We start from the raw sequence: 844,307 nt of genomic DNA, 5'->3' as shown, positions 1-844,307 counted from the left end.
TTGATATTTTTTGGCAGTCACTTTAAAAGAATCATTTGTATTTAAATAATGTTCAACGGCATTTCTTTTTAATTCGAATTTATATTTTCTAGACATAATAAAACCGCACCTCCAATTGTTAGTTATTTGTCTAACAAATTGGGTGCGGTTCAAAGCAGGGTGGTTCTCGCTTTTTTGTATACAGAAATTAGCCATGGACCGACGTATCTTCTACCGATGACAACGCCAGCTCCGGTCAGGATACCATACACTAATTTAATGACAAACATCGCGATCATATTATCACCTCCCCCTTTTTTCAAAATGGAAGAGATGATTACCACACCTACTAGTTATAGCTTATTAAGTCACGTATTCATTGTATTATGTTTTAAAATAGGGAACAAGACATATAGATAAAAAGCCCTAGTTTTAAATGGTTGGGTAGTGTGTAAAGCGTGGTTTGTCATATACAACTTATTTGTGATCGCCTACAAGTTAAGGTGTTTATTTAACTTTATCTCTTGTTAAATAAACAAACATAACTAAAAAATAAGGATAATGATAACAACGTTCAGATGAAATAAACAACAGAACTAGAAAAGCAGTAGATCAACAAGAGCAAGCAGCTGCGTTATGTATAGAAATTCAAATACTATACTTGTATTTTATAACTCAAAAACCTAATATTTAGTTTATCGAGATAAGTGTAATACAAAAAATAAGATACCGATATGAGGTGTATCATGAAAAATTTAATTACTTACGACCCTGCAATCCAGATGGCATATCTGTATGTAATTCCATTTACTTCAGAAATTGAAATTGAATCAACTGAAGAATTGGAAGAAAATCCGACATTAAATTTAGATATAGATCAATTTGATCGTATAGTAGGGATTGAGTTTTTTGGAGAAAATGCTCGTAAATTAAAAGAATTAACAAATAAGAGTAAAATATATATAAAGAAAACTTCAAATGATAATACATACATATACTCATTTAGACTTTCTCAAGATACTCATTTGCAAAAAGTGTTATTTCATAATATCGTATTTTATTTTTCGGATAAGAAGTATGAAGAATTTATCGGTTTTGATATTATGAAGCCCTCTTTGTATGGCAATGAGATATTAGATTCTTTAAGTGAGTGTTAGGAAGAAGGGGGACCCTGATTAAATGGGTTCTTTTTTATTTAGCGGTTTTTGAAGAAGAATTTCAAAATGAAAGAGCGCCTTGGGAGAAAGACGCTCTTTAGGTGAATGTAGTGTAATAACTATTCGGTTTATTATATGTAATTTGCTGAGGAAGTGTTTTATAAAAATGTTATTATCAATTACATTTTTTTATTTATTTTATAAAACTTTTCCATACAGTGCGTCGTCTAATATATGGAAAGGAGGAAATGATGTGGATGAATTAACGGTAGAAGCGTTTGAAATAGAAGATAAGGAGGACCTTATCGACGAAATCATGAACAAGTATGGACAAGAAGTCTTACAGCTTGTGTATTCATATGTGAATAATAAAGAGGTCGCGGAGGATGTAACGCAAGATATATTTGTGAAATGCTATAAATCTCTTCATACATATAAAGGGAATTCGAACTTAAAAACATGGTTATGGAGAATTGCGATTAATCATTGTAAGGACTATTTAAAAAGTTGGTATAACAAAAAGGTCATCGTGACAGAGGATGACTTTACGTATATGGAGAGTCAAAAAGAAAGTGTGGAACAAATAGTTATTCAAAATGCAGAGGATAGTAGGCTTGCTTCTGCAGTAATGAGTTTACCGATCAAATATCGAGAAGTCATTTATCTATTTTATTATGAAGAGTTATCAATTAAAGAGATTGCTACGGTAATAGAAGTGAAGGAAAACACGATAAAAACGAGGCTGAAAAAAGCAAAGGAGCTTTTGAAGAAAGGATTGGAGGAGTAATCAAATGGAAGATCGATTAAAAGGCTTGCGAAAATCAATGGAGAACACAACTTTTAAACATTTGAGTTTTTCTGATCAGCACCAGAAGCGGGTGCGTGAAAAAATCAATCAATCGTCCGAAAAAGAAGAAGACATCCTTTTAGCAGTGTTGCAACTTCTTATGAATGAAAAAACAGGTTATGAATTGGTGCAGTTACTACGGGGGAGAGGGATTCAAACATTTGAAGGTAATGAAGGGTCTCTATACACTTTGTTACATCGTCTAGAGCAGAATCGCTTTATCCAATCTAGCTGGGACCACGAAGGAGCTAAATATTATCAATTAAATGATAAAGGAAACAAGATGCTGCGAAAGGCAGAGAAGAATGCTACGAAGGCACGATTTATATTAAAAGGCTTAGTACAGGAGTGAGAAAAAATTGAATAAAAAAGGGGAGCGTTTTTTAAAAGAAGTTACGAACCATATTAAATCAAAAGAAGCGAAGGACTTGGTGGCAGCGGAACTAGACTTTCACTTAAAACAGACGAAGAATATGTGGATAGGGAAAGGATTAAGTGAGGAAATTGCTGAAGATAAGGCTGTTGAGCAAATGGGGAGTCCGATTAAACTGGGACAAGAACTTAACAAACTGCATAAGCCAAAGGTTGATTGGTTCTTACTTATTTTATTAGTGGCTGCGATGGGGTTAGGGTTTTTGCCGGTTATAGCTTTTGGATATATGAATGATTTACTAATGGATAAGGTGATATTTGTTGTTCTTGGTATTGCAACAGCGTTAGGGATGATGCTGATTAATTATCGGAAGTTAGAGAGATTAGGATGGTTGTTTTATACAATTGGTGTACTTATCTTGTTAATGCTATACTGCTTTCCGAATGCTGGGATGCTTGGAGAACCGATAATAAAAGTTGGTCCTATTGCAATTGACCGTTTAATGGCAGTGCCGTTCTTTTTTCTAGCTTGGGCTTCTTTTTTCAATAATAGTAGGATAAAAGTAATGCATCTTGTGGCTCTTTATTTATTTTCTTTGTATTTATTTTTAATTGGCGCAGCTTTTTCAGTGATTTTTATTTATATCACGATGGTATTCGTTATGCTTTGGTGGAGTAAGTTAGGGAAGAAAAAGGCATTAATTATTACAATTGTACCAATCTGTTTATTGATTATAGGGGTCTATTTTTCCTGGCCCACAGTAAAAGGAGTTTATTTGGATAGATTTTTAGGGTATTTGAATCCAGAGCGTGATGCACAGGGCGCAGGATTTATGTATATACGTTTAAAGGAGGTAATGTCGTCAGCAGGTTGGTTTGGTACATACGGAGATGTAAAGTTCATCCCTAATCCAGATACTGATTTTGTATTTGCAAGTTTGACTTATTATTATGGATATGTGCTTGCACTGGTCCTTGTCTTAATTCTTTCTCTTTTTGTAGCACGGTTAATCTTCATATCTTATACAATAAATGACCGGTATGGTAAATTGCTTCTCATTGGAGGTATGACTCTTTTCGTAGTGCAATTCCTTTATAACGTCGGTATGATTTTAGGTTTATTACCGATTACTGCTATATCACTACCTTTTATTAGTTATGGATTAACACCAACTGTATTTCATGCGCTTGTAATGGGAATCGTACTAAGTGTATATCGACGTAAAGACATTCCAGCGAGAAAATCAGCTTAAAAAACAAACCACCTAGTCCCTATATTTTTTAGGGTGTAGGTGGTTTTATTTACACACTTAACAAGTTTTTCCGTTCTCAACTTCTCCGCATGAATCTGGAATTTGCTTATCTTTTATTAATAGTAATAGAAGTTCAAAAAACTGTTCGCGTTGTTCTAATGTGAGGTTTTGTAAAATATCGTCTGCGACCTTGTCTTGGAACGCGAGCGCCTTTTCCATATTGGAGTGCGCGCGTTCAGTAAGTTGAATTAATGTAGCTCGGCGATCAGTTGGATCTGGTATACGAATTAGGAGCTTGTCTTGTTCGAGTGCATCGACAAAATCGGTAACTGTACGTGCTTTGACGCCTAATTTAGCAGCTAATGCGTTCATTCGAATGGGACCATTTTCAGAAACGGTGGATAGAACGCGTAGCCTTGGCCCTGTTAGATGATAAGGTGTGTCAAGGGCTGACAATTGAGATTGAAATTCTCTTTGAACATAGTTGGACGATTGCATTAAAATATGAATGATATCTATTGCAGCTGGATTATTTGATTTCATGAATGGGATGACCTCCTCATTATTTTGTAGTTCATTTTTGCACGTTTCATAAATATATTGTATATTATTAGTGAGTATCCTCTCTATATTATAAACAATTAGTGAGTGACCTCATTATATCGTATGCTCATAATGTGTAATAGCGGGATAATTACTATTATAACTGATGCGGGGATCTATAGAAAACGATAATAGAGCGAGGTGTATGTATAGAAGGAATTTCAAATCGCTTCAGCATTCAATAGCAATACCCTTAAAAAAACATATGTAACGGAGGATTGTACATGACTATTGTAGCATTAGTACTTCAATGTTTATTAATTTTTGCATTTTTCTTTTCAAGTGTGAGTAAAATTGCGGGAGCAAAAATGCAAGTAGAGGCTTTCGCTCATTTAGGTTTACCTCAATGGTTTAGAATTGCGACAGGTTGGATCGCTTTAGCAGGAGTGGTGGGACTGATTTTTGGTTTCTGGAATGAGGTCGTATTAGTTTTAGCAGCATTATGGATTGCTTGTATTATGTTAGGAGCTGTATTGTCACATATGCGTGTTAAAGATCCAATTGGCAAAATAATGCCGGCAGCAGTGCTTATGATTTTAGCGCTAATTCTTGCGTTCATTCATTTTTCAGCAGTAACAGAACTTCTGTAAAGTAAATTGTAGATTAGTAGATTCGATTGAATAGAGGTAGAAACTGAGCACGTACGATAAAAATGATATCCTCATTATAATAAAATAGTGAGGATATTCATTATGTTGATACTCATTTAAATCTGAATAGATTACCGGAAAAAGAAAAGGAGGTATGCACGATGGTAGATCATTCATCACAAAATGCAGATAAATTACTAGGAGTTTTAGTAGTTACGCTAATATTTTCAGTTATGAACGGTACGATGTTTAATGTAGCTCTTCCTGAAATCGGTAAAGAATTCAACCTTGTTCCTTCAGAGGTTAGTTGGATTATGACGAGTTATATGGTCGTTTATGCTGTTGGTTCCATCGTAATGGGAAAACTGGCGGATAAATATCGGCTAAAAGATTTGTTAACGTATGGATTACTTATTTTCGCTCTAGGTTCCTTGCTTGGCTTACTTGCTACTGAGTATTGGGTTATCATTTTAGGGCGTGTTATTCAAGCAGCGGGAGCTTCTGTTCTTCCTGCGACAGCAATGATTATTCCGGTTAGATACTTTGTGCCAGAGAAAAGGGGGCGTGCGCTTGGAACTTCAGCAGTTGGTTTAGCGCTTGGGAATGCTTTAGGGCCCGTTGCCGCTGGATTAATTACGAGTTTTGGAAGCTGGAGACTTATGTTTGTTCTTTCATTACTACCGCTTCTAACGCTACCTTTCTTTAGAAAGTATTTAGACAATGCAAAAGGGAAGGCGGGTAGTATTGATATTCTTGGCGGAGTTCTATTAGCTGTATCAGTCGCGTTCTTCTTGCTTGCTATTACGCAGATGCAAGTGCTGTTATTCCTTAGTGGATTTGCTACGTTAGCTTTCTTCATTTTGCGGATTAGAAAAGCTAAAGAGCCTTTTATTAAACCGATTCTGTTTAAAAATAAGAACTTTTCGATTGGGTTACTCCTTGCTTTTATGACGACAGCGATGAGCTTTAGTATGACATTCATGACGCCGCAATTTCTATCAGCAGTAAATGGATTGACTCCTTCGAATATTGGTTTTGTTTTAGTTCCAGCTGCAATTGCCTCGGCAATTATGGGAAGAAAGGGAGGAAGGGTAGCTGATACTCGGGGCAATTTTGCACTTGTTTTTATTGCCTCAGTATTCATATTCCTTGCTTTCTCATTATTATCTACTTTCATTGGGGTCTCGGCTTTTGTCATAGCATTGATTTTAATTTTCGGAAATGTAGGACAGACCTTTATGCAGATTTCAATGTCTAATACAATTTCACAAACACTGTCAAAGGAAGAGACAGGTGTTGGAATGGGATTACTGTCGATGATTAATTTCATATCTGGCGCGATGGCTATGAGTGTAGTAGGGAAATTGCTTGATAAGGGATCGACTTCACTGAAGCTAAATCCTTTTGTTGCAAATGAAGCTGCAAATATGTATAGTAATATCTTCGGCGTGATGTCATTATTGATCTTATTTGTAGTTGTGCTGTATCGTTTTCAATTTGGTACGGGCGTTTCTACGTTAAATATGACTAGCAAAGGTAATAAAAATTTATAAAAGAATACAAGGAGGTTTATGTATGAATGCTCAACCTGCATCTGTTTCTTCGCAGTCAAAGGAGTTTGACAATGTGAAAAGACTCCCCATTTTAATATCGATGATTATTGGGGCGTTTTTTACCATTTTGAATGAAACATTATTGAACGTTGCTTTTCCGCAATTGATGATTGAGTTGAATGTAACACCGTCGACTCTTCAATGGCTTTCAACAGGGTACATGCTTGTAGTTGCTGTATTAATTCCAGCTTCTGCTTTATTAGTACAATGGTTTACAACAAGACAAGTATTCATAGGTGCTATGGTAGTCTTTACTTTCGGTACACTTGTAAGTGCAATTGCGCCTGGATTTTCTATACTATTAATGGGGCGCTTGTTACAAGCGGTGGGTACGGGATTAATGATGCCCGTATTAATGAATACGATTCTTCTTCTATATCCTCCTGAAAAGAGAGGAGTGGCAATGGGGAGTATTGGGCTTGTAATCATGTTCGCTCCTGCCATTGGACCGACACTTTCAGGTATTATTTTGGAAACGTTGAACTGGAGATGGCTATTTTATATCGTTTTGCCATTCGCAATTTTTTCTATCGTTTTCGCGTTTATTTATTTAAAAAATGTCTCAGAGCCTACTAAACCAAAGGTAGATGTATTATCTATTCTTTTATCTACAATTGGATTTGGCGGGATTGTTTATGGATTCAGTAGCTCAGGTGAAGGTTGGGATAGTTTCCAGGTGTATGGAATCATTCTAATTGGTCTTGTAGCACTTCTATTTTTCGTATTACGTCAATTGAAATTGAAAGAGCCATTACTAGATCTTAGTGCATTTAAATATCCGATGTTTACGTTAACGACAATTTTATTGACGATCATGATGATGACGATGTTCTCGACAATGACGTTACTACCATTTCTATTCCAAGGTGCTTTAGGTTTAACTGTTTATGCAACTGGTCTTATCATGCTTCCTGGTAGTCTATTGAATGGTCTGCTTTCGCCAGTTTCAGGGAAGCTCTTTGATAAATTTGGTCCAAGAGCGCTTATTATTCCTGGGACGCTGTTATTAGCAAGTGTGATGTGGTTCTTTACACAAGTAACGGCAGATACGTCTAAAATAACTTTCATCCTATTACATGTCACTATGATGGTATCCATTTCAATGATTATGATGCCGGCGCAAACGAACGGTTTGAACCAACTTCCGAAGCGATTTTATCCTCACGGAACAGCTATTTTGAATACTCTATCACAAGTAGCGGGTGCGGTAGGAGTTGCGTTCTTTATTAGCGTTATGACTTCCGGACAGAAGAAATATTTGGATGCATCTTCAAATCCGACTGACCCAGCTCAATTGACAGAAGCAATGGTTTCAGGCGTGCATAACGCATTTACAATTGGCTTTGGTTTGGCACTACTTGCAGTTGTTGTAGCTTTGTTTATAAAACGTTCGCAGACTTCAGAAAGTTAAGGGGCGAAGTAAAGAGGGTATGCCGAGGGCTACCCTCTTTATTATTTTGTTCCTACATAGTAATTTGATTTGGGTTCCTTCTTATTAAAATAGTATTTTTCGGATAGCGCACCTGTTTAAATTTATAATAGAACAACTCTAACTTAGCGATAAAGTTTCATTTTATGTTTAAATAAGTGAACTCGCTTTAATAGAAGTACACAATTCAGAACGAGAAATTGATTCAGCTAATTGTTGTAAATAGGCGTATTCTGCTGCGTCTTTTTCAGAAGTGTTAGGATCCAATAAAGGTGAAGAAAGAAGTACATCAATCGTAAGTATGTCTGCATCATGAGAGACGATATTATAACCTGCAAATACAGGGCGTTTTAAGTCTTTTACTTTTTGAATCATTTGATGGAATTTCATAACACTTATATGGATTTGTGCAAATGGAAAGCATTTTTGGATAGGATTCTCGATGGTCTTTCTAATTTTATAATCGTATACATAGTAGTATTTTTCTTGCTGCTCAAGTGTTTGCAACTCTTTCGTGAATAAGTGGTATTTGTCTGTAAGTCCAGTTGTGAGTGTATCGTGTTCTTCGCCAACTAATAATGTGAAAGGTCTTGGTGAGGAGATTGAAATGGTGCGGACGTTTAGGTTAGTAAAAGTTTGATTAGATTGTAAAATGGTATGTAATTTTTCGGCAGGAAATTCACCGTCATAAATAGCAATAAAATAATGGTTCATCTTTTCGCTCCTTAACTTTTTTCTAAACTGATATATTCTACTTTAAAGTTGTAAATCCTGTACAAAAAAGAAACACCTTGATTGTTATCAAGGTGTAATAAGCTCAAAACTCTCCGAATCAGCCTCAACAATAAAAGGACTAACCTCGCCAACGCTATAAAGTTGTAATTCATGCATTGCGCGTGTACAAGCAGTGTAGAACAATCGACGAACGCTCTCATCGTTGTATACATCTTTAGACGCATCGTAAATAATAACGGCATCAAATTCGATACCCTTCGCTAAGTAAGCTGGGATCACGACAATGCCTTGCTCATACTCGGCTGAGTTACTCTTCACGAGTTTAATATTCTCGATAGGACTAAGTGCCTCATAGGCAGCGGCGCTTTCAGCTGCAGATTTACATATAATTGCGATCGTGTTGTGATTTTGTTTTTGTAATTCAGCAACTTTGGCAGTAATACGTTCGTGCAGTTCGCTCTCATTCGCTACTTTCGTCACTGTAGGTTTCTCACCGTCACGTTCAAAGGCGTGAATGTTCTTCCCTTCCGGTACGAGAGCACGTGTAAATTCAATAATTGGTTTTGTTGAGCGATAACTACGAGTTAAGTTAATGCCGTTTGTTTCGTCTGGCCCGTATAAATTCGTAAGTGTATCGAAATTAACTGTTTCACTCGCATGAGCAAATATTGCTTGGTTAAAGTCTCCAAGTACCGTCATTCTTGCGGCAGGGAAGAGACGTTTTAAAAACTCGAACTGAAACGGCGAATAATCTTGTGCTTCGTCTACGAGTACGTGTTTAATCGATCTGTTCGTTTGGAAACCTTCAATTAACTCTTTTAAAAGTAAAAATGGAGTCGCATCCTCGTAATATAGCTTTCCTTCATCGAGCATGTTCACCGTTAGTGAGCAAATGTCATCCCATTCTTTCGGTTTTTCTCCAGTCCCCCATGATGCATCTGTGAAAAGTTGTTTATATATACCTGTGAAATTGATAAAGCGTAATGTTTGAACGCCTTTACGCAGCGGCTTCAATTTTTTACGGACAATCATACGTCCAAGTACTCTCGTTTCTTTCTCAAAATCTTGAAAGGAGTTGTCGTCAAACTCGCCTTTTTTCTGCAAGTATTTATAAGCCTTTTGGTATTCATCTTTACTAAGTAATTCAATTTCTTCTTCTACCCAAGGTTTTTTCAGTTCTGCTTTTTCAAGTACATCTATTTGCTTATTTAGCCAATCCGTTAACTTTTCAATTCGATTATGGAAGCGAAGGGAGGAGTCGGTATTGTAAAATTGCTCTGTAATTTCTTTCGCAGAAACAATCAGTTTTCCTCTAAATTTCATTCCTCTAAATAGCATGCCTGATGATTCAAGAGATTGTCTGTACGCTCTAATCATCTCGAAAAATTGAGTAGATGCTTTAAAACGAATACTAGCATTTCTCGTTTTATAGGCAGGGCTATTCGTTTCAGTTAGCATATATTCTAATTGTTCATAAGGATCTTCCACGTCAAATGACTTACTTAGTCTATGGTTTAAATATTCTTGGAATGTAACTTGCTGCATATTCTCTTCACCAAGTTCAGGTAGTACGTTAGAAACGTAGCTGTTGAACATAGAGTTAGGGGAGAAGAGAATAATTTGATCCGCTTTTAACCATTCGCGATATTTATATAGTAAGTAGGCGATTCGTTGCAGGGCGGCTGACGTTTTACCACTACCAGCAGCTCCTTGTACGATAAGGAGTCGGCCTTCATCGTGACGAATAATTTCATTTTGCTCGCGCTGAATTGTAGCGACGATACTTTGCATATGTTTGTTTGTACCTTTTCCGAGCGCTTGTTGCAAGATCTCATCGCCAATTGTAAGGCTCGTATCGAACATAGAATCAATCTCGCCATTTTGAATAATGTATTGTAATTTTTTCTCCACATTACCGTGAATTACGCCAGCTGGTGTACTATATTCAGCCGGCCCTGGTGGATAATCGTAGTAGACACTCGAAATGGGTGCGCGCCAGTCGTATATAAGAAAGTTTTCTCCGCTAGCATCAGTAAGTGTAGCAACGCCAATATAAATTTGCTCCGCAGCAGATTCTCCTTCTTCTTTGAAATCAATTCGTCCAAAATAAGGTGCTTTATGCATGCGTCTTAATGCGGCAAGTCGATTAAAGGTGTGCTTATGAGTAATTTGTGTGACAGCTAGTGACTGAGCTTGTTGTCTTAAGTTGATAACTGTTTCAAGATAATCATCAAAAGTATCAGTATTCACTTTCACGTCATCCCAGAAATGTTTACGAATATTGATTACTTCTGCTCGGCGTCTGCCAGTTTCGTTTTCCAGCTTATCAATTTGCTGCGTAATCGTTTCGATTACGGTATCCAATCGTTTTTGCTCTTGATCAAGTTTTTTGTTCATACGATAGCACTCCTTTAAAAGTGAAAAATAGAGGTTGACTGAAGATGTGTTTTGGTGTACAATTAAGATACGGATAAATACGTTCTTTTAATTTTAGAAAACGTGTTTCTGTACTAATTTAACATAGTTTTTTCATTTAATCAATGATAATAAGATAAACCTTGGTTCCATGATACGTGGATCAAGGTTTTTTTGTGTTTGTAGAGGGAGTCACGCTTGTTGTCGTTTTTTGTCGGTAAGTCGATATATTTTGAAAATCGCTGATATAATCGGAATTGCGCTGATATATCTCGAAAATCGCCGATATAATTGGAGTTACGATCGATATATTTGAAAAATCGCCGATATAATTTATTCGAAGGACCAACTGTATAATTTCATTTACCGAATCGGACATAACTACCGAGAGAAGAGGGTATACAAAAAAAGCTCGGGCCTAAGCCCGAGCTTTTTATTTCATTATTTCTTTTCTTCTTTTTTAGCGTCAGCTTTTTTCTCTTCGAAAAGATCTTTCAAATCTTTATCGTCAACTTTTACGTCAGCTTTTTTGATTTCTTTCATCATAAGGTCGTTCATGAATTCGCCGTCTTGTGATTTCTTCGCAACTAATTCTTTTTTGATGTCAGCTTTAGATTGCTCGAATGATTTTTCTGGTTCTTTAATGTCTGTAACTTTAATGATGTGGTAACCGAATTGTGATTTCACAGGCTCGCTTACTTCATCTTTTTTCAGTTTATAAGCAGCATCTTCGAATTCTTTAACCATTTTACCAGCTCCGAAGAATCCTAAGTCGCCACCTTTTTCTTTTGAACCAGTATCTTCAGAGTATTGTTTCGCTAACTCTTCGAAAGATTTGCCTTGTCCAAGTTCTTCTTTCACCTTTTTCGCAGTCGCTTCATCTTTTACAAGAATGTGGCTTGCTTTAATTTCAGGCTTGTAGTTGTCTTTCAATTCTTTATCAGTGATTGTTTTCTCGATAGCTTTTTCTTGAGCTAATTGAGCACGCACACCAGTTTTTAACGTTTCTTCTTTAATACCTTGTTGTTTTAATAGTGTATCGAATTGATCACCGTATTGTTTTTTCATTTCATCGTACTTTTTGTCTACTTCTTTGTCTTCAACTTTGTAGTTTTTAATAAGTACTTTTTCCATAACCATGTTGTTTAACACTTGTTTACCAGCTTGTGTCTTCATTTGCTCGTAGAATTCGTCTTTTGTAATGTCACCAGCTTTAGATGTAACAATTTTGTCTGATGATGATGTTCCACATGCTGATAATGCGATTACACTTGTTGCGGCTAAGGCAAGCATAGCTTTCTTCATTCGATAAACACTCCTACTATTATGTATTTTTAATTTATCCTATACCAATGAACTTTAGTTCATTAGAGCCCGATTAAGTCTCACTGATACTTTTGCTTTTTATGTTGGTAAAGCACGCTTAACAGGGCTTACCGAGGCTTTAGGATAAAGTTAAGATGCGTGTCATTTATTTCATAGTATAAGCAATATGTACAAAATTTAATATATCATATTTCGACTCGATTTCATATTGATAAAGAAAAATTAACCAGTGCGTGTCAGATTTTGAAGGTGTTCCATATTGGGCATATGCCGCATATACAGAAAATAGGAGGGGATGGGGATGAATTCTCAACTTATTTTATTACTTGTACTGTTTATTTTATTGGTTATAGTAGGTATAATTTGCTTATAGAGGAAAAAAGTGAGGAAGGGGCTTTCCTTCCTCACTTTCCATGAAATATAATTTCTATATAACTAGAAATTAATAAAATTGTTATACATACATTAATAACCCGAAAGACACCGGGTTGGCGGCTCGCAGATATTTGTTTTCGTTCACACAGTGTATGTGTCATGAAATTCGTGTAAAATATAACAAGAAGTGCGAATGCGACAAAAACAACTGTTATAAGTGTCATGAGGCGAGACCTCCTTTTGGCTAAAATACATATACTCTATATATTGTATCATACGATATTTTGTTCGTGTTATAAAATTCAGAAATAGAAGACTTTGTGTTAGAAAGTGAGGGAGAAAATGGACGTTGTTAGAAGATTAGAACAAGCTGAATACTATGTAGACCTACTATTTAAAATGATTGATGAAGAAAAGTGTCCATTTTATTCTTTGATCATAAAGAAAAAAGCTCGTAAAAAAGATATTGAACGTATACTAAATCTTTGTGAAATACTGAACGAACAATATGTAGTAGAGAAGGCCGAAGGGCTTCTGTTGTTCGATGCGCTGTTAGATCAATTTGAAAAAGCGCTTCCACATCAGCTCGAAGTACACGAAACTGCGGAAGCGCTAGCAAAACAAGGTTTATTCAAACCGCTTATGAATGAATTCTTAAGCATGATTGCGAAAAAGTAAATAGATTACTTCTTAACTAACTTCTGATCGGATTCTGTAAAGTTCTCTTCAATATCTTCTAATGATTTCTCAAAAATATCGATGAAGTCTTGTCCGTAAATGTTACGCAAGATAGCAATCAGTTCGATATTTTCTGGGAACTTCCCATAAAAATTACGAAGTGCAAGGGCCCCATTAAACACTGAATTATTTTCAGGGTCATACTCCTCCATTAAGCGAAGTAGTAATTCTTCCCCTTTGTCTGTAATTTCAATGTACGTATTTCGTTTATCATCTTCTTTTTTCGAGAATACAAGATAGCCGCGTTCTTCCAGCTTTTTCGAGAAGTTAAACGCCGTTGATACGTGCATAACTCCAAACTTAGCAATCTCAGAAATAGAAGCCCCTTTTAAATGATAAGCGATTGTTAAAATATGATGCTCATTAATGTTTAAATCGTAAGGCTTAATCCACATTTGCCAATCTTTTTCTACACATTTCCATAACGCTTTCGATAATTGAGCAATGCGTTGGCTGAAAATCATCGCTTCTTTTACCGAGTAATCTTTTTCTCCACTTTTCATTTACTCACCCACTTTAACATTCTTTTTCATTACTATCTATTATGCCAGTAAAATAAAAATTAATAAAGTCTTTTTGTGAGAATTGTGAAAATTTTTCGGAAAAATGACATTCTATACAAATCATGCATAACTATGGAAGCGGTTTATAAGTCGCGAGTACATGTGTTGTCCATACATGTTAAGTGATAACATATATTGTAAATGCATAAAAACACGGCATATCTATGTGATATGCCGTGTCAAGGTCAATTTATATAAAAAATATTTGTTATATGCAAAAAACTAAGCAGGAATTTGTTTACGCTTTTTCCGGAACAGCTTCTTGTAGTTTCTCAATTGATTTTTGAATGTCCAAAATCTCTTTCTCAATATGTCGTTTGTTTTGAGAAATGTCTTGCTTCCAGTTAGAAAGTGTATCGTGCATATCGTCTTTTAATTCTTGGAACACTTCTTTACCTTCTGAAGCAGTTTCAACGATTTGACGTTTTAATAATTTTGTATCAGCTGTAATATCAGCTAAAGTCTTTTTAATATCATTTCCTTTTTCTTTTAACTTGCCACGCATGTCTTTGCCAGAAGAAGGAGTTGAGAAGAGAACAGCTAGTCCAGCAACTGCTCCGCCGCAAATGACACCGGTAATAAAGGATTTAGCTTTTGACATAAAAGGAGACCTCCTTATTTTTTGTTCGTATTCATGATGTGAAAAAATATGCATATCTTTAAGACGAGGGAAAGAATAGTACCCAGTCCCCAGCATCTTAAGTGGAGAAACAAGCCGTGCAATATTTAATCACGTTAGGAAAGTGGCTTGTTATGTATGACTTCTTATAATAGTGTCATTATTTCACACTATTTGCAATTGTACTTGCGATGTTTTGTAAATTTTCCATTGTATATTCATTTTGATGTGATTTCCAAACAGCACCGAAACCATCGTTTTCACCGTAGCGTGGAATTAAATGAAGGTGGAAGTGGAACACAGTTTGTCCAGCTTTTTCACCGTTATTGTTAAGGAGGTTAAAGCCAACTGGATTAAACTCTGCTTTAATCGCGTTTGCGATTTTCGGAACGACAGAAAAAATGTGTGATGCGATTTCTGGCGTTAACGCAAAAATGTCTTGTTTGTGAACTTTTGGAATAACAAGAGTATGTCCTTTTGTTACTTGACTAATATCTAAAAATGCAAGCACATGTTCATCTTCGTATACTTTTGAGCAAGGGATTTGCCCGTCAATGATTTTGCAAAAAATACAATTATCCGCTGTATGATTCATTGATCTCATCCTTTCAAATATCCTTAGCCGTATTTTACCATAATTACATAAGAGAACAAACACGAAAAACAGGAAGCTGACTCAGCTTCCTGTTTTCTGAAGAGGGATTGAAAAAGCATTATCGTAATTTACGTTTCGCAGACACCTCATTTATTTTAAGAAATGCACGGTAAATCGGCTAAAGTTTCTGCCGTAGACACCCCATTTTCAAGTGAAATGAATTGCAATCTTTTTAAATGAAATTGTTTACTTTTTAAAACAGTATATGCTCTTTCGGAGACACCCCGTTTCGAAAATAAAACAAATAATCTGGTTATGTGTAAATTCCTTTGTCCAACTTGGACACCCCATTTCATGATGACTTCACTATGTTGTTGTACTCATCAATAGGTGGTTGCTTTTTCAATGTGTTCCTTCTTCCTTAATTATGATGTCCGCTTTCGTAAAAATATATGCGAACAAATTTTAATTTTTTTTGAATGCATCGATACTATGTAGTACAGCGTAATTTTTGGTAAGATGAATATAGAACGAATATAAATGAAGAAAGTGGTGTCGTATGAGCGAGTTATTGCGTGTAGAAAATGTTACAGGAGGATATACGAAACGACCTGTATTAAAAGATGTTTCGTTCTCTGTGAATAAAGGTGAACTTGTCGGCTTAATCGGTTTAAATGGAGCGGGTAAAAGTACGACGATTAAACATATTATCGGTTTAATGGAACCGAAAAAAGGAACTGTCACAATTAATGGGAAAACAATTCGTGATGATATGACAGCGTACCGTTCTAGTTTTTCGTTCATCCCAGAAACACCAGTATTATATGATGAGCTAACGCTAGAAGAACATTTGAAGTTAACAGCGATGGCGTACGGTGTTGAGGAAAAACAATATGAAGAACGCGTAGGACAACTATTACAAGAATTTCGCATGAAAAATCGTTTAAAATGGTTTCCGTCTCATTTCTCAAAAGGGATGAAACAAAAAGTAATGATTATGAGTGCGTTTTTAGTGGAGCCATCTCTTTATATTGTGGACGAACCGTTCGTTGGGCTTGATCCGTTAGCAATTCAATCACTCCTTCAAATGATGGATCAAATGAAAAAGAGCGGTGCAGGTATTTTAATGAGTACACATATTTTAGCGACGGCAGAACGTTATTGTGATTCATTCATTATTTTGCATCAAGGCGAGGTAAGAGCGAAGGGAACATTATCTGAACTGCAATTACAGTTTAATATGCCAGGCGCAACGTTAGATGATATTTATATTGCATTAACGAAGGAAGAAGATTATGAATAGCACAGCGTTATGGAAAGAACGATTTCGTCACTTTTTACAAGAAGTTCGTACATATAGTAAATACGTATTTAATGATCATTTAAAATTTATTTTCGTATTCATCATCGGCGCAGGAGCGTATTATTACCAGCAATGGTTACAAACGTTAACACCTTCGTTTCCGACTGCGCTCGTTATGGCAGTGTTACTTGGACTCGTATTAACAGCCGGATCTATTCAAACGTTATTAAAAGAAGCAGATCTCGTTTACTTACTGCCAGTTGAAGAAAAGTTAAAACCGTACTTCACAAAGGCATTTCTTTTTACGTTTATGATTCAGTTATACATAATCGCCATCGTAGCAGCAGCGCTTGCCCCGTTATACTTCCAGCAAATGAAGCAAACAGGAGCGGCTTACATATGGATTGTAATCGCGTTTGTCATTGTAAAAGCGTGGAATTTATTTGTAGCATGGGAAAAATCATTCTTAACAGACCAAAATATACAAAGAGCCGATTGGTTCATTCGATTTATTTTAAACGCCGTATTTGTTTATTTCCTTGTGGAACGTACTTCCGTTATGTTTATTGGTGGAATCGTCCTTCTCATGGTGTTATATCTTGCGATCATGCATCAAATGGTGAAGGGAAAACCACTAAACTGGGAGTATTTAATTTCTGAAGAAGGTAAAAAGATGATGCTGCTGTACCGCATCGCGAATATGTTCGTTGATGTACCAGCATTAAAAGAGAGAGTAGCACGTAGAAAATGGCTTGATGTCATTCTTTCGATGGTTGGCGAAAAGCGTACCTATTTATACTTATATACGAGAACTTTCTTAAGATCTGGTAACTATTTCGGCTTATATGTGCGCCTGCTCGCTCTTGGAGGAGTTATTCTGTACTTCATCCCGTTTTTATATGGACGATTTATCGTAAGTCTTATTTTCTTATACTTAATTGGTTATCAGCTATTAACTTTATGGAAACATCACCGCATGAAGATTTGGCTTGATTTGTACCCAGTAGGGGGAGAAGAGAAGAAGAAAGATTTTCTTATTTTACTAAATGCGATCCTTATTACAGGTAGTATTATCTTTACAATCATATTTCTACTAGCGACGAAAGATTTCATGATGACAGGAATTTTACTAGTCGTCAGCATAGTATTTAGTATCGGTTTCGTTTATCAATACGGGGCGAAACGAATTGAGCGTTTAAATTGAAGGGAATGAACCTATGATTACATATGAAGAAAAGGTTATAAAAGAGCTGGAGCAGTGGAAAGCTACATTCATGAAAGATTCTTCTATGATGACACGGTTCTCAAAGAAAGTGCAGACGAAAGTACAACAGCTTATTCCGGCGAAAGTGCAAAAAGTATTAACAGAAACGATTCGGATGATGGTACAAACAATTAGTGCCGGATCAAACTTTATAAAGCCGAAATTAAAAGAGACGAACTGGTCATTGCAAAGACGAGACGATGAAGTACGTAAAAAAATGGATGAGTACAAAAAAATAGCAGCGGCAGAAGGAGCAGGGACGGGAGCAGGCGGTATTCTCCTTGGCCTTGCTGATTTTCCGCTTTTACTAGGCATTAAAATTAAATTTTTATTCGATGCAGCAACGTTGTACGGATTTGATACGAGCGATAAAGAAGAGCGCCTTTTTATCCTTCACGTTTTCCAACTTGCCTTTTCAAGTGACGAACACCGAAAAGAAATATGGAAAGCCATCGAAACATGGGATACAGAAGAAGAAAATCATATGGACTGGGAAAAGTTCCAAACAGAGTACCGAGACTATATCGATTTAGCAAAAATGCTTCAGCTCGTACCAATAATCGGTGCCCCGGTCGGCGCATATGCGAACTATCAATTACTGCAAAGACTTGGGGAAGTAACGATGAATTGTTATCGTATGCGATTGTTAAATAGGAATTAAAAGGAAGGCGTCCTACATGTGTAATGTAGGACGCCTTTTTTTAGAAGCCAAGTCCGATATAGCTAACGCCAACTATAATCAATACGACAAAAAGCACAATGATTAATGAAAATCCGCTCTTACCAGCTTGTCCAGCTTCACCACCGCCGTTACCGCCACTACCACCTTTACCACCAAGTCCCATATGCTAGCCTCCTTATTGTTATATATTGCTTTTGTTTTATATTTTTCTTCATTTACCAATAAATTCCTTCTGGAGCACTAACTAACTTGAAAATCATTTCGTTTCATTTTATAATTTACTTACCGACCGGTAAGTAAAAAAAGTGAGGTACAGTATGACAAAGAATTTACAAACATCGCAAAACATTGTAGAGGCGTCATTTAAACTTATGGCAGAGCATGGCATTGAGAAGATGAGTCTTTCCATGATTGCGAAAGAGGTAGGTATTTCAAAACCGGCTATTTATTATCATTTCTCTTCTAAAGAAGCGTTAGTAGACTTTTTATTTGAAGAAATTTTTTCTGGGTATCATTTCGTGAGTTATTTTGATAAAGAGCAATATACGAGAGGGAATTTCGCAGAAAAGTTAATCGCAGATGGTTTACATATGCTCTCTGAGTATGAAGGACAAGAAGGAATACTACGTGTCATAAATGAATTTATCGTAACTGCGGCGCGAAATGAAAAGTATCAGAAACGCTTATTTGAAATACAAGAAGAGTTTTTAAATGGTTTCCACGATCTATTGAAGAAAGGCGCGAGACTGGGCGTTGTGTCACAACATGCAACGGAAGAAAACGCTCATACGCTAGCGCTCGTAATTGATAATATGAGCAATTACATGCTCATGGGATTTCAGTTAAAGTATAAAGAAATTTGGATTCGAAATGTGAAAAACGTCATGAAGGAGGAATAAAAGTGAAAATGCAAAAAAACTGGTGGCTCGGTTTTCTTGGATTTATTGGGGTGTATAAAATTCCAGACATGATAGAAGCTTTTCAAGCGGATGGAAATTGGATGAAGTTAATCGGTTTCATTTGGCTACTTTGGTTCGGATATTTTATACCTGAGAAGAAAGAAGATTAAATTTCAATTTTCTGTAAGGTTATGTAAAATATAGATTGAGACTATTCATATATTAGATTACTAGATTTGGAGTGGTTACATGGATCCATTGAAAAATGAAATTCACCCTGACATGGTCAAGGTGTGGAAAGTTCGGGCTGTAATAGAAGAAGGGATCGGTATTCTCGTCATGTTAGCTTACCTTTTCCTCATGATAAAGTTTGATTGGTGGGCGTGGATTTTGTATGTGATGATTGGGCTAACAGTTGTGTTCGCACCATTTTCGTACTTTTTATTCCCAAAACTACGTCAGCGTTATTACAGCTACCAACTAAATGAAGAAGAACTTGAAATTCAGCATGGCCTTTTCGTCGTAAAGCGCGTATTAGTACCGATGATTCGTGTACAGCATGTGACGATTGAACAAGGGCCGATTATGAGAAAATACGGTTTAGCAGAATTACACATTTCAACAGCAGCAACTTCTCACAGCATCCCAGGCTTAACGATGTATGAAGCAGAAATGTTGAAAACGAAAATCGCAGAATTAGCGAAAGTGAGTGATGAGGATGTATAAGAGACAGCATCCGATCACGATGTTATTAGAATTAAAAATAAGAGATTTTATACCATTTATTATTTTTCTCCTTAGTTTAAAAGGAAAATTCCCATTTTGGTATTTAGTTCCTATCGGTTTTGCGGTAATCACGATTGTTTCAGCTATCGTAGGCTGGTATTACAAAGTATATTGGATTGAAAATAACGTATTACATGTGAAACAAGGTCTCTTTGTGAAGAAGGAGAGCTACTTAAATAAAGAACGTGTTCAAACAATCAATACAAGCTCTAACGTGTTATATCAAATGCTTGGCTTAAAGAAAATCCAAATTGAAACAGCTGGCGGGGGCGATGATGCGGAGGTTAGCTTAGCTGGTATTACAGTAGAAGAGGCAACTGAGCTTATTGCTTTGCTAAATGAGCCAACTCCAGAAGTGAAAGCAGAAGGAACGCTAGACGAAAAAGCGGAACATGCAATAGAAAAAGAAATCGTTACAGAAGAAAAACAAACGACAGAATATAAATTGACTTGGAAAGAAATTTTACTAGCATCTGTTACATCGGGTCAGTTTGGGCTATTATTCTCGTTAATCTTTTTCGTGTATCACCAAGTAGAGGAGTACATTCCGAAATGGATAGAGAATAGCGTAAAGTCGTATGTAATGGAATATGATATATACGGCTGGATTTTCATGGTAGTTATTTTGCTCGTCCTTTCGTGGATTATATCTACAATCGGTTATGCGCTAAAACATGGAGATTTCACAGTAAATCGAAGAAATGACGAAGTCCGCATTTCACAAGGATTACTTGAGAAAAAAGAACTCGTCTTAAAGTTACATCGTATTCAAGGAATTACGATAAAAGAAAGTATTTTACGTCAGCCATTCGGCTATTGTGCTGTGCAAGTAGAAGTGATTCAAAGTAAGGGAACGGATGACGAAAAAGAAAAAGTTACACTGCACCCAATCATTCGAAAAGATCGAGTACAACAGTTACTCGGGCATTTACAATTACCATACGAACTGGATACAAATATTATTTCATTACCAAAAGCAGCATTACGCCGCTATCTCATTGATAGCTTCATCTTTTTCGCAATGCTAGCTATCCCGCTTATTGGAATAAGTATATACTTTGAAAAGCACTTCATCATGTGGGCACTAATTCCGCTCACGATCCTCATCTTTACACTTGGTTACGCAACATTTAAAACAAATGGTTACAGTGTAAACGGAGAGCAAATTACACTTGTATATCGCAGCGTCGGAAAATATACAGGACTTATTAGAAGAAGACACGTCCAATCGATGGAAAAGACGCAATCCTATTTCCAGCGCCGTGCGGATTTATGTACGTATAAGTTTTCGAGCGCATCATCGAGTTATAAATTAGAGCATACGAGAGTAGAAGATGCGGAGAGAATGCAGAATTGGTATAAGAAGAGAATAAGTGAGAATTAAGTGGAATGGCTCGTCTTTTGCGGAAGGCGAGTTATTTTTCTATGTAAAAATGATAGGAAATAATGAATAATATATGTGACGCAAAAAAAGTGAGGTGAGCAGGATTGGGGAAATTTTTAATTCCGTATTCCCATTCTTTATTAAGCTTATTTATTTCAATGACGATAATTCAAATATACGATGAAAAGGGGATTTTTGAAGGAGAGCTATTTTCTATTTTTACGAATCTTTTTATTGCTATGGCCCAAATGTTGGCCGCTACTTTAATAGTTGGAGTCCCTGTTGTTTTAGTTGGATGTCTTCTTGGAGAGATATTGTTTAGGTGCGTTATTTTACCTATAAAGCTACATTTTATCCCATCCTTAATTTTATATATTCTTTTAGCCATAAGTATTGTTTTTTGCTATGAAGTTATATCTGACGGGGTTCCTACAACATATGAAAATACTCGTATTATTAAAATGATGTACTTTATGGGATTAACTATAATTTGCTCTATTACATTTTTAGTAAGTAGGACTACATATGAAGGAAAATAAGGTGATTATATGAAATACACTTGTCCATGCTGCGGATATAAAACATTAGAAGAAGAACCACCAGGTACATATGAAATTTGTAACATATGTTTTTGGGAAGATGATTCTGTTCAATTTAAAGAGCCTGACTATGAAGGCGGGGCAAATGAAGTTTCGTTAAGACAAGCGCAGGAAAATTTCATTGTGTTTGGTGCCTGTGAAAAGCGATGTATTGAATTGGTTAGAAAGCCGACTAGTGAAGATGTGAAGGATGCTAGTTGGAAGCAAATTTGTTAAATAGCTTTAAATAAAAATGTTATTACTCAATTTAACAAGAGTAATAACATTTTTTTATGCCATGATGAAAGAATGAACGCCGCCTTGTAAAATAAAAAAGAAATAAAATTTTCGTCTTTGGAGACAACTAATTATTAATTTGATGATTCAGCTGATTTTTTTATGTAGTTATTGAAAAACACTATAGTTTCTAGAGAGTGAACAGAGATTTTGAATTGATTTAAAGTTGACGGAACAAAATAAAACGAATTGAGCAAAAAAACTTGCAAAACTAAAAGGGGAGTTGTATATTAATTGACGTATCAAATATTGATGTATCAATTAATGTTTTAATAAGTAAGAAGGGGGAATTTTTGAAAACATGTTATTCAGACGATGTCGGAACTTTATATAAACTACAAGGTTAAAATGAAGATATAAGAAATTTATGTAAATATCGTTAAGTTAGGATACATGTTGCAAGAGTTAAAAAACAGACAAGTAAAAGCATGGTATGCACATGGATATGATATAAATCCAGTCGGGACTATACAGAGGAAAGTATATCTGTAACCTTTGGATTGGAAAAAGAGTGCTATGTACTAGTTATATTTCTATCTGTCGGTAAAGCAACCGACAAAGGATATGCTTCAAGCGGTCTCTTTGTTGATAGAATTGCACAATGGAAATAGTCTAAAATTGATATTAGGGAATAGAGGGGGCGGAATAGTGTGGAAATCATCGCAGCTATTTTAGTCGGGATCGTAGCATTAGAACATTTATTTATCATGATCCTCGAAATGTTTTTTATTAATTCAAAAGTGGCAAAACGTGCTTTTAAATTACCGGAGCATTTAGAAGGAGATCGAAACGTAGCCATTATGTTTGCAAACCAAGGTTTATATAATGGATTTTTAGCTGTTGGTCTCATTTGGGGACTTATACTTGGGCTCAATTCAATTGGCTATATGGTTCAATTATTTTTTGTAATGTGTGTGGTAGTAGCAGCTCTTTTTGGCGGTTTCACATCTAATAAATCAATTATTGTGAAACAAGGACTTCCAGCTATATTAGCGTTGATTGCCCTTTTAATTGTGATATAGAACCAAAGCGTTTGAATAAAAAAATTCATTTTTGAAAAATACGCTATTCTTTCTGTAGGCTCATAGGAAAGAATAGCGTATTTTTTCATTTTCATATCCTTCAACTTAAGAAGTGTATAACATGCGAAAATAATAACTTTGTACCTTTTCACTTAGAAATGTAAATCCCCTCTTTTTTTTGCGTAATGAGTATGAAAATACGTATTACATCAAGGATTGGAACCGAATTAACGCTTTAAAATATAGAAAGTGGGGAAAATAATGTAAAAAACTATTGTATGTTTAAAAACCTTGTGTTACATTTATGTTACAAATAAGTTACAGGATGTGACTTTTGTTACGTTTTATTTTCTATTGTTTTTCGATATGTTACGAATTAAGGTGCATATCCAATCAACCGAGAATATATAAAGTTAAAAAACTACCAAAATAAAAATAGTTTTCCTATGTGTATAAGAGTGTGTGTAGTAAAGAGCCTGGTGAGAACTTTACGCACATTATTAAAATTCCTTTCTGTCTTAAAAGAAGAAGAAAACCAACTACCAACTATTTAGGGGTTTTAAGTAATGATAGTAAATGAAATGTACTTCCTTTCCCGCACACAAAGTACATATTTACTTTCAGTCTAATTACTACACAGACTTTTATACATATGACGTTATTGTTTTAGGAATGCATAGGGGGAGAAACATTGAGGAAGTTATTAACGGTAATTGGAATTACATTTTTAATGTTAGCAGGATGTAGTAATGGAGATTTTGAAAAAGAAATAGATGCAGGGAAGACCGCGTTAACGAATAAAGAATATAAAAATGCCTTATCATCATTTGAGCGAGCGCTGGATGAGAAAAAAGACGATTCAGGTGCAATAGTGCTTGTAGAACAAACGAAAATCATGATGGAAGCAGTGAAGTTAAAAGAAGAAAAAAAGATAGAAGAATCAATTCAATCATTTGAAAAAGTAGAGAATATGAAGGATGGAAATACTACACTGATAAAGCAGGCCAAGAAAGAACGAACAGCATTACTAGCCATTTTAGAACAAAAAAAGAAGTATAGCGAGCAACTGACGAAAAGTGAAGAGCTAATAAATAAGAAAAATTATGCAGAAGCGAAAGAGACATTAAATAAGCTAGTTTTAGAAACAAAAGATAACAAGAACCTTGAAGAATATAATAAAAAAGCAGTAGGATTAGTTACGAAAATTGGTGAAGAAGAAAAAACTGAAAAGAGTAAAGCGACAGCGAAGGCACAAAAAACAAGTGCAGTAACGAGTCAAAAGGTAGTAACAGAAAAGAATCAAGATGCATTTACTTTTGAGAAAGCGAAAGAATATATTAAAAATGAATATAAAGAAAACTATGATTACACGCTAGAAAATACGCAAGTAGAGAATGGAAAGAAATATTATCAAATTAGAGTGCGTACGACATATAAAATAGAAGGGGCAGCTGGATCAGGATTTACTGGTGTATTCAAAGTATTTGAAGATGGTACAATTGTTGAAGTGCACTAAGTTGATGGAAAGAATAAGATACAAAACCGTAACAAAAATAGAGATAAAAAGAAGGTATCCTCTCAAGTACGAGGATACCTTTTTACATTTATGACTAATCTTTAATTATTAATCCCAATAAAGATGCAAACTGAATAGCTTGATATGGTGATACTTTACATCCTCTTAGGTCGTTCACTGAAACGGTAAGTGTATCAAAAGTAGAGGAACTAATATCTATTCCTTTTAGTGATGTTTGATCAAAATTTGCTTCGTCAAGGCTGCATGAATCAAATTCAACCTTCTTTAGCTTACAGTCAAAAAAGTCTGCATTATTTAATGAAGTTTCATTAAATATAATCTTTTCTAGCTTAGAATTTCCAAATGAGGCTAAATTCAAAATTGAATTTTCAAATTCAACATTCCCTAAGCTAGATTCTGTAAAATTAACTCCAATTAATTTACTGTTTTTAAATTCGACTCTGTGAACAGAAGAATTGCTTAAATTAACATTTGATAAATCACAGTTCTCAAAACAAACATCTGTAATATCGATATTGCTAAAGTCTGTATTCGTGAACTTACAATTTTTTATCACTGCACTATATAAACGCACTCTATCGACAGATTCATTTTCAAAAGTAGAATCGATAATTTCACACATTTCTAATGTTGGATCTTCTTCATAAAAAATATCGTGAAAACTCTTTAAAGATAACTCTGGCGAAATTTTTGGTCTATCAATTTTCATATTATAACCTTCTTTCATTGAATTAGTTAGCTAGAAAAAATAGTATGTCCTATAGAAAAAGCTGTGTAGAAATTCTCTCATTTTATAATACGCTTTTATTAATTTGAGCAATAAAAGTTAACGGTTTATTTCACGTTGCAGTATTTCCAAAAACAACGATACGTGATAGCTATCTACTGTTGCATGATCTATTTTTTATTACCCTTCTATTAACTTTAACGATAAAATAATAATGTCTCCCTTAAGAGGAGAGTCAAGAATAAGGGGGCAATATAAATTGGAAAATTTATTTTCTATTGGTGAAGTTGCTAATATGAAAGGTGTTACAATAAAAGCTTTAAGATATTATCATCAAACAGGTATTCTTATCCCCGTATACATTGATACAAAAACGGGTTATAGATACTATTCGGTAGATCAATTTGTTTATATTGATATAATTAAAGTTTGTAGAGCTTTAGGAACGAGTACGAAAGAACTGCAACAAATTTTTACTGAAAAGAATATGGATGAATTATTAAAATTTTTAGCATTAAAAAGAGAAGAAACTGAGCAAAAAATAAAAGAGATGCAAGCAGTCATTCATACGATTGATAAACTAGATAATAGTGTACAAGTCGCTAAAAAGGTATTAGTACATAATCAAATAACAATACAGTATTTTGAGCAACGTTATATCGTTACTGCTCCATGTAAAGAAGTGGGTAATTTTAAAGAATTCCTTTATTATTCAGATGTAGATAAAATGATTCAGGAGAGAAATTTAGAAACAACGATGGAGATTGGTATAGCATATAGCATTCATTCAAAATACAGGTTTGAACCAAAGTATGCTTTTTCTGTGTTATGTAAATATGATTACATAGAGAACGAGCAAAATATAGATATATTACCAGAAGGTAACTATTTGACACTGGCCTATAAAAAGAATAATAAAGAAGAAAGTATGGAGAAATTAAAAGATTATATAGAGAAAAATAATGTAACAATCAAAAATTGCATTGAAGTGGAATTGTTAGATGAGTTTTTTAGTACGGATTCTTACAGTTGCCAAATGCAATTGCTTATAGAGAAGGAGTGAAAACGCACTTTAGAGCATACTCAGAAATAATATAAACGAGAAGATGATGAGTACAATTGTTGAAAAAGCATCCTCAAAGTATGTGAGGATGCTTTTTTAGCATAAAAAAGGCATCTAGCAAAAGTACTAGATGCAAATAAAAACACAAGGGAAGACAAAATTCTTCCCTTTTCCCGTAAGTAATTATATCAAAAAATTTATAAAAAACTAGCTTTATTTTTAATATAATTGATATGTGAAGCTATGAAAGTATAAGATTACACTATTTTTGTAGTGTTTTGTTGAAAAAAGGAGCCACGTATATGATTAATTTTAAACCAGAAAATTTGAACCAACTATTAAAAGTGATGCTCATTAGTGCGAATAAGTCTTATGATGCGATTCAAGAGTATGAATGTACGGGAGAAGCAGTCATATTCCGTGTAGACTTCGAGTACATTGACGTTTCTCTTATGATTATAGATATGTTAGGAAGATCGGCGGCTAGATTTAACATTTTGCCATTTGCTAAGCCAGATACGAATGAGATAGATTACATTCAGTTTCAAGTGTATGCCATTAATGAAGGGAATTTTAAAGAAGTAATGGACACGATGTAAAAAAACTATAATTTTACAAAAATGTATATAGCAACTAATATATAAGTAATAAATTCATATAATTGGAGTGATGAGATGCAGCCGTTAGAAAGGGAGATTCATTCTAATATGCTGAAAGTGTGGCGAATTCACGCTTTAATTGGGGCGGCAGTTATACTGGCAGTCGTAATTGCGTATTTCTTTTTTATGATCAATTTTAATTGGTGGGGGTGGCTGTTCGGATTATTAGTAACAGCCGCTATTACATTTATCCCGCTCGATTATTTTGTATTTCCAAATTTACGTCAACGCTATTATAGTTACAGATTAAATGAAGAAGAGATTGAGATTCAAAAGGGAATGTTCGTTGTAAAACGAGTGCTCATTCCGATGATTCGCGTGCAGCACGTAACGATTGAACAAGGACCGATTATGAGAAAGTATAATTTAGCAGAATTACATATTTCAACAGCAGCAACTTCTCATAGTATTCCAGGCTTAACGAAAGAAGAAGCAGAGCAGCTGAAAAGACAAATTGGAGAACTTGCGAAAGTGAGTGATGAGGATGTATAAGAGGCAGCATCCGATCACGATATTATTAGGTATTCGAATTGCGGGTTTATTGCCTTTTATTTTTCTTGTTTTATTTCGATCAGATGGTCAAGTAGAACCGTGGTATTTTTTCCACCTTATTCTTTTGGCTCTATTATTCATTATGGCTATTTTCTCAGCTATAAAATGGTATTTCAAAGTGTACTGGGTTGAAAATAATATTTTACATATAAAACACGGCGTTTTCGTTAAGAAAGAAAGTTACTTAAATAAAGAACGTGTGCAAAATATTAGTACGTCTTCTAACATCATTTATCAAATACTTGGACTGACAAAGTTAAATATTGAAGTAGCGGGCGGCGGGACTGAGCCAGAAGTGATGTTGGCGGGTATTAGAGAAGAAGAAGCGAAGGAACTCATTGCATTATTACATAAAGAAAAAAGCACTGTGAGTGAAGAAGCGCCTGCGGAAGAAGGAAGTAAGACGGTTTATCAGCTAACAACGAAAGAAATTTTAGCAGCATCTATTACATCTGGCAGATTTGGGTTAGTGTTTTCTATGTTAGTCATCCTTTACACAGAGTTTAATCAATTTTTACCAGAATGGCTCATCAATAAAGTAGAAGCGTATGTGATGGATAACGGTGTATATGAATTAATCGTTATGGCGGCGATTTTAATGGCAGTGTCGTGGGTCATTTCAACAGCTGGCTATGCGTTAAAATATGCGAACTTTAAAATAGAGCGAAACGGAAATGAAGTTCGCATCGTGCAAGGATTATTTGATAAGAAAGAGTTTGTGTTAAAATTACATCGCATTCAAGCGATTACGGTGAAAGAGGGAATTCTCCGCCAGCCTTTCGGTTATTGCTCTGTCGAGGTGGAAGTCATTCAAAGTATAGAAGCGGCAGGAAATGAAGTGACGCTACATCCTTTTATGAAGAAAAAAGATGTGCAGCAGTTACTTGCATATTTACAGTTGCCGTATGAAATGGAAGAGAAAATCGTTCCTTTACCGAGGGATGCATTACGTCGCTACGTCATAATGGGCTGGGTTACAAGTGCTGTGCTTGCTGTGCCAATCATCGGTGCGAGTATATATTTTAAACAAAATATCGCGTTGTTCACTTTGATACCACTATTTATTATATTTACGTTACTTGCATACGCTCGGTATACAAGTAGTGGTTATATGATACGAGACAATCAGTTAGTCATGGTGTACCGAGGACTCGCGAAATATACAGGAATCATGCGAAGAAGGCATGTTCAAGCAGTCGGATACAGTCAGTCGTATTTCCAAAAGAAAGACGAGCTATGTACAGCTAACGTGTCAGTAGCGGGGCATCGTTACAAAGTGAAGCATATGCAAAAAGAAGATGCGCTTCGTATATATAATTGGTACAAAGAAAAAGGAAACACCGGCGTGTAACGGTGTTTCCTTTTTTGTGTCATGATTTGTCGATAAGTCGATATTCTCTGTCGAATCGTCGATATATTTCAAAAATCGTTGATATATTTAAAGATACGATAGATATATTCGAAAAATCGCCGATATAATTTCATGTACCGTATTCCTGGAGGAACTACAGTACAAAAAAACCTAAACTAACACGTCAAAAGTAGTCACAAATGACGGACGAGAGAAAATACTCTTTTGCTGTTCTGCATGTGGATGCGCTTGAGATGGAGCTTGTCCTTCTGCTTGGGCAGGACGTTTTTTATGAGCGTTTTCGAATGAACGTGATTCTGTCCAGTCTTTAAAGTTTTGCTCTGTTTCCCACATCGTTAAGATGACATATGTATCGTTACTTAATGGGCGTAGAACGCGGATCGCTTGGAACCCTGGTTCGTTTTCGATAAGGCCTGCGCGGTTTTTAAAACGGTTTTCAAATACAGGGCGACCTTCGTCTGTGACAGAAATGTTGTTACAAACGATATAGCCAGGTTGACCTTTAAATTCTCCAACAGCGTCTAGTACGTCATACTTAAGAGAACCTTCTACAGATTCTTCTGTATTTTCTTTATAAAACATATCTTTTTCATTATTTTTTGCAGTGAAATGTGCTTGTTCTAGAGGTGTTTCGTATGAAATAATAGCCTTCATTTTAATGCCCCCTTACTTATTTGTTTCTATTATATCAACTCTCTTAAAAAACTTCGAAGATTATATACATAAAGATACTTCTTTTTCAAATAATAAATGTACCATCATTTGGAAAGAAGGCCGATGTATGAAGAAAGTAAAGTGGACTTTATTAGGTGGGTTAGCAACGCTTGTATTAGCGATTGTACTTTATAAACTTATCGTGTTAGCTGGTGGCTATATGATGGATGAAAAACAGCTCGTTTTCCACTCTTCATCACGTATCGTTGACCAGAAAGGGAAAGAAATTACGAAATTATACGTAGAAAATAGAGACCTCGTACCAATCGAACAAATTCCAAAATATGTGCAGCAGGCGTTCGTTGCGGTAGAGGATTCTCGTTTTTATGAGCATCAAGGAATCGATTATCCGTCTATATTCCGCGCTCTGTATAAAGACACGTTAGCTGGAGAGAAGGTCGAAGGCGGCAGTACGATTACGCAGCAACTTGCTAAAAACGTCTTTTTAACTCGTGAAAAAACATTTACACGCAAGTTGAAGGAAGTCGCAATTTCCCTTCAATTAGAGCAAAAATATACGAAGCAGCAAATTCTTGAAATGTATATGAATCATATTTATTTTGGTCATGGAGCATACGGTATTCAAGCGGCAGCAAAGTTGTATTTTAATAAAAATGTAGAAGATTTAACAGTAGAAGAAGGGGCAATGCTTGCAGGTCTTCCGAAGTCGCCAAACGGATATTCACCTTATTTCTCTCCAGAGAAAAGTAAGGAGCGTCGCGATCTCGTATTGTCACTTATGCATAAACAAGGCTATTTAACTGCCGAAGAAAGCGTGCGTTATCAAGGAAAAACAATTGCACTATATAAAAACTTAGATGAGAATGAGCTCGCATATATGCCGTATATTGATATGGTCATAGATGAAGCGGCTCGTTTATACGGGTTGTCTCATCAAGAAGTACTCCGCGGAGGATATACGTTTGTCGTACCGATGGATGAAAAAATTCAAAAGGTAGCGTATAACCAGTTTCAAGATGCAAGGAATTTCCCTGGGAAAGAAGAGGGCGCGCAAGGTGCCTTTTTATTAATGGATAATCGTACGGGCGGGATTAAAGCGGCGATTGGCGGAAGAAAGTACGTCCCGAGAGGATTTAATCGTGTTTTTGCGAAAAGACAACCTGGTTCTGTACTAAAACCACTGATCGTCTATGCACCAGCACTCGAAACGAAAAAGTATAATCCGTATTCTTTATTGACGAATGAAAGACATTCTTTTGAAGGGTATGAACCTCGAAACTATAACCGTGAATATTCAAAAGAAATAACGATGTACGATGCGATTTTAGAGTCAGCAAATGTACCGGCAGTTTCTTTATTAAACGAGTTGGGGGTAGAAGAAGGAAAGCAATATTTAGAGAAAGGAAATGTTCACATTGCCGATGCTGGTTTAAGCACAGCGCTTGGCGGATTGAAAAATGGTGTTTCAACATTTGATCTTGTGAAAATGTATCGTGCGTTTTTAGCAAATGGTGATATTATTGAGCCGCACGTTATTGATAAAGTGTTAAATAGACACGGCGCAGTCATTGGAGAATCTCCAAAAGTAGAAACGAAAATTTTCTCGAAACAAACGGCATGGTATATGACGAAAATGTTAGAAGGAGTTGTAAAGGAAGGGACAGCGAAAGCCGGTGTATATAGCGGAGCGTTAGCTGGGAAAACAGGTACAACTTCCTTACCAAATGACGATAATGGGGCGAGAGATATGTGGTTCGTTGGCTATACGCCAAATTTAGTAGGCGCTGTTTGGATTGGTTATGACCGCATAGATAAAGAGCATAAGTTACAAGGAGAAAGTGCGTCAGCAACAAAATTGTTTAAGAAAATTTTAACGAAAGCAAATGTAGAACAGAAAGAGCAGTTTAGGAAACCAGAAGGTGTGGAAACAATCGGTGCTCCAATTCGGCTGCGCAAGATTGAAGATGTGAAAATGAAATTAGCGTTTAGCCCTTTCGGTTTATTTAAAGCGAAATTAAGCTGGACACCACTTCCAGATGAAAGAATTATGTATCGTATTTATAGAGTGGAAAACGGAATTCATACGCACGTAGGTACTGTAAACGGTGCCGGGGAATATGAGGAAAAGTTCGTTAACATCTTTTCAAAACCGAGTTTTTACGTTGTGCCATATAACACACAAACGAATCGCGAAGGAGAAAAGTCAAAAGTAGCTAAACCATAGTTTTTCTCTGTGTTATAATAAGAATGTTGTGAAAATAGTAAGCGTTTTTAAGAATGTTTGTGTCAATTTAATGAACAACGTACATAATATTATGCATTTTGTTTTTACAAGCTGTATAGTAAAAAAAGATAAATATCGAACGTATTCGAAGCATTGTGGTAAGGAAGGGAGCTAGGGTCTTGGTAAGAACTATAAATGAGACATTTTTAAAAGCATGTAGGGGGGAACGTACTGATTATGTGCCAGCATGGTATATGCGTCAAGCAGGTCGTTCGCAGCCGGAATATAGAAAGATAAAAGAAAAGTATTCTTTATTTGAAATTACACATAATCCAGAGTTATGTGCTTACGTTACAAAACTACCAGTTGATCAATATAACGTAGACGCAGCAATTCTTTATAAAGATATTATGTCACCACTACCTGCAATTGGTGTGGATGTAGAAATTAAATCAGGTATTGGCCCAGTTATTGATAATCCAATCCGTTCTTTACAAGACGTAGAAAAACTAGGGGAAATCAATCCAGAAGATGACGTACCGTACATATTAGATACAATTCGTTTATTAACGACTGAAATGCTAGACGTACCGTTAATCGGTTTTTCAGGAGCTCCATTTACGTTAGCGAGCTATATGATTGAAGGCGGTCCATCTCGTAACTACCATAATACGAAAGCGTTTATGTATGCAGAGCCGAAAGCTTGGTTTGCTTTAATGGATAAGCTAGCAGATATGGTTATTACATATTTGAAAGCGCAAATTAACGCAGGAGCAAAAGCAGTTCAAATTTTCGATTCTTGGGTTGGAACAGTAAACGTAGCAGATTACCGCGTATTTATTAAACCAGCAATGGAGCGTATTTTTGTAGAAGTTCGCACGATGGGTGTACCGATGATTATGCACGGCGTAGGAGCTGCACACTTAGTGAATGAGTGGCACGACTTACCGCTTGATGTAGTCGGTTTAGACTGGCGTTTACCAATTGAAGAAGCACGTGCACGCGGCGTTCACAAGGCGGTACAAGGGAATATGGACCCGTCATTCTTACTTGCGCCATGGTCTGTTATTGAAGAACATGTAAAAGGTATTTTAGATCAAGGGATGAAGCAGCCGGGTTATATCTTTAACTTAGGTCACGGTGTATTCCCAGAAGTAAATCCAGATACATTAAAACGTTTAACTACATTTATTCATGAATACTCTAAAGGGCAGTTAGCGAAGTAAAGGAGCATTGCTGTATGAAAAAGAAAATTGGTTTGCTTGTAATGGCATACGGAACGCCATATAAAGAAGAAGATATTGAACGTTACTATACACATATTCGCAGAGGAAGAAAGCCAAGTCCTGAAATGCTGGAAGATTTAACAGAGCGTTACCGTGCAATTGGTGGTATTTCTCCTTTAGCTACTATTACATTAGAGCAAGCTAAGAAGTTAGAGAAGCGTTTAAATGAAGTGCAAGATGAAGTCGAGTACCATATGTATCTTGGCTTAAAACATATTGAACCGTTCATTGAAGATGCAGTGAAAGAGATGCATAACGACGGTATACAAGATGCAATTGCACTTGTTCTTGCGCCGCACTATTCTACATTTAGCGTGAAATCATATGTAGGACGAGCACAAGAAGAAGCTGAGAAACTTGGAAACTTAACTATTCATGGCATTGATAGCTGGTATAAAGAACCGAAATTTATCCAGTACTGGGTTGATGCAGTAAAAAGTATATATAGCGGTATGTCAGACGCAGAACGTGAAAAAGCAGTATTGATTGTATCTGCTCACAGTTTACCAGAGAAAATTATTGCAATGGGCGATCCATATCCAGATCAGTTAAATGAAACAGCGGACTATATCGCGCGCGGAGCTGAAGTAGCAAACTATGCAGTAGGCTGGCAAAGTGCAGGAAACACACCAGATCCTTGGATTGGTCCAGATGTACAAGATTTAACGAGAGAACTAAATGAAAAGTACGGTTATACTTCATTCGTATACGCGCCAGTTGGATTTGTTGCGGAACATTTAGAAGTTTTATATGACAACGACTTTGAGTGTAAAGTGGTAACAGATGAAATTGGCGCGAAATATTATCGTCCAGAAATGCCAAATGCATCGGACGCATTTATTGACTGTTTAACAGATGTTGTAGTAAAGAAAAAAGAATCTGTAATGTAAGAAGAAAGGGGGAGCCTGCTTGAGGAAAAAAGTTGTAATCATCGGCGGTGGCATCACAGGATTAACAACAATGTATCACTTACAAAAAGATATTCGTGACAAGAACTTGCCGATCGATACATTACTGATAGAAGCATCGGGTAAACTTGGCGGGAAAATTCAAACCGTTCGAAAAGATGGATTTACAATTGAACGCGGACCGGATTCTTTCTTAGCACGAAAAGAAAGTGCAGCTAGATTAGTGAAAGAATTAGGTCTTGGCGATGAGCTTGTAAATAATCAGGCCGGTCAATCATTTATCCTCGTAAACAATCGGTTACATAAAATGCCGAGCGGATCAATGATGGGAATTCCAACGCAAATTACGCCGTTTCTATTTTCTGGGCTGTTCTCCCCAATTGGGAAACTAAGAGCTGGTTTTGATCTATTAATGCCAAGATCAAAACCAGTATCTGACCAATCACTCGGGCACTTTTTCAGACATCGCCTCGGAAATGAAGTGGTTGAAAATTTAATAGAACCATTACTATCTGGTATTTATGCAGGGGATATTGATGAAATGAGCTTAATGTCAACATTCCCGCAAATGTATCAAATTGAGCAGAAACATCGCAGTATTTCACTCGGTATGCGTACGCTCGCCCCGAAAGCAGAGAAAGCTGAACCGAAAAAGGGAATCTTCCAAACAGTGAAAACCGGTTTAGAATCTATCGTAGAATCTCTCGAATTAAAGATGCATGAAGGTACGATAATAAAGGGAACTCGCATAGAAAAAGTTGCAAAACAGGGTGATGGCTATGCGATTACTCTTAGTAACGGAAAAGAAATAGAAGCGGACGCGGTCGTAGTGGCAAGCTCACATAAAGTATTGCCATCTATGTTTGCGCAGTACAAGCAATTTCGTTTCTTCCGCAACATTCCATCCACATCAGTTGCGAATGTGGCAATGGCTTTCCCGAAATCAGCCATTCAGCGGGATATTGATGGTACAGGATTTGTTGTCTCTCGAAATAGTGATTACACAATTACAGCATGTACGTGGACGCATAAAAAGTGGCCACATACAACGCCAGAAGGAAAAACGCTTCTTCGATGTTACGTTGGACGACCTGGTGATGAAGCGGTTGTAGAACAAACAGAAGAGGAACTCGTTCAGCTCGTACTAGAAGACTTACGAAAGACGATGGATATTACAGAGGATCCAGAGTTTACAGTCGTAAGTCGCTGGAAAGAAGCGATGCCCCAATATACAGTAGGTCATAACGAGCGAATGAAGAAACTCACAACATTTATGGAGAAAGAGTTGCCAGGTATATACTTGGCAGGTAGTTCTTACGCTGGTTCTGGTCTTCCGGACTGTATTGATCAAGGTGAGAAGGCTGCAAAACGTGTACTCTCTCATTTGGAGAAAGTAATGAATACGGAATTAATCGCACAATAAAGAGAAACGCCTTCAATCATATTGAAGGCGTTTTGTTACTTATTCACCAATAAACATATATAAGTTATTTGGCTTTATAACGGCATCTCCTGCATAAATAACCCATTCTGTTAAGTCATCAAAATCTAAATGATAACTATTTCCTTCACTCATATCTTCTATAAAATATGGTTCATTAATGAGTATTCCTTGAATAAATTCTTCCGTAATATGTTGCATTTCAAACCACATATGCTCGCTTTTACCCTCTTCATAGAAAACGCCAAACTTAGCGAGAAAACGAAACTCCTCATTTGATTGTTCAATTTGAAAAATGTTGCTGAAATACCCGAAAGTATTTTTTGCATTGTAAGCCATACGAGCCGTTTCACTATTTGTTTTATAGAACATGAGCCCTGTAGCTTCCTCGTGTTCTTTGAAAAAGCTTTCGATATATTCTTCTGAAGTATCAAATTTGAACAAGAGAACAGATGGCGATTGATGGTATTCATCTCGGTCATCCATCCCGCCTAAGAATGTGTTTTGTGCATTTATTGGTTGTAGCTTCACTTCTTCATCCTCAATTGAAGATAATTGATCCATACTCGTTTTATGCCCAATATAAGATAAACCTTTTTCCCACGGCACAGCTACTGTATGTATAGAACCTTGCTGACTATGTGCGATAACGATAGGCTCATTCATAGGAACTTGCCCATTTTCAACGGCATTATTCGCAAATGTTTGAAAGAGGTCACCAATGCCATAGTAGGAAGAAATGCGATTTGGAATAATTAATTCTATTTCTGTTACGCCCGCTCTTAAAAGGCCGTGTGTATGAAACCAATATTGCGTAGGCTCGCCTTCTTTATCGTCTTCATAAACAGAATGAATAACGTACAAGTCAGGAATGTCAGGTAATAATTCATTTTCAACGTGATATTCAATATAGCTTCTAGATATTACCTTCATTGCTGCACTTGAATCAATTACGAATAACAAATCTGGCGCAAGGTTCCATAAAAACTGTAACTGCTGGAAAAAGCAATCCAGTACATCGCCTACAAATAGCGTACGAGTGAAAATTTCAGTACCATAAGCCGCATCTTCAAAAGTACGGTCTACGATTGTGGAATCTTGTCTATTGTATAGTTTGTATTCTTCTGGATCATCCGTTTCATCAATATGCAGTTCATACGGTATGACTTTATTATCCATATGTAACTCAACAATAAGGCTTGTCTCATCACTATAAACAATTTTTAACTCATCAACTTTAGTAGCGATATTTTCTAGCCGTTGTTTTAACTGCTCAATTGTAATTCTAGTCGGTATAACAGCAATCATATCTGAAAAATGACGTTCTAATGTTCCATTCATAGCTGCGCGGTATGTTTCTGTTTGCACTTCCATCCAATCACTCCTATTCAAATGAATCCATTTTACATGCCAATTAAATTTCGATATTTCTGTTTTTTCTCTTTCATATTATAAAACGCATTCGTCGAAGGTGTAAAATTATTATTTTGTATTATTGTTTGAAAACGAGTAAATTAGATTAATTTTTTGTAAAACTTGTCGAAATATCATTCTATATAACGAATCATTTGATATGATAGAAATGCTGAGAAAATATGAAATAGGGAGAGGAAAATGGCTGTGAAGAAATTGTTAAGTGTCTTTTTATCATTCATACTATTGCTTTCATTTACTGGAACTTTAGTACAAGCAGAAGAAACTACTTCTATGTCAGTAGAAAAAGCAATTCAAGTATTTAAGCAGCAAGGGAAAACGAAGGGGACAGTGGAAGGATATATCGTTGGATATACGCAAAGTCCTTCTAAGTACACGAAGGATCCGGCTAAATTTGATGATACAAATGTAGCAATTGCCGATTCACCAAACGAAACAAATCCAGACAAGATCATGCCTGTTCAGTTGCCAAAAGGTGACGTGAGAGCGGCAGTGAATGTAAAAGATCATCCTGAAAATATCGGGAAGAAAGTTAGTTTAACAGGGACTCTTGAATTATATTTTAGTAGCCCAGGTTTAAAATCAGTAACAGCTCATAAGTTTCAAGGGGAAGAACAAAACCGTGTTAGTGATGTAGTGGCTTCACCGAATGGAGGAGAAGTTGCAAAAGGAACAGCAGTAACGTTAACAACGAATACAGAAGGAGCAACAATCTACTATACGTTAGATGGCTCAAACCCTACAAATAAAAGCGTTCGTTATAACGGACAAATTATCGTGAATGAAAATAGTGTAGTGAAAGCAATTGCAAAGAAAGAAGGGCTTACTTCTTCAGCAATTTCAACTTTTTCATTTGTTATCGTAAACAATGAACCGGTTCGTATTCATGATATTCAAGGGAAATCACATCTTTCCCCTTACAACGGGAAGAAAGTATACAATGTGGAAGGCGTTGTAACAGCGCTTGATAAAAATGGTTTTTATATAGAAGATAATCAGCCAGATAATGATCCAGCTACTTCAGAAGGTATGTATGTGTACAAAAAAGATACGAATGTAGCAGTAGGAGATCTTGTTCAAGTTGATGGAGTAGTAGAAGAATATGTTGGGCCTGGATATGCAGAAAGGTTTGAAACAGATTTAACGACGACTGAAATTAAAGCGAGCCGCGTTGCTGTAATCGCAAAAGATCAACCTTTACCAGCACCGATTGTACTTGGAGAAAACGGTGTGAAAATTCCTGATCAAATTATCGATAATGATGCATTCGGTTTATTTGATCCAAACGAAGATGCAATCGACTTTTATGAAAGTGTAGAAGGTATGCGCGTGACGATGCCAACGCCAAAAATTATCGCACCTCAGAAAAATGGGAATTTATATGTAACAGTGAAAAATGGCGGAAATAAAGTCGTAACGAAATATGGCACACCTGTATTAGATGAAAATCAATTAAACCCAGAACGTCTTTCTGTAAAAGTACCTCGTGATTACGTAGCGAAAGTAGGGGATACTTTCACTGGAGATATAACAGGGGTAGTCGGATATGATTACGGTTCATTCCGCATTGCGCCAATAACGGAATTACCATCTGTAGTAGACGGTGGATTTAAGCAAATAGGCGCAAATATTCAGCCGCGTCTTGATAAGTTAACGGTTGCTACATATAATATTGAAAACTTCTCGGCGAATAAAAAAGAAACAACAGATGAAAAAGTAAAAGCGTTAGCGTATTCTATTAAATACAATTTAAAAATGCCAGATATTATCGGTGTAGAGGAAATGCAAGATAATAACGGAACGGTTAATGACGGTACAACAGATGCTTCGTTAAGCGCAAAACGTATTATTGATGCAGTGCTAGAAATTCGCGGGCCAAAGTATGAGTATGTAGAAATTGCTCCAAACAACAATTTAGACGGAGGAGCACCAGGAGCGAATATTCGCGTCGGTTTCTTCTATAACCCATCTCGTGTGAAATTAGCGACAGTACCGAAGTTGCTTGATAAAAACGTTGTCCGTATTGGAGACGAAAATCCATTGTTTGAAAGTACACGTAAACCGCTTGCGGCAGAATTTACGTTCCAAGGGCAAAACTTAGTTGTCGTTGCAAATCACTTAAACTCAAAAATAGGAGATGCAACGCCATTTGGAAAAGTGCAGCCGCTCGTATTAAAGAGTGAAGAAAAACGAGTTCAATTAGCACAAGAAGTAAACAATTTCGTACAAGGTATTCAGAAAAAGAACACGAATGCACCAGTTGTTGTGTTAGGGGATATGAACGATTTTGAATTCGCTAAACCACTAAAAACATTAGAAGGAACAATCTTAAAAAATATGCTAAACACAGTGCCGAAAGAAAATCGCTACACGTATATTCATGAAGGAAATGCACAAGTGCTAGATCATATTTTAGTAACAAACAACATCGCACCGCACACAATCGTAGATCCAGTACACTTAAACACAAACATTATGAAAGAGCACGGACGTGTAAGTGATCACGACCCAGTACTTGCTCAAATTGATTTGAAGAAAGCTTCTTAAAGTAGGGGCGCTTAGGGAACTAAGCGTTCTTTTTTGTTTTTGCATCGTCATATAATTACAAAGAAAGAATCCCTTTTTTTGTAAAATGGCGTATAATTAATTGAATATTCATGCTTTTGTGAAGGAGGTTTGGATGTATGGTAGCTCAACTAAACGGGAAAGTAATGAATCAGCTTGCGATTTTTTTAAGTATTTTTATAATTATTAAGTTTGTAGCCGATGTAACAGGTCTTACGCAATCACTAGGTATGTATTATTTAGGCACGCTTAGTACAAATATCGCTTATATAGCATTCGGTCTAGCCGTAATTTTTACTATATTGGGTATTAAAAAGGAATTAAGTAAGTATGCAATTATTTCAGTATGTTCAGCGATAGGGATTCAAATCTTATACGCAGTAGTTTTTGTGATTTTATGGGTGTTGGCAGGTACGCCTTAAAGGGGGGATGATTATATGAGTATCGAAAATATAAGATTGATAAATGTAAATGGTAATAATCTTTTTGTAAAAATATTAGGACAAGGTGAGCCTATTGTGTTTCTTCATGGAGGGCCTGGAAGTGAACACCGTTTTTTTCTTCCCTATATGGCTCCACTAGCAGAAAAATTCCAATTAGTTTTTTACGATCAAACAGGTTGTGGAGAATCGGAAGCACCAAAGAATAATCAATATTCTATGAGAGATGAGGTTGAAAACTTAGAAACACTGCGTGTGCAATTAGGGTTTGAAAAAATAAATGTATTAGGTGAATCATGGGGATCGATGCTTGCATTATTATATGCAACTACATATCCTGAACGAGTGAATAAGTTACTTTTAACTGCTGCGATAGGAGTTAATGTAAAGGGATTAGAAAGATTTGGTGAAGAACTGCAGAAGAGGTTAACGGAAGAAGATAAAGTAATCATTTCTGAAGTAAGCGAGAAGATTAAAATAGGAGAGGCTTCTATATACGAGATGTTACAAGTGTTAGATCCGTATTATGTATTTGCTACGAAAACTTTAACTTATAAACAGAAAACAACTTTTAGTAATGAAGTTAATACGATACTAGGTGCAGATATGGTGAAAAATTATGATGTGACTAAACATATAAAAAAGCTCTCGAAAATTCCAATATTAATTGCGCAAGGAAGTCATGATATTTTAACTCTTGCTACTATAAAAGAACATTTTACAGAATATATACCTCATATAGAGTTTGTAGAGATTGCAAACTGCGGACATTGGACGGTAGTGGAACAGCCAAAACAAATGTGTAATATCGCATATAGTTTTTTTGAGAACTAAGAATAAGAGCGTAACTCCCATATAACTCAGGGAATTACGCTCTTATTCGTTCAATGATTTAGTCTGAAATTACTTGAAACGCTTTTCTACATCGATCTCTTTTTTGCAGTCTTCTTTTATATTTTTTTCTATCACGTTTTACTCCTTGTATATACATAAGTAAGCTAACGAAAAAGAAGAAAGCACATTGAATCATTAAAATATATGGTGACATGCCTTGCAATGGTTGCTTTGGGTCATATAAATGAATAGGTGCCCCGCCTATTGTAGGGAATATTGTATTTAGTAGGACGTACGGAATGGAGTTAACTGCAAATGGAAATAGAATCGCCATATAGTCCTTTTGTGACCATGCAGATGCAGCGAGTCCTAAGAGGGCCATTAAACCTGCAAATAAAAAATTAATTCCGATATATACCGTAATGTAAGTGAGAGGCGCATCGAAGTATAGGTTTGCGAACATTCCATCCTCATTTATGATGCCAGAACCAATCGTAGGTGTTCCGTCTGGAATGGTTAATTTGCAAAATAATAATGATAAGATGAACGGAAATGTATAAAGAAATCCTCCGCAAAAAAACGTAACGATATATTTCGTTATTGAATAAGGAAATAACGAAATTCCTTTACTTACGAACGGTTTAAAACCATCTGACTTATCGGAATTGTAACTTGTACTAAAGGGGAAACTCGCAATAACTGGCATTAATAATAAATAAACATCCATTTCATTGTCACGAAATCCAATCCATTTTATATCTGTTGATATAGGTCCGCTCGCAGCGTCTCCTAAATAACGAATGACATAATAATAATGATAAATACAAATAAGAACGAATCCACTAAACATAATAATTAAAGAAACACGATTACAAAAAGCTTGCTTTATATTTAAACGAAGCGCACGCATCATGACTGAAAAAGCCTCCACTATTTTGATAAACTTGTCTATTTTCTATATTACTATTATTTGTAAAGATTTTCTTGTTTTTTATTTGATTATTTGAAAAAAGGGAAATTTGTTGTTGTGAAGTAAGGTTTAGTTGTATATCTTAAGAACACCTTTTCCTTTTCTCTTTTCTTCTGATAAACTATGGACAGTATGATACAACTTGACTGGAATTTTTTATACTGGAAATAATAAAAAAGAGAACTTGTATAGAATGTAAGCGTGTGGTAATATCAAAGATGTACTAATTGACTATATTATTCAATTGGTCATTTTTGGAGGTGATGATGTGGCGATAGATCGAAAACGTTCTATTATTGAGGCTGCAACAAAGTCTTTTTCAGCATTCGGTTATAAAGCAACAACGATGGATCAAGTAGCGAAGTTAGCGAATGTAGGAAAAGGAACGATTTATACTTTTTTCAAAAATAAAGAAGAGCTATTTGGCGAGATTATTTCTAATTTAATTACAGAAATGAAGCAAGTTGCAGAAAATGCAATTCGTTCAGATGTTTCATTTTTTGAAAATGTACATAGAGCATTATATAGCATATTAGAATTCAGAAAAGAACATCAGCTCATGATTAAGTTAATTCAAGAAGAGCGCGATATGGGAACGAAAGAAGTACAAGAAGTGATGCAACAAGTAGATGTGGAAATCGTTTCTGTCATTCAATCGTATTTAAAGATTGCGATTGATAAAGGTGAAATTAGCAAATGTGATCCAGAAATTACAGCATTTATTATGCTTCGCTTATATGTATCGCTTATTTTTGATTGGGAAAAAAATCATGAACCGCTAGAAAAAGAAAAAATTGCAGAATTATTTGAACTTTATTTATTAAAAGGATTGTCAAACTAAGATAATCCTTTTATTATTATAAAAAGTGACCAATTGAACAAAATGGTCATATATTTAATTTAGGAGGGATAATAGAAATATTCACTTCATATTAAGAAACAGTTGCATAGTATAAATTCGGGGATAAGGCATATGTATGAATCAATATAGCCTTTTTGTTTGGGTAAAAGTGACCAATTGAACAATTTGGTCATTTAAAAAAGGGGGAGAAATGATGAAAGGAAATCAGTTACTTCGTAAAGAGTTCACACAAATTATAAAAAGTAAAAAAATATTAATTCCAATTATCGCGGTTCTATTCGTACCAATTTTATATGCAGGTATGTTTTTATGGGCCTTTTGGGATCCGTATAAACAGTTAGATGATTTACCAGTTGCGGTAGTCAATTTAGATAAAGGGGCAGTATTTGATGGGAAACCAATTGAGGTCGGAAAAGGGCTCGTTGATAATTTAAAAGATAATACCAGCTTTAAATGGGAATTTGTAAGTGAAAAAGAAGCGAAAAAAGGAATGGAAGGCAGAAAGTATTACATGTTAGTACGCATTCCAGATGACTTCTCAAGTAACGCTACAACGTTATTAAAAGACGATCCGAAGCCATTAAACTTAGAATACATTCCAAACGAAAGCTTAAACTTCTTATCTTCCCAAATTGGCGGAACAGCCATTGAAAAAATTAAAGGTGAAGTAGCAAGTACGTTAACGAAAACATATGCAGAGAAAATGTTTGATTCCATTCAAGACGTCTCAAAAGGACTAGCAGATGGGGCGGAAGGAGCAAGTAAACTACATGACGGATCAAGTGAGTTGCATGATGGTTCAAGTAAAGTAACGGATGGACTTCATACACTTCAAGGGAAGTCTGGGGAGATGAAGGATGGAGTTCAGAAATTAGCAGATGGATCTAATAAATTAGTAGATGGGTCAGGAAAAGTGACAGCAGGTTTAAATACGTTAAATAGCAAAAGCGGTATAGGGAAATTACAAGATGGATCCGGAAAAGTAACAGACGGTTTAAATACGTTAAATAGTAAAACCGGTGAAATGCAAAAAGGAATTAGTGAATTGCATGATGGATCTGAGAAAGTAACTAACGGTTTGAGCATATTGGTAAGTAAAACAGGTGAATTAAAAACAGGAACAACTGAACTATCAAATGGTATGGAAAAACTTGCGGGAGGGCAAAGGCAATTAGAGGAAGGTTCTCAAGAGATTCAAAAGGGTTTGCAAGAGTTAAATAATAAAGTACAAAGCTCTGTTGCAGGATTAGGGGAAATGCAGTCGAAAGTTCCTTCTATATTGAATACAGTAAATGAGAAAATAGATGGAGCTGGGGCGAATGTAAATCAGTTAAATGAACTTACACAATCAACAGCAGGAGATGCAAAAAATGCAACGCAAGATGTAGCGAATTTACAAAAGCAAATTGAAAGTTTACCAAAAGAATATCAAGAGCAGTTACAACCATTCATAACAAATGCGGTAAAAAGTACAGCGACAGTTCAGCAAAAAGCTGCCGGAGTAGCAGGCGGAACAAATAAATTAAATGAAGAAGTAAAACAATTAAAAGGCGAAATCAGTGAAAAGACAAGTGGGATGCAAAGCAAAATGCCGAATCCAGAAGATGTAGGAAATTTAACGAGTGGTATTAAAAAATTAACGAATGCACAAAACGAATTTGTAAGTAAGTTTCATGGATTAGGTGAAGGGTTAGGTAATGCTAAAGTAGGTGTAGATCGATTAAAAAACGGATCAGGGCAATTAATTGATGGGGTAAATCAATTGTTTGATGGATCTGGAAAGGTAACAGAAGGCTTAGGAACATTATCTGTAGGAGCAAACCAAATGGCAGGTGGAATAAATCAATTAGCAGATGGCTCAAGCCAAGTGACAGGCGGTTTAGGAACATTATCTGTAGGGGTAACAAAATTAGCAGATGGATCTGATCAAGTAACAACTGGCATAGGTACTCTAAATGGTGGTCTAAATAAAATGTCAACCGGCTCAACCCAGCTAATCGACGGAGTTAATAAACTAGCGGACGGTTCCGGAAAAGTAACGGATGGCCTCGTAAAAGTAAACGATGGTTCAGGTGAACTTGCTGAGAAACTTGGCGAAGGGGCAGAGAAAACTGGTGAAGTAAAAGGAACGGATAAAACGTATGATATGTTTGCAAGTCCTGTAAAAGTGAAGACGGAGAAAATGGCGGAAGTTCCAAACTACGGAACTGGATTCACACCGTATTTCTTATCACTCGGTTTATTCGTTGGGGCATTACTATTATCAATCGTATATCCATTACGTGATACAGTTGGCATTCCAAAATCAGGATTTAGCTGGTTTATTAGTAAGTTCGGCGTTTTACTATCAGTCGGTGTTATTCAAGCGGTAGTAGCTGATGTTATATTACTGTTCGGATTAGGTGTAGAAGTACAAAGTATTCCATACTTCATACTCTTTAGCATCGTTACAAGTTTAGCGTTTATCGCATTAATTCAATGTTTAGTAACAGCATTCGGTGATGCAGGGCGTTTCATCGCTATCATCACATTAATTATTCAGCTTACAACAAGTGCTGGAACATTCCCGCTAGAATTGATTCCGAAGTTTTTACAACCATTTAATGCTTGGTTACCGATGACATACTCTGTATCTGGATTGAAAGCAGTCGTATCTAGCGGAGACTTTAACTTCATGTGGCAAAACATAGGAATACTCATGATTTTCATCGTTGTATTATCACTTGGAACAATCGCTTCATTAACGTGGATGCATAAACGACAGTTTAAAAATATTGCTGAAAATCAATCGGTTGAAGCATAGAAAAAAGCACCTTTTTGGTGCTTTTTTATTTTAATATAGGGCATTTTTTCTGTAGTTCGGATAGGAATCTTTCTAAAAACTATAGAAACGAAAGAAAAGGAATTACAACAATTTACAGAGAAAACTAGAATAGAGGAGCTGATATGATGAAAGGAAATCTTACTTATTATTTTATCTTAAATCCGCTAATCATCTTTCTTGTTTACGCCCTTTCACCTATCTTGTTTCATAAAGAAAAATATATAAATATGAAAGATGCACTAGGAATACTTGTAGTTTACTATGTGTTAATTAGTGGGTATTACCTTATGGATGTTGTAAGTGAAAGAATGAAGAAGGATAGTAAGGACAAACAATAAAGTTTTATTGTATAAAAATCAATGGAGGACAATAAAATGACTGAAAGTGAAATGAAATTTAGGGATGCGACCATTCGTAACTTTTTTGATAAAGAGGATCGTTTAAAATCGATTCCAGGTCAAAAGAAGAAAAAACTAGTATTGTTGGAGCATTTAATTAGCAAGTTAAATGCTGATAATCAATATACAGAAAAAGAAATGAATACATTTATCAAACAATATCATGATGATTTTTGTACAATTAGACGTGAATTTATTGTACATGGGTTTATGGATAGAGAGGCTAATATGTACCATATAAACGGGAGAGAAGTTTGGACGAAGTGGGAGGAGTTAAAATAATGAATTAGAGGGGGGATCCCCACTGATTATGAGTTTGTGCTAATCTTGCATTTCCTGCGTAGTAAGTCTATGAATTCTTCAATATTTGAACTTGTAATGTATCCCAGTGTTATATATTCATCTTCGTAGTAAAATATTATTTTTTTATCAAAGATTCGTCTCTTCGTTTCTATGGATAGAATTTTTTCATAATCAAATTCGGCAATTAATGTGTTTTTATATTGGCTAAAAAAGAGAAGTCTTCTATTAGTAGTAAGTAGCATGCCTGGATACGGAACATTATACGTAATCATATAGCCAGTAAGTGAACAATTTAAAGTGGATAAAATTGTTTCTTCTTTATGTAATAGTTGTTTTGCAGTGGTTAAAATTGGATTCATTGTATACATTCCTTTTACATAGATATAAGAATATTGTATCAAAAGTGAAAAGATGCTCAATATGTAATGTTGCATATTGAGCGTTTGATAGTTTGAATATTATTTTTTAAAGAAAAAGGTACGAGGTGATTTAATGATACGATTAGCAAAAGAGACTGATGCAGAAGCAATTATGGATATTAGAAAAGAAATTATATTATCGAAAACTACTACAAAGTTTTTCATAGTATCTCCAAAGAAATTACCAAATGATACGAATGCAGAAAGAGAAAAGATACGGAAAAGTAATGAGAAAGGCAATCTTTACATAGTTTATGAAGTAGATAATAAGGTGGTTGGCTTTTTACTGTTCAATCGATATGAGCTAGACCGCTTACGACATGCAGGTACAATGGGAATGGGAATTAAGGAGGCGTACTGTAACCAAGGCATTGGTACGAAGTTAATTGAATTTCTTATTCGTTGGGCTAAAGAGAAGAAAGGTTTAGAGAAAATTTGCTTAGGCGTAGTTTCTGTTAATGATAGGGCGATTAAGGTGTACAAACGTATGGGATTTGTAGAAGAAGGCAGACAAAGAAAGCAAATTAAATATGAAGATGGATCATATGGGGATGACGTATTGATGGGGTTTTATATTGATTAAAATTTGATTTTATAAGGGACATATTAATAAGCTGATGTGTATACGTAATGGTATGTACATCTTTTTTTATACCTACTGTAAACTTCTAAAAGTAGTATAAATTCCCCTCCCATTAGCATACTTTTCCCTATGTATAATATTAATATAGTAAAATCATAAGAAGCCGTATTGCAGTTTCCAATAATATACTATATAATCAATTTAAGAAAACGTTTTCATGCAAAGGGGGAGAATTTCGTGTCGACTATAGAGGACGTGGCGAAATTAGCGGGGTTATCAAGGACAACGGTTTCTAGGGTGATTAATAATCATCCATATGTTTCAGATGAGAAGAAAAAAAGGGTTCAATTAGCAATGAAGCATTTAGGTTTCGTTCCTAATTCTGCGGCGAGAAGGCTTCGTAAACAAAAGACGGAAACAATTGCGGTGCTAGTTCCAAGGATTACAAATCCTTTCTTCAGTAGATTTATTGAAGCAATCGAGATTGCTGCTTCTGAACATAAATATAAACTGATTATTTGTCAAACAAGATATTTACCAGAAAAAGAGATGGAGTACTTACAATTATTATCTACGAAACAAGTGGATGGGATTATTCTATGTTCACTAGAAAATCCATGGGAAGATGTAGAGCCATACTTACAACACGGTCCAATCGTGTTATGTAATGAATATATTGAGGAAGCAAATATTCCAACAGTGAAGTTCGATCATGCGCAAGGAGCATACATAGCTGCGAAGCATGTGTTAGAACAAGGATATCGTAATCTTATTTTTTGCCGTGGTAACGAAACCAAAGTGGTTAGCCAACAGCGAAAAATGGGCTTTTTACGTGCCATAACGGAAAAGAGCCGCCAAGTAGAAGCAATCGATTTTCTTGAAAACGCTTTCTCTTGGGAGGATGGAAAACGAATATTCCATGAAGTATTAAAGGACAAAAAAAATCCTACCGCGATTTTGGCAGGAGGCGATGAGGTAGCAGCTGGAATTATTTCAGAGGCGAAACGCCATGATTGGAGCATTCCAGATGATCTCGCTGTTATCGGTTTTGATAATCAAATTTTATCACAGATTACAGAACCAGGTATTACGACAATTGAACAGCCAATCGATGAGATGGCCCGAAAAGTTGTCGACCTAATGATGGATAAAATCCATACGAAAAATTATCGAAAAAAAGAATTGTATGAGTTTGAACTGGAGCTCTTGGTGAAAGGTTCAACGATGAAGGATACGATGTTATTAGCCTAGTAGACTATGTCTGCTAGGTTTTTTTCTGTTCACAAACTACTATTCTTCGTGAACGCAGTCATCACATTTGTTATGATAAGCTTCGTGCTGCTCATCAATTTCTTTCCCACAGTGCGCACAAGTTTTCGTCGGTAAATTTCTGAAAAACTCCATTGGTTGATCGATCATGTCAATCCCTCCATTTCCATTTCTTACTATCATTGTATTAGTACAAAAAATAAAAGTCAACAACTGTTTTATAACAAAATGAAAATTAATGAAAAAGTTTAGGAAATGGATTATAGTTAACAATGTAGGATGTAAGCAAAACATGCATTTCTACTCGGTTTTAGAAAGGATGGATACATATGAAAATGACTGTTGTCGGCTTTTGGGGCGGCTTTCCAGAAGCGGGAGAAGCAACGTCGGGGTATTTGTTTGAACACGATGGTTTTCGTTTACTTGTAGACTGTGGTAGTGGTGTACTAGCACAGCTTCAAAAATATATAACACCATCTGATATAGATGCAGTTGTACTTTCGCATTATCATCACGATCATGTTGCAGACATTGGGGTATTGCAATATGCGAGACTAATTACGAGTGCGACAAAGGGACAACTACCGGAACTACCAATATACGGTCATACATTTGATGAGAATGGATTCCATTCTTTAACGCATGAACCGCATACGAAAGGAATCCCGTACAATCCAGAAGAAACACTTCAAATTGGACCGTTCTCGATTTCATTCTTAAAAACTGTTCATCCTGTTACATGCTTTGCGATGCGTATTACAGCAGGTAATGATATCGTAGTGTACAGCGCTGATTCCAGTTATATTCCTGAATTTATTCCATTCACGAAAGATGCTGATTTGTTCATTTGTGAGTGTAATATGTATGCACATCAAGAGGCTGCAAAAGCGGGACATATGAATAGTACAGAAGTAGCAAGTATTGCGAAAGATGCAAATGTAAAAGAACTTTTATTAACGCACTTACCGCATACAGGCAATCCAGCTGATTTAGTAACAGAAGCAAAACAAATTTTCAGTGGCCATATTACGTTAGCGCATAGTGGCTACGTATGGAACTCATGAGGTGATACGATGTTATTTATTGATAATAAAGGGATTACAGATCCTAGAATAAACTTAGCGATTGAAGAATATTGTGTGAAGAATTTAGATATTAACGAAACATATTTACTGTTCTACATTAATGAGCCTTCGATTATTATTGGTAAAAACCAAAACACAGTAGAAGAAATTAATGCAGATTACGTAAAAGAAAAAGGTATTCATGTCGTTCGTCGTCTATCAGGCGGAGGCGCAGTATATCATGATTTAGGAAACTTAAACTTCAGCTTTATTACGAAAGATGATGGGGACAGTTTCAGTAACTTCAAAAAATTCACCGAGCCTGTAACGAAAGCGCTTGGTAAATTAGGCGTAAATGCAGAACTAAGTGGTCGTAACGACATTTTAGCTGAAGGCAGAAAAATTTCAGGTAACGCGCAGTTCTCAACGAAAGGTCGTATGTTCAGTCACGGTACGTTACTATTTGACTCTGAAATCGATCACGTCGTATCAGCGTTAAAAGTAAAAATGGATAAAATTCAATCAAAAGGAATTAAATCAATTCGTAGCCGCGTTGCGAACATTACAGAGTTCTTAAACGAAGAAATGACGACAGAAGAGTTTAGACAACTTCTTCTAGAAACAATTTTTGAAGGAGAGACAGAAATCCCAACGTATGAATTAACAGAAGAGGATTGGAAAGAAATCCACAAACTTTCTGAAGAGCGCTACCGCAATTGGGACTGGAACTACGGAAAATCTCCGAAGTTCAACTTACAACATTCACACCGCTTCCCAGTTGGACAAGTTGACGTTCGTCTTGAAGTGAAAAAAGGAACAGTAACAGAATGCAAAATTTACGGTGACTTCTTCGGTTCACTAGATGTGCATGATATTGAAGAACGTCTAACAGGCGTACAATTTGATAAAGATGCATTCACTACAGCTTTAGAAGGCGTAGATATCGCACGTTACTTCGGTAATATTACAACAGAAGATTTCTTACATTTGTTCTTCTAAAAATAAGGGAGGCTACCGTAACTGGCAGCCTCTTTCTTTTTGCGTAGATTGTCATGTTTTGTCGGTAAGTTGATATATTTAAAAAATCGCTGATATATTCCGAGTTACGACCGATATATTTGGAAAATCGCTGATATATTTCGAGTTGCGCTGATATATCTGAAAAATCGCCGATATAATTTTATATACAATAAAATCACAGGACATCTGCCTCTTATAAAGGAATATACATATTCAAAAGGAGGCGGATCGAAATGAAAAGAGTAATGTACGTTGTATTATTACTTAGCTTTGTCATTGGAATGACAGCTTGTAACGATGAAACGTCCTCAAGTCGTACACTTTTATCTATTGGAAAACCAGCGAAAGATAATGTTATATATTTTACGCATACAGATAACAAGCGAAAGATACAGGAAATACAAGACATGTTTCAAAATAAGAAGTGGAAAAGAAATGAAACATTCAGCACTGTTAATAAAACACCAGATGTCGTCTTTTCAATAGATGAAGACAATACAGGGTTACCGGCACTATATGTTACGGTGTATTTTCATGAAGATGGAGCGGACGTTCTTAACTTGTACGGGGAGTATACGAGTTTAAATAAACAAGAACTTGCAATGCTGAGAGAAAAGATGAGTGCATATTATCCTAAAATGATTTTTGGTCTAGTTTCATAAATTACTTGTAAATAAAATCCCCTTATCCTTCCAAAGTAAATGAAGAGGAGATGATCTGTTTATATGCAGTTAATGGAATAACACTTGCTACTTTAATTTTCTTTTAATATAATTAATTTAGAATTTTTAAATATTCTAAATTTTATAAAGGTGGGGTTTGTGTGAATCTCGTTCAATCTTTGGCTGAAACGGCGAAAAAGAAGGGGGATAAACCGGCTTATATATTTATGGATCAGTCGGTCTCATATGACCAATTAAACAAAATGGTCACAAGGTTTTCTAGCAATTTAGCAGAAATGGGCATTGGAAAAGGGGACAATGTTGCATTAGTTGTTGGAAATTCACCACATTTTTTGGTCGGTTTATACGGAACAATGAAAGCGGGAGCAACTGTTATTCCAGTTAATCCAATTTATACAGCAGACGAAATGCATTACATTTTACAAAATGGAGATGTAAAAACAATCATCGTACTCGACGTCCTTCTACCTGTTATACAATCTCTTACAACAAGACTTCCTTCACTTGAGAACATCATCAAATGCGAAACCTCATCAGATTTTAACCATACAGAAACCGAAAAAATGAAAACGTTTACCAGAATGATAGGGGCTGGAGATTTAACTTACGAAGGCCCAGAGCTAGATGAAAAAGATGTAGCGGTTATTTTATACACTTCGGGCACAACTGGAAAACCGAAAGGCGCTATGTTAACACATAAAAATTTATATAGTAATGCGAGCGATGTGGCGTCGTATTTACAATATACGGCTGATGACCGCGTCGTTGCGGCATTGCCGATGTTCCACGTGTTCTGTTTAACAGTCGCGGTCAATGCACCAATTGTGAACGGAGCGACTATTTTAATGTTACCGAAATTTAGCCCGAAAGAAGTATTCCGTATTTGCCGCACGTACGAACCGACGATTTTTGCCGGTGTACCGACAATGTACAATTATTTATATTTATTCGAAGAAGCGAGCGCAGAAGATGTGAAGACACTTCGCCTCTGTATTTCAGGTGGTGCGTCAATGCCTGTTGCTCTTCTACAAAACTTTGAAAAACGTTTTGACGTAATTGTTTCAGAAGGATACGGTTTATCAGAAGCATCACCAGTTACTTGTTTTAACCCGCTAGATCGTCCGCGTAAGCCAGGATCAATCGGTACAAATATTTGGCATGTAGAAAATAAAATTGTAAATGAACTTGGGGAAGAAGTACCAGTCGGCGCAGTTGGGGAATTAATTGTTCGCGGACCTAACGTTATGAAAGGATATTATAACGCACCAGAAGATACAGCTGCGACATTGAAAGATGGCTGGCTGTATACAGGAGACTTAGCGAAAATGGATGAAGAAGGTTACTTCTATATCGTTGATCGTAAAAAGGATATCGTCTTAGTTGGCGGTTATAACGTATATCCTCGTGAAGTAGAGGAAGTATTGTACATGCACGAATCAGTGGCGGAAGTTGTCGTAATCGGTGTTCCTGATGAAAACTTAGGAGAAGCAGTGCGAGCGTACGTCGTTCTGAAACAAACGAACGTAACAGAAGAAGAACTGATGCATTACTGCACATTACATTTAGCAAAATATAAAGTACCAAAGAGTATTGAATTTTTAACAGAACTGCCGAAGAATACGACAGGCAAGTTGCTGAGAAGAGCTTTGAGAGAAAAAGCAATGCAAGTTTAAATATAGGGGCAACCATCTTTATGAAGATGGTTGCCTTTCTATTTTTTAGCATTGGTTAAGCTATGGTGCCATATATTTAAACCGTAATATGACTAATAAGGAGGAGATATAAGTGGAACAGAAGGAATTACGTTTACGGCGAGTGCAGTATCTTATTTGTGACATTATGGATGAAATGAATGCTGAAAGTGAGAAGAACAACTTAGAAATACTGCAGCAAGTCATTGATCACCTTTCAGGAGCGATAGGTGATTTAGTTGATCCATCAAGCTCGTATTCTATCGATTATTTAGAACGAAAAGTTCATACAGCGCATTATTTACTTTTTAAAAATGAGCGGAAAGCGTACTTATGTAGGAAATAATATTATTATTTTTATTTGACATTGATAATCATTATCAATATGATAGTTGTGTTAAGTATATTTATATAAAGGGAGATGTCATATTGATAATGATTAAGAAAAAATATATGAATGCATTCGTTATAGCAGCAACTTTAGCAGTTCCATTTAGTAGTATTATGGCACCGATTGCGAAGGCAGAAGCGGCGGTTGAAATGAAAGCGGCTAGCAAATTAGCAGATGGCACTTATGACGTTATTTTAAAGACTTATAAAGATAAAACGAATGATACATCAGTTGCGTCTACATATTTAAAAAATCCAAAAGTAACCATTCAAGGTGATAAAAAAATCGTTACGTTAACAGTTCAAGATAGTAGCTATTTCCAGTACCTTAGAGTAGAAGATACGAATAAAGTAGGGATATTCCATGATGTAAAAGTAATTTCCGAAGATAAAGCAAATAACGGTACGAAAGTTGTTCAATTTGAAATCGATGAGTTCTCGAAAAAATATAATATGCAAATGCATATATTAATTCCAGCAATTAAATATGATCATACATATCAAGTACAGTTTGAAATCGATGCGAGTGCAATTGAACAGAAGCCTAAATTCTCTGACGTACCAGCATGGGCACAAGAATCAGTTCAATATTTAGTAGATAAAGAAGCAGTACACGGTAAGCCAGACGGTACATTTGCACCAGCTGAAAATATTGATCGTAGTTCCGCTGCAAAAATATTAGCAACTGTTTTACGGTTAGAAATTAAGAAAGATGCAAAGCCATCATTCCCTGATGCACAAAATCACTGGGCGACTCCATATATTGCTGCTGTTGAAAAAGCAGGTATTGTAAAAGGTGATGAGAAGGGAAACTTTAATCCAAGCGGGTTAATTAACCGTGCATCAATGGCTTCTATGTTAGTAAATGCATATAAATTAGAAAGAAATGAAAATATAAAACTACCGAAAGAATTTGCGGACTTAAACAATCATTGGGGTGCGAAGTATGCCAATATTTTAATCCAAGAAAAGATTTCAATTGGAACAGATAATGGCTGGGCTCCAAATAAAGCAGTAAGTCGTGCGGAAGCAGCACAATTTATTGCGAAGGCGGATAAGTTGAAGTAAAGTACCGACATTAGCTTTAAGTAGAAAGGCACATGAGTCTATTCATGGAATGAAAAAAGGTCTGTTTATGTTACCGAAAGAACTGAAAGATTTTTTATTTCAATAAAAAACCGAACCACCATCTAAATGGCAGTTCGGTTTTCTTTATTTTTTCTCTACTAACTTTTTATTCTTCCAATCTAGTGTAAACGATTTATTAAATGTTTTTTGATCAACGTCTTTTACGTTGTTTCCAACCCAGTTTGCAGTTCCGAATGTGTAGCCTGGACGAAGTTGGTAGTCGTCGGCATGTTTTGTATAAGCGACTTGTAGGTTAGATTGGTCTGTATTTTTTTCAGAGATAACAACAGCGATCATACCAGGAGAGAAACCACTATTTGTTAGCGCTGGAAGTTGATCCATCGGTATTAAATTACCTTTTGCATCAGATTCATATAAGTATGTGCGAGAGTACATGAACAGTTGGTTTCCATATAAAGAATGGTAGGAATCACGTGTGTAAATACCCCAGTTTTGATTGTTATATCCGTTAAAGAATACGTTCCATTTTACGTTTTTATTTGTTTGGTCAATTAAGTTTGTTTTATAACTAGTTTGTTTATAGCTTACAGAATCAGACCAAGTTACTTGGCCAGTTGCACCCGCTTCAGCGCTAGGTCCATTTGGCGTTGCAGAAGCTTTAACAGAACCGCCAAGTTGATAAGATACACTAGAGGTTACAGTCGTTTCTTCTACAGCATTTGTAGGTGCTACGTTAAAGAAACGAGCGCTGTTATCTTGAAGATTAAAGGCAATATCATATTGTGAAGGATAGCGTAATGTTGCACTAGCGCCAGGGATTGGGTAGTTATCAATAGGCGCACTACTTATAGTAGGATTTGCTTTTAGAAAACTACCAGTTGTATTAATAACGGCAATCTGTTTATCAGCGCTTGGATCATCGATGAAAGTTACCTTTAAAGACATTGTCATATTATCAGTTTGATCATTATTAAATGTATTATAGCTCGTATGTGTTTTTGCATTTTGTCCGATATCTGTTACAACTTGTGACGTCGTTTGAGCGTAAGCAGCAGGTGTTGAAAGCACTAAAGCGCTACTAGCAAAAACAGCGGATAATGCTAAACATTTTAAATATGTTTTAGAACGTTTCATACAATCACTTCCTTTTATTTTTGTCGATATATGTCGTATTCCATTTATATCGTAACATGAAAATAAAACGGAAGGGATGGTTATGCATAATTACATAGGTGAGTTTTGGATAATGAAATTTTATGAGTCTTTATCAAGGGAATCGCCGCTGTATTGTTTATATAATCCTCCTCATCAACTCTCCAATTTGCGTCGTAACAAACGCAATAACACTAAACAGTTAGAGGTTTTTATTGTGAAGGTCATTGTGCTTAATATTTACGCTATAAGTGCATAACAAGTTATAATAGAAGAAATGAATAAGGAGGTTAGTTGTGAAGAATCTTCGTTATCTCAATATATTTACGATATTAATTATATACACACTACTTATGCTTTACATAGGCTGGAACGGCTGGGTTTGGCTTCATGCGGTATTTGGCTGGGAGTCTTGGGGATATTACGCTTTCATAGTTGGCTTCATTTCGTATGCGTACATTCTCGTGCAAGTGTTTAAGTTTTTGCCTTTCCTACGAACAATAGGTTCGATTTGGTTTGCGGTTATACAATACGCGCTTATGTTATTACCATTAGCTAATATTACAGTCTTTCTTTTGCAGTTTTCAGTGGAGAAAGAAGCGGCAATTATTTGGACAGGGGCGGCTGTGTTAGCTGCATTTATTTTTATCTTTGCGTACGGAGTATTTAATGCATATAGCCCGGTAGTAAGAAAGTATGAGGTGCACATTCCGAAAAAAGTAGAGGGACGTAAAAGCTTACGCATTGCGATGGCTTCTGATATGCATTTCGGTAAATTATCTGGCGTTTCGCATTTGAAAAGGCTTGTTCGTCATGTAAATGAAATGGAGCCTGATATTATTTTACTGCCAGGTGATATTATTGATGATCATCCAGGTGTGTTCATTCAAAAAAATATGGGGCCAATTATGAAACAAATGAAAGCTCCATTAGGCGTATATGGTGTGTTAGGAAACCATGAATATTATGGACGGGCAGTTCCTGAATTTTTACAGGAGATGGATAAGATTGATATTCGTATTTTGTTAGATGAAGTGATCACAATTGAAGATGACTTTTACCTCGTTGGAAGAAGAGATAAAACAGAACGCGATCGACAAAGCTTTGAAAAACTTATGAGTACAGTGGATAAAACGATGCCAGTTATCGCAATGGATCACCAACCATTTGAGTTAAAACAAGCAGCGGATGCTGGCGTAGATTTACTATTATCCGGTCACACGCACCGCGGACAAATGGCACCAAACCATATTGTAACGAGAAGAATATACGAACTAGACTGGGGCTACACACAAAAAGGTGCATTTCACGCAATTGTTTCTTCAGGCTTTGGCTTTTGGGGACCGCCGCTTAGACTTGGAAGCAGGTCGGAGATTGTACAGGTGGAGGTTACTTTTGAATAAGTGTATGTAATAGAGAGCTAATGGCTCTCTATTTTTACAAATAAAAAAAGGCTCCACATAAGGAGCACTCAATAAAAATAAATGAATTAAAACAAATAACAGACATGTATAATATACAACATTTGTAATTTAATATCAATATATTTAGATTTATAATTTATTTTGGTGTCAATTTCATAAAAGAGGTACGATTATAAGACGAGGTTGAAATAAAGGGGGATTACAAGTGTTTATATCAGATGTACTATACGGAGAATTTAAAGTCGATCCAGTAGTAGAAGAATTAATCTTAAGTAAGTCTGTGCAAAGACTAAAAGGTATTCATCAAACTGGCGCAAGTTATTTAGTGAACAAGGAATGGAATGTAACGCGCTTTGATCATTCAGTTGGTGTTATGTTGTTAGTTAAAAAGCTAGGTGGTTCAGTAGAAGAGCAAATTGCAGGTTTACTGCACGACGTATCACATACTGCTTTTTCTCATGTGATTGATTACGTTTTTGATAATAGAAATGAAAGTTATCATGAAGAGATATTTAGTTCTGTTGTGAAAAACTCAGAAATTCCAGCGATTCTTGCAAAGTATGGCTATAACTATGAAGATATTTTATTAGATGATTCGAAGTGGACGTTACTGGAACGGTCAGCGCCCGAATTATGCGCAGATCGAGTGGATTATACGTTACGAGATATGTATACATATGGGTATATTTCTTTAGAAGAAGCTCACAGTTTTTTAGAGGATGTAATTGAAGTAAACGGAAAAATGGTCCTTCAAAATATCGAAATGGCAGAGTGGTTTACAGAAACGTATTACAAAGAAGTCATCGATTTCTTTATGCAACCAATGAATAGTTACGGAAATGATATGTTAGCAAAAACGCTAAAGTTAGCGCTACACAAAAAGGTTCTTCATGCAGATGATTTCCTTCTTGAAGATGATGAGCTTATTTTGAAATTGCAGCAATGTAGTGATTCAGAAGTGCATGCTTTATTAAGCAAAGTCCATCCGAATGTAAAAGTAAAAGAAGTTAGAAACGATTATGATCTACATCAGAAGAATAAAGTCCGTCTTATTGATCCTCCATTACTTCGTGAAGGGGAAGTTATTCCATCTTCTGTTGTGTCAGAAAACATAAGGAAGATGAGTGAGATTGCTTATGAAAAAGCGGTGAGAGGGATGTATGTGAAAGTGATTTCAGATTAAAAAGTAGAGCATCACTCCTAGATGCTCTACTTTTTCACATCACTGATCAAACCAATTCCAAACCTCAATATCTCCAAGAGTCGCATAACGAACGTGAGGCGAGTTTTGTAATTTTAATAACTCTTTCGACGGTCCGGTAATGACGATCCCGTATACTTTCACACCGGTATCTTTTACATAATCATAGCGTTTATCTAAGTTCAGCTCTTTTTCAGAAGTCTGAGTAGTTTTACTTACGGTTTCTTTATGTGTAGAAAGAATACGCATCATTTCGATTACTTCATCTTCTTTTGTCTTCGGTCGTTCTGCTTCATTATCAGGGAGATTTATATGTTCTGAAAATCCGATAACCTCTCGGCCATGTAGAATGAAATCTTCTTCATCTATTCTTTCTTGCCCTGTGTCTAAAGCGTACCATATAGGAGTGGGCGGCATTTCTTGTGTTTCAAATGTGCTATATAGAATGGATGCTAATTCTTGTAAAGTGTAAGGTTTGTCAAAAGATATTGCTACTTCTGCAACGGTGCCCTCATGTATCTTTTCGAGTGTACTCCAAACTTTTTTAGAGATTTCTTTCAAATGATCATCTTGCTTAATTTTCGGGTGAACAAAGGAAAGTTTGTTGGAATAGGGTTTATTTGCCCATGATTGATTTGTGTCAGTTACAGATGATAAGAAGCTACGCGTTGTTACTGTACCAATTGGCATTTCTTTTTTACCGACCGTTTTAACTAAATTCATTTCATTTTCTGTACGGAAAAAGGGTTTAATCTTTGTACTGCCTCCAGTGGAACGAATATTTGGAATTGTTGCTTCTAGTGCGAGTGCTGGAATCTCATCTACTTCAACTAACTTTTTCATATTATAGAAGTAAAGAGAAGACGAAAAATGGCCGACAAAATAGATTGCTATACAAACAGCGATAACAAAACTAACGGTTTGCCAACGTTGTTTCCATTTTATTTTCCAAAACGGAACTTTCAGGTTTTGTGATGGTAGTCTTTTCTTTATTGGTTCACTCTTTGAAAGCAACTCATCTAAGTAAGCTTCACACTCTTCACATGTCTCAATATGATTTTCTAACAGTTCTTGTTCATCATGCGTGAGAGTTCCATTTTCGTATTTCTCCCACAGTTTTTTTAATTCTATACACCCCATCCGTATCACTCCTTTATGCTTTTCGTTTCTTTTCGTCCCCGGTGTAATTCAATCTTCACTTTTGCTAATGAGAGACAAGTCATTTCTGCTATTTCCTTATACGAGAATCCGTAGTAATCTCGTAGTAACAGAACATTTCGTCTCTCGAGCGGAAGAGAAGATAAACGGTCTAACCAACTAGCAATCTCATATTTTACGAAATATTCATGTTCTGTACTTGGCACGTTTGGTAAATGGAATTCTGCAACCTCTGTTGTTTTATATTTTTTCTCTTTTCGATACCAATCGATAAAGGCGTTGTAGGCAATTGTAAATAACCACGGTCTAATTTCTTCGCCTTTGTAATAATCAATATGGACGAGCATGCGGTAAAATGTTTCTTGCATGAGATCTTCAGCAAAATGAGAATCTCCGGTTAGGGAGAGAAGATAGCGAAATAAATCATGCATATGATCGGAATAAATGTCTTCTAATGATTGTTTACGTTTCACTACATTTCCCTCCCTTCATACATAACAACGAAATACATATAAAAAAGTTACAATTTTTTATGGAATTATAGTAAAAAACGTCAAGAATTGGATAAGATTCTCTTTTATCATAATACATATAAGGCGGGTGAACAGAGATGGAAAGCTATGAAACACAAATTCAAAGGTCCATTGATTATATCGAGGAAGATGTAATGGAAAAACAGACGCTGCGTAATTTAGCTCGCATTGCAGGTTTTTCTGAGTCGCATTTTCATCGTGTATTCCAGGCGTTAGTAGGTGATACGGTAATGGAGTATGTCCGAAAGAGGAGGTTAGCCCGGGCAGCTTATCAACTTTCTCATACGGATGAAAAAATTATTGATATCGCATTTGAGCATGGCTTTCAATCTCACGAAACGTTCACGAGAGCCTTTAAAAAATTATTTCAAATGACACCGAGTGAATATCGAAAGCAAGAAATAGAAACACCGATGTATTACAGTGTGAATGTAAAGCAAAGAAAATTAAATCCGTATTTAGGAGGTATACAAATGGAATATCGTATTGTAAATAAACCAGAATTTTTAATGGCGGGTTATGAACTGAAGACGACAAGTAAAGAAGGGAAGAACCATCACGACATTCCAGCATTTTGGCAAGAATATTTACAAAAAGATCTTGGAACGACGATTCCGAATCGTAAAGATACGAGCCAATGGGTAGAGCTTGGATTATGTACTGATTTTAATTTAGAAACAGGGGACTTCACTTATATTATCGGAATGGAAGTTACAGACTTTGAAAATGTACCAAATGAAATTGCAAAGCGTACGTTCCCAGCAGCAACATATGCAGTATTTACAACGCCGAAAGTTCCTCATGAAGAAATGGTATCGTCTATTCACCAAACATGGAATGCAGTATTCTCAGAGTGGTTCCCGCATTCAGGATACGAACATTGCGGCGTTAATGAGTTTGAGCTATACGATGAGCGTTCCCATGCAGATAAAAGTGAGTTCGCTCAAATTGAACTTTGGATACCGGTGAAGAAGAAATAATAGATTGAGAGCGAGTCATTGAGAAATGGTTCGCTTTTTTATAAAGGGAGAGTGGGGATATGTTCCAAAAACTAGAATGTGTATCTATACATACGAAGGATATAGAAAAATCCGTTTCTTTTTATAAAGAAATGGGAATGGAGCAAAACTGGGTTATAGAAAGAGAATTAGAAGAAGGGGCTATTTGGACGTTAATAGGATTGAAGTTTCCAGATGAGAAAAGTTCGGAGTTAGTAATAAGCAATCATCCGGATATTAATTTTATAGAAGTCGAAGTATTGGTAGAAGATGTGCAACAAACGTATGAAAGTTTAAAAGATAATAAAGATGTAAAATGGATTCGCGAACCATTTCCAACAGAATCAGGACACGTTGCGGTAATGGAAGCACCTGATGAGAATGTGTTTGTGTTGGTAGGAAAATAGCTGAAATATGGAGTGACCTTTCATAGTGAGTTATGAAAGGTTATTTTTTATGAGTGGATTGTTAAATTTGTATTGCTTTATCTGTAATACATTTGAAAATGGTAAAATAAAATAGCAATTAAATATTGCGGGTGGAAGGTTATACCCTTTCTTCATTTGGTGAAGAAAGGAGGTGTAATCGTATGGAATTTCTTTTGCAAATTTTGTTGGAAATCACAAAAACGATAGCTAGAGAAGGTATAGTTATGGGATTTAAGAAATTAACGGCAAAAAAGCGCAAAAAGAAGACGACCCGTCTGCCTGCGAAGCGTGGGAAGTCTTCTTTTTGCGCAAATAAGCTTTAGTTGCAGTGACGGGGTGTTGGAAGCACTTCGTCTACTTCATTTTATGCAAAACTTAGTTAGTTTATACTTCTATTTATAGTATAACAGTTTAGAAATGTATTTGTTAATAGTTTTATTTTTACTTTTTATAGTAGAGGAAGTAGGCTAGCGTTGTCGGTTTTTGTCGGTAAGTCGATATATTTAGAAAATCGCTGATATAATTTGAGTTGCGCCGATATATTTAGAAAATCGCTGATATAATTTGAGTTGCGCCGATATATTTAGAAAATCGCTGATATAATTTGAGTTGCGCCGATATATTCAAAAAATCGCCGATATAATTTCATATACCGCTAAAACACTTTAAAAAACGATCCGTATAATTTCATATACCGCTGAACTCTCCCCAAAAAGAAAAGACGCCACATAGCGCCTTTTCTACGAACGAAACGGAAACACAAGTATAATCGTCGTTCCTTTTCCTAGTTCACTATCAATAGAAATCGCTCCGTTATGAGCATGAACGAGTTGCTTTGTAATAGCGAGGCCAAGTCCAGTTCCGATGTTGCTTTCTTCTGTATTTGTTCCTCTGTAATATCGCTCAAATAGAAGCTCTTTCGTTTTATCATCCATTCCTTTTCCGTTATCTGAAATAGAGAGTGTGAATGAAGTAGCATTTTGTGAAAGCTTTACAATGACATTAGTTGTTTCATTATTATGTTTTACAGCGTTTACGAGTAAGTTTTCGATAATGCGTTGGAACCATTTTTCTTCAATGAAATATTGAATTTTGTTTGAGCTTGGTACGAATTCAATATTTTGATTTTGAAGTGTCGGATTATTAATGAATTGTAATAATACTTTTTGGACGAATTGATTCATTTCAATGTTTACGTGCTGCGCAGGAAGACTATTATTCTTTAATTGATACGTTAAGCTTAAGTCATCAATTAGTGTGGTCATATATTGAGATTTCTCTTTCATAACGCTGCCGAATTGCTGAATGTCACGATCAGTCCAGTTATACTGTTTTGATTCTAGTAATAATGCGTAGCCGTATATAGAACTTAGTGGTGTTTTTAAATCGTGCGTTAGACCAGTAATCCATTCTTCACGTGTTTGCTGCAGTACTTGCCTCATTGCATCATTTTTTTTGAGTGTAATAGAAAGGTGCTCTAGTGAATTTGTAACATCACTAAATAAGCGGAATGACCATTTTTCTTTACCCGATTTCCTGAACCTGATAGGTTTCCCTTTTTTACTAACAGGCTCTTCGTACTTTCCACCAGCAATATTTTTAAGCCAGCGCATCGCATGTAATAACGGTTTTCCAAATTTATTACCGTACCAAATAGAAAGAATGACTAAATAAACAAATACGATAAGAAGGATTAATCCGCATCCGATTAGAAACTTTTTAGTAAATACATCGTCTATTTCATCGTCTGGGTAGTAGTGCTCATTTTTTGCCGTTACAACAAGGAGATGATTGCTATTTGTGTCGTAAAAGCTAGACGTGTTTTCTTTATGATTCCACGGTTCCCTTTCATTAAGAGCAGCTTGTATAACAGAAAACGTTTTTTTCTTTCCGTTTGGATAGGAGAATACTTCATCGCCCTTACTATTAAAGATTTGAAGTGTTGCTTTTTCTTTAGAAAGTAACTGTTGTTCTTCTTCTGTTAATGTGAATGAATCGGTAGATACAGAAGGGTGCGCTTTCTGAATTGTTTTCAGTAATGCATTGCTTTTTAACATGCCGCCGTAAATAACGAGTACGTTCTTTTCTTCTAATTCAATTTCCCAATATGTAAATGTATAAGGATTTTCTATATGATTTTGTATATACGAGAATAAAGATGCTTTCGTATAAGATGTTGGTACGTCACTAGGTGTATTAAAGTGATAGAGAACTTTTCCGTTTTCCTCGACAACTTGAATCCAATCATTTTTCTCTTTAATTAAGTCTTTTACTTCAGATTTTAACGAAATATTGCCATCTTCTGAAGAGATGTATCTTGCAATCATAAAATTATCAGCATCTGGAATGTTCGGTTCATATGAAGTACTAGTAACGAGAAAAATTAAATAAGTGAAAGCAGCTACTACAGCAATTAGTAATGTAACTAAAACAAATACGTGTTGCAGTATAAACTGGATAATAAGTCGTTTATTAAAGTTCATATCGTCACCCTACTTTGTAATGAACTTATAGCCAAGTCCGCGAACGGTTTTTATATATTCTGGTTTACTTGGGTCTTGTTCAATTTTTTCACGCAGTTTTCGAATGTGGACCATAACGGTATTGTCATCTCCATTGTAGGCAGGTGCTCCCCAAACTTTCTCGTATATTTCTTCTTTTGAAAATACGTAGTTCGGATTCTCGCAAAAGAAGAGTAATAGCTGAAATAGCTGGGCGGAACATTCGACAACACGCCCATTTACTGTAAGCTCTGCGGAATATCTATCAATTTCAAATCTGCCAAATGAACTAGAGTGTGCTTTTTGTTCGTGTGGTATGACTTGCTTCATATGTCTTCGGAGTTGTGCTTTCATACGAGCTACCACTTCAAGTGGATTAAATGGCTTCGTAATATAATCATCTGCACCGTGTGAAAATCCAGATATTTTATCTAAATCAGATGTTTTAGCTGTGAGGAAGAAGATAGGACAATCTGTTTTTTGACGAATGATTGGACAAATATCAAAACCAGATTGTCCAGGAAGCATGACATCTAAAATAATTAAATCGTAATCGTTTTGCTGAGTGAGAGATAAAGCCATTTCAGCTGATGTTGCAGTTGTAATATGAGAAAAACCTTCTTTTTCAAGAATGGTAGTTAGTAATTGTAAAATTGCTGTTTCATCATCAACGAGCAAAATATTTGCTTCATACATAAAAAATCCCTCCTAATTTCCTCGAATATCATATCATCTTTCTGTAACTTATGGAATTTTTAAGGAAATTTTAAGGTTTTCTTTCTCAAAAAATTAAGAATCAAATGATATGATAAAAGTAACATAGGGGAGGAGATGAGTGTGAATCCGTTTCAAACGATGCGAGCTAGATATTTTTTAATTGTATTTACACTATTAACGTTAGTTGCAAGAGCCAGTAATGAATTGATAGAACATACATTTCATATGCAAAATTCTACTTTTATAAATATCCTTATATTCTATATCCTGCCGATGACGTGGATTTTTTTTGAGTATAGAAAATATCGTGTTTCATTTTCATTATTTATTAATAAAAATGAAACATTTAACCTGGTGCAAGTTTTATACATTACGATTATGTTATGCGTGTTTAGTTATGGATATCTTATTTTATACATGTATAGTTTTGCATGGATTACACCAGCATTTATTATGAACGCATTACGTGAACCGATCATAGATAGCACTGGGGGATATGTCTATCAAGTTATTATGGTCGTGTTCATCGCACCAATTATTGGTGAATTTGTTTTTCGAGGATTTTTACTACAACGCTTTGCAGCAAAATGGGGAACGAGTATAGCGATCATTGTAGTAGCGATATTATTTGCATTGTTACACGTTGATTTCCTAGGTGCAGTTGTATTTAGCGTTGTACTATCAATCGTATATATTCGTACGAATAGTTTACTCATGCCAATTGCTATTCACATGTTAAACAATGCATTTGTAATTAGTCTTTCTTTTTTAATAAATAAAGAAGAGATAATGAGTTTTGCAGATTTCTCAAATTATACGACGTTCTTTCCAGGGCTTATTATTTTTATAACAGGATTAAACTTAGTACTCATCTTCTTATTTGTTAACCGCAAATATTGGAGTAAAGAAATGCCCGCTATATATGTAGAGCAGGAAAACAGCTTTTCAGACGTAGTGGGGAGTAAATGAGATGAAGAAGACAATTGAAAGACATTATAGATGCGACATCTGTTACAGATATGTGTGATAGAAACGTTTGCCATTGGCTGCAACCTGTAATAGATACGATTGTGTTTCCAGAGTATTACTTATTTTCTAGTACGCATGTAAAAGAAAATATTATTTCTCTTCTTATTGTGTTAGGGGGTTTACTAATATTTGGTCTAATTGTAGAAGAAATGATGAAGCGCATCTTCAGAAAGAATGAAGAGAAGTATATGTGGGTTCAAAAAATATTTGAGAAAGTAATAGTGGCTTTCCTTTTGTTTTATAGTATGAAAACAATCATTTACTTTATAGCTTTGAAACATCATTAATTCTAAATTTGAAAGGGATGTATAAAATTATATGAATGAAACGATATCATCAAATAAGTTTTTTTATTTGATTGTGCTTAGCATAGTACTAATAACAACAGTCAATGTTATTCTTCGCTGGGAGGAAGCTTATTTCTTTATGTATTTAGCACTCCATTTGTTAGGAATTCTATGTATTAGTGGCGGCGTAGTTGCTGAAAAAAAGAGTGAAGAAAGCATTAATTATATGTGTGTGACCGGCCTTATTTTACTTTTAGCTGTACAAGGGATTATGAAATATAGTTCTTTTTCTCTGCAAGATTTTAGCTTATTAATGGATGTACTTCCTTAAGGGGGCGCGTTATGTTGTCTAAGAAGCAAATAGGATACGTACTAGTTTTAGTCGGTTTTTTTACGCTTATTGTAACGACGTTATTTTTTCAGGACTATGAATATATACGCTATATAAAAGGTGCTGGTTTAATATGTTGGGTTGTAAGTATATTTCTTATCCCAGATTATGAACCGAATAAAGTGTCTAAAGGTAGGTAAAACTCTTCTTTATGTAGAAGAGTTTTTTTATGTAAATAGAGGGTTCTTGAGCAATTTGCATAATAAGCTTGTTCTAATTTAGCATGTACGAACTTACAATAATAATAGACAGGCAGCATAGAGGAGGGAATAGCGTGAGGAAGGTTATCGGGTGGTCGCTTTTTTTGTACGTTGGGTTTGCATTATTTATATATTGGTATTTATTTGGATGGAATCATGAACTAATTCCTGACATGTACAAAGGAACGAGTGCAGATCCAGAAACGTTTATGAATGCAAGAGAGCTTACGCTAAGCCAAGATTATTCGCGCGTGAAAAATTTACTGTATTTTTTAGCGACGCCTCTTGAATGGATTATTTTATTATTTGTACTTGTGCTCGGTATTTCAAAAAAGTTTGAGAAATGGTCGAAGGAAACGACGAAAATAAGTGTTCTGCAAGTTGCGATTTATTTCTTTTATTTATCACTACTCACAACAGTTCTTGCCTTGCCGATGCAATGGATTAGCCGAAAAGTGTCCGTTGATTACGGCATTTCAACGCAAAGTACACAAAGCTGGATAAAAGATCACGTTATCGGTTTTTGGGAAAGTTATGCGACGATGTTAATTGTAGTTGCCGTTCTGTTATGGCTTATCCGTAAATTCCCGAAGAGATGGTGGCTAGCAGGGTGGGCGCTCTCTGTACCATTTACAATCTTTTTAACATTTATACAGCCTGTCGTTATTGATCCACTTTATAACGACTTTTCGACGCTGAAAAATAAGGAATTAGAAACGAAAATTTTAGCGATAGCGGACAAAGCGGACATTCCTGCTAAACACGTGTATGAAGTAAATATGTCAGAGAAAACGAATGCGTTAAATGCATATGTAACAGGAATTGGCCCTAACGCTCGTATTGTAATGTGGGATACAACGCTTAAGCAATTAAAAGATAAAGAGATTTTATTTATAATGGCCCATGAAATGGGGCATTATGTTATGAAACATATATATTGGGGCGTTGCGAGTTATATGTTGCTATCGTTTATAGGGATGTATCTTATTAGTCGTATTATCAATATGTGTATTCGAAAATGGGGGAATACGCTGCAAATTTCAAAAGCAGCATGTTTCTCAATTTTACCTTTATTTTTCTTAATTTCTTCTGTACTCTCTTTTGCATCACAGCCAGCAACAAACTATGTTTCTCGTATAGAAGAACGAGCGGCAGACCAATATGCTTTAGACATGACGAAGGACGGAAAATCTGGTGTAAAGACGTTTCAATATTTATCAAAAACGAGCTTAAGCCAAGTAAATCCGCCTGCGTTAGTAAAGTTTTTCTTATATACACACCCACCAATTTTTGAAAGAATTTATGCGTTTGAACAATATGAAAAACAAAGCAAAAAGAAGTAGCTATTATGCTACTTCTTTTTTTATAGAGATATAAGTTTGATATTGGGAATATTTATCATTGCTTTTTATTGTGATTTTGTAAATAATAAGCTATAAAATTCTAAAAATCTATATATAAAGGAATAAAGGTGGAAAAATGTATTTTTTACAAAATTTAAAAGTGAAATATAAATTATTGTCACTTATTTCATTAGCAGTTTTAGGCATGGTAATTATGAGCTATGTAGCAATTCAGTCTATTAATAAGATTAAGCAAAATACAGAGGTTGTAGTAGATGATTATCAATATTCTACAATTTTATTAGAAGGGATGCTTCGTACACAAAATTCACTAGAATATAACTTATTAGAATTAATTACGACATCACAAAATGAAGGGACAAATAAAGAGGAGATAATTGATAATATTGAAAAGGATCTTAAAAAATATGATTCTTTATTAAAAGAATATGATGATGGCTTTAATTTAAGTAAGCAAGAGGATGAACTGTTTCAGGAGATGAAGAAATCTTTGCCAATTTATATGGGTACATATAAAAAATTGTTTGAAAAGGCGAAGGTAAAAAACGAGTCACAAATGGTAAACGAATTTCAGAAGGAATTAAAACCGAGGGGAGTAGAGTTAGCTGGATATGCGGTGGATCTAGAATCGTATGTTTCAAACTTAGCTGATCAAGTATTTAATGATTCTCAAAAAATGATAGATCGGTCAGTTATTACTTTTATCATTCTCGTAGTAGTTACTACAATCGTTATATGTATAGTAAGTTATAGTATTAGCAGGCTTATAGTTGCTCCTTTACAAACAGTTAGTCGTATGATGGAAAGAGCAAAAAATGGGGATTTAACTGTACATGGTGAGTATAATGCTAAAGATGAATTAGGTGTATTAGTAAGTGATTTTAATGAAATGATTACAGGGCTAAGAACAAATATGAAAGAAGTAGATAATAACATTCAGCTTTTATTCCAACATGCAGACGGAGTAGTATCTGCATCAGAAGTATCTAGCAGTGCGGCGGAGAAAATAACGATGGATATTGAAGAAGTTGCAAATGGTGCAGAGAGCCAAATGCAAGCAATGGAACAAACTGCAGGTGCGATGGAAGAGTTGACACAGGGAATGCAGAGTATAGTGAATACATCATCATCTGTAAATGAATTGTCTGCTCAATCAGCATTAGATGCAGAGAGTGGTAATAAGTTAATGAAACAAATGATTCAACAGATGAATATAATCCAAAATTCAGTACATAGCGGTGTTAAACAAGTAGAGACTATGAAAGAACAATCAGAAGAAATTGTTAAAATCATTGATGTTATGCAAGGTATTGCCTCTCAGATTAACTTATTAGCATTAAATGCCGCAATTGAGGCTGCCCGTGCTGGGGAAAGTGGTAGAGGGTTTGCAATTGTCGCAGATGAAGTGCGGAAATTAGCGGAACAATCTAGTAATTCTGCAAAACAAATTGAGAAGCTTATTACTCAAGTTATGGGAACAACGAGCCATACGGTACATATGATGGAGAGAGTAGATAATGAGGTACAGGCAGGTACACAAGTGGTAATGGATACAGAAAAAGTATTTGGAAAAATTACAGAAAAAGTACATCAAGTATCTGAGCAAATTCAAACGGTATCTATGTCTACAGATGAAATTGCAGCAAGTAGTGAGGAGATTTCAGCTTCGGCAGAAGACATGGCTCAAATTTCCCAAAGATCATCTGACCGAACTGATAGGGTAAAAGAGTCTATTCAACAGCAAGAAAAATCTGTTCAAGAGATTTCGGTTTCAATTGAACATATGCATAACGCAGCAGGAAAACTAAAACAAATAGTTGCCCAATTTACTCTTCAAAAGTAGTAGTATATTTCAGTTTTAATATAGAGAAATTCCTCTCAATAAATAAAAAAATCATCCCATGTAAAAAAGGATGATTTTTTTATGGAAATTTTGTACGGCTATTACTTATTATATTCTAATTTTTTACAATTTTCCGATTGTAATATATAATAATACGTAATGTTTTGGAGATTTTTCGTTTGTAAAAGATTGATTTTAGGAGGAGAGAAAGGGTGTTCAATAAAAAATCAATGCCGGCTATAAAAATGATCCTTTCGATGTCTATTTTCGGATCAATTGGATTTTTTTCTGTTCAAACAGGTTTACCGTCTTTCGAATTAGTATTCGTTCGTTGTATTTGTGCGACTATATTTTTAGCATTATGTTGGCTCGTAACAGGACAGTATAAAACTGAAAAATGGAATAAAAAAGAAGTTATACAAATATTAGCATGTGGTATATTTCTCGTTTTTAACTGGGTATTTTTATTTAAAGCGTTTGAAGTTATGTCGATTACAATTGCGATTTCAGTTTACCATCTTGCACCCATTATTGTATTAATGATTGGTAGTATCGTATTTAAAGAGAGACTTACAATGTTTGCTGTCCTGTCTATTGTCATTTGTTTTATCGGTACAGTTTTAGTAGCTGGTGTAGATGGAAATGTATCGCTTGAGAAACTGATGTCATCTGGCATGGTATGGGCACTTCTTGCAGCACTATTTTATGCTTTTACCACTTTATTAGGAAAAGGAATTCGGCATACGAGCGCATATGCGATGACATTTTTACAAACGTTTTTAGGTATATTTTTATTGCTACCATTCGTAGATTTTGGCAAGTTTCAAGGATTAACAGAGATGAACTGGATGATGATTACAGCGACAGGTCTTATACATACTGGATTTGTATATTACTTATTTTTTGACAGTTTAAGAGATTTATCTACTAGAATGATTTCTGTATTAGTATTTTTAGATCCTGCTGTTGCGATACTATTAGATACAGTCTTTACTGGATTTAGACCGACTAGTATGCAAGTAGTAGGGATTATCCTTATATTTGTAGGAATGGCCTTTACTTTTCGAAAAACGAAAGGTGAAAAAATAGTGATAGAAGAAAAAATGTATTCGGAATTGTAAATAATTTGATTGTATTCTATTGATAATTTCCATATTTTATGTAAAATAGATGAGTAGGAAAATAAAGGAAAAGGTAGATGAGAGAGATGAAAAAGCTAGTAAAGATCGCGACATCACTAACTTTAATGGGGGGAATATTTGTAAGTGCAAATGGTGTGTCTGCAAATACAGATGTTACTCAAAAATCTAGTCCTAATATTATGATAGAGTTTGATGATGTAACAACAGATCATTGGGCATATGATGAAATTACAAATTTAGTATATCATCGTATTATGTATGGCTATGGAAATGGTAAGTTTGGGACAGAAGATAATATCACACGTGAACAGGCAGCGGCAGTGCTACATCGTGCACTTGGTTTAAAAAGAAGTGTTTTTGATGCGAATCCATATGGGGATATTAGCGGAAAGTCAACAATGTTTCCTTACGAAATTTTACATTTAACAAATCTTGGCATTTTTAAAGGCGACGAAAATGGAAACTTCCGTCCGAAAGATACACTGACTCGTGCAGAATTAGCACAAATTTTAACGAAAGCATATGAGTTGAAAGCGAAGAGTCCGCATACATTTACAGATATACCAGAAAAACATTGGGCAAGAGATGCAATTAGCGCATTACAGTCTAATAAAGTAGCGGTAGGAACGGGAGATGGCAAGTTCGAGCCAGAAATGCTTGTTACACGCGGGCAATTTGCGAAGTTTTTACAACGATCAATTGATAATTCTCCAGGGAAAATGGAATAGATAAAGAGAAAGCTCATAATGTGTAGAAGAGGTATCTTCCGCTTATTATGAGCTTTTATTAATAGATAGGTTACTATTGTCGTATGTTGTAGTTAAGTCGATATAAATGCATTTTTTGTCTAGAAAATGAACGTTTAAAATGTGAAGGATTTCTTTTGAAAAAAGTAGAATATTTATATTATAGAAACACCTTTACATGAATACAGGAAAGAGAAGTGATTTGCGTACAATTCGGCATAAAAGTTGAAATCGAGAGCGAATTGGCTCTCCTTTAGTAGTGATTTTCACAATAATAGATTTTTTAAATGTAATATATTGCATAATGGGTACAAAAGCAACATATGTAATATTGGAAAGGATTTCAGTCTATTATTTTCCGTTTTTTCAAATGGAGATAAAGGGGAGAGGGCAATGAAGAAGAACATGTTACGTATAATGGCAACGGTAACTATTATGGGCGGCTTGTTTGTAAGTACGAATGTTCCAAACGTAAAAGCAGAAGAATATCCAGAAATGATTGTATTTGATGATGTTCCAGTAAACCACTGGGCATATGACGATATAATGGACGTAGTATACAATAAAGTAATGTTAGGCTATGGAAATGGTAAGTTTGGTGTAGGAGATAATGTAACACGAGAACAAGTAGCTGCAGTACTCTATCGTACATTGAATTTGAAAAAAGAGGGACCGTTAAAAAATCCATACAAAGATATTTCAGAGAGGGCTACATTCTTTTTAGATGAAATTTTAGTATTAACAAAGCATGGTATTTTTGAAGGCGATGAAAAAGGAAATTTTAGACCAGCCGCACCAGTAACACGCGCAGAAATGGCGCAAATTCTTACGAATGCATTTACATTTGAAGTGAAGAAGAACCATACATTTAAAGATGTACCAAATAATCATTGGGCAAAAAATGCGATTAGTGCACTGCAGTCTAATCATGTCATAGTAGGAACAGGGAATGGGAAATTTGAACCGAATAAAGTTGTAACACGTGAGCAATATGCAACGTTTTTAAATAAAGCTGTTTTTTATTTTCCAGTAAAAGATGAGAATTATGAATGAAAGTTAAAATATAAGGATGTTTAAATTATATTAATATAATTTGTATCGAGAAAAAAGTGTGGGAATTCCACACTTTTTTCTTATTTTAAATTATTTATAAGTATATCGATTTGCTATTTGTAATTTAGTTGTTGGAATTTAGTGGATAATAACAAAATGAATAAAGTAACTTTTTATTGGTTAAATATATGATTTAGTAACTTTATTATTAATAGAGTGTAAATAAAAGTATATGAAATATAGTTCATAATTTAGACAAAAATCACATGGAAATTGTATTGTTACGATTCCATTAATTCTTTATATTAGAAAAAAATATATTTTTAGGGAGAGAATACTTTGAAGAAAAAAATTCTAAAAGTAGCAACAGCTTTAACAATTATGGGTGGAGTAGCATTTAGTGCTGAAGGGGCTACAGCAAAAGCTGAATTAGCTGCAAAGCCACAACAAGCAAGTCAAGCAATTTTTAAAGATGTACCAGCAGGACATTGGTCTTATGAAGCAATTCAAACTTTAGCAGAACAAGAAATTATGCTTGGTTATGGAAATGGTGTGTTCGGTTTTGGACATAACGTAACTCGTGAACAAGTAGCTGCTTTAATTTATCGTGCACTTGATCTTGATGAAGAATTTGGTGAAGATGAGGAATTAGAAAGCCCGTATAATGATATTGTTGATGATAACTCAACGATGTTTCCTTTCGAAGTGTTAGCAGTAACAGAATTAGGTATTTTTACAGGTGACGAGAAAGGAAACTTCAGACCAAAAGATACGTTAACACGTGCAGAAATGGCGCAAGTTCTTACGAGAGCATTTGGACTACAGGTACAAGGACTAGCAGGATTTAAAGATGTACCAAAGGGACATTGGGCAGAAAATGCGATTAATGCAGTAGGTTCAAATGGTATTTCAGTAGGAGATGGGAATGGTAACTTCGCTCCGAACATGAAAGTAACACGTGAACAATATGCGCAGTTCTTATTTAGAGCGCTTTAATAAAAAGGGATCAGTGTTGTATAACACTGGCCTTTTTTTTATGTGTAATGCCGGTGGCAGGATACAGTTTTATAAAAAAAATCAATTGAATTTTCAAAAAAAACTTCCTTTTCTGAAGATTTGTTATATAATATAAAACATAAAATCAAATCTGTTATAAGACAGTTTAAGAAGGGGATGCTAATATGTCGACGCAAACTTCACGGGTTACACTCGTAGGAGAAATGTTACCAGCGTACAACGAAATATTGACACCTGAGGCGCTTAGTTTTTTAAAGGAACTACATGAAAATTTTAATGAGCGCCGCATAGAACTTTTACAAAAGCGTGTGAAAAAACAACAGAAAATTGATGCAGGAGAGTTTCCGAAGTTTTTAGAAGAAACAAAGCGTATACGTGAAGCGGATTGGACAATTGCTAAATTGCCAAAAGATTTAGAGGATCGCCGCGTAGAGATTACTGGTCCAGTAGATAGAAAGATGGTTATTAACGCTTTAAATTCGGGAGCACATCTTTTTATGGCGGATTTTGAAGATTCGAATTCACCAACTTGGGAAAATGCGATTGAAGGTCAAATAAACTTACGAGATGCAGTAAAGGGAACGATTTCACATAAAAATGAAAACGGAAAAGAATATCGTTTAAATAGTAAAACAGCTGTATTAATTGTGCGTCCAAGGGGATGGCATTTAGAAGAAAAACATATGCAAGTTGACGGGAAAAATATGTCTGGTAGCTTAGTAGATTTCGGACTTTATTTTTTCCATAATGCGAAAGCTCTTTTAGAAAAAGGAAGCGGTCCATACTTTTACTTACCGAAAATGGAAAGCTATTTAGAAGCAAGATTATGGAATGATGTTTTCGTATTTGCTCAAAAATATATCGGTATTCCAAATGGAACGATCAAAGCAACGGTGTTACTGGAAACGATTCACGCTTCGTTTGAAATGGATGAAATTTTGTATGAGCTTAAAGATCATTCTGCTGGATTAAATTGCGGAAGATGGGATTATATTTTTAGTTTTCTAAAAGCTTTCCGTAATCATAATGAATTTTTACTTCCTGATAGAGCGCAAGTCACGATGACGGCGCCGTTTATGCGCGCGTATTCTTTGAAAGTCATTCAAACTTGTCACCGCCGTAATGCACCAGCTATTGGAGGGATGGCAGCACAAATTCCGATTAAAAACAATCCTGAAGCGAATGAAGCTGCTTTTGAAAAAGTGCGTGCTGATAAGGAGCGCGAAGCTTTAGACGGTCATGACGGGACTTGGGTTGCCCACCCGGGACTTGTGCCAGTCGCGATGGAAGTATTTAATCACATTATGAAAACACCGAATCAAATTTTTAGAAAACGAGAAGAAATACATGTTACAGAAAAGGATTTATTAGAAGTACCAGTGGGAACGATTACAGAAGAGGGTCTTCGTATGAATATTAGCGTAGGCATTCAATATATCGCATCTTGGTTAAGCGGACGGGGAGCAGCACCAATTTATAACTTAATGGAAGATGCGGCAACAGCTGAAATCTCAAGAGCACAAGTATGGCAATGGATTCGCCATGAAGGTGGAAAATTAAATGATGGCCGTAATATTACACTTGAATTAATGGAAGAGTTAAAAGAAGAAGAGTTAGCAAAAATAGAAAGAGAGATTGGTAAAGAAGCCTTTAAGAAAGGGAGATTCCAAGAGGCGACAACGTTGTTTACAAATCTCGTTCGGAATGATGAATTCGTACCATTTTTAACATTACCAGGTTATGAAATTTTATAAAAAGTGAAAAGGGGATGGAACAAATGAAAAACGAAAGAATCGAGAAATTACAAGAGAGCTGGGAATTAGATACGCGTTGGAAAGGGATTACACGTCCATATTCGGCAGAAGATGTAATTCGCCTGCGCGGATCAATTGATATCGAGCATACATTAGCGCGCCGCGGTGCTGAAAAGCTTTGGGCATCGCTTCATACAGAAGATTACATTAACGCACTTGGGGCATTAACAGGAAACCAAGCGATGCAACAAGTAAAAGCTGGGTTAAAAGCAATTTATTTAAGTGGATGGCAAGTAGCGGCCGATGCAAACCTGTCTGGACATATGTATCCAGACCAAAGTTTATATCCAGCGAACAGCGTACCTGCTGTCGTAAAACGAATTAATCAAACACTTCAACGTGCGGATCAAATTCAGCATATGGAAGGAAGCGGTGATACAGATTATTTCGTGCCAATTGTAGCAGATGCAGAAGCTGGATTTGGCGGACAATTAAACGTATTTGAACTGATGAAAGGTATGATTGAAGCGGGTGCGTCTGGCGTGCACTTTGAAGATCAATTATCTTCAGAGAAGAAATGCGGTCATTTAGGCGGAAAAGTATTACTACCAACGCAAACAGCAGTGCGTAATTTAATTTCGGCACGCCTTGCTGCAGACGTAATGGGAGTGCCGACAATTATCGTTGCAAGAACAGATGCGGATGCAGCAGATTTAATTACGAGCGATATCGATCCTGTTGATAAAGCGTTTATTACAGGAGAAAGAACACCAGAAGGATTTTACCGTACGAAAGCAGGTCTTGACCAAGCGATTGCACGTGGTTTAGCGTACGCTCCTTACGCAGACCTCGTTTGGTGTGAAACATCTGAACCAAATTTAGAAGATGCAAAACGATTTGCGGACGCAATTCATAAAGAGCATCCAGGGAAATTGCTTGCATATAACTGTTCACCTTCATTTAACTGGAAACAAAAACTAGATGAGAAAACAATTGCGAGCTTCCAAAAAGAAATCGCATCTTACGGTTATAAGTTCCAGTTCGTAACACTTGCTGGATTCCATTCATTAAACTACGGCATGTTCGAATTAGCACGCGGCTATAAAGAGCGCGGCATGGCAGCGTACTCTGAACTACAACAAGCAGAATTCGCAGCAGAAAAACATGGCTACTCTGCAACTCGTCACCAACGAGAAGTAGGAACAGGTTACTTTGATGAAGTAGCACAAGTCATTACAGGCGGTACTTCATCAACAACAGCGCTAAAAGGATCTACAGAAGAAGCACAATTTACGAAATAAAAGGAAGGGGCACCTTTTGAAATGGTGCCCCTTATTATTTTTTGAACGATGCGAGAGTAAATGAAAATATATCAACGATTTTTTCGATATATCTACCGTAACTTAAAATATATCAACGATTTTTCTAATATATCAACGATTCGACAAAGGATATCGACTTACCGACACAAAATGACAATATCACCATAGCTTATCAAATCCACTCAGCTCTATGTTCACGAATAAACTGCATATCTTTTTCATAATGCTCCAGATGTCCTTCATCAATCATTCTTTTGAAATTTACGTCGCCTTCGTTTGCTTTTCTTTTCATATATGTACATAACGCTTCTAATCGTAGTAACACCATTCCTAAGTAATCTTCGTCCATACTTTTACCGTAGGACTGGACAAATAATTTCACTCTTTCTTTTATAGAGTCAGCATGTTGTGCCGATTCATAATGAATTGCCTCGCCTGATTCTGTATAATACACTCTACTTAAAGGCACACAAGTATACAGTGTATAAGCGATATCCCAAATTCTTGGTCCAGGAGCAGCAACATCGAAATCAATAATGCCTACTGGTTTCTCGTCATTAAAAATAATGTTATATATAGCAAAATCGTTATGGCATAAAACCTCAATGTTATTTGGGGTATGATCCATCGGTTTCCAATCATCTAATAACGGAAAATCACTTACAGCATCATGGTACAGCCGAAGCATCTTTGCTATTTCTTTTAACACATCATTAGATCGCATATATTCTTTTAAAGGATAATTCCCAGCCTTTCCTTCAATAAAAGATAAAATCTCTCTATTTTTCTCATCAATACCTAAAAACTTTGGTGCGTAATGAAAACCTTTGTTTTCTAAGTGCTGTAATACCTTGTGAATTTTTGCACTGCCTGGCTTTAATTCTCGCCGAACAGTATTTTTAGAACGATATACGTTTGAGACGTTTCCCCCTGTAAGCTTTTCTTCGTTTGTGTATGACATTTCATCCCCTCCAGTAAGTACTGTCAGATTACATTTTAACACTTAGAAAAAGAGTATAGTGTCATTCGAAAGATTTGTTTATTTTTATTCAAATAAGATATTGATAATTGCATATGTGATTTAATTTGTCAGTTATTTTCAAAAAAGATTGTACATTTTATTTTAATGTGCTATGATAATGTCAGTTGAATAGTTAAATTAAGCAATCCATATATTATCAAGTGCTGAAAACGAACGAGAAAAAGTATGTGAGAACTAGTTTATGTTTCGTATTTGATAATGTGTGGATTCTTTTTTTAGATAGGAAAACTAAAAATTTTAAAAAATGTATTTTCTTAGGAGGAAATAATTATGGCAGTAACAGGACAAGTAAAATGGTTTAACAACGAAAAAGGCTTCGGTTTCATCGAAGTTCCAGGCGAAAACGACGTATTCGTACATTTCTCTGCAATCGAAACTGACGGTTTCAAATCTCTAGAAGAAGGTCAAAAAGTTAGCTTCGAAATCGAAGAAGGTAACCGTGGACCTCAAGCTAAAAACGTAATCAAACTATAATTTTATAGTTTATTATGGAAAAAAGGATGGCTGCTGCCATCCTTTTTTTGTTGTCATATACGAGCATAATGATTATATTGGGGGGAAAGCGGGGGATATATATGATCGAAAAGTATACAAATGAAGTAATACTCGATGTTCGTAGGGGAAATAAAGAAGACTTACACAATACGATTGAAGAGATAAAAGCGTATGCGAAAATGTATGAACATGATAAAGTGACGTTAATTAATTTGAAGAAATCTCATTCTTCTGTTTTGGATGAGGAGCGATATATAGTTCTCTTACAAATTGAAAGAGATAAAGAGAATCTTGGAAGAAAATATGAATATGAAGAAGAAAAAATCGTCGGGTTTTTTGAGGACGAAGAAGAGTAAAAGGCCTTCCAAAATGGAAGGCCTTTTACTCTTCTTTTTCAACCTTTTTCTTCTCTCGTTTTTTACATTCAGAGCATTTCGATTTACGAAAAGGCCTTGCAAAGAATAATAGAATGAAAAATAGCCCAAATATAATACTAGCTGAGTTTTTCACGATCACAATACTACTATTTTTCATTTGAATCGTTGGTTGAATTTCTTTTTCTTCCATAGTAGACCTCCATATATTGGATTTTTATTTTTATTATAGCAAAGTTAATTGTCGTAATGATGTGAAATGAGAAAGCAGTTGTAAATATTTATAGGTAGTATACATATATTTTATGTATAATTAATTTATTAATCTCTATATTAATTTTTATTAATTTAAAAGGTGTTTGATAAATAATAAAGTATTGTAAAAAAGCGGAATCTGTAAGCCATTTCCTTTTCATAGATGCTAAAATTATACATGCAGCTGCTAATATAAATAGAAAAAGGAGATAGTGGAATATGGAGAATAAAGTGGAACGCTACGTCGAAAACTATGTGGTAAATAAAAATACAATGGCCTTACTTCCTGTAATTCTCAGTGAAAAGAAAATTGTCACGCGAGTTGTTGAAGTGCAAGACTCTTTTTTCGTATTTCAAAAGCCTCTAGATATTATAGAAAGAAGTTGTCGCAAGCATGGTTCTAGTTTTTTAGGTAGAAAAGAAGGAACGAAAGAGTTAACTCATATTACCCATAAAGCTCCGATTGCGATTAGTCCAACCGATCAACTTTATTTTTTTCCTACTTATTCTTATTCTAGAAAAGAATGCGCGTGGTTATCTCATTTTTATATTGAAAGCAATAAAGAATTAAAAGATGGAAACCTTATTATTCGATTTATAAATGGCTTTGCGGTGAAGTTAGAGATATCGAAAACTAGTTTTGAAAATCAACAAAATCGTACAGCAAAATTGCGTACTGAGTATGAAGATCGTAGGAAAAAACAAGGGAATCCTTGTTTTAAAGAGGTTGATAAAAATGAAGAATCTAGATTAAAACCAGCATATGAGAGTGTGTATTTTGTGAAAGAAGAAGAGGTGTGAAAGGATGGGGAACCCCCATCCTTTTTATTTCTTAGTAAGTGGATATATTGGAGAAATCGAAAATGTAAAAAAACGCTATTTCCTAAATAACCAAATTCACGACACGTCCTGTCGAATATTGATAGATTATCATAGCATAATAATGAAGGAATTCTTATGAAAGGTATGGAAACTTAATAATTACATCTCCATATGTCGTATCTACCATTTCCTCTTTCATATAGGCAATGATACAGTAGAGGTAGTACTTAGAGTAAAGGGGTAAAGTGTAGAATGGATTTTCAGACGATCAAAGAGTATTTTTCACCAGAAAATATGGATCATATTGTTGAAAGCTATAAAGCGTTCGGACCACTTCTTGGTATTGGGTTACCGATGATAGAGGCGTTAATTCCAGCATTGCCACTCATCGTATTTGTATTGGCGAATGCTGTTGCATTTGGATTTTGGCTCGGTTTTCTTTATTCTTGGCTTGGATCAGTAATGGGTGCCTTACTTGTCTTTTTCATAATCCGCCATTTTGGCCGAAGTCGTTTCTTTTCTTTTGTAAATAAGCATGAGAAAGTACGAAAGGCAATGGGATGGATTGAAAGGAAAGGATTCGCACCGATTTTCGTCATATTTTGTTTTCCGTTTACACCATCTGCGCTTATAAATGTTGTTGCTGGTCTATCTCGCATTAGTGTAAAACAGTTTGGCCTTGCGCTCGCGTTCGGAAAGCTTGTGATGATTTTTATTTTAACGTATATCGGTCATGATTTAATGTCATTTATTCATAATCCGGTGAAATCAGTCATTGTAGCAATTGGTATTTTTATTTTATGGTATGTCGGTAAGAAAATCGAAGTAAAGTTAGAACTTCATTAAGAATAGTCTTCTTTGTAAAGGAAAGCTTCATTATTAAAGGAGAAGGGGAGAAGCGGATGAAGAAAACTTTGAAAAAAGAAGGCATAGAGTGGATACGAACAATTTTAATTGGTGTATTATTAGCTGTATTTTTTCGAACGTTTTTCTTTTCAACGTACGTTGTAGAGGGGAAATCAATGATGCCGACATTGCAAGATGGCAATATGCTCGTTGTAAATAAGGTGAGTTATCATGTGGGGGACTTGAATAGATTTGACGTTGTTGTGTTTCATGCGAACAAAAAAGAGGATTACGTAAAACGAATTATCGGTTTACCTGGGGATCATATTGAATATAAGCATGATAAGCTATATGTAAATGGACAATTCGTAGATGAACCTTATTTAGAGACGTATAAGAAAGAGATAGATGGACGACAACTAACAGGTGATTTTAAACTAGAAGAGTTAACGAAGGAAAAATCGGTGCCACCTGGATATATTTTTGTAGTGGGTGATAACCGTCTCGGAAGCTGGGATAGTAGACACTTTGGGTTTGTAAAAGCTGATACAGTTGTCGGTAAAGTTGATTTACGATATTGGCCAATTCAAGATGTGCAAACGAATTTTTCAAAAGGTTGATATAATAGGTAGAAGTATAGAAAAAGACAAACTACTCTGTTTGTCTTTTTTCGTGTCCTATAATACAATTATAGTAGCAAACTAACGTTCGTTATGTAAGTGAAAGGTGGGGTTACATGTCACTTCGATTTGTGATTGGTAGAGCGGGAAGTGGAAAAAGTACACTTTGTTTACACGAAGTGCAAGAAGAATTAAAACAGCGTCCAAGAGGGGAAACAATATTATATCTTGTGCCAGAACAGATGACATTCCAGACGCAGCAGGCGTTAATTGGCAGTGAGGATGTTAGAGGTTCTATTCGGGCACAAGTTTTTAGTTTTTCACGATTAGCGTGGAAGGTATTGCAAGAAGTTGGCGGAGCGAGTCGTCTTCACATTGATGAAGCGGGCGTATATATGTTACTTCGTAAAATTGTAGAGTCTCGTAAAGATGGATTATCGGTGTTCCAAAAAGCAGCGGAGCAAAACGGTTTCTTTGAACATCTTGGCAGTATGATTGCGGAATTTAAACGATATAACGTAACGCCATCAAACGTATATGAAATGTGGCAACAATTAGATGCGCATAGTAGCAGTGCCGAACAAAAGCTACTGGCGAATAAAGTGTATGATTTACAACTATTATATGATGATTTTGAGCGTGCCTTAATCGGAAAGTATTTAGATTCAGAAGACTATCTGCAATTGCTAGTCGAAAAGCTTCCTCAATCTGAATATGTAAAGGGAGCTGAAGTTTATATAGATGGATTTCACTCATTTTCACCGCAAGAGTTAGAAATTGTAAGACAGCTTATGATTTGCGGAGCGAGAGTTACGATCACGTTAACGATAGATGAAAAAACGTTAGCGCAGCCAGTAAATGAATTAGATTTATTTTATGAAACGACATTAACGTATGAAAAAATAAAACAAGTAGCGCGTGAAGAGAAAATAGAAATTGAAAAAACGATTCCACTTATGGAACAGCCGCGTTTTCATTCTCCGGCATTAGCGCATTTAGAAATGCATTACGAAGCGCGTCCAAATGAAAAGTTTCACGGTGAAGCAAGTGTAACGATTCATACAGCAGCTAATTTACGAGCGGAAGTAGAAGGCGTTGCTCGTGAAATTCGTAGACTTGTGGCTGAAGAAAACTATCGTTACCGAGATATTGCGGTTCTTCTTCGTAACGGGGAAAGTTATTACGATGTAATGCGGACACTATTTACAGATTATAATATCCCGCACTTCATCGATGAAAAACGCCCGATGTCACATCATCCGTTAGTAGAATGCATTCGTTCTGCACTCGAGATTATTAGCGGGAATTGGCGTTATGATGCAGTCTTTCGCTGCGTGAAAACAGAGCTTTTATATCCACTAGACGTAAGAAAAGAAACGATGCGCGAAGAGATGGATGAGTTTGAAAACTATTGCTTAGCATACGGTGTACAAGGGAAGAGATGGACTTCTGAGGATCCGTGGATGTATCGTCGCTATCGTTCTCTTGACGATACGAACGGGATGATCACAGACAGTGAACGTGAAATGGAAGAGAAAATAAATCGATTGCGTGACGTTGTAAGAACCCCAGTTATTCGTATGCAAAAAAGACTGAAGCGCGCGGGAACAGTTATGCAAATGTGCGAAGCTGTTTACTTATTTTTAGAAGAGCTGGACGTTCCAAAAAAATTAGAAGCATTACGTATTCGTGCAGAAGAGAGTGGGGATTTCTTATTTGCGACAGATCATGAACAAGTATGGGAAGAAGTTATGAGTCTTCTTGATACGTTCGTTGAGATGCTTGGCGAAGAGAAAATGTCACTTTCTATGTTCACAGACGTTATGTCGACAGGTCTTGAGGCGCTTCAATTCGCAAACATTCCGCCGTCATTAGACCAAGTGTTGATTGCTAATATTGATCGTTCAAGATTATCAAATGTGAAAGCAACATTTGTTATTGGCGTGAATGAAGGTGTCATTCCAGCAGCACCGATGGATGAAGGTATGCTTTCTGATGAGGAAAGAGATGTTTTGAGCGCTGCAGGTATTGAACTCGCACCAACGACGAGACAAACTTTATTAGAAGAACAGTTCGTTATGTACCAAATGGTAACGAGAGCAACTGAGAAATTATATATTTCATGCCCGCTTGCAGATGAGGAAGGGAAGACGTTACTTGCGTCTAGCTTTATTAAGAAAATAAAAAGAATGTTCCCTGATGTGAAAGATACATTTATTACGAATGACGTAAATGATTTATCACGTTCGGAACAAATTTCATACGTAGCAACGCCGGAAGTAACACTGTCATATGTTATGCAGCAACTGCAAACGTGGAAGCGATATGGATTTGAAGGGAATTTAGACTTTTGGTGGGATGTATATAATTTCTACGTAACTTCGGATGAATGGAAGCAAAAAAGTAGCCGCGTATTATCAAGTTTGTTCTACCGAAATCGTGCGCAAAAGCTAAGTACAGCGGTAAGTAGAGATTTATACGGAGACAAAATAAAAGGAAGCGTTTCTCGTATGGAACTATTTAATCGTTGTGCGTACGCTCATTTCGCACAGCACGGTTTATCGTTAAGAGAGCGTGATATTTTTAAACTTGATGCGCCAGATATCGGGGAGCTTTTCCATGCAGCGCTGAAGAGAATTGCAGACAGGCTATTACGTGAAAATCGTACTTGGGCAGATTTATCAATAAAAGAGTGTGAGCATCTTTCTACTGTAGTAATAGAAGAGATTGCACCGTTATTACAAAGGCAAATTTTATTAAGTTCAAACCGTCATTTCTATTTAAAACAAAAACTACAACAAATCATTTTCCGTACGTCCATTATTCTACGTGAACATGCGAAGTCGAGCGGTTTCGTACCAGTTGATTTAGAAGTGCCATTTGGTATGGGCGGTACAGGATCACTTCCGCCGATGGAATTCTCGTTACCAAATGGTGTAAAGATGGAAGTAGTCGGCCGTATTGACCGCGTTGATAAGGCAGAAGATGAAAACGGAACATTCCTCCGTATTATTGACTATAAATCAAGCTCAAAATCGTTAGACTTAACGGAAGTGTATTACGGATTGGCACTTCAAATGTTAACGTATTTAGATGTTGTTACTTCAAATGCACAGACGTGGATGAAAAAAGGCCACGCAGCATCACCAGCTGGTGTACTGTACTTCCACATTCATAACCCAATTGTTGAGGTGAAAGGTGACGCATCTGAAGCAGAAATTGAAAAGGAAATTTTAAAGAAATTCAAAATGAAAGGGCTCGTACTAGGAGATGCTGACGTTGTTCGTTTAATGGATAACAAACTTTCAACAGGAAGTTCAGATATTATTTCTGCTGGTCTGAAAAAAGACGGTAGTTTTAGTGCGCGTTCAAGTATTGCCAGTGAACAAGAGTTTAACGTCCTGCAAAAATACGTACATCATACGTTTAAAAATATCGGAAAAGACATTACAGAGGGTGTTATTGATATTGCTCCATACAAAAAGGGGAATAAAGCAGCGTGTACGTTCTGTAACTTCAAATCAGTTTGTCAGTTCGATGAATCACTTGAAGATAATCAATTCCGTACGCTAAAAGATATGAAAGATAGTGAAGCGATGGAGAAAATTAGAGAGGAGGTTGGCGGAGAATGATAGAAAATTGGCCTAAAAAACCAGAAGGTAGTCAATGGACAGATGACCAGTGGAAAGCGGTTGTAGCGAACGGACGTGATATTTTAGTCGCGGCAGCAGCTGGATCAGGGAAAACAGCAGTATTAGTTGAACGTATTATTAAAAAGATTATAAATGAAGAAAATCCAGTCGATGTCGACCGCCTGCTCGTTGTAACATTTACGAATGCAGCGGCGCAAGAGATGAAAAACAGAATTGGAGAGGCTTTAGAAAAAGTATTAATTGATGAGCCTGGCTCTCAGCACATCCGAAAGCAACTGAGCTTATTAAATAAAGCTTCCATTTCAACGATCCATTCATTTTGTTTACAAGTTATTAGAGGATACTATTACATGCTTGATGTTGATCCTCGTTTCCGCATTGCGAATCAAACCGAAAATGAATTATTAAAAGAAGAAGTGTTAGATGACATATTAGAAGAAGAGTATGGAATAGAAGATAATATGATATTCTTTGAACTCGTTGATCGTTATACGAGCGACCGTAGTGATGATGATTTACAACGTATGATTTTAGCGCTTCATACAGAATCAAGAGCGCATCCAAATCCGGAAAAATGGCTCGATAAATTAGTAGAAGCATATGACGTCGAAGGAAAGACAATTGAAGATTTAGTGTACGCCTCTTACTTATTAGAAGATGTAAAATTCCAGCTTGAAACAGCGGAACAGCATATTCGTAAAGCAACTGAGCTCGCAATGCTTCCTGACGGTCCAGCGCCTCGCGTTGAAACGCTGCAAGCAGATTTAGCTTTACTTGGAACGTTATCAGCAGCTGCTCGTGAATCGTGGACAAGCGTGTATGAAGCGATGCAAAACGTATCGTGGCAAACGTTAAAGCGCATTAAGAAAAGCGATTATAACGAGGATATTGTAAAACAAGTAGACTCTCTTCGTAATAAAGCAAAAGATGAAGTGAAGAAATTACAAGAAGAGCTATTTAGCCGCAGGCCTGAAAGTTTCTTACGAGATTTTCAAGATATGCATCCTGTATTAGAAAAGCTCGTTCAACTTGTAAAAGTATTTACAGAGCGTTTCCAAGCGATGAAGCGAGATAAAGGCATGGTTGATTTCACAGATTTAGAGCATTTCTGTTTACAAATTTTAAGTGAACAAAGTGAAGATGGTGAAATGAAGCCATCAGCAGTAGCACTTCAATATCGTAATAAATTTGCTGAAGTATTAGTCGATGAATATCAAGATACGAACTTCGTACAAGAATCAATTATTAAATTCGTAACGAAAGATTCTGAGAGTGAAGGAAACTTATTCATGGTTGGTGACGTGAAGCAGTCGATTTATCGTTTCCGACTAGCAGAACCAGGATTATTCTTAGGAAAGTATAAACGTTTCACACAAGAAGGATTAGGCGGCGGAATGAAAATTGACTTAGCGAAAAACTTCCGTAGTCGTCATGAAGTGTTAGCGGGTACAAACTTTATCTTCAAACAAATTATGGGCGAAGAAGTTGGGGAAATTGATTACGATGCTGACGCTGAATTAAAGCTAGGTGCTAGCTATCCAGAAGGTGAAGATGTAGCAGCTGAACTATTGTGCATTCAACAAACAGAAGAAGAAGTAATAGACGGTGAAGAAGGTGCGGAAGTAGAAAAGGCACAGCTTGAAGCACGTCTTATGGCGCAGCGCATTAAAGCGATGGTTGATTCAGGTTATGAAGTGTATGATCGTAAAACGGATAGTATGCGCCCTGTAAAATACCGTGACTTCGTTATTTTACTTCGCTCGATGCCGTGGGCACCGCAAATTATGGAAGAGTTAAAATTGCAAGGAATTCCAGTATACGCTGACCTTGCCACTGGTTACTTTGAAGCGACAGAAGTAAATATTATGATGAACGTATTCCGCGTTATTGATAATCCGATGCAAGATATTCCGCTTGCAGCAGTACTTCGTTCCCCAATCGTTGGATTAAATGATGAAGAACTTGCAACGCTTCGTGCTCACGGGAAGAAAGGCTCGTTTTATGAAGTAATGAGCACATTCTTAAAAGGAGCACCGCTTGAAGAAGAAAAAGAACTACATGATAAATTAGAATGGTTCTATAACTTACTGCAAGGATGGCGTGAATTCGCACGCCAACAGTCTCTTTCTGATTTAATTTGGAAAGTGTACGGTGAGACAGGTTATTATGACTTTGTCGGTGGTTTACCAGCTGGAAAGCAAAGGCAAGCAAACCTGCGTGTACTATATGACCGCGCAAGACAATATGAAGCAACATCGTTTAGAGGACTATTCCGCTTCTTACGCTTTATTGAGCGTATTTTAGAACGCGGTGATGATATGGGTACGGCGAGAGCTTTAGGTGAACAAGAAGATGTCGTTCGCATTATGACAATTCATAAAAGTAAAGGACTTGAGTTCCCAGTCGTATTCGTCGCTGGACTTGGTCGTCGTTTTAATACGCAAGACTTAATGAAACGTTTCTTACTTCATAAAGACTTCGGTTTCGGTTCGCAATTTATCGATCCGCGTAAACGAATTAAATATACGACATTATCACAACTTGCAATTAAGCGTAAAATGAAAATGGAATTAATTGCGGAAGAAATGCGCGTCTTATACGTAGCGTTAACACGGGCAAAAGAGAAGTTAATTTTAATTGGAACGGTTAAGGATGCAACTAAGGAAATGGAAAAATGGCTGGATGCGAGGGAGCATAGTGAATGGTTATTACCAGATCACGTACGTGCCGGAGCATCTTGTTATTTAGACTGGATTGCACCTTCCTTATATAGACACCGTGATAGTGAAATGCTTCTTGAATTAGGGCAAGGAAGTATTCCAGATGAAATTTATGGGTATGACACTAGCTGGAAAGTAGAAGTTGTTGACGGGAACACGTTACTTGCGCCAGAACCCGTTCAAGAAGAGAAACAAGAATTGTTAGAAGCACTTCGTGAGAAAAAAGCTGTTCCCCTGCAAAGTGAACGAAAAGATGAAGTGTACGACAGGTTAATGTGGAAGTACGGATATGAGGAAGCGACATCTCATCGTGCGAAGCAATCTGTTACAGAAATAAAGAGAAATTATCAATCTGAAGAAGGTAGCGATAACGCTTTTATTAAAAAATTACGTGCACCAATTCAAACACGTCCTCGTTTTATGGAGAAAAAAGGGTTAACGTACGCAGAGCGAGGAACAGCAGTCCATGCCGTTATGCAGCATGTTGATTTGAAGAAGCCGATTACAGTTGAAGTTCTTCAAGAGCAAATTGCTGGAATGGTAAATAAAGAATTATTAACATTTGAACAAGCAGAAGAAATAGCAGTTGAAAAAGTGATTTCATTCTTTGACAGTGACCTAGGTAAAAGGATATTAGCGGCGAAAAGTGTTGAGCGTGAAGTACCATTTACGATGATGCTTGCAGCAGAAGAAGCGTATCAAGATTGGCAAGGGAAGAGCGGGGAATCAATTCTTGTCCAAGGGGTTATCGACTGCATGATTGAAGAGGAAGATGGTATTACTTTAATCGACTTTAAAACGGATACGATTGAAGGGAAGTTCCCGGGAGGATTCGAACAAGCGAAACCAATTTTAGAAGAGCGATATAAAGTGCAGCTTTCGTTATATGCAAAGGCACTTGAGAAAAGCTTACAACATCCTGTGAAAGAGAAATGTTTATACTTCTTTGATGGTAATCATGTTATAAAAGTTGAGGAATAGAGGGGCTTGCAAATGGCAGCGGAAAAAACGTTAAGAACTTGTGAAAAAGGACATGAGTACTATAAAAGTAGCGATTGTCCAACTTGCCCAACCTGTGAGAAAGAGAGAACGCCACAAGAAGGGTTTCTTTCACTTCTTTCAGCACCAGCAAGAAGGGCGCTAGAGCATCATGGAATTCATACTGTAGAAGAACTCTCAAAGTATAGCGAGAAAGAAATTTTAAAACTACATGGTATGGGACCGGCATCTTTGCCAAAGCTTAGAAAGGCTTTGGAGGAGAGCGGGTTATCATTTAAATAAAATAAAAGAAAAAGTAGGAGATATTCTCCTACTTTTTTTACGCTGTTCCAATTTGATCTTGATCGGCTACATCAGAATCAAACGTATTTGTTGCACTAACACCGTTAAACGTATTCACGACAAATCCAACATTAGAGGCTCCGGATCCATTATACGCTTTCGTGTTTTCTTTCGGAGACACGTTATAAAAATCTCCTAAATTGAAAGAGCCATTACTGTTTTGAACGACGAGATTTCCAACAACAGAAGGCATATCATCCACCTACTTTACTAAGCTTTTTAATTACTATATGAATTATTGAACGGAAGGTTCATCCGTAATATATTGGCGGATTTGCATAATACGAGAGTTATTAAAAACATAATCCACATTTCCAATTTGAAAGCAACCGGAATTTAAAAGTGTTCGTAATTCAACGTTATTCACTTCAATAAAAGGACATTCATTTACAATGTTTAATTTTACATCTGTCGTTCGTTTCGGGATTGTAATGTATTCATCTGTAAAGATTTCAAATGCGTCTAAGCGACCTTCGTCTTTTATATAACAAGGGATTTCCCTGTGGACGGCAAGGGCCCTACTTTTTAATTCCATTTGATTGGCATCTCCAACTTGAAACACGGCAGTAATCCCTAAAGAAATAATAGAAACATTTTGGACAACAGACACATGATGTAACATAATCTATCAGTCTCCTTAACCTGGAGTAGGAGGGACATCTGTTACTAATGGTACAAATGGCCCCTCTGTAACAGTTTCGAATGGTGTATCAAGAATAGAAGATAGTATGAGGAAATTTGCATCCCCAATTAAAAAGAGTGCGGACGATGATACACCGTTCATTTTAATCTGTCCGACTTTGAACTCGCGATTTACAACGTTAAGGTTCATACATACTTACTCCTTTCGGAAATTGCCCGGTATGTGTTGAATAAAAGAGAGGAAGGCTTTGTCGATATCATGTTTCATAGCTTGGATAATGATATCTCGTAAATAATCTGGATCTGTCGAAGTCCCTTCATATGATTGTGCTTGTGATAAGTAATAAGGAAGTCGATGCTCCATCTGTTTTTTTATGTCATCAACCATCATTTGTCGATACATTTCATCGAGTGGCGTTCTCTCTTCTTGTTCAAAATGGAGAATTCGATTATATGCTTCTTCATCTAAGTAACGGTGCATTTCTTGAAGAATTCCTTGGTAAAAGTCTGGATTTGTGTCAGTTTCAGGATTGACCTTCAAAGTTTCTGTATCAACTTGAAAATCCTCAATTTGTTGCTCTTTTGTTGAAAATGGATTTAATCCAATATTTAAAGTGCCATTTAAATTTTCTACTTTTAATTGATCGAATTTGTATTCCACTTTTCCTATAGAAGAGGAGGGGCGATTTTTTAATTCATTAAGCTCTTCTTGTAATTGACGAACTTGATCTTCTAAGTTAAGAATGGTTGCTTGTTGTACTTGAAGAGCTTGTTGAAGTTGGTGTAAGTAAGTATATATATCTTGATTCATTTGTGAAACCTCCTTTTCAATAGGGAGGGTAAATATATTCCTACTATATATTTATGACAAGGATGTCTTAAGAAGAACTAGTTGATGGTTTGATAGAAATAATTTGTCCTTTCGCCTGTAATGGGCGAAGGGGCTCTGTAAATCCGCCAGTATTTGAGAATTTAGATAGGGATTTAATACTTCCAGCAGTACCAATTTGGAATACAGAAGACGTTGTAATGCTATCAATTTTAATGCTGTTAATGATGATGCTTTGGTTTACGTAAAAATTCAATACAATCGCCCCCTTTAAGTTGAACCAATTATCGCTTGATCGACGACATCTGAATCATTAACAGTCGTTGCACTTTGATAATTGTAGACAGAAACGTTATCTCCAACGTTAAAAGAGCCGGCCCCCGCGAAAGCGCGTGAATAACTAATAGGCCTAATCGCAAATACATCTCCAATATGAAAAATACCACTTGATCCAATATTGACGATACGAATATGTCCGACCATAGCTGGCATACAAAACACCTTTCGTTTTTAAAATTTTCTTTTCTATTATTGTATGGGCGTTTTCAATAAAATGTGTGTTTTTTTGAAATAAAAGAAACACACACGTTATTGTGTGTGTGTGTCGAGTGTTTGGTTAGGGTGAACATCCGTATGTACATGCCAAATTACATTTAAGAGCCTGTCCAGTTCTTGGCTACAATCCACTGTTTTTTGAGAAGTCATTCCATAGCGTTCAGCAAAATAAATCATTTTTTCACGTTTTTTTTCAATCGCTTGCTCAAACATTGAAATCGGCTCCATCTCTAAATGAAATTTTTTGTATATATGTAGTACATATTATACAAAAACTTCATAAAAAAGAAATGCATTCGCTAAAAAAAGTAAAATTTCTACATTTTATGCCAAATGATAAAGAAGTAACGAATAGGGTATGAGAAAAATATTGTAAAAATTAGCGTGTATGAGAAGGTTTTTTTCTTACGGATGCGAATACAATTAAAAGGTATGAGTTTTAGGATGGAGAGTGGAAATATTGCGTTTGGTAACGGCGAAAAAAGAAGAAAAGGTATTTGTAGGTATTGTGGATGAAGAGGAAGAAAAGGTATTGCACTTAAGAGAAGCGCAAAGGCAAAAGGGAGAAAAGGTTACAATCCCTATTACAATGTTAGAGTGTATTGAAAGAGGAACCGAATGTTTTGAAAAAATATGTGATATTGTAAATTGGGCGAAGGAAAATGAAGGGACGGCGTACTATCCGTTAACTGAAGTGAAAATATTAGCTCCAATTCCAAGGCCAAGAAAAAATATTTTGTGCGTTGGAAAAAACTATCGTGAGCATGCGATAGAAATGGGCGGAGTAGAGTCAATTCCAGAAAATATAATGATCTTTACGAAAGCGCCAACGACAGTTATTGGAATGGATGAAAAAATTAATAGTCATCCCCACGCAACAAATGAATTAGACTATGAAGGAGAATTAGCTATCGTTATTGGTAAGCGAGGGAAACAAATAAAAAAAGAAAAAGCGCTTGAGCATGTTTTTGGTTATACCATTATAAATGATATAACTGCTCGCGACATTCAAAGGAAGCATAAACAATTTTTCCTTGGAAAAAGTTTCGATACATTTTGTCCGATGGGACCGTATTTAATTCATAAATCGATGATTAGTACGCCAAATGCGTTACACATTGAAACGATAGTAAATGGGGAAGTAAGGCAAACTTCAAATACAAATAAAATGATTTTTTCAATAGAAGAAATCATTTCAACGATAAGTAAAGGAATGACATTAGAACCTGGGGATATTATCGCAACGGGAACCCCGGCTGGTGTCGGAAAAGGTTTCACGCCACCGAAGTTTTTACATGCGGGTGATGAAGTGGTCATTACAGTAGAAGGAATTGGTACTTTGCGAAATGTAGTGAAGTGAAGAAAAGAAAAGAGCTATCTTATTACTAGATAGCTCTTTTTTATGGCTGTGGGATGTTGAAAAAATCTAAAATAGCAACAATATATAATCCGATGAGTATTAATGTACAAATTCCGATTAGTATAACGGCAAGAGAGCTTCTTTCGCGACCAAACCCGATAGCTGTAAGGAAAACGGCAGCCCAAAATGAAATTTTAAGTAGCATGAATGTATGAGGCGTTGAGTAGTGACTGAGTAACGTTGTGGATAATAGGAATCCGATGAATGTAATGGAAATAAGAATAGTAGCTAAATAGTTAATATGTTTACCGTATTTCAAAAGCATATAACTACCCCTTTCGCAAAAAAAGACAGAATATTAAAATTTATTTTACGATAAACTACTAAAAAAAGAAAGAGTCTGTCCTAACGTGTAGGACAGACTCTCTATTATTACGATAATACCGCTTTAATTTTTTGGAACGCCCACTCTAAATCTTCTTCAGAGATTACTAGTGGTGGTGCGATACGAATTACATTTTCGTGTGTTTCTTTACATAATAGACCAGCTGCTTTTAGTTGTTCACAGTAAGGACGAGCTGGCTCGTTTAATTCGATACCGATGAATAAACCTTTACCGCGAACTTCAGTGATCATTGGGTTATCAATCTCTTTTAATTGCCCAACTAATTTTTCACCTAATTGAAGAGAACGCTCTGTTAATTTTTCTTCTTCTAACACTTCAAGAGCTGCGATAGAAACAGCACATGCAAGTGGGTTACCACCGAATGTAGAACCGTGAGAACCTGGCTCGAATACGCCTAAAATGTCGCGGTTTGCTGCTACGCAAGAGATTGGGAATACGCCGCCGCCAAGTGCTTTACCAAGTATGTACATGTCAGGAGTTACATTGTCCCAATCACAAGCAAATACTTTACCAGTACGGCCTAAACCTGTTTGGATCTCATCTGCTACGAATAAAACGTTTTCTTTTTTACATACTTCAAGAGCTTCTTTTAAGAAACCAGCTGGTGGGATGTTAATTCCTGCTTCACCTTGGATTGGCTCTAAAATGAATGCAGCTGTGTTTGGTGTAATAGCAGCTTTTAACGCTTCTAAATCACCGTAAGGAATTACGATAATGCCAGGAAGCATTGGACCGAATCCACGCTTGTACTCTTCGTTTGAAGACATAGAAACAGCACCCATCGTACGTCCATGGAAGTTATCTTCACAAACGATAATCTCAGCACGATTTGCTTCTACTTTCTTCACATCATAAGCCCAGCGGCGAGCTGTTTTAATTGCAGTTTCAACAGCTTCTGCACCTGTATTCATTGGAAGTACCATTTCTTTATTAGTTAGTTTCGCAACTTTTTCGTACCAAGGACCTAATTGATCGCTATGGAAAGCACGAGAAGTTAACGTAACACGATTAGCTTGGTCAATTAAAGCGTTAATAATTTTTGGGTGACGATGACCTTGGTTTACTGCCGAATATGCACTTAATAAGTCCATATAGCGGTTTCCTTCAGGATCTTCTACCCAAACGCCTTCTGCTTTAGAAATAACGATTGGAAGTGGGTGATAGTTATTTGCCCCGTATGTGTCTGTAAGTTCGATGATATCCTTAGTTTGAATCATGATTGTTCCCCCTTTTGTTATTACAAGAAGTTTGTAAATACTCTAAATATTATATCATTTAAATGTAAAAAAGCGAAACATTTCCTGAAAATAAATGAACATGTTATCATATAGAGTGAAAAAGTGTGAAAAGAGGAGGTAAGGGATACGATGGTACATATGCATATTACAGCATGGGCGTTAGGTTTAATTTTATTCTTTGTTGCGTATTCACTTTATTCAGCAGGAAGAAAAGGTAAAGGTGTACATATGGGGCTTCGTCTTATGTACATTATCATTATTGTGACAGGTTTCATGTTGTACATGGGTATTATGAAGACTGCAACAAGTAACATGCACATGTGGTATGGTTTAAAAATGATAGCTGGTATTTTAGTTATCGGTGGAATGGAAATGGTTCTTGTGAAAATGAGCAAGAACAAAGCAACAGGGGCAGTTTGGGGGCTATTTATTGTTGCACTAGTAGCAGTATTTTACCTTGGACTGAAATTGCCGATTGGTTGGCAAGTATTCTAATAAAAAATAAAACCACCTTATAATCTCAAATGTTTGGGAGATAAGGTGGTTTTTTATTTTAGGTTGCATCGATATGCAACTCTTCTCCGTTTACTTTCGTAAAACGGAACATGTTTTTGTTTGAAGAAGAGTGACGGACGAAATGGTGCTGCAGTGAACAAATCATTTCTTCGTTATCGAATAAAAGAATATTTACTCCTTCACATGTTTCCTCTTTCGGTAAGAAGGATAAATAATTATGACAATACATGCAATCATATAAAGAGTAATGAAGTGATTGCAATGATTCTGTTAATAAGGTAAAAACAGAATCAGGTAACTCCTCAAGCCATTCCTTATAGCTAAGAAGTAATTTTTTTCGAATTCGTATCATTTCCCCGTTTTGTAAATGATGCTGTTCGTCGGCGATTTGTAATACATCTTGTTCATAGAAACGCGCTGGTAGCCAGTTGTTGTTATATAAAATCTCAAAGCCATCTTCGGCAATCTCTTCTAATAAAAATGCTTCCTCATTTTCGTCATCAAAGAATATCCATTCATTGTTTATATATTCTACATTACCGACTGTATGAGCGCGGGGCTGGTTATATAAAATATGTTTACGTTGTATCATACACGATTTCTCCTTTATGAAAAGTAGTTATCTCTGTTATAGACAGTTCGTGCATTCTTTATAACTAGACACATCCGGACATAGGTGGGCATACAATAAAACACGTTTTACTGAGTGAAAATGCTATTCCATATGTGGATAGTAGGTTATCGTCAAGTTTGTCATTTTTTTGATCCGCACTTTTAGAGTGGGGTTACTGTACGTTCAAGAAAAGAAATAAGATGGAAGGATGATTTATATGTGCGGGATTACAGGATGGGTGGATTATAAACGCTCATTAGAAGGAGAACGGGACGTCGTTACGAAGATGGCTGAGACGTTAGCGAAGCGTGGCCCAGATGATAATAAAGTTTGGATTAAAGGCAATGTCGCATTTGGGCATAAACGGTTAATCGTTGTTGATCCTGAAGGTGGTAAACAGCCGATGACTTGTTTAAAGGATGAAGCAAATTATGCAATTTGCTATAACGGCGAACTGTATAACACGGAAGACATTCGAAAGGAACTATTAAGAAGAGGATATACGTTCAAAGGTCACTCTGATACGGAAGTATTGTTAGCTTCTTATATCGAATGGAAAGAAGAATGTGTCGATCATTTAAACGGTATATATGCGTTTGCTGTATGGGATGAACAGAAAGAACAAGTGTTTATTGCGCGCGATCGATTAGGGGTAAAACCACTATTTTATAAATATGACAGTGGGCGATTACTATTTGGCTCAGAGTTAAAAGCGATATTGGCGCATCCAGATGTGAAGGCGGAAGTGACGTTAGAAGGATTATCTGAAATATTTGGCCTTGGACCATCTAGAACGCCTGGTCACGGTATTTATGCTGGCATAAAAGAATTACGTCCAGGTCATGCGATGACATTTTCGAAGAACGGTTTATGTATATGGAGATATTGGAATGTAGAAAGTAAAAAGCATGAAGATTCTTTTGAAGAAACAGTAGAAAAAACACGCTTTTTATTACAAGATGCGATTACAAGGCAGCTCGTTTCTGATGTACCATTATGCACTTTTTTATCAGGCGGTGTAGATTCAAGCGCTATAACAGCAATTGCTGCGAAAGAATACGAAAAATCGGGAAAAGGTCAATTACACACGTATTCGGTTGATTACGAAGATAATGACAAATACTTTAAAGCAAATGCGTTTCAGCCAAATTCAGATGCACCATTTATTCATTTGATGACTGAGACGTTTCAAACGATCCATCATCGCTGCGTCATTTCAAATGAACAATTAGCGCAGTATTTAACAGAAGCAGTACTCGTTCGTGATTTGCCTGGTATGGCAGATATTGATTCGTCATTATTATGGTTTTGTCGTGAAATTAAACAAGATTTTGTCGTTGGTTTATCTGGGGAATGTGCAGATGAAATATTTGGTGGTTATCCATGGTTTTATAGAGAAGATGATTTACAATCGAGTGCATTTCCGTGGATGCGTTCTACAGAAGCGCGTGAACAATTGCTAAAGAAAGAATGGAGAAATAAATTAAATTTACAACAATATGTACAGCAGCGCTATGAAGAATCCATTCAAGAAGTTCCTATTTTAGATGGGGAAAGTCCGCTAGAAGCAAAAAGACGCCAATTATTTTATTTAAACATGGTATGGTTTATGACAACATTATTAGACAGAAAAGACCGCATGAGTATGGGGGCAAGCTTAGAAGTACGCGTTCCGTTTGCGGATCACCGGCTTGTCGAATATGCGTGGAATATTCCTTGGGAAATGAAAATGTATAAAAACCGCGAAAAAGGTCTATTGCGTAAAGCGTTAGAAGGGTTACTTCCAAATGACATCTTATATAGAAAGAAGAGCCCGTATCCGAAAACACATAATCCGCACTATACGAAAGCAGTAACAGTATGGATACAAGATTTATTAACGGATAAAGGCTCAATTTTACACGAGCTATTTGATAAAGAACAGCTGAGTGGATTAATTGAGTCAGGCGGCAGTGCATTCCAAACGCCATGGTATGGTCAATTAATGACTGGGCCACAGCTTTTAGCTCATTTAGCGCAAATTCATGTTTGGTTTAAAGAATATGGAGTAAATATTAAAGAATAGGAGAAAAGCGACTTACTTTATAAGTAAGTCGCTTTTTATTAAATAAATTGTCATATAAAATTCAAAATCATATTAGAAAAAATACTTATTTAGAATAATTATCTTTACGTACTTATTATTAGTTGTTATAATTGGAAACAAATGTTCTTGAAAAAGATTCTCATTTATAAAATTGAGGTGTTATATAGATGAAAAAGAAAAAAATAGGTTTACTCGTAATGGCGTATGGAACGCCGGATTCATTAGATGAAGTAGAGGCATATTATACACATATTCGTCATGGGCGTAAGCCATCCGAAGAAGCGCTCCAAGATTTAATTGGGCGCTATAAAGCAATTGGCGGAATTTCACCGCTTGCAAAAATTACGAAAGAGCAAGCGCATAAATTAACAGACTCAATGAATAATATGTTTACAGAGTATGAATTTAATTGTTACTTAGGCTTAAAACATACTGCTCCGTTTATAGAAGATGCAGTAGAAGAGATGAAGCGCGATGGAATTGAGCAAGCGATTAGTATCGTATTAGCGCCGCATTATTCTACCTTTAGCATTAAGGCATATAACGAGCGTGCAATTCGTCTTTCGGAGGAAATAGGTGGTCCTGTTATTGAGCCGATTGACCAATGGTACGATGAACCGAAGTTTATTTCGTATTGGGCAGATCAAATAAAAGAAACATTTACAAAAATTGAAGATAAAGAGAAAGCGGTCGTAATTTTTTCAGCGCATAGTTTACCAGAAAAAATTATTGCAGCAGGTGACCCTTATGTGGAGCAATTGCAGCATACAGCGGATTTAATCGCAGCAGCTGCAAACATCCAAAACTATACAATTGGTTGGCAAAGTGCCGGAAATACACCTGATCCATGGATTGGACCGGATGTGCAAGATTTAACGAGAGATTTATTTGAAGAGCATAGATATGAATCTTTCATATATTGCCCAGTCGGTTTTGTGGCAGAGCATTTAGAAGTTTTATATGACAACGATTACGAGTGTAAAGTTGTGACGGATGAATTAAATGCTGCGTATTTTAGACCAAATATGCCGAATGCACAATCTACATTTATTGATTGTTTAGCTACAATTGCTTCCAGAAAAATGAAAGAAATAGTTGACAAAGAACTAATTTTGAATAATAATTAATTTATAATAATTTTAAATAAAGAATAATTACTATGAAAGAAAGAGGAGGATCCCCCTAGATGAATCCAAATAATCGCTTAACAACAAACCAAGGTGCTCCGGTCGGAGATAACCAAAATTCTCGTACAGCTGGTCGCCGCGGACCAGTATTATTAGAAGACTATCATTTAGTAGAAAAACTAGCTCACTTTGATCGTGAACGTATTCCAGAGCGTGTTGTGCATGCACGTGGTGCAGGTGCTCACGGTGTATTCGTAACGAAAAACAGCATGAAGAAATATACGAAAGCAGCATTTTTACAAAATGAAGGAACTGAAACACCTGTGTTTGTTCGTTTTTCAACGGTTATTCATGGTCAAGGTTCTCCTGAAACAGCACGTGATCCACGCGGTTTCGCTGTTAAATTTTATACAGAAGAAGGAAATTACGATATTGTAGGTAACCATTTACCAGTCTTCTTCATTCGTGATGCAATTAAATTCCCTGATATGGTGCATTCTTTAAAACCAGCACCTGATACAAATATTCAAACACCAGATCGTTACTGGGATTTCATGACGTTAAGTCCAGAATCTACACATATGATGACATGGGTATTTTCTGATTACGGTACACCAGCAAGCTATCGTGAAATGGAAGGTTTCGGTGTACATTCATTCAAATGGATTAATGCAGAAGGTAAAATCGTCTACATTAAATATCATTGGAAACCACAGCAAGGTGTACGTAACTTAAGTGCAAAAGAAGTGCAAGAAGTACAAGGAAAGGACTTCAACCATGCAACTCGTGACTTGTTCGATGCAATCGAAAAAGGAAATTACCCGAAATGGGATTTACACGTACAAGTAATGCAATTAGAGGAAACAGATTCTTTAGATTTCGATCCGTTAGATCCGACGAAAGTTTGGCCAGAAGATCGTTTCCCATTAATGGAAGTAGGGACAATGACGTTAAATCGTAACCCGAAAAACTTCTTCGCGGAAGTAGAACAAGTAGCGTTCTCTCCAAGTGCAACTGTAAATGGTATTGAACCATCTGAAGATAAATTATTACAAGGTCGTTTATTCTCTTATCCAGATACACAGCGTTACCGCCTTGGTGCAAACTACTTACAAATTCCTGTAAACTGCCCATACGCAGCTGTTCATAACCAACAACGTGATGGTGCGATGCAAATCAATCAAAACCCATCTACAATTAACTACGAACCGAGCCGTCATGCTGAAAATCCAGTCGAAGACCCAGCTTACCGCGATTCAACTATGAAAGTAGAAGGCTACGTATCTCGTGAAAAAATTGAAAAACCAAATGATTTCAAACAAGCAGGTGAGCGTTACCGTTCATTCTCTAAAGAAGAGCAAGACAACTTAATTGCAAACTTAACAAGTGACTTAAAAGACGTAAATGAACGTACGAAATTACTAGCTGTATGTAACTTCTTCCGTGCAGATCAAGAGTACGGTATGCGTTTAGCGCAAGCATTAAACGTTGATATTACGCAATATGTAGGAAATGCTCCGAAATAAATAGGAAAAGACGACTGTTATGAAACGGTCGTCTTTTTTTAGTGTAAAGTTACAAGCGGGTATTCTTCATTTTCTTTATGTCGGAATTTGGTGGTAAATCGATATATCGTGTCGAAACGTCGATATATTGAAATAATCGCTGATATATTTGAAAAATCGTCGATATATCCGAAGAATCGCTGATATATTTACAGGAATACCGCTTAGGGTATGCTGTGCCGACAAATGCAAAAAAAGAGATGCAATCTACTATCAATAGATTGCATCTCTTTTTTTAGTTCACTCGCTCAGTATACTCATAAGCTTTCTCTCCATGCATCGAAATATCAAGTCCCATATGTTCCTCGTGCTCATCGACCCGGACAGGGAGGAAGAAGTTGATTGCTTTAATAATGGCGTACGTCATTATAATTGTGAATGCATATGTTGCGCCGATTGCTACAAGTTGTTTAAACAGCAACGCGGCGTTTCCGTAAAATAATCCGTTAGCGCCATCGCCGTTTACGGTAGTAGTTGCAAATAGTCCTGTCGCAATACCGCCCCAAGTTCCGCCGATGCCGTGACATCCGAATGCATCGAGTGTATCGTCGTATCTGAATTTTGTTTTTAAGAAAAAGACTGCTCCGAAGCATAATACGCCGCCAATCGCTCCGATAAGAAGAGCGGAGAAAGGTGTAACGAACCCGCAAGCTGGTGTAATAGCGACTAGACCGGAAACGGCGCCACAAGCAGCTCCCATCGCAGTTGGTTTTGATTGAAAGAACCACTCTGAAAGCATCCAAGTTAATGCGGAGGCAGCAGCGGCTATATTCGTATTAATAAATGCAGTTAAAGCTACATCATTTAAAGATAATGCGCTTCCGACGTTAAAACCGAACCAACCGAACCATAGCAGCCCAGCGCCTAGCATCGTAAATGGTAAATGATGAGGAGAAGTACCGTTTATGTTTTTTCGTTTTCCAAGGAAAATAGCTAATACGAGGCCAGCCACACCAGATGTAATATGAACGACATTACCGCCAGCGAAGTCTAACGCGCCAAGTTCTCTTAGCCATCCGCCAACGCCCCATACCCAATGAGCGACAGGATTGTAAACGATCGTTGTCCATAGAAGGATGAAAATAAGGAAAGCTGAAAATCGCATTCTTTCGGCAAATGCACCTGAAATTAAAGCAGGAGTTAAAATAGCGAACATGAGTTGAAACATCATAAATAAATTGTGAGGAATAGTAGATGAATAGTCTGGATTTGGTGCGTAGGTAACTCCATTTAAACCGAACCAATCGAGTGTGCCGATAAGTCCGTGCCAATCTGGTCCGAATGATAAAGAATAACCAATTACAATCCATTGAATCGAAACGATAGCCATCGCGCTATAACTATGCATTGTCGTACTGAGTACGTTTTTACTGCGAACCATCCCTCCATAAAAAAGTGCCAATCCTGGTGTCATTAACATGACCATTACTGTCGCTACAAACATAAAAACCGTATCTCCCATATTCATTTTCTCTCCTCCTGTAATGTTAGAAAAAATAACATCAATTTGTTATGTTTCATATCATATTCGAAGTGAAAAGAAAAATCAACTAAAAAATCAGAAAATTTCATGTGTTATGTCAGAAAATCTAACATGTATTAATTTAATAAGAATGAAATCAACGTATGCGATTCGTTCGGATAATTGGTATAATATTCTTACAATTAAAAACGTGGGGGATGCGTGTGGGGAAAATACATACTAGGAAACTATTCATTTGTTTTTGTTTAGCTGTCGTTTTGTTTGTACCAATACATACATTTGCAGACGAAAAAAGAGAGTGGCGAGATGAAGTTATATATTCCATTATGATTGATCGTTTCAATAATGGGGAACCGAAAAATGACAAACAGTTAGAAGTTGGTAATTTAGAAGGATATCAGGGCGGAGATATAAGAGGCATTATAAAAAGACTGGATTACATAAAAGAAATAGGATTTACCACTGTTATGCTTTCGCCGCTGTTTGAAAGTGTAAAATACGATGGAGTAGACGTGCGCAATTTTCAGAAGGTAAATGAACATTTCGGAACAGAAAATGATGTAAAAGAACTTGTGCAAGAAGCTCATGCAAAAGGAATGAAAGTTATACTTCAATTTCCGCTTGGAGAAAACGAACAACAAGTAATCGACTCGATGAAATGGTGGGTCAAAGAAGTTGATTTAGATGCAAGTTATGTAATGCATAGTGAAAAAAAGTCTCCTGCTTTTTGGGATGATGTGCAAAAAGATATGCAAGTGATAAAAAAAGATTTTCGAGTTATGACAAAAGAAGATAGTGAATACAACGAAAAAATAGTAGAATCGTTTTCTAAAGCGGACGTATCGGTAAAATCTTTATATGATGTGAGTAAAAAAGACGAGGAATTCATTACATTTTTAGATAATCAAGATACAAAAAGATTTGCTCGTATTGCAAAGGAAAATATGAATTATCCGCCATCGCGTTTGAAACTAGCTCTTACATATTTATTGACATCACCAGGCATTCCAAATTTTTATTACGGGACTGAAATTGCATTAGATGGAGGGGATACTCCAGATAATAGACGATTAATGGATTTCAAATCGGATGAAAAGTTTATGCAGCATATAACAAAACTTGGTGAACTTAGACAAACGAGACCATCTTTACGACGCGGTACATTTGAACTCTTATACGATAAAAATGGAATGAGTGTACTAAAACGAAAGTATAAAGGTGAAGTCACATTAGTAGCGATTAATAATACGAAAGAGACGCAAAAAGTTGCTTTACCTGCAAGTACGATTGGTGAAAAACAAGAGTTAAGAGGATTGTTAGAAGATGAAATTATAAGAGAAGAAAATGGAAAGTTTTATCTCGTTTTAAAGCGTGAAGAATCAAATGTGTATAAAGTTAATAGAGAAACAGGTGTGAATTGGTTATTTATCTCCTTAATAGTTGGTGTGAACGTATTATTTATTACTTTTTTAATTGCGGTTAAAAAGAGACGGAAATGAGTGACGATTTTCTTTAGTAGCTCGTCTTCAGTTTAAGGTAAGGCGTTGCTCTTAAGATCAGGTTAAAGAGAAGACTTTCTCCTTAACCTGTTTTTCTGTGAAGTAAGACTCGTGCCTCGAAATGCATCTGAGCAAAGAAGTGAAAAGAACATATAGAAGAAACAATAATTGCAACTATACTAATTTTACATTACATTAAAAGATGAAAAATAATTTTATACTCATTAAGGGTTATATTTGAGGAGAGAAAATGGAATTTTACGATTTGGGTATTACCATTAAAGAACTTAGAATTAAAAAAAATATATCACAATCCGAATTATGTCATGGAATATGTTCACAAAGTCAAATTAGCAAGATTGAAAAAGGTGTGATTTATCCATCTAGCATATTGTTATATCAATTATCAGAAAGGCTTGGTATTGATCCAAATAATATATTTGCACTAACTCAAAACAAAAAATTAAAATATATAGAAAATGTAAAATGTGTAATGAAAGACTGTATAAGACAACATCAATATAAAGAGCTTTATGAAATAGTAACAAAAGAAAAAAACTTAAATAATTTTCGAATGAAAGAAGATAAACAATTTCTAATATGGCATGAAGCAATTGCTATATATCGTGTGAATAACTCAATAAAAACAGCTTTAACTCTTTTGAATAATGCATTAAAAATAACTGTAACGAATATTGATTTTTTAACAGAGAGAGAAATAGATATTATGCAGACAATGGCTATATTTCATGCAGAAAATAAAGAATATAAAGAGAGTATTAATATATTAAAAAGATGTTTAAATAATTTTGATAAGTTAGATTTTCCTAGAGATAAAGAAATTAAATTAAAAATTATTTATAATTTAGCAAAATGTTTAAATTACACATATCAATACGAAGAAGCAAAAAAATACATTGATAAGGGTATCAAATTAGCTATTAATCTAAATACTTTATACTTATTGGGTGAACTATACTATGAAAAAGGTTCGAATTTATTAAAGCTTGAACAATCTAATAAAGAAGAAGTTGCTGATAACATGAAAACAGCGTTATTTATATTTGAATTAACAAAAAACGAAAAAAAATTACAAATAATTAAAGAAGGGTATTTCGAAAAACATAATTGCTAAATAACTACTTATAGTACAATAAAACCTACAGGAAAAGTTCCTGTAGGTTTTACACTTATAAACCTCTTAATATTTTTTATAAACTTGATTCTAAAATATTATTACTTAATATGAATTTTTTAATGAAAGTTTACTTAACGTACTTTCTATTTTGAAATCTGCATCCTTATTAACACTTTATACTTCTTTTCCTTCCATATTAAAGTTAAGATGGTTCAAGTAAGAGGAAGGCAACTTAAAGTGTGTTTTTTTTTGTGAGCTTTATCATCAACTATTTAGTGTTTCTTTAAATTATTACATAACGTAGTTTTTTTGTACCAAGCTTTGTGAATGCAATTAGATTTATCATTTAGTGTAGTTATATTATTAGAACATCCTGTCATATTTAGAGAGAGTATAGCCAATAAAAAACATAATATTAACTTCTTCAAATAACCACTTCTAACTCTTTTATAATTAACTTTTTTTACGGAATAAGATTCCTTATTAATTTTACATTACATTGAAGGGTGGAAAATATTCTTATACTCATAAATTGTTACGCTTGAGTAGGAGAGGGATTTTGGTTTGGGATTCAATTGATAAAGAAAGTGCTTCAAGTTGAAGGGAAATGTTCTAATGTGTCTTTTCCTTATTTTTAAAAGGACATGCTCAATTCCATGTATAAAAAAATTCTACAATGAGACCTAGCCTAACGACGCGGTCACCTGTAAGATATTCGCATGAATAAACACTGTTCACTCAGCAATTTTCACCGCAAATACCTTCTTGTCCTCGTCATATTGTTTCTACCCGCTAAAAAGAAAAACATCCTCTGTGCAGAGGATGTTTTTCTTTTTAGCGGTAGTTAATAAATTGTACGTCAATCGGTAAATCAGCGCTGCGAACTGCTGCGATAACTGCTTGTAAGTCATCGCGGCTTTTTGCTGTAACACGTACTTGATCATCTTGTACTTGTGTTTTTACTTTTAATTTCATTTCTTTAATGATGTTGTTAATTTTTTTCGCGTTATCTTTATCGATACCTTGTTGAAGTGTTGCGCGTTGGCGAACAGTGTTACCAGCTGCCGCTTCAACTTTTCCGTAATCTAAGTTCTTAATTGGAACGTTACGTTTTACAAGTTTAGAAATTAGAACGTCTTTTACTTGCTCTAATTTGAACTCGTCGTCAGAAGTTAAAACAAGTACTTCTTTTTCAAGTTTAATATCACTTTTACTTCCTTTAAAGTCATATCGATTTTGGATTTCTTTTAATGCAGTATTAATTGCGTTTGTTACTTCAGGTAATTCTACTTTCGAAACGATGTCAAAAGAACTATCTTTTGCCATAGTTAGCACCTCCAAATAAATTTCTAATCTTTTTATGTATTGTACATACTAAAGTATAGCTGAAAACGAGCTTAGACTTAAGTGTTTTCGTACTTATAATGATGTAACCTCATTTTATTATAGTGAATTTTGGGCAGTTGGACAAATAAAGGAAAAATCGTGTTATAATTAACTTTTGTTTGGAATGATAAAAAGATAAAAAAGTTAATTTTATATATATAGAAGGGAATTAAAAAAATATGTATTTACAAATAGGATCGATTGAACAGGTAACTGTTTTACGCGAAACGGAAATTGGATATATGGTTGGAAATGAAGAAGAAGAAATTTTCCTACATAAAAATGAAGTAGCTGGAGAAATTGAAGAAGGCGATACGATTGATGTATTCTTATACCTTGATCACCAAAATCGTATTTCGGCAACAATGAAGGAGCCAATTATTACAACATATGATTGGAACTGGGTAAAGGTTGTAGAAGTTATTCCTAGTTTAGGTGTGTTTGTTGATATTGGTGTATCAAAAGATATACTAATTCCAGCTGATGAATTCCCAATTTATATGCCAGTATGGCCAGAAGTTGGAGATGAATTATATTGTACGTTAAAATTAACGAATCGTGATCGTTTAATTGCTCTTCCGGCAAGAGATAGTGATATGCAAGAAATCGTTGTAGAGGCGACGCCATCTATGCGTAATAAAAATGTAAATGGACGTGTGTATCGTTCACTTCAAGTTGGTTCATTCGTATTAACAGATGAGCATTTCCGTGCATTTTTACACCATACAGAAAGAAAAGAACAAGTCCGCATCGGCCAGCGCGTAACAGGTCGTATTATTGACGTAAAAGATGACGGTACAATTAACATTTCGCTTCTTCCTCGTAAAGAAGAAGGAATGGAAGATGATGCTGCAGTGATTTATGCATATATGGAAGAACGAGGCGGAGCAATGCCGTTTTGGGATAAGAGCTACCCAGAAGACATTAAAGAACGTTTCAATATGAGTAAAGCTGCATTTAAGCGTGCGCTTGGTAAGTTGATGAAAGAAGAAAAAGTTTACCAAGAAGAAGGTTGGACTTACTTTAAGAAATAAAGTGGATGGAAAAGAACTACCTTTTCTCTAAGTTTATTAGAGGAAAGATAGTTCTTTTTGCGTTCAGTATAAAATGAAGGAAGGAATAGAGAATTATGGGGAGAGGGAAATTTAAAAGAATATAGAAAGGATAGATGAAATCTATAAATAACGTTATAAGTATAGAATTAAGGAGGTATGAAGGTGCAATACAATGTGTTAGAACAATTAATAAAGAGCCTCTCAGCGTTATCCCCTGAAAAAGAACGCGAAATAGTAGCAGTTGATTTACATGATATATATGAGAGCGCTGAAAGGTTTGAAAAAATACTTGAAAATATTATGGACTCGCAACACTCTAAAGAAGACTTAATAGATGCGCTGATTGAAGTGGAGATAGAATTAGATCACATCAATTGGCATTATAAAAGCTTGAAGAAAAAGTTGAAAATATTGATGAAAGATTAAAAAACACAACCTTATCTGAAAAAATAAGGTTGTGTTTTTTAATTTCCTTGCGGGGAAACAATAGTAAATGTATCTTCCAACTCACTATCGTTTATTTTAATATTTGCTTTTTTTAATTCACTTTGTAATAATTTTTTACCAAATATAGGATCAGCAGTACGTTCTTCCTCTAAGTTTTTGCGAATAGAGTTTTTTACCTCATCGTAAGGTTTTAGATCTTTTTTACCAGTTAGTTTAATAATGTGATAACCATTTGGTGATTGGACAGGATCACTAATTTGACCAATTTTTAGTTTGTAGGCAGCTGTTTCAAATTCAGGTGTCATTGCACCTGAATGGAAGTATCCAAGGTCTCCGCCTTTTTCTTTTGATAGTAGGTCTTGCGATTCTTGTTTTGCTAGTTCTTCAAATGAAGCACCAGCATCTAATTTTTTCTTTATTTCTTTTGCTTCATTTTCGTCACTTACTAAAATGTGGCTCGCTTTAATTTCTGGTTTGTAGTGGTCTTTCACGTCTTTTTCTGTAACACTTTGTTTAATTGCTTTATTCATAGAAAGTTTGAACTTAATTTGATTTTTAAAATCAGCTTCATCTTTTAAACCGTTGTTTTTCAACACGTTTTTGAATTGATCTCCGTATTGACTTTTCGCTTTTTGTACTTCTTTCTCTACATCATCGTCAGATACTTTATATTTTTTCGTGATAACGTCTTGCGCTATCATTTCGTATAACATGTCTTTTCCGTAACGATCTTTCAACTGTTTTTCGAAGTCGCTCTTCGTAATGGTTGAGTCTGTTGCCGTAGCGACTGTAGCCGAGCTATTTTTTTGCCCGCAAGCAGCTAGCATTAATATACTTATTAGTGCAGTAATAATGAAAATATGTTTTCCTCTCATGCTAACACCTCATCCGAATATGTTATCGCTATTGTAGAATATAGAAGTGAACATGAAGTGAATTTTTAATGTTTTTTCCTGTAAAATGTAAAAAAGTACACCAACAATTTTGCTGGTGTACGATGAAATCAAAGGTGATCGGTCTTTTTAGAATAAGCACGCTTACCTTGCTCTATATTCTTTTGTTCTTGCTCATTTTTTTGCGCGCGCTTTGCATTGTTATCGCGTGCTTTTTTGTCGTTATCACTCGTATGTGGCATATGTATCAACTCCATTTCTAAACGTTGTACGTTTATCATTTCCTTTTTCGTAAAGACTATGTATAGCAGTGTATTCCTGAATAATAAGGGTGGATTGGAAATGGATTTGAAGTTGAATTATACCGAACTTATAAAGAAGTTAATCGTTGTAATCATCGCAGGTTTGTTAAACGCGATTGGAATGAATTTATTTTTAACGCCAGCGAAAGTGTACGCGAGTGGCTTTGCTGGATTGTCTCAATTGTTATCGCAAATATTAGGTGATTTTTTATCAATTCATATATCAACGGGGGTATTGTTTAGTTTGTTTAATATTCCTGTCGTTATTTTAGCGTGGAAAAAGGTTGGAAAGGCTTTTACTTTCTTTAGTTTTCTTTGCGTTATATTTATGACTTTGTTTTTAGAAATTATCCCAGTTCGGGCTGTTTCGAACGATATCATATTAAATGCGATTTTTGGCGGGCTTATTTCGGCAATTGGGGTAGGGATTGCGTTGAAGTGGGGGGCTTCTACAGGTGGTTTAGATATTATCGCCATGATTTTATCAAAGATTAAAGACAAGCCTGTCGGTACGTATTTTTTCTTCTTTAATGCACTGATTATTATCGCTGCTGGTTATGTGTATGGATGGGAAAAAGCATTATATACTTTGGTGACTTTGTATGTTTCAACGCGAATCATCGATGCGATTCATACGCGTCATGTGAAGATTACGGCGTTAATCGTTACGAAGAATGGGGCGGATGTACGAAAGGCGATTCACTCACGCTTAGTGAGGGGGATTACAACTATACCGGCAACTGGTGCTTATACGAATGAAAATAAGGAAATGTTAATGATTGTTATTACTCGTTACGAACTGTATGAATTAGAGAGGGTTATTAAACAAGTGGACCCAGGTGCATTTACAAATGTACTGCAAACGGTTGGGGTATTTGGATTGTTTCGAAAAGATTAAAGAGGACCAAAGTTGGTCCTCTTTTTTAATGTAAATTCGTAATAGTTTGCAATTGTTCCTGCATTTCACGTAGCTGAACTTTTTCAGCAGTTGAAGAATTTGCGTAAGCGGATTGCAAAGCATTTTTTGCTCTATATACGAGATCTTGTTGCTCGACGCCGCTCGAACAAGATACGGCATTTGCAACAGCATCTCTAGCTTGTTGAAATAGTAAGTTCCCCATTTAGACCCCTCCAAAAGAAGAGTTACTTCTCGCTTTTTCTGCCTCAGCTAATGTACCTCTGTACGGGAATCTTGCATCATGCTTCATAACAGCATCGGCTCCTTGTTGGATAAAACGTTTTGATTTGTTCTTTTTACCCATTCGAAAAACCCCCTTTATTTAGCTGAAAACAATCGACGCGCTGACTTGTGCGTCTAATCATAGTATGAGCGTTTGGCGAGAAACTATAAGCAGGGAATTTTTAGATTACAACCCAAGAACCTCTTCTAAATATAGTGCAATACCATCTTCTTCGTTCGTTAGCGTCGTATGGTTTGCGAGTGATTTTAATTCAGGAATGGCATTTCCCATTGCGATGCCGTGACCAGCAAATTCAATCATTTCAAAGTCGTTATCTTCATCACCGAAAGCGATAATTCGCTCTTGTGGAATGTTGTAATGGCTAGAAATTTTTTGTAGTCCAACAGCTTTATTTAATCCGCTTTTTACAATTTCAATAATTGGCCAAGGTGCGCCCCATTTTCTATGGTCGATTACTTCAGCGTGCATATCAGTTAAATGTTGACGTATTGCACTGGAATGCTCGTCATGTGCGTCAATTAATAAGCAAGTTGGATGATCGTTTAAAATATTTAATAAGTCTCCTGTAAAAATATTTGGAGAACCGAATTCGAAAATATGTTTTTTATCTTCATCAATTTCACGAACATACACATCGTCCATTACTTCAGCGTATATATTTTTTACGCCAAAATCAAAGCAAGCTCGGACAATTTCTTGCGCTGTTGCTAGCTCAAGAGGAGAGTGATGTGTACCCCACTTTGAATCAAGAGGGTGATGTACGTAAGCGCCATTAAAGTTTACGATTGGTGTATTTAGACCAAGTTCTTTATAGTAATCATAACTAGCGCGGAATGGACGTCCTGTTGAAATAACGACAATATGTCCTTGTTCCTTTGCTTTTGCAATTGTATGTTTCGTTCGAGTGGAAATTATTTTGTTGTCTGTTAATAAAGTGCCGTCTAAGTCTAGTGCGATTAAATGTTGTTTGTTCATAATTTCACCTCTTATAATATTTTTTTGTTTTTATCTGTATTTCCGTTTTTTATATGCAGAAATAAGAGGTTAGACTGGGTGAGACCACCAAAGATGGAAAGTTCACTATATATCCATCTTACGTCGCAAAGTGCTGCGGTGTCTACTATTTCTCGCTGGAAATTAAGAAAAGTCAACATCTTTTTAGAAAGTTCAAACAATGTTTCTTTCATTATGTACAAATTGTGAAAAGGGTTACATTGCTCGTATGATGAGGCTTATAATGAACATGTAATCTTCTCGTATATGTTTGACTCTCCTTTGAAACTGGCCTATAGTAGGTTGGTTTCTTTTTTTTCTACAAATAGGAACGAAATCCCTGCTTTAAGCTTGTGTCATTCATGTATATGTACAAGAACGAAATGTAGTACTTGTTTCCTAAACATGACAGAAAAGCTTTCTTTTAAAATGGATATACTAATGAGGCAAAGACGTCATGGAAGGAGAATGGAAATGGGACAAAATCGCAGGTTTCGTTCTGGACAAAAAGCGCCGAATGATGGCATTTACGTGGAAATTGGTGAAACGGGAAGTATGGTGAAAGATCCGCAAATGGTGAAACTAACTGCTGGTGACAAGTTTCCAGATAACACGAATCATAACCGTCAGTGGACGTATAAAAGAAAACCGTAACAGGAGCCGCAATCGTTATTGCGGCTTTTTTTCATTACGCATTATAATTTCATTTACCGCATTGTTTTGAACCGCATCAATGCATGTTCCTGTTTTCTTTTTCTAATAATAAGTTTGAAAATACATAAGCAAAATTATTGTATAAAAAAGTCAGTTGGCGTATAATCAAATCAAAGGTCAAAGAAAGTCAAACATTTGGAGGACTGTAAAGATGGACTTAAATCAAATGACAACAAAAACACAAGAGGCGATTATGAGTGCCCAATCTTTAGCGGTATCTCATCACCATCAAGAAGTAGATACTGTTCATCTCTTGTTTACATTATTAGAAGAGCAGGATGGGCTAGCAGCACGTATTTTTCAAAAAATGAATGTCGATATAGAAGCATTAAAACAAGGCGTAGAAAATTTAATTAAGAAAAAGCCTTCCGTAACGGGAAGCGGTGCAGAAGCAGGTAAATTATATATAACAGGTGCCCTGCAACAACTGCTTGTAAGAGCAGGAAAAGAAGCAGAGAAATTGCAAGATGATTACATTTCAGTGGAACATGTATTACTTGCTTTTACTGAAGAAAAAGGCGATATAAGCCAATTATTTACAAGATTTCATATTACGAAAGACAACTTATTACAGTCTTTAATGACAGTTCGGGGGAATCAAAAAGTGACTAGCCAAAATCCAGAAGCAACTTATGAAGCGTTAGAAAAATATGGTCGTGATTTAGTGGCGGAAGTGAAAGCAGGGAAAATTGACCCTGTTATCGGCCGCGATAGTGAAATTCGCCGCGTAATCCGCATTCTTTCACGTAAAACGAAAAATAACCCTGTTTTAATTGGTGAGCCAGGTGTTGGTAAAACAGCAATCGTTGAAGGGTTAGCACAGCGTATTGTGAAGAAGGATGTACCTGAAGGATTAAAAGATAGAACAATCTTTGCGTTAGATATGAGTGCGCTTGTAGCTGGTGCGAAATTCCGTGGTGAGTTCGAAGAGCGTTTGCAAGCTGTATTAAATGAAATTAAAAAGAGTGAAGGTCGCATTTTACTATTCATTGATGAACTTCACACAATCGTCGGCGCTGGAAAAACAGAAGGTGCGATGGATGCAGGGAATATGTTAAAACCGATGCTTGCGCGTGGTGAACTGCATTGTATTGGGGCGACAACCCTAGATGAATATCGTAAATATATTGAGAAAGATCCAGCACTAGAAAGACGTTTCCAACAAGTATTAGCAGAAGAACCAACTGTTGAAGATACAATTTCTATTTTACGTGGTTTAAAAGAGCGTTTTGAAATTTATCACGGTGTAAATATTCATGACCGCGCAATTGTAGCAGCATCAGTTTTATCAGATCGATATATTTCAGATCGTTTCTTACCGGATAAAGCAATTGATCTTGTTGACGAAGCGTGCGCAACAATTCGTACAGAAATTGATTCTATGCCGACAGAATTAGATGAAGTAACGCGCCGCATTATGCAGCTAGAAATTGAAGAAGCGGCTCTTGGAAAAGAGAAGGACTTTGGTAGCCAAGAACGCCTCAAAACATTGCAACGTGAATTATCGGATTTAAAAGAAGTGGCCAGTAGCATGAGAGCGAAATGGGAGAAAGAAAAAGAAGATATTCACAAAGTTCGTGACTTACGTGAACATTTAGAGCGTCTGCGCCGTGAATTAGAAGAAGCAGAAGGTAATTACGATTTAAATAGAGCAGCGGAACTTCGCCACGGAAAAATTCCTGCAATTGAAAAAGAGTTAAAAGAAGCAGAAGAAATGGGCGCAAATAATAAACAAGAAAATCGTTTATTACGTGAGGAAGTAAGTGAAGAAGAGATTGCTGATATTGTTTCACGCTGGACTGGTATTCCTGTCGCAAAACTCGTTGAAGGTGAACGTGAGAAATTATTACACTTAGAGCAAATTTTATCAGAACGTGTTATCGGACAAGAGGAAGCGGTAAGCTTAGTATCAGATGCAGTTCTTCGTGCGCGCGCTGGTATTAAAGACCCGAACCGTCCAATTGGTTCCTTCATCTTCTTAGGACCGACTGGTGTTGGTAAAACAGAGCTTGCCAAAACGTTAGCACAGTCTTTATTTGATAGTGAAGAGCAAATGATTCGTATCGATATGTCTGAGTATATGGAGAAACACGCTGTGTCACGCTTAATTGGTGCCCCTCCTGGATATGTTGGATATGAAGAGGGCGGTCAATTAACAGAAGCAGTAAGACGTAAACCGTATTCCGTTATTTTATTAGACGAAATCGAAAAAGCGCATCCAGAAGTATTCAATATTTTATTACAAATGTTAGATGACGGACGCATTACAGATTCGCAAGGTCGTACAGTGGACTTTAAAAATACAGTTATTATTATGACTTCAAATATTGGATCTGCTCATTTATTAGATGGATTAGAAGAAGATGGCTCCATTAAAGAAGAATCAAGAGAACTTGTAATGGGACAATTGAGAGGACATTTCCGACCAGAGTTCTTAAACCGCGTCGACGAAATTATTTTATTCAAACCTCTTACAACGAATGAAATTAAAGGTATTGTTGATAAAATTGTAAAAGAATTACAAGGTCGTTTAGCTGACCGTCATATTACGGTAAAATTAACAGAAGCAGCGAAAGAATTTGTTGTAGAAGCTGGCTTTGATCCGATGTACGGAGCTCGTCCATTAAAACGATATGTACAGCGTCAAGTTGAAACGAAATTAGCGAGAGAATTAATTGCAGGTACGATTACTGACAATAGTCATGTAGTGGTTGATGTAGAAAATAACGAATTAGTCGTTCATGTGAAATAAAAAAAGAGTTCGGATAAAATCCGGACTCTTTTTTTAGTGCTGTTCTACTGGCTCGTTTGGAATTGCAGCTGAAATTGCTAGTACTAATACCGCAAGAACAACTGAGAAAATAGACGCTTGGTTAAAATCGTATGTACCGCCAGTCATAGAGCCGATTACGTAGCTCATCATATGTACAAGCAAGAACGACCAAATTAATGCCCAAATGAAACGCATATTTTACACCTCTATTCGTTCAATCTGTCCTTATTGTAACACAATTGAAAAAAGAATATAGAAAAATATTTGTAGATTTTGCAACGCAAATTTGCATTCCGTTCATACATTATAAAAGAGTACTTTTATACGTTTAGAAAATAAGGCGGGGGAAAAATGAGTATTACGGAACGTTTTTTTTACTTAGAAAAAGAACCATGCGTTATTTATTTACCGGAGAAGCCAAATGGATTTTCTGTCATGCTTCTTGGGGATTACAACTACTTTATTGAGAATGGTACAAGTTTATGGACACAACATGCGGGTAGATCTTATTTTTTACACGGCCTTATTGAGGAAGGCTATACGGTATTTTCTTCTAATTTATACGGAAGACATTGGGGAAACGATCAATCTGTTCGTCTAGCAAAACGCCTATATGACGTTGTTTTGAGAAAAGAGACATTAAATGCAAAAATGCACATTATGGCAGATGGTATGGGGGCACTTGTAGCGCTTGAAATGATGAACAAATACCCTGAATGTATACGTTCTGTCATTATGTTAAATCCGTGTTTAGATTTACCAGAATATGTGGAGTTTGAGAAAGAGCATAAGTTTTTTTATAAGAGACTCTTGAAGGAATTAAGTTTGGCGTATGATTCCAAAGAAGAAGAATTAGAAGCAAAAATAAATAAGAAATCATTTACGCTTCTTCCGTCTTGTGTACCTGTTAAAATTTTCGTATCAACACAAGAAAAAAGAGGAAGAAAACAGTTGTTACGTAAATACGAGAAAATGAGGCAATTGAATCAATGTGATACTTCTGTTTTATTCCATCTGCAAGATGTGAAATATAAAATGGTTAGGCAAACGACTGATTTCTTTAAAAAATATGAAGAAGAATTGTGAAGCTCCCATATACATAAATGAGGAGCTATTTGTTTCAAGGAGAAAGGGTGGGTGGTATGGAACGCGTGCTAATTATAGGTGCACTTACGTTTGTAGGTTATCACCTTGTGAATAAAATGATTGCAGAAGAAGTAGAAGTATATGGTCTTGATTTTGATGAATTTGATAGTATGACAAAAATTAATGAAGAGAAGTTATTGTTAATTGGGCGAAATGCGTTATTTACGTATTATTCAATAAGAGATGAAGACGGATGGAGATCCGTAGAGGAAGAGAAATTTGATGCCGTTTACTTTTGTCTGTATGAGCCTAACCAACAAAGTGGCTTTCGAAATGAAAGAGTTATATTACAGTATTTAAAGCGAATCATAAGACTGTGTGAAGAACATAAAGTGAAGTTAAATCTAATTTCTTCTATTGAAGTAGGAAACGCAGATGAGTCCGAAAATAAGCGTTTATTTGCGAAAGTGGAAGAAGGATTGAAAAAAGGAGAGGTACAATATAGTGTATTTCGAGTTCCTACATTATATGGGCCATGGCAACCATCTTTTATGATGTATCATCAGCTCATTTTATCAGAGCTAGGTGAGAAAGAGTGCCATTATGCCAGCGAGGAAAACGGAAGTGATCTACTGTACGTTGAAGATGTATGTGAATACTTATGGGAAAATGGAATGAACGAGGAGCAACTCGGCATATATAATTTACTTAGTGGTAAAAAGTCATTATGGAAAAAGGGTATGAACCTTTTACGTGCAGATGATAAAGTGAATAAAGAGAATGCGGAAGAAAGAGATGGGGCGGCCGAGGATATTTCGATAAAAAGAAATACTCCGTTAGAATACGGTTTAAATAAACAATTGGCACATATGAAAAAATATAAAGAGTTATACGAAGGATAGCGAGCGTGTTACACTATGTATGTGAAAGTTTTAATGGAGAGGAAGAACGTAATATGAATGAGAAAAGCATGCAATTTTTACAAATCGCAATGAAGCATTTACCAGAAGCAAAGGCCATTTTAGATGATAATGGAATTGCACTTGATATGGAGAAAGCTCAACCAGTATTAGAGTTATTGATGAAAGTTATGAACGAAGCATATGAGCTTGGGAAAGCAGATCAAGAATAAAAAGCATTTTTTAGATGGAAGAGAGGCCCGAACCGTGGATAGAAGCGGTCAGGGCCTTTTTTGTTCTCGGCTGGGGGAAAAACAGAGATATGAAGAGGGGAAGGGAAAAGTAGTGAGGAGAACTTTCTAGTTTAGAAGGAAAGCAGATCAAGAATAAAAAGCATTTATTTAGATGGAAGAGAGGCCCGAACCGTGGATAGAAGCGGTTCGGGCCTTTTTATATTTCGAAAGAAACAGGGAAAGGTATGTTTCTGTTTCTTTTCATAAACAATAAGGTGAATAATGCGCTCGCTTTATGTTTTAGCTGAAATATATTCTAGACAAAAATACATTTATGTTTTAAAATTAGTACCAAGTCATAATAATTGATATAAAACGGAGGGCTGCGATGTGAACGTGGGCATTTTAGGGATCGGAAGATATGTGCCGGAAAAAGTAGTCACAAATCACGATTTAGAAAAAATAATGGATACATCCGATGAATGGATTCGTACGAGAACAGGTATTGCGGAAAGACGCATTGCCGATGATACAATAGATACTTCATATATGGCCGTAGAGGCTTCTAAAAAAGCACTTGAAGATGCAGGGATTAGCGGAGAGGATATCGATCTTATTTTAGTAGCAACAGTAACGCCAGATCGTGCTTTTCCAGCAGTAGCTTGTGTTATTCAAGAAGCAATTGGCGCAAAACATGCAGCTGCAATGGATTTAAGTGCAGCGTGTGCTGGTTTTATGTACGGAATGATTACAGCGCAGCAATTTATTCAAACGGGAACTTATAAAAATGTGTTAGTAGTTGGTAGTGATAAGCTATCTAAAATTGTAGACTGGAACGATCGAAATACAGCAGTACTATTTGGAGACGGAGCCGGTGCGATCGTAATGGGAGCTGTTTCAGAAGGTAAAGGCGTTCTATCTTTCGAATTAGGAGCGGACGGAAGTGGCGGTAAGCATCTTTATCAAGACGAGTATGTTATGATGAATGGCAGAGAAGTCTTTAAATTTGCCGTTCGTCAACTTGGGGATTCTTGTCTTCGCGTTTTAGATAAAGCTGGTCTTACGAAAGAAGATGTGGATTTCTTAGTACCGCATCAAGCGAACATTCGTATTATGGAATCTGCAAGAGAGAGATTAAATTTACCACAAGAAAAAATGAGTATGACAATTGAGAAATTCGGTAATACATCAGCTTCTTCCATTCCGATTGCAATGGTAGAGGAATTGCAAAACGGACGTATTCAAGATGGTGATTTAATTATACTTGTTGGTTTTGGCGGCGGATTAACATGGGGAGCAGTCGCTCTTCGTTGGGGTAAATAAGGACTGAGAGAAAAAAAGGAGTGTATTTTGTATGGAAAAAAAGAGGGTCGTAATTACAGGACTAGGAGCTGTTACACCGGTCGGTACAGATGTTGAAACAGCGTGGGAAAACATTAAAAAGGGTGTATCTGGAATCGGACGACTTACAAGAATTGATCCGGAACTATTTCCAGCAAAAGTAGCAGCAGAAATTAACGACTTTGAAGTCGAGAAATATATTGATAAAAAAGAAGCGCGCCGTATGGATCGCTTTACACAATATGCAGTAGCAGCAGCGAAAATGGCAGTTGCAGATGCAAAGCTTGAGATTACAGAAGAAAACGGACCTCGAATTGGTGTATGGATTGGTTCTGGTATTGGCGGTATGGAAACATACGAAGAACAATTTAAAATTTTTACTGAGAAAGGCCCGCGCCGCGTGAGCCCATTCTTCGTACCGATGATGATTCCAGATATGGCAGCAGGCCAAGTATCAATCGCAACAGGAGCAAAAGGAATTAACACTTGTTCTGTAACGGCTTGTGCATCTGGTGCAAACTCAATTGGTGATGCATTTAAAGCGATTCAGCGTGGGGATGCTGATGCAATGATTACGGGCGGGGCAGAGGCACCGTTAACAAGTATGGCATTCGCAGGATTTAGCTCAGCGAAAGCATTAACATTCAATGAAGACCCAGCAACAGCTTGCCGTCCATTTGATAAAAACCGTAGCGGTTTCGTAATGGGTGAAGGTTCAGGTATTTTAATTCTTGAAGAATTAGAGCACGCATTAGCTCGTGGTGCTCATATTTATGCGGAAATCGCTGGTTACGGTGCAACTGGTGATGCATTCCATATTACAATGCCTGCTCCTGGCGGTGAAGGCGGCGTGCGCGCAATGCGTCAAGCTTTAGCGGATGCAGGTCTACAGCCAGAAGATATTGATTACATTAATGCGCATGGTACAAGTACGGATGCGAATGAAAAGTATGAAACAATGGCAATTAAAGAAACGTTCGGTGAGCACGCGTATAAGGTAGCGATCAGCTCAACGAAATCAATGACAGGTCACTTATTAGGAGCAGCAGGTGCTGTTGAAGCGATCTTTTCTATTAAATCAATTACAGATGGAGTAATTCCTCCAACAATTAACTATGAAACACCAGATCCAGAATGTGACTTAGATTACGTACCAAATAACGCGAGACATCAAGAAGTAAACGCAGTGTTAAGTAATTCATTAGGATTCGGTGGTCATAACGCAGTATTAGTATTTAAATCGTATAAATAATAGATAAAATAAGGAGTTTTTTCGCAATATATTGCGAAAAAACTCCTTATTTATTTTTACGCCTTTTTCTCCTTTTGCATATACATAAGAAAAAGGAGGGATAAAGATGGGGATTGTTGAAACTGCTGAATGGTTACATCTATATTATGGACGGCCAGAAAAGCTGTGTGAGAAGTTTACGAAATATATCCCGCTGCCAAAAGAAAGGTTGTATCGCTTTTTAATTTCTAAAGGTATGTATCGCCCTGTTATGCGAGGAGAACGAGAAATTAAAGAGTTAGAGAAAAAGGAAGTTTGGAAAGAGTTACGTGCGGAGTATGAGAAACTGAAAAATTGGTTAAAAGGTCCGGATGTCCCTGTCTTTATTTTATTATCAGACTCCTATAATCGAACGGTACAAGAAGAGTATAACGGCAGGGCTGGATTATCTATGCGCCACGTTATTTTCTTATTCGTATGTGGACGGAATTCGGTGGAAGAATTAAAAGTGCTGTTGGCGCATGAATATCATCACATATGCAGGTTACATCAAATTGAGACGAAAGAAACAGAATATACATTACTTGATACGATGATTATGGAAGGATTAGCTGAGCAAGCGGTAACGGAAAGATATTCAGAAAAAAACAATGCACCGTGGACGACGTATCTTTCAAAGGAAGAGGCAATATATTATTGGGAAAATGTTGTACATGAAAGAATAAGTATAAAGCGAGGAACAAGGGAGCACGACATCTTATTAAATGGATTTCACTCTTATCCGAAGATGCTTGGCTATGCGCTTGGATTTCATATTGTCAAAGATTGTGTAACTTTGCAAGGAGAAGATACACTTTCTTTATTGCCTATAGATGCGAAAGAAATATTAAATAAAGCCAATACATTTCATATATAAAAAAACAGGAGCTCTCTTTCCTGTTTTTTTAGTATTAATAGAAGAAAAAATAATAATTAGAATATATTTCCTTAGGTGGAATAAAGTTAAGAAAAATTGAACATAATGATGGATACAAACAGTAGTGAAGTGAGGGGTAGTGAATGTTATATCTACATGATGTATGGGTAAATTGGTTTGAAGGTGAAGAAAATGGGTATAACGTTTGTCATTTTTACGAATGGCGGAAAGATGATACGATTGAGCTATTAGATCAAGTGCCATTATTAAAAGTAGATTCCACATTATATCATTACATCGAGAACGAATTGTTAGAGCTTCCGCAAAAATTGTTGGAAGACGTACATCATAAGGCTTATATTCGTAAAAATCATGAACGTTTGCAGCAAGAGTATTGCTTTGTAGTTACAGATGGAAAAGGAATTATTGCGATCGATACAATTGGTTACAATGTACCGATTCGGAAAAGTAGACTTATACCGCGCCAAGAGCAGATGGTATATGAGATGGTAGAAAACGTACAAGCAGAAAAGTATGAGTTCCAAGTAGAAGAAATGGAAAAAGAACATCATATTTTATCACCATCGCCTTTCGTTATGAATGGCTTAACTCGTAAAGAAAGACAGCTTAAACAATTATTATTTATGGCGTTAGATCAATTACATACAACGAAAAACACAGCAGAAATTCGCTATTGGTTCACAGAGTGGGATCCATCAGCATACGGAATGGTTCAACATATGGAATTTGAAGATATTTGGGCTAAGCTGTATGATGAAGCGAAAACAGGTTGGTCTGAGAAGCACGAACAATTATGCGAGCGTCTCGTAAAAGGACAGCCATTTTTTGAAAAGTTATGGGAAATGGAAAACGAGCAAAAGGTAAATTAAAAAACCGCCGATTGGCGGTTTTTTTAATTTGTTGTAGTCTAGCTCCAGCGGCAAGCTCTTCGTGTCTAAGAACCTTCCGCATAAGAAGGCAAAAAGCGCCTTTTATGCGAAAGAACCTTAGCCAGTCAGAGCTGAACGAGCCGCCTCCGCTTTATATGAAATCTAGCTCCAGCAGCAAGAATGTTCGGTGGCTTCGCGCCTTCCTGCGAGGAAAAAAGCGCCTCTACGTCAGGAGCTCCATCCCCCTCACATTCTAAGCAAGCCGCTTCCGCTTTATATGTTACCTACGTTTTCTACTTAACCCCATTGCGTTTTCTACTTTGCGTAGTTGTTTGAATGCAACGCGGTTTGCTTTTTCGGCACCTTTGTCTAGAATTTCGTCTAGTTCTGGTGAGTTGATTAGTTCGTTATATTTGTCTTGGATTGGGCGGATCGCTTCTACGACTACTTGTGCCAGATCGCCTTTAAAGTCGCCGTATCCTTTTCCTTCGTACATTGCTTCAATTTCTTCAACTGTTTTTCCAGAGAATGAAGAGTAGATTGTTAATAAGTTAGAGATGCCAGGTTTGTTTTCTTTATCAAATTTCACGATACCTTCAGAATCAGTTACAGCACTCTTAATTTTCTTTTCAATTGTTTTTGGTTCATCAAGCATGCTGATCATTGATTTTGGATTCGGATCAGATTTACTCATTTTTTTTGTAGGTTCTGTTAGTGACATAACGCGAGCCCCTACTTTTGGAATGCGAATTTCAGGAATTGTGAATACTTCACGGAAGCGTTTGTTGAAACGCTCTGCTAGGTCGCGTGTTAATTCCATATGTTGTTTTTGATCATCACCAACAGGTACGATTTCAGTGTTGTAAAGTAAAATATCAGCAGCCATTAATGGTGGATAAGTTAGTAATCCGGCTGGAACTGAATCTCTACCTGATGCTTTATCTTTATATTGCGTCATACGCTCTAATTCTCCAACGTAAGCAACGGATTGCATAATCCATCCTAGTTGAGCGTGTGCTGGTACTTCTGACTGTACAAATAAAGTAGCTTTTTCAGGATCGATACCGCATGCTACATAAAGTGCAGCAAGACTGCGGATGTTTTTACGAAGTTGTACCGGATCTTGAGGTACTGTAATCGCATGTTGGTTTACAATACAGAAATAACAGTCGTGTTCATTTTGAAGCTCTGTAAATTGCTTCATAGCTCCTAAATAGTTTCCAAGTGTAATCGTTCCACTCGGCTGAATACCAGAAAAGATAACTGACATAAGTAATTCCTCCTAAATTTGAATGCGTGATGGGGAAGAGAAGGCAAACAAAAAAGCCCATTCATCCCAAAAAACTATAGGGACGAATGGACCGCGGTACCACCCTAATTATTTCACTACTGTGAAATCTCTCTAATCCATAATAACGTTTGGATATAACGCCAAAGCCTACTACTTTCGGTTCGGTTTGGTGCTCAAAAGCCCATTCCATACTGTACAATTACTTGTTCACACCAGCCACAAGCTCTCTGAAATTGCCTCAATATGTACTCTTCTTTATCATCGCATACATATAAATTTATTTATTGTTACCTGAGCTCTTTAAATATGAAAGAACTAAAGTTTTATAACAAAATGTTTTGCTGATTATTATATCATATGGGATAGTGTTTGCAAACTACATCAAAATAGTAAAGCTAATGAGGGTAGAGAATAACCCAAGAACGATACCGGTAATGCAAATTGGATACGTCCATTTGAATGAATATGTTTTATAAATACGTTCTTTCTTATCGACAGGTTCCTCTACTTCTTCAATTAAAGAGTCGATTTTTTTATTCGTACCAAATACTCTTTGGAAGGCGTAAATTGTTACATTAAAAAATCCATTTTGAAATATGAATAAAAAACCGCCTATAAGAATAAAAAATAGTGCGATATAGAACGAGATGTTGACAAAATTCAACAAAAACTGCGATGAAACGAGGAATGCACCAATACTAGAAGCAATTATCGCTATGAAAATTAGTATACAAGTATGAAAAAAAACTTTATTCAAAATGTTCCCCTCCGTCAAAATATTACTAGAATTATTATACTATAAAAGCTATAATATGTACTAGAATTAATTTTTTGAAAATTATACGCAATTAAAGGTCTGATTGCAAGATGATGGTAGCAATGTTAACGTATCCCTTTACAAAAAAATAAAAATATAAACATTTTATTAAAAATTTTAACAAAAAAACAAAAAACTATATTCACAATTGTTATATTATATGTATAATGAAAATTGTAGAAACTTGGAGATTATTCTTTCAATTCTACTTTTTTACAAGTGAGGGTACAGGAAGTGCAATTAGGGGAGGCAACACAACATGAAGAAAAAGATACCGTTATTACTTGCATCGACGTTGACTGTCAGTATGTTAGGAGCTTGTAGTTACCAAAAAGAGGATAATAAAGCAGGCGCAAAAGAAAAATCCTCAAACAAGCAAGTGCTAAATCTAACTGAAACAGCTGAAATTCCAACTATGGATACGACGTTATCAACAGATGCAACATCTTCTAACATCATGAATAACACAATGGAAGGGTTATATCGTCTGGGGAAAGATGATAAACTTGTTCCAGGTGTCGCTAAATCTTATGAGAAATCAGAGGATGGCAAAAAGTATGTGTTTAAGTTACGTGAAGATGCGAAATGGTCTAATGGTGAACCGGTAACAGCGAAAGACTTCGTTTATTCTTGGCGAAGAGCTGTAGATTCAAACACGGGTGCCAAGTTTGCTTACATACTATTTGATGTTAAAAATGCGGAGAAAGTTAACAAAAAAGAATTACCAGTTGAAGAACTTGGTGTAAAGGCAATTGATGATCATACACTTGAAGTGGAATTAGATAACCCTGTTCCTTATTTTGTAAGTTTAACAGTCTATCCAACATTGTATCCTTTGAATGAGAAGTTTGTAACAGAACAAGGAGCAAAATTTGGATTAGAATCCAATACGACACTTTATAATGGTCCATTCGTATTAAATGAATGGAAGCATGAACAAAGTTTCCAACTTAAGAAGAATCCATCGTATTGGGAAAATAAAGAAGTAAAACTTGAGGAAATAAACTTCAATATTGTTAAGGATCGTTCAACTGCTATAAATTTATATGAAACGAAAGCAATTGATCGTGTAGTCTTAACATCAGAGTTTGTAGATAAATACAAATCAGATGCTGACTTTAAAACGATTAAGAAACCATCTACACAATTTATTCGCTTAAATGAAAAGAATAAATTTTTAGCAAATAAAAATATCCGAAAAGCAATTGCAATGTCCTTTGAACGTGAAAACATTGGAAAAGTGATCTTAAACGATGGTTCAGAGGGTATATACGGTTTTGTTCCGAAAGGCTTAGCAAAAGGTCCGAATGGAAAAGACTTCCGTGAAGAAAACGGAAAGCTTATAAAAGAGGATATGAAAGAAGCACAAAAATACTGGGAAGCTGGTAAAAAAGAACTTGGTGTAGACAAAGTAGAGTTAGAGCTATTAAACTTTGATACTGACGATGCTAAAAAAATTGGAGAGTATTTAAAAGGCCAATTTGAAAAGAACTTACCAGGTTTAACAGTTCCAACGAAAATGCAGCCATTTGCACAAAAATTAAAACTTGAAGCAAGTGGAGATTATGCAATGTCATATGCGGGATGGAGTCCAGATTATATGGATCCAATGTCATTCCTTGAAATGTATACGACAGGTAATGCGCAAAACAAAGTACATTACGCAAACCCAGCGTATGATGATTTAATTAAAAAAGCAAAAACAGAAGTTGATGTACAAGCTCGTTGGGATGCATTATTACAAGCAGAAAAACAACTGCTTGAAGATGCAGCGATTGCTCCAGTATATCAACCAGGAAAAGCTTATTTACAACGTGGCTCAATTACTGGCCTATTAGAACATAAATATGGCGGGGAATTTAGCTATAAGTGGGTTGAACTAAAAAATTAAAAATGGTTTCCATCATGAATAAGGGTATATGCCTATGATGGGCATATGCTCTTATTTTAAAAAAATAAAAGTAAGAATATTTTAAACTATCTTATTGCTTTTGAGAAAAACGGGGAGGTGCTTGACTATGGGACGTTATGTATTAAAACGTTTCGTGTACATGGCTTTGACATTATTTTTAATTACTACACTGACTTTCTTTTTGATGAAATTACTTCCGGGTTCTCCGCTTAAAAATCAGGAGAAGTTATCACCGGCACAAAAAGAAATCATTCTTGAAAAATATGGTTTAAATGATCCAGTACCAGTTCAATATGCACGTTACTTAGGTAACTTAGCAAAAGGTGATTTAGGGGTATCATTCCAATATGATAACCGTCCAGTAACAGATATGATTGTGGATCGCATTGGACCATCAGCACAACTTGGTTTACAAGCGATTATATTAGGAACATTTATCGGTTTAATTTTAGGAATCGTTGCGGCACTTCGTAACAATACGTGGGTCGATTATGGGGCGACAATTATTTCCGTACTCGGGATGTCGGTACCATCGTTCGTATTCGCCGCATTACTACAATATTTCGTAGGGGTAAAACTTGGATGGTTCCCAGTAGCATTCTGGAAAGGACCAGAGTTTACAGTAATGCCTACAATCGCTTTATCGATGGCAGTTATCGCAACAATCGCACGTTTCGCTCGTGCAGAGTTAATTGAAGTTATGCAAGCTGACTACATTTTAACAGCGAAAGCGAAAGGAATTAGCCAAGGTGTTATCATTATTAAACACGCACTTCGTAACGCGTTAATTCCAGTTGTAACAATTTTAGGACCAATGGTTGCAGGGTTAATTACAGGTACATTAGTTATTGAGCAAATTTATGCTGTACCAGGACTAGGGGAGCAGTTCGTTAAATCTATTACAGTGAATGACTATACAGTTATTATGGGAACTACAATTTTCTATAGTGCAATCTTCATCTTAGTTATTTTCATTGTCGATATTTTATACGGAATTATTGATCCTCGAATTCGTTTAGCGGGAGGGAAAAAATGATGAAAGATGTACAAAAATTATCTCCAGATTTATTTCAACAAGCCAATCAAAATAATGTGGATAATGAAGTCATTGCCCGTCCAAGCTTAACGTTTTGGCAAGATGTAAGAAGACGTTTGTTCCAACATAAAGGAGCAATGTTCGGTTTAGTTTTATTAACGCTTATTATCTTACTAGCAATTTTAGGACCGATGGTAAGTAAGCACTCGTATAAAGAGCAAGATTTAGGACGTGCGAAATTACCACCGAAAATTCCAGTTATTGAAAATGTTCATTGGTTACCATTTGATGGTACTGATCAATATGGTGTTGACCAATATGAAAAACGTGATATTAAAGAGTATTTCTGGTTTGGTACAGATGATCTTGGCCGCGATTTATGGACAAGAACATGGGAAGGTACGCGCGTATCATTATATATCGCTCTTTTAGCAGCAGCAATTGACTTAGTAATTGGGGTTGCATATGGAGGTATTTCAGCATTCTATGGCGGTAGAGTAGATAACATTATGCAACGTATTATGGAGATTATTAACGGTATTCCATACTTAATCATCGTTATTTTAATGGTAATCATTATGGGATCTGGTATATGGTCAATTACACTCGCAATGGCAATTACAGGTTGGATAGGGATGTCGCGTATCGTTCGTGGACAAATCCTAAAATTAAAAAATCAAGAATACGTATTAGCATCTCGTACATTAGGTGCAACAAATACACAATTAATTGTAAAACACTTAATCCCGAACGTAATGGGACCAATTATCGTAATGACAATGTTTACAATCCCAACAGCGGTGTTTGGTGAGGCGTTCTTAAGCTTCATCGGTTTAGGTATTCAGCCACCATTCGCGTCACTTGGTTCTCTTGTAAATGACGGTTATAAATCAATTCAAACGTATCCGCATATGATGTTCATCCCTGCGGTTGTTATCAGTATATTAATCTTAGCGTTTAACTTAATGGCAGACGGATTACGCGACGCGTTAGATCCAAAAATGCGTAAGTAAAAGAGGGGAGAGGCAAAGATGAAAACATTGTTAGAGGTAAAAGATTTACAAGTCTCCTTTGATACACATGCAGGTGAAGTACAAGCTGTCCGCGGCGTTACTTTTGATTTGAAAAAAGGAGAAACATTAGCGATTGTAGGAGAATCTGGTTCTGGTAAATCAGTTACTTCTAAAGCGTTAATGGGATTAATTCCGAATCCTCCTGGACGCATTAAAAATGGTGAAATCGTATTTGAAGGTCGTGACTTAACGAAATTAACAGAAAAAGAAATGCAGCAAGTACGTGGTAAAGATATCGCGATGATTTTCCAAGATCCAATGACATCATTAAACCCAACGATGACAATTGGAAATCAAATTATGGAAGGCCTTATTAAACACCAAGGGATGAGTAAAGCAGATGCACGTAAAGTTGCTTTAGAATTAATCGATCTTGTGGGTATTCCAAATCCAGAAGCTCGCTTAAAGCAATATCCGCACCAATTCTCTGGTGGTATGAGACAGCGTGTAGTTATTGCGATGGCGTTAGCTTGTAACCCGAAATTATTGATTGCCGATGAGCCGACAACCGCGCTAGACGTTACAATTCAGGCGCAAATTTTAGAGCTTATGAAGGACATTCAGCAAAAAACAGAAGCAGCAATCATTTTCATTACGCATGACTTAGGTGTAGTGGCAAACGTTGCGGACCGCGTAGCAGTTATGTACGCTGGTAAAGTTGTTGAAATCGGAACTGTAGATGAAATTTTCTACAATCCGAAACATCCGTATACTTGGGGCTTAATCGCATCTATGCCAAGTTTAGATGGTTCAGAGGAAGAGTTATACGCAATTCCTGGAACGCCTCCAGATTTATTGAAGCCGCCAAAGGGAGATGCTTTTGCACCACGTAACCCGCAGGCACTGAAAATTGATTTTGAAATGGACCCACCTTTATTTAAAGTAAGTGATACACACTATGCGGCAACTTGGTTACTTCATGAGCAAGCTCCAGAAGTAAGACCGCCGGCAGTCGTTGAAAAACGCATTCTTCAAATGAAAGCAGGTGAACAACATGACTAAACAACGTGAGAAATTAATTGAAGTAAAAAATGTAAAGCAACACTTTGACGTGAGTGGTGGTGTTGTCAAAGCGGTTAACGATATTTCATTTGATATTTACCGCGGAGAAACATTTGGTCTTGTAGGAGAATCGGGTTGTGGTAAATCAACAACTGGAAGAACGATTATTCGTTTATATGATGCAACTGCTGGTGAAGTGTTGTTCGACGGTGAAAATGTACATGGTAAAAAATCACGCGCAGAACTGAAGAAATTCAATCGTAAAATGCAAATGATTTTCCAAGATCCATATGCATCATTAAACCCTCGTATGACAGTAGGGGATATTATTGCAGAAGGTATCGATATTCACGGACTAGCAAAAAACAAAAAAGAGCGTATGGACCGTGTTCATGAATTATTAAACACAGTTGGCTTAAATAAAGAGCACGCAAACCGTTTCCCGCATGAATTCTCAGGTGGACAACGTCAGCGTATCGGTATCGCTCGTGCACTTGCTGTAGAACCTGAATTTATCATTGCCGATGAGCCAATCTCAGCACTTGACGTATCAATTCAGGCGCAAGTTGTAAACTTACTGAAAAAGTTACAAAAAGAAAAAGGTTTAACGTACTTATTCATTGCCCATGATTTATCAATGGTAAAATACATTAGTGACCGCATTGGTGTAATGTACCGTGGTCAAATCGTTGAATTAACAACAAGTGATGAGTTATATGCGAATCCAATTCATCCATATACTAAATCACTATTATCAGCGATTCCACTTCCAGATCCAGATTATGAGCGTAATCGTAAACGTATCGTATACGATCCATCTCAGCATAATTATGGTAGTGAAGAACCGACAATGCGTGAAATTCGCCCAGGACATTTTGTACTATGTTCTGAAGCGGAGTATAAGAAATATAAAGAGATTTATCAATAATAAAAAGGCCATTCTTCTATTATTACTGAAGAATGGCTTTTTTCTACTATATAAAAGAGTTGTCAATATTTCTCCGTAAGTCGATATATTTAAAGAATCGTAAATATAAGTTTCCTATACGAATGACTACACCTTAATTAAACGAGTATTATTGCGCCTGAACAGAAACAATCTCCTCTTGTTCTTCAGGTTTAACAAGTGCATAACGCTCCCACGCTCTACTTTTCCAGCGGAAGAACATAATAATGGCGCGCGTCCATTCATCAATAGCAATAGCTAGCCAAATACCAACGAGCCCCATATCTAAATGGAAGGCGAAAAAGTAACCGAGTGGTAAACTCATTAACACCATAGAGAATGCACCGATTAAAACTGGGTACTTTGCATCACCAGCTGCGCGAAGTGAATTGATGATGACGATGTTCATCGTACGCCCTGTTTCAAGTAGTACACTTAGTAAAAGGACGCTTGCACCTAACGCAATAATGTGCGGATTATCTGTAAATAGTCCCATTAATTGTGTGCGGAATGTAATAACGAGAGCAACCATACATAAAGTGACACCAATCGCCCACTTTACACTTTTCCATACGCGTTCATACGCTTCATCTTTTTCACCACCGCCAACGAGGCGTCCGATAATAATTGCAGTTCCCATACCGATTGCAATAGAGAATAAATAAGTGAACATAGAAATGTTCGTAGCGTATTGTCTAGCCGCTAACGATTCCGTTCCTAAATATGTTGCATAGTATAAGAAGACAATTTGGCAAGCTTGATACATAACCTGCTCAAATGCAGATGGAATCCCGATTTTTAAAATTTTTCCGATATATTCTTTTGATAAGGTGAAGTAGTATTGTAATTTCACACGGTACTCCATAACGCGGTACAGTAACCAGAAGAAAACGATAAGCGCGATTAGCCTGCTGACAGCGGAAGAAATGGCAGCCCCTTGTACACCGAGTTCTGGGAAACCAAATTTCCCGAAAATGAGTACGTAGTTTCCAGCGATATGAATAATGTTCATTCCAAGTGAAATAAACATCGCTTGCTTTGTGAAGCCATGTACGCGGATAATTGCGGCTAATGAATTAATAATAGCTTGAAGGAAAATAGCTCCCCCGACGATAGATAAATAGCTTTGTGCATACATAAGTACATCGCCTTGTAAGTTCATTGCCATCATCATATGTTTTGAGAATAAAAGAAAACCAGCGCTTATAACGAGTCCGACCACTAAATTTAATGTGACGGCTAAAGCTGATATTTTTGATGCTTCCATAAAACGTTTGGAACCGAGGTATTGAGATACGACGATAGCAGCGCCGTTCCCGATCACTTCTAGTACCAAAATAGCGATATGGAGATATTGATTCGCTGCACCAACCCCAGATACAGCATCGTCTGATAATGCACTTAACATGAAAGTATCAGCGATCCCCATTAACATAAATAGAAAAACTTCTAGAAAAATAGGCCATGTTAATAGGAATAAACTTAATTTCTCAGTAGGCCCGTTTTTTGCCTGAATTGCTGTCATGTCCGTCCCCTCTTTACCGATATCTATTTTTAGCAAAGTGTATCGTAACATACTTTCTTAACCTTTGCACTCATTTTAACCTACATATCTTTATTATGAAGGGAGTGCTATTTTATGATAAAAAGAGAAGGATAATTATACATAAAGTATTATGAAATATAAATTTCGTTTTTCTCTGATAATTTAGAAAAATATAAAAATAACTATTTTCAACACTTTAGTAAGAGAAACTAGCAATATGAAACGTTTACAAAGGTTTAAATTGTAACAGAAAATTTTAATAAAATAGGAATATAAATATACAAAAAATATATTTGTGTGTATAATATGAATTGTTAGAACATATATATATTTCTTTTTGTTTGAAAATGAAAGGGCTAACATTTTTGTGGAGGGTGGAAGTATGAAAAAAAAGATTCCAGTTTTTGTAGTATCAACAGTAGCAATGAGCATGATGTTAGGGGCATGTAGCTACCAAAAAGATGAGCCGCAAGCGAACGCAAAAGGGGATAGCGGGAAAAGCGGTGCGAAGCAAGTTATTAACTTAATTGAAACGCAAGAAATTCCAACGATGGATCCAGCGTTGTCAGCTGATGCAGTTTCTTCAAGAGTAATGACTAATACGATGGAAGGCTTATACAGTTTAGGAAAAGATGATAAGCTTGTTCCAGGTGTAGCGAAGGAATTCCAAAAGTCAGAAGACGGTAAAAAATATACATTTAAATTACGTGAAGACGCAAAATGGTCAAATGGTGAGCCTGTGACGGCAAAAGATTTCGTATACGCATGGCAAAGGGCAATTAACCCAGATACAGCTGCGAAATCAGCGTACATTATGTATGATATAAAAAATGCAGAGAAAATTAATAAAAAAGAGATGAGTCCAGATCAATTAGGTGTAAAAGCGATTGATGATTATACATTAGAAGTGGAATTAGACAATTCCATTCCATACCTTGTAGATTTAATGGTATATCCAATCTTCTATCCTGTGAATGAAAAGTTTGTGAAAGAGCAAGGTACGAAGTTTGGTTTGGAAGCGAATACAACGCTTTATAACGGACCATTTACATTAAGTGATTGGCAACATGAGCGTAGCTTTAAAATGACAAAGAGTACGTCATATTGGGACAATAAAGAAGTGAAGATTGAGGAAGTAAACTTTAACATTGTAAAAGATACGTCTACGCCAATTAATTTATATGAAACAAACGCAGTCGATCGAGCGACGTTATTAGCAGAGTTCATCGATAAATATAAAGGAAAACCAGATTTCCAAACAGTAGAGGATACATCTGTATTCTTCCTTCGTTTAAATCAAAAAGATCCAGCTTTAGCAAATAAAAATATTCGTAAAGCAATTTCACTTGCTTTTGAACGTAAGCCGTTCGTTGATACATTATTAAATAACGGTTCTAAGCCAGCAACAGGATTAATTCCTGATAACTTCATTAAAGGACCGGATAAAAAAGACTTCCGTGCTGTAAATGGAGATATTGTAAAACCAAACGTGAAAGAAGCGAAGAAATATTGGGAAGCTGGTAAAAAAGAGCTTGGTAAAAATGAAATCGAATTAGAGCTATTAAATGAAGACGTTGAATTATCGAAAAAAACAGGTGAATATTTAAAAGGTGAGTTAGAAAAGAATTTACCAGGTTTAACAGTGAAAATTAAACAACAACCATTCGCGCAAAAACTAAAATTAGAAGATGCGGGCGATTATGTCATGTCATTCTCTGGATGGAGTGCAGACTTCCCAGATCCAGTTACATACCTTGATATGTTTGTGACGGACGGATCGCAAAATAAAATGAAATACTCTAATCCGAAATATGATGAAATTATCATGAAAGCGAAGAAAGATGGAAGTGATGTAAATGCTCGTTGGAAAAACTTACTAGAAGCAGAGAAGATGCTACTTGATGACGCTGCGATTGTTCCAGTATATCAACGAGGTAGAGCATACTTACAAAGAGATTCAATTAAAAATATGTACAACCATAAATATGGCGGCGATTTAAGCTTTAAATGGGCGTCAGTAGAGAAATAAGAAAAAAGCAGGTGATTACCTGCTTTTTTTAATACGTACGTTTCTTATAAATACCTTTCCCGCCGACCTCGTTCCAGCCGGATTGCACATCCAAACTTTTATTAACAAACTTCATCTTTTCTTTTCCGCCAAAGAGTTTTTCACCAATGCTATTTGTAATGACACCAATCAATGCTGTTATTCCGATGATGAGGGTAGCAACAGTGACAAAATCAATAAAAAAAGCAATCATTTGCAAATTCCCCCTTTGCATGTCTGTATTTTTATTGTATGAGATAAAAGATGAAAAAGAAAGAAATGTCAGAAAAATAATGGATTTATTTTAGAAATCGTATAGACATGAATGAGAATGTTTGTTAAAATAAGAACAAACGTTCTTTTGGATTCTCACTTATATAGTCTTACATTTCTTAATTGATTTATCAAGAAAAGGTAAGAAAACGTTCTCGTTTTCATAGAAAAGGTTATGGGAAAATAACTATATATCATATGAAAAATCTATGAAAAGCAAGCTTTAAGAGGATTGAGGGTTATTGTTAAAGAACAGCTAATGTAAGTACAAGCATGTTACATAGCAGTGGAATGCACAGAAGAGTTTTCTCAATTAGAAGGAAATTTACTGTATATTTCTTGCAAAATCTATTGTATAATGATTATAGAAGTTACTTATTAAAAGTAATTGTTGTTTACTAAAAGTTGTTGCTTACATGAAATGCAATTTTTTACTTTGTTTTAAGACAAGGTATCGTGAAAAATTGCTGAATTTAGAAATTTAAACTGTAATTAGTACAGAATTTGTACTCTTTAAGGAGAGTGAGCTTTGTATGGTAACATTATATAGTTCTCCAAGCTGTACGTCTTGTAGAAAGGCGAAATTATGGCTAGAGGAAAATCATATTCCTTATACAGAACGTAATATTTTCTCAGATCCATTAACGATTGAGGAAATTAAAGAGATTTTACGTATGACAGAAAGCGGAACGGATGAGATTATTTCTACTCGTTCAAAAGTTTTCCAAGAATTAAATGTAAACTTAGAGTCTTTACCACTTCAAGATTTATATAAGATGATTCGTGACTATCCAGGGATTTTACGTCGTCCAATTATGATTGACGAGAAACGCCTTCAAGTAGGTTACAATGAAGACGAAATCCGCCGTTTCTTACCACGTACAGTAAGAACGTTCCAATTGCGTGAAGCACAGCGTCTTGTAAATTAATTATAATAATATGAAAACCTTCTACCTATTATATAGTAGAAGGTTTTTTTTAATGTTTCACATTGCGTAATCGAACTTGTTGTACGATAAAGCCGATGCATAAAATAGTGAAAATGAACAAATAGGGAATGCCTGCAGTGAAACTTGGATTGTTATGAAAAAAGGTTGCAAGTCTGTCTTCATGTGTGACCATTTTGCCTGCTGTATAAGCGAGAATTGCTGCCCCGCAATAAATGAGGAATGGAAAGCGTTCCATAAGCATTAAAATGAGTTTGCTGCCCCAAATAATAATCGGGATAGAAATGAGCAAGCCGATTATTACGAGTGAAAATCTTCCGTGAGCTGCCCCTGCAATGGCAATAACGTTGTCAAATCCCATAACAAGGTCCGCGAATACAATTGTACGCACAGCTTGAAATAAAGTTGTTTTTCCTTGAATAGAAGAAAGATCATTGCTATTATCAGTTAGTAAATTTACTGCAATCAATGTAAGTAAAACGCCCCCAATAAGTTGCAGAAATGGAATGTCGAGTAAATAGACAGCTAGTATAGTAAGGACAATTCTTAGTACGATTGCTAAAAGAGTGCCGATCAAAATGGCTTTATTTCGTTTTGATTCAGGTAAATTTCGGCTAGCTAGTGCGATAACAATTGCGTTGTCACCACCTAATACAACATCGATACCGACAATCATTAGTACAGATGTTAAAAACTCTAAGTCCATTCGTCTGCCTCCATTTATGATGTTTTAATAAGCGAACTATATGTATGTGGTGAATCTTCTCTAATAAAAGTTTCACTTTATTACAGTGTACGGGGGAAGGTGGAAATGTATGTCCAAATTTTTTAGGAGTGAGAAATCGCTATAATGATATATTTGTGTAGATGGTCGATTAAAGATAGGCATATAACTATTTTTGTAAAATAAATCGATTTTATTTCCATTCTGGAGAATCTTATCATAAAATGAGAGTACAAGAATCTATTGATTTGTCATATGAGTGGGGAATCCCTTCATAACAATTCTAAGCAGGAAGGGAGAGTTGTATTTTGGATATTGAAAGAATTAATGATCATACGATGAAGTTTTTTATTACGTACATTGATATAGAGGACAGAGGCTTTAATCGTGAGGAAATTTGGTATGACCGCGAAAGAAGCGAAGAGCTCTTTTGGGAAATGATGGACGAAGCTCGTGATCATGACGATTTCTTTATTGATGGGCCGTTATGGATTCAAGTGCAAGCAGTCGATAAAGGGATTGAAGTACTTGTAACGAAAGCAGAACTTTCAAAGGATGGACAAAAGCTAGAACTACCAATAGGTGTAGATAAAATTATAGACATTCCTCTAGATGAAGGCATTGAATCATTATTCCAGCAAGAATTAGTGGAAGAGGTAGAAGAACAAGCAGGAACAAACTTTAACGAAGATGGTACGTTTGGCTTTTTAATTAAGTTTAATGATTTTGAAGATGTCATTTCATTAAGTCATCGTCTTATCTTTGAAGATATAAAAGATGAGCTGTATTCATTTGAGGACCGCTATTATGTATATGTGGAATTCGATGAAGTGCTACATGATGAGGAAGAAATTGATCGCATTTTAAGTATTGTTTTAGAATACGGAGAAGAATCAACTTTAACAATTCATCGTGTAAGTGAGTATGGGAAACAAATTGTGAAAGAGCATGCGCTTGAAACAATTCGCAATAATTTTCCTGCTAAAACGTAGGCCGATTTCTGTAGTATGAAATCGGCTTTTTATATGAAGAATAGGAAAGCTTTCTTAGTAAGGAGGTAAGAGATGAAAAATACGTTAAAGTTGATTTTCTTTGTTTTACTATTGTTCGCATTATTTGTTTCATTACGTATGTTTATTGATGTGGCATTTTATTCGGATGTAATTGGGATAAAAGATGTTTCGATTTTAGGTATTATTAGTATTTTATTTACGGTATCTGCATTTTTAATTGGCTGCGTTATTTTCTTAGAGAACCGTCATCCGTCAAAAACACTTACATGGCTCATTGTGTTAGGTATTTTTCCGGTATTTGGATTCTTCGCTTATTTATTATTCGGACAAAACTTTCGTAGGAAGAGAATGTTCCAAAAGAAGGCGTTGCTCGATGAACAAGCGTTTTTACAATATAAGGGGCATGAAGATTACGAAGAACGGATTTTGCGCAATCATAAGCATCAAGAGCTGTTATTTCGTTTAGCGGATCGCTTAGGCGCTTTAAATATTTCATTTCAAACTGAAACGAGAACATTAACAAATGGAGATGAAACGTTTCAGGCCATTTTAGATGGATTAAAACGAGCGAAACATCACATTCATATGGAATATTACATTGTGCGTGATGATAAGCTTGGAACAGAAATTAAAGATATTTTAATACAAAAATCAAAAGAGGGCGTAGTCGTTCGTTTTTTATTTGATGCGGTTGGAAGTTTTAAATTATCAAAATCGTATATTGAAGAATTAAACGATGCAGGTGTCGAAATGATTCCGTTCTTCCCTGTGCGCTTTCCGATTTTAAACGATAAGATTAATTATCGAAACCACCGAAAAATCGTTATTATTGATGGAAATGAAGGGTTTGTAGGTGGATTAAATATTGGTGATGAATATTTAGGGAAGGATAAGTACTTCGGCTTTTGGCGAGACACACATTTATATTTGCGTGGTGAAGCTGTACAAAGTTTGCAACTTATTTTCCTTCAAGATTGGTTTTATATGACTGGTGAGGCTGTGCTAGCCCCTGAATATTTACAAGCGAAAGCAGTTGAGGGAGAGCATTGGGGAGGCGTGCAGCTCGTTGCAGGTGGGCCGGATAATAAATGGGAAACAATCAAACATTTATATTTTGCTATGATTGCTTCTGCGCGGAAATCCATTTGGATTGCAACGCCGTATTTCATTCCGGATGATGATATTTTATCCGCATTAAAGGTAGCTGCGCTTGCTGGTATCGATGTTCGTTTGTTAATGCCGAGTAAGCCTGATAAGCGCACTGTCTTTTACGCATCGAGATCGTATTTCCCAGAGCTTTTAGATGCAGGGGTAAAGATATATGAATACGAGAAAGGTTTTCTCCATAGTAAAGTTGTCATTGTCGATTCTGATTTAGCTTCAATTGGGACAGCGAATATGGATATGAGAAGTTTTCATTTGAACTTTGAAGTAAATGCCTTTTTATATGATACAGATAGCATTCGAAAACTTGTTCAAGATTTTAAAGACGATTTAGAAGAATCAAGTGAAATTCATGTCGACCGTTTTCATAAAAGGCGTCTTCATAGACGAATTGTTGAATCAACGTACCGGTTATTATCACCTTTATTATAAAGAGAGATGTCCGAAATTGGGACATCTCTTTTTTTAAAAGGAATTTGTAATAAATTGTAGAATATAAGGAGCTGAAAGGGTGTGATTCCGATATTTATCGCAAAAAGAGAAAATGGAGAAAAAATTCATCTACTCGATCATCATGATGAAGAGCTTTTACACCATATGCGTAAAAGGGAAAGTTTCTTTTGCATAGCTTGCGGGAAGGAAGTACTAATGAGATTAGGAAAACAAAAAAGGTGGCATTTTGCTCATAAGAAAGTAGATTCATGTTTAGCCTTTTATGAAGCAGAATCTACATATCATATGTACGGTAAAGAATTGTTATATCGGTGGTTCAAACGTCAAAATGTTCATGTAGAGATAGAGCATTATCTGCCAGAGATTCAGCAACGACCGGATATTTTTATAGAGAGAGCAGGGAGAAAAATTGCGATTGAATATCAATGCGCCACTCTTTCTATAGAGCAGCTCTGCAAACGAACCTATTCGTATTGGCAAGCTGGTATACAGGTCATTTGGATTATTGGTGGAAATCAATTGAAAAAGCACTCTGCATACTGGATGAAATTCTCCTCAATTATGGCTTTCTCCTTACAATCTTATCCTCAGCCACTTCTTATTTTCTTCTGTTCGAAACAAAAATCATTTATGAAATGCACGTTTATCACTTCATTTTCTACAAGCATTGCTTTCTCACATATTATATATTTACCAATTGAAACGACTACTTTTGAAATGCTCTTTTCTCCTGTTCCTTTCCAAAGGGAAGTATTAAACCGAGAATGGAAGAGGCGAAAGGACTATTTTCGTCAAAACGCTTTGCCCATTTGGAATTATAATCATAAGTCACTATTACGCCTCTTATACCAATGTAAATGTAACCCAGCAAATTTCCCTTCTGAAATTGGTGTGCCACTCCCGTCCTCATTTGCTTTTCAAACAAATTCATTTATATGGCAAGCTTTTCTATATATGAAGTGTATAGGTGAGCTTGCGGTAGGGGATTGTATTTCCCTCAAGTACGTGTGTAGTTATATAAAAAAGTATACGAAAAGGCGTATGCTCCCGTACTTTTCACAGCATATATGGAAAGTGGCAGTTACTGAATATATGACATTTTTATGTTATGCAGGTGTGTTGTATAAGGTAGGGATGTATACGTACCGAAAAATAAGGGATGCTGTTCCGTTAAAAACAGGGGGAGAAATTATGAAGCATGATGAAATATGTTTAGCGCATGCGCTATCTTTATTTGAGGCAAAATTTAACATGAGAGGAGGAAAAGGGGATATAATAAAGACTGATCGTGAAGGAATTACATAAGAGAAATCGAATTGTATGTAAGTAGAGATATTTAAAGGAGGGCTTAAAGGATGTCTGAACAAAATACAGCAAAAACATTACCAGATCGTAACGAGATTGAAGAATCAAGTACGTGGAGATTGGAAGATATTTTCCAAACGGATACAGAGTGGGAAAAAGAATTCCAAGCTATTAAAGAGCTATTACCGAAGTTAACTGAATTTAAAGGGAAACTTGGTGACTCTGCGAACAATTTACTTGAAGCATTGCAATATGAAGATGAAATTTCAATGCGATTAGGTAAGTTATATACATATGCACATATGCGTTACGATCAAGATACAACAAACTCTGTGTATCAAGCGTTAAATGACCGCGCGACAAATTTATATTCACAAGTATCTAGTAGCACAGCATATATTGTGCCTGAAATTTTATCGATTTCAGAAGATACACTGCAAACATTCTTAAAAGAAAATAGAGACTTAAGTGTATATGAACATGCATTAGAAGAAATTACGCGCCAACGTCCGCACGTATTATCTGAAGCGGAAGAGGCTTTATTAGCAGAAGCATCTGAAGTAATGAGTGCGTCAAGTAATACATTTGGTATGTTGAATAATGCGGATTTGAAATTCCCATCTATTAAAGGTGAGGATGGAGAAGAAGTAGAGATTACACATGGTCGTTACATTCAGTTTTTAGAAAGTGATGATCGTCGTGTGCGCGAAGATGCATTTAAAGCTGTATATGAAACGTATGGAAAATATAAGAATACATTTGCAAGTACGTTAAGCGGAGCTGTGAAGCGTAATAATTTTAATGCGCGCGTTCGTAAATACGACTCTGCACGTCAAGCTGCATTAAGTAATAATAATATTCCTGAAGCGGTGTATGATCAACTTGTTGAATCTGTAAATGATAATTTACACTTGCTACATCGTTACATTGATATTCGTAAGCGTGCACTAGGGCTTGATGAGCTTCATATGTATGATTTATATACACCACTTGTACCAGAAGTGAAAATGAACGTGAAGTATGAAGAAGCACAAGACATGTTATTAAAGTCTTTAAATGTGCTTGGTGATGAGTATGTTGATATTTTAAAAGAAGCATATGAAAATCGCTGGGTAGATGTGTATGAGAATAAAGGAAAACGAAGCGGAGCATATTCATCTGGTGCATATGGAACAAATCCGTATATTTTAATGAACTGGCATGATAATGTAAATAATTTATTTACACTTGCTCATGAGTTTGGTCATTCGGTGCATAGTTACTACACAAGAAAAACGCAACCGCACGTATACGGTGACTATTCAATCTTCGTTGCGGAAGTAGCATCAACTTGTAATGAAGCGCTTCTAAACGATTATTTATTAAAAACGACAGAAGATAAGAAAGAGCGTCTATACTTATTAAATCATTATTTAGAAGGATTCCGTGGTACTGTATTCCGTCAAACGATGTTTGCAGAGTTTGAGCATATTGTTCATAAGAAAGTACAAGAGGGACATGCGGTTACGCCAGACATGTTAACAGAGATTTACTATGATTTAAATAAGAAATATTTCGGTGATGCTTTAGTAATCGATGAAGAAATTGGTTTAGAGTGGTCTCGTATTCCGCACTTCTACTACAACTATTACGTATACCAATACGCAACAGGCTTTAGTGCAGCGACGGCTCTATCTAAACAAATTTTAGAAGAAGGGCAACCAGCAGTAGAACGTTACATTAATGAGTTCTTAAAAGCAGGAAGCTCAGATTACCCAATTGAAGTGCTGAAAAAAGCTGGGGTAGATATGGCATCTCCAGAACCAGTAAAAGAAGCATTGCAAGTATTTGAAGAGAAATTAAATGAATTAGAAGCATTATTATTTGAAGAGAAGTAACAAAAAGACGAGGGATTTCCCTCGTCTTTTTGTTTACATGTTATTTTGTCGATATTTGTCGAAAAAATAAGACGGATTTTCTTTCTTGTTTCTAAATTAGAAGGCAGTTTTACAGTTTATTAAAACCCTTTAAATCGTTTTTTATGGTTGAAATACGAGAGGGCGATGACAATGACTCCGAATAAAAGAGGAAAGGCAATCATTTTAGGAAAAGCTTGTAGTAGAGAGAGGATGTACAAGAAAAAAGAAACGATGACAGCTAGAATGATAAGGAAAATATATGTTTTTTTCATACAGAACACCTCCAAAATAGCTTTTTTATAGCTTATTCAAAAATGAAAACGTTTAGAATGTGACAAAAGTGTGAAATTCGACAAAAGGGGTTGTCATCTGACGTCGAATCTTGTAATATAATAAGCGTGAACGAATTCACATACAAACATATACCCCTTTGTTTGAACGTGAAAATTTCTCCCATCCCCTTTAATATTTTTATAAGCCGTAAAGAAGAAGACCTGGTGTTTACACCAGGTCTTCTTCTTTTGCTATCCATTTCCAATAACGCTCACATTTTACGTCAATCATTTGTACTTTTCGTTTCAGTTGTAATTTTTTTAATTCACGCTCAATTTCTTGCTTCGAGCAGTCATATATAAATGCTACTTCTTTTGAAGATATAAATTGCGTCGCTTCTAGTAATACTTCTAAAGATGGTAATGGTTCTGGCTCAATTTCACATTTTACAAGTTCTTTTAATAATTGTACGTACACATCATAGGAATAAGTTCCAGCGATTTTAATACCTTCTTCATCTGAATTCGCATGAAAAAATACGAGAGAAGGTATTTCGGTAATATGCATCTCATTTGTGAATTTCAAGTCACATTGGAAAGCTTTTTTTGCGCTAGCGGAATATAGGTCTTTTTTAAATTCTTCTACATCAATATCGCTATCTTTTGCGCATGCAAGTAATAATTCGCAGTCGGGATTTGATACATTTTCAAGGAAAATGTATTCTTGGAGTTTTCGCAAAAACTTCGAACCTGCTTTTCGACCCTGCAACTCCGCTGCCTTAATTGCCATCGAAACTAAATATGGTGTTGATGATGCCTCTTGCATATGTACCTTCCCATCACATGAAAAACCGTGTAAACTTGTCGTCTTTTCCCACACAAATCGAATATTAGCAGGTTTATTCCATTTGTGTGAGGAAGCGTTCGTTCCGTCCACTTTTCCTGTTACGATATGACGAATAGAAAAGTATTTCCCGTATTCAAGCCATAGTTTAATAATAAAGGGCTCAATTTCCCAGCAATCTTTACAAAGTGGATCAATAAATAAATATGCTTCTACAGACTTATGCTCACATGCGGAAGGAGATGGCATATTGATATGCTTTGCTTCCTGTTTATCCATTATATTTCACCTGTTTCATTTGGAGTATTAACCATATGCTGAGCAGTTAATGCTAAACGTTCAAAAACGAACTCTCTTATATGACCGTGCACTCCTGTGTCATCCATTGCTTGCTCCATGCATGATAGCCAAGCCTCTGCTCGTTTTGGAGTAATCTCAAACGGGAGATGGCGTGCTCTTAACATAGGATGACCGTGTTCTTCAGTGTACAAATTAGGACCACCTAAATATTGTGTTAAAAATTGTTTCTGCTTCCTAGCTGTTTCTGTTAAATCATCCGGGAAGATGGGAGATAGGTCAGGGTGCTTACTGACATAGGAATAAAATGTGTCTACTAATATTGCAATGCATTGTTCACCGCCAATTGCTTCAAATGGTGTCATCGGTTGCTTGCTCATCCTTTTAAACTCCTTTTTCCATGAAATGTATATCTATTGTAGCAATGGAATGTTAGGGAGGGCAAATAAACAGCCTTCATAACGTTCTTTGCTTATTCTACAGTTGTAAAAGAATCTTTTCCTTTTCAAAAAGTGAGATGTATCCACTAGTAGAACGTATTCACTAGTGGAATTTTCACTTTAGCGTGCTTTGTTTTGTTTGGCAAGGAAAAAGCGTTTTACTTTGTTATTTGTATGACGGATAGGTATGTTATGCTGCTTTAATAAATGAATAAAGGCAGCTTTTCCTGTTTCTTCATCTTGCACTTCAAATTCAATTTCATAATCATCGTGATTGTAATAGAAACTATGATCAAAGACAAGCGTTCCGCCTTCAAATAACGTTTCAGCTCTTTCAGTTGTTAAACTACCCATATAAGTTAGAGCAGAAACAGGAATTTGTAGTTTGCATAGTTGATTCATTACAGCCCCTGAAATAATTACGTTTGTCTCCATCATCATTTTTGCTTCGTTTTCTGTTACGACTTGATGTGTTTCCAACAAGCCGACTTCTGCAGGTTGTTTCAATGTTAATGTATAAGTTTCTCCTTTATGACGAATACGAAGTGCAGAGCCAGCTTCCTTTAATGAGAAGTTCGGTGTTTCAAAATAGTGATTCACTTGTTTCGTAAATACCTCAATAGAAAATGATTTACATAATGCATGGAATTCTTCTTCTGTAACAATATTTTTAAATTCAATTTCAATTTCTTGTGTCATTGTATGCGCGCTCCTTTTGAAAAATAATTCTTTACACATTATCGCTTTTTCACAAATTTGGTTCAATGTTTTATTTGTTTGCGTCCATGTTATGATACAATAATACTGTTAAGTAAGACAGGAAGTTGAGATGGAGGAGTTAGAGCATGCAAAATAAAATCCAAGTTAAGAGCGTAGAAAAGAGAGAGAATGCTCTTATTTTTTGTGCGGAAAATAGTGAAATAGAGGTAAAGGGGTTAAGTGCGCGTAATCACGTACTTGTAGACTCAGACAATTTATCATTTTTATATATCTTAGAAAACGAATCATCTTTCATTTATGTAAGTATTCCGCACACATGCTGGGAAGCAATGCATGAAGCGATGAATAACGATGTGGTTATGTTTGTTCGCGTGAATGACATTGAAATGGAATTAGAAGGATTAAAAGAAGAAGTAGAATATTTAGTTGAAAATATTGAAGGTAATGCAAATTACGGAGAAGAACTAGTAACTGCTGTAGAAAAAGTATTTCTATAAGCAAATGGATTGATTTTGGTGGTGGTTGAAATGAATCGAAATTGGGAAGAATTTTTAGCACCTTACCATCAAGCGGTGGCAGAGCTGAAAGTGAAACTAAAAGGAATGCGTACTCAATTTGCAATGTTAACAGAGCATTCTCCAATTGAGTTTGTAACAGGGAGGGTAAAGTCGGTTGCAAGCATTATTGATAAAGCGGAGAAGAGAAATGTACCGTTAGACCGACTGAGAGAAGATATGCAAGACATCGCAGGTCTTCGAATGATGTGTCAATTTGTTGATGAGATTAAGCCTGTTGTAGAATATCTTAGAAAACGAAATGACTTTGAAATCGTGGAAGAGCGTGATTATGTCACGCAAAAGAAAGATAGTGGTTATCGTTCTTATCACGTTGTTATTAGTTATCCTGTTCAAACAATTCAAGGAGAACAAAAAGTGTTGGTAGAAATCCAAATACGTACGTTAGCAATGAACTTTTGGGCAACAATTGAGCATTCTTTAAATTATAAATATAGTGGACGTTTTCCTGAAGATATTAAAATACGCTTGCAACGTGCAGCAGAAGCAGCATTTTTATTGGATGAAGAAATGTCTTCTATTCGTCTTGAAATTCAAGAAGCACAGAAAGCTTTTTCAAGAAAGCAAGAAACGAAAGATTCTGAATCATAAACTAAAGGGTGTTGGGCGATGAAATTTACAATTATGTCAAAGGGAGATCAATCATCAGATACACTGGCAAGCACGATGAAAGAATACTTGCTAGATTTCGGATTTATAATGGATGAAAAGGAACCCGATATTGTAATTTCTGTTGGGGGAGATGGAACGCTTTTATATGCATTTCATCGTTATTATGATCGATTGGCTGAAACGGCATTTGTTGGTGTACATACAGGGCATTTAGGTTTCTATGCAGATTGGTTACCGACAGAAGTAGAGAAATTAGTAATTGCAATTGCTAAAACACCATTCCAAGTGGTGGAATATCCGCTTTTAGAAGTGATTATTCGCTATGTGAATGGGAGTAAAGAGTCGCAGTATTTAGCGATGAATGAAGCGACTGTAAAAAGTGCAGAAGGTACATTAGTAACAGAAGTGGAAATACGCGGAGAGTACTTTGAAACGTTCCGTGGTGATGGCCTTTGTATTTCTACTCCTTCGGGAAGTACTGCGTATAATAAGGCGCTTGGTGGAGCAATTATTCACCCTTCTATTGAAGCGATTCAAATTGCAGAAATGGCATCTATTAATAACCGTGTGTTTCGTACGGTAGGTTCGCCTCTCGTACTGCCGAAACATCATACATGTGTATTGAAGCCAGCTGCAGGAATGAACTTACAAATTACGGTGGACCATTTAACAATGGTTCATCAAGATGTGAAATCAATTCAGTATCGCGTTGCAAATGAAAAAGTACGATTTGTTCGTTTCCGTCCATTCCCGTTCTGGAAACGGGTTCGTGACTCGTTTGTTGCAGATAAATAGAAAGGGTTTATATATTTGAACAGATTTACATTGAAATGGGATATAGAATCGGCTGAAGAAGGAACTTTAGTTAGAGAATTTTTAAAAACAAAAGGGATCTCCAAAGCTGCATTAACGGATATAAAGTTTCACGGCGGAGCTATTGAAGTAAATGGCCAACATGCGAGTGTTCGTCATCAGTTGCAAGCTGGTGAGGAAATACGTGTCTTTTTTCCAGTGGAGGAAAGAAGTGAAGGGATGATTGCAGAAGATATCCCTTTATGTATTGTATACGAAGATGATGCAGTTCTTGTCATAAACAAAGAGGCGAACATGTCAACGATTCCGTCTAGAGAACATCCGTCCGGAAGTGTTGCGAATGCGCTTTTATCTCATTATGATAAGCAATATCTTGCAAGTACGGTGCACATCGTAACAAGGTTAGATCGTGATACTTCAGGGCTTATGCTTATTGCAAAAAATCGTTTCGTACATCATCTTTTATCGAAACAGCATCAACAAAAAGCTGTGAAAAGAACGTATGAAGCAATCGTTCACGGTGAGATGGTAGAACGAGAAGGAACGATTGACGCACCGATTGGACGAAAATCGGATAGCATTATTGAGCGAACCGTTTGTGAGGAGGGGCAAAGAGCCGTTACTCATTTTAGAGTGATTGATAGTGCCAATCATAAGACGCATGTATCGCTTGAGCTTGATACAGGAAGAACGCATCAAATTCGTGTGCATATGGCACATATAGGACACCCGCTGCTTGGCGATAATTTATATGGTGGAAAAAGGGATGAAATGAAACGACAAGCACTTCACAGTACATCTTTGACGTTTTATCACCCTATTTTAGAGAAGGAAATGTCTTTCGCTGCAATGATTCCAAGTGATATGCAAGAGGTATTAAGACAGACTTAAAAAGGGAACAAAATTCTTATGTAATGAAGAATTTTGTTCCCTTTTTTCTTAGCGGAATAATATTAAAATTTGATTATCACCCGTGCGCTTTATAACGAAAAAACCACTTTCGGATTTTGTAGCAATGCCATTGTCATTTGGACGACAATATCCATGTGTTTCGCAAGTGCCGTCATCACGTACTAACATTTGTCCAATTAATCCGACAGGAAGCCACTCGGTACGATCTTTCCTTGCTATATATTTGCAAGCTGGATCCCATTCTGTATTTAAAAGTGGTTGTATGTCTTGCGATTCTGTACGTACATATTGACGTTTTCCGAAGCTATCTGTTTTGTAGCGTTTTTGCCAACTTAGAGCACCGCTATTTCCTATAAGGGCCGGGGTAGCACTAGATATTCCTAAGATGAATGAATCGTTTGAAGTAGCGATTCGAATCTTTTCTTCGCTACTAAATGTAACGAAATAACCTACATCAATAAGAGTATTGTCTATTGCTTCAAACATTTGTGCAAAATCAGTTCCGCTTGCATTATAAGAAGCGCCATCAATGTACATTTCTCCATTATGAGCAAGCCACTTTGCACCGATATTATGATCGGTTTCATTTGTGCCGTTTGCAATAAACCAAGAATAAGATTCTTCTGCTGTACCGAAGCGCCCCATAATATGGCTACCTGCAAAGTGAGCTGTTGATGTATGATTACCTTCCGCATGAGAAGAGAATCCGTTAGCGATAGTCGCGGTTCCTTCTGCATGTGCTGCTTCGCCTAAAGCGATTGTATGTTTACCTTCCGCATGAGAATAAGAGCCACCTGCTGTCGTTTCACTTCCTTCACTATGGGAACTATGTCCAGTTGCTTTCGTTTTTGATCCTTCGGCATGAGAGAAAGAACCTTTTGCATGTGTAAGAAGCCCTTCTGCATGTGAAGCTGTACCCTCTGCATTAGAGTGAAGCCCCTCTGCATGTGCATAACGCCCTCCTTTTTTTACTTTTGTATTTTCAGGTGTAGGGGTTTGAATTATGATAGTCTTTTCTGTTTGTTTATCACCTGATGGTGCTAATGCTTCTTTTATTTTTTTTACTTGATTTATAATAGCAGCTGGAATTTCTGATTCCGCTTTTTTATTTATTGCTACAGGGATATTTTCTTCTGTCTTCTTCTCTGCTTGCTCAGAAGGCACAATCTGTTCAGTATGAGTAGAGAGAGGTTTATTTTTTTGCTGCCTCTTTGTTTTTCGATTATCAATGATGCGGCTCATTACAGCATTTTCTAAAGAGACATATTTTGGTCGAGCTTTGTTTTTTAGGGATGCCTCTTGTCCTTCCAGTTCTTCTAAAGCTGCAGCTCGAATGCTACACCAGTTGTTAATTCCGTACATAGGCAGATAAAAAGGCGGGCATTTTCTTTTTTGTTTAGAAGATTTTTTCTTCATTCTGTCACCTCCTGCGACAGTATATGCCGTGTCATTAAAAAAAGACGCACTTTATTGCATCTTTTTTAATGACTTTACCCAGTTTTTATATGAGAGGCGCCTAAATGATACGGTAATCCTTCGTAAGTATTACATATGGGTTATGAAATTGGGCGAAATTTCTCAGGGACAAAAGGCAGGGAGGAAGGAACGGAAACGGTCTCCATTTCTGGATAACGTAGCGCAGTTAGTCTGCCACCAAATACAGCGCCAGTATCAATATTGACTGTATGATTTACAAAGCGAGGTTCTTTCACGGGTGTATGTCCATATACAATCCAAGTTGTTCCTTTATACTCCTTCGCCCAGTCGCGGCGGACAGGTGAGCCGTCAGCATGTTTTTCTCCTGTAATATCGCCATATAATACAAAGGTTTGTACTTTTTTATCTTGTCTTCCTATGTAATCTTGTCGAATGCCGGCGTGACACACGAGTAACCTTTTCTCATCGAGTACGTGATATAAAGGGGATTGCTCGTAAAGTGTGATGAATTTTTCTTTTATCATGTTTTGTTTATGAGAAGGAAGTGCCTCATATTCAGCGACAGTTGTTTCAAGTCCGTGAGCGACTGTCACATTACGCCCAAGGAAAAATCGGTATAGTTTATTACAGTGGTTTCCAGGAGCGTAGTAAGCTACTTTTTTATGTATAACAAGTTCCCATACAATTTCAATCATACGTAATGAATGAGGGCCGCGATCTGTAATATCACCAACAAATGCAAGTTTGCGTTGATCAGGGTGAACCGGTAGACCGCTACTCCAGTTATACCCTAGCTTCTCTGTTAAATTTTGAAACTCTTGTAAGCATCCATGTATATCTCCTATAATGTCATATTTCATATTTAAACCTCCATCATATTTTTCATTAGTATATCTAAAAAAGGATAGAGATAAAAATATACGGTTTTTGTGCTTCAGTTAAACATAAAGATTTTCGTTCTTGAGCGGACGTTTAAAACAAATCCAATCGCTATCATATATGTGAGTAAGGAACTTCCTCCGTAGCTCATAAGGGGTAATGTGATTCCTGTAATAGGTAGTAGTCCGATTGTCATCCCGATATTTTGAAATACTTGAAAAGTAAACATTCCGATTGTACCAGCGCAGATGTAACTACCGAAAGGGTCATTACTTTCTATAGCGATATGGATCATGCGGAAAATAAGTAGGAAAAAAATTGCAATAATGACGCTTGCGCCTAAAAATCCGAATTGCTCAGCGACATTAGTGAAAATAAAATCTGTATGTGGTTCTGGAAAGTATACTTGTCCATTTTCCCAACCTTTTCCTTGCATTTCTCCTGATCCAGTAGCTAAGAAAGCTTGTCTTAATTGATAGCCTTGCGCATCATATTTGTATGGTGCTAACCAGCCGTAGAAACGGTTTAGTTGATATTCTTGTAAAATGTGTGTTTTAAAGAATTTTGTATGAGTAAAAAAAATATACGTTAATGTAACGGCAGTTACAAAAATACCGGAAACTAATCCGAAAATAAAACGCCAACGTATACCAGAAACTAGTATCATTGCTGCAAGCATAGCTGAAATTACCATTGTGTTTCCTAAATCAGGTTCCTTTGCAATAAGTAGTAGGGGCGGCAAACTTGTTGCGCATATTTTTCCGAGTAATAAAAAATCATCGTGTATTGTTCGGTAAAAATATTTCTCATTGTGATTTGCTATAATTCGTCCGGTGACGATAATTAAAAACAATTTCATAATTTCAGAAGGCTGGAAATTTCCGATGCCTGGGAGCCTGTACCAAGCGGTCGCACCTTTAATTGTAATGGCACCTGGTACTTGAAGTTCTAGCCCAATTAGTAGTACCAATGCAAAGCTATATAAATACCAAGCAATTTTTTGATAACGATCGAAATCGATAATCATAATAACACCAATGGCTATGAATCCAATGAAGTACCACTGGATTTGCTTTAATACAAAATTCACATTTTGCAAAAATGGTGGTAAAGAGGCTTGTGCACTTGCAATTGCAAAGCAACTAACAGTCCCAATGGCAAATAAGATGCATAGTAATACGTAGTCTATTTGATATTGAGAATTTGGATCTTTCAATGTATGTATTCCTTTCTATCGCCTAGTAAATATATGGATTATGTCATGAAAAAAATAATATACAAGCAGACTATGCATACATTTATTCCACTATTTGCGGGAAGTCATACATCACAAGGAAGGAATTCCCCCTTGTGATGGATTATATTGCATGGAGTTCTTTTGTAACTATATTCAAACAATGAGAAAGGCGAGTATGTGTATCGGTCGTTGGAATGAGTTCTGGATATAGCTGATAAAATGTTGTAGCATTTTTATACCATTCGCAAGCTTTTAACAGACTCGTTTTGTAATAGTCAATGTCTTGTAGAAAACCATATTTTTTTGAATGTAAAACGAGATGTGAAAAATCTTCGCAACCTTCAAGGTATTTGTGATGTACTTGCTGTCCCGTATGAAGGCGGAAAGAACTTAAAGGTTCCGTGATATAGATCGCATCACCTTTGGAAAGTAAACTGATCCAAGAAGCCATATCCACACTACAATTATAATTTCTACCATTTAAAGTACCGAAAGGTTCTGTTAATAGGCGTTTTCGAAAGAGTACAGTCGTAGGTTCACCAATAATATTTTGCCCTAGTATAAGCATACGGTTTCCAAAATCTTTCCCATTTAGTAGAGTATCTTCATCATATAATTTTTTCATGGAGGGGTGTTGTTCAATTATATCTCCATCATCATTGATCCAAGTACGATAAGATGTAATAAGTGCGAGATTTTGATCTAAGTCTTTTTGGAAATAAAACATCATTTTTTCAATTTTATTATTATAAAATATATCATCGTCCATTAAGAAATTTATGTACTCTCCATTTGACTGTTCTAAAAGCATAAGGGCGTTATGAAATTGTCCTAAAGTAGAGGGGTTTCGAATGTACGTTATATGTTTATGCTTATGTAAATAATCTCTGTAGATTAATTTTTCTGTTTCATTATTTGTGCTATCGTCTCCTACAATAATTTCAATATTTGAATACGTTTGTGCTAATGCACTTTCTAGAGCAATTTTAAAATAATGTGGCCGATTATAGGTAGGAATAAGGATGGAAACGAGAGGTACATTTTTTATATTTTCCATATATAACTACCTTTCAGAAATTTTCTGTGTAAGAATAATATCTTGATAACTTGTGTGTTCAGTTCTGCCACACCATGAACCATAATGGGGAGGAGTCTGCATTTCTAGCCCATATTTATTTAATAGAGTACGAATATCTTCCTCAGGATAGGCAACTGCGAAATTCGGGATATCTTTATTTAGAACATAACAATTGTCAATTTGATGGTAAAAACCTAACGGACTTAGTCCTGCATTTAAGTAATAGGAAGATTCAGGATTAATTAAAAAGAAAGTAATAAAACATCTCCCATCTTTTTTCAGAACTCGTGCAATCTCGCGTACGTAATGTTCTAATTCTTTCGGAAGGAGATGGGTAAATACAGACGTTAAAAAAATAAAATCGAATGATTCATCTTCATATGGAAACTTGTATTGGGAAGCATCTTCTTTTCCATCGGGATTGTAGAATTGGTTATATATATCGACATGTTCAAAATGGAAATTGTTACGGCGCGTTGAAATGTTATTTTTGCACCATGTAATCCCCTTATTAAATAAGTCAAATCCATAATAAGTACCATCATCGCTTAAATAGTTCATTAATGGAACCGCCATCCGGCCGATACCACAGCCTACATCTAACACTGTTTCATTTGATTTTAAATTGCCAATTTCAATAAAATACTGCATAAACTCTTTTCCAACTTCTTCAAAATGACCACCTACATATTGAACAAGTTCTGGAGGTGGGATTAATGTGATTTTTTTCTCATTTTCGTTCAAAAAATTCACACCTTTCTTATAGTAAAGTAGGAAATTTCTACTTTATATTGAGGGGAGCTTTGCTTTTATTCATTACAAGATTGGTTTTCATGAATTAGTAGTATAATAGTACCCCTCAATTAAATAATTTTTTATTCTATTCTTTTCTCCAAAAAATACCGAAATCATCGATTTGAGTCATAGGAGTTTTTATGTTTCTTTCACTTCTGAAATCTGTTACAGCCTCTGCGCATGTTATCAGTCCATAATCATCAATAATAATAAAGCCCCCTATTGAAACTTTATCGTATAAATTTACAAGACTATCCATCGTTGATTCATACATATCACCATCAAGGCGAGCAATTGCAATTTTTTCTATCGGTGCTGAAGGCAATGTATCTTTAAACCAACCCTTTAAAAATTTCACCTGATCATTTAATAAATCGTATTTTCTAAAGTTTTCTTGCACTGTTTCTAAAGAAACTCGTAAGTAATCGAATGTGTGCAAATAATCACCGTAATCTTTTGGGTATTGTTCTAAGTTAGGTGCGGGCAGACCTTCGAACGAATCAGCAACCCATACAGTACGATCCGTAATATTGTTTGCTTGTAAAAACCCATTCATAAAAATGCATGATCCTCCGCGCCATACACCAGTTTCAATAAAATCGCCTTCTATATTTTCCTTGACTACAGTTTCCATCGCTTCTTGTAATTGATTCATACGTTTTCGACCAACCATACTGTGTGCAGCTCTTGGCCAATCCTTACCACCTTGTCGCTCATTGTTTGAAACGTTAGGGTTAACGATTTTTAAATTGTGATTTTCTACATACTGCTTAAGAAATAAAGGAAGTGGGACCGTAACTGGTTCATATGATAGTTCTTTAGATATATGTAACGAAGCAGGTAAGTATGGTTCGTATTCCAACCATATTTCAAATAAAATGGTTTTCTTTAAGAGCTCAAGATAAAGCTGGACAGCTGATTTATTTTCCATATAAGTGCCTCCTACGGAATGTCATACAACATTATGACTATGTAGAAAAGGAAGATTTAATGATTGAATTTAAAAATGAAAAAGCAGTAAAACTGATATCAGTTTTACTGCTAAGTAAAAAATTAAGCAACTTTTTCAATAATAATGGATGCACTCGTGCCAAGAGCTAGTGATAGTCCAAGCCCTGTAACAATTACTTCAACTAATGATGGAGTTGTCGTAATTTGCGTAATTGCTTGAATAACGATAGGTGCTCCGAGTGAAATCAAACTTGATCCAGTACCTGGTACAGGTACTCCATTCACTTGGATTGTAAGACCTCCTAATACACTTGCTGTTGCAGTATTAGCGATAACAGTAATTTTATAGAATCCAGTTTCACTAATTACGAAAGTATCAGCATCTAATTGAGAAATTGCTGTACCAAACTGAGATCCAACAGTATTAAATGGTACTGGATCATTAATTCCTAAATCTAAAGAAATCCCACCGGAGTTAAATGCATATAGTCCTGCTGGAAGTCCTAGTCCGGATGGCCCAGTCGGTCCAGTCAGTCCGGTAGCACCAGTTGGCCCAGTCGGTCCAGTAGCACCAGTGTCTCCAGTTGGCCCAGTCAGTCCAGTAGTACCAGTGTCTCCAGTTGGCCCAGTTGGTCCAGTAGTACCAGTGTCTCCAGTTGGCCCAGTTGGTCCAGTAGTACCAGTGTCTCCAGTTGGCCCAGTTGGTCCAGTAGTACCAGTGTCTCCAGTTGGCCCAGTTGGTCCAGTTGGTCCAGTTGGTCCAGTTGGCCCAGTTGGCCCAGTTGGTACAGTTGGCCCAGTCGGCCCAGTCGGTCCAGTCGGCCCAGTTGGTCCGGTAGGAAGGGTAAATGGTGGTATCGGTGGTAATGTAGGTCCTACAAGATTAGGGTCAAATGCACTAGCTGATAAAGATTCATCGGGGTTTAATCCATTTGAATAATTATTATTTGACATAAATTCACCTCCATAAAGCGTTCATTATATAGTAGATGCAAAACCGAAAGAAAATGACACGGACATTTGAATTATTGAAAAGAAATCTTAAACTACTTGAACAATTTAAAAAAATGGAAAGTTTAGTATATGTATAACATATGATTGATTTGGAAGAGGGTGATTATGTTGAACAAGCAAGGAATTACAATTAGTTTATGTATGATTGTTCGAGATGAGGAGAAGACAATAGCCCGTTGTTTAGACTCAGTTGAAAAAATTGTGGATGAAATTATAGTGGTTGATACAGGTTCCATCGATCGAACGAAAGAAATCGTAGAGAAATACACTTCTAACATATATGATTTCCAGTGGATTGATGATTTTGCAGCAGCAAGAAATTTTTCTTTTTCAAAAGCGACGCAAGAGTATATATTGTGGCTAGATGCAGATGACGTATTATTAGAAGATGCTCAAGAAGCATTGAAACTGTTAAAAAGAGAATTGGATCCTAAAATTGATGCTGTTTCGATGCCTTATCATCTTGCAATGGATTCTAACGGGAAACCTTTATATTGTACAAAAAGAAATCGACTTGTAAAGCGTGAAAAACAATTTCAATGGTTTGGAAAGGTCCATGAATATTTAGCTATTTCTGGTGAAACTTTTAGTAGTAATGTTGCTATTACACATAAAAAAGAAAAAAAGGTAACAAATCGTAATTTGAAAATTTTTCAAGATGCTGTAGCAGCTGGAGAAGAATTGAGTCCGAGAGATTTATTTTATTACGCAAATGAATGTATGGATAACCAAAAATATGATGATGCAGTTCTTCTATATGAAACATTTCTTAATCAAGACGAAGGATGGTATGAAGAGAAAATTTATGCATGTGGTAAATTAGGAGATTGCTATGCAAAGCTTGGATTATGGGAAAAGGCAGTTGAATCTTGTGTGAAGTCGTTTCGGTATGCTATTCCTAGAGGAGAGAATTGTACAAGAATAGGATATATATATATGGAACAACAAAAATATAATGAAGCGATATTTTGGTTTAAACTTGCAACGGAAGTACCAATGGCCACGGAGAGTCCATTTCACAGTCCAGCTAGCTACACATGGCTTCCCTATTTACAAATGTGCATTTGTTATAGCAAGTTAGGAGAACAAGACAAGGCTTATTATTACAACGAATTAGCAGCTTCTTACGTTCCAAATAATGCTGCAATTGAATATAACCGCAAATATTTTCGGAGCATTTTTGATCAACAAAAAAAATCGTTATAGGTTGTTTTTTTTAGAAATAGCTTATCAAGATTCTAACTCTAATAGATTGACTATATAGTAAAGTATCGGTAATGTAACCAGCAATGGTTATATTTATAGACTTCATATGAGGTTTATATTTCAAATTCAATTTGCATAAGGAGTGTGTGAAATGAATTCCCCAAAAAATTCTTTATATGAAGAAAAATCTGGTCATTATTATAATGCAGTGAATCCGAATTTATTAAAGCATATAAAAAAGGAATGGAAAGAAGTTCTTGATATCGGTTGCTCGAGCGGTGCGTTGGGAGCAGCAATAAAAGAAAATGGCACACGTGTATCAGGAATCGAGGCATTCCCAGAGGCAGCAGAACAAGCAAAAGAAAAATTAGATCATGTTGTTTTAGGTGATATAGAAACAATGGAGATGCCATATGAGGAAGAGCAATTTGATTGTGTTATATTTGGTGACGTATTAGAGCATTTATTTGATCCATGGGCTGTAATAGAAAAAGTAAAACCGTATATAAAGCATAATGGTGTAATTTTGGCTAGTATACCGAACGTTGCTCACATCTCAGTATTAGCTCCCTTACTTGCTGGAAATTGGTCGTATACAGAATATGGTTTATTAGATAAAACGCATATTCGTTTTTTTACATTTAATGAAATGCTTCGAATGTTTTTAAAAGCAGGATATTCTATTAGTAAAGTAGATCGTGTATATATTGATCATAAAATGTATGAACCGTTAATTGAGGAGTTATATGGAGTTTGTAAAAAATATCGTCTTGGAAGTGGCTTCATGGCTGAAACGGTAGTATTTCAGTATATTATTGAAGCAGAAAAATCATCGTTATGAGCGCTGCTGAGAAAACGATATTATTTGTTACATGTATAAATGATTCGAAAATGTATGCACAGTGTGTACGACATATATTGAGATTGGCAGTGCCACCAGGATATGTTGTACAGTTTATGCCAATTCGGAATGCGAAAAGTATGACGAGCGGATATAATCAAGCGATTTCGCATCCAGCGAAATATAAAGTGTATATACACCAAGATGTTTTCATTATGAATGTAGCATTTTTACATGGACTACTGCAATTATTTAACGAACATGAACATCTTGGGATGATAGGAATGATTGGAGCACAATATGTTCCTCCAAACGGGGTATGGAACGAAGGAAAAGGAGTTGTTGGAAAGGTAATTGGTTATATGAATGATTTGTTTTATATGGCAAGTCAAGAACAGCCGTACCATGAGTCAAAAACATTTATGCCTGTGGAATGTATTGATGGTTTATTGATGGCAACGCAATACGATATTCCGTGGCGAGAAGACTTGTTTGATGGGTTTGACTATTATGATGTGTCCCAATCATTTGAATTTAGAAAAGCTGGCTATACAGTTGGGGTTCCTGTACAGCGTGATGCTTGGTGCATTCACTATCATATTGATGTGAATATGACCAACTATGAAAAGTATAGAAAGATCTTTGTGGAGCACTATATGTCAGATGTAAATCAAGATGAATAGAGGGGCTACAAAATGAAAGATCATACAATATTAGTCGTTGTTTGTATAAACAATGAAGAGTTATTTGAACAGTGCGAGAGACAAATAAGAAACCTTTTTGTTCCCCCTGGTTATGTTGTACAAATTTTTCCGATACGAGATGCGAAAAGTATGGCAAGTGCATATAACCGAGCACTTTCATATCCGGCGAAGTATAAGGTTTATATACATCAAGATACTTTTCTTATTAATCGTGAGATGTTTTATACACTTATTTCTCTTTTTAAAGATAACGAAAAACTTGGTTTAATTGGAGTAGCTGGTGCTCAGTTTTTACCGAGCAATGGGATATGGTGGGAAGGGAAAAATTTAGTAGGGAAAGTGATTGAGTATAGAAGACAGAATTACCAACTATTAAATTTAGATCAACTCTTTTATGGGAATCAATCATTTATGTCAGTTCAGGCAATTGATGGATTATTAATGGCCACACAGTATGATATCCCGTGGCGAGAAGACTTATTTCAAGGATTCCACTTTTATGATGTGTCGCAGTCTTTAGAGTTTCAAAAGGCAGGTTATTTAATTGGTATCCCTAATCAAGCAAATTTATGGTGTATTCACTACAACGGGGATGAGTTTGATGCGGATACATATGAGAAGTACCGGAAAGTGTTTGTAGAACATTACAAAGATATATTATCTCCATCATAAAGGAGAGATGCAAAGTGAAAGGGATTATTTTAGCAGGTGGTACTGGATCGAGATTATATCCAATAACGAAAGTAACGAATAAACATTTACTTCCTGTTGGTCGGTATCCGATGATTTATCATGCGGTATATAAGTTAAAACAATGTGATATTACAGATATTATGATTATTACAGGTAAAGAGCATATGGGGGATGTTGTTAGCTTTTTAGGGAGCGGTCAAGAGTTTGGCGTGTCCTTTACGTATCGTGTGCAAGATAAAGCTGGCGGAATTGCACAAGCATTAGGGCTTTGTGAAGATTTTGTTGGGAATGATCGCATGGTAGTTATATTAGGGGATAATATTTTTTCAGATGATATTCGTCCGTATGTTGAAGAGTTTGCAAATCAAAAAGAAGGTGCGAAAGTGCTGCTGCAATCTGTAGATGATCCGGAGAGGTTTGGCGTAGCGAATATTCAAAACCGCAAAATAATTGAAATTGAAGAAAAGCCGAAAGAGCCGAAAAGTTCTTATGCAGTCACAGGGATTTATTTGTATGATCCAAAAGTCTTTTCTTATATAAAAGAATTAAAACCTTCCGCAAGGGGAGAACTTGAAATTACAGATATCAATAATTGGTATTTAAAGCGAGGGGTACTTACTTATAATGAAATGAGCGGTTGGTGGACTGATGCGGGAACTCATGTTTCTCTTCAAAGAGCGAATGCGTTAGCACGGGATATAAACTTTGGTAAACAGTTTAACGGAGAATAGGTGAGAATATGAAAGTTATAGAAACAAACTTTACCGACGCAAAATTGTTGGAACCGAGGTTATTTGGAGATGATCGTGGCTTTTTTACTGAAAGTTATAATAAGAAGGTGCTAGAAACATTAGGGGTTACGCATTCATTTGTACAGGATAATGTCTCGTATTCAGCGGAAGCGGGAACGATTCGCGGATTACATTTTCAAAAAAAACCGAAAGCACAAACGAAACTTATTCAAGTTATGCAAGGAGCAATCTATGACGTTATCGTAGATTTGAGAAAAGATTCACCAACGTTTAAACAGTGGAGAGGATATATTTTAAGTGCGGATAATCATCGGCAATTATTAGTGCCAAAAGGATTTGCACATGGTTTTTGTACACTTGTCCCGCATACGATTGTTATGTATAAAGTAGATGAGTATTATAGTGCCGATCATGACTCAGGGGTACTTTGGAACGATAAAGAATTAGCAATTCCATGGCCGGTAACAAGTCCTATTTTGTCTGATAAAGATCGAATATTACCATTACTTCAGGAATGTGAAGATAGCTTTTGAGTAGGAGAGTTGTTATATGAATATATTAGTAACGGGTGGGGCCGGATTTATTGGAAGCAATTTTGTACATTATATGTTACAAAGCTATGAAACATATAAAATTATTAATTTTGATGCATTAACATATAGTGGAAACTTAAATAATGTAAAGTCTATTCAAGATCATCCGAATTACTATTTTGTAAAAGGGGAAATTCAAAATGGAGAGCTGCTGGAGCATGTTATTAAGGAACGTGATGTGCAAGTAATCGTCAATTTCGCAGCTGAATCACATGTGGATCGTAGTATTGAAAATCCAATCCCTTTTTATGATACAAATGTAATTGGGACGGTCACCTTACTAGAATTAGTAAAAAAGTATCCGCATATTAAACTTGTGCAAGTATCAACGGATGAGGTGTATGGCTCGTTAGGAAAAACAGGACGATTTACCGAGGAAACACCGTTAGCTCCAAATAGTCCATATTCTTCAAGTAAAGCGAGCGCCGATATGATAGCTTTAGCTTATTATAAAACATATCAATTACCAGTTATAGTAACGCGTTGTTCCAATAACTATGGGCCGTATCAATACCCTGAAAAATTAATCCCGTTAATGGTTACGAATGCGCTCGAAGGAAAAAAATTACCGTTATATGGCGATGGATTGAATGTAAGAGATTGGTTACATGTAACAGATCATTGTAGTGCGATTGACGTTGTTCTGCATAAGGGACGTGTAGGAGAGGTATATAATATAGGCGGAAATAATGAAAAAACAAATGTAGAAGTTGTGGAACAAATTATTACTCTCTTAGGAAAAACGAAAAAAGATATTGAATATGTGACAGACCGTTTAGGACACGACCGTCGTTATGCGATTGACGCAGAGAAAATGAAGAATGAATTTGATTGGGAACCAAAGTATACGTTTGAGCAAGGATTGCAAGAAACGGTGCAATGGTATGAGAAGAATGAGGAATGGTGGAAACCATTAAAAAAGTAAGGGGCATATAAATGAAAGAGCGGGTTATCATAACAGGAGCAAATGGTCAATTAGGAAAGCAACTACAAGAAGAGTTAAATCCTGAAGAGTATGACATATATCCATTTGATAAAAAGTTGTTAGATATAACAAATATATCCCAAGTGCAGCAAGTGGTACAAGAAATAAGGCCACATATCATTATTCATTGTGCAGCGTATACGAAGGTTGATCAAGCTGAGAAAGAGCGAGATCTTGCTTATGTAATAAATGCAATAGGGGCTCGAAATGTAGCGGTTGCTTCACAATTAGTTGGGGCGAAGTTAGTTTATATTAGTACGGATTATGTATTTCAAGGCGACAGACCGGAGGGGTACGATGAATTTCATAATCCGGCACCGATCAATATATACGGGGCTTCTAAATATGTGGGAGAGCAGTTCGTCAAAGAGTTACATAATAAATACTTTATCGTTCGTACATCGTGGTTATATGGTAAGTATGGAAATAATTTTGTGAAAACGATGATACGATTAGGGAAAGAAAGAGAAGAAATATCTGTTGTAGCGGATCAAATCGGTTCTCCTACGTATGTGGCGGATTTAAATGTGATGATTAATAAGCTCATTCATACTTCTTTATACGGTACGTATCACGTATCCAATACAGGGTCATGTTCTTGGTTTGAATTTGCAAAGAAAATATTTTCGTATGCAAATATGAAGGTGAATGTGTTACCTGTTTCAACCGAAGAATTTGGGGCTGCAGCAGCAAGGCCGAAATATTCTATTTTCCAACATAACATGCTACGATTAAATGGTTTTTTGCAAATGCCTTCTTGGGAAGAAGGATTAGAGCGTTTTTTTATAGAAACCAAAAGTCATTAACAATTTTAAGTTAATGACTTTTTTGTTTGCCTTTAAGAGGTTTTATGTTACTATAATTATAGTATCAGGTACTAATAACAAGTATAAGTATTTCTGGGAGGATATATCATGGAACTATTACAAGGGAAAACATTTGTTGTTATGGGCGTTGCGAACCAAAGAAGTATTGCATGGGGAATTGCTCGCTCTTTGCATAATGCAGGTGCAAAATTAATCTTCACATATGCAGGAGAACGTTTAGAGAGAAATGTTCGTGAATTAGCGGATACATTAGAAGGACAAGAATCACTTGTATTACCTTGTGATGTAACAAATGATGAAGAACTTACAGCTTGTTTTGAAACAATCAAGCAAGAAGTTGGTACAATTCACGGTGTTGCACACTGTATCGCTTTTGCAAATCGTGACGACTTAAAAGGTGAATTTGTAGATACTTCTCGCGATGGATTTTTACTTGCGCAAAATATTAGTGCATTCTCTTTAACAGCTGTAGCAAGAGAAGCGAAGAAAGTAATGACAGAAGGCGGAAATATTTTAACGTTAACATATCTTGGCGGCGAGCGCGTTGTGAAAAACTATAACGTTATGGGTGTTGCGAAAGCTTCATTAGAAGCGAGCGTGAAATATTTAGCAAATGATTTAGGCCAACACGGCATTCGCGTTAACGCTATTTCTGCAGGTCCAATTCGTACGTTATCTGCCAAAGGTGTAGGCGACTTTAACTCAATCTTAAGAGAAATTGAGGAGCGCGCACCACTTCGTCGTACAACAACGCAAGAAGAAGTTGGGGATACAGCAGTATTCTTATTCAGTGATTTAGCACGCGGCGTAACAGGAGAAAACATTCACGTTGATTCAGGGTATCATATCTTAGGATAAATATAATATTAATTTTAAAGGACAATCTCTACATGTTGAGATTGTCCTTTTTATTTGTTCTTAGAAAGAACGATTTTTAACGAAAGTTCTTACCACGTTATGAATATAAGTATAATAGTACACGATTTATTCAGCTACGTATGGAAGTGGGAGGGACGAGTGTGAAGAATAAAAATAAAAGTTCAACAGTTGGAAAACCGTTGTTATATATTGCGCAAGTAAGTTTAGAACTTGCTGCACCGAAAATAAAAAGAATTATTTTAACAAACTTTGAAAATGAGGATCGAAAAGAGGAAAGTACTAGAAACAAAAATGTTGTAAGTAGTGCTGTGGAAGAGGTAATAGAACAAGAAGAGCAAGAAGAACAAGAAGAACAAAAAGAACAAGAAGAACAAGTAGAAGAAAAAACAGAAGAAGAGGAACAAGTACAAGAGCAGCATGAGCCAGTGAGAACTGTCCCGTATAATAAATCATTTAAGGATATGAATAATGAAGAGAAGATTCATTTTTTATTAAATCGCCCTCATTATATTCCGAAAGTAAGGTGCAGAATAAAAACAGCTACAATCTCATATGTTGGATCAATCATCTCGTATCGTAATGGAATTGTAGCCATTATGCCGCCAAATAGTATGCGAGATATTAGGTTATCTATAGAGGAGATAAAATCGATTGATATGGCCGGCTTTTAAATATGTAAAGGTGGTAGAAACCTTCTACCACCCCAATAGTTTTTTAGTTTACTTCACTTATTAGATAGTAACGTCGCGTAAGCATTGGATTGCACAGAAACAGCTTAAATCTACAGTAATACAAGTAGATGTCGATACTAGTCTTGCATTTGGTACAGCTAAAAACGTACAAATTGGGTCATCAGTAGGTGGTACAGGAGAGCTATCACCTAATACTACACTTAATACACGTAGTACAGCACAGCTATCATCATCTACACTTTCCACACGGAAAATTGGAGATCGGCAGCTAGTAAGGTTTGCAGATGGTGCAAATGCTTCAAATGGTGCGCCAGCTTTTGTGTATAAAATAAAAGGGCGTGTATTTGCTACTGATGCAGTATTGTGTGCGCCTAAAAATGGAATTTCACAACCAGATCCACACGTTGTTGTAGAACAATCTTGTAATTCATTGATGAATTTTACAACGTCAACTACACAATGAGAAGAGCCATGGTGTTTATTTTCGTTACAACTCATTAATGTCACTCCTTATCTTCTTGTTTGTATTTACATTAATAAGATATTGGAGTTGAGGAGATTTGGTCACAATCTCAAGACCTTTTTTTTTAAATAGGCGAAAGAGGATAAGGGAAGGTGGAATTATGCTGTTTACAAGCTGGCTTTTATTTTTTATTTTCGCGTTAGCTGCTTTTAGGCTCACTCGTTTAATTGTTTATGATAAAATTACAGGCTTTTTGCGAAGACCATTTATTGATGAATTAGAAATTACAGAGCCGGATGGAAGTGTATCAACTTTTACAAAAGTAAAGGGTAAAGGATTAAGAAAGTGGATTGGCGAATTATTAAGCTGTTATTGGTGTACAGGTGTATGGGTTAGTGCTTTTTTATTAGTTTTATATAATTGGATTCCGATCGTTGCAGAGCCGTTACTTGCATTATTAGCTATTGCAGGAGCAGCAGCAATCATTGAAACAATTACAGGATATTTTATGGGAGAATAATATATTTTCATAATACGAGAAAAAGCGGAGTTTAAAAGAATGAGGGAACGGAAATAAAGAGTTGTTCATATAGTAAATAGACAGAATTGACAGTAGAGGAGATGTTTGCTGTGAGCAATAATCCAAGGCAAAATTCATATGACCTGCAGCAATGGTATCACATGCAGCAACAACACCAAGCACAACAACAGGCATATCAAGAACAATTACAGCAACAAGGATTTGTGAAGAAAAAGGGATGTAATTGTGGGAAAAAGAAGAGCACAATAAAACATTATGAAGAATGAAACACTCATGTTACTGTGAGTGTTTTTTATTATACATATAAAAAAGCGGTATTTCTGTATTAGAAATACCGCTTTTTACTAGCTAATTTGTGCAACTGTTAATGCTGCTGCACGGATGTCTACAGTTCCAATCAATTCAACTGGCACGATTCTGATTAAGTCACCAGGGTTTAAGTTAATAAGAATAACACCGCTGGATACGTCTACTTCACCAGTACCAATAACGTTAGAACGAACCGCTGTACCTGATCCAGGAATAATGTTAGCTGGTGTACCTAATGATAAGAAGAAACGACCAGCTTCTGGTGCAACAGGTGAGTTATCAAGACTAATTGTTAATGTATAACTGATTTGATAAATACCAGCTCGTAGAATTCGAATGCCATCTCCGACACTTACTGTATCATTTATTACAGGAACAGTAATATTTGGGTTTGGACTTACGCTAGGTAATAGTAGTGGCGTAAATAATGAAGCGAACTGAGGTGCAGACGCGTTGAAAGCAAAACCGAAGGCAGGTAGTGTACTAGCTGGTTTTGCCTCGCAATCAATTTTAGTAAATTCGCAATCAGAAGAGAACATGTTTTTCACTCCTTTATCTGTTTCTACTTTCAGTTAATGAAAAGGACAGGTTCTATGTTCTAGACAAGTTCCCAATTTTAAGAAATTTACATAATAATACTCGTTAAGCATGGATTGGGTGGCAGATAATTCTGCCACCCAATCCATGCTTAACTCATTATTTAGTTTTAAATCGTAACATCACGCAAGCATTGAATCGCACAGAAGCAACTTAAATCAACAGTAAGACAAGTGTTAGTCGATATTAATCTTGCATTTGGTACAGCTAGGAATGTACAGATTGGATCGTCGGTAGGTGGTACAGGAGAAGTATCACCTAATACTACACTTAATACACGCAATACAGCGCAATCATCATCATCTATACTCTCGACACGGAAAATTGGAGATCGGCAGCTAGTAAGGTTTGCAGAAGGTGCAAATGCTTCAAAAGGTGCTCCAGCTTTTGTGTATAAAATAAAAGGACGCGTATTTGCTACGGATGCGCTATTATGTGCTCCTAAAAAGGGAACTTCGCAACCAGATCCGCATGTTGTAGTTGCGCATTCTTGTAATTCATGTATAAAACGAACGACATTTGATACACAGTTGAAATCACAATCATGGTGATGATGGTCTTCGTTACAATTGCAGCTCATTATGTTCACTCCTTCTCGTGAGTTCTGACATACACTACTACAATATGAACGGGATATGGTTGATATTACGTTAATTCTTACGATAAAAGCAGGGAATTTATATAGTAGGGATGTACATAATACAATATAAAAAAAGACATCCTTATTTAGTGGATGTCTTTTCAGGTAAATCTTTTCGCACAGTGTATAAAAAACGAGATATGTCTAATTTTTTTCCTCTAAAAAATTGCGGAGAGGAAATGTACAGTTCTTCCTTTGCACGTGTAATCGCGACATAAAGTAGTCGGCGTTCTTCTTCTAAAGCTTCAGAAGTCTCTGTAACACGATCATTTGCATCTTTTAAAGAAGACGTGTGAGGCAGAATACCATCGCTCGCTCCAAGTAAAAAGACGCATGGAAATTCAAGACCTTTTGCGTTATGAATAGACATAAGCGAAACAGCATCTTTTTGCGGCATTGTTTTTAATGCTTCCATTTCTTTTTGCCCTTGAATGGCTTCATCAACAAATTGTAAATAAGCTGGAATGTCGGTGAAACGATTTGCCGACTCCATTAATTCTTCTAACATTTCTTCTTGTATATCTTTATGCATCGTAAAGGAAGAACGATCGTTACTTTGTAAGTACTCTAAATACTTTCCTTTACCATGAATAATTTCTTTTAAAGCTTTCTTCGGTTCTAATTCTTTTATAAATTTAATAAAATCGATACGCTCATTTACCTTTTTCACTTGAAAAGGTTTTAAGCTTGGATTTAATAATAAGAAATGAAGAAGAGAAGGAAAACGACCTTCACCATATTTCCATTGTTCACGTTCAATAAATGAAATACAATCATCACGCCCGATATACATCGTTGGCAATATATTTGAAAGTGATTCTAATCGAAACGGCTCAATTACGAGTCGTAAATGATCTAATACAGGCTTAATTAAAGAATGTTCATAAAATGACTGACTCGCGCCGTGCTTAATGAACGGGATTTTATGAATGGTAAGCTGATCAAGTAACGAACGGCTTACAGAATGTGTGCGATATAGTAAACAAAAATCTTTATAGTTTCGTTCACCGCTATCTACCTTTCCTTGAATGAGCTGCAAAATTTGATTTGCTTCATCAAGAGTCGTAGCCGGTCTTGCGTAAAAAGGTTGTACACCTTCTTCGCGTACAGAATATAGCTCTTTATCAAAACGCTCTTGATTTAGTTTGATAACTTCATTTCCAAGTCCGACAATAAAAGGATTGGATCGATAATTCGTATTAAGGGCAATAATCGTAGTGTTATCAAATTCTTTTGGGAAAGATAAAATAATTTGGTGACTTGCTCCTCGCCAGCCATATATCGCCTGATCGTCATCACCTGCGATAAACAAATTATTTCTTGGCGAAGCTAACAACTTTACAATTTCATATTGTGCATACGATGTATCTTGGAACTCATCTACTTCAATATAGTGAAAACGTTGTTGTAATTGGGTAAGTAAAGGAGCATTATTTTCTAACATATAATATGTTTCTAATAAGATGTCATCGAAATCGATATAGTTATATCGTTGTTTCACTTCTTCAAAACGCTCGTATACTTCTTTAAATTCTTGTTCAACGGGTGTTTTTGCTTTTACATCTTTCGGGCGATTCAACTTGTTTTTCTCAAGTGAAATCATCGCGAGCATCGTTTCAGCATCATAAGCGTCTTTTAAACGCAATTCTTTTAAAATTTTCTTTATCATAATTTGTTTATGTTTTTCGTTTGCTAAAATTTGCTGATTATATCCTTGACTACGAAGCAATTTTAAAAAGACAGAGTGGAACGTACCGGCAACAACATAGCTACTTGCCGCATGATTCATACCCGGTAAATTCGCTACGCGATTTCGGATTTCTTCAGCCGCTTTTTGTGTAAATGTAAGTAATAAAATATTTCGCGGATGAACTTGTTTTACATTTACTAAATAACCTACGCGAGTTGTTAAAACAGATGTTTTTCCACTTCCGGCACCAGCCAATGTAAGAACAGGACCTTCTGTCGTTCGTACGGCCTCTAATTGTTTTTCGTTTAAAAATACATTTTGCTGTTCGAGAGCGCGAAAATACGCTGCATCTGCATCTTCTTCCATAATTAAATGGGTAGATGTTTTCGGAATATGATATGTTGCACGTGGAATATCAGCGTGCGTTAATGATTTTTGTGAAAATTTTTCTTGTGTCATATATTCACCTTCAAAACTATAGCATCAACATTTAACTTTAGCGGAAGAAAAAGAAAATAGCAATGTAAAAAACAGGAGGGGATACCTCCTGTTTTCAAATTACAATTCTTTTATCATAACGATGTGAGGAATATTTGCTTCCATAAATACATCAGAATTCGTTACATATCCAAGTTTCTTATAGAAATCTTCAGCATGTGTTTGGGCATGCAGCTTTAATTTTGATAGCGAGTTTTCCTTCGCATATGCTTCAAGTGCATCCATAACAATTTTTCCAATGCCTTTTTTACGATGGGAAGCTAGTACGCAAATGCGTTCCATTTTTCCAATTCCATCAATGGTGCGAAAACGCCCAGCACCAACGGGAACATCATTATCATATATAACAACGTGTATGGAAGTTTCTTCAAACTCATCATACTCTTCTTCAGCAGAAACTTGCTGTTCCTTCACAAATACTTGCTTACGTACAGAGAATGCATCTCTTAGTTGTTCGTCCGTTTGTACGATCTGTGCATGCAAATTAGTTGTTCCCCTTTCCAAGGCGGAATGTTTCGTGTACAGTCCATGTTCCATTTTCTAATTGATATAGTAGGTGGAAACGGTCAATTGGTTGTTCGTAATAGAAATCTTTCATACGTAATCGACCTAGTACATCAGCATGCTCTGCATCTGATAAGCCTTGCCCAATTGTTAAATGAGGTACAAAAGCGTATTCGCGTTCTTGTGTAAAGAATCCGTTATGCATTTCCTCATTTAAGAAAGTAAGTTCAGGTGTTTTTTCTACTTTAAAATAAATAACATTATTAACAGGTGCGAATGAACCAACTTTTCCAACATGAAGGGTGAAAGGGTTCGTTTTACTTGCGATTGTATGTAACTCGTTTACAATCGATTCTAATTGTTCATCTTGCGTCTCAAAGGGTGTTTTCAATGTAATATGTGGCGGAACTAATGCGTAGTGTGGATCATAACGTTTACGCAATCCGTTCGCTTTATCTTGAATCATTTTAGATGGAAAAATTACAATGCCTAATTTCATGTTCCAATTCCTCCCTTTGTAAGTCTAGTTAGATTTTGAGAAAATAACTCTCTTAATCTATTATATCAAATTATTCTGAATACTGCTCTCTATTATTTCATTGATAGCATATGAGAGAAAGCTTTCGGTAAATCAGTTTGCCAATATTTCCACGTATGATTGCCTTCAAACTCTTCGTAATGCGTGATGAAATTTCTATCTGTCAGAAGGGTATTAAGCTCACGGTTCGGCCCTACGAAATCAGATACTTGTCCATCAGTGCGCTTTACAGCTGTTTCTTCTGTCCCAATAACGTGATAAAGCTCTAGCGCCTCCGGATTTTTGAAGTCTTTTGCTAAGTTCATTACTGTTTCATCCACAAATGGTGATTGCATAATGACTTTACCGAATGTATGCGGATACATAAGTGCAGTCATGAAGGAAACTGTTCCGCCAAGAGAATCACCAATTAACACACGACCTTTCCCCATTTGGTACGTTGGATAATTTTCATCGATATATGGTGCAAGTTCATGAGCAAGGAAACGAATATACGCAGCGTTTTTTACTTCATTTGGGAAATATTTTTCTTTACGATCGTGTACATTTTTATATGGAATACCGACAATAATTGTACGGTCAATTTCTTCAGTTTCACGAAGGCGCTCAATTACCCGGTGTGCTTTCCCAAGCTGAAAATAATCTCTGCCATCTTGTGCAATGACAACTGTATGTTTGTGCAGCGGTGTGTAATTTACCGGTAAGTAAACGAGAAGTGTAACATCTTCTTGAAGTGATGCACTATAAAATGAAATTTCTTCAATTCTCCCAATTGTTTGATTCATGTAGATCCCCCTAAATAAAAATTTACTGTAATAATTGTAAGAGCGACGCTTGTAGTGAAAAAGAAAGAAATATTCACTAATAGGTGCTTTCATTTCTATTTTACCATAATGGTACGAAGAATCTAAAAAATTAGTATTTAAGTTAGGAAAGAAAACGGATATAATGAAGTGGGATTTTTGACAGGTGAGAGGGGAGACGGAATTTGAAACAAGAAAGGTCAATCGCACTACCATTAGCTATTTCTATTATAGCCATTTCATTCGCAGCAGTTTTTGTAAAGATGTCCTCAGCACCATCTTCCATATTAAGTATGTATCGCTTATGGATTATCGTACTTATAATGCTGCCTATCGTTTGGAAAAAACGGGAAGAGTTCAGTAAGATTCAAATAAAAGATTGGGGATTTTTAATTGGATCTGGTTTCTTTTTAGCACTTCATTTTCTTTTATGGTTTGAATCTTTAAAGCATACAACAGTTGCAAGTTCGACAATTATTTTAGCGCTTCAACCAATCGTATCTTTAGTTGGCGGTTTTTTCTTATTTAAAGAAAGAACAACATACTCAGCCATTGCGACAATGGGAATTGCGATATTAGGTGTAGTGTGTATTGGTTGGGGAGATTTAGGACTAAGTGAACAAGCAATTTATGGAGATATATTATCCTTTTTAAGTGTAATAGCAGTAGTTGGTTATTTATTTATCGGCCAAACGACAGTAAAGAAAGTATCACACTGGATTTACAGCTTTACAGTTTTTGCATTCGCAGGTATTTTTATGGGAATGTATAATATAGTACTGCAAGTGCCTTTTACAGGTTATACGAAGTGGGATTGGACCGTTTTTCTTTTACTTGCTGTTGTGCCGACAGTGTCACATGTCATTAATAATTGGTTATTAAACTACGTAAATGCAACAACAATATCGATGAGTATTTTAGGGGAACCAGTTGGAGCATCTATACTAGCATTCTTCTTACTTGGGGAAAGATTAAATGCAATGCAAATGATCGGTAGCATGCTCGTCTTATTTGGTGTGTCTGTTTTCTTATTGCAACAACAAAAACGAACAGCAAAAGATGTGGTGAACGAACCAGTATATACGCAGGAATTATAATAGTAGAGGAGAAAAGAGAAGTTGTGATACTTCTCTTTTTGTTTTATCCCGGTATTTGTAGGAGTTCTACTGCCTCTAAAATGCCGGGGTGGTGAGAACGAATTATCGTATCATTTTATAGAAATTTAGATAAAGAAGGGGGAGGGAAATGGAATTTCCATCAAAAAAGGATGCATGGTTATACCCAATCTTGTTTATTGTTGTAGGTGCCTGCTTTGCTCCAATATTTGCAGGAAGAGAATATTTTCTGTTATTTTTCACAATCCCATTAGCTATATTATTTATGTGGAGTTGGTTTTCAACAAAATATATTGTCGGAGAAGAAACCATTACTATTAGATCAGGTTTCGTTAAAAAGCGCATATTTATACGAGACATAAAACAAATTTCAAATACGAAAAATCCAATAGCAGCTTATGCATTGTCATTTGATCGACTTGAAATTGTTTACGGCGCACATCAAACAGAAATCATTTCTCCTAAAGATAAAGAGCAATTTATTAATCATGTAAAAAATAAAAATCCACACATTGAAATAAGGTAAAAGAGTGGCTACGAGGCCACTCTTTTACTTTGGGTTTGTCATATAAGGTTGTACGTGAATGATACATAGATCACGGAACTTTCCTTCAGCAGTTGTAACAATTACGACTGCCCTACCTGCACTTTTTCCAGTAATCGTTACCGTGTCACCTTTTGGATACAGTGTGATAACATCAGCATTCATATTCGTCCAAATAAGTTCTTTATTCGTTGCTTGCATTGGCAAAACGGAAGCTGATAACTCAGTGCTTTGGCCAGTTCTTACTTTTAACTTATTTTTCTCCATATGAACACCGATGACTGAAATAACAGAAGGAGCAATTGAAATTTTAGGTGGATTAGGTTGTATGTTCAAACAAGACGCAGAAGTATTGGTGATAGGTGAAAATTTTCGTGTTTGTTGTTGCTGGAAAGCTGCTAACATGTTGGAGTCCCCTTTCTGTATAAGTGCTGATAGTACTACTATAAAGGAGTAGTGTTACGTTTAATTTAACGAAACATAAAGAAATTGTTAAATTCGAGCAGAAGATTGTCGAACGTTGATAAATTGCAAATTTAATTAGTTCTTACCAATTGGGCAGTTATTTCCCACCTAGCTCCTTCGTATTCGCCGAATTTTGAGGTGTGAGTCTTATTGCCAACAAATAGCGGGATAAAAAGAAAGCTCTGCTATCATAACAGCAGAGCTTTTCCTTTATAGATTATCACTATGTTGTTTTTCGAAATCCTCAAATTGCTCTTCAATTTCTTTTGAAGGCTGTGTTAGTAAACTAACAATTATGATTACTAGTAAACTAATAGTGAAACCAGGAATCATTTCATATAAGAATTCTTTTAAGAATTTGAATTGAGTCCAAATAATGACTGTAGCGGCACCAGAAATCATACCAGCAAGTGCGCCCCACTTCGTCATACGTTTCCAATATAAGCTTAATAAAATAGCAGGTCCGAATGAAGAGCCAAATCCAGCCCAAGCGTATCCAACAAGAGCTAAAATCGTATCATTTTGTTTAAACGCTAATGCACATCCAACTAATGCAATAACAAGTACAGCCATACGGCCGACAAATACAAGCTCTTTATCAGAAGCAGAACGTTTAAAGAAAGTACGATATAAGTCTTCAGTTATGGCACTAGAAGTAACGAGTAACTGAGATGAGATTGTACTCATAATTGCTGCTAAAATAGCGGCTAATAAAAATCCAGTAATAAGCGGGTGGAATAAAATTTTTCCTAGTTCAAGGAAAATTGTCTCTGGATTGGATAGCTTTAATCCTTTGTCTGAGTAGTATGCAATACCGATAAGACCAGTAAACATAGCTCCAACAACAGAGAAAATCATCCAGCTCATACCAATTCGTCTTGCACTTTTAATTTCTTTTACAGAAGAAATTGCCATAAATCGTACGATAATATGTGGTTGTCCAACATAACCAAGGCCCCATGCGAATAATGAAATAATACCTAATACAGAAGTGCCTTTAAAAATGTCTAATAATGTTGGATCAATTGATTTAATTGTGCTAAATGCTGGACCAAGCCCATTTACATTCATAATTGTAACAGTAGGAACAAGAATAAGAGCAATTACCATAATGATTCCTTGCACGAAGTCTGTCCAACTTACTGCTAAGAAACCACCAAATAACGTGTAAGCTACAACAACGCCTGCAACAATGAATAATCCAACATGGTAGTTCATACCAAATGAATTTTCAAATAATACAGCGCCTGAAACTAATCCTGAAGCTACATAAAAAGTAAAGAAAATCATAATAACAAGTCCGGATACTAAGCGTAGCATATGGGATTTGTCTTGGAAGCGATGTTCCAAAAATTCTGGGATAGTAATAGAGTTGTTTGCAATTTCAGAGTAGGTACGTAAGCGAGGAGCAACATATAGCCAGTTTGCGTATGCGCCTAGTGTTAGGCCGATCGCAATCCAACTACTACTTAATCCAACGCTAAACATTGCACCGGGTAAGCCCATTAAAAGCCAACCACTCATATCGGATGCTCCAGCACTTAATGCTGTTACTGCGGGGCCTAGTGTACGCCCGCCAAGCATATAATCTGTTAAGTTGGACGTTCGTTTATAGGCGAAATAGCCAATTACTAACATCCCGAGCATGTAAATAGAGATAGAAGTTAAAGTTAACATCTGCGTACTCATGTAGTTCCCCTTCCTTTTGTCATGTCTTTTGATGCGTTATGCATATTTATAATCTATCATGATTATTCTGAAAAATCCATATAGAAATATGAATTTTCAGAAATGTAAGCGTTTTTCGATGTCATTTTACTTTTTTAATATATAATATTCATACAAAAAACCTTATTTTTAATAGAGTATTTATTATATTTACATAAAAAGAGGTTGTTTTGTCAATATAATATTGAAAGGAGAGAAAAATAAAATTTTTTAAAAAGTATTGACTTGTGAAAAAAGTTAGGTCTATAATGAGTGCAACTTAAAAAAATGCAAGCGTTGATGAAGAAGAGTACACATGATGAACATGTCAGAGAGCTGATGGTTGGTGCGAATCAGTATGGAATTGATGTGGAATGGGCTTCGGAGCTTCCAAACCGAAACGAAAGAAGTAGGCTTTGGCGACATGATCTCATCGATACAAGAGACACGTATTGTTTTTGATACGGTAAAGTGCGTTACGTTCGTAGCGAATTAAGGTGGCACCACGGGAGTACCCGTCCTTTCTATAGGATGAGTACTCCCTTTTTGTGTATAAAAAATTAAATAGATGAAATCGTTTAAGTAAGAAGAGTACGTATATTGGAGACGTTACAGAGAGCCGGGGATAGGTGGGAGCCCGGTGCGGTGCTATATACGGAATGGGCTTACGAGAGGTATGCTGAACAATTATTTTCAGTAGGCAACCCGGGTTCCGCCGTTACAAGGATAAGGTATATATTTTGTACCTGAATAAAGCGGGATGCTTTTGCGTCCAACATGAGGTGGTACCACGGTAAATTTATCGTCCTCTACATATTTTCGATATGTAGAGGACTTTTTTATTTTTCAGGATGAGGTGAAAGGCATGATGACAAAAGAGGAATTTATAAAACAGAAAGAACAAAGAAAAACATTTTTAGTAATCGCTGAAGAAGAAGGAGATAGCATTACGCCAATTTCTTTATATAGACGTATGAAAGGTAAAAAGAAATTTTTATTAGAAAGCTCACAGCTTCATCAAGATAAAGGGCGTTATTCTTACTTAGGTTGTAATCCATATGGTGAAGTGAAAAGTGCTGGTACGGAAGTGGAACGAACCATTTACGGCAGGGCAGAAAAGTTGCAAAGTAACGTACTACAAGTGTTAGAAGAAATAATCGCACCATCACAAGTAGACAGTCCATTTCCATTTTGCGGAGGAGCAGTTGGATACATTGGCTATGACGTCATTCGGCAATATGAAAACATTGGAGCAGATTTACATGATCCATTGAATATTCCAGAAGTACACCTTTTACTGTACCGTGAGTTTATCGTGTATGACCACTTACGCCAAAAGTTGTCGTTTGTATATGTATGCAGGGAAGATGATTCAGCAGATTATGAAGAAGTATACGAAAGGCTGCGAGTATACAAAGAGGAAGTGCTACAGGGAGAAGAAGCGGAAGTAACTGAAATAAGATCAACATTATCATTCACTTCTTCTATAACGGAAAGAGAATTTTGCGTGATGGTAGAAACGGCGAAAGAACACATCGGGGCCGGGGACATATTTCAAGTTGTATTATCTCAGCGTTTGCAAAGCGAATGTATTGGAGATCCATTCGCGTTATATCGAAAACTTCGAATTGCCAATCCATCACCATATATGTTTTATATCGATTTTCAAGATTATGTTGTACTCGGTTCTTCGCCAGAAAGTTTGTTATCAGTAAGGGAGGATAAAGTGATGACGAATCCAATTGCTGGTACGAGGCCGAGAGGGAAAACGAAGGAGGAAGATACGGAGATTGAAAAAGAACTGTTAGAAAATGAGAAAGAGCGAGCGGAGCATATGATGCTTGTAGATCTTGGGCGAAATGATATTGGTAGGGTGAGTGAAATCGGCTCAGTTACGATAGATAAATATATGAAAGTAGAAAAGTATTCTCACGTTATGCACATTGTATCTGAAGTTTACGGAACATTGCGAAAACGGATGAGCGGATTTGATGCATTAGCGTACTGTTTACCAGCGGGGACGGTATCAGGTGCTCCGAAAATTAGAGCGATGGAAATTATAAATGAGCTAGAGAATGAAAAAAGAAATGTGTACGCCGGTGCAGTTGGATACGTTAGTTTTTCAGGGAATCTTGATATGGCGCTCGCCATTCGAACAATGGTTGTAAAGGATGAAAAAGCATACGTTCAGGCAGGAGCGGGTATTGTTTACGATTCAGATCCAGTAGCTGAATATGAAGAAACATTAAATAAAGCGAGAGCGCTATTGGAGGTAATGAAATGATTGTACTTATCGATAATTATGATTCATTCACATATAACTTGTATCAACTATTAGGCGAATACGAAGAAGATATTGTTGTCGTAAGAAATGATCAAATAACGATAGAACAATTAGAAGAAATGAACCCAAAAGGAATTGTGCTTTCGCCAGGACCAGGAAAACCAGAGGAGGCTGGTATTTGTATTGAAGTAATTCGTCATTTTTATAAGAACGTTCCCATATTAGGTATTTGCCTTGGTCATCAAGCAATTATATCAGCATTTGGAGGAGAGATTGTAAGAGCAGAGCGCATTAAACACGGAAAAACATCGCGTGTGAAACATAACGGAACGTCAATCTTTTCGTATGTGACGCAGCCGCTAACAGCGATGCGCTACCATTCTCTTGTTGCCGCACAAACGAGCTTGCCACAATGTTTTGACATACTCGCAATAGCGATGGACGATGGGGAAATTATGGCAGTTCGTCACAATTATTACCCGCTCTTCGGATTACAGTTTCATCCGGAATCAATCGCGACAGAAGAAGGCGGAAAGTTAATACGTGCTTTTTTAGGCGAAGTGAAAGAGGAGGAAAGAGTATGAATAACTATCTTCGTAAATTAGTGGAGGGACAACATTTAACAGAAGAGGAAATGTATAAAGCAGGGCTTCTTTTATTAAATGAAAACATATTGGAAAGTGAAATTGCAGCTTTCTTAGTTTTACTGAAAGCAAAAGGTGAAACTGCAGAAGAAATATACGGTCTCGTTCGAGCTCTTCGCGAAAAGGCATTACCGTTTTCGAATCATATACAAGGCGCGATGGACAATTGCGGGACGGGTGGTGACGGTGCCCAAACGTTTAATATTAGTACAACATCGGCATTCGTACTGGCAGGAGCTGGCGTAAAGGTTGCAAAACATGGTAATCGTGCTGTTTCTAGTAAAACAGGAAGTGCAGATTTATTAGAAGAACTCGGTGTAAACATTAGTAGTACGCCAAACGAAATTGATTATTTATTAAAGCATGTCGGAATCGCATTTTTATTCGCACCAGCGATGCATCCAGCATTAAAGCGCATTATGAAAATAAGAAAAGAATTAAACGTTCCGACGATCTTTAACTTAATTGGACCGTTAACGAATCCGGTAAATTTAGAAACACAATTTGTCGGCATTTATAAACGAGATATGTTACTACCAGTTGCGCAAGTACTACAGAAACTAGGAAGAAAACAAGCACTTGTCGTAAACGGAAGTGGGTTTTTAGATGAAGCATCATTGCAAGGAGAAAATCATGTTGTCATTTTAAAAGATAATGAAATAGTAGAAACGAGTATTGAACCTGAGAAATATGGATTCTCAATAGTGAAAAATGAAGAGATTAGAGGCGGGAATTCGAAGGAAAATGCAAAGATTACGCTCGGAGTATTAAGCGGAGAAAAGAGTGTTTACCGTGATACTGTTTTATTCAATGCAGGGCTTGCTCTTTTCGCAAATGGAAAAGCAAAGACGATTGAAGAAGGAATAACACTCGCAGCACATAGCATTGACTCTGGAAAAGCATTAGCGAAACTAAACTTATTAATTGCAGCAAGTAACGAAAAATTAGAAAGGGTGAATTAAAGTGGGGACGATTTTAGACAAAATTGTAGATCAAAAGAAAAAGGAAGTTGCGGCATTATATGAAACATATACACCAGTAAAAGAGAAAAGAAAAACGCGCTCACTTGTAAAGGCTCTAGAGCAATTTACTGTCATCGCAGAAGTAAAGCGAGCATCACCATCAAAAGGAGATATTAATTTACACGTTGATGTACGAAAACAAGTGAAGACATATGAAGAATGCGGCGCTGGTGCAGTTTCTGTTTTAACAGACGGTCAATTTTTTAAAGGGTCATTTTATGATTTACAAACGGCAAGAGAAGAAAGTAGCATGCCGCTTTTATGTAAAGATTTCATAATCGATAAGATTCAAATTGATAGAGCGTATGAAGCTGGTGCAGATATTATTTTACTAATCGTAGCGGCGTTAACGAAAGAGAAATTAAAAGAGTTGTATAGCTACGTACTAGAAAAAGGATTAGAAGCGATTGTTGAAGTTCATGATGAACAGGAATTAGAAATTGCAATTCAATTAAATCCGCACGTTATCGGTATTAACAACCGTAATTTAAAAACATTCGAAGTCGATTTAAGTCAAACAGAAAAGCTTGGAAAACGATTAAATGAGGAGAAATTACTTTGGATTAGTGAGAGCGGGATTCATTCAAAAGAAGACATAATCCGCGTTAAACGAGCTGGGGCAAAAGGTGTATTAGTTGGAGAAGCGCTTATGACATCGTCTTCTATTCATACCTTTTTTGAAGATTGTAAGGTGAACATATGAAAGTGAAAATTTGCGGTATCACTGATATGGAAACAGCAAAACGTGCTTGCGAATACGGAGCTGATGCACTTGGATTTGTTTTTGCAGAAAGTAAGCGGAAAATTACTCCAGGGCTAGCGAAAGAAATCATTCAGGAACTTCCAGCCAACGTGTTAAAAATCGGTGTTTTCGTAAATGAATCAGTAGAAGTAATCCAGAAAATTACAGGGAATTGCGGATTAACACATGTACAACTACATGGGGGTGAAGACAATCATCAAATCAGAAGATTGAATATTCCGTCTATAAAGTCACTGGGAGTAACTTCAGAGAGTGATATGAAAAACGCTCAAGGGTATGAAACGGACTATATATTATTTGATAGCCCGAAGGAAAAGTTTCATGGAGGGAATGGAAAGGCATTTCCTTGGGAGTTACTTGCGCATATGCCAAAAGAATTACGAGAGAAAACGATATTAGCTGGTGGATTAAACACTCTTAATATAGAAGAAGCAATTCGAACTGTTCGGCCATATATGGTTGATGTGAGCAGCGGAGTAGAGACAGAAGGAAAGAAAGATGTAGAGAAAATAAAACAATTTATTATAAAAGCGAAGGAGTGTTCTAAATGAACTACGCATATCCAGATGAAAAAGGTCACTACGGTATATACGGAGGACGATACGTTCCAGAAACGTTAATGCAATCTGTATTAGAACTAGAAGAAGCATATAAAGAGGCGATGGAAGATGAAGCATTTCAAAAGGAATTAAATCATTATTTAAAAACGTATGTCGGAAGAGAAACACCGCTTTATTTCGCTGAGAATATGACGGAGTATTGCGGAGGTGCAAAGATTTATTTAAAACGTGAAGATTTGAACCATACAGGAGCTCATAAAATTAACAATACAATTGGTCAGGCACTTCTTGCGGTGCGAATGGGCAAGAAAAAAGTTGTCGCTGAAACAGGGGCTGGACAACACGGTGTTGCAACAGCTACGGTATGTGCCCTTCTCGGTTTAGAGTGCGTCATCTTTATGGGAAAAGAAGATGTGAGACGTCAAAAATTAAATGTGTTTCGAATGGAATTACTCGGAGCGAAAGTAGAAAGTGTAGCGGCAGGTAGCGGTACATTAAAAGATGCGGTAAACGAGGCGCTTCGTTACTGGGTTTCACACGTGCATGATACGCACTACATTATGGGATCTGTTCTCGGACCGCATCCATTCCCGCAAATTGTCCGTGATTTCCAAAGTGTAATTGGGAATGAGACGAAAAAACAATATGAAGCGTTAGAAGGAAAGTTACCAGAAGCAGTCGTTGCTTGCATTGGTGGTGGGAGTAACGCAATGGGAATGTTTTATCCGTTTGTACATGATGAAGAAGTTGCTCTTTACGGCGTAGAAGCAGCTGGAAAAGGTGTTCATACAGAAAAGCATGCAGCAACTTTAACGAAAGGAAGCGTCGGCGTTTTACACGGATCGATGATGTATCTTCTGCAAAATGAAGAAGGACAAATTCAAGAAGCGCACTCTATTTCAGCAGGACTTGATTACCCAGGTGTTGGTCCAGAACATAGCTTGCTAAAAGATATTGGCCGCGTTTCTTATCATTCCATTACTGATGATGAGGCGTTAGAAGCGTTTCAGTTATTAACGAAAAAAGAAGGGATTATCCCGGCGTTAGAAAGCTCGCATGCTGTCGCATACGCATTAAAATTAGCGCCGCAAATGAAGGAAGATGAAGGACTTGTCATTTGTTTATCCGGCCGTGGTGATAAAGATGTAGAGAGTATAAAACGTTACATGGAAGAGGTGTAAAAAATGGGAGTAGAAAGAATTAAAGCAGCATTTGAAAATGGTAAGAAAGCATTTATTCCGTACGTAATGGGCGGAGATGGTGGCCTTGAAATATTAAAAGAAAGAATTCGTTTTCTAGACGAAGCGGGAGCAAGCATCGTTGAAATTGGTATCCCGTTTTCAGACCCAGTCGCAGATGGCCCAACGATTCAAAGAGCAGGGAAACGAGCGCTAGATAGCGGTGTAACAGTAAAAGGCATTTTTCAAGCATTAATAGAGGTAAGGAAAGAAGTGCAAATTCCGTTTGTACTCATGACATATTTAAATCCAGTACTTGCATTCGGGAAAGAACGATTTATCGAGAACTGTATGGAAGCAGGTGTAGACGGCATCATCGTTCCAGACTTACCGTATGAAGAACAAGACATTATTGCTCCGTTACTTCGAGAGGCAAACATTGCGCTCATTCCACTTGTTACTGTTACGAGCCCAATTGAGCGAATCAAAAAAATTACGAGTGAATCAGAAGGATTTGTCTACGCCGTTACAGTAGCGGGCGTAACAGGAGTACGTCAAAATTTTAAAGATGAGATTCATAGTTACTTAGAAAAAGTGAAATCGCATACACATTTACCGGTAGTGGCAGGGTTCGGTATTTCAACAAAGGAACATGTGGAAGAAATGGTTACAATATGTGATGGTGTTGTCGTTGGAAGTAAAGTGATTGAGCTATTAGAAAATGAAAAACGAGAAGAAATATGTGAATTCATACAGGCAACAAAACAAAAAGAAGAGGCGTAAGTCTCTTCTTTTTGTTTTGTGTAATAAATGTTAAAATATACAGAAAATACATATAATTTAGAGGGTGAGAAAGCATGCTAAGACGAAAACTACTATATCTACTTTTAACTGTACCACTATACGCTTGGCTCATTAGCATGACGAAAATAGAATTGATGGCTTTATTTTTAGGATATGTATTCATCTTTTCCAACTTAAATCGCATTCAAGAGCAATCTATTTTAGAAATATGTATATTTTCGATTAGTATAGAATTATTTAGTATCGTTTCGATTATATTGTTAAATGAATTATTCCGATGGATCCATTCATTTGAATTAATGAAATTTGGGAATGTTGTATTGCAAGTAATATGTGCTTATATTGTGTTTGTTGTGTTAGACAAAATAGTCGGCCAGCAGACAGTTTTTCAGGATAATAGAAAATGGGAGTGATCCAAAAAAGAGCCAAACGGCTCTTTTTTGAAACTGTTGTAAAAACAATTGAAAATTATGACATCTGTTATATAATAGTTAAAAATTGTATTTTAAACGAAATGAGATGATAACATGGCCATATTGTTGGCACTTATCCCAATTATGATGATTTTCATTTGTTTATTTTTATTTAAACAAACGTCATTAAGATCCTCGTTAATTTCTTATGCGGTATGTGTTGGAATCGTTTTACTCTCGCCAACGTTTCAATTAGGGATAAGTGAAACTGTGCACGCAACGATTAAAGGGTGGTTAATTTGTTTTATTGTCGGGTACGTTTTATTTTTCGGTATTTTTTTATTTCACCTCATGAACAAAATGGGGTACATCGACCAAGTAGCACGTTTTCTAGAAGAAGTTACCCATGATCGTTTATTACAAATGCTGCTTATGTGTTTTGGTATTTGCCCACTAATTGAATCGGTAAGTGGATTCGGAATTGGCTTTATGGTTGCAGCACCTATTTTTCTTTCATTAGGTTATAAACCGTTTCAAGCTGTACTGCTCTCTTTTATCGGCTTACTAGCTAGTTCATGGGGCGCAATGGCAACTGGTACGATTATCGGTTCCCAGCTCATCAATATGCCGCTTACAACACTCGGTACAAATACAGCGCTATTAAGTATCCCGATGTTTGCTTATTTCGTCATTCTTTCTTTACACGTTGTTGGCGGCTGGCAAGCGGTTATTGAAAAGTGGAAGGAAGGATTCGGTTTCTTTCTATTATTTTCTCTCGGAATCTATCTTTCTAACGCATACGTAAGCGTGGAACTAGCAGGTATATTAAGTTCTATCGTTACCATTACATTTGGCTTTCTTATCATTAAAGTAAAAGGAAAAAGTGGGCAAAATCTAATGACAGAACATGCTGCGGCAACGGAAAGAGAAGTATCTATTATAAAAATTATTAGCCCTTATATATTCTTAACCGTTTGTATTTTACTTTCTCGCCTCGTACCAGCATTGCATGATGTATTTAGATCATATGCGGTTCTTGATTTAAAATCATATTCTTACAAATTAGAAATGCTGTATTCACCAGGATTTTGGCTCGGTATGACTTGTTTATTTACTATTATTTTCTTCCGCATTCCATCTCATATTATGAAACAATCACTCTTACAAACGATAAAACAATGGATCCCGTTCGCTATTACAACGACAATGTTTATTGCTATTTCAGAACTAATGGGCGCATCTGGCATGCATTCATTATTAGCAAAAACAGCTGGTGACACATTTGGAACATTTTTCGTTTTCGTTGCTCCATTCATCGGTGGTATCGGTGGCTTTTTAACAGGTAGCAATGCAGGATCAAATGCGATGTTCATAAAACTACAAATGCAAACCGCACAAAACGTAGCGCTCCCGTGGCAATACGTCACAACACTGCAAAACACCGCATCGTCAGTAGCGACAATCGCTTGCCCGTCACGGATTACACTAGGTGCGTATTTATGTAACATCCCGTATCGTGAAAATGAACTATTAAAGAAGACGACATTAATGATTTTTGGTGCGGTATTACTTATAGTAGTGGAAGTTATTTTCTGGTATATGTTGAGAAATTAAAAATTCTCCTATATTTAGGAGGATTTTTTTTGTTACTGGATAATGCTTTAAATTATGAAAAGCTGCTACTAAATGAATAGGAGATGAAATGTATGGCCCTAAAAAACTACGGCGTTTTAAAAGGTACAGCTATACAATCAAAGATGGGAAAAGGGAAAACACCTCATTATCAAGTTCATTTACAAGGCGAAGCAGAAGTAGATTATCGCATTGCAATTAACGTAAAATCGCAAAGTTATCCGTCAGAAGTTTTATATTTTGCGAGTAACGATATTCGGTCAGAGGCGATTCATATTTTACCGACATTGCCATTTGGTTTTACAGAAATAAAAAACAATGAGCCGAAAGTAGCTTTAGACTACGTAAGAGGTAATGTATTTGATTCGAAACAAATGATTCCTTTACCTGCTGAAAAAGCAGGAGTAGACAATGATTTAAATGAAAAAATAGAACGTTATATAAAACGAGCAATAGAAGAAAAAGCAATTATTTATGCGTTTGGTGAAAGATGGGGACCCGAAGAAAATACACCCGACTCTTACTTTCATTTCGAACCAGGAAACGGGATACACGATATTCACATGAATCAAGGAAATGTAGAGAAATGGAAAGGTGATAATGGTATATGGCAAGACGGAGGAATACTTATTCAATTTGAAAAGGAAGAAGAATGGGTCGGTATCTTTCTTGCCTTCCAATCCCAGTCATGGTGTACCGATGAAGGGGGACATGCTCGTGTGCCGGTTGAGCATTGTGATTATAAGAGGAATAATTGAGAAGAAGAGGGCGTTCAAAAAGAACGCCCTCCTCTTATTTTATAAACCCCAAAACTAACAAGTGTAGAAATACAAGAGAACAGCAGTGCCACACTAGAAAACGCAATGAGATACATATTATACTTCATCACTTTTCCAATTAGTTGGTTGCTATCATACTGAAACAGTCCCGCTATGATGTTGAATAAAAATAACACGATAAACATGACGATGACACCGTCTATTGATCCTTTAATGTCTGGTTTACTTAAAGCGATATGGGCAGAAATACAAATGGCGATAAATAAAAATAGCCAAAAGGAAGGATTCAATAAGTTACCTATTGTAAATAAGCTTTTCAATAATACGAAAGTCGATAAGAGCATGTTTTGCAACATTTCTAAATTAATAGAAGTAGTAGCGATTGTTTTTTCGAGAGCGGTATTAAATAAGAAATATGAATCTGGTACGAAATAGCGCATTAAAAGGATTAATGCGGTAATACCAGAAATAATAGGCCCGATGCCGATAAAGAAGTTCCCAATTCGTTGATATACACTTTTTTGATTGTATTGATGTTGTACGTAGCCTAAAGCGCCCTGACTTGTATCTGTTGGGAAAAACTGCGTTGCTACAATTTTATGACGAAATAGTACACACATAATGGCATGTCCAAGTTCGTGAATAGGGACACCAATCCAAGCTGTTAAAAGGAAGCCTTTTCTTCCAAAAGCTCTCGACCAATACATTCGTGTGAGAGATTCTAAATAGCCTAATAGAAATCCAATTACAATGATAACGCCAATTAAGGAAAATAATTGGATTACGCTTGTAAGGAGTATTTGAAAAATTGAGTTTACCAATTCCATTGCCAGTCATCCAATCTGTTAGAAACATTATTTATTCTGTTTCATAATAGCATTTTTTTTCAAGATTGCTAGCACATATATTTTCTTTCGGAAGGAGGATTTCAGAATCTTTTTCTTGTAGTCATGTTTTATGTACAAAGTCATATATTGAATTTGTAACACCCTATATGGTATCTGCTTAAGGGGGGAATGCGAGAATGAAATGTCTGGCGTGTCATACAGAAAATGCAACAAAGGCAAAGTTTTGCGGGAATTGTGGACATTCGTTGACGGAGGGGGCAATAGCGAGTAGTTCACAGGAAGAAGGTGAGCAACAAGTACGCGTAGAACAAGCGAAGGAAACTCGTCCGAATGAAACGGTAGAGAAAGCGAAGCGATTTGCGAGTGGGTATTTTCAGTTTTTTAAACATGCTTTCAAAGCACCAACAGCGATTATGAAAAGCGGCAAGGTTGAAGTACGAAATGGAATTGTAAGTCTTGTTCTTATTTGTTTTTTAGGAGCATGTATTTTTTATAGAATGATGAGTGCTGGGGCAGCACTTACGAGAACATTAGCACCAGATTTATCTACTCCTTCTTTCTTTGGAGACTCTATAACGGTCTTTTTATTTTTACTAATTTTAACTTTATTTGTCGGATTTATTATTTTTGTAAGTGGAAAGATGATGAAATCTTCATTTTCATTTCTTGAAGTATTCGGTGTGTGGGGAACGATAGCGACGCCAGCTATTGCTATATTAGTTCTTTCTTTTCTGTTTAGCTTTTTATTAATCTTTTTCTTACCAATCTTATTAGGGCTGGCTACAACGTATATGTCAATTAGTATAATTGTCGCTATAGTAAAGCTAGATAACGGCGGATTAGACCTTATTTATACACTTCTTATCGCAAATGTTTTAATCGGAATTGCAACATTCATTGTACTGTGGTCTTACATTAGCACGATAATTCAAACCTTTACACAGGGATTCACTGGCTTCTAACGAAAAGGTGGATGAATGTATGTACAAAGTGTGGCACTCATTTTGAAGACGGTGTTCAATTTTGTCAAAACCTCAGTATGTATATAATGGCTTCATCTTTCCTGATAGTGATATCCGAAAATTAACGAGTGGGGACTTAACATATTTATCGAAAGAACAATTGAAAATAGAGAGAAACGAAATATACGCAAGGCATGGACATATTTTTCAAAGCAGTCTTGGTATAGAGAAAATCCGTATTAGACAGGAAAGCTAACGGCTATTGAATCTTATAATGTGGAACTCATTAAATCAAGAGAATAGAACACGTGAAAAAGGTACAGTGCATAACTGTACCTTTTTATGGTTATTTATCTGAACCAGGATCCCTTGAGAAAAAGATGTGAAAGAGAAATGTGACTTTACTGGATCCTCCTGATGTACTAGCTTGTATATGTGATAAAGGACCAGACGTTAGGGCTGCCTCGGAATGGGGTGGTACGACTATTTTTAGCGCATGATCTGATTCTGGTGAAGCAGTAACAGTAATTGTATCATCAGAGAAGTTTATAATTTTAACAGAACCGACTGGAAAGATGGACTTGCCAGCATGTGATGCTGAAGCGAATTGGGTAGCTTTCCAAATATCTTGCGCAAATGTATCATCGTTAGATAGCCAAGCACGAGCGCTATATATTGTTGCATTAATGGAAAATTCTTGGTCAAGTGAGACGGCGGGTTTCGGTTCTTTTGGTTCTTGCGGTTCATCTGGAAGCTGGGCGAGAAGGCCGGCGCACATATATTTCACCTACTTTCAATAGTAACTGTTATAGCATATTAAACATGTTGTTTATAAGGCACGACGGTTACCTATTCACGTATAGGTTTGTGCACTAAATTTGAAGATGAAATTCTCTTTCTTTACAATAGAAGTAGGGGTTATTTCTATAAAATATGGAAAACGTAAAGAGTATGTAAAAAAGAAGGAGTGGTAAAGTGAACTATGTCATTATTGGTGGAGATGCAGCTGGTATGAGTGCAGCTATGCAAATTGTTAGAAACGATGAAAATGCAAATGTTGTGACGCTAGAAAAAGGTGAAATTTATTCGTATGCGCAGTGTGGGTTACCATATGTCATTAGTGGTGCTATCGCTTCAACGGAAAAGTTAATCGCGCGTAATGTAAAGACGTTTCGTGATAAATACGGAATTGATGCGAAAGTACGACATGAAGTAACGAAAGTAGATACGGAAAAGAAAATAGTATACGCTGAGCATACGAAGACGAAAGATGTCTTTGAATTTTCGTATGACCGTTTATTAATTGCGACCGGAGTACGTCCTATTATGCCAGAATGGGAAGGGCGAGATTTACAAGGCGTTCATCTTTTAAAAACAATCCCAGATGCTGAGCGCATATTAAAAACGCTAGAAACGAATAAAGTTGAGGATGTAACTATTATTGGTGGCGGTGCGATTGGGCTGGAAATGGCAGAAACATTCGTTGAACTTGGTAAGAAAGTAAGAATGATTGAGCGAAATGATCATATCGGTACGATTTATGATGGGGATATGGCGGAGTATATACATAAAGAGGCAGATAAACATCATATTGAAATTTTAACGAATGAAAATGTAAAAGCGTTTAAAGGGAATGAACGAGTAGAAGCAGTTGAAACGGATAAAGGTACGTATAAAGCGGATCTTGTTTTAGTATCTGTCGGAGTGAAGCCGAATACTGATTTTCTTGAAGGAACGAATATACGTACAAATCATAAAGGGGCAATCGAGGTAAATGCATATATGCAAACGAATGTGCAAGACGTATATGCAGCTGGTGATTGTGCGACACATTATCACGTGATAAAAGAAATTCATGATCATATTCCAATTGGAACAACTGCAAATAAACAAGGGCGACTTGCTGGACTGAATATGCTAGATAAACGAAGAGCTTTTAAAGGAACGTTAGGTACAGGCATTATTAAATTTATGAATTTGACGCTCGCAAGAACAGGCTTAAATGAAAAAGAAGCAAAAGGACTACATATCCCGTATAAAACAGTCAAAGTAGATTCGACTAATATGGCGGGCTATTATCCAAATGCGAAACCACTTTACTTGAAATTACTATACCGTTCTGACACGAAACAATTATTAGGTGGACAAGTAATTGGAGAAGAAGGTGTAGATAAACGGATTGATGTAATCGCAATGGCACTCTTCAATAAAATGAGCATTCACGATTTAGAAGATGTGGACTTAAGTTATGCACCACCATATAACAGCGTTTGGGATCCAATTCAGCAAGCGGCAAGGCGAGCGGAATAGCACTTTTTAAGTGCTATTTTTTTCGTTAAAGGGTAATCATCATTTTTGTCGAATGAAGAGGGTTGGGAAATAGTTACATATAGGGAAGGGGATCATTAAAAATGTTTATAACACTTCAAGCAGTTCAAGAATCAGAAAAAGAGATATTACGTAATTTGTACGCACTATATCTTCATGACCTCTCTACATTCACTCCTCATATAACGATTGGGGCAAATGGATTTTTTGAATTCGAAGATTTGCATATGTTTTGGGTAAATGATGGAATTACTCCGTATTTTATTAAAGGTGATAATGATATTGTAGGATTTTTATTACTACTGGAACGTCCATTCTTAAAGAAGGAAAATGACTTTAGTATTAATGACATTTTCATATTGAATCAACACAAGGGGAAAGGAATTGGTAAACAAGTTATTGAGAATGTACTAAAAGAGAAACGAGGGCAATATTTCGTTATCGAATTTGTGAAAAATGTACCAGCTGTTTCTTTTTGGAAGAAAGTATATAGGGAGCTAAACATCGAATTTGATGAGAAAATACAGTTAATCGACGATGAAGAATGCCTCGTGCAAACGTTTAAAATACAATGAGATTGGTGCTCCTAGTATATTACTTTGAAATTTAACTTTATTTTGAATATACCGTTCACCCTTGAAAACATAGTACGTATCGCTTATATTGTCATATAGTATTTAGTTTTTAAACAAAGCAATGAACGAACCAGGGGGCACAGTATGGCAATTAACATGAAAACAATCGAAGAATGGATTGCTGAATCAAACGCAAGACATGAAGAAGACTTTGGAAACGTTGTTGAAGAGATGAAAGAAGTATGCATTGGACTTGATAATGCGACATTAATTTATACGAAAAACGTATTTTGTTTCGGTAAGAAAGTAGAAGTATTGTTCTTCTTCCAAGACCATGTCGTGATCGGACAAGAAAAAAACGAATATGTTGAGATTGAAAAATTAAAGTATGATGCCATTACACATAGTAACTTAAAAACAAACGATAAAAATACAACGTTAGAATTAAAGTTTGCTAACGGACAATCTATCAATTTAGATAGTTTAAATGATAACTACGGTACGAAAAACTGGTTATTTGCGAGACAAATTAAGAGTATTTTTAAATTAATCTAGTAAAAAAAGCACGCCGATGAGCGGCGTGCTTCTAATTACGTAAATCCCCTTTTAACCAATTCCGCGCTCGATACGCTCCAACAGGAATTTGAATAAGTGACGTTTCATTTCCAGCATCTATCCCGTATAACTGATCACATGAATTTGTATCAAAACTAAGTAACGGATGCCCGCCCATCCCCATTGCGGTCGCTGCAAAAACGAGTTTGTGAACGAGTATACCTGCTTCCATTTGATGAATACGGTACCCTCTATAGCCTAATGCATTTGTATAGTAATCTTTCTTTCCGACTACATGTAAGCAAAGTGGTACTTGAAAAAGGTTTATGTTATCCATCGTCATACTAGATTGAAGGGGATAACGAAGGTCTCCGTACCGAATTGGCTGGATGGAATGAGTTTTACTGTTATAAGCGTAAGCACCGTTTTTTATATCTTTTACGTTATAGAAACATCCATATAATGAGACGCGCGCATTTTCATTTACATACGTACCATCAAGGTCGTTGGAATAAGGGAAGGAGAGACTCGCTTCTTGTAGTAAAGTAGCGAGCTCGGCCGCATCCCATTTCGTTAAAATAAAGTCAGCATCAGGGGAATACCGTTTTCTGCAAAGTTGTAAGAAATCATAAGATAAACGCTCTACTTTCGGCAGTTGTACAGCATGCGCATGATGTTGATAGTACTCTTCATGAGCTAGTGTTTGGAACTGTGCTGTCGATTCAATCATAGAGGCTTCATTTATTTTTGTTATCATCGGATATTCATTTACATATTTTGAGCGAACGAAATGTTCATGTGCTAAAGGCGGAATTTGTTGTAACAACTCATGAGAAGTAACTGTTTTAATTTCACGGTAATCATTGTGAAACCAATTAAATTGCGGTTCTGTACTGAAAGGAACGACAGCATACACGCTTTCTTCTCCTTCTGACAGTCCGAGTAAATGATTAATTGCACGGTCTAGAAATTGAAAATATACGCCATTTGTGTAGCCGAATTGTTTGGCACATTCAAGTAATTGGCCGATGAGAACACCACTATCTAATCCTTGAAGACGATATGAAAAATTATTGTATTTAAAGAAGTTTTTCCAAAACATGGTGGATACGAATGCAGCACCAAAACAAGATTGTATGTTACAACGATTGCCGAGTGCTTCTGTAATATAAGAATCGAAATTTCCTTCGCGAAGTAAGATAAGTCGGTGATGCGCGGCGTCGTAATGGTAAATGCCGTCTGGATAATCGTCAATTTTTAAATATATATACAATTCATTTGGATATAAAGCGCCGCCGGAAGGGATAGATCTTCGAAATAAAATTTTCTCGCTATTTAGCTGACATAACTGGGTTAAACCAAATGAACACCAAAGATAATGACCAATTTCATCTAAAGTAGGTGTAGTAGAAGAGTTAGGTAAAGATAATGGGATTTCTAAAGAGAGAGGGATAATAGGTAAGTTTCGATATAATTTATAAGGAAGCGGTGCATCTTCCCAGTCTATTTCATGATTTGGCATAATTTCATCGATAGAGAAATGGAGATGATGTAAAAAAGTATCTAGTTGCATGAAATCCCCTCCTTTACTATGGAAACGGGTGCGGATGTGGATTTAATTGTTCAGTCGTTAAAGGTTCGTCTGTATATCCAAGTGTCATCGGTACGGTATACACTCGATCTAGCCCTGTAAGTCGAGTGAGATGGTGACCAAATGTCATCGGTAGCATACCTGGAATAATGACTTTTACACAATGTAATCCGTTTTTTTCTATAAGAGGTACTGTTTGATCGACAACTATTACTTCAAGTCCAGATTGCCCTAGACGGTTTAAAAGTTGATGAAGATCGGATGTTAAATCTAGATCAACTGATTGTAATGCATTCATTTCTTGGAACGTTTGCACCGGGGCATCCCCGCGTAAAAGAAAGTGAAGACGTTCTTCTGCTTCTTTCAATCCATACAGCATACTATGGTCTTCCATTTTATTTACGAGATAAGGGTCTTGTAAGCAGTTTTCATAGTACTCTCTTTTTTCCTCAAGTTCATCATCTGTTATAAGTAACATGCCTGCTATTTCGTGAATGGCACTCTTTAAAGCACGGACTGGATCCAAATGAGAGCCTCCAGCACAAACGACATTCATTCCATTTTCACGCGTATTTTTTGCAATTACCCATAAGCTCGGGATGCCGTGTTCCATCGTTGCGTTAAATGCATGTAATTCATAACCAGTAATCGTGTATAGCCGCTGAATCATTAATTGTAATTCTGTATCATGTGCTGAACTAAGATCAAGGCGGGGAAGAGGTAATTCAGCATACCAAGTGAGCAAAAAGGCGTCACGCTCTACAATTTCTAAAATGCCGTGAAAAATTGCTTCTTCTAAACTACCACCAATGGCACATCCATTTGATGTTTCATATACGTAAGCATCTCGATGACCGAGGCTATAATAAGCGATTGATTCAGGAACTAAAATTGGCCGGTTTTGTGATAGTGAATATCCCCATACCCAGTTTTGTTCATAGTCAGGATCAAACGGTTTAAATGGAAAACCATCACGATTATAATGTTCATTTGTATGTACACCGAGCGTAAGGGGATTCAGCGCGTGGTCCTCTACATCATGAAAACTACCATACACATTTGTCTTTTTCCCTCGAGGTGACATACCACAATATCGTTCTAAACCTTCTAAAATAGCAGTTGCTTCACTGATTGCAAATGAATGAGTTCGCCCTGCAACCCCTTCATTTCCAAACATTAATGGCATGTTTATAATAACGTCAGCAAATGGTAATAAAGAATGCTGCATTTTTCCATTCAACATACCGACTCGGTAATCTAAATAGTCTTTCGTTAAAAATGTGTTTAGTTCATGAATGGAACGACAGCGATATGTTGCATCACTTGTTTTTAAGCTCGGTTGTAATGAAATCGCTGCTGCATCTGCCGTGTCATCAGGTAAATTACTACATACAGGGCAGAGTGGATCTGGAAGAAAAGAATGTCGCGTACATTGCAGTGTTTGTAAGTTTAGTAAAATGAGTTCATTTTCTAAAGAAGGATGATTATGAGTTAATATTTTCTCTGTTTCTGCGCAAATCAGATGGCACATTTGCAGAATGCCATTTTGGGTGGCACGTACATCACCCCTCGTTACGTTTTCTTCTTTTACCGCATATTTTCGTTGTAACTCCCACATTTCTTTTTGATCAAATCCAGCGATAAAGCGTCGTCCATCGGCACAATGAGTACATCCGGCTGCAGGAGGGTGAATATAAGGCCCGATAATCCCTTCACCAAATGAAGTAAAACCACGTAGCCACGGAATATGATTTGACCGGAAAGTTAGCTCAGCGTCATGATGAATAGTAGAAGGAGAGCCGTCGTGTAATACGAGAGCGAGGTCGATATTTTCAGGGAGTTCGTCTGCAATTGTATGTTGGCGAATGATGGAATATTGTTTGTATAATTGATCATGTACATAGTCTGCAAGAATGCCATCCCCTATAAGTAATATATTTTGAGTCATAGACCGTCCTCCTTTCCAATTAATACCCCGTACACACCATCTAAGTTTTCTTTCAAAAATGATTCAATTGCCAAATCAAACACGAATGGATAAAAATGATGTTCTTCTAAATGTTGCAAGGCAAGCTGTACAGATTGCGTACTTGGAATTTCTTCTTCTGCTTGTATTTCTAACCTAAAAGAATCCGTGTCATATAAAATAATAGAGGATTCCGGCAAGATATTAGCTCTGTATGGAGTCTCTTCATTTTGAATATGAAGAAGGGATAGTTGTAGGGCGCTTCGTAACGCTAACGTTGTATTAATATTAGATGCGCCGTACCATCGATCATTTATACCGACCCAAACGACTGGAAAGCTGAGAATCTCTTCACTTACTGCTATTTTAGGTGCTTCATGAATGGTAGCGAGGGCATCGTAATAAAATCTACAATTTTTATCATGAATGTCCGTTAAGTCGACCGTCGTAATTTCTTCTAGCATATGTGATTGTCGTTCATACAATTTATTATTTAAATGTTGTTGTAGTGCCCGATATACACCCTCTGTCATCGTTTCTCCAGCGCCAATACCGATATCATTATGTTCAGGGATAAGGCGGTGCATAATTTCTGCTACGTATGTTTCGATTCCTACTAAACCAGCTTCTCGGCGCGCTTCGTTATGAGTTAAACCACTGCAAGTTATAAGAGGCAGGAGGGAAGCTGGACCATCTGATAGAGGTGTAGCTACTTGAATATGGCATTGTGATAACGGTAATTGATGTAAATCTTGTTCATCCCATACATGGAATATACCAGTTTCTTTAGAAATTAATGAATCGAAAAAACGGAATAAATCAGTTGAGGTATGTTGGTTAGACCGATGCTCAAGTTTTTCAGAAAGGTTTTCTATCGTATCAATTGTAAAACTTTCATCAGTGGCGAGAGGATGTTTTATAAAAGGATGCCATGTTCCTTCAAGTGTTTCATAATTTAATAAAAAGAATTGTGGATTCTTTTCTCGATGTGAATCATCAGCAACATGTTTAAATAATTCAAAAACGATTATATTTGCTAGCATTGCGGATGTAATAGGAGAGAAGGTGGCTGATGAATTTTCATTTTGTAAAGTCGTTTCATGTAGCCGATGCCATGCGGACTCCCAGCATTCTTCACGATTAGTTGTTACGACAGGACCAGCTAAACCAACTGTTGATAAACAGACAGCAGGTATGAAGTTCTTTCCTATTTCCTTGCAAATCGCATGAACTGCTCTTAGTCCTTCGATATCTCCATTTTGCGAAACGTATAAAATCCAGTCGAAAGGCTCGAACACTTCATGTAGGGGACGATCAATTGTTGTATCTATTTCTTGAACAAGTACAGCATCATCTACTTCATGCGCAAGTTCTACTAGCTCGTGAATACGGTCGTAATTCGTTTCTTCATAATCTGTCACAAGGTAATGAAAGGTAGGTAATCCGGATTCTAATAAAGAAGAAACTAAGGAAGTAAGCATATCTCCAGAGCCGATTATAAGTACATTTGCATTGCGGTACGTTTCGAATTTTAAAGCGCCTGAATGAGAATCTGCTTCTAGAAATTCAATTTGCGAAGCATATCTATCAAGTAACGCACTGTTTAATTCATGAGGTGCATCTTGACTTACATCACGGACAAACCCATTTGTATATAAAATCTCTCCAATTTCAAATACACGATTTTGATAGGGGAGAGGGAGACCATCCGTTATTTCTGCTAAAGAATAATTACCGTTAAACATTGGCATTAATTTTTCAATCCAGTTATAAATTCCGTCACCGTCCATACGAAATGAACTGGCGTTATTTCGAAAATAGACACCCCCGTTTGAGTCGGGGAGGAAGAAAGTATCTTTATTTGCTTTTAGTTTTGCATGTGCTGGAAGGTTACTCATTTTAATCCTCCTTACGTTTTAGGCATACATTATTACCTTATGTCATGCGATTTGTCCCGTATGAATGCAATAAAAAAAGCTGTAGAATGATATATTCTACAGCCTGTAATAGATTATGAATCTATCAACCTTCTAATAATAATGATTTTGGATCTTCAAGCATATCTTTAACAGCAACAAGGAAGCTAACTGCTTCTTTACCATCAACAATACGGTGATCGTAAGATAAAGCGATATACATCATTGGGCGGTTTTCCATACGTTCGTTATCGATTGCAACTGGACGTACTTGGATTTTGTGCATTCCTAAAATACCAACTTGTGGGCTGTTTAGGATCGGTGTTGACATTAGAGAACCGAACACACCACCGTTTGTAATTGTAAATGTACCACCTTGTAGTTCTTTTAATGAAAGTTTGTTATCACGTGCTTTTTTACCTAATTCACGAATTTCGCTTTCGATTTCAGCGAAGTTTAATTGGTTCGCATCGCGTACAACTGGAACAACTAATCCGTCTGGAGCTGCTACTGCAATACCGATATCATAGAATTTTTTAATGATAAGCTCGTCGCCTTGAATTTCAGCATTTAATAATGGGAATTGTTTTAATGCTGCAACAACTGCTTTTGTGAAGAATGACATGAAACCAAGACGTACATCATGTTTTTTCTCGAAAGCATCTTTACGCTCTTTACGTAATTCCATGATTGCAGTCATATCAACTTCGTTAAATGTTGTTAACATTGCAGATGTTTGTTGAACTTCTACAAGACGCTTTGCAATTGTTTGACGGCGGCGGGACATTTTCACGCGCTCAACTGGTTTTTCGAATTCAGTTTTTGCAACTGGAGCAGGAGCTGGACTTTTTGGAGCAGCTGGTGCTTCTTTTGGTGCTGCAGCATGAGCTTGTACATCGTGTGGTCTCACACGGCCAAGTGGATCTGTGCTACGTACGTCGTTTAAGTCGATTCCTAATTCACGAGCCATTTTTCTAGCAGCTGGTGATGCGATAGGACGGTTTGTATTTGGTAAACCTTGTAGAGTTGCAGTTTGTTCAGTACTTGGTGCCGCAGCTTTTGGTGCTTCAGCAGTTTCTTGTTTCGGTTGCTCAGCCGGTGCAGGTGTACTTACTGCAACTGGTGCTCCGTTTGCGTCTAAAATTGCGATAGTTGCGCCAACTTCAACTGTATCCCCAGGTTCGCCTAGTAATTTCGATACAATACCTGAATCTTCTGCAATGATTTCTACATTGACTTTATCAGTTTCAAGCTCAACAACGCTGCCACCTTTCTCAACTTTGTCGCCTACGTTGATAAGCCATTGTGAGATAGTTCCTTCAGTAATAGATTCTGCAAGCTCAGGTACTTTAATTTCGATCATTTTAAATGTCCTCCCCTTATTTGCCTAACGGTGTGTTTTTTCTTCTTTTGTCTTCGGTAATCTCCATTTGTTAGCCTGACCTTGGGCAGACTATCTGCCCAAGGAACAAGCTAGAAATCTTCATTGTTACTTTTTAGTTGCTGAAAACTTCAATTTCTAGTTTATCTTGACGGAAGTTATACTTCACATCTAAAGCGTGTGAAACAATCAGTTCTTGCTCAGCTTTGTGAGCGAATGGATCGCCGCCAGATGGGCTAGAGCGATCTGGACGTCCGATGTAACCTGTTTTCACTTTATCTCCAGCTAGTTCGAACAGAATTGGAGCCATGTAATGCCATGCGCCCATATTACGAGGCTCTTCTTGAACCCAAATAATTTCTTCTAAGTTTTTAAAGCGTTTAATAATAGATTGAACTTTCTCAGCAGGGAATGGGTACAACTGTTCAATACGAACGATATGAATTTCATCTAAGTTGTACTCATGCTTACCAGACTCGATTTCTGCTGCTAAGTCAATCGCCATTTTACCTGTACTTAAAACAAGACGTTTTACTTTGTTTGGTTTTGTACCAAGGTTTTCTTGTTCTAAAGCAGGTTGGAAACGTCCTTCGCTTAACTGACTAGCAGTTGAAAGCGTAAGTGGGTGACGTAATAAACTTTTCGGCGTCATTAATACTAATGGTCGAACAGCTTCTGTTCCTAAGATAGATGCTTGACGACGCAGGATATGGAAGTATTGTGCCGCGCTCGTTAAGTTTGCAACTGTCCAGTTGTTCTCAGCAGCTAACTGTAAGAAACGTTCAGGACGCGCACTAGAGTGCTCTGGTCCTTGACCTTCATAACCGTGTGGTAATAGAAGAACTAAACCAGATTTTTGACCCCATTTCGCTCTTCCAGCTGAAACATATTGATCAAATAATGCTTGCGCAGTATTTGAGAAGTCACCATATTGCGCTTCCCACATAACAAGCGTTTCCGGAGCGAATACGTTATAACCATACTCGTAACCAACAACAGCAGCTTCTGATAACGGACTGTTATGAACAGAGAATGAAGCGTTGATATTTGGTAAGCGATGTAATGGTGAATATGTTTCATTTGTATCAGTATCGTGTAATACGATGTGACGATGCGCGAATGTACCACGCTGTGAATCTTGCCCAGTTAAACGAATTGGCGTACCTTCTTGTAAAATAGAAGCGAATGCTAATGACTCAGCAAGTGCCCATTCAATTTTACCGTTCTCTTCAAGAGCATCTTTACGGCGCTCAAGAATTTTCTTCACTTTCGGATATACGTTAAAGCCTTCTGGCCAAGAGAGTAGACCTTCATTAATTGCACGAAGTGAGTCAAGCTCAACACCAGTATCAATTGGCTGAATACCTTTTGCAACAACATCTGGCACTTTAACGTGAATTGTTGCATCGCTCGTATCAGCTGGCGGTACTTGTGCATAGTCAGATTTTAATTGCTCTTGCGTAAATTGTGTAATTGTTTCAATTTCATCTGCATTTAGAACACCAGCAGCTTGTAATTGATCTGCATAAATTGCTCTTACAGTTGGGTGATTTTTAATCTTTTTGTACACTTGTGGTTGTGTAACTGCTGGATCATCCATTTCGTTATGACCGTAGCGGCGGTAACCAATTAAATCGATTAGGAAATCTTTTTTGAACAGCATGCGATATTGAATCGCAAGGTTAGCAGCAGCAAGACAAGCTTCTGGATCATCAGCGTTCACGTGAACAATCGGAATATCGAAACCTTTTGCAAGGTCACTTGAATATTTCGTAGAACGAGAATCATAGCTATCAGTCGTAAAACCAACTGCATTGTTTGCGATAACATGAATTGTTCCGCCCGTTTGATACGCGTTCAATCTGCTTAAGTTCAATGTCTCAGATACAATACCTTGACCAGGGAATGCAGCATCACCATGAACTAAAATTACGAATGATTTTGAAGTATCTTGTTCTGGAAGACCAGATTTTTTACGGTTTTCTTGAGCCGCACGTGCGAAACCTTCCACAACGGGATTAACGAACTCAAGGTGACTTGGGTTATTTGCTAATGTAATGCGAGTGCTAACTTCTTCGTTACTAACGACTTGTTCTCTACCTAAATGGTATTTCACGTCGCCAGTCCAGCCAGAATTTGCCACTGCGCCTTCTATTTTTGCATGTTTGAACTCAGCAAACATGTGACTATATGGTTTTTCTAATACGTGAGCAAGTACGCTTAGACGACCGCGGTGAGCCATACCAATCATGACATCTTCTACGCCGTTTTTAGCTCCTTCTAGCACAATTTCATCTAGAACAGGTACAAGCATATCAACGCCCTCGATAGAGAAACGCTTTTGCCCAACGAATGTTTTATGCAAGAATTGCTCGAAACCTTCAACAGCTGTTAAACGTTTTAAAAGAGCAGTTCGTTTTTTATTTGATAGTGGTTGACGCAATGAATTTGATTCCACCATTTGATGCAACCACGCGCGTTCTTCACTATCTTGTATATGAGAAAATTCATAAGCTAAAGATTGTGTATACACTTCTTTTAATCTATGAATTACATCAAGTGCAGTGTGAATACCTTCTGGTGCATCTGGCCATACTGTTTTCGCTGGAATCGCTTTCAAATCAGCATCGCTCAGTTCGTTCATTGCTTTCTCAAGAAGAGATTGTCCATTTGCAGCATCCTCCATCGGATTGATGTGAGCCAACGTATGCCCGAAAGAACGAATCTGTTCAACAAGTTGAACGACTTTAAGAATCTTTTCAATGTTACCTGTGTTTTGAGGAGAAAAATGTGTTGCTGTGTTGTCCCCTGTTACGACATCATCTTGAAACGAAGGAGCTCCAAAAATTTCAAAAAGCTCTTGTAATTCCGGATCAACAGAACCTGCTCCAGTTACGTAAAGATCATACTGTTCAATAACATAACCAAGGTTCGGACCGTGGAACTTGGCCCAAGGGTTTGTCGTTGTATTCTTCCTCGTCATTTGTTTAAACCTCCCAATGCATATAATCCTTTTTCCATACAAAAAGGTGCATTTTGCTCTTTTCAATAATTGATGAACCAATAATCAATGTAAATGTTTTTCTTTACTCTTATGTTATTACAATAATTTACATAATACCAAACACTATTACTTATCTGTTTTGTAAAAAAACATTCACAATAACTTATCACCCAAGTTAATCTTTCATGTTATAAAGTAATTTTACAGAAAAATAGGGTGGATATATTTGGTATACCTATACGAATAACTAAAATTGTTGCATGTAAATATAAGTATAATAGTTAGAATGTTTCGATAAAAATAAGTTCGAATTATGTATATTGAAATAATAAGCGCTTTCATTGATATTATACAACAATATAACGGAATATAGTATAAAAAATAAAAAATTATGAATTTATCGTAAACTTTATTTAGATAGTGTTAAATATTGAAAGGAAAGTGAAGGATTTCTACAAAAAAAGTTGCTAAACATAAAAAATGCTTCATAAACAGTTAGTTTCTATAAATATGCCGAAAAACACCGTAAAACCAATAACACATTTTGCGGAATAAAGGGATAAATGAAATATTTTAAAAGGATAAAACAAATATGGAGATATTAAATTAAAAAAAAAGAGAGGTGGAGATATAGTAACGGTTAGTTCCATTGTTCCATGTTTCGCTTTAAAATAGACGTGCCGAAATTGAAAAAGTTTCTTCTATATAAATAGAGTGAAACAAACTAAAGTATATGTAAAGGGAACTTGACGTAAAGGTTACTTTACATATATACTCGGTGTAAGGGAGGAGGGAGAAATTTCCTTGGAAAATAAAATGGTCGAATACCGAAAAAAATTTGGACTATCTCAAGAAAAATTGGCTGAGAAACTTGGCGTTTCCAGACAAACCATCATTTCAATTGAAAAAGGAAAATACGATCCATCACTTCCGTTAGCATTTGAAATAGCAAAAACATTTCAGACAACGATAGAACATGTATTTATTTATGAAGGAAAAGAAGGGGAGGAGTAAAGATGAACTATTCACAAAAGTACTTTTTAATCATGGGAATTATTTTTTTTATTATGAGTGGAACTATGGTATTTGCGGGGATAATGACGCATTCAGCACCACCGACTCCAACTTATACAGTTCTCGCAATGATGATTATGTGTTTTTGCTTAAGCTACTTACATCCACAATTTAAAGAAAAAGACGAGCGGATGAAATTAATTCGTTATAAAGGCATGTTCTTCAGCTTTTTTGCGTTAACAGCATATTATCTTCTTTTCTCTATCGGCTTAAACTTAAACGTTATTACACTATCTGCAGTTGAACTACTGAACATACTTATGGCACTCACAATGAGTACCGTCTTTATCTCATTTGTTGTTTTGGCAAAAAGATATTAAGATGGAAAAGAGAAAGGAAGATTAACATATGCAAATGATGTATGCTTTTGGCATTGGGCTTGTATTATTTTTAGCCGTATTCTTATTTATTCGTAAAGACGTGCAAGGTGGGACGTTAACGAAAAGAGGCTTTTATAAAATGATCGGCTGTTTAGTTGTTATGTTTATAGCGATTATCATCATGATCGTTTTAATAAATCGGTCACTATAGAATGTAAAAATGTAACCTTACTTAAGTAAGGTTTTTCTTTATAGTTTAAAATCCGAAAATTCCCACTAAATCCTTTTACCACATATGATGGATATTATATAATTTAATAAAATGATGGATAGGGAGAATAGTATATGAATAAAAAAACTATCTTCTTTTTATTAACATGTCTATTACTTGTAGCTAGTACTACTTATATAATATGTAACAAACGAGAACAAGTGCCACCTATGTTAGTATGGGAGGGACAGGAATACTACGTAACGCATGAACCTGCCAAAGCAGAAGAAGTCGGGCAAAGGCTAGGCGAAGTAACAAAGAAAATTGAGATAAGTAAAAAGCCTACTAAAAACAGTGAATCGAACACACTACAAGAAAAAACAGAGGTATTCACAATGATAGAAGAAGAAAAAGGTCCTCACTCACCTTTAATCATAAAGGAGCCTGATGGTAAGGAATATAGAATTGTGAGGCCAATGTTAAAAGTACTATAAAGTGAAAAGGAGATTCCTATGCAGACAGTAACTTCATATCCATGGTCGTTAAGAAAAATGTTTGTCTTTTTCCTTTGTTTTATCCTTCCACCAATCGGTGCAATCTACATTGTAATGAATAGAGGGGCGCTACAAAAGAGAGACTTCATTTTATACGTATTATTTGCTGGTATTAATATATCGCTTTGGGTGTCAATTATGATTTTTGATCGGAGCGTGTGGCTGGTTTCGGGGCATTATGTGCTCGGGGTAATTGTGATTGTCTTTTCGAATATAAATAAGAGATAACCCAGCAATCTTAAAGTTGCTGGGTTTTATTTTGCTATTTATAATGAAGAAACATATAAATCAATATGTAAAGAAGGAATGGTATAGTATAGATAAAAGTAACGTCTGAACGGCTAGAACAGACTGCAAAGACAGTAAGTAACATCAGGGGATTATTAGAATATTTACATAATGGCCTATACAATCAAATTAAGAATATCGCTACACAATGGAATGGAGCGAGTAGAGAACAATTTTATCAGAGATTTAATAAAGTAAAACCAAAAATGTTTACTGTTTTAATAGAAGCTAAAAACTACAATGTTATGATATCTAGTGGTAGACGTTCATTAATAAATATTGTAGTAAAACAGTTTGAAGATAGATTGAAACATTTGCCCGAAGGTTCACATCAGACTGTCGTGATAGATGTGAGAGGACCAGATGAAACGGGAGAAATATTGAAGCAAATAAGAGAAGAAATAAATCAAAGAACATTTGGACAGGCAGAAATTATTATTAAAAAGATAAAAAAAGTAGGTTATATTACAGAGTTAGCACGAATGCATAAGTTATAATTTCAAAGTGCCGTAAGGGTAATCCTGAGGAGAAAAAAGATTTCGAAGTTTTAAGAGTATATAAAATATTTATAGTTGCAATAACTCTATTGTGGTAAAATATTCTATATATAAATTTAAAAGGGGAAAGGCTTATGGACTTAATAAAAATTACTCCAGAGCGTTTGGAGCAGTCTGCTAAGTTGGTACAAGATATAAGACAAACTTTAGACAATATGCACAAAGATCTTTATAATCAAACAGAAAACATAGCGTCTCAGTGGACAGGTGCAACAAGTCAAAATTTCTATCAAATGTTTAATGAAGCTAAACCAAAGATTTTTGAAGTTAATAATCTATTGGATAAAATTTCAGAAGAACTCAAACATTCTGCTAAGAAATTCCGCGAAGCAGACCAAATGGATTATATGTTAGCAAAAGCAAAATCTCAAAATGATGTGGAGTATTTGCAAGGGAAAGCAGAATACAAAGAAGGAGACCGATTTGGTGGAACGCTTGAGGGAGCAGTGGTGGAAGCAAAGAATAGTGTAGGGACAAATGGGGAATTTACAATGAAAGCCTTATCTGGAAAAGTAGATGTAAATATTCCTTATTCTTTTGATGCTGCTAAAGATGATTTATTTGAAGGGAATATTATTGGTACAAAGATGGAGGGTTCAGTTTTAGAGAACGAATATAGCACAAAAGTTCCTATACTTACCCCTACAGGCTTCGAGATGAAGGATATTAAAATTACTCAAAAGTTTGGTGAAGGAAACTTTGCGTATGGTGTGGACGAATATACACTAAAAAATGCAGCAGAAGTTACTACAAATAAGTATGAAGTAGAGATGGAACTCTTTCATATTCCAGAATTTGTTCCTCTTATAGGAGATAAAGATGTCGTCGTAAAAGGTGAATTGGGTTTGGGGACACTTGGTTATGACTTTAAATTAGGAAAAGAAACGGGATTATATGTTGGAGATGGTTATGGATTAGGTGGTACCATTAAATTTGAGGATTAAGAGAGGGGCATATTAATATGCAACCATTTAAGGCTGGAAAATATATTACATATGTTGCAATTGCTATATTACTTGTAGTTGCTATTACGTCTCCTTATGAATTACCTAAAAAAGTTGGCTTTATTATAGGTGTTCTTATTTTAGGAGCTTGTGCACTTGGTACTAATAAAATGTACGAACGGATGTATAGTAAATTTAAAAAAAAATAATGTATAACATAAGAGGGGGAATAAATAAATGAAACTTTTACCAATCGGAACAGTAGTGAAACTAGAAGGTGTAGAACCTGTCATTATGATAATTGGAAGAATGATTGTATCAGCAGATAAACGTGATTTTGATTATGTGGGTGTTCCTTATCCAGTAGGCTATCTAGGTGATGAAAAAGTATTATGTTTTAATCATGATAAAATTGTAGAGGAAATGCATAGAGGGTATATGACTGAGAGTGAATTGGTTCTACGTGAGAAATTAGTAGAATTGTAAAAAAAAACGTAAATCTTAAAGATATGATAGGAGAAACAAAATGGGGAAGATAATGAGAATTATTGTAATTATTGGTATCCTTATTCCTCCAGCGTTACTGTGGAGTGCACCTGATATCCCTCTAAATGTTAAACTTCTGTTTACAGGTTTACAACTAACTGTAGGATTCATCGCAGTAGTAGTGTTAGAGGTAATATTTAGAAATCGAAAAAAGAAGAGGGCAAAATAGATATAAATTGTATAGAATGACAGATAAAAATATTGGTAGCTAATCTTCTCAATAAAAGAAATTAACAGAAGCAGGGAGAAATCCTTGCTTTATTTTTGTATAGAAGTACTAAGTAGGGTATCGTTAAATTAGGATGTTCGAGTCGGCTCGGCAGGTATTATCTATTAAACGTATCGTTGTTTACCTCCTCAGTTAATTCGTCTAGATTAAAACTAAGAGTTTCAGAGATTTTTCCAGCTCGTATGCTAACTACAATTGTACGAGGGGACAGATTAGCGAACTCTTTTTCCTCCTTGAAATCCTTCATAGCAAACTTAAGTAGCATTTTCTTTTCAGTCCTTTCTCAGCTTTATGGAAACAAAAAGAGGACTCCCCCTGAGCTAGCTAGTTTACTGACTAGAATTAGTCCTCTGTTAACTTGTGGTGTCTGATGGAGGCCTCCACAGTTTTAGCTTGTGAGAATACCCTCTCAATCCTTGATACTATTAGGTTTTATGACCCCGGAGAGGCTCGAACTCACGACCTCCACCCTGTCAAGGTGGCGCTCTCCCTGCTGAGCTACGGGATCTTCAAAAATGCTTATGTAACAGCATCTTTAATCATTATGTTAAAACAATTATATATAATTAACTGAAATTTTACAATATTTTTATAGTAATCTTTTGAACAGGAAGAATTTGGAGTCAATTTAGTAGTGTATTAAGGAATATATAAGTAGAGAATGTAATGAAAAGTGGGTTCAAATAGAGCGGTTATATTATTTTTTTCGATACCAATCTAAAGGACCTTCATCACTCAAATCAACAAGAAAAGGGAATAAGAAGTGTAAAGGTAAGCTTAAAAGTTCTGGCATGGTGTTTATTGTTTGCTTTGATAGGTATTGCCTTCCGAAACAATACGGACAATCTTTTTCAAATGTCACGAGTATCGACCATACATCTTTTACTTTCCATTTTGTTTTACAATGTGTACAACGTGCCATTGAATTCCTCCTCAATTTAAGGTGTTTTCTAATATATTCCATTTTAATAAAGTCAAGTGTATTTGGTGTGATAAAATATAAGTTTTTTGTAAAAAGATAATAAAGCTATTACATTGCATCACCTAAAACAAGCATAACCCCGTTATGAATTTAGGACGGGGGTGTGCTTGCTTAATTTTGAATATAGTGTACTGCATTATAAATTTAAGGTTTATGCAATGATCGCGCCCGATCGGTGAGGGCTAATTAAAGTTCTACTTTATGTCTGGTTGTTTACACGTTGCCCATATAGCTTCGCGTTAAGTTTGGGAGAACAATTTTTCCATTCTTACTGTATTTTTCGAATAGCTCTGATAGGAGAAAAATAAAGTTTTTATACTGTTCGTCATTTTCTTTCGGAGCATAAGATGCTGATAAATTCCTTCCTAAAAAGCTTTCATAATCAAAAAGTAAATCATTTTGATATTCTTTAAACTCATACTTTCCACCTTTGAAGAAGCTGTTAAATACTTCTGGAGTTTCATCAATTCCGCCGCTAAAGCCTTTAAAGGTTGGGCAGGTTTTCTGGCAAATTTCTGCGTTCTCTTTAATAAGTGGACTAGTTACATCTCTACTATTCCAAACAAGAGCAACATTTGCTTTTTGTTTCAAAATTCGTTGGCATTCGATTTTGAAAGCTTCTTTATCAAACCAATGAAATGCTTGAGCAACAGTCACTAAATCTACACTATTTTCTTTCAAAGTGGTATTTTCAGCAGTTGCTTTTATAGATTGAAAACGAGGATATCGTTTTAACGATTGTTCGGCCATTTTTCTCATGTCATCATTTGGCTCAACTCCAATAACATGTAAACCACTGTCAAGCAGCTGGCGGCTAAATATCCCTGTACCTGAACCAATATCGGCCACAATTTGATTCTCATTTAGTTCGTTAGCCGAAAGCAAATAATCAATATATTCATTAGGATAACTAGGGCGATGTTTCGCATATATATCGGCCTTGTCAGTAAAATTTTCTGTTGTTTTCACCGTACTACCTTCTTTCCAGCGATATTATGTATAGAAATAGGAACCAAATAGTAATTTTCGCATCGGTCTCTAAGTCTACAACGAAAGAGTCTGGCTAAATGGAGCTGCTTTAGTTCTCTTGTTCAAATTATACTATTTTGCATGATATCTTCCAAAAGGCCATGATTTCTTATTCATCTAAATGGTTTAATTGTTGAATAATATGACCATTTGTATATGGAACGAGAGGTATGTAGGATAAGCGATTTCCATTTTCAATATCTAAATTGGCCAATATATCCTTTTTACAATTTACTTAAAATCATGTATAACAGAGATACAAGATTATTTTATAAATATTCAAAAGTAAAGGGAGAATTATCGTAATGGTAAGGAAAACGTTCAAGATGCGCGTATCTAAAAATAGAACGATTTCAATTAATGGCTCAATTCTTGATGTGGATGTTACACATGATGAGTTTTTGCAAGAGTTTGTTGAGTGGGTCGATTCTAAAGGTTGGTCGTTTATGGGGATGACCGATGAGATTACACCTGAGGAAGCTAGTCAAAATTTAATAGATTCATTGATTGATGAGAAGGATAAGAAAGAATAATTCTTTCTTATTTTTTATTGTATATTTATGTTCTTCATCGTAAAAGTATGATATAGTAAAAAACAGTGAATGTTCTTCCAATTTAATACAAATTACATATAGATTGGTAGATGCAGTTTTTAAGCTGTGAGAGTATAGTGAAAAGGGAGAGTCATATGGTAAATTTTAAGAAAATTTTGGCTTTTATTACCGTTATTGGTTTATTTTTTTTGACACCTATGACGTTACGTGCTGAGACGAATATTGGGGTGAACCCAGAACAAGTGGCACCACCACCTAAGGAAGGGCCAAATGTTTTTAGTCAGTTTGCAACTACAATTGATGCGAAAACTGGAGATATTTTGTATGATAAAAACGCACATCACCGTGCATTTCCGGCTAGTATGACGAAAGTGTTAACGGCGATTTTACTTATGGAACATACGAAGCCAGAGGATCAATTTACATTTTCACAATTAGCATTAGATCAAGAGAAGAGTAATTATCAAATTGAGTTTCAACCTGGTGAGACGATTAATAGAAATACTGCACTTATGATTTTAATGGTGCTTAGTGCAAATGATGTGTCGTATGCGATTGCGGAGCGTATTGGCGGAAGTGTTGAGAATTTCGCTAATATGATGAATGAGAGAGCGAAGCAATTAGGCGCTACCGACAGTCATTTTGTAACACCAAACGGATTGCATGATCCGAATCATTATACTACGCCATATGATATGGCTATGATTACGAGAGGTGTGCAAAAGTATCCTGAAATTTTACAAGCGATGAATACGAAAAGAACAACAGTTACGACATCTAGGCAGACGGTGTCTATTTTTAATAAATCTACTTATTTTGAAAATCCATTTAGTATTGGTGGTAAGACAGGTTTTACAAATGAAGCGCGCAATACACTCGTTTTATTAAATGAGAAGGATGGAAATCGTATTATAAACGTAGTAATGGCTTCTCAAAGACCTGAAATTTATGAAGATTTAAAGCAGATGGCGGACTATTCTTTCGGTCAATTTGTGAAGCAAACTGTACTGGATAAACATAGTTGGCATCAAAAGACAACGTATTTAAATAAAGATATTGATAGTGAGCTTGAAAAAAGTGCAGAACTAATGCTTAAGAAAGATGAAGGGAAAAATGTGAAGACGACGTTCCGGGCGGCTTCATTAGATAAAGATTCTTTATATCATAAAGGAATTCATCGTGGTGAAGTAGTTGGTGCAGTTGATATTACGAAAAATAATCAAACAATTGCGACGGTAAATGTTCTTTCTAAAGAAGACGTTACTTTTGCGATGCCTAAAAAAGATACGATCGAGCCTGAAGTAAACGAATTAAACGTGAAAATAATAAGCATTGGAATAGGTGCTGCCATATTATTTGGAGCCATTTTATTTGTAGTGCTACGCCGAAATACAAAAGGAATGAAATCAGAAGAAAAATAAATTACTAGTTTAAAAGGACTGTGAAGAGACTTCTTCACAGTCCTTTTTTTATATTGAAAATAACTAATAATTGTAAATTTTCTTATTGCATTTCTAATATGTTCGTTATATTATTTAGTTGTGTTCTCGTTAAAGAACGAAACTGAATATTGCATACTTCAAATAATATAAAACAACGGAGAGGGAGAGAAACGATGAAATTAATTTGGAAGGTGATTAGCAACGTTATCTCATTTGTTTTATTTGCGTTAATGGTTTGCTTAGCTTTTGTAGTTATTTCTTCAAAAGCGAGCGGTGGTGATCCAACGGTGATGGGATATCAATTTAAGAGCGTTCTTTCAGGATCGATGGAACCAACATTTTTAACAGGATCAATCATTGCGATAGAGCCGACGAAAGATGGTTCTAAATATCAAAAAGGTGATGTTATTACTTTTAAAGAGAAAGATGAAAAAATTATCACTCACCGTATTATCGGTGTAAAAGATACAAATGGAAAAGTAATGTATGAAACAAAAGGAGACAACAACAACGGGCCAGATTTAGAACCGGTACTTGCGGAGAATGTTATTGGGAAATATGCAGATATTACAGTTCCTTATGCAGGGTATGCATTAAATTATGCGAATTCAAAAGCGGGAGCAGCTTTGCTTCTTATTATTCCAGGAGTCTTTTTACTAGGTTATTCCGCTATTACTATTTTTAGTGCGATTCGTAGCATTGATGGAGAAAAGAAAGAGAAAAAAGTAGAACAATCCGTCTAGTTTGTTTGGTTATACTTTCCGATTAGGAAGTTGACAAATATATAGATTAAGGGGATATGGACATGACTTTAAAGAAAAAATTAGGAATGGGTATCGCATCAGCAGTATTAGGGGCTGCATTAGTTGGCGGAGGAACGTTTGCATTTTTCAGTGATAAAGAAGTGTCAAACAATACATTTGCGACTGGTACGCTTGATTTAGCATTAAATCCATCAACAGTTGTTAATGTATCGAATTTAAAACCTGGTGATACAGTTGAAAAAGAATTTAAATTAGAAAATAAAGGGACATTAGATATTAAAAAAGTACTACTAAAAACAGATTACAATGTAGAAGATGTGAAGAAAGATAATAAAGATGATTTTGGTAAACATATTAAAGTAACATTCTTAAAAAATGTAGACAAGCATGAAACAATCGTAAAAGAAACAACGCTTGATAAATTGAAGGGTGACACACTTACTGCGGTAAATAACGATTTAGCTGCTTGGTTCTGGGATGAAAAAGGTATTTCAGCAGGTAAATCTGATAAATTCAAAGTGAAATTTGAATTCGTTGATAATAAAAAAGATCAAAATGAATTCCAAGGCGATAAGTTACAATTAACTTGGACGTTTGATGCACAGCAAGGCGATGGTGAAACAAAATAATAAGGACAACAAAAAGAGACTATCAAAAAGGATAGTCTCTTTTTCTGCTAAAAGTGAAATGTAAAAAGAAACATAATTTTTATATCATTTTGTAATTCATTTTATTATAATAAAGATATAGTTCTTGATAGAGAACGAGTTGTTCGATAGGAGAGATTAAAATGCTGAAGCCACCTCGTAAATTCAAAAAGATGCTTATATTGCCATGTTTGTGTTCTATTACTTTTTATTTAGGCTCTCAAATGATGACTTATACAGAAGCAGCTTTCATTCATGAAACGAAAGTAGCGGCTACTATTTCTACAGCAAGTATTTTTCCAAAAACAGTTGATCAATTAATAGAACAAGCTAAGCAGCATAAGGAAGTTATTTTGCATGAGTATAAAGAGATGAAATCAAAATTAAATGTTAAATCCACTCAGGAGATAGAACAGGCGCTTGTTATATGGAAGCAAGGACGTGAGAAGATAGCTGCTGAGAGAGAATCGTTACAAAAAGTATATAAATCAATAGAAGAACCTTATAATCAAGTACAAGAAGAGTTAAAAGGACATACAACTGAATCGAATAAGCAAGTATTCTCGTATGTGAATGCTGGCTTCCATATAGTAAAAGAAAACTGTCAGTATGTTGATAAAGAAGTAAATTTACAGGCGATTGATAAACAAATTCAAGATTTTGAGAAGTTACTAGTAGATGAAACAGCAAAACAAGTGAGTGAGGCTGAGAAGCAAAAGGAACTAGAAGAGAAGAAACAAGAGGAAGTAAAGAAACTAGAAGAGAAGAAACAAGAAGAAGCAAAAAAACTAGAAGAGAAGAAACAAGAAGAAGCAAAAAAATTAGAAGAGAAGAAGAAACAAGAGGAAGCAAAAAAATTAGAAGAGAAGAAGAAACAAGAGGAAGCAAAAAATCAAGAAGAGAGTAAGAAACAAGAAGAACAAAAAAATAAAGATAGCAAGTAAATTATAGTAACGTTCCAAGCAGATAGAGATTATAAAACAAAAAGGTGAGAGAGCACTATCACTCACCTTCTTTTCGTGTCTTGCTTATTTTATTTAGCCAATAAGAGGTAGTTAGATAGACGAAGTTTATTAATTAGTGGAGATAGGTCAAAAATCAAAATTTTTTTCTTTATTTTTCAATAATTTATTGAAATTTCTAAATAATATTGAGAAATGAAAATAACTGAAAAGATTAATAAATATGTGTTGTATTTATATAGGTATGTTCGTTATAATGAACATAAGGTTTTTAAAAAAGAACAAATATTAGCTAAGCTAATATAGCTTTAGTTATATCTCTTATTTTAAATAAGAGATAGCAATAAAAAATATAAAAAACAGCTAGGGGGAATTGATTGTGAGTCTGAAAAAGAAATTAGGTATGGGAGTTGCATCAGCAGCATTGGGGTTATCTTTAATTGGTGGAGGAACATTCGCATACTTTAGCGATAAAGAAGTATCGAACAATACATTTGCAGCTGGGACGTTAGATCTTACATTAGACCCTAAAACGCTTGTAGATATTAAAGATTTAAAACCAGGGGATTCTGTTAAGAAAGAGTTCTTATTAAAGAATAGCGGTTCATTAACAATTAAAGACGTTAAGCTAGCAACAAAGTATACTGTGAAAGATGCAAAAGGTGATAATGCTGGTGAAGACTTTGGTAAGCACGTTAAAGTGAAATTCCTTTGGAACTGGGATAAACAAAGTGAGCCTGTATATGAAACAACTTTAGCAGACTTACAAAAAACTGATCCAGATCTTTTAGCTCAAGACATTTTTGCTCCTGAGTGGGGGGAAAAGGGTGGATTAGAAGCTGGTACCGAGGATTATTTATGGGTACAATTTGAATTTGTAGATGATGGAAAAGACCAAAATATCTTCCAAGGTGATTCATTGAATTTAGAATGGACATTCAATGCTAACCAAGAAGCTGGAGAAGAAAAATAATAAAAAAAGCGGGTATCCCCCGCTTTTTTTTATAAAGAAAAAAGAAGTGCGGTTTGTAAGCACTTCTTTCTATTATTATTTTTGATTTTGCTTCCATTTTGTAAATTCAAGAAATTCACGAAATTGTTCTTTGGAGACACCAGAGTTCATTGCATCTTTGACGAGCTGTGTCCATTCGGAGTCTAGGTTAGCTTCCTTTGTTGTTTCATCATGAAGTAAAGTATCAACTGGAATTTGTAGAACTGCTGCGATCTTTTCAAGAAACTGAATGGAAGGGTTCTTTTGTAAATTTCGTTCTATAGAACTAATGTAAGATTTAGCAACGCCAGCTTTTTCGGCAAGTTCAGTTAATGAAATACCTTTTTGTAAACGAAGGCGTTTTATACGTTCTCCAATCATATTTGCGCACCTTTCTATCAATATGTAGTTGTCTTATGATGTCATTATTATAACATAAACTTCGTTAAAAAGAACAAACCTATTGAGCCTGGCTGGATGGCTTCATACGTTTGAAAAAATGTTCGATATCTTGCAAGGCGATCCCAGCGTCTAGAGCTTCAAGTATTAAATCAATCCATTCTTGATCCAATGCGTCAGTCTTATCTTTGTACAAATGTAATTCCTCCCTAATTATCAATCATAACTGCTGCTACAGAATACGTGATAATACAATCGGATTTTGTATTTTTATGTAGTGAATTATCAAATATTTTGTAGATAAAACAAAGATAAAATCCCCATTAAACTCCCTCTATGGCGATTATAAAGTTTCTGACAAATATTTTCAATATTTTCAGAAAACATTGTTGAATTGTGATATACTCGTATGCTAACTATGGAATTTTTACAAATATATTAAAAACATTACATAATATGACTAAATATTGAAAAAATATTGAATTTTTAATAAAATTCAATTTGTAATACATATTATTTATTAGGGGAGGAAATAAGGGATGAACAAGAAACCGTTCAAAGTTTTATCATCAATCGCTTTGACAGCTGTATTAGGCCTTTCATTCGGAGCGGGTGGCCAGTCTGTATATGCTGAAACGCCTGTGAATAAGACAGCTACGAGTCCAGTTGATGATCATTTAATTCCGGAAGAACGTTTAGCAGATGCGCTAAAAAAACGTGGGGTAATTGATTCGAAGGCTTCAGAGAAAGAAACAAAGAAAGCTGTCGAAAAATATGTAGAGAATAAAAAGGGTGAAAATCCTGGGAAAGAAGTAACAAATGGGGACCCACTTACGAAAGAAGCATCTGACTTTTTAAAGAAAGTGAAAGATGCGAAAGCAGATACGAAAGAAAAGTTAGATAAACCTGCAACAGGAACACCTGCAGCGACAGGACCAGTTAGAGGTGGTCTAAATGGTAAAGTACCAACATCTCCAGCGAAGCAAAAAGCGTACAATGGTGATGTACGTAAAGATAAAGTACTTGTTTTACTTGTAGAGTACGCTGACTTTAAACATAACAATATTGATAAAGAGCCTGGTTATATGTATTCGGAAGACTTTAACAAAGAACATTATGAAAAAATGTTATTCGGTGACGAGCCATTCACATTAGATGATGGAAGTAAAATCGAAACGTTTAAACAATATTACGAAGAGCAATCTGGTGGTAGTTATACAGTAGATGGAACAGTTACAAAATGGTTAACAGTTCCTGGTAAAGCTGCTGATTACGGTGCAGATGCTGCTACTGGTCATGATAATAAAGGACCAAAAGGACCACGTGATTTAGTAAAAGATGCATTAAAAGCTGCTGTAGATAGCGGTCTTGATTTATCAGAATTTGATCAATTTGACCAATATGATGTAAATGGTGATGGAAATAAAAATCAACCAGATGGTTTAATTGACCACTTAATGATTATTCATGCAGGAGTTGGACAAGAAGCTGGTGGTGGTAAATTAGGTGACGATGCAATTTGGTCACATCGCTGGACAGTTGGACCAAAACCATTCCCAATTGAAGGCACGCAAGCGAAAGTTCCATATTGGGGTGGAAAGATGGCAGCGTTTGACTACACAATTGAACCAGAAGATGGCGCGGTCGGTGTATTCGCACATGAATATGGTCATGATTTAGGTTTACCAGATGAGTATGATACACAATATAGCGGTCATGGTGAACCAGTTCAAGCTTGGTCTATTATGAGCGGCGGAAGCTGGGCAGGTAAAATCGCCGGAACGACGCCAACAAGTTTCTCACCACAAAATAAAGAGTTTTTCCAAAAAACAATTGGTGGTAACTGGGCAAATATCGTAGAAGTAGATTACGAGAAATTAAATAAAGGTATCGGTCTAGCAACATATTTAGACCAAAGTGTTACGAAAACGAACCGTCCAGGTATGATTCGTGTTAACTTACCGGATAAAGATATAAAAACAATTGATCCAGCATTCGGAAAACAGTATTACTACAGTACAAAAGGTGACGATCTTCATACGAAGTTGGAAACACCACTGTTCGATTTAACGAATGCAACGACTGCAAAATTTGATTTTAAATCATTATATGAAATTGAAGCAGAGTATGACTTCCTTGAAGTACACGCTGTAACAGAAGATGGTCAACAAACGTTAATCGAAAGACTTGGTGAGAAAGCAAATAATGGAAATGCAGATTCGACAAATGGAAAATGGATTGATAAATCATATGATTTAAGCCAATTCAAAGGTAAGAAAGTAAAATTAACATTTGATTACATTACTGATGGTGGTTTAGCATTAAACGGTTTCCTACTTGATAATGCTTCATTAACAGTAGATGGTAAAGTAGTATTCTCTGATGATGCAGAAGGGACACCACAATTCAAATTAGATGGTTTTGCTGTTTCTAACGGAACAGAGAAGAAGAGCCATAACTACTATGTTGAGTGGAGAAACTATGCTGGTTCTGATAACGCATTGAAATTTGCTCGCGGCCCAGAATATAACACTGGTATGGTTGTATGGTATGCAGATTCAGCTTACACAGATAACTGGGTTGGTGTACATCCAGGACACGGTTTCCTTGGTGTAGTCGATTCTCACCCAGAAGCAATTGTAGGAACTTTAAATGGTAAGCCGACAGTTGAAAGTAGTACACGATTCCAAATCGCTGATGCGGCGTTCTCATTCGATAAAACGCCAGCTTGGAAAGTTGTATCTCCAACGCGTGGAACGTATACGTATAATGGCTTAGCGGGTGTACCGAAGTTTGATGATTCGAAAACGTATATTAATCAACAGATTCCAGATGCAGGACGTATTTTACCAAATCTTGGCCTGAAGTTTGAAGTAGTAGGACAAGCTGATGATAATTCTGCAGGTGCTGTTCGCTTATATCGCTAATACAGTAAAACTACCGAAAGATTCTCTTTCGGTAGTTTTTTTGTGAGCAATGAATTTTATATAAAAGAAGAAATTATATATAATGTAACTTTACGAATGAAAATTAGTTCCATATAAAGTCTATATAAATAATGAAAGAATTGGATAAAAATAGTGGGGGAAGGTGAATGAATGAGCGTTTCTTCTATTGTAAATAAACAAAAGGCATATTTTTATAATGGCCATACGAGAAGTGTAGAAGTGAGAAAGAATAATTTGAAGAAGCTTTATGAAGGCATTCAGCGCTTTGAAGAAGAAATATTTCAGGCATTGAAATTAGATTTAAATAAGTCAGTTCACGAGTCATTTACAACGGAAGTGGGATATGTGTTAAAAGAAATTTCTTTTCAATTGAAGCATATTTCATCGTGGAGTAAACCGAAGCGTGTTCGAACAGCACTCACTCATTTTGGATCAAAGGGGAAAGTAGTGCCCGAACCGTACGGTGTGACACTTATTATTGCACCGTGGAACTATCCGTTTCAATTAGCAATTGCACCGCTTGTAGGAGCATTGGCAGCTGGAAATACAATTGTTTTAAAGCCATCAGAGCTAACGCCAAACGTTTCTAAAGTGATTACGAGAATGTTAGCGGAATTATTCCAAGAAGAGCTTGTAGCGGTAGTAGAAGGTGGCGTTGAAGAGAGTACCGCTTTGCTGAAGGAACCATTTGATTATATCTTTTTTACAGGTAGTGTGGGTGTTGGGAAGGTTGTCATGGAAGCAGCTGCGAAACAGCTGACGCCACTTACGTTAGAACTTGGCGGAAAGAGCCCATGTATTGTACATAAAGATGCAAAAGTAGATGTAACAGCGAGACGAATTGTGTGGGGCAAGTTTTTAAATGCAGGGCAAACGTGTGTAGCACCGGATTATCTGTATGTGCATGCTTCTGTGAAAGAGCAGTTAATCGAGGCATTACAACACGAAATTGCGGAGCAGTATGGGAACGAACCTTTGCAAAATGACAATTACGTACGCATTGTAAGTGAGCGGCATTTTGAACGATTATGCCGGTTTTTACAAGATGGTCAAGTCGCAATCGGCGGTAACTATAAGCGAGATACATTGCATATTGAACCGACAGTAGTAACGAATATTACATGGCAAGATGCTGTTATGGAAGATGAAATTTTTGGTCCGATTTTACCAATTATAGAGTACGAAAACATAGAAGATGTAATTGGCACAATCCAGCAACATCCGAAACCGTTAGCGTTATATGTATTCTCTGAAGATAAAGAAGTGCAAAAGAAAGTAACGAGTAATATTTCGTATGGCGGGGGCTGTATTAATGATGTTGTCTATCATCTTGCAACGCCATATTTACCTTTTGGAGGCGTCGGAAGTAGTGGATTAGGGAGTTACCATGGGGAAGAAAGTTTTCGGACTTTTTCACATTATAAAAGCATTTTAGCCCAATCTACGGCATTCGATATGAAAATTCGTTACTCTTCTACAAAAAGTGCTTTAAAATTCATACGAAAGTTGTTAAAATGATGATGGTGTTTATCAGTAGGCGTAGCCGTATGATAATAGCCCCTTCGCAATGGAAGGGGTTTTTCTGTTCGACATTATGTATCAGGCGAAAATGAATCAAACATACTACATAAAGAATAGAAGTGAACGTTTGCTAAATAACCATTTTTGTTTGGATCGAAACAAAAAATAGTCTATAGAACATAAATATTTATTCATGAATATAAAAATTAAAATTTAAGGTAGATTGGACGGGAAAATGAAAAAGATTATTAAAGTTGAAGCAGTAGAAAAACATTTTGGAAATCAAGTGATTATCCCACCGCTTTCTTTAGATATTAAAGAAGGGGAATTTTTAACGATTTTAGGGCCGAGTGGTTGCGGGAAAACGACGTTACTTCGTATGATCGCAGGATTTGAAACGCCAACTAAAGGGAATCTTTTATTAGATGATGAAAAGATTAACGATTTGCCACCATATAAGCGTCATATGAACCTAGTGTTCCAGCATTATGCGCTATTCCCACATATGAATGTGGAGAAAAATATTTGTTTCGGTATGAAAATGCAGAAAGTACCGGCAGCAGAGCAGAAAGAGCGTGCTGAAGAGGCAATGCGTTTAACGCAGTTACTTGAGTTCCGTAATCGTAAACCTGCGAAGCTTTCTGGTGGACAGCAGCAGCGTGTAGCAATTGCGAGAGCGATTGTAAATAACCCGCGTGTATTATTACTAGATGAGCCACTTGGGGCGTTAGACTTTAAGTTAAGAAAAGACTTGCAACGTGAATTGAAAAACTTACAACGTAATTTAGGAATTACGTTCATATACGTAACGCACGATCAAGAAGAAGCGATGAGCATGAGTGATCGTATCGTTGTTATGAATAAAGGCCATATTGAACAAATCGGAACACCGAAAGAAATTTATAATAAGCCGAAAACGTTATTCGTTGCGACATTTATCGGTGAAAATAATATTGTGAAAAACGGGGAAGGCTATGTAGCAATTCGCCCTGAAAATGTAAAAGTGCGTTCGGTTGAAGAGCCGATTTTAAAAGAATATCACCTTGGACATATTGAAGACATTGAGTTTGTTGGAAATATGGAAAAGCTTTATGTACGTGATGAGAAAACATCAGAATTACTAATGGCATATCAAACTGCTGAAGAAGCAGCGCAGTGGAGCATTGGAGATAATGTATACGTAGGCTGGGAGCAAGAGGACGAGGTGACCTTAAATTGAAAAAAGGGAAATTACTCGCACTACCTACAGTCGCATGGCTGTTAATCTTCTTCCTAATTCCCCTTCTGTTTGTATTGGCATTTGCCTTCATGCAGCGTGGGGCGTATGGAACAGTGGAAATGCAATTTACATTAGAAAACATAGCACGAGTATTTGACCCATTATATATGGGGACGTTATGGGAAACAGTGAAAATTGCGGTTATTACTACAGTAATATGTTTACTGATCGGTTATCCATTTGCATATACAATTACAATTGTTGATCGCAAATATCGTTCCATTCTTTTATTATTGGCAACGATCCCGTTTTGGATTAACTTCCTTGTTCGTTCATACGCATGGATTGTTATTTTACGTTCACAAGGTCTTGTGAACACGTTTTTATTAAAGCTCGGTATTATTAGTGAACCTCTAAATTTACTATATAATACACCTTCTGTAATACTCGGAATGGTATATTCTTTATTACCATTTATGATTTTACCAGTGTATGCAGCGATTGAGCAGCTTGATAAGCGTAAGCTAGAAGCAGCTTATGATTTAGGGGCAACACCAGTAAAGGCATTTTGGAATGTTACAGTACCAATGACGATGTCAGGGATTGCTACTGGTTCTATTTTAGTGTTTGTTTCTTCTATTGGAATGTTTGTTGTATCAGACGTTATGGGTGGATCGAAAGTAGCATTAATCGGAAACGTAATTCAAAATCAATTCTTAGGAGCGCGTGATTGGCCGTTTGGATCTGCGTTATCTATGATTGTTGTTCTATTCTCTGTTCTGTTAATTTACTTATATTATCGTGCAACGAAAGTATATAAATATGATGGGAACGGAGGGGAATAGGCAAAGATGAAGAAGTTTTTAGTTTCTTATTCTTGGTTAATTTTATTGTTCTTGTATTTTCCAATGATGGTTTTAATGGTGTATTCCTTCAATGATTCTCGCATTAATGCGGAATGGGAAGGATTCACATTCCATTGGTATACAGATTTATTTCAAAAACAAGATGTTATTGATGCGTTTGTAAATAGTATGACGATTGCGATTGTAACGACGATTGTAACGACAGTTCTTGGTGTGATTTTCGCGATTGCATTACATCGTTATAAATATCGTTATGAAGGGGCGATTAACGGTCTTGTATATTTACCGATTTTAATTCCTGATATTTTAATGGGATTATCTTTACTTATCTTATTTAGTCAATTAGGTATGGAACTTGGTAAAATAACAATTATTATTGCGCACATTACATTTAGTATTTCATTTGTTGTCGTTATTTTAGCAGCACGTCTATCTGGTATGGGACGTGATTTAGAAGAGGCTGCGAATGATTTAGGAGCAACGCCGTGGCAAACGTTTCGTTATGTAACGTTCCCAGCAATTGCACCAGGAGTTATTTCAGCTGCATTATTAACATTCACATTATCAATTGATGATTTTGTAATTAGTTTCTTCGTATCAGGACCAGGATCAACAACATTGCCATTATACATTTACAGTATGGTTAAGCGCGGAGTATCACCAGAAATTAATGCACTTTCTACAATTTTAATTGTGGCTATCGTAGGATTAATGGTTCTATCTGAAATCTTCCGTAACAAAGGTGCAGATGGTGAAGAAAACTCTGGAGGACACCTTCCTTTATAATACGAACGATATAGAAAGTACGAGGGGGTAATAAACCGATGAAATTAATGAAGAGATTAGCTGGCGCAGCAATTAGCTTTAGCCTTGTTGCTGGTGTACTTGCTGGTTGTGGTGAAAAGAAAGAAGAGTTAAACATTTATAGCTGGGCCGACAATTTTGATGAGCAGGTGCTAAGAGATTTTGAAAAGAAATATAACGTGAAAATTAACTATGATAAGTATGCAAGTAATGAAGAAATGCTTGCGAAATTACAAGCTGGTGGCGCGAAGTATGATTTAATTCAGCCGTCTGATTACATGGTTAAAACAATGGCAAAAATGGATTTATTAGCGCCGTTAGATAAAAAGAATATCCCAAATATCGAAAACATGGTTTCTAATTTCAAAACACCTGCGTTTGATCCAGAGAATAAATATTCTTTAGTATACACTTGGGGTGTAACTGGGATTGCATACAATAAAAAGTATGTGAAAGAAGCACCTACAAGTTGGACTGACTTATGGAATGAGAAATATAAAGGGCATGTAACTTTATTAAATGATTCTCGTGAAGTATTAGGTATGGGTCTTAAGAAAAACGGCTTCTCAAACAGTACGAAAGACGATGCACAGTTAAAGACAGCAGCAACTGATTTACAGAAGCTACTTCCAAACTTATTAGCATTTGATACAGATAATATTAAACAAAAGTTCATTACAGAAGATGCTTGGATCGGAACAGTTTGGTCTGGAGATGCAGCATTTATCGCAAAAGATAATAAAGATGTAGAGTACGTTGTACCAAAAGAAGGCGGCACAATTTGGGCTGATACGTTAGCAATTCCAAAAGGTGCAAAAAATAAAGAGCTTGCAGAGAAGTTTATGAACTACTTATTAGATGAAAAAGTAAGTGTGAAAAACTACGAGTCAATTGGATACAGTAATCCAAATGAAAAAGCGCATCCTCTTCATAGTAAAGAATATCGTGAAAACCATATGATTTTCTTAACGAAAGAAGAATTAGATCGTACAGAATGGCTTGTTGATGTAGATGATAAGTTAAAAGATTATGATCGTTACTGGACAGAGTTAAAAACAAAAGGTAAATAAGTAAGGAAATGCGGTTTCTAAAGTAGAAATCGCATTTTTTCATAGTAGGAGGAAATCGTTTGAAGAAGAAGTTGCATCAATATGAGGTAATGTGTATCGGTTTATTACTTGCTGTATTTGGCATTGTTGCTTGGCGAGTACATGCTGGTGGCGTTACAGTGATGGATACATATATCAGAGGATTAGTAAAAGGATTACAAACAGAAGGTTCGCTTGCATTTTTCTCACACTATACAAAATTAGGGTCTGCCATTGGGATTGTAACGGTGCTCGTTATAAGTTTACTTGTTTTTTGGAAAAAAAGTTATTATGCTGCGATGATCGTGTATCCAATGGGTATTTTAACAACACATCTTGTGAATAAAGGGATAAAAGAAATTGTGAAAAGGGATCGTCCGTCGTTAAATGAAGCATTTGATGCGCTCGGCTATAGTTTTCCTAGTGGGCATGCAATGTTATCTATTATGACATTCGGGTTTCTTGCTTATATCATTGCAGCAAATTTGAAGAGTGTGACCGGAAAATATGTGATAACGCTTTTCATGGGGATAGTAATCGTATCGATTGGATTAAGTAGAGTCATTTTAAATGTACATTATCCAACTGATATTTTAGCAGGCTACTGCGTAGGTGGTATTCTATTAATTATCGTAATTTATTGCCATCGTTTACTTACTGAGAAGCTTGGTCTTCATAAAGAGAGATAGAAAAACGTCTAGAAAAACTATTATTATAGTTTTTCTAGACGTTTTTTGTTTGCAGGAAGATGTGATACAGTATAAGTGATAATTGAATGATGTAAAGTAGGTGAAAATGTGTGAAGACAAATGTACATAAAGTTGATAAATGGGGGAAGTTAGGAGCTTTTTTGTATCAGTTTCGTTATACAGTAATTGTAGCATTACTATTGGTTGCGATAGCGCTCGGTATTTTCGCTCCAAAGCTACCGGGAGTATTAGGTGGTGATGGCTTTCAAACGGAAGGGGACTATCAAAAAACGAAAGAAATTTTAGATAAAGATTTTAAGAGGTCTCAAGATACACTTCTACTCGTTTTTGAAAAAAATAAAGGTGTTTCACACGAGGAATTTCAGAAGCAAGTGGAGACAATTGTAAAAAATGTACAAGAGAAAGAGACATATGAATCTTTCCATCACCCAGTGCAAAATAAAGAAATGTTACAAGATGATATCGGCTATGCGACAATTTTATTTTCCGGGAAAACAAATAAGGAACGAATGGAAAAGACATTACAATTTGCTGATAAAATCGAAAAGGAAAGTAATGCAACATTAAAAGTAACGCCTACAGGATTTCCGAAAATTAACAAAGAGATTAATGAAAGAACGCAAAATGATTTAAAAGTAGCAGAGATGATTGGCTTACCGATTGCATTCCTCGTATTACTATTTTCATTTGGTAGCCTTTTGGCATCAATTTTACCAATTGTAAATGGGGCACTTAGTGTTATTAGTACGATGGGCATATTATATTTTATAGGTAGCGATAAGGAGCTATCTATCTTTGTGTTAAATGTTGCACCGATGATCGGACTTGCGCTATCTATTGATTTTGCGCTATTATTTGTAAATCGCTTTCGAGAGGAAGTTGCAAAGCGAACGGTAAAAGAAGCGATAGCAATTACATATCAGACAGCAGGGCGGGCAATCGTATTTTCAGGATTATGTGTATTCGTTGGCTTATCCGGTTTGTTTTTCTTTAAGATTGATTATATTCAGTCTGTCGCAATTAGCGGAATGATTGTTGTGATTATGAGTATTGTATTCTCGCTCACACTTCTTCCAGCGCTATTATCGTTAATCGGTAAACGAATATTAAAAAAGAATCAAGTAGCACATACGCCGGCAAAGGCGTGGCGTACATTTGCACAATTTGTCATGAAACATCCAATCGCGATGATTATTGTTGTTACAACATTTATTGTGATTTGCTTATTGCCATTACGTACAGCCAATTTGCAGTTCCCTGACGTGGAAGCTCTACCTAAACAAAGTGATACAAGAATTGCATATGAGAAGTACGAAGAGGCATTTAATGAAACTGCAAAAACACATGCTGATGTTACGTTAGTCGTAGAGACGAAAAAAGATATGAAAGAAACAGAAAGTTTACAAAGGGTAGAAGAAGTCGTTCAAAAGTTAAAAGATGATAAGAAAGTATATGAAGTAAGAAGTTTATACGACAGTTTAAATGGAATGAAATCAGAGCAAGTGGCGGGGATGTTACAGTCGCCAGAAGCTGCTAAAATAGCTCCGGTATTTGAATCGTATACGAAAGGAAATAAGACAACAATCGAAGTCTTTTTAGATACAAAACCACGTACAGAAATTGCGAAACAGTGGGTGCGTGATTTTAAACAAAATTATAAAGAAACGAACGTTACGTATTATCTAGGCGGCATGACGACGTTCCAACAAGAGTTGGAAGATGAAATTAAAGATAAAGTTGCAATTGGTATGTCTGTTATATTTGGATCGACCTTCGTTATATTATTATTTGCATTCCGATCTATACTCATTCCGATTAAGGCGATTATTATGAATGTACTTAGTTTAAGCGCAACAATTGGAATTGTTGTTTGGTTATTTGAAGGTGGTCATTTTGGTTTAGAAGCGAGTCCTGTTTTATTTGTCTTACCAATCTTCATTTTCGGCCTCGTATTTGGGCTTAGCATGGATTATGAAGTCTTTCTTATTTCGCGTATTCATGAACTGTATGAAGAAACAGGAGATAATGATCAAGCGACGTTAGAAGGACTTGTGTCAACAAGTAGAATTATTACGTCTGCCGCTTTAATTATGATTGTTGTAACTGGTGCGTTTGCTTTTACTGATATTTTACCAGTACGACAAATGGGGCTTGGCGTTGCATTAGCGATATTCCTTGATGCAACAATTATTCGTCTTATGCTCGTACCAAGTTTAATGAAATTGTTTGGAGACTGGAACTGGTGGTTACCATTTCGAAAGAAAAGAGAAAAATCATCATAAAAAATACTCATCTATAAGATGAGTATTTTTTATGAATAGCAAGACCTACATTTTGCAAATAGTATGTGATAAGAACATTACATATAAGTAGGTGAAGGCAATGTTTCGTTATTTTAAATTTAAGCTAAATGATACAGTACAGTTTGCAGAAAACGATGGGCATATGTATCGCATTGTCGGTTATCGGTTAGAAAAAGGATTTTATCCAAAAGATGAATGGACTCATATTATTTATGAATTGCTTAGAGATTTTGATGGGTATACGATGGATGCGGAAGAAGAGGAACTTGTAAAGGTCATTCAAGTAGAGGATGAGTATTACAAAATACAAGAAGTATCGGGCTATCGTTATCCGGTAAAAATGAAGCAAAAACAACAAGTGATGAAATTAGAAAAGATGGATGACTTATTAGATACGTATAATGATTATAAGAGGTTGGCGGATTTCTTTAAAGATTTATCATATGAACAAAAAGCGGAAGAAGTGTTGCAGGAAATGAGAAGGCGTAGAGCGTGAGGGGCAGTCTATTATAAGACTGTCCTCTATTTTTGGCGGTGCATCAAAGTGTATTTTCCGTTACAATGAGAGAATCAATAGAAATAAGGTGATACAGTATGGAAACGAAGAAGAAGGGCGAATGGTGCGAAATGACTGTGCCAGCGAAATGGAATGGTATAAGCATTGAGTCGTTATTAAAAATAGAATGGGAAATACCGAAAAAATTGTTACATCAGCTTCGTATGGAAAAGGGTGTTACTGTTAACGGAGAACAGAGAAGATGGAATGAGCTTTTAAAAGAAGGCGATAAGTTACAAGTTCGTATGTTTATGGAGGAAGAATACGATGTAGAGCCTGAATATGGTGAATTAGATGTAGTATATGAAGACGATCATGTACTCATTGTAAATAAGCCTGAGAAGATGGATACGCATCCTGCTGAAAAAGGCGGGATGGGAACACTTGCAAATCTTGTTGCCTTTCATTATCAAATGAAAGGTTTAGAGACGAAGGTTCGACATATTCATCGGTTAGATAAAGATACGACAGGTGGTGTCGTATTTGCTAAGCATAGAATCGCTGGTGCAATTATGGATCGTTTATTAATGGAACGAAAAATTAAAAGAACATATGCGGCTCTTGTAGAAGGCAAAGTGAAAAAAAAGCAAGGAACAATTGACGCGGCTATCGGAAGAGATCGCCATCATGCGACGAGACGACGTGTTTCTCCAAAGGGAGATCAAGCAATCACATATTATAAAGTAGAGGAGTATTTTAAAAAACAAAATGTTACGCTTGTAACGTTACAATTGGAAACTGGTAGAACCCATCAAATTCGTGTTCATATGAGCTATAATGGTAATCCGTTAGTTGGGGATGTATTATATGGTGGACAAACGAAATATATGTCTAGGCAAGCGTTACATGCGATGAAGATAAATTTTTTACATCCAATTACAAAAGAAGAGATTGAAGTTGATGTGCCATTTCCTACAAAATTAAATGATACAATGAAAGAATTTCAAAGAGTGAATGCGTAAAGTGTAAGTTTAAAGTTGAGAAAAGTAGATTTTTGCAGGAATTTCTCTAAAAGCAGCGAAGCCGTTAAGAGAAAAGAGGGGTGAGAATCACTTGATCAAATATAAATATATACTAGGAATATTTTTCGCTTGTCTTTTAATTACTCTATGCCTCTATCCATATTTACCGAATCAGATGGCTGTACATTGGAACGAAAATGGTGAGCCGAATGAGTTTATGAGTAAACAAGTTGTTGTAGCATTTATTCCTTGTCTTATTATTTTCTTACATGGATTGATGTATATTATTTCACATAATATATATAAGTTTAATGAAGACGAGCATGTCATTATAAGTGGATTTCTAAAGACGATTACTTTATTTATGTTATTTATCCATATGCTCATTCTCTTTATTAATTTTGGAAGCATGATATCCTTTCAAACAGGACTAACAATTGGGATTAGTATGTTTCTTTTTATGCTTAGTAAGGCGTTTAAAAAAGTGCAGAGTACGGAAAAAGATCCAATCAAATTAAAAAAGATCTGTTTAGTAAGTAGGCGGATTTTTCAAGTGATGGCATGCAGTATATTGTTTTCATTGTTTTTGAACTTGAAATGGGGATTTTATGTATTACTTAGCGTAATAAGTGGTGGTTCTATTTTGTTTATGTTCTACGCTCTATACTCATACATAATAGAAAGTTATGAAACATAAAAAAGAGTCTTCTCATAATGAGAAGACTCTTTTAATCTATTTACTTCGTAATAAATTGTTGTGTCCAGTAGTTACCGCTTTCTACATAGCCAACACCGATGTGAGTGAAGCCATTATTTAAGATGTTTGCACGGTGTCCAGCACTGTTCATCCAAGCTTGTACTACTTCTTCAGGTGTACGTTGGCCTTGAGCGATGTTTTCACCTGCAGATGTATAAGAAATACCAAATTTCTTCATCATGTCAAACGGAGACCCGTATGTAGGGCTGTTATGATCAAAGTAGTTATTTTTTTGCATATCTTCAGATTTAATGCGTGCTACTTTGCTTAATTCAGTGTCGATTTTTAAAGCTGGTAAACCTTGTTTTGCACGCTCAGCGTTTGTTAATTCAACAACACGTTGTTCGAACTCGCTTAAAGATTTTGCTTCTTCAGCAGGTTTTTGCTCAGCTGGTTTTTGTTCAGCAGGTTTTTGAGTATTATTGTTTTCAGCAGGCTTTTGAGCTTCTGGTTTTTGAACTTCTTCAGCAGGCTTTTGCTCGGCAGGTTTTTGCTCAACAGGCTTTTGAGTTTCTGGCTTAGCTGTTGGTTGCTCAGTTACAACATTTTCAGTAGGTTGTTGACCAGGAATGAAGCAGTTTGGTTGGAAGTTTCCTTGTTGCCATTGTGCTAATGATTCAACTCCCATAGATTGTAAGAATGCTTGTAATTCTTGTTGGCTCATTTGCTTCATCATCACTTTTGAATGCTGAATATTTTGAACCTTTACGTTAGATGGTTGTACTGTTGCAGCTTGTGCATCTAAAGAAGATACTCCTAAAGTAAGAGCCGTTGCAGCAGCTACAGATAATAAAACACGCTTTTTCATGATGTGTGTCCCCCTATATAAAGTTTTAATTTGTTTTCACACGATTTGTTTTTGACAGCCTGTCTGACTGACAAATTCATCGTAGCATACAATTTGCGAGAAAAAAGATGGAAAAATATTCATAGACTTTAAAATTACCTAATTTATCCTAAGTGAAGAAAAGGAAAGAAATAAGAGAAACGTAGAGTATAAAAGGAATTTTTAGCATTTTTATACCTCATTTTAAGAGGGGATTTTGGATAAATTTACCTAAACAGAAAATGAAGAATCCTATTGTATCAATGGTTTGAGCGTTTTTTTGAGGAATATACTGGATTGATTTTTACAAAACTGTAATGTTTCTGTTGTTCTTTTTTATAATAAAGTAACATATTTTTAATGTTGTAGCGGACAAAAAAGCGGCTATCTCTTTACATAGACGAAGGAGATAGCCGTTTTCCTATTATTACGTATGTTACGAGTTATTACGAGTTGGTTTCAATCGCTTCTAATAATAAATCAACAATGTGAATTCCTCTCATTTTATGAGAAAGACCCTCTCGTTCAATGCCTAATTTCATTTGTAATAAACAACCTGGATTCGCAGTAACAATGGTTGTTGCGTCTGTTTCATGCACACGGTCCATTTTGTAATCTAGAAATTCCATTGATAGTTCTGAATGAACAATGTTATAAATACCAGCAGAACCACAGCAGCGATCAGCGTCTTTCATTTCACGGTATGTTGCCCCTTGAATTGCTTCTAGTAACATACGAGGTTCTGAAGATGTTCGCATGACATTGCGTAAATGACAAGAGTCTTGATACGTAATAATTTGCGGCGTGAGTCGTAAGTCATTACGTTTATGGAAATCTAGTTCTACTAGAATAGCAGTAATATCTTTAATTTTGGAAACAAACTGTTTTGCACGTCCAGCCCACTGTGGGTCATCTTTTAAAAGATAATCGTAGTCTACGAGGTAAGCTCCGCAACCACCAGCATTCGTAATAATATAGTCAATGTTTAAATCTTCGAATGCTTTTATATTGCGTTTCGCTAATTCTTTTGCTCCACTTTTCTCACCAGCATGCCCATGTAATGCCCCGCAGCAACTTTGCGTTTTCGGAATAACGATATCACAACCAGCTAACTGAAGTAGTTTCATCGTTGCGTTATTTGTTTCTAAAAACATCGTATCCATTAAACAACCTGTGAAGAATGCAACTTGTTTCTTCTTTGTACTTTCAGCAGGTAAAAATGTAGGACGATCTTTCATTGCTTTCATTTTAGGGACTTTTGGTAAAACGAGATCCATCGTTGCAAGTGTTTCAGGGAATAACTTCATAATTCCCGTTTTATGTGTTATCGTTTGTAAACCAGAACGCTGATAAAACCCAATTAATCCGGTTAATGTTCTCATTCGATTTTGATGCGGGAATAGCCCTTCAAAAACGACTTTACGAACGGCTCTCACTGGCATCGAGAACTTTTTATTTTGATTTATAATATCACGAGCTTCTTCTAATAAATGGCCATAATTCACACCAGATGGACAAACAGGTTCACAAGCGCGGCAGCCAAGGCAAACGTTTAATGTGTTTTCAACATCTTCATCTGGCTCAATTAAACCATCAACGACCGCTTTCATTAATGCAATACGTCCGCGCGGGGAATGTGATTCTTTATATCCAGATTGAATGTAAGTAGGGCAAGTTGGTAAACAGAAACCGCATCGCATACAGTTTAGTAGTTCATCTTCACTTAATCGTTCTTTAAATTCTTTTTGAATGTTTTCTTTATTTAATGTTGTCATCGCTCAACCACCACTCTTTTACGAGTGTCCTTCGCGAACATCTTTCCTGGATTCATAATGTTATTTGGATCGAAGGCGTGTTTAATTCCTTGCATAGCGGTAATACCTTCTTTACCTAACTTCATTTCTAAATACGGAGCTTTCATCGCACCAACACCATGTTCACCAGTGATTGTGCCACCAAGTTCGATTGCTTTCGCAAATATTTCAGCAAAAGCTTGTTCAGCTCGGTGCATTTCTTCTTCGTTGCGAGCATCTGTCATACAAGTTGGGTGTAGGTTGCCATCGCCAGCATGCCCAAACGTACAAATAGGAATATTATATTTTTTGGCAATGGCATTAATAGCTTCAACCATCGGAGCAATCTGTGAGCGTGGTACCGTTGCATCTTCTAATATTGTAGTAGGCTTTAATCTTGCCAGTGCTGACAGTGCACTACGGCGAGCTGTTCGAAGCGCATCTGCTTCCGCTTCATCTTTTGCGACGCGAACATCAACTGCATTCATGGAACGACAAACGTTAGCCATCTTTTCAATATCTCGATTAACAACTTCAGGCGGACCGTCTTGTTCAATTAATAAAATTGCTTTTACATCAGTTGGTAAACCGATTTGTGCGAACTCTTCTACTACTTCAATTGTCGGTTGGTCTAAAAACTCAAGTGTCGCTGGAATGATTTTATTTGCAATAATAGAAGAAACAGCACGTGCAGCTTCGTTAATATCTTCATATAGTGCAAGCATCGTTTTCTTCGTTTCAGGCATAGGGACAAGTTTTAATATTGCTTCTGTTACGACGCCAAGAGTCCCTTCAGAACCGATAAATAAACGAGTTAAATCGTAACCAGCTACATCTTTTGCTAATTTACCACCAGTACGAATAATATCACCATTTGGTAAGACAAGTTCAAGCCCCATCACATAATCACGTGTTACGCCATATTTTAATCCACGTAATCCACCTGAGTTTTCATTAATGTTACCGCCAATTGTAGAAATTTTCATTGAGCTTGGATCTGGTGGATAAAATAAACCTTTTTCTTCCACCGCTTTAATAATATCAAGCGTAATAACACCAGCTTGTACAGTAATTGTTAAATTTTCTTCATCAATTTCTAAAATGTTATTCATATGGCGGAAGATAAGGACGATACCACCTTCAAGTGGACATGTTCCTGCGCAAAGGTTCGTCCCGGAACCACGAACATATACAGGGATTTTGTGAGTGTTACATACTTTTAATACTTCAGCTATTTCATTTGTATTACGAGGAGCAATGACTGCATCAGGCATTGCTTGGAAGTTTGGAGTGGCATCATAACTATACGTTAAACGCCCCATATTGGATGTATCTACATTATCTTCGCCAACAATGGATACGAATGAATCAATAATTTGTTTTTCTAACATTGGAAATCCCCCTCAAACTGTTAACGTAATGAGTCATAATAAAAAACGTTGTCACAGTGCTTTCATTATAATGATAAAAAAGTCGGGGGATTCTTTCTATGTATAATCATCTAAAGATTAATCTATTTTATCATTCTTTTTTGTGTGATTATCTAATAAGAGGAGCGAGAAGTATAAAATGTTTAAGTCTTTGAATTGTTTCGGATCAAGTCCTGTATACTCCTCAATCTTTTTAAGTCTGTAATGCAATGTGTTAATGTGTATATGTAATTGCTCCGCTGTTTGTTTATAGGATTGGTTATAATCGATAAATAAACGTAAAGTGTGCATAAGCTCAGGCGATGATAGTAAGTTTTTGATGGTGCGCTTTAGAAACTGTTCTCTCGTTTCCGCAGAAATATCTTGTAAGCACATTTCTAAACGTAAATCGTCATTAAATACAATCTTTTTCGTTGCAAGTGATACGGAAAGAGCTTGTAATGCTTGTTCGTACGATAAATTCATATTGCTTGGCGTAACGGATTGTCCAATCCCGATATATAAAGGAATAGAAAATAAAGTTTCACAGTCTTGTTTTAATCGTTTTAAAAATTGATATGTTTGCTCTTTAGAGCTCATCGCTGTAAATAAAATGAATCGATCATTTCCCCAGCGAACAAATAGATGCTCCTTTGTTAATAGATTGCGTACGTGTTGCCAAATCTTACGCTGAAGCATCGTGTCATTTTGATCGATAGAGAACAAAATAAGTTGTTTCTTCTTATATAAATCAATACCAAGTGTTTTGGCACGATCGAGAAAGCTTGGAGACCAGTCTGTATTTTGGAGCCAATCAAAGACAAATGCTTCATAAGAACGGTGTTCAAGTTCTAGCTGTTCTAAAAAGTAGTTTTCGTGAATGAGTAGTTCGGTCATTTTACGTAATATTTCTCCGTATTGGGAAATGTTTTCAGGTTCACCTGTAATTCCAATGACACCAATTACTTCGTCATGGAATAGTAAAGGGAGATTCATACCCGCCTTTACGCCATGCAAACGTCGTTCATCTTCTTTTGTAATAATGACAGTTTTCTTTTGTTTCGCACAGCGGAGTGCGCCTTCATGAAATTGACCGATTCTTTCTATATCTGTACTTGCGATAATAACGCCTTGTATATTAATGATAATAATATTTTCTTTAATTAGTCTGCGTACTTCTCGTACAATTTTATTCGCTAAATCAGGAAAAAGCATAATTGGCACACCTCAAATTCTATTTGTTGTACATTATATATGTAAATGAAGTAGGAAAGGGAAATTTCACACTTTCCACACATTTATTTGTTATTTTACAATTATAACGAAATCATCCGAAGATGGAGGGAATCTTTTGAGAAAGTCTGTTTTTCTTATTTGTTTTTTATTTCTATTAGTAGGGTGTCAAGGAAGTTCATATACACCGATTGCTAAAGATAAAAGTGTTATTATAACAACGAATATAAAAGAAGGCAGTATTAGTTTTGTCGATAAACAAACTAAAAAGTTAATTACGACATGGGAACTTAACGAGCCGATGGCAGGAACCCTACTACTTCCAAATGGTGAAGACATACTTGTATATGGTAAGCAGTTAGAGTACATGTATGTATATTCACTAGTCGAAGGAAGACAAGTGGAGAAATATAAAACTGGAAAAGGTATTGTAAATGTAATCGTATCTGAAGATAAAAAACAATTATTTGCTGCTGATCAAACTGCTCAAAAGGTAAGGTTCTTTACGATTAAGGGAAAAGAGACAGGGAATGTTTCGACAGGAAAAGGACCGATAACGATGGTAGAGTACGATAACCAGTTATCTGTATTAAACTTTTATGATACGAAGCTAACGACAATTGATACAAGGAAAAAAGAAGTGATACAATCTTTTATGATTCCCCCAGCGTCAACGGGAGCAACAATTAGTCCAGATGGGAAAGAAATATGGATTGGCGGACATGGTGATGGAAATCAGGTGAATGAGAAAGTATTAGTGTATTCTTTGCAGAGCGGAGAAATGGTACGTTCTTTACACGCTCCGTTTATGCCTGTGAATATTACGAAGGATAATAAGTACGTATATGCATTAAGTCACGGTTCGAATACGCTTAGAAAGTTTGATGTTAGCACGTATAAAGAGGTGGCTTCTGTAGAAGTAGGATCGAACCCATTTGCATTTTTGAAGAGCGGAGCAGAAGGATATGTAGCCAGCTATGATAGTGATGAAGTGTGCGTTATGGATATGAAGGATTTGAAAATAAAACAAACAATTAAAGTCGGAAAAGGACCGTTTCAACTCATAGAGAGAGAAGGGAAGGACAATGAGTAAATATAGGGTGCTAGTTGTAGATGATGAAAGTGATATGAGGCAACTTGTTGGAATGTACTTAGATAATTTCGGATACGAGTGGGGAGAAGCTGAAAATGGAAAAGAGGCTTTAAAAAAATTAGAAACGGACCATTATGATTTCGTTGTACTAGATATTATGATGCCAGAGATGGATGGACTTTCAGTTTGTAAAGAAATTAGAAAAACGTCAGATGTACCAATTATATTTTTAACAGCAAAAGGTGAAGAGTGGAATAGGGTGAACGGCTTACGTATGGGAGCAGATGATTATATTGTAAAGCCATTTAGTCCTGGTGAATTAATTGCTCGTATGGAAGCTGTATTAAGACGTTATACAAAACAAGAGCAACAAGAGGAGATTCAGTTTGGACCGATCCTTATTAATGAAAAAAGTAGAAAGATTGAGGCCGATGGTGAGCCGATTTCTCTTACAGTAAAAGAGTTTGATTTACTCTATTTTCTTTGCCAACATACGGGACAAGTATTTAGCCGGGAACAATTGCTGGAAAAGGTATGGGGATATGATTATGCCGGAAGTACAAGAACAGTAGATACGCACGTGAAAACGATGCGTTTGAAGCTTGGAGAAAGTGGTAACTACATTCAAACTGTTTGGGGTGTAGGCTATAAATTTGAGGTGTAACGTATGTTTACGATGGTACAGAAGCTTTGGTTGACAGTAGTATGTGCAGTATTTGTAACAGTTTCCTTTCTTTACTTTGTATCTTTATATTCGTATGAAAAACTATATGTTGATAATTTAAAAGATTCATTAGTAATGGAAGGGAAGCGTCTTGCTGCGCAATACGATAAGAGCGAAGGAATATCAACTTTTGAAGAGAAAGTAAGAGCATTTGATCAAATATCTAGTTCAGACGTTCTTTTTGTATCAAACCCACGCGATTTAAGCGCATGTTTACCATTTGATGTGCACCATCATTCTCTTATAAGTGAAGGGGACAGGCAAGCCTTATTAGATGGAAAAACTGTGACAAAGATAGGGTATGAGGAACATTTTGAACGTAATATTATGGGGGTTGTCATCCCTGTTTTAGAAAATAAAAAATTAGTGGGCATTGTATATTCTTATATTCCTTTAAAAAGTATAAAAGACTTAATATATGATATGGGCCTTATTTTAGCACCGTTAGCACTTGCTATTACTTTACTGACAATATGGATTGGTAGAAAAATTATTATTGCTATTACGAGACCGCTTTCGCAAATGGAACGAGTTGCGAATCATTTGGCTACGGGGGATTTCTCAGAACGAATTACAATTTCTTCTGAAGATGAAATTGGACGATTAGGAAAAGCATTTAATAAAATGGCAAATTCTTTAGAGACAGAAGACGTAAAGCGTAAGGAGTTTTTAGCTAACGTTTCGCATGAACTAAGAACACCGCTTAGTTATATAAAAGGGTATAGCGAGGCTATTTTAGATGGTGTAGCGAAGGGACCGCAGCAAGAAAAAGTGACACAGCTCATTCATAAAGAAGCAGATCGTATGCAACGTCTCGTTCACGATTTATTAGATTTAGCACAATTAGAAGGGGAACATTTTCCGTTACAGAAACAACCTATCGTTTTTTCACAACTAATTGAAGATGTGCTAGATACGTATGAGATTAAGTTTATAGAAAAGAAAATTCGTATTTCAACAAATTTAAATCCAGAAATCATTGTAATGATTGATGAGGATCGTATGCAACAAGTGCTTCATAACGTGTTAGATAATGCGATACGGTATACAAATCAAAACGGGGATATTATGATAACGCTCAGGCAGATAGATGATTACTGTGAATTGAGCATAAAAGATACAGGAATCGGTATTGATACGGAGCATTTAGAAAACCTTGGCGAACGTTTTTACAGAGTCGATAAAGCGAGAAGTCGTCAACATGGTGGAACAGGTTTAGGCCTGGCAATTGTAAGACAAATTGTTCATATACATGATGGACAGTGGCAAATTGAAAGCGAAAAAGGGAATGGAACGACGGTTAGTATTAAATTGAAAGTACAGAATGAGGAGAGCATGTTCTAATTTTTAGAGCATGCTCTTTATATTGAAGACAATAGTTATACGTAAAGATATAAATTAATATGTAATAAATATCGAAAATTTGACGATTTTATGAACAAAACATTTGTACTTCTTACCAATTCGTTCTAAAATAGTTATGATGCAAAGTTTTTATAAATCGTTTCAATTGTTGTTTGGAAGATACTGAGGTGATTTAACTGGAGTACAAATCTATTAAACCGAAAAAGATTTACGAAGAAGTATCTGAAGCTATTTTAACAATGATTAAAAATGGTACGTTAAAACCTGGTGACAAACTACTTCCTGTACATCAATTAGCTGAGCAGTTTCAAGTTGGCAGATCTGCTGTTCGTGAAGCGCTAAGTGCGCTAAGAGCGATGGGCTTAATTGAGATGAAACAAGGAGAAGGTACATATGTGAAGAATTTCGATTCTTCTTCATTAACAAAATCATTAAACAATAGATTATTAATGAAGAAAGAAGATATTTTGAATTTATTAGAAGTACGAAAGGTGCTTGAAGTGGGGGCAGTTCGAGCAGCTGCGGCAAAACGTACGGAAGCTAATTTGCAAAATATGAAGCATTGGTTAGATGAAATGGCAAAGAGCATTGGAGATGAAAAAGCTGGTGAAAAAGCAGATTTTCAGTTCCATATGGGAATTGCAGAGTCTTCGCATAATAACATTTTACTTGAACTCATGAATCATGTTTCAGAGATGATTGCTGAAACGATTGGTGAATCAAGACGCATTATTTTATATGGTGAACAAACAACATCAGAACGACTTATAGAAGAGCATCAAGTTATATATGATGCAGTGTTAAAGCAAGATGTAGAATTAGCGCAGCAAGCAATGCTAGATCATTTAACAAATGTAGAACATATTGTCACAGGTAGAAACGATATAAATTCGTAATTTAATCTTTTAAAAATCTAATTTTCTGATAAAATAGAGAGAGATTAAGTAAGCGTTTTCTTTAGAAGAGGGAGAGGATAGGCCATGGTTGAGCCTACTCTTCTTTCCTTAGTCATCTGATGACCATATGTTTGTTGGTGGAGTTGTAAAAAGGGGGAGTAATAATTATGAAAGTTACTTTATTTGTTACTTGTTTAGTCGATATGTTTGAAACAAACGTCGGCAAAGCAACAGTTGAGGTGTTGGAGCGTTTAGGTTGTGAAATTGAATTTCCAGAAGCGCAAGTTTGTTGCGGGCAACCTGCTTATAATAGTGGCCATGTAGAAGCAGCAAAAGAAGCGATGAAACATATGATTGAAACTTTCGAAGATGCAGAATATATCGTTACGCCATCTGGTTCTTGTGCGACAATGTTTCATGAGTATCCGCATGTTTTTAAAGATGATCCGAAATGGGCTAAACGTGCACAAAAAGTTGCTGATAAAACATATGAATTTACACAATTTATTGTAGATGTTTTAAATGTTACGGATGTTGGTGCAAGTTTACCAGGAATTGCTACTATTCATAAATCTTGTCATATGACACGTATGCTTGGAGTAACAGAGGCACCAGGGATTTTATTGTCAAATGTAAAAGGTTTAACTGTGAGAGAGTTACCAAATGTGCAAAATTGTTGCGGGTTTGGGGGAACGTTTTCAGTGAAGATGACTCCAATTTCTGAGCAAATGGTAGATGAAAAGGTAGATAGTGCAATGGAAACAGGTGCTGATTATTTAATCGGTGCAGATTGTGGGTGTTTGTTAAACATTGGCGGACGTATTGAGCGTTTAGGAAAAGAAATAAAAGTAATGCATATTGCTGAGGTACTGAATAGTCGCTCATGAAGGGGGAACATAAGCTATGTCTATGAAAATCAGTGAGAAAAAATTTAATGATCGCGTTGGCGATGGAATTCAAGATTCGTTTATGCGGGGAGCAGTATCTTCTGCACAAACGCGTTTATATACGAATCGCTTAAAAGCAGCGGACGAATTAGGAAACTGGGAAGAGTGGCGTGAACTTGGTGAAGAAATTCGTCAACATACGTTAGAAAATCTTGATTATTACTTAATGCAGTTAAGTGAAAATGTATCAAAAAGAGGCGGGCATGTGTACTTTGCGAAAACGAAAGAGGAAGCAGCAAAGTATATTCAAGACGTTGCAAAAAAGAAGCAGGCAAAAAAAGTAGTAAAATCAAAGTCGATGGTAACAGAAGAAATTAGTATGAACCACGCGCTTGAAGAAATTGGTTGTGAAGTGTTAGAAAGTGACTTAGGAGAGTATATTTTGCAAGTAGATAACGATCCACCTTCACATATTATTGCGCCTGCACTTCATAAAAATAGAACGCAAATTCGTGACGTATTTAAAGAAAAGCTTGGCTATGAAAATTCTGATGACCCATATGAAATGACAAAGTTTGTTCGTAAACAACTGCGTGAAAAATTTATGGATGCAGAAATTGGTGTGACAGGTTGTAACTTCGCTGTTGCAAATACGGGTTCACTTTGTTTAGTAACGAATGAAGGTAATGCCGATCTTGTCATGTCGATTCCGAAAACACAAATTGCAGTAATGGGTATGGAACGTATGGTTCCGACAATGGAAGAATTAGATGTTTTAGTTGGTTTACTATGTCGTAGTGCAGTAGGTCAAAAGTTAACAAGTTATGTAACGGTAGCGGGACCAATTCAAGAAGAGGAAGTAGATGGCCCAGAAGAATTCCACTTAGTTGTGGTTGATAATGGTCGTTCTCAAATTCTCGGATCTGAATTCCGTCAAGTATTGCAATGTATTCGTTGTGCTGCTTGTGTTAACGTATGCCCTGTATATCGCCATGTTGGTGGACATTCATATGGTTCTATATACTCAGGACCAATTGGTGCGGTATTAACACCACTTTTAGGTGGATATGATGATTACAAAGAGCTTCCTTATGCCTCTAGTTTATGCGGAGCGTGTACAGAAGCTTGTCCAGTAAAAATTCCATTGCATGATTTATTATTAAAACATCGTCAAGTTATCGTTGAGCAAGAAGGACGTGCTCCACTTGCAGAAAAGTTAGCAATGAAAATGTTTAGTATGGGCGCATCTTCAGCAGCTTTATATAAAATGGGATCAAAAATGGCACCAGCAGCAATGAGTCCATTTACATCTGGTAACCGTGTATCAAAAGGTGTTGGGCCACTTAAAAACTGGACAGATATTCGTGAATTCCCGGCGCCAAGTAAAGAACGATTCCGTGATTGGTATAAAGATCATAAGAAAGGCGGGGACAAATAATGACAGGATTAATTCAAAACCGTGACTCCTTTCTAGATAATATTGCAAAGGAACTTGGACGTACACGTAAAACGGATGGTGTAGAACGCCCAGTATGGAAAAATAATGTGAATAAAGAAACGTTAAAAGATTATTCACAAGAAGAATTGTTAGAAGTATTTAAAAATCAATGTACAAACATTCATACAACTGTTGTGGAAACGACAAACGACCGTTTACGTGAAGATATTCAAAAAGTAATCGTTGAAAATGGCGGGGGACCTATTATGTTATCGGCAGATGAACGTTTTGATTCTTATGGGTTGACTTCTTTATTTAAAGAAGAGCTTCCAAAGCAAAATGTTGAAGTGAATGTATGGGATCCAGAGAAAAAAGAAGAGAATATGCGTATCGCAGAAAGAGCAAATATCGGAATTGCATTTAGTGACTATACTTTAGCTGAATCTGGTACGATCGTTGTACAAAGTCATAAAGGACAAGGTCGTTCTTTACACTTTTTACCTACTGTATACTTTGCTATTATTCCACGTGAAACACTTGTGCCTCGTATTACACAAGCAGTTCAGGATATGAACACACGTGTAGAAAATGGCGAAGAGGTGGCATCTTGTATTAACTTTATCACAGGGCCTAGTAACTCGGCAGATATTGAAATGAATCTTGTTGTTGGAGTACATGGACCATTAAAAGCAGTATATTTTATCGTATAAAAGAGGGGAAAGCAGGCCAGAAAATGGCCTGCTTTTTTAATAGAATAGAGATAATATGAAGTAGAAGTTCTCTCCTTTTTTTGCTATGTTCTTCTGGAAAGGAGAGGAAGGGATGTTCACTTATGTATATGCATTGTTAGTTGGGATGGTGTTTGGTTCCTTTTTTATGTTAATTGCGATGAGAATTCCGCTAGGTGAGTCTATCATTATCCCGCGTTCACATTGTCATTATTGTAAGTATGTACTCAAGCCAAAAGAATTAATTCCAATCATTTCTTTTTGTATACAAAGGGGACGTTGTACGAATTGTAAGAGGAAAATTTCAATTTTGTACGTAATATTTGAACTTGTAACCGGAATAATATGTCTTCTTACTGTATATATGATTGGGGTGGAACGAGAGCTTATCATCATTTTATCACTTTTCTCGTTACTTCTTATTATTTCAGTTACAGATTACATATATATGTTAATCCCTAATCGTATTTTAGCTTGGTTCTCTTGTTTACTTATTTTAGAATGTGTTTTTGTACCGTTAGTCACTTGGACAGAGAGTATAGTTGGGAGTGGCGTTATATTCATTTTGTTATACTGCATGCAAAAGATATATCCAGAAGGGCTTGGTGGAGGGGATATAAAACTACTTTCGTTACTTGGATTTATTGCGGGACTGAAAGGGGTTTTTATGATTTTATTTTTATCATCTTTCTTTAGTCTTTGTTTCTTTGGAGCTGGTCTCGTATTAAAACGTATGAAAATGAGGACTCAAATACCGTTTGGCCCTTTTATTAGCCTTGGGGCAATTTGTTACATGTTGGTCACGTATGCAAAATAGAGAGGGGATAGAAAATGAATGTATATATGGATGATCAAAGAAGTTGTCCGTACGGGTATGTGCTCGCAACTACAGTAGAATGTGCCCTGCAAATGGTTCGGGATTATGATGTGAATATGCTATCCCTTGATTTTAATATGGGGTGGGGAGAAAAAAGTGGATTAGATTTTGTAGAAGCTTTTTGTAAAGAGGGTTTATATGTAAATGAAATTCACCTTCATACGAATGATGTCATCGGTATGCATAAGATGAAACAGAGAATTAATAAGGGGAAGGAAGAAGGAGAGATTAATCCGAATCTTGTTGTTAAATATGTTGGGAGCTAAAAACTCCAAAGTAAAACTTTGGAGTTTTAATGTTTCATATGCGCTTGCAGAGGAATAATTTCTTCTTGTTGAGCTGCTACTAATTCAGTGTCTTCTTGTTTCACGTCAGGTACTTTCTTTGTTAAGTAGTGGTATACCATACCGACAAATACTGACCCACCAATAATATTACCGATTGTAACTGGAATTAAGTTATGAATAGCACCTGCAAAAGAAATTGTCTCAGGATGCGGTGAAACTAAAGATAGAGCAAACAGTGATAAGTTTGCGATGCTATGCTCGTAACCAGATAAGAAAAATGTGAAAACGAGTAGCATCATGATCATTATTTTTGCTGTATCCCCTTTAACTTGGGAAGGTAAGAAGCAGGCAAGACATACAAGCCAGTTACATAAAATTGCTTTAAAGAATAATTGCATTGTAGGTGTATTCATTTTTCCCTCAACGACTTTATTCATTAAATGACCGTGATCGATTGCTTCGAAAATGCCAGTTGCGTAAAATAGTAAGGCAAAGAATAAAGCACCCGCTAAGTTACCTGCATAACAAGCAACCCAGTTACGAAGTGTATCAGATATTGTTGTTTCTTTTCTTAATGTTGCTACAGTGAAGTACATTGTGTTTCCAGTAAACAATTCAGCACCACCATATATAATAAGTACGAGAGCAATTCCGAAAAACATAGAAGCAGCTAAATAAGTTGCTGGTGAATCTGCAATGTGAAAAAAGTTACCTAATTTAAAGCATAGAACAATAATAAAACCGATATAAATACCCGCAAGTGCTGCACGAATGAAATATTGCATCGGGTTTGCATCTAGTATTTGTTTTTTGCTTTTAGCCAGTTTGACAACATAATCCAATCCTTGTTCTAGCATGAGTAATACGCTCCTTTAGTACATCATCTATAAATACTCCTTATATGAATAAAGTACATGGATTCTGTCATAGTTTCAATAAGTTTGTGCAATGTTTCACAAAAAGGACATACATACATCGAGAAAACGCTTACAAAAAATAGTATAATAGAATTTTTTCTGGACATAGAGAGGGGACAAGGAAAAAAGAAAAAGCGCTGTAATTACAGCGCTTTTTCGTCTAAATTCTTTTCGACTTTTGTTTCTACTTCTTTCGAGAAGAACCAACCACCAACTGCGATTCCAACTAATACAATCCAGAATGTAAGCTTCCATGGTGTAGATTCTGGGAATGAATGTGGAATTACATTTAATGCAGGGTGTGCCAACGTATAAACTGCTAGTTTCACACCAACCCAACCTACAATTAAGAATGCTGCAGTTTCAAGTCCTGGTTTACGTTTTAAGATTTGTACGAAAGCAGTTGCTGCAAATCGCATAATGATTAATCCGATAAGTCCACCTACAAAGATAACGACGAATTGTCCAGTATCAAGACTACCAATTGTACCTAATCCTGTTTTTGGTAAAGTCATTGCTAATGCAACAGCAGCTAAAATAGAGTCAACTGCGAAGGCGATATCTGCAACTTCAACTTTAAATACAGTCCACCAAAAGTTCTCTTGTTTTTTCTTTGCTTCTTTTTCTTCTGTTTCTTCATCCGTATTCTTTTTAACATACGTTTTAAATAAATGATTACCAGCGATAAACATAAGATAAATTGCACCGATTGCTTGCACTTGCCATACATCGACTAGGAACGAAATCATAAATAACGATCCGAATCGGAAAACAAATGCTCCCGCTAATCCGTAAAATAATGCTTTTTTACGTTTTTCTTCTGGTAAATGTTTTACCATAATTGCAAGAACAAGCGCGTTATCAGCCGCTAAAATCCCCTCTAGTGCAATTAGGATGAGTAATACCCAACCATACTCCAATAATAATGATACATCCATGTACATTCTCCTCTCATTTCTATAAGTACTAAATAAGTGAAGAATTTCCCCACTATTTAGTTTCCCCATACTCCTGCCTATTAACTTTGGAAGAATTTGGCAATGAATGCAAAAAAGACCTCTGCCGTTAATAGGCAAAGGTCTTGCTAGACATATGTAATGAAAATGCCAACAAAGCCGGAAGAACTAAGTTCTACGTAATGACGACTTTGTTTCCAAGAAATATTCTTGGACGCTACTCCCCTTTGGAGATATGCTATTGTACTCTCATTATATGGATAATTTATACGGTTGTCAACCTGTTAAAATGTCTTCATTCGGATATTTTATTTTTCGGTTCTTTTTACGTGCAAATGAAAAAGCCAATGTTAAAGGTCCCATCTTCCCAAAGAACATCATAAAGATAATAATAGCTTTTCCGATTATAGTTAAGTGTGGTGTGAAATTCATACTGAGACCAACAGTCCCAAATGCTGAAAATACTTCGAAAGCACTCATCAATAGAGGAACACGCTCAGTAATACTTAAAATTAAAATAGCAAAAAAAATAAATGAAATAGAAATAATAGCGATGGTCAATGATTTGACAATGAGAGTATCTTTAATGGATTTTTTAAACACGACAATATCATCTTGTTCTTGTAAAAATTTAAATACCCCAAAAAACATGATTAAAAATGTTGTCAACTTAATCCCACCACCAGTTGAAGCACTCCCAGCGCCAATAAACATAAGGAGCATCATTAATAGTAGGGAAGGCTTTGATAAGGCAGAAATATCAACTGTATTAAACCCGGCAGTGCGAGTTGAAACTGCCTGGAAATAAGCAGCCATTCCCTCTTCAAAGGGGGTAAATCCTCTCATAGAAAGGGAATTGTGGAACTCGAATATAAAAATAAAAACAGTCGCAATAATATTGACGATTAGAGTAGAAGAGAGCATAAGTTTTGAGTGTAATGTAAGGTTTTTAAAATTTTTCTTTTTCTTTATATCTACGATTACTGTAAAACCAATCCCGCCTAAAATAATGAGGGAGGAAATAACGACATTGACAAGAATGCTATGAGAATGGGACATTAAATTATCGCTCCATACAGAAAAACCAGCATTGTTAAAAGCAGAGATTGAATGAAAAAAGCTATAATAGAGCCCTTTAGCAATCCCATATTTCGGTATCCATTCAAAAGAAAGAATCAAAGTAGCGATACATTCGACTGTAAAAGAGAATAAAAATAATGCTTTGGCAAGACGAATGACACCGCCTATATTTGTTTGATTTAACGCTTGTTGCAGTAAAATTCGGTTTTGAAGACCAATTTTTCTACCTAGCATAATCGCAATTAAAACGGCAAAGCTCATAATGCCAAGTCCACCCACTTGTATAAGTGTTAAAATGACACATTGGCCAAATAAGGTAAATACTTTCCCAGTGTCCACAACACCAAGCCCTGTAACCGTACAAGCAGAAACGGTTGTAAATAAAGCATCGAGCCATGAAATAGACGTCGTTGTAGCAATTGGCAACTTTAATAAGCATGTGCCGATAATTGATAACATAATAAAAGACAAAGTAAGAACACGGGGAGGACTCATGCGAATATTAATCCGTTTCATGTTATATATCGTTCCTTTCAGTTTGCTCTTACTAGTATGTGAAAAAGTACGATTATGTATGTTAAAAATAGAAAGAGGCAGAGAATATCTGCCTCTAAGCCATATGTTATAGTGTTATCCACGTAATTGTTGTTGAGCTAAAGCGACAAGACGTTTTGTTACTTCACCGCCAACTGATCCGTTAGAACGAGATGCTGTATTAGATCCTAAGCTTACGCCGAATTCTTGTGCAATTTCATATTTAAATTGTTCAAGTGCTTGTTCAGCACCAGGAACTAGTAATTTGTTTGTTTTTACCATGTTGATACACATCCTTATGAGTAGTCCAGTTCAGCTAAGTACGTATCTGAACTGGTACCGTTATTTTATGTGGAACCGACGTACTCATACGCGGAAGTAATCGGTGTGATTAGAAGTTATTGGATAGAAAAAAGAGTAGCAAATTTGCTACTCTTTTTTTAGTATTGTCGCTGTACCTTCAACGACAATATCATCCGATTGATTATATATATTTGTTTGCAACGTGATGATTTTTTTATCGTCACGTTTTTTGATGACTTCTGCCACAACGCGAAGTGTATCGCCGATTTTGACAGGAGCGCGGAATGAAACGTTTTGGGATAGATAAATCGTATTTTTACCTGGGAGTTTCGTTCCAAGGATGGTAGAAATAAAACTCGAAACGAGCATACCATGAGCAATACGTTCTTTAAACATTGTCGTTTTTGCAAAAGAGTCTAAAATATGAATAGGATTCACATCTCCAGTCAATTTTGCAAAATTGATAACGTCCTCATCCGTAATCGTTTTTGTAAGTGATGCTTGATCACCGACTTGAATCTCATCATAACGAAGCTCCGGAACAGTTTGTGCTTCTTGAAATGGATTCATTTTGTCCTCCTTCTTTTCCATATCGAAAAATGCTAGCCATCTTGATGTAGTAGGAGGAAGAAAGAGTTTTGTTTGTGCTGCAGTGAGCTCCCACATTTTTCTTACTTGATGGAAGTAAATAGATTTTTTGAGTTTTCCTCGAACTTTTTTGCGAGTTCCAACTGCTTTAACTTGAACTCTTCCAAAAAACCTTCTAACTGTTTTTGAGCCTCTTCACGTTGTAATTGTTGTTGTTCAATAAATTGTTTTGTTGTTTCTTCAAATTGGCCGCTTGTTTGAGTAAGAATAGACAAAGATGTTTTCGTAGGAGAAACCGTAAGCTGCTGCATATGAGCAGAAAGTTCCTTCCATTTCTCTTGCCACTCATTAATTTGATCATTTAAGGAGTTTCCAGTTAATTGCTTCACGTAATCTGTATATTGATTATTGAACTGAGCAGTGAATTGTTGCAGTTCTTTTTCTAGTTCATCTACTCCTGATGTTAATTTATGCAAAGCATCTTGTTGTTGTTTTAATGTTTCTAAAGTAAGTTGCTCTAATTGTTTCCCAGCTGAAGAGAAAAGGGAAAGTGATTGAGACCAGTTTTTCCAAAATGCATCGACTAATTCGTATGGTTTAGTTTCCATTGTTTGACCCCCAAATGTTTTTTTACATATTGTGAACGCAGATTACTCTGCTGTATCACCAGGTGAAGATGAAGAATCTTTTTCATCCTTTTCTGGAGAAGTAGAAAATGGAAAGAATGCATTGGTGTATAACGTGAAAAACGTCCGCAACATATTTTGATAATGTTCAAAAGAAGTCGCACATGTTGTTAAATATTGCTCTCCATATTCAGTTAAAGAATAAATTCTTTTGGCTGGCCCTCCGTCGCTTGTATCCCAAGTAGAAGAAATAAGGTTTTCTTTTTCTAATTTGCGTAGTGTTCTGTACACATTACCTTGGTCAACAGAAGAGAAGCCGATATCCATTAGCATTTGAATAAGTTTGTAACCATGAAGACTCCAGTCTTTAAGACAGAGAAGTAAGAAGGGAACTAAGAAGTTTTTTGGCATGGAGTTTGGTTGTTTTGCTTGGTTGTTCTCCAAACTTTCGCGTTGTTCTGGTTCATTATGTAGCATGATTGTGCATCACCTCATGAATCAGTTAGATGGAATTTTTTGCTTATAAGTGCAATTTACACCTATCTGTTTTTAAAGTCAATACATTTGTTAGAAAATAGAAAAAAATAAAATATAGACTTGAAGTTTTATTCAGAATATTAGAAAATAATGAATAGGTTGAATTGTTTCAAAAACGAAAAAGGGAGTGTAGGTAAAGTGATTGATCAAAAATTCGATCCACTACAAGCATGGAAAAATGCTTATGAACAAACCGAAACATTTTGGGGAAAAGCGCTCAATGAAACAATTAAAACAGAAGAATATTCTGCTTGGATGGGCAGCGTTCTAGATTTGAATTTGTTTTATCAAAAAGCATTAAATGATACGACAAAAAATTATTTAGAGCAGGTGAATGTGCCTACGAAAGAGGATATCGCTAGAGTGGCTACGCTTGTTATTAACTTAGAAAATAAAGTGGATAACATTGAGGAGTTTCTAGAAGAGAAGGTAGAGTCAGTAGGACAAGCTCCTACATTAAAGCGTGATGTTACGAAAGTAAAACAAGATCTTCGCACATTAGAAACGAAGGTTGATCAAATTTTAGAATTGCTAGAAAAGCAAAATACAGTACTAGCGAAACTACAAGAACCTGTAAAGGAAGAAGTAAAACCTACGAATAAGCCAGAAAATAAAAAGTGATAATAGCGCTTGTTTATAACAGATAAAAGAGAGAGGGAGAATCTCTTTTCTATGTATAAACAGCGAAACATAATTATATAGGGACTCCATAGTATGAGTACCAAAATGATTCATAATAGTCGTTCACAAATTCATTTAAGGGGGAAAAGAAATGGTTCAATTAAATGGAAAAGTAGCAATCGTAACAGGTGGGGCAAAAGGGATTGGTAAAGCGATTACAGTAGCGCTAGCACAAGAGGGAGCAAAAGTTGTTATTAACTATAACAGCAGCAAAGAAGCAGCTGAAAACTTAGTAAATGAACTAGGAAAAGAAGGACATGACGTTTATGCAGTTCAAGCAGATGTTTCTAAAGTAGAAGATGCAAACCGACTTGTAGAAGAAGCAGTGAATCATTTTGGTAAAGTTGATATTCTTGTTAATAATGCTGGTATTACAAGAGATCGTACATTTAAAAAGTTAAATCGTGAAGATTGGGAACGCGTAATTGACGTGAACTTAAGCAGTGTGTTTAATACGACAAGCGCGGTACTTCCATACATAACGGAAGCAGAAGAAGGTAGAATTATTAGCATTTCTTCTATTATTGGTCAAGCGGGTGGATTTGGACAAACAAACTACTCAGCAGCAAAAGCAGGTATGCTAGGATTTACAAAATCATTAGCATTAGAGCTTGCAAAAACAAATGTAACTGTAAACGCTATTTGCCCAGGATTTATTGATACTGAAATGGTAGCAGAAGTACCAGAAGAAGTACGTCAAAAAATCGTTGCAAAAATCCCGAAAAAACGTTTTGGTCAAGCAGATGAAATTGCAAAAGGTGTAGTATACCTATGCCGTGACGGTGCTTATATTACAGGTCAGCAATTAAACATTAACGGCGGATTATATATGTAATGAAGTAAGAAAAAAGTGCATATCCATAGCAGGAATGCACTTCTTTTTTTAGAAGGAAATCGACCAAAAAGGAGATAGAAAAATGACTACATTCGCAACAGAATGGGAAAAGCAATTAGAGCTATACCCAGAAGAGTATCGAAAAGCATACCGCCGAGTGAAAAGGGCGAGTGAAATTTTATTACGTGAACCAGAGCCGCAAGTCGGATTAACGCCGAAAGAGGTTATTTGGACGAAGAATAAGACGAAGCTTTATCGCTACATTCCAAAACAAGAAAAAACACAAAGAGTTCCAATTCTATTAATATATGCTCTTATTAATAAACCATATATTATGGACTTAACTCCTGGAAATAGTTTAGTGGAATATCTAGTGGACCGTGGTTTTGATGTGTATATGCTTGATTGGGGCACATTTGGTTTAGAAGATAGTCATTTGAAATTTGATGATTTCGTGTTTGATTATATTGCAAAAGCAGTGAAAAAAGTAATGCGAACTGCAAAATCGGACGAGATTTCTTTACTTGGTTATTGCATGGGTGGAACGTTAACTTCTATTTATGCGGCACTTCATCCGCACATGCCAATTCGCAACTTAATCTTTATGACAAGTCCTTTTGATTTCTCTGAAACAGGATTATATGGTCCTTTACTAGATGAAAAATATTTTAACTTAGATAAAGCAGTTGATACATTTGGCAATATTCCGCCAGAAATGATTGATTTCGGCAACAAAATGTTAAAACCAATTACAAACTTTGTTGGTCCATACGTTGCTTTAGTAGATCGTTCAGAGAATGAGCGTTTCGTTGAAAGCTGGAGGTTAGTTCAAAAGTGGGTTGGCGATGGCATTCCGTTCCCGGGTGAATCATACAGACAGTGGATTCGTGATTTTTATCAAAATAATAAACTCGTTAAGGGTGAACTCGTTATTCGCGGACAAAAGGTAGACCTTGCAAATATTAAGGCGAATGTCTTAAATATTTCCGGGAAACGTGATCATATCGCTCTGCCATGCCAAGTAGAAGCATTGCTAGATCATATTTCTAGCACAGATAAACAATATGTATGTTTACCGACAGGGCATATGTCTATCGTTTACGGCGGAACAGCTGTAAAACAAACGTATCCGACGATTGGAGATTGGCTTGACGAGCGTTCAAAGTAAAAATGAAAAATCCAACTAGCGTTGTGTTAGTTGGATTTTTTTATGGAAAATAACAAAACATAGAAAGGAGAAATTTATATTGTAGGAGTATAATTATGAACCTTATAAGTGGTAAGTTGTTTTGGAATAGAGGAGTTTCTGTACCTTGTTATCCACCGTTAGAAAATGATATGATATGTGATGTGCTTGTAGTCGGAAGTGGCGAAGCAGGTGCCCATATAGCGTATTTTTTAGCGAAAATTGGCATGAGTGTGATGCTTATTGAAAAAAGAGAAATTGCATGTGGTAGTACATTTGCAAATGTAGGTTTATTACAGTTTTTTCATGATAAATCGTTAACCTCACTTATTCATACATTTGGTGAAGAAAAAGGGGTACGAGCATATAAGCTTTGTTACGAAGCGTTACGAACAATGGAGAAAGTTGTACCGACTCTCGATATTGATCCCCAGTTTATTCCACGAAATAGTTTATATTATGCAAGTAAAAGTGAAGATGTCTCATCTTTACAAGAGGAGTACAATACGTTACAGAAATATGGATTTCCTGTTGAGTATTTTACAGAAGTTGATATTAAGGAACGTTATTCCTTTACAAAACAAGCGGCATTATATACACATGGTGATGCTGAGGTAAATCCGTATTTATTAGCGCATAGTCTTTTGCATAAAGCAAATCAAATGGGTGCTATTATACATGAACATACAGAGGTCATACATATAAAAAAACGTCAAAATGATTTAATTTGTTATACGAAAACAGGAAATCAAATTGTAGCAAAGAATATTATTATGGCGACGGGCTATGAAGCGCTTTTTGGGAAGAAAGAAAAAAATACAACAGTAGAGACATCTTATGCAGTTGTGACAAATGAAATAGATCAGTTTGAAGGCTGGCATGAGCGATCATTGATTTGGGAAACAGCACGTCCCTACTTATATTTTCGGACGTATAAAAACCGCATTATGGTAGGCGGATTAGATGAAGCGATGCAAATTCAATCGATTGGTGATACGAAACTATTGCATAAGCGTGATATCCTTATTAACATTGTAAGAGAGATGTTCCCCCAGTATAAGAATATACAAGCAGAGTATTATTGGGCAGCAGCATTTGGCAGTAGTCATGATGGTCTTCCTATTTTAAAAGAAGACAAAAAGATACATAATTTATTTTACGCATTACTGCACGGAGGTAATGGAACTGTGTATGGAATGGTATTTGCAAAAATATTTGAGCAGTTATTTACAAATAAAGAAAGGGAAGATTTTTCTTTATTTAATCGATAGAAAAAAGGTAGCGAAGTGATGGAATGAGAGATATAAAAAAGTTTTTACAAAAATTGCGTCCCGTACAACTCATTGTTTTATTTTATTTATTAGCAGTAGTTGTATCGGTAATATTACTTAGTTTACCGTTTGTGACGAAGTCTGGTGTGAAATGGACATTTATTGATGCTCTATTTACATCGGTTAGTGCGGTAAGTGTTACGGGACTGTCTGTTGTTACAATTTCAGATACATTTACTACGGCAGGAATTATTATTTTAGCCCTTATTTTGCAATTAGGCGGCTTAGGAATTATGGCGCTTGGTACATTCGTTTGGATTATAACGGGAAAAAAGATTGGTTTGCAGAGAAGAAGACTCATTATGGCAGACCATAATCAAGGGAACTTATCAGGCCTTGTAGAATTGATGCGTTCTATTTTAATTGTAATTATTTCGATAGAACTTATTGGAGCAATATTATTAGGCACAAGATTCCTACTTTATTTTCCAACTTGGCAAGAAGCTTATTTTCACGGTTTCTTTGCGGCTGTTAGTGCAACTACGAACGGTGGATTTGATTTAACAGGACAATCGCTAATTCCGTATAAAAAAGATTACATTGTTCAAATGATTCATATGTTACTGATTATTTTAGGCGCGATTGGTTTCCCAGTACTAATGGAAGTGAAACAATTCCTTAGTAAAAGGGGACAACAATTATTTCGTTTTTCATTATTTACAAAATTGACGACAACAACATTTTTTGCACTCGTTGTTGTTGGTACAATTATGATTTTTTTACTGGAGAGAAATCATTTTTTAGTAGGAAAGTCATGGCATGAAACTGTATTTTATACATTATTCCAATCTGTGACGACGCGAAGCGGTGGACTCGCTACAATGGATATACTTGAATTATCACAACCGACGCTTTTATTTATGAGTATATTAATGTTTATAGGAGCATCTCCAAGTTCGGTTGGGGGCGGAATACGTACAACAACATTTGCTGTTAGTATATTATCGCTATATACTTTTGCGAGGGGCGGGAGAACGGTTAGAGTCTTCAAACGTCAGCTACATGAAGAGGATGTGCTGAAAGCATCTGTCGTTATGACAATGGGTATTTTATTATGTGCCACAGCGCTATTTATTTTATCTATTACAGAGAATGTACCGCTTATGAGCTTAATTGTTGAAGTCTGTTCTGCCTTCGGGACGACAGGACTATCGACAGGTATTACGCCAGATTTAACAACTGTTGGTAAACTTGTACTTATTGTACTTATGTTTATCGGTCGCGTTGGTATTTTAACGTTTATACTAGCTAGTGGCGGAAGAGAACAGCCACCTCGCTATAAATATCCGAAAGAGCGGATTATTATTGGATAGTATGAAACCATTCTACCTATGTTAGGTAGAATGGTTTTTTAGTCGTTAATGCCAAATTGCGGATGCATAAAAGCTTCCTTTTTATTATCTGATTCGTTTTTTAGCAACTCTTGATTTTCTTCTGAAATCCACCCAATATCATTTGTAGGATGGATCCACTCATCGCCAGCCATAATGGCAGGATCTACTTCATCACTCCAATTGTGAAGCGGACTGTTCTCGGAATTATATTTACTGTCCCCAATTACAACATCATATTGATTTACGAAAGGTTGTTGCATCGTTTTTCCTGTTCCTTTAAAAGATGGAAAATTCATTTGATGCGGGAGCGTTTCGTCTAAAATTGGTGATTGAATCTTTTCTTTTTTCTTCAAAATCATCGCTCCTTTTTATAATGATTTCTTCATACGTAGTATTTCCATCGAACGCCTCTTATGTACTTGTTAACACTTGCCAGTAATAATTATTTTAAGTTGTTTCAAACTAGAGTAGAAAGTGATTTCTTGAGAGCAGGTGAATGTATTGGTAAAAAGAAAAGTGAAACAAAATGCGGCAATCAACAATAATAAAACTCCGAAAGAAAGCTTACCAGATGCAGAATTTGCATTAGAGTATGAAGGAGAAAATAGCGCGAAGTATGCAAATCGTAATTCAAAAAAAGGTAAACAAAAATGAGGCGTTTTTTACAAACGCCTCATTTTTTTGTGGGATTATAAAGGTTTTTTTAATTATTTGTAAATTTAGTGTTCATTATTAGCAGAAAAATGCGAAAAAACATAGAAGTAGCAACGTATTACACAAAAACAAACAACAAACAAAAGATTAATGTTGGTTTAATACTGCTTTTACACTAGTTGTTTATATTGGAGTTGTACATAAGATTTGTAAAAGGAGAGAGAGACAGTGAAAAAAACAATCTTTAAAGCTGTAGCAACTGGAATGGTATTTTCGTTATTAATGGGGTGTGGTGCAAAGAAAGAAGAAAGTGCTGGGGCAAAAGTAAAAGATGATAAATTATCTGGATCATTAACTGTTTACACAGCGATTGAAGAAGAACTTGTACCAATTTATCTTGATTCTTTTAAAAAGAAATACCCAGATGTAAAGCTGAACATTGTTCGTGATTCAACTGGAGTTATTACAGCGAAATTACTAGCTGAAGGAAAAAATACACAAGCAGATGTTGTATGGGGAACTGCAGCATCAAGTCTATTAGCTTTAGATAAAAAAGATATGTTAAAAGGATACTCTCCAAAAGGAGCGGATCGCGTTCTACCACAATTTAAAGATGATAAACAACCAGAAAAATGGGTTGGAAATACTGCATTTATGACGGGGATTGCTATAAATAAAGAAGAATTAAAGAAGAAAAATTTACCGATGCCAGAATCATACGAAGACTTAACGAAACCAGAATATAAAGGAACGCTTGTTATGCCACATCCGGCTTCTTCTGGAACAGGATTTTTAACAGTTTCCGCATGGTTACAAATTATGGGTGAAGATAAAGGCTGGGATTACATGAAGAAACTTCATGATAATATGGCAACTTATACGCATTCAGGCTCAAAACCAGCGAAATTAGCAGGTGCAGGTGAATATCCAGTTGGCGTATCGATGGTTTATAGTGCTTTGAAAGAGAAACAAAAAGGTGCACCAGTTGAAGTTGTATTGCCGAAAGAAGGATTAGGTTGGGAAGTAGAAGCGAACGCACTTATTAAAAAAGATAATGCAAAAAATGAAAAATTAGCGCAAGCATTTTTAGATTGGGCAATTACTGATGATGTAATGAAGTTATACTTCGAGAAAAATGGATTTGCAACAATTAAAAATGATTATAAACTTCCAGATGGATTCCCTAAAGATGTGACGGAAAAGTTATACAAAAAGAATGACTTTAAGTGGGCAGCAGAAAATCGCGACAAAATTTTAGAAAAATGGGAAAAAGAGTTTGGTCAAAAAGCAGAACCGAAAAAGTAAGTGAGTGGGAGAGAGAAAAAATGAGCGAATATTTATCAATTCAACACATTCAAAAACAGTTTGATGCATTTACAGCGTTAAAGGATATTTCTTTTACTGTGAAAAAAAATGAGTTTGTATGCTTATTAGGTCCAAGTGGCTGTGGGAAAACAACATTGCTTCGAATTTTAGCAGGGCTAGAAGAGGCGACAACAGGTAGTATAGCTGTGAATGGAAAAGATATTACAGCATTACCTCCTGGAAAGAGGAATTTCGGAATGGTATTTCAATCATATGCATTATTTCCGAATTTAACAGCACTTGAAAACATTGAATACGGCTTAAAGGCAAAAAAGTATGGAAAAGCAGAAGTAAAAGAGAAGGCGCTATCGGCGCTAGAACTAGTTGATTTACTGAATGTAAAAGATAAATATCCTGCTCAAATGTCTGGTGGACAACAGCAGCGAGTAGCACTTGCACGTGCACTCGCTCTGTCTCCGGATATTTTGTTACTAGATGAGCCGTTATCTGCTTTAGATGCAAAAGTACGTGAAAAGTTACGTAGAGAAATGCGTGATTTGCAAGAAAAAGTAGGAGTAACAACTATTATGGTCACGCATGATCAAGAAGAGGCATTAACGATGGCTGATAAAATTGTTGTAATGAATCATGCGGAAATTATGCAGATTGGCACACCAGAGGAGATTTACCAAAGACCAGCAAATCCGTTTGTGGCAGATTTTATTGGTTCTATTAATTTCTTTTCGAAAAATAACGAAGAACATGCAATTCGTCCGGAGCATGTAACAGTCGTACAAAATAATGGTATGAAAACAATTGTAGAGAGCATGGAGTTTCGTGGGTCTGTATACCGGACAGAAGTGCGAGTTATAGATGAGAAAACACACCTATATAATGAGAAAATCGTTGTAGATATATTGGCATCAGAAGTAGAAAAAACAGCCATTAGGAAAGGACAGCCAATTCAAATCTCTTTCTCAGAAAATCATATGTTGTCATATGGAAAGAAGGTTGTTGTATAGATGGAGATGTTAGAAGATTTAAAGGTAGAAAATACGAAAAAAAAGATTAAGAGACGTATCGGTAAAGAAGAGTGGATACAAAGACTATTAATTATTGGTATGATCCTTGCCTTTTTGATTATGCTTGTATTGCCGCTATTACAACTATTTACACAAGCTTTTTATGATAAAGATGGAGCTTTCATTGGTGTTGCGAATTTCAGTAAATATTTCACAACACCAACGCTAGTTCAATCATTACAAAATACGGTATGGGTTTCGGGTGCGACAACAATTATTGCAGTGACACTCGCTTACGCTTACGCCTATGCGATCGCTCGTACGAATGTATTTGGAAAGCGTGTATTTCAATACATCGCGTTGTTACCATTATTCGCGCCAACGATGATGCATGGTATCGCACTTACATATTTATTTGGTAATCAAGGATTAGTAACGAAAGGGATGTTTGGCTTATTTGAAGGTATACAAATCCCTTTATATGGACCAGTAGGAATTGTAATGGCTGAAGTCATGTATACATTTCCGCAAGCATTTCTTATATTATTAATTGCTTTCCAAGGTTCTGATTATCGTTTATATGAAGCTTCTAATATGTTGGGGGCGAGTAAAACAAAGCAATTTTTCACTGTTACTTTACCTAGTGTAAAGTACGGATTAATTAGTGCGATGTTCGTTGTGTTTACACTCAGTTTCACTGATTTTGGCGCACCAAAAATTGTTGGTGGGCAATATAATGTACTTGCTACCGACGTATATAAGCAAGTAATCGGACAACAAAATATGCCGATGGGTGCAACTGTCGGAATGATTTTATTAATTCCAGCTATATTTGCATTTGCAGTTGATCGCATTACGCAAAGAAAGCAGGCGAATTTCTTATCTTCCAAAGCAGTGCCATATAGAATAACGGCTAATAAGAAAAGAGATGTAGTCTCATTCATATATTGTAGTGTCATTACACTTATGATTGTTCTTTTATTTGTGGCAGTTGGTATTGCTGCAAGTGTGAAAGTATGGCCATATAATATGAGTTTTACATTTGAGCATTTTAATTTTTCGAGTTTAACAGGAGATGGACTTGAAGCATTTAAAAATAGTGTAATTGTCTCAGCAGTTACAGCAGTTATTGGGGCAATTTTAACATTTATGTTCGCATATGCGATTGAGAAAATAGATCAGCTAAAGTTTTTCCGAAAAACAGGCTACTTTTTCTCGATTGTACCTTTAGCAATCCCAGGTCTAGTACTTGGATTGGGATATGTCTTTTTCTTTAGTCAACCAACGATTCAAATATTTGGACTTTCAGTAACGAATCCGTTTCATTCTTTATACGGAACAATTGCTGTGCTAGTACTAGTAAACATCATTCATTTTTATTCGGTAACATTCGTTACCGCAACGACTGCTTTAAAGAAATTAGACCGAGAGTTTGAGCTTGTTTCGCAGTCGATGGGCATTCCGTTTTATAAAACATTCTTTAGAGTAACAGTACCGATGTGTTTACCAGCAATTTTAGAAATGGTGATGTACTATTTCGTCAATTCGATGGTAACTGTGTCAGCGGTTGTATTCTTATACGCAGCTGATTTTAAACTAGCTGCCGTATCAATCGTAAATATGGATGATGCAGGAAATGTAGCGCCGGCAGCTGCAATGAGTGTACTTATTGTTGTTACAAATATTGTAGTGAGAGTTGTATATGAATGGGGAACGAAAGCACTTCGTAACCGAACTTCACAATGGCAAAAAAGATAAATAAGAAGGGTGATGGATTGTATGAAAATAGAAGCAGTTATTTTTGATTGGGCAGGTACGACAGTTGATTACGGATGTTTTGCACCACTGGAAGTATTTATGGAGATTTTTCATAAACGAGGTGTGGGAATTACAGCAGAAGAAGCCCGTAAGCCAATGGGATTATTAAAAATTGATCATGTAAGGGCACTTACAGAGATGCCTCGTATTGCGAATGAATGGAATCGTATTTTCGGGCAATTACCAACAGAAACAGACATTCAGGAGATGTATGAAGAATTTGAAGAGATTCTCTTCGCTATTTTACCGCGCTATGCGTCGCCAATTCATGGAGTAAAAGAAGTGATTGCTTCTTTACGTGAAAGAGGAATTAAAATTGGTTCAACGACTGGTTATACGAGAGAAATGATGGACATTGTAGCAAAAGAAGCAGCACTACAAGGATATAAACCTGATTTTCTTGTAACGCCAGATGATGTTCCTGCGGGGCGTCCATATCCGTGGATGTGTTATAAAAATGCGATGGAACTTGGTGTATATCCGATGAATCATATGATAAAAATTGGAGACACGGTATCAGATATGAAAGAGGGAAGAAATGCTGGTATGTGGACAGTTGGTGTAATTCTTGGCAGTAGCGAACTCGGTTTAAGTGAAGAAGAAGTGGAGAATATGGATTCAGCAGAACTTCGTGAAAAAATAGAAGTAGTTCGCAATCGTTTCGTTGAAAATGGAGCGCACTTTACGATTGAAACGATGCAGGAACTTGAAAGTGTAATGGAACGTATCGAGAAACAAGAACTTATTATTTCATAAAAGGGGCATGGGATCATGACTGAAAATCATTACTTATTATTAACGCCAGGACCATTAACGACAACAAAGACGGTAAAAGAAGTTATGTTATACGATTGGTGTACGTGGGATGTTGAATATAACACGATGGTACAAAAAGTAAGAGCTAAACTTGTATCGTTAGCAACGAAGGAAGAAGAGAAATATACAACAGTATTAATGCAAGGAAGCGGTACGTTTTCAGTGGAAGCAGTAATCGGTTCTGTCATTCCAAAAAACGGAAAGCTTCTTGTTTGTACAAATGGTGCATACGGTAAACGAATTGTACAAATGGCAGAGATGTTACATATAGATGTGGTGGTCAGTCAAACAGAAGAGTGGGAGCCTACTAATATTGTAGAAGTAGAAAAGATATTACAACAAGATAAAGAGATTACACATATTGCAGTTGTTCATTGTGAAACAACAACAGGTATTATCAATCCAATTGTAGACGTATGTAAATTAGGTAAGCAATACGGAAAAGTAACACTAGTTGATGCAATGAGTAGTTTTGGTGGTATTGAAATAGATATTGCTGAGTTGCAAATTGACTTTCTAATTAGTAGTGCGAATAAATGTATTCAAGGAGTTCCAGGGTTCGGATTTGTTATTGCACAGCGTGATGAATTATTGAAATGTAAAGGGCAGGCACGTTCATTATCTTTAGATTTATACGATCAGTGGGAAACGATGGAAAATCAAAATGGAAAATGGCGTTTTACGTCACCTACACATGTTGTACACGCTTTTTATCAAGCATTACTTGAATTAGAAAAAGAAGGCGGAGTAAGAGCACGTTACAATCGATATTACAACAATCAAAAACTATTAGTGAATAGAATGGGGGAAATTGGTTTTAAGCCACTCGTAAATGAAAAATATCAATCTCCTATTATTACATCTTTTATTTATCCGGAAGGGAACTTCGAATTTCAACAGTTATATAATGAGTTAAAACGCTACGGATTTGTTATTTATCCTGGGAAAATTTCGAAAGTAGATACGTTCCGCATTGGAAATATTGGTGATGTACATGAGGAAGACATAAATCGTTTAGTAGATAGTATTGCTAAAGGGGTTGTTATAGGTTGAAAGTATTTTGCTTAGGTGGAGCAGGTAAAATTTGTCGTGAAGCAATTTTAGATTTAGTCCAATTTTCATCTTTTGAAACGATTACGGTAGCTGATTTTAATGAAGAAGAGGGCCTTAAAATAGTAGAATGGCTCAACGATCCTCGCGTTAATTTTGTGAAAGTAGATGTAACGAATCATGAGGATACGGTTGCAAAAATGAAGGGCTATGACATTGTAATGGATGGTACGACAATTAAGTTAAATGGATTGTCTACTCGATGTATTGCAGAAGCAGGTTGTCACGGTGTGAACTTAAATGGATTTGGTGAAGAAAATGATTCGCATTCTATATTTGTTCAAAACGGAAAAACATGTTTACCTGGATTTGGTATGACGCCAGGTGTAACGCAAATGATGGCGATGCATGCAGCGAATCAGTTACATACGGTAGAATCAGTTCGTGTCAGTCACGGTTCATATCGTCCAATTGCTTTTTCTGCATCCATTACAGAAACAACGACATATGAATATGATCCACATTTGCCATCGCGTACAGTGTATGAAAATGGCGAGTTTAAGCAAGTACCTCCGTTTGCGCGTCCGAGAGAAATTGAATTACCGGCGCCTTATGGTAAGGCAACGCAGTATATCATACCGCATTCTGAAACAATTACGTTAGCAAAAGCATTAGAAAATAAAGGCGTCAAACTAATAGAGACGAGAGGAACTTGGCCAAAGCAAAATATGCAGCTCGTACGTGCTTTATATGATTATGGTATATTGCGTAATGATCAAGTTGAAATAAATGGGGAAGCAATCGGCATTATGGATTGTGTCTCGAAGTATTTATTGCAATCGAAAGAAGGACAAGAAACAGAGGTTTACGGTTATGCACTTCATGTAGAAGTAATAGGTATGAAAAATAATGAGAAACAAAGGCACGTATTGTATCATACACACCCGTTATCTGATGGTTCTGTTGAAGGATGGGAAAAATTAAGAGCATATACGAGAAACGTCGGTATACCATTTGGGATTGCTACAGAGTTAATCGCAAAAGGGGATGTAAATAAAGTTGGTGTTATGACACCTGAGGAAGCTTTTGTAAATCCACAAGTTATTTTTGATGAATTAAAAAAGCGTGGTATTCATATTCATGAAGAAATTTCTACTTACAAAGAAAGTTATAACTTTGTATAAGTAAGGCAATGTATGAGGTAGAAATCAATGGGGTGAGGTTATGTCTGTAGTAGGTGAAGAAAGAAAGCGAACCATTCTTGAGAAGGTAGAGTTTAAAGGGAAAGTAAAAGTTTCAGAATTAGCGAGAGAGTTTGCTGTATCAACGGAGACGATTCGCCGTTATTTAGAAGAATTGGATCGTGAAAAGAAGTTGAAGAAAGTGTATGGTGGAGCCGTCCAACTTCCGGGAGCTGGGATAGAGGCACCAATGTTAGAGCGAGAGATGCTGCATATAGAAGAGAAGAAGAGAATTGGGTATAAAGCAGCAACGTTTGTGGAAGATGGAGATGTGATTGCAATTGATGACGGAAGTACACCACTTCAAATGGTACCCTATCTTGTTCATCGTAAAAATTTAACGATTGTAACAAGTTCATTTCCAGTAGCGACACAATTAATTTCTTCTATTAATAAAAAGATGTTTCACGGTGAAGTTTTATTTATTGGTGGGAAAGTATCTCCAAAGCATTCACGCGTATCAGGATCTATTTCGCAGCAAGTCATCCAGCAATTCCATTTTCATAAAGCATTTGTTTCGATTGATGGATTATTACCTAGTTTTGGAGTTTCTAGTTTTGAATTGGAAAAGGCGAAACTGTCAGAAGCGATGATGAAATTAGCGGAAAAAACATATATTCTATGTGATCATACAAAGGTAGGCGTAAAAGGGAATTATCGAATAGCAGCATTCTCCCGTATTCAGCATGTTATTTGTGATAAAAAAATGCCCTATAGTTTTGAAGAGGAAGTTAAAAAGCATAATATTCAATGGACAATTTGTTAAATACATTGAATTTCCACCTGATTTTAAGGTGGGAGTTTTACTGCTTACAAATAGAGGGATAAAAGATTTGTATGTATGCAAAAAAAGTGGACACATTTTCGCATCTCTTTCATATAATTTACCAATACAAAAAAAGTTGGTCGAAGGAAAGAAGGGAAATTATGTCAGAACGGATATATAATAAACTTGTATTGTATGCAAATATTTTGCAAAAAATTGGTGTTATTAATGAAAAAGAAAAAAGTGAAATTCTGCATACGATAAGTAAAAAGGCCCTCTGAATAAAGGGCCTTTTTATTTTTTATCTTCGGAAATATAAATTTAATGTAATATTCTCATTGACAATGATAATGATATTCATTATCATTTATTTGTAGTTAATTGATAAGTGTTATCAATTATAAAAATTATATATGATAGGGGATATTATTTTGAAAAAAAAATATATGAAGGCGTTAGTAGTAGCGACAACATTAGCAATTCCATTTGCTGCATACTCTACTCCAGCATTAGCAGCAATAAAAATTGAAGCAAACCAATCGGTAGCAGCGAGTGATCGCACGTATGATACTGAGATTAAAATATATAAAGATCAAAAAGATGAGCCATCTATGGTTTCTCAATATATAAAAGATCCTAAAGTGGCGATTGTAGCTGGGAAAAAAATTGTAACTGTAACGATGCAAGATAGTGATTATTTTCAATATCTTAGAATAGAAGATAGAAATCAACCAGGTGTATTTCATGATGTGAAAGTTTTGTCAGAAGATAAGAGGAAGAATGGGACGAAAGTAATTCAATTTGAAATTGGTGAATTTGAGAAGAAGCATAATATGCAAATGCACATACTTATTCCAGCTATTGGATACGATCATAAATATCAAGTTCAATTTGAAATTAAAGATCCAACTGTAGGTGACAAAGAAACAGAGAAACCAGATGATAACACTAATTCAGGCAATACGGAAACGGATAAACCAGTTGATAATCAAAATATGATAACAGATAACAAGTTAAGGGAACTTGTTAATAAAAAAGTATTTAATAGAAAAGATGTAAATACACCGATTACGAAAGAAGAGTTATTACAAGTAAAGAATTTGTTTTTAAATACGAATGAGATTCTTGATTATAGTGCATTAAAATATATGCCAAATTTGAAATCTTTAACAGTTGCGAATGCGAAGATAAAAGATCCGTCGTTCTTTGCGAACTTAAAGCAATTAAATCATTTAGCTTTGCGTGGTAATGAATTTTCAGATGTAACACCACTTGTTAAGATGGATCATTTAGATTCTCTTGATTTAAGTAATAATAAAATTACAAACGTTGCACCACTAATTGAAATGAAAAATGTAAAAAGTTTATATTTATCAGGTAACCAAATAGAAGATGTAACAGCATTAGCGAAAATGGAACAACTAGATTATTTGAATTTAGCGAATAATAAAATTACGAATGTTGCTCCATTAAGCGCGTTAAAAAATGTAACATACTTGACTTTAGCTGGTAATCAAATTGAAGATATTAAACCGTTATATTCATTACCTTTAACAGACTTAGTATTAACACGTAATAAAGTTAAAGATTTATCCGGCATTGAGCAAATGAAGCAATTAGAAGAATTGTGGATCGGGAAAAATGAAATAAAAGATGTTACTCCTCTAAGTAAGATGACACAGTTAAAACAATTACACCTACCTAACAATGAGTTAAAGGATATTACGCCATTATCAAGTCTAGTAAACTTACAAAAACTTGATTTAGAAGCAAATTATATTTCAGACTTAACACCGGCTAGTAATTTGAAAAAGTTAGTATTCTTAAGTTTTGTTGCAAATGAAATTCGTGATGTTCGACCAGTGATAGAACTAAGTAAAACAGCCTACATCAATGTTCAAAATCAAAAAGTATTTTTAGAGGAAACAGAAGTAAATAAAGAAGTAAAAGTACCTATATACGAAAAAGACGGTAAAATCTCTACAAAAATTCGTTTGAAGGGCGAAGGTGGTACGTATAGTAACGATGCAGTTAAGTGGAGTACACCAGGTGAGAAAGTATATGAATTTGGTGTGAAAGATCCATTTGCGGATACAGGAATCTTCTTTACGGGATCTGTCATTCAAAATGTGGTAGAAAGCAAAGCGGATAACACTTCTAAAGAAGACAATACTTCTAAAGAAGATGCAAAAGTAGAAGTAGTGGAATTTAAAGATGTACCAAAAGGACATTGGTCAGAAGAAGCAATTCACTATTTAGCGAAAGAAAATATTTTCAAGGGATATGGAAATGGACAATTTGGATTTGGGGATAGTATTACTCGCGGACAAGTTGCGTCTTTAGTACAAAGGTACTTGAAATTAGAAAATAAAGTAGAGCAGAAAGAGAGATTTACAGATACGAAAGGACATATGTTTGAGCAAGATATTGCTACAGTTGCGCAAGCTGGAATTATGCAAGGAGATGGTACTGGGGAGTTTCGTCCAGATGGAGTATTAACTCGATACGAAATGTCTGTAGTATTATATAAAGTATTTCAGTTAAAAGAAGATGGAAATAATAAAGTGAACTTTAAAGATGTACCAACTGGTCATTGGGCAGAAGGGTATGTGAAAGCGTTAGTGGATAATAACATATCAAAAGGTGATGGAAAAGAACGCTTTTTAGGTGATGATTTTGTAACACGTGAACAATATGCACAGTTTTTATATAACGCAATAACGAAATAAAAGATGAGAAAATACGTTATTCTTTCATTGGAAAAGAATAACGTATTTTTTATGTATAAAATGAACTAGTCAATATACAGGAGTATAGACATATGAATGGCCCATTTTAAAGAAGAGATGTGAAACTATATTGACAAAAAAGCATTCTCATGTGATAATTCAATTAAATTTTTAGAATAATCAAAAAATATTCCTTTTACATAAAAAGGATTCGAACATTATATGAATATTACGCCGGGGGTGACGAAATGTTATTTTTTTTAAAGAAATGGAATGAATTAAAAGATGTGAAATCTGAACTAGCACTTCGTGATTGGTTTTATGGTACAAAAATTAGTTTATCACTCTGTACGTCAAAAGAGCCGTTAACTTTTTTAGTAAATGTTGAGGGAAGGGATAAAGGGTTATTTTCAGAAGAAGATTTTATTGTTGTAAACTGTATGTGTGAACCAGTATTTGAAAATGAAGAAAAACCAGCTGTGGAATCATTTATGCATGCGGATATTTATAAAAAAAGTCGTGCAGAATGTATTTTACAAGTACAGACTGTAGATAGTCATTTAATATCAGAGTTGTACGGAGAAGAAGGGGAAGTAACATTCGATAAACGTAGCGTGGAACGTGTTTTTGGAAAAGAAGGTATAACAGAAATGACGATTCCCATTGTAGAAGATGAAAAAAAATTCGCTGATTTGTTAGAAAATAATGTGCCGAATTTTATTGAAGGTGGAGGAGTAGTTCTCGTTCATAATTATGGCATGATTGTGTGGGGGAAAACGCCAGAAGAAGCGAAAAAATGGCTAGAGGGTATAGAATATTTAATGAACTATCATGTGAAATTGTTAATGATAAAAGGTGCAAAGAGCTCTGTTATATGAAATGTTTGTCATGTCGTTACAAGTCAATAAATAAATGAAAGCGTTTTAAAAATAATTTTACTCATAAAATATAGGTCTCCTTATTATATATAGATTACATGTTAACATGTAAGGAGGAACATATTTTGCGAGTTAAATATCATTTTCTGCCAAAACCACAAGTAACATTTTGCAAAATGAACGATTCAGGTGAAAAGGCTCTGCAAATTATGAATAAAACGGGATTTCGAGCAATCCCTGTATTAGCAGAAGATGAAAAGAAATTCATGGGGATTATTTATAAAGTAGATCTTCTAGAAAAGAAGTGTAATGGCGGATTAGAGGAATTAAGTACAGAACATATGCTGGAAGATTCCGCTGCATTTATTTTTGAAAAGGACTCTTTTTTTAGAGCATTTTATGTTATTCGTCGTCTTCCATTTTTAGCTGTACTAAATGATTATAATGAATTTGTTGGCATCTTAACGCATTCCAATATATTTGATGTTATTGAAGATTCGTTTGGTATGCGGACAGGTGGTTATATATTAACAATTGCAACACAAGATTGTAAGGGAACGATTAAAGAACTTGGGACATTGTTGAAAGCATTTCATATCGGTGGACTATTTACGCTAGATAACGGCGATCAATATATACGCCGCGTTATTGTAAATATAACAGATGAGTTAAATGAAAAAAGATTAAAGCAATTAATCGAAAAAATAGAGAAAAAAGGATTCAGGGTGAGTCATGTAGATTATATTTAAGATGAAAAGGAAAGGGAGCCATTTGCTATATGCAAATGGCTCCCTTTTTTAGTTTGAGTTATAAATCTTATTTCGAAACAGGAGGTGGAGATAATGCTAAATCAGATAAAAAAATAAAATCTGCGTGTTCACGAATTTTAGGAATAGAAGTTTCTATAACACGTGATGTAATTTCACCTGGAGGGCCAACATGTCCAATAGCCACCATAATCGGTTTTTCTTGAAGTTTTTTTATGAGTAATTGGGCTTGTTTTGAAATATGTGCCGCAGTATACACATCATCAAAAAATAATTGATTTTCAATAATTGGCACTCCTAATTCTTTCCCAATTTTTGGGACGACACTTTTAGGGTTTGTTTTGCTATCTAAATAAAATAAGCCGTGTTTTTTACAAGCTGCAAGTATAAGTCGTACAATTCTTTCGTCTGCAGTCACTTTTGATCCCATATGATTATTCATCCCAATTGCATGTGGTACTTCTTGAATTGCTTGTTCGAGTCGATTGTTTATTTCTTCGTCGCTTAAATCAGTTGTAATTGCTTTTGGTCCAAGCCACTCTTTTTTACCTTTAATAGGTTCCATTGGCATATGTATAATAACTTCGTGTCCTTTCTTATGAGCCGCTATCGCATCTTCCTTTGTGGAAGGAAGAAAAGGCATAACAGCAACAGTTAGGGGAATAGGAAGTGATAACATTTTATCAGTCCCCTTCATATTATTGCCGAAGTCATCAATGACAATAGCTACTTTGTTTGTATGGGCCTTTGCTTGAACAGGAAACAAGAAAGATGGTAAGAACATAGTCAAAATAAGCAATGCAATCGTATATTTGCGCATATAACTATTTCCTTTCTATATTATCAATCATCATTATGGTTTGCGTTTTTATATAAATTAAACAAAAAATGTCGAAGAAAAGTATATGGAAAATAGAGAATCCGCTATTTAATTGGTGTTTGTAAAAAAAGAAGATGAAAAAATTGTCTATTATTGCGAATGTATTTACAAAGATAGAATAATTTGTAATAATTCTCAAAGTGAGGGTAAAGAATTGTAAATTACAGGGAGAAAATGTTAAATTTTCTGATTCTTCAAATTCAAATATGATTAAGTAGTTAACAGTCCAATGGAGAAGTGAAGTAGAGAGCATGGAAGTATAATAAGGGGGATATATGAATGTTTACTGTAAAAAGGAAGTACACATTAGAAAAGCTTTCACGTGATATTCATATGAAACGTGAAGAGATGATTCAATTAGGTTTAACGAGTGGGTTAAATAGTATGGAGACGATTCAAGTTAGTCAAGAATTGGACAAGCTTATTTTACAGTACCAGTGTTATAAAGAAAAACAAACACCAAAATGGTTATCAATTATAAAGGCACCTATTTTTCAAATTGGGTATGAAGGGAAATCAAGTAATTTTTGGCGAATGCTTGTGGCTGGTTTTATGAAATAAGTATAATTACCCTTTTGGGATAAGGATAATTATACTATGTGTAATGGAATTTCGACATGAACTGTCGTTCCTTCGTTTTCTATACTGTCAATAAAAAGGTGCCCATTATACATCTCTACAATTCGTTTACATATGACAAGTCCAAGACCTGTTCCAGTATCTTTATTAGTAAAGAACGGATGAAAGAGGTGTTTTTGAATATGTTTTGGAATCCCTTTTCCAGTATCTATAATTTGCAATTGTGCGTGTGTTTCATTGCTTGTTACGGAAATAGTTAGTGTATCACCAGAAGTCATAGCTTCAATTGCATTTTTTGTAATGTTTAAAACCACTTGTTTCATATGGTCTTTTGAGCACCGGATATGAACAGGGTGGTCTGGCAAATGTAAATGGAATACAATGTTATGTAGATTCGCCTCAGATTGAATAATTAATGCTACCTCATTTAGAATGGTTCTCACATCATATGTTTGTTCAATGGTTGCAGTTGGCTTTCCAAGAATAAGAAATTCACTTACAATTTCATTAATTCGTTTTATCTCTTGTTCGATGATGGAAAAATAGAACTGATCTTGTTCATCTTTATATTTCTCTTTTAATAGAGAGACGAGCCCTTTAATTCCGGTAAGTGGATTACGGATTTCGTGGGCTGTACTAGCTGCAAAAGTTCCAACTAATTCAATTTTTTGTAGTTCATTTTGTTGTCTTTCCAGTTTTGTTTGTCGTTTTAACAACATATATTGAGCGAGTAAAAATAAAATTGACATTAAAAATAAAGTAGCTATACATTCTACGGCAACCCACTGATTTAAAGTTTTTTGATGAATAGGTAAAGGAGAAACAGAGACCTTCCAATCTAATCTTTGGAGTGGAGTAGTAAGCATATTATAATGCGCATCACTTGTTTCATTATTATCATCGGTTAGAAAAACTACATCATACTTATCAGTTACTTCAAAATGGTATTGCGGTTTAATGGCATTTAAGGATGATGAAATGTAGTCAAAGCGTAAACTTGCTAACAATAAGCCTGAGAGCTCCTTCTGTTTATTGAAAATGGGAGAAGCAATCATAATAGCTTGATGGCCAAGAACACGATCTGTAATGACGGATGATACAGTTGTTTTCTTAGTTTGTAATGCGTTTTGAATATATTTACGATCTGAGACATCAACAGGTGGCCGGTCGCCTTCTGATGCAATTGTAATGATACCTTCTGGTGTAGTGTAATATAGACCAGAAAAACGTGCATCGTTTCCATCAGTATCATGTACAATTTCTTTCATTCCATTAATATTTCCAGTCTCGGTTCCTACGACCTTTGAGAGCATTTCTAAGGCAGAAATTGCTTCGCCAAGATGGTGATCTAAATAGTCTCTATATAAAAAGAGCACCGTATGAGCAATTCGTTTGTTTTCCTGTTTCATTTTATACGAATGATATGAATAAAATGTAGCACCAATACCGATCGTTGGTAGGATAACAAGCAATATATATAAAACTATGTTGTGGAATTTGAATTTCAAATTTGGAACTCCTTCTTTTTTATTATCATTATATATAAACTATGTTAAAATTGTCATGTTTTTATTCAAGAATCATTCATAATATATTTTGGGAGAGGTAATGAATGAGTGAATGCTCATTCGGAATTTATATGGAGTACTAGTTTGTTCTTTTTATTACTGAGAATTTAAGTGAAGGGTTGAAAGTTGTATGACATCAAATAATGAACGAGAAGATATTTCTCAATCTTTAAAAGTATTTATTGCATTATCTCGTGTACATCGTTCTGTTATGGATACTACAAATAAATCTATACAAAGTAACGGGTTAAATCCAACTGAGTTTGCTGTATTAGAACTGCTATATCATAAAGGCGGCCAACCACTTCAGCAAATTGGTGAGCGTATTTTAATAGCTAGTGGTAGCATTACATATGTTGTGGATAAGCTAGAGAAAAAGGGACTAGTAAAAAGAATTCCGTGCCCAAATGACAGACGTGTTATTTATGCACAATTAACTGAGTCTGGAGAGACCTTTATTGCTTCTATTTTTCCAGGGCATGAGCAAGTTATACATCAGTCTTTTGAAATGTTAACGAAAGAGGAAAAGGATGAATTACTTGATCTATTAAAAAAGATTGGAAAGTACGAAAAATAATAGTATATTCCAAAGGAGCTTTGGATACAGAAATCCAAGGCTTTTTTATTTACATGGAATTATGACGGTATATGCCGTATTTTGCTGAAGAATAAGAGGAGATTTGTAAGTAAGTATTGAATTATAGTAAGGATGCATATAATGGAGAGGAGGCTCGTTCATGTCATTTAAAGACTATGAATATAAAAGGCCAAATATTGAAGAATTAAAAGAGAAGTTTACAGTTGCTTTAGAGAAGTTTGATAACGCAAAAACTGTAGAAGAACAAAAACAAGTCATTCATTCAATTAACGAAATTCGTAACGATTTTGGTACAATGGGGAATCTTTGTTATATTCGTCATTCTGTTGATACGACAGATGCTTTCTATAAGGAAGAGCAAGATTTCTTTGATGAATTCTCTCCAGTTGTACAAGGGTATGGTACAAAGTATTATAATGCGTTAATTCATTCTCCATTCCGTGAAGAATTAGAAGCGTATTATGGAAAGCAATTATTTGCTCTTGCGGAGTGTGATTTAAAAACATATTCTGATGAAGTCGTGAAGGATTTACAATTAGAGAATAAATTGTCTTCACAATATACACAATTATTAGCATCTGCAAAAATTGATTTTGCAGGAGAAGAAAGAACGTTATCACAGCTTATTCCATTTATGCAAGGGAAAGAGAGAAGTGAACGTAAAGCAGCAAGTGAGGCGTATTACGGATTTTTAGCTGAGAATGAAGAAGAGTTAGATCGCATTTATGACGAGCTTGTTAAAGTAAGAACAAAAATCGCTAAATCTTTAGGTTTCAAAAACTTTGTTGAACTTGGATATGCAAGAATGTACCGTACAGATTATAATGCGGAAATGGTGGCGAATTATCGTCAGCAAGTGCTAGATTATATCGTTCCCGTCACAACGGAATTAAGAAAACGACAACAAGCACGTATCGGTGTAGAGAAGTTAGCGTATTACGACGAAAACTTTGAATTTCCAACAGGTAACCCAACTCCAAAAGGAGATGCGGATTGGATTGTTAATCATGGGAAAACGATGTATAAAGAGTTATCGGCTGAAACAGATGAATTCTTCAATTTTATGTTAGATAATGATTTGTTAGATTTAGTTGCGAAAAAAGGAAAAGCTGGCGGTGGATATTGTACATATATTGAGAATTATAAAGCACCATTTATTTTCTCAAACTTTAACGGAACCTCTGGCGATATTGACGTATTAACACATGAAGCGGGCCACGCTTTCCAAGTATACGAAAGTCGTAAATTTGAAATTCCAGAATATAATTGGCCAACATATGAGGCATGTGAAATTCACTCTATGAGTATGGAATTCTTTACATGGCCATGGATGAAGCTATTCTTTGAAGAAGATGCAGATAAATATTACTTCTCTCACTTAAGTTCAGCACTTCTGTTTTTACCGTATGGTGTATCTGTTGATGAATATCAACATTATGTATATGAAAATCCTGAAGCATCACCAGAAGAGCGTAAGACAGCATGGCGTAACATAGAGAAAAAGTATTTGCCGCATCGTGATTATGAGGATAATGATTATTTAGAACGCGGTGGTTTCTGGCAACGTCAAGGGCATATTTATAGCTCACCTTTCTATTATATTGATTACACGCTTGCTCAAATTTGTGCACTGCAATTTTGGAAACGTGCAAGAGATAATAGACAAGAGGCGTGGGAAGATTATGTGAATCTGTGCCAACAAGGTGGAAGTAAATCATTCTTGGAATTAGTAGAAGTTGCAAATTTAACATCACCATTTGCTGAAGGCTGTGTGAAAAGTGTTATTACAGAAATTGAAGCATGGCTACACGCAATTGACGACACAAAATTGTAAAAAACATGCGCTTTTTTTCACATGTTTAACATCGACATAATGAGAAAATGATGAGATAATAAAAGAAAATTCAGAATACTAAAGGGGTGTTTCTAATAAGGAGCACCTCTTTTCACCAACAAAAGGGGGGAAAGAAGTATGCTTCAATCTAATATGGATGTGAGTTTAGAAAGTTTGGTGAGCTCATTACAGTCTACCCGAAGCACGCTATTATCAGAAATTGAAATGTTAAATGATACAGAAGTGAATGTAAAACCACGCCGTGATAAATGGAGTATTATTCAAATTTTGCATCACTTGCATTTAGTTGAACAATCTGTCACGTCTGCCCTTGTATATGCCTTACAAAAAAATGAAAGAAACACGACTCCATTTAAAGATCTCCAACTTACGCTGGATCGCACACATAAACGAGAAGCTCCTCAGCAAATGAAACCAACAGAAACGCTAATGAAAAAACAGCAAGGAATCCAATTACTAGAACATTCACGACAAGAACTATTACACGCGCTTCATAGCGTTATAGATGAAAAAGACCTATTTGAAAATGGATTAAAGCATCCTGTTTTTAATGATCTGAATTTATATCAGTGGGTTCAATTTCTTGATTTGCACGAACAAAGACATCTTACGCAGTTAAAAGAGGCGAAACACGCAATCTTACAGCGATAAGTCAGAAGGAAGTGGGAGACCACTTCTTTTTTCATACGTGCATAGTTTTCTTTCTTATTTTGGAATACTACATGGAGAAAGATAAGAAGGAGTTGAAAAAGTATGTCCAAGAAAAAGAAAGAAGAAGAGCGAGCTTGGAAAGCACGTAAAGAAAATCAAAAACCACATGGCAAAGTGAAAGCTTTTGCTGAATTAGTTGAAGGAACAGAAAAAACGTGATGAGTATTTCATCACGTTTTTTGTATGAGTGGAAAAGTTAATAAGAAGGTTGTACCTGTACCTTTTTCGCTTATAATATCAATTTTTCCATTCATAGCTTGAACAACACTGAATACGACCATCATTCCAAGACCGGTACCTTTTTCTTTTGTTGAGTAGAAAGGGGATCCAAGGCGTTTTACTTGTTCTTGATCCATACCAACCCCTGTATCTTTTATATATAACTGAATATGCTTATGATCAGGAACTAATGTGAAATAAAGATCACCGCCTTTTGGCATAGCCTCAATGCAGTTTTTTAAAATATTTAACAAGCATTGATTTAGTTTTTGTTTTTCTCCCGCGATAAAAAAAGAAGTGCTTTGCTTTATATAATGTGTACGCACATTTGTTAAATTAGCAAGCGGTGTAATTAACGATAATGCATGCAGCAGTTCTTCTTCTAACTGTAATCTTTGTTCTTTTTCAATACTTGGTTTTGCAAAGGTTAAATAATCTGTAAGAACGTGGTTTGCTTGTTCGATTCCGTTGATGGCTATGTCGATATATAATTTTCGCTCCTGCTCAGTGCATGTATCTGATTGTAAAAGTTGCAAAAATCCTTTCGTTGAAGTTAACGGATTGCGAATTTCATGAGAGATAGATGCTGCCATTTCACCAATTAAATGAAATTTTTCAGCATTCATAAGTTCGTTTTGGAGTCGAACTTGAGTTTGTAATATGTGTAGTAAATATAAAATAAGAATCGTACCCAGTATCGTACATAACTCATACACAATAATATGTGGTATATAATCAGCCTTGTTTGTAACCTTGGAAAGGAAGAAAGGTATCCAACTAAATCCGTATATGAGACTGTAGATAATAGCAAGTATTATTTTTATACGATTAGAAGTTCGATTGAAAAATTTGTATGTAAATAATAGGACAATAAATAGAAGGATAGAACCGATAAGTGATGGGAAAACACCTATTCCTCCTAATAAGAAGCGGTATATATTTAATACAACTAATATAGATCCACCAGCAATAGGACCTCCGGTTAATGTACCGACAATTAATACGATATGACGCATATCAAATTGAAATCCGTAAATTGTTTTTGCTGCGAAAGTTATACATAGTATAGTAACGAGGCAACATAATACAATAAATATTGCTGAATTTAATTTAGGAGAACGTTTCCCTTTTTGATTCCAAAATAAATGGTATACGAGCATTGTAACAAGGATGAATAATATATTTAAAAAGAGATAAATAATAAAGGATTTCAGTGGGACGCCTCCTCTCTTCTTACATTAAATTAATCATACTATAAAATGAAAGAAATGAAATGAAAAATAGCGGAAAAATCAGAAATTTTTTCTGGTAGTATACAATATGTTACAATAAGCTTTGTCAATGAAAGAAGGAATTCCGTGCAATGCACGGGAGAGGTTCGCGAACTCCCTCTATAAAAAACTATGGAAACAACAATATCTTTAGGTATTGTTTTGTTTTTTTATTGTGACAGTTCAAGAACGTTCTTTCTTCTTATTCGTAGTAGAGAAGGAGAATGAGTGAAATGAAAAAAGAAAAGGCAGTTGTTGTTTTTAGTGGAGGACAAGATAGTACGACATGTTTATTTTGGGCAATAGAGCAGTTTGCAGAAGTAGAGGCTGTAACGTTTAATTACAATCAACGTCATAAGCTAGAAATTGATTGTGCAGTGGAAATTGCAAAAGAGCTAGGAATTAAACATACGGTACTAGATATGAGTCTATTAAATCAACTTGCTCCAAATGCGTTAACGAGAACGGATATGGAGATTACACATGAAGAAGGTGAATTACCATCGACGTTTGTAGATGGACGAAATTTACTATTCTTATCATTTGCTGCTGTATTAGCAAAACAAGTTGGAGCACGTCATATTGTAACGGGTGTATGTGAAACTGATTTTAGTGGTTATCCAGATTGCCGTGACGTGTTTGTGAAATCGTTAAACGTTACTTTAAATTTATCGATGGATTATCCGTTTGTGATTCATACACCACTTATGTGGATTGATAAAGCGGAAACATGGAAATTATCAGATGAACTTGGAGCATTCGAGTTTGTTAGAGAGAAAACATTAACATGTTATAACGGAATCATTGGTGATGGTTGCGGTGAATGTCCAGCATGTCAACTTCGTAAAGCAGGATTAGATACGTACCTACAAGAACGCGAAGGAGCGAGTAACTAATGGATAATTTCTTTGGATTTCGCATCGTAGAAAATTTGCAAAAAATGGACAAGGATATTCAACGTAAACAGCTCAAATATCATAATAAAAGAGTAATGGTCAGCAAGGAATTTACATTTGATGCAGCGCACCATTTACACTGTTATGAAGGGAAATGTAAAAACTTACATGGTCACACATATAAAGTAGTATTTGGAATTAGTGGATATGTAAATGAAATAGGTCTTGCAATTGACTTTGGAGATATAAAAGAAATTTGGAAGAATGAGATAGAAATTTATTTAGATCATCGTTATTTAAACGAAACGTTACCAGCGATGAATACAACAGCTGAAAATATGGTCGTTTGGATTTATGAAAAGATGGCAGAAGCGTTAACAAAAGATAATCGTGCGAACGAATATAAAGGAGCTCGTGTTGAGTTTGTTCGTCTGTTTGAGACTCCAACTAGTTATGCGGAAGTAAGACGGGAGTGGATGCTCGATGAGTAAAATCCCAGTCTTAGAAATATTTGGTCCGACTATTCAAGGTGAAGGAATGGTTGTAGGACAAAAGACGATGTTTATCCGTACAGCTGGCTGTGATTATAGCTGTGCTTGGTGTGATTCTGCTTTTACGTGGGATGGATCGGCTAAAGATCAAATTAGGCAGATGACAGCAGAAGACGTTTGGAATGAGCTTGTAGAAATTGGTGGTGAAAATTTTTCTCATGTTACGATTTCAGGTGGAAATCCGGTATTGCTGAAAAATATTGAGTTTCTTCTTTCTATATTAAAAGAGAATGGAATGCGAACAGCAATCGAAACGCAAGGGAGTAAATGGCAAGATTGGTTACTTCAAATTGATGAGATAACGATTTCTCCGAAGCCACCAAGCTCGACAATGAATACTGATTTTCAGAAGTTAGATGATGTAATTCAGAAACTAGCAGGAAAAGATATTAGTTTAAAGGTAGTAGTATTTGACGATTATGACTTCGAGTATGCAGTTAAGATGCACGAACGTTATCCAGATGTGCCATTTTTCTTACAAGTAGGGAATGATGATACAAAAACTGTGGATGATGCGATGTTGATTAAAAAGTTATTAGATAAGTATGAGTGGCTGATTGAAAAAGCAGTTAACCGTAAAGAAATGAATAATGCAAAAGTATTGCCGCAGCTTCATGCGTTAGTATGGGGAAATAAACGCGGAGTATAATGAGAAGGGATGTTTAAAATGGCAGGAAGATTAGATGAAGATTTAAAAGATGTAACATTATTAGGAAATCAAAATACAAAATATTTATTTGAATACAGTCCAGAAATTTTAGAGGTATTTGATAACAATCATCCAAACCGTGATTATTTTGTTAAATTTAATTGTCCTGAATTTACAAGCTTATGTCCGAAAACAGGCCAACCGGATTTTGCAACAATTTATATTAGCTACATTCCAGAACAAAGAATGGTAGAGAGTAAATCTCTAAAGCTATATTTATTTAGTTTCCGCAATCACGGTGATTTTCACGAAGATTGCATGAACGTTATTATGAATGATTTAATTAAATTAATGGATCCACGTTACATTGAGATATGGGGGAAATTCACACCACGTGGAGGGATTTCAATTGATCCTTACTGCAACTACGGTCGTCCAGGAACGAAATATGAACAAATGGCAGACTACCGCATGATGAACCATGATCTATATCCAGAAACAATTGACAACCGTTAATATATAATAGAAAGAAAGGATCTGTATGTTATACAGATCCTTTCTTTCTATTATATTATGCATTTTGATTAATGACAGTATAGTTTTTATGACTAACAACTGTAAGAGGTTCCATATCTAGTTCTCTAAAATTCTCCATAATTGTTATATCCACAATAACAGAGTTTTGATTTACTTTTTGAACACGGCCTTGCATTCCACCTTTAAATTCAATGATATCTCCAGTTTCTGCGATCTGCATAAGCAACTCTCCTTGTTACAGTTTTTCCAAAAAAGAATAATTTGGGATTTTTTATTTCCCTTTATTTTGAACTATGTTTCCTATTTTGTAAATGTTTTCAAAGTAAAAATTCGAAAAATATTCACTTTTTGTAAGAAAATATGTAGAAAAGTCATGTTTTTTGAAAAAAGAAAGGTTTAAATGCGTGCATCTTTATATAGGGGTATAATAAAAATATACAATAATCTACTAAAGTAGGAGAAATTAGAGGCGGTAAAATGATGTTTCAATTTGTGGGGAGTATTATAGCATTAACTTTATTTGTATTTTCTTATATGCATTTAAAAAAGATTCGTCATCATGAAACGACTACATATTTTGATGGGATGGATGGGATATATGCTGGGGTCACACATGAGAGTGGCGGGGATATGTAAAGTTGTATAACTTTCTTTTTTTGCGTGGTATGATATGTAAAAATAGTACATAATAGAGTTCGTAAGTGATGAATGGAGAGTGGAAAGAATGAAGATTTCTTTTATTCGTCATGGTCGCTTAGATCGTACTATAGAACCAATGACGGTTACATCCTTTCATGAATGGATGAAAGGATATGACTTACATACTATAACAGAAAAAGCATCTATACCATTGGAAACAAGGGAAGCCGTTGAAGCAGCAAAATTGATTGTAACGAGTGATCAAAGGTGTACTGTACAGTCAGCAGCTGAATTAATGGATTCTTTATCGTTTATACAAAATCCTCTCTTTAGAGAAGCTGCAGTTCCCACGAGCTTTTATGCTCCGAAATGGATAAAATGCAAACCTAACGTATGGATGTTTATCGGACGAACATTATGGATACTTGGTTACCATAAAGATGTTGAGTCCTACAAGGAAGTAAGAGAGAGGGCGAGACAAGCGGCCTACTTATTACATCGTTACGCTCTCGTACATGGAAGTATTGCTCTTGTAGGTCATAATTATGTGAATGGAATGATTGGTGCCGAACTGAGAGCGATGGGATGGTCTGGTTCTCCTATTTTGCACAGAGAGCCATGGGGATGTACAACATATACGTTTCATGAGGCGATGAATGGAAATGTATTAAATACGAATTTAACATAAAAGCACACGATTTATATAAATCGTGTGCTTTCTTTTTAAGATATAGAAATTTTGATGTTCAATGGTTTTACGAGATGTGCATAAGGTTCACCTACAAGCATAACGATTTGATCTTTTTTATAACCTAGTTTTTCGTATAGTGAATAGGCACGTTTGTTTTCTAAATTAACAAGTAACGCGATTTTTTCATGCTCCTTTTCAGTTGCATAAATTTCAGCAGCTTCAATTAATTTAGAACCAATTCCTTTTCCGCCATATACACTTGAAACGGATAAAGTATCAATGTAATATTCATCAAGTTCAGCTTCTTTTTCTAACGTAATCGATTCATCTTTATGTAATTCTCTTAAGTGGTGTACAATTGGTGCATCAAGCATTGTTGCTTCACTACCGTGATAAGCGACAATAACTCCAACTGCACCCCCGTCTTGCTCATATACAAAACAGTTTTCATAGCTTAGTCGATTTTTCTCTTTTGAGAACCATGTTTCAAGTCCTAGTAATACTTCTGTCTCAACTGTGCTACCTGTGATTTTTTCAGCAATTTCGTGCAGAGCGTTATACAATAAAGGTGCTACCAGTTTCGCATCTGTCTTTTTTGCTTTCCGAATCATAGTATCCCTCCTAGTTCTATTCATATATTGTAGCATAGCGGTGTGAAACTTTGCATAATTGAATGTCGAAATGTTTGATATAGAGAAGTAGCTATGTTAGTATATGATATTTAGTGGACATATACTAAAGAGATATCTTTTGAAAAATAATGAAAATGAAATGAAGGTATAGCATCTGGATAATTTTACAGTTGTTGACCTATAGAATATAAGATAAAATAAAATATTGCATAGAGGTGAAATACATGGATAAAGAATTAGCAAATACAATTTTGGATCAGCTGAAAAATGGTGAAATAAAGGAGTATGTTGTTACGAAAGATGTATTTTATACGTTCAGAGAAGTTTTAGTAAATCGAGAAGATTTTAAACATTTCATTGGTAACGCACAGCGCGGCGGACAGGTCATTTATACATATTCAGAAACGCCACGTTCGTAACTAGAAGAATATAGGGGAGGAGACTTATGGGCGATTTTAAACAAAGCATATTACCGCATTGGGATTATATGTGGAAAGATAGAGCTGGCAACCGATTTATGGGGATGGTCATGTATCCAGAGAAAAGAAAGTGTTCCACAAAAATGCTTCAGAAAATAAAAAGAGCATATGAAGAGGCTGTAGAAATTAAAGTAACGGTACAAGTTCAACATACGTATCAGTACATAGAAGGAATGATTGTATACTTTGATGAAGAAGCTCCTGTATGTACAATGATTGATAAAGATGAAAATCCGCATCATATATTTGTAAAAGATATTTTGCGTATTGAGCACTCTGAATAATCTTTTCATAAATAAGTTGAATTTCCATAATAATAATCTTTTTCTATAATAGCTATCTTTTAGTATGTAACGCGAACCGAAACTATATGTATAATATTTAATAAAGTAAAATTGATAAATGTAATCGTTTTTTAGAACAGATTATCGTTTCATGTCTGTTCTTTTTTGCGTGATGCTGGAGAAATAAATTCCTCCAGCATTTGCCGTTTTATGACAAAATATATTGGTAACTTTTTTAAAAATAAGGTTAAATTCGTTGACAACTTTTTTGAAAAGCACTTTATTGACATGAGTTTTAGAATGTTGTTTCATAGTCATTGTATTGAAAAAAATCGACGGTCTTGTCGAAAAGTAAAAGTTAAAAAAAGAAAGAATTTATACATATATCTTGTGTCTTATTTTGAAACGTAATACAATATATAGAGAAATCAAGAAACAACATACAGAGAGTATAGATTGAAAAGGGAGGGTCGGAAATGTTAGTTGCATATGATTCTATGACAGGAAACGTAAAGCGTTTCATCCACAAATTAAATATGCCGGCCGTTCAAATTGGTGAAGATCTAGTAATAGATGAAGACTTTATTTTAATTACGTATACAACAGGTTTTGGCAATGTACCAGAACGTGTTTTAGAATTTTTAGAGCGCAATAATGAAAAATTAAAAGGCGTATCTGCAAGCGGCAATCGTAACTGGGGAGACATGTTCGGTGCAAGTGCTGACAAAATTTCTGCTAAATATGAAGTGCCTATTGTATCAAAATTTGAGTTATCAGGAACAAATAACGATGTAGAATATTTTAAGGAAAGGGTGCGGGAGATTGCGACACATTGAACTGAATAATGAAATCACGCAAATGCAGGACGGTTTTTATCAGCTTCATAAAGATAAAGAGGCATTAGAAGTCTTTATGGAAGAAGCTAGAGAGAATACCGTTCATTTTAATAGCGTGGCAGAGCGAATGGAGTATATGAAAGAACATGATTACTATTACAACGTTCTGGACGAGTATAACTTGGAGGAAGTAGAAGAGGTATATAACATCGCTTATGGTGAAAACTTCGAGTTCCAATCTTATATGGCAGCATCTAAGTTTTACAAAGATTATGCGTTAAAAACAAATGATCAAAAACAATACTTAGAAAGCTATGAAGATCGTGTAGCAATTGTGTCATTATACTTAGGACGCGGTGATGTTGCCAAGGCAAAACAATTCGCAAGCATGATTGTCAAACAAAACTACCAACCAGCGACACCAACCTTTTTAAATGCGGGAAGAAGCAGAAGAGGAGAAATGGTGTCTTGTTTCTTGTTAGAGATGGATGATAGCTTAAATTCAATCGGCTTTAACATTAATACTGCAATGCAATTATCAAAAATCGGCGGAGGAGTAGCTTTAAACTTATCTAAGCTACGCGCACGTGGTGAGCAAATTAAAGGTATCGACAACGCTGCAAGTGGTGTAGTACCTGTTATGAAGTTACTTGAAGATTCGTTTTCATATGCGAATCAGCTTGGCCAACGAAAAGGTGCTGGCGCAGTATACTTGAACATTTTCCATTGGGATATTATTGAATTCCTGGATTAATTGGTAGTCCCTCTACACAGTAATGTGTATGAGAAAACCTTGTGAACCTAACCAATAGGGTGTCGCATTAGCGGCTAACGGTATCAGTTGAATAAGGGGTAAAAGAAAAAGAACCCGCGAAGAAGCTGACTAAGAGAGCCTACGGTCCATGCAAGTGGATAGCAGGTAATACCGTGCCAAGCTTGAAAGAAATATTACTTGGGTGAAGTGGAATCTTATATTCACCGGAGGCGAGATTCCATGAACTGTGGAATTTATTTGATAATTAATAAGGAAAACAGGAAGTTTTATATTGGTAGTTCTAATAATTTTAAAGTGCGATTTAAAACTCATAGAAATCAATTGAATGCTAATCAGCATCATAGTAAACATTTACAAGCAGCCTGGAATTTATATGGTGAGAATAAATTTGAGTTTAAAGGGATAATTGAATTACCAAATGATAAGGACATTCTTCATAAGATAGAGCAAAGTTTATTAAGTCAATATTATGGGAAACAGTATTGCTACAATGGACATCCTATCGCTAGAGGTGGGGCGCTGAGTGGGGAAAAGAACCATATGTATGGGAAAACCCACTCAAAGGAAGTAAAAAAATTTCTTTCTGAAATTAATACTGGGCCTAATAATTATTGGTATGATAAACCTCAACATCTGGAGAATATGAGATCTAAGATTACTAAACGATTTCATGGTAGAAAACATACTGATGAAACAAAAGAAAAAATGTCTAGATCTCGTAAAGGTAAAAAGCATACAAAAGAAACATGTATGAAGATAAGTAAAGCTCAAAAAAATCAATATAATTCAGGTAGAGAAAAACAAAAAAAGCCAATTGTTATAAATGACATTTACTATGAGTCTTTAGCAGAAGCCGGACGAGCGTTTAATGTACCTGCTAATACGATAAAATATAGAGTACTATCCAATAACTTTCCTAATTATCAATACTTTCAAGAAGGTGTAGAGACTATCGAACGCGCGTCATTAGACGAAAGCTAGTAGAGTAGGCTGGAAATAGGTACCAGTCGAAGTGCAAGGCAACCAGTTACAGGTTGATGATATAGTCCAACCTTCATAGAAATATGAAGACGAGTTGACCAAAAAAATAAATGCCGATGAGAAGAGCCGTATTCAGTCTCTATCAATCGGAATTATCGTTCCAAGTAAGTTCTTTGAGCTTGCTGAGAAAAACGAACCTTTCCATGTTTTCGCGCCTTATACTGTATATAAAGAATACGGAAAGCATTTAGATGACATTGATATCGATGAAATGTACGATGAATTAATGAGCAATCCAAAAGTGAAGAAGAAGCCGCTAGATATTAGTGCGCGTGATATGCTTATTAAAATTGCTATGATTCAGCTTGAGTCTGGTTATCCGTACTTAATGTTTAAATCAAATGCAAATAACCAACATCCATTGAAGGACATTGGAACTGTGAAGATGTCCAACTTGTGTACAGAAATCTTCCAGCTACAAGAAACTTCTGAAATTAACGATTACGGTACAGATGACATTATTCGTCGTGATATTAACTGTAACTTAGGATCGTTAAATATCGTAAATGTAATGGAAAATAAAGAAATTCGTGAAGCAGTTCATGCGGGAATGGAAGCTTTAACAGCTGTTTCTGATATGACGATCATTCCGAATGCACCAACTGTGAAAAAAGCAAATGATGAGCTTCATTCAGTTGGGCTTGGCGCAATGAACTTACACGGATATTTAGCAAAAAATAAAATCGCTTATGAAAGTGAAGAAGCGAAAGAGTTCGCTCGTACATTCTTTATGATGTTAAATTACTACTCTATTGAGAAAAGTATGGAAATCGCTAAAGAAAAAGGCGAAACATTTAAAGACTTCGATAAATCTGATTATGCGAATGGGACATACTTTGAAAAGTATGAAACGACAGATTACAGCCCAGTAACTGAAAAAGTTCAGCAATTATTTGAAGGAATTCATATTCCAACAAAAGAAGATTGGACAAGTTTAAAAGAGCAAGTGCAGAAGAATGGTTTATACAACTCATATCGTCTTGCTATCGCTCCGACACAATCAATCAGTTACGTTCAAAATGCAACTTCAAGCGTAATGCCTATCGTAAGTCAAATCGAATCAAGAACGTATGCGAATGCGACAACATATTATCCAATGCCGTATTTATCAAAAGATACGTTCTGGTACTATAAATCTTCTTACGATATGAATCAGTTTAAATTAATTGATTTAATCGCAGAAATTCAAGAACATATTGACCAAGGAATTAGTACAATTCTTTACGTTAATAGTGATATTTCAACACGTGAATTAGCACGTTACTACATCTATGCACATAAAAAAGGCTTAAAGAGTCTGTATTATACGAGAACACGTAAATTAAGCGTGGAAGAGTGTGTGGCTTGTACTGTTTAATATAAAAAGTGAGACATGATGAGCAGGGTTTTCTGAACCCTGCTCATGCTCAGTTATGAATTTTTCATGTTTATTTAGAGAAGGGGCGATTGAATGCGTGCGGTAAACTGGAACAAAAAAGAAGATGATTTTAGTTTAATGTTTTGGAAGCAAAACATCGCTCAGTTTTGGACAGAAGAAGAAATCGCGGTGTCTTCTGACAAAAATACTTGGGTGCAATTATCAAAAGAAGAGCAAATTGCTTATAAGCGTGTATTAGGTGGTTTAACACTTTTAGATACGAAACAAGGCGGCGAAGGGATGCCACTTGTACTTGTTCATCTTGAAAATTTACAAGCAAAAAGCGTATTAGCTTTCATGGGTGCTATGGAAGAAGTACATGCGAAGAGTTATAGTCATATTTTCACAACGTTAGCTACTGAAGAAGAAATCGATGAGATTTTTGACTGGGTAGATACTCATCCGTTACTTGAGAAAAAGGCTGGTATTATTACAAGTTACTATCGTCGTTTATTAAAACCTGAAGTGACGAAAAAAGAGTTATACATGGCAATGGTAGCAAGTGTGTTCTTAGAAAGTTACTTATTCTATAGTGGATTCTTCTATCCACTTTACTTAGCTGGTCAAGGAAAACTTACGGCGAGTGGTGAGATTATTAACTTAATAATTCGTGATGAGTCAATTCACGGCGTATTCGTCGGTATTTTAGCACAACAAATCTTCGCGGAACTTTCTGCAGAAGATCAACAAGAAGTGCAAAAAGAAACGCAAGAGTTATTAATGGAACTATATGAAATCGAAATGGCATACACAGAAGAAATTTACACTTCTATCGGTCTTGTAGAAGATGTAAATCGCTTCGTTCGTTACAATGCGAATAAAGGACTTATGAACTTAGGACTTGAGCCGAAGTTTGAAGAAGAAGAAATTAACCCAATCGTTTTAAATGGTTTACGTACAGATACGAAAAACCATGATTTCTTCTCTGTAAAAGGAAATGGTTACGTAAAAGCAACGAACGTTGAAAAGTTATCTGATGATGACTTCGTGTTTAATTTTTAATATATGATCATAAAGAAAAGCTGTCTTATTCATTGATAAGACAGCTTTTCTTTATGATTTTGTTTACATAACACTATTATTTTCATATAACGATTTCTGTTTGAAAGATTCTATCCAGCTAACGGATAGAATCTTTTTGTAAGTAAATGGGTATTTACAATCCTTTTGTATCGGTGTATTATTTAACTAGTACACCGATACAAAAGGAGGGAAGAAATGAAAATAGAGTTTTCTCCAAATACACCAATTTACATTCAGGTAATGGAATACATAAAAAAAGAAATCGTAACAGGACATTTATTGCCTGGTGATAAAATTCCTTCTGTACGTGAATTAGCGAGTGAATTACAAGTAAATCCAAATACGATTCAGCGTACATTTCAAGAGCTAGAACGAGATGGAGTTGTTGTAACGCGTAGAGGAATGGGACGATATGTAACGAATGAAGGGGAGAAAATTATGGAGCTGCGAAAAGAGATGGCGAAAGAATTACTTCACTCTTTTATAGATGGAATGGACAATTTAGGTTTTTCAGAAGAAGAAATTCTTACAATTCTGCGTTCTTCATTACATGAGAAAAGGGAGGAGAGCGAATGACAGAGTTATTAAAAATAGAAAACTTATGGAAGAGGTACGGATTGAAAGCTGTGATCCGTGAATTAAACATAGAGATTACTGAAGGGAAAATTATAGGGCTTGTTGGAGATAACGGGAGCGGGAAAACAACGTTATTGAAAATGATTGCAGGCTTACAGCATCCTTCTGAAGGTAGCATTACAATCGTTGGTAAAAAGGTAGGATTAGAAACGAAAGAAATTGTTTCTTTTATGTCTGATAAGTCAGTATTTGATGAGTGGATGACTGTAAAAGATTCTTTATTTTTCTACCGAGACTTTTATAAGGACTTTGATATTCAAAAAGCGGTAGATACGATAGTAGAATTTAAAATACCACTGGAAGAGAGAATTACAGCATTATCAAAAGGGATGGTTGAAAAGCTTCAAATCATTTTAACTTTTTCTCGGAGGGCGAAATTATATGTACTAGATGAGCCGCTTGGCGGGATTGATCTTGTTTCTAGAGAACATGTATTAGATTTAATATTACAATTTTATAGAGAAGATTGTACAATGTTAATTTCAACCCATCTAATAAATGAAATCGAAAATATTTTTGATGAAGTGATCTTTTTAAAAGATGGAGAAATTGTACTATATGAGAATGTAGAAGACCTCCGTTTTCAGAGAGGAAAAGCAGTTCATGAATTGTTTAAGGAGGTGTTTAGTAAGTGAAGTCGTTACTTTCTTATTTATGGAATGTGAATAAGAAAAAATATATTGTTACTTTTTTAATTTTTGTGTTACTTGAAGCGATTTTATTTTCACAAATGATTGTAAAAAAGAATGAGACAGCTGTTGTGAAACAAGAAGCGATATTCGGATTTATTATTATGATCTTCATGTTTTATGTGTTGTATATGTTTTTACAAACGATGAAGTCATGTTCACGTTTACTAACAAATCCATTGTTACGGGTTGCAGCGATATCTGGGAAACAGTATGTTTTTTCTATCCTTATCTTCTTTTTTATCGTAATGGCTATATGGTATGGCATATGTGGAATTCTTTTCTATGTAGGTTATGTATTAGCATTTCCTACGACGTATGTATATATAGATGCACAAGAAATTATGCAAGCAGGTATAGTAAAGAATTTAATATATACAATGAGTGATTTGTTTGAATTTTTATTTGCGGTGTTACAAATTTTCTTAGTAGTTACTCTAGTTAAATTGCTTACTAAGAAGAAAAAGATACAAAAAATATTAATTGTTATTATTTCTCTAATTGTAAGTATAGCGATTACTTTAGTGACAACATTGCTAGGGAAATTAGCCCCAGCTTTCCAAGGATTGCGAAGAGAAGAATATCGTAGTGAAAGTAAAGGTCTGTTTATTGATATGTTTCAAGAAAATGGATTAAACATTTTTAATATAAGTTTTATGGTAATTGTTAGTGCTCTAATCGTATATGTAATTGCTTATATAATCGATAAAAAACTAGAAGTTTAAAGGAGGAATCGACATTGGGAAACGTAGTAGTAAAGTTAGAGAATGTTCGAAAAAAGATTGGTGGAACGGAAATTATTCGCGGTTTATCATTTGAAGTTCGTGAAGGGGAAGTATACGGGTTCCTTGGACCAAACGGTAGCGGTAAGACAACGACGATCCGTATGATGACAGGTCTTATTTCAATGACAGAGGGCGATATTACAATTTGCGGTCATAGTATTCGCACGGAGCGTGAAAAGGCGCTAGAGCAAATTGGAGCGATTGTAGAAAATCCTGAACTATATGATTATATGACAGGAATGCAAAACTTAAATCATTTTGCGAACATGGCAATTACACCAATTAGTAAAGAGCGCATTGCTGAAATTGTAAAACTGGTTGAATTAGAGCATGCGATTCATAAAAAGGTGAAAACATATTCACTTGGTATGAAACAACGTTTAGGAATTGCACAGGCATTACTTCATCAGCCGAAAATTTTAATTTTAGATGAACCGACAAATGGATTAGATCCAGCTGGTATTCGTCAAATTCGTGATTATTTACAACGTTTAGCGAAAGAAGAGAATATTGCTGTAATCGTATCAAGTCACTTATTAAGTGAAATTGAACTCATGTGTGATCGCGTCGTTATTATTAAGCAAGGTGAGTTTGTACAAGAGTACAACTTACATGAACAAGCAAAACATGATGAGACAGTAGTTGTAGCGTTTGAAGTAGATCAAGTACAGAAAGCAAATGAAATCATTAAAGGGAAGGCACAAAGAAATGTCATTGTAGTATCTGTAACGAAAGAAGAAATTCCACAACTTGTAAAGAAACTTGTGAATGACGATGTGCTTGTATACGGAGTTACTGTTCAAAATAAAACGTTAGAGGATGAGTTCTTAGCGATTACAGGGGGAGTGAAAGCGTAATGTTTAAATTAATTCAAAATGAATTTTTAAAGCTGCATGCGAAAAAAGGAATGTATATTTTAATTGGTGTTATTGCAGTATTGGAGATTTTGGGAGTTTTAGTGATGTTGAAATGGGGAGAAGGAACTGAATTTAAAGGATCATATTTAGATTTTGCAAGTTCAGATATTGGTTTAATTACTTTGTTTACAACGATATTTGGAATTACAATTGCTTCTCGTATGATTACGGATGAGTTTCAAAAAGGTACAATTAAGCAGTTATTAATCCGTCCAAGAAAACGAATGACAGTTTTATTCTCTAAATATATTACAGTGTTACTTACTATAGTATTTATCATATTTGCTAGCACGTTAATTGCTATGATTATTGGCGGAATTGTAATGGATGGTAGTAAAACAGAATTAACGGTAGGAATCGTAATGAAATCTATTTTATACCAAGTACTTTCACCGTTCTTCTTTGCGACGCTTGCATTTTTCTTAGCAAATGTATTTAGAAAATCTGTATTGCCATTAATTATTACATTGTTCTTCTTTTTCCTACAACAGCCAATTAAGATGATGCTTATGATGCTTGCAAAAGGCTCCGCAAAATTTGTTGTGTTGTTCCATTTAAATTTAAATGTTTACGATGGCAATAAATTAATTAATCGTGGTGCAGAACCACCATTCACAGAATTTACGTTTACAACTTCATTATTACTTGTGATTACGTATATTGTTGTATTACTTATAGCATCAAGTGCATTATTCCAAAAACGTGACGTATTATAATAAAAGAAATCCCCGCTTGTAAAAACGGGGATTTTTATTACATAACTTGCTCAGGTAGTGCAACTTGAAGAGCAGTAATATAGTATTTTAAGAGATATGTTGTTTGAAAGTAATTGAGAAAAATAGGAAGAGTTTCAACTATATTCATATTATAATGTAGTTATCCGACCATTTACTTTTACTATCTTTGGAGGTGTTCTATATGCATTATGCATTTTCACGTATAAGGCTACGTAGCTTTTTTGGATGGATGATTATAGGGTTGTTCCTTACGATGATCCCATTAAGTCTATCAAATGTTTCTGAGAATACGATGGAGGTTATTTCACAAATAACTGTGTTTTTTGTATTTCCATTATTTTGGTTATACGTAAAAACCAATAAAAATAATGTTGTATTTAATAGTTTTTTTGATAAGCCAGGACGTTTACCGTGGGGATTAATTGTATTAGCAACGATAATGGGAATGATTTTTTCAGTCGGTATATCTCATATTCAATTTTACATATTAGCACATACGTTACCGAATTTCTTAGTTACTATGTTAGAAGACGGAAATGTTATTAATACGAGTAACATATATATGACGATATTTACTTTCGTTTCAGCATGTGTATTAGCACCAATTATGGAAGAGGTTATTTTTAGAGGCTTCTTTTTACAGCGAATGGCTTATAAATGGGGGATTAAAAAAGCTGTCATTATATCTTCCGTTATTTTTGGCTTAGGACATTTTGATGTTATTGGTGCGTTCATGTTTGGTGTTGTTATGTGTCTTTTATACATAAAGACACAAAATATATGGACGAATATCGCTGTACACGCTCTAAATAATTTCATTGCAACAAGTATGCAATTTGTTGGCGGAGAAGAGAGTAGCGCAATTTCAATTCCTGAATTACAAGCACAAAGTAATTTATGGATCGGTATCGTTCTTACAGTTGTTGGATTACTTTGGTTAATTCCTTACGTCTGGAAACAATGGCGCACAGTAAAAGAAGTGGGTGTGCCACCAGTGCGCTTTATAAATGAGGAAAAAGTAGTGAGTGCATCACAAGGAAATGAAGTGTATAGTCAAGTGATTGTAACAGATAGATTGATGGCTGTAGAACTACCAGATGAGGCTGTAAATAAGCTCCGGTTAGAAGAAAATGACTATGTAACAGTATCTGTAGAAGAAGATAAAATCGTTATAAAGAAAGCGCATGATAGATAATTAAAAAAGTAGCTCCTTAGGAGCTACTTTTTAATTTGTAATAATTTCCACACGGAAATTATTGCCGTTCTTTACATATTTAATATCTGTAACAGTGCGGACTGTTTTTAAAATCTCAACTTTTTCACCAATTCGAGGGATAGTCGGAACATTGTCCCAAATGCCAAGCAAGTCATCTAATTGCGCCGTTTTTTCATAAAACCAGATTTTCAATGTAAAGCCCCTTTCTCGAACTTTATGTATTTTAATACATAATATATTATTTTTATTCTTATTGTAAGGGGTTTTTATATATTTTATGAATAAAAATTAATTAATCTTCTGGAAAGATATGTTCGATATCAGGAGTAAGAGATATTTCTGATAATACGATATGAGAAACAGTCGTCGCGTATGAAGAAACATCATTAATAAATTCTTCAAGTTCAACAAGTGAAGGAACAGAGATTTTTACAATGTAGCATAAACTCCCTGTTACTCGGTAACAAAAACTTGCAGATGGATAGGACTGAATAAACTGTTGCATACGTGTTGTATCACCATTTTTTAAAGTGATTTCTAAAATACAATCTAAAACAAGTCCTGCTTTTTTATAATCGATATCGATTGTGTATTTTTGGATCACGCCTTCACTTTCGAGTTTACGAACACGTTCTGCAGTAGACGGAGCAGATAAGTTTACTCGTTTCGCCAATTCACGCATAGAAAGGCGACTATCATTATATAATTCATTTAAAATTTTTCGATCAACACGGTCTAGTTGCATTTGTAAATATACCTCCAGTAAAATGATAATTTTTGTAAAGGAAAAATATAAATTAAGATTCATATGAAATGTAAAGAGAACTTTATTTATTTTACAATAAAACTGAAGGGAATAGGAGGAGAAATAATGGAGAGAATTTCATTATCAAATGTAGGAGATACAAAGTTTCAAAAGTTATTAGGTCATAATCCGGAAATATTACATTCGTGGAGTACATTAGAAAATACACTGTACAATAAAGGAACTCTTTCAGCAGAGTTAAAGGAACAAGTGAGAAGAACATTAGCGTACGGGAATGAATGCCCGTACTGTATGGCAAAAGGAAGGCCTGATGATATGCAAAAGGTAGAAGAAATTGGTGTAGCAGTAACTTTTGCGCATACATGTATTCATGACAAAAAGGCGATAGATGATACTATGTTTCATGTATTGAAACAATATTGGACGGAAAAAGAAATTGTAGAGCTTTGCGCTTATATTTGTTTTATTACTGCGTCACAACAACTTGGTTTTCTATTTCAATTACAGCCGAAAGAAGGAGAAAATGATGAATAATCAAATAGCACTTATTATAATTGATGTACAAAAGGCGTTTCAATTACCATACTGGGGTGAGAGAAATAATCTTTTGGCTGAAGAAAACATGAGAATGTTATTAGAAGAATGGAGAAAAAGGAAACGACCAGTTTTTCATATTCAACATGTAAATAAAGAAAATGATCAGTCGATGTTTTGGGAAGGAGCAGAAACGGTTAACTTTAAAGAAGAGTTGCAACCACTACCAGGTGAAGTGGTTATTCAGAAAACCGTTAACAGCGCGTTCATTGGAACAAATTTAGAAGAGCAATTAAGAGAAAACAAATGTAATGCAGTAGTGATTGTAGGATTAACGACAAATCACTGTGTGGAGACTACGACACGAATGGCAGGTAATTTAGGATTTACAACGTACGTAGTGCGTGATGCGACGGCTACTTTTAATCGTAAAGGTCTAGATGGTAAAGAGTATAGTGCAGAAGATATTCACAATATGACACTTGTAAATTTACATGAAGAGTTTGCTACGATTGTGACGACAAAAGAAGCATTAAAATTATTTTAAGAAAATAATTGCGAATTATGTAGAAAAAAATAAGAATATTTCGTATAATTTAAGTACAATCATTTTGAAAATAGGGGTGGCATCATATGGAGCAAATTCCGGTAAAGAGAATAGAAGAAGTACTTGTTGTAGCAGGGGATGACAAACAAAAGCAAAAGGAATTTTATGAATTGCTCTTATCTACTGAGTTTTATGTTGCTGGCTCACTAGAAGCAGAGGAAGGGGCAACAGAAGGGATACTTCGTTTGCGTCATTTCCAAGGAGATGGTAGATGGATCGTTCCGTTCTTTACACAAATGGAATTTGTAAAAGATGTGTTGCCAGAAGGAACGCCCCTTATTACGATACGTGGGAAAGAATTATTTGGTAGCATTGAGAAAGATGCCACAGCCGTATTAAATGTCGGTACTGATATAAGTAAAACATTTATTCCCGAAGAAATTGCAGATATCGCATCTGGACGAATTTTTAACTATTATAAATAAAAGGAAAAGCGTAATCGCTTTTCCTTTTTAATTTGAACACGGGGTGGCTACGCCAGAAGAAATAGAGAGTGTTTTATTATGTGTACTTATTGTAGCTGTAGCTCCAAGAGGAATTCCAATGTTTGGGCTTATATGTCCAATCGGTAAACCGAATAGGACAGGTATATGATACGGTGCGAAATATTCATATAGTATCGTTTGCAATGATTGAGATGGTTTAGAAGGAGTACAGTCGTGACAGCTTGTAAAAATAACACCACTGCATTCATTGAACTTTCCAGATAAGAGTAGTTGATTTAACATACGATCAACGCGATACGGTTCTTCCCCAATGTCTTCAAGTAATAAAAGTTTATTGGCTGTATGTACCTCGTAGTGTGAGCCAATTATGCTCGTTAGCACTGCTAAATTCCCTCCAACTAATTGACCTGTAATTGTACGGGAAGAGCTAGGTACGATACATTCTGACGCAGATAAAATGGTTGAATACGGATGAAATAGTTGGTTGAAAGAAGATAAAGAAAGAGAATCTATACCTTTCCCTAATTCTTCAACCATTGGGCCATGAAAAGTAATAAGCTTTGCATAACGTGAAAAGGCAGTATGTAAAGCTGTAATATCGCTATATCCCCAAAAGATTTTTGGATTTTGCCGAATGATTTCATATTGAATGTGAGGGAGGAGACGAGCGCTACCGTAACCACCTCGTGCACAGAAAACGGCCTTTACTTCATGATTTGAAAATGCTTCATGTATATCATCAAGCCGGACTTGATCCCTTCCAGCTAAATATCCATATTTCTCATAAACACTCTTCCCGATTACTACAGATAAACCTATTTCTTGTAATGCCTTTACACCTTTTAATACATTTTCAATTGTTGGTGGGCCGGACGGTGCAATAATCATTACTGTATCACCTTGTTGTAATGCATTTGGATATATCATTGTTTTCAGCCTCCTTCTCTTTCAATATATTCGCTTGAGAGGGAGTTCAACCCTTGTAAAAGAAGGGAAAAGCTTGTCAAATAAAGAAGATATAAGGGGAATAGGAGGGAAAATGATGTTTACAAGTCGAGTTATAGATACATTACAAATTAAGTATCCCATTATTCAAGCAGGTATGGCGGGTGCGATTACGACGCCAAAACTTGTTGCAGCTGTAAGTAATAGCGGAGGATTAGGTACTCTTGGAGCAGGCTATATGAGCCCAGAACAAATTCGTGAAGCAATTTATACAATAAGGGAGCTAACAGATAAGCCCTTCGGTGTTAATTTACTTTTAACGAAAGAGGTACAGATAGAAGAAGAGAAGATAAACTTGGCAAAGGGATTACTTAGCGGAGTGAATAGAGAATTCGGTATAGAGGAAGAAGAGCAGTTAAAGCTTCCAAAAAGTTATAAAGAACAATTACAAGTGTTATTAGAAGAAAAAGTACCAGTCGTTAGCTTTGCGTTTCAAACGTTAGAAAAAGAAGAGATAAATGATTTGAAAAGAAGTGGAATAAAAGTCATCGGCACAGCTACTCATGTGGCAGAGGCGAAAGTGCTTGCTGAATTAGGAGTAGACATTATTGTCGGTCAAGGTAGCGAGGCAGGAGGGCATAGAGGAACGTTTATCGGGAAAGAACAGGACGCTATGATTGGTATGTTTGCATTAATTCCGCAGCTAGTAGCAGCAGTTCCGCATATCCCGATTGTTGCAGCAGGTGGTGTAATGAACGGACAAGGGCTTGTTGCTGCATTTACACTGGGGGCAGAAGCTGTTCAAATGGGATCAGCCTTTTTAACGAGTGAAGAAAGTATTACGCATGATGTGTATAAAGAAGCAGTTTTACATAGTACAGATACGAGCACAACTGTAACTCGGGCGTTTTCCGGGAAATATGCACGCGGTATTCGTAATGAATTTATAGAAAAGCATGAAGGGAAAGAAGAAGGGCTTCCGATGTATCCGGTGCAAAATGTATTAACTTCTAAAATACGCCAAGAAGCAGCAAAACAAAATAATGGAGAATATATGTCGCTTTGGGCGGGACAAGCGTCGTCATTAGCACGAATAGAATCAGCTCAGCATGTAGTGGAGCGAGTTATGGAAGAAGCAAATAACGTAATCGAACAATTACAGAATGTATATAGAAAAAGACCACTTGAATAATTCAAGCGGTCTTTTCATTAGTTTGCTTTATAAAATTGTTGGATGGCCTCATCGATATAAACCCAGCCTTTCCAACCTAAGTGCATATGATCTTTTAAGAAGTATTTATCATACTCATGATTTGAGAAGTCGGCAATTGGATAGCCAGCTTTCTCAATTTGCTCATGAACTTTCTTATAGTACAATTCGCGTCGTTCTTTCGGGAAGCCAGCGTAATCGTACCAAGGCCCTTTTACAGGAACAGAAATGAAGAGTGGTTTTGCACCAGATTGTTTTAATAGATCAAGTACAATTTGTAAATCTTCATATTCTGGCGACTGATCATAAGCATCATTTTTTAAGTAGCCTTCACGTTGCTTTAATTTCTTTTTAATTTTGCTATTAAAGTAACCATCTTCGATACCATATTCGTTCGATCCAGATTCTGCTGCACCTGTTTGATCTGCATGTTTACGAGCTTCATCCCAGTTCATTTGTTTTAATGAAGGATCAAGTTTTTCTTTATGCGGTTTAATATTAAACATTGCTGTAAATAAATCTTTACGATCTAAAACGTTACGGTAAATATAAGCGAAAGGTTTAGCAGCAAGTGCTTTTACTTTATACTTCGTATCATCGTAGGCGATACCTTCAAGCGAAATTTTTAATAAAGTTTCTTTCTTAACGATTTCAAAGTTTAATAAACGTTTTGCAATTTGCTTTTTCATTTCAGGTTTTACATCATCGTTGAAAATGAAGTGGTAACCTTGTTGTTTTGAAAAGTTAGGTGCAAAGTGCGTTTCATCAATACCTTGTGGTACAAACCATTGCGGAGAAAGAACGAATACCATTTTCTTATCTTTCAATTGATCCATTGTAGATGCAAAATTTAACACATGTACAAGGTCTTGTGTTCCACCGCGTCCAAGTAGGAATGGTGTGAATCCTTCAGGTTTTACTTTGAAATAATTCGATGGATGGAAAGCATCCATACGTGCGAATTCCGATGAACCGTACATCGGAAGGTATTTCGGGTCTGCTAACATCTTTTGCTGTAAAATCATACTTTGAATCTTTTCTTCTTTTAAAGAAGTTGCAGCTTGTTCTACTTTCTCGTCACTTAAAAGCGGGAGTAGAAAGCGCGTCGGAATAAGTAGGAATACAGCAAAAAGGGCCAATGCTAAAAGCATCGGACCAAATTTTGCTTTGTTCATCGGATTTCTTCCAACTTCTTAATAACCATGTTTGGAGTAGCCCACTCGTCACGATCAAAATCAGAAATAGAAACTTCAATATCTAAACGCTCTTGGAATTCAACTAATAAAGATACTACAGCGAAAGAATCAAGAATACCTTCTTCAAATAATTGAACATCTAAGTTTTCTTTTACAATATCGTTTTCACATACTTCTTCTAAAATATCTAATACTTGCTCTTTAAATTCTGCCATTTTTAAAATCTCCTTTATATCCGAAATATATTATATGTGCAACTTCTTAATGGTATAAGAAGGGTGCATTAAAAGTATCTGTTAAGGTGTCCAGAGAAAATTAGGAAACCGAAACATACAACGTGGAACGTAATTACGATCGCAAGGACGTGTGTAAATTTATTGTTTGGCCAAAACTTATGCTTTTTGTTTTTTCGTTCGAAAATATCAAATAGAATAAACAGTGCGGCATGATAAAGACCATAAATAATGTATTGATACACATGCTCACCAGTAATATGCCAAATTCCCATGATGAAAAAGTTTAAAAATGCACCGATATACGAAATTGTATAACGGTTTTTAATTAACTTTTTCTTCGTTGCAAAAAAGACGAAACGCATGTAAATAAAATCACGGAACCAGAATGATAAACTCATGTGCCAACGGTTCCAGAAGTCTTTAATGTTACGACTAATGAACGGCTTATTAAAGTTTTCAGGCGTTTTAATACCCATCATATAACTTACACCAATTACAAATGAGCTATAACCAGCAAAGTCGAAGAATAAATATAAGCTATAGCTATACATGTAAATCATATTGGATAAAATTGTATCTTGCTGAGCAAATGCTGGATCCATAAAATATTGCTTTATTAAGTAAGCGATAATAAATTTATACAAGAAACCTTGGAAAATACGGTTTAACCCTGTATATAGTAAATTTTGATATTCTTCAGCGCTAGGTGGCTTTTGAATGTCTTTTTGGAATCTACGATAACGATCGATAGGTCCTGTTGAAATCGCTGGGAAGAATAAAACGAATTCCCAAAAATTAAAGAAGGAAAGTTCCTTAATTAATCCATCGCGAACTTCAAATACCATTTGCACTGCTCTAAATGTTACATAAGACATCCCTAAAAATACAATGAACTTTAGATCAGGTGCAAATGGTGCGATTTTTGCCAAAATAAGTGGCAAAATTGATAAAATAACAGCTATACAGAATGTAAATGTACTATTATTTTTTTTTCTTAAAAGTAAATAGCCTTTAATAAGGGCATATTGCCAAATAATAAATGCGGCTAACATAATCGCTTGCTTCGGCTTATCAGAGAAGATAATAGCAAGCATGACTAATGTTAAAACGGCATTATATTTACGCAACATTTTACCTTTTAATCCAGCTATGATAGTAGGTATTAATAAAATGCCCACTATAGCGAAAAAATAAAATGATCCATATGCGGTCATGCTGTAACCTCACTCAATAATTTTTTGCGATCTACCTTTCCATTTGGTGTCATTGGAATAGAAGATTGATACATGAATTTACGTGGAATCATGTAGTTTGGTAATCGCTCATTGAGTTCTTTTTTGATTGCAGATGTTAATTTGAATTCTTTTTCAAATGAATGTTCTCCAGGAACAACAACCGCTAATAAATAATCGTATTTCTCACCTTTTTTAATTGGAACGATAACTGCTCCTTCTACGTAAGAACACGCACGAAGATGATGCTCAATTTCTTCTAATTCCATTCGATAACCATGCAGCTTAATTTGGAAATCAAGACGACCATTATAGAATAGAAGACCATTTTCAACATAGCCAGCATCGCCTGTTTTATAGGCGCGCTCACCGTCAATCATAGTAAATGCTTTTTCTGTTAATTCAGGGCTTCCTAAATATCCAACGCTTACGCTTGGACCGACAATTACGATTTCACCTTTTTCACCATCAGGTGCAATCGTGCCATCTTCTTTCATAATAAGAAGGCGACAATCTGATTTACAGTAGCCAACTGGAAGTGATTTGTATTGATCAAGCACTTCTTCTGTAACGTGAATACCTGTTACAGCGACAGTAGCTTCTGTTGGACCATACGTATTCATAATTGTTGCTTTCGGGAAACGCTCAATTAATTTTCTAGCTACTTCATTTGGTAATACTTCACCGCAGAATAAGAATGTTTTCATGTTTGGTAGCATACTCTCAGAGAAAGATGCTTCCATTAAACACATCTCTGCGAAAGATGGTGTTGAAGTCCATACTTGTATATCCGATTGCTCTAAAGAAGCAAACAAGTCTTTTGGACGTGCAATCATATCTTTATCGATTGCCCAAAGTGTACCACCTGTTACTAATGATGGGTAAATATCCATGACAGATAAATCGAATGAGAAAGGTGCTTGGTTTAAGAATACTTGCCCTGTTTGTAAGTTGAAGTCTTCTACAGCCCATTGTGTAAAGCTTACAAGGCAGTTATAAGTAATCTGAACCCCTTTCGGATTACCTGTGCTTCCTGATGTGTAAATAATGTAGAAGTTCTCATCACCTTTTACCGCATGTTCAGGATTTGGAGTGTTCCCTTTATGAGTAAAGAAAATATCTTTTAAGTTGTCTTCACTTACAATGCGAACTGGTAAATCAGTTACAGTTACTGCTGCTGCTGATAAAAGTAATTTCGCACCAGAATTTTCAGCGATACGTTGTACACGATCAGCTGGGATAGATAAATCTACAGGAATATAAGCATGTCCAGCTTTTACACATCCTAAAAAGTTAATAATCATTTCAGGTTGCATATGGCCATACACCATAATTGGTGAACGATCATCTGGATACTCAGAAGAAATCCAATGTGCTAACGCATCAGAATCTTCCTTTAATTGTTTGTACGTAATTTTCGCATCTCGCCAAACAAAAGCAGTTTGATCAGGCGTTTCAATAGCCCACTTTTCAATTTGTTCTAATAACTTCATAACGTTCCCACCCTAAAATTCGTTGTAAATAAATGTACTTGTGTTTGTATCATGGAATCCATACAACCAAAGTAATGCAAATAAAATTGCAAGGTAATAAACCGTCTTTGCAACCCATTGTGTGAGTGGTCGAGACCATATCTCTTTTAATCTTTCCATGTCTTTCCCTCTCTTAATGAAATAATAGCTCTTTGTAGGTATCATGTCCTACATTATTGTGAAAAAAACAAACTTCCACATTTTAGGTAAAAATAAGTCAAAAGGCTCTTTTCTGATATTAGCACTAAATACTAAAAAAGAAAATCCCTAACTTAGCAATTATATTACATTCAGCATGAATTTGTAATGGGTTTGACATGTAAATAGGAAGCGGATTGTATGAATACATAAAAGTGGACTATAAGAATACGAAAAAATAGAGTATTTGTTTTTAGTAATCACTCGAGACAGAGTAAAGTTTACAATTTCTATCTCTTTTGAAAAGGAGGAAATTATCATGAATAGAGTGTGGAAGAGTTTAATTGCGGAAGAAAATATTGTGAAATGGAGAAGACATTTTCATAAGTATCCGGAATTATCGTTTCATGAGAAAGAAACTTCACAATTTATATATGATACATTATGCTCATTTTCTTCTTTTGAAGTAACGAGACCGACGAAGTATAGTGTACTAGCAATTAAAAGAGGAACGGAACAAGGGAAAGTAGTTGCGATTCGAGCTGATATAGATGCTCTGCCAATTCAAGAGGAGACAAGTAAATCTTATACGTCTGTGAATAAAGGGATAATGCATGCATGTGGGCATGATGCTCACGCCGCTATTTTGTTGAGTACAGCAGAGGCATTATCAAATATAAAGGAAGATTTTGCAGGGGAGATTCGTCTATTTTTTCAGCACGCAGAAGAGGTATATCCTGGCGGAGGACAAGAAATGGTTGAGGCAGGCGTGATGGACGGTGTTGATTATGTAATAGGTTTACATGTTATGTCAGGACTTGAGAGCGGGAAGATAGGAATTGCATATGGGCCGATGATGGCGGCACCAGACGTATTTACAGTTGAAATTCAAGGGAAAGGAGGACATGCGGCGAGGCCGGAGGAAACGATAGACCCTATTGCTATCGGAGCACAGATTATTACAAATCTACAACATATTGTATCAAGAAATACAAGTGCTTTCATGCAAAGAGTCGTTTCAGTTACGCAGTTTCATGGGGGAATGGCTGATAATATTATTCCTAGTGTAGCAACTTTAATGGGCACTGTTCGTTCATTTAATCAAGCATTAAGGGTGGAAGCAGAAGAGAAAATTGAAAAAATCGTGAAAGGTATTACAAAAGCACATGGAGGGGCGTATACATATACGTATCGATATGGATATGATCCAGTGATTAATGATGAATATATTACGAAAGTAGTAGAAGAAAGTGCAATACATTTGTTTGGGAATGAGCGTGTTGTGAAGCTTGAACCTTCTATGGGAGGAGAAGATTTTTCAGCATATTTAAGAAAAGCACCTGGTTGTTTTATTAAACTAGGAACCGGTAATGAAAAGATAAATACTTGCTATCCGCATCATCATCCAAAATTTGATGTAGATGAATCAGTGCTAATTAATGGAGTGGAATTATTTTTAGAGACAGCGATAAGACTACTAAAATCATAGAGAAATATAAAAAAAGGCAACTGCGCTCTATCGCAGTTGCTTTTATTTCTTTCCGTCAGAGAGGGCTGAGAAAGAACTATGCTCATTTATAGTATATGAATAGCTAACGGACAAGCTTGTACATTTTAATCATTTTTTAAAAAAAAGTTGTTGACATTGATAATCAATGTCAATTAATCTAAATATAGTTGAAATTGATAATTATTATCAATAGGATGGATGCGACATGTTAATGAGAAAAAATTTTCACCTTCTGCGGAGGGGATTAAAAGATAAAAATAAAGATATTGATCAGCATATGGAATGGCAACGAAATGTAATTCGGTCTGAATATGTAGATGAGAAGAAGAGCATTCAAACAGAAAAAGAGATACAAAGTAAAGGGAGAGGTTCAGTTGAGTAAGTTAGTAATGATTTTTGCGAGTATGAGTGGAAATACAGAGGAAATGGCTGATCATATTGCCGGCGTGATTCGTGAAACAGAAAATGAAATTGAAGTTATTGATATTATGGATTCACCAGAAGCTTCTATATTAGAACAGTATGATGGAATTATTTTAGGTGCATACACTTGGGGAGATGGTGACCTTCCTGATGATTTCTTAGATTTTTATGACGCAATGGATTCTATTGATTTAACTGGAAAAAAAGCGGCAGTATTCGGATCATGTGATTCAGCTTATCCAAAATACGGCGTGGCGGTTGACATTTTAATAGAAAAGCTACAAGAACGCGGTGCAGCAGTTGTGTTAGAAGGACTAAAAGTAGAATTAACGCCAGAAGATGAAGATGTAGAAAAATGTTTACAGTTTGGAGCTGAATTTGTAAAACACCTTTCTTAATGGCAGAAGGGAGATGAAGAGTAAGTGCATGAGAAAATCGCGATCAAAACGATGACAGATTATCATTTGTATGATTTTATGCGTTGCCCGCATAAATTTTATTTTCGTCATATAAAAAGAAGAGAACCTTCTTCGTTTGAATGGCAACAAATCGCACAAATGATTGTGAATCAAATTATTAACGAATATTACACACTACCTGCGGGCCAACAGACGAAAATTGTACTTTTACTATTAATAGAAAAGTATTGGAAAAAAGTAAGGATTAATATGTTTGCTTCGAAGACGGAGTATTATATTGTGTTAGCAAAGCTAACAGATCACTTATTACAGTTTGTTGAAAGAGATGATGGTCAGACACCGCCGTTATTTTTATATGAAAAATTTCAAACATATATGGAAGAGTTAGGTGTGCAGATGTCATTGACACTAGAAGTTGGTGAGTGGAGTACTGAGTCGTTTGTAATTAAAAAGTATGTTGTCGATGCGGATGAGGAAATGCTTGCTCTTTGTCAAAAGTTAATGACAGTATTTAGTTATAAAGCTTTCGGCATTCTTCCAGAGAAAATTGAAGTTATTAATTTAATAGAAGGAACTAAGTATGAGTACATTCCGAAACAAGAAGATATAACAACTGGAATGGCTGATTTATCTAGAATGAAAGAAATGTTGCAGCAACCTGAGCACTACACAGAGCGTCATTTTCGTTCTGAGTGTATAAGTTGTGCATTTCGTAGCGAATGCCAAGGGGAAGAAGTAAAGAAAGAAGCAAAGCAGAAGAAAAATATTGTACATTAAAGGATGCAAATTTGCATCCTTTTTTTGTTGTTGACATGAAAAGCTTTTCATCATTTACCGTATATTTGTAGCAGATTTTAATAAAGGGAGGAATAATCAATGAAAGATGAAACGAAAGTATTTCAATGGTTAAAAGAACAAAATGCTCCTTTTGGGATTCAACTGCAAATTTTACAAGCATTTCAACTATATAAAGTCATTATTGAAATGGATAAAAAGCTAATGATGTATGAGGAGAGGGAATATAGGGAGAGAATGTAATCTCATCCCTGCAGTATTACTTTCAGTTGTTCTATACTTGCTAGAAATTCAAGTTCATTCTTTGTTTCAAAGTTATAAATCATGTTATGTAGTAAAGGACTGTACTGATAAAAACTCGTGATGCGGTGAATGAGTAATGGGTCATGGTGTGAAGTAAGTGTACTATATTGTTCATATACTGATGTAGTAAATTCATGTCCGAAATCATAATATAGCCCAGCAAAATCAAAGGCAGGATCTCCAATTTGAGCATCACCAAAATCGATAATCCCTGAAATGATTTTATTTTGTTTATCAAATAAAATATGATGATGTGTAAAGTCAGCGTGAATGATTGCATTTGGAAATGCCGATGTAGCTATACAGGCAAAAAAATTCTCGAATAAACGGTTTAAGGTTGATTTCTGGAACGAAGTTAGACTGTTAGTAACATACTCATTTAATTTAGTTTGTAGCTCTTTCCAGTAGGTAAGTGTTTTTTCGGTAGGGAACCCTAACGCTGTAACACTTTTTAGAGGAATGCTATGTAGAGCCGCAAGGAAAGTAGCTAATTGTGTAATAATTATTTTTCGTTCTTTTTCATCTAAGTTCGCAACTATTTCTGTTTTTAATGGTTCACCATGAATGAGAGTATAGTAACTACAAAGAGGAACTTCATCAGATTCATTTTTATAAATTAGGTGATATTGTGGAACTTCGATTTCTTGTAGTGATTGAGTGAGAATTGTGCACAGTTCTTTTTCTAACGGAATTCGCATTGCATATTCCTGTTTTCGCGGGAAACGAAACAATAGTTCATCATTTACAATAACCGCTACATTATCCCATCCTTCTTCATTTTGTTTATATGAGTGTATAGAAAGATTAGGCAAAGCTTCTTTTATATATTGTTTGTAAGAGTCCATACTTGTTCCTCGTTTCTGATTTAAGTTATTCTACTTTATGATATCAGAATTTTCTTTCTATATGTTAAAATATACCTATCATTATGGAGAAGGGTGAGAGTATTATGAAGAAAAGAATAGTAATCATTTCTCTATGTATCGTTTTTGGAATGTTTTGGTCATATAAAGAAGAAGTTTTTGCTAGCTATAAACCAATTGATCAGTACGGATTAAATAAGGAATTAAAGAACAAAAGTATAGAAACTTTAACTCATAATGAAATGAAAAAGGTAGGAGAACATTTTGTGACCGAGCAACTATCAGTTTTTGAGTTTACTAATAAAGAAGATGTGAAACGAAAAGGTGAAGAACTATTTTTAAATAGAGGGTATGAACAATTAATGAAAAATTATTATCCAAATCGCTTTCAGGATTTAGAGTATAAATTTACAAACGAGGAGATACGTGAAGTGACGGATGAAAGTTTTCTCTATCAAACTGTAGCGTACGTGACGGGTATTGAAAATGGTAAGAGAAGCGAAATGAAATTGAATTATGAAATGAAAATTGTAAAGGTTAATCATACATTTAAGGTGTTAGAACAAAAACAGTATGTACAATAAAGTGAAATATGAATCAGTATCATAAATAGCGGGATAAAAAAATCCCCCAGTTCTTTGAGGGATTCTAAAGATTTTCATTTTGTTGACCAATTTCTTTTTGAGCAATATATAAATTCCCTTGCTCAACTTGTTTTTGAGTAAGAACAGAATCACCTGCATACCCTTTTTCTGTTTTCACAGTTCTTTTTGAACGATTGGAATCTTGTTTCTTCATATAATAAATCACCTTCCATCAAAAATAAACGAAAATGATAAGCACAAGCAATACAGCAGCAAAAATGGTAATACCCATTAAAAACGAAGTGTTTTTATATTTAGGTGGCTTATGTACATCTTGCCGATATCCAGGTGAAATTTCAGGGGCGAATTCTTCGTCGAATGATTGCTTTTTTTCTTTTTCGTCCATATGTATCCACCTTTCTTTTTCATTATGTTATACGTTACAAGAAAAAATATGCATAAAGAAAACAACCGCTATATTATGAGCGGCTGTTTTGCGTTGTATATTTTCTCTGAACTTGAAAGAGACGGATGAGGAGGAAGGTTGCTCCAAATGCTAGACCGATAATAAGACCAATCCAATATCCTTTTGCTGCCCAGTCAGTATAAGTTGCTAATATGTAACCGAGAGGGAGACCTATTACCCAATAGGCGATTAATGTCATAATTAAGGCGACATTTACATCTTTATAACCACGTAGTGCCCCTTGTACAGGAGTTGCAATTGCATCTGAAATTTGAAATAAAATCGCAAATATAAGAAATTCTTTTGCTAAATGATGAACTTGTATATCTGTCGTATAAATAGAAGCAATTTCATCATCAAAGAAGTAAAGAAGAATGGAATACAATAGGGCGAATGCCAGTGCTAATCCAATCCCGATAAATCCATACTGTTTTGCGTTATTATATCGTTTCGCTCCAACTTCAAATCCAACAGCGATGGTCATTGCCATTGCTAAACTTAAAGGAGTCATATATAGCAAGGAAGCGAAGTTCATAGCTGCCTGATGAGCTGCAATTGTTGTCGTACTAAAATTACTCATCATAAGTGTTACCGCAGCAAAAATACTCGTTTCAAAAAAGATAGCAAATCCGATAGGGACGCCAAGTTTTAAGAATTCTTTCCAACTCGAAAGGGAAGGACGATATAATTGTTTAAAGATATTGAAAGATGCAAAAGGCTCTTTCGTACGAATAATCATAACGGTAATAATTAAAATGCACCAATAGGTTGCTGCAGAAGCAATTGCTGCTCCGACACCACCGAGTTTTGGAAAACCGAAGTTACCGAAAATTAATACATAATTTAATACTACGTTGATTGGTAATGATAGTAATGTAATGATCATCGTTGTGCGAGTTTTTCCTAATGCATCAATAAATCCGCGTAAAACTGTGTAAGTAAATAAAGGGATAATTCCAATTGCGATAATACTTAAAAATTGTGCCGCAATACGTTCTACAGGTTCTTCTAATCGCATGCCATTTAAAATAGGTGTAACAGTAAATAAACCTATAAGGATAACGACGAAGCTAGCACAAATTGCTAAATAAACTGCTTGTATGACAACGTGAGGAACATCCTCTTTTTTCTTAGATCCAACGAGTTGTGCAACAATTGGAGTCGTAGCCATCAAAATTCCTGTTAATCCCGTACTAACTGGAATCCATATACTTGTTCCGATAGCAACACCTGCTAAATCAATAGGGCTTGCATGTCCTGACATGGTCGTATCGAAAAAACTCATTGCAAATAATGACATTTGCGTAACGAAAATCGGGAAAAATAGTAATGCAAATTGCTTTAATTTTTGTGAAAATGAATTAGTTTCTTTCATAAAATCCCCTTTCCGCTAAAAAAACCAAACTCTTACTATCATACAATTTAATCAAAAAATAGAAAAGAAATACGCGCATACAACATGTAAATTCAATAAAAAAAGGATGCACTTTAAAAGGGGATAAGGTATTATGATAAGGTGTGAAAAATTACATATTTGTTATTAAGGAGGCACTACTTGTGGCTGATTGGTTAATTGGTATAATCATGGGTGCTGTTGAAGGGTTAACAGAGTTCTTACCAGTATCATCAACAGGGCATATGATTTTAACAGGACATCTAATTGGATTTGACGACGATAGAGCGAAAGTTTTCGAAGTTGTTATTCAATTGGGATCGATTTTAGCAGTTGTTGTTATATTTTGGAAACGTTTATGGTCTTTAGTAGGTATAGGGAAAGTAACAGACGGACCATCGTTAAATTTATTACATATTATTATCGGGATGATTCCAGCCGGCGTACTTGGCGTATTGTTCCATAGTGCGATTAAAGAAGTTTTATTTGGGCCAGGCCCAGTTGTTATTAGCTTAGTGGCTGGTGGTATTTTAATGATTGTTGCTGAGAAGTTTTCGAAACCAAGTACAGCAAGAACATTAGATGAAATCACATATAAACAAGCATTTACAATCGGAATGTTCCAATGTTTAGCGCTTTGGCCAGGCTTTTCTCGTTCTGGTTCTACAATAAGTGGTGGTTTATTAGCTCGCGTGTCACATACAGCGGCAGCTGAATATACATTTATTTTAGCAGTACCAATGATGGTAGCTGCAAGTGGCTTAGATTTAATTAAAAGCTGGGATATATTAAGTACGGCTGATATACCGTTATTTGCAACAGGATTTATTACAGCATTCGTTGTTGCGATGCTTGCAATTGTTTCATTCTTAAAATTATTATCTCGTGTAAAACTAACACCGTTCGCTTACTACCGTTTCATTTTAGCTGCGGTATTCTATTTCTTCATTATGTAATAAAAAAACTGCCGAGTTCGGCAGTTTTTTTATTTTACTACTTTTTCTATCATGCTTTCCATTACATGTTCCCATAGAGAAGTATCATCAGCTAATGTAGCACGGAAATTAGCGTACATTTCTTTTTGTTTCTCTTCGAATGTTGGATCTTCTTTTTCAGGCAATGTAGCACGCATTGAAGTTACTAACTCCTGTACTTTTGGAGCGCGTGGTCCCCAAACGGCTTGTTCATTTCCATCTTTATCAATGAAAATAAAGATTGGAATCGCACGTGCTGTTCCGTTTGTTAAATATTGATCCATTAATTCTAAGTTTTCATCGCGAATTAATAATGACATATCAATATTTGCAACTTCAGAAATTCGTTTCATAACAGGTACGCATAAAAGAGCATCGCCACACCAATCAGCTGTTAATACGATAACACGCCAGCCATCATTTTGACGTTCTTCTAATACAGGAAGTAATTCATTTGGAATTAAAAAGTTATTGTAAATGTGCAGTAGCTCGTATTGATTTACTTTCATTTCATTCACATATGTATCAAAGGACATACCTTTATCAGCCCATTGTTGTAAGTTCATAAGTAACACCTCTTTAGTATGATTTGTTTTCATTGTACCAATTTTTATATAGAAAAGCTTGTATTCTTACTCTTTCTTGTCACTTAATAATTTACTTAATAGGAAAAAGAATAATACGATACATAATTCAGCAAGATTGGACAGTTGTACGCTCTCTATCCAATCATCGGCAATATGAATGACGAACCAATCTAGCGTAATTTCAATGATTGCGAAAAGAGTAATAGAAAGCCAATTGGGCATGTTTTTTGTCATTGGATATAGAATGATCTTGAAGAAAATGAAGAAAAAGAATGTAATACCGTCTAAGAAAGTGATTAATAAAAAAAATAGAAGTAAAGCAGTGCGCGAACTATACTCTATACCAGTTATATGAAAGATTCCTACATATACAAAAAATATAAATGCAAAAACTATAATGAGAAAAAGAATAACAAAACCAATAATTAAAGTCTTATCTTTTAGATTAAGATTAGAAAATTTGTCTTCTTCGTTCACTACTCCAACTCCTTTTTCTGGAAATTAAATTTTATTGTATCATGAAATATATATTAAAAAACTACGAATTATAGGGAAATAAGGTGACAAAAAGTAAGATTTCATGTAAAATTATTAATAAGGTTTTTATTTAACTAAATGAAATAAAAGGGGCTGTCAAAGTTGTCTCAAAATCGAGAGCAATTAATGGAAGAACTATCGACAAATGTTTTTGCTATGTTCCGCACGTTGCGTAATGATATTGGAAAAATATTTGGTGGTTACATACCGTGGAATGAGTTCATCGTCCTTAGAATATTGAATCGTACGAATAAAGAAATGGTATCACGTGTAGCGAATGAGTTAAATGTGTCGAATAGTCATATTACAGCTGTTACAGAAAAATTAATTAATAAAGGTTTTGTCACTCGTTCACGTTCCACTTCAGATCGCCGCGTTGTGTATTTAGAGATTACAGAACAGGGGAAAGATTTAGTTGCGAAAATGGAAGGTGCGAAAAAACAATATTTACAAGAAAGATTTTCTACGCTTTCAGAAGAAGAAATGAATATAATGATATCTATTTCTAAAAAGCTTATTTAAGTTATTACAAGTAAGAAAACGCTTACGTAATGAAAAAGGAGACCTTCCTTATATGAGGAAGGTCTCCTTTCGTTTGTAAAAGATTATAAAAAAGAAAATATGTAACATACTACTAATAAAGGAAGGGGGCAGAAATATGACAAATCGAAATGGTAGTAAAGGGAGCGGAAACCAAGGCTCACCGAAATCAGGACAATTTCAGCAAGAGTTTAGTGCAGAATTTGAAACTGGTGATGATAACAAAGGAAAAGAATATCGTTCGAAAAAGGGAAGTAAATCAAAAAAGGAGTGAATCATTTCACTCCTTTTTTGATTTAAGATGCGGCAGATTGATCCGTATTATATTTTTCTTCTGATTTTGCGACAATCATTGCGCAAATTGCATCACCAGAAATATTTACAGCTGTTCTTGACATATCTAGAATACGGTCAATACCGATAATTAAGGCAATACCTTCTACCGGTAGGTTTACTTGATTTAAAACCATCGTAAGCATTACAAGCCCAACACCTGGTACACCAGCAGTGCCGATACTAGCTAGTACAGCAGTTAATACGACGACAGCTAATTGTGTCACTGTAAGTTCAACGCCATACACTTGAGCAATAAATACAGTTGCTACACCTTGCATAATAGCAGTACCATCCATATTAATTGTTGCACCTAGTGGTTGTACAAAAGAGCTAATTGCTTTTGGAACTCCAAGCTTCTCTTGTGCGGTTTTCATTGCAAATGGAAGAGATGCATTAGAGCTCGATGTACTAAATCCAATTGCCATTACTGGTCCGAAATGTTTAAAGAAACGGACAATACTTTCTTTTGCTAATACTTTTAATAAGCCGCCATATACGAAGACACCGTGAATAATGAGTACCAACATAACGACAATCATATACTTGAACATCGCAGCGACGCCTGCAAGACCCATTTTACCAACGGATGAAGCGAGCAAGCCAAATGTTCCGATTGGAGCCAATTTCATAACGAGATTAACGAGATACATCATTAATTCGTTGCCCTGTTCAAGTAATGAATGGATACCTTGAACTCGTTTTCCTAAAATAGCTATACCGAGTCCGATTAATACGGCGAAGGCAATAATTTGTAACATGTTTCCATCAGCCATCGCTTTTGCTGGATTATCTGGTACGATATTTAGCAATGTATCAACGAAAGATGTTTCGGTTTTTGCCCCCTCATATTTAAGCCCTTCGGTTTTAAAGTTACCGCCAGATCCTGGTTTTATAATAAGTGCAAATGTAACAGCAATAGAGATGGCAACAGCTGTTGTTACGAGGAAGAATGAAATTGATTTTAAACCGATTCTTCCAAGTTGCTTCGGATCTCCAAGACCAGCAGCTCCAAGCACGATAGAAATAAACACGACAGGAACAACTAGCATTTTAATGAGTCGAATAAACAATTGACCAAGTGGATTGAACACATATTGATTTAATGGATCAAAAATGGATGGAGCAGCTAAATTTAAAGTGAGTCCGACAACTAAACCGAGAAATAATGCAAGTAAGATTGCTTTTGTTTGTTTCAATAAAATCCCCCCTTATTTTTTGTGAAATAATTTTCTACATTAATTGTACCGAAAAAAGACCTATTTTGACAATGTTTTCTGAATATTTTGTATAAAAATGTGTATTTTCATGTAGAGAGGATTACATTTTGTATTTGAAACACAAAATAGGCCATCACATATGATGGCCTAGGGAAGGGGACAATTTATGTCAATTTAATTAGGGATGGAAGTTGTTCAAGACACTGGGGAATGTCTTATAAATTAGGGAGGAACAACTTCGATACATACACTATAAAAGATAGATGTGACCCCCGTGTGAACATAGAGTGAAAGAGAGAGGGAGTTTTAAATAGAAGGTAGAGTAAACAAAAAATAAGACCATCACACAGGATGGCCGAAGGAAGGGGACAATTTATGTCAATTTAATTAGGGATGGAAGCTATTCAAAGACACTGGGGAATGTCTTATAAATTAGGGAGGAATAGCTTCGATACATATACTATAAAAGGTAGATGTGACCCCCGTGTGAACATAGAGTGAAAGAGAGAGGGAGTTTTAAATAGAAGGTAAAGTAAACAAAAATAAGACCATCACATAGGATGGCCGAAGGAAGGGGACAATTTATGTCAATTTAATTAGGGATGGAAGTTGTTCAAGACACTGGGGAATGTCTTATAAATTAGGGAGGAACAACTTCGATACGTATACTATAAAAGATAGATGTGACCCCTATGTGAACATAGGGTGAAAGGTATGAGGATTTAAGAAATGATACATGTAAAATGATTGTTACGAGAGTTGTAGAGTAAGAATAAATATAATAGAAATTGTCTTGTCGTAAAATGAAGTGAAGTTCGAGTATAAATAAAAGTTGAAAACTATGAAAAAAAGGATTATGCTCAACTATATTATAAGAATATGAGGTTTATCTGACTATTTGAAGGCTCTTAAAAGCCTTTATTTATGAAGGAAAAGCTGCACTTTATTAAGGGAGTTAGTGAATATGGAAGTAACAAAAAGACAAAGGCTGTATAATCGTTTTATACGATTAAATCCACCACAAATATTAGCATTAGGTTTTTTCTGCTTAATTGTGGTTGGCGGTTTGTTATTAAAGTTACCATTCGCAACGAAGGTACATATTAGTTGGGTAGATGCTTTCTTTACGGCAACGTCAGCAGCAACTGTAACGGGATTGGGAGTAGTAGATACTGCAAGTACGTTTACGATGTTTGGTGAAATTGTTATTATGTTTTTAATTCAAACAGGTGGTCTAGGTCTTATGACGATTGCCATTTTAATTGTTTGGGTATTAGGTAAAAAAATTGGTTTACGCCATCGCTTATTAATTGGAGAGGCTTTTAATCAGACAAATATAGGTGGTCTCGTAAAATTAGTAAAACGTGTCTTTATATTTTCAATTTGTATTGAGTTTATTGGAGTTATCTTTTTATCGTTTCGCTTTATTCCAGAGTTTGGCTTTGGAAAAGGTATACACTATAGTATTTTTCACGTAATCGCATCTTATAATAATGCGGGATTTGCTCTATGGCCGGATAATTTAACGAGGTATGTAGGCGATCCTATTATTAATATTGGGATTTGCTCTTTAATCGTAATAGGTGGTCTCGGATTTACCGTATTAATTGATATATGGTATAGCCGTAGTTTTCGAAAATTATCACTGCATTCAAAAATCATGATTGTTGGAACAGTAGCGCTAAATGTAATAGCGATGATTGTGATTTTTATATTGGAGTATAATAATGTGAAGACGTTAGGGAATTTACCTTTAAATGAAAAATTATGGGCTTCTTTCTTCCAAGGTATTACTCCTCGTACTGCAGGATTTAATACAGTTGACTACGGAGGTATGGAAGAATCATCTATATTATTTACGATGGTTTTAATGTTTATTGGTGCAGGAAGTGTATCAACAGGTGGAGGGATTAAATTAACAACGTTTGTTATTTTAGTTACATCTGTCCTTTCTTTCTTTAGAAAGAAAGAGGAAATTGTTTTATTCCAGCGCACAATCAAAATGTCGACAGTAACGAGAGCTTTAGCCATAGCTGTTGCCAGTCAAATTCTCATTTTTGCAGCAGTATTTGTATTAATGCTTACAGAAAACTTCAGTTTTATTCAGTTACTATTTGAAACAATTTCAGCATTTGGAACAGTAGGGTTAACGATGGGGATTACTGCGAAGTTATCAGCGTTTGGAAAATGTATTATTATGTTTGTTATGTTTTGTGGATTAATCGGACCGTTAACACTTGTTTTTTCTTTAGCACGACCAGCAAAACAAAAAATTAAATATCCATCAGAAGATGTATTTACAGGATAAGGTATCTCGCATAAGCGAGATACCTTTTTCTTTTTAAAAAAGGGAGAATAATAAACCGATAAGTGCTACTCGGAATAAAATTGCAATGAGTGCTGCAATTCCGCCGACAATCGCAGCGATACCACCAGTTACAGTAGCTCCGCGATTATAAGCGTAAATACCCAGTAGTACAGAAACAAGACCAAATAATGTTGGGAAGGTAAATAGTGATAGGATAGATAAGGCAAGAGCGATGAAGCCAGCAGTTGATCCAGCGGCAGACGATCTTACATCATCTTTATGATCTTTCTCATCGTAATCATAATCAATGCGCTGTGGTGCGACTTCGGCTGCATATTCTTCTTTATAGTCACTATCTATTCTATCTCTTTTTTTATACTCATCAAATTTCTCAGTCAAAGTCATGACTCCTTTCATAACAAGGTTCAATAGTAGTATGTATCTCTTTTTCATTTTTATCCCGCTTTCATGGGCAGTAAGACCCCAACCTCAAAATTCAGTGAAAGCAAAGAAGATAGGTGGGGGATGAAGAACCCCCCACTGATTAAAGTTTTACTTTATCCGAGTATGTACAGGGAGTAATATCCATCTAGAAGGAGGAAATTGTTTTTTTGAAATAGGAAAAGTTAGTATGACTTCCTCTATTTTGGAAAGTATAAAAAAGAATAATGAGGAAAGGGTGCAATACATAATGGAACATCCAATTGAAAATTTAATGAAAACAGCAATGACAAATTTAAAAGAGATGGTAGATGTAAATACGATTGTTGGAAGTCCAGTTTCAACAGCTGACGGAAATGTAGTATTAACAGTATCACAAGTTGCTTTTGGTTTTGGTGCCGGCGGAAGTGATTTTAAAGGTGATTTTATTTCCGAAAAACATAGTAACGGACAAGGACAGCATAAAGAGAAGAAGCAAAGTCATCCGTTTGGAGGTGGAAGCGGGGCTGGGGTTTCCATTAGCCCGGTTGCTTTTTTAGTAGTTTGTTCTAACGGTGTACAAGTATTACACCTCAATAGTAGTACACATTTAATTGAGAAGGCTTTAAATACTGTACCAAGTACTGTAGATAAATTTGTAAATAGTCGTCAAAAGTGAACTTGCATTTTTTAGGAATTATGATATATTAGAAAAAGTGTGCTTTATGATGATCGGAATAATTGAATTGTAAATATATATGATGTGTGGAATAAGGGAGAGGAATTTATGATTAATATCAAAAACTTAGTAGTTGGCTTATGTATGTTAGTAAGCGGCTTTGTAGTATATGTAGTAAAAGAAAAAGCTCCATTCTAAAACAGACAAACCGTTACTGTCTGTTTTTAATTTGCAAAAAATATTGACGAGTTGTTGTATTGGTGTTATAATTTTATTTCGTGTCTCGGTTACAGCTAGTGTAAAGTAAATAAATCTTATAAATATAATACAAAAAGTTTGCGAAAGATCGGGTAGTTTTACCAACAACTTTTGTGAACAAACCCTATAAATTATAATTGTAGGCTTTATAGGTATACTAGTGAATCAAGGAGCGGTCAGTGGAACCGTAATGATGAGAGAGAGGTAGGGCTTTCATCCAGTATATGTTACTTTCCCGTTAGGTGAATATAAAAAAGAGGACTCCTTTTCAAAAGGAGTCCTCTTTCATTTTTTAAGTGCGGCTCTCAACTTGCTGACAAATATCATCTGTTGTTAAACCGTGAGCTGTAATTACCGATCCTTTAATTGATGCATCTGCAATCCCCATCATATTGGAATCTTGCCCAGTTACCACACAACAATCGCAACCTTGTGCATCCTGTTCTGAATTAAGGGTAACAACTTCATGTCCTTGTTGCTTAAGAGCTTGCTGAACATCTGTTAATGAGTTTTCAACGCCGATTCTAGCCATAATTCTCACCTCCTACCATCTATTTGCTAGTATGCTCAAGTACATCACATATATTTATGCAAAGAAGATAGGAAGCATATATTTCTTTTGCTATTTATGGATAGTTTAAATAAAGTTTCACTTTATTTAGTCGTTATATACACCCGTAAGCATTTGACTTACGAATTGATCGTTTAGAGTATCTTGGGCGGAAGAAGTATTTGAATGAATGTCGATTGAAGCAATGAAATTGTTATGTTCTTTATTATTTGGTTCTACCTCTACATAATTATCAAATTTACAAAAACCTTTCGTATCCATTAGATCAAATAGTTGAAGCATCTCTACTACCTCTTGTCTCGTTCCTTTAATTTGTACACACGCCATATTGATTTCCTCCTTCATTTTGACAAATTGTTTTTTAAAAATAGGATTATGATTCCGAAATGAAAAATATGAATGTTATTTTTAGACAGCGTTATTTTTATTATTTTCCCCCTTTTTCAGCAAAAGTCGTTGTATATTCCCGAATTTATAAAAACGGACGTCCGTTTATTGAATACAATAGATTCGTATCAATTGATGAAAATCCTTCTTTTAAACAAATATTTTTTTTAGCGGAAATTGGTGAAAAAAATTTTTGACTTTTTGTAAACGTTAACAATGTTGTTAAATCAATGTAATTAAAGATGTACGTACGAATAAAAATTATAAATTTTCTAAAAATTCACTTGATTTATTTAGAAAGGAGAGTAAACTAGGAAACAATAAAAAATTCATAGAACATAGGAGGCGCTTTCCAGTGAACGAGCAATGGATTTTCTTAAATGGAGAATTTGTTCCAAAAGACGAGGCAAAAGTATCAGTATATGATCATGGTTATTTATATGGCGATGGAGTATTTGAAGGAATTAGAGTTTATAGCGGTAATGTTTTCCGTTTGAGAGAGCATCTTGTCCGGTTATATGAATCAGCAAAATCCATCATGTTAGAAATTCCATATTCTTTAGATGAAATAACGAATATTGTTGTTGAGACGATCCGACAAAATAAATTATCTAATGGATACATTCGCCTAGTTGTATCGAGAGGAGCAGGAAATCTTGGGTTAGATCCTGATTCTTGTACGAAACCGAATGTAGTAGTAATTGCAGAGCAACTATCTTTATTCCCGCAAGAGTATTATGAAAAAGGGATTCCAGTTGTAACAGTTGCAACGCGCCGAAACCGTCCAGATGTATTGTCGCCTCAAGTAAAATCTTTAAATTACTTAAACAATATTTTAGTTCGCATCGAAGCGAAATTGGCTGGAGTACAAGAAGCGCTTATGTTAAATGATCAAGGATACGTAGCTGAAGGCTCAGGAGATAACGTGTTTATTGTAAAAGGAAATAAATTAATTACACCACCAAGTTCTGCTGGAGCGTTAGAAGGTATTACACGAAACGCTATTTTAGAAATCGGTGAAAAACTTGGATATGACGTTAGAGAAGAGTTATTTACAAGACATGATGTATATGTAGCTGATGAAGTATTTTTAACAGGAACGGCTGCGGAAGTAATTGCTGTTACGACAGTAGATGGTAGAACGATCGGTTTAGGGCAAACAGGTCCACATACGAATCGTTTATTAGAAGAATTCCGAAAGTTAGTTATAGAAGATGGAGAGAAAATTTACGAAGAAAATAAAGTTGGATAACAACTTTTTATAACATAAGAAAGCGTTGAGAGGGAGGAGTAGTTGATTGTGAAGCCTCACAGAGAGTCGGTGGTTGCTGGAAACCGATGGTTCACGTCGACGAACATCGCCCTTGAGTGCTAAGCTGAAGCGTTTGTCTAGGCTTAGACGGTAGCTCCGTTATTAGCTAGACTCATTTATGGGTCACTGAGGCAAGAGTATTCTTGCAAAGAAGGGTGGTACCGCGAAATCTTTCGTCCCTTCAGCACATAGCTGGAGTGTGGACGTAGGATTTTTTTTATTGATAAAAGTTTTTAAAAGGGGGCTTATGAGAACAATGTCTTCAAAAACGGAAGAGAAACTGGCAACCGGTGCACAGCTATTGTTAGAAGCGCTAGAAAAGGAAGGAGTAGAAGTGATTTTTGGTTATCCTGGTGGTGCAGTTTTACCTCTTTATGATGCGCTCTATGACTGTGAAATTCCGCATATTTTAACAAGGCATGAACAAGGAGCTATTCACGCCGCGGAAGGGTATGCCAGAATTACTGGCAATCCAGGGGTTGTCATTGCAACGAGTGGACCAGGTGCTACGAATGTAATTACTGGTCTAGCAGATGCGATGATTGATTCATTGCCACTTGTTGTATTTACAGGGCAAGTAGCAACAACGTTAATTGGAAGCGATGCTTTCCAAGAAGCGGATATTATGGGGCTTACGATGCCAGTGACAAAACATAACTATCAAGTGCGAAAGGCTTCAGATTTACCTCGAATTATTAAAGAAGCATTTCATATTGCTAGAACAGGAAGACCAGGCCCAGTCGTCATTGACCTTCCGAAAGATATGGTAGTAGAGCAAGGCGAACGATGTAGTGATGTGCAAATGGATTTACCAGGATACAACCCTAATTATGAACCGAATCTACTGCAAATAAACAAATTATTACAAGCAATTCAGGTTGCAAACAAGCCATTAATTTTAGCTGGAGCAGGTGTATTGCATGCGAAAGCTTCAAAAGAATTAACAAGTTTTGCTCGTAAATATGAAATTCCTGTTGTGCATACATTACTTGGTCTTGGTGGGTTTCCACCAGATGATGAACTATTTCTAGGGATGGGAGGAATGCATGGTTCTTACACAGCTAATATGGCGTTATATGAATGCGACTTACTCATTAATATAGGCGCTAGATTCGATGATCGTCTTACTGGAAATTTAGCTTATTTTGCGAAAGAGGCGACTGTCGCGCATATCGATATTGATCCAGCAGAAATCGGAAAAAATGTACCGACTGAAATTCCTATTGTTGCAAGTGCTAAGCAAGCGCTCCAAGTATTGCTTCAACCAGAAGGAAGGAAAGAAAATCATCATGAGTGGATCTCTTTATTAAAGAATAGAAAAGAAAAGTATCCATTCTCTTATAAACGAAATTCTGAAAGTATTAAGCCTCAATATGCAATTGATATGTTATATGAAATTACGAAGGGAGAAGCGATTGTAACAACAGATGTGGGGCAACATCAAATGTGGGCAGCCCAATATTATCCGCTCAAAACTCCAGATAAATGGGTAACTTCAGGAGGACTAGGAACGATGGGATTTGGATTTCCGGCAGCAATTGGTGCACAAATTGCAAAGCCTGATGAACTAGTTATTGCAATTGTCGGTGATGCTGGATTTCAAATGACTCTGCAAGAATTAAGTGTGTTAAAAGAACACTCTTTACCTGTTAAAGTATTTATTTTAAATAATGAAGCTTTAGGAATGGTAAGACAATGGCAAGATGAATTTTATAACCAAAGATATTCGCACTCTTTACTATCGTGTCAACCAGATTTCGTTGCTCTTGCGAATGCGTATGGCATAAAAGGGGTTCGCATAGATGATCCACTTCTTGCGAAGAAACAATTGCAGCATGCAATTGAATTACAAGAACCAGTCGTAATTGATTGCCGTGTACTTCAATCAGAAAAGGTAATGCCGATGGTTGCGCCAGGGAAAGGTGTTCACCAAATGGAGGGAGTGGAAAAAAGGTGAAGAGAATTGTTACAGCAACAGTTCGAAATCAAAGTGGTGTGTTAAACCGAATTACAGGTGTTATGACACGAAGACATTTTAATATTGAAAGTATTTCAGTAGGTCATACGGAATCATCGGACATATCGCGGATGACGATTGTTGTACACGTTGAAAATGAACAGCAAGTAGAGCAGTTAATTAAACAACTTCATAAGCAAATTGATGTTTTGAAAGTATCAGATATTACAGAAGAAGCGATGATTGCAAGAGAACTCGCACTTATTAAAGTAGCAACATCAGTAGCAAGAGCAGAATTATACAGTTTAATTGAACCGTTTCGAGCCGCTGTAATAGATGTTGGGAAGGATTCCATAGTTGTGCAAGTAACAGGTACGCAGGAAAAAGTAGAAGCATTAATTGAATTACTTCGTCCATACGGTTTGAAAGAAATTGCAAGAACAGGGGTAACAGCCTTTACGCGTAGCATGAAAAAGCAAGATAAGCAAGTAATGTTAATTCAATAATCATTTAAATATAGGGGGAAATGAAAATGGCAAAAGTTTATTATGAAAAAGATGTAACGGTAAATGTATTAAAGGAAAAGAAAGTAGCGATCATTGGATATGGCTCGCAAGGTCATGCACATGCGCAAAATTTACGTGATAACGGATTTGATGTAGTAGTAGGTTTAAGAAAAGGGAAGTCTTGGGATAAAGCGAAAGAAGATGGATTTTCTGTATATACAGTAGCGGAAGCAGCAAAACAGGCTGATGTAGTAATGATTTTGCTACCGGATGAACTGCAACCAGAAGTATATGAAGAGGAAATTGCGCCAAATTTACAGGCAGGAAATTCTCTCGTTTTTGCACACGGATTTAATGTTCACTTTGATCAAGTGAAACCACCAGTGAATGTAGATGTATTTCTAGTAGCACCAAAAGGTCCAGGACATCTTGTGCGTCGTACGTTTAGTGAGGGCGGAGCTGTTCCTGCATTATTTGCAGTATATCAAGATGCAACAGGAGTTGCGACTGAAAAGGCACTTTCTTATGCTGATGGAATTGGAGCGACGAGAGCTGGTGTATTAGAAACGACATTTAAAGAAGAAACGGAAACAGATTTATTTGGAGAGCAAGCAGTACTTTGCGGCGGAGTAACTGCGCTAGTCAAAGCTGGATTTGAAACGTTAGTTGATGCCGGATATCAGCCGGAACTTGCATATTTTGAATGTTTACATGAACTGAAACTTATTGTTGACCTTATGTATGAAGGTGGACTTGAAAATATGAGATATTCAGTTTCAGATACAGCGCAGTGGGGCGACTTCGTATCAGGACCACGTGTTGTAACAGAAGATACGAAGAAAGCGATGGGTACAGTGCTAGCAGAAATTCAAGATGGTACATTTGCAAGAGGTTGGATTGCAGAGCATAAAGCAGGAAAACCAAATTTTTATGCGACAAATGAAAAAGAGAATGAACATGAAATCGAAGTAGTTGGACGTAAATTACGTGGAATGATGCCTTTCGTACAGCCGCGAGTAAAGGCAGGGGTCAAATAATATGAAGCAAATTTTGTTCATGGATACGACGCTACGTGATGGCGAACAATCACCAGGAGTAAATTTAAATGAACAAGAGAAATTGCAAATTGCAAGGCAATTAGAGAGACTAGGGATTCATGTCATGGAAGCTGGCTTTGCAGCAGCTTCCGAAGGGGATTTTCAATCGGTAAAGCGCATCGCAAATACAATTCAAAATGCTACAGTTATGAGTTTAGCAAGAGCGAAAGAAAGTGATATTCGAAGAGCATATGAAGCTGTGAAAGGTGCGGTATCTCCTCGTTTACACGTATTTTTAGCTACGAGTGATATTCATATGAAGTATAAACTTTGTATGTCAAAAGAAGATGTATTAGATAGTATTTATCGATCGGTTACACTTGGGAAATCGTTATTTCCGACAGTACAATTTTCAGCAGAAGATGCAACAAGAACAGCAAGAGATTTTTTAGCTGAAGCGGTAGAAGTTGCGATTCGTGCAGGAGCGAATGTAATTAATATTCCAGATACAGTTGGGTATACGAATCCAGAAGAATATTATGCTCTTTTTAAATATTTACAAGAATCCGTTCCTTCATATGAAAAAGCAATTTTCTCTTGTCATTGTCATGATGATCTTGGGATGGCGGTAGCAAATTCATTAGCTGCAGTTGAAGGCGGAGCGTTGCAAGTAGAAGGAACAATTAATGGGATTGGAGAAAGAGCAGGGAATGCGGCGTTAGAAGAGGTTGCAGTTGCTCTTCATATTAGAAAAGATTTCTATAAAGCAGAGCCTTCTATGACGCTAAAAGAAATTAAAGCGACAAGTACATTAGTAAGCAGATTAACGGGTATGGTTGTACCGAAAAATAAAGCGATTGTTGGAGCAAATGCATTCGCTCATGAATCAGGCATTCATCAAGATGGTGTATTAAAAGAAGTGACAACATATGAAATTATTGAACCAGCGCTAGTAGGCGAATCTCAAAATCTATTTGTACTTGGAAAACATTCTGGGCGTCACGCGTTTACAGAAAAAATGAAAGAACTTGGCTATGAATTTACAAACGACGAGCGGGATGCAGTATTTGAAGCATTTAAAAAATTAGCTGATCGTAAGAAGGAAATTACTGAGGAAGATTTACGAGCACTTATGCTTGGTGAAGCAGCATTTGCGGCTCAGCAATATAACATTACGCAATTGCAAGTACATTTCGTATCAAATAGTACACAATGTGCGACAGTTGTACTAAAAGATGAGGAAGGAAATGTATTCGAAGATGCAGCTACTGGCTCTGGTAGTATTGAAGCGATTTATAATGCAATCCAAAGAATTTTAGGATTGGAATGTGAATTGGCGGATTATCGCATACAATCTATTACACAAGGTCAAGATGCACTGGCTCATGTTCATGTTGAATTAAAAGAAGGAGCACATCAAGTATCAGGTTTTGGTGTTGCACAAGACGTATTGGAAGCGTCGGCAAGAGCATATGTCCACGCAGCGGGGAAATTGAAATCTTTTATCCAGCTTGTGAAATAAGTGTTTGATAGGTGAGAGGAGCTATTCTCGCCTATCAAACTAAAGTTCTGAAAATTCGGTTAAAAGGAGTGTTGAAATTGGAAAAACGTATCGTTTGTTTAGCTGGTGATGGTGTTGGCCCAGAAGTTATGGAAAGTGCGAAGGAAGTATTGCATATGGTAGAGAGGCTATATGGACATCATTTTCATTTGCAAGATGAGCATTTTGGTGGTGTTGCTATCGATTTAACGGGGCAACCATTACCACAACGAACACTTGCAGCTTGTTTAGCAAGTGATGCGGTTTTACTAGGCGCAGTTGGTGGACCAAGGTGGGATGGTGCGAAAGAAAGGCCAGAGAAAGGATTATTAGCTTTAAGAAAAGGGCTTGGTGTATTTGCGAACGTCCGCCCTGTCACGGTAGAAAGTGCAACGGCACATTTATCGCCATTGAAAAAGGCTGATGAAATTGATTTCGTTGTCGTTCGTGAATTAACAGGTGGGATTTATTTTTCTTATCCGAAAGAACGAACGGACGAAGTAGCAACAGATACACTTACGTATCATCGCCATGAAATTGAACGTATCGTTTCTTACGCCTTTCAATTAGCGAGTAAGCGGAAGAAAAAAGTAACATCTATTGATAAGGCGAATGTTTTAGAATCTAGTAAACTATGGAGAATTGTAACAGAAGAAGTAGCACTTCGTTATCCAGATGTTGAACTAGAACATATTTTAGTAGATGCGGCCGCTATGGAGCTAATTCGGAATCCAGGACGGTTTGATGTAATTGTAACAGAAAATTTATTTGGGGATATTTTAAGTGACGAAGCTTCCGTATTAGCTGGATCATTAGGGATGCTTCCGTCAGCAAGTCACGCGGAAAAGGGACCTTCCTTATATGAGCCTATTCACGGATCGGCACCGGATATTGCCGGGAAAAATAAGGCGAATCCAATTGCTATGATGCGCTCTGTTGCCATGATGCTTGGGCAATCGTTCGGATTAACGAGGGAAGGGTGTGCAATTGAAGAAGCGATTTCAGCAGTCCTTAAATCAGGAAAATGTACAGCAGATATCGGGGGGACTGAAACGACAACTTCATTTACAAAGGCAGTTATGCAAGAAATGGAAGAACAAGCGCTAGTAGGGAGAGGAAGATAATGGGGAAAAGGTTGCTAGATAAGCTTTGGGAAAGACACGTAGTTACGACCAACGAAAATGGATTGGATTTATTATATATCGATCTGCATCTTGTTCATGAAGTAACGTCACCGCAAGCCTTTGAAGGCTTGCGGCTTACAAATCGAACGGTACGCAGACCAGATTTAACATTCGCAACGATGGATCATAATATTCCAACGAAAGATGTTTGGAATATTACCGATCGCATTGCGAAGCAGCAACTAGATACGCTTCGGGAAAATTGTAAACAATTTCAGGTGCCGTTAGCGGATATCGGGGATGAAGAGCAAGGGATCGTTCATGTTATCGGACCAGAACTTGGGCTCACGCAGCCAGGAAAAACAATTGTTTGTGGTGATAGTCATACAGCAACGCACGGTGCGTTTGGCGCGCTAGCATTTGGCATTGGTACGAGTGAAGTGGAACATGTATTGGCAACGCAAACGTTGTGGCAAAGAAAACCGAAAGCGATGGGAATTGAGTTAAAAGGAAAATTACAGAAAGGCGTTTACGCAAAAGATATTATTTTGCATCTCCTTTCAAAGTACGGTGTAGCAGTTGGAACTGGATACGTAATGGAATTTTACGGAGAGACGATTGGGACCATGGAGATGGAAGAGAGAATGACGCTTTGTAATATGGCGATTGAAGGAGGAGCAAAAGCGGGTATTATCGCACCAGATGAAAAAACATTTGCTTATGTAAAAGGACGTAAATATGCACCGAGAGACTATGAAACTTTCGAGAAGAAATGGTTTGAACTGTATACAGATGCAGATGCAATTTATGATTTACATATTTCGATAGATGTTACGGATTTAGCGCCGTATGTTACGTGGGGAACGAACCCGAGTATGGGAGTTCGTATTGATGAGAAATTGCCAGAAAAGCATGATGTAAATGACGAAAGAGCATTCTCTTATATGGGATTAATCCCTGGACAAAGTACGTATGACATTCCAGTTCAGCATGTCTTCATTGGATCTTGTACAAATTCTAGATTATCTGATTTAGAAATTGCTGCATCTGTTGTGAAAGGGAGAAAGGTAAAAGAAGGTGTGCGAGCACTCGTTGTACCTGGATCGAAAAGAGTAAGGGATGCGGCGATGCAAAAAGGACTACATCACATATTTGAAGAAGCTGGATTTGAATGGAGAGAACCTGGATGTTCCATGTGTCTTGGAATGAATCCAGATCAAGTACCTGAAGGAGAGCATTGTGCTTCAACTTCAAATCGTAATTTTGAAGGAAGACAAGGAAAAGGAGCACGAACGCATTTAGTTAGCCCAGCAATGGCGGCAGCAGCTGCGTTATATGGTCATTTTGTTGATATTAGAAAGGAGAGTTATGATGGAGCCATTTCGTATTCATAAAGGTACTGCCGCAGTACTAATGAATGATAACATTGATACGGATCAAATTATTCCGAAGCAATATTTAAAGAGAATTGAAAGAACTGGGTTTGGAAAGTTTTTATTTGATGAGTGGCGATATGATAATGAGCGACACGAAAACCCTAATTTCCCACTAAATGCACCAGATAGAAAAGGAGCAAGTATATTAATTACAGGTGATAATTTTGGATGTGGTTCTTCAAGAGAACATGCACCTTGGGCACTTGCTGATTATGGTTTCCGCGTAATTATCGCCGGAGGATTTGCAGATATTTTTTATATGAATTGTATGAAAAATGGTATGTTACCAATTGTAATGGATAAAGACATGCGAGAAAATCTTACCAAAACGGATGCAAGAGAACAAATAGAAGTAGATTTAGAGAATGAAGTCATTACAACGAGTACCCACAGATTCCATTTTACAATCGAGAAAATGTGGAAAGAGAAATTATTAAATGGTTTAGATGAAATTAGTATTACAATGCAATATGAACAAGAAATAAGAGAGTATGAAAGAAAGGTAGCTGTATATTAAGAAATAACGGAATGTTTAAAATGTATTTACATTCAGAATTATGTGTTATATACTATGTAAAAATTAGAGGAGAAAGGGAGTAAGTATTATGAAAACAATGCAATCTATTGAAATGCTTACACAACTACATCATCATACGTAAAGCCCTTGAACCTAACGTGAAAACGTGTAGGTGCAAGGGTTATTCCCGTTGTACCTACACGCTACGAAAGAGCCTTGTAGGTATATTTTATCTACAAGGCTCTTTTTATTTTCGGTTTAGGTGCATGAAATAAGCATACATTAGAAAGGGAAAGGTGTGAGAATTTAGATGACAAAATGGAAACGGGCAAACCCAAATGGAACGAGAGATTATTTATTCGAAGAATGTACGTTAATTGAAGAAGTGGAGCAAAAATTAAGGCGTACTTTTTTAGAGAGAGGTTATGAAGAAATAAGGACACCAACAATTGAATTTTATGATGTGTTCGCCTTTCAAAGCAGGCCGATAGATGAAGAAAAGATGTATAAATTTTTTGATGAAAAGGGGCGGATTATCGTATTGCGTCCAGATATGACAATTCCTTTAGCGAGAGTGGTGGGAACGCAGAGGTGTGATACGCCACTTAAAGTGACGTATAGCGGAAATGTATTTCGAGCGAATGAGTCTCTTGCTGGAAAATATAATGAGATTGTACAAAGTGGTATTGAAGTTATCGGTATTGATAATGTAAGAGCTGAAATTGAATGTGTTATAAGCGTCATTCAATCACTTCAAAAGTTAAGGGTGCAATCTTTTACAATAGAGATTGGGCAAGTACAGTTATATAAATGTATTGTCAAAAAGCTCTCCATTCATGAGGAAGAAGAGAAATTTCTTAGAACATATATTGAAAGTAAAAATTATGCCTCTTTATCCAATTTTATTAGAGATAAGAAATTAGATCGATGTGATGAAACAGTAAAGTTACTGGAGAAATTACCGAGGTTATTTGGGAATTTAGAAGTGATTGAGGAAGCAGAAAAACTCGCCTCAAGTAATGAAATGAAAATGGCTATTACAAGAGTAAAGGAAATATATGAAGCAATTGAAAAACTAGGCTATGGATCTTACATATCAATTGATTTAGGAATGATTCAACATTTGGACTATTATACAGGTGTTATTTTCAAAGGGTATATATATGAAATTGGAGAAGAAATTGTTAGTGGAGGAAGATATGATGAGTTAATTGGAAATTTTGGAGAAATGTTACCGGCTGTTGGACTCGCGGTGCAAGTTAATCAAATTGTAAAGGCGCTGCAAGAGCAGCAAGAGCCATATGAACGAAAGAGAATAGATATTATGATTCATTACGAGTTAAATAGATTAGCAGAAGCGGAACGATTACGAAATTTACTTCAAAAGGACGGGAAAAAAGTAGCGCTATCTTTATTCTCTAATTTAAATGATACTTTTCAATTTGCTAGAAAAAATCAAATCGTAACGGTCGTTGAGGCAAAGAGTGAATCATTAGTGGAATATGTGTGGAAAGAGAAATGGGTCGTCCAGAAAGAAGGGGAAACTTCATGCGTAACATTCAAATTGCGTTAACGAAAGGGAGATTAGAAAAACATGTGATTCCGCTCTTTGAGCAGATTGGAATTGATTGTTCAGAGCTCAAAAATAAAGGAAGAAAACTTGTCTTTCAAAGTAAAAATACGGATATCTCATTTATTTTAGTGAAAGCAGTAGATGTTGCTACTTATGTAGAACATGGAGTAGCAGATATCGGAGTCGTTGGAAAAGATATTTTAATGGAAAACGAGAAAGATATTTATGAAATGTTAGATTTAGGAGTAGGCGTGTGTAAGTTTTGTGTCGCTTCTATTCCTACGTATAATCCGAAGAGCTACCGGAAGAAATGCATTGCGACGAAATATCCACATATTACTTCTAACTATTTTCATAATAAAGGAGAGGATGTAGAAATTATTAAAATAGAAGGTTCTGTAGAAATTGCTCCTATTCTTGGATTGGCAGATGCGATTGTTGATATTGTTGAAACAGGAAAAACATTACAAGAAAATGGACTCATTGTATTTGAGGAAATGTATTCTATATCTGCTCGAATGATTGTAAATAAGGCTGCCTTAAAAACTAAAAAAGACGAAATATTCAGTATTATAAATATGATGGAGCAAGAAATTTTGTCAGGAAAATAGGGGGACTTGTAATGGAGATAGTTTGTGAGGATTTTCAAAAGGCGTTAACGAAAATAAAACTGTTACGAGAAAACGCTAATATAATAGAAGAAACTGTTCAAAGAAGTGTCAGGGAAATCGTTCAGAATGTAAGAGAGAGTAGAGATGAGGCGTTATCTTTCTATACAAAAAAGTTTGATGGTGTAGAGATTAAAGATGTTCGTGTAAGTGAAGAAGAAATAAAACAAGCGAGTATGTTTGTAGAGAGTTCATTTTTAGAAGCGTTACAAGAGGCGAAGAAAAACATTATTTCGTACCATGAAAAGCAAAAAAGACAATCGATGTTTGATTGCACGAGTAAAGGCATCATAAGGGGACAAATCATTCGGCCGTTAGAAAATATAGGGGTATATGTGCCAGGCGGAACTGCTTCGTATCCTTCGTCAGTATTAATGAATGTATTGCCAGCAAAGCTCGCGGGTGTGAAAAAGATTGTAATGGTAACACCGCCAAGAGCAGGAGGAATTGATCCGCATATTTTAGTTGCTGCAAGCCTTGCAGGAGTAGATGAAATTTATATGATAGGTGGCGCGCAAGCAATTGCTGCTTTAGCATACGGGACGGAATCGATTCCAAAAGTAGATAAAATAGTTGGACCAGGAAATTTGTACGTCGCTCTAGCGAAACGAGAAGTATACGGAATAGTAAATATCGATATGATTGCTGGACCGTCAGAAATAGTAGTTATTGCTGATGAAACTGGCAATGCAAAATATATTGCTGCAGATTTATTATCACAAGCAGAACATGATGAGAGAGCGACAGCAATTTGTATTACAACGAATATAGAATTAGCAAAAGAAGTAGAAAAAGAGATAGAAAGGCAGTTAGAAACATTACCAAGAAGCGAAATTGCACGTGAATCAATAAATAGAAATGGAGCCATTTTTATCGTTCCTTCTATAGATGAGGCACTACAGTTATCGAATGAAATCGCCCCGGAACATTTAGAGTTACATATAAAAGAACCGATGAATGCTCTAGCTTATGTGAAACATGCAGGATCTATCTTTCTTGGACCGTATGCACCAGAACCGCTCGGTGATTATTTAGCGGGACCGAATCATGTATTACCGACAAGTGGAACGGCAAGGTTTTTCTCGCCGTTATCAGTCGATGATTTCGTGAAAAAATCAAGTTTTCTATCTTATACGGAGGGAGCATTAAGAGATGTAAAACATCATATTGTAGAACTTGCCAATAAAGAAGGGCTACATGCGCATGCGAGAGCAATTCAAATAAGATTTGGGGAGGAAGAATAATGCGGGAGTCTAGTCAAATACGTGAGACGACAGAAACAAAAATAAAATTAAGTTTGCAGCTTGATGAAGGAAAGAACGTTTCTGTACAAACGGGAGTTGGTTTTTTTGATCATATGCTAACTTTATTTGCAAGGCATGGAAGATTCGGTTTGCAAGTGGAGGCGGAAGGCGATGTATTCGTTGATGCGCATCATACAGTTGAAGATGTTGGGATTGTACTCGGAAATTGTTTAAAAGAAGCATTGCAAAATAAAGAGGGGATTAACCGTTACGGCTCGGCATATGTGCCGATGGACGAATCTTTAGGCTTTGTCGCAATTGATATTAGTGGGCGCTCATATATTGTATTTCAAGGAGAATTAACGAATCCGAAACTTGGGGATTTTGATACAGAACTAACAGAAGAATTTTTTAGAGCAGTTGCTCATGCCGCCAATATTACATTACATGCTCGCATTTTATATGGAAGCAATACACATCACAAAATTGAAGCATTATTTAAAGCGTTTGGTAGAGCGCTTAGAGAAGCAGTCGAAAGAAATGCCCACATTACTGGTGTAAATTCAACGAAAGGGATGTTGTAATTGATTGCCATTATAGATTATGGAATGGGAAATATTCGTAGTGTAGAACAAGCATTAAAATACATTGGAGCAGCGTACATCGTAACGAGTGATAAAGAAGAGATTTTTAGAAGTGATGGAGTGATTTTACCAGGAGTAGGTGCATTTCCAAAAGCTATGGATATATTGGAAGAAAAAGATTTAGTTCGTGTGTTACAAGAAATTGGGCGTTCAAGAAAACCACTTCTAGGCATTTGCTTAGGAATGCAGCTTTTATTTGAAAAAAGTGAGGAACTCCAAGATTGTAACGGATTAAGTTTATTGCCAGGTGTTATTCGAAAGTTAAAAGTTCCTTATAAAATTCCTCATATGGGATGGAATGAGTTAAAGAAAGAAGGAGAAATAGCGCTTTGGAATGGAGTAGAGGACGGTTCTTTCGTATATTATGTCCACTCTTATTACGCAGATTGTCCAAATGAAATTGTGTATGGAATAAGTGATTATGGAGTGAAAGTACCTGGTTTTGTAGCAAAAGGAAATATATATGGTGCGCAGTTTCATCCTGAAAAAAGTGGTGACATTGGCATGCAAATGTTGAAAAATTTTAAAGGAGTGGTAGAAACATGGAAATCTTCCCAGCTATCGATTTAAAAGAAGGGCGATGCGTGAGACTGTATCAAGGCGAGTTTAGTAAAGAAACAGTAATGAATGAGGACCCGGTTGCGCAAGCGATTATATTTGAAAAATTTGGGGCGAAAAGGTTGCACATTGTTGATTTAGATGGAGCAGTTGCTGGCGAGTCATTAAACTTGTCCGTCATTGAAAGGATTTGCAAGGCAGTACGTATTCCTGTGCAAGTTGGAGGAGGAATTCGATCACTTGTAGCGGTAGAGAAGTTATTTTCAGTAGGGGTAGATAAAGTGATTTTAGGAACAGCTGCTCTTTATGATAAGACATTTTTAGAAGAAGCAGTTCTTCTATATAAAGAAAAAATCATCGTTGGAATTGATGCGAAAAATGGTTTCGTAGCAACGAGAGGTTGGCTTGATGTGTCTGAAATTTCTTACATTGATTTAGCAAAGCAAATGGAGAAGATAGGTGTTCAAACGATTGTATTTACAGACATTTCGAAAGACGGGACACTTGCAGGGCCGAATATAGAGCAATTGGAGTTACTACAAAAAAGCGTTGCTATTCGTCTTATTGCTTCTGGAGGAGTTGCATCTATACAAGATGTGAAAAATTTAAATGATATGAACATATACGGCGTCATAATTGGTAAGGCTCTTTACGAGAAAACGATTGATTTAGAAGAAGTGCTAGAGGTAACAAAGTTATGTTAGCGAAACGTATTATTCCATGTCTAGATGTGAAAGAAGGGCGAGTCGTAAAGGGGGTAAATTTTATAGGGTTACAAGATGTCGGTGATCCTGTTGAAATAGCAGCTTTATATAATGATGCGGGAGCAGATGAAATAGTATTTTTAGATATTACGGCAACGCATGAAGGACGAAAAACAATTATAGATGTTGTAGAAAAAACGGCTTCAAAAGTATTTATTCCTCTTACAGTTGGCGGAGGAATTTCAAGTGTGAAAGATATGTACAATTTACTAAGAGCGGGAGCAGATAAAGTTTCAATTAACTCAGCAGCAGTGCGAAATCCAAAATTAATCGAAGAAGGGGCACAGCACTTTGGTTCACAATGTATTGTCGTAGCAATTGATGCTAGAAAAGTAGCAGAAGGTAAGTGGAATGTATATGTGAACGGCGGAAGAGTTGATACGGGAATGGATGCAATTGGGTGGGCAAAGCGCGTTGTTATGCTTGGTGCCGGCGAAATTTTGTTAACGAGTATGGATGCAGATGGAACGAAAAACGGATATGACCTTCGTTTAACAGAAGAAATTTCAAAAAGTGTTTCCATACCAGTCATTGCGTCGGGTGGATGTGGTCATGCTGATCACATTATAGAAGTGTTTCAAAAGACAACAGTAGATGCAGCGTTAGCGGCATCAATCTTTCATTACGGTGAAGTGACAATAGGGGACGTAAAGAGAAAGTTAAGAAATGCAAACGTCGAGGTGCGGTTATGAAACCTAACTTTTCAAAAGGACTATTACCGGCAGTTGTAATTGAAGAAGGTACAAAAGAAGTTTTAATGCTAGCTTATATGAATGAAGAAGCATATGAAAAAACGCTAAAAACGAAAAGAACATGGTTTTATTCTCGTTCAAGAAGGTCGCTATGGAATAAAGGAGAAACGTCAGGTCATGTCCAACATGTGCAATCTCTTTATTTAGATTGTGATCAAGATGCAATCGTCGTTTTCGTAAAACAAGTAGGACCTGCTTGCCATACGGGAGAAAAAACGTGTTTTCATTACAAAATTATATAGGGGGATACATATGGAAAATACCTTCAAATTACTATTCGAAACAATTGAAGAACGAAAGAGAAATCCACTTCCTGAATCATATACAAATTACTTGTTTTCAAAAGGAGAAGATAAAATTTTAAAGAAAATTGGTGAGGAATGCACGGAAGTAATTATCGCATCTAAAAATAATGATAAAGAAGAGCTGGTGAAAGAAATGGTTGATGTATTGTATCACTGCTTCGTGTTATTAGCCGAAAAAAATATACCATTAGAAGATATTATGGAGGAAGTGACAGAAAGAAATGGGAAGCTTTCGAGAGTAGGGGACAGAAGAGAAATAGATACATTATAGGGGGAATATGTATGAAAGTGGATTATCACATTCATTTAGAAGAAGGACCATATTCAATAGGGTGGCTAGCTAAAATAAATGAAGCAATGCAACATTATGAACCGCTTAAAGAAGCAAAACATTCTATGGAATGGCTTGTGAAAACACAAGAACGGCTGCAAAGACGTGTGAAAGAAGGGCCGTTTACAACGAAATGGATTGATTTATATTTAGAAGAAGCTGTGCGAAAAGGTATAAAAGAAGTTGGGATTGTCGATCATTTATACCGTTTTTATGAAGCGAAAGAATACTATGAAAGATATGTTGATATTAGTGATTCGAGACTTGGTCGTTTACAGAAGGAATGGTTAGATCAAGTAAGGGTAGCGTCACTACATGATTTTACAAAGGCAATTGAAGAGGCGAAAGAACGATGGAGTAAAAGAGGTGTTACGCTTAAACTTGGGATTGAAGCGGATTACTTTATTGGTGGTGAACAAGAATTACAATCTTTACTCGCATTAGGAGACTTTGATTATGTAATTGGTTCTGTTCATTTTTTAAATGGCTGGGGATTTGATAATCCAGATATGAAAGAATATTTCAAGGAACATGATTTATACGCTTTATATGATACGTTTTTCAAAACGGTTGAGTTCGCAGTTCGTTCTGAGTTATTTGATATTATTGCTCATCTTGACAACATAAAAGTATTTAATTATCGGTTAGATGAGAATGAACAACTTTCTTATTACAAGGAAATTGCGCGTGCATTAGTAGAAACAAATACGGCAACGGAAATAAATGCGGGGTTGTATTATCGTTATCCTGTGCGCGAAATGTGCCCGAGTCCGCTCTATTTACAAGTATTAGCTAAACACGAAGTTCCGATTACACTTTCTTCAGATGCTCATTATCCAAACGATTTAGGAAAATATGTGGAAGAGAATGTAAAAACGTTACGTAATCATAATATTTCTCACTTAGCTACATTTACGAAACGAGTCAGAACGATGAGATTACTAGAAGAAGTAACAATTTCAAAATGATCACGATTTTTTGATGAAAACCGTTCTTTTTGTTCAAAATAAGAAAGAATAAAAAGGAGGGTAAGAAATGGCGAAACAACAAAATAAACAAAATGTACAAGGTGTACAGCAACAATCGTATACTTCTGAAACAACGAATACTGCTCAGTCAGTTATTGAGGAGCAAATTAGCGATACAGTTGCAGAAGGAACAATTGATGTGAAACTCGGAAAAGCATCGCAAGAAAAAGCGTAAAAAGAGGGGAGACTTGCATCTCCTCTTTTTTCATGGAAAAGTGTCGATTTTTAAAACTATAATCAAATTCCTTGGTTTTTATATGTGGATTTCTTACAATGAAAGATAAGAGATATCCTATTTTGTATAGAAGAGGTGTTAGTATAGTGGCAAAAATATTAGTAGCAGGAAAAATTCCCGAAATCGGATTAGAACTATTAAAAGATCATGATGTGGAAATGTATGATAAAGAGGAGTTAATTTCTTTAGATGAATTAACAGAGCGTGTAAAAGACAAAGATGCATTGCTAAGCCTACTTTCTACAAAGGTGACAAAAGAAGTGATTGATGCGGCACCTAGTTTGAAGATTGTTGCAAACTACGGTGCTGGTTACGATAATATTGATTACACGTATGCTGGAGAAAAAGGGATTGCGGTAACGAATACACCGAAAGTATCAACGGAAGCGACAGCAGAATTAACATTTGCACTTCTTTTAGCAGCTGCACGTAGAATTCCTGAAGGTGATACGCTATGTCGTACAACGGGATTTAACGGATGGGCACCGTTATTTTTCTTAGGCCGAGAAGTACATGGTAAAACAATTGGAATTATTGGCCTTGGAGAAATCGGAAAGGCAGTTGCAAAACGTGCGAAAGCATTTGGAATGAATATTTTATATACAGGACCAAATCGAAAACCTGAAGCTGAAAGTGAACTGGAAGCAACATATGTAACATTGGAAGAGTTATTACAAACAGCAGACTTTATTACAATTAACTGTGCGTATAATCCGAAATTGCATCATATGATTGATGAAGAGCAGTTTAAAATGATGAAGAAAACAGCGTATATTGTAAATGCTTCACGTGGACCAATTATGCACGAAGCGGCACTTGCTCATGCGTTAAAAACGAATGAAATTGAAGGAGCAGCTCTTGACGTGTTTGAATTTGAGCCGAAAATTACTGAAGAGTTAAAAGGATTAAAGAATGTAGTACTTGCTCCTCACGTAGGAAATGCAACATTTGAAACGCGTGATGCGATGGCTGAAATGGCAGTAAGAAATATTTTAGCTGTATTAAAGGGTGAAGAACCTGTAACACCTGTAAATCAAAAAGTATTCGTTACAAAATAAAAAGAAACCTTCCAGTTCCGGAAGGTTTCTTTTTATTTTTCTTTATTTGCTCTTTTTGATGGTCTTTGTCTAAGGAATTGAGATAGCATGTACAAAATATATAGTGGAATAGCAATGAATAAGAAAACAGAAAAATTACCGAACCCTGTTTGATACATTGTGATAATGATTCCAACTAAAAATAGTGTAATAATGATGCTATATCGTGGAATTGGTACATCTTTTAAACTTGGGATACGAATGCGGCTCACCATTAAAAATGCGAACGTTACAAATACTGTAATAAGAACGATTTTTGGAATGGTATGTGAAAATAATGTTAAGAAAGCAACAAGCCCTCCCGCTGCTGTAATCGGTACCCCAGTGAAATATTTCATTGAAGTAGAAGATGGTGTTACATTAAATCGTGCTAAACGATATGCTCCGAAAAGAGGGAATAGCCCCGCTATGTATAGTCCGATGATTCCATAATTAGAGAAAGATGTGTAATACATAAGAACAGCAGGTGCTGCACCAAATGTTACGACATCCGCAAGCGAGTCAAGCTCTTTTCCCATTTGTGAATCAACACGTAATAAACGAGCAACACGCCCATCAAGACTATCTAACATCATCCCGATAAGTACTAAAATAGCAGCTGATTTATAATATCCTAAAGATGCATAGCCGATTGACAAGAATCCACTATATAAATTTCCGAGCGTAAATAAGTTTGGAATAGCTGCTCTATACAAAATCTGATCCCTTGCTTTCTGTAATAAATTCTTAATTAGTGTATGAAAGTTTACTTATTTTATCATACCATAAATTTATTCCTCATACGAAAGAAATTCCCAATTTGTGAAAGATTTCATAGAAGAATGATTTGAAAAACAAGTAAAAAAAGAAGCAACTTTTATAAAGTTGCTTCTTTTACTATTCAAATTTCGTTGTCATCGTTCCGGTTTTATACTGATTCGTAGGATCGAAACGTAATAAATCTCCATAAATGAGTTTGTCGGAGAGTTTTAATTCAGTTTTTGCTTTTTCAATATTCGGTTGACATAATGAGATGTTTGCTTCTTCGCCCGTACTTCTTTTATAGCACATGTTTTTTGTATACACATAATCTTCCGAAACGAAGCTACCATCACGCATTACCATAAGTGGATCTTCTTCTTTAATAAATAGGTCAGTTCCAAATTCAACTGATTTATTTGTTTTAATACCAAGTAAATGAAGTAGCGTTGGTTTAATATCAATTTGACCAGACACTTTAGAAATGACTTTTCCTTCTTGGCCAGGTACATGAATAATGAGAGGGACGCGTTGTAATTGCATAGAATCAAATGGTGTAATAGCGTCTTTCCCAAGGAACTGAGCCATAGCTGCGTTATGGTTTTCAGAAATACCGTAATGATCTCCGTAAATGACAATAACAGAGTTGTCATACAGTCCTTCTGCTTTTAATTGTTTAATAAATTGTTTAAGAGCTTCATCCGTATAACGAACGGTTGGGAAGTAACGGTTTACAACGCCACTTTCCGAATTAAACTCATCAACATATTGATCTTCTGGATTTAGAAGAAATGGAAAATGATTTGTTAAAGTAATGAATTTTGTATAGAACGGCTGTGGTAAAGATTTTAACTTTGGAATAGATTGTTCAAAGAACTCCTTATCTTTTAATCCCCAACCGACTGACATTTGTTCTGTGCCTACGTAATCATTTAAATTAAAGTAACGATCATATCCAAGTGCAGGATACATTACATCCCGATTCCAAAACGCTTTATCATTTGAATGGAAGACAGCAGAAGAATATCCGTATTTTTTTAATTGTTCTGGTGTAGCTGTATATTCATTTGTTGCGTGAGTAAAGAATACAGAACCGCGGTCTAACGGATAAAGTGAATTTTCAACGATAAATTCAGCATCAGAAGTTTTACCTTGTCCTGTTTGATGATAGAAGTTATCGAAATAAAAACTATCTTTAATAAATTCGTTTAAAAATGGAGTAATTTCTTTTCCATTTATTTTTTTATTAATAACAAAACTTTGCGTAGATTCCATTGAAATCAAAATGACATTTTTACCTTTTGCAGCTCCAAATAAGTTCTTATCAACTTGCTTATCTTTTGAGTCTGTATAGTTTTTAATTTCAGAGAACCCGTCCCCACTTGCAAATACACGTTCAGCTGAAGATTTTGATTGCAGTGTAATATCAAATAGATGATATGTGTATAAACCTAAATTTTTCACGACAGTTTGACGGTCAAATGAGCGTGAGAACATTTGTGGTTTATAAATAACAGAAACAGCAATTTGTAGTGCCAATAGAGCTGTTACACCGCTAAAGAAAGTTCGCTTTTCAGAGCGAGAAAGTGGTGTCTTGTCACAAAATGCCGGGAATTTACGTGAAAGAAACATTAAAATAATCGCATCTGCAAATAAAAGTAATGTTTTGTACGTAAAGAGTTCTTTTATACTTGTCCCTAAATCAGCCATATTATTTGTTTGAAATAACACCGGGAACGTAACGAAATCGTTATAAAATCCATAAAACATTGCATTTCCAAATAAAATGAATGATAGTATAAAACTAATTCCAACTATAATGCGGTTTCGGTGTTTAGATGCAAATAAAGCAAAACCGAAAAATAAAAGTAACGCAGCTAGTGGATTCATAAAAAGCATAAATTCTTCAAAGAAATTATCAATTTTAATATCAAATGCTAGCTTGTACACAATATATGTTTTTATCCATAGTAAAACGACCGCAACGAGTGCAAATCGCAGTTTTGGAAACAGACGTTGTAGCATAATATACTCCTCTCCTAAAAAGCATGACAGTTCTTGTGAGCCGATTTGATTAACGCCTCATTTTGTATATACGAACAGTCCTTTGTTATTATGTTTATTATACTATGAGTATCATTATACGAAAATAAAAGAGAGTTGTGGACTTTTTTATAATAATTGAGTAGAAAAAGGACAGTAGGAGACAATAAAATGGAGTTTCTATGTATGATTATTATCGTGCGCAGAAAGAATTGTGTAACAATACGGAGGTTATAATGCGAAAATTATTATATTTTATAGTATGCAGTAGTGTTATACTTTTTGCTTCACCGAGTGTGTCGGTAGCTCAATATGAGGCACCTCTTATGGAAGATGCCCTTTATTCTGTGTTATTCCCGAAAATAAATAAAGCGATTGAAAAACAATATGGGAGCTTGAAGCCGTATCAATGTCCTAAAATTATTAGTTTAAAAAAAGTGTATAGCGGTACATATTTATTTCAAGCGAGTATTGAAGTGACAAAGTATGAACGAGTCGCTGGGAAAATTGCTCCACCATTTGAGAAGGTAACAATTACATTTAATAACGACGAAGGCGAATGGGAAGTGACGAAGGTTTTAGTAAAGCGCTTACCAAATGATACGAAACTAAACTGCAAAAAAATAATATGAAAAATTGTTTGACAAATAAAATGGTCCTTTGGTATTGTTAATAGCAACAATTAGATGTTTGAAAATTAAATAGACTTACCTCATCTACTCTCAAAGGTAGAGGCCGCGATAGGAAAGAGTAAGCTATGGGAGATTTAATGGAATCTGTGATCATAGGTTGAAAGGGACTATTGCCGAAATATAAGAATAACCATCTTATTCATATATTGGGACTGCATTGAATAAATGTAGTACTGTCATAAGATTTATTTTATGGAGAGCTATTTGGAGATGTTGATGCGGTTTCTTATTTTGAGGAGATAACAACTCGTTTATTTTTTCAATATATATTTTTCCTAATAAGAAACGCGTGTGAACATTGTTCCGCGCGTTTTTTGTCTATCTAAAAGCGTGCTGCAATGAATAGAGGATTGGGGTTATGAGTTTTAGAGGAAATAAGGGAGGAATTCAAATGTATTTACACGGCACAAGCCGAATCAATGGGCAAGGACACTTAGAAATTGGAGGGTGCGATACGACGCAGCTAGCAAAACAATACGGAACACCGCTTTATGTATACGATGAAGAGTCAATTCGAGGAAAGTGCCGCGCATTTCATCGTGCTTTTAAAGAAAGTGGGTTCTCTTATCAAGTAGCATATGCAAGCAAGGCGTTCTTGTGCATGGAGATGTGCCGAGTAGCTCGTGAAGAGAATATGTCATTAGACGTTGTTTCTGGAGGGGAATTATATACTGCGCTTCAAGCAGGATTTCCGGCATCACGCATTCATTTTCACGGCAATAATAAAACAGAAGAAGAAATCGTGATGGCTCTTCAGGCGAATATTGGTTGTTTTGTTGTAGATAATTTCTTGGAATTAGAAATTTTGCATGATTTAGCAGTGCAAAATGGGAAATTTGTGAACATATTAATTCGTGTAACACCTGGAGTAGAGGCGCACACACATGAATATATTACAACAGGTCAAGATGATTCGAAATTTGGATTTGGCGTGTCAAATGGTCAAGCGATGCAGGCGATTGAGCTTGCTTTACAAAAATCAAATTATAACGTGTTAGGGATTCATTCACATATCGGATCACAAATATTTGAAACGGCTGGCTTTGTGCGAGCGATTGAAGTTCTTCATCAATTTTTAGAAGAAGTGAGAGAGCGAACAAACTATGTAGTAAAAGTGCTAAATGTGGGCGGAGGATTTGGAATACGCTACACAGAGTCAGATACACCATTAACTCTTGAGACATACGTGCGAGCTGTAACAAGTGCAGTGAGAGAACAATTTACAGTATGTAATTATCCATTGCCAGAAATATGGGTTGAGCCAGGTCGTAGCATTGTAGGTGATGCTGGAACGACAATTTATACAGTCGGATCTGTGAAAGACATTCCTGGTATTCGGAAATATGTATCAGTGGATGGTGGAATGACTGATAATTTAAGACCTGCTTTATATAACGCTCGTTATGAAGCAATGTTAGCAAATCGAGGGAATGATGAGAATGAGGAGACTGTTTCGATTGCAGGCAAATGTTGTGAGAGCGGAGATATGTTAATTTGGGATATTACTTTACCGAAAGTTGCTTCTGCCGATTTACTAGCGATTTCTTGTACAGGGGCATACGGGTACTCGATGGCGAATAATTATAATCGGATTCGTAGACCAGCTGTCGTCTTTGTGAAAGGTGGTACATCACAAATTGTTGTAGAGCGCGAAACATATGAAAATATTATTGGGAACGATCGCATACGTATTAAAGAACTTGTTTAAGAGAGGAAAAGGAGTTGTTCGGATGGGCAATTCCTTTTTTGTAAAATAAAATAATTAAAATATATCGGAAAACTAGGATTGAAAAAAATCAGAATTGTGATAAAATACAAATACAAAGCTTATCAAGAGAAGCGGAGGGAACTGGCCCGGCGAAGCTCGGCAACCTGCTTATAGAAAGCAAGGTGCTAAATCCAGCAAAATGGAATCCATTTTGAAAGATAAGGTAAAATATATTACCGAACAGTCTTTTCGAAATGGGAAAGATTTTTTTTATGAATAAAAAGGGGGGCTGTTCGCGTGAGCGTACGGGAACATTTTGAGGAAGTATCTGAGAGAATTCAAGCGATGCTTGCTGATATGAAATATGGTTCAATTACAATTGTTGTACAAGATGGAAAAGTCATTCAACTAGAGAAAAGTGAAAAAGTACGTTTAAAGTAAAAAGCGCTGACTAGAAAAACTAGAGGCGGTTTTAACCTATTTCATTAGGTTAAAACCGTCTTTTTGCTTTTACAGGGGGAAAAAACATGTTGACGTATGAAACGTGGGAAGAAAATGATGTTTCATTTTCAGAAGAAGATGAAACGAAAGGCGCGCTATCAGTATTAAGTTGGGCGTATAAAGAATATAAAAGTGAAATTGTATACGCATGTAGCTTCGGAGTGGAAGGGATGGTACTACTGCATCTTATTAACCAAGTAAATCCATCTGCTAAAGTTGTATTTTTGGATACAAACGTACATTTTCAAGAAACGTATGAATTAATTCAAAAAGTGCGGGAACGATTTCCTTCATTGAATATTATAGAAAAACAGCCAAAACTTACACTTGATGAACAAGACAAATTGCATGGTGACAAGCTATGGGAAAGCAATCCTAATCTCTGTTGTAAGATTAGAAAAATTTTACCGTTAGAAGAATCATTAGCGAATGAAAAAGCGTGGATATCAGGGTTGAGGAGAGAACAATCAGAAACGCGTAAGCATACAAAGTTTATAAATCAAGATCATCGTTTTCAATCTATTAAAGTTTGTCCGCTCATTCATTGGACGTGGAAAGAAGTATGGCGATATGTATACAAGCATAGCTTGCCGTATAACCCATTACATGATATTGGATATCCAAGTATTGGGTGTGAGAAGTGTACGTTGCCTGTAGGAGAGGGTGGCGATTCGAGAGATGGTAGATGGGCTGGGAAAGTGAAAACTGAATGTGGTCTTCATTATCAATAAGATGAATCTTGAAATAAAACAAAGAGGAGATATAGAAAATGAGTACAGTAAACGAATTGGTAAACCTTGTAGACGAGACATATGACATATCACAAATTGAAAAAGAAATTGGGCTAGATAACATTGCGTTAAGTGATTTAGAACTATTAGCGACAGGGGGATATAGCCCGCTTACTGGTTTTTTAGGAAAGAAAGATTATGATTCAGTTGTAGAAACGCTTCGTTTAGATAATGGGAGCGTTTGGAGTATACCAATTACATTACCAGTAACAGAAGAAGTGGCAAAGAGTCTAAAATCTGGAGAGGAAGTAAAGCTTGTTAACGGTGGAAATGTATATGGTGTCATTCAAATAGAAGATATTTTTGTGCCTGATAAGGAAAAAGAAGCGTTACTAGTATATAAAACGACGGATGAGGCTCATCCGGGAGTGAAAAAATTATATGAACGACCGAACGTTTATGTCGGTGGGGCTATTGTTCTTACGAAACGCTTTGAAAATAATCCGTTTCCTTCTTATCATTTAGACCCAATTGAAACGAGAGAAGAATTTAAAAAACGTGGTTGGAAAACAGTAGTAGGATTTCAAACGAGGAACCCGGTGCATCGTGCCCATGAATACATTCAAAAATCTGCTCTTGAAATTGTAGATGGACTCTTTTTAAATCCGCTCGTTGGGGAAACAAAATCGGACGATATTCCAGCTGATGTAAGGATGGAAAGCTATGAAGTATTACTTCAAAGCTATTATCCGAAAGATCGTGTCTTTTTAAGTGTATTTCCTGCGGCAATGCGTTACGCAGGACCGAGGGAAGCAATATTCCATGCATTAGTTAGAAAGAATTTTGGATGTACCCACTTTATCGTAGGGCGCGATCATGCTGGGGTAGGAGATTATTACGGAACTTATGAAGCGCAAGAAATTTTTACAAACTTTACAGTGGAAGAGTTAGGGATTACACCGTTATTTTTTGAGCATAGTTTTTACTGTACGAAATGTGAAGCAATGGCTTCGACAAAAACATGCCCGCACGGAAAAGAAGATCATGTTATTTTATCGGGTACGAAAGTAAGAGAACTATTACGAAACGGTGAGATTCCGCCAAGTACATTTAGTCGTAAAGAGGTAGTAGAGGTACTAATTAAAGGTTTGAAAAAAGAAGTAGTAACAGAATAGGGAGAGAATGAGATGGATACGAATATTACTTGGCATACAGCTTCTGTTTCAAAAGATGAGAGAAGAGTGAAGAATGGGCATCATAGTTTTGTAATTTGGTTTACTGGTTTATCAGCTTCGGGTAAATCTACAGTAGCGAACGCGGTTGCTCGTAAACTATTTGAAAAGAATATTGGAAACTATGTACTTGATGGAGATAATATACGCCACGGTTTAAATAAAGACTTAGGGTTCTCTGAAAGTGATCGTATGGAAAATATAAGACGGATTGGCGAGGTGGCGAAGCTATTTGTAGATCAAGGAGCCGTTGTTCTTACAGCGTTTATTTCACCGTTTCGAGTCGACCGAAAACAAGTTAGGGATCTATTAGCTGTAGATGAATTTATAGAAGTGTTTGTAAAATGTCCAATTGAAGAGTGTGAGAAACGTGATCCGAAAGGGCTTTATAAAAAAGCAAGAAAAGGTGATATTAAAGAGTTTACAGGTATCGATTCACCGTATGAGGAACCAGAGAAAGCGGAATTAATTGTAGAAACGCATAAGTATTCTATTGAAGAATGTGCAGAACAAATCGTGAAGTACTTACAAGAGCGTAGTTTGATATAGGGGGATAAAAAATGAGTTATGAAAAAGTATGGGCTAACAATGAAAAATTAAATCAAACTGAGAAAAATAAATTAAAAAAAGATGGATTGGAAATCTTTAATGATATTCCTTACTATGCAGAGAATGGCTTCGAATCTATTCCGAAAGAAGAGTGGGACGCATTCAAATGGGCAGGGTTGTATTTACAAAGACCGAAAGAAGCTGGTTATTTTATGATGCGCGTAAATATTCCTTCTGGGATTATTACGAATGCACAGGCAGAAGTGCTTGCTTCTATCGCTGAGGATTATGGACGTGACGTAATCGATATTACGACAAGACAGGCGATTCAGTTTCATTGGTTAGAAATTCATCAAATTCCAGATATTTTTAAAAGATTAGCAAGAGTTGGGTTATCTTCAGCTGGAGCGTGTGGTGATATAACGCGTAATATTACAGGAAATCCACTTGCTGGTATTGATGCAAATGAATTATTTGATACAACGCATATTGTGAAAGAGGTATATGACTACTTCCAACATAATGAAGAGTTTTCTAACTTACCACGTAAATTTAAAATGTCTATTAGTTCTAACATTTATAACGCAGCAAATGCAGAGATTAACTGTGTTGCATTTACACCTGCTACGAAAGAGATAGATGGTGAGAAAAAAGTTGGTTTTCATATAAAAGTAGGTGGTGGGTTATCAGCTCGTCCGTATTTAGCTGATGAATTAGATGTATTCGTTTTACCAGAAGAAGTGAAGGCGGTAGCGATTGCGATTGCTACGATATTCCGTGATTTTGGATATCGCGAAAAACGTCATTTAGCTCGTTTGAAATTTCTTGTTGCAGACTGGGGAGCAGAGAAGTTTAAAGAGAAACTAATAGAGTATACAGGACCATTACAAAGTAAAGGGGAAAGTGCTCTCAAAGGCTGGAATGCGGGATACTTTTATGGTGTCCAAGATCAAAAACAAGAGGGACTAAAATATGTAGGTTTTAATGTGCCGGTAGGGCGCCTACATGCAGAAGAAATGTTTGAGATTGCAAGAATTGCAAAACAATATGGAAATGGACAAATTCGTACATGTAATTCGCAAAACTTCATTATTCCGAATGTTCCGCCGGAAAATGTAACGGGCTTACTAACTGAGCCGTTGTTTGAAGCGATATCAGCGAATCCGAAATCGTTTATTGGTCACGCGGTTTCTTGTACTGGTATTGAATATTGCAATCTTGCTTTAGTAGAAACGAAAGAAAGATTACGAAAAATTGCCGAATACTTAGATACACAAATTGCACTCGATGTTCCGGTTCGTATTCATATGGTAGGATGTCCGAATTCGTGTGGTCAACGTCAAATTGCGGACATTGGATTACAAGGTGTGAAAATGAAAACGAAGGAAAAAGGGATTGTTGAAGCATTTGAAATATATGTAGGTGGAACGTTGTTAGATGGTGGTGCTTATAATCAAAAGTTAAAAGGAAAAATAGATGGTGAGGATCTACCTGATGTACTCGCATCATTTATAAGTTATTTCAAAGAAAATAAATTACCGGCTGAAACGTTTTATGATTTCGTAGGCCGCGTTGGTGTAGAGACATTACAAATAGCGTTAAATAACGTGTTAGAAGAAGTAATAGCGTCTTAGGAGGGGCAATATGGATTTATATCGATTTGAAGCTGTATTAGAGAATAGTATTGTTCCAATTGTTGTTGTTGCTGAAAGTGAAGAAAAGGCATTTAAGATGGCGGAGATTGAGCTTGAAAAACATTTTTTACCGTTACCAGAGGTAAAGGAGATTGCTTTATTTGAAAAAAAGAAGATTCGAAAAAGCGCGGCCTTTGTTATTCATGAGTAAGGAACATTGAAATATGAAGAAATGAAAACTTCCATTCATATATAAGGATGGAAGTTTCACTTTAATAGTAGAAATGAGGAGAGATGATGGGAAAAGTATATATCGTTGGGGCGGGCCCTGGGGATCCAGATTTAATTACTGTGAAAGGATTGAAATGTATTGAGAAGGCAGATGTTATTTTGTACGACCGTCTTGTAAATAAAGAATTGCTTTCCTATGCAAAGCCTGAAGCGGATTTAATTTATTGCGGAAAACTACCAAATTATCACACGATGAAGCAAGAGACAATTAACACGTTTCTTATTAAATATGCGAAAAAAGGAAAAATTGTAACGAGACTTAAGGGTGGGGATCCATTTGTATTTGGTAGAGGGGGAGAAGAGGCCGAAGCGTTAGCAAAGCAAGGTGTACCATTTGAAATTGTTCCTGGTATTTCAGCTGGAATAGCTGCACCAGCTTATGCGGGTATTCCAGTGACACATCGTGATGCAAGTGCAAGCTTTGCTATTGTGACAGGGCATCGAAAAGAAGATGCTGCAGAGGAAGTGAAATGGGGAAATTTAGCGAAAGGTGTAGAGACTTTAGCGGTATATATGGGGGTTAGCAATTTACCCTATATATGTGAACAACTGATGAAGCATGGAAAAGATAAAAGTACGCCTGCCGCTATTATTGAGCGGGGAACTACATCTATGCAGCGCACAGTTGTTGGGACGTTAGGGACAATTGTAGATGTTGCGAAAAAAGAACAAATTCAAAATCCGAGCATGATTGTAATTGGAGAAGTCGTCCGTTTTAGAGAAAAAATCCATTGGTTTGAAAAGCAGACAGAAAGTACGTATCAAGTAAGTGGAGTGTTATAAAATGAAAGCCATCTTATATATATGTCATGGAAGTCGCTTGAAAGCAGCTAAAGAAGAAGCGGTTGCATTTATTACGTCATGTATGAACCGTGTAGAGGCAAGTATTCAAGAAATTTGTTTTTTAGAGTTAGCGAGTCCAACTATTGATGAAGGGTTCCGTACATGTGTGAAGCGTGGTGCTACAGAGATTATCGTTATTCCAGTTTTTTTATTAGCAGCAGGTCATGTAAAAAAAGATATTCCGTTTGAATTGGAAAAGTTAAATAATCAATATCCAAGTATTAAAGTGACCTATGGTAATCCATTTGGCGTATCAGAAGCACTTATAAAATCAGTGTATAACGGAAGTGGCATTGAACAGGAAAATAAGAATGAAGTGACGTTACTTCTCGTTGCAAGAGGGAGCAGTGATCCTGAAGTATTAAGAGATATAAACTGGATTGCTTCTTTATTTCAAAAGGAAGAGAAGATTAAGAAAGTAGAAGTTTGTTACTTAGCGGCTGCCGAGCCGAAATTTGAGGAGAAGTTAAAGGAAGTTGTAGAACGAAAAGAAAAGAATATCGTTGTGCTGCCTTACTTGTTATTTACAGGTTTACTTATGAAACATATTGAAAAAGAAGTGCGCCAATATGAGCTAGATGAGATAAAAATAAGTCCGTATTTAGGAAAGAATGAAGCGTTTCAGTATATGTTAATTCAGAAAACGAAGAAATTATTGAAGGGAGATCAATATGTATCCACTTACAGTGCGAGTTGAGAAGAAACGTGTTGTTGTCATTGGTGGAGGGAAAGTTGCGGGATTTAAAATTATTCCTTTGCTAAAACAAGGTGCAGATATAGTTGTGGTAAGTCCTGAATTGGATGCGAATTTAGTGAAACTTGTAGAAGAAAAGAAAATTCGTTGGTATCAAAGAGAATATGAAAAAAGTGATATTAATGGTGCTTTTTTAGTTGTAGCAGCGAGTAGTGATGCCGTATTGAACGAAAAGGTTGCTGAAGATACGGCAGAAAATCAGCTGGTAAATGTTATTACGAATCCGGAAAGTGGAAATGTTCATTTTCCGGCGGCGTTTCATCGTGGGCTACTTAATATAGCTGTTTCTACCGGGGGAGCGAGTCCGAAACTTGCAAAAAAAATTCGAGATGATATCGCAAATAAATATGATGAGGCGTATGAATCATATCTTGATTTTTTATACGAAGTTAGAATAAAGGTAAAAGAATTACAAATAGAGAAAAGAGAGAGAAATATATTGTTGCAAGAGGTATTGAAGTCAATATATGTTCAAAATGAACAAAAAAGAGAATTGTTTTTACAAGAATTAGAGAGAAGAGTTCATATAGGATGATGAATAAATTGTACTTTACAACTATAAGAATATAATTTATAATCACAAGTAACTTCAATAGATGAAATCGATGAGCAAGAAGAGTATGTATATTTGATACGTTCAGAGAGCTGGGGGAAGGTGTGAGCCCGGTACGATAAAATATACAGAATGGGCTTGCGAGAGGTATGTTGAACATTGTAGTAGGCAACCCGGGTTCCGCCGTTAAAAGGATAGAGTATCGGAGTTTTTCCTGTACTTGAACAAGTGGGATTTATCAATCCAATTGAGGTGGTACCACGGTATTAACATTACATATATCGTCCTCTACATGCATATTTGCGTGTAGGGGACTTTTTTATTTTCTAAAGGAGGTGTGCGAGTATGAAATGAAAGTGTATAATTAACAAAAGTTTAAATATTCAGAAAAGGGGAATTTATGATGAAAGAAACACAGCAATGGACGTCGAAAATAGGATTTGTACTCGCAGCAGCCGGAGCCGCAGTAGGTCTTGGTGCGATATGGAAATTTCCATATGTTGCAGGTAATGGCGGGGGAGGCGCATTCTTCCTTGTATTTTTACTATTAACTTTATTTATAGGTATGCCGCTTCTATTAGCTGAATTTGTTATTGGACGTAGTACGCAAAAAGAGGCAGTTACAGCGTATAAAGTATTGGTGCCAAATAGCAAGTTATATCCTTGGATTGGTCGTATGGGAGTTGTTACTTGTTTTAGTGTACTATCTTTTTATAGTGTTGTAGGTGGATGGATTTTACTGTATTTATACTATAGTATTACAGGAAGCTTCTGGAATGGTGTTGTTGATTACGGAAAATTGTTTAATGAAACGATTTCAAATCCGCTAAGTGCGATTGGAGCACAATTTATCTTTATGCTTTGTACGATTTTTGTTGTAAGTAAAGGTGTAGAGAAAGGGATAGAAAAAGCAAGTAAGTATATGATGCCGCTATTATTTATTTTATTTATTGCGATCATTGTTCGTGCATTAACACTTGATGGTGCTTTTGCAGGAGTAGAGTTCTTTTTAAAACCTGATTTTTCAAAACTAACAGCAGATACGGTTTTATACGCGATGGGACAATCTTTCTTCTCGCTCACAGTAGGTGCCTCAGTAATGGTAACGTATAGTTCATATTTGAAGAAAGAAGAACATTTAGCGAAATCAGCAACATCTATTGTAAGTTTAACTGTTTTTATTACAGTACTTGCAGGATTAGCAATTTTCCCGGCGATTTTCGCATTAGGCGTTAAGCCGACTGAAGGACCAGGACTACTGTTTATCGTCCTTCCAGCAGTATTTGCGAAAATACCATTTGGACAATTTTTCTTCATTATGTTTTTAGTTTTATTCTTCTTTGCAACATTAACATCTGCGATTTCCATGCTTGAAATTGTAGTAGCATCTGTTGCGAAAGATAATGAGAAAAAACGTCCGTCAGCATCATTATTAATCGGTATTCTTATTTTTGCAGTCGGAATTCCGTCAGCATTATCGTTTGGCATTATGAGTGATGTGAAAATATTTGGGAAGACATTCTTTGATTTCGTCGATTTTGTGGTAAGTAATGTATTATTGCCACTCGGAGTACTAGCCATTTCGCTATTCGTACCAAATAAAATGAGTAAAGAAATGTTAATGAAAGAATTAGAAGTTACGGAAACGAAAGGAAAAACATTATTTAATATTTGGTTCTTCTTGCTTCGTTATGTTATTCCAGTAACTGTAATTATTGTATTTTTAAATGCGATAGGCGTATTTAAAATGTTTGCATAATAAAAAGACGGAGAAAGCTCCGTCTTTTTATTATGTGGTAGGTGTATTTAATGAGTGATTATATGCTTTATAAGCTGTGATGATTGCAAGGAATAATCTGATTAAAAATAACGCTGAATCGCCAAATGTAAATTTCTCTAGCTTCTTCTATTTTTCGCTGTAATTGTGTATTTATATGATTCCCCCGTAAAATATAGGTAGTTAGTTGTAGTCTATATTTCACGGGGGAAATAAAAAACTCGGTATGCACCGAGTTTTTTTTATAATCCGATATAAGGAGATGGATCAACTGCGTTTGTCTTGCCGACGTTCCATTCTCCAAGGTGAAGTTCGAAGTGTAAATGCTGTCCGTATGATTGACCAGTGTTCCCCATAAATCCAAGTTGTGTTCCTTGTTTTACAGTTTGTCCATTTGATACAGAACGGCTACTCATATGAGCATATACTGTTGTGTATGTTTTTCCGTTAATACGGTGAGATAAGTACACAACATTTCCATAACTAGAAGATAATTCTGAGCGAATAACAACGCCATCTGCAGCGGCAATAATTGGAACGGTTCCTGAAGCTGCGATATCGATTCCTTTATGGTTATCTATAGAACGCACGCCAAACCCAGAAGTTTTTGATCCGGCTGCTGGTTTAATAAAGCCGCCAATATTTGTATCGTGTGGTGTTGGAGCTGCTTGAGCTTTTTGAGCAGATGTAGTAGCTTGTTTACGAGCTTCTTCTGCCTTACGGGCTTCCTCAGCTTTACGAGCTTCTTCTGCACGTTTTTCTTCTTCAATTGCTTTTTGAACAGCTTGACGCTGATTTTCTAAAATACCTTTAGATTCTTCTAATCCTTCAATCTCTGAATCTACTTTTGCTACTTTCGTATGTAGATCGCTAATAAAGGTTTGCTGCTGTTGCTGATTCGTTTGCAACTCTTGTTGTTTGTGAACTAATTTCTGTTCAGCTTCTTTTAATTCTTGCTCTTTTTTCTCAACCGCCTCTTTTTCTTTCGTTACAGCATTTTGGTCAGTTGTTTGTTTTTTCACGATATCGGTATCGTTGTTTAAAATTAAACTTACAGAGTACATATTATCAACAAGATCAGCGATGTTTGTAGAAGTTGTTAATACCTCTGTAATAATATTTGTGCGAGGTTTTTCTTGCATAGATTGCAAACGTTGCTTAATAACTTCCTGGCGTGTATCTATGTTTGTTTGTAATTGCTCTATATGTTTCTTTTTTTCAGCGATTACTTGTTGTGTTTTACTAATTTCTTTTTTTGTATCGTTTAATTCAGCCTCGTTTTTATTAATAGAAGTAGTTAAATCGTCGATTTTCTTTTGTAATTCTTGAATTTCCTTTTCTATTTGTTCTTTCTCGGCTGATTTATTTTGTAAGTCATTTTGTTTTCCTTCTAATTCAGATTGAATATTAGATAATTTATCTTGATTCGTTTCAGCGTATGCGGGTGATAGTAATGGAGAAACAAAAATTGTTCCTGCTGCTAAAACGCTGAACGCTGCAAATTTCTTTTTCATGGTTGTCTGGCTCCTTTCCCTATGAATGTTATATATCATAAGAAGAAGAGTGTCTATCGTTGTAACCATAATGTAAAGAAAATTTTATAAAATTGCTAAGTTTTGTCGGAATTTATCATCTTTCGACGATAAATTTCACTGTTGATGCATTTTTTATATTTGTGTAACAAGGATTTATTTTTAGATTTTTTTGTAAAATAAAGGGAAAAACGATTTTGTTTTATGTAGTGAAATATTAGTTAGGAATCCAATAAAATACTGGTGAGGAATCGTTCTCATGTGAGGTTTTCTAACATGGGTTTTGTTTTTGTCAAGAAAATTATTTGCGTTCGGGAAAAGTTATTTTGTTGTCAGATTTTAAATTTTGATTTATGATTTTTAACAGGGACAAAATGTAGTGAATTGTCGAATAATATGTAATACTCTTAATTTCAAGTTTTATAGAGATAGAATGAAAGGTAGAGTGACACATCGAAGAGGGGGTTACAACAAGTATGAAAAGAATAGGACTTGCATGGCAAATATTAATAGGACTTGCGCTTGGTATTGCAGTTGGGGCGATTTTCTTTGATAATCCAGCGGTTGTGAAATATTTACAACCAATTGGTGATATTTTCATCCGATTAATTAAAATGATCGTTGTACCGATTGTTGTAGCAAGTATTGTTGTTGGGGTTGCTGGTGTTGGCGATGTTAAAAAATTAGGCCGACTAGGCGGAAAAACAATTATTTACTTTGAAATTATTACAACAATTGCAATTATTGTCGGTCTATTAATCGCTAATATTTTCCAACCGGGAAAAGGCGTAAATATGGAGCAGTTAACAAAGACAGACATTTCGAAATATACGCATACGACAGAGCAAGTACAAAGTCATTCATTTGCAGATACATTTGTAAATATTGTTCCAACGAACATTATGAAGTCATTAGCTGACGGAGATATGCTTGCTATTATCTTCTTCTCAGTATTATTTGGTTTAGGCGTAGCAGCAATTGGTGAAAGAGGAAGACCGGTTCTTCAATTTTTCCAAGGTGTAGCTGATGCAATGTTTTACGTAACGAACCAAGTTATGAAATTTGCACCATTTGGTGTATTCGCATTAATTGGTGTTACAGTATCTACATTCGGTTTAGCTTCATTAATTCCGTTAGGGAAATTATTAATTGTAGTATACGGGGCAATGATTTTCTTCGTTGTAGTTGTCTTAGGACTTACAGCGAAAATATTTGGAATTAACATTTTCCAATTCTTTAAAATTTTAAAAGACGAGCTGATCTTAGCGTATTCAACAGCAAGTTCAGAAACAGTTTTACCGAAAATTATGGAGAAAATGGAGAAGTTCGGTTGTCCGAAAGCAATTACATCTTTCGTTATTCCGACAGGTTATTCATTTAACTTAGATGGATCAACTTTATATCAAGCAATTGCAGCTATTTTCTTAGCGCAAATGTACGGTATTGATTTATCTATTACACAACAAATTACATTATTACTTGTATTAATGGTTACATCAAAAGGTATCGCAGGTGTACCGGGCGTATCATTCGTTGTATTATTAGCGACACTTGGTACAGTAGGTATTCCACCTGAAGGTTTAGCATTCATCGCCGGTATTGACCGTATTTTAGATATGGCTCGTACAGCAGTTAACGTTGTAGGTAACTCTTTAGCAGCTGTAGTTATGTCTAAGTGGGAAGGTCAATATGACGCTGAAAAAGGACAAGCTTATTTGAAAGAAATTTCTAATAAGCAAGCAGCTTAATTATAATTTGAAAAAAGCTCTCACATAATATGTGAGGGCTTTTCTATATAGAAGGGAAGCGGACGTAATGAAACGTAAATATGGTGACGGTTCTTCGTGGAAGCGACTAATAGAAAGGAATTATACGGTTAAGCAGATAGAAGAGGGAATGCTAGGAATACTGGAAATAAAAAAGGTGAGAGAACCTAGTTATAAAGAATATGATGGTAAGGAACTTTGTATTGCTTGTAATCAGTATACGTGGATTCAGTATTTCATAGATGGGAAAAACTTTGCGATTACCGCTATGTTAGATAATCAGAAAACATTAGTGCAATATTATATCGATGTGGCGAAAGAATATGAAATAGACGACCGTGGTTTACCGTATTTTGATGATTTATATTTAGATGTAGTATTATTACCGAATGGTAAAATGTATGTATTGGATGAAGATGAGTTAGAGGATGCTTATAAAAGTGGCGATGTTACAAAAGAAGAGTATGAGTTAGCTTGGTACACTACAAAGTGGATTATAGCTGCAATAAAAAATAGTGAATTTTATTGGATTTCAATATTGGAAGAAGAAATCAAAAAGTTAAAATGATTATTGTATTCAAATTTTTGTATAATTACCAAAAAAATCTATACAAAAAATAATTGACTTTTGTTTTGTAAGCGAGTAAAGTTAGGGAAGAAATTATTATTAAAAAATAAATATGAAACCTTCTTATAAAGAGAGGCGGAGGGACTGGCCCTACGATGCCTCGGCAGCGGACTCGATTTTAGAGTGCTGTGCCAAATCCAGCAAGCATGTGCTTGAAAGATGAGAAGAGCGTTTCTTATAGATGTATAAGACCTCTTCTCGTTGGAAGAGGTCTTTTGTTATTCATTAGAAAAAAGGTTGAAACTAGGGAGAGATGGTACTTTGAAAGAAACGAGAGGAAATGGTTTGGCTTTATTACCACTTGGGATATTTTTGGCGCTATTTATAGGTTCTGGAATTATTACAGGTGATTTCTATAAATTGCCGATACTTGTAGCAATTTCAATTGCTGTAGGAGTCGCTTTAGCGATGAATCGTAAAGAAAGCTTTCATGTCAAAGTAGAAAGATTTGCTAAAGGTGCAGGAAACCCAGATATTATGATTATGGTTCTAATCTTTGTACTTGCAGGAGCATTTTCTGAAACGGCAAAAGGGATGGGCGGCGTTGATTCTACAGTTAACTTAGCGTTATCAATTTTACCGCAAGGATTTATTATAGCTGGGATTTTTGTTATAGGGGCATTTATTTCATTAGCAATGGGAACTTCAATGGGAACAATTGCCGCATTAGCACCGATTGCTGTAGGTATTAGTGGGCAAACTGATATCTCCATTGCGCTTGCCATGGCTACCGTTGTTGGCGGGGCGATGTTTGGTGATAATTTATCATTTATTTCAGATACAACAATCGCAGCTGTACGTTCACAAGGAACAGAAATGAAAGATAAGTTTAAAACGAACTTTTTAATTGTATTACCAGCGGCTATTATTACAATTGTACTATTAGTAATTCTTACTTTAGGAAGCGACACGCAAGTTAAAGCGCATAGCTTTGACTTGATAAAGATTTTACCGTATGCAGGAGTACTTATTACAGCGCTACTTGGTTGGAATGTACTGATTGTATTAACTGGTGGAACTGTACTATCTGGGGTTATCGGTCTTTTAGATGGAAGTTACACGTTAGAGAGCTTCTTTAAAAGTGTAACGACTGGAATGGGCGGCATGATGGAGTTAGTATTACTCGCTATTTTAATTGGCGGTATGGTTGAATTGATCCAATATAATGGTGGTATTCAATATTTAATGAATCTTTTAACGCGTAACATTCGTTCTAAAAAAGGAGCAGAGTTCGGTATCGCTGGTTTAGTAGGGATGACGAATATGTGTACAGCAAATAATACGATTTCTATTATCTTTACAGGTCCACTTGCAAAAAACATTGCAGATCAATATGAAATTGATCCTCGTAAATCAGCGAGTGTATTAGATCTTTTCTCATGCTGTGTGCAAGGATTAATTCCGTATGGTGCACAAATGTTAACAGCAGCAGGATTTGCGGCGTTATCTCCAATTGAATTGTTACCATATGCGTTTTATCCGATCTTAGTTGGAGTATGTGGAATCATTTCTATATTAATTGGTTTCCCGAGGTTTTCTAAAGTAACGGAAAAGAAAGAGTATCATAAAACAGCATAATGAAAATGAAGTTTATTAAAAGTAACGAAAGCCGTTCAGAGAATGTTCTCTGTGCGGCTTTTTTTGTGCGATAAAAGAGTGAATAATCTCATGCTACCTTATGTTTTTACAAAAGGCTGAATGCAACTCGGTCTTAAGTCTGAGTTGAAAACGGTTCTTAAGCTCGTTATGGAAAAAAGAAAAAATAGTTAAGATAAGAGTATCAAATCGAAGGGAGGCAAGCACAAGATGAAACAATTTCTAGCGTTTATCGCGGCTGGTATTTTAGCTTTAATTGCTCTTGGCAGTCTTGCTGGTATTATAGGATTCGCAATTGGAGCAGGAGTTGTGTACTGGAGCTATAAATCATTTGTGCGAGCACAATCATTTTTTGGAAAGTTAGCTTGGGGTATTGTTGGTTTAATCGGCTTGTCCATCGCCCTTTCTCATTCCCCAGCATTAATCGGTATTGCCGCATTAGTAGTTTTATACTACGGATACCGTGAGTGGAAAAAAGAAAAAGATGTAGTTGTTGATTCTGCTCCAGAAAGTTCTAAACCATATAGCAACTTTGAAGATGAGTGGAACAAGTTAATGAAAAACTAATAAAAAATAAATCAAATTAAATTTATAAAGTAGAAGAGAGGAAGATTATAATGAAACAATCTTTATTCGGACGTGTACGCGATGCAATTTTAGCAGATTTTCATAATGTATTAGATGAGAAAGAAAGAAAAAACCCAATTGCTATGTTAAACCAATATTTACGCGATAGTGAGCGTGAAATAACAAAAATTGAGAAGTTAATTCAGCGTCATAAAACATTAAAATCGAACTTTGCTCGTGAACTTGAGCAAGCTCGTTATTTCGTAAATAAAAGATCAAAGCAAGCGCTTATCGCTCAAGAAGCAGGCGAATTACAACTACATGAGCGTGCATTAGAAGAAGTAGCTTACTATGAAGGGCAAGTAACTCGATTAGAAGAAATGTATGCAGGTGTTGTAGAGCAAATTGATGAGTTAGAGCGTCGTCTTTCTGAAATGAAAAATAAATTAAAAGAAATGCACGCAAAACGTATGGAATTAATGGCACGTGAAAATATGGCACATGCAAATCGTCGTATGAATACTGCGATGCATAAAATGGATGAAAATAATCCATTCTTACGCTTTGAAGAAATTGAAGAGCATATTCGTGACTTAGAAACTCGTATGAATGATGAGCATGAACGTGACACATTTGATATGAAAATTGCAAAACTTGAGCGTGAAATGAAAGAAAAGAACGATGTATCGTTAACGAAAGAGTTAACAAAATAATAGTAGTATATTATAAAACAGGCTTATGATATAGTGATAGGAGAAAAGGTGTTGGAAAGCAATGCCTTTTCTTCTATGTATATGTGACAAGAAGGGGGGAGCTGAAATGAAGAAGCATTTTTCAAAAACACAATTAATGGGGATGCTCCTCATCATATTTGGATTCGGTCTTTTTCTTGATATGATACTTGGACATTTTGAACCAGGTGGTCTTATTTTTGCATTTATTATGCTTATGTTTGGAAGACATTATCGTAAAAAGAATCGTTATGTACGGGGAAATGTATTTTTATTTGTTGGTGGTATCGTATTTTTATTCTTCTTATTTTCATCAGCAGCATTTGTTCTTGTCGTATTTGCTTGTTTAGCTTTAATTGGTTATCAATTGATTCAACAAGGACATAAGCAAAAGGCAATGAAGGTTGAAATTAAAGAAAAAGGGATTATAGACGAAGAGAAGCAAATATATCGTACAGAACCATATTTAAAAAACATGTTTGTAGGTAATGTACGAATGATGGATCATATTTATGAACTTGAGGATATTAATGTTCAATATGGTGCTTGTGATGTGGAAATAGATTTAACAACTGCTATGATTCCTGAAGGGGAGACGGTAATTGTTATTCGGGGTGTCGTTGGTAATATTCGTTTATATGTGCCATATGATATTGAACTGTCTTTAAATCATTCTGTTATTGTCGGACGTGTGCTCTTGCCAGGTCATGAGGAGACAGGGTTTAACCGTAATGTTACATTTAGAACAGAGCAGTATAAAGAGGCTCCTCGTCGTATTAAAATTATTTCTTCGCTTGTCGTAGGCGATACGGAAGTGAGGAAAGTATAATGAAGAAACAAAAAAATATTTCGTGGATGTATATTCGTTATTCTATGTTGTCCTCAGTTAGTATCGCACTCATTTGTACAATTGTATATGTATGGAAAAGCGAGCAACAAGTGTATGATTTATTATGGAAGGAATCCATCGCTTCTGTTCCAATTGGCTTGTTTATTATGACTACAAGTTTACTTATCGGGGGAATTGTAGGATATGCAATCGGTTACTATATAGAGCAGCGTATACAAGGGTTAAATACGTTTCTATTTGAAGTGGAGCGTGGGAATTTTCCGAGCGATGTTTCGTTTACTGCAGATGATGAATTTCATGAAGTGGAACGAAAAGTAATCGTTTTGGCTCGTCGATTAGAGGAGCAAGCTGGACTCTTTCAAAAAGTAACGAATGAACGAGCTCATTGGAATGAAGAGATGAGACAAGAAGCGATTTCCCAAGAAAGGCATCGATTGGCGAGGGAGCTGCATGATTCTGTAAGTCAGCAGCTTTTTGCAATGTCGATGATGATGTCGGCTATTAATGAACAAGTAGCTGAAATTCCAGAAACGACGAAAAAGCAGTTGCAGCTTGTTGAAAATATGGTTGTAAATGCACAATCAGAGATGAGAGCATTGCTTCTTCATTTACGCCCAGTGCAGTTAGAAGGTAAGAAACTAACAGAGGGTATAGAAGAATTATTAACAGAACTGTCTAGAAAGCAACATATGAAAATTGAATGGTTAATTGAACCGATTCAATTAAAAAAAGGTGTAGAAGATCACTTATTCCGCATTGTACAAGAGGCGCTGTCTAATACTTTACGGCATGCGAAAGCAAAGAAAACGGAAGTACGTTTACGCAAAATTGAGCAATATGCAATATTGAAAATTATTGATGATGGTGTAGGTTTTAAAGTAGGAGTGAATAAGGCTGGTTCTTACGGATTAAGATCAATGCAAGAGCGAGTTCATGAAATTGGTGGTACATTAAAAGTGCTTAGTTTTCCAAATAAAGGTACACAAATAGAAGTAAAAGTACCGATTATGATTGAGAGAGGGGGAGAATCATGATAAAAGTATTACTAGTGGATGATCATGAAATGGTTCGAATGGGTGTATCAGCATATTTATCAACGCAGCCAGATATTGAAGTAGTTGGAGAAGCTGAAAATGGAAGAAAAGGTTCAGAGTTAGCACTGCAATTAAGACCGGATATTATTTTAATGGACCTTGTCATGGACGAGATGGATGGTGTTGAAGCAACACGTGCTATTATTCAGGAATGGCCAGAAGCGAAAATTGTAGTTGTAACGAGCTTTTTAGATGATGAGAAATTGTACCCCGTTATTGAGGCCGGAGCGACAAGTTATTTATTAAAAACATCAAGAGCGAGTGATATAGCAGATGCTGTACGAGCTACTTATGATGGAGAAACGGTATTAGAGCCAAAAGTTACTGGTAAAATGATGTCTCGTATGCGCCAGAAGAAAGAACAGCCTTTGCATGAGGAGTTAACAGAAAGAGAGTCTGAAATTTTGTTATTAATTGCAGAGGGGAAAAGTAATCAAGAGATTGCAGATGAATTGTTTATTGCTCTTAAAACAGTAAAGACACATGTGAGTAATATATTAAATAAACTAAATGTAAGTGACCGGACACAGGCGGTTATTTATGCGTTTAGGCATCAATTGACGAAATGATACAGTGAAACTTTAATCAGTGGGGAGCTATTCCCACTGATTATTAGTTTGCACCGAATCTTTTTATTGACGCTAATATATGTAAGCGTTATCATTAAGGTGTTAACAGTACATACAAAGGGGAGAATGTATATGTTAGTTCAAACGATATTTGGCATGGATAAATCAAAAAAATTAGGGGATTATGTGAACGCATTACAAGCGCTTTGTGAACAATATAATGTTGAAACAGATAAAATTGCAATTGTTGAGGCGACAGAAGAGTACTATTTATTTTTAGTAAAGCAAGAAGATTGCTACGACGTTGTCAAAGTAGAAACAGTGGATACAAATATCGACTATTATACGAAAGCGTATAAAATAAGCAGTTTTAATCACACTGCTTATCAAAAGTAAAAAAACTCCCTTTTGGGAGTTTTTTTAGGATGCTTTTACTTCACGAGATTCGGTTAGTAAAGGAACTTTTTTCGCACCGCTTAGTTTAGCGATTGTAAGGCCGATAAGAGCTCCGGCTAATGCAGGTACTAGCCAGCCTATTCCTTCATTATATAAAGGGATAAATTCAAAATATGATGTGATAAATGAAACTGAAATACCCCCTTGTTTTAATCCATCAAATACGCTCACTATAACTGCTCCAATTAAAGCACCTACATAAACAGAACGATATCCCCCGAAGTATTTATGCAGTAACGATAGTAGAACAAGTACGATAGCAATTGGATATACAACAAGTAGAATTGGAACAGAGATGGCAATGATTTTTGTTAAACCTAAGTTAGCAACTAGTAACCCTAAAGCACAAATGATACTTGCAAATGTTTTGTATGAAAATTTAGTCAATAATGTTGAGAAATATTGACTACATGCAGATACGAGTCCAACACATGTCGTTAAGCAAGCGAGTGTAACGATTAGAGCTAGTAGAAGTAAGCCGTATGGACCAAATAATTGTTGTACGATAACAGTAAGTAACTGTCCGCCATTTTCTGCATATCCGAGCGAGACGCTAGTTGTACCGAGCCAGCCAAGCGCACCATATACAAGTACGAGACCAGTAGCGGCAATAAGTCCTGCTTTTGCTGTTGCGATGGCAATGGATTTACGATCATTCACACCTTTAGAGCGAATAGCATTTACAACGATAATTCCAAATGCAAGTGCTGAAATGGTATCCATCGTTAAGTATCCTTCCATAAATCCTTTGAAGATCGGGGAAGTTTGATACTCTTGCATCGCTGGACCTGATTGCCCGAGTGGTGTAAATACACTTTTAACAAACAATAAGAAAATAGAGAGTAATAAAATAGGTGTTAATATATTTCCAATGCGATCTACAAGTTTAGATGGATTCAAGCTCAGCCAAAATACGATAGCAAAGAATATGATTGTATATACAAATAGCACTAGGTTGCTAGAACGGATTGTTTCTGGTAAGAAAGAACTTACGCCCATTTCATAAGCGACATTTGCAACGCGTGGAATACCCATAGAAGGACCAATGGCAATGTATACAACTACCGTAAAGAATATTCCGAATAATGGGTGAACATGACTTGCAAGTTGTTGCATACCATTTCCTGATAAAGAAATTGCGATAACAGTTAGTAGTGGTAAACCGACTCCTGTTAGTAAAAATCCAATCATTGCTGGCCAAAAGTTTTCACCTGCATTTTGTCCAAGCATGGGAGGGAAAATTAAATTACCTGCCCCAAAAAATAAAGAAAATAGCATAAGACCCGTGAAAAAAATATGTTTTTTTGATACAGTGTTCATTGTTTTTCCTCCTTTTTTACATTCATTTGTAAGAACACAAAAAACTCGTCCCTAAAGAAAGGGACGAGTTATATTTACCCGCGATACCACCCTAATTTATACATGTAGAAATGAGTCTATATGTATACGGCTCTGCAACGTACAACATGATACGTGTTCCTTGTAACGGGGGACAGCCGGTAAGAACTTACTGCAACATTCGGTTCTACTTCTCGGAGATGATTTTCGGCTACGCACTGAACGTTGGCTTTCAGCAAATCGCCAACTCTCTGGGGGACAGTTCTATAACGTACTCGTTCTCGTCAATGAATTTTTATTCAAGTATTCTGACAGTATTGTTACATGTTTTTTTTTGAAAGTCAATATTTTTTTGAAAAAGATATATTTATATGAGGAATTATTTGAGGTAATATTCTTTTTTTTTTGAAGTAAAGGGGGATGTAAAATGGGAGTAAAAATTTGTAGAGAATTGTAAAGTTTGCGGAGAAAGTTGATATTTATAGGAGTAAAGAAGGGATTATTTGAATTTACAGAGAATAATACAACAATCCACTTGATGGAAAGAACAAACCAAAAGAGGTGACTGGAATGCTTGCGATGGGAGTATTATTCGGCATTATTGCTATAATTGGTTTTATGTGGTTATATTATTCGCGTTCGTTTAAACAAGCAGAAGTTTTACTCTTTCAAAAAGGTAGTTTGTTGACAAATCAGTCTAGATATTTAGTATGTCCGAAGTGTGGAAGTGCACAGGCCAGAAGTGGAGGATATCAAGAGTGTTGCAAAATTAGATTATGAAAGAAGGAAGCCTCACAAAATAATGTGAGGCTTCCTTCCTTACAATTTCATGGCGCTCCAAATGGTCCACCGATCCCTTTCGATAATAGGAGAGACGTTTTGTAAGGCAGTCTGTACTTGTTGTAGAAGTTGAGAAAGTTCATAATCTGTTAATTCGTATAGAATGGATCGACCTGTTCGGGGGGATAAATCTTGCAATAATGCTTCTACAGAATCATGTATTTTTCGTACTTCCCATTGTGTTTGAGTGGGGAACACGTGAAGAAAATATTTTTGTAATTCTTTTTGTATTGTGGTGGTTTTTGGTCGTCTTTTTGATTCTATTTCGATAAGTTTCGGAAATATAGAGAAAAAATATCCACGAATGTGTTCAGGGCTTCCAGGAATTGTACAATCTTCAATGGTTCGGTCTTGTACAATAAGTACACCGTTTTTCTTTAATATACGAGAAGCTTCACGTAGAAATGTAGGAATGTCTTGCAAATGATGAATAACCGCACGCGAAATAACAATGTCGAATGTATCATTAGGATATGGGGTACTATGTGCATCACCGTGAATGAATGAAATATTTGAAAATCCACTACAATTTTCTTTTGCGGCCTGTAATATTTCTTTTGAAAAATCAAGCCCAACAACACTTTTTGCTCCCATAAGAGCAAGTTCTTTCGTATAAATCCCGCCACCACAGCCAATATCAATTATTTGCTTGTTTTGTATATTTGTAATACCTTTTATCATTTCTTCCCAAGAAATATGGGCATTTCGCTGTGCGTATGTGTATTTATTATTTGCATCGTGAAAATTAATGGGCATGAAACAGACCTCCTTTCAATGCTTAGTATAGCGTATTTTATAGTGTGTCACGTTTTTGTTTTTTATATGAAGATTATAAGAGTTTCTTATTGTAAAAGGAGGATTAAGGTGAAAAGGAAATATGTAGTGCTGTTATTTGCTATGTTATTAGCATCTTGTAGTCAAGTTGAGCAAAAAAAAGAAACAAAAAAAGTGGAAGAGACGGTGAATGAAGTGAAAGAAATAATAGAGGTAACCGTTATACAAAAAAAAGATAAAGAGAAAAAGTTACAGGAATCTGAAGCTAATGTAGTAATAGACATTATCGATAAAGCTGAGAAACAAGAAATAACAGGTAGCTTCGGTGAACCTGAATATGAAATACAAATTAGTAGAGATGGGAAAAAGGAAACATATTATGCATGGCTAAGAGGAGAAGACAGAAAAGGATGGATACAACATAAGAAAGCTATGTATATGCTGAATAAAAAAGATACAGAAAAGCTTTTGGCTATATTTCCAAATGTATCAAAACAAAAAGAAGATGAGATACAGGTAGGTCCTTTAACGGAAGTAACGAAAAAAGATTTGCAGATTACCGCGTTCCATATTAAAGCAGGCAATCAAAAAGTGAATTATACGGTACGGTATACGATTTCACAGTCATTATACAACAAGTTAGAGAAGGAACAAGAATACTATTTGCAGGTCATTTTTCCAGAAAAAGTTCAAAAATTAATTGGAGCAAAAGAGAGTGAAAAAATCTTAGGAGAAAAGGTAAAGGAAGGATATAAACAGTATGAATTGCATGCTACTGTTCCGATACAAGGTGCTTCAGAATCACAATTAAAGTCATTAGAAACATATTATGAAAATTATGATTTGAAAATATTAAATAGTAAACAAGAAAAAATAGGTGTTTTTCAAAATATTATTCAAATTGTGAAAGAGTATGGTGAAAAAATGAATTTACAAAGATAAAGTGAAATTTTAATTAGCCCATGCGAATCAGGATGAATGTAAATTCTGTATGACCTTTCCTAGGAAATGATAATAGAGAGGGGGGCCCCTCTCTATTACTTTGCTTTTGCAGATGGCTCATTCATTGATTTTCGTGTAATAAGAAAAGAAATCATAAGAGCGGAAAGGATGATAAGGGCAATAAATATATGATTGGGCAACAAATCTAATAATAATACGTAACTAACGGTATAAAAAATAAGAGTTGAAGCTAAAAACGATAGAACGCCTATTATGAGAGATTGTAAGTTCATTTGTATACACCTCCTTTTATTTATATTTTTGGCTAAAAATGGATTATATAAACATTATTTCTAACAATAGAAAAAAATATGTCATAATAGAGAAAAGAGTAAGCTTTGATGAATGTATATGATTCATTAATGAAAGATAAAGGAGAGGAATATGAAAAATAATAAAAAAGGATTATGGGGAATTATTGTTGCAATAGGACTATTTTTACTTTCTAAGTTAAAGTGGGTATTTGCAATTTTTAAATTAGCAAAGTTTTCAACAGTATTTAGTATGTTTCTATCACTTGGTGCATACGCAGTTATATATGGTTGGAAGTTTGGGGTAGCGCTCATTTATTTGTTGTTTATTCATGAAATGGGTCATTTATGGGCTGCGAAAAGAAAAGGTATACCGACATCACCAGCAATATTTATTCCATTTATGGGCGCTCTTATTGGGATGAAAGAGATGCCAAAAAATGCAAAAGATGAAGCATATATTGCCTATATGGGTCCTCTTTTCGGATTACTTTCATTTTTACCGGCTATTCCACTTTACATGATAACGAAAGAGCCGTTTTGGGCGCTCATTATTTTACTTGGAAGCATGATTAATTTCTTTAATTTAATTCCAGTTTCCCCGTTAGATGGAGGAAGAATTATTTCAGTTGTAAGTACGAAAATTTGGGGAGCGGGGCTTGTTTTATTACTTGGTTATTCAATTTATTTTAAAAGTATTTTGGGAGGATTTATTGTTATTATCGGCTGTATGGAATTGTATAGAGTAATAAAAAGAGATGAGCCAATTAAGGAATTAGGATATAGAATTGATGGAATGAAAGAATATATTGCAAGGCTTGAAGAGGAGTTAAAAGAAACTGGTGCTGTGCATCGAAATATATATATGATGCAACATGAAATAAATGTATTAAGGCAAAAAGAAAGAGAGAAAGAATTAAAAACAGGAGAATTTCAAAAGATTGAAGTGTTAGAGTATTTGTTACCGAAGTTTGAGCCACTTGATTACGTCCCATATGAAGATGAAAAAGAAACACATACCATTCATATAAGAGAAGCATTTGAAATGTCAGAAAGAAAATTAGAGGAATGGGATGCGGAAAAGAGACAACAGGAAAACTATTATAAAGTGGATACAAAAACGAAATGGACGGTATTTGCTTGTTATATCGGATTAATGGCTATACTTGGTTACGCAGCTTATGAAGGATATATTGTTTTACAAGAACATTTGCCAACGAGAAATGTATAAAAGAATATTGTCGAAATGATAGGAAGAATTTATACAGGAATTATATTTCTACGAGAGAATGTTACAAGTATAGTCATACATTGTAATATCTTTAGTAGAGAAGGAGTTCTGTATATGAAGAAATGGTTAAATGTATTCGTGATTATTATCGTAATGATCATTGCGAGCTATAGTCTTATGAAAGTATTATTACATTATGCGAATAAGCCCGCTGGGGTAAGTACAACAGCTGAAATAGAAGATGTGCAAGAAGAGACAAAAGTACTAGATTTTATTCGTATGACACATGAAAGTTATAATAATTTCTTAAATTATGGTAAAGCAGAGAATTATACAGAAGGGGACTGGAACCAATTTAAACAATGGTTTCAACAACAAGAATCATCGTTAAAAAATATACATACAGACATAAAGAATGAAAAAATAAAACGTGATGTAAATAGAAGCTATGAAATTGCAAAAAAAGGTGTGGAGCTCCAAAATATTGAGTATGTAGTGTATGCACATCGCGTATACCATGATTTAGATATTATTGTAAATAAATATAGAGGTGAAACGAACATCTGGGGGTATACAGAATTTGGAGATGGGAAAGATATAAGGGTAATTGAACAAGCGATACAGTCTAAATAATAAGCGAGCTAGCATTCTAGTTGGCTTATTTTCTTTTGTAAGTGCAATGTTCATATATTTTTCACAAAAACACCGTGTTAATAGTGATTAAAATCACAATCTGTATTATACAATTCAGTTAAACTAAAAACAGTTAAGGAAATAGAGGAGTGGGATACAATGTTAAGTGAAAAAACAATTGAAATCGTAAAGTCAACAGTACCATTATTACAGGAAAAAGGCGTTGAAATTACAACGAGATTTTATGAAATTTTATTTTCGGAACATCCGGAGTTATTGAATATTTTCAACCATACAAATCAGAAAAAGGGAAGACAACAACAAGCGTTAGCGAATGCTGTTTATGCAGCTGCAACGTACATTGATAATTTAGAAGCTATTATTCCAGTTGTAAAACAAATTGGTCATAAGCATAGAAGTTTAGGTATTAAAGCAGAGCATTATCCGATTGTAGGTACATGTTTATTACGTGCAATTAAAGAGGTCGCAGGTGCACCGGATGAAGTATTAAACGCATGGGGAGAAGCATATGGTGTCATTGCTGATGCATTCATTAGCATTGAAGCAGAGATGTATGAAGAAGCGGCACATAAAGAAGGTGGATGGAAAGATTTCCGTAACTTTGTGGTTGTTAAAAAAGTGAAGGAAAGCGATGTTATCACGTCATTTTATTTAAAACCTGAAGATGGAGGGAAAGTTTCTTCATTCATTCCAGGACAATATGTAACGGTTCAAATAAATATCGAAGGTGAAACATATACACATAATCGTCAATATAGCTTATCAGATGCTCCTGGAAAAGAATATTATCGTATTAGTGTCAAGAAAGAAAAAGGTGTAGATACGCCGGATGGTAAAGTATCTAATTACTTACATGATCATGTAAAAGAAGGCGATATGTTACCAGTAAGTGCACCAGCAGGAGATTTCGTATTAAATATGGATTCAACTTTACCAGTTGTCTTAATTAGTGGTGGAGTAGGTATTACACCAATGATGAGTATGCTAAATACGTTAATTGAACAAGATTCAAAACGTAATGTATGTTTTGTTCATGCAGCGATAAATAGTGATACACATGCAATGAAAGAACACGTTGAGGCAGTAGATAGTGAATACGAACAAGTTAAAGCATATACTTGTTATTCTGCACCAACTGAAAAAGATTTAGAAATGAAGAACTTTGATAAAGAAGGTTTTGTGGAAAGAGAATGGTTACAAACTATTATTCCGACAACTGAAGCAGAGTTTTATTTCTGTGGTCCAGTACCATTTATGAAACATATAAATGCTGTACTAACTGATTTAGGTGTGAAACAAGAACATATTCATTATGAATTTTTCGGCCCAGCAGCAAGCTTACAATAAATTGAGCTTTAATAAGCAAAAAAAAAACGAGGTGTTATTTCACCTCGTTTTTTATTTGTTCTCGTAATAGTCGATTTACTGTTTCGCGGCGTATACCGATCAGTTGACCAATTTCAGTTTGCGTTAATATTTCATATATAGGAATGTCACCTAAATATAGTGTGAACCATTCTTGTAAGCGATGAAGACGTTCTTTCGGAGAGACGGTTGTCAATTGATCGATACGCTGCTGCATCATTCTTAATTTTGATTGTAATTGCATAGCGATATTTGCATATGATGCAGGATTTGCTTGAAGTTGATCATACCATTCATTACTCATTATAGGTTCAACTTCTGTTTTCATTAAAGCAATTGCTGTACCGTGATATTCCTTCGGTGAGATTAAAGAATGGTGAGGTATCGTTTCTCCTGGAACGATAATATTGAATAGAAATGGTGTTCCATCTTCTTCTAACCTTACTACTTTTAATAAACCTGTTTTTATAAAATATAAAGGACCGTCCTCACCTTGACGGAATAGTACATCTCCTTTGTGTAAAATCAATGTTAGCCCCCCATTTAAACATTTCTATTTCTTTTATTTTAGCGTATATGTATAAAGATAATATGCTTTACAACAGCAATTTCATTGACGAAATATATGCTATTACAGTAGTATACTATTTAGTGTGTAATAGTACTAGCAATGAATACGCTGTAGGGGGTTTAGTATATTGTTAGATGCGATAAAAATGACGGATATGAGAATTCCAGCGAATGCTATCATTCATGTAGAAGAGATGAAAGGTGGAGTCGTGTTATCCGTTGAAGTAGACGGCCAAATTATTTATACGATGGCTTATGATGAAGAAACAGATAGTTATGCTGAATTATATGATCGAAACGATAAGAGGGCGTGCCAAGTACATGAAGATTTTATGGGATGGTCACTTCTTCATTAAAAAAGATGTCAATATGACATCTTTTTTTATTAAACCGATAGAATATACAAAGAAATGAAATATAAGGATAAAATTTGTAATAAATGATTTTGCATTGTTAGCACTTTGTAACTGCAACTGAATTATTTTTTCGCTATCATAAAGATAACAGTCGCAGTTATAGGAGTGGTCAACTTGAAGAAAGTACATATTTCCAATTATATGTTATTAAGTGTTTGTTTAATTTTATTCGTTTTATTAGGAAGTTTTTTATATTCATGCGTATAAGAAAAACGCATTCTAAAAGGAACGCGTTATAAAAAAGAAGTAATGATTAATCTAGTACCAAGAATAATTAATGTGATACGTAATAAATTAATTACGGCTTTACCACTTAATTTTGTATTAATATAAGCCCCGATTTTTCCACCGATCCATGCGCCCGGAATAAGAATTAATGCGTAAATCCAGCTAACATTTCCAAGGGAGATGTGAGTTGCAGAACTTACAATTGCTGATAGAAATACGATAAACATCGAAGTTGCTACAGCGATATGTGCTGGGAATGCAAAAAGTAACATCATTGCTGGAACGAGTAAGGCACCGCCACCAATTCCAAATAATCCAGATATAAAACCAACTATAAAGGCGATAAAGATAGCGAGAAGCGGTGGGAATTGATAGTGTACAGTGTTTCCTTCGTTATCTGTAAAAGAACGTTTAATTACAGTCATATTTGATAAAGAAAGAGGCTTTAATTTGTCTCGTAACATAAGAAGAATGGAGACGAAAATAAGGAAAATCCCAAAATATAAAGAAAATGTATCTTGGTTTAAAAATTTATTTGCCCATGAGCCGATAATACCACCAGGGCCACTCCCGATAAATAAAATAAGTCCACTTTTGTAATCTACTCGTTTATGCTTCATATAAGTAAGGGTGGAAGATAGTCCTGTAAAAACGACTGTTACCATTGAAGTTCCTACTGCAAGTTGTGGTGACAGGCTATGTAATCCGATTAATAACGGAACAATAATAATTCCCCCACCAAGACCGACTAGACTCCCGACTGTCCCAGCGATTAGCCCGATGAAAAGTAACATGATGTATTCCAAAATTGACAACTCCTCTATATAACTTATCCACCAATTATTATACACGCTTTTTCATGAGAAAAAGCTTTGTTCACAAAAAAGTCGTCTTCCTAGAAAAATAAGGAAGACGACTTTTTATTAAAAGATTAAGTGTAATAAAGAGTAAAATAAAGCAGCTAATGAAGCTGAAATAGGAAGTGTGATAACCCAAGTAATTAACATGCGTTTTGCAGTTCCCCATTTTACACCTTTTACACGATGAGAAGCACCAACCCCTAAAATAGAAGAGGAGATAACGTGCGTCGTACTAACTGGTAAGTGAATAAATGTTGCCCCGAAAATAACAAGAGATGATGATAAATCAGCAGCTACACCATTTACAGGACGAATTTTCATGATTTGTCCACCGACAGTTTTAATAATTTTCCATCCGCCGACAGAAGTACCAAGACCCATTGCAATTGCACAAGATAATTGTACCCAGAACGGGATGTCGCTCGAAGTATGATAGTTATTAGCCATAAGAGCCATCGTAATGATTCCCATTGCTTTTTGCGCATCATTCGTACCATGTGTATAAGCCTGTAATGCAGCAGTGAAAATCTGGAATATACGGAAATTCTTATTCGTTTTCGTTAAGTTAAAGTTTTTAAATACTACTTTAAAAATACTGTATACGGTATAACCAATAACGAAAGCGATAATTGGTGAAATGATTAAAGCTTCAATAATTTTAATGAATCCTTTAAGATTTAGCGAGCTAATCCCAGCGGCAGCAATTGCTGCACCTGCGATTGAGCCGATAATTGCATGCGAAGAACTACTTGGAATACCGTAGTACCAAGTAATTAAGTTCCAAGCTATTGCTGCAAGCAAAGCAGCTAAAATTACAAGAGAACCATTTTGTAAGGCGAATGGATCAACGATATCTTTTGTAATCGTTTTTGCTACACCTGTAAATGTCATTGCACCTAAAAAGTTCATAATAGCCGCCATAACAATGGCATGTCTAGGCTTTAGGGCTTTCGTTGAAACAGCCGTTGCAATAGCGTTTGCTGTATCGTGAAAACCATTGATAAAGTCAAAAGCTAAAGCGCAAATGACTACTAAAACGGTCAGTATCAAGAGTGTATCCATGATCAAACTCCTTACGCGTTCTTCATAATAATTGTTTCTAATACGTTTGCAACGCTTTGGCAGCTATCCGCTACTTCTTCAAGCTCTTCGTAAATCTCTTTGTATTGAATGATCTTAATCGGATCTTTTTCACGAGAGAATAAGTGCTTAATCGCATGACGGCGAATATCATCACATTGTGATTCGTAATCCTTAATCTTAATCGCATTTGTACGAATGTCGACTAATTTTTTGTTAGACATTAATTCAACAGAGTTTGCAATTTCAATCGCACATTGATTAATTGCTTCTACGAATTTAATCATGTATTCATCAGCTTCTGTAATAGAATACATTTCGAATAGACCAGCACTATGATCTAATCCGTCTAATACATCATCCATACTCATTGCAAGCTGTAGGATGTCCTCACGTTCAATAGGAGTAATAAACGCTTTGTTTAGCTCCATAATGATTTCGTGAATAAATGAGTCGCCTTTTGACTCATAATCTTTCATGCGCATAGAAAACTCTTTTAAATCGCTAGCATTTTTAATTTTATACTCCACGAAAAACTGCGCGCCTTCTTTTAAATTTTCGGAAACATTCATTAACATTTCAGAAAATTTATCTTTTTTTGATTTAAAGACCATTATTAGTTACCCCCACAAAAGTAATATATGTAAAATATATTGGCTAGTCAATTCTAACAAAAAACTGTCGTTTTTTAAAACATTTTATCGAAAAGTTTACAAAAACTTAACATAACTCTCGTTGTTGTATTAATAATATTAATAATCAAGATTGAATATCTTACTTGTAGAATGTCCTTTTCGTGCAAAAAGTATGAATGGGAAAGAAAAGCTTTACACTACAGGAAAGACTACGTTATTATAATAAATTTAAAAGGAGGTATAATCTTCCTTTTAAAAAGAAGAGTGTAAACAAACAAAGGAAGTGAACGAATGAAATTGAAGAACACTCACTTAAAAAAAATGCAGGAGTGGTTCAACAAGAGAAAGAAGCTTCGTAATTTATTAATTATATTAGGAAGTTTACTCGCTACTCTATTTATTGCTATAAATATAATAATTTCCATTCAAGACATATCTGAATTAAAGCAAGCTGTTCCGCAACCGACTTTAATTTATGATGCAAATAATGAAGTTGCGACTAAATTAGCTTCTTCTAAAACAGAAGGTGTGAAAAGAAAAGATATTCCTGATATTATGGTTCAAGCAATTGTTGCAGTAGAAGATAAGGAATTTTTTAACCATCACGGTATTTATTATAGTGGAATTATAAGTGCAGTTTTTAAAAATATTACAGCAGGAGAAGTTGTAGCAGGGGGAAGTACAATTACACAACAACTTGCGAAAAATGTATTTCTGACACAAGACCGCACATACTCTCGAAAAATAAAGGAATATTTTTTAACAAAAAAAATAGAGCGTACGTATACGAAAGATGAAATCATTGAAATGTATATGAACCAAATTTATTTTGGTGAAGGTGCTTGGGGTATAAAAAGGGCAGCTAAATCTTATTTTGATAAAGATGTAAAAGATTTAACAATTTCAGAAGCTGCAACGATTGCAGGCTTGATTAAAGCACCATCTGCGTATTCACCTTATAAAAACTTTAACAAGTCAATTGAAAGACGTAATGTCGTATTAAGTTTAATGAAAGAGCAAGGGTATATTTCTGACGAACAGTATAATAAAGAAAAAGAGAGCGGGCTTGTGTTAAAACGTGGCGTTGATGATAAATACAAGGGAAAATACTCTCAATATGTAGACTATATTGTTAGAGAAGCGATGGACAAGTACGAATTAACACAAAATGAAATTTTAGCAGGTGGTTATCGTATTTATACAGAGCTTGATCCGAAAAAACAACAGGCTGTAGAAGACGTTGTGAATAATGATAGTTATTTCAAAGATAGTGGCTCAGACCAACTTATGCAAACGGGTGTAGTTCTTATGAATCCAAAAACAGGTGGTGTACCAGCTCTAATAGGAGGCAGAGGGCCCTATCAGTTTTTACAGTTTAACCATGCAACACAATTAAAAAGACAACCTGGTTCAACGCTAAAGCCTTTGGCTGTATATGTACCAGCGTTAGAACAAGGATATGAAGTATACGATATATTAAAAGATGAACCATTTAACATTAAAGAATATAAACCACAAAATAGCGATCATACTTTTCACGGTGATGTGACAATGTATGAAGCTGTGGCAAAATCGTATAATGTTTCGGCTGTGTGGCTATTAGAACAAATTGGATTAGATAAAGGATTGAAATCTTTAGAGCGATTTGGTATTCCATTAGTACCAGAAGATCGTACGTATCCGATTGCTTTAGGCGGTATGCATGTGGGGACATCTCCATTTGTAATGGCTCAAGCATACAGTACATTTGCAAATGACGGTGTCCAAGTGGAAGCTCATGCAATTAGAGAGATACAAAATGCTGAAGGTGAAACGATTGGAAAGTGGTATAAGAAAGAGACACGAGTGACGAGCGAGAAAACTTCTCAAAAGATGACATATTTATTAAAAGGTGTTGTCGAAAAGGGGACGGGTGAAAAGGCAAAAGTTACTAATATTGATACAGCAGGTAAGACAGGAACTACTCAAATTGTAAATGGTCCGAGCACCGGTGCAAAGGATTCATGGTTTGTTGGATACACACCAGATTTGGTAGGTGCGATTTGGGTAGGATATGATAAAACAGATAGCGATCATTATGTTCCAGGTGGTAGTCAAATTACGACGACAATGTTCCGGGATATTATGAAAAAAGCGAACGCAAATCCAGCTCAAAAAGCATTCCAGTTATCACTCATATCTGAGGCTGATTATAAAAAACAATTGACTACAATAGAAGAGGAAAAACGAAGAAAAGAAGAAGAGAAGAGAAGAAAAGAAGAAGAACAACAACGAAAACAAGAGCAGCAAGAGTGGCTTGATAAAGTGAAAGAATGGATTCCTTCATTTTGGTAAAAGAAAGAGGCGAATAAAGAAATTCGCCTCTTTTTTGTATGAAAACAAAATGAAATTTTAATTGGTAGAGATTTTTGTCTATCTTAATTAGCTATTAATTCATATGAGATATATGAAATTACTCGTTAAGTATAATGTTCGTACTGCCAAAAGATTCGGAATCGTATGTGATGATTATTTTGCCTTTACTAATAGGTTCGTAAGGTAATTCTTCTTCATAATTACCGTTATTTTCATTGTGGATAGAAAGTGTAATTTCATCGATCTTTTTATTTGTATACTGATCTTTAATCGTTTCAGCAATCTGGAGCAACGCCTCGGAACTAGAAGCTTTTGTAATAAGCATTCCTTTTATAACTTTTTTTTCATTCTTTGTGGCATTGGAATAAGGGATGTTGCTTTGTTTCGTATATAGAAGTTTGTATGGAGTAGTTTTTTTCTCTGCTTTTGATATAGTGGAATATTTTAGAGTTAAAAAAAATCCTACACATAAAATAATGCATACCATAAGTGCAAACCAAATGCGTATTAGTGACATAACTCTCATTTTCATCCCTCTTTCATATCTTTGACTTCACTATTTATCATACAAAATAAGGATTAAGATAGAGTAAATTTGAGGTAAAGAAACGTAAAGAAGGAGCACTTATCCTCCCAAATAAGTGCTCCTTTCTATATAAAGAGAGATTTAATGCACGGTTAAACGATACATATTATTATAAATATACTTTTTAAGCGAAAATTAGTAAATTCGGAATACAGATAGTGTTGCTGTTGTATCGCCTGTGTTAGGAATAGAAATAGTGTTTGCTGTAGGTTGTACAGAAATTGTTGTACCAGCTTCTAAAGTAACGATTGTAGAGAACGATACAGCACTACCGATAACGTTAGTTGAGAAATTACGAGTAGGTGGTTGACCATTGAATGAAATACCGAATCCAAATGGTGAAGATCCTGGGAAAGTTGTAGACGCTGAGAAACTAATATCATATACGCCTGTTTCTAAAATTGTTAAAGTATCTGCAGTGTCATTAAAATTAATGTTATTTATTTCGAAAACTTGATTAAATTGGATGTTTGTTCCAGGGGATATTGTTTGAGCATTGGAGTTTCCGATTGCCGCAATCGTTACAGGAATTGGTGTACCCGCTGGTCCAGTAGCGCCAGTAGCACCCGCTGGTCCTTGAATACCTTGAGGCCCTTGAGGTCCAGTAGCACCCGCCGGTCCTTGCGCACCAGTAGCGCCAGTAGCACCTGCTGGCCCTTGAGCACCTTGCGCACCAGTAGCGCCAGTAGCACCTGCTGGCCCTTGAGCACCTTGCGCACCAGTAGCGCCAGTAGCACCTGCTGGTCCTTGAACACCTTGCGCACCAGTAGCGCCAGTAGCACCTGCTGGTCCTTGAATACCTTGAGGTCCTTGAGGTCCAGTAGCACCCGCTGGCCCTTGAGCACCTTGCGCACCAGTAGCGCCAGTAGCACCCGCCGGTCCTTGAGCACCTTGCGCACCAGTAGCGCCAGTAGCACCTGCCGGTCCTTGAATACCTTGAGGTCCAGTAGCACCCGCTGGCCCTTGAGCACCTTGCGCACCAGTAGCGCCAGTAGCACCCGCTGGTCCTTGAGCACCTTGCGCACCAGTAGCGCCAGTAGCACCTGCTGGTCCTTGAACACCTTGAGGTCCAGTAGCGCCAGTAGCACCTGCTGGCCCTTGAACACCTTGAGGTCCTTGAGGTCCAGTAGCACCTTGAACACCTGCTGGTCCTTGAGCACCTTGCGCACCAGTAGCGCCAGTAGCACCCGCCGGTCCTTGAGCACCTTGCGCACCAGTAGCGCCAGTAGCACCCGCCGGTCCTTGAACACCTTGAGGCCCTTGAGGTCCAGTAGCGCCAGTAGCACCCGCTGGTCCTTGAATACCTTGAGGTCCTTGAGGTCCAGTAGCACCTTGAACACCTGCTGGTCCTTGAGCACCTTGAGGTCCTTGAGGTCCAGTAGCACCTTGCGCACCCGCTGGTCCTTGAGGCCCAGTAGCACCAGTAGCACCCGCCGGCCCTTGAGGCCCAGTAGCGCCAGTAGCGCCAGTAGCACCAGTAGCACCTGTTGCGCCTCCGCCTCCAAGGCAACCTGATCCGTATTGAACTAGAATAGTTTGGATCTCTGTTATGAGTCTAACTAGTTTGTCAATCGTACAACAATCTACTTTGAATAACTTAGCGATATACAATAAATAATTAAGCAAGCTTTGTAGCTCAACGTATAATGCTCCGCATGAGAAAGGTGTTGTTCTTAAAATAGTTAATAAATTAGCAATAATAGAATTTCCAATTTGTTTTTGTGCTGGAGATAAATCTAAGCAATTGAGGAACTTTTGTAAGTTATTGAGCGCAGCTATCAAGTTATTGATATTAGTTTGAGAAGGGTTCTGAAAGACAGCTTGAATAGCTTGGCCAAGAGCTTGAAGAAGTCTAACGAATTCTGTAAGTTCGGACTTAGAGATGTTAATATGACTACAAGCTCTTACTTCGCAACAATCAATACCATAAAATACTTTTCCTTTATTTTTATTGTTCATCTTTTCATTCCTTTCTTTCATAGAATCAATAGTCATTACTATATATTAAAATGAAATTTATACTGAATTCGTAATGGACAAACTACCATTTCTAAAAAAATAAGAAATTGTCCCACTTAGCAAAAAGTAAGTAAGGTATAGAATGTAAAGAAGAGAAGTTCAACATAAAAAACTGCATGTCAATTGTTGAAGGATTAACAATTGACATGCAGTTTTTTATATGTATTAATTTAATCTTTCAAGGGCTGTTTTAGGTAAGATTGGAATTGAAATAGTAAAAGTAGTACCATCTTCATTACTAGTCATTTTTAATGTACCGTTATGATTTTGAATAATTTTTTTCGTTACTGACAAGCCCAAACCTGTGCCGGAATCTTTTGTTGAGAAGAATGGATCAAAGATATATTCTTGAATCGCTGGTGGAATACCAGTCCCATTATCAGTGAAAGTAATACGAACAAAATTATCAAGGCGGTAACTAGTGATTTGTATAGAAAGTTTTTTTTCACCTTGAGCATCGACAGCGTTCTGGAATAAGTTTAAAAAAACTTGTACAAGTTCATGGCGATCAATATGAACTAAAATATCATCTAATTCAGTAGAAAAATTATAATCAATTGAAATGTTATGTAAAAAGACTTCACTAGCTAGTAACTGTTGAATATACTCACGTAAAAATGTATTAATGGGAAAGGGTTCTCTTGTAAATTCGCGTGTTTTTGAAATAGATAAAAATTTTGTAATGATACTATTTGCGCGATCTAATTCAGGAATAAGTAAGTTTTTAAATAGTTCTTTATTAGATGGAGAAACATTTTCTTGTAAAAATTGTAAATATCCTCGTACGGTTGTAAGAGGGTTACGTACTTCATGTGCAATACCAGCTGCGATTCGCCCTGCTAACGAAAATTTTTCTGCATCACGTTCTGTGTTTAAATAATGAAAAACACTAATAACCCTAAAAATCTCTCCGTTATAATCACGAATAATTCGGTTATTTAAAATGCCATAGTTTTTGTCTAAGACTTCTTCATTATATATTTCTGTGCCTGTTCTTAATGTTTCTAGAGCTTTAATTTTTTCTTCAGGCAATTTTAGTAATTGTTGAATTGGTTTTCCAATTATATCATTTCGTACTACACCAAAATCATCTGCTGCAGCCTGATTACATAAAGTTATATTTCCTTTATTATCAACAAAGGTTACATGATGTGAAAAAGCATCAAAAATATGAATAAAGTATGTTTCAAGTTGTTTAAATAAAAATAATGAATCGCAAGTAAGTTGAAAGTCAGCCTCTTTATTCTCTTTTTGTATGTTTTGAATGGAATGAGTCGATCTCGTTTTCTTTATTTGTAAACCAATATGTGGATTTTTATATGTGAAATGATGTGGTAATTGATTTACAAGTTCTTCATAAAAACGCACTTTATTCTCTAGTTCTTCTATTCGTTTTTCATGAGATATAATATCATCGTTTGGAAGCATAAATAAATAACCCCTCAATTTAAAAATTCTTCCATCTAGTATATCATATTTTTATACGAATACTCTTAAAGATGGGACTACTTAATGAAATTGATTGGTCAAAGTGTTCAGAAAGTGGGTAGAATGGATAGAAAGTGAAGTGAAAAAGGGAGGAATATATTTGCTTTTCATTGGAGTAACAGGGTGGGGAGATCATGATTCTTTATATATAGACCCCTATGAAAATAGAAATAAATTACGAACATATAGTGAGTATTTTCCTATAGTAGAAGTGGACAGTTCGTTTTATGCGATGCAACCTGAACGAAATTATACAAAATGGGCAATGGAAACACCGAAAGATTTTTCTTTTATCGTAAAAGCATATCAAGGAATGACAGGACATATGAAAGGAGAGATTCCTTTTTCTACGTTCGATGAGATGTTTGATGTATATAAACAATCTATTCTTCCTTTAATTGAAGCTGGTAAATTAAAAACGATTTTATTTCAATATCCACCATGGTTTGATTGTAAAAAGAAGAATGTAGATTTTCTCCGATATACGAAAGAAAAAATGGAAGGTTTGCCGTGTGCGATAGAATTTCGAAATCAAACATGGTTTTATCCAGAAATGAGAGATAAGACGTTACAGTTTCTAGAGCAGGAGAAATGGATTCATACAATTTGTGATGAGCCACAGGCAGGGATGGGGTCAGTACCGCTCGTATTAGAAGTAACGAGTGCAGAGATGGTGTTAATACGCTTCCATGGCCGGAATGTTCATGGCTGGCTTGATAAAGGAGAAAATTGGAGAGCGGTTCGTTGCTTATATCGCTATAACAATAAAGAATTAGAAGAATGGGTAGAAAGACTAGAACAATTAAAAAAGAAGACAAAGGACATATATGTACTATTTAACAATAATTCAGGCGGAGATGCAGCTGATAATGCGAAACAGCTTATGAAAATGATGAACATTACATATGGTGAGCCAAAGCCTGAGCAATTAAATTTGTTTGAGTGATAATAAACAAGAAAGGCACTGTACAAACAGGGGGAATGTACAGTGCCTTTCTATATGAAAAAGAGGGGTAACAATGTTACTGAGCGTTTGGTTGATTCATCAATTGTTGGCTTCGTAATAAATGATAATGGTTATCATTATCATTGTCAATAGTTTTCCTAAAAATAAATAAAAAACTTTTTAGGAGATAGGAGCGATAGGGAGATCTCTAATAGAAGTTTGGCTGAAGTAATGAGTTGTTTCGAGGTAAATTTCTAGCAAACTCCTGATAACGTATAAAAAAAGAACAGCAATTAATGCTGTTCTTTTCCAGTGATGAATTGTTGTAAATCAAAAGGAGTTATCGCTTGGATAAATTCTTTTGAGATAAGTGTTTGAACAAGAGTGCTCTCAGAAATAGAAGCACCTGTTTTCTTTTCATAAGCTTGTTTTAATAAATCAAGTTTTTCAGCCGTTTCTTTCGGTAATTCAATTGTTAAAGTGTTCATAATTTCTCCCCCTTACTATTAGAGTACCACTACAATATAGGAGAGACAAGAAAAGAGAATGTGAAACATAAAAAAGGTTACCATTTATAAATGGTAACCTTTTTTATGTATAAGAGTTATTAAGCAATACCGATATACTTTAAAGTTTTTGATGGAGTACTATGATCAAAGAAGTGTTGTAAAAATGCGATATCAACACCTGATTTGTATGCACAATATCCCCAAGTTTTTCGAAGTGTATGTGAGCTAATCCCTTCTAATCCAACTTCTTTTGCAGCTTTGTTTAAAATGTACCACGCATGTTGTCTCGTAATAGATTTTGTTCCTTTTTGAGACTTTAATAATGGTTCATTACGTTTCCAAGTTTTACGTTCTTTCATGTAGTCTTCGATTGCGTGCTGTAAGTCTTCATTTACAGCGAACCATTTATGTTTTTTTACTTTTTCATTGTAAAATAAAATGGAATGGCGAACATTTTCATTTTCATCGATTACATCACTAACTTTTAATTGTAAGATTTCACTTACTTTTAAGCCAGAATTTACAGCTAATACGAATAATAAGCCATCACGTTTCGAAGATTGTAAAAGTATATTTTTGATAGTTTCTAATTGTTTTTCATTTTGAATAGGTTGTCCTGCTTGTTTCATTTCACGCACTCTCCTCTTTTATATGTGTAAAGGAAAGGATTAACTTGTTTCTAACTATAAAGGGAGGGTGTGAATTTCATGTGAACTCCTAGTGAAATTAAGACAAATTATTTGACTTCTTTTACTTTTTGTAAATTAAAGTAGAATACAACACTATTAGTCGTATTATATACACCATACTCGGCATGGTGGAGGTCTAAAATATTTTTAACAATAGATAAACCGAGACCAGTACCACCAGTATGACGGCTACGAGATGCATCTAAACGGTAGAAGCGATCCCAAATTTTTTCAAGACTTTCTTCTGGGATAGGATTTCCTGTGTTTTCGATTTCGATTTTTACTGTATCTTCCATTGTTATAACGGAGACTTGTATTTTTTCTCCTTCTGGCGTATAGCGAATTGCATTGCTAAGTAAGTTCACAACCACTTGCTCAATACGACTACGATTCGCTTTCACAAATATAGACGAGTTTACATCTATGTTCACTTGTAAATGCTTTTCTTCCATGCTAAATAATAACTTTGTATAGACTTGTTGAATTAATTCACCGATGGAGAATGTCGTCATATCTAGTTTGTACGTACCTGATTCTAATTTTGCTAATTCTAACATTTCAACAATAAGTCTGTTCATATTTTCTGTTTCTTCTAAAATAACATCTGTGTAATACGTCGTATCTTTACTAACACCATCTTTAATTCCTTCTGCGAAACTTCTAATTACACTGAGTGGTGTTTTTAATTCGTGTGATACACCAGAAATGAATTCTTTTCGCGTTTTCTCTAATTGACGTTCACGTTCAATATCTTGTTGTAGTTTTGTGTTTGCAACATTTAACCGATCGATTCGGTCTTTTAAGTTTACAGATAACGTATTAATACTACCGGAAAGTCCGCCAATTTCATCGTCTGCTGTTACAGGTAATTTCTCGCTAAAATCAAAATTGGCCATTTTCTTTGTAACGCGATTAATTTTAATTAATGGTTTCACAATGATTTTTGAGTAGTAGAAGGATAACAAAATAATTACGAGAAATACGATGATTAAGGCATAAACATAATAATCTTTCAAAACGAGCATCGCTTCATTAACAGGTTGTAAGGATGCTATCGCAAAAGCATATTCTGTAATCTCTCCATTTTTTATAATAGGTTTTACAAAGATACTATTCTTTATATTCTCCCCGCTATCTATTATATAAGTGTTTAATTGCTGCGAGTTAGCAGTGCCATTTCTAATAAGCTCTGCAAAATATTGAACGGCTTGTAATGTTTCAATATCATTTGCAAGACGAACCTCGGCTTTCGATGGAAGCTGTAGCTTAGATATAGTACCAGTAAACTCAATTTGAGTAACAGTTTTGTATCGGTTTGTAAGTCTATTTTTAGAAGGGTTACCACTAATAGATGAAAAATCTGAATTGGTATATTCGTTTTGCCAACGATTATAATTTGTTGTCAATTTTATTGGTGTTATTGTGTTGTTTTGTAGCAAACCGACGACGTTTATCACATCGTCTTTTTTCAATCCTAAGTTTTCGAATTTCTTATATTCTTCGGGTGTTAAAAGATTATTAAGCGGAATGGAATATGTTTCATGATTTTTAGGGTTAAATACTTCAATGTAGTAATTGTTGTCGCTTTTAATAATGCCATTCGTATTTAAAAATTGCATGTCAGCATTTGTTTTATCATGGAATTCTTGTTTTAGTTTTCTAACTTCCTCAGGATCTTTTTCGCTTTTTTCATAATTAGCTACGAATTTTTCAAAAGCAGTTTGAACGGTTTTTACTTTTTTATTGATATAAAATTTTTCTAAAAATAGAGATTGCCCTAGGAAAAAAAGGAGGAATATGATTGTAAATAATGTTGATGTTAATAGAAATAGTTTAAAGACGATACTTCTGTTTTTCACTGCGTCACCTCTTGTGAGAAATACTGTAAATGATTACTTTATTATAACAAACGTTACAAAAAAGTAGAGGAGAAAATCTGTCTCTTCCGAAAGTAGTTTTTAATAAAAAGTCACATAAAAAGAACTCGACAGACGTATGACGAGTTCTTTAATGTATTATTGTTGAATTGCTGCATCTAAAGCGATTTCAATCATTTCGTTAAATGTAGTTTGACGCTCTTCAGATGTTGTTTCTTCACCAGTGAAAATGTGATCGCTTACTGTTAATACAGATAACGCATTTACACCGTATTTCGCTGCTAATGTGTAAAGAGCAGTTGTTTCCATTTCTACTGCTAGTACACCGTAATCTCCAAGTTTTTTAACCATGTCCATGCTTTCACGGTAAAATACATCTGCTGTTAAAACATTACCAACACGAACGTGTAAGCCTTTTTCAGTTCCAGCATCGTAAGCTTTCTTTAAAAGATCGAAGTTTGCAGCTGGTGCAAAATCAAAACCTGGGAATGTTAAACGATTCATATTAGAATCCGTACAAGCTGTCATTGCAATAATAACGTCACGTACTTTTACATCTTTTTGAATAGCACCGCAAGTTCCAACGCGAATTAAATTTTTAACTCCGTAGCTTTGGATTAACTCGTTAACATAAATAGAAATAGAAGGAACACCCATACCTGTACCTTGAACAGATACACGTTTTCCTTTATAAGTTCCAGTGAATCCTAACATTCCACGAACGTTATTATAGCAAGTAACGTCCTCTAAAAATGTTTCAGCAATATATTTTGCACGTAATGGATCACCAGGTAATAGAATAGATTCAGCAATTTCGCCTTGTTTTGCTTCAATATGTACACTCATGAAAAGTCCTCCTTATAATGTATTGATAGAAATCAATATCATTTGCATTATACACTACGAATCCTTTTAATTAAAATCTTTTTATCCTTTTCGGCAAGAAGACTCCATCTGATTTGTGTTACGGGTGAAACCCAACAATTCAGGTGGAGATGAATTGCCGTCAGTCAATAAGGCTGAACTCTTTTGTTTCGCTTATAACAATTTTCCCAGGGGGAATGTTTGTTTCTTTTTGTCTTACAATATGTCGGAAATAAGGAGGGAATATATCTTAAGATAACGAAATTGGATAATTATAATCGTTTTGTTACTTGCACCAAAAGGAATGAATAAGTTAATTCTTTAAGAAAGGTGGTGAAAACAATGGCTAAAAAGAAAGCAGTGAAAGTATTACGGAAACAAAAGAAAAGAGAAACGCTGCGACGTTTCACGCAGAAGCAAAATATCGGACGAGCTTGCCTGACTGCACAAGAATTTCGTTTACTTCAGCGCATGTCACATAGTTCAAAGGCATTGCGAAATGTTGGGTTGTACACGATGAAACAAAGTTATTTGAACTACAATAAAATGGCTACTGTAAAAGAAGTGGACACTGCCATGCAAGCCGATATGAACTACTGGGGTATTCAATCAAACTCTGTTCAAGCGATTCGTAGAGCCTTGTTTACAGAAGTGAAGAGCTTTTTTAAAGCATTGGAACAGTGGAAGAAAAATCCTGAGAAGTTCACAGGTCGTCCGAAGTTTCCAAATTATTCTCATTCCACCGACAAACGAATTATTGAAATCTATCAAGTTCCAAAAGTGGATGAGAACGGGTTTTGGATGATTCCGATGAGTGTTGCATTCAGAAAAAAATTCGGTTCCATTAAAATACGTATGCCTAAAAACTTAAGAAATAAAAACATCTCCTACATTGAGATTGTACCGAAGCAAAAAGGTCGGTTCTTTGAGGTGCATTACACATATGAAATGCACGTTTCTCAAATGAAGAAACAACCCATGACTACGAGTAACGCTTTAGGTTGCGATTTAGGTGTAGACAGATTAGTAAGTTGCGTGACCAATACAGGTGATGCCTTCTTAATTGATGGAAAAAAACTAAAATCCATTAACCAGTACTTCAACAAAACGATACGTAATCTACAACAAAAAAATGTGGAAAATGGACTTTCAAAACGAATTGTAACGAACAAAATCGCTGCACTTTGGCATAAACGAGAACGACAAATACATGGTTACATTGCACAAACGGTAGGTTTGTTGTTCAAAAAAGTGAAAGAATTCGATATAGATACGATTGTTGTAGGGTATAACGCTGGTTGGAAACAAAACTCTCATATGGGGAAAAAGAATAATCAAAAGTTTGTTCAAATCCCGTTCCATAAACTGATTGCAGCAATTGAGAATAAATGTATAAAAGAAGGTATCCGATTTTTCAAACAAGAAGAAAGCTATACTTCAAAAGCCAGTTTCCTAGACAAAGATCCGGTTCCAGTTTGGTCTAAGGATGATAGGACGCAGTATCGCTTTAGCGGCAAACGAATTACTCGTGGTCTGTATCAAAGTAAAGCAGGAACATGTATTCATGCGGATATTAATGGTGCGCTGAATACATTGCAAAAATCACAAGTTGTAGAATTGGATGGCAATCTCAAAGTAAAAACGCCGATTCTATTAGAAGTGCAAAAACGGAAGGCTGTTGCTTCGCGCATAGCTTAGTGGGTGTGTCAACCATCCATGTGTACCCGACTTGTCGGGGCTTGTAGTACACGCCAGATTCATCTGAGTGGTGGCTTCTTTCATAAGGAAGAACTGCTCTTTTTCGAAAGGGTGGTGCAAGTGGGAAAACGATCGTTCGTTGCCAGTACCAACCAAAAACATACTTGGGGTGTTACCATAAGGTAGCATGGATGCTAGAGCGTCAACTGTCTAGCGATAGATGAAAAGACCTAGTGTTCTAACTCAAGCCCCCACTGAAATGTTTTATCTCAGTGGGGGTAGTTGACTATTTGTAATATGTGCAAAACAGAAGGATTTCATAAATTATCATCTAGAATATATATGTAAGAAGTTTTGTATGAATAGAGACTATAAAAACGGTAGGTGATGTTTTGAAAAATCTTGTCATTGGACTCGTTGCTTTGCTATTTGTTGTAGTAGGCGGATTTTACATAAAAAAGTATCAAGAAACTACAGAGACTGTAGGTGATGTTCAGGAAGTAAAATGGGATGTATCAAATGGAAAAGGAAATGAGAAAGCAGATATTGTGTTTCAATTATTAAATAATAAAAGTAGCGAAGTGCGTGGTGTGAATGATCAAATTCGGGCAGTTATTGTAGACGGACAATTAAAACATGTACAACAAACGAAACCTACATTTGCAGGAAATGGATCATATAAAGTATCTTCTAAAATAGCGAAAGATGAAGGCTATACAATATTTTTATATGAAGACAAAAATAAGTCTGTGCAATCATTTGCGAAGAAAGATTTTGGGAAAGAAATAGACGAGAAAAATAAGAAAAAAGTAAAATTTCCAATCGATAGTGTACTTACAAAAAAAATAGGGGAGTATGAAGTTTCTCTTTTATTTGGTGCATTGCATCCGAATGAGCCAGTGACGTTAACATTTCAATTTCAAGCGAAAAAGGGTGAGAAATTGAAACTACATGCAGAGAGAGGAGAAGTGGAGGCGCTCTATATCGTGGATGAAACGAGAGAAAACTTTTTATATGCAATCCCTGTTGATACAGATGAGCAATTACAATATCGCATTACATTTCCTGCTGAAGGAACGTATAAAATATGGGGAGATTTCTATATAAATGGAAAGAAATATGAAAAAGAATTCATTGTACAAGTTCAAAAAAGAAAAAACAGCTAACTATTTAGCTGTTTTTTCTTTTTCCTATTAATTTTGTTACAGAGAGCATTGTAATTGGTAAAGAATGATTCTTTCTAAATGCTAAATATTTACCGCTCCATGCTGGTTTATATTTTTCTTTAAAATGTCGTAACCCGCTGAAACTATATGTATAACGAACATTATTAAAGATGGCAGCGGCAACTCGTTCAGACCAGAAAGATTGTGTCGATAAACCTACATTTGAAAGTGGCGCCATGCCAATATTAAAGGAGTGGTATTCATTTTCTTTTGCCCACTGGAATAGGTGGATGAAAATGGCATCCATAATGCCGCTAGGTGCATCTGGATAATACCGCATTAAATCAACAGACAATGATCCGTCTTGATATACTGGCATAAAAGTTGTAAATGCGATGATTTTTCCATCTGCATCAGATAATGTAGCGATAGGTGCTCGGCTAATATATTCATGATCAAAGTATCCGAGTGAGAAACTTTTCTCTTTTTTTCCACCGAGCCACGCATCTGAAACTTTTCGTAATTCTTCAAATAATTCGTTTGAGAACGGTGGCTGGTGAATAGAGAATGTATAGCCCTCTCGTTCAAAACGGTTGAAAGTTGCTCGCATACCGGCGCGTTTTTTTCCTGTTATTGTAAATGTGTTCAAATCAACGACAGCTTCTTCACCAAGCTTAAAGAAGTTGTAACCGAAATCATGATATAAACTCATCCATTTACTTTCGATTTGGTAGAATACACAAATGTATCCAAATCGATCAGCCTCAGCTAAAAATTCCTGTAACACAGTACGGTAGGAGGAAGGATCTCCAATTGGATCACCTAGCACAACAAGACGTTTTCCAGTTATAGAGAAGAGAAGGAGCGCTTTCCCATCGCTACTGAAGAAGAATTGTTTATCACCTAAAAATCCTAAATGACTAAGTACATTTCCGCCATGTTCATCTAAAAAGTTTTGCAATCTTTTATCATTAGCTGGTTGCCCGGGAAATTCATTTCGATAACGATTAGCAATGAGTGAGCCAATCAGTAAAAATGTAGGAACGAAAAAGGCAGCAGCTAATGCACTTCGTTTCACTTGCGTAATATTACGAACGACAAAATCAGGTTTAAAAGCTTCTTTTGCACCTGCAAATAAAATACCTAAGTTTTTATATAAATATAAAGTTATAAGTAAGAATATAAAAACTTTTACGATATCAGAAAGTGAGACTTCCATTTTCTCGCGTACAAATCTTTTACGAAGCATATATAATACAGCGAGTACAATTAATAAAATAAACGTTTCTTCAATATCAATCCCTTTTAGCGTATTAAAGATGGCCGCTCCGATTAAAGAAATAATCGTCATATAGTAAGAACGCTTTGTTCCATAATATATGCCTCGTGAAAGGATCAGGAGGAGAATACCAAATGTTAGTGATAAGCTAAAAGAAAATTGAATAAGATGTTTTGGAGCTAGAATATGTAAGGCGTGTGCTCTGTTTATACTTGTTGGTAGAATGGTCGATAAAATAACCATTAGTCCAGCAAATACTGTTAAAGCAGCAGAGGCCCATGAACCTAGTTTTCCTAGAAAATCACGCTGCAAAGTCCATATAACACCAGTTGTTTCTAATGCAGGCGCAATAAAAGGCTTATCTTCAAACTTTTTAATGGCCACACCTGTCATTTCAAAAGCTGCAAAAATAAGACCAAGGCAGAACGGTAAAATGTAATAGACAAGGCGATATAATAACATAGCAGGTAGTAATACGCCTGTATCAATGCCGTATTGTCCAAGTCCAGTTAAAAAGACAAGATCAAATGAACCCAGCCCACCAGGCACAAGACTAACAACGCCAGCTAAAGCAGCAATTACATACACACCTAAAAACTTTTGAAATTCGATATCGATCCCAAATAATATTAATATGACGTACATAACAATACCAGCAGATACCCACTCAACTAATGAAACTAATGAGTATAAAACAGTTGGATTTTTCTCTTCTTCTCCTTCATCTTGTCCTTCCGCTTGCTTCGTTTTTCTATTTTTTAGTTTAGAGAAGCCAATGTATATAGGGACGAAAAGAGCGAAGAAGATAAGAACAGGCCATAGCCACGGTTTTTCATGCAAAATAAAACTTGTGTCTAATATTCCGATAAGACCGAGGAACGAAAGAATAGCTAGTCCGTTAATAAAAGCGGTTGTCATCCAAGCGATACTTTTAATAAGTTTGCCATTTTCTTTTATGTATGGACGATACAGCATTGTGCGTACACCTGCTCCAACGAGACCACCAAATCCAATAAATCCATTTAAGGTATTAGCAATCCATGAGATACGAAAAATCTTTTGGACTGGTATATCAGCTTTTAAATAACGAAGCATAACATAGTCATAAAAGAACATTGTGGATACGGCAAATGCACCAAGTGTAATTGCTAAAAAGACTCCTCCGGTTGGAATGTTTTTAATTGTATTGATTGCTTCTAAAAAAGAAATGCCTGCTAATTCTTTTTTTGCTTGAAAGAATACAATTGTTAATACAACAAATGGGAAGATAATTTTCCCGATTTGTAAGAAACGTTTCCATGAAAACGACATAAATACAACTCTCCTTGTATAAGAAAACTGAGACAATAATATTATTATGACAAACTTCAAGAAAAATAAAAAGGTAAATTCCTGTATAAGGAAGCTATTTTTTTATAAGGATTATATTTGAAAGAGTATTTCGTTTGTCAGAAAATTAAGTTAAAATAAATTGAAAGAAGGAAGAGAGGGGAAGTAAATGATTATAATAGGTTATGCGGGATATGAGTTAGAGAAAGCAAAACCTAATACATCAGAAGATTTTTTTAATAGATCTGAAGTGACATATATATTAAATAATAAAGAAAGAACTTTTTCTGTTTTATATGTTCGATATTTTGAAGAAGTTTTACAAGGAATTACTCTTTTTGAAGGAAATACAGTATGTAAAGTAGAAGAACAAGACATACATTTACGGGATATTGTAGCGATATGCTGTTTACTAAAAGAGAACGAGCTCCGTACGCAAAAACGTTTGTATTTAAATAATATAGAAGAATTTCAACAATATTTTGATAAAGAAACGCTGTTGAAAGTACAAGAAATATTGGCTGAATTACATAAAAATAAAAGAGTAGAAATATCGTGAAATGGCAAAGGAGAGAGGAAAATGTCTAATTTGATGGTTGAGAATCAAACAGAACAAGTTTCTATATTTTTAGAAGATGCTATTACTTTGATAACCAATTATGTGAATTATCATACGTTACCTTCTTTACTAGAGGAAACTCCAGCAGGAAACGAGCAATATTATAAAGGACTATTAGCATCAATGAGACGTCTTCTCGTTTTTTGTGAAGAAGGGCATGATGCATGTTTTGTTTTGTTAAATAGCCAGCCATTTCGAAAGACAGCAGCTGAAAAAACCTTATATAAGATTTACCATCAAGTAATTGCAGAATTTTTCTCACCAAAAAGTGATTATTGGTATGAAAATAGTCGATCTGCTTATACAGGGAAAAACTCCATTGTGTTTCAACAAACACCACCTGCATCTGTAGAGGAAGTAATGAAGAGCTTAGAGGGTAAATTCCAATTGATGCGTGAAGAATTAGAATATTATGAGACGGATTATCAAACAAAGATGTTACACAAATATTAACTGCGAAAAAGAAGCTGAGGGGACTTAGCTTCTTTTCCTTTTGTACAGTTATATAAGAGGTTTCCTTTGAATATATTTAAGGGGATAGCATTAAGGAGGTGTAACATGAGTCAGCAAGGTGTATTTACAGATTACTTTCATGAAGTAGAAAGCTGGTGTGAAAGTGTTCTTCACGTATTAGATAGCCGTGCAATGGAAGTGTATGATGTCCATATGCTTGCTTATAAAATTCAAACGTTATTAGATCGTATGAAAGAACATGAGTACGACACAGATGCAGAGTTTATGTATGAAATAAGTGATGATGTAGAACATATTCAGCATCATTTGCAAGAAGTATTTGTACAGGGAGAAGAGGAATATGAACTATGTGAAAGAGGGGATAGTGAACGAGCTGTTCCAATTGGAGGACATACACTCCCACCATTACCGTATCCGTATAACGCCTTAGAACCATATATTTCTAGAGAAATTATGATGTTACACCATGATAAACATCATCGTAGTTACGTAGAAGGATTAAATAAAGCGGAGAAGATGATGGAAGAAGCGAGAAAAACAAATCAATTTGATTTAATTAAGCATTGGGAAAGGGAAGCTGCTTTTCATGGATCTGGTCATTACCTGCACACAATATTTTGGAATAACATGAAAAAAGGTGGAGGCGGAAGTCCAAGAGGGGCTCTTTCACACCGGATTGAACAAGATTTTGGAAGTTTCTTACGTTTTCAAAAACATTTTACAGAAGCAGCTTCTAAAGTGGAAGGATCAGGCTGGGCAATTCTCGTTTGGGTGCCACGATCTGGAAGGTTAGAAATTTTGCAGAGTACACTTCATCAATTATTTACACAATGGGATACGATACCACTCCTTGTATTAGACGTGTGGGAACATGCGTATTATTTACAATACCAAAATCGTAAAGATGAATATATAAAAAATTGGTGGAATGTTGTAAATTGGCCTGATGTCGAAAAAAGATTTGAAAGTGCAAAACAAATTGAATGGACACCGTATTAGACGCAGGTTTTCTGCGTCTTTTTTATTGGAAGGAGAAGGAGATTTCGTTCATATTTTAAAAGGCCAAGCATACACTTGTACAAAAAGTGCCAAAAGGACGTGGGGGGAAATATGAGACGAATTTGTGTAATCATAACGCTTCTTATTATTTATGCAAGCGTTATGCCAATTCCTACATATGCAAAGATGAACAGCAATGTCAGTGCTCGTAATGCTGTATTAATGGAACAACATTCTGGACGTGTATTATACGGAAAAGCAGAACATGAGCCGCAAAAAATTGCTAGTATAACAAAAATTATGACAGCCTTATTAGCTGCTGAATCAGGAAAGATGAAAGAAAGGGTATTAGTAAGTAATGAAGCGGTCAGGGTCGAAGGATCTGCAATTTATTTAAAGCCTGGGCAAAAAGTGAAGCTAGAGGATTTAGTATACGGACTTATGCTTAGATCTGGTAATGACGCAGCACAAGTAATTGCTGAAAATGTAGGAGGGAGTATAGAAGGGTTCGTATATTTAATGAATGAAAAGGCGAAACAGATTGGAATGAAAGATACTCACTTTTCAAACCCACATGGTTTGGATGGAGATGGATCTCATTATTCGTCGGCCTATGACATGGCACTTTTAACGAGATATGCAATGGGGAACGAGACTTTTAAGAAAATTTTTGGAACAAAAACGTATAAATCAGATTCGTGGGATTATCCGTGGAAAAACAAACATAAACTTGTGACGTCGTATTATGAATTTGCAACAGGGGGAAAAACAGGTTTTACGAAGAAAGCAGGAAGAACGCTTGTTACAACAGCATCAAAAGATGGACTAGATCTAATTGTCGTAACTTTGAGCGCTTCTAGTGATTGGGATGATCATATGAATTTATTTGATAAAGGTTTTGACCGTTTCGAACAAACAAAAGTTTTAGGACAAGGAGCACTTGCTGAAATAACCGAAAAGAAATACGCCAATCATGTTTACACGAAAAATAGTTTTTCAGTACCTTTAACTGAAGAGGAAAAAAAGAGCGTAGTATTAAAAGTTGAACTAGATAAAAGTGCAAAGCTTGTGGATGGAGTAAAGGTTGGAAAGACAGACGTTTATGTTGGCAATGAGAAAGTTGGAGAACGGAATTTATTTTATAGTAAACGAAAGTTAGTAGCTACAACCGGGATGTACTGGAATAATGTGAAAGAAATTTTTTCTTACATGATAGGTGTTGGTAGCGATGGTTAATCTCGTATGGGTAGCGATGGCAGTCATAGGGATTGTATATGCGATGATAAATGGAACGATGGAAGCAATAAATAAAGCTGTATTTGATGGAGCGAAAGATGCAGTAACAATTTGTATAGGACTGATTAGTGTTTTAGTATTTTGGCTCGGCTTAATGAAAATTGCAGAGGAAGCTGGGTTGTTAAAAAAGTTAGTGGCACTTTTTATGCCGATAGTAAAAAGGTTGTTTCCAGAAATACCGAAGGATCATCCGTCAATGGGATTTATTTTATCAAATATGATGGCAAATTTTTTTGGATTAGGTAATGCAGCGACCCCTCTTGGCATTAAAGCGATGGAACAATTGAAAGAGTTAAATGGAGGGAAGGATTCGGCGAGTCGTTCTATGGTAACGTTTTTAGCATTAAATACATCAGCGATTACTTTAATTCCTACGACCGTCATTTCGATTCGAATGACGTATGAATCAGCAAATCCCACCGAAATCGTTGGGGTAACATTCATTGCACAAGTACTCTCTATGATCGGAGCGATTTGGATTGACCGCTATTTTTACCGAAGAAGGAGTAGGAAGGGGCGGAAAAAATGAGCATTGTCAATACGATATCATTATGGGTAATCCCTTGTGTCATTGGTTTTATCCTTTTATATGGAACGATAAAGAAAGTTCCGACGTATGAATCGTTCGTTGAAGGAGGAAAAGAAGGGATTCAAATTGCAATTTCCATTTTACCGTTTATGGTTGGAATGCTCGTATCTATTTCTATATTTCGAGCTTCAGGTGCATTAGATGCAATGATATCAGTGATGAAGCCGATGTTAGATTTAATTCATGTCCCAGCAGAAATTGTTCCACTAGCACTTATACGTCCTATTTCGGGCTCTGCTGGTTTAAGTATTACGACCGATTTAATTGCGACGTATGGACCAGACTCGTTCATTGGGCGATTGGCTTCTACGATGCAAGGGAGTACAGATACGACTTTTTATATTTTAACAGTATACTTCGGAGCTGTTGGAATTAGAAAAATGGGAGATGCATTAAAAGTAGGACTTTTTGCCGATTTAATCGGAATTATTTGTTCGATTGTGTTTGTTTCTTTAATGTTTAAGTAATACTATTCATTTTTTATGCTATTTCGCTTATAATACGTATACGACCACTATTAAGGTGTTGCTTAATAGTGGTTTTTTTATGCGGTATTTTTGACAAAATAATGAACTTTTATTGTGAGCAATATGAAAAATATGGACAATAATAAAAGGTAAAAACATGGTTTGACCTTTATATGTTTATTATCATCGCTATGTTGTTTAAGTAAGATGGAGCGAAAAGCCGTCAAGTGTATGCGGTTGCCAAGTCTTTCTAATGTAAGGTAAGATAAATTCGAGGTGAAAAAAAGAAATGGAACGATTACAAAAAGTGATTGCGCAAGCAGGTATTGCATCGAGAAGAAAGGCTGAGGAATTAATTCAGCAAGGAAAAGTGAAAGTTAACGGAAAAATAGTGAAGGAGTTAGGAACGAAAGTAACTCCTCAAGATAAAGTAGAAGTAAATAACATCCCTCTTGAAAAAGAAGAACCTGTTTATTTTTTACTATATAAACCAACTGGCGTAATTTCAAGTGTATCAGATGATAAAGGAAGAAGTGTTGTAACAGACTTTTTCCCAGAAATTACACAACGTTTATTCCCAATCGGACGTTTAGATTATGATACGTCTGGCGTATTATTAATGACAAACGACGGGGACTTCGCAAACGTATTAATGCACCCTAGATATAAAGTTGAAAAAACATATGTTGCAAAAATAAAAGGGCCTCTAACAGGTGAAAAAATCCGCATGTTAGAACGTGGTGTGACGTTAGAAGACGGAAAAACAGCACCAGCGCGTGTGAAGATTATTTCTTGGGACAAGCGTAAAGAAATGGCGATTGTACAACTAACAATTCATGAAGGACGTAACCGTCAAGTACGTCGTATGTTTGAAGCTTTAGACTGTAAAGTAGTGAAACTAAAGCGTGAACGCTACGCCTTTTTAGAAGTGGGTAGCTTGCGACCTGGTGATGCAAGAGAATTGACACCACATGAGGTGAAACAATTACGTGCATTGGCTTCCACAAAGCCTCGCTAATCGATATTGTGAAACTTTCACCAGTGGAATGTTCCGCTGGTGATTTATTAAAAAATACATATATTCATCACTCGTCGAAGAGAGGGGAAACAATATGAAGAAAAATCGCTTATTATTTCGCGTTATCATTCTGCTCATTTTAAGCGGTGCTGTAGGATTTACACTTTATCAAGGATTCTTTGCTGATAAAGAGAAAATGCAAATTGGAAAAGAAGCGCCTAACTTTGTTGTGACGGATTTAGAAGGAAAGAAAATTGAACTAAAAGATTTAAAGGGAAAAGGTGTATTTTTAAATTTTTGGGGTACGTGGTGTAAACCTTGTGAGAAAGAAATGCCTTATATGAATGAACTATACCCAAAGTATAAAGAAAAAGGCGTTGAAATTATTGCGTTAGATGCAGATGAGACGGACATCGCAGTAAAGAATTTTGTGAACCAATACGGTTTGAAATTCCCAGTTGCCATTGATAAAGGACAAAAAATTATAGGAACATACGGAGTAGGACCATTACCAACAAGCTTCTTGATTGATAAAGATGGAAAAGTAGTGGAGCAAATTATAGGTGAACAAACGAAAGAACAGTTAGAAGGATATTTAAAGAAAATTACTCCGTAATAAAGAAAGCCTTTACATAAGAGGTGCGTGTCTATAGTGCCTCTGGTTTAAAAATTCTGAGTATTGCGGTAACTTGAGGTTAGAATATACAATAGTACATATAGATACAGGGGCGGTGAGAGTGTTGAAAGAAATTAAATGTGAATGTGGACATGTGAATCCGATAGGAACCGTTTTTTGTGAAGCTTGCGGGAAACCATTTGAAAGCAATGAAAATATAAAACTATTGGATATGCGCTATGAGGGGAGTGCTCGGAGATCTCTCACGCAAACAAAAACGATAGTCGATAAAATTTGGAGCTTTTTTTCTTCTGTAAAAGTGGGTGTATGGCTAATTGTAATCACTTTAGCGGCATCGGCGATAGGAACTATTTTTCCACAAGAAATGTACATAACCCCAGGAATTGCACCAGCTGAATATTATAAACAAGAATATGGGTTTTTAGGACAATTATACTATCAATTAGGATTTAATAATTTATACGGTTCATGGTGGTATATGATTTTGATTGCTTCTATCGGTATTTCACTTGTGATATGTAGTTTAGACCGCGTTATTCCACTTTATAAAGCTTTAAAAAAACAAGGGGTTAAAAGACACCCTAGCTTTTTAAAGAGACAAAGATTATACGGCACTGGTGCACCGCAAGATGGTGACCTGGAAAGAGTGCAAAAGAATTTAAAGAAAGTGAACTATAATGTGAAAGTGGAAGACGGAAACATTTTAGCGGAAAAGGGACGTTTCTCACGTTGGGGTCCATATGTAAATCATATCGGTCTTATCATCTTTTTATTCGGTGCGATGCTTCGTTTTTTACCAAGTATGTACGTAGACGAAGCGCTTTGGTTACGTGATGGTGAAACGAAAGAAATACCAGGAACGGATGGGCAATACTATTTAAAAAATGAGAAGTTTATAAAGGAAGTTTATGATAAAAGTAAGGATAAAGAAGTTTTTGATGAAGCAATTGACCGTGTAGGCGATAAAATGATTGCGAAAAACTTCCAAACGAATGCCATATTGTATAAAGCAATAGGTGAAAATATAGCAGGAGAAAAACCGAAATTAGAAAAAGTAAAAGAAGCGGAAATTCGAGTGAATGAACCGTTGAAATTTGATCAATTTGCAGTGTATCAAGTGGATTACAAAGAAAGTGAATTTAAAAGTATGTCCTTTAACTTGCAAAATAAAGAAAATAATCAAAAATGGGGACCGATTAAAGTCGATTTAACGAATCCTATAGAAAAATATGATTTAGGAAATGGTTATTCTTTAGAACTATTAAACTATTTCCCAGATTTTTATTTTGATGAGAATGGAAGACCAAATACAAAAACGAAATTACCAAACAATCCAGCATTCGTATTTAAAATGTTTACACCTGAAACACCAGATGGTGAAGTGAGTTTTGTTGGTATACAGCAAAATATAGAAGCTGATGGGAATAACAAATATAAAATGTCCTTTGCAGGTGTGGAAATGCAAAATGCAACAGCACTTACTGTAAGGAAAGATTTAACGCTTTGGATTCTCGGTATTGGAGGATTTATATTTATGGTTGGTGTGATTCAAGGTATGTATTGGAATCATCGCCGTATTTGGATACAACGCGTTAATGATGAATGGTGGATTGCAGGACATACGAATAAAAATTGGTTCGGTTTAAAGAAAGATATTGAAAGAGTACTAGAAGGTACAGCAATTCCGCAACCAAATGATAAAGTAGTGGATAAAAAAATTAGTTAAGGTGGGGAAATGATATGGTGCAAATAAGTAGTAACTTTCTCTTTACCGCATTTATTTTATATTTAATTGCAACTCTATTTTTCGGGGGAGCAATTAAAGAAAAGGGTCATAAATGGGCAAATGTAGGAATAACGATTACAATTTTAGGGTTTATTGCACAAACAGTTTATTTTGTAACAAGGTGGATCGCATCAGGTCATGCGCCAGTAAGTAACTTTTTTGAATTTGGTACGTTTTTCGGTATGATGCTTGTCGGAGCATTTATTGTTATGTATTTTATGTACCGCGTAAGTATAATTGGGCTCTTTGCATTACCAGTTGCGCTTTTATTAATTGCCTACGCGAGTATGTTTCCGAGGGAAATATCACCGCTTATTCCATCTTTAAAAAGTAATTGGTTACATATTCACGTGACGACTGCAGCAGCAGGACAAGCAATCTTAGCGATTAGTTTTATTACGGGCGTTATGTATCTATTGAAAAATGTAGATCAATCAACGAGAAGCAAACGTACATTTTGGTTAGAAACGGTCGTGTTCACGCTTGTTTGTACAGTTGGGTTTATTGGAGTGACAACGGTATTTTCTAGTATGAAATATGAAGCGAAGTTTCAATGGGTTGATAAAAATGAACAACAAGTGGAAATGAAGTACAATCTTCCGGCTTTAGTAGGGCCGCATGAAGGGAAGTTGCTGACAGAAAATAAATTAGAGCCGACAGTTGAAGTTCCAGCGATTGTAAATGCGAAAAAATTAAATACTGTTATTTGGTCAGTGTTAGTTGGAACGTTACTGTATATCGTATTAAGGCTAATTTTACGTAAAAGAGTATCAGCGGCACTTCAGCCGTTAGTGAAAAATACGAACAGCGATTTGTTAGATGAAATTGGATATCGTTCTATTGCAATTGGATTCCCAGTTTTCACGTTAGGTGCATTAATTTTCGCCATGATTTGGGCTCAAATAGCATGGACACGCTTTTGGGGATGGGATCCGAAAGAGGTTTGGGCGCTTATTACTTGGCTCTTTTATGCTGCGGTATTACATTTACGTTTATCAAAAGGATGGCACGGAGAGAAGTCAGCGTGGTTAGCGGTAATTGGTTTTGCAATCATTATGTTTAACTTTATTGTAGTAAACTTAATTATCGCGGGTTTACATTCATACGCATAGAGAAATAAAATAGGAGAGTGTATGTCACTTTCCTATTTTATTTTTGTCAACTTTTCTTCTTTTTTGAGAAAAACATGACAAAGTAGCAGTTGATTTTGTAAAATGATGTCGAGGACATTATATACTGTTCAAAAAAAATACATAGTTTTGGAAAAAAATTGAACAAACTTTATTATTCTTGTGAAGCATAGTATGGAAAGTGAAACATTTAGAGGATTGCTTAAATAAACGAGAATAGCGCAACATAATAGTATAGAAGGGTAGGTGTGAACCGTTGTGGTAAAAGTACGCAACGGGTAGAAATGGAAAATGAATCAAGAATTTTAATTGTAGACGATGAGGATCGTATTCGTCGTTTGTTGAAAATGTATTTAGAAAGAGAACAATACACAATTGAAGAAGCAGACAATGGTGATACAGCTTTAGAAATGGCGTTGCAAAATGATTATGATTTAATCCTATTAGATCTTATGATGCCTGGTAAAGATGGTATTGAAGTATGTAAAGGGGTTCGTGAGAAGAAAGCAACGCCAATTATTATGTTGACAGCAAAAGGTGAAGAAGTAAATCGAGTACAAGGGTTTGAGGTAGGAACTGATGATTATATTGTGAAACCATTTAGCCCACGTGAAGTAGTGCTTCGAGTGAAAGCGGTCTTACGCCGTTCTGTACCAACAACATTCTTTACACAAGATACAACGACAAAAGATGTTACTGTGTTCCCTCATTTAACAATTGATAATGATGCACACCGTGTTACAGCAGATGGGAATGAAGTGAATTTAACACCGAAAGAGTACGAATTACTATTATTCTTAGCGAAAGCGCCTGATAAGGTATTTGATCGTGAGCAATTGTTAAAAGAAGTATGGCAATATGAATTCTTCGGAGATTTACGTACAGTTGATACGCATGTAAAGCGTTTACGTGAGAAGTTAAGCAAAAAATCACCAGATGCTGCGAAGATGATTGTTACCGTTTGGGGCGTAGGTTACAAATTTGAGGTTGTGAACGACTGATGCTTTGGAGAAGTGTAGTAGGGAAGTTATGGATGACCATATTACTTCTCGTTTCGTTCGTGCTTGGATTTGTTGCGATTTTACTTTCACAGTTTTTTAGAACATATTATGTTGATATGAGTGAAGCTAGGCTTCAAAAGGTTGCAACAAGTGTTTCAGAGTTAATTGAAGAAGGTGCCGATGTCAAAACGATTGAGAATATCGCGTACAAATTCTCTGACCCACTTTCAAGGATCATTATTGTAGAAGATGGTAAAGAAATATCTTCTTCACCGAAACAAGAAGGATTAGTCACTCTTACAATGGATGATTTAAAAGAAGATAAAGAATTAGCGGCTGTGTTTACAGACAAAAAAGAAATTAAGAATAACATTAGAAAAGCCTCTAATAGTAGAAAGAATAAAAATACTGAAAATGATATTATGATTGTCGGAAAACCAGTACAGTCAAAAAATGAAAGTGCAGTGTTTGTATATGAATCTTTACAAGTGCCGATACAAGGTATGGAAAGAACGACTGATTTTATATTCCTATCAGCAGGGATTGCGATTATATTAACAACTTTCTTTGCATTCTTCTTATCTACTCGAATTACAGCACCACTTCGTAAAATGCGTGAGGTTGCTTTTGAGGTGTCGCGTGGGAAGTTTGATGCGAAAGCTCCTATGGTATCTCAGGACGAGATTGGTGAGCTTGCAACGGCCTTAAATCAAATGGGGAAACAGTTGAAGTTTAATATGAATGCCCTGCAGCAAGAGAAAGAACAGTTAGCTAGTATATTAAGTAGTATGGCAGATGGGGTTATTACATTAAATCAAGAAGGTGAAGTCGTTGTAATCAATCCGCCGGCTGAACATTTCTTACAAGTTTGGCAAGAAGAAAAAGAGATAGAGCTCAGTAAAAAACTGCCTTCTGAACTTGTTGAACTATTCCATCTCGTTGTAGAAAGCGAACAACAACAAGTGGTTGAAATTAATTTACAAAAAGGTAACTATGTGGTTCTTATGACGCCGCTTTACAATCAAACGAAAATTCGCGGGGCTGTAGCTGTATTGCGTGATATGACGGAAGAACGCCGTCTTGAGAAGATGCGTCAAGACTTTATTGCGAACGTATCACATGAACTTCGTACACCGATGGTCATGCTTCAAGGGTATAGTGAAGCAATTTTAGATGATATTGTGCAAACGAAAGAAGAAATTAATGAGTTTGTTCAAATCATTTATGATGAATCCGTTCGTTTAGGTAAACTTGTAAATGAATTATTAGATTTAGCGCGCATGGAAAGTGGTAATGTAGAGTTACATATAGGTGAAGTTGATATTCATCCTTTTGTTGAAAAAATAGGTCGTAAATTCCAAGGGATTGCGAAGGATAAAGAAGTCGCGTTAACAGTTGATTTCAAAGATCCAATTGAGCAGTACCCGTTTGATGCAGATCGTATGGAACAAGTATTGACGAATTTAATTGATAACGCAATACGTCATACGAACGCAGGCGGACATGTAACGCTTGTAATTGATACGAAAAATAATGGTCTTATTTTTGAAGTGCAAGATTCAGGCGCCGGTATTCCAGAAGAAGATATTCCATTTTTATTTGATCGTTTCTATAAAGCTGATAAAGCAAGAACACGTGGAAAAAAAGGTGGAACAGGACTCGGGCTTGCGATTGCAAAAAATATTGTGCAAGGCCATGATGGGAAAATTGCTGTTTCAAGTGTTGTTGGGGAGGGAACTACATTCTCTGTCTATTTACCGAATCGTATAATTTAGATATTCGTTTTTAAAGTTGATAATGAATAAAGTTCTACTGTTTTTTATTTTTTTGTAAAATCAATTAAATAAATAATAGTAGAACTTTTTTTCTAACTTAGTCGAATGAAGAATAATGAGAGGGGTGTCGTAAAGCGATGAAATTATATACAAAAACAGGAGATAAAGGAACAACAAGTGTAATAGGTGGCAGAGTGGATAAAGATAATATCCGAGTGGAAGCATATGGCACGATAGATGAGGCGAATTCTCATATTGGATATGCGATGACGAAACTACAAGGCGGGGTTTTCGGAGATATTTACAATGAACTTGAAACAATTCAACATGAACTATTTGATTGCGGGGGAGACTTGGCGATAGTAGGTGAGAAAATTCCTTATAAAGTAAAAATTGAAATGGTCGAAAACTTAGAAGGTAGAATTGATTCATATATAGAAGAAGCACCGCCGCTAGAGCGCTTTATTTTACCAGGTGGAAGCGAGTCGGCAGCTGCTATTCATATTGCACGTACAGTTGTAAGGCGAGCAGAACGATGTATCGTGTCCTTGCAAAAGGAAGGAGAAATAAATGCAGTTGTTCTAAAGTATGTAAATAGATTATCTGACTATTTATTTGCAGTAGCTAGAGTAATAAACGCTCGATTACAAGTAAAAGATGTAGAGTATAATCGCAGTGCAATCGTTTTTCGTGATAAGAAAGAGAAGGAAGTGGAGTGATTCACTTTCTTTTTTTGTATACTTTTTTCTGTAATATACCAAAATAGAGAAGGTATGGTGGTAATTAGAAAACGGAGGATGTATATGAAAGCTTTAAAATACGGCGTCATGTTATTGACAGTACTGTTTTTATCTCAATTACATGTGTACGCAGAGGGAAATCAATGGGCATGGCCTGTTGAAGGGCAGATAAGTGATTATTTTGGAACAAGGCACGGAAAACACTACGGTATAGATATAGCGGCACCGATCGGCACGCCTGTGTCAGCTATTCAAGAAGGGAAGGTAACAAAGTCTTATTATTCAAGTAGCTATGGAAACGTTATATTTATTAAACATGGAGAATATGAGGCTGTGTATGCACATTTAAATAAGAGATATGTAGTTCAAGGGGATTATATTTCAAAGGGAGAAATAATTGGAGAAGTAGGAAATACAGGAGAATCCCGAGGTGCACACTTACATTTAGAAGTTCATCAAGGAAAATGGACGATGGCAAAAAAGAATGCGATGAATCCATTGCTTGTTTTACATGAACAAAGAAATGAAACAGTTTCTTCATCGTTATACGTCGTTCAAAAAGGTGACACTTTAGTTAGCATTGCACGGAAATTTAGAATGTCCGTTAAGGAAATTCAAGAAAAAAATGGGTTGCAACAAGAGTTGATTTATCCAAATCAACAATTATATGTAAAGTAAAAAAAGAGCTAGTTTAACACTAGCTCTTTTTTACCAAAAAATAAAGACACATATAAATCCAGAAATAGCTAAGTAGCTATATAAGTAAAATACTTTCGTTCTTGTTTTTTCGTTTGTTCGAAATAGTACAATAGTCGGTTCAATTAAACCAATTGTCAAACAAAGTAAACCAAGAAGCATACAACCGATTGAAATAGAGTACAGGGCGATTTGTGGTGCTTGAAATGGAATCATCCATTTTAATAAAAATGCAATGAGTGCAGTGTAGCAAATGCTGCCGATGTATTTATTCAACGGTGTATTAGAACGGAAGCCTGGAAGTTTTTTTAAGAAAGAGCGGGAAACAACTTCAGTTTGTAAAGATGTATGCTCTTCGATTATTTTTTGAGCTTCTTTTCCTTTTTGGAAAAGGGATAATATCCAGTTTCGCTCACCTTGAAAAATAAATTGTGAAGTTGTCAAATAATGATCAACCTTCACTTTATTCCAATTCTTCCATGGATGGCGCTCACATAATTTTAATTTACTTTCTGTCTTTTTATCATACTGATAAATACTGATGCCATCTTCATCGAAAGCAGCATAGTATGTCTCACTTGAGAATGTGCCTAAATCAATTGGACAGTAGAAAAGTAATTCTTTTTTTAAGTAAAAGTATTCTTTCCTTAAGTTTTTTTTCATTGTTTCTCGAATAGAGTGTCTCTTTTCTTTCTTCATGACATTTCCTCCATAATCCAGAAAATGTTCTTATCTTAACAATTCAACATCTTATCACTTTTAATTATATATGACTAGGGGATTCATAGGAGAAATGCCGAATACTAAAAAATATGGGGTGTATTGTAAAATATAATGTATGATTTTGGTTATGTAAAATTAATAACTTATTTTTAATAAGTTACACTTTTTTTGTTCACAATACGATCATGTTGTTGTATAATGAAGTGGAAAATAGAATATCGGTCTATCTTCGGGGCAGGGTGAAAATCCCGACCGGCGGTGATGAACTATATGTGATTTTGTTCTAAGCCCGCGAGCCGTTAAGGCAGGATTTGGTGTGATTCCAAAGCCGACAGTACAGTCTGGATGGGAGAAGATGGAGGTTCAAGCGTTCAAAAAAGATAAGTATTTGAACGTCTGTTTGATGTGCCTTAAATTCTCCCTTTGTGTAAAACACAAAGGGTTTTTTCGTTCTATGAAAAAGTAGGCATAGCAGAACCTTTCCACTTTCCATGAGATGATCGATGGAAAAGGAGAGAGAAAGATGAAACAAAAAAACAGTGTAGTGCAGATGGTGAGTGTAGCGATGCTAAGTAGTATTGCATATTTACTGATGATGTTGGATTTCCCATTCCCAGGGCTTCCGCCATTTTTAAAAATTGATTTTAGTGATGTACCAGCTCTAATTGCTGCAATTATTTTCGGACCAGTTGCAGGGATAATTGTAGAAGCGATAAAGAATATTTTACATTACGGGATTCAAGGGAGTTTAACGGGAGTACCAGTTGGAGAAATTGCTAACTTTATTGCAGGATGTTTATTTATTGGACCAGCAGCTTTCTTATTTAGGAAGTATCGTACTGTTAAGAGTTTAACGACAGGATTAATGCTAGGGACAATTACAATGGCTCTTATTATGAGCGTATTAAATTACATCATCATATTCCCAGCTTACACTTGGTTTTTAAATTCACCAGCTATGTCTAGCGAAGCGATAAAAACAACGGTTGTAACGGCAATCTTACCATTTAATTTGATTAAAGGAATTGTTGTGACAATTGTATTTGTAGCGTTATTCTCACGCCTGAAAGTATGGGTGTTTGCAAAAATGAAAAATGCATAAAATATAAAATAAAACCATTAGTAGTATGTAACTACTAATGGTTTTTTAATAAGGAGAATGAAAATAGAAAACAAAAAATACCCCTCAAAGGAATGAGGGGTATTTTTTGAAGTTAATAAAAGACTATTCGAATTTTAAAGCATCGCCGTCGAATGATTCGTCAGCAACTTTAATTGAGTCAGTTGGACAACCTTCGAATGCATCCATCATATCTTCAAGTAATACATCTGGAATTTCAACGATACCTTGGTTATCGTCTAATGTTACGAATGCAATACCTTCATCATCATAGTCATAAATGTCTGGTGCAGCAGCGCCACAAGCACCACATGCGATACAAGTATCTTTATCAACGATTGTATATTTTGCCATCTTTTTTCCCTCCTGATAATATGTATGTGAAAAGCTCGCCATAAAAATTATAACCTTATTGTAAAACGGTTTTTAAAACTTTTCAACATAAAATTATAATGATAATCCTTATCAATTAGAGTGTCAACTAATTTTTGCATTATGTCATAAGATTTTCAAAATACGTAAATGTTATTTCGTTTGGTACAATAGAATATATACAAGTACATATTGCCAATATGATAAGTTTAATGAGTAACTAAGTTAGATTGAAAGGTGGAAGCGGTAATGCAACTACAATATACTGTATTGTATTGTTTAAAACAATTGAATGGTGAAAGGACCGTTTCTTCTATTTATTATTTATTAAAGGGAAAACGTTCTTCGCAAACGTTACAAGATGGAAATATGTTCCGAATTTCTTTTTTGTTTGGAATATATAAATCGCTAAATAGAGCTGAATATGATCGTGAAGTTGCAAAGTTGTTGCAAGCAGATTTGATTCAAGAGATACATGAAAATACATATTTGTTAACACCTAAAGGTAAAATGCAGTTACATACATGGGAGGAAGGGTATGCTTTTCCAGCGCATTTACATGGTTTGCACTATGGTGAATTAGGTGAAACATTTTGGAAAAGATTATCCTTAATTATTCAAACTATATCTAATTTACAACAGAATAATACGAAGTTTATTCCTATTCAACAAGATACAGAAATAATGGTTTGGGTGAAACGCTTTTTAACAGGTATGCCGTATAGGCGTAGTGAATTGGCAAAAGGATTATGGAAAGAAATATATACTCTTTTAAGGAAATGTGATGTGGTAGAAGCAACGATTGTAACATATAGATTAACAGGATATGAACGTATCGGTTGTACATTGCAGCAGTTAGCAGAAATTACGAGACGAGATGTTTTCAGGGTGTACTTTTTATTTTGGGGTACAATTCATTTCCTTATACAAGAAGTTCGCGATTATGAAAATGAATTTCCGTTATTATCTGAGATTATCTCTTATCCAAATGAGAGAGCTGAATTATTTAGTTTATCAACGAAAAAAACATATAATTTTTGGAGGCAAGGGCGCTCATTAGAAGAAATAGCGACAATTAGAAATCTAAAGGTTGCAACGATAGAAGATCATTTTGTTGAAATTGCTTTGCGAGAAAGAGATTTTTCAATTGAAATGTTTATGGAAAAAGACAAAATAGATAAAGTAACAGAAGTAATTGATGCATTACAAACACGTAAGCTGCGTGAGTTGAAACAAGCGGTTGGAGAGGATATCTCTTATTTTGAAGTTCGTCTTGTATTGGCGCGGATGGAGGGTATAAATGAAACTTGAGGAATATTTATATAGGTGGTTTGGATATTCTGAATTTCGTCCAGGTCAAAAAGGAGTCATTACAGATTTATTGGAAGGAAAAGATGTTATAGCGATGCTTCCGACCGGAAGGGGGAAGTCTATGTGCTATCAACTTCCAGGGCTTATGCAAGAAGGGACAGTACTTGTTGTATCACCATTATTATCTTTGATGGAAGATCAGGTTACACAATTAAAATATGTTGTGAAAAACCGAGTGATAGCATTTAATAGTTTTCGGACATTACAGGAAAAAAGAGAAGCGATGAAAAGATTAGCTTCTTATAAATTTATTTTTGTTTCACCAGAGATGTTGCAGTCGGAATTGTTAATAAGAGAATTGAAGAAAGTTCATATTTCATTATTTGTTGTGGATGAAGCTCATTGTATTTCGCAATGGGGTTATGATTTTAGACCAGATTATAAAAAACTAAATGTAGTTATTAAGAATATCGGGTCTCCTACGGTGCTAGCATTAACTGCAACAGCGACGAAAGATGTACTCCGAGATATAGCAGAGAGTTTGAATTTGGAGAATGTGACGCAGCATGTATACTCTATTGATCGTCCAAATATAGCAATGGAAGTACAATTTGTAGAGACGATAGAAGAGAAGAAAGAGGCGCTTTTGGACCAGGTGATGTATTTACAAGGGCCGGGGATTGTATATTGTTCAAGCAGAGCGTGGACAGAACGTTTAACGGAATATTTAAGAGAAAAAGGCGTGACTGGTGTCGCTTTCTATCATGGTGGTATGGAACATGAAGAGCGTATGTTAATTCAACAGCAGTTTATGAATGACCAATTGCAGCTTGTAATATGTACAAGTGCTTTTGGTATGGGAGTAAATAAATCGAACACGAGATATATTATTCATTTTCACTATCCGACTAATATAGCTTCTTATTTACAAGAAATCGGAAGAGCTGGAAGAGATGGTGAACCAAGTATAGCTATTTTACTATGTAGTCCGTTAGATCACGATTTACCAATTTCAATAATTGAAGATGAATTGCCAAGCCAGTCACAAATACAATTTTTATTTTCTTTACTACAGGAAAGAATGTTTCAAACGAAAGAATTACCAATAGAAGAGGTAGAAGAAATTTGTTATAATGCAGCAAGATTTAATGAACAATATTGGCGTTTCATCCGCTATCATCTTGAACAGCTTGGAATCATACAACAGAGAAAATTAAAATTAGAGAGCTTGTCAGATGAAATTATGAACAGATTAATAGCTGAAGTAGAAATAAGGCTACGTAATAAATATAGTGAGCTAGAAAACATGAAAGCATGGATACAAGTGAAAGGATGTAGACGTGAATATTTATTGCAACAGTTCGGTTACAGAAAAGAGGGCGAGTTAAAGAATTGCTGCGACTATTGTCATATTACAAAAACAGATTATAAAAAAAGACAAGCGCAACAATCGGATTTCGACTATAATTGGGAAACAGAGTTACAAAAGCTTTTCGGTCTAGAAAAGATGGGGGAATGATGAACATTCAAAGGCATAATATTGAAGATATGAGTCCGAAAGAAATAAGGCTGAATCTGTATATCACACAGTTCATTATTATTGGTATCGGTTGTTTACTAGCCTATATACTATTCCGAGATATAAAATCGGTGTATAGTCTATGGAAATGGGAACCGGTGTCTATACTTATAATAGGTGGCTTGTTAGCAATTGGTATTGTGTTATTAGATTATGTTGCAATGCGGGTGTTTCCAGAGTCTTGGTTTGATGATGGTGGTATTAACGATAGGATGTTTCAAGGGATGTCAGTTATGCATCTACTCGTTATTACGTTCATTATCGGCTTTGCAGAAGAATTTTTATTTAGAGGTGTAGTGCAGACGCACTTTGGAATTGTAATAGCGAGTTTTGTATTTGCAGTGTTACATATTCGGTATATAAAAAAGCCATTTTTGTTTTGTTTCGTCTGTTTCATTAGTTTTGTCTTTGGTTACGTATTTGAATGGACAGGAAATTTGTTTATAACAATCTTTGCACACTTTCTTGTTGATTTTATAATGGGACTCCAATTAAGAAAATAAATGGAAGGTGGTGGTGAACAACATGAGGAAACGAATTCCTGATTTTGAAGAGGAATTAGAAGTTGAGCGAGTGGAAGAAAAAGAAGGTTTACCGCCGCGTAGTGAAATTCATAGAAATAAAGAAAAAAAACAAAAGTTTAAAATGAATCATATTTTCGTTCGAGTTTTAACATTTCTATTCATATTACTACCAATTAGTATCTTATGGTATACAGATAAATATATTCAGGTGAAAAGTGATAGTAATAACGCTGGAAAAAGTGCATTTGAGGTCATTTTTTTTGATTCAGCTAAATCTGAGTCCGAGGCATCATCTGAGAAAGTCGTCACGCATACGGTGAAAGAGGGAGAAACTTTAGAAAGTATAGCGAAGCAATATTTTTCAGATGAAACTGGAATCGAAGTGATTAAAAAGTATAATGATTTACAAAAAGATGAAGTGAATGTAGGTCAAGAATTAAAAATTCCGATAAAAGATAAGTCCACAAAGCGAGAAAGTTAGTAAAATACTTACTATAAAAACTGAGGATTATCTTTATGAGGAGGGGAGTAAAAATATATGATATGGATTATCTTATTAAGTACTCTCGTTTGTATTGGTATTATAATGCTTCTTGTAATGTATACAGAAGCAATGCGTGATACGGTGCTAGAACATACTTTAATATTTGAAGAATTTCCGAAAAGTTTTCAAAAAGTAAATGTATTTTTTATATCTGATATTCATAGAAGGGTCATTTCGAATTCGTTAATTGAACAAGTAAAAGGAAGAGTTGATCTTGTAATTATTGGTGGTGATTTAGCGGAAAAAGGTGTCCCTTTATCGAAAATCTCTGCAAATATACAAAAGCTAAGAGCGATAGCTCCTGTATATTTTGTATGGGGAAATAATGATTATGAAATTGAATATCATGAATTAGATGCTTTGTTATTAGAAAATAATGTGAAAGTTTTAGATAATACAAGAGTTGTATTTGAGTCTGAATTAGGAGAGAAAATTTGTTTGCTCGGTGTAGATGATGTTGGTTTGGAACGTGATCGTTTAGATTTAGCGTTGGCTGATTGTAAAGAAGATGGTTTTCGCATATTAATTAGCCACAACCCTGATATAATAAATAAAATGTCTGGAAAAGAACAAATTTCACTTGTGCTAAGTGGACATACACATGGAGGGCAGATTCGATTATTCCCATCTAAAAAATATTTAAAAGGTGGCGTATATAAGCATTCAAATATAACTCTTTTTGTTAGTAATGGGTATGGAACAACGTTGATTCCACTTCGCTTCCGAGCACCTGCTCAAACACATATTATTACGTTATGCGGAGGGAAATGATGCCAACTCTAAACGGAAAATATAACATAAAAGCTGTTTCAAAAATAATTGGAGTTCAACCAAGTACGCTTCGTGCATGGGAAAGAAGATATCAAATGATTGCCCCAAAGCGGAATCATGCGGGGCATCGATTATATACAGAAGAGCATATTCAAATTTTGAAATGGTTAATGGACAAGGTTTCTTCCGGCATGATGATTGGACAAGCAGTTCAATTATTAGAAGGGAATCGTTTGCAGAATAGTGTTGAAAATGAAATACATTACGATAGAGAAGTTGTTTTAGTGGACGATTTACTACAAGCTTTGTTAAAATTTGATGAAATTACAACTTCTGCATTGTTAAACGAGGCTTTTAGTATTTATGCAACAGAAAAAGTTATCGCAAGTATTGTTCTTCAAGTGTCAAATAAATTGTTAACGTTAAAAAATAATAATGAAGTTACAATGGTGCAATTCCAATATGTCGTATCATTTTTACAAACGCGTCTAGGGATGATATATCATAATGCATCATCGTTTTCTTCTATACACAAAGTTGTTGTGTTAGAAAGTAATATGTTGAAAGGGTTTGTTTTCTCAACGTATTTACGATTAAAAGGATATGAGGTGATATATATTAGGGCAAGCTTAGCGGAAGATAGTATTACGTTAGCTGTTGAGCAAATAAGACCTAAATATGTAGTAATCTCTTTTGATGACGGACGAGAACTGAAGAACGCAATGAGCTACTTGAATTTGTTGCAAGAAAAAAGTGAAAACCTTTCTGTTGGGGTTATAGGAGAAATAGGTGCTGGAGATCAGTTGAACATTCAAACAAGCCTAATTGGTGATACGAAAGAAGAATGGGATGATTGGTTAAAAATGTTAGAATAGTTGTTCGAAAAGAACCATCTATTTTCTATTTCATATAATAAAAATTATATTCATTGGTTGCGTAGGGAGGGTATGAGATGAGGCTGGAACGATTAAATTACAATAAGATAAAAATTTTCTTAACATTTGATGATTTATCTGAACGAGGATTAACGAAAGAAGATTTGTGGAGAAATGCACCGAAAGTACAGCAATTATTTCGTGATATGATGCAAGAAGCAAATAAAGAATTGGGATTTGAAGCGGATGGCCCGATTGCAGTTGAAGTATTTTCTCTACAAGCGCAAGGAATGGTCGTAATTGTAACGAAAGAACATCAAGAAGCGGATACAGATGATGAGTTCCGTGACGAGTTTATTGAAATGCAAGTGACTCTAGATGAAAGCGAGCATATCCTTTATGAGTTTGCTACACTAGATGACGTAATTAACCTGTCGAATCGTTTATATAACCTTGATGTAACTGGCGGAAAATTATATACGTGGGATGGGCGTTTCTATCTTTGGATGGAAGAAGAGGAGCAAATACAATTACTGAAGGCAGATTTTATAGCTATTTTAGCGGAATATGGTAATCCGTCTACAGCAACTATTTATCGTCTAATGGAGTATGGTAAAGAATTAATGGCTTCTCAAGCAATTGAACAAATACACAATTACTTTGTGAAAAAACAAAACCTTAGCTAATATAACATAGCTAAGGTTTTGTTTTTTATTTTACTTAAATGTATCTTTTTAAAGTGCTGTATTTAAGTTAAATAAAAAATATTTAAATATTTAAGTATTTTACTTTTCTAAAAGCAATAAAAGGACTATAATGATAGTGAAAACGCTTGCAAAAGGAAATACTTTGTATATATTTGTTAGCGTTTTCTATTGCATTCCAAATTTAACGGTGTATACTAGGCAATGAAGGTTTACTAAACAAGTGAAATTACAGGGGGTTTACTTACTATGGTAGCCGAAAAGGGAACTCAAACAAAAACACAACAACAAAGGGAACAACATTTTGAACTATTGAATTCAACACAAATTGTTATTAGTGAAGCGTTAGAAAAATTGGGTTATCCAAACGAAGTATATGAATTATTAAAAGAGCCAATTCGTATGATGACAGTGAAAATACCAGTTCGTATGGATGACGGGACTGTTAAAATATTTACAGGATATCGTGCACAACATAATGATGCTGTTGGTCCAACGAAAGGTGGAATTCGCTTCCATCCGAATGTAACAGAAAATGAAGTGAAAGCACTTTCAATTTGGATGAGTTTAAAATGTGGTATTGTTGACTTACCATATGGCGGAGGTAAAGGTGGAATTATCTGTGACCCGCGTGAAATGTCATTCCGTGAGTTAGAAAGATTAAGCCGCGGTTATGTACGAGCAATTAGCCAAATCGTAGGACCGACGAAAGATATTCCAGCTCCAGATGTATTCACAAACTCTCAAATTATGGCATGGATGATGGATGAGTATAGCCGTATTGACGAATTTAATTCACCAGGATTTATTACAGGTAAGCCACTTGTATTAGGTGGATCACATGGACGTGAAACAGCAACAGCGAAAGGTGTTACAATTTGTATTCGCGAAGCTGCAAAAAAACGCGACATTGATATTAAAGGTGCACGCGTTGTTGTTCAAGGATTCGGTAATGCTGGTAGCTTCTTAGCTAAATTTATGCATGATGCAGGTGCGAAAGTTATTGCAATCTCAGATGCTTACGGCGCATTACATGATCCAAACGGATTAGATATTGATTATTTATTAGACCGTCGTGATAGCTTCGGTACAGTAACAAAACTATTTAATAATACAATTTCAAACAAAGAATTGTTAGAACTTGATTGCGACATTTTAGTTCCAGCTGCAATTGAGAACCAAATTACAGAAGAAAATGCTAATGATATTAAAGCAAAAATCGTTGTTGAAGCTGCAAATGGTCCAACAACATTAGAAGCAACTAAAATTTTAACAGATCGCGGAATTTTACTTGTTCCAGACGTATTAGCAAGTGCTGGTGGGGTAACAGTATCTTACTTTGAGTGGGTACAAAATAACCAAGGTTACTACTGGACTGAAGAAGAAGTAGAACAACGTTTAGAAAAAGTAATGGTAAGATCGTTTGATTCTATTTATGAAACAGCACAAGTTCGTAAAGTGAACATGCGTTTAGCGGCGTATATGGTCGGTGTTCGTAAAATGGCTGAAGCAAGTCGCTTCAGAGGTTGGGTATAATATTATATTGTGAGAAAACGTGATTCCTTTCGAGGGAATCACGTTTTTTTGTTGAAGTATTAGAGTGAGGTGTTGTGTATGGAAAATAAAATGATGGAACGAGTAGAACAATTAGAAGAAAAGGTTAAGAGGTTAGAGGGAGAACTTGCAAGAGCGACGAAAGCCAAAAAGACAAGTATTGTTCGGGTGTTCGGGGAAGGATTACTGTTTTTAATATTTGGTGCGGTTGTAGTAGGACCGATTATAGCCTTTGTAATCACGATTCTTACTGGATTTTCCGAAAAATAAAATAAAAACAAAAAGAACGCTTGTTCTATGCGAACAAACGTGCTATAATCTCCTTAGATAAACAAAACGGAAATGATTTTAAGGAGAGATAAATGATGAAAATGACAGTAGACCAAAGATTTATGATGCCAGCGGATGTTGTAGAACGAGTGGAAGTGTTAAGAAACAAACAAAGTAAGCGCGGCACATTATTACAATCAGTAAATAAATTTTTCGGTTTAGATACGAAAGAAGATTGTGTTTGGTTTTACGGTTTTTATGGAGTTGCTGTAAGTATTTTATTATTTATGGTGTTCACATCAAATATTTTCGATTTTCTCTTCGCGTAAGAAATATGCTATAAGGACATTGCTACCGAATACATATATAAAGAAGTAAGGTAATCTTCTGAAGCGGGAGTTGGTAGTAATGGCGATGTTTCCTATAGAGCGTAACTATATTGGATATGGAAGTTCACGGCCGGGAATTCCTCTTTCTAAAGTAAGGTTTATTGTAAGCCATGATACGGGGAATCCTGGTAGCAATGCGATTGGGAATCGGGATTATTTTAATGAGATACAACCGAAAGCTTCGGCACATACATTTATAGATGACAAAACAATACTAGAAATTATTCCTATAAATGAAGTTGCTTATCATGTTCGATATGGTGTGCCGACAGATAATGACTTGTATGGGTATGATGCCAATAAGGCTGCTATTGGAGTGGAGCTTTGTTATGGCGGTGATGTTAATTTTTGGGAAGCATATACCCGTTTTACGTGGTATCATGCGTATTTATGTCAAAACTTCGGCTTGAATCCGAAAAAAGATATCGTATCACATAAAACACTTGATCCAGCCAGAAAGATTGATCCTGAAAATGTTTTAGGGAAACAAGGTATTAAATTTCAGCAGTTTTTAGCAGATGTCTATCGGATGTACGTTTCGTTTAGATGACAAATATATGAAAAATGAATACAATAAAGATAGGTGCCTACTGCTGTAAGTAGGTTTTTTCTTGTTTTTATAAATAGTGTATTGGTAGAAGACTAGGAGTGAACCGAGTATGCAGAAAGAAACAGCTATCATAATTGGAGGCGGTCCGTGCGGATTAGCAGCAGCAATTTCGTTGCAAAAGGTAGGGATAAATCCGTTAGTAATTGAAAAAGGAAACATTGTAAATGCGATTTATAATTATCCAACCCATCAAACATTTTTCTCTTCTAGTGAAAAATTAGAAATTGGTGATGTAGCTTTTATTACAGAAAATCGTAAGCCTGTTCGAAATCAAGCGCTTGCGTATTATCGTGAAGTAGTAAAGCGTAAATCTGTACGTGTAAATGCTTTTGAACGAGTGGAGAAAGTTCAAAAAGATGGAGAAGTTTTTCAGGTTGAAACGACAAAGCGTGACGGAAGTAAAGAAATATATATAGCGAAATATATTGTTGTAGCAACTGGATATTATGACAATCCAAATTATATGAACGTTCCAGGTGAGGAATTGAAGAAGGTAGCTCACTATTTTAAAGAAGGACATCCTTATTTTGATCGAGATGTAGTAGTTATAGGTGGGAAAAACTCGAGTGTAGATGCCGCGTTAGAGCTTGTTAAAGCTGGTGCGCGTGTAACGGTACTATATCGCGGAAGTGAGTATTCACCAAGCATAAAGCCGTGGATTTTGCCAGAGTTTGAGGCGTTAGTCCGAAATGGTACAATTCACATGCATTTCGGGGCTCATGTGAAAGAAATTACTGAGCATACATTAACGTATACGGTTGATGGCGAGACAAATACAATCCAAAATGATTTTGTATTTGCGATGACTGGTTACCATCCAGATCATAGCTTCTTAACAAAGATGGGTGTTCGGATTGATGAAGCGACAGGACGTCCAATTTATGCAGAGGATACGATGGAAACGAACGCTGCAAATATTTTCATTGCAGGTGTAATTGCTGCTGGAAATAATGCAAATGAAATATTTATTGAGAACGGTCGATTTCATGGAGATGCAATTGCGCAAACCATCGCAACAAGAGAAATGTAAAAAGAAGCTGTCGAAATAAACTTCGACAGCTTCTTTTTTTAATCATGCATAAACATGTTTTGGATTGTTTCATGAGAAGTTGTATTCTCTAATGCAACTAATAATTTAATACGTGCTTTTTGAGCGTTTAAACCGTATGTGAATACAATACCCATATCTTTTAATTGTTTGCCGCCACCTTCATATGAATATACATCTTGAACGATGCCGTTGAAACAGCGAGAAACTAATACGACAGGAATTCCTTTGTTTATTAATCGTTCTAGACTAGGAAGTGTTCTTGGAGGTAAATTACCTTGTCCAAGTGCTTCAATAACAATCCCGTCTACTGGAAGATTTTCAATTGCTGCTAACAATGTATCGTCCATACCAGCGTAAGCTTTTAGAACGACTACATTTTTAGAAATTTTATTTACTGAATATGTTTCATGATGTACTAAAGCATGGTGGAATACAACGCCGCGCTTTGTTACCATACCAATTGGTCCATACTGTGGACTTTGGAATGTTGCTACATTGCTTGTATGTGTTTTTGTTACGTTTGTAGCGCAATGAATTTCGTCGTTTAATACGACTAAAACACCTTTTTCTGCGGCTTCACTACTGCTAGCGACTTTTACAGCTGATAAGAAGTTATATAGACCATCAGCACCTAATTCATTACTAGATCGCATTGCACCTGTTACAACGATCGGAATAGTTGCTTGTACTGTTAAATCTAAGAAGTAGGCTGTTTCTTCTAATGTATCCGTACCATGAGTAATGACTACGCCATGAATGTTGTCTTGTTTTACTCTTTCATCAATGATGACTTGTAATTGTAACATTTCGCTCGGTGTCATATGAGGAGATGGTAGATGGAACACATCTTCAACGATTAAATCAACATCGCCTTCTAAATCAGGAATGAATTTTAAAAGAGGATTTTTTTCACCTGGTTGTACGACCCCAGTTTCTTTATCTTCCTCCATTGCAATTGTTCCACCTGTGTGTAAAACTAGGATTCTTTTCAATGCTTATACCCCTTTCAAGTAAAAAATACATTTAGAACATAACATGTTTTGAGTAAATTCGACAATGGAAATGTATAAAAGTATGCCTCGGAAATGACAATAAAATGAACTGCTATATGTACGATGTATAAAATAATAAAATGAAATGTAAAAATATAGTATAAGAGGGAGCAATTACGGTGAAAAAGATGGAGAGAATTTTTATTCGTATATTAATAATACAATTTATTTGTCTTTGTGTTGTACAATTATTATTTATACATAAATCATCGGTGAAATACTTATCTAAAATTGTTTATTATGAAGGTGTTATGGTAAAAAACAAAACGAAAATCTTACAGGTGAATAGGTAGTTTTCATTTTCTTCTATGAAGGATTATGCTACAATAATTGAGGATTTAATGACGTGAAGCAAATGAGAAGAAGCAGGAGAATACCTGCTTTTCGTTTTGTTTTATAAGTGAAAAAATGAGGTGTTACGATGGATAAAAGAATTTCAATTGCTATAGATGGTCCAGCAGCTGCTGGAAAAAGTACAGTTGCGAAAGTTGTAGCGAAGAAGCTTTCTTACGTTTATATTGATACAGGCGCAATGTATCGTACGATTACATACGCAGCCCTTGAGCAAAAAGTGGATATTGAAAATGAAGAGCAGCTAATGGAAGTTGTAAAGAATGTGAAAATCGAGTTTCAGCAAGGAGAAAATACACAACTTGTATTTTTAAATGGACAAGATGTTTCTGAAGTAATTCGTACACCTGAGGTAACGAATCGAGTATCTATTGTGGCGAAACATCGCCTTGTTCGTGAAGAAATGGTACGCCGTCAACAAGAGTTAGCGGAAAAAGGCGGCGTTGTAATGGATGGTCGTGATATTGGTACACATGTGTTACCGGATGCTGAAGTGAAGATCTTTATGCTTGCTTCTGTTGAAGAAAGAGCAGAAAGAAGACATTTAGAAAATATGAATAAAGGTTTCGATTCTAATTTAGAGCAGTTAAAAGAAGAAATTGCTCAGCGTGATAAATTAGATTCAGAACGCGAAGTTTCTCCTCTAAAAAAAGCTGATGATGCATTGGAATTAGATACAACTTCTTTATCAATTGAAGAAGTTGTCCAAAAAATTATGGGTATTGTTTCGGGAGTGTTTGCGAAATAAAGAAAGGGGGTAGCCTCTTTCTTTTTTGTTTATATAAAAATGTAAAGGATACGTGAATTGTGAGTCTCTTTCCTTGACAAATGACCGGATTTATAAGAAGTTAGTTAAAGAGGAATAAAACTGTCAGAATATATTCGCTATTATATTTCAAAACATACTTTCTTCAACATGATTTTGCTGTATACTATTTATATAGGTTTAATATATTTTCTAGTGAAATGTATGAAGCTTAAGTATGTGATGATAAATTCTTAAACATGCAAATGAAAACAATTGTTTTCATTTCGTATATACATAAAAAATGCTTTGTCAATTCTGTAGGGAGGTATTTCCATGGTAGAGAAAATGAATGAAGAAGTTATGGATTCAAAAGAATTACAAGTTGGTGACGTTGTTACAGGTTCTGTAACGAAAGTTGAAGAGAAACAAGTGCTTGTAAACGTTGGATACAAAACAGATGGCGTAATTCCAATTAGTGAGTTAGCTAACGTTCATATTGAAAAAGCAAGCGATGTTGTAGAATTAGATCAAACACTAGAATTAAAGGTTATTAAATTAGAAGAGAATGATCTTGTATTATCTAAACGTGCTGTTGATGCAGAAAAAGCATGGGTAGAATTACAAGAGAAATTTAATTCTGGTCATGTATTTGATGTTACTGTAAAAGATATCGTGAATGGTGGATTAGTTGTGGACCTTGGTGTTCGTGGTTTTATCCCGGCTTCACTTGTAGAAGTACATTATGTAGAAGATTTTACTGACTATAAAGGCAAAACGTTAGCCGTGAAAATTGTTGAATTAGACCGCGAAAAAAATCGTGTAATCCTTTCACATAAAGCGGTAGTAGAATTAGAACTAGATTCTAAGAAGAAAGAAGCGATTTCTTCATTAAAAGAAGGAGACGTTGTTGAAGGAACAGTGCAACGACTAACTGACTTCGGCGCTTTCGTTAACGTTGGGGGTGTGGACGGTTTAGTTCATATTTCACAAATTTCGCACGAACGTGTAGAGCAACCTTCTGAAGTATTAGAGCAAGGTCAAAAGGTAAAAGTAAAGGTATTATCTGTTGATGCTGACACACAACGTATTTCTTTATCAATTAAAGCAGCTCAGCCGGGACCTTGGGAAAATGTTGGTGGCGAAGTAAAAGCTGGAGATATTCGTGAAGGAGTAGTAAAGCGTCTTGTTACATTCGGTGCATTCGTTGAAATTTTACCGGGCGTTGAAGGTCTTGTGCATGTATCTCAAATTGCAAATCGTCATGTGAAGAATCCAAATGAAGTATTGGAAATGGGACAAGAAGTAAAAGTGAAAGTGCTTGAAGTGCATGTAGCAGAAAAACGTATTTCTTTAAGTATAAAAGAAGCGCTTGAGGAAAATAATGTAACTGAAGATTACAGTCAGTATGAACCAAATGCTGATTCTGCTACTTTCCAATTAAGTGATATTATTGGTGAACAACTGAAAAAATTAAAGAAATAAAGAGGGGTACAAGTGGTAAGGGCAAAACGTAAATTAGATCATATTGAATACGCTCTTTCTACTGGTCAGTCTCGTACGCATGGCTTTCATGATATTGAATTTGTGCATCAAAGCTTGCCAAATTCAAGTTATGAAACAATAACATGTGAAACAAAAATCGGCGAACTTTCACTAAGTTCGCCGATTTTTATCAATGCGATGACTGGTGGTGGAGGAGAGAAAACGTTACATATTAATGAGCAATTAGCATATGTAGCGAAACATCATAACCTTGCTATGGCTGTAGGTTCGCAAATGGCGGCGTTAAAAGATGAAAGTGAAGCTGCTTCTTATAAGATTATTAGAAAGGTAAATCCAAATGGTATTTTCTTTGCTAATTTAGGTAGTGAGGCAACTGTTGAACAGGCAGAGCGTGCTGTTGATATGGTTGGAGCGAATGCGCTACAAATTCATTTAAATGTCATACAGGAGTTAACGATGCCAGAAGGAGACCGTGACTTTACTGGTGTACTTCAGCGTATTGAGAAAATTGTTTTAAATAGTAAAGTTCCTGTCATTGTAAAAGAAGTTGGATTTGGGATGAGTAAGGAAACAATGCAACAGTTAGCGAGCGTAGGTGTAACGGCAATTGATATTGGCGGACAAGGTGGTACGAATTTTGCTGCTGTTGAAAATGAAAGAAGACAGCGAATGCTTTCTTATTTTAATAACTGGGGCATACAAACAGCTACCTCGATTATTGAAGCAACCTCTACAAATAATAACCTCTCTTTTATTGCATCTGGGGGTATACAAACAGCGCTTGACGTAGCGAAAGCAATCGCATTAGGGGCGAATACAACTGCGTTTGCTGGATACTTTTTACGCATTTTAATGGAAGATGGTATCGAGAAGTTGGTGGACGAAATTGACCTTTTACATACAGATTTGAAATTTATTATGACAGCTCTCGGTGCAAAGACGATAGAAGAGTTACAGTCCGTACCTCTTGTTATAAAGGGTGAAACGTATCATTGGTTAACGCAGCGTGGAATTGATACGACGCATTATAGTAGAAGATAAAAAATCAACCGATTGGTTGGTTTTTTTGTATTCTATTCGTTTTAGTAATATAAGGTTAGGGATGGAGTTGATAGTCTATAAATATTTTATAATATGTATATAAAAACATTATATTGTAAAAGTTGCGACTGAGAATGTGGATAGTTTACTACTGAGTTATTGAAGAAAGTTTAATTTTGCCAAAGGAAAAGGGAGAGGAACAAAAATAATTTGTAGAAAGATTCTTATGTGAAATATTATTTTGATATAAGTAAAAATTATGAGGAATATGTAAAAGACGGTTTCGTACAATATCGAAACCGTCTTTTTGTATTCATTAGTGCTGATTCTGCTTACGAGCTTGCTCTGGTGTATCCAGTCCAGTTGCACCCGGATATTGTAGTGATTGGTCGCGGTCAGATTCAACGCGGCGTGATTCTCTTAGTTTTCTTTCTTGACGATCTTTACCCATAATGAATAGCACCTCCTTATTAAAAGTGTTGCTGTTATCGGAAAAAACTATGCGTGAAGAAAGTGGATTAACTTTCATAAAAAGTTCCCATAATGGAAAACATAGGAGGTGAAATGATGGAAGGGAGTACTTTTTATTTTGTAGCTTGGATAGGGTGGATTGTCGTAACTTTTTTTATGAAAAAGGACTCTATTCGGTGGAAGATAAGCGCTTGTATATTGATTTTTATTATTTGCTCTCCGTTACATGTAACGATTGCTTCATTCACGGTATCAATAAATGCACTGTTACTTTCTGTTGTTGCTTTTATAGGAATCGCACTATATTCTATTTGGAAAAAATTATATAGCTTACTTTCGGCACTTATTATCGCAATGTTATATACAAGTTTTCATTTGTTAGAAGTATATGATCCAATTTGGATTGTGGTGGACAGGTTGTTTTTGTTAAGTAGTGCTCTTGTGTATGCCGCCGTTTTATTACATGAGGATCGCATACTACGATTATGTTCTCTTTATATAGGAATGTTACAGGGAGAATTGTTTGTGACAATTATTTTTCGGAAACTGCATTTTCCTTATGATTACGGAAGTTTAGCATTTTTTGATAGCGTCGCCGTTTCTACATTTTTTATGGCAATTTTGTTTTGGATTGCGAAAGCATCAGTATATATGGAACAGTTCAAGAGAAAAACACGTAAAAGAAAGGCGAGGGTAATACATGATTGAATATACACCGGCCATTTTATGTGGCGTAATAGCGGGGACAGTAACGAGAGTGTTAATGCTCCGGACAGATACGCGGCAATATCCGACGAGGCTCCACGGGAAAATTATTCACATTGCGATGGGATTAATTGCAGCGGCTTTAGGAGCAATCGCGATTCCATCCATTTTGAAAAAAGATTTTTCTGCCATTACGTTTCTTACGTTAGCAGCGACACAGTTTCGTGATGTGCGTAACATGGAAAGGAATACACTTCAACAATTAGATGGATATGAGCTTGTACCGCGTGGGAATACATATATTGAAGGAATTGCATTAGTTTTTGAAAGTCGCAACTATTTGGCGATGTTAACGTCGTTTGCAACGACATTTGCGTATATAGGATTTCGTTCATGGATTGCCGGAGTAATTATGGCCATAATCGCATTTTTTATCGCGAAAACATTAATGTCTGGTAAGAGGTTACATGATCTTGTTGATATCGAGCATGTTCCACTTCGTTTTGAAGGAGCGGGGCTATATATTGATAATATTTACATTATGAATATTGGATTGCCAGCGAGACAAGAGGAAATTATGAAGTATGGAATGGGTTTTATTTTAAGGCCAAAATCAATTGATGCGATGGTGACAATCTCCAACTTAGGACAACGACAGGCTATTTTACATGATGTTTCTGTTGCTTTAGGGATTTATAGAGATTCTGGTACGCCGGCACTTGTACCATTAGCAAAGCGTGATTTAGAGGATGGTAGGGTTGGAATCTTTGTCTTGCCACAAGATCAAGATGCGGAGAAAGCGATAGGTGTCATAGGGAACGTGCCGACGTTAGAAAGTGCTGTTCATATGTCATCAGAAGCCCCGAAAGGAAGGGGAGATAAGAGATGATGTTAGAAAGTGTAATTCTTGCAGTTATTACAACGACCCCGGAGAAGTTTGCTGGTGGTGCCCCTCTATTTACTTGTGAATCGACAGAGGAATTAGAATTTGTTGCAAATAATTTAGAGGCAATTCTAGACGGCATTGCGCATCGCTTACAAGAGAATGTATATATTATTGTGAAACATTAGCAACGTGTGTTATAATGTGAGGTGTTTTGATACGCTGAGAAATATTCTGGAATGCAAATCCCTTCTTGCACAAAGAAGGGTTTTTTACATAATAAACAGAAGCAAGTTGAAAGGATGAAAGTATATGCCGAAACCAGTAATAGCAATAGTAGGCCGCCCGAACGTAGGGAAATCTACTATTTTCAATAGAATTGTTGGAGAGAGAGTTTCAATCGTAGAAGATATTCCAGGTGTAACGCGCGATCGTATTTATAGCGCTGGAGAATGGTTAAATCATGAATTTAACATTATTGATACAGGTGGAATTGATATTGGAGACGAGCCATTTTTGACACAAATTCGTCAACAAGCTGAAGTAGCAATTGATGAAGCAGATGTTATCATTTTTATGACAAATGGTCGTGACGGTGTAACAGCAGCGGATGAAGAAGTTGCAAAAATATTATATCGTTCAAATAAACCAGTTGTACTTGCAGTAAATAAAGTGGACAATCCGGAAATGCGCAGTGACATTTATGATTTCTATGCATTAGGATTTGGCGAGCCATTCCCAATCTCAGGTACACACGGATTAGGATTAGGTGACTTATTAGACGAAGCTGCACAGCATTTTCCAAAGATTGAAGAAGACGGATATGATGAAGATACAATTCGTTTCTCTTTAATTGGCCGTCCAAATGTAGGGAAATCATCACTTGTAAATGCTCTTCTTGGTCAAGAGCGTGTAATTGTTAGTAATGTAGCAGGAACAACTCGTGATGCTGTCGATACACCATATAGTAAAGATGGAAAAGATTATGTAATTATCGATACAGCTGGTATGCGTAAAAAAGGGAAAGTGTATGAAAGTACAGAAAAGTATAGTGTACTTCGTGCACTAAGAGCGATTGAACGTTCTGACGTTGTTTTAGTCGTTTTAGACGGTGAAGAAGGAATTATTGAACAAGATAAAAAAATCGCTGGATACGCTCATGATTCAGGACGAGCTGTCGTGATCGTTGTAAACAAATGGGACGCAGTGAAAAAAGATGAGAAAACAATGAAAGCATTTGAAGAAAACATTCGTGCTCATTTCCAATTTTTAGAGTACGCACCGATTGTATTCTTATCTGCAAAAACGAGAAAACGTACACAAACGTTAATACCGGTTATCGATGAGGTAAATGAAAGCCATAGTATCCGTATTCAAACGAATGTATTAAATGATGTAATTATGGATGCGGTAGCGATGAATCCAACGCCAACGCATAACGGTAGTCGTCTGAAGATTTTCTATGCAACACAAGTTGCGGTAAAACCACCAACATTTGTTGTGTTTGTAAACGATCCAGAACTATTGCACTTCTCATATGAGCGCTTCTTAAAAAATCGTTTACGTGAATCATTCGGCTTTGTAGGAACGCCGATTCACATTATCGCTAGAGCAAGAGACTAATGGAGAGGATGTGATTTTATGACAAAAATCACAGTAGTTGGAGCAGGTAGCTGGGGAACAGCGTTAGCGATGGTATTAGCTGACAATGGGCATGATGTACGTATTTGGGGAAATCGTTCTGAACTTATGGATGAGATTAATACAAAACATGAGAATAGTCGATATCTCCCAGGAATTACATTGCCAAGCACAATCGTAGCCTACTCTTCTTTAGAAGAAGCATTAGTAGATGTAAATGTAGTACTTCTTGTAGTACCAACGAAAGCGTATAGAGAAGTACTGCAAGATATGAAGAAATATGTAGCAGGCCCGACTACTTGGATTCATGCAAGTAAAGGAATTGAACCTGGTACGTCAAAACGTATTTCGGAAGTGATTGAGGAAGAAATTCCAGAGGACTTGATTAAAGATGTTGTTGTACTGTCTGGACCGAGTCATGCTGAAGAAGTAGGGTTGCGTCAAGCGACAACTGTTACGTCTGCAGCAAAGCGTATGGAAGCGGCTGAGGAAGTACAAGATTTGTTTATGAATAGTTACTTCCGTGTATACACAAATCCAGATATCGTTGGAGTTGAACTTGGTGGTGCGTTAAAAAATATTATCGCATTAGCTGCTGGGATAACTGATGGTCTTGGATTAGGTGATAATGCAAAAGCGGCATTGATGACACGTGGTTTAACGGAGATTGCTCGTTTAGGAAGAAAAATGGGCGGAAATCCGTTAACGTTTGCTGGACTAACTGGTATGGGTGACTTAATTGTAACTTGTACAAGTGTTCATAGCCGAAATTGGCGCGCTGGAAATATGCTTGGAAAAGGACACTCTTTAGAAGAAGTGTTAGAAAGCATGGGTATGGTTGTCGAAGGTGTAAGAACAACGAAAGCTGCTCATGAATTGGCAGAAAAAATGGAAGTAGAAATGCCGATTACAGCTGCTTTATATGATGTGCTATTCAATGGGAATAATGTAAAAGATGCAGTAGGCTCATTAATGGGGCGTGTTCGAAAACACGAAGTGGAAGCTATACCTGACTTACTTTAAAGAAAAGCGACAGAAGTGCATTTGTACTTCTGTCGTTTTTTATTTTTTTTTGGGTCTTTTCACCATTTTTTTATTTTTGCATAGGATAAAGAGTAACTTGAGGAGAGGGTGAAAAGAATGGATAATAACATTTTTAATAACATTGAAAAAGAAGCGAAAGTGAATAAAGAAGATATTTTTAAATTAGCATCATCTGTACAAAATGCGAATTTACGTGATGAGACTGTGCTTCGTCAATTGATTCATCAAGTGGCTCTTATGGCAGGACGTGAAGTGCCGAAAGAACAAGAGGATCAAATTGTTAAAGCGATTATCAACAATAATATGCCAGCAGATTTTGGCTCGTTAAGCAAAATGTTTAAAAAATAAAATATGAGAAACAAAGAGTTTGTAGAGTGCATATGATAGCCATGAAAGTATGGGAATAGAGCTGTTTTGGGCATATTTGGTCAACCGAAGCGAGAGATACACTCGCTTCGGTTTTATTTGTATCTAGATAGGTGGAAAATGCTGAAAAACCTATTAATTAAAGTTACATATTCGCAATTTGGAGTAAAATGTTCTTTTTGTATTTGTTTAAAGATTTTAATTTGTTAAAATAGTATAAAAATAGATTGATAAAAAGGGGTGTGTATATGTCGGAAGGGCTTATAAAAATGTGGTTTGCTTTAGGGGCGATTGGATTTATGTTTTTTGCAGTAAGTTTTATTTTGCTAAGCAGGTATAAAATAAAGAATAAATTTTTGAAAGGGATTACAGCATTGGTAGCGTACACCCTTATGATTGTGTCAGGAATTGTTATTTTTCTTGTTGTATTTAGTGGACCTGTACAGCAGTAAAGAGAATGGTCTCGGAAATGTTACATACGGAGTAAGTTATATTAGTATGAAAAGGTGATTACTAGTGAAAAAAGTCCATATTATTTTAATATTTTGTTGTATGAGCATTTTAACAGGGTGTCTGTATCCGAAAGAAAATATGAAACAAAATGCTGTTCCTTATGAAGATCAGCTACAGGTCGTTCAAAAAGCTGTTGTGACATTTAAGGAGCAAAATGATGGAATATTGCCAATTAAGACGCGGGATATGAATACGCCTATTTATCAAAAATATCCAATCGATTTTCAAAAGGTTTCTCCGCGTTACATACAAGAAGCACCAGGGAATGCCTATGAAAGCGGGGGAGTATATCAATACGTATTAATAGACGTTGAAACAAACCCGACAGTAAAGCTAATTGATGTTAGGATGGCTGAACAAATTCAGGAATTATCATTAAAGCTTAGGATGTATCGAGATGAACATCAATATCCACCTTTTAAAAAGGTAATTTCAGATGGTGTATATGAATTAGATTTCAAAAAACTTGGATATAAAGATGTACCGCAAGTGACAAGTCCGTATTCTGGTAAAGGCCTTCCTTTTGTAATTAATGAGAAGGGAGAAATTTATGTTGATTATAGAATCGACTTATATGAAGCGTTGAAAAAAAATGAAGGGCAATTAAAGGAGGGGGAAGATATTCGAAATATACTTTCGAAAGATTCTCCGTTTGTACCTGCGTATTCTTTACCATATACAGTAAAGAATGGAGAACCAATTTTTTTAAAATCATAAGTCATGAACCTTTCTTTTAGTGAATAAGTTCTAGAAGAAAGGTTTTTTATGTTACACAACTTGCGATGCAAACAAAAGGTATTTTTTAATAGTCATATGAAATTGGACAAAATTATATGATATATTGTCCGAACTTCTAGAATACCATTATATTATATCAGATATTATAGGCAACGTTAGAGAAGGTATTAGTTGACTATAAACGTGGAATTATTCCCAAAAATATTGAGGGAGGGAATCACTTGGAAAAGGTAGATATTTTTAAAGATATTGCGGAACGCACAGGCGGTGATATTTATTTTGGAGTTGTAGGAGCTGTTCGAACAGGGAAATCAACATTCATTAAAAAATTTATGGAACTTGTAGTTATTCCTAATATTGAAAATGAGTCTGACCGTCAAAGGGCGCAGGATGAACTACCTCAAAGTGCTGCTGGCCGTACAATTATGACGACGGAACCGAAATTTGTTCCAAACCAAGCGGTTTCTATCGAAGTAGATGAAGGTCTTGAAGTGAATATTCGATTAGTAGATTGTGTCGGATACACAGTTCCAGGAGCAAAAGGCTATGAAGATGAGAATGGCCCGCGCATGATTAATACTCCTTGGTATGAAGAGCCTATTCCATTCCATGAAGCTGCAGAAATCGGAACACGTAAAGTAATTCAAGAACATTCAACAATTGGTGTTGTAATTACAACAGATGGAACGATTGGTGAAATCCCAAGAAGAGATTATATAGAGGCAGAAGAACGCGTAGTAAATGAGTTAAAAGAAGTCGGAAAACCTTTCATTATGATCATCAACACTGTACAGCCGTATCATCCAGATACAGAGCAATTGCGCCAAAGTTTATCTGAAGAATATGATATCCCAGTCATTGCGATGAGTGTTGAAAGTTTAAGAGAGACAGATGTGTACAATGTGCTTCGAGAGGCGTTATTTGAGTTCCCTGTTTTAGAAGTAAATGTGAACCTTCCGAGTTGGGTAATGGTGCTAAATGAAGGACATTGGTTACGTCAAAGTTATCAAGAAGCCGTTCAAGAGACTGTCAAGGATATAAAACGTCTTCGTGATGTAGACCGTGTCGTATGGCAGTTTAGTCAGTATGAATTTATTGATCGAGCGAGCTTAGCTGGCATTGATATGGGGCAAGGTGTAGCAGAGATTGATTTATATGCACCAGATGAATTGTATGATCAAATTTTAAAAGAAGTAGTAGGGGTAGAAATTCGAGGGAAAGATCATTTATTGAAGCTTATGCTCGATTTATCTCATGCGAAAATAGAATATGATCAAGTGGCGGATGCTCTGCGTATGGTAAAACAAACAGGATATGGTGTAGCGGCGCCTGCGTTAGCTGACATGAGCCTAGATGAGCCAGAAATTATTCGTCACGGTTCAAGGTTTGGTGTGAAATTAAAAGCTGTAGCCCCATCTATTCATATGATTAAAGTTGATGTGGAGTCCACGTTTGAGCCAATCATTGGTACGGAAAAACAAAGTGAAGAACTAGTTCGTTACTTAATGCAAGATTTTGAAGATGACCCATTATCAATTTGGAATTCAGATATATTTGGACGTTCGCTGAGCTCTATTGTTCGGGAAGGCATTCAAGCGAAACTATCTTTAATGCCAGAAAATGCGAGATATAAATTAAAAGAAACGCTAGAAAGAATTATTAATGAAGGATCTGGCGGATTAATTGCGATTATATTATAAGAAAAAATCCCTCTCATCGTAGAGGGATTTTTTTAATTTTCACATATAGAATAGGAAAATAAACAGTCATTATCTAATATATTGTTGTAAATTGTCAAGTTTCATCAGATTTTCACATTTTAAGAGTAACAATTTCCTTAAAAATATTGAATTATAAAGGAGAATCGTATAATATAGGCGTTGATAATGATTTATCTACATCTTTGTAGTATAGAATTTGCAAAAATTGCCTACAAATGAAAGTAAGACTCATTTTATGATCATTATACAGTCTTATCTTTGGGAGGAGGTGAATGGCATGAACAAGACAGATTTAATCAATGCTGTTGCAGAAGCAAGTTCCCTTTCTAAAAAGGACGCAACAAAAGCAGTAGACGCTGTTTTTGATTCTATCTTAGAAGCTTTAAAACAAGGTGATAAAGTACAACTGATCGGATTCGGTAACTTCGAAGTTCGTGAGCGTGCGGCTCGTAAAGGTCGTAACCCACAAACAGGTGAGGAGATTGAAATCGCTGCAAGTAAAGTACCTGCATTCAAACCTGGTAAAGCGTTAAAAGATGCGGTTAAATAATCCTTACATATTAACAGGGAAGAAGAGTTTCCTTTTTGGAAACTCTTCTTTTTGCTTTTAAAAACATAAATATGCTAGAATGTGTTCGTATCACTTTTAGGTTTTCGGGAGGGCTAGCGGATGGCAAAAGTTAATTTAGAACAAATTGAACATGCAGTACGCCTTATTTTAGAGGCAATTGGAGATGACCCTAATCGAGAGGGAGTACTTGATACACCAAAGCGTGTTGCAAAAATGTACGCAGAAGTGTTCGCAGGTATGCATGAAGATCCGAAAGAACATTTACACAAAGTGTTCGGAGAAGATCATGAGGAGCTTGTACTAGTAAAAGATATACCGTTTTATTCGATGTGTGAGCATCATTTAGTTCCATTCTATGGAGTTGCTCACGTTGCATATATTCCGCAAGGCGGAAAAGTGACAGGGTTAAGTAAATTAGCTCGTACTGTAGATACAATTGCACGTCGTCCACAACTGCAAGAACGTATTACATCAACAGTAGCGAACTCTATTATGGAAGTACTAGAGCCGCATGGTGTAATGGTAGTAGTAGAAGCAGAACATATGTGTATGACGATGCGCGGTGTGAAAAAGCCAGGTGCAAAAACAGTAACAACAGCAGTACGTGGTGTGCTAGAAAATGATGCTGCAGCACGTAGTGAAATTTTATCTTTTATTAAAACGAAGTAAAGAAAAGTGGGAAACTGCTTTTCTTTTTTTTTTTTTGTAAATAAATGATATAGTTTTAGCGAGGCACAGTGAGAATAGAAAGATTACTTAAAAGAATAGAAGAGGTTATGTAGTTCGGTAGAAGTTTGGAAAGAGTAGCCAAGTTTTGGTTATAGAAAATAGAGTGTATGTGTTATAATAAGTTTTATGAATTAGAAAACAAGGGTGATTTTTGTGTGTGACATCTACGGAGGGTATGCGGGTATAAGAGAGAAATTGATGGTGAAATTACGCCATCCTTATTTTATAAACTATATTGAAGAACCATTTATTGATGAAGAGAAAATCGCATTGTTATATGGTGCTTTAAAAGGTGCAAATTTACATATAGAACAAATTGAGCATTATGTAGTGACGATTATGCTTGTGCAAATTGCGCTTGATACACATGAAAGAGTATCAAATAAAGCAGGGGAAGAAGCAAACGAATCGCATAAGCGTCGCCAGTTAACAGTGCTTGCTGGTGATTACTATAGCGGGTTATATTATTACTTATTGTCTATGAATCGTGATATTGTTTTAATTCGTGCGCTTGCTGAAGGAATTAAAGAAATTAATGAACACAAAATAATGTTATATCAAAAAGCGCATAAAACGGTGGATGACATAATGGAAAGTGTAGTAATAATTGAGTCTGCACTGTTGCAAAAAACATGTGATCATTTTCAGTTAGCGCATTGGAAGCCGTTTATAACGTATGTACTAGGAAAAAATTGTCTCCAAAAAGAATGTGAACTACATGTTAATAAACAACATTCACCTGTTTTTCAAGCTGTTCAAGGGATTGTGAACGATAAAGCAGATGCAGAAACAGTTATGAATGGATGGATGATGAAACTTGGAAAGAAAGAAAATCAATTTTTAGAAAATCACACAGATATAAGCGAAATAAACTCTGTGTTAAGAGATACATCGAAGACATAAGCAATTTTACATTGGAAGAAGGTACGAGCATGCAACAATCAAAAGAAGAAAGAGTACATGATGTATTTGAGAAAATCTCTGATAAATACGATGTGATGAATTCTGTAATTAGTTTTCAAAGACATAAAGCGTGGCGCAAAGAGACGATGCGCATTATGGATGTAAAACCAGGTAGTAAAGCGCTTGATGTATGTTGCGGGACAGCGGACTGGACAATTGCGCTAGCTGGAGCGGTGGGTGAACAGGGCAAGGTTGTTGGTTTAGACTTCAGTGAAAATATGTTATCTGTTGGTAAGCAAAAGGTAGAGGCGTTACAATTAAAACAAGTAGAACTTCTACACGGGAATGCAATGGAACTTCCATTTGAAGATAACACGTTTGATTATGTAACGATTGGATTTGGTTTACGTAATGTACCGGATTATATGCACGTATTAAAAGAAATGACGCGTGTAGTAAAACCAGGTGGAAAAGTAATTTGTTTAGAAACATCTCAACCAACAATGATTGGTTTTCGACAAGGTTATATTTTATACTTTAAATATATCATGCCGTTATTTGGAAAGTTATTTGCGAAAAGTTATAAAGAATATTCATGGCTACAAGAATCTGCTAGTACATTCCCAGGTATGAAAGAATTGGCTAATATGTTCGAAAAAGCTGGACTTGAACGTGTGCAAGTGAAGCCATTTACTTTTGGGGTAGCAGCGATGCATTTAGGCATGAAACCAGAATCAAAATAGAAAAAAGAAGTTTTAGGTTAAGGTGAACAATATGAAGTTACAACTTATGTACTCTTTTTTACGATCGGATATTAATGTGATAGAAAAAGAATTAAAAAAGACAGTTGCTTCTGAACAGCCATTAGTAGAAGAGGCGGCATTACAACTTATTGAAGCTGGTGGGAAGCGAATTCGTCCTGTATTTGTGTTGCTTGCGGGGAAATTTGGAGATTATAAGTTAGATGCAATTAAGCATGTAGCTGTTGCGTTAGAACTTATTCATATGGCTTCTCTTGTTCACGATGATGTTATTGATGCTGCGTTTTTACGACGTGGTAGTGCAACTGTGAATGCGAAATGGGGAGATCGTATTGCAATGTATACAGGGGACTATTTATTCGCTAAGTCTCTTGAATGTATAACGAATATTGAAATTCCAGAGGCGCATCAGGCGCTATCGCATACCATTTTAGAAGTTTGTAAAGGTGAAATCGAACAAATAAAAGATAAGTATAACTATGACCAAAATTTAAGAACATATTTAAGAAGAATAAAGCGAAAAACCGCTTTATTAATTGCTGCAAGTTGCCAACTAGGAGCGATTGCTGCTGGCGCTAATCGTGATACGGTAAGTCGTCTGTTTTGGTATGGCTATTTCGTAGGGATGTCGTATCAAATTATTGATGACATTTTAGACTTTGTTTCTACAGAAGAGAAACTTGGAAAACCTGCTGGTGGTGATTTATTGCAAGGAAACATTACGCTTCCTGCCCTATATGCTATGGAAGATCCAATCCTTTGTAAGAAAATCAGATCTGTACATGAAAATACAACAGCGGACGAAATGAAAGAAATTATTGAAGCTGTAAAGAATAGTGCTGCTATTGATAAAGCATTTGCGTTTAGTGAACGTTATTTACATAAAGCATTAGAAATGATAAAACCACTCCCACGTGGACAAGCGAAGTATGCATTACAAAATGTAGCAAAGTATATTGGAAAACGAAAATTTTAGTGTTTTTTCTAAAAAATAAAATAATCTCTCTATTTCAAAACTATTGCACAATTGTGATAAGGGTGTTAATATGTGTGTGGGGATATACAATTACATACATAATTCAGAAGTGGAGAGATTTTTTATGGAAAAAACATTTCTAATGGTTAAACCAGACGGTGTACAACGTGCCTTCATTGGGGAAATTGTAGCTCGTTTTGAGAAGAAGGGCTTTCAATTAGTTGGTGCAAAATTAATGCAAGTCACTCCAGAAATCGCTGGACAACACTATGCTGAGCACACAGAAAAACCTTTCTTTGGTGAATTAGTAGACTTTATTACATCTGGTCCTGTATTCGCAATGGTATGGCAAGGTGAAGGTGTAGTAGATACAGCTCGTAACATGATGGGTAAAACAAGACCACATGAAGCAGCTCCTGGAACAATTCGTGGAGATTTCGGTGTAACTGTTGCGAAAAACATTATCCATGGTTCTGATTCGTTAGAAAGTGCAGAGCGCGAGATTGGTATTTTCTTTAAGGAAGAAGAATTAGTTGACTACTCAAAATTAATGAATGAATGGATTTACTAATTATTTTGAAATAATTTGTAAACGCTTTAATCACTGTGATAATAGTAGAAAGTGCAAGGAGAATAGGGGTATTCTTCTTGCACTTTTTTTATTTCTATTAGTTACGAAGTTAGAGCTGTTATGATATATTGATATGTAAAGTAAAGGCCTATCGGAGAATAAGCGAATGGCTGATGTATGAATAACTCTTTTATATTTTTAGAGTAATGAAAGATAAAATTATTGCTTAATATAGCGAGATAAATACATATACGAAAAGAGGAATAACGTATGCGATATATTACAGCTGGTGAATCTCATGGTCCACAACTTACAACGATTATAGAAGGTGTTCCAGCCGGACTACCATTAGTGGCGGATGATATAAATGAAGAGTTAGCTAGAAGGCAAAAGGGATATGGGCGTGGTAGACGCATGCAAATTGAAACAGATCAAGTACAAATTGTGAGTGGTGTTAGACATGGAGAAACATTAGGTTCTCCAATTGCACTTGTTGTTGAAAACCGTGATTTTGCACATTGGACAAAAATTATGGGTGCGGAGCCGTTAACGGAACAAGAAGAAAAAGAAATGAAAAGGAAAGTAACAAAACCAAGACCTGGACATGCTGATTTAAATGGTGCGATTAAATATGGTCATAGAGATATGAGAAATGTACTGGAACGTTCTTCAGCTCGCGAAACGACAGTGCGTGTTGCTGCTGGTGCGGTTGCTAAAAAAGTGTTAGCGGAACTTGGTATTACAGTAGCGGGCCATGTAATTGAAATTGGTGGTGTTGAGGCTAAAGAGACTACGTATCGTTCAATTGAAGAATTAAAAAGTATTACAGAAGCATCACCTGTACGCTGTTTAGATGAAGAAGCTGGTAATCAAATGATAAAAGCAATTGATGATGCGAAATCAAATGGTGATTCAATCGGTGGCATCGTAGAAGTAATTGTGGAAGGAATGCCAATTGGAGTAGGCAGCTATGTGCATTATGATCGAAAACTAGATGCAAAATTAGCAGCCGCAATAATGAGCATTAATGCCTTTAAAGGGGTCGAGATTGGAATTGGTTTTGAAGCAGCGCATAGACCAGGAAGTGAAGTTCATGATGAAATTCTTTGGAACGAAGAGCATGGATATACACGAAGAACAAATAACGCGGGTGGTTTAGAAGGCGGTATGACGACTGGAATGCCAATTGTTGTGCGCGGAGTGATGAAACCGATACCTACACTATATAAACCTCTTCAAAGTGTCGATATTGATACGAAAGAGCCTTTTACAGCAAGTATTGAGCGTTCAGATAGTTGTGCTGTTCCAGCAGCTAGTGTCGTTGCAGAAGCGGTTGTAGCTTGGGAATTAGCGACAGCTTTAATAGAACAATTCGGATTAGATCGTATGGACCTTATTCGTGAAAATATTGAGAAACATAATGAATATGCGAGGGGATTTTAATGGGAAACATACATATTCAAACGAAATCAAAAGAATATGATGTATATGTAGGAAAAGAATCGTTGTCACATTTGACAACAATCGTTCAAAACATGCAGCCAGCTGTATCAAATATTATGATCATTTCAGATGAAGCTGTTGCATCTTTACATTTACAGACAGTTGTAGACGCGTTGCAAATAGATCAAAAAGTATTTTCATTCGTTGTACCGAGCGGTGAAAAAGAGAAGTCCTTTGAAAATTTCTATGCGGCTCATACGTCAGCTCTTGAAAATAAATTAGATAGAAACTCTTTAATTGTTGCACTTGGAGGTGGGATGATTGGAGATTTAGCTGGTTTTGTTGCTGCGTCGTTTATGCGTGGAATTCGCTTTGTTCAAGTTCCGACGACTTTATTAGCTCACGATAGCGCGGTAGGTGGGAAAGTAGCAATCAATCATCCGTTAGGTAAAAATATGATAGGTGCATTCCATCAACCGGAAGCAGTTGTATATCATACGCCATTTTTACAGTCTCTTCCTGAAAAAGAGTGGCGCTCAGGTTATGCAGAAGTGATAAAACATGCTCTAATTGGTGATGTAAAGCTATATCATTGGCTAAAAGAAGAAGTGCAAACATTAGCAGATCTTCGTGATGAGAAATTAATCCATATATTAACGAAGGCAATTCCTGTAAAGGCAAACATTGTAGCACAAGATGAAACAGAAAAAGGTGTACGTGCTCATTTGAACTTTGGACATACGTTAGGCCATGCTCTTGAAAAAGAACTAGGATATGGAAATATTACTCACGGTGACGGAGTAGCGGTTGGAATGTTATTTGCTATATTCTTAAGTGAACAAGTGTATAAGGTGAATCTTGCTTATGAAGAGATGAAGCAGTGGTTCTTGAAGTACGGCTATCCAAAAATGCCAAGTGATTTAAGTGTAGAACGCCTCGTCGGGTTGATGAAACAAGATAAGAAAGCGAATGCAGGGACAATTCATATGGTACTTATGCAGGAATATGGGGTAGTGAATGTCGTATCTATTTCTGATGAGACTGTTCATATTGCGTTAGAGGCATTTCAAAAGGATATGGTTTAAAAACAAATGATAGAGAGTAGCCATGAAGTGCTTATTTTGAGGTGTTTTCGTAATAGTGATGGTTAGGATAAAAGATTGCAATAAAGGACTAAAATTGTATTGTAATCGAATTCAATAAAATGACTGGGGGAAGAAAAATGAGAGTGAAAGAGCAATTGTTAACTTTGAGAGCATATGTACCTGGGAAAAATATTGAAGAAGTCAAAAGGGAATATGGGTTATCGAAAATTGTGAAATTGGCATCGAACGAAAATCCGTTCGGTTGCTCAGCACGCGTAACAGAAGCATTAACTTCTTTAGCGAGTCAATACGCTCTTTATCCAGATGGACATGCCTTTGAACTTCGAACACAAGTAGCAAAACATTTAGGTGTTAAAGCGGAACAACTGTTATTTGGTAGTGGATTAGATGAAGTTATTCAAATGATTAGTCGTGCGTTACTACACGAAGGAACAAATGTTGTAATGGCGAATCCAACATTCTCGCAATACCATCACCATGCTGTTATTGAAGGAGCAGAAGTTCGTGAAGTATCACTTAAAGATGGCATTCACGATTTAGATGCGATGTTACAGCAAGTAGATGATCAAACGAAGATTGTATGGATTTGTAACCCGAATAATCCGACAGGTACATATGTAGAAAAACAAAAATTACTTTCATTTTTAGAATCAGTTCCTAAGTCAGCGCTTGTTATTATGGACGAAGCATATTATGAATACGCGGGAGCAGAAGACTATCCGCGAACATTACCACTTCTTGAAAAGTATGAAAATCTTATGGTATTACGTACGTTTTCAAAAGCATATGGTCTAGCTGCTTTCCGTATCGGATACGCAGTTGGTAATACGGAGTTAATCGGGCAGCTAGAAGTAGCGAGGTTACCATTTAATACATCGACTGTAGCGCAATCTGTAGCACTAGCTGCATTAGAAGATCAAGCATTTTTACAAGAATGTGTGAAAAAGAATGAAGAAGGATTACATCAATATTACGCATTTTGTAAGGAATATAACGTATTCTATTATCCATCTCAAACAAATTTCATTTTCTTAAAACTCGGTATTCCTGGTAATGAAGCTTTCGAACGATTAATGAAAAAAGGATATATTGTTCGTTCTGGTGCTGCATTTGGTATCGATGATGGCATTCGTATTACTGTCGGTTTGAAAGAAGAAAATGATGAAATTATAGAGTTACTGAAAGAACTTGTAAATGAGCAAGTACAGAAAGAGGAAACATATTCTTAAGAGATTGTGAAGGCTCCTATTAGAGGAGTCTTTTTTATCGCATTAAAAAAGTTGAAGTTTGGTAATTAAGTTGTTCTGTAAATTACGATTTGTATGGCTCGATAATTAGTGGGAGAAGTTATTTGCACGGTCATAAAAGAAAGCGGTACAATAGAAGAAGATAAGAAGGTATCGGTATCATATCCGAACCTTTTGAACAATTAACTACTCTGTAAGAAGAAGCATGCACATTCTAAAGGTTGCGTTCTAACAATGAGTTGCTTATGATAAATGAACAGAAAAGAATATTTTTTAGAATTAAAGGAGACGTTTATGCAAAAGTTTGAACAAGCTGTTTCATATATTGAAAATGGTGAAGCGGAAAAAGGATTACAATTGTTAAAAGAACAATTAAAAATTGCGAATGATGAAGAGAGATATGATATCGCTCGTTACTATCATACACTGGGATTTACGGATGAAGCGTTATCTATTACAGAAGACTTACGTTTATTGTATCCAGAAGAAAGTGAATTCACTGTATTTTTAGCAGAATTATATATTGATCTAGACAAAGAAGATGAAGCGATTGAAGTGCTTCATGATATTCCAGAAAATGATGATTTATATGTTCAATCGTTATTACTAGTTGCGGATTTATTCCAAATGCAAGGTTTTGATGATGTAGCAGAACAAAAACTATTAAAGGCGAAAGAAATGATGCCTGACGAACCTGTCATTACGTTTGGATTAGCAGAGTTATATAGTAGTAAAGGTGAAGAACAAAAGGCAATCACTTATTATGAGTCACTATTAGCGGAACATAAAGTAATGGGTGGTGTTGTCATTGCACTACGCCTTGGAGAAACGTTAAGTGCGATTGGAAATTGGGAAGAGGCGATTTCTTACTACGAAGCAGGTTTAGAAGAACAAAAAGATATCCACTCATTGTTTGGATATGCCTTCACATTATATCAAGGTGAAGAATACCAAAGAGCAATTGGTGCTTGGCAAGAACTAAAAGAATTAGATCCTGAGTATGCATCTCTTTACATGTATTTAGCGAAAAGCTATGAAAAAGAAGGAATGCTTCAAGAAAGCTATGAAACACTTCATGAAGGAATTAAAGTAGATGAACTTTCTGTACCATTTTATGTAGAATTAGCGAACATTGCAGCGAAATTAGGGAAAATAGCGGAAGCAGAGGAAGTGCTTCAAAAAGCGCTTGAGTTAGATCCAGGACATTTAGGTGCAACATTAAAATATGCATATATCTTAAAGGAACAAGAAAAGTATGAAGAGCTAATTGCCGTTGTAGAGCGTGCTATCGATAGTGGAGAACCAGATACACAACTACTTTGGGATCTTGCGTTTGCAAAAAAACAATTAGAAATGTATTCTGATGCATTAAAACACTATGAAAGTGCATATACTTCTTTTAAGAATCATCCAGACTTCTTGGAAGAGTACGGTTATTTCTTATTGGAAGAAGGTATGCGAAAAGAGGCGAAAGAAGTATTTACTCAGTTAATACAACTAGACCCGACACAAATTCATATTGAAGAATTGTTATATAATTTAGAGGATTTTTCATAAGTTGGAAGGAAACTGAATACTGCTTCTTGAATCTAAAAAGAAAAGAGAAAGACAGAGGAGGGACTTAATTGCTATGAATACCCCTGTTTCTGTAAACGAGAAGAAGGATTTTGTAAAATGGTTTTTGAATAATTACCAACTGAAACAGCGTGAATGTGTATGGATTTTGAATTACTTAATGAGTCACGACCAATTGATGCATAAAGTCCACTTCGTAGAGCATGCAAAATATTGTCCGCGTGGCTTAGTAATGTCCGCGAATTGTGTAAAAGACACACCGTTTCACTTTTTTAAACAAAATGTTATGACAACAGATGCTGAAAAATCGTTTCATGATATTCGCTTAAATCGAGATGAGGATATTTATATTCAACTCAATTTTAAATCATCGTTTCAAAATGCCAATTACGTAGCTGTATTAGAAGAAAACCCGTATTTACCAAAGCACATTGAAGTAAATGAAAAAGATCGTTTACTTGCAGAAAGATTTTTAGAAGAAAGTGTATTTTCTTTTAGAAGAGAACGTCTTTTGAAACAAATTGATGAAGCGCTGGATAAGCAAGATAAGGAAGCGTTTCATAGGTTAACAGCGGAGTTAAAGATGTTATAGAGTTCATTTGGATTCATAAAATTTTACAAATTTCAGACTTTTTCAAGAAAAACTACCTTAATATAGGTAGTTTTTCTTTTTTTACCTCTTTTAGTATGGTTTAATATATATAAAGTGAAAGTTCTGTCATTTATAGGTGGGGAGGGAAGACATTTGAAATGGATTGTAAAAGATGTGGAACAGTTTGAGCAAGCAAGAGAATATGTAGATACAGGTGTTATACCACTTTTATCAATTTCGGCAGCGAAAGAAATGAAAACGGTAGTGGAACAAGGTGAATTTATTGAATTGTTGAGTATGGAGTTGGAAAGAGAATATAAAGGAAGAGTCCTTTTACTACCTGCATTTACGTATTTAGTAGAAAGTCAAAAAAATGAAAAAGGTCGTTTGCAAGAATGGACAAATCATTTACAAAAGCAAGGTTTTAAGCATATTGCTTATGTTACAAGTGATTTTTCATGGAAAGAAGATATGCAAGAATTACAGGGGGATTTATTTTGGTTTCCTTCGTTAGCGTTAGAACAATTTAGTGATCAAGCGAAAAGAGAAGTGATTCATGCACATATAAAAAATGTAATGGTGATGCTAGAAGAAAAATGGGGAAGGTAATAATAAACAGAAAGTTCTTATTATTATGAGTAGTATGATATTGACCTGTGCATGAGCGTATTATATCATGATAGTGTCCTAGTTTTTATTTTTTATATAATTTATCACGAGGGGACAATTTCTGATAGAGGGGGGAAATTTTCGTGAGCGAGAAAGAACATCGTGTGTCAAGAAGACAGTTTTTAAATTATACCCTTACAGGGGTAGGAGGCTTTATGGCGGCGGGTATTTTAATGCCGATGACGCGATTTGCGCTTGATCCGGTGTTAAGAAAAGAAGCGGGAACGGATATGGTTGCTGTTGCACAAGTAAAGGATATTACAACAGAGCCGAAACGTTTCGACTTTAAGGTGAAACAGGTTGATGGTTGGTACAAGTCCGAAGAGCCAAAATCAGCTTGGGTTCATAAAGATGAAAGCGGAGACATTGTTGCGTTCTCTCCAGTATGTAAACATTTAGGATGTACAGTGAACTGGAATTCGGACAAATCACATCCGAATCAATTCTTTTGTCCATGTCACGGGGGTCGTTATACAAAAGATGGGATGAACATTAAAGGCACGCCGCCCCTTGCACCACTTGATGTATACGAATCTAAAGTGAAAGACGGGACGCTGTATTTAGGTAAAGCGAAGCCAAGAGGGGGTGCAAAGTAGATGCTAAATAAAATTTATGATTGGGTAGATGAAAGGTTAGATATTACACCAATATGGCGTGATATCGCTGATCATGAAGTACCTGAGCATGTAAACCCGGCACATCACTTCTCTGCATTCGTTTATTGTTTTGGAGGACTTACCTTTTTCGTTACTGTAATTCAAATTTTATCTGGAATGTTTTTGACGATGTATTATGTGCCTGATATTAAAAATGCTTGGGAATCAGTTTATTATTTACAAAATGAGGTTGCGTACGGACAAATTGTTCGTGGTATGCATCACTGGGGTGCTAGTCTCGTCATTGTAATGATGTTTTTACATACACTTAGGGTTTTCTTCCAGGGTGCGTATAAAAAGCCTCGTGAGTTAAACTGGATTGTTGGTGTTCTTATTTTCTTTGTTATGTTAGGTCTTGGCTTTACCGGATATTTATTACCGTGGGATATGAAAGCGTTATTTGCAACAAAAGTAGGGATTCAAATTGCAGAGCAAACGCCGCTCATTGGTCCTTATATTAAAACATTACTCGCTGGTCATTCCGAAATTGTTGGCGCTCAAACATTAACTCGCTTCTTTGCTATTCACGTCTTCTTCTTACCAGCAGCACTTCTAGGTTTAATGGCCTTCCACTTCATCATGATTCGCAAACAAGGTATTTCCGGTCCACTATAAGAGATTGCTAAATTAAAGGGGAAAGAACTAAAGGAGGGAGATTATGCATCGCGGCAAAGGGATGAAGTTTGTAGGAGATTCTCGGGTACCAGTAGCTCGGAAGCCTAATATTCCAAAAGACTATTCTGAATACCCAGGAAAAACAGAAGCATTTTGGCCGAACTTCTTGTTAAAAGAATGGATGGTAGGTGCAGTTTTTTTAATCGGTTATTTATGTTTAACAGTGGCACATCCGTCACCACTTGAGAGAATGGCGGATCCAACTGATGCCGGATATATACCACTTCCAGATTGGTATTTCTTATTCTTGTATCAGTTATTAAAGTATTCTTATGCTTCTGGCTCATTTACTGTAATTGGAGCGTTTATTATGCCAGGGATTGCCTTTGGCGCATTACTATTAGCTCCATTTCTTGATCGAGGTCCAGAAAGACGCCCATTGAAGCGTCCTGTAGCAACAGGATTTATGCTTTTATCAGTTGCATCGATTATCTTTTTAACTTGGGAATCTGTAGCGCACCACGACTGGGAAGCTGCAAAAAAACAAGGAGCAATTGTAAAAACAGCACCAGTTGATAAAAATGATGATGGTTATAAGTTAATGCAAAAAAATACTTGTTTAACATGTCATGGTGACAATTTACAGGGCGGGGCAGCAGCACCGGCACTGCAAAACTTAACTTTAAAGCCAGAAGAAATTGCTAAAATAGCGAAAGATGGAAAAGGTGCGATGCCAAAAGGTATATTTAAAGGTACGGATGAGGAGCTGAAGAAGCTTTCGGAATTCATTGCAAAGTATAATAAAAAGTAATAGGGAGCTGACTACAAAATTTGTAGTCAGCTTTTTATTTTGATGAAAGAAAGTTTACTATATAATAGAGTAGAGTTGTAGGAAAGAATGAAAGGTGTTGGACATACAGTTTGGTTTATTTGTATGCAATGTTAAGGCAACGCTCCGTATTGTTATTTTTATTAGTTGTTAACATATTAGGTACAATTTACGGATTTATATGGTATGGAAATCAATTAAAAGAAACTTCTCCTATATTTTGGCCGTTTGTACCAGATAGCCCTATGGCGAGTCTCTTTTTTGTCTTTGTTTTAATTGCTTTTTTAATCAAGAGAAACTGGGGATTAATAGAGGCGCTAGCGATTGTTACTTTAATAAAATATGGAATATGGGCTGTTGTTGTAAATGGGGTTATGATCTATGTAAAAGGTCCTATTGGTTTTATCGGGTATATGTTAATGCTTTCGCATTTTGCGATGGCAGTACAAGCAGTGCTATATGCACCGTTTTACCGTATAAAAAAATGGCATTTTGCGGTAGCAGCTATATGGACATTACATAATGATGCAATTGATTATTTATTTTGGCAAATGCCGAGATATGGAATTATGCATTTGTTTGTAGGAGAAATTGGTTATTTTACGTTTTGGCTAAGTATTACAGTGCTATGTATTACATATTATTATTGCTTACGTGAGAACCGAAAACAATTTTCTTTATGATAGTTAGAATATGTAGGGGGAGAAAATGAAGAAAAATAAGAGTGGTACAAAAATATTGGATCGATTGATTACGATAGTTGTTTCATATAGCATAGCATTTTCTATATTTGCACTCGCAACAACGACGGTTGTATACGGAAAATGGCTATATTATTTTGAAATTGATTTTTTAAACATTCCAGATTTAGCGGATATGACGAAAGGTGACATTAAAAGAAATTATAATGTGCTGATCACATATTTATCTCCATTTTATGACGGAGCATTACATTTGCCAACACTAGATATGTCTACAAATGGCCGTATTCATTTTGTAGATGTGAAAAACATTTTAGTAAAGATTCAATATGTAATGTATGCAACAATTATGATTGCAATGATAGGCGGCATGTATTTGTTAAAAAAGAAAAATGAAAAGTTTTTACTACATGGATCTATTTTAACAATCATTTTTCCGATAGCGTTAATGTTACCGATTGCTATTAATTTTGAAAAGAGTTTTGTGATATTCCATAAACTTTTATTCAGTAATGATTATTGGGTTTTTGATCCTGAGAAGGATCCGATTATATTAATGCTACCAGAAGAATTCTTTATGCATGCTGCGTGTGCTATTTTATTATTCATTTTATTTGGTAGCATACTTTGTTACAGTTTGTATAGATACTTTTTAAAAAAGAAAAGGATGTCAAATAAAAAATTCTCTGCTTAAAGAGAATTTTTTTGTTTGTAAAACGATAATATATTTTTCGGTCCAGTTCTGTTCTATTCTTGTCCACATTAACATATTTTGTACTAGTAGTTATAGGGGGGACCGTGATGAAGAGAACATTAATTGGACTGATTGCATTTCTAATTATCATGTTTCCGTTACGTATATATGCTGAGGAGTGGAGTGAACTAACAGGGTTGTTAGATGACTCATTACAATTAGTGAAGCGTAATGAAGATGAAAAAGCAGTACAAGTACTGCAACATTTCTCGGAGCAGTTTGTAATAAAGGGGAATGAAAAGAAGCAGGAAGTAACGCCAGATCAAGTTAGAGTTATTTCTTTAGCTTACGACAAGGCGAAACAATCTCTCGCGGAAGAAGATGTAAGGAAACAAGTTAAAATTGATAATGTGTTAGCCCTGCAGCTCGCTGTCGATGCGCAAGTATCGAAATATCAACCACTTTGGATGGAAAGAGAAGGAAAAGTAATGGATGCCTTTTCTCAAATGGAAAAAGCGATGAAAAAAGAAGATACGGGACAGTTTCAACAAACGTTAAACACATTTTTACATGAATTTAATATTATTTATCCAAGCTTAATGATTGCCTTGCCAGAAAATGAAGTGCAGCGTGTAAATGCCCATTTATCTTATTTGGATGAATTTCGTAACGTTATGTTAAAAACAAAAGGTGGGCAAATGCAATTAGGAATCATTAAAGGGGATTTGCAAAAAATATTTCATACAGTAAAAAAAGATGAAATTGCACCTTCTCTCATTTGGTTTATGACAATTACTGGAGGTCTTATTTTATTCACATTAACTTATGTTGGGTGGAGAAAGTATAAAGGAGAGAGAGAAAAAAGAAAAAGTAATGTACATTCTAAGAATAGATAATGTAATAAATAAAGATTCGGATTGTAAGGTTTATTCATTGACAATGGTGGCAGAAGAAAATAGAATGAGAAGTACTATAATTAAAACTTCAATGGAGGTTCATGATGTTTTATTTAATTTACTTCGCGATCATTTTGATCATACCGTTGTATGCACAGTCAAAAGTACGTAGTGCCTATAGCAAGTATTCACAAGTTTACTCAACATCAGGTATGACAGGAGCGGAAGTGGCTCGGAAAATTTTAGATGAGAATGGATTATACAACGTAGCCGTTGAAGAAACACCAGGTCATTTATCAGACCATTATGATCCAACTGCCAAAACAGTTCGATTATCAACAGATAACTATTACGGTCATTCAGTTGCTGGTACAGCAGTTGCAGCACACGAAGTAGGACACGCAATTCAAGATGCAAAAGATTATAACTTTATGCGTATTCGTCATTCGTTAGTACCAGTTGCAAACTTTGGTTCGAATATGTCTTGGATTTTCGTCCTAATCGGTATATTTGCACAAATGTCTGGTTTGTTGTTATTAGGTATCATTTTAATGGCAGCAGGTGTTGTGTTCCAACTTGTTACATTACCAGTTGAGTTTGATGCATCCAAGCGTGCAATGCAACAAATTGAAGCGTTAGGTATCGTATCAACAGATGAATATGGGCAAGCTCGTAAAGTATTAAATGCGGCAGCATTAACATATGTAGCAGCTGCAGCTGTAGCGGTATTTGAATTATTACGTCTCGTATTAATGTATACTGGTATGCAGCGTAGTGACGACTAAAGACTATCAATTTTGATAGTCTTTTTTTGTTGTTTGGATTGAATTATATAATGTATTACAAATAGAAATAATAGAAGTAATGCGGAAAGGCGGTGGGGGAAATGAAATATCCAGATCATTTAGTAAAACAGGTGAAAGAGCGTAGTGCTCCTTATCAATTAGAAGGTTTTTTAAGTGGACAAGGTCCTGAAAATCCGAAATTTATGTTGTTAGGAGAAGCGCCTGGTGAAACAGAAATTCATAATGGGATTCCGTTTAGCGGGAGGGCGGGAAAACAATTAATGGGTTTTTTAGAACGTATTCACGTTACAAGGGAAGAAGTATATATTACGAGCGCTGTTCGGAGTAGACCTTATAAGTGGCGAGAGAAAAAAGAACGAAATGGTTCTATTATACAAAAAAAGTATAATAGAACGCCAAATCAAGGAGAAATAGTTGCCCATGCACCTTTGTTAGATTATGAATTAGAGAAACTAAATCCGAAGCTAATCGTCACGCTTGGCAATATAGGTCTTCAACGTTTAACAGGAAAAGATAAAAAAATCACAGATGTACACGGGCAATTATTAAAACAGCCCATTCAAAAATTAAAGGATATGCAAAGTGCAGAATTTATATGGTCAGAGAAAGAATATCATATTTTTCCGACCTTCCATCCTGCTTCCATTTTTTATAATCGGAGCTTATTGGAGCTTATTTATGAGGATTTAGAGAAACTTAAGCAATATGTAATAAAAAACTAGAAAAGCTAAAAAGCTTTTCTAGTTATGTTTATGTATGTAATGGGTTTTTATTTTCATCCAACGTAAAACCTTCACCAACTACATCATGTACGTCACTTACTGCAACAAATGCATGAGGATCTACAGAAGTAATAATATTTTTTAATTTCACGATTTCATTTTTAGCAACAACGCAATACAATACGTTCCGTTCCACTTTTGTATACGATCCAACAGCTTTTAAAAAGGTTGCTCCGCGCTCCATCTCAGATAAAATTTTAGCAGCAATTTCATCGTTTTTATCTGAGATAATAGTTGCTCCTTTTGCTGCATAGGCTCCTTCTTGCATAAAATCAATGACCTTCGCCCCGATAAAAACAGCAACTAACGTATACATACCCTCGCGATATGATAAATAGGTAAGGATAGAGACGATAATGACGATAGCATCAAACATAAACATAGTTTTCCCCATACTCCAGCCAACATATTTATGAGCGAGTCTCGCAATAATATCTACACCGCCAGTAGTTCCGCCGTATTTAAATATGATCCCGAGACCGATACCAATAAATGCCCCAGCAAATAAAGCTGCGAGTGTCATATCATTTTGTAAGTTTAAATGTAAGTTGAGAACTTCGTAACGCTGAAAAATCCATAGAAATAAAGATACGCTAAAGGTACCGATTAGTGTATAGATAAACGTTGTTCTTCCAAGTAATTTCCAACCAATGAAAAATATAGGAATATTTAAAATTAAGTTTGAATAAGAAGGATCAAACTTAAATAGAAAATACAATAATAGTGTAATACCGGTAAATCCACCTTCTGCAAGGTGATTTTCAATATTGATATTCACAATACCGAAAGAAAAAATAGCGGAACCGATTAAAATAAAAATGATATTTCGAATCTTCAAATTTGATGTCATATAGAAATCCCCCTAATTATGTAAATGGCATTGCTCCGCTGAAACGGTAAAACATAATGATAAGTAATTTCTAGTTGCTAGTGAAAATAGTGAAGGCTATAAAAATCGATTGGTTCTGGTTGATTTTTTGCCAAAAAGGCAAAAGAAGTTTCACTTTATTATAATCTTTCCCAAAAAGGGTCGCAAATAGGTGTTTGGCGGGGAATAATATTTGTCAAATCGCGATGAATTGGCTAACATGAAAGAGGAAGGATTAGAGGTGAATTGTATGGAAGCGAAAACGATGAAGGATATGCAGAAAGAAGTTGATGCATATATTGGTCAGTTTAAAGAAGGTTATTTCAGTCCACTTGCAATGATGGCTCGTTTAACGGAAGAAATGGGGGAGCTTGCAAGAGAGGTTAATCATTATTATGGTGAGAAACCGAAGAAAACAACTGAAAAAGAACGTAGTATTGAAGAAGAGCTTGGAGATGTATTATTTGTTATGATTTGTATGGCAAATAGTTTAAATATTGATTTAGAAACAGCACATAACATTGTAATGAATAAATTTAATACTCGCGATAAAGATCGCTGGACACGTATTGATGAGGGAGAGAAAGAATAATGAAAGAAATGAAAGTAATTATCGCTGGACCAAGAGGACGTATGGGACATGAAGCAGTTCTTCTTATGGAAAGAACGGAACATTTTAATTTAGTAGCAGCAGTGGATTATAAGCATGGTGGAGAGAAAATCTCTGATTTACCGGGAATGCCAGCGCTAGATGCACCTATTTACGCAGATTTACATACTTGTTTAGAGGAAGTAGAAGCAGATGTGTTGTTAGATTTAACAACGCCAGAAGTTGGGAAACAACACGTTACACTAGCAGTTGAGCGTGGACTTCGTTCTGTTATTGGTACAACTGGGTTTACAGAAGAAGAGCTAAAACAATTAACCGAGACTGCGAAAGAAAAAGCAGTAGGAACAATTATCGCTCCAAACTTTGCAATTGGTGCAGTTCTGATGATGAAATTCTCACAAATGGCAGCGAAATATTTCCAAGATGTTGAAGTAATTGAATTGCATCATGATCAAAAACTAGATGCACCATCTGGTACAGCGGTAAAAACAGTAGAATTGATTCGTCAAAATCGTGAATCAAAGCAGCAAGGTCATCCAAATGAAGTAGAGCAACTAGAAGGGGCTCGTGGTGCAAATGTAGATGGCATTCATATTCATAGTGTGCGCTTACCAGGACTTATTGCACATCAAGAAGTAATGTTTGGTGGAGACGGACAAATGTTAACAGTTCGTCATGATTCATTCAATCGTGCATCATTTATGTCTGGTGTAAAACTATCAATTGAGACAGTAATGAATCTAGATCATCTTGTGTACGGTTTAGAAAATATTATCGACTAAAGGAGAGACAATGGATGAAAATTGCCTTAATCGCACATGACAAAAAGAAAGACGACATGGTTTCGTTTGCATACGCATATAAACCAATTTTTGAACAACATGAATTATTTGCAACAGGAACGACAGGACTTCGTATTATGGAAGCGACCGGCTTAGTTGTAACAAGATATCAATCTGGTCCTCTTGGCGGCGATCAAGAAATTGGTGCAATGATTGCAAAAAATGATTTAGACATGGTAATTTTCTTCCGTGATCCATTAACAGCACAACCGCATGAACCGGATGTGAATGCATTGCTTCGTTTATGTGATGTATATGCAATTCCACTTGCAACGAATATGGCAAGTGCTGAAATGTTAATGCACGCATTAGAGCGAGGAGATTTAGATTACCGCAAGTTAAGAAAATGAGGGGAACAATTATGAGTGGATTACATATATTAGCGTTTGGTGCCCATGCCGATGATGTTGAAATCGGCATGGCGGGTACCATTGCTAAATATACGAAGCAAGGGTATGAAGTAGGTATTTGTGATTTAACAGAAGCTGATCTTTCTTCTAACGGAACGATAGAGTTAAGAAAAGAAGAAGCAAAGGCGGCAGCTCGTATAATGGGAGTAAAAACGAGATTAAATTTAGCGATGCCAGACCGTGGTTTGTATATGAAAGAAGAGTATATACGTGAAATTGTAAAGGTAATTCGTACATATAAACCAAAACTAGTTTTTGCGCCGTATTATGAAGATCGTCATCCAGATCATGCAAATTGTGCAAAACTTGTGGAAGAAGCTATTTTTTCAGCGGGAATTCGCAAATATATGCCAGAGGTTCCACCACATCGTGTGGAGTCTTTTTATCATTATATGATTAATGGTTTTCATAAACCGAATTTTTGTATAGATATTAGTGAATACGTATCGCAAAAAGTGGAAGCATTAGAAGCGTATGAAAGTCAGTTTTCAACAGGGAGTGATGGTGTGAAAACGCCGTTAACAGAAGGTTACGTTGAAACTGTAGTCGCTCGTGAGAAAATGTTTGGAAAAGAAGTTGGAGTCTTATATGCCGAAGGATTTATGAGTAAGAAACCGGTTTTATTACATGCTGATTTAATAGGGGGATGTAAATGAAATTAAAAATAGGTATTACATGTTATCCTTCTGTAGGTGGTTCTGGAGTTGTTGGAACAGAATTAGGAAAGCAATTAGCGGAACGCGGGCATGAAATTCATTTTATTACATCGGGTTTACCATTCCGGTTAAATAAAGTGTATCCAAACATTTATTTTCATGAAGTGACGGTAAATCAATACTCTGTATTTCAATATCCACCATACGATTTAGCGTTAGCGAGTAAAATGGCAGAGGTTGCACAAAGAGAAAACCTAGACATTTTACATGTGCATTACGCAATACCACATGCCATTTGTGCTTATTTAGCAAAACAAATGATTGGAGAGCGTATTAAAATTGTTACAACCTTGCATGGAACAGATATTACTGTGTTAGGATCCGACCCTTCGCTAAATAATTTAATTCGTTTTGGTATTGAGCAATCTGATGTTGTGACGGCTGTCTCGCATTCATTAATTAACGAAACGCATGAGCTTGTAAAACCAAATAAAGACATTCAAACGGTATACAACTTTATAGACGAACGTGTATATTTCAAACGTGATATGACCCAATTAAAGAAAGAATATGGTATAAGTGAGAGTGAAAAGATACTCATTCACATTTCAAACTTCCGTAAAGTGAAACGTGTGCAAGATGTTGTGCAGGCATTTGCTAAAATTGTTACAGAAGTAGATGCGAAGTTGCTTCTTGTTGGAGATGGACCAGAATTTTGCACGATTTTACAGTTGGTGAAAAATTTACATATTGAAGATCGCGTCTTATTCTTAGGGAAGCAAGATAATGTTGCAGAACTACTTGCGATGAGTGATTTAATGTTGCTTTTATCAGAGAAGGAGAGTTTTGGTCTTGTTTTATTAGAAGCGATGGCGTGTGGTGTACCTTGTATCGGAACAAGGGTTGGAGGTATTCCAGAAGTCATTCAACATGGTGATACAGGATATTTATGTGAAGTTGGCGATACAACAGGAGTGGCAGATCAAGCTATTCAGCTATTAAAGGATGAAGAACTTCACCGTAATATGGGAGAGCGAGCAAGAGAAAGTGTTTACGAGCAGTTTCGCTCTGAAAAAATCGTCTCACAATATGAAACGATTTACTATGATGTACTAAGGGATGACAAAAATGGAAAGATTTAAAAAAGCTAGTTCTATTATTGAGACTTTAAAGCAGCAAGGGCATGAGGCTTACTTTGTCGGTGGAAGCGTAAGAGACCTTATTATCGATAGGCCGATTGGAGATATTGATATTGCGACATCTGCTTTACCAGAAGAAGTGATGGCTATATTTCCAAGACATGTTCCTGTTGGTCTTGAACATGGAACTGTAATTGTAGTAGAAAATGGTGAGCCTTATGAGGTAACCACTTTTCGAACAGAGAGTGAATATGAAGATTTTCGAAGACCTAGTAGTGTTCAATTTGTTCGTTCATTAGAAGAGGATTTAAAACGTCGTGATTTCACAATGAATGCAATTGCCATGACAGAAGAAGGCGAAATGGTCGATTTATTTGCAGGACAGGAAGCGATTCAAAAGAGAGAAATTGTGACAGTGGGAAATGCTGCGGATCGTTTTCAAGAAGATGCCCTGCGAATGATGCGTGGTATTCGGTTCGTAAGTACGTTAGGTTTTTCTTTAGAGACGAAAACGAAACAAGCAATTGAAACATATGGACATTTGCTGGAACATATAGCAATTGAGAGAATTACAGTGGAGTTTGAAAAACTGTTAACTGGCACATATTGCGTGAAGGGTCTCAAAGAATTAGTGGAAACGAAACTATTTTCTCATCTGCCATATCTACAAATGTCAGAAGAGAGATTATTAAAAGCTACGCAGTATAACTGGGATTCTTTTGAAACAGACATTGAGGCATGGGCGTTTTTCTTATATTGTATTGGAGAAGAACATCCATCTGTCTTTTTACGTCAATGGAAGTTTTCAAATAAAAAAATAAAAGATATCGTCGCAGTTTTATTAACAATCCGTAAGAGAAAGGAGAAGGATTGGGATACAGTCCTTCTTTATAAAACGGGAATTCATATAGCTGAAATGGCAGAAAGAGTATATGAAGCGATGATTGAAAGCTATGATCATACATCTGTTGAACGGGTACAAACGTTGTTTCAAGCATTACCAATCAAAAGTCGACAAGAGATGGATGTGACTGGGAATGATTTGTTAAACTGGGCAAGTAAAAAGCCCGGTCCATGGGTTGCTGAAATGATTCAAAAGATTGAGGAAGCAATCGTACAAGGAAACGTAGTTAATGAGAAAGAGTGTATAAGGGAGTGGCTGCAAGAATGCAATCTACTATAAGAAAGCAGTTATTGCAAGTTTTTTCTGAGGCGGATGGAGAGTTTGTATCTGGCCAAACGATTAGTGATAAACTTGGTTGCTCGAGAACCGCTGTATGGAAACATATGGAGGACCTTCGGAATGAGGGCTACGAACTTGAAGCAGTGCGTCGATTAGGTTATCGAATTGCAAGTAAGCCAGACAAAGTGACTGCGAATGAAATACAGTTAGGGTTACAAACGAAACATATTGGTAGAACAGTGTATTTTGAAGAGTCTGTTGAATCAACGCAGCATATTGCAGCAAAGCTTGCTTATGAAGGTGCAGAAGAAGGAACAATTGTTGTGGCAGAAGAACAAACAGCGGGTAGAGGTCGTTTAAGCAGAAAATGGCACTCTCCAAAAGGAACGGGAATTTGGATGAGTATTATTTTACGTCCGTCAATTCCGGTTCATCATGCACCACAACTTACTTTGTTAGCCGCTGTTAGCGTTGCGCAAGCAATTGAAAAATGCACAGGTGTAAACGTAGGAATAAAATGGCCGAATGATATTTTAATTCAAGGAAAAAAGGCTGTAGGTATATTAACAGAAATGCAGGCTGATCCTGATAAAATTAATGCTGTCATTATGGGTATTGGTATTAATGCGAATCAAAAGCAAGAACATTTTGATGAGGAAATTCAGCATATTGCTACTTCTTTAGCGATTGAATCTGGTAAGCCAATTGTTCGTGCAGAGCTTATGCAACAAATCTTTTTACAACTAGAAAAATTATATGAAGAGTATTTACAAAATGGTTTCTCTGTTATTAAAATTCTTTGGGAAAGTTACGCTGTAAGCATCGGGAAAGAAATTAACGCTCGAACGATGAGAGAGACGATTACGGGTGTAGCAAAAGGAATTACAGAGGATGGTGTATTGCTCCTAGAAGACCATGAAGGAAAAGTACATCATATTCATTCTGCGGATATCGAAATTAAGTAAAAGAAGTTCCTCTTTTGGAACTTCTTTTTTATTTCCATATTAATAAAATCTTTTAATATTTAAGTTTTATTTTAAAAGATCGTCCAGTTGAGTTTGCTTCTTATTTGACGATTACTTTACCTTCCATTCCTTTGAGGAGATGGTATCGACATATTAATTCATATGTACCGGCACTTTTAGGTTTCACGGTAATGTTTTTTTCTTTTCCTGACTCGACGACGACGTCAATACCGAGTTTTTTGATTGTAAAGGTATGCTCACTCTTACCTTTATTTTTCAACAGTAATGTTGTTGATTCGTTAATTGGAATCGTGATGACGTTTGGATTAAAGTAATCATCGTTTAGATCAACTTCAATCACTTTCGCTGACGCAATAGGTTGTGCCAAGTCGTTAACTGAGGCAAATACATTGAGGGAATTTAAAGTTGTTATTACCACAAGCATCACAAGAAAACCGATGAATCGAAATAACCATTTGTTTATAGACATTCGCAATTCTCCTTTTGTAAATATATTTCCTCAATTAACCTGCATCATTATTTTATGAGTTATACCATGTATTTAAAAAGTTTATCTTTCTATGATTGAATCGTTCACTTATAAATTTCACGTACCGTAATAAGAATAAAAATTATTTTTTCAAAAAAATGTAGTAATTCCTTTTTGGAGTTTGCTATAATTAGTTCGAATGTGGGCAGTATCAGAGCGAACTGCACCATGATTCGAAGCAATACAAAAAATAATAACTTGGATTCTGCCTTGATCCAATAACGGACTGGGACAGAGGGATGAATAATGCCGACTAACACACAACCCTTCTGCCCTTTTATGGCCAGAGGGGTTTTTTATATGATTTCGGCCATCTCCTCTCTCCTGTATAAAGGAGGAGTAGTTTTTGAAAACAAAAACAGATTTTTTGAAAATGAAAGAGCAAGGTGAGCCGATTACAATGCTAACGGCGTATGATTATCCTTCTGCTAAATTAGCAGAAGAAGCTGAAGTTGATATGATTCTAGTTGGAGATTCTCTCGGGATGGTTGTGCTCGGCTACGATTCAACAGTACCAGTAACAGTAGAGGATATGATTCATCATACAAAAGCTGTACGCCGCGGAGCGAAAGAGACGTTTATTGTAACTGATATGCCATTTATGTCGTATCATGTGTCACTGCAAGATACGATGGTGAATGCACGCCGCATCGTTCAAGAGAGTGGTGCCCATGCACTGAAGGTAGAAGGTGCGGGAGAAGTGATATCGACTATTCACTATTTGACGAATGCGGGAATTCCTGTCGTGGCGCACTTAGGTTTAACTCCTCAATCTGTAGGAGTGCTAGGTGGATATAAAGTACAAGGAAAAGACGCTGAAAGTGCAAAAAAATTAATAGAAGATGCGAAGAAATGTGAGGAAGCTGGTGCAATTGCACTCGTGTTAGAGTGTGTGCCAATGCAGTTAGCAGAACTTATTTCAGAGCAATTAACAATTCCAACAATCGGGATTGGCGCAGGACAAAAAGTAGATGGGCAAGTGCTTGTTTATCATGATCTTATCTCATATGGGGTAAATCGTGTTCCGAAATTTGTGAAGCAATATACGTCCGTTCAAGAAGAAATTGTACGCGGGATTTCTCAATATGTTGCTGAAGTAAAGACAAGGCAATTTCCTGAAGAAAAACATTCGTTCACAATGAAAGAGGAAGAATGCTTAGCGTTATACGGAGGAAAACAATCATGAAAATCGTAACGACAGTACAAGAGATGCAGCACATTACAAAAGAACTGCGTGCAAGTGGAAAAAGTATTGGTTTTGTCCCAACGATGGGGTATTTACATGAAGGTCATGCGACTTTATTACGTAAGGCAAGAGAAGAAAATGAAATTGTAGTTTTAAGCGTGTTTGTAAATCCACTACAGTTTGGACCGAATGAAGATTTAGATCGATATCCTCGTGATATTGATAGAGATGAAAATGTAGCAAAAGAAAACGGTGTAGATTATTTATTTTATCCGAGTGTAGAAGAAATGTATCCAGCAGAACAAACGACAACGGTAGAAGTTGTGAAGCGTACCGATGTATTATGCGGTAAACAAAGACCAGGTCATTTCGCTGGTGTTGCGACTGTACTCATGAAACTATTTAACATTACATTGCCAACCCGCGCGTATTTCGGTATGAAAGATGCCCAGCAAGTTGCTGTCATTGAAGGATTTGTCGCTGATTTTAATATTCCGGTTATAATCGTACCGGTGGATATTGTAAGGGAAGAAGATGGATTAGCGAAAAGTTCTCGTAACGTGTATTTATCACAAGAAGAGCGTAAAGAGGCTCCTCATTTATACCGCAGTCTATGTATGGCAAAAGAAAGAATTGAGGCAGGAGAACGGAATGCAGAAATTATTACAACTCTTGTAAAAGAATATATTGAGACGTATACGAAAGGCACTGTAGATTATGCGGATTTATATGCCTACCCTTCACTACAAGTAGTGGATCAAATTGAAGGGCGAATCATTTTAGCAATTGCAGTTAAATTTGAAAATGTACGATTAATTGACAATATAACATTAACGGTTAAATAAGGGGGAGCATCTATGTTTCGCACAATGATGAGAGCGAAGTTACATCGCGCAACAGTAACAGAAGCAAATTTAAATTATGTAGGTAGTATTACAATTGATGAAGATTTAATGGATGCAGTAAATATTGTAGAAAATGAAAAAGTTCAAATTGTAAATAATAATAATGGTGCTCGCTTAGAGACATATGTTATTAAAGGCGAACGAGGTAGCGGTGTTGTTTGTTTAAATGGTGCAGCTGCAAGGCTTGTACAGCCAGGAGATAAAGTTATTATTATTTGCTACGGTTTAGTGGCAGAAGAAAATATTCATAAACAAGAGCCGAAAATTGCAGTATTAGATGATGATAATCAAATTATTGAAATGTTAGGTGCTGAAAAAGCGGGTACGATATTATAAGTAAGGTGGCTATCTCTATTATGGAGATAGCTTTTTTGTGCATCTTTTCATTAAGATGAGATAAAACGTGGTATAGTAACATTATATAATTTTCTGTTTGATAGGTAAGAAATTGAGGTGTTACATATATGAGTAAGCGTTATGTCGTTGTGGATTTAGAGACGACAGGGAACTCCTGGAAGGATGGGAAAGATAAAATTACCCAAATTGCAGCTGTTGTAGTGGAAGATGGAGAGATATTAGAGATTTTTTCATCTTTTATTAATCCGAAGAGAGAGATTCCGCCATTTATTACAGAGTTAACAGGGATTGATGAGAGTATGGTTAAGCAAGCCCCGTTATTTCAAGATGTAGCCCCGATGGTTGTTGAGCTATTACAAGGTGCAGCTTTCGTTGCACATAACGTTCACTTTGATTGGAATTTTTTAACGGAAGAATTAAGGCAGGCTGGATATACAGAAATACATTGCCCAAAAGTTGATACAGTTGAATTGGCGCAAATTCTTTTGCCAACGGCTGATAGTTATAAATTACGTGATTTAGCTAAACAACACGAACTAGAGCACGATCAACCGCATCGTGCGGATAGTGATGCTCTTGCTACAGCGGAATTATTTTTACAATTTTTAAATGAAATTGAAAAGTTACCACTTGTCACCTTGCAATCGCTTTATGAATTGAGCGATGTTTTTCAAAGTGATATTGCGGATGTGCTTTCTGTAAATATTTTAAAGAAAATGATGCATGGCAAAAAAGCGGCAGAGGAGTATGAAGTGTATCGAAATATTGCGCTTCGAAAACGAAATTATTCTTTAAATCTCAGTGAAACATGTTCCTCTAAATTTGATGCTTTTTTGCATAAGACAATCGATAAACTTGCATTAAATATGCCAAAGTTTGAAAAAAGAGAAAGCCAACAAATTATGATGAAGGAAATATATACAGCACTAAGAGATTCTAGGTTTTCCTTAATCGAAGCAGGAACAGGTACAGGGAAGACTCTTGCGTATTTGCTTCCAAGTATTTATTTTGCAAAGAAAAAAGAAGAACCTGTCATCATAAGTACCCAAACCGTACAACTGCAACAACAAATACTAGAAAAAGAAATTCCATTATTACAGAAAATAATGCCATTTTCATTTGAAGTAGCTCTTTTGAAAGGAAGAAAGCATTATCTTTGCCTACATAAATTTGAATATGCTTTGCAAGAGGAAGAGAAAAATTATGATATGGCGCTCACAAAGGCAAAAATTTTAGTATGGTTATTGCAAACGGAAACTGGCGATCGGGATGAATTAAATATCCCTGAGGGCGGAAAGTTACTTTGGAACCGTATTTGTAGTGATGTACATAGTCCGGGCGGGATGCAAAGCAACTGGTTTAGTCGTTGTTTTTATCAACGGGCAAAGAATAAAGCGTTATTTGCAGATATCGTTATTACAAATCATGCGTTATTATTTCAAGATTTTTCAAGTGAAGAACCATTGTTTGCTTCATGTGAACATATTATTTTTGATGAAGCTCATCATATTGAGGAAGCGGCGAGTAGAACATTAGGTGAACAGTTCTCCTGTATGTATTTTCAGCTAGTTTTATCTCGTCTTGGTACGTTAGAAACAGATGATGTACTTTCAAAAGTATATAAAATGATGAAAAAATCTGAACAAGCCTCTCGTTCGACTTTCCGGATGGTGAGTCATAGTTTGAAGGAATTGAAATTTGATGCGGATGAGCTATTCCAAATGTTACGTGCGTTCATCTTTAAACAAACAAAGCAGGAACAAGGGATAAGCAATATGCCACTCATTTATCGATATAACACAGAAGTAGAGAAAGGTAAGTTATGGGATAGCATTACCGAGTTAACAAATCGTTTTGTATATGATATAAGAAAATTATTGACTACACTTGAGAAGCAAGTTGATATATTGCAAAGTAAAATAGAATGGGAAATGCATGTTGTTACTGGTGAATTTATGCATTTAATTGAGTTGTTGAGAAAGATGGCACAAGCTTTACAATTACTCATTTTAGAAAAAAATTCATATGTGACATGGATGGAGACTGAAACGAAGGGAACCATTCATTCAACTGTTTTATATGGGCAACCTGTTCATATTGCTGAAAGGTTTGCTGATGAATTTTTAACAGAGAAAAAGAGTGTTATTTTCACATCAGCAACGCTGACAGTAAACGATTCATTTGCCTATATAAAAGAAGAGCTAGGTTTACATGATTTTGCTCCTAATACATTACAGGTTCCATCACCATTCCGTTTTGAAGAACAGATGAAATTAATGGTTTCAACGGATGTGCCTTTTATTAAGAAAGCAAGTAATGAAGAATATATTGAATCTGTGTCAGCACATATTGCAAAAATAGCGAAAGCTACAAAAGGTAGAATGCTCGTTTTATTCACCTCGTATGAAATGTTGAAAGAAGCGTATACGAATTTGAAAAATGACGAGGAATTAGAAGGGTATTTATTATTAACACAAAGTGTGAATAATAAGAGCCGAAGTCGTCTTATTCGTAAGTTTCAAGAGTTCGACAAATCAATTTTGTTAGGAACAAGTAGTTTTTGGGAAGGAATCGATATACCTGGAGATGCACTTAGTTGTCTTGTTATTGTCCGGCTTCCCTTTACGCCTCCTTATCAACCGATGATAGAAGCAAAAGGAGAGTGGTTAAAAAATCAAGGAGAGGACGTATTTGCTAAGTTAGCACTTCCGCAAGCAATACTGCGTTTCAAACAAGGATTTGGTCGTCTCATTAGAACAAGTACAGATACCGGAACAGTATTTGTATTAGACCGTCGTTTGACAAGCTCTTCCTATGGAAAATATTTTTTACAATCAATTCCAACTGTCCCGCTCTATGAAGGTCCTTTAGAAGAATTGTTAGAACAAGTAAAGGAACGGCCAACTGAATAAAATTGGAAGAAAAATACGCCTGAAGTACATTTAATCTTCAGGCGTAAAAAATGTGGGTAGGAGGAATTTTATTTTTCTTACTTCTTGTATACAAAATGTCTTGGTTTTCGACTTGAAACCTTTTTTTGCTGTACATGTCCTGCTATAATAGATGGGTGATGAAGCAGGGGTTGTAAAGAATGTACTCTTATTGTAACCGCATTGCGTTCTTCTATAATTAGAAATTTTTGTGTAACGGAGGAGTTTTTTCATGGATAAGAAAATCGAAGTCCTATCAACGACGCGTATTAAATATTCGTCTGACTTGTATAAAATTGTTGATAGCTTGAATCGTACGTTAAAAGAGCAGGACCTCATGTTCGGATTAGCATTAGACGAAAAAGATAAAGAAACAGCTGTATTTACGATTTACAGAACGTAGTGATAAAATGAAAAAGTGGATCTTTACAATCATTATCGTAATCGTTGCTAGCGGAATATATGGGGCGTATGTTTATAATAAAGCAATGGAAAAGAAACTTCCTAAAGAGGCAAAATCTGTAGAAATTGCGAAAGAAAAAGCAAAGCTTACAAAAGTAAAATCTGTGGATTATTATAACGGAGAATCTTCATATACAGTCGTGCAAGGTACCGATGAAAATGGAGAACAACTTATCGTTTGGGTGCCTGAGAAAAAAGGGGAAACAATAGTAAGGAAAAAGAGCGAAGGTATTTCTGAAAAAGATGCTTTACAAAGAACGATTGAACAAGTCGGAGATGAAAGTAAAGAGCCCAAAAGTAAGCCTAAAGAAATTTTAAAAGTAAAATTAGGCGTTGAAAATAATATACCACTATGGGAAGTTACATATATTGATGATGACAATCGTTATAGTTACTACAATCTTGCATTTCAAGATGGTCAGTTTTTAAAACGATATAGCATTGAAAAATAGATGTAGGGGGAACTACAAATGAAATTAGCAAAGCGAGTAGCTGCTTTAACACCATCTGCAACTTTAGAAATTACAGCAAAGGCACAAGCATTAAAAGCAGAAGGTCATGATGTAATTGGATTAGGAGCAGGAGAGCCTGACTTTAATACGCCAGAACATATTATGGATGCTGCACATAAAGCGATGTTAGAAGGGCATACGAAGTATACACCAACAGGTGGATTACAAGCGTTAAAACAAGAGATTGTGAAGAAGTTTACTCGCGATCAAGGAATTGCGTATGATCCGTCCGAAATTATTGTATGTAACGGTGCAAAGCATGCATTATATACATTATTCCAGGTGTTACTTGATGAAGGAGATGAAGTTATCATCCCAACGCCTTACTGGGTAAGTTATCCTGAGCAAGTAAAACTCGCTGGAGGTAAGCCAGTTTATGTAGAAGGTCTGGAAGGCAATGAGTACAAAATTACAGCAGAGCAGCTGCGTGAGGCAATTACAGAGAAAACGAAAGCAGTTATTATTAATTCACCGAGCAATCCAACAGGAATGATTTACAGCAAAGAAGAATTACAACAGCTTGGAGAAGTATGTTTAGAACATGATATCTTAATCGTTTCAGATGAAATTTATGAAAAATTAATTTATGGTGGAGCAGAATATACTTCAATTGCCCAGCTTTCTAATGCATTAAAAGAACAAACACTTATTATTAATGGTGTATCTAAATCTCATTCTATGACAGGATGGCGTATTGGATATGCAGCAGGAAATAAGCAGCTTATTAAAGCGATGACGAACTTAGCGAGTCATAGTACGTCAAACCCTACTTCAATCGCTCAATACGGCGCAATCGCGGCATATGCAGGCTCACAAGAACCTGTTGAAACAATGCGTCAAGCATTTGAAGAAAGATTAAACATTATTTATGATAAATTAATTCAAATCCCTGGCTTTACTTGCATTAAACCACAAGGTGCATTTTATTTATTCCCGAATGTAAAAGAAGCTGTAGCGTTATCAGGATACGAAACGGTTGATGAATGGGCAAAAGCTTTATTAGAAGAGGAAAAAGTGGCTCTTGTACCAGGTACAGGATTTGGTGCACCAAATAACGTTCGTTTATCATATGCGACATCTCTTGAACAAGTAGAGAAAGCATTAGAACGCATTCATACGTTTATGAAAAGTAAAGTGCAAGCTTAATTCTATATGTTATTAATGCAATGCAAAAAACCTTCCTACATAATAGGGAGGTTTTTTTGACGAATTGTGGCAAAAAGAAATGACGAAAGGTGTGTTATACTAGAGAGCGAGGTGTTTGGTGATGAAAAAGAAAATGATGTTACAGTGGTTTGAACAGGGAAGCATCGCAATTCCAAAATTACTTATGATGCATTATAAAAAATTAGGATTAAATGAAACAGAATTTATGGTTGTACTTCATGTACATACATTTTTAGAATCGGGCAATTCGTTTCCGACTCCGTCAGAGATTTCAGAACGGATGACGATTACTGAAATGAAATGTATGGAAGTCATTCAGACATTGATTCAAAAAGGTTTTTTATCACTAGAAGGTGGACAAAAATCAGAAGCGATGATGTGTGAAAGTTATTCTTTACAACCGCTATGGGAAAAAATATTGCATTTCTTAATGAATGAATCAATAGAGGAAGAGCAAAAAGAAATAAAGCAACTGCAAGTAAATTTATATACAGTATTTGAAAAAGAATTTGGAAGACCACTTTCTCCATTTGAATGTGAAACGTTGGGAATGTGGGAAGATCAAGATCAACATCATCCGAATTTAATTCAAGCGGCCCTCAGGGAAGCTGTAATGAGTGGTAAGCTTAATTTCCGATATATTGATCGTATTTTATTTGAGTGGAAAAAGAATGGTATTAAAACAGTAGATCAAGCTCAAAACCAAGGACGGAAATTTAGAGCAAATCAACAACGAACGCAGCAAACGACAAAACAAGAGACGAAATTTACTGGAAAAGTGCCTTTTTATAATTGGTTGGAGCAGTAGTGTAGGAGGAAGTATATGTTAAATAAAACGCAAATTCGCTATTGTTTAGATACAATGGCGGATATGTACCCAGAAGCACATTGTGAATTAATTCATGATAATCCATTTGAACTAGTAATCGCGGTAGCATTATCTGCACAATGTACAGATGCACTTGTAAATAAAGTGACGAAAAATTTATTTCAAAAATATAAAACACCAGAAGATTATTTAAGTGTTTCTCTAGAAGAATTACAACAAGACATACGTTCTATTGGATTGTATAGAAATAAAGCAAAAAATATTCAAAAATTGTGCAGAATGTTATTAGATGATTACAATGGGGAAGTGCCGAAAGATCGAGATGAGCTTACGAAGTTACCAGGTGTAGGTCGGAAAACAGCAAACGTAGTTGTTTCGGTAGCGTTTGGTATTCCGGCAATTGCTGTGGATACGCATGTAGAGAGAGTGAGTAAACGGTTAGCGATTTGTAGATGGAAAGATTCAGTGTTAGAAGTAGAAAAGACATTAATGAAGAAAATTCCGATGGATGAATGGAGCGTTACACATCACCGTATGATTTTCTTTGGACGTTATCACTGCAAGGCACAGCGACCACAATGCGAAGAGTGCCCGTTACTAGAAGTATGCCGAGAAGGAAAGAAGCGAATGAAGGGGAAATAAAGGATGGAGCGAGTTATAGAAATACCGAGAGAATTTCGGTGCTTACCATTTTTTAAAGAAAGTGTAAATTCGATTGCGTATTATGCAGAACAGTCTTTCGAAGAAACAATACAAAAGACTTATTTTATATATGATATTGAAAAACAATATGAGCCATGGAATGAAATTGAAAACAGTATTCCGGTAATGTTGAATGTATGGAAAAATAAGCATGAGGACATTGCTACTTTATTTCGAAACAGAAAGAAACAAGAAGCTGAAGGTCCGATGATTCTTTTTGCAGCACATTTATTATCAATTGTATATTGGCTAAATGAGCAACCTGTTCATAGTTTGAATAAAATAGAAGATTTTACGAGTGAATTGGAAGTGCAACCAGTTAATTTTATAGAGCGATATTCGTTCATTATAAAGAAACCGAATAATTATCATTCTTATATTCAGTTAGCACAGTTGTATATTGAAATAGAAAAGCTATATGTAAAGAAAATGATAACAAAAAAGAAGTCCTGTTCTCGTTAAGAGAAAGGACTTCTTTTTTTGTATTAAGACTCTGTTGTAACAACATTTCCGTCTGCGTGAGGTGTATCTCCTCCGGTATTTTGTTGTTGTTCTTGCTGCTGTTGCTCTTGTTGTTTTTTAGCTTCTTCTTCAGCTTTTTTTCTAGCTTCCTCATCAGCTTTCTTTTGAGCCTCTTCTTGCTGTTTCTTAGCTTCTTCTTCAGCTTTTTTTCTAGCTTCCTCTTCAGCTTTCTTTTGAGCTTCTTCTTGCTGTTTACGTTGTTGTTCTTGTTGTTTCTTAGCTTCTTCTTCAGCTTTTTTAGTAGCTTCTTCTTGTTTTAGTTTATCTTCATTGGCCTTTTTCTGAGCTTCCTCATCAGCTTTTTTCTTAGCTTCTTCTTCAGCCTTCTTCTTAGCTTCTTCCTCGGCTTTCTTCGCGTCTGGAGTTCCGCCAGGCGCAGTGAAGGATGCTCCAACTGCAGGGCTTGTTCCAGTACCTTTTTTCGCTACTACAGAGAAGCTGTAAGTAACGCCTGGTTTAATACCACCAAGAGTAGCTGTTGTACCTTTTACTGATAAACTACCACTTGAACCGTCAGTCGCTTTATAGCTTGCTGCATACGCATCAACTTCTGTTGGTCCAGACCAGTTTAGTGTAACTGTGCTAGCGCCATCGAAAGTGACATTAAGACCACTAGGTGCATCTACTTTAATTTGTTTAATTGCATCTTTCTTCGCACCTTTTACATATAACTCTCCGTTTATTTCTTGTACAGAAGAAGGGCGTTCGAAACGAGTTTTATCTGTAGCGAATTTGCTCATCATTACTTGGAACATTTGCTGTGCAATTCTAGTATAACGATCACTAATGTAGTTTTCTGGGCCATTTTTTTCGTACCCAGTCCATACTGCCATTGTATATTGCGGTGTATATCCAGCGAACCAGCTATCTCTGTTTGCATCAGCTGGAATACCATATTCTTTTATAACGTCTGCATCAAAGTTTTGTGTTCCTGTTTTACCGGCAACATCAACACCTGAAACGTATGCTGTTGGACCAGTACCGCCAGAACCAGGTTTTACGACATCACGAAGAACGTCAGTCACCATGTAAGCTGTGTAGTCTTGCATCGCACGTTGTTCTTTCGGTTTAAAACTTTTCTTTTTCCCATCTGGGAAGGTAACTTCTTTTACGAAGTGCGGTTTATTGTAGTTCCCACCATTACCAAAGGCTGCATATGCACCCGCTAATTGTAATGGTGAACTATCGTTACTACCAATTGCTGTTGATTCAAATGTTTTGCCATCTTTAAATGTCATACCTAAACCTTCAGCAAACGCTTGTGACTTAGGAAGACCAACCGCTTGGGCTGTTTTTAAAGCTGGGATGTTTAATGACTTTTTCAAAGCTTCACGTAGTGAAACGTCACCTTTGTAACTATTTGTTGCATTTCGTATCTTTTTACCATTGGAATACGTATACTCTGAGTCATTTAATTGATGGTATGTAGACCATTGTAAATTTTCAATTGCTGGGCCGTAGTCAAAAATTGGTTTCATTGTTGAACCGACTTGGCGTTTTAAATCGGTGGCCATATTATGACCTTTGAAAGTAGACTTACTTCCTTTACGCCCAGCTCCAATTGCTCGAACTTCACCAGATTGTGTATCCATAAATACGAATGATCCTTGGAATTGATCGTTTGGATACTTAATAAGATTGCCATCCATAATTTTTTCAGCATAATCTTGAGCATCTTGATCAAGTGTTGTATGAATCGTTAAACCATCTGAACCAATATTTACATCAGGATATTCTTTTTCAACTTCTTTTACAACCGCATCTAGAAATGCTTGATACTTCATCTCAGTTATTTCTGAAGACGGTTGAAGACCCTCTGTTACTGGGATCTTAACTGCGTTATTCATTTCTTCTTTTGTTATATAACCATGTCGATTCATTAATGACAATACGACATTACGACGATTTGTTGCTCGTTCAACATTTTCCTTTTTCGTTGGATCGTAAATGTTTGGACCTTGGGGTAAACCAGCGAGCATAGCAGCTTCATGTAATTGCAAGTCTTTTAAATCTTTACCATAATATTTTTGCGCTGCTGTCGCAATCCCATATGAACGGTTACCTAAATTAATCTTATTTAAGTACATTTCTAAAATCTCATGTTTAGAGTATTGTTGCTCTAATTTGTAAGATAAGTACCATTCTTGTACTTTTCTCTTTGCAGTTTTGTCCATCGTTAGAAAATAGTTTTTGACTACTTGTTGTGTAATCGTACTACCACCTTGAGATCCGAAACCTCCAGTGACATTTTCCATAACTGCTTTTGTAGTTCGTTTAAAATCAATTCCATTATGATCGTAGAAACGTGAGTCCTCAGTTGCAAGGAATGCATTTTCAACTACTTTTGGAATTTGATCATACGTAACGTGGGTTCGTTTTTCAGCACCGTATTCATAGAAAAAGTTCCCGTCTTTATCAAGAAACTTTGTTGATAAAGGATTGACAAGTTTTGATTTGTCTAATTTTGGAGCGTCCTTCACCATAACAAAGAAAGCGGAAACGCCAGCTACAAGACCAACGATACCAAGAAGTAGACAACCTATAAGGAATTTTTTAAAAAAGGAGCCTTTTTTCTTTGGTTTTTTTTCTTTATTTGTTTCTTGCTTTTGATTTTTTACATGATTTCGTTCTGTACGAGAACGATAATTATCTGACATTATACTTTCTCCTACCTTTCATTCTCTCCCCAAAAGTCGAAAAAAGAGCCTTAGTGATGACTCTATCACGAAAAATAAACCGTGTCTAGTACACGGATATAATCAATCCGAGGGTGATAACCGCATGATAATAAAGATCCATGCTCTACTATTTCTTCTTTCGTAATCGATTTTCGTCCACCAGTATTTTGACGATTCCAAAATGTAATAATATGTTTTGCATCTAATAAATAAAGTTCATCAAAAAGTGTAAATTTAATAATAACAAATGCAATTCCATTATGAGCAATTACTTGCTTCATATGTTCAATTTGATGAAGGTGGAAGTTTTGAAGTGGAAAGCTGGTTTTATTTTTTGTTTCTTTCGCTTCAAAATCGATGTATTTCCCTTTATATACACCGTTGTAATCTGTTGTAGAAGGTTGTTTAAAATACGCCTCTTTTACCACTGCAGCACTTCGAGCGGGGTAATCTACTTTTACAATTTGAAGAGGTGTAGGTTTTTTATGTACACATGCAATATTATGGGTTAAGTAATATTCATTTGTTTCATTCAATTCCTCTTCAAGGGACATACCTCTGTTACTATAAGTATGTTTTTTAATTGGTGTTTTATGAGGTTGTGAAGCTTGATTGTACCGTTTTCCATTTGGGTAACGAATGGTCATAGTGTGTCCACTCCCAACTTGCTAAGAATTACTTACAAAGGTGATTATAACAAAAAATGAAAAAAGATGTGACCTTTTTGAAGAAAGGTGTGATGACTTATTCATGTTTACATGGAATGATTATGAAAAAATTAAACAATATCGTAAACGTGCGGTCTGTACAGAAGAAGAAAAAACAACGGTTTACAACATTAAGAAGGAAATAGAAATAGCTAATATGGATAACATTTCTCGAACGCAGTCTTATCAAGACTATTATGTAAGAAATAGTGAAATTAGGTGGGCTTTTTTAGCGAGTATGGTCTCGAGAAATGCGGGGTGGAATATGACGGATTTAAAAGGGAGGTATTATGCCACTGTTTTACCTCAAACAGTAAAAAAACATTTGTTTTTGACTTATGAAGAAGCGAATTGGATTATTTTTTTAGATGCATTTCCTCAGCTGTTGTTATATGAAGAAAGTAAGAGGAGGCAGGTGCCATTATTCCATTTGTTACAATATTTTAATGTGTCAATTTTTATGGAAAAAGAATGGATATATTTTTGGGAGAAAAAAGATATAAATAGGCTTATGACAGCGCTTATTATAAATGAACAAAATAAAATTCAAAAACCAATTATTGAGAATACATATTTTAAAAAACATGTATTTCATACAGCACTTTTTAAATTGCAAGAAATGCTTCATGTTAGTGCTGTTATTTTTCCAACCGTTGAAGGGAAGATGTATGGTTTTTCAGTTTATCAATTTGAAACGTTGCAAAAGCGTGTAGAACTAGGGAAGAAATTAGCAGCGTTACTATTTCATCCGAATTATAAAAGTTTATTCCATAGGTTTGCATTGCAAACTGTTCACACAGGGTCAAGGGCAGATTATGAACAGTACATAAGAGAAGCTAGAAAATCTTGTACGCCAACTCTTAGAGAAGTTTATCCTGCTGTTACACATAAGGAAATAAGTATGAGAGATTGGTTTTGTAGAGATATGGAAATAAATGAACTATTTTTACGAGAAGAGTATAAGGGTGAAGTTGATATAACAGAATGGTATAAAAGAAAGAGGGAGCAAATTTATTTTGCTTCTATCATAAATCGTTTTGTTAAGAGGATGGATGAGTTCGTGATATAATAAAAAAGAAGTCCCGTCTTCATTTATGAAGACGGGACTTCTTAATGTGAAGTAATCCTGCTATGCGTGCTAAACATTTAATCTCAAAATGTAATGCATACAAGAGATTAAGGAAGTTTCACTTTATGTAGCAGGGAAGTTTGGACCATCTAATTTTGGATTTCCAGTTTCGGGTTTATTTTGTTTGTTTTGTTTTTTCTTTTTTTCGTTTTTGTTCTTTGCCATTTTCATGCACCTCCTTTTTGTATTGTTACCATTTCTATAAATGACATACAAAATGATTTCTTTGACGAATAACAACTAGTTTTGTCATGTGGGCAGGAGTGAAGAATCATTCGGCGAAATTACATGACAAAGGAAAAGCAAAGAAGGAGGCGTTTTGTATATGGCGATGGTTCAGAAGGAAGATGTAATGAAAACAATGGATCAAATGTTAAGTTCTCTCGATTTGCTGGAAATGAATATAGGGATTAGAACGAATCATGCATTAAAGGATAAGAGTGAAAAAATATGCAACAAGATAGAAATAACAGAAATGCACATTGAGCATATGGAAAATAAATTAGTGCATCACGAAGAAAAAGGGAATTGGGTGAAGGCATTTCAAAACGTCGTAGTGAGTGCATAATAAGGTGGGAATAAAATGAAGTATGAAGCATTAATACAGTCTTCGGAAAAACTTATGCAACATAATAATGAAGCAAATGTGAAAAAAAGAGAAATGATTGAATACGATTTTTATAAGGATATGAAACCGTTTGTAGATATGGTAGATGAGGAATTAAAAGTGTGGAAAGAATTGGCTTATGAATGGATTAAGGAAGAAAAACCGAAGTATATACATGTACAGCAAATTGATCAAGTGTATGATAATTTACAAACAAATGTGCTGCAATGTTTTGTAAATAAAGGTAAAGGTAAGCGATTCTTTGAAACGCATCAAGCCATTTCGTATACTTTGCAAAATATAATTGAGCAATGTAAGTAACAAGAGGGGAAACCCTCTTGTTTTTTTATGCTTCTGTCATTGTTGTAGGTTTTGTTGCACCGTTTATTTCTAATTCTTTTATTACTGTTCGGTAATCTGAAATGCATATTTTTCCTTCGAGATACCAATGTCTCGCAAAGTCCAATAATTCATTTACATTTTCTGTGTAATATCCCTTTTTTTGAGAAAACGCTTGTTTTAAATCCCCTAATACCATGTTGATTCCTCCCCCATGAGAATCTTCTTCTTTATTATCATAGCATGGAAGGGTTTTCTTTTTTAATTTTTTAAAAATTTAAACTTCCGACAAAAATAGACACATACTCCGTCACACAAATTATTTTACAAGTACATATTATATATGTAGAAACTTATGTGAAGGAGGAGAGAATGCATGTTTCAACAATCTAACGTATATCAGCAATCTAATCCATATGCACAGCAAAATATGTACCAATATAATACGGATACATATTTACGTTATAATATGTATCCTTTCGAACCTCATTATGGAAATCAAAATTATTACCAGCCATTTGAAGTGTCGTTTATGAATCAACCGCAACAACCACAGCAACCATATATGAATCAACAACCGCAACCGTATATGAATTCACAATACTATATGCCACCACCATCTCCCTATAGCAATCAACAAGCGATGTTTTATCCACCAAAACAACCGTACCCGACACAAAATAAACAAAAGCAACAGCAGCAACCAAGTCAATTTTCTAGTTTTGTTTCCCAATTTAAAAATTCAGATGGTAACTATGATGTAAATAAAATGATGAATACAGCTGGACAAATGATGAATGCGATGAATCAAGTGACAGGTATTGTAAAGCAAGTGGGAGGCTTTTTTGGTAAGTAATGTCGAAGGTTTGTCTATAAAAAGCATTGGATAGAAAATCAAGGACTAGACAAATTTCCTTAGAATAAATGGGTATATATAACAAGCGGCTTACCCTCTTTTCTCATACTGTAAAGTGTAATCAGATTTTTTTTATGAGAGAGGAGAGAAAAACTATGCATCATTGTCATCCTTGCTTTGGAGGGCATAAGCCTACAGGACCTATTTGTACAACTGCTCCTGTCATTCATCCGACGAAACAATGCGTAACACATTCTTTTTCAACAACGGTGGTGCCACACATTTTCCCGACGCATACAACACATGTACATCATCAACAAATTAAAAACCAAAACTTCTTCCCGCAAACAAATTCAAATGTAAATGTTGTAGACCCAATCGATCCAGGATTCGGCGGATGTGGACCATGTGGCCATGGTCATCACCACCACCACCACGGTCATCAAATATCCCCATTCGGACCAGGACCGAATGTATCACCGTTTGGACCAGGACCAAATGTATCGCCATTTTTACCAAACAATGTATCACCAGTAGGTCCGAATATTGGACCAAACGTTGGTGGAATATTTAAAAAGTAAATGATATGTTAGAACTAGCGAAATGCTAGTTCTTTTTTTGTAATTGGAGTGTTGATATGAAAGTTATTGCAGTAACAGGCTATAAGCCATTTGAACTTGGAATATTTAAAAATGATCATCCAGGAGTAGAATGTATAAAAAAGGCGCTGCGTCGTAAATTAACTGCTTTTGTAGAAGATGGTTTAGAGTGGGTTATAATAAGTGGCCAGTTAGGTGTAGAATTATGGACTGCTGAAGTTGTTTTTGAAATACAAGTAGAATATCCAGATTTAAAATTAGCGGTATTTACTCCATTTTTAGAACAAGAAGAAGGTTGGAAGGAAGATAACCGTGAATATTACGAATTTATTCTCTCTCAAGCAGACCATGTTGATAGTATCACAAAACGGAAGTACGAAAGCCCAGAGCAATTTAAATTAAAAAATCAATTTTTTATTGAAAAAAGTGATGCACTTTTAGCTGTATATGATGAAGAAAAACCAGGGAGTCCTAAATATATTGTAGAAGCGGCAAAGAAAAAAGGAGAAATAGAAAATTATCACAGTTATTTCATTCTTTTTTCCGATTTACAAGATATAATAGAAGAGGAACAGTGGAATAATGCTGAGTAATATGTAATATAGTACTCGTATATATGATTGACAAAAAGCATTGTTTCTGAAAAAATTTAGTTAATGAAAGTTTTGGCAAAAATTTGAGGTGAAGAAAATGATTTCGGATAAAATTAAATTAACGGCGAAAGATATTTTAGAAAAAGAATTTAAAACAGGTATGAGAGGTTATCAACAAGAAGAAGTAGACAAGTTTCTTGATATGATCATTAAAGATTATGAAGCTTTTCACAAGGAATTTGAGCAATTAAAGCAACAAAATGCTCGTTTAAAGCGTGAACTAGAAGAGCAAAAGCTAGCAGCAACGCAAGTTCCACAACAACCAGTTGTACAAACACCAGTTGCACAACCAGTATATAACAACACGAATACGGACATTTTAAAACGTCTATCGAATTTAGAAAAAGCTGTATTTGGAAGTAAGTTATACGAATAATTTCTGGTGATAAAAAGGTTAAAGCATTTTACATAGAAAAAAACATTGCAAAATCTTTTTGTTTCCACTATACTAATGGATGTCATAACGTTTGGGTAATCGCTGCAACGCCAACGTTGTAGAGGAAAGTCCATGCTCGCACGGCCTGAGATGGCTGTAGTGTTCGTGCCTAGCCAATTCATAAGCTAGGGTATTCTGGCTGTAAGGCTGGTTTAACGGCAGGGAAAAAACCTAAGTCCTTTCGGATATGGTTTGACTACCTTTAAAGTGCCACAGTGACGAAGTCCTTGAAGAAATGATAGGAGTGGAACGAGGTAAACCCCACGAGCGAGAAACCCAAATAATGGTAGGGGAATCTTTTCCAAGGAAATGAACGATGGGAAAGGACAGGTTGTATAACCTGTAGATAGATGATTGCCACCGGAGTACGAGGCGTGGGCCGTTTGCAGTACAAAGGAACAGAACATGGCTTACAGAACGTTATGAACCAACTATGAAATAACTCAGCTCTCCTTTGTTAGAGGAGGGCTTTTTATTTGTATGAAGTTATAAATTATGAGTTAAAATGGTTAATGAGAAAATTCTTCGTAAAATGTAATGATTAATAGGATAAATGGCTATTAATTATTGTTTGAATATACATAAGAGGTGAATGCAAATGGGAAAAGTTACTTTAATCGCAACAGCGGCAATGGGTATTGAAGCTTTAGTTGCCCGAGAAGTTCGTGACCTTGGTTATGAATGCCAAGTAGAAAACAGCAAAGTAACATTTGAAGCAGATGAAAAGGCGATTTGTCGCACGAATTTATGGTTACGTACTGCGGACCGTGTGAAAATTAAAGTTGGCGAATTTAAAGCGACAACATTTGATGAGCTGTTTGAGAAAACGAAAGCATTAAACTGGGGAGATTATATTCCAGAGAACGGTGAGTTCCCTGTTATTGGTAAATCTTTAAAATCTGAGTTATTCAGTGTTTCGGATTGCCAACGTATCGTTAAGAAGGCTGTTGTTGAAAAATTAAAAACAACATATAAACGTACAACTTGGTTTGAAGAAGATGGCCCGTTATTCCGTATTGAGATTGCAATGCTCAAGGATATTGCAACATTAACAATTGATGCGAGCGGTGTTGGACTTCATAAACGTGGATACCGCGTGGATCAAGGAGAAGCTCCTTTAAAAGAAACATTAGCTGCGTCTTTAATTAAATTAACAAACTGGAAGCCAGATCGTCCTTTCGTGGATCCTTTCTGCGGATCAGGTACAATTCCGATTGAAGCAGCATTAATTGGACAAAATATTGCACCAGGATTTAACCGTGGCTTTGCATCGGATGAATGGGGCTGGGTTGGTAAACAAAACTGGCGTGAAGCTCGTCAAGAAGCTGAAGACTTAGCGAACTATGATCAACCATTGCAAATCATTGGATCAGATATTGATCATCGTATGATTCGAGTTGCTCAAGATAACGCAGAAGAAGTTGGTTTAGGTGATTTAATTACATTTAAACAAATGCAAGTAAAAGATTTCACAACAAAAGAGGATTATGGCTATGTTGTAACGAATCCTCCATACGGAGAACGTTTAAGTGAAAAAGCACTTGTTGAACAACTGTATAAAGAAATGGGACAAGTATTCCGTCCATTAGATACATGGTCGGCGTATGTATTAACAAGTTACGAAGCATTTGAGAAGTGCTACGGAAAAGATGCATCGAAGAAGCGTAAACTGTTTAACGGATTTATTCGTACAGATTACTACCAATACTTCGGAAAACGTCCACCTCGTAATTCATAGTATAAAACTACTCCAGCGCGCATATACTGGCTATTATGTAATGCGTAAAGGAGGAACTAATATGGATAGTTTCCAATTATCAATGATTCAAAAGGCTATTCACCGTACGTATGATGAGATCGGAAAAGAATTGGATAGCCAAGGTGCGATTGTAGATGAAATACAAAAAGCACAAGAAGAATATTTGTCAGCTCTTTCACATGAAACGGCGATTGATAAACGTTATTTAAAGTCATTAATATAGAAGAAAATTTTCCTTTTTCGAAAGGAAAATTTTTTTTCGTGTATTTCTATGTATTGCAACAGGGGAAAGTGGCTGCACCTATATGAGTAGCAGTTGCTATATCTTTTATAGAAAAACTTTTTGGTTGGAGGCTAAGGATGTTTACTGAGAAGAGATTACCATTTGAAGTAGGAAAACAAGACAATTTTTATGATAAGTTGAATGAGTGGATTGGAGATGTGTTTTACGACATCCTTCCGGAAAAAGGCTTTGAAGAGCGTGATGAACAAATTTTTATGGCGTTTCAATTAGAGCGTGCTTTCCAAGAAAAGAAAGTTATGTTCGCAGAAGCGGGTGTAGGAACCGGGAAAACAATTGTATATCTTCTATATGCAATTTGCTATGCGCGTTATACTGGGAAACCAGCGATTATCGCTTGTGCAGATGAAACGTTAATTGAGCAGCTTGTAAAAGAAGAAGGGGACATTGCTAAATTATCTGAGGCATTAGGCTTATCGGTAGATGTAAGACTTGCGAAATCAATGGATAATTATTTATGTTTACGTAAACTTGAAGATGTTATGAGTGGACGAGCTCCAGAAGTAATTGAAGATGTATACTACGAATTACCGCAGTTTGTATTTGACCACGGTACGATGCAAAACTTTACTCACTATGGTGACCGAAAAGAATTTCCGCTTTTAAATGATGAGGAATGGTCAAAAGTAAATTGGGATTACTTCCAAGATTGCTTCACTTGTGATTCTCGTCATCGTTGCGGGCAAACTCTATCACGTGAACATTATCGTAAAGCGGCAGATTTAATTATTTGTTCTCAAGATTTCTATATGGATCATATTTGGACGTATGATGCTCGTAAGCGTGAAGGACAAATTCCGTTATTACCAGAAAGCAGTTGTGTTGTATTCGATGAAGGACATCTTGTAGAATATGCAGCTCAAAAAGCTTTAACATATCGTTTAAAGCAAACGATGATGGAGCAACTTTTAACGAGATTATTACAAAATGATATTCGCGAGGAGTTTGCGCATTTAGTAGAAGAAACAATTTGGCAAACAGAGCGATTCTTTGATGTGTTACAAGAGAATAAAAAAGAAATTGCTGGTTCTGATCGTTTAGAAATTACTGTGACAGAAAAAGTAACGGCTGAAGCGAAGCGACTTTATGCAAAAATTGGTGAAGTCGGGGACGCATTAGTATTTGAAAGTGAAATGCATACAGTAAACACGTATGATTTAAATATCGTTGATGAACATTTAGATGTATTAGAGCATTCACTTCGCCTATTCATGCACGAGAAAAATGTAATTACATGGGGTGAAGAAGGTGATGGAGCCTTCACGTTAGTAATTATGCCGCGTGCAGTTGAAGAAGTATTACAAGAGAAAGTATTCTCAAAGAAAATCCCGTATATTTTCTCTTCTGCTACATTATCTAACAACGATTCATTCTCATTTACAGCAAATAGCCTAGGGGTAAAAGATTACTTATCATTCTCAGTTGCCTCACCGTTTGATTATGAGGAGCAAATGGCAGTAAACTTACTATCTCATACGAAAGAAAACGAATGGGAAAGAAAGTGTCAATATACACTTGAAAATATACAAAAAACAAATGGTCGTACACTTGTATTATTCCGTACAACGCAAGAACTTGCAGCGTTTAAAGAGTATGTAAGTAAAGAACAAATGTCAGTTCCATTCCTATATGAAGGGGACCAAGAAATTAGTCAGCTTGTTTCTCGTTTCCAAAATGAAGAAGAAACTGTACTTTGTGCCGTTCATTTATGGGAAGGTTTAGATATTCCTGGTTCATCATTATCACATGTTATTATTTGGTCATTACCATTCCCTCCAAACGATCCTGTGTTTGAAGCGAAGCGTAAACATGTGAATGATCCATTCTGGGATGTAGATGTACCGTATATGATTTTACGTCTTCGTCAAGGAATTGGACGTTTAATTCGTACGAGTGACGATAAAGGGGCTATATCAATCTTCTTATCTGATACTGAAGATGAGAAAGTGGTAGAAGCAGTGAAAAAGGTACTACCAGTAGAAGGTAAAGAATTATAAGGAGAAAGCTTGGCGCTTGCCAAGCTTTTTTTCTATTATATATAAAAGGAATTTAGATTTTCGTGTCGAATTAAGTTTGAGGTAGAAAAAGGAGGTTTTTATACAATGACAGTAGCTACATATGAAGTAGAAAAGCAATTTTTAACATATGTAAAGAAGATACAAAATTACGGAGAAGCGTTAAGCTTAATGTTTTGGGACTTAAGAACAGGTGCACCTAAAAAAGGTGTAGATCAGCGTTCAGAAGTAATTGGCATGCTTTCATCAGAAGTATTTGCCATGTCGACTTCAGATGAGATGGGGAACTATTTAACAGAGCTTGAATCTTTAATAAGTGAAGACAAACTTTCTGAAACGACGAAGAAAATGGTTGAAGAGTGTCGTAAAGAATATGATAGAAATAAGAAAATTCCACAAGCGGAATACGAAGCGTATGTGAAATTAGAAGCGAAAGCGGAAAGTGTGTGGGAAGAAGCTCGCGAAAAATCTGATTTCGAAATGTTCCGTCCGTATTTAGAACAAATAGTTGAATTTAAAAAGAAGTTCATTACATATTGGGGTTACGAAACATATAAATATAATACATTATTAGATATGTATGAGCCGGGTATTACGGTAGAAGTGTTAGATCACGTATTTGGTCAACTTCGTGAGCGTATCGTTCCGCTCGTAAAAGAAATATCAGAGTCGCAAAAAAGATTAAAGACAAGTGCTTTATCAGAACATTTTTCAAAAGAAAAACAAAAAAACTTTACATTAGAGCTATTAAAGCAATTAAATTATGACTTTGAAGCAGGTCGTCTTGATGAAACAGTACATCCATTTGAGATCACATTAAATAGAGGGGATGTTCGTATTACGACACGCTATGACGAAAAAGATTTCCGTATGGCTGTGTTTGGAACAATTCATGAATGTGGTCATGCTGTATATGAACAAAATATTGCAGAGAAATTTGAAGGCACACCGCTATGTAGTGGAACATCTATGGGTATTCATGAGTCACAATCATTATTCTTTGAGAACTTTATCGGTCGTAATAAATCATTCTGGAAGAAAAATTATGATTTATTAAAAGAGTATAGCGATGGTCAATTCAATGATATATCAGTAGATGAGTTTTATGATGCAATAAATGAATCGAAGCCTTCATTTATTCGCATAGAAGCAGATGAGCTTACATATCCGCTTCACGTTATGGTTCGTTATGAACTTGAGAAAGAGTTATTTGATGGCACATTACAAGTGAAGGATTTACCAGCGGCTTGGAACGATAAGATGGAAGCATATTTAGGAATTCGCCCGGCTAACGATGCACAAGGCGTATTACAAGATGTTCACTGGGCTGGTGGTTCATTTGGATACTTCCCATCTTATGCGCTTGGTTATATGTATGCAGCGCAATTTAAGCAAAGAATGGTAAAAGACATTCCGAACTTTGATGCATTATTAGAAGAAGGAAACGTAACACCAATTCGTGAATGGTTAACAGAAAACATTCACCAATACGGTAAAACGAAAAAGCCACTTGAAATTTTAGAAGATGTAACAGGTGAAGGATTGAATGCGAATTACTTAGCAGATTATTTAGAAGCGAAGTATAGAGAGATTTACGAGTTATAAAAAAAGAGCTGCTTACTTGCAGCTCTTTTTTTAAAGGGGATGGGAGAATGGACTATACATATACAGTAATGACGCAAGAAGAAGCAGAAGAAATTGCATACAACTGGCATTATGAAGGGGAATATTCCTTTTACGATATAGAGGCAGATGAAGAAGATTTAGCCGAATTTTTACATGATGAGAGTAGAGGGGATCATACATTTTCTGTGAAGGAAAATGGCACTCTCATTGGTTATTTTACTGTTTGTAAAATAACTGATGGAACGGTTGATATAGGTCTTGGAATGAGACCTAATATAACTGGGAATGGATTTGGTTTACAGTTCATAAATGCTATACTAGCTTTTAGTAAAGAAAAATATGGATGTAATTATATAACACTATCAGTAGCTACATTTAATAAAAGAGCAATTAAAGTGTATAAAAGGGCAGGGTTTGAAGCAGTTGGAACGTTTATACAGAAAACAAATGGTAGTTGTTTTGAGTTTTTGAAAATGAATTATATATGTAAAAATAACTAAAAAACAGAAGAGAGTTCTTCTGTTTTTTAGTTTAATGTTTTTTAAGCAACTGTATTAACTTTCAGTTGCTAGCATGTGTATAGCTGCTTCATGCATGTCTTTCAAACCTGATACTTGAGCGTACTCAGCAACAGTGATGCTACTTGTTGTTAGAAGTTCGATAATATGTTCGTCCATTCTTGACCAAGTTTTACCGCCAGCGTTGTCATAAGAGTGAATTAACTTTGTTAATCCATCTTTCCCAAAGAGTAGATAATGCGATGTGAAATCTATAGATAGATCACCTATCCCTACTTCTGTCCAATCGATTAAACCAGTTACATTATTTTTCTTATCAATCAGAATATGACCTGGATGTATATCTCCATGCTTTACTCCCACGTGAGATGGCCAAAAAGAATCTTCAGCTAGCCATGCTTGCCAACGATCCCATAAGTTTTGATTAATATGGTATTGTTCCTTCACTCGATTCATCCTTTGTTGCATAGAAGTTCTTAATTCATTAGCAGTAAGAATTTCAACACCTATATTATTAAATTTTTGCTGAGGTAATGAATGTACATTCGCTAGAACTTTTCCTAATGAAATATAATATTCGGTTGGTACATTCTTTTCATTAAAGTTCCATACATATCTTTGTTGTTCTATATCGATAGTAGCAGCAGGAAAGCCATTTAGTTGTTTATAAGCAATTAGTTCTTCAGAAAATATAGACCAATCAGGAACTTGGAATGCTGCATGTTTTTTCATAATTTCTAACGCTTCTTTTTCTCGTAGGGCATGTCTCATGGATTCTGGTCTACGAGGAATTCTTAGTATCCATTTATCTCCGTTTTGTTCTGTAACGTGTGCTACTTGAAAGTCAACGCCAGATTCATTGATTTCTATTGAATCTTCTAAGATATTTAGTCCTTTTTTATTTGCTAATTGTTTCACTTTAAATGTATTCATTTTTATTTCCTCCAATTGTTTATTTTGATTTTAATGCTTTTATACGTTTTCTGTTACTAATCATCCTAAATACATCAATATGATTAAAGAAATGTAATCATAAAAAAACCACAGACGGGCTTCTGTCTGTGGTTAAGAGTAAACGAGGATATAAGGAATAAACGTCTCTCTTTGTATGAAAAATATACGAAAAAAAAGACAGATGTATATCTGCCTTTCTCCATGTGGAAAGTGTACTCTTCCGTTGAAGATTATTAAAAATGTGCAGACTAATCCCGTTTACTCTGCTTTATGAAAACAGAGCCTTTGAACATATTAAGTTACTTAGTGTTCAAAGTTTGCTGACGTAGTCTTCCTGCGTGCATCATCTTTAACAATCCTCCTTTTAATAGTATAGTAACAATATACTTTGTTTATAAGTAAACATCAATTAAAAATACTAGATGTAATATTAATTGAAAGTGTTGGAAGAGTATGTGTATCATTGAAATTTAGTAGCAAATAGTAGGTCTAGCAAGGAAGGTAGAGATAAGCATGATTACAATTAAAACGAAAAATGAAATAGATTTAATGCATGAATCTGGAAAGTTACTTGCTTCATGTCATAGAGAAATTGCGAAGATAATGAAACCAGGTATTACAACAAAAGAAATTAATACGTTTGTGGAAGCGTATTTAGAAAAACATGGTGCAACGTCTGAGCAGAAAGGGTACAACGGATATCCATATGCGATATGTGCATCTGTAAACGATGAAATGTGTCATGCATTTCCGGCCGATGTTCCTTTGACTGAGGGTGATATTGTAACAATTGACATGGTAGTAAACTTAAATGGTGGTCTTTCAGATTCTGCTTGGACGTATAGAATTGGAAAAGTTTCTGATGAAGCAGAAAAGTTATTACTAGTAGCTGAAAATGCTTTGTATAAAGGAATTGATCAGGCGGTGATCGGTAATCGTGTAGGAGATATTGGCTATGCAATTGAGAGTTATGTAGCAAATGAAGGTTTTTCTGTCGCGAGAGACTTCACTGGACATGGGATTGGTAAAGAGATTCATGAAGAACCAGTAATTTTTCATTTTGGGAAGCAAGGTCAAGGGCCAGAGCTACAAGAAGGGATGGTAATTACGATTGAGCCGATTGTCAATGTAGGTATGCGATATTGTAAAGTAGATTTAAATGGATGGACTGCAAGAACGATGGACGGGAAATTATCAGCTCAATATGAGCATACAATTGTGATTACAAAAGATGGACCAATCATTTTAACGAAGTTATAATTTGGAATGAAAGAGTTTACAAAACTCGAACGAAAATGATGTTTTTATAAAATTTGTACGTGTTTTATGAATAAAAGCTTTTCAAAGTATAAAAAGTGCGTTATAATCCTTCTATAAAATAAATAGTTAGCTACACTCATATAATCGCGGGGATATGGCCTGCAAGTTTCTACCGAAGTACCGTAAATACTTTGACTATGAGTGAGGACGAATATATTTGCTTGTTTAGCATTCTTTTTTGCGAAACTCCAAAAGCGCGTCTCTCACTTGTAACGAGTGGTGGCGGCTTTTGGAGTTTTTTTATTGCATAAGAGGGGGAACAAACATGAAAGTATTACAAGAAAAGATTTTGAACGAAGGAAAGGTTTTATCTGGTGATGTATTAAAGGTAGATGCATTTTTAAATCACCAAATTGATCCAGTACTTATGCAAGAAATCGGAAAAGAATTTGCTAAACGTTTTAAAGAAGAGAACATTACAAAAATCGTGACGATTGAATCTTCAGGGATTGCACCAGCAGTTATGGCTGCATTAGAGCTTGGTGTAAAAGTAATCTTTGCTAGAAAGCGTAAATCGTTAACGTTACAAGATAATATGTATGTTGCAAACGTATATTCATTTACAAAACAAGAAACGAATGAAATTTCGTTATCTCGAAATCATATTGATGAAAGTGATCGCGTTTTAATTATTGATGACTTTTTAGCAAACGGTCAGGCTGCTTTAGGTTTAATGAGCCTAGTAGAGCAAGCTGGAGCAAGTATTGCAGGAATTGGTATTGTTATTGAAAAAGCATTTCAAGATGGAGGAAAGAAGCTTCGTGAACAAGGAATTCGTGTTGAGTCACTAGCAGAAATTGCATCACTTGATAATAACGCAGTTACATTTGTACAGCAAGAAACTGCGGAGGTGAAATAAACGATGAAGCAACATCCATTTAAAATCGCATCGCTTGGTATGCAGCATATGCTTGCTATGTATGCTGGCGCAATTATCGTTCCGCTTATTGTGGGCGGCGGACTTGGTTTAAATCAAAAAGAGTTAACATATTTAGTCTCAATTGATTTATTAATGTGCGGCGTTGCGACAATTTTACAAGCATTATCAAATCGCTTTTTCGGTATTGGACTCCCAGTTGTACTAGGTTGTACATTTACAGCCGTTGGGCCGATGATTGCAATCGGAAAACAATACGGCGTGTCTTCTATTTATGGAGCAATTATTGCTGCGGGGTTATTCGTTGTTATTTTTGCGAAATTATTTGGAAAGCTTGTAAAACTGTTTCCTCCTGTTGTAACAGGATCTGTCGTTACCGTAATTGGAGTTACACTTGTTCCAGCAGCAATTAATGATATGGCTGGAGGAGTAGGAAGTAAGGATTTCGGTAGTCTTGAAAATTTAGCATTAGCATTTGGTGTGTTACTATTTATCATCATTATGTATCGTTTCTTCGACGGGTTTATTCGTTCAATCTCTATTTTACTAGGTCTTTTATTCGGTACAATTGTTGCAGCATTTATGGGGAAAGTAAGCTTGCAAGCGGTTGGAGAAGCAGATTGGTTCCATGGTATTCAGCCATTTTACTTCGGTACACCAACGTTTGAATTAACGCCAATTATTACGATGATTCTAGTTGCTTGCGTAGGGATTGTAGAAGCAACAGGTGTATACTTTGCATTATCTGATATTTGCAATAAAAAGATTGGTGAAAAAGAATTAACAAAAGGTTATCGTGCAGAAGGGTTAGCAATGGTGTTAGGTGGTATTTTCAACGCCTTCCCATATACAACATACTCTCAAAACGTAGGGCTTGTTCAATTAACTGGAGTAAGAAATCGCGTGATTATTTATACTTGTGGTGGTATGTTAATCGCTCTTGGATTCATTCCAAAAATCGCAGCGATTACAACAATTATTCCGAAATCGGTACTTGGCGGTGCGATGTTAGCGATGTTCGGTATGGTAATGGCATATGGTATTAAAATGTTAAGTAGCGTTGATTTTGGAAGACAAGAAAACTTATTAATCGTTGCATGTTCTGTTGGAATCGGGCTAGGAGTTACTGTCGTTCCTACATTATTCTCACAACTTCCAGAAAGCATTCGTATTTTAACAGATAACGGAATCGTACTTGGAAGTGCGTCAGCAGTACTTTTAAATATCGTATTTAATATGGTGCCGCAGCGTAAAGTGAAAGTAAAGGATGAACCAGTTCCGATGCAAAGTGCGGTAAGAGAAGCGTAAAATTGATAAAAGGTTCAAATCGTATGCGATTTGAACCTTTTATTTTTGTATTTCAAAACCGATTCGTTACTGTTATGAGACCTTGCTTTTCTTTTTAAGTGGCATCATTTTCCCGTACGTACCAAGACGCCAAATGTACTCAAGTGGCCCGTATTGATAACGTGACAGCCACCAGCGGCTAATAAAGATTTGTAACGTGTAGAAACCGACGCAAAATAGTGGTCCTACCCATAATGGAGCTGGATAATAACTTTTAAGCAATAGACCAAATACAAGTAACGTAACAATTGTATGTGAAATGTAGTTTGTTAATGCCATTCGACCAACGTACTGGAATGGACGTAATAATGTTTGCCATTTTTCTTTTTGTAATAAACGCATAAGAGTGAAAATATAGAAGATGAATAATGTTTTTCCGCTAAACATTGCAAGCCCTTGCATATAAAGTGGTTCATATGACGATGTTGATAAGAAATAACGAACCATAAAGAACCAAAACGGTAATGTTAAAACAAACATAATGATTTGCCATTTTTTTAGCTTTGGATCTAACTCTTTCGTGCGGCGGAAAATGTCTTTTTTACCGGCATATAAACCGAGTAAAAATAGCCCAACTGTTTCTGGGAGCATTGATACATTTAGTCCAATTCCATTAGCATAAAAAGCATGGAAACGATTTTGTATTTGTGACACCCAGTCTTCAAGTGGCATGATTGGTAAGGATAACCCAAGTTCCTCCTTTGGCATGAAGGCAATACCAATAGTAGCGATTAGCATAAGAAATTGAAAAATACTTAATAAAACGATTGCCCATATTAAAATAGTACGAGGTTTTCTCTTATAAAATAAAAATAAGAAAAATCCAGCGATTGCATAACTATGTAAAATGTCTCCGTCCCATAAAAGAACGTAATGTAAGAAACCAAATAATAATAAAATAAGTAAACGACGAACAAATAAAGTTTTTGGTCGATCTGTTTTTGCTTCAGCACGAGTCATAAAGATGTAAAAGCCTAGGCCGAATAAAAATGAAAAGATAGTATAAAACTTTGTTTGAATGAACATATCGTAAAATAGACGGATATAGCTATCTAGCCCCTCGTAAACTCCTGAAAGATCACGTGAGTCAATCCCAGCGATAATGGGCCAGTTAACAAGAAAAATACCTAGTACAGCTATTCCTCTAATAATATCGATGGAGTGTATCCTCTCGCCTTGTGAAATATTTTGTGTCATTATTTTCCTCCTTGTTAAGTAATTCCCTTTTATTATACAAAATGTAAGATGGAGGGTATAGGGTAGATTTCCATTTTTTTTAACTATTAAGTTATGTAAGATGAGATATAATAAGAGTGCACAACAAGTTTTAACCTTTTTCAAAACAGGCAGTGAAGCTCCTTCTTATAAGGGGCTTTCTTTATGAAAAGTGTTGATAATGATTCTCTTTAATGATAAAATGTATTCAAAAGTGATAATCATTATCAAAAAAGGTTGGTGCATGAGTATGGTATATGCATTAGTAGCAGGTACAGTCGCTGTATATGCAGTTATTGCAAAGTATGTTTTAAATGGAGTAGGAACAGCAAAATGAGTGATATTACATAAAATCCCTTTCATTTGTAAAAAGAATGAAAGGGATTTTTTATTTTTAATGAGAATATGCTGAAAATTTAGTATGATAGTAAAGTGAAACGGTAATCAATGAGAGGATGTATCTCCTGTTGATTATGAGCTCGCAAATAGCGGGGAAAAGTATATACATCTTGGATAAAGGGGAACAAGGGGATGACAAACATAGTACAGACAAACGGTATGAAAAAACTTGTTTGTTTTTATGAAGAGTGGCAAAAACACGGCGATGCAGAGAATAGCTTAAAGTTGTTTGAAGTGATTCAAAAATATAAACGAGAGCAGCTTATGATAGCATTCTGCGGTCACTTCTCAGCAGGGAAATCTACGATGATGAATCATCTATATAAAGCGCAGTTGTTACCGACAAGTCCAATTCCGACAAGCGCTAACGTCGTTAAAATTGAAAAGGGGTCTGATCGTGTTGTTGTAACGATTAAATCTGGAGAGCAGTACGAATATGACGGTGCATATTCAGCAGAAGAATTAAAACAAATTTGTAAAGATGGCGATGAGGTAATTGGTGTTCATATTTATCGGAATGATGCTCCAATTCCTGAAGGTGTTATGTTAGTTGATACACCAGGAATTGATTCAACAGATGATGCCCATCAACTAGCGACAGAATCAACGCTGCATCTAGCAGACGTAATTTTTTATATGATGGATTATAATCACGTCCAATCGGAAGTGAATTTACAATTTGTTAAAGAATTGAAACAACGTAATAAAACGGTTTATCTCGTTGTAAATCAAATAGATAAACATAAAGAAAATGAATTATCGTTTGCGGATTATAGAGATAGTGTAAAACAATCGTTCTCTAACTGGGATATTGAAGTAGATGGAGTTTATTATACATCATTACGAATGATGAACCATCCACATAATGAAATTGAAAACCTAGAAACGTTAATTACTTCTATTATGAAAGAAAAAAAGCAGTATGTAAGAGATGGAATGGAGCGAGAAACAGAATATTTAATGGGAGAACATGTCTCGTTTATTCTTTATGAAAATGAAAAAGCTCTTTTGAAATATGAGGAAGAGTTAGCATCACCGCTTTCTATTTCAGAGATAGTTGAAAAGAAAGAAGGGCTAACTGAAACGAAACATCGAGAGGCTAGTAAAGAGTCTCATGTGAGAAACGAATTTATAAAAGGCTTACAAGCTATATTAGATAACGCGTATTTAATGCCGTTTGAAATGAGAGAATTGGCAAATGCGTACTTAGAAACGAAATTAACAAAATTTAAAGTTGGTTTGCTATTTGCGAAAGGAAAGACTGAGCAAGAAAAACAGAGACGTTTAGATGCTTTTTATTCAGCTTTGCAAAAGACGGTTGAAACGCAACTGGATTTTCATGTGAAAGAATTTATTGTTGCCTTCTTAAAAGAAGAAGGGTTGTTTACAGAGGAAATTGGGAAAGACATATATGCTCTAGAGATTGCCTTCGGACCAGAAATGTTAGCCGAAGTAATTAAACAAGGTGCAGGTTTCACAGGTGATTACTTACTTCTTTATACAGCGGATGTAGCGAATGAACTGAAGAAACGTTATTTTACAAAAGCACAACAAATTTTTGATAAAAGTGCAGTCGTTTTAAAGAAAAAGGTAAAGGAAGCAGTTGCTCGTATTGAAGAAGAGATTGAAACATATACGATGTTGCAAACGGCAAAAGAAACAAAATTGCAATACAGTAACAATTTGGAGACGTATGAAAGTTATTTACAAAATGTTTGGCATGAGCGTGTTGCTACGCCAGAAGGGTTGCAAATAGAAGAGATATTGCAAAGTGAAAAACAAATTGTTAGTGAGAAATTCACATTACAAGCGCAGGAAGTTGTAAATGATAACGTAGCGGCTCATGAGGAAGAGATAAAAGGAACGGCAGCTTTAAATATTCAGCGTATATTAGAGAAAGTGAAGAAAGCTGAAACGATATTAGAGCCATTGCCAGCGCTAAAACATGTACAACAAGAGATAATAGAAAAAAGGCGCCGTGTGGAAACGAAACAATTTACAGTAGCGTTATTCGGAGCTTTTAGTGCTGGGAAATCATCATTTGCCAATGCATTGCTTGGTGAGAAGGTACTTCCTGTATCACCAAATCCGACGACGGCAACGATTAATCAAATTTTGCCGGTTACAGAGGAAAAACCACACGGAACAGTAATGGTTCAATTTAAATCAAAGCAAGCCTTATTAGAAGATATGAAAGCTGTTTATAAGCTGTTTCATTATGAGATTACTACGTTAGATGAAGCGTTAGCACAAATTGATAAAGTTATGAAATATCCTTCACCAACTGGGAAGCAAAAAACAACATTTAGCTTTTTACGAGCGGTACAAAAAGGATATGATACGGTTTCTACGCATTTAGGTGAGCAAGTACAAGTTACATTAGAAGAGTTTTCTGATTATGTAGCGAATGAAGAAAAATCATGTTTTGTTGAGTATATGGAGCTATATTATGATTGTGCTTTAACAAGGCAAGGGGTAGCGCTTGTAGACACACCTGGAGCGGATTCTATTAACGCCCGCCATACAGACGTTGCGTTCCAGTATATTAAAAACGCAGATGCTATTTTATTTGTAACGTATTATAATCACGTGTTTTCTCGTGCTGACCGTGAATTTTTAATTCAGCTTGGTCGTGTAAAGGATACTTTTGCTCTTGATAAAATGTTCTTCTTAATTAATGCGGCCGATTTAGCAGAGTCTGAAGAAGAACTTGAAATGGTAAAAGGTTATATCGCAGACCAGCTACTGCAATACGGTATTAGAAATCCACGTTTATTTGCAATTTCAAGTTTATGTGCGCTTGAAGAGAAACAAGGAAAAAATATTGGAAAAGAGAAGTACGGTATTTTACAAAACTCTGGGATTGCTAAGTTCGAGGAATCATTTACATCCTTTATGATGAGGGATTTAATGCTCGTATCTGTTCATGCTTTATATGGTGCACTGCAAGGGGCAGATCACCTGTTAGTAAATATGATAAATGGTGCAAAGCAGGGGAATGAAGAGAAAGAGAAGCAAACGAAAAAATATGAAGCAGAGCGTGATCAACTACTTCATATTATTTCATCATATAGTGTGCTTGCTGAAGAACAGGCGATGCAAAATGAAGTGAAAGAATTGCTTTATTACGTACAACAACGACTATTCCTACGTTATAACGATGTGTTTACTGAATTTATTAATCCGGCATCGCTTCGAACGGACGGAAATGTGAAAGTGCAGTTGCAGCAGTGTGTTATGGAATTAGTAGCATTTATTCAGCATGATTTATTACAAGAAATGCGTGCAACATCATTACGTCTTGAGAAATGGATAGACGAAACGATGAAGCGTGCTAAGAATGAAATTGTGGTGAGCTGTAAAGTAGAAAATGAATCAATTTCTATGAATGGAACAGTGGAATATGAATATAAAGATATTACACATAAAGAACCGTTCCCTTCAGTTGAAATAAAAGATTTCAAAAAAGCACTGGCACACTTTAAAAATGAGAAAAGCTTTTTTGAAAAGAATGACAAAGCTTTTATGCAAGAAGACGCTAAATCTGTATTAGAACCTCTCGTATCAAACTATGTAGCTGATGAAAAAGATTTATTTATTCATCATTATAAGCAAGAGTGGGATTTAAAATGGGACTTATTCCAAAAAGTGATGCAGCAAGATGTGATGAATTATTATGAAAGTGTATTATTTGCATTGGCTGCAACGATTGATGTATCACTGTATGAACAAAGTAAAGAACAATTGCAAAAGCAATTAGTAGAGATTGAAAAAGAAATTTATGTGATGTAGTCGTTATGAAAAAAAGATTCGTTCAATTTTCTTTTGTAGTACCGTATCTAAAGATTTGACAAACCCAGCAAATTCATCGGTAGAAATCATATGAGTAAGAACGAGTCGTCTGCCGTCTGGTGTTTCACCGCATAAGACGAATGAAGAAAATTCATATGTTTTGTTTTCTACTACTAATTTTGGATAGGCATACGTGTCGCTCTTCTTTTTCTTTCCATCAATAGAGATGACGTTGCATTTTTTCTCATTGTTGTCCATGGTGAATCCCTCCTTTCTATTACTTATGGTAGACAAGGAGGGTTTAGAACAATAGAGAAGGGGGAATTTTTTATGAATGTTGTAATAGAACGTATTTCGAAAGAAGCTGTACCAAAACCTTTATTATTGCTTGCTGATCCAAGTGAAGGGCAGATTGATACATATGTACAAAGAGGGAAAACATATGTAGCTAAGCAAGAGGGAAGAGTTATTGGTGTATATGTTCTTTTGGAAACAAGACCGAAGACGATGGAAATTATGAATATTGCGGTTGTAGAGCATTTGCAAGGGAAAGGTATTGGAAAGAAATTATTAGAGCATGCGGTAGAAACTGCTAAAGAACATGGTATGTCAAAACTTGAAGTTGGTACAGGTAATTCTAGTGTCTCACAACTTGCTTTATATCAAAAATGTGGATTTCGTATTTTTTCTATTGATTTTGATTACTTTTCGAAGCATTATGAAGAAGAGATTATTGAAAATGGGATTGTATGCCGTGATATGATTCGGCTTGCAATGGAATTGAATGAGAACGTATAACTTATTTAGGGGGAAGAGAAGATGGAAGTACATAAAGCAATTACAGCACATTCTCGTAAACAAAATGAAAGTGTAAAAGCATGTTTACAATTAGATGCGCAGCGTGAAGCAGCTATTGAAGCTGCTGTATCACTTGCGTCAAATGGGAAAGAATTTTCGGTTGATGTCATTAATGTTGTAACGAAGCAAATTAATGCTCTTGCAAAAAATGGTGTTACCTTGCAGCGTAAATATGTTACAAAAGAAATGGTTATGGAGTATGTAAGTCGTTTGAAAGAGAAAGAAGGTCGTTAAAGATGATAGTTACAGTCGAATGGTTACGTGAGCATATAGAAGATGAGAACGTCCGTATAATCGATTGTCGTTTTGATTTAGCGAATCCTAATTGGGGTAGAGAAAAGTATGAGGAAGAACATATTCCTCATGCATTATATTTTGATTTGAATGTAGATTTATCAAGTCCTGTAACAGAACATGGTGGCCGCCATCCGTTGCCAAATGTTGAGGAGTTTGCAGACAAGCTTTCGCAAGCTGGCATTGATGAACATATGACAGTAATTGCATATGACAGTGAAGCGGGTGCAAATGCTTCTCGTCTTTGGTGGTTATTAAACTATGTAGGACATGAGAAAGTATATATATTAGATGGCGGATTTCCAGCTTGGAAAGAGAATGGACTACCGATAACACCGGAAATTCCTGTTGTTATACGAAAGACATTCAAAGCAAATATACAAGATCATATGCTTGTAACGATGGAAACGGTTAGAGAGAACATCGATGCAGGTAAAGATGTTACATTAATTGATTCCAGAGAGCCAAAACGTTATGCTGGTGTAGAGGAACTTGTTGATCCAAAAGCAGGACATATTCCAACGGCAGTAAACTATTTTTGGAAGGATGGTATGCTACAATCAGGACAATTTAAGAATGAAGCTCAGCAACAAGAACGATTCCAAAATCTTTCGAAAGATAAGGAAACAATTGTATATTGTGGTTCTGGTGTTACAGCATGTCCAAATATCGTTGCATTGAAATTAGCTGGATTCCAAAATGTTAAATTGTATGCAGGTAGCTGGAGTGATTGGATTTCTTATCCAGAAAATCAAATTGCAAAAGAAGAAGATTAATCACTTGCATGCAAAAATAATTTGTATTAAAATAAGGTCACAAGCAAGAGATTGCTCGAAAAACTTTGTATTTTACACATTGGAAACAATGTGATAATATAACGACAAGTAAATAACACATCCTGCGGTGTACGTAACTTATTTATGTCTAAAACCGATGTTAGTTATACGGAAGCTCAATATTTAGTGACCATCATCAAGCCTTCCTTGTGGAGGAAGATGTACGGTAACTGTGAGGGCATCCACCTGCGAGTAGCGGGTTTTTGGACATTTACGAGGAGCGGCACGTGCGGGGGTCTTATTTCAACTAACATTATATAAAATTCCTACGGTGTACGTAGCTTATGCATGTCTTAAACCAATAAGTTTAATATGGAAGTTCAATATTTAAATGTAGCTAACATGCCATCTTTTTAAGAAGGAAGTTACAAACATTTGTGAGAGCATCCACCTGTGAGAGCAGGTTTATGGACATCTAGAGAGAACGGCATATGTGGGGCTATATAAAAACCTTACGTTTTATACGTAAGGTTTTTTTGTTGCGTAAATATATTCATGTTATCCCGCTTTAATGGGCAGTAAGACCCTCACCTCAAAATTCAGTGAAAGCAAAGAAGTTAGGTGGGGGCTGATAATCAGTGAGGGATGAAGAAACCACCCCACTGATTAAAGTTTCACTTTATCTCGATTCACCTGTAAAGTTTCCATAATAAATATAGCATTTTCTATCTTCATCAATTTCTCTTGAATCTAAAGTAAACTCCATATGCATGCCGTCGTGCTGAATATATATAATATCTGAATGAAGAGATGGCAAAATCTCCTCATAGTTCCATACATCTTTACTATTTATTATGCTTGAACTCGTTTCACTTAGTTCTCTAACTTCAAAACCGATGTGGGAGTATATCGGGTCTGAAGGGTCATTTGCAAACTCTTCTTTTTGAATATATATAACTGCTGTTCCGTCTGGATCTACAGAAGTTGCAGTAACAACATATGTATTTTTATCTTTTATAAAATATTCACAAGTCATGCGTGCGATAATTTCAGCATTAGAAATATTTGTGTAATTCCATAAAGCAGGATACTTTTTCGTTTCATCATTAAGTCGATATTCTAAGCGCATTTTATCCCTCTTCTTCCTTTTTCTTCTACTTTATCATGCTATCCTATATAATAGGAATAGAATTTATAAAGGGGAGTGCGAAGGTGACAAAAACGAAATGGCTAGTAGGTGGTGTCGTAACGTCTTTAATGACTGGCACTTTATTTGGCTGTGCGCAAGATCTTCCCCCAAAACCGAATGATAAAAGTTGTTCAGATTGGGATTGGGATGATGAACTTGGGGTATGGCAGTGTGATGAGAGTAGCTCAAGTTATCGTGGGCATTACTTCTATGGCGGAACATACTATCGAAATAAATCCGCTTTTAAAAATTCATCGGCGTTTAAATCTTATCAATCGTCTGCGGAATTTAAAGGTGGAATTGGAAGCGGTTCAAAGGGAGGATTTGGGGGCTAAAATATGTCGCAATACATAAGGGATCGAAAAGATTTTTATTCGAAATATCCGAATTTTTGGTCGGATTTATATGAATGTGAGTATAGTTTGTTTCATGTTTTCTCTATAACAAATGAGACTATGAAACAATTAAAGTTAGCAACTGAACGAATGGGGAAAATATTTTTTAAGACTGCTAGACTTCTGCGTAATTTAAATGATGACCAGCTTCTTGAACTTGGGTTTCCTCCTGCGAGCTTATCGTTCATTAGAATAAAAGGATTATATCCTGAATCTGTTATTTCACGGTTTGATTTCGTTTTAACAGATGATAACCAAATTAAAATGCTTGAATTTAATAGTGATACACCAACTTTTATTATGGAATGCTTTCAAATGAATGGGAAAGTTTGCGAGCAACTAGGCTATGATGATCCAAATTCGGATCAAGAACGATTACTATCTTCTGGTATTACAAAAGCCGTAATGGAAGCGACACAGGGAATAGACAACCCAAATGTTGTTTTTACAGCACATCATGAACATATTGAGGATTGGAATACGACTATGTATTTGAGTCAGTTATGCCATGTTGAAAATAAAGTAGTGCCAATGTCAGAACTTAGAATTACAAAAGATGCTTTAGTGGATAGGGATGGAGTGCAAATTGATGTTTTATATCGCCAAACATATCCAATAGAAGATTTAATTGAGGATCAAGATCCTGAAACAGGAGATTTGGTAGGTGTGGAACTGTTGCAACTTGTAAAAGCCGGAAAGCTTTTTATAATCAATCCATTGTCAGCATTTTTACTTCAGCCCAAATCAGTTCAGTGTCTTATTTGGGGGTTAGCAGAAGAAGAGGCTTTTTATACAAATGAGGAACAACAGTGGATTAAAGAATATATGTTACCTACATATTTAGAACCGGATTTGTTTTTAGGAAAAGGTTCTTTCGTTCAAAAACCTTCATTTGGTAGAGAAGGAGACACGATCACCATTCTCGATAAGGACGAACATATTATGATTCAAAATGCACACCAAACGTATAAAGCGTCGCTGCCGATATTTCAAAAGTATACAGAACTTCCAGTCGTATCTTTGGAAACAGAAAAAGGGGTGGAGGAATTGTCGTATGTGTTTGGTTCATTTTTAATTGCTGGAAAAGCGAGTAGTATCGGTATTCGTGCGGGGGAAAAGATTACGGGAAATGAATCGTACTATTTACCGGTAGGTATAAAAAAGGAGGAAAGTATATGATTAATTTTTTATTATATTTAGCAGTAACACTTGGCCTTTTATGCATTGGTCTTCTCTTGATGGAAGTGACAACGAAAGTAAAAGAATTTAAGCTAATGGCCCAAGGAAATAAGGCGGTAAGCTATGTACTTGGAGGGCGATTACTTGGTTTAGCTATTGTTTTATATTCGACAGCAGCTAATTCCATTTCACTTCTTGATATGGTTTCGTGGGGAGCGGTTGGGATTTTGGCTCAAATTATCGTCTTTTATTTAGCTGAGTGGCTTACACCACGCTTTAATATAAACAAAAGTCTTGAAGAAGATAATCAAGCAGTCGGTCTTTTTCTTATGTTTTTATCGCTTTCAATTGGGATCGTAATTGCTGGTTGTATAACTTATTAAAAGCCTTACGTTTAAACGTAAGGTTTTTATTTTTACTAATTTTGAAATGGGTGCTTTATTCATTTGATGCGTCGAAAGAGAAATAATATGTATATGAGAGGGAATTGTTGTAATAAGGAAAAGATTCCATTCAAAGTGTTGACATCTATTTTAAATAAGAGTAACATTTTCTATGTAATAAAAATAAGTCTCTGTTAGGTGAGGCTCCTGTATAGAGAAATGCTACTGCCCAAAAATGTCGAGAGACGCCAATGGGTCAACAGGAATGATCGAATTAAGGTTTTTCTTAACGTAGCTGGTAATGTACCTATGCTATACAGTGCTAAAACTCGGCGAGGGAGAGGTCCGTAGATTTCTAATTGTATTAGGAATCGTTTATTTGTGTATGTCATGGCCTTTACTCTTTTCAGAGTAAAGGTCTTTTTGTTACAAAGCTATGCGTAATTTCATAGTATAAACTATAAAATGAAACGAGGAGGTGAGGAGCATGTCAAATTCTGACTCGGTTCCGTTACCCATATACTTCAAATCAAAAATATATGATGTAGGCAGGAAACGACTTGTTCCTCCCTTTATATTTATCATCATGTAGCGTTTATATGTATGTTTAAGCGCTAGACACTTTCACAGGAAAGTGGATAAATTGAGAAACAAAGCGTTTCTTCCTATGTTGTAAAGGAGGAGACGATAATATGTTATATGCAAACAAAACTGTGGGTAACACGTCATATAAATTAAGTAAAAAATCAATGAAAGAACAAACATTGCTTCAAAAAAATAAAGATTTATTAATTGAAATCGCAACGAGAGATGTAAAATCTGTATTTGCGTATTTTAAAACAACAAGAGACGGATTATCTATGAAAGAGGCACAAAAACGCATTCAAGTATACGGCCGAAATGAATTAACTTCAAAAAGAGCTCGTATTGCGGAAGTGATGATGAAGCTAAGTGAAATGATACCAGGTTTTTCAAAACAACATGTGCGTGATGGATTACAATGTGAGAAGATTACTGTGTCTCGAGTAGAATGTTCTAGTGTAACAGGTGTAAACGGTGAATTAAAAATGATGAATTTGCCAGTACAAGAGCTTGTTCCTGGAGATATGATTTTCCTTTCAGAAGGTGATACAGTACCAGCAGATGTACGTATTATTTATGCAAATGATTTATTAGTAAATGAATCTGTGCTAACAGGAAACGATGCGAATATTGAGAAATTTGAAAGCTGCTATCACCTTGAGCGCAAACGTTTTATGCCTTTAAAAAGAATGAAAGACTATAATCCACTTGAACTTGAAAACGTATGTTTCAAAGGGACGTATATTGTTGGTGGAAATGCGAAGGCTGTAGTAGTTTCGACTGGGAAAAATACGTATTCAGGGATTCTTCATATTTGTTGTAGTAGAACGTCTTAATGTGTAAATGATGCGAAATATACAAAAACAATGTATAATAGACAAAGTTGAAAAAACGTAGAATGGTAATCTATTTATATAACCTTACGTAATGACGTGGGGTTATTATTTTTTTGGTAGGAGAGGAATTATGAAAAAAGTATTATTAGTTGATGGTATGGCACTATTATTTCGTGCTTTTTATGCAACAAGTGTCTACGGACAGTTTATGAAACGACAAGATGGTACCCCTACAAACGGGATTCATGGTTATATGAAACATTTATTAACAGCAATGCAAGCAATTGAACCGACTCATATCGTAACATGCTGGGATATGGGTAGTACGACATTTAGAACAGAATCGTTCTCAAATTATAAAGCGAATCGTGCAGCGCCGCCTGAAGAATTAATTCCGCAATTTGATTTAGTACAAGAAATGACTGCGAAATTATCCGTGCCAGTCATCGGTATGAAAGGGTATGAAGCGGATGATTGTATCGGTACACTAGCAAAACAATACTGCAATGAAGCGGAAGTTTATATTTTAACAGGTGATACGGATTTACTTCAGCTTGTTGATAAGAACGTTACAGTTATGCTTCTGCGCAAAGGAATGGGAAATTACGAGTATTATACACCAGAGAAAATTATGGAAGAAAAAGGTGTAGAACCGTGGCAAATCGTGCATGCGAAAGCTTTCATGGGGGATACGAGTGATAATTACCCAGGTGTAAAAGGTATTGGTGAAAAAACAGCATATAAGCTTATTCAAGAACATGGTACAGTAGCAACTGTACTAGAAAATGTGGCATCATTAACGAAAGCGCAACGTACGAAGATCGAAAGTGATTTAGAGAATTTAAATATTTCATTACAATTAGCGCAAATTCATTGTGAAGTTCCTATTTCATGTTCAATAGAAGAAGGATTACACACAATAGATGAAGAAAAATTAAGATTCGTTTGTGAAGAAATGAATTGGGGAAGACCTGAAATGTTAATCAATATGTTGTAAATAGTTTGAAAAGAAGGATGTTGCATGAGTCAAAATTTGACTAGGTGCCACCTTCTTTTTTATTTTGAAAAAAAGAATTTTAGTAGATGAAAGTATATGGAATGTAGCTTAAAATATATAAATATTTCGACAAGATAAATTGATATAAGATGATGCAAATGGCGATTTATGTAATTGAATGAACCGACTATAAAATTGTTTTAGGGAGTCTCTTTTTTGAGTGTTCACAAAGTTGTCAGAAAATAAACGGAATTTTCATATGAAGTTCAAATGGAATTCACAACAATCAATTATTATAAGAACAACCAGATAATTCTTTATCTTTTATATAAACCATCCCCCAAGGAGGACAATGAAAATGAGAAAAAAAGTGAGAAAATCTTTTAAACAATTATTAATTGAAAATAAACAATCACTATTAAATAATAAAGAAAATATGAAAGAAATTGAGGAACGAATTGAGAAACGACATGTAGCATATAGTGGTGCTAGTAATTAAATAAAATAAAAAAGATAGCCTATAAAGGCTATCTTTTTTATTTTATATTGGAAAAAACGCTATTCCTATCTTTAATCTTGTAAATATACAAGATATTTTTATAGTGCTTTTCTAGCAATATTTTTCATTTTTCGAGGTTGAAATTGGTATATACCAATTAAAGAGATTAACTATTCTTAATATAGCAAAAAGTGTTACAATACATTGAAAATTACGCTATAAATCATTTTAATATGAAAAATTGGAATGAAAAGAAAGGAGAGGAATATGAATAATGGTGTCGCTTTGAAATGATTATTATCATTTCATTAGGAGTTGATATAAAGCGATGAATAGGTATGAAGAACTGGATTCAATTAGAGGGATTTCTTCATTAGTAGTAATGATTGGCCATCATTTAATGATTTTTTCAGTATTTCAAAATTACAGTTATGAAGATAATAAACCATTTGTTATGTATCTATTAAAAGAAACACCTGCTCGTCTTGTTTTTAGTAGTGGTAACGAATCTGTTATTATCTTTTTTGTTTTGAGTGGATTTGTTTTGTATGAATCTATTCAAAAAAATTATGATAGCTATAGGTCATTCCTTGTAAAGCGTATATGCAGAATTTATATTCCTTATATCGTAGCAATACTTATAGCTATTTTATGCCAAACTACAATGAGTGAATATGGAATTTCTCATTTAAGTGAATGGTTTAATCGCTCATGGACGATTGAAAGTTCTTTAAGCCTAATCGTGCAGCATATATTATTGGTTGGGAAATATAATACAGATGCATATAACGGCGTAATTTGGTCACTTGTTCATGAAATGCGAATATCAATCATTTTCCCGTTAGTTTTGATGGTTTGTTTACGAAAAACGTTGAGAGATTCGTTATTGACATTGTTTAGTTTTAGTATATGCTCTGTTGCGATATTATTTTTATTTCGCTCGAGTTTAACATTAACAAGCTATATGTTAACACCACATTACACGGTGCTATTTTTACTAGGGGCACTAGTTGCGAAGTATAAAAATAATGTAATAGTTTTTTATAGTAATCGTACTAAAAATGAGAAAATTGCATGGTTTTTATTAGCGATTTTACTTTATATGTATGAAGGGCTTATCGGAGAAATTAAAGTGCTCAATAATTTTATATTGCGAGACTACGTAGTAGCGATAAGTGCATGTTTATTTGTCATATTAAGTTTATCAGTATCAACTTTGTCATCGTTGTTACGTAATAAATACTTGTTATATTTGGGGAAGATTTCTTACAGTCTTTATTTATACCATATCATATCGTTATTTTCCCTTATATACATGCTTCATGAAATATTGCCGTTGCCTATTATTTTAATTTTTTCACTCGTTTTTTCGTTTATACTTGCGGTGCTTTCGTATATATTTGTAGAAAAATTTGCATTCAGAGTCGGAAAGTATGTAACAAAGCAAGCGAATAGAAAGAAGAAAGGGTTATCTGTAAAAAATGATGTGCAGAATATGAATCAGACAAAGGCGGTGAAATAATTGAAGCAAGAAATTAGTATGAAGGATTTTCAACAGTTATTGAAAAGAAGGATAGTAACAATTATTTTGACGATGTGCTGTTTAACTGTTTCTCTAATTCTTATCTCTATGTACGTATTAAAGCCTTCATATCAATATTCAACACAAATTCTCGTTGGGAATTTAGATGAGTTTAATAAGGAGAATGCGGCGAATAAAACACAGGAAAATAAGCAACTCGTAACATCTTATGTTGATATATTAAAAAGTCCACTCATTATTTCAACAGTGAAAAAAACTTTGAAATTAGAGCAATCAAGTCATGAACTAGCACAAAAAATTTCAGTGGTGAATATGGACAACTCACAAATTGTTACTGTTACAGTAAAAGATTCGGATCCTATAATCGTAAAAGAAATTGTAAAGTCATTGGCAGAACAATCTCAAAAAAGCTTTCAACAGTATACGAATGTGCAGGGGGTAAAAATATTAACTGATCCTGAGTTACAGGAAAAAGCTGAAAAGTTGTTTCCGAAATTTAAACTTATCATTCCTATCTCTGTAATTGTTAGTTTTTTTGTTGGGATAGGTTTAGCAGTATTTCGAGATTATTTTGATGAACGTATATACGTGGAACAGGATTTAGAGAAGATAACAACAGTTCCTGTAATTGGTCACATAAATATGGAACCGAAAAGAAAAAAGGAATCTACAGAAGTTGATCCGCAATCAGCTATATATCGAGGTGAACATGTCGATGTTTAAAACAAAGAAACAGCTTCTATTTAATCCGCATGATGCTCTAATGAAAGAGCAGTTTTATACTGTGTATCACGAGTTGAAAAAAACAGGAAAACAAGTATTCACAGTTATTTCAACGAAGGATAGAGGCGTTGTTGCTCAGCTTATAGTAAATATAGGGCTAGTGTTTGCAGAAATGAAAAAAAAGGTGTTACTTATCGATGTGAATTTTTCTGATCCTAAACTACATCTACTATTACAAAGTAATCATACGAAAACAGTGAATGATATAATAAGCGATTTCACCTGTAGTTATGAATCTTTTTCTAGTAATTTATCTAAATACTTATATTGTATTCCTGCCAAAAAAACAGTACACACCGGAACGACTTTAGTTTCTATGGATGAATTTGATCGTGCAATTGCGAAGTGGAGAGAAGATTTTGATTATATTTTTTTGTATTCTTCTGAAGTATTTGAGCTTCCTGCTACGCACATTAGTGCAGGGAAATGCGATGGAGTGATCTTAGCAGTCAAAAAGCGAAAAGATTCCCTACGTACCGTGCAAAAAGCAATAACTGATATAAAAAAGAAAGAATGTGAATTAATGGGTATAGTTTTATATTCTTGAATGTGGGGGTAACGAACTATGATTCGTGAAACAAATCAAGCCAAGTTGTATGCGATTCCAGATCCAGAAAAGAACAGTATTTTGAATCGAAGTATAAAGCGCTTGTTTGATATTATATTTTCACTCATATTGTTACTAGTAACGCTACCAATAATGTTGTTCTTTTGTATTATGATTGCTTTCGAAACGGCAGGAGCTCCAATCTATTTTCAAGAACGTTTAGGTATTAATGGGAAGAAATTTAATGTATTTAAATTAAGGTCGATGGTAAAAGAGGCTGAAATAAATGGACCACAATGGGCAGATGAAAATGATTCAAGAATTACTAAAGTTGGATCATTTATAAGAAAAACGAGAATTGATGAGTTACCGCAACTTTTAAATATTTTAAAAGGTGATATGTCTTTTGTGGGACCTAGACCAGAGAGAGAGTATTTTTATAAACAATTTGATACGTATATTCCAGAATTCAAAGACCGCTTAATCGTGAAACCAGGGTTAACAGGATGGGCACAAATAAATGGAGGGTATAATCTTGATGCAAAAGAAAAATTGAAGTTGGACATGGAGTATATTGAAATGAAAACGATCAGGATGGATATTCGTATTTTATGTAAAACTGTTTTAATTGTATTGAACGGTAATGGTGCAAGATAAATATATGTAAGTAGGCTAGGTTGCTTGCAAAGGAGAGCAGGTATGGGTAAATCTATTTTAAATAATATTATCCATCTATTTTATAGCACGATTTTAGCTAATCTTCTTCAGGCTGTAAGTTTAATTGCTTTAGCAAATTTTTTTAATGCACAACATTATGGAATGTTTAGTGTTGCCATAGCAGTGACGTTTGTTATGTTATTTTTCACAGATTTAGGACTTACTAACACTTTTCTTCGAGAAGGGGCAAAAGATGGCGTAGACTTAGGGAAGATTTTATCGTCGTATATAAAAATAAGGATGATCCTACTTATTTTTATTTCTATAATCGGTTATATTGCTATTCATTATATGTATGCGGATAGAAATGTAATTTACATGATGATAAACGTAATGTTTTTCATGTTAATAGGATTAACTTTCCAAAATATAGGGATTGCCTACTTTCAGTTGATGGAACGAATGAAGTATATAGCACTTATTAAAGTTGTATCAGCGTCAGTTGTTATCATCATTACATGTTTTTGTATTTTCGGAGAGTTACCGGTGTATGTAACAGCTCGTTTATATGCTTTTGGGTATATGATCGGTGGTTTGTTCAGCATATATATCATGAGAAAAAAGACGAAAATGAATATGAAAGTCGTAATTCATAAAGCATTATTTTGGCAATTAACTCCTTTTATTATTAGCGGTTTTTTAATAATGAGCACCCCGCAATTAGCGCCTATCTTACTTAACTATACATTGCCACTAAGTATGGTCGGTGTTTTTGCAGTGGCGTACCGGATGCCAGCAGCTTTATATCAAGTGCCAGGGGTAATTGCAGGTGCGTTTTACCCAGTGCTTTTTAAGCATTATAATCAAAAAAATTTAGAAGAGCATACGAAATTAAACTTACTTCAAATAAAATCAATGGCGATTGTGGGAATCTGTATGACAATCGGTTTATATTATTTAGCACCATACTTTATTTCTATATTTTTTCATGAGGAATGGAGCAATGCAGTAGAGCCACTCCAAATATTATCCTTTCTCATTGTGCTGCAAAGTTTAAATATTGCTATAGGTGACGGCTTAACAACGAGTGGACGTCAAAATAAAAGAACGGTTGTGCAATGTATAGCATTAGTGATAGGTGGGATTATGCTTTATAGCTTTAGTAGTATTGGTGGAGTGATAGGAGCGGCTTATGCTATGGTTTTATTTGAAATTGTAGCTTTAGTTGGGTATATAGCAGTAAGTGTAGTGAGGAAGAAAATTGTATTCCAAATTGTCATACCTTATACAATTTATTTTAGCGTAACTTTTATTGGGGTGCAATATATGTTGCATACATATCATTTCATTGCGCTCGTTCTGAATACGTTAATCGTAGTAGTTGGTATATTCCTATATGATTATGAGCTGAAAAAACTTCTTCTTTCGTTTATAACAAAAACACGCAAAAAGGATTATATTACGAAACAGGGGATATAGCATATGGAAAATAATATGAAAATATCGATGAAATGGATCATGCTTCTAATATTATTTGTCATGTTAAGTAAATACAATATATATATTGGATTTTCGTTGAAGATCTATATGATTTTTTTAGTCCTATATTTTTGTTTAACAATTAAAAACTTCCATATTCAAAAGCTATATTTTCATGAAGTTGTATTTTTACTATTTTATTTCATCTATTGTTTGAGTGGAATTCTTTCTATATATTTACATGCTAGCATTCGTATGATTTTTGGTGTGTTACTTGTTTTAGGTTGTTATTTTATAATGAGAAATTTATTAGGAAATGTTGAAATAGCAACACTTGAATCATCTATTGTTTATGTAGGATTTATATTTAATATTGTAAGCTTAATACTTTATATAGTTGGTTTACAGCACTTTGGGTTATACGGTGGAGAAGAAAGAGAAATTTTTGCCGGACTATTAGTTGATAGAGGATATCCAAGATTAATTGGTTTGCTAGATGATCCTAACATTTTTATTTTTTATAATACAATATTTTTTATGTATTATATGACAAATTTACATAATATGACGAACATTTTAGGATTGATTTTATGTGTTACGACAAGTTTATTAACTTTTTCAAGGGGAGGAATATTAGCGCTTGTGCTTGTCATTTTTGTATATGTATGTACTTCTAGTTTTGCAAAAAAAATAAAAATAATGATGAGTTTACTATTGTTTGGTGTAGTGATCTTTAGTTTATCTAATAGTGTAATGGGTGGCCAATTGGATGACATATTGAATAAACGAATTTCTGATTTTTCGCATGATAATGGAAGTGGCAGATTTACATTATGGGAAGCAGCTTTTAAATATTATTTATCTAATCCATATATCGGAATCGGTGCGTTTAATTTTTCGAATTATTATGAATTTCAATTTAATGAAAAATTATATGTGCACAATACATTTTTAGAAATTTTATCTGAATCGGGTACAATTGGTTTTCTTTTATATAGCGCTTTTTTATTTGTATTAATGTTCAAGTTAACGCAGTATACTTTGTTTCGTGAAAAACCGTATCTTTTATTGACTATGGTTGCATTTTTATTTCAGATGATGTCATTGTCACTCATTATTAACGAAGCGTTCTTTTTATTTTTAGCAATTGTTGTGAAGTACATTTCAATATATGAAGGAAGGGGAAAGATAGATGGTAAAATGTCTATCAGCACATAATAAGGCGCCTCATGTTTCTGTAATAACACCTTCTTATAATAGTATACGATTTATAGGTGAGACGATTGTATCTGTACAAAATCAATCATATGAAAATTGGGAGATGATTATCGTTGATGACGCTTCAACTGACGAATCTGTTACAAAAATTAAAGAGATAATAGAAGGAGACTCGCGTATTAGGTTAGTATCATTAAAAGAAAATATTGGTGCTGCTAAGGCTCGGAATATAGCAATTCAAGAGGCGAGAGGAAGGTATATTGCCTTTTTAGATAGTGATGATATATGGTTACCGCATAAATTGAAGACACAATTGTTATTTATGGAAGAAATGAGTGTGGCCTTTTCATATGCATCGTATAGTTTAATCGATGAAAACGGTAATGGACTAAATCGAGAAGTGAATGTACCGAAATCTGTTGACTATCATTGTTTGGCAGGAAATACAATTATCGGATGTTTAACAGTAATAATTGATCGTGAAAAAATTCCGCATATTGAAATGCCTAGTGTACAGCCGGAAGATACGGCGTTATGGCTGAAATTATTACATGAAGGGCATGAAGCGAAAGGGATACAGCAAGTATTAGCGAAGTATCGAATTGTAGCAAATTCGGTTTCCAGAAATAAAATTAAAGCAGCTTTTCGGTATTGGAAATTATTAAGAGACCAAAAATGTCTTAATGCAGTGCAAATCTTTTACTATTTTAGTAAGTATGCTTATCATGCCTATAGAAAAAATAAAATCAATGTAGTTGGGAAGACGCAATTATGAATATACTTTTGATGACAGATAAATTGATAACAGGCGGAGCTGAAAGTTATTTCTGTAAATTGGAAAGTAATTTGCGTTATGAGGATTTTAAGGTTTATACAGCTGCAGGTGATGGAGAGCTATATGAATCTCTTACTAGAAAAGAAAATTTTATGTTACTTAGCCGATGGAATCATTTGAGAAATATTTATTACTTACGAAACGAAATTTGTAAACGAAAGATAGAACTTATTCATGCCAATAGTTTACGGATGGTATTATATGCTTTTCTACTTCAAAAGTTTATGAAAAAAAAGATGAAAATTGTGTATACGAAGCATAATGTAACGATATTAGAGAAGAAAATGCCAACTCTTTTTCGTTATTTTATGAATAAATATGTGAACAATATTATTACAGTAAGTGAGTTTGAAAAAAATAACTTACTTTCAATGCATGTAGCTGAAGAGAAAGTAAAGACAATTTATAACGGTGTGGATATAGAAAAGTTTTTATTCCAGCAGAAAAAGAAAGAATCTATTTATAAAGTAGGGATATTAGCTAGACTATCCAAGGAGAAAAACCATCAACTATTTGTAAAAATTGCAAATGTGTTGAAAAAAAGAGATGATTTTTTGTTTTATATTGCTGGTGATGGGCCAGAAAAAGAATCTATTATGAACGAAATAGAAAAGTATGGATTGCAACAAAGGGTAACAATGTTAGGGAATATTTCAGATCCGCATAGGTTTATAGGAAATATGGATGCCTTACTTTTATTATCTTTTCGTGAAGTGTTTCCAATGGTAGTAATTGAAGCAATGGCTACAGGGACACCAATTGTTTCAATAGATGTTGGCGGAATAAATGAAGCGGTAATAAATGGAGAATCAGGTGTTTTGATACATGAATATTGCGAATCTGAATTTGCAAGTGCACTTGAGGAACTACAGGGGAATGAAGAAAAGGTGAATGATATTAGACTGAAAGCACGAGAGAAAGCAGAGAGGTATTTCTCGTTAACTAAAATGATAGAAGAAACGAAAGGTATATATGAATTAAACAAATGACCGTACAGGTCGTTTGTTTTTTTATTATAGAAACTTTTAAGAGAAAACTCACATATTATATGAAAAAGGTAATATGAGGAGTGAATTTATTTTGTCAGAATATATTTCTTCCCAAGAAGATTGTGCACCAGAAAATAGCGTTCATATTGATTGCTTTGGAGCAGTACCGAACTCAGGAAATGATAGCTCATTAGCAATTCAGCAAGCTATAAATTATTGTGTAGCGAATCGAATTTCGACGGTTAGAATTACAGGGGTAAATACGTATAAAATTGTAAAGCCAATTATTATTAAATCAAACGTAAGATTAGAGTTAGATCCTACTGTAACGCTACAAATCGATGGAGATTTTAATGTGTTTGAACTGCAACAAAATGCATCTATAACAGGTGGTACAGTTCAAGTCATAAATCCAGTGTTTCAATCTGCTGTTATTTATGTTTCCGGTTCACAACAAATAGAAGTTCCTAATCACTCTCTTATATCAAATATAAATATAATAAATGCAACGTCGTCATATAAAGGTAAGGCTATACACTTTTATTGTCAAAAAGCATGGGATTATATTAGTTTCTTTCAAGTTAACTTTATTCAAATTAAAAACTTTCAAACTGCAATACATTTAAAGACAGAATATATAGATGATATCAATACACCTTGCTGGATTAACGCAAATGTATTTCAATCTATATTTATTGATGGATGTCAGTATGGGATAGAAGTTGATGGAAACAGTGATTTACCAAATGAAAGTTCAGGAAATACGTTTCATGATATTCAAGTGCAATGTAGACAGCAAACGAAAAAAGTAATTCGTTGTACCGGCGCCTATAATACATTTGATTGTATGATTTGGGATACGTACCGGATGAGTAGTGAACAGATTGTCATTGAATTTTCTTCTAATTCGCATCGTAACTACCTTTTTTCAAATTTACTTTCTACAACTATTGTAGATAAAGGGCAATACAATGTTTGTAAGTCTACCTATGAAGAATCTCTTCGAATTCAGTTACCGATTACGTTAAATAAACCACATTTAATAGGGAATCAAGATGATATTTTAGTAAACGCTCAACAGAAGTATACTGTTAAGCAAGTAAGTGGGAAATTACCGTACGGGGGGAATCTCGCAAATTGTTTTAATTTAATAGATGAACAAAGTGTAAACTATATTGATGTTCCAGATAGTAATCCAGTTGTGATTGAACTAGATTTCACGAAAAATCCAATCAAAATGTTAAATTGTTTTGGAATGTATTTTGGGTGGGGAGAGAGCCCGAAGAAAATTAAAGTTGAATATGCATTAAATGCAACTGGAAATTGGGTTGTTGCGTCGGATGTTCCATTAAATGTAGGCGATACAATTATATCGAATATGAAGGCGAATCAGTTATATAAAGTTAGAATTACATTAAGTGGTTATTCTCAAGATCATAAGCGTTTTCGGATTAATCGTATGTTTGCAAGATCGTCGATGGAAAATGGGAATGCTTGGTTAGCGACAACTGGCGGAAGAATGTTTGGAGATATTGAAATAGAGGCAAGTAAAGGTATAATTATGAAGACTGCTAGTGGAGTGAAATGGAAAGTTACTATGAATGAAGCTGGCCAACTTATTACGACTAAAATAACTTGAGACGATGCCTAAGTGTATATCCTTGGACGAGTTATTGGGTAGGACGATAAAGGTAATGAAAAAGAGATTGTAATTTGGTTTCAACCAAACTACAATCTCTTTTTGTTTCATTTAACGCCACCAAATCCAAGTCCAAAGGTAATTTCCTACATTCCGTGGAGTAATGCGTACAAAACGTTCCCCGTCAAAGAAGCAATTTAAATTTGGAACTATTTCATCTTGGTTTTCTGGAACAAAGATGACGATGTTTTCGTTACTTGTAACAGTTTCTGTAATTGGTGGGTCGGTAGGCGAGACTTGAAGTTGTAATGAAATATTGGCCGTATTTTTAAATTCATTATTAACAGGTGGACTTATTACTTGTACTGTGAATAAGACGATAATTGTTTCATTTGGTTCCAAATTAGTAGCGACTAGGAAACCGATATTCGGATTCGCTAGTGGAGAGCGTTCTTCGTTAATGAAGACAGTGCCGTTTATAAATTGTAAACCTACTGGAATAGTATCCTGTAAAGAAATATTTGAGAGTGAAATCTCGGAAGTATTCGTAATACGCACCGTATAATCAAAATATTGATTTAAATAAGCTGAGGTGACGGAAGCGTTCTTCACTACTGTCGCAGTTACAAATTGAACTGGTATACGAACGATATTTGAATTAACAATAAAAGTAATAATTGGGTCCTGGGGTGTCAATTGGAAGGTGGCTGTGACGGTAGCAGAATTAATAATTGTACTGTTTGAAGGGATAGAAGTGACGAGAACTTTAAATGTTATAGTTGCTATGGAATCTGCAGATAAAGAGCCAATATTCATACCAGTGTCTGGACGAATATTTAAAACTAGAGTACCGTTAATTGTTACACTGTCTTCTATAAATATTGTACCTGCTGGAATTATATCTAGCACAGAAGTACTGATTGTAGGAATTGGTGAATGATTTATCACTTTTAATGTGAAAGTTATGATGTCCCCTGTCGCCACGATAGATTTATCGGCTGTTTTTTCAATACTAACCATTGGATCAACTATTATTGTTGTAACAGTATTTGTTTGCTTTGTAACAGTATTTATTTGCCTTGTAATCATAATAGGTGATTCGGTTGGACCGACAATAGGCGTATAGGAAATAGTAGCATCGTTATTGATTGTAGATTGAAGAGTCGAAGAAGATATTGTCACTTGGAATGTAATAATAACAGATTCATTTGGAGCAAGATTTCCTAACAGAATACCATTTTCAGGATTCGCATTAGGTTGATTGATTCCGTTAATCGTAACACTACCAATAACGAATGTTGTATCTACTGGTGCCGTGTCTACTAGAAGAAGATCTTCAATAGTGATATTACTATTATTAGTAATCGTAATGGTATACGTTAAAGTTTGACCAGGTAAGGCACTCGTGAAATCAACAGCTTTTATCGCAATGACATTATCATTTTGGACGGTTGTTGTGACTGTATTTGTTGTCGTCGTATTTGTAACAGGTACGTTATTTGGATTGACTATATAGTTAAAAGTAGAGATTGCTTGGTTGGTGAGTTCGTTTCGTATTGGAATAGAAGTCACAGTTACTTGGAATGAAGCGATAGCGTCTCCATCTACAATTATAGTACCAATTGGTATGCCATTTGCTGGATTTACTCCCGGAAGAGTTTCTCCGTTTACAATAACGCTATTTTCTATAAATGTAGTACCTTGAGGAATCATATCTTGAATGATTACATCATTTGCTGCAACATTACCAGTTTGATTGAGTGTAATCGTATACGTTAACGTATCACCGACCATTGCAAATGCAAGGTCAACAGCTTTATTACTATTCAAATTCGCATGATTAATTTCTGTTAAAGCAGCTGATGAAATAATAGTTTTGGTAATAGGTGGTTGATCTCCTACCGTGTATTCATATTCAATTGTACTTGTGTTAGAGATTGGATTGGTTTGAGGTATCGAAGTAACCCGTACTTGGAATAGAACAGTTGCTGTCGTATTAGGCAGAATGTTATCAATTGGTATCCCGCTAAGTGGATTGTCATTTGGACGAGTGTTTCCATTCACAATAACACTATTCTCTATAAAGTTTGTATTTACTGGGATGATATCTGTAACGATAATGTTTTCCACTTGTATATTCCCATTGTTTGTGATGGAAATTGTGTAAGGGATAATTGTTTGTAGGTCAGCATATTGGATAGGAGTTGTTTTTACTGCGATTATATTAGCAGAAATAACTTCAGTGAAAGTAATGTTACTAGTCGATATTTGTTCTTCTCCATTTATTGTATAACGAGAAGTTGCTTGATTTTGAACATGGCCGCTAGTTGGAAGCGCTACGACAGTAACAGAAAATGTGACTGGGATAGAAATGTTAGGAGCAATCGTTCCTAACAATATACCGGTACTTGGATTGGCATTAAGCTGCGGAATGTTATTTACTAAAACGCTACCGTCTATAAAGGTTGTTCCACCAGGAATATTGTCTGTAAATACAAGAGCAGTGGCATCCGTATTCCCTGTATTTGTTAAAGTTGTTGTATAAGTTAAAACATCACCAATTGTTACAGAAGTCAAATCAACAGTTTTAAGTGAAACGATATCAGCATCATTAATTTGAACGAAAGTAGTGTTGGAAGTAGTCGATTTTTGAATTGGTGCAAAGTCAGGGTTGAAAATAAAGTCGTAGACGATGTTTGCAGTATTAGGTGTTGGGTTTGCAGCAGGTAAATTCGTAACCGAAACTTGGAATGTTATTGTAGCTACTTGACCTGATGTGATATTCGGGATGGAAAAGCCGATATTCGGATCTGCTGCAGGAAGTACAGTGTTGTTAACTGTTACACTCCCCGAAATAAATACTGTTCCATCTTCTATAATATCAGTAAAAAAGATGGAGTTAGTTGTAGTGGATCCGTTATTTTGAATGAGTACTGTATATTCAATGTTTTCATCAATATTAGCTAATACTGTATTAGCGGATTTTGTAGCGATAAGAATGGCATCAATAAATTGTATATTTGTAGTATTGGAAGATGTCGTTTCTGAAATTGGTGGTAAGCTTTGGTCTGGCTGATACTCATAGTGGATGACGGCGATATTATTCATGTTATTTTGAGAAGGTATCGAGTCTACATTTACTTGGAATGTAACGATAATTGTATTGTTTGGAAGGATAATATTAAGGGAGATTCCGGTACTTGGATTTTCGTTAGGTCTTGGTATGCCATCTACAAGAATGCTATCTGGAACGAATGTGGTGCCAGCAGCGATTGCGTCAATTAGGAGAGTATTTGTAATAGGTACTGTACCAGCATTTGTAACTGCGATGGTATATGTGATAATTTGACCGATGCGTGTAATGGATCTGTTAGCAGATTTAATTGCACTAACATTTGCTGTACGGACTTCCGTGTTTACTGTATTTGATAATGATCTACGCTGAATAATTGGAGAACTAGGGTCAATTTGGTATTCATATGAAGTGTCTGAGATGTTAATGACTGTATTGTCTTCAGGTATATTTGTAAGTTGTACTTGGAATGAAATAGTGACTGTTTCATCTGGTTGTATCGTGCCGAGAGTTACTCCATTTTCAGGATTCGTACCAGGCTGAATGACATTATTTATTGATAAGCTATCTTCAATGAATATTGTCCCTTCTGGAATGTTGTCAATGAACAACGTATTGTTAGCTGGAACCGTTCCGATATTTTGTAGTGTATTTGTGTAGGTAATAAATTGCCCGATGGAGACGAAAGTTACATCTGCGCTTTTAACGGAAATAATATTCGCATTTTGAAGTGATGTTGTAACAATGTTAGAATTTGCAGAGCGATTCACTGGTGGAGCTGTAGGAATACTTACATATTGGTAAGTTACTGAAGATTGATTTACAATTTCGGTTTCAGTAGGTGGATTATTTGTTTGTACTTGAAATAGTATTGTTTTGGAACTGTTTGGTGGAATCGTTCCAATTGGTATTCCGTTTTCGGGATTTGCATCAGGCTGAAGTACACCGTTAATTGTGACACTGTCGAGAACGAATGTAGTCCCAACTGGAATCGAATCTGTAAAAATAATATTTATTGCGTCAACATTGCCGCTATTTTTCACTTCAGAAATATAAAGTATAGTTCCGCCAATATCTACAGTTATTGGATTGGACGTTTTTGTAATTGTTAATTGTGCTTGCACGAAATTTGTAATGACAATATTACTTGTAGATGTTTCAGTAATAGGCGGTTGCCCTGGATCTGGTTGAATTGTATATGTTGTATTAGATTGATTTGTAATCGATTGTTGCGAGAATGGATCGTTAATAAGAACTTGGAAAGCAATAAGGTGAGTAGCGTTTGCTGCTAGGTTAGGCAAAGTAACACCTACATTTGGATTTGCACCCAGTATAGCTGTTCCGTTAAGTGTAAAACTATTTTCTACGAATGTAGTCCCAACTGGAATCGTATCTGAAAATATGAGATTTGTAGCTGGAATATTTCCGGTATTTTCTAGTGTTATCGTGTAGGTTAAAATGTCGCCAGTTGTTGCTTGTTGTGCATTGACGGCTTTTAAAGAAAGAACATTCGCATCTGAAATTTGTGTGAAAGCTGGATTCGAAGTAATTGTTCGAGAGACGATAGGAGCAGTTGGATCCGCAATAAAAGTATAGTCAATACGGGCTATATTAGAAATTGGATTCACGCTTGGAATAGATTGAACGATAACTTGGAATGTGACGGTGACGATTTCTGACGGCGCAATGGAGTTTAATGGTATTCCTACGTTTGGATCGGCACCTGGAATTGAGATGCTATTAATGGTCACGCTATTTGGAATCAATGCAGTTCCTTCTGGGACCAAATCTGTTAAAGTAACTGTATTTGCAGTTGTATTCCCGTTGTTTTGAATGACGACAGTGTAAGTGATTGTACCGTCAGTAGATTGTACGATGGAATCTGTATTTTTAATTACAGATAGCGATGCATCAACGACAGCTGTAGTAACTGTATTAGATGAAGATGTTGCTGTAACTGGAGGTTGACTTGGATCGACAATATATGTGTAACTTGTAAGTGCTTGATTTATAATTGCTCCTTGCGGCGGAATAGAGTTTGCAAGAAATTGGAACGTAATTGTAGCAGAATCACCTGGTGCGATAATACCAACTGGAATACCGAGAGTTGGACTTGCATCTGGAAGTGAAATCCCGTTAAGCGTGACACTATTTGGAACAAATAATGCCCCTTCAGGAACACCGTTAATGAGTAATACCGAGTTTGCAGGGAAGTTTCCAGTGCTTGTTAATGTTGCAGTGTACGTAATTATATCTCCAATAGATACGATTGTTCGATCTGCTTCTAAAAGCGTTGTAACAGTAGCGTTATTAATTTGTGTAGAAGCACTATTAGAAGTTACTGTGCCTGTAACAGGAGGAGCGGCCGGATCAACGATGAATGCGAATTGAATAGATGCAACGTTTGTAATTGGGTTGGAAGGAGGAGTAGATGTAACTATGACTTGGAAAGTAACGGTTAAGGAACTACCCGCGCTAACGGTCCCGATATTAACGCCGCTATTTGGATTTGCACCTGGAATGGTATTTCCATTTACAGCAAAACTATTTTCAACAAAGGTCGTTCCTCCTGGAATGAGGTCTGAGAAATTTACATTCGTAGCGTTTGTATTGCCGCTATTTTGTATTAAAACTGTATAAGTGATTGTGTCTCCAATATTCGCAAAGGCTGTACTAGCAGTTTTTACAGCTGAAAGTATTGCTGAATGAATAGCAGTAACGAAGACGTTCGTTTCCACATTGCCAGGCTGAGCCTGTAATGCATTGCCTACGTTATATTGGAAGTTAACAAATGCTAAGTTTTGGAGTTCAGGTGTGAATGTTGGTGGATTGCTTACGATTTGAACTTGGAATATGATTGTTACAGTTTGATTTGGAATAATCGTATTTATGCCAATACCGCTGGTGATAGAAGCGGATGGTAATGGAGTGCCATCAACAATAACGGATCCTGCAACAAATTGTGTCCACGATGGTATCGGGTCTGAGAAAATAACGTTATTGGCAGGGATATTTCCAGTATTCGTAATCGTAGTTGTATACGTAATTGTATCACCAATCGTTGCAAAAGCTTTATCACCGATTTTAGTAGTAGTTAAAATAGCACTTTCAATTGTTGTTGTAACACTATTTGAAGTAATGTTTTTTGAAACAGGAGGATTAGCTGGATTAACGATATGCTGAAAGCTAACGCTAGCTTGATTAGTAATTGGATTAATAGCCGGGATTTCATTTGAAGTAATATGAAATTCTACAATGGCAGATTCGTTTGGCGCGATATCACCAATTGGGACGCCTGTAATGATGTTTGCATTTTCGATAATAGTTCCATTAAGTGTAAAACTATTTGGTTCAAAGGAAGTTCCGTCTGGAATAACATCGGTAAAAATAACATTCGTTGCATTAACATTTCCGCTATTTGTAATTGTAACGGAGTAGACAATATCTTGCCCGATATCTACCGTAAATACATTTGTGCTTTTTTGTGCAGTAAGAATAGCACTATTAATTTGTGTTGTCGTTGTATTAGATTGATTGGAAATTGTAATAGGTGACTGGTCTGGATCAACAATGTAACGATAAGTTGTAAGAGCTGAATTAGAAATAGGATTGTTGATTGGTAGGGTTGTAACGGTAGCTTGGAATGTGACAATTGCCGCAGTACCACCGTTAATTGAACCGATATTTACACCAGTAGATAAATCAGCATTTAGAATGGTTTGCCCATTAACTGTGAAACTGTTTGGAACAAAAGTTAAATTACTATCAAGCGTATCGATAACTGTAACATCAGTTGCAGTCACATTCCCTGTATTCGGGAGGTTAAGTGTAAATGTTATTGTATTACCAACATCCGCAAAAGTAAGATCTGTTGTTTTTGTACTTATAATATTTGCGTTGTTTATTTGAAGAAGCGTAGTGTTGGAAGTAGCCGCACTTAATACTGGAGGATTAACAGGATCAACAGTAAACTCATATGTTGTTGATGCTGTATTTGGTGCTGGATTAATAGGGGGAATGCTGTTCACTGTAACTTGAAAGACGATACTATATATTTCATTAGGCGGAAGTGTTGCAAGTAATACACCTGTATTTGGATTCGCGTCAGGTTGTAAAACACCATCGACAGTTAATGTGTTAGGAACAAATGTGACTCCATTTGGTAATACATCTGTGAATACAATATTAGTTGCATCTGTATTTCCTATATTCGAAATAGAAGTAGTGTAAAAAGCAGTTTGCCCGATATTTGCAAAGGATACACTTTCATTTTTCGCCATGGATAATATGGCTTCTTTAATTTGCGTTGAAACAGGATTGCTAATTGAAGTTTCTGCATCAGGCGGTGAGACTAATTGGTACGATGTTGATGAGAAATTTACAATGGGGTTTTCCGTGGGTAATGACGTTACAGTAACTTGGAAAGAAACTGTTACTGTAGTCCCAGCTGTTATAGATCCGATATTTACACCGTTCACTGGATTTGCGCCACTTTGAGGAATTCCATTAATAGAAAATGTGTCTGCAATAAATGCTGTTCCGCTCGGTATAGTATCTGTAAATATAACATTTTGTGCGGATGAGTTTCCATTGTTTGTTAAAGCGACAGTATAAGTGAGTGTGTCTCCAATACGACTAAAGGATTTATCGACTTGTTTTAATGAAAGAATGGTAGCTGTATTAATCGTAGTGAACACTGTGTTTGAAGTAACGGTCCTTGAAACAATAGGGGCATTAGGATCAGCGATAAATGTGTAAGAAGCAGTAGCGGAATTGGCAATAGGATTTTGAACAGGTGTAGAAGTAGCGGTAACTTGAAATGCTATAGATATTGAGCTGTTAGGAGCAATTGCTCCAATTGTTATACCTGTATTAGGATTGAGCCCGATTTGCGTGATGCCATCTATTGTAACGCTATCAGTAATAAACGTTGTTCCATCTGGTACAAGGTCAATGAAAGCAATATCTGTAGCGTTTGTATTACCACTATTCGTTAAAATGGTCGTATAGGTAATGGTATCACCTAGTGTTACAAGTGTTTGATCGACGGATTTTACCATCGTAATGATAGCATCTAATACAGGATTTGTAACGGTATTCGTTGAAGTAGAAGTTGTAACAGGAGTTCCGTTTGGATCGACAGTATACGAATATAAAATGGTATCATTTCCCATAATTGAACTTGAAGAGGGAACAGAAAGAACATTTACTTGGAAAGTAACAGTTACTGTTTCACCAGGAGCAATATTTGGTATGTTTACTCCAAGTGCTGGTTGCACACCAGATTGCTGAACCCCATTTATTGTGACTGAGTTTGGTATAAAGGTAGTGTTAGCTGGAATTGCACTCGTGAACTTTATATTCGCTGCTGCCGTATTTCCTGTATTTGTAATAGTAGTTGTATACGTAATTGTATCACCGACAGAAATAACGGATTTATCAGCACTTTTTGTAGTCGTTAATATAGCACTCTTAATAGTTGTCGAAACAGTATTAGATAGATTCGTTTGTGATACGGAAGGTTGGCTTGGATCGACCACATGTGCAAATTGTACAGAACTAAAGTTCGAAATTGGATTTATACTTGGAATATTTGTAACAAGTGCGTTTATCACAATAGTAGCCGTACTACCAGGATTTATATTTCCAATTTGAATCCCGGTAGCTGGATTTCCAATTTGCTGTGTACCAGAATCGTTTGTAAGTGTTCCAGAAATAAAAGTTGTTCCTTCAGGTAAAACATCCGTGAAAATTATATTTTGTGAAGTGACATTTCCAGGGTTACTTAATGAAATTGAATAAGAAAGTGTATCCCCGATCGTTGCGAAAGTTTTATCTACAGATTTAACAAGTGCGATTTCCCCAGAATTTATTTGTGTTGAAACAGGATTGGATGTCGTACTTCTTGAAGCGAGTGGTAAATTAGGTCCTGTCATAAATTGATAATTAATAGAAGCGCCATTTACAACCGGTGAATTTGGCCCCCCAGGTCCAATTGTGAAAATTGGATTTGGAATGCTAACTACTTGTACGCGGAAGGTAACGTTTATAAAATCTCCTGCAATAATATCCCCAATTGGTATTCCGTTTGCTGGATTTACTCCAGGTAATAAAATCCCGCCTACTCGAACGCTATCTTCTATAAATACTGTATGATTTGGAATCGGATCTGTAAAAATGATATTCGTAGCAGTTGTATTCCCTATATTTTCTAATAAAACAGTGTACGTTAAAAATGAATTTCCAGGTGCGACGTCAGAGAATAGTCGATCCACACTTTTCGTTGCTTGAATAATCGCTTCGTTAATTTGAATTAAAGTTGGATTGCTTGTAGCTATTTCTGTCACCGGTGGCTGGGTAGGGTCAACGATGATAGAGTATGTTGTGCTAGATTGGTTCAATGTTGGATTTATAGCTGGTATTGAACCAACGATAGCTTGAAAGCTAATTGTTATCGTTCCTCCAACTGGAATTGAGTCTAAAGGAACACCAGTATCAGGCCTAAATCCAAGTTGTGGGATGGTATTAATTTGTACGCTATCAGGAACGAATGACAGTTCAGCTGGTAATATATCGATAAAAACAGGTGTGTTTGCAGTAGTATTTCCGCTATTAGTGAGAGTCGTTGTATACGTAATTGTATCTCCAACAGCGGCAAATGCACTGCTAGCAGTTTTCGTGGCGATAACGGAAGCAGAGTTTACTTGTGTAAAAGTTTTATTGGATTGAACGGTTCGTGAAACAGGCGGTTCATTTATATCAACAATAAATCTATATTGAAGCGATGATTGGTTCGGAATTGGATTAGGATTTGGAAGAGTTGTAATGTTTACTTGAAAACTAAGTGTAACCGATGCATTTGTATTCAAGTTACCAATATTGATACTGTTTTGTGGATTTGTATTCGGGACCGTTACACCGTTTATTTTAAAACTATTTGGGACAAAGGTAGTACCATTTGGAATTGAATCTGTAAAAACAATGTTATTCGCGGTAGTATTTCCTGTGTTTGTAACAACTGAGGTGAATGTAATCGTATCTCCAATTGTAGCGAAAGTTGTACTAGCATTTTTATTTATTACTAAGGTAGCGTCAACGATAGGTGTAACTGTCGTGTTTGTAACGGTACTTCCAACAGCTGGCGTTTCAGTTGGATTCACTGTATATTCGTAGTTTACAAGAGCATTATTCGTTAAAGTGCCACTAGGTGGAATAGCAAGGATTTTCACTTGGAATGTAATAAACGTAGTTCCTCCTGGTGAAATATCGTCTAAATGAATACCTAGTGAAGGATCTAATCCAGGTTGAGATACGTTATTTATCATAACGGAATTTGGGATGAAGGATGCACCTGGTCCAAGTCCATCTGTTAAAACTGTAGCACTAGCAGGAATATTCCCTGTGTTCGTAACTGCAATCGTATAAGTAACGATATCTCCAATTGCAGCATTCGGTGTATTTACTGACTTCGTAGCGATGATTGTAGCGTTATTAATTTGAGTTGTTATTACGTTACTTAGCGTATTAGAGGACGCTGGAGGTAAGTTAGGATTTACGACATATTGGTACGTTGTGTTACTTTGGTTCGGGATAGGATTCGGATTTGGAATAGAATTTACTTGCACTTGGAACGAGATTATCGTATTTGCATTCGGATTTATCGGATCAATTGCTATGCCATTTGCTGGATTTGCATTAGAGAGTGTAGTGCCGTTTACTGTTACACTATTTGGAATAAAAGATGTCCCGCTTGGAATAGCATCTGTAAATACTATATTTGATGCAAGTGTGTTTCCATTATTCGTTAAAGTAGTCGTGTACGTAATGATATCATTTACGTTCGCAAACTGTTTATCTGCAGATTTTACAGAGGTAATCGTAGCATTATTAATAGTTGTCTGTACAGTGTTAGAAGCAACCATCTGCATGACAGCTGGTTTGGATGGGTCGTACGTGTATTGGAATGTAGTGCTCGATTGATTCGCAATCGGATTTGCACTAGGAATGGTTGGTACAAAAACTTGGAATGCAACAGTACGTGATGAATTCGCTCCTATCGTACCAATTAAAATGCCGTTAGCAGGGTTTGCATTAGCTATAGGGACACCGTTAATCGTTACAGTATTAGGAAGGAAGATGGTACCAGCTGGAATGATATCTGTAAACGTTACATTCGAGGCAGGGATATTGCCGTTATTCGTTAAAATCGTTGCATAAGTTATGACATCGCCAACATCAGCAAAATTTGTGCTTGTTAGTTTCGTAGCAACAATATTAGCAGTGTTAATTTGTGTAGTTACTATATTACTAGCAGAGTTTCTTACAACGGGAGGTGAATTTGGATCTGCGATAAAGTTATATTGAAGTACAGCACTGTTTTGAACTGGATTTGGTGAAGGTAAACTATTTGCACCAATTTGGAAGACAATTGTTGTAAAACCACCAGCTGGAATCGTACCAACTTGAAGACCAGCACTTGGATCCGCACCAAGTTGTAAAGTCCCGCCTATAAAAATACTATTTGGTACGAGAGTTGTACCAGGAGGGAGTATATCGGTAACAACTACATTATTTGCGGGAGTATTCCCAGGGTTAGCTAAAGCAATTGTATATGTGATTGGTTGCCCAACGTCAGCAATAGTTAAATCTACCTGTTTGACAATAACTACATTTGCTACATTAATTTGTGTACTTACAGTATTACTTAAAGATGTTTCTATAGTTGGTGGATCGCCCGGATTTAAAATAAAACTATACTGTGTACTAGATGAATTTATTGTTGGATTTTGTGTTGGTAAAGAGGTGACAGTTACTTGATAAGAGACGGTAAGTGAACCGTTCGCAGGAATGGAAGGTAAGGGAACACCGACATTTGGATCTGCGTTATTTTGGAGTACACCATTAATAAGGAAAGTGTTTGGGATAAAGGTAGTACCGTCTGGATTCGTATCTACGAAAGTAGGACTATCAGCAGAAACACTTCCTGCATTCGTTAAAACAACGGTATAAGTTAATACATCCCCAACAGTAGCGAACGCTCGATCCACTGTTTTTGCTGAAATAATATTTGCGTCATTTACTTGAGTAAATGTAGTGGTTGAAGTTGTGTTCTTACTTATAGGGAAAGCGTTTGGATCAACGATAAAGTTATAGGAAATAGAAGCGCTATTTGAAATAGGATTTGGGTTTGGAATACTAGTTATTAATACTTTGAATGAAGCTGTAATTGTAGTACCAGCAGTGATACTACCGATATTGATGCTAGCTGGTGTAACGCCTGGTTGAGTAACATTGTTAATCGTAACACTGTTTGGTACAAAGGCAGTACCATTCGCGATTGAATCGGATAGTACTACATTGTTCGCCGCAACATTTCCATCGTTTGTAAGAGAAAAGGTATAAGTTAATACATCCCCAACTTCCGCAAACGTTTTATCTACAGATTTAGTAGCTTGAAGGTTTGCTAGTCTAATTGTTGATGTAACAGAATTAGAATTTACTGTTTTTGAAGTTGGTGGCAGATTTGGATTTACAGTATATAGATAAGAGGCGAAAGCATTATTAATGATAGGATTTTGGGTGGTAATATTGATGACTGTTATTTGGAAAGAAAGTGTAAAAGTAGCTCCGCCAGGAATTGTGCCGATAGGTAAAGCAACGAGAGAATCTACATTTTGCAAAATGCCGTTGAGTGTTACAGAACCAGGGGTCAATATTGTTCCGTTTGGAAGTGGGTCTGTTAGTTGTACATTAGTTGCAGCTGTATTTCCGCTGTTTGTAATAAGAATTGTATAACTTATCGTTTCCCCAATTGTGGCAAATTGTTTATTTGTTGATTTTGTTAATGCTAAATTCGCATTGTTAATTTGAGTGGAAACGAGATTAGAAGAAATGTTTTTTGTAACGGGTGATTGGCTTGGATTGACAGTGTACTGATAAGAAGCGCTTGATCCATTAGATACGACATTTAGCGCGGGTATTGTATTTACAACTACTTGAAATGAAACATTTTTTGTTGTACCAGTTGAGATTGATCCAATGTTCACACCGTTAGCGGGATTTGCTCCACCTTGTGTCGTGCCATCTATTGTTAAACTGTTTAGAACAAAAGTTGTTCCAGTAGGAATAACATCTGTAAAAATAACGTTGTTCGCATTTGTATTACCTGTACTTGTAAAGGAAACGGTGTACGTTAGTGTATCACCAATATCTGCAAAATGTTTATCTACTGATTTTGCCATAGTTACAGTAGCGTTATTCACTTGAGTAGATACGATATTGGTCGTATCAGTCCCACTTATTGCCGGTTGATTTGGCACAGGAATGTATTGATATGTTGTTGTTCCGATATTTAAAACTGGATTTGTTTGGGGAATAGAAGGAACGAGTACTTGAAATGAAACAATAGTCGTAGAATTAGCAGCAATAGCGCCAATTGATATACCAGTAGCGGGATTTGCTCCAGCCTGAGTAACTCCGTTAACAGTTACACTCCCCGGAACGAAAGTAGTCCCGCTAGGAATCGGATCCGTATATATTACGTTAGTTGCAGCAATATTCCCTATATTAGCTAAGGCGATACTGTAAGTTAACGTTTCACCAATATCGGTAAAAAGTTTGTTAACTGATTTTGTGCCATTAATATCTGCGAGGTTAACTTGTGTTCCAGCAGAGTTGCTTGTTGCAAGACCGTTAAAAGTCGTTCCTCCGGCAATTGGTGTATATTGAAATGTAATATTAGCAGTGTTGGAGATAGGATTTTGACTTGGAAAAGAAACGACAGTAGCTTGGAAAGTTACTGTACGAGAAGCGCTGTTATTAATGGTTCCAAGAGATATACCAGCGGCCGGATTTGCATTCGTTTGCGGGACATTATCTACTGTTACAGTTCCAGGTATAAAGGAAGTACCGTTAGGGAGAATGTCTGTAAAAATAACGTTATTGGCGGGAAGAAGCCCTGTATTAGGGATAGTAACTGTATAAGTGAGAACGTCCCCAATTGCTGCAACACTTTTATTCACGCTTTTTGTTGCTTGTATGTTAGGTGAATTTATGTTGATTTGTAAACCGACTGTATTCAACATATATGCGTCTCCGTTAGTTGTTAAACGGATTGCGGCGGACACTTGAGAATTTATTAAATAAGGAGAAATATCAATGGAAGTAATATCCCAGCCCTGTCTTCCAGCGGAGATGTTTGTACCTGTAGAAGCACTTTGATTTCGCGTTCCAAATGTCCCGGTTGTATCTAAGTTTCCAGCGGCATTATTAATTTGAGAACCGAAGAAATTATTTACAGCATTGTTAGGTCCAGATAAGGCATTTAATGAACTGAAATTTGGCCCGAATAGAGCCTGATCCCCAATTAAATCAGCATCTCCTTCGGTAGAACTTAAAAATAATCTACCGCTTACAGGCCCTCCTGAAGGTGTTAAAAATCCTGAAACAGATACATCGGCACTACCAGTTTCTGCAGAAACCCGGTTACCTGCTACATAAATGGTTAAGTTTCTTGCAGGTAATGTTCCATTTTGGTAAGCGACGATAAGCGTCCATCCAGCTGAATTAATTGTTCCATTAGAAGCATCTATAGGATCTACAAGTCCAGGGACAGAGCCGGTTGTATAAGAGCCAGATCCTCCCGCTTGAATGAGGGATGTTACATCTGCAGAACGTGTATAGAATCCAAATGTGATAGATCCAGAAACGAATGTTTGATTGGAAGCTGTAACAGCAGAAGGAGTAATCGAGTATGTTGAAACAGGTGTTGTAAAAGAAACAGGGTTTCCTAAAACACTTGTAATGTTTTGATCACGAGATAAGTAGTTGCCGCCCCAGATGAGTTCTGCGTAAAGAATCGTACTACCAGCAGGGATATTTAAAAGAGCGGTAGAACTATTCTGTGTATAGTTTAATGTTGTACCAGCAGGAAAAGAAGTTACTTGTAAAGCGGTATTCGTAGTTGCGAATGCACCAATTGCCCCGATTGTACCAGCACGGTTTTGATTACTGATTTTACTTAAACCGAGTGTGTTTCCTGTAATCGCAAGTGCGCCGTTAGTGGTGGTAGAAAATCGATTCGTAATGGGCATGTTGTCACCTCACTTACAATATAGTCTTGGTCAAAATAGGATATGTGTGTAACAGATAAAGTGAAACATGTACAAGTTGATTCGGGAAGAATAGTTTAAAAGTCTAGATAAAGAGATGGAGAATGATTGTCTTGGAAATGAGAGTGGAGCGTCTTAAAAAAGAAAATATAGAGGATATTGTAGTGTTATCTTCCTATATTGGTTGGGACTATAATAGAGCAGAAGTTGAAACGATTTTCAACTCAGGTATTGTATATGGCGTATGGAATGAGAGAAAAAAACTGATTGCGAGCGCTGCAATTATATTATACGGAGAGGCGTTAGCGTCAATAGGAATGGTAATTGTACATCCTGATTATAAGGGAAGAGGGATTGGAAAGGCGATAACGAGTTCTTGCATGAATAGTGTATCAGCTCGAACTCCAATTATGCTCATTGCCACGGATGAGGGGAAGCCTTTATATGAAAAATTAGGATTTAGGTCTGTTAGTTATGTTTCTAAATACATATGTAACTCGTACAATGTGAATAATTATTGTGTAGGAAATGAAGATTATATGATGAATTATGAAGTAAGTGATTTAGAAAAAATAATAAAAATAGATGAAGATGCATTTGGAACAAATAGAAAAGAGTTTTTAAAGAAAAGAATTATGCAAAGTGAACAGTGCACTGTTGTAAAGGATAAGGAACAAAATATATTAGGTTACGGTTTAAGTATACAAACGCCGGAAAATAAAATAATAGGACCGATCGCTGCTAAAAATGATGCAATGGCAATGAGAATTGTACATGATTTAGCAAGAGGACATCATGGTAAATTAAGAATTGATGTACCAGAAGGAAAGAAAGATTTCATGAAAGAATTACAGATTATTGGTTTTCAAAAGGTTAATACACCACCAATAATGATGAAAAATAGCGATCAATTATTAAAAAGAAATAATGAGTTATATAGCATTACAGCACAAATTTTTGGGTAAAAAAGAATCCTTTTCACGTAAGGATTCTTTTTTCGTTCATTTAATCACGATATTGGTCATGAATAGGTTGAAAAAGATTTTCCTCGACATCTCTAACAACTGAGAAATGATCAACATTATAATGACCATGGAGAATTTTATTGTGATGGTCAATAATTTGCTCTGCAGACAACACAGTAGAATCAGTTGTGGAATGACCATTTTTAATTAATGTAACATCAAAGCCTTCTACAGTTGCTGTTCGAACAGCGGTGTCGATGCAATGTTCTGTTTTACATCCACCTATAACGATATGGTTAATTTTTTCTTCTTTTAACAGTTCAAGTAAAGAAGTACCATAGAATGAATTTGTTGCGGCTTTATTAATAAGGATTGCAGACTGAGGTACTTGAATTTGATTATGTACTTCAAATCCTTCTCCGCTACCAGAAGCAACATCGGTATCTCTTACGAAAACAATTAGGGCATTGGCATCTATTGCTTTCTGCACCGCTGTATTTAATGTAGATAATAATTCGGTTTTACGAAAAACTTCATTTTCTTGTTCATTTCCATCCATTAATTCTTGCTGTGCATCAATGATTAATAGTGCTTGTTTCATCGTGTCTCCCCTTTAATATGAAATAAGTTCCACTGTACATATTCCTCCATATTATAAGGAAATCCTCCATTGTAAGTGGAGTATAGGTTGATTTACAAAGTTGTCAAATAAATTTCATTCTCATAGCGTGTAAAAACATGTATGATAGGAAGTGGAGAATTTTTGAGTAGGTGGGAATATCATGCAGACAGTAGAAGATTATCTTTCATTCTTACATACGAAAGGATTTAAACTATCAGAGGAAGCGCAAGGGTTTATTATGTTCGGACAAGGATATACGGGTGCATCTGATGGCATTGTAAACGCAGCAATAGAAGCGACAATTAAGCATCAATTGCAGTTTGATGGCAGTTATTTTGTTGCGCTATTAGAACGATTGAAAGAAGAAGAGATTACAGATAAAAAAAGCGCTAAGGCTTTTATGCGGAAGTTACAAGCGTAACTTCACGCAGCCTGCGCTTCTTTTTTTGTTTTGGAAGGTAATTCAACGAAAACCATACCTAGGAAAATACATAGGCATCCGATAATAGCAGAGATAGAAAGTTGTTCGTTTGCAACGAGAACGCCTGTTAAGGCAGCAAAAACGGGCTCCATTGTGAAAATAATAGCTACTCTCGTTGGAGATGTATGTTTTTGTGCTGACGTTTGGATGAAAAAAGCAATGGATGTCGCGAATAGGGAAGTTAGAAATAGCGCAAATAAAAAGGAAGAATTCGTCCATAGTGCTACTGAAAATAATTTTTCCCAATCTTCAAACAAAAAGGCGCAAATAGAAGAAAACAGTCCGACAGCTAATACTTGCGATGTACTTAACAATAAAGGTGATATTTTTTTAGAGAAGAAGCCGTTAACAAGAATATGAGCAGCGAAAGCAACTGCACAACCGAGAACGAGTATATCTCCAATGTTTAATTGAAAAGAATCACCAGCCGTTAATAAGTATAAACCTGCTGTTGCTACAGCAATGCCAATTACGATAAAAATGGTAGCTTTTTGTTTTAAAAAAATAAAAGACAAAATGGGTACCATAACGATACTAAGCCCTGTTAAGAAACCAGCTTTTGAAGAAGTTGTATACAGTAAGCCGAATGTTTGTAAGACGTAGCCAATGCATAAAAAGAACCCAACGATTAATCCAGCGAGACTACTCTGTTTTATATGTTGTTTTGAAGCTTTTTTTGAGAAAAGTATTTGAACGAATAATAAAATAATTCCAGCGAATAAAAAGCGAATACCATTAAAAGTAAATGGGCCAACGAAAGACATAGCATTTTGAACGACGACAAACGTAGCTCCCCAAATAAAAGAGACGAATAGTAAAGCAAGAGGAGCAATCCAATCTTTTTTCACACTCATACCCCCGTTAATTTTGTAAGATAGCTTTTCTAGCTAACTCATCAGCAACTTTATTTTGACTACTTGGAATCCACTTAATAAAAAAGAGATCGAAACTTTTTATGTACTGCAGTGCTTCCTCTAATAGTGGTGCAAACATTTTGTTTTTTGCATATTCTTTTTCAACAGCTCGCTCGACAAGTTGCGAATCTGTACGAAAAGAGACAATGTTATAATTATGCTCCGTGCAATATTTTAATGCCGCAAGTAATGCGTGGTATTCTGCTTCATGGTTGGACATTGTCCCAAGGGGCAATGATAATTGTACAGCTGGTTGAACCCCTTTAATAAATACTCCTGCACCAGAAGGACCAGGATTTCCTTTTGATGCACCATCAATATATACTTCAATCAAAATGAGAAACCTCCAAATGATAAGATGATCCCCTACTTATATGTTTCTTTGCAGTAGGGGATAGGGCAATTAGCCGATTGTAATACTATAACGACATGTAAATGTTTCATTCGCTTGTAAAGATTGAATTCCTTTTTTTCCCTTGAAATCTTTTGCAGGATTTACTTCATCAGCGATCCCGTACCAAGGTTCGATACATAGGAAAGGTGCGTTCTCGCCTGGTGTCCATACGCCGACAAATGGGAATCCGTCAAATTCTACTTTTACAAATTTATTATGTTTATGAGAACGAATAGAGATTTCATCCGTATTCATATTTTCAAAAATAAGCGCATCATTTTTAAATAGATCATATGTAAGTGGTAATTCATTCGTACTTTCAGCGATTAATTGCTTTTTATTTGAAAGGTAAGGTCCTTCTAATACACTTGTTTCTAAGCGTTCAGAACCATTAAATGATAGATGGTAATCTGTAAATGATTCGTCTTCTAATAACGGGAAATTGAAACCAGGATGCGCCCCGATTGAGAAGAACATCTCTTTTGAAGTAGGGTTATTTACTTCGTATGTTACATGAACGATTTGTCCGTCTAGCTCATAAGAAACGAGTAATTCGAATTCGTATGGGTATTTTTTTAATGTTTCTTCATTACTAGTAACGATATAAGTGATTTTCGTTTCACTTTGTTCTTTTACAGTGAATGTAAGATCACGAGCAAAGCCGTGTTGTGTTAAAGAATAAGGTTTATCATCTACGTAGTATGTATTATCTACTAATCGGCCGACGATAGGGAATAAAATTGGTGCACGGCGTCCCCAATAAGTAGAATCACCTTGCCATAAGTATTCTGTATTGTCTTCTTTTAAGCGAACGCTTTGTAATTCTGCACCTTTGTCAGATATGGAAACGATCACTTTTTCGTTTTGAATTGTTGCAATCATGAAGTAAAACCTCCTAAATCTTTCATACATTTCATTATACGTTGTCTAAAAGAAAAAAGGTAGTTCATGATAGGAATCTATTGACGAAAGGGGGGCTACCGCGTAAAATATAATCTTGTTGCTTAAAAAACGAATAACGTGGTTCGAAACCATCCCACGTAAAAAAACTAAGGAGATTTTGTCATGAATATTAGAACATTAGTTGGTAATGGTATTTTAGCGGCATTATATATTGCTGTTTCTATGCTTATTCAGCCATTTGGCTTTACGAATGTACAGTTTCGTATTTCAGAGATGTTTAATCATCTCGTTGTATTTAATAAGAAAGCAATTTACGGAATTGTATTAGGTGTATTTTTAACGAATCTCTTTTTCTCACCTATGATCGCTTACGATTTAGTATTTGGAGTAGGGCAATCTATTCTTGCATTAGTTGCAACCATTATTTCTATGCGATTCATTAAAGGTGTTTGGGCTCGTATGATTTTTAATACAGTTATCTTTACAATTACAATGTTTATGATTGCAATTGAACTTCATCTTGCATTTGATTTACCATTTATGTTGACTTGGTTAACATGTGCAGTCGGTGAATTTGTTGTCATGGCCATTGGTATGCCTGTAATGTACTGGATTAATAAACGAGTACAATTTGAAAGATTTATGTAATAGATGAAAGAGCTATTCCTATAGGGATAGCTCTTTTTTACATGTGATTATATTGAATATAATTCTGTGACTCTTGATAAAATATAATAAAATAAAGTGAGGCTTTCATTAGCTGGATACATATAAGAAGTCTTACATAAGGGGAATCTAGTATGAAATATAAAATTCATTGGTTGTATAAAACGAAGCGCGGATTGCAGACGGAATTAACGACAGATTATATGAACATAGAAGATGTACTGCAATTTGCAGAGGATTTCGAGAAAACAGGAAGAGTAAAAGAATTTTCATTTTATGATGAACTGGATACAGAATGGTCATTAAAAGAGATGAAAAAGTTAAGTAAGCAAGTAGAGGAAGAACTCCAAGAAATACTCGTTTATTTTGATGGTGGTTATGATGTACAGACGAAAGAAGCTGGGGTAGGTATATGTGTATACTATAAAAAAGGAAATGCAAAATACCGAATTCGCCGTAATGCATATATAGAAGGCATATATGATAATAATGAAGCGGAATACGCATCATTACTATATAGCATGAATATACTCGAGGAATTAGGGATTAAGTATGAAGCAGTTACACTTCGCGGGGACTCTCAAGTTGTACTGCAACAATTGGCCGGAGAATGGCCTTGTTATGATGAACATTTAAATCATTATTTAGACCAAATTGAGCAAAAAGCGAAGCAAATGAAATTAAAACTTGTATGTGAGCCAATCTCTAGAAAACAAAATAAAGAAGCACATCAATTGGCAACGCAAGCATTAGAAGGAACAGTCATTGATAGTCATAAAGAAATAACCGAATAGAGAGGTGCAACGGTGGATAAAAAGCAACTCATTACAGAGGTAAATGACTTATTAGAAACGTATTGTGAAGGATGTTTTTTGCGAGAACATAATCGAAAGACAAATAGTAAGTATTATGCTCATTCATTTTGTATCAGGCAATGTACAGTTGGAGAAACATTGAAAAAGTATGGGGAACAGTTGTCATGAAAAAACATCCAGAGAAAATTCTCTGGATGTTTTTTAGTGTCTTGCTTCGTTTAGTTGATGCTCACATTTATTTAATTTCTTTTCCTCGTTCATTAAAAATGGCTCATCTAAATCAGTTGCAACAGATTTCATAATTTCAAGCTGAGAGCGAGCTGCTTCTACAGCAGTAGTAGCGTGTTCTAATGTATCTGGATCCATTGAAATTGTCGCTGATCCCACCATTTTTTGTGCTGTTTCTACACGGAATTTCACTTCTTCAAAATCATTTACTTCTGATCCCATTGTTACTGCCTCCTTTGTATATTGCGCATTTCACATAGTTTTTGCTCTGTAAAACGGAAATATACAAAGGAATAACAAAGGAGGTTACCAAGTAAGGTAACCTCCTATTATATGTTGGATTAAAGTTTTACTACGTTAGCAGCTTGAGGTCCGCGGTTTCCTTCAGTGATATCGAAAGATACTTCTTGACCTTCTTCTAAAGCTTTGTAGCCTTCGCCTTGAATCGCAGAGAAATGTACGAATACATCGTCAGCGCCTTCCATTTCGATAAATCCAAAACCTTTTTCGTTGTTAAACCATTTTACTTTTCCTTGCATGTTACAATTCCTCCTAAAAACATTTGCTTTTTTCATTTAGTGAAATTCATTTAAAAGATAATATAAACTAAAAATGCTATAATCTTGAATATTCTGCTAAATGATTAATTTAAATATACACGAATTGGGAGAATTTAGTCAAGTAAGCGATTTTATTTTTTTGTATTTTTAAATAATTTTTCAACCAAATTTTTAAATAAGCATAGGACAGGCCGAGTATGTAATAGTCTTAATTGAATGCTATACATAATGAGGTGAAAGAATGAATAAGTCTTATTTATTAGATAATGAAGGAATGAGAATGAGAACGGATATACCGAATTGGGTTGCAAAAGAATTTAAAAATTTTTCTAACGTCGTATTAGAACCAACTTTCCCATGTTATTTTGGTTTAACTGCTTTGAAAAAGAATGAACTTCGCTATTCCTTTCTATCTCATAATGATTGGAGTCATTTGCCGCATACAATGTTATCTTTTTTAGAGTTAATGAAAGAGAGACCAATTGTTAGAAGAGGATTTTTTCTATTTGTGGAACCAGAATGTGAGGAACAATCAATCGAATATTATCGTGATTACTTTTGGAAAGTACTACAATATTTACATGAAAATGATGATCAAACGTGGCCGAAGCAAATTCCGGAAGACCCAGATCACTACTTATGGGAATTTTCATTTGGCGGGGAACCGATATTTGCATTTGGAAATGCACCAGCTTATAAACAACGAAAAACTAGGCATTTAGGAAATTCTCTCGTTATTGGATTTCAGCCACGTACCATTTTTGATGGATTAGAAGGCGACCGTCCTAAAGGAGCATATTCAAGACAAACGGTCCGAGATCGAGTTGAAAAATGGGATCAGTTGCCGAAACATCCTAACATTAGTCATTATGGTGATCCGGAACATCGGGAATGGAAACAATATTTCATAGGAGACGATGTAGAGCCGATAAAAGGAAAATGTCCTTTTCTTCATAAGATAGAAAAGTAAGAGCCATCACCTAAATGGCTCTTTTGCATATTTTGGATAAAAAAGGGTATTTTAGTAGTACATATTTTGATGAAAGCTAGTCTATTTTCAATCATTACATCATTACTTAATAGTAAAGGAAGTAGAAAGGATAGAGCGATGTTTGGAGCGATTATACAACAAATTGTATTAGGGATTTCATTAGCGGCGCCGGTAGGTCCGATTAATATTGAAATGTTAAAACGAGGAATTGAACGAGGTTTTTGGCATGCCTGGATTGTTGGAATTGGTGGTATGACTGCAGATATTTTGTTTATGCTTCTCATCTACTTCGGTTTATCTTCTCTGTTTATGTATACATATGTACAAGCTTTTATGTATTGCACAGGGTTTTTCTTATTATTTTATTTAGGATTTCAAAGTGTAAAACAAGGAATTTCTCACTTGAATATGGAATATAAAAAGGAAGAGGTAGGCGGCCTTAAACAATCGTTTATGGCAGGTTTTTTCATTGCAATATCCAATCCATTAAATCTTGTTTTTTGGTTTGGTATATACGGTAGTACACTTAGCTCATTGCTTACGAAGGTAACGAAACAAGAAGCCTTTTTGTACAGTCTTTGTATTATCGTTGGTATTATTTTATGGAATTTAAATATTGCTTTTTCTGTCCATTTTGGCAGAACTTTATTAAAGCAAAAAGCACTTGGCTATATAACAGCCGGAGCAGGTATTATTCTAGTAGGATATTCTATCCATTTTGCATACAAAGCTTTACAGTTGTTCACATAAGATTGAAGGGGAGATTTTTATGTATCGAACCACTATTGACGGAAAAGAAATCATTATTACGTTAGCACCAAAAATCAGAAAAGAAATTACTGATAGAAATCCACTATATGAAGCGGTATTTCAGAATGCAGCAAGATTACTACAAACAAAGCAACCAACGTTTGCGGTAAATCATGAAATATTGGGGCTTATAATTGGAGAGGTACAAAGAGGAGAAGTAACAGTGTTTGCGGTGGAACATATTATTCCGAAGCAAAATATATTTGGAACGAACAATTTTTTCTCGACAATAGAGCAACAGGCAAATATGTAAAGCGTATAGAATAAGATATAGAAAAGAAATAGTCGTAACGATATGTTGCGACTATTTCTTTTGAAAAGGGGGAAGTAAGATGAAGAGGGTGGGGAAAGAGTTCTTTTTACAACATGATATCGTTATTATGTATAGTATTTTATTTGTTTTTATCATTATTTTAAAAATGCAATTTTTCACATGGATCGGTTTGTTATCCTGTTTGTTTGGTATTATTTTTTATACACTAAACGAATATATGACACACCGGTTTTTATTTCATTTAAAACCACCTAAAAACGTATTTTTATTAAAAATGCTAAGAAGATTACATTATGACCATCACGTATATCCAGATGATTTAAAACTTTTATTTTTACCTGTATGGTTTAGTATACCGAGCTTTACTATATATTTACTTATATCATATGCTATAACAAAAAGTGTTACTATTACACTTTCGTTCGGAATTGGAATGATTATTATGCTTCTCGTTTATGAATGGAAACATTATATTGCACATAAGCCAATCCGTCCTGTTACTAAGTTTGGAAGATGGCTAAAAAAACAGCACATATTACACCATTATAAAAATGAAAAGTTTTGGTTCGGTGTTTCAAATCCAGTATTCGATTTCATATTTGGAACGCTTAAAGATGGAAAAGACGTTGAATTAAGCGAAACAGCTCGTAATTTAGAAAAGGAAAAAAAGACAAAAGTAGTGCGTTAAGCACTGCTTTTGTTTTAATGAGGAAAAAATAAGTAAGGTGTCACTTTATTTTGAAAAAGTATATTAAAAACTTAGGGGAAAATGCCGAAAAATGTCTATCGAAAAATCTTTGCAGGAATGTATGGATTGTCTAAAATGAAAATAAGTTTCTGAATATTTATAAAATTTAGTCTTTAGGTATACAAGGGGGAATTGTATTTCTAGTAAGAGAGGGGATCAGAGAATGAAAAGAGATGATACGTCAGCACGTAAGTTACAAAATGAGGTGAATTATACAGAGGTTGTTCAGTCAGAAGAATTTCAATTGTTATTAAATAAGAAAAAGAAGTTTATCGTTCCAATGAGTATTTTCTTTTTAAGTTTTTTTATTGCTTTACCTATTTTAACATCGTATTCAAAGGTACTCAATACACCGGCATTTGGTGATGTTACGTGGGCGTGGGTATTTGCGTTTGCACAATTTATTATGACTTGGGCTTTATGTATGATTTATAGCAAAAAGGCGGAATCCTTTGATGAAATCTCGCAAAAAATTCTACAAAATATGCAAAAAGGGAGGGGCTGAACTTGAATACGACTGCATTTGCACTATTTTTAATTATTGTCCTTGGTACGCTCGTCATAACCTATTTTGCATCGAAAAAAACGAAAAATGCGAGTGAGTTTTATACAGCTGGAGGGGGATTAACTGGTTGGCAAAATGGTCTGGCCATTGCGGGAGATTATATGTCTGCTGCGTCTTTTCTTGGTATAGCTGGAGCGATCGCGTTAACTGGTTTTGATGGTTTCTTTTATAGTATTGGCTTTTTAGTTGCTTATTTAGTTGTTCTATACCTTGTCGCAGAACCGCTAAGGAATTTAGGGAAGTACACGTTAGCGGATATGATTGCGGCGCGTTTTGATGCGAAAAAAGTTCGCGGAGTTGCAGCGCTTAATACGATGACGATTTCCATTTTTTATATGATTGCACAATTAGTTGGGGCGGGTGCACTTATTAAGTTATTATTAGGGATTGAATATACGACATCTGTTTTAATTGTTGGTACATTAATGACAGTGTACGTTATTTTTGGCGGAATGACCGCGACGAGCTGGGTACAAATTGTTAAGGCTGTATTACTTATGGCTGGTACATTTATTATTTCTGTTATCGTTTTCGCAAAATTTAATTTTAGTGTGACTGAAATGTTCGCTCAAATGAAAACTGCTACTCCATTAAAAGATTCGTTTTTAAATCCAGGAGTAAAGTATAAGGATGGTCTTGATACGCTATCTTTAAATTTAGGACTAGTCCTTGGTACGGCAGGATTACCACACATTCTTGTTCGCTTTTTTACAGTACGTGATGCAAAAACAGCACGTCAATCTGTAGTATACGCTACGTGGTTAATTGGCGCATTTTATATTATGACAATTTTCTTAGGATTTGGGGCAGCGGCGTTTGTAGGGAATGAGGCGATTATGAAAGCAAACCCTGCTGGTAATATGGCAGCACCTTTATTAGCGAAAGCATTGGGCGGAGATTTCTTATTTGCTTTCGTATCAGCAATTGCCTTTGCAACGATTTTAGCTGTAGTGGCAGGCCTTGTATTAACAGCAGCATCAGCATTCGCACATGATTTTTATAACGAAATTATCCGCAAGGGGAAATCAACGGAAAAAGAGCAAGTATCCATGGCTCGTTATGCGTCTATTGGAGTAGCGGTATTATCTATTATACTAGCGTTATTTGCTCAAACATTGAACGTAGCATTTTTAGTTTCGTTAGCATTTGCAGTTGCAGCGAGTGCAAACTTGCCAGTTATATTATTCACAATATATTGGAAGCGCTTCAATACAACAGGTGCCATTTCGGGTATGATTGTTGGTCTAGTATCAGCCATTGTTCTTGTAGCGTTAAGCCCAAATGTTTGGAACCCTGTAGCTGGAAAAGCTATATTTGTTGGGGAAGCGATATTCCCATATACGACACCTGGAATTATTTCGATCCCGCTCGGATTTCTTGCAGCATATTTAGGAACCGTGTTATCTAGTAAGAAAGAAGATGCAGCGAAATTTGATGAAATTCTTGTGAAATCAAATACTGGTCATGGTATTAGTGATGCGTCTTCGCATTAAAAAAGAGGAGCTTTTCAATAGATAAGAAAAGCTCCTCTTTCTTTTGTCATTTTCTTGTAAATAATACTGCTTTGTAAGTAGGATTTGTCTTAATTTTGTGGAATGAAAATAGCAGGGAGAAATTTAAGTCATCATGGCACCAGCGCAGCTTTTGTGAAAAATAAGTTGTTATGGAAGGTGGAAGAAATGATGAAAACGAAACAGACTGATGAATTATTAGCAAAAGATGAGCAATATGTTTGGCACGGAATGCGTCCCTTTAGTCCAAATAGTACAATGGTAGGGGCAAAAGCAGAAGGGTGCTGGATTGAAGATATACAAGGGAAAAGATATTTAGATGGCATGAGTGGTCTTTGGTGTGTGAATAGTGGATATGGAAGAAAAGAACTCGCAGAGGCGGCATATAAGCAATTACAAACATTATCATACTTTCCGATGTCACAATCGCATGAACCGGCTATAAAGCTTGCCGAAAAATTAAATGAGTGGCTTGGAGGGGAGTATGTTATTTTCTTCTCTAATAGTGGTTCGGAAGCGAACGAAACAGCTTTTAAAATTGCAAGACAATACTATACGCAAAAAGGTGAACCACATCGTTATAAATTTATGTCACGTTACCGCGGGTATCATGGGAATACAATGGCAACGATGGCAGCGACGGGACAAGCACAGCGTAGATATCAATATGAGCCATTTGCTTCAGGATTTTTACATGTGACGCCGCCAGATTGTTATCGTATGCCTGGAATAGAAAGAGAGAACATTTATGATGTCGAATGTGTAAAAGAAGTAGATCGGGTCATGACATGGGAATTAAGTGAAACGATTGCAGCTTTTATTATGGAACCAATTATTACGGGCGGAGGCATTTTAATGCCGCCACAAGACTATATGAAAGCTGTTCATGAAACGTGTCAAAAACATGGTGCCTTGCTCATTAGCGATGAAGTAATTTGCGGTTTTGGACGTACAGGAAAGGCATTTGGATTTATGAATTATGATGTGAAACCAGATATTATTACAATGGCAAAAGGTATTACGAGTGCGTATTTACCATTATCAGCAACAGCTGTGAAAAAAGAAATATATGAAGCATTTAAAGGAAAAGGAGAATATGAATTCTTCCGTCATATTAATACATTTGGTGGAAATCCTGCGGCTTGTGCATTAGCGCTTAAAAACTTAGAAATTATGGAAAATGAAAATTTAATTGAGCGATCTGCACAAATGGGTTCGCTTTTATTAGAGCAATTAAAAGAAGAAATTGGAGAACATCCACTTGTAGGGGATATTAGAGGAAAAGGTCTACTAGTTGGAATCGAACTAGTAAATGATAAAGAGACGAAAGAGCCAATTGATAACGACAAAATTGCAAGTGTCGTAAATGCTTGTAAAGAAAAAGGTTTAATTATAGGGCGGAACGGTATGACAACAGCAGGATATAATAACGTCTTGACATTAGCACCACCGCTTGTTATTTCAAGTGAAGAAATTGCCTTTGTTATTGGAACGTTGAAGACAGCGATGGAACGTATTTAATGAATGAAGCGAGCTGTACTATACAGCTCGCTTTTGTTTATGAGGTGAAATATGATAAATTTTCAAAGAGAGGGGAATTTATTATGAAGAAATATGATTCTAGTCAACATTATCACATCGGATATTATGAAGATGGATATGATTTAGAAGTGACGGCGTACAAAAGAATAAATGAACCAGTTTGGGATGCTTATATTCCGCACTATGAGGTAAACGATTTTTATAAGAAAGTGGAGGAAATGAAGTTAGGTGAATATATAGATAAATATGGCATTATGGTGTATTCATTTAGTAATGATATTGATGATGATGAAGCACGAATTATTTTTGAAAAATGGTTAAAAAAGAACAGGATTGTTTAAAGATAAAACAAAAAAGGAGATTGCTATCTTATAAGATAGTAATCTCCTTTTTATTAAAATTATTTACTTGCTTTCATTGCTTTATCTTTTGCACCAAAAGTGTATTTTAACATTGGTGGTGTAATCATTGTAGTTAAAATAACGACAATAACAATTGCTGTAAAGTAATCTTGTGCTAGTAGTCCTGAAGAAAGTCCTGTTCCTGCAATGATAAGTGCAACTTCACCACGAGAAACCATACCAGAACCGATAATAGCAGAAGACTTAGCATCAAATCCAGTCATTCGTGCACCAACACCACAACCAATTAGTTTCGTTAAGACAGCGATAACAGTTAATGCCAAGATGAACCAAATTTGATCGCCGATACCATCAAATGTAATGTTCATACCGATACTTACGAAGAACACTGGAACGAACATAGCGTAAGCGATTGGTTCTACTTTCTTTTCTACTTCATGTTTGTAGTTCGTTTGAGAAATCGCGATACCAGCTGCGAAAGCACCGATAATACCAGCAATTCCTAATAGTTCGCCGAAATATGCGAATGAGAAACAGATGATAAGAGCCGCGCTCACGATAGACTCAGATACGCGTAGTGGTGATAACCAGCGCATAATCGCAGGAACACCTTTCCATCCGATTAAAATAATAGAAGCGAAGAATACAACTTTCTTCAAGATAACCATTGTTAAGTTAACATCGTCTGTACCTAAGAAGCTCATTGCAAATGCTAATAAAATAACAACAAGAATGTCATCAAATACAGCTGCGCCCAGCATAGTTGTACTTTCACGTGTTTTCATCTTTCCTAAATCGCGAAGTGTTTGTACGGAAATACTAACACTTGTCGCACATAGAAGTAATCCTAAAAATACAGCATTTCCTTGTTCCATTCCCATAACAAGACCAGAAACGTAACCACCTACGAATGGAAGAATGATACCTCCAAGTGCAACAGCTAAAGAAGAATTACGATTTGCGTTTAATTCCTCTAAGTCTGTTTCAAGACCGGCCATAAACATTAAAAGAATAACCCCAACATTACTTAATTGTGTTAGAAGTTCTGAATTTTCAATCCAACCTAATACAGCTGGACCGATAACGATACCGACAATTAATTTACCGAGTACAGAAGGTTGGCCTAATCTAACACTAAGATCACCAGCAAGCTTTGTACTTAATAAAATAAGTGCAATTTGAAAGAAAAATTCGAATTCCATCGGATCCTCTCCTCATCATTTTTATTTTTATCATACGATTTCTCGGAATTTGCCTAATGAAAATATGTAAAACCCATTAAACAAAGGGTCTGATTACAAGTTCTTTTGAACTCGTAATTTGAACCTGTAATTAATATATAATAGATTTTACAAAAAATCAATGAAAAAATGGGAGCTTTTTTACGAAGAACTTGTGTTATTGGGGATATAGGTATAAGAGTAGCATGTGAATTTTATATGTATGAAATAGTATGAAGTCCTTTTCCATTACAAATAATAAAGCCTAAATACGATTTCACGAATTATAACTGTGAAAGGGAGGGCATATAATTTGAATTCATTAAAAAACAACTTGTCTATCGTTGCTTTAGGCGGAGTAAATGAAATAGGGAAAAATATGTATGCTATTCAATATGAAAATGATATTGTCGTTATTGATTGCGGATCTAAATTTCCAGATGAAAGTTTATTAGGAATTGATTTAATCATTCCAGACGTCACATACTTACAAGAAAATAAAGAAAAAATTCGCGGATTAGTAGTAACGCATGGACATGAAGATCATATTGGCGGAATACCATATTTTTTAAAACAACTAAACGTACCAATCTATGCGACGAGGTTAACGTTAGGTTTAATTGAAATTAAATTAAAGGAACATAACCTTCAAAATGATACAGAATTAATCGTTATTCATTCAGAATCAGAAATTGATTTTGGTTCTATTAAGACGACTTTTTTTAAAACGAATCATAGCATTCCAGATTGCCTCGGTATTGCTTTCCATACACCAGAAGGTACTGTAGTACATACAGGTGATTTTAAATTTGATTTAACACCAGTAAATAACCAACAGCCTGATATTCATAAAATGGCTAAAATAGGTAGTGAAGGCGTGCTAGCTTTACTATCTGAAAGCACAAATGCAGAACGACCAGGATTTACTCCATCAGAAAGGTCGGTAGGGGAGCGGATAGAAGAAATATTTATGAAAGCAAATAGGAAAGTGATTATTTCTACTTTTGCTTCTAATGTGAATCGTGTTCAGCAAATAGTTGAAGCTTGTATAAAAACAAATCGAAAACTGGCTTTGCTCGGGAGAAGTATGGTAAATGTAGTAGAAGTTGCTCTAGAGAAAGGGTATCTAAATATTCCAGATGGTATGTTAATTGAAGCAAGTGAGGTAAATCGTTTAGATCCAAAGCAGGTAGCAATCCTTTGTACAGGAAGCCAAGGAGAACCAATGGCAGCTTTAGCGCGGTTAGCTAGTGGAAACTATAGGCAAGTGGATGTTTTACCAGAAGATACGGTTATTATAGCGGCAACGCCTATTCCGGGAAATGAACGTAACGTTTCACGAATTATAGATAATTTATTCGCATTAGGAGCAAAAGTAATTTATGGATCAGGTAGTTCTACTGGAGTCCATGTATCTGGTCATGCGTATCAAGAAGAATTGAAATTAATGCTTGCTTTAATGAAGCCAAAATATTTTATCCCTATTCATGGAGAATTTAGAATGCTACATCATCACAGTTTGTTAGCAGAATCAATAGGTGTTGAAAAAGAGAATATCTTTATCGTTCGTAATGGAGATGTTGTAGATATAAGTAATGAAGTGGCAATTCAATCTAGAAAAATACAGGCAGGAAATATATATGTAGATGGATTAGGAATTGGTGATGTTGGAAATGCCTTATTACGTGATCGAAAACAACTTTCAGAAGATGGAATGCTCGTTATAGTGATTACTTTTAATAAAGCGGATGGAGATATAATTTCAGGTCCGGATATTATATCTCGTGGATTTGTCTATGTTCGTGATTCAGAAGAATTTTTGAAGGAATTAAATAAATTAGCTGTTATTACGATTAATAATTTAAAGAAAGAGAAAGTGAATAGCTGGGGTATTTTGAAAAGAGAAGTAAGAGAAGCTTTAGGGAAGTATATATATACGAATACGAAAAGAAAGCCGATGATTCTTCCTATAATAATAGAGGTGTAATAGTGAATAAAAAGAATTCTCGTATGGGAATTCTTTTTTGTTTTGAAGATAAAATGAACATATAATGAAGTAAATAGGAATGGAAGGGAATAAAAGATGTTATTAAATAAACGTTTTACAATTGGAGAAATGGCAAAAATGCATAATATAGCGGAATCTACTTTACGTTATTATGATGAAAAAGGAATTTTTCATCCGTCCATTGTGGACCCACAAACAAATTATCGCTATTACACAATCGATCAATTTTCACTATTAGATACGATTAAGTTTTTACGCCAATTAAATATTCCATTAAAGGAAATTAAGAAATATATTGATGAAAGAAATCCGGCATACGCACTGAATTTACTGGAAAAACAACAAGAAATGATGTTGAAAAAACAAAGAGAAATTGAGTATGCTTTGGCGAAAATGGAGCATAGAATTCATTTGATTAAGGAAGCAACAAAAGCAAAAGCTGAACAAATGGTAATGAAAGAGATCCCGCGAAGAAAAATTACAGCAATTGCGGTTGCTCCAAATACAACGGACGATATGTTTGAGTACTACATTCATTCGTTGCAAAAAAATATGAGGCAAATGGATGATAGCTTATTTTCTGGAGATATCGGTGTAACTGTTGCGAAAAAAGGATTCATGCAAAATGAGTTTCAAGCATATAGCAGTGTGTTTATTCTTTTGGATTACATGCCTTTTCAAGTACATCGTTCAGATGAAATTAAAGAAGGTATGTTTGCCTGTGTATATCATCATGGGCCATATGAAGAAACTGATGAAACATATAAGAAGTTAATGAAATACATTGATCAAGAAGGATATGAAATAGACGGAGATGCGATTGAGATTGCATTAATTGATTGGTCTGTAACAGAAAATCCAGATGAGCAAGTAACCGAAATTCAAATTCCTGTAGTGAAAAAATAAGGTGAAAACCTTTGAACTGATGACAAATTTACATTCATTAATATAATTCAGTTACCTATTTTTTAATTCTCTCTTGACCTTCAAGTTACTTGAAGGTTTAAACTGTGAACAGAGCGTTGAAAAAAGGAGCAAAATAGTATGGAAGTAACAGAAAAATTAAGAGAAAAACCAATTAAAAGTTTATTTATCACTTATTTAATACCAGCCGTTCTCGGAATGGTATTAATGTCAGTTAATATTGTGATTGACGCGGTTATGATTAGTAGGGGAGTTGGAGCGAACGGATTAGCAGGAGTAAACGTGGCTATTCCAGCGTTTTCAATTTTCTTCTCTATTTCATTATGGATTGGAATGGGCGGGGCAACGTTATATTCCATTGCGCTAGGTGAAAATAAAATAGAAAGAGCAAGGTCTATTTTTACTCAATCCATGACAGTGGCAGTCATTATCGTAGGTATTTTAGCAGCGATTTGCTTATGGAGAATAGAAGATTTAGCGTATTTATTCGGTGCAAATGAAGTGATTTTACCGTATGCGTTAGATTATTTACACGTGTTATTAACATTTGGAATGATATACGTTTTAGAAAATATTTTAAGTACATTTATACGAAATGATGGAAATCCTAATTTAGCAATGGCAGGTCTTGTTGTAACAGCTATATTAAACATAGTGTTTGACTATATTTTTATTTTTATTTTTGGGTGGGGCGTAACAGGAGCTGCTTCAGCAACTATTCTTTCGGCAGCAATTGGTTTCCTTGTATTATTAACTCATTTCTTTAGAAAAAGTAGTATTTTAAAGTGGACGAAATTCCATTTTGAATGGGATACGATTAAACAAATTATGATAATCGGTTTTCCGAGCTTTATAACAGAAAGTACAGTGGCAATCGTAACGATTGGTTTTAATATAGCATTCGTTCAATATGCAGGAGAAGTAGGAGTAGCTTCCTATGCGATGGTAAACAGCATTCATGCGATGACATTACTATTATTCTTCGGTGTAGGTGCTGCATTGCAACCAATTGCTAGTTTCCATTACGGTGCAAATTTATCAGAAAGATTACGTGAAGGATTACAGTTTGCTGTGAAAATTGCAGTTATACTTGGCGGCGTTGCGATAATTGTCGGATTATTCTTCGGGAAATATATTATTGGCCTATTTGATGTCCAATCTCCACAATTATTGGAGTTAACATTAACAGGTATTAGTTTGTTCTTTATCCAATACGTATTTTTAGGCTATAACATTGTGTATGGAGAGTACTTCCAATCAGTACGACAAACGAAGAAATCAATACTGATTATAATGAGCCGAGGGCTACTATTTATTATTCCATTATTATGGATTATGCCAAAGTTATTTGGGATAAACGGAATTTGGCTCGTTATGCCAGTAGCTGAAGTAATAACAGCGATTATCTTATTTACGATGAATCGTATGAAACATCCTGTTCCATTAAACATGGCAGGGGAGAAGGAAGTAATATAATGAAGAAAATCCCCTTGAGCAAGTAAGGGGATTTTTTATTTTTTTAAACTAATAGCAAAAGATCCATCAATTTCTTGAACAGAAGCAAAGGCAACATTTGTAATGTTTGTAATTCCTTTTTCTTTTAATTCTTTATATAACCACTTTTCGTCCTTATGAATTAACTTTAAGTTATCGTATTGAATTTGCGAATCAACAATAAGGGCAATTGGTAATCCAGCATACTTAACATCTATGTTCAAATCTTTCGGAGTTAATGGGACAAGTTCACGCTTTGGTAAAATACTAATGGCTCCATTTGCTTCTAAAATAGCGTATTCAATTTCATGAACACTTGGATATCCTGCGACGCGAAGGTTAGAAAGTAATTCAGCAATGGGATATCTACTTTTTTGTAAGTTCTCAAAAATAATGTCACCATGTTTAATTAAAATAATGGGGTGCCCGAGAATAAAACGATTTAGTTTGTTGAATAGGCTTAATTTTGTAAGTATTAAATGCAAACATGTAATAACGACCATACCGAGAAAAGCTTGCAAAGCACCAGAGACTGGTATGGCCTGAAAAGCTAAATAAGATAAAAAGATAATCGCACCAAAATCATGAGGAGTTAGTTGTGCTAAAGCTGATTTACCAAGCATCTTAAGTGACAGTAAAAATAAGATAAAAAAGAACGATACGTTACATAAAAAGAGAAGCAATAGAGACACTCCTTCGTGCAAAGTTGTACTTACTGTTCCCGAAAGGAATATAAATATTACTTTTTAGAGGATAAATTAGGGTGAATTGGAATTTGTCTGTATACAAACAAATAAATGGATATTATCATGAAAGAAGCAAAGAACATAGGAGTATATGGATATGAAAAAAAAGAAAATAATTAAGTATATGATAGGAATTATAATGGTTTGCGTCGTTTATATGGGGTTTTTACAATATAACATTTATAAGCACGGGCAAATGAATGCCACCTATGATGCGGATTATATCATTGTATTAGGCTCGAAAGTAAACGGAACGAAACCATCGTACTCATTGCAATATCGTATCGATAAAGCAGCTGAGTATTTGAAATCACATAAGAAAGCAATTGCTATTGTGTCTGGAGGGAAAGGAAAAGGAGAAGATATTTCAGAAGCATTAGCAATGAAAAATGAATTAATGAAACTAAATATTGCAGAAGACCGCATTATTATGGAAGATACGTCAACGAGTACAGATGAAAATATAAAATTCTCAAAACCTTTAATTCCGGACAATATGAAAAAAGGAATGATCGTAACAAACGATTTCCATATGTTTAGAGCGAAAAAAATAGCAGCAAAACAAGGTTTACAATTAGATGGTCTTCCGGCCGCAACACCGAAGCGAATTGTCATTCCATCGAATATACGAGAGTATTTAGCTATTACGCAATATTGGTTTATGAATCGAATATAGTGAAAGTGATCCCGCCTAGCATTATAGGCGGGATTTTTTGAGCGAAATCTTACAAATGTGTCATGTTTATGAAAGGTAAAGCGATAGTTTCTAGAGTGGATTCCTGACATAATGAAGGTAACAAAACTATTTAGAGGTGAATCGGATGAAAGGAAATAATATATTATCTTCACTATGTTACTTTAGTATCTTTTTTGCGCCATTTTTATTACCAATTATCGTGTACTTTGTTGCGGAAGATGAAGTGAAATACCACGCGAAAAAAGCATTTTGGTCACATATTTTCCCGTACGCAATTTTATTCGGGGGATTAGCAATATCAGGAATATACGGTTTAGGATTCAATCAATCTGACGGTGCTGGAATTGGAATGATGATCACATATGCAGTGTTCATTCTTGTAGGAATTTATTACTTCATTTGGAATATCGTAAAAGGTATTAAAGTTTTGAAAGCAGCGTAATATGGAATAATTTATTATGAGTTTGTCGTTATTTGTCGGTAAGTCGATATTCCTTGTCGAATCGACGATATATTCGAAAAATCGTTGATATAGTGTAAGGAATCGTTGATATATTGAAAAAATCGACGATATAATTTCATTTACCGTAATAATGTCCGTTTTAAAAAAGAGCAATTCAAAAGAATTGCTCTTTTTGTACTTATAAGTTGTGAATATTGGAAAAGATATGTTAATTTTTCATTAGGAAGAGAAAAAAGGAGTGATTTTCATGAATGAAATGATACATAAAATGGAGCAACACGTTTCAGTTCGTAAATATAAAGAAGAGTCCATTCCGAAAGATGTAGTAGAAAGAATGGTGCAAGCTGGGCAGCATGCTGCTTCCTCTCATTTTGTACAGGCCTATTCTGTTATATATGTAACCGATCAAGACTTAAAGGCTAAACTAGCAGAGTTGTCTGGAAATCGACATGTGAAAGATTGCGCAGCATTCTTTGTTTGTTGTGCAGATTTAAAACGACTTGAAATGGCATGTGAAAAACATGGTACAGAGATAAAGCATGAAGGAGTAGAAGACTTTATCGTAGCAACGGTAGATGCTTCACTTTTTGCGCAAAACTTAGCGTTAGCAGCAGAATCGTTAGGATACGGTATTTGTTATATTGGTGGTATTCGTAATAATCCGAGAGAAGTGAGCGAATTGCTTCATTTACCGGATAAAGTATATCCTGTATTCGGAATGACAGTCGGTGTACCAGATGAAGATCATGGAGTAAAACCACGCTTACCAGTAGCAGCAATCCTTCATGAAAATGGCTATGATGAAAAGAAATATGATGAATTATTAAATGAATACGATGAAACGATGAGCGCGTATTATAAAGGAAGATCATCAAACAAGAAAAGCGTCACATGGACGGAATCGATGAGTTCGTTTATGTCTAAAGAAAAAAGAACGCACATGAAAGAGTTTTTAAATGAGAAAGGATTAAATAAGAAATAAGAAATAAGAAATGAGTAAAAAGGCAAACCTGTGATGTAGGTTTGCCTTTTTTGGAGGAGAAAGGTGATTGTCTTCGAATAAGTATAGGGGGAGGGGATAATATGAAAAAAGCTTTAATCTTTTTATTTGATGGATTTGCAGAATTTGAAGTGAATATAGCGAGTTTATTTTTGATAAGTAAGCAATTTGAAATAATAACAGCAACTGTAGACGGAAAAACAGTTACAGGAGAAGGCGGCTTTTTGTGTCAACCACATGTGTCTATGGAGCATATTGAAGTAGCGGACTATGAATTGTTTATCGTACCAGGCGGACATATTTTTGATCATTTAGAAAATGATCAATTGTTATCTATCGTGAACAAATTACATGAGCAAAATAAATGGATAGCGGGTATTTGTGCAGGGACATCTTTACTACATGCAGCAGGAGTGCTGAATAAGAAGAAATTCTCAACATCATTAACATCAGATGAAAAACAATTAGCGCATTTGCATGAATGGGAATATAAACAAAACAAAGATGTAACTGTTGATGGAAAAATAATAACAGCGGTAGGGTCTGCATACGTTGAATTTGCTACTGAAATAATGAAGCAACTCAATTTATTTAATGAAGCTGAAGCGAAGGAGAACTTGCAATATTTTAAAAACGTAACAGAGACTTGTGGTGGAACGTTAGTATAAGTGAAAATAAAAAGCGGCATAATAGCCGCTTTTTTATCGTTATCATGTTTAAAAATATAACGACGATACTTCATTTAAAACCCATCTGTTATGGCACAAACTAAAGCACCTTCTATAACAAATGCAAACTTTCAATAAGAAGATATATACCTGTGCAGCTCAAAAGAATATACGTAAATATTTTGAAAACTCGTTGATTAAGCCATTTAAAAATAATTTGACCTATATACAAACCTAGAAATACGATTGGAATAGCGTAAAAACTTGATTCCCAAATCGTTTTGTTTGTGCCAGTAAAGAGTATTTGAGTGAGTAGACTAATGAAATATATAAATAGATAAAAAGCTAAAGTAGTTGCTCTTAGCTTCTCCTTTTTCGTATCAGTTCCTGTAAAGTACAGTAAAAGGGGTGGTCCCGGCATACCGATACTTGTCGTTAAAAGACCTGATAATCCGCCCACTAAGAAATCTCTAGATTTTGTTGATTGAATCTTAAAGTTACAGATTAGCATTAATGTTAATAGTAAGAGCAGGATGCTAATTGCTAATTTAAACGTGTTGATGTTAATGGAAATGAAAATGAAAATACCAAAAGGAACACCAACTATACTTCCGAAAATTAATCTTTTCAGTAGAATAAAATCAATGTCCATTCTTATTTTCCAAATGAGTGATATAGAAATAATTAATGATAAAATGATATTTATTTGTATAGCTTCTTGTGGTAGAAATAACATGAGTAAGAAAGGTGTTGCCATAATAGAAAAGCCAAAACCTGTACTTGTTTGTAAAATAGAAGCTACTAATATAATACATATGAAAATGAATATAGTATTCAAAAAAGCCCTCCTACATAATTAGATCCAATACATATTTTAACATAAAGTGAAACTTTAATCAGTGGGGGCTTAATGTCCTTTAATATGGAAAAAAGCGGCTAAATAGCCGCTTTTTATGTTGCGTTTAATATTCCAATGATGACTCTGTCGCTTTAAAATATTTTTCACGTGAAGGAGTCATTACCCGGATTGCTAATAAACAGGAAAGGAAAAGAATGAGTAACGAGCTACTTATTACAGTAATTTGGACGGAAAGAAATTGTGCGGATGCTCCAATTGCTAAAATGAAAAAGACTTGGATAAAACTTTTTATGGAATCAAACACGCTATCAATACGTCCTATCATATGTACAGGTATGTTATTTTGATAAAATGTTATAAAGCCAGTACCAGCAAATGATGAAGACACTCCAAGTAAAATAAAACCGCCTGCTGCGACGATAAATGAATTTGAAAAGGCGAAAATTACATAGCCTATTGCTGTAAAAATCATACCGAATCCGATACAATATTGAATCGGTAATCGTTTAGCAAAGAGAGAAACAAGAAATGAACCGAAAACGTAAGCTGCACCAGTTATACTAACAAGCATGCTATATTCCATGTTGGATAAAAGCAGTACTTGATTTGTGAAAACAACTTCTTGTGAATCGATTGCCATAGCGACAAGCATAGTCGCTTGAAATAAAACGAATATGAGAATAATGTAAGTTTCTGTTCGAGCAAATGAAAAAACTTGATTCCAATCATTTCGTAATGTTTGTACGAAAGTATTTGCAACTTCTTCGTTTTGCTTTGTTTGTAATGCAATGTTTGGCAAGAAGTAAATGAAAATGGTAGAAAGTAGAAAGGAAAGTGAGTTGCAGTAAATAACAAAGGTTGCTGAGTGCGTGGTGAGAAGTATTCCAGCAAGAGCTGGACCGATAATGAAAGCTCCGCTTGTACAAAAGTTACTCCAAGCGTTGAATTGCGCGCGTTCTTCAGCACGTATGAGCATTGTTTTATAAGAAAATGAAGCCGGATCGAAAAATGATGTAGCAATGCGAGTCAAAAAGATAAAAATGTAAATGGCCCAAATAGAATCAAATAGTGGTATACAGCCAATGAGAGCTGCCCGAATGATATCTGTGATAAGCATAATAGACCGTTTGTTTAATCGATCTACTATGCTACCAGACCATATTTTCGTAAATACGGTGGCAATTGGGCCTACAATCCATAATCCTGCTACAGCAGCAGGAGAGTTTGTGCTATGTAACACCATTACGTTTAAGGCGATGAGATACATAAAATCACCTAAACGAGAAATTCCTGTTCCCGACAATAATAATAATTTATTTTTCATGAGCGGCTAGACCTTTCTTTCATTGTTTTTTTATCCTGCAGGAAATAGCATATTCCTCTTCGGAGTTTGATTGACGAGCGGTTTTGTTTTCCCAGCGTAATAAAACTTGTGTAACCTCCCAAGTAAGCTGTTGTAATTCCTCTGGAGTTAAAAATAAATGAGAAACAATATGACTACCTGTATTCGTTCCCTCTGTGCCGCTTTCTTCAATATAGAAATGAGCAGATTTTGCTTTGTAATATTTTTCAATAATCCCTCGTTTTTCCTTCGTGTCTACTAATTCAAGTAACCCTCCATCATATAAAATTTGAACGTGATAATGCACGCTACCAGTAGATTTGTTTAGTTTAGTAGCTACTTGCTTTGCTGTGAGTGCTTCGTCTTTTAAAAGGTGAAGAATTTGAATACGAGTTGCGTTGGAAATGAGCTTCTGCTGCTCAGCTGAAATAGTAAGTCTATCTTCAAACATGATGATATCTCCTTTCTTATAATCTAAATTTATTGTACATTCTAAAAAATTAGAACGTAAGGAAAATAAATCGCCTTTTTCCTCTGTATTTCGACATAAATAAAAATAGCATGTACATAAACATGCTATTAAGTAATAGTAGATTCTTCACTAAGTTTCCCGCGATAAAACAGATAAAGCCATATAAAACTTACAAATATACAGCATGTAGCTAATAAACTACCAATCATTTGAGGAGAAAGGATTTCTAATAACCATCCTGTCATGAGCATAGATAACTGTATAAGTGAGCCATAAATAGAGTAATGAAAGGAAAAAACTTTACCAATCATATTTTCCCGCGTGTAAGTTTGAAGTAATGTCGTATCAAGTGGAACGATGATTCCTCCTGCTATGCGCATACATAGTAATGTAATGATACCGAAAATAAGTTGATCGGATAGAATGAATCCAAGAAAGAAAATGCCTTGTAGGAAGTAGGCCCAGCCAAATGCTTTTTTCATTTTTTCTTTATTATGGGATATATAAAGATTAACGAGAAAGCTTCCTATCATAAGCCCAGCCCCTTGAACCGTATATAAAATCCCAATGTTCGTGTGGAAAATTTTTTCGGCATAGATTGTTAGAAGTAGCTGATAAGCGCCGCCAATAAGCCCCCATGAAATGCCGACAACAATTAATGTTAAAATGATTTTTGTTTGCGATATATATGTATAACCATCTTTTATATCAGTCAAAAATGCTTTTTTCTTGTTACAAGTATTATGAGAAGGGATACACATACTATAAATAAAATAGGCTGAAATAAAGTATGATAGGCTATTTACTAAAAAAGCGAACTCAATATGTAAAGATTGTGCAATTATACCGCCTAAAGAAGCACCCATAATAGACATAAAACCATTCATTGTACTAGAAAGAGAGTTAGCAGTTACGAAATGATTTTCGTGTACGATGTTTTTTAAGGTTGCTTGTTTAGCTGGCTCAAATAAGCAAGAAAGTACAGATAAACATATATTAGCAATGAAAATAATTTCAATTTTATAGCTTGCGAGTATGTATGTAAGGACTAGAATTCCCCGTGTAATATCGGTGAAAATCATAATATTCTTTTTAGAAAAACGATCTACCACTCCGCCTATGAAAGGGCTAAGAAGTAGTTGTGGTAAACCTTTACTTATAAAAGTAAGTGCAATCATAAACGGAGATTCTGTTATGCTATAGACGAATGTTAATAAAGCTACTGTATGAAACCAATCTCCAAGTACACTTAATGTTTGTCCGTAAAATAGTTTGTTGAAGTTTTTATTTGTTTTAAGAAGTGCGGAATAAGAAACTGACATAAAAAGCTCAATCCTTATGTAATGATGATGCTTGAATTTGTTTTTTCCATTCACTTAAATACACTTTCTTTTCTGAAGGAAGTCCAACAGGTAATTGTGCAATCAATTCTAAACTATTTCCATCAGGATCGTTAAAGTATACAGCGGCATGTGCTAATTCAGGAAAAACAATTGGTTCAATTGGTTCCATTCCAAAGTCTTTTCGTGCTGAAATTCCTTTTTGATTTAGCCAATGAATCGCATTTTCTAAATCATGTAAACTTACTTGAAAGGCGATGTGTCGTAAAGAGGGATGATAATTCACTTTGTATTCTGTGCCTTCCCAAAGACCGAGCCAGCTTTCATTTTCTTTAATCCAAAAGAAAGCAATATCATCTCCTCTTTTATATAATTTTAGTCCAAGCGATTCATAAAAAGATATTGATACTTCCAAGTTACGTACAGGTAAATGTGCTTCGTAAAGGCCTTTAATCATTGTAATCCTCCTAAGTAAAAAATGCTTCTTATTTCATAGTAAACATTTTTTTATGAGTTGAAATCAGAAAAAAGAGGGACATAATTTCATACGAAAGTATGAAAAAACAGCTCAAATATGAGCTGTTTTCTTATAGTTTTTCGTTCATTTGTTAAGGATAGGATATATTAGTATCCGTATCCGCCGCCACCCCAACAGCTACATCCGATGATGATTAGAAGGATGAATAGTACGATAAGCAAAGCAAATCCACCGCCGAAACCAGCGCAACTTCCACCATAACTCATATGTGTTCCTCCTTTTGAGTAAGTTAATCTATATAATTCATGGACTACTATATACAGTATGTTTTTTGTATAGAAAAGGAGCCAGTCTCTTTTGTAATTAGACAAACGCCTGTATGGTCATTCTAATTGTATATAGAGCTACGGATATGGGGATGAATCGTTATATATTTTGCGATTTGTTCATAAAAAAATATAAAAATTGTAATAAAAACCATTTTTATATTTTTTTATGAGCGAATTTGTACTATAATTTTACAAGTAATATTATGGGAAAAGGGAGTTTTAGTGAAGAGATGGAGATGGGACAATTAAAAAATAAAATAGAAAATAAAAAGAAAGAGCTAATTCAACTTGTTGCTAGACATGGATTGGATCATGATAAAGTTTTGTTATTTAGCCGAGATTTAGATATACTTATTAATAAGTTTATGAATGTAAAAGATAAAGTACATAAATAAAGAATTTGTAGTTTTTTATATTAAGATATTCAATGAAAAAGGAGAGAGATGTATTTGGAACATTTACAAGAAGAGCTATATAAACAAATAAAAGAAGAAAAAGGTATTGTTACAATTTTTTTAAAGAGTGGCGTTAGAATAGTAGGAGAAATTGTTGCAATAGACAAATTTACCGTTTTAATGTTAGTTGATGGAAAACAACAACTTATTTACAAGCAGGCTGTATCAACAATAATGAAATAAGACACTCGTGCTGAGTGTCTTATTTCATTATTGCTTACAAGCTTCAACGTCAATGCCAGCAGCTAATAATTTATTTTCACCATCTTGCTCAATGATTTTTTGTAATTTAGATAGGAAAGAATCAAAGTTTGTATGCTTTGCTACTTGGAATGTCATTTTATGTTCAATTGGCAGCCACGTATCAATGTCAGCTTCGTTATGCTGAATTTTCACCTCAAGCTTATCAAGTGCGTTAGCAACTTTTGCTTCGTACGTTTCTTTCGCTTCAAACTCCATCCATAAATCATATAATTCCTCGCCGAGAGAACCTTTTAATGTTCGTTTAATATTTAAAATTGCTTCTTGTTCATTTATTTGTTTTTGTAGTTGTAATTCATGACTATTCATTGTATCAAAAGCAGGAATATCACCAGCTTCTGCTTCGACTAGGTCGTGAATAATAACCATTTTAAGTAATTTTTCAATATTTACTTTTTGATCTAAATAAGGTTCAACTAAAATGGCCATTAGAGACATGCGCCACGTATGTTCAGCAACGCTTTCTTGACGCCCGTTAGAAAGCCAGCTATGTCGCATTTCATATTTTAGTTTTTCTGCTAGTGCAATGACTTGTAAAATGTTATGTTCCATCGTGATCCTCCTCGTATTTCCATACTACAATTCTAATATGGAAATGAAATGTGTCAATTCTATGAGTATATTGCGATAAATAGATGATAAGCGTATAATACTTATTATATGTGAAAACGCATTATTAAAATAAAAAAATGTTTTATAAAAATGAAAAGGAAGGGCAGGAATATGGGAGACGAAAATCAAGTGTTTGCTAGACCAGAAAGAAAAAAAAGGAAGTTTGATATTTCTAGCCCAGTGGGCATAATAGTAGGTTTTGCTATTGTAATAGCGGCAATTATGCTTGGCGGCGGTGGAATAAAAGCTTTTAAAAACTTTTTAGATGTTTCATCTATTTTAATTGTTATAGGGGGAACAACAGCGACAATTGTTGTGGCATATCGATTTGGAGAAATAAAAAAATATACGAAAAGTATTTTTACTGTTTTACATAGAAGAGAAGAAGATTTAGAACAGTTAACGGATTTGTTTGTTGATTTTTCGAAAAAGTCTAAAAAACACGGTCTGCTTTCTTTAGAAGTTGATGGAGAGCAAGTAGACAACCCTTTTATTCAAAAAGGAATTCGATTAATGTTAAGTGGTTACGATGAAGATGAATTAAAAGAAGTGTTAATGAAAGATGTTGAAACGGAAGTGTATGAGTTAAGAAAAGGAGCTGCATTATTAGATAAAATTGGTGATTTCGCTCCTGCTTGGGGTATGATAGGGACTTTAATCGGTCTTATCATTATGCTTCAAAACTTGCAAGACACATCGCAAATTGGTACAGGGATGGCAGTTGCGATGTTAACGACATTGTATGGATCCGTACTTGCAAATATGATTGCAATCCCACTTGCTGAAAAAGTGTATAGAGGGATTGAGGATTTATATACAGAGAAGAAGTTTGTTATTGAAGCAATTTCAGAATTGTATCGTGGACAAATTCCGTCTAAATTAAAGTTAAAACTCGATACGTATGTATACGAAACAAAGATAAAAAAAGTAAAACGAGCAGCCTAATATTGCAAGGAGTGGTATGGTTATGTTGAAACGACCGCAAAAGGGATCGCCTCGTTGGATGACGACTTTTACAGATTTAACGATGTTATTATTAACTTTCTTTGTATTACTAGTTGCTACTTCAAAGCAGGATGCAGTAAAATTGTCAAAGATGCTTGAAAAGTTTAGTGATACGGAGCAAGTAGATGCAAAAGTAATGGAAAATACAATACCAGATATTTCGCATGAAAAAAATGATGAAAAAATGATTTCGAAAAAAAGAATGGATGAATTATATAAGAAGTTAAAAGCATATGTAGATAATAACGGTATTAGTCAAGTGAATGTATATCGAGAGGATACGGGAGTAAGCGTCGTTATAGTAGATAATTTAATATTTGATACAGGTGACGCGAACGTTAAACCAGAAGCGAAAGAGATAATAAGTCAATTAGTTGGGTTTTTCCAATCGGTACCAAATCCCATTGTTGTAGAAGGACATACAGACAGTAGACCTATTCATAACGACAAATTCCCTTCAAACTGGGAATTATCTTCCGCGCGAGCAGCAAATATGATTCACCACTTAATCGAAGTGTATAATGTGGATGATAAAAGGCTAGCTGCGGTAGGATATGCAGACACAAAGCCAGTTGTACCAAATGATTCACCGCAAAATTGGGAGAAAAACCGTCGCGTTGTCATTTATATAAAAGAATAGTATATTATCATTTTAATAATAAAATAATAAAAATACGAAAATTCTTTTAAAAAAATATTAAATTTTATCATTTTATTTTGTATAATGAGTGAGAATGATAAGGTTAAATATTAAGATATATTTATACATAGAAGGAGAGAATCAAAAAGAATGGCACATAAAATTTTAGTTGTAGACGATGCGATGTTCATGCGAACAATGATTAAAAACTTATTAAAAAGTAATTCTGAATTTGAAGTAATCGGAGAAGCGGAAAATGGAGTAGAGGCAATTCAAAAGTATAAAGAACTTCAACCTGATATAGTTACATTAGATATTACTATGCCAGAAATGGACGGACTTGAAGCGTTAAAAGAAATTATTAAAATTGATTCAAGTGCAAAAGTTGTTATTTGTTCTGCAATGGGACAACAAGGTATGGTATTAGATGCAATTAAGGGTGGGGCAAAAGACTTTATTGTAAAGCCATTCCAAGCAGATCGTGTAATCGAAGCTTTAACAAAAGTAGCAAACAGCTAATATAGAAGGGGTGCCACAAGGAATCTAAACATTGATAGCGGATATGCGTGTGGCCCCCTTTTTTCTCGTTTTAAAACACTAAATTGTTATACATGAATGAAATGTTTGTTAGACAGGTAGGGGATTAAAATGCAAACAGATCTATTAAATATATTTTTTGAGGAATCAGAAGAACATTTACAATCGCTAAATGAAAATGTGCTAACTTTAGAACAAAACCCGACTGATATGGATGTTGTGGGAGAAATATTCCGCTCAGCCCATACGTTTAAAGGTATGTCAGCGAGTATGGAATTTACGGAAATGGCGGATTTAACGCATAAAATGGAAAACGTTTTAGATGAAATTCGTCATGGGAATATAGTTGTAAATGCGGAGATTATTGATGTAATTTTTGAATGCATTGATAATTTAGAGAAGATGGTTGCAGATGTGCAGCAAGGTGGAATGGGCAATATTGATGTAATTGCAACGAAACAGAAATTAGAAGCATTATTGAACGGCAATATAGAAATTCCTAATGAACATATAGAACAAGAAACCATAAATAACGATGATGCAGCTTCACATGAAGTGCATATAACTGTTGAGCAACAAGCTATTTTAAAAGCAGTACGTGCCATTATGTGTATTGAAGCGCTACAAAATTTAGGTAATGTAAAAAAAACAGTTCCTAGTATTGAAGAAATTGAAGCAGACGCTTTCGGGTTTGAGTTCACAGTATTTATGGATACTGATCAAAGTGAAGAAGAATTAAAACAAGTAGTGCTTCATGTTTCTGAAATTGAGAAAGTAGAAGTGAAGCAAGGACATACATCAAAAGAAGTAGTTTCGGAAAAATTGGTTACACAAGAAGTCGTACAAGAAGCTATACAAGCGGATACGCATGTGGAATCAACTAAAGAAGTATCTAAACAATCTGCTAATGCTACACCAGCTAAAAGCACTGCAAAAACGAAAAATGGTAAAGTAGAAAATCGTTCCATACGTGTTCAATTAGAAAAAATTGAAAGATTAATGAACATGTTTGAAGAAAGTGTAATTGAGCGTGGTCGCATAGATGAATTGGCGCAAGCAATTCAAAACAAAGAATTAATTGAGCATTTAAATCGATTAGGCGATATTTCAAAAGATATTCAAAATGTACTTCTAAACATGCGTATGGTGCCGATTGAAACAGTCTTTAATCGTTTCCCGCGTATGGTACGTATGTTAGCGAAAGATTTAGGGAAAAAAATCGATTTACAAATTACAGGTGAAGATACTGAAGTCGATAAAATTGTTATTGATGAAATCGGTGATCCGCTTGTTCATTTAATTCGTAATGCAATTGATCATGGGGTTGAAACTGTTGAACAACGTCGTGATGCAGGTAAAAATGAGACAGGTACGATTAAATTAGAAGCGTTCCATAGTGGAAATCATGTCGTAATTCAAATTACGGATGATGGAAATGGAATTCATAAAGGGAAAGTATTAGAAAAAGCGATTAAAAATGGTGTTGTAACAGAATCTGAGGCAAATAAATTAACAGACCGTGAAATATTTGATTTGATCTTCCAACCAGGATTTAGTACAGCTGAAGTTGTATCAGACCTTTCTGGACGCGGGGTTGGATTAGATGTAGTGAAACATACAATCCATAGTTTAGGTGGACATTTAATTATTGATTCTGAAGAAGGCAAGGGAAGTACATTTAGAATTGAACTTCCATTAACGTTGTCTATTATACAATCTATGCTTGTTCAAACGAATGATAAACGGTATGCTTTACCTCTTGGTAATATTGTTGAAGCAATTCGAATCAAGAGAGAAGACATCCAATCCATACAAGGAAAAGATGTGTTAAATTACCGTAATCAAATTATTGAAGTGAAGCATTTAAGTACGGTATTTGGTGAGAAAACAGCAGATGAGGCGTTTGCGTCATATGATGGTCAAATGGTTCCTGTGTTAATTGTTCGTAATACACATCGCAGCTATGGAATTATTGTAAACACAATTATCGGTCAAAGAGAAATAGTCTTAAAGTCATTAGGTGACTTCTTTGCAGAGAGTTCTAATTATTTCTCTGGTGCGACAATTCTCGGTGATGGACGAGTGGTCCTCATTTTAAACCCAGAAGGTTTATAATAGGAATGAAGGAAAGCTCCCCACTTGTATACAATTGGGGAGCTTTTTAGTTAATTGTTACTAAGCTGAAAATGGGAATAAATACATATTAACGTTTTATATAATAAGTTTGTTAAAATAAAATGAGAGTTTATATCATTTGATAGAAAAACAGAAATGAGGAGGCAGAGAAAATGCCTGAGCAACACACAAAAGGGGATACGAGCACAATTGTGCTAGAAAAAGAAAATGAGCATTTAACGCCTCAAGAATGCGATATTCTTGGCGAAATTGCAAATATATCATTTGGTTCAGCTTCGACTGTATTATCAACAATCTTAAATAGGCAAGTAAGCATTACTGCTCCTCGCATCGAATTGGTAGATTTATATGATTCAAGCGACGTCGAAGTTCCACACGTTGTACTAAATATTCATTTTACAAAAGGATTAGATATGGAAAATCTTCTTGTCCTTAAGCAAGATGTTGCATTATCCATTGCTGATTTAATGATGATGGGAACAGGTGAAGTGGAGGACGGAAAAGAACTTGGTGAATTAGAGCTAAGTGCTGTACAAGAAGCGATGAATCAAATGATGGGGTTCGCAGCTACATCTATGTCTGAATTCTTCCAAGATACAGTAGATATGTCTCCGCCGACAATTAAAGTTGTAAAGCTATCAGAAGAAATGGAGAAAATCTCGGAAATCGATGGGAATCAAACGATTGTTAAAGTATCGTTTGATTTAAAAATAGATAATCTTGTAAACTCTAAACTTGTGCAAATTGTTTCAGTTGAACATGCGAAACAAATGATAAATAAATTAATGCAATTATCTGGTGAAGTAGAAGAGCAAGACGATCCAGCAGAAGTAGTGGAAACTGAGATTGTAGAAGAACAAGTTGAAAAAGAGCATTTAACGCAAGAAGAGAAAGATGTCCTTGGTGAAATTGCAAATATTTCAATTGGTTCCGCTTCAACAGTATTGTCAACGCTTTTAAATCAGCCAGTTTCAATTAGTACACCGAATGTAGAAGCAATCAATGTTCGCCATTATGATGGAGTACCAGTTCCGTTTGTTATTTTAAATGTTGATTTTGTTGAAGGACTAAAGAATGAGAATGTATTCGTATTTACGAAAGATGTCGCTTTAACAATGGTAGATTTAATGATGATGGGGACAGGGGAAGTTGATCCAGAGAAAGAACTTAGTGAATTAGAACTGAGCGGTATTAAAGAAATCATGAACCAAATGATGGGGCATGCTGCAACGGCGATGTCAGAAATGTTTCAAGAAAAAATGGACATGACACCACCAAATGTTAAATTTGTAACTTTAAAAGAAGAAATGGAATATTTGGGAGAGTCAATGGAAGTGGACGAACTCGTTCAAATTACGTTCAACCTTGAAATTGGCGACCTGCTTCAATCAAAAATGTATCAAATTTTACCGATTTCAGAAGCGAAAGAAATGGTAAGAAGACTTCTATATCCAATGGTGGAAGAAGAAGAGATTGTTACGGAAGAAATTGAAGAAGAAAAAGTTGTAGAACCTGTTGTGCAACCTATTGAATTTAAAGAAGTAAAACAAATGGAACCAGTATACATGGACACATCCATCCTACAAAATGTAGAAATGAACGTGAAATTTGTATTTGGAAGCACAGTGAAAACCATTCAAGATATTTTAAGTTTACAAGAGAATGAAGCGGTTGTGCTAGATGAAGATATTGACGAGCCAATTCGTATTTATGTAAATGATGTATTGGTGGCGTATGGTGAACTTGTAAATGTAGATGGATTTTTCGGAGTAAAAGTGACGAAATCGCTATAAGTCGTTGAAATAGGAGTTTGAGCTAGTAGATGAAAAACGTAAAGTTTTTTCTAATGAGCTGGTTATGCATACATGTGTGCTTGCTCTTCCCGCTGCAAAGTAAGGCGGAAGAGCAAAATGTGCCAGAACAAAATATAAATGAAGTGAATGTGCAAGAAGAGAATAAGGAAGTGCAAGAACAGCCAGGACAAGTGGAAATGAAGCAAGATAAAGAGGAACAACAAGAAGCAAAAAATAAACAAGAAACCGAAAAAAAGATAGAGACGGATCAAGGGGTTATTACAGTAAATAAGCCGGAATTAAAAGTTGGCGAAGAAGTGCTGGTTATTGTAGAGCCGAAAGAGAAAAATGTTCAAAGTATAAAAGGTATTTTGCGCTTGCCAAAAAACGGCGATCAGTATGAACAAGAAAGAATGCTATCGTTTAAGTATGAAGAGGAAACGAAGCGATGGATTGCTAACTACAAGGTCGAGACTTTTGATTTGCAAGGTGATTGGAACCTTCAGCTCATTCAAAATTACAAAGAAAATGAGAAAGAAGAGCTCTTAGAAAATGAAGTAAAAGTCCCTCTTATTCGTATAAATAATGAAATGCCAACAATAGATAAAGAGATGCCGAAGTTGCATAAGGTTACTATCGACGAGGCGAAGGAGAACGTAATCGAACGAAAACAAGGCGATTCTATACGTGTAAGAGTGAAGGCGGCAGACGTGGAATCGGTTGTGAAAGAAGTTCGTGTTACATTAAAAGGAAAAGAAAATAAAGAGATTACATTTTTGTTAGATTACAATAAGCGCGACATGGAATGGCAAAAAGTATTTGAAATAACGGATGCGTTGCCAAGTGGGACATACGAACTACTTGTAGAGGTAGTAGATGCGGCTGGAAATAAACTGATTGAAGCAAGTGAGTATGTCGTTTCTGTTTTGGAGCAAAAAACAGAAGAGGATAAAAAGATAGAAGAACGAGAAGATAAATTAGAAAATAAATTAGAAGATAAGAAAGAAACAGAGAAGCAGGAAGACTCGAAAGTAGAAATCCCGCTTCAGGAAGAAAAACCACCAGTTGTTCAAATTCCGAAAAAAGAAGAGAAAGTAAACGATCTTATAAATGAACCATTGAAAGAGAAAGAAAAAATTACTTATGTTATAAAGGAGCCTCTCACAGACAACAAGGAAGTAAATAAAGCGACGGCTCAAAAAGATAAAGATAATAAAAATAACAATCAAGTCATTTCGAAAAAGAAAGAGAAAAAAGAAGAGCCAGCAGACAAGAAAGAAGCTGAAAGTGACCAAGGAATACAAGCTTCTAATGTATTTGCTATTATGTCAGGTTTATTCGTATTGTTTTTAGTTTTAAAGAGTAATAAAGAATGGGGCTAATAATTTCATAGTAGTGGAGGCGCTTAGATGGAGATTAAACGTACGACAATTGAAAATAAGACGCTACAACCATTAAAACAGCCTGCAGCTATTTCAGAACATGAAATCCAGAAAGAACGAAAGCATAGTAATCTAGTGTTTACTGGTCAGTCTAAAATTATTTCGAAGAATAATGAAATAGGGATTTTACTTGCGAGTTTAGGCGATGGAAAGGTTATGAAGGAAATGCTTTCTAAAGAGATGGATACAGTATTACAACTCTTTAAGAAGTTACATACATTATCTGGAGAAGGAAAGCAAACAGAAAAAATATTTGAACAAGTAATGAGAAGCTTGCAAGGACTTGTGAAGCAGGCGCATATAAAAGAGCTTCCTTTGTTAGATGGGACGTATGATTTCGCTGAAGTACAACTATCATTTGGTAGAAAGGTACACATTCCGTTACTAGATGTAAGTGCACTCCTTTCTAGAGTGGAAAATGATTCTTCAGAAGGAAATATAAATTTAATGGTAACGGTTATTACTGCTTATATAACGAAATTGTCTAACGAAACCATTTTAATTAGCGTTACAGATCGTACTGCTAAAGAGCGGGATGTAAGCGTATGGAGAGCACTTGCAGAAATGAATATGACACAATTATCACAGGCTTTGAAACATACAATGCAAGAACATAAATGGTCTATGACGTTTCTTTTTCTCTTTGTATGGATTGTTGCTATTATTTTAATTCGAGTTATATAAAAAGGTCGTCACTTTGCGTTGTGACGACCTCTTTTATATTTTTTCGTAGAAGAATGTATCGAAGCGCTGAAGATTATAACGTTCAGGTGTTAAAATTTGTTCAGTACTACCAACAAATAATACGCCGCCTTTTCGTAAAGCACGACTAAACTTTTCATAAAGTTTTACCCTTGCTTCTTCAGTAAAGTATATCATTACGTTGCGACAAATGATTAAATCGTAATTTGTATCGAATGACTGCATTAACAGGTCATGCTGCTTGAACGTCACGTTTTGCTTAATGTTTTGGTGTAATGAATATATATCATTCTCTTTTGTGAAATGACGCTCTTTTAAATCGGCAGGTAATTCTTTTAAAGAACGTTCTGTATATTGACCGCGTTTTGCAGTTTCTAAAATGTGAAAATCAAGATCTGTTGCTTGTATTTCAAAACGATATGGAGCTAGGTGCTTCGATAAAATTAAAGAGAGTGTATATGGTTCTTCACCGGCAGCGCAAGCGGCACTCCATACTTTTAATTTTCCGTTATTTTGTTCGAGTAATTTTGGTAGTGCTTTCGTCTCTAACGTTTGCCAACGTTCTTTATTTCTAAAAAACTCTGAAACGTTAATTGTAATATAGTCAATAAAACTTAAAAATAACTTTTGATCGGTACGTAAATTGCTTAGAAAACTAGTGTAGTTCTCAAAGCCTTTTCTCGAAATAAAAGCATCGATTCTACGACGCATTCTATCTTGTTTATATGAAGCGATATCCATATTGAATTGTTGTTTAAAACTCGCGATAAAATGATCATAATCTTGTTCAATTATCATATTTATAATAGGCACAATAACGATATTGTGCCTCCCCCTTTACATCATACGGATTTTTTGTTCAAAGTTTTTTTTCATCTGTTTTTCATGTAAACCTGGTAAATCATAAATAACAGCATCAATTCCTGCTTCTTTTGCAACGTCAACGGGAATGACAGATGTATGCTTGTCCCCATTATAAAAACAGAGAACTAAATCGGTATCTTCGATTATTTGTTTTACAAAAAACATATAATCTGATCGGTAAATGGAGTCGGAAGGATGATCAAAAGCGACATACTCGGCTCCGTGTTTTTTTAAGTAATCCACGACCTCTTGAAATTCATCTGTTAATGCTTGTAACGGCTGTAGCGTGTAAAGGCATAAATTTTGAGCGAGTCTTTCGTTTTCGATGAAAAAACGAAGAATCTCATTTTCAATAGATTTATAACATAATATGTAAATTTTATGTTTGTGAGCATAGTCAGTTAAAAATTTTTTTATTTCTTCCTGATCTAATGCTGTTAATTGATTTGAACCACAAAGAAAAATATTCATAGATTTGTGCCACCTCATGCTAAATTGTAACATATCTTTTATAAAAAATAACTGCAAAATATTAGTGTTCAGAGTATAATTATAAATAACTGGATTTTACGATTAAGTTTAGGAAGAAATAAAAAAATAAATAGGTGATATATATGCTGCGTTCAATCTCGCATAATCCAATTTTATCGCATATACCGCCTGCTACTCAAATGCCGAAAGAAGCAAATGTCAGGACAGGACTTGCATTTTCGGATAATTTGCATGCAGATCCAAAAAAAGATAAATTGTTAGAACAAATGGAAGCATTTGTCGATAACATTGGAGAAATTAAAGAGAAAATTGAAATGGAATTAACGCTTGATAATGTAATGGAATACAAAAATACAGTAAAATCATTTTTGAATTTTTACGTAGATAATGTATTGCAATATAAAGATGTCATGTCGCGTCATCCACGTTATGGCTATTCACAGAAAATGACGATTGTGAAACAGGCGGAAATGGGATTAAATGAGTTAGAAGATGTTATGAATTTAATTAATACGAAAACGGGACATTTAGAAATGTTAAATCAGATTGGAGAAATCCACGGTTTAATTGTAAATTTAGTCTTGTAAAAGGGAAGGAAACGATATGTACATACAATTATATGAAAAGCTCGTTATTATTCAAAAAGCATATGAAAACATTCAAACGCTTGGAGAACAAATATATGAGAATTTGAAACATAAAAATGTAAATGCAGTTCAAAAATTGCAAGTAGAGCAATTGCAGTACATAGATGGTTTAAAAGGATTATCAAGCTCGTTTGAAGAAATGGTTATTCAGTTTTGTAAAGAAAAGGGAATTGAGCCGTTTCGCGTAAGTGCATTATTTTCGCATTTTTCTAACGAAGAAATTGAAAAAATGGAAGAATTACAAAAAAATGTAGCTGAATTAGAAGAGAATGTAAAAATGATTCTTTTGAAAAATCAATATTACTTAAACGTACTATTAAAAACTACAGAAAGTATTGTGGATTCCGTTTCTGAATATAATTTAGAACGAAACAATAATTCACAAATCTTTATGAACGAACTATTGTAAAGGGGAAGTGAAACATTATGAGGCTGTCTGATTATAATACACCGCTATCGGGTTTGTTAGCGGCACAAATGGGATTACAAACGACGAAACAAAATTTATCAAACATTCATACGCCTGGTTATGTGCGTCAAATGGTGAATTACGGATCGGCTGGAGCAAGTCAGGGCTATTCACCAGAACAAAAAATAGGTTACGGTGTACAAACGTTAGGCGTTGACCGTATTACAGATGAAGTGAAGACGAAACAGTTTAATGATCAATTATCTCAACTCTCTTACTATAACTACATGAATTCGACTTTATCACGTGTAGAATCTATGGTTGGAACGACAGGAAAGAATTCATTATCTAGTTTAATGGATGGCTTCTTTAATGCCTTTCGTGAAGTTGCAAAAAATCCAGAACAACCAAATTACTACGATACATTAATTTCTGAAACTGGGAAGTTTACAAGTCAAGTAAATCGTTTGGCAAAAAGCTTAGATACAGCAGAAGCACAAACGACAGAAGATATTGAAGCGCATGTCAATGAATTTAACCGTCTTGCTGGTAGTTTAGCGGAAGCGAATAAAAAAATTGGACAAGCAGGTACACAAGTACCAAATCAACTTTTGGATGAACGTGATCGAATCATTACAGAAATGTCTAAGTATGCAAATATAGAAGTGTCTTATGAATCTATGAATCCTAATATCGCGAGTGTTAGAATGAATGGTGTTTTAACAGTAAATGGACAAGATACATATCCACTTCAATTAAATAAAGAAAAAGAACCAATGACTGCTGAAATTTACGGTTCGGAAATTCCTTTAACGAGTGGAGCAATCCAATCAGCGATCGATACGAAAGCGAAGATTGCTAGTTATAAGAAAAACCTTGAAGAACTAATGAGTTCTGTAAAGAATGAAGTGAACACAGTAATGGGGAAAGAGTTCTTCGTTGGAGATCAAGCGAAAGATATGAAATTAAACCCTGAATTTGCAAAAGATGTTTCGAAAATGAAAATATCAGCTGAAACAGCAAATAAATTAGCAGCAATTACAGATGGAAATTATAAAGAAGGTCTTTCTTATAAACAAGCATTAGATCAATTCGTAGTTGGTGTTGCATCTGATAAAAGTGCAGTGAATGCCTATCAAAAAATTCATGTGGATTTATTAGAGGGGATTCAGCAAGAAAAGATGGGTGTTGAAGGCGTTAATATGGAAGAGGAAATGGTTAATTTAATGGCCTTCCAAAAATATTTCGTTGCAAACTCTAAAGCTATTACCACGATGAATGAAGTGTTTGATAGTCTGTTTTCGATTATTAGATAATGAGAGGTAAAAACAAAACCCTTTTCTTTTATGTTTAAAGAGAGAGCCAGCAGAGTGTAGAAGCGGTCAGTACCTAATAGTGAACCTATCGGTGTGAGACCAGAGATACGGGGCGGTAGAGGAATAAGTTAGTTAAGGGGAGAGCCGGAAATAATTCTGGTTTCTTCTTCAAATTAATTTGAAATAGATAAAGGAGGAGATAGAAATGAGAGTATCTACATTTCAAAATGCAAGCTGGGCAAAGAATCAGTTAATGGATTTGAATGTGCAACAACAATACCACCGAAATCAAGTAACTTCAGGGAAGAAAAACCTTTTTATGAGTGAAGATCCACTTGCGGCAAGTAAATCATTTGCGATTCAACATTCATTGGCGAATATTGAACAAATGCAAAAAGATTTAGCGGATTCGAAAAATGTATTAACACAAACTGAAAATACTTTACAAGGTGTTTTTAAATCTTTAACGAGAGCAGATCAATTAATGTTGCAGGCGTTAAGTGAGCAAAATGGTGAAAAAGAATTGAAAGCCATCGGTGCAGAGATTGATCAAATTTTAAAACAAGTTGTATATTTAGCAAATACGAAAGAGCAAGGTCGTTATATTTTTGGTGGTGATAGTGCGGAAAAACCACCATTTACAGAAGATGGTACGTATCAAGGTGGACAAAATGATGTGAACTGGCAACTAAATGACGGTTATGACTTAAAAGCATTTCGTAACGGCGAAGCGTTATTATCCCCTGTTATAAAAACGTTAAAACAGATGAGTGAAGCGATGCAAAAAGGTGACCAAAAAGCATTACAGCCGTTATTAGGAGAAAATAAGAAAAACTTAGATGGCATCATTAATCGCACAACTGAAGTTGGTTCGACAATGAACACAATGGAGACGTTTAAAACAATTTTAAGTGAACAAAATTTAGCGCTTCAAGAAAACCGTAAAGAAATTGAGGATGTTGACTTAGCGGTAGCAATTTCTGATTTAGCTTATATAAACGCAACGTATGAAGCGACGCTTAAAGCGGTTAGTACGATGAGTAAAACGAGTATTTTAGACTACATGTAATCTATAAGGAGTGAGAAATTATGGCAGGAACATTAACGGGTATCGGTGGTAGACAACAAATATGGAACCTCGGAAATAATATGATCGATACATCTAACTTTGTAGAATTAGAAATGCAAGCGTTAGAAATGAGAAAGACGCCTTATGCTAATGAAAAGAACCAACTTTCACAAGATAAACTATTATATACAAGTTTAAAATCAGAATTTAGCTCTTTTACGCAAACTTTTAAAAACTTAGCGGCTTTTAAAGGAAATGAGAAAAAGGTAACAACATCACAAGACGGTTATATTAATGTAAAAGCTGATGGTGGCGCGATCGCTGGAACTTTTAATATGACGATTACACAGCTTGCGCAGCGTCATCAAATAGCTTCTAAAGAAATTGATGTAGATGCAAAGCTTAATAGAGATGAAACATTAAAACTAGGTGGTAAAGAATTAAAAGTAACATCTGATATGACATATAAAGATTTAATTAATAAAATTAATGATGGAGATTACGGCGTATCAGCTTATACACTTGGGAATAAAATTTTCATGACCTCAAAAAAAGAGGGAGAAGATGGAGTAATTAATTTTAAGGACAATACATCTACATTGTTTCAAGATATAGGGTTAGCTAGTAAGGATGGCGTAGCGGTTAATGTAATTAATGAAGCGCAAAATGCTGAATATACGATTAATGGTATTAAAGGTAAAAGTTCTACCAATACAGTTGAAGCTCTTCCAGGTGTGAAAATTGAATTATTGAAAGTAACTGAGCCGAAAGTAGAAGGAACACCAGATGCAGGTACAACAACAGAACCAAAAGCAAAAGGGATAGATCTAAAATTCACAGTAAGTGACTCAAACGTAACAGACGCAGCAAATGTTATTAAAAAAATGGTTGCTGATTATAATAAAGCTGTTTCTACAGTAGATATCTTTGCTGGAAAAGGCGGGGCGTTCCAAGGCCAAGCTATTATGCAAAGTGTGCGTCAAGCTATGAACAATGTTGTAACTTTTTCACAAGATGGTAATTACTTATTCTCATTTGGTATTCAATTAAAGCAAGATGGAACGATGGAAGTTAATGATGAAGCATTAACGAAAGCGTTAAAAGAGAAGCCGGATGCAGCGAAGCAATTTTTCTTTAGTTCTAATGGATTAGGGAAAATGATGGAAGAACCACTTGAAAAATTATTTGGTGATAAAGGTGTAGTAGGAGAACGAGTAAAAAGTATTGATTCACGTGTAAGTGATTTAGATAAAAAGATTAAAGATATTGAAGCACAAAACTTGCAAAAACAAGATGAAATCGTGAAGAAGTATCAAAAACTAGAGAGTACATTAGCGGCGCTAGATAGCCAATTAAAAACAATTAAAGCAATGACAAAACAAAAAAGTGATGATTAATGAAAGGTAAGGAAGTGATTGTATGCAAGCATGGCAACGTTATATGCAAAATGATATTATGACGAGTAATCCGATTAAAAATACAATTTTTATTTATGAAAGATGCATTGTAGAGTTTCGTAATTTAGAAGAACTGCTACATGCTTTTAAACTACAAGAAGGAGATGCACTTCTTGAAAAGTTAGAACGTATTTTTGAAGAATTGAAGCTTCAATTAAATCCTGAAATTACGAAGGATTTATATGATAGTTTATATGGCTTATATGATTGGATTAGCATTCAAATTCAAACAATGAAAGTAACGCGTGAAGCAAAAGACATTGATGCGATTGTGAAAGTGTTACAAGATTTAATAGACGGTTACCGCGGAGCACTTGAAAATGAACAATGATATTTATCGGACGTTTGTCGGCTGTTTTAATGAAATCGGTGAATTGCAAGTGTCAGATGAAGAGTTTGCTGAGAAGAGTGAAATGTTAAATCGCTGGATGATGACATTGGATGAGGAAACGCGTGCGCAAGTTGCAGCAGAAGTAAGTCCATTCATTATTAAGGCGGCACAGCATATTCGAGATAAGCAAAAGATTTTGGAAGAAATGATTATGACAAATGATGGGCGCATGAAAGCTAATTCATTTTACGGTAAATTTTAGTGATGGAGTTTAGAAACGGATTCCCCTTTTAAGAGGGGGTCCATTCCTTTATTTAAATAAAGATTTCCGTTGATTGAGGTTTCATTTTATGACTGTAATGAAAAATAGTAGTAATCTAAATAATGTGAAAATGAACTTTAGTTTGTAAATCATAGATTGAAATGTTTCATAGATTATTGCGTGTATACAGTTTTTTTGTATTCTTTTTTATATTTTTGTATTTTTCTAAAGACAACAATGGAAAAATGGAATAAAATATGTAAGGGTACATGATTGTTAATATTTTAATAAACACATATAAGAAAATAAATAATGAAATGAAACTTCCATCAGTGGATCATTAAGTGAAAAAAGAAAGGGTGTGGAATATGCCAGATTTAGTGAGTGATGTAGGCCATTATATGAATTATTTAGTGACGAAACGAAATACTGTTTCTAGTAATATTGCAAATGCGAATACACCCGGCTATAAAGCACAAGATGTAACATTTGCTGAGCGAATGAATAAAAGTAGTGCATTATATAAGAACAATGCTGCAGACTTAAAGAGTAATCCAGATTTATATCAAACGAATGAAATGCACTTACCGACAGTAAATACGAAAAATACATATGCAAAGATTCAAACAAAATCAATGCAAACGAATAAAGATGGAAATAGTGTGGATGTAACGACAGAAATGCTAGATTTAATGAAAGCAAATCAGTTATATGGTATTTCAATTAACGCGATTAATACACAATATGCAATTAACCAAGCGGCACGCGGACGTTAAAAGTAGAAGGAGAGACAACGATGTTTCAGGCAATTAATGCAAGTGGCTCAGGACTAACGACAGCGAGAAAGTGGATGGAAGTTACTTCAAATAATATTGTAAATGCAAATACAACGGCGGCTCCGGGGGCAGATTTATATGAGCGTCGTAGTGTAGTGCTAGAATCAAACAATAGTTTTGCAAATATGTTAGATGGGTCTCCAACTAATGGAGTAAAAATAAAAAGTATTGAAGCAGATAAAACTGAAAACTTAGTGTATGACCCAACACATCCGCATGCAAATGAAGAAGGATATGTACGTTATCCAAATATTGATGTGACTGCTGAAATGACGAATGTAATGGTTGCCCAAAAAATGTACGAAGCAAATACAAGTGTATTAAATGCGAATAAAAAAATGCTTGATAAAGATTTAGAAATTGGCCGAGGATAAGGGGGAATATAGTATATGAAAATCCAACCAATGTTAAATACGCAACCATTTGGTGTGATTCAGCAAATTGGTGCACCAAAAACTTCTCAAACATCAGTAGTTGAGGGGAAAAAGTTTATCGATTTATTGGAAGATATGAATCAAACACAAAACAATGCGCAAACAGCAGTATATGACTTACTAACTAAAGGGGTAGGAGAAACGCATGACGTTTTAATTCAGCAGAAGAAGGCTGAGTCTCAAATGAAGACGGCTGCTCTCGTACGTGATAATCTTATTGAAAATTATAAGTCACTAATTAATATGCAAATTTAGGAAAGTGGACGGGTGTGTTTAAATGGAAAAGATGAAAAATGTTATCCAATCGTTAAAAACGTGGCATAAGTTAGTAATCGGTGCTGCGCTTTTAGCGATTGTAACAGGAGCACTTTTATACTTCACCTTGCCAGATAAATATGTTGTTGTATATCAAAATTTAAATGATGAAGATAAGCAAGAGATTACAGCAGAATTATCAAAGTTAGGTGTCGATTATCAGTTAGCGGCCGATGGATCGATTCGTGTGCAAAAAAATGATGCTCCATGGGTGCGAAAAGAAATGAATGGGATGGGCTTACCGTTTAATTCTAAAAGCGGTGAGGAAATTTTATTAGAAAGCTCGCTCGGTTCAAGTGAGCAAGATAAAAAAATGAAGCAAATTGTCGGTACGAAAAAGCAATTGGAGCAAGATATTGTAAGAAACTTTGCGACAGTTGAAACGGCGAATGTTCAAATTACATTACCTGAAAAAGAGACAATTTTTGATGAAGAAAAAGCAAAAGGAACAGCTGCGATTACTGTTGGGGTAAAACGTGGACAATTATTAACTGCTGATCAAGTTGCGGGTATACAGCAAATGATTAGTGCAGCAGTTCCTGGGGTGAAAGCAGAAGAAGTAAGTGTGATTGATAGTAAAAAAGGTGTCATCTCAAAAGGGGCAGATGAAGCGCATTCTACTAGTTCCTCTTCTTATGAAAAAGAAGTAGAGATGCAGCATCAAATTGAAGGTAAATTAAAGCAAGATATTGATGCAACGTTAATGACGATGTTTAAACCGAATGAATATAAAGTGAATACGAAAGTATCTGTAAACTATGATGAAGTTACACGTCAGTCAGAAAAGTATGGTGATAAAGGTGTACTTCGTAGTAAACAAGAGCAAGAAGAAAGCTCTACTGCACAAGAAGGTGCAGAGACGAAGCAAGGCGCTGGTATTACAGCGAACGGCGAAGTACCAAACTATGGTACGAACAATAATCAAAATGGTAAAATCGTCTACGATAATAAAAATGGTAACAAAATTGAAAACTATGAAATAGATAAAACAGTTGAAACAATTAAGAAACACCCAGAATTAACGAAAACAAATGTTGTAGTATGGGTAGACAACGATACGTTAGTAAAACGAAAAATAGATATGACTACTTTCAAAGAAGCAATTGGCACAGCTGCTGGCCTTCAAGCTGATCCGAATGGAAACTTTACAAACGGTCAAGTTAACGTTGTAACTGTTCAGTTTGATCAGCCGAAAGAAGAGAAGAAGAAAGAACCAGAAGAAAGCGGCATAAACTGGTGGTTATTCGGTGGAATTCCAGCTGGTTTATTAGCGATTGGTGGTCTAGTATGGTTCTTCTTAGCAAGACGTAAGAGAAAGAAAGAAGAAGAGGAATATGAAGAATATTTAGCAGAAGAGGAAATTGCTGCAAGTAATGAAAGTATTATGGAAATTCCTGAAGAGAAAATAGTACCAGAGCCAAAACCAGAACCAGAAGAACCGAAAGAACCGACGTTAGATGAACAAGTGCAGGATGCTACGAAAGAACATGTAGAAGGAACTGCAAAAGTAATTAAAAAATGGTTAAATGGACAGTAAGGGAGGAACAACGATGTTAGATGAAATCTCCTCCAAAGAAAAAGCTGCCATCCTTATTCGTACATTAGAAGAAGGGGTGGCAGCAAAAGTCATTGAATATATGACGGCTGAGGAAAAAGAAGTATTACTTCGTGAAATCGCGAAGTTTCGTGTATATAAACCGGAAACGTTAGAAAATGTACTAGGGGAGTTCTTGTATGAATTAAATGTAAAAGAATTAAACCTAGTGACTCCAGATAAAGAATATATTCGTCGCATATTTAAAAATATGCCAGAAGACGAACTAGAAAAATTATTAGAAGATCTTTGGTATAACAAAGATAATCCGTTTGAATTCTTAAATTCACTTACAGATTTAGAACCACTTCTTACTGTACTTAATGATGAATCGCCACAAACGATTGCGATTATCGCTTCTTATATTAAACCGCAGCTTGCTTCTCAATTAATTGAGAGATTACCAGATCATAAGCGAGTAGAAACGGTAATGGGGATTGCGAAGCTAGAGCAAGTAGATGGTGAATTAATAAATCAAATTGGGGATTTATTAAAATCAAAATTAAATAATATGGCGTTTAATGCAATTAATAAAACAGATGGTTTGAAAACAATAGTAAACATTTTAAATAACGTTTCACGAGGTGTTGAAAAAACAGTCTTTCAAAAGCTGGATGAAATGGATTATGAGTTATCTGAGAGAATTAAAGAAAACATGTTTGTATTTGAAGACTTACTTGGACTTGAAGATCTCGCACTTCGTCGTGTATTAGAGGAAATTACAGATAATGGTGTTATTGCGAAAGCACTTAAAATTGCAAAAGAAGAAATTAAAGAGAAATTATTTACATGTATGTCTTCAAACCGTAAAGAGATGATTCTAGAAGAATTAGATGGCTTAGGACCGCTTAAGATGACGGATGCTGAAAAGGCACAGCAAACGATTACAGGTACAGTGAAAAAGCTAGAGAAGGAAGGAAGAATTATCGTTCAAAGAGGTGAAGATGATGTCCTTATTTAAAAACAGAATTCCGAAGAATTCTGTTTCTTTTTCTGAAGAAACGTATGAATTACAATTTCCAAAACCGATACCAGTTCACGTAGAAGAAGAAATACAAGTAGATCATGAAGAACTTCTTGCGCAGCAACAATCGTTATATACTGAACTGAATCAACTAAGGCAAGAGCAGCAAATATTAGAACGAGAGCGTCAGCAGTTATTACATGATCAAGAACAATTTCAAATGCATGTTCAGCAGCAGATGAAAGAGATAGAATCCGCACGTATACAGTTTCAAAAGGAACAACAAGAAACAGCGTACCAATGGACAGAATTATTATGGGATCAATCTTTTCAACTAGCAGAAAAAATTGTGAATCAAGCAGTGGATTCGCGCTTACTTGATGTGTTACCAATTTTAACTGGCATCGTTCAAACGTTGCCGACTTCGTTTGAAAAATTGGTCATTACCGTACATCCAGAAACATTTGAACGCATTCAAGAAGAGAAGGAAAATACGAAAGAATATTGGTTACTACAATTAGTAGAATGGAAATATGATTTCTCCTTACAGTTCGGTGAATTTGTTCTAGAAGAAGAGAAAGAGTTCTTTGAATTTAAATTTGCACCTATATTTGCGAAACTTCGCCAGAAATGGGAAGAAGAGAAGTTATTTGAGGAGCAAAATGTATGAATCGACTATTAATGAATGAAAACCAAAAATGGAATACATTTATTGAAACGCCGTTTTATACGAAAGTCGGTAAAGTTCATAGTGTACAAGAACAGTTTTTCGTAGCGAAAGGGCCAAAGGCGAAAATCGGTGATGTTTGTCTCGTTGGAGAACATAGCGTCTTATGTGAAGTGATTGCAATTGAAAAAGAAAACAATATGTTACTTCCGTTTGAACAGACAGAAAAAGTATGTTACGGAGATTCAGTTACACTAATTGCAGAAGATGTTGTTATACCTCGTGGTAATCATTTGCTCGGGAAAGTGTTAAGTGCAAATGGCGAAGTGTTAAACGAGAACGCTGAAAACATTCCATTGCGAAAAATAAAACTAGATGCTCCGCCTATTCATGCGTTTGAACGTGAAGAGATTACTGATGTATTTGAAACAGGAATTAAATCCATTGATTCCATGCTAACAATTGGTATCGGTCAAAAGATTGGTATTTTCGCTGGGTCAGGTGTAGGTAAATCTACTTTACTTGGCATGATTGCTAAAAATGCAAAAGCGGATATAAATGTTATTAGTTTAGTAGGAGAACGTGGCCGGGAAGTAAAAGATTTTATTCGAAAAGAATTAGGCGAGGAAGGTATGAGGAAAAGCGTCGTTGTCGTAGCGACGTCAGATGAAAGTCACCTTATGCAGCTTCGTGCAGCTAAGCTTGCAACATCTATTGCTGAATACTTCCGAGACCAAGGCAATAACGTATTACTTATGATGGACTCTGTCACACGTTTTGCTGACGCGCGTAGAAGTGTTGATATTGCCGTTAAAGAGTTACCGATTGGTGGTAAAACACTTTTAATGGAAAGTTATATGAAGAAGCTGTTAGAGCGATCTGGGAAAACGCAAAAGGGGGCTATAACGGGTATTTATACTGTACTCGTTGATGGAGACGATTTAAACGGTCCTGTACCAGATTTAGCACGTGGTATTTTAGATGGACATATTGTATTAAAACGTGAACTTGCAACGCTCAGTCATTATCCTGCTATTTCAGTGCTAGACTCAGTAAGTCGGATTATGGAAGAAATCGTGTCGCCAACTCATTGGCAACTGGCAAATGAAATGCGAAAAATTTTATCTATTTATAAAGAAAATGAATTGTATTTCAAATTAGGAACGATTCAAGAAAATGAAGAAAATGCTTATATTTTTGAATGTAAAAATAAAGTAGAAGGTATAAATACGTTTTTAAAACAAGGTCGATCTGATAGTTTCCAATTTAACGATATCGTTGAAGCAATGCACCATATAGTATAAGACCTTGCGCTCCGCAGGTCTTATTTTTTTGTTTTTTAATATTTCACAGATTTTTTTGGAAAAAAACTATATAATAGAAAAAGAGAGCGTTATAATAGGAAGGGGCTATAAAAACAGGTGGATAAGCAGCAGTACGACACGATAAAGTTGCAAATAAATCAAGAAAAAGAACAGATTTTGAAAGAAGTGTATGAATTAACAGCTGAAAAAAGAAAGATAGAACAAAAAAAAGAATATGATTTATATGTAGTAAAATCGCGTAGTAAAGTCGTACAAACTGGGCAACGTATAATGGCTGGTATGCTTTCCTCACATACGTTTTCACCTGAAAGAATAGAAGAATGGAATCGGAAAATTAAAAAAACAGAGGATTTTATTCAAAAAAATGAAAGCCTTTTAGAACAAGTAAAAGAAAAAGAACGTGTCATTGATGAGATGTATCAAGAAAATTGTAAAAAGCTTGCAAAAGTACGAGAAAAGCAGGAAGAAAAAATGCTTCTTGATTTGAAAATGTGTATGAATGGATGAGGTGAATATAGTGATACAGTCTGTATTACCGGTGCAACAAAGTTTACCTCCGCAAAAAGAAAAAGGGCTAGAAGTACAATCAAAAAGTGAAGATTCTTCATTCGATCGTACGATGAGAATGGAAAATAAAAAGCAGCCGAAAACGGAGAAAATGAAACAAGAAGAAGCACCAAAAGAAGAAAAAAAAGAATATATTCTTTCTAAACAATCAGTAACGAAAGAAGAGCCAATTGTAAAGAAAGAAGAAAAAAAAGAGACAGAACAGTTGTTATTAGCTGTATCTGAGCAAATGGTTGCAATTGAGCAATTACGTGTGCAGCCAGAATTGTTATATCAATACATACAAAAAATACAAGAGCTGTATAAAGAATATGGAAATATAAAACTTAACGAATTGCCCGCAGCAGAATTACAACAATTACAAGAGCTTCTTTCAAATATGAATATCAAAAATGCTATATGTTTAGAAGATACAATGCAAACGGTATTAGATAAATTGACGATGCCGGAGCAAACGATGCAAGTATTGAAAGTGGTAGAAACAGAAACTTGTAATATTGCAAAGAAACAAGAAGAGTCCAAAGAATTAGATGGAGATCTTCCGAAAGCTGAGAGCGATGATGTAAAGATAGAGTTGCCGGAAGGTGATGTGTTAAATGATTCGAGTTCAACGGGTGCGGAGTTACTAAATAAAGCAACGGGTACCGATCAAATAGGAAAATCAAATAGTGGCGCTGAGAAGGTTACGTTACCTGACTTAGGAAAGAAAATGGAAGCGCAAGTAGAAGCGTTACAAAAATTTGTAGTGAGACAAGAGCGTGTTTTATTTCAGTTAAATCCAGAGAAACTCGGTACATTAACAGTGTTTATGAAAAAACATGGAGATCAAATTGATGTTCACGTAGAAATGGAAAAACATGATGCAAAAAAACGTGTTGAAATCATTTTTGATGAATTGAGATTGAAGTTAAAAGAAAAAGAAATCAATATTCAAATTAGCTATTCAGATAAAGATGAAAATCGAAAAGAACAGCGAGAACAAGAGCAAAGACAAAAACAGAAATTAGCAAGTACGAAACATGAGAAACAAGAATCAAAAGAATTTGCGGGATTATTGGAGGAATAAAGTGTGCCAACAGTTGGATTAAATACAACGAGTACAAATCATATTCCGTTACAAGCAGGAGCACAAACAAAAAACGCATCTGTTACTGGTGCACAGTCGACAGCTCAACAAGCAAACGGAGTATTAGCAAATACTCAAAAAACACCCGGTATTATGGATAAAGATGATTTCCTGAAACTTTTCTTAGCAAGCTTTCAACATCAAGATCCGTTTAATGCGATGGATATGAACCAAATGATGAACCAAACAGCACAGCTATCGCTTATGGAGCAAGTACAGAATATGACGAAAGCAGTAGATAAATTGCAATCAACGATGTATTCGACAGCTCTTGATGGAGGGATGAAGTTTTTAGGAAAGTACGTTAGAGGTGTAAGCAATAATGGAAAGCAAGTGACTGGTCAAGTAGAAACAGTTCGACTTGCTGAAAATAACGATGTGCAACTTATTGTTGATAATCAAGTTGTCTCACTTCGTTTCATAGAAAGGGTTTCTGATAAACCGATAACAGAAACTAATCCGGAAGATGAGAAGAAAGATGATATAGAAAAAAATGAAGAGGTTAAGCCAGATTAATAAAAGGAGTGTACAAAGGTTATGATTAAAGCGTTATATACAAGTATTACAGGGATGAATGCAGCACAAAATGCATTAAGTGTTACTTCAAATAATATTGCAAATGCACAAACAGTTGGATATAAAAAGCAAAAGGCTATTTTTGATGATTTGCTATATAATAATACGGTTGGTTCACGTGGTGATGGTGCTTATGCTGGTACGAATCCAAAGAGTATTGGTAACGGTGTAAAGTTCAGTGGGACATCTACAGATTTTAGTGATGGTTCTATTACTTTAACTAGTGATAAGATGGAGACAGCGATAGAAGGAAACGGTTTGTTTTTAGTTGGTGATCGTAATGCTGGAAATGTAGAGTATACGAGAAAAGGGTCTTTTAGTGTATCGAAAGATAGCTATGTTACAAATACAGGTGGACAGTATGTACTAGGTTATGGTGTAAAAACAGGAACACAAGAAGTAGATTTTTCTTCACGACCAAGCCCAATTCATATTCCAATGGGATCAGCTGTTGGTGGGATTCAAACAGATAAAGCGACAATAGGCGGAAACCTTCCGAGAAACCAAAATGCATTATCTCACGAATTCACAGTTTTTGATGCGGAAGGGAACTCATTAACGTTACGTGTAAATATTAAGCAAAAGACTACAAAAGAGACTGTAGATGGTAAAGAAGTTGAAAAGCCAGTGCCAGGCGAATATACATATACAGTTTCTGTAAGGAATGATTCTAAAAACGAAAAGGAATTTAAGCCTGTCGAAGGCATGACGGGCGAAAAAAATCTTAAATTTGATACATTAGGAAATTTAAAGGAGACAGATGAGGCTGTACAAAAAGATCCAGTAACTGGTGAAATTACTAAGGGTGGATCTGTTCAAATTCCTTTTGGTAGTGGTCTAACACTTGATTTAAGCGGATTAACAAATTATCCAACGGGGAAAACTCTTTCTACAACAGAAGTAACAGGGCGCCCAGCTGCAATTGCAAATGATTATTCTATTTCTGACGGTGGTTTCGTTATGATGAAATATTCGGATGGTAGTATGAAAGTTGTAGGACAACTAGCTGTAGCTACATTCCCGAATTCAGGCGGATTAATGAAAACAGGAAATGGAAATTACGTTGCGACACCATCAGCGGGTATTCCAGGAATAGGGGTTGCTGGTGAGAATGGTGCAGGTAATGTACGAGGGTCAGCAAAAGAAAGTTCAAACGTAGATTTATCTGTAGAATTTGTTGATTTAATGCTTTATCAACGTGGATTCCAAGGAAATGCGAAAGTAATTAAAGTGTCAGATGAAGTATTAAATGAAGTTGTAAACTTAATTCGATAATATATCATAAAGTAAAATTGTAATGTAGTAGAAAGGGTTTTTTATTCGTATGACGACAAGACAAGAGCGAATTTTACAATTGCCTTTTTTCGAAAATAAACGTGAACTTGCTGAGCAAGTGTTAAAAATGGAACGAGAAGAGCATATATATTTACCGGATCAATTTGAAATTAAGCAAGTACCTCCATATTCATTTGGCGAAAAGCAATCAATCATTGGCCGTATTCATGAGTTTTATTTCGTAAGTGTTGGTAGCGAAGGAGAATGGAAGTATCAACTGTTTAAGGACGAGATGAAGTGCCGTGAGTTTTTTATTACACTATCAGGGATAACGGATCAGCAGATTGCATTTTGGTTCAATAACATCGAGTTGTTGAAAAGCTCTTAAAAAGATCTAAAAAGACCTTAAAAGCTCTTTTTAGGGTTGAAGAGAGGACCCAGCATTGTTTTGGAGCGGTTAGTGCCTAATAGGACCTCGACTGGTGTGTAAGGACAGAGGTATGGAGAGTTACTAGGGTAGTATAAGAAGAGGTAAGCGAAGTTTGGTGTGGATAAACAGTCATGATCCAGACGAGCTGCTAGTTGTAAGAATAGAGCTATGGAGGCGTTGGTTGGGGTGAGATAATCATTTCATAGTTGACCAGTGCCTTTTGGATAGTTTGTGACGATAGATTTTTATAAAAGGAGAGGTGAGGAGGATGGCGCAGAATAAGTATCGCGTTACATTCATTTCGCCAAGTGAGGTTGAGCAGCGGACTGTTATGGCGGCGAGTAGTTTGCCGGATTTAATTCGTAAAGTAGAGAGTATTATTGCAGATCCGAACGGTTATTTTGTAAATGATAAAAAAAATAATTGCTATTTTAAAGTGATTAAAGAAAATGTTACGTTTATTCAATATGAGTTACTATTTTCGGATAAGGAAATTCATATTGAAAAATTAAAACATATAGCACCAGCTATATTGAAACAATTATTTAAAAAAATAAATGATCCAGAATTATATGCGCTTGCGCTACTTGATGTTGATATAGCGACGAAAGAATATGTGCTAGAAGAAATGGATTCGGAGCTAAGAATAAGAGTAGAAACGGAGCTTTCGAAAAAGTGGGAAGCATTGCCGACAGAAATTGTAGGAGCACAAGAAGTGTTATTAGAAGCACTTGCTTCGTTTATACAAGATTAAGCGTCTTTTAAAATAAATCGTTCGACTATCTATATTTTTTATATAGGTAGTTGACTTTTTCTCTTTTATAAAGCTTAATAATTAGATATACGGAATTAATGGAAGGGGAGCGACACCTTTATGTCACAAGCACAAAGTATTTTATTAGAAAGCGGAACAAATGAATTAGAGATTGTTACATATACTGTTGGTGAAAACCTATTTAGTATTAACGTAATGAAAGTACGTGAAATCATTAATCCATTCCCTGTTACAACTGTGCCAGAATCTCATCATGCAGTTGAAGGTGTAGTTCAAGTACGTGGTGAAATTTTACCGGTTATTAACTTAGCGACAGCTCTTAATTTAAAATCGACAAAGCCACTTGATCAAACGAAATTTATTATCTCTGAATTAAACCAAATGAAAGTTATTTTCCGCGTTGATGAAGTGCATCGTATTCAACGTATTTCGTGGGAACAAATTGATGAACCAGCTTCATTGTCTATGGGACTAGAAGAAACGACATCTGGTATTGTAAAACTAGACGGACAAATCATTTTACTATTAGATTATGAAAAAATTGTATGTGAAATTAGCGGTACTGGTTATGACAATAAATCACTTGCAGGGTTAGAACAGAAAACAGATCGAGCTGAAAAAGTGATTTATATTGCAGAAGATTCAGCAATGCTTCGCCAAATATTAGAAGAAACATTATCATCAGCTGGATATACGAAAATGAACTTCTTCAGCAATGGTGCAGAAGCGTTAGCACAAATTGAAAAATTAGCGAAAGAGCAAGGCGAAAAAATGTTTGAACATATTCACTTGCTAATTACGGATATTGAAATGCCGAAAATGGATGGACATCATTTAACGAAAGTGGTTAAAGATAGTGAAGTAATGAATCGTTTACCGGTCATTATTTTCTCTTCATTAATTACAAATGAATTATTCCATAAAGGTGAAGCTGTAGGAGCAAATGCGCAAGTGAGTAAGCCGGATATTCAAGAGTTAATTGGTTTAGTTGATAAGTTAGTACTGTAAAAGAGATTTAAAAGCTTTTTTTAGCTGGAATAGAAGCTCTAGCCATGCGTGGTGGCGGTTAGTGCTTAATAGAGCCACACGCGATGTGAGGTTTCAATTGAAGATTTATAGATTTCTACTTATAACTCTATTCTTTTAGTGGAGAGAAGGGAACTAACCGTGTGTAATATTGGTTAGTTCCTTTTTAGTGTTCTATACTCTGTATAGGTGGAAAGATGGAGCGTTTTTGGAGTGTTTGTGATTGTATGTATGAAAAATCTTTATTTGAAGATTTTTTGTTTAAAAATATAAAAATGTATCTTTGGATTATTTTAGTAATTTTTCGTGATAACGCAAATTTTTTCGGTGAAATTACATTCTAAATACCATATAATATAATTAAAAGTGATTAATATGCAATTATGCATATTAATAAAAAATCTTTTTCTATTTCTATACTTTCTATACATTTTTGTATGTTTATTATTTGACAGACAATTTCGAAATGTTATAATATGGATATGTAAAAATTGCTATTTTCTGAAAAGACATGGGAGTCAGATGAGAATTGTGAAAGGATGAGGGGAGAGTGACACAGATTATGTATCACCACACAGCAATCAATGTATTAAGTCTTTTACAAAACATGTCAAATAATAAAATGAACGATATGCAACTAGAAGCGGAATTTAAAAAAATAGAAAAACAATTCCAAGTAAAATATGAAGAACTAGTTGATTTATATAATAGAATGGTATTATTTCAAATAGATATAGAAAAACATGGCGGGATGCGAGCATATGAAAAATCAGCGATCACATGGCTGAAGTCTGAGCTAGAGTTACTGTATGAAGTGTATCAATTTTCCCAACGTCACGGTTTAAACATTATTAACATTTCAAAATACGTTAGTAAAAAAGAACTAAATCTTTTTCCAAAAACAGAAAGTCAATTGCAAAATACGTATTACAAATTAAAAAAATGTGAAATACCGTTTGAAAATATTGAAAAACAAAAACCAGGACGAAAGCGAAAATATACACCAGTAAAAGAACCAATTGTGGAGATGAAAAAAGAGAATAAACAAGAGTTAAGAGAAGAAGTTCAAAATACAGAGAATGAAAAAAGCCTTGTAACAGTTATATCTGGTATTGTTGATAATTTTGAAACGATTAGCCAGTGTAGTGAAAGAAAAGAGCATGAACTACATCAGTTTATGGAAGGAATCTATAAGCTTTCTAGCATGGCTGCAGAGCGTTCAAAAGATGAAAAGAATGCTCGTGGCCTCGAAGGCGAATTACATGTATTACGAGCTGAAAATGAAAGAATCAAGCGAGAAAAGGAAGAGCTTGTTCATGATATAAAAGAAATGACGCATCATTTAATTCATTTCATTACGAGCTCTGATATTGATCAAATTCGCACATTGCCTTTCTTCGTAAAAGAATGTAAACAAGATTTGCATAAATTAGGGCTATATAACGCACAAGACGGTAAAATGAAAATTATGGTTGATCGTAGTGGGCAGGTTATGACTGTAACGCAGTAATAAAATTTGGGTACAAAACAAAAGGGAAATACATAGTTTATATGTATTTCCCTTTTGTTTTGTATGGAATCGTTCCAAAGAAGGAAGATGACTTTTTAAGATTGTAGTAACTCGGAAACCATTTGTGGTATTTGATTAGCTTGTGAAACCATACTAAGCGCAACTTCGCTTAACAATTTAAACTTTAAAAAATCACTCATCTCCTGCGCCATATCCGCATCTTCAATTCGAGATGCAGCATCTGTTAGGGCCATACTTTGGCTATTTAAATTTTCAATATTAAACTGTAAACGGTTGATCATAGCCCCAAGATCAGCACGATGAAGTAATACATTTTGTAAAGCCTCTTCAATTTTACGAATCGCCGCTCTTGCTTCTTGTTCTGTTGAAATCTTGATGTCATGTTGTGTAGGGGAAGGGGAGATATGTTTCGTTACATTTACTGTATGACCAATATCATCTAACGTAACAGGACGGTTTTGGCCGTCGAACACGGATAAATCATTAAACTCAGTCGTCTCGCCAATATAGCTAATTTGCTCTGTTAAAGATTGAAACTCTTTATTTAACGAATCACGGTTTTTATTTGAATTTGTATCGTTCGAAGACTGAACAGCTAAATCACGCATACGCTGTAAAATATTCGCCACAGTTTGAAGAGTAGCTTCCGCTGTCCGAAGCATTGATAGCGCATCCTCATTATTACGAATCGCCACACGCATACCACTCGCTCGTGCATGCATACGAGTCACAATTGCAACATTAGCTGGATTATCAGAAGCATGATTCAACTTCTTACCAGTCGCCAAATGCTCCATCGCAACATTCATACGTTTTTCATTCTCATATAGCGATTGCCTAGCATTCATACTCAAAACATTCGTACCAATACGCATAATAGACACTCCTTATAGATTGATATAGTCGGTATCTCTTAATCTAATAAACAGCTATGAACAGAAAAAGAGACTTATGCTTATCTTCTAGTTGTGTTTTAGCATAAGAGGGGATCAAGATAAGCACTAACCGCTTCTATGCGCCGCAGATGCTCTCTTCCATCAAAAAAAGGAAGTTTTTATAAAAAATAAACCTCTCCGCAAGCAGAGAGGTTTATTCAGGAAACTAACTCAAATGAATTATTGTAATAATTTAGAAACCATTTGTGGAGTTTGGTTTGCTTGAGAAAGCATGCTGATACCAGCTTCGTTCAAGATTTTGAACTTAGTCATCTCAGACATTTCTTTCGCCATGTCAGCGTCTTCGATTTGAGAAGCAGCTGCAGCCATAGAAGAAGACTGGCTCTTAAGGTTATTTACGTTAAAGTCAAGACGGTTTAATGTAGCACCAAGAGTTGCACGGTTAGATGCGATTGTCTCAAGAGCTGCGTCGATTGATTTAATTGCATCTGATGCGTTTTGTCTAGTAGCAGCTTTAGTAATAGTACCTGCCTTAGGATCCATAGCAGAAGTGAAAGCAATTCCCATTCCTTTTGCTTTATCTAAAGCTGGTGCGGCTGCATCAAACTTTTCGATTTCTGTTTGAACTGTTTTAATATCACTATCATTCATAAACTTTTGGATTTTTTCAAAGCTCTTTTTGAAATTTGATACAGCTTCTTTGATTTCATCGTCGCTAGAGCCATCACCTTTTGAAGGGGCACTTTCCGCTTTTAAATCAGCCAAAGCCTTTTTAGCATCATTAAATTCATCAATATCAGTTTTAGCAGCTTTAATTTCATCATCAGTTACTGTAATTGTCTGTGTTTTAGTAGTGTCAGTAGTTTTACCACTGATCGTTAATTTATCAATTTGTAGTGCTGAAGTAGAAGAATCAGCTAAATTAATGTTGATTTGTTTAGTTGTGTCTGCATTATCTAGAGTTTGAATAGCAATAGTTTTGTTTTCGCCATTTAATAATTTTTTGTCATTAAACTCTGTATTTTTAGAAATGTAATCGATTTGTTCTTTTAATGCAGAAAATTCTTTATCTAATGCTTTTTGGTTGTCATCAGTATTTGTACCATTTGCAGATTGGTTTGCAAGGTCACGCATACGAAGTAAGATGTTAGATACTGAGTTCATTGCTGAGTCAGCTGTACGGATTAATGACATACCGTCTTGAGTGTTGTTAGCAGCTACTCCTAATCCGTTTTCACGTGCACGCATACGAGTTGCGATTGCAAGACCTGCTGCATCGTCAGAAGCGTTGTTGATACGTTTACCGCTTGATAAACGGTCCATAGCGTTGCTCATTTTTGTTTGGTTTTGGCGCATGTACTCTTGAGTACGCATGCTATTAATGTTTGTATTAATTCTCATGATTAAGAACCCCCATTTTTTTATATTGACTTTTCTGCAAATTGAAAAACGGTAATATGCGAAAAAATCAATTTCGAGATTTATTGTAATCCCTGTCATAGCGGGTGTCAACTAAAAATTCGAATTAATAAATATAAAAAAATAACAGTTTAACAATATATTCATTTTTTTATTACAATATTATTAAAAGGATTATTGCAAACTTTAAAAAAAAACTCTAATATTAGATTATCTTTGTTTACCGAAAAGGTGATATTATGATAGTTGGAAATATAGTAAAAGAAGTGCTTGCATATAAAAAAGGACAAATTCAGCAAAAGCTAAGTAGTCCACAAGCATTCGTTAGTAGTCGTTTTCAAGAGAAGTTGCAGAGTGAACCTGCGAAGGAAACGAAGGGTACTACGCAACCGGCAAAGGTAGAGGATATGAGTCAGCCGGTACAATCTACGAAAATAGAAACGGTCGTTAATAAACCGGAACAATCTATTAATAAAGTAGAGGAAGCGAGTAAGCCTGAAGAAAAGGCTGAAACGAAGAACGTAGATGAAGTGCAAGTCGCACAAAAAGAGTTTGAACGACGTTTCCCAGAAACGAAAAATGAGGCTGCTGATACGTGGGGATTAACGAAGAAGTATAATATTCAAAAAATACGTTCTTCCAATGAAGGGAAGTATGAGGATATTATAGATCGTGTAAGTCATACATACGGAATTCCAAAAACGTTAATTCAAAAAATGATTGAAGTAGAATCTGATTTTAATCCGAAAACGGTGTCACATGCAGGGGCGATGGGGCTTATGCAGCTTATGCCAGCGAATGTGAAAGAGATGGGTATAAAAAATCCATTTTCACCAGCTGAAAGTATTGAAGGCGGTGTGAAAGAGTTAAGCGGTTATTTAAAGAAAAATAATGGCGACTTAGTATTAGCGCTTGCATCTTATAATGCAGGTCCTGGTAATGTGAGAAAGTACGGAGGCGTACCACCATTTAAAGAAACGCAAGGATATATTAAAAAAATATTAAATATCGACGTTTCAAAATAAGAAGTTTCATATATAGAGAGAACATGAAATTTTCGTGAACATGATATGGGAGTTGGCTAGATTTGAAATTACAAGATGATATTCCGTTAACAATTTATTTTGAAATCGGAAATACGAAAAAGAAAATTGAAGATTTGCTTCATATTACGAAAGGTACATTGTATCGTCTTGAAAATTCAACGAAAAATACGGTGCGTCTTATGCTTGAGAACGAAGAGATTGGAACCGGAAAGATTTTGACGAAAAACGGGAAGATGTACGTTGAAATCGTTGAATTGAAAAGGTAGGGAAGGGGATTGTCATGAGTGGCGAAAAATTAAGCCAAGAGCAAATTGATGCCCTGCTGAAGGCGGTAAATGAAGGCGAGGAAATGCCAGCTTTCGCACAAGAAGCAGGAAAGCAAGAGAAATTTCAAGAGTATGATTTTAATAGACCGGAGAAGTTCGGTGTTGAGCATTTACGTAGCTTGCAAGCAATTGCTTCTACATTTGGTAAACAGACGTCACAGACGTTGTCAGCGCGTATGCGTATTCCGATTGAGTTAGAGCCTTCAACGGTTGAGCAAGTTCCGTTTACGAGTGAGTATGTGGAGAAAATGCCGAAAGATTATTATTTATATTGTGTTATTGATCTTGGCCTTCCAGAGCTTGGGGAAATTGTTATTGAGATTGATTTAGCGTTCGTTATTTATATTCATGAATGTTGGCTTGGCGGAGATAGTAAGCGTAACTTTACGATGCGCAGACCACTTACCGCATTTGAGTTTTTAACATTGGATAATATTTTTATGCTCCTTTGCAAAAATTTAGAGCAATCATTTGAAAGCGTTGTTGCGATTGAACCGAAATTTGTAACAACGGAGACAGACCCGAATGCATTAAAGATTACGACAGCAAGCGATATCATTTCATTACTAAACGTAAATATGAAAACGGATTTTTGGAATACGACAGTGCGCATCGGAATTCCATTCTTATCTGTTGAAGAAATTATGGATAAGTTAACATCTGAAAATATTGTTGAACATTCTTCAGATAAACGTAAGAAGTATACGTCTGAAGTGGAAGTGAAAGTAAATCAAGTGTACAAACCTGTTCATGTTGCAATTGGTGAGCAGAAGATGACAATGGGCGAGATTGAACAAATTGAAGAAGGCGATATTATTCCGCTCCATACGAAAGTTTCGGATGAATTACTTGGTTATGTAGATGGAAAGCATAAATTTAATTGTTTTATTGGAAAAGATGGAACGCGTAAGGCGCTCTTATTTAAAAGTTTTGTAGAGTAGGAGGATCCATATGAAGCATGAAGTATCTCCTGTGTCATTAATGGGATTAGAAGATTTTGCAGGAAAGCGAAATGAAGCAAGTAAAGCACATATTGATACTGTTTCAGATATTTCGATTGAACTTGGTGTAAAGCTTGGAAAGGCATCTATTACGCTTGGTGATGTGAAACAGTTAAAAGTGGGCGATGTTCTAGAAGTAGAGAAAAACTTAGGACATAAAGTAGATGTATATTTAAGTAATATGAAAGTCGGCATCGGGGAAGCGATCGTAATGGACGAGAAGTTCGGTATTATTATTTCTGAAATTGAAGCTGACAAGAAGCAAGCTGCGCTTATGAAAGCGCAAAGTCAAATGCAAGATAAAGAGTAGAGGAGGAGTCATATGTCGTATATGACGACCTTATTTCAAGTCGTTTTACTGTTTGGTGCGCTCGGCTACGGTGCCTATTATATGACGAAAAAGACGCGCAAGCAGCAGTTTTTTAAACAAGGTGAAAATGGCCACATTCAAGTGAAGGACGGCGTGTATTTAAATCATCAAACGAGCGCCTTTTTATTTGAAGTGGATGGTAAGCAAGTGTTCACTGTTATTAGTAATAACGGTGTTCAATCTGTGCAATTAACAGGAACAGGAAATCAGTTTCAACAAGCGCTAGAAGACGCGGTGAAGAGTGAAACGAAAAAAGTAGAGGATCCATCATGAGAATAAAGAAACAGTTATCGTTATTAGCCGTTATTTTCGTATTTTCTATCGTTTTTTCAATTATTTTTGTAAATCCAGCGTATGCAGCCCAAAACGGTTTTATTAATTTCGAAAATGGAAAAGAGTTTACGAGTAACTCAAGTGTACAGTTATTTGCGCTCGTTACCCTTTTATCATTATCTTCATCTATCGTTCTATTATTTACACATTTTACTTATTTTATGATCGTTCTTGGGATTACACGTCAAGGACTTGGGGTAATGAATTTACCGCCGAACCAAGTACTTGTTGGACTTGCCTTATTTTTATCACTCTTTACGATGCAGCCTGTTCTTGGGCAGCTAAAGAGCGATGTGTGGGATCCGATGACAAAAGAGAAAATAACAGTAAGTCAAGCTGCGGAAACGACAGCGCCGATTATGAAAGAGTATATGTCAAAGCATACGTATAAGCATGATTTAAAAATGATGCTGAAAGTGCGCGGAGAAGAGTTGCCGAAAGATTTAAAGGATCTATCCTTATTTACGCTCGTACCATCCTTTACGTTAACGCAAATTCAAAAGGGATTGTTAACAGGGATGTTCATTTATTTAGCGTTTGTATTTATAGATTTGATTATTAGTACACTGTTAATGTACCTCGGGATGATGATGGTACCGCCGATGATTTTAAGTTTACCATTTAAAATACTCGTTTTCGTATATTTAGGTGGATATACAAAAATCGTCGACATTATGTTTAAAACGGTCGCCTGAAGCGTTTGATGCTATGTGATAGGAGTCATATAAATGAATACGTCACCAATTATAGATATTTTTCAAACCTTTTTTTATAAAGGGGTTATGATTTTAATGCCGGTTGCCGGCGTTAGTATGATTGTCGTTATTATCATCGCTGTCATTATGGCGATGATGCAAATTCAAGAGCAAACGCTGACGTTTTTACCGAAAATGGCGAGTATTGTACTCGTTATTATCATTTTAGGTCCGTGGATGTTTCAAGAGTTAACGACGCTTATTTTAGATTTATTTGATAAAATTCCATCGCTATTGCGTTCGTACTAAGATAGGGGAACTGAAATGAATATGGAATTATGGGCGGCGACGTTTTTTGCGTTTTGCCGCATTACTTCATTTTTATATTTTTTACCGTTTTTCTCAGGTCGATCCATTCCAGCAATGGCGAAGGTTACATTTGGACTTGCTCTTTCCATTACAGTGGCCGATCAAGTTGATGTCTCTCACATAAAGACAGTTTGGGACGTTGCAGCATATGCAGGAACGCAAATTGTAATTGGACTATCGCTTTCAAAAATTGTAGAAATGCTGTGGAACATTCCAAAAATGGCCGGGCATATTTTAGACTTTGATATCGGTTTATCACAAGCAAGTTTGTTTGATGTAAACGCAGGTTCACAGTCTACTTTACTATCAACCATTTTTGATATATTTTTTCTCATTATTTTTATTTCACTTGGCGGCATTAATTATTTCGTTGCCACGATTTTAAAGTCGTTTCAATATACAGAGGCGATTTCAAAATTGCTGACGACTAGTTTTTTAGATAGTCTACTCGCAACGTTATTATTTGCGATCACATCAGCGGTTGAAATTGCTCTTCCGCTCATGGGAAGTTTGTTCATCATTAACTTTGTTTTAATTTTAATCGCAAAAAACGCTCCGCAACTAAATATTTTTATGAATGCATTTGTAATTAAAATTACGTGTGGCATTTTGTTTATTGCGATGAGTGTACCAATGCTCGGTTATGTGTTTAAAAATATGACGGATGTATTGCTTGAAGAATATACGAAACTATTTAACTTTTTCTTAACGAAGTAGGGGGACGCACATGGCAAAGGATAATAAAACAGAAAAGGCCACCCCGCAGAAGCGTAAGAAATCGCGTGAAGAAGGGAATATTGCCCGGAGTAAAGATTTAAATAATTTATTTTCCATACTTGTGTTAGCAGTTGTCGTTTACTTTTTCGGAGATTGGCTAGGGTTTGAGATTGCCAATTCTGTATCGGTGCTGTTTGATCAAATTGGAAAAAATACAGATTCGACCGAGTATTTTTATATGATGGGGATTTTACTACTAAAAGTATCAGCTCCGATATTAATACTCGTATACGCTTTTCATTTATTCAATTATATGATTCAAGTCGGTTTCTTATTTTCTTCTAAAGTCATTAAGCCGAAAGCGTCACGTATTAACCCGAAAAACTATTTTACGAGATTGTTTAGTCGTAAAAGTTTAGTAGATATTTTGAAATCACTGTTTTATATGGGGTTAATTGGTTATGTCGCTTACGTTCTCTTTAAAAAGAATTTAGAGAAAATCGTGAGTATGATTGGATTTAACTGGACTGCGTCACTTACTGAAATTATTAGGCAAATTAAATTTATCTTCTTAGCTATTTTAATTATATTAATCGTTCTTTCTATTATTGATTTCATTTATCAAAAGTGGGAGTACGAACAAGATATTAAGATGAAAAAAGAAGAAGTAAAACAAGAGCATAAAGATAATGAAGGGGACCCGCAAGTAAAGGGAAAACGAAAAAACTTTATGCATGCCATATTGCAAGGAACAATTGCGAAGAAGATGGATGGCGCAACATTTATTGTAAATAACCCGACTCATATTTCGGTCGTACTCAGGTACAATAAACACGTTGACGCAGCACCGATTGTCGTTGCAAAAGGGGAAGATGAACTCGCATTATATATACGAACACTTGCCCGTGAACAAGAAATACCAATGGTGGAAAACCGTCCGCTTGCTCGTTCTTTATATTATCAAGTCGAGGAAGATGAGACGATTCCAGAAGATTTATACGTAGCTGTAATTGAAGTTATGCGCTATTTAATTCAAACGAACGAACTTGAAGTATAATAGCGCGTTTGGAGGAGATCTCTTTGTTTAAGATAGATTCTGCAAGAACCTATTTTTCTATCTTTTTAGCAGCGTCATTCGTAGTGGCGCTCTTAATTCCACTTCCACCATTTATACTTGATATCATTATCGTTTTTCTACTAAGTATGTCAGTGCTTATTTATATGCGAGCAACAAGTATTAACGAGTGGGATGAATTAAAGTCATTTCCGACGATGTTGTTATTAATCGGGATTTTCCGCGTATCGATTAACGTATCGACGACGCGAGCGATTTTGACAAACGGAAATGCGGGTCATGTTATTGAAGAGTTCGGTCAATTCGTAATTGGCGGGAACTTATTAATTGGTATCGTTATTTTTACAGTATTAATCATATTCCAGTTTATCGTTGCAAACGGTGCATCTCGTACAGCTGAAGTTGCAGCTCGTTTTACACTTGATTCTTTACCAGGGAAACAAATGTCAATCGATGCTGATTTAAACCAGCGTATTATTACAGAAAAAGATGCACAAGCAAAACGAAAAAAATTAAATATGGAAACAGAGTTTTACGGGGCGATGGATGGTGCCGGGAAGTTCATTAAAGGGGACGTTATTTTCGGCATTGTCATTTTATTCGTAAACATTATTTTTGGCTTAATTGTCGGAATGATGCAGCAAGGAATGAGCTTTGGTGAAGCAGCCCTTCATTATACACAGTTAACAGTCGGTGACGGAATTGTAAACCAAATTGGTTCCTTAATGCTTGCGATTTCAACTGGTATTATCGTAACGCGTGTATTTGACGGTTCACCGGATACGGTAACGGAAGGAATCTTTAAAGAGTTATTAGCACATGAAGTTGTTGTATATGCACTCGGTGGTTTATTTATCGCAATGGGTATTTTTACTCCGCTACCGTTTCTACCGTTCGCACTCGTTGGTGGAACAATTATCTTCTTAGGAATTCGTAATAAAAACCGAATAAAGAAAGAAAAAGAAGACGAGCTTCAAAAAGAAATAGAAATGATTCAAGGTGAAGATGAGCAACTGCAACAAGTGGAAGATTCATTTGGCGTATTTACAGATAAATATCCAATTATAGTAGAGCTCGGCTTAGATTTAGCAGCACTTGTAAAGCAGAAAATTAACGGAGAAACAGCTCGTGATAAAGTTGTTCTTATGAGGAAATCGATTATTACCGACCTTGGTATTAACGTTCCTGGAATTAACTTTAAAGATAATACGAGTTTTAGACCACGTGGACGTTACATTATTCGTATTAAAGGTGCGAAGGCAGCTGAAGGTGTTTTAAAATCAGGTTACTTATTAGCACTGAAAACACCGAACGTAATGGCCGATTTAGATGCAGAACCAGCGAAAGATCCAATTTTTGGCGAGGATGGATATTGGATTTTAGAGCATATGGTACAAGATGCACAAATGAAAGGCTATCAAGTATTAGAGCCACTTAGCATATTAATTACGCATTTAGATGTTGTCGTTAGACGTAATCTTCATGAGTTAATTCAGCGTCAACATGTAAAAGACTTAATTAACTCGCTTGAAAATGATAACGGCGTTTTATTAGAAGAGATTAAGAAGAAAGAAATTGACTTATCACTTGTTCAAAATGTTATTAAGCAATTGCTAAAAGAAGGTATTTCTATTCGTGATTTACCAACCATTATTGAAGGTATTATTGACGGAAAAGAAATTTATCAAAATCATGTTGACGGTGTAACATCATTCGTCCGTGAATGTATTTCAAAAGTTATTTGTGAAAATGCGAAAAATCCTGACGGTAAAATATATGCGGCGCTCTTCTCAGATACAATTGAGTTAGACGCAGACGTTGTGAACAATTCTTATCAAGGTTATTTATTAAACTGGGATTTAGATTTAGAAACGCGAGTCGTTGAGCAAGTACAACGCGTATTTAAACAAGCGAGGTTAATGGGAAGAGAACCAGTATTATTAACGCGTAGAAAAGATTTCAGATTTGCGATTGTAAGACTTCTTGAGCGCTACCAAGTAGAAGCGCAAGTACTTTGTATTAGCGAATTAGCACCAGAAATTGTTGTAGATCAAATTGCCTATATTGAATAGTAGGGGGTGAAGTAATGGAAAGTACAGAAAAGAAAGAAGCGTTAATGCGAATAAAAGCAGCTTCGAAAAATGAATTGTATCGAAAGTTATTTGACCAATATGGTACAGATTATTATTACGTTGTCGATGAAAGTGTAAAACGAAATATCCCGTTTTTTTGGAAAAAGAATTATGAAATGTTAGTTGCTTTTCCTGAAGAAAAACAGGAAGAAGTGAACGAAGGTACAGCTCAATTTCATGAACAATTAATGGATGTTGTGAATGATCCTTCAGAACAAATCATGAAGGCGAACGGAATTCAATCGGTACTGCATAATTTAGAAAACGTGACGACTCCTATGTCATACGCGGCGATGCAAACAGGAAATAGTGAAGAATGGGCAAGAAAGAAAGAGAAACTATTAAAGCTGTTTGAAAAAGGAATCGTCGTTGTGAAACAGACGGAAGAAACGAAAGTAACGAAAAAGCAAAAAGCTGTGAAAAAAGTCGTTCCTGTCAAGAAAGAAGAAGTAGTTGTAAAAAAAGAAAAGCAAGAATCTGTACCATTTATTATTCAAAAAGTAATTCGCATGCTAGAGCAAAACGATGTAGAACAATACTTCATTCATGCATATGCTGAAAAGCTAAAAGTGAAGTTTGAGAATGCAACGATGATTACAGAAGAAGAAGTGATCGAATATATATTGGAAGATATGAGATCTCATTTCAACACAGAAAACGTATTTGAAAAAGAAGTACAAACAATTGCATTAATCGGTCCAACTGGTGTTGGAAAAACGACGACACTTGCGAAAATGGCGTGGCAGTTTCACGGTAAGAAAAAAACGGTTGGTTTTATTACGACAGACCATTCTCGCATTGGGACAGTTCAGCAACTGCAAGATTACGTAAAGACAATTGGATTTGAAGTAATCGCTGTACGTGATGAAGCTGCAATGACAAGAGCGCTTACGTATTTTAAAGAAGAAGCGCGCGTCGATTATATTTTAATTGATACAGCTGGAAAAAATTATCGTGCGTCAGAAACAGTGGAAGAAATGATTGAAACGATGGGACAAGTAGAGCCAGATTATATTTGTTTAACGTTATCAGCTTCGATGAAAAGTAAAGATATGATTGAAATCATTACGAACTTTAAAGATATTCATATTGATGGTATCGTGTTTACGAAATTTGATGAAACAGCAAGTAGTGGTGAGTTGTTGAAAATTCCAGCAGTATCAGCAGCTCCCATTGTATTAATGACAGACGGACAAGACGTGAAGCAACATATCCATATCGCTACAGCTGAACATTTAGCGAAACAAATGTTGCAAACATCATAGAAAAGAGGTGAAGGATAAGGCGATTGCCTTATTCAAACGAGTATGAACGGTCTTTATATAGGCTCTATGGGTATGATGAATTACATGCAGCGTATTAATGTTCATTCAAATAACGTTGCAAATGCTCAAACGACAGGATTTAAAGCAGAAAATATGACTTCTAAAGTATTTGATGTACAAGACACATATCGCCGCGGAGATGGTGCTGTAACAAATATCGGTTCGGTCGATTACGCTGTAGTACCAGCCGCAACGCATGTGAACTTAGTACAAGGAAATATACAAATGACAAATAGTGCTACAGATTTCTTTTTAGATGATGGAACTGCAGGCACAGCTTCGTTTTTCGTTACATCTAAAAATAATGAAACGTTTTTAACGAGAGACGGTAGTTTTACATTAAATAGTGATCGTTATTTACAAACAACTTCAGGCGCTTTCGTAATGGGAGAGAATAATGAACGTATTCGTATTCCAGAAGGAGCAAAAGTAGCTGTACAAGCAGACGGTACGTTATATGATGCAGTAACACAAAACAATATTGCTCGCTTGCAAACAAAAACAGTAGGTGCAGAAGCAAATAATCGTCTTGTACAAAGAGAGAACAAAAGCTTTACACTAGCAGAAGGAAACATTGCTGATCTACCGAACGGAACAGGCTTAGTAAAAAACCATATGCTAGAAAATTCAAATGTAGATATGACGAAAGAGATGGCAGATCTTATGACGGATCAAAGAATGATTTCAGCATCACAACGCGTTATGACTTCATTTGATAAAATTTATGAAAAAGAAGCGAATGAAATATTGAGATAGGAGACTCCTAATAAAGGAGTCTTTTATTAATTTTAAATTTCAGAATTATCAATTGACTTTGTGGAGCTTCTTTTTTATATTAGTAGGTATAACTATAACTACTAAAGAGGTGAGAGTATGACAACGGCATTATATTTAGAAGATGCATACAAAACGAGTTGCGAAACAGAAGTGATAAAAGTAGAAGGGAATAAAGTATTTGTAAAAGAAACAGTTTTTTATCCAACTGGTGGGGGGCAGGAATGTGATACGGGTGTCATTGTACAAGACGGGTCTGTATTTGAGGTTGAAAAGGTAAAGAAGGAGCAGGGAGAAATAGTTCACTATATAAAAGATGGAGCTCAAGTAAAATTAGGTCCCGTTAAATTAGAGATTAATTGGGAAAGACGTCATAATTTAATGCGTCATCACTCTTTACTGCATCTTATCGGAGCTGTCGTTTATGAAAAATATGGAGCTCTCTGCACTGGAAATCAAATTTATCCTGACAAAGCACGTATTGATTTTAATGAGTTACAAGAGTTATCGAGCGTGGAAGTAGAAGAAATTGTTAAGGAAGTGAATAAACTTATTGAACAAAATAAAGAAATTTCCACTCGTTATATGAGCCGCGAAGAAGCAGAAAATGCTGTAGGAATGATTAAAACAGCAATAAACCTCCTGCCAGCTACTATACAAGAAATCCGCATTGTTACAATTGAAAATTTAGACGAACAAGCTTGTGGAGGCACACATGTAAAAAACACAAGTGAAGTAGGAACACTTGTTATTGATAAAGTAAAAAGTAAAGGGAAGCAAAATCGTCGCTTTGAAGTTAGAGCGATCTAGATTGCGAGGGGTTACCGATGGATGAAATTATAAAGGAATTACAAAAGTTAGGATTTTCCCAGTACGAATGTAAAGCGTATATTGGACTACTAAAACATTCCCCAGTAACAGGTTATGAAGTGAGTAAACAAACAGGAGTACCTCGTTCTATGATTTACGAGGTACTCGGAAAGTTAATGGATAAAGGAGCAGTACATATTGTACCTTCTGAACCAGTTAAATATGTACCAGTACCAGCTACCGAATTGATGAATCGAATGAGAAAAGACTTTGAGAAGTCCTTTGAATTTTTAGATGAGAAATTAAATGGTTTAGAACAAGAGAGACAAATAGATGTAATTTCGCATATTCGCTCAAATGATCGTGTTTTAAAAGAAATTTGCAATATAATTAATAGAGCAAAGGAAGAGTTATGGATTTCTGTATGGGAAGATCAAGTGCATGAAATTGAGCCATACATTCATCAAAAAGAAGAGGAAGGCGTACATATATTTTCAATCTTATTTGGCGCGCCAGAAACCAAAATAGGCGCGACGTTTCACCATAATTATATGACACCTCACGTTGTTGAAAAGAGAATGGGTGGTCATTTAACTGTTATTGCTCGTGACGGGGAAGAAGTATTAATTGCGAACTTCTCAAATGATAGCACTTCGTGGGCTGTTACAACGTATGACCCAGCATTAGTTCTCGTTGCTACAGAGTATGTGCGACACGATATTATGGTTGAAGAAATTACGAAGGAATTTGGAGCTGATAAGTTAGATACGTTATGGCGTGAAAATATAGATTTAGTTCATGTCGTAACAGGAAAACGAACTATGGAAGGAATGGAGGATGATAAGGATGAGTAAAGCTGAGGCACATGTAGCTTTGCAGAGCGATGATACATTTCAGCAAGGAGTAAAAGATTGTTTACCAACTGTATTTGGTTATTTAAGCATCGGTATAGCAGCTGGTGTAATTGCAAAAACAGCAGGTTTCTCCATTATTGAAATTGCGTTTATGTCCACTTTAATTTATGCAGGTTCTGCCCAATTTATATTAGCTGGTATGTATGCAGCTGGTGCACCGGCTTCCGCAATTATTTTTACTGTATTTTTTGTTAACTTGCGCCACCTTCTTATGAGTGCTGCACTTGCGCCGTACTTTACGAAACTGCCTCTATTTAAAAACTTACTAATTGGTTCTCAAATTACAGATGAAACATTCGGTGTTGCAGTACAGCATGCGGCGCAAAAAGGATATTTAGGTGAAAGATGGATGATCGGGCTTAACGTAACAGCGTATTTAAATTGGATTCTTGCTACTATCATTGGCGGGCTATTTGGTGAGTGGATACCAGATCCGCATACGTATGGGATGGATTATGCATTACCAGCAATGTTTATCGGATTATTTGTACTTCAGCTTATAAGTAGTAAACCGAAGCTAGCAATTCATCTTACTGTTGCAATTGTAGCGATTATACTTGCATACGTTTCTCACTTATTTATGCCAGATAGTATAGCGGTTATTATCGCAACATTATTAGCTGCGACGATTGGAGTGGTGATTGAAAAATGGAAATGAGATTAGACGTAATATTACTTTTATTAGCAGCAGGAGCTGTTACACTCGTGCCACGTATTTTACCGCTACTCGTATTTAGTAAACTACAAATTCCAGACTGGGGTTTAAAATGGTTAAATTACATACCAATTGCGATATTAGCAGCACTTTTAGCACAAGTTTTATTTATGCATGAGACGATACAGTGGGATTACCTGATCGCAGCAATTCCAACATTTCTTGTCGCAATATATACTCGTAGTTTATTAGGTACAGTATTAACTGGCGTGATTGTGATTATTTTGTTACGTTTCTTTTTCTAAAAAGGATTACGGTCATATAATAGCGAAAAGTGTAATAACATGAAAAATATAGGGGTGGTGTTATGATACTTTTAACGATAGGAGCAATTTTATTAACGTTGTTTATTTTCTTTATTATCGGCTTTATTACGTTTATGATGTTTGTTGATAGGGCGACACCTCAAATTTATTATACACCTTGTGAATCAGTGACAGTGAAATCTAAAGGTAAACATAAAAGGAAGAAAAGTTGAATGTAGGCTTTTCTTCCTTTTTCTATTACATCCCCGAAAGAACTAACAAAAACAGCCCAAATAAAAAACTAATAAAGGAAAGAAAACCGAGACATATGGAGAACACACGATTGTTTCTCCATTCGCGCCAGAAAGTGATAAAACCTAATATACAAAGGAAAAACCAAATAGGAAGAAATAGGAACTCACTAATCTTTTCAGGAAGTAAAGCATAAAAAGTTAATAAATATAAAATCCAATTTGTAAAAAATAAAATGCAAACGATAATAGATTGTAAATAGGGCTGTTTGGAAAACTCTCTCTTTTTTACGGTTACAAAAATGATAGTTAGCGCTAAGAAAAAGGCAATGAGCATGAAAATCAGTAAGAGTAATGTAAGTGTCATTTACATCTCCTTTATAAGAGTGTTTTTTACAAGAAATGAATCTATTACATTGTATGCTTGATTTGTAGAGTGCCCGTTATATTTTTCAGTGTATGGATTTAGAAAACCATGTTCACCGTGTAGTTGGTGTATTTCTAATAAAGGATTTTTTTGTTGCTGCAATGTTTGAATGAAAGAGGATACTGAAAAACTAGCTTCTTTTTCAGGGAAAATAAGTAAGGTAGCACATGTTGGTTTCATATGAATATAGTCACGTATACGGGAACCGTAGCATCCGATAATAAAATCTATGTTCGGATTGTTACTACATAGCCATGAGATGGTAGCACCAACACTAAAGCCGATAAGTCCAATATGTGTGTAACTACTAGAAAGAGAAGTAATGAATTTTTCAATTTGCTTTTTTCCATCTTCAAATCCAATATGATTCATAAAAAAATGATATGCTTTTTCTTCATCACTATAAGGAAATGCATGTTGTGATTGTAGCAGATTAGGGCAGAATACATCTATATGAGATGAAGTGAATTGGTCGGTAACATGATGCATATGATCGTTCACACCATATATTTCATGAACAGCAATGAGAGCTAATTTTTTCTTCATATCTACAAAGTACCTCTATGAAACTTAAATTCTTTCTCAACAAGGCAGATACGTAGGTGGAAGTTTTCGTACCATTGCTCACGACCTCTTTTTTTCGCTTCTTTATGTAAGACGTTCTGTTTCCAATTTTCAATTGCTTCAAGTGATTCCCAATAAGAAATTGTGATTCCAAGCCCTGAATGATCTCGCGCACTTTCTACATCTAGAAATCCAGGTTGCTGCTTTGCGAGTTCCTCCATTTTATCGGCAACTGTACTATAATCTGCTGTATCATTAGATAAATTGGAAGTGAATATAACTGCATAATAAGAATTGTTTTTTTCTAAATTAGGTGCCATTATTTTTCCTCCTTAATGTATAGTGTGAATAATTAATCTATAGTTTGTATTTTAGCAGGTCACAAAAAGAAAAGAAGTAAAAAATTCTTATTTTTTCAGCTTCTGTAAAATAGAAAATAGAAGGAATTTATAATAAGTAATCTAAAAAAAGAAAAATGCCACTTCAAAAAAATGAAGTGGCATTTCTTATATTTCCTCTAAGCTATTAACTGGAACTGTTAATTCGCGTCCTGGATTTTTTACTTCATATATGCGGGCGGTTTCATTGCTTTCGTCGACGTGTTGAATCATAACAGGCATGCCTTGAAAACTAACATTCGCTTGCTCCGCTGACACAGAAAGCTCTTTTGCACGTTGAATATTCATTTATATTCCTCCCATCATTATTATCTTTGCTAAAAAAGAGGAATAATATACCATTTCGAGACAATCTTAAAGTTTTTGTATTATTTGTAATGTTTCTTTAATAAATGAAGTGAAGATCGAATCAGGATAGCTATCTATTGCTTGAACAGCTTCTTTTGCCTCTGTTAAGGCAGATTTTTTATCTTGAAGTTCTATATAGCAAAGGGCACGATAAGACCCAGCTGTTAATACCCACGATTGATCAAGTGGATGACTCATATAATCTGGTATGGTAGCGTGTTTTAATGTTTCCAAAGCTTCCTTATAACGTTTTAAACCATATAAAGATTTTCCTTTTTCAAGATAATACAGCCCATCGTCTTGGAAAATTGGATCATTTTTTAGTTTTTCTCGAAATTGTTCTAGATGTTCCAATGCGATTGTATATTCATTCGTAACAGTGTTGTAGTAATAAGCTTTTAATATATCTACATTTGCAGCGGATAAAGTATCTTCTGTAAAAATGGCAAATTGCTCCGATTTTTTTATGTAATATAAATATTGTTCTTTATCAGTTGTGATGATTTTTTGATAAGATAAAATGCGATAAAATTCATCTGTTTTATAATACACTTGATGTTTTTTTGAAAATGCAAGTGCATCTAAAATGACTTTTTCACATTTTTCATAATTGCCGTATGCGAGTAAAATAATTGCCTCTTTTAAGTATAGTTGTATATGTGTAATAAGATCCATTTCTAAATTCTTCGCCTTATATTCATCCCGAATTGTGGCGATCATCTGTAAACATTCTTTATATTTTTTCTGCTTGAAGAGCATATAGTAAAACAGTAGTTTCGTTTCAGTACTTTCGCGATACAAAGTATATTTTTCAAATATAGAAATAGCGGTTTCAACGTAATATTCAATATTATAATCGTTCATAACAGCTGCTGCTGTTATGAACTGTTTATATAAACGAGCTGTATTTAAAGTAGAAGGTAGCTCTTTTTGAACGATAGGTAGTAAAGTGTCATATACTTCATCACATTTATTCTTTATGAGTCGCTCCATTTTTTGAATGAGTTCTACAATTTCATCATCGTCTTCCTCTAATAAAAAACTCGTTTCACATCCAAGTTTTTCTGCAATATATTGTAATGTTTTCATCGAAGGTGTAGCTTTTCCATTTTCAATTTGACTAAGCATACTTTTTGTCAGTTCCGAACCTGCTAGCTCTGTTTGTGTAAGTTTTTTTCCTTTTCGTAATGCTTTAATTTTTTCGCCGAGAGTTGCCATATTGTAGCTCCTTTATAATTAAAAAGTTAAATACAATTAAACTTTTTTGTTGTAATAATTGGAAAGCTGATTATATAATAAGTTTAACACAATTTAACTTTTAAGGGGAGAGTGTCAGAATGGAAGATGTAAGTATAGGTCAAACTGATTCAAGAATGAAGATTGCAACGAGAAATATCATTTTAATGATGATTGGAAAAATGACGTCTTTATTAGGCGCAAGTATTTATACGTTCGCAATGGGGTTATACGTATTAAAGACAACGGGTTCAGGGATGGGGTTTGCAACTACGCTCGTTTGCGGGTCACTTCCACGGATGATTTGTGGACCAATTGCTGGTGCTGTAGCTGACCGTGTGAGTCGAAGATCGCTTGTCATCGGTACAGATTTATTAAGTAGTTTAACGATGCTTATTATGTTTATTCTTGCTACTATATTTGGACCATCACTTCTTTTTATTTATATTTCAGCAGCATTATTATCAATTTGTGCAAGTTTTTATTCTGTAGCATTAACTTCGTCTATTCCTAATTTAGTAGATGAGGGGCGTATTCAGAAAGCGAGTGCTTTAAATCAAACGGCAGCTTCTTTATCAAATATTTTAGGGCCAATTATTGGCGGAGTTGTATTTGGTTTCTTTTCAATTCAGTCGTTCTTTTTGTTAAATAGTATTACGTTCTTTTTAGCGGTTATTTTGCAATTGTTTATTGTATTTGATTTATATAAAAAAGAAGTGGCTGAGATTAAAGAGCATTTCTTGACGAGTATAAAAGAAGGTTTTTCATATGTAAAACGACAACATGAAATATATGGTTTAATGAAAATAGCATTGTGGGTAAACTTTTTTGCTTGTGGGCTAACCGTTGCACTTCCGTACATTATTGTCCATACATTGCATTTATCTTCAAAGCAACTCGGAACTGTAGAGGGAATGTTAGCAGTCGGAATGCTAATGGGTGCGATTACTTTATCAGTGCGTAAAGAAGTGAATAATCCGTTTCGTTCTATTTATACTGGACTGTTTTTGTTTGCAGGTTTAAGTTTATGTACAGTATTCCCGTTGTTAGTTACCATTCCAAAAGTAGCAAGTTTTATTTACTATATTGCTTTCATGATGTTAACTGGTATAGCAATTATGATTGTAAATATTCCGATGCAAGTACATATGCAAAAGACGACAGATCCGAGCTACTTAGGGCGTGTGTTTGGCCTACTTGAAACAATTGCGACTGCAATCGCACCGCTCGGTATGATTGTATATGGATTATTGTTAGATATGTTGCCAACTAGCATTGTTATGATGACAATAGGCGGAGGTTTATTGTTAGTTGTATTAGTTGGAGTAAGGCAACATATGGCGAAAAAACAAGTGGATGTGTCGGCTTAAAAACAAGAAAATAATAAAAATGACCAAATTAGTATTTTAGTTTTTGAAACTCTTTTTCATGTATGTTACAGTATAGTGAGCAGGCAAAGAAAAGGAGACAACAGCATGAAAAAATTAAGTTTTGTTATGCTTTTTCTATTAGTCGTAATGGCTGGATGTAGCAATTATGACACATATATTGAAACAGGTATGCAATCATTGAAAGATGAAAAATATAGTGATGCAACAATGTGGTTTGAAAAAGCAGAAAAAGAGAAATCAGGAAATGAAGCGAAATCATATAAAGAAATGGCCGAGAAAATGGATCACGGAGCAACGGCATTAAAAGACGGTAAGTATTTAGAAGCGAAAGACATTGCAAATGAAGTGTTACAAATGAAAAAAGACGATGCGCTTGAAACAGCTGTAACATCAAATGCCGAAAATATGCTTCAAAAAGCAAAAGATGTAGAAAAGAAAGTGAATGAAAGAGTAGCAAAGCGGAGAAAAGTAGAAGAAGAAGGAATTGATAAACTCATTAAAGCTGTAGATAGTATAGATGATGTGAAAGAAAAAGAGAAAAAAGTTTCAGAAGCATTAGATAAGGCTGAAGAGGCACAAGCAAAAATTGAAGCGAAGAAAAATAAATAGATTCATAGTGTAAAAGGCTGTCGTGTATAACGACAGCCTTTTAACTTTTTTCTGCATAAGAAGTGATACTCTGTAGTAAAAAAGAAATAATTTTAGAATTCCATCTGTCTTCATGATGAATCGTATAAATGTTACGTTGAAATTCAAATTCAGGGATCGGTATGTAGCGTAGTTCATTTCGTTGTACTTCTTGTTCAATAGCAAGTTTAGAAATAAAGGCAACTCCATTACCGTATTTTAAAATTTGTTTCATCGTTTCTAATGAATCTAATTCAATTTCAGATTGGAATGTAATGTTATGAGCTAACATCCATTTTGTAAGTAAATCTCTCGTAGTAGATGGATTACGATGTAGTAATATTCGTTCCTTTTCGATATCTTGTAATGATACATTTTCTTTTTTTGAAAAATGATGTTCTTTGGAGAAAGCAAGAACAAGTGTATCAGGCATTACATTCGTCTGTTTTAAAAGTGATTCATCAAACGGTGCTGCGGAAATTACACCGAGATCAATTTCATGATTTTGTAGCATCGTTCGAATTTCAGGAGCTGTTTTTACCATAAGTGTTATTTTTATATTTGGAAATTCACATTGAAATTGATAAACAATTTCTGGTAAAAGATAAGTCGCTGGTACATAGCTAGCGCCAATTGTTATAGCGCCTTTATGAAAATCTTTAAACTCTTGCGTGACCCGTCTAGCCTCTTTCATAAGTGCATCTATTTTACAAGCATAATGATGCAATGCCTCACCAGCCTCTGTTAAGAAATACCTTCCCGAACGTAATTCGAATAAAGATACACCGAGTTCCTCTTCTAAGCTTTTTATATGGAATGTAATAGTAGGTTGTTTAACACCTAGTTTTTCTGCAACGATCGTAAGCTTTTTGTATTTCTTAATAAGCACTACAATTTCTAATTTTAAGAGATTCATTATGAATTGCCGCCTTTTTTATTTTAACTATAGAAAAAATCTATAGAAATAAATAGTTTATTAGAAGTTTTTTAATTTAATCTTTACAGTACATTAACATTCAGTATAAATCTTCCATATAGAATGAAAGCAGGTTAAGAGTGAGGGGAGAGAGGTGAAACGATGGACATTCAAATTAGTGGATTAGAAAAGAATTTTGGAAAAACGCAGGCGTTAAAGCCATTACAAATTGTTATGAGACAAGGTGAATTTACCACACTTTTAGGACCTTCGGGATGTGGGAAAACGACTTTACTTAGAATGATTGCAGGACTGGAAGAACCAGATAAAGGTGAAATATATTTCGGGGATATGTGCATGTATTCTTCTACTAAAAAAATAAAAACATCTCCTCATGAACGTAATATAGGTATGGTATTTCAAGATTTTGCTTTATGGCCACACATGACTGTATTTGAAAATGTTGCATTTGGTTTAAGGGCTACAAAGCAAACGAATCAATTACGGGAAAAAGTAGAAGAGGCAATAAAGAGAGTTCGCTTACAAGGGATGGAGAAACGTTATCCGCATGAACTCTCTGGCGGACAGCAGCAACGTGTCGCATTTGCGAGAGCGATTGTAACAAAGCCGCATTTCATTTTGTTTGATGAACCGCTCAGTGCACTCGATGCAATTTTGCGAGAAGAAATGCGATTAGAGCTTATGGATATCGTTCATTCCATTGGTTTAACGGCATTGTATGTAACCCACGATCAAACAGAAGCTATGTCAATGTCAGACCAAATCATTGTCATGAAACAAGGAGAAGTATTACAAAAAGGAACACCAGAAGACATTTATGTGAAGCCATCTCATGAATTTGTTGCAAAATTTGTTGGTAAGGCAAATTGGCTTGTAGAGGGGAAACAAATGGTTCGTCCAGAGCATGTAAGCTGGACGAAAAATGAAGTGTGCGAAATATATACAGGTGAAATTCAGCACGTTACATATGTAGGGGAACGTTATGAAGTGAAAGTAAACATGGGGACACTCGGAATATGGACAGCTTATCACAATAGTAAGCTAAGCATTGGGAAACCAGTATCGTTATATGTACCAAAAAAATGTATTCATCATATAGGGGGAGAATCGTATGAAGAAATTCAGTTCGCTTAAGTCTTTATTTGTATGTACTTTATTATTTTCTGCAGTCGTAACAGGGTGTAGCTCAAAGACAGGTAATGCAGATGCAAAAAGTAAAACGACTAATGAAAAGAAAATTGTCGTATACAGTGCAGGGCCAAAAGGATTAGCAGAAAAAATTCAAAAGGACTTTGAAAAGAAAACGGGTATAAAAGTAGAAATGTTTCAAGGGACAACGGGAAAAATTTTAGCGCGAATGGAAGCTGAAAAGAAAAAGCCAGTCGTTGACGTAGTCGTACTTGCTTCTTTACCTGCGATGGAAGGATTAAAAAAGGATGGTCAAACGCTAGCTTACAAAGAAGCGAAACAAGCTGATAAGCTTCGTTCTGAATGGTCGGATGATAAAGGACATTATTTTGGATATAGTGCTTCAGCGTTAGGAATTGTGTATAACACAAAAAATGTGAAGACAGCGCCTGAAGATTGGAGCGATATAACGAAAGGAGAATGGAAAGGGAAAGTGAATCTTCCAGATCCAGCACTTTCAGGTTCAGCTTTAGACTTTGTAACAGGATATGTGAAAAAGAATGGAAAAGATGGATGGGATTTATTTGAACAGCTTAAGAAAAATGAAGTTACAGTAGCAGGGGCAAACCAAGAAGCATTAGATCCAGTTGTAACAGGAGCAAAAGATATGGTCATTGCGGGTGTTGATTATATGACGTACAGTGCAAAAGCAAAGGGTGAACCGGTTGATATTGTTTATCCAAAAAGCGGAACAGTTATTAGCCCACGTGCAGCAGGTATTATGAAAGATAGTAAAAATGTAGAAGGTGCAAAAGAGTTTATTGATTATTTATTATCAGATGATGTGCAAAAACAAATTTCTAAAGCATATTTATTGCCTGGTAGAACAGATATAAAAGCTGAGAATAGACCAAACGTGGAAGAGATTCCAGTATTAAATATTGATTGGAAAACAGTTGAGAAAGAACAAGATGAAATAGGAAAACAATTTAAGAAAGTATTTCAATAAGATGGTGATTACATGGTAAATCGATTCGTATCAGTAAGGCAAGTTGGAATGACGGTAGCTTTATTACTTGTGGCGATGTTAATCGTCATTCCGCTTTTTCTCATTTTACTTTCTAGTGTATATGAAAATAGTAGTTGGAATTTTTTAAAGCCGTTTGAAGTGATGCAGAGTAGTGGATTAGCTGGCATTTTTCTAAACTCGATGCTTCTAGGTGTACTTGTAGTAATAGGGGCTACCGTATTTGCATTTCCACTAGCTTTCATTATGAGCAAAACAGATGTTGGAAAACATAGTAAGTTAGATATTGTTTTTATGATTCCATTTATGACTCCGCCGTATATTGGATCGATGGGATGGATCTTGTTCATGCAACCGAACGGCTATTTCGAACAGTTTTTTCCGATGCTAAAGACGATTTCATCTTCGTTTTTTAGTTTAGGAGGTATGGTTTTAATTATGAGTTTGCATTTATTCCCATTCCTTTATTTCATGTTGAAAAACACGTTACTTCAGATTGGGAGTAGTAAAGAAGAAGCCGCAGCAGTTCATGGCGGAAGCTTTTTCTATCGTTTAAGAAAAATAATATTGCCGTTATTAGTATCAAGTTATGTAATGGGTGCTTTACTCATTTTCGTAAAGACGATTGCTGAATTTGGAACACCGGCTACATTCGGGCGGAGAATCGGATTTCACGTGCTGACTTCAGAAATTCATAAATTTATTTCAAGTTGGCCGATTGATTTTAGTAGTGCAACAGCATTATCTTCTTTATTACTTAGTGCATGTATGCTCATTTGGTATATGCAAAATGTATTGAATCGAAAGTATTCATATGCAATGGTTAGTGGAAAAGGTGTGAAATCTAAAAGGTATACTTTGTCTATATTTGCGCGCGTTGTAGCATGGTTTTATGTAATTGGTTTATTAATCGTATCAATTGGAATCCCGTACTTTTCTATATTGATTGCTTCTTTATCGAAATTAAGAGGCGGCGGCTTACATGTAAATAACTTTACAACGAGCCATTATGAAGCATTATTTACAATTGGATCTCCAGGATTAGAAGCTTTATGGAACAGTTTTCTTTTTTCACTTATAACAGCGATTATTGCTGTTATGATTGGAGTGTTTTTAGCACTTATGATCCGAAAGGGGAAAAAGTCCTCTGAAAAATGGCTTGATATGTGCGGTATGTTACCGAATATGGTACCAGGAATCGTGATGGTTGTAGGGCTTATTTTATTTTGGAATTCCCCTTATATGCCCCTGTCCATTTACAATACACCAGTCATGGTAATCGTAACGTACGTTGTTCTTTTTTTACCTTATACGGTGCAGTATGTAAAAGCATCGCTCGGGCAAATCGATGATTCTCTCGTGCAGGTAGGAAGTATTTTTTCTGGAAATTATATTTATATTTTTAGAAAAATAATATTACCGCTTATTATCCCAGGTATTCTTGCCGGATGGGCGATGACATTTACAATCTCAATAAGGGAGTTAGTAGCATCGCTTCTCGTACTACCTCCATCAGTAGAGACGTCAGCAACATTTATTTTTGCTCAATTTGAACAAGGAGAAGTATCTATTGGAATGGCGATGGCTGTCGTTTCAGTTGGACTTACAACGCTATGTTTATTACTTCTGCAGCATATGGAGCAAAAACGAAAAGGGGTAGCATGATGAGGGTAGAAGTATGGGGAGGAGCGGGAGAATACGGTCGTTCCTGCTATTTCGTAAAAAATAAAGAGACAAAAATATTATTTGATTGTGGTATTAATCGATCATATGAGGATAGTTATCCAAAAATAGAGCGGGAAGTTGTACCGTTTTTAGATGCAGTATTTTTATCACATATTCATGAAGATCATACGATGGGCTTACCTTTATTAGCGAAGTATGGATATAAGAAAAAAATCTGGACAACTCGTTATACGAAGGAGCAACTTCCCGCTTATTATGAAAAATGGAGAAACTACAATGTGACGCAAGGATGGAATGTGCCATATAACGACCAAAATGTGAAAGATTTAAATTATATATATGTTGATGAGATTAGTAATCCGAATGAATGGATACAGATTACTCCAACATTGCGGTTTCAATGGGGGTATAGTGGGCACGTATTAGGATCGGTTTGGTTTTTAGTGGATATGAGTCATACATATGTATTTTATTCTGGCGATTATTCAGCAGAGTCTAACATACTACGAGCGAATTTACCTGAGAAATTGCGCGGCGATATAAAAGTTGCAATTGTAGATGCCGCTTATCATACTGATGATGTTTCGCAACATGAACGAGTAAACGAACTATGTACAGAAATTGAACGAGCTGCGGGGAATAAAGGGATAGCATTACTACCATTGCCACCCCTTGGTAGGGCGCAAGATATCGTATTGTATTTATATGAAAAATATAAAGAATTTCCCATTATAGTAGATCAGGAAATTTTAGATGGATTTGACGAGATGTTCTTATATAAAGATTGGATCAAAAATAATAAAGAACTTGAAGAGCTAATGGAGAGTTTAAAAAGAAACATAATAGTTATGGATGATGACGGCGGTACGCAACATAGTTATGGAATAGTTGTAATGAGTGATGCGAATATGCAAACGAAACGGGCTCAGTTATATTATGAACAAATTCGGCATGAAGAAAGAAATTCTATTATCTTTACTGGGCATGTTGCGAAAGGGAGTTTTGCAGAAAAAGTTTTGAAAGAACGTATAGGTAAAGAATGTAGGGTGAAGCGAGTTCCATATAAAGTTCATCAAAGTATAAGAGATGTGAAAGAGATGTTAAATACATTATTACCGGAACATACGGTGTTAGTACACGCTTTAAAAGAGGATACAGATCGATTACAGAAAAAGCTTAGCACGGCAGGGTATGAAAATGTATATTCACTTACTATGGAACGTATAGAAGTTATTTAACATGTAAAGGGGATAGGTATATGAAAAAAGTATTTGTATTCGTGAGTATTTTCTTTTGTTGTTTCCTTTATTCCGATAAGGAAGGGTTTGCTGCTAGTCCAATGACACCTAGTTTTGAAGTGAAGTTATTATTAAAGCCAGAACAAGTACTAGGTCCTAACAAAGAGATGAAGCAAGATGTACTAGAGCATTTCCAGGCTGGTACAAATTATGAAAGAATACAAGTGCAATTTTTAGATACGGAAAATAAAAATTTAAGTAATGAAGGTTGGTTTGCTAGAATTCGAAAGAAAGAATTTAGTAAAGATTTTGAGCTAACATATAAAAAAAGATATCCTATTCCAAACGGTGTAATTCAAGATGCACTAGAAGTAGCTAAAAATGATGGATTTGATAGTAAAACCGATAACTATGATGCGGAAATAGATTGGGGATTTGAAAAGAAAACGTTAAGTATTTCAAATAAGAAAAGTTACAGTGCGAAAGGATATGGAGTACTTGATTTACCAGACGAACAAGCTGCTCAAAACATGTTAATAGAAAAGTTGCCAGGGAAAATGAACAAATGGTTGTATACGAATTGGGGAGAAGAAATGCTCAAAAATTCTCGTATTTATGGGCCTGTATTAATGAAAAGGTATACAGCTGAATTTGAAAACATTAAAACGAATATTGAAGTTTGGCCACTTAGTAATACAGGGAAAATAGAAGATGATTTCGTAATAGAAGTATCGTTTAAAACAAATGAGGCAAGTATTGCAAAAGAACAAAGAGAATTATTAATGCAGAGCTTAGATCAAAAAGGATGGCTGTTACCGAAAGATAGTTTGAAGACAGAACTTATTTTTCAGTAAATAGTAAAAAGGAATCCATATGCCATGGATTCCTTTTTATATATGAGTATTACGCTAAATCAGCTGACACGAGCATATCATTATTTTGAAGGTTTTTAGAGCGTAAACTATAAGCAACTACCTTCTTTTTATATTGCTTTACAACATCAACATGCTCTTCATGACTATAAATATAAAATATAAAATCCTTTTTGCCACGCTTTGCATTGATAATTAAAGGCGTACCCTCATTGTGTGGTGGTGCATAATAGCGATCTAAAAATAAACCTTCGTTAAAATCATGAATAATTTTGGATTTTTGTTCGCCTTCTACGTTATTTCCATTGATTGTAACAGTCGCATTCTCTTCTTCGAGCTGTGGATGTGTTTCGTACTTGCTAATAATGGATTCAATAACAGTGTTAGGAAGGCTCGAAACGATAATTTTAAATGCTCCAAATACAACCAACATAACAATAAACCAAGTCGTCATACTATATCATCCCCTTTTTCCTATTAAATAATATAACTCATATGGTAATAGTACATAAGGTGAAGTTTTGTATAATTTGTGAAAAATATGCCGTTTTTACGAACGAAATATTAGAAAAATCAATTTTGTTACAAAAAGTTGAAATCGAAGTATTTTAAAAGAAAAAGGTTTATAATAAAAATATAACTAATAACCACATTACTAATTATAAGGAAGTGTAACTATGAGTACTGTAGCAATCGTGTATGGTATTATTCTTTCCACAATTATCGTTCTATTTTTCGTTGGGGTTTCACGTTATATTCATAAATGGAAAGAAAGCGTTGCGAAATTAAATCACATTGAAGAAGAACTTAGTGATTTAATGTTACATCATGGTAAGTAAAAAGTTTATTTTTAGCTAAATAATGTGAAGAATATCACAAAACATGCTCTCCTTATGAAGGCATGTTTTTTTGTTATGTGAATGATAGGCACATTCATGTTTTTTTTCCATACGATACAGTGTGAAAGCCGAAATGTTCGGAGTGGAAAAGAGGGATAAAATGGGTAGTTCAGGTTATGTTCCAGATAACAAAAATTTAAAGAAAAGCTCAGGAACTCCAAACCTTTTCTTTGATTCGAGAAAAAATGTCTTTTTTAAAAGAGATAAGAAAAACGTTGCATATGAAGTTACGTCAACGCAGTTACCAGCAATGATAGGTGGAGCGTTTGTTGATTTGTTTATGACAAAAGGACATATGCGAGAACCACATTGGCATCCGAATGCGTGGGAATTGGATGTTGTTGTATCAGGAGAAGCAATTACATCTATCTTAAATCCCGAAACGAATCAATTGCAAAATTATCATGTGAAAGCGGGGCAAACTGTCTTTATTCCAATGGGATGGTGGCATTGGATCACAGCAGTAACAGAAGAAGTACAATTACATTTGTTCTTCAATAACGATCAGTTTGAAACAGCAGAAGGATCAGACATACTTAGATTAACACCGCCAGAAGTATTTCAAGCTGCATACGGGGTAAGTGCAGAAAAATTAGAGAAGGACTTTTCGCCAATTAAGGAGTCAGTTGTAATTGGTCCTCCTAACTCAAATCGTATAAGTAGCGTTAAAGAAAGTGACGAGTCAAATATAGTAGTTACGTTAAATGGACAAATAATACCATGTGAAATAGAATAACTCTTTCTTTTTTTAGGAAGAGTTATTCTATTTTGTATAATTTTGTAATATATTTCGTTATAATTATGATATAGAAGGGAATGTAGTAGAGGGGGCATATTGTGAACATATTAAAGATTATAGGAATTGTTGCAGGAGTCATTATAGTAGCCGTTATAGCTTTCTTTGTTATTATGAAGTACTATTTGTCAAAAGAAGATCCGAATTACGTATTAAAGTACATAAAAGAACATAAAGACGATAAAACATGTTCATTATTTATTAAAAGAAATGGAGAAGTAATAACTTCTATAAATGAAAATAAAAAATTGCCATTAGCGAGTATGGCAAAAATCGTAATAGCAGTTGAATTTGCTAAGCAAGTATCAGAAGGAAAAATAAGTCGAGATGAACAAATTTCATTGCACGAGTTAAATAAATATTACGTTAAAGATACTGATGGTGGAGCACATCCTGCCTGGTTAGAAGACGCCGAAACTAGAAATTTAGTGAAAAATGGACAAATCGCTTTAGAAGAAGTTGCAAAAGGAATGATTCATTATAGCTCTAATGCAAATACAACATATTTGTTAGATAAGCTTGGAATAGAAAGAGTAAATGAAAGTATAAAAGAGTTAGAGCTTACTAGTCATGACAAGTTCTCTTCGTATACTGCTTCATTATATATGAGAGGGTATGTAGAAAAAGAACTTCATGAGCCAGAAAATCAATCGTTAGAAAAGATACGTAACATGTCACAGGATGAGTATAATCAACATGTGTTACAAATACATGAATGGATGAAAGATGAAGAAGAATGGAAAAAGCGGGATATTCCATTAAAGGTAGATATGGAATTTCAGCGAATTTGGTCAGATCGATTAGTAGGTGCAAACGCTAAAGATTATATGAGTATAATGGAAAAGATAAATAGTAGAAAGTATTTTCCAAAACCAATGCAAGAAGAAATCGAGAACATTTTCAAAGGAACAGTTAAAAATAGTAAGTTCGAATATGCTGGTCAAAAAGGTGGTTCTACCGCATTCGTATTGACAAAAAGCTTGTATACTACAGATAAGAAAGGGAATAAAGTAGAAGTTGTCATTATGTTTAACGATATAGAAGATCAAGTTGCATATCAAAAGCTGAGAAATAATGTAGATTATTTTATTCGAGACATTATAACAAGTGAGGAATTTAGAAATAAATTATAATGAAATAATTTTATTATGTAAACAATGAGCTGTTAAAGGTAGGTGTTGAGATGAGGTTGAATGAGTATATGCTTGAAACGTTTCCAAATTTAGAACTTAGACCACCTCTATTTTATAATGGGGATATTGGTATTCGCTTTAGATTAGGTGTGAACTATGATTGCAATAACATTTATGAAAACTGCCCATATTTAGAGGGCGTTTATAATAGAGCCATTACTTTATTTCGGTCTTTACATGCAACAGAAGATGATATTTATATCGTAGTGGATGTAAATGAATATGCAGACGGTGAAACTTTTAAACACAAATTAAATATCTTTTCTAAGTATGTAAAAGCGAAGTCCGATTTGTTTAAGTTACAGAAAAATACAATCCCTTATGTTTTTCCAGAAGACGATGAAGACGGGGGATATAAAACACATAGATATATTTTGAAATGTAAAGTTTCTGACTTGAAATACATTCCTATGTTAAAAGCAATTTGTAATCAAGATATGGGAATAAAACCGCGTATTTTTCATAGAGTGTATTTTATAAATAGTAATAAGAATACTATATTTCACGTTTATGATGATAGAGGTTGTGAGGTATTAGCTACCTCTCCTAATACAATTAGGGATATTTATTATACATATAAGGATTGGATATTAGAATACGATAGAAATAAAATCGATAAAGTATTTAATTGAATGTAGTCTATTTTAATTGAGGGAAATACCATATGAGGTGTTTCCCTTTTATTAATATGAAAATCAATATTTAAATTTGACAGCACCTATTATAAAGGTAAAGGGATTTGATGGTAATGTATTGAATTTGGATAGAAACGGAAAAGGGAGATGAATACATGACGATAATATATTTCGTTCGCCATGCCCATTCTACATATACAAAAGAAGAGCGGGAGCGTCCTTTATCTGAAAAAGGGTACTTGGATGCAGAGAATGTAACACACTTATTAAAAGATAAACATATTGATGTAGTGATTTCTAGTCCGTACAAAAGAGTAATTCAAACTGTACAAGGAATTGCGAATACATATCATGTATCAATAGAAATAGAAGAAGATTTACGAGAAAGGTTATTAAGTTCAGAACCAGTAGCAGATTTTAATGATGCTATCGAGAATGTGTGGGAAGATTGGAGTTTTGCATACGAAGGCGGAGAATCAAATGATGTAGCACAAAGACGCGCTGTAATATGTATGCAAAGTATATTAAAAAAATATAAAGGTAAAAATATTGTAATAGGTACGCATGGGAATATTATGGTATTACTTATGAATTATTTTGATTCAAAATATGATTTTCGATTTTGGAAAACACTTCGTATGCCCGATATATTTAAGTTGAATTTTCATAATGAAGATTTAGTTTCTGCCGAAAGGATAGAGAATACGGGTCATCAGATAAATAATTTGTAAAAGTTTATCAAAAAAAGAGGAAAGAGAGATGTTATTGTAGAAGTATGACTTTGTAACATAAAAAATATATGTTAAAGGAGGCTGTTTACATGTTTGAGAAAGAGAAAGAAGGGCTTATTGAAGTTCACAACGTATATGAAATTGCACCAGCAGATGGAACAATTATAGGTATGGCAACGGAAGAAGAAATGGAAATTGCTGCTGAACTAGAGCTGCAGTACTATGCCCATTCTCGTTTGTTAGAAACAAATATTCAGTTAGACGGTTCCTCCTACAAAGAGTTACTTCAGGAGTTCCAGGAGTATGAAAGAAAATCAATGAGCTTTTGGCGAGCAATACATAAGCGTTTAGCTGTGCCGTGGGCATGGGTATTACGTATTGACGTTGCGAATGGCCCTATATATGTAAGTAATGGGAATTCGTATTACGAAGAAATCGATGATGAAGAAGATTATGAATAGATAAGTAAGGAAGCAGCTTTAGTTGCTTCCTTTTTTTATTTTTAGGGAGTGAACAGCTTCAATGATAATATCTGGTCGGTCATTTTCTATTCCGTGACCAGCATGTTCAGCAAGTATATATTGGCTATTCATTGAGAGTTTTAATTGTTCATGAATTAGCTCTTGCCACATTGCTTCAAGTTGTGTCGCTTCCTCTATTGGCATGCCGCCTTTAATCAACTGAGTAATAGCATATTGAGGGTCTCTACCGATAACGATTAATGGTATTTCTAATGTTTTATATAGCTCTTTTAGTGAAAGAGCACAGTTTTTCCACTCCGATAGTTCAGAAGCTGTCGCTTTATATAATGAAGGAGAGGTAGAAAATTCAATTTGTTGTCTTGATTGACCGGCTAGCATAGGTTTTAGTCTATTAGAAAGCATGTCTACATCCATTTTGGAATATGTATTATATTTTTGAAGCCACATATCATCCGAATCTGTTTGATCAGAAATTGGTAAATGAAGTTCATCTAATCGGTGTAAGTTCATGGAAGTAGAATCAACTAAAATAAGTGCTTGCAACTTATCTTCATGTAACATCGTAAAATGTTGTGCGCATAAGCCTCCGTAGGAATGACCAATTAGAATGATAGGCTCGTGAATAGCTAATTTCTGTAGTAACATATGTAATTCTTTTGTCACTTTCCTTATAGTACGCGAATCATTTCCTAAATCACTTTTTCCGTAACCTGGGCGATGGTATGAAACGACTGTAAAGTGTTGTGAAAGCTTTTCTATAATAGGAAACCAATCATAAAATGAGCAACCCATTCCGGTTTGAATGACTACAGTTTGTGTATTACATCCTTTTATATATACTTCTATAGTTTGCCCCAATACTTCTACAAATTTATAAATAATAAACCCTCCTAACTAAGCTTGAAATAATTTTTGACAAGCGAAAACAATACACCAGACACCTATACCGAATAGGACAGAGGTACTAAGTGAAAACGAGTTTTTTAAACCAATATAGACGATAAATAATAATAGTGCGGATGCAGGAAATCCATATAATACACCTAAAGCAAATTGACTTAATTCTTGTTTGTTCCCGCCTTCGAAAGAAATCCAAAATAGGCTCAGTAAACTTACGAGAGGAAGGGCAGCAATAAAGCCGCCAATTGTACTGTAATGTTTAGCGACTTCGGTAATAACGCCGATAATAAGTGCAGAAACGATTACTTTAACGAGGAAATGCATACTTTGCCTCCTTTGCTAATAATGAAAAAGCTTTTTCAATTAATTGTTGTTCTTCTTTTGATAACTGTGATTCTAATATTTTTATCTTTTCTTTATCTAGTAAAGTATGCTTTTCTAATACTTCAATGCCTTCTTTCGTTAAAGTAAGGTTCACAACTCTTTCATCTTGTTTGTTTCTTTCTTTTATGATAAATCCTTTTTGAATAAGGCGCTTTACGTGTTCAGATGCTGTGTTATGAGAGAGAGTAAGCTCAGTAGCGACTTTTCCAATTGTTATTTCTTTCTCACGAGAAACGATTTGTAAAATACGAATAGCTTGGTGAGAAAGATTGTCTTCATATTCATATCGTAAGTGATAATAAATGTTCTCCCAATGCTGATTGATGTCTTTCATAATAATAAATCCCCCTGTTTTTATATCGTATACTAAGATATATTCGTTAGTGTAGAAATAAAATCCTTTTATTTGGATAAAAAATGTTGAAAAAGTTTATTTTTATTGAAATATAAGGTAATCTATGTGTAAAGGTATACATTTAGAAAGAGAGAGGATGATAGCTGTGAATACATTCAAATGGATGAGTCATGAACAGATGTATGTAGATGAAATACATGTTGAAAAATGTGGTCCTCTTTCAGTCGGCGTATATGGGGGGAATCAAGAGAGTGATGCATATGAACGAGGAGATGCGGTGCTTGCTTGGTGGGATCCTGAATTACAATTTGAATTTGTTATGATTTTTGATACACATCACAAAACAAAAAATATAGATTATATAGTAGAAGCAATTTCGGAAAGAAAAGAGAAACTAAAAGAGTTATTTTCCTACCCGATACATTTAGCTTTTCATCATACACATATGTATTTGTTAGCTTTATTTACAGATGAGTTGTTTATTGAAAAATGTGATCAAGATGATGAGGAACTCGCATGTTTAATATGTTTGCGAAAAGGTGAATTTTTATATTGGTTATCAGTTGGTAATTGTTTCGCATATTTATTCCATTCTGAGAAAACGAAAAATGGAAAAGGGCGATTAAATAAGCGGAAGAATTACGAATATATCGGTAGGAAAAATATTTTTGCAGCAAATACACCTTGCTTTACGTCAGGTGTAAGAGGATTAGAAAAAGGAATGAATCACATTGTAATGGCAACGGACGGTATTTTAGAGTGTGATAAACGAAGGTTTGATGATGATCAATCTTTAGTAGAAATATTGCACGACGGAAGTTGCTTACAGATTGAACCAGTATTAACAAATGTACTGCAGTGGAAAGGTAGAGATTGCGCCACAATTATTGGATGGTCCATTGACACTGAAAATAAACGATGTGCTAATTAATATAAAAGGAGTTCAAGGCTTTTGTCCTTGAACTCCTTTTTGTTAAGCAATATGGATGTGATACGTTTTTAACCATTCATTTACTTGAAGCATATATTCCATAGCACTTCTTGCTTCGAAATTGTTAATTTCTTTATTACTTCCATCGGCAATGGCAAGTAATGTGGAATGATTAATAAGTGAGAAAATAGGGTTGTTTTTATTACTGCACATGTCGAGTGATAAATGACGGATTGTTTGTAAATACTGTGGGTCTTGTGAAGTTGGATACGCACTTTTTCTTCTATTACGTACATCGTCAGGTAAAGCAGGTTTCAGTGCTCTACGTAAAATACCTTTTTCAATATTATCAATGCTTTTTATGTTGAAAGGAACGTTCCATAAATATTCAACTAATCGATAATCGCAAAACGGTACACGAACTTCAAATCCTACAGCCATACTCATACGGTCTTTACGGTCAAGTAAGAACGGAAGAAATCTCGTTAAAAATAAATAAAACATTTGACGTTGTTTCGCGGATTTTTTACTTTCGCCTTCAAGAGTAGGTACTTCAAGTATCGCTTCTTGGAATCGTGTATCAATATAGTTTTTTAGATTACATTGGTTACTTATTTCATGTAGTAGAAGAGGAGATGTATTCTTCCAATTTGTTAGCCAAGGAAACTTATCGACATATAGTAATTCTTCTTGATGAAACCAAGGGTATCCACCGAATACTTCATCAGCAGATTCGCCGGATAAAGCTACGGTCGCATCTTTTTTCATTTCGCAAAATAGTAAATATAGTGAAGTTTCCATTTCGCCAGCACTCGGTAAATCTTTTGCACGGAGGGGAACGAATAAGTGATTAGCTAATTCTTCAGCATTCACAATAATATCATGATGAGATGTCCCTACATGTTCAGAAACGCGTTTTACCCAAGGAGCGTCTAAACCAGTGCGAGCAAATGTCAGCTCGAAATCTTTTGCGCTATTTACAAAGTCAACGGAATACGTATGAAGTGTTTTATTTTCAGCAGCAAATTCTTTTCCTGCTAGTGCAGTAATACCGCTAGAATCTAATCCTCCTGATAACATGCAAACGAGAGGGACGTCGGCAATTAATTGTCTTTTTACTGTATCTTGTAAAATAGATAAAATATGTGATGATGTATCTTCTATAGAATCTGTATGGACCTTACTTTCTAAATTCCAATACTTCGTAACTACTTTTTTATCACGTGTAAATGTGATAGAATGTCCGGCACGCACTTCTTCAATATGTTTAAAGACGCCACATCCTGGAGTTCGAAATAGCCCTAATCCAAATATTTCATTTATGCCATCCGCATCAATTTCAGCAGGAACAGATGGATGAGCTAATAATGCTTTTATTTCAGATCCGAAAATAATACTGTCATTTCTTTCTGTATAAAAGAGCGGTTTTACACCTAAATGATCACGTGCTAAAAACAGTCGTTGCTTCTGATCATCCCATAAGGCGAAAGCGAAAATGCCGTTTAAATGTTGCACGCAGTCTTCTTTCCATTCTAAATAAGCATGTAGTAACACTTCTGTATCTGAATGCGTTTCAAATGTATGACCACATTTCCTTAGTTGTTCCCTCAGCTCACGGAAATTATAAATTTCTCCATTATAAGTAAGAGCATACGTATAATCACCAGCACGAAATGTCTTCGGCTGTGCCCCGCCTTCTGGATCAATTACAATTAAACGACGGTGTGCAAAGGCCGCACGAGGTGAAAACCAAAATCCTTCAGCATCAGGACCGCGATGCTGAATACGATTTGCCATCTTTTTTAAAATAACATGTTCATTAGAAAGATCCTTATTCCAATTTACCCAACCTGTAATTCCACACATACACATCTCATCTCCTAATTTTAAATAGTAGGTTAACGAAATAAAATGTACACTAAGTTAAAGAATGACTATATAAATAGTGTACTACATGAATCAAATTGCAGACTTGAGAAAATTTTCTTGTAATGCATAGTTATGTGAGACAATGGCTAAGGGAAAGTATTCCATTACATACAAAAAATAATAAAAAGATGAGAGAAAATATTTTTTTAGACGTTATATAGGGTGTAAAAGTTTTTACAAAAAAATAAGGGGAATCGCTACATGAAATCAAATGAGAAAAATTGTATAAAAAGATTAAAGCGGCAAAAAGAAGATGCGCTAGAATTTGTTGTCGATACATATTTACCACTCATAAAGGGAATCACGCACAAAGTTCTTTTTCCAGTTCAAAATGATGGATTGATAGAGGAATGTGTAAATGATATTTTCCTATCTATTTGGAATAATGCAAATAAGTTTCATGGAGAGCCAAGTGATTTTAAAAAATGGGTTGCGGCAATTGCGAAGTTTAAAGCAATTGATTATTACCGGAAAGCGACTAAAAAAGTTGAAATTATTTCGGATGAGTTTCATATCAGTACGGAAAAGTCAGCGGAAGATGAATTAATTGTTATGGAAGATAGAGAAGAATTATTGAAGCTTATTAATCAATTAGAACCGCTAGATCAAAAAGTATTCATTATGAAATATCTACTTGGTATGAAGGCAGAGGAAATAGGTGACAAGTTAGGATTAACCCGGGCAGCAATCGATAATCGAGTGTACCGTGGGAAAAAGAAACTACAACAAAATGCTACGAATATTAGTTTTGGAGGTAGTGTAATATGAAAGACATTTATGAACTATTAAATGATATTGATATAGATGAAAAAGAACTTGAGGAAATTGAGGCTTCTGAAATTGAAAAAGAAAAAGTGAAGCGTAATGTAAAACAATCTATTCATACGAAGAAAAAGATGAGAAGTTGGAAAAAAGGTGTCGCTGCTGCATCTATTTTAGTCGGCGTATCGGTTGCCATGCTTGGCATCGGATTTCCTACATACGCTGGGGGATTACCAATAGTAGGGGACATATTCCGATTTTTAGATAATGGTAGAACGGGGTTATATGAAAATTATAAAGAGTTTTCGACTGAGTTGAATATGACGAGAGAGAGTAATGGGGTTAAGGTTACAATTAATGATGCTGTGTTCGATGGTAGAACAATCACAATCACATACTCTATTGAGAGTGATAAAGATTTAGGTGAGAAGCCAAATATATTTGGATATCCGCAGGTGATGGGGTTTAATGGCGGGGGAGGAAGCTCTCAAGTAACAAAAGTTGGAGAGAAAAAGTACGTAGGTATGACTACGATGAGTAGTAATAGTAGTAAAAGGTTAGATGTTGCAAACGTTTGGTGGAATATGGAAGAGATTGAGTTGGATTATAAAGGTAATTCAATTAAGGGGAATTGGAACTTCGCACTTAGTTTAAAAGCAATGGAGAGTAAAGAAGTAAAGGTTAATGGGGTTTCTGAAAATGAATTAATAAAAGTAAATATAGACAAAATGGAAGTAACTCCGATGTCATTTATCGTTTTTTTCAATCAGGAAGAGTCTAAAGTATTAAGAAGTATATGGGATAGCGCTGATGTGGAATTAGAAATAAAAGATGATTTAGGAAATAAATATGCAGGTGAAGGAAATGGCGGAACTAGTACAGTAGCAGAGCCACATAAAAGTAGTTGGAGTGCTACATTCCAAAAATTGAACAAAAACGCTACGAAGCTTATCGTTACACCTCAAGTGAACTTACGAGTACATACATCAGAAAACTTTGGTGGAGTGGAATTTATTAATGGTATCGAGAAAAAAATTGAAGTGCCGAATAAAGAGGCGAAAAAGAAAGATATTGTTTTAGATGATATCGTTATTGATTTAAAGAAATAAAAGAGAGACCGCCTAAAACATTAGGCAGTCTTTTTTTTCGTTAAGGAGTAGTAACAAGTAAAGCATGCGGGTGTTGTGTTTTATACTCATCTTTCCACGGAATGTTTAGTTGTTCCCACGATTCGCCGCTATCATTGGATTGAAACACACCGTTGTTATTTAAAGTGTAAAACGTGTGCGGTTCTGCTGGATTTGTTGCAAACATCGAAATGACTGTACCGATTGCAGAGGGGAGTCCTTGTTGTACTTGCTCGAAAGGAGTATCTTTCGTTTTACGATAAATATAAGATTCATAAGGAATACGGTGATGAGCGAGATCTGCACTCGGTGCGGCAGAAACGAGAATTGTATTACAATCAGCTGGATCGATAGCCATGCTATATAAATAATGATGTTCAAGTCCTTCACTGCGTGAGATCCAGCTGTTTCCACTGTTATAACTTTCAAGGTATGCGCGATCAGGTCCGCCCATAAAGCCGTCACCACATGATGCATAAAGGCGATTTGGTGCTTCAGGATGCATGAGTAATTGATGCGCATCGATAGGAGCACCGAATTTTTTATCAATCCATGTATGTCCTTTATCGTTACTTTGAATCACAGCACCAGCTTCAATTGAAACATGAATTGTATTCGGATTCTGTGGATCCACTGTAATCCAGCGTACGTGATGGGTGAAAGGTCTAGGCGGAAAAGCCCACGTATAAGAAGATAATAATGATTTCATATTTTTCAGTTCCGTCCACGTTTCACCACCATTTTCTGAACGGAATAAAGCGCTCGGTTCTGTGCCGACATAAACGACGCCATATCCGTTAACTTTTTCATTCGGGCTTATCGTAATGGAAGTGATAGAAGAGTGTAAAATACCATCTTCTTTTGGAAAATCAAAGTAACGATAAGAATCTCCAATCGGTCTCCATGAATCTCCGCTATCATCACTTAACCAGAGACCTCGTCCAAATGTTCCGCAATATACACGATTCTTTTGAAATGGATCAACAGCGATACAGGTAGGTTGCATATTTTGTAAGTGATATGCGGTTTCATAGTTACCATAGCGTTCTTTTACAACGATAAGTTCACGTTCCATACAGAGAAATAAACGTTTCATTTTCGTAACCTCCTTAAAAATTCTTTCATTAGTAAACAATATGAAGCCGAAAAAGAAGTAGTCTTATTTTTTGTTGAGAAAAAGGACTTGTTTGAAATGTAGCGAAGTGTGTATACAGAGGAAGCGGGATAAAGGTGGGGAGTTTGTTTCATACTAATGTACAGATATTATCCTTAAAGGAGCCTTAGTATGGGACATTCACATAATCATGGTAATTCTAATAATAAAAAAGCGTTATTACTTGCATTTTTACTAACAACAAGTTTTATGATTGCTGAAGTTATTGGGGGATTTGTAACAAATAGCTTAGCACTACTATCTGACGCGGGGCATATGCTAAGTGATGCTGTATCTTTAGCTTTAAGTTTACTTGCGTTTAAACTCGGAGAAAAAACAGCAACAACTGCAAAAACATATGGATATAAGCGAGTCGAAATGTTAGCGGCATTATGTAACGGTGTCGTTCTTATTGTCATTTCAGTATACATTTTTATTGAAGCAATTCGCCGTTTTAAAGAGCCAGTTGAGATTGCTAGTAATGGGATGCTCATTATTGCTGTACTTGGTCTATTTATTAATATTTTATCAGCTTGGATATTAATGCGAGGCGGAGATGTGAAGGGCAATTTGAATTTAAGAAGTGCTTTCTTACATGTATTAGGCGATCTATTAGGGTCAGTCGGAGCGATAATTGCTGCGTTACTTATTAAATTTTTCGGATGGACTGCTGCAGATGCGATTGCTAGTATTCTTGTGTCTATTTTAGTCATTATTAGTGGATGGCGTGTAACACGTGATACAGTCCATATATTAATGGAAGGTGCACCACAGCACATAAATGTTGAAGAGGTAAAAAGTACATTATTAAATATTACGGTTGTAAAAGAAGTTCATGATTTACACATATGGTCTGTTACATCTGATTTTCAAGTATTAACTTGCCATTTGATTATTAACGGAAATGAAACACAAAATGTATTAAAAGAGGCTACGGATGTATTAAAGAAGAAGTTTCATGTAGAACATGTCACCATTCAAGTAGAAATAGATGGTGAATTTCATCATAGTGAGACAACTTGCAAAGTATGAAAGAAAAAGGATACGAAAAAGTGTCATAACATTTTTCGCGTGGCATACATATATATAATGTGGCCACAAATACTTTGTAAGGTAAATATTTCATGAAATTACTTTACTTATAAAGAGTCATCTTTTATAATCAAAAGTGGTAATTGATAAAGATTATCATTTTCAATGATCGTAGAAAGGAGTTTTTTAAAAGATGAGTAGTCAACTCCGTTTTGCAGTTGAAAATCGTAAGAGGCATTTAATTGATGTGTTAATTGGAGCAGGTGTATTTAAAATTCGTGACCGACAATTATACGAGCTGTCTTTAGAAGAATTGGAAAAAGAGTACGAGGATATGGAAGATTATGCAGATATTCAGGCATAGTTATATATATTAGTAAAAAGAGAGCTGGCTACATAAAATCGTAGCCAGCTCTCTTTTTATTTCGTAGAAATTATTTTTTGTATTTCTTTCATTGGACGGAGCCAGTTTTGAGTCATCATTTGTTCCATTTGTTTTTCATCCTGCTTCTGCAGTGCTTGAATGATAGCGTGATGTTCATCAATAGATTGACTTGCTGGAACAAAGTTTTGGAAAAATAAATATTCAAGGCGTAAAACGTGAAGTTGCATATTTTCTAGAAAGGGTTCAATATATTGATTTTTAGCAATAGAAGAAATTACATTGTGAAATTGTATATCTAATTCTAAAGCTTGTTTTGCGTTTTTTTTCTCTATAGAGTACTGAAAATCATTATTTATTTCAGAAAGTAGTTTCAAATCAGCTTCTGTAGTGTGTTGAAGTGCTTGCTTACCTATAATAGAGTGAAGACCAGCCATCGTTTCATAAATAGTTGGTATGTCGTCTAACTTAATAGGAGCAATTTTTGTTTTTTGCCCAGGTACCATTTCCACTAATCCAGAAAGCTCTAATATTTGAAGTGCTTCTCTTACAGGTGTTCTACTTACTCCTAGTGCTTCAGCCAATTCCCCATCATTAATTTTTTCATCGGGCTTCAGTACACCTTCAATAATCCAATCTTGTAGTTGATTTAACACGAGTGATTTTGCCGAAACTCTTCCTTGTTTTTTATAATTTTGAGGGATAGGCATAGTGAATTCAATCCTTTCATTGTATATTTTCCTTTTTCTCATGAACAAGCTTTAATTCTGGTTTCCCTTCATCTGGTTTTTGACTTAAGATGAGCACCATTACAATGACACAAAAAGCCCCTAATAACTGAAAAGATTGAAACGGTACATGTAATATAAGTACAGAAGAAATAATAGCTGCGAGTGGTTCAGTACAACCGAATAATGTCGTTTCTTTCGGAGTCAAGTATCGTATGCTGTCTAAGTATAAATAAAAGGCAATAAGTGTCCCAAAAATGACGACAAATGTGATGAGCGGTAGAGTACTTAATTTTACATATTTCACAGTTGATAATAAAATAAATTCTTTCGTAGAAATAAAGTGTACAATCGTTACACCAATACCCCCAATAATCATACCCCATCCAACGATAACAGAGGAAGACCATCTTTCTAGTAATCCCTTTGAATATAAACTATAAAAAGCGAGAGATAATCCAGATAAAATCCCCCAAATAATAGCTGGTGTAGAAACAGCTAAGTTATGCACAGACCCGTTTGTTAGTAAGAGGAAAGTACCTACTAATGAAAGGGTAATTGAAATGAAATCAATTTTTGATGGACGAACGTTCCATTTGAAAAGTAAGTATACAGTGATGAATATAGGAGCTAAATATTGTAATAATGTTGCAACGGCGGCATTTCCTTCTTTAATAGAAGCAAAATACGTATACTGTACAGCAAGCATACCGAATAAACCAAACAATATCATTTTATAAGCATCAGATCTTTGTTTCCAAATGCCGAATATTTCTTTTTTTCTTGGTCCGAATGATGCAATAATGAGTAAGATAATGCCAGATATAAGTAATCGGATTGTAACTAACCATTCAGTAGAAACATGTTCAGATTGAAAAAGTTGTTGTGCAGCTGTTCCGGACAAGCCCCATAAACAAGCACCAATGACAACCATAATGATTCCTTTTAAACGATTTGGATCCATCATGTATAGAGTCCTCCTTTCGGAAAATATATTATATACAATATGCAATATATCACGTAATGAATAAAAAATAAACTGAAATTTCTTACTTGATGTAAAGTTATTATTCAAATGAAAGAAGTTTGTTAAATAAGAGAACGATAAAATAGAAAGGCTTCCGTAAACGGAAGCCTCTCTATTTTGAATTATGAAGTGTAAGTAAAAGCTGGAATAGGATCAATGAATGTATTCCAGTTTTGTGTCATTTCTTTTTCTGTTAATAGACAATCATCTAATGATTGTTCAATTAAAGAACGGTTCATATCAATTCCAATAAATACGAGTTCAGTTATTCGATCTCCATATTGTTTATCCCAGTTTTTCAATACTTCTGGCTCTTCTATGATCATTTGATTTCTTTCAGTTTCAGGTAATGCTGCTATCCATTCACCGGCTCCTTGAATTGTAATAGAGGAACCTGCTTGAGACAGAAGACCTATCATATTATTACGAGATGCGAGCCAGAAAAAGCCTTTTGCTCTTACGACATCTACAGGCCATTTTTCTAGCCAATTCATAAGGCGTTCAGGATGGAAAGGGTATTTACGACGGTATACAAAGGAATTGATACCGTATTCTTCCGTTTCGGGTGTATGATGTTCACTATTTAATTCTTGTATCCAACCCGCCGATTGACTGGCTTCCTCATAATTGAATACATTTGTATTTAAAATTTCTTGCAGTGGTACGTTGCTAAAGGAAGATTCAATAATTTTTGCATTAGGATTTAATTTCTGTAGCAGTTGATGAAGTTCTATCACATCTTCTTTTTCTAGTAAATCTATCTTATTAAGAATAATTACATTTGCAAACTCAATTTGATCTATTAATAAATCAATAACTTCCCGAGTATCATTTTCATTGATTGCTTGTTTGCGATCTAATAAACTTTCTCCATCTGCAAAATCATCCCAAAATCTATTTGCATCTACAACTGTAACCATCGTATCGAGGCGACAATTTTTCGTTAAATCAATGTTAAGAACGTCGTCAGTATAAGTAAATGTTTGGGCAACTGGAATCGGCTCACTTATACCGGAAGATTCAATCACTATATAGTCAATATCACCGTTTTCAACAAGGCGATTCACTTCTATTATTAAATCTTCTCGTAGTGTACAACAAATACAGCCATTTTGAATTTCTACTAGTTTTTCCTCCGTACGTGAAAAACCACCTTTTTTTATAAGGGAGGCATCAATGTTTACTTCGCTCATATCATTAACGATAACAGCTACTTTTAAGTTGTTCTTATTAGTTAAAATATGATGTAGTAATGTAGTTTTTCCGGATCCTAAAAACCCACTTAATACAGTGATAGGTATTTTTTTCATGAAATTATTTCTCTCCTTTAAATCGTAATGATTACGTTTTATGTTAAATGATTGAAAGGGAAAAATCAATAATAAATCATAATGATTACGATTTAAGAATAGGAATAGACTATAACATTTGTGTTGTAGTAGTAGATGCATTTGGACAAGCACATGTTTACATATAAATAAAATGGAGGCGAGAAAGTTGGTTTTTAATAGAGTTTCAAAAGAATTAGCAGGCATAGTGCTTATTGTTATTTTTCTCTTTTTATTATTTTTTGTAGATTTTACAAGCCTAGCAAATTTGCACAAAAGTATGCCGCAAGTATGGTTGAATGTGAACACACTCTTTTTAAGTATTATTTTTGAAGCAATACCTTTTATTTTACTAGGGATAATCGTTTCTTCACTCATTCAAGTGTTTGTGACAGAAGATATGATTCAAAAAGTAATGCTGAGATCTCCAATTGTTGCAATGATTCCAGCAGTATTTGTAGGAATTCTTTTTCCAATGTGTGAATGTGTCATTATACCAATTGTAAGAAGGCTCATTCAAAAGGGGTTACCACTTCATGTAGGCATTGTTATTTTACTAAGTGCACCTATAATGAATCCGGTTGTTCTTTTATCTACCATATATGCGTTTCAAAAAAATGATTACGTTGTATATGCACGCTTTGGGATAACAATTTTTGTTGCTCTATTCATAGGCTTAATTGTGTATTATCGCTATCGCGAAAGAAATGTTTTAAAAGACGTAGAGGGTTCAGTTCAAAAAAGCAAAAAAAAGAGTTGGAAAGATGTTATGAATCACACTGTAGATGAGTTTTTTGATACTGGTAAGTATTTATTGATGGGTGCTTTTTTAGCAAGTGTATTTCAAACTTTTTTTGATCGGAATGTACTGGATGCAGTAGCACATAACGAAGTAGTTGCCCCAATTATTATGATGGGATTTGGTTATGTTTTATCCATTTGCTCAGCTGCTGATGCATTTATAGCGGCATCTTTTGAACAAGTTTTCTCTGTAAAAGCACTTCTCGCATTTCTTGTGTTTGGACCTATGCTTGATATGAAAAATACATTAATGCTATTTGCATATTTTCAAAAGAAATTTGTATTCTTTTTGATTGGAGTTATTATTTTATCAGTGTACACAATCGTGCAAATTATAAGATTATAGGAGGTGAGAAACAATGGAGAAAGAGGAGCAGAAGGCATATCATCGCTATATACGTGGCATTATTTTAATTGGTTTAGCAATGCTCTTATTTAAATTACTTGTAACCGGAAATATATATAATTTTATCGCTCCAAAAATGATTAAATTTACGTATATAGCTTTTGTAGTGCTCTTACTTCTTGGTTCTTTACAAGTTTGGAGAGATGGAAGAGAAAAACAGGATGATTGTAATTGTTGTAAGTATCATACAGCATCAAAATTAGGGATGAAAAGTTTGTTTGTATATGTCTTATTTGTTGTTCCAATTATTAGTGCTTTTTTATTTGGAAGTGTAACAATTGATGGAAGTTTAGCGGGAAAAAGGGGTATGAATCAAAGTGTACAGGCGAGAAGTATGGAAAAGAATGAAAAAGAGGGAATACGGGCAAATTCTGATTCGAAAGAACAAGATGAAACTTCGAATTTAAAAGTGACTGAACAAGTGGAAGAACAATTGACAAAAAGTATGTTAGGGCAGCGTAAAATACAAGTAGAGGATAAGGACTATGTTCAAACAATGGGTATAATTGGTCAAGATGTGAATGGGTTTAAAGGGAAAGAACTTACATTCACAGGGTTTATATATAAGGATAAAGATGTGAGAGGGAATAAAGCAGTGGTGGCTCGATATGGCATAACTTGTTGCATTGCAGATGCATCAGTCTGGGGGATGATTGTTACGGGGCAAAACGTCGAAAAATTCCCAGAAGAAACATGGGTGAAAGTAACAGGGATATTAGATAAAACGACATACAAAAGAATGCCATTTCCACTTGTGAAAATAAGTAAATTGGAGAAAATTAATAAGCCAGCAGACCCATATGTATATGATGCTTTACTGCAATAAAAAAGAATGAATTCTTCATATTTTCATGAAATAGAATCATAATCATGACGATAAAAAAATAAAGATAAGAGTAATTTGGTTTGTTAAAAATATGTGTAGAAGGAGATACGCGATGAACTGGGTTACTCATAAACCAACATTTGAATTTGATAATTTTAGTCCATTTATTCGTGCGAATACTGCGTGGCTTGGGCATTTGGAGTTCGCATACGATTTAGTAAGATTTGAAAAACCAGAAATATTAGTTGAGCTAGGTACACATATGGGCGCTTCTTTTTTTAGTTTTTGCCAAGGGGTAAAGGATGGGGGATTAGCTACAAAATGTTTTGCTGTAGATACTTGGACAGGAGATGGGCATACAGGTCCATATGGAGAAGGTGTGTTCCATATTGTAGATAAAGTAGTGAAAACGAGTTATCCCAATATAGGTAATTTAATTAAATCTACTTTTGATGAGGCTGTTGATCAATTTCAAGATGGAACGATAAATTTGTTGCATATTGATGGCTATCATACGTATGAAGCAGTTTCTCATGATTATAAAACATGGTTACCGAAACTTGCGGATAACGGTATCGTATTATTTCATGATATTGAGGTGAAAGATCGAAACTTCGGCGTGTATAAATTTTGGGATGAGGTGAAAGCGAAGTATCCTCATTTTCAGTTCCAGCATTCATATGGACTTGGAGTATTATTTCCGAAAGGTTGTAGTGATAGATTTAAGGAAATACTTAAAAATAAAGAAGAAATACAAGATATGTATAAATAAAAGTGGAGCATGCATCATTTGAATGATGTGTGCTTTTTTGTGTGGGGAATAATGATATGCCTTTAAACGGTGAGTATAATAGTAAAACGTTTTATGATGGAAAATATTGAAAAAGTTACCCTTTGCTTGTTAAATATAAAAAATGCAACATTTTTTATATTTTCCATTGCGAAAAGTAGCATCTACTTTTACAATAGAAAAGGTGTCCAATATATTATACTGGAAAAATAAATCGAAATAATATGAAAATTTTGTTTTGTCTTCGCTAATTGTATACTGCATATACGTAAGACGACATACATCATGTTATCGACTTGTAAGGAGAGAAAAAAATGAAAAGTGTAAGATTACCATCGATGCTAGAAATCATAGTTCTTTTATTATTATTTCTTGCTGTTGTTTTTTCCTTCCAAACGATTTTTGATCTCCCAATTCAATTAGCGCTATTTATTTCATGGTTTTTAGTAATTGCGCTTGGATTAAGATTAGGATTTCGTTATCAAGAATTGCAAGATGCAATTACGAAAGGGATTTCTAACGGATTAGAAGCAATACTCATTTTAGTTGCAGTAGGTGCTTTAATTGGAACATGGATTGCTGGTGGGATAGTACCAACATTAATTTATTATGGATTAGAATTTATTCACCCTAGCATATTCCTATTAGCAACATTAATTATTTGTTCGATAACTTCTATCGCAACAGGAACATCTTGGGGAACGGTAGGAACAGCAGGTATTGCTATGATGGCAATTGGTGAAGGTCTTGGGTTACCATTACCACTTGTTGCTGGTGCAGTTCTTTCAGGTGCTTATTTCGGGGATAAATTATCGCCACTTTCTGATAGTACAGTACTTGCAGCATCTATGGCAAAAGTAGATGTTATTGCACACGTACGAGCTATGCTTGTATTAGACGTTCCAGCGTATATTATTACTAGCATTATGTTTACTGTAGCTGGTTGGATGTATGGCGGAGATAACGTAGATTTAAATCGAGTAGAATTTTTAAAGGAATCATTATTAAAACACTTTGATATTAAAATATGGATGTTAGTTCCGGCGATTATTGTCATTGTACTATTAGCAATGAAGAAGCCTTCTATGCCTACAATTGCAATGGGAGCTTTACTTGGCGCAATTTGGGCAACTGTTTTCCAAGGAATGCACTTTGGAGACGCAATTGGAACAGCATATAACGGATTCTCAATTCAATCAGGCGTTGAGTTTGTCGATAAGTTATTAAACCGTGGCGGAATTAACGGTATGCTCGGTTCAGTAGCCGTAATTATTTTCGGTTTAGGGTTTGGTGGATTACTTGAAAAATTAGGTGTTTTAAAAGTAATCGTATCAAAATTCGAAAAGAAATTAAATTCTGCTGGTAATGTAACATTATCTACATTAATCGTTGCATTTTTAGCGAACATATTTGGCTGTGCGATGTACGTATCACTTATTTTAACACCGAAAATTATGCAAGAAAGTTATGATAAACTAAAAATCGACCGCCGCGTATTAGCGCGTAACTCAGAAGTAGGTGGAACATTAACTTCAGGTATGGTTCCATGGTCGGATAACGGTATTTTTATGGCTGGTATTTTAGGTGTTGCGACGATATCATACATTCCATTTATGTGGTTAAGCTTCGTATCGTTAATTTTAGCAGTTATTTACGGATATACAGGCAAGTTCATTTGGTATGTAGATGATGCTGAAAAAGGAAAAGAAGCGTCATAAATAAAAAATCACCTTCTACGTGTTGTAGAAGGTGATTTTTTATTATGAAAGCATATTTTTTCATATTGAATTCCTCCAGTAGTGTTATAGTAGGTTACAAAGGAAAGGATACAGCCTAAACTTAAGTTTAGGTCAAGAGGAATTTTTTTAAATAAATATATAATATCTATATATAAGAGTGAGAATTCTTATCATTTAAGAGAAAGTCTGTTATTATAAGAGATGTAGGTATTATATTTTCAAGGGGATGAAAACATGGAGTACAGAATTGAAAGAGATACATTAGGAGAAATAAAAGTTCCAGCTGATAAATTATGGGCAGCACAAACACAACGTAGTAAAGAAAACTTCCCGATTGGAACAGAGCAAATGCCGCTTGAAATTGTAAAAGCATTTGCAATTTTAAAGAAGAGTGCAGCGCTTAGCAATCAAAAATTAGGAAAGCTATCAGAAGAAAAAGCAGAAGCAATTGTGGTAGCTGCTGACGAAATCATTGCAGGGAAATGGAATGAACATTTTCCGCTTGTCGTGTGGCAAACAGGTAGTGGTACACAATCAAACATGAATGTGAATGAAGTAATTGCAAATCGTGGGAATCAAATTTTGAAAGAAAAGGGATCTGACGTACATATTCATCCGAATGATGATGTGAACATGTCCCAAAGTTCAAATGATACATTTCCAACAGCGCTTCATGTAGCATGTGTACTCGCAGTAGAAAATCACGTATTACCAGCTATTACGAAATTAAAAGAAACGTTAGCAGAAAAAGTAACTGCATTTGAACATATTATAAAAATTGGTCGTACACATTTACAAGATGCGACACCGTTAACATTAGGACAAGAAATTAGTGGATGGCACCGTATGCTTGAAAAAACAGAGCGTATGATTGCAGAGAGCAATACATATATGAAAGAGCTTGCGATTGGTGGTACAGCAGTTGGAACAGGTATTAACGCTCATCCTAAATTTGGTGAGATGGTATCAGAGGAAATTAGCCAATTTACAGGTAAACAATTTATTTCTGCACCAAATAAGTTCCATGCATTAACGAGCCATGATGAAGTTGTATATACTCACGGTGCATTAAAAGCATTAGCTGCGGATTTAATGAAGATTGCTAACGATGTACGTTGGCTTGCAAGTGGTCCACGTAGTGGTCTTGGAGAAATTATTATTCCAGCAAATGAACCGGGAAGCTCTATTATGCCAGGTAAAGTAAATCCAACGCAAAGTGAAGCATTAACGATGGTTGTAGCGCAAGTGATGGGGAATGATGCAACAATCGGATTTGCTGCGAGTCAAGGTAATTTTGAGTTGAACGTATTTAAACCTGTTATTGCATATAACTTCTTACAATCCGCTCACTTATTAGCAGATGCAATTGTTTCATTTAATGATAATTGTGCAGTTGGTATTGAAGCAGATGAAGAAGTCATTAAAGAGAATGTGAATCGTTCATTAATGCTTGTTACAGCATTAAACCCGCATATCGGATATGAAAATGCAGCAAAAATTGCGAAGCATGCTCATAAAGAAGGGTTAACTTTAAAAGAAGCAGCATTGCAATCTGGACTACTAACAAAAGAGCAATTTGATGAAATTGTCGATCCGAAAAAAATGATTGCTCCGAAAGAGTAATAAAAAAAGCCGAGATTCTTTGTTTAGAATCTTGGCTTTTTTAATATTTATCTTTTCTATTTGTATTACTGTAAGTACCAAAATAAATTATTTGTTAGCAGGCATATTCAATACTTTCATATGCGGACAGTTTTCTTTTAAGACTGAAAGGAACTTTTCTTCTTCTTGGGGTATAAAAACAGTTACAGAGTCAAATAAATTGTAATGGATTTCTAATTGCTGTCTAGTCCATTTCTTTGAATGAAGTTTTTTACCAGCATATTTAACGTGACGGATGTCTTTAAATAGAATTTCAGTATGAAATATGAAACCATGTTTTACAATAAGAGATGAAGCAGTTATATGGTAGTGAGAAAAATAGAAGGAAGAAAGATTTACGACATTTAGCAGCATCATGAGAGTGAAAAAAATAGAATTTTCATTTTGGAAGAATAGCGAAATGAAAAAAATCATGATAAATAATGAAATGAAAATGACGTGAAATGGATTTTTTTTCGCTTTAAATTTCAAGTTGGTCACCTCGGTATACATGTACTTTAACTAAATTAAATCATAACATCGTAATAAAACGCGTGAATATGCATAATTGCATATTCACGCGTTTTATTATTCATGTAAAATTTCTTGATGGAATACATTCAAAAGAAGTTTTCTAATAGTGGAGTGGCATGAAGTGACTTACAAGAATAGAAAGATAGCGTTAGTCATAATTAGTTGTATGATGATTATGGGGAGTTGTGCTAATACATTTGTTGAAGATAGAAACCGAAAGCATACATTTGTACAAGCAAGTAAGGTTTTAGTAGAGACTGTAAATAGAATATATAAAAAGTAAAAGGTGTTTTCTTATACAGAAACACCTTTTTTGTAGTTAAAATTGAATGCTGAAGTTTTGGAATGTATGAATACCAGTCCCATGTTTGATCAGCTCTTTATCATTTAAATATTGAATAGCATATTTCACCTCTTTCAATATAACAGGTGAAAGGCCGAGGGTATGATGTGAACCAAAAATTTGTTTAATAGGAAAGACGTTTGTAATTTTATTTAGAGACTGAACTAGATCTACAGGATTTGTAGATGGATAAAATGCAAAAATCGTGCCTTCATACAGTAAATCTCCTGTGAATAAAAAAGCAGATTCATAATCATATAGGCAAATATGTCCTGGTGAGTGACCTGGCGTATGTATAATTTGAATCTCCCTATTTCCGATATCAATCATATCTCCATCTTGTAGTAATTTTGTTGGTGTTCCTTGAAAGGGTTTGAATGTTTCAGGTTGAAATGTTTTAGGTGTAGGTAAAGTAATATCACGAGCGATGTCGTGCCTAATTTGAGTAATAGGAAGTCCTTTTATGCCATTAATGAGCCAATCCGCCTCTAAAGCATGTACATAGATTTCTTCAAATTGTGCGTGACTACCGATATGATCCCAATGGACATGTGTTGTGACAACAATAATTGGTAAGTTTGTTAGTTGGTCAGTTATACGCTTCAGATTATCGATACCTAGTCCAGTATCGATAAGGAGTGCGGTAGTATCGCCTAAAAGCAAGAAGGAATGTACTTGCTCCCAATGTCCATATTCACTAATCGCATATGTATTTTGGGCAATTTGTTTAACAGTAAACCAAGGGTCGTGCAGAATAGTCATGTTTTGTTTCACATCCTATCGTAATTTATTTATTAAATACATTCGCTTTTTATTGCTTCATATCCTTTTTAAAGAATATCTTATAGACATTTTTATAAAAGTTTGCAAAATAGGTAAACGAAACATTGAAATGTTTATTTCGTTTATGTTAAGATGATGAAGTGATAATAAACGTTATTAAAATTTGTTTGTTTTAAAATGGACATTTTAAAGGAGTGTTTAGTATGAGCGATATTTCAGAGAAGTTTTGGGATGCGTCGGTAGAGGAATTGAAAAAAGGGTATGTGTTTGATGAGGAAACGGAAGAGTATATTTGTTTAGCTTGTGGAGAAACGTTTATTAAGGGGGTTATTTATCAAGATAATCAAGTTTTGTATGAAGCAGAGAAGTTTGTACAATTGCATGTGCAAAACGAACATACGTCTATGTTTGATTATTTATTAAACCTTGATAAGAAGTATACAGGTTTAACTGATTTGCAAAAGAAAATGGTTCAGTTTTTCCATATGGGGCTGAATGATAAAGAGATTGTAAAAGAGATGGATGGCGGAAGTACTTCAACTATCCGCAATCATCGGTTTACACTTCGAGAGAAAATGAAACAAGCGAAAGTATTTTTAGCGTTAATGGAACTGTCAGAAGAAAAATCGAAAGTACAAATGAAATTTGTACCTATTCATAGAACAGCAACGATGGTAGATGATCGTTACAATATTACAGAAGAAGAAAATGATGAAGTATTAAAAGCACATTTTACAGAAGGCTTAGATGGACCGCTTTCTAAATTCCCGAAAAAACAAAAGCGTAAATTAATTATATTACGCCATTTAGTGACGAAGTTTGATAGTAATAAAAAGTACACGGAAAAAGAAGTAAATACTATCATAGAAAGTGTATACCCAGATTTTGTGACTTTAAGAAGATATTTAATTGAATATGGTTTTTTAGATAGAACAGATGATGGAAGCCAATATTGGGTGAAGTTATAGTATATGGAGAAGAAAATGAATAGAAGCACATCGTTATAACAAATATACAAAGAGATGTAAGTTGAAAAACAGATTTTTAATAAAAGGAGAAATGAAATTTGAAACCACCTACAGATAACAATAAAGAAGGTGCGGAGTCGCATAAGTTAGAAAGTGAGAGTAAGCCGATATGGAAATCGATGTCCATGTTTTTAGTACCGTTACTATTAAGTAATGTATTACAATCGGTCGGACAATTATTTGGTATGGTAGTAGTAGGGAGATGGCTTGGAGTGAATGATTTAGCGGCCATATCAGCATTCTTTCCACTATTTTTCTTACTCGTTTCATTTGTAATTGGTATTGGTTCTGGTAGTTCCATTTTAATAGGTCAGGCGTTTGGGGCAAAAAACGAAGATCGTTTAAAAGCGATTGTTGGTACGACGCTAACATTTACCTTTATTATTGGAGTTGTGTTGGCGATAGTAGGTAGTATTTTTGCGATGGATATTATGCGCCTTATGGGAACGCCAGAAAATATTATTGAAATAAGTGTACATTATGCACGTATTTTATTTATATCGATGCCAGTATTATTTTTGTATTTCGCATACACAACATTTATGAGAGGGACAGGAGATTCTAAAACGCCATTTTATTTTTTAATTGTAAGTACAGCGCTAAATATGATCTTATTACCGATTCTTATTTTTGGATGGTTAGGAGCTCCGAAATTAGATGTGTATGGAGCAGCCTATGCTTCTGTTATATCTACAGTTATTACGTTTATTGTCATGTTAGTGTATTTAAAGAAAAAAAATCACCCACTACAATTAGATAGTACGGTAAGGAAATATCTTCGAATGGATTGGGATTTATTAAAGCTATTGCTACGACTCGGTATTCCAGCGAGTATTAATATGATATTAGTTTCATTATCAGAAATTGCGGTAATCGCGTTTGTAAATCGTTACGGTTCAGATGCAACAGCAGCTTATGGGGTTGTGAACCAAGTTGCAAGTTATGTGCAAATGCCAGCAGTTAGTCTTGGTATTACGGTCTCCATTTTTGCTGCACAATCAATTGGTGCGAATCAATTTGATCGATTGCAGAAAGTTGTGAAGGCCGGAATTATTATGAACTACGTCATCGGTGGTGTGCTAATATCTCTTATTTACTTGTTCTCAAGAGACATTCTATCACTGTTTTTAACGAGTCAAACTACAATTGAAATTGCTCATAGCCTAGTTATGATTACATTATGGAGTTATTTAATTTTCGGGCATGCGCAAATTATTAGTGCGACAATGCGAGCGAGTGGTACAGTATTATGGCCAACTGTTATCGGTGTCGTATCAATATGGCTTGTAGAAGTACCTGTAGCGTATTACCTTTCTTACCATACAAGTCTTGGTATAGAAGGGATATGGATTGGGTACCCAGCAGCGTTTATTGTCAGTTTAATACTACAATATGCATATTATAAGCTTTCATGGCAGAAGAAACGAATTACACGATTAGTGAGTTAAATATTGAAAAAGTCCCTAAGTTATTTTACTTAGGGACATTTTTTGTAAAGGTATCTTTATAAATAGCTTTTTAAAGTAATATCAAAATGTTGTCTAATGAGTTTGTTATCACTCATATAAAACTCCCAAGCTTTTTCTGGTTCACCGATAATTTCAAAAGATTCTTCTGTAATATATAAGGCACAATTATCCTCTAGAGCAATGCCTTCTATATTACCTTGATGATTTTGTAAAAAGGAATGGAAGGCGTTCATTCTATTTAATTGATTATAATGTGGACAAAACCTTTTGTTCACAATTCCCCAGCCGTTGCTCTCTATATAACCGGAACCTTCATAATCTGAGCGGATGCTAGATGTGAACCAGCACATAGCACCAGCGCTGTATCCTGCAATGAGCGTTCCTTGCTGCAGAGCCAATAGTAATTTTTCATCGAGTTTATGTTCTTTCCATTCTGTAACCATTTGAATATAGTTCCCGCCACCGAGATAAATTAAATCAGCAGACTGAATCATTTCGTCTATTTCATATTTAGAAGGTGTATCAGCTATAATACGTAAAATTTGTACGTCACAGTGTAATTGTTTTTCAAATGTGTCTAAAAATAATTTTATATAGCTTTCATCATCATGACTAGCTGTAGGAATGAATAATACTTTCGGATATTGTTTATTTGTTAATTCTATAAGTCGCTCATTAATAGGCGAGTGATTGGAATCTTGTAAATCACCGCCACCAATGACAGCTAATTTCATAGTAAAGCACCACCTAATCATTTTCGTTATATAAAAATTCGATAGAAGAGAGTTACATTCCTTCTGTGATGTAATGATTAAGTAGAAAATATAGTTTAAATATATCGGAATAGTAAAGAAAAGGCTGGTTATATTGGGAAATGAATTAGAAACAATTTATTAATATATAATACTTCATACTATTGTTTCAAAATATGGAAACAATATGTTTAAATGGATATAAAGAAGCATGTATTCATATTGAATGAGTGCTTATACTTTAAAAAGGAATCGGAAATAATAGAGATTTTACAAATGAGTTTTTACTTTTAATAGGAACTTGTATTACAATATGGTAAAATTATTTCAATATATTTATTTAATATAAAAATACAAAGAGGGAGCGTGAAAAAAGTGGATTTTCGATTCGAATTTACAACGAAGGTGAAGGAATACTTGGATGATGAGAAGGATGAAAAAATAATAAAAGATGGACATAGAGATATCATTTTTCAGTATTTATATCCGCTAGAGAGTGAAATTGGTATTTATAAAAATCCTAACTTTACTTTTTTTGCATCAGGAAGACGCTCGCATATCGTATTAGAAAACATTGAATTTAAAACAGAGGTAAATGTAAAAAGTAACATCATTGAAATTACAAAAATAGTAGATAATGTCGTTATCCCGTTAGATACGATCGTAGCGAAAGATCGGGAATTGTTTGCACTTGGGCGTAATGAGAAATTTAGTGTACAAATATTAGAGCAGTATCTCTTTGATACATTTGGAGAAAAATTAGGTTTAAAATGAATGGAATGGCCTATGTATTTATAGGTAGTGAATTTTCGTATATATCATTTGCGTTTGACCTTTCGTTTAATTTATACTACAATTCGTAGTGTGAAAGGAGCTATGCGATGTTTACTCAAAACTATAAGCTAAATGAGCAAGGGTTAAATCATTTCTTTGGACCGCTTGAAGCGAAAATTATGGAGATTGTTTGGTCTAGCGAAGGGATTACGATTAAAGAAGTGCAGCAGAAATTAAGTGAAGAATCACCTGTGAATTTTAACACTGTGATGACAGTTATGAACAGGTTAGTAGAGAAATTACACTTAGAAAAACAAACTGTGAAAAGAAGTGGCATATATCGTGCTGTACAAACAAAAGATGAATTCTTATCCAATCAAACGAAGAAAATGACACAGGAATTGATGGGGGAATTTGGAGATTTAGTTGTAAATCATATGCTAGATGAATTAGAGCAAGCTGATCCGAATTTAATAAAAAAATTAGAAGACAAATTGAGTCAGTTAAAAAAAGAGGATTAATGAAATGAAATGGCAAATGCGTAAAATCGTATTGTTAGCAGGAATTGTTAGTATACTCTTTTTCAGTATGCTAGTGTATTACGTTACATATCCATTTCTGTTTCAAAATAAGATGTTCTTCCTTTCAAATTTTTGCTTGTTTCAATTAGAAAAACATATGAAGGAGTTATCGCTCATTCGTATTATAATCGCTGGATTTCTACTACTTACTGTGTTTATCGTGTGTAAAAGGATATGGCGACAATTTTTTTATAGTAAAAGATTACAAAAAGTACTTATCCCTTTCATCCGAAAAGGAAAGCAAATATATATATTGCCGACTGCGGAAGTTGCGGCATTTACAATTGGGCTATTTCGTCCGAAAGTTGTCATATCAGAAGGGATGATTCAAACATTTTCAGATGAAGAAATGGATGCAATTATTTTCCATGAAGAATATCATCAAAATAATCATGATCCGTTAAAATTATTTTGTTTTACGTTATTAGCAGAAGGAATGATGTACATACCGGTCTTAAAAGGCTTGTTACAGCGGTATCATACGTATCAGGAGCTAGCTGCTGATAAATATGCGATGCAAAAAATGGAGTCTTCGTTTGAGTTAGGTAGCGCGTTATTAAAATTAATTAAAATAAAGACAATGGAAAATCGATGTGTTACAGCTTCATTTGCAAAAACAGCAATCAATTTACGAATCGAGCAAGTGTTAAATGAAAAAGTTGTTAAGCTTACTATTCCGTTACATACGAATTCGGTATATGTAACATTAGGTTTATTTTGTATGTCGGTTGTGCTAATTGTCGGAGAGTGCATATAGCCTCTTTTTTTAAGAATTAACACTACTTGTTGTAGTGTTTTAGGGGGAATAAAATGAATGCAGCAGATTTAACAATTTGGCTTGTAGCAGGGGCAGGAGTATTGTCATTTATATCACCATGCTCTTTACCGCTATATCCATCTTATTTATCTTATATTACAGGTGTGTCTATTCAAGATTTAAAAGAAAATCGTGGGATTATGCAAAAATCAGCGATTATACATACCGTATTTTTTATGATCGGATTTTCGGTTATATTTTACGCGTTAGGTTTATCAGTAAGCTGGATTGGAATCACATTTTCATCTAACCAAAAATTAATTCAACAAATTGGTGGGATTTTTATTGTTTTAATGGGGCTATTTATGACGGGCTTGTTTCAGCCTAAGTGGCTTATGGCAGAGAAAAAGGTGCAGTATAGAAGTAAATCGACTGGATATATTCGCTCGATTTTAGTCGGTATGACATATGCAGCGGGTTGGACTCCATGTGTTGGACCGATATTTTCAGCTGTACTCATGCTTGGTGCGACGAATCCTGAAGGGGCACTTCTTTATATTACAGCGTATACGCTTGGATTTGCAGTTCCATTTTTCGTGATGGCATTCTTTATTGGGAAGATAAAATGGATTGTTACATATGCCAATGTCATGATGAAAATTGGCGGTGGAATGATGATTGTAACAGGTATTTTATTGTATACAAATCAAATGACGAAAATTACAGCATTCTTTATTCGTCTATTCGGCGGATTTACAGGTTTTTAAAAATGAGGAGGAAAAAAAGTGAAGAAACTAATTGCTATTATACTGGCCGGAGCATTAATTTGGGCCGGAGTTAATTTTTATAATTCAAAGAAAGAAGAAAAAGAAAGAAAAGCGAAACAAGCGGAATTACAGAAAACAGAAGTATTACCACAAGTAGGATTTAAAGCACCAGACATAACATTAAAAGGATTAGATGGGAAGCTGTATTCGTTACATGATGCAAAAGGTAAACCATATCTTATTAATTTTTGGGCATCATGGTGTGGTCCATGTGAAATGGAGGCGCCTGACTTAGTTCGTATGTATGATAAATATAAAAAGGATGTTGAAATCTTTGCGGTAAATGCAACAATAGGAGATCCAGTGCAAGAAGCGAGCGCTTTTGCGGATCGTCACGGATTTAAGTTTCCTGTTTTACTAGATATGGACGGAGTAGCCGGATTAGATTATAAAGTGTTTTCTTTACCAACGACATTTTTTGTTAATAAAGATGGAATTATCGTAGAGCAAGTACGAGGCGTACTACCTCCAGATCAATTAGAAGAGAAATTCAAGAAATTAATTGAGAGTTAAGAGGGGATTTCATAGTGATGGAGTGGATCGTGAGGTTACAACCCGTATCTCTTATAATTGGAAGTTTATTTGGATTTATGTTGATGAAACGAAAGATGAAGAACGAAAGTGTACCATATGAAAAAATGATGGATGCAGTAACAAATGCTTTTCTTATCATCGTATTTGTATGGAAATTTGCACCGGCAATTTTAAATCCAGTATGGGCTATTAGGTCGCCACTGCAAGCATTATTAGCTATAGGAAGTACGAAACATATTGTAGTAGGATGCATAATTGCAAGTGTATACATTGTTTGGAAAAGTAAAAAGGGGCAATTTTCGCTTCGTACTTTACTTGATGCATTACCTATTGCGCTATGTATGAGTATTATTTTTTATTTTCTATTCCACCAAAAAGTAGGAGTACAAACGACATTGCCTTGGGGTGTGAAAGTATATGAATCTAATTTTTTATATCATCCTATATTCGCATACGAGATCATTCTGGCTCTTTGTATAGTGGGCTTGTTATGGATGAAAAATGAAAGGCTTGGAAATGGAAAGAATATAAGTGTTTTTCTAATTATTGAGGGGTTTGCTCATATTATTATTTCACTTGTTAGTGAACAGAATTCAGTTCTATTTGGTTTATCGATGCAGCAAATACTCAGTTTTTGTATTATGAGTTTAGGGATTTTGTTCGTACCGAAAAGATAAAAATAGCCATGTGCGGAGGAATCCGCACGTGGCTATTTTTATTACAGCTATTAAAAAATCGGCGGAGTAACAGAAAATAAAACAATGGCATTTTGCTCGAATTGATTTACCCATTTATGTTTTAAATAAGCGGGTATTTTTACGCTATCACCAGTTTCTAATATGTACTCTTCTTCATTTAAATGTAATGTGATTTTCCCTTCTAATACATATGCTAATTCTTCACCTTTATGTTCTAGTACATTTTCTGATGAAGCTGTATTCGGCGGGACGGTCATAATTGCTGTTGCTAAATTTCCTGTGAAATCAGGTGATAGCATTTCATATGATAAATTATCGATAATCATTTTTTTGCGTTTATGAGAACGTACAATTAAATCGTCTGTATTGGTATCTTCAAGTAAAAAGCTAAATGTTGGAACATCAAGGGCCTTAGCGAGTACTTTTAATGTTTGGATAGAAGGGTTAGCAGATCCACGCTCAATTTGACTTAACATAGATGGTGTAATATCAGCCATCTTTGCAAGTTCTTTACTCGTTAAACCTTTTTCTTTTCTTTGTTTTTCAATTTTTTTACCAATATCTATATTTTCCATATTGAAAATCTCCTTACTGATTATTAAATTATATTTAAATAAGTTAAATTAAAATTAACTAAAGTGGATAATTTATGTTAAACTATATTAAAATTAATTTAATTATAATTTATTAAATCGTAAGCTACAAGGTGATGAGGAGGTAATAACAGTAAATAAGAATCTATAAAAAACTATAAAAATTTACAATTACAGGTTTTATATTTTACAGAATTCAACCTATAATATTTTCAGGTGATGAAAAGGGGGAAAAGGATGAAAACAACACGTACTTGTAAAATCAATTCTATTACAAAAGAACAAACGGAAGCTTTAATTACTTTGATCCGTACGTTCGAAAGTGCAAAACGATATAGTTTTAATCGTTTAATTGAAGGAGAAAGCGAGAAAGAATTGATTAAAAAACTACAACTTAAATATTTGTTAAACAAACGCTTTTGTGAAGATGCAGTTTTGCAAGTACAAACCATCCTTTCCTCCCAAAAAGAACTTCTTCCTGTTTACCTAGAAAACAATCAAAAAAAATTAGAAAAAACATTACAAAAAAAAGATGATTATGAAAGTGGCAGGAAAAACCCAAAAAAAGTTTCATTAGAAATGTGTCTAATTGGATTAAGAAAAAGACAACAAAAATTAGAACAAAAAATTGAAATGTATGAAACACATATTAAAAATGGAACATTACCTCCTATTATTTTTGGTGGACGGAAAAATTTCTATGAAAGAATGAAAGATAAGATATCCAATCAAGAATGGAAAGATTTACGTACAAGGCAATTATATTCTCGCGGAGATAAAAGTAAAAAAGGGAATTTGAACATGCGCATTACAGTTGATGATTGTGGGCAAGGATGGTTAGAAATTGCAAATTCATTAGGACGAACAAATGGAAAAACAAAAAGCCCACGAATCAAAGTTCCGATTATTATTCCATATCGTTTTTATCATGAAATCACAAATGTTGTTATGGGAGAACAAATCGGTGTAAATCCAAAAGGAAAACCGATTATAGATCATCAAAAATATAGTGTAGAAATTATTCGCAAACAAAATGATTTTTATGTAAACATTACGTTTGATGAAACGGAAATAGGTCGTGTATTAGATTTTAAAGAAACACCACAATCTGATTTAATTGCAGGGATCGATGTGAATCCGGATCGAATTGCAGTTAGTTTATGTACAAAACAAGGTAATTTTAAGGGTTCGAAGATCTTTTACTTACACAATCTTGATACATTTTCAACAAACAAACGCACAACAGTAATCGGACAAATCGTACAACAAATCAAAAAATGGTTAATAGAAAACAATGTAGGTGGTATTGTTTTAGAGGATTTGAAATTCCAACAGTCTCATGATACTGATAAATACAGCAATCGTAAATTTCATCAATTTACGTATAAAAAAATGTTGGATAGTTTAATTCGTATGGCTCTTCGTAACGGATTTTCTGTCAAAACAGTAAATCCTGCCTATACAAGTGTGATCGGAAAATTAAAATACTGTAAAAAGTTTGGTATTAGTGTTCACGAAACCGCTGCGTTCACAATCGTAAGACGTGGATTAGGTTTCCAAGAAAGATTACCTAAAGAAGTTGTTCTGTTATTAAAAAACAAAATTACAACAAAACTCCGTATTTTTGTCGCTTCAATGGAAGAAAGCGAAAAGGATACGAATACGAAAAAAGTATATAAAAAATGGCTACAAACGATTAAAACATGGAAAGATCATCACAATTGGAAATTGTGGAGTATTCTTCACAAAACTGTTTATATGAACAATCAACAATTATTATTTAAAATTTAAATATAGAAGGGGGGTACTGGTTTATTTCTTATAACCTCTTGCATACTACTGACTTGGATGAATGGTAGTATGCAAGAGCAGATCGTTCCTAACAGGAACCTGCCGTCATTCTTTCACAATAGGTGGATGAAAAGGTCACAAATCTTACGGACAGGAAAAAGGTGAGATTCCTTTTCGGTAGTTGGCATTTGACTTGGTTCGCCAACAATTTATAGATTTTTATAAGAATTTTAAACCAGGAAGAGGAATGAAGGAAATAGAGAAATTAAAAGAGGAATATCCACTATTAAATAAATTGATTGAAACAGAAGAAGTGTTTTGGGTGAATCCGAACATGGAAAAGTATGAAACGGCAATAAAAGATTCGCCACTCAGTGAAGAGAATGTAAAAGATGCGGAGGAGAGGTTAAAGCATTTTGCTTCATACATTGCGAAAGTTTTTCCTGAAACGAAAGAGACGAAAGGCATCATTGAATCACCTTTATTGAAAATCCCTTCTATGAAACAAGCTTTAGAGAAACATTACGAGCAACCTATTTTAGGAGAATTATTCTTAAAATGTGATAGTCATCTCCCGATATCAGGATCAATTAAAGCTAGAGGCGGCATTTATGAAGTGTTGAAACATGCTGAACAATTAGCTTTGCAGCAAGGTATGTTAACAGAAGGAGATGATTATTCCATTTTAGATAGTGATACATGTAGAGAGTTTTTTGCCAAATATTCAATTGCGGTCGGTTCTACAGGGAATTTAGGGCTAAGCATTGGGATTATGAGTGCGAAACTAGGTTTTAACGTAACTGTTCATATGTCAGCAGACGCGAAACAATGGAAAAAAGATTTATTAAGAAGTAAAGGTGTAAATGTTATTGAATATGAAGCTGATTATAGTAAAGCTGTAGAAGAGGGGCGCCAGCAAGCAGATGCAGATCCTAGTTGTTATTTTGTAGATGATGAAAACTCACATGATTTATTTTTAGGATACGCAGTAGCAGCATCGCGTTTACAAAAACAATTAGAAGAGTTAGAAATTGTAGTGGATGAAGAGCATCCTTTATTCGTTTATCTGCCATGCGGAGTAGGTGGCGGACCTGGCGGAGTCGCATTTGGTTTAAAGTTATTGTATAAAGACAACGTACACTGTTTCTTTGCAGAGCCAACACATTCTCCATGTATGTTAATCGGGTTAATGACAGGACTTCATGATAAAATCGCCGTTCAAGATATCGGAATTGATAATGTAACAGACGCGGACGGACTTGCGGTAGGAAGGCCATCTGGATTTGTTGGTAAAACGATGGAACCATTTTTGAGTGGGAATTACACAGTAAGCGATGGAGAGTTATATAGATTGTTAAAAGAACTAGCTGATACAGAGAATATTTATTTAGAGCCTTCTGCATTAGCAGGTATGATAGGACCAGTGAAAGTATGTAAAGAAGATGCGTATTTACAAAAGCAACAGTTAATGGAGAAGATGCAAAAAGGTACTCATATTGTATGGGGAACGGGCGGTAGTATGGTTCCAGAAGATGTGATGAATGGGTATTATAAAACAGGTGAGGCATTAACAATATTAGAAAAATGAGGCTAGTTGTAGCCTCATTTTTTCATGTACATAAAAATCTTTGTTATTTTCACAATAGTTCTTTATAGTATAGATAAAGGATAACTAATATTGAATAAATACAACAAAAAGCTTTATTTTACATAATAAGAGGATGTGTATACGATGTCATTACAGACTAAATATATAGCGGGTATTTCGCTTGGGGTTATGGGAGTAGGTTTTGCAGCTTCTATTCCATTTCAAGGAACGGTAGCAGGTGAGATTATACAAGGAGGATTTGAAGCTGGATTAGTTGGTGGACTTGCGGATTGGTTCGCAGTTACAGCATTATTCCGTCATCCGATGGGAATTCCAATTCCGCATACAGCTTTGTTACCTAAAAATCGTAAACGAGTAACGAAAGGACTCATTAATACGTTAGAAAATGAGTGGCTAACGAAAGAAAGTATTACGAATAAAGTAAAAGAGATGCAGTTAGCACAAATGGTGCTGCAAATTGCAGAGAGAGAAATGCAGTCTGATGCTGTGAAAAAAGGGATTGTAACGATTGCTGAAAAGGCGATTGTTTCAATAGATACGGAAAAATTAGCGGTTATTTTTGAAAAAGAATTAAAAACATATTTGCATACAATTAATACAAGTAACATTTTACAAGTGCTTGTTGATCAATTAGTTGTGCAAGAATATGATGAAAAGACACTTGATTACATATTAGTAAAAGTGAAAGACTGGACAGCGCAAGATGAAGCGCGTTACCAGCTCGGAAGCTTAGGTATGAAGGCGATGGAAAATATAAAAGTAGATGGATTCTTGCAGTTTACTTTGAAATCATTTATGAATATTGTAGATGAAGATAAAATTGGCGGTATTTTGCAGAAGTTTATTATTAGTAATATTAACAGCTTACAAGATGCTGATAATAGCACGAGACAACTTATATTAGCGAAAATTCGTCAAGAAATTATAAATGTAAAAGAAAATGAAGCTTTACTACAGGAGTTAGAAAATTGGAAAGAAAAATGGATTGCGAATTGGGATGGTACTGACAAAATAAAAGAAATGCTTGGGCAAGTACAACAAAGAGCAGTTACCTTTGTAAATAACGAAGAATTTGCTGATAAATATATTATTCCATTTTTACAAACACAAATGAATAAAATAAAAGAAGATGAACAAACTGTTCAAAAAATAGAAGAATGGTTACAAAAACAAGTTGTGAAGCTTGTTGAAAATAACCATTCAAAAATCGGAAAACTTGTACAAGAAAACCTTGATAAGTTAGATGATAAAACATTAATTGAAATGATTGAAAATAACGTCGGTAAAGACTTACAGTGGATTCGAGTGAACGGAGCTGTTTGCGGATTTATGATTGGATTAGTGTTAGAAGGAATTAAAGCGATTATATAAGAAAAACCTTCCACAATTGTGGAAGGTTTTTTACTTTTCAATAACACTCATATTTAAATTGTAAGCTTTCTCAATGTTTAACTTGTACGTTCCGTTTCCAGTTTTAATCGAATTTTTATACCAATGTTCTTGCCCGTTGAATTCTAGATTTTCTTCTGAAGTAGTATCTTCTTTTTTCGTTACATCTTCAACTTGTTCCCAAGGTGAGCTGCCATGTGTTTCTTTTTGATTCGTTACTGCTGTTAAAGATACATCACTCTCTTTTGCAAGATGGACAGACACTCTTGAGCTTTCTTGTACAAACCAATTGTTTTGTAATTGACCTGGATAAAGAGATAGTTCGTTATTGGAAGCACGGATTTCCACATTTTTATTTTGCGGAAGAACAAGCGTTGGTTTCACCTGTGGTGCTGAATTAAATAACGTATGCTGAACAGGTAATGATTTTAAAGTGATATACATCGTTTCTCCAGCCGTTTGAACGGAAAGGAAATCATCTTGTTTTAAATTGAGTTTTTCATTTGCTTTCGTCGTTATTTCATAAGTTCCAAGAAGATGAATTTGATTTGTATTATTTCCCTCTATCGTTAGAGGCTGATGTCCTGCATCTACTACGATTTTTTTGATAGATTCAGGTATATCAAATTGTCCATCTGGAATATTACTCGTTTGCCTCGTTGTGTTAATAGAGTGACGAACTTCTTCTAGCAATCCAGTTGATAATAAACAGTAAAAAGCAATTCCAACGCTTCCTAAAACGCCGATAAAGAAAATACTAAAAATATCATATTTAATAAAGGATTGTTCCTTCTTAGAAAATAGAAGGTATAGTAAAATTTCCACGCCAAGTATAATAAGTAAAACAGGCCACCATGCTGTTAAGGAATCTAATACCTTAGTACCTTGTATAACTGAAAATAGTAAGAAGCAACCTAATGAAATAATAGAAAGCCCCATTGAAAATGTTCCAACGCGCCATGTTCTCATTCTTTCGTACCACCTTTGTTTTCTTTATTTCCAAGTAACAATTTAAAGCCGCCACCAATTAAGAGGAGTGCAACGATAGATGTTTGGAAATAGCGATAATACAGCTCGCTAAGATGAATGTTAAATATAGTTGCAAAGTAATTATTCAAAATAGGAAGGAGTGTTTGATCTAATAAATAATAACCACCGAGTGTAATTAACCCAATACCGATCCATCTTTGATGATTGATAAAATAATCAATGATAGGTTCGTCATGTACACGTTCTTTTCCATATTTTGAAGTTTGCTGTAAAGCGTCAAAAAAGCTATAGAACCAAATGATTGGTACTAAAAATAAAAACGCCGAAAGTCTTAATAAGTCGAGTAAATAAATTGATAGTAAAAAGGCTGCCATAAGCTGAAGACCACGGCGTTGCAAACCTAAATACATATGTCCTGCTCCAGGGAACATCGCTAAAATAGAAGCGAATGTTTTATTCTTCTTTCCTTGTTCACGATGCTCTTCAAACTCTTCGAAAATAGTACGATCATCTAGTTGCTCGCCACGTTCTTTTTTCTGGAGCTGCTGAACAACATCGAAGAAATTGTAAATCCATAAAACAGGTAATGTAATAAGGAAGATAAGAAAACTTTCTTGCGATGTTAAAAGTGCAACGAAAATAATCATACTTCCGATTCCTGTGCAAGCTACTAAAAATGTAAGTCCACGTTGCATAAGCCCTAATTGAAAATGTCCAAGTCCAGGGATGATTGATAGGAGAATGATATAAAATCGTTCGCTCTCTTTAGAGGAATCTGTCAATTCTCCAGCTTCTTGTTTTTTCGTTTGGTTTATAATGGTGATAACTAAATCTAGTAAGTTAATTACCCATAAAACAGCTAGTAAAAATAGGGAAAGAAAAGCAATGGTGCGCTCTCCTAATTCTACTGTACAAAATACTGCGAAGATAAATAGAAATAAAGCTCCCCCGCTATATAAAATAAACCGTCCAAATTTCTTTAAATATAAATGTCCAAGCCCAGGAATTAGCCCTAATACAAGTGCTAAAAAGGGATTTTTATTCATGCTTTGAACCTCCGTCTTTTTTTGATGTGTCTACTGATTTGTTTACAATTTGTTGTGAGATAGAAGACTCGTTATGTTTTGAAGATTTCTCGAAATTTGATGTCGCTGTAAAAATATATTGGAATAAACCACTTACCATAAAAATAATTGTAGCCGCGGTTGCAATTATGTAATGGATAATCGTACGCTTTAGTTGGTTTGATTTCATATTTTCATTAGACTGTAGCGTTTCAAAATTAATTTGTGTCATAACTTCGTTCGTAAATGAATCATCATTTATCATTGGAAGGTTTTCCTGTTGTTCATCAATACTTTCCATATAAAGTGCTAAACAATGATCACATTCATAAAGGTGTTCTTCCATAGATTCACGTTCATTGCTTTCTATAGAATCTAATGTATAATTGCGCCAATCTTCTTTTGAATAATGCATCATAGAAACTCTTCCTCCTTCCAATGTTTTTTAATCCATTTTCTTGCTCGATACAGTTTCATTTCGACTGTTTTTACTTCGATTTTTTCCTGCAAAGCAATTTCTTGATAACTTTTTTCTTCTAAGTAATGTGCGAGAACGACGTCACGGTAATTTTCGGGAAGTTCTCTCAGTTTTTGAGCGATGAGTAATTTTTGCTCTTTCGTCAATAATAAATCCTCAATATTATGAGAGGATTTTATATTTTCCTCAGTTTCTTTACATAAGGAGAGTTCTTCATTTTCTCTAGCTTTCTTTCTCTTATAATCAATAGCGTGATTGGTGGCAATTCGAGCCATCCATGTTTTCAATCCGCGAAATTGATAATTAGGGAGAGAGGCGTGAATTTTTACGAATACTTCTTGTGTAACATCTTTCGCATCTTCTTCATGTCTTAAAATAGAAAAGATAACTTGAAAAATATAATGACGATATGTTTGCACAAGGATACGAAAAGCATGTTCGCTTCCTTGTTGTGCTTTTTCAATTAATTGTTTTTCCTCAATGGGTCTCTCCCTCCTTTTTGACGCATTCTATTATATAGACGTAAAGAATGATAAGTCACCCTACACATGTTGTAAAAAAAGAATAATATATTTTTAAGAAGGAGGCTATATGAAAAAAGGTGTGAAAAAATGGTAAAAAGAAGTATATAATGAGCAAGTGGGAAATGTTGCACAGAGAAAGGATGTGAATGTTAGTAGGGGGAGTTCCATACTAACAAACATGAAAATTAAAATATTAATAGCGGATGATAACTCTTTTATAAGAGAAGGTATGAAAATTATTTTAAATACATATGAAGAGTTTGAAGTGGTAGATACAGTAAATGATGGGAAAGAAGCAGTGGAATATTGTAAAAAGAACGACGTTGATATAGCGCTTTTAGACGTTCGTATGCCAAATATGAACGGGGTAGAGGCAACGAAATTGATTTGTGAAGAGACAGAAACGAAACCGCTTATTTTAACGACGTTCGATGATGATGAATATATTTTGGACGCAGTAAAAAACGGAGCGAAAGGTTATTTATTAAAAAATAATGATCCAGAGCGTATTCGTGATGCGATAAAAGGAGTATATAACGGTCAAACTGTTATGCAAGATGTAGTGCTTGATAAAATTAAGTGCAATTTAATGGAAAGTAAAGAGGACGAATGTAAAATAGATAAGAGTCTTTTTACAGAGAGAGAGCTTAGTATTATCGCGTTAATAGCGAAAGGTTTCTCGAATAAAGAAATTTCAAAGCAACTTTTCATATCAGAAGGAACAATCGCAAATTATATTACATCAGTTTTAGGGAAAACTGGACTTGAACATCGTACACAAATTGCGATTTATTATTTAACAGGGAAAGTAGATTAATGTTATGGAATTTTGGTTAACTGTAAGTAAATTAATTGTCTTTATATATATTGTGTTCAGTTACATTTATTTAAATGTTGTGAACTTACCGTGGGTTATACTTACTTTACTTTTATTTCTTTCTGTAAACGTGTTAATCTCTATATTTAAAAATGATACGTACAAAAACATATTAACTTGCGTATCAATTGGTCTAGTTATGTTATTTGCATGGAAGATTCATCCGTTTTTTATTTTGTTTTTACCAATGAACTTATATGAAATTATATTTCGTTATATAGAGAATAAATGGAAGCTCTTTATCGTTATGATGATTCCTATTGTTTTTACAGATGAAAGCATTCGAATGACATATGGATTAATTGTTGCATTTTCTTTCATCGTATTAACTATGGCAGAACGGCATATATCGCGTGTAGTAAAGCTTGAATCACAAAATGATAAGATGCGAAAAGATATGCAGCGACTTACGAAAAGCTTACATGAAAATAAAGAGTACATAAGACAATCAGAGTACACATTTAAGTTAGAAGAGAGAAATCGGTTGTCACAAGAAATTCATGATAAAATTGGACACTCAATGACGGGCGCACTCATTCAAATGGAAGCAGCAAAGAGGTTAATGGAAATAGATAAAGAAAAGTCTGCTGAGTTATTACAAAATGCAATTTATATTTCAAAAGATGGAATTGAAAGCATTCGGATTACATTGAAAAATATGAAGCCGCCAACAGAGCAAATTGGTATTCATCGTATGAAATTATTCATAGAGGAATTTGCCAGTAAGCATGATGTGAATATTCCATTCGTATATAAAGGAAACTTAGATATGATTTCCCCTATACAGTGGAAAATTATCGGTGAAAATGTTACGGAGGCATTAACGAACGCGATGAAATATGCTGATGCAACAGTCATTTCCATAGATGTTCATGTACTTAATAGGATGGTGAAGGTACAAGTGAAAGATAACGGAAAAGGTGCAGTGCTTGTGAAAAAAGGTCTCGGTATTATAGGTATGGAGGAGCGAACAGCTTCTGTAAACGGGAAAATTATTGTAGATGGGAAAAATGGTTTTTCGGTAACAATGTTGTTGCCGATAGGAGGATGAATCATCTCATAGGAAAAAAGTGAATATTCTCATGTAAAAAGAGTGAACTTCTGCACTGAGCAGGTTCATTCTTTTTGTTTATACTAAAAGCAGAGAAACCGAAATAGGGGTGAAATAATGAATACATTAGAAATAAAAAATTTAACGAAAAAATTTGGTGATTTCATCGCGGTAGATAATATGTCTTTATCTATTAAAGAAGGAGAAATATTTGGCTTTTTAGGATCAAATGGTGCTGGTAAGAGTACAACGATTAATATGATCGCTGGGTTGTTAAGAAGTAATGAAGGTGAAATTAGTATATTAGGAAAAAATATAAAGAAACATAATCGATTTGCGAAGATGAATATTGGTGTCGTTCCGCAAGATATTGCAATCTATGAAGAGTTAACTGCCTATGAAAATGTGAAATTCTTTGCTGGACTGTACGGGTTAAGAGGAGCTGAACTAAAAGCAAGAGTGGAGGAAGCACTTCAATTTGTGGGACTTAGCGATAAACAGAAAAGTTTCCCGAAAAACTTTTCTGGCGGGATGAAACGCAGACTGAATATAGCTTGTGCAATCGCTCATAGACCGAAGTTAATTATTATGGATGAGCCGACAGTTGGAATTGATCCGCAGTCAAGAAACTATATCCTTCAGTCTGTCCGAAAATTAAATGAAATGGGAAGTACGATTATTTACACGAGCCACTACATGGAAGAAGTAGAAGAGATTTGTACGAAAATCGCAATTGTCGATCATGGTAAAGTGATTGCAGAAGGAACGAAAGAACAGTTAAAAGCGATTATTACCGATACGAAAGACATTTGGATTGAAGTAAAGTCAGTAGAAAATTTAGATGTAGAAAAATTAAAAGAGATAAACGGTGTGAAAGCTGTTCAAATTGAAGAGAACGTAATTAAAGTAAACTCGGATGCAGGATTAAACAATTTAAATAAAATTATTCAGCACTTCATTAATCATGACATTGAAATTCGTTCATTAGAGGAGCAGGCTCCAAACTTAGAAACAGTATTTCTTACGTTAACTGGTAGAAACTTACGAGATAAATAAATGGTAAATGGAGAAAAGGTAAAGGGAGGTTCATCAATTGAACATCTTCAATATTGCAATTTTGCATATTAAAAGAGATTTCAGGGACATAAGAACTTTAGTTTTTATGCTAGCATTTCCGATTGTGCTTATGCTTGTGTTAGGAACAGCATTAAGTAATGCGTTTAATAGTGATAGTCATTCAATTAAAGATATACAGGTGCTATATAAAGATGAAGCAAGTAGTGCGTTTTCTCAAGCATTTGAAGAATTTGCGAAAAAAGTGGATAAATCGGGTATTCATTTTAAAAAAGCTTCCGAAGGTATAGATGGGAAGGAAGCGGTGAAGCAAAATAAATATGCTGCCTATGTAGAATTAAATAAAGATGATGCAAAATTTTACGGAAGTGACAGAAGTAGTGTCGAGGGAAGTATTGTGGAAGGGATGCTTACAACATTTGTTGATAAGTACAATGTAGCGGCCGAAGTTGCAAAAGTAGATCCTCGTAAGGTAAGCACAGTTATTTCAAACGGAAATCATAATGATTATATACAAGAAACATCTTTACAAGCTGCGAAAAAACCAGGTTCTATGGATTACTATGCGGTTGTAATGACGACGATGATTGCACTATATGCTGCGATGGGAGCGAGTTCTTTAATTCGAGAAGAACGAATACGTAAAACAGGAGATCGCCTTATTGCTGCGCCTATAAGTAAGGCTGAAATATTCATTGGAAAAGTACTTGGTAGCCTAGTAGCAAATGCCCTTTGCGTATTACTTGTCATGTTATTTAGCAAATTTGTATTTCAAGCGAATTGGGGCGAACATCTTGGAATTATATTTATAATTTTATTAACACAAGTCTTTCTAGCAATTAGCTTCGGTTTAGGAATTGGATATATTACAAAAACAGCTGAATCATCGAGAGCAATTATTCTTGTAGTCGTACAATTAGCTTCTATTTTTGGTGGTGCATACTTCGTAGTAGAAGAAAATTTCGTTACAAATTTATCACCGTTAACGTGGGCAAATACAGCTGTTATGAAAATTATTTATGCAAATGATGTAGGAGCAGCACTGCCGGTAATCTCTTTAAACCTTGGCATTTCAGCACTCTTTTTATTAATTGCGATTATTGCATTACGTAGACGGGAGGGGCTATAGTATGAAAGATATTTTATGGCTCATACAAAAAACGTTATCTGTACTTTTGAAAAATAAAAAAAGTTTACTTATTATTATTAGTTTGCCGATAATAGGAACATTAATCTCCTTCTCAATGTATGGGAATGTAGGGCAAGGGACGTTAAATATCGGGGTTATAAATAAAGAAAATCAACCTATAGCAAATGATACGGTGAAATTTCTAGAAGGGTTAAATCATGTAAAGGTAAGTAAAATTAAAGAATCTGAAGTAGAAGATAAACTCACTTCCAAAAAACTTGATGGTGTTATTACATTAGATTCTGGTTTTTCTGAAAGTGTTCGAGAAGGGAAACCTGATCATATTGAGATTTCATCAATTAAAGGGGATCAAGTAACAGTATTCATAAAATCATATTTATATAACTATATTGATAATATTGTAGCGATTAGTAAAGTGGCAGGGACGGATCAAAGTACGTTTAATAGTATGTACGCTGGTTATCAAAAGAATTTATTTAAAGTAAAGTCTGAGACACTTACAGATACTTCGAAAAATAAAGATATGACAAACCAAACGATGGGTTATCTTATTATGTTTATGTTATTTTCAGCAGCGAACTTATCAGGATATATTTTAAAAGAAAAAGAAAATAGAACGTATTTTAGGCTCTTAACAACGCCGATAGATGGGAAGAAATTCATATTATCTAATGTCGGGGTCAATATGATGATACTAACAATACAAATTTTAATTACAATCCTATTCCTAACGAATGTTTTTCATACGAATATCAATATGCCTTTCATAGTGATGATTGGCGTACTAATGCTATTTGCTTTAATAGCGATTGGAATATCATTAGTTCTTGTTGCTTTTTCGAAAAACTCAGCATCGGCAAATACGATGCAAAATCTGGTCATTGTACCAACATGTTTACTTGCCGGATGTTATTTTCCATATGACATTATGCCAAAAGCGGTACAAAAAGTAGCTGATTTCCTTCCGCAGCGTTGGTTACTAGACACGATAGCAAAACTACAGCAAGGAATTCCATTTTCAGAGTTGTATGTAAACATTTTAATCTTATTTGCCTTTGCGGTAGCATTCTTCTTAATTGCTATTTATAAGTTTGGAAGAAATAATGATGCGAGAAACTTTGTTTAATATGAAAAGGGTGTGACGTTAAGTCGCATCCTTTTTTGTATGAAGCATGAAATCTAAATTTGAATGCCAAAATAGTAGGGTGGAAAGAAAAATGAGCGGAAGGAAATGAACATGATTAAAAAAATATTGCGAGTTACTTCTATTATTATTGCTATTTTCGCTTTTATTTTAATTTGTATGCATATTGATGTTACTTTAGGTAGGAAAATGGAAGCTGGGAAAAACATGCCGACAGAGTATGCACCTCATTATAGTGATTTTCAATTATATGTAGAAGGAAAGTCATTTTATAAACAGTTATTTACTGATATAAAAGAAGCGAAACAATCTATTTACACTTATTTTTTTATTTTATCGGATGATAAAAGTAGTCATACTTTTTTAAACTTATTAAAAGAAAAGGCAAGAGAAGGAGTAAACGTATATTTATCTGTCGATTTACTTAACGATTTATCATTTGAAAGAAAGATGAAAAAAGAATTACAGGAAAATGGTGTACATTTTACATATAGTAGAAAACAGGAATTACCATTCGGGTTTTATTCACTTCACCATCGTAATCATCGCCGCATTACAACGATTGATGGAGAGATTGGTTATACGGGTGGTTTTAATATAGGGGATGAATACTTAGGGAAAGATAAACACTTTGGGTACTGGAGAGACTATCATGTACGGATAAAAGGTGAAGGTGCAAAAGACTTAGAGGAACAATTTGCTTTAGATTGGAAACGAGATACGAAAGAAGATATAAAGAGGAGTACGAATAAGGCTAGCAAAGGGAATACACTACATACTATGGTTAGTTATAATGGGCATCACGTCGCTGAAAAATATATAGATCTTATAAAACAAGCTCAGCACTCAATTGTAATTGCAACGCCGTATTTTATAGCGAAAAATAAAGAATCCATGAATGCTTTAATCGCAGCACAAAAGCGTGGTGTTACAGTAAAAATACTTTGGTCATATAAACCAGATCTACCTCTTATAAAAGAAGCGGCGTATCCATACATACGTCAAGCTATTAATAATGGGATTACTGTATATGGGTATAAAAAAGGAATGTTCCATGGCAAATTAATGCTTATTGATAATGAATTAACCGTTATTGGCACAACAAACTTTACTTCGCGTAGCTTCAATATAAATGATGAAATGAATTTTTATATTCATGGTGGTCCTATTGTAGGGCAAGTTAATAAGGCCTTAACAGAGGATTTTCGTGACTCAAAAGAAATGACGAAAGAATTTTTTGAGAAGTTATCTTTTTGGGAGCGTTGTAAGGAGAAATTTGCAGGGATGGTGGATTTTTATTTATAAAGGCTGATGGGAAAAGGGTGTCTTTTATAGACACCCTTTTAAAATGAAAAATAATTATTTCTCATGCACAAGTAATGAAGCGTCATCATTAATCAACGTTCCCACATGTTCTCCTAAACAAATTCGTCTCATCACTCCAGGCTCATCAAAGTTAAAGACATGTGCTGGTAAATTATAATCACGGGCCAATAATAAAGCGGCTTGATCCATTACTTGAATGTTTTGCCTAACAACATCGTTATAGTTTAGTTTTCGATACATTTTTGCTGATTTATTATGCTTTGGATCACTAGTAAAAACGCCGTCGACTCCTTGTTTTGCAACTAATATGGCGTCACTATTCATTTCAATGGCCCTTTGAACACTAGGGTAGTCTGTCGTAACGAATGGTTGCCCGTTACCGCCTCCAAAAATAACGATATAACCGTTATCTAAATGATGGACCGCACGTAAGCGAATGTATGGTTCAGCTACAGCATTAAATGGGATGGAAGTCATAACGCGAACTTCTTTATTTGTTTTGCTTGTTAAAACGCCGCGTAGCATTAAGCTATTAATGATGGTACCTAATGTGCCAATATTATCAGCTTCTACACGATCAATTCCCCATTCCTCAGCTAAATGACCTCTGAAAATGTTACCGCCACCGATGACGATAGATACCTCGATACCTAAATCAACGATGGATAAAATTTCATTTGCGATATGTTCTAATCTTTTGGAGTTAAAGCTATTTCCGGTTTGATCGGCAAGTGCACCGCCGCTTAATTTAATTAAGACACGTTTATATGGCCTCATAACAATTCCCCCTATATAGATCGCAACAAAAAAGGAACAAAGGCGAATGCCCTTGTTCCTTTTTAAGAAAATGAAAAAGAAAAGAAGATAAGACGAATTTTTGTACGTAATTTTTCATATTATCCACTCCTTTTCATTTTGGTTTGTTGTAAGTATATATCTTTTTGATTATACAAAACAATCTGATTACTTATCAAGTATATTTTATCTCTTTTTAACGAAAAGGTGTCAATGAAAAAGAAAAGAAAAATTTTCGAATTTTTTGTGACGAACTTGTAGGTTTTTGTATGATTTTGTAGGTTCGCCTATATGATGTGTGAGTAAGCTTTTATAAATACGAAATGAAAGCGTTCGCATAAAGGGGATGAACATAAATGAAAAAATTCGGATTAGCGACACAAATTTTTGTCGCACTTGTTTTAGGGATTGTAGTAGGGGCAATCTTCTATGGTAATAAAACGGCGATTTCTTATATCACACCAATTGGGGATATATTTATTCACTTAATTAAAATGATTGTAGTACCGATTGTTATTTCAGCATTAATTGTTGCGGTAGCTGGTGTAGGCGATATGAAGAAGCTTGGGAAACTAGGCGGAAAGACAATTCTTTATTTTGAAATCATTACGACGATCGCTATTTTAATGGGATTACTTGCGGCGAATATATTCCAGCCAGGTACTGGCGTTGATATGAATAACTTACAGCAAAGTGACATTTCTTCTTATAAACAAACAGCAGATGCTACAGAGAAGCAAGGATTCGCTGAGACGATTGTTCATATTGTACCGAAAAACGTATTTGAATCGATTGCACAAGGTGACTTATTACCGATTATTTTCTTCTCAGTATTATTCGGTTTAGGAGTTGCAGCAATTGGGGAAAAAGGAAAGCCTGTCTTTAATTTCTTTGAAGGTGTACTCGAAGCGATGTTTTGGGTTACAAATCAAGTGATGAAATTTGCACCATTTGGTGTATTCGCATTAATTGCGGTTACAGTTGCAAAATTTGGTGTAGCAACACTACTTCCTTTAGGAAAACTAGTGCTAGCCGTATACGTAACTGTTATACTATTCGTTGTGATTGTATTAGGTATTAATGCACGAATGGTTGGCGTAAATATTTTTACATTAATGAAAATTTTAAAAGAAGAACTAATTCTTTCATTTACGACAGCAAGTTCAGAAGCTGTTTTACCTAATATAATGAGAAAAATGGAAGAGTTCGGTTGTCCAAAGGCAGTTGCCTCTTTCGTAATTCCGACAGGTTATACATTTAACTTGACTGGATCAGCTATTTATCAAGCGTTAGCGGCATTGTTTGTTGCACAAATGTACGGTGTGCACATGTCACTGACAGAGCAAATAACGTTATTATTCGTTCTCATGTTAACATCCAAAGGTATGGCGGGAGTTCCAGGTGCATCGTTCGTTGTTGTATTAGCAACGTTAGGTTCAATGGGGTTACCACTAGAAGGTATCGCGTTAATTGCGGGAATTGACCGCATTTTAGATATGATTCGCTCATCTGTCAATGTATTAGGAAATGCATTAGCGGCCATTGTTATGTCGAAGTGGGAAGGCGAATTCGATAATGAGAAAGCAAAACAATATGTAGAAACAGTCAAAGAAACAAAAGCAGCATAGGAAATCGTTAAGGAGTGAATAATCATGGCTACATTAACTGAAGTTAAAAATGGTGTTCGAATTGAAAAAGATTTTTTAGGTGAAAAAGAAGTACCAAACTATGCATACTACGGCGTACAAACAATGCGTGCAGTTGAAAACTTCCCAATTACAGGATACAAAATCCATGAAGGTTTAATTAGAGCGTTCGCAGTTGTAAAAAAAGCTGCAGCGCTTGCGAATACAGATGTAGGAAGATTGGAATTGAACAAGGGCGGAGCGATCGCAGAAGCTGCTCAAGAAATTCTTGATGGAAAATGGCATGATCATTTCATCGTAGATCCAATCCAAGGCGGAGCAGGTACTTCAATGAACATGAATGCAAATGAAGTCATTGCCAATCGTGCTCTTGAATTATTAGGGATGGAAAAGGGAGACTATCATTATATTAGCCCAAATAGTCATGTAAACATGGCGCAATCAACAAATGATGCATTCCCAACGGCGATTCATATCGCAACATTAAACGCATTAGAAGGGTTATTACAAACGATGGGTTATATGCACGATGTATTTGAATTAAAAGCAGAACAGTTCGATCATGTGATTAAAATGGGTCGTACACATTTACAAGATGCTGTGCCAATTCGTCTTGGACAAGAATTTAAAGCATACTCTCGTGTACTTGAACGTGATATGAAACGAATTCAGCAATCACGTCAACACTTATATGAAGTGAACATGGGGGCAACTGCAGTTGGTACAGGTTTAAATGCAGATCCAGAATATATTGAAGCAGTTGTAAAACATTTAGCTGCAATTAGTGAACTACCACTTGTTGGTGCAGAAGATTTAGTAGATGCGACGCAAAATACGGATGCTTATACTGAAGTATCTGCAGCACTTAAAGTATGTATGATGAATATGTCTAAAATTGCGAATGACCTTCGCTTAATGGCATCAGGTCCACGTGTTGGCTTAGCGGAAATTATGCTACCTGCTCGTCAACCAGGTTCTTCTATTATGCCAGGGAAAGTAAACCCTGTTATGCCAGAAGTAATTAATCAAATTGCATTCCAAGTAATTGGTAACGACCATACAATTTGTCTTGCTTCAGAAGCAGGTCAATTAGAATTAAACGTGATGGAACCAGTACTTGTTTTCAACTTACTACAATCAATTAGCATTATGAATAACGGTTTCCGTGCCTTTACAGATAATTGCTTAAAAGGAATTGAAGCGAATGAAGATCGCTTAAAAGAGTATGTTGAGAAGAGTGTAGGAATTATTACAGCCGTGAACCCTCATATCGGTTATGAAGCAGCAGCTCGCGTTGCGAAAGAAGCAATCGCGACAGGGCAATCCGTTCGAGAACTTTGTGTGAAAAATGGTGTATTGTCACAAGAAGATTTAGAGTTAATTCTAGATCCATTTGAAATGACACACCCAGGGATTGCAGGAGCAACTCTTTTAAAGAAAAATTAAAAGAAGAGGGGGACAAGCCCCTCTTTTTTGTTTACAATATAGAAATGCTATATATGAATAGAGGTAGGGATGTTATGAGCAAGTTTACAGTAGCTTCTAATGGTTCATTAGAAACGACATTAAGAGGAGTAGAAGTATTATCAACACCACTTTTAAATAAAGGGGTCGCTTTCACGCAAGAAGAAAGAGAAGAATTAGGTTTAAAAGGGTTATTACCGCCAGCAGTTTTAACATTGGAAGAACAAGCACGCCGAGCATACGAACAATTTTGTTCTCAGCCGGATGATTTATTAAAGAATGTATACTTAACAGCGTTACATGATCGAAATGAAGTGTTATTTTATCGCATTTTAACAGATCATTTACGCGAAATGTTACCAATCGTATATACACCAACTGTTGGTGTAGCAATCCAAAGATATAGTCATGAATACCGTAAACCACGTGGTGTGTATTTATCAATTAACGATCCGTCAGGTATTGAAGAAGCATTCGCCAATATCGGTGCAACAGCAGAAAATATTGATTTAGTCGTTGTTACAGATGGAGAAGGTATACTTGGAATTGGTGACTGGGGCGTTGGTGGTATTAACATCGCAATCGGAAAATTAGCTGTTTATACAGCCGCAGTTGGAATCGATCCTAGCCGCGTATTACCGGTAATTTTAGATGTAGGTACAAATCGTGAAGAATTATTAGACAATCCATTTTATATTGGAAATCGTCATCCTCGTATAACAGGTGAAGCTTACGATGAATTTATTGATACATTTGTACAAGCGGTAAATAAGCAATTCCCGAAAGCACTTTTACATTGGGAAGACTTCAGTTCTCGTAATGCACGAAAAATTTTAGATAAATATCGTCATGATATTTGTACGTTTAATGATGATATTCAAGGTACAGGTGCAGTTTCGCTTGCGGCTGTATTATCGGCAGTAAAAGCTTCTGGTGTACCGCTAAGTGAACACCGCGTTGTTGTGTTTGGTGCTGGTACGGCTGGAATCGGTATCGCAGATCAAGTTAGAGATGCGATGGTACGCGTCGGCGTATCAGAAGAAGAATCATATAAGCGTTTCTGGTGTATTGATCGTAACGGATTAGTTACAGATAACATGGAAGATCTTCTTGATTTCCAAATTCCATATGCAAGAAAAGAAGCGGAAGTAAGTGAGTGGAAAGAAAATGGTGTGATCGGGCTTGCTGAAGTTGTGAAACATGTGAAACCGACAATTTTAATTGGTACATCAACTGTTGCAGGCGCATTTAAAGAAGAAATTATTAAAGAAATGGCTTCTCACGTAGAAAGACCAATCATTTTACCGATGTCGAATCCGACGCCACTTGCTGAAGCGAAACCAGCCGATTTAATCGAGTGGACAGAAGGAAGAGCACTAGTTGCAACAGGAAGTCCATTTGAACCAGTTACATATAACGGTGTAACGTATGTAATTGGGCAATCAAATAATGCACTTATTTTCCCAGGTCTTGGTCTTGGAACAATTGTTGTACGTGCAAGCGTCATGACAGATGGAATGTTCGCAGCAGCAGCTGAAGCAGTTGCAAGTATGGTGGACACAAGTCAGCCAGGAGCACCTATTTTGCCAGAAGTTGAAGAGTTACGTAATATCTCGGAAATGGTAGCAATTGAAGTAGCGAAAGTTGCTGTTGCAGAAGGTGTTGCTAGAGAGAACTTCAGTGATAACGATATTAAGATTGCAGTGAAAGAAGCAATCTGGGAGCCTGAGTATCGCCAAATAAAAGCGGTAGAAAAGGTTACAATATAGAAATAAAGCCCGTTTATAATATAAGCGGGCTTTCACTTTTATTACTGAAAAAAAGAGTATAGGAAGTGGCACCTTTGAATTGGAATCAATTATGGAAGAAAGATATATCCCTTTTAATTATATTAATGGTAGTTGTTCCGATTGCAGGAGAGCTTAATTTTCATCCTTTTAATGATACGTTTCGGGTTAGCTTTGGGACGCCGTTATTCTTCTTTTTATTACTATTTTTAAGAAGAATACCAGCAGCGGCTGCGGGTATTCTTGTCGGTATATGTGTAGTCTTATTCCGCGTATGTCTTGACTGGGTCATGCAAGGTTCATTTCATATGACAGAATCATTTTATTTGCGTTACCCTGTGTTCTTTTATTATTTTATTTATGGAAGTCTTTTTTCACTTTGTAGAGTGAATAAGTTTCATCAAAAGCCGATTGTTATAGGGTGCCTTGGAATTACAATTGAAATTATTGCAAGTATGTCAGAACTCGCAATTTATCATATGGTAGTGCTCGGTACAACGATAACAGTTTCTGAAGTAAATAAACTTATTATTATTGCTATTTTTCGTAGTTTCTTTGCACTCGGTTTTTTAAATATGATGAATTTATATGAAACGAAATTAAAAGAATCACAAGTTCGAAAAGAAAATGAAAAAATGTTCATGCACCTTTCAAATTTATATGTAGAATCAGTTCATTTGAAAAAAACGTTACAAAATGCAGAGTTGATTACACAAGAAGCATATCAACTATATCGAAACTTACAAGCGAACGATGATTCCAGCAGTAAAACAGCATTGAAAATAGCAGGAGAAGTGCACGAAATAAAAAAGGATAATCAAAGGATTTTTGCAGGATTATCTAAACTGCTATTAGATAAAAATGTGGCGGAGTATGTAGAAGGTCATGAGCTTACAGAAATGATTGTAAGAATAAATGAAAAGTATGCTGAAATGTTAGGGAAAGATATACGTTTTTCTAAACATATAGAAGGTGAACACGCTGCATATCACGTGTATACAGTGCTATCAATTTTTAATAACTTAGTTGCGAATGCAGTTGAAGCAATTGAAGATAGAGGTCTCATTCGTATTAAGTTATATAAACGAGAAAAAAATGTAATCTTTGAAGTGATTGACGATGGCCCTGGTATAACGCAAAAGTATAAGAAATTAGTATTTAAGCCCGGGTTTACTTCAAAGTATGATCAAACAGGAACACCGTCCACAGGTATTGGACTTTCTTACATAGACGAAATGGTAACAGAGCTCGGCGGAGAAGTAAGGTTAGAAGACAATGAAAATGGGAACGGGTGTAAGTTTATCGTTTGTTTACCGGAGTGCAGTTTAAAGCGGGAAGGGGAATAGGTTTGTTTTATTATATCGTAGATGATGATGAAGTTTTCCGTTCGATGCTTTCGCAAATTATTGAGGATGGCGATCTTGGGGAAGTAATTGGAGAATCGGAAGATGGAGCGTTTATTGAAGCAGAACAGTTAAATTATAAAAAAGTGGACATTTTATTTATTGATTTACTAATGCCGATGAGAGACGGCATTGAAACAGTTCGCCATATTGCATCTTCATTTACTGGGAAAATTATTATGATTTCCCAAGTTGAATCGAAACAGCTCATTGGTGAGGCGTATACACTTGGTGTGGAATATTATATTACAAAACCACTAAACAAAATAGAAGTAGTATCTGTTGTACGAAAAGTGATAGAGCGTATTCGTTTGGAACGTTCTATATATGACATTCAAAAATCATTGAATAATGTGTTTCAGTGGGAAAAGCCGCAAATGCGTAATGAAACAGTGCAAGAAGGGAAAAAGATATCAGATTCAGGACGCTTCTTACTAGCAGAACTCGGTATTGCGGGAGAGAACGGAAGTAAAGATTTACTTAGTATGCTGGAATATTTATATGGACAAGAAAAGGCTCAAACATTTGAGTTTGGATTTCCTGCTTTAAAAGATATCTTTCACCAAATAACAGTAAAAAAATTAGGGGAACTAGCTTCAGATGCAGATATAGAGAAGGAGAGAAAAGCGTCTGAACAACGTGTAAGAAGAGCAATTTATCAATCATTAAATCATTTAGCTTCCCTTGGACTAACAGACTTTTCAAATCCGAAATTTGAAAGTTATGCTCCGAAGTTTTTTGATTTCACTGTAGTTAGAAAACGGATGACAGAAATGACAAAGGATGAGGTAGCGACTTCTGGCCATATACGAATTAATACGAAAAAATTTATTCAAGTGTTGTATTTTGAGGCGAAACGACTGATGGAGATAGAGTGAAAAGGTGCTTATAAATAAGCATCTTTTTTTGTTAAATCAACATTTTATATTTTCTCGTGAAGCATGTAAAATGTTAAGTAAGAGAAAATGGTTTTACATTAAGGAAGTGTCAAAACAATGAGTTTTACATTAAATAAATCGATTATTAAAGAAGTTTGCGGAGAAACCTCATATAGAAGAGGAGAAGCTTATTATAAATCAAATAAAGTAATCGTCAATCACTATGATGAAACGAAAGAAATTTGCGAGGCGACGGTAAAAGGGAACGAGGATTTCCATGTTACGGTAGAAAAAGCTAAAAAAGGTGATGTTGTTGCGAGGTGTAGCTGTCCTTCATTAGCGTCCTTTCAAACGTACTGTCAACATGTTGCAGCTGTACTGATACAAATAAATTATAACCAGCAAGCGGGTGTAATGGGCTCTGTTAGTAGCAGAAATGATCAATTAACAAATGGGATGTTTCAGTTGTTTGCAGACAAACCACTGAGGCCAAAAAGTAAACAACATCGTTTTGATACACGTGAAATATTAGATATTGCGTTTATATGTTCACCAGTAGCGACGAAAAGCGGTGGGGCTCTTCTTGGAATTCAGTTAAAACTTGCGAAAACATATCTTATAAATCATATTAGAGAATTTCTTTCTAAAGTGGAGAAGAGAGAGACTTTTCATTGTTCGAATGAATTTACATACACGCCAGATATACACAGTTTTAAACAAGAAACGGACGTGATTATACAACACCTCATTAAAATATATCATAATGAAAAAATGTATGAAGATGCACTAGAAGTACATGCGAAACAAGATGAAAGTATGATATTTATACCGCCAGCTTCGTGGAATGATATGCTCTCTGCACTTTCTAGGGCCGAGTATGTACAGCTGAAACAAAATGAGCAACTGTTTCACGGGTTACAAATTTCAAAAGGTTTATTGCCATTACATTTTGAGTTTACAAAAGGGAATAATGGCGGGTTTACACTTCATATAGCCGGCCTAAATCGTGTTCGAGTTATGGAGATGTATAATAACGCTCTTTACGATGGGAAACTATATCATTTACCTATGGAAGATTGTATGCGACTTATTGAATTGCAAAAGATGATGAGTCGCTCAAATAGCAATCAGTTTTATATTCCTGAAAATAAGATGGAACACTTCGTAGCAAAAGTTGTGCCTGGATTAATGAAACTTGGAACAGTGCGCATTGATGAAGGAATATCCGATCGTGTTGAAACGCCGTCGTTAAAAGCAAAACTGTATTTAGATCGAGTGAAAAATCGTTTGTTAGCAGGTCTCGAATTTCATTATGGAAACGTCGTGATTAATCCGCTAGAAGAAGACGGGCAACCGTCTGTCTTTAATCGTGATGAGAAAAAGGAAAAAGAGATTTTAGACATTATGAGTGAAAGTGCCTTCGCAAAAACGGAAGGCGGTTATTTTATGCATAATGAAGAAGCAGAGTATAACTTTTTATATCACATCGTTCCAACTTTAAAGGGTTTAGTTGATATTTACGCGACAACAGCAATTAAATTACGCATTCATAAAGGCGATACCGCACCTCTTATTAGAGTGAGAAGAAAAGAAAGAATTGATTGGTTATCATTTCGTTTTGATATAAAAGGAATACCGGAAGCGGAAATAAAAGGTGTGTTAGTGGCTCTGGAAGAGAAACGCAAATATTACCGACTAGCGAATGGTTCTTTATTATCACTAGAGAGCAAAGAGTTTAATGAAATTAATCAGTTTGTAAAAGAATCAGGTATTCGAAAAGAATTTTTACATGGGGAAGAAGTGAATGTTCCGCTTATTCGAAGTGTAAAATGGATGAACGGACTTCACGAAGGTAATGTTTTAAGCTTAGATGAGTCTGTGCAAGATTTAGTTGAAAGCATTCAAAACCCGAAAAAATTAAAGTTTACAGTGCCGCAAACTTTACGTGCTGTAATGAGAGAGTATCAAGTATACGGATTCGAGTGGATGAAAACACTCGCCTATTACCGTTTTGGCGGTATTTTAGCAGACGACATGGGACTTGGAAAAACGTTGCAAAGTATTGCTTATATAGATTCTGTTTTGCCTGAAATTCGAGAGAAGAAGCTCCCTATATTAGTCGTTTCCCCATCGTCTCTAGTTTACAACTGGTTAAGCGAGTTGAAAAAATTCGCGCCGCATATTAGAGCGGTTATTGCAGATGGAAATCAAGCAGAGCGACGAAAAATCTTAAAAGATGTAGCAGAATTTGATGTCGTAATTACGTCATATCCATTACTAAGAAGAGATATAAGGTCTTATGCGAGGCCGTTTCATACGCTGTTTCTTGATGAAGCACAGGCGTTTAAAAATCCTACAACGCAAACTGCAAGAGCAGTGAAAACAATTCAAGCTGAATATCGTTTTGGACTAACGGGAACGCCTGTAGAAAATTCATTAGAAGAGCTATGGTCTATTTTCCACGTTGTATTTCCAGAATTATTACCAGGAAGAAAAGAATTCGGTGATTTAAGGCGTGAGGATATAGCGAAGCGCGTAAAACCTTTCGTATTAAGACGATTAAAAGAAGATGTATTAAAGGAGCTGCCAGATAAAATAGAGCACTTACAGTCATCGGAGTTATTACCAGATCAAAAGAGACTATATGCTGCTTATTTAGCGAAATTAAGAGAAGAAACGTTAAAACATTTAGACAAAGATACGTTACGTAAAAATAAAATTAGAATTTTAGCTGGCTTAACGAGATTGCGACAAATTTGCTGTCATCCCGCTCTATTCGTTGATGATTATAAAGGGAGTTCAGCTAAATTTGAGCAACTGTTAGACATACTAGAGGAATGTAGAAGTACCGGTAAGAGAATTTTAATTTTTTCTCAATTTACAAAGATGCTGTCCATTATTGGTCGTGAATTAAATCGTCAAGCGATTCCATACTTTTATTTAGACGGAAATACACCTTCGCAAGAACGTGTAGAGCTATGTAATCGATTTAACGAAGGCGAAGGGGACCTATTTCTCATTTCTTTAAAAGCTGGTGGTACGGGGCTTAACTTAACGGGTGCCGATACGGTTATATTATACGATTTATGGTGGAATCCAGCTGTTGAACAACAAGCAGCAGATCGGGCATATCGGATGGGACAGAAAAATACGGTACAAGTTATTAAGTTAGTGGCTCACGGAACAATAGAGGAAAAAATGCATGAACTGCAAGAGAGTAAGAAAAATTTAATTGCTGAAGTGATTGAGCCTGGAGAAGAGAAATTATCATCAATCACAGAAGAAGAAATTCGAGATATTTTAATGATCTAATAAAAAAAGCTATGCCTTCAAATATATGAGGGCATAGCTTTTTCGTTGTAATAATTATATTTTGTTTTGTACAAAGAAAAGAAACTAAATGTTATTTCTTTGTACCTTTACTTTTGTATGGCTTTGCAGCTTTCTTCTTTTTTGCACTTGATTGCCAACGGTTCCACCCTTTACTTCCTGTACCTTGTCCTACACCTTTTTTCGGTTTTGCTTTCGTTTTACTCATATAATCACTCCGTTATATAAAAATCTAATTTGATAATAGTCAATGATTTAGAAAATACTCTTTATAAATGACTATGTTTTCTTTAAGGAAAACAAACTGCTTGAATGCTATAGTATATCATGAATTTGCAAGTAAACTGAAAGGAATTACAAAGAAAATGAAAATAATACGAAATACTGCGGATTCTATATTTCGAACGATTACATTAATCGTCGTATATACGTTAGTTTCAGTTAGTGAGACGTTTTTTAGAATACCTAGGCAAAAGAAGTAAAGAAGGTATATTGGAAACAATCAATAAAGCCGTAAAATAAAGAATTGAAAAATATTTTAAAACTTTTTGTTGACTTTCTTTATTTTTTGTATAGAATAATCATTAATAAAATGTTTCAGAGATGTGACAACAAAACGACTATGAAAGGACGAGTAGTAGTAGGACGTAGTCTAAGCGAGTCAGGGGTGGTGTGAGCCTGATACGAAGCCTATTATGAAGAACCTCCTGGAGTTGCTAACCGAAATCCTTTACAGGAAAGTAGACTTAGCCGGGAACTTCGCCGTTACAAGAAGAACAGTATCGAGATATTTCATCTCCGTATTGTATAAGTGAGCAACCTCTGTTGCTAATTTGGGTGGTACCGCGGAACCAAAGCCTTTCGTCCCAGTTTTTTGGGAAAGAAGGGCTTTTTTTGTTGGCTTCTTTTCACAACATCCAAACATTTTAGGAGGAAACCACCATGTATCAATCATTAATGACAGTAAGAGAGACTCAAATCGCAATTAAGGAAGTTAAAACATTTTTCGAGGATCAATTAGCAAAACGACTTGAACTATTCCGTGTATCTGCACCATTATTCGTAACGAAAAAATCAGGATTAAACGATCATCTAAACGGTGTAGAACGTCCAATTGAATTTGATATGTTACACTCAGGAGAAGAATTAGAAATTGTGCACTCACTAGCGAAGTGGAAACGATTTGCACTCCATGAATATGGATATGAAGCTGGTGAAGGTTTGTATACAAACATGAACGCGATCCGTCGTGATGAAGAACTTGATGCAACACATTCTATTTACGTTGACCAATGGGATTGGGAAAAAATCGTTCAAAAAGAATGGCGTACTGTAGATTACTTACAAAAAACAGCACTAACAATTTATGGAATATTCAAAGATTTAGAAGACCACTTATTTGAAAAGTATCCGTTCCTTGGGAAGTATTTACCAGAAGAAATTGTATTCGTTACTTCTCAAGAACTAGAAGATAAATATCCAGAATTAACACCGAAAGATCGTGAACATGCAATTGCAAAAGAACACGGTGCAGTCTTCATTATCGGAATTGGTGATGCGCTTCGTTCAGGTGAAAAGCATGATGGACGCGCAGCTGATTATGATGATTGGAAATTAAACGGTGATATTTTATTCTGGCACCCAGTACTACAATCTTCATTCGAATTATCATCAATGGGAATTCGTGTTGATAGTAAATCACTTGATGAGCAGTTAACGAAAACAGGTGAAGACTTCAAACGTGAGTATGATTTCCATAAAGGGATTTTAGAAGATGTACTACCATTAACAATTGGTGGTGGTATCGGACAATCAAGAATGTGCATGTACTTCTTACGTAAAGCACATATTGGTGAAGTTCAATCTTCTGTATGGCCTGATGATTTACGTGAAGCTTGCAAGAAAGAAAACATTCATCTATTTTAATAGAAGAGAGAGAATAGCTTAAATATAGAGCTATTCTCTCTTTTTTTACTGTGTAAACGAATGGTTTACAGTGAGTTTTACTAATGGTTTCTTTCTTTTTTATCTCCCATTATGTCATAATTTGTTAAAGGAGGGGACGTTATGAGCTTAGGAGAACAGTTAAAAAAACTACGAGAGTCAAAGGGATTTTCACAAGAGGATGTTGCTAAAAAGATTGGTGTGACGAGGCAAGCGGTATATAAGTGGGAGAATGATAAAAGTTGCCCTGATATTGATAATTTAATTTTACTAAGCGAAATGTACAATGTTACGCTCGATGAGTTAATAAAAGGGAATCAAAACATTAAAGAAAAAATACATATTAATGAAGAAGATGAGGATTTTGAGAAAGAGAACGAGTTTGGTTTTTATATTGGATTTGGTTTGTTAATAATGAGTGCTTTCATTGATTATGAAGGAATTCAAAAGATGTTATTAGGAATTGCGTTATTCATGATGGTTTTTTATTTTGATATGAAAAAAGTTATTTTGAATGAATATCGATCTTTTTTTCGAGGAAGAGAGCCAAAAGATATATGTGATAAAAAATGAGAAGAGTCAGTTGTATTTCCTAGGAAAAGGTATAACAAGAAAGTAAATTGTTTTATAGTGATTTTAGGATGTTAATAGTATGTTAAAAAGCTCAAACAAGGATAACCCCGTTCTAAAGCTAGGACGGGGTTCAAAATCTAAGTTTTATTAAGTGTAAAGTTCTTTCAAATATTTTTACTTCAGTAAAGGCTTCTAATAAAACATTAATTATTTATTACCGAGTTCTTCCGCTAAACCGATTAAAATGCCTTCAGTTCCACGAATGTAGCAGAGACGGTAAGAGTTCTCGTATTGAACTACTTCGCCAACGAGCTGAGCACTATGCTTAGTAGTAAGCCTAGATACCATTTCGTCAATGTCTTCAACGGTGAACATGACGCGCAAATAACCGAGGGCGTTGACAGGAGCTTTCTGGTGATCTGCTATAGCAGGCGGGGTAAGAAATCGCGAAAGTTCAATGCGGCTATGGCCATCTGGTGTAACCATCATAGCAATCTCTACGCACTGAGAACCGAGTCCGGTTACGCGACCAGCCCATTCACCTTCGACAGTGGCGCGCCCTTCGAGTTTCAAACCAATCTCCTCGAAGAAAGATATTGCATGATCAAGGGATTCTACAACGATGCTGACATTATCCATTCTGAGTAATTTGTTGTTTGTCATTGTCTTTATCTCCTTATATGTAAAAGTGTATGATCTAACCATCTACATAATTATACTATTAAAAAGTTATAAACTCCTTCCAAACAAAAAATAGCTTGTCACAGTATAGGGAAATGTGACAAGCTATTTTTAATTGTGCTATATAGTATCTTGTTAACAAACAATACCGCGACTTCCCCGAAAAATATTTCTACGCTGTATGCTCTTAAAGGGCCCGATCGTTGTATAGAATGAAGTGTATTATTTAAATGATAAATACATTTCTTATTACTCTATATGCAAATAGCTTTCTATTTATATAGGAAGGAAGTAGATTCATATAATTTGTTTTAAGTTTTACTAGTAGAAATTAACTCATCTGCACTAAAGGCTCAATTTTCGCCATAAATGATTGATGCAGCGCCTCGACACCTGTTACTAAATGAAGGCGGTCAATAACGACAGACACTTTAATTTCTGATGTACTTACCATTTTAATATGAATATCTTCTTCTTTTAAAGTAGTGAACATATTCGCAGCGACACCTGGATTAGAGACCATACCAGATCCTACAATTGATACTTTTGCTAAATGATTTTCATATTCTACTGATTCATAGTGAAGTGCCTCTTGATTTTGTTCCAACACTTCTAACGTTTCTCTTAAATCATTAGAATGGATGGAGAAGGAGAGATGAACAGTTCCTTCATTTGTAATACTTTGAATGATGATGTCTACATTAATATGTGCCGCTGCTAATGTAGAGAAAACAGTTGAAAGCGATCCTTGTTCCAATCCTTTCACTGTGATGCGTGTAATATTATCTTCAAATGCAATACCTTTAACGATTGATTGTTGTTCCATGTTACATTCTCCTTTTACAATTGTTCCATTTTCTTGTTCCATACTTGAGCGAACTTCTAAAATGACATTATGATTTTTAGCAAACTCAACAGCACGCGGGTGTAATACACCAGCACCGAGATTTGCAAGTTCTAACATTTCGTCATAAGAAATTTCATCTAATTTATAAGCATCTTTTACAACTCGTGGATCCGTCGTATATACGCCGGTCACATCTGTGTAAATATCACATTTTTTTGCGTTCAGTGCCGCAGCTAATGCAACAGCAGTTGTATCAGAACCACCACGTCCAAGCGTTGTAATTTCAAGGTCTTCACTAACTCCTTGGAAACCAGCTACAATAACAATCGTGCCTTTAGTAAGGTAAGACTGAATTCGATCTGTATTAATTTCAGTAATCCGTGCACTACTATGTACAGATTCTGTCGTAATACCAGCTTGCCATCCTGTTAATGAAATTGCGTTATAACCTTTTGCTTGTAATGCCATCGTTAATAATGAAATAGTGACTTGCTCTCCTGTTGATAGAAGCATATCCATTTCGCGTTTACTCGGATTTTCTGTAATCGCGTTAGCAAGTGCTACAAGTTCGTCTGTACTTTTCCCCATTGCTGAAACGACAGAGACGATACTATGTCCTCGTTCATATTCTTCAATAATTAAATTTGCTACATGTTGAATGCGTTCAACGCTTCCGACAGAAGTGCCACCAAATTTTTGTACAATCGTTTCCATTACGAATTCCTTCTTTCATCCATTTTTAAGAATAGATTAGGACATATATAAATCCCAATATTCCTGTAGTTACCAGAGAAAAACAAAAAACACCATCTCAAATAAGTGAGGATGGTGCTGTTACAGGAAAAGGGAAACAGAAAACGGAGCTAATAAAAAAACCGCCAAAAAAGGAATACCATAAAAATGATATCTCTTTTTTGTAGATAGCTCTTCATACGTACATGTCTGTACATATGACAGTTCTGTTTCTATTCGAAAACAGCCCCAATCGATACATACAGAGAAATATATCGATTTCGGCAATACTTCCTTTCATCTAATTTCATGGACCTCTCTGTGTCTCCATTAGAATACTCATAAGTATCGCAACCTCTATCTCACGTTTTAGGCGAGAGTGTTTGATTTATGAAGTTGTTGGTAACATTTGTTTTATAATAATTTATATTTTTCGAGGAATCAAGTGTTTTATAATTTTTTTAAAAATTCTTTCTTTTATCTTAAAAGTTTGTGAAAAATATAGCAAAATAAATATATTACATGTACATTAAAATTATAGTGTATTGGAGGTGGAAGAATGAAGGGGAAAAAGCCTATTTATGTTTCGACAGAAATGAACACAACAATGGAGAAATTATGGGAATACACGCAAGAACCACATATACATACAGAATGGGATGCTCGCTTTACTGAAATTTCGTATGTAGAGAAACAAGAAGGAGAACCACAGAAATTTTTATATAAAACAAAGATCGGATTTGGGCTTGAAATAGCTGGAGAAGGTGAATCGATAGGTAAGATAAGAAAAGAAACGGGAGAACGTATTTCTTCTTTAAAATTTTGGACGGATAATACATTATCTCTTATTCAAATAGGGCGTGGTTATTGGAAGTATACACCTTGTAAAGAACATATTCATTTTGAGACGCAATATGATTATGATACGAGGTATGGTCGTATAGGGAATGTAATAGATTTCTATATGTTTCGGCCGTTATTAGGCTGGGCAACTGCTTGGAGTTTTGATGCTTTAAAATTATGGTTAGAAAAGGGGCTTCACCCTGGGTTGCTAATTAGAAGAACAATGACATATTGGCTCGTATGTTTTTTATTTGCATTTGTATGGATGTATCAAGGGATCTTCCCAAAAATAATTTTCAGTCATCCAGAAGAGATGAAGATGCTTTCTGCAATTATTGGTTCAACTGGAAATAGTATTGCGATTCTTAAAGTAATAGGGATGTTAGAAATTATTTTTGGTATCATATGGCTATTTCCAGTTCCAAAACAAAAATTATTTATACTACATATTTTTATGTTAATAGCTTTAACGATAGTGGCAGGATTTACGAATATCGTAAGCTTTACAGAGCCGTTTAATCCAATTACATTAAACGTTTTACTAATGGGGGTATCGATTGTCGGTTATATGAATAGTTTTGATTTACCAAGTGCAAAAAATTGCAAGAGGAAGAGAAAGGGATAATGTATGGCTAATATGTATGAAAGACTATTAGGGGATTCTTATAAAAAACTTCATCCAAAATTACAGAAACGCTATGAGATTACAGAAGAAAATAGCTTTACTGGAGAAGGAAAGATGGATGAAATTTACGGAGGTTCTTTTTTCGTAAAATTGATATTAACAATTGTATCGAAGTTTCGAATGTTTTTCCCTGAGCGGGGGAAGAAAGTGCCATTTACAATACATAATACCGCTGAGCGAGATGAACATGGAAATGAACTTGTGCGGTGGAATCGTACTTTTTACTTTCGTAATAAGAAAAGATATTTTAATGCGGTAATGAAATTCGATGAAAATGAAATTGTAGATTATTTTGGTGAACCACACATACTTGTTTCTACACTGAATTTTCATATTGATGAGATGGGGGCGATGCATATTTCTTCAAAGAAACAATGGTTTTACATGTTTAGAAGAAAAATCCCGTTACCTAGATTCTTATACGGAGAGGCCAACATTGTAGAAAGTTATGATGAAACAAAACAGTGCTTTCGAATTCATGTACAAGTACGCAATCCGTTAATTGGTTCATTATTTTCATATAGGGGAACATTTGTGGAGAGGAAATAAATGATATGAAAAATATAATAGTTGGGCTTGCTTGTTATATTATTTTTCTAATATGTGAGTGGTCAAATGTAAACCCAGTTGAAGCAATTATTTTATTATCTATTTTGTTATTTATACCGATGTCTTTTTATATTATTGATAAAAGAGCACGAAATGGATCGTATTTATTATTTTATAAATCCGTATCGTTTTTATATCCGATAGCAGCGATTTGTGCAATGTTAGCTTTCGTAACAAATCAATATATCTTTGCGATAATTTGGTTTGTATATACGGGGATCGTTGCGTTATTTGGTATAAATAGATTACTAGAAAGAGGATGGAAACCGTTAGAAGAGACAGCTATCGATAGTGCGTTTATTTATTTGTTTTTAGGTGGTTTTTGGTTTTTTGCTTCTGTAGCAAAACTCTCCATTATGCACTTTAGTTCTGACATCATTTTGCTTACCGCTGCACATTTTCATTACTCTGCATTTCTATTGCCATTATCAGCTGGTTTAATAGGGCGGAAGAGAGAAAAGAGCAGTAAAGTATATGATGCAATTATGTTTACTATAGCCATTTCACCGATGACAGTTGCGATAGGGATTACATACTCAAGGGTATTTGAATTTTTTGCAGTGTGCCTATATTTATGTGCGATTTATGGTTATAGCATTTACGTTTGGAAAGCGAAATTTAATGCTATCAGCGCAAAAATCCTTCTAATCATATCGTCTAGTACACTCATGGTAACAATTATGTTTTCACTTATATATTCGTACGGGAATTTGAAACATGTAATGACGATTACAATTGCTCAAATGGTTTGGATTCACGGTGTTGTTAATGGAATTGGAGTAGCGTTGCCGGCATTTGTCGGCTGGATGATTGAAAAGAGTGTTCCGAACTATAAATATTACGGGAAACCAATGAGCAGATTAAGAGGAAAGGCGGCAGTTGGTGAAGCATTTTTACATAACAAAAATTTAATAGATAGAAAGGAATGCAGAGGTTTAGTTGATAAAATGAATGATTATTATAGTGAAGCATTTGACGTGACGAAGATTCCTTTAAGTATTGTTCACTTTTATGAAAATACAAAAGAGTATGAGTTACAATCACATATTAAATGGACTCGCTGGTTCCGCCCGGTAGCATTTTGCTATGAGAAAATGAGTAAACGTGTAGGGCAAATACATTTAGGAATGGGCGGCAAGTGGGAAACGATGCACGGCTCTATCATCGGGGTAATAGATGAGAAGGATGGAAGAGAGAATGTAAGGGCTTGGCTAAGAAAAAATGAAGCAGAAGAATCTATTTTTGTAGCTCTTTACTCAAAACATACATATGAGAACGAAACATACATGAATATTGCATTACCTTTACCATATTCGAATATGACAGGGGTTTTGAAAGTATGTAATAAGAGTAAGGATTTAATCATTACTAGTAAGTTAAGAGAAAATGGTCAGGGAGATGAGGGTATTTATTTGCATACTCGTTTCTTTACAATACGTTTACCATTAGCAGAAACTTTTATTATTAAAGAGAACAAGGATCAAATATTAGTAGCAAAACATAGAATGTGGATATTCGGAGTTAAGTTTTTAGAAATTGATTATGAGATTAAGAAAATGGAGGAGAAGTAAGAAAAGCTTGGAGGGATTCCAAGCTTTTTTACGTATGGGTAAGGGTCATAGCAACTTGTTTATCTAAATCGCGATCCCAAACACGTTGAATTTCAAACGTACCTTTTTCAAAAAATAATGGGAATCTCTCTTTAAACCAATTTTGCATAGGAAGATTTAATACTGTATCCATTGGCACCCATAATAATTCGCCCTCTGGAGGATTCATAAGAAGTTCGCCTTCAAATGAGTCTGTCCAATAATTAAATACCATATATCGAACATTTTCTTTCGGATTTACGTATTCATCTAACCCCTTAAAGGTTAAATTTGAAACAAGTAATCCAGTTTCTTCTTTTACTTCTCGTTTAGCAGCTTGAACGATACTTTCTGGAAAATCCACTTTACCGCCAGGAGCGATGTAACCAGGGAAGCCAAGATGATTAGGGCGCTGTATTAACAATACTTCGTTTTTCCGCTGAATCATACACATTGTGTAAATGCGGTGTTCTATATCTTTCCAATTGTTACTCATACGAATCTCTCCCTTATAAAACCTTATAGTTTTTAACTATAGTTATATATGACAAAAAATACAATAATAATACAAAATTATACAAATTGCAATTGACTATTACTAATTTTCAGAACTATAATTAGTCTGTTATATAAATACATTGTACTTGAGAGGGGAATATATTCTATGAAAAATAGAATAATCGCAGCAGGAGTAATCGCAGCTAGTATATTATCTTATTCATCTAGTAGTTTCGCACAAACAAAAACGTTTCCAGATGTCCAAACAGGGCACTGGGCAGAAGATTCTATTAACTACTTAGCAGAAAAAGGCGCAGTTACAGGTAACGAGAAAGGAATGTTCGAGCCTGGAAAGGAAATCACTCGTGCAGAAGCAGCTACAATGATGGCTAAAATCTTAAACTTGCCAATCGATAAAAATGCTAAACCATCTTACGCTGATTCTCAAAAACATTGGGCTACTCCAATCATCGCAGCTGTAGAAAAAGCTGGTGTTGTTAAAGGTACAGGCAATGGATTTGAGCCAGACGGAAAAATCGACCGTGTGTCAATGGCATCTCTTCTTGTAGAAGCTTACAAATTAGAGTCTAAAGTAAACGGTACTCCAGCAACTAAATTCAAAGATTTAGAAACATTAAACTGGGGTAAAGAAAAAGCTAATATTTTAGTTGAATTGGGTATTTCTGTTGGTACCGGTGACAAATGGGAACCTAAGAAAATTCTAACTAAAGCAGAAGCAGCTCAATTTATTAAAAAGGCAGATTCGCTTAAAGTAGGTAATCCTTTAGTAGAAAAGGTAGTTATTATTGATCCTGGTCATGGAGGATTTGATCCAGGGAATCCAGGACAAGGTGTAGAGGAAAGTAAAATTGTATTTGATACATCTTTAAGATTACAGAAGTTGCTAGAAAAAAATACGCCTTTAAAAGCTTTGTTAACACGTGAAGAGAACGGAAATCCAGGAAGTAACAAAAATGAATCTCTTGCGAATCGAGTGAAATTTGGTCAAGAGAACAATGCAGATATATTTGTAAGCATTCATGCAAATTCTTCTGAAAAACATGATGGTCATGGAACGGAAACGTATTATTATAAAAAATCAAAGCGTGGAGAAGAGACACAGATTGAAAAGGATAGCGAAGTATTAGCGAAGAAAATTCAAAATAGAGTAGTAGAAGCACTACACACAAGAGATAGAAAGATAAAAGACGATCACTCACTTTATGTAGTAAATAATAATACAGTACCAGCAGTTTTAACAGAGCTTGCCTTTATTGATAATGATATAGATAATGGTAAATTAGCTACTGAATCAGGAAGACAAATTGCTGCTGAGGCAGTTTATGCTGGGATTTTAGATTATTATGAATGGAAAGGTTTTGATGTTTCCAAATATCGTTTAGCTAAATAACAATGTTGATTGCTAAGCCCATCGTCTACATAGAGGTGGGCATTTTGTAAGTTTATGTAATTTTATATCGGAATAAAAAGATATATCGTATTATGCTGATTATGAATAAAATAATGGTAGATTAGTTTATTTTTATCACGTATACTTTTACTGTTGACTATTTAAGAGTTTGTTAGTTTAATAGGGAAAATTATACGATAAAGGGAGGCAAGTTAACACGGGACAAGCATATACATAACGTGTTAAAAAATTTATGAAAAAAGTTATTTCTAATGTGTTAGCGGTGACAGTCGCACTTCAAGTAGTGATGGCTCCAGCAACTTCGTTTGCATCTACAAAAGAATTTCCAGACGTTCCGAAAAATCATTGGGCACTCGAAGCGATTAATGATTTAACGTCAAAAGGGGTTATTGCAGGTTACGATAATGGTAAATTTGGCTTTGGAGATGTTGTAACTCGTGAGCAAGTAGCAGCATTAATGTATCGCGCACTAAAACCAGAGGTGAAAAGCGATTATAAAAATCCATACTCTGATATTAGTGCAGGAACGACGATGTTCCCAGAAGAAATTTTAGCATTAACAGAGATGGGGATTTTTGTAGGTGATGGTAAAGGGACATTTAGACCAAAAGACTCGTTAACTCGTGCTGAGATGGCAGTAATTATACAGAATGCTTTTAAGTTTAAAATAAAGGCTCAACATACGTTTAATGATGTACCAAGCACGCATTGGGCAAATGATGCAGTTAGTGCATTAGAATCTAACGGCATTACAGCAGGTAATGGAGCAGGTGCATTTAATCCAACTAGTGTTTTAACACGTGAAGAATATGCACAATTTTTGTTTAATGCTATGGCATCGTATATCAATCTAGATATAACGTTACCATCTAATATAACAGCACAAGAGATTGATAATTTTATTGAAAAATGGCATCCTGATAGTCCTCTTATTGGAACGGGACAAGATTTTATTCAAGCGCAAAATGAGTATGGTGTGAGTGCACTGTATTTAGCTGCACATGCAATCTTAGAATCTGCCTATGGTAAATCAGAAATTGCATATCGTAAGCATAATTTATTTGGTCTAAGAGCGTATGATCGCGATCCATTTGCATATGCAAAATATTTACCGTCATATAAGCAAAGTATTTCGTACAATGCCGATTATGTAAGAAAGAACTATTTAGAAGAAGGTGCTAATCATTTCAATGGCTACACATTACCTGCTATGAATGAAAAGTATGCAACTGATAAAGAATGGGCTGGCAAAATCGCTAATATTATGGAGCGTATTAAACCGTTTAACAAAAAAGATTATCAAAATGTAAAACGATTACCGAAAAATCCTAACACATTAAATGTAGAGGCATTAGGTGAGGCGATTCCATATAAAAATTATGCAAAAGATGCAACAGCTACTGTTCAATTAGTAGGTTCTTACTATCAAGTACCATATCCATTTGGCTATACAATTAAAAGTGTACCAAATATTACGCAAAATGAAGTTGGGAAATTAGAAAATGGTAAGAAAGTAAATGTATATCGTGAAGATCCAAACGGCTGGGTAGAATTTTCATTTGAAAATGCTCAAGAAAAATATTGGACATTGAAGAAGAACTTAAAAATATAAATAAAAAAGGTGTTTTCACTTATGAAAACACCTTTTTTATTTATATTTAACATGTAATATTTTTAGATTCAGTATGAGTTTCTTTTTTATGTTTTTACCAATAATTAAACCGTTTCATATATAATTAAAAGTGTTGAAGATTGAATTTTCTGTTTTTGTTTTATTGTTAACTTAATTTGAAAAGAGGAGAGATATATGCAAGGAGAAATACCAACAGAGAAAAGTTTAAGTTATATCGGTAAATTGTTATTGCCGGTTAAAGCGTCACCACATTTTAAATTTTTATGGATCGGGCAATTGCTTTCGACTTTAGGCAGTTCGATAACGATGGTTATTTTGCCAGTCGTTGTATATTCATTGACTGGATCAACAGTTGTAATGGGAATGACTATGGCAATGTACATGCTTCCTAATATTCTTGCGTTACCGTTTGCTGGATTAGTCGTAGATCGAATGGATCGGGTGAAAGTAATGTTATTTACAGATATCATTCGCTGTATATTAATGCTATTACTTGCAACACTTATATTTATGGACGTATTAACAATTCCGCTTCTATATGTCCTCATAGCATTATATGGGCTTATGGAAGGCATATTTCAGCCAGCGTATGCGTCCGTAAGAGCGAAAGTATTTGTACCGGACATTCGAAATGCAGCCAATGCATTAACTCAAATGAGTAATCAAGGCATACGACTAATTGGACCGGCTCTTGGAGGCTTGATCGTTTCAGTTGCCTCTGCCGGAATAGGATTTGGACTGGATGCAGTAACGTATTTACTATCATTTTTCTGTTTACTATTTTTAAGAGAAATAAAGTTTAAAAAAGTAAAACCTATTGAAAAGAGAAAAGTTGATTACAAACAAGAGTTTATGGAAGGGGTTTTCGTTTTAAAAAGTCACCCGTGGCTATGGATTACAATTTTAGTTTTTTCTTTCATCAATATTTGTTATGCAGGAATTATCGTCGTATTAATTCCATGGCTATTTAATGTTCATCATCATTTTGAAGCATATGTGTATGGATTAGGAATGGCATCTTCTGGCGTTGGAGCTGTAATTGCCGCGCTAATATTTGGTGGGAGGGAGCGTTGGCATAAGCGAGGATTACTTGCCTATGGTGGTGTTTTAATAAGTGGTTGTGCACTTCTAATAATGCCGTTTATTGCTTGGGCACCTGCTTTAATCGCATTAATGGCAATTGAAGGGTTCGGTATGATGATATTTGGACTCATTTGGGAAACAAGTTTACAAGAGCTTGTGCCAGAAGAAGCCTTTGGGAGGGTAGCAAGCCTTGATATGTTAGGATCTTTTGCTTTATTACCAGTAGGATATGTAGTTGTTGGCTGGTTAGCAAATGTAATAGGTGGTGAGATAACGATAATTACACTAGCTATTTTAGTACTTATAACAATTGGACTAGCGTTGGCTGTACCGAGTATACGACGATTTAATTGAAGATATAAGGGAAAAGGGAACGACTAATATGATTATAGAAAGTTTGAAAGATATAGTAGTAAAGGAACTGGACAGTAAATATACTTTGCAGGAAAAGATCTTTGAAGCAAAAAATTTCACAGTCTATATCGCTACCCATAGAGAAAATAGTCTAGCTTATAACGTACTCGTATTAATAAAGCATCTTTACAATGAAAATCCCTCCGTACATATTTGGCATAAGAAAATTAGTATGGAAGCAACAGAGCTGGAAATTACAAAAGAAGTGACAGAAGCAATTCAATCTGGTTTTGTAAATAAAGAGTAAGCCCTAATCAAATTAGAGCTTACTCTTCATTAAATACAAATGTTTCTTTCATTTGTTTACTCTCATTTACTGGATGGCCGTTGTAAGAGAAGTTCTTTTCTTCCCAAGTAATGATGACTTTGAAATTATGGCTATTAGGGTCTAATGGAAATGCCATGTAGTCAGAGCTTGTATGACTTTTTGAAACGTTATTATTTAAAGTAATAGGATTAAAGGTAGCTTTAGATGCAGGGGTGTTATCAAGTATTTCCACTGATACATTAGATACATCATTACCGATGTTTTTTATGAGTAAACTATAAGTATCATATACATCTTGTTTTGTCTGCACTGCTTGCTTGTTTGTACTATGAGATTTATCAATTTCGATATACCACTGTTTAGACTTTGACGCGGTTGGTAGTGATTGAAATGTATATGCACTAGCTTGTATTGGTAGCGCTAAGCATATAAGAGTAAAGAGAGTTAATATTTTTCGTTTCATTTTTTAAGAGCTCCCATTCTGTAACAGATTTATTTGTTAGTATCTTCTCTTCGTGAGAGGATATACCATATAATGTAAGTGGGGTGTGTATATCGGGCTAGGAATCATCATCTTACAAAAAATAATATACTAAAAATTCTATATAAACTGTTTATTTAATGTAATTAAATATGCTAGAATAAATTTGAAAACGTTTCCTTATATGGAAATAAGAAAGCGTTTTCTATAAAGGGGGGATAGTAGTGATTACATTTTTAGTATCAATCGTTGTATTGATAATTGGTTATTTTACATACGGAAAGTTTATTGAAAAGATATTTGGAGTCAATTACAAAAGAAAGACACCAGCCTATGTAAATCAAGATGGAGTAGATTATGTACCTATGGATAGGCGAAAGAATTCTATGATTCAATTATTAAATATTGCAGGTACTGGACCTATATTTGGACCAATATTAGGTGCTTTATATGGACCGATTGCATTTGTTTGGATTGTAATAGGGGCTATTTTTGCAGGGGCTGTTCATGATTATCTTACAGGGATGATTTCTATTCGAAATAAAGGAGCGCATATTCCTGAATTAGCAGGGAAGTTTTTAGGAAATGCAATGAGGCACATTGTAAATGTTTTTTCACTGTTGCTGTTAGTATTAGTAGGAACTGTGTTTATTACAACACCAGCATCATTACTTGATATTGTATTGCAAGGGAAAGTGTCAATAACTATTATTTTATCCGTTATTTTCGTATATTACATTTTATCTACAATCTTGCCGATTGATAAAATTATTGGAAAGATTTATCCGGTATTAGGTGCATTATTGCTAATAAGTGCTATTGGCATAGGGGGAATGATGATAATAAAAGGTTCTCCTATCCCAGAATTAACGTTTGAAAATATGCATCCAGATAATGCGCCGATTTTTCCATTATTAATGCTGACAATTACATGTGGTGCTTTATCAGGATTTCATGCAACACAATCACCAATTATTTCACGGACACTTCAAACTGAAAAGCACGGTAGATATGTATTTTTTGGCATGATGGTTGCAGAAGCGATTATTGCAATGATCTGGGCAGCAGCTGCGATGAGTATTTTCTCATACGGTGAATTAAATGAGTTAATTAAATCAGGTACACCTGCTGCGGTTGTAAGTGAAATCTCGAAGACAATGCTAGGTGCTGTCGGCGGAACAATTGCTGTTATCGGAGTAATTGTATTACCAATTACATCTGGTGATACTGCATTCCGTGCGGCACGTTCTATCATTGCAGACTATTTCAATTTTAATCAAACGAAATTGAAAAATCGCTTAATGATTGCAATTCCATTGTTTGTAATTGCATACGGTTTAACGAAAATTGATTTCACATTATTATGGAGGTATTTCTCTTGGGCTAACCAATCGACTGCAGCAATTGCGTTATGGATTGGAACGATGTATTTATTCATAAAAGGAAAGTCGTATATTGTTTCCTTAATTCCAGCAATATTTATGACGCTTATGACTGTTATTTATATTTTAAATGCGAAAATTGGTTTTAATATCCCGTTAAACACATCTTATATTATAGGTGCAGTTATTACCGTTATATTAACTGCTATATTCTTTATGAAAGCCATGAAAAATAAAAATGAGAATATTGAAGTAGATGTGCAATTAGAGAAGGAAGCTGTGTAGAGATTTTTCTACACAGTTTTTTCTAATGTGAAAAAATTTCCAATAATATGTTAAAATAACATTGTCATACAACAAGGGGGATTTGTTTTATGGAAAATGGAGTTCTTGCTAAAGTAGATGTAACGAAAAGAATTGAATCAAAATCTAAGTATAATAAGAAACTTGAAAAATATCAAAGGCGCTTATTAGCGTTGCAGCAAATAGTAAAAGAAGAAAAAATCGCAGTTATGCTCGTTATGGAAGGCTGGGATGCAGCTGGAAAAGGCGGAGCGATTAAACGAGTGACGGAACATCTTGATCCACGTGGGTTTCAAGTAAATCCAATTGGAGCACCAGCACCTCATGAAAAACGATACCACTACTTGCAACGTTTCTGGCGGAAACTACCTCAGTATGGGCAAATTACTATTTTTGATCGCTCATGGTACGGCCGTGTGTTAGTGGAGCGTGTTGAAGGTTTTGCTACAAAGGAAGAGTGGACGAGAGCGTATGACGAGATCAACGATTTTGAAAAACTATTAACAGATGATCATTATATAATCGGGAAGTTCTTCTATCATATTAGTAAAGATGAACAATTAAAGAGGTTTAAAGATAGAGAGAACAATCCTTTGAAAAGATGGAAAATTACAGATGAAGATTGGCGTAACCGTGAAAAATGGGATGAGTATGTTGAAGCGATGGAAGACATGTTTGAAAAAACGAATAAGCCAAATGCAAAATGGCAAATCATTGCGAGTAACGATAAATTATACGCTCGATTGAAAACGTTGAAAGTGATTATTTCGTTAATTGAGGATTACCTGTTAGAACATAATATAGAATTACCTTCGTATTATTATGAGATGAAAGAAGGTAAGACAGAAGATTTTGAAACGAATCAAGATATAGTTGTAAAATAATATAAAGTAGAGCCACCCTGTAATTTTGAATTACAAAATTACAGGGTGTTTTTTATTTAGAAGCATTTATCATTAAGTGCTGTTAAAAATTAGAAGATTATTATTTGAAATGGAGGAGCAACAAAATATGAATAAATTTAAGAGTTATAAATTTGGGGATTTTGTTGTTCTATAGTACATTAACAAGGGGGACTAGTTTTATAGAGAGGGTGAGGAAATGATAGATACAGCAGATGCTTTAATAAGTAATCGTATGTATACAGAAGAAGAGCAACAAAAATTATACAAACGAACATTAATAATCGTAAGTATTTCACAAATGTTCGGCGGAGCTGGGTTAGCTGCTGGAATTACAGTAGGTGCACTTCTTGCGCAGCAAATGCTTGGGACAGATGCATTTGCTGGATTACCAGCTGCTATGTTTACGATGGGATCGGCGGTAGCGGCTTTCTTTGTTGGAAAGTTATCGCAAAAACATGGACGCCGCATAGGTCTTGCATCAGGTTTTATGGTAGGTGGATTTGGAGCGATTGGAGTTGTATTGGCAGCTTTAACAAATAGCATTATTCTTTTACTTATTTCTTTACTCATATACGGTGCCGGTACAGCTACAAATCTACAAGCTCGTTATGCTGGAACGGATTTAGCGAATAAGAAGCAAAGAGCAACTGCTATTAGTATTACAATGGTAATGACGACTTTTGGTGCAGTCGCAGGTCCAAATTTAGTAGGTGTAATGGGAAGGTTTGCTCATTCAATTGGAATTCCTGAACTGGCTGGTCCGTTCATATTATCAGCAGCGGCATTTATACTGGCAGGTCTTGTCCTATTTGTTATGCTTCGTCCAGATCCGTTACTTGTTGCTAATATGATAGAAACATATAAACAAGAGCATACATATAAAGGGCAACCAGTAACAGAAGAAGCGACAGAAACCAAACGAGGTATTACAGTTGGAGCTATCGTAATGATACTTACGCAAATCGTGATGGTTGCAATTATGACGATGACGCCAGTTCATATGGGGCACCACGGTCACGGTTTAAGTGCTGTAGGACTTGTGATTGGTTTTCATGTCGGTGCAATGTACCTTCCATCTCTCGTTACGGGAATGCTAATTGATAAAATTGGTAGAACTACGATGAGTATAGCTGGCGGAGTAATTTTACTAGCAGCAGGTGTCATAGCTGCGCTAGCACCGAGCGATTCTTTAATACTATTAATTGTTGCTTTGTCTTTACTTGGATTAGGATGGAACCTTGGTTTAATAAGTGGTACGGCTCAAATTGTTGATGCAACTATACCTTCGACACGTGCAAAAACACAAGGAAAGATAGATGTATTTATTGCACTAGCGGGAGCTTCAGGTGGAGCGATGTCAGGAATGGTAGTAGCAAATTCAAGTTATGCGGCATTGTCATTAGCCGGGGGCGTATTAGCTTTCATGCTTATCCCTGTTGTGATATGGTCCCGAAAAGGGTAACGAAATTGAAGTGAGGTTCTAGTTACTAACTAGAACCTCTTTTTTATATGTTTAGCTTAAATCCCACTCCACAATAAGGCCTAAATGTGTAAGACCACCGCCAAATCCGTACAGTAAAAGTGTGTCTCCGTTATTTAATTTCCCTTCTTTTCTAGCTAAATCTAGAGCGAGTGGAATAGAGACAGAAGAGGTATTCCCCATATATTCCACGCTCGTTAATGTTTTTTGTATTGGAATTTGAGATTTTTCACAAATAGATTCAATCATTCGTAAGTTAGCGCTATGAGGAATGAACCAGTCTATATCATCCATTTTCATATTTGCAGTATGTAACAGTTCTTTTATACCTACTGGCACTGTGCGTGTTGCCCATTTATATACTTCTCTCCCATTTTGAACGATTTTTTCATTTGTTTGCAGTGGAGTGTCATTCATAGTAGTAGATAAGTTTGTTCTGTATAGATGAATACCGCCGTGCCCATTTGTGCCCATATGATACGCGATAAAGCTTGGTTTGTTTTCATCTCTTTCTAATAAAATAGCACCAGCACCATCACCGAATAAAATGCAGGTCGTTCTATCGGTGTAATCAGTAACTTTTGATAATGTCTCTGTCGCTACGACAAGTACTTTTTTATGTGATCCAGAAGTAATCAAGCTATTACCGACGTGCAAGCCATATGTGAAACCAGCGCAAGTTGCATTTAAATCAAATGCCATTGTATGAGGTATGTTGAAGTGTTGTTGTATTTGACACGCGACACTAGGAAAAACAAAGTCAGCAGTCGTTGTAGCGACGATGATACAGTCGATATCTTCTAAGTTCTTTTTAAATGTTGTACATAAATTTTCAATGGCTTTAATGGCTAAGTGTGAGGAGTATTCATCTTCGCTAGCAATTCTTCTTTCCTTCATTCCTGTTCTTTGTACAATCCATTCATCATTTGTATCAATCATTTTTTCTAAATCATGATTAGAGAGTATTTGATTTGGAACATGAGTACCAATTGCAGTAATACGGGATTTAGAATTCATAGGAACAGCTCCTAACTTTATTTTTATAACCTGATACTAATACTAGGTTATAAAAATGTCAATAAAGACTTTTATTTTATTGAAACTAGAATGCTTAACTTACTATGAAGGAATTTGGCGAGTGGTGTAAAAATAGTATACGAGAAGTTTTAAAAATTGATAATGAAGAGAGTTGGGCTCTTTGAAAAGAATTTTGTATATATTTCCTGTTGTCATTATTTGCAGCTTTATTCTTATTGTTTTACCAGAGAAGTCTTACGCTTGTGAGTGTATGAAAGTATCACCAGAAGAGAGGTTACAAAAAACTAATGTAGTGTTTGAAGGTAAGGTATTAGAAGTTCAAGAGAAGGGCGGAAAAATGGAAATATTATTTGAAGTGAAGAAAATTTGGAAAGGGACAAGCTCTTCGCAAGTTATTATATATACAAGTTTTAGTAGCTGTACGTTTCCTTTTGCGGAGGGAGGAGAGTATTTAGTCTTTTCTTCTTATAGAGGAGAAGGACAGTTAGAGACATCTATGTGCAGTGGAACGAAAAGATTAGATGAGGCAGGGGCGGACAAAGTGGCTTTAAGTCAAATTGCAAAAGAGTCTGTTCCAACGAAGGAAGTCGATTTAAAGGATGACATGTTGAACGGTTTAAGTTGGTGGCAAGTTGTTACTCTTTCTGTAGGTCTGTTACTGATAGTAGCTCTTGTGATTTTTAGTGTAAGAAGAATGCGCAAAAAATGACGATTAAAGTAAATATATAAAGAATTTCTTTCTGTTTCTATAGGTGGTTTAACCTTGTGAAAGCGAATTACTTATGCTACACTTTATGTAACTTAAAATGAACGGAGGGGCTTCCTTTGATCTTAATCAGATTACGTCTCAATACTTTGTGCCAATAATTGAATAGCGCTCAAAGGCTCTGTCTGTGTACAGAGTGAACGGGATTGGTCTGCCTATTTTAAAGGAACCCTTTATTAAGCTTATATGTGAAAAAGAGGGAGGGACGAATACGCCCTCTTTTTGTTTTGCCTTTATAAATAGAATGGGATTGTATAGGTGAACACTTATTGTGGATACATATATGATCTTGGGATTTTTTGACTATGAGATAGGATGAAAGCACAGCTTTCTTCTATTTCTTTAGTGAACCCTTACCCGTTTACGAAAACACAGGCAGCGACCTGTGTTTTTTATTTTACGTAATCGAAATGGAGGAATAAATATATGGAAGAATTATTACAAAGAGCAGTATTAGTTGGAGTGAATTTAGGTAATGAAGATGATTTTGCATATTCGATGGAAGAGCTAACGAATCTTGCAGAAGCTTGTGATGTAGAGGTAATTGGGCAAGTGACGCAAAATTTACAACGTGTAAACCCGTCGCATTATATTGGAAAAGGAAAGATTGAAGAAGTAGCAGCCTATATAAATGAAGTAAATGCAAATATGGTCATCTTTAATGACGAATTATCTCCTTCACAAATTCGAAATTTAGAAGCGGATTTAGATTGCAAAGTAATTGACCGTACCATATTAATTTTAGATATTTTTGCGCAACGTGCGAAAACGAAAGAAGCGCAGTTACAAGTAGAAGTAGCCCATCTTCAGTATATGATGCCGCGTTTAATCGGTCTTCGTGAATCGTTAGGAAGACAGAGCGGCGGCGTTGGTACGAAAAATAAAGGTGTCGGTGAGAAGAAATTAGAGTTAGACCGTCGTAAAATTGAAGAACAAATTTCAGTTTTAAATAAAGACTTAGAAGCACTCGTTGCACAGCGTCAAACGCAGCGAAAGCAACGTAAGAAAAATGAAATTCCTGTTGTAGCATTAGTAGGTTATACGAACGCAGGAAAATCAACGACCATGAATGCGATGCTTGAAATTTATAATGGGACAGAAGAAAAACAAGTATTTGAAAAAGATATGTTATTCGCGACGTTAGAAACATCGGTGCGAAATATTGATTTACCAGATAATAAATCATTCTTATTAACAGATACAGTTGGATTTGTAAGTAAATTACCGCATCATCTTGTCAAGGCGTTCCGTTCAACGTTAGAAGAGGTAGCGGAAGCAGACTTACTTATTCATGTTGTAGATTACGCAAATCCAAATTATGAACAGTTAATTGATATTACAAATGAAACGTTAAAGAAAATTGGAGTAGAAAATATCCCAACCATTTATGCTTATAACAAATCAGATATGGTAGATGTTGAAATTCCGAAAGTACAAGAAGACCGCGTTTATTTATCAGCGAAGAAACATGTTGGAATTGAAGAACTTGTCGAAATGATTCGCTCACACATTTATAAAGAGTATACGAAGTGTGAAATGTTAATTCCGTACGATCAAGGACAGGTAGTTTCTTATTTCAATAATCATGCGCACGTTTTATCTACGAGTTATGAAAACGAAGGTACGAAAATAGAAGTAGAATGTAAGACGAGTGATTACGAAAAGTATAAGCGTTTTGCGATTTAATAAAAAAGACGATCCTAATATATGTTAGGATCGCCTTTTTCTTATTCTGTAATAGAGGCCCACTTATAAGAATAAATTCCTGCAAATGGACGAATAACAACACCTTTTACTGTTGTGCGTTCTAAATATACAAGCCCTGATTGGAAGATTGGAGCGATAGCTGCATCATCTTCCAGTAAGATTTTCTCTGCATCTTGAAACGCTTTCCAACGTGCGGATAAATCAGTTGCTAAGGTAGAGCTCGTTTTCTCAATTAATTCGTCGTATTGTTTGTTTGAATAGCTCATCTTATTAAACGGTCCGTCTGTGACGAACATATTTAAAAATGTTGTAGGGTCAGGATAATCTGGTCCCCAAGTAGAAAGTGAAATTTCAAAATCGCCATTTCCTTCGCGATCTAAAAATGCTTTTACTGGAAGGGGCTGTAAAGTGATTTTTAATCCAGGTAAGTTTTTCTCCAGTTCACCTTTTAAAAACTCGCTAATTTTTTTATCGTTAGATTCATCAGTTGTTATGATTGAAAGGGAAGCGTTTTGTAAGTTTGTTTCTTTTTTCGCAGTTTCCCATAGTGTTTTAGCTTCTTTCACATTTGTTTCTACTTTTACATTACTTGTACTGCGAAAATCTTTATTGTCAGGTCCTTTTACGAATCCTTTCGGAACGAATGCATTCGCAGGTATAGAACCATTGTTTAAAATCGTTGTTGCGATTCCTTGTTTATCAAAAGCAAGCGAAATAGCTTTTCGAGCGTTTTTGTTTGCTAATAAAGGATTTTTTTGGCTAAATCGGAAAAACGTCATAGAAGGACGTTCCATTTTCTTTAAGCTCGGATCTTTTTGATATTTATCAACAAACTCTGAATTGATCGTAATTCGGTCTACTTGTTTGCTTTCAAATAAATTAACGGCTGTTGAAGTATCTTTTACGATATTTACATTAATTTCATTTAACTTCACATTTTTATTATCCCAGTAGTTCGGGTTTTTCGTCATTTTGTAACTTGTATCATGTTTCCATTCACTTAATTGAAATGGCCCGTTATAAACTACATTTGCAGCTTCAAGCCCGTAATTTTTCCCTTGTGCTTCTACTACCTTTTGGTTTTGAGGATAAAATGTTGCAAATCCCATTAACCCTAAAAAGTATGGAACAGGGTGTTCTAATTGTACTTCAAGTGTTCTATCATCAATTGCCTTTACACCAAATGAATCAATTGGTAATTCTTTTTTATTTATTTTTTCAGCGTTTTTAATATCGAACATAATATGTGCGTATTCAGAAGCAGTTTCTGGATTTACGGCACGTTTCCATGCATATTCAAAATCATGAGCAGTTACTGGATCGCCATTTGACCATTTTGAATCGTGTAATGTAAATGTATATGTTTTTCCATCTTCGCTCAGTTTGTATGATTCAGCAGCTGCAGGAACAGGTTTATTGTCAGGACCAGGCATATATAATCCTTCCATTACGTTGTTTAATGCAGCGTAAGAAAACCCATCGGTTGCGATAGATGAATCAAGTGTAGAAATTTCCCCAGCTTCTACAATGTTTAATACTTGTTTTGAAGATTCTTTTTTCGTTTCTCCGGTAGTTGTTGCCTCTTGTTTTTGACCACATGCTGTTAAAAACATAGATAATGTGATTGAGAGTGCAACGATTCCTTGCGTCTTTTTCTTCATAGTTGTCATCCTTCCCTTCATCTCTGCCTTAGTATAAAAGAAAATATAGAAAATTTCTATAAATAAATCCGATAAAGCGTATAGAAAAAATATCTTATGTAAGAAGTGATATTTCTGGAAAAAGAAATGAAACCAGTATAGAATAGAAATGTTTCAAAAGTCAGAATTTATTAGGGTTAAAGCTTTACTTTATTACACTTACTTTAATAAATATATATTTTGTACAGGAAGGAGAGATTCATATATGCAGGCAGTTTCGCAAAAAAACACAGTAGAAACACCGACAATATATCGAATACTATTTGCGATTAGTTTCGGTCATTTTTTAAATGACTCGATGCAAGCAGTTGTGCCCGCGTTGTTTCCTATTTTGGAAAAAACGATGAATTTATCCTATATGCAAGTAGGGTGGATTGCGTTTGCATTAAATATGACGTCATCGATTATGCAGCCGGTTTTTGGTATGTATTCGGATAAGAAGCCGTCACCATTTTTATTACCGCTCGGTATGTTTTCAAGTATGCTTGGGATGATCGGACTTGCATTTGCACCGAATTTTATTATTGTTATTATTTCTGTTTTATTTATCGGATTGGGTTCCGCAGTCTTTCATCCAGAAGGTGCCCGGGTTGCTTATATGGCGGCAGGGACGAAACGAGGTTTAGCGCAAGCGATTTATCAAGTGGGAGGAAATACAGGTAATTCTCTAGCTCCTATTTTTACAGCGTTAATTTTCGTTCCGCTTGGGCAAATTGGTTCTTTAGGTTTTACGGCCTTTGCAGCGGTAGGAATAGTGCTATTAATTTTCGTATCAAATTGGTATAGGAATGAATTAGCAACTGGCGCTGTGAGAAGAAAAAAGAGAGCTGCGCTTGAGGCGGAAAATGCGATTGTAAGTACGCATATTAAATTTGTTATTGTACTTCTTGTTTTTCTTACTTTTGTACGTTCTTGGTACGGTGCAGGTATCGGGAATTTCTATCAATTTTACTTAATTGAGCATTACGGTTTATCTATAAAAAATGCCCAGTATTTCGTATTCGCATTTATGATTGCCGGTGTATTAGGAACTTTCTTTGGTGGTCCACTAGCAGATCGATTTGGAAAGAAAACAATTATTGTATTTTCAATGCTAGGTTCAGCACCACTTGCACTTTTATTACCTCACGTTTCGCTCGTGTGGGTCGTACCGTTATTTTTATGTATCGGTTTTATTAGTTCAAGTAGTTTTAGTGTAATTGTTGTTTATGCGCAAGAACTTGTTCCGGGAAAAGTAGGAATGGTATCTGGATTAATTGTAGGGCTTGCGTTTGGACTCGGAGCTTTAGGATCTGTAGTTCTAGGGAAATTGGCTGATATATATAGTCTACAATTCATTATGTTACTATGTAGTTGTTTACCATTAATTGGACTTACTTCATGGTTACTACCAAGTGATAAGAAAACGATAGAATAGGGGATGCGCTATGAAATTATGTGAAAATATAACAGAATTAATAGGAGATACACCTGTCGTCAGATTATCTAAATTTATTCCAGAAGACGCAGCAGATGTGTATGTAAAACTAGAAATGTTTAATCCATCGCGCAGTGTGAAAGACCGTGCTGCCTATAATTTACTGCACGTTGCAGAAGAGAATGGTCTTATCAAACCAGGAGATACAATTATTGAACCGACAAGTGGAAATACAGGGATAGGCTTAGCAATGAATGCAGCTGCGAAAGGGTATAAGGCGATTTTAATTATGCCAGACAATATGTCAAAAGAGCGTATAAATTTATTGAAAGCATATGGAGCGGAAGTAGTTTTAACACCGGCAGAACAAAGAATGCCGGGAGCAATTGCGAAGGCGTTAGAACTGCAAAAGGAAATTCCGAATAGTTTTATTCCGCAGCAATTTGAAAATCCAGCAAACCCGAATATTCATCGTTATACAACTGCACTTGAAATTTATGAACAAATGGATGGAGAGCTTGATGCATTTGTAGCAACGGCTGGAACTGGTGGAACTATTACAGGGACTGGGGAAACATTAAAAGAGAAGCTACCAAACTTATATATTGCAGTAGTAGAACCGAAAGGATCTCCCGTTTTATCAGGCGGTGTGCCAGGTCCTCATAAACTAGTAGGGACAAGTCCGGGGTTTATCCCGAAAAATTTAAATACAGAAGTGTATAACGAAATTATTCAAATTGCAGATGAAGAGGCTTTAACGACAATGAGAAACTTAGCTAGACAAGAAGGTTTATTAGTAGGGCCGTCTTCCGGAGCTTCTGTTTATGCCGCAATTATGATTGCAAAACGTTTAGGTACTGGTAAAAAAGTTTTATGTGTTGCACCTGATACAGGGGAACGTTATTTGAGTATGGGATTATTTGAATGAAATTAATAGGAACCCCTTAATGGTGAAAGAGAGCTATTAAGGGGTTTGTTGTAGGTTATTTAGAGAGGAGAAGCACAATGAAATTATTAAAACCAATATACGAATATAGCGAACAAATTACGGAGTATCGCGATGCGTTTTTACATGCTGATGAACAACCACATGGCAGTAGTTCCCTACAAAATTTTGATTCTCTCAATGAATGGTTTGAAAAAGTGAGAAAGCAGGAACTAGGAGAAAAATTACTGGATAATCGAGTACCATCTAGTCAGTTTTTAAGTTTTGAAAAAGGAGAACTTATAGGTTTTGTAAATATTAGACATCGATTAAACGAAGAATTATTACGAGAAAGTGGTCATATTGGATATAGTGTCCATCCAAATAAACGTCGCCAAGGTTATGCGACAAAACAATTGAAACTTGCACTAGATGAAGCGCAAAAATTAGGATTGAAGAAAGTGTTAATAACTTGTGATAAATCGAATGTCGGCTCTGCTAAAACGATTCAAAAGGTTGGCGGTGTGTTAGAAGATGAAGTGGTTTCTTCTCATAAAAGTGAAATTGTTCAGCGTTATTGGGTAGAAATATGATTCAGTGGAACTTTGAAAAGGAAATGCAATGCTTAATATCGAAATAGATAAATAAAAAGCGAAGTTGTACTGCAATTATAGGGGGAAATGAAGTGGGATTAAAAGAGAAAGCAATAGAAATGTCGGAGATTTATAGGCAAAATCCGAAAGTGGAGGCTATCATTTTAGCGGGTTCAGTAGCTAGAAAGTTAGAAGATGAACATTCAGATATAGAATTACATATTTTATGGTCAATGCCGCCAGAGGATGACGATCGTAAGGGACCTATTCATCGTATTGACGGGACAATTTTGTCATATTATCCTTACGAGGAAGAAGAATGGTCGGAAACATATTTGACGAAAGAAGGAATTAAATTAGAGATTAGTAACTTTTTAACAGAAACAGTAGAGAAAGTTATTTCTGATGTGGTGAATAAATATGATATAAGTTATGAAAAGCAATGTATCGTATCATCCGTTCATGACGGTGTTAGTTTGTATGGGGGAGAGAAAGTGAATGAATTAAAAGATAGAGTGGTAGCATATCCAGAAAATCTAGCGAAACGGATGATTTTAGAAAATCTTTGGTTAAGCAATCGCTGGCATAATCGAGAGGCGCTTTTAAAACGAAAAGACTGGCTTATGCTATATGATGTTATTTGTGAAGCACAAAGAAATATATTTGGAGTCTTATTTGGTTTAAACCGAATGTATGTGCATCATCCTGCCTTTAAATGGATGCCAAATAATGTGGACCGAATGAGTATTAAGCCTGAAAACTTATATGAGCGTATGGCGAATGCATTAATAGGAAAACCAGAGTATAGTGTACAGGAGTTAGAAGTGTTAATCCAAGAGGTATTACAGTTAGTAGAACACCATGCTCCAGAATTACATATTGCCGAACAGCAAAAACGTATTCAATATGCGAAGTAAGAAAGAAGGGATGTAACAATGCGTTACATCCCTTCTTTTTTTATTTAATTAATTTACCTAGTACGGGTAATCGTTGAATCTTATCACCGAGAATATGTGAAGCAAGTCCGCTCGTTAAGACGAATAAAAGGTAAACAATCCCTCCTACAGCGCCGCATATAACAACAATGAGAAGTGATTCCATATAAGATTGTCCAGGAATTAACCATGTTAAAATTGCTTTTAATGCCATCACAACAGCAGACATTGCTGCTGAGTAAATTGTAATAAGAAATACTGTTTTTACTGTTTCACCCATTTTAAATTTCGCAAACTTAACGATGCAGTACAACATAATACTATTTGAAACGAGGTATCCAAGAATGGTTCCAAGTACAGCACCGTGTCCGCCAAATAAATGTAAGAGCGGTGTATTTACTAAAACTTTAACGAGAATACCGACTGAGAAAGCGATCATCGTTTTTCTTTGATAATCGATTCCTTGTAATATGGCAGCTGAAACTGTGAAAATCGCACTTAATATAGCAGAAGGTGCAAATGAAATTAAATATTGTGATCCACCAAGTGCAATTTCAGGATTTACATAAACCATACGGAATGCATCGTAAGCGATGCTAGCAAGGCCAAATGCAGCTGGGATAGTAAAGAATAACAAGACTTGAAATATCTTTGCGATTTGTTCTTGTAATTCTTCTAGTTTCCCGCTTGTATAAGATTTCGTTATAGCAGGAATGATTGTTAAGGAGAATCCAGTTGCAAGTGAAGCTGGAATCATAATTAACTTTTGGGCATAGTTCGTTATATAAGCGAACACTGCATTCGCTGTTTCTAAAGGCTCTCCCATCGCTCTCAGGACATCAGCTACAGTATATTGATCTACTAACGTGTAAAGCGGAATTGCGATGCCGACAAATACAATTGGGATTGCATATCGAAGTAATTCTATATAAATATTTTTTAATGAGAGATTGGATGCTCTTGATTTTAATTCGCCTTCGGGAGGTTTTAATCCATTATATTTTTTCCAGTACACCATTAAAATAGAGACGCTTGCCAGTGCTCCGATAACAGCTCCAAACGTAGCAACTGCAACAGAAGAGGCTACGGAACCTCCTAATAGTTTTGAGACGATAAAGCTACCAACTAAAATGAAAACAACGCGCGCAATTTGTTCTACGACTTGAGAAACAGCACTTGGTTTCATATGTTGAAATCCTTGGAAATAACCACGTGTAACGCTCATTGCTGGTACGATAATCAGTGCGAAACTTAATGCTCGCATCGTAAGTGTTACGTCAGCGATAAATTGTGGATCTGGCGTTTTCGAGCGAATAATAAATTGTGATATGTATGGTGCCCCAATAAATAAAACTAAAAACCCTAAAAAGCCCATAAACAGCATTAATTTTACGCTAGAGTTGTATAATTTTTTGCTTGTACTATAATCACCAAGCGCATTATGCTTTGCAACGAATTTGGAAACGGCAATAGGAATACCGGCAGTTGAAAAGCTTAATAAAATTCCGTACCAAGAGTATGCATATCCATATAAAGCGACCCCTTGTGTTCCGACTAATAATTGAAAAGGGAAGAAGTATATGAAACCTAATATACGTGAAATCATTGTCGCACCGCTTAATAAAGCAGTTCCTTTTAAAACTTTTGAAGTAGACAAAATTCTTTCCTCCTACTCGTGCTGTCTTGCATTCATCGTATACTACTATAAACTTATTAGAGAAATTAATGTAGTATAGAACATAAATATTCTAATATTATTCATTTAAAAGTCACATTTCGAATTTAAAAAAAGAATGTAATACATAAAAATTCAAAATATAAGTTGACACTATTTTTAATGTGTGATAAAAATGATAGTAATCAATTCGGAAAATAATATTTGGGCAATGAAAGGGTATAGTAGTGAATATCTCCCTGTTTCAGAGAGCTGGTGGTTGGTGTGAATCAGCATATAGATTATTCATGAAGTTCGTCCTGGAGCATCTTTCATAAATCTCACATTGTGAGGAAATGAAAGACGGTAGTTTATACCGTTATCAAATAAAGTGGTGAAGATTGTTTCACAACTAGGGTGGTACCGCGATATTTATCGTCCCTACGTATTTACGTAGGGACTTTTTTTATTTAGGTCCTAACTTTGTTGTGGCTTCATAACTAGGGTGGTACCGCGATATTTTATCGTCCCTACGTATTTACGTAGGGGCGTTTTTTATTTAGGTCCTAACTTTGTTATATCTTCATAACTAGGGTGGTACCGCGATATTTTTGTCGTCCCTACGTATTTGCGTAGGGGCGTTTTTTATTATTAGGGAGGAAGTGAGCGTATTAGAAAAGAGTATGGATAGAACAATATAAATACTGAATTGTAAAACAGAAAAAGATAAAGAGAGGAGATTAACAGATGAATTCACAGCAATGGACATCGAAATTAGGTTTCGTATTAGCTGCAGCAGGTTCAGCAATTGGTCTAGGGGCTATTTGGAAGTTCCCGTATATGGCCGGAATTGGAGGGGGCGGCGCGTTCTTCCTTATTTTCATCGGTTTCACATTATTAATTGGTTTACCACTATTATTAGCTGAATTTGTTATCGGAAGAAGTACACAAAAAGAGGCTGTTGATGCGTATAGAGAAATCGCACCAAAAACATTATGGCCATGGCTAGGGAAATTAGGGATTGTAACATGTTTCATATTACTTTCTTTCTACAGTGTTGTAGGAGGCTGGATTTTATTATATTTATGGAATGCAATTACAGGTAGACTATGGGAAGGAAATGGAGCATACGAAGCTACGTTTGGTGAAATCATTTCCAATCCGTATTTAGCAGTAGGATCACAGCTATTATTCATCCTTATTACTATTTTCATTGTAAGTAAAGGTGTACAAAATGGTGTTGAAAAAGTAAATAAATATTTCATGCCAGCGTTATTCGTTTTATTCTTTGTATTAATCGTTCGTGCACTTACGTTAGATGGTGCAGGAGAAGGGGTTCGTTTCTTCTTACAACCTGATTTCTCAAATGTAACATCAGAAGTAATTTTATATGCGATGGGTCAATCGTTCTTCTCATTATCGGTCGGTGTAGCAGTAATGGTAACGTATAGTTCATACTTACCGAAGGAAGAAAGTTTACCGCGTTCGGCATTTTCAATCGTTGGTTTAACACTTGTCATTACATTACTTGCAGGACTTGCAATTTTCCCAGTTGTATTCGCATTTGGATTAGAACCATCGCAAGGACCAGGACTATTATTTATCGTATTACCTGCTATTTTCAGTAAAATGGCGTTCGGAAAAGTGTTCTTCGTTATTTTCTTATTGCTGTTCTTCTTCGCAACGATTACATCGGCTATTTCTATGCTAGAAATTAGTGTTGCGTCGTTAACATCAAAAGGTAAAGGGAAACGCGAGAAAATGGCCTTAATTGTAGGGTTATTAATCTTCGTTGTTGGAGTACCATCAGCATTATCATTTGGTATATTAGGTGATTTGAAAATTTTCGGAAAGACAGTCTTTGATTTAGCGGACTATGCAGTTAGTAACGTACTAATGCCACTTGGTGTTTTATTAGTTTCCATCTTTGTTCCTTTAAAAATGAAGAAAGATGTATTAATGAAAGAACTTGGTGTAAGTAAAAATAAGGGCTATAAATTATTCGTATTATGGTTATTCTTACTTCGCTTTATCGCACCAATTGCGATTATTATCGTATTCTTAAATGTACTTGGCATTATTTAAAAAGAAAGGTAGCGTATCGTTTTATGATACGCTACCTTTTTATTTTGCACTTTTTTGTAATTCATTTACTGTTACGAACTGATAGCCCTTCTTAGATAAAGAGTCTAGAATACCTTCGATAGTCTGTAAATTTTCATTAGACTCATCATACATAGAGTGCAGTAAAATGATAGAACCTGGTTTTACATTTTTAGAAACGTAGTCAATTTTATCTGCCGCAGATTTATAAAAAGTATCAGGTTCAAGATCCCATGTAATCGTTTCGATATTATTTTTATTTAAATAATATGGTAGTCCAATTAATTTTTTTCCATTAGGTGGTCTAAAATCAATTTCGCCTGTAAATCCTATTCGGCGTATTAATGAATTTGTTTTTTCTATTTCTTCTTTAATATAAGAAGGTGTTTTAAAAACCATTCTGTTATGAGAATATGTATGGTTTCCGACTTGGTGTCCAGATTGTATGATAGCTTCTCCTAGCGATAGGTTTTTTTCTAATTCATTTCCGATTAAAAAGAAGGTAGCTTTTGCATGGTATGTATCTAGTAGCGGTAATATTTGTTTTACATTGTTCGTAGGGCCATCATCAAAAGTTAAAGCAACCACTTTTTCATTTGTTTCTACTCGGTTTGTTAAATCTCCAAACAATTGAAAGCCTCTTGCGTTCATCAATTTGTATGTTCCAAATAATGCTACAGTAATAATGAATAATGTAACGATTGTAATGATTATTTTCTTTTTCATAAAGCAACCTCACTATATTTTTGGATTGGACTAAAAAGTATTATATCAAACTAAGTAGTTTCATGCTGTAAAAAGGATGTGGATGCAAGGGGAAGGAATTTATCATATAATGTAATGAAAAAGGTATATTAGGAGGTGTTTACATGGCGATTATCATTCAATTGCCAGACACTGCAGCGTCTCATGCAAAGCCAAGTATGGAAATGGCGATACTTTGCGTGAGGTAGACAAGTAATATACAATTCATCGCCAAAATGAGCTCGTATCATTTTTTGTATTTGGCTTTGCACCTTATTGAAATGAACCATAAAAAATAAGGGGCGAGCAGAAATGAAATACGTAAAAGCTAAGGCAGTTTTACCAGAAAGTTTAATTACTGAAATTCAAAAGTATATACAAGGTGAAACAATTTACATTCCAAAACAAGAAACAAAGCATTATAAATGGGGTACACGCTCTGGAGGAAGAAAACAACTAGATGAAAGAAATAAAGCCATTAAAGAAGCGTTTAAAAGTGGGATTACTGTTCATCAACTTGCAGAGGAGTATTTTCTTTCCGGAGAAACGATTAAAAAGATTGTGTACTCTAAATGAAATAAAAGAGTCTCGTTCAAATATCATTTTGAACGAGACTCTTTTTGCTTTGCCCGTATTGGATATATGGGGTGTGGATGGGCATGATAATAGAAAAAAATGAATCATAATTATATCGTATAGAAACGTGAATAGAAATAAAAACGTTATATTACACATATTACAGAAAGGTGAACGATTATGAATCATCTTGGGCAAATAACGATAGAACTTTTTGTTGGTTTTTTTGTTTTATTAATTGCTACTAAAATATTAGGGAAAACACAAATATCGCAGCTAACACCTTTTGATTTTATTTCTGCCATTGTAATCGGAGAACTCGTTGGAAACACCGTATATGATCCTGAGGTGAGAGTGTGGTCTATTTTATACGCTGTTTTTGTATGGGTAATTTTAATTTACGCAATAGAAGTAATAACACAAAAATTTAGAAGGACAAGAAAGTTCTTTGAAGGATACCCTTCTATTATCATTCGTAATGGGCATATTGACAGAGAACAATTAAAATCGAATCATTTGGATATTAACCAATTACAACAAATGCTTAGGCAACAAAAAGATATATTTTCGATTCGAGAAGTTGAATATATGATATTAGAACCTAACGGAAACATAAGTGTATTGAAAAAAAGTAAATATGAATCTCCCACTATAAATGATTTAAGCTTAAAACATAAGCCTGTATACTTACCAATTTCATTAATTAGTGATGGGAAAGTAGTGAAGGATAATTTGAGGGAAGCAGGTTTTGATGAAGGATGGCTGTATAAACAAATAAAGAAAAAAGGGATTACTAAATTTGAAGACGTGTTATATGCAGAATGGAAAACAGACGAGGGTTTCTTTTGTCAGGAAATGAAGCGGTAGAACATAATCGGAATATGTAATATTCGTTTCTAAGTTATCTTTTACATATCAAAAAGCTGAATCTTTGTATACAATAAAACTAGATCAACAATTTGTATGGAGTGATAAAGATGGAAGCTTTTATTAGAAGTGATCAATACAATTTTATAAAATCACAAGCTTATATTTTAGCGAATGGGCATGCAACGGCAAATGATAGAGGTGTAATTCAAGCGTTAAAATCACTAGCGATTGAAAAGATAATACATGTATTTGAGAATTTAACGGATGAACAGAAAGAGTTAATTGATACGGTATTAACAGTTCAAAATAGAGAAGATGCAGAATCGTTTTTACTGAAAATAAATCCGTATGTCATTCCGTTTCAGGAAGTTACAGCGCAAACATTAAAAAAATTATTTCCTAAAGCGAAAAAGTTGAAACTTCCTGATATGGAAGAACTAGATATGAAAGAATTATCTTATTTAAGTTGGATTGATAAAGGGTCAAGCAGGAAATTTATTATAGCGAAAAATGATAAAAATAAGTTTGTTGGTCTGCAAGGAACATTCCAAAGTTTAAATAAAAAGAGCATTTGTTCTTTATGTCACGGACATGAAGAAGTAGGAATGTTTTTAGTTGAAATTAAAGGTGATATACCAGGAACTTTCGTTAAAAAGGGAAACTATATTTGTAAAGACGGTGTAGCTTGTAATCAGAATATGAAATCACTTGATAAATTACAGGATTTTATTGAGAGATTGAAGAAATAAAACGGAAGACCTCTAGTGCTTAAACTGGAGGTCTTTTATTTTGAAAATGGTAATAGATTTCCTTTTTGAAAGATATAATTTATAAATAAAACATAGGAGAGTTGAAGAAATGTTTAAAAAGTTTTTACTTTCTTTACTGGATGTTTTACTGGTATGCGTTGTTTTCTACATAACATACACAACTACTCTTAGTTTTGTACAGATGTTAGTAATTTCAATTGCAATCGGAATCATTGGTGGTCTTGTTCTAAGAATTTGTACGGATTTATTCACATTTATCAAGTGGACAATCAAACAAAGAAAATCTTGAATATATTGATAGCTATTAGGAGGAAACGAAATGACTAAGAAAAAGAGTAGAGTGAAAAATGAAATATTACTTTGGACATTAACAGCGGTTGTTCTCATCATTGTATGGTACTTTTTTCAAAGATAAAAACGCATCGCACTTTGAAAAGAGAGCACGATGCGTTTTTATTATTTTTTTTGCCAATTTTCTTTTATAAAGTCTTCACGGCCAGATTCTTTTTGCTCAGTAGCATATTTCTCTGGGTTCTTTTTATAGAAATGTTGATGGTATTCTTCAGCCTCATAAAAAGGTGCAGCCGGGCGAATTTCAGTTACAATTGGATCTTTAAACATACCGCTTTCTGCAAGAGAATGTTTTGATTTTTCAGCAAGCTCTTTTTGTGTTTCGGTATGATAAAAAATAGCGGTGCGATAAGATGGACCACGGTCAAAGAATTGTCCGCCATCATCAGTTGGATCGATTTGTGGCCAATATAAATTTAATAATTTTTCATATGGAAAAATAGAAGGATCAAATGTAATTTGTACAACTTCTAAATGACCAGATGTACCCGCTTTTACTTGTTCATATGTTGGGTTTTCTACATGACCACCTGCATAGCCGGAAAGTACTTTATGAATACCGGGAAGTTCATCAAAAGGCTTTACCATGCACCAAAAGCAACCGCCTGCGAAGGTTGCGAGTTCGTATGTTTTTTCGGACATTGCTGTAATCCTCCTAAATATATATGTTTTATATAGTATTATATAAATTGTTTTATTGCGCAATAAAAAAGATTTGAAAATATATGCTTTTTTATAAACAAGATCCTCCGCTAACATCAATTAATTGTCCAGTAACCCAGCGGCTGTCTGGAGAAGCGAGAAATGCAGCAGTGTCGGCAATGTCTTCTACTTCACCTAAGCGATTGAAAGCGGAAATAGTAGTGGCGTATTGTTTCATCATTGGGTCACTCAAGAGTTCTGCATTCATATCTGTTTTAATAAATCCTGGAAGTATTGCATTCACTGTTATTCCTCTTGCTCCGAGCTGTTTTGCTAGTGTGAAAGTCATTGTATTAATAGCGCCTTTCGTCATACTATATGCAATGAAATCAGGTAAAGAAATTCGTGTGGCAGCGGATGAAATATTAATAATTCGGCTATTGTCACGTAAACGAGATAGAGCTTGTTGGATGATAAAGAATGGTGCTTTTGCATTTACTGAAACCATTCTATCAAAAAATTGTTCAGTCGTTTCTTCAATAAAAGCACCAGGACCAATTCCAGCGTTGTTTATTAAAATATCAAATTTAGTACTACCAGTTCTGTTTTGTAATTCGTTATCTAAAGAACTATAAAGAGCTTCTACACCATGTAAAGATTCAAGGTTTGCACCGATGGAAAAAGCTGATCCGCCATTTGACTGGATTTCATAAACGGTTTCTTCAGCTTCTTCTTTTCGATTACCATAATGAATAGCAACTAATGCACCGTCGTTTGCTAAACGTTTTGCAATAGCACGTCCAATTCCTCGGCTTGCTCCTGTAACTAATGCTACTTTTCCTTTTAACATAGTTTTCTCATCTCCTCATAAATTTTAAATGTTTTTAAGTTATTTTTCTTTATGTAGTAATGCGGACATACTTAAGTAATATATGAGTATGTGTAAGAAGTTCATTCCTGTTTTGTTTTGAGAAAAAATAAATAGACTTCGCATAAATTGATTGAATTTTATTTTTTTTTAGAAAAACATGTTGACAATGAAAAGAACAACGTCCTATAATACGTTTAACAAATGAAAGTTAATTAAGAATTTTCTAATTTTAAATGTTGTATATGCAAAGAAGAGGAAAGTAGATGATTATGATCGTTTCAGAGAGCTACTCCTAGGCTGTGAGAGTAGTAACAATCGAATCATTGAAGATCACCTCGGAGCATCGCTTGCGAAAGGGAAACTGAGTAGAGGGCGGCGGCATCGTCTCCGGTAAAAGGACGGGGGTCTAATTGGACCTACAGAGCTTATATTTCGTGAGAAGTATAAGGAAGCTGAGTGGTAACGCGAAACTCTCGCCTCAGCAATCGAAGCTACTAAATTGTAGTAGTTGATTGCTGAGGCGAGAGTTTTTATTTTTAAAAAATTGAATAAGAGAATGCGTAGAAGAGGAGAGTAAATGATAGGCATTGTTTCAGAGAGCTACCCCTAGGCTGTGAGGGTGGTAACAATCGAGTCTTTGAAAATCACCTCGGAGTACTACTTTTGAAACTAGTAAAAAGTAGCGGAGTTGTTGCCGATAGAAAAACAAAAGTCTAATTGGACTTGCAGAGCTTACATTTCGTGAGAAGTGTAAGGAAGCTGAGTGGTACCACGATTCCCTCGTCTCAGCAATGGATTGCTACAAGTATGTAAGTAATTGATTGTTGAGACGAGTATATTTTTAAGATTTATATACTGAATATTCTGTTAAAAATAATCATCTCAGCAATCGATATAGAAATAGATTGCAAAAATAGAGAGAAAAAAAGAGGAGCGATGTGAGATGGGAAACCAGTACATTTATATGAATGGGGAATTGGTAGAAAAAGAAAAGGCAGTTGTTTCAGTATATGATCACGGTTTTTTATACGGAGACGGTGTATTTGAAGGAATTCGTAGTTACGGTGGAAATGTATTTTGTTTAAAAGAACATGTAAAACGATTGTATGAATCGGCAAAATCTATTTTACTTACAATCCCGCTGACGGTTGACGAAATGGAAGAAGCAGTTTTACAGACACTTCAAAAAAATGAGTATGCAGATGCTTACATTCGCTTAATTGTTTCAAGAGGAAAAGGGGACTTAGGACTCGATCCGAGAAGCTGTGTGAAACCGAGCGTTATTATCATTGCAGAACAATTAAAATTATTCCCTCAGGAATTTTACGATAACGGACTAAGTGTTGTATCTGTTGCATCAAGACGTAATACGCCAGATGCATTAGACCCACGAATTAAGTCAATGAACTACTTAAATAACGTACTTGTAAAAATTGAAGCGGCACAAGCAGGAGTGCTAGAAGCACTTATGTTAAATCAACAAGGATATGTTTGTGAAGGATCTGGAGATAATGTTTTCGTTGTGAAAGATGGAAAAGTGTTAACACCTCCGTCATATTTAGGGGCATTAGAAGGTATTACGAGAAATAGTGTTATCGAGTTATGTGAGCGACTGAGTATTCCGTGTGAGGAAAGACCATTCACTCGCCATGACGTATATGTAGCGGATGAAGTGTTTTTAACAGGAACGGCAGCTGAATTAATTCCAGTTGTAAAGGTGGATTCAAGAGAAATTGGAGATGGGAAACCAGGAAGTGTAACGAAACAATTGACTGAGGAATTTAAAAAGTTAACGAGAGAAAGAGGCGTACGTGTCCCAGGGCTGGCAGAAAGCTTACTGTAGGTAGGGAGAGGAGTTAATTGAAATGAAGCAATATACAACCTATGAGAAATTGCAGTGTGAAGAAGTGACAGGAGCTGGACACGTTATTCAATGCTTAAAGAAATTAGGCGTAACGACTGTTTTCGGTTATCCGGGCGGAGCAATTTTACCAGTGTACGATGCGCTATATGAAAGTGGATTGAAGCATATATTAACTCGTCATGAACAAGCTGCTATTCATGCGGCTGAAGGTTATGCAAGAGCTTCTGGAAAGGTCGGGGTAGTATTTGCTACCTCTGGCCCAGGGGCGACGAATTTAGTTACAGGCTTAGCAGATGCTTATATGGATTCGATTCCTTTAGTTGTCATTACAGGGCAAGTTGCAACACCACTCATTGGAAAAGACGGGTTTCAAGAAGCTGATGTTGTCGGAATTACAGTACCTGTTACGAAGCATAATTACCAAGTTCGTGATGTGAATCAGTTATCACGTATTGTACAAGAAGCTTTTTACATCGCCGAAAGCGGGCGGCCAGGACCAGTATTAATTGATATTCCAAAAGATGTTCAAATTGAAAAGGTAACAAGTTTTTACAATGAAGTAATTGAGATTCCAGGATACAAACTAGAGCCTAGGCCAGATAGTATGAAGCTTAGAGAAGTGGCTAAAGCCATTTCAGAAGCAAAACGCCCACTTCTTTATATCGGAGGAGGAATCATTCATGCAGATGGATCTGAAGAACTTATTCAGTTTGCGAGGAAGAAGGGGATTCCTGTCGTTTCCACTTTAATGGGACTTGGTGCATATCCGCCGGGAGATCCATTATTTTTAGGAATGCTCGGTATGCATGGAACGTACGCAGCAAACATGGCAGTAACAGAATGTGATTTACTGCTTGCGTTAGGTGTTCGTTTTGATGACCGTGTAACAGGAAAACTGGAACTTTTTTCTCCGCATTCGAAAAAGGTACATATTGATATAGATCCTTCAGAGTTTCAAAAAAATGTAGCGGTAGAGTATCCAGTTGTTGGTGATGTAAAAAAAGCATTACACATGCTGTTACATATGTCTATTCATACACAAACAGACGAATGGCTTCAGAAAGTAAAGACATGGAAAGAAGAATATCAACTTTCTTATAAGCAAAAAGAATCTGAGTTAAAACCACAACATGTCATCAACTTAGTAAGCGAATTAACGAATGGTGAAGCGATTGTGACGACAGAAGTAGGACAGCATCAAATGTGGGCTGCGCATTTTTATAAAGCGAAAAACCCGCGGACTTTTCTAACATCTGGTGGGTTAGGAACGATGGGATTCGGTTTCCCAGCGGCAATAGGTGCTCAGCTTGCTAAAGAAGAAGAACTTGTCATTTGTATCGCGGGCGATGCTTCTTTTCAAATGAACATTCAAGAACTGCAAACAATTGCTGAAAATAACATCCCTGTAAAAGTATTTATAATAAACAACAAATTTTTAGGGATGGTAAGGCAATGGCAAGAAATGTTTTATGAAAACCGATTGTCAGAGTCGAAAATTGGATCGCCAGATTTTGTGAAAGTGGCAGAAGCTTATGGGGTGAAAGGATTAAGAGCGAAAAATGCAACCGAGGCGAAACAAGTGATGTTAGAAGCATTTGCTCATAAAGGCCCTGTCGTAGTTGATTTTTGTGTAGAAGAAGGTGAAAACGTATTTCCGATGGTTCCGCCAAATAAAGGGAATAACGAAATGATTATGAAGAGGTGGGAAGAATGAGTCATACTTTTTCATTAGTTATCGATAACGATCCAAATGTCTTATTACGTATAAGTGGAATTTTTGCTCGGCGTGGTTATTATATTTCTTCATTAAATTTAAATGAAAGTGAAATGGAGTTAACGGCAGTTTGTACAGAACAAGAAGCAACATTACTCGTTGGTCAGTTGAAAAAGTTAATCAATGTACTACAAGTAAACAAATTATAAGGAGTGTATGGAGTATGAAAACATATTATGAGCAAGATGCAAATGTAGGGCTATTACAAGGAAAAACTGTTGCGGTAATTGGTTATGGATCTCAAGGTCATGCGCAGGCACAAAATTTGCGTGATTCTGGTGTGGAAGTGGTAGTTGGTGTTCGTCCTGGTAAGTCTTTTGAAGTAGCAAAAGCAGATGGGTTTGAAGTAATGTCTATTTCAGAAGCAGTTCGAACCGCGCAAGTTGTGCAAATGTTATTGCCAGATGAACAGCAAGCACATGTGTATAAAGCAGAAGTAGAAGAGAATCTCCGCGAAGGACAAATGTTACTTTTCTCACATGGATTTAATATTCACTTCGGACAAATTAACCCGCCAAGCTACGTAGATGTAGCAATGGTCGCGCCAAAAAGTCCGGGTCATCTCGTTGGCCGTGTATTTCAAGAAGGAAACGGTGTTCCGGCATTAGTCGCAGTACATCAAGATGCAACAGGCACAGCATTACATGTAGCACTCGCGTACGCAAAAGGTGTAGGGTGTACACGTGCAGGTGTAATTGAAACGACATTCCAAGAAGAAACGGAGACAGATTTATTCGGAGAGCAAGCTGTACTTTGCGGAGGGGTAACTGCACTTGTGAAAGCTGGTTTTGAAACATTAACAGAAGGTGGATATCGTCCTGAAATTGCATACTTTGAATGTTTGCATGAATTAAAGTTGATCGTTGATTTAATGTACGAAGGCGGTTTAACGAATATGCGCCATTCTATATCAGATACGGCAGAGTTCGGGGATTATGTAACAGGATCGAGAATTGTTACAGATGAAACGAAGAAAGAGATGAAACGAGTACTTACAGAAATTCAGCAAGGTGAATTCGCGAAGAAATGGATTTTAGAAAATCAAGCAGGGCGTCCAACGTATAATGCGATGAAAAAAGCAGAACAAAATCATCAGTTGGAAAAAGTAGGAGAAGAGCTTCGTGAAATGATGAGCTGGATTCATGCACCGAAAGAATTAGTGAAGAAATAGAGTAATAGATTGCAAGTGAAAAATACGTAAGAGGGGATTTGACAAGATGAGAAGTGACATGATTAAAAAAGGTTTTGATAAAGCGCCGCATCGTAGTTTATTAAAAGCAACTGGTTTGAAAGATGAAGACTTTGATAAACCGTTTATAGCGATCTGTAATTCTTTTATTGAAATTATTCCAGGTCATAAGCACTTAAATGAGTTTGGGAAGCTTGTTAAAGAAGCAGTACGTGCAGCAGGTATGGTTCCATTTGAATTTAATACAATTGGAGTAGATGACGGTATTGCGATGGGGCATATCGGTATGCGCTATTCGCTTCCGAGTCGAGAAATTATTGCAGATTCAGTAGAAACGGTTGTAAATGCCCATTGGTTTGATGGCATGATTTGCATTCCAAACTGTGACAAAATCACACCCGGTATGATGATGGCTGCACTTCGTATTAACATTCCAACTGTTTTTGTTTCAGGTGGTCCGATGGCGGCTGGAAAAACATCTAAAGGAGACGTTGTTGATTTAAGTTCTGTTTTCGAAGGAGTAGGGGCTTATCAATCTGGGAAAATTTCAGAAGAAGAATTAAAGGATATTGAAGATCATGGCTGTCCATCTTGTGGTTCTTGTTCTGGTATGTTTACAGCGAACTCTATGAACTGTTTATGTGAAGTGTTAGGTTTAGCTCTTCCTGGTAACGGAAGTATTTTGGCTATTGATCCAAGACGCGAAGAATTAATTAAACAAGCAGCAGAAAAATTAAAGATTTTAATTGAAAGAGATATTAAACCGAGAGACATTGTAACGGAAGAAGCAATTGATGATGCGTTCGCGCTTGATATGGCAATGGGCGGTTCAACAAATACAGTGTTGCATACATTGGCGCTCGCGCAAGAGGCTGGATTAGATTACGATATGAACCGTATTGATGCCGTTTCAAGACGTGTACCACATTTATGTAAAGTAAGCCCTGCTTCCAATTGGCATATGGAAGACATTGATCGTGCAGGCGGGATTAGTGCAATTTTGAAAGAGATGAGCCGAAAAGAAGGGGTACTTCATTTAGACCGTATTACTGCTACGGGGCAAACATTAAGAGAAAATATTGCTCATGCAGAGATTAAAGATAAGGAAGTGATTCATTCTCTTGAAAATCCTCATAGTGAAGAAGGTGGATTACGTATATTAAAAGGAAACCTTGCGAAAGACGGAGCAGTTATTAAAAGCGGGGCAACTGAAGTAAAACGATTTGAAGGACCTTGTGTTATTTTTAATTCACAAGATGAGGCGCTTGCCGGCATTATGCTTGGGAAGGTTAAGAAAGGAGATGTAGTTATTATTCGTTATGAAGGACCAAGAGGCGGTCCTGGTATGCCGGAAATGTTAGCACCAACGTCAGCGATTGCTGGCATGGGATTAGGTGCGGATGTTGCGTTATTAACCGATGGTCGTTTCTCTGGTGCTTCACGTGGTATTTCAGTAGGTCATATTTCGCCAGAAGCAGCTGCGGGCGGAACGATTGCACTTCTTGAACAAGGGGATATCGTTTGTATCGATGTTGAGGAAAGGTTGTTAGAAGTAAGAGTTAGTGACGAAGAATTAGATAAGCGTAAAAAAGAATGGAAACGACCAGAACCGAAAGTGAAAACGGGCTGGCTTGGACGTTATGCACAAATGGTAACATCGGCGAATACAGGTGCAGTCCTAAAAATCCCGAATTTTGATTGAGTCAATATAAAAGAGATAAGGATGATATGAAATGGTGCAAAAGGTAAAGGAGAAAGTGAAAATTGAAGATATCTTAATGGCCCATACTTGTATGAAAGATATCGTTATTAAAACACCGTTACAACGTGATACAGTTTTATCTGAGAAATATGATTGTGACGTTTATGTAAAACGCGAAGACTTACAATTAATTCGCTCTTTCAAAATTCGTGGTGCGTACAATTTAATTCAAAGTTTATCGAAAGAACAATTACAAAACGGTGTTGTTTGCGCAAGCGCTGGTAATCATGCACAAGGGGTAGCTTATACGTGTAATTTATTGAAGATTCCGTCAAAAATTTTCATGCCAACAACAACACCTAAGCAAAAAGTATCACAAGTTCAATTTTTCGGTGGTGATTTCGCAGAGATTGTATTGGTTGGTGATACATTCGATAGCTCTTTTCAAGAAGCACAGCGTTATTGTGAAGAAAATAGAATGACATTTGTTCATCCGTTTGATGATCCGTACGTAGTTGCTGGTCAAGGGACAGTGGCAGTTGAAATTATGCATGATATGGAGAAACCGGTTGATTATATCTTTACAGCAATTGGCGGTGGTGGATTAGCATCAGGTGTAGGTACATATGTGAAAGGTGTTAGTCCTGCTACACAGGTCATTGGGGTAGAGCCAATGGGAGCTGCATCTATGAAAGAGGCTTTTCTTCAAAATGATAATGTGGCATTGGAGAAAATAGATAGTTTTGTTGATGGGGCAGCGGTTAAAAAGGTAGGAAAGTTAACATTTGAAACTTGTAAAGATGTAATTGATGACATTGTTTTAGTACCAGAGGGAAAGGTTTGTACGACGATTTTAGAACTGTATAAGAAAAATGCGATTGTAGCTGAACCAGCTGGTGCACTCTCTATTGCAGCGCTTGATTTATACAGAGATGAAATTAAAGGTAAAACAGTTGTATGCACATTAAGTGGTGGAAACAATGATATTGATAGAATGCAAGAAATGAAAGAACGATCTCTTATTTACGAAGGGTTAAAGCATTATTTCATCATTGAATTCCCGCAACGTTCAGGTGCGTTAAGAGAATTTCTTGATAAAGGATTAGGGCCAGAAGATGATATTACTCGCTTTGAGTATATTAAGAAACATAATAAGGAAAATGGTCCAGCATTAGTCGGAGTAGAGTTAAAATATAAAGAAGATTACGAGCAGTTAATTATCCGTTTTAAAGAAAATAATATTCAATTTATGGAGCTTAATAAAAATCCTGTTTTGTTTGATTTGCTTATTTAATAGAAGGAAAGAGTTAGCACCCAAATAAAAAAGATAGATGCAAGCGAGGAAATATAATGCTTGTTCTATCTTTTTTATAGTTAAACTAGATATTCATTAAATTCAAGAAGAATAAAGCTAGCTAACCAAAAGAGTATTGCAATACGAATGATTACGTACATAGTAAATTCAAAGGGAGAAAGGTTTCTCTCTCGCTTTATTTTTTTTAATAGTCTCACAGAATAAAAGGAACATAAAAGCAGGATTGCTATAGAAATTTTATAGATATTTTCTAAGAGAACTATATTTTCTAATAAGCCCTTTAGCATATTCATCACCTATTCTCTAATGTATGTTACATAGAAATGGATCTTGTACTGTTTAGTTGCGTTTATTTATTATTTTCCCTGTATCATCAATTTCTACATCAGTTGAAATTGTTTGTAAGTATTGGAGAGCTTTTCTCTTTTCTTCCTCATTTACAGGGGAAACTTGGTTGTTACGGATGATATAAGGATTGAATGACATTTGGACATCCTTTCCTTTAAAAGTTAAAGTTAATACACCAGTTTCAGCACTTTTTCCGTTCACATAACTTGGGAATAAAAAGTTTCCTAATGAGTAAGCGACAGGAACGTTATTATAATATTCAAACCCTTGTAACCAATGTGGATGACTTCCGACAATCGCGTCGGCTCCTGCTGTAACCATTTTATTTACATATTGTTTTTGATAATCTACCGGACGATTTGATTTTTCGACACCCCAATGCATATAGACAATTAAATAGTCTGCATCTTTCTTTTGCTCTTTAATTGTTTTTGTTACAAGATTTAAATCATACCCGTTCGCAACGCCAGGTTTATTGTCATCAGCTACCCAAGTAAAATCAGGCATAAATCGGACGAATGAAAGGAATTTGAATTTTTTTCCTTTTACAGTCATTTCTCGTGCAGTATATGCATCTTTTGCATTTTTTCCGGCTCCAATGTAAGGGAACTTTAATTTCTCTACGTGAGAGATCGTGTCTAATAATCCATTTTGTCCATAATCAAGTGTATGGTTATTCCCAATATTTACGATGTCATATCCAGTGTTTTTTATCGCTTGAAGCGTGGATGGATCACTTTTAATCCAAAACAGTTGTCCAGGAGCTTTCTTTTCTTTCGTTGTAAATGCTGACTCTAAATTAACGAAAGAAATATCAGCTTTTGTTATTTCTTCTTTTACATGCTGGAATGGATAATCAGCCCCGTTTTTTTCGATTACCGGACGTAATTGCCAATCGAACATTGTATCACCAGAGAAGGTGAGTGTAATTTCCGGGTCTTCTATTTTCTTGTCTTTTTTTGAAGCAGTTTTACTAGATTTGTTTTGGAAATCGGGTTTGTCTGTCGCCTTTGAAGTAAAAGAGTGGTTAATTAATACAACAATTGGTGTAATACAAAAGGCTATTAACAAAAATCGTTTTAGTAAAGTTTTCATAAATACCTTCCCTTTTGAGTTTATCTCGCAATTAGATTAGCAATGAGTCTATAAAAAGTAATTGGTGTATGTACAGATACAAAAAAATGCGGTTTATGTTGTGAAAAACATTTGTTAATATTCTCAATATTAAGTTAACATATAGATAACCTGTAAATCAATGAATAAACCAAAATATAGAAATAAAGAATTCGAAGGGTGAAGAATGAGAAATGGTTATATTAGGAGCAGTTGTAAATGGGATTTGTATTATATTTGGTACTTTACTAGGTAAATTATTTAGTAGGATTCCAGAAAGTATGAAGGGAACAATTATGCATGCAATTGGTTTAGCGGTTGCTGTGCTTGGACTTCAAATGGCATTGAAAAGTGAAAATTTTCTTGTTGTCATACTAAGTTTAGTAATTGGTACCGTCATCGGGGAATGGCTACAATTAGAGGGGAAGTTAAAACAGTTAGGAGATTGGCTAGAAAATAAAGTTGGATCGAAAGGGAAAGGGAGCATATCAGAAGGTTTTGTAACAGCTACTTTAATTTTTGCAATTGGCGCGATGGGGATACTTGGTGCACTCGACAGTGGTATTCGTGGCAATCATGATATTTTATTTACAAAGGCAATTATCGACGGATTTATTTCTATTATATTAACGACAACTCTAGGGATTGGCGTAGTATTTTCAGCGATTCCAGTCATTTTATATGAAGGTGGCATCGCAGTTTTTGCAACACAAATTAATAGTGTTGTCCCGAAAGAATTAATGAATCAATTTATAGTGGAAATGACAGCTACAGGCGGTATTATGATAGCCGCTATTGGATTGAACTTACTGGGATTTATTAAAATTAAAGTCGCAAATTTACTTCCAGGTATATTAGTAGTGGGAATCATTGTTTCACTTATTTATAGTTACGGTTTAATAGTAAAGTAGGGGATGGAGATACAGATGGAGGGATTTCAATTTACAAAACGTGTGCATAACATATTGAAGATTGCAGCAGAAGAGGGAGAAAGTAATATCATTCAACCAGTTCATTTATTTATTGGCATGTGTAAAGAAGGTACTGGCGTATGCAGCGAGTTGTATATGTATTTGTTTCGTAACGTGGGTACAGATTTTTTAGAAAAACTTTCAATACAAAAACAAAATGATTTAACGAATCAAGAGTATAAAAAAATAGGGCATTATAAGTTATCATATAAGACACTAGAAGTTTTACAAATAGCGAAAAAACGTATGGAACGTTTTCAGCAACTATTAATGAACGAAGGACATGTTATATATGCACTCTTTCGCGCGGATACGTTTATTGAAAATCCACAAATACAAAAAGAGATATTACGTATTGTAGATGAGCCAAGAGATTTAGCGGTTGATTTAAAATGTTTTGTTCCTGCGTATACTCATGTAACATGTCATGTTAGAAAGGCTAACTCTTCTGATTTTGGGAAATTAGTAAGTTTTGTTAGTGAGGAATTTGGTGAACGTTGGTTACATTCGATAGAGTACGGATTTCGTACATATAAAGAAAATGTACCTATTTATATAGCAGAACAAGAAGAAGTGATAGTAGGTTTTGCTTGTTATGATGTAGTGAGAGGAAAGAAAGGATTGTTTGGTCCAATGGGCACGGCGAAACAAAATCGTGTGAAAGGTGTAGGGAAGCAATTGTTACATTGTAGTCTGCATAGTATGAAGCAAGAGGGTTATGAATATGCAATTATTGGGCAAGCGGGCCCAATTGAGTTTTATGAGAGATGTTGTAATGCACGTTTAATACCGATTATGGATCATTAACCAACTTCATTTAGGTGGAGTTGGTTTTATTATGAAAAAATGTGGGAATGTAGTGATTTTTATTAGAAAATAGCGGGTTTTGTAGTAAATCTTACAAATAAAGCAAATTACTAAACTTTTTACAAGAAAGGGTGTAGAATGGGTATCTAAAGAAAGAAGGTGTGAAAATGGCCAGCTGGAAACGAAATTTAATGATTTGTTGGCTAGGTTGTTTTACCACTGCAGCCGGTATGAGTTTAGTAATTCCTTTTTTATCTTTTTATATTGAGGAATTAGGGGTAACTGGCACTTCTAGTATTGCACAGTGGTCGGGACTTGCATTTGGTGTAACATTTTTAATGGGTGCGATCGTATCACCAATATGGGGAAAGCTTGGTGATATACATGGACGGAAATTGATGCTAATTCGTGCGAGCCTTGGTATGGCGATTATTATGACGCTTATGGGGTTTGTAACGGATGTGTATCAACTAGTCGCACTAAGATTTTTAATGGGAGCAGTATCTGGTTTCCTTTCAACAGCGATGACATTTATTGCAGCAGAAACTCCGAAAGAGCATTCAGGTTGGGCGATTTCTACAATTTCAACTGGTGGCGTGAGTGGCTCGTTACTTGGCCCATTACTTGGTGGTTATTTATCAGAGTTAATTGGAATGCGTCATGTTTTTCTTGTTACAGGAGCTTTTTTATTCCTTTCCTTTCTCATCGTTTTTTTCTTTCTACATGAAGAAAATCACTCTGCTCAAGCAAAAAAAGTACAAACGAAAAAAGTATGGACGATGGTTCCAGCCAAACATTTGATTATTAGTTTGTTTGTCACAACATTTATTATTCAACTTGCTAATATGTCTGTTCAGCCAATTGTTACATTGTACGTGAAAAATTTAGTTGGTCCTCAAACAGCGCATATTGAAACAATTGCGGGTGCCGTTATGTCAGCGACAGGATTAGCGGTTATTTTGGCAGCACCAAGATTAGGACGATTATCAGATCATATCGGTCCTCAAAAAACGTTAGTTGTAGCGTTGTTTGCTGCAGGAATTATTTTTATCCCGCAAGCATTTGTAACCTCAGCTTGGCAACTATTAATTCTTCGATTTTTATTAGGTATCGCACAAGCAGGATTATTACCTTCCGTACAAACTCTACTAAAACAACATACACCAACTCATGTAACGGGACGAATATTTGGATATAATCAATCGTTTCAGTTTTTAGGAAATATGATTGGACCAGTACTTGGTGGACAAATAGCAGCACATGCAGGATTCCAATATGTGTTCTTATCTACTTCATCACTATTATTTATTGCATGCATTTGGGTTTATTTTCATAATAAGAATGAAGAGGTATCAGAGAAACGACATTTGGAAGTTAGTTAACTAAGTGAATGAAAAAAGGATGAAGCAAAGATTGCTTCATCCTTTTCTTTAAAATTGGAGACAAAGATAACTTAATGTACCAAGCTCGTAACTGCGATGAATGACTTCACCGTTATTTTCACCACTTCCCATAGCGATAAATAAAGGTACAAAATGCTCTGCTCTTGGTACTGCTAATTGTGCATGAGGAGCATTTTTCTCCCAATTAAATAAAGCATCTTTATCAGCAGCCTGCATATGTTTAATAATCCAATCATCAAATTCAATTGCCCATTGTTCGGGTGTAGTTTGATTCCATTTCAGTGCTCGTAAGTTATGAACGGTAACACCACTACCGATTACTAAAATATCTTCCTGTCCAAGTCCTTTTAATGCTTCTCCAATCTTAAATTGTTCTTTTGCAGAAAGGAATGGATTTACTGATATTTGTACGACAGGAATATTTGCTTCTGGATACATGCGATGCAAGAGTGTCCATGAGCCATGATCTAAACCTCTCGTCATATTATGATGGACTGGAATACCTTTGTTTTTAAACTTTGTTTCTAACATGGATGCAATGCTAGAAGAACCTTTTGCACGATATTTAATTTCGTATAACTCTGGAGGAAAACCTCCAAAATCATAAATTGTTTCATATTCGTTATCTGATGAGGAAATCGTTAATACTTCACTTTCCCAGTGAGCAGTGAAAATAACAATTGCTTTCGGTTTATACGTTTCTCCAAGTGTTTTTAAAAAACGTGTATAGTCTGTATCTTGAATAGCGAGCATTGGTGAACCATGTGCTAAAAATAATGATGGCATCATAATAGAAACCTCCTAAAAATATAATAATTACTTTATGTAAGTAACTATATAATTTTATGACGTTTTCGTCAACATAAATAGTTTGACAGCTAATCGGAAAAGGAAGGTATTTGTCATAATGAAAGCAATTGCATATAATATATAGTAAGAAAAATGAATAACTATTCATTTTTGGAGATACATAATAGATTTGGGGGCTGACGAAATGAACGTACAGGAAAGTTTCGTTACGGCATTGGATGGATCGGAAATTTATTTACGCAAGTGGTTACCAGAATGTGAACCGAAAGGGATTATTCAAATTGCGCACGGTATGACAGAACATGCAGGTGTTTATACAGACTTTATTGATGCGTTATTACAAGCAGGGTACGGTGTTTATGCGCATGATCATAAAGGTCATGGGAAAACAGTAAAAAGCGAAGAAGACTATGGTCATTTTGAACCGGATATAGGGTGGAATCAGGCTGTGTCTGATGTGATCTTTGTTTCGGAAATGATAAAAGAAGAGCAGGCATGTCTATTGTTTTTACTTGGTCATAGTATGGGATCTTTCCTATCAAGAAGAGCTGTGCAACTTAGAGGCGAACTATATGATGGATTTCTTATTTCAGGCACTGGGGGAAATCCAGGGTTTGTAGGAGTCGTTGGTCATAAAGTAGCGACAATTGAGATGAAATTGCGCGGTGCAAAAACGAAAAGTCCGATGCTAAACTTTTTATCTTTTGGCAACTTTAATTCGAACTTTAAGCCAAATCGTACAAATTTTGATTGGTTATCTTCAGATAATGATCAAGTTGATAAATATATTGCCGATCCGTTATGTGGATTCATTTGTACGACGAGTTTTTATCGAGAATTATTTTCTGGTGTATTAGAAGTGAATAAATTAGAAGAATACAAGAAGACGCCAAGCAATCTTCCGATACATATATTCTCTGGAGACCGTGATCCTGTTGGAGATATGGGAAAAGGTGTGAAAGAAGTGTATGAAAATTATAAAAAATGTGGTGTGAAAGACGTGACACTACGTTTATATGAAAATGGAAGACATGAAATGTTCCATGAAGTGAATAAAGAAGAAGTATTTAAAGATTTGATTTCGTGGTTAGATGCGCATAATAGATAAGAAAGTTAAGCTCAAACTGTTTTTAGTTTGGGCTTGTATTTATATATTCGTTAGAGATAAGGACAAAGAGTTTTAAAAAAATTGCTTCAAACAAATATAGAGATGGTTTCCAGGAGATGAATATATGAAATTTGGAATTATCGGCCCATCAGAAGATGAAATTATGCCATTCATTTTGTTAAGAAGTTATTAGAATCAGTGAAAAAGAAAAGAAACATTGTATGAGAAAAACCTCACTTTTTCTAAAGTGAGGTTTTTTAAGGTAACGTGGCTATAGTTTATAAGTGTTGATTTGAAGAAATGAAGCTTGGCATAGTGCAGGGGCTGCTTCAGAACTTTAAGAACAATTTCTAATCAAACTTCTTATAAAGCAACAAATGCTTGTTCATAATAGTAGTATAATAGTGAATGAGGTGTTAATAGAATGGAAGATAAAACATTAGGTCTACTACTAGATGTAGTTGGGGAATTATTTTCAGATGAAATTTCAATTGCTGTATCGAATACGAAAGAATATATATACTATCGCCCGAGTAAACGAATTGATTTAAAGATTAGCGCCGGGGATCCTATAAAGGAAGGGACGATTGCTCATAAAGCAATGGTGACAAACCAAAAAACCTCTGAGTTTATTAACCGGGATGTTTTTGGTATTCCTTATCATGGTATGGCCGTGCCGTTTTCAAACAATGGAAAGCTTGAAGGCTGCGTGACAGCTATTTATCCTGCTTTAACCGACGGAAAGTCAGTCGTTACTTTAAAAACAACGGACGGCTGGGTTCCGGTTCCTTTTTCAAAGGTCATGTATTTAGAGGCGAAAGATAAAAAGACGTATGTGAATGCAGAAGAGTTAACAGGAACACATAAATACTCGCTACAAGAATTCGAATACTTACTTCCGAAAGATTCATTTATTAGATGCCACCGTTCATTTATTGTAAATGTTAATCATATTAAAGCGATTTATCCTGATACACATTCTACTTTTGTGCTTTCGATGGACAACGGAGAGAGGGTACCAGTTAGTCAATCATACGCTAGTTATTTTCGTAAGCTTCTAGGATTCTAAATTATTCTGCTTTAGAGACTAGATTCGCTGTTTTGTCTGAATTTTTGCCATTGTATACTGAAATCCCTATTTGGATACTGTTAAAGTGTAAAATAATTATGAATATTCATAAGGAGAGGGATTACATATGGAGAATAATTTGGATAGAATTAGGGATCAACGTCTGAAAGATCGCGTAGTTACACCTGAAGAAGCAGCTTCATGGATTGAAAGTGGAATGACTTTAGGCTTAAGTGGGTTTACACGTGCAGGTGATGTGAAAGCAGTCCCATTTGCGCTTGTAAACCGAGTTAAGAATGATACATCTTTTAAAGTAAATGTTTATACTGGTGCCTCTTTAGGTTCTGATGTAGATAAATTATTTGCGGAAGCAGGAATTTTAGGGAAAAGATTGCCTTTCCAAGCTGATGCGACTATGCGAAAAGGAATTAATAACGGAGATTTTTTATTTGTGGACCAGCACTTATCTCATACAGCAGAGTTACTTCGCGCTGACGTTATGGATGTAGATTTTGCTATTTTGGAAGCGGTTGCGATTACTGAAGATGGCATGATTATTCCAACAACTTCAATAGGAAATTCTTTAGCGTTTTCTTTAAATGCTAAGTCCATCATTATTGAAATGAATATGGCTCAATCCGCACAGTTAGAAGGACTGCATGATTTATATGAACCAGGTAAGCAGGGAGAAAGGCTTCCAATTCCGATTGTGAAAACGGATGATCGAATTGGAACGATTGGCATTCCGATTGATGTTGAAAAGGTGAAAGGGATTGTGTTTACGAACCAACTAGACTCACCATCGACAATTGTTCCTCCGGATGAAGAAACGGTTATTATGGCACAGCATTTAATAGAGTTCCTTCGAAAAGAAGTCGAAGTAGGCCGATTAACAAATCGTTTAGCACCGTTACAATCGGGAATTGGTTCAGTGGCTAATGCAGTTCTTCATGGAATGTTAGATTCGGAGTTTGAAGATTTAGAAGTGTATTCTGAAGTTTTACAGGATGCGGTCTTTGATCTTATGGATGCTGGAAAAGTCAATTTTGCTTCATGCTGTTCGATCACACTTTCTGAGGAGAAAATGCAAAAAGTATTTTCCAACTTTGAAAAATATCGTGACAAATTAATGATGCGCCCGCAAGAGATTTCCAATCATCCTGAAATTATTCGCCGCCTCGGATTAATCTCGATTAATACTGCTTTAGAATTAGATATATACGGAAATGTGAACTCTACTCACGTTTTAGGTACAAAAATGATGAACGGTATCGGTGGTTCTGGTGACTTTGCAAGAAATGCTCGTTTGGCTATCTTTGTTACGAAATCGATTGCGAAAGGTGGTAACATTTCAAGTATCGTTCCTTTCGCCTCACATATAGACCATACGGAACATGATGTAGATGTTATCGTCACTGAGCAAGGATATGCTGACTTAAGAGGACTTGCGCCAAGTGAAAGAGTGGAACTCATTATTGAGAATTGTGCACATCCAATGTATCGTGATCAACTACGAGCTTATTATGAGGAAGCGAAAACAAGAGGTGGACAAACTCCTCATATTTTAGAGAAAGCTTTTTCTTGGCATACGAATTATGCTAAAAATGGAACGATGCTTGAAGAGGTAGTAGAAACTGTATAGAAATATAAGAATGATTCTTAGAATAATATGCTATAAAGATTGAAAGAAAAGAACGCCAATTTTCAGGAATGGCGTTTTTTTCTTTTAAAAAATTATTATCTATTATGAAGAATTATAAAAGTAATCTCTTATTTACGGAAATAAGAGGTTTTTTAAATTAATTTTCGAATCATTTTATAGTGTATATATCGAAGGTGAGGAGAAAGAATCATGAAGATAAGAAAAGCGTTATTAAGTGAAGCAAATGAATTAAGTGAACTTGCACTACATTCAAAAGCAACGTGGGATTATAGCGAAGAATTTATACTTGCTTGTAAGGAAGATTTAACAATTACAGAAGAGTACATAAAAAATAACTTTGTATATGTTTTAGAAAACGATAATACGAAGATTGGTTTTTTCTCATTTTTACGTAATGAGAAAGCTCTCGATTTTCTATATATTCATCCTCGTCATAAAGGGAAAGGCTATGGGAAAATACTGTGGGGCTATGTAATAGAAAAAGCAAATGAATTAGGGTTAAAAAGTTTTATGATTGATAGTGATCCGAATGCAAAAGGGTATTACTTGAAAATGGGAGCAAAGTTAATCGGAGAGACACCATCCACTGTTTTTAAGGGGCGTTTACTGCCTCTTTTGAAATATGATGTGTAAAACTATTAATAGTAGGAGAAGCTGAGAATGGATCATGTACAGAGAAAGCAAATATATGAAGTATTAATAAAATCGTGGTCGATTGAAACAAGTTCAAAGTGGACAATTGAGAATCCAGCAAAGGGACAATGTGGTGTTACAGCTCTAGTCGTTCAAGACATATACGGAGGAGAGATTAAAAAGACAAAAGTAAGAAAGGCGTGGCACTTTTATAACTTTATAGATGGACAGAGGTTTGATTTTACAGAGGCGCAATTTAATGAAAAACTGAATTATATGGATATAGAATCAAATCGAGAAGAAGCATTTGCAGATACAAATGAAAAACAATATAGCATTTTGAAGAAAAAGATAACGAAAGAATTCAAATTATCTTTTGACTCTTAATCTTTAATAAGTTACTATAATGGTGGTAACTTATTAAAGGGAACTTCATAGAGTTGAAAGGGGAAATACTTTTGAAAACAACTTATGTAAACGCTACAATTGTAACGATGAATGAACAAAATGAAGTGATAGAAAATGGATATATCATTGTAGAAAATGATCAAATTATAGATGTAAAGAGTGGAGAATTCGCTAGTGATTTTGAAGTAGATGAAGTAATTGACATGAAAGGAAAGTGGGTTTTACCAGGTCTTGTCAATACACATACACACGTTGTAATGAGTCTCTTAAGAGGTATTGGTGATGATATGTTATTACAGCCGTGGCTTGAGACGAGAATTTGGCCACTTGAAAGTCAATTTACGCCAGAACTTGCGGTTGCTAGTACGGAACTAGGATTACTTGAAATGGTGAAAAGTGGTACAACATCATTCTCTGATATGTTTAATCCAATTGGAGTAGATCAAGATGCAATTATGGAAACGGTATCAAGGAGCGGGATGCGAGCTGCTGTTTCAAGAACTTTATTTAGCTTTGGAACGCAAGAGGATGAAAAGAAAGCAATTGAAGAAGCTGAGAAATATGTGAAGCGTTACTATAACGAAAGTGGTATGTTAACTACGATGGTTGCACCGCATAGTCCATATACATGCAGTACAGAACTGTTAGAAGAGTGTGCACGTATTGCAGTAGAAAATCAAACGATGGTTCATATTCACCTTTCGGAAACAGAGCGTGAAGTACGTGATATTGAAGCACAGTACGGAAAACGTCCAGTAGAATATGTAGCAAGCTGCGGATTGTTTAAACGTCCAACAGTTATTGCACACGGTGTAGTATTAAATGACAATGAGCGTGCATTTTTAGCAGAACATGACGTTCGAGTAGCTCATAATCCGAATAGTAATTTAAAACTAGGTTCTGGTATAGCGAACGTAAAAGCGATGCTAGAAGCGGGAATGAAAGTAGGAATTGCAACAGATAGTGTGGCATCTAACAACAATTTAGATATGTTTGAAGAAATGCGTATCGCAACATTATTACAAAAAGGTATTCATCAAGATGCAACAGCGTTACCGGTTGAAACAGCTCTTACACTTGCAACTAAAGGAGCGGCTGAAGTAATCGGCATGAAACAAACGGGATCACTTGAGGTTGGAAAGTGTGCTGATTTCATTACAATTGATCCATCTAATAAGCCTCATTTACAACCAGCGGATGAAGTGTTATCACACCTTGTATATGCTGCTAGTGGAAAAGATATAAGCGATGTAATTATTAACGGAAAACGTGTCGTTTGGAATGGCGAATGTAAAACGTTAGATGAAGAGCGTATTATATTTGAAGCAAGTCGTTATAAACGAGGTTTACAAAGATAGGTATTTTTAGGCTGTGGAGAAAGACTTCTCCACAGCCTGTTTTTGTGTCTGAACCTTTTTTATTAATAAAACAGAAGAGAATGATTTAGATAAAATCACTAGTTTCAAAAATCCTTCACGTAATAATGATTATATGAAGGATTTGAATGTTTCTTATTTTTTTGTCTCGTTGACCCATATAATAATGTCCTGGATAACGTACTCAGGAACATTAGCAGGGATTTCATATTCACTAGGGAGACTTAATTCCCCATCACCCTCCGTGAAGAAATGATTCAATTTTGGGTATTTATTGAACTGAACATTCCTACGGTTTGAGAGCCCTTCCTGCCATTTTGTATATTCATTTTTTACTGTTACTTGATGATCGCGTGCTCCTTGTAGAATCAGTAAAGGCTCTGTTCGTAATCTTGCCTCTTCAACTGGACGCCACCTAGAAACGTCATACATAAAATGAGGTGACGCAAAATTGTAGCCAGCTGGAGGGTGGTCAGGATTGAAAGTAGGATCCTGGATAAAAGCGACTTGTCTTTTTAGTTCATCGATTACTTCCTTTGGTGCTCCTAGGTATTGATTCTGATCAATAGCAATGTCAGTCAATGGGCGTGCAGGTGGTGCGAGTAAGATACTTCCTCTAACAAGTGAGGAAGGTGATTTGCTTAGTATACGTGGCATTGCGCCAGCTCCTAGACTATGTCCAAGAATGAAAATATTATTTGGATCAATGCCTTCCTGCTGCGCTGCTGATTTTGCCGCATATATGGCATCATCTGTAGTATCACGGTCTAACGTAACAGGTTCTGCACTCATCTTTAATGCGTGTTCTAAGGTGCGTTTTTCATAGCGTAACACTGCAATTCCGTTGGACGAAAGACCTACCGCAAGATCTCGTAAGATTTTTGTTCCCATATATGTACTATCGCGATCATGGATGCCAGCACCATGAACAAGAACAACTACGGGTACCTTTTCACCAGGCTTATGTTTCGGAATGGTTAATGTGGCTGGTAACGGATAGGTAGAATTTCCAATGACGATTTCACGTTCTTGATAGGAAGCAGGTTGATCATATGTAGGCTGCGGGATAATATAAGATTCCGGAGGCGTCCTTACCCCAATTTCATCTACTTTCCCGCCAGGTGTGAATTTAAGGAGTAACGGTATGGTAGTTCCTTGGGTAGTTCCTGAAATTTCCACCGTCTGATGGACTAAGTTTCGTTCTTTTATTACGGGGATTCCCATGCTTTTTATCGCGCTCCAGCCACTTTGTGTCCACCAGTTTTGTAATGTGTTTGCTGTAAACTTGGATTGAAAAGCAGCAGACGTTAACTGAAGTGCCTCTGCATACTTATCTTGCTGGAGATATTCAAAAAATAATGATGTACGCTCCGTTAAAGAGACTCGTTTCTTTTCTACAGATTGTTCCTCACGTGTATCTGCGTGAATAGCTGTTGTAAGCGGAAAAGATGAAATGCCTAAAGAAAAGAGCAGGGTAAAGGAAAGTACTGATTTTTGTATTTTCTTTTTTTTATTCATGTTTTAACCTCCAATATGTGATGGGAAAAAACAGGTATGATAAATTAAGGTTCTGTTGTAACAACGTCTAAACCATTGATATGTTCATCTAAAACCAACAGTTCTGGTTTTGTCGTAATCGCTCTAGTAACTCCTAACCTCTCTTTCTTCACTTTATATTTTGACTATACGAAACAAAGTTCTCGTTTTTCTTACTTGATCCTTACAAAATCCTTAAGTGTATAAGATTTGTAAAATATCACTTGCTACTTGACCTGAATTTCAAAAAAAAGCGGCATTTCTTAATGGAGATAAAAAAATATCCCAACCAAACTGTACCTATATGTCTATTAAGTTAATTATGGGGGATTTATATGAAACAGAAGAAAAGTTAAAGCAAAAAGGGAGGTATACAATAGGAGATGTTTTTTAAACTTGAGCGAACAGCGTAGATTATACATTCAATCTTTAGTGATCCTTTTTAAAAGGGTCACTTTTTTCTTGAACGAATAAATATTCAAAAGAATGTCGCATCTTTCTGGTAGTATTTCTGCTATAATATATAACGTTTTATAATATTATATTTTAAGGAGAACAACTTATGAAGTGGAAAAAGAGCCATTTAATGGTAATGGCACTTGTTATATCTTTATTATTAACAGCTTGTAATAATAAGGAAAATAAAAGTGATGCAGAGTCAAAAAAACAAGTATTAAATGTAACAGTATCAGAAGAGATTCCTTCTCTTGATACCGCGAAAACGATGGATGGTACGTCAGCGCAGGTTATGCAAAACATATTTGAAGGGTTGTATGTATTAGATGATCAAGATCAGCCTATTCCAGCGGTAGCAAAATCGTTTAAAAGAAGTGAAGATGGTAAAAAATATACATTTGATTTGCGTAAAGATGCAAAATGGTCAAATGGTGACAATGTGACAGCTCATGATTTTATGTTTGCGTGGAAACGTGCAATTGCTCCTGAAACAGCGTCTCAATATGCGTCCATGCTCTTTTATGTGAAAAATGCGAAAGAGATTAATAAGGGGATGATGTCTCTTGATGAACTTGGGGTTACGGTTATAAATGATTATAAGTTAGAGGTGGAACTAGAACAGCCAATTCCTTATTTTTTACAGTTGTTAGCACTACCTATATACCTACCACAGCATGAATCATTTTTGAAAGAACAAGGAAAGAACTATGCATTGGAACCTAGTAATCTCCTATATAACGGTCCATTTATATTAGAGAAATGGAAGCATGAACAAGAGTTTCAATTAAAGAAGAATGCTACCTATTGGGATCAAAAGAAAGTGAAATTAGATGAAATAAACTTTCAAATTGTAAAGGATACAATGACGGCTGTTAATTTATACGAAGCTGGTAATTTGGATAGGGTACCTATTAATTCTCAATTTGTAGACAAGTATAAAGGGAATAAGGAATTACATATGTCGAGTGATTCTGGAATTGCTATGCTACGTTTTAATGAAAAAAATAATGCATTAGCAAATAAAAAGGTACGTCAATCTATTTCTTTAGCGTTAAATAAAGAGGACTTCGTTGCTCACTTTATTAATAACGGAGCAAAACCTGCCAGTGGATTAGTACCAGCTGGTCATATAAATGAAGAGACTGGTAAAGATTTTAGAAAAGAAAACGGAAATCTTTCTTCATATGATTTGCAAAATGCGAAAAAGATTTGGAAAGAAGCGAAAAAAGAGCTTGGGGTAGAACAAGTAAACCTCGAGTTATTAACGTTTGAACAAGATAATGCAAAACGTATGGCAGAATATATAAAAGGTGATTTAGAAAAGAATTTACAAGGACTAACGATACAAATTAAACAACAGCCATTTAAGCAAAAATTACAGTTAGAACAAACAGGTAATTACGATATAACTATGGCAAATTGGGGACCTGACTATAAAGACCCAATTAGTTATTTAGAATTATTTACGACAGGTAATCCGAATAATAAAATGAATTACTCTAATTCTCGTTATGATGAATTAATAAAGAAAGCGAAAACTGATTTTGTACTAGAACCAGAGAAACGATGGGAAGCATTGCTAGAAGCTGAGCAGGTATTATTAGAAGATGCAGCTGTAGCGCCGCTGTATCATATTGGTTCAGCTTATGTACAAAAGGATTACGTAAAGGGAATTGAAAAGCATCAATTCGGTGGTGTTTATACTTATAAAAATGCTTATATCGCTAATAAATAAATACAAAAAACCTTACTTATTAAAAGTAAGGTTTTTTTACAGAGGACAGGGAAATCCTTTGGTGGTGTACCAAACATATAAAGAAGATAAATGCAAAATTGTAGTCACGCATTCATAAGAAGTTGCAACAAATAAGATTGAGCAATTTATTTAAGTAAAAAAAGAATAGAAATATAGCATACATGGAATAAGGGAATGCAGTACAAATCAGCATATAAGCATTCTCTTGTTGTAACTATGTTTGTTTTTAATTATATATAAAAAATATTAGATTATATATTTTGTCCTTGGTATACTTAAGAGGTAATTTGGAGTATTAAGATGAATTGATAGAGAAGTTTGTTTGTAATTATTTGAGTATTGTAAAAAGGATGGGAGCTTAAGTGTTCGATTGGAACGGGGCTTTTTCTATATGAATTAATGGGTATGTATAATACTTGGAGGGATATTAATTTGGGGATATCGGTGATTTGGTTTAGAAGTTAATGTTAAGGAATAAAGGGGAAAATTAGTATGAATAAGAAAGTAAAAAATTTAAAATATTTTATGGTTATATTAGCTTGCATTGCAATTTTTGGAACAGTTTTACCTAATGCATTAGATCCAAATGAATCATTAGCAGGGAAAATTTCAATTGCAACTTTCGGTACAATTGGAGCTTGTTTACTATTCTCTATTATGTATTTTATTGTAAAAAAAGCTATTTTAAGAGGTGGGAAATAAGGTGGGACAAAATTTAGAGTTAGAATTACTTCCAATAGGTTCTGTTGTAATGTTTAAAGATTGGGAACATCCATTAATGGTTTAAGGAAGAAGACAGATGGATTCTGAAACAAAAAACATGGGATTATTTATGTTGTTATTTCCCTCATGGTAATATTTCTTCGGAGTACAATTTCTTTTTGAATCATGAAGATATCTCTAGTGTGTTACATCTTGGTTTTATTAATGAAACAGAAGTAGAGTTTCAAAAATTATTTAAAAAAGAAATTGAAGAAAAGCAGTGATTCTTTTTAGGTGTTGGTGTTTTTGAAATAGTTAAAGAATGGATCTTAATTCACATATACATAAAAAAGGGGAATTTCTATGAAATCATTACGTTTATTTATGATTCTCACTCTTGTCGTATTGTTAAGCGCGTGCAATACAGCAACACAAGTTACAAAGGTTCAAAAAAATGGGGAAACGACTTTAAAAATTGGTTCTCTGCAAGGGTATTACGATGTACAAACGCTTAAAGCTGAAAAAGGAAATGTGGAAATCCCTTATGAAGCAGCTGTTGAAGAAGGTACGATTTTATTACAAGTTACAAAAGATGATAAGGTTATTTATGAAGAAGAAATCACTTCTCAAAAAGAAGGTTTGCTTTCTTTTGAAGCTTCAAAATCCGGATCATATGATTTAATTGTACGCGTGAAGGGTGAAAAAGAGAAAGCAAAAGAAATTCAAATACATACTAAGCTATGAAAAAACGGCAAGTGGAGTGCACCCGCTTGCCGTTTCCATTTTCAGTTGATTCTGTCACAACATATGTTTATCAATTTAAGAGATGATCTTCCGAAATTCCTCATGAAGTTAAAATAAGAGGTGAACAAAAGAAAATGTTACAACTTTGGGATGTTAGTAACGGAATTTATAACTCTCTTTTACATGATAAAAAGATTGGGTTTGATACATTTTTATTCGAAAGAGATGTAGATGGTAAAAAGCAAGTAGTAGTATTTAGGAGGAGGGACATAAGGTGATGCTCTTTTTGAAGAATGTGTCCTAGACCTTACTACAGATATTGATTATATATGGGGGAAAATAAGTTGAAAAGCATTGAAGTTCTAAATACATACATTGAAGGGATTTCTGTTGCAATCCCTACGTGGTTAAAGCATCTAATTGAGGCAGAGGAGATACATCAAAACTATGAGAATGTACAAGTACTTGGTGCATTAAAAACAGATGCAGTATTGTACTACGTACACCGTACGCTGCAAGTGTTGGATGGACTGTCTTTAGATGAAGAAGCATATCGTATTATTGAAAAGGTACTAACGTATAGTGAGCTTGCAAAGGTAGGATCTTTAAAACAGCGGGAGCAATGGAAGAAAAAAGGGATTAATCTATTGGTACATAACGAGGGTTCTGCTGATATCTTTAGTGATATTCAGTTTATTGAACGTGTAGAGACAAACTTAAACTCTACTGAATATTTGTTTATTCAAGATTTAATTAGAACACATGGATTAATCGGGCAGTATATCCGCGGGGAGGCTCGTTTGGACTCTCATGTTGATTTAATTAACACATATAAAGAAGAATACGGAGACGTTAGGTTAAAGGAGATTCTATACTATCTTAACCAATGCATTATTGAGGGCGTATCAAAAGCTTTGTGGAGTGAAGTGAAGAACGATGTGAAGATTACAATTGATGGTCTGTTTGATGGTTATATGGAGCCATTTACTTCTCGTATACATAGACTCACGCCAAAACATAAGGAGTCAGCATTTGAAAAAGATATAATTATGGGGAGCGAGAAGAGTGACGTTCAAACATTCCTATCTAATAAGGATTTGTGGTATGTAGAACCTTCTATGCATGCTCTTAGCTTTGAGGATATTTGGACAGTTTTTGTTATGTTAAAGAATGAGATAGGCACTAGAAAAGTTCAGCATATACATTTCGAGAAATTGATGCAGCAGCTACATTATGATTTCAAAGGTGAAAAAAAGGACAACGTGTATCGTAAGCGAGTTATTGAGAAGTATTTACGGGAGTACCGTGAGAACGAGAAACCGAATACAACGCATGTTTCTTTTCAGGTTAAAGTCGATGAAGATATGAAGACTGCGTATGTGTCGTTTCGGTTTTCTGCTGTAGGTGAGGCGTTAATTACCTTCTGTGTAGAGGCAGAAAAGATAGATATGATGCATGCTCGGGCAAATGTGCTGCTGTTTGATTTCTTCGGGTTACGAAAGGATGCATATGATAGATTCCATAACGAAGAAGTGTATCTGGAGCATATGAATAGCTCGGCTGATGATAAACGAATTATTCTTGATTACATAAAGGGAGATACGATTGTAGATGTCGGAGCCGGTGGTGGTGTCATGCTAGACATGATTGAAGAAGAGACCGAGGATAAACGAATCTACGGTATCGATATTTCCGAAAACGTGATTGATACGTTGAAAAAGAAGAAGCAGAACGAGGGGCGTTCTTGGAACGTCATTAAAGGGGATGCAATCAATTTAAGTAGCTCATTTGAAAAAGAATCGGTTGATACGATTGTATATTCTTCTATCCTTCATGAGTTGTTCTCTTATATCGAGTATGAAGGTAAGAAATTTAATCATGAAGTAATTAAAAAGGGGCTGCAGAGTGCTTATGAGGTGTTAAAGCCAGGAGGCCGTATTATCATCCGTGATGGCATCATGACCGAAGATAAAAGGTTAATGCGGGTGATTCGTTTTAAAGATGCAGGTGGAATGAAGTTCTTAGAGCAGTATGTCCAAGAATTTAAGGGGCGTATAATCCAGTATGAGGTACTTGCAGACAATACAGTCAAAATGCCTGTTAATGATGCAATGGAGTTCTTATATACGTATACTTGGGGCGAGGATTCCTTTGTTCATGAAGTACAGGAGCAGTTTGGAATCTTTACGCCAAACGACTATAAGGATTTCGTAAAGGGGATTTTTGGAGATAAAGTAAATATCGTTCAAGCTATGAACTATTTGCAGGATGGATATACAAATCATCTTAGCGAGAAAATCGAGTTTACAGATGAGTCTGGGAATGCGGTTGCGCTACCGGATAGTACGTTCTTTATGGTTTTAGAAAAGAGGTAATGATGTTGAAAGACTTTAAAAATACTATTTTAAAAAACTTAATTTAAATTTGATGAGTTGAAGAAAGCAGAGATGTTAATATAAATACCCCTTTAGATAATTTAGTCTAAAGGGGTATTTATATTAAAAAAAGAGATTCTGTAATTGGTGAAGAGGAAGGTAGAAACATTAGATCAACAGTAGGGTAGGAAGAGAATGATTTGTGATACATCTCACACCATAAATACATATATAACTTTACAATTAGAATATCAATTGATGGGAGGGTTAATATTGATGAATCTTGATTTTAATAATAATCCATTTATTGTAATATGGGAGTTGACAAGAGCATGTCAATTAAAATGTCTGCATTGTCGTGCAGAAGCACAGTATCATCGTCATCCTCTAGAACTAACATTTGAAGAAGGAAAGAAACTAATTGATGATATATATGAAATGGAAAATCCAATGCTTGTATTTACTGGTGGAGATCCATTAATGCGTCCAGATGTATATGATATTGCGGAATATGCAGTGAAAAAAGGTGTTCGAGTATCTATGACACCAAGCGCCACCCCGAACGTTACGAAAGAAGCGATTCAAAAAGCAAAAGAAGTAGGACTTGCTAGATGGGCATTTAGTTTAGATGGACCAACAGCTGAAATACACGATCATTTTAGAGGGACAGAAGGTTCATTTCAATTAACGATGAATGCGATTCGTTATTTGCATGAATTAAAAATTCCTATTCAAATTAATACCGTTGTTTCTAATTATAATGTGGATGTACTTGAAGAGATGGCAGTATTAATAGAAGAATTAGAATGTGTACTTTGGAGTATATTTTTCTTAGTTCCAACAGGGCGAGGGAAGGAAAAAGATATGATTTCACCAGCCCAACATGAAAGGGTATTCCATTGGCTATATCAACTTAATAAAAAGGTTTCTTTTGATATTAAAACAACAGCTGGTCAGCACTATAGACGTGTTGTGATCCAAGAAAAAATGAAAGAACATAAAAAGGAAAAACAGGTCATTCAATATCAGGATGTATTGATGAATGGGACGACGGGGCGAGTTGATGGGCTAGGGCGTGCTCCAAAAGGGGTGAATGATGGAAACGGTTTTGTATTTATTTCTCATATTGGAGATGTATATCCAAGTGGGTTATTGCCGATTAGAACCGGGAATATTAGAACAAATTCGCTAGCTGAAATCTATCGAAACTCCCCTATTTTTCAAAATCTTCGTAATCCTGACAAGTATAAGGGAAAGTGTGGTGTTTGTGAGTTTCGATATGTTTGTGGGGGATCTCGTTCTAGAGCATATGCAATGACGGGGGATTATATGGAAAGTGAGCCTTTCTGCGTATACGTACCAAAAGCATTGCGAAAACAGAAAAAGAACATAAAAAAGGGCTATGAGTAAAAGCTTACTCACAGCCCTTTTTTAATGTTTTATAAAGTATAGTACTTCGCATCCTTCATTAAAAATTCGCTACCTATAACTGTTGTACTGAAACAAGTTTTTTACACATGTATTCTATTAAACCGATTTTAATAAAGAATAAAAATTCGTATCATAGGGAATGTCATCTTGATACATATAATTCTTTAGAACTCCTTCTTTTTCAAAACCTAATTTTAATAGCACTTTATTAGAAGCTTCATTTTCAAGAAATACAATTGCCCCAATACGCTTTAAATGAATGGTATGGAAACCGTATGATATAACTTCAGAAACAGCTTCAGTTGCATATCCTTTTCCCCAGTGTTCAGGTAAAAAGGCATAACTTAAATTGGCCCGTTTATGCTCAGAAGACCAATCGTGAAAACCGATTGTTCCAATGAGTTCTTTCTTGTTTTTTAATTCGATTCCCCATTTTATACCGCTTCTTGCATTGTAACTCAACTTAAAGTTATGAATGATTTGTTTCACTTGATCAATATCCTGTAATGGTTTTTGGCCATAATAGCGCAGTACGTCAGTATTAGAAAAGCATTTTAGTATACTTGGTGCATCTTCTTCGGTAAGTTCTCGTAGAATGAGTCGGTCGGTTTTCAATATAGGAAACATGCTTTCACTCCATTTCTTTTGAAACTAGAATGTTTTGTTATTATATAATTTAGTCTGAAAATAAAGATTATTCAAGAGGGAAGTATGGCTTTAATTTATGATAAAATTGATTGTGGAATATATTTCAAAAAGAGGTTTGTATATGGAGAAAAATTCAATTTTAATTGTAGATGATGATCAAGATATCGTTCGATTTATGAACGTGAATTTAATGCAAGAAGGTTTTAAAGTTTTTAGTGCTTATAACGGAGAAGAGGCTTTAGAAATTATAAATAATAATAGCATTCAACTTGCTATTTTGGATATTATGATGCCACAAATGGATGGGATAGAATTGTGTAGACGGATTAGAGAGAAACATAGTTTACCAATTATATTTTTAAGCGCCAAATCATCGGATGTAGATAAAGTTGTTGGATTTAGTACGGGAGCAGATGATTATATTGTGAAGCCGTTCAGTACAATTGAATTTATCGCAAGAGTGAAAGCACAATTAAGAAGGTATACATATTTCAATCAACATGCTGTCCAAGTAATAGAAAAGAAAATAAACATTAGAGGTTTAGAAATAGATGAAGTGTCGAGAACAGTAATGTTATATGGAGAAACAATCAATCTTACAAAAACGGAATATGATATTTTATTCTTAATGGCAGCTGCAAAGAATCGTGTGTTTACTATTGAAGAAATATATGAGAGCGTTTGGAAAGAAAGGGCCTATGAAAGCAATAATACAGTAATGGTTCATATCGCAAGATTAAGAAATAAAATTGAAGAGAATCCAAAAGAACCGAAGTTTATTCAAAATGTTTGGGGAGTCGGATATAAAATTGAAGATTAAATCATTACAAGGCATTAGAGCTAAGTTTTTTATCGCATTCATATGTAGCATCTTGTTAGCAACTATAAGTATAATAGTGTTTCAAATTTTAATTGGAAATATATATAGTCATGTTACTACGTTAGAGGAAAAATATTCATTTTTATATTTTATAGTTTTTTTGATTTTTACTACGGCATACTTTGCATGTATGACAAAAACAATGATGAAAAGATTGTCTGAAATTAATAAGAACGTGAAGGAAATAAGTAAGGGTAATTTTGAAGTATACATACCTATTTCAAAACATGACGAGATTGGTGAATTAGCGACGAATGTAAATAGAATGGCCAAAAGTTTAAAAGAGTCTGTCGAGAATGAAAAAAAATCACAGGAAATGAAAAATGAAATGATTAGTAATATTTCGCATGACTTACGAACACCTGTAACATCTTTAATCGGTTATGCGGACTTATTAGGAAATAAGCTGCATGCAAATGGAGAAGAATGTGAACAGTATGTAAGCATATTAAAGCGAAAAAGTTATGAATTAAAAAATCAAGTAGATGAATTATTAGAATACTGTCAAATAAATTATAGAGAGATTGAATTACATAAAAGTGTAGTAAATATGAAAGCGTTAATGGAACAAATTATGATTGATTTTGTACCACAACTAGATGATGCTAATATGAGCTTTTGTATAAAAGGTGATAAGGAGTTACATGTGGAAATAGATGTAGCGCTTATGGTGAGGTTATTCGAAAATGTAATTAGTAATAGTATTATGTACGGGAAAGACGGAAAGGAGATTTTAATTCTAGTTTCTAAAAGAGACATGAATGTTGAAATAGAAGTTAAAAATTTTGGACAATGTATTCCAGATGAGAACCTTCCTTACGTTTTTGAGAAGTTTTATCGTGGTGAAAAATCACGTAGCTCCCATACAGGTGGAAAAGGAATGGGACTTGCAATTGCGAGAAGTATAGCAGAGCTTCATAAAGGGGATATCACTGTGCGCAGTAACGAGAAAGAAACTATTTTCACTATCGCTTTACCGCAGCATAAAGAATTGTAAGAAAGTCGTAAGTATTTCTTTTATATGTCGTAATTTTTAATTCGTATCATGTAGAACAAAGATATGAGAGTAGGGATACGACATGTGGAAGAAATATGTATTAGTAATTTTAGTTGCTTTTTTACTTACAAGTTGGAGTATAGTTTATTTAGCTAAAGGTGTTATATCAGTCGTTTTTTGGTGGAGTATACAAGCCTTTAGCTTCGTATCAAGCTTTATTTTGATAGGGTCAGTATTACTATTTGTGTGGAAAGGCATTTTTAGAAAGCGGATAGATAGTATGCTCCTCTTCATAGTTCTTTTTTCTATAATTGGAGCTTGGCCTTTAGGATGGCTCGCTAACATAGGCGGACTTGCTTATCCAGCAAATGTACAGTCTATGAGCCCTAAAATAGTTGTTCGTTTTCCTTTAAATGAACGAGCATTAGTAGGATGGGGTGGCGATCGATTAGAAGCGAACTATCACGTTATAAAACCAAATGAACGATGGGCATATGATATTCTTATTCCACCTGCTGAAGTGAAAAGTAGTAAATTAAAGGACTATGGAATATACGGAGCGAGAGTAACGGCACCAGCTTCTGGAACAGTTGTATCAATTAATAATGATGAAAAAGATTTAGTTCCGGGATCGGATGATTTTCAGTCAATGGCGGGAAATCATATTTATTTACGACTAGATGAAACAGGGACATTTTTGGTTCTTGCGCATTTAAAGAAAGGATCAATTAAAGTGAAGGAAGGACAACATGTAAATGAAGGAGAGTTTCTTGCTCAAGTAGGTAACTCAGGAAGTTCAAGTGAGCCACATTTACATATTCATCATCAAAGGCAGGATCCATCAAAGATAAGTATGTTTTTAGCGGAAGGATTGCCGCTGTATTTTCAAACTGAAAAAGGTGCGATGATGCCGGAAAGAGGGACATATATGAGTGATAAGTAGAAGGAAAGTAATTCAAACAAAAAGGGTATTCCAAATTGAAATTGGAATACCCTTTTTATTAACCCACAAATGTTTGATACAGTAAGAAAATATTTAAAATGATAACAAGTACAGCAATAATCCAAGCGATAAAGGTAGTTATGCGGTGATTAACGAGTGTACCCATAATTTTTTTACTACTTGTAAACATAATAAGTGGTACTAATGCAAAGGCAATACCGAATGATAAGACGACTTGGCTCATGACTAGAGCGTAAGTTGGATTTACACCTAAAGCGATAATAACTAATGGCGGAATCATTGTAATAAATCGGCGTAAGTATAACGGAATGTGCATTCGAATGAAACCTTGCATAATAATATCACCTGACATTGTACCGACAGAAGAGCTAGATAGTCCTGCTGATAAGAGACCAATTCCAAATAAAGCAGCTGATACAGGACCGACTAAGTTACTAAACTGGTTAAAAGCAACATCAAGATCTTCAACATGCAAGCCGTTTTTAAAGAATAGTGCAGCAGCAACAATTAACATACTTGCATTAATTGCTCCAGCGATAATCATTGCGATAATGATATCAATAAACTCGAAGCGGAAAATCTTTTTCTTTTGTTCATCATTTGTTCCGACTACGCGGCGTTGTGTTAAGGCGGAATGTAAATAGATTGCGTGCGGCATAACTGTCGCACCTAAAATTCCAGCTGCAAGTAATATACTGTCTACACCTTGGAATTTCGGAATGAAAAGCCCTGAAAGTAAAGGACTTAATTCCGGTTTTGCATAAAAGACTTGTACACCAAAAGCGATAACAACGATAAAAATCATCCCCGTTATAATCGCTTCTAATGGACGAAAGCCTCTGCGTTGAAATTCAAGAATAATAAATGATCCAGCAGCTGTAATTAAAGCTGCGGGTAACATCGGAATCCCAAATAATAAATACAATCCGAGTGCGGCTCCAATAAATTCAGCTAAATCAGTCGCCATAATAACGAGTTCACCTTGTATCCATAAACCGATGGAAACAGATTTTGGGAAGTTTTCTCGAGCGATCTCAGGAAGGTTTCTGCCCGTAGCGATTCCCAATTTAGCGGATAAAGTTTGGATTAATACAGCCATTAAATTAGAAGCAAGAATTACCCAGAGTAATAAATATCCATATTGTGATCCAGCGGCAATATTTGTCGCGAAATTGCCAGGATCAATATAAGCGACTGAAGCGATGAAAGCAGGACCTAAGAATGGTAATAGTCTTTTTAAGCCTTTCGTTTGTCCGCTTAATGCTAAATGCGCTGATTGAACAGTTGTACTTTGAGAAGGGACATGTTCATCTTTTGATATATCTTTATTCATAGTAGTTTTCCCCTTTGAAATGTTAACTTGATGAAATTATTGTAAGTATTCTTATTCTTTATTTCAATACATTTAAATGTAATATGTTATATTTTTATTTGAACACAAATGTTTCCTTAGTACAAATTATATGCCTTTATACAATGAATGGTGTGGTGTTATTAAAAATTGGGAGTTTATGGTGTGATGAGGCGGGGAAACATAATGAATTAAAGGGCTGTTTTTGAAATTTATGTGAACATAAAGCCGATAATACAGCATATTAATTGATGGAATTGCATTTGTATGATATATAATATATTGGGATTACAACATAACCACAGTGTTTTGGTGTGTAATCTTGTTTTTTATTTTTGTTAACTGATAGAAAATAGTATAAAGAGAAGGAAATGGGATTCATTTTCTTATTATATATGTTTTGATATGAACGTTAACTTATACATGATTTTAAAAATTAGATAGGTGGTAGAAATACATTGGCAACTACAAAACCATACAGAGTATTACTATATTACATGTACACAACAATTGAAAACCCAGAAGAATTCGCGGCAGAGCATTTAGAATTTTGTAATTCACTTGAGTTAAAAGGAAGAATCCTTGTAGCTAAAGAAGGTATTAACGGAACTTGTTCTGGTACTGTAGAACAAACAGAGAAATACATGGAAGCAATGAACAACGATCCACGTTTTGACGGTATCGTATTTAAAATAGATGAAGCGGATGGTCATGCATTCAAGAAAATGCACGTGCGTCCTCGTCCAGAGTTAGTTACACTTCGTCTAGAAGATGACATTAACCCACACGAAATAACTGGAAAGTATTTAGAGCCAAAAGATTTTTATGAAGCAATGAAACAAGAAGATACAGTTATCATTGATGTACGAAATGATTATGAGTTTGATTTAGGTCACTTTAAAGGTGCGATTAAACCTGATATCGAATCATTCCGTGAATTACCAGATTGGATTCGTGAAAATAAAGAAGTACTAGAAGGCAAAAAGATTTTAACTTATTGTACAGGTGGAATTCGTTGCGAGAAGTTTTCTGGTTGGTTAGTTCGTGAAGGCTATGAAGATGTAAGTCAGCTTCACGGCGGTATTGTAACGTACGGAAAAGACCCAGAAGTACAAGGTGAGCTTTGGGATGGACAATGTTACGTGTTCGATGAGCGTATCGCTGTACCAGTAAACCAAAAAGAACATGTTATCGTTGGTAAAGACCACTTTACAGGTGAACCTTGTGAGCGCTATGTAAACTGTGCAAATCCAGAATGTAACAAGAAAATTTTATGTTCTGAAGAAAACGAAGCGAAATATTTACGTGCATGTTCTCACGAATGTCGTGTAAGCCCACGTAACCGCTACGTAATACAACATGAATTAACAGAAGAACAAGTAGCTGCTGCATTAGAGAAAATCGAAGCAGGGAAGTAAGAGGGAAAAGGCTAATCTAAATTTTATTTTGGATTAGCCTTTTTCATATTCGATTTGTTTTTGTCGTTTTTTGTTGGTAAGTCGATATATTTAAATAATCGCTGATATATTTTGATTTGCGTCGATATAATTTGAAAATCGCTGATATATTTCGAGTTGCGCCGATATAATTTGAAAATCGCTGATAAAAATTTCACTTACTGAATTGTACTACGTATTTGTAGTTTAAAAATAATCTTCTTTACTTCTTATTGTCTTTCTCTCTCACAGCAGAAAGTACAGTTTGTTTTACCCACGCTTTTCTTCGTTTATGTTGTATACCCCATTGGTATAAACTTTGCGCACCTAAAATAAGTGAAATGACTATGCCGCTAATTGCTATCAACAGCGCGAAAAATTCAAGTGGCGATGATATTTTGTTTGAATCGGTGTTTCTTAACAGGTCAATCATAGTAAATCCTAACATTTGGCCCACTACAGAGTAGAGCGTTAAAATTAATAATAAAAGGCTATCTTTTTTAGAGGCGACATTTTCTTGATATTTAAACAAACTATCAAGATTTTGTTTTGCATTCGAGTATAAAATCTCGATGTTAAAAAGCTTTCTTAAGCGAAAGAAAATATCTTCACTCTGTGATTGGGATACTAGCTCTAAAGAAAAGTAATTTGCAGTAAATGAATTGATTGCATAAATTAATTGCTCTATTTCATTTGTATCTTGTTCAATGTTTAGCTCAGCATAAGCGTTTGCCATTTTTAATAAAACAATTTTATGAAATAGATTTAATAATAAAGCGTAATAAAATTCTCCGTACATTTGACTAGCAAGTTTAGTGAATTCGCGTTCTCCTTCATTTGTTACACATGTGAAAATATGTTCTTCCATAATGAAATAACGATTTGGAGCCCATCTCTGGTAAGCGTGTTTTTTTAAATAGTCATGAATATAAGGGAAATTATTTGCACTTACATAAGCCTTACCGTCACTTGTTAACCCGGAAAGACTGGAAGTCCGATAAACATCCACTTCAGTAAGCTCCATATCTGCTTTTATAGATAGTAAAGTTTGAACGTACATTCTTTGGTCTTCAAAGAAAGGAAATGTTTGAAAGTAAGAGCTTCTTAATCTCTTCTTCTCAAAGAAATCTGTTACGCCATGAAATAAATAACCAAAAATGAATCTTTCCACTTGGGAATACTTTTTTCCATTACATTCAATACAAATCGTTTCGTTTGTATCATTTCTCGTTTCAAGTACACGGAAGCGTGCAGCGAATTCAATTGCTTCTGATAATGTCATGTTTGGAGCGGTTTCTACTTCTGTCCGAATTGTTAAGAAACCAAGCTCATAAGGACAAAGTGTTACGTCAATAGAATGAATCTTAAATGGAACGGAAATAAGATTTGTTGTTAAAAGGCCTTTTAAATTAAGGTCTTTAGAATAACGCTGTAAGCCTTTTTGATTTTCAGAATGAGGAAAGAGAATTTTATTCGTAAATGAAAGATAGTATGCTTCCATATTTTGATGTGAAACTTGAAACTTTCCGTAGTATGTATTTTCATTTTCAAGATGATCGAGTCGAAAAGGACGGAAATCATTTTTCTGTAAGAAAGGGAACATATTTTGTTCATATCCAGTTTTAAATGAAAACGGGAATATAAATTGAAATATCGCTGTTGTTACATCTTTTTCCTCGATTGTTTGTATTGCTTCCATTTACATTGTTTCCTTTCCATATATGCTATAAAAACAACATGCCCAAATTTATTTGAAAATAACCACTGTTTTATACTTGAGTAAGAATGAAAATTCAGCTTATTTAGCAGGGGACATGTATAATATTATATATACTAAAAGTTATAAATTTATATTTTGAAAAGGGGGATGTTGTATGCGGATTTTAGTATTAGGAGCTGGTGGCGTTGGAGGCTTTTTTGGAGGTCGCTTAGTAGAAAAAGGAGAAGATGTTACGTTTCTTGTTCGTAGTAAACGGAAAAAACAATTGGAGGAAAGGGGACTTGTAATCCGAAGTGTTAACGGAGATTTTTCCTTTCAACCGAAATTAATAACGAAAGAAGATCGAACTGCTCCATTTGATGTCATTTTATTTTCAACAAAAGCGTATCACTTAAACGAGGCAATTCAAGATTTGAAACCGTTTGTTGGCGAAAGTACTGTAATCATTCCGTTGTTAAATGGTATTGCTCATTTATCGCTATTACAAAAGGAATTCGGTGAGGAAAAAGTAATTGGCGGTTTATGCTTTATCGAGACGACGTTAAACGATGAAGGAGAAATTGTACAAACTAGCGCTGCAAATAGACTTGTGTTTGGAGAAATGAAGTCTCAACATGCAGAGAAAATAAAGCATATTTCTAAAGCATTTGCAGGTACAAAATCTAGTTTTGTTTTAAGTGAAAATATTACGCAAGATATGTGGCATAAATATTTATTTATTACTGTAATGTCAGGTGTGACAACATTAATGCGTGCACCAATAGGACCAATCCGTGAAAGCGAAGGTGGACACGATTTTATCCGAAACTTATTTGAAGAATGTGTGCAAATTATGAGATGTATTGGGGCACCCGTTAAAGATGATATTACCGAGGAACATATGAAAACAATTGATAAAATTTCATATGATATGAAGTCATCGATGCAGCGTGATATGGAAAAAGGCTCGTCCATTGAAGGGACGCACTTACAAGGATACTTGCTAGATGTAGCAAAACAATTCTCTATAGAAGCACCATTATTAGGAGTAGTATATCAAAATTTGAAAGTGTATGAAGAAATGACCTTGAACAGATCTGCAATAGAATTGGATGTATGAAAAAATAAAAAAGAAAGCAATATATAAGTGTATTGCTTTCTTTTTTATGACAAATTATTTATTTCTTTTTGTTCTATCTGTCAAATTTATTTCCTGTTCACGTTTCCCATATAATTGATTAATTTCATTTGCTAATGCATCTAAATAGGAATCGGAAAAAATAGGTTTCTTTTCTTTAGACATATGGGTCTCCTTTATCGATTTTTTAGTATTCATTATGTATATTTACCAGCGGATTATGCGCAATCATTTTAATTTTTTCTTTTTCAAAATTTTTGTTTACATTTTGAAAATAAAGGAGTATTATAATCCACAGTTTCAATTTTCTAAATCGCTGAAACCGCATGGTGCGGGGGACCCGTTCTTATGGATTAGTTCTTAATCCAATGGGGTGAATCCTTGAAAAAGGTAGGGCTACTCATAGGCCCGAATCCGACAGCTAACCTCGTAAGCGTTATATTGAGAAGGAAGGTGGAGCTTGTGCGACAAAAAAAATAATGTCTACAAGTCTATTTCGTTATGGCTTGTAGACATTTTTTTGTTTTCTGAAGAAATAGTTTATCCGCTGTAACTAGCAGAAAAGTTCGTACAAAATTATTGGAGAGTGGACAGCATTGGTTTCATCTATTAAAAGATTTTTAATTGGAAGACCGTTAAAATCAACTGAGTTAGGAGAACAAAAGCTTAATAAAACGAAGGCACTAGCAATCTTATCTTCTGACGCTTTATCATCGGTTGCTTACGGTCCAGAGCAAATTTTAATTGCATTAGCAGGCATTGGAGCGATAGCTTATTGGTATTCCATTCCGATAGCTATTGGGGTATTAGTATTATTGACAGCCCTTATTTTATCTTATCGTCAAATTATTTTTGCTTATCCGCATGGCGGGGGCGCGTATGTTGTATCAAAAGAAAATTTAGGGATGAATCCAGGGTTAATTGCTGGAGGATCTTTATTAGTCGATTATATTTTAACTGTTGCAGTAAGTGTGTCTGCAGGTACAGACGCACTCACATCAGCTTTTCCTAGTTTACATGCACATAATGTAATCATTGCGATTATATTTGTTATATGTATTACCATCTTAAATTTAAGAGGCGTAACAGAATCAGCTTCTGTTTTAGCATATCCTGTTTATTTATTCGTTTTAGCACTATTTATATTAATTGGTGTAGGGATATATAATATTTTAACGGGTCACGTTTCGCAGGCTCTACACACGCCGATTGGAACGCCGGTTGCGGGAATTAGTTTGTTTTTATTGTTAAGAGCATTTGCTTCAGGAAGTTCTGCTTTAACAGGTGTTGAGGCGATATCTAATGCAATTCCAAATTTTAAAGATCCTGCACCTAACAATGCAGCGAAAACATTGCTTGCAATGGGTGCATTACTTGCAGTTTTATTTTCAGGAATTGTGTTCTTAGCTTATTATTACGGAATTTCTCCAAGTAAAGAAGTAACAGTTGTTTCACAAATTGCTGAACAAACATTTGGACGTAATTTCATGTACTATTTTATACAAGGTACAACGGCTTTAATATTAATTCTTGCTGCTAACACAGGATATTCTGCGTTTCCGTTATTAGCAGTAAACCTTGCAAAAGATAAGTTTATACCGAGAATGTTTACGATTAGAGGAGACCGCCTAGGTTACTCAAACGGAATTATTATACTTGGAATTGCATCGATTATTTTAATTGTAGCTTTCCAAGGGCAAACAGAGCATTTAATTCCATTATACGCAGTAGGTGTATTTATTCCATTTACACTTTCTCAAACGGGTATGGTATTAAAATGGCTTCGTGAAAAACCTGAAGGATGGGCTTTGAGATTAACGGTCAATTTAATTGGTGCAGTCATTAGTTTTATCGTAATGAGTATGTTCTTTTTAACTAAGTTCGCACAAGTTTGGTCAATCCTTATTTTCTTACCTGTTATTATCTTCTTGTTCCACCGAATTAAGAAGCATTATGATGCAGTAGGTGACCAACTAAGTTTAAAAACTTGTGAACGGATTGTACCGATTGAAGGAAATGTAATTGTCGTTCCAGTAGCTGGTATGACGCATGTAGTAGAAAATTCATTAAACTATGCGAAGTCTCTTTCTGCAGATCAAGTTATCGCTGTATATGTTGCTTTTGACAGAGAAGAGGAAAAGAAATTTGAAGAGAAATGGAAGAAGTGGCAACCTGAAGTAAGGCTTGTTACATTACATTCTCATTATAGAAGTATTATTCAACCGCTAACAAAGTTTATTGATACAGTACAATATAAAGCGAGTGAATCAAATTACCGAGTTACTGTCGTTATACCACAGTTCATTCCGAAAAAAGGTTGGCATAACATTCTTCATAATCAATCTAGTTTACTTATTCGTGCGTATTTACTTTATAAAAGAAATGTTGTTATTACGACAGTTCCATATCATTTGAAAAAGTAAGAAGGTTTTTTAAGGATAGCTTTACGTAAGTGAAGCTATCCTTTTTGTGTATACGCTATGCATAATTGCATATGGGTTATAAAAGTATATTAATATAATTTTTGCGTCTTGGAGAAAGTAGAGATTTTTGTTGTGATATATGGATATTTCAATTGAAAAAGTGAAGTGGATTATATTTTGAAATAAAGACATGAAGGCTTGAAAATAAAGGGAATGAAAATACTTCTTTACGTTATATAAATAGCTGTGTTTAAATGACCTTACAGTACAAAACTTACATGAAAACAAAACGGAATTTCATATTTACGTACGTTATTTAGTTTAAGGTGAATAATATTTTTATGTAATATATTCACTGTATCAATGTGGAAAATAAGATGAAATAGAAAATTTATGCAATGTTATTCATACTAAGTATATATGAAAAGTTTTATAACAATAAGTAAGTACTGTAGCAATAAAATTTTGGAGAGGTGGTTCGTACATGGATCGCGATGAGAACGTTCTCTATTTTAACCATCTCAAATTATGTGTAAGAAAATAGAATAATAAAATGCGATAGTAATAGTTGCTAATACATAGGAGGAGTTAAAGTGAAAAAGACTTTAATTACAGGGTTATTGGTTACAGCGGTATCTACGAGTTGTTTTATTCCTGTAAGCGCTTACGCTAAGGAGGGGCAAACAGAAGTGAAAACAGTATATGCACAAAATGTAATTGCTCCAAATACATTATCGAATTCAATTAGAATGTTAGGATCACAATCACCACTTATACAAGCATATGGATTAGTTATTTTACAACAGCCAGACATTAAGGTAAACGCGATGAGTAGTTTGACGAATCATCAAAAATTTGCAAAGGCAAATGTAAGAGAGTGGATTGATGAATATAATCCGAAGTTAATCGACTTAAATCAAGAGATGATGAGGTATAGTACTAGATTTAATAGCTATTATAGTAAGCTTTATGAACTAGCAGGGAACGTAAATGAGGATGAACAAGCAAAAGCAGATTTTACAAATGCATATGGAAAATTACAATTGCAAGTACAAAGCATCCAAGAGAGTATGGAGCAAGATTTATTAGAGTTAAATCGATTCAAAACGGTATTAGATAAAGATAGTAGCAACTTATCAATTAAAGCTGATGAAGCAATAAAAACACTACAAGGATCAAGTGGAGATATTGTGAAATTAAGAGAAGATATTAAAAGAATTCAAGGAGAAATTCAAGCAGAATTAACGACTATTTTGAATAGACCTCAAGAAATTATTAAAGGTTCTATTAATATCGGTAAACAAGTGTTTACAATTACAAATCAAACTGCGCAGACGAAAACAATCGATTTTGTTTCTATCGGTACTTTAAGTAATGAAATTGTAAATGCTGCCGATAGTCAAACGAGAGAAGCAGCTCTTCGCATTCAGCAAAAGCAAAAAGAGCTATTACCACTTATTCAAAAATTATCACAAACTGAAGCAGAAGCGACTCAAATTACATTCGTTGAAGATCAAGTAAGTAGCTTTACAGAACTAATTGATCGTCAAATTACAACATTAGAAACGTTATTATCAGATTGGAAAGTTTTAAACAATAATATGATCCAAATTCAAAAGAATGTTGAAGAAGGCACGTATACAGATAGTAGTTTACTTCAAAAACATTTCAATCAAATTAAAAAAGTAAGTGATGAAATGAATAAACAAACAAATCAATTTGAAGATTATGTTACAAACGTTGAAGTACATTAAAAATAAGTAACGATATAGGGAGAGAAGAAAAATGACAAAAAAACCTTATAAAGTAATGGCTCTTTCAGCACTTATGGCAGTATTTGCAGCAGGGAATATTATGCCGGCCCATACGTATGCAGCTGAAAGTACTGTGAAACAAGCTCCAGTTCATGCGGTAGCAAAAGCTTATAATGACTATGAAGAATACTCATTAGGACCAGAAGGCTTAAAAGATGCAATGGAAAGAACAGGTTCAAACGCTTTAGTAATGGATCTGTACGCTTTAACAATCATTAAACAAGGTAATGTTAACTTTGGAAATGTATCGACTGTTGATGCTGCTTTAAAAGGAAAAGTGATTCAGCACCAGGATACAGCTAGAGGAAATGCGAAGCAATGGTTAGATGTATTAAAGCCACAGCTTATTTCAACGAATCAAAATATCATTAACTATAATACGAAATTCCAAAACTATTATGATACTTTAGTTGCTGCGGTTGATGCAAAAGATAAAGCGACACTTACGAAAGGGTTAACTAGATTATCAAGTAGTATTAATGAAAATAAAGCGCAAGTAGATCAGTTAGTAGAAGACTTGAAGAAATTCCGAAATAAAATGACGTCGGATACGCAAAACTTCAAGGGTGATGCAAATCAAATTACATCTATTTTAGCTAGTCAAGACGCTGGAATCCCGCTTCTGCAAAATCAAATTACAACGTACAATGAAGCAATTAGTAAATATAATGCAATTATTATCGGTTCATCAGTTGCGACAGCTCTAGGGCCAATTGCAATTATCGGTGGTGCAGTAGTTATTGCTACAGGTGCAGGAACGCCACTAGGAGTCGCATTAATTGCAGGGGGCGCAGCGGCTGTAGGCGGTGGTACAGCTGGAATCGTATTAGCGAAGAAAGAGCTTGATAATGCACAAGCTGAAATTCAAAAAATAACTGGACAAATTACAACTGCTCAATTAGAGGTAGCAGGATTAACAAACATTAAAACACAAACTGAGTATTTAACAAATACAATTGATACTGCAATTACAGCGTTGCAAAATATTTCAAATCAATGGTACACAATGGGATCAAAATACAATTCTCTACTTCAAAATGTAGATTCAATTAGTCCAAACGACCTTGTTTTCATTAAAGAAGATTTAAACATTGCGAAAGATAGCTGGAAAAACATTAAAGACTATGCAGAAAAGATTTATGCTGAAGATATTAAAGTAGTAGATACGAAAAAAGCATAATCGAATACGAATCGTTAGAGCGTTAAGTGTTGATGAATGATTTGAAGCTCCTGTTCAGTTGTGAGCAGGAGCTTTTTATACCCTTATAAAGAAACTAGGTGAAAAGTATGCAGAAACGATTTTATAAAAAATGTCTTTTAACGTTAATGATTGCTGGGGTGGCAACGAGTAACGCATTTCCTTTACATACTTTTGCAGCAGAACAAAACGTAAAAGTACTACAAGAAAATGCGAAAGATTATTCTCTTGGTCCAGCAGGATTCCAAGATGTAATGGCACAAACAACATCGAGCATATTCGCAATGGATTCATATGCAAAGTTAATCCAAAATCAGCAAGAAACGGATTTAAGCAAAATAAGTTCGATTAATAGTGAGTTTAAAGGAAATATGATGCAGCACCAACGAGATGCAAAAATTAACGCGACGTATTGGTTAGATCGTATGAAGCCGCAAATTATGAAAACGGATCAAAATATTATTAATTACAATAATACTTTTCAAGCATATTATAATAGCATGTTAATTGCGATTGATCAAAAAGATAGCGTAAAGTTGAAAGCGGATTTAGAAAAATTGTATGCGGATATTGTAAAGAATCAAAATGAGGTAGATGTATTATTAGGAGATTTGAAAGCCTTTCGTGATAGAATGGCGAAAGATACAAATAGCTTTAAAGAGGATACAAATCAACTAACCTCGATTTTGGCAAGTACGAATGCTGGAATCCCCGCTCTAGAGCAACAAATCAATACATATAATGATTCAATCAAAAAGAGTAATGATATGGTTATTGCTGGTGGTGTACTTTGCGTAGCGTTAATAACATGTCTTGCTGGCGGACCTATGATTGCCGTTGCGAAAAAAGATATTGCAAATGCAGAACGAGAAATCGCTAATTTAAAAGATAGAATTTCTGGAGCACAAGCAGAAGTCGCAATTTTAACTGATGTAAAAAATAAAACAATAAATATGACTGAAACGATTGATGCAGCAATTACAGCACTGCAAAACATATCAAATCAATGGTATACAGTAGGTGCAAAGTATAATAATTTACTACAAAACGTAAAAGGAATTAGCCCTGAAGAATTTACGTTTATAAAAGAAGATTTGAATACAGCGAAAGATAGTTGGAAAGATGTAAAAGATTATACAGAAAAATTACATGAAGGCGTGGCGAAGTAAACAGTGGACTAGTTCTGCTGTTTATTTTTTATCTTGTTTTTTGAAAGCTGAACTTATCATTTGATATATAAGTTTGCCATGTGTTTTATCAATGTAGCTTTAGGATAATGTTTAGCCAAATTGATACTAATAACATAAATAAACTTCTGATCAAGCTTTTTATATGTAATGTTTTAATGAAAAAAGCTATACTGTAAGCAAAACTAAAATTTGGAAAGGGAATGCTAGAACATGGAAAATTATTTATTGTTTATCCTTACAGCAATGCTAATTATAATAATGCCTGGTCCTGGTTTCGCACTAGTTACAAAAAATACCATCTCGTATGGCACAAATGGTGGAATAAAGACTGTCTTAGGCACGATATCTGGAATGATGATTCATACAATAATGGCTACGTTAGGACTCTCGGCCATTCTAATGAAATTTTCTATGTTATTTATATTTATTAAATATGCTGGGGCTTTGTATTTAATTTATTTAGCTGTAAAGTCAATTAAAAGTGCTTTTTCTAAAAAAGAAGATATGCAAGTTTCGTTGGAAATGAACGCTAAGGATACTGGGACGATTAAAAGTTTTAGACAAGGATTTACAACGGCAATCTTAAACCCAAAAACGGCTGTATTTTTCTTAAGCTTTCTCCCACAATTTATTGTGAATAATCAAAGCCATTTCTTCCAATTTCTTTGGTTAGGACTCACATTTACGACTTTGACTGCAATATGGTATTTGCTTTATATCTCGCTAATACGTCAATTAAGAACTTTTTTAAGGAAAGAAAGAGTGAACCGTACAATAGAGGGTATTACGGGCGCAGTATTATTAGTATTTGGGGTTAGATTATTTTTCCAAAAATAAATATGTATATGAAAAAGAGAAATAATCAATAGTGGTTATTTCTCTTATTTATTCTAATACTATTTCACACTTACATACTAATTTGAGTTTTAAAAATGAGTTCCTCAATAATCCGACCTGTTTGCTTAATAAAAAAATTCTACATTATGGGAGCTGAGTCGCCCGTAAGCGCCCAGTTTGTGAGGGATGATAATCAGTAGGGGAGGGACAAAATCCCCATTGATTAAATTTTTATTGTATATACTAAACGGAGTAGAAGTTCAGGTATATAAAATTCAGTAGTCGAAATTTCTTGCATAAAGCTGTATAATGCTTGTAACGAAAGGGAAATACAGGAAAGGATTTGTATTGAGTTACTATGGATAAAGATAAACAACAATTAAGCGTTGAAGTTGCAAGATTATATTATCAATCAGATTATAGTCAGCAAGAAATTGCTAACAAATTAAATATTTCAAGACCGACAATTTCTAGACTATTAAAGTACGCGAAAGAAAAAGGATTTGTTCAAATTAGTATAGCCGATCCATTTGCTGATTTAGATAACGTTGGGAATTTACTGAAAGAAAAATATAACTTGTTAGAGGCACATGTCGTATTTTCTCCAGTGCCAGAATATGCAACGATTACAGAGTATATAAGTAAATATGCAGCTGAGTATATGGAAAAGACGGTTAAAAACGGTGATATCGTTGGTGTAAGCTGGGGAATGACGATGTATGAAATCGCTAGAAAAATCGTACCGCAACATGTAAAAGGAGTAGAAGTTGTCCAGCTAAAAGGTGGTATTAGTCATTCGAGTGTAAATACATATGCGAATGAGACGATAGCATTATTTGCAGATGCTTTTCAAACGACGCCAAGAAATCTACCTCTTCCAGTTATATTTGATAATGCAGTGACAAAAGAATTAGTAGAGCAGGATCGACATATTCATCACATTATCGAAATGGGGAAACAAGCGAATATTGCAATTTTCACTGTAGGAACAGTGCGAGACGAAGCGCTATTATTCCGATTAGGTTATTTCGATAAGGATGAAACGAGTTTACTCAAAAAACAATCGGTCGGTGACATTTGTTCACGTTTCTTTGATGGAGACGGAAATATTAGTAGCGAAGAGATTAATCAGCGGACAATTGGAATTGAGTTAGAGGAACTGAAATTAAAGAAACGCTCTATTTTAGTTGCAGGTGGTAATAGAAAAATAAAAGCAATTGATGGTGCGTTACGTGGTGGGTATGCAAATGTATTAATTATCGATCAGCATACGGCGAAAGAATTGTTATATTATAAAAAAGGTTAGAAATAAAAGGCTTTCTCAAGATATTCATTTTGAGAAAGCCTTTTATTTTGTTATGTATGAATTGATAGGAGTGTTTTTTGAATACAAATTGCAGTTTTTAAAATAATTATGGATATTGAGATACATACTACCACTGTTAATATAAAAGTTTTAATTATATATATGAATTGTTTCTTAGTTAGAATACGTTTTGTTTAGTATAAGAAAATTACTTTTAAAAGAATGAACAAAATTTCAAAAGTGTATTTACATTTGTTCAACTAAGAGTTAGAATGAAGTTGTTAAAAGATATGAGGAGTGAAGATAATGAACATTGCAAAGTTAATTGACCATACAATTTTAAAAGCTAATACTACTAAAGAAGATGTTATGAAAGTAATCGAAGAAGCAAAGGAATATAAATTCGCTTCTGTTTGTATTAATCCTACATGGGTAAAGCTAGCTGCTGAAGAATTAGCTGGACATGATGTAGATGTTTGTACTGTAATCGGTTTCCCATTAGGAGCAAGCACGACTGAAACAAAAGCATTTGAAACAAAAGATGCGATTGCAAAAGGTGCAACTGAAGTTGATATGGTAATCAACGTAGGCGCTTTAAAAGATGGCGATAACGAACTTGTTGAAAAAGACATTTATGAAGTAGTACAAGCAGCAAAAGGAAAAGCTCTTGTAAAAGTAATCATTGAAACTTGCCTATTAACAGATGAAGAGAAAGTACGCGCTTGTGAATTATCAGTAAAAGCTGGTGCCGATTTCGTAAAAACTTCAACTGGATTCTCAACAGGCGGAGCAACTGCTGAAGATATCGCATTAATGCGTAAAACAGTTGGACCAAACGTTGGTGTAAAAGCATCTGGTGGTGTTCGTACACGTGAAGATGCAGAAAAAATGGTAGCTGCTGGAGCTTCTCGCGTTGGAGCAAGTGCTAGTGTTGCAATCGTACTAAATGATGCAAAAGGTGCTACAGATAACTACTAATCATTAATGAAGTCAAAAGCAATAGATACACAAAGTAAAGTGTATCTATTGCTTTAACAATTAAAAGAAATGTAAGCGGATACGAATGGGAGGAGACGGCTTATGAAATACTTAATCGGTGTTTTTGGCCTCGTATTGATTTTAGGTATCGCTTGGCTTGCTAGTAATGATAGAAAGAAAGTCAAATATCGCCCAATCATAACGATGGTTATATTACAATTCATTTTGGGGTTTCTATTATTAAATACAAGTGTCGGGAATATATTAATTAGCGGAATAGCAGATGGTTTTGGAGAGCTGTTAAAATATGCCGCTGACGGTGTGAATTTCGTATTTGGTGGATTAGTAAATCAAAAAGAGTTTTCATTCTTTTTAGGTGTATTAATGCCAATTGTATTTATTTCAGCTTTAATCGGTATTTTGCAGCACATTAAAGTATTACCTATTATTGTGAAATCTATCGGTCTAGCATTAAGTAAAGTAAATGGAATGGGGAAACTAGAATCATACAATGCTGTTGCTTCCGCGATTTTAGGACAATCTGAAGTGTTTATTTCAGTTAAGAAGCAACTAGGGTTATTGCCAGAGAAAAGAATGTATACATTATGTGCATCTGCAATGTCTACCGTTTCCATGTCTATCGTTGGATCATACATGGTCTTATTAAAACCGCAATATGTTGTAACCGCTTTAGTGCTTAACTTATTCGGTGGTTTTATTATTGCTTCTATCATTAATCCTTATGAAGTTACGGAAGAAGAAGATATGTTAGAAGTACAAGAAGAAGAGAAAAAGACTTTCTTTGAAGTATTAGGGGAATACATTATTGATGGATTTAAAGTTGCGATTACAGTAGCAGCTATGTTAATTGGTTTCGTTGCTCTTATCGCATTCATTAATGCCGTATTTAAAGGTGTAATCGGTATTTCATTCCAAGAAATTCTCGGTTATGCATTTGCACCATTTGCATTTATTATGGGTGTACCTTGGCATGAAGCAGTTAATGCCGGAAATATTATGGCAACAAAATTAGTATCGAATGAATTTGTCGCTATGACAGATTTAGCACAAGGAAACTTTAATTTCTCAGATAGAACGACAGCGATTATATCTGTATTCTTAGTTTCATTTGCAAACTTCTCTTCAATTGGAATTATTGCAGGGGCAGTGAAGAGTTTAAATGAAAAGCAAGGGAATGTAGTCGCAAGATTTGGTTTGAAATTACTTTTCGGTGCAACATTAGTAAGCTTCTTATCAGCAACAATCGTAGGCTTATTATTTTAATAGATTCATATCATATAAAAAGGAATGGTGATTGTAATGAGAATGGTAGATATTATTGCGAAAAAACGTGACGGTAAAGAATTAACAACTGAAGAAATCAAATTCTTTATTAATGGTTATACAGACGGAAGTATTCCTGATTATCAAGTAAGTGCACTTGCAATGGCAATCTTCTTTAAAGATATGACAGATCGCGAACGTGCAGATTTAACGATGGCAATGGTGGAGTCTGGAGAAACAATCGACTTATCTGCAATTGAAGGAATTAAAGTAGACAAACATTCAACTGGTGGTGTTGGTGATACAACAACATTAGTATTAGGACCATTAGTAGCTGCTTTAGATGTACCAGTAGCAAAAATGTCTGGTCGTGGTTTAGGACATACAGGCGGAACAATTGATAAATTAGAAGCGGTAGAAGGATTCCACGTTGAAATTACGAAAGAGCAGTTCATTGATATTGTAAACCGTGACAAAGTAGCAGTTATTGGACAAACAGGAAACTTAACACCTGCCGATAAAAAGATTTATGCATTACGCGATGTAACAGGAACAGTAAACTCAATTCCTTTAATCGCAAGTTCAATTATGAGTAAAAAAATTGCAGCTGGTGCAGATGCAATCGTACTTGATGTAAAAACAGGTGCTGGCGCATTTATGAAAACAGAAGAAGATGCAAAAGAATTAGCACATGCAATGGTACGTATCGGAAATAATGTAGGACGTCAAACTATGGCTGTTATTTCAGATATGTCACAACCGCTTGGATTTGCGATTGGTAACGCTCTAGAAGTGAAAGAAGCGATCGATACGTTAAAAGGTGAAGGTCCAGAAGATTTAACAGAATTAGTACTTGTATTAGGAAGTCAAATGGTCGTACTTGCGAAAAAAGCAAATACGTTAGAAGAAGCTCGTGAAATGCTAATTGAAGTTATGAAAAACGGAAAAGCAACTGAGAAGTTTAAAGAGTTCTTAAGCAATCAAGGCGGAGATAGCTCAATTGTAGACAATCCAGAAAAAATGCCACAGGCGAAGTATGTAATTGATGTACCTGCTAAAACTTCAGGTGTTATTTCTAACATTGTTGCAGATGAAATCGGTATCGCAGCTATGTTACTTGGTGCTGGCCGTGCGACAAAAGAAGATGAAATTGATTTAGCGGTAGGATTAATGTTACGTAAAAAAGTTGGCGATGCAGTAAAAGAAGGCGAGCCATTCGTAACAATCTATGCAAACCGTGAAAATGTAGAAGATGTAAAAGCTAAAATTTATGAGAACATTTCTATCGCTGAAACAGCAGTGGCTCCTAAATTAGTTCATACAGTTATTACTGACTAATCATAATTACACTTACTTTGAGGGGGAAATAATATGGATAAGAAAAAATATATTGAAGAAGCAAATAAGATGTTGTCGAAAGCATATATTCCGTATTCAAAATTTCCTGTTGGGGCAGCATTAGTTACGAAAGAAGGTAAAATCTATACTGGTTGTAATATAGAAAATGCTTCTTACGGTTTATGTAACTGTGCAGAAAGAACAGCAATCTTTAAAGCAGTATCAGAAGGTGAGCGCGACTTTAGTTACTTAGTTATTACAGGAGAAACGGACGGACCAATTTCACCATGTGGTGCTTGTAGACAAGTAATTGCTGAATTCTGTGATCCGAAAATGCCTGTATTACTAACGAATGTAAAAGGCGATGAAAAAGAAGTGACTGTTGAGCAGTTACTGCCAGGTGCTTTTACAAATGACGATTTAAAATAAGTTAAAAGCCATTTTGCAATTAGTAATTGTAAAATGGCTTTTTGTTTGGAACATACAATGTAATATTTACTTTAGTTGGGCTATTGGCTGTACGAGTAGCATTGAAATCATATTTAAATCAATCGATTGATTTGGCACAGTTAAGTAGAATGTTTTTCTTACTCGCATTTGCGATGTATCGCTCGTATACTAAATTAGAAAAAACAATAAAAAGAGCTGGAATTTCTATATAGGAAATCCAGCTCTTTTTATGTTTTATTGAAATTCTTTTGCGCGGAACTCATTTGCTTAATTTTAAACGTATTTGAGCATCTTGTAATGCAGCTGGTGTAACGTTAAGGCCATTTTGATCAACAATTTTTGTGTTTAATAAAATGGAATCTAAGCTTCCACGAAATGTTTGTGTATAGTTTTGACGCAACATTTGTTGTTCTTGTTTTTCATCAACTGTTAATCCAGTTGCTTTTTCTTTTTTTGATAATTCGTTAATACGGAATAAAATGTTTTTCATTTATTTCACCTCTAGTTAGATTTAATTACATTAGCTACTTACTAATGTATAGTTATTGTAACCTATCTTTTAACAAGTGTCAATGCCTATAAAATGCCTTGTTTTGTAAGTGTATGGAGTGAGAGAAGATGTAAATGACTATTAATACTTGAAATAGAAAAGATATTAATATACAATACCGTAGTAGGGTATATAAAGTTCGTTATTTTACATTATAAAAGTAATAAGCAAAAAGGAGTATGTAATAATGAATGCAGTAATTTCAAAAAAAGAAACAATCATTTCATATACGATTGCTATTTTATTTATTTTAGCTATGGTAACAGCCGGTGTGTTATTAAATGATCCGGAAGTCATTTTGCCGGAAATAGCAGCTATGGCAATTGCTTTATGGGCGTATCGTGAGCCAGGGTGGTTAAGACAACCAGAAAAAATCTTTGTTGCACCGTCAATAACAGCTTTGATTGGTTTTGCAGTGAATCAGATGGATTTAGCCTATATAGGAAAAGTTAGCGTAACACTTGTATTAATGATGCTGTTTTTACGTGTAATTCAATCTAACTTAGCGCCGTCGATTGCGACTGGTTTATTACCTTTAGTAACAAACGCGACAGAATGGTCGTTTGTGATCTCGGTATTCGCTTTAACATTTATTTTAATGATCGGTGTTCTTATATTTAAATTGAACAACGGTATTAAGCGAAAAGTGCACATACAGTATAAATATATGACTGTATTTCTAATACTCAATTTTGTATGGATCAGTTTATGTTGGATAACTGGTTATGAACAATTAGCAGTTATTCCACCAATATTAGTTGTTGTATATGAATCACTTCAAAAGCCGATGTACAATGAAAAAATGGCTTTTAAGCAAATATTAGTATTAACTACATCTGCAACTGTTGGGACGTTATTGTACTTTGCGATTGATTCATGGATTGTAGTCACTTTCTTAAATATGATATTAATGCTTATTTTATTAAAAATCGTTGGAGTACGTATACCAGCAGCGTATGCATTTCCACTATTGCCGCTCGTATTTCCAGATGAAATGATAAAGATGTTACCAGTAGGTTCATTTGTTGCGGGAGTATTTTTATTTGGTGCAGTACTACTGTATAAAAAGTGGGAGATGAAGCAAAAGTGCATGCAGAAGAGTTAAATATAATTTTAAAAAGGTAAGTTTACATGAGTTGAACTTACCTTTTTATATGTACTACCAATAAAGAGCAGCATCATAAAGCCCGATTAAAATGAGTAGGATACCGGCTATACGTTGAATGCTTTTTCCTATTTTTCGACTCTTTTTAAGTAGTGCTCCATTTAAACCAAGATAGGAGATGATAAACATGAATATAACGATAGGGAGAGCCGTCCCTACCGAAAAGAATGACGGAAACAAGTACCCGTACGTATATGATAAAGATAAAGGGATTAACGTTCCAAAAAATAGAACGAACATAGTCGGACAGAAAGCTAAGGAAAAGAAGAATCCGAGTAAAAATGAACCAACTTTATTTTGGTTTCGTATAAATTTGATCGAGAAGAAATATCTTCCTTTTATAATACCTGACAACAGTAACCCCATTAAAATTAATAAAGGTCCCATCATTTTTCGTAACCATGGGAAATACAAAGTCAATATTTGCTGAATCTCTTTTCCTAAAAACCATACTAATAATCCAAGTGTAGTAAAAGCTATTATTTTTCCTAAAATGAATAACAGTATATGTTTCCATGCATATCTCTTTTGTAAAGATTGATTTCCATAAAGTGTAATAGCACTAATGTTTCCTGTTAATTGGCAAGGAGCAAGTGTACCTACAATGCCTAATAAAAATGCAAATAAAAGAGGTACTGATTTCGTAGCATTCGCGACATCTATTAAAGGAGACATGAGTTGATAGCTCCATTCACTAATTGTTGAAAACACGTTATATTCACCTTTCTAATTAAATTGTAATGTTCCCTCTTTAGTAAGTTGCTTCCACGTTTTACCCTCATCTGTAGAGAGGAACACATTTGCTTTCATTGTAGCAAATACGATTTCAGCTGCATTTTGAGGATTTTGCGATATATATATAATTGCATCTTTAGAATCTAAAAGTGGAATTTGTATGTTTGTCTCTTCATTTGTTGCAATTGATTTCTTCGTTACGATTTGCGTATTGATAGGGGCGTAAATAACATCTTCATTACTTAATGTAACTGCGGTCGATTCAAGTGATTTAGAGAATAATTCAAACGTATTTCCATAATCCGTAGATAAATATACACCGTCTTTAGTACTTACCGCCACTACACTAGATTGATCCGGATGTACGGAAAAGGAATGAACCGTACTTGAAAGACCTTTTAACTTACTATTTTTCCAATCTTGTCCGTTGTTTGTACTGAAATAAAAACCTTGTTGTAATTTAGAATTTGGACGCTCATTGTATAAATAAATTGCTTCCGTATTATACCCGACAGCGAGGTTATGAAAATCAGATTCTCCGTAAAACGCTAGCTTTTCAAGGGTATTACCGCCATCAGAACTTTTCATTAATCCTAAAGGGTTCTTTAAATTTGCACCTGGTTCAGGATGACCGCTGGCAAAAAATCCATTTTTCGTTGCTTGAAAGCCCATATAATCGTGTAGCTGTGTAGCAGTTTCTAACCATTTTCCATTTTGATAAACTTTTATACCACTGTGAGTGGCGATAGAAACCCCCGGCACATTTCCTACATAGCCAATTCCGTGAATGTGTTCGATTTTTCCAGATGTGATGTCTTTATAGAAGTTTTGCGGAGTCGTATTTACTGTTTCTGTATTTTTTTGCTGAGATTGCATCGTTTCTTTCTTTACTGTTGTTGTTTCGACGTTGCTAGAACATCCTGAAATGATTAATAAAGAAGTAATTGCTATCGCTGTTGCCACATAATGCTTCAAATTTGTAGGCTCCTTTCCTATATATGAGATTTTAAGTATATGGAATAAATGTCAAGAAATTGTGGAGTGGTATGCAAAATGTAGATTGGAAGGGGACTAGTAATGGGGATTTTTCTTTCTCTATGAGCACTATTAATTGACGAAAAATTATAACAATAATAAAATGAATTGATTAGATAATTAGTTTTTGAATCATACATAGAAAGCTAGGGGGATTATTATGAAATCAACATTTTTTGCTCAAAATAGAGAACGACTAGTAAACACATTACCAGATGAATCTATTACTATTTTATTTGCTGGACAAGCACCTCATATGTCAGCGGATGCACATTATAAATTTGTGCCGAATCGAAATTTTTACTATGTAACAGGAATCGATGAACCAAATGTTATTTTCATGTTGAAGAAGTTTGGAAATAGTGTTGAAGAAACACTTTTCATTGAAAAGTCAGATCCAGTAATGGAAAAATGGGTCGGTAAAACAGTTTCTAACGAAGAAGCAGAGAAAATTTCAGGTATAAAAAAAGTTATATATTTAGATAGCTTTGAAAAAACAATGTCAAATATATTTTTTACAGAAAATGTGAAACATCTATATTTAGATTTAGAGTGTCGTGAGTGGAAAGGTACGGAGACAAAAACATTAGCATTTGCTAAACATGTAAGAGAACAATATCCACACGTAACAATTGGTAATGTATATCCGAACATTTGTGAATTGCGAGTATTTAAAACAGATGAAGAGATTGAAATTATTAAAGAAGCAATTGCTGTAACGAAAGACGGTATTTACAACGTACTTAAGCATGCAAAAGCAGACATGATGGAATATGAATTAGAAGCTCAGTTTGATTTCGCACTGAAGTCATCTGGCATTAAGCATCATGCGTTCAATACAATTTTGGCAAGTGGGAAAAATGCTACAGTTCTTCATTATGAAGATAATGATGCACAAATTCAAAATGGTGATTTAGTATTACTAGATTTAGGCGCTCAAAAAGACTACTATAACGCTGATATTAGTTATACATTCCCGGCAAATGGAACATTCTCTAGTCGCCAAAAACAAATTTATAATATTGTATTAAAAGCATTAAAAGAAACAACAGAGATTATTAAGCCAGGTTTGAAGTTCGCTGCATTAAATGAGCATGCTAAAAAAGTACTCGCAGAAGGGTGTAAAGCAGTTGGTTTAATTCAAGAAGATGAGGAACTGTCTAAATATTATTATCATGGAGTCAGCCATTTTCTTGGTTTAGATACGCATGATGTAGGTACATACAAAGATAGAGTTTTAGAAGAAGGTATGGTTATTACAATTGAACCTGGTCTTTATATTGAAGAAGAATCAATTGGCATTCGTATTGAAGATGATATTCTTGTAACGAAAGACGGACATGAAAACTTGTCAAAAGATATCATTAGAGAAGTTGAAGAGATTGAAGAGTTTATGAGAGAAAATAATGTGAATGTAAAACAAGATGAGGTTGTTACGAAATAATAATCAGGAAAGGCGCTCAATTTGGGGCGTCCTTTTATTTTTCCCATTTTAAATCTCCTTATTTTCTTGAAAATCATCTTCTAGAATGATTTTGAAAAAGAAAAGGAGGGATTTTCCATGAAGCGATATATATTAACAGCGGTTACAGTCTCAGTAATATTTTTAATTGCTGCATGTTCTGTGACGACAAATACAACAAATGACCATAAAAATAGGAATGATAAAAAAACTAAACAAACTGAAACGGCTACAAAACCATTGGAAATTGTTAAGGGACTAGAAGTTACTTTAATAGCGAAAGAAGAAAAGCAAAAATTAAGTAACGGTGTTATTGTTCCGGTCTGGACATTTAATGGCTCATCTCCTGGTCCGGAAATTCGGGTAAAAAAAGGTGAAAAGGTGAAAGTGACATTAAAAAATGAACTATCTGCACCAGTATCTATTCACTGGCATGGGTATCCTGTCCCAAATGACATGGATGGAATTCCAGGTGTGACGCAAGATGCAGTCGAACCAGGAAAAAGTTTCACTTACGAATTTGAAGCGAGCGTACTAGGAACGTACTGGTATCATTCACATCAAGATTCTGTAAATCAATTAGATAGAGGATTATATGGTGCTTTCGTTGTAGAAGATACAAATGAAAAGTATGATAAAGATTACACATTAATGTTAGATGAATGGATAACGGATAAAGAAGAGATGAGTAAACAGTTAAAAGAAATGACAAAAGGAAAAACAGAAAAAGCAGACGGTAATAAATCTAGTAAGGGTAATGAAAATACGAAAAAGAATGATGATAAGAACAGCATGGATCATTCTGGTATGGACATGGACAGTGATAAAAAAGACTCTGGCAATATGGCAGGAATGGACCATGGAAATATGAAGATGGAAGGTCATGATATGAGTATGTATGATTTATTCACAATCAACGGAAAAAGTGGTGATTTAGTAGCGCCATTGAAAGTGAATAAGGGAGATAAAGTTCGTCTTCGACTCGTTAATGCCGGTTATCTATCACATAATATACATGTTCACGGTCATGACATTAAAGTGATTGCAACAGATGGTCAACCAATAAACGACCCAAAAGTTATAAAGGATAAAGTAATTTCAATCGCACCGGGTGAACGTTATGATGTTGAGTTTACTGCTAATAATCCTGGAAAATGGTATGTTGAAGACCATTCAGAAAATAAAGGTGCAAAAGGAATGAAGGCTATTATTGAATATGATGGTAGCAAAGAGATGAAAGATATAGCAGATGAAAAAGAAAAATTATCGAAATTAGATATGACGAAATATGGTGCTAAAAAATTAGGTGGTTTCACGTTAAATCAGCAGTATACTGCCACATATAATATGGACTTAAATACGCAAATGAATGGAAATGAAATGGTATATACAATTAACGGGAAGGTGTTTCCGGATATTGACCCAGTTCAAGTGAAAAAGGATGATTTAGTAAAAGTGAAATTGGTAAATCGTTCTAAAATGGATGATCACCCAATGCATTTACATGGTCACTTCTTCCAGGTGTTGAGTAAAGATGGAAAACCGGTAGAAGGTTCTCCAATTGTAAAAGATACATTGAACTTAAAACCGGGAGAAGAATATGAAGTAGCCTTTGTAGCAGACAATCCGGGTGAGTGGATGTTTCATTGTCATGATTTACATCATGCTTCAGCGGGGATGGTAACGGAAGTGAAATATAAAGATTATAAATCTGACTATGTTCCAAACCCAAACATTCCTAATAAGCCAGAATAATATGAAAAACATGTAGTTTATTAATGATGTAAAGCAGTTATCTTTAATAGGTGGCTGCTTTTATATGTCATGTTGTGAATTAGGAATATTATTTTTATGAAAATTTAGATAATAAGAGGGAACTATCCTGTAGAAAGAGTTTACAAGGAGGGAAGGTTTTTTATTATTTAAGAATTAAAAACATAGTAGTTTTTGATTAGAAGTGAATAAATGTAATGTATTATATTGTAGTTCCACAAGTCGGAATACTTATATTTGACCTTTCTTTTATTTTGTACTACAATTCGTAGTGTGAAAGGAGAAGTGAGATATTTAAGCGAAAGTATGAGTTAAATGAAGAAGGATTAAATTATGATTTTTTTTAGATATTTTTTTGTTAATTAAAACTACAATGTGTAGTGTTTAGTTGAAAGAATGAGATGATTTTCAAAGTGTAATGAATTTAACTTTCCTTTATTACGAGATATAGATGATGGAAAATAAATAAAAATTCAATATGGATAATAAAAGGATACTTTTGCTGAATAGTTAGAACGAAAAGAACTGAAAGTCAATATAAAAATATAATGATAATCGAATGTTTTTATAGGAAGGTGTTTTGTATTTATGAAAAAGATTTTAGCTAGTGTAGCAGTAGCTTCTGTTACAGGAAGTGTATTTATTAGTACTGCTCAAGCGAAAAATACCGTTATACAAAAAGAAGCAAAGCATGAGAAACCTACTGATGTAGTAAAATATGAAAATCAAGTAACAGTAAATACAAATGCTCTACGTGTCCGCACACAACCAAATACGTCTAGTACAATAATGGGACGCGTGTATGAAGGAGAAGTTTTACAAGTTATTGGAGAAGAAAACAGTTGGCTGAAAATTAATCATAAAGGAAAAACTGGCTATGTAAGTAGTGAATTTGTTTCGGAAAATAGTGTATCAGCGAAGACGAATGTAAGCATGAGTCGTAGTAAAACTGTAATTGCTAATGTATTACGTGTTCGCACACAGCCAAATACGTCTAGTGCAATAATGGGGCGCGTGTATGAAGGGAAAGCTTTACAAGTTATTGGAGAAGAAAACGGTTGGTTGAAAATTAAACATAATGGAAAAGTAGGTTATGTAAGTAGTCAATTTGTAATAGACGGTACCTCAAATGGAAGTGACAAGAACAATGGAAAAGTTCAAGTAGCGAGTGGGAATTACAAAGTTAATGTATCTTCCCTCCGCGTGCGTACAGGTCCAAGTACTTCCCATACGATTTTAGGCTCTGTACATAAAGGGCAAATTGTTCAAGTAACTGGTGAAGTTCAAGATTGGGTCAAAATTAACTATAGTGGACAAACTGCTTATATTAGTAAAGATTACATTTCAAAGAATGATTTTAATGCAAATGTAGACCAAACGAATGAACAACAAAAGAATATTACGGTTCAAACTGACGGTACATATATTGTAGACGCTACTTCTTTACGTGTGCGTACAGGCCCTGCTACTTACCATAGTGTAATTGGTGGTGTATTAAACGGACGAATATTGCAAGTAACTGGCGTTGAAAATGGTTGGTTGAAAATTAAACATAATGGAAGAACTGGTTATGTAAGTAGTGAATATGTAAAATTCGTAAAAGGAAATACGCCATCAAAACCTGAAACTAGTAATCCGTCTACTGGAGCAACAGTTGGTGACTACTATGTTAACGTAAACGTGTTAAATGTAAGAAGCGGCGCTGGTACAAATCATGGTGTAATCGGTGCATTATCAAAAGGAATAAAAGTACAGGTTCTATTTGAACAAAATGGTTGGGGGAAAATTAATTACAACGGTAAAAATGCTTATGTATCAAGTAAATTTTTATCAAAAACAAGTGAGACTGATGCAGAGAAGCAGCGGCAATCCCAGGAGGTAAATAAAACAAATGACTTTATTCAACCAGCTGCAGGAAGATATACTTCTAGATTTGAAAAACGTGGTGGGAAAATGCATCAAGGATTAGATATTGCTGCTTCAGGTACAGTACCGGTTGTTGCTGCCGCAGAGGGTGTAATCACTCGCTCTTATTATTCTACAAGCTATGGTAATGTTGTGTTTATTTCTCACAATATTAACGGACAAACATATACGACTGTATATGCTCATTTAAAGAGCCGTTCTGTTTCTGCTGGTCAAAAAGTGAAGCAAGGACAACAACTTGGCATAATGGGGAATACAGGACAATCTGAAGGACAGCACTTACATTTTGAAATTCATAAAGGTGAATGGAATGCACAGAAGAGCAATGCTATGGATCCAAAAATATACATTGGTTAATTGAAAATTTATTATTTCAACATGAAATTGTATATCTTCTTAAGCAAAGAGAATTTCATAGATTTAGAAGTTTTGGACTAACGATTCAAAGTTTTTTTATCTTCGTCTGTTAAGAAATAAAAATAATGAAATCGATCCCCTCTAGTATGATGAAATAGTAGAGGGGATCGATTATAATTGCTAATGTTTATGTTGCTCCTCTGTAGAAGAGGTTGGCGGGATATGCTCTGGGAATGTTACAAATATAGTTAGAATAATTACTACCCCAATTGAAAGTAATAATAAAAAACGTCGCTGAATAACAGCAGAAAAACTTTCTGATAAAAGCTGAATGATACATGACATAGTTATCGTTATAGTAAGTAAAAGACTAATGAACAGTATACTATGAGCTTGTTGAGCGTTTAGCATTTCTGTAATCATTGCTCCCATCATACTTGCCATTAATCCAGAGAACATTCCTTCTAAAGCAGTGTACAGATGAAAACGTAGACCGATAAAAAAGCCGATAAATCCACTAATTAAAATAGCAAGCAAAGTAGAATATAGCAATTCTCCTTTAAATAGAATACCTAAATAAAAACCTATACTTAAACCGATACTCATACTAAAAGACATAATAAATACCATATACTCCATTAGGGTACCACTACGTTTCGAAATATATGATGTAATAATAATTGAGATACAGCAAAGCATTAAGGCAGTTAATGTATAAGCAAACATCATGATACCTCCCTGTCCTATCATTCACTTCATCATATGTTCATATAGAGAGTACTTATGCTTATTTATATCTGCATATTATCTGCACAATTTCATAAATGAAAGCAAGGTGGCGTTTGATTTTTTACGTCTTTTTTTACGTGTGAACATGTGAAAGAAAGTGTTATATAATGAGTTTCTATTGTGAAGCAATAAAGAATAAGCGTATAATATTATAGTTATCCCATTACTCGGGATAACCCGCGAATGATAAATAAGATTGTTGTTTTATCATCGCTTCTAAACAGATAGACAACGAAAGTAACACTGGAATACAGATAGGGAGTTATACAATGAAATTAATTATTGCCGAGAAACCAGATCAAGGTTTGGCTCTTGTTTCACAATTTAAATATCGCCGGAAAGATGGATATTTAGAAGTAGAAGCGAATGAGTTATTTCCAAATGGAGCGTACTGTACATGGGCAATTGGTCATTTGACGCAGTTATGTAATCCAGAACATTATCATGCAGAGTGGAAAAAATGGTCACTTGATACGTTACCGATGATTCCAGAGCGTTTTCAATTTGAAGTAACAAAGTCGAAGTATAAGCAATTTAATGTAGTGAAACAGCTGTTACATAATCCACAGGTAACAGAAATTATTCACGCGGGCGATGCTGGGCGTGAAGGGGAATTGATTGTACGAAATATTATTAACCTTTGCAACGTGCAAAAGCCGATGAAACGTCTTTGGATTTCATCTTTAACGAAACAAGCTATTTATCAAGGCTTTAAAAACTTACTCGATGAATCAGATACAATCAATACGTACTATGAGGCGTATACAAGGTCATGTGCGGATTGGGTTGTTGGTATGAATGCATCGCGTGTGTTTAGTATTTTGCTAAAGAAAAAAGGAATGAACGATGTATTTTCAGCTGGTCGTGTACAAACACCGACACTCGCGTTAATCGTAAAGCGTGAGAAAGAAATTGAAAACTTTAAGTCAGAGCCGTTTTGGGAAGTGTTCGCAACCTTTAATATAGAAGGAAAGAAGTATGAGGGGAAATGGGAAAAGGATAATGAATCCCGCTTACAAGACCCTGATATGGCAAATAAAATTGCAGCATTTTGCCAAGGAAAACCGGCGGTAGTAAAGGAAATGAAAACGGAGCGTAAAGAGTTTCAGCCTCCGCTTTTATTTAACTTATCATCACTACAAGCAACGGCAAATAAAGCATTTAAATTCTCACCGAAAAAGACGCTTGATATAACGCAAGCACTATATCAAAAAGGAATTGTTTCTTATCCTCGTTCAGATTCCAACTATGTTACACAAGGTGAAGCGGCAACATTCCCTGATATTTTACAGAAGTTAAGTCAGTTTGATGAATATAAAGGTTTATTACCAGCTCCGGTTGAATCGATTATGAATAATAAGCGTTATGTGAATGAAAAGAAAGTAACAGATCACTACGCCATTATTCCGACAGAGCAAGTTACAAACCCAAGCAGATTATCAGGTGATGAAAAGAAAATTTACGATATGATCGTAAGAAGACTTATAGCAGCTCACTATGAAGTTGCAATCTTTGACTATACAACGATTGTAACGCTTGTAGATGAACGTGCTGAATTCATTTCAAAAGGAAAACAGCAAATTCAAGAAGGATGGCGTAAAGTTATTTTCCAAGACGATAAAGATGATGAAACCATTCTTCCAATTGTAGCTGAAGGTGAAGAAGGAAAAGTTGTAAAGGTGAAAGTGAAAGAAGGAAAAACACAACCACCGAAGCGTTATACAGAAGGACAACTTATTACGTTAATGAAAACAGCTGGTAAGTATTTAGAGAATGAAGAGCTGGAGAAAGTATTAAAGAAAACAGAAGGTTTAGGTACAGAAGCAACTCGTGCAGGTATTATTACGATGCTAAAAGACCGTAAATATATAGATGTGAAAAAAAACCAAGTGTATGCGACTGATAAAGGAAAAGTATTAATTACCGCAATCGGTGACAAAATACTAGCTTCACCAGAAATGACCGCAAAATGGGAGCAACGTCTTGCGGAAATTGGGGAAGGTACAGCATCACCAGCAACTTTTATGGAACAAACGAAAAAATTATCAGCTAAAATTATTGAAGATGCGGTTGAAATGTCTGAGAAGTGGGATTTCACCGGATTACATGTTGAATCGATTGAGCGAAAAGGATCGAAATTTACAACGGGTAAAAAGGTTGGTAGCTGTAAAAAATGTGATGGCGATGTAATTGATAAGTCAACGTTTTACGGCTGTTCTAATTACAACACGACACAATGTGACTTTACCATCTCGAAGAAGATATTAAGTAAAACAATTTCGCAAAAGAATATGACAAAGCTCTTAAAAGGTGAAAAGACCGATTTAATTAAAGGCTTTAAAAAGGGCGAGAAAACATTTGATGCGAAGTTAGAGTGGAAAGATAATAAGATTAATTTTGTATTTGAGAATTAAGTTGTTTCAACAAATAAAAAAATATGATAATTAAACTGTATCCTATAGAATAGACGCTTAAAAAAGTCTATTCTATAGGATATTTTTTTGAATAAGGAGTGCTATTTATTTTTTATTGAAAATAAAATGTACAATAAAAAATATTTATAGTTGATAATTATTTATTGTAAAACAATAAATAATGTATTAAAATCAATATCGTGATAAATCAGTGAGGTGCTTTTTATAGAAAGGCAACAACGCTGTTTTTTATTAGAGGAGGTAAAACTATGAACAATCACAATTTGATTATTGAAAATATTGACAACCCTCATGAGTTGGAGAGAATGTATAGAAAAGACCCGAAAGCTTTTAAAAAATCATTCTCACAAGCATGGGCTCAAAAACCTGATTCTCAGGTTCTAGGTGCTTGGTATGAAAGGTTACATTTCAAGGAGACGGCAAATGCGGAAAAAAAGTCGTTGTTTCAAAAAGGTTTCTTATTTATGGGCATGTTAGCTATTCTGGCCGGGATAAGCACCAGAATCATTTTCTACTTTGTCGAACAAGAAGTAATTGCTCCAATTAACCTAGCTTTTGGTGTAATTCCCTTTATTGTCGCTTATTTTGTCTACCATAATACGCCGAAAAAAAGTATTATTTATTCCCTTATAGCGTTGTTCCTAATTTCCGGGATATATCTTAATACGTTGCCATTAAATTATAAAGACAGTATTATCCTTGCTTATTTACATCTTCCTATATTTTTATGGGTCTTGGTAGGACTTGCGTTTACAGGAAATGAATATTCAAAAGGTAGTACAAGATTAGCTTATATTAAATTTAATTTGGAATATGCCCTTCTCTACGCGAGCATGGCAGTTAGCGGAATGATTTTAGCAGTATTCACCATGCGTTTATTTAGCTTTGTTGACTTGGATATAGGAGAATTCTATTTTAGTAATATTGTGTTATTTGGTGCTGCTGCTCTCGCTATTGTAGCTGCATATTTAGTATCAATGAATCTTAAACTTGCTAAAAATATTACACCATACATATCTAAAATTTTTAGTCCTCTCGTCCTGATTACGTTGCTAATCTATCTTATAACGGTTATATGGGTCGGGAAAAATCCGTTCTTGGACCGCAATTTCTTAATGGCCTTCAACGGAATACTTCTTGGCGTATTGGCCGTTACCATATTTTCTATCGTTGAGAGTGATTCGGATGAGAAAAAGAACATTTCAGATTATATAAATTTTGCCTTAATTGTTCTGGCGCTTATTATTGATACAGTAGCTTTGTCAGCCATCGTATTCAGACTTTCTTCATACGGGATTACACCTAATAGACTTGCTGTTTTAGGGGTAAACATACTGATCTGGGCAAATTTAATTTGGATTATGTTTTCCTATATGCGTTTCTTACAAAGCAAATCAGGACCAACAGCTATCCAAGATGCCGTTACGAAGTATTTGCCAATCTACGGACTTTGGGCAGCTTTCGTTATATTTACGTTTCCTTTAATTTTTAATTAGAAAGGAACTGTTGATGTAACGAAAAGTCAATTTTCCGTAACGTATAATATCGGCTTATTTTGGATATGGAAAAATATATTGAAACTATTTTAATGTAATATATAATAAATTTAGATAATTGAATAAAAACTTCTTATTAAGAGAGGTGGAGGGACTGGCCCTTCGAAGCCTCAGCAACCTAATGTGATATAAAGGTGCTAAATCCTGTAGGATCTAAAAGTCCTAATAGATAAGAAAGTAGGTATAAGTAAACCTTCTTCTTATTTTGAAGAAGGTTTTTTGTCATTTAAATAGAGAATTAGAAAGGTGGTGATATAGAAGAGAAAGGATCAAAGAAAATATAGAAGGAGAAACCGGAGGGCATAGTGAATAATCGAGTTGGAAGTTTAAAAGAGGATAGCGTTAGTAATAGTATTTGGAGCAATAAAATTTTTTCGTATTTTTTCTTAGCAAGTTGCATTTCTTTAATAGGTAATTCTATGGTTACGCTCGTTTTACCGTTATGGGTAATGAAATTAACGAATTCTCCATTACTTGTCTCGGGAGTAAACGTTGCAATTGCGACGGCGGCGATTTTATTTGCACCTGTAACAGGAACGTTAGCAGATCGAATGTCGAGAAGAAAGCTTATGATAATTGCGGATGTTATGAGATGTATCGTCATGATTTTAATTGCAGTTATAGCATTTTATAATAAAATGCTATACATTCCGTTACTAATTTTACTTATAATACGTTCAATTGGGAGTGCTTTATTTACTCCAGCTTCAAATGCAGCATTAGTGACATATGTGGAAGAAAAGCATGTTCAACAGGCGATTACGCTGAGACAAATCTCAATACAAATCATATCGGTAGCCATTCCTTTAATGGCTAGCTTTTTAATTAGTATTTTTAATTTTCATGGAGTATTTATGTTAGATGCAATTACATTTTTTATATCATTTTTAATTTTAATGAACATCAAATTTCCACGTGAACTGAAAATTGAAAAGAAAAAGCCTTTTTACGAAGATTTTAGAGAGGGTTTCTCCATATTTAATAGTAATCAATCATTGAAAACATTGCTTATGAGCGCTGCCGTTATTAATTTACTTGGAGCGGCGTGTATGCTTTCACTCCAAGTAATAGTTGTTAGAGAAATGGACCTTTCTACGCGGTGGTATAGTATAGTTTTTGTGGCATCACCGATAGGGATTTTAATAGGAGCATTTATTACCAAAAAGATTCGTACATATAAAACGATTACGACTGCTTTTATATTTACTGCTATTATGGGGATTTTTAATGCTGCAATGGGTACGACAGTAAATCCGGTGTTATTTTCTGTTTATTATTTTCTATCAGGGATTGCATTTGGAGTGAGTAATGTATATTTTGGAGTGTTGTATAGAAAGTTAATTCCAAATGAAGTGCAAGGAAGATTTTTCGGTTTTTTAAGTTCGTTATTATTAGTATCTACTCCAGTTGGAATTGCACTAACAGGATATTTCTTAGAGTCAATTTCAGCTTCTATTGTATTTATTATAATTGGTATTATTACGTTTCTAGTTTCGGTTATTTCATTTGTAATGATAAATAAGAAATAAGTGTTGTATGAGATTTTTCAAAAATAAAAAACGTCCTGCTATAGGACGTTTTTTATTATGTATATTGCTGCTTCTTCTTAATAAGCAACAAAACTTGTGACACACAAGCTAGTACCGGTAACTCAATCAATGGTCCAATAACGAGTGCAAGTGCGATAAGAGGTTCGTCTGGAAAAGCGGTCACAGCGATAGCGAGTGCAACAGGTGAGTTTCTTGCTAAGGTTGTTAAGCTTAGACTTACTGTATCTTTGTAAGATAAATGCATGATGCGCCCGATAAATTGTCCTAGTACAAAATTAATGATGAAGAACAATAGAACAGGAATGAGTAATAATAAAACGACATTCATATTTTGTAGTAAATATTTACCTTGTGATGCAAACATCGCTACGATTGCTAAACTTAAAAATACAATTTGGGCAGAGCTGAAAAACGGAATGAGTTTATTCTCGAGCGTTTCAGCTTTTTTCAGTTTATTCATAATGAATTTTGTAGCGTGTGCAAGTAAAAATGGTAAGACAATTACGATAACAATGCTCTCTATTAAAACAGAAACGGCTACAGTCTTCATGACACCAGCGAATAAAAATAAATAAATGGGAAGAAGTAGTACTTGCAAAATTAAATTTACAGGTAAAATCGCAGTAGAAAGTGCTACATTTCCTTTCGCTATTTCAGTAAAGATTAAGTACCAATCTGTACATGGAGTAACCATTAACATAATAAATCCAACCCAAAGCGCAGGGTGATCTGAAAGAAATAGTGCTCCTAATCCCCAAGCGAGTAAAGGTGTCCATAAAAAATTAATAGTAAGGCTTGTTCCAGCAAATTTTAAATTACGAAATCCGTTTTTTATTTCTTTCAATGGGATGCTGAGGAATAATCCATATAGCATGAAAAATAAGAAGGGAACAATAAATTTGTCTGAATACATATGTATAACATTAAATTGTCCAAGTATGATGCCGCATGTAACAGCAAAAAGAATAATAAAAGTTTGAATCTTTTCTATCGTGCTCATGAATGAATCCTTTCTAAATATGAATTTTCCTCTCTAAGTTTATTATACAAGTAATAAGGTTGTAATTTGGTGTTCAATTGTATTTTAGTTAATGTTTTTAATTTGAGATTTATTTTTTATTAAAAGTTACTTGACTAAAGTAAGTGGCTATATTACAATCACTTACATAAGGTAATTAAATAACAAAAAGTTTTTGTATCTGTACTTAAGATATCTATTGGAACTTTTTATTAGAATAAGAATTTTTGTGATGATGAATAATGAATATGATAAGAAAGTTTAGGTGAAGAAAATGGGATTATTTAGCTCGTTATTTGGTAAAAAAGAAGAAAATCAAAAAGTAGAGGAGAATAAAACAATGTCAAAAGTATTATTTGTAAAAGCAAACGATCGCCCAGCGGAGCAAGCAGTTAGTTCAAAAATGTATGAAACATTTGTAACTACTTATAAAGAAGCAAATCCGAATACAGAAATTACAGAGTTAGATTTATTTGCATTAGATCTTCCTTATTACGGAAATATTGCTATTTCAGGTGGATACAAACGTAGTCAAGGTATGGAATTAACAGCAGAAGAAGAGAAGGCAGTTGCTACAGTAGATCAATATTTAAATCAGTTTTTAGAAGCTGATAAAGTTGTATTTGCATTCCCATTATGGAACTTTACTGTACCAGCACCATTAATCACATATATTTCATATTTATCTCAAGCTGGAAAAACGTTTAAATATACAGCTAATGGTCCAGAAGGTTTAGCTGGTGGTAAAAAAGTAGTTGTGTTAGGTGCTCGTGGTTCAGATTACTCTTCAGAACAAATGGCTCCTATGGAGATGGCAGTTAATTACGTAACAACTGTACTTGGATTCTGGGGAATTACAAATCCAGAAACTGTTGTAATTGAAGGACACAACCAATATCCAAATCGCTCACAACAAATTGTTGAAGAAGGTTTAGAGAACGTTAAGAAAGTAGCGGCGAAATTTTAATTAATTGATAGTAAAAATGGAAAAACCAACATGGATGACCATGTTGGTTTTTTAGTCTATTTCTATGTTAAAAAATGTATATTTATAAAATGAATGAAAAGTTTGAAAATAGTATTGCAAAATATTATATATCAAACTATAATGAGTTCAAGAATAGTTGATACTTAAGTTAAATATTCAGAAAATTCAATTAGTTAAAATTGGAAATGACATAGGTTATTTTGAATGGAGGTTATATTATGACGAATAAAGTACCGTTTTCGTTCATAGTTGTTATTGGTTTAATGTTATTTGCACTATTTTTTGGGGCAGGAAATTTAATATTCCCAGCAATGCTTGGTCAATCGGCAGGAGAGAATGTGTGGATTGCTAACGCTGGATTTTTAGTAACAGGTGTAGGTTTACCGTTGCTAGGGGTATTAGCATTTGGAATTTCAGGTAAAGAAGATTTACAATCGTTAGCAAGTCGTGTACATCCAGTGTTCGGCATTGTATTTACGACAGTTTTATATTTAGCGATTGGTCCACTATTCGCTATTCCGAGAACAGGCAGCGTTTCTTATGAAATTGGTATGAAGCCTTTTGTACCAGAAGCTATGAGTTCTTCAGCACTCATTCTTTTTACAATTATATTCTTTAGCATCACTTGTTTTTTTTCGCTAAACCCCGCGAAAATTGTCGATATTGTAGGAAAAATCTTAACGCCAATTAAGTTAACGTTTATTGGGATTTTAGTAGTATTTGCTTTTATTCATCCAATGGGAGAAATGCAAGCACCTGCAGAGGCATATACATCACATGCGTTCTTTAAAGGGTTCCAAGAAGGTTACTTAACAATGGATACGTTAGCATCATTCGTATTCGGTATTATTATCATCAATGCGATTAAAGAAAAGGGCGCAAAAACAAAAAAAGACATTATGATTGTTTGTGCAAAAGCAACATTAATTGCTGCATCTATTTTAGCAATGATCTATTCAGCACTTTCATTTATGGGAGCTTCAAGTGTTGCAAAACTTGGTCATTTAGATAATGGTGGTGCAGTATTAGCAAAAGTTTCAAACTATTATTTTGGGTCATACGGCGGAATTATATTAGGAATTATGGTTACAGCAGCATGTTTAACGACTAGTGTAGGACTTGTTTCAGCGTGTTCTTCATTCTTCCATAAACTATTCCCGAATGTTTCGTATAAAAAGATAGCAATCATCTTATCAGTGTTCAGTGCAGTTGTTGCGAATGTAGGTTTAACACAATTAATCGCAATTTCTGTTCCTGTATTAATCGCGATTTATCCATTAGCAATCGTCTTAATTTTCCTAACGCTTCTTCATCCATTGTTTAAAGGGCGAGCAGAAGTGTATCAAGGTAGCTTATTAATAACATTTATTGTAAGTATGTTCGATGGATTAAATGCAGCTGGTATGAAGTTAGCAGTAGTGAACGATTTTCTTACTAAAATACTCCCAATGCATGAAGTTGGATTAGGATGGATTTTACCAGCACTTATTGGCGGATTGATCGGGTACGTCATTAGCATTGTGAAAGCAAAAAATCAAGTTCAACCAGCAGCTAGTGCGGATAAGAAAATAGGTTAAATAAAAAAGTTATAGAACTTGTTTCTATAACTTTTTTTGTTACTATTAATAATGAGAGAAAATAAAGTAGTAGGGGAAATAAAATGAAAAAAACAATTGATCACATCGGCATCGCAGTGCGCGATATAGATAGTACGATAAGTTTTTATGAAAAGGTATTGTTAGGAACATTAATAGATCGTTACGTAAGTGAGGCACCTGGTGTTGAAAGTGAAGTAGCCATTCTTGAAGTGGATGGAGATAGAATCGAATTACTTGCACCGACGAATAATACGACGTCGCCAATTGCCAGATTCATTAAACAAAAAGGTAAAGGTGTACATCATGTTGCATATCGAGTAGATGATTTGGATGTAGCTTTAGAAGAATTGAAAGAACAAGGTATTCGAACGTTAGAGCATACACTTCGAATGAATAAACACGGCAGAAGATTAATCTATCTTAACCCAGCGGATACAGAGGGAACAATCATAGAGTATTGTGATTATCCGGAAGAGAAATAGAAAAAAGATATTTTTAAAAAGATGTTACGTAATAAAGTAACATCTTTTTATTTATGTATTTCACATTTTCTTCACAAATGATTCACGATAACTTTTCTTCTTCAGGAACTTACATAAATATATTTTATGATATAATTACAATCGACTTTAAAAATGTAAGTTGTATCTATACAGGTAGTTACTATTTTATTAGAAGTTTAGAGGTGAGAGAGAAATAAAGAGTTATACTGTGTAGAAGTTTATATTTAATTAGGTTAATATTTCGCCGGAGAATTAAACTTGGGAATTTAAAGTTATGAAAATAGAGGGATGAGGAAGAAAGAAGTGAAATGAGTATGAAAGTAATGAGAAGGGTAGGGGCATGGCTATTACTTGCATGTGTGCTTATTATATTGATACCGAAAAGTGCATCTGCTCATGCGTACGTTGTGAAATCAAATCCTACTGAAAATGAAACATTGAAGAAAGCACCATCTGTTGTGAAAATTGAATTCGATGAGGACATACAAGTTTCAAGTTTTAATACATTGTACGTGAGAGATACATCAGGTAAAAGGGTCGATTTAAAAGATGCTCATATTGATACAAAAAATAAAAAGCTACTAGAAGCCGGATTAAAAGAGAATCTCAAAAACGGTCTGTACTCTATTCAGTGGAAAGTGATTTCAGCTGATGGTCATCCAATTCAAGGAGTTATTCCATTCCGTATTGGATTAGCAGAAGTAAAAGCAGACGATATACAAGTGGAAGAGATGGGTTACGTCCCACAAATCGATATGATTATGGAACGTGGAATTTTATATACAAGTTTCTCATTATTTATAGGCGTGCTATTCTTTAATCTTATTATGTATAAAGGGAATGCAACTTCGGTCCGATCAAGGAGTAAGAACATAATATGGATCTCCTTATTTGGGATATTGATTAGCTTGTTATTCAATCTACCATTGCAAGCGAAAATAAATGCGGATGTTTCATGGCTAGAAGCATTCAATCCTTTACTATTAAAAGAAACATTACAGCTTTCTGTTTTTGGTTATGTATGGATTACTCAAATGACTCTTATTAGTTCGCTTATAATCGTTACGTATTTTGCGATGAGGCGCGAGAAGCTTTCGTCGTTTAAAGTATGGAGCATTCCAATAGTATTGTTTATTGGGATACTTGTTATGAAAGCATGTAATAGTCACGCATATGGTTTAAAGTTTAAAGACATTGCTGTCGTTATGGATTTTCTACATTTATTCGCAGCTTCATTATGGATTGGTGGTCTATCATCTATTATTCTCCTTTTACGCAAAGAGGATAACAAGTGGAGTATGTATTGGGATATGATTAAGCGTTTTTCACCGTGGGCAACATGTGCTGTCATTGTGATTTTCATAACAGGTCTTTTTAACAGTACATTTTTTATTCCAACAATCCACTCGTTATTTGATACGAAGTATGGATTAGCTTTATTAGCAAAGATACTTTTATTCATTTTCATGGGGATATTGGGAATTATTCATTATGTGAAAGGGAAAATGAGAGCGGAGCAAGGATTAGGTGCTACGGTAAAAGTAGAGTTTATCATTGGAATTATCATTTTCGTAATCGTAGCTTTTATGACAAATGTACAAACACCACCGATGCCTCCTACTGGACCTTTTACAGAGAGTAAACAATTAGATAATGGATATGAAATGACGCTAAATGTAAGTCCTAATAAAGTAGGACAAAATATATTCCATATTACTTTAAAGGATGAGAACGGACAACCTGTTACTGATATGGAACAAATTATATTAACGACTCAATCGTTAGATATGAATATGGGAAAAGGATCATTTAAAGTTTCGGCAGTTTCACCGGGAGAATATGAGGCGGAAGGTATGTATATTAACATGACAGGTAACTGGAATATACAAGTACATGGATTAACAAAATCACTTGATAGCTTCGATACGGATTATAAGTTTATTGTAGGTGGCAGATAAAGTGAAACTCTAATCAGTGGGGTATCCCCCGCTGATTATTAGCCCGCCCCCGCCTAACTTCTTTGCTTTGCGGGATAAAGAGACGTTATAGATGAAAAGGAGTAAATAGAAAATGAAACGTATAAAAAAATTAGGAACAACAATGATAGCAACAGTAATTGCAATGGGAATTTTTTCGTTACCTGTTAGTGCGCACGTAACTGTGAAGCCAGCAACTTCTGACATCGGCTCTTGGGAGACTTACACGATAAAAGTACCAGTTGAAAAGAATATAGCAACAACAAAAGTTACACTGAAAATACCGTCTGGAGTAGAGTTCCAACAGTATGAACCAGTGCCAGGATGGAAAGTGGAAGAGCAAAAAGATAATGCTGGAAAAGTGAAAACTGTAGTATGGGAAGCAACAGGAGAAGGGATTTTACCCGGTCAGTTCCAGCGATTTACTTTTGTCGCTAAAAATCCGGATAAAGAGCAAAAAATAGCTTGGGATGCATACCAACAATATAAAGACGGAGAAATTGTGGAATGGACGGGCGATGAAAAAGCTGAAAAACCACATTCACTTACAACAATTGCAAAAGGTACGTCATTAACAGGAGAACATGGTGAAGTGTCTAGTGTAGAAAAGAATGAAGGTACTAGTAATATGCAATTGATAGCAATTGTTTTATCTATTTTAGCGATTGTATCTTCGGTAGGTACGTGTGTTTTTATGGTACGTCGTAAAAAATAAGTAATAATGATAAGAAGGAGCCTACAATCAGTAGGCTCCTTCTTATGTTAATTTACTTCACTTCAACTCGCTGCCCTACAGCAAGTGTTTTCGGCTTTATATTTACGAAACAAATACTCACTACAATAAATAATAGTCCGATGAATAAGCTAATAGTAATGGCTTCATGTAAGAAAATTGAACTTACAATAATAGCGATTAGAGGAATGAGAAATGTATAAGCCCCAACTTTACTTGCTTCACCAGCTCCAACGAGTGTGAAGTATGCAAGCCACCCCATTGCAATAACAAAGAATGAAATAAAGAGTAGTACACTAACAAACGGCATGCTCCAAGCGATACTAGACCAACTTTCAAACTCTGATCCAAATCCAATTAAGCAAAGTCCGCCAATAATAAGTTGCAGTGTTACCATCCAAATGGAATTAACGCGGTGCCCAGTCTTCTTAATAAATACGGTTCCAAGTGCCCAGCCAATAGCGCATCCTATCGCGAGAAGAATCCCGATAATAGAAATATGTCCAGTTAAACTGCTAGAGCTAATAACACCTACGCCAATAAATCCGAGTATAAGCCCGAAAATTTTTAACCCATACATTGATTCTTCAAGCCATATCCAAGAGAAAATACCAAGTAAAACGGGTTGTAGAAATACGATGGCGGAAAATAGCCCAGCAGGCATATATTGAAGGCCGACAGTTTGTAATCCGTAAAATATAATGATGTTAAGTAAAGAAGAAATAACGTATAAATGCCAAGTTTCTTTTAAGTGTAACTCTTTGTATTTCGGTAATGCGAACAGGAGTAAAATGAATCCTCCAATTAAAGTTCGAACGCCTGCAAATAAAACGGGTGGTGTATAATGCAGAGCAAATTTAGATAAAGGCCAATTGATTCCCCACATGAAAACGAGAAAGGTAAGGATGATGGCCGTCTTAGTTCGAGAAAGCTGTGTCACTGTAAGACCTCCTTGATGTTATTCATTTCACTATGATATGATATCGACTGTAATAAATAAAATGAATCTTTTTTATGAGGAGTATAAGTGATTAGTTATGACCATTACACAACTGCAAGTATTAATAAAAACTATTGAGTTAGGTAGTTTTACGAAGGCAGCTCGGGTGTTAAATATGACGCAACCAGCTGTAAGTCATGCGATTTCAAGTATTGAGTCAGAGTTAGGAGTTACGATTCTTATACGTGATAAACGAAAAGGGTTAATTGTTACGGATGTAGGAAGCAGAATTCTTGTACATATTAGAGAGATTTTGAACGGTGTAGAGAAGATTGAACAAGAAGTTGCGATGGAGAAAGGACACGAAGTTGGGACGATTCGAATTGGGAGTTTTCCGAGTGCTTCTGCACATTTCTTACCGAAAATGATAAACCATTTTAAGGAGAAGTATCCGAACTTAGAAGTCGTTCTTTGTGAAGGAACGATTAAAGAAGTTGAAGATTGGTTAGTATCGAGGGTTGTTGATATAGGGATTGTTATTTTACCTAATAAAGAGATGGAGATTGTTCCATTAACGAAGGGGAAAATGGTTGTTATTTTAAGAGAGGATCATCCTCTTTGCAAGAAGAATGCTGTTACAATTCGTGATTTGGAGAATGAACCGATCATATTATGTAAGGGCGGATACGAACCACCTATTATCGATATGTTTAAACAAGCAAATGTACCACTTCGAGCTGAGTATGTAATTTCGACAGTTACGACAGCTTTAAATATGATTCAAGAAGGGTTAGGCATTGCAATATTAGCTGAATTATCTTTAACGAATTTACCAAAAAATGTGCAAACGAGAGAATTGGAACCGCAAGTATGGAGAGAAATTGCTTTAGCTGTTCCTTCATTAAGGGATTCTTCAATCGCTGTGCAGCTATTTATTGAAGAATTTCAGGCGCTATTTGCAGAATAAAAAGAGGTGTCTCGTATATTATAATGGGACACTTTTTAATTTACTTATAAAAAATATGTGAAAAGGATTGACTTATTTTTCAGTTGTAACTATAATGATTACATCGAGGTGGTGATTACGCTGAAAATTAGTAGCCGCTTTTCCATAGCTGTTCATATTTTATCTATTTTGAAAAACAATCCATCTTCACTTTGTACTTCAGACTATATGGCTGAGAGTGTCAATACAAATCCAGTAGTCATTCGTAAAATCATGTCGTACTTGAAACAAGCTGGCTTTGTTTACGTAAATCGTGGACCGGGTGGCGCAGGTTTACTAAAGGATTTACATGAAATCACATTGTTAGATGTGTATCATGCAGTGAATGTAGTGGAAGAGGATAAATTATTTCACATTCATGAGCAACCAAATCCAGATTGTCCAATCGGAGCAAATATTCAAGCGGTATTAGAAGTTATATTAATACAAGCGCAATCTGCGATGGAAGAAGTTTTGAGAAATATTACGATGGGGCAGCTGTTTGAAACTTTGCAAGAAAAAATGAATGCTTAAATCATATTTATATTTTTTTAACATTAATGTAACCTGTATGGTTACAACTATAAAGGTAAGGTGTAAAAGTTATGACTGTAAAAATGAAAGTATACTCAGATTTTATATGTCCATTTTGTTTTTTAGCAAAAGGTCCATTAGATGAAGTAGCGAAAGAAAAAGATGTAGAAATTGAATGGATGCCATTTGAATTACGTCCAAGTCCATATTCAAAAATAGATCCATGGAATGAGCCAGAAAAATTAGGTTCATGGGATGCTTTCATTCTTCCGACAGCGAAGAAGTTAGGAATTGATATGCGTTTGCCACGTGTTTCTCCGCATCCATATACACATTTAGCTTTCGAAGGGTGTCAATTTGCGAAAGAATGTGGACTAGGTAATGAGTATCATCACCGCGTATTCACAGCATTTTTCCAAGAAGAGCAAAACATTGAAGATATTGATGTGTTAACAAAATTAGCGGTAGAAGTAGGACTTCCTGAGGCGGAATTTAAAGATGCTTTAGTAACTCGTAAATATAAAGAAAAGCATCAAGAAGCAATTCAGCACGCATATGATGAAGCGAATATTATGGCTGTTCCAACTGTCATGATTGGAGATGAAGTCATTCAAGGGCTTGCTAGTAAAGAAACACTAGAAAGGGTCATTGATAAAGAAATTGAAAAGGATAAAACAAATTCATTTGAAGGTATGCAATGTAATACCGATGGATATTGCTAATTCGCTTGTTATGAAATAACAAAATAAATTATAAAACAAACATTTGGAGGAATTAAAATGTCAGCAACTACAACAAACTTAAAAGAAGCAATCGTGAACCGCCGTTCCATTCGTAAAGTAACAAAAAACGATGCAATTACGAAAGAAAGAATTGAAGAAGTGCTAAAAACAGCTTTACACGCACCAACATCTTTCAATATGCAAAGTGGTCGTATGGTTGTATTAATGGATGGGGAGCATGAAAAGTTTTGGGATATTGTGAAAGAAACATTAAGAGCCCGCGTACCAGCAGAAAACTTTGAAGCGACTGTAGAAAGACTAAAAGGTTTTCATGCAGGTGTAGGAACAGTTTTATTCTTTGAAGATCAAGCAACTGTAGAAAAAATGCAAGAAAACGCACCGTTATATAAAGATCAGTTCCCATTCTGGTCTCATCAAGGAAATGCGATGTTACAACATACTGTGTGGATGTTATTATCTGCTGAAGGAATTGGGGCGTCATTACAACATTACAACCCAATCGTAGATGCTGAAGTGAAAGAAACTTGGAACATTCCAGCAGAGTGGAGCTTAGTAGGTCAAATGCCATTTGGTGAACCAAACGAACAACCAGCAGAAAGAACGTTCTTGCCTACTGAAGATGTAGTGAAATTTTATTAAGAAATTTAATATATAAAGAGTGAAATAAAAGGAGAGTACATATTATCCATAAATGTACTCTCCTTTCGTATGTAATGTTAAACTCTTATTGCAAGCGCAATTACCTACATAGGAATCGAAGTCTTTCTTTACAATTAAAAATCTATTATGTTTTTGAAATGACAGTAAACATCCCCGTCATGTTTGGTGAGTAATCCTTAAAATCAAATTTCTCATAGAACGAGTCTTTACCTTCTGATGCAAACAAACCGACAAACGCTTTATCAGGGGCATTTTCATGTAAGTATGTAACTAAACGATGCATGATTTCTTTCCCGATACCATGTTTCTGATAATTCGGATGAACTACTATATCTTGAATATAGAAATAGATAGATCCGTCACCAACAATTCGCCCCATGCCGATTATTTGTTCATCATCGTTCACTGTGATGCAGTGAATAGAATTCTTCAGTGAAATATTTGCTACATCAAAATTCATATAATTAGTCCATCCAACAGAATCACACAAATATTTGTACTCTTCTAATGTTGGAATGTTATGTTTAAACTCAAATGTTTTCAAAATGTTCCCTCCAAGCCCTTAAATTCAACAAGTATATACATTCGACATTTTTTTATCGTTTCCTCTTACGTAATTGCCCTTAGGTGTTGAATTTTGGGCAGTTTCCTTATTTGTATTAATTTATAAGGGTTTAGGGAAAAAATATTAGAAATAATGCAATAGAAAGGGAAGTAGAAAAATGAATGATGAGAAAAAATATACAGTGGTAGGTACTGATGTTGAGGAAGTAAAGCGTTTAAATAAAAATTCAGGGTTAACGTATAATCAAGTGAAAGAAATGTTAGCAAAGCAAATGCAAAAAAAGAAGTAATTAGATTGAAATCTTTCATTTTTTCATTTAGCATTTTGATTGGAGAGAGTTAAGTAAAAGGTAACTCTCTTTTTCGTATAAAGAAGCACCTTATAGAGTGGAGGAAGCAACATGAAGAAATGGGTGAAGGTAACGCTGTCTATCGCTGGAGGCATAGTCTTAGTAGCATGTGCCAGCGGATATTACGTGTATAAAAATTATTTTCCAAAGGAACCTGAGCGTATTGTATATGATAAAGAAAGAGTGCTACAACCGATACATAATCAGCTTAAAGGAATCAATATAGAAAATGTAAAGATAAAAGAAAAAGAAGTTGTAAATGCGACTGTAGATGAGCTTCAAAAAATGATTGATGATGGAAATTTGTCATATGAAGAATTAACGAGTATTTATCTCTTTAGAATACAAGAACATGATCAAAATGGAATAACATTAAATTCTGTTACAGAGATAAATCCTAATGCGATGGAAGAAGCAAGAAAGTTAGATCAAGAGCGAAGTAGAAACAAAAAGTCGAATTTATATGGTATTCCTGTCGTTATAAAAGATAATGTACAAACGGCAAAAGTGATGCCGACTAGTGCAGGAACTTATGTATTAAAAGATTGGATTGCAGATCAAGACGCAACAATTGTGAAGCAGTTGAAAGAAGAAGGGGCATTTGTTTTAGGAAAAGCGAATATGTCTGAGTGGGCGAATTATTTATCTTTTACAATGCCTAGCGGATATAGCGGGAAAAAAGGACAAAATTTGAATCCATACGGTCCGATTATGTTTGATACATCGGGATCAAGTTCAGGATCTGCTACAGTAGTTACAGCAGATTTTGCACCGCTTGCAGTCGGAACAGAAACGACAGGATCGATTGTAGCACCCGCAGCGCAGCAATCAGTAGTTGGGTTACGTCCATCTTTAGGTATGGTAAGTAGAACAGGAATTATTCCGTTAGCTGAAACTCTTGATACAGCAGGACCTATGGCAAGAACGGTAAAAGATGCAGCAACGTTATTTAATGCAATGATAGGTTATGACGAAAAAGATGTTATGACAGAAAAAGTGAAAGATAAAGAAAGAATTGATTATACAAAGGATTTATCAATAGATGGATTAAAAGGGAAAAAGATAGGGCTTCTTTTTTCTGTAGACCAACAAGATGAAAATAGAAAAGCAGTAGCAGAAAAGATTAGAAAAGACCTTCAAGATGCAGGTGCGATATTAACTGATTATATTCAGTTAAACAATGGGGGTGTAGATAATTTACAAACATTAGAATATGAATTCAAGCATAATGTAAACGACTATTTTTCACAGAAAAAAAATGTGCCGGTAAAATCGTTAGAAGAGATTATAGCGTTTAATAAAAAGGATAGTAAAAGACGAATAAAATACGGACAAACATTAATTGAGGAGTCTGAAAAATCTGCTATAACGAAAGATGAGTTTGAAAAAGTAGTGCAAACGAGTCAAGAAAATGCAAAAAAAGAGCTAGATAGATATTTAGTAGAAAAGGGTTTAGACGCTTTAGTTATGATTAACAACGAGGAAGTTCTTCTATCCGCTGTAGCTGGCTATCCAGAATTAGCGGTGCCAGCAGGATATGATAACAATGGAGAGCCAGTAGGTGCAGTATTTGTCGGGAAGCAATTCGGTGAGAAGGAACTGTTCAATATTGGATATGCGTATGAACAGCAGTCTAAAAATAGAAAACCACCTAAACTGTAAAAGGTTAAACGAAAAAAAGAGCTCAACTGAAGTAAGTAGGTGGGCTAATATAAATAGAATCTAACAATATAAAAAGAAAAAAAGGATTCTTTCTAATTAGTAAGAAAGATTGTCTATAGAAGTTCATAAAATGTAATATATTCAATTTCCATCCATTGAAGGGGGAGGTTAAATCTTAATGAATGAAGTGAAAAATTTTTTTCGAAGTAGAGGGTTTCAACGGTTTCTCGTTTTAATAATATTAGCGCTTGTATTATATGGATTAAAAAGTATGATCAACTTAATATTAATTACGTTTATACTGACATTTTTAATGGATCGATTTCAACGTTTTATTTCAAAGAAATTGAAAGTGAACCGGAAAATTGTTATCGCCTGTTTGTATATCATATTAGTTTCCTTTATTGGCACGACATTGTATAAATATTTACCTGTGTTAACGATACAAATTTCGCAATTGATTTATCAATTTAAATTGTTTTTTCAAAACCCGCCTGATAATGAAATCATTAAATATGCACTTTCGACAATTAACGGAATGGAAGTATCAAAGTATATAGAACAAGGTGTAGATGTCATCTATCAATCGATAGCAAATATAGGGAAGGTAAGTTTACAAATATTATTGTCTCTCATATTAAGTCTCTTTTTCTTATTAGAAAAAGAGCGTATTATTACCTTTACTTCTAAATTTAAAGAGAGTAAGCTAAAGATTTTTTATGAGGAGATTGCATATTTTGGCGAAAGGTTTGCAAGATCGTTCGGTAAAGTAATTGAAGCACAGTTTTTAATTGCGGTTGTAAATTGTATTCTTACTGTTATTGCATTAATTGTTTTAGGATTTCCACAGCTTCTCGTATTAGCTGTTATGATTTTTCTACTAGGGTTGATTCCAGTTGCAGGTGTGATTATTTCTTTATTTCCACTTTGTATCATTGCTTATAACGTAGGCGGAGTTATATACGTTGTGTACATACTTGTGTTCATTACAGTCATCCATGCTCTTGAAAGTTATTTTTTAAACCCGAAGTTTATGTCTGCGAAAACAAATTTACCAATCTTTTATACATTTATGATTCTCATTTTTTCAGAACATTTCCTTGGAATATGGGGGCTTATTATCGGGATACCAATCTTCATCTTTTTATTAGATGTACTTGATGTAAATAATGAGGAATCGATTAAAAAATAGAAAATAAACAAAAAAGCAATCCAAAAAATTTTGGATTGCTTTTTCACATATATGATTAAAGAACAGGAGCCATTGTTTCTTTCAACACTTGAACTGAGTGATCGAATTTTAATTCTTCGTCTTCACTTAATTCTACTTCTAAAATTTCACGAACACCGCCGCGATTTAAAACAGCAGGTACACCGATATACACATCTTTTTGACCGTATTGCCCTTCTAAATATGCCGAAACAGTTAATACACTATTTTCGTCGTTTAAAATTGCCTTAGTAACGCGTAGAAGTGACATACCAATACCATAGTATGTTGCCCCTTTTCGTTCAATAATATGGTAGGCTGCATCACGAACGTTTATGAAGATTTTGTCTAAATCTTCTTGATTATACGTATTGTCTTTTTCAAGCAGTGTTTGTAATTTTTGAATACCAACTGATACGTGACTCCAAACAGGAAGTTCCGTATCACCATGTTCTCCGATAATATAAGCATGAATGTTGTGTGGACCAATATTGAAGTACTCACCTAACATATAGCGGAAACGAGCAGAATCAAGTGTTGTACCAGAACCAATTACGCGTTCTTTCGGTAAACCAGATTCTTTCCAAGTTACGTAAGTTAAAATATCGACAGGGTTAGTTGCGATTAAGAAGATACCATCAAATCCGCTATCCATAATACTGCGCACGATTTGTTTAAAGATTTTTGCATTTTTCTCAACTAAATCTAAACGTGTTTCGCCTGGCTTTTGTGGTAATCCAGCCGTAATGACTACAAGGTCAGCATCTTTACAATCTTCGTAGCTACCTTTCCATACTCTAGTTGGAGCTGGAGCAAATGGAACGGCATGACTTAAATCCATTGCTTCTCCTTCAGCTTTTGCTTCGTTTACATCAACTAAAACAAATTCTTCAGCTACAGCTTGGTTAATCATGCAGTAAGCATAACTACATCCAACTGCTCCTGTTCCTACTAATACAACACGGTTAATCCCTTTTTTCATTTCAAAATTCCTCGCAATTTCATTGATTTTATTATGTAAGATAATACGTCTTACTTCTATAGATTCATATCTAGTTTATTACATTTTATAAAAGATATTCAAGTATTTGAAAATGTATCCGTGCAATTCTTTGCATGAAACATAGGAATTCAGTGAACCGAATATAATTCAGTAAAATCCTTTGTAAAAGGGGAAATGGCATGGGGAACCCATTAGCAATGGAAGAAATGCTTCATATTATTCATGCAGGGCTTGTTAAAAAGAATAACCCAAAACGAATTACGATTGCCGGTGCAGGGATTTCTGGATTAGTTGCAGGTTCTTTATTAAAAGAGGCTGGACACGAAGTAACGATTATAGAAGCAAATAACAGAATAGGTGGCAGGGTGTATACGATTCGGAAACCATTTAGTGTGGGTTTATATTTTAATGCGGGACCGATGAGAATTCCTGATACCCATAAATTAACCTTAGCGTATATTCATAAATTTAAACTACCTTTAAACCTTTTTATAAATAAAACTTTTGCGGATATCATTTATACGAATAACATTCAAACGAGATTGAATGTGTTTGAAGATAATCCAAGTGTACTTGAATATCCGGTTTTGGATAAAGAAAGAGGAAAAACGGCAGAAGAGCTAATGATTGAAGTATTAGAACCAATACTAAATTATATTAAGAAGGATCCTGATAAAAACTGGCTTATCGTTGAAAAAAAGTATAAAACGTATTCGCTTGGTTCATTTTTAATGGAGTATTATTCAGATGGTGCAATAGATATGATTGGGGTACTTCTTGATATGGAAGCTTATATGGGAATGTCCTTAATTGAAGTATTACGTGAAATGATTTTCTTTACTTCAACAACGAAATATTATGAAATAACTGGTGGAATGGATAAGTTATCGAATGCATTCTTACCACAATTAAGAGAACATATTTTAATGTCGTATAAGGTTGATAAAATCATACAAGAAGATAATAAAGTAATGTTACAAGGAAATCATGAACAAACGTTAGAGCAATTTACAATAACAAGTGATTTTGCTATTATTACAATTCCATTTTCAGCGTTACGATTTGTAGAAGTTCAGCCATACCATTTATTCTCTTATTTTAAAAGACGAGCAATTCGTGAATTAAATTATATTGCTGCAACTAAAATTGCGATAGAGTTTAAAAGTAGATTTTGGGAGAAAGCGGGACAGTGTGGTGGTAAATCTATTACTGATTTACCGATACGGTTTACATACTATCCGAGTTATGGCATTCATACTCCAGGGCCAGCTATCGTTATAGCAAGTTATACGTGGGCAGATGAGGCGTTAACATGGGATAGTCTCCCGCAAAGAGATCGTATTCGTTACGCATTAAAAAATTTAGCGGAAATATACGGTGACATCGTCTATAGTGAGTTTGTCACTGGAACATCTTTTAGCTGGAGTAAAAATCCGTATTCTTGCGGTGCATTTACAGCTTTCGAACCAGGCCAAGAGCTCGAGTTATTTCCGTATATTACACCACCATCTGGAAAAGTACATTTTGCAGGAGAGCATACGACATTAACACATGGATGGATGCAAGGGGCAATTGAGTCTGGAGTTAGAGTTGCATATGCAGTAAATGAACAGTGAAGATATATTTACAAATCACGACTCTTTTAATAAAATAATAAATATAAATCGTAATTATTACGCTTTGAATACGTTTTGAAATAAAGAAATGGATGGTCGATCAAATGAATAAAGTAGAAATTCATATATTAGGTGGCTTTTTAGGTAGCGGAAAATCAACATTATTACAAAATTTATTGTTAGCGGAGAAAAAGAAGAATAGAAAAGTTGCAGTGTTAATGAATGAAATTGGTGAATACTCAGTAGATACAGATATTATTGGAAAAGAGAATGTTTTAAGGGAACTTCTTAAAGGGTGTATTTGTTGTACGTTAAAAGAAGAGCTTGAAATACAATTACATTCGTTATATCAGCAAGAAAGACCAGATGTCATTTATATAGAAACGACAGGTGTTGCGCATCCAATTGAAGTGCTAGATGCATGTGTATCACCAATTTTAGCACCTTTCTTAGAAGTGAAATCAATAGTAGTCGTTTTAGATGCAGTAAGGTGGTTAAATCGAAGAGTATTAAGTGCAAACGTTCAGCAATTATTACATGAGCAATTAAAGTTTGGTAGCCACATTTTAATTAATAAATCAGATTTACTAACATTTGCGGATAAGAACAAAGTAATTGAAGAAGTGAAAGTAATAAATAATCATGCCAAATTGTTTGAAACACAATATTGTAATATTTCTTTAGAAGACATAGAAGAAGCTGAATTTACGAATGATAAGGAACATGAAACACTACATGTAAAACAGCATTTACATATACAAACGATGACATACCAATTTACGAAATCGATTGAGCAAGATAAATTATACGAATGGCTTTCGAATTTACCAGATAGTATTTATCGTGTGAAAGGTTTTGTGAAATTTCATGGAAATAAATACCCGCACCTATTCCAATATTCGTTTGGCGTACCAACTTTATTGGAACAAGACTTCGGTTTCCCGACGAATTTGGTAGTGATAGGGGAAGGGCTAGATAAGAAACAATTGGCTGAAGGGTTAGAGAAAGTGGAACTTAATTCTAATTAAGATTAAAAGGAGTTGCCACATAAGTTGATGAAAACGACTTATGGGGCAGTCCTTTTATTTTTTATGAATAAGCATATAGATACTTGTATTCATTTTAAATAGTCACTCTTTTAGTATTTTCGTTTTCCAAGAGAAACATTTACACTAGTGCTAGAGTCTCTTCTAAATTCAATTTTGCGACCATCTAATTCTGTTGTTCGAGAGCTTGCAGTAGGGTTTTTAATTAGATTGTACAGATTATCCGCTTCAGTTGGTAGTAGTGTATTGAGAATTTTTTTCACCGGCTCGTTTAATACAGGATCATCACTATGAATAGATATTCTATATGCGCTGTCATCATAGGGAGAAAAATTAAAATACATAATGCCATCATATGTTCGACCAGTTTTAGTATATACATAGTTATAATCGGTTTTTAAAAATCCAGAATCAATTAGTATATTCTCAATTTCTTTATACTTATCCTCATCTTTTGCAGGAATAGAATCAGGAATAAAATAAGGGCTTACATTAATTGCTTTATACATAAACGTTGCAAATTGTTCTCTTGTTACATTCATTTCTCCGCCATATTTATAGTCTCCAATTCCTTTTGTAATGCCATTACTATACAATGAACGAACAGCGTCTGTTGCCCAAAAATTATTTGGAACATCATAGAAAAGGTCGTTTGTTTTTACAGATAGATGAAACGCTTTTTGTAAGATAACAGCCATTTCATATCGAGTTAATGTATCATCGGGTCTAAACTTGTCAGTGCTACTGTCCCCTGTCATAAGTCCTTTTTGAGCAACTGCTTTAATACTGTTTTCAAACATATGCCCATGAATATCAGAGAAATGTTTACTTGCAGATCCGGTATTTTCTAGTTTTAAGTATCTTGAAATAATTGCAGCCACTTGTCCACGAGTTACATTGTCTCCAAATCCAAATTTTCCGTTGCCATAACCACTAATGACATTTTGTTCAGTTAAGTAGTTAATCGAATTTTTAGACCAGTGATCCTTTGGTACATCAATGAAATGTTCAGTTTGTGCATAAGCATTCGTTGCGCCAAATAGTGTGGCGGTAATTAAGCCTGTTGCAAGTACATGTTTAAAATTCATTATGATTCCTCCTAAGTATATAAAACAATAGTTTCTCACTCATATCCGATGCTTATAAGTGATAATCAATTATATATTATATTAATATATTACGGTTTTGTAAAATATGGATTTACTTTCATAATATTGCTTAAATGTATATGGTGTTATGAGAGGGTGGGAAGTGTAAAAAAGTCAACTGACGAGGCATTTATATGTTCTGATTAGGAATGCGTTATAAAATTCTTACTAATTAATAGCTAGTCAAAAAAAGCCAATCTTTATTGGATTATAGAAAAACACTTGCAGATTTTGTCTAACGATAATAATTGTAAAATTCAGAAATATATTTATAATCAAATTTAAGAGGTGATTCAGGTGTCAGAAAAAATAATAATGGATGTAAAAAACCTAACAACAAAAGGGTTAGAAACGAGAGAGAAATTATTGTGTGCTGCAGAAGAGGTGTTTGGTAGTAAAGGGTATTACGAGGCTTCTATCGTAAATATTACACAAGAAGCAAAGGTGGCGCACGGAACTTTTTATAATTACTTTCCATCTAAAAAAGATATATTTGATGAATTGATTCGCAGATTGAACCGTGAGTTACGCTTAATTATTAAAGGAGAAATGAAGGGAATATCAAGTTACGAAGAGGCACAAAGGAGAGGTTTTCAGGCCTTCTTTCGATGGGTGAAAGATCGTCCTAATCTATATAATATTGTACAACAGGCGGTAGTTGTTGATGATAATTTATATAGATGGTATTATGCAAAGCTTGCAAATGGATTTTTAAAAAGTTTATCGGCTGGTATGGAAGCGGGAGAGTTTAAATGGCTTGATAAAGAAACAATTGCGTATTGTCTTATGTCAATTGGGCAATTTTTAGGAATGCGATGGGGTTATTGGGAAGAGAAAGATGTTCCAGAAGATGTATTTGAAGCAGCGATGTCATTAATATTTGAAGGATTGAGAAAGAGATAAGGGGTGGGAGAATATGCAAGGCATTGCTTATTGGATTGAAAAACGGGCCTATTTACATCCAGATCGCATTGCCATTATTACAGAAGAGGAGGAAATGACATATAAGCAGTTACATGAGTATGTAAGTAAAGTAGCCGCATATTTAATTTACGAATTAAATGTGAAAAAAGGAGAAAGGATAGCTATTTTATCGCAAAATAGCTTGGAATATATTGTGCTTTTGTTTGCTATAGCAAAGGTAGAATGTATTGCTGTTCCACTAAATATACGGTTAACAGAAAATGAACTAATATTTCAGTTGAAAGATAGTGGAACTACAGTTTTATTTGTAGAGAAAACATTTCAAAATATGGCATTGTCAATGCAGAAGGTATCGTATGTACAAAGAGTTATTTCGATTACAAGTTTAAAAGAAATAGAAGATAGAAAAATTGATAACTTTGTAGAGAAAAATGAAAGCGCATCCTTTATTATATGTTATACATCAGGGACAACTGGAAAACCGAAAGGAGCTGTACTTACACAAGAAAATATGTTTTGGAATGCGCTTAATAATACATTTGCGATTGACTTAACTATGCACGACCGCTCCATTGTGTTATTGCCTTTATTTCATATTGGTGGTATTGGCTTATTCGCATTTCCAACTTTATTTGCAGGCGGTGTAATCATTGTTCCAAGAAAATTTGAGCCAACCAAAGCTCTTTCTATGATAGAAAAACATAAAGTGACTGTTGTGATGGGAGTACCTACAATTCATCAAGCATTAATAAATTGTTCAAAGTTTGAAACTACAAATTTACAATCAGTTCGCTGGTTTTATAACGGTGGTGCTCCATGTCCAGAAGAGTTGATGAGAGAATTTATAGATAGAGGATTTTTATTTGGTCAAGGCTTCGGTATGACTGAAACATCACCAACCGTATTTATGCTTTCAGAAGAAGATGCAAGACGTAAAGTAGGCTCGATTGGGAAACCTGTTCTGTTTTGTGATTATGAACTTATTGATGAAAACAAAAATAAAGTTGAGGTTGGTGAAGTTGGGGAGTTACTAATAAGAGGACCGAATGTAATGAAAGAGTATTGGAACCGGCCAGATGCAACAGAAGAAACGATTCAAGATGGTTGGTTATGTACGGGTGATTTAGCTAGAGTTGATGAAGATGGTTTTGTATACATTGTTGGTAGAAAAAAAGAAATGATAATTTCCGGTGGTGAAAATATTTATCCACTTGAAGTAGAGCAAGTCATTAATAAGCTTTCGGACGTATATGAGGTAGCGGTCGTTGGTAGGCAACATGTAAAGTGGGGAGAGATTCCAATCGCTTTTATTGTGAAAAAGAGTAGCAGTGTATTAATTGAAAAGGATGTCATTGAACATTGTCGTTTATTTCTAGCAAAATATAAAATACCGAAAGAAATTGTTTTTCTAAAAGAATTGCCTAAAAATGCAACTGGTAAAATTCAAAAAGCACAGTTAGTAAATCAATTGAAAAGTAGGTGAAGAGATGACGATGTATAGCACTGGTCAACAGGCGTCATGTAGTAAAACAATTACAGAAACGGATTTTGTATTATTTGCAGGTTTGAGTGGGGATTTTAACCCAATCCATATTGATCATGAGTATGCGAAACAAACTAGATTTAATCAAAGAATAGCACATGGTTTACTAACTTCTAGTCTTTTATCACAATTACTTGGTATTCATTTACCTGGAAAAGGATCTGTTTATATGGAACAAACTATTAAATTTACAGCACCAGTTTTTATAGGAGATACAATTACAGCTATGGCTACTGTACAAGAATTTATGATAGAAAAGAGAGTTTTGAAATTGTTAACGGAGTGTCATAACCAAAAAGGAGATTTAGTATTAACAGGTATAGCGACCATGATGGTGCCAAAAAAAGGAGGAGTAGTCTAATGAATATTGGGATTGAAGCGACCGGTGTTTTCTTCCCAAAAGATGTAGAGACGGCCGCAGACTTATCTCAAAAAACAGGTATTCCTGAGAATGTTATTATAGAAAAATTTGGGTTGTATGAAAAACATGTTGCAGATGAAACGATGCATGCATCAGATTTAGCTATTGCTGCTGCAAAGCCAATATTATTACAAGTAAATCCTCAGTCTATTGATGTAGTCATTTATTTTGGCAGTCCACATAAAGATTACCACGTATGGTCTAGTGCCCCAAAAATTCAGCATGAACTTGGATTGAAAAATGCTTATGCTTTTGAAATTATGAATGTTAGTTCTTGCTTTCCAATCGCTCTCAAAGTCGCAAAAGACATGCTTTACTCCGATAACTCAATTGAAAATATATTATTGGTAGGTGGATGTAAAGAATCTCAAATTGTAGATTATGATAATCCACGCTCGCGTTTTATGTTTAATTTCGCTGATGGCGGAAGTGCAGCTTTAGTGAAAAAAGACGCTAAAAACGGTGAAATATTAGGAAGTGCGATAATAACAGATGGTTCATTTCATGAAGATGTTCGTATCCCAGCTGGTGGATCAAAGCAGGTTGCGAGCTATGATACAGTTGAGAATCGACAACATTATATTGATGTAATAGATCCTAATAGTATGAAAGAACGTCTAGACCCGATTTCAATCCCTAATTTTGACAAGGTTATTCGGGAGGCGTTAAGAAAAAGTGGATATACTCCTAAAGATATTAAAGTATTGTTACCACTGCATACAAAACGTTCTATGTTAATAGAATTGATACAGGGGCTAGGGCTAACGGAAGAACAAGTCGTATATTTAGATCATTATGGGCATATGTCAGCGCTTGATCCGTGTATTGGTCTTCACTTTGCAAATGAACAAGGAAAATTACAGGCCGGAGATATTGCAGTAGTAGTTAGTGCAGGGACTGGATATACATGGGCAGCGACTGTGATTAGGTGGTGAAAAATTCTAAATGAACATATGAGAAATGGAGGTATTTGGAAAGGAGCGGCGAATGTAATGGTACTTCATTAAATTTTCTCAACAGATTTGTTTGTATGATTCAAAGAAAAAGTCATAATTACGGGTGGATAACTTTGGCGAGATTGATTCTATCAGAAAGTAAAGTATGGGGAGGATCACAATGTCGATGAAAAAACGTAAATGGCTAAGAATGATGGCTACTGGTTGTGTTTTAGGTTCGTTATTCATAACGGCAGCTTGTTCAGGAAAGAAAACAAGTACAGAGGATGAAAAGACGATTAAGGTAGGGGTTCTTGCATCATTAACAGGTCCATTAGAATCATATGGAAAACAAACAATGAACGGATTTGAATTAGGGTTAGACTATGCAACTGGTGGAACTGGGAAAGTGGAAGGGAAGAAGATTAAGTTTGTTGTAGAAGATACGGAAACGAAAGCTGATGTAGCAGTTAAAAAAGCTACGAAATTATTAGAAGAAGAGAAAGTTGATTTTTTAGTCGGATCGTCTAGTTCAAGTGATACATTAGCGGTTTTACCACTAGCGGAAGAGTACGAAAAAATAATGGTTGTAGAACCAGCAGTGGCGGATAGTATTACCGGCAAGAACTGGAATAAATATATTTTTAGAACAGGTAGAAATTCCTCTCAAGATGCAGTCGCTGGTGCTGCAGCGATTGCTAAAAAAGATGTGAAAATAGCAACGTTAGCACAAGACAATGCATACGGCCGTGAAGGAATTGCGGCATTTAAAGCTGGAGCGAAGAAATTAGGTGCAAATATCGTAAACGAGCAATATGCTGATACAAATTCGACTGACTTCACTGCAAATATTCAAAATATCATTAGTTCAAAACCAGATTATTTATTTATCGTTTGGGCAGGGGCAAATTCACCTTGGAAACAGTTAAAGGATATGAATGTGGAAGCGCAAGGTATTAAAATTTCTACAGGTGCACCAGATATACCAGCATTAAAAACGATGGACGCGTTAGTAGGAATGCAAGGTTTTTCTGTTTATTATCATACACTCCCGAAAAATAAGGTGAATGATTGGTTAGTGGAAGAACATAAAAAACGATTTAATGGTGCGGTGCCTGATTTATTTACAGCAGGAGGAATGTCAGCGGCAATTTCAATTGTAGAAGCGTTAAAGAAAACAAAAGGTGATACAGATGTAGATACATTAATTAAGAAAATGGAAGGAATGGAATTTGATACACCGAAAGGAAAGATGAAGTTTAGAGAAAAGGATCATCAAGCGATGCAGACACTTTATTCTATCACATTGAAAAAGCAAGATGGTGTTGATTATCCGGTGCCAGTATTAGAGCGAGAATTAACGATGAAAGAGACAGAGCCACCAGTTCAAAGTAAATAGACTGAATTTTCTGTTGTTTTTATATAAAGAGGGGACACCCTCTTTATACGTATTTCTTTCATACTTAAAGCTTGAAAGGGAGGGATATCGTGACACATTTGCTAGAAACGAAAAATCTTAGCGTATCTTTTGGTGAGCATCATGTTATTAAAGATGTGAATTTAATAGTACAAAAAGGAAAGCTCATTTCCATTATTGGACCAAATGGTGCAGGAAAGACAACGTTATTTAATTTACTAAGTGGACAAATTTCTCCAACGAAGGGTGAAGTATATTTTAAAGGTCAAGAGATTACAAAATTATCAATTTCGGATCGAACTCGATTAGGAATTGGTCGTTCTTTTCAACTTACAAATATATTTCCAGAGTTAACGGTACTTGAAAATGTTCGTTTAAGTGTTCAATCATTTGTTCAAGATTACTATAGTTTTTTTCCGAGTTCGGCGAAATTTAAGCAACAAGTTGGAGAGGCGAGACGTTTCTTAAAAACAGTATTACTTCAGGAGAAAGAACATGTATTAGCGAAAGATTTAGCGCATGGAGAAAAGCGAAAATTAGAGCTTGCGATGTTATTAGCTTTAAAAACGGATGTGTTATTACTTGATGAGCCAACGGCAGGTATATCAGTTGAAGAGGTACCGGCTATTTTACAAGTGATTGAAAATATTAAAAAACATCCAGAGAGTACGATTGTACTTATTGAACACAAAATGGATATGGTACTAGGTTTATCAGACCATCTTATCGTTTTATTCCATGGAGAGTTATTGGCGGAAGGTATGCCTGAAGAAATTATGAAAGATGAGCGAGTACAAAGTGCTTATTTAGGGGGATTATATAGTGGCACTATTACAAGTGAATAATATAGAGACGTATTTAGATCAGTTTCATATTTTACAAGGGGTATCTCTTGCTGTTGAAAAAGGAACGATTACTGTACTGTTTGGGAGAAATGGTGCAGGGAAGACTACGACATTACGTTCGGTTATGGGATTTCACCATATTGCACATGGTGAAATTTATTATGATCGTACACAAGTAAATGGATTGTCTACACATTTAATTTCAAGGAAAGGAATAGGGTATGTACCAGAAAATCAAGGTATCTTTCACGACCTGACAATAGAAGAAACATTCGCTCTTGCTAGAGGTAAGGGTGAAGAAGCGGAAGAAAAAATAGAATGGATGCTTGAACTATTTCCAGATTTAAAGCAATTTTGGCACAAAAAAAGCGGGCTCTTAAGCGGAGGACAAAAGCAAATGCTAGCAATTTCAAGAGCGTTTATTAATAGTGATGGTTTATTACTTATTGATGAGCCGAGTAAAGGCTTGTCCCCCATTATGATAGAAAAGTTAATGATAGCCATTTTAAAAATGAAAGAGAAAACAACAGTTTTACTCGTTGAACAAAATTTTATGATGGCTAGTCAAATTGGTGATTACTTTTATATTATGGATAACGGAAAAATTGTTCATAACGGTTTTATGCATGAATTAAAAGAGGATAAGGAAATGTGTCATAAATATTTAGGAATCTCTTAACATGAATCCGAGGTGAGAAGGATGGATGTGTTAATCAATTTATTTGTAAATGGGATTTCAACAGGGATGCTCATTTTTTTATTAGCGTCAGGTCTTTCGCTTATTTTCGGTTTAATGAGTGTTCTAAACTTTGCACATGGTGGTTTATTTGCGTGGGGAGCCTTTACAGGTGTTTGGTTATTTAATATGACAGGTAGTTACGTATTAGCGTTAATTGGAGCAATAGCTATGGGAATGTTCCTTGGATTCATTTTAGAAAGATTCCTTATTAGACCGGTATATGGAAATCATGTTCGCCAGCTTCTTGTTACGCTTGGAGGAATGCTTGTACTTAGTGAATGTATTAAAGTATTTTGGGGACCAAATCCAATTGGGGCAAAGTTACCGTTATGGCTACAAGGAAGTTTTACATTCGGAGGCGTTATATTAATTAAATATCGTCTATTTGTTATTTTAATTGGGATTATCATTTACGTTGCCTTACTATTATTGCTCAAAAAAACAAAGATAGGTCTTATGATACGCGCAGGTGTAATGGATAAAGAGATGGTTCAAGCGCTCGGTATTAACGTAAAAGCGATATTTTCTTTCGTCTTTTTATTAGGAGCAGGGATGGCAGCGTTGGGAGGTTTCTTATTAGCACCGTATTCAGGTGTTATTTTCGCCGAAATGGGTATGCAGTATGCGATTTTAGCGTTCATAGTAGTAATCATTGGAGGATTAGGAAGCGTACAAGGTTCAGCAATTGCTTCTTTAATTGTCGGATTAGCTGGTGCTTTTACAGCGTATTTTATACCGGATTTATCACTTGCAATCAATATGTTAATGCTACTGTTTTTCTTAATCGTGAAGCCAAATGGACTTGTTGGTGAAAAGGGGTGAAATGGTGAACAGCACATCAAATCGAATTAAAGTATACTTCGGAGTATGTATGCTCATTTGTTTAAGTGTATTTCCATTCGTAAATGATTCACGGAGCTTGTTAATTTTGTTCACTCAAATCTTCATCTTTGCTATTTTTGCAATGAGTTTTGATGTATTGCTTGGGTATACAGGGATTGTATCATTTGGTCATTGTATGTTCTTTGGAATAGGAGCATATGGCGTAGCGCTTTTATTTGATCGACAAGGAGTATCCATAACGAACTTTTTTATAGGGATAGTAGCTGCAATTATCATTTCAGCCATTGTTAGTTATATAATTGGTTTGCTTTCTTTACGGCTGAAAAGTCATTTTTATGCAATGTTAACACTTGCTATTTCACAGTTGTTTTTCGTACTTGCTGAAAAATGGCGTGGGCTCACTCACGGAGGGGATGGTTTTACATTTGGTGTACCAGACGTATTCCGTGATCGCTTTACGTTTTATTATATAACACTTATATGTTTACTTATCATTTTTGTTCTGTTACGTCTTTTCACAAAATCTTCTATTGGAAAAGTATTAAAGGCAATTTCACAAAATGAGCAACGTGTTGAAGCACTAGGGTATAAAGTTCTTCATTATAAAATTATTGCTAGTGTTGTTGCAGGAGTAGTAGCTGCGATAAGCGGTGGTTTATTTGTTATTACTTTACGCTTTGTTAATACAACTGTATTTTCAATTGAAATGACATTAAATGCATTATTGATGACGATGATTGGAGGCGTTGGAACGTTAATTGGAGCAATTGCTGGAGCTGGAATTATTGAATCTCTAAAATATTATTTATCAGAACTAGCTACAGAGTATCCGATTTTTGAACGATGGACAATTATTCTTGGTTTATTGTACATTATCGTATTGCTAGTTTTCCCGAAAGGATTAGTTGGCACGGTTAAGGGTTTGAAGAATATGAAACGGAATAAGAAGGAGAAACGTGCAGAAGTGGAGCAAAACGTGTGAAAAATCGATTGTATAAAATATGAAAATCCCTCTTTTAGATTCGTAAAGGAGGGATTTTTTATTAATTAAATAATTCATCAGGGATGTGTTTTAAAGAGTTTTGATTTGTGAAAAAATGGACAGTTAATTTCTCAATTTGAACATCTTCAATTGGTACCAATTTATCATTATTAATCGGTAAAAAGGCTATCCCTTTTCCGTCCTGAATATACTCTTCCATAAGCGAATAAGAATCTAGTTGTTGAAGTTGACGCTGAGATAAATTATTTTCTTTTAGAAATTGAATGGTCTTATTTCTAAAAGGGCACTTTTTGTCATTGCTAACGAAGAAGAGTTCCTTTGAATAGTCAACAGTACACTTTTCTATCGCTTTTAATAAACCGATAGAAATTGAAGTGGAAAATACTTTTTTAAACGCTGTGTCCGGGTAATCCTCATAAGTAATGACCATATCAACTTTTTGTTGCTGCAGTAATTTTTGCAAATGACTACTATTTTCTACATATATTTGATAATTCCTGAAATTTTCTTTAATGCGCTTACTTACATAATTAGTCAAAATCGATTGTGACGTCGCGATTATATAAGAAGAACCACACATTTTAATTTTATCTTTCGCTTCTTCTACTAGCATTAATATTTGATTTATGTAGTCTAGTAAAATGTCACCAGAAGGTAACAACGAAACGCCTTTGTTATCTCTATGTAGTAAAGGTGTTTCTAATTCTAGTTCTAATTTTTTGATTCGCTCAGTTACGTTTGGTTGAACATATCCTAACTCTTTCGCAGCTTTACTAATAGAACCTTCGCTAGCTACAGTTTTGAATATAATAAGATCATTTATTTCCATTTATCACAGCTCCTTATACGATATCATTATAAATGATACCAAGCATAAGTTATACCTATTTTACGTTAGTCAGTCATCGCTTTATCATTATGTATATAGGATAGAAAGTGAGTGATAAACATGATTGGAATGCAATATAAGGTCATTTTGCCAAAGGATTATGACATGGAGATTATAAAAAAAAGGGTAAAGGATAATGGGCATAAAACGGATGGCTTTCAAGACCTAAATTTTAAAGCTTATTTAATTACTGAGGCAGGTAAAGACGGAAATTTCTGTAACTGTTATGCGCCTTTATATATTTGGAATGGTCATGAAGGAATGAACAAATTTATCTTTGAAGGGTATTACGATAATATTTTACAATCGTTTGGGTGGCAACAAATAAATATAGGTGTTCCATTAGTTGTTAATTTAAGTGATGATTTTAAAAAAAGTAGATATGTTGTTGAGTATACAGGGAGTATTTCTCAAAGTAATTCACTGAGAGAGACTCAATTAAACACTATGAATGAGAATGTACAAAACATAGAAAAATGTTTAGGAAATATAATCATTTATAATCCAGATAAATGGGGATATAGCCATATCAGGTTTTATAATGAAAAGCCTGATATGGTAACGAATAAAGATGTTACAGTATATGAGATTTTACACATTTCACGATGAAAATTTGTTGAAGTTTAAGAAAAGGGATGAAAATGTATGCCTTTTGTGAACGTTTATTATCATGAAAATAAATTAAATAAAGAAGAAATCAAAAAGGTAGGTGAATGTATTCATCTTTCATTAATTGAACATTTTAACATCCCTGAAAATGATTATTTTCAAATGTTTTTACCTTATCAACAAAATCAATTTTTATATGATCCATATTATTTATTAGAAAGAGGAGAAAAGAGAACAGAGAATATGATGTATGTTTCTATTACATGTGGACAGGGAAGAACGATAAAACAGAAAAGTGATCTGTATCAATCGATATCCTCGAAGGTTTCTGAATGTTCTAGTATAAAACGTGCAAATATTTTTATTACGGTAAATGAGACATCTGCAGAAAATTGGTCATTTGGTCAAGGAATGGCACAATTGGTAAAAGTGAAGGGGGAGTGAAATGATGAATGGATCCATTGAATATTGTATTCAAGAGAAAATGAGAGAAAAGGCACCTGCATTTGCTCATTATAGTGAAAAAATATTGTTCGAGGAAGTGTGGCGGGATGACACTTTAACATTAAGAGAAAGGAGTTTATGTATAGTGTCTGTATTAATCAGTCTTGGTAATACAGAACAATTACCATTTCATTTGCGACTGGCCAAACAAAATGGAATTAAAGAAAATGAAATGATTGCATTAATAACACATATGGCTTTTTATGTTGGTTGGCCAAAAGCTGTGGCGGCTTTACATATAGCAATGAATGACATGAAAAGTTAAGAATAACGATAAGAAAGAATTCATTTAAACATGAATTCTTTCTTATCGTTATTTATGTAATACTCTAATGAGATATTTTTCACGTTTTCTCTTGCTTTTTTATCACTTGCGTAGTAAAGTGATAGTAAGATTCACGATAGGAAGTGATCAAACATGCGTGATAATACGATTGGATCATTAATATGGTTACGTTTAATACGATTTACGAATCAAAGTAATCAGATGTCAAATGAGTTTTTAAAACGTTTTGATTTAACGACTGCTCAATTTGATGTGCTGTTGCAAATACGTACGTATCAGCCACTAACACAAATGGAGTTAGCTGAAAAGGTAACTGTTACACAAGGCGGTATTTCTCGAATGTTAACTCGTCTTGAAAAAGAAGGATATATTGTACGAAAACAAGATTGGAAGACGAAAACAATTAGTCTTACAGAGCAAGGAGAAGCAGCTTTAGAGAGAGCATTGCCAGAGCAACTTGCATTTCAATCATCTTTTTTTGATGATGTATTAAATGAAGAAGAACAGAAAATATTATACGAGCTAATGACGAAAGTTCATAAGCATAGTGAAAAAAAAGAATTACCGCAAGAGTAATTTTTTTTACACTATCAATTGACTAATCAAGTGAAATTATAGACAATAGGAAAATACATTTGACTTACAAACGTTTTTTAAAAGAGAAACTAATAACACTTTATTAAAGGAGAGAGTAATGATGGAAAAATACCGTATGGATACAAGTAAAGGGATGGAGTTTGGATTATATTCGATTGGGGATCATGTTTTAAATCCGCATAATGGAGAGAAAATTAGTGCGGAACAAAGAATTCATGAATTAATTGAAACAGCTAAGTTAGCAGATGAAGCTGGACTTGATGTATTTGCTATCGGTGAAAGCCATCAAACGCATTTTACAACGCAGGCTCATACAGTTATTTTAGGAGCTATTGCACAAGCTACGAAAAATATAAAAATTGCAAGTTCGGCAACGATAATAAGTACTTCTGATCCGGTACGAGTATATGAGGACTTTGCTACAATTGACTTAATTTCTAATGGACGTGCAGAAATTGTGGCTGGTCGTGGATCACGTATTGGGGGATATAGTTTACTTGGTTATGACGTAAATGATTATGAAGAGTTATTTGAAGAGAAGATGGATCTTTTATTAAAAATTAATAAAGAGGAACATGTAACATGGAATGGACAGTTTAGAGCACCGCTTGCACATGCATCGGTTATTCCAAGAGCTAAAAATAATAATTTACCAATTTGGCGTGCAGTTGGTGGCCCACCAGCTAGTGCGATTAAAGCGGGACGCGCGGGTGTACCAATGATGATAACAACACTAGGTGGTCCAGCTATTAACTTTAAAGGATCAGTAGATGCTTATCGTGAGGCGGCTGCGCAAAGTGGATTCAATCCAGCAAGTTTGCCAGTTGCAACAACGAGTTTATTTTATACAGCAAAAAATTCACAAGATGCACTTAGTGAATACTATCCTCACATTAATGCTGGTATGCTTACACTACGCGGTGGTGAGTATCCGAAACAACAATTTACAAATGCATTAGATTACCGTGACGCGTTAATGGTTGGTAGCCCGCAACAAATTATTGAAAAAATGCTTTACCAATATGAATTGTTTGGGCAACAACGCTTTATGGCACAAATTGATTTTGGTGGTGTACCATTTGATAAAATTGAGAAAAACATCGAATTAATTGCTACTGAAATTTTACCGGCTATTAGAAAACATACAGCAAAATAATTTGAAAAATACCGAGAGTATAATCGATTCTCGGTATTTTTCTATGTATTGATTTAGTTTGAAAAAATGACAAAAAAATGAATTTTTAGTATAGAAAGTGGGAGTAGACTTTCTATTTTTGAATAACATTATTTTGTGTTTGAATTTTAAAAATACATTTTCCTCTTGACAAAAAACTCACTGATTTCTTCGTTGGTTCAGAGGACATTTTTTCGCGTGAAAGTCAAGTGTATGAAGAGGGAAATGATTATTTTATTGATATGAAAGTAAGTCTTATATTAAAAAAATACATTTTATTAATGAGAAAAATCTAATTCAAGAAAATGACAAAAGACATATTTCAGACAAAATGATGTCAATAATACGTCAAAAATCAGCTGAATTTACTATGCAGGTATATTATACAATTCGATTAACGGATAAAACACTACTGAAATAGTGAAAAGGTAAATTTTATGAGAAAGTTCTTTTGTAATTATCTTGAAAACTGAAAATTTATATTTTCTAAAAGTACATAAACAAATTTATCTTTCTATATTTCTAAGATTTGAGTTGTTTTATTCATACAACTCAATTGAAATTACGATATAAAAAATTATGAAGGAAGTGATTGTAGTATGGAAACGCTCGAATTGGCACGAATACAATTCGCATCAACAACGATTTTCCATTACTTTTTTGTTCCGCTGTCTATTGGTTTAGCTTTTATCATTGCGTTAATGCAAACGTTATATGTAGTAAAGGGACAAGAAATTTATAAGAAGATGACGAAGTTTTGGACGCAAATATTTCTTGTTAACTTTGCGGTAGGTGTAGTAACTGGTATTCTACAAGAATTCCAGTTTGGTATGAACTGGTCAACCTATTCACGTTTCGTAGGTGATGTGTTTGGTCCATCACTTGCAATTGAAGGTTTATTAGCATTTTTCATTGAGTCTACATTTTTAGGTTTATGGGTATTCGGTGAGGATAAATTACCGAAGCGAATTCACCTTTTATGTATTTGGCTCCTTTCAATTGGGACAATGCTATCAGCGTTTTGGATTTTAACTGCAAGTGCATTTATGCAATCGCCAGTAGGATATGAAATGGCAGCAGATGGACGTGCACAAATGAATGATTTCTTAGCAATTATTCAAAACCCACAATTATGGGTACAATTCCCGCATACAATTACAGCGGCAATTGCAACTGGTGCATTCTTTATTGCAGGTGTGAGTGCATGGAAAATAACGAAAGCTCAAGAAACTGAAGTGTTTAAAAAATCATTCCGCATTTCTATCATTGTTGGAACACTTACAACTGCGCTAGTATTATTCTTCGGTCATGCGCAAGCGCAACAATTAATTAAGACACACCCAATGAAAATGGCAGCAGCTGAAGCATTATGGAATACGAGTGAGGATCCAGCGCCATTTACAGTATTTGCGAAAATTGATGCAGAGAAGAAAGAAAATTCGTTTGAAATTCAAATCCCTTATATGCTAAGTCTATTATCATATGATAAATTTAGCGGTCAAGTAGAAGGGATGAATCAAATTCAAAAGCAATATGAAGAAAAATATGGGCCTGGAGATTATATTCCACCAGTACACACGATGTTCTGGAGTTTTAGAGCGATGGTAATGAGTGGAACATTTATGCTTCTTCTAGGGGCGTACGGATGGTTCTTATCAAGAAAAGATCGATTAGCTGAAAAAACTTGGTATTTAAAATTAATGGTGTATGCAATTTCACTACCGTTTATCGGTAATACAGTAGGATGGATTATGACTGAAATGGGACGTCAGCCTTGGGTAGTTTTCGGTGTTATGAAAACGGAAGATGCTGTATCTCCAAATGTTACGTTCGGAGAAGTGTTATTCTCTTTAGTTTCATTCACATCACTATATTTAATTATAGGTGGAATTACTATTTACTTATTCGTTCGTATTATTAAAGGACATGAGAATAAGAAAACGAAACAGGATTCTCAAAGCCATGATCCATTTGATAAGGAGGAAGAGTATGTTATCTCTTAATGAGTTGTGGTTTATCATTATTGCAGTTTTATTCGTAGGCTTCTTTGTACTTGAAGGTTTCGATTTCGGTGTAGGTATAGTTTCAAGATTTTTAGGGGAAAACGATTTAGAGAAAAGAATATACTTAAATACAATTGGTCCATTTTGGCACGCGAATGAAGTATGGCTTGTTTGTGCTGGTGGTGCTATGTTCGCGGCATTCCCACACTGGTATGCAACTTTATTTAGTGGGTTTTACATTCCTTTTGTGTTTATGCTTCTCGCCTTAATTATAAGAGGTGTTTCCTTTAAATTCCGTGCGAAAATAGACAATCATAAATGGAAAGGTTTTTGGGATTGGGGTATGTTTTTAGGAAGTTTACTACCACCTATTCTGTGGGGAGTTGCCATTGCTAACTTTATGGTAGGTATTCCAATTGATAAGACGAAAAATGCTGTAGGTGGATTCTTACAATTACTTCATCCATTTGCATTACTTGGAGGAGTTATGTTCCTTCTGTTATGTATTGTTCACGGATTGCAATTCCTGACTATACGTACAACTGGTAAGTTAAGAGAACGTGCACGTATTGCTGCGTTGAAAATTGCACCGCTTGCAATTATCGCACTTCTTATTTTTGCTGGTGTTGGATTATGGAAAACAGATATTTTCACTGGTCATGGTAAAGAGTGGATTATGGTTCCGATTGGAGCTTTTGTAGCATTATGTGCGTCAACATTATTAAATAAAAGAAGAAGAGATGGTTGGGCTTTCTTTATGACAAGTTTAACAATCATTTTACTAAGTGCGAGTGTGTTTGCCGGCATGTTCCCACGTGTCTTAATTAGTTCGTTAGGGTCAATATACGATTTAACAATTTATAATGCAGCATCAGGGGATTATGCACTAAAACTGATGACGTATTTTTCAATTGCTATATTGCCATTTGTATTGGGAAGTCAAATATGGAGTTTTTATGTGTTTAGACAACCTGTTAAGTCAGATAAAGATTTGGAGTACTAATGAAAAGAAAAAGAGGACTTCCGTCGTATCCTGGTAGCCGAGTTTTATATGTAGTGCTAACAATCATTAGCATTTTAGAAGCTTTTAGTATTATTGCACAAACAGTGTTTTTAGCGCGGGCTATTACGTTCCTATTTCAGGGGGAAGCAGTGCAATCTGTGTTAAATGAAACTGTTTATTTCGGAATCGCGTTTGCAGTACGTCACTTGCTAGTTCGAATATCGCAAATATTAGTGGAACGTTTTGCTGAAAAAACAGGATCGCTACTGAGAAAACAATTAATAGAGGCATATTTCACATTAGGTCCACGGTATGTTCAAACTACTGGAACAGGTCATCTGGTTACCTTATCAATAGAGGGTATTGAGAAATTTAAAACATATATTGAATTAACTATTCCTAAAATGATTAGAAGTAGTATCGTACCGGGACTAATTGTACTATATGTTTTTACACTAGATATGGAGTCTGGAATCATTTTAGTTGTAACGATTCCTATCGTAATTGTTTTTATGATCCTACTAGGATTAGCAGCGCAGAAAATGGCGGATAGCCAATATGAAACATATCGTGTTCTTTCTAATCATTTTGTAGATACGTTAAAAGGATTAGAAACATTAAAGTATTTAGGTCAAAGTAAACAACACGAAGGAAAGATTGAAAAAGTAAGTAAAAGATATAGAAAAGCAACGATGCGTACTTTGCGGGTTGCTTTTCTTTCTTCATTTGCATTAGATTTCTTTACGAGTTTATCAATCGCATTTGTAGCGGTCGGATTAGGTATACGTTTAATAGATGGGACAATTGTACTATTACCAGCCCTTACGATTTTAATTTTAGCTCCGGAATATTTCTTACCGATTAAACAAGTTGGAGCAAATTATCATGCTACATTAGATGGACAACTTGCAATGGAGCAAATAGAAGAGATTTTACAGCGACAAAAAGAAATAGGGAAGAAAGGATCTAATGTAGATCTAATATGGAATTCCTCTAGTAACTTGAAATTACAAGATGTAAAAGTAAAGAATGATGAATCTGAAAAAGCTATATTAGAGGGAATTGATTTTACTTGGAATGGAAACGGCGCTATAGGTGTAATTGGTGAAAGTGGGGCAGGGAAATCGACGTTAATCGACGTATTAGCTGGATTTTTAACTCCTTCGGGTGGAAAGATGATTGTAAATGGTGTGGAAATTGACGGGTCTACTCGTGAAGAGTGGCAAAAGAATATTGCTTATATTCCGCAGCAACCTTATATTTTCCCGCTTTCATTAAAAGATAACATTTGTTTCTATGAAACAAATACAACTGATGAAGAAGTGGAAAGAGTTATTAATGAAGTCGGTCTTCGTTCACTTGTTACATCGCTTCCGAATGGAATGTATGAAAGAATTGGAGAAGGTGGGCGTATGCTTAGTGGCGGACAAGAACAACGTGTCGCAATGGCGCGAGCCCTTTTAAGTAAAAAGCCAATTATTTTATTAGACGAGCCTACGGCACATCTTGATATTGAAACTGAATTTGAAATAAAGCAAGCGATGTTACGTCTGTTTGAAGGTAAGTTAGTATTTCTTGCAACACATCGTCTTCACTGGATGAAACAAATGGATCATATTCTTATTTTAAATAAAGGGGAAATGATAGAAAGTGGAACCTATGAAGAACTTGTAAAGAATGAGACATTACATGTTCACAGGAAAGAGAGGGGATAGAGATGAGTAACTGGATTAAACCGTATGTACAGCAAAATAAAGGTAGAATGACTGTAACTATTTTCCTTGGTCTGCTTGGAGTTAGTTCAGGTGCAATGCTACTTTTCATTTCAGGTTATTTAATCTCTAAATCTGCTCTTAGACCAGAAAATGTAATGGCAGTTTATGTACCTATCGTTGCAACACGTGCGTTTAGTATAGGACAAGCGGTATTTCATTATTTAGAGCGTTTAGTTGGACACGATGTTGTATTACGCATATTAGAAAAGATGAGAACGAAACTATATGGGATAGTAGAACCACAGGCGTTATTTTTCCGTTCGCGATTCCAAACGGGTGATATGTTAGGGGTATTATCCGAAGATATAGAGCATTTACAAAACCTATATTTACGTACAATATTTCCTAGCATATTAGCATTAGTTGTATATAGCATATTCGTACTTGTTATTGGTTCATTTGACGTAATGTTTGCACTTATTGCAGGGTGTATGCTAGCGATTATCGTTTTTCTTCTCCCATTTATATCATTACTTTTGATGAAGAAACATCATGTTACTTTAAAGCAAGGAAGAAACCGTTTGTACCAACAACTAACAGATGCTGTTTTTGGATTATCTGATTGGCAAGCAAGTGGTAGAAAAGATGAATTCATTGATAAGTATGTAGAACAAAATGATCAGTTGTTAAAAATCGAGAAAAGAATGAAGCGCTGGAATCATATTCGGGACAGTATCATTCAATTAGTAGTAGGGATTGTAGTCATTTCAATGATCGTATGGACTGGAAATGAGGCGGCAAGTGAACTGATTGCACCTACTGTTATTGCGGCTTTCGTCTTAACGACGTTATCTGTCACAAACGCGCTTATTCCTCTTTCAGATGCCATCGATCGCATTCCATCGTATGTAGAATCTGCTCATCGTCTAAATCAAGTAGAAGGTAAAGATACTTTACAGTATGAAGAGGACTTATATGGAGATAAAGAGTATGTTGCATCAAAACATATAGACATTGAATTAAATCATGTATCGTATAGTTATCCAGATAGCAATGAATTTGTATTGAAAGACGTATCATTACAAATAAAAGCAGGGAAGAAAATCGCCATTTTAGGAAGAAGCGGAACAGGAAAATCAACTTTATTAAAACTGTTAACAGGTGCGCTAAGCCCATTACATGGTAAAGTTTTATTGAATAGTGAACATGCTCACACGAATCTTTTATCAAAATATATTTCTGTATTGAATCAAAAGCCGCATTTATTCGATACGACAATTGGAAATAATGTAAGGATAGGCAAACCAGAGGCAACAGATGAAGAGATATGGAAAGCTTTAGAGAAAGCACAATTAGCTTCGCATATTGCTTCTCTTCCAGATGGATTACAAACGAAAATGCATGAGATGGGAAAAAGATTTTCTGGCGGGGAAAGACAACGAGTTGCATTTGCAAGAACGCTAATGCAAGAAGCACCAATCATTGTACTAGATGAACCTACAATCGGCTTAGACCCAAAGACAGAATTATCTTTAATAGAAACAATGTTTTCTGCAACGGAAGAAAAGACAGTAATTTGGATTACGCACCATCTTGTAGGCATTGAGCATGTTGATGAAGTAATATTCCTTGATCGTGGTCAAATTGTGATGCAAGGTAGTCATGAACAACTTCTGAAAGAAAATGAGAAGTATAGACAGCTTTATGAACTTGATAAAGGAATATAGTTTCATTTAGTAGTTGATTTTTTTTAAGTATTCATTCTTCATAAAAAAGAATGAATGCTTTTTATTTATATCCCGCTATTTGCCGGGCAGTAAAACCTCACTTCAAAATTCAGGGAAAGCAAAGAAGTTAGATTAGGGCCTCGCTGTCAGTAAAAAAACAATTGAGAATGACTGATTAAAGCTTCATTTTATGATAGAACAGAGTATATCTTAACTTGTTATGTTTTAAATTTTGCTGACCAAGGCAATACTGAGCCATAGTGAATGTAAAGTTGGAGGGCGAGCGTATATGTTTGATGAGGATGGGATAGTTTTAATTATGGAACCAGCTGATGAAAGGAACTTGAGGAGATTTATTTTTTCAGTGCCAAAATCAGTGTATGAAAAGAAGGGGCTTACATTACACTACGGAACAGCTATAGGACAAGGATATATGGATATAATTGAAGATATTATTAGCGTACATATAGAAACAGATGTGGTAACTGTAATCGGACATGTAAGCGGATAAATAGCTATTTGAAAAAAGGTTTTAAGTAATTTAGATAGAAGTTATGATAGAGAAAATTGCAGACAATTATAAGAATGAAGGGAGCCTAAAATGAAAATAAAATCAATTTTATTAGCGTGTATAGTCTCAATTGGATTAATGGGATGTTCACTAGTAGAGGAAGGAAAGAACTCCCTAGATTATGCGCAAAAAGCGACAGACTATGTAAATGAAATAAGTGCATTTGCAAATGATGCACCAGCATTAGCAGAAAAGGCCGTTAATGATAGCGAAGCTCGAAAACAATTAGAAACGAAACTTAGTGAAATTAAACAAGACATACCCGCATTCAATGAATTAACGCCACCTGATGTAGCAAAGGATCTTCATCAGCAAATTGTCGGATATAATGAAAAGTTAAATACGTTAATTGATACGGCGATGACAAAGATAGAAGAAGGAAAAGTGGATGTAGAGCAATTTAAAAACTCTGAGCTTATGCAGACGGTAGATCAAGTTCGAGATTTGAAAGAGAAGGTTCAAAATTTAGGACAATAATAAAAAGCTCCGTTTGTGATGAACGGAGCTTTTTTATATTTTCTAATGGAAAAGTTTATAATACTTTCTTCCTATAATATAAGCATTTTTATATCTTCCATTTCTCTAAAATATGTATTGTTTTATTGGTTGCATCCATGTTCACTTGAATACCTATCGGCATAGTGATCATTGGATGGGTATGACAACAATCAAATTCAGCTAGTAAAGGGATTCTTTGATTTTGGAGTACTTCTAAAAGTATTTCGTATGGTTTGCGATTTGTACCACAATCATCAAATTGCTCATGTTTTCCAAGAATAATGCCTGAAACTTTGTCAAATACACCGTTAATTTTTAGGAATGAAAAGCTTCTTTCAATGGTAGCTGCATCTTTTGAGCTATCTTCAATAAATAGAATATCGCCTTCTTGAATACATGGCATATAAGGGCTGCTCCAAATCCCTTGTATTGTATTTAAGTTGCCACCAATAACACGTCCAGTAGCTTGTCCATTTGTTACAGAAATCCAATTATTTGGTCTAAGTTCTTTATCTTTCGTTTTCTCTTCCCAATTAATAAATTCGTCTGACCAAAATAAAGGTTGTTTTATGTTGTAAGGAAGTGCTTGGTCATGCAGTAATGTTTCTGCAAAATATTTGTACGTATCATCTACAAAAGGCTCAAACTCTCCAAAAGAGGGAACGAGTGCCGGACCGTAAAATGTAGGAATTCCTGTTTTTGCATAAATCCCTAGTAATAAAGCTGTTGCATCTGAATAGCCAATCATTATTTTAGGGTTATTTTGAAAAGCGTTATAATCAATATAAGGTAATAGGGAATTAGAATTCATACCGCCAATTGTTGACATGATACAAGATACATTAGGGTTTCTTATTAAAGCATTCAGTTCCTCAGCACGCTCTTGTATACTGCCAGAACGATAATAGTCATATCGCCCTGTTAGCGAACCTTCGAATATATGAAATCCTTTTTGAAGTAAGTAAGATTTTGCACGTTCGAATCTTTTGGGAGAAGTGTAGGTTACTGGTGAAGAAGGTGAGTAAATCCCAATTGTGTCTCCGCATTTTAAAGATTTTGGAAGTATCATTTGTATGAATCCCTTCTATTAAATAGTTTAGCCGCGTGAATTTATTGTTGAATATTCTTATATTTCAGTATCATTGTAACATAAATATATTGAAATATAATTGTTATAGATGAATAAATAGACTTTTTATCTTGACGATATAAAGGGAAAGTTGTTATGGTTGAATGTGAGTGTATAAAAGGTTTGCTAAAGGAGTTTTGAAATGAAGCGGTTAAAATGGGGAAGGATAACGATCCTATTAGTAATTATTTTAGGGATATGTTGGTTCTTATTCCAAGGAACTCAAAAGAGTGTAACAAATGTAGAGGGACAACCTTTACAAGTGGCAGAACTACCTAAAACAGGATTAACTGAAAAAGTAGTGCCACCAAAGTATATACCACCGGAAGTTGATGCAAAAGCAGCTATGATTATTGATGCGAGTAATGGAGATATTATTTATCAACATAATGAAAATGAGGCTTTTGCGCCAGCAAGTATGTCTAAGATGATGACAGCATATCTTCTATTAGAAAATGTACATAATGGGAAAGTTCGCTGGGAAGATCCGGTGAAAATGAGTGCGAAAGCGGCACAAACAGAAGGGGCAAGAATCCCAGTCCAAGTGAATGACACATTGACTGTTAAAGATTTGTTCCATGCATTAATGATTGAATCAGCAAATAATTCGGCTGTAGCTTTAGCAGAACATATGGCGAAAACGGAAAAAGATTTCGTTCAGCTTATGAATGCAAAAGCGAAGCAGTTAAAAATGTCGGATTATGCAAAATTCGCAAATGCATCAGGACTACAGGAGCCCGATGGAAGTGAGACGAAGATGACAGCTGCTGATGTAGCAAACTTGGCGTATCATCTTATAAAAGACTACCCAGAAATATTAGAAGTGACTCACTTACGTCAAAGTCAGTTGGCATTTAATAATATTAATGTTATAAGTACAAATGATATGTTAAACAAAAATAATAAAGCTTTATATATAGAAGGAATAGACGGATTAAAAACAGGATTCACAGATAGCGCAGGGTATTGTTTTACGGGTACAGCAAAACAAGGTGATACTCGTATTATTACAGTTGTAATGGGAACGGAAGATAAAACGAAACGTTTTACAGAGACAAATAAGCTAATGACTTATGCATTTGGCTTAGTTAATTAAGTGAAATACTGAGTTGGATCATCATTATATGAAAGGCGATTTATTGTTACGTATTATCAGTAACAATAAATCGCCTTTTTATTTTTAATAGTAGGAAATAAAAAGGTAAAATATGTGAGTGTTATTATTTGAGTTTAGTATTATTTATTGATAGTATAAAGTTAGAAACTTATTAATGATAAGTTTCGAGGCAGAATATGATGTATACATATGAAAAAGCATCAAATGAAAATTGGAGGGAATTATGATGGCAAAAGATTTTTACTCAGCAATTGAAGACCGAAGATCTATTTATGCGATTAGTAAAGAGCAAGTAGTTTCTGATGAGAAAATTCAAGAAGTGATTTATCATGCTGTAAAACATACACCTTCAGCTTTTAACTCTCAAAGCGCTCGCGTTGTTGTCTTGTTAGGAGAACAACATGATAAGTTATGGGATATTACGAAAGAGACGTTACGAAAAATTGTACCTGAAAATAACTTTGCATCTACTGAAGAAAAAATGAATGCATTTAAAAGTGGTTATGGAACGGTTTTATACTTCGAAGATAATCAAGTAGTGGAAGAGCTACAAGAAAACTTCGCGTTATATAAAGATAATTTTCCAATTTGGTCTCAACAATCCTCAGGAATGTTACAATTTGCAATTTGGACAGCTTTAGAAATCGAAGGATTTGGTGCTACATTGCAGCATTACAATCCACTAATTGATGAAGAAGTGAGAAAAGAATGGGAAGTTCCAGAAAGCTGGAAACTCATTGCGCAAATGCCGTTTGGTAAACCAGTGGTACCTGCAGGGGAAAAAGAATTCCAACCATTAGAAAACCGTGTGAAATTTTATAAATAATATAGAAACGATAAAAGGTGAACAGAAATATAATCTGTTCACCTTTTTTATATGTAATAAGGGTTTTTTTGCTCGGTATTTTTCATCTGATGTTTTAATTCGTTTTTACGTGTTTCAATAGTCGATATTTTTTGTAAGGTGATACATGAAACGAATTGAAAAAAAGCATAGTACAGTTCTATGTTTTTATCTATAGTATTATCTATTATGTTTTTCATAAATATACCCCCTTTTTTAATCCCACTATTTGCGGTTACTAAGACTTCCATCTTAAAATTCAATATCGATCTGTAAAAGTTCGATTGGCTTCCGTGTAGGATAAATAGAACTTGATTAGATTAAAATGCCAATATATATATGATAATATAAATATCCTGGAAATTCCATAGATAGTGAAAAGTAGGTAATGAAATGTGTATTTTCGCCAAATTAGAACACGATTTTTGAAGTTAAATCTTACAAATCGTCAAATCTTTTAAAAATGATAAATAGTATCGAAAATAGTTTTCTAAAAATATTATACTATTGATAAAAAAGGTGTTTTTTGTCATGATAAGAGTATGCTTCATGGGGGGAACTATACTAAGCAATACATTCTTTGCATTGTGTTAGATGAATAGAATTTTTCAAAGTCGATAGAAAAATATTTACTAAGATAATGAATGGTATGTCGAATTTTCAATGAAATACATAAGAAATATGAAAAAAGCATTGCAAAAACAGTAAGTTTAATGGTAAAGTTCACATGAAGTTCACACGGATTTCACTTCATTCATTTAAAATGAACTCTGTGTGAAAAATAAAACTCTTGCTAAAAAATGGAACTTAATGAATATTTTACTTTGATAATATTGTAAAGTATTAAGTTTATAAGTTTTTTAAAAGAGGATAGTAGGGAAAGGAAGTAAAGACAACTTATGAAAAAAGTAATTGCAGGTTTAGCAGCAGCTTCTGTAGTAGGTGTTGCAGTTCCAGGTATGGATTCTGCTCAAGCACAAGTTTCAAACGAAGCGCTAAAAGAAATTAATGGACAAACTCAAACTCAAACGACTGTAACTGAAACAAAAACTGTAGAAACAAAATCTGACTTAAAATACACAGTAACTGCTGATGTATTAAATGTTCGTTCAGGTGCTGGTACAGGACATAGCGTTATTTCTAAAGTAAAACAAGGTCAAGTACTACAAGTAATTGGACAAGAAAACGGTTGGTTCAAAGTAACTGTAAACGGTCAAACTGGTTATGTAAGTGGTGACTTCGTAACAACTGGTGGTAAAACAGGAACTACTGTTCAACAAGGAACTGGTACTTACACAGTAAACGTTTCTTCACTTAACGTACGTACAGGTCCAAGTACATCTCATACAGTATTAGGCTCTGTAAATAAAGGTAAAACAGTACAAGTTGTTAGTGAAGTACAAGATTGGTTTAAAATCAACTTCAATGGTGGAACTGGATATGTAAGCAAAGACTTCGTAACAAAAGGTGGTTCTGCTGTATCTAACCAAGCACAACAACCAACTACAAACAACAATACTACAACAGTTCAAACTGGTGGTTCTTATGTTGTTAACACTGGTGCTCTAAAAGTACGTACAGGCCCAGCTACATACAACGCTGTAATCGGTGGTGTAACAAACGGTACAGTATTAAACGTTACTGGCGCTGAAAATGGTTGGTACAAAATTAACCATAACGGCCGCACAGGTTACGTAAGTGCAGACTTCGTTAAGTTTGTAAAAGGCGGAGTAAACAACGTTACGAATAACGTTCAACAACCAGTTAAAGACGTACAAAAACCAACAACAGGTGGAAATACATCTTCAATCGCTGGATTCGCTAGATCTTTAAATGGTTCACCGTACAGAACTGCTGGTACAACACCTGCTGGTTTTGACTGCAGTGGATTCATTCACTACGTATTAAATCAAACTGGTCATAAAGGCGCTCGTCAAACAGTTGCTGGATACTGGAGCTCTAAAACAAAAACTAGCAATCCACAACCAGGTGATTTAGTATACTTCCAAAACACTTATAAATCAGGTCCTTCTCACATGGGTGTTTACTTAGGAAACGGTCAATTCATTAGTGCAGAAACTGATGCAACTGGCGTACGTATTAGTTCAGTAAGCAACTCTTACTGGAGCAAGCACCTTTTAGGTTACACAAAAGCATACTAAGAAAAAGTAGTTTATATACTTTTCGAATAGAGAAAAGGCTTTCCAGGGAAACTTGGGAAGCCTTTTTATAGTTGAATAAATTGGGAGTATAGTAGTTTTTACTTTAACTTCCCGTTTAAAAATCGATCGTATAAGTCATGGAAATAGTTAGGGCGAAATAAATTTGCTGCATGTCCTGCTAACGGTATTTCTTTATATAAAACGTTAGGAAGAATGGACTTTAAATCAAAAAGACAAGATTTATAGAGATGATCATGTTCACCCATTACCCATAGAATAGGGTGGGGAAGTGATTTTAATTTAGATTTTAAATCGAATTCTAACCGATGTCGTAATGATTGGGCAATAATTGATGAATGTAATTGCAATCCGAAACGGTAATAAATATTTCTTGAAATGACTGCAAATGGGTTTGCTTTTAGTATGCCACTTGGAAAAATGGTATTTGCGTATTGAGAGAGCCATTTAGAGTAATCGTCTCCTCGTTTCTCCCAAAAATTTTGAAATACGCTATATAAAAGAGAAGGATTATTATAATGGCCGCCAATATGACAAATGCTTAATACTTTTTCTGGGTGCAGTTGTGCAAAAATGGTAGAGATATAACAGCCGTAGCTTAAAGCGCAAATATGAGCTTTTTGAATGCCTTCTTTTTCGTATAAATTCAATAATTGATCAACGAGGCGCTGTAATGAAAATTCGATAGCTTCACCTTTATCATCGCCGTGACCTAATAAGTCATACGTAATAATGTTGTAGGAGGTTGAAAATCGTTTATGCTCTTTTTTGAAGGCACGACGATTACCAACTAATCCATGAATAAAAATGATTGTTTCCTTTTCGGAATGTATATTTGTTTGCAAAAAGGATACTCCTTTCAATAACTGGAGATTTATATAGTATTTTAAATTAGTTATTTATAATTCACATAGAATAATATTAAGTACCAGGTAATAATATCAGATGTTTATATCTGTTGTAAAGATGAGTTTTTATGTATATTTTGTAAAAATACAAAATGTGTGTTTACATTCAGTTTACATTTGTATTGTATTCTATTTTTAGAAAGAACAGTTTTGTTTAACACGAGGAGATGAACATGAATGGAAGTTAGAGATGAAATAAAGAAAAAAGGGAATTGGAGGCAGTTTTTACGCCTTATTCAAGATACAAAACCTCCGAAAGGGATTCTTGTTTTTGCGTTATTAATGAGTTTGCTTTCTACGGGAGCAAGTTTATTTATTCCGATGTTAACAAAAGGGTTAGTAGATAATTTTTCACTTTCCTCAATTAGTACAGGACAAATTGTTGGATTAGTTGCATTCTTTATTATGCAAACTATAGCTGCAGGATTGTCTATATATTTATTAAATTATATAGGACAGAAGATTGTAGCTGGACTGAGAGAACGTTTGTGGAAAAAGGTACTTATATTGCCAGTATCTTATTATGATCAAAATAGAACAGGCGATACAATTAGCCGCATGACAAATGATACAGGTGTTGTGAAGACATTAATTTCTGAGCATTTGTCAAACTTACTAACAGGTGGTATTTCAATCGTCGGATCATTAATTGTATTATTTGTTTTAGATTGGAAAATGACACTTTTACTTTTAACGGTTATTCCATTATCAGTACTGATTTTAGTTCCACTAGGAAGAAAAATGTATAAGATTTCAAAAGCGCTTCAAGATGAAACAGCTTCTTTTACAAGTGTGCTAACGCAAGTATTATCAGAAATTCGTTTAGTGAAATCTTCGAACACAGAAAAAAGAGAATATGAAACTGGAAATAAAGGTATCGAGAAGTTATTGCAATTTGGTTTGAAAGAGGGAAAAGTGCAAGCGTTAATTTCACCAGTTATGTCGTTTGTTTTAATGGCACTGCTTGTTATTATCGTAGGATATGGTGGGATGAGAGTTTCTAGCGGTGCATTAACAACTGGGGAACTAGTAGCGTTTATTTTATATTTAGTTCAAATTATAATGCCGATGAGTCAATTATCTATGTTCTTTACACAATTCCAAAAGGCGATTGGTGCAACGGAAAGAATTTATACCATTTTAGAATATGAAGTAGAAGATCATGAAACTGGTGTGAACGTCACAAATGCTAAGCAACCAATCGTTCTTGAAAATGTATATTTCGAGTATAACGAAGAAGAGCAAGTGTTAAAGAATATTGATTTCACGATTGAATCAGGTAAAGTAACAGCGATTGTAGGACCGAGTGGTAGCGGGAAAACGACGTTATTTTCATTATTAGAACGCTTTTATGAGCCGACAACTGGTGCAATCAAATTAGGAGAAGAACCTATTACAGCTTATTCACTACCGTCATGGCGACGTCAAATCGGTTACGTATCACAAGATAGTCCGTTAATCGATGGAACGATTCGTGATAATATTTGTTACGGTGTTGAGGGTGAAGTAACAGATGAAGAAATTGAAAAAGTAGCAGCGATGGCATATGTTGATGCATTTATTCATGACTTACCAAACGGATATGCAACAGAAGTGGGAGAACGGGGGGTAAAACTTTCTGGAGGACAAAGGCAGCGAATTGCGATTGCACGAGCTCTACTTCGAAACCCACAAATTCTTATGTTAGATGAGGCAACTTCAAGTTTAGATAGTAAGTCTGAGTCCGTCGTTCAAAAGGCATTAAATAACTTAATGAAAGGCAGAACAACGTTAGTTATTGCACATAGACTCTCTACTGTTGTAGATGCAGATAAAATTATCTTTATAGAAAAAGGGAATCTTACAGGAAGTGGTACACATGATGAATTATTACGCACACATGACATGTATCGTGAATTTGCAACGCAACAATTGAAAATTAAAGAGGCGGCATTATAAAATGAATAATCAGTGGGGATTGTACTCCACTGATTATTCATTTTTAAAAGTTTTGTTAAGGATGCTAATTAGAAAGGAAATGGTTTCTTTGATACCTAACATTTTAATAGTAGACGATGATCCGCATATTAGAGAACTCGTTTCTGTATTTTTAGAGCGTGAAGGTTTTCAAACATATGAGGCAATTGATGGTCTAGATGCACTTCAAAAAATAAATGAAGTGAAAGTTGATATGGTTATTCTTGATATCATGATGCCGAATATGGATGGATTTGATGTATGTTTCGAATTAAGAAAGTACTATGATATTCCGATTTTGATGTTAACTGCTAAAGGGGAAACGTCTCAAAAAGTAAAAGGATTTCATCTTGGTACGGATGATTATCTTGTAAAACCATTTGATCCGATAGAACTAGTAGTGAGGGTTAAGGCGTTATTGAAACGTTACCAAATTACAGTGTCGCAATCAATTCAAGTTGGAACTGTACTGTTAAATCGTAAAACATTTGAAGTTGCAATTGGAGAACAAACGGTTACGTTACCGTTAAAAGAATTCGAATTGCTCTTTACTTTAGGCTCTAAAGCGGGGAGAACTTGTTCGAGAGAGCAATTAATTGAAGATGTATGGGGATATGATTTTGAAGGGAATGAACGCACACTAGACGTTCATATAAATCGGTTACGTGAGAAGTTTCAAGAAGAGAAGTCGAAATTTAGTATTAAAACAATAAGGGGTTTAGGATATCGCTTAGAGGTAAGTAAATGAGAAAAAGAGAACGAATGAGTAAATTCAAGATGCTGAAAGTAACAGGAGCGATAATAGCACTCTTTTCTTTTCTTACTATTATTTGGTCTACAGCATTTTATGTATCATCTAGTATATTGGATGCCCTTGCAATACATCTATCTCCTTTTGTTACTTACCTCATTAGTGACATACTCAGTTTTATATTTATGATTCTTCTTTGGATATTAATTGCAGTATTAATGAGACCGAAGCGAGAGGCGATGATTTGGACTATTATTGAACCGATACAAAAAATTGCAAAAGGGGACTTCTCGGTAAAAATACGAAATGAAGAGAAATATGATGGGGAAATTGGTGTGCTCGTAAAAAGTATAAACGATATGACAGATGAACTGAATGCGATGGAGAAGATGCGTCAGGAATTTGTTTCGAATGTTTCTCATGAAATACAGTCACCATTAACTTCTATAAAAGGGTTTGCTAGAGCACTACAAGATACTAATCTTCCTGAGGAAAAAAGAAAGCATTATCTTACCATTATTGAAACAGAAACGACGAGATTATCTAAACTAAGTCAAAATTTACTGAAACTCACCCTATTAGAGTCGGAAGAATATACACCAGAAAGAGTTACTTATCGATTAGATCAACAGTTAAAGCAAATTGTGTTAAATAGTGAACCGCTTTGGGCTGAGAAAGAAATTGAATTAGACCTTGATTTAGAAAAAGTGCATATAACTGCTGATCAAGAAAGTATGAGTCAAGTTTGGATTAATTTAATTCATAATAGTATTAAATTTACTCCAAGTAGCGGTACGATTTCAATCAAGTTAAAAGAATATGAGACATTAGTGGAAGTGCGTATTCGCGATTCGGGAATTGGGATATCCGAAGAACAGAAGCAACATATTTTTGAGCGTTTTTATAAAGCGGACTCTTCACGAACTCGTGCTTATGGAGGAAGTGGCTTAGGTTTAGCGATTGTGAAAAAAGTACTCGATCTTCATCAGGGGGAAATAAAAGTTGAGAGTGAGGAAGGGAATGGGACGGAATTTATTGTTTGTATTCCAAATTATGAAGAGAAATAGTGTTAGGAGGGAATCCTTCTAACACTATTTCTCTTTAAAAATACATTTCCCATTACTGCAGCTATACTGATAAGCTTTTCCTTCGCTATTCATACGGTATGAATAATCAGATTCTTTATCTTTTTTAAAGTCAACGTATGCTTCTGCACCGTTTTTATCATCATCTATATCAATGAAATGAACGTGTCGTATAGAATAATCCCTTTTTTCACTTAAACCTCTTTCTTGTAAGTTTGTATGAATCCCTTGTATTAGTTGATCGAACAGTGACCAATTTAAATTAAGATGCTCAAATGATTCAGTATGTCTTCCTAAAATGCCATTGTCTTGTATTATTTTTTTATTATTATCGTATGTATAAGAGTATGTAAAATAAGGTTCGTCTTTATATACGACTTCTGCATAATAGCCGATATTATAAAGGGGAGTATATTTTCCGGCTATACTTTGTATTTCTTTTTGCTTATATCCTTTTATAGTATGGAGATATTCGTTAGTATCTTTTTCTATTACTTTATAATGTAATGGATTACCAAATATAAAGTACATAGCCAAAAATATGCTAAATAGTCCGACTGCAGATAGTGACAAGTACCATTTTTTTCTTTTCATACACAAACACTCTCCTATGTGGAATTTATTTCTATTTTACATGAATTATGGAAAAACATGAGAGTTATAAATAAAAACTTTCTATAGTTACCTACAAGTAACCTACGCACATGAAAGTGCATCATTGCCTTTTTACATAAACATAGATACAATTTTAATATAATACATAACTGAGATGATTAAGGAGTGTTATACTTGGCAGAATTATTACAAGGCAAAAATGCTTTAATTACAGGAGCAGGTAGAGGGATTGGTCGCGCTGTAGCGATCGCATTAGCGAAAGAGGGCGTAAATGTAGGTCTTTTAGCTCGCTCAGAAGAAAACTTAAAAGCTGTAGCGAAAGAAGTAGAAGCAGAAGGCGTAAAAGCTGTTATTGCAACTGCTGATGTTTCTTCATACGAAGAAGTGACTACTGCAATTGAGACATTAAAAAACGGTTTAGGATCTATCGATATTTTAATTAATAACGCTGGTATTTCTAAGTTCGGTAAGTTTTTAGAATTAGACGTTGCTGATTGGGAAAAAATCATTCAAGTAAACTTAATGGGTGTATACTATGCAACTCGTGCAGCTTTACCAAGCATGATTGAACAACAATCTGGTGATATCATTAACATTTCATCTACAGCAGGACAAAAAGGTGCACCTGTAACAAGTGCATATAGTGCTTCTAAATTTGGTGTTCTTGGCTTAACAGAATCGTTAGCGATGGAAGTTCGTAAACATAACATTCGCGTAACTGCTTTAACTCCAAGTACAGTAGCAACTGATATGGCTGTAGATTTAGGACTAACTGATGGAAATCCTGATAAAGTTATGCAAGCAGAAGATATTGCAGAGTTTATCGTAGCGCAGCTGAAATTAAATAAACGTACATTTATTAAATCAGCAGGACTTTGGTCTACTAATCCGTAAGGGATACATGTATAAACAAAAGAAGGGACATCTATTTTGTAATGAAGTAGATGTCCCTTCTTTATTTTTGTATATGAGACAGAATTTTCGGTATAATTGAAAGCGAATAGTAGAAATGCATTGGAAAATTGAAGGGGATGGTATTTACATGAGTACGATTGAGAAATGGACGGCTGTTGATCAATATGTGAGTGACATATTAATACCGAAAGATTCTACATTTTCGTAAAAGAATAACGAAAGGAGATAAATAGAATGAAAAAGATGTTTGAAAAATTATAACTTGTATCGTATATAACGCAGTTAGCTCGTGGACCTCCTATATACATATCACTATATTTTATATAAAAAATTGGAGGTTGTGAGTAGATGAGAACGGAAAAAGAAATGATGGACTTAATTATAAATACAGCAAAAGAGGATGAAAGAATTCGAGCTGTCATCATGAATGGATCACGTGTAAATCCAAATGTGAAAAAAGATTGTTTTCAAGACTATGATGTTATTTACGCTGTTAAAGATATACGCTCTTTTACGTCTAATCATAATTGGATTCATAGATTTGGAGCAATAATGATGGTACAAATGCCGGAAGAAATGTTATTAGTCCCACCAGATAGAGACGGGAAGTTTCCGTATTTAATGCAGTTCATGGATGGAAATCGGATTGATTTAACACTAGCCCCAGTTGAATTAATAAATAATTTCGTTAGACAAGATAGTTTAAGTAAATTACTTCTTGATAAAGATAATTGTATGGAAGGATTCCCGCCAGCAAGCGATAAGGATTACTTAATAAAAAAGCCTACAGAAAAAGAGTTTTTGGATTGCTGTAATGAATTTTGGTGGTGTAGTACGAATGTGGCAAAAGGGTTATGGCGAGAGGAACTTTCTTATGTGAAAGGGATGCTTGATGGCCCAGTGCGAGATATGTTAATTGTAATGCTAGAATGGCATATTGGTATGAAAACAGACTTTATAGTTAATGCAGGGAAGTTTGGAAAGTATTTCGAGAAATATATTGAAAAAGATATGTGGGTGCAATTTAAGAGGACATTTTCTAATGCAGAATATGAAAACATATGGGAATCATTCTTTGTCATGGGTAATTTATTTAGGGAAGTGGCGAACGAAATTGCTAACGCTTATGGATATCCGTACCCGCAAGGTGATGATGACAGAGTGACAAGTTATTTAAAACATGTGAAAGCTTTACCGAAAGATAGTACATCAATTTATTAATAATAGTCAGCAGTAAGACTGTCCAAATGACGGACAGTCTTATTTTTGTTTATGAATAATAATTTCTCTAACAAAGTGCAGATGAATCACATATGAAACTTTAGGGAGGTTTTTATTATGTATTATTTTTATTCACCAGAAGGGTTTGCTCCATATCAATGGGGGCTAGAACGAGATGTTTCGTATGCCTATATGCCATATAACTTATTTTATTACGGAGATTATATAAGAACATTGCTATACACATATATCCCTCAAAGCTATGAAGTACAAATGAAAGCAGATGAACGTGGATCGTGGACACCATTTTCTTGGGTCGAAAAATATGCGTACGCATTTTCAGGACCGTACAATAAAGCGGAAGTCGCACTTACATTTGATGACGGGCCGGATTTAGAATTTACGCCAAAAATATTAGATAAGTTAAAACAACATAATGTAAAAGCTACTTTTTTCTTACTTGGTGAAAACGCAGAAAAGTTTCCGAATGTCGTAAAGCGTATTGCGAATGAAGGGCATGTAATTGGCAATCATACGTATAGTCATCCAAATTTAGCGAAAGTAAATGATGCTGAGTACCGTAATCAAATTATAAAAACAGAAGAAATATTAAATCGTTTAGCTGGGTATGCACCGAAATTTATTCGCCCACCGTATGGTGAAATACTTGAAGATCAATTGAAGTGGGCAACTGAGCAAAATTTTATGATTGTACAGTGGAGTGTTGACACGGTTGATTGGAAAGGTGTAAGTACTGATACAATTACAAATAACGTGTTAGGGAACTCATTTCCTGGTAGTGTCATACTTCAGCATTCAACTCCAGGTGGGCATTTGCAAGGGTCCGTAGAGGCGCTAGACAAAATTATTCCGCAGTTAAAAACGAAAGGGGCGCGTTTTGTAACACTTCCAAGTATGTTCCAGACATCAAAAGAAAGAAAATGAATGTGTTATAAATTGGGGAAAACAGGATTATGTCGTATAATGAAGGTGTAGGTTAGGAGGGGATATAATTGATGTATGCACTAATAAACATAGGAATGAGTATTTTAATAGGTATTATATTTATATTTGCGGCAATTATCCTTCAAAAAAATCCACCGACAGATATTAATGCGGCATATGGTTATCGTACGAAACGATCTATGAAAAATAAAAAATTATGGGATGCAGGTAATAGGTATAGTGCAGACGTGATGAAGCAAAACGGATTCATCATGATGTTTATTGGAAGTGTTAGTAGTGTACTGTTTAGATATCCACATACAATGATAGCGATTATGATAGTTATGCTGTTATTAATCGTTCGTTTATTTATACAAGTAGAGAGTAGATTGAAAATACTTGAACAATAATGAAAAAATAGGACTCCACGCAATATTATGTGGGAGTCCTATTTTATTTACAAACTATTATTTTTTATTAACTCTTTTCCTTTTTCTATAACAAATTCATAGTATGCAAGATCATATGGATAAATATCTTCAAATGTTATCGTTATCGGCTTATTGTTTAAAACAGAAATAGCTGTAAAAGATGAAATCTCTCTTTTTAATAGTTGTAGAAAAGAAGTTGCATGTACTTTCATCACATCGTCTACTTCTTCACCTGGTGCGAATGGAAGTGAATCGATGACATTGTGAAAATACATATGGCAAAATTCGCGATCCGTAAGATTTGAAATTTCATAATCTATTGTAAAGATACCTTTGTATGTTAAATCAGTCGTTTGAAAGGAAAGGCCTAATTCTTCTTCAATTTCACGAAGACCGCCAATTTGTACATCTTCATCATGCATTATATGTCCAGCTGAAGTAATATCCCATATAAGTGGAGCTTCTTTCTTATTTTTAGAGCGTAATTGGAAATATAAAAACATATCTTCAGCATCTTTTTCTACAAACCAACAATGAAATGTTTCGTGCCAATCACCGTCACGATGCACTTCATCACGTAATTTCTTCCCAAGTGTATTTCTTTCAGAATCAAATATCGTTAACCACTCTGTCATTTTAATTCCCCTTTCTGCAAACTTTATTATACAATATTTGTATTGAATTTTGGGAAAATAAAGAAAAGAGAGGTCGGTATTAGTGGGAATAGAGAGTAAGGAAATAAAATCGATTATTTCAACTGAGGTAGAATTACGGAAAATATTAGGGGAACCAAGTGAGCGAGCTTTGAAAAAGGTTATTTCATCATTAGACCACCATTGCGTAGATTTTCTGTCTAAATCTCCTTTTCTAGTACTATCTACTGCAAATAAATTAGGAGAGTGTGACGCTTCGCCGAGAGGAGATGCACCTGGATTTGTATTCGTATTTAATAATAATAAAATTATCATTCCAGAAAGACCAGGCAATCGTCGTATAGACTCTATTTTGAATATTATTTCCAATCCACGTGTAGGATTAATCTTTTTTATCCCAGGCCTTGGGGAGACACTCAGAATAAATGGCCGAGCGTATATAACAAACGACGAAGAAATTTTGCAAGAAATGCAGGCAAATGGACGCAATCCGTTACTTGGAATTGTGGTTGAGGTAGAGGAATGCTATATCCATTGTGCAAAAGCTTTTATTCGTTCAAAAATGTGGGATCCAGAATCTTGGTTAAATAAAAAAGAGTTACCTTCAGCAGCAAAAATGTTGCTGGAGCATGCGAAAGTGAATGCTTCAGAAGAAGATGTTGCACGTTCTTTAGAAGAAAGTTATACAAAAAGATTGTATTAACAAAATTATATTAATATATTTTTCGGTGAGTATATATGTGTTTTAAAATGGGATATTTATATATAAACTGTTAATTTATAAGTAGAGAAAATTACAAATAGGTAAATCAATCTGTAGATGAATAACGCTATTGTAAAATATAATAAAAGAAGTTTTTGAAAATAGTTAGTAAAAATAGGCTTGCTTTTTAAAAAGTTGATAACTATAATAAATTAACAAATAGACATGAACGAAAAAGTAACGATAAGGACACGAAATCATTTTTACGGTTTACAGAGAGGGAAGCCAAGGGTGTGAGCTTCCTAACACGAGAAATGGTTTTACCACCTTTGAACTTCAATAGTGAACGAGCAATCTAGTAATTATTGACGGAATCAGCCGTTATCTGAACTTGAGCAATCTAGAGAGAAGTACGTCTAGATTGGAACAAGGGTGGAACCACGAAAACACATTCGTCCCTTTCTTAGGGATGAGTGTGTTTTTTTATAGTTTAAGAGATTGAAAATTTAAAATAATTTAAAAATAGTATTGATTTTGTTTTTTATGCGAGTATAATGAGTTAACAAATAAACATGAACGAAAAAGTAACGATAAGGACACGAAATCATTTTTACGGTTTACAGAGAGGGAAGTCAAGGGTGTGAGCTTCCTAACACGAGAAATGATTTTACCACCTTTGAACTTCAATAGTGAACGAGCAATCTAGTAATTATTGACGGAATCAGCCGTTATCTGAACTTGAGCAATCTAGGGAGAAATATGTCTAGGTTGGAACAAGGGTGGAACCACGAAAACACATTCGTCCCTTTCCTAGGGATGGGTGTGTTTTTTTATTACTTTGAAAGGAGGTGCAGTAACATGAAACGATTTGTACGTACGGAAATAACCACCACCTGCATGATTAAAAAGCAGAGCAAGGTGATTGGTAAAGATAAATAATAAAATTGTAGGAGGAGATTAGAAGATGAATAACGTTATTCATGTAGGGGTGTTAGGATTAGGTACGGTCGGAAGTGGTGTTGTCCATATTTTGAAAGAACATTATAAAAAAATTGCACTTGATACAGGGCATGAAGTGAAGGTGAAGACAGTCGTTGTACGTGATTTAGAAAAAGAACGTGATGTTTGTATCGATGGAATCGTAGTAACAAGTCATGTTGATGAAGTTCTAAATGATTCAAATATTGATATTGTAGTAGAGGTAATGGGCGGAATTGAAGAAGCGAAGCAGCATATTGTTAAGGCTTTACGAAATAAGAAACATGTCGTGACAGCAAATAAAGATTTAATGGCTGTATACGGTGCAGAGCTTTTGCAACTGGCGAACGATAATGATTGTGATTTATGTTATGAAGCAAGTGTAGCCGGTGGTATTCCAGTGTTAAGAGGACTAACAGACGGATTAGCTTCAGATCAAATTGAAAAAATAATGGGAATCGTAAATGGAACAACAAATTATATGTTAACAAAGATGAGTCAAAAGGGATGGTCGTATGAAGAGGCTTTACAAGAAGCGCAAAAATTAGGTTTCGCAGAATCAGATCCGACAGCGGATGTAGATGGATTAGATGCAGCGAGAAAAGTAGCAATCCTTGCAAATTTAGGTTTTTCGATGAATGTTTCTTTGGATGATGTGCAAGTAAGAGGGATTCGAAAGGTAGAAAAAGAAGATTTACAAATGGCTGAAAAGTTAGGGTTTACTATGAAGTTAATTGGTAAAGCAGAGAAACAGGGATCAGCTATTCATTTAAGTGTAGAACCGACACTTTTACCAAGTCATCATCCATTGTCAAATGTAAATAATGAATTTAATGCAGTGTATGTTCACGGGCAAGCGGTAGGAGAAGTGATGTTTTACGGACCTGGAGCAGGTAAATTGCCGACTGGTTCTGCAGTAGTAAGTGATATTATTTCAATCGTTAAAAATATGAATCAAGTTCCAAAAAATAAAAGTGTGTTAAAAGAACCAGAGCCATACGAATTACAAGGGGATGAAGAAGTCGTTTCGAAATATTTCTTACGTATTTCATTACGAGATGAGCCAGGGATGTTGCAAAAAATAACAGAATGTTTCGTTAATTATTCTGTAAGTTTAAAAGAAGTAATTCAATTACCTTTAAATCGTAAACTTGCAGAAGTCGTTGTTGTGACACATCAAACTTCAAAGTATCAATTCGAACGAGTTTTAGGGGCAATAGAAGATGTCGCAAGTGAAATAAACAGTTACTACATTATTGAGGAGGAAAAACAATATGTATAAAGGGCTATTAAACCAATATGCTTCTTATTTACCGGTAAATGAAAACACACCAGATGTGAGTTTAATGGAAGGAAATACACCCCTTATTCCGTTATTAAACATATCAAAACAATTAGGGATTCAGTTATACGGGAAGTATGAAGGAGCGAATCCGACAGGTTCTTTTAAAGATCGGGGCATGGTAATGGCTGTTGCGAAGGCGAAAGAAGAAGGTTCGGAGGCAATCATTTGTGCATCGACAGGTAATACATCAGCATCGGCTGCCGCATACGCGGCACGCCTTGGAATGAAATGTATTATCGTAATACCGGAAGGAAAGATTGCACATGGAAAATTAGCACAAGCAGTTGCGTATGGAGCTGAAATTATTTCAATAGAAGGAAATTTTGATGATGCATTAAAGGCTGTAAGAAATATCGCTGCGGAAGAGCCGATTACGTTAGTAAACTCAGTGAATCCTTATCGAATTGAAGGGCAAAAAACAGCAGCGTTTGAAATTTGTGATCAGTTGCAACGTGCACCAGATGTTCTAGCGATCCCTGTTGGGAATGCTGGAAATATTACAGCGTACTGGAAAGGTTTCTGTGAATATGAGAAAGAAAAAGGTTATAAAAAGCCAAGAATTCACGGATTTGAAGCGGAAGGAGCAGCTGCAATTGTAAAAGGGCATGTAATTGACGAGCCAGAAACAATTGCAACTGCGATTCGCATCGGTAACCCAGCAAGTTGGTCATATGCGGTAGAGGCTGCTGAGCAATCTCACGGCGAAATAGATATGGTATCAGATGAAGAGATTTTACATGCATATAGATTATTAGCAAAATCGGAAGGGGTTTTCGCTGAGCCAGGATCAAATGCTTCATTAGCTGGTGTAATGAAACATGTTCAATCTGGAAAAATCAAAAAAGGAGAAACAGTTGTTGCAGTTTTAACTGGAAACGGCTTGAAAGATCCTGATATCGCAATCTCTTCTAATACATTAGATATTGCAAGTGTTTCAAATAATATAGAACAAATTAGAGAGCATATTAAAGGGGTGATTATGTCGTGATACCATTAAGTATTCGTGTTCCTGCTAGTACAGCGAATGTTGGACCTGGATTTGATTCAGTAGGAATAGCTTTGTCATTGTATTTACATGTAGTAGTAAAAGAGAAGTCTGATAAATGGCAAGTGATCCATTCCTTTGAAGATTCAATTCCGACAGACGATAAAAATTTAATTGTTAGCACGGCATGTAAAGTATGTCCTTCTTTATCACCCCATATAATAGAAGTTACTAGTAACATCCCGCTAACAAGAGGTCTAGGAAGTAGCGCATCAGCAATTGTAGCTGGGATAGAGCTTGCGAATCAACTAGGCAAATTGAACTTAACGATTGATCAAAAAGTTCAAATTGCTACAAATTTTGAAGGTCATCCTGATAATGTTGCTGCTTCTATATTAGGAGGAACTGTAATCGGGGCACTTGATGGAAAGAATGTATCGGTTGTGAGAATTGAAAGTAAGGAATTAGGCGTAATTTCACTTATTCCAAATGAAGAGCTAAATACAGATGAAAGCCGTTCTGTATTACCAGATGTATTTCCGTTTCATGAAGCTGTTAAGGCTAGTGCAATAAGTAATGTATTAGTAGCTGCTTTATGTCAAAAGAAATGGGAAGTTGTAGGGGAAATGATGGAAAGGGATCATTTTCACGAACCGTATCGTTTAGAGCTTGTACCGTTATTACCATCTATTCGTAAATGTGCAAAAGAATTCGGTGCATACGGTACAGCGCTTAGCGGTGCAGGACCATCTATTTTTATATTAACGCCGTATGAGAAACGTCAAGAAATTGCTGAGCAATTAGCGAGAGTATTTACGTCTATGAAAGTGTGTGAGCTAGAAATTGATCATAGAGGGATTACTGTAAATAAGAAAGAACATATTGGATTATAAAGAGAGCTAGCATCGCTAGCTTTCTTTATGTTGTAAATATTTTTTAAGTTTGCATATAAAAGAAAAATATGAATGTATAATTTAGTAAAGAGTGTATTAATTTGGAGGTGAACGGATCATATGAAGAAAGAGTCACCGGAAGAAAAAAGAGAACGTATAAGGCAAAGTGAATTGAAAAACAATCCTACCGGTTCTTTACATGATGGGCTCAACAGAGCTGAAACGGGTAGTCCAGTTGATATGACGGGTGGTATGAATTGGAAAGGTACAGCGCTAGTAATTTTAGTACTAGTTTTAGCATATATTATATACACTTATTTTTTTAGTTGAAAAATGCATGTTAAAGCTTTGAATGATTTGCTTTTATAATTAGTGAGGATGAAAAAACACGGTTATTGTACTGCATATATATTAAGTAGACTATATAGTTGTCCGTATATATAATACCCAAAACAGAGCTAGCGTTATGCTGGTTCTATTTTTTTGCCACATTCCTGTAACAAAGCCCTTGTATATTCAGTGGTGGAGGTGCAGAAGATGAAAAAAATGATAGCAATATGTCTTCTTACAACGATGTCATTTTCGACTTTAGTCGGGTGTGATATAAAAGGTAGTAATGCTGTACAAGAGTCTAAAATAAAGAAAGCGACGTATAAAGATTTTACGTACGATGTAAATCCAGAGACGTTCACATTAACGGTAGAACATGATGGTGTAAAAGAACAGGCGTCACAACCGTTACCGAAAATGAAAGTATCGAATGTGAAAAAAGAAAAGAATCGCACATCTTGGGAATATCCAGATGAAAAAGTAAAGGTGAACTTAGAAAAGAAAAACGACCACTTAAGTATTGAAGTGGAATCGAACGGTGCAGAAAGTTTTACATGGCCAAAAATACAAGCTGAAAATTATACACTCCCGCTATGGGAAGGGAAGCAAATTCCGAGTAATGATGAGAATTGGAAGAAGTTTTTAAAGGATGATGCATATTCATTTGCTGAATCATTTTCTATGAAGTTTTTTGCATTAAATGGTTCGAAATATTCGATTGTATATATTGCGAACAATATGTTTAATAATGAATTGAAATTTCATTCGGATCCGAAAATAGGATTTGAGTTTATACATGAATTCCCCAGTATAAATAAAAAGAAAACATATGGATTTCAATTATATGTGACAAATAATGATGCAGTCAGTATTGCTAAATTGTATAAGGATAATATTGTTCGAAAAGGTGAATTTAAAACATTACAAGAAAAGGCTAGAAAAAATAAAGAGATTGAAAAACTTTATGGTGCGGCTCATTTTTATTTTTGGAATCAAAATGGTTTGTCTGACAGTAACATAAATTGGCCAAAGTTAAGAGAACAAATAAATAGTCCTGTGTTCAGTCGTATAAAAGAGCTTATTCAAAAGAATAGTTCAGAGCCTGGGGAGTTGAATGTATTTGAGCAAGTAAGTAAACAAGATTTTGTTGATAAGTATCAAAAAAATGTTATTTTGCGTTATGTAAATGAAGTATTATTAATGAAAGAATTGTATAAAGAGGACATTTTCCTAAAAGTTGATCAGAAAGCTAGTGAGTTATTAAACAAAGGTGTAGATCAATTATCAAAGATGGAGTTATATAACTTAAATAAGCATGTATTAAAGTCGGTACTCGGTGATGCGGTTGAAGAAGTAAGTAAATGGGGGAAGGCAGATGGAACGGATATTATAAAGGAAATGAAAACGGCAGGAATAGACAATGCATGGATTGGGTTACCTAACTGGGAGCAAGGGTATATGCAGCCTGATTTCGTGACAGAAGCTAAGAAAATGGGTTATTTAGTTGGTCCGTATGATTCCTACCATTCTATTCACGAAAAAGCTGATAAAAACTGGAACACAGCTTCGTTTACTGATTCATCGTTATATGAAGAGGCAACTGTGACGAAGAAAAATGGAGAAAAGGTACAAGGTTTTTTAGGTAGAGGGCGAAAATTAAATCCAACTTTATCTCTTCCTAGTGTAAAAGAACGAATGAACGATATATTACAAAATGGACCTAAATACAATTCATGGTTTATTGATTGTGATGCAACAGGTGAAATTTACGATGATTATTCGGCTAAACATATAACAACACAAGAACAAGATTTAAAAGCAAGATTACAACGAATGGATTATATTGCGCAAGAAAAAGGTATGGTAGTTGGCTCTGAAGGCGGAAATGATTTTGCAAGTAGCACGATTGCATTTGCTCATGGTATTGAAACGCCAGTTATTAAATGGGACGATGAAGATATGAGGAAGAACAAAACAAGTCCGTATTATGTGGGTGGATATTGGTCACCGAATCAAAATGTTCCAGAAAAATATGCGAAACAAGTACCGTTAAAAGAAGAGTATAAACAAGTATATTTAAATCCTGTATATTCAGTACCATTATATAAATTAGTATACAATGATGCTGTAATTACAACACACCACTGGGAATGGGGAAGTTTGAAAATAAAAGATGAGGTTGGAAACCGTATGTTATACGAATTATTGTATAACGTTCCTCCGTTGTACCATTTAGATGAAGTAGAGTGGAATAAGCATAAGCAAGAAATTACGAAGCATCTGAAAGTTTGGAATGAATTTCATAAAAAGGCAGTAAAAGAAGAGATGACGAACTTCGCATATTTGTCAGAAGATAAGTTAGTACAATCTGCTTCATATGGAAAAAATATGAATATTATTGTGAATTTTTCAAATGAAGATATAGAAATAGGAAAGACGAAAATAAAAGCAAAATCAGCTTTCATTATTAATAATGGGAAGCAAACCATGTATACGCCAAACTAAAATAATTATAATATATAGATTTATTTATATCTTTATGTAAATAGTGACTTGCCAAAAATAAGCACGAGAGTATAATGTGAAATGGGATATATGTTGGATTTATGATGTAACCTTACAAAATTGTAAGGTAATTGAAAGGAAATTCAATATGAAGATTACTAGACATACATTATACTAGGGAAAGAGAAAGAGAGGCGAATGGATATGAGCTCTGAATTAGAACAAAATACGAGAAGCAGTAAAAAACGTTCTAAAAGAAAATCAATAAAATGGTTCATTATAATTCCATTGTTCTTACTTATTTTTGGAGGAGTAGGATATGGATCGTTAATATATAATAAAGCAAAAGCAGTAGTAAGTGACGCGTATGCACAAATTGATAAGTCATCGAAGCGTGATAAAGAAGTTGAACCTTTAAAGGATAACATCTCTATTTTAATTATGGGTGTAGACGGTAGTGAAATGAGAAAAAGTCAATATGGTGAAGCCGTTCGCACAGATGCACTTTTATTAGCAACAATTAATAAAGATGATAAATCAGTTAAATTAGTAAGTATTCCGCGTGATTCTCGTGTATATATTCCATCTAGAAAAAAATTAGATAAAATTACACATGCACACGTATTTGGTGGTGTTGAAAGTACACGCGATACGGTGGAAAGATTTTTAAATGTTCCTGTTGATTATTATGTGAAGTTTAACTTTGAGTCATTCGTACAAATTGTTGATTCACTTGGTGGTATTGATATCGATGTACCAGTTACTTTCACTGAACAAGATAGTAAAGACCAAGCAGGTATGATTCATTTAGAGAAAGGCTACCAACATTTAAATGGAGAACAAGCACTTGCGCTTGCAAGAACACGTAAAATTGATAGTGATGCAATGCGTGGTCAAAGACAACAACTTGTAATTGAAGCAATTGCCAAAAAAGCGATGTCTGTCCAATCAATTAGCAAAATGGGCTCTTTACTGGATGCAGTTGATAAAAATATGAAAACGAACTTAACTTTCGATGATATGCTTGCTATTACGAAAAATATGGCAGGATCTAATTTAGAAATGGAAAAAATGCAAATAGAAGGTACGGATAAACGTATCGGAGGTATTTATTATTACATTCCAAACGAAAAAAATGTAAAAGACATTTCAAATAAATTGAATCAGCATCTAGGTGTAACACCAAAATCAGTTCGAAATGAATAATAAAAAAGATTGGCTTCTGCCAATCTTTTTTTATCGCGATTTGTAACTTTTCTGTAACGATTTTTTATTGTAGAAAAATTATACTCATATGTATGAGAATATTGGAGAAGTAAAAAGTAAAGAGAAATAATGAAAATCTGTAATGAGGAAAGATATTATATGCAGAAATGGATAGGCATTATGGGAATCATTTTTATATTGACTGGATGTAAAATGTCTGAAGCTCCAACAAATTTAATGGAAGCTCCTGCCAATGAGAAATGGATTAATGAACTAAAAGAGCAAATAGATAAAGATTTGCCTGTTAATTATCGATTGCTTACTCCAATGTCTAATAAAGATAAACAGATGATTTGGTCAATGGATTTTAAACAAGATAATAAGAAAGAAGCCGTTATATTTTATAAATTGCCGAATGCAGATCATAGTGTATATTTAGCCGTATACGAAAAAAACGGGAATGGTTGGAAAACGAAGTCTACACATAAATTTAATGGTGGAGATGTAGATATTGTTGAAGTTGGTGATTTTACAGGAAACGGGAAACGAGAGTTGTTAATCGGGATCTCTGTAGACCGTGAATCGTTAAAACATGTTATGTATGTTTTTTCGGAAGAAAATGAAGATATGAGGGAAATATATAATCGGAATTATACGAAGTTATTCATAGACGATCTAAATAAAAATGGACTGAAAGATTTAAGTCTTGTTACGTATGAAAAAGATGAGAAGTTGATAGTTGAGTTCATTGAACAATTTAAGACGTTATCTGAAGCATCATTCGATCCATTTATAAATAGCATTCAAAGAATACAAATGGGCCGTATTTCTAAATCACTAAAGGCGATTGTAATTGATGCAGGAGTTGGTGCTCATTCAGGTATAACGTATGTAGCAAAATTTGATGAGAATCATTATGAGGTATTACCTATAGATGGGAAAGAAGATTTGTTCAATGAATATGTTGTAGAAAGTAAAGATGTTAATGAAGACGGCATTATTGAATTTGTTCGTACTGTACGTCCAAAAGGTTGGGAAGATAAACCACATGGTGATAGTCCGCTCTTTGAACGTTACATACAGTGGAGTGAATCGGGGATTAAGCCAATTGAAGAAAGATATATCGATATAGAAAAGGGATATTATGTGAAAATTCCTAAAGAGTTAATAGGAAAAATTACGATATCAGATGAGCAAAAGGAATCAAATTCTCAAAAGTTTTTGGAGACAAGTACAAATGAAACATGGCTTGAAGTTCATATATTTAAGCGGAAAGAATGGTTTGGAATAAAAGGATACAGCGCAGCAGTTAAAACAGCTTCTCACGTATATGCTGTACCGAAACAACCACATTTTGAAAAAGTGAAAGCATATGTAAAGCCGCTAGCGGATTATCAACAAGAGTAGGGAGGTGGAAATGATGCCAACAATTTTAGTTTTAGAAGATGAAATGCCTATTCGTAGTTTTATTGTCCTAAATTTGAAACGTGCTGGATTTTATGTACTAGAAGCCAGTACTGGAGAAGAAGCGTTACAAATTTTATGTGAACATACTGTAGATGTAGCTTTACTTGATGTAATGTTACCGGGAATGGATGGTTTTCAAGTTTGTAAAGCAATCCGGGAAGAAAATAAAAAAATAGGTATTATTATGTTAACCGCGCGCGTACAAAATGAAGATAAAGTACAAGGGTTAGGAATTGGTGCAGATGATTATATCGCAAAGCCATTTAGTCCTGTGGAACTAACTGCACGTATACAATCGTTACTAAGAAGAATAGAAGTACATGATGAAAAAGCGAATACTATCACATCTGGTCCGTTTTTATTAAATATAATAGAAGAAAGATTATATAAAAGTGGACAACTAGTCGATTTAACCCCTACAGAGTATATGATATTACAGTATTTAATGAATCAGGCTTCAAAACCGGTTTCACGTGATGAAATTTTAAATATGATTTGGGGAACGAATTATGTAGGAGAGACGAAAGTAGTAGATGTAAATATGAGGCGGTTACGTCAAAAGATAGAGTGTAATCCATCAGAACCTGAATTTATTCTTACTGTGTGGGGAAAAGGATATGTGTGGAAGGAAAGTATAAGATGAAAAGAAAAGTGACTTTATATTTTATGACGGTCATTATACTTATGCTTGTATTATTTGAAGTCGTATTTTCAGTCTCCGTTTACCGATATTATTATAATGGTATTGTGCAATATGTAGAATCTCATGCGAAGACAAGTACACGATTTTTCTCTGAATACAATTCATTATACTTTATTCGTTTGCAAGAATATAGCGGGGATATAATTGAGAGTTTTCAGTTAGAAGGAACCGAATTACAATTAATTGATCGACATGGTACGATTATACAATCGTCAAGTGGAGAAAAGACAGAGGGTAAAGTAGTTATTCCGTATTCGTTACTAGAAGGAGAAATGTACCACCAAGTGACTACTACGAAGGACAAAGTGAAACAATTAGAAGTGATTAGTCCGCTGATTCATCAAGGACAAACGATTGGTGTTTTAAAATATACGACTGTATTAACACATGTAAATGCCAAGATTATTGAAATTATTATGTTTACGATTTGTGTAGGTATTGTTATTTCAGGAATTGTATTCTTAATTAGTAGACGATTAGCGAATTCATTTGTTAAACCAATCGAATCTATAATTCATGCTTCTTCTCAAATTGCAGAAGGTACATTAAAGAAGAAAATTAAAGAAGATTATCCTGGTGAATTAGGTGAGTTAGCACATAGTTTAAATCATATGTCTGATAAAATAGAAAAAGCGGAACAGATGAAAAATGAATTTATTGCTTCTATTTCTCATGAAATACGAACCCCTTTAACTGGAATTAAGGGTTGGAGTGAAACGTTAAAAACGGTAGATCATTTAACGGAAGAAGAAATAAAGCAAGGCATGGGGATTATTTCAGGTGAGACAGACAGATTAATTCATTTAGTAGAAGAATTGCTAGATTTTTCAAGGTTGCAATCAAATCATTTTAATTTATATAAACAAAAGGTGCAATTATACGATATACTAGAGGAGACGATTTGGCAATTAACTCCTAATGCTGAAGAGAAGAAAATGCAATTCATCAAAACTATAGAACGAATTGAATTGATAGGAGATCGAAATAGGCTAAAGCAAATTTTCTTGAATATTGTTCAAAATGCCATTAAATATTCACATGAAAATGGTAAAGTATATATTGAAGCGACTAAAAATGAAGGACAAGCAGTCATAAAGGTGAAAGACGATGGGATTGGAATTGCTAAAGAGCATTTACCGTATATAGAACAGTCATTTTACCAGATTAATAATCATGCTACAGGTGCTGGTCTTGGTTTAGCTATCGTTAAAAAAATGGTGGAGCTTCATGGAGGTACAATAAATATTATAAGTAAAGAAGGAATAGGAACGACCATTTTGATAAAACTCCCATTATAATACATATAAAGTCTGTTTATATAGTGTAATAAAATAAATAGATGTATAATTATATTGGGTGATTTATATATAAGATTAATAGGGAGAGGAATTCGATAGAATGGAAAAAGCTTTTAAAATTAAACGAGTAGTATTCGTTTTAATAGCGATTGCAGCAGTAGCAATTGGGTATTTCATGTTTCAATCCATTACTTCACCAGCAAAGGCTGTTGCAAAACAAGAAAATGTAGTACAACTCGCAAGTGAACAACCAAAAGTAGAAATGAATAAAACGGCACCAAGTCGTTTTAATGGCAAGGAAAGGAAAGTTGCTTATCTTACATTTGATGATGGCCCAGGGAAATATACGGCTGAATTATTAAATACGTTAAAACAACATGATGCGAAAGCGACATTCTTTTTAATTGGAGCGAATGTAAAAGAGTTTCCAGATTTAGTGAAACGAGAAAATGCAGAAGGTCATTATGTAGGAATGCATAGTATGACGCATAATTTTGCAAAGTTATATAAGAATGGCGAGTATGTAAATGAGATGAAAGAGGATCAAAGCTTAATCGCCAATATTATTGGGAAATCACCTAAATTAACACGTCCACCATACGGTTCGATGCCAGGATTAAATGAAGGTCTTCGAAATAAAGTGGTAGAAGGCGGCTTTAAAGTGTGGGATTGGACAATTGATTCATTAGACTGGAAATATAACAAAATGCAAGTTGATGCAGCTGCAGCACAAATTGCTCAAAATGTATTAACAAATGCAACAAAACCACAAGAAGTCATTTTAATGCATGACATTCATCCGCAATCAGTAGCTGCTGTGCCAGCAATTTTAAAAGGGTTAAAAGAAAAGGGTTATGAGTTTGAAGCTTATCATGAAGAAAGTCACTTCCCAGTGAATTTCTGGCATGATAACCGTATGTAATGGAGGAATGAACGTTGAAGTATGGAAAAGTAGCAGTAGTTGGAGCTCTATCAGTAGGACTATTAACAGGTTGCTTCGGTGAAAAACCAGAAGAAAACCTATATACAGCTTTTGAAACAGCGGCGACACAAGAAAAATCATTAGTTGATGAAGCGAAAAAATTAGAGAAGTTAGAGAAGGAAGGCCAAGAACTATATTCTCAAATTTTGCAAGAAGGTAAAGATCATAATGACGCTGTTATGAAGAAAATAGAGCAAGCTACTGCAAATGTAGATGACCGTGAAAAAGTATTGAAAAATGAGAAAGAAATGCTAGAAAAAGCTCAGAAAGAAACGAAATCCGTTCAAGGAAATATAGAGAAGCTTGAAGATAAAAAGTTACAAAAACAAGCGAAAGCAGTAGAAGAGTCGTATAAAAATCGTTATGATGCATTCCAAAAGATGAATGAAAATTATACGAAGGCGTTAGCGACTGAAAAAGAATTGTATGAAAAATTAAAAGTAAAAGAAACGAAATTAAAAGAGATTGGTGAAAAAGTTAAGGCTGTTAATGAATTAACTGTGGAAGCACAAAAATCAAAAGAGCAATTTAACAATTTTACAAAAGAGTATAATGACAGTAAATTAGCATTCTACAAAGATGCAGAGATTAAGATTAAAGATAAGAAATAAAGAAGAGTTTTAAGCGTAATAAAAAGCCGGAGAAACATTATCACAAATGTTTTTTCGGTTTTTTACGTTAAATGAATAGAAAAGACTGGAATTGATATCATAAAAGAGTTATAGTGAATTATTCCAAGGGAAACATTGTAAAGTAAGGAGAATGGAAATATGTCATATGAATTTTTACTCAAATTAGGTTTAGCACTCTTTTTAGGATTATTCATCGGGATAGATAGGCAGCTAAAGAATAAACCGCTTGGTGTGAAAACAAGTATGGTTATTTCTGTAGCAAGTTGTTTAATTACGATGGTTTCAATTGAATCCGTACATGTATATTCTGTTCCAGGGCATACAAATATGGATCCCATGCGTTTAGCTGCTCAAATTGTGAGCGGAATTGGTTTTCTTGGGGCAGGTGTTATTTTACGAAGAAGTAATGATGTTATTTCTGGATTAACGACCGCCTCTATGGTGTGGGCTGCTTCAGCTTTAGGTATTGCGATTGGAGCAGGATTTTATTTACAAGCGACGGTTGCTATGATTTTAATTATTTTAGCAATTAATGTACTTCCGCAACTTGTGAAAATTGCAGGACCGTATTCATTAAGACAAAAAGATTTATCTATAAAAATTACTGTAAAAGAGCATCATGAGTTGGATGGTATATTTAAGCAAATTAAAAATTTAGGTATGCATGTAAAACGAGTGAAGATTAAAGATATAGATAGTGGAGCATTTCAGCAATTGGAGATGGTTATTTTAGCTCCAGAAGATTTATATACAACTGAGCTGTATAGTTCACTAAAAGAGATAGATCGTGTTGTTTCAGTTGAAGTGGAAAGTAGATAATTGTAAGAAAAAAGGGTGAAGTAAATTCACTCTTTTTTATTTGGTTTTTTAAGGGGAAAATTGATATGATGATGAGTAAACAAGGGGGGAGAGAATGATGGAGGTACGTATTAGAAGAGCGATAAAAGATGATATACCATGTATAGCAAAAGTTCACGCTGATAGTTGGAAAACAACATATAAAGACATATTCCCTAACGAGATTTTAGAAAATATAACATATGAGCAACGAGAAAAACAATGGGAAAACATTTTTCAAAAAGAAAGTAACCATCAATTTAGATTTGTAGCAGAGACGTTAAATGGAGAAATAGTTGGATTCATCGATGGAGGAGTAGAAAGAACTGGTACATACAATTGTGAGGGAGAATTATATGCGATTTACCTTTTACAAGAGTATCAAGGAATGAAAATAGGACAAAAGTTATTTCAAGCTTTCTTATCGGATTGTAAAAACAATGATATGCAATCGCTATTAGTTTGGGTTGTTACGAATAATCCTTCTAAGAAGTTTTATGAAAAATTTAATCCAGAAAAAATGGATACGAAATTTTTAGAACGAGTACAGGTGGAAGAGACAGCGTATTGTTGGAAGAATATAAATAATATTATTATGTAAACTAAATGTTTAAAAGAGGTATACCAATTAAGGTATACCTCTTTTGTTTAACTATTTTGGATAGATTACTAATGAAAAATAGTAAGTATGTAGTTTGAAACTGAGTATTTTTTTCGTGTACTTTTAACTAGATTAAAGAAAAGAGGGAAAACAAGAAAAATTAAATCAGATAAAAAAATTCTGAAATATACTATTGAATTGAATATCGTTATCAATTAGAATCATAATTGATAACGATATTCAATTATCGATTGTAATATGAAATTCCGATAGTGTTTATAGAAAGAGGAGGGCAAGTATGAAGCATGCGAAACAAATCGCGGAACATGCAACAATACAAAGTTTTTTAAATTGTTATTTAAGAGAAACAGGAAGTGGAGAATGGATTACAGAGGATAAAAGGATAGAGGATATTTTCTACCATTCATTTCAAAGAGATACTTGCTCTACTTATTTATGCTGTCGGTTATCGGCACAAAACATTACTTTGTATGGAGAAGTTATATATAAATCACCAACAGATCGCCATTTGTTTGGAGAACAATTTTATTACCAAATGGGAGATAGTAATTCTGTTATGAAAGCAGATTACGTTACAGTTATAACATTCTTAATAAAAGAGATGTCTATCAACTACGGAGAAGGGACGAACCCTGCTGAACTTATGCTTCGAGTTATTCGTAGTTGTCAAAATATTGAGGAATTTACAAAAGAGAGAAAAGAAGATACATCTGCATTATACGGTTTCCATACATCCTTTATAGAGGCGGAGCAATCTTTATTATTTGGACATTTAACGCATCCAACTCCAAAGAGTAGACAAGGTATTTTGGAATGGAAAAGTGCGATGTATTCTCCAGAATTAAAAGGAGAATGCCAGCTGCATTATTTTCGGGCACATAAAAGTATTGTGAATGAAAAATCATTATTATTAGATTCTACAACAGTAATTTTAAAAGAAGAGTTACGCAATGATGAGATGGTTAGTAAGGAATTTATATCGAAGTATTGTAATGAAGATGAATATTCATTACTTCCAATTCATCCGCTTCAGGCAGAGTGGTTATTACACCAACCTTACGTTCAGGATTGGATAGAGCAAGGAGTACTTGAATATATCGGTCCTACCGGTAAGTGTTATATGGCAACATCATCACTTAGGACGTTATATCATCCTGACGCAAAGTATATGCTTAAGTTTTCATTTCCAGTAAAAGTAACAAATTCAATGCGCATTAATAAATTAAAGGAATTAGAGAGTGGTCTTGAAGGGAAGGCAATGTTAAATACGGCGATTGGTGAAGTGTTAAAAAAGTTTCCAGGCTTTGATTTCATTTGCGATCCAGCCTTTATTACATTAAATTATGGAACACAAGAATCTGGATTTGAAGTGATTATTCGAGAGAATCCTTTTTATAGCGAACATGCCAATGACGCTACATTAATTGCAGGGCTAGTGCAAGACGCTATCCCTGGAGAACGTACTCGTTTATCAAATATTATTCATCGCCTAGCAGATTTAGAAAGTAGAAGCTGTGAAGAAGTAAGTTTAGAGTGGTTTAGACGATATATGAATATTTCTTTAAAGCCGATGGTATGGATGTATTTACAGTATGGTGTTGCATTAGAAGCTCATCAGCAAAATAGCGTTGTTCAGCTAAAGGATGGTTATCCGGTCAAATATTATTTCCGTGATAATCAAGGTTTTTATTTCTGTAATTCAATGAAAGAGATGCTTAATAATGAGTTAGCTGGTATTGGAGAACGTACTGGAAATTTATATGACGACTATATTGTAGATGAAAGATTTCGTTACTACTTAATTTTTAATCATATGTTTGGACTCATTAACGGATTTGGTACAGCTGGATTAATTAGGGAGGAAATTCTCCTCACGGAATTAAGAACTGTACTTGAATCGTTCCTTCCATATAATCGTGAACCTTCTACCTTTTTAAGAGAATTGTTGGAAGAGGATAAGTTGGCATGTAAAGCAAATTTATTAACGAGATTTTTCGATGTCGACGAGTTAAGTAATCCTTTAGAACAAGCAATTTACGTACAAGTACAGAATCCGCTCGTTAGAGAAGTGGCTGTTCGTTCATAAATAAGGTTAAAATTTCACGTAATACAAATAATGGCATTTTATGCAAGGTAGAGGGGGTATGAGAATGGATATGTATCATACGAAAATATTGAAAGCGATTGAGTCAGAAGATTATATTTCAGTACGAAGAAGAGTTTTACGTCAATTAGTAGAGTCGTTAATTTATGAGGGGATCATTACGCCAGCTCGTATAGAAAAAGAAGAACAAATTCTTTTTCTTATACAAGGACTTGATGAGGACAATAAAAGTGTCACGTACGAATGTTACGGAAGAGAACGAATAACATTTGGACGTATCTCTATAGATTCATTAATAGTAAGAGTTCAAGATGGAAAACAAGAAATACAATCAGTGGCGCAATTTTTGGAAGAAGTTTTTCGAGTTGTTAACGTAGAACAAACGAAATTAGATTCTTTTATTCACGAATTAGAACAAACGATATTTAAAGATACGATTGCACAATATGAAAGATGTAATAAGTTGAAATATACTCAAAAATCATACGATGAATTGGAAAACCATTTAATTGACGGTCACCCGTATCATCCTAGCTATAAAGCGCGCATTGGGTTTCAATATCGAGACAATTTTCGATATGGATATGAATTTATGAGGCCAATAAAACTTATATGGATCGCAGCGCATAAGAAAAATGCCACTGTAGGTTATGAAAATGAAGTGATTTATGACAAAATTTTAAAAAGCGAAGTAGGTGAGCGTAAATTAGAAGCGTATAAGGAACGAATTCACAGTATGGGATATGATCCAAAGCAGTATTTGTTTATACCTGTTCACCCTTGGCAGTGGGAAAATTTTATCATTTCAAATTACGCTGAGGATATACAGGATAAAGGTATTATTTATTTAGGGGAATCAGCGGATGATTATTGTGCGCAACAATCTATGAGAACGTTAAGAAATGTTACGAATCCAAAGAGACCATATGTAAAGGTATCGCTGAACATACTTAACACTTCGACACTCCGTACGCTGAAACCATATTCAGTTGCGAGTGCACCAGCTATATCGAATTGGTTAAGTAATGTCGTAAGTCAAGATTCTTATTTAAGGGATGAATCACGTGTAATTTTGTTAAAGGAATTTTCGAGCGTAATGTATGATACGAATAAGAAAGCCACATATGGTTCATTAGGGTGTATTTGGCGTGAAAGTGTTCATCATTATTTAGGTGAGCAAGAGGATGCAGTTCCTTTTAACGGATTATATGCAAAAGAGAAAGATGGAACACCCATTATTGATGCATGGTTAAACAAATATGGGATAGAGAATTGGCTGCGATTACTTATTCAAAAAGCGATTATACCAGTTATACATCTTGTTGTAGAGCATGGGATCGCACTCGAATCACACGGTCAAAATATGATTTTAGTTCATAAAGAAGGATTACCTGTCCGTATTGCATTAAAGGATTTTCATGAAGGACTTGAGTTTTATCGTCCATTCTTAAAAGAAATGAATAAATGTCCGGACTTTACTAAAATGCATAAAACGTATGCGAATGGAAAAATGAATGATTTCTTTGAAATGGATCGTATCGAATGTTTACAAGAGATGGTACTAGATGCACTGTTCTTATTTAATGTAGGAGAGTTAGCTTTCGTACTTGCGGATAAATATGAATGGAAAGAAGAAAGCTTTTGGATGATAGTGGTCGAAGAAATTGAAAATCATTTTAGAAAATATCCACATTTGAAAGATAGATTTGAAAGTATTCAGCTATACACTCCTACATTCTATGCGGAGCAATTAACGAAGCGTCGATTGTATATAGATGTGGAATCGCTAGTTCATGAAGTTCCAAATCCATTGTATAGAGCAAGACAACTTAACATACAAAAATCAGTTGCTACAGGGGGAAATTATGCTAATTGTTAATAGAGAAGAGTATAGCAAAAGTGATTTTGATTTGAGATTACAAGCTTATGAGGAAATGGAACAATTTCAAGAAGCAGCAGGAAATAGATTTGCACTTTGTCTGAAAGATCCATTCGATATTATTACGCTTGTGTTTTTCTTAAAAGAAAAGAAATCATCCGTGTTACTTATACATGAAGATACGCCAAAAGAAACGGCTATTGAAATGGCGAAGCGTGCAAATTGTATCGGAATTTTATATGGAGAAAATAGCGATTTTACGAAATTAGAAGCAGTGAATTATTTAGCAGAAGAGCCTTCTTTATTGCAATATAGTTCTGGAACTACAGGAGAACCGAAACTGATTCGTAGAGCATGGACGGAAGTTGATACAGAAATTAAGGCTTATAATGAAGCTTTAAACTGTGAAATAGATGAAGTACCGATTGTTATGGCTCCTGTTTCACATTCATACGGACTAATATGTGGTACGTTATCTGCAATTACGAGGGGAAGCAAACCTATCATCATTACGAATAAAAACCCTAAATTCGCATTAAATATAGTTCGCAATACAGAAAAACATATCGTATATGCAGTACCACTTATGCTACATATTATGGGGAGTTTTCCGCAAGGAACGTTTCAGTTTCATAAAATTATGACATCCGGAGCACCTTTGCCAGAAGCATTATTTTATAAACTAAAAGAAACGACAACATATATGATGCAACAATACGGTTGTTCTGAAGCAGGTTGTATTAGTATATGTCATGATATGAAAAGCCATTTAGATTTAGGAAACCCGCTACCTCATGCGAGTATAAGTATAGGTTCAGATGAAAATGCACCGGAAGAAATCATAGTGAAAATGAATGATAAGGAAATTTTCACGAAAGATTTAGGGTATAAATCTGAGCGTGGGCTTCATTTTATGGGGCGTATGGACGATGTGATTAACGTTTCAGGATTAAAAGTGTTTCCTCTAGAGGTAGAAGAAACGATGCTTCGATTGGAAGGTGTGCAAGAGGCGATTGTATATCGAGGGAAACATCCTGTCATGGGGGAAATTGTTAAAGCGAAAGTAATCTCTCATATTGATCCAGTTCAAATAAGAGAATGGTGTATGCAGCATTTACCATCTTATAAAGTTCCGCATGAGATTGAAAGTGTAACTGAAATTCCGAAAAATAAAACTGGAAAAGTAAGTAGAAAGTTACTAGAGATGGGAGAGGTTACAACATGAGACGGGAAGCGTTAAAGAATGCTGTATTAAAAATTATGACAGAAAAAATGGAACTGAAAAATGTAACGCATTTAGAAGAAACGATGCGTTTAAATCAAGATTTATATATTGATTCAGTAATGATGTTACAACTCATTGTATATATAGAAATGGATGTAAAGCTATGCGTTCCAGAGGATGAGGTAGACCCAAAAGCATTTCTTACTGTAGGATCTTTGCTTGATTTTATGGAGGAGTTGCAGCCGTTACAGGACGTAAATGAATAACTAACCTTTAGGAAAGTGGATGATAGTATGACTTCAATTAAAGTGCACTGTTTAGTGAGTTGTTTTTGTGAAATTATAAAAAGGCGTAGCGACATAGATTTTCGCCCATTTTATTTTGGACTATGGGATGGAGACTTTGATATAACAGAAGGTGGCATTATTTCGTATCACTCCGAAAATATTAACCATGATCATTATTTATTATGGTATGAAAAGTTGTATGGTATGAAAGTGAACGAATGGTATGACCATGCAAAAGATAAAGATAGTAATGTAGAAACATTTTTACAATTAGTAGAAAATAAGCCAGAGAATCGCTATGTCATTGTAATGGTCGATATGTCTCTATTACCAGAGAGGGAAAATAAATTTCATCAAAAACCGTTTCCGCATTATTTAATGATATCTGAGACAGAGAAAGAAGAAGAGTGGTTCATGCTAGATCCTGATTTTCGCTGGGAAGGGAATATGGAAAGAGAAAAAGTACTTTACTCTGTTCAAGATAACCCATTTGGTGGAGGATATTTCATTGATGTAGAAGAAATTCAGGAGCCAACAGCAGAAATGGTAGCGAGTTATTTCATAGAAACTTTTAAAAGAAACGACAATGAACTGACTATGGAGCTGAAAAACTTAATTATAAAAATGGCAAATGAAGAAGAAGGGTATTTGCTTTCTGGTCTTGTAGCGGCAGTAAAACAAATACCAGTACTTGCAATTCGTAAATATAGTTATGAACATGCCTTTGCATACTTCCGTGAAACGTTGCAATATTCGGAGCAAGAATTTGATTATTGGTGTGATCGGGTAGAAGATATTGTACAAGGATTTACAAATGTACAGTATCGTGCAATTAAAATGGCAATGACAAATAATAAAGGTATGTTATTATCAATTGTTGAAAAGCTGGATGAAATGAATGCAATTGAACTACAAATCAAGACTGAATTAGAGAGACAGTTTTTATCATGGAAAGAAATGAAATCAAATGAGTCTGTCTTAGTATTTTAAAAACTTTACTGAATTTAAGATAAGGGAGTTCAAACCTATGAAATATTCACTATGTACCATTTCATTTCGCCATCAATTAATTTCATTTACTGATATTGTTCAATTTGCATATGAAAACGGTTTTGAAGGCATTGAATTATGGGGGACTCATGCACAAAATTTGTATATGCAGGAGTATGAAACGACAGAACGAGAATTGAATTGTTTAAAGGATAAAACCTTGGAAATTACGATGATAAGTGATTACTTAGACATATCATTATCGGCAGATTTTGAAAAAACGATAGAGAAATGTGAACAACTTGCAATACTAGCTAATTGGTTTAAAACGAACAAAATTCGTACGTTTGCTGGACAAAAAGGTAGTGCAGATTTTTCGCAACAAGAGAGACAAGAGTATGTGAATCGTATTCGCATGATTTGTGAATTATTTGCTCAGCATAATATGTATGTACTTTTAGAAACACACCCAAATACGTTAACGGATACGTTGCCTTCTACTTTGGAATTATTAGGCGAAGTAGATCATCCGAATTTGAAAATAAATCTTGATTTTCTTCATATATGGGAGTCTGGTGCAGATCCAGTTGACAGCTTCCAGCAACTAAGACCGTGGATACAACATTACCATTTTAAGAATATATCTTCAGCAGATTATTTACATGTGTTCGAACCGAATAATGTATATGCAGCAGCGGGAAATCGTACTGGTATGGTTCCATTATTTGAAGGCATTGTAAATTATGATGAGATTATTCAGGAAGTGAGAGATACTGATCATTTCGCTTCACTCGAATGGTTTGGACATAATGCGAAAGATATATTAAAAGCAGAAATGAAAGTACTAACAAATAGAAATTTAGAAGTAGTAACTTCTTAATATAAAATGATGAAAGAGTCTCTCATTGTAGAGACTCTTTTTTAAAAATATTAATAACCAAAAATTACCATGTATTTAAATTAAAATTTAACACAATTTATATATAAATAAGGAGGTGATTGGTAATGGCTAGAAATCGTAATTCTAATCAATTAGCATCACATGGAGCACAAGCGGCTTTAGATCAAATGAAATATGAAATTGCACAAGAGTTTGGTGTACAACTTGGCGCTGATACTTCTTCACGTGCAAACGGTTCTGTAGGCGGTGAAATTACAAAACGCCTAGTAGCGATGGCAGAACAACAACTTGGTGGCGGTTATACTCGCTAATTGTAGAAGGTTATAGGAGAAAGGAAGGATTCTTCCTTTCTTTTTTTTTCAATTAATTGGTATGGATATATTGTGAACTGGATTCAAAGAATAGGAATAATACTATGTTTTCCCCAATTTCTTTTGTTGTGAATGGGAAGTAGTAAAGATGTAATAGCCCTGGTGGAATGAAAAATTACGTTCCAGCAGGGCTATTACATGGTAAGAAATATATGATGAAAGGTTTCGAAGCCAACATGTTAAAAAAAGAAAACTGTTGTTTAATTGCGCTTGCATCAGTTCCACTTGTTATGACATTAGGGAATTCAATGCTCATTCCAATCCTGCCGACAATTGGAAAAAAATTACATATTTCATCGTTTCAAGTATCCATGATTATTACAATTTACTCTATCGTAGCCATTCTACTTATACCGATTGCTGGTTATTTATCAGATCGATGGGGGAGAAAGATGGTAATGGTTCCGAGTTTGCTGATTGCGGCCATAGGAGGAGCGATAACTGGTTGGGTATCTTGGAAAGTTGATAATCCCTACACTTGGATATTGATTGGTAGAGCGATTCAAGGTATTGGTGCTGCTGGTGCAATGCCAGTTGTTATACCGTGTGTTGGTGATTTATACAAGGATGAAAAACAAGTTAGTACAGGTTTAGGAATCATAGAAACATCCAATACATTTGGGAAAGTGTTGAGCCCTATTTTAGGATCTGCTCTTGCTGCCATTGTATGGTTTTTACCATTTTGGGCGATTCCAGTTTTATGCATAGTATCAATTGTTTTATTACTTGTTCTAGTAAAGGCAAAGAAACAAGAAGGAGAAGTACCGCCACTTAAAGAGTTTATCAAATCTATTGTCGCTACGTTTCGAGAAAAGGGAAGATGGTTGATTGCCATTTTTGCATTAGGTGCAATTATTATGCTTATTTTATTCGGAATTCTCTTTTATTTGTCAACTATATTGGAATCAAAGTATGACATTCATGGTATATGGAAAGGGTGTGTACTTGCGATTCCGTTACTTGTACTGTCACTTAGTTCATATATGGCTGGTAAAAAAATTGGAGATAATCAAAATGTGATGAAGAAGTGTATTTATATTGGTTTTTTAATGGCTGCTACATCAGTTATCATTCCTTTATTTATAAAAGGGATTTATTTACTACTTCTTTGTCTCGTTATTATGGGGATAGGAATTGGTATGGCACTCCCATGTTTAGATGCTCTCATTACACAAGGGATTGAAAAGGAGCAAAGGGGAACGGTTACGTCATTTTATAGTTCTATGCGATTTATCGGTGTAGCAGCTGGACCGCCTCTATACTCTTTTTTCATGAAAGGTACTGACCATGAAGTGTTTTATTTAACAAGTATTTTCGCTGCTATCGGTGCTGTTATAGCGATCATTTGGATTAAACCAGCAAAAGATGCAAAGAACGTAAAACAGAAACCGGAACCTACTTCATAATTTGAAAGAGAATTGCATGATGTTTTCAGTAACATGCAATTCTCTTTCGTTCACTAAGAATAAATAACTTGTTTTAACATATAAAGTGCAACACCCCATATGATGAGACCAGAGAATTTATTTAATAATACGATTGTCTTTCCGGTTGAGTCTAGTCTTTTTAGAAATTTCCCCGCTACAGCTAAGCTTATAAACCAAATCCAAGAAACGATAATAGTTGCAAGTGTGAAAGCCCATTTTTCATTTCCTATGTATTGAATAGAATTGGTTCCAATTACACCGATTGTATCTAAAATTGCATGTGGATTTAATAAAGAAACCGATGCGGCGAAAAGGATTTGCTTTTTTAAGGGCATACTTTTTTCTTGTTTTACATCGTTGGAAGGGTTACTTCTCCAAATAACAAAGCCCATGTATAGGAGAAAGAAAAATCCAATTATATATAGCGAGTTAGTTAGCCAAGAAAAAGTAAGGAGTACAAGGGAGACACCTTGTACCGCTATCAATATGAGTAACGTATCACATATAGAGGCAGTTAATACTACAGGGGCTGCTCTCCAAATATTTGGTTGGCTCGCACCTTGGTTAAAGACGAAAACATTTTGGACGCCTAATGGAATGATAAGACCAAATGCAAGAATGATACCATGAATAATTGCCTCACTCATCATATTATCTCCTATTTAAATTTATTATGATAGTGTATATTGTATAGAAGAAATGAAAATTTGTATTCATATTCATACGCAACATTAGAAGAAATTGAAATAGGTATAAAAAAACTTGCACAATTAATGAAAAAGTAAGAGGAGAAAGTAATGAAACAATATGTAATTTGCCAAATTATCAATGGAGAAAAATATTTAGCTGCTTATGCGGAGACGAAGCAGGAGGCGATTGAAAAAGCAGAATTGTTAGGATTACGAACGGGAAATCGATACACAGTTATTACTGCGGAGGAAGCTGACGGTTTAACGTATCCGTAAGCAACGTATAATAAATTACGCAGGAAGTAAATAAGCCTAGTAATATATAATATTACTAGGCTTATTTTTTTGAAAGCGTTACGTGTGCTCATATGAAAAATAATAGTATTATGAGTCAAGTTGACGGAAATACCGATTTGTTTTTCGATTATGATTTCCGTTTCTATATTCATTAATATATTGTCTGAAATTCCATGATTGTAAAAACTTATTTGCGGCGTTATATCCAGAATTGTATAGCCACTCTTTTTCTTCTATTGTTAACTCAAAGTTTGTACTAGTAATGGCCCCAGTTGGAATTGTAATTGTTCTTGCTTTTGATTCTTTGTCTAAATGACGTAAATCATGGGCTTGCATCATTGTTTTAAATAGTCCTTTGAACATGGAGATAGGCTCGTTATAGTGAGCAGGGTCAGCTTGGATATCATCTTTTACGAAATGAAATCCAAAAGTTGGCCAGCGAGGAGAGGTAGGTGAATCGAAAATCCAAATTGGATAATTACTTAAAATCCCTCCATCAACCATATAACAAGGTTGTTTCCATTTTGGGGTTCGCCATTTTACCGGCTCAAAAAAGAAGGGGATTGTACTACTCATTCTTACAGCCTTCGCAATAGAGAAGCGATAATTTAAAAATCCGTAGTTCGGTAAGTCATCAGGAAAGATAACCATTTTACCATTACTTATATCAGAAGCGATAATTTTAAGCTTATTTAAATCAGGTAAATCTGTAAATAAGTGAACTCCTTTTTTTCGAAGTAATTCTTCAATCCATTCTTCGATAAAAATATTAGAGTAAATACCAAGAGTAGTCCATGCGCTTAATCCTTTTCCAATAAACGGGATTCTGTCAATAAAGGTTCTCTTCGTAAATTTATCATAATCAATATTTGTTATAATCGTTTTTAGCTCTGAGCAAGAGTATCCTGCTGCTAGGAGCGCAGCGATGATTGAACCAGCTGATGTTCCAGCTACACGTTCCCATTCATAGCCTTTTTCAGCTAACGCACAAATTGCTCCTACATGCGCAATTCCGCGTACACCGCCTCCTTCAAAAACACCATCAATTTTCATCAATTCTACTTCCTTTCACATAAAAAATTTGAAAATGGCAAAAAAGCACGTATTGTACGTGCTTTTTTACAATAGTTTTTAAATTTACTAGCAGCCTACAAAGCCGCCCCAACAGCTAGCTCCGATGATGATTAGAAGGATGAATAAAACGATTAATAAAGCGAAACCTCCATAACCACAACCGCCGCCACCATATCCGTAACCACAGCAACTATATCCGTAACCCATGTGGAATTCCTCCTTAAATTAAAAATAAAAATGAATGAGGGGAAAATGTACTGGAAGAAATAATGAACTATCGTGTTTGTAGGAACAATGTATACTATGCTTTTTTTAACTTGTTCGCGTATGGAGGATGAGCCCGTTTTTTTGGAGGCTTGTTGTTTTTACAAAGAATGGAGTATAATTTTTGTGCGATGATACAAATAAGTATGTAAATATAAGGAGAATGTATGAATAAACAAATTGAAGTTTTAATTGATAAATATGGGCTGACACATTTAAAAGAGGAACTTATTAGCACTGTATTTCCTTGTGTGAAAGTTGTGCCAAAGCAGGAGGAAACTGTTGCGATAGGTAGTTCGAAAATGGGAGGAATTCCTGATTTGCCATGTGCATTTGAATACCCAATGCACAAAGGAAATCCGTTACAGTTTATCGCTCAATTTAATTTAAATGATTTACAAAATATTGGTATGAATCACGATCTTCCTAAGACGGGGATGTTATATTTCTTTACCGTGGAAAATTACTTTGAAGAAGATGTGAATCCAACTGGAGCGGGGCGTGTGCTTTATTATGATGTTCCTGTAGAGCAATTACGAAGAGCAGATGAATTGCAAACGAATTATAACCAGTGTGCAATTACTTTTGAATTAACGTATAAATTGCCAGAGCTTTTCATTGAAGATGAGGCTGATTCAGACCGTTTCTTGCAATTACTTGAAGAGCTAATCCCAGACAACTATGATAACCATCAAATGTTTGGTGAGCCATTCTCTGTACAAGATGAGGTATTGTACGAGACTGGACAATATATGGACATAGATCCGCAGCAAATGACGCTTTTATTCCAAATTGATTCAGATACTAAAAATTGTAATATGATGTGGGGAGATTTAGGAATGCTTTATTTCTGTATTGGAAATGAAGACTTGAAAAATCGACGTTTTGAAAACTCATGTTGTGTATTACAAACTTGTTAATGAAGAAGGTTGTTCTTGTAAAAAGAACAACCTTTTTACAATGTTAAATATGCATAATCTCATATGACCTATACGAAAAAGTATTGTATACTCTGAAACTATACGATACTTTTTCGTATAGTTATAGAATATAAGGAGTGACGAGATGGGAAAGACAAGTAAGTATGTGAGAGCTGCCGCACTTTGTTCAACTATAGTAATGGGGGGCTTACACGCGTCATCGGTATCTTATGCAGCTACGAATCCAACTGTAGCGACATCACAATCAGATGCAAAGTTGTTAAATGATTTCAAAAAAGAATTAAAAAAACAGATTGATAATCGAGAAGAAAATATTACAATCACATATAAAACAAAAGATAGAAATGCTAGAAATATTATGGATCAATTGTATGGCGAGTTTAATAAAATTGTAGATGCAGATGAGTATGTAAAATATAATGTAGCTTCTACTAGATATTCTATTAAAGGGTTACCAGGAAACTATACGTTTACACTGCAAGTGAAGTACCGTGAATCAAAAGAGCAAACACAATATGTAAAATCTCAGGCAAAAGCAATTATCGGATCGATTGTAAAACCAGGGATGGATGAGCATGAGAAAGTAAAAGCTATTCATGATTACGTTGTAAAACATGTATCGTATGACACGTCGTATCAAGCATATACAGCATATGAAGCGTTAGCGAATCGCTCTGCTGTGTGCCAAGGATATACGTTATTAACATATGAATTACTAAAAGAAGCAGGTATCCAAAACCATATTGTAACAGGTACAGGAAATGGACAAGCTCATGCATGGAATTTAGTAAACATTGAAAACAAATGGTATCATCTTGATACGACATTCGATGATCCAGTACCAGATAAAGCTGGGCGCGTAACACATTCATATTTTAATATGTCTGACGAACAATTAAGTAAAGATCACGACTGGGATCGTAGTAAATATCCAGCAGCAACTACAAGCTACTTTAATGAATTAACAAACAAAATAAAAGCTGGTAGTTCAAAAACAGCTACATATGAACAAATGTTAAAAGAAACAAATTTAAAATATTTGTCTGCGCAATACGGGGCAGACAATTACAGTGAATTTAAGAAAAAATTACAGCAACAATTCGCTTCTAAGCCAGAGAAGGTAGAAGTACGTTATAAGCAATCCATGGATGGAACAATGCAAGATATAAAGAAAGTGTTAAATGAAATAAACTGGCCAAAAGGTGCAAAGCGTGTATCTTATCAAGTAGCACCATATAGTGCTATGGCAGATTATTCATTAGCGACAATTACATTTACGTATTAATCGGTTAAAGAGAGCATCTGTAAAGGATGCTCTTTTTTTATATATTACCGCAAAAATCAGAATTATATGATAAAATGAAAGGAGGAAGGATGTGGAATCTAAATGAATTTGTTCGAGAGTGATATTTTTACATTGATATATACTTGTTTAGTAATCGGACTTATCGTTTTGTTTTTCCTATCATTTACTTTGTTCATTAAAAGAGTATTGCAAAGCAGTGCTGCAAAAAAACAACAAGTGATGCATATGAATCAGAAGCTAGATCGAATTATTGAATTGCTTGAAAAAGATAAGGAATAGCGATAAAAGAAGTATGAAAAGGGGAAAGAGAATGGCCAATTATATAAAAGAATTACGCGAAAAAGTAGGGCATGATTATGTTTTCTTAAACTTTGCTGGTGGTTGTGTATTTAATAAAGAAGGAGAAGTATTACTGCAAAAAAGAGGCGACTTTAACGCTTGGGGCTTTCCAGGGGGCGCAATGGAGATAGGAGAATCGGCTGCGGAAACTGCAATTCGAGAAATAAAAGAAGAAACCGGGTATGATGTAGAAATAAATGAACTTATTGGAGTGTATACAAAATATTTTCAATCATATCCAAATGGAGACAAGGCGCAGTCAATTGTGATGTGTTTTTCATGCTCAATAGTTGGAGGCGACAAAAAAGTAGATGGTGATGAAACGTTGGATTTGAAGTTTTTCCCGTTAGACGACATGCCACCGTTATTTTGTAAACAGCATGAAGATTGCCTGCAAGATTTATTGGAGAAAAGGGTAGGGGTATATCGTTAACATATAAAAAAGAAGCTAATGAGATTAGCTTCTTTTTTATGTGTTATTTATTTCCACCAATCATCAAACATTGAAGCTGGTACGTGTCTTTTATGTTCGCTTACTGTGTAACGTTTTTCGATTTTTTCTGCAACGTCAGATGGAACTGTTTTACCTTCTAAATAGTCATCAAGTTGATCATACGTAATACCTAACTCTGTTTCATCAGCTTGACCTGGTTTTTCATCTAATAGATCAGCTGTTGGCATTTTTAAGTAAAGTCGCTCGTCCGCACCTAATTCTTGTAATAGAGCGCGTCCTTGGCGTTTCGTTAATCCCGTTAATGGTAATAGGTCTGCACCACCATCTCCGAATTTTGTAAAGAATCCTGTTACAGCTTCTGCAGCGTGATCTGTTCCGATAACAAGGAGCCCTTTTTGTCCACCGATTGCATATTGTGTAACCATGCGGATACGTGCTTTCACGTTACCTTTATTGAAATCTGTTAACGATTCATCTAATAAGTTTTCGTATTGATTTGAGAAAGCATCAACAGTTGAAGCGATATCAAATGCAACAGATTGATCAGCTTGAATAAATTGTAATGCTAATTGCGCATCATCTTCGTCTTTTTGCACTTTATAAGGAAGGCGCACGGCGATAAACGTTGCGTTACCACCTTCATTACGAATTTCCTCCACTGCAAGCTGAGCTAAACGTCCAGCTAATGTAGAGTCTTGTCCGCCACTAATTCCAAGTACAAATCCTTTCGCACCTGTTTTTTTTACATAATCTTTTAAGAAATCAACACGTTTACGGATTTCTGCTTTCGGATCAATTACAGGTTGAACGTGTAATGCTTTCATAATCTGTTCTTGCAATGTCATTATGTTTTCCTCCTATTCATATTAAAGCGATAAATAAGTTTATATGTATATTGGTACATACTTCTATCCTTTATTATTTCGCAAAATTAACGAATATACAATAGGATGTGTGTATGAATATGAATGTAGTCATTATAATGAAACTGCATCGTTTAAGCAATTTTTTTGAAACCTTTCAATAATGTAAGGTTTTTGTCATTTGAATCGATGGAAGGTATTTCCGTACTTTACTAATATAAGAACATAGTTAGTAGAAGGGCGGAGAAGTAATATGAATATTAGAGAACTCGCATATCGGAATGTGACGCGAAATAGACGAACATATTCAGCATATTTTTTAAGTAGTGCATTTGCTATTATGGCCTTTTTTGTTTATTCGTTTTTTGCGTTTCATCCGGCATTAAGCGCTGGAGAATTGGGACGATATGTGTTCGTAAGTATGTCTTTTGCACAGTCCATTATTTACTTATTTACATTTTTCTTTATTTTATATTCGATGGGAATGTTTTTAAAAACGAGAAAGCGTGAATTAGGAATTTTAATGATGTTAGGTATGACGAAATATCAATTAAAGCGTCTTATCTTTTTTGAAAATATTATGATTGGAATAGGGGCAATTATTTTTGGGATACTTGCTGGAATGCTATTTTCCGGAATATTAATATTTATAGCTCCAATGATATTAAAGTTAGATATTTCATTACCCTATTACCTTCCAATGAAAGCTATTGTTGTAACGAGTATTATGTTTTTCGTATTATTTATGATCATTTCATTGTTTAGTGCAGGAATGATTCGAAAAAATAAAATTATGAAATTGTTTAGAGGATCAGCAGAAGCGAAGCCAGAACCGAAAGCATCCATTATTTCTTCTATATTAGCAGTTATATTGCTTTGTGCCGGATATGCAGGAGCGCTTATGTCACACGGTGCAATGGTATTTTTCATGATGATCCCTGTTACAACGGTAGTCATTATTGGTACGTATTTGCTGTACAAGCAGTTGAGTGTTTTTATTATTAGATTATGTAAAAAAAGTAAACGTTTTTATTGGACACAGACAAATATTATTACGTTGTCAGATTTAGCTTACCGTATGAGGGATAACGCAAGAATGTTCTTTATTGTAACGATAATTTCAACTGTAGCATTTTCAGCAATAGGTACATTAGTTGGCTTTACATCAATGACAAAGAAGATTATGGAGAAGCCAATTGCATTTCATTATCACTCCAAGCAAGGAAATAGTAATGAATTACAGCATTTGAAGATGATTGACGAAGGATTAAAGAAACATAGTATAGAGGCTTCAAAAACTAATATTTCGACGAAGAAAACGGAGGAGCAGTCGTTAAGAAGCGCCACTTTTATAAAGGAATCAGACTATAAGAAATATGCAAAGTTAACAGGAGAATCCTTTCATGTAGTATCTAAAAAAGAAGTTTTATTTTTGTCAGTCGATATACCGGGACCACCGATGAAAGAAAGAAAAGAAATTACGTTGCCACATTTGAATGAACCTTTAAAAGTGAAAAAAGTTAATACTTCTTCATTAAGTAAAATAATAAGAGGTAACGTTTATGTAATCTCTAACAAGCAGTATGATGCATTACAAGATGGATTTAAAGAGGAAAAAAATTATGTATACAAAACAGAAGGAACGAAAGATGAAATTGAGGTTGGTAAAGAACTAACACATCAGATGAAACCTTATGAAGAACATGCAACGTTTAGTGCAGAAGAGTACGCACAAAACCAAAGTTTACAAATTGCAGGACCAATTCTATTTGTAGGTTTCTTTATCGGTATTGTATTTTTCGTATGTGCAGGAAGCTTCCTTTATTTCCGTTTGTTTTCTGATTTGGAGGATGATACTCGTTTGTTTGAAATGATTCGAAAAGTAGGCTTAACGAGCGGAGAATTATCGAAAGTAGTTACAATCCGATTGGGACTTTTATTCTTTGTTCCAATAGGTGTTGCAACATTACACGGGGCAGTAGCGTTAACTGCACTCGGGCAGATGTTTGAGTACTCACTATTTAAAGAAAATACGATTGTATTAAGTATTTTCGTAGGAATTCAAGTTGTATATTTCTTACTGATTCGATCTCGTTATTTAAAACAATTGAAAGAGAGATTATATATTCGTTAAATGTGTTTTTTTAACTTGAGTACAAAATTTTCTAAAAAGAGGAAGGTATTACCAAAAAGTGATAAAATGGAAAAAGCGAGGTGGAAAATTTAATAAAAAGTAAGGGAGGAAGTAATATGAAAGCAACAGGAGTTATTCGAAAAGTAGACGAATTAGGACGAATTGTTATTCCTAAAGAATTACGTGATGTATTGGGAATACAAATCAAATCACCGCTTGAAATTTTCGTAGAAGAAGACAAAGTCATTTTACAAAAATATCAACCTTACAATGCTTGTCAAATAACAGGTGATGTTTCAAATCAAAACATATCATTAGCAAATGGAAACATTACTGTTAGTATAGATGGAGCGAAATATTTAATAAAAGAAATAGAGAAGTTTTTAAACAAGAGTGAGGTTTAGTCTTAATTTATATTATTTTAAAAATTTCATATCATTCTTTAAAGACAATAAAAGGACCAATTTAGTGGTCCTTTTATTTTGGTTATTGGTTGTACCAATCGGATTTTTGGTGTCTACAAATTACGAGATAAATAAAAGAGTAGTATAAATTTCGTAAGCCTTATTGAGAAATATTTTTAAGGAAGGAAAACGAAACAACTAAAACGAATGTTACATGTAAGCATTTTCAAAAGTGGTCTGAAATGAAAATAATATATTTTCAGGAGGGATTACGATGAACAGTAGTACAGTGAATAAACAAAAAGGTATACAATTGATTCCTTTTACAGTAGATAAGGTAGTTGAACAAGTAAATGAAATTCCACCAGGTGTACAACTCATTCATGCTCCACAAGTATGGGAGAAGAGTGCCAAAGGAAAAGATATTGTTGTTGCCGTATTAGATACAGGGTGTGATATGAATCATATAGATTTAAAGGATCGTATTATCGGCGGAAGAAATTTCACGAAAGATTACGAAGGAGATCCAAATATATATCTTGATAATAACGGACACGGTACTCATGTAGCGGGGACAATTGCAGCGACTGAAAATAGTGTAGGTGTTTTAGGGGTCGCACCACTCGCTAAAATGTTAGTGTTAAAGGTTTTAGCAGGAGATGGTTCTGGAAGTTATGAGCAAATTATTGAGGCAATTCATTATGCTGTAAATTGGAGAGGACCTAATAAAGAAAGAGTTAGAGTCATTTCCATGTCACTTGGTGGCCCACAAGACGTTCCAGAATTACATGAGGCAATTCAAAATGCGGTAAAGCAAGATGTTCTCGTCGTATGTGCTGCTGGAAATAATGGAGATTGTAATGATAATACGGAGGAACTAGATTTCCCAGGTGCATACTCAGAAGTAATTGAAGTCGGTGCCGTCAATTTAGAGCGGAAAATCGCATGTTTTAGTAATTCAAATCAAGAAATTGATTTAGTGGCACCAGGCGATGGAATATTATCTACGTATCCTGAGGGGAAATATGCGGTATTAAGTGGAACTTCTATGGCCACACCGCATGTCGCTGGAGCGCTGGCATTGCTCATAAAGCAGTGTGAAAGGGAATATGGTAGAAAGTTATCAGAACCAGAAATATATGCACAACTTATTAAAAGAACTGTACCTTTAGGATATGAACGTACATCTGAAGGGAATGGATTAATAGATTTATTGAAAGAATAACAATTACTAAAAAACATCTCATATTTTTATGAGATGTTTTTTAGTATGGTTCTGTTGCATGTATTATGACATCTAATAAACCGGGGAATCTAGCATTTAAGTCATCTTCACGAATTGAAATGAAGCGTTGTGTGCCTTCAAGGCGTGTATACATAACACCAGATTCACGTAATACTTTGAAATGGTGAGATAAAGTTGATTTCGCAATTGGAATATTTAACGCACCACAAGATTGTTCATTTTTCTCTAGTAGCATAGTTACAATTTGTAAACGAATTTGATCACTAAGTGCATATAAAATAGAAGAAAATTGAATTTCTTCTCGATTTGGATGATAGAGAGTACGCATTTTTTCACCTGCTCGTATAAGTTATTATATTTGCACTATAACATATAAAGTGGTATATTTCTATTGTTCGAATATATTCGAACAATAGAAATATAGGGGGAGAAAAAATGAAGTATACAAAATTGCAAAAGGCAGGACTACATATTTCAAAGTTGGGGTTAGGAACAAATGCTGTAGGGGGGCATAATTTATATGCTGATGTGAATGAGGAAGAAGGAAAACAATTAATAGAAGAAGCTATGGGGCAAGGGATTACATTTTTTGATACAGCAGATTCATACGGTTTCGGTAGATCAGAGGAATTAGTAGGAGAAGTATTGAAAGGAAAACGCCACGAAATTGTACTTGCTACAAAAGGTGGAATACAGCCGCTATTAAATGGAGAGGTGTATATAAATAATGAACGAAGCTATTTAAGAAATGCTGTGGAAAATAGCTTACGAAGATTACAAACTGATTATATTGATTTATATTATTTACATTTTACAAATCCAGAAACAAGTTATATAGATTCAATTGGAGAACTTACTCGCCTAAAAGAAGAAGGGAAAATTCGTTCAATTGGAATATCTAACGTAAACGTAGAGCAATTAAAAGAAGCGAATCAGCACGGACACATAGATGTTGTACAATCACCGTATAATATGTTGGATCGTACTGCAGGGGAAGAACTTTTGCCATATTGTATAGAATCAGGTATTTCATTTATCCCTTACGGGCCTCTTGCTTTTGGGATATTAGGTGGTAAATATACAGAAGATTTTAAATTGAACGAAGGAGACTGGCGTCAAAGTGTAAATCTATTTGAAGAAAATACATATAAGAGTAACTTTAAAAAAGTTGAGAAGTTAAAAGGCGTAGCTAAAGAAGAGGCTGTCGAAGTATCGCATTTAGCATTAGCATGGCTATTAAATAAAAAAGGAATTGATACTGTTATTCCTGGTGGGAAAAGAGCGGAGCAAATAAGAGAAAGTGTAAGAGCTGTGGAAGTTTCATTGAATGAAAATGTCATGAAAGAGATTGAATCTATTTTAGAAGATTAGTTGAAGGAGGGATAGTTCCCTTTTTTTATATAAAAGGAGAAGATTTAAATGAAAAGAGTACTAGCTGTATTCTTTACAATCATGTTTATGATCGGTACAGATACTTTCTTAATTTCACCACTTTTACCCACATTACAACAGGTGTATCATATTTCAACTGAGTTGTCAGGGTGGATGGTGAGTTCATATGCTTTAGGATATGCTGCATTTGCACTTATCGCTGGTCCTATATCAGATAGTATAAACAGAAAAAAAGTGATGGTAATAGGAATGAGTTTTTTTGCGTTAAGTACGTTTTTATGTGGAATTGCACCGAGTTTTCTATGGATGTTAATATTTAGATTTTTAGCAGGTGTAAGTGCAGCCTTTGTATCTCCACAAGTGTGGGCATCTATTCCACTGCTTATAGAGAAGGAACAAATTGTAAAGGCAATTGGGATTGCAACAGCAGGATTGTCACTCTCTCAAATTTTAGGACTGCCAGTTGGATCATATTTAGCAATGATACACTATACAACACCATTCTTCATCATTGGTATATTATCAGCACTACTTGTTATTCTTATTTATGGAGTATTACCAGAAATACAACCGGTTCATATAAGGGAAAATAAAACAAATATCTTAAAGCGCTATAAACAATTACTTTCAGATTCTAAGGTTTCACTTTCTTATTTTGCATATTTTGTTTTTCAAACTGGTAATTTTGCTGCATTTTCATTCTTCGGTGTGTGGCTGTCTATTCAATTTGGCTTGCAAATTCATGAAATAGGCACAGCTATGCTCGTATTAGGATTAGGAAATTTAACTGGTAATATTTTTGGACATAGAATCGTAAATAAAATTGGTTATAACCTTTCATTCTATGGTGGAATTATATTTATAGCAGTTCTATATGCATCACTTCCTCATGTAAACAACATTATAATTGTGGAGTTATTATTCTTTGTTTTGTTTTTTGTGACAGGAATTTTGTTTGTATTAATGATGAGGCACTTACAAAACATATCTATCGTAGCAAGAGGAACAGGAGCGGCTCTAGCTAATGCTTCTATGTATATTGGTCAAATGATTGGAGCGGCAATAGCAGGAATGTTATTTGCAGCATCTCACAACTTTATATTTGTAGGTAGTTTTACTGCGTTATTATATATTTTAGCTTTATTTCTGTTTAGAAAAAGTGAAAAACTAACTGAGAATCGTGAAACAGGAATTGCGTCATAAAGTCTTTACAAATAAAAAAGAGCCCAAAAATAAAAATCCCTATAAAGATAGGGATTAATATATCGGCATATAGTTCCTTGGAAAAGGATATACTGAGTATAACATATAGGACTACTTATAATTGTGAAATAGATGTGAAAGTAATGTGAAAAATAACATAATAAAAAGCACTGTTTTAG

868 protein-coding genes, 1 tRNA gene, 3 other RNA genes, 8 pseudogenes, 12 riboswitches and 12 other annotated features are annotated in these 844,307 nt (G+C 35.2%); of the genes and pseudogenes, 652 read left to right on the top strand and 228 right to left on the bottom strand.

Annotated elements, in window-relative coordinates:
* Window positions 1-149: 149 nt before the first annotated feature.
* The gene (locus AC0L0O_RS19605) at window positions 150-278 is read right to left on the bottom strand and encodes a hypothetical protein (RefSeq protein ID WP_000561152.1); all 129 of its coding nucleotides are present in this window, start codon (window positions 276-278) and stop codon (window positions 150-152) included.
* A 447-nt stretch (window positions 279-725) separates the two neighbouring features.
* Between AC0L0O_RS19605 and AC0L0O_RS19600 the strand changes: the two genes are divergently transcribed.
* From AC0L0O_RS19600 to AC0L0O_RS19585, 4 genes are all read left to right on the top strand, one after another.
* Complete coding sequence (locus tag AC0L0O_RS19600) at window positions 726-1,136, top strand: DUF2283 domain-containing protein (RefSeq protein WP_000793088.1); 411 nt, start codon at window positions 726-728, stop codon at window positions 1,134-1,136.
* A 253-nt stretch (window positions 1,137-1,389) separates the two neighbouring features.
* A complete protein-coding gene (locus tag AC0L0O_RS19595; RefSeq protein WP_000344020.1) occupies window positions 1,390-1,923 on the top strand; it encodes a sigma-70 family RNA polymerase sigma factor in 534 nt (177 codons plus the stop codon).
* Window positions 1,924-1,927: 4 nt separating this feature from the next.
* The gene (locus AC0L0O_RS19590; protein WP_000390166.1) at window positions 1,928-2,335 is read left to right on the top strand and encodes a PadR family transcriptional regulator; all 408 of its coding nucleotides are present in this window, start codon (window positions 1,928-1,930) and stop codon (window positions 2,333-2,335) included.
* A gap of 7 nt (window positions 2,336-2,342) precedes the next feature.
* Window positions 2,343-3,608, top strand: a complete 1,266-nt coding sequence (locus AC0L0O_RS19585; protein WP_001034617.1) for an FtsW/RodA/SpoVE family cell cycle protein — start codon at window positions 2,343-2,345, stop codon at window positions 3,606-3,608.
* 57 nt (window positions 3,609-3,665) lie between these two features.
* Here the strand turns inward: AC0L0O_RS19585 and AC0L0O_RS19580 are convergent, their stop codons facing one another.
* Window positions 3,666-4,151, bottom strand: a complete 486-nt coding sequence (locus tag AC0L0O_RS19580) for a MarR family winged helix-turn-helix transcriptional regulator (RefSeq protein ID WP_000841455.1) — start codon at window positions 4,149-4,151, stop codon at window positions 3,666-3,668.
* A 284-nt stretch (window positions 4,152-4,435) separates the two neighbouring features.
* On the opposite strand from AC0L0O_RS19580, the gene AC0L0O_RS19575 reads away from it, so the two are divergent.
* From AC0L0O_RS19575 to AC0L0O_RS19565, 3 genes are all read left to right on the top strand, one after another.
* Window positions 4,436-4,801, top strand: coding sequence for a DoxX family protein (locus AC0L0O_RS19575; protein ID WP_000156914.1), 366 nt, complete (start codon window positions 4,436-4,438; stop codon window positions 4,799-4,801).
* A 161-nt stretch (window positions 4,802-4,962) separates the two neighbouring features.
* On the top strand, window positions 4,963-6,354 hold the full coding sequence (locus tag AC0L0O_RS19570) for an MFS transporter (protein ID WP_473785915.1): 1,392 nt from the start codon (window positions 4,963-4,965) through the stop codon (window positions 6,352-6,354).
* Between the two features lie 22 nt (window positions 6,355-6,376).
* Window positions 6,377-7,825, top strand: a complete 1,449-nt coding sequence (locus AC0L0O_RS19565; RefSeq protein ID WP_473785914.1) for an MDR family MFS transporter — start codon at window positions 6,377-6,379, stop codon at window positions 7,823-7,825.
* 168 nt (window positions 7,826-7,993) lie between these two features.
* On the opposite strand, the gene AC0L0O_RS19560 is transcribed toward AC0L0O_RS19565, so the two are convergent.
* From AC0L0O_RS19560 to AC0L0O_RS19545, 4 genes are all read right to left on the bottom strand, one after another.
* The gene (locus AC0L0O_RS19560) at window positions 7,994-8,557 is read right to left on the bottom strand and encodes a hypothetical protein (protein WP_076869165.1); all 564 of its coding nucleotides are present in this window, start codon (window positions 8,555-8,557) and stop codon (window positions 7,994-7,996) included.
* An 87-nt stretch (window positions 8,558-8,644) separates the two neighbouring features.
* Window positions 8,645-10,975, bottom strand: a complete 2,331-nt coding sequence (gene helD / locus AC0L0O_RS19555) for an RNA polymerase recycling motor HelD (RefSeq protein WP_473785913.1) — start codon at window positions 10,973-10,975, stop codon at window positions 8,645-8,647.
* 459 nt (window positions 10,976-11,434) lie between these two features.
* Entirely contained in the window at window positions 11,435-12,298 is an 864-nt protein-coding gene (prsA, locus tag AC0L0O_RS19550; protein WP_000710050.1) for a peptidylprolyl isomerase PrsA, read from the bottom strand.
* 425 nt (window positions 12,299-12,723) lie between these two features.
* Window positions 12,724-12,918: a hypothetical protein gene (locus tag AC0L0O_RS19545; RefSeq protein WP_000172692.1), complete on the bottom strand. Its 195-nt coding sequence runs from the start codon at window positions 12,916-12,918 to the stop codon at window positions 12,724-12,726.
* A gap of 118 nt (window positions 12,919-13,036) precedes the next feature.
* Between AC0L0O_RS19545 and AC0L0O_RS19540 the strand changes: the two genes are divergently transcribed.
* On the top strand, window positions 13,037-13,372 hold the full coding sequence (locus AC0L0O_RS19540) for a DUF1878 family protein (protein ID WP_000383651.1): 336 nt from the start codon (window positions 13,037-13,039) through the stop codon (window positions 13,370-13,372).
* A gap of 5 nt (window positions 13,373-13,377) precedes the next feature.
* On the opposite strand, the gene AC0L0O_RS19535 is transcribed toward AC0L0O_RS19540, so the two are convergent.
* The 3 genes from AC0L0O_RS19535 to AC0L0O_RS19525 all read right to left on the bottom strand — a co-directional run bounded on the left by AC0L0O_RS19535 (window position 13,378) and on the right by AC0L0O_RS19525 (window position 15,209).
* Window positions 13,378-13,935, bottom strand: a complete 558-nt coding sequence (locus AC0L0O_RS19535; protein WP_000834918.1) for an HTH-type transcriptional regulator Hpr — start codon at window positions 13,933-13,935, stop codon at window positions 13,378-13,380.
* Between the two features lie 298 nt (window positions 13,936-14,233).
* The gene (locus AC0L0O_RS19530; protein ID WP_000030300.1) at window positions 14,234-14,596 is read right to left on the bottom strand and encodes a YtxH domain-containing protein; all 363 of its coding nucleotides are present in this window, start codon (window positions 14,594-14,596) and stop codon (window positions 14,234-14,236) included.
* Window positions 14,597-14,774: 178 nt separating this feature from the next.
* The gene (locus AC0L0O_RS19525; RefSeq protein ID WP_001016840.1) at window positions 14,775-15,209 is read right to left on the bottom strand and encodes an HIT family protein; all 435 of its coding nucleotides are present in this window, start codon (window positions 15,207-15,209) and stop codon (window positions 14,775-14,777) included.
* Between the two features lie 559 nt (window positions 15,210-15,768).
* Here AC0L0O_RS19525 and ecsA point away from each other — a divergent pair.
* From ecsA to ecsC, 3 genes are read left to right on the top strand one after another with little or no spacing between them, the layout of a single operon-like run.
* Entirely contained in the window at window positions 15,769-16,512 is a 744-nt protein-coding gene (gene ecsA, locus AC0L0O_RS19520; protein ID WP_001292610.1) for an ABC transporter ATP-binding protein EcsA, read from the top strand.
* Window positions 16,505-17,716, top strand: a complete 1,212-nt coding sequence (ecsB, locus tag AC0L0O_RS19515) for an ABC transporter permease EcsB (protein ID WP_001089146.1) — start codon at window positions 16,505-16,507, stop codon at window positions 17,714-17,716. Before ecsA ends, ecsB begins: the two co-directional genes overlap by 8 nt.
* 13 nt (window positions 17,717-17,729) lie before the next feature.
* Complete coding sequence (gene ecsC / locus AC0L0O_RS19510; RefSeq protein WP_000634131.1) at window positions 17,730-18,437, top strand: ecs operon protein EcsC; 708 nt, start codon at window positions 17,730-17,732, stop codon at window positions 18,435-18,437.
* A gap of 40 nt (window positions 18,438-18,477) precedes the next feature.
* Here ecsC and AC0L0O_RS19505 read toward each other — a convergent pair whose 3' ends face one another.
* Window positions 18,478-18,621, bottom strand: a complete 144-nt coding sequence (locus AC0L0O_RS19505) for a YjcZ family sporulation protein (protein ID WP_000522745.1) — start codon at window positions 18,619-18,621, stop codon at window positions 18,478-18,480.
* A 154-nt stretch (window positions 18,622-18,775) separates the two neighbouring features.
* On the opposite strand from AC0L0O_RS19505, the gene AC0L0O_RS19500 reads away from it, so the two are divergent.
* The 9 genes and pseudogenes from AC0L0O_RS19500 to AC0L0O_RS19460 all read left to right on the top strand — a co-directional run bounded on the left by AC0L0O_RS19500 (window position 18,776) and on the right by AC0L0O_RS19460 (window position 24,940).
* Window positions 18,776-19,357 (top strand): TetR/AcrR family transcriptional regulator, encoded by a 582-nt coding sequence (locus AC0L0O_RS19500; RefSeq protein WP_000164861.1) that lies wholly within the window; start codon window positions 18,776-18,778, stop codon window positions 19,355-19,357.
* A 2-nt stretch (window positions 19,358-19,359) separates the two neighbouring features.
* Window positions 19,360-19,527 (top strand): hypothetical protein, encoded by a 168-nt coding sequence (locus AC0L0O_RS19495; protein WP_000783812.1) that lies wholly within the window; start codon window positions 19,360-19,362, stop codon window positions 19,525-19,527.
* Window positions 19,528-19,606: 79 nt separating this feature from the next.
* Entirely contained in the window at window positions 19,607-20,083 is a 477-nt protein-coding gene (locus AC0L0O_RS19490; RefSeq protein ID WP_000371363.1) for a PH domain-containing protein, read from the top strand.
* On the top strand, window positions 20,076-21,527 hold the full coding sequence (locus tag AC0L0O_RS19485) for a PH domain-containing protein (RefSeq protein ID WP_000278167.1): 1,452 nt from the start codon (window positions 20,076-20,078) through the stop codon (window positions 21,525-21,527). Before AC0L0O_RS19490 ends, AC0L0O_RS19485 begins: the two co-directional genes overlap by 8 nt.
* A 104-nt stretch (window positions 21,528-21,631) precedes the next feature.
* Window positions 21,632-22,066: a hypothetical protein gene (locus tag AC0L0O_RS19480; protein WP_000514471.1), complete on the top strand. Its 435-nt coding sequence runs from the start codon at window positions 21,632-21,634 to the stop codon at window positions 22,064-22,066.
* A 9-nt stretch (window positions 22,067-22,075) separates the two neighbouring features.
* A complete protein-coding gene (locus AC0L0O_RS19475) occupies window positions 22,076-22,342 on the top strand; it encodes a CPCC family cysteine-rich protein (protein ID WP_000877827.1) in 267 nt (88 codons plus the stop codon).
* Window positions 22,343-22,834: 492 nt separating this feature from the next.
* Window positions 22,835-23,013: pseudogene (locus AC0L0O_RS19470) on the top strand (nitroreductase family protein); the annotation flags it as partial.
* A 39-nt stretch (window positions 23,014-23,052) separates the two neighbouring features.
* Window positions 23,053-23,424, top strand: a complete 372-nt coding sequence (locus AC0L0O_RS19465) for a DUF1304 domain-containing protein (protein WP_000402479.1) — start codon at window positions 23,053-23,055, stop codon at window positions 23,422-23,424.
* 691 nt (window positions 23,425-24,115) lie between these two features.
* Window positions 24,116-24,940 (top strand): hypothetical protein, encoded by an 825-nt coding sequence (locus tag AC0L0O_RS19460; protein WP_001985117.1) that lies wholly within the window; start codon window positions 24,116-24,118, stop codon window positions 24,938-24,940.
* Between the two features lie 94 nt (window positions 24,941-25,034).
* Here AC0L0O_RS19460 and AC0L0O_RS19455 read toward each other — a convergent pair whose 3' ends face one another.
* A complete protein-coding gene (locus tag AC0L0O_RS19455) occupies window positions 25,035-25,670 on the bottom strand; it encodes a pentapeptide repeat-containing protein (RefSeq protein ID WP_000687258.1) in 636 nt (211 codons plus the stop codon).
* A gap of 277 nt (window positions 25,671-25,947) precedes the next feature.
* Between AC0L0O_RS19455 and AC0L0O_RS19450 the strand changes: the two genes are divergently transcribed.
* The 4 genes from AC0L0O_RS19450 (at window position 25,948) to AC0L0O_RS19435 (ending at window position 29,313) form a co-directional block, all read left to right on the top strand.
* Window positions 25,948-26,751, top strand: coding sequence for a MerR family transcriptional regulator (locus AC0L0O_RS19450; protein WP_001985134.1), 804 nt, complete (start codon window positions 25,948-25,950; stop codon window positions 26,749-26,751).
* Between the two features lie 302 nt (window positions 26,752-27,053).
* Window positions 27,054-27,350, top strand: a complete 297-nt coding sequence (locus AC0L0O_RS19445) for a hypothetical protein (protein WP_000606821.1) — start codon at window positions 27,054-27,056, stop codon at window positions 27,348-27,350.
* A gap of 75 nt (window positions 27,351-27,425) precedes the next feature.
* Window positions 27,426-27,902 (top strand): PH domain-containing protein, encoded by a 477-nt coding sequence (locus AC0L0O_RS19440; protein ID WP_001182702.1) that lies wholly within the window; start codon window positions 27,426-27,428, stop codon window positions 27,900-27,902.
* Entirely contained in the window at window positions 27,895-29,313 is a 1,419-nt protein-coding gene (locus AC0L0O_RS19435; RefSeq protein WP_473785912.1) for a PH domain-containing protein, read from the top strand. The genes AC0L0O_RS19440 and AC0L0O_RS19435 overlap by 8 nt, the downstream gene beginning before the upstream one ends.
* A 171-nt stretch (window positions 29,314-29,484) precedes the next feature.
* Here the strand turns inward: AC0L0O_RS19435 and hmoB are convergent, their stop codons facing one another.
* Entirely contained in the window at window positions 29,485-29,988 is a 504-nt protein-coding gene (hmoB, locus tag AC0L0O_RS19430) for a heme-degrading monooxygenase HmoB (protein ID WP_000644074.1), read from the bottom strand.
* Window positions 29,989-30,115: 127 nt separating this feature from the next.
* Between hmoB and AC0L0O_RS19425 the strand changes: the two genes are divergently transcribed.
* From AC0L0O_RS19425 to hemY, 4 genes are all read left to right on the top strand, one after another.
* Window positions 30,116-32,233: a transglycosylase domain-containing protein gene (locus AC0L0O_RS19425; RefSeq protein ID WP_000756262.1), complete on the top strand. Its 2,118-nt coding sequence runs from the start codon at window positions 30,116-30,118 to the stop codon at window positions 32,231-32,233.
* A gap of 179 nt (window positions 32,234-32,412) precedes the next feature.
* The gene (hemE, locus tag AC0L0O_RS19420; protein WP_473785911.1) at window positions 32,413-33,459 is read left to right on the top strand and encodes a uroporphyrinogen decarboxylase; all 1,047 of its coding nucleotides are present in this window, start codon (window positions 32,413-32,415) and stop codon (window positions 33,457-33,459) included.
* 14 nt (window positions 33,460-33,473) lie between these two features.
* Window positions 33,474-34,409, top strand: a complete 936-nt coding sequence (hemH, locus tag AC0L0O_RS19415) for a ferrochelatase (RefSeq protein WP_000726793.1) — start codon at window positions 33,474-33,476, stop codon at window positions 34,407-34,409.
* A gap of 19 nt (window positions 34,410-34,428) precedes the next feature.
* Window positions 34,429-35,850 carry a protoporphyrinogen oxidase gene (gene hemY / locus AC0L0O_RS19410; RefSeq protein WP_001228080.1) on the top strand — a complete coding sequence of 474 codons (1,422 nt, stop codon included), beginning with the start codon at window positions 34,429-34,431 and terminating at the stop codon, window positions 35,848-35,850.
* A 39-nt stretch (window positions 35,851-35,889) separates the two neighbouring features.
* Here hemY and AC0L0O_RS19405 read toward each other — a convergent pair whose 3' ends face one another.
* A complete protein-coding gene (locus tag AC0L0O_RS19405) occupies window positions 35,890-37,242 on the bottom strand; it encodes a DUF4026 domain-containing protein (protein ID WP_473785910.1) in 1,353 nt (450 codons plus the stop codon).
* A 240-nt stretch (window positions 37,243-37,482) separates the two neighbouring features.
* Between AC0L0O_RS19405 and AC0L0O_RS19400 the strand changes: the two genes are divergently transcribed.
* The 3 genes from AC0L0O_RS19400 to AC0L0O_RS19390 all read left to right on the top strand — a co-directional run bounded on the left by AC0L0O_RS19400 (window position 37,483) and on the right by AC0L0O_RS19390 (window position 41,141).
* Complete coding sequence (locus AC0L0O_RS19400) at window positions 37,483-39,849, top strand: DUF6359 domain-containing protein (protein WP_473785909.1); 2,367 nt, start codon at window positions 37,483-37,485, stop codon at window positions 39,847-39,849.
* A gap of 137 nt (window positions 39,850-39,986) precedes the next feature.
* Window positions 39,987-40,289 carry a hypothetical protein gene (locus AC0L0O_RS19395; RefSeq protein WP_473785908.1) on the top strand — a complete coding sequence of 101 codons (303 nt, stop codon included), beginning with the start codon at window positions 39,987-39,989 and terminating at the stop codon, window positions 40,287-40,289.
* A 15-nt stretch (window positions 40,290-40,304) separates the two neighbouring features.
* Window positions 40,305-41,141 carry an alpha/beta fold hydrolase gene (locus AC0L0O_RS19390; RefSeq protein ID WP_000021260.1) on the top strand — a complete coding sequence of 279 codons (837 nt, stop codon included), beginning with the start codon at window positions 40,305-40,307 and terminating at the stop codon, window positions 41,139-41,141.
* 58 nt (window positions 41,142-41,199) lie between these two features.
* Here the strand turns inward: AC0L0O_RS19390 and AC0L0O_RS19385 are convergent, their stop codons facing one another.
* A complete protein-coding gene (locus AC0L0O_RS19385) occupies window positions 41,200-42,054 on the bottom strand; it encodes a hypothetical protein (protein WP_042511627.1) in 855 nt (284 codons plus the stop codon).
* A 325-nt stretch (window positions 42,055-42,379) separates the two neighbouring features.
* Here AC0L0O_RS19385 and AC0L0O_RS19380 point away from each other — a divergent pair, with 325 nt between their 5' ends.
* The 4 genes from AC0L0O_RS19380 (at window position 42,380) to AC0L0O_RS19365 (ending at window position 46,477) form a co-directional block, all read left to right on the top strand.
* Window positions 42,380-42,952 (top strand): TetR/AcrR family transcriptional regulator, encoded by a 573-nt coding sequence (locus AC0L0O_RS19380; protein ID WP_000963375.1) that lies wholly within the window; start codon window positions 42,380-42,382, stop codon window positions 42,950-42,952.
* Window positions 42,953-43,166: 214 nt separating this feature from the next.
* The gene (locus AC0L0O_RS19375) at window positions 43,167-45,776 is read left to right on the top strand and encodes a YhgE/Pip domain-containing protein (RefSeq protein WP_000678095.1); all 2,610 of its coding nucleotides are present in this window, start codon (window positions 43,167-43,169) and stop codon (window positions 45,774-45,776) included.
* A gap of 143 nt (window positions 45,777-45,919) precedes the next feature.
* Window positions 45,920-46,135, top strand: a complete 216-nt coding sequence (locus AC0L0O_RS19370) for a hypothetical protein (protein ID WP_002157388.1) — start codon at window positions 45,920-45,922, stop codon at window positions 46,133-46,135.
* 36 nt (window positions 46,136-46,171) lie between these two features.
* The gene (locus AC0L0O_RS19365; protein ID WP_000140276.1) at window positions 46,172-46,477 is read left to right on the top strand and encodes a DUF2087 domain-containing protein; all 306 of its coding nucleotides are present in this window, start codon (window positions 46,172-46,174) and stop codon (window positions 46,475-46,477) included.
* Between the two features lie 26 nt (window positions 46,478-46,503).
* Here the strand turns inward: AC0L0O_RS19365 and AC0L0O_RS19360 are convergent, their stop codons facing one another.
* Window positions 46,504-46,857 (bottom strand): PH domain-containing protein, encoded by a 354-nt coding sequence (locus AC0L0O_RS19360; protein ID WP_001068232.1) that lies wholly within the window; start codon window positions 46,855-46,857, stop codon window positions 46,504-46,506.
* Between the two features lie 133 nt (window positions 46,858-46,990).
* Between AC0L0O_RS19360 and AC0L0O_RS19355 the strand changes: the two genes are divergently transcribed.
* Window positions 46,991-47,500 carry a GNAT family N-acetyltransferase gene (locus AC0L0O_RS19355; RefSeq protein WP_000620029.1) on the top strand — a complete coding sequence of 170 codons (510 nt, stop codon included), beginning with the start codon at window positions 46,991-46,993 and terminating at the stop codon, window positions 47,498-47,500.
* A 237-nt stretch (window positions 47,501-47,737) separates the two neighbouring features.
* A complete protein-coding gene (locus tag AC0L0O_RS19350) occupies window positions 47,738-48,751 on the top strand; it encodes a LacI family DNA-binding transcriptional regulator (RefSeq protein ID WP_000103718.1) in 1,014 nt (337 codons plus the stop codon).
* Between the two features lie 39 nt (window positions 48,752-48,790).
* Here AC0L0O_RS19350 and yhfH read toward each other — a convergent pair whose 3' ends face one another.
* Window positions 48,791-48,919: a protein YhfH gene (gene yhfH / locus AC0L0O_RS19345; RefSeq protein WP_000567010.1), complete on the bottom strand. Its 129-nt coding sequence runs from the start codon at window positions 48,917-48,919 to the stop codon at window positions 48,791-48,793.
* Between the two features lie 179 nt (window positions 48,920-49,098).
* On the opposite strand from yhfH, the gene AC0L0O_RS19340 reads away from it, so the two are divergent.
* The 6 genes from AC0L0O_RS19340 (at window position 49,099) to AC0L0O_RS19315 (ending at window position 54,685) form a co-directional block, all read left to right on the top strand.
* The gene (locus AC0L0O_RS19340) at window positions 49,099-49,833 is read left to right on the top strand and encodes an MBL fold metallo-hydrolase (protein WP_000784654.1); all 735 of its coding nucleotides are present in this window, start codon (window positions 49,099-49,101) and stop codon (window positions 49,831-49,833) included.
* A gap of 9 nt (window positions 49,834-49,842) precedes the next feature.
* Window positions 49,843-50,832, top strand: coding sequence for a lipoate--protein ligase (locus tag AC0L0O_RS19335; RefSeq protein ID WP_000897260.1), 990 nt, complete (start codon window positions 49,843-49,845; stop codon window positions 50,830-50,832).
* A 254-nt stretch (window positions 50,833-51,086) separates the two neighbouring features.
* Window positions 51,087-51,515 (top strand): hypothetical protein, encoded by a 429-nt coding sequence (locus AC0L0O_RS19330; RefSeq protein WP_000832627.1) that lies wholly within the window; start codon window positions 51,087-51,089, stop codon window positions 51,513-51,515.
* A 161-nt stretch (window positions 51,516-51,676) separates the two neighbouring features.
* A complete protein-coding gene (locus AC0L0O_RS19325; RefSeq protein WP_473785907.1) occupies window positions 51,677-53,209 on the top strand; it encodes a fatty acid--CoA ligase family protein in 1,533 nt (510 codons plus the stop codon).
* A 112-nt stretch (window positions 53,210-53,321) separates the two neighbouring features.
* Window positions 53,322-53,573 (top strand): hypothetical protein, encoded by a 252-nt coding sequence (locus tag AC0L0O_RS19320; protein ID WP_000435474.1) that lies wholly within the window; start codon window positions 53,322-53,324, stop codon window positions 53,571-53,573.
* Between the two features lie 89 nt (window positions 53,574-53,662).
* Window positions 53,663-54,685, top strand: coding sequence for an S-layer homology domain-containing protein (locus tag AC0L0O_RS19315; protein WP_000592119.1), 1,023 nt, complete (start codon window positions 53,663-53,665; stop codon window positions 54,683-54,685).
* 144 nt (window positions 54,686-54,829) lie between these two features.
* Here the strand turns inward: AC0L0O_RS19315 and cytK2 are convergent, their stop codons facing one another.
* Window positions 54,830-55,840, bottom strand: a complete 1,011-nt coding sequence (gene cytK2 / locus AC0L0O_RS19310) for a beta-channel forming cytolysin CytK2 (RefSeq protein ID WP_000830621.1) — start codon at window positions 55,838-55,840, stop codon at window positions 54,830-54,832.
* Between the two features lie 314 nt (window positions 55,841-56,154).
* Between cytK2 and AC0L0O_RS19305 the strand changes: the two genes are divergently transcribed.
* Both AC0L0O_RS19305 and AC0L0O_RS19300 read left to right on the top strand, forming a co-directional pair.
* Window positions 56,155-57,261 carry a metallophosphoesterase gene (locus AC0L0O_RS19305; protein WP_000793753.1) on the top strand — a complete coding sequence of 369 codons (1,107 nt, stop codon included), beginning with the start codon at window positions 56,155-56,157 and terminating at the stop codon, window positions 57,259-57,261.
* 226 nt (window positions 57,262-57,487) lie between these two features.
* Window positions 57,488-58,465, top strand: a complete 978-nt coding sequence (locus tag AC0L0O_RS19300; RefSeq protein WP_473785906.1) for an HD domain-containing protein — start codon at window positions 57,488-57,490, stop codon at window positions 58,463-58,465.
* Between the two features lie 39 nt (window positions 58,466-58,504).
* Here the strand turns inward: AC0L0O_RS19300 and AC0L0O_RS19295 are convergent, their stop codons facing one another.
* Window positions 58,505-59,623, bottom strand: coding sequence for an anti-sigma factor (locus tag AC0L0O_RS19295; RefSeq protein ID WP_411501187.1), 1,119 nt, complete (start codon window positions 59,621-59,623; stop codon window positions 58,505-58,507).
* A gap of 5 nt (window positions 59,624-59,628) precedes the next feature.
* Window positions 59,629-60,114 (bottom strand): RNA polymerase sigma factor, encoded by a 486-nt coding sequence (locus AC0L0O_RS19290; protein WP_000823961.1) that lies wholly within the window; start codon window positions 60,112-60,114, stop codon window positions 59,629-59,631.
* Window positions 60,115-60,251: 137 nt separating this feature from the next.
* Here AC0L0O_RS19290 and AC0L0O_RS19285 point away from each other — a divergent pair, with 137 nt between their 5' ends.
* The 3 genes from AC0L0O_RS19285 to AC0L0O_RS19275 all read left to right on the top strand — a co-directional run bounded on the left by AC0L0O_RS19285 (window position 60,252) and on the right by AC0L0O_RS19275 (window position 61,923).
* Entirely contained in the window at window positions 60,252-61,154 is a 903-nt protein-coding gene (locus tag AC0L0O_RS19285; RefSeq protein ID WP_000446831.1) for an AraC family transcriptional regulator, read from the top strand.
* Between the two features lie 59 nt (window positions 61,155-61,213).
* Window positions 61,214-61,579: a VOC family protein gene (locus tag AC0L0O_RS19280; protein WP_000486793.1), complete on the top strand. Its 366-nt coding sequence runs from the start codon at window positions 61,214-61,216 to the stop codon at window positions 61,577-61,579.
* A gap of 182 nt (window positions 61,580-61,761) precedes the next feature.
* Complete coding sequence (locus AC0L0O_RS19275; protein WP_000394949.1) at window positions 61,762-61,923, top strand: hypothetical protein; 162 nt, start codon at window positions 61,762-61,764, stop codon at window positions 61,921-61,923.
* A gap of 417 nt (window positions 61,924-62,340) precedes the next feature.
* Here the strand turns inward: AC0L0O_RS19275 and AC0L0O_RS19270 are convergent, their stop codons facing one another.
* Both AC0L0O_RS19270 and AC0L0O_RS19265 read right to left on the bottom strand, forming a co-directional pair.
* A complete protein-coding gene (locus AC0L0O_RS19270) occupies window positions 62,341-64,083 on the bottom strand; it encodes a sensor histidine kinase (protein WP_001010423.1) in 1,743 nt (580 codons plus the stop codon).
* 9 nt (window positions 64,084-64,092) lie between these two features.
* Window positions 64,093-64,797: a response regulator transcription factor gene (locus AC0L0O_RS19265; protein WP_149282361.1), complete on the bottom strand. Its 705-nt coding sequence runs from the start codon at window positions 64,795-64,797 to the stop codon at window positions 64,093-64,095.
* A gap of 141 nt (window positions 64,798-64,938) precedes the next feature.
* Between AC0L0O_RS19265 and AC0L0O_RS19260 the strand changes: the two genes are divergently transcribed.
* From AC0L0O_RS19260 to aceA, 13 genes and pseudogenes are all read left to right on the top strand, one after another.
* On the top strand, window positions 64,939-65,787 hold the full coding sequence (locus AC0L0O_RS19260) for a CPBP family intramembrane glutamic endopeptidase (protein ID WP_001067977.1): 849 nt from the start codon (window positions 64,939-64,941) through the stop codon (window positions 65,785-65,787).
* A 50-nt stretch (window positions 65,788-65,837) separates the two neighbouring features.
* Window positions 65,838-66,134, top strand: a complete 297-nt coding sequence (locus AC0L0O_RS19255; RefSeq protein ID WP_142286264.1) for a hypothetical protein — start codon at window positions 65,838-65,840, stop codon at window positions 66,132-66,134.
* Window positions 66,135-66,165: 31 nt separating this feature from the next.
* Complete coding sequence (locus AC0L0O_RS19250; RefSeq protein ID WP_001006052.1) at window positions 66,166-66,465, top strand: hypothetical protein; 300 nt, start codon at window positions 66,166-66,168, stop codon at window positions 66,463-66,465.
* An 11-nt stretch (window positions 66,466-66,476) separates the two neighbouring features.
* Window positions 66,477-66,665, top strand: a complete 189-nt coding sequence (locus AC0L0O_RS19245; RefSeq protein WP_000949425.1) for a hypothetical protein — start codon at window positions 66,477-66,479, stop codon at window positions 66,663-66,665.
* Between the two features lie 134 nt (window positions 66,666-66,799).
* Complete coding sequence (locus AC0L0O_RS19240; protein ID WP_473785905.1) at window positions 66,800-68,068, top strand: M48 family metallopeptidase; 1,269 nt, start codon at window positions 66,800-66,802, stop codon at window positions 68,066-68,068.
* Between the two features lie 136 nt (window positions 68,069-68,204).
* Window positions 68,205-68,984, top strand: a pseudogene (locus AC0L0O_RS19235) (MCP four helix bundle domain-containing protein); the annotation flags it as partial.
* On the top strand, window positions 68,979-69,932 hold the full coding sequence (locus tag AC0L0O_RS19230) for a methyl-accepting chemotaxis protein (RefSeq protein ID WP_404978204.1): 954 nt from the start codon (window positions 68,979-68,981) through the stop codon (window positions 69,930-69,932). The pseudogene AC0L0O_RS19235 and the gene AC0L0O_RS19230, both read left to right, overlap by 6 nt.
* Window positions 69,933-70,144: 212 nt before the next feature.
* Window positions 70,145-71,053: a DMT family transporter gene (locus AC0L0O_RS19225; RefSeq protein ID WP_428889274.1), complete on the top strand. Its 909-nt coding sequence runs from the start codon at window positions 70,145-70,147 to the stop codon at window positions 71,051-71,053.
* Window positions 71,054-71,130: 77 nt separating this feature from the next.
* A complete protein-coding gene (locus AC0L0O_RS19220) occupies window positions 71,131-71,802 on the top strand; it encodes an S-layer homology domain-containing protein (RefSeq protein WP_001208793.1) in 672 nt (223 codons plus the stop codon).
* Between the two features lie 411 nt (window positions 71,803-72,213).
* Window positions 72,214-72,873 (top strand): S-layer homology domain-containing protein, encoded by a 660-nt coding sequence (locus AC0L0O_RS19215; RefSeq protein ID WP_000739935.1) that lies wholly within the window; start codon window positions 72,214-72,216, stop codon window positions 72,871-72,873.
* 339 nt (window positions 72,874-73,212) lie between these two features.
* Window positions 73,213-73,869 carry an S-layer homology domain-containing protein gene (locus tag AC0L0O_RS19210; protein ID WP_000727131.1) on the top strand — a complete coding sequence of 219 codons (657 nt, stop codon included), beginning with the start codon at window positions 73,213-73,215 and terminating at the stop codon, window positions 73,867-73,869.
* A gap of 185 nt (window positions 73,870-74,054) precedes the next feature.
* On the top strand, window positions 74,055-75,644 hold the full coding sequence (gene aceB, locus AC0L0O_RS19205; protein WP_000107326.1) for a malate synthase A: 1,590 nt from the start codon (window positions 74,055-74,057) through the stop codon (window positions 75,642-75,644).
* Window positions 75,645-75,667: 23 nt separating this feature from the next.
* Window positions 75,668-76,945, top strand: coding sequence for an isocitrate lyase (gene aceA / locus AC0L0O_RS19200; protein ID WP_000787354.1), 1,278 nt, complete (start codon window positions 75,668-75,670; stop codon window positions 76,943-76,945).
* Between the two features lie 193 nt (window positions 76,946-77,138).
* Here the strand turns inward: aceA and AC0L0O_RS19195 are convergent, their stop codons facing one another.
* Window positions 77,139-77,927, bottom strand: a complete 789-nt coding sequence (locus tag AC0L0O_RS19195; RefSeq protein ID WP_000122656.1) for a phosphotransferase — start codon at window positions 77,925-77,927, stop codon at window positions 77,139-77,141.
* A gap of 351 nt (window positions 77,928-78,278) precedes the next feature.
* Between AC0L0O_RS19195 and cspA the strand changes: the two genes are divergently transcribed.
* Both cspA and AC0L0O_RS19185 read left to right on the top strand, forming a co-directional pair.
* Window positions 78,279-78,482 carry an RNA chaperone/antiterminator CspA gene (gene cspA / locus AC0L0O_RS19190; RefSeq protein WP_000301519.1) on the top strand — a complete coding sequence of 68 codons (204 nt, stop codon included), beginning with the start codon at window positions 78,279-78,281 and terminating at the stop codon, window positions 78,480-78,482.
* A 101-nt stretch (window positions 78,483-78,583) separates the two neighbouring features.
* Window positions 78,584-78,859, top strand: coding sequence for a hypothetical protein (locus AC0L0O_RS19185; RefSeq protein WP_000570852.1), 276 nt, complete (start codon window positions 78,584-78,586; stop codon window positions 78,857-78,859).
* Between the two features lie 25 nt (window positions 78,860-78,884).
* Here the strand turns inward: AC0L0O_RS19185 and AC0L0O_RS19180 are convergent, their stop codons facing one another.
* Window positions 78,885-79,070, bottom strand: coding sequence for a hypothetical protein (locus AC0L0O_RS19180; protein ID WP_000391382.1), 186 nt, complete (start codon window positions 79,068-79,070; stop codon window positions 78,885-78,887).
* A gap of 281 nt (window positions 79,071-79,351) precedes the next feature.
* Between AC0L0O_RS19180 and AC0L0O_RS19175 the strand changes: the two genes are divergently transcribed.
* From AC0L0O_RS19175 to AC0L0O_RS19150, 6 genes are all read left to right on the top strand, one after another.
* Window positions 79,352-79,933 (top strand): competence protein ComK, encoded by a 582-nt coding sequence (locus tag AC0L0O_RS19175; protein ID WP_000428957.1) that lies wholly within the window; start codon window positions 79,352-79,354, stop codon window positions 79,931-79,933.
* A gap of 273 nt (window positions 79,934-80,206) precedes the next feature.
* Window positions 80,207-80,800 carry a TVP38/TMEM64 family protein gene (locus AC0L0O_RS19170; RefSeq protein WP_000347516.1) on the top strand — a complete coding sequence of 198 codons (594 nt, stop codon included), beginning with the start codon at window positions 80,207-80,209 and terminating at the stop codon, window positions 80,798-80,800.
* 56 nt (window positions 80,801-80,856) lie between these two features.
* Window positions 80,857-81,420, top strand: a complete 564-nt coding sequence (lepB, locus tag AC0L0O_RS19165) for a signal peptidase I (protein ID WP_000751894.1) — start codon at window positions 80,857-80,859, stop codon at window positions 81,418-81,420.
* 116 nt (window positions 81,421-81,536) lie between these two features.
* Window positions 81,537-85,052, top strand: coding sequence for a helicase-exonuclease AddAB subunit AddB (gene addB / locus AC0L0O_RS19160; protein ID WP_000058572.1), 3,516 nt, complete (start codon window positions 81,537-81,539; stop codon window positions 85,050-85,052).
* Window positions 85,049-88,774 carry a helicase-exonuclease AddAB subunit AddA gene (gene addA, locus AC0L0O_RS19155; protein WP_001984998.1) on the top strand — a complete coding sequence of 1,242 codons (3,726 nt, stop codon included), beginning with the start codon at window positions 85,049-85,051 and terminating at the stop codon, window positions 88,772-88,774. Before addB ends, addA begins: the two co-directional genes overlap by 4 nt.
* 12 nt (window positions 88,775-88,786) lie before the next feature.
* Complete coding sequence (locus tag AC0L0O_RS19150) at window positions 88,787-89,074, top strand: RNA polymerase alpha subunit C-terminal domain-containing protein (protein WP_000718626.1); 288 nt, start codon at window positions 88,787-88,789, stop codon at window positions 89,072-89,074.
* A 37-nt stretch (window positions 89,075-89,111) separates the two neighbouring features.
* Here AC0L0O_RS19150 and gerPF read toward each other — a convergent pair whose 3' ends face one another.
* The 7 genes from gerPF to AC0L0O_RS19115 all read right to left on the bottom strand — a co-directional run bounded on the left by gerPF (window position 89,112) and on the right by AC0L0O_RS19115 (window position 91,373).
* Window positions 89,112-89,327, bottom strand: a complete 216-nt coding sequence (gene gerPF, locus AC0L0O_RS19145) for a spore germination protein GerPF (RefSeq protein WP_001141566.1) — start codon at window positions 89,325-89,327, stop codon at window positions 89,112-89,114.
* A gap of 42 nt (window positions 89,328-89,369) precedes the next feature.
* A complete protein-coding gene (locus AC0L0O_RS19140) occupies window positions 89,370-89,756 on the bottom strand; it encodes a spore germination protein GerPE (RefSeq protein ID WP_000902341.1) in 387 nt (128 codons plus the stop codon).
* A 15-nt stretch (window positions 89,757-89,771) separates the two neighbouring features.
* Window positions 89,772-89,966, bottom strand: coding sequence for a spore germination protein GerPD (gene gerPD / locus AC0L0O_RS19135; protein ID WP_001052802.1), 195 nt, complete (start codon window positions 89,964-89,966; stop codon window positions 89,772-89,774).
* Window positions 89,967-89,972: 6 nt separating this feature from the next.
* On the bottom strand, window positions 89,973-90,587 hold the full coding sequence (gerPC, locus tag AC0L0O_RS19130) for a spore germination protein GerPC (protein ID WP_001070767.1): 615 nt from the start codon (window positions 90,585-90,587) through the stop codon (window positions 89,973-89,975).
* Between the two features lie 67 nt (window positions 90,588-90,654).
* Entirely contained in the window at window positions 90,655-90,861 is a 207-nt protein-coding gene (gerPB, locus tag AC0L0O_RS19125; RefSeq protein ID WP_001012512.1) for a spore germination protein GerPB, read from the bottom strand.
* Between the two features lie 14 nt (window positions 90,862-90,875).
* Window positions 90,876-91,097: a spore germination protein GerPA gene (gerPA, locus tag AC0L0O_RS19120; RefSeq protein WP_001111188.1), complete on the bottom strand. Its 222-nt coding sequence runs from the start codon at window positions 91,095-91,097 to the stop codon at window positions 90,876-90,878.
* A 96-nt stretch (window positions 91,098-91,193) separates the two neighbouring features.
* Complete coding sequence (locus tag AC0L0O_RS19115; RefSeq protein WP_000462851.1) at window positions 91,194-91,373, bottom strand: aspartyl-phosphate phosphatase Spo0E family protein; 180 nt, start codon at window positions 91,371-91,373, stop codon at window positions 91,194-91,196.
* Between the two features lie 247 nt (window positions 91,374-91,620).
* On the opposite strand from AC0L0O_RS19115, the gene AC0L0O_RS19110 reads away from it, so the two are divergent.
* On the top strand, window positions 91,621-92,520 hold the full coding sequence (locus AC0L0O_RS19110) for a fumarylacetoacetate hydrolase family protein (RefSeq protein WP_038357215.1): 900 nt from the start codon (window positions 91,621-91,623) through the stop codon (window positions 92,518-92,520).
* Between the two features lie 40 nt (window positions 92,521-92,560).
* Here AC0L0O_RS19110 and AC0L0O_RS19105 read toward each other — a convergent pair whose 3' ends face one another.
* Both AC0L0O_RS19105 and rocD read right to left on the bottom strand, forming a co-directional pair.
* Entirely contained in the window at window positions 92,561-92,845 is a 285-nt protein-coding gene (locus tag AC0L0O_RS19105) for a hypothetical protein (RefSeq protein ID WP_000925338.1), read from the bottom strand.
* 107 nt (window positions 92,846-92,952) lie between these two features.
* Window positions 92,953-94,143: an ornithine aminotransferase gene (rocD, locus tag AC0L0O_RS19100; RefSeq protein ID WP_000616652.1), complete on the bottom strand. Its 1,191-nt coding sequence runs from the start codon at window positions 94,141-94,143 to the stop codon at window positions 92,953-92,955.
* Window positions 94,144-94,293: 150 nt separating this feature from the next.
* On the opposite strand from rocD, the gene AC0L0O_RS19095 reads away from it, so the two are divergent.
* On the top strand, window positions 94,294-94,659 hold the full coding sequence (locus AC0L0O_RS19095) for a YisL family protein (RefSeq protein ID WP_000233490.1): 366 nt from the start codon (window positions 94,294-94,296) through the stop codon (window positions 94,657-94,659).
* 58 nt (window positions 94,660-94,717) lie between these two features.
* On the opposite strand, the gene AC0L0O_RS19090 is transcribed toward AC0L0O_RS19095, so the two are convergent.
* Window positions 94,718-95,272 (bottom strand): DUF2777 domain-containing protein, encoded by a 555-nt coding sequence (locus AC0L0O_RS19090; RefSeq protein WP_000616043.1) that lies wholly within the window; start codon window positions 95,270-95,272, stop codon window positions 94,718-94,720.
* A gap of 238 nt (window positions 95,273-95,510) precedes the next feature.
* Between AC0L0O_RS19090 and asnB (AC0L0O_RS19085) the strand changes: the two genes are divergently transcribed.
* The 3 genes from asnB (AC0L0O_RS19085) to katB all read left to right on the top strand — a co-directional run bounded on the left by asnB (AC0L0O_RS19085) (window position 95,511) and on the right by katB (window position 100,032).
* Window positions 95,511-97,358, top strand: a complete 1,848-nt coding sequence (gene asnB, locus AC0L0O_RS19085; RefSeq protein ID WP_000333969.1) for an asparagine synthase (glutamine-hydrolyzing) — start codon at window positions 95,511-95,513, stop codon at window positions 97,356-97,358.
* Between the two features lie 188 nt (window positions 97,359-97,546).
* Window positions 97,547-98,506 carry a ferrochelatase gene (hemH, locus tag AC0L0O_RS19080; protein WP_001984953.1) on the top strand — a complete coding sequence of 320 codons (960 nt, stop codon included), beginning with the start codon at window positions 97,547-97,549 and terminating at the stop codon, window positions 98,504-98,506.
* A gap of 59 nt (window positions 98,507-98,565) precedes the next feature.
* On the top strand, window positions 98,566-100,032 hold the full coding sequence (gene katB, locus AC0L0O_RS19075) for a catalase KatB (RefSeq protein ID WP_001069158.1): 1,467 nt from the start codon (window positions 98,566-98,568) through the stop codon (window positions 100,030-100,032).
* Between the two features lie 274 nt (window positions 100,033-100,306).
* Here the strand turns inward: katB and AC0L0O_RS19070 are convergent, their stop codons facing one another.
* Window positions 100,307-101,539, bottom strand: a complete 1,233-nt coding sequence (locus tag AC0L0O_RS19070) for an ammonium transporter (protein WP_038357214.1) — start codon at window positions 101,537-101,539, stop codon at window positions 100,307-100,309.
* A gap of 158 nt (window positions 101,540-101,697) precedes the next feature.
* On the opposite strand from AC0L0O_RS19070, the gene AC0L0O_RS19065 reads away from it, so the two are divergent.
* Together AC0L0O_RS19065 and AC0L0O_RS19060 are read left to right on the top strand one after the other, a co-directional pair.
* Window positions 101,698-103,053, top strand: a complete 1,356-nt coding sequence (locus tag AC0L0O_RS19065) for an alpha-amylase family glycosyl hydrolase (protein WP_128295031.1) — start codon at window positions 101,698-101,700, stop codon at window positions 103,051-103,053.
* Between the two features lie 250 nt (window positions 103,054-103,303).
* Window positions 103,304-104,188, top strand: a complete 885-nt coding sequence (locus AC0L0O_RS19060) for a helix-turn-helix domain-containing protein (protein ID WP_000397884.1) — start codon at window positions 103,304-103,306, stop codon at window positions 104,186-104,188.
* Between the two features lie 837 nt (window positions 104,189-105,025).
* Here the strand turns inward: AC0L0O_RS19060 and AC0L0O_RS19055 are convergent.
* Window positions 105,026-105,517 carry a YajQ family cyclic di-GMP-binding protein gene (locus AC0L0O_RS19055; RefSeq protein ID WP_001040153.1) on the bottom strand — a complete coding sequence of 164 codons (492 nt, stop codon included), beginning with the start codon at window positions 105,515-105,517 and terminating at the stop codon, window positions 105,026-105,028.
* A 239-nt stretch (window positions 105,518-105,756) separates the two neighbouring features.
* On the opposite strand from AC0L0O_RS19055, the gene AC0L0O_RS19050 reads away from it, so the two are divergent.
* Window positions 105,757-106,611: a CvfB family protein gene (locus AC0L0O_RS19050; RefSeq protein ID WP_000281269.1), complete on the top strand. Its 855-nt coding sequence runs from the start codon at window positions 105,757-105,759 to the stop codon at window positions 106,609-106,611.
* A gap of 183 nt (window positions 106,612-106,794) precedes the next feature.
* Window positions 106,795-107,058, top strand: coding sequence for a hypothetical protein (locus AC0L0O_RS19045; protein ID WP_001199904.1), 264 nt, complete (start codon window positions 106,795-106,797; stop codon window positions 107,056-107,058).
* A 38-nt stretch (window positions 107,059-107,096) separates the two neighbouring features.
* On the opposite strand, the gene prsA (AC0L0O_RS19040) is transcribed toward AC0L0O_RS19045, so the two are convergent.
* Window positions 107,097-107,954 carry a peptidylprolyl isomerase PrsA gene (gene prsA, locus AC0L0O_RS19040; RefSeq protein WP_001214196.1) on the bottom strand — a complete coding sequence of 286 codons (858 nt, stop codon included), beginning with the start codon at window positions 107,952-107,954 and terminating at the stop codon, window positions 107,097-107,099.
* A 128-nt stretch (window positions 107,955-108,082) separates the two neighbouring features.
* Window positions 108,083-108,214 carry a DUF3941 domain-containing protein gene (locus tag AC0L0O_RS19035; protein ID WP_001120845.1) on the bottom strand — a complete coding sequence of 44 codons (132 nt, stop codon included), beginning with the start codon at window positions 108,212-108,214 and terminating at the stop codon, window positions 108,083-108,085.
* A 100-nt stretch (window positions 108,215-108,314) separates the two neighbouring features.
* Here AC0L0O_RS19035 and AC0L0O_RS19030 point away from each other — a divergent pair, with 100 nt between their 5' ends.
* On the top strand, window positions 108,315-109,172 hold the full coding sequence (locus AC0L0O_RS19030; RefSeq protein ID WP_000364442.1) for a YitT family protein: 858 nt from the start codon (window positions 108,315-108,317) through the stop codon (window positions 109,170-109,172).
* A gap of 25 nt (window positions 109,173-109,197) precedes the next feature.
* On the opposite strand, the gene AC0L0O_RS19025 is transcribed toward AC0L0O_RS19030, so the two are convergent.
* The 3 genes from AC0L0O_RS19025 to AC0L0O_RS19015 all read right to left on the bottom strand — a co-directional run bounded on the left by AC0L0O_RS19025 (window position 109,198) and on the right by AC0L0O_RS19015 (window position 110,451).
* Window positions 109,198-109,395, bottom strand: coding sequence for a DUF3813 domain-containing protein (locus AC0L0O_RS19025; protein ID WP_000527402.1), 198 nt, complete (start codon window positions 109,393-109,395; stop codon window positions 109,198-109,200).
* Window positions 109,396-109,536, bottom strand: coding sequence for a hypothetical protein (locus AC0L0O_RS19020; protein ID WP_000516816.1), 141 nt, complete (start codon window positions 109,534-109,536; stop codon window positions 109,396-109,398).
* A 105-nt stretch (window positions 109,537-109,641) separates the two neighbouring features.
* Window positions 109,642-110,451: a Cof-type HAD-IIB family hydrolase gene (locus tag AC0L0O_RS19015; protein WP_001041235.1), complete on the bottom strand. Its 810-nt coding sequence runs from the start codon at window positions 110,449-110,451 to the stop codon at window positions 109,642-109,644.
* A gap of 492 nt (window positions 110,452-110,943) precedes the next feature.
* On the opposite strand from AC0L0O_RS19015, the gene AC0L0O_RS19010 reads away from it, so the two are divergent.
* Both AC0L0O_RS19010 and clpB read left to right on the top strand, forming a co-directional pair.
* Window positions 110,944-111,123 carry a YjzC family protein gene (locus AC0L0O_RS19010; RefSeq protein ID WP_000531418.1) on the top strand — a complete coding sequence of 60 codons (180 nt, stop codon included), beginning with the start codon at window positions 110,944-110,946 and terminating at the stop codon, window positions 111,121-111,123.
* Window positions 111,124-111,334: 211 nt separating this feature from the next.
* A complete protein-coding gene (gene clpB, locus AC0L0O_RS19005) occupies window positions 111,335-113,935 on the top strand; it encodes an ATP-dependent chaperone ClpB (protein WP_001984982.1) in 2,601 nt (866 codons plus the stop codon).
* A gap of 33 nt (window positions 113,936-113,968) precedes the next feature.
* Here the strand turns inward: clpB and AC0L0O_RS19000 are convergent, their stop codons facing one another.
* On the bottom strand, window positions 113,969-114,151 hold the full coding sequence (locus AC0L0O_RS19000) for a YjzD family protein (protein ID WP_001211116.1): 183 nt from the start codon (window positions 114,149-114,151) through the stop codon (window positions 113,969-113,971).
* A gap of 156 nt (window positions 114,152-114,307) precedes the next feature.
* On the opposite strand from AC0L0O_RS19000, the gene AC0L0O_RS18995 reads away from it, so the two are divergent.
* The 7 genes from AC0L0O_RS18995 (at window position 114,308) to AC0L0O_RS18965 (ending at window position 120,552) form a co-directional block, all read left to right on the top strand.
* Window positions 114,308-115,042, top strand: a complete 735-nt coding sequence (locus AC0L0O_RS18995) for a lipase family protein (protein ID WP_000028701.1) — start codon at window positions 114,308-114,310, stop codon at window positions 115,040-115,042.
* A 29-nt stretch (window positions 115,043-115,071) separates the two neighbouring features.
* A complete protein-coding gene (locus AC0L0O_RS18990; protein WP_017650999.1) occupies window positions 115,072-115,944 on the top strand; it encodes an NAD-dependent epimerase/dehydratase family protein in 873 nt (290 codons plus the stop codon).
* 53 nt (window positions 115,945-115,997) lie between these two features.
* Complete coding sequence (locus AC0L0O_RS18985) at window positions 115,998-116,174, top strand: ComZ family protein (protein ID WP_009879752.1); 177 nt, start codon at window positions 115,998-116,000, stop codon at window positions 116,172-116,174.
* Between the two features lie 390 nt (window positions 116,175-116,564).
* Window positions 116,565-117,497, top strand: a complete 933-nt coding sequence (fabH, locus tag AC0L0O_RS18980) for a beta-ketoacyl-ACP synthase III (protein WP_001100539.1) — start codon at window positions 116,565-116,567, stop codon at window positions 117,495-117,497.
* Window positions 117,498-117,528: 31 nt separating this feature from the next.
* Window positions 117,529-118,767, top strand: coding sequence for a beta-ketoacyl-ACP synthase II (gene fabF, locus AC0L0O_RS18975; protein WP_000412652.1), 1,239 nt, complete (start codon window positions 117,529-117,531; stop codon window positions 118,765-118,767).
* Window positions 118,768-118,873: 106 nt separating this feature from the next.
* Window positions 118,874-119,662, top strand: coding sequence for a DUF2268 domain-containing putative Zn-dependent protease (locus tag AC0L0O_RS18970; protein WP_000513289.1), 789 nt, complete (start codon window positions 118,874-118,876; stop codon window positions 119,660-119,662).
* Window positions 119,663-119,805: 143 nt separating this feature from the next.
* Entirely contained in the window at window positions 119,806-120,552 is a 747-nt protein-coding gene (locus AC0L0O_RS18965; RefSeq protein WP_000966134.1) for a YjbA family protein, read from the top strand.
* A gap of 280 nt (window positions 120,553-120,832) precedes the next feature.
* Here the strand turns inward: AC0L0O_RS18965 and trpS are convergent, their stop codons facing one another.
* Together trpS and AC0L0O_RS18955 are read right to left on the bottom strand one after the other, a co-directional pair.
* Window positions 120,833-121,822, bottom strand: coding sequence for a tryptophan--tRNA ligase (gene trpS / locus AC0L0O_RS18960; protein WP_000110993.1), 990 nt, complete (start codon window positions 121,820-121,822; stop codon window positions 120,833-120,835).
* 75 nt (window positions 121,823-121,897) lie between these two features.
* Window positions 121,898-122,114 (bottom strand) — a binding site (T-box leader).
* A 105-nt stretch (window positions 122,115-122,219) separates the two neighbouring features.
* Window positions 122,220-122,600: a DUF3899 domain-containing protein gene (locus AC0L0O_RS18955; protein ID WP_001984973.1), complete on the bottom strand. Its 381-nt coding sequence runs from the start codon at window positions 122,598-122,600 to the stop codon at window positions 122,220-122,222.
* 319 nt (window positions 122,601-122,919) lie between these two features.
* On the opposite strand from AC0L0O_RS18955, the gene AC0L0O_RS18950 reads away from it, so the two are divergent.
* The 5 genes from AC0L0O_RS18950 (at window position 122,920) to AC0L0O_RS18930 (ending at window position 128,611) form a co-directional block, all read left to right on the top strand.
* Window positions 122,920-124,551 carry a peptide ABC transporter substrate-binding protein gene (locus AC0L0O_RS18950; protein WP_000727231.1) on the top strand — a complete coding sequence of 544 codons (1,632 nt, stop codon included), beginning with the start codon at window positions 122,920-122,922 and terminating at the stop codon, window positions 124,549-124,551.
* Between the two features lie 127 nt (window positions 124,552-124,678).
* Window positions 124,679-125,608 (top strand): oligopeptide ABC transporter permease, encoded by a 930-nt coding sequence (opp3b, locus tag AC0L0O_RS18945; protein ID WP_000534165.1) that lies wholly within the window; start codon window positions 124,679-124,681, stop codon window positions 125,606-125,608.
* Window positions 125,605-126,621, top strand: coding sequence for an oligopeptide ABC transporter permease (gene opp3C / locus AC0L0O_RS18940; protein ID WP_000974102.1), 1,017 nt, complete (start codon window positions 125,605-125,607; stop codon window positions 126,619-126,621). The genes opp3b and opp3C overlap by 4 nt, the downstream gene beginning before the upstream one ends.
* A gap of 18 nt (window positions 126,622-126,639) precedes the next feature.
* Window positions 126,640-127,683 (top strand): ABC transporter ATP-binding protein, encoded by a 1,044-nt coding sequence (locus AC0L0O_RS18935; protein WP_000854348.1) that lies wholly within the window; start codon window positions 126,640-126,642, stop codon window positions 127,681-127,683.
* On the top strand, window positions 127,676-128,611 hold the full coding sequence (locus AC0L0O_RS18930; protein WP_000166346.1) for an ABC transporter ATP-binding protein: 936 nt from the start codon (window positions 127,676-127,678) through the stop codon (window positions 128,609-128,611). The genes AC0L0O_RS18935 and AC0L0O_RS18930 overlap by 8 nt, the downstream gene beginning before the upstream one ends.
* Before the next feature lie 148 nt (window positions 128,612-128,759).
* Here AC0L0O_RS18930 and AC0L0O_RS18925 read toward each other — a convergent pair whose 3' ends face one another.
* Window positions 128,760-130,205: an MATE family efflux transporter gene (locus tag AC0L0O_RS18925; RefSeq protein ID WP_003296963.1), complete on the bottom strand. Its 1,446-nt coding sequence runs from the start codon at window positions 130,203-130,205 to the stop codon at window positions 128,760-128,762.
* 352 nt (window positions 130,206-130,557) lie between these two features.
* Between AC0L0O_RS18925 and AC0L0O_RS18920 the strand changes: the two genes are divergently transcribed.
* Window positions 130,558-132,204, top strand: coding sequence for a peptide ABC transporter substrate-binding protein (locus tag AC0L0O_RS18920; RefSeq protein ID WP_000727257.1), 1,647 nt, complete (start codon window positions 130,558-130,560; stop codon window positions 132,202-132,204).
* Window positions 132,205-132,232: 28 nt separating this feature from the next.
* Here AC0L0O_RS18920 and AC0L0O_RS18915 read toward each other — a convergent pair whose 3' ends face one another.
* Window positions 132,233-132,436: a hypothetical protein gene (locus tag AC0L0O_RS18915; protein WP_000559980.1), complete on the bottom strand. Its 204-nt coding sequence runs from the start codon at window positions 132,434-132,436 to the stop codon at window positions 132,233-132,235.
* A 592-nt stretch (window positions 132,437-133,028) separates the two neighbouring features.
* Between AC0L0O_RS18915 and spx the strand changes: the two genes are divergently transcribed.
* Complete coding sequence (gene spx / locus AC0L0O_RS18910) at window positions 133,029-133,424, top strand: transcriptional regulator Spx (RefSeq protein WP_000258267.1); 396 nt, start codon at window positions 133,029-133,031, stop codon at window positions 133,422-133,424.
* Window positions 133,425-133,473: 49 nt separating this feature from the next.
* On the opposite strand, the gene AC0L0O_RS18905 is transcribed toward spx, so the two are convergent.
* Window positions 133,474-134,148 carry a TerC family protein gene (locus AC0L0O_RS18905; RefSeq protein ID WP_000362620.1) on the bottom strand — a complete coding sequence of 225 codons (675 nt, stop codon included), beginning with the start codon at window positions 134,146-134,148 and terminating at the stop codon, window positions 133,474-133,476.
* A 326-nt stretch (window positions 134,149-134,474) separates the two neighbouring features.
* On the opposite strand from AC0L0O_RS18905, the gene mecA reads away from it, so the two are divergent.
* The 4 genes from mecA to pepF all read left to right on the top strand — a co-directional run bounded on the left by mecA (window position 134,475) and on the right by pepF (window position 139,978).
* Window positions 134,475-135,158: an adaptor protein MecA gene (mecA, locus tag AC0L0O_RS18900; RefSeq protein WP_000350710.1), complete on the top strand. Its 684-nt coding sequence runs from the start codon at window positions 134,475-134,477 to the stop codon at window positions 135,156-135,158.
* 72 nt (window positions 135,159-135,230) lie between these two features.
* Window positions 135,231-136,775 carry a cardiolipin synthase gene (locus tag AC0L0O_RS18895; protein ID WP_000799201.1) on the top strand — a complete coding sequence of 515 codons (1,545 nt, stop codon included), beginning with the start codon at window positions 135,231-135,233 and terminating at the stop codon, window positions 136,773-136,775.
* Between the two features lie 81 nt (window positions 136,776-136,856).
* The gene (locus tag AC0L0O_RS18890) at window positions 136,857-138,101 is read left to right on the top strand and encodes a competence protein CoiA (protein ID WP_001984985.1); all 1,245 of its coding nucleotides are present in this window, start codon (window positions 136,857-136,859) and stop codon (window positions 138,099-138,101) included.
* A gap of 50 nt (window positions 138,102-138,151) precedes the next feature.
* Complete coding sequence (pepF, locus tag AC0L0O_RS18885) at window positions 138,152-139,978, top strand: oligoendopeptidase F (RefSeq protein WP_001984974.1); 1,827 nt, start codon at window positions 138,152-138,154, stop codon at window positions 139,976-139,978.
* A 119-nt stretch (window positions 139,979-140,097) separates the two neighbouring features.
* Here the strand turns inward: pepF and AC0L0O_RS18880 are convergent, their stop codons facing one another.
* The 4 genes from AC0L0O_RS18880 to AC0L0O_RS18865 all read right to left on the bottom strand — a co-directional run bounded on the left by AC0L0O_RS18880 (window position 140,098) and on the right by AC0L0O_RS18865 (window position 142,551).
* The gene (locus AC0L0O_RS18880) at window positions 140,098-140,271 is read right to left on the bottom strand and encodes a hypothetical protein (RefSeq protein WP_001984995.1); all 174 of its coding nucleotides are present in this window, start codon (window positions 140,269-140,271) and stop codon (window positions 140,098-140,100) included.
* A gap of 229 nt (window positions 140,272-140,500) precedes the next feature.
* The gene (locus tag AC0L0O_RS18875) at window positions 140,501-141,394 is read right to left on the bottom strand and encodes a ClpXP adapter SpxH family protein (protein ID WP_000360640.1); all 894 of its coding nucleotides are present in this window, start codon (window positions 141,392-141,394) and stop codon (window positions 140,501-140,503) included.
* Window positions 141,394-141,792 carry a globin domain-containing protein gene (locus AC0L0O_RS18870; RefSeq protein WP_000043381.1) on the bottom strand — a complete coding sequence of 133 codons (399 nt, stop codon included), beginning with the start codon at window positions 141,790-141,792 and terminating at the stop codon, window positions 141,394-141,396. The genes AC0L0O_RS18875 and AC0L0O_RS18870 overlap by 1 nt, the downstream gene beginning before the upstream one ends.
* A gap of 180 nt (window positions 141,793-141,972) precedes the next feature.
* A complete protein-coding gene (locus tag AC0L0O_RS18865) occupies window positions 141,973-142,551 on the bottom strand; it encodes a CYTH domain-containing protein (protein ID WP_000191105.1) in 579 nt (192 codons plus the stop codon).
* Between the two features lie 146 nt (window positions 142,552-142,697).
* Between AC0L0O_RS18865 and AC0L0O_RS18860 the strand changes: the two genes are divergently transcribed.
* From AC0L0O_RS18860 to AC0L0O_RS18845, 4 genes are read left to right on the top strand one after another with little or no spacing between them, the layout of a single operon-like run.
* The gene (locus AC0L0O_RS18860; RefSeq protein WP_001180009.1) at window positions 142,698-143,069 is read left to right on the top strand and encodes a UPF0738 family protein; all 372 of its coding nucleotides are present in this window, start codon (window positions 142,698-142,700) and stop codon (window positions 143,067-143,069) included.
* A 30-nt stretch (window positions 143,070-143,099) separates the two neighbouring features.
* Window positions 143,100-143,738 carry a GTP diphosphokinase gene (yjbM, locus tag AC0L0O_RS18855; RefSeq protein ID WP_001081482.1) on the top strand — a complete coding sequence of 213 codons (639 nt, stop codon included), beginning with the start codon at window positions 143,100-143,102 and terminating at the stop codon, window positions 143,736-143,738.
* A gap of 18 nt (window positions 143,739-143,756) precedes the next feature.
* Entirely contained in the window at window positions 143,757-144,554 is a 798-nt protein-coding gene (locus AC0L0O_RS18850; RefSeq protein ID WP_000673188.1) for an NAD kinase, read from the top strand.
* Window positions 144,555-144,569: 15 nt separating this feature from the next.
* A complete protein-coding gene (locus AC0L0O_RS18845) occupies window positions 144,570-145,463 on the top strand; it encodes an RluA family pseudouridine synthase (protein ID WP_001079102.1) in 894 nt (297 codons plus the stop codon).
* 48 nt (window positions 145,464-145,511) lie between these two features.
* Here AC0L0O_RS18845 and AC0L0O_RS18840 read toward each other — a convergent pair whose 3' ends face one another.
* The 7 genes from AC0L0O_RS18840 to AC0L0O_RS18810 all read right to left on the bottom strand — a co-directional run bounded on the left by AC0L0O_RS18840 (window position 145,512) and on the right by AC0L0O_RS18810 (window position 152,815).
* Window positions 145,512-146,900, bottom strand: a complete 1,389-nt coding sequence (locus AC0L0O_RS18840) for a peptidase G2 autoproteolytic cleavage domain-containing protein (protein ID WP_001984990.1) — start codon at window positions 146,898-146,900, stop codon at window positions 145,512-145,514.
* A 140-nt stretch (window positions 146,901-147,040) separates the two neighbouring features.
* Window positions 147,041-147,781: a bis(5'-nucleosyl)-tetraphosphatase PrpE gene (prpE, locus tag AC0L0O_RS18835; RefSeq protein ID WP_000872722.1), complete on the bottom strand. Its 741-nt coding sequence runs from the start codon at window positions 147,779-147,781 to the stop codon at window positions 147,041-147,043.
* A gap of 74 nt (window positions 147,782-147,855) precedes the next feature.
* Window positions 147,856-149,016, bottom strand: coding sequence for an FtsW/RodA/SpoVE family cell cycle protein (locus AC0L0O_RS18830; protein ID WP_000654694.1), 1,161 nt, complete (start codon window positions 149,014-149,016; stop codon window positions 147,856-147,858).
* 142 nt (window positions 149,017-149,158) lie between these two features.
* Window positions 149,159-150,094 carry a glycosyltransferase family 2 protein gene (locus tag AC0L0O_RS18825; RefSeq protein ID WP_000427734.1) on the bottom strand — a complete coding sequence of 312 codons (936 nt, stop codon included), beginning with the start codon at window positions 150,092-150,094 and terminating at the stop codon, window positions 149,159-149,161.
* A gap of 6 nt (window positions 150,095-150,100) precedes the next feature.
* Entirely contained in the window at window positions 150,101-150,859 is a 759-nt protein-coding gene (locus tag AC0L0O_RS18820; protein WP_001004743.1) for a class I SAM-dependent methyltransferase, read from the bottom strand.
* Between the two features lie 136 nt (window positions 150,860-150,995).
* Entirely contained in the window at window positions 150,996-151,841 is an 846-nt protein-coding gene (locus AC0L0O_RS18815; protein ID WP_000428855.1) for a TylF/MycF family methyltransferase, read from the bottom strand.
* A 122-nt stretch (window positions 151,842-151,963) separates the two neighbouring features.
* Window positions 151,964-152,815 (bottom strand): BclA C-terminal domain-containing protein, encoded by an 852-nt coding sequence (locus tag AC0L0O_RS18810; protein WP_473785904.1) that lies wholly within the window; start codon window positions 152,813-152,815, stop codon window positions 151,964-151,966.
* Between the two features lie 165 nt (window positions 152,816-152,980).
* On the opposite strand from AC0L0O_RS18810, the gene AC0L0O_RS18805 reads away from it, so the two are divergent.
* The 10 genes from AC0L0O_RS18805 to AC0L0O_RS18760 all read left to right on the top strand — a co-directional run bounded on the left by AC0L0O_RS18805 (window position 152,981) and on the right by AC0L0O_RS18760 (window position 161,026).
* Entirely contained in the window at window positions 152,981-154,081 is a 1,101-nt protein-coding gene (locus AC0L0O_RS18805; RefSeq protein ID WP_000932921.1) for a glycosyltransferase, read from the top strand.
* Window positions 154,082-154,232: 151 nt separating this feature from the next.
* Complete coding sequence (locus AC0L0O_RS18800) at window positions 154,233-154,922, top strand: class I SAM-dependent methyltransferase (RefSeq protein ID WP_001087866.1); 690 nt, start codon at window positions 154,233-154,235, stop codon at window positions 154,920-154,922.
* Entirely contained in the window at window positions 154,919-155,605 is a 687-nt protein-coding gene (locus AC0L0O_RS18795; RefSeq protein ID WP_001271203.1) for a glycosyltransferase family protein, read from the top strand. The genes AC0L0O_RS18800 and AC0L0O_RS18795 overlap by 4 nt, the downstream gene beginning before the upstream one ends.
* A 12-nt stretch (window positions 155,606-155,617) precedes the next feature.
* The gene (locus AC0L0O_RS18790) at window positions 155,618-156,298 is read left to right on the top strand and encodes a glycosyltransferase family protein (protein ID WP_000651510.1); all 681 of its coding nucleotides are present in this window, start codon (window positions 155,618-155,620) and stop codon (window positions 156,296-156,298) included.
* Window positions 156,299-156,312: 14 nt separating this feature from the next.
* The gene (locus AC0L0O_RS18785) at window positions 156,313-157,050 is read left to right on the top strand and encodes a sugar phosphate nucleotidyltransferase (RefSeq protein WP_000676165.1); all 738 of its coding nucleotides are present in this window, start codon (window positions 156,313-156,315) and stop codon (window positions 157,048-157,050) included.
* Window positions 157,051-157,058: 8 nt separating this feature from the next.
* Window positions 157,059-157,604, top strand: coding sequence for a dTDP-4-dehydrorhamnose 3,5-epimerase (gene rfbC / locus AC0L0O_RS18780; protein ID WP_428889280.1), 546 nt, complete (start codon window positions 157,059-157,061; stop codon window positions 157,602-157,604).
* 16 nt (window positions 157,605-157,620) lie between these two features.
* Window positions 157,621-158,589 (top strand): dTDP-glucose 4,6-dehydratase, encoded by a 969-nt coding sequence (gene rfbB / locus AC0L0O_RS18775; RefSeq protein WP_001024141.1) that lies wholly within the window; start codon window positions 157,621-157,623, stop codon window positions 158,587-158,589.
* An 11-nt stretch (window positions 158,590-158,600) separates the two neighbouring features.
* Window positions 158,601-159,455: a dTDP-4-dehydrorhamnose reductase gene (rfbD, locus tag AC0L0O_RS18770; protein ID WP_000664671.1), complete on the top strand. Its 855-nt coding sequence runs from the start codon at window positions 158,601-158,603 to the stop codon at window positions 159,453-159,455.
* A 108-nt stretch (window positions 159,456-159,563) separates the two neighbouring features.
* Window positions 159,564-160,334 carry an enoyl-ACP reductase FabI gene (fabI, locus tag AC0L0O_RS18765; RefSeq protein WP_000421886.1) on the top strand — a complete coding sequence of 257 codons (771 nt, stop codon included), beginning with the start codon at window positions 159,564-159,566 and terminating at the stop codon, window positions 160,332-160,334.
* 140 nt (window positions 160,335-160,474) lie between these two features.
* Window positions 160,475-161,026: a spore coat CotO family protein gene (locus AC0L0O_RS18760; RefSeq protein WP_079998636.1), complete on the top strand. Its 552-nt coding sequence runs from the start codon at window positions 160,475-160,477 to the stop codon at window positions 161,024-161,026.
* 60 nt (window positions 161,027-161,086) lie between these two features.
* Here the strand turns inward: AC0L0O_RS18760 and exsY are convergent, their stop codons facing one another.
* Complete coding sequence (gene exsY, locus AC0L0O_RS18755; RefSeq protein ID WP_001277732.1) at window positions 161,087-161,545, bottom strand: exosporium assembly protein ExsY; 459 nt, start codon at window positions 161,543-161,545, stop codon at window positions 161,087-161,089.
* Between the two features lie 125 nt (window positions 161,546-161,670).
* On the opposite strand from exsY, the gene AC0L0O_RS18750 reads away from it, so the two are divergent.
* Together AC0L0O_RS18750 and AC0L0O_RS18745 are read left to right on the top strand one after the other, a co-directional pair.
* Window positions 161,671-162,030, top strand: coding sequence for a DUF1360 domain-containing protein (locus tag AC0L0O_RS18750; protein WP_000899669.1), 360 nt, complete (start codon window positions 161,671-161,673; stop codon window positions 162,028-162,030).
* Between the two features lie 101 nt (window positions 162,031-162,131).
* On the top strand, window positions 162,132-162,317 hold the full coding sequence (locus AC0L0O_RS18745; protein WP_003168772.1) for a hypothetical protein: 186 nt from the start codon (window positions 162,132-162,134) through the stop codon (window positions 162,315-162,317).
* 78 nt (window positions 162,318-162,395) lie between these two features.
* Here the strand turns inward: AC0L0O_RS18745 and exsF are convergent, their stop codons facing one another.
* The 6 genes from exsF to AC0L0O_RS18715 form a co-directional block, all read right to left on the bottom strand.
* Window positions 162,396-162,899 (bottom strand): exosporium protein ExsF, encoded by a 504-nt coding sequence (exsF, locus tag AC0L0O_RS18740; RefSeq protein WP_000492938.1) that lies wholly within the window; start codon window positions 162,897-162,899, stop codon window positions 162,396-162,398.
* A gap of 167 nt (window positions 162,900-163,066) precedes the next feature.
* Window positions 163,067-163,537 carry a spore coat protein CotY gene (gene cotY, locus AC0L0O_RS18735; protein ID WP_001984481.1) on the bottom strand — a complete coding sequence of 157 codons (471 nt, stop codon included), beginning with the start codon at window positions 163,535-163,537 and terminating at the stop codon, window positions 163,067-163,069.
* A 142-nt stretch (window positions 163,538-163,679) separates the two neighbouring features.
* The gene (locus AC0L0O_RS18730) at window positions 163,680-165,746 is read right to left on the bottom strand and encodes an ATP-dependent helicase (RefSeq protein ID WP_131371738.1); all 2,067 of its coding nucleotides are present in this window, start codon (window positions 165,744-165,746) and stop codon (window positions 163,680-163,682) included.
* A gap of 99 nt (window positions 165,747-165,845) precedes the next feature.
* The gene (locus AC0L0O_RS18725; RefSeq protein WP_000543277.1) at window positions 165,846-166,268 is read right to left on the bottom strand and encodes a GNAT family N-acetyltransferase; all 423 of its coding nucleotides are present in this window, start codon (window positions 166,266-166,268) and stop codon (window positions 165,846-165,848) included.
* A 1-nt stretch (window position 166,269) separates the two neighbouring features.
* Window positions 166,270-166,788, bottom strand: a complete 519-nt coding sequence (locus tag AC0L0O_RS18720; RefSeq protein WP_000765875.1) for a YjcG family protein — start codon at window positions 166,786-166,788, stop codon at window positions 166,270-166,272.
* Window positions 166,789-166,880: 92 nt separating this feature from the next.
* Complete coding sequence (locus AC0L0O_RS18715; RefSeq protein ID WP_001076841.1) at window positions 166,881-167,612, bottom strand: alpha/beta hydrolase; 732 nt, start codon at window positions 167,610-167,612, stop codon at window positions 166,881-166,883.
* A gap of 203 nt (window positions 167,613-167,815) precedes the next feature.
* Here AC0L0O_RS18715 and AC0L0O_RS18710 point away from each other — a divergent pair, with 203 nt between their 5' ends.
* Window positions 167,816-168,727, top strand: coding sequence for a DMT family transporter (locus AC0L0O_RS18710; RefSeq protein ID WP_000808254.1), 912 nt, complete (start codon window positions 167,816-167,818; stop codon window positions 168,725-168,727).
* A gap of 148 nt (window positions 168,728-168,875) precedes the next feature.
* Complete coding sequence (locus AC0L0O_RS18705; protein ID WP_042332878.1) at window positions 168,876-169,271, top strand: PH domain-containing protein; 396 nt, start codon at window positions 168,876-168,878, stop codon at window positions 169,269-169,271.
* A 24-nt stretch (window positions 169,272-169,295) separates the two neighbouring features.
* Here the strand turns inward: AC0L0O_RS18705 and AC0L0O_RS18700 are convergent, their stop codons facing one another.
* Window positions 169,296-169,694 (bottom strand): Ig-like domain-containing protein, encoded by a 399-nt coding sequence (locus AC0L0O_RS18700; protein WP_000878722.1) that lies wholly within the window; start codon window positions 169,692-169,694, stop codon window positions 169,296-169,298.
* 270 nt (window positions 169,695-169,964) lie between these two features.
* Complete coding sequence (gene putP, locus AC0L0O_RS18695) at window positions 169,965-171,443, bottom strand: sodium/proline symporter PutP (RefSeq protein WP_000107217.1); 1,479 nt, start codon at window positions 171,441-171,443, stop codon at window positions 169,965-169,967.
* A gap of 306 nt (window positions 171,444-171,749) precedes the next feature.
* Window positions 171,750-171,987 (top strand) — a binding site (T-box leader).
* Window positions 171,988-172,029: 42 nt separating this feature from the next.
* Window positions 172,030-172,274: a binding site (T-box leader), on the top strand.
* Between the two features lie 52 nt (window positions 172,275-172,326).
* On the opposite strand from putP, the gene trpE reads away from it, so the two are divergent.
* From trpE to AC0L0O_RS18645, 10 genes are all read left to right on the top strand, one after another.
* Window positions 172,327-173,745, top strand: a complete 1,419-nt coding sequence (gene trpE / locus AC0L0O_RS18690) for an anthranilate synthase component I (RefSeq protein ID WP_001984374.1) — start codon at window positions 172,327-172,329, stop codon at window positions 173,743-173,745.
* Window positions 173,742-174,329 (top strand): aminodeoxychorismate/anthranilate synthase component II, encoded by a 588-nt coding sequence (locus AC0L0O_RS18685; RefSeq protein ID WP_000636333.1) that lies wholly within the window; start codon window positions 173,742-173,744, stop codon window positions 174,327-174,329. The genes trpE and AC0L0O_RS18685 overlap by 4 nt, the downstream gene beginning before the upstream one ends.
* The gene (trpD, locus tag AC0L0O_RS18680; protein ID WP_001067352.1) at window positions 174,326-175,351 is read left to right on the top strand and encodes an anthranilate phosphoribosyltransferase; all 1,026 of its coding nucleotides are present in this window, start codon (window positions 174,326-174,328) and stop codon (window positions 175,349-175,351) included. The genes AC0L0O_RS18685 and trpD overlap by 4 nt, the downstream gene beginning before the upstream one ends.
* Window position 175,352: 1 nt before the next feature.
* Window positions 175,353-176,114 (top strand): indole-3-glycerol phosphate synthase TrpC, encoded by a 762-nt coding sequence (gene trpC / locus AC0L0O_RS18675; RefSeq protein ID WP_428889282.1) that lies wholly within the window; start codon window positions 175,353-175,355, stop codon window positions 176,112-176,114.
* A complete protein-coding gene (trpF, locus tag AC0L0O_RS18670; protein ID WP_000865111.1) occupies window positions 176,111-176,725 on the top strand; it encodes an N-(5'phosphoribosyl)anthranilate isomerase in 615 nt (204 codons plus the stop codon). The genes trpC and trpF overlap by 4 nt, the downstream gene beginning before the upstream one ends.
* Window positions 176,722-177,915 carry a tryptophan synthase subunit beta gene (trpB, locus tag AC0L0O_RS18665; protein ID WP_428889283.1) on the top strand — a complete coding sequence of 398 codons (1,194 nt, stop codon included), beginning with the start codon at window positions 176,722-176,724 and terminating at the stop codon, window positions 177,913-177,915. Before trpF ends, trpB begins: the two co-directional genes overlap by 4 nt.
* A gap of 3 nt (window positions 177,916-177,918) precedes the next feature.
* Window positions 177,919-178,695, top strand: coding sequence for a tryptophan synthase subunit alpha (gene trpA, locus AC0L0O_RS18660; protein WP_000537938.1), 777 nt, complete (start codon window positions 177,919-177,921; stop codon window positions 178,693-178,695).
* Between the two features lie 74 nt (window positions 178,696-178,769).
* Window positions 178,770-179,129, top strand: coding sequence for a DUF4029 domain-containing protein (locus AC0L0O_RS18655; RefSeq protein ID WP_000946140.1), 360 nt, complete (start codon window positions 178,770-178,772; stop codon window positions 179,127-179,129).
* Window positions 179,130-179,243: 114 nt separating this feature from the next.
* Window positions 179,244-180,743 (top strand): L-lactate permease, encoded by a 1,500-nt coding sequence (locus tag AC0L0O_RS18650; protein WP_000996228.1) that lies wholly within the window; start codon window positions 179,244-179,246, stop codon window positions 180,741-180,743.
* 92 nt (window positions 180,744-180,835) lie between these two features.
* On the top strand, window positions 180,836-181,519 hold the full coding sequence (locus AC0L0O_RS18645) for a YukJ family protein (protein ID WP_264456049.1): 684 nt from the start codon (window positions 180,836-180,838) through the stop codon (window positions 181,517-181,519).
* A gap of 14 nt (window positions 181,520-181,533) precedes the next feature.
* Here the strand turns inward: AC0L0O_RS18645 and AC0L0O_RS18640 are convergent, their stop codons facing one another.
* A complete protein-coding gene (locus AC0L0O_RS18640; protein ID WP_072180304.1) occupies window positions 181,534-182,367 on the bottom strand; it encodes a hypothetical protein in 834 nt (277 codons plus the stop codon).
* 197 nt (window positions 182,368-182,564) lie between these two features.
* On the opposite strand from AC0L0O_RS18640, the gene AC0L0O_RS18635 reads away from it, so the two are divergent.
* Window positions 182,565-183,350, top strand: coding sequence for a zinc ribbon domain-containing protein (locus tag AC0L0O_RS18635; RefSeq protein ID WP_000649874.1), 786 nt, complete (start codon window positions 182,565-182,567; stop codon window positions 183,348-183,350).
* Between the two features lie 76 nt (window positions 183,351-183,426).
* Window positions 183,427-183,593: pseudogene (locus tag AC0L0O_RS18630) on the top strand (YARHG domain-containing protein); the annotation flags it as partial.
* Window positions 183,594-183,696: 103 nt separating this feature from the next.
* Here AC0L0O_RS18630 and AC0L0O_RS18625 read toward each other — a convergent pair.
* Window positions 183,697-184,128, bottom strand: coding sequence for a hypothetical protein (locus AC0L0O_RS18625; RefSeq protein WP_000332408.1), 432 nt, complete (start codon window positions 184,126-184,128; stop codon window positions 183,697-183,699).
* A 197-nt stretch (window positions 184,129-184,325) separates the two neighbouring features.
* Here AC0L0O_RS18625 and AC0L0O_RS18620 point away from each other — a divergent pair, with 197 nt between their 5' ends.
* From AC0L0O_RS18620 to AC0L0O_RS18610, 3 genes are all read left to right on the top strand, one after another.
* Window positions 184,326-185,660 carry an FAD-dependent oxidoreductase gene (locus AC0L0O_RS18620; RefSeq protein WP_428889285.1) on the top strand — a complete coding sequence of 445 codons (1,335 nt, stop codon included), beginning with the start codon at window positions 184,326-184,328 and terminating at the stop codon, window positions 185,658-185,660.
* Between the two features lie 101 nt (window positions 185,661-185,761).
* Window positions 185,762-186,253 carry a GNAT family N-acetyltransferase gene (locus tag AC0L0O_RS18615; RefSeq protein WP_255181702.1) on the top strand — a complete coding sequence of 164 codons (492 nt, stop codon included), beginning with the start codon at window positions 185,762-185,764 and terminating at the stop codon, window positions 186,251-186,253.
* Between the two features lie 144 nt (window positions 186,254-186,397).
* Window positions 186,398-186,808 carry a DUF3908 family protein gene (locus AC0L0O_RS18610; protein WP_000996788.1) on the top strand — a complete coding sequence of 137 codons (411 nt, stop codon included), beginning with the start codon at window positions 186,398-186,400 and terminating at the stop codon, window positions 186,806-186,808.
* 31 nt (window positions 186,809-186,839) lie between these two features.
* On the opposite strand, the gene AC0L0O_RS18605 is transcribed toward AC0L0O_RS18610, so the two are convergent.
* From AC0L0O_RS18605 to odhA, 5 genes are all read right to left on the bottom strand, one after another.
* Window positions 186,840-188,381, bottom strand: a complete 1,542-nt coding sequence (locus tag AC0L0O_RS18605) for a SagB family peptide dehydrogenase (protein ID WP_001175517.1) — start codon at window positions 188,379-188,381, stop codon at window positions 186,840-186,842.
* Between the two features lie 16 nt (window positions 188,382-188,397).
* Window positions 188,398-190,347, bottom strand: coding sequence for a TOMM precursor leader peptide-binding protein (locus AC0L0O_RS18600; protein ID WP_428889286.1), 1,950 nt, complete (start codon window positions 190,345-190,347; stop codon window positions 188,398-188,400).
* Window positions 190,344-192,263 carry a putative thiazole-containing bacteriocin maturation protein gene (locus AC0L0O_RS18595; RefSeq protein ID WP_000067629.1) on the bottom strand — a complete coding sequence of 640 codons (1,920 nt, stop codon included), beginning with the start codon at window positions 192,261-192,263 and terminating at the stop codon, window positions 190,344-190,346. Before AC0L0O_RS18595 ends, AC0L0O_RS18600 begins: the two co-directional genes overlap by 4 nt.
* Window positions 192,264-192,387: 124 nt before the next feature.
* Window positions 192,388-193,644: a 2-oxoglutarate dehydrogenase complex dihydrolipoyllysine-residue succinyltransferase gene (gene odhB, locus AC0L0O_RS18590; protein WP_000569912.1), complete on the bottom strand. Its 1,257-nt coding sequence runs from the start codon at window positions 193,642-193,644 to the stop codon at window positions 192,388-192,390.
* 133 nt (window positions 193,645-193,777) lie between these two features.
* Window positions 193,778-196,645, bottom strand: coding sequence for a 2-oxoglutarate dehydrogenase E1 component (gene odhA / locus AC0L0O_RS18585; protein ID WP_428889287.1), 2,868 nt, complete (start codon window positions 196,643-196,645; stop codon window positions 193,778-193,780).
* Between the two features lie 825 nt (window positions 196,646-197,470).
* Here odhA and AC0L0O_RS18580 point away from each other — a divergent pair.
* The 10 genes from AC0L0O_RS18580 to AC0L0O_RS18535 all read left to right on the top strand — a co-directional run bounded on the left by AC0L0O_RS18580 (window position 197,471) and on the right by AC0L0O_RS18535 (window position 201,329).
* On the top strand, window positions 197,471-197,680 hold the full coding sequence (locus AC0L0O_RS18580; protein WP_000428510.1) for a helix-turn-helix transcriptional regulator: 210 nt from the start codon (window positions 197,471-197,473) through the stop codon (window positions 197,678-197,680).
* Between the two features lie 2 nt (window positions 197,681-197,682).
* Window positions 197,683-198,060 (top strand): hypothetical protein, encoded by a 378-nt coding sequence (locus AC0L0O_RS18575; RefSeq protein ID WP_001109889.1) that lies wholly within the window; start codon window positions 197,683-197,685, stop codon window positions 198,058-198,060.
* Window positions 198,061-198,088: 28 nt separating this feature from the next.
* Window positions 198,089-198,271, top strand: a complete 183-nt coding sequence (locus AC0L0O_RS18570) for a DUF3976 domain-containing protein (protein ID WP_001178298.1) — start codon at window positions 198,089-198,091, stop codon at window positions 198,269-198,271.
* Window positions 198,272-198,405: 134 nt separating this feature from the next.
* Window positions 198,406-198,765, top strand: coding sequence for a hypothetical protein (locus AC0L0O_RS18565; protein WP_001036561.1), 360 nt, complete (start codon window positions 198,406-198,408; stop codon window positions 198,763-198,765).
* 18 nt (window positions 198,766-198,783) lie between these two features.
* Window positions 198,784-199,053, top strand: a complete 270-nt coding sequence (locus AC0L0O_RS18560; protein WP_428889288.1) for a hypothetical protein — start codon at window positions 198,784-198,786, stop codon at window positions 199,051-199,053.
* 92 nt (window positions 199,054-199,145) lie between these two features.
* Window positions 199,146-199,610 (top strand): WXG100 family type VII secretion target, encoded by a 465-nt coding sequence (locus AC0L0O_RS18555; protein ID WP_073806376.1) that lies wholly within the window; start codon window positions 199,146-199,148, stop codon window positions 199,608-199,610.
* Window positions 199,611-199,744: 134 nt separating this feature from the next.
* Complete coding sequence (locus tag AC0L0O_RS18550; protein ID WP_042511597.1) at window positions 199,745-200,614, top strand: WXG100 family type VII secretion target; 870 nt, start codon at window positions 199,745-199,747, stop codon at window positions 200,612-200,614.
* Window positions 200,615-200,631: 17 nt separating this feature from the next.
* On the top strand, window positions 200,632-200,823 hold the full coding sequence (locus AC0L0O_RS18545) for a hypothetical protein (protein ID WP_001182254.1): 192 nt from the start codon (window positions 200,632-200,634) through the stop codon (window positions 200,821-200,823).
* 28 nt (window positions 200,824-200,851) lie between these two features.
* On the top strand, window positions 200,852-201,100 hold the full coding sequence (locus tag AC0L0O_RS18540; protein WP_000771628.1) for a DUF4176 domain-containing protein: 249 nt from the start codon (window positions 200,852-200,854) through the stop codon (window positions 201,098-201,100).
* 40 nt (window positions 201,101-201,140) lie between these two features.
* Window positions 201,141-201,329 (top strand): hypothetical protein, encoded by a 189-nt coding sequence (locus tag AC0L0O_RS18535; RefSeq protein WP_000516413.1) that lies wholly within the window; start codon window positions 201,141-201,143, stop codon window positions 201,327-201,329.
* Window positions 201,330-201,824: 495 nt separating this feature from the next.
* Here the strand turns inward: AC0L0O_RS18535 and AC0L0O_RS18530 are convergent.
* The 3 genes from AC0L0O_RS18530 to AC0L0O_RS18520 form a co-directional block, all read right to left on the bottom strand.
* Window positions 201,825-201,897, bottom strand: a tRNA-Val gene (locus AC0L0O_RS18530).
* 189 nt (window positions 201,898-202,086) lie between these two features.
* Complete coding sequence (locus AC0L0O_RS18525; protein WP_042511595.1) at window positions 202,087-202,311, bottom strand: hypothetical protein; 225 nt, start codon at window positions 202,309-202,311, stop codon at window positions 202,087-202,089.
* 273 nt (window positions 202,312-202,584) lie between these two features.
* Window positions 202,585-203,340 carry a class I SAM-dependent methyltransferase gene (locus AC0L0O_RS18520; protein WP_042511594.1) on the bottom strand — a complete coding sequence of 252 codons (756 nt, stop codon included), beginning with the start codon at window positions 203,338-203,340 and terminating at the stop codon, window positions 202,585-202,587.
* A 365-nt stretch (window positions 203,341-203,705) separates the two neighbouring features.
* Here AC0L0O_RS18520 and AC0L0O_RS18515 point away from each other — a divergent pair, with 365 nt between their 5' ends.
* The 6 genes from AC0L0O_RS18515 to calY all read left to right on the top strand — a co-directional run bounded on the left by AC0L0O_RS18515 (window position 203,706) and on the right by calY (window position 208,742).
* Window positions 203,706-203,933 carry a hypothetical protein gene (locus AC0L0O_RS18515; RefSeq protein WP_000251858.1) on the top strand — a complete coding sequence of 76 codons (228 nt, stop codon included), beginning with the start codon at window positions 203,706-203,708 and terminating at the stop codon, window positions 203,931-203,933.
* A 155-nt stretch (window positions 203,934-204,088) separates the two neighbouring features.
* Window positions 204,089-205,375, top strand: a complete 1,287-nt coding sequence (locus tag AC0L0O_RS18510) for a D-alanyl-D-alanine carboxypeptidase family protein (protein WP_428889290.1) — start codon at window positions 204,089-204,091, stop codon at window positions 205,373-205,375.
* Between the two features lie 194 nt (window positions 205,376-205,569).
* A complete protein-coding gene (gene sipW, locus AC0L0O_RS18505) occupies window positions 205,570-206,139 on the top strand; it encodes a signal peptidase I SipW (RefSeq protein WP_000767813.1) in 570 nt (189 codons plus the stop codon).
* Window positions 206,140-206,201: 62 nt separating this feature from the next.
* Window positions 206,202-206,789: a CalY family protein gene (locus tag AC0L0O_RS18500; RefSeq protein ID WP_000172840.1), complete on the top strand. Its 588-nt coding sequence runs from the start codon at window positions 206,202-206,204 to the stop codon at window positions 206,787-206,789.
* 161 nt (window positions 206,790-206,950) lie between these two features.
* The gene (locus tag AC0L0O_RS18495; protein WP_001984385.1) at window positions 206,951-207,751 is read left to right on the top strand and encodes a DUF4047 domain-containing protein; all 801 of its coding nucleotides are present in this window, start codon (window positions 206,951-206,953) and stop codon (window positions 207,749-207,751) included.
* Between the two features lie 397 nt (window positions 207,752-208,148).
* Window positions 208,149-208,742 carry a biofilm matrix protein CalY gene (gene calY, locus AC0L0O_RS18490; RefSeq protein ID WP_000053731.1) on the top strand — a complete coding sequence of 198 codons (594 nt, stop codon included), beginning with the start codon at window positions 208,149-208,151 and terminating at the stop codon, window positions 208,740-208,742.
* Between the two features lie 75 nt (window positions 208,743-208,817).
* On the opposite strand, the gene AC0L0O_RS18485 is transcribed toward calY, so the two are convergent.
* On the bottom strand, window positions 208,818-209,141 hold the full coding sequence (locus tag AC0L0O_RS18485; RefSeq protein ID WP_000578878.1) for a helix-turn-helix domain-containing protein: 324 nt from the start codon (window positions 209,139-209,141) through the stop codon (window positions 208,818-208,820).
* A 79-nt stretch (window positions 209,142-209,220) separates the two neighbouring features.
* Window positions 209,221-209,355, bottom strand: a complete 135-nt coding sequence (locus AC0L0O_RS18480; RefSeq protein WP_000276214.1) for an anti-repressor SinI family protein — start codon at window positions 209,353-209,355, stop codon at window positions 209,221-209,223.
* Between the two features lie 343 nt (window positions 209,356-209,698).
* Here AC0L0O_RS18480 and inhA1 point away from each other — a divergent pair, with 343 nt between their 5' ends.
* The 11 genes from inhA1 (at window position 209,699) to AC0L0O_RS18425 (ending at window position 222,833) form a co-directional block, all read left to right on the top strand.
* Window positions 209,699-212,086, top strand: a complete 2,388-nt coding sequence (inhA1, locus tag AC0L0O_RS18475) for a M6 family metalloprotease immune inhibitor InhA1 (protein WP_001035926.1) — start codon at window positions 209,699-209,701, stop codon at window positions 212,084-212,086.
* Window positions 212,087-212,257: 171 nt separating this feature from the next.
* Entirely contained in the window at window positions 212,258-213,625 is a 1,368-nt protein-coding gene (locus AC0L0O_RS18470; protein WP_000116796.1) for an aldehyde dehydrogenase, read from the top strand.
* Between the two features lie 238 nt (window positions 213,626-213,863).
* On the top strand, window positions 213,864-214,847 hold the full coding sequence (gene potA, locus AC0L0O_RS18465; RefSeq protein WP_000720319.1) for a spermidine/putrescine ABC transporter ATP-binding protein PotA: 984 nt from the start codon (window positions 213,864-213,866) through the stop codon (window positions 214,845-214,847).
* Window positions 214,844-215,692: a spermidine/putrescine ABC transporter permease PotB gene (potB, locus tag AC0L0O_RS18460; protein WP_000715491.1), complete on the top strand. Its 849-nt coding sequence runs from the start codon at window positions 214,844-214,846 to the stop codon at window positions 215,690-215,692. Before potA ends, potB begins: the two co-directional genes overlap by 4 nt.
* A 6-nt stretch (window positions 215,693-215,698) precedes the next feature.
* Window positions 215,699-216,499 (top strand): spermidine/putrescine ABC transporter permease PotC, encoded by an 801-nt coding sequence (gene potC / locus AC0L0O_RS18455; RefSeq protein ID WP_000714197.1) that lies wholly within the window; start codon window positions 215,699-215,701, stop codon window positions 216,497-216,499.
* 38 nt (window positions 216,500-216,537) lie between these two features.
* On the top strand, window positions 216,538-217,587 hold the full coding sequence (potD, locus tag AC0L0O_RS18450; RefSeq protein WP_000772500.1) for a spermidine/putrescine ABC transporter substrate-binding protein PotD: 1,050 nt from the start codon (window positions 216,538-216,540) through the stop codon (window positions 217,585-217,587).
* Between the two features lie 59 nt (window positions 217,588-217,646).
* A complete protein-coding gene (locus AC0L0O_RS18445; protein WP_000727802.1) occupies window positions 217,647-218,294 on the top strand; it encodes a phosphatase PAP2 family protein in 648 nt (215 codons plus the stop codon).
* Window positions 218,295-218,404: 110 nt separating this feature from the next.
* A complete protein-coding gene (locus AC0L0O_RS18440; protein ID WP_000856436.1) occupies window positions 218,405-220,597 on the top strand; it encodes an MMPL family transporter in 2,193 nt (730 codons plus the stop codon).
* A gap of 100 nt (window positions 220,598-220,697) precedes the next feature.
* The gene (locus AC0L0O_RS18435) at window positions 220,698-221,114 is read left to right on the top strand and encodes a hypothetical protein (protein ID WP_000490292.1); all 417 of its coding nucleotides are present in this window, start codon (window positions 220,698-220,700) and stop codon (window positions 221,112-221,114) included.
* Window positions 221,115-221,212: 98 nt separating this feature from the next.
* Window positions 221,213-222,136 carry an RluA family pseudouridine synthase gene (locus AC0L0O_RS18430; RefSeq protein ID WP_001984405.1) on the top strand — a complete coding sequence of 308 codons (924 nt, stop codon included), beginning with the start codon at window positions 221,213-221,215 and terminating at the stop codon, window positions 222,134-222,136.
* 91 nt (window positions 222,137-222,227) lie between these two features.
* Complete coding sequence (locus AC0L0O_RS18425; RefSeq protein WP_000598985.1) at window positions 222,228-222,833, top strand: DUF1648 domain-containing protein; 606 nt, start codon at window positions 222,228-222,230, stop codon at window positions 222,831-222,833.
* A 40-nt stretch (window positions 222,834-222,873) separates the two neighbouring features.
* Here the strand turns inward: AC0L0O_RS18425 and AC0L0O_RS18420 are convergent, their stop codons facing one another.
* The 4 genes from AC0L0O_RS18420 to AC0L0O_RS18405 form a co-directional block, all read right to left on the bottom strand.
* Window positions 222,874-223,701, bottom strand: a complete 828-nt coding sequence (locus tag AC0L0O_RS18420) for a CAP domain-containing protein (RefSeq protein ID WP_000747596.1) — start codon at window positions 223,699-223,701, stop codon at window positions 222,874-222,876.
* 464 nt (window positions 223,702-224,165) lie between these two features.
* Window positions 224,166-225,494: a (Fe-S)-binding protein gene (locus tag AC0L0O_RS18415; RefSeq protein ID WP_000209631.1), complete on the bottom strand. Its 1,329-nt coding sequence runs from the start codon at window positions 225,492-225,494 to the stop codon at window positions 224,166-224,168.
* Complete coding sequence (gene glcD / locus AC0L0O_RS18410; protein ID WP_000890729.1) at window positions 225,491-226,903, bottom strand: glycolate oxidase subunit GlcD; 1,413 nt, start codon at window positions 226,901-226,903, stop codon at window positions 225,491-225,493. Before glcD ends, AC0L0O_RS18415 begins: the two co-directional genes overlap by 4 nt.
* Window positions 226,904-227,020: 117 nt before the next feature.
* On the bottom strand, window positions 227,021-228,136 hold the full coding sequence (locus AC0L0O_RS18405; protein WP_000898619.1) for a CdaR family transcriptional regulator: 1,116 nt from the start codon (window positions 228,134-228,136) through the stop codon (window positions 227,021-227,023).
* Window positions 228,137-228,272: 136 nt separating this feature from the next.
* Here AC0L0O_RS18405 and AC0L0O_RS18400 point away from each other — a divergent pair, with 136 nt between their 5' ends.
* The 9 genes from AC0L0O_RS18400 to AC0L0O_RS18360 all read left to right on the top strand — a co-directional run bounded on the left by AC0L0O_RS18400 (window position 228,273) and on the right by AC0L0O_RS18360 (window position 236,428).
* On the top strand, window positions 228,273-229,247 hold the full coding sequence (locus tag AC0L0O_RS18400) for a YncE family protein (RefSeq protein WP_001232392.1): 975 nt from the start codon (window positions 228,273-228,275) through the stop codon (window positions 229,245-229,247).
* The gene (locus AC0L0O_RS18395; protein WP_000049878.1) at window positions 229,240-229,911 is read left to right on the top strand and encodes a response regulator transcription factor; all 672 of its coding nucleotides are present in this window, start codon (window positions 229,240-229,242) and stop codon (window positions 229,909-229,911) included. The genes AC0L0O_RS18400 and AC0L0O_RS18395 overlap by 8 nt, the downstream gene beginning before the upstream one ends.
* A gap of 3 nt (window positions 229,912-229,914) precedes the next feature.
* Window positions 229,915-231,315, top strand: coding sequence for an ATP-binding protein (locus AC0L0O_RS18390; protein WP_000494832.1), 1,401 nt, complete (start codon window positions 229,915-229,917; stop codon window positions 231,313-231,315).
* Window positions 231,316-231,542: 227 nt separating this feature from the next.
* Entirely contained in the window at window positions 231,543-232,232 is a 690-nt protein-coding gene (locus tag AC0L0O_RS18385; protein ID WP_254904554.1) for a FadR/GntR family transcriptional regulator, read from the top strand.
* A 167-nt stretch (window positions 232,233-232,399) separates the two neighbouring features.
* Complete coding sequence (locus tag AC0L0O_RS18380) at window positions 232,400-233,119, top strand: (Fe-S)-binding protein (protein WP_000869153.1); 720 nt, start codon at window positions 232,400-232,402, stop codon at window positions 233,117-233,119.
* A 16-nt stretch (window positions 233,120-233,135) separates the two neighbouring features.
* Window positions 233,136-234,557, top strand: coding sequence for a LutB/LldF family L-lactate oxidation iron-sulfur protein (locus tag AC0L0O_RS18375; RefSeq protein WP_000061914.1), 1,422 nt, complete (start codon window positions 233,136-233,138; stop codon window positions 234,555-234,557).
* A complete protein-coding gene (locus AC0L0O_RS18370) occupies window positions 234,557-235,267 on the top strand; it encodes a LutC/YkgG family protein (RefSeq protein WP_000147197.1) in 711 nt (236 codons plus the stop codon). The genes AC0L0O_RS18375 and AC0L0O_RS18370 overlap by 1 nt, the downstream gene beginning before the upstream one ends.
* A 112-nt stretch (window positions 235,268-235,379) precedes the next feature.
* Entirely contained in the window at window positions 235,380-236,102 is a 723-nt protein-coding gene (locus AC0L0O_RS18365) for a prepilin peptidase (RefSeq protein WP_000495756.1), read from the top strand.
* Window positions 236,103-236,116: 14 nt separating this feature from the next.
* The gene (locus tag AC0L0O_RS18360) at window positions 236,117-236,428 is read left to right on the top strand and encodes a cyclic-phosphate processing receiver domain-containing protein (protein ID WP_001103777.1); all 312 of its coding nucleotides are present in this window, start codon (window positions 236,117-236,119) and stop codon (window positions 236,426-236,428) included.
* A gap of 26 nt (window positions 236,429-236,454) precedes the next feature.
* Here the strand turns inward: AC0L0O_RS18360 and AC0L0O_RS18355 are convergent, their stop codons facing one another.
* From AC0L0O_RS18355 to phaQ, 7 genes are all read right to left on the bottom strand, one after another.
* The gene (locus tag AC0L0O_RS18355) at window positions 236,455-237,306 is read right to left on the bottom strand and encodes a formate/nitrite transporter family protein (RefSeq protein WP_000893036.1); all 852 of its coding nucleotides are present in this window, start codon (window positions 237,304-237,306) and stop codon (window positions 236,455-236,457) included.
* Window positions 237,307-237,509: 203 nt separating this feature from the next.
* Window positions 237,510-238,304 carry a TerC family protein gene (locus AC0L0O_RS18350; protein WP_000383325.1) on the bottom strand — a complete coding sequence of 265 codons (795 nt, stop codon included), beginning with the start codon at window positions 238,302-238,304 and terminating at the stop codon, window positions 237,510-237,512.
* Between the two features lie 90 nt (window positions 238,305-238,394).
* Window positions 238,395-238,560, bottom strand: a riboswitch (yybP-ykoY riboswitch).
* Between the two features lie 38 nt (window positions 238,561-238,598).
* Window positions 238,599-239,918, bottom strand: a complete 1,320-nt coding sequence (locus tag AC0L0O_RS18345) for a TrkH family potassium uptake protein (RefSeq protein ID WP_000822337.1) — start codon at window positions 239,916-239,918, stop codon at window positions 238,599-238,601.
* Between the two features lie 114 nt (window positions 239,919-240,032).
* A complete protein-coding gene (locus AC0L0O_RS18340; protein WP_000241212.1) occupies window positions 240,033-240,218 on the bottom strand; it encodes an alpha/beta-type small acid-soluble spore protein in 186 nt (61 codons plus the stop codon).
* Between the two features lie 147 nt (window positions 240,219-240,365).
* The gene (locus AC0L0O_RS18335; protein WP_001067916.1) at window positions 240,366-240,809 is read right to left on the bottom strand and encodes a MaoC family dehydratase; all 444 of its coding nucleotides are present in this window, start codon (window positions 240,807-240,809) and stop codon (window positions 240,366-240,368) included.
* Between the two features lie 101 nt (window positions 240,810-240,910).
* Window positions 240,911-241,435 (bottom strand): polyhydroxyalkanoic acid inclusion protein PhaP, encoded by a 525-nt coding sequence (gene phaP, locus AC0L0O_RS18330; RefSeq protein ID WP_000448580.1) that lies wholly within the window; start codon window positions 241,433-241,435, stop codon window positions 240,911-240,913.
* 42 nt (window positions 241,436-241,477) lie between these two features.
* Complete coding sequence (gene phaQ / locus AC0L0O_RS18325; RefSeq protein WP_000903020.1) at window positions 241,478-241,930, bottom strand: poly-beta-hydroxybutyrate-responsive repressor; 453 nt, start codon at window positions 241,928-241,930, stop codon at window positions 241,478-241,480.
* Between the two features lie 198 nt (window positions 241,931-242,128).
* On the opposite strand from phaQ, the gene phaR reads away from it, so the two are divergent.
* The 5 genes from phaR to AC0L0O_RS18300 all read left to right on the top strand — a co-directional run bounded on the left by phaR (window position 242,129) and on the right by AC0L0O_RS18300 (window position 247,336).
* Window positions 242,129-242,611 (top strand): polyhydroxyalkanoic acid synthase subunit PhaR, encoded by a 483-nt coding sequence (phaR, locus tag AC0L0O_RS18320; protein ID WP_000566949.1) that lies wholly within the window; start codon window positions 242,129-242,131, stop codon window positions 242,609-242,611.
* A 151-nt stretch (window positions 242,612-242,762) separates the two neighbouring features.
* Window positions 242,763-243,506 carry an acetoacetyl-CoA reductase gene (locus AC0L0O_RS18315; RefSeq protein ID WP_000250412.1) on the top strand — a complete coding sequence of 248 codons (744 nt, stop codon included), beginning with the start codon at window positions 242,763-242,765 and terminating at the stop codon, window positions 243,504-243,506.
* An 82-nt stretch (window positions 243,507-243,588) separates the two neighbouring features.
* The gene (gene phaC, locus AC0L0O_RS18310; RefSeq protein ID WP_000206335.1) at window positions 243,589-244,674 is read left to right on the top strand and encodes a class III poly(R)-hydroxyalkanoic acid synthase subunit PhaC; all 1,086 of its coding nucleotides are present in this window, start codon (window positions 243,589-243,591) and stop codon (window positions 244,672-244,674) included.
* A 95-nt stretch (window positions 244,675-244,769) separates the two neighbouring features.
* Entirely contained in the window at window positions 244,770-245,963 is a 1,194-nt protein-coding gene (locus AC0L0O_RS18305; protein WP_001049185.1) for an NAD(P)/FAD-dependent oxidoreductase, read from the top strand.
* 23 nt (window positions 245,964-245,986) lie between these two features.
* Window positions 245,987-247,336: a TrkH family potassium uptake protein gene (locus AC0L0O_RS18300; RefSeq protein ID WP_001204717.1), complete on the top strand. Its 1,350-nt coding sequence runs from the start codon at window positions 245,987-245,989 to the stop codon at window positions 247,334-247,336.
* A 38-nt stretch (window positions 247,337-247,374) separates the two neighbouring features.
* Here the strand turns inward: AC0L0O_RS18300 and AC0L0O_RS18295 are convergent, their stop codons facing one another.
* On the bottom strand, window positions 247,375-247,710 hold the full coding sequence (locus tag AC0L0O_RS18295) for a DUF3905 domain-containing protein (RefSeq protein WP_000726022.1): 336 nt from the start codon (window positions 247,708-247,710) through the stop codon (window positions 247,375-247,377).
* A gap of 148 nt (window positions 247,711-247,858) precedes the next feature.
* On the opposite strand from AC0L0O_RS18295, the gene AC0L0O_RS18290 reads away from it, so the two are divergent.
* From AC0L0O_RS18290 to cbpA, 11 genes are all read left to right on the top strand, one after another.
* A complete protein-coding gene (locus AC0L0O_RS18290) occupies window positions 247,859-248,011 on the top strand; it encodes a hypothetical protein (protein WP_000240799.1) in 153 nt (50 codons plus the stop codon).
* 228 nt (window positions 248,012-248,239) lie between these two features.
* Window positions 248,240-249,316 (top strand): putative 2-aminoethylphosphonate ABC transporter substrate-binding protein, encoded by a 1,077-nt coding sequence (locus AC0L0O_RS18285; RefSeq protein ID WP_000750887.1) that lies wholly within the window; start codon window positions 248,240-248,242, stop codon window positions 249,314-249,316.
* A 20-nt stretch (window positions 249,317-249,336) separates the two neighbouring features.
* Window positions 249,337-250,338, top strand: coding sequence for a putative 2-aminoethylphosphonate ABC transporter ATP-binding protein (locus AC0L0O_RS18280; protein ID WP_000006179.1), 1,002 nt, complete (start codon window positions 249,337-249,339; stop codon window positions 250,336-250,338).
* A complete protein-coding gene (locus AC0L0O_RS18275) occupies window positions 250,339-252,096 on the top strand; it encodes a putative 2-aminoethylphosphonate ABC transporter permease subunit (protein ID WP_473785903.1) in 1,758 nt (585 codons plus the stop codon).
* A gap of 21 nt (window positions 252,097-252,117) precedes the next feature.
* The gene (gene phnX, locus AC0L0O_RS18270) at window positions 252,118-252,912 is read left to right on the top strand and encodes a phosphonoacetaldehyde hydrolase (protein WP_000687376.1); all 795 of its coding nucleotides are present in this window, start codon (window positions 252,118-252,120) and stop codon (window positions 252,910-252,912) included.
* Window positions 252,913-252,927: 15 nt separating this feature from the next.
* The gene (gene phnW, locus AC0L0O_RS18265) at window positions 252,928-254,025 is read left to right on the top strand and encodes a 2-aminoethylphosphonate--pyruvate transaminase (RefSeq protein ID WP_000138251.1); all 1,098 of its coding nucleotides are present in this window, start codon (window positions 252,928-252,930) and stop codon (window positions 254,023-254,025) included.
* Entirely contained in the window at window positions 254,022-255,206 is a 1,185-nt protein-coding gene (locus AC0L0O_RS18260) for a saccharopine dehydrogenase family protein (protein ID WP_000862135.1), read from the top strand. The genes phnW and AC0L0O_RS18260 overlap by 4 nt, the downstream gene beginning before the upstream one ends.
* 40 nt (window positions 255,207-255,246) lie before the next feature.
* Window positions 255,247-256,029 (top strand): DeoR/GlpR family DNA-binding transcription regulator, encoded by a 783-nt coding sequence (locus AC0L0O_RS18255; RefSeq protein ID WP_000117663.1) that lies wholly within the window; start codon window positions 255,247-255,249, stop codon window positions 256,027-256,029.
* Window positions 256,030-256,442: 413 nt separating this feature from the next.
* Window positions 256,443-258,758 carry an NEAT domain-containing leucine-rich repeat protein gene (locus tag AC0L0O_RS18250; RefSeq protein ID WP_003287461.1) on the top strand — a complete coding sequence of 772 codons (2,316 nt, stop codon included), beginning with the start codon at window positions 256,443-256,445 and terminating at the stop codon, window positions 258,756-258,758.
* 248 nt (window positions 258,759-259,006) lie between these two features.
* On the top strand, window positions 259,007-259,636 hold the full coding sequence (locus AC0L0O_RS18245) for a class II aldolase/adducin family protein (RefSeq protein ID WP_000896001.1): 630 nt from the start codon (window positions 259,007-259,009) through the stop codon (window positions 259,634-259,636).
* A 125-nt stretch (window positions 259,637-259,761) separates the two neighbouring features.
* A complete protein-coding gene (cbpA, locus tag AC0L0O_RS18240) occupies window positions 259,762-260,385 on the top strand; it encodes a cyclic di-AMP binding protein CbpA (RefSeq protein WP_001264196.1) in 624 nt (207 codons plus the stop codon).
* A gap of 67 nt (window positions 260,386-260,452) precedes the next feature.
* On the opposite strand, the gene AC0L0O_RS18235 is transcribed toward cbpA, so the two are convergent.
* Window positions 260,453-261,223, bottom strand: coding sequence for a divergent polysaccharide deacetylase family protein (locus tag AC0L0O_RS18235; RefSeq protein ID WP_001234128.1), 771 nt, complete (start codon window positions 261,221-261,223; stop codon window positions 260,453-260,455).
* A gap of 339 nt (window positions 261,224-261,562) precedes the next feature.
* On the opposite strand from AC0L0O_RS18235, the gene AC0L0O_RS18230 reads away from it, so the two are divergent.
* Window positions 261,563-261,844, top strand: coding sequence for an aspartyl-phosphate phosphatase Spo0E family protein (locus tag AC0L0O_RS18230; RefSeq protein WP_000495530.1), 282 nt, complete (start codon window positions 261,563-261,565; stop codon window positions 261,842-261,844).
* Window positions 261,845-261,873: 29 nt separating this feature from the next.
* Here AC0L0O_RS18230 and AC0L0O_RS18225 read toward each other — a convergent pair whose 3' ends face one another.
* Window positions 261,874-263,370 carry a DUF3149 domain-containing protein gene (locus tag AC0L0O_RS18225; protein ID WP_001984474.1) on the bottom strand — a complete coding sequence of 499 codons (1,497 nt, stop codon included), beginning with the start codon at window positions 263,368-263,370 and terminating at the stop codon, window positions 261,874-261,876.
* Window positions 263,371-263,560: 190 nt separating this feature from the next.
* On the opposite strand from AC0L0O_RS18225, the gene AC0L0O_RS18220 reads away from it, so the two are divergent.
* The 4 genes from AC0L0O_RS18220 (at window position 263,561) to AC0L0O_RS18205 (ending at window position 266,753) form a co-directional block, all read left to right on the top strand.
* Window positions 263,561-264,007, top strand: coding sequence for a MarR family winged helix-turn-helix transcriptional regulator (locus AC0L0O_RS18220; protein WP_000203348.1), 447 nt, complete (start codon window positions 263,561-263,563; stop codon window positions 264,005-264,007).
* 160 nt (window positions 264,008-264,167) lie between these two features.
* Window positions 264,168-265,862, top strand: a complete 1,695-nt coding sequence (locus tag AC0L0O_RS18215; RefSeq protein ID WP_000008568.1) for a M3 family oligoendopeptidase — start codon at window positions 264,168-264,170, stop codon at window positions 265,860-265,862.
* 138 nt (window positions 265,863-266,000) lie between these two features.
* A complete protein-coding gene (locus tag AC0L0O_RS18210; RefSeq protein ID WP_000941979.1) occupies window positions 266,001-266,534 on the top strand; it encodes a DinB family protein in 534 nt (177 codons plus the stop codon).
* A gap of 102 nt (window positions 266,535-266,636) precedes the next feature.
* Complete coding sequence (locus AC0L0O_RS18205) at window positions 266,637-266,753, top strand: DUF6254 family protein (RefSeq protein WP_000038254.1); 117 nt, start codon at window positions 266,637-266,639, stop codon at window positions 266,751-266,753.
* A gap of 11 nt (window positions 266,754-266,764) precedes the next feature.
* Here AC0L0O_RS18205 and kinB read toward each other — a convergent pair whose 3' ends face one another.
* Entirely contained in the window at window positions 266,765-267,973 is a 1,209-nt protein-coding gene (gene kinB / locus AC0L0O_RS18200; protein WP_001984459.1) for a sporulation sensor histidine kinase KinB, read from the bottom strand.
* A 207-nt stretch (window positions 267,974-268,180) separates the two neighbouring features.
* Window positions 268,181-268,224: riboswitch (PreQ1 riboswitch) on the top strand.
* Between the two features lie 93 nt (window positions 268,225-268,317).
* Between kinB and queC the strand changes: the two genes are divergently transcribed.
* Genes queC through queF form a run of 4 tightly spaced genes read left to right on the top strand, consistent with a single transcriptional unit; the run spans window position 268,318 to window position 270,696 of the window.
* Window positions 268,318-268,980 carry a 7-cyano-7-deazaguanine synthase QueC gene (queC, locus tag AC0L0O_RS18195; RefSeq protein WP_000711603.1) on the top strand — a complete coding sequence of 221 codons (663 nt, stop codon included), beginning with the start codon at window positions 268,318-268,320 and terminating at the stop codon, window positions 268,978-268,980.
* Complete coding sequence (queD, locus tag AC0L0O_RS18190; protein WP_000368412.1) at window positions 268,980-269,471, top strand: 6-carboxytetrahydropterin synthase QueD; 492 nt, start codon at window positions 268,980-268,982, stop codon at window positions 269,469-269,471. The genes queC and queD overlap by 1 nt, the downstream gene beginning before the upstream one ends.
* On the top strand, window positions 269,464-270,180 hold the full coding sequence (queE, locus tag AC0L0O_RS18185) for a 7-carboxy-7-deazaguanine synthase QueE (RefSeq protein ID WP_000036288.1): 717 nt from the start codon (window positions 269,464-269,466) through the stop codon (window positions 270,178-270,180). Before queD ends, queE begins: the two co-directional genes overlap by 8 nt.
* Before the next feature lie 18 nt (window positions 270,181-270,198).
* Entirely contained in the window at window positions 270,199-270,696 is a 498-nt protein-coding gene (queF, locus tag AC0L0O_RS18180; RefSeq protein WP_473785902.1) for a preQ(1) synthase, read from the top strand.
* A 55-nt stretch (window positions 270,697-270,751) separates the two neighbouring features.
* On the opposite strand, the gene AC0L0O_RS18175 is transcribed toward queF, so the two are convergent.
* Window positions 270,752-270,937 (bottom strand): YkvS family protein, encoded by a 186-nt coding sequence (locus AC0L0O_RS18175; protein WP_001165081.1) that lies wholly within the window; start codon window positions 270,935-270,937, stop codon window positions 270,752-270,754.
* A 260-nt stretch (window positions 270,938-271,197) separates the two neighbouring features.
* Here AC0L0O_RS18175 and AC0L0O_RS18170 point away from each other — a divergent pair, with 260 nt between their 5' ends.
* The gene (locus AC0L0O_RS18170; protein WP_000486156.1) at window positions 271,198-271,353 is read left to right on the top strand and encodes a hypothetical protein; all 156 of its coding nucleotides are present in this window, start codon (window positions 271,198-271,200) and stop codon (window positions 271,351-271,353) included.
* An 88-nt stretch (window positions 271,354-271,441) separates the two neighbouring features.
* Window positions 271,442-272,044, top strand: coding sequence for a histidine phosphatase family protein (locus tag AC0L0O_RS18165; RefSeq protein ID WP_000703114.1), 603 nt, complete (start codon window positions 271,442-271,444; stop codon window positions 272,042-272,044).
* A 35-nt stretch (window positions 272,045-272,079) separates the two neighbouring features.
* On the opposite strand, the gene AC0L0O_RS18160 is transcribed toward AC0L0O_RS18165, so the two are convergent.
* Window positions 272,080-272,658 carry a GNAT family N-acetyltransferase gene (locus AC0L0O_RS18160; protein WP_000619532.1) on the bottom strand — a complete coding sequence of 193 codons (579 nt, stop codon included), beginning with the start codon at window positions 272,656-272,658 and terminating at the stop codon, window positions 272,080-272,082.
* 245 nt (window positions 272,659-272,903) lie between these two features.
* On the opposite strand from AC0L0O_RS18160, the gene AC0L0O_RS18155 reads away from it, so the two are divergent.
* The 13 genes and pseudogenes from AC0L0O_RS18155 (at window position 272,904) to AC0L0O_RS18095 (ending at window position 283,493) form a co-directional block, all read left to right on the top strand.
* Window positions 272,904-273,098 (top strand): hypothetical protein, encoded by a 195-nt coding sequence (locus tag AC0L0O_RS18155; protein ID WP_000356683.1) that lies wholly within the window; start codon window positions 272,904-272,906, stop codon window positions 273,096-273,098.
* A gap of 26 nt (window positions 273,099-273,124) precedes the next feature.
* Window positions 273,125-273,442 (top strand): hypothetical protein, encoded by a 318-nt coding sequence (locus tag AC0L0O_RS18150; protein WP_000502216.1) that lies wholly within the window; start codon window positions 273,125-273,127, stop codon window positions 273,440-273,442.
* A 476-nt stretch (window positions 273,443-273,918) separates the two neighbouring features.
* On the top strand, window positions 273,919-274,278 hold the full coding sequence (nrdI, locus tag AC0L0O_RS18145; protein WP_000959450.1) for a class Ib ribonucleoside-diphosphate reductase assembly flavoprotein NrdI: 360 nt from the start codon (window positions 273,919-273,921) through the stop codon (window positions 274,276-274,278).
* Window positions 274,265-275,029, top strand: a pseudogene (locus AC0L0O_RS18140) (ribonucleoside-diphosphate reductase subunit alpha); the annotation flags it as partial. The gene nrdI and the pseudogene AC0L0O_RS18140, both read left to right, overlap by 14 nt.
* Before the next feature lie 243 nt (window positions 275,030-275,272).
* Window positions 275,273-276,034 (top strand): group I intron GIY-YIG endonuclease, encoded by a 762-nt coding sequence (locus AC0L0O_RS18135; protein WP_000995585.1) that lies wholly within the window; start codon window positions 275,273-275,275, stop codon window positions 276,032-276,034.
* 97 nt (window positions 276,035-276,131) lie between these two features.
* Window positions 276,132-277,451: pseudogene (locus tag AC0L0O_RS18130) on the top strand (ribonucleoside-diphosphate reductase subunit alpha); the annotation flags it as partial.
* Window positions 277,452-277,544: 93 nt separating this feature from the next.
* Complete coding sequence (gene nrdF, locus AC0L0O_RS18125; RefSeq protein WP_001203038.1) at window positions 277,545-278,513, top strand: class 1b ribonucleoside-diphosphate reductase subunit beta; 969 nt, start codon at window positions 277,545-277,547, stop codon at window positions 278,511-278,513.
* A 216-nt stretch (window positions 278,514-278,729) separates the two neighbouring features.
* Complete coding sequence (locus tag AC0L0O_RS18120; protein WP_000687513.1) at window positions 278,730-279,110, top strand: GntR family transcriptional regulator; 381 nt, start codon at window positions 278,730-278,732, stop codon at window positions 279,108-279,110.
* Window positions 279,107-279,805 carry an ABC transporter ATP-binding protein gene (locus AC0L0O_RS18115; RefSeq protein WP_001984419.1) on the top strand — a complete coding sequence of 233 codons (699 nt, stop codon included), beginning with the start codon at window positions 279,107-279,109 and terminating at the stop codon, window positions 279,803-279,805. Before AC0L0O_RS18120 ends, AC0L0O_RS18115 begins: the two co-directional genes overlap by 4 nt.
* Window positions 279,802-280,584 carry a hypothetical protein gene (locus tag AC0L0O_RS18110; RefSeq protein WP_000838772.1) on the top strand — a complete coding sequence of 261 codons (783 nt, stop codon included), beginning with the start codon at window positions 279,802-279,804 and terminating at the stop codon, window positions 280,582-280,584. Before AC0L0O_RS18115 ends, AC0L0O_RS18110 begins: the two co-directional genes overlap by 4 nt.
* 14 nt (window positions 280,585-280,598) lie before the next feature.
* The gene (locus AC0L0O_RS18105; RefSeq protein ID WP_000528804.1) at window positions 280,599-281,501 is read left to right on the top strand and encodes an ABC transporter ATP-binding protein; all 903 of its coding nucleotides are present in this window, start codon (window positions 280,599-280,601) and stop codon (window positions 281,499-281,501) included.
* A complete protein-coding gene (locus AC0L0O_RS18100; RefSeq protein ID WP_000475450.1) occupies window positions 281,501-282,277 on the top strand; it encodes an ABC transporter permease in 777 nt (258 codons plus the stop codon). The genes AC0L0O_RS18105 and AC0L0O_RS18100 overlap by 1 nt, the downstream gene beginning before the upstream one ends.
* Window positions 282,278-282,479: 202 nt before the next feature.
* Complete coding sequence (locus tag AC0L0O_RS18095) at window positions 282,480-283,493, top strand: CPBP family intramembrane glutamic endopeptidase (RefSeq protein WP_001984426.1); 1,014 nt, start codon at window positions 282,480-282,482, stop codon at window positions 283,491-283,493.
* Between the two features lie 30 nt (window positions 283,494-283,523).
* Here AC0L0O_RS18095 and AC0L0O_RS18090 read toward each other — a convergent pair whose 3' ends face one another.
* Window positions 283,524-283,706 carry a DUF3913 family protein gene (locus AC0L0O_RS18090; RefSeq protein ID WP_000707107.1) on the bottom strand — a complete coding sequence of 61 codons (183 nt, stop codon included), beginning with the start codon at window positions 283,704-283,706 and terminating at the stop codon, window positions 283,524-283,526.
* A 100-nt stretch (window positions 283,707-283,806) separates the two neighbouring features.
* A complete protein-coding gene (locus AC0L0O_RS18085) occupies window positions 283,807-284,259 on the bottom strand; it encodes an Lrp/AsnC family transcriptional regulator (RefSeq protein WP_001175495.1) in 453 nt (150 codons plus the stop codon).
* A gap of 63 nt (window positions 284,260-284,322) precedes the next feature.
* Between AC0L0O_RS18085 and AC0L0O_RS18080 the strand changes: the two genes are divergently transcribed.
* The 3 genes from AC0L0O_RS18080 to AC0L0O_RS18070 all read left to right on the top strand — a co-directional run bounded on the left by AC0L0O_RS18080 (window position 284,323) and on the right by AC0L0O_RS18070 (window position 285,846).
* Window positions 284,323-284,814 carry a carboxymuconolactone decarboxylase family protein gene (locus tag AC0L0O_RS18080; protein WP_131371083.1) on the top strand — a complete coding sequence of 164 codons (492 nt, stop codon included), beginning with the start codon at window positions 284,323-284,325 and terminating at the stop codon, window positions 284,812-284,814.
* Window positions 284,807-285,361, top strand: a complete 555-nt coding sequence (locus tag AC0L0O_RS18075; protein ID WP_001984410.1) for a cysteine hydrolase family protein — start codon at window positions 284,807-284,809, stop codon at window positions 285,359-285,361. The genes AC0L0O_RS18080 and AC0L0O_RS18075 overlap by 8 nt, the downstream gene beginning before the upstream one ends.
* Window positions 285,362-285,447: 86 nt before the next feature.
* On the top strand, window positions 285,448-285,846 hold the full coding sequence (locus AC0L0O_RS18070) for an SseB family protein (RefSeq protein ID WP_000435202.1): 399 nt from the start codon (window positions 285,448-285,450) through the stop codon (window positions 285,844-285,846).
* A gap of 27 nt (window positions 285,847-285,873) precedes the next feature.
* Here the strand turns inward: AC0L0O_RS18070 and AC0L0O_RS18065 are convergent, their stop codons facing one another.
* On the bottom strand, window positions 285,874-286,794 hold the full coding sequence (locus AC0L0O_RS18065) for a S66 peptidase family protein (RefSeq protein WP_001984485.1): 921 nt from the start codon (window positions 286,792-286,794) through the stop codon (window positions 285,874-285,876).
* A gap of 115 nt (window positions 286,795-286,909) precedes the next feature.
* Between AC0L0O_RS18065 and AC0L0O_RS18060 the strand changes: the two genes are divergently transcribed.
* Entirely contained in the window at window positions 286,910-288,004 is a 1,095-nt protein-coding gene (locus tag AC0L0O_RS18060) for an NAD(P)H-dependent flavin oxidoreductase (RefSeq protein WP_038357190.1), read from the top strand.
* A gap of 17 nt (window positions 288,005-288,021) precedes the next feature.
* Here AC0L0O_RS18060 and dltD read toward each other — a convergent pair whose 3' ends face one another.
* From dltD to AC0L0O_RS18035, 5 genes are all read right to left on the bottom strand, one after another.
* Window positions 288,022-289,197, bottom strand: a complete 1,176-nt coding sequence (gene dltD / locus AC0L0O_RS18055) for a D-alanyl-lipoteichoic acid biosynthesis protein DltD (RefSeq protein ID WP_001984435.1) — start codon at window positions 289,195-289,197, stop codon at window positions 288,022-288,024.
* Entirely contained in the window at window positions 289,194-289,433 is a 240-nt protein-coding gene (dltC, locus tag AC0L0O_RS18050; RefSeq protein WP_000807310.1) for a D-alanine--poly(phosphoribitol) ligase subunit DltC, read from the bottom strand. Before dltC ends, dltD begins: the two co-directional genes overlap by 4 nt.
* 68 nt (window positions 289,434-289,501) lie before the next feature.
* Complete coding sequence (dltB, locus tag AC0L0O_RS18045; protein ID WP_000127941.1) at window positions 289,502-290,668, bottom strand: D-alanyl-lipoteichoic acid biosynthesis protein DltB; 1,167 nt, start codon at window positions 290,666-290,668, stop codon at window positions 289,502-289,504.
* Window positions 290,665-292,179: a D-alanine--poly(phosphoribitol) ligase subunit DltA gene (dltA, locus tag AC0L0O_RS18040; protein ID WP_000770518.1), complete on the bottom strand. Its 1,515-nt coding sequence runs from the start codon at window positions 292,177-292,179 to the stop codon at window positions 290,665-290,667. The genes dltB and dltA overlap by 4 nt, the downstream gene beginning before the upstream one ends.
* 12 nt (window positions 292,180-292,191) lie before the next feature.
* Complete coding sequence (locus tag AC0L0O_RS18035; protein WP_000440293.1) at window positions 292,192-292,338, bottom strand: teichoic acid D-Ala incorporation-associated protein DltX; 147 nt, start codon at window positions 292,336-292,338, stop codon at window positions 292,192-292,194.
* Between the two features lie 337 nt (window positions 292,339-292,675).
* On the opposite strand from AC0L0O_RS18035, the gene amaA reads away from it, so the two are divergent.
* From amaA to AC0L0O_RS18010, 5 genes are all read left to right on the top strand, one after another.
* Window positions 292,676-293,845, top strand: coding sequence for an N-acyl-aliphatic-L-amino acid amidohydrolase (gene amaA / locus AC0L0O_RS18030; RefSeq protein WP_072180604.1), 1,170 nt, complete (start codon window positions 292,676-292,678; stop codon window positions 293,843-293,845).
* Window positions 293,846-294,071: 226 nt separating this feature from the next.
* Window positions 294,072-294,248, top strand: a complete 177-nt coding sequence (locus tag AC0L0O_RS18025) for a hypothetical protein (protein WP_000929018.1) — start codon at window positions 294,072-294,074, stop codon at window positions 294,246-294,248.
* The gene (locus AC0L0O_RS18020) at window positions 294,241-294,687 is read left to right on the top strand and encodes a flavodoxin (protein ID WP_000041153.1); all 447 of its coding nucleotides are present in this window, start codon (window positions 294,241-294,243) and stop codon (window positions 294,685-294,687) included. The genes AC0L0O_RS18025 and AC0L0O_RS18020 overlap by 8 nt, the downstream gene beginning before the upstream one ends.
* 24 nt (window positions 294,688-294,711) lie before the next feature.
* Window positions 294,712-295,485: a hypothetical protein gene (locus tag AC0L0O_RS18015; RefSeq protein ID WP_001984406.1), complete on the top strand. Its 774-nt coding sequence runs from the start codon at window positions 294,712-294,714 to the stop codon at window positions 295,483-295,485.
* Between the two features lie 99 nt (window positions 295,486-295,584).
* Entirely contained in the window at window positions 295,585-295,746 is a 162-nt protein-coding gene (locus AC0L0O_RS18010; protein WP_000651087.1) for a hypothetical protein, read from the top strand.
* 2 nt (window positions 295,747-295,748) lie between these two features.
* Here AC0L0O_RS18010 and AC0L0O_RS18005 read toward each other — a convergent pair whose 3' ends face one another.
* Window positions 295,749-296,651, bottom strand: a complete 903-nt coding sequence (locus tag AC0L0O_RS18005) for an aminoglycoside phosphotransferase family protein (protein WP_000379005.1) — start codon at window positions 296,649-296,651, stop codon at window positions 295,749-295,751.
* Window positions 296,652-296,734: 83 nt separating this feature from the next.
* On the opposite strand from AC0L0O_RS18005, the gene AC0L0O_RS18000 reads away from it, so the two are divergent.
* Window positions 296,735-297,253: a hypothetical protein gene (locus tag AC0L0O_RS18000; protein ID WP_001984431.1), complete on the top strand. Its 519-nt coding sequence runs from the start codon at window positions 296,735-296,737 to the stop codon at window positions 297,251-297,253.
* Window positions 297,254-297,317: 64 nt separating this feature from the next.
* Here AC0L0O_RS18000 and AC0L0O_RS17995 read toward each other — a convergent pair whose 3' ends face one another.
* The 3 genes from AC0L0O_RS17995 to AC0L0O_RS17985 form a co-directional block, all read right to left on the bottom strand.
* Complete coding sequence (locus AC0L0O_RS17995; RefSeq protein ID WP_000743738.1) at window positions 297,318-297,467, bottom strand: hypothetical protein; 150 nt, start codon at window positions 297,465-297,467, stop codon at window positions 297,318-297,320.
* Window positions 297,468-297,485: 18 nt separating this feature from the next.
* Entirely contained in the window at window positions 297,486-297,659 is a 174-nt protein-coding gene (locus AC0L0O_RS17990) for a hypothetical protein (RefSeq protein WP_000343559.1), read from the bottom strand.
* Between the two features lie 73 nt (window positions 297,660-297,732).
* Window positions 297,733-299,094 (bottom strand): MATE family efflux transporter, encoded by a 1,362-nt coding sequence (locus tag AC0L0O_RS17985; RefSeq protein WP_000665388.1) that lies wholly within the window; start codon window positions 299,092-299,094, stop codon window positions 297,733-297,735.
* A gap of 182 nt (window positions 299,095-299,276) precedes the next feature.
* Here AC0L0O_RS17985 and uppP point away from each other — a divergent pair, with 182 nt between their 5' ends.
* Window positions 299,277-300,068 (top strand): bacitracin resistance undecaprenyl-diphosphatase, encoded by a 792-nt coding sequence (gene uppP, locus AC0L0O_RS17980; RefSeq protein WP_000796236.1) that lies wholly within the window; start codon window positions 299,277-299,279, stop codon window positions 300,066-300,068.
* A 29-nt stretch (window positions 300,069-300,097) separates the two neighbouring features.
* Here uppP and AC0L0O_RS17975 read toward each other — a convergent pair whose 3' ends face one another.
* The gene (locus AC0L0O_RS17975; protein WP_002036028.1) at window positions 300,098-300,685 is read right to left on the bottom strand and encodes a thioredoxin family protein; all 588 of its coding nucleotides are present in this window, start codon (window positions 300,683-300,685) and stop codon (window positions 300,098-300,100) included.
* 33 nt (window positions 300,686-300,718) lie between these two features.
* A complete protein-coding gene (locus tag AC0L0O_RS17970; RefSeq protein WP_001001327.1) occupies window positions 300,719-301,150 on the bottom strand; it encodes a regulatory YrvL family protein in 432 nt (143 codons plus the stop codon).
* Window positions 301,151-301,312: 162 nt separating this feature from the next.
* Between AC0L0O_RS17970 and AC0L0O_RS17965 the strand changes: the two genes are divergently transcribed.
* Both AC0L0O_RS17965 and AC0L0O_RS17960 read left to right on the top strand, forming a co-directional pair.
* Entirely contained in the window at window positions 301,313-301,732 is a 420-nt protein-coding gene (locus tag AC0L0O_RS17965) for a MarR family winged helix-turn-helix transcriptional regulator (RefSeq protein WP_000081439.1), read from the top strand.
* A 136-nt stretch (window positions 301,733-301,868) separates the two neighbouring features.
* Window positions 301,869-302,024, top strand: a complete 156-nt coding sequence (locus tag AC0L0O_RS17960; RefSeq protein ID WP_000184930.1) for a hypothetical protein — start codon at window positions 301,869-301,871, stop codon at window positions 302,022-302,024.
* Window positions 302,025-302,046: 22 nt separating this feature from the next.
* On the opposite strand, the gene AC0L0O_RS17955 is transcribed toward AC0L0O_RS17960, so the two are convergent.
* The gene (locus AC0L0O_RS17955) at window positions 302,047-303,282 is read right to left on the bottom strand and encodes a dicarboxylate/amino acid:cation symporter (protein ID WP_000814826.1); all 1,236 of its coding nucleotides are present in this window, start codon (window positions 303,280-303,282) and stop codon (window positions 302,047-302,049) included.
* A 985-nt stretch (window positions 303,283-304,267) separates the two neighbouring features.
* On the opposite strand from AC0L0O_RS17955, the gene AC0L0O_RS17950 reads away from it, so the two are divergent.
* Entirely contained in the window at window positions 304,268-305,611 is a 1,344-nt protein-coding gene (locus AC0L0O_RS17950) for a TrkH family potassium uptake protein (protein WP_000454125.1), read from the top strand.
* A 33-nt stretch (window positions 305,612-305,644) separates the two neighbouring features.
* On the opposite strand, the gene AC0L0O_RS17945 is transcribed toward AC0L0O_RS17950, so the two are convergent.
* Window positions 305,645-306,028: a hypothetical protein gene (locus tag AC0L0O_RS17945; protein ID WP_002002373.1), complete on the bottom strand. Its 384-nt coding sequence runs from the start codon at window positions 306,026-306,028 to the stop codon at window positions 305,645-305,647.
* A 214-nt stretch (window positions 306,029-306,242) separates the two neighbouring features.
* Between AC0L0O_RS17945 and ytfJ the strand changes: the two genes are divergently transcribed.
* On the top strand, window positions 306,243-306,710 hold the full coding sequence (ytfJ, locus tag AC0L0O_RS17940) for a GerW family sporulation protein (protein ID WP_001984429.1): 468 nt from the start codon (window positions 306,243-306,245) through the stop codon (window positions 306,708-306,710).
* Window positions 306,711-306,818: 108 nt separating this feature from the next.
* Window positions 306,819-306,908, top strand: coding sequence for a hypothetical protein (locus tag AC0L0O_RS17935; RefSeq protein WP_000608226.1), 90 nt, complete (start codon window positions 306,819-306,821; stop codon window positions 306,906-306,908).
* A 352-nt stretch (window positions 306,909-307,260) separates the two neighbouring features.
* Here the strand turns inward: AC0L0O_RS17935 and AC0L0O_RS17930 are convergent, their stop codons facing one another.
* Window positions 307,261-307,500, bottom strand: coding sequence for a YkuS family protein (locus AC0L0O_RS17930; protein WP_000101005.1), 240 nt, complete (start codon window positions 307,498-307,500; stop codon window positions 307,261-307,263).
* A gap of 126 nt (window positions 307,501-307,626) precedes the next feature.
* Complete coding sequence (locus tag AC0L0O_RS17925; protein WP_000752504.1) at window positions 307,627-307,866, bottom strand: DUF3911 family protein; 240 nt, start codon at window positions 307,864-307,866, stop codon at window positions 307,627-307,629.
* Window positions 307,867-307,925: 59 nt separating this feature from the next.
* On the opposite strand from AC0L0O_RS17925, the gene AC0L0O_RS17920 reads away from it, so the two are divergent.
* From AC0L0O_RS17920 to AC0L0O_RS17820, 21 genes are all read left to right on the top strand, one after another.
* Window positions 307,926-308,123 (top strand): hypothetical protein, encoded by a 198-nt coding sequence (locus tag AC0L0O_RS17920; RefSeq protein ID WP_001984413.1) that lies wholly within the window; start codon window positions 307,926-307,928, stop codon window positions 308,121-308,123.
* A gap of 158 nt (window positions 308,124-308,281) precedes the next feature.
* Window positions 308,282-309,178 (top strand): branched-chain-amino-acid transaminase, encoded by an 897-nt coding sequence (gene ilvE / locus AC0L0O_RS17915; protein WP_001005491.1) that lies wholly within the window; start codon window positions 308,282-308,284, stop codon window positions 309,176-309,178.
* Between the two features lie 16 nt (window positions 309,179-309,194).
* Window positions 309,195-309,422 (top strand) — a binding site (T-box leader).
* Between the two features lie 72 nt (window positions 309,423-309,494).
* Window positions 309,495-311,195, top strand: coding sequence for an acetolactate synthase large subunit (gene ilvB / locus AC0L0O_RS17910; RefSeq protein WP_000095857.1), 1,701 nt, complete (start codon window positions 309,495-309,497; stop codon window positions 311,193-311,195).
* Window positions 311,192-311,701 carry an acetolactate synthase small subunit gene (ilvN, locus tag AC0L0O_RS17905; protein WP_000822948.1) on the top strand — a complete coding sequence of 170 codons (510 nt, stop codon included), beginning with the start codon at window positions 311,192-311,194 and terminating at the stop codon, window positions 311,699-311,701. Before ilvB (AC0L0O_RS17910) ends, ilvN begins: the two co-directional genes overlap by 4 nt.
* Before the next feature lie 26 nt (window positions 311,702-311,727).
* Entirely contained in the window at window positions 311,728-312,738 is a 1,011-nt protein-coding gene (gene ilvC, locus AC0L0O_RS17900) for a ketol-acid reductoisomerase (RefSeq protein WP_001151738.1), read from the top strand.
* 1 nt (window position 312,739) lies between these two features.
* Entirely contained in the window at window positions 312,740-314,260 is a 1,521-nt protein-coding gene (gene leuA / locus AC0L0O_RS17895) for a 2-isopropylmalate synthase (protein WP_000809584.1), read from the top strand.
* 77 nt (window positions 314,261-314,337) lie between these two features.
* On the top strand, window positions 314,338-315,402 hold the full coding sequence (gene leuB, locus AC0L0O_RS17890; protein WP_000415355.1) for a 3-isopropylmalate dehydrogenase: 1,065 nt from the start codon (window positions 314,338-314,340) through the stop codon (window positions 315,400-315,402).
* Window positions 315,402-316,796, top strand: coding sequence for a 3-isopropylmalate dehydratase large subunit (gene leuC, locus AC0L0O_RS17885; protein WP_000520131.1), 1,395 nt, complete (start codon window positions 315,402-315,404; stop codon window positions 316,794-316,796). Before leuB ends, leuC begins: the two co-directional genes overlap by 1 nt.
* Complete coding sequence (gene leuD / locus AC0L0O_RS17880) at window positions 316,774-317,355, top strand: 3-isopropylmalate dehydratase small subunit (RefSeq protein ID WP_000433171.1); 582 nt, start codon at window positions 316,774-316,776, stop codon at window positions 317,353-317,355. Before leuC ends, leuD begins: the two co-directional genes overlap by 23 nt.
* A gap of 310 nt (window positions 317,356-317,665) precedes the next feature.
* The gene (hisZ, locus tag AC0L0O_RS17875) at window positions 317,666-318,928 is read left to right on the top strand and encodes an ATP phosphoribosyltransferase regulatory subunit (RefSeq protein ID WP_000170326.1); all 1,263 of its coding nucleotides are present in this window, start codon (window positions 317,666-317,668) and stop codon (window positions 318,926-318,928) included.
* Window positions 318,904-319,539 carry an ATP phosphoribosyltransferase gene (gene hisG, locus AC0L0O_RS17870; RefSeq protein WP_001244471.1) on the top strand — a complete coding sequence of 212 codons (636 nt, stop codon included), beginning with the start codon at window positions 318,904-318,906 and terminating at the stop codon, window positions 319,537-319,539. Before hisZ ends, hisG begins: the two co-directional genes overlap by 25 nt.
* 11 nt (window positions 319,540-319,550) lie before the next feature.
* Window positions 319,551-320,840, top strand: a complete 1,290-nt coding sequence (gene hisD, locus AC0L0O_RS17865; protein WP_000406994.1) for a histidinol dehydrogenase — start codon at window positions 319,551-319,553, stop codon at window positions 320,838-320,840.
* Window positions 320,840-321,424 carry an imidazoleglycerol-phosphate dehydratase HisB gene (gene hisB, locus AC0L0O_RS17860; protein ID WP_001209295.1) on the top strand — a complete coding sequence of 195 codons (585 nt, stop codon included), beginning with the start codon at window positions 320,840-320,842 and terminating at the stop codon, window positions 321,422-321,424. The genes hisD and hisB overlap by 1 nt, the downstream gene beginning before the upstream one ends.
* Window positions 321,425-322,054 (top strand): imidazole glycerol phosphate synthase subunit HisH, encoded by a 630-nt coding sequence (gene hisH, locus AC0L0O_RS17855; RefSeq protein ID WP_000560343.1) that lies wholly within the window; start codon window positions 321,425-321,427, stop codon window positions 322,052-322,054.
* Window positions 322,027-322,746 (top strand): 1-(5-phosphoribosyl)-5-[(5-phosphoribosylamino)methylideneamino]imidazole-4-carboxamide isomerase, encoded by a 720-nt coding sequence (hisA, locus tag AC0L0O_RS17850; RefSeq protein WP_131371101.1) that lies wholly within the window; start codon window positions 322,027-322,029, stop codon window positions 322,744-322,746. The genes hisH and hisA overlap by 28 nt, the downstream gene beginning before the upstream one ends.
* Window positions 322,740-323,498, top strand: coding sequence for an imidazoleglycerol phosphate synthase cyclase subunit (hisF, locus tag AC0L0O_RS17845; RefSeq protein ID WP_075395463.1), 759 nt, complete (start codon window positions 322,740-322,742; stop codon window positions 323,496-323,498). The genes hisA and hisF overlap by 7 nt, the downstream gene beginning before the upstream one ends.
* Window positions 323,495-323,800, top strand: a complete 306-nt coding sequence (gene hisI / locus AC0L0O_RS17840; protein WP_000803978.1) for a phosphoribosyl-AMP cyclohydrolase — start codon at window positions 323,495-323,497, stop codon at window positions 323,798-323,800. Before hisF ends, hisI (AC0L0O_RS17840) begins: the two co-directional genes overlap by 4 nt.
* A 10-nt stretch (window positions 323,801-323,810) precedes the next feature.
* On the top strand, window positions 323,811-324,134 hold the full coding sequence (hisI, locus tag AC0L0O_RS17835; RefSeq protein WP_000432051.1) for a phosphoribosyl-ATP pyrophosphatase: 324 nt from the start codon (window positions 323,811-323,813) through the stop codon (window positions 324,132-324,134).
* Window positions 324,135-324,145: 11 nt separating this feature from the next.
* Entirely contained in the window at window positions 324,146-325,162 is a 1,017-nt protein-coding gene (locus AC0L0O_RS17830) for a histidinol phosphate phosphatase domain-containing protein (RefSeq protein WP_473785901.1), read from the top strand.
* A gap of 67 nt (window positions 325,163-325,229) precedes the next feature.
* Window positions 325,230-325,397 carry a YozQ family protein gene (locus tag AC0L0O_RS17825; protein ID WP_001118888.1) on the top strand — a complete coding sequence of 56 codons (168 nt, stop codon included), beginning with the start codon at window positions 325,230-325,232 and terminating at the stop codon, window positions 325,395-325,397.
* Between the two features lie 146 nt (window positions 325,398-325,543).
* Window positions 325,544-326,515, top strand: coding sequence for a 2-hydroxyacid dehydrogenase family protein (locus AC0L0O_RS17820; protein ID WP_001062845.1), 972 nt, complete (start codon window positions 325,544-325,546; stop codon window positions 326,513-326,515).
* Between the two features lie 32 nt (window positions 326,516-326,547).
* On the opposite strand, the gene pssA is transcribed toward AC0L0O_RS17820, so the two are convergent.
* A complete protein-coding gene (pssA, locus tag AC0L0O_RS17815) occupies window positions 326,548-327,249 on the bottom strand; it encodes a CDP-diacylglycerol--serine O-phosphatidyltransferase (RefSeq protein WP_000285422.1) in 702 nt (233 codons plus the stop codon).
* A 181-nt stretch (window positions 327,250-327,430) separates the two neighbouring features.
* Complete coding sequence (locus AC0L0O_RS17810; protein ID WP_131371104.1) at window positions 327,431-329,317, bottom strand: LTA synthase family protein; 1,887 nt, start codon at window positions 329,315-329,317, stop codon at window positions 327,431-327,433.
* Between the two features lie 254 nt (window positions 329,318-329,571).
* Here AC0L0O_RS17810 and AC0L0O_RS17805 point away from each other — a divergent pair, with 254 nt between their 5' ends.
* From AC0L0O_RS17805 to AC0L0O_RS17750, 12 genes are all read left to right on the top strand, one after another.
* Window positions 329,572-329,967, top strand: coding sequence for a DUF3888 domain-containing protein (locus tag AC0L0O_RS17805; protein WP_001228839.1), 396 nt, complete (start codon window positions 329,572-329,574; stop codon window positions 329,965-329,967).
* An 89-nt stretch (window positions 329,968-330,056) separates the two neighbouring features.
* Window positions 330,057-330,238, top strand: a riboswitch (Lysine riboswitch).
* Window positions 330,239-330,418: 180 nt separating this feature from the next.
* Window positions 330,419-331,735: a diaminopimelate decarboxylase gene (lysA, locus tag AC0L0O_RS17800; protein ID WP_000280666.1), complete on the top strand. Its 1,317-nt coding sequence runs from the start codon at window positions 330,419-330,421 to the stop codon at window positions 331,733-331,735.
* Window positions 331,736-331,851: 116 nt separating this feature from the next.
* A riboswitch (SAM riboswitch) is annotated at window positions 331,852-331,960 on the top strand.
* Between the two features lie 72 nt (window positions 331,961-332,032).
* Complete coding sequence (locus tag AC0L0O_RS17795) at window positions 332,033-332,176, top strand: YezD family protein (protein WP_000116165.1); 144 nt, start codon at window positions 332,033-332,035, stop codon at window positions 332,174-332,176.
* Window positions 332,177-332,262: 86 nt separating this feature from the next.
* Complete coding sequence (gene cysH, locus AC0L0O_RS17790) at window positions 332,263-332,967, top strand: phosphoadenylyl-sulfate reductase (RefSeq protein WP_000958992.1); 705 nt, start codon at window positions 332,263-332,265, stop codon at window positions 332,965-332,967.
* Window positions 332,968-333,005: 38 nt separating this feature from the next.
* Window positions 333,006-334,142: a sulfate adenylyltransferase gene (gene sat, locus AC0L0O_RS17785; protein ID WP_000108775.1), complete on the top strand. Its 1,137-nt coding sequence runs from the start codon at window positions 333,006-333,008 to the stop codon at window positions 334,140-334,142.
* A 12-nt stretch (window positions 334,143-334,154) separates the two neighbouring features.
* Entirely contained in the window at window positions 334,155-334,748 is a 594-nt protein-coding gene (gene cysC / locus AC0L0O_RS17780; RefSeq protein WP_000380503.1) for an adenylyl-sulfate kinase, read from the top strand.
* Between the two features lie 11 nt (window positions 334,749-334,759).
* Window positions 334,760-336,382: a nitrite/sulfite reductase gene (locus AC0L0O_RS17775; protein WP_000119642.1), complete on the top strand. Its 1,623-nt coding sequence runs from the start codon at window positions 334,760-334,762 to the stop codon at window positions 336,380-336,382.
* Between the two features lie 10 nt (window positions 336,383-336,392).
* Complete coding sequence (locus AC0L0O_RS17770) at window positions 336,393-336,593, top strand: DUF3906 family protein (RefSeq protein ID WP_000366909.1); 201 nt, start codon at window positions 336,393-336,395, stop codon at window positions 336,591-336,593.
* Between the two features lie 86 nt (window positions 336,594-336,679).
* Window positions 336,680-337,456 (top strand): uroporphyrinogen-III C-methyltransferase, encoded by a 777-nt coding sequence (gene cobA, locus AC0L0O_RS17765; protein ID WP_000521268.1) that lies wholly within the window; start codon window positions 336,680-336,682, stop codon window positions 337,454-337,456.
* 1 nt (window position 337,457) lies between these two features.
* Window positions 337,458-338,213, top strand: a complete 756-nt coding sequence (locus AC0L0O_RS17760) for a sirohydrochlorin chelatase (RefSeq protein WP_000644354.1) — start codon at window positions 337,458-337,460, stop codon at window positions 338,211-338,213.
* Window positions 338,188-338,805 (top strand): NAD(P)-binding protein, encoded by a 618-nt coding sequence (locus tag AC0L0O_RS17755; RefSeq protein WP_000283347.1) that lies wholly within the window; start codon window positions 338,188-338,190, stop codon window positions 338,803-338,805. Before AC0L0O_RS17760 ends, AC0L0O_RS17755 begins: the two co-directional genes overlap by 26 nt.
* Before the next feature lie 61 nt (window positions 338,806-338,866).
* Window positions 338,867-339,115: a binding site (T-box leader), on the top strand.
* A 111-nt stretch (window positions 339,116-339,226) separates the two neighbouring features.
* Window positions 339,227-340,582 (top strand): sodium-dependent transporter, encoded by a 1,356-nt coding sequence (locus tag AC0L0O_RS17750; protein WP_000665445.1) that lies wholly within the window; start codon window positions 339,227-339,229, stop codon window positions 340,580-340,582.
* Between the two features lie 260 nt (window positions 340,583-340,842).
* Here AC0L0O_RS17750 and AC0L0O_RS17745 read toward each other — a convergent pair whose 3' ends face one another.
* Window positions 340,843-342,114: a murein hydrolase activator EnvC family protein gene (locus AC0L0O_RS17745; protein WP_000726093.1), complete on the bottom strand. Its 1,272-nt coding sequence runs from the start codon at window positions 342,112-342,114 to the stop codon at window positions 340,843-340,845.
* A 494-nt stretch (window positions 342,115-342,608) separates the two neighbouring features.
* On the opposite strand from AC0L0O_RS17745, the gene gltP reads away from it, so the two are divergent.
* From gltP to AC0L0O_RS17700, 9 genes are all read left to right on the top strand, one after another.
* Window positions 342,609-343,880, top strand: a complete 1,272-nt coding sequence (gene gltP / locus AC0L0O_RS17740) for a glutamate/aspartate:proton symporter GltP (protein ID WP_000821127.1) — start codon at window positions 342,609-342,611, stop codon at window positions 343,878-343,880.
* Window positions 343,881-343,947: 67 nt separating this feature from the next.
* Window positions 343,948-344,466 (top strand): ribonuclease FAU-1 family protein, encoded by a 519-nt coding sequence (locus AC0L0O_RS17735; RefSeq protein ID WP_000824675.1) that lies wholly within the window; start codon window positions 343,948-343,950, stop codon window positions 344,464-344,466.
* Between the two features lie 120 nt (window positions 344,467-344,586).
* A riboswitch (SAM riboswitch) is annotated at window positions 344,587-344,692 on the top strand.
* A 95-nt stretch (window positions 344,693-344,787) separates the two neighbouring features.
* A complete protein-coding gene (locus AC0L0O_RS17730) occupies window positions 344,788-346,104 on the top strand; it encodes a Na+/H+ antiporter NhaC family protein (protein WP_000665474.1) in 1,317 nt (438 codons plus the stop codon).
* Between the two features lie 228 nt (window positions 346,105-346,332).
* Window positions 346,333-346,689, top strand: a complete 357-nt coding sequence (locus AC0L0O_RS17725; RefSeq protein WP_000808632.1) for a lmo0954 family membrane protein — start codon at window positions 346,333-346,335, stop codon at window positions 346,687-346,689.
* A gap of 50 nt (window positions 346,690-346,739) precedes the next feature.
* Window positions 346,740-347,402, top strand: a complete 663-nt coding sequence (locus tag AC0L0O_RS17720; RefSeq protein WP_000814145.1) for a PspA/IM30 family protein — start codon at window positions 346,740-346,742, stop codon at window positions 347,400-347,402.
* Window positions 347,403-347,508: 106 nt separating this feature from the next.
* Window positions 347,509-348,249: a cell wall-active antibiotics response protein LiaF gene (liaF, locus tag AC0L0O_RS17715; RefSeq protein ID WP_000716089.1), complete on the top strand. Its 741-nt coding sequence runs from the start codon at window positions 347,509-347,511 to the stop codon at window positions 348,247-348,249.
* Window positions 348,249-349,304, top strand: coding sequence for a sensor histidine kinase (locus tag AC0L0O_RS17710; RefSeq protein WP_000744337.1), 1,056 nt, complete (start codon window positions 348,249-348,251; stop codon window positions 349,302-349,304). Before liaF ends, AC0L0O_RS17710 begins: the two co-directional genes overlap by 1 nt.
* Complete coding sequence (locus AC0L0O_RS17705) at window positions 349,301-349,933, top strand: response regulator (protein ID WP_000598709.1); 633 nt, start codon at window positions 349,301-349,303, stop codon at window positions 349,931-349,933. Before AC0L0O_RS17710 ends, AC0L0O_RS17705 begins: the two co-directional genes overlap by 4 nt.
* A 57-nt stretch (window positions 349,934-349,990) precedes the next feature.
* Window positions 349,991-350,329 carry a DUF3922 domain-containing protein gene (locus AC0L0O_RS17700; protein ID WP_131372153.1) on the top strand — a complete coding sequence of 113 codons (339 nt, stop codon included), beginning with the start codon at window positions 349,991-349,993 and terminating at the stop codon, window positions 350,327-350,329.
* 24 nt (window positions 350,330-350,353) lie between these two features.
* Here the strand turns inward: AC0L0O_RS17700 and brnQ3 are convergent, their stop codons facing one another.
* Complete coding sequence (brnQ3, locus tag AC0L0O_RS17695; protein ID WP_473785900.1) at window positions 350,354-351,709, bottom strand: branched-chain amino acid transport system II carrier protein BrnQ3; 1,356 nt, start codon at window positions 351,707-351,709, stop codon at window positions 350,354-350,356.
* 56 nt (window positions 351,710-351,765) lie between these two features.
* Window positions 351,766-352,024 (bottom strand) — a binding site (T-box leader).
* A gap of 273 nt (window positions 352,025-352,297) precedes the next feature.
* Between brnQ3 and AC0L0O_RS17690 the strand changes: the two genes are divergently transcribed.
* Window positions 352,298-352,507: a hypothetical protein gene (locus AC0L0O_RS17690; RefSeq protein WP_000880630.1), complete on the top strand. Its 210-nt coding sequence runs from the start codon at window positions 352,298-352,300 to the stop codon at window positions 352,505-352,507.
* A gap of 39 nt (window positions 352,508-352,546) precedes the next feature.
* Here the strand turns inward: AC0L0O_RS17690 and AC0L0O_RS17685 are convergent, their stop codons facing one another.
* A complete protein-coding gene (locus AC0L0O_RS17685) occupies window positions 352,547-353,323 on the bottom strand; it encodes a class I SAM-dependent methyltransferase (RefSeq protein WP_428889020.1) in 777 nt (258 codons plus the stop codon).
* Between the two features lie 108 nt (window positions 353,324-353,431).
* Here AC0L0O_RS17685 and AC0L0O_RS17680 point away from each other — a divergent pair, with 108 nt between their 5' ends.
* On the top strand, window positions 353,432-354,283 hold the full coding sequence (locus AC0L0O_RS17680) for a YhfM domain-containing protein (RefSeq protein ID WP_000824723.1): 852 nt from the start codon (window positions 353,432-353,434) through the stop codon (window positions 354,281-354,283).
* Between the two features lie 95 nt (window positions 354,284-354,378).
* Here the strand turns inward: AC0L0O_RS17680 and AC0L0O_RS17675 are convergent, their stop codons facing one another.
* Complete coding sequence (locus AC0L0O_RS17675; protein ID WP_001053358.1) at window positions 354,379-354,576, bottom strand: hypothetical protein; 198 nt, start codon at window positions 354,574-354,576, stop codon at window positions 354,379-354,381.
* 151 nt (window positions 354,577-354,727) lie between these two features.
* Here AC0L0O_RS17675 and AC0L0O_RS17670 point away from each other — a divergent pair, with 151 nt between their 5' ends.
* The 3 genes from AC0L0O_RS17670 to hmpA all read left to right on the top strand — a co-directional run bounded on the left by AC0L0O_RS17670 (window position 354,728) and on the right by hmpA (window position 357,826).
* Complete coding sequence (locus tag AC0L0O_RS17670; RefSeq protein ID WP_000794479.1) at window positions 354,728-355,825, top strand: site-2 protease family protein; 1,098 nt, start codon at window positions 354,728-354,730, stop codon at window positions 355,823-355,825.
* 114 nt (window positions 355,826-355,939) lie between these two features.
* Window positions 355,940-356,458: a hypothetical protein gene (locus tag AC0L0O_RS17665; protein WP_131372145.1), complete on the top strand. Its 519-nt coding sequence runs from the start codon at window positions 355,940-355,942 to the stop codon at window positions 356,456-356,458.
* A 159-nt stretch (window positions 356,459-356,617) separates the two neighbouring features.
* The gene (hmpA, locus tag AC0L0O_RS17660; RefSeq protein ID WP_131372147.1) at window positions 356,618-357,826 is read left to right on the top strand and encodes an NO-inducible flavohemoprotein; all 1,209 of its coding nucleotides are present in this window, start codon (window positions 356,618-356,620) and stop codon (window positions 357,824-357,826) included.
* A gap of 34 nt (window positions 357,827-357,860) precedes the next feature.
* On the opposite strand, the gene AC0L0O_RS17655 is transcribed toward hmpA, so the two are convergent.
* The gene (locus AC0L0O_RS17655) at window positions 357,861-358,373 is read right to left on the bottom strand and encodes a Crp/Fnr family transcriptional regulator (protein ID WP_000600586.1); all 513 of its coding nucleotides are present in this window, start codon (window positions 358,371-358,373) and stop codon (window positions 357,861-357,863) included.
* A gap of 169 nt (window positions 358,374-358,542) precedes the next feature.
* Between AC0L0O_RS17655 and AC0L0O_RS17650 the strand changes: the two genes are divergently transcribed.
* Window positions 358,543-358,770, top strand: coding sequence for a hypothetical protein (locus AC0L0O_RS17650; RefSeq protein ID WP_000882907.1), 228 nt, complete (start codon window positions 358,543-358,545; stop codon window positions 358,768-358,770).
* Between the two features lie 293 nt (window positions 358,771-359,063).
* On the opposite strand, the gene AC0L0O_RS17645 is transcribed toward AC0L0O_RS17650, so the two are convergent.
* The 3 genes from AC0L0O_RS17645 to AC0L0O_RS17635 form a co-directional block, all read right to left on the bottom strand.
* Window positions 359,064-359,864 (bottom strand): sulfite exporter TauE/SafE family protein, encoded by an 801-nt coding sequence (locus tag AC0L0O_RS17645; protein WP_000455757.1) that lies wholly within the window; start codon window positions 359,862-359,864, stop codon window positions 359,064-359,066.
* Between the two features lie 117 nt (window positions 359,865-359,981).
* Window positions 359,982-360,980 carry an inorganic phosphate transporter gene (locus AC0L0O_RS17640; protein WP_000380282.1) on the bottom strand — a complete coding sequence of 333 codons (999 nt, stop codon included), beginning with the start codon at window positions 360,978-360,980 and terminating at the stop codon, window positions 359,982-359,984.
* An 11-nt stretch (window positions 360,981-360,991) separates the two neighbouring features.
* Window positions 360,992-361,612, bottom strand: coding sequence for a DUF47 domain-containing protein (locus AC0L0O_RS17635; protein ID WP_000231442.1), 621 nt, complete (start codon window positions 361,610-361,612; stop codon window positions 360,992-360,994).
* A gap of 312 nt (window positions 361,613-361,924) precedes the next feature.
* On the opposite strand from AC0L0O_RS17635, the gene AC0L0O_RS17630 reads away from it, so the two are divergent.
* The gene (locus tag AC0L0O_RS17630; protein WP_131372149.1) at window positions 361,925-363,967 is read left to right on the top strand and encodes a transglycosylase domain-containing protein; all 2,043 of its coding nucleotides are present in this window, start codon (window positions 361,925-361,927) and stop codon (window positions 363,965-363,967) included.
* Window positions 363,968-364,085: 118 nt separating this feature from the next.
* Here the strand turns inward: AC0L0O_RS17630 and AC0L0O_RS17625 are convergent, their stop codons facing one another.
* The 3 genes from AC0L0O_RS17625 to AC0L0O_RS17615 form a co-directional block, all read right to left on the bottom strand.
* The gene (locus tag AC0L0O_RS17625) at window positions 364,086-364,514 is read right to left on the bottom strand and encodes a hypothetical protein (RefSeq protein WP_001265553.1); all 429 of its coding nucleotides are present in this window, start codon (window positions 364,512-364,514) and stop codon (window positions 364,086-364,088) included.
* A 195-nt stretch (window positions 364,515-364,709) separates the two neighbouring features.
* The gene (locus AC0L0O_RS17620) at window positions 364,710-366,533 is read right to left on the bottom strand and encodes a Gly-Xaa-Xaa repeat protein (RefSeq protein ID WP_473785899.1); all 1,824 of its coding nucleotides are present in this window, start codon (window positions 366,531-366,533) and stop codon (window positions 364,710-364,712) included.
* Between the two features lie 225 nt (window positions 366,534-366,758).
* Entirely contained in the window at window positions 366,759-368,021 is a 1,263-nt protein-coding gene (locus tag AC0L0O_RS17615; protein ID WP_000937254.1) for an ATP-binding protein, read from the bottom strand.
* Between the two features lie 160 nt (window positions 368,022-368,181).
* Between AC0L0O_RS17615 and AC0L0O_RS17610 the strand changes: the two genes are divergently transcribed.
* Complete coding sequence (locus AC0L0O_RS17610) at window positions 368,182-369,027, top strand: DUF72 domain-containing protein (protein ID WP_000897345.1); 846 nt, start codon at window positions 368,182-368,184, stop codon at window positions 369,025-369,027.
* A 293-nt stretch (window positions 369,028-369,320) separates the two neighbouring features.
* Here the strand turns inward: AC0L0O_RS17610 and AC0L0O_RS17605 are convergent, their stop codons facing one another.
* The 4 genes from AC0L0O_RS17605 to deoD form a co-directional block, all read right to left on the bottom strand.
* Window positions 369,321-369,515, bottom strand: a complete 195-nt coding sequence (locus AC0L0O_RS17605; protein ID WP_001094858.1) for a DUF3924 domain-containing protein — start codon at window positions 369,513-369,515, stop codon at window positions 369,321-369,323.
* 119 nt (window positions 369,516-369,634) lie between these two features.
* The gene (locus AC0L0O_RS17600) at window positions 369,635-370,165 is read right to left on the bottom strand and encodes a tyrosine-type recombinase/integrase (RefSeq protein WP_000806236.1); all 531 of its coding nucleotides are present in this window, start codon (window positions 370,163-370,165) and stop codon (window positions 369,635-369,637) included.
* 107 nt (window positions 370,166-370,272) lie between these two features.
* Window positions 370,273-372,084 (bottom strand): sensor histidine kinase, encoded by a 1,812-nt coding sequence (locus tag AC0L0O_RS17595; protein WP_000797500.1) that lies wholly within the window; start codon window positions 372,082-372,084, stop codon window positions 370,273-370,275.
* 156 nt (window positions 372,085-372,240) lie between these two features.
* A complete protein-coding gene (gene deoD / locus AC0L0O_RS17590) occupies window positions 372,241-372,948 on the bottom strand; it encodes a purine-nucleoside phosphorylase (protein ID WP_000110707.1) in 708 nt (235 codons plus the stop codon).
* A 360-nt stretch (window positions 372,949-373,308) separates the two neighbouring features.
* Between deoD and AC0L0O_RS17585 the strand changes: the two genes are divergently transcribed.
* Together AC0L0O_RS17585 and AC0L0O_RS17580 are read left to right on the top strand one after the other, a co-directional pair.
* A complete protein-coding gene (locus AC0L0O_RS17585) occupies window positions 373,309-374,664 on the top strand; it encodes an RNA-guided endonuclease TnpB family protein (protein WP_001074771.1) in 1,356 nt (451 codons plus the stop codon).
* A 392-nt stretch (window positions 374,665-375,056) separates the two neighbouring features.
* A complete protein-coding gene (locus tag AC0L0O_RS17580; protein WP_000793881.1) occupies window positions 375,057-375,830 on the top strand; it encodes a hypothetical protein in 774 nt (257 codons plus the stop codon).
* 4 nt (window positions 375,831-375,834) lie between these two features.
* On the opposite strand, the gene mprF is transcribed toward AC0L0O_RS17580, so the two are convergent.
* Window positions 375,835-378,420 (bottom strand): bifunctional lysylphosphatidylglycerol flippase/synthetase MprF, encoded by a 2,586-nt coding sequence (gene mprF, locus AC0L0O_RS17575; RefSeq protein WP_000010869.1) that lies wholly within the window; start codon window positions 378,418-378,420, stop codon window positions 375,835-375,837.
* A gap of 187 nt (window positions 378,421-378,607) precedes the next feature.
* On the opposite strand from mprF, the gene AC0L0O_RS17570 reads away from it, so the two are divergent.
* From AC0L0O_RS17570 to AC0L0O_RS17505, 14 genes are all read left to right on the top strand, one after another.
* A complete protein-coding gene (locus AC0L0O_RS17570; RefSeq protein WP_000583795.1) occupies window positions 378,608-378,997 on the top strand; it encodes a hypothetical protein in 390 nt (129 codons plus the stop codon).
* Between the two features lie 21 nt (window positions 378,998-379,018).
* Window positions 379,019-379,510, top strand: a complete 492-nt coding sequence (locus AC0L0O_RS17565) for a YpuI family protein (protein ID WP_000067563.1) — start codon at window positions 379,019-379,021, stop codon at window positions 379,508-379,510.
* A 105-nt stretch (window positions 379,511-379,615) separates the two neighbouring features.
* Window positions 379,616-380,530 carry a superoxide dismutase gene (locus AC0L0O_RS17560; RefSeq protein WP_000082669.1) on the top strand — a complete coding sequence of 305 codons (915 nt, stop codon included), beginning with the start codon at window positions 379,616-379,618 and terminating at the stop codon, window positions 380,528-380,530.
* A 111-nt stretch (window positions 380,531-380,641) separates the two neighbouring features.
* Entirely contained in the window at window positions 380,642-381,766 is a 1,125-nt protein-coding gene (dacB, locus tag AC0L0O_RS17555; RefSeq protein WP_001252616.1) for a D-alanyl-D-alanine carboxypeptidase DacB, read from the top strand.
* Window positions 381,759-382,355 carry a spore maturation protein SpmA gene (spmA, locus tag AC0L0O_RS17550; protein WP_000247805.1) on the top strand — a complete coding sequence of 199 codons (597 nt, stop codon included), beginning with the start codon at window positions 381,759-381,761 and terminating at the stop codon, window positions 382,353-382,355. The genes dacB and spmA overlap by 8 nt, the downstream gene beginning before the upstream one ends.
* Window positions 382,352-382,882: a spore maturation protein SpmB gene (spmB, locus tag AC0L0O_RS17545; RefSeq protein WP_000029511.1), complete on the top strand. Its 531-nt coding sequence runs from the start codon at window positions 382,352-382,354 to the stop codon at window positions 382,880-382,882. Before spmA ends, spmB begins: the two co-directional genes overlap by 4 nt.
* A 289-nt stretch (window positions 382,883-383,171) precedes the next feature.
* A complete protein-coding gene (gene rluB / locus AC0L0O_RS17540; protein ID WP_000440556.1) occupies window positions 383,172-383,900 on the top strand; it encodes a 23S rRNA pseudouridine(2605) synthase RluB in 729 nt (242 codons plus the stop codon).
* Window positions 383,901-383,994: 94 nt separating this feature from the next.
* On the top strand, window positions 383,995-384,516 hold the full coding sequence (gene resA, locus AC0L0O_RS17535) for a thiol-disulfide oxidoreductase ResA (protein ID WP_000742206.1): 522 nt from the start codon (window positions 383,995-383,997) through the stop codon (window positions 384,514-384,516).
* A 121-nt stretch (window positions 384,517-384,637) separates the two neighbouring features.
* Window positions 384,638-386,263, top strand: coding sequence for a cytochrome c biogenesis protein ResB (gene resB, locus AC0L0O_RS17530; protein ID WP_000910533.1), 1,626 nt, complete (start codon window positions 384,638-384,640; stop codon window positions 386,261-386,263).
* Between the two features lie 14 nt (window positions 386,264-386,277).
* Window positions 386,278-387,435 (top strand): cytochrome c biogenesis protein ResC, encoded by a 1,158-nt coding sequence (resC, locus tag AC0L0O_RS17525; RefSeq protein WP_000250092.1) that lies wholly within the window; start codon window positions 386,278-386,280, stop codon window positions 387,433-387,435.
* A gap of 302 nt (window positions 387,436-387,737) precedes the next feature.
* A complete protein-coding gene (gene resD / locus AC0L0O_RS17520) occupies window positions 387,738-388,454 on the top strand; it encodes a DNA-binding response regulator ResD (RefSeq protein ID WP_000426862.1) in 717 nt (238 codons plus the stop codon).
* Window positions 388,454-390,229, top strand: coding sequence for a sensor histidine kinase ResE (resE, locus tag AC0L0O_RS17515; RefSeq protein ID WP_000964667.1), 1,776 nt, complete (start codon window positions 388,454-388,456; stop codon window positions 390,227-390,229). Before resD ends, resE begins: the two co-directional genes overlap by 1 nt.
* A gap of 137 nt (window positions 390,230-390,366) precedes the next feature.
* Window positions 390,367-390,948 carry a cob(I)yrinic acid a,c-diamide adenosyltransferase gene (locus AC0L0O_RS17510; RefSeq protein WP_000781291.1) on the top strand — a complete coding sequence of 194 codons (582 nt, stop codon included), beginning with the start codon at window positions 390,367-390,369 and terminating at the stop codon, window positions 390,946-390,948.
* Between the two features lie 84 nt (window positions 390,949-391,032).
* Window positions 391,033-391,647 carry a peptidoglycan DD-metalloendopeptidase family protein gene (locus tag AC0L0O_RS17505; protein ID WP_000645701.1) on the top strand — a complete coding sequence of 205 codons (615 nt, stop codon included), beginning with the start codon at window positions 391,033-391,035 and terminating at the stop codon, window positions 391,645-391,647.
* A 30-nt stretch (window positions 391,648-391,677) separates the two neighbouring features.
* On the opposite strand, the gene AC0L0O_RS17500 is transcribed toward AC0L0O_RS17505, so the two are convergent.
* Complete coding sequence (locus tag AC0L0O_RS17500) at window positions 391,678-392,364, bottom strand: hypothetical protein (RefSeq protein WP_000711804.1); 687 nt, start codon at window positions 392,362-392,364, stop codon at window positions 391,678-391,680.
* Between the two features lie 245 nt (window positions 392,365-392,609).
* A riboswitch (FMN riboswitch) is annotated at window positions 392,610-392,749 on the top strand.
* 162 nt (window positions 392,750-392,911) lie between these two features.
* Between AC0L0O_RS17500 and AC0L0O_RS17495 the strand changes: the two genes are divergently transcribed.
* Window positions 392,912-393,490 carry an ECF transporter S component gene (locus AC0L0O_RS17495; RefSeq protein WP_000810850.1) on the top strand — a complete coding sequence of 193 codons (579 nt, stop codon included), beginning with the start codon at window positions 392,912-392,914 and terminating at the stop codon, window positions 393,488-393,490.
* A 123-nt stretch (window positions 393,491-393,613) separates the two neighbouring features.
* On the opposite strand, the gene AC0L0O_RS17490 is transcribed toward AC0L0O_RS17495, so the two are convergent.
* Window positions 393,614-393,862 (bottom strand): ferredoxin, encoded by a 249-nt coding sequence (locus AC0L0O_RS17490; protein WP_001151996.1) that lies wholly within the window; start codon window positions 393,860-393,862, stop codon window positions 393,614-393,616.
* 267 nt (window positions 393,863-394,129) lie between these two features.
* Between AC0L0O_RS17490 and AC0L0O_RS17485 the strand changes: the two genes are divergently transcribed.
* From AC0L0O_RS17485 to AC0L0O_RS17430, 12 genes are all read left to right on the top strand, one after another.
* The gene (locus AC0L0O_RS17485; protein ID WP_001176993.1) at window positions 394,130-395,191 is read left to right on the top strand and encodes a YpbB family protein; all 1,062 of its coding nucleotides are present in this window, start codon (window positions 394,130-394,132) and stop codon (window positions 395,189-395,191) included.
* Complete coding sequence (locus tag AC0L0O_RS17480) at window positions 395,181-396,710, top strand: RecQ family ATP-dependent DNA helicase (protein WP_000762994.1); 1,530 nt, start codon at window positions 395,181-395,183, stop codon at window positions 396,708-396,710. The genes AC0L0O_RS17485 and AC0L0O_RS17480 overlap by 11 nt, the downstream gene beginning before the upstream one ends.
* A complete protein-coding gene (locus AC0L0O_RS17475; protein ID WP_001025765.1) occupies window positions 396,710-397,273 on the top strand; it encodes a CPBP family intramembrane glutamic endopeptidase in 564 nt (187 codons plus the stop codon). The genes AC0L0O_RS17480 and AC0L0O_RS17475 overlap by 1 nt, the downstream gene beginning before the upstream one ends.
* 22 nt (window positions 397,274-397,295) lie before the next feature.
* On the top strand, window positions 397,296-397,775 hold the full coding sequence (locus tag AC0L0O_RS17470) for a LysM peptidoglycan-binding domain-containing protein (protein ID WP_001231543.1): 480 nt from the start codon (window positions 397,296-397,298) through the stop codon (window positions 397,773-397,775).
* A gap of 57 nt (window positions 397,776-397,832) precedes the next feature.
* Window positions 397,833-398,609 carry a metallophosphoesterase gene (locus tag AC0L0O_RS17465; protein WP_000637817.1) on the top strand — a complete coding sequence of 259 codons (777 nt, stop codon included), beginning with the start codon at window positions 397,833-397,835 and terminating at the stop codon, window positions 398,607-398,609.
* Window positions 398,609-399,484 (top strand): MerR family transcriptional regulator, encoded by an 876-nt coding sequence (locus AC0L0O_RS17460; RefSeq protein ID WP_001983168.1) that lies wholly within the window; start codon window positions 398,609-398,611, stop codon window positions 399,482-399,484. The genes AC0L0O_RS17465 and AC0L0O_RS17460 overlap by 1 nt, the downstream gene beginning before the upstream one ends.
* Window positions 399,485-399,561: 77 nt before the next feature.
* Entirely contained in the window at window positions 399,562-400,170 is a 609-nt protein-coding gene (locus tag AC0L0O_RS17455) for a genetic competence negative regulator (protein ID WP_001235392.1), read from the top strand.
* A gap of 267 nt (window positions 400,171-400,437) precedes the next feature.
* Window positions 400,438-401,724, top strand: coding sequence for an NAD-specific glutamate dehydrogenase (gudB, locus tag AC0L0O_RS17450; protein WP_000225170.1), 1,287 nt, complete (start codon window positions 400,438-400,440; stop codon window positions 401,722-401,724).
* Between the two features lie 78 nt (window positions 401,725-401,802).
* A complete protein-coding gene (locus tag AC0L0O_RS17445; protein WP_001982936.1) occupies window positions 401,803-402,012 on the top strand; it encodes a hypothetical protein in 210 nt (69 codons plus the stop codon).
* A gap of 92 nt (window positions 402,013-402,104) precedes the next feature.
* A complete protein-coding gene (locus AC0L0O_RS17440; RefSeq protein WP_001983018.1) occupies window positions 402,105-402,341 on the top strand; it encodes a DUF3961 domain-containing protein in 237 nt (78 codons plus the stop codon).
* Window positions 402,342-402,420: 79 nt separating this feature from the next.
* A complete protein-coding gene (locus AC0L0O_RS17435) occupies window positions 402,421-402,951 on the top strand; it encodes a peptidoglycan recognition protein family protein (RefSeq protein WP_001240643.1) in 531 nt (176 codons plus the stop codon).
* Window positions 402,952-403,060: 109 nt separating this feature from the next.
* Window positions 403,061-404,041 (top strand): YpdA family putative bacillithiol disulfide reductase, encoded by a 981-nt coding sequence (locus tag AC0L0O_RS17430; RefSeq protein WP_001168489.1) that lies wholly within the window; start codon window positions 403,061-403,063, stop codon window positions 404,039-404,041.
* Window positions 404,042-404,079: 38 nt separating this feature from the next.
* Here the strand turns inward: AC0L0O_RS17430 and ansA are convergent, their stop codons facing one another.
* Window positions 404,080-405,054, bottom strand: a complete 975-nt coding sequence (gene ansA, locus AC0L0O_RS17425; protein ID WP_000822018.1) for an asparaginase — start codon at window positions 405,052-405,054, stop codon at window positions 404,080-404,082.
* A 179-nt stretch (window positions 405,055-405,233) separates the two neighbouring features.
* Here ansA and AC0L0O_RS17420 point away from each other — a divergent pair, with 179 nt between their 5' ends.
* The 4 genes from AC0L0O_RS17420 to AC0L0O_RS17405 all read left to right on the top strand — a co-directional run bounded on the left by AC0L0O_RS17420 (window position 405,234) and on the right by AC0L0O_RS17405 (window position 408,757).
* Window positions 405,234-405,407 (top strand): YpfB family protein, encoded by a 174-nt coding sequence (locus AC0L0O_RS17420; RefSeq protein ID WP_000738053.1) that lies wholly within the window; start codon window positions 405,234-405,236, stop codon window positions 405,405-405,407.
* Window positions 405,408-405,535: 128 nt separating this feature from the next.
* Window positions 405,536-406,213, top strand: coding sequence for a (d)CMP kinase (gene cmk / locus AC0L0O_RS17415; RefSeq protein ID WP_000361264.1), 678 nt, complete (start codon window positions 405,536-405,538; stop codon window positions 406,211-406,213).
* Window positions 406,214-406,546: 333 nt separating this feature from the next.
* Window positions 406,547-407,695, top strand: a complete 1,149-nt coding sequence (rpsA, locus tag AC0L0O_RS17410; RefSeq protein ID WP_000229574.1) for a 30S ribosomal protein S1 — start codon at window positions 406,547-406,549, stop codon at window positions 407,693-407,695.
* Between the two features lie 12 nt (window positions 407,696-407,707).
* Complete coding sequence (locus tag AC0L0O_RS17405) at window positions 407,708-408,757, top strand: type 2 isopentenyl-diphosphate Delta-isomerase (protein WP_000251062.1); 1,050 nt, start codon at window positions 407,708-407,710, stop codon at window positions 408,755-408,757.
* Between the two features lie 316 nt (window positions 408,758-409,073).
* On the opposite strand, the gene AC0L0O_RS17400 is transcribed toward AC0L0O_RS17405, so the two are convergent.
* The gene (locus AC0L0O_RS17400; protein WP_000513900.1) at window positions 409,074-409,208 is read right to left on the bottom strand and encodes a YpzI family protein; all 135 of its coding nucleotides are present in this window, start codon (window positions 409,206-409,208) and stop codon (window positions 409,074-409,076) included.
* Window positions 409,209-409,324: 116 nt separating this feature from the next.
* Here AC0L0O_RS17400 and AC0L0O_RS17395 point away from each other — a divergent pair, with 116 nt between their 5' ends.
* From AC0L0O_RS17395 to AC0L0O_RS17255, 29 genes are all read left to right on the top strand, one after another.
* The gene (locus AC0L0O_RS17395) at window positions 409,325-409,936 is read left to right on the top strand and encodes a YphA family membrane protein (protein WP_000399218.1); all 612 of its coding nucleotides are present in this window, start codon (window positions 409,325-409,327) and stop codon (window positions 409,934-409,936) included.
* Window positions 409,929-410,822, top strand: a complete 894-nt coding sequence (locus AC0L0O_RS17390) for a YIEGIA family protein (RefSeq protein ID WP_000575278.1) — start codon at window positions 409,929-409,931, stop codon at window positions 410,820-410,822. The genes AC0L0O_RS17395 and AC0L0O_RS17390 overlap by 8 nt, the downstream gene beginning before the upstream one ends.
* The gene (locus AC0L0O_RS17385; protein ID WP_000979054.1) at window positions 410,819-411,004 is read left to right on the top strand and encodes a capping complex subunit for YIEGIA; all 186 of its coding nucleotides are present in this window, start codon (window positions 410,819-410,821) and stop codon (window positions 411,002-411,004) included. Before AC0L0O_RS17390 ends, AC0L0O_RS17385 begins: the two co-directional genes overlap by 4 nt.
* A gap of 124 nt (window positions 411,005-411,128) precedes the next feature.
* A complete protein-coding gene (gene der, locus AC0L0O_RS17380) occupies window positions 411,129-412,439 on the top strand; it encodes a ribosome biogenesis GTPase Der (RefSeq protein WP_001125893.1) in 1,311 nt (436 codons plus the stop codon).
* Window positions 412,440-412,457: 18 nt separating this feature from the next.
* Window positions 412,458-413,480, top strand: coding sequence for an NAD(P)H-dependent glycerol-3-phosphate dehydrogenase (locus tag AC0L0O_RS17375; RefSeq protein ID WP_000161776.1), 1,023 nt, complete (start codon window positions 412,458-412,460; stop codon window positions 413,478-413,480).
* A gap of 117 nt (window positions 413,481-413,597) precedes the next feature.
* Window positions 413,598-413,849, top strand: coding sequence for a stage VI sporulation protein F (locus AC0L0O_RS17370; protein ID WP_000369753.1), 252 nt, complete (start codon window positions 413,598-413,600; stop codon window positions 413,847-413,849).
* Window positions 413,850-414,115: 266 nt separating this feature from the next.
* Window positions 414,116-414,319 carry a DUF2768 domain-containing protein gene (locus AC0L0O_RS17365; protein WP_001288995.1) on the top strand — a complete coding sequence of 68 codons (204 nt, stop codon included), beginning with the start codon at window positions 414,116-414,118 and terminating at the stop codon, window positions 414,317-414,319.
* Window positions 414,320-414,383: 64 nt separating this feature from the next.
* On the top strand, window positions 414,384-415,097 hold the full coding sequence (locus tag AC0L0O_RS17360) for a hypothetical protein (protein WP_000755475.1): 714 nt from the start codon (window positions 414,384-414,386) through the stop codon (window positions 415,095-415,097).
* Window positions 415,098-415,339: 242 nt separating this feature from the next.
* Entirely contained in the window at window positions 415,340-416,818 is a 1,479-nt protein-coding gene (spoIVA, locus tag AC0L0O_RS17355) for a stage IV sporulation protein A (RefSeq protein ID WP_000416519.1), read from the top strand.
* A 298-nt stretch (window positions 416,819-417,116) separates the two neighbouring features.
* Entirely contained in the window at window positions 417,117-417,389 is a 273-nt protein-coding gene (locus AC0L0O_RS17350) for an HU family DNA-binding protein (RefSeq protein WP_001043860.1), read from the top strand.
* Between the two features lie 120 nt (window positions 417,390-417,509).
* Window positions 417,510-418,079, top strand: a complete 570-nt coding sequence (folE, locus tag AC0L0O_RS17345; RefSeq protein ID WP_001151478.1) for a GTP cyclohydrolase I FolE — start codon at window positions 417,510-417,512, stop codon at window positions 418,077-418,079.
* 213 nt (window positions 418,080-418,292) lie between these two features.
* Window positions 418,293-419,042 carry a heptaprenyl diphosphate synthase component 1 gene (locus AC0L0O_RS17340; protein WP_038357133.1) on the top strand — a complete coding sequence of 250 codons (750 nt, stop codon included), beginning with the start codon at window positions 418,293-418,295 and terminating at the stop codon, window positions 419,040-419,042.
* A gap of 29 nt (window positions 419,043-419,071) precedes the next feature.
* The gene (gene menG, locus AC0L0O_RS17335) at window positions 419,072-419,785 is read left to right on the top strand and encodes a 2-heptaprenyl-1,4-naphthoquinone methyltransferase (RefSeq protein ID WP_001187667.1); all 714 of its coding nucleotides are present in this window, start codon (window positions 419,072-419,074) and stop codon (window positions 419,783-419,785) included.
* 31 nt (window positions 419,786-419,816) lie between these two features.
* Complete coding sequence (gene hepT, locus AC0L0O_RS17330) at window positions 419,817-420,779, top strand: heptaprenyl diphosphate synthase component II (protein WP_000776082.1); 963 nt, start codon at window positions 419,817-419,819, stop codon at window positions 420,777-420,779.
* Window positions 420,780-420,903: 124 nt separating this feature from the next.
* Window positions 420,904-421,350 (top strand): nucleoside-diphosphate kinase, encoded by a 447-nt coding sequence (gene ndk / locus AC0L0O_RS17325; RefSeq protein WP_000415887.1) that lies wholly within the window; start codon window positions 420,904-420,906, stop codon window positions 421,348-421,350.
* A 270-nt stretch (window positions 421,351-421,620) separates the two neighbouring features.
* Window positions 421,621-422,793: a chorismate synthase gene (gene aroC, locus AC0L0O_RS17320; protein WP_001269368.1), complete on the top strand. Its 1,173-nt coding sequence runs from the start codon at window positions 421,621-421,623 to the stop codon at window positions 422,791-422,793.
* Complete coding sequence (gene aroB / locus AC0L0O_RS17315) at window positions 422,793-423,878, top strand: 3-dehydroquinate synthase (RefSeq protein ID WP_000526828.1); 1,086 nt, start codon at window positions 422,793-422,795, stop codon at window positions 423,876-423,878. The genes aroC and aroB overlap by 1 nt, the downstream gene beginning before the upstream one ends.
* Before the next feature lie 137 nt (window positions 423,879-424,015).
* The gene (gene hisC / locus AC0L0O_RS17310; protein WP_001264014.1) at window positions 424,016-425,128 is read left to right on the top strand and encodes a histidinol-phosphate transaminase; all 1,113 of its coding nucleotides are present in this window, start codon (window positions 424,016-424,018) and stop codon (window positions 425,126-425,128) included.
* A 312-nt stretch (window positions 425,129-425,440) separates the two neighbouring features.
* The gene (locus AC0L0O_RS17305; protein ID WP_001168686.1) at window positions 425,441-426,703 is read left to right on the top strand and encodes a tetratricopeptide repeat protein; all 1,263 of its coding nucleotides are present in this window, start codon (window positions 425,441-425,443) and stop codon (window positions 426,701-426,703) included.
* Between the two features lie 73 nt (window positions 426,704-426,776).
* Entirely contained in the window at window positions 426,777-427,313 is a 537-nt protein-coding gene (locus tag AC0L0O_RS17300; RefSeq protein ID WP_001095923.1) for a ReoY family proteolytic degradation factor, read from the top strand.
* Window positions 427,314-427,466: 153 nt separating this feature from the next.
* On the top strand, window positions 427,467-427,922 hold the full coding sequence (locus tag AC0L0O_RS17295) for a YpiF family protein (RefSeq protein WP_000871320.1): 456 nt from the start codon (window positions 427,467-427,469) through the stop codon (window positions 427,920-427,922).
* A gap of 143 nt (window positions 427,923-428,065) precedes the next feature.
* Window positions 428,066-428,578 (top strand): menaquinol-cytochrome c reductase iron-sulfur subunit, encoded by a 513-nt coding sequence (qcrA, locus tag AC0L0O_RS17290; RefSeq protein ID WP_001290423.1) that lies wholly within the window; start codon window positions 428,066-428,068, stop codon window positions 428,576-428,578.
* Window positions 428,579-429,253, top strand: a complete 675-nt coding sequence (qcrB, locus tag AC0L0O_RS17285) for a menaquinol-cytochrome c reductase cytochrome b subunit (protein WP_000932700.1) — start codon at window positions 428,579-428,581, stop codon at window positions 429,251-429,253.
* A gap of 43 nt (window positions 429,254-429,296) precedes the next feature.
* Window positions 429,297-430,064, top strand: a complete 768-nt coding sequence (qcrC, locus tag AC0L0O_RS17280; protein WP_000554608.1) for a menaquinol-cytochrome c reductase cytochrome b/c subunit — start codon at window positions 429,297-429,299, stop codon at window positions 430,062-430,064.
* 110 nt (window positions 430,065-430,174) lie between these two features.
* Window positions 430,175-430,765, top strand: coding sequence for a lipoprotein heptaprenylglyceryl N-acetyltransferase LhaT (lhaT, locus tag AC0L0O_RS17275; protein WP_000262826.1), 591 nt, complete (start codon window positions 430,175-430,177; stop codon window positions 430,763-430,765).
* Between the two features lie 25 nt (window positions 430,766-430,790).
* A complete protein-coding gene (gene lit / locus AC0L0O_RS17270) occupies window positions 430,791-431,477 on the top strand; it encodes a lipoprotein intramolecular transacylase Lit (protein WP_000739741.1) in 687 nt (228 codons plus the stop codon).
* A 107-nt stretch (window positions 431,478-431,584) separates the two neighbouring features.
* Window positions 431,585-432,373, top strand: coding sequence for a sporulation protein YpjB (gene ypjB / locus AC0L0O_RS17265; RefSeq protein WP_000831595.1), 789 nt, complete (start codon window positions 431,585-431,587; stop codon window positions 432,371-432,373).
* A 104-nt stretch (window positions 432,374-432,477) separates the two neighbouring features.
* On the top strand, window positions 432,478-433,158 hold the full coding sequence (locus tag AC0L0O_RS17260; RefSeq protein ID WP_001982956.1) for a zinc metallopeptidase: 681 nt from the start codon (window positions 432,478-432,480) through the stop codon (window positions 433,156-433,158).
* A gap of 101 nt (window positions 433,159-433,259) precedes the next feature.
* Window positions 433,260-433,901 (top strand): uracil-DNA glycosylase, encoded by a 642-nt coding sequence (locus AC0L0O_RS17255; RefSeq protein ID WP_000876856.1) that lies wholly within the window; start codon window positions 433,260-433,262, stop codon window positions 433,899-433,901.
* A 28-nt stretch (window positions 433,902-433,929) separates the two neighbouring features.
* On the opposite strand, the gene AC0L0O_RS17250 is transcribed toward AC0L0O_RS17255, so the two are convergent.
* Window positions 433,930-434,811 carry a YitT family protein gene (locus tag AC0L0O_RS17250; RefSeq protein WP_000203305.1) on the bottom strand — a complete coding sequence of 294 codons (882 nt, stop codon included), beginning with the start codon at window positions 434,809-434,811 and terminating at the stop codon, window positions 433,930-433,932.
* Between the two features lie 268 nt (window positions 434,812-435,079).
* On the opposite strand from AC0L0O_RS17250, the gene AC0L0O_RS17245 reads away from it, so the two are divergent.
* From AC0L0O_RS17245 to AC0L0O_RS17215, 7 genes are read left to right on the top strand one after another with little or no spacing between them, the layout of a single operon-like run.
* Complete coding sequence (locus tag AC0L0O_RS17245; protein ID WP_002108639.1) at window positions 435,080-435,421, top strand: nucleotide pyrophosphohydrolase; 342 nt, start codon at window positions 435,080-435,082, stop codon at window positions 435,419-435,421.
* Window positions 435,421-436,221 (top strand): dihydrodipicolinate reductase, encoded by an 801-nt coding sequence (dapB, locus tag AC0L0O_RS17240; protein ID WP_000661724.1) that lies wholly within the window; start codon window positions 435,421-435,423, stop codon window positions 436,219-436,221. The genes AC0L0O_RS17245 and dapB overlap by 1 nt, the downstream gene beginning before the upstream one ends.
* Before the next feature lie 14 nt (window positions 436,222-436,235).
* Window positions 436,236-436,631 carry a methylglyoxal synthase gene (mgsA, locus tag AC0L0O_RS17235; protein WP_000684755.1) on the top strand — a complete coding sequence of 132 codons (396 nt, stop codon included), beginning with the start codon at window positions 436,236-436,238 and terminating at the stop codon, window positions 436,629-436,631.
* 11 nt (window positions 436,632-436,642) lie between these two features.
* On the top strand, window positions 436,643-437,347 hold the full coding sequence (gene bshB1 / locus AC0L0O_RS17230) for a bacillithiol biosynthesis deacetylase BshB1 (RefSeq protein WP_000015666.1): 705 nt from the start codon (window positions 436,643-436,645) through the stop codon (window positions 437,345-437,347).
* Window positions 437,344-438,489, top strand: a complete 1,146-nt coding sequence (bshA, locus tag AC0L0O_RS17225) for an N-acetyl-alpha-D-glucosaminyl L-malate synthase BshA (protein ID WP_000768296.1) — start codon at window positions 437,344-437,346, stop codon at window positions 438,487-438,489. Before bshB1 ends, bshA begins: the two co-directional genes overlap by 4 nt.
* A complete protein-coding gene (locus AC0L0O_RS17220) occupies window positions 438,476-439,669 on the top strand; it encodes a CCA tRNA nucleotidyltransferase (RefSeq protein ID WP_000439304.1) in 1,194 nt (397 codons plus the stop codon). The genes bshA and AC0L0O_RS17220 overlap by 14 nt, the downstream gene beginning before the upstream one ends.
* Window positions 439,654-440,634, top strand: a complete 981-nt coding sequence (locus tag AC0L0O_RS17215) for a biotin--[acetyl-CoA-carboxylase] ligase (RefSeq protein WP_001192043.1) — start codon at window positions 439,654-439,656, stop codon at window positions 440,632-440,634. Before AC0L0O_RS17220 ends, AC0L0O_RS17215 begins: the two co-directional genes overlap by 16 nt.
* A gap of 100 nt (window positions 440,635-440,734) precedes the next feature.
* Here AC0L0O_RS17215 and AC0L0O_RS17210 read toward each other — a convergent pair whose 3' ends face one another.
* A complete protein-coding gene (locus tag AC0L0O_RS17210) occupies window positions 440,735-441,124 on the bottom strand; it encodes a cupredoxin domain-containing protein (protein WP_000026406.1) in 390 nt (129 codons plus the stop codon).
* A 406-nt stretch (window positions 441,125-441,530) separates the two neighbouring features.
* Between AC0L0O_RS17210 and panB the strand changes: the two genes are divergently transcribed.
* From panB to AC0L0O_RS17160, 10 genes are all read left to right on the top strand, one after another.
* Window positions 441,531-442,370, top strand: coding sequence for a 3-methyl-2-oxobutanoate hydroxymethyltransferase (gene panB, locus AC0L0O_RS17205; RefSeq protein WP_000851103.1), 840 nt, complete (start codon window positions 441,531-441,533; stop codon window positions 442,368-442,370).
* On the top strand, window positions 442,367-443,215 hold the full coding sequence (gene panC / locus AC0L0O_RS17200) for a pantoate--beta-alanine ligase (RefSeq protein WP_000706997.1): 849 nt from the start codon (window positions 442,367-442,369) through the stop codon (window positions 443,213-443,215). Before panB ends, panC begins: the two co-directional genes overlap by 4 nt.
* Before the next feature lie 12 nt (window positions 443,216-443,227).
* On the top strand, window positions 443,228-443,611 hold the full coding sequence (panD, locus tag AC0L0O_RS17195; protein WP_000490176.1) for an aspartate 1-decarboxylase: 384 nt from the start codon (window positions 443,228-443,230) through the stop codon (window positions 443,609-443,611).
* A 128-nt stretch (window positions 443,612-443,739) separates the two neighbouring features.
* The gene (dinG, locus tag AC0L0O_RS17190; RefSeq protein WP_000044941.1) at window positions 443,740-446,544 is read left to right on the top strand and encodes an ATP-dependent DNA helicase DinG; all 2,805 of its coding nucleotides are present in this window, start codon (window positions 443,740-443,742) and stop codon (window positions 446,542-446,544) included.
* 250 nt (window positions 446,545-446,794) lie between these two features.
* Window positions 446,795-446,965 (top strand): YpmA family protein, encoded by a 171-nt coding sequence (locus AC0L0O_RS17185; RefSeq protein WP_000358352.1) that lies wholly within the window; start codon window positions 446,795-446,797, stop codon window positions 446,963-446,965.
* A gap of 7 nt (window positions 446,966-446,972) precedes the next feature.
* On the top strand, window positions 446,973-447,476 hold the full coding sequence (locus AC0L0O_RS17180) for a cell wall elongation regulator TseB-like domain-containing protein (protein WP_000758754.1): 504 nt from the start codon (window positions 446,973-446,975) through the stop codon (window positions 447,474-447,476).
* Window positions 447,477-447,494: 18 nt separating this feature from the next.
* Window positions 447,495-448,682 carry an aspartate transaminase AspB gene (gene aspB, locus AC0L0O_RS17175; RefSeq protein WP_000761551.1) on the top strand — a complete coding sequence of 396 codons (1,188 nt, stop codon included), beginning with the start codon at window positions 447,495-447,497 and terminating at the stop codon, window positions 448,680-448,682.
* 121 nt (window positions 448,683-448,803) lie between these two features.
* Window positions 448,804-449,511, top strand: a complete 708-nt coding sequence (gene dnaD / locus AC0L0O_RS17170; protein ID WP_000728549.1) for a DNA replication protein DnaD — start codon at window positions 448,804-448,806, stop codon at window positions 449,509-449,511.
* Between the two features lie 15 nt (window positions 449,512-449,526).
* Complete coding sequence (gene nth, locus AC0L0O_RS17165; protein ID WP_000933025.1) at window positions 449,527-450,174, top strand: endonuclease III; 648 nt, start codon at window positions 449,527-449,529, stop codon at window positions 450,172-450,174.
* A gap of 3 nt (window positions 450,175-450,177) precedes the next feature.
* Window positions 450,178-450,696, top strand: a complete 519-nt coding sequence (locus AC0L0O_RS17160) for a YpoC family protein (RefSeq protein ID WP_000442686.1) — start codon at window positions 450,178-450,180, stop codon at window positions 450,694-450,696.
* Between the two features lie 23 nt (window positions 450,697-450,719).
* On the opposite strand, the gene AC0L0O_RS17155 is transcribed toward AC0L0O_RS17160, so the two are convergent.
* Entirely contained in the window at window positions 450,720-453,413 is a 2,694-nt protein-coding gene (locus tag AC0L0O_RS17155; protein ID WP_001283114.1) for a PBP1A family penicillin-binding protein, read from the bottom strand.
* A gap of 65 nt (window positions 453,414-453,478) precedes the next feature.
* Window positions 453,479-454,081 (bottom strand): Holliday junction resolvase RecU, encoded by a 603-nt coding sequence (recU, locus tag AC0L0O_RS17150; protein WP_000155594.1) that lies wholly within the window; start codon window positions 454,079-454,081, stop codon window positions 453,479-453,481.
* 103 nt (window positions 454,082-454,184) lie between these two features.
* Between recU and AC0L0O_RS17145 the strand changes: the two genes are divergently transcribed.
* Entirely contained in the window at window positions 454,185-455,210 is a 1,026-nt protein-coding gene (locus tag AC0L0O_RS17145; protein WP_000495642.1) for a DUF2515 domain-containing protein, read from the top strand.
* A gap of 123 nt (window positions 455,211-455,333) precedes the next feature.
* Here AC0L0O_RS17145 and AC0L0O_RS17140 read toward each other — a convergent pair whose 3' ends face one another.
* The gene (locus tag AC0L0O_RS17140) at window positions 455,334-455,510 is read right to left on the bottom strand and encodes a hypothetical protein (RefSeq protein WP_001982922.1); all 177 of its coding nucleotides are present in this window, start codon (window positions 455,508-455,510) and stop codon (window positions 455,334-455,336) included.
* Between the two features lie 85 nt (window positions 455,511-455,595).
* Here AC0L0O_RS17140 and AC0L0O_RS17135 point away from each other — a divergent pair, with 85 nt between their 5' ends.
* A complete protein-coding gene (locus tag AC0L0O_RS17135; RefSeq protein ID WP_001252043.1) occupies window positions 455,596-455,838 on the top strand; it encodes a hypothetical protein in 243 nt (80 codons plus the stop codon).
* Window positions 455,839-455,853: 15 nt separating this feature from the next.
* A complete protein-coding gene (locus AC0L0O_RS17130) occupies window positions 455,854-456,198 on the top strand; it encodes a YppE family protein (protein ID WP_000872959.1) in 345 nt (114 codons plus the stop codon).
* 25 nt (window positions 456,199-456,223) lie between these two features.
* Here AC0L0O_RS17130 and AC0L0O_RS17125 read toward each other — a convergent pair whose 3' ends face one another.
* On the bottom strand, window positions 456,224-456,415 hold the full coding sequence (locus AC0L0O_RS17125; protein ID WP_000242663.1) for a YppF family protein: 192 nt from the start codon (window positions 456,413-456,415) through the stop codon (window positions 456,224-456,226).
* Window positions 456,416-456,592: 177 nt separating this feature from the next.
* On the opposite strand from AC0L0O_RS17125, the gene AC0L0O_RS17120 reads away from it, so the two are divergent.
* The 10 genes from AC0L0O_RS17120 to AC0L0O_RS17075 all read left to right on the top strand — a co-directional run bounded on the left by AC0L0O_RS17120 (window position 456,593) and on the right by AC0L0O_RS17075 (window position 464,961).
* Entirely contained in the window at window positions 456,593-457,072 is a 480-nt protein-coding gene (locus AC0L0O_RS17120; RefSeq protein WP_000487705.1) for a YppG family protein, read from the top strand.
* 155 nt (window positions 457,073-457,227) lie between these two features.
* Window positions 457,228-457,653, top strand: coding sequence for a CotD family spore coat protein (locus tag AC0L0O_RS17115; RefSeq protein ID WP_000546265.1), 426 nt, complete (start codon window positions 457,228-457,230; stop codon window positions 457,651-457,653).
* Window positions 457,654-457,709: 56 nt separating this feature from the next.
* A complete protein-coding gene (locus AC0L0O_RS17110) occupies window positions 457,710-458,264 on the top strand; it encodes an SLOG family protein (RefSeq protein ID WP_000862923.1) in 555 nt (184 codons plus the stop codon).
* 97 nt (window positions 458,265-458,361) lie between these two features.
* A complete protein-coding gene (gene gpsB, locus AC0L0O_RS17105; RefSeq protein ID WP_000622430.1) occupies window positions 458,362-458,700 on the top strand; it encodes a cell division regulator GpsB in 339 nt (112 codons plus the stop codon).
* An 87-nt stretch (window positions 458,701-458,787) separates the two neighbouring features.
* Window positions 458,788-459,178: RNase P RNA component class B (rnpB, locus tag AC0L0O_RS17100), an RNA gene on the top strand.
* A gap of 180 nt (window positions 459,179-459,358) precedes the next feature.
* Window positions 459,359-460,498, top strand: a complete 1,140-nt coding sequence (locus AC0L0O_RS17095; protein ID WP_000521234.1) for a THUMP domain-containing class I SAM-dependent RNA methyltransferase — start codon at window positions 459,359-459,361, stop codon at window positions 460,496-460,498.
* A gap of 61 nt (window positions 460,499-460,559) precedes the next feature.
* Window positions 460,560-460,742, top strand: a complete 183-nt coding sequence (locus AC0L0O_RS17090) for a DUF3921 domain-containing protein (RefSeq protein ID WP_000376886.1) — start codon at window positions 460,560-460,562, stop codon at window positions 460,740-460,742.
* Between the two features lie 137 nt (window positions 460,743-460,879).
* The gene (locus tag AC0L0O_RS17085; RefSeq protein WP_000493712.1) at window positions 460,880-462,817 is read left to right on the top strand and encodes an ATP-dependent DNA helicase; all 1,938 of its coding nucleotides are present in this window, start codon (window positions 460,880-460,882) and stop codon (window positions 462,815-462,817) included.
* A 105-nt stretch (window positions 462,818-462,922) separates the two neighbouring features.
* Window positions 462,923-464,440 (top strand): carboxypeptidase, encoded by a 1,518-nt coding sequence (gene ypwA, locus AC0L0O_RS17080; protein ID WP_000215099.1) that lies wholly within the window; start codon window positions 462,923-462,925, stop codon window positions 464,438-464,440.
* A gap of 47 nt (window positions 464,441-464,487) precedes the next feature.
* A complete protein-coding gene (locus AC0L0O_RS17075; RefSeq protein WP_000386773.1) occupies window positions 464,488-464,961 on the top strand; it encodes a GNAT family N-acetyltransferase in 474 nt (157 codons plus the stop codon).
* Window positions 464,962-465,015: 54 nt separating this feature from the next.
* On the opposite strand, the gene mphL is transcribed toward AC0L0O_RS17075, so the two are convergent.
* Entirely contained in the window at window positions 465,016-465,912 is an 897-nt protein-coding gene (gene mphL / locus AC0L0O_RS17070; protein ID WP_001091344.1) for a macrolide 2'-phosphotransferase MphL, read from the bottom strand.
* A gap of 534 nt (window positions 465,913-466,446) precedes the next feature.
* Between mphL and AC0L0O_RS17065 the strand changes: the two genes are divergently transcribed.
* The 3 genes from AC0L0O_RS17065 to pbuX all read left to right on the top strand — a co-directional run bounded on the left by AC0L0O_RS17065 (window position 466,447) and on the right by pbuX (window position 469,438).
* Window positions 466,447-467,193, top strand: a complete 747-nt coding sequence (locus AC0L0O_RS17065; RefSeq protein WP_000628423.1) for a type I methionyl aminopeptidase — start codon at window positions 466,447-466,449, stop codon at window positions 467,191-467,193.
* 116 nt (window positions 467,194-467,309) lie between these two features.
* Window positions 467,310-467,411: riboswitch (purine riboswitch) on the top strand.
* Between the two features lie 107 nt (window positions 467,412-467,518).
* Entirely contained in the window at window positions 467,519-468,112 is a 594-nt protein-coding gene (locus tag AC0L0O_RS17060) for a xanthine phosphoribosyltransferase (RefSeq protein WP_000866485.1), read from the top strand.
* A gap of 3 nt (window positions 468,113-468,115) precedes the next feature.
* Window positions 468,116-469,438 carry a xanthine permease PbuX gene (gene pbuX / locus AC0L0O_RS17055; RefSeq protein ID WP_000809214.1) on the top strand — a complete coding sequence of 441 codons (1,323 nt, stop codon included), beginning with the start codon at window positions 468,116-468,118 and terminating at the stop codon, window positions 469,436-469,438.
* 72 nt (window positions 469,439-469,510) lie between these two features.
* Here pbuX and AC0L0O_RS17050 read toward each other — a convergent pair whose 3' ends face one another.
* The gene (locus tag AC0L0O_RS17050) at window positions 469,511-470,674 is read right to left on the bottom strand and encodes a DUF418 domain-containing protein (protein WP_000193083.1); all 1,164 of its coding nucleotides are present in this window, start codon (window positions 470,672-470,674) and stop codon (window positions 469,511-469,513) included.
* 549 nt (window positions 470,675-471,223) lie between these two features.
* On the opposite strand from AC0L0O_RS17050, the gene AC0L0O_RS17045 reads away from it, so the two are divergent.
* On the top strand, window positions 471,224-474,883 hold the full coding sequence (locus AC0L0O_RS17045; protein ID WP_098639001.1) for a dynamin family protein: 3,660 nt from the start codon (window positions 471,224-471,226) through the stop codon (window positions 474,881-474,883).
* 3 nt (window positions 474,884-474,886) lie between these two features.
* On the opposite strand, the gene AC0L0O_RS17040 is transcribed toward AC0L0O_RS17045, so the two are convergent.
* Complete coding sequence (locus tag AC0L0O_RS17040) at window positions 474,887-475,141, bottom strand: DUF3931 domain-containing protein (protein ID WP_000369736.1); 255 nt, start codon at window positions 475,139-475,141, stop codon at window positions 474,887-474,889.
* Between the two features lie 72 nt (window positions 475,142-475,213).
* On the opposite strand from AC0L0O_RS17040, the gene AC0L0O_RS17035 reads away from it, so the two are divergent.
* The 5 genes from AC0L0O_RS17035 to ssrS (AC0L0O_RS17015) all read left to right on the top strand — a co-directional run bounded on the left by AC0L0O_RS17035 (window position 475,214) and on the right by ssrS (AC0L0O_RS17015) (window position 477,315).
* A complete protein-coding gene (locus AC0L0O_RS17035; RefSeq protein WP_001103523.1) occupies window positions 475,214-475,681 on the top strand; it encodes a GNAT family N-acetyltransferase in 468 nt (155 codons plus the stop codon).
* 21 nt (window positions 475,682-475,702) lie between these two features.
* The gene (locus AC0L0O_RS17030) at window positions 475,703-475,975 is read left to right on the top strand and encodes a YpbS family protein (protein WP_000451813.1); all 273 of its coding nucleotides are present in this window, start codon (window positions 475,703-475,705) and stop codon (window positions 475,973-475,975) included.
* Window positions 475,976-475,977: 2 nt separating this feature from the next.
* Complete coding sequence (locus AC0L0O_RS17025) at window positions 475,978-476,811, top strand: sulfurtransferase (RefSeq protein WP_000637550.1); 834 nt, start codon at window positions 475,978-475,980, stop codon at window positions 476,809-476,811.
* A gap of 116 nt (window positions 476,812-476,927) precedes the next feature.
* Window positions 476,928-477,110, top strand: a non-coding RNA gene (ssrS, locus tag AC0L0O_RS17020) — 6S RNA.
* 21 nt (window positions 477,111-477,131) lie between these two features.
* Window positions 477,132-477,315: non-coding RNA, 6S RNA (ssrS, locus tag AC0L0O_RS17015), on the top strand.
* Between the two features lie 175 nt (window positions 477,316-477,490).
* On the opposite strand, the gene AC0L0O_RS17010 is transcribed toward ssrS (AC0L0O_RS17015), so the two are convergent.
* Window positions 477,491-477,940 carry a hypothetical protein gene (locus tag AC0L0O_RS17010; RefSeq protein WP_001235537.1) on the bottom strand — a complete coding sequence of 150 codons (450 nt, stop codon included), beginning with the start codon at window positions 477,938-477,940 and terminating at the stop codon, window positions 477,491-477,493.
* An 83-nt stretch (window positions 477,941-478,023) separates the two neighbouring features.
* Between AC0L0O_RS17010 and AC0L0O_RS17005 the strand changes: the two genes are divergently transcribed.
* The 15 genes from AC0L0O_RS17005 (at window position 478,024) to AC0L0O_RS16935 (ending at window position 492,561) form a co-directional block, all read left to right on the top strand.
* Window positions 478,024-478,335, top strand: a complete 312-nt coding sequence (locus AC0L0O_RS17005) for a hypothetical protein (protein WP_000169024.1) — start codon at window positions 478,024-478,026, stop codon at window positions 478,333-478,335.
* 3 nt (window positions 478,336-478,338) lie between these two features.
* Complete coding sequence (locus AC0L0O_RS17000; protein WP_473785898.1) at window positions 478,339-479,574, top strand: glutathionylspermidine synthase family protein; 1,236 nt, start codon at window positions 478,339-478,341, stop codon at window positions 479,572-479,574.
* Complete coding sequence (locus tag AC0L0O_RS16995; protein WP_000606864.1) at window positions 479,571-479,957, top strand: DUF350 domain-containing protein; 387 nt, start codon at window positions 479,571-479,573, stop codon at window positions 479,955-479,957. The genes AC0L0O_RS17000 and AC0L0O_RS16995 overlap by 4 nt, the downstream gene beginning before the upstream one ends.
* 183 nt (window positions 479,958-480,140) lie before the next feature.
* Window positions 480,141-480,306, top strand: a riboswitch (M-box (ykoK) riboswitch).
* Between the two features lie 343 nt (window positions 480,307-480,649).
* Window positions 480,650-481,375, top strand: a complete 726-nt coding sequence (locus AC0L0O_RS16990) for a P-type ATPase actuator domain-containing protein (protein WP_000964960.1) — start codon at window positions 480,650-480,652, stop codon at window positions 481,373-481,375.
* 130 nt (window positions 481,376-481,505) lie between these two features.
* Complete coding sequence (locus AC0L0O_RS16985) at window positions 481,506-482,372, top strand: 5'-3' exonuclease (RefSeq protein WP_000757055.1); 867 nt, start codon at window positions 481,506-481,508, stop codon at window positions 482,370-482,372.
* 358 nt (window positions 482,373-482,730) lie between these two features.
* Complete coding sequence (locus AC0L0O_RS16980; RefSeq protein WP_001228048.1) at window positions 482,731-482,871, top strand: FbpB family small basic protein; 141 nt, start codon at window positions 482,731-482,733, stop codon at window positions 482,869-482,871.
* Between the two features lie 328 nt (window positions 482,872-483,199).
* On the top strand, window positions 483,200-484,393 hold the full coding sequence (locus AC0L0O_RS16975; protein WP_001083060.1) for an acyltransferase family protein: 1,194 nt from the start codon (window positions 483,200-483,202) through the stop codon (window positions 484,391-484,393).
* Window positions 484,394-485,137 (top strand): YveK family protein, encoded by a 744-nt coding sequence (locus tag AC0L0O_RS16970; RefSeq protein WP_000806891.1) that lies wholly within the window; start codon window positions 484,394-484,396, stop codon window positions 485,135-485,137.
* On the top strand, window positions 485,124-485,744 hold the full coding sequence (locus tag AC0L0O_RS16965) for a CpsD/CapB family tyrosine-protein kinase (protein ID WP_025988740.1): 621 nt from the start codon (window positions 485,124-485,126) through the stop codon (window positions 485,742-485,744). The genes AC0L0O_RS16970 and AC0L0O_RS16965 overlap by 14 nt, the downstream gene beginning before the upstream one ends.
* Before the next feature lie 18 nt (window positions 485,745-485,762).
* Complete coding sequence (locus AC0L0O_RS16960; RefSeq protein WP_000617635.1) at window positions 485,763-486,401, top strand: sugar transferase; 639 nt, start codon at window positions 485,763-485,765, stop codon at window positions 486,399-486,401.
* Window positions 486,402-486,443: 42 nt separating this feature from the next.
* A complete protein-coding gene (locus AC0L0O_RS16955; protein WP_473785897.1) occupies window positions 486,444-487,880 on the top strand; it encodes an oligosaccharide flippase family protein in 1,437 nt (478 codons plus the stop codon).
* 3 nt (window positions 487,881-487,883) lie between these two features.
* Window positions 487,884-489,098 carry an O-antigen ligase family protein gene (locus AC0L0O_RS16950; protein ID WP_473785896.1) on the top strand — a complete coding sequence of 405 codons (1,215 nt, stop codon included), beginning with the start codon at window positions 487,884-487,886 and terminating at the stop codon, window positions 489,096-489,098.
* Window positions 489,073-489,873, top strand: coding sequence for a glycosyltransferase family 2 protein (locus AC0L0O_RS16945; protein ID WP_000237692.1), 801 nt, complete (start codon window positions 489,073-489,075; stop codon window positions 489,871-489,873). Before AC0L0O_RS16950 ends, AC0L0O_RS16945 begins: the two co-directional genes overlap by 26 nt.
* On the top strand, window positions 489,870-490,922 hold the full coding sequence (locus AC0L0O_RS16940; RefSeq protein WP_001023716.1) for a glycosyltransferase family 4 protein: 1,053 nt from the start codon (window positions 489,870-489,872) through the stop codon (window positions 490,920-490,922). Before AC0L0O_RS16945 ends, AC0L0O_RS16940 begins: the two co-directional genes overlap by 4 nt.
* A 91-nt stretch (window positions 490,923-491,013) precedes the next feature.
* Entirely contained in the window at window positions 491,014-492,561 is a 1,548-nt protein-coding gene (locus AC0L0O_RS16935) for a hypothetical protein (protein ID WP_000006047.1), read from the top strand.
* Between the two features lie 111 nt (window positions 492,562-492,672).
* Here the strand turns inward: AC0L0O_RS16935 and AC0L0O_RS16930 are convergent, their stop codons facing one another.
* Window positions 492,673-507,726, bottom strand: coding sequence for a DUF7507 domain-containing protein (locus AC0L0O_RS16930; RefSeq protein WP_473785895.1), 15,054 nt, complete (start codon window positions 507,724-507,726; stop codon window positions 492,673-492,675).
* A 122-nt stretch (window positions 507,727-507,848) separates the two neighbouring features.
* Between AC0L0O_RS16930 and AC0L0O_RS16925 the strand changes: the two genes are divergently transcribed.
* Window positions 507,849-508,709: a GNAT family N-acetyltransferase gene (locus tag AC0L0O_RS16925; RefSeq protein ID WP_473785894.1), complete on the top strand. Its 861-nt coding sequence runs from the start codon at window positions 507,849-507,851 to the stop codon at window positions 508,707-508,709.
* A gap of 40 nt (window positions 508,710-508,749) precedes the next feature.
* On the opposite strand, the gene AC0L0O_RS16920 is transcribed toward AC0L0O_RS16925, so the two are convergent.
* A complete protein-coding gene (locus AC0L0O_RS16920; protein ID WP_000806347.1) occupies window positions 508,750-509,310 on the bottom strand; it encodes a cysteine hydrolase family protein in 561 nt (186 codons plus the stop codon).
* Between the two features lie 181 nt (window positions 509,311-509,491).
* Between AC0L0O_RS16920 and AC0L0O_RS16915 the strand changes: the two genes are divergently transcribed.
* A complete protein-coding gene (locus AC0L0O_RS16915) occupies window positions 509,492-509,752 on the top strand; it encodes a DUF6123 family protein (RefSeq protein WP_001195212.1) in 261 nt (86 codons plus the stop codon).
* Window positions 509,753-509,754: 2 nt separating this feature from the next.
* Here AC0L0O_RS16915 and AC0L0O_RS16910 read toward each other — a convergent pair whose 3' ends face one another.
* The 3 genes from AC0L0O_RS16910 to AC0L0O_RS16900 form a co-directional block, all read right to left on the bottom strand.
* Window positions 509,755-510,660: a DMT family transporter gene (locus tag AC0L0O_RS16910; protein ID WP_473785893.1), complete on the bottom strand. Its 906-nt coding sequence runs from the start codon at window positions 510,658-510,660 to the stop codon at window positions 509,755-509,757.
* Between the two features lie 13 nt (window positions 510,661-510,673).
* On the bottom strand, window positions 510,674-511,060 hold the full coding sequence (locus AC0L0O_RS16905; RefSeq protein WP_000573873.1) for a reverse transcriptase-like protein: 387 nt from the start codon (window positions 511,058-511,060) through the stop codon (window positions 510,674-510,676).
* Between the two features lie 69 nt (window positions 511,061-511,129).
* Complete coding sequence (locus AC0L0O_RS16900; protein ID WP_368500623.1) at window positions 511,130-512,002, bottom strand: aldose 1-epimerase family protein; 873 nt, start codon at window positions 512,000-512,002, stop codon at window positions 511,130-511,132.
* 132 nt (window positions 512,003-512,134) lie between these two features.
* Window positions 512,135-512,179: riboswitch (PreQ1 riboswitch) on the top strand.
* Window positions 512,180-512,185: 6 nt separating this feature from the next.
* Here AC0L0O_RS16900 and AC0L0O_RS16895 point away from each other — a divergent pair.
* The 3 genes from AC0L0O_RS16895 (at window position 512,186) to AC0L0O_RS16885 (ending at window position 513,672) form a co-directional block, all read left to right on the top strand.
* The gene (locus AC0L0O_RS16895; RefSeq protein WP_001026469.1) at window positions 512,186-512,671 is read left to right on the top strand and encodes a QueT transporter family protein; all 486 of its coding nucleotides are present in this window, start codon (window positions 512,186-512,188) and stop codon (window positions 512,669-512,671) included.
* A 152-nt stretch (window positions 512,672-512,823) separates the two neighbouring features.
* Window positions 512,824-513,483 (top strand): ribonuclease H family protein, encoded by a 660-nt coding sequence (locus AC0L0O_RS16890; RefSeq protein WP_000875528.1) that lies wholly within the window; start codon window positions 512,824-512,826, stop codon window positions 513,481-513,483.
* 12 nt (window positions 513,484-513,495) lie between these two features.
* A complete protein-coding gene (locus AC0L0O_RS16885; protein ID WP_000358801.1) occupies window positions 513,496-513,672 on the top strand; it encodes a zinc-finger domain-containing protein in 177 nt (58 codons plus the stop codon).
* 33 nt (window positions 513,673-513,705) lie between these two features.
* Here AC0L0O_RS16885 and AC0L0O_RS16880 read toward each other — a convergent pair whose 3' ends face one another.
* Together AC0L0O_RS16880 and cspB are read right to left on the bottom strand one after the other, a co-directional pair.
* Window positions 513,706-513,954, bottom strand: a complete 249-nt coding sequence (locus AC0L0O_RS16880; protein ID WP_000534392.1) for a DUF2564 family protein — start codon at window positions 513,952-513,954, stop codon at window positions 513,706-513,708.
* Window positions 513,955-514,073: 119 nt separating this feature from the next.
* A complete protein-coding gene (gene cspB, locus AC0L0O_RS16875) occupies window positions 514,074-514,271 on the bottom strand; it encodes a cold shock-like protein CspB (RefSeq protein WP_001161732.1) in 198 nt (65 codons plus the stop codon).
* A gap of 262 nt (window positions 514,272-514,533) precedes the next feature.
* Here cspB and AC0L0O_RS16870 point away from each other — a divergent pair, with 262 nt between their 5' ends.
* From AC0L0O_RS16870 to AC0L0O_RS16835, 8 genes are all read left to right on the top strand, one after another.
* A complete protein-coding gene (locus tag AC0L0O_RS16870; RefSeq protein WP_001043757.1) occupies window positions 514,534-515,262 on the top strand; it encodes a YqcI/YcgG family protein in 729 nt (242 codons plus the stop codon).
* A 138-nt stretch (window positions 515,263-515,400) separates the two neighbouring features.
* Window positions 515,401-516,033 (top strand): LysE family transporter, encoded by a 633-nt coding sequence (locus AC0L0O_RS16865; protein ID WP_011181585.1) that lies wholly within the window; start codon window positions 515,401-515,403, stop codon window positions 516,031-516,033.
* Window positions 516,034-516,052: 19 nt separating this feature from the next.
* Window positions 516,053-516,346, top strand: a complete 294-nt coding sequence (locus AC0L0O_RS16860) for a cytoplasmic protein (RefSeq protein WP_473785892.1) — start codon at window positions 516,053-516,055, stop codon at window positions 516,344-516,346.
* Between the two features lie 79 nt (window positions 516,347-516,425).
* A complete protein-coding gene (locus tag AC0L0O_RS16855) occupies window positions 516,426-517,055 on the top strand; it encodes a sterol desaturase family protein (RefSeq protein WP_000832156.1) in 630 nt (209 codons plus the stop codon).
* A 223-nt stretch (window positions 517,056-517,278) separates the two neighbouring features.
* Window positions 517,279-517,620 carry a DUF485 domain-containing protein gene (locus AC0L0O_RS16850; RefSeq protein WP_000817360.1) on the top strand — a complete coding sequence of 114 codons (342 nt, stop codon included), beginning with the start codon at window positions 517,279-517,281 and terminating at the stop codon, window positions 517,618-517,620.
* Window positions 517,621-517,622: 2 nt separating this feature from the next.
* Window positions 517,623-519,173 carry a solute symporter family protein gene (locus AC0L0O_RS16845; protein WP_001098247.1) on the top strand — a complete coding sequence of 517 codons (1,551 nt, stop codon included), beginning with the start codon at window positions 517,623-517,625 and terminating at the stop codon, window positions 519,171-519,173.
* Window positions 519,174-519,362: 189 nt separating this feature from the next.
* Window positions 519,363-520,712 carry an aspartate aminotransferase family protein gene (locus AC0L0O_RS16840; protein WP_000850949.1) on the top strand — a complete coding sequence of 450 codons (1,350 nt, stop codon included), beginning with the start codon at window positions 519,363-519,365 and terminating at the stop codon, window positions 520,710-520,712.
* Window positions 520,712-521,074 (top strand): DUF3986 family protein, encoded by a 363-nt coding sequence (locus AC0L0O_RS16835; RefSeq protein WP_473785891.1) that lies wholly within the window; start codon window positions 520,712-520,714, stop codon window positions 521,072-521,074. Before AC0L0O_RS16840 ends, AC0L0O_RS16835 begins: the two co-directional genes overlap by 1 nt.
* Window positions 521,075-521,133: 59 nt before the next feature.
* On the opposite strand, the gene AC0L0O_RS16830 is transcribed toward AC0L0O_RS16835, so the two are convergent.
* On the bottom strand, window positions 521,134-522,297 hold the full coding sequence (locus AC0L0O_RS16830) for a cation:proton antiporter (protein WP_000393898.1): 1,164 nt from the start codon (window positions 522,295-522,297) through the stop codon (window positions 521,134-521,136).
* Between the two features lie 331 nt (window positions 522,298-522,628).
* On the opposite strand from AC0L0O_RS16830, the gene AC0L0O_RS16825 reads away from it, so the two are divergent.
* From AC0L0O_RS16825 to AC0L0O_RS16815, 3 genes are all read left to right on the top strand, one after another.
* Window positions 522,629-524,302, top strand: a complete 1,674-nt coding sequence (locus tag AC0L0O_RS16825; protein ID WP_001086708.1) for a ribonuclease J — start codon at window positions 522,629-522,631, stop codon at window positions 524,300-524,302.
* Between the two features lie 96 nt (window positions 524,303-524,398).
* On the top strand, window positions 524,399-525,229 hold the full coding sequence (locus AC0L0O_RS16820; RefSeq protein WP_000925918.1) for a MerR family transcriptional regulator: 831 nt from the start codon (window positions 524,399-524,401) through the stop codon (window positions 525,227-525,229).
* A 138-nt stretch (window positions 525,230-525,367) separates the two neighbouring features.
* Window positions 525,368-526,723: an MATE family efflux transporter gene (locus AC0L0O_RS16815; RefSeq protein ID WP_000454044.1), complete on the top strand. Its 1,356-nt coding sequence runs from the start codon at window positions 525,368-525,370 to the stop codon at window positions 526,721-526,723.
* Window positions 526,724-526,758: 35 nt separating this feature from the next.
* On the opposite strand, the gene AC0L0O_RS16810 is transcribed toward AC0L0O_RS16815, so the two are convergent.
* Window positions 526,759-527,424 carry a DUF421 domain-containing protein gene (locus AC0L0O_RS16810; RefSeq protein WP_000923933.1) on the bottom strand — a complete coding sequence of 222 codons (666 nt, stop codon included), beginning with the start codon at window positions 527,422-527,424 and terminating at the stop codon, window positions 526,759-526,761.
* Window positions 527,425-527,584: 160 nt separating this feature from the next.
* Here AC0L0O_RS16810 and AC0L0O_RS16805 point away from each other — a divergent pair, with 160 nt between their 5' ends.
* The 4 genes from AC0L0O_RS16805 (at window position 527,585) to AC0L0O_RS16790 (ending at window position 530,315) form a co-directional block, all read left to right on the top strand.
* Window positions 527,585-528,163 (top strand): YdcF family protein, encoded by a 579-nt coding sequence (locus tag AC0L0O_RS16805; protein WP_473785890.1) that lies wholly within the window; start codon window positions 527,585-527,587, stop codon window positions 528,161-528,163.
* Between the two features lie 145 nt (window positions 528,164-528,308).
* A complete protein-coding gene (locus tag AC0L0O_RS16800) occupies window positions 528,309-528,626 on the top strand; it encodes a magnetosome magnetite crystal formation protein family (protein WP_000678040.1) in 318 nt (105 codons plus the stop codon).
* A 268-nt stretch (window positions 528,627-528,894) separates the two neighbouring features.
* On the top strand, window positions 528,895-529,629 hold the full coding sequence (nfsA, locus tag AC0L0O_RS16795; protein WP_473785889.1) for an oxygen-insensitive NADPH nitroreductase: 735 nt from the start codon (window positions 528,895-528,897) through the stop codon (window positions 529,627-529,629).
* A gap of 101 nt (window positions 529,630-529,730) precedes the next feature.
* On the top strand, window positions 529,731-530,315 hold the full coding sequence (locus AC0L0O_RS16790) for a type 1 glutamine amidotransferase family protein (protein ID WP_473785888.1): 585 nt from the start codon (window positions 529,731-529,733) through the stop codon (window positions 530,313-530,315).
* A 112-nt stretch (window positions 530,316-530,427) separates the two neighbouring features.
* On the opposite strand, the gene AC0L0O_RS16785 is transcribed toward AC0L0O_RS16790, so the two are convergent.
* The 6 genes from AC0L0O_RS16785 to AC0L0O_RS16760 form a co-directional block, all read right to left on the bottom strand.
* Window positions 530,428-531,153, bottom strand: coding sequence for a sulfite exporter TauE/SafE family protein (locus AC0L0O_RS16785; protein ID WP_342377360.1), 726 nt, complete (start codon window positions 531,151-531,153; stop codon window positions 530,428-530,430).
* A 124-nt stretch (window positions 531,154-531,277) separates the two neighbouring features.
* A complete protein-coding gene (locus tag AC0L0O_RS16780) occupies window positions 531,278-532,498 on the bottom strand; it encodes an MFS transporter (RefSeq protein ID WP_000791680.1) in 1,221 nt (406 codons plus the stop codon).
* Window positions 532,499-532,517: 19 nt separating this feature from the next.
* Window positions 532,518-532,967 carry an ArsR/SmtB family transcription factor gene (locus AC0L0O_RS16775; protein WP_000461276.1) on the bottom strand — a complete coding sequence of 150 codons (450 nt, stop codon included), beginning with the start codon at window positions 532,965-532,967 and terminating at the stop codon, window positions 532,518-532,520.
* 128 nt (window positions 532,968-533,095) lie between these two features.
* On the bottom strand, window positions 533,096-534,310 hold the full coding sequence (locus tag AC0L0O_RS16770) for an MFS transporter (protein ID WP_000117041.1): 1,215 nt from the start codon (window positions 534,308-534,310) through the stop codon (window positions 533,096-533,098).
* Between the two features lie 7 nt (window positions 534,311-534,317).
* On the bottom strand, window positions 534,318-534,785 hold the full coding sequence (locus AC0L0O_RS16765) for a VOC family protein (RefSeq protein ID WP_000589708.1): 468 nt from the start codon (window positions 534,783-534,785) through the stop codon (window positions 534,318-534,320).
* 167 nt (window positions 534,786-534,952) lie between these two features.
* Window positions 534,953-535,072 carry a YjcZ family sporulation protein gene (locus AC0L0O_RS16760; RefSeq protein WP_000120179.1) on the bottom strand — a complete coding sequence of 40 codons (120 nt, stop codon included), beginning with the start codon at window positions 535,070-535,072 and terminating at the stop codon, window positions 534,953-534,955.
* Window positions 535,073-535,311: 239 nt separating this feature from the next.
* Here AC0L0O_RS16760 and AC0L0O_RS16755 point away from each other — a divergent pair, with 239 nt between their 5' ends.
* Entirely contained in the window at window positions 535,312-535,530 is a 219-nt protein-coding gene (locus AC0L0O_RS16755) for an aspartyl-phosphate phosphatase Spo0E family protein (protein WP_002080856.1), read from the top strand.
* Between the two features lie 54 nt (window positions 535,531-535,584).
* The gene (gene hfq, locus AC0L0O_RS16750; RefSeq protein ID WP_000400658.1) at window positions 535,585-535,773 is read left to right on the top strand and encodes an RNA chaperone Hfq; all 189 of its coding nucleotides are present in this window, start codon (window positions 535,585-535,587) and stop codon (window positions 535,771-535,773) included.
* A 27-nt stretch (window positions 535,774-535,800) separates the two neighbouring features.
* Here hfq and AC0L0O_RS16745 read toward each other — a convergent pair whose 3' ends face one another.
* Complete coding sequence (locus tag AC0L0O_RS16745) at window positions 535,801-536,403, bottom strand: HD domain-containing protein (RefSeq protein WP_000400754.1); 603 nt, start codon at window positions 536,401-536,403, stop codon at window positions 535,801-535,803.
* A 171-nt stretch (window positions 536,404-536,574) separates the two neighbouring features.
* Here AC0L0O_RS16745 and AC0L0O_RS16740 point away from each other — a divergent pair, with 171 nt between their 5' ends.
* The 7 genes from AC0L0O_RS16740 to AC0L0O_RS16710 all read left to right on the top strand — a co-directional run bounded on the left by AC0L0O_RS16740 (window position 536,575) and on the right by AC0L0O_RS16710 (window position 544,700).
* Window positions 536,575-537,408, top strand: a complete 834-nt coding sequence (locus AC0L0O_RS16740; protein ID WP_000502149.1) for a flagellar motor protein MotP — start codon at window positions 536,575-536,577, stop codon at window positions 537,406-537,408.
* A gap of 22 nt (window positions 537,409-537,430) precedes the next feature.
* Window positions 537,431-538,108: an OmpA family protein gene (locus tag AC0L0O_RS16735; RefSeq protein ID WP_048551696.1), complete on the top strand. Its 678-nt coding sequence runs from the start codon at window positions 537,431-537,433 to the stop codon at window positions 538,106-538,108.
* 150 nt (window positions 538,109-538,258) lie between these two features.
* Window positions 538,259-538,627, top strand: a complete 369-nt coding sequence (locus AC0L0O_RS16730) for a response regulator (RefSeq protein ID WP_000940576.1) — start codon at window positions 538,259-538,261, stop codon at window positions 538,625-538,627.
* Window positions 538,628-538,756: 129 nt separating this feature from the next.
* Window positions 538,757-540,760, top strand: coding sequence for a chemotaxis protein CheW (locus tag AC0L0O_RS16725; protein ID WP_473785887.1), 2,004 nt, complete (start codon window positions 538,757-538,759; stop codon window positions 540,758-540,760).
* Window positions 540,761-540,933: 173 nt separating this feature from the next.
* Window positions 540,934-542,574: a flagellar motor switch protein gene (locus AC0L0O_RS16720; protein ID WP_042511548.1), complete on the top strand. Its 1,641-nt coding sequence runs from the start codon at window positions 540,934-540,936 to the stop codon at window positions 542,572-542,574.
* A gap of 29 nt (window positions 542,575-542,603) precedes the next feature.
* Window positions 542,604-543,956 carry an Ig-like domain-containing protein gene (locus tag AC0L0O_RS16715; protein WP_283729664.1) on the top strand — a complete coding sequence of 451 codons (1,353 nt, stop codon included), beginning with the start codon at window positions 542,604-542,606 and terminating at the stop codon, window positions 543,954-543,956.
* Window positions 543,957-543,983: 27 nt separating this feature from the next.
* Window positions 543,984-544,700, top strand: a complete 717-nt coding sequence (locus AC0L0O_RS16710; RefSeq protein WP_000403981.1) for a hypothetical protein — start codon at window positions 543,984-543,986, stop codon at window positions 544,698-544,700.
* Between the two features lie 33 nt (window positions 544,701-544,733).
* Here AC0L0O_RS16710 and cheR read toward each other — a convergent pair whose 3' ends face one another.
* Together cheR and AC0L0O_RS16700 are read right to left on the bottom strand one after the other, a co-directional pair.
* A complete protein-coding gene (gene cheR / locus AC0L0O_RS16705; RefSeq protein ID WP_000582886.1) occupies window positions 544,734-545,516 on the bottom strand; it encodes a protein-glutamate O-methyltransferase CheR in 783 nt (260 codons plus the stop codon).
* 39 nt (window positions 545,517-545,555) lie between these two features.
* Window positions 545,556-546,053 carry a hypothetical protein gene (locus AC0L0O_RS16700; protein ID WP_001020094.1) on the bottom strand — a complete coding sequence of 166 codons (498 nt, stop codon included), beginning with the start codon at window positions 546,051-546,053 and terminating at the stop codon, window positions 545,556-545,558.
* 143 nt (window positions 546,054-546,196) lie between these two features.
* Between AC0L0O_RS16700 and AC0L0O_RS16695 the strand changes: the two genes are divergently transcribed.
* From AC0L0O_RS16695 to AC0L0O_RS16585, 23 genes are all read left to right on the top strand, one after another.
* Window positions 546,197-546,661 (top strand): YaaR family protein, encoded by a 465-nt coding sequence (locus AC0L0O_RS16695; protein ID WP_000946323.1) that lies wholly within the window; start codon window positions 546,197-546,199, stop codon window positions 546,659-546,661.
* A 16-nt stretch (window positions 546,662-546,677) separates the two neighbouring features.
* Window positions 546,678-547,130 carry a hypothetical protein gene (locus tag AC0L0O_RS16690; protein ID WP_000275896.1) on the top strand — a complete coding sequence of 151 codons (453 nt, stop codon included), beginning with the start codon at window positions 546,678-546,680 and terminating at the stop codon, window positions 547,128-547,130.
* Window positions 547,131-547,147: 17 nt separating this feature from the next.
* Window positions 547,148-548,446, top strand: a complete 1,299-nt coding sequence (gene flgK, locus AC0L0O_RS16685) for a flagellar hook-associated protein FlgK (protein WP_001239681.1) — start codon at window positions 547,148-547,150, stop codon at window positions 548,444-548,446.
* Between the two features lie 205 nt (window positions 548,447-548,651).
* Window positions 548,652-549,515: a flagellar hook-associated protein 3 gene (locus AC0L0O_RS16680; RefSeq protein WP_134188735.1), complete on the top strand. Its 864-nt coding sequence runs from the start codon at window positions 548,652-548,654 to the stop codon at window positions 549,513-549,515.
* A gap of 20 nt (window positions 549,516-549,535) precedes the next feature.
* Window positions 549,536-550,912, top strand: a complete 1,377-nt coding sequence (locus tag AC0L0O_RS16675; protein WP_202294255.1) for a flagellar hook-associated protein 2 — start codon at window positions 549,536-549,538, stop codon at window positions 550,910-550,912.
* A gap of 22 nt (window positions 550,913-550,934) precedes the next feature.
* Window positions 550,935-551,303 carry a flagellar export chaperone FliS gene (locus AC0L0O_RS16670; protein WP_001149509.1) on the top strand — a complete coding sequence of 123 codons (369 nt, stop codon included), beginning with the start codon at window positions 550,935-550,937 and terminating at the stop codon, window positions 551,301-551,303.
* The gene (locus tag AC0L0O_RS16665; RefSeq protein ID WP_001058076.1) at window positions 551,293-551,565 is read left to right on the top strand and encodes a hypothetical protein; all 273 of its coding nucleotides are present in this window, start codon (window positions 551,293-551,295) and stop codon (window positions 551,563-551,565) included. The genes AC0L0O_RS16670 and AC0L0O_RS16665 overlap by 11 nt, the downstream gene beginning before the upstream one ends.
* A 368-nt stretch (window positions 551,566-551,933) precedes the next feature.
* Window positions 551,934-552,341 carry a flagellar basal body rod protein FlgB gene (flgB, locus tag AC0L0O_RS16660; RefSeq protein WP_428889033.1) on the top strand — a complete coding sequence of 136 codons (408 nt, stop codon included), beginning with the start codon at window positions 551,934-551,936 and terminating at the stop codon, window positions 552,339-552,341.
* 20 nt (window positions 552,342-552,361) lie between these two features.
* Entirely contained in the window at window positions 552,362-552,775 is a 414-nt protein-coding gene (gene flgC / locus AC0L0O_RS16655) for a flagellar basal body rod protein FlgC (protein ID WP_000484673.1), read from the top strand.
* A 15-nt stretch (window positions 552,776-552,790) separates the two neighbouring features.
* The gene (gene fliE / locus AC0L0O_RS16650) at window positions 552,791-553,090 is read left to right on the top strand and encodes a flagellar hook-basal body complex protein FliE (RefSeq protein WP_428889034.1); all 300 of its coding nucleotides are present in this window, start codon (window positions 552,791-552,793) and stop codon (window positions 553,088-553,090) included.
* Between the two features lie 22 nt (window positions 553,091-553,112).
* Window positions 553,113-554,687, top strand: coding sequence for a flagellar M-ring protein FliF C-terminal domain-containing protein (locus AC0L0O_RS16645; protein ID WP_473785886.1), 1,575 nt, complete (start codon window positions 553,113-553,115; stop codon window positions 554,685-554,687).
* A gap of 13 nt (window positions 554,688-554,700) precedes the next feature.
* Window positions 554,701-555,705: a flagellar motor switch protein FliG gene (locus tag AC0L0O_RS16640; protein ID WP_000883362.1), complete on the top strand. Its 1,005-nt coding sequence runs from the start codon at window positions 554,701-554,703 to the stop codon at window positions 555,703-555,705.
* Window positions 555,692-556,378 carry a FliH/SctL family protein gene (locus AC0L0O_RS16635; protein ID WP_086421116.1) on the top strand — a complete coding sequence of 229 codons (687 nt, stop codon included), beginning with the start codon at window positions 555,692-555,694 and terminating at the stop codon, window positions 556,376-556,378. The genes AC0L0O_RS16640 and AC0L0O_RS16635 overlap by 14 nt, the downstream gene beginning before the upstream one ends.
* Complete coding sequence (locus AC0L0O_RS16630) at window positions 556,375-557,679, top strand: flagellar protein export ATPase FliI (protein ID WP_086421117.1); 1,305 nt, start codon at window positions 556,375-556,377, stop codon at window positions 557,677-557,679. Before AC0L0O_RS16635 ends, AC0L0O_RS16630 begins: the two co-directional genes overlap by 4 nt.
* Before the next feature lie 117 nt (window positions 557,680-557,796).
* Entirely contained in the window at window positions 557,797-558,207 is a 411-nt protein-coding gene (locus tag AC0L0O_RS16625) for a hypothetical protein (protein ID WP_000360873.1), read from the top strand.
* Between the two features lie 10 nt (window positions 558,208-558,217).
* Window positions 558,218-559,333, top strand: coding sequence for a flagellar hook-length control protein FliK (locus tag AC0L0O_RS16620; protein WP_001989754.1), 1,116 nt, complete (start codon window positions 558,218-558,220; stop codon window positions 559,331-559,333).
* A gap of 3 nt (window positions 559,334-559,336) precedes the next feature.
* Window positions 559,337-559,909 (top strand): flagellar hook assembly protein FlgD, encoded by a 573-nt coding sequence (locus AC0L0O_RS16615; RefSeq protein ID WP_086421119.1) that lies wholly within the window; start codon window positions 559,337-559,339, stop codon window positions 559,907-559,909.
* 21 nt (window positions 559,910-559,930) lie between these two features.
* Window positions 559,931-561,244 carry a flagellar hook protein FlgE gene (gene flgE, locus AC0L0O_RS16610; RefSeq protein ID WP_001989752.1) on the top strand — a complete coding sequence of 438 codons (1,314 nt, stop codon included), beginning with the start codon at window positions 559,931-559,933 and terminating at the stop codon, window positions 561,242-561,244.
* A 49-nt stretch (window positions 561,245-561,293) separates the two neighbouring features.
* Window positions 561,294-561,632 (top strand): DUF3964 family protein, encoded by a 339-nt coding sequence (locus tag AC0L0O_RS16605; RefSeq protein WP_000213336.1) that lies wholly within the window; start codon window positions 561,294-561,296, stop codon window positions 561,630-561,632.
* Window positions 561,633-561,942: 310 nt separating this feature from the next.
* Window positions 561,943-562,428 (top strand): hypothetical protein, encoded by a 486-nt coding sequence (locus AC0L0O_RS16600; RefSeq protein ID WP_000068317.1) that lies wholly within the window; start codon window positions 561,943-561,945, stop codon window positions 562,426-562,428.
* Between the two features lie 120 nt (window positions 562,429-562,548).
* Window positions 562,549-563,457: a chemotaxis protein gene (locus tag AC0L0O_RS16595; RefSeq protein WP_000075958.1), complete on the top strand. Its 909-nt coding sequence runs from the start codon at window positions 562,549-562,551 to the stop codon at window positions 563,455-563,457.
* Between the two features lie 215 nt (window positions 563,458-563,672).
* Window positions 563,673-563,819 carry a hypothetical protein gene (locus AC0L0O_RS16590; protein ID WP_192867949.1) on the top strand — a complete coding sequence of 49 codons (147 nt, stop codon included), beginning with the start codon at window positions 563,673-563,675 and terminating at the stop codon, window positions 563,817-563,819.
* A 218-nt stretch (window positions 563,820-564,037) separates the two neighbouring features.
* On the top strand, window positions 564,038-564,985 hold the full coding sequence (locus AC0L0O_RS16585) for a DNA-binding domain-containing protein (RefSeq protein WP_473785926.1): 948 nt from the start codon (window positions 564,038-564,040) through the stop codon (window positions 564,983-564,985).
* Window positions 564,986-565,080: 95 nt separating this feature from the next.
* Here the strand turns inward: AC0L0O_RS16585 and AC0L0O_RS16580 are convergent, their stop codons facing one another.
* Window positions 565,081-565,881 carry a flagellin N-terminal helical domain-containing protein gene (locus AC0L0O_RS16580; RefSeq protein WP_001219704.1) on the bottom strand — a complete coding sequence of 267 codons (801 nt, stop codon included), beginning with the start codon at window positions 565,879-565,881 and terminating at the stop codon, window positions 565,081-565,083.
* Window positions 565,882-566,121: 240 nt separating this feature from the next.
* Window positions 566,122-567,303 (bottom strand): flagellin N-terminal helical domain-containing protein, encoded by a 1,182-nt coding sequence (locus tag AC0L0O_RS16575; RefSeq protein ID WP_001222392.1) that lies wholly within the window; start codon window positions 567,301-567,303, stop codon window positions 566,122-566,124.
* Window positions 567,304-567,560: 257 nt separating this feature from the next.
* Between AC0L0O_RS16575 and AC0L0O_RS16570 the strand changes: the two genes are divergently transcribed.
* The 17 genes from AC0L0O_RS16570 to AC0L0O_RS16490 all read left to right on the top strand — a co-directional run bounded on the left by AC0L0O_RS16570 (window position 567,561) and on the right by AC0L0O_RS16490 (window position 580,401).
* Window positions 567,561-568,346, top strand: a complete 786-nt coding sequence (locus AC0L0O_RS16570) for a lytic transglycosylase domain-containing protein (RefSeq protein ID WP_000635239.1) — start codon at window positions 567,561-567,563, stop codon at window positions 568,344-568,346.
* 62 nt (window positions 568,347-568,408) lie between these two features.
* Window positions 568,409-568,633 (top strand): flagellar motor switch protein FliN, encoded by a 225-nt coding sequence (locus AC0L0O_RS16565; RefSeq protein ID WP_000775712.1) that lies wholly within the window; start codon window positions 568,409-568,411, stop codon window positions 568,631-568,633.
* A 14-nt stretch (window positions 568,634-568,647) separates the two neighbouring features.
* A complete protein-coding gene (gene fliM, locus AC0L0O_RS16560; RefSeq protein WP_000012366.1) occupies window positions 568,648-569,634 on the top strand; it encodes a flagellar motor switch protein FliM in 987 nt (328 codons plus the stop codon).
* A gap of 10 nt (window positions 569,635-569,644) precedes the next feature.
* Window positions 569,645-570,004 (top strand): flagellar motor switch protein FliN, encoded by a 360-nt coding sequence (gene fliN / locus AC0L0O_RS16555; RefSeq protein ID WP_000680012.1) that lies wholly within the window; start codon window positions 569,645-569,647, stop codon window positions 570,002-570,004.
* 12 nt (window positions 570,005-570,016) lie between these two features.
* The gene (locus AC0L0O_RS16550; RefSeq protein ID WP_000121176.1) at window positions 570,017-570,337 is read left to right on the top strand and encodes a hypothetical protein; all 321 of its coding nucleotides are present in this window, start codon (window positions 570,017-570,019) and stop codon (window positions 570,335-570,337) included.
* Complete coding sequence (locus AC0L0O_RS16545) at window positions 570,334-571,092, top strand: flagellar type III secretion system pore protein FliP (protein ID WP_001220586.1); 759 nt, start codon at window positions 570,334-570,336, stop codon at window positions 571,090-571,092. Before AC0L0O_RS16550 ends, AC0L0O_RS16545 begins: the two co-directional genes overlap by 4 nt.
* A gap of 33 nt (window positions 571,093-571,125) precedes the next feature.
* A complete protein-coding gene (locus AC0L0O_RS16540; RefSeq protein WP_001098085.1) occupies window positions 571,126-571,401 on the top strand; it encodes a flagellar biosynthetic protein FliQ in 276 nt (91 codons plus the stop codon).
* Window positions 571,402-571,416: 15 nt separating this feature from the next.
* Window positions 571,417-572,178 carry a flagellar biosynthetic protein FliR gene (locus AC0L0O_RS16535; protein ID WP_001055696.1) on the top strand — a complete coding sequence of 254 codons (762 nt, stop codon included), beginning with the start codon at window positions 571,417-571,419 and terminating at the stop codon, window positions 572,176-572,178.
* Window positions 572,179-572,188: 10 nt separating this feature from the next.
* Window positions 572,189-573,235 (top strand): flagellar type III secretion system protein FlhB, encoded by a 1,047-nt coding sequence (gene flhB, locus AC0L0O_RS16530; protein WP_001030104.1) that lies wholly within the window; start codon window positions 572,189-572,191, stop codon window positions 573,233-573,235.
* 23 nt (window positions 573,236-573,258) lie between these two features.
* Window positions 573,259-575,325 (top strand): flagellar biosynthesis protein FlhA, encoded by a 2,067-nt coding sequence (gene flhA, locus AC0L0O_RS16525; protein WP_000472551.1) that lies wholly within the window; start codon window positions 573,259-573,261, stop codon window positions 575,323-575,325.
* A gap of 14 nt (window positions 575,326-575,339) precedes the next feature.
* Window positions 575,340-576,650, top strand: a complete 1,311-nt coding sequence (gene flhF, locus AC0L0O_RS16520; RefSeq protein WP_000446209.1) for a flagellar biosynthesis protein FlhF — start codon at window positions 575,340-575,342, stop codon at window positions 576,648-576,650.
* Between the two features lie 42 nt (window positions 576,651-576,692).
* Window positions 576,693-577,466, top strand: a complete 774-nt coding sequence (locus tag AC0L0O_RS16515) for a flagellar basal-body rod protein FlgG (RefSeq protein ID WP_001013951.1) — start codon at window positions 576,693-576,695, stop codon at window positions 577,464-577,466.
* A gap of 117 nt (window positions 577,467-577,583) precedes the next feature.
* A complete protein-coding gene (locus AC0L0O_RS16510; protein ID WP_000205385.1) occupies window positions 577,584-578,294 on the top strand; it encodes an alanyl-tRNA editing protein in 711 nt (236 codons plus the stop codon).
* A gap of 17 nt (window positions 578,295-578,311) precedes the next feature.
* Window positions 578,312-579,148, top strand: a complete 837-nt coding sequence (locus tag AC0L0O_RS16505) for a TrmB family transcriptional regulator (RefSeq protein WP_000343368.1) — start codon at window positions 578,312-578,314, stop codon at window positions 579,146-579,148.
* Entirely contained in the window at window positions 579,141-579,866 is a 726-nt protein-coding gene (locus tag AC0L0O_RS16500; RefSeq protein ID WP_000029967.1) for an AzlC family ABC transporter permease, read from the top strand. The genes AC0L0O_RS16505 and AC0L0O_RS16500 overlap by 8 nt, the downstream gene beginning before the upstream one ends.
* Complete coding sequence (locus AC0L0O_RS16495) at window positions 579,857-580,168, top strand: AzlD domain-containing protein (protein WP_000425934.1); 312 nt, start codon at window positions 579,857-579,859, stop codon at window positions 580,166-580,168. The genes AC0L0O_RS16500 and AC0L0O_RS16495 overlap by 10 nt, the downstream gene beginning before the upstream one ends.
* Window positions 580,169-580,230: 62 nt before the next feature.
* Entirely contained in the window at window positions 580,231-580,401 is a 171-nt protein-coding gene (locus AC0L0O_RS16490) for a DUF3951 domain-containing protein (protein ID WP_000602240.1), read from the top strand.
* A 25-nt stretch (window positions 580,402-580,426) separates the two neighbouring features.
* Here the strand turns inward: AC0L0O_RS16490 and AC0L0O_RS16485 are convergent, their stop codons facing one another.
* The 5 genes from AC0L0O_RS16485 to AC0L0O_RS16465 all read right to left on the bottom strand — a co-directional run bounded on the left by AC0L0O_RS16485 (window position 580,427) and on the right by AC0L0O_RS16465 (window position 583,374).
* Entirely contained in the window at window positions 580,427-580,786 is a 360-nt protein-coding gene (locus AC0L0O_RS16485) for a hypothetical protein (protein WP_431171146.1), read from the bottom strand.
* The gene (locus AC0L0O_RS16480; protein WP_000727615.1) at window positions 580,787-581,392 is read right to left on the bottom strand and encodes a dienelactone hydrolase family protein; all 606 of its coding nucleotides are present in this window, start codon (window positions 581,390-581,392) and stop codon (window positions 580,787-580,789) included.
* Between the two features lie 2 nt (window positions 581,393-581,394).
* Complete coding sequence (locus tag AC0L0O_RS16475; RefSeq protein WP_000035416.1) at window positions 581,395-581,730, bottom strand: antibiotic biosynthesis monooxygenase family protein; 336 nt, start codon at window positions 581,728-581,730, stop codon at window positions 581,395-581,397.
* Window positions 581,731-581,916: 186 nt separating this feature from the next.
* A complete protein-coding gene (locus AC0L0O_RS16470; RefSeq protein WP_001025740.1) occupies window positions 581,917-582,096 on the bottom strand; it encodes an H-type small acid-soluble spore protein in 180 nt (59 codons plus the stop codon).
* Window positions 582,097-582,162: 66 nt separating this feature from the next.
* The gene (locus tag AC0L0O_RS16465; RefSeq protein WP_473785885.1) at window positions 582,163-583,374 is read right to left on the bottom strand and encodes a helix-turn-helix domain-containing protein; all 1,212 of its coding nucleotides are present in this window, start codon (window positions 583,372-583,374) and stop codon (window positions 582,163-582,165) included.
* Between the two features lie 119 nt (window positions 583,375-583,493).
* On the opposite strand from AC0L0O_RS16465, the gene AC0L0O_RS16460 reads away from it, so the two are divergent.
* Together AC0L0O_RS16460 and AC0L0O_RS16455 are read left to right on the top strand one after the other, a co-directional pair.
* Complete coding sequence (locus AC0L0O_RS16460) at window positions 583,494-584,762, top strand: MFS transporter (protein WP_000390449.1); 1,269 nt, start codon at window positions 583,494-583,496, stop codon at window positions 584,760-584,762.
* Between the two features lie 105 nt (window positions 584,763-584,867).
* Window positions 584,868-585,392, top strand: a complete 525-nt coding sequence (locus AC0L0O_RS16455; protein WP_000736432.1) for a COG3014 family protein — start codon at window positions 584,868-584,870, stop codon at window positions 585,390-585,392.
* Between the two features lie 40 nt (window positions 585,393-585,432).
* Here the strand turns inward: AC0L0O_RS16455 and AC0L0O_RS16450 are convergent, their stop codons facing one another.
* Window positions 585,433-586,326: a LysR family transcriptional regulator gene (locus AC0L0O_RS16450; RefSeq protein ID WP_001050602.1), complete on the bottom strand. Its 894-nt coding sequence runs from the start codon at window positions 586,324-586,326 to the stop codon at window positions 585,433-585,435.
* 162 nt (window positions 586,327-586,488) lie between these two features.
* On the opposite strand from AC0L0O_RS16450, the gene AC0L0O_RS16445 reads away from it, so the two are divergent.
* Genes AC0L0O_RS16445 through AC0L0O_RS16425 form a run of 5 tightly spaced genes read left to right on the top strand, consistent with a single transcriptional unit; the run spans window position 586,489 to window position 592,280 of the window.
* On the top strand, window positions 586,489-587,481 hold the full coding sequence (locus AC0L0O_RS16445) for an ABC transporter ATP-binding protein (RefSeq protein WP_000354397.1): 993 nt from the start codon (window positions 586,489-586,491) through the stop codon (window positions 587,479-587,481).
* On the top strand, window positions 587,459-588,484 hold the full coding sequence (locus AC0L0O_RS16440) for an ABC transporter substrate-binding protein (protein WP_000714689.1): 1,026 nt from the start codon (window positions 587,459-587,461) through the stop codon (window positions 588,482-588,484). The genes AC0L0O_RS16445 and AC0L0O_RS16440 overlap by 23 nt, the downstream gene beginning before the upstream one ends.
* A 12-nt stretch (window positions 588,485-588,496) precedes the next feature.
* Window positions 588,497-590,167, top strand: coding sequence for an ABC transporter permease (locus AC0L0O_RS16435; protein ID WP_000248184.1), 1,671 nt, complete (start codon window positions 588,497-588,499; stop codon window positions 590,165-590,167).
* Window positions 590,164-591,426, top strand: a complete 1,263-nt coding sequence (locus tag AC0L0O_RS16430; protein ID WP_013246286.1) for an MBL fold metallo-hydrolase — start codon at window positions 590,164-590,166, stop codon at window positions 591,424-591,426. Before AC0L0O_RS16435 ends, AC0L0O_RS16430 begins: the two co-directional genes overlap by 4 nt.
* 20 nt (window positions 591,427-591,446) lie before the next feature.
* Window positions 591,447-592,280, top strand: a complete 834-nt coding sequence (locus AC0L0O_RS16425; protein ID WP_000755338.1) for a hypothetical protein — start codon at window positions 591,447-591,449, stop codon at window positions 592,278-592,280.
* A gap of 49 nt (window positions 592,281-592,329) precedes the next feature.
* Here the strand turns inward: AC0L0O_RS16425 and AC0L0O_RS16420 are convergent, their stop codons facing one another.
* Window positions 592,330-592,752, bottom strand: coding sequence for a YfmQ family protein (locus AC0L0O_RS16420; RefSeq protein ID WP_000214600.1), 423 nt, complete (start codon window positions 592,750-592,752; stop codon window positions 592,330-592,332).
* 41 nt (window positions 592,753-592,793) lie between these two features.
* Between AC0L0O_RS16420 and AC0L0O_RS16415 the strand changes: the two genes are divergently transcribed.
* The 7 genes from AC0L0O_RS16415 (at window position 592,794) to AC0L0O_RS16385 (ending at window position 597,013) form a co-directional block, all read left to right on the top strand.
* The gene (locus AC0L0O_RS16415; RefSeq protein WP_078438030.1) at window positions 592,794-592,910 is read left to right on the top strand and encodes a multidrug transporter MatE; all 117 of its coding nucleotides are present in this window, start codon (window positions 592,794-592,796) and stop codon (window positions 592,908-592,910) included.
* Between the two features lie 65 nt (window positions 592,911-592,975).
* Window positions 592,976-593,137 carry a hypothetical protein gene (locus AC0L0O_RS16410; RefSeq protein WP_000108702.1) on the top strand — a complete coding sequence of 54 codons (162 nt, stop codon included), beginning with the start codon at window positions 592,976-592,978 and terminating at the stop codon, window positions 593,135-593,137.
* 160 nt (window positions 593,138-593,297) lie between these two features.
* Window positions 593,298-593,933, top strand: coding sequence for a cupin domain-containing protein (locus AC0L0O_RS16405; RefSeq protein WP_000535817.1), 636 nt, complete (start codon window positions 593,298-593,300; stop codon window positions 593,931-593,933).
* A 101-nt stretch (window positions 593,934-594,034) separates the two neighbouring features.
* The gene (locus tag AC0L0O_RS16400; protein ID WP_001023320.1) at window positions 594,035-595,126 is read left to right on the top strand and encodes a serine hydrolase; all 1,092 of its coding nucleotides are present in this window, start codon (window positions 594,035-594,037) and stop codon (window positions 595,124-595,126) included.
* Between the two features lie 50 nt (window positions 595,127-595,176).
* The gene (locus AC0L0O_RS16395; RefSeq protein ID WP_042995972.1) at window positions 595,177-595,818 is read left to right on the top strand and encodes a DUF3885 domain-containing protein; all 642 of its coding nucleotides are present in this window, start codon (window positions 595,177-595,179) and stop codon (window positions 595,816-595,818) included.
* Window positions 595,819-595,976: 158 nt separating this feature from the next.
* Window positions 595,977-596,552, top strand: coding sequence for a histidine phosphatase family protein (locus AC0L0O_RS16390; RefSeq protein WP_000152731.1), 576 nt, complete (start codon window positions 595,977-595,979; stop codon window positions 596,550-596,552).
* Window positions 596,553-596,641: 89 nt separating this feature from the next.
* Window positions 596,642-597,013 carry a hypothetical protein gene (locus tag AC0L0O_RS16385; RefSeq protein WP_000461771.1) on the top strand — a complete coding sequence of 124 codons (372 nt, stop codon included), beginning with the start codon at window positions 596,642-596,644 and terminating at the stop codon, window positions 597,011-597,013.
* Window positions 597,014-597,031: 18 nt separating this feature from the next.
* On the opposite strand, the gene AC0L0O_RS16380 is transcribed toward AC0L0O_RS16385, so the two are convergent.
* Genes AC0L0O_RS16380 through AC0L0O_RS16370 form a run of 3 tightly spaced genes read right to left on the bottom strand, consistent with a single transcriptional unit; the run spans window position 597,032 to window position 598,652 of the window.
* Entirely contained in the window at window positions 597,032-597,892 is an 861-nt protein-coding gene (locus tag AC0L0O_RS16380; RefSeq protein WP_000531693.1) for an alpha/beta fold hydrolase, read from the bottom strand.
* Between the two features lie 36 nt (window positions 597,893-597,928).
* Window positions 597,929-598,258: a DUF3147 family protein gene (locus tag AC0L0O_RS16375; RefSeq protein WP_000545638.1), complete on the bottom strand. Its 330-nt coding sequence runs from the start codon at window positions 598,256-598,258 to the stop codon at window positions 597,929-597,931.
* Complete coding sequence (locus AC0L0O_RS16370; protein WP_000651916.1) at window positions 598,242-598,652, bottom strand: MarR family winged helix-turn-helix transcriptional regulator; 411 nt, start codon at window positions 598,650-598,652, stop codon at window positions 598,242-598,244. Before AC0L0O_RS16370 ends, AC0L0O_RS16375 begins: the two co-directional genes overlap by 17 nt.
* A gap of 124 nt (window positions 598,653-598,776) precedes the next feature.
* Between AC0L0O_RS16370 and AC0L0O_RS16365 the strand changes: the two genes are divergently transcribed.
* Window positions 598,777-599,604, top strand: coding sequence for a PP2C family serine/threonine-protein phosphatase (locus tag AC0L0O_RS16365; protein WP_002052076.1), 828 nt, complete (start codon window positions 598,777-598,779; stop codon window positions 599,602-599,604).
* Window positions 599,605-599,646: 42 nt separating this feature from the next.
* Here the strand turns inward: AC0L0O_RS16365 and asnB (AC0L0O_RS16360) are convergent, their stop codons facing one another.
* A complete protein-coding gene (asnB, locus tag AC0L0O_RS16360; RefSeq protein WP_473785884.1) occupies window positions 599,647-601,470 on the bottom strand; it encodes an asparagine synthase (glutamine-hydrolyzing) in 1,824 nt (607 codons plus the stop codon).
* Between the two features lie 264 nt (window positions 601,471-601,734).
* Here asnB (AC0L0O_RS16360) and AC0L0O_RS16355 point away from each other — a divergent pair, with 264 nt between their 5' ends.
* Together AC0L0O_RS16355 and AC0L0O_RS16350 are read left to right on the top strand one after the other, a co-directional pair.
* Entirely contained in the window at window positions 601,735-602,301 is a 567-nt protein-coding gene (locus AC0L0O_RS16355) for a sigma-70 family RNA polymerase sigma factor (RefSeq protein WP_473785883.1), read from the top strand.
* Window positions 602,298-603,404: a DUF4179 domain-containing protein gene (locus AC0L0O_RS16350; RefSeq protein WP_000652111.1), complete on the top strand. Its 1,107-nt coding sequence runs from the start codon at window positions 602,298-602,300 to the stop codon at window positions 603,402-603,404. The genes AC0L0O_RS16355 and AC0L0O_RS16350 overlap by 4 nt, the downstream gene beginning before the upstream one ends.
* 40 nt (window positions 603,405-603,444) lie before the next feature.
* On the opposite strand, the gene AC0L0O_RS16345 is transcribed toward AC0L0O_RS16350, so the two are convergent.
* On the bottom strand, window positions 603,445-604,518 hold the full coding sequence (locus AC0L0O_RS16345; protein WP_000825293.1) for a WD40/YVTN/BNR-like repeat-containing protein: 1,074 nt from the start codon (window positions 604,516-604,518) through the stop codon (window positions 603,445-603,447).
* A 189-nt stretch (window positions 604,519-604,707) separates the two neighbouring features.
* On the opposite strand from AC0L0O_RS16345, the gene AC0L0O_RS16340 reads away from it, so the two are divergent.
* Both AC0L0O_RS16340 and fbpA read left to right on the top strand, forming a co-directional pair.
* Window positions 604,708-605,607 carry a cation diffusion facilitator family transporter gene (locus tag AC0L0O_RS16340; RefSeq protein WP_000510076.1) on the top strand — a complete coding sequence of 300 codons (900 nt, stop codon included), beginning with the start codon at window positions 604,708-604,710 and terminating at the stop codon, window positions 605,605-605,607.
* Between the two features lie 193 nt (window positions 605,608-605,800).
* Entirely contained in the window at window positions 605,801-605,971 is a 171-nt protein-coding gene (fbpA, locus tag AC0L0O_RS16335; RefSeq protein ID WP_000098309.1) for a Fur-regulated basic protein FbpA, read from the top strand.
* 56 nt (window positions 605,972-606,027) lie between these two features.
* On the opposite strand, the gene AC0L0O_RS16330 is transcribed toward fbpA, so the two are convergent.
* The 3 genes from AC0L0O_RS16330 to AC0L0O_RS16320 all read right to left on the bottom strand — a co-directional run bounded on the left by AC0L0O_RS16330 (window position 606,028) and on the right by AC0L0O_RS16320 (window position 609,054).
* Entirely contained in the window at window positions 606,028-606,699 is a 672-nt protein-coding gene (locus AC0L0O_RS16330; protein WP_001122293.1) for a GntR family transcriptional regulator, read from the bottom strand.
* A gap of 16 nt (window positions 606,700-606,715) precedes the next feature.
* Window positions 606,716-607,681, bottom strand: coding sequence for a DMT family transporter (locus tag AC0L0O_RS16325; protein ID WP_038357135.1), 966 nt, complete (start codon window positions 607,679-607,681; stop codon window positions 606,716-606,718).
* 185 nt (window positions 607,682-607,866) lie between these two features.
* Window positions 607,867-609,054 (bottom strand): GTP-binding protein, encoded by a 1,188-nt coding sequence (locus AC0L0O_RS16320; protein WP_000723688.1) that lies wholly within the window; start codon window positions 609,052-609,054, stop codon window positions 607,867-607,869.
* 187 nt (window positions 609,055-609,241) lie between these two features.
* Here AC0L0O_RS16320 and AC0L0O_RS16315 point away from each other — a divergent pair, with 187 nt between their 5' ends.
* The 5 genes from AC0L0O_RS16315 (at window position 609,242) to fumC (ending at window position 615,257) form a co-directional block, all read left to right on the top strand.
* Complete coding sequence (locus AC0L0O_RS16315) at window positions 609,242-610,219, top strand: permease (protein ID WP_000231702.1); 978 nt, start codon at window positions 609,242-609,244, stop codon at window positions 610,217-610,219.
* Between the two features lie 13 nt (window positions 610,220-610,232).
* The gene (locus AC0L0O_RS16310; RefSeq protein ID WP_000409949.1) at window positions 610,233-611,105 is read left to right on the top strand and encodes a TIGR03943 family putative permease subunit; all 873 of its coding nucleotides are present in this window, start codon (window positions 610,233-610,235) and stop codon (window positions 611,103-611,105) included.
* 112 nt (window positions 611,106-611,217) lie between these two features.
* Window positions 611,218-611,877, top strand: coding sequence for a class I SAM-dependent methyltransferase (locus AC0L0O_RS16305; protein ID WP_001104686.1), 660 nt, complete (start codon window positions 611,218-611,220; stop codon window positions 611,875-611,877).
* Window positions 611,878-612,209: 332 nt separating this feature from the next.
* Window positions 612,210-613,613: a Na+/H+ antiporter NhaC gene (gene nhaC / locus AC0L0O_RS16300; RefSeq protein ID WP_000843974.1), complete on the top strand. Its 1,404-nt coding sequence runs from the start codon at window positions 612,210-612,212 to the stop codon at window positions 613,611-613,613.
* A 255-nt stretch (window positions 613,614-613,868) separates the two neighbouring features.
* Window positions 613,869-615,257 carry a class II fumarate hydratase gene (gene fumC, locus AC0L0O_RS16295; RefSeq protein ID WP_473785882.1) on the top strand — a complete coding sequence of 463 codons (1,389 nt, stop codon included), beginning with the start codon at window positions 613,869-613,871 and terminating at the stop codon, window positions 615,255-615,257.
* 87 nt (window positions 615,258-615,344) lie between these two features.
* On the opposite strand, the gene AC0L0O_RS16290 is transcribed toward fumC, so the two are convergent.
* Window positions 615,345-615,767: a PH domain-containing protein gene (locus AC0L0O_RS16290; RefSeq protein ID WP_000669061.1), complete on the bottom strand. Its 423-nt coding sequence runs from the start codon at window positions 615,765-615,767 to the stop codon at window positions 615,345-615,347.
* 163 nt (window positions 615,768-615,930) lie between these two features.
* Between AC0L0O_RS16290 and AC0L0O_RS16285 the strand changes: the two genes are divergently transcribed.
* Complete coding sequence (locus tag AC0L0O_RS16285; RefSeq protein WP_033692505.1) at window positions 615,931-616,092, top strand: hypothetical protein; 162 nt, start codon at window positions 615,931-615,933, stop codon at window positions 616,090-616,092.
* Window positions 616,093-616,128: 36 nt separating this feature from the next.
* On the opposite strand, the gene AC0L0O_RS16280 is transcribed toward AC0L0O_RS16285, so the two are convergent.
* Complete coding sequence (locus tag AC0L0O_RS16280) at window positions 616,129-616,914, bottom strand: MBL fold metallo-hydrolase (protein WP_473785881.1); 786 nt, start codon at window positions 616,912-616,914, stop codon at window positions 616,129-616,131.
* Window positions 616,915-617,138: 224 nt separating this feature from the next.
* Here AC0L0O_RS16280 and AC0L0O_RS16275 point away from each other — a divergent pair, with 224 nt between their 5' ends.
* Window positions 617,139-617,903, top strand: coding sequence for a DUF2087 domain-containing protein (locus tag AC0L0O_RS16275; protein WP_001280286.1), 765 nt, complete (start codon window positions 617,139-617,141; stop codon window positions 617,901-617,903).
* A 98-nt stretch (window positions 617,904-618,001) separates the two neighbouring features.
* A complete protein-coding gene (locus tag AC0L0O_RS16270) occupies window positions 618,002-619,411 on the top strand; it encodes an MATE family efflux transporter (RefSeq protein ID WP_000804157.1) in 1,410 nt (469 codons plus the stop codon).
* Window positions 619,412-619,467: 56 nt separating this feature from the next.
* Here AC0L0O_RS16270 and AC0L0O_RS16265 read toward each other — a convergent pair whose 3' ends face one another.
* Window positions 619,468-620,166, bottom strand: a complete 699-nt coding sequence (locus AC0L0O_RS16265; RefSeq protein ID WP_000762140.1) for a peptidase E — start codon at window positions 620,164-620,166, stop codon at window positions 619,468-619,470.
* 393 nt (window positions 620,167-620,559) lie between these two features.
* Between AC0L0O_RS16265 and AC0L0O_RS16260 the strand changes: the two genes are divergently transcribed.
* The 6 genes from AC0L0O_RS16260 to AC0L0O_RS16235 all read left to right on the top strand — a co-directional run bounded on the left by AC0L0O_RS16260 (window position 620,560) and on the right by AC0L0O_RS16235 (window position 624,334).
* Window positions 620,560-620,958: a DUF3942 family protein gene (locus tag AC0L0O_RS16260; protein ID WP_001983153.1), complete on the top strand. Its 399-nt coding sequence runs from the start codon at window positions 620,560-620,562 to the stop codon at window positions 620,956-620,958.
* Window positions 620,959-621,065: 107 nt separating this feature from the next.
* Entirely contained in the window at window positions 621,066-621,479 is a 414-nt protein-coding gene (locus tag AC0L0O_RS16255) for a BlaI/MecI/CopY family transcriptional regulator (protein WP_000495063.1), read from the top strand.
* A gap of 4 nt (window positions 621,480-621,483) precedes the next feature.
* Complete coding sequence (locus AC0L0O_RS16250; protein WP_000871918.1) at window positions 621,484-622,296, top strand: M56 family metallopeptidase; 813 nt, start codon at window positions 621,484-621,486, stop codon at window positions 622,294-622,296.
* Between the two features lie 53 nt (window positions 622,297-622,349).
* Window positions 622,350-623,063 carry a cytochrome c-type biogenesis protein CcdA gene (gene ccdA, locus AC0L0O_RS16245; protein WP_000990441.1) on the top strand — a complete coding sequence of 238 codons (714 nt, stop codon included), beginning with the start codon at window positions 622,350-622,352 and terminating at the stop codon, window positions 623,061-623,063.
* Between the two features lie 18 nt (window positions 623,064-623,081).
* A complete protein-coding gene (locus AC0L0O_RS16240) occupies window positions 623,082-623,636 on the top strand; it encodes a TlpA family protein disulfide reductase (protein ID WP_000733163.1) in 555 nt (184 codons plus the stop codon).
* 17 nt (window positions 623,637-623,653) lie between these two features.
* On the top strand, window positions 623,654-624,334 hold the full coding sequence (locus AC0L0O_RS16235) for a prolipoprotein diacylglyceryl transferase family protein (protein WP_000454866.1): 681 nt from the start codon (window positions 623,654-623,656) through the stop codon (window positions 624,332-624,334).
* Between the two features lie 50 nt (window positions 624,335-624,384).
* Here the strand turns inward: AC0L0O_RS16235 and AC0L0O_RS16230 are convergent, their stop codons facing one another.
* The gene (locus AC0L0O_RS16230; RefSeq protein WP_000427643.1) at window positions 624,385-624,930 is read right to left on the bottom strand and encodes a helix-turn-helix domain-containing protein; all 546 of its coding nucleotides are present in this window, start codon (window positions 624,928-624,930) and stop codon (window positions 624,385-624,387) included.
* Between the two features lie 255 nt (window positions 624,931-625,185).
* Between AC0L0O_RS16230 and AC0L0O_RS16225 the strand changes: the two genes are divergently transcribed.
* The 3 genes from AC0L0O_RS16225 (at window position 625,186) to AC0L0O_RS16215 (ending at window position 629,719) form a co-directional block, all read left to right on the top strand.
* The gene (locus tag AC0L0O_RS16225; RefSeq protein WP_473785880.1) at window positions 625,186-626,739 is read left to right on the top strand and encodes an IS200/IS605 family accessory protein TnpB-related protein; all 1,554 of its coding nucleotides are present in this window, start codon (window positions 625,186-625,188) and stop codon (window positions 626,737-626,739) included.
* Window positions 626,740-626,986: 247 nt separating this feature from the next.
* Window positions 626,987-628,327, top strand: a complete 1,341-nt coding sequence (dsdA, locus tag AC0L0O_RS16220; protein ID WP_000658356.1) for a D-serine ammonia-lyase — start codon at window positions 626,987-626,989, stop codon at window positions 628,325-628,327.
* Window positions 628,328-628,471: 144 nt separating this feature from the next.
* Window positions 628,472-629,719, top strand: a complete 1,248-nt coding sequence (locus AC0L0O_RS16215) for a DUF445 domain-containing protein (RefSeq protein WP_000058317.1) — start codon at window positions 628,472-628,474, stop codon at window positions 629,717-629,719.
* 30 nt (window positions 629,720-629,749) lie between these two features.
* Here AC0L0O_RS16215 and exsE read toward each other — a convergent pair whose 3' ends face one another.
* From exsE to AC0L0O_RS16195, 4 genes are read right to left on the bottom strand one after another with little or no spacing between them, the layout of a single operon-like run.
* Window positions 629,750-630,706 carry an exosporium protein ExsE gene (gene exsE / locus AC0L0O_RS16210; protein WP_001261411.1) on the bottom strand — a complete coding sequence of 319 codons (957 nt, stop codon included), beginning with the start codon at window positions 630,704-630,706 and terminating at the stop codon, window positions 629,750-629,752.
* Window positions 630,703-631,773: a hypothetical protein gene (locus tag AC0L0O_RS16205; RefSeq protein ID WP_001039087.1), complete on the bottom strand. Its 1,071-nt coding sequence runs from the start codon at window positions 631,771-631,773 to the stop codon at window positions 630,703-630,705. Before AC0L0O_RS16205 ends, exsE begins: the two co-directional genes overlap by 4 nt.
* Complete coding sequence (locus AC0L0O_RS16200; RefSeq protein ID WP_000972359.1) at window positions 631,766-632,209, bottom strand: hypothetical protein; 444 nt, start codon at window positions 632,207-632,209, stop codon at window positions 631,766-631,768. The genes AC0L0O_RS16205 and AC0L0O_RS16200 overlap by 8 nt, the downstream gene beginning before the upstream one ends.
* Complete coding sequence (locus AC0L0O_RS16195) at window positions 632,206-632,688, bottom strand: RNA polymerase sigma factor (protein ID WP_001195473.1); 483 nt, start codon at window positions 632,686-632,688, stop codon at window positions 632,206-632,208. The genes AC0L0O_RS16200 and AC0L0O_RS16195 overlap by 4 nt, the downstream gene beginning before the upstream one ends.
* A 283-nt stretch (window positions 632,689-632,971) precedes the next feature.
* Here AC0L0O_RS16195 and AC0L0O_RS16190 point away from each other — a divergent pair, with 283 nt between their 5' ends.
* The 6 genes from AC0L0O_RS16190 (at window position 632,972) to AC0L0O_RS16165 (ending at window position 639,394) form a co-directional block, all read left to right on the top strand.
* A complete protein-coding gene (locus tag AC0L0O_RS16190; protein WP_000694110.1) occupies window positions 632,972-633,610 on the top strand; it encodes a response regulator transcription factor in 639 nt (212 codons plus the stop codon).
* A 4-nt stretch (window positions 633,611-633,614) separates the two neighbouring features.
* Window positions 633,615-634,721 carry a sensor histidine kinase gene (locus AC0L0O_RS16185; protein WP_473785879.1) on the top strand — a complete coding sequence of 369 codons (1,107 nt, stop codon included), beginning with the start codon at window positions 633,615-633,617 and terminating at the stop codon, window positions 634,719-634,721.
* A gap of 117 nt (window positions 634,722-634,838) precedes the next feature.
* Window positions 634,839-635,777, top strand: a complete 939-nt coding sequence (locus AC0L0O_RS16180; RefSeq protein ID WP_001093836.1) for an ABC transporter ATP-binding protein — start codon at window positions 634,839-634,841, stop codon at window positions 635,775-635,777.
* A gap of 37 nt (window positions 635,778-635,814) precedes the next feature.
* Window positions 635,815-636,924, top strand: coding sequence for an ABC transporter permease (locus AC0L0O_RS16175; RefSeq protein WP_001020137.1), 1,110 nt, complete (start codon window positions 635,815-635,817; stop codon window positions 636,922-636,924).
* 1 nt (window position 636,925) lies between these two features.
* Window positions 636,926-638,071, top strand: a complete 1,146-nt coding sequence (locus AC0L0O_RS16170; RefSeq protein WP_000651893.1) for an ABC transporter permease — start codon at window positions 636,926-636,928, stop codon at window positions 638,069-638,071.
* Window positions 638,072-638,182: 111 nt separating this feature from the next.
* Window positions 638,183-639,394: a phospholipase D-like domain-containing protein gene (locus AC0L0O_RS16165; protein ID WP_000591908.1), complete on the top strand. Its 1,212-nt coding sequence runs from the start codon at window positions 638,183-638,185 to the stop codon at window positions 639,392-639,394.
* Window positions 639,395-639,448: 54 nt separating this feature from the next.
* Here AC0L0O_RS16165 and pyrH read toward each other — a convergent pair whose 3' ends face one another.
* Entirely contained in the window at window positions 639,449-640,192 is a 744-nt protein-coding gene (pyrH, locus tag AC0L0O_RS16160; protein WP_001248056.1) for a UMP kinase, read from the bottom strand.
* Between the two features lie 374 nt (window positions 640,193-640,566).
* On the opposite strand from pyrH, the gene AC0L0O_RS16155 reads away from it, so the two are divergent.
* The 6 genes from AC0L0O_RS16155 (at window position 640,567) to AC0L0O_RS16130 (ending at window position 650,700) form a co-directional block, all read left to right on the top strand.
* Entirely contained in the window at window positions 640,567-641,838 is a 1,272-nt protein-coding gene (locus AC0L0O_RS16155) for a cation:dicarboxylate symporter family transporter (protein ID WP_000713273.1), read from the top strand.
* Between the two features lie 24 nt (window positions 641,839-641,862).
* Complete coding sequence (aspA, locus tag AC0L0O_RS16150; protein ID WP_000224205.1) at window positions 641,863-643,302, top strand: aspartate ammonia-lyase; 1,440 nt, start codon at window positions 641,863-641,865, stop codon at window positions 643,300-643,302.
* Window positions 643,303-643,376: 74 nt separating this feature from the next.
* Entirely contained in the window at window positions 643,377-645,089 is a 1,713-nt protein-coding gene (gene malS / locus AC0L0O_RS16145) for an oxaloacetate-decarboxylating malate dehydrogenase (RefSeq protein WP_000033287.1), read from the top strand.
* Between the two features lie 65 nt (window positions 645,090-645,154).
* Entirely contained in the window at window positions 645,155-646,453 is a 1,299-nt protein-coding gene (locus AC0L0O_RS16140; RefSeq protein ID WP_473785878.1) for a sensor histidine kinase, read from the top strand.
* Window positions 646,454-646,455: 2 nt separating this feature from the next.
* Window positions 646,456-647,388: a response regulator gene (locus AC0L0O_RS16135; protein ID WP_086420260.1), complete on the top strand. Its 933-nt coding sequence runs from the start codon at window positions 646,456-646,458 to the stop codon at window positions 647,386-647,388.
* Window positions 647,389-647,505: 117 nt separating this feature from the next.
* Window positions 647,506-650,700 carry an SNF2 helicase associated domain-containing protein gene (locus tag AC0L0O_RS16130; RefSeq protein ID WP_473785877.1) on the top strand — a complete coding sequence of 1,065 codons (3,195 nt, stop codon included), beginning with the start codon at window positions 647,506-647,508 and terminating at the stop codon, window positions 650,698-650,700.
* Window positions 650,701-650,791: 91 nt separating this feature from the next.
* On the opposite strand, the gene AC0L0O_RS16125 is transcribed toward AC0L0O_RS16130, so the two are convergent.
* Window positions 650,792-650,926: a DUF3934 domain-containing protein gene (locus tag AC0L0O_RS16125; RefSeq protein ID WP_000047591.1), complete on the bottom strand. Its 135-nt coding sequence runs from the start codon at window positions 650,924-650,926 to the stop codon at window positions 650,792-650,794.
* Window positions 650,927-651,026: 100 nt separating this feature from the next.
* Here AC0L0O_RS16125 and AC0L0O_RS16120 point away from each other — a divergent pair, with 100 nt between their 5' ends.
* The 3 genes from AC0L0O_RS16120 to AC0L0O_RS16110 all read left to right on the top strand — a co-directional run bounded on the left by AC0L0O_RS16120 (window position 651,027) and on the right by AC0L0O_RS16110 (window position 653,235).
* Window positions 651,027-651,200 carry a hypothetical protein gene (locus tag AC0L0O_RS16120; protein ID WP_001983127.1) on the top strand — a complete coding sequence of 58 codons (174 nt, stop codon included), beginning with the start codon at window positions 651,027-651,029 and terminating at the stop codon, window positions 651,198-651,200.
* 131 nt (window positions 651,201-651,331) lie between these two features.
* Window positions 651,332-651,590 (top strand) — a binding site (T-box leader).
* Between the two features lie 70 nt (window positions 651,591-651,660).
* A complete protein-coding gene (gene asnA, locus AC0L0O_RS16115; protein WP_000284906.1) occupies window positions 651,661-652,644 on the top strand; it encodes an aspartate--ammonia ligase in 984 nt (327 codons plus the stop codon).
* Between the two features lie 141 nt (window positions 652,645-652,785).
* Window positions 652,786-653,235 (top strand): helix-turn-helix domain-containing protein, encoded by a 450-nt coding sequence (locus tag AC0L0O_RS16110; protein ID WP_000051972.1) that lies wholly within the window; start codon window positions 652,786-652,788, stop codon window positions 653,233-653,235.
* A gap of 207 nt (window positions 653,236-653,442) precedes the next feature.
* Here the strand turns inward: AC0L0O_RS16110 and AC0L0O_RS16105 are convergent, their stop codons facing one another.
* Window positions 653,443-653,898, bottom strand: coding sequence for a VOC family protein (locus AC0L0O_RS16105; RefSeq protein ID WP_038357127.1), 456 nt, complete (start codon window positions 653,896-653,898; stop codon window positions 653,443-653,445).
* 349 nt (window positions 653,899-654,247) lie between these two features.
* A complete protein-coding gene (locus tag AC0L0O_RS16100; RefSeq protein WP_071730380.1) occupies window positions 654,248-655,477 on the bottom strand; it encodes an aspartate kinase in 1,230 nt (409 codons plus the stop codon).
* 199 nt (window positions 655,478-655,676) lie between these two features.
* Window positions 655,677-655,863, bottom strand: a riboswitch (Lysine riboswitch).
* 191 nt (window positions 655,864-656,054) lie between these two features.
* On the opposite strand from AC0L0O_RS16100, the gene AC0L0O_RS16095 reads away from it, so the two are divergent.
* Genes AC0L0O_RS16095 through AC0L0O_RS16085 form a run of 3 tightly spaced genes read left to right on the top strand, consistent with a single transcriptional unit; the run spans window position 656,055 to window position 659,203 of the window.
* Complete coding sequence (locus AC0L0O_RS16095; protein WP_473785876.1) at window positions 656,055-656,963, top strand: DoxX-like family protein; 909 nt, start codon at window positions 656,055-656,057, stop codon at window positions 656,961-656,963.
* Between the two features lie 3 nt (window positions 656,964-656,966).
* A complete protein-coding gene (locus AC0L0O_RS16090) occupies window positions 656,967-657,572 on the top strand; it encodes a DUF4166 domain-containing protein (RefSeq protein ID WP_000002639.1) in 606 nt (201 codons plus the stop codon).
* Window positions 657,573-657,577: 5 nt separating this feature from the next.
* Window positions 657,578-659,203, top strand: a complete 1,626-nt coding sequence (locus AC0L0O_RS16085) for a YndJ family protein (RefSeq protein ID WP_411501226.1) — start codon at window positions 657,578-657,580, stop codon at window positions 659,201-659,203.
* A 28-nt stretch (window positions 659,204-659,231) separates the two neighbouring features.
* On the opposite strand, the gene AC0L0O_RS16080 is transcribed toward AC0L0O_RS16085, so the two are convergent.
* Window positions 659,232-659,717 carry an 8-oxo-dGTP diphosphatase gene (locus AC0L0O_RS16080; protein WP_098638405.1) on the bottom strand — a complete coding sequence of 162 codons (486 nt, stop codon included), beginning with the start codon at window positions 659,715-659,717 and terminating at the stop codon, window positions 659,232-659,234.
* Window positions 659,718-659,885: 168 nt separating this feature from the next.
* Here AC0L0O_RS16080 and AC0L0O_RS16075 point away from each other — a divergent pair, with 168 nt between their 5' ends.
* From AC0L0O_RS16075 to AC0L0O_RS16060, 4 genes are all read left to right on the top strand, one after another.
* Window positions 659,886-661,130 carry an N-acetylmuramoyl-L-alanine amidase gene (locus AC0L0O_RS16075; protein WP_000797234.1) on the top strand — a complete coding sequence of 415 codons (1,245 nt, stop codon included), beginning with the start codon at window positions 659,886-659,888 and terminating at the stop codon, window positions 661,128-661,130.
* A 253-nt stretch (window positions 661,131-661,383) separates the two neighbouring features.
* The gene (locus AC0L0O_RS16070; RefSeq protein ID WP_075395577.1) at window positions 661,384-662,763 is read left to right on the top strand and encodes an S-layer homology domain-containing protein; all 1,380 of its coding nucleotides are present in this window, start codon (window positions 661,384-661,386) and stop codon (window positions 662,761-662,763) included.
* Between the two features lie 195 nt (window positions 662,764-662,958).
* Window positions 662,959-664,221, top strand: coding sequence for an MFS transporter (locus AC0L0O_RS16065; RefSeq protein ID WP_001161151.1), 1,263 nt, complete (start codon window positions 662,959-662,961; stop codon window positions 664,219-664,221).
* Window positions 664,222-664,249: 28 nt separating this feature from the next.
* A complete protein-coding gene (locus AC0L0O_RS16060; RefSeq protein WP_001983196.1) occupies window positions 664,250-664,528 on the top strand; it encodes a hypothetical protein in 279 nt (92 codons plus the stop codon).
* A gap of 19 nt (window positions 664,529-664,547) precedes the next feature.
* Here AC0L0O_RS16060 and AC0L0O_RS16055 read toward each other — a convergent pair whose 3' ends face one another.
* Complete coding sequence (locus tag AC0L0O_RS16055; protein WP_375361618.1) at window positions 664,548-665,012, bottom strand: hypothetical protein; 465 nt, start codon at window positions 665,010-665,012, stop codon at window positions 664,548-664,550.
* A 242-nt stretch (window positions 665,013-665,254) separates the two neighbouring features.
* Here AC0L0O_RS16055 and AC0L0O_RS16050 point away from each other — a divergent pair, with 242 nt between their 5' ends.
* The 3 genes from AC0L0O_RS16050 to AC0L0O_RS16040 all read left to right on the top strand — a co-directional run bounded on the left by AC0L0O_RS16050 (window position 665,255) and on the right by AC0L0O_RS16040 (window position 669,082).
* Window positions 665,255-666,697, top strand: coding sequence for a carbon starvation CstA family protein (locus tag AC0L0O_RS16050; protein WP_375361617.1), 1,443 nt, complete (start codon window positions 665,255-665,257; stop codon window positions 666,695-666,697).
* A gap of 89 nt (window positions 666,698-666,786) precedes the next feature.
* Window positions 666,787-667,599, top strand: a complete 813-nt coding sequence (locus tag AC0L0O_RS16045) for a polyphosphate kinase 2 family protein (protein WP_375361616.1) — start codon at window positions 666,787-666,789, stop codon at window positions 667,597-667,599.
* Window positions 667,600-667,816: 217 nt separating this feature from the next.
* Window positions 667,817-669,082: an MFS transporter gene (locus AC0L0O_RS16040; protein ID WP_473785875.1), complete on the top strand. Its 1,266-nt coding sequence runs from the start codon at window positions 667,817-667,819 to the stop codon at window positions 669,080-669,082.
* Window positions 669,083-669,133: 51 nt separating this feature from the next.
* On the opposite strand, the gene AC0L0O_RS16035 is transcribed toward AC0L0O_RS16040, so the two are convergent.
* Window positions 669,134-670,117 carry a ketoacyl-ACP synthase III gene (locus AC0L0O_RS16035; protein ID WP_001086315.1) on the bottom strand — a complete coding sequence of 328 codons (984 nt, stop codon included), beginning with the start codon at window positions 670,115-670,117 and terminating at the stop codon, window positions 669,134-669,136.
* A gap of 181 nt (window positions 670,118-670,298) precedes the next feature.
* Here AC0L0O_RS16035 and AC0L0O_RS16030 point away from each other — a divergent pair, with 181 nt between their 5' ends.
* Together AC0L0O_RS16030 and hflX are read left to right on the top strand one after the other, a co-directional pair.
* A complete protein-coding gene (locus tag AC0L0O_RS16030; RefSeq protein ID WP_000822218.1) occupies window positions 670,299-670,847 on the top strand; it encodes a cobalt transporter CbiN in 549 nt (182 codons plus the stop codon).
* Window positions 670,848-671,330: 483 nt separating this feature from the next.
* Window positions 671,331-672,590 carry a GTPase HflX gene (gene hflX / locus AC0L0O_RS16025; RefSeq protein WP_000391876.1) on the top strand — a complete coding sequence of 420 codons (1,260 nt, stop codon included), beginning with the start codon at window positions 671,331-671,333 and terminating at the stop codon, window positions 672,588-672,590.
* 41 nt (window positions 672,591-672,631) lie between these two features.
* On the opposite strand, the gene AC0L0O_RS16020 is transcribed toward hflX, so the two are convergent.
* Window positions 672,632-674,272: a peptide ABC transporter substrate-binding protein gene (locus tag AC0L0O_RS16020; RefSeq protein ID WP_473785874.1), complete on the bottom strand. Its 1,641-nt coding sequence runs from the start codon at window positions 674,270-674,272 to the stop codon at window positions 672,632-672,634.
* A 244-nt stretch (window positions 674,273-674,516) separates the two neighbouring features.
* On the opposite strand from AC0L0O_RS16020, the gene AC0L0O_RS16015 reads away from it, so the two are divergent.
* From AC0L0O_RS16015 to AC0L0O_RS16000, 4 genes are all read left to right on the top strand, one after another.
* Entirely contained in the window at window positions 674,517-675,728 is a 1,212-nt protein-coding gene (locus tag AC0L0O_RS16015) for an MFS transporter (protein WP_001149429.1), read from the top strand.
* Between the two features lie 10 nt (window positions 675,729-675,738).
* Entirely contained in the window at window positions 675,739-676,656 is a 918-nt protein-coding gene (gene cysK / locus AC0L0O_RS16010; protein WP_000762249.1) for a cysteine synthase A, read from the top strand.
* A 77-nt stretch (window positions 676,657-676,733) separates the two neighbouring features.
* Window positions 676,734-677,246, top strand: a complete 513-nt coding sequence (locus tag AC0L0O_RS16005) for a GNAT family N-acetyltransferase (RefSeq protein ID WP_000771292.1) — start codon at window positions 676,734-676,736, stop codon at window positions 677,244-677,246.
* Between the two features lie 92 nt (window positions 677,247-677,338).
* Window positions 677,339-678,163, top strand: a complete 825-nt coding sequence (locus AC0L0O_RS16000) for a DUF4037 domain-containing protein (RefSeq protein WP_473785873.1) — start codon at window positions 677,339-677,341, stop codon at window positions 678,161-678,163.
* 40 nt (window positions 678,164-678,203) lie between these two features.
* Here AC0L0O_RS16000 and AC0L0O_RS15995 read toward each other — a convergent pair whose 3' ends face one another.
* Window positions 678,204-679,838, bottom strand: a complete 1,635-nt coding sequence (locus AC0L0O_RS15995; protein WP_000107884.1) for a putative polysaccharide biosynthesis protein — start codon at window positions 679,836-679,838, stop codon at window positions 678,204-678,206.
* A 220-nt stretch (window positions 679,839-680,058) separates the two neighbouring features.
* Window positions 680,059-680,281 (top strand) — a binding site (T-box leader).
* A 301-nt stretch (window positions 680,282-680,582) separates the two neighbouring features.
* Between AC0L0O_RS15995 and AC0L0O_RS15990 the strand changes: the two genes are divergently transcribed.
* Complete coding sequence (locus AC0L0O_RS15990; RefSeq protein WP_001088195.1) at window positions 680,583-681,920, top strand: sodium-dependent transporter; 1,338 nt, start codon at window positions 680,583-680,585, stop codon at window positions 681,918-681,920.
* A gap of 39 nt (window positions 681,921-681,959) precedes the next feature.
* Here AC0L0O_RS15990 and AC0L0O_RS15985 read toward each other — a convergent pair whose 3' ends face one another.
* Window positions 681,960-682,664, bottom strand: coding sequence for a polysaccharide deacetylase family protein (locus AC0L0O_RS15985; protein WP_473785872.1), 705 nt, complete (start codon window positions 682,662-682,664; stop codon window positions 681,960-681,962).
* Between the two features lie 330 nt (window positions 682,665-682,994).
* On the opposite strand from AC0L0O_RS15985, the gene AC0L0O_RS15980 reads away from it, so the two are divergent.
* From AC0L0O_RS15980 to AC0L0O_RS15965, 4 genes are all read left to right on the top strand, one after another.
* The gene (locus AC0L0O_RS15980) at window positions 682,995-683,258 is read left to right on the top strand and encodes a CD3324 family protein (RefSeq protein ID WP_000878320.1); all 264 of its coding nucleotides are present in this window, start codon (window positions 682,995-682,997) and stop codon (window positions 683,256-683,258) included.
* A gap of 180 nt (window positions 683,259-683,438) precedes the next feature.
* A complete protein-coding gene (locus AC0L0O_RS15975) occupies window positions 683,439-684,125 on the top strand; it encodes a DUF421 domain-containing protein (protein WP_001015967.1) in 687 nt (228 codons plus the stop codon).
* Window positions 684,126-684,235: 110 nt separating this feature from the next.
* Complete coding sequence (locus tag AC0L0O_RS15970; RefSeq protein WP_000387058.1) at window positions 684,236-684,877, top strand: FusB/FusC family EF-G-binding protein; 642 nt, start codon at window positions 684,236-684,238, stop codon at window positions 684,875-684,877.
* A gap of 109 nt (window positions 684,878-684,986) precedes the next feature.
* Window positions 684,987-685,187, top strand: a complete 201-nt coding sequence (locus AC0L0O_RS15965; RefSeq protein ID WP_000473060.1) for a hypothetical protein — start codon at window positions 684,987-684,989, stop codon at window positions 685,185-685,187.
* Between the two features lie 167 nt (window positions 685,188-685,354).
* Here AC0L0O_RS15965 and msrA read toward each other — a convergent pair whose 3' ends face one another.
* Together msrA and AC0L0O_RS15955 are read right to left on the bottom strand one after the other, a co-directional pair.
* Complete coding sequence (msrA, locus tag AC0L0O_RS15960; protein WP_001291878.1) at window positions 685,355-685,891, bottom strand: peptide-methionine (S)-S-oxide reductase MsrA; 537 nt, start codon at window positions 685,889-685,891, stop codon at window positions 685,355-685,357.
* Window positions 685,892-685,982: 91 nt separating this feature from the next.
* Window positions 685,983-686,741, bottom strand: coding sequence for an SDR family oxidoreductase (locus AC0L0O_RS15955; protein ID WP_000911797.1), 759 nt, complete (start codon window positions 686,739-686,741; stop codon window positions 685,983-685,985).
* 259 nt (window positions 686,742-687,000) lie between these two features.
* Window positions 687,001-687,246: a binding site (T-box leader), on the top strand.
* Window positions 687,247-687,314: 68 nt separating this feature from the next.
* Window positions 687,315-687,553 (top strand) — a binding site (T-box leader).
* 152 nt (window positions 687,554-687,705) lie between these two features.
* Here AC0L0O_RS15955 and ilvE (AC0L0O_RS15950) point away from each other — a divergent pair.
* From ilvE (AC0L0O_RS15950) to ilvA, 6 genes are read left to right on the top strand one after another with little or no spacing between them, the layout of a single operon-like run.
* Complete coding sequence (gene ilvE, locus AC0L0O_RS15950; RefSeq protein ID WP_473785871.1) at window positions 687,706-688,605, top strand: branched-chain-amino-acid transaminase; 900 nt, start codon at window positions 687,706-687,708, stop codon at window positions 688,603-688,605.
* A 22-nt stretch (window positions 688,606-688,627) separates the two neighbouring features.
* Window positions 688,628-690,340, top strand: a complete 1,713-nt coding sequence (gene ilvB, locus AC0L0O_RS15945; protein ID WP_473785870.1) for an acetolactate synthase large subunit — start codon at window positions 688,628-688,630, stop codon at window positions 690,338-690,340.
* Window positions 690,337-690,549 (top strand): ACT domain-containing protein, encoded by a 213-nt coding sequence (locus AC0L0O_RS15940; RefSeq protein WP_000019906.1) that lies wholly within the window; start codon window positions 690,337-690,339, stop codon window positions 690,547-690,549. Before ilvB (AC0L0O_RS15945) ends, AC0L0O_RS15940 begins: the two co-directional genes overlap by 4 nt.
* 14 nt (window positions 690,550-690,563) lie before the next feature.
* The gene (gene ilvC / locus AC0L0O_RS15935; protein WP_473785869.1) at window positions 690,564-691,571 is read left to right on the top strand and encodes a ketol-acid reductoisomerase; all 1,008 of its coding nucleotides are present in this window, start codon (window positions 690,564-690,566) and stop codon (window positions 691,569-691,571) included.
* Window positions 691,572-691,617: 46 nt separating this feature from the next.
* Window positions 691,618-693,291 carry a dihydroxy-acid dehydratase gene (gene ilvD, locus AC0L0O_RS15930; protein WP_001255797.1) on the top strand — a complete coding sequence of 558 codons (1,674 nt, stop codon included), beginning with the start codon at window positions 691,618-691,620 and terminating at the stop codon, window positions 693,289-693,291.
* A 31-nt stretch (window positions 693,292-693,322) separates the two neighbouring features.
* Window positions 693,323-694,585: a threonine ammonia-lyase IlvA gene (gene ilvA / locus AC0L0O_RS15925; protein ID WP_473785868.1), complete on the top strand. Its 1,263-nt coding sequence runs from the start codon at window positions 693,323-693,325 to the stop codon at window positions 694,583-694,585.
* Window positions 694,586-694,665: 80 nt separating this feature from the next.
* On the opposite strand, the gene AC0L0O_RS15920 is transcribed toward ilvA, so the two are convergent.
* Together AC0L0O_RS15920 and AC0L0O_RS15915 are read right to left on the bottom strand one after the other, a co-directional pair.
* Window positions 694,666-694,893 carry a hypothetical protein gene (locus AC0L0O_RS15920; RefSeq protein WP_000911956.1) on the bottom strand — a complete coding sequence of 76 codons (228 nt, stop codon included), beginning with the start codon at window positions 694,891-694,893 and terminating at the stop codon, window positions 694,666-694,668.
* Window positions 694,894-694,945: 52 nt separating this feature from the next.
* Window positions 694,946-696,049 (bottom strand): CapA family protein, encoded by a 1,104-nt coding sequence (locus AC0L0O_RS15915; protein WP_473785867.1) that lies wholly within the window; start codon window positions 696,047-696,049, stop codon window positions 694,946-694,948.
* A gap of 212 nt (window positions 696,050-696,261) precedes the next feature.
* On the opposite strand from AC0L0O_RS15915, the gene AC0L0O_RS15910 reads away from it, so the two are divergent.
* From AC0L0O_RS15910 to AC0L0O_RS15900, 3 genes are all read left to right on the top strand, one after another.
* Window positions 696,262-696,978 (top strand): DUF554 domain-containing protein, encoded by a 717-nt coding sequence (locus tag AC0L0O_RS15910; RefSeq protein ID WP_000236025.1) that lies wholly within the window; start codon window positions 696,262-696,264, stop codon window positions 696,976-696,978.
* 15 nt (window positions 696,979-696,993) lie between these two features.
* The gene (locus AC0L0O_RS15905; RefSeq protein WP_473785866.1) at window positions 696,994-697,845 is read left to right on the top strand and encodes a GNAT family N-acetyltransferase; all 852 of its coding nucleotides are present in this window, start codon (window positions 696,994-696,996) and stop codon (window positions 697,843-697,845) included.
* A gap of 167 nt (window positions 697,846-698,012) precedes the next feature.
* Window positions 698,013-699,227, top strand: coding sequence for a multidrug efflux MFS transporter (locus AC0L0O_RS15900; RefSeq protein WP_000179311.1), 1,215 nt, complete (start codon window positions 698,013-698,015; stop codon window positions 699,225-699,227).
* A 48-nt stretch (window positions 699,228-699,275) separates the two neighbouring features.
* Here AC0L0O_RS15900 and AC0L0O_RS15895 read toward each other — a convergent pair whose 3' ends face one another.
* Window positions 699,276-700,037, bottom strand: a complete 762-nt coding sequence (locus AC0L0O_RS15895; RefSeq protein ID WP_000982908.1) for a DODA-type extradiol aromatic ring-opening family dioxygenase — start codon at window positions 700,035-700,037, stop codon at window positions 699,276-699,278.
* 205 nt (window positions 700,038-700,242) lie between these two features.
* Here AC0L0O_RS15895 and AC0L0O_RS15890 point away from each other — a divergent pair, with 205 nt between their 5' ends.
* From AC0L0O_RS15890 to AC0L0O_RS15865, 6 genes are all read left to right on the top strand, one after another.
* Window positions 700,243-701,166, top strand: coding sequence for an alpha/beta fold hydrolase (locus AC0L0O_RS15890; RefSeq protein WP_001102571.1), 924 nt, complete (start codon window positions 700,243-700,245; stop codon window positions 701,164-701,166).
* A gap of 424 nt (window positions 701,167-701,590) precedes the next feature.
* A complete protein-coding gene (locus AC0L0O_RS15885; protein ID WP_000389707.1) occupies window positions 701,591-702,235 on the top strand; it encodes a LytTR family DNA-binding domain-containing protein in 645 nt (214 codons plus the stop codon).
* A 127-nt stretch (window positions 702,236-702,362) separates the two neighbouring features.
* Complete coding sequence (locus AC0L0O_RS15880; RefSeq protein WP_000429797.1) at window positions 702,363-703,877, top strand: acetyl-CoA hydrolase/transferase family protein; 1,515 nt, start codon at window positions 702,363-702,365, stop codon at window positions 703,875-703,877.
* Window positions 703,878-704,087: 210 nt separating this feature from the next.
* Entirely contained in the window at window positions 704,088-704,531 is a 444-nt protein-coding gene (locus AC0L0O_RS15875; protein ID WP_000702227.1) for a GNAT family N-acetyltransferase, read from the top strand.
* A 27-nt stretch (window positions 704,532-704,558) separates the two neighbouring features.
* The gene (locus AC0L0O_RS15870; RefSeq protein WP_098638420.1) at window positions 704,559-704,918 is read left to right on the top strand and encodes a YunG family protein; all 360 of its coding nucleotides are present in this window, start codon (window positions 704,559-704,561) and stop codon (window positions 704,916-704,918) included.
* Between the two features lie 53 nt (window positions 704,919-704,971).
* Window positions 704,972-706,297, top strand: coding sequence for a bifunctional S-methyl-5'-thioadenosine deaminase/S-adenosylhomocysteine deaminase (locus AC0L0O_RS15865; RefSeq protein ID WP_134189046.1), 1,326 nt, complete (start codon window positions 704,972-704,974; stop codon window positions 706,295-706,297).
* A gap of 153 nt (window positions 706,298-706,450) precedes the next feature.
* Here AC0L0O_RS15865 and AC0L0O_RS15860 read toward each other — a convergent pair whose 3' ends face one another.
* Window positions 706,451-707,833: an alpha/beta hydrolase family protein gene (locus AC0L0O_RS15860; protein WP_001035249.1), complete on the bottom strand. Its 1,383-nt coding sequence runs from the start codon at window positions 707,831-707,833 to the stop codon at window positions 706,451-706,453.
* A gap of 580 nt (window positions 707,834-708,413) precedes the next feature.
* On the opposite strand from AC0L0O_RS15860, the gene AC0L0O_RS15855 reads away from it, so the two are divergent.
* From AC0L0O_RS15855 to AC0L0O_RS15830, 6 genes and pseudogenes are all read left to right on the top strand, one after another.
* A complete protein-coding gene (locus tag AC0L0O_RS15855; protein WP_473785865.1) occupies window positions 708,414-710,042 on the top strand; it encodes a peptide ABC transporter substrate-binding protein in 1,629 nt (542 codons plus the stop codon).
* 513 nt (window positions 710,043-710,555) lie between these two features.
* On the top strand, window positions 710,556-710,765 hold the full coding sequence (locus AC0L0O_RS15850) for a hypothetical protein (protein ID WP_001036919.1): 210 nt from the start codon (window positions 710,556-710,558) through the stop codon (window positions 710,763-710,765).
* Window position 710,766: 1 nt separating this feature from the next.
* Window positions 710,767-711,049 (top strand): annotated as a pseudogene (locus tag AC0L0O_RS15845) (DUF4176 domain-containing protein).
* Window positions 711,050-711,128: 79 nt separating this feature from the next.
* A complete protein-coding gene (locus AC0L0O_RS15840) occupies window positions 711,129-711,509 on the top strand; it encodes a BA_1872 family lipoprotein (RefSeq protein WP_000838922.1) in 381 nt (126 codons plus the stop codon).
* A 344-nt stretch (window positions 711,510-711,853) separates the two neighbouring features.
* Window positions 711,854-713,884, top strand: a complete 2,031-nt coding sequence (locus AC0L0O_RS15835; protein WP_411470068.1) for a class I SAM-dependent methyltransferase — start codon at window positions 711,854-711,856, stop codon at window positions 713,882-713,884.
* 276 nt (window positions 713,885-714,160) lie between these two features.
* Window positions 714,161-715,294 (top strand): TIGR04053 family radical SAM/SPASM domain-containing protein, encoded by a 1,134-nt coding sequence (locus AC0L0O_RS15830; protein WP_001046902.1) that lies wholly within the window; start codon window positions 714,161-714,163, stop codon window positions 715,292-715,294.
* A gap of 117 nt (window positions 715,295-715,411) precedes the next feature.
* Here the strand turns inward: AC0L0O_RS15830 and AC0L0O_RS15825 are convergent, their stop codons facing one another.
* Entirely contained in the window at window positions 715,412-715,942 is a 531-nt protein-coding gene (locus AC0L0O_RS15825) for a GNAT family N-acetyltransferase (RefSeq protein ID WP_000483979.1), read from the bottom strand.
* Between the two features lie 142 nt (window positions 715,943-716,084).
* Here AC0L0O_RS15825 and AC0L0O_RS15820 point away from each other — a divergent pair, with 142 nt between their 5' ends.
* The 3 genes from AC0L0O_RS15820 to AC0L0O_RS15810 all read left to right on the top strand — a co-directional run bounded on the left by AC0L0O_RS15820 (window position 716,085) and on the right by AC0L0O_RS15810 (window position 718,783).
* A complete protein-coding gene (locus tag AC0L0O_RS15820; protein ID WP_000414545.1) occupies window positions 716,085-716,783 on the top strand; it encodes a response regulator transcription factor in 699 nt (232 codons plus the stop codon).
* Entirely contained in the window at window positions 716,773-717,840 is a 1,068-nt protein-coding gene (locus AC0L0O_RS15815; protein ID WP_000695263.1) for a HAMP domain-containing sensor histidine kinase, read from the top strand. Before AC0L0O_RS15820 ends, AC0L0O_RS15815 begins: the two co-directional genes overlap by 11 nt.
* Window positions 717,841-717,922: 82 nt before the next feature.
* Entirely contained in the window at window positions 717,923-718,783 is an 861-nt protein-coding gene (locus tag AC0L0O_RS15810; RefSeq protein ID WP_000265697.1) for a M23 family metallopeptidase, read from the top strand.
* A 58-nt stretch (window positions 718,784-718,841) separates the two neighbouring features.
* Here AC0L0O_RS15810 and AC0L0O_RS15805 read toward each other — a convergent pair whose 3' ends face one another.
* Window positions 718,842-720,137, bottom strand: a complete 1,296-nt coding sequence (locus tag AC0L0O_RS15805; protein ID WP_001030656.1) for an Nramp family divalent metal transporter — start codon at window positions 720,135-720,137, stop codon at window positions 718,842-718,844.
* Window positions 720,138-720,613: 476 nt separating this feature from the next.
* On the opposite strand from AC0L0O_RS15805, the gene trhO reads away from it, so the two are divergent.
* Window positions 720,614-721,573, top strand: coding sequence for an oxygen-dependent tRNA uridine(34) hydroxylase TrhO (trhO, locus tag AC0L0O_RS15800; RefSeq protein WP_473785864.1), 960 nt, complete (start codon window positions 720,614-720,616; stop codon window positions 721,571-721,573).
* A 241-nt stretch (window positions 721,574-721,814) separates the two neighbouring features.
* Here the strand turns inward: trhO and AC0L0O_RS15795 are convergent, their stop codons facing one another.
* Window positions 721,815-723,290, bottom strand: coding sequence for a hypothetical protein (locus AC0L0O_RS15795; protein ID WP_000387449.1), 1,476 nt, complete (start codon window positions 723,288-723,290; stop codon window positions 721,815-721,817).
* Window positions 723,291-723,465: 175 nt separating this feature from the next.
* Here AC0L0O_RS15795 and panE point away from each other — a divergent pair, with 175 nt between their 5' ends.
* Entirely contained in the window at window positions 723,466-724,410 is a 945-nt protein-coding gene (gene panE / locus AC0L0O_RS15790) for a 2-dehydropantoate 2-reductase (RefSeq protein WP_001221887.1), read from the top strand.
* Window positions 724,411-724,464: 54 nt separating this feature from the next.
* Here panE and AC0L0O_RS15785 read toward each other — a convergent pair whose 3' ends face one another.
* Entirely contained in the window at window positions 724,465-724,593 is a 129-nt protein-coding gene (locus AC0L0O_RS15785) for a hypothetical protein (protein WP_000031869.1), read from the bottom strand.
* 139 nt (window positions 724,594-724,732) lie between these two features.
* Window positions 724,733-724,879, top strand: a riboswitch (cyclic di-AMP (ydaO/yuaA leader).
* A gap of 145 nt (window positions 724,880-725,024) precedes the next feature.
* Between AC0L0O_RS15785 and AC0L0O_RS15780 the strand changes: the two genes are divergently transcribed.
* From AC0L0O_RS15780 to AC0L0O_RS15730, 11 genes and pseudogenes are all read left to right on the top strand, one after another.
* Window positions 725,025-726,851: an APC family permease gene (locus AC0L0O_RS15780; protein ID WP_000254861.1), complete on the top strand. Its 1,827-nt coding sequence runs from the start codon at window positions 725,025-725,027 to the stop codon at window positions 726,849-726,851.
* Window positions 726,852-727,444: 593 nt separating this feature from the next.
* Window positions 727,445-728,605, top strand: coding sequence for a non-hemolytic enterotoxin NHE subunit A (gene nheA / locus AC0L0O_RS15775; RefSeq protein ID WP_000751851.1), 1,161 nt, complete (start codon window positions 727,445-727,447; stop codon window positions 728,603-728,605).
* 31 nt (window positions 728,606-728,636) lie between these two features.
* Window positions 728,637-729,845: a non-hemolytic enterotoxin NHE subunit B gene (gene nheB, locus AC0L0O_RS15770; protein WP_000162975.1), complete on the top strand. Its 1,209-nt coding sequence runs from the start codon at window positions 728,637-728,639 to the stop codon at window positions 729,843-729,845.
* Between the two features lie 107 nt (window positions 729,846-729,952).
* Window positions 729,953-731,032, top strand: coding sequence for a non-hemolytic enterotoxin NHE subunit C (gene nheC / locus AC0L0O_RS15765; RefSeq protein WP_001172015.1), 1,080 nt, complete (start codon window positions 729,953-729,955; stop codon window positions 731,030-731,032).
* A gap of 231 nt (window positions 731,033-731,263) precedes the next feature.
* On the top strand, window positions 731,264-731,890 hold the full coding sequence (locus AC0L0O_RS15760) for a LysE family translocator (protein WP_000432995.1): 627 nt from the start codon (window positions 731,264-731,266) through the stop codon (window positions 731,888-731,890).
* A 358-nt stretch (window positions 731,891-732,248) separates the two neighbouring features.
* Window positions 732,249-733,196 carry a sugar-binding transcriptional regulator gene (locus tag AC0L0O_RS15755; RefSeq protein ID WP_073522875.1) on the top strand — a complete coding sequence of 316 codons (948 nt, stop codon included), beginning with the start codon at window positions 732,249-732,251 and terminating at the stop codon, window positions 733,194-733,196.
* 306 nt (window positions 733,197-733,502) lie between these two features.
* Complete coding sequence (gene deoC, locus AC0L0O_RS15750; protein WP_001017446.1) at window positions 733,503-734,174, top strand: deoxyribose-phosphate aldolase; 672 nt, start codon at window positions 733,503-733,505, stop codon at window positions 734,172-734,174.
* 102 nt (window positions 734,175-734,276) lie between these two features.
* A complete protein-coding gene (locus tag AC0L0O_RS15745; protein WP_000876181.1) occupies window positions 734,277-735,458 on the top strand; it encodes a NupC/NupG family nucleoside CNT transporter in 1,182 nt (393 codons plus the stop codon).
* A 36-nt stretch (window positions 735,459-735,494) separates the two neighbouring features.
* Window positions 735,495-736,796: a pyrimidine-nucleoside phosphorylase gene (locus tag AC0L0O_RS15740; RefSeq protein WP_001983022.1), complete on the top strand. Its 1,302-nt coding sequence runs from the start codon at window positions 735,495-735,497 to the stop codon at window positions 736,794-736,796.
* Window positions 736,797-736,829: 33 nt separating this feature from the next.
* Entirely contained in the window at window positions 736,830-737,225 is a 396-nt protein-coding gene (locus tag AC0L0O_RS15735) for a cytidine deaminase (RefSeq protein ID WP_000358536.1), read from the top strand.
* A 62-nt stretch (window positions 737,226-737,287) separates the two neighbouring features.
* Window positions 737,288-737,458: pseudogene (locus tag AC0L0O_RS15730) on the top strand (CcdC protein domain-containing protein); the annotation flags it as partial.
* A gap of 47 nt (window positions 737,459-737,505) precedes the next feature.
* Here the strand turns inward: AC0L0O_RS15730 and AC0L0O_RS15725 are convergent.
* Window positions 737,506-737,736, bottom strand: a complete 231-nt coding sequence (locus AC0L0O_RS15725) for a DUF896 domain-containing protein (RefSeq protein ID WP_000789783.1) — start codon at window positions 737,734-737,736, stop codon at window positions 737,506-737,508.
* A gap of 247 nt (window positions 737,737-737,983) precedes the next feature.
* Here AC0L0O_RS15725 and AC0L0O_RS15720 point away from each other — a divergent pair, with 247 nt between their 5' ends.
* Window positions 737,984-738,901, top strand: a complete 918-nt coding sequence (locus AC0L0O_RS15720; RefSeq protein ID WP_473785863.1) for a hypothetical protein — start codon at window positions 737,984-737,986, stop codon at window positions 738,899-738,901.
* Between the two features lie 54 nt (window positions 738,902-738,955).
* Here AC0L0O_RS15720 and AC0L0O_RS15715 read toward each other — a convergent pair whose 3' ends face one another.
* Window positions 738,956-739,672 (bottom strand): urease accessory protein UreH domain-containing protein, encoded by a 717-nt coding sequence (locus AC0L0O_RS15715; protein WP_000493097.1) that lies wholly within the window; start codon window positions 739,670-739,672, stop codon window positions 738,956-738,958.
* A gap of 15 nt (window positions 739,673-739,687) precedes the next feature.
* Complete coding sequence (locus AC0L0O_RS15710; protein ID WP_134189052.1) at window positions 739,688-740,671, bottom strand: F510_1955 family glycosylhydrolase; 984 nt, start codon at window positions 740,669-740,671, stop codon at window positions 739,688-739,690.
* 220 nt (window positions 740,672-740,891) lie between these two features.
* On the opposite strand from AC0L0O_RS15710, the gene AC0L0O_RS15705 reads away from it, so the two are divergent.
* The 3 genes from AC0L0O_RS15705 to AC0L0O_RS15695 all read left to right on the top strand — a co-directional run bounded on the left by AC0L0O_RS15705 (window position 740,892) and on the right by AC0L0O_RS15695 (window position 746,249).
* On the top strand, window positions 740,892-742,175 hold the full coding sequence (locus tag AC0L0O_RS15705) for an aminopeptidase P family protein (RefSeq protein WP_473785862.1): 1,284 nt from the start codon (window positions 740,892-740,894) through the stop codon (window positions 742,173-742,175).
* Between the two features lie 117 nt (window positions 742,176-742,292).
* Window positions 742,293-743,948, top strand: a complete 1,656-nt coding sequence (locus AC0L0O_RS15700; RefSeq protein WP_473785861.1) for a multicopper oxidase family protein — start codon at window positions 742,293-742,295, stop codon at window positions 743,946-743,948.
* Window positions 743,949-744,554: 606 nt separating this feature from the next.
* Window positions 744,555-746,249: an SH3 domain-containing protein gene (locus AC0L0O_RS15695; RefSeq protein WP_473785860.1), complete on the top strand. Its 1,695-nt coding sequence runs from the start codon at window positions 744,555-744,557 to the stop codon at window positions 746,247-746,249.
* Window positions 746,250-746,429: 180 nt separating this feature from the next.
* Here AC0L0O_RS15695 and AC0L0O_RS15690 read toward each other — a convergent pair whose 3' ends face one another.
* Window positions 746,430-746,975 carry a membrane protein gene (locus AC0L0O_RS15690; RefSeq protein ID WP_000458506.1) on the bottom strand — a complete coding sequence of 182 codons (546 nt, stop codon included), beginning with the start codon at window positions 746,973-746,975 and terminating at the stop codon, window positions 746,430-746,432.
* 332 nt (window positions 746,976-747,307) lie between these two features.
* Between AC0L0O_RS15690 and topB the strand changes: the two genes are divergently transcribed.
* The 3 genes from topB to AC0L0O_RS15675 all read left to right on the top strand — a co-directional run bounded on the left by topB (window position 747,308) and on the right by AC0L0O_RS15675 (window position 752,558).
* A complete protein-coding gene (gene topB / locus AC0L0O_RS15685; protein ID WP_000766738.1) occupies window positions 747,308-749,452 on the top strand; it encodes a DNA topoisomerase III in 2,145 nt (714 codons plus the stop codon).
* Window positions 749,453-749,721: 269 nt separating this feature from the next.
* Window positions 749,722-750,969 carry a DUF4153 domain-containing protein gene (locus AC0L0O_RS15680; protein ID WP_001059286.1) on the top strand — a complete coding sequence of 416 codons (1,248 nt, stop codon included), beginning with the start codon at window positions 749,722-749,724 and terminating at the stop codon, window positions 750,967-750,969.
* Between the two features lie 130 nt (window positions 750,970-751,099).
* Window positions 751,100-751,205: riboswitch (SAM riboswitch) on the top strand.
* 129 nt (window positions 751,206-751,334) lie between these two features.
* Complete coding sequence (locus AC0L0O_RS15675; protein ID WP_001065357.1) at window positions 751,335-752,558, top strand: MFS transporter; 1,224 nt, start codon at window positions 751,335-751,337, stop codon at window positions 752,556-752,558.
* A gap of 55 nt (window positions 752,559-752,613) precedes the next feature.
* Here the strand turns inward: AC0L0O_RS15675 and AC0L0O_RS15670 are convergent, their stop codons facing one another.
* The gene (locus AC0L0O_RS15670; protein WP_131369451.1) at window positions 752,614-753,579 is read right to left on the bottom strand and encodes an arsenic resistance protein; all 966 of its coding nucleotides are present in this window, start codon (window positions 753,577-753,579) and stop codon (window positions 752,614-752,616) included.
* Window positions 753,580-753,871: 292 nt separating this feature from the next.
* On the opposite strand from AC0L0O_RS15670, the gene AC0L0O_RS15665 reads away from it, so the two are divergent.
* The 5 genes from AC0L0O_RS15665 to AC0L0O_RS15645 all read left to right on the top strand — a co-directional run bounded on the left by AC0L0O_RS15665 (window position 753,872) and on the right by AC0L0O_RS15645 (window position 759,377).
* Window positions 753,872-754,564: an FMN-dependent NADH-azoreductase gene (locus tag AC0L0O_RS15665; RefSeq protein WP_473785859.1), complete on the top strand. Its 693-nt coding sequence runs from the start codon at window positions 753,872-753,874 to the stop codon at window positions 754,562-754,564.
* A gap of 239 nt (window positions 754,565-754,803) precedes the next feature.
* Window positions 754,804-756,162: a branched-chain amino acid transport system II carrier protein gene (gene brnQ, locus AC0L0O_RS15660; protein ID WP_000182723.1), complete on the top strand. Its 1,359-nt coding sequence runs from the start codon at window positions 754,804-754,806 to the stop codon at window positions 756,160-756,162.
* An 83-nt stretch (window positions 756,163-756,245) separates the two neighbouring features.
* A complete protein-coding gene (locus AC0L0O_RS15655) occupies window positions 756,246-756,665 on the top strand; it encodes a VOC family protein (RefSeq protein WP_000750862.1) in 420 nt (139 codons plus the stop codon).
* A gap of 329 nt (window positions 756,666-756,994) precedes the next feature.
* A complete protein-coding gene (locus AC0L0O_RS15650) occupies window positions 756,995-758,644 on the top strand; it encodes a copper resistance CopC/CopD family protein (RefSeq protein ID WP_142337090.1) in 1,650 nt (549 codons plus the stop codon).
* A 112-nt stretch (window positions 758,645-758,756) separates the two neighbouring features.
* Window positions 758,757-759,377 (top strand): YcnI family copper-binding membrane protein, encoded by a 621-nt coding sequence (locus AC0L0O_RS15645; RefSeq protein ID WP_000821403.1) that lies wholly within the window; start codon window positions 758,757-758,759, stop codon window positions 759,375-759,377.
* Window positions 759,378-759,429: 52 nt separating this feature from the next.
* Here AC0L0O_RS15645 and AC0L0O_RS15640 read toward each other — a convergent pair whose 3' ends face one another.
* The gene (locus AC0L0O_RS15640; RefSeq protein ID WP_000192798.1) at window positions 759,430-760,335 is read right to left on the bottom strand and encodes a DMT family transporter; all 906 of its coding nucleotides are present in this window, start codon (window positions 760,333-760,335) and stop codon (window positions 759,430-759,432) included.
* A gap of 97 nt (window positions 760,336-760,432) precedes the next feature.
* Between AC0L0O_RS15640 and AC0L0O_RS15635 the strand changes: the two genes are divergently transcribed.
* The 4 genes from AC0L0O_RS15635 (at window position 760,433) to AC0L0O_RS15620 (ending at window position 763,236) form a co-directional block, all read left to right on the top strand.
* Entirely contained in the window at window positions 760,433-761,302 is an 870-nt protein-coding gene (locus AC0L0O_RS15635; protein ID WP_017561905.1) for a LysR family transcriptional regulator, read from the top strand.
* Window positions 761,303-761,422: 120 nt separating this feature from the next.
* Complete coding sequence (locus AC0L0O_RS15630) at window positions 761,423-761,854, top strand: Rrf2 family transcriptional regulator (protein ID WP_000704076.1); 432 nt, start codon at window positions 761,423-761,425, stop codon at window positions 761,852-761,854.
* 71 nt (window positions 761,855-761,925) lie between these two features.
* On the top strand, window positions 761,926-762,576 hold the full coding sequence (locus AC0L0O_RS15625; protein ID WP_000216663.1) for a DsbA family oxidoreductase: 651 nt from the start codon (window positions 761,926-761,928) through the stop codon (window positions 762,574-762,576).
* Window positions 762,577-762,633: 57 nt separating this feature from the next.
* The gene (locus AC0L0O_RS15620; protein ID WP_001277021.1) at window positions 762,634-763,236 is read left to right on the top strand and encodes a nitroreductase family protein; all 603 of its coding nucleotides are present in this window, start codon (window positions 762,634-762,636) and stop codon (window positions 763,234-763,236) included.
* Window positions 763,237-763,381: 145 nt separating this feature from the next.
* Here the strand turns inward: AC0L0O_RS15620 and AC0L0O_RS15615 are convergent, their stop codons facing one another.
* Window positions 763,382-763,801, bottom strand: coding sequence for a GNAT family N-acetyltransferase (locus tag AC0L0O_RS15615; RefSeq protein ID WP_042511464.1), 420 nt, complete (start codon window positions 763,799-763,801; stop codon window positions 763,382-763,384).
* Between the two features lie 178 nt (window positions 763,802-763,979).
* On the opposite strand from AC0L0O_RS15615, the gene AC0L0O_RS15610 reads away from it, so the two are divergent.
* From AC0L0O_RS15610 to AC0L0O_RS15600, 3 genes are all read left to right on the top strand, one after another.
* Window positions 763,980-764,111 (top strand): hypothetical protein, encoded by a 132-nt coding sequence (locus tag AC0L0O_RS15610; RefSeq protein ID WP_000997344.1) that lies wholly within the window; start codon window positions 763,980-763,982, stop codon window positions 764,109-764,111.
* 111 nt (window positions 764,112-764,222) lie between these two features.
* Window positions 764,223-765,833 carry an amidase family protein gene (locus AC0L0O_RS15605; protein WP_473785858.1) on the top strand — a complete coding sequence of 537 codons (1,611 nt, stop codon included), beginning with the start codon at window positions 764,223-764,225 and terminating at the stop codon, window positions 765,831-765,833.
* A 178-nt stretch (window positions 765,834-766,011) separates the two neighbouring features.
* On the top strand, window positions 766,012-767,025 hold the full coding sequence (locus tag AC0L0O_RS15600; RefSeq protein ID WP_001006574.1) for an AI-2E family transporter: 1,014 nt from the start codon (window positions 766,012-766,014) through the stop codon (window positions 767,023-767,025).
* A gap of 55 nt (window positions 767,026-767,080) precedes the next feature.
* Here AC0L0O_RS15600 and AC0L0O_RS15595 read toward each other — a convergent pair whose 3' ends face one another.
* Window positions 767,081-768,025 carry an L-lactate dehydrogenase gene (locus AC0L0O_RS15595; RefSeq protein WP_000715326.1) on the bottom strand — a complete coding sequence of 315 codons (945 nt, stop codon included), beginning with the start codon at window positions 768,023-768,025 and terminating at the stop codon, window positions 767,081-767,083.
* A gap of 200 nt (window positions 768,026-768,225) precedes the next feature.
* Here AC0L0O_RS15595 and AC0L0O_RS15590 point away from each other — a divergent pair, with 200 nt between their 5' ends.
* Both AC0L0O_RS15590 and AC0L0O_RS15585 read left to right on the top strand, forming a co-directional pair.
* Entirely contained in the window at window positions 768,226-769,662 is a 1,437-nt protein-coding gene (locus tag AC0L0O_RS15590; protein WP_473785857.1) for a flavin monoamine oxidase family protein, read from the top strand.
* Window positions 769,663-769,766: 104 nt separating this feature from the next.
* Window positions 769,767-770,690, top strand: coding sequence for a CobW family GTP-binding protein (locus AC0L0O_RS15585; RefSeq protein WP_001044930.1), 924 nt, complete (start codon window positions 769,767-769,769; stop codon window positions 770,688-770,690).
* A gap of 110 nt (window positions 770,691-770,800) precedes the next feature.
* Here AC0L0O_RS15585 and AC0L0O_RS15580 read toward each other — a convergent pair whose 3' ends face one another.
* Window positions 770,801-771,796 carry an S-layer homology domain-containing protein gene (locus AC0L0O_RS15580; RefSeq protein ID WP_001009577.1) on the bottom strand — a complete coding sequence of 332 codons (996 nt, stop codon included), beginning with the start codon at window positions 771,794-771,796 and terminating at the stop codon, window positions 770,801-770,803.
* 357 nt (window positions 771,797-772,153) lie between these two features.
* On the opposite strand from AC0L0O_RS15580, the gene AC0L0O_RS15575 reads away from it, so the two are divergent.
* The 9 genes from AC0L0O_RS15575 (at window position 772,154) to AC0L0O_RS15535 (ending at window position 780,505) form a co-directional block, all read left to right on the top strand.
* On the top strand, window positions 772,154-772,759 hold the full coding sequence (locus tag AC0L0O_RS15575) for a TetR/AcrR family transcriptional regulator (RefSeq protein WP_001290805.1): 606 nt from the start codon (window positions 772,154-772,156) through the stop codon (window positions 772,757-772,759).
* A gap of 13 nt (window positions 772,760-772,772) precedes the next feature.
* The gene (locus tag AC0L0O_RS15570; protein ID WP_001161513.1) at window positions 772,773-774,263 is read left to right on the top strand and encodes an o-succinylbenzoate--CoA ligase; all 1,491 of its coding nucleotides are present in this window, start codon (window positions 772,773-772,775) and stop codon (window positions 774,261-774,263) included.
* 4 nt (window positions 774,264-774,267) lie between these two features.
* Window positions 774,268-774,684: a MaoC family dehydratase gene (locus tag AC0L0O_RS15565; protein ID WP_002036184.1), complete on the top strand. Its 417-nt coding sequence runs from the start codon at window positions 774,268-774,270 to the stop codon at window positions 774,682-774,684.
* Window positions 774,684-775,679 carry a 3-oxoacyl-ACP synthase gene (locus AC0L0O_RS15560; protein WP_001020499.1) on the top strand — a complete coding sequence of 332 codons (996 nt, stop codon included), beginning with the start codon at window positions 774,684-774,686 and terminating at the stop codon, window positions 775,677-775,679. The genes AC0L0O_RS15565 and AC0L0O_RS15560 overlap by 1 nt, the downstream gene beginning before the upstream one ends.
* 181 nt (window positions 775,680-775,860) lie before the next feature.
* Complete coding sequence (locus tag AC0L0O_RS15555) at window positions 775,861-777,078, top strand: substrate-binding domain-containing protein (protein ID WP_000062014.1); 1,218 nt, start codon at window positions 775,861-775,863, stop codon at window positions 777,076-777,078.
* A gap of 89 nt (window positions 777,079-777,167) precedes the next feature.
* Window positions 777,168-777,941: an ABC transporter ATP-binding protein gene (locus AC0L0O_RS15550; RefSeq protein WP_000149316.1), complete on the top strand. Its 774-nt coding sequence runs from the start codon at window positions 777,168-777,170 to the stop codon at window positions 777,939-777,941.
* Window positions 777,919-778,620: a branched-chain amino acid ABC transporter ATP-binding protein gene (locus tag AC0L0O_RS15545; protein ID WP_001196684.1), complete on the top strand. Its 702-nt coding sequence runs from the start codon at window positions 777,919-777,921 to the stop codon at window positions 778,618-778,620. Before AC0L0O_RS15550 ends, AC0L0O_RS15545 begins: the two co-directional genes overlap by 23 nt.
* Window positions 778,621-778,641: 21 nt before the next feature.
* Window positions 778,642-779,502, top strand: coding sequence for a branched-chain amino acid ABC transporter permease (locus AC0L0O_RS15540; RefSeq protein WP_000382795.1), 861 nt, complete (start codon window positions 778,642-778,644; stop codon window positions 779,500-779,502).
* A 49-nt stretch (window positions 779,503-779,551) separates the two neighbouring features.
* A complete protein-coding gene (locus AC0L0O_RS15535; RefSeq protein ID WP_142288068.1) occupies window positions 779,552-780,505 on the top strand; it encodes a branched-chain amino acid ABC transporter permease in 954 nt (317 codons plus the stop codon).
* Window positions 780,506-780,566: 61 nt separating this feature from the next.
* On the opposite strand, the gene AC0L0O_RS15530 is transcribed toward AC0L0O_RS15535, so the two are convergent.
* Window positions 780,567-781,355, bottom strand: coding sequence for a LysR family transcriptional regulator (locus tag AC0L0O_RS15530; protein ID WP_473785856.1), 789 nt, complete (start codon window positions 781,353-781,355; stop codon window positions 780,567-780,569).
* 120 nt (window positions 781,356-781,475) lie between these two features.
* On the opposite strand from AC0L0O_RS15530, the gene AC0L0O_RS15525 reads away from it, so the two are divergent.
* From AC0L0O_RS15525 to AC0L0O_RS15475, 11 genes are all read left to right on the top strand, one after another.
* A complete protein-coding gene (locus AC0L0O_RS15525; RefSeq protein ID WP_000579885.1) occupies window positions 781,476-782,024 on the top strand; it encodes a DUF4865 family protein in 549 nt (182 codons plus the stop codon).
* Between the two features lie 36 nt (window positions 782,025-782,060).
* Window positions 782,061-782,468, top strand: coding sequence for a tautomerase family protein (locus AC0L0O_RS15520; RefSeq protein ID WP_001117262.1), 408 nt, complete (start codon window positions 782,061-782,063; stop codon window positions 782,466-782,468).
* Between the two features lies 1 nt (window position 782,469).
* Complete coding sequence (locus tag AC0L0O_RS15515; protein ID WP_000980894.1) at window positions 782,470-782,793, top strand: carboxymuconolactone decarboxylase family protein; 324 nt, start codon at window positions 782,470-782,472, stop codon at window positions 782,791-782,793.
* A 153-nt stretch (window positions 782,794-782,946) separates the two neighbouring features.
* Window positions 782,947-783,390 carry a MarR family winged helix-turn-helix transcriptional regulator gene (locus AC0L0O_RS15510; RefSeq protein WP_001205523.1) on the top strand — a complete coding sequence of 148 codons (444 nt, stop codon included), beginning with the start codon at window positions 782,947-782,949 and terminating at the stop codon, window positions 783,388-783,390.
* 121 nt (window positions 783,391-783,511) lie between these two features.
* Window positions 783,512-784,567, top strand: coding sequence for an LLM class flavin-dependent oxidoreductase (locus AC0L0O_RS15505; RefSeq protein WP_000417571.1), 1,056 nt, complete (start codon window positions 783,512-783,514; stop codon window positions 784,565-784,567).
* Window positions 784,568-785,184: 617 nt separating this feature from the next.
* A complete protein-coding gene (cydA, locus tag AC0L0O_RS15500; protein ID WP_000448880.1) occupies window positions 785,185-786,588 on the top strand; it encodes a cytochrome ubiquinol oxidase subunit I in 1,404 nt (467 codons plus the stop codon).
* Entirely contained in the window at window positions 786,575-787,591 is a 1,017-nt protein-coding gene (gene cydB / locus AC0L0O_RS15495) for a cytochrome d ubiquinol oxidase subunit II (RefSeq protein ID WP_473785855.1), read from the top strand. The genes cydA and cydB overlap by 14 nt, the downstream gene beginning before the upstream one ends.
* Window positions 787,591-789,306, top strand: a complete 1,716-nt coding sequence (gene cydD, locus AC0L0O_RS15490) for a thiol reductant ABC exporter subunit CydD (RefSeq protein ID WP_473785854.1) — start codon at window positions 787,591-787,593, stop codon at window positions 789,304-789,306. The genes cydB and cydD overlap by 1 nt, the downstream gene beginning before the upstream one ends.
* A 2-nt stretch (window positions 789,307-789,308) precedes the next feature.
* Entirely contained in the window at window positions 789,309-791,033 is a 1,725-nt protein-coding gene (gene cydC, locus AC0L0O_RS15485) for a thiol reductant ABC exporter subunit CydC (RefSeq protein ID WP_000073489.1), read from the top strand.
* Between the two features lie 289 nt (window positions 791,034-791,322).
* On the top strand, window positions 791,323-791,544 hold the full coding sequence (locus tag AC0L0O_RS15480) for a hypothetical protein (RefSeq protein ID WP_000459101.1): 222 nt from the start codon (window positions 791,323-791,325) through the stop codon (window positions 791,542-791,544).
* 90 nt (window positions 791,545-791,634) lie between these two features.
* Complete coding sequence (locus tag AC0L0O_RS15475; protein WP_000695192.1) at window positions 791,635-792,081, top strand: DUF6376 family protein; 447 nt, start codon at window positions 791,635-791,637, stop codon at window positions 792,079-792,081.
* Window positions 792,082-792,169: 88 nt separating this feature from the next.
* On the opposite strand, the gene AC0L0O_RS15470 is transcribed toward AC0L0O_RS15475, so the two are convergent.
* Window positions 792,170-793,171 (bottom strand): S66 family peptidase, encoded by a 1,002-nt coding sequence (locus AC0L0O_RS15470; RefSeq protein WP_088356630.1) that lies wholly within the window; start codon window positions 793,169-793,171, stop codon window positions 792,170-792,172.
* A 202-nt stretch (window positions 793,172-793,373) separates the two neighbouring features.
* Between AC0L0O_RS15470 and AC0L0O_RS15465 the strand changes: the two genes are divergently transcribed.
* Both AC0L0O_RS15465 and AC0L0O_RS15460 read left to right on the top strand, forming a co-directional pair.
* Entirely contained in the window at window positions 793,374-794,327 is a 954-nt protein-coding gene (locus tag AC0L0O_RS15465) for a D-alanyl-D-alanine carboxypeptidase family protein (RefSeq protein ID WP_000825875.1), read from the top strand.
* Window positions 794,328-794,571: 244 nt separating this feature from the next.
* Window positions 794,572-795,174, top strand: a complete 603-nt coding sequence (locus AC0L0O_RS15460; RefSeq protein WP_001991648.1) for a nitroreductase family protein — start codon at window positions 794,572-794,574, stop codon at window positions 795,172-795,174.
* A gap of 47 nt (window positions 795,175-795,221) precedes the next feature.
* On the opposite strand, the gene AC0L0O_RS15455 is transcribed toward AC0L0O_RS15460, so the two are convergent.
* Window positions 795,222-795,443 (bottom strand): hypothetical protein, encoded by a 222-nt coding sequence (locus AC0L0O_RS15455; protein ID WP_059380644.1) that lies wholly within the window; start codon window positions 795,441-795,443, stop codon window positions 795,222-795,224.
* 648 nt (window positions 795,444-796,091) lie between these two features.
* Here AC0L0O_RS15455 and entFM point away from each other — a divergent pair.
* Window positions 796,092-797,354, top strand: a complete 1,263-nt coding sequence (gene entFM / locus AC0L0O_RS15450; RefSeq protein WP_473785853.1) for an enterotoxin EntFM — start codon at window positions 796,092-796,094, stop codon at window positions 797,352-797,354.
* Between the two features lie 98 nt (window positions 797,355-797,452).
* On the opposite strand, the gene AC0L0O_RS15445 is transcribed toward entFM, so the two are convergent.
* Window positions 797,453-798,217: an alpha/beta fold hydrolase gene (locus tag AC0L0O_RS15445; protein ID WP_001194296.1), complete on the bottom strand. Its 765-nt coding sequence runs from the start codon at window positions 798,215-798,217 to the stop codon at window positions 797,453-797,455.
* A gap of 240 nt (window positions 798,218-798,457) precedes the next feature.
* On the opposite strand from AC0L0O_RS15445, the gene AC0L0O_RS15440 reads away from it, so the two are divergent.
* The 3 genes from AC0L0O_RS15440 (at window position 798,458) to hitS (ending at window position 802,054) form a co-directional block, all read left to right on the top strand.
* A complete protein-coding gene (locus AC0L0O_RS15440; protein WP_000453764.1) occupies window positions 798,458-800,218 on the top strand; it encodes an ABC transporter ATP-binding protein in 1,761 nt (586 codons plus the stop codon).
* A gap of 88 nt (window positions 800,219-800,306) precedes the next feature.
* Window positions 800,307-800,984 carry an envelope stress response regulator transcription factor HitR gene (gene hitR / locus AC0L0O_RS15435; protein WP_033671621.1) on the top strand — a complete coding sequence of 226 codons (678 nt, stop codon included), beginning with the start codon at window positions 800,307-800,309 and terminating at the stop codon, window positions 800,982-800,984.
* Complete coding sequence (gene hitS, locus AC0L0O_RS15430; protein WP_001231491.1) at window positions 800,981-802,054, top strand: envelope stress sensor histidine kinase HitS; 1,074 nt, start codon at window positions 800,981-800,983, stop codon at window positions 802,052-802,054. Before hitR ends, hitS begins: the two co-directional genes overlap by 4 nt.
* A gap of 24 nt (window positions 802,055-802,078) precedes the next feature.
* Here the strand turns inward: hitS and AC0L0O_RS15425 are convergent, their stop codons facing one another.
* On the bottom strand, window positions 802,079-802,666 hold the full coding sequence (locus AC0L0O_RS15425; RefSeq protein WP_000823559.1) for a DUF3139 domain-containing protein: 588 nt from the start codon (window positions 802,664-802,666) through the stop codon (window positions 802,079-802,081).
* Between the two features lie 195 nt (window positions 802,667-802,861).
* Between AC0L0O_RS15425 and AC0L0O_RS15420 the strand changes: the two genes are divergently transcribed.
* The 5 genes and pseudogenes from AC0L0O_RS15420 (at window position 802,862) to AC0L0O_RS15400 (ending at window position 806,178) form a co-directional block, all read left to right on the top strand.
* A complete protein-coding gene (locus AC0L0O_RS15420; protein WP_000818985.1) occupies window positions 802,862-803,581 on the top strand; it encodes a 3-ketoacyl-ACP reductase in 720 nt (239 codons plus the stop codon).
* 148 nt (window positions 803,582-803,729) lie between these two features.
* Window positions 803,730-803,801: pseudogene (locus AC0L0O_RS15415) on the top strand (methyltransferase); the annotation flags it as partial.
* Between the two features lie 149 nt (window positions 803,802-803,950).
* Window positions 803,951-804,823 (top strand): aminoglycoside 6-adenylyltransferase, encoded by an 873-nt coding sequence (locus AC0L0O_RS15410; protein WP_473785852.1) that lies wholly within the window; start codon window positions 803,951-803,953, stop codon window positions 804,821-804,823.
* A 117-nt stretch (window positions 804,824-804,940) separates the two neighbouring features.
* A complete protein-coding gene (locus AC0L0O_RS15405) occupies window positions 804,941-805,768 on the top strand; it encodes a peptidoglycan-N-acetylglucosamine deacetylase (protein WP_473785851.1) in 828 nt (275 codons plus the stop codon).
* Between the two features lie 71 nt (window positions 805,769-805,839).
* Entirely contained in the window at window positions 805,840-806,178 is a 339-nt protein-coding gene (locus AC0L0O_RS15400) for an SdpI family protein (RefSeq protein ID WP_000271088.1), read from the top strand.
* 47 nt (window positions 806,179-806,225) lie between these two features.
* Here AC0L0O_RS15400 and AC0L0O_RS15395 read toward each other — a convergent pair whose 3' ends face one another.
* Window positions 806,226-806,834 carry an NUDIX hydrolase gene (locus AC0L0O_RS15395; RefSeq protein ID WP_000141374.1) on the bottom strand — a complete coding sequence of 203 codons (609 nt, stop codon included), beginning with the start codon at window positions 806,832-806,834 and terminating at the stop codon, window positions 806,226-806,228.
* Between the two features lie 82 nt (window positions 806,835-806,916).
* Between AC0L0O_RS15395 and AC0L0O_RS15390 the strand changes: the two genes are divergently transcribed.
* The 22 genes from AC0L0O_RS15390 (at window position 806,917) to AC0L0O_RS15285 (ending at window position 831,501) form a co-directional block, all read left to right on the top strand.
* On the top strand, window positions 806,917-807,555 hold the full coding sequence (locus tag AC0L0O_RS15390; protein ID WP_000510749.1) for a pyridoxamine 5'-phosphate oxidase family protein: 639 nt from the start codon (window positions 806,917-806,919) through the stop codon (window positions 807,553-807,555).
* Between the two features lie 231 nt (window positions 807,556-807,786).
* Window positions 807,787-808,018: a binding site (T-box leader), on the top strand.
* Between the two features lie 115 nt (window positions 808,019-808,133).
* Window positions 808,134-808,365, top strand: a binding site (T-box leader).
* A gap of 154 nt (window positions 808,366-808,519) precedes the next feature.
* Window positions 808,520-809,815, top strand: a complete 1,296-nt coding sequence (locus AC0L0O_RS15385) for a homoserine dehydrogenase (RefSeq protein WP_473785850.1) — start codon at window positions 808,520-808,522, stop codon at window positions 809,813-809,815.
* Window positions 809,808-810,866 carry a threonine synthase gene (gene thrC / locus AC0L0O_RS15380; protein ID WP_000276451.1) on the top strand — a complete coding sequence of 353 codons (1,059 nt, stop codon included), beginning with the start codon at window positions 809,808-809,810 and terminating at the stop codon, window positions 810,864-810,866. The genes AC0L0O_RS15385 and thrC overlap by 8 nt, the downstream gene beginning before the upstream one ends.
* Window positions 810,863-811,756, top strand: a complete 894-nt coding sequence (gene thrB, locus AC0L0O_RS15375; protein WP_000612669.1) for a homoserine kinase — start codon at window positions 810,863-810,865, stop codon at window positions 811,754-811,756. The genes thrC and thrB overlap by 4 nt, the downstream gene beginning before the upstream one ends.
* A gap of 120 nt (window positions 811,757-811,876) precedes the next feature.
* Entirely contained in the window at window positions 811,877-812,086 is a 210-nt protein-coding gene (locus tag AC0L0O_RS15370) for a DUF6366 family protein (RefSeq protein WP_000712283.1), read from the top strand.
* A gap of 207 nt (window positions 812,087-812,293) precedes the next feature.
* Window positions 812,294-814,591, top strand: a complete 2,298-nt coding sequence (locus AC0L0O_RS15365) for a glycoside hydrolase (RefSeq protein ID WP_000738124.1) — start codon at window positions 812,294-812,296, stop codon at window positions 814,589-814,591.
* Window positions 814,592-814,795: 204 nt separating this feature from the next.
* On the top strand, window positions 814,796-815,797 hold the full coding sequence (locus AC0L0O_RS15360; RefSeq protein ID WP_000093643.1) for an LCP family protein: 1,002 nt from the start codon (window positions 814,796-814,798) through the stop codon (window positions 815,795-815,797).
* Window positions 815,798-815,956: 159 nt separating this feature from the next.
* Window positions 815,957-817,204 (top strand): lipoprotein, encoded by a 1,248-nt coding sequence (locus AC0L0O_RS15355; protein WP_001174812.1) that lies wholly within the window; start codon window positions 815,957-815,959, stop codon window positions 817,202-817,204.
* Window positions 817,205-817,217: 13 nt separating this feature from the next.
* On the top strand, window positions 817,218-817,907 hold the full coding sequence (locus tag AC0L0O_RS15350) for a response regulator transcription factor (RefSeq protein WP_001142163.1): 690 nt from the start codon (window positions 817,218-817,220) through the stop codon (window positions 817,905-817,907).
* Window positions 817,904-819,265, top strand: coding sequence for a sensor histidine kinase (locus tag AC0L0O_RS15345; protein ID WP_000824513.1), 1,362 nt, complete (start codon window positions 817,904-817,906; stop codon window positions 819,263-819,265). Before AC0L0O_RS15350 ends, AC0L0O_RS15345 begins: the two co-directional genes overlap by 4 nt.
* Before the next feature lie 100 nt (window positions 819,266-819,365).
* A complete protein-coding gene (locus AC0L0O_RS15340) occupies window positions 819,366-820,187 on the top strand; it encodes a peptidoglycan-N-acetylglucosamine deacetylase (protein WP_000409386.1) in 822 nt (273 codons plus the stop codon).
* Between the two features lie 14 nt (window positions 820,188-820,201).
* Entirely contained in the window at window positions 820,202-820,858 is a 657-nt protein-coding gene (locus tag AC0L0O_RS15335; RefSeq protein WP_000873555.1) for a YkyA family protein, read from the top strand.
* 159 nt (window positions 820,859-821,017) lie between these two features.
* The gene (locus AC0L0O_RS15330) at window positions 821,018-821,698 is read left to right on the top strand and encodes an MgtC/SapB family protein (protein WP_000119508.1); all 681 of its coding nucleotides are present in this window, start codon (window positions 821,018-821,020) and stop codon (window positions 821,696-821,698) included.
* Between the two features lie 97 nt (window positions 821,699-821,795).
* Window positions 821,796-822,317 (top strand): GNAT family N-acetyltransferase, encoded by a 522-nt coding sequence (locus AC0L0O_RS15325; RefSeq protein ID WP_003158327.1) that lies wholly within the window; start codon window positions 821,796-821,798, stop codon window positions 822,315-822,317.
* A 298-nt stretch (window positions 822,318-822,615) separates the two neighbouring features.
* A complete protein-coding gene (gene asbA, locus AC0L0O_RS15320; RefSeq protein ID WP_000679668.1) occupies window positions 822,616-824,424 on the top strand; it encodes a petrobactin biosynthesis protein AsbA in 1,809 nt (602 codons plus the stop codon).
* 58 nt (window positions 824,425-824,482) lie between these two features.
* Window positions 824,483-826,321: a petrobactin biosynthesis protein AsbB gene (asbB, locus tag AC0L0O_RS15315; RefSeq protein ID WP_473785849.1), complete on the top strand. Its 1,839-nt coding sequence runs from the start codon at window positions 824,483-824,485 to the stop codon at window positions 826,319-826,321.
* The gene (asbC, locus tag AC0L0O_RS15310) at window positions 826,308-827,546 is read left to right on the top strand and encodes a 3,4-dihydroxybenzoic acid-AMP ligase AsbC (RefSeq protein WP_473785848.1); all 1,239 of its coding nucleotides are present in this window, start codon (window positions 826,308-826,310) and stop codon (window positions 827,544-827,546) included. The genes asbB and asbC overlap by 14 nt, the downstream gene beginning before the upstream one ends.
* Window positions 827,543-827,812 (top strand): petrobactin biosynthesis protein AsbD, encoded by a 270-nt coding sequence (gene asbD / locus AC0L0O_RS15305; protein ID WP_001250564.1) that lies wholly within the window; start codon window positions 827,543-827,545, stop codon window positions 827,810-827,812. The genes asbC and asbD overlap by 4 nt, the downstream gene beginning before the upstream one ends.
* A gap of 27 nt (window positions 827,813-827,839) precedes the next feature.
* On the top strand, window positions 827,840-828,823 hold the full coding sequence (gene asbE, locus AC0L0O_RS15300; protein WP_000200715.1) for a petrobactin biosynthesis protein AsbE: 984 nt from the start codon (window positions 827,840-827,842) through the stop codon (window positions 828,821-828,823).
* A gap of 37 nt (window positions 828,824-828,860) precedes the next feature.
* Complete coding sequence (asbF, locus tag AC0L0O_RS15295) at window positions 828,861-829,703, top strand: petrobactin biosynthesis 3-dehydroshikimate dehydratase AsbF (protein ID WP_000877695.1); 843 nt, start codon at window positions 828,861-828,863, stop codon at window positions 829,701-829,703.
* A 125-nt stretch (window positions 829,704-829,828) separates the two neighbouring features.
* Window positions 829,829-830,035, top strand: coding sequence for an alpha/beta-type small acid-soluble spore protein (locus AC0L0O_RS15290; RefSeq protein WP_000113545.1), 207 nt, complete (start codon window positions 829,829-829,831; stop codon window positions 830,033-830,035).
* A gap of 236 nt (window positions 830,036-830,271) precedes the next feature.
* Window positions 830,272-831,501 carry an MFS transporter gene (locus AC0L0O_RS15285; RefSeq protein ID WP_473785925.1) on the top strand — a complete coding sequence of 410 codons (1,230 nt, stop codon included), beginning with the start codon at window positions 830,272-830,274 and terminating at the stop codon, window positions 831,499-831,501.
* A gap of 53 nt (window positions 831,502-831,554) precedes the next feature.
* Here AC0L0O_RS15285 and AC0L0O_RS15280 read toward each other — a convergent pair whose 3' ends face one another.
* Complete coding sequence (locus tag AC0L0O_RS15280; protein ID WP_001287296.1) at window positions 831,555-832,169, bottom strand: LysE/ArgO family amino acid transporter; 615 nt, start codon at window positions 832,167-832,169, stop codon at window positions 831,555-831,557.
* 150 nt (window positions 832,170-832,319) lie between these two features.
* Between AC0L0O_RS15280 and AC0L0O_RS15275 the strand changes: the two genes are divergently transcribed.
* Window positions 832,320-832,487 carry a DUF3933 family protein gene (locus AC0L0O_RS15275; protein ID WP_000816382.1) on the top strand — a complete coding sequence of 56 codons (168 nt, stop codon included), beginning with the start codon at window positions 832,320-832,322 and terminating at the stop codon, window positions 832,485-832,487.
* A gap of 108 nt (window positions 832,488-832,595) precedes the next feature.
* On the opposite strand, the gene AC0L0O_RS15270 is transcribed toward AC0L0O_RS15275, so the two are convergent.
* Both AC0L0O_RS15270 and AC0L0O_RS15265 read right to left on the bottom strand, forming a co-directional pair.
* Window positions 832,596-833,561 carry a patatin-like phospholipase family protein gene (locus AC0L0O_RS15270; RefSeq protein WP_000686814.1) on the bottom strand — a complete coding sequence of 322 codons (966 nt, stop codon included), beginning with the start codon at window positions 833,559-833,561 and terminating at the stop codon, window positions 832,596-832,598.
* Window positions 833,562-833,648: 87 nt separating this feature from the next.
* Window positions 833,649-833,789: a YjcZ family sporulation protein gene (locus AC0L0O_RS15265; RefSeq protein WP_000540419.1), complete on the bottom strand. Its 141-nt coding sequence runs from the start codon at window positions 833,787-833,789 to the stop codon at window positions 833,649-833,651.
* A 224-nt stretch (window positions 833,790-834,013) separates the two neighbouring features.
* Between AC0L0O_RS15265 and AC0L0O_RS15260 the strand changes: the two genes are divergently transcribed.
* From AC0L0O_RS15260 to AC0L0O_RS15245, 4 genes are all read left to right on the top strand, one after another.
* A complete protein-coding gene (locus AC0L0O_RS15260) occupies window positions 834,014-834,766 on the top strand; it encodes a YwqG family protein (RefSeq protein WP_473785847.1) in 753 nt (250 codons plus the stop codon).
* A 145-nt stretch (window positions 834,767-834,911) separates the two neighbouring features.
* A complete protein-coding gene (locus tag AC0L0O_RS15255) occupies window positions 834,912-836,072 on the top strand; it encodes a transglutaminase domain-containing protein (protein WP_000520822.1) in 1,161 nt (386 codons plus the stop codon).
* Window positions 836,073-836,174: 102 nt separating this feature from the next.
* Window positions 836,175-836,372 (top strand): DUF4083 domain-containing protein, encoded by a 198-nt coding sequence (locus AC0L0O_RS15250; RefSeq protein WP_001048092.1) that lies wholly within the window; start codon window positions 836,175-836,177, stop codon window positions 836,370-836,372.
* A gap of 31 nt (window positions 836,373-836,403) precedes the next feature.
* Window positions 836,404-836,865, top strand: coding sequence for an NUDIX hydrolase (locus tag AC0L0O_RS15245; RefSeq protein ID WP_000024996.1), 462 nt, complete (start codon window positions 836,404-836,406; stop codon window positions 836,863-836,865).
* A 47-nt stretch (window positions 836,866-836,912) separates the two neighbouring features.
* Here the strand turns inward: AC0L0O_RS15245 and nadE are convergent, their stop codons facing one another.
* A complete protein-coding gene (gene nadE, locus AC0L0O_RS15240; RefSeq protein ID WP_000174880.1) occupies window positions 836,913-837,731 on the bottom strand; it encodes an ammonia-dependent NAD(+) synthetase in 819 nt (272 codons plus the stop codon).
* Between the two features lie 271 nt (window positions 837,732-838,002).
* Between nadE and AC0L0O_RS15235 the strand changes: the two genes are divergently transcribed.
* From AC0L0O_RS15235 to AC0L0O_RS15225, 3 genes are all read left to right on the top strand, one after another.
* Entirely contained in the window at window positions 838,003-839,883 is a 1,881-nt protein-coding gene (locus AC0L0O_RS15235) for an FtsX-like permease family protein (protein ID WP_001026017.1), read from the top strand.
* A gap of 116 nt (window positions 839,884-839,999) precedes the next feature.
* Window positions 840,000-840,287 carry an AbrB/MazE/SpoVT family DNA-binding domain-containing protein gene (locus AC0L0O_RS15230; protein WP_000648331.1) on the top strand — a complete coding sequence of 96 codons (288 nt, stop codon included), beginning with the start codon at window positions 840,000-840,002 and terminating at the stop codon, window positions 840,285-840,287.
* A 274-nt stretch (window positions 840,288-840,561) separates the two neighbouring features.
* The gene (locus tag AC0L0O_RS15225) at window positions 840,562-841,512 is read left to right on the top strand and encodes a serine protease (RefSeq protein WP_001089082.1); all 951 of its coding nucleotides are present in this window, start codon (window positions 840,562-840,564) and stop codon (window positions 841,510-841,512) included.
* 40 nt (window positions 841,513-841,552) lie between these two features.
* On the opposite strand, the gene AC0L0O_RS15220 is transcribed toward AC0L0O_RS15225, so the two are convergent.
* Window positions 841,553-841,861, bottom strand: coding sequence for an ArsR/SmtB family transcription factor (locus AC0L0O_RS15220; RefSeq protein WP_001259894.1), 309 nt, complete (start codon window positions 841,859-841,861; stop codon window positions 841,553-841,555).
* Window positions 841,862-841,968: 107 nt separating this feature from the next.
* Here AC0L0O_RS15220 and AC0L0O_RS15215 point away from each other — a divergent pair, with 107 nt between their 5' ends.
* Both AC0L0O_RS15215 and AC0L0O_RS15210 read left to right on the top strand, forming a co-directional pair.
* Window positions 841,969-842,904 (top strand): aldo/keto reductase, encoded by a 936-nt coding sequence (locus tag AC0L0O_RS15215; RefSeq protein ID WP_000877936.1) that lies wholly within the window; start codon window positions 841,969-841,971, stop codon window positions 842,902-842,904.
* Window positions 842,905-842,952: 48 nt separating this feature from the next.
* Window positions 842,953-844,128 carry an MFS transporter gene (locus tag AC0L0O_RS15210; RefSeq protein WP_000832288.1) on the top strand — a complete coding sequence of 392 codons (1,176 nt, stop codon included), beginning with the start codon at window positions 842,953-842,955 and terminating at the stop codon, window positions 844,126-844,128.
* Window positions 844,129-844,307: the final 179 nt, after the last annotated feature.

The organism is Bacillus sp. GS3m_15504 (assembly GCF_055825275.1).
This window is presented reverse-complemented; position numbering and strand designations above follow the sequence as displayed.

Excerpts from the sequence above, each read along its gene's own strand:
- AC0L0O_RS18000 (WP_001984431.1), top strand. The coding sequence starts at position 296,735 with ATGGAGAAGGGTGAGAGTATTATGAAGAAAAGAATAGTAATCATTTCT.
- AC0L0O_RS19485 (WP_000278167.1), top strand. The coding sequence starts at position 20,076 with ATGTATAAGAGACAGCATCCGATCACGATGTTATTAGAATTAAAAATA.
- AC0L0O_RS18750 (WP_000899669.1), top strand. The coding sequence starts at position 161,671 with ATGCTGTTTACAAGCTGGCTTTTATTTTTTATTTTCGCGTTAGCTGCT.
- AC0L0O_RS16675 (WP_202294255.1), top strand. The coding sequence starts at position 549,536 with ATGGCAGGAACATTAACGGGTATCGGTGGTAGACAACAAATATGGAAC.
- AC0L0O_RS16930 (WP_473785895.1), bottom strand. The coding sequence starts at position 507,726 with ATGCCCATTACGAATCGATTTTCTACCACCACTAACGGCGCACTTGCG.
- dltD (WP_001984435.1), bottom strand. The coding sequence starts at position 289,197 with ATGAACAAAGCAAAATTTGGTCCGATGCTTTTAGCATTGGCCCTTTTT.
- AC0L0O_RS19525 (WP_001016840.1), bottom strand. The coding sequence starts at position 15,209 with ATGAATCATACAGCGGATAATTGTATTTTTTGCAAAATCATTGACGGG.
- amaA (WP_072180604.1), top strand. The coding sequence starts at position 292,676 with ATGAATAGAGTGTGGAAGAGTTTAATTGCGGAAGAAAATATTGTGAAA.
- AC0L0O_RS17705 (WP_000598709.1), top strand. The coding sequence starts at position 349,301 with ATGATAAAAGTATTACTAGTGGATGATCATGAAATGGTTCGAATGGGT.
- AC0L0O_RS15965 (WP_000473060.1), top strand. The coding sequence starts at position 684,987 with ATGTTTAAAAAGTTTTTACTTTCTTTACTGGATGTTTTACTGGTATGC.
- asbB (WP_473785849.1), top strand. The coding sequence starts at position 824,483 with ATGAGAATGGATATGTATCATACGAAAATATTGAAAGCGATTGAGTCA.
- AC0L0O_RS17395 (WP_000399218.1), top strand. The coding sequence starts at position 409,325 with ATGGAAGGGAGTACTTTTTATTTTGTAGCTTGGATAGGGTGGATTGTC.
- AC0L0O_RS15515 (WP_000980894.1), top strand. The coding sequence starts at position 782,470 with ATGATGAATGGATCCATTGAATATTGTATTCAAGAGAAAATGAGAGAA.
- AC0L0O_RS15480 (WP_000459101.1), top strand. The coding sequence starts at position 791,323 with ATGTTTGATGAGGATGGGATAGTTTTAATTATGGAACCAGCTGATGAA.
- AC0L0O_RS18430 (WP_001984405.1), top strand. The coding sequence starts at position 221,213 with ATGGAAACGAAGAAGAAGGGCGAATGGTGCGAAATGACTGTGCCAGCG.
- AC0L0O_RS16995 (WP_000606864.1), top strand. The coding sequence starts at position 479,571 with ATGATTAATTTTTTATTATATTTAGCAGTAACACTTGGCCTTTTATGC.
- AC0L0O_RS16770 (WP_000117041.1), bottom strand. The coding sequence starts at position 534,310 with ATGTCAGTTTCTTATTCCGCACTTCTTAAAACAAATAAAAACTTCAAC.
- AC0L0O_RS16415 (WP_078438030.1), top strand. The coding sequence starts at position 592,794 with ATGGTAATAGTACATAAGGTGAAGTTTTGTATAATTTGTGAAAAATAT.
- AC0L0O_RS15880 (WP_000429797.1), top strand. The coding sequence starts at position 702,363 with ATGGAGAATAATTTGGATAGAATTAGGGATCAACGTCTGAAAGATCGC.
- AC0L0O_RS17305 (WP_001168686.1), top strand. The coding sequence starts at position 425,441 with ATGCAAAAGTTTGAACAAGCTGTTTCATATATTGAAAATGGTGAAGCG.
- AC0L0O_RS18355 (WP_000893036.1), bottom strand. The coding sequence starts at position 237,306 with ATGCTAGAACAAGGATTGGATTATGTTGTCAAACTGGCTAAAAGCAAA.
- AC0L0O_RS16265 (WP_000762140.1), bottom strand. The coding sequence starts at position 620,166 with ATGAAATTAGCTGTCATTGGTGGCGGTGATTTACAAGATTCCAATCAC.
- cydA (WP_000448880.1), top strand. The coding sequence starts at position 785,185 with ATGGAAACGCTCGAATTGGCACGAATACAATTCGCATCAACAACGATT.
- AC0L0O_RS17115 (WP_000546265.1), top strand. The coding sequence starts at position 457,228 with ATGCATCATTGTCATCCTTGCTTTGGAGGGCATAAGCCTACAGGACCT.
- AC0L0O_RS15900 (WP_000179311.1), top strand. The coding sequence starts at position 698,013 with ATGGCCAGCTGGAAACGAAATTTAATGATTTGTTGGCTAGGTTGTTTT.
- AC0L0O_RS16975 (WP_001083060.1), top strand. The coding sequence starts at position 483,200 with ATGAATAGGTATGAAGAACTGGATTCAATTAGAGGGATTTCTTCATTA.
- AC0L0O_RS16695 (WP_000946323.1), top strand. The coding sequence starts at position 546,197 with ATGCTGCGTTCAATCTCGCATAATCCAATTTTATCGCATATACCGCCT.
- AC0L0O_RS16125 (WP_000047591.1), bottom strand. The coding sequence starts at position 650,926 with ATGAGTAAAACGAAAGCAAAACCGAAAAAAGGTGTAGGACAAGGTACA.
- rfbB (WP_001024141.1), top strand. The coding sequence starts at position 157,621 with ATGAATATATTAGTAACGGGTGGGGCCGGATTTATTGGAAGCAATTTT.
- AC0L0O_RS18135 (WP_000995585.1), top strand. The coding sequence starts at position 275,273 with ATGAACTGTGGAATTTATTTGATAATTAATAAGGAAAACAGGAAGTTT.
- dltB (WP_000127941.1), bottom strand. The coding sequence starts at position 290,668 with ATGACCGCATATGGATCATTTTATTTTTTCGCTATAGTGGGCATTTTA.
- cobA (WP_000521268.1), top strand. The coding sequence starts at position 336,680 with ATGGGAAAAGTATATATCGTTGGGGCGGGCCCTGGGGATCCAGATTTA.
- AC0L0O_RS19335 (WP_000897260.1), top strand. The coding sequence starts at position 49,843 with ATGTTATTTATTGATAATAAAGGGATTACAGATCCTAGAATAAACTTA.
- phnW (WP_000138251.1), top strand. The coding sequence starts at position 252,928 with ATGACTGAAAATCATTACTTATTATTAACGCCAGGACCATTAACGACA.
- aspA (WP_000224205.1), top strand. The coding sequence starts at position 641,863 with ATGGCTACATTAACTGAAGTTAAAAATGGTGTTCGAATTGAAAAAGAT.
- AC0L0O_RS15940 (WP_000019906.1), top strand. The coding sequence starts at position 690,337 with ATGAGTCATACTTTTTCATTAGTTATCGATAACGATCCAAATGTCTTA.
- AC0L0O_RS17440 (WP_001983018.1), top strand. The coding sequence starts at position 402,105 with ATGATGAAAATGACAGTAGACCAAAGATTTATGATGCCAGCGGATGTT.
- AC0L0O_RS16800 (WP_000678040.1), top strand. The coding sequence starts at position 528,309 with ATGAAAGGAAATAATATATTATCTTCACTATGTTACTTTAGTATCTTT.
- AC0L0O_RS17050 (WP_000193083.1), bottom strand. The coding sequence starts at position 470,674 with ATGACACAAAATATTTCACAAGGCGAGAGGATACACTCCATCGATATT.
- AC0L0O_RS15605 (WP_473785858.1), top strand. The coding sequence starts at position 764,223 with ATGAAGAAATGGGTGAAGGTAACGCTGTCTATCGCTGGAGGCATAGTC.
- AC0L0O_RS16450 (WP_001050602.1), bottom strand. The coding sequence starts at position 586,326 with ATGAATCTCTTAAAATTAGAAATTGTAGTGCTTATTAAGAAATACAAA.
- AC0L0O_RS15385 (WP_473785850.1), top strand. The coding sequence starts at position 808,520 with ATGAATAACGTTATTCATGTAGGGGTGTTAGGATTAGGTACGGTCGGA.
- AC0L0O_RS17250 (WP_000203305.1), bottom strand. The coding sequence starts at position 434,811 with ATGACATCAAATTTGAAGATTCGAAATATCATTTTTATTTTAATCGGT.
- AC0L0O_RS19600 (WP_000793088.1), top strand. The coding sequence starts at position 726 with ATGAAAAATTTAATTACTTACGACCCTGCAATCCAGATGGCATATCTG.
- AC0L0O_RS15565 (WP_002036184.1), top strand. The coding sequence starts at position 774,268 with ATGACGATGTATAGCACTGGTCAACAGGCGTCATGTAGTAAAACAATT.
- AC0L0O_RS15590 (WP_473785857.1), top strand. The coding sequence starts at position 768,226 with ATGGGGAACCCATTAGCAATGGAAGAAATGCTTCATATTATTCATGCA.
- resA (WP_000742206.1), top strand. The coding sequence starts at position 383,995 with ATGAAGAAAAATCGCTTATTATTTCGCGTTATCATTCTGCTCATTTTA.
- AC0L0O_RS16410 (WP_000108702.1), top strand. The coding sequence starts at position 592,976 with ATGAGTACTGTAGCAATCGTGTATGGTATTATTCTTTCCACAATTATC.
- AC0L0O_RS16890 (WP_000875528.1), top strand. The coding sequence starts at position 512,824 with ATGAAATATAAAATTCATTGGTTGTATAAAACGAAGCGCGGATTGCAG.
- nfsA (WP_473785889.1), top strand. The coding sequence starts at position 528,895 with ATGAATGAAATGATACATAAAATGGAGCAACACGTTTCAGTTCGTAAA.
- AC0L0O_RS15230 (WP_000648331.1), top strand. The coding sequence starts at position 840,000 with ATGAAAGCAACAGGAGTTATTCGAAAAGTAGACGAATTAGGACGAATT.
- AC0L0O_RS15610 (WP_000997344.1), top strand. The coding sequence starts at position 763,980 with ATGAATGATGAGAAAAAATATACAGTGGTAGGTACTGATGTTGAGGAA.
- AC0L0O_RS15920 (WP_000911956.1), bottom strand. The coding sequence starts at position 694,893 with ATGCTAAAGGGCTTATTAGAAAATATAGTTCTCTTAGAAAATATCTAT.
- AC0L0O_RS18035 (WP_000440293.1), bottom strand. The coding sequence starts at position 292,338 with ATGGAAAGATTAAAAGAGATATGGTCTCGACCACTCACACAATGGGTT.
- AC0L0O_RS17760 (WP_000644354.1), top strand. The coding sequence starts at position 337,458 with ATGAAAGCCATCTTATATATATGTCATGGAAGTCGCTTGAAAGCAGCT.
- AC0L0O_RS16485 (WP_431171146.1), bottom strand. The coding sequence starts at position 580,786 with ATGACACTTACATTACTCTTACTGATTTTCATGCTCATTGCCTTTTTC.
- rluB (WP_000440556.1), top strand. The coding sequence starts at position 383,172 with ATGGAACGATTACAAAAAGTGATTGCGCAAGCAGGTATTGCATCGAGA.
- AC0L0O_RS16635 (WP_086421116.1), top strand. The coding sequence starts at position 555,692 with ATGTCCTTATTTAAAAACAGAATTCCGAAGAATTCTGTTTCTTTTTCT.
- nheB (WP_000162975.1), top strand. The coding sequence starts at position 728,637 with ATGACAAAAAAACCTTATAAAGTAATGGCTCTTTCAGCACTTATGGCA.
- AC0L0O_RS19565 (WP_473785914.1), top strand. The coding sequence starts at position 6,377 with ATGAATGCTCAACCTGCATCTGTTTCTTCGCAGTCAAAGGAGTTTGAC.
- AC0L0O_RS16590 (WP_192867949.1), top strand. The coding sequence starts at position 563,673 with ATGGAGCGTTTTTGGAGTGTTTGTGATTGTATGTATGAAAAATCTTTA.
- AC0L0O_RS16920 (WP_000806347.1), bottom strand. The coding sequence starts at position 509,310 with ATGAAACAAGCACTATTAATCATTGATGCACAGCAAGAATTAATGGAT.
- AC0L0O_RS19560 (WP_076869165.1), bottom strand. The coding sequence starts at position 8,557 with ATGAACCATTATTTTATTGCTATTTATGACGGTGAATTTCCTGCCGAA.
- AC0L0O_RS15580 (WP_001009577.1), bottom strand. The coding sequence starts at position 771,796 with ATGAATTTTAAACATGTACTTGCAACAGGCTTAATTACCGCCACACTA.
- AC0L0O_RS17045 (WP_098639001.1), top strand. The coding sequence starts at position 471,224 with ATGACAAACATAGTACAGACAAACGGTATGAAAAAACTTGTTTGTTTT.
- nrdI (WP_000959450.1), top strand. The coding sequence starts at position 273,919 with ATGTTAGTTGCATATGATTCTATGACAGGAAACGTAAAGCGTTTCATC.
- AC0L0O_RS15810 (WP_000265697.1), top strand. The coding sequence starts at position 717,923 with ATGTGGAAGAAATATGTATTAGTAATTTTAGTTGCTTTTTTACTTACA.
- AC0L0O_RS16915 (WP_001195212.1), top strand. The coding sequence starts at position 509,492 with ATGCAGACAGTAGAAGATTATCTTTCATTCTTACATACGAAAGGATTT.
- AC0L0O_RS17160 (WP_000442686.1), top strand. The coding sequence starts at position 450,178 with ATGGAGCGAGTTATAGAAATACCGAGAGAATTTCGGTGCTTACCATTT.
- AC0L0O_RS19060 (WP_000397884.1), top strand. The coding sequence starts at position 103,304 with ATGGAATTTTACGATTTGGGTATTACCATTAAAGAACTTAGAATTAAA.
- AC0L0O_RS15505 (WP_000417571.1), top strand. The coding sequence starts at position 783,512 with ATGGAAAAATACCGTATGGATACAAGTAAAGGGATGGAGTTTGGATTA.
- brnQ (WP_000182723.1), top strand. The coding sequence starts at position 754,804 with ATGACGAATAAAGTACCGTTTTCGTTCATAGTTGTTATTGGTTTAATG.
- AC0L0O_RS19395 (WP_473785908.1), top strand. The coding sequence starts at position 39,987 with ATGGTAGCTCAACTAAACGGGAAAGTAATGAATCAGCTTGCGATTTTT.
- AC0L0O_RS19475 (WP_000877827.1), top strand. The coding sequence starts at position 22,076 with ATGAAATACACTTGTCCATGCTGCGGATATAAAACATTAGAAGAAGAA.
- spmA (WP_000247805.1), top strand. The coding sequence starts at position 381,759 with ATGGTTAATCTCGTATGGGTAGCGATGGCAGTCATAGGGATTGTATAT.
- AC0L0O_RS19195 (WP_000122656.1), bottom strand. The coding sequence starts at position 77,927 with ATGTCATACACAAACGAAGAAAAGCTTACAGGGGGAAACGTCTCAAAC.
- cydD (WP_473785854.1), top strand. The coding sequence starts at position 787,591 with ATGAAAAGAAAAAGAGGACTTCCGTCGTATCCTGGTAGCCGAGTTTTA.
- AC0L0O_RS18315 (WP_000250412.1), top strand. The coding sequence starts at position 242,763 with ATGGTTCAATTAAATGGAAAAGTAGCAATCGTAACAGGTGGGGCAAAA.
- AC0L0O_RS15955 (WP_000911797.1), bottom strand. The coding sequence starts at position 686,741 with ATGTTAAAAGGAAAAGTAGCATTAGTTACAGGAGCAAGCCGAGGAATT.
- AC0L0O_RS15890 (WP_001102571.1), top strand. The coding sequence starts at position 700,243 with ATGAACGTACAGGAAAGTTTCGTTACGGCATTGGATGGATCGGAAATT.
- AC0L0O_RS18800 (WP_001087866.1), top strand. The coding sequence starts at position 154,233 with ATGAATTCCCCAAAAAATTCTTTATATGAAGAAAAATCTGGTCATTAT.
- trpF (WP_000865111.1), top strand. The coding sequence starts at position 176,111 with ATGAAAGTGAAAATTTGCGGTATCACTGATATGGAAACAGCAAAACGT.
- AC0L0O_RS16040 (WP_473785875.1), top strand. The coding sequence starts at position 667,817 with ATGATAGATACAGCAGATGCTTTAATAAGTAATCGTATGTATACAGAA.
- AC0L0O_RS18485 (WP_000578878.1), bottom strand. The coding sequence starts at position 209,141 with ATGATTGGAGAACGTATAAAACGCCTTCGTTTACAAAAAGGTATTTCA.
- AC0L0O_RS17215 (WP_001192043.1), top strand. The coding sequence starts at position 439,654 with ATGCAATCTACTATAAGAAAGCAGTTATTGCAAGTTTTTTCTGAGGCG.
- AC0L0O_RS16305 (WP_001104686.1), top strand. The coding sequence starts at position 611,218 with ATGAACTGGGTTACTCATAAACCAACATTTGAATTTGATAATTTTAGT.
- AC0L0O_RS15285 (WP_473785925.1), top strand. The coding sequence starts at position 830,272 with ATGTTAAAAAAAGAAAACTGTTGTTTAATTGCGCTTGCATCAGTTCCA.
- AC0L0O_RS15465 (WP_000825875.1), top strand. The coding sequence starts at position 793,374 with ATGAAGCGGTTAAAATGGGGAAGGATAACGATCCTATTAGTAATTATT.
- AC0L0O_RS15405 (WP_473785851.1), top strand. The coding sequence starts at position 804,941 with ATGTATTATTTTTATTCACCAGAAGGGTTTGCTCCATATCAATGGGGG.
- AC0L0O_RS18895 (WP_000799201.1), top strand. The coding sequence starts at position 135,231 with ATGAAAAATACGTTAAAGTTGATTTTCTTTGTTTTACTATTGTTCGCA.
- AC0L0O_RS18850 (WP_000673188.1), top strand. The coding sequence starts at position 143,757 with ATGAAATTTACAATTATGTCAAAGGGAGATCAATCATCAGATACACTG.
- AC0L0O_RS16325 (WP_038357135.1), bottom strand. The coding sequence starts at position 607,681 with ATGGATCCAAATCGTTTAAAAGGAATCATTATGGTTGTCATTGGTGCT.
- pyrH (WP_001248056.1), bottom strand. The coding sequence starts at position 640,192 with ATGAGGCCATATAAACGTGTCTTAATTAAATTAAGCGGCGGTGCACTT.
- AC0L0O_RS16385 (WP_000461771.1), top strand. The coding sequence starts at position 596,642 with ATGTTTGAGAAAGAGAAAGAAGGGCTTATTGAAGTTCACAACGTATAT.
- AC0L0O_RS15665 (WP_473785859.1), top strand. The coding sequence starts at position 753,872 with ATGGGATTATTTAGCTCGTTATTTGGTAAAAAAGAAGAAAATCAAAAA.
- AC0L0O_RS19050 (WP_000281269.1), top strand. The coding sequence starts at position 105,757 with ATGTATTTACAAATAGGATCGATTGAACAGGTAACTGTTTTACGCGAA.
- AC0L0O_RS17040 (WP_000369736.1), bottom strand. The coding sequence starts at position 475,141 with ATGGACAACAATGAGAAAAAATGCAACGTCATCTCTATTGATGGAAAG.
- AC0L0O_RS15250 (WP_001048092.1), top strand. The coding sequence starts at position 836,175 with ATGAATTTGTTCGAGAGTGATATTTTTACATTGATATATACTTGTTTA.
- AC0L0O_RS19000 (WP_001211116.1), bottom strand. The coding sequence starts at position 114,151 with ATGCGTTTCATTTGGGCATTAATTTGGTCGTTCTTGCTTGTACATATG.
- AC0L0O_RS15755 (WP_073522875.1), top strand. The coding sequence starts at position 732,249 with ATGGATAAAGATAAACAACAATTAAGCGTTGAAGTTGCAAGATTATAT.
- AC0L0O_RS17370 (WP_000369753.1), top strand. The coding sequence starts at position 413,598 with ATGGATAATAACATTTTTAATAACATTGAAAAAGAAGCGAAAGTGAAT.
- ilvA (WP_473785868.1), top strand. The coding sequence starts at position 693,323 with ATGGTGCAAAAGGTAAAGGAGAAAGTGAAAATTGAAGATATCTTAATG.
- AC0L0O_RS19570 (WP_473785915.1), top strand. The coding sequence starts at position 4,963 with ATGGTAGATCATTCATCACAAAATGCAGATAAATTACTAGGAGTTTTA.
- AC0L0O_RS18275 (WP_473785903.1), top strand. The coding sequence starts at position 250,339 with ATGGAGATGTTAGAAGATTTAAAGGTAGAAAATACGAAAAAAAAGATT.
- AC0L0O_RS19285 (WP_000446831.1), top strand. The coding sequence starts at position 60,252 with ATGGAAAGCTATGAAACACAAATTCAAAGGTCCATTGATTATATCGAG.
- AC0L0O_RS16700 (WP_001020094.1), bottom strand. The coding sequence starts at position 546,053 with ATGAATATTTTTCTTTGTGGTTCAAATCAATTAACAGCATTAGATCAG.
- AC0L0O_RS19035 (WP_001120845.1), bottom strand. The coding sequence starts at position 108,214 with ATGCCACATACGAGTGATAACGACAAAAAAGCACGCGATAACAATGCA.
- AC0L0O_RS15820 (WP_000414545.1), top strand. The coding sequence starts at position 716,085 with ATGGAGAAAAATTCAATTTTAATTGTAGATGATGATCAAGATATCGTT.
- trpA (WP_000537938.1), top strand. The coding sequence starts at position 177,919 with ATGGGAGTAGAAAGAATTAAAGCAGCATTTGAAAATGGTAAGAAAGCA.
- AC0L0O_RS17245 (WP_002108639.1), top strand. The coding sequence starts at position 435,080 with ATGGAAGCGAAAACGATGAAGGATATGCAGAAAGAAGTTGATGCATAT.
- AC0L0O_RS15570 (WP_001161513.1), top strand. The coding sequence starts at position 772,773 with ATGCAAGGCATTGCTTATTGGATTGAAAAACGGGCCTATTTACATCCA.
- AC0L0O_RS16500 (WP_000029967.1), top strand. The coding sequence starts at position 579,141 with ATGAGTAAAGCTGAGGCACATGTAGCTTTGCAGAGCGATGATACATTT.
- AC0L0O_RS18245 (WP_000896001.1), top strand. The coding sequence starts at position 259,007 with ATGTTATTTTTTTTAAAGAAATGGAATGAATTAAAAGATGTGAAATCT.
- nhaC (WP_000843974.1), top strand. The coding sequence starts at position 612,210 with ATGAAAAGTGTAAGATTACCATCGATGCTAGAAATCATAGTTCTTTTA.
- exsF (WP_000492938.1), bottom strand. The coding sequence starts at position 162,899 with ATGTTCTCTTCTGATTGCGAATTTACTAAAATTGATTGCGAGGCAAAA.
- AC0L0O_RS19015 (WP_001041235.1), bottom strand. The coding sequence starts at position 110,451 with ATGAACAAACAACATTTAATCGCACTAGACTTAGACGGCACTTTATTA.
- AC0L0O_RS18060 (WP_038357190.1), top strand. The coding sequence starts at position 286,910 with ATGTTTACAAGTCGAGTTATAGATACATTACAAATTAAGTATCCCATT.
- yhfH (WP_000567010.1), bottom strand. The coding sequence starts at position 48,919 with ATGATCGATCAACCAATGGAGTTTTTCAGAAATTTACCGACGAAAACT.
- queE (WP_000036288.1), top strand. The coding sequence starts at position 269,464 with ATGAGTAAAATCCCAGTCTTAGAAATATTTGGTCCGACTATTCAAGGT.
- ndk (WP_000415887.1), top strand. The coding sequence starts at position 420,904 with ATGGAAAAAACATTTCTAATGGTTAAACCAGACGGTGTACAACGTGCC.
- AC0L0O_RS15595 (WP_000715326.1), bottom strand. The coding sequence starts at position 768,025 with ATGAAAAAAGGGATTAACCGTGTTGTATTAGTAGGAACAGGAGCAGTT.
- AC0L0O_RS17805 (WP_001228839.1), top strand. The coding sequence starts at position 329,572 with ATGCGAAAATTATTATATTTTATAGTATGCAGTAGTGTTATACTTTTT.
- rfbD (WP_000664671.1), top strand. The coding sequence starts at position 158,601 with ATGAAAGAGCGGGTTATCATAACAGGAGCAAATGGTCAATTAGGAAAG.
- AC0L0O_RS16105 (WP_038357127.1), bottom strand. The coding sequence starts at position 653,898 with ATGACAAACAACAAATTACTCAGAATGGATAATGTCAGCATCGTTGTA.
- exsE (WP_001261411.1), bottom strand. The coding sequence starts at position 630,706 with ATGAGAACATGGCGCGTTGGAACATTTTCAATGGGGCTTTCTATTATT.
- trpE (WP_001984374.1), top strand. The coding sequence starts at position 172,327 with ATGATGACAAAAGAGGAATTTATAAAACAGAAAGAACAAAGAAAAACA.
- AC0L0O_RS15460 (WP_001991648.1), top strand. The coding sequence starts at position 794,572 with ATGATGGCAAAAGATTTTTACTCAGCAATTGAAGACCGAAGATCTATT.
- AC0L0O_RS16015 (WP_001149429.1), top strand. The coding sequence starts at position 674,517 with ATGCAGGCAGTTTCGCAAAAAAACACAGTAGAAACACCGACAATATAT.
- AC0L0O_RS18615 (WP_255181702.1), top strand. The coding sequence starts at position 185,762 with ATGTTTATAACACTTCAAGCAGTTCAAGAATCAGAAAAAGAGATATTA.
- AC0L0O_RS17685 (WP_428889020.1), bottom strand. The coding sequence starts at position 353,323 with ATGCCCATTAATTTTCACGATGCAAATAATAAATACACATACGCACAG.
- AC0L0O_RS16235 (WP_000454866.1), top strand. The coding sequence starts at position 623,654 with ATGGAGTGGATCGTGAGGTTACAACCCGTATCTCTTATAATTGGAAGT.
- AC0L0O_RS18100 (WP_000475450.1), top strand. The coding sequence starts at position 281,501 with ATGTTTAAATTAATTCAAAATGAATTTTTAAAGCTGCATGCGAAAAAA.
- AC0L0O_RS19400 (WP_473785909.1), top strand. The coding sequence starts at position 37,483 with ATGGCTGTGAAGAAATTGTTAAGTGTCTTTTTATCATTCATACTATTG.
- AC0L0O_RS17385 (WP_000979054.1), top strand. The coding sequence starts at position 410,819 with ATGATGTTAGAAAGTGTAATTCTTGCAGTTATTACAACGACCCCGGAG.
- AC0L0O_RS17930 (WP_000101005.1), bottom strand. The coding sequence starts at position 307,500 with ATGGCTAGAATCGGCGTTGAAAACTCATTAACAGATGTTCAGCAAGCT.
- AC0L0O_RS16225 (WP_473785880.1), top strand. The coding sequence starts at position 625,186 with ATGAAAACAACACGTACTTGTAAAATCAATTCTATTACAAAAGAACAA.
- ecsC (WP_000634131.1), top strand. The coding sequence starts at position 17,730 with ATGATTACATATGAAGAAAAGGTTATAAAAGAGCTGGAGCAGTGGAAA.
- AC0L0O_RS16855 (WP_000832156.1), top strand. The coding sequence starts at position 516,426 with ATGAAGAGGGTGGGGAAAGAGTTCTTTTTACAACATGATATCGTTATT.
- dacB (WP_001252616.1), top strand. The coding sequence starts at position 380,642 with ATGAGACGAATTTGTGTAATCATAACGCTTCTTATTATTTATGCAAGC.
- AC0L0O_RS15215 (WP_000877936.1), top strand. The coding sequence starts at position 841,969 with ATGAAGTATACAAAATTGCAAAAGGCAGGACTACATATTTCAAAGTTG.
- AC0L0O_RS16045 (WP_375361616.1), top strand. The coding sequence starts at position 666,787 with ATGGAAAATGGAGTTCTTGCTAAAGTAGATGTAACGAAAAGAATTGAA.
- phaP (WP_000448580.1), bottom strand. The coding sequence starts at position 241,435 with ATGGAAACTAAACCATACGAATTAGTCGATGCATTTTGGAAAAACTGG.
- AC0L0O_RS16745 (WP_000400754.1), bottom strand. The coding sequence starts at position 536,403 with ATGGAACATAACATTTTACAAGTCATTGCACTAGCAGAAAAACTAAAA.
- helD (WP_473785913.1), bottom strand. The coding sequence starts at position 10,975 with ATGAACAAAAAACTTGATCAAGAGCAAAAACGATTGGATACCGTAATC.
- AC0L0O_RS16460 (WP_000390449.1), top strand. The coding sequence starts at position 583,494 with ATGGAAGATGTAAGTATAGGTCAAACTGATTCAAGAATGAAGATTGCA.
- AC0L0O_RS18375 (WP_000061914.1), top strand. The coding sequence starts at position 233,136 with ATGTCTATGAAAATCAGTGAGAAAAAATTTAATGATCGCGTTGGCGAT.
- AC0L0O_RS19590 (WP_000390166.1), top strand. The coding sequence starts at position 1,928 with ATGGAAGATCGATTAAAAGGCTTGCGAAAATCAATGGAGAACACAACT.
- clpB (WP_001984982.1), top strand. The coding sequence starts at position 111,335 with ATGGACTTAAATCAAATGACAACAAAAACACAAGAGGCGATTATGAGT.
- inhA1 (WP_001035926.1), top strand. The coding sequence starts at position 209,699 with ATGAACAAGAAACCGTTCAAAGTTTTATCATCAATCGCTTTGACAGCT.
- AC0L0O_RS17180 (WP_000758754.1), top strand. The coding sequence starts at position 446,973 with ATGAAAAAGTGGATCTTTACAATCATTATCGTAATCGTTGCTAGCGGA.
- rocD (WP_000616652.1), bottom strand. The coding sequence starts at position 94,143 with ATGATTCAAACTAAGGATATCATCGAACTTACAGACACATACGGGGCA.
- AC0L0O_RS18865 (WP_000191105.1), bottom strand. The coding sequence starts at position 142,551 with ATGACACAAGAAATTGAAATTGAATTTAAAAATATTGTTACAGAAGAA.
- thrC (WP_000276451.1), top strand. The coding sequence starts at position 809,808 with ATGTATAAAGGGCTATTAAACCAATATGCTTCTTATTTACCGGTAAAT.
- hisZ (WP_000170326.1), top strand. The coding sequence starts at position 317,666 with ATGACAAAATGGAAACGGGCAAACCCAAATGGAACGAGAGATTATTTA.
- cmk (WP_000361264.1), top strand. The coding sequence starts at position 405,536 with ATGGATAAAAGAATTTCAATTGCTATAGATGGTCCAGCAGCTGCTGGA.
- AC0L0O_RS17135 (WP_001252043.1), top strand. The coding sequence starts at position 455,596 with ATGGCGATGGTTCAGAAGGAAGATGTAATGAAAACAATGGATCAAATG.
- potC (WP_000714197.1), top strand. The coding sequence starts at position 215,699 with ATGAAGAAGTTTTTAGTTTCTTATTCTTGGTTAATTTTATTGTTCTTG.
- AC0L0O_RS16600 (WP_000068317.1), top strand. The coding sequence starts at position 561,943 with ATGGCGCAGAATAAGTATCGCGTTACATTCATTTCGCCAAGTGAGGTT.
- AC0L0O_RS18535 (WP_000516413.1), top strand. The coding sequence starts at position 201,141 with ATGGGGAAGATAATGAGAATTATTGTAATTATTGGTATCCTTATTCCT.
- AC0L0O_RS16155 (WP_000713273.1), top strand. The coding sequence starts at position 640,567 with ATGAAAAAATTCGGATTAGCGACACAAATTTTTGTCGCACTTGTTTTA.
- AC0L0O_RS15235 (WP_001026017.1), top strand. The coding sequence starts at position 838,003 with ATGAATATTAGAGAACTCGCATATCGGAATGTGACGCGAAATAGACGA.
- cysK (WP_000762249.1), top strand. The coding sequence starts at position 675,739 with ATGAAATTATGTGAAAATATAACAGAATTAATAGGAGATACACCTGTC.
- AC0L0O_RS17600 (WP_000806236.1), bottom strand. The coding sequence starts at position 370,165 with ATGAAACAAGCAGGACAACCTATTCAAAATGAAAAACAATTAGAAACT.
- AC0L0O_RS16710 (WP_000403981.1), top strand. The coding sequence starts at position 543,984 with ATGGAGATTAAACGTACGACAATTGAAAATAAGACGCTACAACCATTA.
- AC0L0O_RS16320 (WP_000723688.1), bottom strand. The coding sequence starts at position 609,054 with ATGAAAAAAATACCTATCACTGTATTAAGTGGGTTTTTAGGATCCGGA.
- AC0L0O_RS19375 (WP_000678095.1), top strand. The coding sequence starts at position 43,167 with ATGAAAGGAAATCAGTTACTTCGTAAAGAGTTCACACAAATTATAAAA.
- AC0L0O_RS18625 (WP_000332408.1), bottom strand. The coding sequence starts at position 184,128 with ATGTGCGCCGGCCTTCTCGCCCAGCTTCCAGATGAACCGCAAGAACCA.
- AC0L0O_RS15360 (WP_000093643.1), top strand. The coding sequence starts at position 814,796 with ATGAGCTCTGAATTAGAACAAAATACGAGAAGCAGTAAAAAACGTTCT.
- AC0L0O_RS16760 (WP_000120179.1), bottom strand. The coding sequence starts at position 535,072 with ATGAGTTATGGTGGAAGTTGCGCTGGTTTCGGCGGTGGATTTGCTTTG.
- AC0L0O_RS16730 (WP_000940576.1), top strand. The coding sequence starts at position 538,259 with ATGGCACATAAAATTTTAGTTGTAGACGATGCGATGTTCATGCGAACA.
- ilvB (WP_000095857.1), top strand. The coding sequence starts at position 309,495 with ATGTCTTCAAAAACGGAAGAGAAACTGGCAACCGGTGCACAGCTATTG.
- AC0L0O_RS15975 (WP_001015967.1), top strand. The coding sequence starts at position 683,439 with ATGAATCATCTTGGGCAAATAACGATAGAACTTTTTGTTGGTTTTTTT.
- hitS (WP_001231491.1), top strand. The coding sequence starts at position 800,981 with ATGAGAAAAAGAGAACGAATGAGTAAATTCAAGATGCTGAAAGTAACA.
- AC0L0O_RS15705 (WP_473785862.1), top strand. The coding sequence starts at position 740,892 with ATGAAATCAACATTTTTTGCTCAAAATAGAGAACGACTAGTAAACACA.
- AC0L0O_RS15270 (WP_000686814.1), bottom strand. The coding sequence starts at position 833,561 with ATGAAAATTGATGGTGTTTTTGAAGGAGGCGGTGTACGCGGAATTGCG.
- AC0L0O_RS19275 (WP_000394949.1), top strand. The coding sequence starts at position 61,762 with ATGGAATTTCTTTTGCAAATTTTGTTGGAAATCACAAAAACGATAGCT.
- AC0L0O_RS16815 (WP_000454044.1), top strand. The coding sequence starts at position 525,368 with ATGGAAGTAACAGAAAAATTAAGAGAAAAACCAATTAAAAGTTTATTT.
- glcD (WP_000890729.1), bottom strand. The coding sequence starts at position 226,903 with ATGTTAGAAAAACAAATTATTGATTCATTCGTATCCATTGTTGGCGAA.
- ilvC (WP_001151738.1), top strand. The coding sequence starts at position 311,728 with ATGGCAAAAGTTTATTATGAAAAAGATGTAACGGTAAATGTATTAAAG.
- gpsB (WP_000622430.1), top strand. The coding sequence starts at position 458,362 with ATGATTTCGGATAAAATTAAATTAACGGCGAAAGATATTTTAGAAAAA.
- hflX (WP_000391876.1), top strand. The coding sequence starts at position 671,331 with ATGGAAGAATTATTACAAAGAGCAGTATTAGTTGGAGTGAATTTAGGT.
- AC0L0O_RS19220 (WP_001208793.1), top strand. The coding sequence starts at position 71,131 with ATGAGAGAGATGAAAAAGCTAGTAAAGATCGCGACATCACTAACTTTA.
- AC0L0O_RS19490 (WP_000371363.1), top strand. The coding sequence starts at position 19,607 with ATGGATCCATTGAAAAATGAAATTCACCCTGACATGGTCAAGGTGTGG.
- AC0L0O_RS18635 (WP_000649874.1), top strand. The coding sequence starts at position 182,565 with ATGAAATGTCTGGCGTGTCATACAGAAAATGCAACAAAGGCAAAGTTT.
- AC0L0O_RS16365 (WP_002052076.1), top strand. The coding sequence starts at position 598,777 with ATGTGTAAAGGTATACATTTAGAAAGAGAGAGGATGATAGCTGTGAAT.
- AC0L0O_RS19390 (WP_000021260.1), top strand. The coding sequence starts at position 40,305 with ATGAGTATCGAAAATATAAGATTGATAAATGTAAATGGTAATAATCTT.
- AC0L0O_RS18545 (WP_001182254.1), top strand. The coding sequence starts at position 200,632 with ATGCAACCATTTAAGGCTGGAAAATATATTACATATGTTGCAATTGCT.
- AC0L0O_RS17670 (WP_000794479.1), top strand. The coding sequence starts at position 354,728 with ATGAAAAATAATAAAAAAGGATTATGGGGAATTATTGTTGCAATAGGA.
- dinG (WP_000044941.1), top strand. The coding sequence starts at position 443,740 with ATGAGTAAGCGTTATGTCGTTGTGGATTTAGAGACGACAGGGAACTCC.
- AC0L0O_RS17400 (WP_000513900.1), bottom strand. The coding sequence starts at position 409,208 with ATGGGTAAAGATCGTCAAGAAAGAAAACTAAGAGAATCACGCCGCGTT.
- AC0L0O_RS18915 (WP_000559980.1), bottom strand. The coding sequence starts at position 132,436 with ATGATTGCTTTTTTTATTGATTTTGTCACTGTTGCTACCCTCATCATC.
- AC0L0O_RS15785 (WP_000031869.1), bottom strand. The coding sequence starts at position 724,593 with ATGTCTAAAGAAAAGAAACCTATTTTTTCCGATTCCTATTTAGATGCA.
- AC0L0O_RS16725 (WP_473785887.1), top strand. The coding sequence starts at position 538,757 with ATGCAAACAGATCTATTAAATATATTTTTTGAGGAATCAGAAGAACAT.
- AC0L0O_RS19020 (WP_000516816.1), bottom strand. The coding sequence starts at position 109,536 with ATGGGTAAAAAGAACAAATCAAAACGTTTTATCCAACAAGGAGCCGAT.
- AC0L0O_RS19575 (WP_000156914.1), top strand. The coding sequence starts at position 4,436 with ATGACTATTGTAGCATTAGTACTTCAATGTTTATTAATTTTTGCATTT.
- yjbM (WP_001081482.1), top strand. The coding sequence starts at position 143,100 with ATGAATCGAAATTGGGAAGAATTTTTAGCACCTTACCATCAAGCGGTG.
- AC0L0O_RS18715 (WP_001076841.1), bottom strand. The coding sequence starts at position 167,612 with ATGAATCAAACAATTGGGAGAATTGAAGAAATTTCATTTTATAGTGCA.
- AC0L0O_RS16005 (WP_000771292.1), top strand. The coding sequence starts at position 676,734 with ATGAAATTATTAAAACCAATATACGAATATAGCGAACAAATTACGGAG.
- AC0L0O_RS18655 (WP_000946140.1), top strand. The coding sequence starts at position 178,770 with ATGCTAAGACGAAAACTACTATATCTACTTTTAACTGTACCACTATAC.
- AC0L0O_RS16170 (WP_000651893.1), top strand. The coding sequence starts at position 636,926 with ATGAAAGATATTTTATGGCTCATACAAAAAACGTTATCTGTACTTTTG.
- dnaD (WP_000728549.1), top strand. The coding sequence starts at position 448,804 with ATGAAAAAGAAAATGATGTTACAGTGGTTTGAACAGGGAAGCATCGCA.
- AC0L0O_RS15600 (WP_001006574.1), top strand. The coding sequence starts at position 766,012 with ATGAATGAAGTGAAAAATTTTTTTCGAAGTAGAGGGTTTCAACGGTTT.
- AC0L0O_RS19330 (WP_000832627.1), top strand. The coding sequence starts at position 51,087 with ATGAAAAGAGTAATGTACGTTGTATTATTACTTAGCTTTGTCATTGGA.
- sat (WP_000108775.1), top strand. The coding sequence starts at position 333,006 with ATGAGTACAGTAAACGAATTGGTAAACCTTGTAGACGAGACATATGAC.
- AC0L0O_RS18920 (WP_000727257.1), top strand. The coding sequence starts at position 130,558 with ATGAAAAAAAAGATTCCAGTTTTTGTAGTATCAACAGTAGCAATGAGC.
- resC (WP_000250092.1), top strand. The coding sequence starts at position 386,278 with ATGGTGCAAATAAGTAGTAACTTTCTCTTTACCGCATTTATTTTATAT.
- AC0L0O_RS15905 (WP_473785866.1), top strand. The coding sequence starts at position 696,994 with ATGGAGGGATTTCAATTTACAAAACGTGTGCATAACATATTGAAGATT.
- asbE (WP_000200715.1), top strand. The coding sequence starts at position 827,840 with ATGACTTCAATTAAAGTGCACTGTTTAGTGAGTTGTTTTTGTGAAATT.
- AC0L0O_RS17060 (WP_000866485.1), top strand. The coding sequence starts at position 467,519 with ATGAAAGTATTACAAGAAAAGATTTTGAACGAAGGAAAGGTTTTATCT.
- cotY (WP_001984481.1), bottom strand. The coding sequence starts at position 163,537 with ATGAGCTGCAATTGTAACGAAGACCATCATCACCATGATTGTGATTTC.
- flgK (WP_001239681.1), top strand. The coding sequence starts at position 547,148 with ATGAGGCTGTCTGATTATAATACACCGCTATCGGGTTTGTTAGCGGCA.
- AC0L0O_RS18645 (WP_264456049.1), top strand. The coding sequence starts at position 180,836 with ATGGCCCTAAAAAACTACGGCGTTTTAAAAGGTACAGCTATACAATCA.
- AC0L0O_RS16865 (WP_011181585.1), top strand. The coding sequence starts at position 515,401 with ATGTTTGGAGCGATTATACAACAAATTGTATTAGGGATTTCATTAGCG.
- brnQ3 (WP_473785900.1), bottom strand. The coding sequence starts at position 351,709 with ATGAACACTGTATCAAAAAAACATATTTTTTTCACGGGTCTTATGCTA.
- AC0L0O_RS16965 (WP_025988740.1), top strand. The coding sequence starts at position 485,124 with ATGTCGATGTTTAAAACAAAGAAACAGCTTCTATTTAATCCGCATGAT.
- AC0L0O_RS16870 (WP_001043757.1), top strand. The coding sequence starts at position 514,534 with ATGAATAAGTCTTATTTATTAGATAATGAAGGAATGAGAATGAGAACG.
- AC0L0O_RS15650 (WP_142337090.1), top strand. The coding sequence starts at position 756,995 with ATGAGTATGAAAGTAATGAGAAGGGTAGGGGCATGGCTATTACTTGCA.
- AC0L0O_RS16495 (WP_000425934.1), top strand. The coding sequence starts at position 579,857 with ATGGAAATGAGATTAGACGTAATATTACTTTTATTAGCAGCAGGAGCT.
- AC0L0O_RS16515 (WP_001013951.1), top strand. The coding sequence starts at position 576,693 with ATGAACGGTCTTTATATAGGCTCTATGGGTATGATGAATTACATGCAG.
- AC0L0O_RS16465 (WP_473785885.1), bottom strand. The coding sequence starts at position 583,374 with ATGGCAACTCTCGGCGAAAAAATTAAAGCATTACGAAAAGGAAAAAAA.
- AC0L0O_RS18970 (WP_000513289.1), top strand. The coding sequence starts at position 118,874 with ATGGGGATTGTTGAAACTGCTGAATGGTTACATCTATATTATGGACGG.
- asbA (WP_000679668.1), top strand. The coding sequence starts at position 822,616 with ATGAAGCATGCGAAACAAATCGCGGAACATGCAACAATACAAAGTTTT.
- AC0L0O_RS17390 (WP_000575278.1), top strand. The coding sequence starts at position 409,929 with ATGATTGAATATACACCGGCCATTTTATGTGGCGTAATAGCGGGGACA.
- AC0L0O_RS15350 (WP_001142163.1), top strand. The coding sequence starts at position 817,218 with ATGCCAACAATTTTAGTTTTAGAAGATGAAATGCCTATTCGTAGTTTT.
- AC0L0O_RS17185 (WP_000358352.1), top strand. The coding sequence starts at position 446,795 with ATGGATAAGAAAATCGAAGTCCTATCAACGACGCGTATTAAATATTCG.
- AC0L0O_RS17635 (WP_000231442.1), bottom strand. The coding sequence starts at position 361,612 with ATGGTCTTTAAATCAAAAAAAGATAAATTTTCTGAAATGTTAATGAAT.
- AC0L0O_RS16055 (WP_375361618.1), bottom strand. The coding sequence starts at position 665,012 with ATGAAACGAAAAATATTAACTCTCTTTACTCTTATATGCTTAGCGCTA.
- AC0L0O_RS16540 (WP_001098085.1), top strand. The coding sequence starts at position 571,126 with ATGAATACGTCACCAATTATAGATATTTTTCAAACCTTTTTTTATAAA.
- AC0L0O_RS17585 (WP_001074771.1), top strand. The coding sequence starts at position 373,309 with ATGGCTAAAAAGAAAGCAGTGAAAGTATTACGGAAACAAAAGAAAAGA.
- AC0L0O_RS18345 (WP_000822337.1), bottom strand. The coding sequence starts at position 239,918 with ATGAAACGGATTAATATTCGCATGAGTCCTCCCCGTGTTCTTACTTTG.
- AC0L0O_RS16430 (WP_013246286.1), top strand. The coding sequence starts at position 590,164 with ATGATGAGGGTAGAAGTATGGGGAGGAGCGGGAGAATACGGTCGTTCC.
- AC0L0O_RS15875 (WP_000702227.1), top strand. The coding sequence starts at position 704,088 with ATGAAGATAAGAAAAGCGTTATTAAGTGAAGCAAATGAATTAAGTGAA.
- AC0L0O_RS18540 (WP_000771628.1), top strand. The coding sequence starts at position 200,852 with ATGAAACTTTTACCAATCGGAACAGTAGTGAAACTAGAAGGTGTAGAA.
- AC0L0O_RS15980 (WP_000878320.1), top strand. The coding sequence starts at position 682,995 with ATGAAATACGTAAAAGCTAAGGCAGTTTTACCAGAAAGTTTAATTACT.
- AC0L0O_RS16545 (WP_001220586.1), top strand. The coding sequence starts at position 570,334 with ATGAGAATAAAGAAACAGTTATCGTTATTAGCCGTTATTTTCGTATTT.
- gerPF (WP_001141566.1), bottom strand. The coding sequence starts at position 89,327 with ATGCCTTCTGTTGTTGGAAATCTCGTCGTTCAAAACAGTAATGGCTCT.
- AC0L0O_RS15290 (WP_000113545.1), top strand. The coding sequence starts at position 829,829 with ATGGCTAGAAATCGTAATTCTAATCAATTAGCATCACATGGAGCACAA.
- asbD (WP_001250564.1), top strand. The coding sequence starts at position 827,543 with ATGAGACGGGAAGCGTTAAAGAATGCTGTATTAAAAATTATGACAGAA.
- AC0L0O_RS18825 (WP_000427734.1), bottom strand. The coding sequence starts at position 150,094 with ATGGAAAATATAAAAAATGTACCTCTCGTTTCCATCCTTATTCCTACC.
- gerPC (WP_001070767.1), bottom strand. The coding sequence starts at position 90,587 with ATGAATCAAGATATATATACTTACTTACACCAACTTCAACAAGCTCTT.
- AC0L0O_RS17995 (WP_000743738.1), bottom strand. The coding sequence starts at position 297,467 with ATGAAGAAACAAGATTCCAATCGTTCAAAAAGAACTGTGAAAACAGAA.
- AC0L0O_RS17260 (WP_001982956.1), top strand. The coding sequence starts at position 432,478 with ATGTTTTATTTAATTTACTTCGCGATCATTTTGATCATACCGTTGTAT.
- AC0L0O_RS19150 (WP_000718626.1), top strand. The coding sequence starts at position 88,787 with ATGGCAGCGGAAAAAACGTTAAGAACTTGTGAAAAAGGACATGAGTAC.
- menG (WP_001187667.1), top strand. The coding sequence starts at position 419,072 with ATGCAACAATCAAAAGAAGAAAGAGTACATGATGTATTTGAGAAAATC.
- AC0L0O_RS17605 (WP_001094858.1), bottom strand. The coding sequence starts at position 369,515 with ATGAACACTTTAACAATTGAATTACCGAAAGAAACGGCTGAAAAACTT.
- AC0L0O_RS16595 (WP_000075958.1), top strand. The coding sequence starts at position 562,549 with ATGTCACAAGCACAAAGTATTTTATTAGAAAGCGGAACAAATGAATTA.
- AC0L0O_RS18350 (WP_000383325.1), bottom strand. The coding sequence starts at position 238,304 with ATGGATGTATCATTATTATTGGAGTATGGTTGGGTATTACTCATCCTA.
- AC0L0O_RS18370 (WP_000147197.1), top strand. The coding sequence starts at position 234,557 with ATGACAGGATTAATTCAAAACCGTGACTCCTTTCTAGATAATATTGCA.
- AC0L0O_RS17035 (WP_001103523.1), top strand. The coding sequence starts at position 475,214 with ATGAATGTTGTAATAGAACGTATTTCGAAAGAAGCTGTACCAAAACCT.
- AC0L0O_RS16070 (WP_075395577.1), top strand. The coding sequence starts at position 661,384 with ATGAAAAAAGTTATTTCTAATGTGTTAGCGGTGACAGTCGCACTTCAA.
- addA (WP_001984998.1), top strand. The coding sequence starts at position 85,049 with ATGATAGAAAATTGGCCTAAAAAACCAGAAGGTAGTCAATGGACAGAT.
- asbF (WP_000877695.1), top strand. The coding sequence starts at position 828,861 with ATGAAATATTCACTATGTACCATTTCATTTCGCCATCAATTAATTTCA.
- AC0L0O_RS16035 (WP_001086315.1), bottom strand. The coding sequence starts at position 670,117 with ATGAATTCTAAATCCCGTATTACTGCAATTGGTACTCATGTTCCAAAT.
- flhF (WP_000446209.1), top strand. The coding sequence starts at position 575,340 with ATGGAAAGTACAGAAAAGAAAGAAGCGTTAATGCGAATAAAAGCAGCT.
- AC0L0O_RS17350 (WP_001043860.1), top strand. The coding sequence starts at position 417,117 with ATGAACAAGACAGATTTAATCAATGCTGTTGCAGAAGCAAGTTCCCTT.
- AC0L0O_RS15255 (WP_000520822.1), top strand. The coding sequence starts at position 834,912 with ATGGGAAAGACAAGTAAGTATGTGAGAGCTGCCGCACTTTGTTCAACT.
- AC0L0O_RS15530 (WP_473785856.1), bottom strand. The coding sequence starts at position 781,355 with ATGGAAATAAATGATCTTATTATATTCAAAACTGTAGCTAGCGAAGGT.
- AC0L0O_RS16100 (WP_071730380.1), bottom strand. The coding sequence starts at position 655,477 with ATGGAAACGATTGTACAAAAATTTGGTGGCACTTCTGTCGGAAGCGTT.
- AC0L0O_RS15850 (WP_001036919.1), top strand. The coding sequence starts at position 710,556 with ATGAATAAGAAAGTAAAAAATTTAAAATATTTTATGGTTATATTAGCT.
- AC0L0O_RS15620 (WP_001277021.1), top strand. The coding sequence starts at position 762,634 with ATGTCAGCAACTACAACAAACTTAAAAGAAGCAATCGTGAACCGCCGT.
- dsdA (WP_000658356.1), top strand. The coding sequence starts at position 626,987 with ATGAAGGAAATAGAGAAATTAAAAGAGGAATATCCACTATTAAATAAA.
- AC0L0O_RS15330 (WP_000119508.1), top strand. The coding sequence starts at position 821,018 with ATGTCATATGAATTTTTACTCAAATTAGGTTTAGCACTCTTTTTAGGA.
- AC0L0O_RS16740 (WP_000502149.1), top strand. The coding sequence starts at position 536,575 with ATGGGAGACGAAAATCAAGTGTTTGCTAGACCAGAAAGAAAAAAAAGG.
- AC0L0O_RS17925 (WP_000752504.1), bottom strand. The coding sequence starts at position 307,866 with ATGGCGTGTGTACAAATTAAAGGAACGAGACAAGAGGTAGTAGAGATG.
- AC0L0O_RS17770 (WP_000366909.1), top strand. The coding sequence starts at position 336,393 with ATGGATTTATATCGATTTGAAGCTGTATTAGAGAATAGTATTGTTCCA.
- AC0L0O_RS18600 (WP_428889286.1), bottom strand. The coding sequence starts at position 190,347 with ATGACTCAAAATATATTACTTATAGGGGATGGCATTCTTGCAGACTAT.
- AC0L0O_RS15990 (WP_001088195.1), top strand. The coding sequence starts at position 680,583 with ATGAATTCACAGCAATGGACATCGAAATTAGGTTTCGTATTAGCTGCA.
- spmB (WP_000029511.1), top strand. The coding sequence starts at position 382,352 with ATGAGCATTGTCAATACGATATCATTATGGGTAATCCCTTGTGTCATT.
- AC0L0O_RS18880 (WP_001984995.1), bottom strand. The coding sequence starts at position 140,271 with ATGAAAAAAACATATATTTTCCTTATCATTCTAGCTGTCATCGTTTCT.
- AC0L0O_RS15370 (WP_000712283.1), top strand. The coding sequence starts at position 811,877 with ATGAAGAAAGAGTCACCGGAAGAAAAAAGAGAACGTATAAGGCAAAGT.
- AC0L0O_RS16230 (WP_000427643.1), bottom strand. The coding sequence starts at position 624,930 with ATGGAAAATATAGATATTGGTAAAAAAATTGAAAAACAAAGAAAAGAA.
- AC0L0O_RS17000 (WP_473785898.1), top strand. The coding sequence starts at position 478,339 with ATGTCGCAATACATAAGGGATCGAAAAGATTTTTATTCGAAATATCCG.
- AC0L0O_RS17065 (WP_000628423.1), top strand. The coding sequence starts at position 466,447 with ATGATTACAATTAAAACGAAAAATGAAATAGATTTAATGCATGAATCT.
- AC0L0O_RS16680 (WP_134188735.1), top strand. The coding sequence starts at position 548,652 with ATGAGAGTATCTACATTTCAAAATGCAAGCTGGGCAAAGAATCAGTTA.
- AC0L0O_RS15855 (WP_473785865.1), top strand. The coding sequence starts at position 708,414 with ATGAAGTGGAAAAAGAGCCATTTAATGGTAATGGCACTTGTTATATCT.
- AC0L0O_RS15355 (WP_001174812.1), top strand. The coding sequence starts at position 815,957 with ATGCAGAAATGGATAGGCATTATGGGAATCATTTTTATATTGACTGGA.
- AC0L0O_RS17960 (WP_000184930.1), top strand. The coding sequence starts at position 301,869 with ATGACAAATCGAAATGGTAGTAAAGGGAGCGGAAACCAAGGCTCACCG.
- fabF (WP_000412652.1), top strand. The coding sequence starts at position 117,529 with ATGGAAAAAAAGAGGGTCGTAATTACAGGACTAGGAGCTGTTACACCG.
- entFM (WP_473785853.1), top strand. The coding sequence starts at position 796,092 with ATGAAAAAAGTAATTGCAGGTTTAGCAGCAGCTTCTGTAGTAGGTGTT.
- AC0L0O_RS18650 (WP_000996228.1), top strand. The coding sequence starts at position 179,244 with ATGGCCATATTGTTGGCACTTATCCCAATTATGATGATTTTCATTTGT.
- AC0L0O_RS19185 (WP_000570852.1), top strand. The coding sequence starts at position 78,584 with ATGATCGAAAAGTATACAAATGAAGTAATACTCGATGTTCGTAGGGGA.
- AC0L0O_RS16340 (WP_000510076.1), top strand. The coding sequence starts at position 604,708 with ATGGGACATTCACATAATCATGGTAATTCTAATAATAAAAAAGCGTTA.
- AC0L0O_RS17010 (WP_001235537.1), bottom strand. The coding sequence starts at position 477,940 with ATGCGCTTAGAATATCGACTTAATGATGAAACGAAAAAGTATCCTGCT.
- AC0L0O_RS17710 (WP_000744337.1), top strand. The coding sequence starts at position 348,249 with ATGAAGAAACAAAAAAATATTTCGTGGATGTATATTCGTTATTCTATG.
- AC0L0O_RS15540 (WP_000382795.1), top strand. The coding sequence starts at position 778,642 with ATGGATGTGTTAATCAATTTATTTGTAAATGGGATTTCAACAGGGATG.
- AC0L0O_RS16355 (WP_473785883.1), top strand. The coding sequence starts at position 601,735 with ATGAAATCAAATGAGAAAAATTGTATAAAAAGATTAAAGCGGCAAAAA.
- AC0L0O_RS16085 (WP_411501226.1), top strand. The coding sequence starts at position 657,578 with ATGAAAAATATAATAGTTGGGCTTGCTTGTTATATTATTTTTCTAATA.
- AC0L0O_RS17255 (WP_000876856.1), top strand. The coding sequence starts at position 433,260 with ATGAAATATCCAGATCATTTAGTAAAACAGGTGAAAGAGCGTAGTGCT.
- hisB (WP_001209295.1), top strand. The coding sequence starts at position 320,840 with ATGCGGGAGTCTAGTCAAATACGTGAGACGACAGAAACAAAAATAAAA.
- AC0L0O_RS19455 (WP_000687258.1), bottom strand. The coding sequence starts at position 25,670 with ATGAAAATTGATAGACCAAAAATTTCGCCAGAGTTATCTTTAAAGAGT.
- AC0L0O_RS18065 (WP_001984485.1), bottom strand. The coding sequence starts at position 286,794 with ATGATATATCCAAATGCATTACAACAAGGTGATACAGTAATGATTATT.
- AC0L0O_RS18365 (WP_000495756.1), top strand. The coding sequence starts at position 235,380 with ATGTTCACTTATGTATATGCATTGTTAGTTGGGATGGTGTTTGGTTCC.
- AC0L0O_RS15210 (WP_000832288.1), top strand. The coding sequence starts at position 842,953 with ATGAAAAGAGTACTAGCTGTATTCTTTACAATCATGTTTATGATCGGT.
- AC0L0O_RS17935 (WP_000608226.1), top strand. The coding sequence starts at position 306,819 with ATGATTAATATCAAAAACTTAGTAGTTGGCTTATGTATGTTAGTAAGC.
- AC0L0O_RS15325 (WP_003158327.1), top strand. The coding sequence starts at position 821,796 with ATGGAGGTACGTATTAGAAGAGCGATAAAAGATGATATACCATGTATA.
- AC0L0O_RS18950 (WP_000727231.1), top strand. The coding sequence starts at position 122,920 with ATGAAGAAAAAGATACCGTTATTACTTGCATCGACGTTGACTGTCAGT.
- panC (WP_000706997.1), top strand. The coding sequence starts at position 442,367 with ATGAAAATCGTAACGACAGTACAAGAGATGCAGCACATTACAAAAGAA.
- AC0L0O_RS17725 (WP_000808632.1), top strand. The coding sequence starts at position 346,333 with ATGAAACAATTTCTAGCGTTTATCGCGGCTGGTATTTTAGCTTTAATT.
- potA (WP_000720319.1), top strand. The coding sequence starts at position 213,864 with ATGAAAAAGATTATTAAAGTTGAAGCAGTAGAAAAACATTTTGGAAAT.
- AC0L0O_RS18565 (WP_001036561.1), top strand. The coding sequence starts at position 198,406 with ATGAATAAAAAAACTATCTTCTTTTTATTAACATGTCTATTACTTGTA.
- AC0L0O_RS16780 (WP_000791680.1), bottom strand. The coding sequence starts at position 532,498 with ATGAAAAATAAATTATTATTATTGTCGGGAACAGGAATTTCTCGTTTA.
- AC0L0O_RS19030 (WP_000364442.1), top strand. The coding sequence starts at position 108,315 with ATGGATTTGAAGTTGAATTATACCGAACTTATAAAGAAGTTAATCGTT.
- AC0L0O_RS17460 (WP_001983168.1), top strand. The coding sequence starts at position 398,609 with ATGCCAACTCTAAACGGAAAATATAACATAAAAGCTGTTTCAAAAATA.
- lepB (WP_000751894.1), top strand. The coding sequence starts at position 80,857 with ATGAAGAAAACTTTGAAAAAAGAAGGCATAGAGTGGATACGAACAATT.
- AC0L0O_RS19215 (WP_000739935.1), top strand. The coding sequence starts at position 72,214 with ATGAAGAAGAACATGTTACGTATAATGGCAACGGTAACTATTATGGGC.
- AC0L0O_RS18510 (WP_428889290.1), top strand. The coding sequence starts at position 204,089 with ATGGTAAATTTTAAGAAAATTTTGGCTTTTATTACCGTTATTGGTTTA.
- ilvD (WP_001255797.1), top strand. The coding sequence starts at position 691,618 with ATGAGAAGTGACATGATTAAAAAAGGTTTTGATAAAGCGCCGCATCGT.
- qcrC (WP_000554608.1), top strand. The coding sequence starts at position 429,297 with ATGCATCGCGGCAAAGGGATGAAGTTTGTAGGAGATTCTCGGGTACCA.
- AC0L0O_RS18720 (WP_000765875.1), bottom strand. The coding sequence starts at position 166,788 with ATGAAATTAGGCATTGTAATTTTTCCATCTAAAATGATTCAAGATAAA.
- AC0L0O_RS18070 (WP_000435202.1), top strand. The coding sequence starts at position 285,448 with ATGGAGCAAATTCCGGTAAAGAGAATAGAAGAAGTACTTGTTGTAGCA.
- AC0L0O_RS16330 (WP_001122293.1), bottom strand. The coding sequence starts at position 606,699 with ATGCCTATCCCTCAAAATTATAAAAAACAAGGAAGAGTTTCGGCAAAA.
- AC0L0O_RS18965 (WP_000966134.1), top strand. The coding sequence starts at position 119,806 with ATGTTATATCTACATGATGTATGGGTAAATTGGTTTGAAGGTGAAGAA.
- AC0L0O_RS16190 (WP_000694110.1), top strand. The coding sequence starts at position 632,972 with ATGAAAATTAAAATATTAATAGCGGATGATAACTCTTTTATAAGAGAA.
- AC0L0O_RS16215 (WP_000058317.1), top strand. The coding sequence starts at position 628,472 with ATGTCATTACAGACTAAATATATAGCGGGTATTTCGCTTGGGGTTATG.
- AC0L0O_RS17125 (WP_000242663.1), bottom strand. The coding sequence starts at position 456,415 with ATGGTATTAGGGGATTTAAAACAAGCGTTTTCTCAAAAAAAGGGATAT.
- AC0L0O_RS17445 (WP_001982936.1), top strand. The coding sequence starts at position 401,803 with ATGGAAAATAAAATGATGGAACGAGTAGAACAATTAGAAGAAAAGGTT.
- cysC (WP_000380503.1), top strand. The coding sequence starts at position 334,155 with ATGGATACGAATATTACTTGGCATACAGCTTCTGTTTCAAAAGATGAG.
- AC0L0O_RS16205 (WP_001039087.1), bottom strand. The coding sequence starts at position 631,773 with ATGAATAAAAATCCCTTTTTAGCACTTGTATTAGGGCTAATTCCTGGG.
- ilvE (WP_473785871.1), top strand. The coding sequence starts at position 687,706 with ATGGGAAACCAGTACATTTATATGAATGGGGAATTGGTAGAAAAAGAA.
- recU (WP_000155594.1), bottom strand. The coding sequence starts at position 454,081 with ATGACCATTCGTTACCCAAATGGAAAACGGTACAATCAAGCTTCACAA.
- AC0L0O_RS15840 (WP_000838922.1), top strand. The coding sequence starts at position 711,129 with ATGAAATCATTACGTTTATTTATGATTCTCACTCTTGTCGTATTGTTA.
- AC0L0O_RS18120 (WP_000687513.1), top strand. The coding sequence starts at position 278,730 with ATGAAAATAGAGTTTTCTCCAAATACACCAATTTACATTCAGGTAATG.
- AC0L0O_RS15280 (WP_001287296.1), bottom strand. The coding sequence starts at position 832,169 with ATGAGTGAGGCAATTATTCATGGTATCATTCTTGCATTTGGTCTTATC.
- AC0L0O_RS17625 (WP_001265553.1), bottom strand. The coding sequence starts at position 364,514 with ATGAGAGTTATGTCACTAATACGCATTTGGTTTGCACTTATGGTATGC.
- AC0L0O_RS15275 (WP_000816382.1), top strand. The coding sequence starts at position 832,320 with ATGAAACAATATGTAATTTGCCAAATTATCAATGGAGAAAAATATTTA.
- AC0L0O_RS15830 (WP_001046902.1), top strand. The coding sequence starts at position 714,161 with ATGAATCTTGATTTTAATAATAATCCATTTATTGTAATATGGGAGTTG.
- AC0L0O_RS17510 (WP_000781291.1), top strand. The coding sequence starts at position 390,367 with ATGAAATTATATACAAAAACAGGAGATAAAGGAACAACAAGTGTAATA.
- gltP (WP_000821127.1), top strand. The coding sequence starts at position 342,609 with ATGAAAAGAATAGGACTTGCATGGCAAATATTAATAGGACTTGCGCTT.
- sipW (WP_000767813.1), top strand. The coding sequence starts at position 205,570 with ATGAAATTAATTTGGAAGGTGATTAGCAACGTTATCTCATTTGTTTTA.
- AC0L0O_RS18550 (WP_042511597.1), top strand. The coding sequence starts at position 199,745 with ATGGACTTAATAAAAATTACTCCAGAGCGTTTGGAGCAGTCTGCTAAG.
- der (WP_001125893.1), top strand. The coding sequence starts at position 411,129 with ATGCCGAAACCAGTAATAGCAATAGTAGGCCGCCCGAACGTAGGGAAA.
- AC0L0O_RS16960 (WP_000617635.1), top strand. The coding sequence starts at position 485,763 with ATGATTCGTGAAACAAATCAAGCCAAGTTGTATGCGATTCCAGATCCA.
- AC0L0O_RS18335 (WP_001067916.1), bottom strand. The coding sequence starts at position 240,809 with ATGAATCCATTTCAAGAAGCACAAACTGTTCCGGAGCTTCGTTATGAT.
- pepF (WP_001984974.1), top strand. The coding sequence starts at position 138,152 with ATGTCTGAACAAAATACAGCAAAAACATTACCAGATCGTAACGAGATT.
- AC0L0O_RS16840 (WP_000850949.1), top strand. The coding sequence starts at position 519,363 with ATGAAAACGAAACAGACTGATGAATTATTAGCAAAAGATGAGCAATAT.
- AC0L0O_RS15260 (WP_473785847.1), top strand. The coding sequence starts at position 834,014 with ATGAATAAACAAATTGAAGTTTTAATTGATAAATATGGGCTGACACAT.
- opp3C (WP_000974102.1), top strand. The coding sequence starts at position 125,605 with ATGATGAAAGATGTACAAAAATTATCTCCAGATTTATTTCAACAAGCC.
- AC0L0O_RS19170 (WP_000347516.1), top strand. The coding sequence starts at position 80,207 with ATGGATTTTCAGACGATCAAAGAGTATTTTTCACCAGAAAATATGGAT.
- AC0L0O_RS16715 (WP_283729664.1), top strand. The coding sequence starts at position 542,604 with ATGAAAAACGTAAAGTTTTTTCTAATGAGCTGGTTATGCATACATGTG.
- nrdF (WP_001203038.1), top strand. The coding sequence starts at position 277,545 with ATGCGTGCGGTAAACTGGAACAAAAAAGAAGATGATTTTAGTTTAATG.
- AC0L0O_RS19105 (WP_000925338.1), bottom strand. The coding sequence starts at position 92,845 with ATGCTTTTGAAATACGGTAAACATATTAACTATTTAGCTACTATTCTT.
- AC0L0O_RS16775 (WP_000461276.1), bottom strand. The coding sequence starts at position 532,967 with ATGTTTGAAGATAGACTTACTATTTCAGCTGAGCAGCAGAAGCTCATT.
- AC0L0O_RS17085 (WP_000493712.1), top strand. The coding sequence starts at position 460,880 with ATGTTTACTGAGAAGAGATTACCATTTGAAGTAGGAAAACAAGACAAT.
- AC0L0O_RS16250 (WP_000871918.1), top strand. The coding sequence starts at position 621,484 with ATGAAATGGCAAATGCGTAAAATCGTATTGTTAGCAGGAATTGTTAGT.
- malS (WP_000033287.1), top strand. The coding sequence starts at position 643,377 with ATGAGCAAGTTTACAGTAGCTTCTAATGGTTCATTAGAAACGACATTA.
- AC0L0O_RS17750 (WP_000665445.1), top strand. The coding sequence starts at position 339,227 with ATGAAAGAAACACAGCAATGGACGTCGAAAATAGGATTTGTACTCGCA.
- AC0L0O_RS19540 (WP_000383651.1), top strand. The coding sequence starts at position 13,037 with ATGGACGTTGTTAGAAGATTAGAACAAGCTGAATACTATGTAGACCTA.
- AC0L0O_RS15520 (WP_001117262.1), top strand. The coding sequence starts at position 782,061 with ATGCCTTTTGTGAACGTTTATTATCATGAAAATAAATTAAATAAAGAA.
- AC0L0O_RS18220 (WP_000203348.1), top strand. The coding sequence starts at position 263,561 with ATGACATCAAATAATGAACGAGAAGATATTTCTCAATCTTTAAAAGTA.
- odhA (WP_428889287.1), bottom strand. The coding sequence starts at position 196,645 with ATGACGAGGAAGAATACAACGACAAACCCTTGGGCCAAGTTCCACGGT.
- AC0L0O_RS19090 (WP_000616043.1), bottom strand. The coding sequence starts at position 95,272 with ATGATACAACGTAAACATATTTTATATAACCAGCCCCGCGCTCATACA.
- AC0L0O_RS17640 (WP_000380282.1), bottom strand. The coding sequence starts at position 360,980 with ATGGATACACTCTTGATACTGACCGTTTTAGTAGTCATTTGCGCTTTA.
- AC0L0O_RS18230 (WP_000495530.1), top strand. The coding sequence starts at position 261,563 with ATGTTTACTGTAAAAAGGAAGTACACATTAGAAAAGCTTTCACGTGAT.
- AC0L0O_RS15735 (WP_000358536.1), top strand. The coding sequence starts at position 736,830 with ATGGATAAGAAAAAATATATTGAAGAAGCAAATAAGATGTTGTCGAAA.
- AC0L0O_RS18080 (WP_131371083.1), top strand. The coding sequence starts at position 284,323 with ATGAAATGTAAAGAGAACTTTATTTATTTTACAATAAAACTGAAGGGA.
- rfbC (WP_428889280.1), top strand. The coding sequence starts at position 157,059 with ATGAAAGTTATAGAAACAAACTTTACCGACGCAAAATTGTTGGAACCG.
- flgE (WP_001989752.1), top strand. The coding sequence starts at position 559,931 with ATGATTAAAGCGTTATATACAAGTATTACAGGGATGAATGCAGCACAA.
- AC0L0O_RS16090 (WP_000002639.1), top strand. The coding sequence starts at position 656,967 with ATGGCTAATATGTATGAAAGACTATTAGGGGATTCTTATAAAAAACTT.
- AC0L0O_RS15455 (WP_059380644.1), bottom strand. The coding sequence starts at position 795,443 with ATGGAAGTCTTAGTAACCGCAAATAGTGGGATTAAAAAAGGGGGTATA.
- AC0L0O_RS19025 (WP_000527402.1), bottom strand. The coding sequence starts at position 109,395 with ATGGGGAACTTACTATTTCAACAAGCTAGAGATGCTGTTGCAAATGCC.
- AC0L0O_RS18790 (WP_000651510.1), top strand. The coding sequence starts at position 155,618 with ATGAAAGATCATACAATATTAGTCGTTGTTTGTATAAACAATGAAGAG.
- AC0L0O_RS16830 (WP_000393898.1), bottom strand. The coding sequence starts at position 522,297 with ATGGAATTCGAATTTTTCTTTCAAATTGCACTTATTTTATTAAGTACA.
- AC0L0O_RS15625 (WP_000216663.1), top strand. The coding sequence starts at position 761,926 with ATGACTGTAAAAATGAAAGTATACTCAGATTTTATATGTCCATTTTGT.
- msrA (WP_001291878.1), bottom strand. The coding sequence starts at position 685,891 with ATGTCCGAAAAAACATACGAACTCGCAACCTTCGCAGGCGGTTGCTTT.
- AC0L0O_RS16440 (WP_000714689.1), top strand. The coding sequence starts at position 587,459 with ATGAAGAAATTCAGTTCGCTTAAGTCTTTATTTGTATGTACTTTATTA.
- gudB (WP_000225170.1), top strand. The coding sequence starts at position 400,438 with ATGGTAGCCGAAAAGGGAACTCAAACAAAAACACAACAACAAAGGGAA.
- AC0L0O_RS16835 (WP_473785891.1), top strand. The coding sequence starts at position 520,712 with ATGAATGAAGCGAGCTGTACTATACAGCTCGCTTTTGTTTATGAGGTG.
- AC0L0O_RS15680 (WP_001059286.1), top strand. The coding sequence starts at position 749,722 with ATGAACAATCACAATTTGATTATTGAAAATATTGACAACCCTCATGAG.
- AC0L0O_RS19280 (WP_000486793.1), top strand. The coding sequence starts at position 61,214 with ATGTTCCAAAAACTAGAATGTGTATCTATACATACGAAGGATATAGAA.
- AC0L0O_RS15635 (WP_017561905.1), top strand. The coding sequence starts at position 760,433 with ATGACCATTACACAACTGCAAGTATTAATAAAAACTATTGAGTTAGGT.
- AC0L0O_RS15745 (WP_000876181.1), top strand. The coding sequence starts at position 734,277 with ATGAAATACTTAATCGGTGTTTTTGGCCTCGTATTGATTTTAGGTATC.
- AC0L0O_RS19180 (WP_000391382.1), bottom strand. The coding sequence starts at position 79,070 with ATGGAAGAAAAAGAAATTCAACCAACGATTCAAATGAAAAATAGTAGT.
- AC0L0O_RS18575 (WP_001109889.1), top strand. The coding sequence starts at position 197,683 with ATGAACTATTCACAAAAGTACTTTTTAATCATGGGAATTATTTTTTTT.
- AC0L0O_RS17500 (WP_000711804.1), bottom strand. The coding sequence starts at position 392,364 with ATGAAGAAAGAAAAGAGACACTCTATTCGAGAAACAATGAAAAAAAAC.
- AC0L0O_RS15365 (WP_000738124.1), top strand. The coding sequence starts at position 812,294 with ATGAAAAAAATGATAGCAATATGTCTTCTTACAACGATGTCATTTTCG.
- AC0L0O_RS17615 (WP_000937254.1), bottom strand. The coding sequence starts at position 368,021 with ATGCTTCCAAACGATGATATTATATCTCATGAAAAACGAATAGAAGAA.
- bshA (WP_000768296.1), top strand. The coding sequence starts at position 437,344 with ATGAAATTAAAAATAGGTATTACATGTTATCCTTCTGTAGGTGGTTCT.
- aspB (WP_000761551.1), top strand. The coding sequence starts at position 447,495 with ATGAAATTAGCAAAGCGAGTAGCTGCTTTAACACCATCTGCAACTTTA.
- AC0L0O_RS15795 (WP_000387449.1), bottom strand. The coding sequence starts at position 723,290 with ATGGAAGCAATACAAACAATCGAGGAAAAAGATGTAACAACAGCGATA.
- AC0L0O_RS16060 (WP_001983196.1), top strand. The coding sequence starts at position 664,250 with ATGATTATAGAAAGTTTGAAAGATATAGTAGTAAAGGAACTGGACAGT.
- AC0L0O_RS16020 (WP_473785874.1), bottom strand. The coding sequence starts at position 674,272 with ATGAAGAAAAAGACGCAAGGAATCGTTGCACTCTCAATCACATTATCT.
- ytfJ (WP_001984429.1), top strand. The coding sequence starts at position 306,243 with ATGACTTCCTCTATTTTGGAAAGTATAAAAAAGAATAATGAGGAAAGG.
- AC0L0O_RS18840 (WP_001984990.1), bottom strand. The coding sequence starts at position 146,900 with ATGAAGAAAAAATCTTCTAAACAAAAAAGAAAATGCCCGCCTTTTTAT.
- AC0L0O_RS15670 (WP_131369451.1), bottom strand. The coding sequence starts at position 753,579 with ATGAGCACGATAGAAAAGATTCAAACTTTTATTATTCTTTTTGCTGTT.
- AC0L0O_RS19115 (WP_000462851.1), bottom strand. The coding sequence starts at position 91,373 with ATGTTTGAGCAAGCGATTGAAAAAAAACGTGAAAAAATGATTTATTTT.
- phaC (WP_000206335.1), top strand. The coding sequence starts at position 243,589 with ATGACTACATTCGCAACAGAATGGGAAAAGCAATTAGAGCTATACCCA.
- AC0L0O_RS15475 (WP_000695192.1), top strand. The coding sequence starts at position 791,635 with ATGAAAATAAAATCAATTTTATTAGCGTGTATAGTCTCAATTGGATTA.
- AC0L0O_RS19505 (WP_000522745.1), bottom strand. The coding sequence starts at position 18,621 with ATGGGACTTGGTGGTAAAGGTGGTAGTGGCGGTAACGGCGGTGGTGAA.
- panD (WP_000490176.1), top strand. The coding sequence starts at position 443,228 with ATGTTTCGCACAATGATGAGAGCGAAGTTACATCGCGCAACAGTAACA.
- fbpA (WP_000098309.1), top strand. The coding sequence starts at position 605,801 with ATGAGTAGTCAACTCCGTTTTGCAGTTGAAAATCGTAAGAGGCATTTA.
- AC0L0O_RS15895 (WP_000982908.1), bottom strand. The coding sequence starts at position 700,037 with ATGATGCCATCATTATTTTTAGCACATGGTTCACCAATGCTCGCTATT.
- AC0L0O_RS16350 (WP_000652111.1), top strand. The coding sequence starts at position 602,298 with ATGAAAGACATTTATGAACTATTAAATGATATTGATATAGATGAAAAA.
- aroB (WP_000526828.1), top strand. The coding sequence starts at position 422,793 with ATGGGAAACATACATATTCAAACGAAATCAAAAGAATATGATGTATAT.
- AC0L0O_RS16645 (WP_473785886.1), top strand. The coding sequence starts at position 553,113 with ATGGAAAAGATGAAAAATGTTATCCAATCGTTAAAAACGTGGCATAAG.
- AC0L0O_RS18280 (WP_000006179.1), top strand. The coding sequence starts at position 249,337 with ATGAGCGAATATTTATCAATTCAACACATTCAAAAACAGTTTGATGCA.
- dltA (WP_000770518.1), bottom strand. The coding sequence starts at position 292,179 with ATGAAGTTATTAGAACAAATTGAAAAGTGGGCTATTGAAACGCCTGAT.
- AC0L0O_RS15555 (WP_000062014.1), top strand. The coding sequence starts at position 775,861 with ATGTCGATGAAAAAACGTAAATGGCTAAGAATGATGGCTACTGGTTGT.
- AC0L0O_RS18205 (WP_000038254.1), top strand. The coding sequence starts at position 266,637 with ATGTCCAAGAAAAAGAAAGAAGAAGAGCGAGCTTGGAAAGCACGTAAA.
- AC0L0O_RS17090 (WP_000376886.1), top strand. The coding sequence starts at position 460,560 with ATGGATAGTTTCCAATTATCAATGATTCAAAAGGCTATTCACCGTACG.
- exsY (WP_001277732.1), bottom strand. The coding sequence starts at position 161,545 with ATGAGTTGTAACGAAAATAAACACCATGGCTCTTCTCATTGTGTAGTT.
- liaF (WP_000716089.1), top strand. The coding sequence starts at position 347,509 with ATGAAGAAGCATTTTTCAAAAACACAATTAATGGGGATGCTCCTCATC.
- aceA (WP_000787354.1), top strand. The coding sequence starts at position 75,668 with ATGAAAAACGAAAGAATCGAGAAATTACAAGAGAGCTGGGAATTAGAT.
- ilvB (WP_473785870.1), top strand. The coding sequence starts at position 688,628 with ATGAAGCAATATACAACCTATGAGAAATTGCAGTGTGAAGAAGTGACA.
- AC0L0O_RS15400 (WP_000271088.1), top strand. The coding sequence starts at position 805,840 with ATGTATGCACTAATAAACATAGGAATGAGTATTTTAATAGGTATTATA.
- AC0L0O_RS18745 (WP_003168772.1), top strand. The coding sequence starts at position 162,132 with ATGTTTGCTGTGAGCAATAATCCAAGGCAAAATTCATATGACCTGCAG.
- leuD (WP_000433171.1), top strand. The coding sequence starts at position 316,774 with ATGGAGCCATTTCGTATTCATAAAGGTACTGCCGCAGTACTAATGAAT.
- AC0L0O_RS15915 (WP_473785867.1), bottom strand. The coding sequence starts at position 696,049 with ATGAAAACTTTACTAAAACGATTTTTGTTAATAGCCTTTTGTATTACA.
- odhB (WP_000569912.1), bottom strand. The coding sequence starts at position 193,644 with ATGATCGAAATTAAAGTACCTGAGCTTGCAGAATCTATTACTGAAGGA.
- ypjB (WP_000831595.1), top strand. The coding sequence starts at position 431,585 with ATGAAGAGAACATTAATTGGACTGATTGCATTTCTAATTATCATGTTT.
- AC0L0O_RS17495 (WP_000810850.1), top strand. The coding sequence starts at position 392,912 with ATGAAACAAAAAAACAGTGTAGTGCAGATGGTGAGTGTAGCGATGCTA.
- addB (WP_000058572.1), top strand. The coding sequence starts at position 81,537 with ATGTCACTTCGATTTGTGATTGGTAGAGCGGGAAGTGGAAAAAGTACA.
- AC0L0O_RS18340 (WP_000241212.1), bottom strand. The coding sequence starts at position 240,218 with ATGGTAAAAACAAACAAATTACTAGTTCCTGGTGCTGAACAAGCACTT.
- AC0L0O_RS17095 (WP_000521234.1), top strand. The coding sequence starts at position 459,359 with ATGGGAAAAGTTACTTTAATCGCAACAGCGGCAATGGGTATTGAAGCT.
- AC0L0O_RS18640 (WP_072180304.1), bottom strand. The coding sequence starts at position 182,367 with ATGGAATTGGTAAACTCAATTTTTCAAATACTCCTTACAAGCGTAATC.
- AC0L0O_RS17560 (WP_000082669.1), top strand. The coding sequence starts at position 379,616 with ATGAGTCAGCAAGGTGTATTTACAGATTACTTTCATGAAGTAGAAAGC.
- AC0L0O_RS19360 (WP_001068232.1), bottom strand. The coding sequence starts at position 46,857 with ATGAATCCAATTTTAACCACTGCAAAACAACTATTACATAAAGAAGAA.
- deoC (WP_001017446.1), top strand. The coding sequence starts at position 733,503 with ATGAACATTGCAAAGTTAATTGACCATACAATTTTAAAAGCTAATACT.
- AC0L0O_RS17810 (WP_131371104.1), bottom strand. The coding sequence starts at position 329,317 with ATGCTACAACGTCTGTTTCCAAAACTGCGATTTGCACTCGTTGCGGTC.
- AC0L0O_RS16445 (WP_000354397.1), top strand. The coding sequence starts at position 586,489 with ATGGACATTCAAATTAGTGGATTAGAAAAGAATTTTGGAAAAACGCAG.
- AC0L0O_RS17110 (WP_000862923.1), top strand. The coding sequence starts at position 457,710 with ATGAAAGTTATTGCAGTAACAGGCTATAAGCCATTTGAACTTGGAATA.
- ecsA (WP_001292610.1), top strand. The coding sequence starts at position 15,769 with ATGAGCGAGTTATTGCGTGTAGAAAATGTTACAGGAGGATATACGAAA.
- AC0L0O_RS18155 (WP_000356683.1), top strand. The coding sequence starts at position 272,904 with ATGGATAAAGAATTAGCAAATACAATTTTGGATCAGCTGAAAAATGGT.
- AC0L0O_RS18165 (WP_000703114.1), top strand. The coding sequence starts at position 271,442 with ATGAAGATTTCTTTTATTCGTCATGGTCGCTTAGATCGTACTATAGAA.
- AC0L0O_RS16955 (WP_473785897.1), top strand. The coding sequence starts at position 486,444 with ATGGGTAAATCTATTTTAAATAATATTATCCATCTATTTTATAGCACG.
- AC0L0O_RS19440 (WP_001182702.1), top strand. The coding sequence starts at position 27,426 with ATGCAGCCGTTAGAAAGGGAGATTCATTCTAATATGCTGAAAGTGTGG.
- AC0L0O_RS19315 (WP_000592119.1), top strand. The coding sequence starts at position 53,663 with ATGATTAAGAAAAAATATATGAATGCATTCGTTATAGCAGCAACTTTA.
- AC0L0O_RS17720 (WP_000814145.1), top strand. The coding sequence starts at position 346,740 with ATGAAACAATCTTTATTCGGACGTGTACGCGATGCAATTTTAGCAGAT.
- AC0L0O_RS16605 (WP_000213336.1), top strand. The coding sequence starts at position 561,294 with ATGACGACAAGACAAGAGCGAATTTTACAATTGCCTTTTTTCGAAAAT.
- cheR (WP_000582886.1), bottom strand. The coding sequence starts at position 545,516 with ATGATAATTGAACAAGATTATGATCATTTTATCGCGAGTTTTAAACAA.
- AC0L0O_RS18610 (WP_000996788.1), top strand. The coding sequence starts at position 186,398 with ATGGCAATTAACATGAAAACAATCGAAGAATGGATTGCTGAATCAAAC.
- AC0L0O_RS18805 (WP_000932921.1), top strand. The coding sequence starts at position 152,981 with ATGTTGAACAAGCAAGGAATTACAATTAGTTTATGTATGATTGTTCGA.
- potD (WP_000772500.1), top strand. The coding sequence starts at position 216,538 with ATGAAATTAATGAAGAGATTAGCTGGCGCAGCAATTAGCTTTAGCCTT.
- AC0L0O_RS16510 (WP_000205385.1), top strand. The coding sequence starts at position 577,584 with ATGACAACGGCATTATATTTAGAAGATGCATACAAAACGAGTTGCGAA.
- AC0L0O_RS17470 (WP_001231543.1), top strand. The coding sequence starts at position 397,296 with ATGAGGAAACGAATTCCTGATTTTGAAGAGGAATTAGAAGTTGAGCGA.
- AC0L0O_RS17990 (WP_000343559.1), bottom strand. The coding sequence starts at position 297,659 with ATGGACGAAAAAGAAAAAAAGCAATCATTCGACGAAGAATTCGCCCCT.
- AC0L0O_RS15470 (WP_088356630.1), bottom strand. The coding sequence starts at position 793,171 with ATGATACTTCCAAAATCTTTAAAATGCGGAGACACAATTGGGATTTAC.
- AC0L0O_RS17430 (WP_001168489.1), top strand. The coding sequence starts at position 403,061 with ATGCAGAAAGAAACAGCTATCATAATTGGAGGCGGTCCGTGCGGATTA.
- AC0L0O_RS18420 (WP_000747596.1), bottom strand. The coding sequence starts at position 223,701 with ATGAAAAAGCGTGTTTTATTATCTGTAGCTGCTGCAACGGCTCTTACT.
- nth (WP_000933025.1), top strand. The coding sequence starts at position 449,527 with ATGTTAAATAAAACGCAAATTCGCTATTGTTTAGATACAATGGCGGAT.
- AC0L0O_RS18470 (WP_000116796.1), top strand. The coding sequence starts at position 212,258 with ATGAGCGTTTCTTCTATTGTAAATAAACAAAAGGCATATTTTTATAAT.
- cydB (WP_473785855.1), top strand. The coding sequence starts at position 786,575 with ATGTTATCTCTTAATGAGTTGTGGTTTATCATTATTGCAGTTTTATTC.
- AC0L0O_RS19265 (WP_149282361.1), bottom strand. The coding sequence starts at position 64,797 with ATGTATGAAGCAAATATTTTGCTCGTTGATGATGAAACAGCAATTTTA.
- AC0L0O_RS15690 (WP_000458506.1), bottom strand. The coding sequence starts at position 746,975 with ATGTTTGCTTATACATTAACTGCCTTAATGCTTTGCTGTATCTCAATT.
- AC0L0O_RS19010 (WP_000531418.1), top strand. The coding sequence starts at position 110,944 with ATGGGACAAAATCGCAGGTTTCGTTCTGGACAAAAAGCGCCGAATGAT.
- AC0L0O_RS18160 (WP_000619532.1), bottom strand. The coding sequence starts at position 272,658 with ATGATTCGGAAAGCAAAAAAGACAGATGCGAAACTGGTAGCACCTTTA.
- AC0L0O_RS18810 (WP_473785904.1), bottom strand. The coding sequence starts at position 152,815 with ATGTCAAATAATAATTATTCAAATGGATTAAACCCCGATGAATCTTTA.
- AC0L0O_RS17155 (WP_001283114.1), bottom strand. The coding sequence starts at position 453,413 with ATGTCAGATAATTATCGTTCTCGTACAGAACGAAATCATGTAAAAAAT.
- AC0L0O_RS19340 (WP_000784654.1), top strand. The coding sequence starts at position 49,099 with ATGAAAATGACTGTTGTCGGCTTTTGGGGCGGCTTTCCAGAAGCGGGA.
- leuC (WP_000520131.1), top strand. The coding sequence starts at position 315,402 with ATGGGGAAAAGGTTGCTAGATAAGCTTTGGGAAAGACACGTAGTTACG.
- AC0L0O_RS18150 (WP_000502216.1), top strand. The coding sequence starts at position 273,125 with ATGGGCGATTTTAAACAAAGCATATTACCGCATTGGGATTATATGTGG.
- AC0L0O_RS17220 (WP_000439304.1), top strand. The coding sequence starts at position 438,476 with ATGGAAAGATTTAAAAAAGCTAGTTCTATTATTGAGACTTTAAAGCAG.
- AC0L0O_RS15225 (WP_001089082.1), top strand. The coding sequence starts at position 840,562 with ATGAACAGTAGTACAGTGAATAAACAAAAAGGTATACAATTGATTCCT.
- queC (WP_000711603.1), top strand. The coding sequence starts at position 268,318 with ATGAAAAAAGAAAAGGCAGTTGTTGTTTTTAGTGGAGGACAAGATAGT.
- hisA (WP_131371101.1), top strand. The coding sequence starts at position 322,027 with ATGGAAATCTTCCCAGCTATCGATTTAAAAGAAGGGCGATGCGTGAGA.
- AC0L0O_RS16490 (WP_000602240.1), top strand. The coding sequence starts at position 580,231 with ATGATACTTTTAACGATAGGAGCAATTTTATTAACGTTGTTTATTTTC.
- AC0L0O_RS18085 (WP_001175495.1), bottom strand. The coding sequence starts at position 284,259 with ATGCAACTAGACCGTGTTGATCGAAAAATTTTAAATGAATTATATAAT.
- mprF (WP_000010869.1), bottom strand. The coding sequence starts at position 378,420 with ATGTCGTTTTCATGGAAACGTTTCTTACAAATCGGGAAAATTATCTTC.
- AC0L0O_RS16990 (WP_000964960.1), top strand. The coding sequence starts at position 480,650 with ATGTTATATGCAAACAAAACTGTGGGTAACACGTCATATAAATTAAGT.
- cysH (WP_000958992.1), top strand. The coding sequence starts at position 332,263 with ATGTTGACGTATGAAACGTGGGAAGAAAATGATGTTTCATTTTCAGAA.
- AC0L0O_RS16925 (WP_473785894.1), top strand. The coding sequence starts at position 507,849 with ATGATTGTCTTGGAAATGAGAGTGGAGCGTCTTAAAAAAGAAAATATA.
- AC0L0O_RS18605 (WP_001175517.1), bottom strand. The coding sequence starts at position 188,381 with ATGCAACTAGATACTTTTTTACATCATCTCCATTTCTCTATCGATGAA.
- qcrB (WP_000932700.1), top strand. The coding sequence starts at position 428,579 with ATGCTAAATAAAATTTATGATTGGGTAGATGAAAGGTTAGATATTACA.
- AC0L0O_RS15510 (WP_001205523.1), top strand. The coding sequence starts at position 782,947 with ATGCGTGATAATACGATTGGATCATTAATATGGTTACGTTTAATACGA.
- AC0L0O_RS17675 (WP_001053358.1), bottom strand. The coding sequence starts at position 354,576 with ATGAACTTACAATCTCTCATAATAGGCGTTCTATCGTTTTTAGCTTCA.
- flgC (WP_000484673.1), top strand. The coding sequence starts at position 552,362 with ATGTTTCAGGCAATTAATGCAAGTGGCTCAGGACTAACGACAGCGAGA.
- AC0L0O_RS18255 (WP_000117663.1), top strand. The coding sequence starts at position 255,247 with ATGTCTGTAGTAGGTGAAGAAAGAAAGCGAACCATTCTTGAGAAGGTA.
- AC0L0O_RS16805 (WP_473785890.1), top strand. The coding sequence starts at position 527,585 with ATGAAAAAAAAGAAAATAATTAAGTATATGATAGGAATTATAATGGTT.
- topB (WP_000766738.1), top strand. The coding sequence starts at position 747,308 with ATGAAATTAATTATTGCCGAGAAACCAGATCAAGGTTTGGCTCTTGTT.
- AC0L0O_RS16945 (WP_000237692.1), top strand. The coding sequence starts at position 489,073 with ATGGTAAAATGTCTATCAGCACATAATAAGGCGCCTCATGTTTCTGTA.
- AC0L0O_RS18525 (WP_042511595.1), bottom strand. The coding sequence starts at position 202,311 with ATGGCACGTTGTACACATTGTAAAACAAAATGGAAAGTAAAAGATGTA.
- asnA (WP_000284906.1), top strand. The coding sequence starts at position 651,661 with ATGTATCAATCATTAATGACAGTAAGAGAGACTCAAATCGCAATTAAG.
- cytK2 (WP_000830621.1), bottom strand. The coding sequence starts at position 55,840 with ATGAAACGTTCTAAAACATATTTAAAATGTTTAGCATTATCCGCTGTT.
- AC0L0O_RS16345 (WP_000825293.1), bottom strand. The coding sequence starts at position 604,518 with ATGAAACGTTTATTTCTCTGTATGGAACGTGAACTTATCGTTGTAAAA.
- AC0L0O_RS16900 (WP_368500623.1), bottom strand. The coding sequence starts at position 512,002 with ATGATTGCAACAATTCAAAACGAAAAAGTGATCGTTTCCATATCTGAC.
- AC0L0O_RS16880 (WP_000534392.1), bottom strand. The coding sequence starts at position 513,954 with ATGGGATCAGAAGTAAATGATTTTGAAGAAGTGAAATTCCGTGTAGAA.
- AC0L0O_RS18860 (WP_001180009.1), top strand. The coding sequence starts at position 142,698 with ATGCAAAATAAAATCCAAGTTAAGAGCGTAGAAAAGAGAGAGAATGCT.
- AC0L0O_RS16580 (WP_001219704.1), bottom strand. The coding sequence starts at position 565,881 with ATGCGTATTGGTACGAATGTTTTGAGTATGAATGCTAGGCAATCGCTA.
- AC0L0O_RS16535 (WP_001055696.1), top strand. The coding sequence starts at position 571,417 with ATGAATATGGAATTATGGGCGGCGACGTTTTTTGCGTTTTGCCGCATT.
- spx (WP_000258267.1), top strand. The coding sequence starts at position 133,029 with ATGGTAACATTATATAGTTCTCCAAGCTGTACGTCTTGTAGAAAGGCG.
- AC0L0O_RS18560 (WP_428889288.1), top strand. The coding sequence starts at position 198,784 with ATGCAGACAGTAACTTCATATCCATGGTCGTTAAGAAAAATGTTTGTC.
- AC0L0O_RS18905 (WP_000362620.1), bottom strand. The coding sequence starts at position 134,148 with ATGGACTTAGAGTTTTTAACATCTGTACTAATGATTGTCGGTATCGAT.
- AC0L0O_RS17620 (WP_473785899.1), bottom strand. The coding sequence starts at position 366,533 with ATGAACAATAAAAATAAAGGAAAAGTATTTTATGGTATTGATTGTTGC.
- AC0L0O_RS16480 (WP_000727615.1), bottom strand. The coding sequence starts at position 581,392 with ATGAAGAAAAAATTAGCTCTCATTGCTGTTCATGAAATATATGGTGTG.
- AC0L0O_RS16665 (WP_001058076.1), top strand. The coding sequence starts at position 551,293 with ATGAACAATGATATTTATCGGACGTTTGTCGGCTGTTTTAATGAAATC.
- dltC (WP_000807310.1), bottom strand. The coding sequence starts at position 289,433 with ATGGCAGAATTTAAAGAGCAAGTATTAGATATTTTAGAAGAAGTATGT.
- AC0L0O_RS16585 (WP_473785926.1), top strand. The coding sequence starts at position 564,038 with ATGTATCACCACACAGCAATCAATGTATTAAGTCTTTTACAAAACATG.
- hepT (WP_000776082.1), top strand. The coding sequence starts at position 419,817 with ATGAAGTTACAACTTATGTACTCTTTTTTACGATCGGATATTAATGTG.
- AC0L0O_RS17455 (WP_001235392.1), top strand. The coding sequence starts at position 399,562 with ATGAGGCTGGAACGATTAAATTACAATAAGATAAAAATTTTCTTAACA.
- trpD (WP_001067352.1), top strand. The coding sequence starts at position 174,326 with ATGAATAACTATCTTCGTAAATTAGTGGAGGGACAACATTTAACAGAA.
- AC0L0O_RS19385 (WP_042511627.1), bottom strand. The coding sequence starts at position 42,054 with ATGATGCGTGCGCTTCGTTTAAATATAAAGCAAGCTTTTTGTAATCGT.
- AC0L0O_RS16075 (WP_000797234.1), top strand. The coding sequence starts at position 659,886 with ATGAAAAATAGAATAATCGCAGCAGGAGTAATCGCAGCTAGTATATTA.
- AC0L0O_RS18515 (WP_000251858.1), top strand. The coding sequence starts at position 203,706 with ATGGTAAGGAAAACGTTCAAGATGCGCGTATCTAAAAATAGAACGATT.
- folE (WP_001151478.1), top strand. The coding sequence starts at position 417,510 with ATGGCAAAAGTTAATTTAGAACAAATTGAACATGCAGTACGCCTTATT.
- AC0L0O_RS18175 (WP_001165081.1), bottom strand. The coding sequence starts at position 270,937 with ATGCAGATCGCAGAAACTGGAGATATCATTGAATTTAAAGGTGGAATG.
- AC0L0O_RS18005 (WP_000379005.1), bottom strand. The coding sequence starts at position 296,651 with ATGGACTCTTACAAACAATATATAAAAGAAGCTTTGCCTAATCTTTCT.
- AC0L0O_RS18815 (WP_000428855.1), bottom strand. The coding sequence starts at position 151,841 with ATGGAAAATAAATCAGCTGTCCAGCTTTATCTTGAGCTCTTAAAGAAA.
- AC0L0O_RS15720 (WP_473785863.1), top strand. The coding sequence starts at position 737,984 with ATGAATGCAGTAATTTCAAAAAAAGAAACAATCATTTCATATACGATT.
- katB (WP_001069158.1), top strand. The coding sequence starts at position 98,566 with ATGAATCCAAATAATCGCTTAACAACAAACCAAGGTGCTCCGGTCGGA.
- dapB (WP_000661724.1), top strand. The coding sequence starts at position 435,421 with ATGAAAGAAATGAAAGTAATTATCGCTGGACCAAGAGGACGTATGGGA.
- fliN (WP_000680012.1), top strand. The coding sequence starts at position 569,645 with ATGAAGCATGAAGTATCTCCTGTGTCATTAATGGGATTAGAAGATTTT.
- AC0L0O_RS17300 (WP_001095923.1), top strand. The coding sequence starts at position 426,777 with ATGAATACCCCTGTTTCTGTAAACGAGAAGAAGGATTTTGTAAAATGG.
- kinB (WP_001984459.1), bottom strand. The coding sequence starts at position 267,973 with ATGCTCGTATACCATTTATTTTGGAATCAAAAAGGGAAACGTTCTCCT.
- AC0L0O_RS15425 (WP_000823559.1), bottom strand. The coding sequence starts at position 802,666 with ATGAAAAGAAAAAAATGGTACTTGTCACTATCTGCAGTCGGACTATTT.
- trpS (WP_000110993.1), bottom strand. The coding sequence starts at position 121,822 with ATGTCAGTTATCTTTTCTGGTATTCAGCCGAGTGGAACGATTACACTT.
- AC0L0O_RS16765 (WP_000589708.1), bottom strand. The coding sequence starts at position 534,785 with ATGATTAAAGGCCTTTACGAAGCACATTTACCTGTACGTAACTTGGAA.
- AC0L0O_RS16505 (WP_000343368.1), top strand. The coding sequence starts at position 578,312 with ATGGATGAAATTATAAAGGAATTACAAAAGTTAGGATTTTCCCAGTAC.
- AC0L0O_RS17830 (WP_473785901.1), top strand. The coding sequence starts at position 324,146 with ATGAAAGTGGATTATCACATTCATTTAGAAGAAGGACCATATTCAATA.
- AC0L0O_RS17480 (WP_000762994.1), top strand. The coding sequence starts at position 395,181 with ATGAAACTTGAGGAATATTTATATAGGTGGTTTGGATATTCTGAATTT.
- AC0L0O_RS15910 (WP_000236025.1), top strand. The coding sequence starts at position 696,262 with ATGGTTATATTAGGAGCAGTTGTAAATGGGATTTGTATTATATTTGGT.
- AC0L0O_RS15245 (WP_000024996.1), top strand. The coding sequence starts at position 836,404 with ATGGCCAATTATATAAAAGAATTACGCGAAAAAGTAGGGCATGATTAT.
- AC0L0O_RS18305 (WP_001049185.1), top strand. The coding sequence starts at position 244,770 with ATGAACCTTATAAGTGGTAAGTTGTTTTGGAATAGAGGAGTTTCTGTA.
- AC0L0O_RS18930 (WP_000166346.1), top strand. The coding sequence starts at position 127,676 with ATGACTAAACAACGTGAGAAATTAATTGAAGTAAAAAATGTAAAGCAA.
- prpE (WP_000872722.1), bottom strand. The coding sequence starts at position 147,781 with ATGAAATATGACATTATAGGAGATATACATGGATGCTTACAAGAGTTT.
- AC0L0O_RS18570 (WP_001178298.1), top strand. The coding sequence starts at position 198,089 with ATGCAAATGATGTATGCTTTTGGCATTGGGCTTGTATTATTTTTAGCC.
- AC0L0O_RS19445 (WP_000606821.1), top strand. The coding sequence starts at position 27,054 with ATGATTAATTTTAAACCAGAAAATTTGAACCAACTATTAAAAGTGATG.
- AC0L0O_RS19545 (WP_000172692.1), bottom strand. The coding sequence starts at position 12,918 with ATGACACTTATAACAGTTGTTTTTGTCGCATTCGCACTTCTTGTTATA.
- hisI (WP_000803978.1), top strand. The coding sequence starts at position 323,495 with ATGAAACCTAACTTTTCAAAAGGACTATTACCGGCAGTTGTAATTGAA.
- hisF (WP_075395463.1), top strand. The coding sequence starts at position 322,740 with ATGTTAGCGAAACGTATTATTCCATGTCTAGATGTGAAAGAAGGGCGA.
- AC0L0O_RS16690 (WP_000275896.1), top strand. The coding sequence starts at position 546,678 with ATGTACATACAATTATATGAAAAGCTCGTTATTATTCAAAAAGCATAT.
- gerPA (WP_001111188.1), bottom strand. The coding sequence starts at position 91,097 with ATGCCAGCTATGGTCGGACATATTCGTATCGTCAATATTGGATCAAGT.
- AC0L0O_RS16375 (WP_000545638.1), bottom strand. The coding sequence starts at position 598,258 with ATGCATTTCCTCGTTAAAGTAATCGTTTCTGCACTTATTATCGGCGTT.
- AC0L0O_RS17485 (WP_001176993.1), top strand. The coding sequence starts at position 394,130 with ATGCAACTACAATATACTGTATTGTATTGTTTAAAACAATTGAATGGT.
- fliM (WP_000012366.1), top strand. The coding sequence starts at position 568,648 with ATGAGTGGCGAAAAATTAAGCCAAGAGCAAATTGATGCCCTGCTGAAG.
- ecsB (WP_001089146.1), top strand. The coding sequence starts at position 16,505 with ATGAATAGCACAGCGTTATGGAAAGAACGATTTCGTCACTTTTTACAA.
- AC0L0O_RS16575 (WP_001222392.1), bottom strand. The coding sequence starts at position 567,303 with ATGAGAATTAATACAAACATTAATAGCATGCGTACTCAAGAGTACATG.
- AC0L0O_RS16310 (WP_000409949.1), top strand. The coding sequence starts at position 610,233 with ATGGAGAAAGAGGAGCAGAAGGCATATCATCGCTATATACGTGGCATT.
- hmpA (WP_131372147.1), top strand. The coding sequence starts at position 356,618 with ATGTTAAGTGAAAAAACAATTGAAATCGTAAAGTCAACAGTACCATTA.
- phaQ (WP_000903020.1), bottom strand. The coding sequence starts at position 241,930 with ATGCTACATAATGAACCAGAACAACGCGAAAGTTTGGAGAACAACCAA.
- ypwA (WP_000215099.1), top strand. The coding sequence starts at position 462,923 with ATGACAGTAGCTACATATGAAGTAGAAAAGCAATTTTTAACATATGTA.
- nheC (WP_001172015.1), top strand. The coding sequence starts at position 729,953 with ATGCAGAAACGATTTTATAAAAAATGTCTTTTAACGTTAATGATTGCT.
- AC0L0O_RS19365 (WP_000140276.1), top strand. The coding sequence starts at position 46,172 with ATGACTGAAAGTGAAATGAAATTTAGGGATGCGACCATTCGTAACTTT.
- AC0L0O_RS18730 (WP_131371738.1), bottom strand. The coding sequence starts at position 165,746 with ATGACACAAGAAAAATTTTCACAAAAATCATTAACGCACGCTGATATT.
- ilvC (WP_473785869.1), top strand. The coding sequence starts at position 690,564 with ATGAAAACATATTATGAGCAAGATGCAAATGTAGGGCTATTACAAGGA.
- AC0L0O_RS16080 (WP_098638405.1), bottom strand. The coding sequence starts at position 659,717 with ATGAGTAACAATTGGAAAGATATAGAACACCGCATTTACACAATGTGT.
- deoD (WP_000110707.1), bottom strand. The coding sequence starts at position 372,948 with ATGAGTGTACATATTGAAGCAAAACAAGGCGAAATTGCTGAATCTATT.
- AC0L0O_RS17120 (WP_000487705.1), top strand. The coding sequence starts at position 456,593 with ATGTTTCAACAATCTAACGTATATCAGCAATCTAATCCATATGCACAG.
- AC0L0O_RS19580 (WP_000841455.1), bottom strand. The coding sequence starts at position 4,151 with ATGAAATCAAATAATCCAGCTGCAATAGATATCATTCATATTTTAATG.
- leuA (WP_000809584.1), top strand. The coding sequence starts at position 312,740 with ATGAAGCAAATTTTGTTCATGGATACGACGCTACGTGATGGCGAACAA.
- AC0L0O_RS19370 (WP_002157388.1), top strand. The coding sequence starts at position 45,920 with ATGATGAAAGGAAATCTTACTTATTATTTTATCTTAAATCCGCTAATC.
- AC0L0O_RS18215 (WP_000008568.1), top strand. The coding sequence starts at position 264,168 with ATGTCATTTAAAGACTATGAATATAAAAGGCCAAATATTGAAGAATTA.
- hemH (WP_000726793.1), top strand. The coding sequence starts at position 33,474 with ATGAAAAAGAAAATTGGTTTGCTTGTAATGGCATACGGAACGCCATAT.
- cydC (WP_000073489.1), top strand. The coding sequence starts at position 789,309 with ATGAGTAACTGGATTAAACCGTATGTACAGCAAAATAAAGGTAGAATG.
- panE (WP_001221887.1), top strand. The coding sequence starts at position 723,466 with ATGCGGATTTTAGTATTAGGAGCTGGTGGCGTTGGAGGCTTTTTTGGA.
- AC0L0O_RS19355 (WP_000620029.1), top strand. The coding sequence starts at position 46,991 with ATGATACGATTAGCAAAAGAGACTGATGCAGAAGCAATTATGGATATT.
- AC0L0O_RS18495 (WP_001984385.1), top strand. The coding sequence starts at position 206,951 with ATGCTGAAGCCACCTCGTAAATTCAAAAAGATGCTTATATTGCCATGT.
- AC0L0O_RS17075 (WP_000386773.1), top strand. The coding sequence starts at position 464,488 with ATGGACTATACATATACAGTAATGACGCAAGAAGAAGCAGAAGAAATT.
- putP (WP_000107217.1), bottom strand. The coding sequence starts at position 171,443 with ATGAGTACGCAGATGTTAACTTTAACTTCTATCTCTATTTACATGCTC.
- AC0L0O_RS17735 (WP_000824675.1), top strand. The coding sequence starts at position 343,948 with ATGAAACGTAAATATGGTGACGGTTCTTCGTGGAAGCGACTAATAGAA.
- asnB (WP_473785884.1), bottom strand. The coding sequence starts at position 601,470 with ATGTGTGGAATTACAGGTTGGGTAAATTGGAATAAGGATCTTTCTAAT.
- cspA (WP_000301519.1), top strand. The coding sequence starts at position 78,279 with ATGGCAGTAACAGGACAAGTAAAATGGTTTAACAACGAAAAAGGCTTC.
- AC0L0O_RS16570 (WP_000635239.1), top strand. The coding sequence starts at position 567,561 with ATGATAGTTGGAAATATAGTAAAAGAAGTGCTTGCATATAAAAAAGGA.
- AC0L0O_RS19070 (WP_038357214.1), bottom strand. The coding sequence starts at position 101,539 with ATGAATATGGGAGATACGGTTTTTATGTTTGTAGCGACAGTAATGGTC.
- AC0L0O_RS18170 (WP_000486156.1), top strand. The coding sequence starts at position 271,198 with ATGTTTCAATTTGTGGGGAGTATTATAGCATTAACTTTATTTGTATTT.
- AC0L0O_RS17565 (WP_000067563.1), top strand. The coding sequence starts at position 379,019 with ATGTCTAATTTGATGGTTGAGAATCAAACAGAACAAGTTTCTATATTT.
- AC0L0O_RS18095 (WP_001984426.1), top strand. The coding sequence starts at position 282,480 with ATGCATTATGCATTTTCACGTATAAGGCTACGTAGCTTTTTTGGATGG.
- AC0L0O_RS17145 (WP_000495642.1), top strand. The coding sequence starts at position 454,185 with ATGTTTACATGGAATGATTATGAAAAAATTAAACAATATCGTAAACGT.
- AC0L0O_RS16420 (WP_000214600.1), bottom strand. The coding sequence starts at position 592,752 with ATGACGACTTGGTTTATTGTTATGTTGGTTGTATTTGGAGCATTTAAA.
- AC0L0O_RS15345 (WP_000824513.1), top strand. The coding sequence starts at position 817,904 with ATGAAAAGAAAAGTGACTTTATATTTTATGACGGTCATTATACTTATG.
- AC0L0O_RS18925 (WP_003296963.1), bottom strand. The coding sequence starts at position 130,205 with ATGTTACGATACACTTTGCTAAAAATAGATATCGGTAAAGAGGGGACG.
- AC0L0O_RS15805 (WP_001030656.1), bottom strand. The coding sequence starts at position 720,137 with ATGAATAAAGATATATCAAAAGATGAACATGTCCCTTCTCAAAGTACA.
- mgsA (WP_000684755.1), top strand. The coding sequence starts at position 436,236 with ATGAAAATTGCCTTAATCGCACATGACAAAAAGAAAGACGACATGGTT.
- AC0L0O_RS19270 (WP_001010423.1), bottom strand. The coding sequence starts at position 64,083 with ATGAACTTTAATAAACGACTTATTATCCAGTTTATACTGCAACACGTA.
- AC0L0O_RS16405 (WP_000535817.1), top strand. The coding sequence starts at position 593,298 with ATGGGTAGTTCAGGTTATGTTCCAGATAACAAAAATTTAAAGAAAAGC.
- AC0L0O_RS16640 (WP_000883362.1), top strand. The coding sequence starts at position 554,701 with ATGTTAGATGAAATCTCCTCCAAAGAAAAAGCTGCCATCCTTATTCGT.
- AC0L0O_RS15535 (WP_142288068.1), top strand. The coding sequence starts at position 779,552 with ATGCTCATTTGTTTAAGTGTATTTCCATTCGTAAATGATTCACGGAGC.
- AC0L0O_RS15655 (WP_000750862.1), top strand. The coding sequence starts at position 756,246 with ATGAAAAAAACAATTGATCACATCGGCATCGCAGTGCGCGATATAGAT.
- AC0L0O_RS15440 (WP_000453764.1), top strand. The coding sequence starts at position 798,458 with ATGGAAGTTAGAGATGAAATAAAGAAAAAAGGGAATTGGAGGCAGTTT.
- ccdA (WP_000990441.1), top strand. The coding sequence starts at position 622,350 with ATGAATGCAGCAGATTTAACAATTTGGCTTGTAGCAGGGGCAGGAGTA.
- AC0L0O_RS15985 (WP_473785872.1), bottom strand. The coding sequence starts at position 682,664 with ATGAAAAAGAAAATAATCATTACAATCGTTACATTATTCATTATTACT.
- AC0L0O_RS15410 (WP_473785852.1), top strand. The coding sequence starts at position 803,951 with ATGAGAACGGAAAAAGAAATGATGGACTTAATTATAAATACAGCAAAA.
- AC0L0O_RS16850 (WP_000817360.1), top strand. The coding sequence starts at position 517,279 with ATGAAAAGAGATGATACGTCAGCACGTAAGTTACAAAATGAGGTGAAT.
- aceB (WP_000107326.1), top strand. The coding sequence starts at position 74,055 with ATGTCGACGCAAACTTCACGGGTTACACTCGTAGGAGAAATGTTACCA.
- AC0L0O_RS17210 (WP_000026406.1), bottom strand. The coding sequence starts at position 441,124 with ATGTCTATAAACAAATGGTTATTTCGATTCATCGGTTTTCTTGTGATG.
- lit (WP_000739741.1), top strand. The coding sequence starts at position 430,791 with ATGAAGAAAAATAAGAGTGGTACAAAAATATTGGATCGATTGATTACG.
- AC0L0O_RS17825 (WP_001118888.1), top strand. The coding sequence starts at position 325,230 with ATGGCGAAACAACAAAATAAACAAAATGTACAAGGTGTACAGCAACAA.
- AC0L0O_RS16110 (WP_000051972.1), top strand. The coding sequence starts at position 652,786 with ATGAGCTTAGGAGAACAGTTAAAAAAACTACGAGAGTCAAAGGGATTT.
- AC0L0O_RS17505 (WP_000645701.1), top strand. The coding sequence starts at position 391,033 with ATGAAAGCTTTAAAATACGGCGTCATGTTATTGACAGTACTGTTTTTA.
- AC0L0O_RS17920 (WP_001984413.1), top strand. The coding sequence starts at position 307,926 with ATGAAAAATATGAATGTTATTTTTAGACAGCGTTATTTTTATTATTTT.
- queF (WP_473785902.1), top strand. The coding sequence starts at position 270,199 with ATGGCAGGAAGATTAGATGAAGATTTAAAAGATGTAACATTATTAGGA.
- hisI (WP_000432051.1), top strand. The coding sequence starts at position 323,811 with ATGGAAAATACCTTCAAATTACTATTCGAAACAATTGAAGAACGAAAG.
- AC0L0O_RS16470 (WP_001025740.1), bottom strand. The coding sequence starts at position 582,096 with ATGAATATTCAACGTGCAAAAGAGCTTTCTGTGTCAGCGGAGCAAGCG.
- AC0L0O_RS16165 (WP_000591908.1), top strand. The coding sequence starts at position 638,183 with ATGATTAAAAAAATATTGCGAGTTACTTCTATTATTATTGCTATTTTC.
- hemH (WP_001984953.1), top strand. The coding sequence starts at position 97,547 with ATGAAAAAGAAAAAAATAGGTTTACTCGTAATGGCGTATGGAACGCCG.
- AC0L0O_RS18115 (WP_001984419.1), top strand. The coding sequence starts at position 279,107 with ATGACAGAGTTATTAAAAATAGAAAACTTATGGAAGAGGTACGGATTG.
- AC0L0O_RS15395 (WP_000141374.1), bottom strand. The coding sequence starts at position 806,834 with ATGACAGAGTGGTTAACGATATTTGATTCTGAAAGAAATACACTTGGG.
- AC0L0O_RS15700 (WP_473785861.1), top strand. The coding sequence starts at position 742,293 with ATGAAGCGATATATATTAACAGCGGTTACAGTCTCAGTAATATTTTTA.
- asbC (WP_473785848.1), top strand. The coding sequence starts at position 826,308 with ATGCTAATTGTTAATAGAGAAGAGTATAGCAAAAGTGATTTTGATTTG.
- AC0L0O_RS19065 (WP_128295031.1), top strand. The coding sequence starts at position 101,698 with ATGCGATTCGTTCGGATAATTGGTATAATATTCTTACAATTAAAAACG.
- AC0L0O_RS17375 (WP_000161776.1), top strand. The coding sequence starts at position 412,458 with ATGACAAAAATCACAGTAGTTGGAGCAGGTAGCTGGGGAACAGCGTTA.
- AC0L0O_RS16435 (WP_000248184.1), top strand. The coding sequence starts at position 588,497 with ATGGTAAATCGATTCGTATCAGTAAGGCAAGTTGGAATGACGGTAGCT.
- AC0L0O_RS16455 (WP_000736432.1), top strand. The coding sequence starts at position 584,868 with ATGAAAAAATTAAGTTTTGTTATGCTTTTTCTATTAGTCGTAATGGCT.
- AC0L0O_RS16255 (WP_000495063.1), top strand. The coding sequence starts at position 621,066 with ATGTTTACTCAAAACTATAAGCTAAATGAGCAAGGGTTAAATCATTTC.
- AC0L0O_RS18380 (WP_000869153.1), top strand. The coding sequence starts at position 232,400 with ATGAAAGTTACTTTATTTGTTACTTGTTTAGTCGATATGTTTGAAACA.
- AC0L0O_RS16980 (WP_001228048.1), top strand. The coding sequence starts at position 482,731 with ATGAGAAAAAAAGTGAGAAAATCTTTTAAACAATTATTAATTGAAAAT.
- AC0L0O_RS19405 (WP_473785910.1), bottom strand. The coding sequence starts at position 37,242 with ATGGAAGTGCAAACAGAAACATACCGCGCAGCTATGAATGGAACATTA.
- asnB (WP_000333969.1), top strand. The coding sequence starts at position 95,511 with ATGTGCGGGATTACAGGATGGGTGGATTATAAACGCTCATTAGAAGGA.
- queD (WP_000368412.1), top strand. The coding sequence starts at position 268,980 with ATGGATAATTTCTTTGGATTTCGCATCGTAGAAAATTTGCAAAAAATG.
- AC0L0O_RS16180 (WP_001093836.1), top strand. The coding sequence starts at position 634,839 with ATGAATACATTAGAAATAAAAAATTTAACGAAAAAATTTGGTGATTTC.
- AC0L0O_RS16395 (WP_042995972.1), top strand. The coding sequence starts at position 595,177 with ATGAGGTTGAATGAGTATATGCTTGAAACGTTTCCAAATTTAGAACTT.
- AC0L0O_RS17030 (WP_000451813.1), top strand. The coding sequence starts at position 475,703 with ATGGAAGTACATAAAGCAATTACAGCACATTCTCGTAAACAAAATGAA.
- hisC (WP_001264014.1), top strand. The coding sequence starts at position 424,016 with ATGAGAGTGAAAGAGCAATTGTTAACTTTGAGAGCATATGTACCTGGG.
- AC0L0O_RS16390 (WP_000152731.1), top strand. The coding sequence starts at position 595,977 with ATGACGATAATATATTTCGTTCGCCATGCCCATTCTACATATACAAAA.
- AC0L0O_RS18985 (WP_009879752.1), top strand. The coding sequence starts at position 115,998 with ATGAATGAGAAAAGCATGCAATTTTTACAAATCGCAATGAAGCATTTA.
- AC0L0O_RS19175 (WP_000428957.1), top strand. The coding sequence starts at position 79,352 with ATGGAGAATAAAGTGGAACGCTACGTCGAAAACTATGTGGTAAATAAA.
- AC0L0O_RS18685 (WP_000636333.1), top strand. The coding sequence starts at position 173,742 with ATGATTGTACTTATCGATAATTATGATTCATTCACATATAACTTGTAT.
- AC0L0O_RS18795 (WP_001271203.1), top strand. The coding sequence starts at position 154,919 with ATGAGCGCTGCTGAGAAAACGATATTATTTGTTACATGTATAAATGAT.
- AC0L0O_RS18415 (WP_000209631.1), bottom strand. The coding sequence starts at position 225,494 with ATGACAACATTAAATAAAGAAAACATTCAAAAAGAATTTAAAGAACGA.
- AC0L0O_RS19500 (WP_000164861.1), top strand. The coding sequence starts at position 18,776 with ATGACAAAGAATTTACAAACATCGCAAAACATTGTAGAGGCGTCATTT.
- AC0L0O_RS16065 (WP_001161151.1), top strand. The coding sequence starts at position 662,959 with ATGCAAGGAGAAATACCAACAGAGAAAAGTTTAAGTTATATCGGTAAA.
- AC0L0O_RS18705 (WP_042332878.1), top strand. The coding sequence starts at position 168,876 with ATGGAATTTCCATCAAAAAAGGATGCATGGTTATACCCAATCTTGTTT.
- AC0L0O_RS15970 (WP_000387058.1), top strand. The coding sequence starts at position 684,236 with ATGGAAGCTTTTATTAGAAGTGATCAATACAATTTTATAAAATCACAA.
- AC0L0O_RS19435 (WP_473785912.1), top strand. The coding sequence starts at position 27,895 with ATGTATAAGAGGCAGCATCCGATCACGATATTATTAGGTATTCGAATT.
- aroC (WP_001269368.1), top strand. The coding sequence starts at position 421,621 with ATGCGATATATTACAGCTGGTGAATCTCATGGTCCACAACTTACAACG.
- AC0L0O_RS16185 (WP_473785879.1), top strand. The coding sequence starts at position 633,615 with ATGGAATTTTGGTTAACTGTAAGTAAATTAATTGTCTTTATATATATT.
- AC0L0O_RS19535 (WP_000834918.1), bottom strand. The coding sequence starts at position 13,935 with ATGAAAAGTGGAGAAAAAGATTACTCGGTAAAAGAAGCGATGATTTTC.
- AC0L0O_RS15560 (WP_001020499.1), top strand. The coding sequence starts at position 774,684 with ATGAATATTGGGATTGAAGCGACCGGTGTTTTCTTCCCAAAAGATGTA.
- nadE (WP_000174880.1), bottom strand. The coding sequence starts at position 837,731 with ATGACATTGCAAGAACAGATTATGAAAGCATTACACGTTCAACCTGTA.
- AC0L0O_RS18995 (WP_000028701.1), top strand. The coding sequence starts at position 114,308 with ATGAGTATTACGGAACGTTTTTTTTACTTAGAAAAAGAACCATGCGTT.
- resE (WP_000964667.1), top strand. The coding sequence starts at position 388,454 with ATGCTTTGGAGAAGTGTAGTAGGGAAGTTATGGATGACCATATTACTT.
- AC0L0O_RS16275 (WP_001280286.1), top strand. The coding sequence starts at position 617,139 with ATGAGCGATATTTCAGAGAAGTTTTGGGATGCGTCGGTAGAGGAATTG.
- fliE (WP_428889034.1), top strand. The coding sequence starts at position 552,791 with ATGAAAATCCAACCAATGTTAAATACGCAACCATTTGGTGTGATTCAG.
- AC0L0O_RS15825 (WP_000483979.1), bottom strand. The coding sequence starts at position 715,942 with ATGTTTCCTATATTGAAAACCGACCGACTCATTCTACGAGAACTTACC.
- AC0L0O_RS17945 (WP_002002373.1), bottom strand. The coding sequence starts at position 306,028 with ATGAAAGGAGTCATGACTTTGACTGAGAAATTTGATGAGTATAAAAAA.
- AC0L0O_RS17490 (WP_001151996.1), bottom strand. The coding sequence starts at position 393,862 with ATGGCAAAATATACAATCGTTGATAAAGATACTTGTATCGCATGTGGT.
- AC0L0O_RS18760 (WP_079998636.1), top strand. The coding sequence starts at position 160,475 with ATGGAAGTGGGAGGGACGAGTGTGAAGAATAAAAATAAAAGTTCAACA.
- AC0L0O_RS15740 (WP_001983022.1), top strand. The coding sequence starts at position 735,495 with ATGAGAATGGTAGATATTATTGCGAAAAAACGTGACGGTAAAGAATTA.
- AC0L0O_RS16550 (WP_000121176.1), top strand. The coding sequence starts at position 570,017 with ATGTCGTATATGACGACCTTATTTCAAGTCGTTTTACTGTTTGGTGCG.
- AC0L0O_RS16820 (WP_000925918.1), top strand. The coding sequence starts at position 524,399 with ATGTTATTAAATAAACGTTTTACAATTGGAGAAATGGCAAAAATGCAT.
- AC0L0O_RS15525 (WP_000579885.1), top strand. The coding sequence starts at position 781,476 with ATGATTGGAATGCAATATAAGGTCATTTTGCCAAAGGATTATGACATG.
- AC0L0O_RS18395 (WP_000049878.1), top strand. The coding sequence starts at position 229,240 with ATGAGTAAATATAGGGTGCTAGTTGTAGATGATGAAAGTGATATGAGG.
- AC0L0O_RS17950 (WP_000454125.1), top strand. The coding sequence starts at position 304,268 with ATGGAAGTAACAAAAAGACAAAGGCTGTATAATCGTTTTATACGATTA.
- AC0L0O_RS16985 (WP_000757055.1), top strand. The coding sequence starts at position 481,506 with ATGAAAAAAGTATTATTAGTTGATGGTATGGCACTATTATTTCGTGCT.
- AC0L0O_RS18075 (WP_001984410.1), top strand. The coding sequence starts at position 284,807 with ATGAATAATCAAATAGCACTTATTATAATTGATGTACAAAAGGCGTTT.
- AC0L0O_RS18390 (WP_000494832.1), top strand. The coding sequence starts at position 229,915 with ATGTTTACGATGGTACAGAAGCTTTGGTTGACAGTAGTATGTGCAGTA.
- AC0L0O_RS16425 (WP_000755338.1), top strand. The coding sequence starts at position 591,447 with ATGAAAAAAGTATTTGTATTCGTGAGTATTTTCTTTTGTTGTTTCCTT.
- AC0L0O_RS15725 (WP_000789783.1), bottom strand. The coding sequence starts at position 737,736 with ATGAAAAACATTTTATTCCGTATTAACGAATTATCAAAAAAAGAAAAA.
- AC0L0O_RS19055 (WP_001040153.1), bottom strand. The coding sequence starts at position 105,517 with ATGGCAAAAGATAGTTCTTTTGACATCGTTTCGAAAGTAGAATTACCT.
- lysA (WP_000280666.1), top strand. The coding sequence starts at position 330,419 with ATGTATTTACACGGCACAAGCCGAATCAATGGGCAAGGACACTTAGAA.
- AC0L0O_RS19230 (WP_404978204.1), top strand. The coding sequence starts at position 68,979 with ATGATTACAGGGCTAAGAACAAATATGAAAGAAGTAGATAATAACATT.
- AC0L0O_RS17975 (WP_002036028.1), bottom strand. The coding sequence starts at position 300,685 with ATGAAAACAAATCATACTAAAGAGGTGTTACTTATGAACTTACAACAA.
- prsA (WP_001214196.1), bottom strand. The coding sequence starts at position 107,954 with ATGAGAGGAAAACATATTTTCATTATTACTGCACTAATAAGTATATTA.
- AC0L0O_RS19140 (WP_000902341.1), bottom strand. The coding sequence starts at position 89,756 with ATGTTACATCATGTGTCTGTTGTCCAAAATGTTTCTATTATTTCTTTA.
- AC0L0O_RS16735 (WP_048551696.1), top strand. The coding sequence starts at position 537,431 with ATGTTGAAACGACCGCAAAAGGGATCGCCTCGTTGGATGACGACTTTT.
- AC0L0O_RS17745 (WP_000726093.1), bottom strand. The coding sequence starts at position 342,114 with ATGAAAAAGAAATTTGCAGCGTTCAGCGTTTTAGCAGCAGGAACAATT.
- AC0L0O_RS18300 (WP_001204717.1), top strand. The coding sequence starts at position 245,987 with ATGAGAGATATAAAAAAGTTTTTACAAAAATTGCGTCCCGTACAACTC.
- gerPD (WP_001052802.1), bottom strand. The coding sequence starts at position 89,966 with ATGAACCTTAACGTTGTAAATCGCGAGTTCAAAGTCGGACAGATTAAA.
- hmoB (WP_000644074.1), bottom strand. The coding sequence starts at position 29,988 with ATGAAGGCTATTATTTCATACGAAACACCTCTAGAACAAGCACATTTC.
- AC0L0O_RS17475 (WP_001025765.1), top strand. The coding sequence starts at position 396,710 with ATGAACATTCAAAGGCATAATATTGAAGATATGAGTCCGAAAGAAATA.
- AC0L0O_RS18250 (WP_003287461.1), top strand. The coding sequence starts at position 256,443 with ATGATAGGGGATATTATTTTGAAAAAAAAATATATGAAGGCGTTAGTA.
- opp3b (WP_000534165.1), top strand. The coding sequence starts at position 124,679 with ATGGGACGTTATGTATTAAAACGTTTCGTGTACATGGCTTTGACATTA.
- AC0L0O_RS16200 (WP_000972359.1), bottom strand. The coding sequence starts at position 632,209 with ATGATGCATTATTCAAAAGAAGATTGGCGCAATTATACATTAGATTCT.
- AC0L0O_RS19530 (WP_000030300.1), bottom strand. The coding sequence starts at position 14,596 with ATGTCAAAAGCTAAATCCTTTATTACCGGTGTCATTTGCGGCGGAGCA.
- AC0L0O_RS18500 (WP_000172840.1), top strand. The coding sequence starts at position 206,202 with ATGACTTTAAAGAAAAAATTAGGAATGGGTATCGCATCAGCAGTATTA.
- AC0L0O_RS17130 (WP_000872959.1), top strand. The coding sequence starts at position 455,854 with ATGAAGTATGAAGCATTAATACAGTCTTCGGAAAAACTTATGCAACAT.
- flgB (WP_428889033.1), top strand. The coding sequence starts at position 551,934 with ATGCCAGATTTAGTGAGTGATGTAGGCCATTATATGAATTATTTAGTG.
- AC0L0O_RS17365 (WP_001288995.1), top strand. The coding sequence starts at position 414,116 with ATGTCGGAAGGGCTTATAAAAATGTGGTTTGCTTTAGGGGCGATTGGA.
- flhB (WP_001030104.1), top strand. The coding sequence starts at position 572,189 with ATGGCAAAGGATAATAAAACAGAAAAGGCCACCCCGCAGAAGCGTAAG.
- AC0L0O_RS16475 (WP_000035416.1), bottom strand. The coding sequence starts at position 581,730 with ATGGCACCTAATTTAGAAAAAAACAATTCTTATTATGCAGTTATATTC.
- AC0L0O_RS15860 (WP_001035249.1), bottom strand. The coding sequence starts at position 707,833 with ATGAATAAAAAAAAGAAAATACAAAAATCAGTACTTTCCTTTACCCTG.
- AC0L0O_RS16940 (WP_001023716.1), top strand. The coding sequence starts at position 489,870 with ATGAATATACTTTTGATGACAGATAAATTGATAACAGGCGGAGCTGAA.
- AC0L0O_RS16895 (WP_001026469.1), top strand. The coding sequence starts at position 512,186 with ATGAATATTAGAACATTAGTTGGTAATGGTATTTTAGCGGCATTATAT.
- AC0L0O_RS17570 (WP_000583795.1), top strand. The coding sequence starts at position 378,608 with ATGATTATAATAGGTTATGCGGGATATGAGTTAGAGAAAGCAAAACCT.
- AC0L0O_RS17690 (WP_000880630.1), top strand. The coding sequence starts at position 352,298 with ATGCTTGCGATGGGAGTATTATTCGGCATTATTGCTATAATTGGTTTT.
- AC0L0O_RS16720 (WP_042511548.1), top strand. The coding sequence starts at position 540,934 with ATGCCTGAGCAACACACAAAAGGGGATACGAGCACAATTGTGCTAGAA.
- prsA (WP_000710050.1), bottom strand. The coding sequence starts at position 12,298 with ATGAAGAAAGCTATGCTTGCCTTAGCCGCAACAAGTGTAATCGCATTA.
- phnX (WP_000687376.1), top strand. The coding sequence starts at position 252,118 with ATGAAAATAGAAGCAGTTATTTTTGATTGGGCAGGTACGACAGTTGAT.
- AC0L0O_RS15695 (WP_473785860.1), top strand. The coding sequence starts at position 744,555 with ATGAAAAAGATTTTAGCTAGTGTAGCAGTAGCTTCTGTTACAGGAAGT.
- AC0L0O_RS16670 (WP_001149509.1), top strand. The coding sequence starts at position 550,935 with ATGCAAGCATGGCAACGTTATATGCAAAATGATATTATGACGAGTAAT.
- AC0L0O_RS17025 (WP_000637550.1), top strand. The coding sequence starts at position 475,978 with ATGATAGTTACAGTCGAATGGTTACGTGAGCATATAGAAGATGAGAAC.
- mphL (WP_001091344.1), bottom strand. The coding sequence starts at position 465,912 with ATGAATACATTTAAAGTGAAACAATTAGCAAATAAAAAAGGACTAAAT.
- AC0L0O_RS17755 (WP_000283347.1), top strand. The coding sequence starts at position 338,188 with ATGTATCCACTTACAGTGCGAGTTGAGAAGAAACGTGTTGTTGTCATT.
- AC0L0O_RS15870 (WP_098638420.1), top strand. The coding sequence starts at position 704,559 with ATGGATCATGTACAGAGAAAGCAAATATATGAAGTATTAATAAAATCG.
- AC0L0O_RS15885 (WP_000389707.1), top strand. The coding sequence starts at position 701,591 with ATGGAAGATAAAACATTAGGTCTACTACTAGATGTAGTTGGGGAATTA.
- hisG (WP_001244471.1), top strand. The coding sequence starts at position 318,904 with ATGCGTAACATTCAAATTGCGTTAACGAAAGGGAGATTAGAAAAACAT.
- fumC (WP_473785882.1), top strand. The coding sequence starts at position 613,869 with ATGGAGTACAGAATTGAAAGAGATACATTAGGAGAAATAAAAGTTCCA.
- AC0L0O_RS19295 (WP_411501187.1), bottom strand. The coding sequence starts at position 59,623 with ATGGGGTGTATAGAATTAAAAAAACTGTGGGAGAAATACGAAAATGGA.
- AC0L0O_RS17630 (WP_131372149.1), top strand. The coding sequence starts at position 361,925 with ATGAAATTGAAGAACACTCACTTAAAAAAAATGCAGGAGTGGTTCAAC.
- pbuX (WP_000809214.1), top strand. The coding sequence starts at position 468,116 with ATGAAGCAACATCCATTTAAAATCGCATCGCTTGGTATGCAGCATATG.
- AC0L0O_RS19255 (WP_142286264.1), top strand. The coding sequence starts at position 65,838 with ATGTGTGATAGAAACGTTTGCCATTGGCTGCAACCTGTAATAGATACG.
- AC0L0O_RS19605 (WP_000561152.1), bottom strand. The coding sequence starts at position 278 with ATGATCGCGATGTTTGTCATTAAATTAGTGTATGGTATCCTGACCGGA.
- bshB1 (WP_000015666.1), top strand. The coding sequence starts at position 436,643 with ATGAGTGGATTACATATATTAGCGTTTGGTGCCCATGCCGATGATGTT.
- AC0L0O_RS15340 (WP_000409386.1), top strand. The coding sequence starts at position 819,366 with ATGGAAAAAGCTTTTAAAATTAAACGAGTAGTATTCGTTTTAATAGCG.
- AC0L0O_RS19245 (WP_000949425.1), top strand. The coding sequence starts at position 66,477 with ATGTTGTCTAAGAAGCAAATAGGATACGTACTAGTTTTAGTCGGTTTT.
- AC0L0O_RS15220 (WP_001259894.1), bottom strand. The coding sequence starts at position 841,861 with ATGCGTACTCTCTATCATCCAAATCGAGAAGAAATTCAATTTTCTTCT.
- AC0L0O_RS16950 (WP_473785896.1), top strand. The coding sequence starts at position 487,884 with ATGGAAAATAATATGAAAATATCGATGAAATGGATCATGCTTCTAATA.
- AC0L0O_RS17465 (WP_000637817.1), top strand. The coding sequence starts at position 397,833 with ATGATATGGATTATCTTATTAAGTACTCTCGTTTGTATTGGTATTATA.
- AC0L0O_RS16860 (WP_473785892.1), top strand. The coding sequence starts at position 516,053 with ATGTATCGAACCACTATTGACGGAAAAGAAATCATTATTACGTTAGCA.
- AC0L0O_RS15760 (WP_000432995.1), top strand. The coding sequence starts at position 731,264 with ATGGAAAATTATTTATTGTTTATCCTTACAGCAATGCTAATTATAATA.
- AC0L0O_RS18025 (WP_000929018.1), top strand. The coding sequence starts at position 294,072 with ATGTTAATGAGAAAAAATTTTCACCTTCTGCGGAGGGGATTAAAAGAT.
- AC0L0O_RS16790 (WP_473785888.1), top strand. The coding sequence starts at position 529,731 with ATGAAAAAAGCTTTAATCTTTTTATTTGATGGATTTGCAGAATTTGAA.
- AC0L0O_RS18235 (WP_001234128.1), bottom strand. The coding sequence starts at position 261,223 with ATGCGCAAATATACGATTGCATTGCTTATTTTGACTATGTTCTTACCA.
- cspB (WP_001161732.1), bottom strand. The coding sequence starts at position 514,271 with ATGCAAGGAAAAGTAAAATGGTTTAACAACGAAAAAGGTTTTGGATTT.
- AC0L0O_RS19425 (WP_000756262.1), top strand. The coding sequence starts at position 30,116 with ATGAAGAAAGTAAAGTGGACTTTATTAGGTGGGTTAGCAACGCTTGTA.
- AC0L0O_RS18435 (WP_000490292.1), top strand. The coding sequence starts at position 220,698 with ATGTTTCGTTATTTTAAATTTAAGCTAAATGATACAGTACAGTTTGCA.
- resD (WP_000426862.1), top strand. The coding sequence starts at position 387,738 with ATGGAAAATGAATCAAGAATTTTAATTGTAGACGATGAGGATCGTATT.
- AC0L0O_RS19095 (WP_000233490.1), top strand. The coding sequence starts at position 94,294 with ATGGTACATATGCATATTACAGCATGGGCGTTAGGTTTAATTTTATTC.
- AC0L0O_RS16130 (WP_473785877.1), top strand. The coding sequence starts at position 647,506 with ATGAGTTTTACATTAAATAAATCGATTATTAAAGAAGTTTGCGGAGAA.
- AC0L0O_RS18875 (WP_000360640.1), bottom strand. The coding sequence starts at position 141,394 with ATGGATAAACAGGAAGCAAAGCATATCAATATGCCATCTCCTTCCGCA.
- AC0L0O_RS18405 (WP_000898619.1), bottom strand. The coding sequence starts at position 228,136 with ATGCTTTTTCCTGATTTAGCGAATAAAATTGTACGAGAAGTACGCAGA.
- AC0L0O_RS18360 (WP_001103777.1), top strand. The coding sequence starts at position 236,117 with ATGAATGTATATATGGATGATCAAAGAAGTTGTCCGTACGGGTATGTG.
- AC0L0O_RS18010 (WP_000651087.1), top strand. The coding sequence starts at position 295,585 with ATGAAAGATGAAACGAAAGTATTTCAATGGTTAAAAGAACAAAATGCT.
- AC0L0O_RS16280 (WP_473785881.1), bottom strand. The coding sequence starts at position 616,914 with ATGACTATTCTGCACGACCCTTGGTTTACTGTTAAACAAATTGCCCAA.
- AC0L0O_RS18870 (WP_000043381.1), bottom strand. The coding sequence starts at position 141,792 with ATGAGCAAGCAACCGATGACACCATTTGAAGCAATTGGCGGTGAACAA.
- AC0L0O_RS16630 (WP_086421117.1), top strand. The coding sequence starts at position 556,375 with ATGAATCGACTATTAATGAATGAAAACCAAAAATGGAATACATTTATT.
- AC0L0O_RS17775 (WP_000119642.1), top strand. The coding sequence starts at position 334,760 with ATGAGTTATGAAAAAGTATGGGCTAACAATGAAAAATTAAATCAAACT.
- AC0L0O_RS17665 (WP_131372145.1), top strand. The coding sequence starts at position 355,940 with ATGAAGAAATGGTTAAATGTATTCGTGATTATTATCGTAATGATCATT.
- AC0L0O_RS18595 (WP_000067629.1), bottom strand. The coding sequence starts at position 192,263 with ATGAGTAACCTTCCAGCACATGCAAAACTAAAAGCAAATAAAGATACT.
- AC0L0O_RS17985 (WP_000665388.1), bottom strand. The coding sequence starts at position 299,094 with ATGAAAGAAACTAATTCATTTTCACAAAAATTAAAGCAATTTGCATTA.
- AC0L0O_RS15585 (WP_001044930.1), top strand. The coding sequence starts at position 769,767 with ATGAATAAAGTAGAAATTCATATATTAGGTGGCTTTTTAGGTAGCGGA.
- AC0L0O_RS18700 (WP_000878722.1), bottom strand. The coding sequence starts at position 169,694 with ATGTTAGCAGCTTTCCAGCAACAACAAACACGAAAATTTTCACCTATC.
- fabI (WP_000421886.1), top strand. The coding sequence starts at position 159,564 with ATGGAACTATTACAAGGGAAAACATTTGTTGTTATGGGCGTTGCGAAC.
- AC0L0O_RS17435 (WP_001240643.1), top strand. The coding sequence starts at position 402,421 with ATGGCGATGTTTCCTATAGAGCGTAACTATATTGGATATGGAAGTTCA.
- trpB (WP_428889283.1), top strand. The coding sequence starts at position 176,722 with ATGAACTACGCATATCCAGATGAAAAAGGTCACTACGGTATATACGGA.
- rpsA (WP_000229574.1), top strand. The coding sequence starts at position 406,547 with ATGGTAGAGAAAATGAATGAAGAAGTTATGGATTCAAAAGAATTACAA.
- AC0L0O_RS16095 (WP_473785876.1), top strand. The coding sequence starts at position 656,055 with ATGAAGGGGAAAAAGCCTATTTATGTTTCGACAGAAATGAACACAACA.
- hisD (WP_000406994.1), top strand. The coding sequence starts at position 319,551 with ATGGAGATAGTTTGTGAGGATTTTCAAAAGGCGTTAACGAAAATAAAA.
- AC0L0O_RS16370 (WP_000651916.1), bottom strand. The coding sequence starts at position 598,652 with ATGAAAGACATCAATCAGCATTGGGAGAACATTTATTATCACTTACGA.
- AC0L0O_RS15645 (WP_000821403.1), top strand. The coding sequence starts at position 758,757 with ATGAAACGTATAAAAAAATTAGGAACAACAATGATAGCAACAGTAATT.
- AC0L0O_RS18210 (WP_000941979.1), top strand. The coding sequence starts at position 266,001 with ATGCTTCAATCTAATATGGATGTGAGTTTAGAAAGTTTGGTGAGCTCA.
- AC0L0O_RS15265 (WP_000540419.1), bottom strand. The coding sequence starts at position 833,789 with ATGGGTTACGGATATAGTTGCTGTGGTTACGGATATGGTGGCGGCGGT.
- AC0L0O_RS19250 (WP_001006052.1), top strand. The coding sequence starts at position 66,166 with ATGAATGAAACGATATCATCAAATAAGTTTTTTTATTTGATTGTGCTT.
- AC0L0O_RS18935 (WP_000854348.1), top strand. The coding sequence starts at position 126,640 with ATGAAAACATTGTTAGAGGTAAAAGATTTACAAGTCTCCTTTGATACA.